Source organism: Prauserella alba (assembly GCF_024171735.1).
In the GTDB taxonomy this organism is placed as follows: domain Bacteria; phylum Actinomycetota; class Actinomycetes; order Mycobacteriales; family Pseudonocardiaceae; genus Prauserella; species Prauserella alba.
In genome coordinates this window covers 401198-1323943 of the sequence record NZ_JAMTCH010000003.1, presented here as the reverse complement: position 1 = coordinate 1323943, position 922746 = coordinate 401198, and the positions used below count along the sequence as shown (strand labels likewise).

Annotated in this window: 859 protein-coding genes, 5 tRNA genes, 9 pseudogenes and 2 riboswitches (2 of these 875 only partly in view); of the genes and pseudogenes, 327 read left to right on the top strand and 546 right to left on the bottom strand. The window is 71.0% G+C overall.

Translation table 11 applies throughout. The features are described 5' to 3' along the window. On the top strand, positions 1-183 hold the end of the coding sequence (locus tag LY12_RS06015; RefSeq protein ID WP_253853820.1) for a fumarate hydratase. It extends 1497 nt beyond the left edge of the window; only the last 183 of its 1680 coding nucleotides appear in the window; the start codon falls outside the window, past its left edge; its stop codon occupies positions 181-183. Positions 184-255: 72 nt separating this feature from the next. Here the strand turns inward: LY12_RS06015 and LY12_RS06010 are convergent, their stop codons facing one another. Next, positions 256-693, bottom strand: a complete 438-nt coding sequence (locus LY12_RS06010) for an SRPBCC family protein (protein ID WP_253853818.1) — start codon at positions 691-693, stop codon at positions 256-258. Between the two features lie 40 nt (positions 694-733). Next, a complete protein-coding gene (locus tag LY12_RS06005; protein ID WP_253853816.1) occupies positions 734-1186 on the bottom strand; it encodes a hypothetical protein in 453 nt (150 codons plus the stop codon). 41 nt (positions 1187-1227) lie between these two features. On the opposite strand from LY12_RS06005, the gene LY12_RS06000 reads away from it, so the two are divergent. Further along, positions 1228-2463 carry an APC family permease gene (locus LY12_RS06000; RefSeq protein ID WP_253853814.1) on the top strand — a complete coding sequence of 412 codons (1236 nt, stop codon included), beginning with the start codon at positions 1228-1230 and terminating at the stop codon, positions 2461-2463. Here the strand turns inward: LY12_RS06000 and LY12_RS05995 are convergent. Then, positions 2441-3550, bottom strand: coding sequence for an NAD(P)H-dependent flavin oxidoreductase (locus LY12_RS05995; RefSeq protein ID WP_253853812.1), 1110 nt, complete (start codon positions 3548-3550; stop codon positions 2441-2443). The genes LY12_RS06000 and LY12_RS05995 overlap by 23 nt on opposite strands. 99 nt (positions 3551-3649) lie before the next feature. Next, positions 3650-5266, bottom strand: a complete 1617-nt coding sequence (locus tag LY12_RS05990) for an acyl-CoA synthetase (protein WP_253853810.1) — start codon at positions 5264-5266, stop codon at positions 3650-3652. 158 nt (positions 5267-5424) lie between these two features. Between LY12_RS05990 and LY12_RS05985 the strand changes: the two genes are divergently transcribed. Beyond that, positions 5425-6213: a crotonase/enoyl-CoA hydratase family protein gene (locus LY12_RS05985; protein WP_253853807.1), complete on the top strand. Its 789-nt coding sequence runs from the start codon at positions 5425-5427 to the stop codon at positions 6211-6213. Between the two features lie 87 nt (positions 6214-6300). On the opposite strand, the gene LY12_RS05980 is transcribed toward LY12_RS05985, so the two are convergent. Next, positions 6301-6618 (bottom strand): antibiotic biosynthesis monooxygenase family protein, encoded by a 318-nt coding sequence (locus LY12_RS05980; RefSeq protein ID WP_253853805.1) that lies wholly within the window; start codon positions 6616-6618, stop codon positions 6301-6303. Positions 6619-6630: 12 nt separating this feature from the next. Between LY12_RS05980 and LY12_RS05975 the strand changes: the two genes are divergently transcribed. Continuing rightward, positions 6631-6906 (top strand): SRPBCC family protein, encoded by a 276-nt coding sequence (locus LY12_RS05975; protein ID WP_253853803.1) that lies wholly within the window; start codon positions 6631-6633, stop codon positions 6904-6906. A gap of 130 nt (positions 6907-7036) precedes the next feature. Here the strand turns inward: LY12_RS05975 and LY12_RS05970 are convergent, their stop codons facing one another. After that, positions 7037-8629, bottom strand: coding sequence for an acyl-CoA synthetase (locus LY12_RS05970; RefSeq protein ID WP_253853801.1), 1593 nt, complete (start codon positions 8627-8629; stop codon positions 7037-7039). Between the two features lie 130 nt (positions 8630-8759). Here LY12_RS05970 and LY12_RS05965 point away from each other — a divergent pair, with 130 nt between their 5' ends. Genes LY12_RS05965 through LY12_RS05955 form a run of 3 tightly spaced genes read left to right on the top strand, consistent with a single transcriptional unit; the run spans position 8760 to position 11976 of the window. Further along, positions 8760-9749, top strand: a complete 990-nt coding sequence (locus LY12_RS05965) for a Zn-ribbon domain-containing OB-fold protein (protein WP_253854941.1) — start codon at positions 8760-8762, stop codon at positions 9747-9749. Between the two features lie 10 nt (positions 9750-9759). After that, positions 9760-10812, top strand: a complete 1053-nt coding sequence (locus LY12_RS05960; protein ID WP_253853800.1) for a thiolase family protein — start codon at positions 9760-9762, stop codon at positions 10810-10812. 3 nt (positions 10813-10815) lie between these two features. Further along, a complete protein-coding gene (locus tag LY12_RS05955) occupies positions 10816-11976 on the top strand; it encodes a thiolase family protein (RefSeq protein ID WP_253853799.1) in 1161 nt (386 codons plus the stop codon). Between the two features lie 207 nt (positions 11977-12183). On the opposite strand, the gene LY12_RS05950 is transcribed toward LY12_RS05955, so the two are convergent. After that, complete coding sequence (locus tag LY12_RS05950) at positions 12184-13410, bottom strand: cytochrome P450 (protein WP_253854939.1); 1227 nt, start codon at positions 13408-13410, stop codon at positions 12184-12186. Positions 13411-13643: 233 nt separating this feature from the next. On the opposite strand from LY12_RS05950, the gene LY12_RS05945 reads away from it, so the two are divergent. Then, positions 13644-14804 (top strand): steroid 3-ketoacyl-CoA thiolase, encoded by a 1161-nt coding sequence (locus tag LY12_RS05945; protein WP_253853798.1) that lies wholly within the window; start codon positions 13644-13646, stop codon positions 14802-14804. Positions 14805-14906: 102 nt separating this feature from the next. On the opposite strand, the gene LY12_RS05940 is transcribed toward LY12_RS05945, so the two are convergent. The 5 genes from LY12_RS05940 to hsaA form a co-directional block, all read right to left on the bottom strand. Next, a complete protein-coding gene (locus LY12_RS05940; RefSeq protein ID WP_253853797.1) occupies positions 14907-15647 on the bottom strand; it encodes an SDR family oxidoreductase in 741 nt (246 codons plus the stop codon). 82 nt (positions 15648-15729) lie between these two features. Next, entirely contained in the window at positions 15730-16272 is a 543-nt protein-coding gene (gene hsaB, locus LY12_RS05935; RefSeq protein ID WP_253853796.1) for a 3-hydroxy-9,10-secoandrosta-1,3,5(10)-triene-9,17-dione monooxygenase reductase subunit, read from the bottom strand. Continuing rightward, positions 16269-17168: an iron-dependent extradiol dioxygenase HsaC gene (hsaC, locus tag LY12_RS05930; RefSeq protein ID WP_253853795.1), complete on the bottom strand. Its 900-nt coding sequence runs from the start codon at positions 17166-17168 to the stop codon at positions 16269-16271. The genes hsaB and hsaC overlap by 4 nt, the downstream gene beginning before the upstream one ends. Beyond that, entirely contained in the window at positions 17168-18013 is an 846-nt protein-coding gene (gene hsaD, locus LY12_RS05925; protein ID WP_253853793.1) for a 4,5:9,10-diseco-3-hydroxy-5,9,17-trioxoandrosta-1(10),2-diene-4-oate hydrolase, read from the bottom strand. The genes hsaC and hsaD overlap by 1 nt, the downstream gene beginning before the upstream one ends. A 52-nt stretch (positions 18014-18065) precedes the next feature. Further along, a complete protein-coding gene (gene hsaA, locus LY12_RS05920; protein WP_253853791.1) occupies positions 18066-19298 on the bottom strand; it encodes a 3-hydroxy-9,10-secoandrosta-1,3,5(10)-triene-9,17-dione monooxygenase oxygenase subunit in 1233 nt (410 codons plus the stop codon). Between the two features lie 351 nt (positions 19299-19649). Here hsaA and LY12_RS05915 point away from each other — a divergent pair, with 351 nt between their 5' ends. From LY12_RS05915 to chsH3, 4 genes are read left to right on the top strand one after another with little or no spacing between them, the layout of a single operon-like run. Beyond that, on the top strand, positions 19650-20804 hold the full coding sequence (locus LY12_RS05915) for a 3-ketosteroid-9-alpha-monooxygenase, oxygenase component (protein ID WP_253853790.1): 1155 nt from the start codon (positions 19650-19652) through the stop codon (positions 20802-20804). Then, complete coding sequence (locus LY12_RS05910) at positions 20805-21218, top strand: hypothetical protein (RefSeq protein WP_308292074.1); 414 nt, start codon at positions 20805-20807, stop codon at positions 21216-21218. It begins immediately after the preceding gene. Continuing rightward, a complete protein-coding gene (locus LY12_RS05905; protein WP_253853788.1) occupies positions 21208-22287 on the top strand; it encodes a ferredoxin--NADP reductase in 1080 nt (359 codons plus the stop codon). Before LY12_RS05910 ends, LY12_RS05905 begins: the two co-directional genes overlap by 11 nt. Positions 22288-22298: 11 nt before the next feature. Beyond that, positions 22299-23159, top strand: coding sequence for an enoyl-CoA hydratase ChsH3 (gene chsH3, locus LY12_RS05900; protein WP_253853786.1), 861 nt, complete (start codon positions 22299-22301; stop codon positions 23157-23159). 150 nt (positions 23160-23309) lie between these two features. On the opposite strand, the gene LY12_RS05895 is transcribed toward chsH3, so the two are convergent. The 5 genes from LY12_RS05895 to LY12_RS05875 are packed head-to-tail and all read right to left on the bottom strand — an operon-like array spanning position 23310 to position 28243. After that, a complete protein-coding gene (locus LY12_RS05895; protein WP_253853784.1) occupies positions 23310-24482 on the bottom strand; it encodes a lipid-transfer protein in 1173 nt (390 codons plus the stop codon). Continuing rightward, positions 24479-24868, bottom strand: a complete 390-nt coding sequence (locus LY12_RS05890) for a MaoC family dehydratase (RefSeq protein ID WP_253853782.1) — start codon at positions 24866-24868, stop codon at positions 24479-24481. The genes LY12_RS05895 and LY12_RS05890 overlap by 4 nt, the downstream gene beginning before the upstream one ends. After that, positions 24865-25938 carry a bifunctional MaoC family dehydratase N-terminal/OB-fold nucleic acid binding domain-containing protein gene (locus tag LY12_RS05885; protein ID WP_253853780.1) on the bottom strand — a complete coding sequence of 358 codons (1074 nt, stop codon included), beginning with the start codon at positions 25936-25938 and terminating at the stop codon, positions 24865-24867. Before LY12_RS05885 ends, LY12_RS05890 begins: the two co-directional genes overlap by 4 nt. Next, a complete protein-coding gene (locus tag LY12_RS05880; protein ID WP_253853779.1) occupies positions 25935-27116 on the bottom strand; it encodes an acyl-CoA dehydrogenase family protein in 1182 nt (393 codons plus the stop codon). The genes LY12_RS05885 and LY12_RS05880 overlap by 4 nt, the downstream gene beginning before the upstream one ends. After that, positions 27116-28243 carry an acyl-CoA dehydrogenase family protein gene (locus LY12_RS05875; RefSeq protein WP_253853776.1) on the bottom strand — a complete coding sequence of 376 codons (1128 nt, stop codon included), beginning with the start codon at positions 28241-28243 and terminating at the stop codon, positions 27116-27118. Before LY12_RS05875 ends, LY12_RS05880 begins: the two co-directional genes overlap by 1 nt. Positions 28244-28455: 212 nt before the next feature. On the opposite strand from LY12_RS05875, the gene LY12_RS05870 reads away from it, so the two are divergent. After that, complete coding sequence (locus tag LY12_RS05870) at positions 28456-29730, top strand: alpha/beta hydrolase (RefSeq protein WP_253853774.1); 1275 nt, start codon at positions 28456-28458, stop codon at positions 29728-29730. Here the strand turns inward: LY12_RS05870 and LY12_RS05865 are convergent. Further along, a complete protein-coding gene (locus LY12_RS05865; protein WP_301302315.1) occupies positions 29687-31900 on the bottom strand; it encodes an acyl-CoA dehydrogenase family protein in 2214 nt (737 codons plus the stop codon). The genes LY12_RS05870 and LY12_RS05865 overlap by 44 nt on opposite strands. Before the next feature lie 131 nt (positions 31901-32031). Here LY12_RS05865 and kstR point away from each other — a divergent pair, with 131 nt between their 5' ends. Beyond that, on the top strand, positions 32032-32676 hold the full coding sequence (gene kstR, locus LY12_RS05860) for a cholesterol catabolism transcriptional regulator KstR (protein ID WP_253853770.1): 645 nt from the start codon (positions 32032-32034) through the stop codon (positions 32674-32676). Between the two features lie 63 nt (positions 32677-32739). Here the strand turns inward: kstR and LY12_RS05855 are convergent, their stop codons facing one another. The 6 genes from LY12_RS05855 to LY12_RS25870 form a co-directional block, all read right to left on the bottom strand. Beyond that, positions 32740-33573, bottom strand: a complete 834-nt coding sequence (locus tag LY12_RS05855; protein ID WP_253854935.1) for an LLM class F420-dependent oxidoreductase — start codon at positions 33571-33573, stop codon at positions 32740-32742. Between the two features lie 100 nt (positions 33574-33673). After that, positions 33674-36910 carry a fused isobutyryl-CoA mutase/GTPase IcmF gene (gene icmF, locus LY12_RS05850; RefSeq protein ID WP_253853768.1) on the bottom strand — a complete coding sequence of 1079 codons (3237 nt, stop codon included), beginning with the start codon at positions 36908-36910 and terminating at the stop codon, positions 33674-33676. 108 nt (positions 36911-37018) lie between these two features. Then, positions 37019-37642, bottom strand: a complete 624-nt coding sequence (locus LY12_RS05845) for a GTP-binding protein (RefSeq protein WP_253853765.1) — start codon at positions 37640-37642, stop codon at positions 37019-37021. Then, a complete protein-coding gene (locus LY12_RS05840) occupies positions 37623-38273 on the bottom strand; it encodes a DUF742 domain-containing protein (RefSeq protein ID WP_253853763.1) in 651 nt (216 codons plus the stop codon). Before LY12_RS05840 ends, LY12_RS05845 begins: the two co-directional genes overlap by 20 nt. An 8-nt stretch (positions 38274-38281) precedes the next feature. Beyond that, complete coding sequence (locus LY12_RS05835) at positions 38282-38734, bottom strand: roadblock/LC7 domain-containing protein (RefSeq protein WP_030533451.1); 453 nt, start codon at positions 38732-38734, stop codon at positions 38282-38284. Then, complete coding sequence (locus LY12_RS25870; protein ID WP_308292073.1) at positions 38731-42945, bottom strand: nitrate- and nitrite sensing domain-containing protein; 4215 nt, start codon at positions 42943-42945, stop codon at positions 38731-38733. The genes LY12_RS05835 and LY12_RS25870 overlap by 4 nt, the downstream gene beginning before the upstream one ends. A 1144-nt stretch (positions 42946-44089) precedes the next feature. Here LY12_RS25870 and LY12_RS05820 point away from each other — a divergent pair. The 3 genes from LY12_RS05820 to LY12_RS05810 all read left to right on the top strand — a co-directional run bounded on the left by LY12_RS05820 (position 44090) and on the right by LY12_RS05810 (position 46589). Continuing rightward, the gene (locus LY12_RS05820) at positions 44090-45277 is read left to right on the top strand and encodes a type III PLP-dependent enzyme (protein WP_253853761.1); all 1188 of its coding nucleotides are present in this window, start codon (positions 44090-44092) and stop codon (positions 45275-45277) included. Then, on the top strand, positions 45267-45665 hold the full coding sequence (gene speD / locus LY12_RS05815) for an adenosylmethionine decarboxylase (protein ID WP_253853759.1): 399 nt from the start codon (positions 45267-45269) through the stop codon (positions 45663-45665). The genes LY12_RS05820 and speD overlap by 11 nt, the downstream gene beginning before the upstream one ends. Before the next feature lie 66 nt (positions 45666-45731). Continuing rightward, complete coding sequence (locus tag LY12_RS05810; RefSeq protein WP_253854933.1) at positions 45732-46589, top strand: spermidine synthase; 858 nt, start codon at positions 45732-45734, stop codon at positions 46587-46589. On the opposite strand, the gene LY12_RS05805 is transcribed toward LY12_RS05810, so the two are convergent. From LY12_RS05805 to LY12_RS05775, 7 genes are all read right to left on the bottom strand, one after another. Further along, entirely contained in the window at positions 46567-46947 is a 381-nt protein-coding gene (locus LY12_RS05805; RefSeq protein WP_253853757.1) for a DUF3817 domain-containing protein, read from the bottom strand. The two genes, LY12_RS05810 and LY12_RS05805, sit on opposite strands and share 23 nt — an antisense overlap. 4 nt (positions 46948-46951) lie before the next feature. Further along, positions 46952-47410 (bottom strand): hypothetical protein, encoded by a 459-nt coding sequence (locus tag LY12_RS05800; protein ID WP_253853755.1) that lies wholly within the window; start codon positions 47408-47410, stop codon positions 46952-46954. 94 nt (positions 47411-47504) lie between these two features. After that, positions 47505-48338 (bottom strand): lytic transglycosylase domain-containing protein, encoded by an 834-nt coding sequence (locus LY12_RS05795; RefSeq protein WP_253853753.1) that lies wholly within the window; start codon positions 48336-48338, stop codon positions 47505-47507. Between the two features lie 223 nt (positions 48339-48561). Further along, on the bottom strand, positions 48562-49065 hold the full coding sequence (locus LY12_RS05790) for a helix-turn-helix transcriptional regulator (RefSeq protein ID WP_253853751.1): 504 nt from the start codon (positions 49063-49065) through the stop codon (positions 48562-48564). Between the two features lie 361 nt (positions 49066-49426). Then, positions 49427-49594 (bottom strand): hypothetical protein, encoded by a 168-nt coding sequence (locus LY12_RS05785; protein ID WP_253853749.1) that lies wholly within the window; start codon positions 49592-49594, stop codon positions 49427-49429. Between the two features lie 369 nt (positions 49595-49963). Further along, complete coding sequence (locus LY12_RS05780) at positions 49964-51106, bottom strand: CaiB/BaiF CoA transferase family protein (RefSeq protein ID WP_253853747.1); 1143 nt, start codon at positions 51104-51106, stop codon at positions 49964-49966. A 28-nt stretch (positions 51107-51134) separates the two neighbouring features. Next, complete coding sequence (locus LY12_RS05775; RefSeq protein WP_253853745.1) at positions 51135-52292, bottom strand: acyl-CoA dehydrogenase family protein; 1158 nt, start codon at positions 52290-52292, stop codon at positions 51135-51137. A gap of 118 nt (positions 52293-52410) precedes the next feature. Here LY12_RS05775 and LY12_RS05770 point away from each other — a divergent pair, with 118 nt between their 5' ends. Together LY12_RS05770 and LY12_RS05765 are read left to right on the top strand one after the other, a co-directional pair. Continuing rightward, positions 52411-53055: a TetR/AcrR family transcriptional regulator gene (locus LY12_RS05770; protein WP_253853743.1), complete on the top strand. Its 645-nt coding sequence runs from the start codon at positions 52411-52413 to the stop codon at positions 53053-53055. Between the two features lie 131 nt (positions 53056-53186). Next, positions 53187-54809, top strand: coding sequence for a succinic semialdehyde dehydrogenase (locus LY12_RS05765; RefSeq protein ID WP_372493452.1), 1623 nt, complete (start codon positions 53187-53189; stop codon positions 54807-54809). Positions 54810-54840: 31 nt separating this feature from the next. Here the strand turns inward: LY12_RS05765 and LY12_RS05760 are convergent, their stop codons facing one another. The 7 genes from LY12_RS05760 to LY12_RS05730 form a co-directional block, all read right to left on the bottom strand. After that, complete coding sequence (locus LY12_RS05760) at positions 54841-57858, bottom strand: helix-turn-helix transcriptional regulator (protein WP_253853741.1); 3018 nt, start codon at positions 57856-57858, stop codon at positions 54841-54843. 78 nt (positions 57859-57936) lie between these two features. Next, complete coding sequence (locus LY12_RS05755; protein ID WP_253853739.1) at positions 57937-58095, bottom strand: hypothetical protein; 159 nt, start codon at positions 58093-58095, stop codon at positions 57937-57939. Between the two features lie 142 nt (positions 58096-58237). Next, the gene (locus LY12_RS05750) at positions 58238-58483 is read right to left on the bottom strand and encodes a DUF397 domain-containing protein (protein WP_253853737.1); all 246 of its coding nucleotides are present in this window, start codon (positions 58481-58483) and stop codon (positions 58238-58240) included. Between the two features lie 22 nt (positions 58484-58505). Beyond that, positions 58506-59366, bottom strand: coding sequence for a helix-turn-helix domain-containing protein (locus tag LY12_RS05745; protein WP_253853735.1), 861 nt, complete (start codon positions 59364-59366; stop codon positions 58506-58508). A gap of 226 nt (positions 59367-59592) precedes the next feature. Continuing rightward, positions 59593-60495, bottom strand: a complete 903-nt coding sequence (gene tesB, locus LY12_RS05740) for an acyl-CoA thioesterase II (protein ID WP_253853733.1) — start codon at positions 60493-60495, stop codon at positions 59593-59595. Between the two features lie 46 nt (positions 60496-60541). Then, positions 60542-61966, bottom strand: coding sequence for a pyruvate kinase (pyk, locus tag LY12_RS05735; protein WP_253853732.1), 1425 nt, complete (start codon positions 61964-61966; stop codon positions 60542-60544). A gap of 91 nt (positions 61967-62057) precedes the next feature. Beyond that, a complete protein-coding gene (locus LY12_RS05730) occupies positions 62058-62720 on the bottom strand; it encodes a DUF2461 domain-containing protein (protein ID WP_253853731.1) in 663 nt (220 codons plus the stop codon). Between the two features lie 269 nt (positions 62721-62989). Here LY12_RS05730 and LY12_RS05725 point away from each other — a divergent pair, with 269 nt between their 5' ends. Continuing rightward, positions 62990-64471 carry an NCS1 family nucleobase:cation symporter-1 gene (locus tag LY12_RS05725; protein ID WP_253853730.1) on the top strand — a complete coding sequence of 494 codons (1482 nt, stop codon included), beginning with the start codon at positions 62990-62992 and terminating at the stop codon, positions 64469-64471. 63 nt (positions 64472-64534) lie between these two features. Then, entirely contained in the window at positions 64535-65266 is a 732-nt protein-coding gene (locus LY12_RS05720) for an aspartate/glutamate racemase family protein (protein ID WP_253853728.1), read from the top strand. 46 nt (positions 65267-65312) lie between these two features. Here the strand turns inward: LY12_RS05720 and LY12_RS05715 are convergent, their stop codons facing one another. Both LY12_RS05715 and LY12_RS05710 read right to left on the bottom strand, forming a co-directional pair. Next, the gene (locus LY12_RS05715; RefSeq protein WP_253853727.1) at positions 65313-66002 is read right to left on the bottom strand and encodes a GntR family transcriptional regulator; all 690 of its coding nucleotides are present in this window, start codon (positions 66000-66002) and stop codon (positions 65313-65315) included. A gap of 227 nt (positions 66003-66229) precedes the next feature. Further along, positions 66230-67255 (bottom strand): 6-phosphofructokinase, encoded by a 1026-nt coding sequence (locus tag LY12_RS05710; protein ID WP_253853726.1) that lies wholly within the window; start codon positions 67253-67255, stop codon positions 66230-66232. A 227-nt stretch (positions 67256-67482) separates the two neighbouring features. Here LY12_RS05710 and LY12_RS05705 point away from each other — a divergent pair, with 227 nt between their 5' ends. Beyond that, positions 67483-67797, top strand: a complete 315-nt coding sequence (locus LY12_RS05705; protein ID WP_253853725.1) for a hypothetical protein — start codon at positions 67483-67485, stop codon at positions 67795-67797. 272 nt (positions 67798-68069) lie between these two features. Then, positions 68070-69158: a 3-deoxy-7-phosphoheptulonate synthase gene (locus LY12_RS05700; protein ID WP_253854929.1), complete on the top strand. Its 1089-nt coding sequence runs from the start codon at positions 68070-68072 to the stop codon at positions 69156-69158. 55 nt (positions 69159-69213) lie between these two features. Here the strand turns inward: LY12_RS05700 and LY12_RS05695 are convergent, their stop codons facing one another. Next, a complete protein-coding gene (locus LY12_RS05695; protein ID WP_253853724.1) occupies positions 69214-69714 on the bottom strand; it encodes a polyadenylate-specific 3'-exoribonuclease AS in 501 nt (166 codons plus the stop codon). A gap of 149 nt (positions 69715-69863) precedes the next feature. Continuing rightward, positions 69864-70640, bottom strand: coding sequence for a lysophospholipid acyltransferase family protein (locus LY12_RS05690; RefSeq protein WP_253853723.1), 777 nt, complete (start codon positions 70638-70640; stop codon positions 69864-69866). A 461-nt stretch (positions 70641-71101) separates the two neighbouring features. Here LY12_RS05690 and LY12_RS05685 point away from each other — a divergent pair, with 461 nt between their 5' ends. Continuing rightward, on the top strand, positions 71102-71707 hold the full coding sequence (locus LY12_RS05685; protein ID WP_253853722.1) for a hypothetical protein: 606 nt from the start codon (positions 71102-71104) through the stop codon (positions 71705-71707). 115 nt (positions 71708-71822) lie between these two features. On the opposite strand, the gene LY12_RS05680 is transcribed toward LY12_RS05685, so the two are convergent. The 7 genes from LY12_RS05680 to LY12_RS05650 are packed head-to-tail and all read right to left on the bottom strand — an operon-like array spanning position 71823 to position 77189. Beyond that, positions 71823-72716, bottom strand: coding sequence for an NUDIX hydrolase (locus LY12_RS05680; RefSeq protein WP_253853721.1), 894 nt, complete (start codon positions 72714-72716; stop codon positions 71823-71825). Between the two features lie 49 nt (positions 72717-72765). Continuing rightward, positions 72766-73704 carry an ROK family protein gene (locus LY12_RS05675; RefSeq protein ID WP_372493479.1) on the bottom strand — a complete coding sequence of 313 codons (939 nt, stop codon included), beginning with the start codon at positions 73702-73704 and terminating at the stop codon, positions 72766-72768. Between the two features lie 18 nt (positions 73705-73722). After that, a complete protein-coding gene (locus tag LY12_RS05670; protein ID WP_253853719.1) occupies positions 73723-74334 on the bottom strand; it encodes a hypothetical protein in 612 nt (203 codons plus the stop codon). Continuing rightward, positions 74331-75503 carry an ArsA family ATPase gene (locus tag LY12_RS05665; protein ID WP_253853718.1) on the bottom strand — a complete coding sequence of 391 codons (1173 nt, stop codon included), beginning with the start codon at positions 75501-75503 and terminating at the stop codon, positions 74331-74333. Before LY12_RS05665 ends, LY12_RS05670 begins: the two co-directional genes overlap by 4 nt. Positions 75504-75508: 5 nt before the next feature. Beyond that, on the bottom strand, positions 75509-75952 hold the full coding sequence (locus LY12_RS05660) for an SRPBCC family protein (protein WP_253853717.1): 444 nt from the start codon (positions 75950-75952) through the stop codon (positions 75509-75511). 27 nt (positions 75953-75979) lie between these two features. After that, the gene (locus tag LY12_RS05655; protein ID WP_253853716.1) at positions 75980-76768 is read right to left on the bottom strand and encodes a metallophosphoesterase family protein; all 789 of its coding nucleotides are present in this window, start codon (positions 76766-76768) and stop codon (positions 75980-75982) included. A 4-nt stretch (positions 76769-76772) separates the two neighbouring features. Then, positions 76773-77189 carry a polyketide cyclase / dehydrase and lipid transport gene (locus tag LY12_RS05650; protein WP_253853714.1) on the bottom strand — a complete coding sequence of 139 codons (417 nt, stop codon included), beginning with the start codon at positions 77187-77189 and terminating at the stop codon, positions 76773-76775. A gap of 122 nt (positions 77190-77311) precedes the next feature. Between LY12_RS05650 and LY12_RS05645 the strand changes: the two genes are divergently transcribed. Beyond that, positions 77312-79105 carry an AMP-dependent synthetase/ligase gene (locus LY12_RS05645; RefSeq protein WP_253853712.1) on the top strand — a complete coding sequence of 598 codons (1794 nt, stop codon included), beginning with the start codon at positions 77312-77314 and terminating at the stop codon, positions 79103-79105. 253 nt (positions 79106-79358) lie between these two features. Here LY12_RS05645 and LY12_RS05640 read toward each other — a convergent pair whose 3' ends face one another. The 8 genes from LY12_RS05640 to LY12_RS05605 all read right to left on the bottom strand — a co-directional run bounded on the left by LY12_RS05640 (position 79359) and on the right by LY12_RS05605 (position 86788). Next, entirely contained in the window at positions 79359-81299 is a 1941-nt protein-coding gene (locus LY12_RS05640; protein WP_253853710.1) for a peptidoglycan D,D-transpeptidase FtsI family protein, read from the bottom strand. Between the two features lie 54 nt (positions 81300-81353). Beyond that, entirely contained in the window at positions 81354-82196 is an 843-nt protein-coding gene (ftsL, locus tag LY12_RS26220; protein ID WP_372493451.1) for a cell division protein FtsL, read from the bottom strand. Beyond that, positions 82193-83152 carry a 16S rRNA (cytosine(1402)-N(4))-methyltransferase RsmH gene (rsmH, locus tag LY12_RS05630; protein ID WP_253853708.1) on the bottom strand — a complete coding sequence of 320 codons (960 nt, stop codon included), beginning with the start codon at positions 83150-83152 and terminating at the stop codon, positions 82193-82195. Before rsmH ends, ftsL begins: the two co-directional genes overlap by 4 nt. Positions 83153-83350: 198 nt before the next feature. After that, complete coding sequence (gene mraZ, locus LY12_RS05625; RefSeq protein ID WP_253853706.1) at positions 83351-83782, bottom strand: division/cell wall cluster transcriptional repressor MraZ; 432 nt, start codon at positions 83780-83782, stop codon at positions 83351-83353. 528 nt (positions 83783-84310) lie between these two features. Continuing rightward, entirely contained in the window at positions 84311-85096 is a 786-nt protein-coding gene (locus LY12_RS05620; RefSeq protein WP_253853704.1) for an ESX secretion-associated protein EspG, read from the bottom strand. Continuing rightward, a complete protein-coding gene (locus LY12_RS05615) occupies positions 85093-85731 on the bottom strand; it encodes a PE-PGRS family protein (protein ID WP_253853703.1) in 639 nt (212 codons plus the stop codon). Before LY12_RS05615 ends, LY12_RS05620 begins: the two co-directional genes overlap by 4 nt. Then, on the bottom strand, positions 85728-86318 hold the full coding sequence (locus tag LY12_RS05610) for a DUF3558 family protein (RefSeq protein ID WP_253853702.1): 591 nt from the start codon (positions 86316-86318) through the stop codon (positions 85728-85730). The genes LY12_RS05615 and LY12_RS05610 overlap by 4 nt, the downstream gene beginning before the upstream one ends. 74 nt (positions 86319-86392) lie before the next feature. Beyond that, positions 86393-86788 carry a hypothetical protein gene (locus LY12_RS05605; protein ID WP_253853701.1) on the bottom strand — a complete coding sequence of 132 codons (396 nt, stop codon included), beginning with the start codon at positions 86786-86788 and terminating at the stop codon, positions 86393-86395. A 236-nt stretch (positions 86789-87024) separates the two neighbouring features. Between LY12_RS05605 and LY12_RS05600 the strand changes: the two genes are divergently transcribed. The 3 genes from LY12_RS05600 to LY12_RS05590 all read left to right on the top strand — a co-directional run bounded on the left by LY12_RS05600 (position 87025) and on the right by LY12_RS05590 (position 92085). After that, positions 87025-88200, top strand: a complete 1176-nt coding sequence (locus LY12_RS05600; protein WP_308292072.1) for an AAA family ATPase — start codon at positions 87025-87027, stop codon at positions 88198-88200. Positions 88201-88330: 130 nt separating this feature from the next. Beyond that, complete coding sequence (locus LY12_RS05595; RefSeq protein WP_253854925.1) at positions 88331-89602, top strand: DUF58 domain-containing protein; 1272 nt, start codon at positions 88331-88333, stop codon at positions 89600-89602. Continuing rightward, complete coding sequence (locus tag LY12_RS05590) at positions 89599-92085, top strand: transglutaminase TgpA family protein (RefSeq protein ID WP_253853700.1); 2487 nt, start codon at positions 89599-89601, stop codon at positions 92083-92085. The genes LY12_RS05595 and LY12_RS05590 overlap by 4 nt, the downstream gene beginning before the upstream one ends. 408 nt (positions 92086-92493) lie before the next feature. Here the strand turns inward: LY12_RS05590 and LY12_RS05585 are convergent, their stop codons facing one another. The 3 genes from LY12_RS05585 to LY12_RS05575 form a co-directional block, all read right to left on the bottom strand. After that, a complete protein-coding gene (locus LY12_RS05585; RefSeq protein ID WP_253853699.1) occupies positions 92494-92910 on the bottom strand; it encodes an SCO2097 family morphological protein in 417 nt (138 codons plus the stop codon). 206 nt (positions 92911-93116) lie between these two features. Beyond that, entirely contained in the window at positions 93117-94370 is a 1254-nt protein-coding gene (locus LY12_RS05580; RefSeq protein ID WP_253853698.1) for a DNA polymerase IV, read from the bottom strand. Between the two features lie 62 nt (positions 94371-94432). Beyond that, a complete protein-coding gene (locus tag LY12_RS05575) occupies positions 94433-95194 on the bottom strand; it encodes a class I SAM-dependent methyltransferase (protein WP_253853697.1) in 762 nt (253 codons plus the stop codon). A 157-nt stretch (positions 95195-95351) separates the two neighbouring features. Here LY12_RS05575 and LY12_RS05570 point away from each other — a divergent pair, with 157 nt between their 5' ends. The 3 genes from LY12_RS05570 to LY12_RS05560 all read left to right on the top strand — a co-directional run bounded on the left by LY12_RS05570 (position 95352) and on the right by LY12_RS05560 (position 98703). Then, a complete protein-coding gene (locus tag LY12_RS05570; RefSeq protein ID WP_253853696.1) occupies positions 95352-96197 on the top strand; it encodes a ParA family protein in 846 nt (281 codons plus the stop codon). A 3-nt stretch (positions 96198-96200) separates the two neighbouring features. Continuing rightward, positions 96201-97052: a DNA-formamidopyrimidine glycosylase family protein gene (locus LY12_RS05565; protein WP_253853694.1), complete on the top strand. Its 852-nt coding sequence runs from the start codon at positions 96201-96203 to the stop codon at positions 97050-97052. Between the two features lie 601 nt (positions 97053-97653). Further along, positions 97654-98703, top strand: a complete 1050-nt coding sequence (locus LY12_RS05560; RefSeq protein ID WP_253853692.1) for a quinone-dependent dihydroorotate dehydrogenase — start codon at positions 97654-97656, stop codon at positions 98701-98703. Between the two features lie 63 nt (positions 98704-98766). On the opposite strand, the gene pspM is transcribed toward LY12_RS05560, so the two are convergent. The 6 genes from pspM to rimO form a co-directional block, all read right to left on the bottom strand. Further along, positions 98767-99747 carry a phage shock envelope stress response protein PspM gene (pspM, locus tag LY12_RS05555; RefSeq protein WP_253853691.1) on the bottom strand — a complete coding sequence of 327 codons (981 nt, stop codon included), beginning with the start codon at positions 99745-99747 and terminating at the stop codon, positions 98767-98769. 46 nt (positions 99748-99793) lie between these two features. Next, a complete protein-coding gene (locus LY12_RS05550) occupies positions 99794-100660 on the bottom strand; it encodes a PspA/IM30 family protein (protein ID WP_253853689.1) in 867 nt (288 codons plus the stop codon). 202 nt (positions 100661-100862) lie between these two features. Further along, complete coding sequence (locus LY12_RS05545; protein WP_253853688.1) at positions 100863-101345, bottom strand: helix-turn-helix domain-containing protein; 483 nt, start codon at positions 101343-101345, stop codon at positions 100863-100865. Positions 101346-101533: 188 nt separating this feature from the next. Beyond that, a complete protein-coding gene (locus tag LY12_RS05540) occupies positions 101534-102010 on the bottom strand; it encodes a CinA family protein (RefSeq protein WP_253853687.1) in 477 nt (158 codons plus the stop codon). A gap of 68 nt (positions 102011-102078) precedes the next feature. Beyond that, complete coding sequence (gene pgsA / locus LY12_RS05535; protein ID WP_372493450.1) at positions 102079-102747, bottom strand: CDP-diacylglycerol--glycerol-3-phosphate 3-phosphatidyltransferase; 669 nt, start codon at positions 102745-102747, stop codon at positions 102079-102081. Beyond that, complete coding sequence (gene rimO, locus LY12_RS05530) at positions 102744-104210, bottom strand: 30S ribosomal protein S12 methylthiotransferase RimO (RefSeq protein WP_253853686.1); 1467 nt, start codon at positions 104208-104210, stop codon at positions 102744-102746. Before rimO ends, pgsA begins: the two co-directional genes overlap by 4 nt. A 28-nt stretch (positions 104211-104238) precedes the next feature. Here rimO and LY12_RS05525 point away from each other — a divergent pair, with 28 nt between their 5' ends. Both LY12_RS05525 and LY12_RS05520 read left to right on the top strand, forming a co-directional pair. Next, positions 104239-104772, top strand: a complete 534-nt coding sequence (locus LY12_RS05525) for an amino-acid N-acetyltransferase (RefSeq protein ID WP_253853685.1) — start codon at positions 104239-104241, stop codon at positions 104770-104772. Positions 104773-105002: 230 nt separating this feature from the next. Further along, positions 105003-105443 (top strand): phospholipase, encoded by a 441-nt coding sequence (locus tag LY12_RS05520; RefSeq protein ID WP_253853684.1) that lies wholly within the window; start codon positions 105003-105005, stop codon positions 105441-105443. 90 nt (positions 105444-105533) lie between these two features. On the opposite strand, the gene LY12_RS05515 is transcribed toward LY12_RS05520, so the two are convergent. Next, the gene (locus tag LY12_RS05515; protein WP_253853683.1) at positions 105534-108233 is read right to left on the bottom strand and encodes an FtsK/SpoIIIE family DNA translocase; all 2700 of its coding nucleotides are present in this window, start codon (positions 108231-108233) and stop codon (positions 105534-105536) included. 236 nt (positions 108234-108469) lie between these two features. Between LY12_RS05515 and LY12_RS05510 the strand changes: the two genes are divergently transcribed. Beyond that, a complete protein-coding gene (locus LY12_RS05510) occupies positions 108470-109213 on the top strand; it encodes a lysophospholipid acyltransferase family protein (RefSeq protein ID WP_253854921.1) in 744 nt (247 codons plus the stop codon). On the opposite strand, the gene LY12_RS05505 is transcribed toward LY12_RS05510, so the two are convergent. Then, complete coding sequence (locus tag LY12_RS05505; RefSeq protein WP_253853682.1) at positions 109194-109715, bottom strand: Lrp/AsnC family transcriptional regulator; 522 nt, start codon at positions 109713-109715, stop codon at positions 109194-109196. The genes LY12_RS05510 and LY12_RS05505 overlap by 20 nt on opposite strands. A gap of 107 nt (positions 109716-109822) precedes the next feature. On the opposite strand from LY12_RS05505, the gene LY12_RS05500 reads away from it, so the two are divergent. Beyond that, entirely contained in the window at positions 109823-110857 is a 1035-nt protein-coding gene (locus LY12_RS05500) for an EamA family transporter (RefSeq protein WP_253853680.1), read from the top strand. A gap of 176 nt (positions 110858-111033) precedes the next feature. Here the strand turns inward: LY12_RS05500 and LY12_RS05495 are convergent, their stop codons facing one another. The 5 genes from LY12_RS05495 to thyX form a co-directional block, all read right to left on the bottom strand. Further along, positions 111034-112731 carry a ribonuclease J gene (locus tag LY12_RS05495; protein WP_253853677.1) on the bottom strand — a complete coding sequence of 566 codons (1698 nt, stop codon included), beginning with the start codon at positions 112729-112731 and terminating at the stop codon, positions 111034-111036. Continuing rightward, a complete protein-coding gene (gene dapA, locus LY12_RS05490) occupies positions 112728-113753 on the bottom strand; it encodes a 4-hydroxy-tetrahydrodipicolinate synthase (protein WP_253853675.1) in 1026 nt (341 codons plus the stop codon). Before dapA ends, LY12_RS05495 begins: the two co-directional genes overlap by 4 nt. A 183-nt stretch (positions 113754-113936) precedes the next feature. Beyond that, entirely contained in the window at positions 113937-115478 is a 1542-nt protein-coding gene (locus LY12_RS05485; RefSeq protein ID WP_253853673.1) for a serine/threonine-protein kinase, read from the bottom strand. A gap of 55 nt (positions 115479-115533) precedes the next feature. After that, entirely contained in the window at positions 115534-115935 is a 402-nt protein-coding gene (locus LY12_RS05480; protein WP_253853671.1) for an ACT domain-containing protein, read from the bottom strand. 9 nt (positions 115936-115944) lie between these two features. Next, positions 115945-116697, bottom strand: a complete 753-nt coding sequence (gene thyX, locus LY12_RS05475; RefSeq protein WP_253853670.1) for an FAD-dependent thymidylate synthase — start codon at positions 116695-116697, stop codon at positions 115945-115947. Between the two features lie 245 nt (positions 116698-116942). On the opposite strand from thyX, the gene LY12_RS05470 reads away from it, so the two are divergent. Together LY12_RS05470 and LY12_RS05465 are read left to right on the top strand one after the other, a co-directional pair. Continuing rightward, positions 116943-117608 carry a toxin-antitoxin system HicB family antitoxin gene (locus LY12_RS05470; protein WP_253853669.1) on the top strand — a complete coding sequence of 222 codons (666 nt, stop codon included), beginning with the start codon at positions 116943-116945 and terminating at the stop codon, positions 117606-117608. A 2-nt stretch (positions 117609-117610) separates the two neighbouring features. Then, positions 117611-118510: a DUF4097 family beta strand repeat-containing protein gene (locus LY12_RS05465; RefSeq protein WP_253853668.1), complete on the top strand. Its 900-nt coding sequence runs from the start codon at positions 117611-117613 to the stop codon at positions 118508-118510. Here the strand turns inward: LY12_RS05465 and LY12_RS05460 are convergent. Beyond that, the gene (locus tag LY12_RS05460) at positions 118494-119723 is read right to left on the bottom strand and encodes a winged helix-turn-helix domain-containing protein (RefSeq protein ID WP_253853667.1); all 1230 of its coding nucleotides are present in this window, start codon (positions 119721-119723) and stop codon (positions 118494-118496) included. The genes LY12_RS05465 and LY12_RS05460 overlap by 17 nt on opposite strands. Before the next feature lie 52 nt (positions 119724-119775). Between LY12_RS05460 and LY12_RS05455 the strand changes: the two genes are divergently transcribed. Both LY12_RS05455 and LY12_RS05450 read left to right on the top strand, forming a co-directional pair. After that, a complete protein-coding gene (locus LY12_RS05455; RefSeq protein ID WP_253853666.1) occupies positions 119776-120336 on the top strand; it encodes a GNAT family N-acetyltransferase in 561 nt (186 codons plus the stop codon). A 348-nt stretch (positions 120337-120684) separates the two neighbouring features. Further along, positions 120685-121224: a hypothetical protein gene (locus LY12_RS05450; protein WP_253853665.1), complete on the top strand. Its 540-nt coding sequence runs from the start codon at positions 120685-120687 to the stop codon at positions 121222-121224. Between the two features lie 91 nt (positions 121225-121315). Here the strand turns inward: LY12_RS05450 and LY12_RS05445 are convergent, their stop codons facing one another. The 11 genes from LY12_RS05445 to LY12_RS05395 all read right to left on the bottom strand — a co-directional run bounded on the left by LY12_RS05445 (position 121316) and on the right by LY12_RS05395 (position 132860). Beyond that, positions 121316-121777: a tetratricopeptide repeat protein gene (locus LY12_RS05445; RefSeq protein ID WP_253853664.1), complete on the bottom strand. Its 462-nt coding sequence runs from the start codon at positions 121775-121777 to the stop codon at positions 121316-121318. Continuing rightward, positions 121774-122529 carry a 4-hydroxy-tetrahydrodipicolinate reductase gene (dapB, locus tag LY12_RS05440; protein ID WP_253853662.1) on the bottom strand — a complete coding sequence of 252 codons (756 nt, stop codon included), beginning with the start codon at positions 122527-122529 and terminating at the stop codon, positions 121774-121776. Before dapB ends, LY12_RS05445 begins: the two co-directional genes overlap by 4 nt. After that, the gene (locus LY12_RS05435; protein ID WP_253854919.1) at positions 122526-123887 is read right to left on the bottom strand and encodes a M16 family metallopeptidase; all 1362 of its coding nucleotides are present in this window, start codon (positions 123885-123887) and stop codon (positions 122526-122528) included. Before LY12_RS05435 ends, dapB begins: the two co-directional genes overlap by 4 nt. A 103-nt stretch (positions 123888-123990) precedes the next feature. Continuing rightward, positions 123991-126246 carry a polyribonucleotide nucleotidyltransferase gene (locus tag LY12_RS05430; protein WP_253853660.1) on the bottom strand — a complete coding sequence of 752 codons (2256 nt, stop codon included), beginning with the start codon at positions 126244-126246 and terminating at the stop codon, positions 123991-123993. Positions 126247-126546: 300 nt separating this feature from the next. Next, positions 126547-126816: a 30S ribosomal protein S15 gene (rpsO, locus tag LY12_RS05425; protein WP_183653075.1), complete on the bottom strand. Its 270-nt coding sequence runs from the start codon at positions 126814-126816 to the stop codon at positions 126547-126549. A gap of 96 nt (positions 126817-126912) precedes the next feature. After that, positions 126913-127437 (bottom strand): RNA 2',3'-cyclic phosphodiesterase, encoded by a 525-nt coding sequence (gene thpR / locus LY12_RS05420; RefSeq protein WP_253853658.1) that lies wholly within the window; start codon positions 127435-127437, stop codon positions 126913-126915. A gap of 25 nt (positions 127438-127462) precedes the next feature. Next, positions 127463-127945 (bottom strand): helix-turn-helix transcriptional regulator, encoded by a 483-nt coding sequence (locus LY12_RS05415; protein WP_253853656.1) that lies wholly within the window; start codon positions 127943-127945, stop codon positions 127463-127465. A gap of 161 nt (positions 127946-128106) precedes the next feature. Beyond that, on the bottom strand, positions 128107-129066 hold the full coding sequence (locus LY12_RS05410) for a bifunctional riboflavin kinase/FAD synthetase (protein ID WP_253853654.1): 960 nt from the start codon (positions 129064-129066) through the stop codon (positions 128107-128109). A 106-nt stretch (positions 129067-129172) separates the two neighbouring features. After that, positions 129173-130063 (bottom strand): tRNA pseudouridine(55) synthase TruB, encoded by an 891-nt coding sequence (truB, locus tag LY12_RS05405; RefSeq protein ID WP_308292071.1) that lies wholly within the window; start codon positions 130061-130063, stop codon positions 129173-129175. A 25-nt stretch (positions 130064-130088) separates the two neighbouring features. Next, a complete protein-coding gene (locus LY12_RS05400) occupies positions 130089-131402 on the bottom strand; it encodes an MFS transporter (RefSeq protein WP_253853652.1) in 1314 nt (437 codons plus the stop codon). A 141-nt stretch (positions 131403-131543) separates the two neighbouring features. After that, positions 131544-132860: an MATE family efflux transporter gene (locus tag LY12_RS05395; protein ID WP_253853649.1), complete on the bottom strand. Its 1317-nt coding sequence runs from the start codon at positions 132858-132860 to the stop codon at positions 131544-131546. Positions 132861-132942: 82 nt separating this feature from the next. Here LY12_RS05395 and LY12_RS05390 point away from each other — a divergent pair, with 82 nt between their 5' ends. Together LY12_RS05390 and LY12_RS05385 are read left to right on the top strand one after the other, a co-directional pair. Then, positions 132943-134484 carry an NAD(P)H-binding protein gene (locus tag LY12_RS05390; RefSeq protein ID WP_253853647.1) on the top strand — a complete coding sequence of 514 codons (1542 nt, stop codon included), beginning with the start codon at positions 132943-132945 and terminating at the stop codon, positions 134482-134484. A gap of 92 nt (positions 134485-134576) precedes the next feature. Next, positions 134577-135617, top strand: coding sequence for a TRM11 family SAM-dependent methyltransferase (locus tag LY12_RS05385; RefSeq protein ID WP_253853645.1), 1041 nt, complete (start codon positions 134577-134579; stop codon positions 135615-135617). Between the two features lie 73 nt (positions 135618-135690). Here LY12_RS05385 and rbfA read toward each other — a convergent pair whose 3' ends face one another. The 6 genes from rbfA to rimP form a co-directional block, all read right to left on the bottom strand. Then, positions 135691-136140, bottom strand: coding sequence for a 30S ribosome-binding factor RbfA (gene rbfA / locus LY12_RS05380; RefSeq protein WP_253853644.1), 450 nt, complete (start codon positions 136138-136140; stop codon positions 135691-135693). A gap of 99 nt (positions 136141-136239) precedes the next feature. After that, positions 136240-136536, bottom strand: coding sequence for a DUF503 domain-containing protein (locus LY12_RS05375; RefSeq protein WP_253854915.1), 297 nt, complete (start codon positions 136534-136536; stop codon positions 136240-136242). Between the two features lie 74 nt (positions 136537-136610). Beyond that, the gene (gene infB / locus LY12_RS05370) at positions 136611-139592 is read right to left on the bottom strand and encodes a translation initiation factor IF-2 (RefSeq protein WP_253853643.1); all 2982 of its coding nucleotides are present in this window, start codon (positions 139590-139592) and stop codon (positions 136611-136613) included. Positions 139593-139738: 146 nt separating this feature from the next. Next, positions 139739-139930: a YlxR family protein gene (locus LY12_RS05365; RefSeq protein WP_253853642.1), complete on the bottom strand. Its 192-nt coding sequence runs from the start codon at positions 139928-139930 to the stop codon at positions 139739-139741. A gap of 116 nt (positions 139931-140046) precedes the next feature. Then, entirely contained in the window at positions 140047-141108 is a 1062-nt protein-coding gene (gene nusA, locus LY12_RS05360) for a transcription termination factor NusA (RefSeq protein ID WP_253853641.1), read from the bottom strand. Continuing rightward, positions 141105-141671, bottom strand: a complete 567-nt coding sequence (gene rimP, locus LY12_RS05355) for a ribosome maturation factor RimP (protein ID WP_253853640.1) — start codon at positions 141669-141671, stop codon at positions 141105-141107. The genes nusA and rimP overlap by 4 nt, the downstream gene beginning before the upstream one ends. 340 nt (positions 141672-142011) lie before the next feature. Between rimP and LY12_RS05350 the strand changes: the two genes are divergently transcribed. Beyond that, a complete protein-coding gene (locus LY12_RS05350; protein ID WP_253853639.1) occupies positions 142012-142905 on the top strand; it encodes a ferritin-like domain-containing protein in 894 nt (297 codons plus the stop codon). Here LY12_RS05350 and LY12_RS05345 read toward each other — a convergent pair. From LY12_RS05345 to LY12_RS05330, 4 genes are all read right to left on the bottom strand, one after another. Continuing rightward, the gene (locus LY12_RS05345) at positions 142888-143469 is read right to left on the bottom strand and encodes a hypothetical protein (protein ID WP_253853638.1); all 582 of its coding nucleotides are present in this window, start codon (positions 143467-143469) and stop codon (positions 142888-142890) included. The genes LY12_RS05350 and LY12_RS05345 overlap by 18 nt on opposite strands. A 338-nt stretch (positions 143470-143807) precedes the next feature. After that, positions 143808-144848 carry an aminotransferase class V-fold PLP-dependent enzyme gene (locus LY12_RS05340; protein ID WP_253853636.1) on the bottom strand — a complete coding sequence of 347 codons (1041 nt, stop codon included), beginning with the start codon at positions 144846-144848 and terminating at the stop codon, positions 143808-143810. 54 nt (positions 144849-144902) lie between these two features. Next, the gene (locus LY12_RS05335; RefSeq protein ID WP_372493449.1) at positions 144903-146585 is read right to left on the bottom strand and encodes a PH domain-containing protein; all 1683 of its coding nucleotides are present in this window, start codon (positions 146583-146585) and stop codon (positions 144903-144905) included. After that, positions 146582-147109, bottom strand: coding sequence for a PH domain-containing protein (locus LY12_RS05330; protein WP_253854911.1), 528 nt, complete (start codon positions 147107-147109; stop codon positions 146582-146584). Before LY12_RS05330 ends, LY12_RS05335 begins: the two co-directional genes overlap by 4 nt. Before the next feature lie 212 nt (positions 147110-147321). On the opposite strand from LY12_RS05330, the gene LY12_RS05325 reads away from it, so the two are divergent. Next, complete coding sequence (locus tag LY12_RS05325) at positions 147322-147723, top strand: VOC family protein (RefSeq protein ID WP_253853634.1); 402 nt, start codon at positions 147322-147324, stop codon at positions 147721-147723. A gap of 115 nt (positions 147724-147838) precedes the next feature. Here LY12_RS05325 and LY12_RS05320 read toward each other — a convergent pair whose 3' ends face one another. Together LY12_RS05320 and LY12_RS05315 are read right to left on the bottom strand one after the other, a co-directional pair. After that, on the bottom strand, positions 147839-148897 hold the full coding sequence (locus LY12_RS05320; RefSeq protein ID WP_253854909.1) for an MBL fold metallo-hydrolase: 1059 nt from the start codon (positions 148895-148897) through the stop codon (positions 147839-147841). Positions 148898-149148: 251 nt separating this feature from the next. After that, a complete protein-coding gene (locus LY12_RS05315; protein WP_253853632.1) occupies positions 149149-150645 on the bottom strand; it encodes an aminotransferase-like domain-containing protein in 1497 nt (498 codons plus the stop codon). 83 nt (positions 150646-150728) lie between these two features. Here LY12_RS05315 and LY12_RS05310 point away from each other — a divergent pair, with 83 nt between their 5' ends. After that, positions 150729-150944: a hypothetical protein gene (locus tag LY12_RS05310; RefSeq protein WP_253853630.1), complete on the top strand. Its 216-nt coding sequence runs from the start codon at positions 150729-150731 to the stop codon at positions 150942-150944. Between the two features lie 270 nt (positions 150945-151214). Here LY12_RS05310 and LY12_RS05305 read toward each other — a convergent pair whose 3' ends face one another. After that, positions 151215-151982, bottom strand: a complete 768-nt coding sequence (locus LY12_RS05305) for an NAD(P)H-dependent oxidoreductase (RefSeq protein WP_253853628.1) — start codon at positions 151980-151982, stop codon at positions 151215-151217. 64 nt (positions 151983-152046) lie between these two features. Beyond that, positions 152047-152271, bottom strand: coding sequence for a hypothetical protein (locus tag LY12_RS05300; protein WP_253853626.1), 225 nt, complete (start codon positions 152269-152271; stop codon positions 152047-152049). 107 nt (positions 152272-152378) lie between these two features. On the opposite strand from LY12_RS05300, the gene LY12_RS05295 reads away from it, so the two are divergent. The 4 genes from LY12_RS05295 (at position 152379) to LY12_RS05280 (ending at position 156732) form a co-directional block, all read left to right on the top strand. Further along, positions 152379-153395 (top strand): GlxA family transcriptional regulator, encoded by a 1017-nt coding sequence (locus tag LY12_RS05295; protein WP_253853624.1) that lies wholly within the window; start codon positions 152379-152381, stop codon positions 153393-153395. Between the two features lie 34 nt (positions 153396-153429). Next, complete coding sequence (locus tag LY12_RS05290) at positions 153430-154491, top strand: sigma-70 family RNA polymerase sigma factor (protein WP_253853622.1); 1062 nt, start codon at positions 153430-153432, stop codon at positions 154489-154491. 127 nt (positions 154492-154618) lie between these two features. Further along, a complete protein-coding gene (locus LY12_RS05285) occupies positions 154619-155704 on the top strand; it encodes an ATP-dependent DNA ligase (protein WP_253853620.1) in 1086 nt (361 codons plus the stop codon). Continuing rightward, entirely contained in the window at positions 155701-156732 is a 1032-nt protein-coding gene (locus LY12_RS05280) for a DNA polymerase domain-containing protein (protein WP_253853618.1), read from the top strand. The genes LY12_RS05285 and LY12_RS05280 overlap by 4 nt, the downstream gene beginning before the upstream one ends. Before the next feature lie 32 nt (positions 156733-156764). On the opposite strand, the gene LY12_RS05275 is transcribed toward LY12_RS05280, so the two are convergent. The 8 genes from LY12_RS05275 to LY12_RS05240 form a co-directional block, all read right to left on the bottom strand. Further along, positions 156765-157175: a ChaB family protein gene (locus LY12_RS05275; RefSeq protein ID WP_253853616.1), complete on the bottom strand. Its 411-nt coding sequence runs from the start codon at positions 157173-157175 to the stop codon at positions 156765-156767. Between the two features lie 40 nt (positions 157176-157215). Continuing rightward, positions 157216-158637, bottom strand: coding sequence for a phosphotransferase family protein (locus tag LY12_RS05270; RefSeq protein WP_253853614.1), 1422 nt, complete (start codon positions 158635-158637; stop codon positions 157216-157218). Beyond that, positions 158634-159914 carry an acyl-CoA dehydrogenase family protein gene (locus LY12_RS05265; RefSeq protein ID WP_253853612.1) on the bottom strand — a complete coding sequence of 427 codons (1281 nt, stop codon included), beginning with the start codon at positions 159912-159914 and terminating at the stop codon, positions 158634-158636. The genes LY12_RS05270 and LY12_RS05265 overlap by 4 nt, the downstream gene beginning before the upstream one ends. Positions 159915-159928: 14 nt before the next feature. Next, a complete protein-coding gene (locus tag LY12_RS05260) occupies positions 159929-160813 on the bottom strand; it encodes a crotonase/enoyl-CoA hydratase family protein (RefSeq protein WP_253853610.1) in 885 nt (294 codons plus the stop codon). After that, entirely contained in the window at positions 160810-161592 is a 783-nt protein-coding gene (locus LY12_RS05255) for an enoyl-CoA hydratase/isomerase family protein (protein ID WP_253853608.1), read from the bottom strand. Before LY12_RS05255 ends, LY12_RS05260 begins: the two co-directional genes overlap by 4 nt. 66 nt (positions 161593-161658) lie before the next feature. Next, on the bottom strand, positions 161659-162753 hold the full coding sequence (locus tag LY12_RS05250) for an acyl-CoA dehydrogenase family protein (RefSeq protein WP_253853606.1): 1095 nt from the start codon (positions 162751-162753) through the stop codon (positions 161659-161661). Positions 162754-162760: 7 nt separating this feature from the next. Beyond that, positions 162761-163978: an acyl-CoA dehydrogenase family protein gene (locus LY12_RS05245; RefSeq protein WP_253853604.1), complete on the bottom strand. Its 1218-nt coding sequence runs from the start codon at positions 163976-163978 to the stop codon at positions 162761-162763. Between the two features lie 10 nt (positions 163979-163988). Next, positions 163989-165524, bottom strand: a complete 1536-nt coding sequence (locus LY12_RS05240) for an acyl-CoA synthetase (RefSeq protein ID WP_253853603.1) — start codon at positions 165522-165524, stop codon at positions 163989-163991. A gap of 105 nt (positions 165525-165629) precedes the next feature. Here LY12_RS05240 and LY12_RS05235 point away from each other — a divergent pair, with 105 nt between their 5' ends. From LY12_RS05235 to LY12_RS05225, 3 genes are all read left to right on the top strand, one after another. After that, on the top strand, positions 165630-166385 hold the full coding sequence (locus LY12_RS05235; protein WP_253853602.1) for a TetR/AcrR family transcriptional regulator: 756 nt from the start codon (positions 165630-165632) through the stop codon (positions 166383-166385). A 195-nt stretch (positions 166386-166580) separates the two neighbouring features. Next, a complete protein-coding gene (locus tag LY12_RS05230) occupies positions 166581-168146 on the top strand; it encodes a long-chain-fatty-acid--CoA ligase (protein WP_372493478.1) in 1566 nt (521 codons plus the stop codon). A 58-nt stretch (positions 168147-168204) separates the two neighbouring features. Next, positions 168205-168963, top strand: coding sequence for a tyrosine-protein phosphatase (locus LY12_RS05225; protein ID WP_253854907.1), 759 nt, complete (start codon positions 168205-168207; stop codon positions 168961-168963). Positions 168964-168984: 21 nt separating this feature from the next. Here the strand turns inward: LY12_RS05225 and LY12_RS05220 are convergent, their stop codons facing one another. Next, positions 168985-169551 (bottom strand): class I SAM-dependent methyltransferase, encoded by a 567-nt coding sequence (locus LY12_RS05220; protein ID WP_253853600.1) that lies wholly within the window; start codon positions 169549-169551, stop codon positions 168985-168987. Between the two features lie 60 nt (positions 169552-169611). Further along, positions 169612-170295, bottom strand: coding sequence for a vitamin K epoxide reductase family protein (locus LY12_RS05215; RefSeq protein ID WP_253853599.1), 684 nt, complete (start codon positions 170293-170295; stop codon positions 169612-169614). Between the two features lie 172 nt (positions 170296-170467). Between LY12_RS05215 and LY12_RS05210 the strand changes: the two genes are divergently transcribed. The 3 genes from LY12_RS05210 to LY12_RS05200 are packed head-to-tail and all read left to right on the top strand — an operon-like array spanning position 170468 to position 174631. Then, entirely contained in the window at positions 170468-171598 is a 1131-nt protein-coding gene (locus LY12_RS05210; protein ID WP_253853598.1) for an MBL fold metallo-hydrolase, read from the top strand. Next, a complete protein-coding gene (locus LY12_RS05205; protein ID WP_253853597.1) occupies positions 171595-173979 on the top strand; it encodes an acetyl-CoA acetyltransferase in 2385 nt (794 codons plus the stop codon). Before LY12_RS05210 ends, LY12_RS05205 begins: the two co-directional genes overlap by 4 nt. Before the next feature lie 34 nt (positions 173980-174013). Further along, positions 174014-174631: a TetR/AcrR family transcriptional regulator gene (locus LY12_RS05200; RefSeq protein WP_253853596.1), complete on the top strand. Its 618-nt coding sequence runs from the start codon at positions 174014-174016 to the stop codon at positions 174629-174631. Positions 174632-175016: 385 nt separating this feature from the next. Here the strand turns inward: LY12_RS05200 and LY12_RS05195 are convergent, their stop codons facing one another. Continuing rightward, positions 175017-175574, bottom strand: a complete 558-nt coding sequence (locus LY12_RS05195; RefSeq protein ID WP_253853595.1) for a TetR-like C-terminal domain-containing protein — start codon at positions 175572-175574, stop codon at positions 175017-175019. A gap of 111 nt (positions 175575-175685) precedes the next feature. On the opposite strand from LY12_RS05195, the gene LY12_RS05190 reads away from it, so the two are divergent. Further along, the gene (locus LY12_RS05190; protein WP_253853594.1) at positions 175686-176099 is read left to right on the top strand and encodes a nitroreductase/quinone reductase family protein; all 414 of its coding nucleotides are present in this window, start codon (positions 175686-175688) and stop codon (positions 176097-176099) included. Between the two features lie 27 nt (positions 176100-176126). Here LY12_RS05190 and nrfD read toward each other — a convergent pair whose 3' ends face one another. The 13 genes from nrfD to LY12_RS05125 form a co-directional block, all read right to left on the bottom strand. Continuing rightward, positions 176127-177107 (bottom strand): NrfD/PsrC family molybdoenzyme membrane anchor subunit, encoded by a 981-nt coding sequence (nrfD, locus tag LY12_RS05185; RefSeq protein WP_253853593.1) that lies wholly within the window; start codon positions 177105-177107, stop codon positions 176127-176129. Further along, positions 177104-178033, bottom strand: coding sequence for a 4Fe-4S dicluster domain-containing protein (locus LY12_RS05180; RefSeq protein WP_253853592.1), 930 nt, complete (start codon positions 178031-178033; stop codon positions 177104-177106). The genes nrfD and LY12_RS05180 overlap by 4 nt, the downstream gene beginning before the upstream one ends. After that, the gene (gene fdh, locus LY12_RS05175; RefSeq protein ID WP_253853591.1) at positions 178030-181395 is read right to left on the bottom strand and encodes a formate dehydrogenase; all 3366 of its coding nucleotides are present in this window, start codon (positions 181393-181395) and stop codon (positions 178030-178032) included. Before fdh ends, LY12_RS05180 begins: the two co-directional genes overlap by 4 nt. Before the next feature lie 73 nt (positions 181396-181468). Then, a complete protein-coding gene (gene folP, locus LY12_RS05170) occupies positions 181469-182305 on the bottom strand; it encodes a dihydropteroate synthase (RefSeq protein WP_253854905.1) in 837 nt (278 codons plus the stop codon). 116 nt (positions 182306-182421) lie between these two features. After that, complete coding sequence (locus LY12_RS05165; RefSeq protein ID WP_308292069.1) at positions 182422-183459, bottom strand: ABC transporter ATP-binding protein; 1038 nt, start codon at positions 183457-183459, stop codon at positions 182422-182424. 226 nt (positions 183460-183685) lie between these two features. Then, positions 183686-185170, bottom strand: coding sequence for a YjiH family protein (locus LY12_RS05160; protein WP_253853590.1), 1485 nt, complete (start codon positions 185168-185170; stop codon positions 183686-183688). A gap of 145 nt (positions 185171-185315) precedes the next feature. Further along, positions 185316-186239, bottom strand: a complete 924-nt coding sequence (locus LY12_RS05155; RefSeq protein ID WP_253853588.1) for a LysR substrate-binding domain-containing protein — start codon at positions 186237-186239, stop codon at positions 185316-185318. A gap of 22 nt (positions 186240-186261) precedes the next feature. After that, entirely contained in the window at positions 186262-187089 is an 828-nt protein-coding gene (locus LY12_RS05150; protein ID WP_253853586.1) for an HpcH/HpaI aldolase/citrate lyase family protein, read from the bottom strand. Positions 187090-187150: 61 nt separating this feature from the next. After that, positions 187151-188326, bottom strand: coding sequence for a CaiB/BaiF CoA transferase family protein (locus LY12_RS05145; RefSeq protein ID WP_253853584.1), 1176 nt, complete (start codon positions 188324-188326; stop codon positions 187151-187153). A 111-nt stretch (positions 188327-188437) separates the two neighbouring features. After that, complete coding sequence (locus LY12_RS05140) at positions 188438-189880, bottom strand: GntP family permease (RefSeq protein WP_253853582.1); 1443 nt, start codon at positions 189878-189880, stop codon at positions 188438-188440. A gap of 100 nt (positions 189881-189980) precedes the next feature. After that, entirely contained in the window at positions 189981-190325 is a 345-nt protein-coding gene (locus tag LY12_RS05135) for an AtuA-related protein (RefSeq protein ID WP_308292068.1), read from the bottom strand. A gap of 49 nt (positions 190326-190374) precedes the next feature. Then, positions 190375-191742 (bottom strand): acyclic terpene utilization AtuA family protein, encoded by a 1368-nt coding sequence (locus LY12_RS05130; RefSeq protein ID WP_253853580.1) that lies wholly within the window; start codon positions 191740-191742, stop codon positions 190375-190377. Then, positions 191739-193154 (bottom strand): CitMHS family transporter, encoded by a 1416-nt coding sequence (locus tag LY12_RS05125; protein WP_253853578.1) that lies wholly within the window; start codon positions 193152-193154, stop codon positions 191739-191741. The genes LY12_RS05130 and LY12_RS05125 overlap by 4 nt, the downstream gene beginning before the upstream one ends. Before the next feature lie 95 nt (positions 193155-193249). Between LY12_RS05125 and LY12_RS05120 the strand changes: the two genes are divergently transcribed. Next, positions 193250-194188 carry a LysR family transcriptional regulator gene (locus tag LY12_RS05120; RefSeq protein ID WP_253853577.1) on the top strand — a complete coding sequence of 313 codons (939 nt, stop codon included), beginning with the start codon at positions 193250-193252 and terminating at the stop codon, positions 194186-194188. Between the two features lie 13 nt (positions 194189-194201). Here the strand turns inward: LY12_RS05120 and LY12_RS05115 are convergent, their stop codons facing one another. The 4 genes from LY12_RS05115 to LY12_RS05100 all read right to left on the bottom strand — a co-directional run bounded on the left by LY12_RS05115 (position 194202) and on the right by LY12_RS05100 (position 198178). Continuing rightward, positions 194202-194957, bottom strand: coding sequence for an SDR family NAD(P)-dependent oxidoreductase (locus tag LY12_RS05115; RefSeq protein ID WP_253853575.1), 756 nt, complete (start codon positions 194955-194957; stop codon positions 194202-194204). A gap of 147 nt (positions 194958-195104) precedes the next feature. Then, positions 195105-195740 carry a class II aldolase/adducin family protein gene (locus tag LY12_RS05110; RefSeq protein WP_253853574.1) on the bottom strand — a complete coding sequence of 212 codons (636 nt, stop codon included), beginning with the start codon at positions 195738-195740 and terminating at the stop codon, positions 195105-195107. Next, complete coding sequence (locus LY12_RS05105) at positions 195737-196726, bottom strand: sugar-binding transcriptional regulator (RefSeq protein ID WP_253853573.1); 990 nt, start codon at positions 196724-196726, stop codon at positions 195737-195739. The genes LY12_RS05110 and LY12_RS05105 overlap by 4 nt, the downstream gene beginning before the upstream one ends. Positions 196727-196870: 144 nt before the next feature. Then, positions 196871-198178 (bottom strand): MFS transporter, encoded by a 1308-nt coding sequence (locus LY12_RS05100; protein WP_253853572.1) that lies wholly within the window; start codon positions 198176-198178, stop codon positions 196871-196873. Positions 198179-198468: 290 nt separating this feature from the next. On the opposite strand from LY12_RS05100, the gene LY12_RS05095 reads away from it, so the two are divergent. Together LY12_RS05095 and LY12_RS05090 are read left to right on the top strand one after the other, a co-directional pair. Further along, positions 198469-200010, top strand: coding sequence for an FGGY family carbohydrate kinase (locus LY12_RS05095; RefSeq protein WP_253853571.1), 1542 nt, complete (start codon positions 198469-198471; stop codon positions 200008-200010). Then, positions 200010-201020, top strand: a complete 1011-nt coding sequence (locus LY12_RS05090; protein WP_253853570.1) for an NAD(P)-dependent oxidoreductase — start codon at positions 200010-200012, stop codon at positions 201018-201020. The genes LY12_RS05095 and LY12_RS05090 overlap by 1 nt, the downstream gene beginning before the upstream one ends. Before the next feature lie 33 nt (positions 201021-201053). Here the strand turns inward: LY12_RS05090 and LY12_RS05085 are convergent, their stop codons facing one another. Beyond that, the gene (locus tag LY12_RS05085) at positions 201054-202475 is read right to left on the bottom strand and encodes an MFS transporter (protein WP_308292067.1); all 1422 of its coding nucleotides are present in this window, start codon (positions 202473-202475) and stop codon (positions 201054-201056) included. 278 nt (positions 202476-202753) lie between these two features. Between LY12_RS05085 and LY12_RS05080 the strand changes: the two genes are divergently transcribed. Then, positions 202754-204085: a CaiB/BaiF CoA transferase family protein gene (locus tag LY12_RS05080; RefSeq protein WP_253853569.1), complete on the top strand. Its 1332-nt coding sequence runs from the start codon at positions 202754-202756 to the stop codon at positions 204083-204085. Beyond that, positions 204085-204825 carry a FadR/GntR family transcriptional regulator gene (locus LY12_RS05075; protein WP_253853568.1) on the top strand — a complete coding sequence of 247 codons (741 nt, stop codon included), beginning with the start codon at positions 204085-204087 and terminating at the stop codon, positions 204823-204825. Before LY12_RS05080 ends, LY12_RS05075 begins: the two co-directional genes overlap by 1 nt. A gap of 43 nt (positions 204826-204868) precedes the next feature. Here LY12_RS05075 and LY12_RS05070 read toward each other — a convergent pair whose 3' ends face one another. Continuing rightward, the gene (locus LY12_RS05070; RefSeq protein ID WP_253853567.1) at positions 204869-205732 is read right to left on the bottom strand and encodes a helix-turn-helix domain-containing protein; all 864 of its coding nucleotides are present in this window, start codon (positions 205730-205732) and stop codon (positions 204869-204871) included. A gap of 113 nt (positions 205733-205845) precedes the next feature. On the opposite strand from LY12_RS05070, the gene LY12_RS05065 reads away from it, so the two are divergent. Then, positions 205846-207105: an MFS transporter gene (locus LY12_RS05065; protein WP_308292066.1), complete on the top strand. Its 1260-nt coding sequence runs from the start codon at positions 205846-205848 to the stop codon at positions 207103-207105. Here LY12_RS05065 and LY12_RS05060 read toward each other — a convergent pair. The 4 genes from LY12_RS05060 to LY12_RS05045 form a co-directional block, all read right to left on the bottom strand. Next, positions 207091-207894: an amidohydrolase family protein gene (locus tag LY12_RS05060; protein WP_253853566.1), complete on the bottom strand. Its 804-nt coding sequence runs from the start codon at positions 207892-207894 to the stop codon at positions 207091-207093. The two genes, LY12_RS05065 and LY12_RS05060, sit on opposite strands and share 15 nt — an antisense overlap. Positions 207895-207897: 3 nt before the next feature. After that, positions 207898-208647 carry an SDR family NAD(P)-dependent oxidoreductase gene (locus LY12_RS05055; RefSeq protein ID WP_253853565.1) on the bottom strand — a complete coding sequence of 250 codons (750 nt, stop codon included), beginning with the start codon at positions 208645-208647 and terminating at the stop codon, positions 207898-207900. Continuing rightward, positions 208648-209817 (bottom strand): acyl-CoA dehydrogenase family protein, encoded by a 1170-nt coding sequence (locus LY12_RS05050; RefSeq protein ID WP_253853564.1) that lies wholly within the window; start codon positions 209815-209817, stop codon positions 208648-208650. Between the two features lie 108 nt (positions 209818-209925). Beyond that, the gene (locus LY12_RS05045; protein ID WP_253853563.1) at positions 209926-211074 is read right to left on the bottom strand and encodes an acyl-CoA dehydrogenase family protein; all 1149 of its coding nucleotides are present in this window, start codon (positions 211072-211074) and stop codon (positions 209926-209928) included. 194 nt (positions 211075-211268) lie between these two features. Between LY12_RS05045 and LY12_RS05040 the strand changes: the two genes are divergently transcribed. From LY12_RS05040 to LY12_RS05030, 4 genes are all read left to right on the top strand, one after another. After that, positions 211269-212474: a thiolase family protein gene (locus LY12_RS05040; RefSeq protein WP_253853562.1), complete on the top strand. Its 1206-nt coding sequence runs from the start codon at positions 211269-211271 to the stop codon at positions 212472-212474. Between the two features lie 97 nt (positions 212475-212571). Further along, positions 212572-213330, top strand: coding sequence for an SDR family NAD(P)-dependent oxidoreductase (locus tag LY12_RS05035; protein ID WP_253853561.1), 759 nt, complete (start codon positions 212572-212574; stop codon positions 213328-213330). 10 nt (positions 213331-213340) lie between these two features. Beyond that, the gene (locus LY12_RS25865) at positions 213341-213469 is read left to right on the top strand and encodes a hypothetical protein (protein ID WP_301301778.1); all 129 of its coding nucleotides are present in this window, start codon (positions 213341-213343) and stop codon (positions 213467-213469) included. After that, positions 213466-214248 carry a crotonase/enoyl-CoA hydratase family protein gene (locus LY12_RS05030; RefSeq protein WP_308292065.1) on the top strand — a complete coding sequence of 261 codons (783 nt, stop codon included), beginning with the start codon at positions 213466-213468 and terminating at the stop codon, positions 214246-214248. The genes LY12_RS25865 and LY12_RS05030 overlap by 4 nt, the downstream gene beginning before the upstream one ends. Positions 214249-214376: 128 nt before the next feature. Here LY12_RS05030 and LY12_RS05025 read toward each other — a convergent pair whose 3' ends face one another. The 6 genes and pseudogenes from LY12_RS05025 to LY12_RS05000 all read right to left on the bottom strand — a co-directional run bounded on the left by LY12_RS05025 (position 214377) and on the right by LY12_RS05000 (position 219708). Next, positions 214377-215543, bottom strand: coding sequence for an acyl-CoA dehydrogenase family protein (locus LY12_RS05025; RefSeq protein WP_253853559.1), 1167 nt, complete (start codon positions 215541-215543; stop codon positions 214377-214379). 69 nt (positions 215544-215612) lie between these two features. Next, positions 215613-216077, bottom strand: a pseudogene (locus LY12_RS05020) (MaoC family dehydratase); the annotation flags it as partial. Between the two features lie 21 nt (positions 216078-216098). Continuing rightward, positions 216099-217016 carry an HpcH/HpaI aldolase/citrate lyase family protein gene (locus tag LY12_RS05015; protein WP_253853557.1) on the bottom strand — a complete coding sequence of 306 codons (918 nt, stop codon included), beginning with the start codon at positions 217014-217016 and terminating at the stop codon, positions 216099-216101. An 18-nt stretch (positions 217017-217034) separates the two neighbouring features. Next, complete coding sequence (locus tag LY12_RS05010; protein WP_253853556.1) at positions 217035-218687, bottom strand: AMP-binding protein; 1653 nt, start codon at positions 218685-218687, stop codon at positions 217035-217037. Continuing rightward, positions 218687-219502 (bottom strand): enoyl-CoA hydratase/isomerase family protein, encoded by an 816-nt coding sequence (locus LY12_RS05005; RefSeq protein ID WP_253853555.1) that lies wholly within the window; start codon positions 219500-219502, stop codon positions 218687-218689. The genes LY12_RS05010 and LY12_RS05005 overlap by 1 nt, the downstream gene beginning before the upstream one ends. 8 nt (positions 219503-219510) lie before the next feature. Then, a complete protein-coding gene (locus tag LY12_RS05000) occupies positions 219511-219708 on the bottom strand; it encodes a ferredoxin (protein WP_253827418.1) in 198 nt (65 codons plus the stop codon). A 181-nt stretch (positions 219709-219889) separates the two neighbouring features. On the opposite strand from LY12_RS05000, the gene LY12_RS26065 reads away from it, so the two are divergent. Next, positions 219890-221140, top strand: a complete 1251-nt coding sequence (locus tag LY12_RS26065; RefSeq protein WP_253853553.1) for a cytochrome P450 — start codon at positions 219890-219892, stop codon at positions 221138-221140. After that, positions 221137-222285 (top strand): NAD(P)/FAD-dependent oxidoreductase, encoded by a 1149-nt coding sequence (locus tag LY12_RS04990; RefSeq protein ID WP_253853552.1) that lies wholly within the window; start codon positions 221137-221139, stop codon positions 222283-222285. The genes LY12_RS26065 and LY12_RS04990 overlap by 4 nt, the downstream gene beginning before the upstream one ends. A 262-nt stretch (positions 222286-222547) precedes the next feature. On the opposite strand, the gene LY12_RS04985 is transcribed toward LY12_RS04990, so the two are convergent. The 24 genes from LY12_RS04985 to LY12_RS04870 all read right to left on the bottom strand — a co-directional run bounded on the left by LY12_RS04985 (position 222548) and on the right by LY12_RS04870 (position 245767). Then, a complete protein-coding gene (locus tag LY12_RS04985; protein ID WP_253853550.1) occupies positions 222548-223588 on the bottom strand; it encodes an LLM class flavin-dependent oxidoreductase in 1041 nt (346 codons plus the stop codon). Between the two features lie 29 nt (positions 223589-223617). After that, on the bottom strand, positions 223618-224406 hold the full coding sequence (locus tag LY12_RS04980; protein WP_253853548.1) for an SDR family NAD(P)-dependent oxidoreductase: 789 nt from the start codon (positions 224404-224406) through the stop codon (positions 223618-223620). Between the two features lie 33 nt (positions 224407-224439). After that, positions 224440-225936, bottom strand: coding sequence for an aldehyde dehydrogenase family protein (locus LY12_RS04975; RefSeq protein ID WP_253853546.1), 1497 nt, complete (start codon positions 225934-225936; stop codon positions 224440-224442). A 115-nt stretch (positions 225937-226051) separates the two neighbouring features. After that, the gene (locus tag LY12_RS04970) at positions 226052-226822 is read right to left on the bottom strand and encodes an enoyl-CoA hydratase/isomerase family protein (RefSeq protein ID WP_253853544.1); all 771 of its coding nucleotides are present in this window, start codon (positions 226820-226822) and stop codon (positions 226052-226054) included. Beyond that, entirely contained in the window at positions 226812-228536 is a 1725-nt protein-coding gene (locus tag LY12_RS04965; protein ID WP_253853542.1) for an AMP-binding protein, read from the bottom strand. The genes LY12_RS04970 and LY12_RS04965 overlap by 11 nt, the downstream gene beginning before the upstream one ends. Continuing rightward, positions 228533-229261, bottom strand: a complete 729-nt coding sequence (locus tag LY12_RS04960; protein ID WP_253853541.1) for an ABC transporter ATP-binding protein — start codon at positions 229259-229261, stop codon at positions 228533-228535. Before LY12_RS04960 ends, LY12_RS04965 begins: the two co-directional genes overlap by 4 nt. Beyond that, a complete protein-coding gene (locus LY12_RS04955; RefSeq protein ID WP_253853540.1) occupies positions 229254-230048 on the bottom strand; it encodes an ABC transporter ATP-binding protein in 795 nt (264 codons plus the stop codon). Before LY12_RS04955 ends, LY12_RS04960 begins: the two co-directional genes overlap by 8 nt. Beyond that, entirely contained in the window at positions 230048-230968 is a 921-nt protein-coding gene (locus LY12_RS04950; protein WP_253853539.1) for a branched-chain amino acid ABC transporter permease, read from the bottom strand. Before LY12_RS04950 ends, LY12_RS04955 begins: the two co-directional genes overlap by 1 nt. Continuing rightward, the gene (locus LY12_RS04945; RefSeq protein WP_253853537.1) at positions 230965-231855 is read right to left on the bottom strand and encodes a branched-chain amino acid ABC transporter permease; all 891 of its coding nucleotides are present in this window, start codon (positions 231853-231855) and stop codon (positions 230965-230967) included. The genes LY12_RS04950 and LY12_RS04945 overlap by 4 nt, the downstream gene beginning before the upstream one ends. A gap of 46 nt (positions 231856-231901) precedes the next feature. After that, positions 231902-233086, bottom strand: coding sequence for an ABC transporter substrate-binding protein (locus LY12_RS04940; protein WP_253853536.1), 1185 nt, complete (start codon positions 233084-233086; stop codon positions 231902-231904). 49 nt (positions 233087-233135) lie between these two features. After that, positions 233136-234815, bottom strand: a complete 1680-nt coding sequence (locus tag LY12_RS04935; protein WP_253853535.1) for an FAD-dependent oxidoreductase — start codon at positions 234813-234815, stop codon at positions 233136-233138. A gap of 120 nt (positions 234816-234935) precedes the next feature. Then, positions 234936-236396 carry an aldehyde dehydrogenase gene (locus LY12_RS04930; protein ID WP_253853534.1) on the bottom strand — a complete coding sequence of 487 codons (1461 nt, stop codon included), beginning with the start codon at positions 236394-236396 and terminating at the stop codon, positions 234936-234938. 272 nt (positions 236397-236668) lie between these two features. Further along, positions 236669-237094 (bottom strand): acyl-CoA thioesterase, encoded by a 426-nt coding sequence (locus tag LY12_RS04925; protein WP_253853533.1) that lies wholly within the window; start codon positions 237092-237094, stop codon positions 236669-236671. After that, positions 237087-237593 carry a MaoC family dehydratase gene (locus tag LY12_RS04920; protein WP_253853532.1) on the bottom strand — a complete coding sequence of 169 codons (507 nt, stop codon included), beginning with the start codon at positions 237591-237593 and terminating at the stop codon, positions 237087-237089. The genes LY12_RS04925 and LY12_RS04920 overlap by 8 nt, the downstream gene beginning before the upstream one ends. Then, entirely contained in the window at positions 237590-238093 is a 504-nt protein-coding gene (locus LY12_RS04915) for a MaoC family dehydratase N-terminal domain-containing protein (RefSeq protein WP_253853531.1), read from the bottom strand. Before LY12_RS04915 ends, LY12_RS04920 begins: the two co-directional genes overlap by 4 nt. Beyond that, positions 238086-239681 (bottom strand): class I adenylate-forming enzyme family protein, encoded by a 1596-nt coding sequence (locus LY12_RS04910; RefSeq protein WP_253853529.1) that lies wholly within the window; start codon positions 239679-239681, stop codon positions 238086-238088. Before LY12_RS04910 ends, LY12_RS04915 begins: the two co-directional genes overlap by 8 nt. A gap of 33 nt (positions 239682-239714) precedes the next feature. Continuing rightward, entirely contained in the window at positions 239715-240131 is a 417-nt protein-coding gene (locus LY12_RS04905; protein ID WP_253853527.1) for a nuclear transport factor 2 family protein, read from the bottom strand. 106 nt (positions 240132-240237) lie between these two features. Then, the gene (locus LY12_RS04900) at positions 240238-240675 is read right to left on the bottom strand and encodes a nuclear transport factor 2 family protein (protein WP_253853525.1); all 438 of its coding nucleotides are present in this window, start codon (positions 240673-240675) and stop codon (positions 240238-240240) included. After that, complete coding sequence (locus LY12_RS04895; RefSeq protein WP_253853523.1) at positions 240672-241100, bottom strand: nuclear transport factor 2 family protein; 429 nt, start codon at positions 241098-241100, stop codon at positions 240672-240674. Before LY12_RS04895 ends, LY12_RS04900 begins: the two co-directional genes overlap by 4 nt. 12 nt (positions 241101-241112) lie before the next feature. Beyond that, positions 241113-242231, bottom strand: coding sequence for an NDMA-dependent alcohol dehydrogenase (locus LY12_RS04890; protein WP_253853521.1), 1119 nt, complete (start codon positions 242229-242231; stop codon positions 241113-241115). Between the two features lie 59 nt (positions 242232-242290). After that, the gene (locus LY12_RS04885; protein WP_253853519.1) at positions 242291-242746 is read right to left on the bottom strand and encodes a nuclear transport factor 2 family protein; all 456 of its coding nucleotides are present in this window, start codon (positions 242744-242746) and stop codon (positions 242291-242293) included. Position 242747: 1 nt separating this feature from the next. Continuing rightward, positions 242748-243071 (bottom strand): EthD family reductase, encoded by a 324-nt coding sequence (locus LY12_RS04880; protein WP_253853518.1) that lies wholly within the window; start codon positions 243069-243071, stop codon positions 242748-242750. Between the two features lie 20 nt (positions 243072-243091). Beyond that, complete coding sequence (locus tag LY12_RS04875) at positions 243092-244708, bottom strand: flavin-containing monooxygenase (RefSeq protein WP_253853517.1); 1617 nt, start codon at positions 244706-244708, stop codon at positions 243092-243094. 117 nt (positions 244709-244825) lie between these two features. Beyond that, positions 244826-245767: an alpha/beta hydrolase gene (locus LY12_RS04870; RefSeq protein WP_253853516.1), complete on the bottom strand. Its 942-nt coding sequence runs from the start codon at positions 245765-245767 to the stop codon at positions 244826-244828. A gap of 347 nt (positions 245768-246114) precedes the next feature. Between LY12_RS04870 and LY12_RS04865 the strand changes: the two genes are divergently transcribed. Next, complete coding sequence (locus tag LY12_RS04865; protein ID WP_253853515.1) at positions 246115-246864, top strand: FadR/GntR family transcriptional regulator; 750 nt, start codon at positions 246115-246117, stop codon at positions 246862-246864. 58 nt (positions 246865-246922) lie between these two features. Further along, the gene (locus tag LY12_RS04860; protein WP_253853514.1) at positions 246923-247807 is read left to right on the top strand and encodes an alpha/beta fold hydrolase; all 885 of its coding nucleotides are present in this window, start codon (positions 246923-246925) and stop codon (positions 247805-247807) included. Between the two features lie 7 nt (positions 247808-247814). Here LY12_RS04860 and LY12_RS04855 read toward each other — a convergent pair whose 3' ends face one another. Then, positions 247815-249398, bottom strand: coding sequence for a cation:proton antiporter domain-containing protein (locus LY12_RS04855; RefSeq protein WP_253853513.1), 1584 nt, complete (start codon positions 249396-249398; stop codon positions 247815-247817). Positions 249399-249796: 398 nt separating this feature from the next. Further along, positions 249797-249869, bottom strand: a tRNA-Asn gene (locus LY12_RS04850). A 186-nt stretch (positions 249870-250055) separates the two neighbouring features. Here LY12_RS04850 and LY12_RS04845 point away from each other — a divergent pair. Further along, positions 250056-250256 carry a hypothetical protein gene (locus LY12_RS04845; protein WP_253853511.1) on the top strand — a complete coding sequence of 67 codons (201 nt, stop codon included), beginning with the start codon at positions 250056-250058 and terminating at the stop codon, positions 250254-250256. Between the two features lie 60 nt (positions 250257-250316). Here LY12_RS04845 and LY12_RS04840 read toward each other — a convergent pair whose 3' ends face one another. The 3 genes from LY12_RS04840 to dnaG form a co-directional block, all read right to left on the bottom strand. Further along, positions 250317-251081 carry a trans-aconitate 2-methyltransferase gene (locus LY12_RS04840; protein ID WP_253853510.1) on the bottom strand — a complete coding sequence of 255 codons (765 nt, stop codon included), beginning with the start codon at positions 251079-251081 and terminating at the stop codon, positions 250317-250319. 76 nt (positions 251082-251157) lie between these two features. After that, positions 251158-251688, bottom strand: coding sequence for a hypothetical protein (locus LY12_RS04835; protein WP_253853509.1), 531 nt, complete (start codon positions 251686-251688; stop codon positions 251158-251160). After that, positions 251685-253583, bottom strand: a complete 1899-nt coding sequence (dnaG, locus tag LY12_RS04830; protein ID WP_253853508.1) for a DNA primase — start codon at positions 253581-253583, stop codon at positions 251685-251687. The genes LY12_RS04835 and dnaG overlap by 4 nt, the downstream gene beginning before the upstream one ends. A gap of 52 nt (positions 253584-253635) precedes the next feature. Here dnaG and sigJ point away from each other — a divergent pair, with 52 nt between their 5' ends. Further along, positions 253636-254568 carry an RNA polymerase sigma factor SigJ gene (sigJ, locus tag LY12_RS04825; RefSeq protein ID WP_253853507.1) on the top strand — a complete coding sequence of 311 codons (933 nt, stop codon included), beginning with the start codon at positions 253636-253638 and terminating at the stop codon, positions 254566-254568. Here the strand turns inward: sigJ and LY12_RS04820 are convergent. The 6 genes from LY12_RS04820 to LY12_RS04795 form a co-directional block, all read right to left on the bottom strand. Then, positions 254540-255136 (bottom strand): carboxymuconolactone decarboxylase family protein, encoded by a 597-nt coding sequence (locus tag LY12_RS04820; protein WP_253853506.1) that lies wholly within the window; start codon positions 255134-255136, stop codon positions 254540-254542. The two genes, sigJ and LY12_RS04820, sit on opposite strands and share 29 nt — an antisense overlap. Before the next feature lie 138 nt (positions 255137-255274). Then, complete coding sequence (locus LY12_RS04815; protein WP_372493448.1) at positions 255275-257053, bottom strand: glycosyl transferase; 1779 nt, start codon at positions 257051-257053, stop codon at positions 255275-255277. Further along, on the bottom strand, positions 257050-258177 hold the full coding sequence (locus tag LY12_RS04810; RefSeq protein WP_253853505.1) for a serpin family protein: 1128 nt from the start codon (positions 258175-258177) through the stop codon (positions 257050-257052). Before LY12_RS04810 ends, LY12_RS04815 begins: the two co-directional genes overlap by 4 nt. Positions 258178-258205: 28 nt before the next feature. Beyond that, complete coding sequence (locus LY12_RS04805) at positions 258206-259552, bottom strand: deoxyguanosinetriphosphate triphosphohydrolase (protein ID WP_253853504.1); 1347 nt, start codon at positions 259550-259552, stop codon at positions 258206-258208. An 87-nt stretch (positions 259553-259639) separates the two neighbouring features. Then, a complete protein-coding gene (locus tag LY12_RS04800; protein ID WP_253854893.1) occupies positions 259640-260245 on the bottom strand; it encodes a YdcF family protein in 606 nt (201 codons plus the stop codon). Between the two features lie 17 nt (positions 260246-260262). Continuing rightward, positions 260263-261651, bottom strand: coding sequence for a glycine--tRNA ligase (locus LY12_RS04795; RefSeq protein ID WP_253853503.1), 1389 nt, complete (start codon positions 261649-261651; stop codon positions 260263-260265). Between the two features lie 572 nt (positions 261652-262223). Here LY12_RS04795 and LY12_RS04790 point away from each other — a divergent pair. Next, positions 262224-262529: pseudogene (locus tag LY12_RS04790) on the top strand (ArsR/SmtB family transcription factor); the annotation flags it as partial. An 83-nt stretch (positions 262530-262612) separates the two neighbouring features. Further along, positions 262613-263011, top strand: a complete 399-nt coding sequence (locus tag LY12_RS04785) for a Fur family transcriptional regulator (protein WP_253854891.1) — start codon at positions 262613-262615, stop codon at positions 263009-263011. A gap of 3 nt (positions 263012-263014) precedes the next feature. Here the strand turns inward: LY12_RS04785 and LY12_RS04780 are convergent, their stop codons facing one another. From LY12_RS04780 to LY12_RS04690, 19 genes are all read right to left on the bottom strand, one after another. Further along, the gene (locus LY12_RS04780) at positions 263015-263758 is read right to left on the bottom strand and encodes a TIGR03943 family putative permease subunit (RefSeq protein WP_253853502.1); all 744 of its coding nucleotides are present in this window, start codon (positions 263756-263758) and stop codon (positions 263015-263017) included. Further along, on the bottom strand, positions 263755-264765 hold the full coding sequence (locus LY12_RS04775; RefSeq protein ID WP_253853501.1) for a permease: 1011 nt from the start codon (positions 264763-264765) through the stop codon (positions 263755-263757). Before LY12_RS04775 ends, LY12_RS04780 begins: the two co-directional genes overlap by 4 nt. 37 nt (positions 264766-264802) lie before the next feature. Next, on the bottom strand, positions 264803-265213 hold the full coding sequence (locus LY12_RS04770) for a YbjN domain-containing protein (RefSeq protein ID WP_253853500.1): 411 nt from the start codon (positions 265211-265213) through the stop codon (positions 264803-264805). Further along, complete coding sequence (locus tag LY12_RS04765; protein WP_253853499.1) at positions 265210-266064, bottom strand: isoprenyl transferase; 855 nt, start codon at positions 266062-266064, stop codon at positions 265210-265212. Before LY12_RS04765 ends, LY12_RS04770 begins: the two co-directional genes overlap by 4 nt. After that, positions 266012-266995, bottom strand: coding sequence for a DNA repair protein RecO (gene recO / locus LY12_RS04760; RefSeq protein ID WP_253853497.1), 984 nt, complete (start codon positions 266993-266995; stop codon positions 266012-266014). Before recO ends, LY12_RS04765 begins: the two co-directional genes overlap by 53 nt. Positions 266996-267149: 154 nt before the next feature. Continuing rightward, a complete protein-coding gene (locus tag LY12_RS04755; protein WP_253853495.1) occupies positions 267150-267566 on the bottom strand; it encodes a DUF2752 domain-containing protein in 417 nt (138 codons plus the stop codon). A gap of 1 nt (position 267567) precedes the next feature. Further along, positions 267568-268464 (bottom strand): RDD family protein, encoded by an 897-nt coding sequence (locus LY12_RS04750; RefSeq protein ID WP_253853494.1) that lies wholly within the window; start codon positions 268462-268464, stop codon positions 267568-267570. A 108-nt stretch (positions 268465-268572) separates the two neighbouring features. Further along, positions 268573-269160, bottom strand: coding sequence for an RDD family protein (locus tag LY12_RS04745; protein ID WP_253853493.1), 588 nt, complete (start codon positions 269158-269160; stop codon positions 268573-268575). 9 nt (positions 269161-269169) lie between these two features. Next, on the bottom strand, positions 269170-270093 hold the full coding sequence (gene era, locus LY12_RS04740; protein WP_253854889.1) for a GTPase Era: 924 nt from the start codon (positions 270091-270093) through the stop codon (positions 269170-269172). A gap of 86 nt (positions 270094-270179) precedes the next feature. Continuing rightward, on the bottom strand, positions 270180-270515 hold the full coding sequence (locus LY12_RS04735; protein WP_253853492.1) for a cytidine deaminase-like protein: 336 nt from the start codon (positions 270513-270515) through the stop codon (positions 270180-270182). Next, on the bottom strand, positions 270508-271842 hold the full coding sequence (locus tag LY12_RS04730; RefSeq protein ID WP_253853490.1) for a hemolysin family protein: 1335 nt from the start codon (positions 271840-271842) through the stop codon (positions 270508-270510). Before LY12_RS04730 ends, LY12_RS04735 begins: the two co-directional genes overlap by 8 nt. Then, positions 271839-272390 (bottom strand): rRNA maturation RNase YbeY, encoded by a 552-nt coding sequence (gene ybeY, locus LY12_RS04725; RefSeq protein WP_253853489.1) that lies wholly within the window; start codon positions 272388-272390, stop codon positions 271839-271841. Before ybeY ends, LY12_RS04730 begins: the two co-directional genes overlap by 4 nt. Beyond that, positions 272387-273505, bottom strand: a complete 1119-nt coding sequence (locus tag LY12_RS04720) for a PhoH family protein (RefSeq protein ID WP_253853488.1) — start codon at positions 273503-273505, stop codon at positions 272387-272389. Before LY12_RS04720 ends, ybeY begins: the two co-directional genes overlap by 4 nt. 150 nt (positions 273506-273655) lie before the next feature. Continuing rightward, the gene (locus LY12_RS04715) at positions 273656-274039 is read right to left on the bottom strand and encodes a histidine triad nucleotide-binding protein (protein ID WP_253853487.1); all 384 of its coding nucleotides are present in this window, start codon (positions 274037-274039) and stop codon (positions 273656-273658) included. A 320-nt stretch (positions 274040-274359) separates the two neighbouring features. After that, positions 274360-275151: a 16S rRNA (uracil(1498)-N(3))-methyltransferase gene (locus tag LY12_RS04710; protein WP_253853486.1), complete on the bottom strand. Its 792-nt coding sequence runs from the start codon at positions 275149-275151 to the stop codon at positions 274360-274362. Between the two features lie 2 nt (positions 275152-275153). Further along, entirely contained in the window at positions 275154-276320 is a 1167-nt protein-coding gene (gene dnaJ, locus LY12_RS04705; protein WP_253853485.1) for a molecular chaperone DnaJ, read from the bottom strand. 39 nt (positions 276321-276359) lie between these two features. Continuing rightward, positions 276360-277385: a heat-inducible transcriptional repressor HrcA gene (gene hrcA / locus LY12_RS04700; protein WP_253853484.1), complete on the bottom strand. Its 1026-nt coding sequence runs from the start codon at positions 277383-277385 to the stop codon at positions 276360-276362. A 105-nt stretch (positions 277386-277490) separates the two neighbouring features. Further along, positions 277491-278990, bottom strand: coding sequence for a CoA-acylating methylmalonate-semialdehyde dehydrogenase (locus LY12_RS04695; RefSeq protein ID WP_253853482.1), 1500 nt, complete (start codon positions 278988-278990; stop codon positions 277491-277493). A 68-nt stretch (positions 278991-279058) separates the two neighbouring features. After that, positions 279059-280375 (bottom strand): aspartate aminotransferase family protein, encoded by a 1317-nt coding sequence (locus LY12_RS04690; protein ID WP_253853479.1) that lies wholly within the window; start codon positions 280373-280375, stop codon positions 279059-279061. A gap of 109 nt (positions 280376-280484) precedes the next feature. Between LY12_RS04690 and LY12_RS04685 the strand changes: the two genes are divergently transcribed. From LY12_RS04685 to LY12_RS04660, 6 genes are all read left to right on the top strand, one after another. Then, positions 280485-282140 (top strand): PucR family transcriptional regulator, encoded by a 1656-nt coding sequence (locus LY12_RS04685; protein ID WP_253853478.1) that lies wholly within the window; start codon positions 280485-280487, stop codon positions 282138-282140. Between the two features lie 36 nt (positions 282141-282176). Beyond that, positions 282177-282578, top strand: coding sequence for an SSI family serine proteinase inhibitor (locus LY12_RS04680; protein WP_253853477.1), 402 nt, complete (start codon positions 282177-282179; stop codon positions 282576-282578). Positions 282579-282773: 195 nt separating this feature from the next. After that, on the top strand, positions 282774-284375 hold the full coding sequence (locus LY12_RS04675; RefSeq protein ID WP_253853476.1) for an NCS1 family nucleobase:cation symporter-1: 1602 nt from the start codon (positions 282774-282776) through the stop codon (positions 284373-284375). Continuing rightward, positions 284326-285168 carry a nitrilase-related carbon-nitrogen hydrolase gene (locus LY12_RS04670; RefSeq protein ID WP_253853474.1) on the top strand — a complete coding sequence of 281 codons (843 nt, stop codon included), beginning with the start codon at positions 284326-284328 and terminating at the stop codon, positions 285166-285168. The genes LY12_RS04675 and LY12_RS04670 overlap by 50 nt, the downstream gene beginning before the upstream one ends. A gap of 13 nt (positions 285169-285181) precedes the next feature. After that, positions 285182-286579 carry a dihydropyrimidinase gene (hydA, locus tag LY12_RS04665; protein WP_253853473.1) on the top strand — a complete coding sequence of 466 codons (1398 nt, stop codon included), beginning with the start codon at positions 285182-285184 and terminating at the stop codon, positions 286577-286579. A gap of 12 nt (positions 286580-286591) precedes the next feature. Next, positions 286592-287590 carry a TIGR03842 family LLM class F420-dependent oxidoreductase gene (locus LY12_RS04660; protein WP_253853472.1) on the top strand — a complete coding sequence of 333 codons (999 nt, stop codon included), beginning with the start codon at positions 286592-286594 and terminating at the stop codon, positions 287588-287590. 81 nt (positions 287591-287671) lie between these two features. On the opposite strand, the gene LY12_RS04655 is transcribed toward LY12_RS04660, so the two are convergent. Next, entirely contained in the window at positions 287672-288481 is an 810-nt protein-coding gene (locus LY12_RS04655; RefSeq protein ID WP_253853471.1) for a siderophore-interacting protein, read from the bottom strand. 183 nt (positions 288482-288664) lie between these two features. Here LY12_RS04655 and LY12_RS04650 point away from each other — a divergent pair, with 183 nt between their 5' ends. The 3 genes from LY12_RS04650 (at position 288665) to bcp (LY12_RS04640) (ending at position 291643) form a co-directional block, all read left to right on the top strand. Next, entirely contained in the window at positions 288665-290347 is a 1683-nt protein-coding gene (locus LY12_RS04650; RefSeq protein ID WP_253853470.1) for a GMC oxidoreductase, read from the top strand. Between the two features lie 28 nt (positions 290348-290375). After that, positions 290376-291002 carry a TetR/AcrR family transcriptional regulator gene (locus LY12_RS04645; RefSeq protein WP_253853469.1) on the top strand — a complete coding sequence of 209 codons (627 nt, stop codon included), beginning with the start codon at positions 290376-290378 and terminating at the stop codon, positions 291000-291002. A gap of 176 nt (positions 291003-291178) precedes the next feature. Further along, positions 291179-291643 (top strand): thioredoxin-dependent thiol peroxidase, encoded by a 465-nt coding sequence (gene bcp / locus LY12_RS04640; RefSeq protein ID WP_253853467.1) that lies wholly within the window; start codon positions 291179-291181, stop codon positions 291641-291643. Positions 291644-291777: 134 nt separating this feature from the next. Here the strand turns inward: bcp (LY12_RS04640) and LY12_RS04635 are convergent, their stop codons facing one another. The 4 genes from LY12_RS04635 to LY12_RS04620 form a co-directional block, all read right to left on the bottom strand. Next, complete coding sequence (locus tag LY12_RS04635; protein ID WP_253853466.1) at positions 291778-293037, bottom strand: glycerate kinase; 1260 nt, start codon at positions 293035-293037, stop codon at positions 291778-291780. 5 nt (positions 293038-293042) lie between these two features. Then, positions 293043-294830, bottom strand: coding sequence for a glyoxylate carboligase (gcl, locus tag LY12_RS04630; protein ID WP_253853465.1), 1788 nt, complete (start codon positions 294828-294830; stop codon positions 293043-293045). Between the two features lie 80 nt (positions 294831-294910). Further along, a complete protein-coding gene (locus LY12_RS04625; protein WP_308292089.1) occupies positions 294911-295861 on the bottom strand; it encodes a 2-hydroxy-3-oxopropionate reductase in 951 nt (316 codons plus the stop codon). 35 nt (positions 295862-295896) lie between these two features. Further along, complete coding sequence (locus LY12_RS04620; RefSeq protein ID WP_253853462.1) at positions 295897-296733, bottom strand: hydroxypyruvate isomerase family protein; 837 nt, start codon at positions 296731-296733, stop codon at positions 295897-295899. 641 nt (positions 296734-297374) lie between these two features. On the opposite strand from LY12_RS04620, the gene LY12_RS04615 reads away from it, so the two are divergent. Next, positions 297375-299084 carry a nucleobase:cation symporter-2 family protein gene (locus LY12_RS04615; protein ID WP_253853461.1) on the top strand — a complete coding sequence of 570 codons (1710 nt, stop codon included), beginning with the start codon at positions 297375-297377 and terminating at the stop codon, positions 299082-299084. Between the two features lie 596 nt (positions 299085-299680). Here LY12_RS04615 and LY12_RS04610 read toward each other — a convergent pair. From LY12_RS04610 to LY12_RS04600, 3 genes are read right to left on the bottom strand one after another with little or no spacing between them, the layout of a single operon-like run. Then, positions 299681-300529: a bifunctional allantoicase/(S)-ureidoglycine aminohydrolase gene (locus tag LY12_RS04610; RefSeq protein WP_253853460.1), complete on the bottom strand. Its 849-nt coding sequence runs from the start codon at positions 300527-300529 to the stop codon at positions 299681-299683. A 47-nt stretch (positions 300530-300576) separates the two neighbouring features. Then, positions 300577-301956: a DUF6986 family protein gene (locus LY12_RS04605; RefSeq protein ID WP_253853459.1), complete on the bottom strand. Its 1380-nt coding sequence runs from the start codon at positions 301954-301956 to the stop codon at positions 300577-300579. Continuing rightward, complete coding sequence (locus LY12_RS04600) at positions 301953-303401, bottom strand: NAD-dependent malic enzyme (protein ID WP_253853458.1); 1449 nt, start codon at positions 303399-303401, stop codon at positions 301953-301955. The genes LY12_RS04605 and LY12_RS04600 overlap by 4 nt, the downstream gene beginning before the upstream one ends. 212 nt (positions 303402-303613) lie before the next feature. On the opposite strand from LY12_RS04600, the gene LY12_RS04595 reads away from it, so the two are divergent. Then, a complete protein-coding gene (locus LY12_RS04595) occupies positions 303614-304441 on the top strand; it encodes an IclR family transcriptional regulator (protein ID WP_308292064.1) in 828 nt (275 codons plus the stop codon). 101 nt (positions 304442-304542) lie between these two features. Here LY12_RS04595 and pucL (LY12_RS04590) read toward each other — a convergent pair whose 3' ends face one another. The 6 genes from pucL (LY12_RS04590) to LY12_RS04565 all read right to left on the bottom strand — a co-directional run bounded on the left by pucL (LY12_RS04590) (position 304543) and on the right by LY12_RS04565 (position 309540). Beyond that, positions 304543-305427 (bottom strand): factor-independent urate hydroxylase, encoded by an 885-nt coding sequence (gene pucL, locus LY12_RS04590; RefSeq protein ID WP_253853457.1) that lies wholly within the window; start codon positions 305425-305427, stop codon positions 304543-304545. Between the two features lie 105 nt (positions 305428-305532). Then, complete coding sequence (gene uraH, locus LY12_RS04585) at positions 305533-305859, bottom strand: hydroxyisourate hydrolase (RefSeq protein ID WP_253853455.1); 327 nt, start codon at positions 305857-305859, stop codon at positions 305533-305535. Next, positions 305856-306350, bottom strand: a complete 495-nt coding sequence (gene uraD / locus LY12_RS04580) for a 2-oxo-4-hydroxy-4-carboxy-5-ureidoimidazoline decarboxylase (protein WP_253853454.1) — start codon at positions 306348-306350, stop codon at positions 305856-305858. The genes uraH (LY12_RS04585) and uraD overlap by 4 nt, the downstream gene beginning before the upstream one ends. Positions 306351-306695: 345 nt before the next feature. Then, positions 306696-307358 (bottom strand): histidine phosphatase family protein, encoded by a 663-nt coding sequence (locus LY12_RS04575; protein WP_253853453.1) that lies wholly within the window; start codon positions 307356-307358, stop codon positions 306696-306698. Then, positions 307358-308113 (bottom strand): SDR family oxidoreductase, encoded by a 756-nt coding sequence (locus tag LY12_RS04570; RefSeq protein ID WP_253853452.1) that lies wholly within the window; start codon positions 308111-308113, stop codon positions 307358-307360. Before LY12_RS04570 ends, LY12_RS04575 begins: the two co-directional genes overlap by 1 nt. 227 nt (positions 308114-308340) lie before the next feature. After that, positions 308341-309540: a S8 family peptidase gene (locus tag LY12_RS04565; RefSeq protein WP_253853451.1), complete on the bottom strand. Its 1200-nt coding sequence runs from the start codon at positions 309538-309540 to the stop codon at positions 308341-308343. A gap of 223 nt (positions 309541-309763) precedes the next feature. Here LY12_RS04565 and LY12_RS04560 point away from each other — a divergent pair, with 223 nt between their 5' ends. Continuing rightward, complete coding sequence (locus tag LY12_RS04560) at positions 309764-310636, top strand: hypothetical protein (RefSeq protein WP_253853450.1); 873 nt, start codon at positions 309764-309766, stop codon at positions 310634-310636. Between the two features lie 1244 nt (positions 310637-311880). Here the strand turns inward: LY12_RS04560 and LY12_RS04555 are convergent. Beyond that, positions 311881-313506 (bottom strand): acyl-CoA synthetase, encoded by a 1626-nt coding sequence (locus LY12_RS04555; RefSeq protein ID WP_253853449.1) that lies wholly within the window; start codon positions 313504-313506, stop codon positions 311881-311883. 353 nt (positions 313507-313859) lie between these two features. Here LY12_RS04555 and LY12_RS04550 point away from each other — a divergent pair, with 353 nt between their 5' ends. Continuing rightward, positions 313860-315452 carry a bifunctional 3'-5' exonuclease/DNA polymerase gene (locus LY12_RS04550; RefSeq protein WP_372493477.1) on the top strand — a complete coding sequence of 531 codons (1593 nt, stop codon included), beginning with the start codon at positions 313860-313862 and terminating at the stop codon, positions 315450-315452. An 87-nt stretch (positions 315453-315539) separates the two neighbouring features. On the opposite strand, the gene LY12_RS04545 is transcribed toward LY12_RS04550, so the two are convergent. From LY12_RS04545 to LY12_RS04530, 4 genes are all read right to left on the bottom strand, one after another. Beyond that, the gene (locus LY12_RS04545) at positions 315540-316412 is read right to left on the bottom strand and encodes a hypothetical protein (protein WP_253853447.1); all 873 of its coding nucleotides are present in this window, start codon (positions 316410-316412) and stop codon (positions 315540-315542) included. A 245-nt stretch (positions 316413-316657) separates the two neighbouring features. After that, positions 316658-318727: a hypothetical protein gene (locus LY12_RS04540; protein ID WP_253853446.1), complete on the bottom strand. Its 2070-nt coding sequence runs from the start codon at positions 318725-318727 to the stop codon at positions 316658-316660. 6 nt (positions 318728-318733) lie between these two features. Next, positions 318734-319621: a hypothetical protein gene (locus tag LY12_RS04535; protein ID WP_253853444.1), complete on the bottom strand. Its 888-nt coding sequence runs from the start codon at positions 319619-319621 to the stop codon at positions 318734-318736. A gap of 104 nt (positions 319622-319725) precedes the next feature. Then, positions 319726-320406, bottom strand: a complete 681-nt coding sequence (locus LY12_RS04530) for a Crp/Fnr family transcriptional regulator (protein ID WP_253853443.1) — start codon at positions 320404-320406, stop codon at positions 319726-319728. 147 nt (positions 320407-320553) lie between these two features. Here LY12_RS04530 and LY12_RS04525 point away from each other — a divergent pair, with 147 nt between their 5' ends. Together LY12_RS04525 and LY12_RS04520 are read left to right on the top strand one after the other, a co-directional pair. Further along, the gene (locus LY12_RS04525; protein ID WP_253853442.1) at positions 320554-321042 is read left to right on the top strand and encodes a Pycsar system effector family protein; all 489 of its coding nucleotides are present in this window, start codon (positions 320554-320556) and stop codon (positions 321040-321042) included. 207 nt (positions 321043-321249) lie between these two features. Continuing rightward, the gene (locus LY12_RS04520) at positions 321250-322848 is read left to right on the top strand and encodes an ABC-F family ATP-binding cassette domain-containing protein (protein WP_253853441.1); all 1599 of its coding nucleotides are present in this window, start codon (positions 321250-321252) and stop codon (positions 322846-322848) included. An 11-nt stretch (positions 322849-322859) separates the two neighbouring features. Here the strand turns inward: LY12_RS04520 and hrpA are convergent, their stop codons facing one another. After that, entirely contained in the window at positions 322860-326771 is a 3912-nt protein-coding gene (gene hrpA, locus LY12_RS04515) for an ATP-dependent RNA helicase HrpA (RefSeq protein ID WP_253853440.1), read from the bottom strand. Positions 326772-326969: 198 nt separating this feature from the next. On the opposite strand from hrpA, the gene LY12_RS04510 reads away from it, so the two are divergent. From LY12_RS04510 to LY12_RS04485, 6 genes are all read left to right on the top strand, one after another. Next, positions 326970-327632, top strand: a complete 663-nt coding sequence (locus tag LY12_RS04510; RefSeq protein ID WP_253853439.1) for a hypothetical protein — start codon at positions 326970-326972, stop codon at positions 327630-327632. A 2-nt stretch (positions 327633-327634) separates the two neighbouring features. After that, positions 327635-328297 (top strand): hypothetical protein, encoded by a 663-nt coding sequence (locus LY12_RS04505; RefSeq protein ID WP_253853438.1) that lies wholly within the window; start codon positions 327635-327637, stop codon positions 328295-328297. 249 nt (positions 328298-328546) lie between these two features. Then, positions 328547-329785 (top strand): multidrug effflux MFS transporter, encoded by a 1239-nt coding sequence (locus tag LY12_RS04500; protein WP_372493447.1) that lies wholly within the window; start codon positions 328547-328549, stop codon positions 329783-329785. Between the two features lie 36 nt (positions 329786-329821). Continuing rightward, positions 329822-330109 carry a YrhK family protein gene (locus tag LY12_RS04495; RefSeq protein ID WP_253853437.1) on the top strand — a complete coding sequence of 96 codons (288 nt, stop codon included), beginning with the start codon at positions 329822-329824 and terminating at the stop codon, positions 330107-330109. A 115-nt stretch (positions 330110-330224) separates the two neighbouring features. Next, a complete protein-coding gene (locus LY12_RS04490; protein ID WP_253853436.1) occupies positions 330225-330446 on the top strand; it encodes a hypothetical protein in 222 nt (73 codons plus the stop codon). Positions 330447-330502: 56 nt separating this feature from the next. Beyond that, positions 330503-331165 (top strand): O-methyltransferase, encoded by a 663-nt coding sequence (locus LY12_RS04485; protein WP_253853435.1) that lies wholly within the window; start codon positions 330503-330505, stop codon positions 331163-331165. A gap of 80 nt (positions 331166-331245) precedes the next feature. Here LY12_RS04485 and glyA read toward each other — a convergent pair whose 3' ends face one another. From glyA to LY12_RS04365, 24 genes are all read right to left on the bottom strand, one after another. Beyond that, positions 331246-332517, bottom strand: coding sequence for a serine hydroxymethyltransferase (gene glyA, locus LY12_RS04480; protein WP_253853434.1), 1272 nt, complete (start codon positions 332515-332517; stop codon positions 331246-331248). A 3-nt stretch (positions 332518-332520) separates the two neighbouring features. Then, the gene (gcvH, locus tag LY12_RS04475) at positions 332521-332895 is read right to left on the bottom strand and encodes a glycine cleavage system protein GcvH (RefSeq protein ID WP_253853432.1); all 375 of its coding nucleotides are present in this window, start codon (positions 332893-332895) and stop codon (positions 332521-332523) included. Between the two features lie 10 nt (positions 332896-332905). Further along, a complete protein-coding gene (gene gcvT / locus LY12_RS04470; RefSeq protein WP_253853431.1) occupies positions 332906-333985 on the bottom strand; it encodes a glycine cleavage system aminomethyltransferase GcvT in 1080 nt (359 codons plus the stop codon). 4 nt (positions 333986-333989) lie between these two features. Next, positions 333990-336833, bottom strand: a complete 2844-nt coding sequence (gene gcvP, locus LY12_RS04465) for an aminomethyl-transferring glycine dehydrogenase (protein WP_253853430.1) — start codon at positions 336831-336833, stop codon at positions 333990-333992. Between the two features lie 47 nt (positions 336834-336880). Continuing rightward, positions 336881-336978, bottom strand: a riboswitch (glycine riboswitch). A 316-nt stretch (positions 336979-337294) separates the two neighbouring features. Further along, on the bottom strand, positions 337295-338362 hold the full coding sequence (locus tag LY12_RS04460) for an NAD(P)-binding domain-containing protein (RefSeq protein ID WP_253853429.1): 1068 nt from the start codon (positions 338360-338362) through the stop codon (positions 337295-337297). A 94-nt stretch (positions 338363-338456) separates the two neighbouring features. Next, positions 338457-339350, bottom strand: coding sequence for an SRPBCC family protein (locus LY12_RS04455; protein WP_253853428.1), 894 nt, complete (start codon positions 339348-339350; stop codon positions 338457-338459). Positions 339351-339569: 219 nt separating this feature from the next. After that, on the bottom strand, positions 339570-340424 hold the full coding sequence (locus LY12_RS04450; protein ID WP_253853427.1) for an FAD binding domain-containing protein: 855 nt from the start codon (positions 340422-340424) through the stop codon (positions 339570-339572). After that, positions 340421-342862: a xanthine dehydrogenase family protein molybdopterin-binding subunit gene (locus LY12_RS04445; RefSeq protein ID WP_253853426.1), complete on the bottom strand. Its 2442-nt coding sequence runs from the start codon at positions 342860-342862 to the stop codon at positions 340421-340423. The genes LY12_RS04450 and LY12_RS04445 overlap by 4 nt, the downstream gene beginning before the upstream one ends. Further along, positions 342859-343392 (bottom strand): (2Fe-2S)-binding protein, encoded by a 534-nt coding sequence (locus LY12_RS04440; protein ID WP_253853425.1) that lies wholly within the window; start codon positions 343390-343392, stop codon positions 342859-342861. Before LY12_RS04440 ends, LY12_RS04445 begins: the two co-directional genes overlap by 4 nt. A 293-nt stretch (positions 343393-343685) precedes the next feature. Then, positions 343686-344810 carry an XdhC family protein gene (locus LY12_RS04435; RefSeq protein WP_253853424.1) on the bottom strand — a complete coding sequence of 375 codons (1125 nt, stop codon included), beginning with the start codon at positions 344808-344810 and terminating at the stop codon, positions 343686-343688. Further along, a complete protein-coding gene (locus LY12_RS04430; protein WP_253853422.1) occupies positions 344803-345918 on the bottom strand; it encodes a vWA domain-containing protein in 1116 nt (371 codons plus the stop codon). Before LY12_RS04430 ends, LY12_RS04435 begins: the two co-directional genes overlap by 8 nt. Positions 345919-345971: 53 nt before the next feature. Beyond that, entirely contained in the window at positions 345972-346847 is an 876-nt protein-coding gene (locus LY12_RS04425) for an AAA family ATPase (RefSeq protein WP_253854884.1), read from the bottom strand. Between the two features lie 99 nt (positions 346848-346946). Further along, positions 346947-347516: a nucleotidyltransferase family protein gene (locus LY12_RS04420; protein ID WP_253853421.1), complete on the bottom strand. Its 570-nt coding sequence runs from the start codon at positions 347514-347516 to the stop codon at positions 346947-346949. Next, positions 347513-348385, bottom strand: coding sequence for an IclR family transcriptional regulator domain-containing protein (locus LY12_RS04415; protein WP_253853420.1), 873 nt, complete (start codon positions 348383-348385; stop codon positions 347513-347515). The genes LY12_RS04420 and LY12_RS04415 overlap by 4 nt, the downstream gene beginning before the upstream one ends. 26 nt (positions 348386-348411) lie before the next feature. Beyond that, positions 348412-349179 (bottom strand): 3-oxoadipate enol-lactonase, encoded by a 768-nt coding sequence (gene pcaD / locus LY12_RS04410; protein ID WP_253853419.1) that lies wholly within the window; start codon positions 349177-349179, stop codon positions 348412-348414. A gap of 58 nt (positions 349180-349237) precedes the next feature. Beyond that, positions 349238-350413: a thiolase family protein gene (locus tag LY12_RS04405; protein WP_253853418.1), complete on the bottom strand. Its 1176-nt coding sequence runs from the start codon at positions 350411-350413 to the stop codon at positions 349238-349240. Further along, a complete protein-coding gene (locus LY12_RS04400; protein ID WP_253853417.1) occupies positions 350410-351204 on the bottom strand; it encodes a CoA-transferase subunit beta in 795 nt (264 codons plus the stop codon). The genes LY12_RS04405 and LY12_RS04400 overlap by 4 nt, the downstream gene beginning before the upstream one ends. After that, the gene (locus LY12_RS04395; protein WP_253853416.1) at positions 351201-352049 is read right to left on the bottom strand and encodes a CoA transferase subunit A; all 849 of its coding nucleotides are present in this window, start codon (positions 352047-352049) and stop codon (positions 351201-351203) included. Before LY12_RS04395 ends, LY12_RS04400 begins: the two co-directional genes overlap by 4 nt. Before the next feature lie 289 nt (positions 352050-352338). Further along, a complete protein-coding gene (lgt, locus tag LY12_RS04390; RefSeq protein WP_253853414.1) occupies positions 352339-353529 on the bottom strand; it encodes a prolipoprotein diacylglyceryl transferase in 1191 nt (396 codons plus the stop codon). Between the two features lie 42 nt (positions 353530-353571). Next, a complete protein-coding gene (gene trpA / locus LY12_RS04385; protein WP_253853413.1) occupies positions 353572-354357 on the bottom strand; it encodes a tryptophan synthase subunit alpha in 786 nt (261 codons plus the stop codon). Beyond that, entirely contained in the window at positions 354354-355577 is a 1224-nt protein-coding gene (gene trpB / locus LY12_RS04380) for a tryptophan synthase subunit beta (protein ID WP_253853412.1), read from the bottom strand. Before trpB ends, trpA begins: the two co-directional genes overlap by 4 nt. A gap of 5 nt (positions 355578-355582) precedes the next feature. Beyond that, positions 355583-356392, bottom strand: coding sequence for an indole-3-glycerol phosphate synthase TrpC (gene trpC / locus LY12_RS04375; RefSeq protein ID WP_253853411.1), 810 nt, complete (start codon positions 356390-356392; stop codon positions 355583-355585). Positions 356393-356537: 145 nt separating this feature from the next. Further along, positions 356538-357308, bottom strand: a complete 771-nt coding sequence (locus LY12_RS04370) for a Trp biosynthesis-associated membrane protein (RefSeq protein WP_253853410.1) — start codon at positions 357306-357308, stop codon at positions 356538-356540. Beyond that, the gene (locus tag LY12_RS04365) at positions 357301-358893 is read right to left on the bottom strand and encodes an anthranilate synthase component I (RefSeq protein WP_253853409.1); all 1593 of its coding nucleotides are present in this window, start codon (positions 358891-358893) and stop codon (positions 357301-357303) included. The genes LY12_RS04370 and LY12_RS04365 overlap by 8 nt, the downstream gene beginning before the upstream one ends. Positions 358894-358967: 74 nt before the next feature. Between LY12_RS04365 and LY12_RS04360 the strand changes: the two genes are divergently transcribed. Next, on the top strand, positions 358968-359597 hold the full coding sequence (locus tag LY12_RS04360) for a TetR/AcrR family transcriptional regulator (RefSeq protein ID WP_253853408.1): 630 nt from the start codon (positions 358968-358970) through the stop codon (positions 359595-359597). A 28-nt stretch (positions 359598-359625) separates the two neighbouring features. Here the strand turns inward: LY12_RS04360 and hisI are convergent, their stop codons facing one another. Together hisI and hisF are read right to left on the bottom strand one after the other, a co-directional pair. After that, entirely contained in the window at positions 359626-359997 is a 372-nt protein-coding gene (hisI, locus tag LY12_RS04355) for a phosphoribosyl-AMP cyclohydrolase (RefSeq protein ID WP_253853407.1), read from the bottom strand. Then, positions 359994-360767 (bottom strand): imidazole glycerol phosphate synthase subunit HisF, encoded by a 774-nt coding sequence (gene hisF, locus LY12_RS04350; RefSeq protein ID WP_253853404.1) that lies wholly within the window; start codon positions 360765-360767, stop codon positions 359994-359996. The genes hisI and hisF overlap by 4 nt, the downstream gene beginning before the upstream one ends. 313 nt (positions 360768-361080) lie before the next feature. Between hisF and LY12_RS04345 the strand changes: the two genes are divergently transcribed. Next, positions 361081-362853: a hypothetical protein gene (locus LY12_RS04345; RefSeq protein WP_253853402.1), complete on the top strand. Its 1773-nt coding sequence runs from the start codon at positions 361081-361083 to the stop codon at positions 362851-362853. A gap of 9 nt (positions 362854-362862) precedes the next feature. Further along, on the top strand, positions 362863-363261 hold the full coding sequence (locus tag LY12_RS04340) for a PPOX class F420-dependent oxidoreductase (RefSeq protein WP_253853400.1): 399 nt from the start codon (positions 362863-362865) through the stop codon (positions 363259-363261). Positions 363262-363291: 30 nt separating this feature from the next. On the opposite strand, the gene priA is transcribed toward LY12_RS04340, so the two are convergent. The 4 genes from priA to LY12_RS04320 form a co-directional block, all read right to left on the bottom strand. Continuing rightward, positions 363292-364029, bottom strand: a complete 738-nt coding sequence (gene priA, locus LY12_RS04335) for a bifunctional 1-(5-phosphoribosyl)-5-((5-phosphoribosylamino)methylideneamino)imidazole-4-carboxamide isomerase/phosphoribosylanthranilate isomerase PriA (RefSeq protein ID WP_253853398.1) — start codon at positions 364027-364029, stop codon at positions 363292-363294. Positions 364030-364192: 163 nt separating this feature from the next. Beyond that, a complete protein-coding gene (gene hisH / locus LY12_RS04330) occupies positions 364193-364822 on the bottom strand; it encodes an imidazole glycerol phosphate synthase subunit HisH (protein ID WP_253853396.1) in 630 nt (209 codons plus the stop codon). Positions 364823-364831: 9 nt separating this feature from the next. Next, positions 364832-365989 (bottom strand): MFS transporter, encoded by a 1158-nt coding sequence (locus LY12_RS04325; RefSeq protein WP_253853395.1) that lies wholly within the window; start codon positions 365987-365989, stop codon positions 364832-364834. Positions 365990-366083: 94 nt separating this feature from the next. Further along, entirely contained in the window at positions 366084-367091 is a 1008-nt protein-coding gene (locus LY12_RS04320; RefSeq protein WP_253853394.1) for a PHP domain-containing protein, read from the bottom strand. 995 nt (positions 367092-368086) lie between these two features. On the opposite strand from LY12_RS04320, the gene LY12_RS04315 reads away from it, so the two are divergent. After that, positions 368087-369748 carry a VanW family protein gene (locus tag LY12_RS04315; RefSeq protein WP_253854882.1) on the top strand — a complete coding sequence of 554 codons (1662 nt, stop codon included), beginning with the start codon at positions 368087-368089 and terminating at the stop codon, positions 369746-369748. Positions 369749-369847: 99 nt separating this feature from the next. Here the strand turns inward: LY12_RS04315 and LY12_RS04310 are convergent, their stop codons facing one another. The 5 genes from LY12_RS04310 to LY12_RS04290 form a co-directional block, all read right to left on the bottom strand. After that, positions 369848-370924 carry a Glu/Leu/Phe/Val dehydrogenase dimerization domain-containing protein gene (locus LY12_RS04310; protein WP_253853393.1) on the bottom strand — a complete coding sequence of 359 codons (1077 nt, stop codon included), beginning with the start codon at positions 370922-370924 and terminating at the stop codon, positions 369848-369850. A gap of 234 nt (positions 370925-371158) precedes the next feature. Continuing rightward, positions 371159-372136, bottom strand: a complete 978-nt coding sequence (locus LY12_RS04305; protein ID WP_253853391.1) for a lysophospholipid acyltransferase family protein — start codon at positions 372134-372136, stop codon at positions 371159-371161. Next, on the bottom strand, positions 372133-372900 hold the full coding sequence (locus tag LY12_RS04300) for a GNAT family N-acetyltransferase (protein WP_253853390.1): 768 nt from the start codon (positions 372898-372900) through the stop codon (positions 372133-372135). The genes LY12_RS04305 and LY12_RS04300 overlap by 4 nt, the downstream gene beginning before the upstream one ends. Before the next feature lie 158 nt (positions 372901-373058). Beyond that, positions 373059-374018: an electron transfer flavoprotein subunit alpha/FixB family protein gene (locus LY12_RS04295; RefSeq protein ID WP_253853389.1), complete on the bottom strand. Its 960-nt coding sequence runs from the start codon at positions 374016-374018 to the stop codon at positions 373059-373061. A gap of 32 nt (positions 374019-374050) precedes the next feature. Beyond that, on the bottom strand, positions 374051-374836 hold the full coding sequence (locus LY12_RS04290) for an electron transfer flavoprotein subunit beta/FixA family protein (RefSeq protein WP_253853388.1): 786 nt from the start codon (positions 374834-374836) through the stop codon (positions 374051-374053). A gap of 195 nt (positions 374837-375031) precedes the next feature. On the opposite strand from LY12_RS04290, the gene LY12_RS04285 reads away from it, so the two are divergent. The 4 genes from LY12_RS04285 (at position 375032) to LY12_RS04270 (ending at position 378687) form a co-directional block, all read left to right on the top strand. Then, a complete protein-coding gene (locus tag LY12_RS04285) occupies positions 375032-375913 on the top strand; it encodes a DegV family protein (protein ID WP_253853387.1) in 882 nt (293 codons plus the stop codon). 196 nt (positions 375914-376109) lie between these two features. After that, complete coding sequence (locus LY12_RS04280) at positions 376110-376295, top strand: hypothetical protein (protein WP_253853386.1); 186 nt, start codon at positions 376110-376112, stop codon at positions 376293-376295. A gap of 116 nt (positions 376296-376411) precedes the next feature. Next, positions 376412-377182 carry a class I SAM-dependent methyltransferase gene (locus tag LY12_RS04275; protein ID WP_253853385.1) on the top strand — a complete coding sequence of 257 codons (771 nt, stop codon included), beginning with the start codon at positions 376412-376414 and terminating at the stop codon, positions 377180-377182. Continuing rightward, on the top strand, positions 377179-378687 hold the full coding sequence (locus LY12_RS04270) for a 1,4-alpha-glucan branching protein domain-containing protein (RefSeq protein WP_253853384.1): 1509 nt from the start codon (positions 377179-377181) through the stop codon (positions 378685-378687). The genes LY12_RS04275 and LY12_RS04270 overlap by 4 nt, the downstream gene beginning before the upstream one ends. A gap of 36 nt (positions 378688-378723) precedes the next feature. Here the strand turns inward: LY12_RS04270 and LY12_RS04265 are convergent, their stop codons facing one another. After that, a complete protein-coding gene (locus LY12_RS04265) occupies positions 378724-380781 on the bottom strand; it encodes a glycoside hydrolase family 2 protein (RefSeq protein ID WP_253853383.1) in 2058 nt (685 codons plus the stop codon). A gap of 376 nt (positions 380782-381157) precedes the next feature. Between LY12_RS04265 and LY12_RS04260 the strand changes: the two genes are divergently transcribed. After that, the gene (locus LY12_RS04260) at positions 381158-382432 is read left to right on the top strand and encodes a glycosyltransferase family 4 protein (protein ID WP_253853381.1); all 1275 of its coding nucleotides are present in this window, start codon (positions 381158-381160) and stop codon (positions 382430-382432) included. An 84-nt stretch (positions 382433-382516) separates the two neighbouring features. Here the strand turns inward: LY12_RS04260 and LY12_RS04255 are convergent, their stop codons facing one another. From LY12_RS04255 to aceA, 5 genes are all read right to left on the bottom strand, one after another. Continuing rightward, positions 382517-383329 (bottom strand): S1 family peptidase, encoded by an 813-nt coding sequence (locus LY12_RS04255; RefSeq protein ID WP_253853379.1) that lies wholly within the window; start codon positions 383327-383329, stop codon positions 382517-382519. A gap of 315 nt (positions 383330-383644) precedes the next feature. Then, complete coding sequence (locus LY12_RS04250; protein ID WP_308292063.1) at positions 383645-384178, bottom strand: DUF5313 family protein; 534 nt, start codon at positions 384176-384178, stop codon at positions 383645-383647. Between the two features lie 92 nt (positions 384179-384270). Further along, positions 384271-384888: a hypothetical protein gene (locus tag LY12_RS04245; protein ID WP_253854878.1), complete on the bottom strand. Its 618-nt coding sequence runs from the start codon at positions 384886-384888 to the stop codon at positions 384271-384273. A gap of 496 nt (positions 384889-385384) precedes the next feature. Continuing rightward, entirely contained in the window at positions 385385-386992 is a 1608-nt protein-coding gene (gene aceB, locus LY12_RS04240; RefSeq protein ID WP_253853378.1) for a malate synthase A, read from the bottom strand. Between the two features lie 150 nt (positions 386993-387142). Next, positions 387143-388420 (bottom strand): isocitrate lyase, encoded by a 1278-nt coding sequence (gene aceA / locus LY12_RS04235; RefSeq protein WP_253853377.1) that lies wholly within the window; start codon positions 388418-388420, stop codon positions 387143-387145. A gap of 225 nt (positions 388421-388645) precedes the next feature. Here aceA and LY12_RS04230 point away from each other — a divergent pair, with 225 nt between their 5' ends. Continuing rightward, positions 388646-390079, top strand: coding sequence for a short-chain fatty acyl-CoA regulator family protein (locus LY12_RS04230; RefSeq protein WP_253853376.1), 1434 nt, complete (start codon positions 388646-388648; stop codon positions 390077-390079). A 91-nt stretch (positions 390080-390170) separates the two neighbouring features. Here LY12_RS04230 and LY12_RS04225 read toward each other — a convergent pair whose 3' ends face one another. Then, positions 390171-391136 carry a GlxA family transcriptional regulator gene (locus tag LY12_RS04225; RefSeq protein WP_253853375.1) on the bottom strand — a complete coding sequence of 322 codons (966 nt, stop codon included), beginning with the start codon at positions 391134-391136 and terminating at the stop codon, positions 390171-390173. Between the two features lie 52 nt (positions 391137-391188). Between LY12_RS04225 and LY12_RS04220 the strand changes: the two genes are divergently transcribed. Next, positions 391189-391578 (top strand): cupin domain-containing protein, encoded by a 390-nt coding sequence (locus tag LY12_RS04220; protein WP_253853374.1) that lies wholly within the window; start codon positions 391189-391191, stop codon positions 391576-391578. Positions 391579-391659: 81 nt separating this feature from the next. Here LY12_RS04220 and LY12_RS04215 read toward each other — a convergent pair whose 3' ends face one another. The 3 genes from LY12_RS04215 to LY12_RS04205 all read right to left on the bottom strand — a co-directional run bounded on the left by LY12_RS04215 (position 391660) and on the right by LY12_RS04205 (position 395563). Next, on the bottom strand, positions 391660-392925 hold the full coding sequence (locus tag LY12_RS04215; RefSeq protein WP_253853373.1) for a M14 family zinc carboxypeptidase: 1266 nt from the start codon (positions 392923-392925) through the stop codon (positions 391660-391662). Between the two features lie 396 nt (positions 392926-393321). Next, on the bottom strand, positions 393322-394077 hold the full coding sequence (locus tag LY12_RS04210) for an acyltransferase (protein ID WP_253853371.1): 756 nt from the start codon (positions 394075-394077) through the stop codon (positions 393322-393324). A gap of 220 nt (positions 394078-394297) precedes the next feature. Continuing rightward, positions 394298-395563 carry a DUF222 domain-containing protein gene (locus LY12_RS04205; RefSeq protein ID WP_253853370.1) on the bottom strand — a complete coding sequence of 422 codons (1266 nt, stop codon included), beginning with the start codon at positions 395561-395563 and terminating at the stop codon, positions 394298-394300. A 245-nt stretch (positions 395564-395808) separates the two neighbouring features. On the opposite strand from LY12_RS04205, the gene LY12_RS04200 reads away from it, so the two are divergent. From LY12_RS04200 to LY12_RS04185, 4 genes are all read left to right on the top strand, one after another. Continuing rightward, positions 395809-395967, top strand: coding sequence for a hypothetical protein (locus LY12_RS04200; protein ID WP_253853369.1), 159 nt, complete (start codon positions 395809-395811; stop codon positions 395965-395967). A 574-nt stretch (positions 395968-396541) separates the two neighbouring features. Beyond that, on the top strand, positions 396542-397498 hold the full coding sequence (locus tag LY12_RS04195) for a nucleoside hydrolase (RefSeq protein WP_253853368.1): 957 nt from the start codon (positions 396542-396544) through the stop codon (positions 397496-397498). A 44-nt stretch (positions 397499-397542) separates the two neighbouring features. After that, entirely contained in the window at positions 397543-398814 is a 1272-nt protein-coding gene (locus LY12_RS04190) for a C40 family peptidase (protein ID WP_253853367.1), read from the top strand. A 55-nt stretch (positions 398815-398869) separates the two neighbouring features. Continuing rightward, on the top strand, positions 398870-399724 hold the full coding sequence (locus LY12_RS04185; RefSeq protein WP_253853366.1) for an alpha/beta fold hydrolase: 855 nt from the start codon (positions 398870-398872) through the stop codon (positions 399722-399724). 10 nt (positions 399725-399734) lie between these two features. Here LY12_RS04185 and LY12_RS04180 read toward each other — a convergent pair whose 3' ends face one another. The 7 genes from LY12_RS04180 to LY12_RS04150 all read right to left on the bottom strand — a co-directional run bounded on the left by LY12_RS04180 (position 399735) and on the right by LY12_RS04150 (position 406134). Beyond that, positions 399735-400562 (bottom strand): ABC transporter permease, encoded by an 828-nt coding sequence (locus LY12_RS04180; RefSeq protein ID WP_253853365.1) that lies wholly within the window; start codon positions 400560-400562, stop codon positions 399735-399737. Beyond that, complete coding sequence (locus tag LY12_RS04175; protein WP_253853364.1) at positions 400559-401515, bottom strand: ATP-binding cassette domain-containing protein; 957 nt, start codon at positions 401513-401515, stop codon at positions 400559-400561. The genes LY12_RS04180 and LY12_RS04175 overlap by 4 nt, the downstream gene beginning before the upstream one ends. A gap of 199 nt (positions 401516-401714) precedes the next feature. Then, on the bottom strand, positions 401715-402563 hold the full coding sequence (locus tag LY12_RS04170; protein WP_253853363.1) for a DUF4097 family beta strand repeat-containing protein: 849 nt from the start codon (positions 402561-402563) through the stop codon (positions 401715-401717). Positions 402564-402660: 97 nt separating this feature from the next. Continuing rightward, a complete protein-coding gene (locus LY12_RS04165) occupies positions 402661-403185 on the bottom strand; it encodes a toxin-antitoxin system HicB family antitoxin (protein ID WP_253853362.1) in 525 nt (174 codons plus the stop codon). A gap of 231 nt (positions 403186-403416) precedes the next feature. Next, positions 403417-404568 carry an RNA polymerase sigma factor gene (locus tag LY12_RS04160; RefSeq protein WP_253853361.1) on the bottom strand — a complete coding sequence of 384 codons (1152 nt, stop codon included), beginning with the start codon at positions 404566-404568 and terminating at the stop codon, positions 403417-403419. Beyond that, positions 404565-404972, bottom strand: a complete 408-nt coding sequence (locus LY12_RS04155) for a YciI family protein (RefSeq protein ID WP_253853360.1) — start codon at positions 404970-404972, stop codon at positions 404565-404567. The genes LY12_RS04160 and LY12_RS04155 overlap by 4 nt, the downstream gene beginning before the upstream one ends. A 250-nt stretch (positions 404973-405222) precedes the next feature. After that, positions 405223-406134: an RNA polymerase sigma-70 factor gene (locus LY12_RS04150; protein WP_253853359.1), complete on the bottom strand. Its 912-nt coding sequence runs from the start codon at positions 406132-406134 to the stop codon at positions 405223-405225. 180 nt (positions 406135-406314) lie between these two features. On the opposite strand from LY12_RS04150, the gene LY12_RS04145 reads away from it, so the two are divergent. After that, a complete protein-coding gene (locus LY12_RS04145; RefSeq protein WP_253853358.1) occupies positions 406315-406809 on the top strand; it encodes a carboxymuconolactone decarboxylase family protein in 495 nt (164 codons plus the stop codon). Between the two features lie 146 nt (positions 406810-406955). Here LY12_RS04145 and LY12_RS04140 read toward each other — a convergent pair whose 3' ends face one another. The 6 genes from LY12_RS04140 to glgP form a co-directional block, all read right to left on the bottom strand. Next, positions 406956-407381, bottom strand: a complete 426-nt coding sequence (locus LY12_RS04140) for a hypothetical protein (RefSeq protein WP_253853357.1) — start codon at positions 407379-407381, stop codon at positions 406956-406958. A 74-nt stretch (positions 407382-407455) separates the two neighbouring features. Next, positions 407456-408646, bottom strand: a complete 1191-nt coding sequence (locus LY12_RS04135) for a class I SAM-dependent methyltransferase (protein WP_253853356.1) — start codon at positions 408644-408646, stop codon at positions 407456-407458. Between the two features lie 45 nt (positions 408647-408691). Continuing rightward, entirely contained in the window at positions 408692-409678 is a 987-nt protein-coding gene (locus LY12_RS04130; RefSeq protein ID WP_253853355.1) for a class I SAM-dependent methyltransferase, read from the bottom strand. Between the two features lie 2 nt (positions 409679-409680). Further along, positions 409681-410460: an enoyl-CoA hydratase/isomerase family protein gene (locus tag LY12_RS04125; protein ID WP_253853354.1), complete on the bottom strand. Its 780-nt coding sequence runs from the start codon at positions 410458-410460 to the stop codon at positions 409681-409683. Between the two features lie 63 nt (positions 410461-410523). Continuing rightward, on the bottom strand, positions 410524-411375 hold the full coding sequence (locus LY12_RS04120; RefSeq protein ID WP_372493446.1) for an ABC transporter ATP-binding protein: 852 nt from the start codon (positions 411373-411375) through the stop codon (positions 410524-410526). A 40-nt stretch (positions 411376-411415) separates the two neighbouring features. Continuing rightward, positions 411416-413971: an alpha-glucan family phosphorylase gene (gene glgP / locus LY12_RS04115; RefSeq protein ID WP_253853352.1), complete on the bottom strand. Its 2556-nt coding sequence runs from the start codon at positions 413969-413971 to the stop codon at positions 411416-411418. Between the two features lie 123 nt (positions 413972-414094). Between glgP and LY12_RS04110 the strand changes: the two genes are divergently transcribed. After that, entirely contained in the window at positions 414095-415567 is a 1473-nt protein-coding gene (locus LY12_RS04110; protein ID WP_253853351.1) for a neutral zinc metallopeptidase, read from the top strand. A gap of 82 nt (positions 415568-415649) precedes the next feature. Here the strand turns inward: LY12_RS04110 and LY12_RS04105 are convergent, their stop codons facing one another. Continuing rightward, positions 415650-416123, bottom strand: coding sequence for an Lrp/AsnC family transcriptional regulator (locus tag LY12_RS04105; protein WP_253853350.1), 474 nt, complete (start codon positions 416121-416123; stop codon positions 415650-415652). 89 nt (positions 416124-416212) lie between these two features. Between LY12_RS04105 and LY12_RS04100 the strand changes: the two genes are divergently transcribed. Further along, positions 416213-416833: a LysE family translocator gene (locus LY12_RS04100; RefSeq protein WP_253853349.1), complete on the top strand. Its 621-nt coding sequence runs from the start codon at positions 416213-416215 to the stop codon at positions 416831-416833. Positions 416834-416939: 106 nt separating this feature from the next. On the opposite strand, the gene trxA is transcribed toward LY12_RS04100, so the two are convergent. Both trxA and LY12_RS04090 read right to left on the bottom strand, forming a co-directional pair. Further along, the gene (gene trxA, locus LY12_RS04095; protein ID WP_253853347.1) at positions 416940-417917 is read right to left on the bottom strand and encodes a thioredoxin; all 978 of its coding nucleotides are present in this window, start codon (positions 417915-417917) and stop codon (positions 416940-416942) included. Between the two features lie 98 nt (positions 417918-418015). Continuing rightward, positions 418016-418321 (bottom strand): thiamine-binding protein, encoded by a 306-nt coding sequence (locus LY12_RS04090; RefSeq protein WP_253853346.1) that lies wholly within the window; start codon positions 418319-418321, stop codon positions 418016-418018. Between the two features lie 243 nt (positions 418322-418564). Between LY12_RS04090 and LY12_RS04085 the strand changes: the two genes are divergently transcribed. Then, positions 418565-419065 carry a MarR family winged helix-turn-helix transcriptional regulator gene (locus LY12_RS04085; RefSeq protein WP_253853345.1) on the top strand — a complete coding sequence of 167 codons (501 nt, stop codon included), beginning with the start codon at positions 418565-418567 and terminating at the stop codon, positions 419063-419065. Positions 419066-419073: 8 nt separating this feature from the next. On the opposite strand, the gene LY12_RS04080 is transcribed toward LY12_RS04085, so the two are convergent. Further along, positions 419074-419433, bottom strand: coding sequence for a DUF3817 domain-containing protein (locus LY12_RS04080; protein WP_253853344.1), 360 nt, complete (start codon positions 419431-419433; stop codon positions 419074-419076). A 337-nt stretch (positions 419434-419770) separates the two neighbouring features. On the opposite strand from LY12_RS04080, the gene LY12_RS04075 reads away from it, so the two are divergent. Then, complete coding sequence (locus LY12_RS04075; RefSeq protein WP_253853342.1) at positions 419771-420892, top strand: 5-methyltetrahydropteroyltriglutamate--homocysteine S-methyltransferase; 1122 nt, start codon at positions 419771-419773, stop codon at positions 420890-420892. Between the two features lie 110 nt (positions 420893-421002). Here the strand turns inward: LY12_RS04075 and LY12_RS04070 are convergent, their stop codons facing one another. Next, positions 421003-421638, bottom strand: a complete 636-nt coding sequence (locus LY12_RS04070; protein ID WP_253853341.1) for a hypothetical protein — start codon at positions 421636-421638, stop codon at positions 421003-421005. A 189-nt stretch (positions 421639-421827) separates the two neighbouring features. On the opposite strand from LY12_RS04070, the gene LY12_RS04065 reads away from it, so the two are divergent. Continuing rightward, positions 421828-422871, top strand: a complete 1044-nt coding sequence (locus tag LY12_RS04065; RefSeq protein WP_253853340.1) for a class I mannose-6-phosphate isomerase — start codon at positions 421828-421830, stop codon at positions 422869-422871. Here LY12_RS04065 and LY12_RS04060 read toward each other — a convergent pair. Next, a complete protein-coding gene (locus tag LY12_RS04060; protein WP_253853339.1) occupies positions 422840-424237 on the bottom strand; it encodes an MFS transporter in 1398 nt (465 codons plus the stop codon). The genes LY12_RS04065 and LY12_RS04060 overlap by 32 nt on opposite strands. A 156-nt stretch (positions 424238-424393) precedes the next feature. On the opposite strand from LY12_RS04060, the gene LY12_RS04055 reads away from it, so the two are divergent. After that, entirely contained in the window at positions 424394-425323 is a 930-nt protein-coding gene (locus LY12_RS04055) for a LysR family transcriptional regulator (RefSeq protein ID WP_253853338.1), read from the top strand. Between the two features lie 105 nt (positions 425324-425428). Here the strand turns inward: LY12_RS04055 and LY12_RS04050 are convergent, their stop codons facing one another. Next, entirely contained in the window at positions 425429-426613 is a 1185-nt protein-coding gene (locus LY12_RS04050; protein WP_253853337.1) for an acetyl-CoA C-acetyltransferase, read from the bottom strand. 192 nt (positions 426614-426805) lie between these two features. On the opposite strand from LY12_RS04050, the gene mce reads away from it, so the two are divergent. Next, on the top strand, positions 426806-427252 hold the full coding sequence (mce, locus tag LY12_RS04045) for a methylmalonyl-CoA epimerase (protein ID WP_253853335.1): 447 nt from the start codon (positions 426806-426808) through the stop codon (positions 427250-427252). Between the two features lie 67 nt (positions 427253-427319). On the opposite strand, the gene LY12_RS04040 is transcribed toward mce, so the two are convergent. Next, complete coding sequence (locus LY12_RS04040; RefSeq protein WP_253854876.1) at positions 427320-427697, bottom strand: SPW repeat protein; 378 nt, start codon at positions 427695-427697, stop codon at positions 427320-427322. Between the two features lie 333 nt (positions 427698-428030). Between LY12_RS04040 and LY12_RS04035 the strand changes: the two genes are divergently transcribed. The 3 genes from LY12_RS04035 (at position 428031) to LY12_RS04025 (ending at position 430775) form a co-directional block, all read left to right on the top strand. Continuing rightward, positions 428031-429152: a coiled-coil domain-containing protein gene (locus tag LY12_RS04035; RefSeq protein WP_253853333.1), complete on the top strand. Its 1122-nt coding sequence runs from the start codon at positions 428031-428033 to the stop codon at positions 429150-429152. 90 nt (positions 429153-429242) lie between these two features. After that, positions 429243-429692 carry a universal stress protein gene (locus LY12_RS04030; RefSeq protein WP_253853332.1) on the top strand — a complete coding sequence of 150 codons (450 nt, stop codon included), beginning with the start codon at positions 429243-429245 and terminating at the stop codon, positions 429690-429692. 6 nt (positions 429693-429698) lie between these two features. After that, entirely contained in the window at positions 429699-430775 is a 1077-nt protein-coding gene (locus LY12_RS04025) for an adenylate/guanylate cyclase domain-containing protein (RefSeq protein WP_253853331.1), read from the top strand. Between the two features lie 66 nt (positions 430776-430841). Here LY12_RS04025 and LY12_RS04020 read toward each other — a convergent pair whose 3' ends face one another. From LY12_RS04020 to LY12_RS04005, 4 genes are all read right to left on the bottom strand, one after another. Continuing rightward, entirely contained in the window at positions 430842-432575 is a 1734-nt protein-coding gene (locus tag LY12_RS04020; RefSeq protein ID WP_372493476.1) for a DEAD/DEAH box helicase, read from the bottom strand. 339 nt (positions 432576-432914) lie between these two features. Then, the gene (locus LY12_RS04015) at positions 432915-434156 is read right to left on the bottom strand and encodes an aldehyde dehydrogenase family protein (protein WP_253853330.1); all 1242 of its coding nucleotides are present in this window, start codon (positions 434154-434156) and stop codon (positions 432915-432917) included. 138 nt (positions 434157-434294) lie between these two features. Next, positions 434295-435020: a M50 family metallopeptidase gene (locus tag LY12_RS04010; protein WP_253853329.1), complete on the bottom strand. Its 726-nt coding sequence runs from the start codon at positions 435018-435020 to the stop codon at positions 434295-434297. Positions 435021-435049: 29 nt separating this feature from the next. Further along, positions 435050-436204 carry a DNA-3-methyladenine glycosylase family protein gene (locus LY12_RS04005; RefSeq protein WP_253853328.1) on the bottom strand — a complete coding sequence of 385 codons (1155 nt, stop codon included), beginning with the start codon at positions 436202-436204 and terminating at the stop codon, positions 435050-435052. Positions 436205-436480: 276 nt separating this feature from the next. On the opposite strand from LY12_RS04005, the gene orn reads away from it, so the two are divergent. From orn to LY12_RS03985, 4 genes are all read left to right on the top strand, one after another. Continuing rightward, positions 436481-437083 carry an oligoribonuclease gene (gene orn, locus LY12_RS04000; protein ID WP_253853327.1) on the top strand — a complete coding sequence of 201 codons (603 nt, stop codon included), beginning with the start codon at positions 436481-436483 and terminating at the stop codon, positions 437081-437083. 97 nt (positions 437084-437180) lie between these two features. Next, positions 437181-437256: transfer RNA gene (locus tag LY12_RS03995), tRNA-His, on the top strand. A 216-nt stretch (positions 437257-437472) separates the two neighbouring features. Further along, positions 437473-437826, top strand: coding sequence for an ArsR/SmtB family transcription factor (locus LY12_RS03990; RefSeq protein WP_308292062.1), 354 nt, complete (start codon positions 437473-437475; stop codon positions 437824-437826). Beyond that, complete coding sequence (locus LY12_RS03985; RefSeq protein ID WP_253853324.1) at positions 437823-438290, top strand: SRPBCC family protein; 468 nt, start codon at positions 437823-437825, stop codon at positions 438288-438290. Before LY12_RS03990 ends, LY12_RS03985 begins: the two co-directional genes overlap by 4 nt. Positions 438291-438469: 179 nt before the next feature. Here LY12_RS03985 and LY12_RS03980 read toward each other — a convergent pair whose 3' ends face one another. Beyond that, entirely contained in the window at positions 438470-439678 is a 1209-nt protein-coding gene (locus LY12_RS03980; protein WP_253853322.1) for a L,D-transpeptidase, read from the bottom strand. Positions 439679-439955: 277 nt separating this feature from the next. On the opposite strand from LY12_RS03980, the gene LY12_RS03975 reads away from it, so the two are divergent. Continuing rightward, positions 439956-440031: transfer RNA gene (locus LY12_RS03975), tRNA-Lys, on the top strand. 375 nt (positions 440032-440406) lie between these two features. Here the strand turns inward: LY12_RS03975 and LY12_RS03970 are convergent. Further along, positions 440407-441768 carry a dicarboxylate/amino acid:cation symporter gene (locus LY12_RS03970; RefSeq protein ID WP_253853320.1) on the bottom strand — a complete coding sequence of 454 codons (1362 nt, stop codon included), beginning with the start codon at positions 441766-441768 and terminating at the stop codon, positions 440407-440409. 134 nt (positions 441769-441902) lie between these two features. Between LY12_RS03970 and LY12_RS03965 the strand changes: the two genes are divergently transcribed. Beyond that, positions 441903-442628 carry a hypothetical protein gene (locus tag LY12_RS03965; RefSeq protein ID WP_253853317.1) on the top strand — a complete coding sequence of 242 codons (726 nt, stop codon included), beginning with the start codon at positions 441903-441905 and terminating at the stop codon, positions 442626-442628. Between the two features lie 61 nt (positions 442629-442689). Here LY12_RS03965 and LY12_RS03960 read toward each other — a convergent pair whose 3' ends face one another. Next, positions 442690-444318 (bottom strand): PucR family transcriptional regulator, encoded by a 1629-nt coding sequence (locus LY12_RS03960; protein ID WP_253853316.1) that lies wholly within the window; start codon positions 444316-444318, stop codon positions 442690-442692. Positions 444319-444474: 156 nt separating this feature from the next. On the opposite strand from LY12_RS03960, the gene pruA reads away from it, so the two are divergent. The 7 genes from pruA to LY12_RS03925 all read left to right on the top strand — a co-directional run bounded on the left by pruA (position 444475) and on the right by LY12_RS03925 (position 453136). After that, a complete protein-coding gene (gene pruA, locus LY12_RS03955; protein ID WP_253853315.1) occupies positions 444475-446112 on the top strand; it encodes an L-glutamate gamma-semialdehyde dehydrogenase in 1638 nt (545 codons plus the stop codon). A gap of 5 nt (positions 446113-446117) precedes the next feature. After that, positions 446118-447074: a proline dehydrogenase family protein gene (locus tag LY12_RS03950; RefSeq protein ID WP_253853314.1), complete on the top strand. Its 957-nt coding sequence runs from the start codon at positions 446118-446120 to the stop codon at positions 447072-447074. Positions 447075-447251: 177 nt separating this feature from the next. Next, positions 447252-448223: an NADPH:quinone oxidoreductase family protein gene (locus tag LY12_RS03945; RefSeq protein ID WP_253853313.1), complete on the top strand. Its 972-nt coding sequence runs from the start codon at positions 447252-447254 to the stop codon at positions 448221-448223. A 103-nt stretch (positions 448224-448326) separates the two neighbouring features. Further along, positions 448327-449829, top strand: coding sequence for a methyltransferase domain-containing protein (locus tag LY12_RS03940; RefSeq protein ID WP_253853312.1), 1503 nt, complete (start codon positions 448327-448329; stop codon positions 449827-449829). Between the two features lie 334 nt (positions 449830-450163). Next, positions 450164-451234, top strand: a complete 1071-nt coding sequence (locus LY12_RS03935) for a sensor histidine kinase (RefSeq protein WP_253853311.1) — start codon at positions 450164-450166, stop codon at positions 451232-451234. Continuing rightward, the gene (locus tag LY12_RS03930; RefSeq protein WP_253853310.1) at positions 451227-452504 is read left to right on the top strand and encodes a hypothetical protein; all 1278 of its coding nucleotides are present in this window, start codon (positions 451227-451229) and stop codon (positions 452502-452504) included. Before LY12_RS03935 ends, LY12_RS03930 begins: the two co-directional genes overlap by 8 nt. Further along, positions 452483-453136, top strand: a complete 654-nt coding sequence (locus tag LY12_RS03925; protein WP_253853309.1) for a response regulator transcription factor — start codon at positions 452483-452485, stop codon at positions 453134-453136. The genes LY12_RS03930 and LY12_RS03925 overlap by 22 nt, the downstream gene beginning before the upstream one ends. Positions 453137-453199: 63 nt before the next feature. Here LY12_RS03925 and LY12_RS03920 read toward each other — a convergent pair whose 3' ends face one another. The 6 genes from LY12_RS03920 to LY12_RS03895 all read right to left on the bottom strand — a co-directional run bounded on the left by LY12_RS03920 (position 453200) and on the right by LY12_RS03895 (position 459446). Beyond that, on the bottom strand, positions 453200-455248 hold the full coding sequence (locus LY12_RS03920) for an AfsR/SARP family transcriptional regulator (RefSeq protein ID WP_253853307.1): 2049 nt from the start codon (positions 455246-455248) through the stop codon (positions 453200-453202). Between the two features lie 113 nt (positions 455249-455361). Next, positions 455362-455871 carry a YbaB/EbfC family nucleoid-associated protein gene (locus tag LY12_RS03915; protein WP_253853305.1) on the bottom strand — a complete coding sequence of 170 codons (510 nt, stop codon included), beginning with the start codon at positions 455869-455871 and terminating at the stop codon, positions 455362-455364. Positions 455872-456005: 134 nt separating this feature from the next. After that, complete coding sequence (locus LY12_RS03910) at positions 456006-456674, bottom strand: hypothetical protein (RefSeq protein WP_253853303.1); 669 nt, start codon at positions 456672-456674, stop codon at positions 456006-456008. A 2-nt stretch (positions 456675-456676) separates the two neighbouring features. After that, positions 456677-457915: a putative T7SS-secreted protein gene (locus tag LY12_RS03905; protein ID WP_253853301.1), complete on the bottom strand. Its 1239-nt coding sequence runs from the start codon at positions 457913-457915 to the stop codon at positions 456677-456679. Next, positions 457916-458278, bottom strand: a complete 363-nt coding sequence (locus tag LY12_RS03900) for a hypothetical protein (RefSeq protein ID WP_253853299.1) — start codon at positions 458276-458278, stop codon at positions 457916-457918. Between the two features lie 154 nt (positions 458279-458432). After that, a complete protein-coding gene (locus tag LY12_RS03895; protein WP_253853297.1) occupies positions 458433-459446 on the bottom strand; it encodes a LacI family DNA-binding transcriptional regulator in 1014 nt (337 codons plus the stop codon). Positions 459447-459684: 238 nt separating this feature from the next. Here LY12_RS03895 and LY12_RS03890 point away from each other — a divergent pair, with 238 nt between their 5' ends. From LY12_RS03890 to LY12_RS03855, 8 genes are all read left to right on the top strand, one after another. Then, positions 459685-460539, top strand: a complete 855-nt coding sequence (locus tag LY12_RS03890; RefSeq protein WP_253853296.1) for a BtpA/SgcQ family protein — start codon at positions 459685-459687, stop codon at positions 460537-460539. Then, the gene (locus LY12_RS03885; RefSeq protein WP_253853295.1) at positions 460536-461459 is read left to right on the top strand and encodes a carbohydrate kinase family protein; all 924 of its coding nucleotides are present in this window, start codon (positions 460536-460538) and stop codon (positions 461457-461459) included. Before LY12_RS03890 ends, LY12_RS03885 begins: the two co-directional genes overlap by 4 nt. Further along, the gene (locus LY12_RS03880) at positions 461444-462457 is read left to right on the top strand and encodes a substrate-binding domain-containing protein (RefSeq protein ID WP_253853294.1); all 1014 of its coding nucleotides are present in this window, start codon (positions 461444-461446) and stop codon (positions 462455-462457) included. The genes LY12_RS03885 and LY12_RS03880 overlap by 16 nt, the downstream gene beginning before the upstream one ends. Next, complete coding sequence (locus LY12_RS03875) at positions 462454-463290, top strand: ATP-binding cassette domain-containing protein (RefSeq protein ID WP_253853293.1); 837 nt, start codon at positions 462454-462456, stop codon at positions 463288-463290. The genes LY12_RS03880 and LY12_RS03875 overlap by 4 nt, the downstream gene beginning before the upstream one ends. Further along, on the top strand, positions 463287-464309 hold the full coding sequence (locus tag LY12_RS03870) for an ABC transporter permease (protein ID WP_253853292.1): 1023 nt from the start codon (positions 463287-463289) through the stop codon (positions 464307-464309). Before LY12_RS03875 ends, LY12_RS03870 begins: the two co-directional genes overlap by 4 nt. After that, complete coding sequence (locus LY12_RS03865; protein WP_253853290.1) at positions 464306-465346, top strand: phosphotriesterase family protein; 1041 nt, start codon at positions 464306-464308, stop codon at positions 465344-465346. The genes LY12_RS03870 and LY12_RS03865 overlap by 4 nt, the downstream gene beginning before the upstream one ends. 98 nt (positions 465347-465444) lie before the next feature. After that, positions 465445-466188, top strand: a complete 744-nt coding sequence (locus tag LY12_RS03860; protein WP_253853289.1) for a glutamine amidotransferase — start codon at positions 465445-465447, stop codon at positions 466186-466188. Then, on the top strand, positions 466185-466817 hold the full coding sequence (locus LY12_RS03855; RefSeq protein ID WP_253853288.1) for a TenA family protein: 633 nt from the start codon (positions 466185-466187) through the stop codon (positions 466815-466817). The genes LY12_RS03860 and LY12_RS03855 overlap by 4 nt, the downstream gene beginning before the upstream one ends. A gap of 182 nt (positions 466818-466999) precedes the next feature. Here LY12_RS03855 and LY12_RS03850 read toward each other — a convergent pair whose 3' ends face one another. Then, positions 467000-467464, bottom strand: coding sequence for a PPOX class F420-dependent oxidoreductase (locus LY12_RS03850; RefSeq protein WP_253853286.1), 465 nt, complete (start codon positions 467462-467464; stop codon positions 467000-467002). Between the two features lie 1251 nt (positions 467465-468715). Here LY12_RS03850 and LY12_RS26340 point away from each other — a divergent pair. After that, positions 468716-469066: pseudogene (locus LY12_RS26340) on the top strand (transglycosylase SLT domain-containing protein); the annotation flags it as partial. A gap of 122 nt (positions 469067-469188) precedes the next feature. Here the strand turns inward: LY12_RS26340 and LY12_RS03840 are convergent. Next, entirely contained in the window at positions 469189-470037 is an 849-nt protein-coding gene (locus LY12_RS03840) for an SAM-dependent methyltransferase (RefSeq protein WP_253853284.1), read from the bottom strand. A gap of 154 nt (positions 470038-470191) precedes the next feature. Next, positions 470192-471907: a CHAD domain-containing protein gene (locus tag LY12_RS26060; protein ID WP_253853282.1), complete on the bottom strand. Its 1716-nt coding sequence runs from the start codon at positions 471905-471907 to the stop codon at positions 470192-470194. A 214-nt stretch (positions 471908-472121) separates the two neighbouring features. Between LY12_RS26060 and LY12_RS03830 the strand changes: the two genes are divergently transcribed. Then, positions 472122-472913 (top strand): aldo/keto reductase, encoded by a 792-nt coding sequence (locus LY12_RS03830; RefSeq protein WP_253854869.1) that lies wholly within the window; start codon positions 472122-472124, stop codon positions 472911-472913. Here LY12_RS03830 and LY12_RS03825 read toward each other — a convergent pair. Genes LY12_RS03825 through LY12_RS03805 form a run of 5 tightly spaced genes read right to left on the bottom strand, consistent with a single transcriptional unit; the run spans position 472900 to position 478767 of the window. Beyond that, complete coding sequence (locus tag LY12_RS03825; RefSeq protein ID WP_253853280.1) at positions 472900-474180, bottom strand: acyl-CoA dehydrogenase family protein; 1281 nt, start codon at positions 474178-474180, stop codon at positions 472900-472902. The genes LY12_RS03830 and LY12_RS03825 overlap by 14 nt on opposite strands. Continuing rightward, complete coding sequence (locus LY12_RS03820) at positions 474170-475156, bottom strand: acyl-CoA dehydrogenase family protein (RefSeq protein ID WP_253853279.1); 987 nt, start codon at positions 475154-475156, stop codon at positions 474170-474172. The genes LY12_RS03825 and LY12_RS03820 overlap by 11 nt, the downstream gene beginning before the upstream one ends. Continuing rightward, positions 475153-476289, bottom strand: coding sequence for an acyl-CoA dehydrogenase family protein (locus tag LY12_RS03815; protein ID WP_253853278.1), 1137 nt, complete (start codon positions 476287-476289; stop codon positions 475153-475155). Before LY12_RS03815 ends, LY12_RS03820 begins: the two co-directional genes overlap by 4 nt. A gap of 1 nt (position 476290) precedes the next feature. Next, the gene (locus LY12_RS03810) at positions 476291-477196 is read right to left on the bottom strand and encodes an enoyl-CoA hydratase (RefSeq protein WP_253853277.1); all 906 of its coding nucleotides are present in this window, start codon (positions 477194-477196) and stop codon (positions 476291-476293) included. Beyond that, positions 477193-478767 (bottom strand): FadD3 family acyl-CoA ligase, encoded by a 1575-nt coding sequence (locus LY12_RS03805; RefSeq protein WP_253853275.1) that lies wholly within the window; start codon positions 478765-478767, stop codon positions 477193-477195. Before LY12_RS03805 ends, LY12_RS03810 begins: the two co-directional genes overlap by 4 nt. Before the next feature lie 72 nt (positions 478768-478839). Between LY12_RS03805 and LY12_RS03800 the strand changes: the two genes are divergently transcribed. From LY12_RS03800 to LY12_RS03780, 5 genes are all read left to right on the top strand, one after another. Next, entirely contained in the window at positions 478840-480054 is a 1215-nt protein-coding gene (locus LY12_RS03800; protein WP_253853274.1) for an acyl-CoA dehydrogenase family protein, read from the top strand. Beyond that, positions 480051-480857 carry an SDR family oxidoreductase gene (locus tag LY12_RS03795; protein WP_253853273.1) on the top strand — a complete coding sequence of 269 codons (807 nt, stop codon included), beginning with the start codon at positions 480051-480053 and terminating at the stop codon, positions 480855-480857. The genes LY12_RS03800 and LY12_RS03795 overlap by 4 nt, the downstream gene beginning before the upstream one ends. A gap of 8 nt (positions 480858-480865) precedes the next feature. Beyond that, positions 480866-482020, top strand: a complete 1155-nt coding sequence (locus LY12_RS03790) for an acetyl-CoA C-acetyltransferase (RefSeq protein ID WP_253853272.1) — start codon at positions 480866-480868, stop codon at positions 482018-482020. 375 nt (positions 482021-482395) lie between these two features. Next, complete coding sequence (locus LY12_RS03785; RefSeq protein ID WP_253853261.1) at positions 482396-483370, top strand: 2-hydroxyacid dehydrogenase; 975 nt, start codon at positions 482396-482398, stop codon at positions 483368-483370. Next, complete coding sequence (locus LY12_RS03780; RefSeq protein ID WP_253853260.1) at positions 483367-484479, top strand: glycerate kinase; 1113 nt, start codon at positions 483367-483369, stop codon at positions 484477-484479. Before LY12_RS03785 ends, LY12_RS03780 begins: the two co-directional genes overlap by 4 nt. A 191-nt stretch (positions 484480-484670) precedes the next feature. Here LY12_RS03780 and LY12_RS03775 read toward each other — a convergent pair whose 3' ends face one another. After that, positions 484671-484973: an iron-sulfur cluster biosynthesis family protein gene (locus LY12_RS03775; RefSeq protein ID WP_183654643.1), complete on the bottom strand. Its 303-nt coding sequence runs from the start codon at positions 484971-484973 to the stop codon at positions 484671-484673. 594 nt (positions 484974-485567) lie between these two features. On the opposite strand from LY12_RS03775, the gene LY12_RS03770 reads away from it, so the two are divergent. The 4 genes from LY12_RS03770 (at position 485568) to LY12_RS03755 (ending at position 487363) form a co-directional block, all read left to right on the top strand. Then, entirely contained in the window at positions 485568-486053 is a 486-nt protein-coding gene (locus LY12_RS03770; RefSeq protein ID WP_253853259.1) for an anti-sigma factor antagonist, read from the top strand. 145 nt (positions 486054-486198) lie between these two features. Continuing rightward, complete coding sequence (locus tag LY12_RS03765; RefSeq protein ID WP_253853258.1) at positions 486199-486678, top strand: GtrA family protein; 480 nt, start codon at positions 486199-486201, stop codon at positions 486676-486678. Between the two features lie 2 nt (positions 486679-486680). Then, positions 486681-487058 carry a YidH family protein gene (locus tag LY12_RS03760; protein WP_253854866.1) on the top strand — a complete coding sequence of 126 codons (378 nt, stop codon included), beginning with the start codon at positions 486681-486683 and terminating at the stop codon, positions 487056-487058. Further along, positions 487055-487363: a DUF202 domain-containing protein gene (locus tag LY12_RS03755; protein WP_253853257.1), complete on the top strand. Its 309-nt coding sequence runs from the start codon at positions 487055-487057 to the stop codon at positions 487361-487363. The genes LY12_RS03760 and LY12_RS03755 overlap by 4 nt, the downstream gene beginning before the upstream one ends. 13 nt (positions 487364-487376) lie before the next feature. Here the strand turns inward: LY12_RS03755 and LY12_RS03750 are convergent, their stop codons facing one another. The 3 genes from LY12_RS03750 to LY12_RS03740 all read right to left on the bottom strand — a co-directional run bounded on the left by LY12_RS03750 (position 487377) and on the right by LY12_RS03740 (position 489156). Then, positions 487377-488357: a TIGR03557 family F420-dependent LLM class oxidoreductase gene (locus tag LY12_RS03750; protein ID WP_253853256.1), complete on the bottom strand. Its 981-nt coding sequence runs from the start codon at positions 488355-488357 to the stop codon at positions 487377-487379. 197 nt (positions 488358-488554) lie between these two features. After that, positions 488555-488872: a WhiB family transcriptional regulator gene (locus LY12_RS03745; protein ID WP_253853255.1), complete on the bottom strand. Its 318-nt coding sequence runs from the start codon at positions 488870-488872 to the stop codon at positions 488555-488557. A gap of 71 nt (positions 488873-488943) precedes the next feature. Further along, the gene (locus LY12_RS03740; RefSeq protein WP_253853254.1) at positions 488944-489156 is read right to left on the bottom strand and encodes an Rv3202a family protein; all 213 of its coding nucleotides are present in this window, start codon (positions 489154-489156) and stop codon (positions 488944-488946) included. A gap of 144 nt (positions 489157-489300) precedes the next feature. On the opposite strand from LY12_RS03740, the gene LY12_RS03735 reads away from it, so the two are divergent. Beyond that, a complete protein-coding gene (locus LY12_RS03735; RefSeq protein ID WP_253853253.1) occupies positions 489301-490473 on the top strand; it encodes a saccharopine dehydrogenase family protein in 1173 nt (390 codons plus the stop codon). A gap of 89 nt (positions 490474-490562) precedes the next feature. Here LY12_RS03735 and hemW read toward each other — a convergent pair whose 3' ends face one another. Genes hemW through LY12_RS03715 form a run of 4 tightly spaced genes read right to left on the bottom strand, consistent with a single transcriptional unit; the run spans position 490563 to position 494782 of the window. Further along, positions 490563-491756 (bottom strand): radical SAM family heme chaperone HemW, encoded by a 1194-nt coding sequence (hemW, locus tag LY12_RS03730; protein WP_253853252.1) that lies wholly within the window; start codon positions 491754-491756, stop codon positions 490563-490565. A gap of 58 nt (positions 491757-491814) precedes the next feature. Next, positions 491815-492771: an ArsA family ATPase gene (locus LY12_RS03725; RefSeq protein ID WP_253853251.1), complete on the bottom strand. Its 957-nt coding sequence runs from the start codon at positions 492769-492771 to the stop codon at positions 491815-491817. Then, positions 492762-493055 carry a cory-CC-star protein gene (locus LY12_RS03720; RefSeq protein WP_253853250.1) on the bottom strand — a complete coding sequence of 98 codons (294 nt, stop codon included), beginning with the start codon at positions 493053-493055 and terminating at the stop codon, positions 492762-492764. Before LY12_RS03720 ends, LY12_RS03725 begins: the two co-directional genes overlap by 10 nt. Beyond that, positions 493052-494782 (bottom strand): carbon starvation CstA family protein, encoded by a 1731-nt coding sequence (locus LY12_RS03715; protein ID WP_253853249.1) that lies wholly within the window; start codon positions 494780-494782, stop codon positions 493052-493054. Before LY12_RS03715 ends, LY12_RS03720 begins: the two co-directional genes overlap by 4 nt. A gap of 126 nt (positions 494783-494908) precedes the next feature. Between LY12_RS03715 and LY12_RS03710 the strand changes: the two genes are divergently transcribed. From LY12_RS03710 to LY12_RS03665, 10 genes are all read left to right on the top strand, one after another. Next, positions 494909-495898 carry a hypothetical protein gene (locus LY12_RS03710; protein ID WP_253853248.1) on the top strand — a complete coding sequence of 330 codons (990 nt, stop codon included), beginning with the start codon at positions 494909-494911 and terminating at the stop codon, positions 495896-495898. 620 nt (positions 495899-496518) lie between these two features. Then, the gene (locus LY12_RS03705) at positions 496519-498201 is read left to right on the top strand and encodes a nitrite/sulfite reductase (RefSeq protein ID WP_253853247.1); all 1683 of its coding nucleotides are present in this window, start codon (positions 496519-496521) and stop codon (positions 498199-498201) included. 29 nt (positions 498202-498230) lie between these two features. Next, positions 498231-498359, top strand: a complete 129-nt coding sequence (locus LY12_RS03700; RefSeq protein WP_228726678.1) for an Insertion element protein — start codon at positions 498231-498233, stop codon at positions 498357-498359. Next, complete coding sequence (locus tag LY12_RS03695) at positions 498356-499060, top strand: phosphoadenylyl-sulfate reductase (protein ID WP_253853245.1); 705 nt, start codon at positions 498356-498358, stop codon at positions 499058-499060. Before LY12_RS03700 ends, LY12_RS03695 begins: the two co-directional genes overlap by 4 nt. 11 nt (positions 499061-499071) lie before the next feature. Next, positions 499072-499992: a sulfate adenylyltransferase subunit CysD gene (gene cysD, locus LY12_RS03690; RefSeq protein WP_253853244.1), complete on the top strand. Its 921-nt coding sequence runs from the start codon at positions 499072-499074 to the stop codon at positions 499990-499992. Between the two features lie 2 nt (positions 499993-499994). Then, positions 499995-501290: a sulfate adenylyltransferase subunit 1 gene (locus tag LY12_RS03685; RefSeq protein ID WP_253853243.1), complete on the top strand. Its 1296-nt coding sequence runs from the start codon at positions 499995-499997 to the stop codon at positions 501288-501290. Beyond that, the gene (locus LY12_RS03680) at positions 501287-502048 is read left to right on the top strand and encodes a sirohydrochlorin chelatase (RefSeq protein ID WP_253853242.1); all 762 of its coding nucleotides are present in this window, start codon (positions 501287-501289) and stop codon (positions 502046-502048) included. Before LY12_RS03685 ends, LY12_RS03680 begins: the two co-directional genes overlap by 4 nt. An 86-nt stretch (positions 502049-502134) precedes the next feature. Beyond that, positions 502135-502395 carry a hypothetical protein gene (locus LY12_RS03675; protein ID WP_253853241.1) on the top strand — a complete coding sequence of 87 codons (261 nt, stop codon included), beginning with the start codon at positions 502135-502137 and terminating at the stop codon, positions 502393-502395. Further along, a complete protein-coding gene (locus LY12_RS03670; RefSeq protein ID WP_253853240.1) occupies positions 502392-502796 on the top strand; it encodes a MerR in 405 nt (134 codons plus the stop codon). The genes LY12_RS03675 and LY12_RS03670 overlap by 4 nt, the downstream gene beginning before the upstream one ends. Before the next feature lie 41 nt (positions 502797-502837). After that, the gene (locus tag LY12_RS03665) at positions 502838-503605 is read left to right on the top strand and encodes an enoyl-CoA hydratase family protein (protein WP_253853238.1); all 768 of its coding nucleotides are present in this window, start codon (positions 502838-502840) and stop codon (positions 503603-503605) included. A gap of 102 nt (positions 503606-503707) precedes the next feature. Here the strand turns inward: LY12_RS03665 and LY12_RS03660 are convergent, their stop codons facing one another. The 4 genes from LY12_RS03660 to LY12_RS03645 form a co-directional block, all read right to left on the bottom strand. Further along, complete coding sequence (locus LY12_RS03660) at positions 503708-504538, bottom strand: phosphatidylinositol-specific phospholipase C/glycerophosphodiester phosphodiesterase family protein (protein WP_253853237.1); 831 nt, start codon at positions 504536-504538, stop codon at positions 503708-503710. A gap of 66 nt (positions 504539-504604) precedes the next feature. Beyond that, on the bottom strand, positions 504605-504985 hold the full coding sequence (locus LY12_RS03655; protein ID WP_253853236.1) for a barstar family protein: 381 nt from the start codon (positions 504983-504985) through the stop codon (positions 504605-504607). A gap of 2 nt (positions 504986-504987) precedes the next feature. Next, positions 504988-505410, bottom strand: a complete 423-nt coding sequence (locus LY12_RS03650) for a guanyl-specific ribonuclease (RefSeq protein ID WP_253853235.1) — start codon at positions 505408-505410, stop codon at positions 504988-504990. Positions 505411-505420: 10 nt separating this feature from the next. Beyond that, positions 505421-505651, bottom strand: a complete 231-nt coding sequence (locus LY12_RS03645) for a hypothetical protein (protein WP_253853233.1) — start codon at positions 505649-505651, stop codon at positions 505421-505423. Between the two features lie 31 nt (positions 505652-505682). Between LY12_RS03645 and LY12_RS03640 the strand changes: the two genes are divergently transcribed. Both LY12_RS03640 and LY12_RS03635 read left to right on the top strand, forming a co-directional pair. Next, entirely contained in the window at positions 505683-506648 is a 966-nt protein-coding gene (locus LY12_RS03640) for a quinone oxidoreductase family protein (RefSeq protein WP_253853231.1), read from the top strand. Between the two features lie 111 nt (positions 506649-506759). Beyond that, positions 506760-507872, top strand: a complete 1113-nt coding sequence (locus LY12_RS03635) for an alpha/beta fold hydrolase (protein WP_253853230.1) — start codon at positions 506760-506762, stop codon at positions 507870-507872. A gap of 99 nt (positions 507873-507971) precedes the next feature. Here the strand turns inward: LY12_RS03635 and LY12_RS03630 are convergent, their stop codons facing one another. Then, entirely contained in the window at positions 507972-509024 is a 1053-nt protein-coding gene (locus LY12_RS03630) for an NAD(P)H-dependent flavin oxidoreductase (RefSeq protein WP_253853229.1), read from the bottom strand. 253 nt (positions 509025-509277) lie between these two features. Here LY12_RS03630 and LY12_RS03625 point away from each other — a divergent pair, with 253 nt between their 5' ends. Further along, a complete protein-coding gene (locus tag LY12_RS03625) occupies positions 509278-509490 on the top strand; it encodes a hypothetical protein (RefSeq protein ID WP_253853228.1) in 213 nt (70 codons plus the stop codon). A 169-nt stretch (positions 509491-509659) separates the two neighbouring features. Here the strand turns inward: LY12_RS03625 and lepA are convergent, their stop codons facing one another. From lepA to LY12_RS03610, 3 genes are all read right to left on the bottom strand, one after another. Continuing rightward, entirely contained in the window at positions 509660-511525 is a 1866-nt protein-coding gene (gene lepA / locus LY12_RS03620; protein ID WP_253853227.1) for a translation elongation factor 4, read from the bottom strand. Positions 511526-511662: 137 nt separating this feature from the next. Further along, positions 511663-512049, bottom strand: a complete 387-nt coding sequence (locus LY12_RS03615; RefSeq protein ID WP_253853226.1) for a VOC family protein — start codon at positions 512047-512049, stop codon at positions 511663-511665. Between the two features lie 30 nt (positions 512050-512079). Continuing rightward, positions 512080-513006 (bottom strand): EamA family transporter, encoded by a 927-nt coding sequence (locus tag LY12_RS03610; RefSeq protein ID WP_253853225.1) that lies wholly within the window; start codon positions 513004-513006, stop codon positions 512080-512082. A 386-nt stretch (positions 513007-513392) separates the two neighbouring features. Between LY12_RS03610 and rpsT the strand changes: the two genes are divergently transcribed. Beyond that, complete coding sequence (rpsT, locus tag LY12_RS03605) at positions 513393-513653, top strand: 30S ribosomal protein S20 (RefSeq protein WP_253853224.1); 261 nt, start codon at positions 513393-513395, stop codon at positions 513651-513653. A gap of 286 nt (positions 513654-513939) precedes the next feature. Here rpsT and holA read toward each other — a convergent pair whose 3' ends face one another. After that, the gene (holA, locus tag LY12_RS03600) at positions 513940-514944 is read right to left on the bottom strand and encodes a DNA polymerase III subunit delta (protein ID WP_301302116.1); all 1005 of its coding nucleotides are present in this window, start codon (positions 514942-514944) and stop codon (positions 513940-513942) included. Positions 514945-515033: 89 nt separating this feature from the next. Next, a riboswitch (SAM riboswitch) is annotated at positions 515034-515166 on the top strand. A 13-nt stretch (positions 515167-515179) separates the two neighbouring features. On the opposite strand from holA, the gene thrC reads away from it, so the two are divergent. Continuing rightward, positions 515180-516442, top strand: coding sequence for a threonine synthase (thrC, locus tag LY12_RS03595; RefSeq protein ID WP_253853222.1), 1263 nt, complete (start codon positions 515180-515182; stop codon positions 516440-516442). Positions 516443-516482: 40 nt separating this feature from the next. Here thrC and LY12_RS03590 read toward each other — a convergent pair whose 3' ends face one another. From LY12_RS03590 to rsfS, 6 genes are all read right to left on the bottom strand, one after another. Next, positions 516483-518990: a ComEC/Rec2 family competence protein gene (locus LY12_RS03590; protein WP_253853221.1), complete on the bottom strand. Its 2508-nt coding sequence runs from the start codon at positions 518988-518990 to the stop codon at positions 516483-516485. Next, positions 518987-520165: a helix-hairpin-helix domain-containing protein gene (locus tag LY12_RS03585; protein ID WP_253853220.1), complete on the bottom strand. Its 1179-nt coding sequence runs from the start codon at positions 520163-520165 to the stop codon at positions 518987-518989. Before LY12_RS03585 ends, LY12_RS03590 begins: the two co-directional genes overlap by 4 nt. Positions 520166-520369: 204 nt before the next feature. Beyond that, positions 520370-521224 (bottom strand): DegV family protein, encoded by an 855-nt coding sequence (locus tag LY12_RS03580; RefSeq protein ID WP_253853219.1) that lies wholly within the window; start codon positions 521222-521224, stop codon positions 520370-520372. Between the two features lie 9 nt (positions 521225-521233). Continuing rightward, complete coding sequence (gene octT / locus LY12_RS03575) at positions 521234-522013, bottom strand: diglucosylglycerate octanoyltransferase (RefSeq protein WP_253853218.1); 780 nt, start codon at positions 522011-522013, stop codon at positions 521234-521236. Positions 522014-522021: 8 nt separating this feature from the next. Beyond that, positions 522022-522633: a histidine phosphatase family protein gene (locus tag LY12_RS03570; protein WP_253853217.1), complete on the bottom strand. Its 612-nt coding sequence runs from the start codon at positions 522631-522633 to the stop codon at positions 522022-522024. Next, positions 522630-523031, bottom strand: a complete 402-nt coding sequence (rsfS, locus tag LY12_RS03565; protein WP_253853216.1) for a ribosome silencing factor — start codon at positions 523029-523031, stop codon at positions 522630-522632. The genes LY12_RS03570 and rsfS overlap by 4 nt, the downstream gene beginning before the upstream one ends. Positions 523032-523584: 553 nt before the next feature. On the opposite strand from rsfS, the gene LY12_RS03560 reads away from it, so the two are divergent. Both LY12_RS03560 and LY12_RS03555 read left to right on the top strand, forming a co-directional pair. After that, positions 523585-524814 (top strand): helix-turn-helix domain-containing protein, encoded by a 1230-nt coding sequence (locus LY12_RS03560; RefSeq protein ID WP_253853215.1) that lies wholly within the window; start codon positions 523585-523587, stop codon positions 524812-524814. A 64-nt stretch (positions 524815-524878) separates the two neighbouring features. Beyond that, positions 524879-525163, top strand: coding sequence for an HC3 family zinc finger protein (locus tag LY12_RS03555; RefSeq protein ID WP_253853213.1), 285 nt, complete (start codon positions 524879-524881; stop codon positions 525161-525163). Positions 525164-525176: 13 nt separating this feature from the next. Here LY12_RS03555 and nadD read toward each other — a convergent pair whose 3' ends face one another. After that, entirely contained in the window at positions 525177-525773 is a 597-nt protein-coding gene (gene nadD / locus LY12_RS03550) for a nicotinate-nucleotide adenylyltransferase (protein ID WP_253853212.1), read from the bottom strand. 301 nt (positions 525774-526074) lie between these two features. Between nadD and LY12_RS03545 the strand changes: the two genes are divergently transcribed. Next, positions 526075-528198 carry a RecQ family ATP-dependent DNA helicase gene (locus LY12_RS03545; protein WP_253853211.1) on the top strand — a complete coding sequence of 708 codons (2124 nt, stop codon included), beginning with the start codon at positions 526075-526077 and terminating at the stop codon, positions 528196-528198. A gap of 201 nt (positions 528199-528399) precedes the next feature. Then, positions 528400-529686 carry an MFS transporter gene (locus tag LY12_RS03540; protein WP_253853210.1) on the top strand — a complete coding sequence of 429 codons (1287 nt, stop codon included), beginning with the start codon at positions 528400-528402 and terminating at the stop codon, positions 529684-529686. 19 nt (positions 529687-529705) lie between these two features. On the opposite strand, the gene proB is transcribed toward LY12_RS03540, so the two are convergent. From proB to LY12_RS03515, 5 genes are all read right to left on the bottom strand, one after another. Beyond that, a complete protein-coding gene (gene proB / locus LY12_RS03535; protein WP_253853209.1) occupies positions 529706-530818 on the bottom strand; it encodes a glutamate 5-kinase in 1113 nt (370 codons plus the stop codon). A 77-nt stretch (positions 530819-530895) separates the two neighbouring features. After that, a complete protein-coding gene (obgE, locus tag LY12_RS03530) occupies positions 530896-532386 on the bottom strand; it encodes a GTPase ObgE (RefSeq protein WP_253853208.1) in 1491 nt (496 codons plus the stop codon). Positions 532387-532666: 280 nt separating this feature from the next. Next, positions 532667-532924: a 50S ribosomal protein L27 gene (gene rpmA / locus LY12_RS03525; RefSeq protein ID WP_253853207.1), complete on the bottom strand. Its 258-nt coding sequence runs from the start codon at positions 532922-532924 to the stop codon at positions 532667-532669. A gap of 35 nt (positions 532925-532959) precedes the next feature. Beyond that, entirely contained in the window at positions 532960-533274 is a 315-nt protein-coding gene (rplU, locus tag LY12_RS03520) for a 50S ribosomal protein L21 (RefSeq protein WP_253854864.1), read from the bottom strand. Positions 533275-533427: 153 nt separating this feature from the next. Continuing rightward, positions 533428-537138, bottom strand: coding sequence for an Rne/Rng family ribonuclease (locus tag LY12_RS03515; protein ID WP_253853206.1), 3711 nt, complete (start codon positions 537136-537138; stop codon positions 533428-533430). 604 nt (positions 537139-537742) lie between these two features. On the opposite strand from LY12_RS03515, the gene LY12_RS03510 reads away from it, so the two are divergent. Together LY12_RS03510 and LY12_RS03505 are read left to right on the top strand one after the other, a co-directional pair. Further along, positions 537743-539269, top strand: coding sequence for a S8 family peptidase (locus LY12_RS03510; protein WP_253853205.1), 1527 nt, complete (start codon positions 537743-537745; stop codon positions 539267-539269). A gap of 120 nt (positions 539270-539389) precedes the next feature. Continuing rightward, positions 539390-539959, top strand: a complete 570-nt coding sequence (locus LY12_RS03505) for a TetR/AcrR family transcriptional regulator C-terminal domain-containing protein (protein ID WP_253853203.1) — start codon at positions 539390-539392, stop codon at positions 539957-539959. A gap of 7 nt (positions 539960-539966) precedes the next feature. Here the strand turns inward: LY12_RS03505 and LY12_RS03500 are convergent, their stop codons facing one another. The 10 genes from LY12_RS03500 to LY12_RS03455 all read right to left on the bottom strand — a co-directional run bounded on the left by LY12_RS03500 (position 539967) and on the right by LY12_RS03455 (position 549671). Next, the gene (locus LY12_RS03500; RefSeq protein ID WP_372493441.1) at positions 539967-540839 is read right to left on the bottom strand and encodes an ABC transporter permease; all 873 of its coding nucleotides are present in this window, start codon (positions 540837-540839) and stop codon (positions 539967-539969) included. Further along, the gene (locus LY12_RS03495) at positions 540839-541684 is read right to left on the bottom strand and encodes an ABC transporter permease (protein ID WP_253853202.1); all 846 of its coding nucleotides are present in this window, start codon (positions 541682-541684) and stop codon (positions 540839-540841) included. The genes LY12_RS03500 and LY12_RS03495 overlap by 1 nt, the downstream gene beginning before the upstream one ends. A 1-nt stretch (position 541685) precedes the next feature. After that, positions 541686-542642 carry an ABC transporter ATP-binding protein gene (locus LY12_RS03490; RefSeq protein ID WP_253853201.1) on the bottom strand — a complete coding sequence of 319 codons (957 nt, stop codon included), beginning with the start codon at positions 542640-542642 and terminating at the stop codon, positions 541686-541688. A gap of 206 nt (positions 542643-542848) precedes the next feature. Beyond that, positions 542849-543259, bottom strand: coding sequence for a nucleoside-diphosphate kinase (gene ndk, locus LY12_RS03485; protein ID WP_253853200.1), 411 nt, complete (start codon positions 543257-543259; stop codon positions 542849-542851). Between the two features lie 82 nt (positions 543260-543341). Beyond that, positions 543342-544925 (bottom strand): alkaline phosphatase D family protein, encoded by a 1584-nt coding sequence (locus LY12_RS03480; protein ID WP_253853199.1) that lies wholly within the window; start codon positions 544923-544925, stop codon positions 543342-543344. Between the two features lie 100 nt (positions 544926-545025). Then, positions 545026-545448 carry a DUF4233 domain-containing protein gene (locus LY12_RS03475; RefSeq protein ID WP_253853198.1) on the bottom strand — a complete coding sequence of 141 codons (423 nt, stop codon included), beginning with the start codon at positions 545446-545448 and terminating at the stop codon, positions 545026-545028. Then, a complete protein-coding gene (folC, locus tag LY12_RS03470) occupies positions 545445-546923 on the bottom strand; it encodes a bifunctional tetrahydrofolate synthase/dihydrofolate synthase (protein ID WP_308292061.1) in 1479 nt (492 codons plus the stop codon). Before folC ends, LY12_RS03475 begins: the two co-directional genes overlap by 4 nt. Before the next feature lie 273 nt (positions 546924-547196). After that, positions 547197-548039, bottom strand: a complete 843-nt coding sequence (gene dapF, locus LY12_RS03465; RefSeq protein ID WP_253853197.1) for a diaminopimelate epimerase — start codon at positions 548037-548039, stop codon at positions 547197-547199. Between the two features lie 10 nt (positions 548040-548049). Then, a complete protein-coding gene (gene miaA / locus LY12_RS03460; protein WP_253853196.1) occupies positions 548050-548958 on the bottom strand; it encodes a tRNA (adenosine(37)-N6)-dimethylallyltransferase MiaA in 909 nt (302 codons plus the stop codon). Then, a complete protein-coding gene (locus LY12_RS03455) occupies positions 548955-549671 on the bottom strand; it encodes a class III extradiol ring-cleavage dioxygenase family protein (RefSeq protein WP_253853195.1) in 717 nt (238 codons plus the stop codon). Before LY12_RS03455 ends, miaA begins: the two co-directional genes overlap by 4 nt. 210 nt (positions 549672-549881) lie before the next feature. On the opposite strand from LY12_RS03455, the gene LY12_RS03450 reads away from it, so the two are divergent. Beyond that, positions 549882-551192, top strand: a complete 1311-nt coding sequence (locus tag LY12_RS03450) for a DUF349 domain-containing protein (RefSeq protein WP_253853194.1) — start codon at positions 549882-549884, stop codon at positions 551190-551192. A 118-nt stretch (positions 551193-551310) separates the two neighbouring features. On the opposite strand, the gene LY12_RS03445 is transcribed toward LY12_RS03450, so the two are convergent. Together LY12_RS03445 and miaB are read right to left on the bottom strand one after the other, a co-directional pair. Beyond that, on the bottom strand, positions 551311-551784 hold the full coding sequence (locus LY12_RS03445) for an Rv2732c family membrane protein (protein WP_344072239.1): 474 nt from the start codon (positions 551782-551784) through the stop codon (positions 551311-551313). Then, positions 551781-553265: a tRNA (N6-isopentenyl adenosine(37)-C2)-methylthiotransferase MiaB gene (gene miaB, locus LY12_RS03440; RefSeq protein WP_253853192.1), complete on the bottom strand. Its 1485-nt coding sequence runs from the start codon at positions 553263-553265 to the stop codon at positions 551781-551783. The genes LY12_RS03445 and miaB overlap by 4 nt, the downstream gene beginning before the upstream one ends. A 277-nt stretch (positions 553266-553542) precedes the next feature. Here miaB and LY12_RS03435 point away from each other — a divergent pair, with 277 nt between their 5' ends. From LY12_RS03435 to LY12_RS03420, 4 genes are all read left to right on the top strand, one after another. Continuing rightward, entirely contained in the window at positions 553543-554271 is a 729-nt protein-coding gene (locus tag LY12_RS03435) for an amino acid ABC transporter ATP-binding protein (RefSeq protein WP_253854858.1), read from the top strand. 88 nt (positions 554272-554359) lie between these two features. Continuing rightward, on the top strand, positions 554360-555217 hold the full coding sequence (locus LY12_RS03430; protein ID WP_253853191.1) for a glutamate ABC transporter substrate-binding protein: 858 nt from the start codon (positions 554360-554362) through the stop codon (positions 555215-555217). Between the two features lie 85 nt (positions 555218-555302). Continuing rightward, positions 555303-555971 (top strand): amino acid ABC transporter permease, encoded by a 669-nt coding sequence (locus tag LY12_RS03425; RefSeq protein ID WP_253853190.1) that lies wholly within the window; start codon positions 555303-555305, stop codon positions 555969-555971. Then, complete coding sequence (locus LY12_RS03420; protein ID WP_253853189.1) at positions 555968-556843, top strand: amino acid ABC transporter permease; 876 nt, start codon at positions 555968-555970, stop codon at positions 556841-556843. The genes LY12_RS03425 and LY12_RS03420 overlap by 4 nt, the downstream gene beginning before the upstream one ends. Before the next feature lie 67 nt (positions 556844-556910). Here the strand turns inward: LY12_RS03420 and LY12_RS03415 are convergent, their stop codons facing one another. The 3 genes from LY12_RS03415 to LY12_RS03405 form a co-directional block, all read right to left on the bottom strand. Beyond that, on the bottom strand, positions 556911-557432 hold the full coding sequence (locus LY12_RS03415; RefSeq protein WP_253854856.1) for a regulatory protein RecX: 522 nt from the start codon (positions 557430-557432) through the stop codon (positions 556911-556913). 62 nt (positions 557433-557494) lie between these two features. Next, positions 557495-558556 (bottom strand): recombinase RecA, encoded by a 1062-nt coding sequence (gene recA, locus LY12_RS03410; RefSeq protein WP_253853188.1) that lies wholly within the window; start codon positions 558554-558556, stop codon positions 557495-557497. Positions 558557-558845: 289 nt separating this feature from the next. Further along, positions 558846-559040: a DUF3046 domain-containing protein gene (locus LY12_RS03405; protein WP_253853187.1), complete on the bottom strand. Its 195-nt coding sequence runs from the start codon at positions 559038-559040 to the stop codon at positions 558846-558848. A 250-nt stretch (positions 559041-559290) separates the two neighbouring features. Here LY12_RS03405 and LY12_RS03400 point away from each other — a divergent pair, with 250 nt between their 5' ends. The 3 genes from LY12_RS03400 (at position 559291) to LY12_RS03390 (ending at position 565681) form a co-directional block, all read left to right on the top strand. Next, complete coding sequence (locus LY12_RS03400) at positions 559291-563931, top strand: ATP-dependent helicase (RefSeq protein WP_253853186.1); 4641 nt, start codon at positions 559291-559293, stop codon at positions 563929-563931. 94 nt (positions 563932-564025) lie between these two features. Continuing rightward, on the top strand, positions 564026-564526 hold the full coding sequence (gene def / locus LY12_RS03395; RefSeq protein ID WP_253853185.1) for a peptide deformylase: 501 nt from the start codon (positions 564026-564028) through the stop codon (positions 564524-564526). Between the two features lie 390 nt (positions 564527-564916). Further along, complete coding sequence (locus LY12_RS03390; RefSeq protein WP_253853184.1) at positions 564917-565681, top strand: VldE C-terminal domain-containing protein; 765 nt, start codon at positions 564917-564919, stop codon at positions 565679-565681. A 168-nt stretch (positions 565682-565849) separates the two neighbouring features. Here the strand turns inward: LY12_RS03390 and LY12_RS03385 are convergent, their stop codons facing one another. From LY12_RS03385 to LY12_RS03375, 3 genes are all read right to left on the bottom strand, one after another. Next, positions 565850-566779, bottom strand: a complete 930-nt coding sequence (locus LY12_RS03385) for a VOC family protein (RefSeq protein ID WP_253854854.1) — start codon at positions 566777-566779, stop codon at positions 565850-565852. A gap of 64 nt (positions 566780-566843) precedes the next feature. Continuing rightward, complete coding sequence (locus LY12_RS03380; protein WP_301302099.1) at positions 566844-567614, bottom strand: maleylpyruvate isomerase N-terminal domain-containing protein; 771 nt, start codon at positions 567612-567614, stop codon at positions 566844-566846. Continuing rightward, a complete protein-coding gene (locus tag LY12_RS03375; RefSeq protein WP_253853182.1) occupies positions 567614-568186 on the bottom strand; it encodes an SAV_6107 family HEPN domain-containing protein in 573 nt (190 codons plus the stop codon). Before LY12_RS03375 ends, LY12_RS03380 begins: the two co-directional genes overlap by 1 nt. Before the next feature lie 299 nt (positions 568187-568485). Here LY12_RS03375 and LY12_RS03370 point away from each other — a divergent pair, with 299 nt between their 5' ends. Together LY12_RS03370 and LY12_RS03365 are read left to right on the top strand one after the other, a co-directional pair. After that, entirely contained in the window at positions 568486-569007 is a 522-nt protein-coding gene (locus LY12_RS03370; RefSeq protein WP_253853181.1) for a YbaK/EbsC family protein, read from the top strand. After that, positions 569004-569567 (top strand): GNAT family N-acetyltransferase, encoded by a 564-nt coding sequence (locus tag LY12_RS03365; protein ID WP_253853180.1) that lies wholly within the window; start codon positions 569004-569006, stop codon positions 569565-569567. Before LY12_RS03370 ends, LY12_RS03365 begins: the two co-directional genes overlap by 4 nt. A gap of 198 nt (positions 569568-569765) precedes the next feature. On the opposite strand, the gene LY12_RS03360 is transcribed toward LY12_RS03365, so the two are convergent. Beyond that, positions 569766-571421: a DUF885 domain-containing protein gene (locus LY12_RS03360; protein ID WP_253853179.1), complete on the bottom strand. Its 1656-nt coding sequence runs from the start codon at positions 571419-571421 to the stop codon at positions 569766-569768. Between the two features lie 156 nt (positions 571422-571577). Between LY12_RS03360 and LY12_RS03355 the strand changes: the two genes are divergently transcribed. The 3 genes from LY12_RS03355 (at position 571578) to LY12_RS03345 (ending at position 575177) form a co-directional block, all read left to right on the top strand. Next, positions 571578-572663 carry a polyprenyl synthetase family protein gene (locus LY12_RS03355; protein WP_253853178.1) on the top strand — a complete coding sequence of 362 codons (1086 nt, stop codon included), beginning with the start codon at positions 571578-571580 and terminating at the stop codon, positions 572661-572663. A gap of 73 nt (positions 572664-572736) precedes the next feature. After that, positions 572737-574251 (top strand): phytoene desaturase family protein, encoded by a 1515-nt coding sequence (crtI, locus tag LY12_RS03350; RefSeq protein WP_253853177.1) that lies wholly within the window; start codon positions 572737-572739, stop codon positions 574249-574251. Further along, positions 574248-575177: a phytoene/squalene synthase family protein gene (locus LY12_RS03345; RefSeq protein ID WP_253853176.1), complete on the top strand. Its 930-nt coding sequence runs from the start codon at positions 574248-574250 to the stop codon at positions 575175-575177. Before crtI ends, LY12_RS03345 begins: the two co-directional genes overlap by 4 nt. A gap of 65 nt (positions 575178-575242) precedes the next feature. Here the strand turns inward: LY12_RS03345 and LY12_RS03340 are convergent, their stop codons facing one another. Further along, positions 575243-576025: a class I SAM-dependent methyltransferase gene (locus tag LY12_RS03340; protein WP_253853175.1), complete on the bottom strand. Its 783-nt coding sequence runs from the start codon at positions 576023-576025 to the stop codon at positions 575243-575245. A gap of 96 nt (positions 576026-576121) precedes the next feature. Here LY12_RS03340 and LY12_RS03335 point away from each other — a divergent pair, with 96 nt between their 5' ends. Further along, a complete protein-coding gene (locus LY12_RS03335) occupies positions 576122-577150 on the top strand; it encodes a helix-turn-helix transcriptional regulator (protein WP_253853174.1) in 1029 nt (342 codons plus the stop codon). A 236-nt stretch (positions 577151-577386) separates the two neighbouring features. Here LY12_RS03335 and LY12_RS03330 read toward each other — a convergent pair whose 3' ends face one another. Next, entirely contained in the window at positions 577387-577755 is a 369-nt protein-coding gene (locus tag LY12_RS03330; protein ID WP_253853173.1) for an Rv2175c family DNA-binding protein, read from the bottom strand. 108 nt (positions 577756-577863) lie between these two features. On the opposite strand from LY12_RS03330, the gene LY12_RS03325 reads away from it, so the two are divergent. Continuing rightward, a complete protein-coding gene (locus LY12_RS03325) occupies positions 577864-579888 on the top strand; it encodes a Stk1 family PASTA domain-containing Ser/Thr kinase (RefSeq protein WP_253853172.1) in 2025 nt (674 codons plus the stop codon). Positions 579889-580078: 190 nt separating this feature from the next. Continuing rightward, positions 580079-581398 carry a wax ester/triacylglycerol synthase family O-acyltransferase gene (locus tag LY12_RS03320; protein WP_253854852.1) on the top strand — a complete coding sequence of 440 codons (1320 nt, stop codon included), beginning with the start codon at positions 580079-580081 and terminating at the stop codon, positions 581396-581398. 44 nt (positions 581399-581442) lie between these two features. Here LY12_RS03320 and LY12_RS03315 read toward each other — a convergent pair whose 3' ends face one another. After that, complete coding sequence (locus tag LY12_RS03315; RefSeq protein WP_253853171.1) at positions 581443-582846, bottom strand: class II 3-deoxy-7-phosphoheptulonate synthase; 1404 nt, start codon at positions 582844-582846, stop codon at positions 581443-581445. A 453-nt stretch (positions 582847-583299) separates the two neighbouring features. Here LY12_RS03315 and LY12_RS03310 point away from each other — a divergent pair, with 453 nt between their 5' ends. Continuing rightward, positions 583300-583452: a hypothetical protein gene (locus tag LY12_RS03310; protein ID WP_253853170.1), complete on the top strand. Its 153-nt coding sequence runs from the start codon at positions 583300-583302 to the stop codon at positions 583450-583452. A gap of 586 nt (positions 583453-584038) precedes the next feature. On the opposite strand, the gene LY12_RS03305 is transcribed toward LY12_RS03310, so the two are convergent. The 4 genes from LY12_RS03305 to LY12_RS03295 form a co-directional block, all read right to left on the bottom strand. Then, complete coding sequence (locus tag LY12_RS03305) at positions 584039-584923, bottom strand: trypsin-like serine peptidase (protein ID WP_253853169.1); 885 nt, start codon at positions 584921-584923, stop codon at positions 584039-584041. A gap of 232 nt (positions 584924-585155) precedes the next feature. Beyond that, positions 585156-585806 (bottom strand): hypothetical protein, encoded by a 651-nt coding sequence (locus LY12_RS03300; RefSeq protein WP_253853168.1) that lies wholly within the window; start codon positions 585804-585806, stop codon positions 585156-585158. After that, positions 585803-585925, bottom strand: coding sequence for a hypothetical protein (locus LY12_RS25850; protein WP_301301760.1), 123 nt, complete (start codon positions 585923-585925; stop codon positions 585803-585805). The genes LY12_RS03300 and LY12_RS25850 overlap by 4 nt, the downstream gene beginning before the upstream one ends. Beyond that, complete coding sequence (locus LY12_RS03295; protein WP_253853167.1) at positions 585922-586119, bottom strand: hypothetical protein; 198 nt, start codon at positions 586117-586119, stop codon at positions 585922-585924. Before LY12_RS03295 ends, LY12_RS25850 begins: the two co-directional genes overlap by 4 nt. 358 nt (positions 586120-586477) lie before the next feature. Here LY12_RS03295 and LY12_RS03290 point away from each other — a divergent pair, with 358 nt between their 5' ends. Beyond that, positions 586478-587149 carry a hypothetical protein gene (locus LY12_RS03290; RefSeq protein ID WP_253853166.1) on the top strand — a complete coding sequence of 224 codons (672 nt, stop codon included), beginning with the start codon at positions 586478-586480 and terminating at the stop codon, positions 587147-587149. An 88-nt stretch (positions 587150-587237) separates the two neighbouring features. On the opposite strand, the gene LY12_RS03285 is transcribed toward LY12_RS03290, so the two are convergent. Together LY12_RS03285 and gltB are read right to left on the bottom strand one after the other, a co-directional pair. Beyond that, the gene (locus tag LY12_RS03285; protein ID WP_253853165.1) at positions 587238-588746 is read right to left on the bottom strand and encodes a glutamate synthase subunit beta; all 1509 of its coding nucleotides are present in this window, start codon (positions 588744-588746) and stop codon (positions 587238-587240) included. A 56-nt stretch (positions 588747-588802) separates the two neighbouring features. Beyond that, positions 588803-593374 (bottom strand): glutamate synthase large subunit, encoded by a 4572-nt coding sequence (gene gltB, locus LY12_RS03280; RefSeq protein ID WP_253853164.1) that lies wholly within the window; start codon positions 593372-593374, stop codon positions 588803-588805. A gap of 765 nt (positions 593375-594139) precedes the next feature. Here gltB and LY12_RS03275 point away from each other — a divergent pair. From LY12_RS03275 to LY12_RS03265, 3 genes are read left to right on the top strand one after another with little or no spacing between them, the layout of a single operon-like run. Beyond that, positions 594140-595141 (top strand): ABC transporter substrate-binding protein, encoded by a 1002-nt coding sequence (locus LY12_RS03275; RefSeq protein ID WP_253853163.1) that lies wholly within the window; start codon positions 594140-594142, stop codon positions 595139-595141. Continuing rightward, positions 595141-596211: a FecCD family ABC transporter permease gene (locus tag LY12_RS03270; protein WP_253853162.1), complete on the top strand. Its 1071-nt coding sequence runs from the start codon at positions 595141-595143 to the stop codon at positions 596209-596211. Before LY12_RS03275 ends, LY12_RS03270 begins: the two co-directional genes overlap by 1 nt. Continuing rightward, entirely contained in the window at positions 596208-597011 is an 804-nt protein-coding gene (locus LY12_RS03265; RefSeq protein WP_372493438.1) for an ABC transporter ATP-binding protein, read from the top strand. The genes LY12_RS03270 and LY12_RS03265 overlap by 4 nt, the downstream gene beginning before the upstream one ends. Before the next feature lie 30 nt (positions 597012-597041). Here the strand turns inward: LY12_RS03265 and LY12_RS03260 are convergent, their stop codons facing one another. From LY12_RS03260 to LY12_RS03240, 5 genes are read right to left on the bottom strand one after another with little or no spacing between them, the layout of a single operon-like run. Then, complete coding sequence (locus tag LY12_RS03260) at positions 597042-597203, bottom strand: CG2302 family histidine operon protein (protein ID WP_253853161.1); 162 nt, start codon at positions 597201-597203, stop codon at positions 597042-597044. A gap of 2 nt (positions 597204-597205) precedes the next feature. After that, complete coding sequence (hisB, locus tag LY12_RS03255; RefSeq protein ID WP_253853160.1) at positions 597206-597805, bottom strand: imidazoleglycerol-phosphate dehydratase HisB; 600 nt, start codon at positions 597803-597805, stop codon at positions 597206-597208. Continuing rightward, positions 597802-598917: a histidinol-phosphate transaminase gene (locus LY12_RS03250; RefSeq protein WP_253853159.1), complete on the bottom strand. Its 1116-nt coding sequence runs from the start codon at positions 598915-598917 to the stop codon at positions 597802-597804. The genes hisB and LY12_RS03250 overlap by 4 nt, the downstream gene beginning before the upstream one ends. Then, on the bottom strand, positions 598914-600239 hold the full coding sequence (gene hisD / locus LY12_RS03245) for a histidinol dehydrogenase (protein WP_253853158.1): 1326 nt from the start codon (positions 600237-600239) through the stop codon (positions 598914-598916). The genes LY12_RS03250 and hisD overlap by 4 nt, the downstream gene beginning before the upstream one ends. 4 nt (positions 600240-600243) lie before the next feature. Continuing rightward, positions 600244-600399, bottom strand: a complete 156-nt coding sequence (locus tag LY12_RS03240; RefSeq protein ID WP_253853157.1) for a hypothetical protein — start codon at positions 600397-600399, stop codon at positions 600244-600246. Between the two features lie 42 nt (positions 600400-600441). Between LY12_RS03240 and LY12_RS03235 the strand changes: the two genes are divergently transcribed. Next, complete coding sequence (locus tag LY12_RS03235; RefSeq protein WP_253853156.1) at positions 600442-601245, top strand: carbon-nitrogen hydrolase family protein; 804 nt, start codon at positions 600442-600444, stop codon at positions 601243-601245. A gap of 29 nt (positions 601246-601274) precedes the next feature. On the opposite strand, the gene nadC is transcribed toward LY12_RS03235, so the two are convergent. From nadC to nadA, 3 genes are all read right to left on the bottom strand, one after another. Next, a complete protein-coding gene (nadC, locus tag LY12_RS03230; protein ID WP_253854849.1) occupies positions 601275-602144 on the bottom strand; it encodes a carboxylating nicotinate-nucleotide diphosphorylase in 870 nt (289 codons plus the stop codon). 103 nt (positions 602145-602247) lie between these two features. Next, entirely contained in the window at positions 602248-603966 is a 1719-nt protein-coding gene (locus LY12_RS03225) for an L-aspartate oxidase (protein WP_253853155.1), read from the bottom strand. Continuing rightward, positions 603963-605000, bottom strand: coding sequence for a quinolinate synthase NadA (gene nadA / locus LY12_RS03220; protein ID WP_253853154.1), 1038 nt, complete (start codon positions 604998-605000; stop codon positions 603963-603965). Before nadA ends, LY12_RS03225 begins: the two co-directional genes overlap by 4 nt. Before the next feature lie 107 nt (positions 605001-605107). Here nadA and LY12_RS03215 point away from each other — a divergent pair, with 107 nt between their 5' ends. Then, positions 605108-605788 (top strand): NUDIX hydrolase, encoded by a 681-nt coding sequence (locus tag LY12_RS03215; protein WP_308292088.1) that lies wholly within the window; start codon positions 605108-605110, stop codon positions 605786-605788. Positions 605789-605825: 37 nt separating this feature from the next. Then, positions 605826-606566 (top strand): LON peptidase substrate-binding domain-containing protein, encoded by a 741-nt coding sequence (locus tag LY12_RS03210; protein WP_253853153.1) that lies wholly within the window; start codon positions 605826-605828, stop codon positions 606564-606566. A gap of 68 nt (positions 606567-606634) precedes the next feature. On the opposite strand, the gene LY12_RS03205 is transcribed toward LY12_RS03210, so the two are convergent. From LY12_RS03205 to LY12_RS03175, 7 genes are all read right to left on the bottom strand, one after another. Continuing rightward, on the bottom strand, positions 606635-607216 hold the full coding sequence (locus LY12_RS03205; RefSeq protein WP_372493436.1) for a DUF2567 domain-containing protein: 582 nt from the start codon (positions 607214-607216) through the stop codon (positions 606635-606637). A gap of 239 nt (positions 607217-607455) precedes the next feature. After that, entirely contained in the window at positions 607456-609741 is a 2286-nt protein-coding gene (locus LY12_RS03200) for a SulP family inorganic anion transporter (RefSeq protein ID WP_253853152.1), read from the bottom strand. A 424-nt stretch (positions 609742-610165) separates the two neighbouring features. After that, complete coding sequence (locus LY12_RS03195) at positions 610166-611335, bottom strand: glycosyltransferase family 4 protein (protein ID WP_253853151.1); 1170 nt, start codon at positions 611333-611335, stop codon at positions 610166-610168. A 52-nt stretch (positions 611336-611387) separates the two neighbouring features. Next, positions 611388-612452, bottom strand: coding sequence for an NlpC/P60 family protein (locus tag LY12_RS03190; RefSeq protein WP_253854843.1), 1065 nt, complete (start codon positions 612450-612452; stop codon positions 611388-611390). 544 nt (positions 612453-612996) lie between these two features. Then, positions 612997-613260 (bottom strand): hypothetical protein, encoded by a 264-nt coding sequence (locus LY12_RS03185; protein ID WP_344072262.1) that lies wholly within the window; start codon positions 613258-613260, stop codon positions 612997-612999. Between the two features lie 353 nt (positions 613261-613613). Further along, a complete protein-coding gene (locus tag LY12_RS03180) occupies positions 613614-615092 on the bottom strand; it encodes an NYN domain-containing protein (protein WP_253853150.1) in 1479 nt (492 codons plus the stop codon). A 96-nt stretch (positions 615093-615188) separates the two neighbouring features. Next, positions 615189-616001 carry an endonuclease/exonuclease/phosphatase family protein gene (locus LY12_RS03175; protein ID WP_253853149.1) on the bottom strand — a complete coding sequence of 271 codons (813 nt, stop codon included), beginning with the start codon at positions 615999-616001 and terminating at the stop codon, positions 615189-615191. Positions 616002-616305: 304 nt separating this feature from the next. Between LY12_RS03175 and LY12_RS03170 the strand changes: the two genes are divergently transcribed. Further along, positions 616306-617997 (top strand): DEDD exonuclease domain-containing protein, encoded by a 1692-nt coding sequence (locus tag LY12_RS03170; RefSeq protein WP_253853148.1) that lies wholly within the window; start codon positions 616306-616308, stop codon positions 617995-617997. Positions 617998-618046: 49 nt separating this feature from the next. Next, complete coding sequence (locus LY12_RS03165; protein WP_253853147.1) at positions 618047-618331, top strand: Lrp/AsnC family transcriptional regulator; 285 nt, start codon at positions 618047-618049, stop codon at positions 618329-618331. Between the two features lie 71 nt (positions 618332-618402). On the opposite strand, the gene qcrB is transcribed toward LY12_RS03165, so the two are convergent. The 4 genes from qcrB to ctaE all read right to left on the bottom strand — a co-directional run bounded on the left by qcrB (position 618403) and on the right by ctaE (position 622747). After that, complete coding sequence (gene qcrB / locus LY12_RS03160) at positions 618403-620079, bottom strand: cytochrome bc1 complex cytochrome b subunit (RefSeq protein WP_253853146.1); 1677 nt, start codon at positions 620077-620079, stop codon at positions 618403-618405. Further along, positions 620076-621221 (bottom strand): cytochrome bc1 complex Rieske iron-sulfur subunit, encoded by a 1146-nt coding sequence (gene qcrA, locus LY12_RS03155; protein WP_253853145.1) that lies wholly within the window; start codon positions 621219-621221, stop codon positions 620076-620078. The genes qcrB and qcrA overlap by 4 nt, the downstream gene beginning before the upstream one ends. A gap of 2 nt (positions 621222-621223) precedes the next feature. Then, complete coding sequence (gene qcrC / locus LY12_RS03150; RefSeq protein WP_253853144.1) at positions 621224-622051, bottom strand: cytochrome bc1 complex diheme cytochrome c subunit; 828 nt, start codon at positions 622049-622051, stop codon at positions 621224-621226. Between the two features lie 66 nt (positions 622052-622117). Next, positions 622118-622747, bottom strand: coding sequence for an aa3-type cytochrome oxidase subunit III (gene ctaE, locus LY12_RS03145; RefSeq protein ID WP_253853143.1), 630 nt, complete (start codon positions 622745-622747; stop codon positions 622118-622120). 161 nt (positions 622748-622908) lie between these two features. Between ctaE and LY12_RS03140 the strand changes: the two genes are divergently transcribed. Together LY12_RS03140 and trpD are read left to right on the top strand one after the other, a co-directional pair. Then, positions 622909-623319 carry a response regulator gene (locus LY12_RS03140; RefSeq protein ID WP_253853142.1) on the top strand — a complete coding sequence of 137 codons (411 nt, stop codon included), beginning with the start codon at positions 622909-622911 and terminating at the stop codon, positions 623317-623319. Between the two features lie 8 nt (positions 623320-623327). Beyond that, positions 623328-624371, top strand: coding sequence for an anthranilate phosphoribosyltransferase (gene trpD / locus LY12_RS03135; protein ID WP_253853141.1), 1044 nt, complete (start codon positions 623328-623330; stop codon positions 624369-624371). A gap of 143 nt (positions 624372-624514) precedes the next feature. Here trpD and LY12_RS03130 read toward each other — a convergent pair whose 3' ends face one another. Both LY12_RS03130 and ctaC read right to left on the bottom strand, forming a co-directional pair. Then, on the bottom strand, positions 624515-624934 hold the full coding sequence (locus LY12_RS03130) for a cytochrome c oxidase subunit 4 (RefSeq protein ID WP_253853140.1): 420 nt from the start codon (positions 624932-624934) through the stop codon (positions 624515-624517). A 131-nt stretch (positions 624935-625065) separates the two neighbouring features. Then, complete coding sequence (gene ctaC / locus LY12_RS03125) at positions 625066-626031, bottom strand: aa3-type cytochrome oxidase subunit II (RefSeq protein WP_253853139.1); 966 nt, start codon at positions 626029-626031, stop codon at positions 625066-625068. A gap of 260 nt (positions 626032-626291) precedes the next feature. Here ctaC and asnB point away from each other — a divergent pair, with 260 nt between their 5' ends. From asnB to LY12_RS03110, 3 genes are all read left to right on the top strand, one after another. After that, positions 626292-628220 carry an asparagine synthase (glutamine-hydrolyzing) gene (gene asnB, locus LY12_RS03120; RefSeq protein WP_253853138.1) on the top strand — a complete coding sequence of 643 codons (1929 nt, stop codon included), beginning with the start codon at positions 626292-626294 and terminating at the stop codon, positions 628218-628220. Between the two features lie 474 nt (positions 628221-628694). Further along, positions 628695-628997: a hypothetical protein gene (locus LY12_RS03115; RefSeq protein WP_253853137.1), complete on the top strand. Its 303-nt coding sequence runs from the start codon at positions 628695-628697 to the stop codon at positions 628995-628997. Between the two features lie 168 nt (positions 628998-629165). Continuing rightward, on the top strand, positions 629166-629414 hold the full coding sequence (locus LY12_RS03110) for a hypothetical protein (RefSeq protein WP_253855023.1): 249 nt from the start codon (positions 629166-629168) through the stop codon (positions 629412-629414). Between the two features lie 171 nt (positions 629415-629585). Here the strand turns inward: LY12_RS03110 and LY12_RS03105 are convergent, their stop codons facing one another. Beyond that, positions 629586-629957, bottom strand: a complete 372-nt coding sequence (locus LY12_RS03105) for a HesB/IscA family protein (protein ID WP_253853136.1) — start codon at positions 629955-629957, stop codon at positions 629586-629588. A 196-nt stretch (positions 629958-630153) separates the two neighbouring features. Between LY12_RS03105 and LY12_RS03100 the strand changes: the two genes are divergently transcribed. After that, positions 630154-630825 carry a DUF3043 domain-containing protein gene (locus LY12_RS03100; RefSeq protein ID WP_253853135.1) on the top strand — a complete coding sequence of 224 codons (672 nt, stop codon included), beginning with the start codon at positions 630154-630156 and terminating at the stop codon, positions 630823-630825. A 132-nt stretch (positions 630826-630957) separates the two neighbouring features. Beyond that, the gene (locus tag LY12_RS03095) at positions 630958-631956 is read left to right on the top strand and encodes an aldo/keto reductase family protein (RefSeq protein WP_253853134.1); all 999 of its coding nucleotides are present in this window, start codon (positions 630958-630960) and stop codon (positions 631954-631956) included. 28 nt (positions 631957-631984) lie between these two features. Here LY12_RS03095 and LY12_RS03090 read toward each other — a convergent pair whose 3' ends face one another. The 10 genes from LY12_RS03090 to srlA all read right to left on the bottom strand — a co-directional run bounded on the left by LY12_RS03090 (position 631985) and on the right by srlA (position 640725). Then, on the bottom strand, positions 631985-632344 hold the full coding sequence (locus LY12_RS03090) for a hypothetical protein (RefSeq protein ID WP_253853133.1): 360 nt from the start codon (positions 632342-632344) through the stop codon (positions 631985-631987). Between the two features lie 20 nt (positions 632345-632364). Further along, a complete protein-coding gene (locus LY12_RS03085; RefSeq protein WP_253853132.1) occupies positions 632365-633132 on the bottom strand; it encodes an IspD/TarI family cytidylyltransferase in 768 nt (255 codons plus the stop codon). A 12-nt stretch (positions 633133-633144) separates the two neighbouring features. After that, the gene (locus LY12_RS03080) at positions 633145-634368 is read right to left on the bottom strand and encodes a dihydrolipoamide acetyltransferase family protein (RefSeq protein ID WP_253853131.1); all 1224 of its coding nucleotides are present in this window, start codon (positions 634366-634368) and stop codon (positions 633145-633147) included. Further along, positions 634362-635450, bottom strand: a complete 1089-nt coding sequence (locus LY12_RS03075) for an alpha-ketoacid dehydrogenase subunit beta (protein ID WP_301301756.1) — start codon at positions 635448-635450, stop codon at positions 634362-634364. The genes LY12_RS03080 and LY12_RS03075 overlap by 7 nt, the downstream gene beginning before the upstream one ends. Then, positions 635447-636475, bottom strand: a complete 1029-nt coding sequence (locus tag LY12_RS03070) for a thiamine pyrophosphate-dependent dehydrogenase E1 component subunit alpha (RefSeq protein WP_253853130.1) — start codon at positions 636473-636475, stop codon at positions 635447-635449. Before LY12_RS03070 ends, LY12_RS03075 begins: the two co-directional genes overlap by 4 nt. Next, entirely contained in the window at positions 636472-637773 is a 1302-nt protein-coding gene (locus LY12_RS03065) for an NAD(P)H-dependent oxidoreductase (protein ID WP_253853129.1), read from the bottom strand. Before LY12_RS03065 ends, LY12_RS03070 begins: the two co-directional genes overlap by 4 nt. A 388-nt stretch (positions 637774-638161) precedes the next feature. Next, positions 638162-638572, bottom strand: a complete 411-nt coding sequence (locus LY12_RS03060) for a transcriptional regulator GutM (RefSeq protein ID WP_253853128.1) — start codon at positions 638570-638572, stop codon at positions 638162-638164. After that, positions 638569-638943 carry a PTS glucitol/sorbitol transporter subunit IIA gene (locus tag LY12_RS03055; protein ID WP_253853127.1) on the bottom strand — a complete coding sequence of 125 codons (375 nt, stop codon included), beginning with the start codon at positions 638941-638943 and terminating at the stop codon, positions 638569-638571. The genes LY12_RS03060 and LY12_RS03055 overlap by 4 nt, the downstream gene beginning before the upstream one ends. 34 nt (positions 638944-638977) lie before the next feature. Continuing rightward, complete coding sequence (locus LY12_RS03050; RefSeq protein ID WP_253853126.1) at positions 638978-640096, bottom strand: PTS glucitol/sorbitol transporter subunit IIB; 1119 nt, start codon at positions 640094-640096, stop codon at positions 638978-638980. Continuing rightward, complete coding sequence (srlA, locus tag LY12_RS03045) at positions 640093-640725, bottom strand: PTS glucitol/sorbitol transporter subunit IIC (RefSeq protein WP_253853125.1); 633 nt, start codon at positions 640723-640725, stop codon at positions 640093-640095. The genes LY12_RS03050 and srlA overlap by 4 nt, the downstream gene beginning before the upstream one ends. A gap of 141 nt (positions 640726-640866) precedes the next feature. Here srlA and tnpA point away from each other — a divergent pair, with 141 nt between their 5' ends. From tnpA to LY12_RS03020, 5 genes are all read left to right on the top strand, one after another. Further along, positions 640867-641274, top strand: coding sequence for an IS200/IS605 family transposase (gene tnpA, locus LY12_RS03040; RefSeq protein WP_372493433.1), 408 nt, complete (start codon positions 640867-640869; stop codon positions 641272-641274). Positions 641275-641276: 2 nt separating this feature from the next. Beyond that, positions 641277-642491: an RNA-guided endonuclease InsQ/TnpB family protein gene (locus tag LY12_RS03035; protein WP_253853124.1), complete on the top strand. Its 1215-nt coding sequence runs from the start codon at positions 641277-641279 to the stop codon at positions 642489-642491. A 353-nt stretch (positions 642492-642844) separates the two neighbouring features. Next, positions 642845-643111 (top strand): HPr family phosphocarrier protein, encoded by a 267-nt coding sequence (locus tag LY12_RS03030; protein WP_253853123.1) that lies wholly within the window; start codon positions 642845-642847, stop codon positions 643109-643111. 3 nt (positions 643112-643114) lie between these two features. Next, entirely contained in the window at positions 643115-644074 is a 960-nt protein-coding gene (locus LY12_RS03025; RefSeq protein WP_253853122.1) for a sugar-binding transcriptional regulator, read from the top strand. A 4-nt stretch (positions 644075-644078) separates the two neighbouring features. Next, positions 644079-645113 carry a nicotinate-nucleotide--dimethylbenzimidazole phosphoribosyltransferase gene (locus tag LY12_RS03020; protein ID WP_253853121.1) on the top strand — a complete coding sequence of 345 codons (1035 nt, stop codon included), beginning with the start codon at positions 644079-644081 and terminating at the stop codon, positions 645111-645113. Between the two features lie 71 nt (positions 645114-645184). On the opposite strand, the gene LY12_RS03015 is transcribed toward LY12_RS03020, so the two are convergent. Continuing rightward, on the bottom strand, positions 645185-646288 hold the full coding sequence (locus tag LY12_RS03015) for a branched-chain amino acid aminotransferase (protein WP_253853120.1): 1104 nt from the start codon (positions 646286-646288) through the stop codon (positions 645185-645187). A 60-nt stretch (positions 646289-646348) separates the two neighbouring features. On the opposite strand from LY12_RS03015, the gene LY12_RS03010 reads away from it, so the two are divergent. Continuing rightward, positions 646349-646708 carry a hypothetical protein gene (locus LY12_RS03010; protein WP_253853119.1) on the top strand — a complete coding sequence of 120 codons (360 nt, stop codon included), beginning with the start codon at positions 646349-646351 and terminating at the stop codon, positions 646706-646708. Positions 646709-646720: 12 nt separating this feature from the next. Here the strand turns inward: LY12_RS03010 and LY12_RS03005 are convergent, their stop codons facing one another. After that, positions 646721-647806 (bottom strand): hypothetical protein, encoded by a 1086-nt coding sequence (locus tag LY12_RS03005; RefSeq protein WP_253853118.1) that lies wholly within the window; start codon positions 647804-647806, stop codon positions 646721-646723. An 80-nt stretch (positions 647807-647886) separates the two neighbouring features. Here LY12_RS03005 and LY12_RS03000 point away from each other — a divergent pair, with 80 nt between their 5' ends. Both LY12_RS03000 and LY12_RS02995 read left to right on the top strand, forming a co-directional pair. Continuing rightward, entirely contained in the window at positions 647887-649380 is a 1494-nt protein-coding gene (locus LY12_RS03000; protein ID WP_253853117.1) for a leucyl aminopeptidase, read from the top strand. 68 nt (positions 649381-649448) lie between these two features. Then, positions 649449-650465, top strand: a complete 1017-nt coding sequence (locus tag LY12_RS02995) for an SMI1/KNR4 family protein (RefSeq protein WP_253853116.1) — start codon at positions 649449-649451, stop codon at positions 650463-650465. Between the two features lie 40 nt (positions 650466-650505). Here the strand turns inward: LY12_RS02995 and LY12_RS26055 are convergent, their stop codons facing one another. From LY12_RS26055 to LY12_RS02985, 5 genes and pseudogenes are all read right to left on the bottom strand, one after another. After that, positions 650506-650715: a hypothetical protein gene (locus LY12_RS26055; RefSeq protein WP_308292060.1), complete on the bottom strand. Its 210-nt coding sequence runs from the start codon at positions 650713-650715 to the stop codon at positions 650506-650508. Then, a complete protein-coding gene (locus LY12_RS26050; protein WP_308292059.1) occupies positions 650699-651181 on the bottom strand; it encodes an alkaline phosphatase D family protein in 483 nt (160 codons plus the stop codon). Before LY12_RS26050 ends, LY12_RS26055 begins: the two co-directional genes overlap by 17 nt. Before the next feature lie 80 nt (positions 651182-651261). Next, positions 651262-651450, bottom strand: a pseudogene (locus LY12_RS26045) (alkaline phosphatase D family protein); the annotation flags it as partial. Positions 651451-651553: 103 nt separating this feature from the next. Continuing rightward, entirely contained in the window at positions 651554-652066 is a 513-nt protein-coding gene (locus LY12_RS26040; protein ID WP_308292058.1) for an alkaline phosphatase D family protein, read from the bottom strand. Between the two features lie 117 nt (positions 652067-652183). Beyond that, on the bottom strand, positions 652184-652582 hold the full coding sequence (locus LY12_RS02985; protein ID WP_253853115.1) for an oxidoreductase: 399 nt from the start codon (positions 652580-652582) through the stop codon (positions 652184-652186). A gap of 223 nt (positions 652583-652805) precedes the next feature. Here LY12_RS02985 and lpdA point away from each other — a divergent pair, with 223 nt between their 5' ends. The 5 genes from lpdA to lipB all read left to right on the top strand — a co-directional run bounded on the left by lpdA (position 652806) and on the right by lipB (position 658712). After that, positions 652806-654179 (top strand): dihydrolipoyl dehydrogenase, encoded by a 1374-nt coding sequence (gene lpdA, locus LY12_RS02980; RefSeq protein ID WP_253853114.1) that lies wholly within the window; start codon positions 652806-652808, stop codon positions 654177-654179. 57 nt (positions 654180-654236) lie between these two features. Further along, positions 654237-656087, top strand: a complete 1851-nt coding sequence (gene sucB, locus LY12_RS02975; protein WP_253853113.1) for a 2-oxoglutarate dehydrogenase, E2 component, dihydrolipoamide succinyltransferase — start codon at positions 654237-654239, stop codon at positions 656085-656087. Between the two features lie 304 nt (positions 656088-656391). Continuing rightward, positions 656392-657276: a TIGR01777 family oxidoreductase gene (locus tag LY12_RS02970; RefSeq protein ID WP_253853112.1), complete on the top strand. Its 885-nt coding sequence runs from the start codon at positions 656392-656394 to the stop codon at positions 657274-657276. Positions 657277-657291: 15 nt separating this feature from the next. After that, positions 657292-657972 carry a phosphatase PAP2 family protein gene (locus LY12_RS02965; RefSeq protein ID WP_253853111.1) on the top strand — a complete coding sequence of 227 codons (681 nt, stop codon included), beginning with the start codon at positions 657292-657294 and terminating at the stop codon, positions 657970-657972. Beyond that, positions 657969-658712, top strand: a complete 744-nt coding sequence (gene lipB, locus LY12_RS02960; protein ID WP_253853110.1) for a lipoyl(octanoyl) transferase LipB — start codon at positions 657969-657971, stop codon at positions 658710-658712. Before LY12_RS02965 ends, lipB begins: the two co-directional genes overlap by 4 nt. An 88-nt stretch (positions 658713-658800) precedes the next feature. On the opposite strand, the gene LY12_RS02955 is transcribed toward lipB, so the two are convergent. Both LY12_RS02955 and LY12_RS02950 read right to left on the bottom strand, forming a co-directional pair. Continuing rightward, on the bottom strand, positions 658801-659733 hold the full coding sequence (locus LY12_RS02955) for an LLM class F420-dependent oxidoreductase (RefSeq protein WP_253853109.1): 933 nt from the start codon (positions 659731-659733) through the stop codon (positions 658801-658803). A gap of 278 nt (positions 659734-660011) precedes the next feature. Further along, complete coding sequence (locus tag LY12_RS02950; protein ID WP_253854835.1) at positions 660012-660614, bottom strand: TetR/AcrR family transcriptional regulator; 603 nt, start codon at positions 660612-660614, stop codon at positions 660012-660014. A gap of 152 nt (positions 660615-660766) precedes the next feature. Between LY12_RS02950 and LY12_RS02945 the strand changes: the two genes are divergently transcribed. The 5 genes from LY12_RS02945 (at position 660767) to LY12_RS02925 (ending at position 665136) form a co-directional block, all read left to right on the top strand. Further along, a complete protein-coding gene (locus LY12_RS02945) occupies positions 660767-661306 on the top strand; it encodes a hypothetical protein (protein WP_253853108.1) in 540 nt (179 codons plus the stop codon). 150 nt (positions 661307-661456) lie between these two features. Further along, positions 661457-662410 carry an oxidoreductase gene (locus LY12_RS02940; RefSeq protein WP_253853107.1) on the top strand — a complete coding sequence of 318 codons (954 nt, stop codon included), beginning with the start codon at positions 661457-661459 and terminating at the stop codon, positions 662408-662410. Positions 662411-662447: 37 nt separating this feature from the next. Then, positions 662448-663461, top strand: a complete 1014-nt coding sequence (gene lipA / locus LY12_RS02935; RefSeq protein WP_253853106.1) for a lipoyl synthase — start codon at positions 662448-662450, stop codon at positions 663459-663461. A 119-nt stretch (positions 663462-663580) separates the two neighbouring features. Further along, positions 663581-664330 (top strand): DedA family protein, encoded by a 750-nt coding sequence (locus LY12_RS02930; protein ID WP_253853105.1) that lies wholly within the window; start codon positions 663581-663583, stop codon positions 664328-664330. 59 nt (positions 664331-664389) lie between these two features. Further along, positions 664390-665136: an SIR2 family NAD-dependent protein deacylase gene (locus tag LY12_RS02925; protein WP_253853104.1), complete on the top strand. Its 747-nt coding sequence runs from the start codon at positions 664390-664392 to the stop codon at positions 665134-665136. Here LY12_RS02925 and LY12_RS02920 read toward each other — a convergent pair. Both LY12_RS02920 and dnaE read right to left on the bottom strand, forming a co-directional pair. Beyond that, positions 665129-666598 (bottom strand): MFS transporter, encoded by a 1470-nt coding sequence (locus LY12_RS02920; RefSeq protein WP_308292057.1) that lies wholly within the window; start codon positions 666596-666598, stop codon positions 665129-665131. The two genes, LY12_RS02925 and LY12_RS02920, sit on opposite strands and share 8 nt — an antisense overlap. A 93-nt stretch (positions 666599-666691) precedes the next feature. Then, positions 666692-670255, bottom strand: coding sequence for a DNA polymerase III subunit alpha (gene dnaE, locus LY12_RS02915; protein ID WP_253853103.1), 3564 nt, complete (start codon positions 670253-670255; stop codon positions 666692-666694). 326 nt (positions 670256-670581) lie between these two features. Between dnaE and LY12_RS02910 the strand changes: the two genes are divergently transcribed. After that, a complete protein-coding gene (locus LY12_RS02910) occupies positions 670582-671439 on the top strand; it encodes a PP2C family protein-serine/threonine phosphatase (protein ID WP_253853102.1) in 858 nt (285 codons plus the stop codon). Positions 671440-671455: 16 nt separating this feature from the next. On the opposite strand, the gene LY12_RS02905 is transcribed toward LY12_RS02910, so the two are convergent. Together LY12_RS02905 and LY12_RS02900 are read right to left on the bottom strand one after the other, a co-directional pair. Beyond that, a complete protein-coding gene (locus LY12_RS02905; protein ID WP_253853101.1) occupies positions 671456-672403 on the bottom strand; it encodes a neutral zinc metallopeptidase in 948 nt (315 codons plus the stop codon). A gap of 158 nt (positions 672404-672561) precedes the next feature. Continuing rightward, positions 672562-673341, bottom strand: a complete 780-nt coding sequence (locus LY12_RS02900) for a TetR/AcrR family transcriptional regulator (RefSeq protein ID WP_253853100.1) — start codon at positions 673339-673341, stop codon at positions 672562-672564. 76 nt (positions 673342-673417) lie between these two features. Here LY12_RS02900 and LY12_RS02895 point away from each other — a divergent pair, with 76 nt between their 5' ends. The 5 genes from LY12_RS02895 (at position 673418) to LY12_RS02875 (ending at position 678591) form a co-directional block, all read left to right on the top strand. Further along, on the top strand, positions 673418-674353 hold the full coding sequence (locus tag LY12_RS02895) for an ABC transporter ATP-binding protein (RefSeq protein ID WP_253853099.1): 936 nt from the start codon (positions 673418-673420) through the stop codon (positions 674351-674353). A 2-nt stretch (positions 674354-674355) separates the two neighbouring features. After that, positions 674356-675177, top strand: coding sequence for an ABC transporter permease (locus LY12_RS02890; RefSeq protein WP_253854832.1), 822 nt, complete (start codon positions 674356-674358; stop codon positions 675175-675177). 131 nt (positions 675178-675308) lie between these two features. After that, a complete protein-coding gene (locus LY12_RS02885; protein ID WP_253853098.1) occupies positions 675309-675908 on the top strand; it encodes a cysteine hydrolase family protein in 600 nt (199 codons plus the stop codon). Positions 675909-675940: 32 nt separating this feature from the next. Beyond that, on the top strand, positions 675941-676972 hold the full coding sequence (locus tag LY12_RS26035; RefSeq protein WP_372493474.1) for a GlxA family transcriptional regulator: 1032 nt from the start codon (positions 675941-675943) through the stop codon (positions 676970-676972). A 344-nt stretch (positions 676973-677316) separates the two neighbouring features. Further along, a complete protein-coding gene (locus LY12_RS02875; protein ID WP_253853096.1) occupies positions 677317-678591 on the top strand; it encodes a glycosyltransferase family 2 protein in 1275 nt (424 codons plus the stop codon). Between the two features lie 347 nt (positions 678592-678938). On the opposite strand, the gene LY12_RS02870 is transcribed toward LY12_RS02875, so the two are convergent. The 5 genes from LY12_RS02870 to LY12_RS02850 form a co-directional block, all read right to left on the bottom strand. After that, positions 678939-679562 carry a hypothetical protein gene (locus LY12_RS02870; protein ID WP_253853095.1) on the bottom strand — a complete coding sequence of 208 codons (624 nt, stop codon included), beginning with the start codon at positions 679560-679562 and terminating at the stop codon, positions 678939-678941. Positions 679563-679711: 149 nt separating this feature from the next. Further along, positions 679712-680248: an LppA family lipoprotein gene (locus tag LY12_RS02865; RefSeq protein ID WP_253853094.1), complete on the bottom strand. Its 537-nt coding sequence runs from the start codon at positions 680246-680248 to the stop codon at positions 679712-679714. Positions 680249-680547: 299 nt separating this feature from the next. Beyond that, a tRNA-Val gene (locus tag LY12_RS02860) sits at positions 680548-680622 on the bottom strand. A 45-nt stretch (positions 680623-680667) separates the two neighbouring features. Then, complete coding sequence (locus LY12_RS02855; protein ID WP_253853093.1) at positions 680668-681129, bottom strand: peroxiredoxin; 462 nt, start codon at positions 681127-681129, stop codon at positions 680668-680670. A 125-nt stretch (positions 681130-681254) separates the two neighbouring features. Next, the gene (locus LY12_RS02850; RefSeq protein WP_253853092.1) at positions 681255-681680 is read right to left on the bottom strand and encodes a DUF3052 domain-containing protein; all 426 of its coding nucleotides are present in this window, start codon (positions 681678-681680) and stop codon (positions 681255-681257) included. Between the two features lie 546 nt (positions 681681-682226). Here LY12_RS02850 and aceE point away from each other — a divergent pair. The 6 genes from aceE to LY12_RS02820 all read left to right on the top strand — a co-directional run bounded on the left by aceE (position 682227) and on the right by LY12_RS02820 (position 690605). Continuing rightward, a complete protein-coding gene (gene aceE, locus LY12_RS02845; RefSeq protein ID WP_253853091.1) occupies positions 682227-685034 on the top strand; it encodes a pyruvate dehydrogenase (acetyl-transferring), homodimeric type in 2808 nt (935 codons plus the stop codon). Positions 685035-685380: 346 nt separating this feature from the next. Then, positions 685381-686850, top strand: coding sequence for a helix-turn-helix domain-containing protein (locus LY12_RS02840; RefSeq protein WP_253853090.1), 1470 nt, complete (start codon positions 685381-685383; stop codon positions 686848-686850). Between the two features lie 272 nt (positions 686851-687122). Further along, positions 687123-688022 carry an ACP S-malonyltransferase gene (locus LY12_RS02835; RefSeq protein ID WP_253853089.1) on the top strand — a complete coding sequence of 300 codons (900 nt, stop codon included), beginning with the start codon at positions 687123-687125 and terminating at the stop codon, positions 688020-688022. After that, positions 688019-688993: a beta-ketoacyl-ACP synthase III gene (locus LY12_RS02830; protein WP_253853088.1), complete on the top strand. Its 975-nt coding sequence runs from the start codon at positions 688019-688021 to the stop codon at positions 688991-688993. Before LY12_RS02835 ends, LY12_RS02830 begins: the two co-directional genes overlap by 4 nt. A gap of 83 nt (positions 688994-689076) precedes the next feature. Next, complete coding sequence (locus LY12_RS02825; protein ID WP_183655120.1) at positions 689077-689322, top strand: acyl carrier protein; 246 nt, start codon at positions 689077-689079, stop codon at positions 689320-689322. A gap of 35 nt (positions 689323-689357) precedes the next feature. Beyond that, positions 689358-690605 carry a beta-ketoacyl-[acyl-carrier-protein] synthase family protein gene (locus tag LY12_RS02820; RefSeq protein ID WP_253853087.1) on the top strand — a complete coding sequence of 416 codons (1248 nt, stop codon included), beginning with the start codon at positions 689358-689360 and terminating at the stop codon, positions 690603-690605. A 130-nt stretch (positions 690606-690735) separates the two neighbouring features. Here LY12_RS02820 and LY12_RS02815 read toward each other — a convergent pair whose 3' ends face one another. Further along, positions 690736-691329 (bottom strand): hypothetical protein, encoded by a 594-nt coding sequence (locus LY12_RS02815; protein ID WP_253853086.1) that lies wholly within the window; start codon positions 691327-691329, stop codon positions 690736-690738. Between the two features lie 155 nt (positions 691330-691484). Next, on the bottom strand, positions 691485-691976 hold the full coding sequence (locus LY12_RS02810) for a DUF3145 domain-containing protein (protein WP_253853085.1): 492 nt from the start codon (positions 691974-691976) through the stop codon (positions 691485-691487). A gap of 236 nt (positions 691977-692212) precedes the next feature. On the opposite strand from LY12_RS02810, the gene LY12_RS02805 reads away from it, so the two are divergent. Further along, a complete protein-coding gene (locus LY12_RS02805; RefSeq protein ID WP_253853084.1) occupies positions 692213-694153 on the top strand; it encodes a hypothetical protein in 1941 nt (646 codons plus the stop codon). A 51-nt stretch (positions 694154-694204) separates the two neighbouring features. On the opposite strand, the gene LY12_RS02800 is transcribed toward LY12_RS02805, so the two are convergent. Then, positions 694205-695608: a dihydrolipoyl dehydrogenase family protein gene (locus tag LY12_RS02800; RefSeq protein ID WP_253853083.1), complete on the bottom strand. Its 1404-nt coding sequence runs from the start codon at positions 695606-695608 to the stop codon at positions 694205-694207. On the opposite strand from LY12_RS02800, the pseudogene LY12_RS26335 reads away from it, so the two are divergent. Continuing rightward, positions 695577-695855 (top strand): annotated as a pseudogene (locus LY12_RS26335) (Lsr2 dimerization domain-containing protein); the annotation flags it as partial. The gene LY12_RS02800 and the pseudogene LY12_RS26335 sit on opposite strands and share 32 nt — an antisense overlap. A gap of 32 nt (positions 695856-695887) precedes the next feature. On the opposite strand, the gene LY12_RS26330 reads toward LY12_RS26335, so the two are convergent. From LY12_RS26330 to LY12_RS02780, 4 genes are all read right to left on the bottom strand, one after another. Further along, entirely contained in the window at positions 695888-696694 is an 807-nt protein-coding gene (locus LY12_RS26330; RefSeq protein WP_301301753.1) for a hypothetical protein, read from the bottom strand. A gap of 147 nt (positions 696695-696841) precedes the next feature. Next, positions 696842-698233: an NAD(P)(+) transhydrogenase (Re/Si-specific) subunit beta gene (locus LY12_RS02790; protein WP_253853081.1), complete on the bottom strand. Its 1392-nt coding sequence runs from the start codon at positions 698231-698233 to the stop codon at positions 696842-696844. Then, positions 698230-698592: an NAD(P) transhydrogenase subunit alpha part 2 gene (locus LY12_RS02785; RefSeq protein WP_253853080.1), complete on the bottom strand. Its 363-nt coding sequence runs from the start codon at positions 698590-698592 to the stop codon at positions 698230-698232. The genes LY12_RS02790 and LY12_RS02785 overlap by 4 nt, the downstream gene beginning before the upstream one ends. Next, positions 698592-699722: an NAD(P) transhydrogenase subunit alpha gene (locus LY12_RS02780; protein WP_253853079.1), complete on the bottom strand. Its 1131-nt coding sequence runs from the start codon at positions 699720-699722 to the stop codon at positions 698592-698594. The genes LY12_RS02785 and LY12_RS02780 overlap by 1 nt, the downstream gene beginning before the upstream one ends. Before the next feature lie 158 nt (positions 699723-699880). Between LY12_RS02780 and LY12_RS02775 the strand changes: the two genes are divergently transcribed. After that, a complete protein-coding gene (locus LY12_RS02775) occupies positions 699881-700297 on the top strand; it encodes a YjbQ family protein (protein ID WP_308292056.1) in 417 nt (138 codons plus the stop codon). Here the strand turns inward: LY12_RS02775 and LY12_RS02770 are convergent. Beyond that, positions 700241-701317, bottom strand: a pseudogene (locus tag LY12_RS02770) (ABC transporter permease); the annotation flags it as partial. The gene LY12_RS02775 and the pseudogene LY12_RS02770 sit on opposite strands and share 57 nt — an antisense overlap. Positions 701318-701443: 126 nt before the next feature. On the opposite strand from LY12_RS02770, the gene LY12_RS02765 reads away from it, so the two are divergent. Further along, positions 701444-702142, top strand: coding sequence for an HAD family hydrolase (locus tag LY12_RS02765; protein ID WP_253853077.1), 699 nt, complete (start codon positions 701444-701446; stop codon positions 702140-702142). A 59-nt stretch (positions 702143-702201) separates the two neighbouring features. Here the strand turns inward: LY12_RS02765 and LY12_RS02760 are convergent, their stop codons facing one another. Next, entirely contained in the window at positions 702202-703335 is a 1134-nt protein-coding gene (locus tag LY12_RS02760) for a DUF8017 domain-containing protein (protein WP_253853076.1), read from the bottom strand. 27 nt (positions 703336-703362) lie between these two features. Further along, positions 703363-705111 carry a proline--tRNA ligase gene (locus LY12_RS02755; RefSeq protein WP_253853075.1) on the bottom strand — a complete coding sequence of 583 codons (1749 nt, stop codon included), beginning with the start codon at positions 705109-705111 and terminating at the stop codon, positions 703363-703365. 113 nt (positions 705112-705224) lie between these two features. On the opposite strand from LY12_RS02755, the gene yaaA reads away from it, so the two are divergent. Beyond that, positions 705225-705965, top strand: a complete 741-nt coding sequence (yaaA, locus tag LY12_RS02750) for a peroxide stress protein YaaA (RefSeq protein ID WP_253853074.1) — start codon at positions 705225-705227, stop codon at positions 705963-705965. A gap of 20 nt (positions 705966-705985) precedes the next feature. Here yaaA and LY12_RS02745 read toward each other — a convergent pair whose 3' ends face one another. Further along, entirely contained in the window at positions 705986-707116 is a 1131-nt protein-coding gene (locus tag LY12_RS02745; RefSeq protein WP_253853073.1) for an NAD(P)/FAD-dependent oxidoreductase, read from the bottom strand. A 287-nt stretch (positions 707117-707403) separates the two neighbouring features. Here LY12_RS02745 and LY12_RS02740 point away from each other — a divergent pair, with 287 nt between their 5' ends. Then, entirely contained in the window at positions 707404-708831 is a 1428-nt protein-coding gene (locus LY12_RS02740) for a DEAD/DEAH box helicase (protein ID WP_253853072.1), read from the top strand. A 151-nt stretch (positions 708832-708982) separates the two neighbouring features. Here LY12_RS02740 and LY12_RS02735 read toward each other — a convergent pair whose 3' ends face one another. Further along, positions 708983-709690 (bottom strand): PIG-L deacetylase family protein, encoded by a 708-nt coding sequence (locus tag LY12_RS02735; protein WP_253854831.1) that lies wholly within the window; start codon positions 709688-709690, stop codon positions 708983-708985. Positions 709691-709761: 71 nt separating this feature from the next. Between LY12_RS02735 and LY12_RS02730 the strand changes: the two genes are divergently transcribed. Further along, positions 709762-710937, top strand: coding sequence for an aminotransferase class I/II-fold pyridoxal phosphate-dependent enzyme (locus tag LY12_RS02730; RefSeq protein WP_253853071.1), 1176 nt, complete (start codon positions 709762-709764; stop codon positions 710935-710937). A gap of 222 nt (positions 710938-711159) precedes the next feature. Here LY12_RS02730 and LY12_RS02725 read toward each other — a convergent pair whose 3' ends face one another. Genes LY12_RS02725 through LY12_RS02700 form a run of 6 tightly spaced genes read right to left on the bottom strand, consistent with a single transcriptional unit; the run spans position 711160 to position 716304 of the window. After that, positions 711160-712221 carry an NAD(P)H-dependent flavin oxidoreductase gene (locus LY12_RS02725; protein ID WP_253854830.1) on the bottom strand — a complete coding sequence of 354 codons (1062 nt, stop codon included), beginning with the start codon at positions 712219-712221 and terminating at the stop codon, positions 711160-711162. Positions 712222-712247: 26 nt separating this feature from the next. Beyond that, the gene (locus LY12_RS02720; RefSeq protein WP_253853070.1) at positions 712248-712982 is read right to left on the bottom strand and encodes a CoA-transferase subunit beta; all 735 of its coding nucleotides are present in this window, start codon (positions 712980-712982) and stop codon (positions 712248-712250) included. Further along, positions 712979-713845 carry a CoA transferase subunit A gene (locus LY12_RS02715; protein ID WP_253853069.1) on the bottom strand — a complete coding sequence of 289 codons (867 nt, stop codon included), beginning with the start codon at positions 713843-713845 and terminating at the stop codon, positions 712979-712981. The genes LY12_RS02720 and LY12_RS02715 overlap by 4 nt, the downstream gene beginning before the upstream one ends. Then, the gene (locus LY12_RS02710) at positions 713845-714594 is read right to left on the bottom strand and encodes an enoyl-CoA hydratase family protein (protein WP_253853068.1); all 750 of its coding nucleotides are present in this window, start codon (positions 714592-714594) and stop codon (positions 713845-713847) included. Before LY12_RS02710 ends, LY12_RS02715 begins: the two co-directional genes overlap by 1 nt. Then, positions 714591-715505, bottom strand: a complete 915-nt coding sequence (locus tag LY12_RS02705; RefSeq protein WP_253853067.1) for an SDR family oxidoreductase — start codon at positions 715503-715505, stop codon at positions 714591-714593. Before LY12_RS02705 ends, LY12_RS02710 begins: the two co-directional genes overlap by 4 nt. Continuing rightward, positions 715498-716304 (bottom strand): SDR family oxidoreductase, encoded by an 807-nt coding sequence (locus LY12_RS02700; protein ID WP_253853066.1) that lies wholly within the window; start codon positions 716302-716304, stop codon positions 715498-715500. Before LY12_RS02700 ends, LY12_RS02705 begins: the two co-directional genes overlap by 8 nt. 143 nt (positions 716305-716447) lie before the next feature. On the opposite strand from LY12_RS02700, the gene LY12_RS02695 reads away from it, so the two are divergent. Continuing rightward, positions 716448-718316 carry an AMP-dependent synthetase/ligase gene (locus LY12_RS02695; protein WP_253853065.1) on the top strand — a complete coding sequence of 623 codons (1869 nt, stop codon included), beginning with the start codon at positions 716448-716450 and terminating at the stop codon, positions 718314-718316. A gap of 56 nt (positions 718317-718372) precedes the next feature. Here LY12_RS02695 and LY12_RS02690 read toward each other — a convergent pair whose 3' ends face one another. Continuing rightward, positions 718373-719263, bottom strand: a complete 891-nt coding sequence (locus tag LY12_RS02690; RefSeq protein ID WP_253853064.1) for an SDR family NAD(P)-dependent oxidoreductase — start codon at positions 719261-719263, stop codon at positions 718373-718375. Between the two features lie 814 nt (positions 719264-720077). Between LY12_RS02690 and LY12_RS02685 the strand changes: the two genes are divergently transcribed. From LY12_RS02685 to LY12_RS02670, 4 genes are all read left to right on the top strand, one after another. Next, a complete protein-coding gene (locus LY12_RS02685; protein ID WP_308292055.1) occupies positions 720078-721607 on the top strand; it encodes a GGDEF domain-containing protein in 1530 nt (509 codons plus the stop codon). Positions 721608-721755: 148 nt separating this feature from the next. Continuing rightward, the gene (locus tag LY12_RS02680) at positions 721756-724011 is read left to right on the top strand and encodes a phospholipase A2 (protein WP_253853063.1); all 2256 of its coding nucleotides are present in this window, start codon (positions 721756-721758) and stop codon (positions 724009-724011) included. 653 nt (positions 724012-724664) lie between these two features. Continuing rightward, positions 724665-726134 (top strand): LCP family protein, encoded by a 1470-nt coding sequence (locus LY12_RS02675; protein WP_253853062.1) that lies wholly within the window; start codon positions 724665-724667, stop codon positions 726132-726134. A 215-nt stretch (positions 726135-726349) separates the two neighbouring features. Beyond that, entirely contained in the window at positions 726350-726850 is a 501-nt protein-coding gene (locus LY12_RS02670; protein WP_253854828.1) for a helix-turn-helix transcriptional regulator, read from the top strand. Between the two features lie 125 nt (positions 726851-726975). Here the strand turns inward: LY12_RS02670 and LY12_RS02665 are convergent, their stop codons facing one another. Beyond that, positions 726976-728445, bottom strand: coding sequence for a flavin-containing monooxygenase (locus tag LY12_RS02665; protein ID WP_253853061.1), 1470 nt, complete (start codon positions 728443-728445; stop codon positions 726976-726978). 163 nt (positions 728446-728608) lie between these two features. On the opposite strand from LY12_RS02665, the gene LY12_RS02660 reads away from it, so the two are divergent. Then, complete coding sequence (locus LY12_RS02660; protein WP_253854827.1) at positions 728609-729202, top strand: TetR/AcrR family transcriptional regulator; 594 nt, start codon at positions 728609-728611, stop codon at positions 729200-729202. A gap of 245 nt (positions 729203-729447) precedes the next feature. After that, positions 729448-730188: a hypothetical protein gene (locus LY12_RS26210; RefSeq protein WP_372493431.1), complete on the top strand. Its 741-nt coding sequence runs from the start codon at positions 729448-729450 to the stop codon at positions 730186-730188. Between the two features lie 93 nt (positions 730189-730281). Here the strand turns inward: LY12_RS26210 and LY12_RS02650 are convergent, their stop codons facing one another. Further along, on the bottom strand, positions 730282-730503 hold the full coding sequence (locus LY12_RS02650) for a DUF3618 domain-containing protein (RefSeq protein WP_253853060.1): 222 nt from the start codon (positions 730501-730503) through the stop codon (positions 730282-730284). Positions 730504-730627: 124 nt separating this feature from the next. Between LY12_RS02650 and LY12_RS02645 the strand changes: the two genes are divergently transcribed. The 11 genes from LY12_RS02645 (at position 730628) to LY12_RS02595 (ending at position 740094) form a co-directional block, all read left to right on the top strand. Further along, positions 730628-730701, top strand: a tRNA-Leu gene (locus tag LY12_RS02645). A gap of 169 nt (positions 730702-730870) precedes the next feature. After that, positions 730871-731965, top strand: coding sequence for a putative hexosyltransferase (locus LY12_RS02640; protein WP_253853059.1), 1095 nt, complete (start codon positions 730871-730873; stop codon positions 731963-731965). A gap of 87 nt (positions 731966-732052) precedes the next feature. Then, positions 732053-732985: a GntR family transcriptional regulator gene (locus LY12_RS02635; protein ID WP_253853058.1), complete on the top strand. Its 933-nt coding sequence runs from the start codon at positions 732053-732055 to the stop codon at positions 732983-732985. 139 nt (positions 732986-733124) lie between these two features. Beyond that, a complete protein-coding gene (locus tag LY12_RS25830; RefSeq protein WP_301301750.1) occupies positions 733125-734636 on the top strand; it encodes a PPE domain-containing protein in 1512 nt (503 codons plus the stop codon). A gap of 43 nt (positions 734637-734679) precedes the next feature. Continuing rightward, on the top strand, positions 734680-735153 hold the full coding sequence (locus LY12_RS02625; protein ID WP_253853057.1) for a hypothetical protein: 474 nt from the start codon (positions 734680-734682) through the stop codon (positions 735151-735153). Between the two features lie 23 nt (positions 735154-735176). Further along, positions 735177-735731: a DUF3558 family protein gene (locus LY12_RS02620; RefSeq protein WP_253853056.1), complete on the top strand. Its 555-nt coding sequence runs from the start codon at positions 735177-735179 to the stop codon at positions 735729-735731. Between the two features lie 851 nt (positions 735732-736582). After that, entirely contained in the window at positions 736583-737119 is a 537-nt protein-coding gene (locus tag LY12_RS02615) for a hypothetical protein (protein ID WP_253853055.1), read from the top strand. Between the two features lie 109 nt (positions 737120-737228). Continuing rightward, complete coding sequence (locus LY12_RS02610; protein ID WP_253853054.1) at positions 737229-737714, top strand: GNAT family N-acetyltransferase; 486 nt, start codon at positions 737229-737231, stop codon at positions 737712-737714. A gap of 237 nt (positions 737715-737951) precedes the next feature. Beyond that, a complete protein-coding gene (locus LY12_RS02605) occupies positions 737952-738266 on the top strand; it encodes a hypothetical protein (protein ID WP_253853053.1) in 315 nt (104 codons plus the stop codon). 34 nt (positions 738267-738300) lie between these two features. Next, positions 738301-739515, top strand: coding sequence for a C40 family peptidase (locus LY12_RS02600; protein ID WP_253853052.1), 1215 nt, complete (start codon positions 738301-738303; stop codon positions 739513-739515). Positions 739516-739683: 168 nt separating this feature from the next. Then, positions 739684-740094, top strand: coding sequence for a hypothetical protein (locus LY12_RS02595; protein ID WP_253853051.1), 411 nt, complete (start codon positions 739684-739686; stop codon positions 740092-740094). Between the two features lie 23 nt (positions 740095-740117). On the opposite strand, the gene LY12_RS02590 is transcribed toward LY12_RS02595, so the two are convergent. Then, on the bottom strand, positions 740118-741095 hold the full coding sequence (locus LY12_RS02590) for a DMT family transporter (RefSeq protein WP_253853050.1): 978 nt from the start codon (positions 741093-741095) through the stop codon (positions 740118-740120). A 127-nt stretch (positions 741096-741222) separates the two neighbouring features. Between LY12_RS02590 and LY12_RS02585 the strand changes: the two genes are divergently transcribed. From LY12_RS02585 to LY12_RS02565, 5 genes are all read left to right on the top strand, one after another. Further along, on the top strand, positions 741223-742137 hold the full coding sequence (locus LY12_RS02585; RefSeq protein WP_253853049.1) for a LysR family transcriptional regulator: 915 nt from the start codon (positions 741223-741225) through the stop codon (positions 742135-742137). A gap of 149 nt (positions 742138-742286) precedes the next feature. Further along, a complete protein-coding gene (locus LY12_RS02580) occupies positions 742287-743615 on the top strand; it encodes an MFS transporter (protein ID WP_253853048.1) in 1329 nt (442 codons plus the stop codon). Then, positions 743612-744031, top strand: a complete 420-nt coding sequence (locus tag LY12_RS02575; protein WP_253853047.1) for a nuclear transport factor 2 family protein — start codon at positions 743612-743614, stop codon at positions 744029-744031. The genes LY12_RS02580 and LY12_RS02575 overlap by 4 nt, the downstream gene beginning before the upstream one ends. Next, the gene (locus LY12_RS02570) at positions 744024-744788 is read left to right on the top strand and encodes an SDR family NAD(P)-dependent oxidoreductase (RefSeq protein ID WP_253853046.1); all 765 of its coding nucleotides are present in this window, start codon (positions 744024-744026) and stop codon (positions 744786-744788) included. The genes LY12_RS02575 and LY12_RS02570 overlap by 8 nt, the downstream gene beginning before the upstream one ends. 38 nt (positions 744789-744826) lie before the next feature. Beyond that, positions 744827-745306, top strand: a complete 480-nt coding sequence (locus LY12_RS02565) for a nucleoside deaminase (protein WP_253853045.1) — start codon at positions 744827-744829, stop codon at positions 745304-745306. 64 nt (positions 745307-745370) lie between these two features. Here the strand turns inward: LY12_RS02565 and LY12_RS02560 are convergent, their stop codons facing one another. After that, positions 745371-745838 (bottom strand): MerR family transcriptional regulator, encoded by a 468-nt coding sequence (locus tag LY12_RS02560; protein ID WP_253853044.1) that lies wholly within the window; start codon positions 745836-745838, stop codon positions 745371-745373. Positions 745839-745960: 122 nt separating this feature from the next. On the opposite strand from LY12_RS02560, the gene LY12_RS02555 reads away from it, so the two are divergent. From LY12_RS02555 to bcp (LY12_RS02525), 7 genes are all read left to right on the top strand, one after another. Further along, complete coding sequence (locus tag LY12_RS02555; protein WP_253853043.1) at positions 745961-746557, top strand: DsbA family oxidoreductase; 597 nt, start codon at positions 745961-745963, stop codon at positions 746555-746557. Then, complete coding sequence (locus tag LY12_RS02550; RefSeq protein WP_253853042.1) at positions 746554-747084, top strand: nucleoside deaminase; 531 nt, start codon at positions 746554-746556, stop codon at positions 747082-747084. Before LY12_RS02555 ends, LY12_RS02550 begins: the two co-directional genes overlap by 4 nt. Further along, a complete protein-coding gene (locus LY12_RS02545; protein ID WP_253853041.1) occupies positions 747081-747401 on the top strand; it encodes a DMT family transporter in 321 nt (106 codons plus the stop codon). The genes LY12_RS02550 and LY12_RS02545 overlap by 4 nt, the downstream gene beginning before the upstream one ends. A gap of 77 nt (positions 747402-747478) precedes the next feature. Then, positions 747479-747904, top strand: coding sequence for a DMT family transporter (locus LY12_RS02540; protein ID WP_253853040.1), 426 nt, complete (start codon positions 747479-747481; stop codon positions 747902-747904). Between the two features lie 170 nt (positions 747905-748074). After that, a complete protein-coding gene (locus LY12_RS02535; protein WP_253853039.1) occupies positions 748075-748251 on the top strand; it encodes a hypothetical protein in 177 nt (58 codons plus the stop codon). A 445-nt stretch (positions 748252-748696) separates the two neighbouring features. Continuing rightward, positions 748697-749278, top strand: a complete 582-nt coding sequence (locus LY12_RS02530) for a hypothetical protein (protein ID WP_253853038.1) — start codon at positions 748697-748699, stop codon at positions 749276-749278. A gap of 35 nt (positions 749279-749313) precedes the next feature. Further along, entirely contained in the window at positions 749314-749793 is a 480-nt protein-coding gene (gene bcp / locus LY12_RS02525) for a thioredoxin-dependent thiol peroxidase (RefSeq protein ID WP_253853037.1), read from the top strand. 113 nt (positions 749794-749906) lie between these two features. Here bcp (LY12_RS02525) and rdgB read toward each other — a convergent pair whose 3' ends face one another. The 5 genes from rdgB to LY12_RS02500 all read right to left on the bottom strand — a co-directional run bounded on the left by rdgB (position 749907) and on the right by LY12_RS02500 (position 753702). Then, positions 749907-750515 (bottom strand): RdgB/HAM1 family non-canonical purine NTP pyrophosphatase, encoded by a 609-nt coding sequence (gene rdgB / locus LY12_RS02520; RefSeq protein WP_253854826.1) that lies wholly within the window; start codon positions 750513-750515, stop codon positions 749907-749909. 2 nt (positions 750516-750517) lie between these two features. Beyond that, on the bottom strand, positions 750518-751300 hold the full coding sequence (gene rph / locus LY12_RS02515; RefSeq protein WP_308292054.1) for a ribonuclease PH: 783 nt from the start codon (positions 751298-751300) through the stop codon (positions 750518-750520). 73 nt (positions 751301-751373) lie between these two features. Then, positions 751374-752144, bottom strand: a complete 771-nt coding sequence (locus LY12_RS02510) for an MBL fold metallo-hydrolase (protein ID WP_253853036.1) — start codon at positions 752142-752144, stop codon at positions 751374-751376. A gap of 99 nt (positions 752145-752243) precedes the next feature. After that, complete coding sequence (gene murI, locus LY12_RS02505; protein ID WP_372493430.1) at positions 752244-753026, bottom strand: glutamate racemase; 783 nt, start codon at positions 753024-753026, stop codon at positions 752244-752246. Positions 753027-753036: 10 nt separating this feature from the next. After that, positions 753037-753702 carry a rhomboid family intramembrane serine protease gene (locus LY12_RS02500; protein ID WP_253854820.1) on the bottom strand — a complete coding sequence of 222 codons (666 nt, stop codon included), beginning with the start codon at positions 753700-753702 and terminating at the stop codon, positions 753037-753039. A 291-nt stretch (positions 753703-753993) separates the two neighbouring features. Between LY12_RS02500 and LY12_RS02495 the strand changes: the two genes are divergently transcribed. Further along, on the top strand, positions 753994-754620 hold the full coding sequence (locus tag LY12_RS02495) for a nucleoside/nucleotide kinase family protein (protein WP_253853035.1): 627 nt from the start codon (positions 753994-753996) through the stop codon (positions 754618-754620). Between the two features lie 124 nt (positions 754621-754744). Here the strand turns inward: LY12_RS02495 and LY12_RS02490 are convergent, their stop codons facing one another. The 6 genes from LY12_RS02490 to clpS all read right to left on the bottom strand — a co-directional run bounded on the left by LY12_RS02490 (position 754745) and on the right by clpS (position 758572). Then, positions 754745-755695 carry a PLP-dependent cysteine synthase family protein gene (locus tag LY12_RS02490; RefSeq protein ID WP_253853034.1) on the bottom strand — a complete coding sequence of 317 codons (951 nt, stop codon included), beginning with the start codon at positions 755693-755695 and terminating at the stop codon, positions 754745-754747. Positions 755696-755697: 2 nt separating this feature from the next. Then, entirely contained in the window at positions 755698-755976 is a 279-nt protein-coding gene (locus LY12_RS02485; RefSeq protein WP_253853033.1) for a MoaD/ThiS family protein, read from the bottom strand. Positions 755977-756067: 91 nt separating this feature from the next. Then, a complete protein-coding gene (locus LY12_RS02480) occupies positions 756068-756589 on the bottom strand; it encodes a M67 family metallopeptidase (RefSeq protein WP_253853032.1) in 522 nt (173 codons plus the stop codon). A gap of 94 nt (positions 756590-756683) precedes the next feature. Further along, positions 756684-757715, bottom strand: coding sequence for a P1 family peptidase (locus LY12_RS02475; RefSeq protein WP_253853031.1), 1032 nt, complete (start codon positions 757713-757715; stop codon positions 756684-756686). A gap of 18 nt (positions 757716-757733) precedes the next feature. Continuing rightward, the gene (locus LY12_RS02470) at positions 757734-758291 is read right to left on the bottom strand and encodes a DUF2017 domain-containing protein (RefSeq protein WP_253853030.1); all 558 of its coding nucleotides are present in this window, start codon (positions 758289-758291) and stop codon (positions 757734-757736) included. Beyond that, on the bottom strand, positions 758288-758572 hold the full coding sequence (clpS, locus tag LY12_RS02465; RefSeq protein ID WP_183655273.1) for an ATP-dependent Clp protease adapter ClpS: 285 nt from the start codon (positions 758570-758572) through the stop codon (positions 758288-758290). Before clpS ends, LY12_RS02470 begins: the two co-directional genes overlap by 4 nt. 200 nt (positions 758573-758772) lie before the next feature. Between clpS and LY12_RS02460 the strand changes: the two genes are divergently transcribed. From LY12_RS02460 to LY12_RS02450, 3 genes are read left to right on the top strand one after another with little or no spacing between them, the layout of a single operon-like run. After that, positions 758773-760062, top strand: coding sequence for a nicotinate phosphoribosyltransferase (locus LY12_RS02460; RefSeq protein ID WP_253853029.1), 1290 nt, complete (start codon positions 758773-758775; stop codon positions 760060-760062). A 17-nt stretch (positions 760063-760079) separates the two neighbouring features. Further along, entirely contained in the window at positions 760080-760652 is a 573-nt protein-coding gene (locus LY12_RS02455) for a nicotinamidase (RefSeq protein WP_253853028.1), read from the top strand. After that, positions 760649-761602, top strand: coding sequence for a sugar kinase (locus LY12_RS02450; RefSeq protein ID WP_253853027.1), 954 nt, complete (start codon positions 760649-760651; stop codon positions 761600-761602). Before LY12_RS02455 ends, LY12_RS02450 begins: the two co-directional genes overlap by 4 nt. 27 nt (positions 761603-761629) lie before the next feature. On the opposite strand, the gene LY12_RS02445 is transcribed toward LY12_RS02450, so the two are convergent. Continuing rightward, a complete protein-coding gene (locus tag LY12_RS02445; protein ID WP_253853026.1) occupies positions 761630-762448 on the bottom strand; it encodes a hypothetical protein in 819 nt (272 codons plus the stop codon). A 183-nt stretch (positions 762449-762631) separates the two neighbouring features. On the opposite strand from LY12_RS02445, the gene LY12_RS02440 reads away from it, so the two are divergent. Then, positions 762632-764734 (top strand): ATP-dependent DNA helicase, encoded by a 2103-nt coding sequence (locus LY12_RS02440; RefSeq protein WP_372493428.1) that lies wholly within the window; start codon positions 762632-762634, stop codon positions 764732-764734. Positions 764735-764763: 29 nt separating this feature from the next. Beyond that, positions 764764-765111, top strand: a complete 348-nt coding sequence (locus tag LY12_RS02435; protein ID WP_183655288.1) for a hypothetical protein — start codon at positions 764764-764766, stop codon at positions 765109-765111. 22 nt (positions 765112-765133) lie between these two features. Here LY12_RS02435 and LY12_RS02430 read toward each other — a convergent pair whose 3' ends face one another. The 4 genes from LY12_RS02430 to ctaD all read right to left on the bottom strand — a co-directional run bounded on the left by LY12_RS02430 (position 765134) and on the right by ctaD (position 769710). Further along, positions 765134-765754: a class I SAM-dependent methyltransferase gene (locus LY12_RS02430; RefSeq protein WP_253853025.1), complete on the bottom strand. Its 621-nt coding sequence runs from the start codon at positions 765752-765754 to the stop codon at positions 765134-765136. A 181-nt stretch (positions 765755-765935) separates the two neighbouring features. After that, positions 765936-766697 carry an aminoacyl-tRNA hydrolase gene (locus tag LY12_RS02425; RefSeq protein ID WP_253853024.1) on the bottom strand — a complete coding sequence of 254 codons (762 nt, stop codon included), beginning with the start codon at positions 766695-766697 and terminating at the stop codon, positions 765936-765938. Then, a complete protein-coding gene (gene serB, locus LY12_RS02420; RefSeq protein WP_253853023.1) occupies positions 766694-767923 on the bottom strand; it encodes a phosphoserine phosphatase SerB in 1230 nt (409 codons plus the stop codon). Before serB ends, LY12_RS02425 begins: the two co-directional genes overlap by 4 nt. Before the next feature lie 2 nt (positions 767924-767925). Beyond that, positions 767926-769710, bottom strand: coding sequence for an aa3-type cytochrome oxidase subunit I (ctaD, locus tag LY12_RS02415; protein WP_253853022.1), 1785 nt, complete (start codon positions 769708-769710; stop codon positions 767926-767928). A 533-nt stretch (positions 769711-770243) separates the two neighbouring features. On the opposite strand from ctaD, the gene LY12_RS02410 reads away from it, so the two are divergent. Beyond that, positions 770244-770426: a hypothetical protein gene (locus LY12_RS02410; protein ID WP_253853021.1), complete on the top strand. Its 183-nt coding sequence runs from the start codon at positions 770244-770246 to the stop codon at positions 770424-770426. Here the strand turns inward: LY12_RS02410 and LY12_RS02405 are convergent. From LY12_RS02405 to LY12_RS02390, 4 genes are all read right to left on the bottom strand, one after another. After that, entirely contained in the window at positions 770401-771171 is a 771-nt protein-coding gene (locus LY12_RS02405) for an alpha/beta fold hydrolase (RefSeq protein ID WP_253853020.1), read from the bottom strand. The genes LY12_RS02410 and LY12_RS02405 overlap by 26 nt on opposite strands. 159 nt (positions 771172-771330) lie before the next feature. After that, positions 771331-771618, bottom strand: coding sequence for an Rv1322 family protein (locus LY12_RS02400; protein WP_253853019.1), 288 nt, complete (start codon positions 771616-771618; stop codon positions 771331-771333). Between the two features lie 84 nt (positions 771619-771702). Continuing rightward, positions 771703-772152: a GNAT family N-acetyltransferase gene (locus LY12_RS02395; RefSeq protein ID WP_253853018.1), complete on the bottom strand. Its 450-nt coding sequence runs from the start codon at positions 772150-772152 to the stop codon at positions 771703-771705. Positions 772153-772230: 78 nt separating this feature from the next. Next, a complete protein-coding gene (locus LY12_RS02390; protein WP_253853017.1) occupies positions 772231-773052 on the bottom strand; it encodes a S1 family peptidase in 822 nt (273 codons plus the stop codon). A gap of 98 nt (positions 773053-773150) precedes the next feature. Here LY12_RS02390 and LY12_RS02385 point away from each other — a divergent pair, with 98 nt between their 5' ends. Further along, a complete protein-coding gene (locus LY12_RS02385; RefSeq protein WP_253853016.1) occupies positions 773151-774644 on the top strand; it encodes a cobyric acid synthase in 1494 nt (497 codons plus the stop codon). A 243-nt stretch (positions 774645-774887) separates the two neighbouring features. Here LY12_RS02385 and LY12_RS02380 read toward each other — a convergent pair whose 3' ends face one another. Continuing rightward, entirely contained in the window at positions 774888-776267 is a 1380-nt protein-coding gene (locus tag LY12_RS02380) for a CobW family GTP-binding protein (RefSeq protein WP_308292053.1), read from the bottom strand. Between the two features lie 105 nt (positions 776268-776372). On the opposite strand from LY12_RS02380, the gene LY12_RS02375 reads away from it, so the two are divergent. Next, a complete protein-coding gene (locus LY12_RS02375; protein ID WP_253853015.1) occupies positions 776373-777773 on the top strand; it encodes a mycothione reductase in 1401 nt (466 codons plus the stop codon). Positions 777774-777930: 157 nt separating this feature from the next. Here LY12_RS02375 and LY12_RS02370 read toward each other — a convergent pair whose 3' ends face one another. Then, entirely contained in the window at positions 777931-779166 is a 1236-nt protein-coding gene (locus LY12_RS02370; protein WP_372493427.1) for an MFS transporter, read from the bottom strand. A gap of 99 nt (positions 779167-779265) precedes the next feature. Here LY12_RS02370 and LY12_RS02365 point away from each other — a divergent pair, with 99 nt between their 5' ends. Then, complete coding sequence (locus LY12_RS02365; RefSeq protein WP_253854815.1) at positions 779266-779943, top strand: FadR/GntR family transcriptional regulator; 678 nt, start codon at positions 779266-779268, stop codon at positions 779941-779943. Positions 779944-780050: 107 nt separating this feature from the next. On the opposite strand, the gene LY12_RS02360 is transcribed toward LY12_RS02365, so the two are convergent. The 11 genes from LY12_RS02360 to dxr all read right to left on the bottom strand — a co-directional run bounded on the left by LY12_RS02360 (position 780051) and on the right by dxr (position 793243). Then, positions 780051-781877: a helix-turn-helix domain-containing protein gene (locus LY12_RS02360; protein WP_253853014.1), complete on the bottom strand. Its 1827-nt coding sequence runs from the start codon at positions 781875-781877 to the stop codon at positions 780051-780053. Continuing rightward, positions 781874-783274, bottom strand: a complete 1401-nt coding sequence (locus LY12_RS02355) for an MFS transporter (protein ID WP_372493426.1) — start codon at positions 783272-783274, stop codon at positions 781874-781876. Before LY12_RS02355 ends, LY12_RS02360 begins: the two co-directional genes overlap by 4 nt. Before the next feature lie 55 nt (positions 783275-783329). Beyond that, positions 783330-784121, bottom strand: a complete 792-nt coding sequence (locus LY12_RS02350; RefSeq protein WP_253853013.1) for a 3-hydroxybutyrate dehydrogenase — start codon at positions 784119-784121, stop codon at positions 783330-783332. 104 nt (positions 784122-784225) lie between these two features. Then, on the bottom strand, positions 784226-785083 hold the full coding sequence (gene map / locus LY12_RS02345) for a type I methionyl aminopeptidase (protein ID WP_253853012.1): 858 nt from the start codon (positions 785081-785083) through the stop codon (positions 784226-784228). Between the two features lie 148 nt (positions 785084-785231). Next, the gene (locus LY12_RS02340; RefSeq protein WP_253853011.1) at positions 785232-787046 is read right to left on the bottom strand and encodes a penicillin-binding transpeptidase domain-containing protein; all 1815 of its coding nucleotides are present in this window, start codon (positions 787044-787046) and stop codon (positions 785232-785234) included. A gap of 3 nt (positions 787047-787049) precedes the next feature. Next, positions 787050-787901: a GNAT family N-acetyltransferase gene (locus tag LY12_RS02335; RefSeq protein ID WP_253853010.1), complete on the bottom strand. Its 852-nt coding sequence runs from the start codon at positions 787899-787901 to the stop codon at positions 787050-787052. An 84-nt stretch (positions 787902-787985) separates the two neighbouring features. Next, positions 787986-788465 (bottom strand): VOC family protein, encoded by a 480-nt coding sequence (locus tag LY12_RS02330; RefSeq protein WP_253853009.1) that lies wholly within the window; start codon positions 788463-788465, stop codon positions 787986-787988. Then, positions 788462-789316 (bottom strand): helix-turn-helix domain-containing protein, encoded by an 855-nt coding sequence (locus tag LY12_RS02325; RefSeq protein ID WP_253853008.1) that lies wholly within the window; start codon positions 789314-789316, stop codon positions 788462-788464. The genes LY12_RS02330 and LY12_RS02325 overlap by 4 nt, the downstream gene beginning before the upstream one ends. Positions 789317-789394: 78 nt before the next feature. Next, a complete protein-coding gene (gene ispG / locus LY12_RS02320) occupies positions 789395-790546 on the bottom strand; it encodes a flavodoxin-dependent (E)-4-hydroxy-3-methylbut-2-enyl-diphosphate synthase (protein WP_253853007.1) in 1152 nt (383 codons plus the stop codon). 249 nt (positions 790547-790795) lie between these two features. Next, positions 790796-792019, bottom strand: coding sequence for a M50 family metallopeptidase (locus LY12_RS02315; RefSeq protein ID WP_253853006.1), 1224 nt, complete (start codon positions 792017-792019; stop codon positions 790796-790798). Between the two features lie 3 nt (positions 792020-792022). Then, a complete protein-coding gene (gene dxr / locus LY12_RS02310; RefSeq protein WP_253853005.1) occupies positions 792023-793243 on the bottom strand; it encodes a 1-deoxy-D-xylulose-5-phosphate reductoisomerase in 1221 nt (406 codons plus the stop codon). 93 nt (positions 793244-793336) lie between these two features. Here dxr and LY12_RS02305 point away from each other — a divergent pair, with 93 nt between their 5' ends. Together LY12_RS02305 and LY12_RS02300 are read left to right on the top strand one after the other, a co-directional pair. Then, positions 793337-793618, top strand: a complete 282-nt coding sequence (locus LY12_RS02305) for a DUF2631 domain-containing protein (RefSeq protein WP_253853004.1) — start codon at positions 793337-793339, stop codon at positions 793616-793618. Positions 793619-794367: 749 nt separating this feature from the next. Then, positions 794368-794793, top strand: a complete 426-nt coding sequence (locus LY12_RS02300) for a cupin domain-containing protein (protein ID WP_308292052.1) — start codon at positions 794368-794370, stop codon at positions 794791-794793. A gap of 134 nt (positions 794794-794927) precedes the next feature. Here LY12_RS02300 and LY12_RS02295 read toward each other — a convergent pair whose 3' ends face one another. From LY12_RS02295 to benA, 5 genes are all read right to left on the bottom strand, one after another. Further along, positions 794928-797696, bottom strand: a complete 2769-nt coding sequence (locus LY12_RS02295) for a helix-turn-helix transcriptional regulator (protein WP_253853003.1) — start codon at positions 797694-797696, stop codon at positions 794928-794930. A gap of 232 nt (positions 797697-797928) precedes the next feature. After that, positions 797929-799251: an MFS transporter gene (locus LY12_RS02290; protein ID WP_253853002.1), complete on the bottom strand. Its 1323-nt coding sequence runs from the start codon at positions 799249-799251 to the stop codon at positions 797929-797931. A gap of 207 nt (positions 799252-799458) precedes the next feature. Then, entirely contained in the window at positions 799459-802386 is a 2928-nt protein-coding gene (gene benC, locus LY12_RS02285; RefSeq protein WP_253853001.1) for a benzoate 1,2-dioxygenase electron transfer component BenC, read from the bottom strand. Between the two features lie 138 nt (positions 802387-802524). After that, the gene (benB, locus tag LY12_RS02280; RefSeq protein WP_253853000.1) at positions 802525-803070 is read right to left on the bottom strand and encodes a benzoate 1,2-dioxygenase small subunit; all 546 of its coding nucleotides are present in this window, start codon (positions 803068-803070) and stop codon (positions 802525-802527) included. Positions 803071-803111: 41 nt separating this feature from the next. Continuing rightward, complete coding sequence (gene benA / locus LY12_RS02275) at positions 803112-804479, bottom strand: benzoate 1,2-dioxygenase large subunit (RefSeq protein WP_253852999.1); 1368 nt, start codon at positions 804477-804479, stop codon at positions 803112-803114. Positions 804480-804716: 237 nt separating this feature from the next. Here benA and LY12_RS02270 point away from each other — a divergent pair, with 237 nt between their 5' ends. Genes LY12_RS02270 through catA form a run of 3 tightly spaced genes read left to right on the top strand, consistent with a single transcriptional unit; the run spans position 804717 to position 807667 of the window. Next, on the top strand, positions 804717-805649 hold the full coding sequence (locus LY12_RS02270) for a LysR family transcriptional regulator (RefSeq protein ID WP_253852998.1): 933 nt from the start codon (positions 804717-804719) through the stop codon (positions 805647-805649). Beyond that, the gene (locus tag LY12_RS02265) at positions 805646-806749 is read left to right on the top strand and encodes a mandelate racemase/muconate lactonizing enzyme family protein (RefSeq protein ID WP_253852997.1); all 1104 of its coding nucleotides are present in this window, start codon (positions 805646-805648) and stop codon (positions 806747-806749) included. Before LY12_RS02270 ends, LY12_RS02265 begins: the two co-directional genes overlap by 4 nt. 51 nt (positions 806750-806800) lie before the next feature. Further along, entirely contained in the window at positions 806801-807667 is an 867-nt protein-coding gene (gene catA, locus LY12_RS02260) for a catechol 1,2-dioxygenase (protein ID WP_253852996.1), read from the top strand. 220 nt (positions 807668-807887) lie between these two features. Here catA and LY12_RS02255 read toward each other — a convergent pair whose 3' ends face one another. The 7 genes from LY12_RS02255 to LY12_RS02225 form a co-directional block, all read right to left on the bottom strand. Continuing rightward, positions 807888-808622: a FadR/GntR family transcriptional regulator gene (locus LY12_RS02255; RefSeq protein ID WP_253852995.1), complete on the bottom strand. Its 735-nt coding sequence runs from the start codon at positions 808620-808622 to the stop codon at positions 807888-807890. A 203-nt stretch (positions 808623-808825) separates the two neighbouring features. Beyond that, positions 808826-809272, bottom strand: a complete 447-nt coding sequence (locus LY12_RS02250) for an ATP:cob(I)alamin adenosyltransferase (protein ID WP_253852994.1) — start codon at positions 809270-809272, stop codon at positions 808826-808828. Next, complete coding sequence (locus LY12_RS02245) at positions 809269-810939, bottom strand: L-lactate permease (RefSeq protein ID WP_253852993.1); 1671 nt, start codon at positions 810937-810939, stop codon at positions 809269-809271. Before LY12_RS02245 ends, LY12_RS02250 begins: the two co-directional genes overlap by 4 nt. Positions 810940-810993: 54 nt before the next feature. Beyond that, positions 810994-812697: a methylmalonyl-CoA mutase family protein gene (locus LY12_RS02240; protein WP_253852992.1), complete on the bottom strand. Its 1704-nt coding sequence runs from the start codon at positions 812695-812697 to the stop codon at positions 810994-810996. A gap of 34 nt (positions 812698-812731) precedes the next feature. Next, positions 812732-813670 carry a methylmalonyl Co-A mutase-associated GTPase MeaB gene (gene meaB, locus LY12_RS02235; RefSeq protein WP_253852991.1) on the bottom strand — a complete coding sequence of 313 codons (939 nt, stop codon included), beginning with the start codon at positions 813668-813670 and terminating at the stop codon, positions 812732-812734. Continuing rightward, entirely contained in the window at positions 813667-815070 is a 1404-nt protein-coding gene (locus tag LY12_RS02230) for a phenylacetate--CoA ligase family protein (protein ID WP_253852990.1), read from the bottom strand. The genes meaB and LY12_RS02230 overlap by 4 nt, the downstream gene beginning before the upstream one ends. Further along, a complete protein-coding gene (locus LY12_RS02225; RefSeq protein ID WP_253852989.1) occupies positions 815070-815459 on the bottom strand; it encodes a cobalamin-dependent protein in 390 nt (129 codons plus the stop codon). Before LY12_RS02225 ends, LY12_RS02230 begins: the two co-directional genes overlap by 1 nt. A 147-nt stretch (positions 815460-815606) precedes the next feature. Here LY12_RS02225 and LY12_RS02220 point away from each other — a divergent pair, with 147 nt between their 5' ends. Both LY12_RS02220 and LY12_RS02215 read left to right on the top strand, forming a co-directional pair. Beyond that, on the top strand, positions 815607-816641 hold the full coding sequence (locus LY12_RS02220; RefSeq protein ID WP_253852988.1) for an enoyl-CoA hydratase/isomerase family protein: 1035 nt from the start codon (positions 815607-815609) through the stop codon (positions 816639-816641). Between the two features lie 99 nt (positions 816642-816740). Continuing rightward, complete coding sequence (locus LY12_RS02215; RefSeq protein WP_253852987.1) at positions 816741-817439, top strand: FadR/GntR family transcriptional regulator; 699 nt, start codon at positions 816741-816743, stop codon at positions 817437-817439. A 55-nt stretch (positions 817440-817494) separates the two neighbouring features. Here the strand turns inward: LY12_RS02215 and rlmN are convergent, their stop codons facing one another. Then, a complete protein-coding gene (gene rlmN / locus LY12_RS02210) occupies positions 817495-818601 on the bottom strand; it encodes a dual-specificity RNA methyltransferase RlmN (protein ID WP_253852986.1) in 1107 nt (368 codons plus the stop codon). A gap of 95 nt (positions 818602-818696) precedes the next feature. Between rlmN and LY12_RS02205 the strand changes: the two genes are divergently transcribed. Beyond that, positions 818697-819302, top strand: a complete 606-nt coding sequence (locus tag LY12_RS02205) for a PadR family transcriptional regulator (RefSeq protein WP_253852985.1) — start codon at positions 818697-818699, stop codon at positions 819300-819302. On the opposite strand, the gene LY12_RS02200 is transcribed toward LY12_RS02205, so the two are convergent. After that, positions 819263-820045: a class I SAM-dependent methyltransferase gene (locus LY12_RS02200; protein ID WP_253852984.1), complete on the bottom strand. Its 783-nt coding sequence runs from the start codon at positions 820043-820045 to the stop codon at positions 819263-819265. The two genes, LY12_RS02205 and LY12_RS02200, sit on opposite strands and share 40 nt — an antisense overlap. Positions 820046-820126: 81 nt before the next feature. On the opposite strand from LY12_RS02200, the gene LY12_RS02195 reads away from it, so the two are divergent. After that, a complete protein-coding gene (locus LY12_RS02195; RefSeq protein ID WP_372493425.1) occupies positions 820127-820972 on the top strand; it encodes a VOC family protein in 846 nt (281 codons plus the stop codon). Positions 820973-821033: 61 nt separating this feature from the next. On the opposite strand, the gene LY12_RS02190 is transcribed toward LY12_RS02195, so the two are convergent. The 5 genes from LY12_RS02190 to rpsB form a co-directional block, all read right to left on the bottom strand. Continuing rightward, complete coding sequence (locus LY12_RS02190) at positions 821034-822029, bottom strand: phosphatidate cytidylyltransferase (RefSeq protein WP_253852982.1); 996 nt, start codon at positions 822027-822029, stop codon at positions 821034-821036. Further along, entirely contained in the window at positions 822029-822586 is a 558-nt protein-coding gene (gene frr / locus LY12_RS02185) for a ribosome recycling factor (RefSeq protein ID WP_253852981.1), read from the bottom strand. The genes LY12_RS02190 and frr overlap by 1 nt, the downstream gene beginning before the upstream one ends. Beyond that, on the bottom strand, positions 822583-823338 hold the full coding sequence (pyrH, locus tag LY12_RS02180) for a UMP kinase (protein WP_253852980.1): 756 nt from the start codon (positions 823336-823338) through the stop codon (positions 822583-822585). Before pyrH ends, frr begins: the two co-directional genes overlap by 4 nt. A gap of 115 nt (positions 823339-823453) precedes the next feature. Further along, on the bottom strand, positions 823454-824278 hold the full coding sequence (gene tsf / locus LY12_RS02175) for a translation elongation factor Ts (protein WP_253852979.1): 825 nt from the start codon (positions 824276-824278) through the stop codon (positions 823454-823456). Positions 824279-824328: 50 nt separating this feature from the next. Continuing rightward, entirely contained in the window at positions 824329-825135 is an 807-nt protein-coding gene (rpsB, locus tag LY12_RS02170; protein WP_253852978.1) for a 30S ribosomal protein S2, read from the bottom strand. A 616-nt stretch (positions 825136-825751) separates the two neighbouring features. Here rpsB and LY12_RS02165 point away from each other — a divergent pair. Next, positions 825752-826414 carry a M23 family metallopeptidase gene (locus LY12_RS02165; RefSeq protein WP_308292051.1) on the top strand — a complete coding sequence of 221 codons (663 nt, stop codon included), beginning with the start codon at positions 825752-825754 and terminating at the stop codon, positions 826412-826414. Positions 826415-826428: 14 nt separating this feature from the next. On the opposite strand, the gene LY12_RS02160 is transcribed toward LY12_RS02165, so the two are convergent. From LY12_RS02160 to rpsP, 13 genes are all read right to left on the bottom strand, one after another. Then, positions 826429-827301, bottom strand: a complete 873-nt coding sequence (locus LY12_RS02160) for a FliA/WhiG family RNA polymerase sigma factor (RefSeq protein WP_372493472.1) — start codon at positions 827299-827301, stop codon at positions 826429-826431. Positions 827302-827572: 271 nt separating this feature from the next. Beyond that, complete coding sequence (locus LY12_RS02155; RefSeq protein WP_253852976.1) at positions 827573-828736, bottom strand: tyrosine recombinase XerC; 1164 nt, start codon at positions 828734-828736, stop codon at positions 827573-827575. A 74-nt stretch (positions 828737-828810) separates the two neighbouring features. Next, positions 828811-830049: a DNA-processing protein DprA gene (gene dprA / locus LY12_RS02150; RefSeq protein WP_253852975.1), complete on the bottom strand. Its 1239-nt coding sequence runs from the start codon at positions 830047-830049 to the stop codon at positions 828811-828813. Continuing rightward, on the bottom strand, positions 830046-831557 hold the full coding sequence (locus LY12_RS02145; protein ID WP_253852974.1) for a YifB family Mg chelatase-like AAA ATPase: 1512 nt from the start codon (positions 831555-831557) through the stop codon (positions 830046-830048). Before LY12_RS02145 ends, dprA begins: the two co-directional genes overlap by 4 nt. Next, a complete protein-coding gene (locus LY12_RS02140; RefSeq protein WP_253852973.1) occupies positions 831557-831964 on the bottom strand; it encodes a YraN family protein in 408 nt (135 codons plus the stop codon). Before LY12_RS02140 ends, LY12_RS02145 begins: the two co-directional genes overlap by 1 nt. A gap of 210 nt (positions 831965-832174) precedes the next feature. Then, positions 832175-832498, bottom strand: a complete 324-nt coding sequence (locus LY12_RS02135; RefSeq protein WP_183655439.1) for a DUF2469 domain-containing protein — start codon at positions 832496-832498, stop codon at positions 832175-832177. A 96-nt stretch (positions 832499-832594) separates the two neighbouring features. Beyond that, positions 832595-833314 (bottom strand): ribonuclease HII, encoded by a 720-nt coding sequence (locus tag LY12_RS02130; RefSeq protein WP_253854811.1) that lies wholly within the window; start codon positions 833312-833314, stop codon positions 832595-832597. A 147-nt stretch (positions 833315-833461) separates the two neighbouring features. Beyond that, positions 833462-834436 carry a signal peptidase I gene (gene lepB, locus LY12_RS02125; protein ID WP_253852972.1) on the bottom strand — a complete coding sequence of 325 codons (975 nt, stop codon included), beginning with the start codon at positions 834434-834436 and terminating at the stop codon, positions 833462-833464. Positions 834437-834478: 42 nt separating this feature from the next. Next, a complete protein-coding gene (gene rplS / locus LY12_RS02120) occupies positions 834479-834835 on the bottom strand; it encodes a 50S ribosomal protein L19 (protein WP_253852971.1) in 357 nt (118 codons plus the stop codon). A gap of 174 nt (positions 834836-835009) precedes the next feature. Continuing rightward, positions 835010-835786: a tRNA (guanosine(37)-N1)-methyltransferase TrmD gene (gene trmD / locus LY12_RS02115; protein WP_253852970.1), complete on the bottom strand. Its 777-nt coding sequence runs from the start codon at positions 835784-835786 to the stop codon at positions 835010-835012. Positions 835787-835856: 70 nt separating this feature from the next. Then, positions 835857-836426: a ribosome maturation factor RimM gene (gene rimM / locus LY12_RS02110; RefSeq protein WP_253852969.1), complete on the bottom strand. Its 570-nt coding sequence runs from the start codon at positions 836424-836426 to the stop codon at positions 835857-835859. Positions 836427-836437: 11 nt separating this feature from the next. Next, positions 836438-836677, bottom strand: coding sequence for an RNA-binding protein (locus LY12_RS02105; protein ID WP_253852968.1), 240 nt, complete (start codon positions 836675-836677; stop codon positions 836438-836440). Then, complete coding sequence (gene rpsP / locus LY12_RS02100; RefSeq protein ID WP_253852967.1) at positions 836674-837153, bottom strand: 30S ribosomal protein S16; 480 nt, start codon at positions 837151-837153, stop codon at positions 836674-836676. Before rpsP ends, LY12_RS02105 begins: the two co-directional genes overlap by 4 nt. 337 nt (positions 837154-837490) lie before the next feature. Here rpsP and LY12_RS02095 point away from each other — a divergent pair, with 337 nt between their 5' ends. Further along, a complete protein-coding gene (locus LY12_RS02095) occupies positions 837491-838258 on the top strand; it encodes a sulfite exporter TauE/SafE family protein (protein WP_253852966.1) in 768 nt (255 codons plus the stop codon). A 4-nt stretch (positions 838259-838262) separates the two neighbouring features. Here the strand turns inward: LY12_RS02095 and LY12_RS02090 are convergent, their stop codons facing one another. From LY12_RS02090 to LY12_RS02065, 6 genes are all read right to left on the bottom strand, one after another. Further along, positions 838263-839027 carry a CPBP family intramembrane glutamic endopeptidase gene (locus LY12_RS02090; protein WP_372493424.1) on the bottom strand — a complete coding sequence of 255 codons (765 nt, stop codon included), beginning with the start codon at positions 839025-839027 and terminating at the stop codon, positions 838263-838265. Positions 839028-839109: 82 nt separating this feature from the next. Next, entirely contained in the window at positions 839110-840174 is a 1065-nt protein-coding gene (locus LY12_RS02085; RefSeq protein WP_253852965.1) for an amidohydrolase family protein, read from the bottom strand. A 6-nt stretch (positions 840175-840180) separates the two neighbouring features. Beyond that, positions 840181-841728, bottom strand: coding sequence for a signal recognition particle protein (gene ffh, locus LY12_RS02080; RefSeq protein ID WP_253852964.1), 1548 nt, complete (start codon positions 841726-841728; stop codon positions 840181-840183). 478 nt (positions 841729-842206) lie between these two features. Continuing rightward, positions 842207-844594 carry a [protein-PII] uridylyltransferase gene (locus LY12_RS02075; RefSeq protein ID WP_253852963.1) on the bottom strand — a complete coding sequence of 796 codons (2388 nt, stop codon included), beginning with the start codon at positions 844592-844594 and terminating at the stop codon, positions 842207-842209. Positions 844595-844603: 9 nt separating this feature from the next. Continuing rightward, positions 844604-844942 carry a P-II family nitrogen regulator gene (locus LY12_RS02070; protein WP_253852962.1) on the bottom strand — a complete coding sequence of 113 codons (339 nt, stop codon included), beginning with the start codon at positions 844940-844942 and terminating at the stop codon, positions 844604-844606. Next, positions 844939-846237: an ammonium transporter gene (locus LY12_RS02065; RefSeq protein ID WP_253852961.1), complete on the bottom strand. Its 1299-nt coding sequence runs from the start codon at positions 846235-846237 to the stop codon at positions 844939-844941. The genes LY12_RS02070 and LY12_RS02065 overlap by 4 nt, the downstream gene beginning before the upstream one ends. Positions 846238-846451: 214 nt before the next feature. Between LY12_RS02065 and LY12_RS02060 the strand changes: the two genes are divergently transcribed. Then, positions 846452-847288, top strand: coding sequence for a putative RNA methyltransferase (locus LY12_RS02060; protein WP_301301990.1), 837 nt, complete (start codon positions 846452-846454; stop codon positions 847286-847288). Between the two features lie 115 nt (positions 847289-847403). Next, on the top strand, positions 847404-848048 hold the full coding sequence (locus tag LY12_RS02055) for a (2Fe-2S)-binding protein (protein WP_253852959.1): 645 nt from the start codon (positions 847404-847406) through the stop codon (positions 848046-848048). Positions 848049-848080: 32 nt separating this feature from the next. Here the strand turns inward: LY12_RS02055 and allB are convergent, their stop codons facing one another. Further along, entirely contained in the window at positions 848081-849442 is a 1362-nt protein-coding gene (gene allB / locus LY12_RS02050) for an allantoinase AllB (protein WP_253852958.1), read from the bottom strand. 267 nt (positions 849443-849709) lie between these two features. Here allB and LY12_RS26025 point away from each other — a divergent pair, with 267 nt between their 5' ends. Further along, positions 849710-850381 (top strand): helix-turn-helix domain-containing protein, encoded by a 672-nt coding sequence (locus tag LY12_RS26025; RefSeq protein ID WP_253852957.1) that lies wholly within the window; start codon positions 849710-849712, stop codon positions 850379-850381. Positions 850382-850409: 28 nt separating this feature from the next. On the opposite strand, the gene LY12_RS02040 is transcribed toward LY12_RS26025, so the two are convergent. Further along, positions 850410-851234, bottom strand: a complete 825-nt coding sequence (locus LY12_RS02040) for a hydroxypyruvate isomerase family protein (RefSeq protein WP_253852956.1) — start codon at positions 851232-851234, stop codon at positions 850410-850412. Positions 851235-851282: 48 nt separating this feature from the next. Between LY12_RS02040 and LY12_RS02035 the strand changes: the two genes are divergently transcribed. From LY12_RS02035 to LY12_RS02015, 5 genes are all read left to right on the top strand, one after another. After that, positions 851283-851774: a helix-turn-helix domain-containing protein gene (locus tag LY12_RS02035; RefSeq protein WP_253852955.1), complete on the top strand. Its 492-nt coding sequence runs from the start codon at positions 851283-851285 to the stop codon at positions 851772-851774. Positions 851775-851870: 96 nt separating this feature from the next. Then, a complete protein-coding gene (locus LY12_RS02030; protein ID WP_253852954.1) occupies positions 851871-852041 on the top strand; it encodes a hypothetical protein in 171 nt (56 codons plus the stop codon). After that, positions 852038-852361, top strand: a complete 324-nt coding sequence (uraH, locus tag LY12_RS02025; protein WP_253852953.1) for a hydroxyisourate hydrolase — start codon at positions 852038-852040, stop codon at positions 852359-852361. The genes LY12_RS02030 and uraH (LY12_RS02025) overlap by 4 nt, the downstream gene beginning before the upstream one ends. 6 nt (positions 852362-852367) lie before the next feature. Continuing rightward, on the top strand, positions 852368-853264 hold the full coding sequence (gene pucL, locus LY12_RS02020) for a factor-independent urate hydroxylase (RefSeq protein ID WP_253852952.1): 897 nt from the start codon (positions 852368-852370) through the stop codon (positions 853262-853264). 116 nt (positions 853265-853380) lie between these two features. Then, positions 853381-854799 carry a nucleobase:cation symporter-2 family protein gene (locus LY12_RS02015; RefSeq protein WP_253852950.1) on the top strand — a complete coding sequence of 473 codons (1419 nt, stop codon included), beginning with the start codon at positions 853381-853383 and terminating at the stop codon, positions 854797-854799. A 2-nt stretch (positions 854800-854801) separates the two neighbouring features. Here LY12_RS02015 and LY12_RS02010 read toward each other — a convergent pair whose 3' ends face one another. Beyond that, the gene (locus LY12_RS02010) at positions 854802-855683 is read right to left on the bottom strand and encodes an alpha/beta fold hydrolase (protein WP_253852949.1); all 882 of its coding nucleotides are present in this window, start codon (positions 855681-855683) and stop codon (positions 854802-854804) included. 101 nt (positions 855684-855784) lie between these two features. On the opposite strand from LY12_RS02010, the gene LY12_RS02005 reads away from it, so the two are divergent. Continuing rightward, positions 855785-856360 carry a TetR/AcrR family transcriptional regulator gene (locus LY12_RS02005; RefSeq protein ID WP_253852948.1) on the top strand — a complete coding sequence of 192 codons (576 nt, stop codon included), beginning with the start codon at positions 855785-855787 and terminating at the stop codon, positions 856358-856360. A 577-nt stretch (positions 856361-856937) separates the two neighbouring features. Here LY12_RS02005 and LY12_RS02000 read toward each other — a convergent pair. The 3 genes and pseudogenes from LY12_RS02000 to LY12_RS01990 all read right to left on the bottom strand — a co-directional run. Then, positions 856938-857438, bottom strand: a pseudogene (locus tag LY12_RS02000) (xanthine dehydrogenase subunit D); the annotation flags it as partial. Further along, positions 857435-858772 (bottom strand): 8-oxoguanine deaminase, encoded by a 1338-nt coding sequence (locus tag LY12_RS01995; RefSeq protein WP_253852947.1) that lies wholly within the window; start codon positions 858770-858772, stop codon positions 857435-857437. The pseudogene LY12_RS02000 and the gene LY12_RS01995, both read right to left, overlap by 4 nt. Beyond that, positions 858769-858876, bottom strand: a pseudogene (locus LY12_RS01990) (2Fe-2S iron-sulfur cluster-binding protein); the annotation flags it as partial. The pseudogene LY12_RS01990 and the gene LY12_RS01995, both read right to left, overlap by 4 nt. Positions 858877-859130: 254 nt before the next feature. On the opposite strand from LY12_RS01990, the gene LY12_RS01985 reads away from it, so the two are divergent. From LY12_RS01985 to LY12_RS01975, 3 genes are all read left to right on the top strand, one after another. Next, entirely contained in the window at positions 859131-860564 is a 1434-nt protein-coding gene (locus tag LY12_RS01985) for a PucR family transcriptional regulator (RefSeq protein WP_253852946.1), read from the top strand. A 54-nt stretch (positions 860565-860618) separates the two neighbouring features. Beyond that, positions 860619-862310 (top strand): ABC-ATPase domain-containing protein, encoded by a 1692-nt coding sequence (locus LY12_RS01980; RefSeq protein ID WP_253852945.1) that lies wholly within the window; start codon positions 860619-860621, stop codon positions 862308-862310. A 179-nt stretch (positions 862311-862489) separates the two neighbouring features. Next, positions 862490-862837, top strand: a complete 348-nt coding sequence (locus tag LY12_RS01975; RefSeq protein ID WP_253852944.1) for a hypothetical protein — start codon at positions 862490-862492, stop codon at positions 862835-862837. Here LY12_RS01975 and LY12_RS01970 read toward each other — a convergent pair. The 6 genes from LY12_RS01970 to aceB (LY12_RS01945) all read right to left on the bottom strand — a co-directional run bounded on the left by LY12_RS01970 (position 862806) and on the right by aceB (LY12_RS01945) (position 870064). After that, on the bottom strand, positions 862806-864185 hold the full coding sequence (locus LY12_RS01970; protein ID WP_253852943.1) for an MFS transporter: 1380 nt from the start codon (positions 864183-864185) through the stop codon (positions 862806-862808). The two genes, LY12_RS01975 and LY12_RS01970, sit on opposite strands and share 32 nt — an antisense overlap. 98 nt (positions 864186-864283) lie before the next feature. Continuing rightward, positions 864284-864739, bottom strand: coding sequence for an RrF2 family transcriptional regulator (locus LY12_RS01965; protein ID WP_253852942.1), 456 nt, complete (start codon positions 864737-864739; stop codon positions 864284-864286). Between the two features lie 68 nt (positions 864740-864807). Continuing rightward, positions 864808-865563 (bottom strand): LamB/YcsF family protein, encoded by a 756-nt coding sequence (locus tag LY12_RS01960; RefSeq protein ID WP_253852941.1) that lies wholly within the window; start codon positions 865561-865563, stop codon positions 864808-864810. A 487-nt stretch (positions 865564-866050) separates the two neighbouring features. After that, positions 866051-866698 carry a 13E12 repeat family protein gene (locus tag LY12_RS01955; RefSeq protein ID WP_253852940.1) on the bottom strand — a complete coding sequence of 216 codons (648 nt, stop codon included), beginning with the start codon at positions 866696-866698 and terminating at the stop codon, positions 866051-866053. Between the two features lie 582 nt (positions 866699-867280). Then, a complete protein-coding gene (locus LY12_RS01950; RefSeq protein ID WP_253852939.1) occupies positions 867281-868486 on the bottom strand; it encodes a DUF6986 family protein in 1206 nt (401 codons plus the stop codon). Next, entirely contained in the window at positions 868487-870064 is a 1578-nt protein-coding gene (aceB, locus tag LY12_RS01945; protein WP_253852938.1) for a malate synthase A, read from the bottom strand. A gap of 110 nt (positions 870065-870174) precedes the next feature. Between aceB (LY12_RS01945) and LY12_RS01940 the strand changes: the two genes are divergently transcribed. After that, on the top strand, positions 870175-870924 hold the full coding sequence (locus LY12_RS01940) for an IclR family transcriptional regulator (protein WP_253852937.1): 750 nt from the start codon (positions 870175-870177) through the stop codon (positions 870922-870924). A gap of 216 nt (positions 870925-871140) precedes the next feature. Here the strand turns inward: LY12_RS01940 and LY12_RS01935 are convergent, their stop codons facing one another. The 4 genes from LY12_RS01935 to ftsY form a co-directional block, all read right to left on the bottom strand. Further along, positions 871141-871437, bottom strand: a complete 297-nt coding sequence (locus tag LY12_RS01935) for a DUF4333 domain-containing protein (RefSeq protein WP_253852936.1) — start codon at positions 871435-871437, stop codon at positions 871141-871143. A 216-nt stretch (positions 871438-871653) separates the two neighbouring features. Further along, positions 871654-871965 (bottom strand): DUF4333 domain-containing protein, encoded by a 312-nt coding sequence (locus LY12_RS01930; RefSeq protein WP_253852935.1) that lies wholly within the window; start codon positions 871963-871965, stop codon positions 871654-871656. A gap of 151 nt (positions 871966-872116) precedes the next feature. Then, positions 872117-872764, bottom strand: coding sequence for a DUF4333 domain-containing protein (locus LY12_RS01925; protein ID WP_253852934.1), 648 nt, complete (start codon positions 872762-872764; stop codon positions 872117-872119). Between the two features lie 178 nt (positions 872765-872942). After that, a complete protein-coding gene (ftsY, locus tag LY12_RS01920; protein WP_253852933.1) occupies positions 872943-874517 on the bottom strand; it encodes a signal recognition particle-docking protein FtsY in 1575 nt (524 codons plus the stop codon). Positions 874518-874896: 379 nt separating this feature from the next. On the opposite strand from ftsY, the gene LY12_RS01915 reads away from it, so the two are divergent. From LY12_RS01915 to LY12_RS01905, 3 genes are all read left to right on the top strand, one after another. After that, complete coding sequence (locus tag LY12_RS01915; protein WP_308292050.1) at positions 874897-876078, top strand: anhydro-N-acetylmuramic acid kinase; 1182 nt, start codon at positions 874897-874899, stop codon at positions 876076-876078. Positions 876079-876087: 9 nt separating this feature from the next. After that, positions 876088-877602 (top strand): sodium:solute symporter, encoded by a 1515-nt coding sequence (locus tag LY12_RS01910; protein WP_253852932.1) that lies wholly within the window; start codon positions 876088-876090, stop codon positions 877600-877602. Positions 877603-877909: 307 nt separating this feature from the next. Beyond that, positions 877910-878551 carry a class I SAM-dependent methyltransferase gene (locus tag LY12_RS01905; RefSeq protein WP_253852931.1) on the top strand — a complete coding sequence of 214 codons (642 nt, stop codon included), beginning with the start codon at positions 877910-877912 and terminating at the stop codon, positions 878549-878551. 63 nt (positions 878552-878614) lie between these two features. Here the strand turns inward: LY12_RS01905 and smc are convergent, their stop codons facing one another. The 3 genes from smc to LY12_RS01890 all read right to left on the bottom strand — a co-directional run bounded on the left by smc (position 878615) and on the right by LY12_RS01890 (position 883663). Further along, positions 878615-882250: a chromosome segregation protein SMC gene (gene smc, locus LY12_RS01900; protein WP_253852930.1), complete on the bottom strand. Its 3636-nt coding sequence runs from the start codon at positions 882248-882250 to the stop codon at positions 878615-878617. Between the two features lie 350 nt (positions 882251-882600). Then, entirely contained in the window at positions 882601-882918 is a 318-nt protein-coding gene (locus LY12_RS01895) for an acylphosphatase (RefSeq protein ID WP_253854807.1), read from the bottom strand. A 235-nt stretch (positions 882919-883153) separates the two neighbouring features. Continuing rightward, positions 883154-883663, bottom strand: a complete 510-nt coding sequence (locus LY12_RS01890) for a hypothetical protein (RefSeq protein WP_253852929.1) — start codon at positions 883661-883663, stop codon at positions 883154-883156. 226 nt (positions 883664-883889) lie between these two features. On the opposite strand from LY12_RS01890, the gene LY12_RS01885 reads away from it, so the two are divergent. Next, entirely contained in the window at positions 883890-884771 is an 882-nt protein-coding gene (locus LY12_RS01885) for a helix-turn-helix transcriptional regulator (RefSeq protein ID WP_253852928.1), read from the top strand. A gap of 171 nt (positions 884772-884942) precedes the next feature. On the opposite strand, the gene LY12_RS01880 is transcribed toward LY12_RS01885, so the two are convergent. From LY12_RS01880 to LY12_RS01855, 6 genes are all read right to left on the bottom strand, one after another. Then, positions 884943-885818 (bottom strand): aldo/keto reductase, encoded by an 876-nt coding sequence (locus LY12_RS01880; RefSeq protein ID WP_253852927.1) that lies wholly within the window; start codon positions 885816-885818, stop codon positions 884943-884945. A gap of 307 nt (positions 885819-886125) precedes the next feature. Beyond that, positions 886126-886794, bottom strand: a complete 669-nt coding sequence (locus tag LY12_RS01875) for an NAD(P)H-binding protein (protein ID WP_253852926.1) — start codon at positions 886792-886794, stop codon at positions 886126-886128. Between the two features lie 76 nt (positions 886795-886870). Then, positions 886871-887626, bottom strand: coding sequence for a carboxymuconolactone decarboxylase family protein (locus LY12_RS01870; protein WP_253852925.1), 756 nt, complete (start codon positions 887624-887626; stop codon positions 886871-886873). 66 nt (positions 887627-887692) lie between these two features. Further along, a complete protein-coding gene (locus tag LY12_RS01865; RefSeq protein ID WP_253852924.1) occupies positions 887693-888247 on the bottom strand; it encodes a (R)-mandelonitrile lyase in 555 nt (184 codons plus the stop codon). 235 nt (positions 888248-888482) lie between these two features. Further along, positions 888483-888884 (bottom strand): (R)-mandelonitrile lyase, encoded by a 402-nt coding sequence (locus LY12_RS01860; protein ID WP_253852923.1) that lies wholly within the window; start codon positions 888882-888884, stop codon positions 888483-888485. Between the two features lie 43 nt (positions 888885-888927). Then, positions 888928-889539 carry an MmyB family transcriptional regulator gene (locus LY12_RS01855; protein WP_253852922.1) on the bottom strand — a complete coding sequence of 204 codons (612 nt, stop codon included), beginning with the start codon at positions 889537-889539 and terminating at the stop codon, positions 888928-888930. A gap of 139 nt (positions 889540-889678) precedes the next feature. Between LY12_RS01855 and LY12_RS01850 the strand changes: the two genes are divergently transcribed. The 6 genes from LY12_RS01850 to LY12_RS01830 all read left to right on the top strand — a co-directional run bounded on the left by LY12_RS01850 (position 889679) and on the right by LY12_RS01830 (position 893510). After that, entirely contained in the window at positions 889679-890014 is a 336-nt protein-coding gene (locus LY12_RS01850) for a carboxymuconolactone decarboxylase family protein (protein WP_253852921.1), read from the top strand. Positions 890015-890262: 248 nt separating this feature from the next. Then, positions 890263-890385, top strand: coding sequence for a hypothetical protein (locus LY12_RS25810; protein WP_301301745.1), 123 nt, complete (start codon positions 890263-890265; stop codon positions 890383-890385). A gap of 103 nt (positions 890386-890488) precedes the next feature. Further along, positions 890489-891733: an MFS transporter gene (locus LY12_RS01845; protein ID WP_253852920.1), complete on the top strand. Its 1245-nt coding sequence runs from the start codon at positions 890489-890491 to the stop codon at positions 891731-891733. A gap of 31 nt (positions 891734-891764) precedes the next feature. Beyond that, on the top strand, positions 891765-892118 hold the full coding sequence (locus LY12_RS01840; protein WP_253852919.1) for a cyclophilin-like fold protein: 354 nt from the start codon (positions 891765-891767) through the stop codon (positions 892116-892118). Positions 892119-892121: 3 nt separating this feature from the next. Beyond that, positions 892122-892715 (top strand): cyclophilin-like fold protein, encoded by a 594-nt coding sequence (locus LY12_RS01835; RefSeq protein ID WP_253852918.1) that lies wholly within the window; start codon positions 892122-892124, stop codon positions 892713-892715. A 27-nt stretch (positions 892716-892742) separates the two neighbouring features. Then, the gene (locus tag LY12_RS01830; protein WP_253852917.1) at positions 892743-893510 is read left to right on the top strand and encodes an SDR family NAD(P)-dependent oxidoreductase; all 768 of its coding nucleotides are present in this window, start codon (positions 892743-892745) and stop codon (positions 893508-893510) included. Positions 893511-893727: 217 nt separating this feature from the next. On the opposite strand, the gene mutM is transcribed toward LY12_RS01830, so the two are convergent. The 7 genes from mutM to rsmD form a co-directional block, all read right to left on the bottom strand. Continuing rightward, positions 893728-894600: a bifunctional DNA-formamidopyrimidine glycosylase/DNA-(apurinic or apyrimidinic site) lyase gene (gene mutM, locus LY12_RS01825; protein ID WP_253852916.1), complete on the bottom strand. Its 873-nt coding sequence runs from the start codon at positions 894598-894600 to the stop codon at positions 893728-893730. Between the two features lie 18 nt (positions 894601-894618). Further along, entirely contained in the window at positions 894619-895362 is a 744-nt protein-coding gene (gene rnc, locus LY12_RS01820) for a ribonuclease III (RefSeq protein WP_253852915.1), read from the bottom strand. 11 nt (positions 895363-895373) lie between these two features. After that, positions 895374-895556, bottom strand: a complete 183-nt coding sequence (gene rpmF, locus LY12_RS01815; protein ID WP_030531269.1) for a 50S ribosomal protein L32 — start codon at positions 895554-895556, stop codon at positions 895374-895376. Between the two features lie 87 nt (positions 895557-895643). Further along, positions 895644-896279: a YceD family protein gene (locus LY12_RS01810; RefSeq protein WP_253852914.1), complete on the bottom strand. Its 636-nt coding sequence runs from the start codon at positions 896277-896279 to the stop codon at positions 895644-895646. A 191-nt stretch (positions 896280-896470) separates the two neighbouring features. Next, positions 896471-897250 (bottom strand): SPFH domain-containing protein, encoded by a 780-nt coding sequence (locus LY12_RS01805; protein ID WP_253852913.1) that lies wholly within the window; start codon positions 897248-897250, stop codon positions 896471-896473. 173 nt (positions 897251-897423) lie between these two features. Continuing rightward, positions 897424-897906: a pantetheine-phosphate adenylyltransferase gene (gene coaD / locus LY12_RS01800; protein WP_253852912.1), complete on the bottom strand. Its 483-nt coding sequence runs from the start codon at positions 897904-897906 to the stop codon at positions 897424-897426. Positions 897907-898072: 166 nt separating this feature from the next. Further along, positions 898073-898684 (bottom strand): 16S rRNA (guanine(966)-N(2))-methyltransferase RsmD, encoded by a 612-nt coding sequence (gene rsmD, locus LY12_RS01795; RefSeq protein WP_253852911.1) that lies wholly within the window; start codon positions 898682-898684, stop codon positions 898073-898075. Positions 898685-898994: 310 nt separating this feature from the next. Between rsmD and LY12_RS01790 the strand changes: the two genes are divergently transcribed. From LY12_RS01790 to LY12_RS01780, 3 genes are all read left to right on the top strand, one after another. Further along, a complete protein-coding gene (locus LY12_RS01790) occupies positions 898995-901130 on the top strand; it encodes a HelD family protein (protein ID WP_253852908.1) in 2136 nt (711 codons plus the stop codon). A 201-nt stretch (positions 901131-901331) separates the two neighbouring features. Then, positions 901332-902078, top strand: coding sequence for a DUF1444 domain-containing protein (locus LY12_RS01785; RefSeq protein ID WP_253852906.1), 747 nt, complete (start codon positions 901332-901334; stop codon positions 902076-902078). A 198-nt stretch (positions 902079-902276) separates the two neighbouring features. After that, entirely contained in the window at positions 902277-903257 is a 981-nt protein-coding gene (locus LY12_RS01780; RefSeq protein ID WP_308292049.1) for a SagB/ThcOx family dehydrogenase, read from the top strand. A gap of 90 nt (positions 903258-903347) precedes the next feature. Here LY12_RS01780 and LY12_RS01775 read toward each other — a convergent pair whose 3' ends face one another. The 4 genes from LY12_RS01775 to LY12_RS01760 all read right to left on the bottom strand — a co-directional run bounded on the left by LY12_RS01775 (position 903348) and on the right by LY12_RS01760 (position 907637). Continuing rightward, positions 903348-903977 carry a hypothetical protein gene (locus LY12_RS01775; protein WP_253852900.1) on the bottom strand — a complete coding sequence of 210 codons (630 nt, stop codon included), beginning with the start codon at positions 903975-903977 and terminating at the stop codon, positions 903348-903350. A gap of 206 nt (positions 903978-904183) precedes the next feature. Then, entirely contained in the window at positions 904184-905440 is a 1257-nt protein-coding gene (locus LY12_RS01770) for a PucR family transcriptional regulator (protein WP_253852898.1), read from the bottom strand. A gap of 313 nt (positions 905441-905753) precedes the next feature. Continuing rightward, positions 905754-906626 carry an arginase family protein gene (locus LY12_RS01765; protein WP_253852896.1) on the bottom strand — a complete coding sequence of 291 codons (873 nt, stop codon included), beginning with the start codon at positions 906624-906626 and terminating at the stop codon, positions 905754-905756. 45 nt (positions 906627-906671) lie between these two features. After that, on the bottom strand, positions 906672-907637 hold the full coding sequence (locus LY12_RS01760) for an AraC family transcriptional regulator (RefSeq protein WP_253852894.1): 966 nt from the start codon (positions 907635-907637) through the stop codon (positions 906672-906674). Between the two features lie 119 nt (positions 907638-907756). On the opposite strand from LY12_RS01760, the pseudogene LY12_RS26205 reads away from it, so the two are divergent. Next, a pseudogene (locus tag LY12_RS26205) lies at positions 907757-907933 on the top strand (NAD(P)H-binding protein); the annotation flags it as partial. Between the two features lie 59 nt (positions 907934-907992). Then, on the top strand, positions 907993-908589 hold the full coding sequence (locus tag LY12_RS01755) for a Rossmann-fold NAD(P)-binding domain-containing protein (protein WP_253852891.1): 597 nt from the start codon (positions 907993-907995) through the stop codon (positions 908587-908589). A 15-nt stretch (positions 908590-908604) separates the two neighbouring features. On the opposite strand, the gene LY12_RS01750 is transcribed toward LY12_RS01755, so the two are convergent. The 3 genes from LY12_RS01750 to LY12_RS01740 form a co-directional block, all read right to left on the bottom strand. Next, on the bottom strand, positions 908605-911979 hold the full coding sequence (locus tag LY12_RS01750) for a pyruvate carboxylase (protein WP_253852889.1): 3375 nt from the start codon (positions 911977-911979) through the stop codon (positions 908605-908607). A gap of 117 nt (positions 911980-912096) precedes the next feature. Next, a complete protein-coding gene (gene recG, locus LY12_RS01745) occupies positions 912097-914253 on the bottom strand; it encodes an ATP-dependent DNA helicase RecG (protein WP_253852886.1) in 2157 nt (718 codons plus the stop codon). Positions 914254-914334: 81 nt separating this feature from the next. Continuing rightward, a complete protein-coding gene (locus LY12_RS01740; protein WP_253852884.1) occupies positions 914335-916062 on the bottom strand; it encodes a DAK2 domain-containing protein in 1728 nt (575 codons plus the stop codon). Positions 916063-916210: 148 nt separating this feature from the next. Between LY12_RS01740 and rpmB the strand changes: the two genes are divergently transcribed. Further along, a complete protein-coding gene (gene rpmB, locus LY12_RS01735; protein ID WP_075846683.1) occupies positions 916211-916402 on the top strand; it encodes a 50S ribosomal protein L28 in 192 nt (63 codons plus the stop codon). Between the two features lie 274 nt (positions 916403-916676). Here rpmB and LY12_RS01730 read toward each other — a convergent pair whose 3' ends face one another. Next, on the bottom strand, positions 916677-917309 hold the full coding sequence (locus LY12_RS01730; RefSeq protein ID WP_253852882.1) for a LysE family translocator: 633 nt from the start codon (positions 917307-917309) through the stop codon (positions 916677-916679). 62 nt (positions 917310-917371) lie between these two features. Here LY12_RS01730 and LY12_RS01725 point away from each other — a divergent pair, with 62 nt between their 5' ends. Further along, positions 917372-917878: a CGNR zinc finger domain-containing protein gene (locus tag LY12_RS01725; protein ID WP_253852881.1), complete on the top strand. Its 507-nt coding sequence runs from the start codon at positions 917372-917374 to the stop codon at positions 917876-917878. Between the two features lie 225 nt (positions 917879-918103). Here LY12_RS01725 and LY12_RS01720 read toward each other — a convergent pair whose 3' ends face one another. The 4 genes from LY12_RS01720 to LY12_RS01705 form a co-directional block, all read right to left on the bottom strand. Further along, positions 918104-918766, bottom strand: coding sequence for a uracil-DNA glycosylase (locus LY12_RS01720; protein WP_253854803.1), 663 nt, complete (start codon positions 918764-918766; stop codon positions 918104-918106). Positions 918767-918856: 90 nt separating this feature from the next. Beyond that, positions 918857-919378, bottom strand: coding sequence for a gamma carbonic anhydrase family protein (locus LY12_RS01715; RefSeq protein WP_253852880.1), 522 nt, complete (start codon positions 919376-919378; stop codon positions 918857-918859). 4 nt (positions 919379-919382) lie between these two features. Then, a complete protein-coding gene (locus tag LY12_RS01710; RefSeq protein ID WP_301301743.1) occupies positions 919383-919865 on the bottom strand; it encodes a GNAT family N-acetyltransferase in 483 nt (160 codons plus the stop codon). Between the two features lie 10 nt (positions 919866-919875). Continuing rightward, positions 919876-920874 (bottom strand): thiamine-phosphate kinase, encoded by a 999-nt coding sequence (locus LY12_RS01705; protein WP_253852878.1) that lies wholly within the window; start codon positions 920872-920874, stop codon positions 919876-919878. Positions 920875-920964: 90 nt separating this feature from the next. Here LY12_RS01705 and LY12_RS01700 point away from each other — a divergent pair, with 90 nt between their 5' ends. Beyond that, entirely contained in the window at positions 920965-921204 is a 240-nt protein-coding gene (locus tag LY12_RS01700) for an Lrp/AsnC ligand binding domain-containing protein (protein ID WP_183778557.1), read from the top strand. A 76-nt stretch (positions 921205-921280) separates the two neighbouring features. Then, positions 921281-922081 carry a DUF3515 domain-containing protein gene (locus LY12_RS01695; protein ID WP_372493419.1) on the top strand — a complete coding sequence of 267 codons (801 nt, stop codon included), beginning with the start codon at positions 921281-921283 and terminating at the stop codon, positions 922079-922081. A 54-nt stretch (positions 922082-922135) separates the two neighbouring features. Here LY12_RS01695 and LY12_RS01690 read toward each other — a convergent pair whose 3' ends face one another. Then, positions 922136-922746: the 3' portion of a D-alanine--D-alanine ligase family protein gene (locus LY12_RS01690; protein WP_253852876.1), read on the bottom strand. Its footprint extends 487 nt past the window's final position; the window shows 611 of its 1098 coding nt (coding positions 488-1098); its start codon lies beyond the right edge, outside the window; its stop codon occupies positions 922136-922138.

The window sequence follows — 922746 nt, the reverse complement described above, 5'->3', positions numbered from 1 at the left end:
GCCGCGCGGCTCGCCCAGGACTGCATCACCAGCGTCGAGGTACTGGAGTATGCCGAGCTCGGCATGGAGGCGGTCTGGAAGATCGAGGTGGAGGACTTCCCCGCGTTCATCGTGATCGACGACAAGGGGGGCGACTTCTTCGCCGAGACCTCCGAGCCGGTGCTGCAGATCTCGTTCCGCTGACCCGGCCGCCACGGACCGGTTTCCGGTGCCGGCCCGGCCGCGCCCCGATGCGGCCGGGCCGGCACCGCAGCGTCACCGTTCGCCGAAATGGCTCGCGAGACGTTCGAGGGTCTTGCGGATGGCGGCCTCGTTCTTGCGCGGGATCGGGGACCGGTCCAGCAGCATCGGGATTCGCGCCGGTGCCCAGTCGAACGTCTCGGTGACGTCGGTCGTGCCGTCGTCGTTCGGCGCCAGCTCCCATCGCCACCGGTGGCCGTTGAAGTGGCGCCAGGCGATGAGCCGGTCCTGGTCGAACTCGACGACCTTGTTCGTGATGCGGTACTTCGCGCCCAGTTTCATGTCCATCGCGAACCGGGATCCGAGTTCGAGCCGTTCCGGGTTGCCGCCGCGGGCACCTCGGACGGTGCCGGACCCGTCCAGGATCGCATGTTTCTCCGGGTCGGTGAGCAGGGCGAAGATCTCCGGCGCGCTCGCGGGAATCGTGCGGGTGATGCTGACCTGTCGTGTCATACGCCCACGGTAGCGCTAACCTACTCGCCGGTAGACTCAGCTACTCCTTGCGTTTCGTGTGTTCGAGCACAAGCGTGCGCTCGCCCAACGGCTGGTCGAGCTCAACGGTCACCGGTGGATAGCGAATGTCCATCGTGCACATCATCTTGCCGGCGGGCTCGGTCTCGACCAGCAGCACGGTCACGGTGTCGGTGCTCTGGCCGGTCACTTCGGCACTGGCCTCGCCGCAGCCCCCTTCTTGAGCCGTGATGGTCAGCGAGGTGTCGGCGGCCTCGGCCTCCCGGGGAAAGCCGTCCGGCAGCCCACCCGCGTTGAGCTGGGACGCGGGCACCGGGCCGTTCTTGGCCTCGTGTTCGGCGGGCTGTTTCTTGAACTGCTCCGACGCCGACTCGGCAGGGCCGCCGCCCGCGTCCTGTTCGGCGGGCGGCTGACCGCACGCCGACAACACGAGCACGCCTGCGAGGACGCCGAGGGTCGTCTGTTTCCATCTCATGTTCGTCTGGACGTAACCGGGAGCCCGGTAGGTTGCATCCGATGACAGCGGATCGGCTCGCACGCAGACTGGGCACCCCGCAGGCCGTCGTGGTGGGCCTGAGCGCGATGGTCGGCGCGGGCGTGTACACGGCGTTCGCACCGGCGGCGGCCGCCGCGGGCGGGGCGTTGCCCGTCGCGTTGCTCCTGGCTGCCGCGGTCGCCTACTGCAATGCCACGTCCTCGGCCCGCCTCGCCGCGCGCTACCCGGAATCGGGTGGGACGTATGTGTACGGCCGCGAGCGGCTCGGGCCGTTCTGGGGGTACCTCGCCGGGTGGGGTTTCGTCGTCGGCAAGACGGCCAGCTGCGCCGCGATGACGCTGACCGTGGTCGCCTACGCCGCACCCGGGCTCGGCCAGCCGTGGCGTGGCGTGCTCGCCGTGGCGGTGGTCGCGGCGATCACGACGCTGGACTACCGCGGGGTGCACCGGTCCACGCGCGCCGCCGCCGTGCTGGTGACCGTGAGCCTGCTGGCACTGGCCACGGCGGTCGTGGCCGCGCTCACCGCGGGCGATCCGCAGGCGAGCGGGCTCGATCCGGCCGCCGGTGCCGGTCCGTGGGGCGTACTGGAGGCGGCGGGGCTGCTGTTCTTCGCGTTCGCCGGGTACGCGCGGGTCGCCACGCTCGGCGAAGAGGTCCGCGACCCGGAGCGCACGATCCCGCGTGCCGTGACGTGGGCGCTCGGGCTCGTGCTCGCGGTCTACGCCCTCGTCGCACTCGCGCTGCTGGCGACGCTGGGGCCCGCCGGGATCGCGAGTGCCGAGGATCCGGTGGCCGCCGCCGTCGCCGCGACCGGGCTGAGCGGACTCGTCCCCGTCGTCCGCGTGGGTGCCGTGCTCGCTGCACTGGGGGCGCTGCTGGCGCTGATACTCGGTGTGTCCCGGACCGTGCTGGCCATGGCGCGCGACCATCACCTGCCCCACGGCCTCGCGGCGGTGCATCCACGGTTCGGTGTACCGCACCGCGCGGAGGTAGGGGTCGGCGTGGTCGTCGCGGTGCTGGCGGCCACCGTCGACCTGCGCGAGGCCATCGGATTCTCGTCGCTGGCCGTGCTCGTCTACTACGCGATCGCCAACGCGAGCGCGTTCACGCTCGGCTACAGGCTCGTTCCCGTCGCCGGATTCGCAGGCTGCCTGCTGCTCGCCGCGAACCTTCCGGCCACATCGGTCCTCAGTGGACTCGTCGTGCTGACACTGGGCGCGCTCGCCTACACGCTCAGGCGCCGTCGATCCCGTTGAGCCGCTGCACGGCACCGGAGAAGCCCGATGTGAGGTCGGCGACGACGTCGGCGACGGGGCGGACCTCGTTCATCCGGCCGACGATCTGCCCGACGGGCATGGACACGACCGACGGGTCGGACGAGGCGTGGATGCGGTTGTGGGCGGGTGCCACGAGCAGGTTCTGCAACGGCATCGGCAGCGGCTGCGGAGCGTCCGGCTGCGACCACGCCTCCGTCCAGCGCGTCTTCAGCAGCCGCGCCGGCTTGCCCGTGTAGATCCGCGTCCGCACGGTGTCGGCCGAGGTCGCCGCCAGCAGCGCCTGCTGCATCGGCTCCGAGGACGGCATCGTCTCCAGGTACTCGCGGGTGCCGAGCCAGATCGAACCGGTCCACACCCCCGCCGCGCCCAGCGCCAGCGCCGCCGCGGCCTGCCTGCCCGAGCCGATCCCGCCGGCAGCCAGGACCGGGGCACGGTCGCCGACGGCGTCGACGATCTCCGGCAACAGCACCATCGAAGCGATCTCGCCGGTGTGCCCGCCGGCCTCGTGGCCCTGTGCCACGACGAAGTCCACGCCGTTGTCGACGTGCCGCACCGCGTGCTCGGCCTTGCCTGCGAGCGCCGCCACCGGCACGCCCGCGTCGTGGGCCTGCGCGATCACGTCGGGCGGCGGCGAGCCGAGCGCGTTGGCGATCAGCGCGATCGGATGTTCGAGCGCCACCTCGACGTGCGAGCGCGCCACCGAGTGCAGCCAGCCCAGCACGCCGTCGCGCCCTTCTCCTTCGGGCAGTTCCGGCACGCCCAGCTGCGCCAACGTGCGGTCGACGAACTCCCGGTGCTCCTCCGGGATCAGCGTCTCGGGGTCGACGCCCTTGACCTCGTCGGGCACCTTCGCGGGCATCACGACGTCCACTCCGTACGGCTTGCCGTCGGTGTTGGCGTCCATCCACCCGAGCACCTTGTCGAGCTCGTCGGCGTCGTTGAACCGCACGCAGCCGAGCACGCCGAGCCCGCCGGCACGGCTGATCGCCGCGGCGACGTGTTCGGACGGGGTGAAGCCGATGATCGGCACGTCGATGCCGAGGGTGTCGCACAGGGACGTGCGCATCGCAGATCCTCCTAGACTGGGGTTGCCGGCCGGACGGGGCGCAGCGCCGGGCCACGGTGCACCGCGTGGTGCCGGGCGGCCCGGGACGTGATCGCCGGCTCAGGCCGCCGATTTCTCGGTGTCGGGCGCGTGGGCTTCGGCGTGACGCAGCGCCCACTGGTAGTCGGGCTTGCCACTGGGGAGCCGTTCGACCCGCGGCACGAGCCACACGCTGCGCGGCACCTTGTATCCCGCGACCGCGCCTCGCACGTGCTCCTCCAGCGTGGCCAGGTCCAGCTGCGCACCCGGCCGCGATTCGACGACGGCGCCCACGCGCTGGCCCATGCGCTCGTCGGGCACACCGATCACGAGCGCGTCGAACACGTCGGGATGCGATTTGAGCGCGCCTTCGACCTCTTCGGGGAACACCTTCTCCCCGCCGGTGTTCACGCACTGCGACCCGCGCCCGAGCAGCGTGACCGTGCCGTCCTCCTCGTAGCGGGCGTAGTCGCCGGGCACCACGTAGCGCGCTCCCCCGGCCTCGACGAAGATCGTCTCGCTCTTGGCGGGGTCCTTGTAGTAGCCGAGCGGCACGTGCCCCCGCCTGGCGATCCGCCCGACGGCGCCCGGCTCGGCGGCCACGACGGTGTCGTCGTCGTCCAGCAACACGGCGTCCTTGCCGAAGTTGACCCGAGGCCCCGCCGAGTGATCGTCCTCGCGGCCCATCATGCCGATGCCCGTGAACCCGCTCTCCGAGGAGCCGATCGCGTCGGTGAGCACGAGGTTCGGAAACTCGGCGAGATACTCCTGCTTCACGGACTGGGAGAACAGTGCCGCGTGACTGGAGACGGCCACGATCGACGATGCGTCGTACGAACCGGCGCGGTAGGCGTCCAGCAGCGGGCGCCCCATGGCGTCGCCGACGATCGTGACCACGTTGACCCGGTGCCGTTCGATCGCCCGCCAGACCTCGTCCGCCTCGAACTGCGGCACGAACACCACCGTGCCGCACGCGAATAACGCGCCGAACGCCGCCCACTGCGCCGCGCCGTGGATCAGCGGTGCCGCGGGCAGCCGAACCATGGCACCGTCGCGGCCCTGTTCGGCGAGGGCCCACTCGTCGGGCACGTACTCGCCGGTGATGAAGTCGATACCGCCGCCCAGTGCCCGGAAGACGTCCTCGTGGCGCCACATGACGCCCTTCGGATAGCCGGTCGTGCCGCCGGTGTAGAGGATGTAGAGGTCGTCGCCGCTGCGCTGCGGGAAGTCACGCTCCGGTGAGCCGCCTGCGACCGCGTCCTCGTACCGGACCGCGCCGGCCACGGCCTCGGCGTCGGTGCCGTCCTCAATGACGAAAACGTGTTTCAGTCTCGGCAGCGAGGGCAGGACCGCTGCGACACGGTCGGAGTACTGCCGCTCGTACATCAGCGCCACGACGTCGCCGTTGTCGAGCAGGTAGCTCAGCTCGGCCTCGACGTAACGGTAGTTGACGTTGATCGCGATGGCGCGGAGCTTGTACGCCGCGAACATCGTCTCGATCATTTCCAGGGAGTTTCGGGAGTACACGCCGATGTGATCACCCTTGCCGACCCCGATGGACGCCAGGTGGTGTGCGAGCCGGTTGGCGCGCTCGTCCAGTTCGGTGTAGGTCAGGCTCCGGTCACCACAGACGACCGCGGTGCGATCGCCCGCGACGTCGACGGCGTGCTCCAGCAGGTCTGCGATGTTGAAGGCCACGACGAACAAACTAGAACATGTTATTGTTTCGGGCAATGGTGAAGTTCCGCGGGATCAGACCCCGCGAACCCCGCGGCCGGGCGTCGCACCGGCCCGGCCACTCCCGCGGCGGCCGCACGCACCGGCACCGCATCTCCCCGACGGGCGAAAGGACCCACATGACCGAGGCGCACGCTCTGGTGGAACAACGCGGGCACACCCTCGTGGTGACGCTGAACCGGCCGGAAGCGCGCAACGCGCTCACGGCCGACATGCTCGCGATCATGACCGAGGCATGGGACCGGGTCGACGAGGACGCCGAGATCCGCAGCTGCGTGCTGACCGGTGCGGGCGGCACGTTCTGTGCGGGCGCCGACCTCAAGGCGATGAACAGCAACCGGCCCTCGGACTCGTTCGACAAGGGCACGTTCGACCCGAGCCGCATGGACGGTCTACTCAAAGGCCGCAGGCTGACCAAACCGCTCATCGCCGCCGTCGAAGGGCCCGCGATCGCGGGCGGCACCGAGATCCTGCAGGGCACCGACATCCGGATCGCGGGCGAGAGCGCGAAGTTCGGCGTCTCCGAGGCGCGCTGGGGACTGTTCCCACTCGGCGGGTCGGCGGTGCGGCTGCCGCGCCAGATCCCCTACACGGTCGCCGCGGAGATCCTGCTGACCGGCAGGCACATCGCCGCCGCCGAGGCACGCGACATCGGACTGATCGGGCGGGTCGTCCCCGACGGCGACGCCCTGGACACGGCGCTGGAGATCGCCGACACGATCGCCGCGAACGGTCCGCTTGCCGTACAAGCCATCCTGCGCACGATGCGTGACACCGAGGGGATGCACGAGGAGGAGGCCTTCACACTGGAGTCCCAGTACGGCGTGGGCGTGTTCGCCAGCGAGGACGCCAAGGAGGGCCCGCGCGCCTTCGCCGAGAAACGCACCCCGAACTTCCGCGCCCGCTGACACCGACAAGCCCCCAGGGGCACTTTGGTTGCACTCAATGCGACCAAAGTGCCCCTGGGGGCAGTCCGTCGGTCTCCCCGGACAGGGTCAGCGGGGCAGGTCGACGTAGTTGGCCACGTCGGCTTCGATACCCGCGTCGCGGAAGAATTCGGCGGGCCGAAACCCGTCGGCGCGGTGGAGCTCGTCGACGGCGGCCTTCGCACCGGCCAGCGCGTCCTCCGAGGCCCACCGGACCACGGTGACGGCGTTGAACCGGCCGGGGCCCGAGTGCTGTTCGAGCAGCATGTCGTCCAGAAACCCCGGCTGCTGCCGCAGCACGGCGTGCGTACTCCGGACCCGCTCCCAGAATCGCTCCCGGGCCGCCTCCGGTACCGCGATGGGTTCGAGGACGACGCCGGCCCGCAAGCCGTCACCATCGTGGAGTGCGAGGAACCCGCACGGTTGGTCGTCGACCTGCCCAGCCCCGAGGACACCTGGCGACTGCAGCTCTCGCTGACTACAAACGACGACGGCTCCACCACCCTGGTCTTCATCCAACGCCTCGCCGAACCCTACGACGCCACCGGCGTCGGACCCGGCTGGCACTACTACCTCGACCGGCTCGGCGCCGTCATCGCCCACGCCTCCGTCAACCAGGATTGGGACACCGACTACTACCCCGCCCTCAGCGACGCTTACCCGCTGCCCGACTAGAACCCGAGCTACGGTCGGCTCCGCTCGCCGCGGGGTGGCGTTCGCACATCCGGTGTGGCCGGCGCTGGGAGGCCTGGGCCGCGCGTGAGAGTAACCAGCACACCCGGGAAGTACTCGGTATCCGGAGACCTCAGATGGCGCGGTCGCGTCCCTCCCAGTACGGATCGCGCAGGCGCCGCTTGTACAGCTTGCCGTTGGGGTCACGCGGCAGGCTGTCGCGGTAGTCGACACTCTTCGGCAGTTTGAACTTCGCCAATCGGCCGCGGGCGTGGTCGAGGAGTTCCTCGGTGAGCGCGGCCGAGCCCTCGACTCCCTCGGCGGGCTGCACGACCGCCTTGATCTCCTCGCCCCAGTCGTCGTGCGGCACGCCGAACACCGCGACGTCGGCGACCTTGGGATGCACGGCCAGCTCGCCTTCGATCTCGGCGGGATAGATGTTCACCCCACCGGAGATGATCATGTCGCTCTTGCGGTCGTGCAGGTACAGATAGCCGTCCTCGTCGAGGTGGCCGACGTCGCCCAGGGTGAACAGCTCACCGACCTTCGCCCGCTCGGTCTTGTCCCGGTCGTTGTGGTATTCGAACCGCGAGCCGCCCATCTGCAGGTAGACCGACCCCGGCTCCCCCGCGGGCAGTTCGTTGCCGTCGTCGTCGAGGATCTTGACCGTGGAGTTCGGCCACGGCCTGCCGACCGAGCCGGGCTTGCGCAACCACTCGGCGCCGCTGATGACGGTGCCGCCACCCTCGGTCGCCGCGTAGTACTCGGTGACCACCGGTCCCCACCAGTCGAGCATCCGCCGTTTGACCTCGTCCGGGCACGGAGCGGCGCCGTGGATCATCACGCGCAGCGACGACACGTCGTAGCGCAGGCGGGTCTCGTCAGGCAGTGCGAGCAGCCTGCGGAACTGGGTGGGCACCATGTGACTGTGGGTCACGCGGTGGCGTTCGATGAGCCGCAGCATCTCCTCGGGGTCCCACCGGTCCATCAGCACCGCCGGATGCCCGAGCTGGATGGAGATCGCGACGAAGTTCAGCACCGCCGTGTGGTACAGCGGAGAACCGCACAGGTGCACGTGCCCGTCGAACGGCTCGATGCCGAAGATGGCGAAGAAGCCGCGGTTGGCGGGCGACACCTCGTCCGGATCGGCACCGGTCAGCGGACGCCGCACACCCTTCGGCCTGCCCGTCGTGCCGGACGTGTAGAGCATCGGCGAACCCGCCGTGCGCCGTGAGGGCCTGCCGTCCCCCTCGCCGGCACCGAGTTCCTCGATGCGGCGGAATCCGTCGACGGAGCCCACGGCGAACCGGCCGCGGGTGCCGAGACCCGCCTCGTCGGCGGCGGCGACGGCCGTGTCGGCGAACCGCTCGTGCACCAACAAGGCCTTCGCCCCGGAGTCGGTGATCAGGTACGCCACCTCGGCCCCGGTCAGGTGCCAGTTCGCCATCACGACGTACAGGCCGGACTGGATCGCCGCGAAGTAGGCGGCCACGAGTTCGATCCCGTTCGGCTGCAGCACCACGACGGCGTCCCCGGGCTCCAGACCGAGCGCCTGCAGGCCGCGCGCGTACGTGTTCGCCTTGGCCGCCAGCTGCCCGTAGGTGACCTCGGTGCCGTCGGGGTCAACGGCGGCGATCAGCTCCGGACGTTCGGCGGCGATGTTCCACAGGCCGACGGTCTCGGCGGGGTGGTCGGTCGCGGGGCGCGCAGCATTCGTCGAGGTCATACTCGCAAATCTAGAACTCGTTCCACATTTGGGCAACCCTGCCCGGCGCCTCATCGGACCGGGTTGCCGAGGATATCGAGAACGTGTTTCACTTTCTTGCGTGACTGCTGTCGAATCCGAATCAGCCGAGATACCAGAGCAGCCGTTGTCCGCACCGCTCGACATCGGCTTCGACTACACCCGTTCGGTCGGCCCCGTGCTCGGGCGGTTCATGACCGCGCTCGCGCAGCGCCGGATTCTCGGCGCCCGCGGCTCCGACGGCCGGGTCCACGTGCCCCCGGTCGAATACGACCCCGACACCGCCGAACCGACGGGCGAACTGGTCGACGTCGCCGCCGAGGGCACGGTCGTGTCGTGGTCGTGGGTCACCGACCCGCTGCCCGGCCAACCGGTACAGCGGCCGTTCGCCTGGGCGCTCGTCCGCCTCGACGGGGCCGACACGGCCATGCTCCACGCACTCGACACCGGCGGCGACCCCACATCCGTCCACACCGGACAACGCGTCCGCGTCCGATGGGCCGACGAACCCGTAGGCCACATCCGCGACATCGCCTACTTCGTCCCCGTGGCCGACCCGCCCACCGACCCGGCGCCGACGGCCCCCGCTCCCCCGGCGGCCGACACCGGCGCCGACGACAACACGGTCGACACCGTCGTCACCCCGGTGCACCTGAACTACACGCATTCGGCCTCCCTCGAAGAGAGCCGGTACCTCAGGGCCCTCGCCGACGGCCGGCTGCTCGGCCAGCGCTGCCCGGCCTGCCGCAAGATCTACATCCCGCCGCGCGGCGCGTGCCCCACGTGCGGGGTGCCGACGACCGACGAGGCCGAACTGCCCGACACCGGCATCGTGACGACGTTCTGCATCGTCAACGTGCCGTTCCTGGGCCAGCGCATCGCACCGCCGTACGTCGGGGCCTACATCCTGCTCGACGGCGCCGACATCCCCTTCCTGCACCTCGTGCTCGGCTGCGAGGCCTCCGAGGTGCGCATGGGCATGCGCGTGCGCGCCGCATGGAAACCCCGTGAGGAATGGTCGACGAGCCTCGAGAACATCGCGCACTTCGAACCCACGGGCGAAGCCGACGCGCCGTACGCGTCGTACGCCGACCACCTGTAGAGAGGCAGTCATGACGGAAGTCGCGGTGGTCGCGTTCGCGCAGGCACCCAACGTGCGGCGGACCCACGGCACCACCAACGGCGTCGAGATGCTCGTGCCGATCTTCGACGAGGTCTACACCCGGACCGGACTGTCCAAGACCGACATCGGGTTCTGGTGTTCCGGATCCTCGGACTACCTGGCGGGGCGGGCGTTCTCGTTCATCTCGGCGGTCGACGCGATCGGCGCCTTCCCGCCGATCCACGAGTCGCACGTGGAGATGGACGCGGCATGGGCGCTGTACGAGGCGTGGCTGAAGATCCGCATGGGCGAGGTCGACACCGCGCTGGTCTACGGATTCGGCAAGTCGTCGGCGGGTGAGCTGCGGCGCGTGCTGTCGTTGCAGCTCGACCCGTACACGGTCGCCCCGCTGTGGCCCGACTCGGTGAGCATCGCCGCGCTGCAGGCCCGGCTGGGGCTGGAATCCGGCCGGTGGACCGAACAGGACCTCGCCGAGGTCGCGGCGCGCAACAGGCGGGACGCCGCGGGCAATCCCCGTGCCCAGTTCGGCGGTGAGACCGACGTGGCGGCCCTGCTCGAATCCACGCCGATAGCCGATCCGTTGCGCCGCCACGACATCGCCCCCGTCACCGACGGTGCCGCGGTCATCGTGCTCGCCGCGGCCGACCGGGCCCGCGACCTGGCCGACCGGCCGGCCGTCATCAGCGGTATCGATCACCGCATCGACACCCCGTCCCTCGGCGCCCGCGACCTCACCACTTCGCCCTCGACCCGCCTCGCGGGTGATGCGGTCGGCACCGACGGGGTCGAGGTCGCCGAGCTCCACGCACCGTTCACCCACCAGGAACTCATCGTGCGCCACGAACTCGGACTCGGCGACGCCGTACGGATCAACCCGTCCGGCGGCACCCTCACCGGCAACCCGATGTTCTCGGCCGGGCTCGCCCGGATCGGCGAGGCCGCACAGCGCATCCTCGACGGCGACGCCACCCGCACCCTCGGTCACGCCACGAGTGGTCCCGCGCTGCAACAGAACCTGGTCACCGTCCTGGAGAGGGGCTGACACATGGCCAAGCAACGCGCCGCCGTCCTCGGCACCGGGCAGACGCACCACCGCAGCAAACGCACCGACGTGTCGATGCCAGGACTGCTCCGCGAAGCCGTGGACCGCGCGATGGTCGACGCCGACGTCGGCTGGTCCGACATCGACGCCGTCGTGGTGGGCAAGGCGCCGGACCTGTTCGAAGGCGTCATGATGCCCGAACTGTTCCTCGCCGACGCACTCGGCGCGAACGGCAAACCACTGCTCCGGGTGCACACCGCGGGCTCGGTCGGCGGATCGACCGCGCTCGTGGCTGCGAGTCTCGTACAGTCCGGAGTGCACCGCCGCGTGCTGACCGTGGCGTTCGAGAAGCAGTCCGAGTCCAACGCGATGTGGGCACTGTCCATCCGGGTGCCGTTCACGATGCCGGTAGGCGCAGGCGCGGGCGGATACTTCGCCCCGCACGTGCGCTCCTACCTGCGCCGGTCGGGCGCTCCGGAGCACGTCGGGGCGATCGTCGCGGCGAAGGACCGGCGGAACGGGGCGTTGAACCCGCACGCACATCTGCGGCAGTCCGAGATCACGGTCGAATCCGTGCAGGCCTCGCAGATGCTGTGGGACCCGATCCGCTACGACGAGACGTGCCCGTCGTCCGACGGTGCCTGCGCAATGGTGATCGGCGACGAACGGGCCGGCGACGACTCCCCGGCGCCCGCCTGGATCCAAGCCACCGCCATGCGCACCGAACCGACCACGTTCGCCGGCCGCGACCAGGTCAACCCGCAGGCGGGCAGGGACGCGGCCACCGAGCTGTGGCGCCAGGCCGGCATCACCGACCCGCTGTCCCAGGTGGACACCGCGGAGATCTACGTGCCGTTCTCCTGGTTCGAGCCCATGTGGCTGGAGAATCTCGGCTTCGCCCCCGACGGCGAGGGCTGGAAGCTCACCGAGTCCGGCGAGACCGCACTCGGGGGCAGACTGCCGGTCAACCCGTCCGGCGGGGTGCTCTCGTCCAATCCGATCGGAGCGTCCGGCATGCTCCGGTTCTCCGAGGCGGCCAAGCAGGTGATGGGCCGCGCGGGCGAGTATCAGGTCGACGATGCCCGCACGGCGATGGGCCACGCCTACGGCGGCGGCTCGCAGTATTTCTCCATGTGGCTGGTCGGCGCCGACAAACCGGCCTGACGGTCGCGGCGTGCGTGGCTCCCGGTCACAGGTGAGGACCGGGTGCCACGCACGACGTGGCCCCTCTGACCCACACCCGGAACCCACAACACGAGCCCCGGAATCTGCAACACGGGCACCGGAATGCGCAACACGACCGCGCCCCGGGCCCACGCGCTCGGTGGTTCAGCGCGGGGCCCGGGGCGCGGCTGCGGTCGGCTCGCCTGCCTACTCGTAGGCGACCTCGTAGTGCTTGATGCCGTTGAGCCAGCCCGAGCGCAGCCGTTCCGGCTGCGCGACCTCGCGGATGTCCGGCATGGCGTCGGCGATCGCATTGAAGATCAGATTCATCTCCAGTCGCGCCAGGTTCGCCCCGATGCAGTAGTGCGCCCCCGTGCCACCGAAGCCGACGTGCGGGTTCGGGTCACGCAGGATGTCGAACGTCTCCGGTTCGTCGAACACCTCGGGGTCGAAGTTGGCCGAGCTGTAGAACATCGCCACGCGGTCGCCCTTGCGGATGTGCTGGCCGCCCAGCTCGGTGTCGGCAGTGGCCGTGCGCTGGAACGCCACGACCGGTGTCGCCCAGCGCACGATCTCGTCGGCGGTCGTGTCCGGGCGGGTGCGCTTGTAGAGGTCCCATTGCTGCGGGTGGTCGAGGAACGCCTTCATGCCGTGGGTGATGGCGTTGCGGGTCGTCTCGTTGCCGGCCACCGCGAGCAGGATCACGAAGAAGCCGAACTCGTCCGAGGCGAGCGACTCACCGTCCACATCGGCCTGCACGAGCTTGGTGACGATGTCGTCGGTGGGATTCTGCCGCCGCTCCTCCGCCATCGCGAACGCGTAACTGACGAGCTCGGCCGAGGCGGTCAACGGGTCGACGTCGTACTCGGGGTCGTCGTAGCCGATCATCTGGTTGGACCAGTCGAAGATCTTCAGCCGGTCCTCCTGCGGGATGCCGATCAGGTCGGCGATCGCCTGCAACGGCAGTTCGCAGGCCACGTCCTGTACGAAGTCGCCGGAGCCCTTCTCCTTCGCGTCGGCGACGATCTGCCGGGCGCGTTCGCGCAATCCGTCCTCGAGCTTGTTGATCGCCCGCGGCGTGAAGCCCTTGGACACGATCCTGCGCAGTTTGGTGTGCTGCGGCGCGTCCATGTTGAGCAGCACGAGACGGTTGGCGTTGAGGCCGTCCTCGTCCATGTTCTCGTCGAAGCGGACGATCGCGGTCTTCTCGCTCGAGGAGAACAACTCGCTGTCCTTCGACACGGCCTTCACGTCTTCGAGGCGGGTCACCACCCAGAAGCCGTCGTCGCCGAAGCCCGCCACGTTGTGCGGTTGGTCGTTCCACCACACGGGTGCGGTGCGGCGCAGCAGCGCCAGTTCGTCGAGCGGCAGCCGCCGCGCGAGCAGATCGGGATCGGTGAAGTCGAAACCTTCGGGCAACAGTGACGTCGTCATGCGCCGGACCTCCGCGAGCAGCGTCATGGAACTCGTTCTACTCGCCGAGTGAAGCATACGGCGTTAACTCGGTGAAGAGATTCAGTGAACCCCGTTTACTGAATCGATTGGGATCACCTTGATCACGAACAGTCGCCGAATGACCCCTCTAGGAAAGAGTCCCGTGGCCACATTGATCTAGACAAGAACATGTTCTACTTTTAACGGAAAGCCGACATGTGGAGGAGAGCGACGTGGGCGATCCGGTCATCGTGGAAGCCGTCCGAACGCCGATCGGGAAACGCGGCGGGGACCTCGCCGGCCTGCATGCCGCCGAACTGCTGGGCGCCGCCCAGGCCGCCGTCCTCGACCGGTCCGGTGTCGATCCGGCCGAGGTCGAACAGCTCGTCAGCGGCACGGTCACCCAGGCAGGCGAACAGGCGGGCAACATCGCGCGCACCGCCTGGCTCCACGCCGGCCTGCCGGAGGCGTGCGGCGCCACCTCCGTCGACGCCCAGTGCGGCTCCGCCCAGCAGGCCGCGCACCTGGTCGCCGGGCTCATCACCGCCGGGGCGATCGACGTCGGCATCGCCTGCGGAGTCGAGGCGATGAGCCGCGTGCCACTGGGCGCCAACGTCGCCGGCACGGCGAACCGCAGGCCCGAGTCGTGGTCGGTGGACCTGCCCGACCAGTACAGCGCGGCCGAACGCATCGCTCGCCGCCGCGGCCTGACGCGTGAGGATCTCGACGCCTTCGGCCTCGCCTCCCAGCGGAAGGCGGCCGCCGCCTGGCACGAGGGCCGGTTCGACCGCGAGGTCGTCGGCGTCACCGCTTCCGTACTGGACGAACACGACTCACCGACGGGCGAGCACCGGCTCGTCACTCGCGACCAGGGGTTGCGGGAGACCAGCCGCGAGGCTCTCGGCCGCCTCAAGCCCGTACTGGACGGCGGCCTGCACACCGCAGGCACGTCGTCGCAGATCTCCGACGGCGCCTCCGCCGTGCTGATCATGGATGCCGCCCGGGCCCGTGCCCTCGGCCTGCGCCCCCGGGCACGCATCCGGGCTCAGGCGCTCATCGGCGCCGAGCCGTACTACCACCTCGACGGACCGGTCCAGTCCACGCAACGGGTGCTCGACCGGGCGGGCATGACGATCGGCGATCTGGACCTGTTCGAGGTCAACGAGGCGTTCGCGTCGGTGGTGCTCTCCTGGCAACAGGTGCACAAGCCCGACCCGGAGCTGGTCAACGTCAACGGCGGCGCGATCGCACTCGGCCACCCGGTGGGCAACACCGGATCGCGCCTGCTCACCACGGCACTGCACGAGCTCGAACGGCGCGACGGGACGACGGCGCTGGTCAGCATGTGTGCGGGCGGCGCCATGTCGACCGCCACGATCCTCGAACGCCGGTGACCGCCGCCCCGGGCGGGGAGCCGTCCCCTCCGCCCGGGGCGGACATCGACGTGGCCGGTCCGGCCGCGCGCGACCGGCCGTGATCAGCCGGTCACACGCGGATCAGCCGCGGCCGATGAAGGGCATGCCGTTGGCCATGATCGTCAGGAACGGCACGTTCGCCGACAGCGGCAGATGGACCATGGTCAGCACCGCGTCGGCGACATGAGCAGCGTCGAACGTCGGCTCCGGCTTGAGGCTGCCGTCCGCCTGCGGCATGCCGACGTCGGAGAAACCGCTGGTCAGTTCGGTGGCCGCGTTGCCGATGTCGATCTGCCCGCACGCGATGTCGTGCGGCCTGCCGTCGAGGGCGATCGACTTGGTGAGCCCGGTCAGCGCGTGTTTGGTGGCGGCGTAGGCGACAGTCTCCGGCCGCGGCGTGTGCGCCGAGATCGATCCGTTGTTGATGATCCGCCCGCCGCGCGGGGACTGCTCCTTCATCGCGCGCACCGCCTGCTGGGCGCACAGGAACATGCCGGTCAGGTTGACGTCGACGATCGCCTTCCAGTCCTCGACCGGCAGCGTGTCCACCGACCCCCGCGCGCCCGTGGTGCCCGCGTTGTTGAACAGCACGTCCACGCGGCCCCACCGCTCGCGGACCGCGTCGAACAGCGCCGCGACCGACGCGGGATCGGTGACATCGGTGGGCACGACCAGCGCCTCGGCGTGATCGCCCGCGGCCTCCTGCAACGGCTCCGGCCTGCGCCCGGCGAGCGCGACGCCGTACCCGTCGTCGAGCAGCGCCCGCGCGACCTGCCTGCCGATTCCTGTCCCTGCGCCCGTCACCACGGCAACCTTCGTCATGGCTGCAGGCTATCGCCGCGGCGCGGCGCCGGTGCAGCCGTGGTTGCCGGCCACCTCACGCCGGCCTGCCCGATGTCCGGGGTCAGAACCAGTCGTCGGGCCGGGGCCCGCCGGGCATCGCGTCCGGCGGCGCCTCGGTGACCGTGTAGCCGCCGCGGTAGAACAGCAGCGGCCGCCGGGCCGACGGCTCGCCCAGCGCGGTGACCCTGCCGATCACCACGTAGTGGTCGCCGGCCTCGTGCACGGTCTCGACCGCACAGTCCACCCAGGTGAGCGCACCGTCGAGCAGCGGGGACCCGCTCGGCGCCCGCGTCCAGGACACCGACGAGAACTTGTCCTCACCACGGGCACCGAACACGGCACTGACGTCCTGCTGCTCGCCGGCCAGCACGTTGACCGCGAACCGGCCGACGCGCTCGATCACCGGCCACGTCCCCGACGTCCGCGCCGGGCAGAACAGCACCAGCGGCGGGTCCAGCGACAGCGCGGTGAACGACTGGCACGCGAACCCGACGGGCTCGCCGTCCTCGCACGCGGTCACGATCGCCACGCCGGTGCAGAAGTGGCCGAGGACCGGCCGGAACCGCGCGGGCACGTCGACGGCCGCGTCCCCGGCGGTGGTCATGACATGCCCACCGAGAAGTCGTGGCCCCACAGGCTCACCGCCGTGCTCTCGCGGGCGATCCAGGTGTCGTCGTCGACCTGCCTGCCTTCGCAGCCGAATTCGACGTCGAACCCGCCGGGTGTCTTCATGTAGAACGACAGCATCAGGTCGTTGACGTGGCGGCCAAGGGTGGCCGACATCGGCACCTTCCTGCGCAGCGCCCGGTCGAGGCACAGGCCGACGTCGTCGGTGCTTTCGACCTCGACCATGAGGTGGACGATGCCGCTCGGTGTCGGCATCGGCAGGAACGCCAGACTGTGGTGCCGCGGGTTGCAGCCGAAGAACCGCAGCCACGCCGGGTCGCTGTCGGCGGGCCTGCCCACGGCCTCCGGCGGCAGCCGCATCGAGTCCCGCAGCCGGAACCCGAGCACGTCGCGGTAGAACTCGAGTGCGGCCGCGTCGTCGTGGGTGGACAGCACCACGTGCCCGAGCCCCTGTTCACCGGTGACGAACCGGTGCCCGTACGGGCTGACGACACGGCGGTGCTGCAACGCGATGCCGTGGAACACCTCGAGCGTGTTGCCCGACGGATCCGTGAACTCGATCAGCTCGTCGACCCCGCGGTCGGCCGTTTGTTCGGCGGTGCCCTCCTTGAACGGCACGCCGTGGGCCGACAGCCGCTGCCGCACCTCGTCCAGTTCGGCCGCGTTCGCCGTCTCCCACCCTGCGGTCGCGAGCCGGTCGGTCTCCCCCGGCACGATCACCAGTCGTGCCGGGAAATCGTCCATCCGCAGGTACAGCGCGTCCGGGTCGCGGCCCTGCCCCTCGACCATGCCGAGCACTTTGAGCCCGTACTCGCGCCACGCGGCCATGTCGGTGGCCTCGATACGCAGATATGCCAGTGAACGAATGCCCATCAGGTGTCCTCGAGGAAGTCGGTCGCGATCCGGTTGAACTCGTCGAAACGTTCCAGCTGCGCCCAGTGGCCGCACCGGCCGAACACGTGCAGCTGCGCCCGCGGGATCGTCTTGAGCGCCACTAGTGCCCCGTCGAGCGGGTTGACGCGGTCCTCCCTGCCCCAGATCAACAGCACCCGTTGCCGGAGCCGGTGCGCCTCGCGCCACAGCATGCCGAGCTCGTAATCGGGCCCGGCGAACGAGGCACCCATCGCCCCCATGGCCGCGAGCGACTCCGGCGTACTCGCGGCGGCGAACCGCTCCTCGACCAGCTCGTCGGTGATCAGCGACTGGTCGTAGACCATCACCCGCAGGAACTCTTCGAGCTTCTCCTTGCTCGGCCCCGGCGGTGCGGCGAACCGGGCGAGGTTCTTCACGCCCTCGGTCGGGTCGGGCGCGAACAGGTTCACGCTCAACCCGCCCGGCCCCATGAGCACGAGCCTGCCCGCGCGGTCAGGATGGTCCAGTGCCAGCCGGACGGCCGCGCCGCCGCCGAGCGAGTTGCCGATCAGGTGAGCCTTCTCGATACCGAGCGCGTTCATGAGGCCGACGACGGCGGCCGAGCTGTGCACGAAGTACTGGGGATGGTCGGTCGGCTTGTCGGAGCGGCCGAATCCCGGCTGGTCGACCGCGATCGTGCGGAACGTCTTGGCCAGCTCCGGGATGTTGCGGGAGAAGTTGCTCCACGCCGACGCCCCGGGCCCGCCGCCGTGCAGCAGGATCACCGTCTCGGCGTGCTCGGTACCCGCCTCGTGGTAGTGCAGCCGCAGCCCGTCGGCGGTCGTGACGTACGAACCCTCGCTCATGTCGCCCTGCCTTTCAGATGTGCCTCCTCGGCGGTGTCGGACATGCGGCCTCCTAGACCATCGCGTTCTCGACCGGCAGGCCGAACGCGCCGGTGCCGAACATCGTGTAGGCACGTTCGGGATCGTTGGCCGCGTGCACCCGGCCCGCGTGGGCGTCCCGCCAGAACCGCTGGATCGGCGTGCCCGTCTGCAACGCACGGCCCCCGGAGTTCTCGAAGAGCCGGTCGACGGCCGCGATCGCGCGCTCGGTGCCGCGGACTTGATCCCGCCGGACGCGCAGCCGCGTGTCGAACGGCAGCTTCTCGCCACGGCAAGCCAGCTGGTAGAGCTCGTCGATGTTGTGGGTCAGCTGCAGCCACGCGGCGTCGATCTCGCTGGCGGCCTCGGCGATCCGCACCTTGGCGAACGGGTCCTCCTGCGACTTCTCCCCCGCGTACGCGGCGCGGACCCGCCGCCGCTGGTGTTCGAGGTGCGCGTCGTAGGCACCCTGCGCCATGCCGATGATGGGCGCCGTGATCGTGCTGGGGTGCACCGATCCGTACGGCAACCGGTACAGCGGGCCGGGGTTCACCTTCTGACCCGGTGTGTCCAGTTTGGAGGTGAGCAGGAAACTCAGCGTCCGATGCTTCGGCACGAACACGTCCTCGACGACGATGTCGTTGCTGCCCGTGCCGCGCAGGCCGACGGTGTCCCACACGTCGTCCACCGTGTAGTCGGCCGCCGGCAGCAGATAGGTGCAGAAGTCGACGGCGTTGCCATCGGCGTCGAACGCGGGGGCGCCCAGCAGGACCCACGTCGCGTGACCGCAGCCGGACGAGAAGCTCCACTTGCCGCTGAGCCGGTATCCTCCCCCGTCGGCCACGCCCTCGTTGACGGGCGCACCCCCGCTGTCGACGAGGGTCGCCTTCCCCATCGGCGCGTACGACGAGGAGATCAGCGTGTCGATACCGTCGCTGCCGGCGCCGCCGCCCCAGACGTCCTCCTGGGCCCGCGCCTCGAACAGGCCCAGGTGCCAGGGGTGGACGCCGAGGATGGAGGCGACCCAGCCGGTCGACCCGCACGCGCTCGCGATGAGCTTGACGGCCGTGTAGAAGGTGACCGGGTCGGCCTCGTACCCGCCGTAGGGCTTGGGCTGCAACAGCTTGAAGAACCCGGTCTCCTGCAGGGCTTTGATCGACTCGTCGGGAATTCTCCGCGCGTCCTCGGCTTCCTGTGCACGCTCCCGCAGCACGGGCAGCAACTCTTCGATCCCGGCGATCACCGCGTGCGCGCCCTGCTCGCTCATACCTTCCTCGTTCCTTCTCCGCCGAACCCGGGGGCCGGCCTGCTCGGTGTACTGCCGCCAGATTAGAACACGTTCTTGTTTTTGTCACTGCATCCGACGTTGACCAGCGGAGAAATCCCCCGAAGGCGGGGTCGCCAGGAGAGCATCACCGCCGTACACCCCCGCACGCCTGCCCGTCGGACACCGGAACCGGTCACCGATCCCCGCTAGAACTGGAACACGTTCTCATCTATGGTAGGCGTCGTCGACCGTCATTCACTACGACAGGCATGCTCCGCACCCGCCGGCCAGCGGCGGGAGGGCCGGGGCGTGAGCCACGGGCAGAGCAGCCCGGATAGCTGGAGGTTCGTCATGACGCAGGCAGGCTCGGTCCGCACGATCGACGTCGGCGCACCGCCCGAACGGTTCGCCCGCGGCTGGCACTGTCTCGGCCTCGTCGAGCACTTCGCCGACGGTGAGCCCCACGCCGTCCACGCGTTCGGCACCAAACTGGTCGTGTTCCAGGGCGCCGACGGCGAACTCAACGTCCTCGACGGCTACTGCCGTCACATGGGCGGCGACCTGACTCAGGGTGAGGTCAAGGGCAACGAGGTCGCGTGCCCGTTCCACGACTGGCGCTGGGGCGGCGACGGCAAGTGCAAGTCGATCCCCTACGCGAAGCGAGTTCCGTTGCGCGCCCGCACCCGCGCGTGGCGGACGTTGCAGGAGAACAAGCAGCTGTTCGTGTGGCACGACCCCGAGGGCAACCCGCCGCCCGAGGAGGTGACGATCCCGCGGATCGACGGCATCTTCTCCGGCGAGTGGAGCAACTGGACGTGGGACTCGGTCACCATCGAGGGCGCCAACTGCCGCGAGATCGTCGACAACGTCGTCGACATGGCCCATTTCTTCTACATCCACTACGGCATCCCGACGTACTTCAAGAACGTCTTCGAAGGCCACATCGCCTCGCAGTACCTCAATTCGAAGGGCCGCGCCGACATGGGCATGTCGTCCAACTACGGCGGCGAGGACAACCTCCTCGAATCCGAGGCCTCGTACTACGGCCCCGCATACATGATCAACACGCTGCACAACGACTACAAGGGCATCAAGATCGACACGGTGCTCATCAACTGCCACTACCCGGTCAGCCCGACGTCGTTCGTGCTGCAGTGGGGCGTGGCGGTGCGCAAACCCCCGGGCATCGACGACAACCAGGCCGACAAGATCGCGCAGAAGTTCGCGGAGGGTGTCGGCGTGGGCTTCCTCCAGGACGTCGAGATCTGGAAGAACAAGACCCGCATCGACAACCCGCTGCTGTGCGAGGAGGACGGGCCCGTCTACCAGCTGCGCCGCTGGTACGAGCAGTTCTATGTGGACGTCGACGAGATCGACGAGGACATGACGCGGCGGTTCGAGTTCGAAGTGGACGTCACGCGGGCCAATCAGGCCTGGGAGCAGGAGGTCGCCGACAACCTCGCCCGGCAACAGCAGGAGGCGGCCGGCCAGGCGGGAGTGTCCTGAGTGACCGCCGACCCCGCCTCCTCGCGCCCTGCCTCCTCGCATGCCACCTCCTCGCATGCCACCTCTTCGCATGCCGCCGCGTCCTCGTCGGCTCCGTCCTCGAAGGCCGGCACGCCCGCCGCCTTGGCACGCGCCGAGGCGGTGCGCGCTCAGACCCGCGCCGACCGGGAGGAGTTCCTCACGGCGGGGCTCGTCCCGGTCGCCTGCCACGCCTGTGCGACGACGGTCCTGGTCAAGAAGAACAGCCCGGAACACACGAGCATCCAGTGGATCACCGACACGGCCACGAGCTGCCCGGTGCTGGCCGAACGCGTCGCGAGCGGTGTCCCCGCCGCACGCGCCGGCACGTGCGAGCGCCTGCGCGAGAGCATCACGTCGGCCGAACGGGACGGAGCGTTCGAGTATGAGCGGTGACGGCACGGTGCGGGTGCAGCGACTCCGCGTCGCCGAGGTGGTGGACGAGACCGCCGCGGCCCGCTCGATCGTGTTCGACGCGGAATTGGACTACCGGCCCGGCCAGTTCCTCACGGTGCGCGTCCCCGGGGACGAGCGCGGGCCGGTGGCACGCTGCTACTCGCTGTCGAGTTCCCCCGGGGCCGGGGACCGCCCGCAGGTCACCGTCAAGCGCGACGGCTACGCCTCGAACTGGCTGTGCGACCACGTCGCCGCGGGCGACGAACTCGACGTCCTGCCCGCGAGCGGCGTCTTCACACCCGCGGACCTCGACACCGACCTCGCACTGTTCGCCGGCGGCAGCGGCATCACCCCGGTGCTGTCGATCGTCCGGTCCGTGCTCGCCCACGGGACAGGGTCGATGACCCTGGTGTACGCCAACTCCGACGAGTCGGCGGTGATCTTCGCGGGCGCACTGCGCGACCTCGAGGAGACGTATCCGGGCAGGCTCACCGTGGTGCACTGGCTGGAAACGCTGCAGGGGCTGCCGACGGCCGAGCGGCTGGCACCGCTCGCGGAGCCGCTGGCCGGTCGCGACACGTTCGTCTGCGGTCCCGCGCCGTACATGCGTGCGGCCGTCGCGGCGGCCAAGGCCGCGGGCACCCCGCGGACACGGATCCACCGCGAAACGTTCGTCTCCCTCGGCGGCGATCCGTTCGCCAGCGCCGAACCGGCCACGGGCTCGGCCGCCGATGTCGCGGCGGACACCCCGGGGCGCGGCGCTGCCGACGACGCAGGGGCCGCCGAGGGTGAGGCACCCGCGCGGGTGAGCGTCGACCTGGACGGCACGACCACCGAACACGCCTGGCCGCGCGGCGCCAGGCTGCTGGACGTCCTGTTGGACGCGGGCCGCGACGCCCCGTACTCGTGCCGCGAGGGACAGTGCAGCGCCTGCGCGTGCCGGATCGTCTCCGGCGAGGTGAAGATGCTCAACAACGAGGTGCTCGACTCCGACGACATCGCCGACGGCATCGTGCTGGCCTGTCAGTCCCTACCGCTCACCGACGACGTGTCGATCAGCTACGAGTAGGAGTCCGCGTCATGCCCATCGACCCCGGCCGCGCTATCGGCGCCGACCTCGGCGAGACCACGTTCACCTGGAGCGCCTCCGACGTGCTGCTGTACCACCTCGCGCTCGGCGCGGGTGCGGCACCGACCGACCCCCGCGAACTCCGCTATGCCACCGAGAGCGACCTGCGGGTGCTGCCGACGTTCGCCACCGTCGCCGCCACGGTCCGCGCCACCGAGCCGCCCGAGGTGCGATTCCCCGGCATCGACATCGATCTCGCGAAGGTCGTCCACGGGACGCAGCAGGTCGTCGCGCACCGCCCGTTACCGACGTCCGGCACGGCGACGGCGCGCGGCCGCATCGCCGACGTGCTCGACAAGGGCAAGGCCGCGGTGATCGTCCAGGAGACCGAGGTCATCGACGAGGCGGGTGATCCGCTGTGGACCGCGCGGTCGAGCATCTTCGCCCGTGGCGAAGGCGGATTCGGCGGCCACCGGGGCGACTCCGACCGGTCCCCGGCTCCGCACCGCGAGCCGGACCGCCTCGTCGACGTGCCGACGCTGCCGCAGCAAGCGCTGCTCTACCGCCTGTGCGGTGACCGTAACCCGCTCCACTCGGACCCCGCGTTCGCCCGCGCGGCCGGATTCGACGCACCCATCCTGCACGGCCTGTGCACGTACGGCGTCGTGGCCAAGGCCGTCACGGACGCGGCCCTGGACGGCGACCCGAGGGCGGTCGGCTCGTGGTCGGCGAAGTTCGCCGGCATCGTGCTGCCCGGCGAGACGTTGCGGGTGCGCATGTGGCACGAGGGCGGCCGCGTCCTGGTCACCGCGACGTCGCTCGACCGCGACGACGCCCCGGTGCTCTCCGACGCCGTGCTCGAACCGGCCTGATCCGCGGCCACGCCCGATCCCGCGCTCGCTCGATCGACAGGTGCGGGAGCGGCCGACACGGGTCCGAGACACGGTGGCCGAACTCCGCACGAGCGCAGCACCCGCGCGTCCGAACGCAGCACCCGCGCGTCCGAACGCAGGACACGCGGGTCAGGCCGCGGTCAGCACCAGGCCGCTGGTCGGCACGCCGGTACCCGCGGTGACCAGCGCTGTCTCCGCTCGCGGCACCTGGTTGGCCGCGGTGCCGCGCAGCTGCCGCACCGCCTCCGCGATGCCGTTCATCCCGTGGATGTAGGCCTCGCCCAGCTGCCCGCCGTGCGGGTTCAGCGGCAGCTGCCCGTCCAGTTCCAGGCTGCCGTCGGCGATGAAGTCCTTCGCCTCGCCGCGACCGCAGAAGCCGAGTTCCTCCAGCTGCATCAGCACGTACGGGGTGAAGTGGTCGTACAGCACGGCCACGTCCACATCGGACGTCGCGAGTCCCGACTGGCGCCACAGCTGCCGTCCGACGACGTCCATCTCGGGCAGGCCGGCGAGATCGTCACGGTAGTAGCTGGTCATGATGTACTGGTCCGGCCCGCTCCCCTGGGCCGCTCCAGCAACCACCGCGGGCGGCATGCGCAGGTCGCGGGCCCGTTCCGCGCTCGTCACGACGAGCGCGACCCCGCCGTCGCTCTCCTGACAGCAGTCCAGCAGATGCAGCGGCTCGGCGACCCACTTGGAGGCCTGGTGGTCGGCGAGCGTGATCGGCTTGCCGTGGAACCACGCGCGGGGGTTGGTCGCGGCGCGGGCGCGCGCCGTGACGGCGATCCTGCCGAAGTCCTCACTGCTGGCCCCGTAGTCGTGCAGGTACCGCCGGGCCACCATCGCGACGGTCGCCGCGGGGGTCGCCAGCCCCACCGGGTAGTGATAGCCGTTGTCGATGCCCGAGGTGTTGATCTGCTGGGCCACCGCCGAGGAGACCTGGCCGAACCGCCTGCCGGAGCGTTCGTTGAAGGCGCGGTAGGCCACGACCACGTCGGCCGCCCCGGTCGCGACGGCCATGGCCGCCTGCTGCACCGTCGCGGCGGCCGCACCACCGCCGTAATGGATGCGGCTGAAGAACGTCAGCTCGGGAATGCCCAGCTCCCGCGCCACGGCGATCTCCGCATTGCCGTCCATCGTGAACGTCACCAGACCGTCCACGTCGGACGGTGCGAGCCCCGCGTCGGCGAGTGCCGCCGACACGCACTCCGTCGCGAGCCGCAGTTCCGTACGGCCGGAGTCCTTGGAGAACTCGGTCGCACCGATACCGGCGATCGCCGCCGCCCCGCTGAGCCCCGTCATGCCGCAACCTCGATCCGTACCGTCGCCGACACGTGCTGCCCCAGGCTGTCCACACCGGACACCGCCACGGTCACCTCACCGCCGTCGACCTCCGCAACACGGCCGGTGAAGGTCAACTCGTCGCCCGCGTAGCACGGCACCCCGAGCCGGAGGTCGACCGAGCGGACCAGCGCGTCGGGACCTGCCCAGTCGGTGACGAACCGTTGCACCAGGCCGGTGTCGGTGAGGATGTTCAGGAAGATGTCGCGCGACCCGCGCTCCACCGCGGCGTCGCGGTCGTGGTGCACGTCCTGGAAGTCCCGGGTGGCCAGTGCCGTGGCGACCACGAACGTCGGCGTCACGTCGACGGTCAGCGGTGGCAGCTCCGTGCCCACGGTGATGGTCATGACCGCACCTTCCATGCCGGCAGCGTCAGGTCGTCGTCGATCCGGTCGACACTCGCCTCCACAGCGAGGCCGATGTGGACGTCACCGGGGTCGACCCCGTGCAGCTCACCGAGCATGCGCACCCCCTCGTCCAGCTCCACCAGTGCGAGCACGAACGGCAGGCGCTTGCCGGGCACCGGGGGATGGTGGTGGACGAGGAAGCTGTGGACGGTCCCGGTTCCCGCCGCGACCACGTAGTCCGGCTCCGCGTCGAGGTCGCCGTCCGGTGGCAGCGGTCCCGGCGGGTGCCGGAGCGTCCCGCCCCAGCGCTGGATGCGCAGTTCTCCCTCGCGCAGACCGTCCCAGAAGAACGCGTTGTCCCGTGTCACCACGGGGCGCAGCACCTGCGCGGCCTCGGCGGACGCGGCGTCGTCCCCCGCCGTGGCCGTCCCCGCGCCCCCGGTTGTCCCCGCGCCCCCGGTTGTCCCCGCGTCCCCGGTCGCACCCGCGGAGTGGCCGGTGGCCGGTTGCTCCGGCGGGCGGAACTTCAGGATCCGGAACGTCATCTCCGCGACGGCCTCGTCGTCGACGTACCAGGTCGTGCGAGTGGTGACGAACCAGCCTTCGCCGAGCGCGGTCCGCTTCGGACCGGCGATGCTCTCCAGTACCGCGACCGCGGCGACGTGTTCGCCGGGCCGCAGGTAGCGGTGGTAGGTCTGTGCCGAGTCGGTCGCCACGACCGAGGTGTATCCCGCCTCGTCGAGCAGTTCCGTGGCCCGGCGGAGCGGATCGTCGGCTGGCCGCACCCCGTGCAGCCCGCGCATCGTCCACACCTGGGTCATCGCGGGCGGGGCGACGAGCCGCCCGTGCACGGACTCGGCCGCCGCAGCCGGATCGGTGTAGACCGGGTTCGCGTCCCCGATGGCCTCGACCCAGTTGTTGATCATTGCCTGGTTCACCGGGTCCCGCGCCGGTTCGGGGGCCGAGGGGCCGGCCGCGGCGATCTCGCGCGCGGCCTCCTCGATGCTCCGTCCGATGCCGGCGGGGCCGCTGCCGTCGCCTGTGGCGGCCCTGTCCGTGGCCGCGCTCATCGCGGCACCCTCGGCAGCCCCAGGCCGAACTGTGAGATCAGTTCCCGTTGGATCTCGTTCACTCCGCCTCCGAACGTCAGCACGGTGTTGCGTTTGGTGAGCGTGTCCAGCCAGCCGGCGAGTTCGGCAGTGTCCGGATCGGAAGGATCGCCGTGCCTGCCGACCAGTTCCTCCAGCAGCCTGCTCACCCGCTGGTGCCGCTCGGAGGAGAGCACCTTCGTCGCCGAGGCGTCCGCCACCGACCCGGATTCGGACACCGCGACCTGCCAGTTGAGCAGTTCGTTGACGCGCGTGACGGCGCGGACCTCACCGAGCACGCGGCGCACGTCGGGCAGCTCCAGCAGCGGCGTACCGCCCGGACTCGAGCGCTCGGCCGCCCAACGGCGCACCCGGTCGTAGAGCCCGCCGATCCGGCCCGCCGGCCCGAGCATGACGCGCTCGTGGTTGAGCTGGGTCGTGATGAGCTTCCATCCGGCGTTCTCCTCGCCCACCAGCATGGATCGGGGGACCCGCACGTCCGAGTAGTACGTCGCGTTGACGTGGTGCGCGCCGTCGCAGGTGATGATCGGTGTCCACGAATAGCCCGGATCGGACGTGTCGACGATGAGGATGGAGATGCCCTCGTGCCGCCGCCTGTTCGCGTCCGACAGCGCGCCGGGATCGGTGCGAACCGCGAGCCAGATGTGATCGGCGTCGTGGCCGCCCGTCGTGAAGATCTTCTGCCCGTTGACCACATAGGACTCGCCGTCGCGGACCGCCGTGGTCCGCAGTGCCGCGAGATCGGTGCCCGCCTCGGGTTCGCTGTAGCCGATGGCGAAGTGGACCTCGCCGGCCAGGATCGCGGGCAGGAAACGGCGCTTCTGTTCCTCGGTGCCGTACCGCTGCAGCGTCGGCCCGACGGTCTGCAACGTCACGGCGGGCAGCTGGATGTCGGCACGCGCGGCCTCGTCGGCGAAGATGTGCTGTTCGACCGGTCCGAAGCCCAGGCCGCCGTACTCCTTCGGCCAGCCGACGCCGAGCCAACCGTCACGGCCCATCCGGCGTACCACCTCACGGTAGGTGGGCCCGTGCCGTTCGGTGAGCAGCAGCCCGCGTTCCTCCGGCGTGACGAGCCCGGTGAAGTAGCGGCGCAGTTCGTCCCGCAGTCGCTCCTGCTCGGCCGTGAGCGCGATGTCCATCAGGCGGCACCTCCGGTGAGCGCACCGACCCGGTCGAGGCGCAACGACGGTCCGCCGATGCCGCGGACCAGGTCTTTCAGCAGGGACGAGTACCGGTGCAGCGGGTACGTCTCGTCGAGGCCGATCCCGCCGTGCAAGTGGTGACACGTGGCCATCGCCGGGGGCGCCTGCTCGGCGAGCCAGTACGCCGCGACGTCGAGATCGGCATCGGCGTCCCGCCCGGTGGCGAGCCGCCAGACCGCCGACTCCGCGGCCAGATGTACCGTGCGCGCGGCCACGTAGACGTCCGCGACCTGCTGGGCCACGGCCTGGAACGTGGCCAGCGGGCGGCCGAACTGTTCCCGAGTGCCCAGATGCTGCGTGGTCAGGGCGAGTGCCCCTGCGAGCAGTCCGTCGCCGAACGCCGCGGCCCCGGCGAGCGCGTGCCGGTGCAGCACGCGTACCGCCCCACCGGGTCCGCAGGCCTCGTCCAGCGGCGGGCCCGTCGCGGCGCCGTCGAGCCGCAGAACCGCCTCCGGCGTGCCCGACGCCGTGGGAGCCGGCGTGACGTGCACGCCGGGTGCGGACGGATCGAGCAGGAACACGGCCGTGCCGCCGCCGGTGACCGTGGCGGGCACGAGGATTCGTTCGGCCTCGGCGGCCAGCGGCACCGCGGTCTTCACCCCGTCGAGCCGCCACGTCTCAGCCGGGCCCGCCCCCACTGTGCCTGTCGCGCCGGTGGCCGTCGCGACGGTCGCGGGTCGTTCCACCATGGGGGCCGAGGGTTCGTGCAGCGCGGCGGTCACCACGGCGTCCCCCGCCGATACGGCCCGCAGCAGACCTGCGCACCGTTCCGACGCACCGAGGTGCACGAGTGGGGCCACACCGAGCGTCAACGCCGCCCACGCGGGTGCGTGCGAACCTGCGCGGCCGACCTCCCGGACGACGGCGGCCGTCTCCGCGACACCGAGACCGTCCCCGCCGAGCGATTCCGGCACGACGAGGGCGAGCAGGCCTGCGTCGGCGAGTCGGCGCCAGGCCACGGCCCCGCCCTCGGCACGGCCGTCGTCCCCACCCGTGGCCCTGGCCAGCGCGCCGGCCGCGAGCTCGGCCGCCGTGCGCTGCATCTCGTCCGGAGTGAAATCCACGCGACTCCTTCGTCCAGTGCCGTCCGGCGCCACCGGTCCCGCGACGCACCGGAGACCTCCGGCCACCGCCACCCGGGTTCGACACCATCAATATTTGTAACATGTTCTAGTTTGCTGGATAAATGCACTCGGTGGCAAGGACACTGCCGAGATCGAGGAGAGGAACCGGTTCTCGACATCGGGCACGGCCGGGTCCCGGATACGCTTGCCGCATGCACGCGTGGTTCCGTGCGCGCCGAGCGCTGCAACTGGCCCTGACCACCAACGCGATCCGGCCGTGGTCCGGACACCGGATCTCCGTCCCCGCCTTCGTCGCAGGCTGGCTGACCTCCGAACTCGCCCCGCAGCTGCTCGCACTCACCGCGGCCGACACGACCGCCCATCTCGTCCGGCACCGCCGCGCGAGCGACCCCACCGGGCTGGCGATGGCGGCCGCGTCGGCCGGCGGACTCGCGGCTCTCATCGAATCCGCCCGCCGCGCCCGCGGGGTCGTCGACACCGCTCTCACCGACGCCCTCGGCCCGGACCACCGCGGCCCCACCGGCGACCGCGCCGCCGACGACGTGGCGACACCGTGGGGCAGGCTGGCCTTCCCGTTCCGCATGGACACCCGCGGCGTCCGGCGCGACCGCGACATCGCCTACGACCGGGGCGGACGCCGGTTCCTGCTCGACGTCTACCGCCCGAACGAGCCCGGCACCGGCAGGCCCGTGCTGCTGCAGGTGCACGGCGGCGCGTGGATGACCGGCAGCAAGAACGAACAGGGCGTCCCGCTCATGCTGCACATGGCCCGGCGCGGCTGGACCTGCGTGGCCATCAACTACCCGCTCTCACCCCGTTCCCGCTGGCCCGAGCACATCGTGGCCGCCAAACGCGCCCTCGCCTGGATCCGGGACCGCATCGCCGACTACGGGGGAGATCCGTCGTTCGTGGCCACCACGGGCGGTTCCGCGGGTGGGCACCTGGCATCGCTGCTGGCACTGACCCCGAACGATCCCGCGTTCCAGCCGGGGTTCACCGGCAGCGACACCAGCGTGCAGGCCTGCGTGCCGCACTACGGTGTCTACGACTTCGCCGCGACGAGCGGCTCCCGGGCCAGCGCCGCCCGGATGCGCGGCCTGCTGGCGCGGTTCGTCATGGGCCCTGAGCCGACCCACGCGGACTACGTCGCGGCCTCCCCGCTGGACCGCATCACCGACGCGGCGCCTCCGTTCTTCGTGATCCACGGCGACCGGGACAGCCTCGTGCCCGTCGGAGAGGCACGCCGGTTCGTCGGCGCCCTGCGCGCCGTCTCGCCACAGCCCGTGGCCTACGCCGAGATCCCGGGCGCACAGCACGCGTTCGACATCTTCCCCTCGATCCGCAGCGCCCACGTCGTCGCCGGTGTCGAACGGTTCCTCGAATGGACCCGCGACCGGCACCGCAACGGCGCGGGCGCACCCGTCAGCGGCGAGGCAGGCCCAGCAACCGCTGCGCCACCACGTTGAGCAGCACCTGCGTCGTCCCGCCCGCAATGCTCAGGCATCGCGACAGCAGGAACTCGTGCTGCGCCGCCGACGTCGACTCGTCGACGACGGCGCCCCAGGACCCCCGCGCTTCCAGTGCCGCCTCCGCGACCTCCTGCCGGTGCCGCACCCCGAGGAGCTTCTGCACACTCGACTCCGCACCGGGCTGACCACCACCGAGCCTGCGGACGGTGTCCCGCACCCCGAGAACCGACACCGCCGACCCGTCGACGACGAGAGCACCGAGACGTTCGGCGTCCAGCTCCGGCTGTTCGGCCAGGAGCTGCTCCACCGCCTCGCCGACCGCCGAACCGCCGCCGAGCGCGACCCGCTCGTTGGCGAGGGTCGTGCGCGCAAGCGCCCACCCGCCGTTCACCTCTCCCACGACGTCGGTGTCCGGCACGAACACCCCGTCCAGGAAGACCTCGTTGAATCGCACCTCACCGGTGATCTCGCGCAGCGGCCGCACCTCGATACCCGGCGCGCGCATGTCGACGAGGAAGTACGTGATGCCGCGGTGCTTCGGCGCGTCCTGATCGGTACGGGCCAGGCAGATCGCCCGGTCCGCCTCGTGCGCGAGCGAGGTCCAGACCTTCTGGCCGTACAGCCGCCACCCTCCGGACGCCCGCTCGGCCACACCCTCACCGGCGGGAGTGGCCTCTCCCCCGTCGCCGCTCTCGGCGCGCTCCGCCGACGTGCGCAGGGACGCCAGATCGGATCCGGCTCCGGGCTCGCTGAACAGCTGGCACCAGGTCACCTCGCCCCGCAATGTCGGCAACACGAACCGTTCCCGCTGCTGTTCGGAACCGTGTTCCAGGATCGTCGGCAGCGCCCACGCGCCCACCACCAGGTCGGGCCGGGTGAGACCGGCACGTTCGAACTCGGCGTCGATCGCCAGCTGCTGGGCCGGCGTCGCCTCGAGCCCGTACGGCCGCGGCCAGTGCGGGGCCAGGTACCCACTCTCGGCGAGGCGCACCCGGACCTCCGGCCCGTCCAGCGGGGCGAGCTCGGCCGCCAGCGCGGCGGCACCGCGGCGCACCTCGGCCAGCTCCTCGCCGGCTCCGGGCCCGGCGTGGGCGTCGACGTCCACCTCGACGCCACGCCGCACGCCCGCCCGCGTCAGTTCCCCCGCTCTCCGGCGCCACCGCACCGTGCCGCCGAGCAGCCGGCGCAGCGACACGACGCGGCGCAGATACCGGTGCGCGTCGTGCTCCCAGGTGAAGCCGATCCCGCCGAGCACCTGGATGCAGTCCTTCGCGGTGTCGACGGCGGCGTCGAGCGCACCCGCCGCCGCGACCGCCGCGGCAACGGCGAACTGCTCGGCGTCACCGGTGTCCGCGGCGCGTCCGGCGTCCCACGCGAGAGCCGCCGCCGACTCCGACCGGCACAGCATCTCCGCACACAGATGCTGCACCGCCTGGAACGCACCGATGGGACGGCCGAACTGCTCGCGGACCCGCGCGTACTCACTCGCCGTGCGCACACACCACTCCGCCACCCCCGCGGCCTCCGCGGCCGCCAGCGTGGCTGCCAGCTCCGGGACGGCGACGCTGCCCAGCACGTCGTCGCCCGGCACGGCCACCGCCCGCAGCTCGGCAGTAGCCATCCGGCGGCTCGGATCGAAGGATTCGTGTTCGGCAACGCGCACCCGCGCGGCCTCGACCGCGAACCACACCGTGTCGGCGGCACTCTCGCTCCCCGCAGGTGCGGCCGCCGCCCCGTCGGCGCCGGTGCGCGCGGCGAGCAGCAGCACGTCGGCATCGGGACCGTCCGGCAGCACCGGCGTGGTGCCGTCGACGACGACGCCGCCGTCCCGGCCCGGCCGTGCGACGAGGTCTCCCGGCTCGAACGCCACCGCCGCCCGTACGGTGCCCGCGGCCACGGCGGGCGCGTACCGCAGGGCCACCGCGGACGCGGGCCGCTGCGCCCACGCGAGCCCGGCGAGAGCCGAGCCGAGACCGGCACCGCCCGCCAGCTCGCCCGCCGCGGCCGCGACACCGGCCACCAGGTCCGTGACACCACCGCCCGCCCCGCCGAGCGATTCCGGCAGGGCGACCGACGGCAACCCGATGCCGCCGATCGCCGCGGCCGGGTCGGGGGATTGCGCCGCAGCCCGCACGGCGTCGGCCAGTGCTCGTTGCTCGTCCGTCATCGCGATACCCACGAGCGCGATTGTAGAACATGTTTCACTTAACCGGGCGTAACCCGAGCATCGCTTTCAGCCGATGTTGGGTAGACTGCACATCAGGACTGGAACAGGTTCTTGAATCAGGAGAGATGCCGATGGCAAGCAAGCCCAAGGCGCCGGCCTCGTCGAAGACGGCGTCCCGGAGCTCCACCGCTCTCGGCCCGATGGGCGGGGACGAGCCCGGAACGGCGGCCCAGCGCGACCGGCGCAAGCGCATCCTCGACGCGACGCTCGCCCTCGCGGCGAAAGGCGGCTACGACGCGGTTCAGATGCGCACCGTGGCCGAACGCGCCGACGTCGCCCTCGGCACCCTCTACCGCTACTTCCCGTCCAAGATCCATCTGCTGGTGTCCGGACTCGCGCGCGAGTTCGAGCGGGCACAGGACAAGCTCGACCGCGGCAGCATCCCCGGCGAGACGTCCACCGAGCGCCTGCTCGTCGTCCTGGGCCGCAACACCCGCATGATGCAGCGGGACCCGCACCTCACCGAGGCGATGGTGCGGGCATTCATGTTCGCCGACACCACGGCGGCGGCCGAGGTGGAGCAGGTCGGCGCCATGATGGAGAACATGTTCGCGAAGGCGATGGGCATCGACGAGCCCACCGACCACGACCGTGACGTCTTCCACGTGATCGCCGACGTCTGGATGGCCAACCTCGTCGCCTGGGTCACGCGCCGCGCGTCCGCCGCCGACGTCGCCAAGCGCCTCGAACTGTCGGTGCACCTGCTGCTCGACTGAACCGCACCGGGCGTTCCCCTGAGCCACGGCCCCGGGGAACGCCCGGTGCGATCCGGCGGACCGTCAGCCGCCGTAACGCGCGACGAAGGCGGCGAACTCGTCGAGTTCCCGCAGCGTGTCGGATTCCGGTGCGGTCGCCAGCATGAACGTCACGTGGTCGACGCCCGCCTCGGCCCACCCCTCGATGACCTTCTCGTCGACGGGCGCGCCGAAGATCGCCATCGGCACGTCCGGCTTCCCCTGCTCGGCGAACCAGTCCTGTGCCTGCCGAATCTCCTCCGGCGTGGTGTGCGGACGCGGCAACCAGCCATCACCGAAGGCGACGGTCCGCCGCAACGCGGCCGGACTCTCCCCGCCCACATAGATCGGCGGATGCGGCGTGGCGACCGGTTTCGGCCACGCGTAGACCGGGTCGAAATCCACATACCTGCCGTGGAACTCCGCCTGCTCCTCGGTCCACAGCCGCGTCAGCGCCTCCAGCTGCTCGTTCATCAGCGCGCCGCGAGTGGCCGGGTCCACACCGTGGTTGCGCATCTCCTCGCGATTCCAGCCCACACCGACGCCGAGCACGAACCGGCCGCCCGACACCAGATCCAGGCTCGCCCCCTCGTTGGCGGTGTGGATCAGGTCACGCTGCGGCAACAGGGCGATCCCCGTACCCACGGTCAGTTCCCGCGTCGTCGCAGCGGCCGCCGTGAGCGCCACGAACGGGTCGAGCGTGCGGTAGTACTGGTGCGGCAGGTCGCCCCCGCCGGGATACGGCGACTCCCTGCTGACGGGGATGTGGGAATGCTCGGCGAGGAACAGCGAGCTCAGGCCCCGCTCCTCCAGCGCCGTACCCAGTGGCCCCGGCCGGATTCCCTCGTCGGTCACGAACGTCGAAACACCGAACTTCATATCCATGCGCAACCGGCTGCGGGCGGCGTGCATTCCCGCAGCCGTGACCGAGCCGGGCACCGCTCGCTCCGTGGCGAGGCGGTGCCCGGCGGGCGGCCGGTCAGACGTTGCGCCGGTACTGACCGCCCACCTCGAAGAACGCCTCGGTGATCTGGCCGAGCGAGCACACCCGCGCCGCGTCCATGAGCACGGCGAACACGTTCTCGCCCCGCGCCGCCGCCTCCCGCAACCGCGCCAGCTGGGTCTGCGCCTCGGCGTGATTCCTGGTCTGGAAATCGTCGAGCCGCTGCAACTGCGAGCGTTTCTCGTCCTCGGTGGCGCGGGCGAGTTCGACCTCGCCCTCCTGCTCGTCCACGTCCGGGTTGCGGAACGTGTTCACCCCGACGATCGGCAGCTCACCACTGTGCTTGAGCCGCTCGTAGGTGATCGACTCGTCCTGGATCTTGCCGCGCTGGTAGCCGGTCTCCATCGCGCCCAGCACACCGCCGCGTTCGGAGATGCGCTCGAACTCGGTCAGCACCGCCTCCTCCACGAGGTCGGTGAGCTCGTCGATGATGAACGAGCCCTGCAGCGGGTTCTCGTTCTTCGCCAGGCCCCATTCCTTGTTGATGATCATCTGGATCGCCATGGCACGACGTACCGAGCTCTCGCTCGGCGTCGTGATCGCCTCGTCGTAGGCGTTGGTGTGCAACGAGTTCGCGTTGTCGTACAGCGCGCACAGGGCCTGCAGCGTCGTGCGGATGTCGTTGAAGTTCATCTCCTGTGCATGCAGCGATCGCCCAGAGGTCTGCACGTGGTACTTGAGCTTCTGCGACCGCTCCCCCGCGCCGTAGCGTTCCCGCATCGCCACGGCCCAGATCCGGCGCGCCACCCGGCCCAGCACCGAGTACTCGGCATCCATGCCGTTGGAGAAGAAGAACGACAGGCTGGGAGCGAACTCGTCGATGTCCATGCCCCTGGCCAAATAGGACTCGACGTAGGTCAATCCGTTCGCCAGCGTGAAGGCGAGCTGCGAGATCGGGTTCGCCCCGGCCTCGGCGATGTGATAGCCCGAAATGGACACCGAGTAGAAGTTCCGCACCCCGTGCTCGATGAACCACTCCTGGATGTCCGACATCATCCGGAGGCTGAACTCCGTGGAGAAGATGCAGGTGTTCTGGCCCTGATCCTCCTTGAGGATGTCGGCCTGCACCGTGCCGCGTACCTGCCGCAGTGTCCACGCGCGAATCTCGGCGGCCTCGTCGGCGTCCGGTTCGCGGCCGTGCTCGGAGCGGAAGGCGTCCATCCGCTGGTCGATCGCCGTGTTCAGGAAGAACGCCAGAATCGTCGGAGCCGGACCGTTGATCGTCATCGACACCGACGTCGACGGCGCGGTGAGGTCGAAACCGTCGTAGAGCACCTTCATGTCGTCGAGCGTCGCGATCGAGACGCCCGACGTGCCCACCTTGCCGTAGATGTCCGGCCGGGTGTCCGGGTCGAAGCCGTACAGCGTCACCGAGTCGAACGCCGTCGACAGCCGCTTGGCCTCCGAGTCGGCCGACAGGTACTTGAAACGCCGGTTCGTGCGGAACGCATCCCCTTCGCCCGCGAACATCCGCGCCGGGTCCTCACCGTCGCGTTTGAACGGGAAGACACCCGCGGTGTACGGGAAGTAGCCGGGCAGGTTCTCCCGCCGCAGGAACGACACGAGCTCGCCCTTGTCCTTGTACCGCGGGAGCGCGACCCGCGGAATCCTGCTCCCGGAGAGCGTGTCCCGCCACAGCTCGGTGCGGATCTCCTTGTCCCGCACCGTGAACGCGAGCTCCTCACCGCGGTACGACTCGGACAGCTCCTCCCAGCGCGCCAGCAGCTGCGCCGTCTCCGCCTCCACACCGGATTCGGCGCGTTCGACGAGCCCGTCCAGCGTGCCGGCGTCGCCCCCATCGGCCGCGAGTGCCTCCCTGGCGGCGGTCAGATGCTCGCGCATGCGCACCGCGTCCGCCTGCCGCTCGGTCTCCGCGTGGTAGCCGCGCACGGTCTCGGCGATCTCGGCCAGGTACCGGACCCGGTGCTGCGGGATGATCGTCGCCGTCTGCGTCGAGACCTTCCCCTCGACGGGCGCCAGCGTCCCCGCCGACACCGACAGTCCGCCGTCGGCGAGCATGTCACGCAGCTGCTGGTACAGCGCGGTGACGCCGTCGTCGTTGAACGTGGCCGCGCTCGTGCCGTAGACCGGCATGTCCTCGGGGTCGGAGCCGAATGCCTCCCGGTTGCGCACCAGCTGGCGCGCGACGTCACGGCGCGCGTCCTCGGCGCCGCGGCGTTCGAACTTGTTGATCGCCACGACGTCGGCGAAGTCGAGCATGTCGATCTTCTCGAGCTGTGAGGCCGCGCCGAACTCGGGCGTCATGACGTACAGCGAATGGTCGACGTGGTCCACGATGCCCGCATCGCCCTGACCGATACCGGGAGTCTCGACGATGACGAGGTCGAAGCCAGCCGCCTTGCACGCGAGCACGGTCTCGTCGAGCCCCTGCGGGATCTCCCCGCTGGTCGTCCGGGTGGCCAACGAACGGAAGAACACCCGGTCGCCGTCCAGGCAGTTCATCCGGATGCGGTCACCGAGCAGTGCACCACCGCCGCGGCGACGGCTCGGGTCGACCGCGAGCACCGCGATCCGGAGCTTGTCCTCCTGATCGTTGCGGAACCGGCGCACCAGTTCGTCGGTCAGCGAAGACTTGCCGGAACCACCGGTTCCGGTGATGCCGAGCACGGGCACCGTTCTCGCCTGCGCCGCTTCCCGGACGGCGGTGTGCCACTCGCCGGGCAAAATGTCCTGCTGCAACTGCGAGATCGTCCGGGACAGCGTCCGCGTGTCGCCCGCGAGCAGCTGGTCCAGGTCGCCGGCCCACTCCCGCGCCAGGTCGACGTCGCACTCCCGGACCATGTGGTTGATCATGCCCGGCAGGCCGAGCTCCAGCCCGTCCTCCGGCGAGAAGATCCGCGCGACGCCACGCGAGTGCAGCAGGTCGATCTCGTCCTGGACGATGACACCGCCGCCACCGCCGAACACCTTCACGTGGCCCGCCCCGCGTTCCCGGAGCAGCTCGACCAGGTACGAGAAGTACTCGACGTGCCCGCCCTGGTAGGCACTGATCGCCACACCCTGCGCGTCCTCGGCGATCGCGGCCGTCACCACCTCGTCGACGGACCGGTTGTGCCCGAGGTGGATCACCTCCGCACCCTGCGCCTGCAGGATGCGCCGCATGATGTTGATCGAGGCATCGTGTCCGTCGAACAGGCTCGCCGCCGTGACGAACCGGACGGGATGCACAGGCTGGTGCAGCTCGGTGGTCATGCCACCAAAATACTTGGACTTCCTACTAATTCAAAGACGCGGTCCACCGTGACGACGGTCTCTCCCGGCGGCATCGCCGCGGAGCTACCGCCGCTGCGGCCGCCCGCCTCAGCCGACGGGCTTCGGAGCCGCGGCGCCCCGCACCGCCAACCACTGCTGCATCGCGTACTCGACCATCGTGATCAACGTCTGCTTCGTCGATTCGCGTTGCCGGGCGTCGCAGCGCACCAGCGGGATGCTCTCGTCGATCGACAGTGCCTCACGCACATCGTTCAGATCGTGCTGGAGCACGCCGTCGAACGTGTTGACGCCGACGATGTACGGCAGGCCCCTGTCCTCGAAGAAGTCGATGGGTGCGAACGAGTCCGCGAGCCGGCGGGTGTCGGCCAGCACGACCGCACCGATCGCGCCGCGCACGAGGTCGTCCCACATGAACCAGAAGCGTTCCTGGCCGGGCGTGCCGAACAGGTACAGGATCAGGTCCTCGTCGAGCGAGACGCGACCGAAATCCATGGCCACCGTGGTGGTGGACTTGTTCGGCGTCGCCGCCGTGTCGTCGATGCCGGTGCTCGCGTCCGTCATCATCGCCTCGGTCGTCAACGGCACGATCTCGGACACCGAACCGACGAACGTTGTCTTGCCCGCGCCGAATCCGCCTGCCACGACGATCTTCGCCGAGGTCATCGTCTGCGGCGCCGCCTGGCGCGGTGCCTTAAAGCCGACGGAGTCCACTCAACACCCTTTCCATCAACATAAAATGCGCTTCGGCGTTCTCGCTGCCCGCCACGGTGCGGTGCACGGTCACCAACCCCGTGTCCGCCGCGTCGCTGATCAGCACTCGCGCCACCCCGAGCGGCACCTGGAGAACCGCTGCGATCTCGGCCACCGAACGCGGAGTCCGGCATTCTTCCATGATGACCTGATGCTCGAGCTGATCGGGGACCGGAAGGACCGCGGCATCACGCGTCGAGATCAGCGTCTCGAGTTCCAGCGGGTAGTTCGCTTTCGTCCGGCCGCCGGTGATGGCGTAAGGACGGACGAAACCGGTTTCCTCAGCCGCCGACGGCGGTGCCACCGGCTCGACGGGGATGGGTTCGGCCGACACAAACTGCTCCTCTCCGGTCCAAGACCGGTCATGGTCCTCCTCACCGGGCCACACCACGTCCGTGGGTTCGGCCGGTGAGGACGACGGTGCTTCCCGGCTGTCGGGCTCGCCGGTTGCGTCCCGACCGTCGTCGTCGGGCTCGTCCCTGCGCTTGCCGCGCTTCCGGCGGCGCAGTCCGGACGTGAGCGCGAAGCCGTTGAGCACGTCGGAGATCGCGCCCTCGTCGTTCCCGCTCCCGAATCCGGAGTCAGTGCTCATCGCTACGGTCATCCCACCGATCCGCCGACCAGCGGGCCACCCGCGCCCTGGAGCTGCGCACGCAGCTCGGGCGTCAGGATCTGCCCGACCCGGTCGACGAGCAGCGTCATCTCGTACGCCACCTGACCGATATCGCAGTTCGGCGCGGCCAGCACGGCCAGACACGAACCGTCACTGATGGACATCAGCACCATGATGCCGAGTTCCATCTCGACGACCGTCTCGTTCACGGCTCCCGCCTCGAAGCAACGGGCGGCACCCTGGGTCAGGCTGATCAGACCGGAGGCGACGGCGGCGAGCTGGTCGGCGCGGTCGAGCGGCAACCGGTTCGACGCGGTGAGCAACAGCCCATCCGCCGACACGACGACGGCATGCGCGACGCCCGGCACTCGCTCGGCGAAGTCGTTCACCAGCCATCCGAACTGGTTCTGTTGGGGCTGAGCCCGATCCGGCGCGGTCATTCACCCTCCACTTTCTGTTCACTGCTGTCGCTCGCCTGAGCGGTCCGATGCCGGCCTCGGCGAATTCCCTGCTGGAAACTGCTGAGCCTGCCCTGCACGTCGGCGGGGTCACGCTCGCGCCGCGGCCGGCCGTTCCCCGGTCCCGTCGACGTCGCACTGCCCGGCATGAGCTGCTGACCACGTTGGCGGCGGGGCAGCCCGGCCGGGGTGTAGCCGGTCGGCGCCGCCTCCGACGCCGATTCCACCGTCCGCCACCGCTCGTCGGCGGCGAACATCCAGTCGGACGTGGCCTCGGCCGCGTCCGACACCCCCTCAGCCGTCGCGGCTTCCGTGGACGGGGTGTCCGCGGTGGTCGTGTCGGCGGCCGCCTCGCGAGTGACGGTCTCGGTGGCCGCGGTCTCGCTGGCCGCGGACTCCGCGGGCACGGCCTCGGCGCTCGCGGTCTCGGTGGCCGCCGCGTCCGCGTCGGCCTGCGTCGAGTCCGCAGGGGCGCCGCTCGCCGACGGGGTACCGCCGGCCACCGGGTTCGCCCGCGGCTGCGGAGTCGGCGCAGGGGCGGGTCGCGGCTTACGCCGCCGCTGCGGCAGGCCTGCCGCCGTCTTCGGCGTGTCGGCCCCGGATCGCCGGGGCTGCGGGCCCCGTTCGCGGGATGCGGCCGGCGGTGAGCCCTCCGACTCCGCATCCGCCGACTCCGTATCCACCGACGTCGCATCGACCGACTCGGCACCCTGCGGAGTGGTGCCCTCCACCGCCGTGCTCTCCGACGCCGCCTGCGACGCGGCAGGCTGCGATGGGGAGTCCTCCTGGACCTGCTGCTGGGACGAGCCCCGTCCCGCCGTCGCCGTGTCCTGTGTCTCCGTGTCCGGGGCGGCCGTGTCGGGAGTCGTGGCGCCAGGGCCGGCGGCCGTCCGGTCGGCAGGTGCGGCCGCGCCGTTCACGGGCGTCTCGGCTGCCGTCGTGGCGTCGGCCGGGCCCTCCGGGTCCTTCCGGCTCCTGCCGCGGCTGACGCCCTGCTGGAAACTGCTCAGGCGGCTGCGCACCCCCGTGGCGTCGCGCGGCGGCTTCGGCGCCTCGTGCGAGACGCCGTTCACGGCACCGCTGCCGGAGGCACCCGACGCGTTGCCCGGCATCAACTTCCGGCCCCGCTCCCGCCGGGGCAGGCCCGCCGACGTGTACCCCGCGGGTTCGTCACCGCCCGACCGGCGCTGCGGGTCCCCCGGCGTCGAGGAACCCCAACCCTGGTCGTGCTCCTCGTCCGAGGCACTGCGGAACCACGCCGACAGCATGTCGTTGAAGATCGGCGTGCCTTCGGAGCCGTCCTTCTGCTTGGGTGTCGGTTCGGGCGCAGGCGGCTGTTTGGCCGACGTCGCGGCGTTCCACCAGTCGGTTACCTCGGTGTCCGGCACGGCGAACAGCGCCGACCCGCCGAGGTCCGAACTCGGCGCGGCCGAGGCGGTCCGGTCCGCGTTCGGATCGGCGACGCCGTCCGTCGTACCGGCGGCTCCCGCCTCGGCACCGGTGCCGGCCGATCCGCCGGACCGCGACCCGCCGTCGCGGGAGGTGCGGCTCGCGCCCGGCTTGCGACGCGGCAGATTCGGCTTGGCGCCGTTCCTCGCTCCGGAGCCCGACTCGTCGCCGGAGCCCGACTCGTCGCCGGAGCCCGACTCGTCGCCGGAGCCCGTCTCGTCGCCCTGCGAGCCGCCGGCGGCCTCGTCGTCCCGGGGTGCCTCATCGACCGGAGCAGGTGCATCGGCCGGAGCAGCTGCATCGTGCTGCGCTCCCGGACCTGGTTCGTCGGCCGGGCCGCCCTGCTGCGGGATCGGCAGCCCGCCCCCGTTCGCCGTGGAGCTCCCGTTCCGGTCGCGGCCGACCGGGCCCGAACCCGCCCCGTCATCGGTCCCGGAAGCCGGTCGGCTCGTGTCACCGCCCTGGCGGTCGTCACCGGTGATCGGGCTGAACAGCGCCGTACCGGACACCTCGGTTCCCGACGGCGCGTCGCCGCCCTGGGTCAGCGGCGCGAAGGACGTCGGCAGCGCCGAGCCGGAGCCGCGCCGCTGCGGCAGCCCGTTGCCCGTCCCGCCGTCATCGGTGGGTGCCGTGCCGTTCGCAGTGGGCGAGCCGTGCGCGGTGGCCGACCTGCCACCGGTCGCCGATCCGGGCGTACCGGCGGGGCGTGCGATGTCCCCGCGAGCCGGGTCCCCGGGAGCGGTCTGCGCGAGCACCTCTGTCGGCGCCTGCTGCTCGACGATGACGACTTCCGAGGGGACGGTCACGACCGCCGTGACACCGGTCGCGTCCGGCCCGCTCTGCAGTACGACGCGGAAGCCGTGCCGCTCGGCCAGTCGGCCGACCACGAACAGGCCCATTCGCCGTGAGGTCGCGATGTCGACGGGGCCGACGTCGCGAAGCCGGCCGTTCGCCTCCTCCAGCTCGGCGTCGTTCATCCCGATGCCGCGGTCGGAGATGTCGACCTGCAGCGCACCGTCCTCGAGGAGCCTGCTGGAGAGCGTGACCCTCGTCTCGGGCGCGGAGAACGCCGCCGCGTTGTCGAGCAACTCGGCGACCAGTCGGACGAGGTCGCCCGCCGCGTAGCCGACGACGCGCGCCGACGGCGGGGTGTTCACCACGACACGCTGGTACTGCTCGATCTCCGAGACGGCCGCACGGAGCACGTCGGTCGCCGACACCGGCCGACCGGACCTCCTGCCCGGCTCGTCACCGGACAGCACCATGAGGTTCTCGTTGTTGCGCCGCATCCGCGTGGCGAGATGGTCGAGCTGGAACAGCGTCGCCAGCTGGTCGGCGTCCTCCTCGTCGCGCTCCAGGCGTTCGATGAGCTGCAGCTGCCGCTGCACGAGGCTCTGACTCCGCCGGGACAGGTTGACGAACACGCCCGCGAACCCTGCCCGCATACCGGCCTGTTCGACCGCGAGACGCAACGCCTGGCTGTGCACCGCGTCGAACGCGCGGGCGACCTGCCCGATCTCGTCGTCGGTGGACACCGGGACCGGGCGCACGACGGGGTTCTGCGACTGGCCGTCCTGGATCGACCGCACGGCTTCGGGCAGCGCCCGGTCCGCGACGTCCAGCGCGGCGGTGCGCAGCACGTTCAACGAGCGCAGCAGCTGCCGGGTGATCACGAACACCACGACGCCTGCCAGTGCCAGCGCCAGGACGAACAGTACGGCCAGCCAGACCACCGCCGCATGTGCGCCGCTCGCGGCGTCATCGGCGCTGGTCTGGATCTCGTCGCCGAGTTGGCCCGCGAACTGTCCCATCGACGCGAACACGCCGCCGGACGCGTCCTGCCACTGGCCGGCCGGGACCTCGCCGAACGCGGCGTCGGCGTCCTGCCCGGCGAGCAGTCCGCGCATGGCCTGTTCACGATCGTCGAACGTCTCACCGCGCACGGTCTCGTTGAAAGCGGCACGCTGCTCGACGGTGGCCGCGCCGCCGAACTCGGTCAGCCGGTCCTCCAGTCGCACGGCCGAGGTCCGGAGCTGGTCGAACTCGCTCGGGGCGAGCCCGCCGCGGTCGATGCCGTGGGCCACCAGCGCCTGCTGGATCGACACCTCCTCACGGGCGGCCAGCGCGTCGTGCAACGCCGTGGGCGTGCCGCCGATGGCACGGTCGCCCATGCCCGACACCGCGGCGACGTCCACCGTCAGCAGCGAGGACGTGATGACCGAGTACGACTGTGCCGCCTGGATCGCGCCGAGCTGACCGGTGCGAACCCGTTCCCGCAGCGACGAGAGGCGGTCGAGCTGCTCGTTCAGTTCGGCGCGGGGCTCGGTGAGCGCGTCGAGCTCGGCGCCCTCCGTGCCGAGTGCGGCCCGCACCGGCCCCACCGCGCGGTCGACCTCGTCGCGGAGTTCGTTCAGCTGTGCCGAATCGACACCGTTGCCCCGGGTCAGCGCGGCCGCGGTGGCGGTGCGCTCCTGCTGGAGGGCATCGAGCAGCGTGCGGGACGCGGAGTTGAGTTCTGCCAGCTCGGCCACGCGGTCGTACCGATCCGCACGGTCGAGCTGGGTCGCGAGCGTCAGTCCACCCAGCACCAACGCGATGACGATGGGAATCAGGGTGACGGCTCCGAGCTTGGCTGGCAGTTTCCAGTCCCGCCAGCGCGCCAGAGCCTTCCACGGGGACGGCTTCGGGGCGCCCTCTCCGAGAAGCTGCCCCACGGGCACTCGGCCTTCTCCTGCAACGGTCACGTACGTGACTCCCTCTCCGGCTCGCTCACGGCCACGACGATCTCCGGCCCGGTACGGCGCGGGGCCACGGCCCGGTCCGGATGCCCGGACGGGCGTGCCGTCCCGGACGGGCCTGCGAGAACCCGGCCCGTGCACCGCGCGCTGTACCGCATGTCTGGTCGTTCCTCCGTATCCGGCTGCTCCGGGACGGGCGCCGGATACGCCCGGCCCGTGCCGGACACCGCCGCCGCGACGCCGCGGGCCCGGGGACCGCAGGCGTCACCGACGCTGTCGCCACCCGGCCCGTCGGCCCGGTCGCCGCTGTCGCTTCCGTCCGCCCCGGCCGTGCCGTCCTCTCCCCCACAGACGCCGGCCGCGAGTTGCGATCTGCAGGTTGAAACCACAGATCCGTGCCGTGGCACTCAATTCGCTTGGCCGGGGCGCCAGAAATCGTACAGCCAATCGGGTTGCCACCAAATGATCTCGAGAGGCGCAGCATGACCAGCGGAAATCGCCATTCACCCGACTCGGCGGCACTCGGTTTCCGTTTTCCGGGAACACGGCGTGGGAATTTGATTACTGAAGTCGCAGCAGCGTCGTGGTCAAGTCTCACCCACATGGCGCAGACATCGGCGTTGACCCCCTCGAAGGAACCACCCTGACCACGTAGCTGACTACGCAGCGCGTTCAAAGAGTCCACGATCTTGTGGTGTACCTCGGATGCACCTACCCGGCCGGCGTCCCTCGAACCGGTGGTCCAGTCCTCCGTGCCGCCAACCGGATGCCGACCGGTTCCCCCGTCCGCGGACCTCGCTCCGCCGCCGCTCCCGCGCCAGTGGGCGGCACATCCACCACATGATCACTACACGCTGCGACGAGACGTCGTGGTCAAGTCCGATGCACGTCACCCGATTCAGCGGCTTTCGCGGTTCCACGGAAAACGGAGAGCACAATTGCACACGGTTTTCATGCCATCTGCCGCAATGCGGACAGAAATGACAGGGCGGCCGTACCCTCCGATCACGGAATTCGCGGCGGGCGACAGTTTCACGCGTGACGTGCCGGGTTGGTGAACCGGCACCCGCACCGAGGCTCAAGTTGCACGCCGCACACCGGCCGGGCCCAGGCCCCGCGGCCGGGGTCCGGACCTGCCAATCTCACCCTCGTGAACCACCGTGACCACATCCCGGTACCGCCCCCGGCGCTGCGCCGGTTCCTGGCCGAGCACGACCCGCCGACGCCGTGCCTCGTCGTGGACACCGACACCGTCGTCGCGCGGTACCGGACCCTCGCGGCCGCGTTCCCGCAGGCCCGCATCCAGTACGCCGTCAAGGCCAATCCCGCCCACGACGTCGTGCGCGTCCTGGCGGAGGAGGGCGCCTGGTTCGACGTCGCCAGTCCGGCCGAGATCGAGCTGTGCCTGGCCGCGGGATCCGACGGCCGCACGCTGTCCTACGGCAACACCGTCAAGAAGCCGGCCGACATCGCCCGCGCCCATGCCGCCGGCGTGACCGAGTACACCTGCGAGGCCGACGGCGATCTCCACGCCATCGCCGCCCACGCCCCGGGGGCGCAGGTGTCGGTGCGGCTCCTCGTCGACCCGCCGGACTCGGCGACACCGTTCGGGCGCAAGTTCGGCTGCAGCCCCGCAGTCGCCACGGACCTTCTCGTCGAGGCCGCCGCGCTGGGGCTGGACCCGGTCGGCGTCAGCATGCACGTCGGCTCACAGCAACGGGACCCCCATGCATGGGACGGCGCGATCGCGACGGCGGCCTCCGTGTTCGGCGCGGCGGCCGCCCACGGCGTCCACCTGCGCAGGCTCAACATCGGCGGCGGCCTGGCCACGGGCTACCGGCGCCCGGCGCCGGAACCGGCCGACTACGCCGCCGCGATCACCGGAGCCCTGCGCGCCCGGTTCCCCGGCGAGCAGCCGGAACTGGTCGTCGAACCCGGCCGCGCGGTCGTTGCCGATGCCGGTCTGATCCGCGCCGAGGTGGTGCTGATCAGCCGCAAGGACCCCGGTGACGACCACCGCTGGGTGTACCTCGACATCGGCCGCTACAACGGGCTCGCCGAGACCGAGAACGAGGCGATCACCTACCCCGTCGAGCCCGTCGACCCGCGTGGCGGCCCCGACGGCCCGGTGATCCTGGCGGGCCCCACGTGTGACGGCGACGACGTGCTGTATCAGCGGACGCCGTACCGGCTACCCGAGTCCTTGCGCGCCGGGGACCGGATCGACATCCTTGCCGCCGGCGCGTACACGGCGAGTTACTCGTCCGTGGCGTTCAACGGCATTCCGCCACTCCGTACCTACTGCATCCGCGAAGGGAGGCCAACCGGTGCCGACTGACCGCAGCGACGTCGGTGTGTTCTCGGGAACGCACGTGCTCGCCGAGCTGGACGGTGTCGACCCACGGCTGCTCGACGACGAGACGTTCCTGCGCGCCGCGCTGGCGCGCACGCTCACCGATGCCGGCGCGACGGTCTGCGACGTCATCGCCCACCGGTTCCAACCACAGGGCGTGACCGTGCTGGCGATGCTCGCCGAGTCCCACGCGTCGGTGCATACGTACCCGGAGGTCGGAGCGGCGTTCGTGGACGTGTTCACGTGCGGCGACCGCGCCGACCCCGCTCATGCCGTCCAGCTGCTCGGCGACGCCCTGGGCAGCGGTCCGGTGACCATGTCAACCGTCCGGCGCGGCCAGCCCGCCCGGCACACGACCGTGACAGGAGGATGACGCGTGTCCCCCGCCAACATCGGGTCCGCCACCGGGGCCGAGATCGTCGAACCGCTCGCCGACGGCATGACGCGCACCTGGCGCGTCGACGAGGTGGTGGTCGACACGACGACGGCCTTCCAGCACGTCCTGATCGGCCGCACCGCCCACGGCCTCACCCTGTTCTGCGACGACGAACGCCAGAGCAGCGAGGCGAGCCAGCTCGTCTACCACGAGGCGCTGGCCGTGCCACCGCTGCTGCTGGCCGACCAGATCCGTTCCGTGCTGATCATCGGTTCGAGCGAGGGCGTGGTGAGCGGGATGGCCCTGGCACACGGAGCGACGACGGTGGACCACGTCGACATCGACGCCGAGACCGTGCGGCTGTCCGCCCGGCACCTGCCCTACGGCTACACCGAGGACGAGCTGGCCGCGGCCGAGGCGCACCAGGGGCCGGTGCGGGTGCACTACCGCGACGGCTTCGACTTCCTGGCCGCTGCCGAGTCCGCGGGAACCCGCTACGACGTCGTGCTGATCGACCTGCCCGACGAGAGCGAAGACCCGCAGGCCCAGCACAACCGCCTCTACGAGGCCGACTTCCTGCGCCGATGCGCGCGGCTGCTCACCGAGGGCGGCGTGGTGACCTGCCAGGGCGGTTGCCCCACGATGTGGCGCAACCGGACGCTCGTGGCAGCGTGGCAGCGGTTCACGGAGTTGTTCGGCACCGCCGTCTACTACGGATCCGACGAGCACGAGTGGGCGTTCCTGTCGGGCAGGCTCGACCGGCTCGGCGACCCGGTGACCACCATGCAGGACCGGCTGGCAGCCGTGACGAGCGACGGCGCGGGCTATCGCCCCGCATCGATCGACGCCGAGGCGCTGCGGGCGGGCACCGTGCCCCCGCACGCGGTGCGGACGTCGGTCAGAGTTTCTGCCCCGCGGTGACGCGCTGGTGGACCTTGCGCTCGACCCAGAACGACAGCAGGGGCACACATCCGGCCAGCAGCACGCCGACCGTGCCCTTCACGGACCAGCGGGCCTTGAGCGCAAGGTCCACCGCCAACACCAGGTAGATCATGTAGACGACGCCGTGGATCGGCGAGTACACCGCCGAGGGGCCTGCGTTGTCGAAGCCGTAGCGGATCACCATCACGGCCACCAGCCCCAGCAGTCCGATACCGGTGGCGAAGGCGGCGACGCGGAACCGGGCCAGTGGGCCGCGCAGCGGTCCCGGAGCCTGGCCGCCCGCGGCGGTCGGTGCCGCGGCGTTCCCGCCGTCGGCGTCGCGGTCGGTCGTCACCATGTCGTCACGTCACCTCTTGGTCATGTGCGTTGAGTTCGGCCAGGTACCGGTTGTACGCGGCGAGTTCGGCGTCGGCGGGGTCCTCGCGATCGCCGCGTTCGCCGCGATCGTCGCTGTCGGCCCGGCGCGGTTTCGGGGCGCGCCACCGGGCGGGTTCGCGGGAATCGGCCACCGGAGCGGACGGCTCGCGGGCCGCAGCCGTGGCGCCGCTCCGCTCGTCGCCGAGCCCAGCGGTGTCCTCGCCGGCCCTGCGACGGCTGAGTACTCGCCACCGCCAGACCATGAAGGCAGGGAACAGCCCGAACAGCGGCCATTGCAGGACGTAACCGAGATTCTGGAACGTTCCGCCCGCCGAGGAGAACCGGTCCCACTGCCACCATGCCAGCCCGGAACACACCACCATGGCCGCGACGCACAGCAGCGTGATGCCCACGGCGCGGCCGGTGATGGAGCGGGGGTTCACGCCTCCGACGCTAGCACTCCCACGGCCGCGACCGCGGTCACACACCCCCGCACCGCGCAGGGTCGATTGCACCCCACACGGCGAGACCGGGCGGTCAGCCCCGGGCGCCCGCGGCCTGTGCGGCGTAGCCGTCGGCCAGGCCGAAGACCTTCTGCGCGTACTCGACCGAGTTGTTGTAGGACATGATCCCGGCCCACCAGCCGTCGGCCCCGGACATGTCCCTGCCGCCCACGCACAGGTACCGCGCCGCGCTGACGGCGGCGTCGTCGATCTGCTGGGGATCGGCCCGCCCGTCGCCGTTGCCGTCACTGGCGTAGCGCATCCAGGTGCTCGGGATGAACTGCATCGGGCCGACGGCCCGGTCGTGCCGACGGTCCCCGTCGAGCCGGCCACCGTCGGTGTCGGTGATGCTGCGGACACCCGGGTTTCCGTTGAGGGGTACGCCGATGATCGGGGCCGAGGGCCTGCCGTCCTGCTGGAGTGTGACGCCGCCGTAGCGGCCGTGGTCGGATTCGACGCGGCCGATACCGGCCAGCGTGGCCCAGGAGACGCGGCACGCAGGCGCGTGCTCGCGCATCGCGAGTTCCGCGTGGCCGTAGGCCCGCAGTGCGCGGGCGGGCACGCCGGTGGCCGCCGCGGTGCGTTCGGCCCAGGTGTCGAGTGAATCCACGGGGCGCCGACTGCCACCGCCGCTGCTCGCCCCCGGGGCCTGCTCCCTGTCGGGTGCCACCGACGCCTGCTCGGCCGGAGCGGCGGAGCCGGGCGTCACGCTCGCCGGTTCGATGTCACGCGCCGGCACGTCGGTCGTCGTCGGACTCGCCTCCGGCGTCGCCGCGCCGGCCGCCAACCAGACACCGCCCGCGCCGACGGCGAGTACGAGCAGGACGAGGCCGAGTCGCGCCGCCACGGGCCGCAATGCCGGCAACATGCCGTCACGGTGCTGCCCACCGTCCCCGGTTCCCGCTGTGCGCACCGCCTGGCCTTTCCGTCCACCGATTCACCCGTGGGGCTAACGAACGGAGGCACCGTAACGTTACGCCCGTCCGGTGATGACGACGGCACGCCGAACGGATCATCCCGTGCCGGACACGACAGCCTGGAGACATCGCCGCCTGCGGGCGTCCCGGCGGCCGCAGGCGGCGGTGGGGACGTCAGCTCGCGGCGTCGCGGCGCTGCCGCGATAGGCGTGCCACGCACCAGGCGGGCGCGCTGCCCCGGCGGAGGTGTTCGAGGACCGTGAGGGGGCCGAGCCACTTGGCGAGGTCGTCCGGGTTCAGCCCGGCCGCACGGTAGTCGAGCGCCCGCTGGTCCAGCGGGCTGATGCCGGCGTCCCACCACGCCTCGGCCTCGCGCACGTCGCCGAGCATCTGCCACCAGCCCGCCGCGGCCACGAGGAGTTCGTCGGGGGCGTCGGGCAGCCGCTGCCGCATGGCATCCAGATACGTGGTGTCGGCGCTGTCGAGCGCCGCCCATGCGCCGGCACCGGCCGCACCCCGCTGTCCCGGAATCCCGGGGGCCTGCGAGGCCGCCGGTGAGGCCTGCGGGGCCTCTGCGAGCCAGGACGTGGCGATGCGGTGCGCCTCGACCTCCTCGGCGCTCTGTTCACGCTCAGAGGTCCACTGCTGGATGACCGCGTCAACGCCGGGATCGTGCATCCCTGCCTCCTTCTGCAACGCACATCGGAGTCGCTTGCGGAAAGACTGCCCGAGAGCAACGTTCTCGCCAGAGCAACGCTGTTCGAACCGCCGCCGGGCGATCATCGGATCGGCCCGATCACGCAATGTGAGCACCGTAGGAGAGCGACTCGGCTCCACGCCAGACCCTCTCGGCGACAGATTCGGTGACCTGCGCTTTAGACCCCGGAATCCACCCGGATGGTCCAGTCCGCGGCCCGAAAACGCGGTGGATACACGCAGTGTAATCGCATTCTTTCCGCGGTCACGACGTTTCGCCGGTGCCCGGGTTTCGGGCACCGGACGGCGCGATGTCCATGATGTGGAAACTGCGGCGTAACCGTCAGGAAAAGAGTCGCTCCACGAAGGTGACGAGCGCCTGGGCGCCGTCTCCCAACCAGCTCAGGGCGGTCTGCACGGCGTCGGCCGACTCGGTGGGTTTGCTGATCAACAGGAACAGGACGAGAGCGACGACGCCGAAGATGAGGAATTTCTTGAGTCCCGGTGACATCGCTCCACTCAATTCTTCACGTCGACGGCCGGTCGGGTCTCCCGCCGTTCCGCCGCGCCGGGGGCCGGGTGCGGTGACGGCCCGATGAACGCCGGTGGGCCGGCGCGTTCACGCGGCTCATTCAACATCATCGTCAGCGGGCCATGGGCCGCCCGACCGGTTCCCACACGAACGGCGGAACTCGGTTACGGAACGCGCCCACAGGTGACACGTCCGGGTGGCACCCTAGAGGGGCAGAGTCCTGCCGCCGCGGACCGACACGCCGCGGCCGTCACCACCGTCGGTGCGATCCGGCTGCGCCCGCGCTGCACGGTGGGCCCGCACCTGACACCGCGCCCGCGCCGCAGGGCGCGGGCGCGGCTCACTGCCTCACGCGACCTCGCCGGCCTCCCGCAGCGCGGCGACGGCGGCGGCGTCGTAGCCGAACTCGCCGAGCACCTCGGCCGTGTCGGCCCCCGCGGGATGCGGCGCCTGCGGCTGCGGCGCGGGCGTGCGATCGAACTTCGGCCCCGGCGCGGGCTGCACCGTCCCGCCGACCTCGGCGAACGTTCCGCGGGCGACGTTGTGCGGATGGTCGGCGGCCTCCTCCGGTGTGAGCACCGGCGTCAGGCACGCATCGGTGCCCGCGGCCTTCGCGACCAGCTCGTCACGCGTGTACTTCCCGATCGCCTCGGACAGGATCTCCCTGAGCTTCGGCCACTGCGACTGGTCCAGGTGCAGCGGCAACGACTCCGCGTCCAGTTCCAGCACCTCCACCAGCGCCGACCAGAACCGCATCTCGATCGCACCGACGGCCACGTACCGGCCGTCGGCGCAGGCGTAGGTGTCGTAGAAGGGCGCACCCCCGTCGAGGAGGTTCTCACCCCGCTCGCCACTCCACGCACCGGCCGCCTTCATGCCGTACAGCTGCGTGGTCAGCAGCGCCGACCCGTCGACCATCGACGCGTCGACGACCTGCCCCGTACCGGAGGACATGCGTTCGTAGAGCGCCGCGAGCACGCCCATCGCGAGGTACAGCCCACCGCCGCCGAAATCGCCGAGGTAGTTCACCGGCGCCACCGGCTTCTCGCCCGCCCTGCCGATGGTGGCCAGGGCGCCGGAGAGTCCGATGTAGTTGATGTCGTGGCCTGCCACCGGTGCGAGCGGGCCGTCCTGGCCCCAGCCGGTGATGCGCCCGTACACCAGACGTGGGTTGCGCGCGTGCACCTGTTCGGGCCCGAGCCCCATGCGCTCGGCCACACCGGGCCGGAAGCCCTCGATGAGCACGTCCGCCTGCTCCGCCAGCGACAACACCACCTCGACGCCGCCGGGCGTCTTCGTGTCGACGCCGATGGTGCGGCGGCTCCGCGTGAGCGGGTCGTTCGGAATGCCGAGTACGTCCGCGCCCGGACTCGCCCTGTCCACGCGCACGACGTCCGCGCCGAGGTCGGCCAGCATCGTGGCCGCGAACGGGGCCGGCGCGAGGCCCGCCAGTTCGATCACCGTCAGGCCGCCGAGAGGTCCAGCGTTCATGGATGTCACCTTTCCGCCCCGGGCCGGGTCACAGCGTCCTGGAGATGATGTCCTTCATGATCTCGCTGGTCCCGCCGAAGATCCGCGAGATACGCATGTCGGCCCAGGCGCGTGCGACGGGGTACTCCGTCATGTAGCCGTAGCCGCCGAACAGCTGTACGCAGTCGTCGATGACGCGATTGGCCCGTTCGGTGGTCCACAGCTTCGCCATCGCGGCGCCCTGCACGTCGAGCTCGCCCTTCAGGTGCCGTTCGATGCACTGGTCCAGGAACGCGCGGGACACGGCCACCTCGGTGGCGGCGTCGGCGAGGGTGAACTTGGTGTTCTGGAACTTCGACAGCGGCCTGCCGAACGCCTCACGCTCGTGGGTGTAGGCAATGGTCTGGTCCACCGCCGCCTCCATGCCCGCGACCGCGGTGACGGCGATCAGCAGGCGCTCCTGCGGCAACTGCTGCATCAGCTGGAAGAAGCCCAGCCCCTCCTGGTCCCCGAGCAGGTTGGTGGCGGGCACCCGGACGTCGTCGAAGAACAGCTCGGCCGTGTCCTGGCCCTTCATCCCGATCTTGTCGAGCACGCGTCCGCGGCGGAAACCCGCCACCGACGTCGGGACGGCGATCAGTGACATCCCCTTGGCCCCGGCATCGGGATCGGGATCGGTCTTGCAGGCCACGACGACGAAGTCGGCCATCGCGCCGTTGGTGATGAACGTCTTCGCGCCGTTGATGACGTACTCGTCGCCGTCGCGCACCGCGCGCGTCTTGATGCCCTGCAGGTCCGACCCGGTGCCCGGCTCGGTCATGGCGATCGCGCCGATCCACTCCCCGCTCGCGAGCTTCGGCAGCCACTCGCGCTTGCGTTCCTCCGCCGCGTACGCGAGAAGGTAGTGGGCCACGATGCCGTTGTGCACGGACACGCCCCACGCGCTGTCACCGCTGCGGGCCTGCTCCTCGTAGAGCACCGTCTCGTGCGCGAAGCTGCCACCCCCGCCGCCGTACTCCTCGGGAACGGACAGGCACAGCAGCCCCACCTCGCCGGCCTTGGTCCAGACCTCGCGGTCGATCTGCTTGTTCTCGATCCACCGGTCCTGATGCGGCGTGAGCTCCTTCTGGCAGAACGACCGCGCCATCTCGCGGAAGTCGTCGAGCTCCTCGGTCAGCCACGGACTCCTGGGCAGTTGCAGCGGCACGGCGGGCCTCCTTGATCACCTGGCACTGGGGTGGAAAACATTCCGGCTGGAATGTAAGTTCCGGGCGGAATCTACAACCACCGTCCCAGCCGGTAAAGGGGCCACAGGTGACGCGCTCATGACCACGACGCCACCGACACCGCCGTCGTCGTCGACACCGCCCTCGTCCGCGCGCTCGCACCGCACCCAGGCGGAGCGGCGCGCACAGACCCGCGCGGCCCTGCTCGACGCCACGATCGAATGCCTCGTGGAGCTGGGGTACCCGCGCACGTCGATGCAGGAGATCTGCGCCCGCGCCGGGGTCTCGAAAGGCGCGTTCCAGCACCACTTCGCCGCGAAATCCGATCTGATGGCCTCCGCCGTGGAGCAGCTGACGATCCGGCTGCAGCGCAGGAGTGCGCCGGAGGCCAGGGACCTGCCCGAAGGGCCGGACCGCATCGCCGCCGCGATCGACCTGCTGTGGGACTCCTACTCCGGCACCCTGGCCACGGCCGCGATGGAACTCTGGATCGCCGCGCGCACCGACCCGGAGCTGCGGCGCGCGATCCGGCCCGTCGACCGCGCGCTCGGCCGGTCGACACTGGAACTGCTGACGGGACTGTCCGGCGACCTGCCCGAGGAGCGGATGCAGACGCTGTTCTGGCTGACCGTGAACCTCACCCGGGGGCTGGCACTCGACGCCGAACTCGGCGGTGATCCGCGCCGCCGGCAACAACTGCTCGACGAGTGGAAACGCATCGCGACCCTGCACTTCGGCGAGTGACGGACGCCGCGGGTGACACCGCGGCTCCGGCGGGTGACGTCCCTGCGATTCCCCCACCGCACTGCGGGGGGTTGCACCCGACGGTAGGGTATTACTCGCGAGTAACAGTTTTTGGCTCTCCGGAGGCTCCCGTGACCAGCACCGTGCCGAACACGCCCAGCCAGCCCGGCCCCACGGCCGGACCCGCCGACCCCATCGGCGGGGTTTCCGGAGCGCCCGCCCGGCGGCGTGCCGAACAGCTGACCCGCAGGGTCGCCACCGGAATGGACGCGGCACCGGTGACGATGTCGGCACCGTTCACCGGGATGCCCGTCGCGCCGCTGCCACAGGCGGCCGACGCCGAGGTCCGGCGCGTGTACACCCGGGCACGCGAGGTGCAGCCGTCGTGGGCCGAATGGCCCGCGCGGGAACGCCAGCGCGTGCTGTTGCGGCTGGCCGACCTGGTGCTCTCCCACCAGGAAGAGGTGCTCGACCTGGTGCAGGTCGAGGCGGGTAAGGCGCGGATCGACGCGTTCGACGAGGTGAGCGCGACCGCGCTGGTCGCCTCCTACTACGGCAAGCACAGCGCGCGGCTGCTCGCGCCGCGCCGTGCCGCGGGTGCACTGCCGGTACTGACGAAGGCCTCCGAGATCCGGCACCCCAAGGGCGTCGTCGGGATCGTCTCACCGTGGAACTATCCGCTCGCGCTGACGGCGATGGACGTGCTGCCCGCCCTCGCCGCAGGCAACGCGATCGTGCAGAAGCCCGACAACCAGACCGCACTGTCGGCGCTGTGGCTGCACGAACTCGCCGAACAGGCGGGGCTGCCCGCCGACGTCTGGCAGATCGTGCTGGGACGGGGCTCGGCCATCGGCGACGCGATCGTCGAGGAGTCGGACTACGTGTGCTTCACCGGTTCGACGCCCACGGGCAAGCGGCTGGCCGGGCAGGTCGCCGAGCGGCTCACCGGCTACTCGCTCGAACTCGGCGGCAAGAACCCGATGGTGGTACTCCCGGACGCCGACGTCCGCACGGCCGCCGCCGGAGCCGTCACCGCGTGCTTCTCGTCGGCGGGCCAGCTGTGCGTGTCGGTCGAGCGGATCTACGTGCACGAGAGCATCCACGACGACTTCGTCCGCGCCCTGGCCGAACGGACCGAGGCACTCACACTCGGCGCGGGCCTCGACTACCACGCCGGCATGGGCTCACTCACCTCGCAGGACCAGCTGACCACCGTGCAGGCGCACGTGGACGACGCGCGCGCGGCCGGAGCGACCGTCGTCGCGGGCGGCAGGCCGCGGCCCGACCTGGGTCCGCTGTTCTACGAACCGACCGTGCTCACCGGCGTCACCGAGCGGGCGACGCTGTTCCGCGAGGAGACATTCGGCCCGGTCGTGGCCGTGTACCCCTACTCGGACGTCGACGAGGCGGTAGCGCGCGCCAACGACACCGAGTTCGGCCTCAACGCGAGCGTGTGGACGCGCGACGCCCGCCGCGGTGAGGAGGTCGCCCGCCGGATCAAGGCGGGCACGGTGAACGTCAACGAGGGCTACGCCGCCACGTTCGGCACGGTCGGGGTGCCGATGGGCGGGATGAAGGAGTCCGGCGTCGGCAGGCGCAACAGCGCCGAGGGGCTGCTCAAGTACACCGAGGCCCAGGCGGTCGCCGTGCAGCGCGGCCTGCGGCTGCGCCCGTTCCGCGGGATGCCGCCGCGGCTGTGGGCCAAGGCCATGTCGGCCGGTATCGCGGCGTTGCGGCGGCTCCCGCGCCGCTGACGCGCGCCCGCACGCGCCCGGTGCGCTCGCCTCAGCCGGGCTCTCCCAACAACCCGCGGCCGTAGGCGGCGGCCACGGCCTCGGCCCGGCGCCGGACCCCGAGCTTGGCCATGGCGCGGGACAGGTGCACGCTCACGGTCTTCTCGCTGATGTAGAGCTCCTCGCCGATCTGCCGGTTGGTCCGGCCGAGGGCGACGAGGTCGAGCACGGCCCGTTCCCTGCCGGTGAGCACCCCGGCGGGCGAGGCGGCCGGGAGACCGGAGACGGCCAGGCCACCGCGCCGGGCCAGGGCACGGAGCGCGTCCCGCAGCGCGATCGCCCCGAGTTCCGACGCGACCTCGTGGGCCGCCGTCAGCTCGGCCGCCGCCCCGTCCCTGTGGTCGGCGGCGAGCAACGCCTCGGCGAGGTGCAGCCGGCACACGGCCCGGTCGTAGACCGCGCCGTAGTCGTGCGCGGCCACGGTCTCGCGCCACGCCTCCGGATCGGCAGGGCCCACGAGCCCGGTGGCGGCCGCGTCGGCACGGGCCAGCCACGCCCGGCCTTCCGGTCCGAGTGACACCGAACGCGGGACGGCACGTGCGCGAGACGCCCGCACCCGCGCGAGCAGTGCCTCCCCTTCGGCGACGGCGGGGGCCGGATCCTCGCCGTTCCTGCGCGCCGTCGCCGCCCACGCGGCGCAGGCCTCGACCCCGAGCGCGCCCACGCGGAAGCCGGCCGGCGACCACGGGAAGTCCTCGTCGAGCCAGTCGAGGCCCTCCCGTGCGCGGGCGGCCGCGTCGGCATGATCGCCCTGCCAGTACGCGAGCGTGGCCCCTCCCGCCGCCGCCGACAGCGTGATCCACAGGTCCGACCGCCGGTGCCGGCGGAGCCGCTCCACCAGTTCGGCCGCTTCGGCGAACCGTCCCCGTGCCACGTCGAGGTCGACCTGCCCGGCACCCACGAACGCCTCCGCGGTCGTCGAGGGGGCCGTGCCGTCCCTCCCGCCGCCGTCCTTCCCGCCGCCGTCCCGGACGTCGTCGTCGGCGGGCCACCGTCCCGTCGTGAACCGCATGGCCAGGTACCGGACCCGCAGGCTCATCCCCAGCCCGCTCCAGGCCAGACCGGCGTCCTCGGCGCGGGCCAGGCAGTCGCCGTACAACTCCCGCGCCGGTTCGAGGTCACCGGCGTCCTCATGGCTGAGGGCGAGCAGATACCCGGCGCGCGCCTCGACGTCGGCCGCCCCGAGAACGCCGGCCCGCCGCCTCGCCTCGGCGAGCCTCGTCCTCGCCTCGGCCGGGTCTCCCGCGGTGTCGGCGAGCGCGCCGAGCACGACCAGCGCCGAGAGTTCGACGGCCTCCGCCCCCGCGCGGCGGGCACAGTCGAGCGCCTCTTCCGCACTGACCCGCGCCTCGTCGTGCCGGTCGTAGACACGCAGCAACCGGGCCCTCGTCTCCAGTACCGCCGCCCGGTCCCGCGCAGGCACGGCGTCGCCGCCCTCGGCGAGCAGCCGCCCCGCCGTCTCGATCGCCGAGACGGCCTCGTCGAACGTGCTGTCCAGCGCCGCGGACGCCTCCGCGAGCCGGTGCCATGCGAGCACCGCCCGCGCAGGCACGGCGTCGGAGGGCAACCGGTCGACGGCTTCGCGGGCGAACGCGATCGCCCTGTCCGGCTCCCCCGACACCGAGGCGCACGCGGACGCGCGGGCCAGCAACGTGGACTCGGCCACGTCGGGACGCTGCGCCACCGGAACGACGTCCAGCACGTCCAGCGCCTGTTCGAGGTGCCGCAGTGCGCTGCCGGGGGCACCGAGCCGCTCGGCCTCGTCGGCGGCGCGCACCGCCGCGTTCAACGCGAGCGGGAAGTCCTTCGCCCGCAGGCTGTGGTGCGCCAGGGCGGCGTCCCGGCCCCGCCAGGGGCTCTCGCACTCGCCGAGCCACGCGGCGTAGGCGGCGTGCAGCCTGCTCCGCTCCCCCGGCAGCAGATCGGCGTAGACCGCTTCCTGCAGCAGCGCGTGCCGGAACCGGTAGGTGCCGTCCCCCGCCACGAGAACGTGATGGTGCACGGCCTCGCGCAACGCCTCCTCGATGTCCTCCTGCCCGCTGCCTGCGAGGGCGGCGAGCGCGGCGTGGCCGATCCCGTCGCCGGCGACCGCCGCACACCGCAGCACGCGGCGGGTGCCCGATCCCAGCCGTTCGACCCTCGCCAGCAACAGGTCAGCCAGGCCGACGGGGATCTCACCCGACGGGCCGCCCGCCGCGACCAGTTCCTCGGCGAAGAACGCGTTGCCCTCCGACCGTGCAACCAGTTCGTCCACGACCGCGGGCGGCACCTGCTCGCCTGCCAGCGCCGTGACGAACGCACGCGCGTCACCGGGCTCGAGCGGGCCCAGGTCCAGGCGCTCGACCTGCGGCAGGCGCGCCAGCTCGGCGAGCACCCCGCGGAGCGGATGCCTGCGGTGGACGTCCTCGCCCCGATAGCTGACCGTCACGAGCAACCGCTGCCCGCGCAGCCGCGACGCCAGGAACGACACCAGTTTGCGGGTCGAGGCGTCGGCCCAGTGCAGATCTTCGAGGACCAGCACCACCGGCCGCGCGGCCGCGAGTTCACCCAGCAGCCCGAGCACGGCCTCGAACAACTGCAGCTGGCCGACGTCGCCCGCCGCGGACGAGCCGAAGATGCCGGCGAGATCGTCACCGGGCGCCGAGGCCGGGGTCAGGACCGGCGCCGCCGAGTCGGACAGCCACGACAGGAGCCGGCCGAGTGCGGGCCTGCTCCGCAGCGCGGGCTCGGCCGCGTCGTCACCGATCAGCCGGCCGAGGGCCTCGACGACCGGCAGGTACGGCAGGCCGCCGGACTGCAGGTCGAGGCAGCGGCCCGGCAGGACGAGCGCACCGGCCCCGGTCACGTGGTCGGTGAGCTCGGCCAGCAGCCGGGTCTTGCCCACCCCGGCGTCCCCGGCCACCAGGACCGCACCGGCGTCGCCCTCGCACGCCCTGTCGAAGGCGGCGCGCAGCAGGGACAGCTCGGCGTCGCGGCCGATGAGTGGAACCGACGTACCCGGACGAGACACGGAGGCATTCTCGCGCACGGCGCCGCCGTGGGGGTCCAGATCACCGTCGCAGCCGGTTCCGCGCATCGGCGGGACCGTTCACGCTCGCGCCGCGCGGGCTGCCCGGCGCGGCCACCGGGGCCGGCGCGGCGTCCGGCGGCTGGTGCGGATCCGCGCGCGGCAGAGCTGTTCCGCGCGGTAGTCGGTCTCCGCGCGGATCGGGTCGAACCGGGGTTCGTGGGCACGGTTGCGGGTCATGATGCGGTACTCCCTCGTTCACGGGTGACTGTGAACGAGACGATCGCCGTAAGGCCGGGCCCGCGGCATCGGGCGATCACGTCGGATCGCCGCCCCCGCGGGCCCTTACCCGCCCCTTACCCGGACCGCTGCGGGTAAGGGTTCACCGGCGGTCGAGGATGCCGCTGCGTGCGGCCGTCAACAGCACGTCCCACTCGGACGCCGTCATGCGCAGCATGCCGCCCGCGGGATTCTTCGAATCCCGCACCGCCGTTCCGCCGGGAGTGAACGCCACTTCGACACAGTCGTTGCCGCCACCGCTGTAGCTGCTCTTGCGCCATGCGAGCGCGCCGGGGTCGATCCGGTGCGAGCTGTCCGGCCCGCTGGCGTGGGACAGGGCGCTGGCCATGTGTTCTCCTTGTCGATCCGGTTCAGTTGTCGTGCTTCTCGAACCGCCGCGCGGCGGCCTCGATCATGTCGAGCGAATCATCGGGCTTGGCGGCCGCGGCGCGCAAATGGTCGAACATGAGCGCGTAGCGATGCACCTCGGCACCGTCCTCGAGATACAGCCCGCCATTCGTGCTGTCGACGTAGACGACGTCCTGATCCGCCTGTTCCGGAAAACCGAGAATGAGAAACGGTCCCTCCATTCCCGGATGGGCGCCACCGTCGAACGGCACGACCTGAATCGTCGCGTGCGGCAACGCCGCGACGTCGAGCATCCGCCACAGCTGCTCGGCCATCACCTCCACGCCGCCGACGGCGCGATGCAGCACGGCCTCGTCCATCACGGCCCAGTACTCGGGCGGATGGGCGTCCTGCAGCAGCGCCTGCCGTTCCAGCCGCGCCTCGACCCTGCGATCGACCTCGCTCTCGGTGGCGTCGGGCCGCATCGCGCGGATCACCGCACGGGCGTACCGGCGCGTCTGCAGCAGGCCGGGGACGAGCAGCGCCTGGTACGCCCGCAGCGAGGCGGCGTCCGCTTCGAGCCCGACGAACGTACCGGTGAAGACCTCGTTGTAGGCGTGCCACCAGCCGCGTTTCCGTGCCTCCCGCGCCAGCTGGACGAGCGCGTCGGCCTCCTCGCCCGTGACGCCGTACACCCCCAGCATGTCCCGCGCGTCCCGCGGCGTCACGCCGACGTTGCCGGTCTCGACCCGGCTCACCTTCGACGCCGAGCACTCCAGCCGCTCGGCCACGTCGTCGATCGTCAGGTCCGCGGCCTCCCGCAGCCTGCGCAGTTCCCCGGCCAGCCTGCGGCGGCGCACGGTCGGTCCCTGACCACGCGTCATCACTCACCTCCACCTCGTCGCCGCGCCCCATCTAACCACCGAGCGCGCGAAAAGTAGGTGCCGGTGAATCACATCGGCGACGAAGGATCACACCATTCGCAGAACTGCAAATTGCATTCCTGCGAATGGCGCGGGGAACGGCGGTCCGCCGTCGCACCGCGCGAAACGTGGCCACCCCGGAGCCGACCGCCGACGAGCCGACGGCGCGGGCCTATGGAACACGGGCCTACAGGACGCGGACCAGACCCTCCTGCACGACGGTGGCGATGTGGCCGCCGTCGCGGGCGAAGAACCGCCCCGTGGCCAGGCCGCGTGCGCCGGACGCGGTCGGCGAGGTGCTGTCGTAGAGGAACCATTCGTCGGCCCGGAACGGCCGGTGAAACCACAGCGCGTGGTCGAGACTCGCTCCGAGCACCCGGTCGAACTCCCAGTACACGTCGTGTTCGGCGAGCACGGAGTCCAGCAGCGTGAGGTCCGAGGCGTAGGTCAGCACGCACACGTGCAGCAGCGGGTCGTCCGGAAGCACGCCGTCGGCCTTCATCCACACCCGGTTGCGGCCCTCCCAACCGCCGGTCTCGCGGGTCACCCACGGCGGCTCGTTGACGTACCGCATGTCCAGCGGCCGGGGGCCGGCACGCATCGCGAGGGTGTCGGCGTAGGGCGCGACCCGCTCGGCGAGCGTCGGCAAGGTCTCCGGAGCCGGCACGTCCGGCATCTCCCCCGCGTGCTCGACACCGTCCTCGGCCAGCTGGAACGACGCCGACAAGGTGAAGATCGCCTTGCCGTGCTGGACCGCGGTGACCCGCCGGGTGGTGAACGACCGGCCGTCGCGCACGCGGTCGACCTCGTACACGATCGGGACTGCCGGATCACCGCCGCGGATGAAGTAGGCGTGCAGCGAGTGCACGTGTCGCTCGGACGGCACCGTGCGGCCCGCGGCGACGAGGGCCTGACCCGCGACCTGCCCGCCGAACACGCGAGTCGGCGAGTTCGGCGGGCTCACGCCGCGGAAGATGTTCTCCTCGATCTTCTCGAGGTCGAGGAGATTCACCAGCCGGTCCAGCACCGGCTGACCGCCGCCCGAGTCGTCGCCGGGTTCCGATGCCGCCGCGCGCGCCAGTTCCGTCATGGCCCGATTCTTTCACCGCCGCCGACGCGCGAGCTGCCGGACACGGTCAGGCGTGGTCGTCCTCACCGAGCCGGTGGACCCGGATGAGGTTGGTCGATCCGACCGTTCCCGGCGGCGAACCGGCGACGATGACCACCAGGTCGCCCGGCTGATACCGGCCGGTCTCGATCATCGCCCGATCGCACTGCTGGATCATCCGGTCCGTCGAGTCGGCCTTCGGCACGAGCTGCGTGTGGGTGCCCCAGGTCAGCGCCAGCTGGCTGCGCACACTCTCCAACGGGGTGAACGCCAGCAGCGGCAACCGGGTGTGCAGTCGCGCGAGCCTGCGCATCGTGTCGCCGGACTGGGTGAAGGCCACGAGCGCCTTCGCGTTGAGCCGCTCGCCGATGTCGCGGGCCGCGTACGAGATCACGCCCCGCTTGGTGCGCGGTACGTGCGACAGCGGCGGCACCGCGGGCAGATCCGATTCGACCGCCTCGACGATCCGCGACATGGTCTGCACCGTCTCGATCGGGTACCGGCCGACGCTCGTCTCGCCCGAGAGCATGACCGCGTCCGCGCCGTCGAGCACCGCGTTCGCGACGTCGGAGGCCTCGGCACGGGTCGGCCGGGAGTTGCCGATCATGGAGTCCAGCATCTGCGTCGCGACGATGACCGGCTTGGCGTTCTCCCGCGCGATCTGGATGGCCCGCTTCTGCACCAGCGGCACCTGTTCGAGCGGCAGTTCCACGCCGAGGTCGCCGCGCGCCACCATGAGGCCGTCGAAGGCCAGCACGATCGCCTCGAGGTTGTAGACCGCCTCCGGCTTCTCCAGCTTGGCGATCACCGGCACCCTGCCCTTGCCGACCCGGTCCATCACCTGGTGGACGAGGTCGATGTCGGCAGGCGAACGGACGAACGACAGCGCGATGAAGTCGACGCCCAGTTCGAGTGCGAACTCCAGGTCCGCCACGTCCTTGTCGGACAGCGCGGGCACCGACACGGCCATGCCCGGCAGGGACACGCCCTTGTTGTTGCTGACCGTGCCGCCCTCGGTCACGGTGCACACCACGTCCGACCCGTCGACCTCGTCGACCGTCAGGCCGACCTTGCCGTCGTCGACCAGCAGCCGGTCGCCCTGCTTCGCATCCTCGGCCAGGCCCTTGTACGTCGTGGACACGCGGTCGTGGGTACCGACCACGTCCTCGACGGTGATGCGGACCGTGTCGCCGGTGCGCCATTCGACGGGGCCACTGGCGAACGTGCCGAGCCGGATCTTCGGGCCCTGCAGGTCGGCGAGGATACCGACGGCCCTGCCGGTCTCGGCCCCGGCGGAACGGACGAGGTCGTAGACCTGCTTGTGGTCGTCGTGGTCGCCGTGACTGAAGTTCATCCGGGCGACATCCATCCCCGATTCGACGAGGTCTCGGACCTTCTCCGCCGTCGCCGTTGCGGGGCCCAGGGTGCATACGATCTTCGCTCGTCGGCTCACGCCTGCACAGCCTAGACGGTCGCCGCCGTCTCGTCTTGACCGATCCGGTCTCCGCGTGCCGCGGCGCGTGGCGTGCCCGCTCACACGCCGGTCAGCGGCGCGGCTGCGTACTCACCCCGACGTGATCGCGCGCCCACTCGTTGAGCGGCCGCACCTGCCGCCATGCGCGGCGCACCCGGTCGAGACAGTCCGGTTCGTGGAGCGTGTCGTCCGGTTCCCACGTGTGGATCGCGTACAACCTGCGATGCCGCAGGAGGTCGAGGCGAGGATGGTCGGCCGGCACGCCGCGCGGACGGGTCCGGAGGGTCTCCCCGGCTATCTGCCAGCCTTTCCCACGCAGCTCGTCGAGGATGCGCTCGAGCGCACGGCCTGCCGCGTCGGTGTCGGCCGCCCGTCGGAACCGGGCCAGTTGGTCGGGGGCGAGGTGGAAACACCCGCCGCCGGCCCGCAGACCGGCGGGCCCGACCTCGACGTAGCAGGCGCCCCCACCGCGGCCCGCTTCGATCACGCCGCCGCAATGGGTCTTGTAGGGCGTCTTGTCCTTGGCGAACCGCACGTCACGGTACGGGCGGAACACCTTCGGCTCGCCCAGGTCGGAGAACTCGTCGGCCAGCTCGGCGAGCAGGTCCTCCATCGGCCCGCGCACGTCGCGGCGGTAGATCTCGACGTTGGCGTTCCAGTACGGCTTCGAGTTGTCGGCCACCAGGCCGTCGTAGAAGTCGATCGCGTACTCGCCGAATCCCGTGAACGCCACGGAACCGAACCTAGATCACGCCGATGCCCAGTCTTGACGCGGCTGGCCGGCATGGCTAGCGTCCCCCGCGTACTACGAAAGTATACTTCCGCATAACGAAATACTCTGCCACATCCCGGCCCTACCCGCTGCTCGCAGCGGCGAGACCCGACTCGGCCTCCGAACCGCCAGGCACGAGCGGCCTTCCGCCACCCGCGCGGCGAGCCCGCCGAACTGCGCCGACGACGAGTGGACCGAACACTGCCCAGCGGAAACTTGGAGGCAGGTCAATGACGACCATGGACGAGCAACCGGCCGCGGAATCCCGCGGAGCCGCCAGCTCCCGCCTGTACAGTTACGATCTCGCCCCGACGAAACGGGAAGGCCGCCCCTGGGGCGCCTACAACGTTTTCACGCTCTGGGCCAACGATGCGCACAGCCTCGGGAACTACACCTTCGCGATCGGCCTGTTCGCGATCGGACTCAACGTGTGGGGCATCCTCGCGGCCTTCGCCCTCGCGTCCGCGTTCCTGTTCGTGCTGCTGAACCTGTCGGGCTACATGGGGCACAAGACCGGCGTGCCGTTTCCCGTCATGAGCCGGATCGCCTTCGGGGTCAAGGGCGCGCAGATACCGGCAGCCGTCCGCGGGCTGGTCGCCATCGCGTGGTTCGGGATCCAGACGTATCTCGCCTCGGCCGTGCTCAGCACCCTGCTCGTGGCCATGTTCCCCGCGATGCAGGCCCTGGAGAACCAGTCGGTGCTGGGATTGTCACTGCTCGGCTGGATCACCTTCCTCGCCCTCTGGGTGATTCAGGTCGTCATCGTCAGTTACGGCATGCACGTGATCCGCCAGTACATGGCGATCGCGGCGCCGACGACGCTCATCACGATGTGCGGCCTGGCGATCTGGTTGTTCATCGAAGCGGGCGGATCGATGTCGTTGTCGACGTCGGACCCGCTGACCGGTGGCGCGATGTGGCTGCAGATCCTGGAGGGCGCCGCCCTCTGGGTCGTGATCTACGGAACGTTCGTGCTGAACTTCTGCGACTTCACGCGCTCGGCCAAGAGCCGCCGTTCGATCGTCCGCGGGAACCTGGTCGGGATCCCGGTGAACATGCTGTTCTTCGCGGTCATCGTGGTCGTCCTCAGCGGAGCTCAGTTCGAGCTGAACGGACGCGTGATCACCAGCCCCACCGACATCGTGCAGACGATCCCCAACATGTTCCTGCTGGCCGCGGCGTCGATCGCGTTGATCGTCCTCACGATCGCGGTGAACCTGCTCGCCAACTTCGTGGCGCCCATCTACACGCTCGTCAACCTCTTCCCCCGGCAGCTCAACTTCCGCCGCGCCGGCCTCGTCAGCGCGCTCATCGGCCTGGCCATCCTGCCGTGGAATCTCTACAACAGCCCCGTCGTGGTGAACTACTTCCTCGGTGGGCTCGGCGCGCTGCTCGGCCCGCTCTTCGGCGTCATCATGGCCGACTACTGGCTGCTGCGCAGGACCCGCGTGAACGTGCCGGATCTCTACACCGAGGATGCACAGGGCGAATACCACTATCGGCGCGGCTACAACCCCAAGGCGGTGTGGGCCTTCGTCCCGTCCGCGGCGATCGCCGTGGTGCTGGCGCTGGTGCCCGTCTTCGGTGCCGTCTCCGGGTTCTCCTGGTTCATCGGGGCGTTGCTCGGTGCGGTCTTCTACGTCGTCATCGGCGAACGCCAGGCCGATGCGCGCGACGTGGACGGTGAGTCCATGGCCGTGGCCTCGGAATAGCCACGGCTCCGACCAACCGTGACCGCCTCGACGAAACCGGAAAGCCGTGAGGGACAACCAGCGATGCGCATTCTTGTCGTGAACGTCAACACCACTGCCTCGATCACCGAATCCATCGGAAAGCAGGCGGCGACCGCTGCGTCGGCCGACACCGAGATCGTCGCGTTGACGCCGTCCTTCGGTGCGGAGTCGGTCGAGGGCAACTACGAGAGCCACCTCGCCGCGATCGCGGTGATGGAACGGGTTCGGGCCTACCCCGAGCCGTTCGACGCCATCATCCAGGCCGGCTACGGCGAGCACGGCCGCGAGGGCCTGCAGGAACTGTTCGACGTCCCCGTCGTCGACATCACCGAAGCGGCCGCGAGCACCGCCCAGTTCCTCGGCCGCACCTACTCGGTCGTGACCAGCCTGGACCGCACCGTTCCGCTTATCGAGGACCGGCTCACCCTCGCCGGCCTCGACGCCCGGTGCGCGTCGGTCCGTGCCAGCGGGATGGCCGTGTTGGACCTCGAGCGCGACCCGCACGCCGCCGTCGACGCCATCGCCGAACAGGCGGTCGCCGCGGTGCGTGACGACCGGGCGGAGGTCATCTGCCTGGGATGCGGCGGGATGTCGGGGCTCGCCGAACGTGTCGTGGAACGCACCGGGGCCCCCGTCGTCGACGGGGTGACCGCGGCGGTCACGATCGCCGAGTCACTCGTGCGCCTCGAACTGAGCACCTCGAAGGTCCGCACGTACGCGCCGCGGCGCGGCAAGAACATGACCGGCTGGCCCCCGCCGCAGCAGCAGGTGTGACGCGCGCGGCCACGCCGTGAGCACCCGTGCGGCCGGCGGTGGCGGCTCAGACGCCGCCGGGATCCGGCGCGTCCGGGACACCGTCCACGATGTGGTCGAGCACCATCCGCCGACTGGAGCGGACGTGCCGCAGAGCGACCTCGGCGGCGGCCTCGGCATCGCCCCGAACGATGGCGGCGTGCAACTCCTCGTGCTCGCGGCACACGCGTTCCGGCTCGAGATTCAACCGGAACAACCAGGCCAGCCGGCCGTGCAGCGGTTCCAGCATCGACATCAGCAGTCCGTTGCCGGCCAGCGCGACGAGTTCGTCGTGGAACGCCGCGTTGGCCTGGAACATGTCTTCGGTCTCCCCCGCCCGCAGCGCCGCGCGGGCCTGCTCGGCGAGTTCGCCCATGCGCGCTGCGCCCTCCGGGCCCGTCTGCTCGACCGCCCGCCGCGCCGCGAGCACCTCGAGTGCTTCCCGCACGTCGAAGAGTTCTTCCATCTCGCGCCGATTCAGACTCCGGACGAACACGCCGCCCCGGCGAGGGAGCACCTCCAGCAGTCCCTCGCTCTGCATCATGCGAATCGCCTCGCGCACCGGAACCCGGGAGATGCCGAACTCGTCGGCGAGGTCGTACTCCAGCAGGCGATCACCCGGCCGGAGCTCTCCCTCGGCGATGCGTGCGTGCAGCGTGTTGCGCACCTGCTCGCGCAGCGGGGCACGCGAATCCGTACGGAGCTTCCCAGCGGACACCGCTCCTCCTCGTCGCCGGCCCCCGACTCGGAGGCGCCCGGCCGGGCACACCGCGCCGGCAGCTGCGGGGGTTCCTCCCGCCCAGCGTAGATCAGGATCTGCCGGCGCCTCGACCAGCGTGCGACCGCGGCCGATGGGGCCCGCCGTCGCCGCGGACGGGCTCGTGACCCGATCCGAACCGCCCGCCCCGCCGTCCCGCCGGTTCACGTCCGGACCGGCGGGCGGCATCAGCCGAAGAAGACCTCCGCCTCGGCGTAGCGCTCGGCGGGAACGGTCTTCAGCTCTGCCGTGGCCTCCGTCAGCGGCACGCGGACGATGTCGGTGCCGCGCAGAGCCGTCATCGTGCCGAAATCCCCGTCGGCGACCGCGTCCACGGCGTGCAAGCCGAATCGCGTGGCGAGCACGCGGTCGTAGGCGGTCGGCGTGCCGCCGCGCTGGGTGTGCCCGAGGACCACCGCGCGCGACTCCTTGCCGGTCCGCCGGGCGAGCTCGTCGGCCAGCCACTGGCCGACGCCGCCGAGCCGCACGTGCCCGAACGCGTCCTTCTCGCCGGTCTGCAGCACCTCGGCCCCGTCAGCGGGCTGTGCCCCCTCCGCCACGACGACGATCGGCGCGTACTCACGTTCGAACCGGGACTGCACCCACCCGGCCACCTGCTCGATCGAGAACGGCCGTTCCGGCACGAGGATGACGCTCGCCCCGCCCGCCATACCGGAGTGGAGTGCGATCCACCCGGCGTGCCTGCCCATCACCTCGACGACCAGGGCCCGGTGGTGTGATTCCGCCGTGGTGTGGAGCCGGTCGATCGCTTCGGTGGCGATGTGCACCGCGGTGTCGAAGCCGAACGTGTAATCGGTGGCGCCGAGGTCGTTGTCGATCGTCTTCGGGACGCCGACCACGTTCACGCCTTCCCGGCACAGCCGTTCCGCGACTCCGAGCGTGTCCTCGCCGCCGATGGCGATCAGCGCGTCGACGTGCTCCGCGGCCAGCACCTCCAGGATCCGTTCCGCTCCGCCTCCGTCGGCGTACGGGTTGGTACGGGACGAGCCCAGGATCGTGCCGCCGCGGGTGAGGATCGGCTCGACGTCGTCGACACCGAGCGGGCGCATCGATCCGGTGAGCGGGCCACGCCAGCCGTCACGGAATCCGACGACATCCCAGCCCCGTTCCCCGGTGCCCTTGAGGGTCACCGCGCGGATCACCGCGTTCAGTCCGGGACAGTCGCCGCCACCGGTCAGGACACCCACGCGCATCGAGTTCCACCCTCCGCAGTACGCACCTCACTGTGTGCGCCCAGGATAGACACACATCACTGGATCGGTGCAGCAGGCAACGACATCGATACGCCGCGGCTAACGACACCCGCTCCCGAGCCGATCTTCGCGGTATGCCGGATGTCCCGCCTCTCGACCCACCGCCCGAATACGCGGACCCGCGGCGCGGCGCCACGCCGCGACCCCTGAAAGGAGGCACCACAACGGTGGCGCTGATGGTCCTGCTCGCTCCGGTGCACGGTTTCGGATTCCTGCTCGCGCTGCTGGCCGCAGGATCCTCCGACGCGAGCGGACGAGGCGGCCCGTTCCGCGCCTGCACGGCGGACTCAGTGTCGTGTACCGGCCCGAGCATCCCGCTGATCGCAGGTGGCGCGGCCGTCGTCGTCGGCTGCTTGGGAGTCGCCGTTCACGCGGGGATGCGCGCGGGGCGATTACCATCGCGGTGGCGACACCGGAGCGCGTTGCTGGTGGTCAGCGTCGTTGTCGCCACCCTGACGGACACAGCCCTGCTCTTCTCCTGAGTGCCCGGCGCGCAGTCCCGTCCGAGGTAGACATGGGTCACTGGACCGATAAAGCGAGGTTAGCCTCTGCTATGGTCCAGGACATGCAGCGCTATTACTGGTTTACCTGGCCGGCCCGGAGTGGGCCGGTCGGCGTGACCGTGCGCTGACCACACCCACTTCGAGCCGGACGTCGAGCCGGCTCGGTGGTTTCCGGGGCGGCTTGCGGAAAGGAAGTCACCCCGATGGCCACTCTGCCGACCACGGCATCCCCCGATCCCACGGCGGCAACGATGCCGGCAGCCACGGCGGCCTCCCAGGCGGGCACCGGCCTGGACGATCATCGCATCACCCACGTCAGCCCGCTCATGTCGCCCGCACTGCTGCGCCAGGAACACCCCGTCGACGACGCCGTCGCCCGCACGGTCACCGCGGGCCGCGAGGCCGCCGTCGACATCCTGTCCGGCCGTGACGACCGCCTGCTGGTGGTCGCCGGACCCTGTTCGGTCCACGACGCCGACGCCGCACTCGACTACGCCAGGAGACTCGCCGCGCACGCCGAGAAGGTCAGCGGCGAGCTGCACATCGTGATGCGCGTGTACTTCGAGAAGCCCCGCACCACGCTCGGGTGGAAGGGCCTGATCAACGATCCCGACCTCGACGGCCGCTTCGCCGTCAACAAGGGCCTGCGCCTCGCACGCCAGTTGCTGCTCGACGTCTCCGCGCTCGGCCTTCCGGTCGGCTGCGAGTTCCTCGACCCGATCATTCCCCAGTACATCGCCGACGTCGTGACGTGGGGCTCCGTCGGCGCGCGCACCGCGGCCAGTCAGGTGCACCGCCAGCTCTGCAGCGGGCTGTCGATGCCGGTGGGGATCAAGAACTCCACCGAAGGCGACGTGCAGGTCGCGGTCGACGCCACCCGGGCCGCCGCGGCGAGCCACGTCTTCCCCGGCATCACCACCGACGGCGTGTCCGCGCTGCTGACCACGGCGGGCAACGAGGACTGTCACGTGATCCTCCGCGGCGGCAGCACGGGCCCGAACCACGACCCCGACACGGTCGCAGACACGCTCGCCCGCCTGCGGAAGGCCCAGCTGCCCGAACGCGTCGTCGTGGACGCCAGCCACGGCAACAGCGGTAAGGACCACGTGCGCCAGGCCGGGGTCGTGACGGAGCTGGCCGAGCGGATCGCGGCGGGCGAGCCCGGCATCTCCGGCCTCATGCTGGAGAGCTTCCTCGCCGACGGCAGGCAGGACCTGACCCTCGGACGCGCGGCCGACCTCGACTACGGACGCAGCATCACCGATGCGTGCCTGGACTGGACCACGACGGAGTCGCTGCTCGACGATCTCGCCGCAGCGGTACGCACCCGCCGGGGCTGACCGGCTCGCAGGCAGGCCGGAACGGCCGGGCGCGGGCGATGTCCCCCGCGCCCGGTCAACCGGCGAAGCCGGAGCGCAGGCGCACCTGTTCGATGACCTTCCACCGCTCGAGGTTGTGCCGAGCGTCGGCGAGCGCGTCGTGGGCGTCGGCCGGTTGCTTGGGCAGCGTTGGCTTGCCGACGTCCTCCCAGCGCTGGCGCAGGTCCCGCGTGAACCGGGGCAGTTGCCGCGGCAACGTGGGCATCGCGCCCCACAGCTGGGCCAGCGCCACGTGGTCGTAGGCGGCGTACCAGGCCCACAGCTCGATACCGTCCGACGGCTTGCCGAAGAACTCGAGCAGGTCCTCCCGGATGCGGTCGCGGCTGCGCCAGGCCTTGTCCGCGGGTGACGGCAGCTTGTCCAGCACGTTCTCGCGGACCCACTTGCCGGCCTTGTCCGGGTCGAACTCGGTCGAGACCGCGTAGAAGCTGCGTCCGGATTCGTCCACCACACCGATCGACACCAGGTCGATGGTCACGCCGTCCTCGATGAATTCGGTGTCGTAGAAGAATCGCACCGCAGCACCGTAACGGGCGGCTCGTTGGGACGCGTGAGCCGGTCCGGGAGCGGTCCGCGCCGTACCGGGGCCGCTCCGTGCGGCGCCGGGCGTGCCTCCCCTGCGGCGCAGGTGCTCAGCCGGCGCAGGTGCTCAGCCGGCGCAGGTGCTCAGCCGGCGCGGCTCTCCGACATCCGCGGCGAGGCCGCGTCGGCACGCGACCGGCCCCGTCCGCCGACGTCGCCCGCCTGCGGGTGCAGCGGCACCGCCTCACCCAGTTCCTCCTTGGCCTTGGCGGCGTAGACGTCGACGTACTCCTGGCCGGACAGCTCCATCAGCGCGTACATGATCTCGTCGGCGATCGACCGTTCGACGAACCGGTCACCCGCGAGTCCCTCGTAGCGTGAGAAGTCGAGCGGCTCCCCGAACCGGATCTCGAGCCTGCGCGGCCACCACATCCTCGAGCCGATGGGGTTGACCTTGTCGGTGCCGATCATGGCGACGGGGATGACCGGCACCTGCGCCTCGAGTGCGATGCGGGCGACGCCGGTCTTGCCCTTGTACAGCCGCCCGTCGGGAGAGCGGGTGCCCTCCGGGTAGATCCCGAGCAGCCGTCCCTCGGCGAGCAGCCGGACGCCCGTGTCGAGCGCGGCCTGTGCGGCCGAGGCGCCGGACCGGTCGATCGGGAACTGCCCGGACGCGGTGAAGAACCACTTCTGGAGGCGCCCCTTGAGGCCGGGCGTGGTGAAGTACTCCTGCTTGGCGGGGAACGTCACGCGCCTGCGCACGTGCACCGGCATGAAGAAGGAATCGGCCACGGCGAGGTGGTTGCTGGCGATGATGGCGCCGCCCTCGGCCGGGATGTTCTCCGTGCCGGTGACCTTCGTCGGCCACAGCAGCCGCAGCAGCGGGCCGAGCAACACGTATTTGAGCAGCCGATACACCACCGGGCCGCGCCTCCTCATCTCCGCACCCAACCGAAACGATCACAGTACGAACGCCGTGTGCACCGCCACAACCGCGGGGTCGTAACCACCATCTATCTCACACCGGCCGCGGCACCGCGACCATCGGCTCTCCCCACCGGCGGGGAGTGACGGCGCTTCCGGCCCGCGCGCCGGGCCGCCGTGCGACGATGGCACCCGATCACCCGTGGCGACGAAGGGACCTGCGGTATGCCCGTGTTTGCCGCCGCCGAACCGTGCCGGAACCCCAGGGCCGGACGCACCGGGGTGCCGTGGTCTCCCGGGTTCACCGGACCTCGGGCCGGCGTCGGTACCGATCCGGCATGGGCTTCCGACGTCGCCTTGCACAACGGCTTTCGCGTCGCCACCCTCGATGGCGACGCGCCGCTTCTCTTCGAACGCGGCAGCGCGTTCGCGGCCGCGGTCAGGCAGGTGGGGACCAAGTGAGCAGACCAGGCTCCGACGGACCGGAGAACGTCGACGCGACGTTCGAGGAGATCGTCGCGGACCTCCGTGCGCAGGGTTTCGACGAACCGGGTTTCGACGAGCAGCGGTTCGACAAGCAGGATTTCGATAGGCAGGGGTCCGACGGGCAGGGGTTCGACGGACCCGGCGGGGACGACCGGGGTGGCGGCGCGCTCGCGGAGCGCCCCGACCCCGATCCCGAGGGCCGCGACGGCGACGACGACGGCCGCGGTCCGGCGGCGGCCGCGCCGGGCTCGCGCGGTGACGGGTGGCGGGACAGCCCGATCGCGTGGGACGAGACGTTGTTCGGCCCGGCACCGGGCGACGACGACGATCCCGACGACCACTTCGTCCCACCGGAACCGCCGCCGCTGCCGAAACCGCGCAAGGGCGCCGTGGTCGTGCTGGTTCTGCTGGTACTCGGACTGCTGCTGCTGATCGCGCCGTCGATCGTCGGCCTGTCCGGAGCGGTGGCGACGCCGCTCGGCATGCTCGCGCTCGCGGCGGGGATCGCGCTGCTGCTGTTGCGCGTCCGGCAGGGCCCGCCGGACGGTGCCGACCCGACCAACGGGGCCCAGGTCTGACCGTGCGGAGTCCGTCGCCGGCCTGATGATGCTGGGCTGTGGGCCGTGGATGCTGGGCTGTGGGCCGCGACCGCGGCGCGTGACCCGGGGTATGAGACTGGCCGTGGCTGGGTGCTCACCCCGGTGTGCAGGCGTCGAGCAGCCGCCACAGCGCTTCCGGGGCCATGACCGCGTCGGCGCCGAGCTGCCCGCGTCGCCCGTCGTCGGTCGTGACCGCGACGAGATGATCGCCGGGCTCGGCCGGCCGCGTGCCGGGAACGACCGTCACGAGCCGGCCGTCCCCGCTGCCGCCGGTCTCCGCCTTCTCGACGCCGACGCCGGCGCCGGATCCGCTCCCCGCGGCGGGGCCGCCGGCGACCAGTACCACGTGCGGCCACCACGTCCAGTGCGCGGCACCGGCCACCGCGCCGAGGCCCAGGTCGCCCGCGGCGACGCCGACTCCGGCGAGCACGGCCAGCCGGTCCCGCAGCCGCGCGACCGCCCCGGCCCGGGCGTCCCGCCCGCCGGGCTGGGCACCGAGCACCGTGTCGGCGTCGACCAGCAGCACGAGCCGTCGGTCGAGCTGACCGCGCAGCTCCGGCCAGGCCGCGGCGAACCCGCTGTGCAACGGATAGTCCGCCACGTCGGCGGGCGGGACCCAGCGCAGGGCCGTGCTCTCGGCGTTGGTCACTCGCGGCTGCGCCGCGTCGCCGACCGTGGTGGCGAGCACCGTGGTGTAGCGCCAGCTGCCGTGTTCGTCGGTGCGCTGGGCGAGGACCCGGAAGGCCTCGCCGGGCACGGCCGTCTCCTCCTCCGTCTCCCTGGCGGCGGCCTGAGCCGACGTCTCGTGCGGCTGCACCGCACCGCCCGGCAGCGCCCACGAGCCGCCCTCGTGCGTCCAGCCCGCACGGTGCTGCAGCAGCACGCCGCGGTGCGGATCGCTCAGCAGCAGCCCGGCGGCTCCGAACAGTCCCCAGTGGCGCCGTCCGCAGTCGCAGCTGACGAACCCGTCCCCGTTGCCGACCAGCATCGTTCGAATCTAGCGCGCCTCGCCCGCGACACGCCCGTGACCGACAGGATCAGACCACTGGGCCGCGGCTCTCGGCCGCGAGCGTGGCGGCGCCGACGATGGCGGCCTCGTCTCCCAGCTGCGCCGTCCGGATCCGCGCGTGCGGACGGTGCTTGCCGCCCGTCACGGCACGCAGGTACGTCTCCCTGGCATCGTCGAGGAACAGCGGCGCCGACGCCGACACGCCCCCGCCGATGACGACGATCTCCGGGTCGTAGACGTCGGCCACGAGCGCCAGTCCCTCGCCCAGCCACCGGGCGAGCTCCGCCATCGCCTTGCGGGCCAGCGGGTCGCCGTCCCGCGCGGCCCCGGCGACGCGGCGCCCCGTCAGCGCCCCCGGGTCCTCGGCGGCCTCCCTGGCCAGCACCGTCGAATGTTCCGGGTGAGTGGCCAGCAGTTCGATCGCCGTCGCAGCCAGGGCCGTCCCGCTGCAGTACCGCTCCCAGCAGCCGGACTTGCCGCACGGGCACGGCCGTCCACCCGGCACCAGGCACAGGTGTCCCAGCTCGGGCGCCACCCCGTGCGCACCACGGAACAGCTCGCCGCCGAGCAGCAGGCCGGCGCCGATGCCGGTGCCGACAGCGACGAACACGCCGACCGATGCGCCCCGTGCCGCACCGAACCGGTATTCGGCGAACGTCGCCGCGTTGGCGTCGTGTTCGAGCGTCACCGGCAGTCCCAGCCGTGCGCTCATCCGCTCGGCCACCGTGGCGGTCCGCCATGGCAGGTGCGGGGCGAACATCACCGACGTCCGGTCGCTCCCGACGAATCCGGCCACCGCGAGGCCGACGGCTGCCACCTCGTGCCTGCTCCGCAGTTCGGCCACGACACCGGCGATCGCCTCCTCGAGTGCCGGCTCGTCACGCGGAGTTCCGGTGCGCGCCGTGTCGAGCACGTCGCCGGTCGCGTCGACGACACCGGCGCGGATGCTCGTGCCGCCGACGTCGATCCCGATCGCGGCCACCCGCTACTCCCCCGGTTCCCAGCTCTCACGGGGGCGCACGGGCACCCGCTGAACCCGGCGCGACGAGCCTGCCGGTCCGCTACCGCCGCGGCCGGGCCGTTCGGCGAACACCGACGCGGACGTGGGGGTGAAGCCCGCCGGCGCGGGACCCGGCCGGGAGGACGGCCGGTACCCGGGCATGTGCACGCCTTCGTCCGGTTGCCACCGGTCGGCGAGCACGGCGCGGAGCAGGGCGATGAGCGCGGCGGCCTGGTCGAGCACCCGCACGGCGACCTCCGGTGTCTCGCCCCGCACGATCGCGATGACGGCGCAGAGCGGGCACCACGAACACGCCGATGCGCGGTCGCCCTGCCCCCCGGCCGCGCCGTCGGACTCGGCCGCGTCCGGGTGCCCGGCTGCCTCCGGCCCCGGGTGCGCCGCGCCGTGCCACGGCGGCTGCGCGTCGCAGGCATCCGGATCGCCCTGGCCGTGTCCCGCCGCGAACACACTCCGCAGCCACGGCTCGGCCCGCTCGGTGACCAGGTCGACCAGCAGCCGGATCTCCTCAGCCAGCCGCGCGCCGTCGGCCGTGGCCCCGGCTCCCGGTTGCCCCGCGGGGCCTTCGGTGCCGCTCACGCGATTCCCTCCAGGTGCACGAGCACGCCGCGGGGATCGGACTCGGCATCCGTGATCCGGCAGGCGCGCAGTGGTTCCGGCAGCGCGATCAGCCTGCGGACACCGTCGACCGTGATCGCGAGGTCGTCGTCGACCCGCGCCAGGTCCACCACGCTGTCCCTGGCCAGCGGCACCGCCACCCGGAGCCGATAGCCGTCGCCCGCCTCGAACATCTGCAACAGCGGGCCGCCGGCCTCGGCCGAGGTGGACCCGCCGGCCGTGGCGTCCTGTCCGAGCGGGTCCGACGCGGCGTACAGCTCCGTGGCGATCTCGCGCAGCGCGGCCACGCCGACCGGTTCGTCGGCGCGGTACTCGACCGAGCGCAACCGCTCCGCCGCATCGCCCAGTCCGGATCGGGACAGCTCCGCCAGCACGTCGTCCTGCTGCCGGCGCCGCTGCCGCACCCACGCGGCGGCCGCGCCCCGCCACCAGCCCGGTGACGGCATCACGCGGTTCGCGATCATCCCGTCGACCCTGATGCCGCGCAAGGCGAGTGAGGTGAGCGTCCGCCGCGTCTCGGCGACGACGACCCGCTCGGGCGTGAACACCAGCCGCACACTCGTGCGCTCGGGATCGGTCAGCAGGTCGCGCAACGACCGGGTGTGGTCGGCCAGCCGGGTCATCGACCGGGCCAGCCCGGAGCGCTTCGCGACGGGACCCGCCATGCGCGTCAGATACCCCGAGACGGCCTCGGGCAGCGCCAGCAGGCGCAACGTCTCGGCCGTCGGACCGCAGTCGACGACGACGGCGTCCCACTGCCGCGTCCCGGCGAGCCGCTGCACCTCGCCGAGCGCGAGCAGCTCGTCGACGCCGGGAACGACACTCAGCTCCTCGGCGGCGAGCCCGTCCAGCCCGCCGCCGCGCACCAGCGCCGCCTGCAGCTGTTCGCGCACGCCGTCCCACGCGTCGTCGGCCAGCCCGCGGACGTCGAGCTGAGCACCGTACAGCCCGTCGGCCACCGCCACCGGCTCGTGCCCCAGCGGCACCGCGAACGCGTCCGCGAGCGAGTGCGCCGGATCGGTCGACACGACCAGCGTCGCGACGCCCCGGTCCGCCAGCGCGACACCGGTCGCGGCGGCCAACGTGGTCTTGCCGACACCGCCCTTCCCGGTCAGCAGCAGCAGTCGCACGTGCGTCAGCCCTCGGCCTCGACGCGCTTCTTCAGTTCCTTCAGAGCAGTGTCCATGATCATCTTCTCGGCCTTGCGCCGCAGCATCCCGATCATCGGCAGCGCCAGCTCGACGGCCAGCGTGTAGGTGACCTTGGTGCGGTCGCCACCGAGCGGTTCGAGCTCGTACCGGCCGTTCTGGGCCTTCTGCATCTGGCCCTTCACCAGATGCCAGCTCACCGACAACCCGTCGTCGGCCCAGTCGTACTCGAGCGTGTAGACGTCTTTGACCGGGCCCGAGTCGAGCGTGAACCGCACCTGGGTGGCCCGGCCCCGTTCGTCGGTGCCCAGCACCTCGGTCTGCTGCACCGCCTTGGCCCACTCCGGATAGGCGGGCAGATCGGCGATGACGGCCATGATCTGCTCCGGAGGGGCGTCGACCTCGATGGACTGCGTGGACTGGTCGGCCATGGCGCTAGAGCGTAGCGGTCCAGTGTTTCACCATCGCAGCACGTAGGGCCGCGGGTCGCGCTGGAAATGTCCCACGTTGCGGCACTCGGTCACGCCGACCCGCTTCGCACGGGCCAGCGGCTGGTGCACGTGGCCGAACAGCGAGCACCGGGGCCGCTCCCGCACGATCAGATCGGCGAGGGCCTCCGAGCCGAGCTCACCCCGCCGCGCGACGACGTCGTAGGTCAGTTCGGGCAGCGCGGGCGGGACGTGACTGCACACCACGTCGACCCCGCTCAGCCCGGCGACGGCCTTGTCGAACTCCTCACGGGTCCGCAGATAGGGCCGCCACGCCTGGTCACGCCGCGGCGTCGCGCTCTCGGGCAGCACCGCGCCCCCGACGAACCCGAACCGGAGCCCGCCGATGTCACGGACCTCACCGTCGACGAAATGCAGCCCGGGCGCCTCGAACTCCGGCCACAGCGCAGGCGTGTCGACGTTACCGGGAATGGCGTAGGTCGGTGCGGGCAACGCGCCGAACAAGCGCGTGTACTGCTCACGCACGGCCTCGTCGACCGCGGCCCGCGGGTCCGCCAGGCTCCCCCACAACCGTTTCGACAGCTCGACCATCTCCCGCCTGCGGCCCTGCCGGCGCAGCGTGGCGAACGTGGCGACGTGCTCGGCGCCGAACAGCGAACCGAGGATGCCGCCGCCGTGTTCGTGGTAGTCGACGAAGTCGATCAGGTCGCCGAGCACGACCAGCGCGTCGGCGCCGTCACCGGCGCGCGCCAGCGCCTCGGCGTTGCCGTGTACGTCGGAGACCACATGTACCCGCACGTGATCATTCTACCGTCGCGCGGGGCGGCGTCCCGGCGGCGCGGCCGTCCTCCAGCGTCACCTTCAGCTCCAGCGCGATCGCCTTCGCCGCACGCGCCCGCCGGTCGAACTCGCGCCGCAACCGCGCACCGGAAAGGCGCTGCCCCTCACCCGTGACGGGGGTGGCGCGCAGGAAGTAGTGCAGCAGGGTGCCGTCGAGCACGGGCTCGAGCCATACCTCCATCGTGCCCACCAGCGCGCCCCGCACGGTCCAGCGCAGGCCCTGCTCACCGCGGTCGGTATAGACTTCGAGTAGCAGGTCGGGCCAGTACCGCCGCCACGCCGCCGGGTCCGCGAAGACCGCGGCGAGTGTGCTCGGGGGCACGGTCAGGAAGGTCTCGTCGACGATGTCGAGCGCAGGCTCGGATTCGGATCCGGTCACGGTTGCGAAATGGTATGCGCCTCACAACACGCGCACACCCACCCATGGTGAACGGCACCGGCACCGACTAAGTTGACCGGCGAGTAACAACGTTGTTTGGAATCCCCACTGCGGAGGTTGACGTGCGCGAGTACAGCGCCCCAGCACTACGGCCCATCGCCGACGACGAGAACGCCTCCGACGTCGTCTGGGCCAACGCCGAGCGGTTCGGCGACACCGTGAGCTTCCGTCGTCTGATCGACGGTTCGTGGCGGGACGTCACCGCGCGCACCTTCGCCGCCGAGGTGCTCTCGACGGCCAAGGGCCTCGTCGCGGCCGGCCTCGAGCACGGCGACCGCGTCGGCCTGATGTCGAAGACCCGCTACGAGTGGACCCTGTTCGACTTCGCGATCTGGGCCGCGGGCGGCGTCACCGTGCCGATCTACGAGACGTCCTCGGCCGAGCAGGTCCACTGGATCCTCTCCGACTCGGGCGCCAAGGCCGTCATCGTCGAGACCGCCGAGCACACGGCGGCCCTCGGCGAGGTCCGTGACCGGCTGCCCGAGCTGGCCCACGCCTGGCAGATCGACGGGGACGACCCGGCGGTCGACGCGCTGGCCGCGCTCGGCGCCGACCGGCCCGACGACGAGCTCCACACCCGCCGCCGCTCCGTGCGGGCCGACGACGTCGCCACCATCTGCTACACGTCCGGCACGACGGGCAGGCCGAAGGGCGTCACCCTCACCCACCGGAACCTGCTCTCCGAGGTGCGCGCCGACATCGACGCGTTCCCGGACCTGATGGAGTCCGGCAACTCGCTGCTGCTGTTCCTGCCGCTCGCCCACATCCTGGCGCGCGCCATCGCCATCACAGCGTTCACCTCCCGCGTCACACTCGGCCACACCGACACCACCGACCTGGTCGCCGACCTGGGCGCCTTCCGGCCGACGTTCGTGGTCGCCGTGCCGCGCGTGTTCGAGAAGGTCTACAACTCGGCCAAACTCAAGGCCCACGCCGACGGCAAGGGCAAGATCTTCGACGCGGCCGAGGCCACCGCGATCGCCTACAGCCAGGCCACCGACGCCGGCAAGGTCGGCCTGGGCCTCAAGCTCAAGCACGCGGTGTTCGCCAAGCTCGTCTACAGCAAGCTGCACGCCGCGCTGGGCGGGCGCTGCATCGCGGCCGTGTCCGGCGGCGCCCCGCTGGGCACGCGCCTCGCGCACTTCTTCCGCGGGATCGGCGTGCCGGTGTTCGAAGGCTACGGCCTCACCGAGACGACCGCGGCCGCCTGCGTGAACACACGCGACGCCTTCAAGGTCGGCACCGTCGGCAGGCCGGTCGCCGGCACCTCGGTGCGCGTGGCCGAGGACGGGGAACTCATGCTCGCCGGCGGTGTGGTGTTCGGCGAGTACTGGCGCAACGAACAGGCCACCGCCGAGTCCCTCGAGGACGGCTGGTTCCACACCGGAGACCTGGGCGAGGTCGATGACGAGGGCTTCGTCAAGATCACCGGCAGGAAGAAGGAGATCATCGTGACGGCGGGCGGCAAGAACGTCGCCCCGTCGACGATGGAGGACGCGCTCAAAGCGCACCCGCTCATCAGCCAGGCGATGGTCGTCGGCGACCAGCGTCCGTTCATCGGCGCGCTGGTGACGATCGACGAGGAGTTCTTCCCGACGTGGAAGGAACAGCACGGCAAGCCCGCCGACGCCACCGTCGCCGACCTGGCCGGTGACGAAAAGCTGCGCACGGACGTGCAGGCCGCCGTGGACGAGGCCAACAAGCTCGTCTCGCACGCCGAGGCCATCAAGAAGTTCAGCATCCTGCCGCGGGACTTCACCGAGGCCGGCGGCGAGGTCACGCCGAGCATGAAGCTCAAGCGCAATGTCGTCAGCAAGAACTACGCAGGCGACATCGACTCGCTGTACGCCAAGTAGTCCGGAACCCGATCCATGTGGGAGGGGTGCTCACCCGGCGGTGAGCACCCCTCCCACTTCTCGTGGCCGTCACCGTCCACGCCGGCCCGTTGCCGCGTGACGGCGCCTGCGACCGGCCGTCCCGACCCGGCGGCTGCGGCGCAGGCGCTGTGCGGTCCCGGAGCGGTGCTATCCGGGTACGGTGCGACCGAGGGCGCTGGCACGAAACACCCCGGCACCGAGTGCTCCGGCACCGAACGCTCCTGGCCGAGGGTCACTGCCGCCGGATGAGCGGCACCACCGGCGCCTCCTTGTCCGACAGCGGGATCTGGTACCGCTGCGCCAGATACGACGAGATCTGCTTGAACAGCGGTGCGGCCGAACTGCCCGCGGGCAGCGTCGTGTCCGGGGCGTCGAGCCGGATGCCGACGACGAAGCGCGGGTCGTCGGCGGGCAGGATCCCGGCGAACGTGATGTTGTAGAGCTCGTTGCTGTAGGCCCCGGTCTCCGGGTCGACCTGCTGCCCCGTTCCGGTCTTGCCCGAGATCTGGTATCCCTCGATCGCGGCCTGCGGTGCGGTGCCGCTCTCGTACAGGTCACCGTCCTGGGTCGTCGCCCGCAGCATGTTGCGCACCGTGCGGGCCGTCTTCGCACTCACGACGCGCGTACGGTCCGGCTCCGGTTCGGCCACCCGCCTGCCGTCGGGTGTGCGGGTCGCGGCGACCACGCGCGGTTCGACCCGCACGCCGTCGTTCGCGATCGCCTGGTACATCCCGGCCATCTGCAGCACCGTCATCGACAGGCCCTGGCCGATCGGCAGGTTGCCGAACGTGGTGCCCGACCACTGGTTGCGCGGCGGAACGTAGCCGGGGCTCTCACCGGGCAGGCCGGCACCCGTGCGCCGGCCGAGTCCGAACTTCTTCAGCAGGTCCAGGTACCGGTCCGGGCCGAGCTCCTGGGCGAGCATGAGCGTGCCGACGTTCGACGACTTGGCGAAGATGCCCGTCGTGGTGAACGGCTGCGTGCCGTGGTCCCACGCATCGCGCACGGTGTGGTCGGCGACCTTCATCGAGCCGGGAACGCGGTGGACGTCCCGCGGCCCGGTGATGCCGTTCTCGATCGCACCCGCCGCGGTGATGACCTTGTTCACCGAGCCCGGTTCGAACGGCTGGGTGACCGCCTTCTCCGTCATGAGATCCGGGTCGAGATTGTTCGGGTCGAGCGTCTTCTCACTCGTCAGCCCGTAGATCTCACCGGTCTTCGAATCCAGCACCACCGCGCTGCCGCCGTCGGCCCTTGACTTCGCCACATAGTCCGACAACATCCGCTGCAGGTTGTACTGCACGTCGGAATCGAGGGTCAGTTCGAGGTCCGAACCGGGGATCGCCGGTTGCACCTCCCGCTCCGTACCCGGGATCACCACGTCGGTGCCCTGCGCCGTATCCACGACCTGCCTGCCCGGTTCACCCGTCAGCACACTGTTGCGCGCGCTCTCCAACCCGGCGAGACCTTCGATGTTGTGTTTGGACTGGTCCGGTTCCTCCATACGCCAATTGGCGAACCCGACGATGTTCGAACCGACCTTGCCCGACGGGTACTCGCGGCGAGCGCGCTTCTCGTAGCCGATCTCCGGGTACTTCTCCTGGATCTCGTCGGCCACCGACGGCTTCACGTCGTCGACGAGGTAGGTGAAGCTCGAGTCCTTGTCGTGGAATTCCTCGAGCAGTTCGGACTCGGTGGCCTTGTCCGGCACCTTCTGCGCGATGAACTTCGCGATCTCGGCGACCCGCGTGTCGTAGCTCTCCTTCGAGTCCGGGTTCTTCTTCTCGGCCTCTGCCCAGTTCTTCCGCATCAGCCGCAGGTTCGCCCACAGGGTGCGGGTCTCCACACTGAAGGCGAGCTTCGCCCCGTTGCGATCCACAATGGAGCCGCGCTGGGCCGGGATGTCGATCGTGGTGGTGCGCTGCTGTTCGGCGCGCGCCGACAACGCCTCGGCCTGGAACCCTTGCACGTAGCCGAGTTTGAGACCGGTGGCGACGAGCACCACCGCGAGCACGATCCGGCCGATGACGAACCGGCTCCGCGTGCCCCGATCGGCCGGGGTCCGGCCCGCACGACGCGCTTTCGCCGAGTACGTCCGTCCCACCGGGCCGCGCCCCCGCGACGGCGCCTGCCCGCTCGCGCCCCCCGGCCCCGCCGGTCGTTTCGGTCGCATCGGTCCCCTCCGGATCGCTCGCACCACCCCACGCCCGTTCCGGCGGGCGGGAAGTCAGTCGGCCGTCTCCTCGCCGCCACCGGACTCCGCTGCCCGATCATCGGAGCCGGCGTCCCCAGTGTCGCCGCCACCGGGGCCGTCACCGCCGTTGCCGCGGTCGCCGCGCGTGTCGGCCCCGGCCTGCCGGTCGCGCTGCTGACCGTCCCGGCCGCCCTGCCCGTCGTCGTCCGCCGCGTCGCCGCCCCGCCCGTCGCCCGCGGTACGGCCGTCGTTGGAACCGGCGTTGCCACCGCCCGCGGTGCCGCCGTCGTTGCCGTTCCCTGCAGGCGGCCGCGGCGCCTGCGGCGGCGCGGGTTCGGTCGCGCGCTTCGACTCACCGACCACGCGCACCGTGCCGTCCTCACGCACGACGAGTCGGGCCGGGTTGCCGCCCGGGACCATGCCCAGGGCCTTCGCCCGCTCCGCGAGCTGTGCGGGTGCACCCGCCGAAGCGACCTCGCGCTGGAGTTCCTCGGACCGCTCGGCCAGCGAGGCATTGCTCTCGCGGAGTTGTTCGAGCCGGTACGAATCGGAGATCGCCTGCGTCGAGAGCCACAGCGTCGTCGCCACCCCCACGGCCATCAGCGCCATGAGCATCAGCACGAACGACGCCCGGGACCTCGGCCAGCGCAGCCGCAGCCGCAGCCGCTGCGGCTCGGGCGTCTCGCGGCGTTCGGTCTGCCGCTGCAGTGTCTCCGCGCGCTGTGCGCGGCGAGCGTAGGCGCGTTCGGCCGCGGAGCTGCGGCGCCGCGGCGATCCGGTCTCGGGAGCGGATGTCGGTGCCTGCCTCGCGGTACGGCGCGGATTCTGCCGCGGCCGCTCGACCGGCTGGGGACGAGGACGTGCGGGTGCAGTCATGAGGCAGCCGCTCCAATCCGCTCGGCCGCGCGCAGACGTACCGACGCCGCACGCGGGTTGTGCTCGATCTCCTGCTCGCCCGCCTTCTCGGCACCTCGGGTGAGCAGGCGGAACTCGGGGCCGTGGCCGGGAAGCTCCACGGGCAGGCCCTCCGGTGTCCGCGAAGCGGCACGTTCGGCGAGGGCTCGCTTGACGATGCGGTCCTCCAGCGAGTGGTAGGCCTCGACGACGATCCGGCCGCCCTCACCGAGCGCGTCGAGCGCGGCCGGCACGGCGGCACGCAGCACGTCCAGCTCCCGGTTCACCTCGATCCGCAGTGCCTGGAACGTCCGCTTCGCCGGATGGCCGCCGGTGCGCCTGCTCGCCGCGGGCACGGCGTCGTAGAGCACCCGGACGAGCCGTTCACTGCGGTCGAAGGGCTCGGACTCCCGTTCGGCGACGATCGCCTTCGCGATCCGCTGGGCGAACCGTTCCTCCCCGTACTCACGCAGGATCCGGGTCAGCTCGGCGACCGAGTACGTGTTGAGCACGTCGGCCGCCCGCAGGCCCGTGGTCTGGTCCATCCGCATGTCCAGCGGGGCGTCCTGCGAGTAGGCGAAACCCCGGTCGGTGACGTCGAGCTGCATCGAGGAGACGCCCAGGTCCATGAGCACGCCGTCCACATGAGACAGTCCGAGTTCGTCGAGGACGTCGGGGAGCGCGTCGTACACCGCGTGGACGTACTCGACCCGGTCCCCGTGGCGCGCCAGCCGCTGCCGTGCCCGCTCGAGCGCGTTCGGGTCCCGGTCCAGACCGATGAGCCGCAGCCGCGGGTGTGCCGCCAGCAGGGCGTCGGCGTGACCGCCCAGACCCAGCGTGGTGTCGACGAGCACGGCGTCGCGGTCGGCCACCGCGGGAGTCAGCAGCGCGGTGACCCGGTCGAGCAGGACGGGCAGGTGCGCGGAGTCACTGGTCACTGCGCCCCCTTCCGTCCCGCCCCACCGGGACTGTCCTCCCCGACGCGGGGCGGATGCCTACAGGTTGCGGGCCTGATACCGGGGAAGGTGCATCAGGGCCGCAGCCTGAGGGCATCCGCGCCCACGTCGTCCGTTCGTCGCTTCCCGTGTCCCCGACGACGCGGGAAGCACGCCGTGACCGGATCTCCGGCTTCCGCGTCAGAAGACACCGGGCAGGATCTCCTCCTGCGCCTTGGCGTAGTTGTCCTCGTTCTCGTCCAAATAGGACTGCCACGCCTCGGAATCCCAGATCTCCAGCCTGGTGATCGCCCCGATCACCACGCATTCCTTGTTGAGCCCGGCATAACGCCGCAACTCGGGTGCGATCGGAATCCGGCCCTGGCCGTCCGGTCGCTGTTCATCGGTTCCCGCGAACAGGTACCGCTGATAGGCCCGCACCGATTCGTTCGTGAACGGAGCCTCCGCGACCTTCCTGGCCATCTGCTCGAATTCCGCTCGCGGGAAGACGTAGAGGCAGTGGTCCTGACCCTTGGTGATCATCAGACCCCCAGCCAACGCTTCCCGGAACTTCGAAGGCAGCGTCAGCCGCCCTTTGTCGTCCAGCTTCGGGGTGTGAGTGCCGAGGAACATCGGCCTCCACCTCCCCTGCCGAGCCCGCAATCCGTCCCGTCGGACCTGCCGGCATCGACCCCGGAGCTCCCTTCCGCCCCACTGGACACCACCGTACCCCACTTCTCCCCACAGTCAACGTGAAAAGCCGGGAAACAGGACCGGACCAGTAGCGTTCACGCAGGTCACAGCCGTGGTTCAGCAGTGGGTAGCAGTGGGGGAAGATCGCCGTCCCGGGGGATACAACCCCGCCACGAACACCCACACGGCGCCCGCTATGCCCGATTCAGCGGTGTTCTTCGGCGTTCGGGGCGACCGGTGGGTGGCCGTGGGGAACCCGTCGTCCCCGGCGTGGGGGCGGAGTGGGGCGCTCCGCGGATCAGGTGGGGGCCGGGTGGGGATGCCGGCCGGCCGGGCGCGATCCGGGCACCGTCGGGTGGGGATGCCGGCCGGCCCGGCGCGATGCGGGTGACCACAGGTGGGAAGGGCCCGCCGTCCGCGGCCCTCCTCGCAAGCCCGGCCCTTCCTCGTAAGCCGCGGCCCTCGTCGTCAGCGGCGGCCGGGCACGGCCGCGGAGCCCGCCGGCGTGGTCCGCTCCTCGGCGAGGAGGTCGGCGAGACGTGCGGCCACGCGCTCACGGTCGGCCGGTGCCACCGTCAGCCAGGGGTCACCGGCCGGGCCGGGCCGGGTGACCGCCGTGTAGGCGCCGACGTCCGTGAGGAACCAGCTGATACCGCCCTGCCGCACGAACCGCGACTCCTCGCGGCGGTACACGGAGAACTGCCCTGCCGACAGCACCGGTCGCGCCTGGATGGCCAGCACCTCGCGCACCTGCCGATCGTGGGCGCGCGAGCCGGTGCCGCTCTCGTAGATCGGATCGGCCGCGGTCGCGAGCGTCGCCGAGGGCAGGCTCACGCCGTGCCCCGGCCCGGCGTCCACCTCGGGCAGGATCGCCGCCGCCTCGCCGCAGCTGCGGTCGCGTGCCACGGCGTCGAGACCGACGGTGCGGTTCGGCTGGACGGCCAGCACTCCCCTGCCGTCGGGCAGCTGCGCGACGAGACCGCGGAGCGGCTCGGGATCGGCCGCGTCGAACAGCACCTCACATTCGATCACCGCGGCCGCCGCCGCGATGCCGGTCAACCTGCCGCGCAGTGTCTCGTCCAGTTCGCCGGGATACAGCCCGCGATCGGCGAGGTTGGCATAGACGTCCCGGCGGATGCCCGCGCGTTCGTCGCCGGTGCGGCCGACACTCGGCACGGCGAGCACGGACGGCGGCGCACCCAGTTCCAGGTCCGACCAGAGCACGTCGAACGCCGAGGCCGAGAGCCGGATCATGCCGGGCCGCTCAGCGACGGCGGTACCGGGAACGAGGACACCCGCGCCGCGTCGCGCAGTGCGAGATCGCGCGCGTGCAGCACGTCGACGGCCCTGCGCCGCGCCTCCTCGGACTCGGCGCGCCGCTGGGCCATCGCGTCGGTCAGGCCCGCCAGGGCCGCGAGGTCTCCGGTGCCCATCGCATCGCGGATCATCGCGCCCGGGTCGTAGGAGACCGGATCCGGCATCGCCGACCGCGCGTGCGCCGCCGCTCCCGCCTGCGCCGACACGGCACCACCCAGGGCGTCGGCGGTCGCCGCGGCCTGCCCCGCCCATGCGGTGGCCCTGCCCAGTGCCGCCCGCAGCGCCCGGCCCGCCTCGCCCTGCCACACGTCCTCGGAGTCGGTGGCCGTGCCGGCCAGCTGCTCACTCGCCTGCTGCAGCGTGCGGCCGAGGCTCCGCCAGCCCGTGCCGATCTCACCGGCGGACTCGGGATCGTTGCCACCGTCGGCGATGGCCTTGAGCTGTTCGTGGCTGTACCACTCGTACCGCACGTCCGGTTCCGGTGCACCGGCCGTGGTGGCCGCGTCCCCGGTCTCCGCGGCACCGGGGGACGACTCACCCCGTCGCGACGCGCCCTGTGACGACTCGTTCATCCGGCCCTCCCGGGAAGATCGGGTGCGATCAGCTCCGCCACGGCGGCCGCGCGGTCGCAGGACTCGCGGGTGCCGCGGAAGTCCGCCGTGGACACGTCGATGTGGACCGACGCGGTCGCCCCCGCGGCCAGCAGCACCGTGCAGGTGCCGTCGTCGGCGGCGAGATCCGCGACACGCCGCGCCTCGCGTCCCGCGATCCGCAGCGGGCTCGCCGGCCCGTCCGGCCGCAGGTCGGCCAGCGCGGAGGTGGTGTCGAAGGTGACGGTGACGCCGCCCGCGCCCGGCTCGGTGTAGTCGCATGCGCGGACCGAGCCGACCGTACGGCGCTCACCCGGCACGGTCAGTCCCGCCGTCGACCGTTCGGCGGGGGTCAGCCACGCGCACGGATCGGAATCGGCCGCCGTGCCGTCCGACGGTGCCGTGTCCGACGGTGGGGTCTCCGACGGCGCGGTGTTCGAGGGTGGGGTGTTCGGCGCCGCACCGCCCGCACCCGCCGCGGCGTCGCCGCCGATCGCGCCGCAGGCAGACGCCCCGAGCAGGCCCGCCCCGGACAACATCGCCACGATCCCCGTGCGCCGCCCCGGCACGCCGGCACCGCCGCTGCGAGGGCCGCCGGCACCGGCTCTGCGACCGGCACCAGGGGTCCACCGGAACCGCCGATTCATCCGCCCTGACAATCGACGCCCCTCAGATCGCCCTCGGCCTGCTCGTCCTGACTGCGGTACTGCTCGAGTGCGGTGGTGATCCGGGACCGCAGATCCGCGAGTTCTCTGCCGAAGGCCACGAGCGCGTCCGACACCGCGCCCGAGGCAGGCTCCCCGCCGCCCGCGGGGTCGATGCCGTAGCGGGCCATGAACTCGCCGATCTCACCGGCGTAGCCGCCGCCGAGCGGCACCGACCGCCCGAGCACCTGCGCCTCCCTGACGAGCCTGCCGACGACGTCCTGGAGATCGCCGATCCGCTGCAACGCGTCCTCGGCCAGTTCCGGCGCGACGGCGAAAGTGCCGGCCGGTACGTCGACGGGACCCGTGACGGGGGCGGGCGTACCACTGGTCATCGCGAGGTGCCTCTCCGTAACCGGACGGTTCCGGCCCGCAATCCTAGGCGACCGTGTGCCGGTGTCCAGTCCTCCGCTCGGCTGGTGCGGCCGCCGTCGCCGTGCGCCGGAGGCCGCGACCGCCGTGTGCCCGGTGTCACCACACCACCACACGGGGTGAATCCCCTCGTTTCGCCCGTCTTTGACACACTTCGTGGGAGCCTGGAGCAGGGCACATGCATGAATGTGGAGGTCGCGTGACGTCGAGAGGGCACTCTGCCGCAACCACCGAGACGTTCGGTGACCGCCCCGCGTACCCGACGGCCGGAGCGCCGGCGCCACCCGTCGGCCTCGGCGACCTGCACGAGACGGCGCAGCGCATCGCCGCCAACGTGGAACGCGTACTCGTCGGCAAACCCGACGTCGTCCGCATCGCACTGGTCACCCTGCTGTCCGAGGGACACCTGCTCGTCGAAGACGTCCCCGGCGTCGGCAAGACATCCCTCGCCAAGGCCCTGGGCCGGTCCATCGACTGCACCGTGAGCCGTATCCAGTTCACGCCCGACCTCATGCCGAGCGACGTCACCGGCGTGTCGATCTACAACCGTCAGCAGGCCACGTTCGAGTTCCGCCCCGGTCCCGTGTTCGCGAACATCGTCGTCGGCGACGAGATCAACCGCGCCTCCCCCAAGACCCAGTCCGCGCTGTTGGAGTGCATGGAGGAGCGGCAGGTCACCGTCGACACGACGACGTACCCGCTCGACTCGCCGTTCATGGTGATCGCCACGCAGAACCCGGTCGAGATGGAGGGCACGTACGCCCTGCCGGAGGCCCAGCGTGACCGCTTCACGGCGCGCGTCTCGGTCGGCTACCCGGATCCGCAGGCGGAACTGGCGATGGTCGACGAGCACGCGGGCCACAATCCGCTCGACGACCTCACCCCGGTCTCGGACGGCGAGACGGTGCACCGGCTCGCTCGCGCCGTCCAGCAACTGCACGTCGCGCCGGACGTGCGCCAGTACGCGGTCGACCTGGTCTCGGCCACGCGGCAGCTGCCGGAGCTGCGGCTCGGCGCCTCACCACGGGCGACGTTGCAGTTGGTTCGCGCCGCCCGCGCCCAGGCCGCGCTCGCCGGCCGCGAGTTCGTCGTGCCCGACGACCTGCACGCGGTCGCGGTACCCGTACTGGCGCACCGGCTCGTCCTCACCACCGAGGCGCTCGCCGCACGCCGCTCCGCCTCGGATGTCGTCCACACCGTCCTGCAGCGGGTTCCCGTGCCGCAGCGCGGCGCACCCACGGGCGGAGCGGCCGGCAACGGAGCCCCCGCCGGCACCCGCCCGCCGGCACCCCACCCCACCAACGGCCACGCCGGCCGTCCGGGTGCGGGGCAGCCCGGCGCACCGGACGGCCACGGCAGCCCGTACGGCTACTGAGCCGGATCCGACCATGACCAGCTATGCCGCAGGCGGCCCGGCACCGCGGAGACCCGGCGGCCAGGACACGGCCGGCGCTCCGTCCGAGCGGGCGGCGACATCCCCGTCGACGCGACCGCGCCGACGGGTCCTGCCGCGTGCCCTGTCCGGGCTGACCACTCGCGGCCGCTGCCTGCTCGCCGCGGGCGTGGCCGCCGCGGTCTGCGCCGTGGTCCTCGACGAGCGCGGTCTGCTCCGCGTCGCGGCGTTCGTCGTGGCGCTGCCCCTGCTGGCCGCCGCGCTCACCACGGCGTCGAAGGTCCGTATCGGGGCGCGCCGCACCGTCACCCCCGAGCGTGTCCCCGCAGGCGGCGACGGCGACGTGAGCCTCGACCTGTGGCGCACCGGACGGCTGCCCGCCGGGGAGATCCTGCTCGAAGACCGCCTGCCACATCCGCTCGGCCCGCGGCCACGGTTCGTGGTGGAGCGGCTCCCCCACCATCCCGTCACGTTGCGCTACCCGATCCGGCCCGGCATGCGCGGTGTCCACCGCATCGGCACCCTGCGCGCGACGATCACCGATCCGTTCGGGCTCTGCGAGGTCGACCGCGATCTGGTGCCGCCGTCGCCGGTCGTCGTCGTACCACGGGTCACACCGCTGCGCGGCCGCCCGGACGGCGCGGGCACGGGCGGCGTCGACAGCGGCAGCATCCGCCACCACGCCGGCCAGGGCGACCCGGACGTCATGGTGCGCCAGTACCGCACCGGCGACGACATGCGGAAGGTCCACTGGCGCTCCACCGCACGCCGCGACGAGATCATGGTGCGCGTCGAGGAACGGCCGTGGCGGGGCGGCACCACCGTCTTGCTCGACCGGCGCGGCGCCGCGCACCACGGGGTGGGCCACCCCGACGGCAGTCTCGAATGGGCCGTCGAATTCGCCGCCAGCGTGTGCCTGCACCTGAGCGGGGCCGGCAGCCCGGTGCGACTGGCCGACGAACGCGGCCACGTCCTGGCCGACCTCGCGGACGGTGCGGGCCCGGCGGGCGGCGGTGTCGTCCTCGACGCGCTCGCCGCACTGCAACCCGCCCACGGGCGCGACCTCGCCGTCTCCTCCGGTCCGGTGCACGCGCAGGGCCACGAGCTGATCGCCGTGCTGGGCACCGTCGGCGCCCAAGGCGTCGCCGAACTGACCCACACCCGCCCACGCGGAGCGCCCAGCCTCGCCGTACTGGTCGACACCACGTCGTGGCAGCAGCCCGGCGGCAAGCCGGCCGCGGCCGTCACCGACACGGCCGCGCTGCTGCGGGCCGCGGGCTGGCGGGTCGTCGTCGCGGGCCGGCACGCGGACATCGCGGACACCTGGGCTCAGCTGTGCCGCGCCACGGCGACCACCCCGGCGCGGGCGGGTGGTTTCCGGTGAGCGCGCCCGCACCGACCGCGCCGCCGCCGGGGCCCGGGTCGGCACCGCCGCGGTGGCGGCCCCTGATAAGCCTGCACGGCATCGTCGGCCCGCTGATGGCCGCGCTCGCGACGATCGCCGTGTCCACGGCATTGACCGGCGTCGTGCAGGGATGGTCGTGGTTCGGCGACATCGTGACGGCGGCGCTGCTCATCGCGGGGACCGGGATCGGGCTGCGCGCCGTGCGGCTGCACCCGTTCCTCGTCGGCGCCGCCCAACTGGGAGCACTCCTCCTGCTCGTCACCGGCTCGTTCACCACGGGCGGCGTGCTCGGCCTGTTCCCCGGGCCGCAGGCCTTCGGCGAATTGCACCACGTGCTGACCACCGGCTTCGCCGACATCCGCACCGGACTCCCTCCGGTCGAGGCCAGTGCCGGCATCCGCTGCCTGATCATGATCACCGTCGGACTCGTCGCGCTGGTGGTCGACCTGCTGGCGGTCACCGCGGCCGCTCCGGCGGCGACCGGTCTTCTCCTGTTGTGCGTCTACGCGGTGCCGTCGGCGCTCACCTCGGAACTGCTGCCGTGGTGGACGTTCGTGCTCGGTGTCGTCGCGTACGCCGCGCTGCTGGCCGTCGACGGCAGCCACCGGCACCGCGTGTGGCGCACCCGCGCCCCCGCACGGGGATCCGAGAGCGGCGTGGGATCGATGGCCGCCCCGTCCGGCCTGGTCGCCACCGCGGTCGCGGCAGGTCTGCTCGCGGGCGCGACGCTGACCGCCGTCGGCACCGAAGGCAGCCTGCCGGGATCGGACCCCGATCAGCAGTCCGCCCCCGGCGGACTCGGCGTCGAACCGTTCACCTCACTGCGCGGCATGCTCGGCGACCGCTCCCCGACCCGCATGTTCGAGGTCGACGGCCTCGGCGACAACGCGCCACTGATGCGCGCGTTCACCCTGTCCCGGTACATACCCGGCCAGGGCTGGGGACTGCCGGACGGCCGCCGGATGCCCGCGGGCCGCCCCGCCGACGGGCCGCTGCCGTCCGTACCGGGCGACACCGTCGCCGGGGAGGCACGCACGGTGCGGGTCACTCCCGTCAACTGGTTCGACGTCTGGCTGCCGACCTACGGCAAGATCCGCAGCCTCGACCCGCCGCCCGGCGACTGGTACTACGATCCGGGCAGCGGCGCCGTGTACAGCGAGGACAGGCGCAGACCACGCTCCTACACGATGACGACGTCGCTGTCCGAACCGACGCAGGAACAGCTGCGCGCCGCCGGTACCGTCGCCGGCCCCGAACCGCGGTACCGGGAGGTCGCCCGGGTCGATCCGCGTGTTCGTTCCCTCGCCCGAGACCTCACCGATGACGCACCGACGACGTTCGGCAAGGCCAGGGCCCTCTGGCGGTACTTCACCGACCCGTCGAACGGCTTCGTCTACGACACCGAGACCGCACCGGCGTCCGATCCGGACGCACTGGCCGACTTCGTCCTGCGCGGCAAACGCGGATTCTGCGAACAGTACGCCTCCGCCATGGCGGTCATGCTCCGTTCCCTCGACGTGCCGTCCCGCGTCGCGGTCGGCTTCACCAGGGGCACCCCCGACGGCCAGGGCACACGCGTGCTCACCTCGGAGGACGCCCACGCGTGGGTCGAGGTGTACTTCGGCGACGACCTCGGCTGGGTGACGTTCGACCCCACCCCGCTCACCAACGGCCGCGGATACACGCCCGACTACCTCGACACCGACGAGAACCCGGCCCCCGGCGACCCCGCCGAGTCCTCGCAGGCCCCGGACAGCTCGGCACCCGCTTCCCCGGAACCGTCCCAGCCCGCCGACGCCCCGCAGCAGCAGGCCCAGAGCGGTGACGGCACCGGACCGCCGGCGCAGTGGCCCGGTTGGCTCGCCGGCGGCCTACTGGCGCTGACCACCGGCGGGCTCGTGGTGTTGGCCCGACGCCTCACCACGGCCCGCGCCACTCCCGTCGCCGTGGTCTCGGCCGTGGTCGCCGCCTGGGCGGTCACGCTGGTACTGGCCGCGTGGCTGGTGCACTGGGCGGTCGCACTCGGCGTGTTCGTGGTCGTCGCCTGCCTGCTCGGCCCCGCGTGCGCCCGGGAACTGGCCCGCGGGCGGCGACTCGCCGAGGTCTCCCGTGTGACGGAGGCGTCGCCCGACGCCGCGTGGCGGGAGGTGCGGGCCGAATGCGCCGACCGTGGCCTCGACCTGCCGCCGGCGGCGACACTCCGGCAGGCCGCGGAGACCATCGGCGACCGCCTCGACCTCGACGACGCGGGCCGCCGCGAGCTGCAGACGATCGTGACCGCCGTGGAGCGCGCCTGGTACAGCCCCGCCGGGACAGCCACCCCGGACCATCGCACCGGCGCACCGCACGCGGAGCTGGGCCACGCCCTCGCCGGGCTGCGCGAGAGCCTCGCCCGCTGCGCGCCGCTGTCCTGGCGGCGACGGGCGCTGCCGCGGTCGCTGCTGCGCCGCCACGACCGCTGATCCCGGAACGGAACCCCGCACTGCGACCGCTCCCCCGGGACCTCGTCCCGCGACGGTGATCACCGGGCCGCGCCGTCACCCACTCAGGCCGGTGGGCTCCCACCCGAGACTCGGCCCGCCCGCGAAACGAGCCACCGCGAGAAGCCGGTACGGGCGGCACCGCGTGCGCCACGGCGACGAGCAAAGCGGCGGCACGAACAAGACAACCGCACGAACACAACGACACGAATGAGGCCGCGGCACGAGCATGTGGGATCGGTCGACACAACTCAAGCAGGGCTCCGCCTGCGAAGCCCTGCTCGAGAACGTCTGTGCGGTCGGCGCGGCGGCCGCGCCCGACGAATCACCCCTGCGCAGCGGACCGCGCCGCGGCGGCCCGAGTGTGTGACGTGGGCCGACCGGACGTCGTCATCGGTCGTCGAACCGCTGACGGAGCCGGTCCTCCATCCGCTGGGAGAACGAACTGCGCCGGGATTGAGCGGCACCGGACGAACCGCCGCCGGATCCCCCGGAACCGCTACCGGATTCCTCCTCCGGCTCCCCACCTGCTCGCATGGCAGTGACGACGAGCACCACCCCCAAGAACATCGCCAGGAAGCCGAACACGCTGATCAGCGGTATCTCGGCCACCCGCACCGGCACGACGACGCCCAGCACGAGCAGGCCGATGCCCACCACGAACAGCGCGGCGCCCTGCAAGCGCCTGCCCCGCTTCGGGCGACGTACCTTCGCGCCGCGTACCGACGATGCGAACTTGGGGTCCTCGGCATAGAGCTCGCGCTCGATCTGGTCGAGCAGCCGCTGCTCATGCTCGGAGAGTGGCATCTTTCCTCCTCCGGCACAGCGCTTCCCGGCGCCACCTGGCGGCACCGGACCGCATTTCAACGTGGACCCTGACAGCCCCGGTCGGGGTGTCAGACTCCAGGATACGAGCACCGCGCGTCGGCGACTACCCGATCTCCCCTTCCGGCCGCAGTGTTTCCTGCGACGACCTCCGGCCGTCGCCGGGTGGGCACGGAACGCGACCGGCATCACCTCTCATCGGGTGACAACAGCGACGCCGGCCGCACGGCCGCGGCCCCGAATCGCGATCGCGCGTCGTCGGCCGCGACCTCGGCGTCCCGCCAGCGGGGCTCGGGCGCGTCGAAACTGAGCTGTTCCGCGGCGTCACCGGCCGCCAGCCCTTCGACCCGCACCCCCACGAGACGCACCGCCACACCCGACACGGCCTCGCGCATCAGCTCGGTCGCGGTGGCGTGGACCTCGCGGGCCACGTCGGTGGCTGCGGGCAGGGTACGGGCCCTGGTGATCGTTCGGAAATCGGAGAACCGCACCTTGATCGACACCGTCCTGCCCTTGAGGCCCTTTCTGCGCAGCGTCCCGGCGACCCGCTGGGACAACCGCAGCAGCTCACGCTCGCACGCGCCGAGATCGCGGACGTCGGCGTCGAAGGTGTGCTCGGCCCCGACCGATTTCTCCTCCGACTCCGGCACCACCGTGCGGTCGTCGTGGCCGTGGGCCAATGCGTACAGGTGCTCACCCGCCGCGGCGCCGACGCTGCGGCGGAGCCGCTCCACCGGAGCGGCCGCGACGTCGGCGATGGTGGCGTACCCGTGACTGCGGAGTGCCTCCTCGGTGCGCCTGCCGACACCCCACAGCGCCGACACCGGCAGCGGGTGCAGGAACGACAGGGTCTCCGCGGCGGGAACCACGACCATGCCGTCCGGTTTCGCCATGCCGGACGCGAGCTTGGCGACGAATTTCGCCCTGCCGATGCCGACCGAGCAGGTGATCCCGTGATCGGCGGCCACCCGCTCGCGGATCCGCGCACCGATGTCGGCCGGTGTCGCCGACAGCCTGCGCAGCGCGCCGCTCACGTCGAGGAACGCCTCGTCGAGGCTGAGCGGCTCCACCAGTGGCGTGATCCCGCGGAAGAGGGCCATGACCCCGTCGGAGACCTCGCGGTAGGCGTCCCTGCTGGGCGGTAGCCACACGGCGTCCGGGCACAGCTTCCGCGCCGCCGCGGCGGGCATCGCCGAACGCACGCCGTAACGCCGTGCCTCGTACGTGGCCGACAGCACCACCGACCGCGGGCCGGCACCGGCCACGACGACCGGCCTGCCGACGAGATCGGGACGGCTGCGCAACTCGACCGCCGCGTAGAAGGCGTCCATGTCGACATGCAGCACCCCGCACCCGGTGTCGTCCGGCAACACGTCACGCGGTGTGCCGGTCCGCACCAGGAACCGCTCGTGCCCGCCGGGCAGCTGCGCATTACGTCCCACGGCGCCAGACTAGCCGCCACCACCGACGATCACGGGAGTCACGGCGCGACCGCCGGGAGGCCTCAGACCGGCCTGCGGGCCAGGACGTGCAGCCTGCTCGCGATGTCCCGCAGCGGCGGCGTCACGGCGGCCCGGTCCTCGAACTCGGTGACCTCCCGCTCCCGATCGGCGTCCGCACCCTCGGCGTCCGCATCGAGCTGGTGCACCACGTCGGCCACCACACCGTCGCCCTGCATCAGCGCCACGGCCAGACCCGCGCCGCCCAGCAGCAGTTCCAGGCCCGAGGTGTCGAACCGCCGCAGCACCGTCTCCGAGTCGCCGGACAACACCCCGTCCGGCGCGGTGAGCAGGGCGGTCGCCTCGGCGATGCGGCCGGCCAGCGCGCGGTGCAGCACCGCGGCGTGACGGTTGGCGACGAGCACCGACACGGCCCCACCGGGCGCGGTCACCGCGGCGAAGGCGCGTACCGCGGCGGCGGGGTCGTCGACCACCTCGAGCAGCCCGTGGGCCAGCACGAGGTCGGCGGCCCCCTCCGGAAGGCGGTGGGCCAGCGCGTCGACGTCGTCGGCCACGACCGTGATCCGGTCGTCGGCGCCCACCTCGCGGGCCCGGCGGCGGAGCGTGGCCACGGCATCCGGACTCGGCTCGACGACCGTCACGTCGCAGCCCTGCCCGGCCAGCGGTACCGCCCAGCCGCCGGTGCCACCGCCGACGTCGATCACCCGCGGCCTGCCGGACCTCCGCTCGCGCGCCTGCGCCAGCTCGTCCACCAGCACTCGCCGTACGGCCGGGGACCCGTGGCCGGCCGCGTACTCCGTTCGCATGGGCGCCCAGCGTAGTCACGGCCGTCCGGGCCCGCGCGCCCCGCCGCCGGGACACGCCGACGACGACGCCCCGCACCCGGCGACCACCCGAGTGAGGGATCTCCCCTGTGATCGCGGCACCACCCCGTGACACTCCGCGAGCCGATACGCTGGGCGCGTGCATACGGTCGCGGTATTGAGTCTCAAGGGAGGCGTGGGCAAGACGACGGTCGCCCTCGGACTGGCCTCGGCCGCGCTGCGCCGGGGCGCCCGCACCCTGGTCGCCGACCTGGACCCGCAGGGCAACGCCACGGCCACCCTCAATCCGCCGATGACCACGGCGTCCCTGACCGCGGTGCTGGACACCCCGCGCGAGGCGGTCATCGCCGATGCGCTCGCTCCCAGCGGCTGGGGACCCGAGCTGGACGTTCTCGTCAGCTCCGAGGACCTGGAGCTGCTCAACGAACCCGGCCCCGACAGCAGGCGGCTGGACAACCTCGCCCGCGCACTCGACGAGCTGCGCGCCCGGCCGCAGGGCGAACGGCCGTACGAGGTGGCGATCCTCGACTGCCCGCCGTCCCTGGGCAGGCTCACCCGGTCGGCGCTGCTGGCGGCCGACACGGCACTGCTGGTGACCGAGCCCACGATGTATGCCGTGGCGGGAGCCGAGCGCGCGTTCGAGGCGATCGAGACCGTCCGGCAGGGCCCCAACCCGCGGCTGCAGTCGGCGGGTGTCCTGGTGAACCGGATGCGCCCGCGCTCGTACGAACACCACTACCGCGTGGAGGAACTGCGGGAGACGTTCGGCAGGGCCGTCATGCCGACGGCGATCCCCGATCGGCTCGCGATCCAGCAGGCACAGGGTGCGTGCCTGCCGATCCACGAGTGGAAGTCGCCGGGGGCGCACGAGATCGGGCTGACGTTCAACATGGTGCTGGCCAAGATCCTGCGCTCCAGTCGCGCCGGCAGGCACCGGCTGCCCGGCGCGGCCGACGACCCGTCCGCCCAGCCCGACTCGGCGTGAGCCGTGCCCGAGGGCGACACGGTCTTCCTCACGGCCGCACTCGTCGACAGGGCGTTGACCGGTAGGACGTTGACGAGGACGGACTTCCGGGTCCCGGCCCTGGCGACCGCCGACCTCGCCGGAGCCGAGTTCGCCGGGGTGCGCACCGTGGGCAAGCATCTGTTCTTCCGGTTCCGCGACGTCGGCCGCGGAACCGGCACCCGGGGCGGCGCCGATGCCGCAGGGCGTGCCCTGAGCCTGCACAGCCACCTGCGGATGGACGGCTCCTGGCGGACGGGCCGTCCGGGCGGACGGCGACGGGTACCGGCCCACCACGTGCGGGTCGTGCTGGCCGCCGGCGACGTGGAGGTCGTCGGCGTGCGGGTACACGACCTCGCCCTGCTGTCCACATCGGACGAGCACCGCTGGGTGGGACGGCTCGGACCCGATCTCCTCGATCCGGAATGGACCGACGACCACAGCGCACGCGCCGTCGCCGCACTGACCGCCGACCCCGGACGTGAGATCGGCAGCGCCCTGCTCGACCAGACCGCACTGGCAGGCATCGGGAACCTGTACAAGGTCGAGATCTGCTTCCTGTCGGGTGTCACGCCGTGGACCCCGGTATCCGATGTGGACATACCGCGGGCCGTCGCCCTGGCACGGCGGCTGTTGCGCGCCAATGCGACCCGCTGGGAACAGAGCACCACCGGCGAACTCGCCCGGGGCAGGCGCACCTGGGTGTACGACCGCACCCGCCGGGGCTGTTTCCGGTGCGGCGGTCCGGTCCGGGTGGCCGACCAGGGTCCCGGGATCGAACGCAGGCCGACCTGGTTCTGCCCGCGGTGCCAACACGGCCCGGCGCCACCACACTGACGCCGGGAGCGCCCTGGCCGTCCGCCCGTCCCAGATGCTCCGCCCAGTGGCTCCGTCCGGGCTGCTCCGTCGGTTGCGCCATCCCGGTTGTGCCCCGCCGGTTTGCGCCATCCCGGTTGCGCCGTCCTGGCCAGGGCTCGGCGCGCGGCGCACGTCGGCGACGGGGACGCTCCCGGCCGCCACCGAACCGGCCGCCGATGAGGCGCACACGCACGCCGCGGAAAACACGTTGCCGACCGCGGGCGCGCGCGCCTAGCGTGGCGGGTACACGAGAAAGGAGGTGGTCCGACAGTGAAGAACTACAGGACTCGTGAGGTGGCCGTCCGCTAGGACGGTATGCGGACCACCGCGTGCCGCCCAGCGAATACCAGGCGGTCACCGGCCCCCGACGCTCCCGAGGACCGGTCCACCACGGGCCCGGACGGCTGACGACGTCCGGGAGTCGCGTCGGGGGTTTCCCCTTTTTTGTCCAGGCCGCGCCGTTGTGTGTCCGCGCGCCGTTGTGTGTCCGCGCCGTTGTGTCCCCGTGCGGTGTGCGCTGCGCCGCTCCCGGCGGCCCGGCGCGGGCGGCCCGAGCGCACGTACGGCACCATGAACAGCCGTGCTCTTCGACAGTCTGCTCCGGCCCGCGTTGTACCGGCTGCACGGCGGCGACGCCGAGCGGGTTCACGAGCGCACGGTCGGTGCGCTCGGCCTGCTGAGCGCCGCGCCCGCCCCGGTCCGGGCGGCGCTGCGGCGCGCCTACGCGGCCGACACGCCCGTCACCGCCTTCGGACTGCGGTTTCCCGGCCGGGTCGGGCTGGCCGCCGGCATGGACAAGGACGGGCGCGCGCTGCACGCCTGGCCCGCGTTCGGGTTCTCGTTCGTCGAGGTCGGCACCGTCACCGCACGTGCCCAGCCCGGCAATCCCCGCCCCCGGCTGTTCGCGCTGCCCGACAGTGACGCGGTGATCAACCGGATGGGCTTCAACAACGCAGGCGCCGAGGCACTCGCCGCGCGGCTGGCTCACGACGGCGCACCGGACGTGCCGCTGGGCATCAGTATCGGGAAGTCGAAGGTCACGCCGATCGACGAGGCCGTGGCCGACTACGAGGCGTCCCTGCGCGCCCTGCACCCGTTCGCCGACTACGTCGCGATCAACGTCAGCTCACCCAACACGCCGGGTCTGCGGAGTCTGCAGGATCGCGACTCCCTCACCGAGATCCTCGCGGCGCTGCGCGCCCTCGCCCCCACGACGCCGTTGCTGGTGAAGGTCGCACCCGACCTGACCGACGCCGCGTTGGGCGAGCTGCTGCAGGTGTGCACCGACCACGGCGTCGCCGGCGTCATCGCCACGAACACCACCCTCGGCCGCGACGGCCTGGCGGTCTCGGACGCCGCCGCGTCGGCCGAGACCGGCGGCCTGTCCGGCAGACCGCTCACGCGGCGGGCCCGCGAGGTGGTGCGATTCGTGCACACACGCACCGGCGGCGCGCTGCCGATCATCGGCGTCGGCGGGATCTGCGGGCCGTCCGACGCCGAGGCGATGCTCGACGCGGGCGCCGCACTGGTGCAGCTGTACACCGCGCTGGCGCTGCACGGCCCGTCGGTGGTGCGCTCGGTCAACCGGAGCCTCGCCGCCGAGCACGCCCGCTGGCCCTCCGGGTACTGAGACTGCGGGTGGGCGAGGGGCCGCGGGTGGGCGAGGTGCCGCGGCACCGGAATCGCCGCCTGCTCAGGACAGTTCGCGCAGGGCCACGGCCAGGCCGGCGAGCCGGTCGGTGGCGTCGGTGAGCGCGTCCTTCGCCGGGCTCGCGCCGTCGCTGCTCGCGGCGACCGCCCTGCCTGCTGCGGCGACGAGCGCACCGTAGCCTTCGAGGCCCTCGTCGAGCTGCTCCCGCAGTGCCGTCACCGCCGAATCCAGTCCGTCGCGTTCCCGTGCCGGCGCGGCGTCCCGAGCACGTTCGATCGATTCGAGCCGCGCCGCGAGCCCACGCAGGGCCACCGAGGCGTCCATCGCCGTGGCCCGTGCGTCCTCGACGTCGAAGCCCGTCGCACCCGAGGGCGCGCCGTGCTGTGGTGATGCCAGCTGGTCGAGCAGGTCGGTCAGCGTCCGTTCGCTGTCGACGAGTTTCTCCATCGGCGCCCGTGCGGCCGAACCGGCGGGCGGCAACGTCGACGCCGGGTCGGGCCGTGGCGGTTCGACCTTGCGCAGCCTGCGCAGTTTCGTGCCCGACGAGACGGCGAGCGCGCCGAACACGACCGTGCCCGCCGCGCCGGTCAAGGCGCCTTCGACCCCCTCGTACGCCCCCATCACCCCGAAGTAGCCCGCCACCGCCCAGAGCACCGCCAGGAGCGTCAGCACCGTCCACAACGTGAACGCGCGGCGGGTCCAGCGCACCCGCCGCGCATGCTTGGCCTCGGGCGAATTCCACGCGACGATCTTGTCGCGCATGTCCGTCACGACCGTGAGGTCCACCTTCGGCCGCGGCACGGACGGTCCGCCGGCACGCGCGCGGTCGGCCGCCGGCTCCTCGGCCCCGTCCGCGGGGTCCGGGGTTCGCTCCCTGCCGCCGGATGTCCGCTGGTCCTCCGGCGGCAGGTACTTCTGGACCTTTTCCTGGGCCTTCTGCGCGTAGTCGGGCAGGCGTTCGACGTGCTTGCCGAGCTTCGCCGTCAGCTCGCTGAAATCTCGTCCGCCCGACTTCCCCGCCATGAACGCCGCCTCCCGGACACTCGTGAACCGGCCTGATCCGACCGGGTCAGGCCTGGTTCTTCTGCTGTTCGGCCTGCACCCGCTGCTGGATCTCGTTCTGGATGTCCGAACTGGATGCCGCGGGCTGCGCGGCACCGGCCGAGGACGTACCGGACGTCGCGGAACCGTCGGTCACCTCGCCAGCCACGGCACCGCCGCCCATCGAGGCACGGATCTGCTCCAGCCGGTTGTGCCCGGCGAGCTGCGTCGTGGAGTGCTGGACCTCCATCATGCGGCCCTGCACCGAGTTCTGCGCCAGCTCAGCGGAACCGACGGCCGTGGTGTACCGCTTCTCGATCTTGTCGCGGACTTCTTCCAGGGACGGCGTGTTGCCCGGGGCGGCCAGCTCGGTCATCTGGTTCAGGGACGAGGAGACCTGCTCCTGCATCTTGGCCTGCTCGAGCTGCGACATCAGCTTGGTGCGCTCGGCAAGCTTCTGCTGGAGCATGCTGGCGTTGCGCTCGACGGCCTGTTTCGCCTGGTCGGCCGCCTGCAGCGCCTGGTCGTGGAGCGTCTTGAGGTCCTCGATGCTCTGCTCGGCGGTGACCAGCTGGGCGGCGAACCCCTCCGCGGCCGTCTCGTACTCCTGTGCCTTCTGCTCGTCGCCGCGGGCACGGGCCTCCTCGGCCAGTGTGAGCGCCTGCCGGGTCGACGACTGCAGCTTCTCCACCTCGCCGAGCTGGCGGTTCAGCTTCATCTCCAGCTGCCGCTGGTTGCCGATCACCGAGGCGGCCTGCTGCGACAGCTGCTGGTGGTTGCGCTGCGCCTCCTCGATGGCCTGCTGGATCTGCACCTTCGGGTCGGCGTTCTCATCGACCTTCGCCGAAAACGCCGCCATGAGGTACTTCCATGCCTTCACGAAAGGGTTGGCCATCTTTCCGCCTGCCTTCTCCACGTCCCACGGGCTTACTGGTCCGGTGTTGTCACCGCTGGCCGTCGACCTGGCAACGTGCAACCCCCGGTGTTGGGTTCCATCGTGTCAGGTCGGCCACGGTCATTCCACAAGACCCCGAAGGATTTCGGGGTTTTCACCGGCCTCCACCGAACGAACGGATGATCTCGGCAGGTGATCGGAGTCAGGCCACCAGCGCGGCCTTGGCCTCGGGCTGATGAATCGTCGTGCGCAGCACCGGCGACAGCTGCAGGTCGGTCAGCTCGTCGCCGACCGGACCCGTCACGAGCGACCCACCTTCGAAACCCTCACGGCCGCTCGCAGCGCTCGCGTGCGCCTCACCGACATCGGCCCCACGATCGGCGGTCGTGTCGGCCCCGTCGACAGCGGGCTCGACGGGTGCGTCCACGCCTCCGACGGCGTCCACGCTGTCCAGCGCGGACACGTCACCGGCGACGCTGACCAGCAGATCCGACAGGGGAAGATCCAGGGCCTCACAGATCGAGGCGAGCAGTTCGCTGGACGCCTCCTTCTGCCCGCGTTCGACTTCGGACAGGTATCCCAGACTCACCCTCGCGACGCGCGAGATGTCACGCAGCGTCCGCTGCCTCGTGGTCCGGGCATGGCGGAGCCGGTCACCGATCGCCTCACGTAGCAGCACGGTCATCACGCGCCTCCCTTCAACCACCGCCCACGGTACCGACCGGGACCGACACCGCACAGGGATTAGCGCGGCCCGTCCGCCATCGGCGAACGACCGGCCTCCCGGACCGGACGTCACCGCGGCGTCGGCGACGATCGTCGGCGGCACACCCGGCACCTCCGGGCGGGCTGTGTCCAGGTACAACGCCGGAATCAGCCGAGTTGTTCCGCGAGCAGCACGAGAACCCCGCCGACCGCGCCCGTGCGCACGGCGTCGCGATCCCCCGCGAGCTCCAGCGTCCGGGCGTGGCGGCCGTCCGGGCCGCACACGGCGACGTGCACCGTCCCCGGCGCCACCCCGTCCTGCGCCGCAGGGCCGGCGACACCGGTCAGGCCGAGCCCCCAGTCGGCACCGCACCGCTCCCGCGCCCCGGCCGCCAACTGCGCGGCCACCTCGGGGTGCACGGCGCCCTCGGTCTCCAGCAGCGACGCCGACACACCCGCCAGCTCGTGCTTCAGTTCCGTCGCGTACACGACCAGACCGCCCCGCAGCACCGCACTCGACCCCGGCACCTCGGCCAGCGTCGCGCACACCAGGCCCGCCGTCAGCGACTCGGCCGCGGCCACCGTCTGCCCCGCACCCGTCAACAACTCGACGACGCGCCGCGCCAGACCACCCTGCTCGGTCACGACCACACCCTGCCGATCACGCACACCTGCCGATCATCACACCCCGCCGTTCACCACGCGGGCGTCGGTCACGACGCCCCGCCCGGTGTGGCGGCACGCAGCCGCAGCGCACGGACGACGTAGTCGAGCCCGGTCGCGACCGTCAGCACCAGGGCCACGACCAGCACCGCCCAGCTCACGACGTCCAGCGCCGCTGGCAACGGCAGCAGGAACAGCCCGATCGCGACCACCTGGGCGAGCGTCTTTGCCTTGCCGCCGCGGCTCGCCGCCATCACCCCGTGCCGGATCACCCAGAACCGCAGCAGCGTGATCCCCAGTTCCCGGACGGCGATCACGATCGTCACCCACCACGGCAGCTCGCCGAGCATGCTCAGGCCGACCAACGCGGCACCGATCAGCGCCTTGTCGGCGATCGGATCGGCGATCTTGCCGAAATCGGTGATCAGGTCGTACTTGCGCGCGACCCAGCCGTCGACGTTGTCGGTCAGCGCCGCGAGCGCGAACAGCGCCGCCGCGACATACCGCCACATCGCACTGCCGTCACCCTCGGCCTCGCCCGCACTGCTCGCGAACAGGGCGACGACGAACAGCGGCACCAGCACCAGCCGCGAGATCGTCAGCAGGTTGGCGATGTTCAACGTGGGCACCGGCACCGTGCCCGACTGGGCGGCACCGTCGGGCGGGCCGGCACCGCCCGCGCCCCCCGAGGCGCCCTCGCCGCCGGCTGCGCCGGTCACGGCGCGGCGTCCTCACCGCCGGCGCGCTCGGCCGGGCGCACGATCAGGTCGACGCCTGCCGTGTCGACGACCTCGCAGCGGATCAGCGCGCCCCGCTCCACGGCCCCGGCGTCGAGCACGACGCACTCGCCGTCGACCTCGGGCGCCTGGTGGGCGGCACGCCCCGTGACCTCGTTCCCTTCGATGCCGTCGCCCTCGGCGCCGCCCGGCTGTTCGATCAGCACGTCGACGACGGTGCCGATGCGCTCCTCGGCCCGCTGCGCCGTCAGCTCCTCGACCAACGCGGAGACACGGGCGACGCGCTCGGCGATCACGTCCTCGTCGAGCTTGTCCTGGTACCCCTCGGCCTCGGTGCCGTCCTCGTCGGAGTAGCCGAACACGCCGACGGCGTCGAGCCGCGCGCCCGTCAGGAAGCGCTCCAGCTCCGCCACGTCGTCCTCGGTCTCCCCGGGGAACCCGACGATCACGTTGGTGCGGATGCCCGCATCGGGGGCGTACTCCCGGATCTGGTCCACCAAGGCCAGGAACGAGTCGGTCGAGCCGAACCGCCGCATCCGCCGCAGCACGGCCTCGCTGGAGTGCTGGAACGACAGGTCGAAGTAGTCGGCCACACCCGGGGTCGTGGCGATCGCCTTCACCAGGTCGGGACGCGTCTCGGCGGGCTGCAGGTACGACACACGCACCCGTTCGACTCCGTCGACCTCCGCCAGCCGCGGCAGCAGCGCCTCCAGCGCCCGCGTGCCGCCCAGCTCACGCCCGAGGTCCTTGCCGTAGGACGTCGAGTTCTCGCTGACCAGGAACAGCTCCCGCGCGCCCTGCGTGGCCAGCCACTCCGCCTCGGCCACGATCTCGTCCGGGTGCCGGGAGACGAACGAGCCGCGGAACGACGGGATGGCGCAGAACGAGCAGCGGCGATCACAGCCGGAGGCGATCTTCAGTGACGTGACCGGCGCGTCGTCGAGCCGCGTGCGCAGCACGCGCGGCCCCCACCCCGCGTGCCCGGGCACCGCGACGTCCTCGGCGGCGTCCTGCCGCTCCACGGGGCTGATCGGCAGCAGCTTCCTGCGGTCCGCGGGCGTGTGCGAGGCGACCTGCCTGCCCGCGGCGACGTCGTCGAGCCGTTCGGCGAGCTGCGCGTAGTGGTCGAAGCCCAGCACGGCGTCGGCCTCGGGCAGGCTCTCGGCGAGCTGTTCGCCGTAGCGCTCCGCCATGCAGCCGACGGCGACGACCTTCGCGCCCGTGTCGGACGCGGCCAGCAGCGTGTCCACCGAGTCCTTCTTCGCCGACTCGACGAACCCGCACGTGTTGACCACGACGACGTCGCTGCCTGCGGGGTCGCTCTCCAGCTCCCAGCCTCCCGCGGCGAGTCGCCCCGCGAGTTCCTCGGAGTCGACCTCGTTACGGGAACAGCCCAGGGTCAGCAGGGACACCCTGCGGCCGGGCGAGGAATCTGCGGAAGACATCCCGACAAGAGTAACGACCAGGCCATCGATGTGTCCGCGCAACCCGGCCGCTAGCGTTTGTGCGGTGGAGTCACCGATCATCCGCCGCGCCCGTATCGCCGACGTCGCCGCGATCAAGCGTCTCGTCGACGCGGACGCGGGCAAGGTACTCCTCGAGAAAGAGCTGGTCACGCTCTACGAGGCGGTGCAGGAGTTCTGGGTCGCCGAGCTCGAGGGCGACGTCGTCGGCTGCGGTGCCCTGCACGTGCTGTGGGAGGACCTCGCCGAGATCCGCACCGTCGCGGTCGACCACACCGCCCGCGGCCACGGCATCGGGCACGCCCTCGTGTCGGCGTTGATCGACCTGGCGCGCAGGCTCGGCCTCCCCCGCCTGTTCGTGCTGACGTTCGAGACCGACTTCTTCAGCAGGCACGGCTTCCGCGCCATCGACGGCGCACCCGTCCCCGAGGAGGTCTACGAGGAGATGCGCCGCTCGCCGGACACGGGTGTCGCCGAGTTCCTCGACCTGCCCTTCGTCAAGCCCAACACGCTCGGCAACACCCGCATGCTCCTCGAGCTCTGAGACCCCTACCTGCTGCCCCGTCGGGCGCCCGGTGCCGATCGGGTCGTGTGCAAGTCCACGGCGTGACCGTGCCGACGCCTGACCGTGCCGGCGCGTGAGTCCGGCGGCACACCACCCGACGATGCGTAGCCGACCGTTCACCGGCTGTCCTACCGAAGGCGGTAGTGGTCCATACCACTTTCCGCGACGCTGTTCCTCGCTGTCACCCACGACCGTGAGGAGCCCCCGGTATGACCTCCGCGTCCCTGAAGCGTGTCCTGCGCGGCGTCGTCGCCTCGTCCGCCGTCGCAGCGGCCGTCGTCGTCGGTGCTCCCGCCGCCCAGGCGGTGGACGCCCCCGCGATCACCGATCAGTACCTGTTCGACACGTCGCTGTCACAGTTCGGCGCGATCCGCGCCCAGCAGCCCTACCCCGACCAGCTCGACTGGTCGTCCGACGCCTGTTCCTGGTCGCCCGACCGGCCGCTCGGCTACGACTTCACCCCGGCCTGCCACCGGCACGACTTCGGCTACCGCAACTACAAGCGGCAGGGCCGCTTCACCGAGGCCGCCCGGTTGCGCATCGACGACAACTTCTACGACGACATGCGGCACCAGTGCGGCGGTGCCTCGGCGTGCAACGCTGCGGCCTGGACCTACTACCAGGCGGTCCGGCAGTTCGGCGCGAGCTGACCACTGCACACCGCCGGGCATGCCCCCAAGGGCACTTTCGTTGCATTGAGTGCGACCAAAGTGCCCCTGGGGGCTCAGAACCCCGGGGCGTCACTCCTCGGGGGCCGGGTCCTCGGCAGGCTGCGGCGGATCGTCCCCGCGGATGAACGCGAGCGTCGCGGGCAGGTCGTCGGGTTTGACCAGCACGTCGCGGGCCTTCGACCCTTCCGACGGGCCGACGACTCCCCTGCTTTCGAGCAGGTCCATCAGCCGCCCTGCCTTGGCGAACCCGACGCGGAGCTTGCGCTGCAGCATCGACGTCGACCCGAACTGCGAGGTCACCACGAGTTCGGTGGCCTGCAGCAGCACGTCGAGATCGTCGCCGATGTCCTCGTCGATCTGCTTCTTCTCGTCGGCCTTCGCCTGCGTGACGCCTTCGGTGTACTCGGGCTCGGCCTGCTGCTTGGTGAAGTCGACGACCGACTGGATCTCGTCGTCGCCGATGAACGAGCCCTGGATGCGGATCGTCTTGCCCGCGCCCATCGGCAGGTACAGGCCGTCGCCCATACCGATCAGCTTCTCCGCGCCCGGCTGGTCCAGGATGACGCGGGAGTCGGTCAGCGACGACGTGGCGAACGCCAGCCGTGAGGGCACGTTCGTCTTGATCAGGCCGGTGACGACGTCCACCGACGGCCGCTGCGTCGCCAGCACCAGGTGGATACCGGCGGCGCGTGCCTTCTGGGTGATGCGGACGATCGCGTCCTCGACGTCACGCGGCGCGGTCATCATCAGGTCGGCGAGCTCGTCGACGATGGCGAGGATGTACGGGTACGGCCGGTACTCGCGCTCACTGCCGGGCGGGGCCGTGATCTCGCCGGAGCGGACCTTCTCGTTGAAGTCGTCGATGTGCCGCACCCGGTTGGCCTGCATGTCCTGATACCGCTGCTCCATCTCCTCCACCAGCCACGCCAGCGCCGCGGCCGCCTTCTTCGGCTGGGTGATGATGGGCGTGATCAGGTGCGGGATGCCCTCGTACGGGGTCAGCTCGACCATCTTGGGGTCGATGAGGATCATCCGGCACTCGTCGGGCGTCGACCGTGCCAGCAGCGACACGAGCATCGAGTTGACGAAGCTCGACTTACCGGAACCGGTGGAACCGGCGACGAGCAGGTGCGGCATCTTCGTGAGGTTCGCGGTCACGAAGTCGCCTTCGATGTCCTTGCCGAGGCCGATCACCATCGGGTGCGTGTCCTTGGCGGCCTTGGACGACCGGAGGACGTCACCGAGCCGGACCATCTCGCGGTCGGAGTTCGGCACCTCGATGCCCACGGCGGACTTGCCGGGGATCGGCGCGAGCAACCGGACGTTGTCGGTCGCCACGGCGTAGGCGATGTTCTTGGTCAGCGCCGTGATCTTCTCGACCTTCACACCGGGGCCGAGTTCCACCTCGTAGCGCGTCACCGTCGGACCGCGGACGAAGCCGGTGACCTGGGCGTCGATGTTGAACTGCTCCAGCACCCCCGTGATCGACTCGATCATGGCGTCGTTGACCTTGCTGCGGGCCTTCGGCGGGTCGCCGAGCGTGAGCAGGTCCGGCGGCGGCAGGGTGTAGTCGCCGTCGACGGTGCGCGTGATCGCCAGCGCGGGCTCGGCCTGCGCGGCGTCGGACTTCGCCTCCGCCTTCGCCGCGGCCTTCCCCCCGGCCTTCTCCGTCGCCTTGTCGGCAGCCTTGTCGACGGCCTTGTCGGCGGCCTTCGGACGGGCGGCGGCCGCGGCCGACGAGGCCTGCCCTGCCGCTGTCGACGCAGTGCCGTCGGCGGCCTCGCCGTCGAGCATCTCGTCCAGCGTCGACGCGGCCCCCGAGGAGGACTGCCGCCGCCGCGACGGTTTCCGCAACCGCACCGCCGACGGGTCGCCCTCGGCCACCGGATCGCCGCCCCCGCGCTCCGCCTCACCGTCGGCATCGACGGCGTCGTCGGGCTCGGTGCCCCATTCGCTGAGCCGCTGCGGAATGTCCCGCACCGGGGTGCCGGTGAACACGAGGACGCCGAACACCAGCGCCAGTACCAGCAGTGGAGCGGCCACCCAGACGGTGACGCCGCGGGCAAGCAGGTCGCCCGAGAACCAGCCGAGACCGCCGCCTGCGTACATGAGCCCTTCGTGACCCTGCGGGCGCGCGTTGATCAGGTGCAGCAGGCCGAGCACGGCCAGGCCCATCAGCAGCACGCCGATGACCCGGCGCGGCCGTGTCTCCGGATTCGGCTCCGAGCGCATCAACGCGACGGCGAGCACCAGCAGCACGAGCGGGATCGCCACCGAACCGGCGCCGAAGACCGTGCGCATACCGATCGTGACGATCTCACCGATCGGTCCCGCGCTCTCCCACAGCACGCCCACGGCCGTGACGAGCGCCAGGGCGATCAACCCGAGCGCGAGACCGTCCCTGCGGTGTTCCGGTTCGAGGTCGCGGGTCCGGCCGACCGTGCGGGCGAGACCGCCGACGGCCTTCGCCGCGAGGTTCCACCCGCCGCGCACGGCCGAGCCCGCGGTGCCGCCCGAACGGCCCTTCGCCCCGGACTTCGCCGCGCCGCCCTTGCCGCCCGTAGCGGGTTTCCTGGCCGGGGTCCGCGAGGAAGACGCGGTCCTGGTGCGCGACGACGAGGCACGCTTCGTCCCGCCGCCCGTCCCCGCGCCGGACCCGCGAGCACCGGAACCACCGCCCGAACGCCGGGACCCGCCGGACTTGGCGCCGGAGCTTCCCGAGCCACGCGCCGCGCCGCCTCGGCCTTTCGTCACCGACCCACTCGCCATGTCTCCACGGTAACCGGATCACCACCTGCGTCCCAGCCGCCACACGCGGCCCGCGCGTCACGAACGGCGAGGTCACACCGCAGCCCGGCCCCTGCGGCGCCTACACGGGCGACCGGGCGGCCGCACTCATCCGTGCGCGTGACATCCTTCTGGACATGCTGAGCGGTACGACCGGCAGTCACACCCACGACCACTCTCCGTCACGAGGTGGCGGGACGCCAGCCATCTGGCGTGCGATGCTCGCCGCGGACCACAACCTCGTCCGCGTCGCGGGCCGGTTGCGGGTCACCGGCTCCGTGCCGCAGCGGCTGCGCGGCAGGCCCCTGCTCATCGCGGCGAACCACATCGGCAATTTCGACCCGTTCGTGCTGATGGCCGCGTGCCGGTCGCTCGGGCTCGCCCCGCGGTTCATGCTCGCGGGCGGCCTCCTGGACGCACCGGTACTCGGCAGCGCGCTGAAGGCCAGCGGCCATCTGCGCGTCGACCGCGGATCCGCCTCGGCGGTCCAGCAGTTCGCCGACGCCGTCGACGAACTCACCTCGACGCGCGCTCCGATCATCGTCTACCCCGAGGGCCGGATCAGCCACGACCGCGGCCTGTGGCCCGAACGCGGCAAAACGGGCCTGGCCCGGCTCGCGTTGGGCTCGGGCGTGCCGGTCGTGCCGATCAGCCAGTGGGGCGCGCACGAGGCCGTCTACTGGGGCACCGAGACGGTCAGCGGCTTCGGCGACGTGGTTCCGCTGGCCCGGTCCGGCTTCACCGCGCCGCTGCGCAGGCCCACGTTCCGGGTGCACTTCGGCGACCCGGTCGACCTCGGCGAGTTCGACGCGGCCACACCGGGTCACGCGGTGAAAGCACACGCCAAGATCATGCAGACGATCACCGACGGCCTCGTCCCGTTGCGCCGCGACGAACCCGACGTCCCGCGGTTCCGCGATCCCACGCGGCCCACGGACACCGTCAGTCCGTGGCGCCCCTGACCTCCTCGGCCGATGCCCGGCCGCGCGGCGGCTCACGGGTCGGCAGCGCCACCCCGGTGCGCACGGGGTCGAGCACGAACAACGTGGTGTAGCGCTTGACGTTCGGATCCTGCTGGAACAGGCGTTTGGCCACCTCGTTCTCGTGCCGCATGCCCACGCAGGCGAGCACCACGACGTAGTCGTAGTCGCCGGAGACCTCATAGGCCTGCTGCACCTCCGGCGCCTCCAGCAGCCGCGCGCGGTAACGGCGGCCCTCCTCGGGAGTGTCGTCCTCGATGGTCACGAGGCATACGGACAGGATCACCTCGGGCACGTGCCGAGGGTCGAGCACCGCGACGTTGTGCCCCAGCAGTCCGCCCGACCGGTAGCGCTGGACCCGCCGCAGCACCGCACTCGGCGACAGTCCCACCTCGTCGCCGAGGTCCCGCAGCGTCCGCGATGCGTCCCGCTGCAGCAGCGCAAGCAGATCGTGGTCCACGTCGTCCAGCATCAGATCGGTCACGCAATAATGTTGCGCGGCACCGGGACAATTTTCAATCGGCCCCACCGCGATCCCGATTACCGTCTGCCGTATCCCCTTCCGTTCGACCTCGACGAGGACCGCTGCGCATGACCACGACCCGGCCCGCACAGCAGGCCGGCGGCGACGCCGCCCCCACCCCACCCACCACCGCAGCGCCCCCCACCACGGCGGCCACCACGCTGCGCCCGCACGCCGGCCGCGGGGTGCTGTTGCTGATCGTGGCCTCGCTCTGTTTCGGCAGTTCCGGCGTGATCGGCAAACCCGCGATGACCGCGGGCCTCGGTCCCGAACAGGTCGCGGCCGCGCGGATCGGCATCGCGGCAGTCGTGATGCTCACGTGCGTCGCGCTGCTGCGCCCGTCGCTGCTGCGGGTCCGCCGCGGGCAGTGGCGGTTGCTGGTCGCCTACGGCCTGCTCGGCGTCGCCGGCGTGCAGCTGCTGTACTTCGTGGCCGCCTCCCGGATCCCCGTTGGCGTGGCGATCCTGCTGGAGTTCACCTCGCCCGTGCTCGTGGCGCTGTGGGTGCGGTTCGTCCGGCGGGTCCGGCTGCCGTGGCCGATGTGGCTCGGCATCGCACTCGCACTGACCGGGCTCGCCATGGTGGCGCAGATCGGAGCGGGCCTCAGCCTCGACGCGGTCGGGCTGCTGGCCGGCGCGGGGGCGGCCCTGTGCTCGGCGGCGTACTTCCTGCTCGGCGAACGCGGTGTCGCCGACCAGCACCCGCTCGGGATGGTCACGTGGGGCATGACGGTCGGTGCCGTCGCGGTGTGCGCCGTCGCACCGCCGTGGACCTGGCCCGCTGACATCGTGACCGCACCGGCCGAACTCGGACCCTGGCAGCCGCCGGTATGGGTGCTGCTGCTGGCCGTCGCCCTGCTGTCGACCGTGCTGGCCTACAGCGCGGGCACCGCATCCCTGCGGCATCTCCCCGCGGCCGCGGCGAGTGTCCTGGCGCTCATGGAGCCGCTGATCGCGACCGGGCTGGCCTGGCTGCTCCTCGGCGAAGCGCTCACCTGGTCGCAGGTCCTCGGCGCCGGGATCCTGCTCGGCGGTGCCGCACTGGTGCAGCTGACGTCACCGCGGAAACAACCCGTGGGCGAACCGCTCCCCGCCACGGACTGACCCCACCGCGCGTGTCCTGCGTTCCTGCACACGTGTCCTGCACCCCGGAGCCCAGCCCACGGCACCCGGGTGCAGGGCGCCCGGACCCACGGGGCTCGGGCCTACGGGGCTCGGGTCTGTGGGGCTCGGGCCTACGAGGCTCGGGGCTCGGGGCTCGGGGCTACACCTGCTCGGGCCTACACCGGAATGACCGTCGGAACGATCATCGGGCGGCGCCGGTAGGTCTCGGCGACCCAGCGGCCCACCGCACGGCGGATCACCTGGGCGATGCGATGGGTGTCGGTGATGCCCTCCGCCTCGGTGCGCGACAGCTCCATCTCGACCAGCGACGCCGCCTCGTCGAGCGCCTTCGGGTCGTCGGAGAAACCGCGGCCGGACACGGTCGGTTCACTCATCGCACGGCCCGTCGCCGAGTCGACGGCGACCGTGATCGCGATGAACCCGCCCTCGCCGAGGATCAACCGGTCCGACAGCGTCGACTCGCCGACGTCACCGACCGACAGTCCGTCGACGTACACCTCGCCGATCTCGACCCGGCCGGTGGCCTGCGCCTTGCCGTCGACGAGGTCGACGACCACACCGTTCTCGGCGAGCACCACGTTCTCCGGGGTCACGCCGGTGCGCACGGCGAGCTCGCCGCAGGCCCGCAGGTGCCGCCACTCGCCGTGCACCGGCATGACGTTGCTCGGGCGGATCGCGTTGTACAGGAACAACAGCTCCCCCGCCGAGGCGTGCCCGGACACGTGCACCTTGGCGTTGCTCTGGTGCACCACGTCGGCACCCAGCCGCACGAGCCCGTTGATGACCCCGAACACCGCGTTCTCGTTACCGGGGATCAGCGAGCTCGCCAGCACCACCGTGTCGCCGGCGCGGATCGAGATCTGCCGATGCTCCCCGCGTGCCATGCGCGAGAGCGCCGACAGCGGTTCCCCCTGCGAACCGGTGGAGACGAACAGCACGTGTGACTCCGGAAGGTTCACCGCCTCGTCGAGGTCGATCAGCAGCCCCTCCGGCACGTTCAGCAGTCCGAGCTCGGCGGCGATGTTCATGTTCCGCACCATCGAACGGCCCACCAGCGCCACGCGCCTGCCGTGCTTGACGGCTGCGTCCAGCACCTGCTGCACGCGGTGCACGTGACTGGCGAAGCACGCGACGATGACCCGCTGCCGCACCTTCGCGATCACGTCGTCGAGTACGGGCCCGATCTCCCGCTCCGGCGTGACGAAGCCGGGCACCTCGGCGTTGGTCGAGTCCACGCACAACAGGTCGACGCCCTCGTCGCCGATGCGGGAGAAGCCGGCCAGGTCCGTGAGCCTGCCGTCGAGCGGCAGCTGGTCGAGCTTGATGTCGCCGGTGTGCAGGACGACACCCGCCGGCGTGCGGATCGCGACGGCCAGCGCGTCCGGGATCGAATGGTTGACGGCGAAGAACTCGAGGTCGAATGCGCCGACGCTGCGCCGCTCGCCCTCGGCGACCTCCACCAGCACCGGCTTCTGCTTGTGCTCGCGGCATTTCGCCGCGAGCAGCGCCAGGGTGAAGTTCGAGCCGTACACGGGCAGATCCGGCCGCAGCCGCAGCAGGAACGGCACCGCCCCGATGTGGTCCTCGTGCCCGTGCGTGAGCACGAGGCCGTCGACGTCGTCGAGCCTGTCCTCGATGGCGCGGAAGTCCGGCAGGATGAGGTCGACACCCGGGTGCGGATCCTCGGGGAACAGCACCCCGCAGTCGACGATCAGCAGCCTGCCGCCGTACTCGAAGACGGTCATGTTGCGGCCGACCTCGCTGATGCCGCCCAGGGCGACCGTGCGCAGCGCGCCGTCCGGCAGTGCGGGTGGTGCGGAGGTCGGTCCGGGGCCGACCGCGAGTTCACTCACTGATGCAGTGTCCCAACGCTGGTGTGGGTGGTGGGCGTGACGTAGGCCGCGGCCTCGTCCGCACGGCGCGCACGAGAACCGGCCCAGTCCTCCGCTCGGTATGCGTCGAGCGGCACGCCGGCCTGGGTCAGGTCCGCGGCGATCGCCTCCACCTGATCGTCGGTGGCGGGGACGATCGGCAGCCTGGGGCCACCGACGTCGAAGCCACGCAGGCGCAGGGCGGTCCTCGAGAACACGACACCGCCGACGCGGGAGAACGCACGATACACCGCGAGCATGCCGCGGTGGTTGGTGCGTGCGGTGGACGTGTCGCCGTCCTCGTAGGCCTCGATCATCGCCCGGATGCGGCCCGCGACGACGTGTCCGATCACACTGACCACACCGGCCGCGCCGACCGACAGCCACGGCAGGTTGAGCGCGTCGTCACCCGAGTAGTAGGCCAGGTGCGTGTTGGCGATGACCTCGCTGCCCGCCAGCAGGTCGCCCTTGGCGTCCTTGACGGCGACGATGCGCGGGTGCTCGGCGAGCCTGCGCAGCGTGTCGACCTCGATGGGCACGATCGACCGGGGCGGGATGTCGTAGAGCATCACGGGCAGCTCCGTCGCGTCGGCGACGGCGGTGAAGTGCGCCTGGACACCGGCCTGCGTCGGCCGTGAGTAGTACGGCGTGACGACGAGCAGGCCGTGGGCGCCGGCCTTCTCCGCCTGCTGGGCGAGCTCGATGCTGTGCCGCGTGTCGTAGGTGCCGGCTCCGGCCACGACGGCGGCCCGGTCACCGACCGCCTCGACGACGGCACGCACCAGGCGCGCCTTCTCGTCGTCGGTCGTCGTGGGGCTCTCGCCGGTGGTCCCGTTGACCACGAGGCCGTCGTTGCCCAGGTCCACCAGGTGTTCGGCGATCTCCTGCGCCCGCGTCACGTCCAGTTCGCCCTGGTCGTCGAACGGCGTGATCATGGCGGTCAGCACGCGGCCGAAGGGACGTCCCGGCGCGGCGGTGGGCGCGGTAGGCAAAGCGGTCGACATGCCGCTGACGGTACCTCCCGCGAGGCCCGGTCGGCGCGTCGACCATGCCCCTCGGGCGGGCCTCCACGCGCGTCCCGCAGCGCGCCGGAGGATCACCGCCGCCGCGGCGCCACCACCGGAAGTTCTTGTGCCGCAGGCACGGACCCCGCGGCGGGGAAACCAGGGGCAGGAGCCGGCGGTGGGTCAGACGATTCCCCGGGTCGCCGACCCTTCGAGCCTGCCGCTGTCGGCGGGTACCAGGAAGCACAGCACCCCGCGGACCGGTGGGTCGTAGTCGTCGGCGGGCTCGCGGTTCCACTCGGCCTCGGTCGGCACCAGCGCCAGGAATCGCAGCCCGGGCCGCTCGTCGTCCTGGACCCGATTGGTGTGGAACGTCGCGGCACATTTGGCCTCGGCGAACGCGCGCAGCCGGTCCTCACCCGGGTACGTCGCGTCCGCGGCGTCGGAATCGCTGGACTCCGGCACCGCGGAGGCGACCTCGAACAGCTGCGCGTCGTGGGCCTCGTCCTCGCAATCGACCCAGTTGCTGCTGGCGAGTGCCCTGCCGCGCGCGAGTGGCGTGTTGACACAGTAGTTCGAGCTGCCGTCGATGTCGTAGTTCTCGATGTCGCCGCCGCTGCCGTAGGTCAGCGTCTCGGCCATCGCGTCGTCGACCGCCGGGCCCCAGAACGGCTTGCCTGCGAAGAAGCCGCCGATCAGCAGTGCCACCGCCGCGACGGCCCCGCCGGCGGTCAGCAGCCTGCGGCGCGTCCGGCCACCGGCTGCCGGGCCGGCGCCCGGTCTCGCGGCGAGGGTGGGCGGGCCGCCGTGATGCACAGCCGTCGCCTGCGCGTCACCGCCGGGCGGGGTCGGCGGCCCCGGCTGTGCCACGCCGGGCTGCGCTGCGGCGGTCAACAGGCCCCGCGCCTGACCGGCCGGCAGCCGCGCCTCGGGCGCCGCGGTCAGCATGCCCATGATCGCCTGGGCCAGCGGGCCGTGGGCCCGGGCCAGCGGCGGCATCTCGTGCATGATCGCGTGCAGCGTCGCCGCCGTGGTCGAGCGCTGGAACGGCAGCATGCCCTCGGCGGCGAAGTACAGCGTCGCCCCCAGCGACCACAGGTCGGACGCGGCCAGGGCCTCCTGTCCCGCGACCCGCTCCGGAGCCATGAACGCCGGCGAGCCGACGAGCATGCCGCTCGTGGTGATCCGGGGATCGTCGACGGCCTGCGCGATGCCGAAGTCGGTCAGCTTCACCCTGCCGTTCGGCGCGACCATGATGTTGCCGGGCTTGACGTCCCGGTGGACGATCCCGGCCCGGTGCGCGGCTTCGAGTGCCGACAGCACCTGCTCACCGATACGCGCCACCTCGTGCGCCGGCAGCGGGCCCCGCCGGTCGACGAGGTCCGACAGGGTCGGTGCCTCGACCAGCTCCATGACGATGAACGTCGCGTCACCGTCGGCGACCACGTCGAACACGGTCACCACGGCCGGGTCGTTGAGGCGACCGCCGGTGCGCACCTCACGCAGGATGCGCTCGGAGAACACGCCCGCGTCTTCGGCACCGTCCGGCAGCCGCAGTTCCTTCACCGCCACGTGCCTGCCGATCACGGTGTCCTCGCCCCGCCAGACGACACCCATGCCGCCGCGGCCCAGTTCCTCCAGCAGGGCGTAGCGCCCCGCCACCGTGCGCAACGCCGCGTGGGCCTGGGTGCTCGAATCGGTCTGCTGCTCGGAGTTCTCGGTCACACGCCCTCACTTCGTCCTCACGGTGCGTGCCGCATCCTAGCGGCGCATCACCCGGTCAGACGTCGGCGTGGTGCACCTCGTGCCCTCCGGATCGCAACGCGTCGACCGCACGGTCGAGATCACCGGCCGCGACCAGGAAATGGTCGGTGTCGAAGGTCGAGACGGCGAACAGCGCCACCCCGGCCGCGGCCAGTTCGCTCGACAGGGCCGCCACGATGCCCGTGAGACTGAACGCCAGCGGACCGCGCACGGTCAGCAGCCGCCACCCCGGTTCGGCACGGTCGGTGGCGGGCATGCGTGCCGACGGCCCCACCACGGACAGCTCCTCGGCCGTGCGCACGACCGAGACCAACTCCCCGCCCGTCGGGTCGAGCAGCGCGGCGGGCACCGGCGCACCCGCATCGAAACGGGCGACCGTGTACTCCCCCGGCTGGACGTCGATGGCGAGCCGGCGCACGCGTCCCCCTCAGCCTTCCGCGACGCGCGGACTGGTGGCGACCTCGGTGCCGTCGGGCAGCTCGGAGATCGTGAAGTCGGCGAACACGTTCGGCGCGGCCTTCTGCAACTCCCGCAGGCAGGCGACCGCCAGCTCACGGATCTCGACGTCGGCGTGTTCGGTGGCGCGCATGCCGACGAAGTGCCGCCACGCGCGGTAGTTCCCGGTCACCACGATGCGCGTCTCGGTGGCGTTCGGCAGTACCGCCCGAGCGGCCTGACGGGCCTGCTTCCGGCGCAACGTGGCCTTCGGGGTGTCGGCGAACTTCTCCTCGAGTCCCGCCAGCAGCTCGCTGTAGGCATCGACGCTGGCCTGGGCCGCGGCGACGAACTTCTCGTGGAGCTCGGGGTCCTCGGCGATGACGTCCGGCTCGACGAACGCGGCGTCCTTCTCCGGCACGTAGCGCTGCGACAGCTGCGAGTACGAGAAGTGCCGGTGCCGGATCAGCTCGTGGGTCAACGACCGCGAGATACCGGTGATGTAGAAGGTCACCGATCCGTGTTCGAGAACCGACAGGTGGCCGACCTCGATGATGTGGTCGAGGTAGCCGGCGTTCGTGGCGGTCTTCGGGTTCGGCTTCTGCCACGACTGGTAACAGGCCCGTCCGGCGAACTCCGCGAGCGCCTGCCCGCCGTCGGCGTCGGTGCTCCACGCCACGTCCTCCGGTGGGAAGAACTCCGTCTTCGCGATCACGCGTACCTGCGGTGACACCGTTTCGGCCACGTCCGACTCCCTCTTCTCTCCCCGCGTTGTCCTGCCTGGGGCAGCGTACTGCCCGCCCCCGACGATCCTGTCGGACCGGGCCGGTCGCCCCGTTCCCGGGTGAGCCGCCGCGTGCGATCCGCACGCCCCGGCTGCACCGCCGGGACTGCACCGCCGGGGTACCGCCCTCTTTCACCGAACGGATGACACCACGATGACACCACACCGGGGTTGCGCGATGTCATGCATGACGCCACAGTGGAGTCATGGATCTCACGCCGTATCTCGACCGCCTCCGTGAGGACCTCGCCACGAGCGTCTCGGCGGGCGATCAGGACATGAAGCGCACCGCCGCGGTGCTGTCGGCCGCCCTCGAACCCGCGGCCCGGCTGACCCTCATGAACGCCCTCGCCGACATGGCGGCCGAGGTCACCGCTCACCTGCACGACCAAGTCGTGGACGTCCGTCTCGACGGGCGTGACGTCCGGGTCGTCGTGACCGGACCGGAGCGGCCCGGACCGGCCGGCCCGGCGAACGGCGGTCCTGCCGGCGACCGGGCGGCGGGCGATGATGACGTCACCGGTGACGCCGGCGGCGGGGCGGACACCGGTGCCGGCCGGTACGGAGCTGCGGCCGGCGCCTTCGGCGACGCAGCAGGTGGTGACATCAGCCGCATCACACTGCGCATCGTCGAGCAGATCAAGGCGCAGGCCGAACAGGCAGCCGCGGCCCAGGGACAGTCGCTGAACGCGTTCGTCGCGCAAGCGGTGCAGCAGGCGGTACGCGGCGGCCTGCACGGTCACCACGCAGGGCGGCGCGGCGCCGACGAGTCCCGTGACCCCGGCAGGGCCGGCCAACGCGGCGACTGCGGCCCCGGCGGCCGCTCCGACCACACGACCCGATCACATCTGCACGGCTGGGTGGAAGGTTGACCATGAACGAGCAGCCGTCCGAACCGGTGCGCACCGAGGCGCTCGACGCCACCGGCCCGGTGGACATCGACATCGACATCCCGTTCGGGCGGGTGGCCGTGCACCTCGGCGGTGAACCCGGCTCGGTAGAGCTCCGGCACGACCCGGCCGCGCATCTGCCGTGGACCGAGAGTGTTGCCGGCATCCTCAGCTGGATGGGCGACAGGTTCGGCACCGGCGACCTGACCGGCTCGCCGGAGGAGGCGATCGCGCAGTGCCGCATCGAGCACGAGTCGCGGGCTCTGGTCGTGCGCGGGCCGCAGGCACTGCCGCTGCACGGCGTGCCGCTCGCGGTGACGGTGCACGCGCCCGAGGGGTCGGCCGTACGGGTCCGCGCGGCCGCGGGCCCCGTCACGGTGACCGGGACGGCACACCGGCTCGAGCTGACCACCGGCTCCGGCGAGGTACGTGTGGGGGACGCCGACGGCCCGGCGACGATCCGGGCTGGCGGCGGTGACGTCACGGCCGGTGCGCTTCGCGGCGGTCTGCAGCTGCGGACGAGCCGGGGCGACGTGGCGGTCGCCGCCCTGCCCGCCACCGGCAGTGTGACGACGGCCGGTGGCGCGGTCCGCCTCGGCGAGGTGTCCGGTGCCGTCCTGGTCCGCACGAGCAGCGGTGACGTGACCGTCGCCGACGCGGCGGCCGGATCGGTCGAGGCGACCACGGGGTCCGGCACGATCCGCATCGGCGTCCGTTCCGGTGTGGCCGCCGAGATCGACCTGTCGTCCGGGTCGGGGCGGGTGCGCAGCGAACTGGACGTGGCTGACATGGCGCCCGACCGGGACGTGCCCCTCGCCGTGCGCGCCCGCACGGGCGCGGGCGACGTCCTCGTCACCGGAGCCCTCGTCACCGCCGCGGGCTGACCTCGCGGCGCAGCACGGACGCCAGGTCACCGCGTTCGCCGACCTCGATGCCGTCGAGCGCGAGCCAGTCCGCCGTCTCGCGCAGCCGGGCGGCCAGCTCCGCGGCGACCCGGCCCTGGTCGACGTCGGGCTCGGTGAACGCACCGGGCACGCGCAGCACCGACGCGGCCCGGTCGGCCTTCAGGTCGACCCGGCCGACCAGCCTGCCGTCACACAGGAATGGGAAGACGTAGTAGCCGTACTCACGGCGCTGCGCCGGCACGTAGATCTCGATGCGATAGCGGAAGCCGAACAGCCGCTCGGTGCGGTCACGTTCCCAGATGAGCGGGTCGAACGGGCACAGCAGCGCACTGCCGGTCACCGTGCGCGGCGTCGCGGCCGCGGTGTGGCGGTACGCCTGCTGCCGCCAGCCGTCGACCCGGACCGGCTCCAGCGTGCCGCCCTCGACCAGCTCGGCCACAGCGGTGCGCGTCTCGGGAGGGCCGAGCCGGTAGTAGTCCCGCAGATCGGTCTCGGTCGCGACACCGAGTGCCTCGGCCGACGCGGCGACGAGTCGACGAGCGGCCTCGTCGGGGGCGACGCGCCGCTGCCGGACGTCGGCGGGCACGACCCGTTCGGTGAGGTCGTAGCAGCGCTCGAAACCCCGGCGCGTACCCGTGGTCAGCTCGCCCGTGCCGAACAGCCACTCGCAGATCTTCTTCACCTCCGAGCGCTCCCACCACGAGCCGGGCGTGCGGCGCTCGCCACCGGTCAGTTCCTTCTCGACGGTGCCGGCCCCCACCGGTCCGAGTTCCTTGACCACGGCCAGCACGTCGTCGACCAGCCCGGGGGCCTCCTCGGCGAGCCGCGCATACCCCCGCCACCAGCCAGGGCGCTTCGCCCCGGACATCAGCAGCGGCCAGTCCGCCACGGGGATCAGGCTCGCCTCGTGGGCCCAGGCCTCGACGAGCAGCCGGGGTTTGCGGGCGGTGTCGCGCCACGCGGCATCGTCGACGAGTGCGGGGTCGTAGGGCCCGAGCCGGGACAGCAGCGGGGCGTAGTGGGCCCGCATCGCCACGTTCACCGAGTCGAGCTGCAGCAGTTTCGTGCGCGACAGGACGCGGCGCAGGTGCCGGCGGGTCGGTGCCGTCGACGGCCGCGGGTCGGTGAACCCCTGCGCTGCGAGGGCGGTGCGACGTGCGACGGGCAGGCTGATGGTCCTCACCCGTGGCATGCTGCCAGCCGCCCCCGACGATTCCGCCGTCACCGGCCAGTAGGGTGCCGGTATGACGGACGCCACGGTCCGCGTCGCGGGCCCCGACGACGCCGCCGACATCGCCGCCATCCAGGTGCGCACGTGGCGCACGGCGTACGCGGACGCGCTGGGCCAGGCCACCGTCGATGCGCTCGACGAAGCGGCGCTCACCGACGAATGGGCCCGTGCCGTCGAACACCCGGCCTCGACGGTCTACGTGGCCCGTGAAGGGACGACGACGGTGGGCTTCTGCGCCGCAGGCCCGGCCCCCGCCGACGACACCGCGGCGGCCGACGGCTCGCCGCCCGCGGACGCCGCCGAGGTGGCGCTGATCGCCACGGTGCTCGTCGAACCCCGCTGGGGCCGGCGCGGGCACGGCGGCAGGCTGTTCGGCACGGCCGCCACCGACCTGCGGGCGATGGGCCACAGCCGCGGCGTGACCTGGGTCTCGCAATCCGATTCGGCGGCCCTGTCGTTCTTCCGCGCCGTAGGCTGGAACCCGGACGGCACGGTGCGCACCCTCGACACGGGGGAACGGACGGTGCGGGAGCTCCGCCTCACCGGCGGACTCGACGTCCGATTCGACCGCTGACGCCCGGTACCGGGCCGGTCACGACCACAGCAGAACCCGGCGGCACGGCCCGAGCGGCACGGCCGCCCACCACAACCAGCCGGCACCGGTCCACGAACCCGGACGCGTGCCCGGCCCGGAAACCGGCGGCGAATCGGTGCGAGCGGTCACATCGCGGCGGCGGTATCTGTCATAGTCGAGCCGTCCCTGTAACCGCACCGATCCGGTGAGCCCTTCACCCGCCCGACACACGACCGCTGCGATGCTGCGGCCGAGCGGTGACCCTGGTGAGGGCGCCACGGCCGCCGGCCCCGCCGCCTCCGGCCCCACCGGATCCGACCACCGACCCCGACCGCCTGCGGAGACACTGTGCTGACCTGGCTGTGCGTCGCCTTCGGTGTCGCCGTCGGCTCCGCGCTCCTTCCGGTGGTCAGCGTCGAACTCTTCCTCATCACGGTGATGACCGGCGAGAGCGAGACGATTCCCTGGCTGCTCATGGGCGCCGTCGTCGCGGCGGGCCAGGTCGTCGGCAAACTGCCGTACTACCTCGCGGCGCGGGGTTCGATCCATCTGCCGCGATTCCTGCACGAGCGGTTGCACCGCCACCGGCAGGAGCGGCCGCCGACCCCGCGCCGGGAACGCTGGCGCCGGCGCACCAAACGGGTGCGGGGCTGGCTGGAGGCACTGCGCGAGCGCTGCCACCGTCACCCGCACTGGATGGCGAGCACCTACGGCGTCAGTTCCGTGGTCGGGCTGCCGCCGTACATGGCGACCGTCGTGCTGGCCGGGTTCGTCAACATGCGGCCGTCGCTGTTCGTGGGTGCGGGCCTGGCCGGCCGGTTCGTCCGGTTCAGCCTCCTCGCCGCCTCCCCCGCCGTCGCCGCGGGCTGGCTCGGCATCTCGCTCTAGCGACCCGGCCGCGAGCACGGCGGCACCGCGCACAACCGCGGAGTCAGCGGTCGGCGGCGTCAGCCAACGGCAGGGTCAGCGAACGGCGGTGTCAGCGGTCGGCGGCTCCGGCCTCGTCGGCTTCGAGTTCGACGGCCTTGTTCATCGTGGCGCGGGCACGTTTGCGGTCGCCCGCGATGTCGTAGGCGTAGGCCAACCGGTACCAACGGCGCCAGTCGCCGGGTTCGCGCTCCAGTTCGGCGCGGCGCTCGTCGAACCACGCGTCCGCCGCCTCGCGGTCCACCCGTCCCGACGGCCTGCGCGGCAGGTCGGACACGTCGGGCAGGCCGCCTTCGGCCTCGAGTCTGCGTGCCAGCCGCTGGATCCGGTTCCCGGAACGCCACGTCGTCCACAGCATCCAGACGCCGAGCAGCGGTAGCGCCAGCACGCCCACTCCGAGGAGCACGGGCACGAGCTCGCCGGTCTTCAGCAACGCCACCGCACGGCCGGCGAGCAGAACCAAGTACAGCGCCACCGCGGCCGTGAGCACGATGGCGACGTTGCGGGCTTTCACAGGTCGAGCACCTTCTCCAGCCCGATCGTCAGGCCGGGCCGCTGGGGCATCTCGCGAATGCCGAGCAGCACGCCGGGCATGAAGGAACTCCGGTCCATCGAGTCGTGCCGGATCGTCAGGGTCTCCCCCGCGGCGCCGAACATGATCTCCTCGTGTGCCACGAGCCCCGGCAGGCGCACCGAATGCACCCGGACGTCACCCAGATCCGCGCCGCGTGCACCGTCCAGTTCGGACACCGTGGCGTCGCTGCCCGGCTCGATCCCGGCCTCCGCCCTGGCCTGCGAGATCATCCGCGCGGTGTGCGCAGCGGTGCCCGACGGCGCGTCGGCCTTGCGGTTGTGGTGCAGTTCGATGACCTCGGCCGAGTCGTAGAACCGGGCGGCCTGCTGCGCGAACCGCATCGCCAGCACGGCTCCGAGCGCGAAGTTCGGCGCGATGAGCACGCCCAGCTCCGGCCGCTCGGCCAGCCACGAGCGCAGTTGCGCGAGGCGCTCGTCGGTGAACCCGGTCGTGCCCACCACCGCGTGCATGCCGTGGGACAGGACGAATTCGAGGTTGCCCATCACGGCGTCCGGCCGGGTGAAGTCGACGACGACATCGGCCTTCGCCTCGACCAGCGCAGCCGGGTCACCGGCGGAACCGACGGTCGCGACCAGTTCCATGTCCGGCGCGCCCTCGACCGCACGCACGGTCTCCGCGCCCATCCGGCCGGTATGGCCGAGAACGCCGACGCGAATCGGACTGCTGGTCATGCGATCACCTCGTGCAACTCATCGGGAAGGTCCTCGTCGCGAGCGTACGGCCCGACGACCACGCCGCTGGTGACACCTCCCGGACCGCCGAGCAGGGTCCGCGCGAGCGCCGCGACGTCCTCTCCCGTGACGGCGTCGATCCGGGCCACGTTGTCGTCGACGCTCAGGTACCGGCCGTAGTTCAGTTCGTTCTTGCCGAGCCTGGTCATCCGCGCGGCCGTGTCCTCCATGCCCAGCACCAGGGCGCCGCGGAGCTGGCCTTTCGCACGAGCGACCTCGGCGTCGCTCAGCCCGTCGGCCGCCACCTCGGCGAGCACCCCGCGAACGACGTCGGTGACCTCGCCGAGCCGATCGGGCTGGCACCCGGCGTACACCGACAGGTGGCCGGTGTCGGCGTACGTCGCCACCGACGAGTAGACCTGGTACGCCAGCCCGCGGCGTTCGCGGACCTCCTGGAACAGCCGGGAACTCATGCCGCCTCCCAGGGCGGCGTTGAGGACCCCGAGTGCGTACCGCCGCTCGTCGTGCCTGCCGAGCGCGAGCATGCCGAGCATGAGATGTGCCTGCTCGGTGTCGTCGGTGCGCAGCTGCAGACTCCGGGTCCGGCGGGGCCTCGCGCGGCCCGCACGCGGCGCCGTCGGAGCGGTGTCACCGTCGAGCCTGTCTCCGAGGGCCTTCCGCACCAGCCGCAACACCGCGCCGTGCGTGATGTTTCCCGCGACGGCCAGCACCATCTGCTGCGGCACGTACCTCCTGCGGTAGAAGCGGCGCAGTGCTTCGGCCGACATGTCCTGAATGGACTCCTGGTTGCCCAGAACCGGCCTGCCGAGCGCATGTCCGCCGAGCACGGTTTCCACGAACGTCTCGTGGAGCAGGTCCTCGGGGTCGTCGTCGCGCATGGCGATCTCTTCGAGGACCACGCTGCGCTCGGTGTCGACGTCGGCGTCCGTGCACCGGGCCTCGAACACCACGTCGGTCACCAGATCGATCGCCACCGGCAGGTCCTCGTCGATGACCTGCGCGTAGTAACAGGTGTGCTCCTTGGCCGTGAAGGCGTTCAGCTCGCCGCCGACGGCGTCGACCTCCTCGGCGATGGCTGTCGCGTCGCGGCGGCCGGTGCCTTTGAACAGTAGGTGTTCGAGATAGTGCGCCGCGCCGGCGACCGCGGGCCGTTCGTCGCGGGAACCGACACCGACCCAGAGGCCGACGGTCGCCGACCGCACGCCCGGAACCTGCTCGGTGATCACGCGCAGCCCACCGGGCAGGACGGTGCGCTTCACCCGCCCGCCCCCGGAGGCCGACTCCAGGGTGCGGGTGCTGCCTGCGGGCTGTTCGTGCCCGGGAATCTGCCGTGCCATCAACCTGTTCAACGCCCCATGTCACACGGCGACCCGCCGCGGCAGCAGGTGCCGTCGGCGGGTCGCCGTCGTGTCTGTTCGTCCGTGTCCGTACCGGCGCCGGTCAGGCGTCGGCGGACTCGGCCTCCTCCGGCGCAGCGCCGTCGTTGTCGCCGTCGCTCTCGCCGTCCTCGTCGACCACGACCAGGCTGATCTTGCCGCGCTGGTCGATGTCGGCGATCTCGACGCGCAGCTTGTCGCCGACGTTGACGACGTCCTCGACCTTGCCGATGCGCTTGCCGTTGCCCAGCTTCGAGATGTGGACGAGGCCGTCCTTGCCGGGCAGCAGCGAGACGAACGCACCGAACGCGGCCGTCTTCACGACGGTGCCGAGGAAGCGTTCGCCCACCTTCGGCAGCTGCGGGTTGGCGATGGCGTTGATCTTGTCGATCGCGGCCTCGGCGGACGGGCCGTCGGCCGCGCCGACGTAGATGGTGCCGTCGTCCTCGATCGAGATGTCGGCGCCGGTCTCCTCGGTGATGGTGTTGATCATCTTGCCCTTCGGCCCGATGACCTCACCGATCTTGTCGACCGGAACCTTCACCGTGGTCACGCGCGGGGCGTACGGGCTCATGTCGTCCGGCTCGTCGATCGCCTCGGACATAACGTCCATGATCGTCAGCCGGGCGTCACGCGCCTGGTTCAGCGCCGCGGCCAGCACGTCCGACGGGATGCCGTCGAGCTTGGTGTCCAACTGCAGCGCCGTGATGACGTCCTTGGTGCCCGCGACCTTGAAGTCCATGTCGCCGAACGCGTCCTCGGCTCCCAGGATGTCGGTCAGGGCGACGTAGCGCGTCTCCCCGTCGACCTGGTCGGACACCAGGCCCATCGCGATCCCCGCAACCGGCGCCTTCAGCGGCACACCGGCGTTGTACAGGCTCATCGTGGATGCGCAGACCGAGCCCATCGACGTCGAGCCGTTCGAGCCGAGCGCCTCGGAGACCTGGCGGATGGCGTACGGGAACTCGTCGCGCTTCGGCAGCACCGGCACCAGCGCACGCTCGGCGAGCATGCCGTGGCCGATCTCGCGCCGCTTCGGCGTACCGACGCGGCCCGTCTCCCCGGTGGAGAAGGGCGGGAAGTTGTAGTGGTGCAGGTAGCGCTTCGACGTCTCGGGCGAGAGCGTGTCCAGCGTCTGCTCCATCCGCAGCATGTTCAGCGTGGTGACACCCAGGATCTGGGTCTCGCCGCGCTCGAACAGCGCCGAACCGTGCGCCCGCGGGATCGCCGCGACCTCGGCGGCCAGCTGCCGGATGTCGGTCAGGCCACGGCCGTCGATGCGAACCTGGTCCCGCAGGATGCGCTGGCGCACGAGGTGCTTGGTCAGCGACTTGAACGCCGCGCCGACCTCCTTCTCGCGGCCCTCGAAGGCCTCGCCCTCACCGAGGCCGATCCGCTCCAGCACCGAGGCCTTGACCTCGTCGGTCGCCTCGTCGCGGTCCTGCTTGCCGCCGATGGCCAGCGCCTTGGTGAGCTCGTCGGTCGCGATCGCGGCGACGGCGTCGTAGGCGTCCTGCTGGTAGGCGGGGAACACCGGGTAGTCGCCGGTCGGCTTGGCCGACACCTCGGCCAGCCGCTGCTGCGCCTCGCACAGCGCGCGGATGAACGGCTTCGCGGCGTCCAGGCCCTGCGCGACCGTCGTCTCGGTCGGCGCGGTCGAGCCCTCGGCCACCAGGTCGAGCGTGTTCTCGGTGCCCTCGGCCTCGACCATCATGATCGCGACGTCGCCAGCGCCGTCACCGACGACACGGCCCGCGACGACCATGTTGAACGTCGCCTTCTCCAGCTGCGACCAGGTCGGGAACGCGACCCACTGGTCCTCGATCAGCGCGACACGCACGCCGCCGATCGGGCCGGAGAACGGCAGGCCGCCGATCTGCGTCGAGGCCGACGCGGCGTTGATCGCCAGCACGTCGTACGGGTCCTCGGGGTTGAGGCTCTGCACGGTGATGACGACCTGAATCTCGTTGCGCAGACCGTCGGCGAACGACGGGCGCAGCGGCCGGTCGATCAGCCGGCAGGTCAGCACCGCGTCGGTCGACGGGCGACCCTCGCGGCGGAAGAACGCGCCGGGGATACGGCCGGCGGCGTACATGCGCTCCTCGACGTCCACCGTCAGCGGGAAGAAGTCGAAGTGCTCCTTGGGCTGCTTGGAGGCCGTGGTGGCCGACAGCAGCATGGTCTCGTCGTCCAGGTACGCCACGACGGAGCCGGCGGCCTGCTTGGCCAGCCTGCCCGTTTCGAAGCGCACCGTGCGCGTGCCGAACCGGCCGTTGTCCAGTACGGCTTCGGTTTCCTGCACGGTGTCTGCATCTGTCATGAAAGTAACTACTCCTCGTACTGCCGCACGCGACACGCACTTCCCCGCCCTTCGGGGCCCGTCCGGGTACGAGGCCGGCCATCGATCGAAGCCCACGGGAGGAACTCCCGGGAGCCACTACCGAGGACCGGCTGCGGCGTCCCCACACGCGGCGCGTATCGCCTGCGAAAACTCTCTGTAAGTGTGTTCCGGACCGCGCAGGCCGGTGCTGTGCCGGCTCGCGTGTCCGAACGAAGCCTAGTGCGGCTCCGATGGAGCGAAGGGGAGCGACCCGCCGGGCCACTCCCCTTCGTCACGATGTCATCGGCGGAGGCCGAGTCGCTGGATGAGCGAACGGTACCGCGCGATGTCGACCCTCATCACGTAGTTGAGCAGCCGACGACGACGGCCGACCAGCAGCAGCAGACCACGACGCGAGTGGTGGTCGTGCTTGTGGGTCTTGAGGTGCTCGGTGAGCCCGGTGATCCGCTTGGTCAGCAGGGCGACCTGCGCCTCGGGCGAACCGGTGTCCGACTCGTGCAAGCCGTACTCGGTGAGGATCGCCTTCTTCTCGTCGGTGGACAGCGCCACTCGTCACTCCTTGTGTTCAGTGCCGTGATGTCATGTCGGTACCGGCCGCCACGGACTGCAGCCGGACTCGACTGTCCAGCCTATCAGCGGTCGCGGTCACTGCAGCGCACGGCCGAGGCCGAAGCGGGAAACCGGCGTGTACACCGGACCCGTGGGCCCCCGGTCGCTGCGCAGCAGCAGGACCTCCGCAGGCCGCCAGGCCGGACCGCGATGACCGGCCAGCTCATGGGCCAGCTCGTCGAGGCCCGCACGCGGGCCGCCGCGTGCCACCGTCACGTGTGCGCGGAATCGGCGCCGTTCCCCGTCGGGCCGCACGGCCTCGGCGAGCGGGTCGAGCCGGCCGGACTCGACGGTCACCCCCGCCCACAGCACCCCGGGGAAGACGCCCGCGCCCGCGAGTCGCAGCACCGGCGCCTGCAGGCCGTCGAGGCGCCGCGTCAGCCACGCGGTCCGCGCCTGCGGCTCGTCGTCACCGTAGAACCCCAGCGTGATGTGCCACCCGTGCGGATCCGTCCAGCGCAGGTCCTCGGCACCCGCTGCCGGACACTCGGCCAGCCGAGCACGCAGTGCGTCGGCCGCCGCCGGCGGCACCGGCAGCGCGCTGAACAGCCGCACGCCCATGTCTACGTTCCCCGGTCGCCCGCCGTCACCGCGGGTCCTTGCCCGCCCTCCGCAGCAGGTCGGCGATCGAGGGAAAGTCCGCGTCGAGCCGCTCGGCGGCGTCGATCAGGTTCTCCCCCTCCGCGACCTCGCGCAGCGCGTTGAGCACCTGCTGGTCGTCCGGGCCTGCGGCCAGCGGCATGCTGTCCCTGCTCACCGTCGGCCGGGATTCCTTGACGTCTTCGAGTGCCGCCTGAATGGCCTCCTTGCCACCGCCCGCCACCTCGGGCAACAGCACTTTGCGCTCCAGCATGATGAGCCGCGCCAGCACGACCGGATTGCCGATCTTGGCGCGCCTGCCGCTCATGACCTGACTCAGCATCGGTGCACTGATCCCCAGTACCTCCGCCAGGTAGGCCTGCGACACGTCGAAGGCCACGACGAGCCTGCGCACGCGGTCGCCGAGCGGTTCCCCGTACCACTCGCGCTGCAACGAGACGTTGCGCTGGACGATCTTGTGGTCCTCCACGTCAGCCCCTGCTCCCCTCGAATGTCCGGCCACCGGACCCCCCGGCGACCCTCCCGGCATCCTGCCAGGCCCTACCCGGCAGTCGGGACGGAACGGACCGGCTGTTCACTATTGCACTCGCGTCGGCGACCCACCACCGCCGACGTGTGCGCGGGCCCGCGTCAGGCGACGCCGAGCAGGCGCCTGGTCCGCACCACGTCGTCGGCGATCTGGTCGACGAGCTCGTCCGGGCCGTCGAACGTGATCTGACCGCGGATCCGGCCGACGAAGTCCAGCGACACCTGCTGGCCGTAGAAGTCCTCGTCGACGTCGAGCACGAAGGCCTCGACGGTGCGTTCCCTGCCGGAGAACGTCGGGTTCGTGCCCACGGACACGGAGGCGGGCAGCCGGGCGCCGCCCGCACGGACGAACCAGCAGGCGTACACGCCGTCGGCCGGGATCGCCGCGAACCGGGGCGGCGACAGGTTCGCCGTCGGGTAGCCGAGGTCGTGTCCCCGGCCGTCCCCGCGCACGACGATGCCGTCGAGCCGGTGTGGCCTGCCGAGCGCCTCCGCAGCCGCCGCCACGTCACCCGCGTCGATGCACGAACGCACGTAGGTCGAGGAGAACGTGATCTGGTCGGCCTCGCGGGCCCCGCCCGGCAACGCCGTCCCCTGCAGGGTGGCGCCCTGCGCGGTGAAACCGAAGCGCTTGCCCAGCTGCTCCAGCGTCTCGACGTCGCCCGCCGCCTTGCGCCCGAAGGTGAAGTTCTCCCCCACGATCACCGCCGCGGCGTGCAGCTTGTCGACGAGGATCTCGTGCACGAACTCGTCGGGTTCGAGCCGGGACAGCTCCGGCGTGAACGGCAGCACGCAGAACACGTCGACACCGCGCTGCTCGACCAGGTCCGCCTTGCGGCGCAACGTCGTGAGCTGGGCGGGATGCGAACCGGGACGTACCACTTCGGACGGGTGCGGGTCGAAGGTAAGGACCACGGACGGCACCCCGAGCTCGGCGGCCGTGGCCACCGTCCGGTCGATGAGCACCTGGTGTCCCCGGTGCACCCCGTCGAACACCCCGATGGTGACGACGCAACGCCCCCAGCCACCGGGCAGATCTGTCAAACCGCGCCAACGCTGCACGGTGCAGCAGCCTAACGACCGTGCGCGCGGCCGGGGTCAGCCGGGCGGGAGCGGGCGCCGTCCCGCGTGTCGCGAAGCCGCTGCGGCCCGCTCGGTCACCGCCGTGTCAGGCCGGGAGCAGGACGACCACGGGCTTGGCGGCACCGCGCTGGTCCTCGGCGAGCGCGATCACCTCGCCGTCGGGGCCGAACACGCCGTACACGCCGTCGATGCCGGCCGCGGGCAGCCGCTGGCCGTGCCGCACGGCCCGCGTCTCGGCGACATCGACGTCGCGGCGCGGGAACGCCGCGGCCACGGCCTCGGTGAGGTTCAGCGACAGCCCCGGCTCGGCCTCGACGGCCTCGAGCGTGCGCGCCGCGGCCAGTGTGAACGGGCCGACGGTGGTACGGCGCAGCTGCGTGAGGTGCCCGCCCACGCCCAGCGCCGCGCCCAGGTCGCGGGCGAGCGCGCGCACGTAGGTGCCCGACGAGCAGTCGACCATCACGTCGAGCGCGACCCGGTCGCCCTCCCTGCGGGTCGCGAGCAGGTCGAAGCGGTGCACGGTGACCGGCCGCGGCGGCAGGTCGACGTCCTCCCCGTCGCGTACACGCGCGTAGGCCCGCTTCCCGTCGACCTTCACCGCGCTGACGGCACTGGGCACCTGCTGCAGGTCGCCGGTCAGGCCGACGATGCCCGCGGCGATCGCCCCGTCGGTGACCGCACCGGCATCCGCCTCGGAGAGGAGCTCGCCTTCCGCGTCGTCGGTCGTCGTGGCGGCGCCGAGCGTGATCGTGGCGAGGTAGGTCTTGCGGTCGAGCGCGAGATGGCCGAGCAGTTTCGTCGCACGTTCGACGCCGAGCACGAGCACGCCCGTGGCCATCGGGTCGAGCGTGCCGGCGTGGCCGATCTTGCGGGTGCCGAGGAAACGGCGTGCCTTGGCGACGACGTCGTGCGAGGTCATGCCTGCGGGCTTGTCGACGATCAGCAGGCCGGGAGGAGGCGCGGGCGGTCTGGACACGGCCGCCGACTGTAGCGAGCGCCGGCTATGCCGCCGAGGCCAGGTCCCAGCGGGTGCGCGTGACCGGCACCGGCACGTCCTCGCCGCGCTCCTGCGCGGCCAGCACCGCCGCCCGTGCCCGCCGGAACCACACGACCACCCGCGACGTGCCGAACACGAGCACGGCCACGATCGCCAGCAACGCGATCCGGTACTCGCGGCCGGTCAGTTCGAGCAGCACACCGACGAGCAGCGAGGCCGCGGTCGTGGCGCAGAACCCGCCGACGTTGACCGCGCCCGTGGCCGTGCCGACGCGCGGCAGCGGGTTGTAGTCGCGCACCAGGGCGAACCCGACCGACGAGACCGGCGCGCCGAGTGACATGAGCACGAACGCGACCACCAGTACCGCGATCGGCACCTGACCCGGCCACGCGAGCAGCACCGCCCAGGTCAGGGTGAGCAGCGCGCCGTACCCGAGCACGGTCGGCATGCGCAGGTCCGGCCTGCGGCTGAAGAACCCGCCCGCGAGCGGGTTGGACAGCATCGCGCCGACGACGAACACCATCAGCAGCGAACTCGCACTCGTCTCCGTGTACCCGAGCTCCTCGACCAGGTAGGGCACGCCCCACAGCAGGGTCATCACGTTGAGGCTGAACGGCATCGAGAAATGCGTCCAGAAACCGAGCCGCGTACCGGGAACCCGCCACGCGGCCCGCAGGTCGCCGCCGACCTCGGAGAGGGACCTGGCCTCGGCCGAGGCCGTGCGCCGTTCGGGTGTGTCCCGCACCGCGACCAACACCACGGCGGCGTAGGCCAACGTGACCAGGCCTGCGACGAGGAAGGTCGGGGTCCAGCCGGGACCGGACAGCAACAGCGCCAGCGGCAGGGTCGCGGCGAGGTTGCCGACGAACCCGAGCGAACCGGTGAGGGTCGTGACGAGAACGTACTGCCGTCCCGGGAAGTGATTGGCCGCGAGCCGCAGCACCGACACGAAGGCCAGCGCGTCGCCGACGCCCAGCACGGCGCGGGCGAGCAGGCCGAGCGCATAGGTGTCGACGAGCGCGAGGAGCACCTGGCCGGAACCGAGCATCAGCGCGGCCGCGGTCAGCACGGCCCGCGGGCCGTACCGGTCGACCAGCAGCCCGGTCGGGATCTGCATCGCCGCGTAGACGCCCACCTGCAGCACCGTGAACGTACCCAGTGCGGCCGCACCGACACCGAACCGCTCGGCCGCGTCCAGTCCGGCGACGCCGAAGGACGCCCGGTGGAACAGGGCGAGCAGGTAGACGAACGCACCGACGCCCCAGACCAGCCACGCCCGGCCGGGTGAGGGGGCGTTCACCGGTTCGCTGGTCGGCACCTGTCCTCCTGGTCGGATCGATGGGCGGACAGGCTCAGGCGGCCGTCCCCGTACGTTCTAGTGCATCGCCTGCCGGGTCGGCACCCGTACGGGCCCCGTGACCGCAGTGGAGTTGCCCACAGGCCGGCGCCTGTCGCGGGGTCAGGTCCGGACCGCGCCGGTCACCGCCCACCGGCCACCACGCCAGCGCACCACGACGAATCCCAGGCGCAGCAGCATGAACACGGTCAGTCCCGTCCAGATGCCGGCCAGTCCCCAGCCGAAGCCGAGCGAGGCCCAGATCAGCGGCAGGAATCCCAGCAGCGCGCTGCCGAGCGTGGCGTTGCGCAGATAGGCCGCGTCACCAGCGCCGAGGAGCACGCCGTCGAGCGCGAACACGACACCGGCCACGGGCTGGAGCGCGACGAAGAACCACCAGGCGTGCGGGATCTCGCCGAGCACACCGGCGTCGCTGGTGAACGCCAGCGGCAGCACCTGCGACACCGCCGCGAACACGACGCCGAGGCCGCACCCCAGGACGAGGCCGTACCGGACGATCTGCGCGGCGATCCCCCGCGCACGCCGCCTCGATTCGGCCCCCAGCGCGGCGCCGATCAGCGACTGGGCCGCGATCGCCACGGAGTCGAGCACGAGCGACAGGAACGTCCACAGCTGCCACACCACCTGGTGGGCACCGACCGCCTCGGTCGAGGTCCGCGCGGCGACCGCGGTCGCCGACAGGAAGCACGCCTGGAAACCGAGGCTGCGCAACACCAGGTCGCGGCCGAGAATCAGCTGCGCCCACATCACGCCCGGGTGCGGACGCAGCCGGGCGTGTTCCTTCGCCAGCGCGCGCAGGAACAACCCGCCGGCCACGGTCTGCGCGACGACGTTGGCGATCGCCGACCCTTCCAGTCCCCATCCGAGCGGATACACGAAGACCGGGCAGAGCACCGCCGACAGGCCGTTGCCGGCCAGCACGTACCGCAGGGGGCGCACGGCGTCCTGCACCCCGCGCATCCATCCGTTGCCCGCCATCGTCACGAGGATCATCGGCGTGCCGCACAGCGCGATCCGCAACCACGACACCGTCGCGTCGGTGATCGCCTCGTCCCCCGACATCATGCTCGCCACGGGCCGGGCCAGGAGCTGGCCGAGCGCCACGATGACGAACCCCACGGCGAGCGCCAGCCACGTGGCCTGCACGCCCTCCTCAACGGCTTCGCCGCGCCTGCCCGCGCCGTGCAGCCGCGCCGTCCGCGAGGTCGTGCCGTAGGACAGGAACGTGAGCTGCGTCGACACCAGCGAGAGCAGTGTTCCGCCCAGCGCCAGTCCCGCCAACGGCAGCGCGCCCAGATGCCCGACCACCGCGGTGTCCACCAGCACGTACAAGGGTTCCGCCGCCAGCACGCCGAGCGCGGGAACGGCGAGCCCGAAGACCGTGCGCGCCGGGGCGCGCTCCTCCGTCACCTCGACCACGCACCGAGCGTAGACGGGCCCACCGACAACCCGGTCATCTGACGGATGCCGTGATCATCACCGGCCGCCTAGCGTCTCGGACATGGACGAGACGAACGAAACGGTGCTGGTGACAGGGGCGACAGGACAGGTGGGACGGCACGTCGTGGCCGGTCTGCTCGACGCCGGGGTGGCGGTGCGGGCGCTGACCCGTGACCCGGACACGGCCGGCCTGCCCGGTAGCGTCGACGTGGTGGCGGGCAGTCAACTCGACCCCGCAGGGCTGGCGCGGCAGCTCGACGGCGTGTCGGCGGTGCTGTTCATGCTTCCCGACTTCGACCTCGACACCCTCACGGCGAGCGTGCGGGTCATCGGCGAACGCGTCCGGCACGTGGTGCTGCTGTCCTCCGGCGCGGTGCGCGACGACGTGTCCACCCGGGATCAGCCGGGGCCCATCGCCCACGCGCACGCGGCCGTCGAGGAGGCGATCCGTGCCACGGGGGTGTCGTGGACGTTCCTGCGGCCCTACGGGTTCGCAGCCAACTCGCTGAGCTGGGCACCGGCGATCCGTTCCCGGCAGCCCGTCACGGCGGTCGCCCCCGAGGTGCCCACCGCGCCGGTCGACGAGCGGGACATCGCCGCCGTCGCCGTGCGGGCCCTGACCGAGGACGGCCACGACGGCGCCCGCTACGAACTCACCGGGCCCGAGCTCATCACCCCGGCACGTCAGCTGGAGATCATCGGCGAGGTCACCGGCAGGCACGTCCCGTGGAAGGAACAGCCGGTCGAGGAATGGGCCCGTTCGCTGCTCGGGCCGGAAACCCCGGACGAGGTGATCGCCGGGATGGTCGCCGATCTCACCGACCGCGAGCCTGCCCGCACCGACACCGTCGCCCATGTCACCGGCAGGCCGGCACACCCGTACCGCGACTGGGTCGAGGCGCACACCCACGAGCTGACCGGCCCCCTGCCCCCGGTCTCGCGCACCACCGACGTCGGATACGTCCTCGTCAGTACCTGGCGGGTCGCCGACACCGGGTCCCAGCGCGCGGCCGCGGCGGCCGCGATCGACGAGTGGCGGGACCGGCCGTGGCCGACGGGCCTGCTGGCGCACAGCGTGCTGCTCGGCACCGACGGCCACACCCTGGTGCACTATTCACAATGGACCGGCGAGGAGGCGCTCGAGACGTTCCGCAGCACCGGCAGGGACGCCCGCAACGACACCATCGACGGGGCTGTTCCCGGCATCGAACGCCTCGACGCGGTCGGCTACCGGCTCTACCGCGAGGCGGTGCCCGACCGGCCGTTCGAGCCCGGCGCCGTCGTGCTCGTGTCGTTCCGCACCGACGCCGCCGCCACCGGCGAGCGGTTCGTCGACGAGCTGATCCGGCGGCATCCCGTGACCACCGGCGCACCGGCGCCGGAGGGCATGGCCGGAAACCACTTCCACATCGCCGTCGACGGCAGCCGGATGCTCAACTGGGCGGAGTTCACCACCGTGGCGGCGCACGAACGGGTCGTGGCGGAGCACCTCCAGGCCGACGACGACGTCCCGCAGCTCGTGGAACGCACACCCGGACTGGAAGCAGTGGGGTTCCAGCGGTTCGTGCCGTACCGCACCGTGTACGGACCGCCCGCCCGGTGACAGGCCCGCCTCGGTGATCCCGCGGCGGTGCCGGACGCCCCGCCTGCCCCGTGCCCGCACGCGGCAGGTGGGGCTCGCCTACTCTTACGCCGATGTCCGAGTACGCCATTCTGATCCTGCCGTCGGCCAACCGGGTCTACACCGACACCTCGCCCCGGCTGCTGCAGGCCGAGCTGACCGCGTTCGGCGAGGCCGTGCTGTCCACCGAGGTGCGCGACGCGGGTACCCGCTCGATCGGCGGCGCTTCCTACGTCACGTTCAGCACACCGGTTCCGCTGACCGGCGACGACATCGCGTTGCTGTCGAACCTGTCGTCGGCGTACGTCCTGTTCGAGATCACCGGCGAGCTGCTCCGGCCGCTGACGCTCTCCCCGGCGGACGTGTTCGACTCGGACCTGCTCACCATCCAGAAGTACAGCGGCAAGACCAACGAGCTGTTCACCAAACTGCTGCTGAACCTCACCGTGCTGGCCTCCGACCGCCCCAGGGCGATGGTCGAGGGCGGCCTGCGCCTGCTGGATCCGTTGTGCGGCAGGGGAACGACGCTGGGCCAGGCGATGATGTACGGGTTCGACGCCACCGGTGTGGAGCTCGACGGCAAGGACTTCGAGGCGTACCAGCAGTTCATCAAGACGTGGCTGCGCACCAAGCGGGTCAAGCACAAGGCCGAGGCCGGGATGTTGCGCCACCACAAGACACGGCTGGGGCGCAGGCTGGACATCGAGTACGCCGCGTCGAAGGAACGGTACAAGGCGGGCGAGACCCGCACGCTCGACTACCTCAACTGCGACACGCTGCACACCGACGAGCTGGTGCGCCCCGGCTCGGTCGACCTCGTGGTCACCGACGCGCCCTACGGCGTACAGCACGGGAGCCGCACACCGGAGCGGGCGCCCGCGCGCAGCCCCCGCGACCTGCTGGCCGCGGCGGTTCCCGGATGGACGCGGGTGCTGCGGCGCGGCGGCGCCCTGGGCCTGTCGTGGAACACCCACGTCGTGCCGCGCGACGAGCTCGCCGGACTCTTGGCCGATGCCGGGCTGACGGTCCGCGACGGCAGTCCCTACGACACCCTCGCCCATCGCGTCGACCAGGCGATCGTCCGCGACATCCTCATCGCGACGAAGGACGCCTGACGGAAGCGCGGCCTACCCCGGAGCCGTGGGCGGATCGCCTCACCGGCGCGTCGGCCGGTGGCACGCGGCGGGCCTACTCCTCGTCCTCGTCGGACTTGGCGGGCTTGTACGGGTCGGGCTCGCCCGCGGGCTGCGCCGCGGTGGCCTGACGGGCGACCTCGGCATCGGCCTCGCGGGCCTTGGCGAGGAGTTCGTCGATGTTGCGGGCCTCGGACGGAATGTTGTCCGCGACGAACGTCAGCGTGGGCGTGTACCGCACACCCGTGCCCTGCCCCACCTTCGTCCGCAGCACCCCGCGGGCGGACTCCAACGCGGCGGCGGCACCGGCGAGATCCGGCGCCGCGTCGAGGGTTTCGCCAAGCACGGTGTAGTACACGGTGGCGTCACGCAGGTCCCCGGTGACCCGGGCATCGGTGATCGTCACATTGCCCAGCCTCGGGTCCTTGATCTCGTGTTCGATCGCGGACGCGACGATCTGCGCGATCCGCTTCGCCAGCCTGCGTGCCCGAGCCTTGTCAGCCACGGCCATCCCCTCACTCGTCCGATCGCACCGGCACCTTACGGACCCGGCGCAGCACCCTGATGTTCCGGCCCCGGCCCGCGCGGCGCCGGCGGCCCGGTCCTAGTCGTCGTCCGCGCCGTGCACTCGCCTGCCTGCCGACAGCAGCTCGACCTCGGGACGCTCGGCCACGAACCGTTCACAGGCATCGAGCACGTCACGCACGTGCGCGCCGTCGGCCGCAACCGCGGCCACACCGATGGTGGCGCGACGGTAGAGGTCCCGCTGCCCGGCCTCGGCGACGGCGACGGCGAACCGCCTGCGCAACTCGGCCACGATGGGCCGCACGACGGAGCGCTTCTGTTTCAGCGAATGGACGTCCCCGAGGAGCACGTCCAGTTCCAACGACCCCACGAACACCGCCACACCGCCCCACCGGAACGGACCACGCCGGTGGGGCGGAGCTGTGCCCCGCCCCACCGGCCGTGTCCGTTCTACACGCGCGGCTTCTCGCGCTGTTCGTACGTCTCGACGATGTCGCCGACCTTGATGTCGGAGAACTTGCCGAGCGTCAAACCGCATTCGTAGCCGTCGCGAACCTCGGTCGCGTCGTCCTTGAACCGCCGCAGCGAAGCCACCGGCAGTTCGTCCCTGACCACGACCCCGTCACGCAGCAACCGGGCCTTGGAGTTGCGCCGGATGATGCCCGAGGTGACCAGGCAACCGGCGATGGTGCCGAACTTCGAGGACTTGAAGACCTCGCGCACCTCCGCCTTGCCGAGTTCGACCTCTTCGTACTCCGGCTTGAGCATGCCCTTCAGGGCCTGCTCGATCTCCTCGATGGCCTGGTAGATCACCGTGTAGTACCGGACGTCGACGCCCTCGCGGCTCGCCCGCTCGGTCGCCTTGCCCTGCGCCCGGACGTTGAACCCGATCACCACGGCGTCGGACGCCGTGGCCAGGTCGATGTCGCTCTCGGTCACGCCACCGACACCGCGGTGCACGATGCTGAGCTCGACCTCGTCGCCCACGTCGATCTGGTTGAGCGAGCTCTCGAGCGCCTCGACGGTACCCGAGTTGTCACCCTTGATGATCAGGTTGAGGCTGTTGGTCTCCTTCAACGCGGAGTCCAGGTCCTCGAGGCTGACCCGCTTGCGCTTGGCGGCGTTCTCGGCGTTGCGGATGCGGGCCTGGCGGCGCTCGGCGATCTGCCGTGCCACCCGGTCCTCCTCCACGACCAGGAACGTGTCACCGGCACGCGGCACCGACGTGAAGCCGATGACCTGCACCGGACGCGACGGATCGGCCGCGGTGACGTCCCGGTTGTGCTCGTCGACCATGCGGCGCACGCGCCCGTAGGCATCGCCAGCCACCACGGAGTCGCCGACCCGGAGCGTGCCGCGCTGCACGAGCACGGTCGCCACGGGACCGCGGCCACGGTCGAGGTGTGCCTCGATCGCGACGCCCTGTGCCTCCATCTTCGGGTTCGCCCGCAGGTCCAGCGCCGCATCCGCGGTCAGCAGGATCGCTTCGAGCAGCCCGTCGATGTTGACGTCCTCCCGCGCGGAGATGTCGACGAACATCGTGTCGCCGCCGAACTCCTCGGCCACCAGCCCGTACTCGGTGAGCTGCTGGCGGATCTTCTGCGGGTTGGCGCCTTCCTTGTCGATCTTGTTGACCGCCACCACGATCGGCGACTTGGCCGCCTGCGCGTGGTTGATCGCCTCGATCGTCTGCGGCATGACGCCGTCGTCGGCCGCGACCACGATCACCGCGATGTCCGTGGCCTGCGCACCACGGGCACGCATGGCGGTGAACGCCTCGTGACCCGGGGTGTCGATGAACGTGATGGTCCGCTCGTCACCTTCGAGCTCGGTCTCGACCTGGTAGGCACCGATGTGCTGGGTGATGCCGCCGGCCTCGCCCTCGGCGACCCGCGTCTTCCGGACGGTGTCCAGCAGGCGGGTCTTACCGTGGTCGACGTGACCCATCACGGTCACGACCGGCGGCCGCACCTGCAGGTCCTCGTCGGTACCCGCGTCCTCGCCGTAGGTGATGTCGAAGGCCTCGAGGAGCTCGCGGTCCTCTTCCTCCGGGCTGACGACCTGGACGTTGTAGTTCATCTCCGTGCCGAGCAGCTCGAGCACGTCGTCGGAGACGGACTGCGTCGCCGTGACCATCTCACCGAGGTGGAACAGCACCTGCACCAGCGAAGCCGGGTTGGCGTCGATCTTCTCGGCGAAGTCGGTCAGCGACGCACCGCGGGGCAGGCGGATCGTCTCACCGCCGCCCTTCGGCAGACGCACGCCACCCACGGACGGCGCCTGCATGTTCTCCATGTACTCCTGGCGCTTCTGCCGCTTCGACTTGCGGCCCTTGCGCGAGGGGCCACCGGGACGCCCGAAGGCACCGGCCGTGCCACCGCGGCCACCGGGACCGCCGCGTCCACGGAAACCGCCGCCGCCACCGGGGGGACCACCCGGACCGCCACGGCCACCGCCGGGACCGCCGCCACCGGGGGGACCACCGGGTCCACCCCGACCGCCGCCGGGTCCACCGCCGGGTCCGCCACGGCCACCGCCGGGTCCACCGCGGCCACCGCCGGGTCCGCCACGGCCACCACCGGGTCCACCGCGGCCACCGCCGGGTCCGCTCGGGCGGGCCGGGCGCGACGGCATCATTCCCGGGTTGGGACGGGGCGGCATGTTGCCGGGGCTCGGCCGGTTACCGCCGCCCTGCTGCTGGCCACCCTGCTGCTGACCACTCTGGCCGCCGGAGCGCTGACCGCCCTGCTGCTGGCCGCCCTGCTGACCACCCTGGCCACCGGAGCGCTGGCCACCCTGGCCGCCGCCCTGCTGGCCACCGCCGGGACGCGGCGGAGCCGGCCGCGGAGTGGGCGCACCGGCGCCGACGCCGAACGGGTTGTTGCCGACCCGCGGCTGCTTCGGACCGGGCTTCGGCCCCGGCTTGGGGCCCTGCGGCTTCGGCGGCACCACCGAGGAACCGGAGTCGTCCTGCTTGGGCGCCTCCTTCTCGGGGGTCGCCTTCGCGGCCGGCACCTGCTCGGCCTGCTCGGCGGGCTGCGGCTGCTTCGGACCGGGCTTCGGGCCCGGCTTGGGGCCGGGCTTCGGCGGGGCCGGCTTCGCAGCCGCAGGCTGCTCGGACTGCTGCGGCGCCGGCTGTCCCGACGTCGACTGCCCCGCTGCCGACTCCGCCGGCGCGGGCTGTGCCGGCGACTCGGCCGCACCGCCACTCGCGGCGGGCTTCGGGGCGGACTTGCCGCCGCTCTTGCCGCCACCGTTCTTGTCACTCGCCGCGCCGCCATAGGCGTCGCGGAGGCGCCGGGCGACCGGTGCCTCCACGGTGGACGACGCGGACTTCACGAACTCGCCCTGCTCCTTGAGCTTGGCGAGTACTTCCTTGCTCGTGACACCGAGCTCTTTCGCGAGCTCGTGCACGCGGGCCTTGCCTGCCACTGCTCTCCTCAACTGAGGCCAGGCAGGCACAGTACCCGCTGACCTCGTCTTATCGTCGCGCGTTCATGGCTTCAGCTTCACGGCTGACTCATGACGGGTCGACCTGCTTCCTTGTTTCCGACAGAGCCCGGGGAGGTCCCGGGCTCTCATACTCCGGTGGCGAGCCGTTCCACGACGCCCCGCACGGCCGACGTGTCCAGCGGACCGGACACGCGCAGCGCACGGGGAAACGCTCGTTTCCGTTCGGCCTTGACCAGGCACGCCGGATCGCGATGCACCCAGGCACCACGTCCGGGGAGCCGCCGCCGTTCGTCGGCGACGAGCCCTTCACCTGTCACGACCAACCGCAACAACTCGTCGCTGCACGCCCGTCGACGGCAACCGACGCACGTACGGATCGGGCCGGTCATCGACGTCGGGCGTTGCACCGGCTCCCAGTTTAGCCCGTGACCTGTCACTCGGTGGAACCGGTTACCGCAGTGTGCGGTGAGTCCTCCGGCTGGGGGTCTGGAGACGCCTCCTGCTGGGGTCCGGCATCGGGTGCGGCGTCGCTGCGAATGTCGATCCGCCAGCCGGTCAGCCGCGCCGCGAGCCGGGCGTTCTGGCCCTCCTTGCCGATCGCCAGCGACAGCTGGAAGTCCGGCACGACCACCCGCGCGGTCTTCGTCCGCTCGTCGACGACGGTGACCGACACGGCCTTCGCGGGCGAGAGTGCGTTGCCGACGAACTGTGCCGGATCGTCCGAGTAGTCGATGATGTCGATCTTCTCACCACCGAGCTCGCTCATGACGTTGCGCACGCGCGCGCCGACGGGCCCGATGCAGGCGCCCTTGGCGTTCACACCGGCCACGGTGGAACGCACCGAGATCTTGGACCGGTGGCCGGGCTCCCTGGCCACCGCCGTGATCTCCACGGTGCCGTCGGCGATCTCCGGCACCTCCAGTGCGAACAGCTTGCGCACCAGGTTCGGGTGTGTGCGCGAGAGGGTGATCTGCGGGCCGCGGGCACTGCGGGCGACCTGCCACACGTACGCCTTGACCCGGCCGCCGTGCGGGTAGTCCTCCCCCGGCACCTGCTCGGCGGCGGGCAGGACACCTTCGGTGTCACCGCCGATGTCGACCACGACCATGCCCCGGGCGTTGGCGCGGGCGTCCCGCTGGATCACACCGGCGACGATCTCGCCCTCCTTCGCGGAGAACTCGCCGTAGGTCTTCTCCTGTTCGGCGTCGCGCAACCGCTGCAGGATGACCTGGCGCGCGGTCGTCGCGGCGATCCGCCCGAACCCCTCGGGGGTGTCGTCCCACTCCTCGGCGATCTCACCGTTCTCGTCGAGCGTGTGGGCCAGCACCCGCACGTACCCGGTCTTGCGATCGATGTCGATCTTGGCGCGGGGCTGGTGGCCCTCGGTGTGCTTGTAGGCCGTGAGCAGTGCGGACTCGATGGCCTCGAGCACCGCTTCGAACGGAATGTCCTTGTCCGCCTCGATGGCCCGCAGCGCGGCGATGTCGACGTTCACCTCGGCTCCTCCTCCGGTGCTGCCGCCGCGGCACCCTCGCTGTTGTCGTTGTCGCCCTCGGCTGCCTCGCCTGCGTCCTGTTCCAGCAGTTTCAGCTCACCTGCGGGCGGTTGCTTGAACTCGACCTCGAGCACGGCCTTCGCGACATCGGCGTAGCGCACGTCGCGAACGGTGCCGTCGACGAGCAGGCGCACGGCGGTCTCGTCGGCCCGGCCCACCCGCCCGGTGAACTCGGCCCCCTCGGTCGGGGTCACCCGCACCTGGCGGAACTTCGCGCGGCGCCAGTGCCGCTGCGTGGTCAGGGGCCGGTCGACGCCCGGCGAGGTGACTTCGAGGGTGTAGGCGCCCGCGATGAGGTGTTCGTGCTGGTCGAGCGTCTCGGACAGGACCCGGCTGACGTCGGCGACCTCGTCCAGGCCGACACCGTCGTCGCTGTCGACGACGACCTTGACGAGTTTGCGCCGCCCGGCCTGCTGCACGTCGAGCGCGTCGAGATCGAAACCCGCGGCCGTGACGGCCTCGGCCACGATGGGCTCCAGCCGGCTGGCGAGTTCGTTGGGCACCGTGATGCTCCCGTGAGTTGCTGTTGTCTATGGGTCTTGTCTGGGTACGGATCTTGTCGGGGGTGTGTCGAGGTCGTGCGGTGTGGTCGTGGGGTGTATCGGCGTCCTGCGGTGTAGTGGGGGTCGTCCGAATGTACGGCGAGTCCGGCCGCTCGTGCCGCCGGACAGGGGTGGTCCAGCTTATCGTGTCGCCGCCGCCGTCCGCCGACCAGCGGGGTCCGCGCGAGCCGCGGTGCCCGATCGCCTGGCAGGATGGCGTCTCGTGACCTTCCGCCGACCGGTCTCCCCTCCGAAGCCGGTGTCCTCACCGAATCCCGTGTCCCTTCCCAACCGTCGTGCCGTGCTCCGCGGCGCCGCGCTGGCCCTCCCGGCCGTCGCGGGCCTCGGTGCGGTCGCGGGCTGCACGGACTACGACGACAGTCCGGACGCGCTGCTTCCCCTGTTGAACGCCGCCGAGGCCGACACGGCCGCCGCCCGCGCGCTCGGCGGCTCGGCTGCCGAGCAGGTCGCGGCCGTCCGTGCGGCGCAGGCCAGGGCGTTGCGCCGCGAGGTGAACCGGCTCAACCGGCCACGGGCCACGGCGACGTCCGCGCCGCCCACCACCGCCGGGGGTCCGGAGGAGCTGGGGCAGCGGCTCGGCGACGCACGCGACCGCGCCGTCCGGCTCGTGCCACGGCTGCCCGCATACCGCGCGGGCCTGGCCGGCGCGGTCGCCGCGGGCTGCGCCGCGGCGCAGCAGCTCGACGAGGCGTTCGGCGCCGGGCAACCGGGCCCGCTGCAGCGGGTGTCGGCCGGGCCGCTCGACGAGCCGGCCGTCGGTGCCCTGCAGCAGGCCCTGGCCACGGAGCACGCGGCGGAATGGGTGTACACCACGGTGACGGCGTTCCTGCCCGGCAGTTACGACAACGGGCTGACCGAGGGCGGCGAGGCGCATCGGGATCGCAGGTTGGCGTGCGAGCGGCTGCTGCGCGCGGCAGGTGCCACCCCGCGCACCGCCGAACCGGCGTACACCACGGAGAACCCGGTGTCCGACCAGGATTCAGCAGTGCGGCTCGTCGTCGGCGCCGAGACGGACGCGACCCGTTCCTGGCACGGCGTGCTGGAACGGACGGAGGATCCGGGCCTGCGCGGCGTCGCCACGCAGGCGCTCGTCGGATCGGCGACCCGGTGCACGAGCTGGCGGCTCGACGCGGGGGCGACGCCCGCCGCGATCGCGTTACCGGGCCGCGGCTGACAGGCGCAGCGCGTCGTGGGCGATCTCGCCCAGCAGGTCCGGCGAGCCCGCCGAGTCGGCGAAGAACTGGGTCTCGACGATCGTGAGCCGGTTGCCGACCACCCGGGATGCGTATTCGCCGGTGGCGACGTTGGGCGCGCCAGGAAGGTTGGCGGTGCCGTCGCGGACGAGGTCGTTGACGTTGCCGGTGCCCTCGGTGTCGGTGGTGACCTTCAGCTGTTTGGCACCCGTCTGCCCCGGCATCGTCACGACCACCACCGACACGAGGGCGCGGGCGTCCTGCGCGCGCGTCTCGTACAGCGAGCGGTGCACCTGCTCACAGGGGTGCCGGCGGAACCAGCCGACGACGTCGCCGTAGGCGTTGGCAGCGCAACCCGCCGAGATCTCCGGGCCCGCCACCCGCGTGTAGTCGAACTCGCCACTGGTCAGCGGATTCTGCTGCGGCGCCGCGGCCGTGCCCGAGTCCGCCGGTTCGTAGCGGATCAGCCACCAGACGAGGCCGGAGACCAGCGCGACCGCCATCAGCGCACCGGCCCGCAGCGCGGTCCGCGTCCGCGGTGACATCCCGGACGGTCCGGATCGTCCCGGCCGGTTCGGCGGTGGCTGCTGTCCGTGCGGTGCGGCTCCTGCCGGCTGTGGTGCCGTGGACGCGGCAGGCACCCCGGGACCCGCCGGCCTCGCACCCACCGGCCCCTGCCTCGTCGGCCCTGCACCCGTCGGCGCTGCGCTCGTCGGCCCTGCACCCGGTTGCGGCGCCGCAGGAGCCGGGGGACCCGCCGACACCCCGGGCCACTGCGATTGCGGTCCGTGATGTCCGTACACCGGTGCGGCGGGCGGCCCACTCGTTCCGGGGAACTGCGACTGCTGTCCTGGCACGGCCCGTGACGGTAGCCGATCGCGAGTCAGCGGAGGGCCGCAACCGCCAGATCGACGTCCTCCCACGTGTTGTACAGGTGGAAACCCATGCGGAGCCGGCCCGCCCGCACGCTGCCGCGCAACCCGGCGCGAGCGAGCCGTTCCGGCGCGACGTCGGTGTCGACCGCCACGATCGCGCTGCCCGCGGGAGACAGGCCGAGTTCGCCCCGCAGCGCGTCGGCCAGACCGGTGCAGTGCGCGTGCACGGCACGGAGGTCGAGCGATGCCAGGTGGTCGAGTGCCGCGGCGGCGCCGATGAACGCCAGCCACGCCGGTGAGGCGTCGAAGCGGCGCGCGCCGGCGGCCAGCCGCAGCGGCAGGCCGTACACCGTGTCCCACGGGTTCTCCCCCGCGTACCAGTTGGCGCCCACGGGCCTGCCCCGGTCGAGCGCCCGCGGGTGCACCGCCAGCCACGCCGCGCCGCGGGGGCTCAGCAGCCACTTGTAGCCCGCGCCGACGACCCAGTCGGCCCAGTCGAGGTCGAGCGGCAGCCATCCGGCCGCCTGCGTCACGTCCAGCGCCACGGGGATCCCGGCCTCGGCGGTGACGGCACGCAGCGCGGCGAGATCGGCAACGGTGCCGTCGGCGGACTGGACCGCACTCACGACCACGAGGTCGTGCCCGTCCACCGCGGACGCGAGCTCGGCGACGGGCACCGTGTCGACCGTCACCCCGCGATGCTCCTGCGCGGCGAACGGGAACGTGACGCTGGTGAACTCGCCCGTCGCCGCCAGGACACGCGCACCGTCGCGCAGGCCCGCCGCGACCGGTGCGAGCAACCCCGCCACGGTGGCGCCGACCGCGATCCGCTCGGCGGGAACGCCCACCAGGCGTGCGAACGCAGCGCGCGAGGCGTCGACGGCGGCCGTGAAGTCCGGTGGGTCGTCGGCACCGGTCCGCCACCGGTCGACGGCCGCCGCGACGGTGTCGGCCACCGTCGCGGGTGGGATGCCGATACTCGGCGTGTTGACGTACCCGGCCGGCACGTCGAATGCGGCACCGAAAGCGTGGCGGCGGGAAGCGCTCATGATCGACACGTTACGCGCCGGGAGCCGGAGACACCCCCACCGCAGCCGACGGGGTCACCCGCGTTCGAACAGCGGGCCGAACAATCCGGGGACGGCCTCGTCCGCGAAGGCCAGCCCCTCGGCGGCGTCGGCGTCGTGGACGGAGTAGGCGCCCGATCCCGCCGCGGTCGTGGCGGTGATCGTCATCAGCCCGCGGCGACGCTGGAACAGCGATTGCCGGGCGGTCAGGCCGATGACGCCGCGGCGCTGCAGGGCGACGGTACTGCGGCGCACACTGCCGTGGCGGGCCACGAGGTAGTCACCGCTGAGGCCGTGGCCAAGATTCCGGTACGCGTCGACGGCGAGTGCGAGCGCGATCGGCACGCCGGCGACGGCACCGATCCACGTCAGGTGCAGCAGCACGGGGGACGAGAACAGCCACCAGCACCCGGCCAGCACCGCCACGGGTGCGGCCGCGGCGGCCAGTGCCCGGCGGATCCGCCTGCCGCGGGCGGCGATCGGATGCCGCGTCAGCTCGGCCGACGTCGGCCCTGCGGCCTCCCGCAGCACGGCCGCGGCGACACGGTCGGCCTCGCCGCGCGGCGCGGCGGGCAGCAGGGTCTTGCGATCGCCCTTGTCCTCGTCGCCCTGGGATCGCAGGCCGGTCGCGACGGCGTCCACTCGCGCCGCACCCGCCGTGCGCACCCCCAGCGGTTCGACCAGTTCGACGCCGCGGAGTCGCTGCTCCTCGAGCGAGATGGAACGCACCGTCAGCAGTCCACGACGGACCCGCACCGTGCCGCCCGCCTCGCGATCGAGCCGGAAGTTCCACCACATCTCCACGAACAGCGCCAGCGAACCGAGCACCCCGATCACCACGCCGACGACGGCCACGACGGCCACGCCGCCGACGAGCCCCAGTCCGCCGAGCAGGTCGATGGCCCACCTGATCACGCCCGACTGCAGGCCGAACCATTCGGCGACCTGCAGTACGCCGCCGTAGGCGGCCGCGCCGAGCGCCGGGGTGACGATCGACAGCGGCGCGTACCGCACCCACCGGGGATCGAACGTCGCGAGCCTGCCGCCGGTGGCGGGCCGGCCGTCGCCGCGTCCACGGTCGAGCAGTTCGGCGCGCAGCCGCTCCCCCTCGCCGCGTGCGACCGCGTAGAGCGACACCGAACTCGCGCCGGACCCGCCCTGCTCCCCGGTGTCGATCTTCACGGTGACGATGCCGAACAGCCGGGCGGGCGGGCCCGCGGTGAGATCGACGGTGCGGATGCGGTCACGGGAAACCGACCGGCGGGTACGCACGAGGACGCCCTTCGTGAGTTCCAGCCGGTCGGCGAGCACGCGGTAGCGGGTCCGGCGCAGCCGCACACCTTCGACGACGACGGTGCCGGCCAGGGCCGCCGCCGACGCGGGCAGGACCGTGATCAGTGCCCAGAACAGCGACGTCGAGGCGATCCCGAACCCGGTGGGCACGCCGGCGGCCACGCAGATCCCGGCGACCGTGAGCAGACTGACGCGGACCGTACGCGGGTCGAGCCGCCGCCACTCCGCGTCGGGCGCAGCGGTGCCGGGCTCGGTGGTTTCGGACGCAGCGGTGCCGGACGCAGCGGTGCCGGACGCAGTGGTGCCGGACGCAGCGGTGCCGGACGCAGCGGTGCCGGACGCAGTGGTGCCGGACGCAGTGGTGCCGGCCGCCTCGACACCGGTGGCGGCGGCGTCCGTGGCAGCCGGGTCGTCGCGGCCGGTCACGTCGCGTCGCCCGGCGTCGCCTGGGTGGTCTCGGTGAGTTCGTGCACGAGGTCGGCGGCGAGGTCACGGTCCAGGCCGGGGATCGTCAGTGCCCCTTTCGCCGATGCGGTCGTCACCGTGACGGTGGCGAGGCCGAAGACCTGTTCCAGCGGGCCGCGTTCGCTGTCGACCGTCTGGATGCGCGACATCGGCGCGACGCGCCATTCCTGCCACAGCGCGCCGGTCCGCGTGTACACGGCGTCGCCGGTGACCTCCCAGCGATGCACGCGGTACCACCACAGCGGCATTCCCACGGCGGCCACCACGGTCACGACCGCGAACCCGGCCGCGGGCGCCAGCAGCCAGAACCGCGCCCCACCCGGCAGCACCAGGGCGAGCACGACCAGCACCGCGACGACCGCACCACCGGTGAGCAGGATCCGCGAGCGCCACCACGTCACGGCCGTGCGGTTCACGCGGTGTGCCGGTGGCCGCAACCGCAGCGTCCCGCCGTCGCCTGTTCCGAATCGCCCTGCGCCGGTCACCCCTGCGCCGGTCTCCGATTCGTTGGTCTCCGATTCGCTCACGGTCGCCCCCGTCCCGAGTTCCGGACCGCCTGTGACGAGCGGGACGCTAACAGCAGTGCCGCGGCCCGAACCGGCCGCGTGTCCTGCGCCCGGGGACGTGTGTCCTGCACCCGGCCCCACGTGTTCTGCGCTCGGAACGCCGTGTCACCTGCTGTCCTACTCTTCGGTCCATGAGGCTGGGACTCGTGTCGCTCATCGTCCGGGACTACGACGAGGCGATCGACTTCTTCGTACGCGCCGTGGGATTCGAACTCGTCGAGGACTCGCCCGCGACCACGAACGACGGCAGGCCGAAACGCTGGGTGGTCGTGCGCCCGCCGAACGCCGAGAGCGGCATCCTCCTCGCGCGCGCCGACGGCGCCGAACAGCGTGCCGCGGTCGGCGAGCAGTTCGCCGGGCGCGTCGGCCTGTTCCTCGACGTCGACGACGCCGACACCTTCGATGCGACCTACGCGCGCATGCGCGCCGCGGGTGTCGAGTTCGTCAGCCCTCCCCGGGCGGAGCCGTACGGCCGGGTCGCGGTGTGGTGGGACGTCGCCGGCAACCGGTGGGACCTCCGCGGGCCCTCCTGACCCCCTCGCGGCCCCGCACACCCACCGCGGCGACACCCGCACCAACCCTGTCCGGAGGCAGCACTCCGCGTCGGAGCGCAGGACATGCGCCCGGGGACTGCGACCTGCGGGGCTGTCAGGCGAGGGGTTCCCACCACGGGTCGAACTCGGGCGGGGCCGCGACGTCGACCCGCTCCCCCGGTTTCGGCACCGTGAGCGCGACGCCCAGGGCAGCCGCCTCCTTGCGCGCCCGGTCGACGGGGTCGGCCCAGCCGTGCGGGCCGAGGTCGAACGTGCCCCAGTGGACGGGCACGAGCAGTCCGCCGCCGACGTCGACGTGCGCGGCCACCGCCTCCTCGGGGGTCATGTGCACGTCCGGCCAGCTCGGCGCGTAGGCGCCCAGCTGCATGAGGGTCGCATCGAACGGGCCGTGGTCTGCGCCGATGCGGGTGAAACCGTCGAAGTAGCCGGTGTCTCCGCTGTAGAACACGCGGTGCCGGTCACCGGCCAGCACCCAGGACGCCCACAGGGTGTTGTTCCGCGCGACCGCCCTTCCCGAGAAGTGCAGCCCGGGCGTGGCGGTGATCCGGAGGCCGCCGAGGCATGTCTCGTCGTGCCAGTCGAGTTCGGTGATCCGGTCGGCCGCCACGCCCCACCGGCGCAGGTGGGCACCCACGCCGAGGGGAACGACGAACGCAGCGGCGGTCCGGCTCGCGAGGAGCCCGACGGTGCGCATGTCCAGGTGGTCGTAGTGGTCGTGGGACACGACGACCACGTCGGGGGCGGGCAGCTCGGCCAGTTCCTGCAGCGGGGCGAAGAGCCGGCGGGGGCCGATGACGCGCGACGGCGAGGCGCGGTCGCTCCACATCGGATCGATCAGCACCCGCACGCCGTCGAGTTCCACGAGCGTCGACGCGTGGCCGAACCACGTCACGTACAGCCCGTCCGCGGGCGCGGCGCCCGCCAGCCGCCGCTGCGGCACCGGACCGGCGGGGCGACGCCGGCGGCGGCCACGGACCATGTCGCCGACCGCTTCGCGCACGCTTCCCGGCGGCACCCAGCGCACCGGTTCGGGATTGCGGAAGGCACCGTCCCGGAACTGCGGCGACCCGCGGTACGGGCCGGGCCTGCCACCCAACGCGGAAGCGACATCGGCGGCGGCGAGGGCGGCGGCCACGGCCAACGCGAATCCCATCGGGCGGACGATGCTCGGCACCGGGCGGCTCCTCGGACGTGACGGACGGATGTCGTGGCACGGGCGGCGCTCCCGTGCGGATCGGCAGCAGGGTGCCCCGTCGGCCCGCCCGTGCAACGTCGCGGAGCCACGCTCGGTTCCCGGGAGCGGTGCCGTACGTCCACACGCGACCCGCGAGCACGGCACGGGCCGCGAGCACGGCGCGACAGGATCGGGGCGACCGGATCGGGGCGGGCCGGGACCGGGGCGGATCACACGATGGTGCGCGCCCGCGGCTCCTCCTCGCCGGGACCGTGCCGCACGAGGTCTCCCCACGCGTCGGCGAGGCGGCGCACGAGTTCGTCGAGTACCTGCGGTTCCTGCATGAACGGCAGCCGCAGGTAGTTGTCGTGCGCGCCGGTCGGGTCCATCGTCGAGCCGGGGATGACCTCGACACCGTGGCGGAGCGCGATCTGGGCGAACACGTCGGCGTCCCGCTCGGGCAGGGCGAGCCACAGCGAGGACCCGCCGTCGGGCGTGCGCCAGGTCCATCCGGGCAGATGTTCGGTGATCAGCCGCTCCGCCTGCTCGCACCGCTCGGCGCGTTCCACCGAGCCGGTCTTGACGATCTCGGGCAACCGCGGGAACAGCCGCGCCGCGACGGCCTGTTCGATGAGCGGACCGCCGAGGTCGGCGAGTGCCTTGCGGCGGGCGCACCGCTGCAGCAGGCCTCGCGGCCCGCGGATCCAGCCGATCCGCAGTCCGCCCCACACCGCCTTCAGCGACTCGACGACAACCGATTCGACCCCGGAAGGCAGGTACGCCGACAGCGGGGCTGGAATCTCGGGGGCGTCCTCGCGGGCCAGGGTGCACCCCGCGTAGGCGTTGTCCTCGATGACGGCGACGTCGTAGCGCGCGGCGAGCTCGGCGACGCGGCGGCGCCTGCGGTCGGACATCAGGACGCCTGCGGGGTTGTGGAAGGTCGGCATCACGTACAGCACCGAGGGCCGGTACTCGGCGAGCACCGCGGCGAGCCGCCGCTCGTCGATGCCTTCGTCGTCGAGGGGCACGGGCACGACGCCGGCACCGGCGTCGCGGAACACGTCGAGACACGGCTGCCAGCTCGGGGCCTCCACCGCCACGGTCGCGGCGCCCCGGAGATACACCTCCGACAGCAGCACGAGCGCCTGGTGAGCACCGTTGGTGATCATGATCTCGTCCGGCGAGGTCGGCAGCCCCTGGCCGGTGTAGTAGTCGGCGACGGCCTCGCGCAGGGCCGGCAGGCCGCGCACCTGGTAGCCGGGGTCACCGAGCAGGCCTGGCAGGTCGTAGCGGGCCACTTCGTCGAGCGCCTCGGCGACCTCGGGCACGCCGGCGTCGGCGGCGCACGCGAGCGAGATGACCGATCCGGGACCGTCGATGAGCCGCTGGAACGTCGCCGCCGCCCGGCCCCCGCTCACCCGGCCGTCGGCGGGTACGGCGCGGGCCACGTCACTGATCCGCGTCCCGCTGCCCTGTTTCCGTTCGAGCAGGTCACGGGCTTCGAGTTCCTCGTATGCGGCGACGACGGTGGCGCGGCTGACCGCGAGCAGCCGGGCCAGTTCCCGTTCCGACGGCAGGCGGCGCCCCGCCGCGAGCGCACCCTCGTCGACGGCCCTGGCCACCGCGTCCGCCAGCTTGCGGTACAGCGGCCCGTCCCCACCAGTCCAGTCACCGAGCACGGCGACCAGGTCGCCCCCGCGGGAAAAACGGTCCAATTCTCGTGCCATTGGTACTTACTCCAGTCCAGTATGGCGGGGATTCTAGTCCATGACACCGATACCGAGCACGACCCGTGAGGAGACGAGACGCAATGGTGACCACATTCCTGTTCGCGGCAGGCCTGATCCTGGTTCTGGCAGTGATCGGGCGGACGGTGCACTACCCGGGACTGCCGTTCGACGTGGAGCCCGCGTTCGCCCGCCACGTCGTGACCGGCATCGTGATCCTCTGGCACATCGGCCGGGCCAATGCCGACCGATTGGACCGCACCGAGCAGGCCGGCGACCGGACCCCGATCACCCGCTGACGCCCGCAGGCACCGTGCGGCGGGCGGCCCGCCCACGGCGCCGACTCCGCCGCCGGCCTGCACCCCGCCTGCGCGGTCCACCGCCGTGCCGCGCAGGTACCCGCGGCGATCGACGCCGCAACACCCTTCCCCCACCACGGCCTTCCCGCCCCGGCCCTCGTTCGACGTGACTGCCACCGTCACGAGAACCGGACAGGCGGCGGACCGGCCTCACCACGGCCGAGCCCGCCGCGAGCGCACGGGCAGACCGCCCTCACAGCGGGCCGGAGCTCATCGATAGTGGAGCGCCGGACCTGACCTTCCCCGGGCGAGGCCCGGACGGAGCACGAGATCGGTGTCGTAGTCGCCGCCGTGCTCGCTGCGGAACGGCAGCGGCTCGTCGCAGGCCAGTCCGGCCAGGCGGCGTCGGAGCCCGGCGACGGCCCGGTCCGCCGTGCCCTCGTCCGCGCGATCGGCACCGTAGACGGCCAGCGGCGGCAACGCCTCCATCCCCGTGTACCAGAACACACCGTGGTGCAGCGGAAACAGCACATCGTCGAGGTGACCGTGGATCCCGCGCGGGCCGAACGAGCTCTCCCGCGCCCCGATCGTCGTGACCACCAGTCCGCGTTTGCCCACCAGTTCCCCGTCGCCGTAGCGGCGCACCCGGCCGGTCGCCGGGTCGGTCACCCCGAACCCGAAACCGTGGACCAGTACGCGGTCCAGCCAGCCTTTCAGGATGGCGGGCGGACCGAGCCACCACAACGGGAACTGCAGCACGACGGCATCCGCCCAGCGCAGCTTCTCGTGTTCGGCAGCGATGTCGGCGCCGAGTTCACCCGCGTCGTAGGCACGCCGGGACGCGGCGCCCACGTGGAGCCTGCGGGCCGGGTCGTGCCCGAAGTCGGCCGCGTCGACCACGGGGTTCCAGCGCATCGCGTACAGATCGGACACGATCACGGCGTGGCCGGACTCGACCAGCGCGCGCCTGCCCTCGGTGGCGAGCATGCCGCCCAGCGACCGCGGTTCCGGATGAGCGTGAATCCACAGTACGTTCATGCCCACCAGCCTCGACCGGTCCACTTTTCCAGTCCAGTGACCGGATAGACAGTCTTCAAAAGAATCAAGCCATATCGTCGGGAGTCGCGCGACGCCGCGCCCCCGCGCTGCCGGCCCTGTCATGGGCCTCGCTGCCGGCCAGCCCGATACGCCAGAGCACCGCCATGCCCGTCACGACGTGGCGGGCGAAGGCCGGCTCCACCTCGAAGGGAAGCCCTGGGTGGCACACCGTCCGCCCGATTCCAGCCAACACGAGGACCAGGCCCGCCACGAACAGAAGTGCGATCACCGCATGTCTCCTCACGGATCGTCGTCGGTAGGTGTCCCGCGCCAGGATGCGCGGTGCCCGGCACCGGAATAGGTGACCGAAAGGCCACCATGTGAAAGAATCCGGCCATGTCATCCGAGGCGGAACTGCGCCGCGACCGGCCGCACCGCGTGGCCGTGCTCGTGCGCCCCGGCGTCATGCCGCTCGAACTCGGCCTCGTCCACCAGCTGTTCGGCTCGGCCCGCCGTCAGTCCGGACCGGGTGTGGGCTCGCCGCTGTACGACGTCGTGACGTGCGCGACCGAGCCCGGCCGGCTGCCGACCGACGCCGATTTCCCCATCCACGTCCCCCACGGGCCCGAGGTGATCGACGACGCGGAGACGGTGCTGGTGCCGGCGTCGGGAGAGCCCGGCCAGCCGGAGACCGGCGGTCCGCTGGGCCCGGCGCTGGCGGCCGCACTCGCCCGTGTCCGGCCCGGCACCCGCATCGCCTCGATCTGCACCGGCGCGTTCGTGCTCGCCGCCGCGGGGCTGCTCGACGGCCGCCGCATCACGACCCACTGGCGGTCCGCCGACGCCTTCCGCCTGCGGTTCCCGCACATCGCGCTGGACCCCGACGTGCTGTTCACCGACGGCGGCGACGTCCTCACGTCCGCGGGTGAGGCGGCCGGCATCGACCTGTGCCTCCACCTGATCCGGCGCGACCACGGCGCAGCGGTGGCCGCCGACGTCGCCCGCAGGACCGTCGTGCCGCCGTACCGCGAGGGTGGGCAGGCCCAGTACGTGCCGCAGCCGGTGCCCGATGCGGCCGGCACGTCCACCGCACCGGCGCGGGCATGGGCCTTGGAGCGGCTCGACCGGCCCGTGTCGTTGTCGCAGCTGGCGGAACACGCGTCGATGAGTGTGCGCACGTTCACGCGCCGGTTCCGCGCCGAGACCGGCTGTTCACCCGGTCGATGGCTCACCCAGCAGCGGGTGGAACGGGCCCGTGTCCTGCTGGAAGAGACCGACCGGCCCGTCGACACCGTCGCAGGCGACGTGGGATTCGGCACGAGCGCTTCGCTGCGGGCACACTTCCGTGATGTGCTCGGTGTCTCCCCGGGCGTGTACCGCGCCACGTTCCGGGGCGGAATGCCACACGACTGACAAGCGTTGTCATAACGGAAAGAGGTGACAACGATTGGCAGAAGCCACCAAGACCCCGACCCGCCGCACGCGTGCACCGGGCAGCGGCGAGGCAGACGCCGACCTGGTCCGTGTCTACCTCGACGAGATCGGTAGGACGCCGCTGCTGACCGCCGAGCAGGAGATCGACCTGGCCAAGCGCATCGAGGCGGGCGTCTACGCCACCGAGTTGCTCCGCAGGGCCGACCGTGCCGGCGACGGTCACGACAGCGCCGACGGCAGTAGCACCGGCTCCCGTTCGGCCGGCCACGACGGCAGCGCCGCCCCGACGCTGCCGTCCGGTGCCGCCGAGCTGCCCGCCGACCGCAGGGATCTCCAGGAGATCGCGCGGGACGGTGAGGCGGCGAAGGATCACATGGTGCAGGCCAACCTGCGGCTGGTGGTCACGGCCGCCCGCAAGAACCGCAACTCCAACCTGTCGCTGCTCGACGCCGTGCAGGAGGGCAACCTCGGCCTGATCCACGCGGTGGAGAAGTTCGACTACGCCAAGGGCTTCAAGTTCTCCACGTACGCGATGTGGTGGATCCGGCAGGCCATCCAGCGCGGCAACGCGTTCTTCAGCGGCACGATCCGGCTGCCGATGCACACCGCCGAGCAGATCGCGAAGCTCGACCGGCTGCAGCGGACGCTCGAGGCGCAGGGGCAGCACAACCTCTCGGTCGACGAACTCGCACAGGCCGCGGACATGTCGGTCGAACGGGTGCTGGCGCTGCGGCAGGCCGGGCAGAGCACGGCCAGTCTCGACGTCCCGGTGGACGACGAGGGCGAACTCACCCTCGGTGACCTGGTCACCGCCGGATCGGTGCCCGGCGTGAGCGAGTCGCTCGAGCACTCCTCGATGGTCGGCGAACTCAACGCCGCGCTGGAGACACTGCCCGCGCAGGAGGCGACGGTGCTGGCGCTGCGATACGGCCTCACCGACGGCGATGCGCACACCGTGCCCGACATCGCCCGCAGGCTGGGGCTGACGCGCAAGCGCGTGCGCTCGCTCGAGGAGCGCGGCCTGTCCCGGCTCCGTGCGGAGAACCACGGCTCGCTGCTGGCCTGGGCCGGCTGAGCCGGCCGCGCTGCCGCCACCGCTCGACTCGGCGTCCCCCCGCGCCGGCGTGCGGGCGGCTGCGCGGGACCGGCCGCCCGGGTTCGACACCGTGCCGGACGGCCGCCGCCGCTCTACGATCGCTGGTGTGCAGCTGCCTGTGATGCCACCGGTCCGGCCGATGCTCGCCACTCTCGTGCGCGAACTCCCCCGCGACCCCGGCCTGTGCTACGAGCCCAAGTGGGACGGATTCCGGTGCATCGTGTTCCGCGACGGCGACGAGATCGAACTCGGTTCGCGCAACGACCGCCCGCTCACCCGGTACTTTCCCGAGCTGGTCACGTTGCTGGCCGACGCGCTGCCGCCGCGCTGCGTGGTCGACGGGGAGATCGTCATCGTCGGCGAGGCCGGACTGGACTTCGACGCGCTGCAGCAACGGCTCCACCCGGCGGCCTCGCGGGTACGCAAGCTCGCGGAGGAGACACCCGCGGGATTCGTGGCGTTCGATCTGCTCGCGCTCGGGGACGAGGACCTGACCGAGCAGCCGTTCTCCCGGCGCCGCGCACGCCTGGAGGACATCCTCGACACCGCGCCCGCCCGCGTGCACCTCACGCCGGTGACCGGCGACGCCGACGTCGCCGAGGACTGGTTCACCCGGTTCGAGGGCGCCGGGTTCGACGGGGTCATGGTCAAGGCGGCCGACGATCCGTACCGGCAGGACAAGCGGACGATGCGCAAGGTCAAACACGAACGCACGGCCGACTGCGTGGTGGCCGGATTCCGCTGGCACTCCGACGGCGAGGGCGTCGGCTCGTTGCTGCTGGGGCTCCACGACGAGGCGGGCAGACTGCATCACGTCGGCGTGGCGAGCAGTTTCACCGCCGCACGCAGGCGGGAACTGGCCGGTGAGCTGGAACCGCTCCGGTCAGGGGCGCTCGAAGGGCATCCGTGGCGCGACTGGGCGGATCCGGCGGCGCAGGCCGCCCACGGTGGCCGCATGCCGGGCGGGCAGAGCAGGTGGAGCGCAGGCAAGGACCTCTCGTGGGAGCCGCTGCGCATCGAACGGGTCGCCGAGGTGCGGTACGAGCACCTCCAGGCGGGCCGGTTCCGGCACGGCGGCAGACTGGTGCGGTTCCGGGACGACCGCGACCCGGCGTCGTGCACCTACTCCCAGCTGGAGGAAGTGCCGCCCGCCGAGCTGACGGCGCTGTTCGACGAGGCGACCCCGGCATGAGCCCGGCGGCGAAGGACTCCGTGACGCTCGAGGTGCCGGGACCGGACGGGCGCCACACCCCGGTCACGATCTCCAGTCCGGGCAAGGTCTTCTTCGCCGAGCGCGGCGAGACGAAACTCGACCTGGTGCGCTACTACGAGGCGGTGGCCGGGCCGTTGCTGGCCACGCTCGGCGGCAGGCCGTTGCTCATGGAGCGCTATCCGAACGGTGCAGGCGGGAAATCGTGGTTCCAGAAGCGGGTGCCGACCTCGGTTCCGGACTGGCTCACCACGACCGTGGTGGCGACGCCGAACGGTACGACCAGCGACGCGCTCGTGGCCGCCGACCTGGCGCACGTGCTGTGGGCGGTCAACCTGGGGTGTCTGGGCTTCCACGTCTGGCCCTACCTCGCCGCGGTTCCCGAGGTGGCCGACGAGTTGCGGATCGACCTCGACCCGTCCCCCGGGGTCACGTTCTCCCAGGTGCGGGAGGCGGCCGTGCGGGCGCGTGCGCTGCTCGGCGAACTCGGCATCGAACCGGTCATCAAGACGACGGGCTCGCGCGGACTGCACCTGTACGTGCGCCTGGAGCCGCGGTGGGACAGCTACGCCGTGCGCGCCGCCGCCGTCGCCCTGGCGCGCGAACTGGAACGGCGCCATCCACAGCTGATCACCGCGCAGTGGTGGAAGGAGGAACGCGGGGCGCGCGTGTTCGTCGACTTCAATCAGAACGCACCGCACAAGACGGTGTTCGGCGCGTGGTGCGTCCGCCCGGTCGCCGGCGCTCGCGTGTCGGCGCCGATCACCTGGGACGAGCTGGCCGACGTCGATCCGCGTGAACTCACGATCGCCACCGTTCCCGGCCTGCTGGCCGAGCGCGGCGACCCGTGGGCGGGCATCGGTGAGCGGCTCCAGTCCCTCGAACCGCTGCTGGAGATGTCGCGGCGGGACCTGGCGGCGGGCCTGATGGACGCGCCGTGGCCGCCGGTGTATCCCAAACAGCCCGGCGAACCCCCACGAGTGGCACCGAGCAGGGCGAAGAAGACCTGATCGGAGCGGAGACCACCGCGTGAGCCGGAGGGTCAGTCCGAACGGTCGCGCGAGCGGGCGGTGCGGCGCCTGCTCGCCCGCTGCAGCGCGTTGACGAGCTGCTGTTTGGTCATCGAGGAACGGCCGCGGATGTCGAGCTGCTTGGCGCGCTCGTACAGGTGCCGTTTGGCCGCCCGCGCGTCGACGCCACCGGCTGTCGCGTACTGCTTCCTTCCTGCGCCGCCCCGCTCGGCCTGGGTGTCCGAGGGCCCGTGGTCGCGCTTGGCCCTCCAGCGATCGCCGACCTTCTCGTAGCCGCGTTTCAGTGCGGCGAACGCCGTGCGGTGGGCGCGTGGGCCCTCGCCGTACTCCTCGACGGCCGAGTCGTGCGCCTTGATCCACGTGCGCTGTGCCTTCTCGGACGATCGACGCACCGTGCTGGGCAGCTCCCGGCGTCCGGGCATCGCTCCCACCTCCTCGCGACAGGTGCTTTCCGTTCGAGTGCTACCCGGACCGCGCGCGGGGAAACGTCGCCGGCACGGCCCGCAGCCCGCGTCGCGGCCGGTCGCGGTAGCGGGGGTTGGCCACGGCGAGGCGGTCGGCGACGTCCCTGCGGACGACGTCGAGTACCGCCTCGTCGGCCGTGTCCAGGTCGCCGCGACGGAGCGCCGCGGCGAAGGCGCGGGAGTCGGGCACGCCGAGCTCGGCCAGTCTGCGCTCGTGCCGCTCCTGTTGCGCGGCACCGACCGCGAGCTCGCGCTGCACCATGCCGAGCGCGTTCGCGGCGACCCTGGCGTGATACGAGCCGGCGGCGCCGAGGTGCTCGCGCACCGCCTCGAGGAGTTCGGACGCGGTCGGCCTGCCGTGCAGCTCCGGTTCCCGGGGCGCGGTCACCGGATCGCCCTCGACCGGTTCCACGCCCAGCGCGAGCAGCAGGTCGTGCTCCTGTTCGCACACCCGGCGTCCCACGGTGGCGAGTTCGACCGACCGGACGCTCCCCGAGAGGTGCCGCCGGGCCTGCATCCCGCACACCACCGCCCACTTGGCCGTGCCGTAGACCTCCCACCAGTGCAGGGTCTGCTCGTCCGGCCGGAAGCCCGCGACCTCGGCGTAGCCGTCGAGCAGCTGCGCCCGTGATCCGAAACCCCCGACCGGGTCGGGGGCGCCGAACCGCCACGCCTTGACGCACAGCCAGCCGAGATCCTCCATCGGGTCGCCGCGGTGCGCCAGTTCCCAGTCCAGCACCGCGCGGAGCCCGTCGGGGCCGACGATGAGGTTGCCGTTGCGGAAGTCGCCGTGCACCACGGTGTCCCCGGTGGGCGCGGGCCGGTGGCGGTGCAGCCACCGCAGGGCGATCTCGACGGTGGGCAGCGGTTCGTCGAGCGCGTCGTAGTGTTCGATGAGCCAGTCGAGGGGATCCGGTGCCGGTAACCCCGGAACCTCGTCGGCCGGAATGCGATGGATCCGTGCCAGCACCCGGCCCAGTTCGGTCGCCAGCCCGGCACGAGCCCCGGCGTAGTCCTCGCCGCGCAGCAGCCGCCGCGGGATCGTCTCGCCGTCGACGTGGCCGGTGATCAGGTACGGCGCGCCGAGTCCGGTGGCGCCGTCCCCGGTGTCCGACTCGCCGCCACTGCCGTGGTCGATCAGTGCCGGTACCGGCACTCCCCGTCGCCGCGCCGCAGGCAGCACGGCGGCTTCCCTCGCCATCGTCTCCGGGTCGTGCTGCCCCGGCGGGTCGCGGCGCAGCACGAGCCGCACCGGCTCGGCGCCGGGTGTGGTGGCCTCGAACGACCAGGTCTCGCGGCTGGCACCGGTCGACAACCGTTGCGGCTCGCCGACCTGCACGTCCTCACCCCAGAGCCCGCCGAGGCGGAGCGACAGCCGGTCGGCCAGCGCCAGCCGGTCGGCCGGTTCCTCCTGGGTCATCGGCGGCTGCGCGGCCCCGCGTACCCGAACAGATAGCCGGCGACCTTGCGCATCTGCACCTCCTCGGATCCCTCGGTGATGCGGTACCGCCGGTGGTGGCGGTAGATGTGCTCGAACGGCGTGTGCCGCGTGTAGCCGAGGCCGCCGTGCACCTGCATCGCCCGGTCGGCGGCCTCACACACCAGTCGGTTCGCCCGGTAGTTGCACATCGACACCTTGTCGCTGACCTCGGCCGCGGGCGTCCGGTCGAGCTCCCACGCCGTCTTGTACACCAGCGTGCGCACCAGTTCGGCGTCGGTCTGCAGTTCGACGAGCGGCCACTGGATCGCCTGCCGGGACGCGAGGGGTTTGCCGAACGCCACCCGCTCCCGCGCGTAGGCGACACTGGCGTCGATGCAGTACTGGGCCGCACCGACGCTGGAGGCCGCCTGCCGGATGCGGTTCTCGTGCACGAAATGCTGTGCCAGCGCGAGCCCCTCGCCAACCTCGCCGAACACCGCGTCGGCGGGAACGCGCACGTCGCGGAGCGTCACCTCGGCGTGATCGGTGGGCATGGTGAACGTCCACCAGTGGAAGTCGACCGAGAAACCCGGCGTGTCGGTCGGGACGATGAACGCCGTGATGCCGTGGGCCGAGCCGTCCTCCCCCGAGGTGCGCGCGAAGATCACGTCGTGGGTGGCCGTGTGCAGGCCGGTGTTGAACCGCTTCCGTCCGTTGAGGACCCATCCCCCACTCGCCGTGCCGTTCCCGCTGTCACCGTCCCGGACGGCCGTCGTCTCGAGCCACGTGGCGTCGCTGCCGTGGTCCGGTTCGGTCAGGCCGAACCCGATCCGTGCCTCACCGGTGATACTCGCCTCGAGGAACGTCTCCCGCTGTGCGTCGGTCCCGAACTCGAGCAGCAGGTGCACCAGCGGGAGATTCCCCACGACCGAGGACTCGTTCTGCAGGTCGTTGTGCAGCCCCAGGCCGGTGGCCGCGAGGTGCTCCCTGATGACGGCCATGTCCAGAGTGGATCCGCCGCTGCCGCCCACCTCCTTCGGCAGGCCGTAGCGGAACCAGCCTGCGCGGTCGGCGCGCCGCACCATCTCGGCCAGCAGCTCCTCCCACTCCGGGTTGGGTGTCCCGCCACCGGCCAGGTCGGTGCGGGCGAACTCACGGCGGTGGTCGAAGAATCGCTCGTTGTCGTCGCTGTGCTGCAGGGGCGCGATCTCCGCCGCGATGAACTCGTCGAGTTCGCCCAGGAGGCGGTGCAGTCGCTCGGGCAACGCGAAATCCATGGCACTCCTTCGCCTCAGACCGGGTCGGTGAAACGGGGTGCGCGCGACGACTGCTGCGCATGGACGGCCTCGACCTGGTTGGGGCTGCCGATGAGCCGCCGGATCGCGGCCTGTTCGGCGGCGAACCCCTCGGCCAGGCCGGTTCGGCCTGCCAGGTTGACGAGACGCTTGGCGTCGCGGACCGCGTCGGGGTTCTTCCCCGCGATCTCGGCGGCGAGTGCCTGCGCCGCCGTGAGTGGGTCGGCCTCGACGCGGGTGAGAAGTCCGAGTCGCGCCGCCTCCACGCCGTCGAGGACGCGGCCGGTCAGCGTCAGTTCCATCGCCACGTCCCGGCCGACCAGTTCCGGCAGCACCTGGGTCCCGGTCATGTCGGGCACGAGCCCCCAGGCGATCTCCATGACCGACAGCCGCGTGTCGGGCGCGGCCAGGCGGATGTCGGCGCCCAGCGCGATCTGCAGGCCGCCGCCGTAGGCGTGGCCGTGGAGTGCGGCGATCACGGGCACGGCGAGTTCGGTCCACACGTGGGCCGCCCGCTGGCCGAGCGACCGTGCCGGTCCGGCGGACGACCCGGCTTCCTCGGGCCGCGTGTGCTCCCCGGTGGTCATCGCCTCGAACGCGGCCACGTCCAGTCCCGCACAGAAGGACCGCCCGTTTCCGGACAGGACGACCGCGCGCACCGCGGGGTCGTCCCGCAACCGTTCGCCCGCCTGCACCAGGCCGGCGAACATCGCCGGGTCGAGCGCGTTGCGTTTGTCCGGCCGGTCGAGCCGGACGTCGGCGACCCCGTCCCGGACCGTGTACGACACCCGAGACCCCGGCGCCGGAGCAGCGTCCGCCGGAGCCTGCCGGACGACGTGCGGCGCCCCGCCACCTGCCGTCGGATCCCCACCCACGGTCACGGACCTCCCCATTCGCCGGTGAACTCGGGTTCGGTCTTGTTCCGGAACGCCTCGAACGCCGCGCGCGTGTCGGTCGTGCCGAAGTTGACCGCCTGGGCACGGGCCTCGCTCTCCAACGCCTCCCGCAAGGTCGCGTCGGCGCCCGCGTCGAGCAGCGCCTTCGTCTGGGCGAGCGCGACGGGCGGTCCCGCGGCCAGCGCGGCCGCCGTCTCGCCGACGAACGCCGCCAGCTCGTCCGCGGGCTTGACCCACGTCACCAGACCGAGCCGCTCGGCCTCGTCGGGGCCGACGAAGTCGGCCAGCAGCGCGATACGTTTCGCCTGCTGCAGACCGACGAGCTTGGGCAGCAGCCAGGAACCGCCGAAGTCGAGCGACAGCCCGCGTTTGGCGAAGATCTGGCTGAAGCGCGCGCGGTCGGAGGCCGCGACCAGGTCGCAGCCGAGCGCGAGGTTCCAGCCCGCGCCGACGGCGACGCCGTCGACCTGCGCGATCGTCGGCGTCTCCAGTTCGTGCAGCGTGATCGCCGTGCGGTTGACCAGGTGCATGCGCCGCAGCGGATGCAGTCCGGACTCCACCGACAGATCGGCACCGGCGCAGAAGTCGCCCCCGGCACCGGTCAGCACGATGGCCCGGGTCCGCTCGTCGGCGTCGGCCTCCCGCAATCGTTCGGCCAGCAACGGCCACGTCCCCGCGTCGATCGCGTTCTTGCGGTGCGGGCGGTTCAGCGTGATCGTCGTGACGGCGTCGCTGTGGGACACCAGTACGGTCGGTTCGTCCACGGATTTCCTTCCGTTCTCGGCGACCGTGCGCCGGCCGCCTGCCTGCGACCGGCGCGGCGGCCGGTCTCAGATGGACAGTGCGTCGGCCAGCCGCGCACGGTGGTCGGCGGGGGTGCCGAGCAGCAACTCGGAGGTCTTGGCGCGCTTGTAGTACAGGTGCGCGTCGTGCTCCCACGTGTAGCCGATCCCGCCGTGCAGCTGCAGACCGGATGCGGCGGTGTCGAAGGCGGCCGGGCCGAGCACGACCTGCGCCAGCGCCGCCGCCTCGGGCAGTGCCGCCGGGTCGTGGTCGGCGGTCCACGCCGCGTGCCACAGCACCGCTTCCGCCTGCTCGCACGAGGCGTACAGGTCGGCGCACGCGTGTTTGACGGCCTGTTGCGATCCGATGGGCCTGCCGAACTGCACGCGCACCTTCGCGTACTCGACCGTGTCGGCGAGCACCCGCCGCATACCGCCGAGCTGTTCCGCGGCGAGAGCCACGGCGGCGCGGTGCCACACCGCCTCCAGCACGCCCGCGGGATCGTCGCACGGCAGCTGCCGCGCCGAGGTCCCGGCGAACTCGGCCCGCGCCATCGGCCGGGTCGGGTCGAGTGTGCGCGACGGCCGCCACGACACGGCTCCGCCGTCGACGACGAACCAGCCGTGGTCGGCGTACACCAGAACCCGGTCGGCGGACGGGCCGTCGACCACGAACGCCGCCTCCCCGGCGAGCCGCCAGTGACCGCCGTCCCGTGCCGCCTGCACGCTGTCGGCCGACGAGCCCCACCGGCCACCGCTGTCGGCCACCGCCACCGCGGCGGTCTGCTGTCCCGCCGCGATCCCCGGCAACAGGTCCTCGGCCAGCGCGTCGTCACCGAGGGCCGCGACGGTGTCGGTCGCCAGCACCGCGGAGGCCAGGTACGGCACCGGCGCCAGCGCCGCGCCCAGTTCGGCCAGCACGACACCGCGTTCGACGTGCCCGGCGCCCGCGCCACCGGACTCCTCGGGCACGAGCAGCCCGGTCACGCCGAGCGCGGCCAGCCGTGTCCACAGTAGACGGTCGAAACCGGCACCCTCGTCGGCCATCACCTCCCGGACCCGCTGCGGCGGGCAGTGGTCGGCCAGCAGCGCCCGGACGCTGTCGGCGAGCCTGCTCTGCTCCTCGTCGAGTATCAGCCGCATCGCCGGTTCACCTCGCCTGGGTACCGACGCGCAGTTCACGGAACGGCACGTCGCGGTCGGCCTGGGGTTCCTTCGGCAGCCCCAGCACGCGGTCGCCGATGATGCCGCGCTGGATCTGGTTGGTGCCGCCCGCGATGCTGGAGGCGGGGGTCGCGTTGATCGCCAGCGCGAGCGCGTCGCCTGCCGGATCACCGGGGTCCCACGCGGTGACGCGGGGGCCGGCCACGAGGCTCGCCACCCGCACCGCCTGCCACAGCACCTGCGCACCCGCGAGCTTCGCCACCGACCCGCGCGCACCCGGCGGGAGACCGGCATCGCTCTGCTGCCGCAACCGGGCGTTCAGCAGCGCCAGCTTCCGCTCGGCTGCGTAGAGCTGCGCGAGCTCACCGCGGACGACCGGATCGCCGGCCACTCCCCTGGCGCGTGCCTCGTCACGCAGGCTGGCGAACGTCATCGGGTCGTAGCGGCGCCGCACCGAACCACCGATCGACACGCGCTCGTGCCCGAGCATCGTCACCGCCGCGGCCCACCCGGCGTCGACCTCACCGATCACCGCGTCGGCGGGGATCCGCACCTCGTCGAAGTACACCTCGTTGAACGGCGCGGAGCCGGTCATGTCCCGCAGCGGCCGCACGGTGACGCCGGGAGCACGCATGTCGACGACGAACATCGTCAGGCCCCGGTGCTTGACCTCGTCGGGATTCGTGCGGGCCAGCAGGGCACCGAAGTCGGCGTACTGCGCACCCGAGGTCCAGACCTTCTGGCCGGTCACGATCCAGTCGCCGGCGCCGTCGCCGACGGCGCGGGTCTGCAGGCTCGCCACGTCCGATCCGGCGCCGGGCTCGGAGAACAGCTGGCACCAGATCTCCTCGCCCCGCAACAACGGCGGCAGGTACCGCGTCTTCTGCTCGGGTGTGCCGAGGTCGACCAGGGTGGGCCCACACATGCCCATGCTGATCAGGAACACGCCCGTGGGCAGGTCGTAGGCCGCGGCCTCCTCGTCGAAGATCTGCTGTTCGGCCGCCGTCAGCCCCTGGCCGCCGTAGTCGACGGGCCAGGTCAGCCCGGCAAGGCCCGCGTCGAACAGCGCGGCCTGGAACCGTTTCGCCGCCGCGAGCTGCTGCTCGGTCGGCGCGCTCTCGCTCGCCTCCGGGACGTGCTCGTCACCGCGCGGCGCGTGTTCGGCCAGCCAGCTGCGGACCCGCTCGCGGAACCCCGACGTCATCGCGCTCCCCTCATCCCGTGACCGCGTAGCGCGCCGTGAGTTTGTGTTTGACCAGTTTGCCGGTGGGCGTGCGGGGCAGTTCGTCGATGAAGTCGACCGTCTGCGGCGCCTTGTAGTGCGCGATCCGCTCCCGGACGTAGGCGAGCAGCTCGTCGGCGAGTTCCGGTCCCGCGTCCACTGTGGATGCCGGTTGCACGACGGCTTTCACCTGCTGGCCCATCTCCTCGTCCGGCACGCCGATGACGGCGACGTCGTAGACGGCGGGATGCAGCGTCAGCACGTCCTCGACCTCTTGCGGGTAGATGTTCACCCCGCCCGAGATGATCATGAACGCCTTGCGGTCGGTGAGATACAGGTACCCCTCGGCATCGACGTATCCGACGTCGCCGCTGGTGGCCCAGTTCGGATGGTCGGGGTGCTGCGCGGCGCGCGTCTTGTCCGGCTCGTTGTGGTAGGTGAACGACACCTCGTCGCGTTCGAAGTAGACGGTGCCGATCTCACCCGCCGGCAGTTCGGCGCCCTCGTCGTCGCAGATGCGGACGACCCCGAGTCCGGCCCGGCCCACCGACCCGGGCCGTTCGAGCCATTCCTGCGGCGAGATGAACGTGATCCCGGCACCTTCGGTGGAGGCGTAGTACTCGTGGAGGATCGGCCCCCACCACGCGATCATCGCCTGCTTGACCTCGACCGGGCACGGCGCGGCGGCGTGGATCGCGACCCGATGACTGGACAGGTCGTACCGGCCGCGAGTCTCGTCGGGCAGTTTCAGCATCCGCACGAACATCGTCGGCACCCACTGGCTGTGCGTCACGCCGTACGTCTCGATCGCACGCAGCGCGGCCTCCGGCTCGAACTTCTCCATCATCACGAGTGTGCCGCCGACCGCGTGCACGCACGCCCCGTACCGCAGCGGCGCCGCGTGGTACACCGGCGCAGGCGAAAGGTACGTGATGGTGTCGTCGAAGCCGTACATCAGCTGCACCAGCGGCAGTAGCGGATTCCCGGGTTCGTCGATCTGCCGTTCGGGCAGGGTCACCTTGATGCCCTTCGGCCTGCCCGTGGTGCCGGACGAATAGAGCAGGTCCGCGCCCGCGGGCCGGTCGTCCGGCCGTGCTGGCGAGGCCGCGGCCAGCGCGGCGTCGTAGTCGTCGTAACCCGTGGCGGTCCCGCCGTAGGCCAGCCGCAGCGGTACGTCGACGCGCTCGGCCACCTGCGTGACGAGCTCGCCCAGCGGGGCCGACACGACCAGCGCCTTCGCCCCGGAGTCGGCCAGGATGTAGGCGATCTCGTCGGCGGTGAGATGGCTGTTGACGGCGGTGATGTAGAGGCCGGAGCGCACCGCGGCCCAGTACACCTCGTAGGCGCGGAGCGAGTTGTCGCTGAGTAGCGCGACCGTGTCGCCGCTGCGGAATCCGGCCGCGCGCAAGGCATTCGCCAGGCGGATCGACCGATCGTCGAGTTCGGCGTAGGTCAACCGGTCACCCGAGCCCGCCATGATCACGGCCGGCTTGTCCGGTTGGGTGGCGGCGAAGGTACCCGGATACATGACGGCTCCTCCTCGAACCGGGACGTTGCCGTGAGCCTGCCCTGTGGCACCGGTAGCAGTCAATGCCGACTGTTCCGATGGGACGAGGGGGCTTACGCTGCGAACATGACCGATCGTGCGCGCCCTCCGGACGGAGCAGCGGCCGGCGTTCCGGCACCGGCCACCGCCTCCGGCCACGACGCCGGATCGCTCACCGCGCCGCGCGGCCGGGAGGAACCAAGAAGCCCCGGCGAACCGCGCGGTCTCAAGGAGTCGCGCAGCCGGGAGGAACGCAGCGCAGACAGCCGCGAACTGATCCTCAACGCCGCCGTCGACTGTCTCGTCGACAGCGGATACGCGGGCGCGTCGACCCTGGCGATCCAGGCCAGGGCGGGGGTGTCACGGGGACGCCTGCTGCACCACTTCCCCTCCCGCGACGGGCTGCTGGTCGCCGCGGCGCAACATCTCGCGAACCGCAGGCTCCGGGAGACCGAGATCCGGGTGTCCGACGCGCTGGCGGGTCATCCCGAGGGGCCGGAACGCGTCGACCGCTGCATCGAGCTGCTGTGGGCCACGTTCCACGAACCGCATTTCTGGGCCGCGGTGGAACTGTGGACCGCCGCGCGCACCAACGAGGCGCTCGCGAGCGCGCTGCGCCCCGCAGAACGACAACTGCGCGAGTCGATCAGGGCGGTCACCGACCGGATCTGGGGCCCATGGGTCCGCGAGCATCCACGGTACGACGAGCTGCGCGAACTCCTGTTCACCAGCATGCGCGGCGCTGCCCTGCCGTACGCCTTCGAGTCGCGTGATCCGGCGGCGGATCGCCACGTCGAGGTATGGAAATCCGCCGCACGCGCGTTGCTCTACGGCGAACGGTGATTAACTCAGCTGCTTGACCGCGAGTGGCGCGGCGGGCGACTATGGCGCCGGTCACACGCTACGACCGGCGGCACCGTCGGTGACCGTCGACGACGGCCACTCCCGAGGATGGCGAGGTCCACGATGTCCGCACCGTCTGCAGTCACCCCCGATCCACGCCGGCCGGCCGAGATCCCGCGCATGCTGGGCCGCGGCATGACGATGGGCGACCAGCTCGCCCGGCACGCCCGCACGATCGGCGACCACCCTGCGTTCGTCTTCGGCACCACGGTGCGCACCTACCGCGAGCTCGACGCGCGGGTGAGCAGACTCGCCAACGCACTGCGCGACCGCGGCGTCGGGCACGGCGACCGGATCGCCGTGCTGGGCCTGAACACGCTCGAAGTGGTCGAGGCGTTCTTCGCCGCCACGCGCGTCGGGGGCATCTGCGTACCGGTCAACTTCCGCCTCGCGGCCGGGGAGATCGCCTACGTGCTCGGCGACAGCGGCGCCGCGGCGGCCGTCGTCCACGCGCCGCTGGCCGAGACCTATGCGCAGGCGGCGGGCGAGCTCACCGATCCGCCCGTGTGCCTCGTCTACGGCGACGGCGACGCCGCCGGATCCGTGCCGGGCGCGGCCGACTACGAGGACGCCCTCGGGACCGCGTCGCCGGAATTCGACGAGGTGCGGGTCGACGAGCACGAGCCGGCGTTCATCATGTACACCTCCGGCACCACCGGGAAACCGAAGGGCGCCGTGCTGACGCACTTCAACCTGGTCATGCACGCGTTCTGCAACATGGCGACGGTCGGGATCACCGGCGACGACCGCGTGTGGATGGCCGCCGCTCCCCTGTTCCACATCGCGGGCATGTCCGGGTTGCTGCCGACCCTGCTGATGGGCGGGCGCACCGTGCTGTCCCCGTCGGGCAGGTTCGATCCGGTGGCGACGCTGGACACGTTCGAACGCGAGCGCGTGTCGTCGGTGTTCCTGGTTCCCGCGCAGTGGCAGGCGATCGTGTCGGTGCCCGACATCGACCGCCGCGATCTGTCGCAGCTGAGGAAGATTTCCTGGGGCGCGGCGCCTGCCTCGACGACGCTGCTGCGCACGATCATGGAGAAGTTCCCGCAGGCGGAACTGTCCACCGCGTTCGGGCAGACCGAGTGCAGTCCGATCACCACGCTGCTGCGGGGCGAGGACTCGCTGCGCAAGATCGGCTCGGTGGGCACGCCGATGCTGGGCGTCGAGGTGCGGGTGGTGGACGACGACATGAACGACGTCCCGCGCGGCGAGGTCGGCGAGATCGTCTACCGCAGCCCGATGGTGATGAAGGAGTACTGGAACAAGCCTGCCGAGACGGCGGAGGTGTTCCGCGGCGGCTGGTTCCACTCCGGCGACCTGGTCCGGCAGGACGAGGACGGTTACTTCTACGTCGTCGACCGGAAGAAGGACATGATCATCTCGGGCGGCGAGAACATCTACTGCGCCGAGGTGGAGGACGTCCTGGCGGGACACCCGAAGATCGCCGAGGTCGCACTGATCGGCATGGCGGACGAGAAGTGGGGCGAGACGCCGCTGGCCGTCCTCGCGCCACGCGAGGACGGCGACCCGCCCACGGCCGCGGAGCTGGAGGAATGGTGCACCCAGCGGCTGGCCCGCTACAAGCGGCCGCGGCGGCTCGCCGTCGTGCCGTCGTTGCCGCGCAATCCGAGCGGGAAGGTACTCAAGACCACGCTGCGTGCCGAGCGGGACTCCGGGGCGCTGCCGATCGAATCGGTATGAACGCCGCTCGCGTTCTGGAAGACTGGCGGACGTGACGCATCTGGCGAACCCTCACCACATCCACTGGCTCGAGCTGGACGGCGCGGTCAACATCCGCGACGTCGGCGGCATCCCGACCTCCGACGGCGCGGCGACCGCCGGCAACCGGCTGCTGCGCGCCGACAACCTGCAGGACCTCTCGTCGGCCGACCTCGGCCTGCTGGTGGACACGATCGGCCTCGACACGGTCGTCGACCTGCGCACGGCCCACGAGATCGACGCCGAGGGACCGGGACCGCTGCGCGCGTACTCGCGGGTGCGGCACGTGCACCACTCGCTGCTGCCCGACGGCGGTGACGACGCACTGCTGGCCCGCAACCGGTCCGACGACGCCGGACCGGACGGTGAACCCGACCGCGTCGTCGCGCACTACCTCGGATACGTCGCCCACCGTCCGGACAGCATCGTGGGCGCGTTGCGGGCGATCGCCGACGCGCCGGGCGCCGCGCTCGTGCACTGTGCCGCCGGCAAGGACCGCACGGGCGTGGTGACGGCGTTCGCGCTCGAGATCGCCGGCGTCGACCGGGACGCGATCGCCGCCGACTACGCGGCGACGGCACACCGGATCGAGGCGATCATCAGCAGGCTGCGCGGCTCCGAGACCTACCGCGAGGACATCGACCGCAAGACGATCGACGAGCACCGGCCCCGCGCCGAGTCGATGGAACGGTTCCTCCGGGCCGTCGACACCCGGCACGGCGGGATACGTCCGTACCTGCACACCCACGGTTTCGCCGAGGCCGACGTCGACCGGCTGCGCGCCAAGCTGCGCGACTGACCACGGCCGCCGACACGTTGCTCAGCCCGGTGCACGGGCGAGCAGCCGTGTCGTGGGGTCGGTCGCCCACTCGGCCAGCACCGTGAACCCCGCGGGCAGGCGGGCCGACAGGCCACCGTGCCGAATGCGGTACCGACGCGCAGGCGCCTCGTCCTGCCGCAGCGCCTCCCAGGCGAGGAGACCGCCGGGGGCGACGGCGGACGCAGCGGCGGCGAACGCCGGCTCGTCCCAGAAACGGGTGGCGAGCACGAGCGCCCACCGTCCGGCGTGTGCTCCGCCGGCGAGCAGGCGCGCCGCGTCGGCGCACACGCAGTCGACGCGCGGCCCCAGCCCGCGCCGTACGGCCTCGTCGCGCAGCTGGGCCAATGCCACGTCGGAGACGTCGACGACGGTCACCGCGCGGCCCTCGGCGGCCAGCGCGAGTGCACTCCCCGACCGGCCGCCCGCGAGTTCCAGCACCGGCCCGCCGGGCAGGCCCGCGGCCACCGCGGATGCGACGAGCGGGTGCGGGTCGAACGAGGGCCGCCGCGCGGCGTACCGCTCGTTCCACCGGTTCCGGTCCGCCGCGGCGGGCTCGGCGTCACCCATGGCCTGCCCTCGGCCACGACCGGCCGTGGCCGGCGCCCGGGGCCGCAGCGGAGCGCGCGCTCACAGCATGCCCGAGAAGTAGTCCCAGAACCGCTGCACGACCAGGAACAGGACGAGCGCGAGCCACAGCGCCAGCCCCCACACGTGGTGGCGTACCGGCCGTGCGGTGACCCCGGGCAGATGTCCGGCCGCGACGTTGTGGGCGGTGGTGTACCAGAAGACCGGGATGGTCACGGCCCACACCACGAGGCAGTACGGGCACAGTGCTCCGATCTCGTACAGGCTCTGGGTGATCAGCCAATGCACGAAACCGACGCCGAACAACGTGCCCGCCTGCATGCCGAGCCAGAACCACCGCGGCAGTCGTGCGCGAGCCAGCACGGCCACGCCCACGGTGACCACGACGGGGAACGCGGCGAGCCCGAGCAGCGGGTTGGGGAAACCGAACGCGGCGGCCTGGTCGCTCTGCATCACCGAGGTGCAGGACACCGTGGCGTCGAGGGTGCAACTCGGCCGGTAGTCCGGATTCTCCAGCAGCGCGAGTTTCTCGAGCGTCAGCACGAACGCGGCCGCCAGGCCGAGCAGCCCGCCGATCGTCAGCACCCAGCCGGTGACGGTCCGCAGCCTGCCGTCGACGTGACCACCTGGCCCCTCGGCCGCCTCCGGCTCGTCGGCCGGATCGCTGCCGGCGCCGTCCACCCCACCGGCCCGTGAGCCGACGCTGTCGTTCCCGATACCGGACATTTCCCCCGGTTTCCCCTCTCTCCTCCGTGTCTGCTCGCACCGTACGCACCGAGGGGTGCGCCACGCGTGAAAGGACGTGATCTAACACTCGTTGAGGCGCGCCGACACCGCGGGATACGTTCGGTCCGGCACTTGTGGACGACAACCGTCTAGGAAAGCCGGTGAGTCAGCGTTGACGGACCCGAGCCGACACCACCCACCCGAGGGCGTCACGGTCCTCGGCACCGCCCAGTGGACCGCGTGGCAGGAACGCACGCCGCCCCCGGTCGAGCGAGTGTCCGGCGGGATCTGGTCGGTGCCGGTGCCGATCCCCCACAACCCGCTGCGGTACACGCTCAGTTACCTCGTCGAGGGAGACGGCGGGCTGCTCGTCGTCGACCCGGGCTGGGATTCGCAGGAGGGTTGGGATGCGCTGCGGGCCGGGCTCGCCGAGGCGGGTACCGCGGCCGCCGATGTGACCGGCATCGTCGTCACACACGTCCACCCCGACCACCACGGCCTGTCCGAACGTCTCCGCGAGGCCTCCGGCGCCTGGATCGCGATGCACCCCGCGGAGCGGGACACGCTGCCCCAGCGCATGTCCGGTGCCCTCGGCGCGTACGGCACGCTCACCGCATGGCTGCGGGACCGGGGCGCGCCCGAGCAGGACGCCCACGCGCTCGGCGGTCCGTTCGACGCGCGGGACCCGGAAGCCACGGCGATGGCCGATCCGGACGTGCTGCTGGAGGACGGGGACCTCGTCCCGCTGGCCGGTCGGACACTGCGTGCGGTGTGGACACCGGGACACACGCCCGGCCACCTGTGTGTGCAGGAGGTCGACGAGCGACTGTTGTTCACCGGCGACCACGTGTTGCCGCGCATCACCCCGAACATCGGGCTGTACCCGGGCGGTACCGGCTCGCCATTGGCGGATTTCCTCACCTCGCTCGCGCGCACCAAGGACTTCGACGACCACGACGCACTGCCTGCGCACGAGTACCGCTTCCGTGGGCTCGGGGAGCGCGCCCGGCTGCTGGCCGAGCACCACGAGAGCCGCTGCCAGGAGATCGTGGACGTCGTGGCCGGCCTGGGCACGCCGACCCCGTGGCAGGTCGCGACGCACCTGACGTGGTCCCGCCCGTGGGACGAGGTCGGGCACATGCGCATCAGCGCGCTCGCCGAGACCGAATCGCACCTCGAGCATCTCGTCGCCGAAGGCAGGCTGGTGTGGCACGGCGACTCCGGCGGCGCACCGGCGTCACCGGCCGCGCGGGTCGGGCTCGCCGCACCGGCCACGTCGACCACCGCAAGGAGCACGACATGACCACCACCCGCACCGTCGACGATCTCGATCCCCGCACGCCCGTGCTGGTCGGCGTGGGCCAGTCCGCCGAACGCATCGACGACGAGGGGTACCGCCGGCTCTCGGCGGTCGACCTGGCGGCCGAGGCCGCCGGCACCGCGCTGGCGGACACGGGCGCGGACGCCGCGGCGGTGGCGGCGGCCGTGGACACCGCGGCCGCGATGCGCCAGTTCGAGCACTCGACCCCCGGTGCCTTCCCGCCGCTGGGCAGTTCGGACAACTATCCGCGATCGGTCGCGAGCCGGGTCGGCGCGGATCCGCGCCGGGCGATCCTCGACGTCGTCGGCGGTCACGGGCCGCAGCACCTGGTGAACGAGTTCGCCGCCACGATCGCCGCGGGTGAGGCCGAGGTGGCCCTGCTGTTCGGTTCGGAGGCGATCTCGACGGCGCAGCATCTCGCATCGGCGCCGGACAAGCCCGACTTCACCGAACACGTCGGCGGGCAACTCGACGACCGCGGCCGCGGCCTGCAGGGCCTGATGACCCAGGAGCTCCTCGCAGCGGGGCTGGCCGACCCGGCGGGCCAGTACGCGCTGTTCGAGAACGCGCGCCGCGGCAGGCTGAAGGCCACGCGCGAGGAGTACGCCCGCGCCATGGGCGAGCTGTTCGCCCCGTTCACGGCCGTCGCGGCGCGCAACCCGTACGCGGCGGCGCCGGTCGAACGTTCGGCCGACGAGCTGACGACGGTCACCGATTCGAACCGGATGATCGCCGATCCGTACCCGCGCTACGTGGTCTCACGCGACAAGGTCAACCAGGGCGCCGCCGTGCTGATGATGTCGGTGGCGGCGGCGCGGCGGCTGGGCGTGCCGCGCGAGAAGTGGGTGTTCCTGCACGGCCAGGCGGACCTGCGCGAACAGGCGCTCGTCGACCGGGCCGACCTGTCGGCGTACCCGGCCGCCGTCGCGGCCGTGCGGCACGCGCTCGACGTCGCGGGAATCGGGCTCGCCGACGTGGCCGCGTTCGACCTCTACAGCTGCTTCCCCGTTGCCGTGTTCGCGCTCTGCGACGGGCTCGGACTCGCTCCCGACGACCCGCGCGGGCTGACGCTCACCGGGGGGCTGCCGTTCTTCGGCGGTGCCGGCAACAACTACTCCATGCACGCGATCGCCGAGGCCGTGACGCTGCTGCGCGGGCGGCCCGGTGAGTACGGCCTGGTGGGCGCCAACGGCGGCATGCTGAGCAAGTACTCGGTCGGCGTCTACTCGACGGCGCCGTCGCCGTGGCGGCCCGACGACAGCACGCGGCTGCAGTCCGAACTGGACTCCGCCGACAAGCCCGGCCACACGCGGTACGCCGACGGCTGGGCGACGATCGAGACGTTCACCGCCGTCCACGGCCGTTCGGGCCCGCCGAGGGGTGTCGTCGTGGGCCGGCTGGAGGCCGACGGCACCCGGTTCGTCGCGGGCACCGAACGCGGCGACGACGAGCTGCTCGACCTGCTCACGACCGGCGATCCGGTGGGCACCCGCGTCTACGCACGCTCGTTCGGGTACGGCAACCGGGTCACACTCACCGAGGAGCGGATGAACGAGTTCCACCCGCCCCGCACCCCGGCGCTGCGCGAGTCGTACGAGCACGTGCTCGTCCGGCGCGAGGGCCACGTCCTCGAGGTCACGATCAACCGGCCGGAGGCCCGCAACAGCCTGCATCCGGACGCCAACACCGAGCTCGACGAGATCTTCGACGCCTACTTCGCCGATCCGGACCTGTGGGTCGCGATCCTGACGGGCGCCGGCGACAAGGCGTTCTCGGCGGGCAACGACCTGAGCTACACCGCGTCCGGCAATCTGCCGTGGGCGCCGAAGAACGGGTTCGCGGGCCTCACACATCGCGAGCACCTGCCGAAGCCGGTGATCGCGGCCGTGAACGGCTACGCCATGGGCGGCGGCCTGGAGATCGCGATGGCGTGCCACGTCGTCGTCGCCGACGAGGCCGCCCGGTTCGCACTGAGCGAGGTCAAGGTCGGGCTCATCGCCGCGGCGGGCGGCCTCGTGCGGCTGCCGCGGACGATCCCGCCGAAGCTGGCCAACGAGATGATCCTGACCGGCAAGCGTCTCGACGCCCACGACGCGCAGCGCCACGGGCTCGTGAACCGCGTGGTCGACGCGGGCGGCGCGGTCGACGGCGCACGCGAGGTGGCCGCGGAGATCCTCGCCGGATCCCCGACATCGGTACGCGCGTCGCTGCAGTTCATGGCCGAGACCGCGGGCATCGCGGACACGGTCGCTGCGGTGAACCACCCGTCGTCGGTGATGGACGATCTGTTGGTCGCCGAGGACACGATGGAAGGCATCGTGGCGTTCACCCAGAAACGGGAGCCGCAGTGGAAGAACCGCTGACCCCGCGTCCACCTCATTGATCGGGGATCCCACGATGTCGGCACCCTCGGATCACGACCGCGCGCACGCGAGCATGGGCCGGCCCCGCGACCCGGAGGTCGACCGGCGGATCGCGCTGGCCGCCGTCGCCGTGTTCGGCGAGGCCGGCTGGGCGGGCTTCAGCGTCGAGTCGGTCGCCAGGGAGGCGGGCGTCGGCAAGGCGTCGATCTACCTGCGCTGGGAGACGAAGGAAGGGCTGCTGCTGGATGCGCTGGCCGCGCACGTGGCGCCGGTCGTCGACGCGGACACCGGTTCGCTGCGCGGCGACCTGACGGCACTGGCGCGGCAGCTGGTCGAGCTGTACACGGGGCCGAGCAGGCAGGCGGCGCTGCGGATGATGCTCGAGGCACCGATGATCCCCGGCCTCGCGCAGCGCTGCGACGAGCTGCGGCAGGCGCAGGTGAAGGCGGCTCGCGCCATGGTGCGGCGCGGCATCCGGCGTGGGGACCTGCCCGACGACAGCTCGGTCACGCTGCTGCTCGACACGCTGTGCGGCGGGGTGATCGCGCACATCCTGTCGACCCCGCAGCACCTGGAGGAAGCCGTCCAAGCGGGACTGGACGAGTTCACCGACAACCTGGTCGGCTTCCTGCTCGGCTCGACCTGCCGGTGACAGTCAGGCTCGAGGGATCGCGGGTCGAGGACGGGTTCGCGACGGCCGGTGTAGGTCGACCCGTGTGGTGTCGTCACCCGGGTAACACCGTGGACGGGGTCGTAGCGAGCGCTCCAGCCGGGCTGGTCCTTCAGCCGGTGGTGCCGCCGACACCGCGGACCACCGTTCGCCGCCGCTGTGGAACCACCCGCTGCGACCCAAGGCTGGTCGTGGTCGTGGTCGCAATGCCGTGCCGACCGGACTGGAAGAACACGCGTGCCCGAATGCAGAACACAGGAGCCTGAATGCGGGACACGCGCCCCGGAATCGACAACATACTCCCCGGAATCCGCAACACGGACTCCCGAGAATGCAACACGGCCCCGAACTCGGGGGCGCCCGGGACTCAGGATGCCGCGCGGAGCTGTGCCGCGATGGTGGCGGCCAGCTGCCTGCCCGCGGCGTCGTCGACCGTGGCGTGGCCGATCAGGATGCGGTACCACAGCACGCCGTAGACCTGGTCGACGGCGAGGTCGGCGTCGACGTCCGGCAGCCATCGCTCGATGATCAGATACAGCTGCTCGCGCCGGTCGGCGGTGAACTCGGCGAGCACCGCGGCGGCGTGCTCGTCGCGCAACGCCTCGGACACGATCCCCCGCAGGGTGGCGGCGTACTCGGGCGTACCGGCGGCGGTGAAGGTCGCAGCGACGAACGCCTCCAGATCGCCTTCCAGAGATCCGGTCGACGCGGTCGGCGCGAGACTGCGCGCCCGTTCGGTCATCGCCTCGAGCACGACCGCCCCTTTCGACGGCCACCAGCGGTAGATGGTCTGCTTCCCGACCTGAGCCCTGCCCGCGATCGCCCCCAGTGTCACGGGCTGCCCCTCGGCCAGCAGGTCGGTGGCCGCGGCGAGGATCGCCGCCTTGGCCGCGTCGTTCCTGCGACGCCCGGTGTGTGCACGCATATCTTGACGGTACCATCGGTCTCGACTAGTTTCGAGGGCCGCTGTCGAGACTGCCAGTACTGTCAATCGTCGGGGCCAACGTGCCGATCCGCGAGTACGACAGGAGGGACCATGTCCACACCCGGACCCAGCTCCGCGCGCAGGTTCCGGTTCGCGAACCGGCTGCATCGCGTGGTCAACCCCGTCATGCGCCGGATCGTCGGCCGTATGCCCGGACAGGCGCTGCTCGAAACGACCGGGCATCGGACCGGTCGTGTCCGGCACACGCCCATCGGCGGAGCGATCCGGGGCGGACGGTTCTGGTTCGTCTCCGACCACGGCCCGGCCTCGGCCTATGTGCGCAACCTGATCGCCGAGCCGCGGGTACGGGTCCGGCAGCGCGGGGTCTGGTACTCCGGCACCGCACACGTCTTGCCCGACGACGACGCCCACGCCCGCCTGCGCACCCTGCCACGGCTGAACAGCAGCATGGTCAAGGCACTCGGCACGAACCTGACGACCGTCCGCATCGACCTCGACGAGTGACGCCCCCGGCGCACACCGGGCCACGCCTCAGGCCTGCTCGCCCCGGTCCACCCGCCGACGCTGCGGCACGACGACGTACTTCGGGTCCTTCGTCGACTGGACGCCCGCCTCGAAGATGCCGAACCGCTGCAACGCACTCCCGGCGAGCAGCGCCAGGCCCGAGGTCACCGCAGCGGCACGACTCCGGCCGGCCAGCAAACTGCCCAGTGCACCGCCCGCGGTCAGGTACTCCGACCACTGCCGCAACCGGTGCGCCTTGCCCGTCCGGTACGCCTCGCTGACGACGCCCAGCCGCTCGTCCAGCTGCCGCGACGTGACCAGCTCTGTGACGGCACCGACCGCCGCGAGTTTCCGCGCGGGTTCGGCCTCGTCGACGGGCGTGCACACCATGCCGAACCCACCGCCGGCGGCCGCGGCCGAACCGGTGAACACGAACGGCAGCCGGTCGCGGGCCTCGTTCCACGCCGGCACGGCCGTGTGCGACAGCAGTACCGCCGTGTAGGAGGCCACGCCCGGCGCGACCGCCGCCGACGCCAGCCCCGCCGGGCGGGCCAGCGCGCCGATCAGCTTGCCGGGCCACCTGCGCCGCAGCCGGGCGGGCAGGAGCTCAGCCGCCGCCGCGACACCGACACCGGGCCCGTAGGCGACGAGGATCCATGTGCCGACGCTCATCGGCGAACTCGGTTTCGCCACGCGCAGCATGTGATGGAAGCGTTCGGGCCTGCCCAGATCGGCGATCAGGAAGTACATGCTCGTGGCGAGACCGCCGAGCGCGCCGAGTCTCGCGGCCTTCCGCAGCCGCGGCCGCCGCGTCAGGTCGGCCCCGGCCGCGAGTTCGGCGCACGCCGCCGACAACCCGCCCGCGAACAGGTACGCCGGTACGAGCCACTCCCACACCGGTTCCTTGAGTACGCGCCTGCCGTAGTACGACCGGAAGTCCTCCTCACCCGGAGACCGCTGCTCACGACCGGTGTCCCCGGCGGCCACCCGGCCCAGCGAGCGGCTCATCGGCTGCTCCGTCCGAAGAAGACGGACACGGCCGCAGCGGCGAACGCCGCAGCCGCCACGCCGGCCCGCGCCCACATCGAGCCCGCGTCGCGGGTCGGCACGACGGGGTCCGGCGGCAGCCCGTACACCTCGGGTTCGTCCAGCAGCAGGAAAAACGCACCGTCACCGCCGACTCCGTCGTTCGGGTCCTCGCCGTACAACCGTGCCTCGGTGACACCCCGCTCGTGCAGCGTCGCCACTCGCTGCCGCGCCCGCTCGCGCAGCTCGTCCAACGGTCCGAACTGGATGGAATCGGTCGGGCAGGCCTTGGCGCAGGCCGGTTCCATGCCGTCGCTCAACCGGTCGTAACACATGGTGCACTTCCACGCCCTGCCGTCGCCCTCCCGCCGGTCGATCACCCCGTACGGGCAGCCGGACACGCAGTAGCCGCAACCGTTGCAGATGTCGTCCTGCACCACGACCGTCCCGAACTCGGTGCGGAACAGCGCCCCGGTCGGGCAGACGTCGAGGCATCCGGCGTGCGTGCAGTGTTTGCACACGTCCGAACTCATCAGCCACCGGAAATCGGTCCGGGTCTCCTCACCCGTGCCGGCACCGGGCAGGTCGAACGACGGCAACCCGAGGTCGACCGCATCCGCCTCTCGCGCAGCGGCCGACTCCCGCAACGGTGCGGGCTGTTCGATGAACGCCACGTGCCGCCACGAGTTCGCGCTCAGCTCACCGGTGTTGTCGAACGACATGCCGAGCAGGTCGAACCCGTCGTCGGGCAGGAGGTTCCACTCCTTGCACGCCACCTCGCACGCCTTGCAGCCGATGCACACCGACGTGTCGGTGAAGAATCCGACCCGCTCCGGGTGCTCGGTGTACCCGGCGTCGCCCGAGACGTCGTCCAGCGGCCCGTAGAAGCTCTCCCGCGAGACGGTCATGCGTCCTCCTCCCGATCGGTCGTGTCCGGTGCGGCGGTCGTGTCCCGTCCCGTCGTCTCCGGTTCCGTCGTCTCCGGAGCCGCCGTCTCCGAAGCCGTTGTGTCCGCCGTCATGACGTGCGTGCCGGTCTCCACCGTCACACCCGCACGCCTGCGGTACTCGGCGAGGTACTCCAGCAGTTCACGACCGCGCGGGCGCCTGCCCGGCCGGATGTCGCACGTGGCGACCTTGCTCTCCTGGATCAGCGTGTTCGGATCCAGCACCACACCGAGCAGGTCGTTGACGATGTCGCCGTCGACCTTGCCGCTCGGCCCCCAGTGGTACGGCATCCACACCTGGTGCACCACCCGGCCGTCGAGTCGCAGCGGCCGCATGCGCTCGGTGACCATCACTCGCGCGTCGACGGCGGCCCTGCTGGTGACCACGTGTGCCCAGTCGAGGTTCGCCAGGCCGCGTTCGGCCGCCAGCTGCGGCGAGACCTCCACGAACAGCGCGGGCTGCAGTTCGGACAGGTACGCCAGTTGCCTGCTCATGCCACCGGCCGTGTGGTGTTCGGTGAGCCGCGCCGCGGTGAACACGAACGGGAACACCTCACCGCCGGACTCGGGCGGAGCGGGGTTCGACGGGTTGTCCCCGCGCGCGTACACCTTGCGAGCCGGACTGCCCTGCTGACCGTAGAGCAGGTTCGGCATCGGCGACTCGTGCGGTTCGTAGTGCGTCGGCAGCGGGCCGTCGACCACCCCGCTCGGCGCGAACAACCACGCCTTGCCGTCGGCCTGCATGATGAACGGGTCGTCACCGGCGAGCGCGCCCGGCCCGGCCTCGCCGTACTCCGGTTCGAACCCGGGCGGGGTGTTCTTGGGGAAGTCCGGCACGTCGTGGCCGGTCCACTCGCCGCGCCCGGCGTCCCACCAGACGAGTTTCTTGCGTTCGCTCCACGGCCTGCCCTGCGGGTCGGCCGAGGCACGGTTGTACAGCACCCGCCGGTTCGCGGGCCACGCCCAACCCCATTCGAGTGCCGTCTCGTCCTGCTCGGTCCGCGCGGTGCGGTTGCGGGCTCGGTTGACCCCGCCCGCGTAGACGCCGCTGTAGATCCAGCAGCCCGCCGCCGTCGTCCCGTCGGAACGCAGCTGGAGGTAGCTGTCCAGGAGCTCGCCCGTGGTCAGGTCCGCACCGTTGATGCGGCGCAGCACGTCGTCGGCCGAGGGTTCCGGAAACTCGCCGTCGCCCTCGGTGCGGTAATCCCACGCCAGGTCCTGCAGCGGCCGGTCGCGGTCGTCGGTCGACCCGGCGACCTTGCGCTGCAGCAGCCGCCCCAGGTGGTAGATGAACCACAATTCCGAACGCTGGTCCCCACGCGGCTCGACGGCGCGGTCACGCCACTGCAGCATCCGCTGCGTCTGCGTGAACGTGCCCTCCTTCTCCACGTGTGAGGCGGCCGGGAAGAAGAACACCTCGGTGCGGCACCGCTCCGCGGCGATCTCGCCGGTCTCGATCTCGGGTGCGTTGCGCCAGAACTCGGCGCTCTCGATCATCGTCAGGTCGCGCACGACGAGCCAGTCGAGGTTGGCCATGCCGAGTCGCTGCAGCCGCCCGTGTGCCGAGCCGACGGCGGGGTTCTGGCCGAGCAGGAAGTAACCGAAGACCTTCCCGTCGATCATGTCCATCACGGTCCGGTAGGTGCCGTGGTCACCGTCGATGCGCGGCAGATGGCCGAAGCAGTAGTCGTTCTCGGCCGTCGCCGCCTCGCCCCAGTATTCCTTGAGCAGCGACACGATGTAGTCGTCCGCGTTGTGCCAGTACCCCTTCTGGTGCGTGCCGCGGATCGACTCGACGTAGTCCTGTTTACCCGCGTGCCGGGCGTCCGGCATCGGCAGGTAGCCCGGCAGCAGGTTGTACAGGGTCGGGATGTCGGTCGAGCCCTGGATGCTCGCGTGCCCGCGCAGCGCCAGCACTCCCCCGCCGGGCCTGCCGATGTTGCCGAGCAGCAGCTGGATGATCGCGCCCGCGCGGATGTACTGGGCGCCCATCGAATGCTGCGTCCAGCCGACGCTGTAGACCAGCGCCGCCGTGTGCTCCCGTCCCGACGCGCTCGTCCACGCCCGGCACACGTCGAGGAAGTCCTCGCGGGAGACACCGCAGATCCGCTCCACCATCTCCGGCGTGTACCGCGAGAAGTGACGCTTGAGGATCTGGAACACACAGCGCGGGTGCCGGAGCGTCTCGTCGGTCGCGATCCCGGTGCCGCTCTCGAGCTTCGGCCCGCCCGAGCCGTGCTGCTCGCCCGCGGACTGCTCCCGGTGCCGGTCGCCTTCGGCCGAGTGCTCGGGCAGGCCGTTCTCGTACTGCCACGTCGACGTGTCGTACGTGCCGGTCTCGGGGTCGTAGCCCGAGAACAGCCCGTCGAGGTCCTCCGTGTCGGCGAACTCCTCACTGACCAGGAACGGCGCGTTCGTGTAGGCCTGCACGTACTCCCGGAAGTCCAGGTCGTTCGACAGGATGTGGTTGATCACCCCGCCGAGGAATGCGATGTCCGAGCCGGCCCGCAGCGGGACGTGCTTGTCCGCGAGCGCGCTCGTCCGCGTGAATCGCGGGTCGATGTGCAGCACCCTGGCGCCGCGCGCCTTCGCCTCCATGACCCACTGGAAGCCCACCGGATGCGCCTCGGCCATGTTCGAGCCCATGATGACGACGCAGTCGGCATTGGCCAGGTCCTGCTGATAGTCCGTCGCGCCACCGCGACCGAAGGAGGCTCCCAGACCGGGAACCGTGGCGGAGTGTCAAATACGCGCCTGGTTCTCGATCTGCACCGCGCCGAGTGCCGTGAAGAGCTTCTTGATCAGGTAGTTCTCTTCGTTGTCGAGCGTCGCCCCTCCGAGGCTGGCGATGCCCTGTGTGCGCCGGAGCGGCTTGCCGTCGGCGTCGGCCTCCTGCCAGCCCTTGCGGCGCGCGTCGAGCACCCGGTCGGCCAGCATGTCCATCGCCGTGGGCAGGTCCAGCTCCTGCCACTCGGTGCCGTATGCGGGCCGGTACAGCACCCGGTCCTCGCGGTGCTCGCCGGTGACGAGCTGGTTGCTGGCCGAGCCCTTCGGGCACAACCGCCCGCGCGAGACCGGGCTGTCCGGGTTGCCCTCGATCTGCAGCACGTGCTCGCCGGTGTCGTCGCTGCCGACGTAGACGTTCTGGGCGCAGCCGACGGCGCAGTACGGGCAGACCGAACCCGCCACCCGGTCGGCATCGACGGTGCGGGGCCGGCGCTCACGGGAGTTCGGCGATGCCGCGGCCTCTCCCCTGCCGAGCCGGTCGGCGCCCGTGAGCTGACGATAAACCGGCCACGACCGGATCCAATCGCTCACACCCATGGACGTCCTCCAGTCGGCTCGTCGCGTACCCGACACCGTACCGCTCGCGGGCGGGTCCGTCAGCTCTCGACGATCACGCCAGCCCGCGGATCACACGGGCGGGCGGCTTGTCACCGCGGATCGCCGCCACCACGTCGAGCGCCTGGCATGTCTCGGCCACGTTGTGCGCGCGGAAGACGGCCGCACCCTGCCACGCGCACACCGCGGTCGCGGCGAGTGTGCCCGGCAACCGCTCACCCACGGCCCGGTCGAGCGTCTCGCCGATGAAGTCCTTGTTGGACAACGCCACCAGCACCGGCCACCCGGTGTCGACCAGCCGTCCCAGATCGCGGGTGAGCGCGAGCGAATGCCATGTGTTCTTACCGAAGTCGTGCGTGGGGTCGACCAACAGCCCCTCGGCAGGAACCCCCTCGCGGACCAGATCCTCGGCGCGGCGCGTCACCTCGGCGATCACGTCGGCCACGACGTCGGGATAGTGCACCCGATGCGGCCGCGTACGGGGAACCGCGCCGCCGGTGTGGGAGCAGACGTAGCCGGCGCCGAACTCGGCGGCGACCTCCGCCAGTCCCGGGTCCGCGCCCGCCCAGGTGTCGTTGAGCAGGTCCGCGCCCTCCTCGCACGCCAGCCTGCCGACCTCCCGGCGCCAGGTGTCGACGCTGATGACCACGTCGGGGAACCGCTGCCGCAGCTGCGCCACGAACGGCACCACGCGCCGCGTCTCCTCATCCACGTCGACGTCGGTGCCCGGCCCCGCCTTCACCCCGCCCACGTCGATGATGTCCGCACCGTCGGCGATCGCCCGCTCGGCCGCGGCCAGTGCCTCGCCTGCGGCGTAGGTCGCGCCGCGGTCGTAGAACGAGTCCGGCGTGCGGTTCACGATCGCCATGACCAGCGGCCGGTCCCTGCGCATCGCCCGGCCTCGGAAACGGATCACGGATCCTGCGGAAGTCTCACCGGTCTGCACCCCTCCAACGTATCGGTTCCCGCCGCCCCACCGGCCCGCACAGCCACGCCGGCGACGCGCCGTCACCGCGGCGGCGCGCCGGCCGCCGCACTGCCGCCATCGGTGGCGTACCGGACGCGGTCCTCGTCGGACAGCGACGCGGTGATACTCCGCTGCGCCTCGGGAGGCAGTGTGTGCAGGATCGACATCACCCGGTCCTTGCGCCGGAGCGCCCCCTGCCGTTGCGGCAACCCGGGGGTCGGTTGCAGCTGCGGGACGACGCCGCGCACGTCGTCGACCGATCCGTCGTGGTGGCCCGCGGCGGCGTGGGCCTCCTCACGGGCGATCTGCGCCGTGTCCTTCTCCTCGCTCATGCCGATCGGGCCACGCACCCGGCCGTTGAGGAACTGTTCGACGACGGGTTCGTCGGAGGTCAGCAGCACCTCGCGCGGGCCGAACATGACGAGTTCCTTGCGGAACAGCATGCCGATGTTGTCCGGCACGGTGCGTGCCACGTTGATGTTGTGGGTGACGATGAGGATCGTCGCGTCGATCTGCGCGTTCAGGTCCACCAGCAGCTGCGAGATGTAGGCGGTGCGCACCGGATCCAGGCCGGAGTCCGGCTCGTCGCACAGGATGATCTCCGGGTCGAGCACCAGCGCGCGGGCAAGCCCGGCACGTTTGCGCATCCCGCCGGAGATCTCGCCGGGCAACTTGTCCTCGGCCCCGCCCAGCCCGGTCAGCGCGAGCTTCTCCAGCACGATGCGGCGCACTTCGGTTTCCGACTTCTTGGTGTGCTCCCGCAACGGGAACGCGACGTTGTCGAAGAGGTTCATCGACCCGAACAGCGCACCGTCCTGGAACAGCACCCCGAACAGCTTGCGGGTGTCGTAGAGCCTGCGCTCCGAACAGCGCACGATGTCGGTGCCGTCGACCGTGCAGGAGCCGTGGTCGGGTTTGAGCAGGCCGATCATCGACTTGAGGAACACCGACTTGCCGGTACCCGACGGGCCGAGCAGCACCGACACCTCGCCCGGCGGCAGCGTCAGCGTCACGTCCCGCCAGATCGGCTGCTTGCCGAACGACTTGGACAGCCCTTCGACGACGACCTCCGCACCCACGCTGCCTCCTGAAACCGCGCTCCGTCGAGCGGTCCGACATGAAACACGTTCCAGCCTGACACCCCAGCACAGAGGGGTCAAGCAGCGCGAATTTCGATTAACCAAGACTCCGGCCCAGTACAGCAGACTCGGTACAGCAGACTCAGTACGGCAGGCTCAGTACGGCAGGCTCAGTACGGCAGGCTCAATGCAGCAGGCTCAATGCAGCAGGCTCAATGCAGCAGGCTCAGTACAGCAACAGCGCCACCGGGGTGGCGAGCAGGAGTGTCAGGGCCACGCGCTCGAACCAGATGACGATCATCCGCGGCACGGAGATCGGGATGTCGGTCGCCAGCACGCACGGCACCAGGGCGGAGAAGAACACGATCTCGGACACGCAGACCACGGCCACGATGAACTTGACCACCGCCGTCGATCCGGCGACCACCAGCGCCGGCAGGAACATCTCGGCGATGCCCACCGCCGCGGCCTTGCCGATCAGCAGGGGTTCCGGGGCCTGCGCGATCCACGCGAACGGGTAGAACAGGTAGCCGAGCCAGTCGAACAGCGGCGTGTAGGTCGCCAGAACGAGGCCCAGCAGGCCGATCGACAGGATCGACGGCAGGATCGCCATGGTCATCCGCAGTCCGGAGGCGAAGTTGACGGCGATGTTGCGTCCCAGCGACGGCGCCGCGGCCACGGTCGCACGCGCCTCCTGCCAGGCGCTCGCGAACCGGCGGCCACCGGCGTCCCGTTCCGGCTGCGGGGTCACGCCGTCGGCGCAGGTGTCGGGAATCCGGGACAGCGGCGGGATCCGTACCGTCACGGCGGTCACCACGAACGTGATCGCCAGGGTGGTCCAGAAATAGGTGTTCCAGCTGCCCATGAGATCCAAAGTGGACGCGACGACGACCATGAACGTCGCCGAGACCGTGGAGAAGCCGGTCGCGATGATGGCGGCCTCGCGGCCGGTGTACTTGCCCTGCCGGTACACCCGGTCGGTGATCAGCAGGCCCAGCGAGTAGCTGCCGACGAACGAGGCGACCGCGTCGATCGCCGACCGCCCCGGGGTGCGCCACACCGGCCGCATGACGGGGCGCAGCAGTACGCCGATGAATTCGAGCAGGCCGTACCCGACGAGCAGCGCGAGGAACACCGCCCCGATCGGCACCAGCAGGCCCACCGGGATCACGAGACTGTCCATCAGGAACGGCCCCATGTCCTCGTCGAACAGCCATGCCGGTCCGACGTCGAACACCAGCATGCCGCCGACGACGAACCCGGCCACCTTGGCGATCGAGAACGCCACCGACATCGCCGACCGGTTCCATGTCCGGGAGGCGAACGGATGCACCGCGCCGGCGAGGATGATCGCCAGCATCAGATACGGCAACGCTCCCGGTATCGCGGTCTCGACGGCGGTGACCAGGTGGTCCAGCACGATCGAGCTCTCGCCGCCGATCGACACCGGGACGAAGAACACGAACGCGCCGACGACGCTGTAAGCGAAGAACTTCCACATCGGCACGCGGCTTCTGCCGCCGTCGGCATCGGGAAGCTCGGCGCGGGGAACGTCGCCGCCGTCTCCGGCGACGTTCCCGGCAGGCCCGTCTCCGGCACCGCCGCTGCCGTCACGTCCCGTGCGCCCACCACCGGCGCCGGCACGGTCGGCACCGCCGCTTCCGGCGTCGTGGCCTTCGGGATCCTCGTCCCGTCGCTGTTGGGTCGCCATCCGCCACCTCCTTTGGTGGCAGGCAGCGTCGCACCACGCCGCCTCGTCGCTGAACAGGTCACACCGACGAACAGTCTCGGATCTCAGACGCACGGCGACGGAAGCCGGCCTGCGGGCCTGCCACCCACTCGCGCCCGCCGCGGGTTCACCGGATGCCCGGCCACTGCCCCTGGGCCGCGAGCCGCTCGGTGACCTCCACGACGCCGCGGCGCACCGCGACCACGGCCTCCCGCGGCTCGTAGGTTTCGGTGGTGGTCCGGACGGCCACGTGTCGACGCAGGCCCGGGTCGACGATGCGGCGAACACCGAGCCCCCGGACCTCACCACGACCGGCGACGACCGACAGCGGCAGGATCGTGCAGGCTTGCCCTCCTGCCGCGATCCGCAGCATCGTGCCGAGCGACTCCACGTCCCCGACGACGGCAGGCCGTAGCCCGGCGGCGGCGAAGGTGCGATCGATGAGCGCACGCAGGTGGCTGTTCGCACCGGGCGTGACGAGTGGCACGGCGTGGAGGTCGGACAGGGCCACCTCGTCGTCGGACGGAGGCGGCGGGTCGGGCTGCCCGACGAGGTAGAGCTCCTCGGAGTACAACGGCACCTCACCGGCCCGGGGAGCGTCGTCCTCACGGAACACCGCGGCCAGATCGAGCCTGCCCGCCAACAACAGCTCGTGGATATAACCGCTCATCGACTCGAACAGCTGAAGGTGGATGCCCGGGTAGTGGTGCTTGACCCAGTCGAACAGGGCGGGTGCCAGCGGCGCGGCGACCGTGGTCGGCAGGCCGACCGCGACCGGTCCGTGCACGTTGTCACGGTGGTCGGCGACGTCGCGGGCCAGCCGGTCGAACTGCCGCACGAGCTGCTGGGCGTCCCGATAGAGCGCGGTGCCGGTGGGCGTCGGGCGCACGCCCCGCGGGCCGCGGACCAGCAACTGCGCTCCCAGCCGGGACTCCAGCTGTGTCATGCGCTGGCTCAGTGCAGGCTGCGACACGTGCAGCCTGCCCGCGGCCGTGGACAGGCTCCCTGCCTCGACCACGCTGATGAAGTCCCGCAGCTGCGCGATGTCCACGTGGCCGTCCCGTCCCCGATCGTCAGTGCCCGTCCCGCCGCCCGCGCCACGCGACGCGCCGCGCACGTTCGACGACCGGACGATCGATCATCTCACCGTCCACCATCGCCGCGCCCTCGGACTCGACGGCCAGCACACGCTCGGCCCACGCCAGCTCCTCGGCGGTGGGTGCGAACGCGGCGTGCACGAGCGGCACCTGCGTGGGGTGGATGCACAGCTTGCCGCCGAATCCCCAGGCGAGCGCCCGTTCGGCGGAACGGGTCACCGCATCTGTGTCGCGGATCGCGGTACTCACGCCGTCCACCGGTTGCGGCAGCCCGTGCGCCGCGGACCAGCGGACGAGGTCGGAGCGGGCGGTGTCGAGCGCGGCGTCGGCGCTCACGCCCAGATCGAGCGCGAGGTCGACGCTGCCGAACAGCAGCCGCACGACGTCGGCGGCGGCCGTGATGCCGGCGAGGCCCACCAGGCCCCGGGCGGTCTCGACGAGCGGCAGCACCGGCGTGCCTGCGGCCGTGGCCGCGGCGGCGACATCGCCGGCGCTCTCGGCCTTGGGCAGCACCACCGCGGCCGGGCCGAGGCTCCGGCATGCGGCCAGGTCGGCCTCGCCGTGCTCGGTGTGCAGGCCGTTGACACGGACCACGACGACGTGGTCCGTGTCCGGCCAGTGCCGCACCAGGTTGTCCCGAGCCGTGTCCTTCTCGTCGGCACCGACCGCGTCCTCGAGGTCGATCACCACCACGTCGGCACCCGCGCCGATGGCCCGGCCGAACCGCTCGGGACGGGACGCGGGCACGAACAACCAGCTCACCGCCTCGGCGGTCGCCGTGGGTCCCCTACCGGCCTCGCTCATCGCCGCCCTCCGCACTGCCTGTCGGCCACCCTGGTCGTCTCCATCGTCGTCGAGCCGCCGCTCATGCCACACCGTCGGCGACCAGCTCGTCGATCTCGTCGCCCGACAGGCCGAGTCCGGTCAGGATCTCGCGCGTGTGCTCCCCGAGTGCGGGCACGGGGTCCATTCTCGGTGCGGGATCGGTGAGACCGGGCGGCGCGGGCGAGGCGACCGGCCCCGCCGGCGTCGGCACCTCGTGCCAGCGGCCACGGGCCGCCAGTTGCGGGTGGTTCCATACCTCGCTCACGCTGTTGACTCGGGCGTTGGCGACAGGGATCTCCGACAACAGGGCGATGGCCGCATCGCTGGACAGCTCGGCGAAGCGCTCCGCGACGATCGCGCCCAGGGCGTCGCGGTGGGCGTTGCGGTCGGCGTTGGTGGCGTACTGCGGATGGTCGGCCAGCTCGGCGCGCCCGAGGAACCGTTCGCAGAACAGCCGCCACTCGCGGTCGTTCTGGATGGCCATCATGACCACCTTGCCGTCGCCGGCGGTGAACGGCCCGTACGGATAGATCGTCGCGTGCGCCGCGCCTGCGCGCGGCGGCGGCTCGGCGCCGTCGTAGGCGTAGTACATCGGAAACCCCATCCACTCCACCGTGGACTCCAGCATCGAGACGTCGATGTGCGTTCCCAGGCCCGTCCTGCCGCGTTCCAGCAGCGCCGCGAGCACGGAGCTGTAGGCGTACATGCCTGCGGCGATGTCGGACACGGAGATCCCCACCTTCGCCATCTCCTCCGGCGTTCCGGTGACCGCCACGAGTCCCGCTTCGCTCTGGACCATGAGGTCGTAGGCCTTGCGCGTCTCGTAGGGCCCGGGCGAGCCGTAGCCGGAGACGTCGCAGACGATGAGGCGCGGATCGCGCTGTCGCAGGGCCGGTGCGCCGAGTCCGGCCCGCTCCGCCGCACCGGGCGCCAGGTTCTGGATGAACACGTCGGCGTCGTCGATGAGTGCGCACAGCGCGGACATCCCGCGCGGATCCTTGATGTCGAGCGTGAGGGATTCCTTGTTGCGGTTCACCCACACGAAGTGTGAGCTCAGCCCCCGCACCCTGGAATCGTAGGCACGGGCGAAATCCCCGACGCCCGGACGCTCCACTTTGATCACCCGTGCGCCCAGGTCCGCCAACTGCCTGCTCGCGTACGGAGCGGCGATGGCCTGTTCCAGTGACACGACGGTCACGCCGCGGAGAGGTTGCATACCTGCGCCTTTCGCTGTCCGCCCTGCTTCGTGTCGGCACCCGGGGTGCGGCCGGGTACCACCGTGCCCGGGTCGCACCGGACTCGCGCCCTGTCGTCGGTCGCCGGCACGTCAGACCACCACGCTCAGCACCATCACCAGCACCAGCGACACGACCGAAGCCAGCGACGTCACGAACGTCAACGCCTTCAGCGCACCGCGCGTGGTCACCCCGAGCAGGCTCTGGAACATCCAGAAGAAGTTGCTGTTGAGCTGCAGCGCGAACAAGGCGCCCGAGCCGATCGCCAGCGCGAGGACCTCGGCCGGAATGCCCAGCCCGCCCATGATGGGTGCCAGGATGCCGGCCGCGGCGATCCCGGCGACCGCGATGGATCCGATGGCCAGATGGAGCACGGCGGCGACGAGCCACGCCAGCAGCACCGTCACCAGCGCGGGCACCCCGGCGCCCGCGGAGAACATGCCGGAGAGCACGTCGTCGAGGTTCGTCTCGCCGATGACCGCGCCGAGCGATCCGCCTACGCCGGTGACCAGCAGAATCTGCCCCGTGGAGTTGAATCCCGCCGTCATCGTCGCGCCGACAGCGTCGGCGCCGAGCGTCCTGCGTGCCAGGACGTAAGCCCCGACGAGGCCGACGAACAGCGCGAACACCGGATCACCGAGGAACGCGAGCACGTCGGACTTCACACCCGCCGCCTCGGTGATCGCGCCGGCCGCGATGAGCAGCAGCGGCACGACGATGGGCAGCAGTGACACGGCCAGCGGAGGCATCGCACGTTCCCGCGCCACCGCGGTGGTCGTCCCACCGGCCGGCGCAGGGCCACGCTCGCCGTCGGCGTCGTCCGCAGCCGGTGCCGGTGCCGGTGCCGGGGTGTCGTCGCACGGACCACCGCCGGGAGCAACTCCCTGAGTGTCGGTTGTGGACTCCACTTCGTCCTTGCCGGAGTTCCAGAAGCCCCTGGCCAGCAGCCGGCCGTAGACGAACACGGTCAGCAGCGCCGTCACCGGACCGAGTACGAAGCCGTAGAGCAGCATCGTGCCGAGCGGCACGTCGAGCAGCCCGGCGATGGAGATGGTGCCGAGCCCCGGCACGACGAACACGTAGCCGATGAGGATTCCCGCGGTCAGCGAACCGGCCATCATCGGGAGGCCGTTGCGCCCGAGGTGGGGTGCGGCGGAACGAGCCAGCGGAGCGGCGAGCACGAGCTGAACGTCGACGTAGATCGACGGGAAGACCGAGCTCAGGGCAACGGCGAGCGCGTACGGCAGTCGCCGGGGCCCCAACGCCCGCAACAGCTTCTCCACGACCTTCTGCAGCGCGCCCATCGCGTGCAGCAAGCCTCCCAGCAGCACGCCGAACCCGATGAGCAGGCCGACCTCGGCCATGATGTCGCCGAACCCGGTGGCCACGGTGGTGATCGTCTTCTCGAAGCCGAGCCCCGAGGCCAATCCGAGATAGAGTGATCCGACGACGAGCGCGATGACCGGCTCGACCTTGACCACCAGGATCAGAGCGATGACGGCGGCGATCGCGACCGCCGCGTGTAACACGACCATGTGTCTTCCGTTCCTCTCCGCCGAAGCGCCGGAACGTGATCGAAACACGCCTCGGCCGGCACCGGTAGACGGTGATCACCAAGGGCGGTATAAGCCCGCCTTATGCCGGCGGTCGGCCGAGTTCCAGCGTCAACAGGTGGTAGCTCAGCGTCTTACCGTGGCCGTCGAGCACGGTCGAACCGGTCACGCCGCCGCCGAGTACCCCGGGCAGGCGGAACACCAGTGCGGGCAGTCCGGGCACGACGCGCCTGCCGACATCGCCGGTGACGAGCGGTGCGAAGTGAGCAGCCACCACGTCGGCGGTGAGCCGCCGGTCGAGCACACCGAACGCGGCGTCGTCGCGTGGCAGCACGGCGAGCATCAACGTGTCGCCCTTGTCGCCCGCCCGCACGTCGGCCAGCTCGTCGACCGTCGTCATCGCACCGCTCCCCTCGTCGACGGCCACGCCGGCACCGCTCCCGTCGTCACCGCTTCCGTCAGCACTGCTCTCGTCGTCACGGCGCACCCCGTCGTGCCGGCCGTGACCCGATCACCGTCACCCGCGGGCGCACCTGTGCGCGCGGCACGACGCACGACCGCACCGCGACGACCTCCGTCACGCTGCTGCGCGCACCCCCGCCGCCCGCGGGACCGTTGGTGTAGAGGGATTCCACCTCCCAGCCGACGGCGTCGGCCGCCGCTGCGGACGGCACCCGCGCCGACACCCGCAGCCGGACCTCGGCGGGATCGGCCGCGGGGGCGAGTCCGCGCAGCGCCGCACCCGCGCCGATGTATTCGACCTCGACGGCGTCCTCCGGCAGGCTGTGCACCGCGACGAGCCGCTCGCACACGATGTCGGCCGCCAGCCGAGCCCGGTCGAGGCAACGCGGCCCCGCGTACGTCAGCTGCCCCTCGCCCAGCCAGCCTCCCCGGAACCCGAGCGTCACCTTGAGCCCGTCGGGGCGCGGCCCGCCGGTCGCCCCCCTCGCCGTCACCCGGTCGGGCCCGGTGTCGGCGAACGTGACGCCGCTGAAGTCGGCGACCACGTCCGGGGTCACGTAGGCGGCCGGATCGTCCACTTCGTACAGCAGTTGCTCACCGCACGTCCGGCGATCGAGCCTGCCACCCGAGCCGTCCGGCTTGCCGAACACGGCGGCCCCGTCCGCGCCCACGTCGGCGAACGGGAAGCCGAGCCGCGCGGGATTCGGCACGGGTTTGGTGATCGGATCGGCGAAGTAGCCGCCCGTGAGCTGGCCCGCGCATTCGAGCAGATGACCGACGAGCGTGCCCTTGCCGAGCAGCTCGTGGTCCCCAGCGCCCCAGCCGAACTCGTACCGGAGCGGGCCGAGGTACAGCGCCGGATCCGCGACGCGGCCGGTCACCACGACATCCGCTCCCGAGGCGACCGCGTCGGCAACGGCCTCGGCGCCGAGATAGGCGTTGGCCGAGATGAGCTCCTCGCCCACCTCCGACAGCGGCGTACCCGTCTCCCACACCACCGGGTCGAGGGTTCTCACGAGGTCGAGCACGTCGTCGCCGGTGACCACGGCGACCCGGGCGTCGATCCCGGACTCCCCGGCGACGCGCGACGCGCAGTCGCCCGCGGCCTCCGGGTTCGCCGCACCCGAGTTGGTGACGACGGTCGTCCCGGCGGCGTGGCAGTGCGGCAACACGGCACGCAGCCGCGCCGCCAGCAGTGGGTCGAAACCGGCGTCCGGGTCGGTGAGCCTGCGGGCGTGTCCGGCCGCGACGGTGCGCTCGCCGAGACATTCGAACACGAGGTAGTCCGGCCGGGCCTCACGCGCGAGCTCCACCGCCGGGTCGATCCGGTCTCCGGCGAAGCCCGCGCCCGCACCCAGACGCACCGTCCGCGCGGCCGTCATGCCGCCCACACCGGAATCGCACCCGTGGCCAGCGCGACGGCCAGCATCACCAGGCTCGCCAGCCACGCCCACCCGATGAGTGCGCGGATGTGCTTGCCGATCTCCACCCCGGCGAGCCCGACGAGCAGGTAGAAGGACCCGGTGAGCGGGCTGATCGGGAACCCGAGTGTCTCCTGGCCGAGCAGGGCCGCCTGAGCCAGTTCGGTTCCGGTGATGCCGAACTGTTCACCGACCCCGGTCAGCACCGGCAGCACGCCGAAGTAGAAGGCGTCGGGCCCGAACAGCAGGCTCAGCGGCACACCGAGCACACCGACGATCAACGGCAGCGCGGGCGCGGCACCGGCCGGGATGGCCCCGGCTGCCGCGGTCGCCATCGCCTCGATCATGCCGGTGGCTTCGAGAATGCCGAGGAACACGCCCGCGGCCAGCAGGGTGGTGACCATGAGCATCGCGCCCTTCGCGTGCGCCTCGATGCGCTCGGTCTGCGCCCGGAGTCCGGGATAGTTCACGATCAGCGCGAGCACCAGCCCGGCCAGGAACACCGTTTCGGCGGAGGCGAGGCCGGCGACGAGGCCGCCGATCACCGCGGCGGTCAGTGCGATGTTGAACCAGAACAGCCTCGGCCTGCGCAGGCCACCTGCCGTGGCGTCGTCGCCCTCGGACGTGCCACCGCCTGCCGCCTCGGTACTGACACCGGTACCGCCGGAATCGCTCCCGGAACCGCCGGGATCGGCCGGGTGCGACGCGGCGCGGGGTTCCGGCCCACTCGCCACCGCGGCGGAGACCGGCTCCTCCGCGGTGATCCGCTTACTCTCCCGCCTGCCGAGCCACCACGCGATCACCAGCACCGTCACGACACCCGCGAGCTGGGCGGGGATCAACGGCACCCAGAGGTCGTTGACCGGAACGCCGGTGGTGCTCGCGGCCCGCAACGCCGGGCCGCCCCACGGCAGCAGGTTCATCACGCCCGCGCCCAGGCCGACACAGGTGGCGAGCAGCAGGCGCCGCATACCGAGCCCGTCGAAGACCGGCAGCATGGCGGGGATCGTGATGAGGAACGTCGTCGCCCCGGCACCGTCGAGGTGCACGGCGCACGCCAGCGCGGTCGTCGCCACGCACACGGTGGCGGGCGCGTCACCGGCGAAGCCGACGATCCGGCCGATGATCGGGTCGAACATGCCCGCGTCCCGCAACACGCCGAAGAAGGTGATGGCGAACACGAACATCGCAGCGGTGCCCGCGACATCGGCGATGCCGGCTCCCGCGAACTCACCGACCTCGGCCGGACCGAAGCCCGCGACGAAGGCGGCCACGATCGGCACGCCGGCGAGTGCCACGACGGCGGCCACCCGATTGGTCAGCAACAACACCAGGATGACGCCGACGGTTGCAAAGCCCAGCCAAGACAACATTGTCCCAGGACCTCTCCACGGTTTCGGATCTGCGGAGAGTCTGCTGTCGCCACCTTCCCCACGTCCAGCATTGATTTCGGATAGATTGATGCCCCATGAGCATAGACCTGTCTATTCGGCACCTGCGTGCGATCGTCGCCGTGGCGGACGCGGGCGGCTACAGCGCGGCGGCCCGTCAGCTCCACATCGCACAGTCCTCTTTGAGCAGATCGGTGCTGGAGTTCGAGCGGCGCGTGGGCGTTTCATTGTTCGAGCGCACCACGCGGCGAGTCGTGCCGACACCGGACGGCGCGGAGTTCCTTGCGATCGCGCGCCGGCTGCTGTCCGACTTCGACGCGGCGCTCAACCACTTCGAGGGGTATCTCGCGGGCACTCGCGGCTCGGTCACCGTCGCCGCGCTGCCGTCACTGGCCGGGAGCATGCTGCCGCCGGCGCTGGCGGATTTCCGCCGAGACCGGCCTGAGGTGACCGTGTCGGTGCGCGACGGACTCGCGGACGAGGTGCTGGCGCACGTCGTCGCAGGAACGGCGGACATGGCGGTCACCGTGGCGCCGGCGGTGCCGTCCGGGCTCAGCGCTCCGCGCATCGCGGTCGACCGGTTCGTCTGCGTGTTCCCGCCCGGCCATCGCTTCCACGGCCGCAACCGGGTCACCTGGGGCGAGCTGGCAGGCGAACCGTTCGTCGCGTTCGACCGCGACACCAGCATCCGAACCTACGTCGACCGCACCCTCGCCGACACCGGCGTCGAACTGGGGCCCGTCACCGAGGCGCGCAACATCGGCGCGGTCGCGGGCCTCACGGCGGCAGGGCTGGGAGTGTCGATGGTCCCGGCCCTCGTGGTGCCCATGATGGGCTTCGCCGGCGTGCAGCACACCGCCGCCGCAGGGCCGGTGGTGGAACGCGACATCCGGCTCGTCCACGATCCCGCCCGCCCGCTGTCCCGCACCGCCCGCGCATTGCGGGACACGCTGCTCGGCGCCTCCGCCCGCGACCTCGACCTGCCCGACGGGGCGCGGTGGGTCACCGCGGACTGAGCCCGGCGCCGTGTCAGCTCGCGGTGTAACCGCCGTCGACGAGGTGGTAGCTGCCGGTGACGAATCCTGCCGCGTCACTGGCCAGGAACGCCACGAGGTGCGCCACCTCCTCCGGCTCGGCGAGTCGTCCCAGCGCGTGCCTGCCCGCGAGCTCACGCTGCGTCGCCTCGTCGAGTGCGCCGGCCACGGCGGGCGTGTTGACGAAACCGGGACCGACGGCGTTGACGCGGATCCCCCGCGCGCCGTATTCGAGTGCCGCGTTCCTGGTCAGGCCCTGCAGCGCGTGTTTGCTCGTCACGTACGCGGCGTGGCCGCGGAATCCGACCGAGCCGAGCATCGAGGACATGTTCACCACGCTGCCCCCGCCGTGTGCGGCCATGGCGGGGATCTGCGCCTGCAGCCCGTGTAGGACTCCGCCCAGGTTCACCGCCAGCACGGTGTGCCAGGACTCCAGCGGGTACTCGGCCAGCTCGGCGGCGGCTCCGCCGATGCCCGCGTTGTTCACGGCGATCCGCAGCGGGGCGCGCTTCTCCGCTTCGGTCACGGCCTCGGCATGGACGTCCTCATCGGACACATCGCCCACCAGCGGGGTGGCCGCGCCGCCCGCGTCGGCGATCTCGCCCACCACGGCGTGCGCGGAGTCGCCGTCGAGATCGGCGACGACGACCGCCGCACCGTTCGCAGCCAGCAGTCGTGCCACCGCACGGCCGATGCCGCTGCCGGCACCGGTCACGATCGCCGACCGGTTCGCCACGTCGTAGGTCGCCATGTCCGCTCCCGCCCCCGGCACGCAGGTGCCGGCTCGTCCGCGTCTGCTGCCGTGCCCGGCCCGGCGCCGGGCACGGCACAGCCGACCATGCCCGGCACCCGCCGGTCGCCGCCAGACGCCGACCGGGTGCCGTCCGCGCGTGACGGCTCAGGCGTGGTGCAACGCGTGGTAGGCCTCGGCGGGGAACGCCGTCTCCGTGTCCCCGACGGCCAGGGCCCGGTAGGTCGCGATGGCGGCTTCCTCCAGATTCATGGCGCGGCGGAACGCCATGCCCACATCCGGCCCCGTCGCCGAACATCCGTGGTGGCCCAGGATCACGCAGTCGTGGACCTTGGCCTCGGCCGCGGCCGTGTCGGCCAGCTCGTCGGACCCGTTGGGGTGGTAATCGGTGCGGCCCACCGACCTGACGTACACCGCGTGGTCCAATGTGAACAGCCGGACGGGATGGCCGAGGGCGTCCACGAGCACGGCGTACTGGGGGTGGATGTGCACCACGGCGTTCACGTCCTCCCGCACCCGGTAGGTGCGCTGGTGCAGCTTCCACTCGCTCGACGGTGACCGGTTCCCTCCGACGACCTCGCCGTCGAGGTCCATCCTGGTGAAATCGCCGGGTTCGAGCCGATCGAGCCACGTTCCGGACGCGGTCACCACGAATTCGCCGGAACCGGGGAGCCGGGCGGAGAGGTTGCCGCCGCTCGCGAGCACGAGGCCGCGTTCGACGGCCATCCGGCCGACGTCGATGAGCTGCTCGACCAGTTCGTCGACCGTGGTCGCCTTCTTCATGCCCCGCTCCTTCTGTACTGGGATTCCCTGTTCTCGGACGGCCGCCGGTCTCCCGCCGCCGTGGCCACGAGGGCGGTCGCGGTCTCGGCATCGGTCACCACCATGTTCATCAGGCCTGCGCGCAGCGTGGTCTCCAGCGCGCGCACCTTGTGCGGCCCGAACGAGACCGCCACCCGGTGCGGAATCGCCGACAGCTGGTCGAGCGAGAGCCCGACCACCCGCTCGTCCACGTCACCGGCGACGGCCCGCCCGGCGTCGTCGAAGAACCGGGCCGAGATGTCGCCGACGGCGCCGCCCGCCACCAGTTGCCGCTGTTCGGACCGGCCGAGTTCGTCGATGAGGAGTCCGGCACGCGGCTCCGTTCCGCCGACGCCCGCGATCAGCAGATCGGCTTCGGCGGCGCGCCGCATGGTCTCCTGCACTCCGGGGTCGGAGCGGAACGCGGCGGCCGTGTCGGGCGACGAGGCCAGGATCGGTGCCGGCAGGTGGTAGGTCCGCGCGCCGAAGGCGGAACCGAGCCGCAGCGCCACCTCGTGGGGGTTCATGCCACGGGAGATACCGCCCCAACTGCCCGCCAGCGGCACGAACCCGAGATCCGGTGCCGGGTCCGCGTGCACGTGCGCGGCGATGGCGGCCACGCTGGACGACAGCCCGACGGCCACGGTTCCCGACGTCGGCACGAGCGCGCGCAGACACTCCGCACCGGCCATGCCGACCGACTCGGTGGTGCGGCGTTCCTCGGGGAAACTCGGGGCGATCCACACCTGTTGCAGCCCGAACCGCCCGACGAGCTCGGCCTCCAGATCGGCGAACGGGTTGGCCGAACTGTGGATCGTGATCTCGACGATCCCGGAGCGGCGCGCATCGGCCAGCAGCCGGGTCACCTTCACCCTCGACAGTCCGAGCAGGTCGCCGATCTCCTGGTGGGTCATGCCGTGCTGGTAGTGCAGCCGGGCGACGCGGCCCTGCAGTTCTCGCGACTCCATGCGGTGAACATCCGTTCTCGTAAATGACCGTACGTTCACGTCATCCTGCCGTGTCCACCCGACTGCCGTCGACCGCAGCGGCCGCGTGTCGCACCGCCCCGCCGGCGGTGACGTGCCCGCAGGCGGGCCCCGGTCGGCACGTGCTCACGACGTCCTCACCCCGTCCCGTTCCGGCGAGGACGAGGTGGCGGCGTCGACCGGCTCGACCTCCGGAGCGCGCAGGCCGAAGGTGAGCGCGATCCCCACGGCGTACAGCCCGGCGAGCAGCCACATCATGCCGCCGACCCCGAACGGCCCCAGGAAGGCCCGGGCCAGCAGCGGGCCGGTCGCGTTGCTCAGCCCCGCACCGAGGTTCAGGATCGCGACCGCTGCGGCCTTCTGCGTCGGGGCCAGCAGCGGCACGATCGCGCTCAGCGGCACGTAGGCAGCCATGGCGAGCCCGAGCAGGATCGCCGCGATCATCGCCACGGGGAAATTGGGCCCGAACCACTCGGGCAGGTAGTACATGGCGAGCACGGTGATCACGCAGCCCAGTCCGCCGAACCACGCCACGACGTTCACCGGGCCGATCCGGTCGCCGAGATACCCGGCCAGGACGTTGCCGATGATGTTGGCGAAGAGCATGGTGCCCCAGATCGTCTGCCACTGCGGTAGGGAGAAGCCGACGTCGTTGACCATGTGCGAGGCGAGGAACACCGGGAACGCGTAGAAGCACAGCGTGTTGATGATCCGCACGACGCCGCCGATGCCGACCTTCGGGTGGCTGCGCACGACCGTGAGTCCCCGCGCGACCTGCCGCAGATTCGCCCACGCTCCGGCCTCGGCCTCGTGCCGCCTGGTGCGCACGAGGAAGAGCACGATCACGCCACCCGCCGCGACGAACGCCAGCGACAGCCACATCGTCGCCAGCTCCCCGACGAGCGGGATGACCGCGCCGGCGAAGTAGGAGCTGAGCACGCCGAGCCCGGCGGTGGAGGCGAACCAGTACCAGCCGACGGCCCTGCCGATCACCGCCTTCGGCGTGTCCATGGTGACCCAGACCAGGAACCCGTACGCGAAGAACGGATACCCGAACCCGCGGACGCCGTAGGAAAGCAGCATGACCTCGTAGTTGCCCGCCACGACGCCGAATCCGAGGAAGATCACCTCGAACACGACCCACACGGCGAAGCCGATCAGCATCACGCGCCGCGGGCCCCACGCCTCGGCGAGCGCTCCGGCCAGCCACGCGGCGATCGCGACGACGACGCCGTAAACGCTGATCAGCGTCGCGACGCCGGCGGCCCCGAACCCCCGGGACTCCAGGTACGGCCCGAGGAAGCCGAGTTCGATCCCGTCACCGACCATGAACAGCAGAAGCGCGAGGTATCCCCAGGCCAGCGATCGGACGATGCCCTGCCGTTCCAGCCAGCCTGCGAAACCCGTGCGTGGTTCCCCGGTCACCTCTGCCATCGCGAACTCTCCTTTGAGCTCTGGATGAACATTTGTTCATTCCCGTGCACTTGCGATCGGCAGCGTGACCCCCGAGCGGGCCGCTGTCAAGTGACCCCGAGGAGTTGACCACGGGAAGTTCGCCGTCGTAGCGTGGATGAACCACAGAACAGTCGTGTGAACCAATGTTCAAGGCGCCGGTTCGCGGATCGGATCCACCCGATGTGTGCGCACGGCGGGTCCACGACGTGGGTTCAACCGGAACGCGTTCGACCGGACGCGTTCGGCCGAGTGCGTTCACTGGAGAGCGGATGAGTCAACCCCCGGTCGCCGTGGTCGGCATCGACGCGGGAACCACGGCCGTCAAGGCCACCGTGCTGGCCATCGACGGCACGGAACTCGCCACCGCCCGAACCCCGGTCGAGGTCACCAGGCCAGGCCCGGCACAGGCGGAGCAATCGATGACCGAGCTGTGGCACGCCGTCGTCCGCACCGTGCGGGAGGCCGTCGAGGCGGCCGGCGACGTCGCCGTCGCCGCCGCCGGCGTCACCGGGCAGGGCGACGGCGCGTGGCTGCTCGACGAACACCACGAACCCGTGGGACCCGCGATCCTCTGGCTCGACGGCCGCGCCACCGACAGGGTGCGCGCCTGGGAACACGACGGAAGGGCGGCAGCTATCCGCCGCACCACCGGCTCCACCCTCTTCCCCGGCGCACTGCCGGTGCTGCTGGAGGAACTCGAGGCGACGCGGCCGGACCTGCTCGGCCGCGCACGCCACCACGCGAACTGCAAGGACTGGATCCGACTGCAGCTGACCGGCGTGCTGGCGACCGACGCGTCCGAGGCCTCCCGTACCTATGTGGACACGGCCACGGGCACCTACTCCGCCGACCTCGTCGACGCACTGGGCCACCGCAGGTTCGCCGAGCTGCTGCCGCCCATCGCGCCGGCCGGCGCCCACCGGCCACTCACCCCTGCCGCCGCCGACACATTGGGCCTGCCCGCGGGAATCCCCGTCGTGACCGGCCTGGTCGACACGGCAGCGGGCGGGGTGGGACTCGGCGTGAGCACCCCGGGCCAGACCTACGCGATCATCGGCACGACCGCCTTCCTCGGCACCGTGCACGCGACGAGAGCCGACGTCGGGACCGACGTCGGCATCACGCTGGCCACCGGGCAGGACGGAGCGGTGCTCGAATGCCTCTGCCCGATGTCGGGCACCCCGAACCTCGACTGGGTGCGCAGCCTGCTCGGCAGAGGAGCGGAGAGCTGGGCATCGGTCGAGGCCGAGGCGCGTGCGGTCCCCGCGGGTGCGGGCGGCGTGCTGTATCTGCCCTACGGAGCCGAGGCCGGTGAGCGCGCCCCGTTCGCCGATCCGCACGCCTCGGCGAGCTGGGTGGGGCTGTCCACCGAGACGACGCCCGGCCAGCTGCTGCGGGCCGTGTACGAAGGGATCGCCTTCAGCCTGCGGGAGTGCCAGGAGGCGCTCGGCGTCGGCGGAACCGTGCGCCTCTGCGGCGGCGCGGCCACCAGCGAACTGCTGTGCCAGCTCCTCGCCGCCATCACCGGATGCACGATCGAACGCGCCTCGGCCGCCGAGCTCGGCGCGCGGGGGGTCGCCGCCCACGCACTCGCCGCGGTCACCGGGACCGATGTGCCGACGGCCGCCGCACGGCTGCTCGGCGAGCTCGACGTGTTCCGGCCCGAGCCCGGCCTGCGCACCGCCTACGACACCCGGTTCGCCGCGTTCGTCGCCGTCCGGGACGCCATCCGTCCACAGTGGCCCGCCCTGCGGGGCCTGCGCACCCTCGGCGACGACCACCCGTCCCCCACCCACAAGGAACCCGTCTGATGCCCACTTCGCCCGCCCCGCGCGTCCTCGTCACCGCCGCGTTCGACCAGCGCATCGCCGAGGACCTGGCGGCCGAGTTCGATCTCACCGTGGTCCCGCCCTCCGGCACGGGACGACGGCTGGCCGACGCCGGGCTCGACGACGAACTCGCCGCGGCCGACGCGGTCGTGTGCGAACTCGACGTGCTCGACGAGCCGTCGCTGGCGCTCGCCGGGAACCTCGGTCTCGCCGTGTCGTGCCGCGCGGCGCCGGTGAACGTCGACCTCGACGCGTGCAGCAGGCGCGGTATCCCCGTGGCCACCACCCCCGGCCGCAACGCCGACGTCACCGCGGACCTGACGTTCTCGCTCCTGCTGTCGGCGCTGCGCAACACCTCCCGCGCCGAGGCATGGCTGCGAACCGGGGCCTGGACGAGCGACGACGTGTTCGAGCCCTACCGCGCATTCCGCGGCCTGAGCCTCCGCGGGCGCACCCTCGGCATCCTCGGCGGCGGCGCCGTGGGACGCCGGGTCCTGGCCAGGGCGCGGGCGTTCGGCATGCGCGTGCTCGTCTACGACCCCTACCTGCCTGCCGACACGTTCGGCGACGACGCGGCGATCGTGCCGCTCGACGAGCTGCTCGCCGGGTCCGACGTCGTCACGGTGCACGTCCCGCTGATGGAGTCGACGATCGGGCTGCTCGGGGCCGAGCAGCTCGCCACCATGCCGCGCGGTGCGTACCTCGTCAACGCGGGCCGAGCCGCCGTCGTGGAGGAACAGCCGCTGATCGACGCGTTGCGCAGCGGACACCTCGCCGGTGCGGGCCTGGACGTGTACTGGGCGGAGCCGCTGCCGGCCGATCACCCACTCCTGTCGCTGCCGAACGTCACCCTCACCCCGCACATCGGCGGCGCCTCGGACGACGTGATCGTCGAACACTCGCGACTCGCCGCCGACGCCCTGCGCGCCTGGCGGGACGGGGCTCCGATCCCGTCGGTCGCCAACGCGGCGGCCCTGCCGGCACGGGGCTGACCACCCTGGAGCGGGAGCCGGCGGGGCGCGGCGTCAACGCGCCGCGGCAGGCACCTGCGCCGCGGGTTCGGCCGTCCGCGGTGCGGGTGTCAGCAACGCGATCGCACCCGCGACCGCGGCGGCCGCCCCTGCGATCACGAAGATCACGGTGTAGGCGGTCTTACCGGGGTACGTCGCGCCCCCGACCCGGACGACGATCCCCGCCGTCACCGTGGCGACGACGGCACTGCAGCTCGACGTGCCGATCGACCGGCACAGCGCGTTGAGACTGTTGGCGGCCGCGGTCTCCGACTGCGGAACGGCACGCATGATCAGCGCGGGCACCGCACCGTAGGCGAGGGCCGCACCGATCGCCGGGACGGTCACCACCACGATCACGGCCGCCAGCGCGTCGTGCACGGCGACCCGGGCCAGGTTGCCCACGGCCAGCAGTGCCGTGCCGGCCACGACCGTCACCTTCGGCCCCCACCGGCGGGAGATGACCGCCGACAGCGGCGAGAACGCGACCATGGCGCCGCCGACGGGCAGCAGCGCGAGGCCGCTGGCCACCAGTGACAGGTCGAAGCCGTAGCCGGTGCCCGCCGGCGCCTGCAGCATCTGGGCGCTGACCATGAACGAGGCGAACATCGCCACGCCGATGAGCACGGACGCGACGTTCGTCAACAACACGGCCGGCCGGGCCGACACCCGCAGGTCGACGAGCGGGCCGGTGGGCACCCGCAGTTCGTACCAGCCCCAGCCCGCGAAGATCACCACGGCGGCGGCCAGCAGGAGCAGGACCCCCGGACTGTCCCAGCCCCAGGTGCTGCCCCGGGACACGGGCAGCAGCAGGCACAGCAGCGCGGCCGACAGCCCCACCGCACCGCCGAGATCGAAGCGGCCACCACTGCGCACCGGCGATTCCGGCACGAGCAGCACCACCAGTACGAGCTGCAGTACGCCGAACACGGCCGAGCCTGCGAACAGCCAGTGCCAGTCGGCGTACTCGGCGACGAACCCGGTCAAGGGCAGGCCGATCGCACCACCCGCACCCAGCGTCGAGCTCATGACGGCGATGCCGGTACCGACCCGTTCGGGCGGTAACTCGTCACGCATGATGCTGATGCCGAGCGGGATGACGCCGATGGCGACCCCCTGCAACCCTCGCGCCGCGAGCACGGCGGCGAACTCGCTGCTCACGGCACCGAGCACACTGCCTGCGGTCATCGACCCGAGTGCCACGAGCAGCATCCGCCGCTTGCCGTACATGTCGCCGAGCCTGCCGAGTACCGGCGCGCAGACGGCGCCGGTCAGCAGGGTGATCGTGATCAGCCACGCGGCGTTGGACGGGGTCGTGCCGAGCAGGCGCGGGAACTCGGGCAGCAGCGGCACGGCCAGTGTCTGCATCAAGGACACGGCGATACCCGAGGCGGCGAGCACGGCGACCACGGGCCACGGCGCGGACGTTCGGGCCACGGCCGGTGTCCTCCGTTTCACTCGATGTCCGGCGCACCACACGAGGGCGCGCCGAACGATGTCAGCCGATCGAGTAGACAACATTCCGGCACGACCGTGCAAGACGAGTGTCGTGGACCACGCTCGACAATGATGCTCATCATCAGGATAGTTGACCCCGACACTCCGGTGGGAACCTGACTTACAGGTGAACCTGACAGGGAAGCCTGGACAGTGTCACCCACAGGCCGCGTATCGTTGTGCTAATCTATCATCACCATTCGCATAGAGGAGACGATATGGCCACGGACACCGTCCCCTCCGACGCGCGGCCGCTGGCCGGTGTACGGGTGATCGAACTCGGCTCGATGTACGCGGCGCCGACCACCGGCCGCATGCTCCGCGACTTCGGCGCCGACGTCGTCAAGGTCGAAGACCCGTCCGCCGGCGATTTCGCCCGGCAGTGGCAGCCCGCCCACAACGGCACCGCGATCGGCTTCGCGCGGCTCAACTCCGGGAAACGGTCCGTCGGCATCGATCTGCGGACCCCGCGTGGGCGCGAGGTCGTGACACGGCTGATCGACGAGGCCGACGTCCTCATCGAGAACTTCCGTCCCGGACGGCTCGAAAGCTGGGGCATGGGCTACGACGACCTCGCCGCGCGCAATCCGCGCCTGGTGATGACGCGAGTCAGCGGGTTCGGCCAGACCGGCCCCTACCGTGAACGACCGGGGTTCGGCACGGTCGCCGAGACCGCCAGCGGCTACGCGTTCCTCAACGGCTGGCCGGAGACACCGCCCACCGCGCCCCCGTTCGGATTCGCCGATTCGATCGCCGGCATCTCGGCGGCGTTCGGCACGGCCATGGCGCTGTACCGACGGGAGCTGTCCGGCCACGGCTCGGAGGTCGACGTCGCACTGTACGAGCCGCTGATGTTCATCCTCGGCGACGCGGTGCTGAACTACACCTCCTCCGGCACGATCATGCAGCGGCACGGCAACGCCTCCGGCGCGGCCTCGCCCAGGGGGATCTATCAGGCCGGCGACGGTGGCTGGCTCTCGATCGCCGCGTCCAATCAGGCCATCGCGATGCGCTTGTTCGACGCCATGGGCACGCCGGAGCTGAAGACCGACGAGCGCTACGCCACCAACACCGCACGCATGGCCAACAACGAGTCGCTGCAGACGATCGTGCGCGAGTGGATCGGTGCCCGGTCCCGCGACGAGGCGCTGGCGGTCCTCGACGAGCACGAGGTCGTGTCCGCAGCCGTCAACGACGCGAGCGACATCGCGGCCGATCCGCACTTCCTGCAGCGCACCCTGGTCGATCTGGCGGGCACGGCGCTCGGTCCCGCCATGATGCCGGGGCCGATCCTGCACGTGCGCGACACCGGCAGGCCCGTCTATCACGGAGTGCCCACGGTCGGTGAGCACACCGGGCAGGTGCTGGCGGGCGAGCTGGGCATGCCGGCGGGTGAGCTGACCGCGCTGTCGGCCGACGGGGTGATCGGCGCCGTCGACGGCGCGCCCGGCTCACGCGGCCCGGGCGCGGCGTCCGAGGCGGGCGCGGGCGCCGGGGCGGGCACCGGCCCTGCCGCCGGACCTGCCGGCAGGACCAGCGGGGCGGCGTGATGACGCAGCCGCCGCTCCGGCCGCGCAAGACGGCGATGCTCGTCGCGCAGCGGATCGTCGCCGACATCCACGACCGCGGCAACACGGTCGGCGAGCGGTTGCCGCCGGAGCGGGTGATGCTCGACGAGTACGCCGTGGGGCGCGGCACGCTCCGGGAGTCGCTGCGTTTCCTCGAATTGCAGGGCGTGATCTCGCTGCGGCCCGGTCCGGGTGGCGGTCCCGTGGTGGAACAGCCGGACGCCTCCAGCCTGGCCACGGCGCTGACCCTGTTGCTGCAGTTCGAGAACGCGCCGTTCCGCACGATCGCGGAGGCACGCACCGGCCTGGAGCCGATGATGGCGCAGCTGGCGGCCGAGCGCATCGACGGCGACGCACTGGGCCAGCTCAAACTCAGTGTCGACACGATGCACGACCAGCTCGACGACCAGCACGTGTTCCTCGCCGAGAACAAGCGCTTCCACGACATCATCGCCCACGGCAGCGGCAACGCCATGTTCGGTTACCTCGTCGACGCGCTGCTGGGAATCCTCGACGGCTCGGCGATCGGCATCGACTATCCGAAGGTGCGGCGCACCGCCGTGCACAAGGCGCATCTGCGCATCTACGAGGCGATCGCGACGCGCGATCCGCAGGCCTCGTCGGCGGCGATGTCCCACCACATCGACGAATACGTCAAGTACGCCGAACGCAAGTACCCCGACATCCTCGCCGCACCGATCACCTGGACCCACCTGACGTGACCTGGACCCGTCTGACGTGACGGGCGCCCGCCCTGGAACACCGTCAGGCCAGCAGTCCCAGGGTGTCCGCTGCCGGGGTTCCGGGCGGGGCCGTGTGGACGAGGACACGGCGCCCGTCGCCGTCGGGAGCGTGGAGTACCTGGTACTCGACATCGAGGTCGCCGAGGTCGGGATGCCGGAGGTGTTTGGTGCCCCGGGTGCAGCGGCGTACGGGGTGTTCGGCCCAGAGTTCGGCGAACTCGCTGCTGGTCACGCACAGTTCGCCGACCAGCTCCGTGACCGCCGTGTCGCCGGGTGCGGCCGCGGCGTGGAACCGTAGGGAGGCGACGGCGAGGGCGGCCTCCTCCCGCCAGTGGCGATACAGGTCCCGGGTGGCGGGATCGGTGAACAGCAGCCGGTGGGTGTTCCACGGGCCGGAGTCGGTCAGGTGCGAGAAGAACAGCTCGTAGGCGGGCCGGTTGCAGGCCAGGACGTCGTTGGTCGCCGAGAGCGCGATCGCGGCAGTGCCGGGCATGTGTTCGACGAGCCGGTCGAACGTGAACGTCATCCCCGCTTCGGACTCGCGGGCGGCGCTGGAGCCCTGGATGGGCTGGGCGGTTCCGGCGATGTTGTGCAGGTAGCCGGTGGCGTCGCCGTCCAGGTTCAGCGCGCGTGCCAGCGCGGTGATGATCCCGGACGAGGGGTTCACGGCTTCGCCCTGTTCCAGCCGGATGTAGTAGTTGACGGAGACCCCGGCGAGCTGCGCGAGTTCCTCCCTGCGGAGTCCGGGTACGCGGCGGATGGTGCCGTAGGACGGGATTCCCGCCTGGTCGGGCGTGATCCGGGCCCGGTGAGCGCGCAGGAAGTCCCCGATGGGGTTCGGCTTCCCCTGCCCTCCGGCCGGCTGGCGAGCGCACTGGACCGTCATGGCCGCCATCCTCCCAAGGCTCCCCGGCGGCGTCATGGTCGGTGACTGCCCCTCTCAGGGGTAGGCACAACAGCGGGAAGGCTCCTCGCCGCGCTGCGGGCGACCGTGGGGTCGTGACACACACGGACAACACCACTCCCCCGACGGCGCCGGCGGCATCCGGTTCCGAAGCCACAGCGAACAGGAGGACGGCAGCCGCGGCACTGCTGGCGCTGAGCATCGGCGGGTTCGGCATCGGATTGACCGAGTTCGTCATCGCCGGGCTGCTCACAGAGGTCGCCACCGACCTGGACGTCACCGTCAGCCAGGCGGGCCATCTGGTGGGCGGTTACGCCCTGGCCGTCGTTCCCGGTGCGGTGGTGATCACCCCGCTTCTGATGCGCAGGCCGCCGAAGTACGCGCTGGTGCTGCTCCTCGCCTTCTTCGTCATGGGAAACACCCTCTCGGCATCGGCCCCGAACTACGAGGTGATGCTCACCGGCCGGATCATCGCCGCCCTGGCTCACGGCGGCTACTTCGGTATCGGCGCGGTCCTGGCCGCCTCGCTGGTGCCGGCGCACCGGAAGGCCTCCGCCGTTGCGGCGCTGTTCGCCGGGCTGACCATCGCCAACGTGCTCGGGGTCCCTGCCGGAACGTTCGTCGGCCAGCAGCTCGGCTGGCGCTCGGTGTTCTGGCTCATCTCCCTCGTCGGCCTCGTCGCCCTGGCCGGGCTGATCACGCTGGTGCCCCGGACCCGGCCCGAGCAGAACCAGCTCCCCATCGGCCGGCAGTTCCGCACCCTTGCCGGACCTCAGGTACTGACGTCGTTGGTGACCACCGCCCTGGTGTTCGGCGGCATGTTCGGAACCTTCACCTACGTCGAACCGTTGCTGCGGGACGTCACGGGCTACTCCGCCTCGGCGATCCCGTGGCTGCTGGTGCTCTTCGGCGTCGGTCTCTTCGCGGGCAACCTCATCGGAGGCCGGGCGGCCGACAAGCACCCCGACAACGCGGTGTTGGTGCTCTCGATCCTGCTACCCGCCGTCATCCTCGGCCTCGGCTCGGTCGCCGCCCTCCCCCTGCCCACCGCGGTCATGCTGACGCTGCTGGGTGCGGTCGGTTTCGCCACCGTCCCAGGACTGCAAGCACGCGTACTTCGCCATGCCACCGGTGCGGCCACGCTGGCTTCGGCAACCAACATCGCCGCGTTCAACCTGGGCAACACCCTCGGCGTCAGCCTTGCCGGTGCCGCCATCGCCGGCGGCCACGGCTTGCGCAGCCCCACCGTGACCGGAGCGGCACTCACGCTGCTCGGACTGGCCCTGATCGTGGTCGCGCGCCTCGCGGCACGCCGCCGGAGCTCGCGGCGCGCAGAGGTCTCAGCGCCACGGTGATTCGAGGTCCAGCACGCGGGCGAGGGTGCCGCCGAGCACCGATTTCGTCTCGTCGTCGGTGAGTCCGAGAGCGTCGATCGCGGCGATCTCGTCGCCGGGATCGGCCATCGGCCAGTCGGAACCGAAGACGATCCGCTCGGCGCCGTGATTGCGGATCAGCCGGCGGACCCGTTCGGGACGCAGCGTGTTCAGCCCCGGAGGCCACGACGTCTCCAGCACCACGTCGGCACCGGAGAGCATCTCCTCGGCGTCGTCGAGGATCTTGTAGCCGCCGAAGTGGCAGGCCATCAGCCGCAGGCCGGGGAACTGCCGCGCGATGTCGGCGATCATCCTCGGGCTGGACAGGCTGTTGGTACGGGCGTCGGAGCTACCGGCGCCGACGTGGGTGATCACGGCGATGTCGGAGCCGAACGCCTCCAGGATCGACCACAGCCGCGGATCGTCGAGCCCGTAGTTCTGGAACAGCGGATGGATCTTCACGGCACGGATGCCGTGCCTGTGCAGGCTCGCCAGGTTCTCCTCGACCGGCAGGTCCACGTGCACCGTGCCGACGGGATAGTGCCGGTCGCTGGCCGTCCCGGCGACGAACCGGTTCACCGAGTCGACATGTCGCGCCTCGGCCGCGATACCGAGACAGCAGCTCATGTCGACGCCGCTGCCGGTCATGGTGGATGTCAGGCCGCCGACCGTGCCGTCGCCGCGGGCGGTCAGCCCGGGCAGCCGGTTACCCGCGAGCGCCGCCGCGGCGATCGTGTCGGGCCAGACGTGCGTGTGCGCGTCGATGATCATGGCTCACAACTTTCCTGATTCCCCGCCGTCGACCACGAAGACCGAGCCCGTGGTGAACGGCGAGCGGGCGGACACGAGCAGGCACAGCAACGGCATCAGTTCCTCCGCATCGGCCATGCGGCCCGCGGGGATCCTCTTGACCCGCCGGGCGAGCAGGTCGGGCGATTCGAGCACGGCGCTCTGCGCGTCGGTCGCGAAGGCCCCCGGGGCGATGCAGTTGACCTGCACCCCCTTGTCCGCCCACTCGGCGGCCAGGGACTCGGTCATCCGCACGACGGCACCCTTCGACGTCGAATAGCCGACCAGGTGCGGTTTGCCGCGTACGCCCGTGGTGGAGGCGATGTTGACGATCCTGCCGCTCCCCCGTGCGATCATATGCCTGCCCGCTGCCTGGGCCAGCAGCATCGGCGCGATCACGTTGACCGCCATCGTCTCCTTCCACACGCCCGGATCCTGGTCGGCGAACGCTCCCGCCGGTGCGATGCCCGCGTTGTTGACCAGCGCGTCGATCCGGCCGTGACGCGCGACCACGGTCTCGACGAGGGCCGTCACGGCGTCCTCGTCCCGCATGTCGACGGCCTCCGCCGTGATCCGCCCCTGCCCCCGTTCGGCGACCTCGGCGAGCGCGTCCTCGCTGCGTGCGGCTGCGACGACCGTGGCTCCCTCCTCGGCGAGCGTCGTCGCCATGGCCGCGCCCAGGCCGCGACTCGCACCGGTGACGAGCACGACGGCGCCGTCGAGTCCGAAGTCCATTCAGGACACCTTCTTCCCTGCCTGCTGCTTCGCGGCCTGTTTGCCCAGCCTGCGGGCCAGCGAGTCGAGCAGCACCTCGGTCGCGCCCTCGTACACGCGCAGCGGGCGCGCGTTGCGGTACAGCCGTTCGATCTTCGATCCGCGCACCAGGCCGAACCGGCCCATGCTCTGCACCGCGCGGTCGGCCGCGCGGCCTGCCGCCTCGGTGGCGACGACCTTCGCGATCGACGAGTAGTCCAAATGCGACAGCGGATCGGCGCGGGCCAGCGATGCGGCACGGTAGGTCATCGCTCGTGCGCTCTCGACGTCGGCCCACGAGGAGGCGATGTTCTGCCCCACCGCGCCCAGTTCCAGCAGCGGACTGCCGAACTGGGTACGCGTCGTGGCGTGCGCGGTCGCCTCGTCCACCGCGGCCTGCCCGAGTCCGACCCCCGAGCCGGCGACGGTCACCCGGAACACGGCGAGGGTCTGCAGCATCAGCGAGAACGCCTTGCCGGGCTCGCCCAGCCGGCAGGCCTCCGGCACGACCACGTCGTCGAACGTCAGCTCACCCAGGATGTGCGGGGCGATGATGTCGGCGCCCTGCTCGGCCCGCAGTCCCGCCGACGACGCGGGCACGAGCACCATCGAGTAGCCGTCGTCCTCCCGGCCGAGCACGCAGTAGAACGATGCGGCTCCGCCGTTGGTGATGAACGATTTGCGGCCGCGTACCACGAGGTCGCCGCCGCGGCGTTCGATCGTCGTCGTGATCGCGCGCAGGTCCGAACCGACGTCCGGTTCGGTCAGCGCCAGGCCGGCGATCGCCTCCAGCGCCGCCACCTTCGGCAGCCATTCGGCCTTCAGCTCCTCCGAACCGCCGACCGACAGCGAGTAGCTGCCCACGCCCTGCATCCCGAACAGCGAGTCCAGGTGGGCCGAGCTGTACATCAGCGCCTCGCGGACGACGGCGATCGCCAACGGGTCGAGCGTCTCGGACTCCCCACCGTGGGCGGCGGGGACGACCTGCCGGGCCAGCCCCGATTCCCGGAGCACGGCGGCGGTCCGCTCGTGCACACCGGAACTCTCGTCCGCCTCGGCGGCGAACGGTTCGACCGCCGCGGCCACGTCCCGGGCCACCCGCTGGATCCTGCGGTGCCCGTCGGAGAGGTCGAACAACTGCTCAGAAGCCACTGTCTGTCGCCTTTCACTCGTGCGCATGTGTGGTGGGCGGTGCCGGCGTCGCTGCCGCCCGCTCGCACCGCCGGCCGCGCCGCCACGCGAACGGCGTCGACACGTTCCTCAGCCGCGTTGGTCGAAGCGGCGGCCGAGCAGTTCGGACACGATGCGGGTGCGCTGCATGGCCGGGGTTCCGCCGGCGATGGCCCAGCCGTGCGCATCGCGGTGCAGCCGTTCGAGGCCGTACTCCTCGGTGTAGCCATTGCCGCCGTGCAGTTGCATCCCCAGGTCGGTGACCCGCTTGGCCATCTCGTTGGCGGTGCACTTGGCGAGCGAGACCTTGAACGGGTCGGGCAGGCCGGTGCCCGCGCTGTCGGCGGCCTTCTCCAGCAGCGCGCGAGCGGCTTCCACCTGCAGCACCATGTCGGCGAGGTTCGTCTGCACGCTCTGGAACTCGACCAGCGGTTTGCCGAACTGCTCACGTTCCTGCACATAGGCTCTCGTGCGGTCGAGAGCGGCCTGCGCGACGGCGAGACTCATCGTGGTGTTGCCGAGTCGCTCGATGGAGAAGACGCCGAACAGCTTGCCGAACCCGCCCGCGGGCACCACGACGTTGTCGGCGGGCGCGACGACGTCGTCGAAGATGACGTCCGCCGACGGGATGCCGCGGAAGCCCATCAACTTCTCTTGAGCGCCGAAACTCAGTCCCGGGGCCGTCTTCTCGACCACGATGCCGCCGATACCCTTCGACCCGGGTGCGTCGGACAGCCGGGCGTAGGTCAGGTACAGGTCGGCCTCGCCGCCGTTGGAGATCCACCGCTTGGTGCCGTTGAGGACGTAGGTGTCGTCGACGGGCTTCGCAGCGGTGCGCATGTCGGTGGCCGCCGACCCGGCGTCCGGTTCGGAGATCGCGACCGCCATCGTCTTCTCGCCCGCGACGATGTCCGGCAGCCAGCGCCTCCGCTGCTGCTCGGTGCCCAGATGGTTGATCACCTGCGCGGGGCCGGTGTTCGATTCGAAGACCTGGAACGCCGCGGGCCGGCACACCTTGCCGAGTTCCTCGATGACGGCCAGGGCATGGCTGATCGGCGCCCCGGAGCCGCCGAACTCCTCGGGCAGGGCGATGCCCAGGAAGCCCAGTTCGCCGAGGCGTTTGCGCTCCTCGACCGGCAACGGCCTGCGCTCGGCGTCCAGCTCGTCGGCCATCGGGGCGTAGATGTCCGCGGCCACCTGCGCGGCGAGCCGGCGGATCTCCCGGATGTCATCGGTCATCGTCGACCTCCTTGGTTGTAATCATTATCCTGGTTTATCCACCACGGTTGTCAACAGGTGACCGGATGACACCACCCCGGAACCGCCGGGAAGCCGACGTGCTCCCGATTCCCCCGGCGCACTCCCGATTTCCGGAGTGCTCGCGTCGAGGCCCATCATGGACGTAGACATGCATATCATGATAAGTAATTACTATGATTCCAGCGCGGGAAGTCAGCGACGTCGTCATCGTCGACGCGGTCCGCACCCCGATGGGCAAGGGCAAACCAGGCGGCGCACTCGCCGGCGTCCACCCCGTCGACCTGCTGGCCCAGACACTCACCGGGCTCCTCGGCCGCACCGGCGTCGACCCGGCCACCGTCGACGACGTCCTCATCGGCTGCGTCTCACAGGTCGGCGAGCAATCAGCGACGCCCGGCCGCATGGCCTGGCTCGCCGCGGGCTTGCCCGAGCACGTTCCCGCCACCACGATCGACCGCAAGTGCGGCTCCGGGCAGCAGGCCGTGCACTTCGCCGCGCAGGCCATCATGGCCGGGTCCTACGACATCGCGGTCGCGGGCGGTGTCGAGTCGATGAGCCGCGTGCGCATGGGTTCGGCACGGCTCGACGCCGATCCGTACGGCGAGGGCGTCGCCGACCGCTACTCCCCCGGCCTCGTCTCCCAGGGCGTGGCCGCCGAGCTGGTCGCCGCGAAGTGGAAGCTCGACCGCGGCGAACTCGACGACTACTCGGCGCGCTCGCATCACCGGGCGGCGGCGGCACGCGAGGCGGGTGCGTTCACCCGCGAGATCGTCCCGGTCGCCACGCCCGACGGCACCGTCACCGACGACGAGACGATCCGCCCGGACAGCTCCGCCGACAAGCTCGGCGCCCTCGAACCGGCGTTCCGCACCGACGCGGCGAGCGCCCGCTTCCCCGACGTCGGCTGGCACATCACGCCGGGCAACTCCTCGCAGGTCACCGACGGCGCGAGCGCGCTGCTGCTGATGACCGCCGAGAAGTGCGCGCAGCTGGGGCTCACCCCACGGGCCCGCATCCGCGCGATGCACGCCTGCGGCGACGACCCGTTGCTCATGCTCACCGCCCCGATCCCGGCCACGCACCGCATTCTCGAGCGCTCCGGCGTCGATCTGGCCGACATCGGCCACGTCGAACTCAACGAGGCGTTCGCCCCCGTTCCGCTGGCCTGGCTGCGGGAGTTCGCCGGCTCGGGCGCCGACGAGGCACGACTCAACCCCCGCGGCGGGGCGATCGCCCTCGGGCACCCGCTCGGCGCCTCCGGTGCCCGGCTGATGACGACGATGCTGTCCGCACTCGACGACGGCGGTCACCGCTACGGCCTGCAGCTCATGTGTGAGGCGGGCGGCATGGCCAACGCCACCATCGTCGAACGAGTCTGATCCCGCGGCGGCACCGGCCCTCACCGCGTTCCCGAGCGTCGGGACCGGGACCCGCCGCTTCGGAACCCGCGATCCGGACGCGAGAAGGAGAACAACCGTGGACCTCACCGACAGCTCCGCCGTCGTCACCGGCGGCGCCTCCGGCCTCGGCCTGGCCAGCGCCACCCGGCTGGCCGACCGCGGCGCCCACGTGGTGGTGCTCGACCTGCCCTCGTCGGACGGGGCGGCGGTCGCCGACAAGCTCGGCGGTACCTTCGCACCTGCCGACGTGACCGACGGCGACCAGGTGGAGGCCGCGATCGACACCGCCGTCGCAGCGGCCCCGCTGCGCGCCGTCGTGCATTGTGCCGGACGCGGTGGCGCGCTACGGCTGGTCGACCGCGACGGCAACCCCGGGTCGATGGACATGTTCGACACCGTCGTCAAGACCAACCTCTACGGCACCTTCAACGTCCTCCGGTTCGCCGCCGCGCGGATGGCCCGCAACGAGCCGGTCGACGGGGAGCGCGGCGTGTGCATACTCACCGCGTCCGTCGCGGCCTACGAGGGCCAGATCGGACAGCTTCCGTACGCCTCGTCGAAGGCGGGCATCGTCGGGATGACCCTCGTCGCGGCGCGGGACCTGGCGTCCAAGCAAATCCGCGTCACGACGATCGCCCCGGGCTTGTTCGACACGCCGATCCTGGCGCGCCTGCCCGAGGAGGTCCGCGACTCGCTCGGCACGACGATCCCGCATCCCAGCAGGCTCGGGGTCCCCGCCGAGTACGCTCAGCTGGCGGAACAGATCATCGACAATCCCATGCTGAACGGCGAGACGATCCGCCTCGACGGCGCCATTCGCATGGCACCGCGCTGATCGACCAGCGTTGACCGACCCAGCGCTGATCGACACCGTGTTGACCGACCCAGCGCTGATCGACACCGTGTTGATGGACCCCGTGTTGAGCTGCCCAGCCGGCAGGGCCGGCGCCGAACACCTGTGGAGCGTGCAGTGACCGATTCCGTGACCGACGAGCCGGAACTCCGGGTGGCCGAGCGCGGCCGCGTGCTCGTGCTGACGATGAACCGGCCGAAGGCGAAGAACGCCGTGTCGCTGGCGATGGCACGGCAGATCGCCGAAGCCGTGGACGAGCTGGATCGCAGGCCCGACCTGTCGGTCGGCGTCGTCACCGGCGCGGGCGGCACGTTCTCCGCGGGCATGGATCTGAAGGGGTTCGCCCGCGGCGAGGTCCCCATCGTCGAGGGCCGCGGGTTCGCGGGCCTGGTGCAGCGGCCGCCGACGAAGCCGCTCATCGCCGCCGTCGAAGGGTATGCGCTGGGCGGCGGGTTCGAGATTGTGCTCGCGTGCGATCTCGTCGTCGCCTCCGACGAGGCGACGTTCGGGCTGCCGGAGGTCAAGCGCGGGCTGACCGCCGGTGCGGGCGGACTGCTGCGGCTGCAGGAGCGGATCCCGTACCACCTCGCCATGGAACTCGTGTTCACCGGCCGGATGTGGCCGGCCACGGAAGCCGCCGATGCCCGGCTCGTCAACACGCTCACCGGCGCCGGCGGGGCCCTCGACGGGGCACTGGTTCTCGCCGACACCGTCGCCGAGAACGCGCCCCTGGCGTTGGCAGCCTCCAAGCAGGTGCTCGTCCGCTCCGCCGACTGGCCGCTCGACGAGAAGTTCGGCAGGCAGAACGAGTTCCTCGACCCGGTGCGGAAGTCGGCCGACGCCCAGGAGGGCGCGACCGCCTTCGCCGAGAAGCGCAAGCCCGTGTGGAAGGGCGAGTAGCCGACCGGCACGAGCGCGGACGACGCATCGCACACCCAGGAGGCCGCCGATCCACAGCGGATCGGCGGCCCTTCCGTCTCCGGTCTCCGCCCGCCGGCGCGGTGACCGCGGGCCGGCGGGCGGGAGTCTCAGTAGCTGCGGGGCAGGCCCAGGACGTGTTCGGCGACGTAGTTGAGCACCATCTCCTGGCTGATCGGCGCGATCCGCATCAGCCGCGCCTCCCGGAAGTAGCGTTCGACGTGGTACTCCTGCGCGAAGCCGTAGCCGCCGTGGACGCTGATCGCCACGTCGGCGGCGTGGAACCCCGCCTCGGCGGAGAGGTACTTCGCCTCGTTGGCCTCCTTGCCGCACGGGATGTCGTTGTCGATCATCCACGCGGCCTGCTTGCACATCAGGTCGGCGGCGTCGAGCTTGATCTTCGCCTCGGCGAGCTGGCCCGAGATGAGCTGGTTCTTGCCGATCGGCCTGCCGAACACGACCCGCTCACCTGCGTACTTGCACGCGCGAGCGAGCGCCGCGCGGCCGAGTCCGATCGCGGCGTTGGCCGACAGGACCCGCTCGGCGTTCAACCCCGCCAGTATCGCCGTGAATCCCTCGCCGACCTCGCCGATGACGTCCTCGTCGGCGACGAACAGTTCGTCGATGAACAGTTCGTTGGTGTCGACGGCGTTGCGGCCGAGCTTCGGGATGGGCTTGATGTCGACGTGGTCCCGATCGACCTCGGCGAACATGAGCGTCAGCCCGCGGGTGCGGCCCGAGCCCTCCTCCCGCGGTGAGGTGCGGCAGAGCAGCATCATCCGCTCGGCCTCCTGGGCCTTGGTGATCCACACCTTCTTGCCCGACACGCGGAAGCCGCCGTGGACCTTGCGCGCCGTGGTCGACAGGTTCAGCGTGTCGGTTCCGGCGTCCGGTTCGGTCACCGCGAACGAGGTGTGCAGGTCTCCGTCGACCAGCCGCGGCAGGAACCGTTTCTTCAGTTCCTCGCTGCCGTGCCGGATCAGCGGTTCGAAGCCGAAGATTCCGATGTGGACGCTGCTGCAGCCGTTCATGCCCGCGCCGGAGGCGGAGATCTCCTGTTCGACGATGGCCGCCTCCGTCACGCCGAGGCCGCCGCCGCCGTACTCCTCGGGCACGGTCAGTCCGAGCCACCCGCCGGCCACGACCGCCCGGTAGAACTCCCACGGGAACTCGTGCGACCGGTCGTGTGCGGCCCAGTACTCGTCACCGAAGCGGCCGCACAGCTGCTGCACCGCCTTCCGGATGTCCTCGTGCGTCTCGTCGTAACCGAATCCCATCATGGCCTCCTGAGCCGGGCTGCCGCGTTCCCCGATACCGCGGCCGGTGGTAAGTCCGAAGTGGACGATTCACGCCTCGGCAGGGCGTTTCATCATCATGCCGGCGCGTTCGCACAGGCAGACGACCTCGTCGCGCTGGTTGATGCCGCGGTGTTCGAACCAGACGATGCCGGCCTCCGGGCGTGAGGCCGACTCACGCTTGCGCAGGACCGTGCTGCTCGCGCGGATCGTGTCGCCGTGGAACACCGGGTTCGGGAACTCGACCTTCTCGTAACCGAGGTTGCCCAGCGTGGTGCCGTAGGTCAGGTCGTAGACGATCATCCCGCCGACCAGCGCCATCGTGAACAGGCTGTTGACCAGCCGGTGGCCGTGGATCGTGGTCTTGGCGAACTCCTCGTCCAGGTGCAGTGGCTGCGGGTTCATGGTGAGCGAGGTGAACAGGACGTTGTCCATCTCGGTCACCGTGCGCGTCATCGGGTGGTCGTAGACCTCGCCCTCGACGAGTTCCTCGAAGTACAGACCCGGCATGGTCGGCTCCCTGCGCTCGGTGGATGCTCACGCACGGCCGGTCACGCGGCGGGCGTGGGCGAGCCACTCCCGCGCGGTGTCGGCGTGCGCCTTGTCGATGTGGATGCCGCGGTAGCGCACCGCGCCGTCGCCCCGCGTCGCCGCCTCCTCGAACGCCGCGACGAGGCCCTCGCGGAACTCGATCTCGTCCGCGGTCGGCGAGAACACCTCGTTGATCGTGGCCACGTGCGAGGGGTGAATGGCGATCTGGCCGCGGAATCCGAGCTGCAGTCCGTAGTCCGCGAACGCCTTCAGGCCGTCCAGATCGGACAGCTCCTCCCACAGTCCGGTCAGCGCGTGCAGGCCGTGCTCGCGACAGGCCAGCAGTACGCGGCTCCGCAGATACAGCGTCTCGGTGCCCTCGCGGCTCCACCGGTAACCGACGGCGCGGGCGATGTCGGCATGCTCGGCCGTCGGTCCGATCATCGCGCCCACGCGCGGCGAGGCGCCCGCGATCTCCCGGCAGTTCTGGATCGCCTCGACCGTCTCGACCGGCACGATCAGCTCGAGACCGGAGTCCGCCCCGGCACCGGTGCCGGGGCCGCTGCCGGAGCGATTGCGGAGTTCGAACCAGTCGACCAGCGTCTCCCACCGCAGGACGTCGTCCCGGTCACGCACCTTGGGCACGAACAGCCCGGTCAGCCCCGGGCACACGGCGGCCTCGAGGTCCGCGCCCGCCAGCCCCGTGTCCAGCGCGTTCGGCCGCACGAACAGCCCGGCCTCGTGACCGGCCTCCCGAACCCGGCCGATCGTGCCGGCGACGAGGCCGCGGGCCTCGGCTTTGCGGTCAGCGGGCACGGAGTCCTCGAGATCGAGGACGACGGCGTCGGCGCCGCTCGCGATCGCCTTCGTGACCCATTCCGGCTTGTGCGCGGGCACGAACAGCACGGATCGATAGGGATGCATCGGTGGTTCCCTTTCCGCTCAGCCCGCCGTCGCGGCGAGCGCGGTGCGGTCGACGGTGTCCGGCGTGATGCCCAGTTCGCGCAACTTCGCCTTCTGTACCCGCTGACTCGGCGTCTTCGGCAGCTCGTCGACGAACCGCAGGAACCGCGGCACCGCGAAGGCGGGCACCTTGCTGCCGCACCAGTCCCAGATCTCCTCCGCACTCACCGGCTCCTCGGTGATGAGGTACGCCATCACCTCGTCCTCGCCGGCCTCGGCGTCCGCGGGAACGGCGATGACGGCACATTCCAGCACCGCAGGATGGCTCAGCAGCGCCGTCTCCACCTCGTAGGAGCTGATGTTCTCGCCGCGGCGGCGCAGGGCGTCCTTGAACCGGTCGACGAAGTAGAACCAGCCGTCGGCGTCCCGCTTGAGCGCGTCGCCGGTGTGGAACCACAGGTTCCGCCAGGCCTCGACGGTGCGATCCGGCATGTTGAAGTAGCCCATGCTGCAGATCCACGGCACCCGCGGGCGCACGACCAGCTCGCCGACCTCGTCGGTGCCGACCTCCTCGTCGGTGTCCGGGTCGACCAGCCGCACGTCGAACCACTCGTCGGCGGCCAGGCCCGCGGCACCGGCAGGGCGGTCCTCGCCGTAGGGCGAGAGGATCGGCGCCGAGGTCTCGGTGAGGCCGAACACCTCGACGAACGCCTCGATGCCGTAGCGGCTCCGGAACTCGTCGACCAGCGACGCGGCGGTCGGCGCGGCGAAGACGCACCGCAGTACGTTGTCGGCGTCGTCCGGTCGCGGCGGTTGCTTCGACAAGAAGTCCATCATGACGCCGATGAAGTTGGTGACCGTGGCGCGGCTCTCGCGGATCTGGTCGATCCAGTTGCTGGCGCTGAACCGCGACCGCACCACCGCCCGCGCACCCGCCACCAGCGCCGGGTACACCGCCATGAACTGGGCGTTCCCGTGGAACAGCGGCGTAACCGTCATCCACGCGTCGTCGGCGGTCAGGCGCGTCAACGACACGCATTCGTCGCCGAAGAAGTACATCTGGCCGTGCGGCATCGCGACGCCCTTCGACGGCCCGGTGGTACCGGAGGTGAAGAACACCGACGCCAGGTCGCCCGGCGCCACGTCGGGCAGCTCGGTGGCTGCGCCCTCCTCGAGGACCTCCCACGGTTCGGCCTCCCAGCCCGCGCCGCGCAGCGTGGCCAGCGCGGCATCACGGGAGCCGGTGTCGATGACGTAGAAGCGCGTGATGTCGGCAGCGGCCTCGGCCACGGCGGCGAACCGCTCGGCGTGCACGTCGTCGATGACGGCGATGCGCGCCTCGACGGTCCGCACCTGGTGGGCGAGGAAGTCGTGCTCGTAGGCGGTGTTGATGGGCACCTCGACGAGTCCGGCGACCGCGGTGCCCAGCCAGCTGCGGACGAACCGCGACGAGTTGGCGGCCATGATCACCACGCGGTCGCCCGGCGCGGTGCCCGCCGCGAGCAGCGCGCGGCCGATCCGTTCGGCGGCGGCGAGGGTGCCGGCATAGGTCCACGTGGCCGATTCCTCGGGTGTGTCCAGGAAGACCCGGTCCGGGGTGGTCTCCGCCCAGTGCCGCAGCACCGTCGGCAGCGCCCACAGCCCGCGGTCCGGGAACGTCGGGCGCAGTTCCGTGTAGAACCGTCGCGGCATCACGACCTCCGTGTTCCGGTGCCGGGCGGCGGGAACTCCGGGCGCCGCTTCTCGACGAACGCCCGCGCACCCTCCCGCATGTCGTCGCTGCCGACGGCCTGCGTGAGCATGGCGAGACCGCTGGACATCGAGTCCTGGCCGGTGTTCCACCACAGGTTCGAGCTGACCTTGCTGATCTCCAGGTACAGCGGGCTCAGTGCCTTGAGCTCACCGATCCACTCGCCGACCCGGCGTTCGAGGGCGGCGACCTGGTCATCACCGCCGGTGACGTCGACGACCTCGTTGATCAGTCCCATCTGCAGCGCCTGCTGCGCGCTGTAGCGGCGGCAGAGCAACGTGAGCTCCTTGGCCTTCTTCTCGCCGATCTGCACCGCCATGTGGTTGGTCGCGCCGAGTACCGGAGCCGACCCGACCCGCGGGCCCGTCTGCCCGAAGGTGGCTCGCGGGGTGGCGATCGCGAGGTCGCAGGCCACGACGAGCTCGTTGCCGCCGCCCGCAGCCGCGCCGTCCACCGCCGCGAACACCGGACGCGGGCAGTCGCGCACAGCCTGCAGCATGCGCGCCGAGGTGTGGAACAAGGTGCGCAGCAGGTCGGGATCCGGGTCGTCGAGCTGGTCGAGCGCACCACCTGCGCAGAAACTGCCGCCCGAACCGGTGATGACGACGGCGTGGAGCTTCGTCGCCCGCCCGAGCGCCTCGATGATCGTGTGCGCCATGTCGATGTCGTAGGCGTTGCGCCGGTCGGGCCGGTTGAGCCGGATCCACAGCGCTCCGTCGTGTTCGCCGACCTCGACGGCGGCGGTATCAGCTGTCATGTGCGTGCTCATTCGTCCGTGACCGACAGCGCGAGCTCCGGGCACGCCTCGGCGCCGCGGGCGGCGTCGTCCTCGAGCCCCGGCGGCACCTCCGGCGTGCGCACGACGACGTGCCCGTCCTCGTCGGACAGGTCGAAGACGTCGGGAGCGGTCATATTGCACAGACCGTGTCCCTGACACCGGTTCTCGTCAGCTCGGACCTTCATGGCTGCCCTCCGTGCGACGCTGCTTCGGGAACGAGCCGGAGCCCTTCCGGCCCCGGGTGAGCATTCCGCCATGCCCACGTTGTTCACATATAACCATTATCAGAGAACCGGCGAAAGGTCGAGCCTTGACTGGGGCAGTCATATAACTATTATCAGAGAAAGCCCAAAGGAGGGATGCGCTGTGACCGAGCAGGCTCGTAGTCCGATCGCCGCGTTCGACCACCACTCCCCGGAACACGCGGCGGACCCGGTCGGCACCTATCGCCAGCTCCGGGCCGAGCACCCGGTCGCCTGGACCGAGGCACACGGCGGGTATTGGGTCCTCGGCGACTACGCCAGCGTCTTCGAGGCCTCGCGCGACGACGATCTGTTCTCCTCCGCGCGGCACGAATCCGGCGGCGAAGGCCTGGCGATCGTCATCCCGAAGGCCCCGACGGCGTTCCACATCCCGATCGAACTCGACCCGCCGACGTTCCGCGGCTACCGCAAGATCGTGAACAAGGTGACCGCACCCGCCGCGGTCAAGAAACTCGACCCCGTCATCGACCGGTTCGTCACCGGGTTCATCGACGAGATCATCGAGAGCGGCGAGGCCGATCTCGCCTTCGTCGCGGGCGTGCCCGCGGCCGTGACCGTCGACTGGCTCGGCCTCGACGCCTCGGAGTACAAGCGGTACGTCGACGCGATGCACACGCTCGTCTCGGCCGCTCCGGGCTCCGAGGAGTACAACCACGCCCGCGACGTCGCGGTGCCGTGGGTCGAGAAGACCGTCCGCGCACACATCGCGAAGCGGCGCGAGAACCCGTCCGACGACGCCACGAGCGAGTTCATCCGCGCCGAGATCGACGGCCGGTCGATGTCGGACGACGAGATCTACTCGATCCTCGAACTGCTCATCTCCGGCGGCGTCGGCACGACGGCCTCACTGGTCACGCAGTCGCTGGTGTGGCTGTACGAGAACCCGGGCGAGCGGCAGCGGCTCATCGACGACCCGAGTCTGCTCGACGTCGCGGTGGAGGAGTTCCTCCGGGTGTTCTCCCCGACGCAGGCGCTTGCGCGCACGATCACGCGCGAGGCCGAGTTCCAGGGCGTCCACGTCCACGCCGGCGACCGCGCGCTGCTGAGCTGGGCGTCGGCCAACCGCGACCCGGAGCAGTTCGACGAGCCGGACCGGGTCGACATCACGCGCTGGCCCAACCGCCACATGGCGTTCGGCCTCGGCGTCCACCGCTGCGCCGGTTCCCACCTCGGCCGGGCGATGGCGCGCGCGATGATCAGCCAGGTCCTGGAGCGGATGCCGGACTACGAGGTCGACCTCGACGGCCTCGTCACCTATCCGGACCAGGGCACCAACGCCGGGTTCCACTCGATCCCGTGCCGGTTCACGCCCGGGCAGCGCCGCGGGGAGCCGTTGTTCGGCTCGGGCCGATGACCCGGATCGTCGTCGCCGGTGGTGGCCTCGCGGCCACCCGCGCCTGCGCGAGCCTGCGCCGCACGGGCTTCGACGGCGAGCTCGTCGTACTCGGCGCGGAACGCCACGCTCCCTACGACCGGCCGCCGCTGTCGAAGGCCGTGCTCAGGGGCGACCGCGACGACGCGCCGCTGCCGTTCGACGTCGACGCGCTCGGCGTGCGGTTCCGGGAGGGCGTCACGGCCACCGGGCTCGACACCGCAGGGCACGTCGTGCGCACCGACGCCGGCGACGAGCCGTACGACGCGCTGCTGCTGGCCACCGGCGCCCAGCCGGTGCGCCTGCCCGGCGACGGCGAGCAACTGACGGTGCGCACGCTCCACGACGCGCTCGCGTTGCGTGCCCGGCTCACCGCAGGGGCGCGGGTCGTGCTCATCGGGGCGAGCTGGATCGGCGCCGAGGTGGCCACCGCTGCCCTCGCGGCCGGCTGCCGGGTGACATGCCTCGAAGCGGGTCCCGCTCCCCTGTCGGCCGCACTGGGTGCCGAGGTCGGCGCCCTGTTCACCCCGTGGTGGTCCGATGTCGACCTGCGGCTCGACACCATGGTCGCATCGGTCGACCCGGGCGGGGTGCGACTGGCGGACGGTTCGGTGGTCGCCGCGGACGTGGTCGTCACCGGCGTCGGCGTCCGGCCGGCCACCGGGTGGCTCGCCGGGTCCGGACTCGAGGTCGGCAACGGCGTGCACGTCGACGAGTACCTGCGCACCTCGGCGCCGGGGGTGTGCGCCGTCGGCGACCTCGCCGCGCGCTGGTCGCCCCGCGCGGGCGCGCGCCTGCGGGTCGAACACTGGGACGAGGCGGGTGCCGCCGCGTCGGTCGCCGCCCGAGTGCTGGTCGGCTGGTCCGCGGGCAGTCCCGATGCGGACCTGCCGGTGCACGACCCGGTGCCGTACTTCTGGTCGGACCAGTTCGGCCGCAAGGTGCAGTACGTCGGCCACCACGGCCCGGCCGACCGCGCCGAGGTCGTCCCGAGCGACGACGACAAACCGGTGGTGCGCTGGCATACACCCGACGGCACCCTCACCGCGTGGCTCGGGGTCGACCGGATGAAGGAACTGGTCCCGGCGCGGAAACAGCTCGCGCTCGCCCCGGCCGCAGCCCGCTGAACCCACGCGTGTCCTGCACTCAGCACCGCGTGTCCGGCATCCGGACCCGGGGTGTCCTGCACCCAGCACGTCTCCCGGCCGCCGCTCCGTAAGACCGCTCGGCAACACCGCCCTGCAACGCCGCTCCGCAAACACCGCTCCGCGACACCGCTCCGCGAAGCCACTCGGCAACACCGCACACGGCACGAACACGTCCGCTCGCGTGCCGGACGCGCACCGATATTCCTCCCCTGGCGCGTCCGGCACGGCGTCCGCCCGGCGATCACGCGGCAGGCGTCTCCAGGAAATCGGCGAACGAACGCGATTCGAGATCCCGCAGCGGGGCGACGATCTCCCGGCCGACCTGCTCGAGGTAGGCCTCGGTCTGCTCGGCGTCCATGCCGGGCCAGTGCGGTCGCACCAGCAGCGGGCCGACCGGCAGGGCGGCCGCGATGTCGGCGATCTGTGTCCGGCACGTCTCCGCGTCGCCGAGGATGACATGGTCGCGCACGGTGTCGCCGAAGTTGCGCACCTCGTCGTCACCGAGCAGCGTCATGCCGCGGCCCGCGTAGGCCTCGTACTTGCCGCGCGCCACGGCGGCAAACCGCGCCACCGCGTCGTCGAACCCGTCGCCGATCATCAGTTCGCGCCGCAACGGCAGCGGGTTCAACGGCAGGCCGCGGCTCGTACGCTCGGCGGCGTAGGTGCGGATGAGCGCGTCGACCTGGTCGATCGTCTGCTGCGGCGTGATCGTCCAGACGTCGCCGTGGCGTGCGGCCCTGCGCACACCGGTCTCCCGCATCGCACCCAGCCACACCGGCGGCCGCGGTTGCTGCAGCGGATGCACATGCGTCGGCAGGTCGTCGATCTGCCAGAACCGGCCGTGATGGCTCACGCGGTCCTGCGACCACATCGCCGTCATGACCTCGATCAGCTCCTCCAGCAGCCGATAGCGCTGATCGAACGGAACACCCATGGTGGCGTACTCCTGCGGCAGGTAGCCGGTGCCGAGCCCGACCACGAGCCGCCCGCCGGTGACGACGTCCAGTGTGGCCAGTTCCTCGCCGAGCACCACCGGATGGTGCACGGGTCCGATGAGGACGGTCGTCCCGATCTTCACATGGTCGTCGAGCTCGGCGGCCAGGCGTGCCAGCAGCGGCACGGGCTGGAACCAGCGGAACCCGTCGTAGAGGAAGTGCTGGCCGATCGTCAGGTACGTGAACCCGGCCCGTTGCGCGGCCTCGGCCTTGCGCAGCATCAGGTCGAGGTGTTCCCTGGCCGACGACGCGACCGGCTGATCTCCCATCAGGATGCCGAATTCCACGGTTCCTCCTTCGGTGTGGGCGGTGCTCGCTACTTGGCCGTCATGCCGCCGTCGACGGGGATCGTCACGCCCGTCACGAAGCTCGCCATGTCGCTGGCGAGGAACAGTGCGACCTGGGCGATCTCCTCGGGCTGCGACGGGCGGCCCATCGGGATCTGGGCGAAGAACGCCTTCTTGCGCTCGGCCAGCTCCTCCTCGGTGTTCGTCCGGAAGAACGCGGGCAGGCCGGGCGTGTCGACCGACCCCGGAGCGATGGCGTTCACCCGCACCCCGTCCTGAGCCAGCGCCAGCGCCAGCGAGCGCACCAGCGCGATGATGCCGCCCTTGGTGAACGAGTACAGCGGACTGTACGGCGAGCCGACCAGCCCCGAACTGGAGCTGGTGAAGATCACCGAGGCGTTGCCCGAGGCTCGCAGGGCGTCGGTGAGGTAATTGGTCAGGTAGAAGCTCGCACGGGCGTTGATCTCGATGAGCGCGTCCCAGTCCTCGAGCGCCAGGTCCGTGCCCGCGGCGCCGGGTATGCCGACGTTGTTGTACAGCACGTCGAGCGACCCGTGTTCGGACTGCACCCGCTCGGCGAGCGACTTCAGCGCGTCCAGGTCGCGGACGTCGACGACCTCGGCCCGCGCGCTGCCGCCCGCCGCCTCGACGGTGCCCACGACGTCCTTGGCGGCGCCTTCGTCGACGTCGACGACGATCACGTGCGCTCCCTGCGCGGCGAAGGCCTCCGCCGCGGCGCGGCCCATGCCCGAGCCGCCCGCGGTGATGAGCGCGGTCCTGTTCTTGAGCAGCATGGTGAATTCTCCGATCTGCGACATGTGGTCCACTGTGGATTGTTCGGGGAACGGCGGTCACGTGCCCGGCGGGCGCGTGACCCCCGCCAGCGGCCACTGGATGTGTTTGACCTCGAAGAACTCGGCGAAGCCGTCCTCGCCGAGTTCGCGGCCGACGCCGCTTCGTCCGGGGCCGCCCCACGGCGCGTCCGGCCGCATGCCGGCACCGCCGTTGATCGTGACCGTCCCCGAGCGCAGGCGCTCGGCCACGGGCATCGCCTCGTCCAGCGGGCCGAAGACGTTCGCGGCCAGCCCGTACGACGTCGCGTTGGCGAGTCGCACCGCTTCGTCGACGTCGGAGTACGGCAGCGCGATCGCGATCGGGGCGAACAGCTCGGTCTGTGCGATCGGGGCGTCGACGTCGACGCCGGTGAGGATCGCCGGGTTGAGGTAGTGGCCCGCAGGCAGGTCGGGCCGCCCGCCGCCTGCGGCCACCGTGGCGCCCGCGGCGACCGCGCCGGACACCATGCCTTCGACCTTCGCCCGGTGGTCGGCCGAGATCACCGGGCCGACGACCGTCGCGTCCTCCTGCGGGTCGCCGACGGCGATCGTCCTGATGAACGCGTCGGCCTTCTCGCAGAACTCGTCGAGCCGGTCCTGTGGCACCAGCACTCTGCTCCACGCCGCGCAGCCCTGACCCGCGTTGCGCGCGAACCGCAGGATGGACGGCCCGACCGTCGAGTCGAGATCCGCGCTCGGCAGGATGATGTTGGGGCTCTTGCCGCCGAGTTCGAGGACGGCCTTCGACAGCGAACCGAGCGCCGACTGCGACATGACCTGCCCGCCGACCGCGTCCGACCCGGTGAACGACACGAGGTTCACGTCGGGGTGCCCGGTGAGCCGCCGGCCCACATCCGGTCCGCCGACGACGAGGTTCACCACACCCGGCGGCAGGTCGAGTTCCTCGAGCAGTTCGAACACGCGCAACGTCGTCTGCATGCCCTGCGGCGACGGCAGCACCACGGTGGTGCACCCGCTGGCGAGCGCACCGCCGAGCTTCCAGGCGAGCAGGTTGATCGGATAGTTGTAGGCGGGCAGGGCGGCCAGCACACCGGCCGGTTCGTAGCGCAACAGGCTCGTCGACAGCACCGGCTTGTCGTACAACGGCAACGCGTGCGAGTACCCACCACGAGGACCTCGTTCGGCCATTTCGGCGTACCACCGCAGCGCTTCGACCGGGCCACCGACCTGCATGCCGCGCGCGGCGGCGATCGGGGTGCCGACCTCGTCGGCGATCAGCCGGGCGAGCGGTTCGGTGTTCTTCTCCAGCAGATCGGCCAGTCGGGTCACCACGCGCGCACGGTCCTTCGGCCCGTAGGAACGCCAGGCCTCACCCTCGAACGCGGTCCGCGCACTCGCGACCGCGGCGTCCACCTGCTCCGGAGAGCTCAGCTGAGCGGTGCCGACCGCCTGCTCGGTCGACGGGCTCCACGAGGTGTAGGTCTCGCCGGACTCCCCGTCGCGCCACGCGCCGTCGATGTAGGTGCTCTTACTCCGCGTGTCCAGGCCACTCATGCCTGCTCCTTCGTGTCCTCGTTGACGGCCGCCGACCACCCCGGATGGATCCTAGGCAGGCTGCGCGGCCGTGCGACAGTTGTCGTCGTGCGCGGGAAACTCGAATGCGTGCACATCACCTGCCACGCGCAGCCCGGAACGTCCGCACCGCGGCGCGGTGATCCTCGGTGCCGAACAGCAGTGACGTCGCCTCCACCGACTCGGCGAAACCGCCACCCGTGGCGCGGTTGACGAACGCCTTGCCGACCCGCACCGCCAACGGCGGGTGGGCCGCCATCTCGCCCGCCAGCCCCACCGCCCGTTCGAGCAGTTCGCCGTCCGGGTGCACCTCCTGCACCAGCCCGATGCGCTCGGCCCGTTCGGCGTCGACGTCCCGACCGCTGAGCGCCAGGTACCGCGTCCAGTGCCTCCCGATGACGTCCGGGCCGCGGACGATGCCGTAGCCCGGCATCAGGCCGACCGTGGGTTCCTTGAACGCGAACCGCGCGGACTCGCCCGCGAGCACGACGTCGCTCGCGAGCGCCAGTTCGGTGCCGCCGCCGTAGGCGACGCCGTTGACCGCGGCGATCACCGGCACCGCACACCGTTCCACCGCGTGGAACGCGTCGTACACGAGCCGCAGATGGGGCCGCACCCGACCGACGTCCCCGTCCAGGCCGGCGAACATGTCGATGTCGCCGCCCGCGGAGAACGCCCGGCCGGACCCGGTCAGCACCACGGCCCGCACGTGGTCCTCGGCGCCGTGTCCGAGCGTGTCCATCACGTCCCGCAGCTGCCGGAACCACGACTGGTCCATGGCGTTCAGCTTCGCGGGCCGGGACATCGTCAGCACGACGACGCCGGGCCGCGGTTCGGTGCGTTCGAAGCGGGTGAGCTCAACGGTCATCGGTGCCGGCCTCCCGGTCGAACGTTCCTGGGGGCACGCCGTCGGCCCGTAGCTTGTACTTCTCCACCCGCTGGCTGGGCGTCAGCGGCAGGGCGTCGAGCACGCGCACGTACCGCGGGATCGCGAACGTCGTCAGCCGCCGCTCGCAGTGCCGGATCAGCGAGGCAGGTTCCACGGTCCTCCCGTCGGCCGGCACGACGGCCACCATGACGTCCTCCTCGGACAGTGCGGACGGCACGCCGTACGCCGCGACACCCGCCACCGACGGGTGTTCGGCCACGACCCGTTCGACCTCCCACGACGAGACGTTCTCGCCGCGGCGCCGCACGGTGTCCTTGAGCCGGTCGAGGAACGTCAGGTAGCCGTCCTCGTCGAGGTAGCCGCGGTCGCCGGTGTGGAACCACAGGTTCCGCCAGCTGCGGGCCGTCTCGTCCGGCATGCGGTGGTAGCCGTCGAACATCCAGCCCGGCTTCCGCGGACGGGCCACGATCTCCCCTGGCTGCCCCGGCGGCAGCGGCTCGTCGCGCTCGTCCACCACGGCCACCTCGTAGTTCGCCGATGCCTGACCGGACGTCCCGATCCGGCGGCGCTGCGGCGGCATGTCGGTGACGATCGACACCTCGGTGCTGCCGAAGATCTCGGTCAGCCGGACACCGAAGCGCTCCTCGAAGGCCGTGAAGATCTCCCGCGGGCACGGCGCGCCGAACCCGGCCCGCACAGGGTTGTCGGCGTCGCCGGATCGCGGCGGCCGGTTGAACAGGATCCGCATCATCGCGCCCTGGTAGTTGAACGCGGTGATGCGATGCTCCCGGCAGATATCCCAGAACCGGCTCGCCGAGAACCGGCGGTGCAGCACCAGGTCCGCGCCCGCCTCCAGGGCGGCCATCACGCTGCAGTACCGGGCGTTGCTGTGGAACAGCGGGAACACGCTGTAGAGCCGATCGGCGGGCGTGTATCCCATGAGCGTCACCGTGTGCCGGGCGAGGTTCACGTTGGCCTGATGGCTCAGCACCACGCCCTTCGGCGGCCCGGTCGTGCCGGAGGTGTAGAGGATCACCGCCGGGTCGTCCGGCGACACCGCTGCCGGGCTCACGCGCGCCGCCGCACCCATCTCCTCCACATCGGACAGTCGGTGCCGCGCGACCCCGTCCGGCGCCGCTGCCGCACCGTGGCGCGAATCGCCGTCCGCAGCACCATTCGCAGCGCCGTCCGCGCCGCCGCCGGTGTCGCGTTCGCCGACGACGACGATGTGCCGCACCGATGGCGGCAGACAGGCGCGCACGGCGTCCTCGTACCGCACGTCGCACACGATCGCCGTGGCACCGGAATCGGCCAGGTAGTACCCCAGGAGGTACTCCCCCGCCTCCGGGTTCAACGGCACCTCCACGATCCCGCGCCGTGCCAGGCCGAACCACACCGTGAGGAACTCCGGACACGCGTCCAGCACGACGCACACCCGCTCGCCGTGCCCGATGCCGAGCGCGGCGAGGCCGCCCGCCACCCGGTCGGCACCCGCGTCGAGCTCCCGGTAGCCGAGCCGGGCACCGTCGACGAGCACGCCGGCATCGGCGGGCGCCGCACCGGCCGCTTCCCCGAGCCAGCCGCCCAACGTGCACGCGGTGGTGCGCGCCCGGGCGTCGCAACCGGTGGGCTCGGGGTGTTCGGTGGGCTCGGCGTGTTCGGTGGACTCGGTGGGCCGGGCGGACGTGCTCATGCCGTGCCCTCCTCGGCGAGGGCCGCCTCCCCGAGCAGCGCGTGCACTACCGACGAGTCCTGCCGGAGCTGCTCCGCCTCGCCACTGCGGACCACCTCGCCGCGCGCCACGATCGACACCGTGTCGGCGACCGCCAGGCCCGCCTCGACGTTCTGTTCGACCATCAGCACGGCGATGCCGGAATCGGCGATGGCGCGCACGCTCTCCAGGACCGTGTCGACCATGCCCGGCGCGAGACCCATGGACGGCTCGTCGAGCAGCATCACCCGGGGCTCGCCCATCAGCGCCCTGCCGAACGCGAGCATCTGCTGCTCGCCGCCGGACAGCAGCCCCGCGGGCATGTCCCGCCGCTGCGCGAGAATGGGGAACCGGTCGTACACCTCGTCGGTCAGCGCTCCCACCCGCGAGCGCACCGCGGTGTACCCGCCGATGCGCAGGTTCTCGGCGACCGACAGCGACGCGAAGATCCGCCTGCCCTCGGGGACGAGGCTGATGCCCTCCCTGACGATGCGGTGGGGCCGCTTACCCAGCAGCTCCACGCCGTCCAGGCGCACCGAACCGCCGCCGGCGGGCTGCAGGCCGCAGATCGCGCGCAGGCTCGTCGACTTTCCCGCACCGTTGGCGCCGAGCACGAGCGTGATCCGCTTCGCCTCGGCAGCCAACGACACCCCGCGGACCGCGTGCACCGGCCCGTAACTGACGTGCAGCTCGGCGACGTCAAGCATGTGCCCTCCCCTGCGTTCCCAGGTAGGCCTCCTGTACGGCCGGATGCCGCACCACCGCCTCGGGCTCGCCGCCGGCGATCAGCTCGCCGAAGTTCATGGCGAACAGGTGATCGCAGGCCTCGACCATCATCTGCACGTCGTGTTCGATGAGCAGCTGGGTCAGGCCCTCGCCGCGCAGATCGCCGAGCAATCCGGTGATGTCGTCGCGTTCCTGCCGGTTCATGCCCGCCGTCGGCTCGTCCAGCAGCAGCAACGTCGGTTCGCTCGCGATGGCCCGCGCGATCTCCACGCGCCGCTGGTAGCCGTACGACAGTTCGTCCGGGCGGTGGCGCTCCTTGCCCGCCAGTCCCGTGCGTTCGATCGCGGTGCGTACCCGCTGCCGGGCACGACTGCGCTCCGCCTTCCCCGCGGAGCCGGCCGACTCCGCGCCGAGCGCGACGTTGTCGAACACCGTGCGGCCGGGCAGGATCCGCACCGTCTGGAACGTCCGCGCGACCCCGCGCGCCGCGATCGTGTGCGGCCGCACCGTGTCGTAGCGCCTGCCTTCGAACTCGAGGCTGCCCCGCGTCAGCGGGACGAGCCGGGTCAGCGCGGCGAGCAGCGTGCTCTTGCCCGAGCCGTTCGGGCCGAGGACGCCGAAGATCCGTCCCGCCGTCAGTTCGATCGACACGCCGTCGACCGCCTTCACGCCTCCGAAGTGGACGGCGACGTCGGCGGCGCGCAGCACGCACTCCGTCGCAGCGGCGTCACGCGCCTCGCCGACGTCCTCGACCGTGCCGGATACCATCAGGAATCACCTCCCACGGCGGCCGCCGCCGGCTGCGGCGGCGGTGCGTCCGGCGGGGAGTCGGCCGTCTCCCGCCGCTTCCTGCGATACGTGCGGTAGCCGTCGACGACGGCCCCGGTGACGCCGCCGGGCAGGTACACGGCCGCCGCGGCGACGAGCACGCCGTACACGACGTCCTCCCACTCGCCCACGAACGCCAGCATCTCCGGCATCCACACGAAGATCACCGTGCCGACGAGCGCGCCGATCCACGAGCGCGACCCGCCGACGATGATGATCGTCAGTGCCAGCACGACGAGGTGGAAGTTGATGTCGTCCGGGGTCACCGTCGACCGCAGCAACACGGTCATGGAGCCCGCCAGCCCGCCGAGCACCCCGCTGACGGCGAACGTGGCGCGCCGGTACCGCGCGACGTTGATGCCCATCGCCGAGGCCAGTTCGGGATCCTCGCGAACCGCCTCGACCCGGCGTCCCAGCGGACCGAGCTCGGTGAACGTCAGCGCGGCCACCACGACGGCGGCCACCGCGAGCAGGTGCCCCGTGTCGAGCATGCCGAGTGCGCCGAACAGTCCCGCCGCGCCACCGGTGAGGTCGCCGCCGTTGACCACGAGCACCGAGATGATCAGGGTGAACGCCACGGTCGCCATCGCGAGGTACAGCCCGGTGAGCCGCTGGATCAGCAACCCGAGCGCATACGCAACAACCCCGCCGGCGACCGCGGCCAGCAGGATCGCCGTGGCGGTCGACAGTCCGTAGTGGACCATGCCGATCGCCGCGATGTAGCCGCCGATGCCGTAACACCCGACGCCGGCGAACGAGAACACGCCGGCTCGCAACGGGACCTGCACGCTCAGCGCCAGCAGCAGCGTCGTCAGCGTGCTCTGGATGAGCACGATGTGGGAGAAGTACCAGTCGATCATGTCCGCCGCACCTCCTTCCTGCCGAACAGGCCCTGCGGGCGCAGCAGGAGCACGGCGAAGATCAGTCCGAAGGAGACGGCGTCGACCCAGGTGCCCTGGTTCATCGCCAGCACGAACGTCTCCGCTCCCGCGAGCACGAACGCGCCGACGATGACGCCGCCCATACTGCCGAGACCGCCGAGCACGACGATCGCGAACGCCTTGATGAGCAGCTGATCACCGCTCGCGGGAGCGATCGCGCCGAGCTGGAACGTCAGCAAGGCACCCGCGAGCCCCGCGAGCGCCCCCGCGGTCGCCATCGTGCCGAGTGCGAGCGTCGACCGGTCGACGCCCATCAACGAGGCCGTCTCGGAGTCGACGCCGATCGCCCGCAGGGCCAGGCCCTGCCGCGACGTCGCCAGCCAGCGCCACACGCCCACGCCGATACCGATGCCGGCGACGACGATCACCAGCACGGTCGTCGTCATGCGCAGTCCGGCGATCTCGAACACCTGCGCCTGGTAGGTGCTCCCACGGAACCCGAAGGGCGCACTGGCCGTCACGCGCTCGGCGATCGCCAGCGGGATGGCGGCGACACCGATGCCGCCGATGAGGATGCGCAGTTCGGCCGACCGGTGATCGGTCGCCCTGCGCATGATCGGCCCGAATGCGAGCACCTGCGTCAGCGTCGCGATCAGCGCGCCCGCCGCGACCGCGACCAGCACCACGGCCGGCATCGGCAGCGCGACGTGCTGGGTCACCACGTGGGCGGTGAACGCCGAGAACATGAACGTCGCACCGTGGGCGAAGTTCAGAATCCCGATCGTGCTCCACGCGAGCGCCATGCCGAGCGCGAACACGAGGTACACCGATCCGAGGGCGACGGCGTTCAGGATGTGCTGGGCCATGACCGGCACCTCCCTCCGGAACGCGGGTCACGTCCGATGCGGCGGGTCATGACGCACCGCCGGACACGAGCTCCTCGCTCGTGCCGTTCCAGCGCACGAGCACACCCGGTACGCGCATGTCGTTGCCCTCGAAGGTGAGCTCGCCCATCACGCCGTCGAAGCCTTCCTTCGCGACCTGCTGCAGCCCGCGTTTGATGCCCTCACGGCTCGCCGAGCCGGACGCCTTGATCGCCCGCGCCAACCACCACATGCCGTCGTAGCCCTCGGCGGCGTAGACGTCCGGTTTCCGCCCGAAGCGCTGCTGGAACGCCGCCACGAAGTCCCGGGCCTTCTCGCCCGTCAGTGCCGGGGAGAAGTCGGTCGGGTAGATCACGCCTTCGCCGTGCTTGCCCGCCTCCTTCAGATTGCCGCCGCCCTGCACCGACGTCCCCATCACCTGGCCGTCGTAACCGGCCTGGCGCAACTGGGTCAGCGCGGTGACCGACTGCGGTTCGGTCAGCAGCATCACGACGGCGTCCGGGTCCTCGCCCGCGATCGACCGCACCGGTGTCGTGAAGTCCTGGGTGGTCGACTGCACGGGCGTGCTGGAGACGATGTCCAACCCGTGCCGGTCCGCCTGTTTCGGAAAGGACCCCTCGCCGATCTCCGCGAACGTCGGGTACGTCGCGTTGTACAGCACGCTGACGTCGCCGAGCCCCTTGTCGGCGAGGTACTCGGTCGCCAGGTTGTAGTACGAGGCCATCGGCGCCGTCGCCCGGAACGTGTAGTCGTTGATGACGACGCCGTCGGAACCGGCCTGCGTGAAGATCGTCGGCACCTGGGCGCGTTCCACCATCGGCGCGACCGTCGCGGCCTGCTGTCCCTGGGTCGGCCCCATGATCGCGTGCACGGTCCGGTCGGCGGTCGCCTGCGCCATCTCGGCCGACGCCGTCTCGATCGACCCGGCCGTGTCGATCTCCTTGATGGTGAGCTTCACGCCGTCGCCGAGGAAGCCGGAGCGGTTGATCTCGGCGATCGCGAGCTTGCCGCCCCGGGCGCCGCCGATGCCGGCATAGGCCACCGGGCCGGTCTGGTCGCGCACGCCGAGCAGCTTGATCTCCTTCGGGATGCCTTCCTCGGTGGCGATACCGCCCTGTGCCGCGTCGCAGCCGCTCATCGAGACCGCGGCGACGGCCACGAGAGCGCATGCGGTGGCGCGCCGCAGCCGGCGCCACCGGTGGGGAACCCGCATGCTCGTCCTCCTGCCTGTGTCGGTGGGGATGTGTCGTGCCGCCGCGGAGTCACGGGACCGGCTCGCCGGCCAGTTCACCGGCGACGAGGTAGGCCAGTGTCACGCCGCGGCCGAGTGCGAACCCGCTGTTGTAGCCGGTTCCGGTCGTGGTCAGTGCCGCGCACGAGCCCACGGCGTGGAGACCGTCGATCACGGCGCCGTCGGGGTCGAGCACCCGTCCGTCACCGTCGATGTGCACGCCGCTGGACCCGATGCCGGTGCCCACGAACTTCAGCCGCAGCCCGTGGAACGGCGCCTCGGTCAGCTGTCCGAGGACCGGGCTCGGCGTGTTCTCGGGATCGCCCGCGAACGTGTTGACGTAGGTGACGGTGCCGCGGCCGAAGTCGGGGTCCTCTCCCTGAGCGGCGTAGTGGTTGAACCGCTGGGCCGTCCTGGTCAGCTGCGGACCGTCGATGCCGAGTCGCGCGCCGAGCTCGGCCAGCGTCGGGGCGGAGGTGACCCAGCCTTCGGGGTACTCGCCGCCGGGCGGGGTGGCGGCGAGTCCGTACTTCTGCCGGTGCTGGTCGTCCCAGACGAGGAAGAACGGCAGGTGCCGATCGCCGGGAGCAAGCGTCTTGGCGACGATGTCGACCCAGTAGGAGTCGTTGCAGAAGCGATTGCCCGCCGCGTCGACGATCATCGTGTGCGGCATGGCGTACTCGGGGCCGTAGCCGTACCCGGTGCCGACCTGGGATCGCCACCCCGGCAGCATCGGCACGCTCGTCGCCGGGATCTTCGCGATGGCGGCGCCCACGCCGCGGGCGAGGGTGATGCCGTCCCCGCGCAGCGACTCCGGCGCGACGCTGCCGAAGTCCTCCGGTTCGAGGTCGACCATCTCGCGGACGAGGTCGGAGTTCCAGTCGTAGGTGCTCGTCGCCAGCACGACCGGGCCGCGCACCTCGACCGGACCGGCCGGGCCCTCGGCGCGCACGCCCACGACCCGGTCGCCGTCGGTGAGCAGATCGGTCACCGGGTGGGAGGGGCGGATCTCGATCCGGTCCTCCTGCAGCACGCGGTGCAGGAAACTCGCCACGACACCGGTGCCGAAGGTGAGCGGGTCGGATCCCTCTGCCGCGCCGAACGCACGGCCGCCTGCGATACCGAACGCGGGCACTCCCGCGTGGTCCGCCTTGTCCGAACGGGACTCCTCGGAGTCCACATAGGTCGCGCGGCGGCCCTTCGTCATGAGTTCGTCGTAGGTCGTGCCGACCGGGAAGTACGGGCTGACACGGAGCTTGTCGCGCCAGGCGCCGAGCACGCTGCCGTCGATCACCTCGTTCGTGAGGTACCTGCCGACGGGCAGCGCGCCCTCGGCCTCGTTGTGGTAATCGGCGAGTCCGGGAATGACCTTCCAGCGGATCGCCCCGAGCTCCTCCCAGTAGCGGATCGCGTCCGGACCGGTCCGGATCCAGCGCAGCATCGCCTTCTCGTCGAGCACCTCGGGGTCCTCCTGGGCAATGGCCCGCACGTAGGTCTCGGTGAGCTCCACCGAGTCCTCGATGCCCTCCCGCGCGGCGACCGGATTGGCGCCGATCCACACCTGGCCGCCCGAATAGGCGGCCGCACCGCCGACCTGGTCCGCAGCCTCGAACACGATCACGTCGCGGCCGCGGACCGCGGCACCGAGGGCCGTGGCCAACCCGGACAGGCCCGCCCCGACGACGATCACCGGTTCGTTCGCATCAACCATCGGTCGTTGTTCCTTTCGCGCGGGTTGACTGGAGTCGGAAGCGGCGGAGCGTGGGCGGCGAGCCCGGTCCCGGGCCGTGGGTGCGAGCCCGGAACGGTCACGGTGCCGGTCACCGGTGGGTCACCGGCGCTGGATCAACTTCGTTTCGAGGTAGGCACCGAGGCCTTCGACGTTGCCCTCGCGGCCGAGGCCCGACTGCTTGTAACCGCCGAACGGCTGCACCACGCACATGTCCCAGCCGTTGACCGACACCTGGCCGCTGCGGATGCGGCGGGCGATCCGCTCCCCCTCGGCGGCGTCGCGGGCGTACACCGCACCGGAGAGTCCGTAGTCCGAGTCGTTGGCCAGCGCGACGGCCTCGTCGACGTCGTCGAACGGGATGACGCAGATGACGGGGCCGAAGATCTCCTCCTGGGCGATGCGCATGTCGTTGCGCACGTCGGCGAACACGGTCGGCTCGACGAACCAGCCGCGATCCACACCGTCCGGCCGCCCACCACCGGTGACGAGCCGGGCGCCCTCGTCGAGACCAAGCTTGATGTAGCCCTCCACCCGGTCACGCTGCCGCTCGGCGGCGAGCGGGCCGAGCACGGTGTCGCCATCGGCGGGATCACCGACTTTCAGGCCTTCGAACGTCGGGACGAGCGCCGCGAGCAGCTCCTCCTGGCGGCCGCGCGGTACCAGGATGCGGGTCAGCGCGGCGCACACCTGCCCGGAGTGACCGATCCCGGCGAACGCCAGTGTCGGCAGGACGTCGTCGAGCGGCACGTCGTCGGCGATGATGGCGGCCGACTTCCCGCCCAGTTCGAGCGTCACGCGCGTGATCCGTTCGCCGCACAGACTCATGATCCGCTTGCCCGCGGCGGTGCTGCCGGTGAAGGCAACCTTGTCGACGCCCGGGTGGGTCACCAGGTGTTCGCCCACCTCGCGGCCACCGGGCAGCACGCTGATCACACCCTCGGGCAATCCCGCGGCCTCCAGCGCCTCGGCCAGCAGGTACAGGCTCACCGGCCCTTCCGGTGCGGGTTTGAGCACGACCGTGCAGCCGGCCGCGAGCGCGGGGCCGATCTTCAGTGACGCCGTGGCCACCGGGCCGTTCCACGGGATGATCGTGGCGACGACACCGACCGGTTCGCGGACCAGCACCCCGTGGCCGCCCTCCCAGGAACGTTCCTCCTCGAACTCGAACCGCTCGTGCAGGGTCGAGGCATCGGCCCACATCTTGAGCGCGTTCTGGTGGAAAGCCTCGCTCACCGCGGACGGGGCGCCGATCTCCGCGGTGAACGAGGCAGCCATGTCGCCGAAGCGCTTCTCGACCTCGGCGCCGACCCTGGTCAGCACCGCGGCACGCGCCGCGGGCGTCATCCGGGGCCACGGCCCGTGGTCGAACGCCTTCCGCGCCGCGGCCACAGCGGCGTCGACGTCGGCGGGCGTCGGGTCCGGCACCGTCGCGAGGCGCTCCTCGGTCACCGGCGAGACGACGTCGATGACACCGTCGCCTGCGGGGTCGACCCAGCGGCCGCCGATGAACAGCTTCGAAAAGCTCCGCACGGTCTCGGGTGCGTGCACCGTCGAGGTCATGGACGCGCTCCTTTGCGAGTGCCGAACCTGGCCGTCACCGGCGGCGGTGCGCGGTGACGTCGCTAACAACCTTGGCTCGCGACCAGGTCCAAGTCAATGCCTTTCATAGGATTTATTGTCATGAATTACGCCCCGGGTCGATCGCCGATGCGGGAACGGGGAAGGTCGTGGACGGCACACGAAAACGCCGCTGCGGCGGGGAGAAACTCCCCTCCGCAGCGGCGTGGTCCCGACCGCGCTCGGCAACCGGGCGACTCCGGTCGCCTGACGGCCTACGTCACGTCGAACCGCGGCGACGGCAGTGTCCGCAGGATGCCCGCGAGCCGCTCCGGCACCGGCGCCTTCGCGAACGACACGTCCCGGCAGGCATACGTCATGAACCCCCTCGTGACGAGCTCGTCGTCGCACGTGAACTCGTAGCCGACCGTGTACGACGAGGTGCCGATCCGGTCGAGCACCGCCTGGCAGACGAGCTCGTCGAACACCTCCGCCGTGCGGTGGTACGTCGCGCCCGAGCTCACGCCGACCGTCACGATCCCCAGGTCCGGCTCGAGGTCCCCGCTACGCAGGCCGTGCGAGTAGAGCCACGAGGTGTACGTGCGTTCCATCCACCGGTAGTAAATGGCGAAGTACGCGATGCCCACCGCGTCGCAGTCGCCGTAACTGAGCTGGAACGCCAGCCGGTCCCGGTCACTCATCGTCGCTCCCCTCCTCCGGCAGTGCCACGGTCGCGGTGCCCGTCAGCACCGGGTCGCCGTCCACTACGGACAGCTCGACGTCGCAGTCGCACAGGGTCTCGCCGCCGCGCTCGCCCTGCCCGGGGCGCACGCCGGTGACGACGCCGCCCGCGCGCAGCCGGTCGCCCGCACGCACGTTGCCGCGGAAGCGCACGCGCAGCCTCCGCACCCGGTCGTGCCCGCCCGCGAACCCTGCCAACATGTTCATCACGTACGCCATGTTCAGCGGCCCCTGGTTGATCGCGCGCTCGCCCATGCCGAGCTCCCGCAGCGCCGCGGTGTCCCAGTGGATCGGCGTGGGATCCCGCAGCAACGCCGCCGTGGTCTTCATCCTCCCGGCGTCGACCTCCGGTACGTCCCGGTCCGGTAGCCGCATGCCCGGCGCGAGCGGCCCGCCGCGACGGGCCACGGCCGCATCGTCTCCCGGGCGGGCCGTCACGTCGTCGTCCTGGCCGCTCACGAGTGCCTCCTCGGCAGGATCAGCGAGTTCCAGCAGTCGGCCACATGGGCGCCGCCCTCCTTGTCGTGCAGCCGAAACGCGTAGCCGATCACGTCGAACATCCCGCTGCGGCCGGACTTGCGATCGGCCGAGGTGATCTCACCGGACACGAGATAGGTGCGGCCCACGCGCATCGGCGCATGCCACACCGTCTCGTGCTCGCCGAACATCGGACCGTCGTCGGCACTCGAACCGAACCACGCGAACAGCTCGTCCCACGTGACGCCCATCGCCTGCGTCGCCGCGGTCCACGCCAGCAACGGATGCGCGAGCTCGTCGCCCGATCCCTCCGGCACCGCTCCGTCCGACACCGACGCGCGGGGCTGTTCCAGCGCCGCGTCGGCCAGCAGCCACGCGAACCACCGCTCGACGGTGAACTCCCCGCCGGGGAACGACCGGCCGACCTGCGCGGCGACGTCGTCGGCCGTCACCTCGGGCCTCTCGCCCGCCGGCTCAGACATCCCGCTCCCTGTCTGCCCAGTAGGGCTCACGCAGCTCCCGTTTGAGGATCTTGCCCGTCGGGGCCTTCGGCAACTCGGTCACGAAGTCGACCGATCTCGGCTTCTGGTACCCGGCGAGGTGCTTCCGCGCCTGTTCGATGATCTCCTCCTCCGTGACACGCTGTCCCGATTTCAGCACGACGACGGCCTTCACCGACTCGCCCCACTCGTCGTCGGGCACGCCGATCACGGCGCACTCCAGCACCGCCGGATGCCGTGCGATGGCCTCCTCGACCTGCACGCTGAAGATGTTCTCGCCGCCGGAGATGATCATGTCCTTCGAGCGGTCGACGATGTAGACGTAGCGGTCCTCGTCCCACGTCGCGATGTCGCCGGTCCACATCCACCCTCCCCGGGTGGCGACGCCCCTGCTGTCGGGGGCGCCCCCGCCCCGCAGCGTCTCGGCGGTCAGGTCGGGCCGGTTCCAGTAGCCGAGCATGTTCGCCTCGGACCGGACGATGATCTGCCCCGGTGTGCGCCCGTCCTGCGGCACGTCCCGGCCGGTCTCGTCGACCACCCGCACCTGCGTGCCGAAACCCTCTCGGCCACAGGACTGCAGCCGCTCCGGGCGGACACCCGCGACCGCGGACGTGTGATCCTCCTGCGACAGGAAGCACATCGTCGAGCCCTCGGTCTGCCCGTACCCCTGGATCAGGGTGCAGGGGAACGCCTCCAGGGCCTGGCGCACGATCGCCGAGGGCATCGGGCCGCCACCGTACTGGATGTTGCGCAGGCTCGAGAGGTCGTACCGCTCGAACCCCTCGACGGCCATCATCCAGTTCAGCATCGTGGTGATGCCGAGCAGCGCCGACACCCGTTCGGCCTCGATCACCTCCAGTGCCCGCTTCGCCTCGAAGTTCATCATGACGAGCGGGCAGCCGTGCTTGAGATAGTTCATCGCGAGCACGACGGGAATGTGGAACAGCTGTCCGGTCAGCAGGTACACGTCGGAGGGCACGATGCGCTCGGCGACCGTCTGGTTCAGCATCCCGGCGGCCGCACTCCGGTGCGAGTGCAGGGCACCTTTCGCCTGCCCGGTCGTGCCGCCGGTGTAGAGGATGAAGAACGGATCGTCGTCACCGATCTTCGCCGAGAAGGCGGGTTCCTCGTCCGAGGCGGCCTCGACGAGCTCTTCCAGCCCGCCGTCGCCGTCCGGCCCGAACCGCAGCACGTGCGGCACGTCCACCGTGCGGCACAACTCGTCGACCACGCCCGACCACTCGGCCTCGGCGATGAGCGCCCGCGGGGCGGCGTCGGCCACGATCGTGGCCAGCTCGGGTGCGGCGAGCCGCCAGTTCAGCGGTTGCAGCACCAGCCCGGCACGGCCCGCCGCGAAGTACAGCGCCTGGTACTCCACGCAGTTGCGCGACAGCACGGCGACCCGGTCCCCCGGCGCCAGCCCACGGGCGAGCAGACCGTTGGCCAGCCGCCGCACGAGATCGTCGAACCGCCGCCAGGTGAGCCTCCGCTCGGCGGTCACGTCGTAGATCGCCTGCCCGCCGGGCGTCAGCGCCGCCCACTTCGCGGGGATCAAACCCTGATTGGCCACGGTTCCTCCGATCCGTCCCTGGACCCGGTCACGTCAGTACGGCAGGTCGAGCTGCACGTGCCGCCGGGTGAACCGCCATGCGCCGTCCTCGCGGGCGAGCTCGTCCTCGTAGCGTGCCGTCGACAGCACGGTGAGCGTCTGCCCTGCGATGGAGATCAACGTCAGGTAGGACGTCACCGTGGCGCTGCTGTCGGTGAGGTCGCGCACGACCACGTTCGACACCAGGTGACGGCGCTGGTCGTCCTGCGACGCCAGTGACTTCTCCATCAGGCCCACGATCTGGTCCCGGCCCTCGAACGGGCCGACCAGGTCGCCGTCGGCGACCCGCATCGACATCACGGCGTCGGCGGTGAAGCAGCCGGCCATCGCCGTCATGTCGTTCTCGTCGTAGGCGAAGGTGTACACGCCGAGCAAGTTCTCGATCGCGGCACGTTCGTCGGCGATTCCCATGTTCCGGCCTCCTGGTTCTGGTGGGGATACGGAGTTCTCGTGCAGACGGGGTTGCGCCATGCGGCCGGCCGAGCCGGCCGGAGCGGGTCGGTGCGAGTCGGGCGGGTCAGGACCCCGCGGGCGTGACCGTGCCGCCGAGCGCGACGACCAGCGGGATCGGATCGAAGAACTCGGCGAACCGGGCGATCCGGTCGCCCCGCACCGTCACCCGCGCGATGTAGGTGTTGCGGTACGGCAGCCCGGTGGTCCGCACCGAGGCGTCCGATGTGTACTCGGCGACGAACTCGCCGGGAACGTCGAGCTCGTTGATCCGGTACGACGCGAAGTTCATGGGTGTCACCAGGTCCGGCAGACCCGAATAGAACTCCGCGATCGCCGCGCGGCCCCGCAACCGCGCCGGAATTCCCTCGGGGGCGTACGGGATGTCGAGCACACCGTCCTCGTGGAACAGCCCGGGGATCGCGGAGACGTCGAGCGATCCCACCGCGTCGAGATAGGCGGTGATGAGCCTGCGTCCGATGTCGGTGTCGGCCGTTGCGGTCATGCCTCGAAGCCCTCCAGTTCCGGCGGGGTGAGTGCCGAGATCACCCGGGAGGAGATCCGCCACCCGGCCGCGGTGCGGACGTAGGTGTCCTCGTTGAGCGCAGCCGCCCGGAACTTCGCGCCCGAGGTGGAATGCCCCTCGGAGAACACGTAGTTCGTGCCGCGGGCGGTGTCCGGGCCGTCGAACTCGACGATGTGGTTGGTGATGATGTGGAACTGGTCGGCCACCGCCGCCGCGTCCCGTTCGAAGAAGCCGCGGATCGCCTCCCTGCCCTCGAAGCGCTCCAACCCGACCGGCGTCGCGTCCCACACGGCGTCGTCGCTGAACGCCGACAACGCCTCTGCCGGATCGAAGCGGTCGAGGCCACGGGCGTATCGGTGTGACAGTTCCATGATCTCGTGCCGCGCGGCGGTCTGCTCGTCCATCGCCTGCCGCCCTCAGTCGTAGGCGATGACGCCGCGGATGTTCTTGCCCTCGCGCAGGTCCTGGAAGGCGGTGTTGATGTCCTCCAGCGCGTAGGTGCGCGTGATCAGCTCGTCGAGCTTCATCTCGTCGCGCCGGTACAGGTCGGCGATCAGCGGGATGTCGTTGCGCGCGTTGGTGGAGCCGTAGAGCGTGCCCTGCAACCGCTTGCCCGACATCGCGAACGTGAACATGTCGAACTCGACGTCGCGCTGCAGCACGGGAGCCGCCGCCGTCAACACCAGCACACCGCCGCGCCGGGTCATCGCCTGTGCCGGTTCGAGGATCGAGCCGTAGGCGACTCCCACGGTGACGATCACCCGGTCGGCGCCCTGCCCGTTCGTCATGTTGTCGACGAGCTGCGCCGCTTCCGCCGCCGTGGCCGCGGTGTGCGTCGCACCGAACTCCGGTGCCCGCTCTCGTTTGTAGTCCACCGGGTCGACCGCGATGATCGCCTTCGCGCCACGGTGCCGGGCGCCCTGGACGGCGTTCATGCCGACACCGCCGACCCCGAAGATCACGACGACGTCGCCGAGCTGCAGTTCGGCCGCATACATCGTCGAGCCCCACCCCGTGGGCACGCCGCACCCGATGAGCGCGGCCTTGTCGAGCGGAATGTCCTTGTCGATCTTCACCAGTGCGTCTGTGGGAACCGTGACGTACGGCGCGAACGTGCCGAGGTACGACATGGCGCCGACGCCCTGCCCACGAGCGTGGATGCGGTGCGTCCCGTCCGGCGACGTCCCGGCGAGCACGCCCGCCCCGAGCGCGCACATGTTGGCCTTGCCCGCGACGCACATCGAGCACTTGCCGCACGAGGGCAGGAAGGAACAGACGACATGATCGCCGACCTGCAGCTCGGCCACGTGGTCACCGACCTCGGTGACCACCCCGGCACCCTCGTGCCCGCCGAGGATCGGGGCCCAGTCGAGCGGGATGTCGCCCGTGTCGAGGTGGTCGTCGCTGTGGCAGATGCCCGACGCGGCGAGTTTCACCGTCGCCTCCGTCTGCTTCGGCGGGTCGAGTTCGATCTCCTCGACCGACCAGCCCGATTGCGTTCCCGGCTCCCACAGGAGCGCGCCCTTGGTCTTCATCGATCGTCCTTTCGGTCCGGTGTGGAGCGTCGCCGCCTGCGGCGCGTGCCGCCCTCAGTTCAGGTCGACGGGTCCGCGACGGGGACGGCGCGGTGGATGTCGGTCTCGCGCTTGGCGATGCGCCAGCGGCCGTCGACCCTGCGCAGCAGGTCGCGATAGGTCGCCGCGGTCTGTGCCCAGCCGTCGGCGGTGCCGGCCATCGCCAGCACGTCGGTCACGGACGTGGCGGTGCCGCCGACCACGTCGACGTCGATCACCGAGTTGACCGACCAGTGGTGGGATGCGGGCACGGACTCCCACATGGCGGAGGTACCGTCCCGGATCCCGTCACGGCCGCGGAACACCACGTCCGGCCCCGGCGACCACGTCGCGTCCTCGGTCCAGAGCGACAGGAACCAGGGCAGGTCCCGCTTGTCGAACGCGTGCGCGTAGCCGTGCAGCCCGCGCCGGATCTCCTCGATCGCCTCCACGCGGTCCAGCCGGACGGCGAGGTCGTCGTCGATCGCGGTGCCCATGTCAGGCACTCCCCGTTGGCGCGACGTCGACGACCTCGTGGAAGTTGACGTCGGCACCGGCTCCGGCGAAGTTGGCCATGTCGGCCTGCGCCGCTTGGCCTTCGGGCGAACCGAACGCAGCGGCGCACTCGTCCTTGCTGTTCCACTCCATGACGGCGACGAGGAAATGCTCGGGCGTCGAACCGTCGAACGTGGTGGTCCGCCCCCAGCCGTAGGAGCGCAGCCCCGGCAGCTTCGCCGCCAGCACCGCGTGCGTGGACCGATAGTGCTCGAGGAACTTCTCCGGATCGTCCGGGTGGTGGTAGTGCACGGTGATGCGGAACATCGATTCTCTCCTCCCGGACGTCACGCGCTCAGCGCGAAGCCCTCGTAGTCGTTGGCCGCGACCTCCTGGCACTTCTGCCAGTACGGGCCGACCCCGCCGAGGTAGGCCATGAGCAACCGGGGTTTGCCGGGCACGTTCGCGCCCATGTACCAGGAATCGGTCTTCGGATAGAGCGTCATGTCGCCGACCTCGCGCACGTGGTCGGTCCACTCCTTCTCCGCCGTCTCCGTCGCCTCGACGGTGCGCAGTTCCCCGCGCCGCATGTGGTCCACCAGGTCGGTGATCCATTCGACGTGCTGCTCGATCGAGACGATCATGTTCGACAGCACCGACGGACTGCCGGGGCCGGTGATCGTGAACAGGTTCGGGAAACCCGCCGGGTTCAGGCCCAGGTACAGCGCGGGCCCGTCCTGCCACTTCTCCCGGAGCGGCTGCCCGCCCCTGCCGCGGATGTCGATGTTCAGCAGGGCACCCGTCATGGCGTCGAAACCCGTGGCCAGCACCAGGCTGTCGACCTCGTACTCGCGGTCGCTGGTGCGCACACCCTTCTCGGTGATCTCGACCAGCGGAGTCTCCCTCAGGTCGGCCAGCTGCACGTGGTCGGCGTTGAACGTCTCGTAGTAGCCGGTGTCGAGGCAGGGCCGCTTGGTGCCGAAGGCGTAGCCCTTCGGGCACAGTTTCTCGGCCGTGTCCGGATCGTCGACGATCTCGCGGATCTTCCCGCGGACGAACTCGGCGGCCGTCTCGTTGGCCTCTTCGTCCGCGAGCAGGTCCGTGTAGGCCTGGAGTACGCCCGTGAGGTTGCCGCGCTGCCAGCGCTCCTCGTAGTTGCGATGCCGTTCGCCGGGGTCGACCTCCAGCGCGGAGCGGGTCGGCGGTTCGATCGCGATGCCGAAGCCGGACTGCCTGCTCTCCTCGCGGATCGCGCGGTAGCGGGACTTGATGTCGGCGACCATCTCACGGTCGATGGGGCCGTTGAACGTCGGCAGGCTGAAGTTCGGGGTCCGCTGGAACACCGTCAGCTCGCTCGCCTGCTGCGCGATGATCGGGATGGCCTGGATGCCGGACGAGCCGGTCCCGATGACGGCCACCCGGCGGCCCGTGAAGTCCACACCGGACTCGGGCCAGTCACACGTGTGGTACCAGTCGCCGCGGAACCGTTCGAGTCCGGGCACCTCGGGCTTCTTGGGAACGGACAGGCAGCCCACCGCCATGATGCAGTACCGGGCGCCGACCTCCTGGCCGTCCTCGGTCCGTACCGTCCATAGTGCACTGTCCTCGTCGTAGTGCGCCGAAGTGACCTTCGTGTCCAGCACGACGTCCTTGCGCAGGTCGTGCCGGTCGGCCACGTGGTGGATGTAGGCGAGGATCTCGGGCTGGCTCGGGTATTTCTCCGTCCACTCCCACTCCTGTTCGAGCTCGGGGTCGAACGAGTAGGAGTAGTGCATGCTCTCGACGTCGCAGCGGGCACCGGGATACCGGTTCCAGTACCACGTGCCGCCGATGTCGGAGCCCGCTTCGACGACCTTCACGCGCATGCCCAGCTGCCGGAGCTTGTACAGCTGGTACAGGCCGGAGAACCCGGCACCCACGATGACGGCGTCCAGTTCGGTCGGCAGATTCCTGGTAGCAGACATGGAGCGATGTCCTCACATTCGACGGGCGGACAGGCGGAAGAGCAACGGACGTGCGCCCACTTCGGGCGCACCTCGGACCGGGTCGGGCAAGCCGGAGCGGCGACGACGCCGGCGGGGTCAGGCCGCGCCCGACAGGTGGCGGTCGATCTCCGCCGCGACGTAGTCGATCCCCTCGGCACTGCCGGGCAGCACGTTGACCATCGTGAAGAAACCGTGCATCTGACCGGGGAACCGCCGATGGCGGACCGGGACGCCCGCGGCCTCGAGCGCCTTCGCGTAGGCCTCGCCCTCGTCCCGCAGGACGTCGTGCTCGGCGGTCACCACGACGGCGGGCGCCTGCCCCGAGAGGTCCCCGGCCTTCGCTGGGCAGGCGTCGGCGTCGGCGCGCTGCGCGGCGTCGGCATAGTGATCCCAGAACCAGATCATCGCGTCCCGGCTGACCATCAGCTGATTCTCGGGATCCGCGTAGGACGAGTTGTCGAAGTCGCAGTCGGTGACCGGGTACACGAGGACCTGCTGGGAGACCTCCGGATCACCGGAACGGGCTGTGTGGGCGGATTTCCGAGCCACGGTCGCGGCGAGATTCCCGCCCGCACTGTCGCCCGCGGCGATCAGCGGCACCCGCGCGCCCGCGATCTCGTCGAGGTGGGCATCGACCCACCGCAGCGAGTCCCACGCGTCGTCGGCTGCGGCGGGATAGCGGTGTTCGGGCGCGAGCCGGTAGTCGACCAGCACCACGGCACACCCGGTCTTGTCGGCGAGCTTCCTGCCGAGGGTCTCGAACTCCCCGATCCTGCCGATCACCCAGCCGCCGCCGTGGTAGTAGACGATGACGCCACGCGGTGCGGCATTCGGCACGAGGATCTGCACCGGTAGGGACCGGCCCGGCAGTTCGATCGACCGGTTCTCGACCCTCGCCATGTCCGGCCCGGGGCCGTACATCTCCCGCAGCGCGGCGGTGATGCCGCGGGCCTGCTCCGGATCCATCTCGTGGATGGGCGGCTGTCCGGATTCGGCGAGCTGGGCGAGCAGTGAACTGGTGGCCTCGTCTAGAGCCATGGGGCACCCCTTTGTGCAGCTGGCGGGTGTGTGTGACCGGCGGACGCTGTGTGTGACCGGCGGACGCAAGGCGACTCCCCCACAAGCGAGAGACCTGCGTCACATGATTCGCAAGTATGCGGCGACCACTAATTCATGTCAAGGATTAGCATGGTCTCGGCCGCATACCGGACAGCCCGCCCTGCTGCGCCGCAGGGCAGTACGCAGACGAACCCGCAGGAGGGTCCTCCCATCGGCGACAATCGGACCTGAATCATGCTCATGAAATGTCCGGGGGTCGACACGGCAGCCGGTCCGTTAGCAGGTCCTTCGCCGGGATTCAGGATCATCATCGGTATCGTCACCGCATGGACCGAGACGCGCTGGAACCTCGCCAGCGGCCGTACAAGCGGGGCGACAAGGTCGCGCAGGCCGTGGCACGGAGCATCATGCGGAAGATCCGCACCGAAGGCCTCGAACCGGGCGCCCACCTGCCCTCGGAAGCGCACATGCTCAAGGAGTACGGCATCGGGCGCGGATCGCTGCGGGAGGCGCTGCGGATCCTCGAGGTCAACGGGCTGATCTGGCTCAAGCCCGGACCGGGCGGCGGGCCGATCGTCAGCGGCGCCCAGCCCGACCACTTCGGACAGATGGCCACGCTGTATCTGCAGGCGCAGGGGACCACGTTCCGCGAGCTGATCGAGGCCCGGCTCGCCGTCGAGCCCCTCATGGCCCGGCTCGCCGCGCAGCGGCAGGACCCCCGGTACATGGAAGAGCTGCGGCGCGTCAGCGGGTCACTGAAGGTCGACGACGATTCGGCCTATCTCGAGTACACGGGCGACTTCCACCGGCTCGTCGCCGAGATGTCCGGCAACGGCATCCTCAGCCTGCTCGGCCAGTCGCTGTCGGACATCTTCCGCGACCGGGTCAGCGGCATCGTGTTCCCCAAGTCGCGGCGCAAGGAGGTCTCCGACGCGCACGTCGCGATCGCCAAGGCCATCGAGGACGGCGAGCCCGACGCCGCACACGACCTGATGTACGAGCACATGGCCAAGTACGTCAACTACGTCAAGCGCGGCCACCCCACGCTGATCAACGAGGTCGTCGACTGGCGCTGACGGCCTGCCACCGCGCCGCCCGCACGGGCGGGCGGGCGGCGCGCCTACGATCGCCCTCGTGCCTTACGCCTACGCGGCCGACGGGGTCGCCCTGTACTACGAGAGCCACGACACCCAGAGCCACGACACCGGGCCGGGCACTCCCGGACAGGGCACCCGCGGGCCCGGCACCGACCGGCACAGCGGTGAGGAACCACGGGCCGCGTGTGACGATCGTCCGGCACTGCTGCTCGTCGCCGGACAGTCGAACAGTCACCGCTGGTGGGACGCGGCGCGGGGTGACTTCGAAGGGGCGTTCCGCGTGATCACGATGGATCACCGCGGTATCGGCCGCAGCGACAAGCCCGACGACGACTCGTACAGCACCCGCGGGTTCGCCGCGGACGCGGTGGCCGTGCTGGATGCCGCAGGCGCAGGGCGGGCGCACGTCTACGGCACGTCGATGGGCGGGCGGGTGGCGCAATGGCTGGCCGCCGACCACCCCGAGCGGGTCGACAGGCTCGTACTGGGCTGCACGTCCCCGGGCGGGCCGCACGCCGTCGAGCGGGACCCGGACGTGACACGGCGGCTCGCGCAGCACGACGCCGCTGCGGTCCGGAAGGCGTTGCTCGACCTGATGTACACCCCGGCGTGGCTCGCCACACATCCCGGGCCGTACCGCACGATCGGTGAACGCGACACACCTCCGCACGTGCTGCGGCGGCACCGGGTGGCCAGCCACCGGCACGACGCGTGGGACGCGCTGCCGCACATCGCCGCGCCGACCCTCGTCGTGCACGGCAGCGACGACGTGTTCAACCCCGCAGCCAACGCACCACTGATCGCCGACCGCATCCCCGGCGCGCGACTGCACCTGATCCCCGGCGCCCGGCACGCCTACTTCGAGGAGCGGCGCGACGTCGCGGGGCCGCTCGTACTCGACTTCCTGACCGGAGGGGCATAGCCAGCTGTCAGCCGGGCGCCGAGTTCGTCTCGACGGCGTGATCGGCCAGGTTGGTGCCGGCACTGCCGTAGAGGTTGAACGCCGCATCGGCGCCGAGGTTGCGCAGTTCCTCGATTTCCTCACCGCGTTGCGCGATCGCGGCCACCCTGCCGGTGAAGCCCTTCTTACGGAGCAGATCGAGCACGAGCAGGTTCTCCCCGTGGAACGGCATGGCCAGCACGACCAGTTCGACCCTGCCCGATCGCTGGACGCGGGCCCAGAAGTCGACATCGGTCGCGTCGGCCTCGACCACGTCGAAACCGTGTCCCCTCAGGTGTTCGACACGGCTGCTGTCATGGTCGACGCCGACGGCCCTGCGACCGTGCGCCTCGTGGAGCTGTTCGACGGCGGCCTGGCCGACGCGGCCCATGCCGAGCACGACGGTGTCGGCGTCACCGAGATCGATCGGCCGGTCGTCCTGGGCAAGGGACGCGGCGTCGCGTTCGCGGAACCGCCGCGTCACCCACGCCTCGATACCCGGCGCGAGCCGGTTGAGCACCGCAGACAGGAGGAAACTCAACGCCACCGCGAGCGCCAGCACGACGACCCAGTCCTCGGCGATCCCTCCGGTGGCGGCGACGACCGTGGCGACGATGAGGGCGAACTCGGAGTAGTTGCCGAGTGCGACCGACGCGAGCGTGGCGGTGCGGTAGCGCAGGCGCATCAGCCGCAACAGGGCGAAGAACGCGAGGGTCTTCACCGGGAGCAGCACGGCCAGCAACGCGGCGATGCCGATGGCCTCCCACGTGGGTGTGCCCGTCAGGCCGATGCTGACGAAGAAGGCGATCAGCAGCACTTCCTTGCCCGTCAGCAGCAGCCGTGCCAGTTCCGCCGCGCGGCGGTGACCGGCCAGCAGCACACCGATGATCAGCGCACCCAGGTCGCCTTTGAGCCCGACGAGGTCGAACAGCACGTACCCGGGAACGAGCGCCATCGTCAGGCCGAACAGGGCACTGAGCTCGACCGAGTCGATGCGGTCCCAGACCTTGCCCGCCAGCCAGACCCCCGGCACGAGCAGCACGAGCGCCAGCGCCCAGGGTGAGGGCAGTGCTCCCTTGGACACCGTCAGCACGACCACGGCGACGATGTCCTGCATGATCAGCACGCCGATGGCGATGCGGCCGTACAGCGTCTGGTTGTCCCGGCGTTCGTCGAGCACCTTGACCACGAACACCGTCGACGAGAACGACAGTGCGAGCGCGACGATCGCCATCTCCGCGAGGTCGGCACCGGCCAGCAGCGCGAAGCCGAACGGGGCGATGGCGGACAACACGGCGACGCCGAGCAGCACGCTGAGTGCCATGTGCGCCAGCGACGTCAGCCACACCCGCGCCTTCAGCAACGACCGAACGTCGAGTTTGAGGCCGATACCGAACAGCAGCAGCATCACGCCGAGATCGGCGAGCGTCTGCAGGCCCGGCATCTGCTCGATGCCCGCGGCATGCAGCCCGAACCCGGCGACGAGGAACCCGACCAGCGGCGGGAGTTTCACGAGCAGTGCCAGGCCGCCGGCCGCGAAAGCGGCGACGAGATAAATCGCTGCTGTTTCCATACGCCCCTCTTTCCGCCGAATCGCCGCAGCAGCGTACCCAGCGCGCGCCGCGCGTCGCGGCGCAGGTCGAGCGCCGGCCGGACCGGTCGACCGCGTCACGGCCGAGAGCCGTCCCAACCGAGCAGAGTGTCTATTGTGAACTGTCTCTCGCGTGGGACGCAGCGACATCGCGGGTGATCTCGAACCGATCGGCGGCGCCCGACCCGACCGAGCGCAGCCTGCCGGGATCGTCTCCGCGAACAGCGCCGTACCGGTGCGGGGCCGGTACCGGTGCGAGCTGGTACCGGGTGCACGGGCACCGCGACACCCGCGGCCTCACGGGACGGCGTCGTCGGGGCGGTCCTCCCTGCTCCGACGACGAAAAAACCCCAGGTCGACCGACCTGGGGTTCTCCGATGCTCCCCCAGCTGGATTCGAACCAGCAACCCTCCGGTTAACAGCCGAATGCTCTGCCAATTGAGCTATGGGGGATTGTTGTGTTGTTGTCGCGCTCTCGCTGTCGACGGATAGTAACTTTAGACCATGGCCACCGGCGCCGTGACACGGGGTCCCCCTCGTGCCCGCCGCCGCCGTTTCCGGTGGCCAGGTCGCCCGTCGCGGAGCGGACCGGTGGAGAATGAGCACTTCAGGGAAACAGCCACAGGGAGGCTCACCGCCATGAACAAGTTCCTGCTGGGTGCGGCCGTCGGCTATGTGCTGGGCGCACGCGCCGGGCATGCCCGGTACGAGCAGATCGTGCGGACGTACCGCAAGGTCGCCGATCATCCCGCCGTGCAGGGTGCGGCGGGGGTCGCACGCGCCAAGCTCGGCGAGAAGATGGGCGAGCGGGTGCCGTTCGGACGGCAGGCCCAGCACTGACCGGCCCGGCGCCGGACGCTGCGGCGGTTCGGCGCCGGGACCACCGCGGGCCGCCCCGGGTCACGGTGTTCGGGCCACGACGAACACGCGCCGGAACGGCAACCACGTCGTCCCGTCGGCGCGCTGCGGGTATGCCTCCGCCAGCAGCTCGGCGAGCTCGCCGCGGAACTCGTCCCAGTCCTGGTCGGCGAGCGCCGCCCGGATCGGCCGCAGCGCCGTGCCCGTGATCCACTCCAGCACCGCGTTCTCGCCGTGCAGGGGCTGCACGTACGTCGTTTCCCAGGCATCGACGGTGCAGCCGGCGTCGGCGAGCAGGTCGGCGTAGTCCTCGGGGTCGTCGACCGCATCGGCACCGCGCAGCGACACGTCCGCCAACCTCGTCCGCCACCGTTCGCTCGCGGCGAGCCTGCGGGTGAGCACGTGGGAGGGCGCGTTGAAGTTGCCCGGCACCTGCATCGCCAGCCACGCCCCCGACGGGAGCAGGTCCACCCAGCGCCGCAACAGCTCCGCATGCCCGCTCACCCACTGCAGCACCGCGTTGCTGACCAGCACGTCGGTGTCGGGTTTCGGTGTCCAGGTGCCGATGTCGGCGACCTCGGCCGCGATCCCCTCGGCACGGGCGGCGTCGACCATCTCCGGTGAGCTGTCGAACGCCTCGAGCTGCGCCGCGGGCCACCGCCGCGCCAGCGTCGCCGTCAGGTTGCCGGGCCCGCAGCCTGCGTCGACGACCCGTCGTGGCCGCTCCGCCTGCACCCGCGCGACGAGCTCGTGGAAGGGCCTGCCACGCAGGTCACCGTAGGTCAGATACGCCGCGGGGTCCCACATACCGTACAAGCGTACGGCTTACTTCGGTGGCGTCACAACCCGCCACCCGCGCCCGCGATCCGGTACGGCCGCGACCTCAGGACCCACCACCGGACAGCCGCTCGGCGGCCTCCCTGGCCATGGCCCGCACGGCGTCGACGTCGGTGCCGGGATCGGGCCGCGCCTGCAACATCACACCGTCGACGCCGGGCAGCTTACGCAGCACGAACCACGCTCCCCCGCCGTCGGCCAGATCGGTGCGGTGCCGCGCCCGGATGGACCCCTCCACGCGCCTCCGCACGAGTTCCGGCAGCCGCCCCGCACGCGGAAGGCCCACCCGCACCGGCGGCAGGTCGCGCAGCAGGACGGCACCACCCACCTCGTCGGTCTCCTCGGCTTCGACCACCGTGAGCGTCCCGGCGTCCCACCCGGCCTTGCTCACCAGATGCCAGTCCACCCGCCGCGGTCCGTCCTGCCCGGGCAGCCACAGTCCGAGCCGCGTGACCACCACATGACCGTGATCGGCCTCGGCGGCGGCGACGACCTCCTCGCCCGGTTCGAGCACGGCCCGGATCTCCTCCGGCACCGATGGCCCTGACAGCCTGCGCCACCACCGAGACAGCATCATTCGAACCCGCCCGCGGCCTGGCCTTTGAGGGCCTTCCGGTACTCCTCGAGCGCGACGAGGTCGCCGAACAGATCGCGGTACTCGTCCGGGGCGTCCACAGGGGACAGTCGCTGGAGCTTCGACTTCAGTTCGCCGATCTGACGGCCCACCAGGTTCTCCTGCACGGCCGAGAACATCGACTGCACATAGCGCGCATCGGCCTCCCCCACCGACTGCGGCGGTTCGACGGCCAGCTCCGACAGCAGCGAGGCCACCCCCGGATTCTCGGCATGCTGCGCCGCGGCCTCGAGCAACGCGGGGCCGGACAATCCGGAAGCGGTGCCGCCCGCGGCGAGCACGGCACGGTGCACCGCCACGTAGGCGGGATGGGTGAAGGCGTCCTCGGGCAGCGTGTCGTACTGCGGGCCCGCCAGCGCGGGTTCCTGCAACGCCGCCTTCAGCACCTCCCGCTGTGCCGTGCGCTCGGGATCACGCGGGTCGGGCCGCGCGAACGCGGGCGCCTCACCGTGCTCGGCGTCGGCACCGCGAGACGGGGGCTTCCGCGGGCTCGCCTTCACCGGCGCGCCCGCGCTCTCCCGCACCCGCCGCACGACCATCGCCTCGTCCTGCCAGCCGGTCCACCAGGCGAGTTTCGTCGCGTAGCCGTCCCGTTTCGCCCTGTCCCTGATCTGGGCGACGAGCGGGACGGTGCGCTGCAGCGCCGCGACCTGACCGTCCACGGAGTCGAGGTCGTGCTCGGCCAGCAGACTGCGGATCGCGAACTCGAACAGCGGGATGCGGCGCGACACCAGATCGCGCACCGCGGAGTCGCCCTTGTTCAGGCGCAGCTCGCAGGGGTCCATGCTCTCGGGGGCGATCGCGATGTAGGTCTGCCCCGCGAACGTCTGGTCACCCTCGAACGCCTTCAGCGCCGCCTTCTTACCCGCCTCGTCGCCGTCGAACGTGAAGATGACCTCGCCGCGGAAGGCGTCGTCGTCCATCATCAGCTGCCGCAGCACCCGCATGTGCTCCTCGCCGAACGCCGTGCCCGACGAGGCGACCGCGGTGGGCACGCCCGCCTCGTGCATCGCCATCACGTCGGTGTAGCCCTCGACGACCACCACCTGGTGCCGTTTCGCGATCTCCCGCTTTGCCAGGTCGAGACCGAACAGCACCTGCGACTTCTTGTAGATCGGGCTCTCGCTCGTGTTCAGGTACTTGGCCTGGATCGGGTCGTCGTCGAACAACCGGCGCGCACCGAACCCGACGACGTCACCGCCGCGGTCCTTGATCGGCCACACCAGCCGCCGGTGGAACCGGTCGATCGGCCCGTTCCGGCCCTCCTTGGAGATCTGCGCCTTGTACAGCTCCCCCAGTTCGAAACCCTGGTTCAGCAGGTGCTTGGTGAGCTTGTCCCAGCCTCCGGGGGCGAACCCGCAGCCGAACCGGCCCGCCGCCGCCTGGTCGAACCCGCGCTCCTTCAGGAACGTCCGCGCCGCCTCCGCCTCGGGAGTGGTGAGCTGCTCGGCGTAGAACGCCTGCGCTGCCTTGTGCACCTCGACCAGCCGCAGCCGAGTGCCGCGGTTCTCCCTGCGGACATCCCGGCCGCCGCCCTCGTAGGTCAGCTGCAGCCCGATGCGATCGGCCAGCCGTTCGACCGCTTCCACGAACGGCAGGTGCTCGATCTGCATGATGAACTTGATGGCGTCGCCGCCCTCACCGCAGCCGAAGCAGTGGAAGGTGCCGTGCGTCGGGCGCACGTTCATCGACGGGGTCTTCTCCTCGTGGAACGGGCACAGGCCCTTCAACGCCCCGCCGCCGGCCCGGCGCAACGCCACGTACTCGCCGACGACGTCGTCGATCCGATTGCGCTCGCGTACCTGCGCGATGTCGCTGTCCCGGATCCGTCCCGCCACGCCCCCACTTTAGGCCAGGACCCGATCGCCTCCGACCGGGCATACTCGGCCCATGCCCGACACCCCTGCGGCACCCGACGAGGCCGCCCGTTTCACCGCCGTGCGCGCCCACCTCGTCGGCGTCGGATACCGGCTGACCGGCTCACTCGCCGACGCCGAGGACGCGGTCCAGGACGCGTGGCTGCGGTTGACCGCGCTCGACGCCGATCGGCGCGCGGAGATCCGCGACCTCACGGCGTGGCTGACGACCGTCGTCGCCCGGCTGTGCCTGGACCGGCTCCGGTCGGCGGCCGCACGCAGGGAACGGTACGTCGGCCCGTGGCTGCCCGAACCGGTCGTCACCGCCACCGACGGCGGGCCCGGCCCGCTGGAGACCGTGATCGCCGACGACGGCGCCCGCATGGCGGCGATGGTCGTGCTGGACACGCTGCCGCCCGAGCAGCGCGTGGCGTTCGTGCTCCACGACGCGTTCGGGGTGCCGTTCGCCGAGATCGCGGAGATCCTCGGCGGCAGCTCCGACGCCGCCCGGCAGTACGCCTCGCGCGGCAGGCGCGCCGTCCGCGAGGCGGACCCACCGCCGCGTGCGGGCGACGACCACCGGCGGGTCGTCGAGGAGCTGCTCACCGCCATGGCGACCGGCGACGTCCAGGCGATCGCCCGCGTGCTGCACCCCGAGGTGGTGCTCATCGGCGACTCCGACGGCAAGGCCCGCACCGCGCGGCGCGTCATGTCGGGAGCGGATAAGATCGCACGCTTCTTCGCCGGCCTGCTCACCGTCTACCGGCCGGGCGCCTTCGCGGCGGCCCGGCCGGTGCTGGTCAACGGTGACCTCGGCGTGTACCTGCCGCCGGTGCCGGGCGGCGAGGGTTACCACGACCTCGACGCCCACGTGCAGACGGTCGCCGTCGCACGCGGCCGGGTCGTGGCGATCTACGACCAGGTAAACCCGGACAAGCTCACGCGCCTGCCGTCCCCTCCCGCCTGACCTCGCCGAGTTCCACCCGGCAAGCGTCTCCGGAGGCGAACCCCTGGTCGACGATGCCGAGCGCCGCATTCGACCGTCCGCGCATGTTCTCCAGGCCGATCTGCAGCGACAGTTCGACGACGCCGGCGGCGCCGAACTCGCGTTCCAGCTCGGCGACCTGCTCGTCGGTCACCGCGATCGGCGTGTCGGTCATGGCGTCGGCGTAGGCCAGCGCCAGCCGCTCCGGCCGCGTGTACAGCGGCGACGTGGCGTAGTCGTCGATGGCCTTCAGCCGGTCGATGTCGAGCCCGTCGTGCTGCTGCAGCATCGTGCCGAAGTCGATGCACCACGAGCAGCCCAGCCGGACGGCGACCCGGTAGACGGCCAGCTCGCGCACACTCGTCGGCAGCACGGTCGAGGCGCGTTCGGCGAGCATCTCGAACACGCCGTAGGCGCGCATCAGTTTCGGGTGGTGGGCGGTCACGGCGAACGGTTCCGGCACGGCGCCGTACCGGCGTGCGACGACGCGGTACAGGACACGCGTCACCGGGCCCGCCTGGTCGGCGGTGACGACGGGAATGCGGGGCATGGCGGTTCCTCCTCGGACGTGCGATCGGTTCTCACCCGGGGGACGAGACCGCGCACGCCGATGTGACAGCACCGCCGGCGCATCGGGCCCCGGCCGGCCGCGCGTACCCGGTGGGCGGGACCGCCACCGCGGGCGGGTTCACCGCGAGGTCAGCGACCGCACGTCCCAGATCCACATGCCCCCGCGCAGCTGTCCGGGCATGCCGATCAGCCCTTCGGTCGTGCTGCGGAGCGCCTCCGCATCGGGGTGGCCGGAGTCCAGCACCACCAGGTCGGTCCGCCACTGCCGCAGGTCCGCCTCGGCCTGCCTGCGTTCGGCGGCGCCCACGTCGGCGGCGATACCGCTCTCATCGACCTCGTCGAGGATCGACGACAGCAACGTGCGCTGCGCACCGTAGATACCGGAACCCTCCTGGCCGGGGCCGACGAAGTACCCCTCGGCGAGGGGGAAACCGAGTCCTTGGCCGACCTGCCAGTGCAGCGGGTCGGCGTACCCGGTGTCGGGCAGCGGCACGACGGCGACCGACCTGCCTTCCCGAACGTGACCGGTCCACTGGCCGGACGCGAGGAACTCGGGCACCGGAGCCCGCTCGCCCACCGGTAGTTCCGTGGGCATGATCGGCACGAGCGCCACGAGCAGCGCGCCGAACCAGCTCACCCGCGCCACGTACGCCCATTCCCTGACCCACGGCAGGCGCAACACCCGCTCGGTGGCCAACGCCAGCAGGATCCCGCCCAACGGCGCGCACGCCATCGCGAGCCGGGACTCGAGCACCGACGACACGAGCGGCGCGTCGACGAGCAACATCCACGGACCGGGGATCGACGTCCCCGTGCCGTCCACGACGAGCAGCACGCCCATCGACAGCCACGCCATCACCAGCATCGACACGGCGACCGCGCGGGCCAGCGCGACCCGCCACAGCGCGACCGTCACCCCGAGCAGCACCAGCACGAGCGGCCAGCCGAAGAACGCGTTCTCCTCGGTGCGGTTGAGCGACAGGTCCGCGGCCGACGACTCGGTACCCGCCAGCGACGCCGTCGCGTACGCCATGAACGCGCCGAGATCGTTGCCCTGGAAGCCGTGCTCGATGCCCGTGTAGCTCTGCGGGCCCGCGAACTGCCACCACAGCGGCAGCGCCACGAGCGCACCCGCCACGAGCGCGCCGACACCGATGCCGGTGCCGAGCGGACGCACCATCGGGCCGATCTCGACGGGCCGGGACAGGGCATACACGAGCGCGAACACCGTCAGTGCCAGCGCCGCGATCAGCAGCGGCTCCTCGCCCAACAACACCTGGTACGCGGCGAGCAGCCCGAGGATCACGCCGTTCGCGACGGGCCGGTCCCCCCTGGCGAGCAGCAGCAACCGGTGCACCAGCAGCGGCACCAGGAGCAGCACGACGAAGTTGGGATGTGCGTTGGCGTGCGAGATGATCGGCGGGGCGAACCCGGCGAGGGCCGCGCCGATCGCGGCGGCGCCGCGGGAGGCGACGACGTGCCGGGACAACAGCCAGTACCACGCGACGGCCGTGCCCGCGAGGCCACCGGTAAGCGTCAGCGCCCACGTCACGGTCGGTCCGAACAGGACGGTCACCGGCGTCAACGGGATGCCGACGCCGAGCATCGCCGTGTTGGCCATGAGGTTGACGCCGTCCGGATGGTTCTGCAGATCGGTGTGCAGCGGATTCGACAGCGTCAGCACGTTCTTCGCGGTGACGGCGAAGAACCACTCCCACATGTTCTGGTCCTGCCCGCTGTCGAGCAGGTAGCCGGAGTCGAGGTTCTGCCACAGCCCCCGGTAGACCAGCAGCGCCCCGGCCACACAGGCCAGCACGACGAGAACGTCGCCGATCCGGCCGCGGGCGCGCGTGTCGAGCCGCACCCCGGCAGGGGCGGCGGGCGACGCGCGTGTCACGGCGTGACCACCCGCGCGACGAAGTAGACGGCACCGGTACCGGTGTGGCGCACGAGAAGCAGGAAGGGCCGGTTGACGTCGACGACCACCGGTTCGCCGGTCGGCAGGGACACGAGCCGCATCGTCGCCGCCGTCGCCGCGGCGCCTTCGAGCCCGTGCTCGTCGAGTCGCAACACCGCCCGGTGCAGCACATCGGAGACGTACAGCCGCGAATCGCCGGACAGGCCACCGAGATCTGCCTGCGGCGTGAACATCCGCCGCACCCCGAGGCCCCGCAGCGCGTCACCGAGCGGTACCGGGACGTCGAGCGAGACCCGCGGCATCGTCAAGCGCACCTGTTCCGGTGCCAGTGCCGCCAGCAGGTCGGCCAACGAGCTCTCGTCCAGGCCCGACTCGGCGTCGGCGAGCCTGCGGTCCGGCAGGAGGACCACCGCCTCGACACCGCCGACCGCGGGCACCGCGACGGCCTGCCAGCCCGCGGTCTCGGCATAACGCATCCGCGCCGTCTGCCGCATCATCGGCACGGGCAGCGGCCCGTCGGGGCCGTGGAAGTCGGCCTCGGCCGTGGCGTCCACCGGGAACGGGTGCCGCCAAGCGCAGCGCAGGTACAGCGCGTTGACCAGGGTGGCGACCGTGTCCGGGCCGACCGAGCCCGGCGGCAGCAGCTCGGGGATCAGCTCCCGCGTCGTGTCGGACACGTCGGCGTTGATCGCCGCCCGGGCGGCCTCCGGGTCGTCGACGAACGGTGCGACCGCGACCCGGCCCGAGGCCCGATGCTCGAGCGCTTCCGCGTAGCCGTCCTCGACCGCCAGGCCGTCCCACGCCCACAGCGTGTTCGACACGGCGAGCACCGGTTCCTCCTGCCCGGTCCTGGCCTCGAGCACCGCGGCGGTGTCCAGCAGCCGGATCTGCTCCGCGAGCGTGGACCCCTGCCCGGCGAGCAGCGCGGTGATCTCGCCCGCCGTGTCACCGCGTGCGCCGTCGGCCACGAGCCCCAGCGCGCCGGCCGCCGAGTACGGCGACACGCAGGCGTCGTCGGTTCCGGAGCCGGACGCGGTCGCGCGATGCACGGCGAGGGCGAACGCCCGGTGCGCCGCTTCCGCCGAGTCCGTCGTGACCTCCATTCCGTGACCGTATCGTCATTCGGCGCGGTCACGCGTGGCGGCCCGTGTGCCAGGAGTGCCAGGCGTGCGCCTGGGCGTCGGTGAGCGTCGCCACCTGATCGATCACCACACGCAGCCGCTCCGCGTCACCGGAGGCACCGGACCACATCTGCCGGAACACCGGCTCGAGCGCCTCCGGGGACCGCGCGAGCAGCACGTCGATCAGCTCGGCGAGCAGCTGCCGCTGTCCCTCCTGCAACGCCAGCCTGCGGCGATCGCTCATGACGTACCGCAGCGCCATCGCCTTCAGCAGCGCGACCTCGGCAGTCACCCGGGCCGGCACCCGCAGCTCGGCCTCGTAGCGCCGCAACCGGCGCTGCCCGTACTCCGCGCGCGTGGCCGTCACGGCCGCCGACGCGAACCGCCCGACGAGCTCGCTGGTGAGCCGTTTCAACGTGACCTGCGCGCCGAGGGTCGAGTCGTAGCCGCGGGCGGCCAGCTCGGCCACGACCGGCAGCGTGAGCAGTTCCGCCGCCGCGTCCTCCACCGCCGACACCGGCTCGGTCGTGAAGTGTTTCGCCGCGAGCGCCGCGACGGCGGCCCGTTCGACGGGGTCGGCGAGCATGCCGAACGAGATCCGGCCGGCCCGGACCGCGTCCTCGACGTCGTGCACCGAGTAGGCGACGTCGTCGGCCCAGTCCATGATCTGCGCCTCGAGGCACCGCCGGTGACCGTGCCCTCCGGCCGCCTCGTCGCCACTGCCGGAGTCGCCGGCGTGGCCGCCGCGGAGCCAGCGGAACACGGCCAGATCGTCGGCGTACACCCCGAACTTCGCCGTGCCGGGACGCCGCGGCCACGGGTACTTGGTCGCCGCGTCGAGGCTGGCGCGCGTGAGGTTGAGCCCGCCGGTGATCTCGTCCGCGAGCCCGGCAGCACCCGGCTCGGCAGCCGGTCCGGCTCCCAGGATCTTCGGTTCGAGCCGGGTGAGGATGCGCAGGGTCTGGGCGTTGCCTTCGAATCCGCCGCACGGCTCCGCCGCCTCGCCCAGTGCGTGCTCGCCGTTGTGGCCGAACGGCGGATGGCCGATGTCATGGGCCAGTCCCGCCGTGTCGACGACGTCCGGGTCGGCACCCAGGTCCTCAGCGATCCCCCTGCCGATCTGGGCGACTTCGAGGGAATGGGTGAGTCTGGTCCTCGGCACACCACTGACCTCGGCGCCCTCCCCCGGTCCGACGACCTGGGTCTTGCCTGCCAGCCTGCGCAGCGCTGCCGAGTGCAGCACGCGGGCACGATCCCTGGCGAACGGGGACCGGACGTCCTCCCGCGCTCCGCTCAGCGCACCGCCCTTGGCCGGTTCGGGGTGCAACCGCGCGCGGTCCTGCTCGGTGTACGACACCCGCGTCAGTCTACGAACCCGGCCCGTCCTGTCACGGGAACCGAGCCCCACGCTTCGTCGCCGCGTCGATGCGACGACGGTCCGCGGTCACGACCGCACGCTGTCGGCGCCGAAGAGGTGGTAGTACAACAACGCGACGGTTTCCCGCCCGATGTACCAGGCCTGTGTCTCCCGCGTCTGCACGATCGGCCCCGAGTGCGTCGGCGAGGTCCACGCCTCGAGGCCCGCGTCCTCCGCCATCGTGCGCGCCCGCAGCGAGTGCCACGGATCGCTGACGATCACCGTCGTGGCCCAGCCGCGGTCCTGCATCTCCCGCGACGCCGCCTGCAACGACCGCAACGTGTCGGCGCCCTCCGGCACGACCAGCGTGTCCTGCTCGGCCACCCCGTTGTCGATCAGCCAGCGGGCACCGGACTCGGCCTCGCTGTAGGTGTCACCCTGCGCGCGCCCGCCCGTCGTGACGATGCGCGGCGCGACGCCCTGGTCGTACAGCTCTTTCGCCTGCCCGAGCCGATGGGCGAACACCTGCGACGGCGTGCCGTTGTACTGCGCCGCGCCGAGCACCACGATCGCGTCGACCTGTGGCCGCTCGTCGGCCCGCGCCACGTACCACACGCGCAGTGCCGTGCCGCCGACGAGCACGAGCGCCACGATCACGGCGCCGGCGACGGCACGACGGATCCACCGCGTCACGCCCACGGCAGTGTCCCTCAGCAGCCGATGAGGCGGGCGGCCAGATAGGACTCGAGCTTGTCGATCGCGATGCGCTCCTGGCTCATCGTGTCGCGCTCACGCACCGTCACCGCATGGTCGTCGAGCGTGTCGAAGTCGACCGTGATGCAGAACGGCGTCCCGATCTCCTCCTGGCGCCGGTACCGCTTGCCGATCGACTGCGCGTCGTCGAAGTCGACGTTCCAGTGCTTGCGCAGCATCGCCGCGATGTCCCGGGCCTTCGGCGTCAGGTCCGAGTTGCGCGACAGCGGCAGCACCGCGACCTTGTACGGCGCCAGCCGCGGGTCGATCTTCAGCACCGTGCGCTTGTCGACGCCGCCCTTGGCGTTGGGCACCTCGTCCTCGGTGTAGGCGTCGAGCAGGAACGCCATCATCGGACGGCCGACACCCGCGGCGGGCTCGATCACGAACGGCCGGTACCGCTCGCCGCCCGCCTGGTCGAAGTACGAGAGGTCGACACCCGAGTGGTTCGAGTGCGTCGTGAGGTCGAAGTCGGTGCGGTTGGCCACGCCCTCGAGCTCGCCCCACTCCTGGCCCGCGGAGAACCGGAAGCGGTACTCGACGTCGACGGTCCGCTTCGAGTAATGGGACAGCTTCTCCTGCGGGTGCTCGTACAGCCGCAGGTTCTCCTCCCGGATGCCGAGGTCGACGTACCAGGCCTTGCGCTGCTCGATCCAGTACTCGTGCCACGACTCGTCCTCGCCCGGCTCGACGAAGAACTCCATCTCCATCTGCTCGAACTCGCGCGTGCGGAAGATGAAGTTGCCGGGCGTGATCTCGTTGCGGAACGACTTGCCGATCTGGCCGATGCCGAACGGCGGCTTCTTCCGCGCCGTGGTCTGCACGTTGAGGAAGTTCACGAAGATGCCCTGCGCGGTCTCCGGGCGCAGGTAGTGCAGTCCCTCGTCGGACTCGACCGGGCCCAGATGCGTCTTGAGCATCATGTTGAACTCGCGCGGCTCGGTGTACTGGCCGCGGTTGCCGCAGTTGGGGCACGGCACGTCGGAGAGGTCGCCCTCGTCGAGCGGCGTACCGGTGCGCTCGGCGTAGTCCTCGGCCAGCTGGTCGGAACGGAACCGGCGGTGGCACTCCAGGCATTCGACCAGCGGGTCGTGGAACGCGGAGACGTGACCGGAGGCCTCCCACACCTGCCGCGGCAGGATGACCGACGAGTCGATGCCGACCACGTCCTCACGCCCCTGCACCACGGTCTTCCACCACTGGCGTTTGATGTTGTCCTTCAGCTCCACGCCGAGCGGTCCGTAGTCCCACGCCGACCGGGTACCGCCGTAGATCTCCCCCGAGGGGAAGACGAAGCCACGACGCTTGCAGAGGTTGACGACGGTCTCGATGTTGTTGGCGGGCACTCCACGCTCCGTGGGAACTATCGCAGTGGTGGGTCGGGATGTACGAGGCACCAGACTAGCCCCAGGCCACCGGCGCTCCGGCGAGGGGCGGGCGCGCCACGGCCGGAATCGGCCCGCCCGCCGTGTCCGACCACCGCCTCCGACCACCGGCGCCCGGGCACGGCTCGCCGCTTCGCGTCCGAGGCGCGGGAGCGGCCACGGTGGCGCACTAGGATGGACGCGGCAGACCACATCCACCCACCACCAACCACGACCACGCAGCACGGATCACACAGCACAGATCACCCACCGGAGAGCCGTGTGCCGGCACACGGCGGACGCAGGTTGGAGCATGCGACATGCCGACGGCGAGTTCCGACGCGGCGCCCGCGGGCCCACCCGGCCCCGGTGAGACGGGCGCGGACGGCCCCGTCGCCACCGGCCGCGGCCCGGCCGCACCGGGTAGCGGCAACGGTCACCCGCACCCCGTCGGCGGCGGCACCGAGTCCCAGGACACCGAGCCGCAGGACACCGGGCCGCAGGACACCGGACACGAGGACGCCGACCACGACCACCCGGGCGCCCCGGTGCCGCTGACACCGCCGCCGTCGGCGGACGCGCTGACCGACGCGGGTGAGCTGTTGCGGGCGCTGGCCGCACCGGTGCGGATCGCCATCGTGCTGCAGCTGCGCGACGGTGACCGGTGCGTGCACGACCTGGTGGACGCCCTCGACGTGGCCCAGCCACTGATCAGTCAGCACCTGCGCGTCCTCAAGGCGGCGGGTGTCGTACACGGTCAGCGACGCGGGCGTGAGGTCGCCTACCGGCTGGTCGATGATCACCTGGCACATATCGTGGTGGACGCCGTCGCACACGTGCAGGAGGAGGCGAAGCGATGAGCACTTCGACGAGCAGCTCGTCGGCGGGGAGCACCGCGACGGGAGCCGAGCCGGCCAAGGCGTCCGGCACGTCCAAGGCTCCCCTGCCCGGCCGCAGGGCGACCCGGCAGCGGGCCGCGGTCGTCGAGCTGTTGGCCGAGGTGGACGATTTCCGGTCGGCGCAGGAGCTCCACGACGAACTGCGCCGCCGCGGCGAAGGCATCGGCCTGACCACGGTGTACCGCACGCTGCAGTCGCTGAGCGACGCCGACGAGATCGATGTGCTCCGCACCGACTCCGGCGAGGCGCTGTACCGGCGCTGTTCCGAACACCATCACCACCACCTGGTGTGCCGCAGCTGCGGCTACACCGTCGAGGTGGAGGGACCGGCCGTGGAACGCTGGGCCGAGACGATCGCCTCCGGCAACGGTTTCTCCGACATCAGCCACATGATCGAGATCATGGGTACGTGCTCGACCTGCGCCGCGCAGCAGGCGAGCTGATCGTCAGGTCTCGTACGGCTCCTCCGGCCGGGGGATCTCCCGCAGCGTGCGCACGGCGAGGTCGGGGACGTAGTCGCGGGCGCGGGTGTCCTCGGCTGCCACGAGCCGTCCGGTCACCTCGACCCACGTGTCGTGCGGCAGCAGGTCCGCCTGCCCACCGGTGAGGCCGGTGCGCACGGCGAACGCGTCGGCCGCGCAGCAGCTCATGGTCAGGCGCGCCAACTGCGGCCCCTCGGGGGTGTGCACGACGAAACCGGTCAGCCGCACCGTGCGTCCGTCGAGGGAATCGCGTTCGTCCCATCCGGCGCGGGCGACGAACTCGCCCACCGGCAGCGCCACGACGTCACCGGGAGGGAGCGGCCCGAACTCGGTGTTGCCGGGTTCGGTGTTCTTCCTGGTCCGCAGCACCGAATCGGCGCCCAGCGCCGGAGGTGCCACGAGCAGGACCGCGAGCACGGGCACGACGATCAGCCACGCCGACCGCGCGGTGTGCTCGTGCCCGTCCTCCCCCGCGCAGGCGTCGGCGGCGCGGGCGCTACCGTCGCGGGCGCCGCCGGCCTCGCCCGCCGCCGCGCGCACGTCCCGCACGATCGCCACCACCGCGAGAACGATCATGACGACGCCCGCGCCGAACAGCCACGGCTGGTGCGCGGGCCGGACGTAGCGCAGATAGTCGCCGGTCACGGCGATCTTCAACAGCGCACCGCCGAGCAGCAACAACAGGACGTTCTGGGTTTCCCGCCTCACCGCACGCCTCCCAGGAAGACCAGGCCCGACACGACGGCGCAGGCGGTCGCCACCACGAACGTGACCGGCGCGAACCGCATCGCGAAGGCCCGGCCGAACGTGCCGGCCTGCAGGGCGAACAGCTTCGCGTCGATGGCGGGGCCGACGACGAGGAACACCAGCCGCGGCAGCAGCGGCAGCGCCGACAGCGACGCGGCGACGAACGCGTCGGCCTCGCTGCACAGCGACAGCACCACGGCCAGCACCGCCATGACCAGCACGCCCAGCACGATCTGCTCGCCGAGCGAGGAGAACCAGTCGGCGGGGATCACCACCCCGAATGCCGCCGCGACCAGGCCACCCAGCACGAGGAAACCACCCGCGTCGACGAGGTCGGCCCGTGCGGTCTCGGCGAACACGCGCCACCGGTCGCGTCCTGCCGTGTCGGGCATCCGCCGCAGTGCCCGCTCGGCGATCCAGTCGAGCTTGCCCCAGCGCAGCCACAGCCAGCCCATGATCAGCGCGGTGGCCAGCGAACCGGCGAACCGGGCGGCCACCATGGCGGGTTCACCGGGGAACGCCACGGCGGTGGAGACGAGCACGACGGGGTTGACCGCGGGGGCGGCCAGCAGGAACGCCAGTGCGGCCGCAGGGGCGACGCCCTGTCCGATCAGCCGCCGGGCCACGGGCACCGACGCGCATTCGCACCCGGCCAGTACGACGCCCGACACCCCGGCCACACCGACGGCGGCCGAGTCGCGGCGCGGCAGCACCCTGCGCAGCGCCCGCGCCGGCACGAACGCGGCGATCGCACCGCTCAGCAGCACCCCGAGCACGAGGAACGGCAACGCCTGCACGCAGATCGCCACGAACACCGTCGCCGCGGTCTGCAACACCGGCACGGCGACGGCCTCGCGAAGCAGGTCCTGCCCGAGGATCGCCAGCACCAGCAGTGCGCACAGCACCTGCATCGAGGTGAGGCGCCACCGCCGGCCGCCTCGGCGCCCGCTGTCGACAACGGTTTCCATCAATGCGGCATCATGCCAGGCGCCCGCCTGCGGCCCCTCAGCCGCTGACGAGTTCCGAGCGCACCTGCGACGCGGTGGACACGACGAGCATCAGCAGGGTGCCGAGCGGCCCCGGGTCGAGCCCCTGCGCGGGGAACGCGTACCGCAGCGTGACGTCCATGCCGCTGTCGCCGTGCACGATGCCGAGCGTGCCGAACAGGCCCTGCCCCGCACGCTCGGCCACGACGGCGGCCAGCTTCGGATCGTCCGGCAGGTCCCATGCCACGACACAGGTCAGGCTCAGCACCAGCAGGCCGTCGGCCAGCTGCATCGCCTGCACCACGCACGGCACGTCGGAGTGTTTGAACGTGAGCGTGCCGTCGTCGTCGACCTGCACGTCGAGATAGTTCTCGAGCGATTCCTTGGCGGTGGCGAGCAGCGCGGCGGTGTCGGCGGCCTCAGCGGTCATGCGGTGTCCTTCCCGGGTTCGGCGGTGGTGTCGGCGGCGTCGGTGCCGTCGCTCTGGTCGACGGCGCCGCCGAACCGGCGGTCGCGCTTGGCGTATTCGAGGCACGCGTCCCACAGCTGGGTGCGGTCGAAGTCGGGGAACAGCGTGTCCTGGAAGACGAACTCGGCGTAGGCCGACTCCCACAGCAGGAAGTTCGACGTCCGCAGCTCACCGGAGGGCCGCAGGAACAGGTCCACGTCCGGCATCTGCGGCTGGTACAGGTACTTGGCGACGGTGCGCTCGTCGACCTTGTCGGGGTTGATCTCACCCGCTGCCGCCAGCCGCGCGATGTGCCGTGCCGAGTCTCCGATCTCGGCGCGGCCACCGTAGTTGACGCACATGGTCATGTTCATGCGCGTGTTGTGCTTGGTCTTCTCCTCGGCGGCCTCGAGTTCCTTGATGACACTGCGCCACAGCTTGGGCCTGCGGCCCGCCCACCGGATGCGCACGCCGATGGAACCGAGGTAGTCGACCTGGCGGCGGATCGTGTCGCGGTTGAAGCCCATCAGGAAACGCACCTCATCGGGGCTGCGCTTCCAGTTCTCCGTGGAGAACGCGTACACCGACAGCCACTTGACACCGAGTTCCACCGCACCGCTGGCGACGTCGATCATCACCGATTCGCCGCGCTTGTGCCCTTCGATGCGGGGCATACCGCGTTGGTTGGCCCACCGACCGTTGCCGTCCATCACCAGGGCGACGTGGTTCGGCACCAGTTCCGACGGGATCCGGGGTGGACGGGCGCCGGACGGATGCGGGTCAGGTTCCCGCAGCTCCTGGATGCGTGTCGCGTCGCGAGCCTTCCGCCGCACCTGTCACCTCCACCTCGCCGGGCGCAGTCGCCCGTGCCGTGTCCGTCCACGCCGCCGTCCCGGGCGTCGCACCGCCGGCGGTCGCGTGCGGCTCACCGTCGGCGTCCGTGTCGTCGGCGCCCGGATCGCCGGTTTCGTCGTCGATGTCACCGCCAGCCTGCGCGTCCGACCCTAACGCGGCGGTCAGCGGTGCTTCGCGGGCACGGCGTTCCACGAACGGCAGGGAGCGCAGGCGGCGCTCCAGATGCCACTGCAGATGTGCCGCGACCAGGCCGCTGACGTCGCGGCGCACGTACTGGGTGCTGTCCTCGGCGAGTGGCCAGTCGCCGTGCAGCAGCGCGGCCATCACGGCCAGCACCTCGGGCGCGGGATGCACGGAACCGGGGATGCGGCAACGCGGGCACAGCAGTCCGCCTGCCTGCACGTTGAACGCGGCGTGCGGGCCGCGTTCGCCGCAGCGGGCGCATTCGGTGAGAGCCGGTTCCCAGCCCGCGAACGCCATGGCGCGCAGCAGGAACGCGTCAAGCACCAGCGACGAGTCGCGCTGCCCGCCCGCGAGCGCCCGCAGCGCACCGACGACGAGGAGGTACAGCTTCAGCGCGGGCTGTTCCTCCTCGGCTGCCAGCCGGTCGGCGGTCTCCACGATCGCGGCGGCCGCCGTGTACGCCTGGTAGTCGCCCACGATCGGCAGTGCGAACGCGTCGACCGTCTGCACCTGGGTGACGACGTCGAGCGTGCGGCCGGTGTAGAACTGCACGTCGACGTGCCCGAACGGTTCGAGCCTGGCGCCGAACCGGGACGTCGTCCGCCGGACGCCCTTGGCGACGGCGCGCACCTTGCCGTTGCGGCGCGTCAGCAGGGTGATGATGCGGTCGGCCTCACCGAGCTTGTGCACGCGCAGCACCACACCGGTGTCCCGATACAAGCTCACCGGACCATGATCCCACGCCCGGGCGACAACCCCGTCGCCAGCAGCACCGAGGCGTGACACTCATCGCCGCGGACGCAACAGCAGGTGGCGCCCGGGCGGGCTCGGCCGGGCGCCGGCCGCAACGGACCGCGGGCACCCACCGAGCGCTCTCCGGTCACGTGGAACGGAACCACTCACCCACAGGCAGACCGCGAAACACCCACCACGCGACGGTCACGGCCACGAGCGCGATCAACGCGGCTCGCCCTGCGCGCCCTGCCGGCCACCACCGCTGCGCCCGCCTGGTTTCCCAGCGAGCCAGTGCGAACAGCACAACCGCCGCCAATGGCAGAAGCACGGCGACCGCGAAGGCGTTATGGCCGACGGCGGCAAGCAGGTCGCCGCGCAACAGGCCCCCGATGGCACGGCTGCCGCCGCAGAACGGGCAGTCGATCCCGGTGAGCGCGCGGAACCAGCACGGCACCGCCAGGACGCCGGTGCCCAACGCCACGGCGATGAGCAGGCTGCCACCCGCAAAGCCCGGCGTGACACGCATGGCGCGCCACGGCCGGATCGCCTGCGGGGAATTCATGTCAGTAGTTGACCGGTTTCGTCGAGATCACGTAGGTCTTGGCGGCCTTGTCGTGCCAACCCTGGCGCGCCTGTTCGTCGAAGAACGGTGACAGATTCATAAGCAACGACACCAGCCCCCCGATGCAGGGGATGATGCCCGGTGCCATCTGAGTCGCGACGCGGCTGAACGCCGGGCCGCTACCGATTCCCGGTTGTTGCTGCATACTGCTCAACTCGGTCATGACTCGCAGACCCGCCACGCTCTTCCCAACCGTGGCGCCCCGAGATCCGAGCATGAGGCCCTCGTACAGGACCATCCCGATGAACGGGAGTGGTGCCATCAGCCAGATGAGCCAGTACAGGTCCGGATCGCTCGCGATGACGGCGAACTGGATGACCATCATGAGGATGCCGAACGGCATACCGATGATCAGACCGTCGACCAGCCGGGCAAGGAACCGGCTGCCCATGGTGCCGAGAACGAGGGGGCCGGTGTTCGGGAACTGGATCTGCGCACCGGGCACGATGATCCGGGCCTGACCGGCCACCATCTGACCGCTCCCGAAACCGCCGCGCTGCTGACCGGGGAATCCTCCCGGTTGACCGTAGGGATGCTGGCCGTACGGCGGCTGCTGCCCGAAAGGCGGCTGCCCGGGAGCCGGCTGTCCGTACGGTTGCTGGCCCGGCGCGCCGGGTTGCTGAAATCCACCGGACTGGGGACTCGGCTGCTGAAAGCCTCCCGACGGGGGCTGCTGCCCGTACTGTCCCGGCGTTCCCTGTCCGTACGGCTGACCGGGTTGCTGGCCGTACGGCGGCTGCTGCCCCGGTGCACCCTGTCCGTACGGCTGCTGCCCCTGACCAGGCTGTTGTCCGTACGGCTGCTGACCGTAGGGCTGCTGGTTGTAAGGATTGGTCATTCGGGTCTGTCTCCCCCTTGCGGCGATGATCGCGCGAGAGAGTACCCCATGGACACACCCGGCAGGATGCCCCGTGATCTGCCCCTTTCCGGGCTCTCACCCGGAACGTCAGTAATGCACCGGCTTGGTCGACACCACGAATGTTCCCGCGGCCTTGTCCTGCCATCCCTGACGGGCGAACTCGTCGAAGAATGGCGACACGCTCACGAGCGCGGTGATGAACCATCCGAGGCACGGCACCAGACCGGGTAGCGCGAGCATCGCCGCCCGCGTCATCCCCACACCGACACCAGGGCCGCCACTTCGGGGCGTGGCCGAACGAGCCGTGACGACCCGCACCCCGGCGACGGTTTTCCCGACGGTCGCACCGCGCAGGCCGACCAGCAGACCCTCGTAACCGAACCAGACGATCAAAGTGGCGGGCGCGATAAGTAACAACGTCCACCACAGACGCGGCTGGTGTGCCACCACTGCCGACAGCAAGCCGGCGAATCCGGCTCCTGCCGGGATCACGAGGATGGCCGCATCCACCAAACGAGCGACGAACCTGCTGGCCATGGTGGCAAGCACGAAGGGCCCGGCTCCGGGGAACCGGATCCAGGCTCCCGGCGTGATGATCTCCGGACGGTCGGGTCCACCTCCGGCCGGTGACGCTCCCGGACGCGTGATGGGGTGGGGCGGGTAGTGATCGGTCACGTCGAGGCCCTAGAAGCCCAGGCGGCCCAGCTGTTTCGGGTCCCGCTGCCACTCCTTGGCCACCTTGACGTGCAGGTCGAGGTAGACCTTCGAGCCGAGCAGCGCCTCGATGTGCTTACGGGCGTTGGCACCGACCTGTTTGAGCCTGCTCCCCTTGTGGCCCAGCACGATCGCCTTCTGGCTCGGCCGTTCGACGAACAGGTGCGCGTAGATGTCGACCATGTCGCCGGAGCCTTCGCGCGGGATCATCTCCTCGACCGTGACGGCGATCGAATGCGGCAGTTCGTCCCGTACGTCTTCCAGCGCGGCCTCACGGATGAGCTCGGCGACGAGCCGCTGTTCCGGTTCGTCCGTCAGGTCGCCGTCCGGATACAGCTGCGGCCCCTCGGGCAACTGGCTCACGAGCACGTCGGCGATCGTGTCGACCTGGTAGCCGCCGGTGGCGGACACCGGAACGAGCTCGGCGAACTCCATCACGTGCTGCAGTTCGAGGAGCTGCTCGGCGACGACCTCGGGTTTGACGAGGTCGGTCTTGGTGACGATCCCGACGACGGGCGTGCGCCGCGCGACCTTGGCCAGTTCCGCCGCGATGTACTTGTCGCCGGGCCCGATCTTCTCGCCCGCGGGCACGCAGAACCCGATGACGTCCACTTCGGACCACGTGGCGCGCACGACGTCGTTGAGCCGCTCCCCCAACAGGGTGCGCGGTCGATGCAGGCCCGGAGTGTCCACAATGATCAGCTGGGCGTCGTCCCGGTGCACGATGCCGCGCACGGCGTGCCGCGTCGTCTGCGGCTTGCTGGACGTGATCGCGATCTTCGTGCCGACGAGCGCGTTGGTCAGCGTCGACTTGCCCGCGTTCGGCCGCCCGACGAAACACGCGAACCCCGACCGGTGATCGGCCGGAGTCTCCCGCCACCCCGTGTCCTCGATCCCGGCGGCCCGCAGCTTCGCGGCGAGGTCGTCGCCGCCCGGCTCGTCCGTGCCGCCGCCACTCCGGCCGTGGTCGCCGGACTCCGTCACCGGAGGATCTCCTGCACGTCCCCGGCGACATCGGCGCGCAGCACCGGGGCGTCGGAGGTCAGGTCACGCACCGCGTGCACCGACGCCTCCGCCACGAGCGGTTCCGCTGTCACGACGGCCGCCGCCTCGAGTCCCTCCGCACCGCTCGACACCGCCGCCGCGACAGCGGCCTGCAGCGCCGTGAGCTGCAGCGACGGCAGGTCGACCGTCGCCGCCGCATAGGTCCGCCCGTCGGTGTCGCGCACCGCGGCACCCTCGGCGGCCTGGATCCGCGCTCTCGTCGAGCGCGCCAGGATGACGATCTTCTCGTCCTCCGGGTCGAGGTCAGGCATGTTCGACGCTCCTATCGCTGTCACTCTCGTCGCTTCCGTTGGTGCGCTGCGGCCGGTCCGCGTTCTCGTCGGTGGAACGCACGACGACCGTCGTGATCCGCATCCGGCCTCGGCGGTCCTTGCCGCCCTCGGCGCGCAACCGCAACTCGCCGATCTCGGCTTCGGCGCCGGGTAGCGGCACCCTGCCCAGCCGCTGTGCCATCAGCCCGCCGACCGTCTCGACGTCGTGATCGGACAGGTCGACGTCGAACAGCTCGCTCAGATCGTCGACACCCAGCCGCGCCGAGACCCGCACGGCGCCGTCGTCCAGCTCCTCGACGTCGGGCCGCTCCTCGGAGTCCGACTCGTCGGTGATGTCGCCGACGATCTCCTCGAGGACGTCCTCGATGGTCAGCAGCCCGGCGGTGCCACCGTACTCGTCGACGGCGATGACCAGGTGGTGACGGGAGACCTGCATCTCCTTGAGCAGGCTGTCGAGGCGTTTCGAGTCGGGGACGAACGCCGCAGGGCTCATCACCTCCGCGACCGGACGGGCGTTGCCGCCCTCGGACATGGAGGCCTGCACCAGATCCTTCAGGTTCACCACGCCGACGACGTCGTCGGCCGTGTCACCGATCACCGGCAACCGCGTGAACCCGGTGCGCATCGACAGCGCCAGCGCCTGCCGCACCGTCTTGACCTGCTCGATCCACACGATCTCGGTCCGCGGCACCATCACTCCGCGGGCCACGGTGTCGCCCAGCTCGAACACCGAGTGGATCATCTCCCGCTCGTCGGTGCCGACGACGCCCCGTTCGCCCGCGAGGTCGACGAGCTCGCGCAGCTCGGCCTCCGTGGTGAACGGCCCCTCCCGGAAACCCTTGCCCGGCGTGATCGCGTTGCCGACCGCGATGAGCAGCCTGCTCAACGGCCCCAGGACCTTCCCCAGCACCCGCACCGGGCCGGCCACGACCAACCCGACGGGGTAAGGATGCTGCCTGCCGATCGTGCGCGGGCCGACACCGACCAGCACGTAGCTGACCACCACCATCACCACGCCCGCACCGGCGACGGCGAACCAGTCCTGATGGAACCAGCGGATGCTGACGACCGTGACGAGCACGGTCGCCGTGAGTTCACACGCGAGCCGGAGCAGCATCAGCAGATTGATGTGCCTGCTGCGTTCGCCGATGACCGCCACGAGCTGGCGGGCGCCGGTCCGGCCCGCGCGGACCATGCCCTCGGCACGGGCCTGCGACACGGCACTCACCGCGGAGTCCGCCGCGGCGAACACCCCACCCAGCAGCACCAGCACGACCGCCAGCAGCAGGGCCGCGGTACTGCTCACGACGTCTCCTGCTCCGGCCCTCCGTCGAGCCCGGCCGCACCGAGCAGACGGTCGTCGACACTGCGCTGCGCCTCCCGGCGGGACGCCTCCAGCCGCGCCGCCTGGAACTCGGCCAGGATCCGGTTCTGCAGGCCGAACATCTCGCGTTCCTCGGCAGGCTCGGCGTGGTCGTAGCCGAGCAGGTGCAACGTGCCGTGGACGGTCAGCAGGTGCAGCTCGTCCATCAGCGAGTGACCCGCCTTCTTCGCCTGATCACGAGCGAAAGACGGGCACAGCACGATGTCGCCGAGCAGCGCCGCGGTGTCGTCCGGCGCGTCGGGCCTGCGCGTTCCCTCCATCTCGTCCATGGGGAACGCCATCACGTCGGTCGCTCCCGGCAGGTCCATCCACCGCTCGTGGAGGTCCTCCATCACGTCGAGGTTCACCAGCAACACCGACAGTTCGGCGAGCGGGCTCACCTCCATCTGGTCCAGTGCGAACCGGGCGGCCGACACGATCGACTCCTCGTCGACACCGACCCCGGACTCGTTGGCGATCTCGATACTCACGCGCGATCCTCGCTGTGCTTGCCGTTGCCCGCGGCCCCGCCCCGGCCCCGACGGCCGTCGCCGCGCCCGTCCGAACCGCGCCCGTCCGCAGCGGCCCCGGACGCCTCATCGGCCGCGGCGTCCTGCGTGGCCTGCCACTTCTCGTAGGCGTCCACGATGTCTCCGACGAGCTTGTGCCGCACGACGTCGGTGCTGGTCAGGGTGGAGAAATGCAGGTCGTCGACACCGTCGAGGATCTCGCGCACGATCCGCAGCCCGCTGCGCTGCCCTCCCGGCAGGTCGACCTGCGTGATGTCGCCGGTCACGACGACCTTCGAGCCGAACCCGAGCCGGGTCAGGAACATCTTCATCTGCTCGGGCGTCGTGTTCTGTGCCTCGTCGAGGATGACGAAAGCGTCGTTGAGCGACCTGCCGCGCATGTACGCCAGCGGAGCGATCTCGATGGTGCCCGCCTGCGTGAGACGCGGGATCGACTCGGGGTCGACCATGTCGTGCAGCGCGTCGTACAGCGGCCGCAGGTACGGATCGATCTTCTCGTTGAGCGTGCCCGGCAGGTAACCGAGCCGCTCCCCCGCCTCGACGGCCGGGCGCGTGAGAATGATGCGGTTGACCTGTTTGGCCTGCAGCGCCTGGACGGCCTTCGCCATCGCCAGATACGTCTTGCCGGTACCGGCGGGCCCGATACCGAACACGATCGTGTGCTGGTCGATAGCCTCGACGTAGCGCTTCTGGTTCAACGTCTTCGGCCGGATGGTGCGCCCTCGCCGGGACACGATGTCCATGCTCAGGACCTCGGCCGGGGACTCGGCATTGCCCGCCGACAACATGCCGACGGTGCGGCGCACCGCGTCCGGGCCGAGCGGCTGCCCCTTGGAGGCCAGGGTGACGAGTTCGGCCAGCGCCCGCTCGGCGAAAGCGACCTCCGCGGGCTCGCCGGTCAGCGTGATCTCGTTGCCCCGGACGTGAACATCGGCGTCGAGCAGCTCTTCGATGACGCGCAGGTTCTCGTCGCTCGACCCGAGCAGCGCCAGCGTGGCCGCGTCGGGAATCGGGAACTTCGAGCGTGCCTGGGTGCCGCCGGTCTTGGGGGTCTGCTGCGGAACGGTTCCGGCCACGTGGCCTCTGGCCTGCCTTCTGCACTCATCGTGCCGGTCGGTAACGGATGTCTGACTGCCATGCTAACGGCCCCACCGGCACGTCGGCTCCCGGATTGTCGGCTCCAGGACCGTCGGCTCCCGCGCGCCCGCGGCTCCTGCGCCGCGGCGTCAGCCCGCGCCGGACTCGTCCCCGTAACGCCCGAAGAAGCCGAGCTGTTCCCCGCCCAGTACGTGGGCGTGCACATGGAAGACGGTCTGCCCGGCGTCGGCACCGGTGTTGAACACGACGCGATAGCCGCCGTCGACGAGTCCGTCGAGTTCCGCCACGCGATGCGCGGTGGCGATCACGTCCGCGAGCAACTCCGGGTCGGCGGCCGCGAGCTCGCCGACGTTGCGGTACCGCGTCTTCGGCACGACGAGCACGTGCGTCGCCGCCTGTGGGGAGATGTCGCGGAACGCCAGCGTGGTGGACGTTTCGTGGACGATGTCGGCCGGGATCTCGCGCGCGATGATCCGCTCGAACAGGGTTTCCGACGGGTCGGGCTCACTCATGCGGGAACTGTAGCGGTCGGGGTGCGGTACGTGGGGACCGGAGAGCGGGGACCCTCGCGCCGTGACGGGCGGCCGAGTACCGGCGCCGTGCACCGTGGGGCGCGGGTGGTCCGGTGGCCGAAACACCGCGGCGCAGGTGGAACGTGGGGGACGCGTGCCACCCGCGCCGCGGCTCCGCCGGGCCGAGGGGGAGGTGCCCGGCGTGGTCTCGGCGTACCGGCCGCATGCAGCGATCCGGCCGGTCGTTAACCAGCGTAACTGTTTCCGCGCGAGAGAGCGAGCGGGGTGACCGCTCGTCGTCACGTCGTATCGGTGAGCGGTCACCAGCGTGCGGTCAGCGCGCCGAGCGTGCCGAGTGCCACCGCGCCCGCGGTCGACGTCCGCAGCACGGTCGGGCCGAGCCGCACCCCGACCGCCCCGGCGCGCGTGAGCGCCGTCAGCTCCTCACCGGTGACGCCGCCTTCCGGTCCGACGATCAGGTACAGCTCGCCGCGTTCCGGCAGCGACACGTCCTTCAGCCCCGTCTCGGCCGTGGCCTCCAGCAGGTATCCACCGTCGGCCTCGGCCACGAGCGCGGCCAGACCGGCCGTGTCGACCGGCTCGGGCACCTCGGGCACCCGGCCGCGCCGCGCCTGCTTCGCCGCCGAGCGCGCGGCGGCGCGCCAGCGGGCGAGCGCCTTCGCGCCCCGCGGGCCGTCGTCCCAGCGCGCGACGCTGCGCGCCGCACGCCACGGCAGCACCGCGTCCGCCCCTGCCTCGGTGGCCAGTTCGACGGCGAGCTCACCGCGGTCGCCTTTCGCCAGCGCCTGCACGACGGTGACCCGCAGCTCCGGCGGCGGATCCACCCGCCTGCCGCACACCGTGACCTCGAGCGACGGGTGCCTGCCCGGTGCGACCGCGTCGACGACGCAGTCGGCGAGCCCACCAGCGCCGTCGGCGAGCGTCAGCCGTTCACCCGCCCGCGTGCGCCGCACGGTCACCGCGTGCCGTGCCTCCTCACCGTCGAGCACGGCGTGTTCCCCCGGCGGCAGCGCGTCGACGAGGAACACCGGGGGCGTCGACTCCGGCGTCTGCTGCGCGCCCTCCTCGCCGGCGCCGTCACCGCCGGTCACGGTCACTTCTTGGCGCGCAGCTTGGAGAACAGCCCGCCGCGGTGGGCGCTGCTGCCCGCGAGTTCGGGCGCTTCCTCGCCACGCAGCTTGGCCAGCTGCCGCAGCAGGTCCGCCTGCTCGTCATCCACCTTCGACGGCACGACGACGTCGACGTGCACGTGCAGGTCGCCGCGGCCGTCGACACGGCCGGACGAGCGGAGCCGCGGCATGCCCTTGCCGGTGAACACCAGCTCGGTCTCCGGCTGCGTGCCCGGTTCGATCTCGACGTCGACCTCACCGTCGATGAGCGTCTCGAGCGGCACGGACGCGCCGAGCGCGGCACTGGTCATCGGGATCCGCAACCGGCAGTGCAGATCGTTGCCCTGCCGTTCGAAGACCTCGTTCGGCTCCTCGTCGACCTCGACGTACAGATCGCCCGCAGGACCGCCGCCGGGGCCGACCTCACCCTGCCCGGACAGGCGGATGCGCATGCCGTCGCCGACACCGGCCGGGACCTTGGCGGTGACGTTGCGCCGGGCGCGCACCCGGCCGTCGCCACTGCACTTGCGGCACGGATTGGTGATCGTCTCGCCGAGGCCCTGGCACGCCGGGCACGGCCGCGCGGTGACGACCTGGCCCAGGAACGACCGCTGCACCGACTGCACCTCGCCCTGGCCACCGCACGTGTCGCAGGTGGCCACGGAGCCGTTCTCACCCATGCCCGCGCCGCGGCACTCGTCGCACAGCACGGCCGTGTCGACGGCGATCTCCTTGTCGATACCCGTCGCGCACTCTTCGAGCGTCAGCCGCAGCCGGATCAGCGCGTCCGAACCGGGCTGGACCCGGCTGCGCGGTCCCCGGCCCCGGCCGCCGCCCGCGGCCGCACCGAAGAAGGCGTCCATGATGTCGCCCAGACCGCCGAAGCCGCCGAACGGATCGCCGCCGCCACGGGCACCGCCCGCACCGCCGCCGCCCTCCATCGGGTCACCGCCCAGGTCGACGACCTTGCGCTTCTGGGGGTCGGACAGCACCTCGTAGGCGGTCGTGACCTCGCCGAACTTCTGTTGCGCGTCCTCGGACGGGTTGACGTCGGGGTGCAACTCACGCGCGAGCTTGCGGTAGGCCCGCTTGATCTCCTGGTCGCTCGCGTCCTTCGACACGCCCAGAGTTCCGTAGTAGTCCCTCGCCACCGTTTCGACGTCCTCCTAGTACCGCACCTGAAACCGGGGTCAGCCGCCGGCCAGGATCCGGCCCACGTAATTGGCCACCGCGCGTACCGCGGCGATCGTCCCGGGGTAGTCCATCCGTGTCGGACCGACCACACCCATGCCACCCAGCAGCAGATCGTCGGACCCGTACCCGATCGACACGACCGAGGTGCTCCGCATCTGCGCGTCTTCATTCTCCCCACCGATACGCACCGTGACCGAACCGGGGTTGCGGGCGGCCGCCAGCAGCTTCAGCACGACGACCTGTTCCTCGAGGGCCTCGAGAACCTCCCGCAGCGAATCGGGGAAGTCCGCGACGCTGTTGGTCAGGTTCGCCGTCCCGCCGAGCACGAGCCGGTCCTCGGGGTCCTCGACCAGGGATTCGACGAGCGTCGTCGCCACCCTGGTCATCACGTCGCGCAACTCCGGCGGGCCCTGCTCGGGCAGGTCCGACACCTTCGCCGCCGCGTCGGCCAGTTTACGGCCCGCCAGCGCGTTGTTGAGCTGGTCGCGCAGCAGCGCCACGGAGTCCTCCGCGACGACGTCACCGAGGTCGACGTTGCGCTGGTCGACCCGGCCGGTGTCGGTGATCAGCACGAGCATCAGCCGCGCCGAGGTGAGCGGCACCACCTCGACGTGCCGCACCGTCGAGTTGGTCAGCGTCGGGTACTGGACGACGGCGACCTGGCGCGTCAGCTGCGCCAGCAGCCGCACCGACCGGCGCAGCACGTCGTCCAGGTCGTTCGCACCGTCGAGGAACCGGTGGATCGCCCTGCGCTCGGCCCCGGAGAGCGGTTTGATCTCCGAGAGCCGGTCGACGAACAGCCGGTACCCCTTGTCGGTGGGGATCCGGCCCGCGCTGGTGTGCGGCTGCGTGATGTAGCCGTCCTCCTCCAGCGAGGCCATGTCGTTGCGCACCGTGGCGCTGGACACGCCGAGGTTGTGCCGGTCGACCAGCGCCTTGGAACCCACCGGTTCCTGTTCGGACACGTAGTCGGCGACGATCGCACGCAGCACCTCGAACCGTCGCTCGTCCGCGCTGGCCACCAAGCACCTCCTCGCCCGTCTGGGCCGGCCGACCCGGCGGGCGCCGCCGCCGGGTCACCGGACCTCTCACCCGACGAGTTTACGGGCCGGGCGCAGGCGAGCGGGTCACGTGTTGCCGGGGAACCGCAGGTTGACCCCGCCGGCCGCGGCGGTCGACGGGGACGGCCAGCGCGAGGTGACCACTTTGCGGCGGGTGAAGAAGTGGAAGCCCTCGGGCCCGTAGGCGTGACTGTCGCCGAACAGCGAGTCCTTCCACCCGCCGAAGCTGTAGTACCCGACCGGCACCGGGATGGGCACGTTGACGCCGACCATGCCCACCTCGACCTGGCGCGTGAACCGGCGGGCGGCGGCACCGTCGCCGGTGAACACGGCGGTTCCGTTGCCGTAGTGACCGGCGTTGATCAGCTCCAGCGCCGCGTCCAGCGACTCGACCCGCACCACCGACAGCACCGGGCCGAAGATCTCGTCGGTGTAGATCGACATCTCCGGCCGGACGTGGTCGAACAGGGTCGGCCCGAGCCAGAACCCGTCGCCGTCGATGCCGGGTTCGCGGCCGTCGACGGCGAGGGTGGCGCCCGCCTCGTCCCCGGCGTCGACGTAGGAGGCGACCCGCTCGCGATGCGCAGCCGTGACCAGCGGCCCCATTTCCGAATCCGGGTCGCGGCCGTCGCCGACGCGCAGCTCACGCATCCGCTCGGTGATCTTCGCCACGAGCTCGTCGCCGATCGGGTCGACCGCCACGACGACGGACACGGCCATGCACCGCTCCCCCGCCGAGCCGAAGCCCGCCGACACCGCGGCGTCGGCCGCGCCGTCGAGGTCGGCGTCGGGCAGCACGGCCATGTGGTTCTTCGCCCCGCCGAGGGCCTGGCAGCGCTTGCCCGCGGCGGTGGCCTTCTCGTAGACGTAGCGTGCGATCGGCGTGGAGCCCACGAACGAGACGGCCTCCACCTCGGGGTGCTCGAGCACCGCGTCGACCGCGGCCTTGTCGCCGTGCACGACGTTCAGCACGCCGTCGGGCAGTCCCGCCTCGGCGAGCAGCTCGGCGATCAGCAGCGACGCCGACGGGTCCTTCTCGCTGGGTTTGAGGACGACCGTGTTGCCGCAGGCGATCGCGCCCGGCACGAACCACAGCGGAACCATGGCCGGGAAGTTGAACGGCGAGATCACGCCCACGACCCCGAGCGGCTGGGCCGTGGAGTGCACGTCGACACCCGTCGAGGCGTTCTCGCTGAACTCGCCCTTCAGCAGCTGTGGTGCGCTGCAGGCGTACTCGACGTTCTCCAGCGCCCGTGCGACCTCGCCCGCGGCGTCCGAGACGACCTTCCCGTGCTCGGCGGTGATCAGCCGGGCGAGGTCGTCCTGCCGCTGCGACAGCAGCTCGCGGAACCGGAACAGCACCCGGGAACGGCCCGCGAGCGAGGTGTCGCGCCACGCCGGGAAGGCGGTGGCCGCGGCGCGCACGGCCTCGTCGACCTCCGCGGGCCCCGCGAAGTCCACCCGGGCCCGCACGCTGCCGGTGGCCGGGTCGAACACCTCCCCGGTGCGCTCTGCGGTTCCGCTCCACGGCTTGCCCGCGATCCGGTGGGTGATGTGCTCGGTCACGACGTACTCCTCGGCGTTCGGTGCGGTCGGGTGGGCGGTGCGGGCCCGGCAGGTGCGGGCCCGCAGGGTCAGCAGGCGGCGATCGACTCGCCGAGGATGCCGAGCCCCTCGGCGGTCTCCTCGTCGGTGAGCGTCATCGGCGGCGCGAGACGCAGCACGTTGCCGTGCAGTCCGCCCTTGCCGATGAGCAGGCCACGCGCCTTGGTCTCCTCGAGTACGCGGCCCGCCGCGGCCGGGTCCGGTTCGTCGCTGCCGGGCCGCACCAGCTCCACCCCGATCATCAGGCCCTTGCCGCGGACGTCGCCGACGAGGGCGTGCCCGGCCTGGATGTCCCGCAGGCCGGTCAGCAGGGCCGTGCCCTGTTTCGCGGCGTTGCCCTGCAGGTCGTGGTCCAGTACGTAGTCGAGGGTCGCCCGGGCACCGGCCGTGGAGACGGGGTTGCCGCCGAACGTCGAGATCGAGTTCGCCCCGAGGCAGTCCATGATGTCGCCGCGGGCGACGACCCCACCGATGGCCAGGCCGTTGCCCAGCCCCTTGGCGAACGTCATGATGTCCGGCGTCACCCCGTGCGCGTCGATGCCCCAGAAGTGCTCCCCCGTGCGGCCCCAGCCGGTCTGGACCTCGTCGGATATCAGCAGGATGCCGTGGGAGTCGAGCACCTCCTTGAACGCTCCGAACATCCCGTCGGGAGGCGTGGCGAACCCGCCGACTCCCTGGATCGGCTCGGCGATGAGCGCGGCCACGTCGCCGGAGGTGGTGGTGCGCAGCACGTCGCGCAGATCCTCGGTGCAGGCATCGATGTAGCCGGCGTCGTCGAGACCGGAGAACGGGCCGCGGTAGCGGTAGCCGCCGTGCACGTAGCTGACCTTCACCGGGGAGAGCGAACTCGCCGACCAGCCGCGGTTGCCGGTGATGCCGACGGTGCCGAACGCCCTGCCGTGGTACGAGTTCCGCAGCGCCAGGATCTGGTTGCTGCGCCGGTACTGCGTGGCGAGCATCAGCGCGGTCTCGTTCGCCTCGGTGCCCGAGTTGGTGAAGAACACCTTCGCGTCCGGGATGCCGGAGAGCTCGGCGATCCGCTCGGCCAGCTCGACCTGCTTGCGGATCAGGTACAGGGTCGAGGTGTGCAGCACGCCCGAGTCGAGCTGGCGGCGTACCGCGTCGGAGATCTCGGGTACGTCGTAGCCGATCGCGTTGGTGAGGATGCCGGCGAAGAAGTCGAGGTAGGTGCGGCCGTCGCCGTCGGTGACCCGTCTGCCGTCGCCGCTCACGATCTCGATCGGCTCGTCGTAGTAGAGCGACAGCCAGCTCGGCAGCACGGCGCGGTGACGGTCGAGCAGGGGGCGAGCGGGCGGGTGACTCTGCGGCACGTCCGGTTCCGTCATGCCTCCGAGTTTCGGCGCGCGACGTGCGCCGAGGCCACACACAATCTGTACGGACTCCCCTCGGGGCCCGTACAGTCTGCCGTTCCGGCAGGTCCCTCGTGGAGGTGACATGTACCCGACGGTCGGCGACGTACTCGCACTGCCCGTGATGCGGCAGGGAGGGCCCCATGTCGTGGCGGGCGCCGACGGTCTCGACGCTCTGGTGCGATGGGTGCACGTGGCCGAGATCGCCGAGATCGCCCCGCTGCTGAAAGGCGGCGAGCTGGTGCTCACCACCGGGGTCGCGCTGCCGGACGACGACGCCGCGCTGGCCCGGTACGTCGACGACCTCGCCGCGGTCGGCGTGGCCGGCGTGGTCGTGGAACTCGTGCGGCACTGGCACGAACGGCTGCCGCAGGCGCTGGTCGCGGCCGCGGACAAGCACCGGCTGCCGCTGGTGACGCTGTCGCGCGAGACGCGGTACGTGACGGTGACCGAGACGGTGAACGGGCTCATCGTTGACGCCCAGGTCGACGAGCTGCGGGCTGCCGCCCAGGTGCACGAGACGTTCACCGAGCTCACCGTCTCCGGCGCGGAGCCGCACGTGGTGCTGCGCGAGGTGGCACGCCTGACCGGGCACGCCGTCGTGCTGGAGACGCTCAGCTACGAGGTGCTGGCCTACGACGCGGCGGGCGCCGACCCGGCCGAGCTGCTGGCCGGCTGGCAGCAGCGGTCACGTCGGGTCCGGACCGGCGAACGCACCGGCTACGACCGCGCCTCGGGCAGGCTGGTGGCCATCGTGGGCGCGCGCGGGCGCGACTGGGGACGGCTGGTCCTGCTGTGCGGGGAGCCGCCGCCGCATCGGCACGTCGTCGTGGCCGAGCGCGCCGCGTCGGCGCTCGCCGTGCATCATCTGCTGGCCGCCGGTGGCGACAGCCTGGAGCGGCAGGCCCACCGCGACGTGCTCCGGCAGCTGCTCACGGCGCCGTCGACGGTCACCCCGCTCGCCGAACTGGTCGCACGTGCCGAGGCACTGCACGTGCCGTTGACCGGACATCGGCTGATCGGCGCCGCGATCCGGCCGCGGCTGGCGGACCTGCCCGGCCCGCCCGCGGCGGCGTCGACCGGACCGCTGTTGCGCGACCTCGCGGAGGCGACCGCGCTGGCGACCCGTCGTGCGCGCGTGGCCGCGCTGGTCGCCGACCTCGACGGCATCGGCGTGCACGTGCTGCTGGCGCTCTCGCCGCGTGCCGACACCGACGCGGTGCTGCGTCGGCTCGCCGGTGAGGTGCGGCAGGCGAAGCAGGCGGTGCCGCTCGTGCTGGCCGTGGGCACCGCGGTGGATCGGCCCGCCGACGCAGGGCGCAGCCTCGCCGAGGCGGGACATGTCGCGTCGGCGGCGCTGCACCGCGGCGGGCATCCGCCCGACGGCTATCACCGCCTCGGCGACGTGCGCCTCCACGGCCTGCTGCATCTGCTCTCGGACGACGACCGGCTGGCCGCGTTCGCCCGCCGAGAGCTCGGCCCGTTGCTCGCGAAGGACGCGGCGACCGGGAGCCGTCTCGTCGAAGCGCTGCGCCGGTTCTGCGACCACGGTGGCAACAAGTCGGCGGCCGCCGCGGCGGCACACACCTCGCGCACGGCGTACTACCAGCAGCTGGGGCGTATCGAGCAGGCGCTGGATGTCTCGCTCGAGGACCCGGAGTCGCTCGTGTCCCTGCATGTCGCGCTGCTGATTCACGACGTACTCGCCCTATCGGGGGACAACGACCACTCGACGGAGTAGCACAGTCGACCCGGCGGTCCTGCCGATAGTCAGGGCATGCGTACGTTCAGCGCCCGCCTGTCCCGGACCGTGACCACCGCCGCATGCACCCTCGCCGCGCTCTCGCTGGGCGGCCAGGCGACGGCGGCACCGCCGGAATCGTCCCTGGCCCTGTCGTTGCGTCACAGCGACGGCACGATCGCCGTGACGCAGCTGCACTGCGACCCGGCGGGAGGATCCCACCCGGCCAGTGCCCAGGCCTGCGAGGCGCTCGACGACGCCGGTGGCCGTCCCGCGGCCCTCGACTCCGCAGGCCCCGGAACCGCCTGCCCGATGATCTACGCACCCGTCCACGCCTCCGCCCACGGACATTGGCGGGGCGAACCGGTGCACTTCACCACGACCTACAACAACGCCTGTCTCGCCGACGTCGAGTCCGGTGGTGTGTTCGGGTTCTGAGGTCCCTCCCGGATCCGGTCACCACCCGGGCCCACCGGCGGTGACCGGACCCGATATTCTGTTTCACCACGGTTTCGTACGCGATACCGGCGATGTTTCCCCGATCGGCGCAATCGACATTCTGTTGCCGCGATCACACATCTTTGAACACTCTGCCAATCCCGGCGGTCGCGCCGCGGCGCGCACGATGCGCCAATGGCGTCGACGACCGCACAACTCCGCCACCCGGACGGCCGGGTGGAACTACGCGATGCGTCGTCACTTCACGGAAGCCGGTTCTTCAACGACGAACTAGCCCCGGTACCCGTCGAGCGACGAACCTGGACCACGTACAACTACTTCGCGCTGTGGAACGGAATGGCCTTCAACCTTCCGTCCTATCTGCTCGCGTCCGGCCTGATCGCCATCGGCATGAACTGGGTGCAGGCCTTCATGACGATCGCGATCGGCAACGTGATCGTTCTCCTGCCGATGCTGCTCAACAGCCACGCGGGAACGAAGTACGGCATTCCGTTCCCCGTTTTCGCCCGTGCGTTTTTCGGTGTTCGCGGCGCCAATCTGGCCGCACTGCTCCGTGGGCTCGTGGCCTGTGGCTGGTTCGGCATTCAGACCTGGGTCGGCGGCCAGGCCGTCTTCGTCATCCTCGGCAAACTGTTCGGTGACGGCTGGACGGGCGCGGCGGAGTTCTACGACCAGCCGTGGACCCTGTGGCTGTGCTTCGCCGCATTCTGGGCGCTGCAGATGGCCATCATCTGGCGCGGCATGGAGGCCATCAAACGGCTCGAGAGCTGGGCAGCGCCCCTGGTCACCGTCGGCTTCGTGATCCTGCTGATCTGGATCCTCGTCAAGGCGGGCGGGTTCGGCCCGATCTTCTCGCAGGAGTCGCAACTGGGCTGGGGCCCGGAGTTCTGGGCGGTGTTCGCACCGTCGTTGACCGGCATGATCGCGTTCTGGGCGACGCTGTCGCTGAACATGCCGGACTTCACGCGGTTCGGTCAGGGCCAGCGCAAACAGGCCTGGGGACAGGTGCTCGGCCTGCCGACCACGATGTCGTTCATCGCGATCATGTCGATCATGATCACCTCGGGCGGCATGGTGGTCTACGGCGAGGCCATCTGGGATCCGGTCGAACTCGCCAGCCGGTTCGACTCGCCGATCGTGGTGATCGCCGCACTGCTCGGCATCGTGCTCGCCACGATCACCACGAACCTGGCGGCGAACACGGTCAGCCCGTCCTACGACTTCTCCAACGCGTTCCCGCGCCGGATCAGCTTCCGCACCGGCGGTCTGATCACGGGCGTCATCGGCATCGTGATCCAGCCGTGGCGGCTCATCTCCGACCCGAACATCTACATCTACGCCTGGCTGGGCTTCTACGGCGGCGTGCTCGCCACGACGGCGGGTGTGCTCGCCGCGGGCTACTGGGTCCAGGCGCGCCGGACGCTGTCGCTGACCGACCTGTTCGCCGACGGCGGCGGGCGCTACTGGTTCACGGGCGGCTGGAACTGGCGCGCTCTCGCGGCGACGGTCATCGGCGCGTTCTTCGCCGTCGGTGGTGCGTACTCCGCACCCGGTGAAGGGCCGTTCCCTGCCGACGGGCTGATCCCCGTTCTCCAGCCCCTGTACGACTACAGCTGGGTCGTCGGCCTCGTGGTCGCGTTCCTGGCCTTCCTCGCACTCTCGCTGCCCGGTGGCGGCGCGCCGAACAGCCCCAAGTCGCACAACCCGATTCCGGAGGAGGAGACAGGTGAACGAAGTGGTGAGGGCCGCCCTGGTCCAGCAGCGGTGGACCGGTGACAAGGATTCGATGATCCAGGCGTCCGTCGACGCCATCGCGTCGGCGGCCTCGCAGGGCGCGCAGGTGGTGTGCCTGCAGGAACTGTTCTACGGGCCCTATTTCTGCCAGGTGCAGGACACCGAGTACTACTCCTACACCGAAGCCGTGCCCGACGGTCCGACGACGAGGCTGATGCAGGAGGTCGCCGAACGGCACGGCATCGTCGTCGTCGCGCCGCTGTACGAGCAGGAGCAGCCGGGCCTGCTGTACAACACGGCCGCGGTGATCGACGCGGACGGCACTTACCTGGGCAAGTACCGCAAGAACCACATTCCGCAGGTGAAGGGGTTCTGGGAGAAATTCTACTTCCGCCCCGGCAACACGGAGTACCCGGTGTTCGACACGGCGGTGGGCCGCATCGGGGTGTACATCTGTTACGACCGGCACTTCCCCGAGGGATGGCGGGCACTGGGCCTTGCGGGGGCGAAGATCGTGTTCAACCCGTCCGCCACCAGTCGTGGCCTGTCGCAGTACCTCTGGCGACTCGAACAGCCCGCGGCGGCGGTGGCCAACGAGTACTACGTCGGCGCCATCAACCGGGTGGGCGTGGAACCGTTGGGCGACAACGACTTCTACGGTCAGTCCTATTTCGCCGATCCGCGGGGCCAGTTGGTGGGCGATGCGGCCTCGGACACCGACGACGAGGTCGTGGTGCGGGATCTGGACATGGACAAGCTCGCCGAGGTGCGCAACCTGTGGGCGTTCTACCGCGACCGCAGGCCCGACTCGTACGACTCGCTGGTGAAACCCTGAGGAGGCCGATCCGATGCGCACGCTGATCAAGAACGGCACCGTGCTCAGCACCACCGGGGCGGTGACCGCCGACGTCCTGGTCGACGGCGAGACGATCGCCGCAGTGACCGCTCCCGGCGTACTGGCCGAGCAGAACGTCGTGGCCGACACCGAGTTCGACGCCGCGGGCAAGTACGTCATGCCGGGTGGGATCGATGCCCACACGCACATGGAGATGCCGTTCGGCGGCACCTTCTCGGCCGACACGTTCGAGACGGGTACCCGCGCCGCTGCGTGGGGCGGCACCACGACGATCATCGACTTCGCCGTCCAGCCCAAGGGCAACTCGCTGTTGTCCACACTGGACGCCTGGCACGAGAAGGCCGACGGCGACTGCGCCGTCGACTACGGCTTCCACATGATCGTCTCCGACGTCAACGACGCGACGCTCAAGGAGATGGAGTCCTGTGTGGCCGCGGGCGTGAGCAGTTTCAAGATGTTCATGGCCTATCCCGGGGTCTTCTACTCCACCGACGGCGAGATCCTGCGCGCGATGACCAAGGCTGCCGACATCGGCGGCACGATCGCCATGCACGCCGAGAACGGCATCGCGATCGACGAACTCGTCGCCCAAGCGCTCGCCGAGGGCAGGAGCGAGCCGTACCAGCACGGCGTCACCCGGCCCCCGGAGCTGGAGGGCGAGGCGACCTCACGGGCGATCACCCTCGCCAAGGTCACCGGTTCGCCGTTGTACATCGTGCACCTGTCGGCAGCACAGGCGTTGTCGGCCGTGGCCGAGGCGCGCGACGAGGGGCAGAACGTCTTCGCCGAGACCTGCCCGCAGTACCTGTACCTGTCCATCGAGGACCTCGGGAAACCGGACTTCGAGGGCGCCAAGTACGTGGCCTCTCCCCCGCTGCGTGAGAAGCACCATCAGCCCGACCTGTGGCGGGGCCTGCGCACCAACGACCTGTCGGTGGTCTCGACCGACCACTGCCCGTTCTGCTTCAAGGACCAGAAAGAGCTCGGCCGCGGCGACTTCACCAAGATCCCGAACGGCATGCCGGGCGTGGAGCATCGGATCGACCTGCTGCACCAGGGCGTGGTGGCCGGCGAGATCTCCCTCGCCCGCTGGGTCGAGGCGTGCTCGACGACGCCGGCCCGCATGTTCGGGTTGTATCCCCGCAAGGGGGTGATCGCACCGGGAGCCGATGCGGACCTCGTCATCTACGACCCGGCCGCCGAACAGACCATCTCGGCCGAGACGCATCACATGAACGTCGACTACTCCGCGTACGAGGGCATGACGATCACCGGCCGGTGCGAGACCGTGCTCTCCCGCGGCAGTGTCGTCGTCGATCGCGGCACGTACCACGGCCGCGCCGGCCACGGCCGGTTCCTCGAACGCGACCTGTGCCAGTACTTGAACTGAGAGGAGCCGGGTGTGGAGTTCGGAGTGGTGCTGCAGACCGACCCGCCCGCGCGGGACGTCGTCCGGCTGGCGAGCCTGGCAGAGGACGAGGGATTCCGGTACGGGTGGACGTTCGACTCGGTCGTGCTGTGGCAGGAACCGTTCGTCATCTATTCGCAGATCCTCGCCGCGACGTCGTCGATGACGGTCGGGCCCATGGTGACCAGCCCCGGCACGCGGGACTGGTCGGTCATGGCCTCGCTGTTCGCGACCCTCAACGAGATGTACGGCAACCGGACGGTGTGCGGCATCGGCCGCGGCGACTCCGCGCACCGCGTCATCGGCAAACCACCGTCTACATTGGCCACTCTGCGGGACTGCATGGCCACCGTGAAGGAGCTGGCCGAAGGCCGCGAGACGGTTCTGCACGACACCGCGGTGCGCATGCCGTGGGTGTCGGGTGGCAGGCTGGAGATGTGGATGGCGGGCTACGGGCCGAAGGCGCTGCAGACCGTCGGGCAACACGCCGACGGCTTCATCCTGCAGTGCGCCGACCCGGCCATCGCGCGGTGGACGATCGGCGCCGTGCGCGACGCGGCGAGCGCCGCGGGCCGTGACCCGGGGGGCATCACGATCTGTGTCGCGGCCCCGGCGTACGTCGGGGACAACGTGGCGCATCAGCGCGAACAGCTGCGCTGGTTCGGCGGCATGGTCGGCAACCACGTCGCCGACCTCGTCGCCCGCTACGGCGACTCCGGGCCCGTACCGCGGGAACTGACCGACTACATCGCGGCGCGGGACGGATACGACTACGCCCATCACGGCCGCGCGGGCAACCCGTCGACGGATTTCGTGCCCGACGAGATCGTCGACCGGTTCTGCCTGACCGGCCCCGCCGAGGCCCATGTCCGGCGACTGGAGGAACTCGCCGAGCTGGGCGTCGACCAGTTCGCCGTCTACCTCATGCACGACCAGCGGGAGGAGACGCTGCGCGCCTACGGCCGCGACGTCATCGGCAAGCTCGCCGCGTGACGGCCGGGCGGTGTTCCGGCGGCGGAGCACCGCCGGAACACCGCCCGCGTCACCAGGGCCCACCCGACCGCCTCCGGCGGGTCAGCCGTTCCCGCGCTCCTCGGCCGCCCGTTCGGCGGCCTTCTCCTCGCGCCAGGTTTCGTCGTCGGCTCCGCGGCGCCAGTACCCGGAGATCGACGCCCGGTCGCGCTCGATGCCGTGCTCGCGCAGCAGGTACCGGCGCAGGTCCCGCACGAAGCCCGCTTCGCCGTGGACGAAGGCGTGCACGTCGCCCGTGGGGAACGCGAGGTCGCGCACCGCGGCGACGAGGTCGTCGCCGCGGGAGCGGTGCAGCCAGCGGACCTGGGCGTCGGCCTTCGTGACGAGCGGCAACTCGTCGTGCTCGTCCTCGACCAGTACGAAGACCCGGGCGTCGGCACCGTCCGGCATCGCCTCCAGTGCGTTCGCGATGGCGGGCAGGGCACTCTCGTCGCCGACGAGAAGGTGCCAGTCGGCCTCGGCCGACGGCGCGTAACCACCACCGGGTCCGACCAGCAGCACCTCGTCGCCCACGTCGAGCCGCGCCGCCCACGGACCCGCCAGTCCGCGGTCGCCGTGGTGGACGAAGTCGAGGACGAGTTCATGGGCCTCCGGGTCGAAGCCGCGCACGGTGTAGGTCCGCATCCGGGGCCTCTGCTCGTCCGGCAGGTCGGCCAGGTCGAGCGGGTCCGGGTAGGACACCCCGTCCGGCGCGAACAGCACCTTGACGTAACTGTCGGTGCACGTGTTCGGGGTGAACGCAGCGAAACCGTCGCCACCGCAGACGACCCGGATCAGGTGCGGGGTGAGGCGTTCGGTGCGCCGCACCGTGGCCCGCATCACCGGCCTGCTGCGACCTCGCTTGTCGGCCATCCGTGCACTCCTCACCTACGTCGTTCCCTCGCGAGTAAGGCTACCCTTACATTCACCCGGATGCACTCACGGCCCGTCACCGGCCGTGTCGACGCCGACCGACGCGGCCGCGCGCGGCCCGCGGGCACCCCGGCAGCGGGCGCCTCTTGACACTTCGCCAACAAGCGGCGAACGTATGTGCCCATGACGCAGTTCGACTACGACGTCCTGGTCATCGGCTCCGGCTTCGGTGGCAGCGTGAGTGCGCTCAGGCTGACCGAGAAGGGCTACTCGGTCGGTGTGCTCGAGCAGGGCCGCCGGTTCGCCGATCACGAACTGCCCCGGACGTCGTGGCGGCTGCGCGACTACGTGTTCGCGCCCGCGCTCGGCTGCACGGGCATTCTGCGCATGACCCCGCTCACCGAGGCGCTGGTCCTCTCCGGTGCGGGCGTCGGTGGTGGGTCACTGGTCTACGCCAACACGCTCTACCAGCCGCCCGACGCCTTCTACGCCGATCCGCAGTGGTCCCACATCACCGACTGGAAATCCGAACTCGAGCCGTACTACGACCAGGCGAAGCGCATGCTCGGGGTCGCCACGTACCCGTGCACCACGCCCGCCGACGAGGTGATGCGCTCGGTCGCCGGCGACATGGGCATCGGCGACACCTACGGTCCCGCACCGGTCGGCGTGTTCTTCGGCGACGGCGACACGAAACGTGGCGCCACCGTGCCCGACCCGTACTTCGGCGGGGCCGGCCCGCAGCGCCGCACCTGCACCCACTGCGGCGAGTGCATGACCGGCTGCCGTCACAACGCCAAGAACACGACCGTCAAGAACTACCTGTACCTCGCCGAGGAGGCGGGCGCCCACGTTCACCCGCTCACCACCGTCACCGGCGTACGGCCCCTGGCCGGCGGCGGCTACGCGGTCGAGACGGCCGCCACCGGCAAGCCGTGGCGGAAGCGGACGATGCACGCCGAGCAGGTCGTATTCTCGGCGGCCGCACTCGGCACGCAACGCCTCCTGCACCGGATGCGCGACCGCGGCACCCTACCGCGGCTGTCGGATCGTCTCGGGGTGCTGGCGCGCACCAACTCGGAGGCGATCCTCGCCGCGCGGTCCGTCCGGACAGGCACGGAGTACCACCGCGGCGTGGCCATCACCTCGTCGATCCACCCCGACGAGGTCACGCACGTCGAACCCGTGCGCTACGGCAAGGGCAGCAACCTGCTCGCCCTGCTCGGAGCGGTACTCGTCGACCCGAAACCCGGCAGGCGGCGCTGGCTGCTGGGCCTGCAGGAGATGTGGCGCCGGCGACGGGACCTGCCGAGGCTGCACAACCCGAAACGCTGGTCGGAGCAGACGATCGCGCTGCTGGTGATGCAGACCCTCGACAACTCCGTCACCACCTACACCAAGCGGGGCAGGCTCGCGACGAAACAGGGCGTCGGCGAACCCAATCCGACCTGGATCCCCGCCGGCCACGACGTCGCCCGGCGCGTGGCGGACAAGATCGGCGGACTGCCGGGCGGCGGCTGGAACGATCTGGCCAACGTTCCGTTGACCGGGCATTTCATCGGCGGCTGCGCCATCGGCGACTCCCCGGAGACCGGTGTCGTCGACCCGTACCAGCGTCTCTACGGGTACGAGGGGCTGCATGTCGTCGACGGGTCGGCGATCTCGGCCAACCTCGGCGTGAACCCGTCACTGACCATCACGGCACAGGCCGAGCGGGCGATGGCATTGTGGCCCAACAGGGGCGAGCCCGACCCACGGCCCGCGCTCGGCTCGGCATACCGCCGGGTCCGCGCGGTCCCTCCGGCGAAGCCGGTCGTGCCCGAGGCGGCGCCGGGTGCACTGCGACTGCCCCTGTCACCGGCGTGAACCACGCACGCATGCGAAACTCCACCACATGACCGCCGGATCCGCGCCGAAGTGGCGCAGGCTCGAGCCCGACGAACGCAGGGAACAGATCTTCGTCTGCGCCGCCGAGCTGTTCGGCGAACGGCCCTACGCCGCCGTGTCCACCGCAGACATCGCCGCACGCGCCGGTGTCGCCCGCGGGCTGATCAACCACTACTTCGGCACGAAGCGCGAGCTGTACCTCGCCGTCGTCCGGCGGACGCTGACGCTGCCACCGTCGGCCGTGACGACCCTCCCGGACGGTTCCCTCACCGAACGCACCGATGCGGCCGTCGACTGGTTCCTCGACATGGTCAGCAAACAGCAGAAGACGTGGCTGGCCGCGATCACGCCGGAGGGCATCGGCCGCGACGAGGAGGTCGAGCACATCCTCGACGAGGCCGATCGCGAGGCGGCGGGGCTGGTGCTGGAGGCGATGGGGTTCGATCGTGGGGACGAGCGCTGGGAACAGTTGATCGCGATCGTGCGTACCTACGCGGGCATGGTCAAGGCGGCCAGCCGCGAATGGCTCGACCGCGAGACTCTGAACCGCCGTCAGGTGCACACGGTGCTGTCGCACGTGCTGCGCACCCTCGTCGCCGACGTGATTCCGCGCGCCCGCACCCAGTCCGAGTAGCGAGAGATCCGCACACTCCCCCTTCCCCTGTCCGGCGCTGCCCCGATCCGACCCCTCCCCGGTCCGACGCGAGCTGTGCCGGCGAACCACCCCAAAAAAAAAATTCGCATCGTGGATATATTCTTCTGCATTGCGATAGGATCGGGGTGTTGATTCCGTCGGACGAGGAGTGCCTCATGACTCGACTGCAGGCCGGCCAGCCGGCCCCCGCGTTCACCCTGACCGATGCCCACCAGCAGCAGGTCAGCTCGGCCGACTACGCCGGCAGACAGCTGATCGTGTACTTCTACCCGAAGGCATCCACCCCGGGCTGCACCACCGAGGCCTGCGACTTCCGCGACAATCTGGCGTCCCTGGAGGCCGCGGGCTACGCCGTCGTCGGGATCTCGCCCGACGAACCCGAGGCGCTGCGGACGTTCATCGACGACCAGGCGCTCACGTTCCCGTTGCTCTCCGACGCCGATCAGTCCGTGGCACGCGCCTACGGCACGTACGGCACCAAGAAGCTCGGCGACCGCACCGTGGAAGGCACCCTGCGTTCCACCTTCGTCATCGGCCCCGACGGCACCCTCACTCACATCGCCTACGAGGTCGACGCACAGGGTCACGTGGCCGAACTGCGGCGCACGCTGGGACTCTGAGCGCGACTGCCACCTCCGGCCCGCACAGTTCGACGAGCACGCGGGTTCCGTCCGATACCCGCGTGCTCGTCGAAGGATCAGCCCTGCGGCCCTGGTCCGGGCTCCACGCAGGCCGGTTCCTGAACCCGTGCCCGTCACTCCGTTCCGGACGCGGCGGGAGCGGCCGGGACGCGTACACGCTCGACCACGATGCGGTGCCCGACGGTCGCCAGCAGTTCACGGGCTCTGGCCATCGAGTCCGTCTCGTCGGCGGCCAGATCGCTCAGCGCCCAGACACGGTCGATCCCCGCGGTCGTCCACTGGCGCCGGTCCAGGCCGTTGCGCCCGCACACCGCGACCACCGGGACACCGTGCCGCGCGGCACGTCCGGCGACACCGACCGGCACCTTGCCCGCCAGCGACTGGGTGTCCAGACTGCCCTCGCCGGTGATCACCAGGTCCGCGGTCGCGACCTTCTCGTCGAGACCCACGAGCTCCGAGACGAGGTCCGCACCCGGCCGGCGGACCGCCCCGAGCAGTCCCAGCGCCGCGAAGCCGACGCCACCGGCCGCGCCCGCGCCGGGTTCGTCCGCGGCCCGGGCGACCCGCGCGGACCAGGCCGCGCCGCCGGAGCGCCGCGCCGCCTCGGCCAGAATCGGCACGGCCCTGCGGAGTGCCTGCGCGATCCGGCGCACCTGCCGCGCGTCGAGTCCCTTCTGCGGGCCGAAGACCTCCGCCGCCCCGCCGGGGCCGACCAGCGGCGAGTCCACGTCGGCGGCGATGACGATCCGCGTCTGCCGCAACCGCGGGTCCAGCGTTCGCAGATCCGCCGCGGCCAGCTCGGCCAGCCCCGCCGCACCGTCGCCGATGGGCTGCCCGCCACCGTCCAGCAGGCGGGCCCCGAGTGCGGACAGCAACCCCGCGCCACCGTCGCTGCAGGCACTCCCGCCGAGCGCCAGCACGAGGCTGCGCGCTCCGCGGTCCAGTGCGGCCCGAATCAGTTCCCCGGTGCCCCGGCTGGTGGCCCGAGCGGGGTCCGCGTCGGGGCCCATGCCGCCCAGCCCGGAGGCCTCGGCCAGTTCCACGACCGCGAGCCTGCCCCCGGTCCCGGCACGGGTACCCCACCGTGCCGGGACCGGTCGCCCGTCCGGGCCGGTGACCCGGTCGAGTTCGATGTCCCAGTCCGCCTCGGCGTCCGCGGTCACGGCCGCGAGCGTCCCCTCTCCCCCGTCCGCCATCGGGACCGGCACCACCCGGGCCGACGGTGCGGCCCTGCGGATCCCGGAGGCCAGCGCCTCGGCCACGTCCCCTGCGGGGACGGAACCCTTGAACGTGTCGGGAGCGATGACCACGGTGCCCGGTGCACCACCCGCCGACCCGCCCGGTGATCCGCCCGCCGACTCCGTCCCCGCCATCGCCGTCACTCCGAGACGGCGAGCGCGGTGAGCGCCGTGGGCGCGTCCTCAGGACGCTCGGCCATCGGCTCGAACTCGTTGATGGCGCTCAGCGAGGTCCCCATCGAAATGTTGGTGACACGCTCAAGGATCACCTCCACGACCACCGGAATCCGGTACTCCTCGGCCTGGCGCACGGCCTTCTCGAGGGCACCGCGGATCTTCTCCGGGTCCTCGACGCGAACGGCCTTGCAGCCCAGGCCCTCAGCGACGGCGACATGGTCCACGCCATAGCCGGCGCTGCTGCCGGTCGCGTTGATGTTGTCGAAGGCGAGCGACACCTCGAAGTCCATGTCGAACCCGCGCTGGGCCTGTCGGATCAGCCCCAGATACGAGTTGTTGACGACGACGTGCACATACGGGATCCGGTGCTGTGCGCCGACGGCGAGTTCCTCGACCATGAACTGGAAGTCGTAGTCGCCCGAGAGCGCGACGACGGTCGTGTCCGGCAGCCCACGGGCCACACCGAGCGCCGCGGGCCCGGTCCATCCCAGCGGGCCGGCCTGGCCGGCGTTGATCCAGGACCGCGGCCGATAGGCGTGCAGCATCTGGGCACCGGCGATCTGACTGAGGCCGATCGTGGTCACGTAGGTGACCTCCCGCCCGAAGGCCGCGTTCATCTCCTGGTAGACGCGCTGCGGCTTGATCGGCACGTCCTCGAAGTGCGTCTTGCGCTGCAGCGTGCCCTTGCGTGCGGCGCAACGACGGGCCCAGTCGCCGAAGCCGAGTCCGCGCCCGCTCTCGGCCCGCCTGCGCGCGGCCGCGAGCAGCGCCTCCAGCGCGGCGCCCGCGTCGGAGACCACCGAGTAGTCGGGCGCGAACACCCTGCCGATCTGCGTGGGCTCGATGTCGACGTGGATGAAGCGCCGATCCGACCGGTAGGTCTCCAGGTCGCCGGTGTGCCGGTTGGCCCAGCGGTTGCCCAGGCCCAGCACCACGTCGGATTCCAGGAACGTGGCGTTTCCGTAGCGGGTGTGGGTCTGGATACCGACCATGCCGGCCATCAACGGGTGGTCGTCCGGGATCACTCCCCAGCCCATCAGCGTGGGTGAGACCGGGATGTCCAGCAGCTCGGCGAGCTCGACCAGCTCATCGGCGGCGTCGGCGTTCAGCACACCGCCACCGGCGATGATCAACGGGCGCTCGGCCGCGGCGAGCATGTCCAAGACCTTCTCGGCCTGGGCCTCGGTGGCTCTCGGCGTGATCACCGGCAGCGGCTCGTAGGTGTCGATGTCGAACTCGATCTCGGTCTGCTGGACGTCCAGCGGCAGATCGATGAGCACCGGCCCCGGCCGCGAGGACCGCATCAGCTGGAAGGCCTTCTGGAAGGTGCCGGGAACCTGGGCGGCCTCCAGCACCGTCTTGGCCATCTTGCACAGCGGCGCGGCGATGGAGGCGATGTCCACCGCCTGGAAGTCCTCCTTGTCCAGCACGGCCACCGGCGCCTGACCGGTGATGCACAGGATCGGCTGTGAGTCGGCCTGGGCGGCGTAGAGACCGGTGATCATGTCGGTGCCCGCCGGGCCCGACGTCCCGATGCACACCCCGATGTTGCCGGGGGCCGCACGGGTGTAGCCGTCGGCCATGTGGGAGGCGCCCTCCACATGGCGCGCCAGCGTGTGCCGGATCCCCCCGCGGGCCTTCATCGCCGAGTACAGCGGGTTGATCGCCGCGCCGGGCAGCCCGAAGGTCTCCACGGCGCCCTCCTTCTCGAGGATGAGCGCTATCGCATCAACTGCGCGCATGCGTGTCATGGCGCGCCTCCTTCTCTATGGGACGTCTGCTGGGATGTGGATCGTGGCTGCGGGTGGGAGGGCCACGGATCCGCCGCCGGTCAGGCGGCGTTCCGCGTACCGCCGGTGTCGCCCGCGCCTCCGGAGAGCTGCTCGACGAGGGTGAACAGCCCGGAATGGTCGAGGTGGCCGCCGCCCTGCTGCACCGTCGCGGCGACCAGCTGGGCCACGGACGCGGCCAGGGGCGTCGCGACGCCGGCCTCGCGAGCGGCCGAGGTGACGATGCCCATGTCCTTGTGGTGCAGCTGGAGCCGGAAACCCGGTTCGAAGGAGCGGTCGAGCATCTTCTGCCCCTTCTGCTCGAGCACCTTGGAACCGGCCAGCCCGCCGCCGAGGACCTGCAGCGCCGCCGTCGTGTCCACCCCGTAGGCCTCGAGGAACGCGACGGCTTCGGAGAGCGCCTGGATGTTCACCGCGACGATGAGCTGGTTGGCGGCCTTGACGGTCTGCCCCGAGCCGGAGGGCCCGACCCGCACGACCGTCTTGCCGACGGCGTCGAAGACGTCTGCCATCGCGTCGAAGTCGGCCTGGTCGCCGCCGACCATGATCGACAGCACGCCGTCGATCGCGCCCTGCTCACCACCGGAGACCGGCGCGTCGAGGGGCTTGAGGCCGGCGTCCCTGGCCTTGCCCGCGAGCTCGATCGCGGTGTCGGGACGGATGGTGGAGGCGTCGATCCAGGTGGCTCCGGCCCTCGCGTGGACGAGGATGCCGTCCTCCCCGGTCAGCACGGCCTCCACATCCGGGGAGTCCGGAACCATGGTGATGATGACGTCGGCCTCGGCGACGGCCTCGGCGATCGAGCCGGCGGCGGTACCGCCCGCGGCCGAGAGCGCCTTCGCCTTCTCCGGCGAACGGTTGTACCCGGTGACCTTGAAGCCGGCGCCGACCAGGTTCTTGGCCATCGGCAGGCCCATGATGCCGAGTCCGATGACGGCGATGTTCTTGCTCATGAGTTCGGTGTCCTCTCGACGTGCACCTCGCCGGCCTATCTCGGCGAGGCGGGTGTGCGATGTGTGCGGGGCGCTCAGCCCCGGGAGCTGCCGGCGGGCTGGCGGAGCCAGTCGAACGCGGTGCCGGAGTCCTGCTTGTACTCCAGTGCCACGGAGCCGGTGTAACCGCGGGCGTAGGCGAGGTCGAGCCACTCCTGCAGTGGCAGCTCACCGGTGCCGGGGGCGCCGCGACCGGGGGCATCGGCGATCTGCACGTGGCCGAACCGCGGCGCGTGCTGCTCGATGACCGCGGCGACGTCGTCGCCGTTGACCGCCATGTGGAAGAAGTCCGCCAGCAGCGCCACGTTCGTCGCGCCCGCACGGTGGACCTTCTCGACGACGGCGAGCGCGTCCGCGGCGGTCTTCAGCGGGTAGCCCTCCGCCCCGGACACCGGCTCGACGAGAACGGTGCCGCCGATCGGTGCCACCGCCTGGGCGGCGGTGACCAGGTTCTCGACGGCCAGCTCGTCCTGCGCCTGCGGCTCCTGGTCGTCCTGCCGCAGCCCGTAGAGGGCGTTGAACGCCGTGCAGCCGGTGCGGCGGCCGATCTCGGCGGCGAGGGCGGCGTTGTCGGCGAACTCGGCGCGGTGGCCCGCCACCGAGACCATTCCGCGGTCGCCGCCTGCCATGTTCCCTGCCCAGAAGTTCAGGCCTTCCAACCGGACTCCCGCCGCCGACAGCGAGTCGACGAAGGCGTCGACGTCGGCGTCCGAGGGGCGGGGTTCGCCGTCGAACGGCCACCAGAACTCCACGCGGGTGAACCCGGCGCGGGCAGCGGCGGCGGCGCGGTCGATGACCGAATGCTCGGTCAGCAGTGTCGAGCAGTTGACGATGTAGCTCTCGGGCGAGGTGGCGTCGCTGCGCGATGCCATGCGGACCTCCTGCGGGGATCTGGTGGGCCGTGAGGATGCCGTGGGGCTCTCCCCGACGTGCCTGATGCTCGGTTTCGGAATGCTCGGATCTCTGCGTGCCGGATCTCTGCGTGCCGGATCTCTGCGTGCCAGAGCTCCCGCATGCCAGGGCTCCTGCGTGCCGGAGCTCCTGCATGCCGGAGCCCCGAATGCGGATAACTCCACATTGTGGAAGTTTGACTCCGTCAGATGAAAAAAGCATAGAGCGGGCGGTGAAGCGCGGTCAACCACCCCGTCTCGACGAACCCGAACGGCCGGCAGCCGGCGAACCCGCCCGGCACACCCGCGAACAACCGGCACACACACCCGCGACTCACCGCGAGTACCGCCGTGAGCAGGGGAAACCCGGGACCTCCCATCCCGGCGATCGCAGCCGAATCGGACGGCGTCCGTCCCGCCTGCACGGCGCCGCGACATCGGCTGTTGACCGCGGGCAGGTGACTGAATCACCATACGGAATGCCAATATCGCATCGCGGAGTTCAAGTTTCGACCGTGTAGGACTGCCGCCCCACGGCCTCCGGCGCCCGCGCCGCCACGAGCCCCACCGACGCCGTGCGATCCGGCGACGGCCGGCACGACACCTCAGAAAGGTGCTCAACGATGAGCAAGAAGACCTCCCGAGACGCGCAGAGCCGACGGACTCCCCCGTCGTCCTCCGAACGCCCGGAGGACGAGCGACTTCCCCTCGGCAAACTCGCGACGTTCGGGTTGCAGCATGTGCTCACGATGTACGGCGGGCTGATCGCCGTCCCCCTGATCGTCGGCGGGGCCGCCGGGCTGAGCCCCGACCGCACGGCGGTGCTCGTGACCGCGAGCCTGTTCATCGGCGGTCTGGCCACGCTGTTGCAGAGCGTCGGACTGCCCTTCCTCGGCTCCAAACTGCCGCTGGTGCAGGGCGTGTCCTTCGCCTCGGTCGCGACGATGGTGGCCATCCTCGCCGGCCCCGGCAACGACCTGTCCACGGTGGCCGGCTCCATCGTCGCCGCCAGCGTCCTCGGATTCGTGGTGGCGCCGTTCTTCGCCCGCATCATCCGGTTCTTCCCACCGGTGGTCACCGGCGTGGTGATCACCGCCATCGGGCTGACACTGGTGCCGGTGGCCGCGGACTGGGCGATGGGCGGTGACTCCGAGTCCGCCGACTACGGCTCACTGGCCAACATCGGCCTGGCGTTCCTGACACTCGCGATCATCCTGCTGCTGAGCAAGGTCGGCTCGGCAACACTGTCGCGACTGTCCATTTTGCTGGGCCTGATCGGCGGAACCGTCGTCGGCGCCCTGCTCGGGCTCACCGATTTCAGCGACGTGGGCACCGGCTCGCCGATCGCCGCTCCGGAGTTCCTCGCCTTCGGCGTACCGGACTTCGACATCGCCTCGATCGTCTCGATGACCATCGTCATCCTCGTGATCAAGACCGAGACCGCCGCGGACATCATCGCCGTCGGCGAGATCATCGGAACGTCGGTCGACCGCCGCCGGATCGCCAACGGTCTTCGCGCCGACATGCTCTCCTCGGCCGCGGCGCCGTTGTTCGGCTCCTTCACCCAGTCCGCCTTCGCCCAGAACGTCGGGCTCGTGGCGCTGACCGGGGTCAAGAGCCGTTTCGTGGTCGCCAGCAGTGGCGTGATCATGATCGTGCTCGGACTACTGCCGATCTTCGGGCAGGTGATCTCGGCGATCCCGATGCCCGTGCTGGGCGGTGCCGGCGTGGTCCTCTTCGGCACGGTGACCGGGTCCGGAATCCGGAATCTGCGCAGCGTGTCCTACGACGGCAACATGAACCTCATCATCGTGTCGACCTCACTGGCGTTCGCGATGATCCCGGTGGTGAAGGAGGACTTCTACCACCACTTCCCCGAGTGGTTCCAGACGATCTTCCACTCCGGCATCTCGTCGGCGGCGATCATGGCGGTGCTGCTGAACCTGTTGTTCAACGAACTCACCGCAGGCAACTCCCGCAACCCGTCGGTGTTCGCCGCCAAACCGGTGCGGGTGCTGTCCCCGTCCGACCTGCGAGACCTGCGCGAGGGCGACGTGTTCGTCAACGGGCGGTTCGTCGACTGCGACGGCGAAGAAGTCCCGCTGGTGCCCGACGACAAGCTCGACGAGGTCCGCGCGAAGATCGAGTGCGGGGAGATCACGGACACCAGTCAGATCCCCGAGGTGATCGCTTCCGACGTCGGCGACCCGTCGACGGCAGACCCGCAGGACGCCCGGCACGCCGATGGGGGAGGCGCGGCGGCCGGCGCGCAGGAACCACCACGTCCCCAGCGGGAACCCCAGGTCCACGGAACGGCTGAGCGCCGGGACTGAACCGCGGGCCCGCACCGGCCCGGCCGACGCGAGGCGGTGAGCCCGGGGCCGAGATGCACCACGCACCTCGGCCCCGGGTCTTCGTGTTGCGGATCCCGGCGCCCGTGTTGCGGATTCGCGGGCTCGTGTTGCGGATCCCGGGGCCCGTGTTGCGGATTCCGGGGGCCGTGTTGCGGATTCGCTCGGACGGCCCCACATCGTGACCGCGCGAGGGCCGTCCCCACCGCGCCCTGACAGCGACGCCCACGACACGGTCCAGCACGCGACCGGACGACGACAGTCCCGGTAGCGGCGGTCGAACGGGAAACGGCTTCCCAGAGCGCTCCACGGCCCCAACGCGCGCAAACACCCAGAGCGCGGCTGCCCAGAGCGCGGGGGCGCGGACCACAACGCGACCCGAAACGACGCTTCCGTAACGACGCTTCCGTAACGACTGTCCACACACGACGGTTCGTACTCGACAGCTGCGGACACGACGACGCCCGGGCCGACGTACGGAAACCTCGGCCCGGGCGCCACAGACTGCCACGGCGAACCGGCGACGAAGCCGGCAGCGAGCCGGCGGAACGTCGTGGCGGGTCAGCCTGCCGTCGCGGTCACAGCATCACTTGCCGGTTGACGTCCTTGTAGAGCAGGTAGCGGAAGGGGCCGGGGCCGCCGGCGTAGCAGGCCTGCGGGCAGAAGGCGCGCAGGGAAAGGAAATCGCCCTCCTGGACCTCCACCCAGTCCTCGTTGAGCCGGTAGACGGCCTTGCCCTGCAGTACGTAGAGCCCGTGTTCCATCTCGTGGGTCTCGGCGAAGGGGATCACCGCGCCGGGTTCGAAGGTGACGATGTTGACGTGCATGTCGTAGGCGACGTCCTTCGGGTCGAGCAGCCGCGTGGTGCGCCAACGTCCTTCGGTGCCCGGCATCGGGCTGGGCTCGATGTCCTGCTCCCGGCCGACGACCGCCCTGGGCCGCGTGCCCGGCAACGGCTGGTGCCGTTTGCGCAGCCAATGCAGCCGTGCGGGTTCGTCCCCCACGGCCTGCAGCCTCCACGCCGCCGCCGGCGGCACGAAGGCGTAGCTGCCGGGGCCCAGCCGGTGCTCGGCACCGTCGAGGGTCAGGTCCAGCTCGCCCTCCATGACGAAGAGCAGGCCTTCGACCTCCGGCTGCGGCTCGGGCTCGTCTGAACCGCCGCCCGGGGCGACCTCGAGGATGGTCTGCGAGAAGGTCACCGCTCCCCCGGCCACCGGCCGATGCAGGACCCAGGCTCGGGTGTCGCGCCACTCGGGCAGCACGGTGGTGACGATGTCGCGCAGCACCCCGCGCGGGATCACCGTGTAGGCCTCGGTGACCCGCGCCCGGTCGGTGAGCAGATCGGTCTGCGGCGGGTGGCCACCGTGTGGGGCGTAGTAGCCGGTGGCGGCCGCGGGCCGCTCCGATTCGTCTCGCTGGTCTGCCACAGGGGCTCCTTCCTCGATGGGGCGACGGTCAGGGAACCGAATTGTGCTCAACCGGGCATGCTCGTGCGTCCGGTGCGGGTGATGTGTTCCAGCTCCGCACGGTCGATGCCGACGGAGCGCTCCAGGTCGGCGACGGCGAGTGCGCCGCAGTCGAGTCCGCGGCGGATGTGGCCTGCGAGCGCCATCGCGGTGGCCGGTTCGTCGAGCACCGGTTCGTCGAGCACCGCGCCGTGCTCACGGCGGACGTAGGCACGCAACCTGGCGGCGGCGGTACCGAAACCGAGCCGGAAGAAGTGGAACGTCGCCAGGTGCCGCGTGGGCAGATGGTGCGGGTGCATGTCCCAACCCTGCCGGATGCCGTGCTGCAGTTGCCGCCGCACCAATGCGGCGTGCAGGTCCCAGGCTGCCAGCACCTTGTCGTCGTCGCCGACCGGCAGCGCGTTGGTCGCACCGTCGGAGACCTCCACGCCGGTGCCCGCCGCCGCCAACAGCATCTGATGCTTGGCGACGTCGGCGGCCGGGTGGTCGGGGGCCTGCTGCTGGGCGGGCACTCCGAGCGCGGCGCTGTAGTCGAACGTGCCGTAGTGCAGCCCGGTGACCCGGCCTTCGCCCGCCCGCACGGCCGCGGCCAGCGGCACCGTCCCGTCGGGCCCGAGGATCAACCGGGGCGTCTCGACCTGTATCTCGAACCCGATGACACCGTCGCCGAGGCCGTGGGCCCACTCCAGCGTGCGGCAGACCTGCACCATGGCGGCGACCTGGTCGGGGGTGCTGACCTTCGGCAGCGTGATCACCAGACCGCGCGGCCACGTGCCTGCGGTTTCGAGAACGTGGGCCACGAAGAGGTCGAGGGTGCGCAGTGCGCGGCGGCGCACCGGTGCCTCGAAGCACTTGATCCGCAGCCCGATGCGGCGCGGAGCAGGCGCGCCCCGTGTCCTGCCGACCCGCCTGCCCGCTTCGGCGGCCCAGTGGTCCTCCTCGTCGTCACTCCGGTCGCCGAACCCGTCCTCGAAGTCCAGGCGAAGGTCTTCGATCGGTTCGGTGTGCAATTTCGTCGTGACCGCCTCGGCGAGCCCTGCGGCCGCCTGTTCGCGGGCGGCCACGGGGCTCACCGACGCGGACTGCGGATCCTGGGCCACTCCGGGGGTGCGCACGAGGCCGGGTTCCTGTTCCGCGGCCCGCAGCACGCGCTCGGCGAGTGCCTGCATGCCGCCGTGCCGTTCGACGGCCGTGAGGGCCCGCTCGCCCCATTCGCCGGGCAGCCCCGGATGCCACGAGTCGGCCGGAACGTAGACGGTGTGGACCGGCTGCGGTGCCGCGACGCCGTCGTGGCGGGCTGCCAGTTCGGCGTCGACGCCGGCCAGGCGCGCGTCCAGGTCCGCGGCGAGCTGGTCCCCGAGCACGCCGTGCGAACTCGGCGCGCTCATACGGCCGCGCCTTCGGGGACGACCGGCGCGTGATCACCGCCGGAGGCACGCGCGGTGACCGCGTTCCGGCGCGCGGCCCCGGCCACGGCGGCGGCGACGCGCTCGGCCACGCCGTGCTCGAAGACCGTGGGGATGATGTGGTGCGGGTTCAGCGCCTCGGCTGAGATGCATCCCGCGATCGCCTCGGCGGCGGCGACCAGCATGTCGTCGGTGATGTCGCTGGCACCGGCGTCCAGCAGGCCACGGAAGAAGCCGGGGAAGGCGAGCACATTGTTGATCTGGTTCGGGTAGTCGCTGCGCCCGGTGGCCACGACGGACGCGGTGCGCCCCGCCACCGCGGGGTCGACCTCGGGGTCCGGATTGGACATCGCGAAGACCACCGCATCCGAGGCCATCGCCTCGATGTCGCCGCCGTCGAGCAGGTCGGGCGCGGAGACCCCGATGAACACGTCGGCGCCGACGACGGCCTCCTTCAGAGTGCCGGTGATTCCCTCCGGGTTGGTGTGCGTGGCCAGCCAGGCTCGGTGGGGGTCGGCGTGGTCGGCCCGCGGGTCGAGCACGCCGGCCCGGCCGCAGACCACGATGTCGCGCGCACCGGCGGCCTGCAGCAACGCCGCGATGGCGTGGCCCGCCGCGCCCGCCCCGGAGATCACGATCCGCACGTCGTCGAGCCGCTTCGCCACGACCTTCAGCGCGTTGGTCAGGGCGGCCAGCGTGACGATGGCGGTGCCGTGCTGGTCGTCGTGGAAGACCGGGATGTCGAGCTCCTCGCGCAGCCGGGCTTCGATCTCGAAGCAGCGCGGCGCCGCGATGTCCTCCAGGTTGATGCCGCCGTAGGCCGGGGCGAGGGCCTTGCAGATCGCGATGATCTGTTCGGTGTCACGGGCGTCGAGCGGTACCGGCCAGGCGTCGACGCCGGCGAACTCCTTGAACAGCACGGCCTTGCCCTCCATCACGGGCATGGACGCCTCGGGGCCGATGTCGCCGAGGCCCAGCACGGCGGAGCCGTCGGTCACGACGGCGACGGTGTTGCGCTTGATGGTCAACCTGCGGGCGTCGGCGGGGTTGGCCGCGATCGCCCGGCAGACCCGCGCGACGCCCGGGGTGTAGGCGCGGGAGAGGTCGTCGCGGGTGCGGATCGGCGCCTTCGGCGTCGATTCCAGCTTGCCGCCGAGGTGGACCAGGAACGTGCGGTCCGAGGACTTCCGCACCGTGACGCCGTCGAGTGCGGAGAGCGCGGCGGCCACGTCGGTGGCGTGCTCGGCGCCCAGGGTGTCGCAGGTGATGTCGACGAGCAGCTCGTTCTGAGCCGCTTCGACGACGTCGAAGGCGGTCAGCGCCGCGCCGGCATCCGCGACCGCCGCCACCAGGTCAGTGGCCGACGCCGGTCCTGCGGGCGTGGCCACCCGCAGCGTGATGGAGTGTCCGGGGCTCGGCTGTGTCATGGAGTGGGCCTTTCCGATCGACAGTGATCATCGTTCCACAGGGAGGTTCCACGCTGAGCAGTTTTTCCGCTATGCGAACGAGACTCTCCGCAATACGATAACGCAGATGGTTGCCGCAGCCCAGTCCACGGAGCGAATCCGGCTGCACCACGACGCCCCGTCGGGGACCGCGCCGCCACCGGATAGAGTCGGACACACCAGAGTCGATCAGAGTGCCGGTGCAGCCCGCCGCGCCCCACCCCGACCTCGAGGAGGACGCCGACGTCATGGGCAGCAGCACTCCTGCCGACCGGCCGACACGGGGCGGGGTCCAATCCGTCGAGCGCGTCTTCGACCTGCTCTCGGTGATCGCGGCCTCCGGCGGCCGCACCACTCTCAGCGAGCTGGCCGCCGCCGTCGACCTGCCGATACCCACGATCCACCGCCTGCTGAAGACACTGCTCGGCATCGGCGTGGTGCGGCAACTGCCCGACCGCGGCTACGCCCTGGGCCCGGAGCTGGCGCGCCTGGGCGAACTCGCCGGACGCCAGCTGGGCGCGCTCATCCGGCCACATCTGCGCACGCTGGTCGAGCAGCTCGGCGAGAGCGCCAACGTCGCCACCCTCGACGGCGACATGGTCGTCTACGTCGATCAGGTGCCCTCGCCCCACCAGATGCGCATGTTCACCGAGGTCGGCCGCCGCGCCCACACCCACGACACCGGCGCGGGCAAGGCGATCCTCGCGCAGCTGCCCGTTGAGCAGGTCCGTCAGATCATCACCACCGCGGGCCTGCCGCCGCACACCGAACACAGCATCCGCTCGCTCGAGGAGCTGGAGGACGAACTCGCCCGCATCCGCGAGCGTGGCTACTCCGTCGACGAGCAGGAGCAGGAACTCGGCGTGCGCTGCTTCGCCACGGCGGTGCCGAATGCGCCCACGCCGCTGGCGATCTCCGTCTCCGGTCCCACCAGCCGCGTGGGCGACGACTTCGCCGATCGCGCCGTCCCACTGCTGCAACGCTGCGCCGAGCAGATCTCCGAGGCGCTGGCACAGGCCTGAGCGGCCGGCTCCGAACCGCGCCTGACCGCCGTCGGCGGTCTGGCCGTCGCCCGGGCGCGCGCCGAGAAGGCGGCGCACCCGGGCGACGAGTCTGCTCCCGCTCAGCAGAACCCGGTGACGGCCGCCCAGACGTCCGGCCGCTCGGTCGCCTCCTCCCGCGCGATGGTCGCCTCGATCAGACCGTAGGGCCGGTCGGCGGCGTAGAACACCTCGTTGGGGTTCTCCAGTCCGAACGGCGAGAGGTCCGAGACGAAATGGTGCTTGTTCGGGCAGGAGAAGCGGATCTCCTCGATCTCGTCGACGGCGTCGATGACGTTCTGCCCCATCTGGTACAGCGTGTGCTGCAGCGCCTTGGAGTAGTGGTCGGTGAACGTCGAGAGGATGATGCCGCGCACCCGCCGGTAGACCTCGTCGAAGTCGACGTCGGTGGTGCTGTAGCGCCAGCGGGTCGAGATGTCGGTGGCCAGGATCCGATCCTCGGTCTCACCCAGCGTCGTGTACTTGTCCTTCGGATAGCCCACGAAGCCCGACTCGGTCGTCTTGAGCACGGTGAGCCCGTAGAAGCCGGCGACCAGCTGGTCGTCGGTACCGTCGCGCACCAGCACGGCCGTGCGAACCTCCGGCTCGGAGCGGAAGAACGAGTGATCGTGGCCGTCGATGCGCGACCAGCCGTACTCCTCGGCGGACCAACGGCCACCGGTGACCCAGTCGAAGGACGAGGTGAAGTGACCGGCCAGCGACAGCAGGAACCGTTCGGGGGAGGTGACGCCCTCCTCCTTGGCCTTGGCGAAGACCGTGTTCTTCTGGGTGTCGGTGGGGACCACGTGCCCGTTGTCCCCCTCGGTGTGCGCCGCCTGGAAGTCACCGTGCAGTTGCGAGGAGACGTTCAGGTCCCGCAGCTCGTGGCGCGGGGTGTCCCGGTACACCCTGACCACGTGGTTCTCCGCCTTGCCGTACTGGTTGCTCGTGAGCTTCACAGCGCTCATCGCGTGCTCCTGTTCTCGAAGGATGTCCCGCGCCAGCCGCCGGGGAACGCCGCGTGGCCGAGTCCGCCCTCGAGCCGGGCCCGCACCGTCCCGCCGACTCCTGGGTCAGCTGCCGCGATACGTGGAATAGGCGAATGGGCTCAGCAGCAGCGGGATGTGATAGTGCTCCTCCCCCGGCTGCACCGTGAAGTCCACGGTCACCGACGGGTGGAAGTGCTCCTGCCCCCGTGCGGCGAAATAGGAACCCGTCCGGAAGGTGATCCGGTAGTCGCCGGACTCCAGGGTCTGTGGGCCGAGCTCGGACACGCGACCGTCCTGGTCGGTCCGGGCTGCGGCGATGGGTGCGCCGTCGGCGGCGCGGAGCTCGACGTCGACGCCGGCGGCGGGGGTGCCGCTGGTGGAGTCGAGCACGTGGGCGGTGATGAAGCTCATCGGAGAAGTCCTTCCAGTCGCAGGGCGGCGATCTGCTCGAGCTGCTCGCCGGTCTCGGCGAGCTCGTCGGCGGGCTCCTGCTCCAGCCTGCGTTCCAGTTCGTCGAGGATCTCGCGGTGGGTCCGGCCTGCGGCGCGGATGAGGAAGACCCGCCCGAAGCGCTCCTCGTAGGCGGCGTTGCCCGCGGCGAGGCGCTGTTCGACGTCGGCACCGGCCTCCCCCAGCCCGGCCTGTTCCCGCCGGGAATGACGCGCCTCGGCCGAGCCGCCCGTCGACCGCTCCCCGATCCTCGGGTGATGGGCCAGGGCGGCCTCGATCTCGGCGGGCTGCAGCGGGTGCGCCACCTGCCGCGCCGCGGCCACGCACGACTCGACGTCCGCATAAGGACGTCCGTCGGCCACCGCGTGGATCCAGCGGTCGACGTCGAGGCACGGCCGGAGCACCTCCGCCGCATCGGCAGCGGCGAGGCTGTTGAACTCCTCGAGCGTCATCGACTCCTCTTCTCGCATCCCGGACTAAAACTTTCGCTATCCGCAACTCTGGGCCGCGCGCAGGGAGATGTCAAGACACTGAGCCGACAGCGGCCACGATCGGCCTCGGACGCGACGAGAGGCGGTCCACCGGCGGCGGACCGGGCCGGGCTGCGACCCGGGAGATCGTGCGGCGACGGCCGGATCCACGACGCGTCCGGCGGCCGTGGCAGCCGCACGGGAGAGCGAGGCGGCGCGCCACCGCCCGTCGATCGCCGTACGAGCCGGACCGCCGACCGACAGCGACCGTCCGAATCGGACCGGATCACTCGCCGGATCCCGCGCACCACCGGGAAGTCGGCCCGGCTAGCGGTAGGTCACGTGGCCGGAGGTCGGGCCGTCGAAGTGGCCGTGTTCGTTGAACGACACCAGCGTCATGCCCGCACGGCCGGTGGCCAGCTTGCTGATCCCGGCGTTCACCGCGACGCGGCTGAGCGTCACGAGGTGGGTCTCCGGCGCGCCGAGCAACAGCCCGCACAAGGTCGCGATCACACCACCCGAGGTGAACACGACGGCCTGCTCGCCTTTGCCGAGGCCACCGGCCACCTCGGCGGCGGCAGCCTCGACCCGGTCGCGGAACGCGGTCCACGGCTCCGCCGCCGCACTCCGCGCGCCCGCGGCCGCCCATGCCGCGAGCGCCTCCTCCAGCACGCGCTGGAAACCCCGTGGGTCCTGCGCGTCCTGCGGTCTGCCGTCGCCGTGCGCGCCGAGGACGTCGCCGTCGGCGTACTCGTCCCAGCGCGGATCCTCGGTCACCGCGACGCCGGGCGCGCACTCGGCCAGCGCCAGCTCCGCGGTGTCCCGTTGCCGGGACAGCGAGCCGCACCACGCGTGGTCGACACGTACCTGTCTGCGTGCCAGTTCGGCGCCAACCAAGCGGGCCTGTTCACGACCCAGATCGGACAGCTTGTCGTAATCGGCCGCCCCGAACGACGCCTGTCCGTGCCGCACCAGGTGGATGGCGCCCATCAGACGAGCTTCCGGAACACGCCCACCGGCAGCACCCGCAACAGCACCGACAGCGGCGTCCAGGGCCACGACGGCACGTACGCGGCGGCGCGCTCCGACTCGATGGCCTTCACCATGGCGTCCGCCCCACGGTCGGCTCCGGCGACCAGCGGGGTGCGCCCGCCGGAGCGCGAGGTCATCTCCGATTCGATGAAGCCCGGCAGCACGGTGCTCACGCGGATCGGTGTCCCGTGCACGTCGGCCCGGATGCCGTCGGCAAGCGCCGCGGCACCGGCCTTCGACGCGCCGTAGGCCGTCATGTTGCGCGGCATACCGCGGATCGCGCTGAACGACGACACCACGACGAGGTGGCCCGCGTTCTGTTCACGCATCAGCTCCATCGCGGCCTCGCACTGCGCCAGTGCTGCCACCAGATTCGTCTCGATCGTCTGCCGGTTCGCGGCGAAGTACCCGGTGCCGATCGGCTGCCCCTTGCCGAGACCGGCGTTGACGACGACCCGGTCCAGCCCACCCAGCTCGGCGGCCAGCGAGCGGAACACGGTGAACACGTCGTCGTGGGCGTTCACGTCCAGACCGGCCACGGCCACGCGGATGCCGGGGTGCCGTTCGGTCAGCTCGGCCGCCAGTGCGTCCAGCCGGTCCGTGCGGCGTGCACACAGGGCGAGGTCCCGGCCCGCGGCGGCGAACCGCCGGGCCATACCCTCGCCGAGCCCCGAACTGGCACCGGTGATCAGGATCCTCTTCCGGGTGGTCATGCGCCGAACTCTGCCATGTTCACCGCCACGTGCGGAGTGTCGGTGACAACACACTCCCGCGGTGCGGCGGTGCGGCGGTGCGGCGGTGCGGCGGTGCGGCGGTGCGGCAGTGCGGCGGTGGGGCGGTGGGGCGGTGCGGTGCGGCACACGACGACCGGTGGCCCGGCGCCGTCGGGCGCCGGGCCACCGGTGCAGCCGCCCGCAAGCGGGCATCGTTCAGCAGCAGATCACTGCTGAACCGTGTTGAGCAGCAGGTTCGGCGTGGCGCCGGTCGGGTTGGTGATGACGTCCGGGGTCGCCGACGTCGTCAGCGCCTCGGACACCTCCGCCGGGGTGGCCTCCGGGTTGTCGGCCAGGTACAGCGCCGCGGCACCGGCCACGTGCGGAGCGGCCATCGACGTCCCGGACAGAGCCGTCTCACCGCCGCCCATCTGGGCCGACACGATGTCCACACCCGGGGCGTAGATGTCGACGACCTCGCCGTAGTTGGAGAAGTCGGCCTGCTGGTCCTGCTCGCCCGAGGCCGCCACCGTGATGGCGTCCTCGACCCGCGCAGGCGAGCTGCCGCTCGCGTCGGAGCTCTCGTTGCCCGCCGCGACGGCGAACGTCACGCCGGCGTCGATCGCACCCTGCACCGCGGCGTCGAGGGCCTCGTCGGCGGTGCCGCCGAGGCTCATGTTGGCCACGGCCGGGCCGGAGGCGTTCTCGGCGACCCATTCGACACCGGAGATCACGCCGTCGGTCGTGCCCGAGCCGTTCTCGTCGAGCACGCGGACCGGCACGATGTTCGCACCCTTGGCGACGCCGTAGTCGGTGCCCGCCACCGTGCCGGCGACGTGCGTGCCGTGGCCCTGCTCGTCATTGGCGTCGTCGTCGTTGTCGATGAAGTCCTTGCCGGGCTGCACACGGTCGCCGAAGTCCTCGTGGGCGGTGTCCACACCGGTGTCGATGATGTACGTGGTGACGTTCTCGGCCTGCGTGTTGTAGGTGTACGAGTCGTCCAGCGGCAGCGCCGACTGGTCGATGCGGTCCAGACCCCACGACGGGGTCGGCGACTGCGTCTCGGTCACGTGCACCCGCTGGTTCTGCACGACACGGTCGACCGACGGGTCGGCGGCCAGCCGCTTCGCCTCCGCCTCGTCGGCCTTCACGGTGAAGCCGTCCATCACCGTGTCGTAGGTCGACGACAGGTTCAGTCCGTACTCACCGGCCAGCTGCGTGGCCATCGTCGACACCGAAGCCGTCCGCGCACCGTCGTCGAGGACGACGATGTAGCTGCCGTCGACCGCGTTGGGCGTGTTCGCCGAGAGGATCTTCCCCTCCGGCGCCGCAGCAGCGGACCCCAGGCCGGCTGCGACCAGTCCGGTCACACCGGCCGCCACGACGCCCACGTTCAGGCTCCGCCTCAGCTTGCGAGAGTTACCCATTCGGATTCCTTCCGTTATCCCGGCAGGTTCGCGACTCATGCAAGCGGCGCGGGAAGCCCAGTGGCAATGATTCACAGTTACCAGTTGTGGACTGAACACCGTAATGAGCGATGCTCCGAATGGTCTAAATGTCACTTTGTGCAGTCAGCCACTGACGTGTTACAGGATGCTGCTAACGTTGTCCATATCGTTATCGTCGTGGCATCGGGAGGCGATCCGGCACGTGAGTGGCACCGCGTTCTCGGCAGCCCTGCGCTCCGCCATCGCCACGAGCGGACTCGGTCTGGACCGCATTCAGGCGCGACTTCAGGACCACGGCATCACGATCAGCGTCACCGCGCTGAGCTATTGGCAATCCGGAAAACGGCAACCGGAACGGCAGAGTTCGATCTCCGCGGTACGCACGCTCGAAGAGATTCTCGACGTGCCCGCCGGAACACTGCTCGGCCTGCTGCCGCCGCCCCGGCCTCGGGGCAGCACGTCCCGGCGCAGGCTCGACGACCGCTCCCAACGGCGCCTCAGTCTCGACGACGCACGCGATGTGGCACTCGTCGGGCTGCACGACCACTGCGTGGTCACCACCGGCGACACCCCCGGGGACGGCCCGCACAGCACCGTGACGGCCAAGGCCGTCTTCCGCGCCCGCGCCGACGGTCAGGACCGCTGGCTGCTCGCCTATCGGCAGGACGGCTCGGACGGCGGTGAGGCAGCCCCGGACCTCACCGCACTGCGGAACTGCTCGGTGGGCCGCATCGAAGCGGACCCCGCCACCAACCTGACCCTGGCCGAACTGATCTTCAGCAACGCGATCGACGCCGGCGAGACGCAGCTCGTCGAGTATTCGCTGTCGTATCAGCACGATCCGTGTCCCGACACCAGGAAGGCGCATTTCCGCGAATTCTGGGAACCCGTCCCCGAATACCTGCTGGAAGTCGATTTCGATCCAGCACGCCCGCCCGCGCAGTGCTGGCGGTATTCCTACCGGAGCCACGGCGGCACGGCCGAGTCCCAGGACGTCGCGCTCGACGACCGGGGCCGCGCCCATGCCGTCGCCGTGGATTTCGGCCCCGGCGTCTTCGGAATCGGCTGGCTGTAGCGACTTTCGTCGTTCCGGTCACCGAACGTGACCCGGCGAGTGTGATCGGCGCACCGACCTCGGTAGCAACGAATTGCCGGGTACCGCCCCACGTGTCCGGTTTCGCCGCTCTCATCCGTTTTCCGGGGGAACTTCCGTCGGTATCGGCACCGTCGCGGCGCGGATCAGCCGTCATCGACGGGTGGATTCACCACGATTCGGCGCATGTGGGCGTGGGTGCTGCCGGATCGTATGCCGGGCAGGGCCTGGTGTGTTCAGGACGTGGATTCCCCTACTCGGAAACAGTTCCCGTGCCGGCGGCCACCCGCTACCTCTGCGAGGTCTTCACGGTGCTCGCGGCACAGGCCCGGCGACCGGCTCGCCGCGTACATCTCGGACGTCGTGGTGAAGGGCGACTGATGAGACGTGTGCGGCCGCGGGCTCTCGATTCGATGAGAGACTGAGCTGTGCCTGATCGACCTGAGATCGTCTGCATCTGCGGCTCTGTCCGATTCGCTGAACAGATGCGCGAGGCGAATCGTGATCTGACGTTCGCAGGCGTCATGGTCGTCGCACCGGGTGAGACGGACGAGGTGATCTCCAGCGAGCAGAAGACTCTGCTCGACGATCTCCACCAGCGAAAGATCGACCTGGCTGATCGGGTTCTGGTCGTCAACCCCGGCGGATACATCGGAAGTCCACGCGCCGGCAGATCGCGTATGCGCGCGCCACCGGAAAGCCGGTCTCGTTCACGGGCCCGTCCGACCAGTAGCGCCGGTACGGTGCGGGCAACGAGGTTTCCGGCCATGGTGCGGGCGTCTGCTGTGAGCCAATGGACGGTCGCGGCGCGGCGCCCGGCACGCGGATTTCACTGAGCACCGCGGCCAGCATGCTGGTGTCCGCGGCCTGCCCCGGAGTAGGGACGAACGCGAGCGCACGTCCCAGGTCCTCCAGCCTGCTGCGTGAGCGACTGCGCCTTCTCCATCACCCGCGCCCCGCATCCGGTTCGCCCCACCGAACAGACCACGCCTCATCCGAGATCACATCACGCACGCAGCTCAAGACTCACCCGCAAGCCCGCCAGAAGCGGTGAGCAACACATCCTAGAACGGTGGGTTGCCACCGTGCTGGTGTTCCCTGCCGCTGGTTTCTCGTTCCGGTTCGCGACCGTGGTCGGACCGTTGGTCAGGATGTTCCTGCGAGAACGGACAGTCCCGACTTCCGACGCGGTAGCGGCAATGGCGGCCGTAGCGGCGATGAACATCTCAGACGAGCTTGTCGCGCAACAGTTTCCCGGTCGCGTTCCGTGGCAGCGCCTCGACGAACTCCACGTCCCGCGGCACCTTGTAGCGGGCGAGGTTGTCCTTGACGAACGAGCGCACCGCGTCGGCGTCCAGTGTGGACCCTCCGGCCCTGGCCACGACCGCCTTGAGCCGCTGGCCGAACTCGTCGTCGGCCACGCCGACCACGCCTGCCTCGAGGATCTCAGGATGCTCGACGAGCAGGTTCTCGACCTCGATCGGATACACGTTCTCACCACCGGAGACGATCATCTCGTCGTCCCGGCCGTCGATGAACAGCAGCCCGTCCTCGTCGAAGTGGCCGACGTCGCCACTGGCGAGCAGGCCGTCGATGATCTCCTTGTTGCGACCGTCGGTGTAGCCCTCGAACGCGAGTCCGCTGCCGACGAAGACCCGGCCGGTGACGTGCGGATCGGTGATCTGCGTGCCCCGCTCGTCGTAGAGCGCCACGCGGCAGCCGACCGGCGGCCTGCCGACCGTGCCGGGCGCCTTCGCCCAGTCCTCGGGCGTAGCCACCGCGGCGACCGCGACCTCGGTCGAGCCGTACAGGTTGTGGATCACGGGGCCGAAGATCTCCGTGGCGCGGTTGCCGATGTCCGGCGGCAGTGCCGACCCGGCCAGGAAGACGATGCGCAGACTGGAGGTGTCGTACTTGCCGATGACCTCGGGACCCAGGTCGATGATCCGCTGCAGCATGGTCGGCACCAGCACGAGCGCGGTGCAGTTGTACCGCGCGATCCCGCGCAGCGCCTCTTCCGGATCGAACTTGCGCCGCACCACGACCGTGTTCCCCAGCGCGAGCGACAGGATGAACTGGGAGATGCCCGTGCCGTGGAACAGCGGCGCGCCCATGTAGGTCGCCTCGCCGACGCGCAGCGGGATGCGGTCGAGGAACTGCGCCGAGTCGAGCCCGGAGATCTTCGGCCGCGGCGCCCCCTTCGGAGTACCGGTGGTGCCACTGGTGAGGAGAACGAGCCCGCCGGGCTTCGGCGGCGCATCCGGGGCCGTCTCGTCGGTGCCGTCGATCAGTTCGTCGAGCGTCGCGACACCACCGGTCGCCGCCGGGTCGTCGACCCAGCCCAGGTAGCGATCGACGTTCTCGATGCCGCCGAGCAGGTCGCCGAACTCCTCGTCGTAGACCAGCACTCGCACCTGCTCCCGTGCGGCGACGTCGGTCAGCTGGGGCCGCGCGAAGCCGGTGTTCATCAGCAGCAGTGCCGCACCGAGTTTGTTGGCCGCGAGCATGGTGAGCACGAGACCCCGGTGGTCCCGGCAGAGCGCGGCGATGCTCGCCCCTGGGCCCACGCCGCGGTCCGCCCATGCTCGGGCGAGCGCGTTCGACTTGCGCTCGAGCTCGTCGAAGGTCAACGGGCCGCGTTCGTCGACGAGACCGGTGGCCTCGGGGTTCCGGCGCGCGGCGATGCGAACCGCACCGGCGATCGGGCCGTACGTGCTGGTCAGGACGAGCGAACGCACGCCCTCGTCCAGGCGGGGGAAGGGCAACAGTCCCGCCCGCCACATGACTCCGACGCTGCGCACCTTCTCCGTCACGCGCGTGACCAGCTCTGATACCGCCGGCGGCGTCCTCATCCGCGCACCTCCTCGGGCTCGTCCGACATAACCTACCGGGTAGTAGGGCAACCGGAGCAACCCTCGCGACGGTGAACGTTCCCGCGGAGTAACGGACGTCTCACCCGCACCGGCCTTCCCACCCGGGAGTCGCGACGAACCTGGAGCCGCTGGTGCGGGACAGCACGGGCCTCCGGCGCGAACTGTCGGTGGCGGGGAGCAGAATCGGCGACGTGCATGTGATCGTCGCCCGCGATTCCGCAGGCCGCTTCTCGCTGCGCATCCCGGACGGCGAGCTCGCCCCGGACGAAGGGCTCCTCCGGGGTGACGAGTTCCCGGGCGGCGAACTCCGCGGGGACGCCGCGGGCGCCGTGGTGGCCACCGCCCTGTCGCCCGAGGAGGTGGCCGCCGTGGCCGCGCGGCTGGAGCCGCGCCGGCCGCGGTGGGTGCTGCCGTCGGTGGAGCGCGACTACCCCGCGCTCGTCGGCTGCGGAGTCCGGTTGCGGCGGTGTCACGACCTCGGGCTCGTCGAAGGACTGCTGCTGGCGTTCACGGGTGCGCACGACCGGTCGCGGTCTCTCGCCGCCGCGTACGCGCGGGTGCGCGGACTCGCCCCTCCGGTGGAGACGGACCACGTGGCCGCGCCCGACGAGCAGCCCGCGCTGTTCGACCCGCAGAGCTCCGGGCTGCCGGCCGGTCTCGACCCGGCCGAGGCGGCCGAGGTGGTACTGGCCGATCAGCGGGACCGGCTGAACCGCCTCGACACGTCCGGCCGGCTCCGGCTGTTGGTGGCCGCCGAGTCGGCGAGTGCGCTCGCGGCAGTGGAGATGTCGGCCGACGGACTGCCGTGGCGCAGTGAACGTCACGAGGCGTTGCTCGCGGAGCTGCTCGGGCCACGGGTTCCGGCCGGTTCACGGCCGGCCGCGCTCGCGGCGCTGGCGCGGCGCATCGACGAGGCGTTCGGCAGGGCGGTCAACCCCGACCATCCGGAGAGCATCGTGCGCGCGTTCGGCCGAGTGGGCATCACCGTGCCGTCCGCGCGGGCCCACGTGCTGCGGCGGATCGACCACCCCGCGGTGGCCCCGCTGCTCGAGTACAAGGAGCTGGCACGACTCCACGCCGCACACGGGTGGGCGTGGCTGGACCAGTGGGTGCGCGGCGACCGGTTCCGTCCCGTCTACGTCGTCGGCGGGGTCGTGTCGGGCCGGTGGGCGAGTCGCGGCGGTGCGGCATTGCAGATCCCGCGGGTGCTGCGTGGCTGCGTGACCGCCGACCCGGGCTGGCAGCTCGTGGTGGCCGACGCGGCGCAGCTCGAACCGCGGATTCTGGCGGCGCTGTCCGGGGACCGGCGGCTGGCCGAGGTCTCCCGGTCGGAGGACCTGTACACCAGCCTGGCGGCGGAGCTGCATCCCGCTGCAGCGGCCGAACACCGGCCGAACGCGAAGATCGCGATGCTGTCGGCCATGTACGGCGGTACTGCGGGCGAGGCCGCGACCACCCTCGCACTGCTGCGGCGCCGCTTCCCCGCCGCAGTGTCCTATGTGGAACACGCGGCGACGACGGGTGAACGCGGCGAGCCCGTCCGCTCCCGGCTGGGCCGCATGTCGCCGCCGCCGTCCGAGGCCTGGCGCGAGCTCACCGGAGGCGACGGCGCCGAGGACGCCGCGCGGCGCGCCTCCCGTGACTGGGGACGGTTCACCCGGAACTTCGCCGTCCAGGCCAGTGCGGCCGACTGGACCGCGGTCCTGCTCGCCACGCTGCGCCGACGCTTGCCGGAACCGGCCCGGCTCGTGTTCTTCGTGCACGACGAGGTGCTCGTGCACACCCCCGACGAACTCGCCGACACCGTGGTCACGTGCCTCGCCGAAGCCGTCGACGAGACGACCCGCCTGGTGTTCGGCCCCGCCTGCCCGGTGCGGTTCCCCATGCCCGCCACCGTCGTCGGCTCCTACGCCGACGCCAAGTGAGCACCGGCCGCTCGCCGACCGCCACCGACGCCCCCCCCCCGGAGGAGCGAGGCACCGGTGACAGGCCGGCGAGGTCGAGTGCCGTCGTCATCCCGGCGCGAACTCGGCCGTCCCATCCTCGTCCACCTCCGCCGGGGTGTCCGCTTCGGAGTCCGACTCATCCGGGTGTGGGCGATCGAACCGGTCGGTGATGCTGGCGGCCGCGTCGTTGAGCCCGTGATGGCGAAGCAGGCGCGCGAAGTTCATCGTGAACACCGCTTGGTGTTCACGGCCCGGCACATGCTCGACGACACCGACCGCGTGATCGACGGCATCCGGTTCAGGTCGTGCGATCGGCGTGCTCGGCGGTGACGGCGGCGTCGCCGTCTCGAACGGAAGCGACACCTGCGCATCGTCCAGCGTCAGCTGACCCCGCGCCGGTACCGGTTCACTGGCTTCGTCGCCGCCCGTGGCCGAACTCACGAGCTGGCGAAGCGTGCCGATGTGGCCAACGGCGGACTCGACTCGCTTCTTCTCGGACGTTTCGTGGCGGGCCAACCACCAGATGACCGCGTTGCTCACACTGGTGAGGACGTCGTCGCCGAGGTAAGTCCGCACCTTGCGTTCGAACGCGCACTCACGCTCGAACAGCTCCTCCTCCTTGCGCACCTCGTCCAGCTTGACGAGTCGTTCCTGGTCGCGTTCCGCCAGCGTGAGCGACATCGCTTCCGCCCATACGTTGAACTGGCCGGTCTCATCGCTGCGGGACATGCCGAGGTCGGCTTCCAATCGATACCGGGCGCGGTCGGCATCACGTGGTTCGAAGGCCGCACCAATCCGGGCGGCCCGGTCCACGATCGTGTTCACGGCGAGTGCAGCCGGGTTCGCGTGGTGGTGTTCCGCTCCACCGTGCGCGGGCCGCCAGCGCACCACGCAGGAGAACAGGAAATGGTAGTCGTCGTGAGCGGTCCGCACCTGCATCTCGGATACCCGACGTTCCGCCGGCGGAGCCGGTGTCGGAGCCACGGGGGCCGGTGGCGCGGGTGCCGGCCCTCGTGGCTCCGGCCGCACGGTTCGCCGCACCCGTGTGAAGGGAGCGAAGTGCCACCATGTAGCAATGACCGCCCATGTGACCACGGTCAGTACGATCCAGACCCACATCGACCACCCGGCCCACAGTCCGAGTCCGGTCCACAGCACGGGAGGTCCCGCCAGCGCAACGATGATCATGTCGATGCTCCGTTCCTGTCTTTTCCGTTCGTCACGCCGGATTCCGTCAAGCCCTGGGATCGTGCGATACCGGCGTTCAATAGTTCGAGCACGCCGTGGCGCCCCATGCGGTCCGTCGGGTCTCCACCGCCGGCCCAATCGCGTGCGACGACATAGAGCCGCGCCAGAATGTCCACATTGGCTCGACTTGCCTCGAGCAGCAGTGCGATCGCGACGTCCGCGTGCGGCGAGTTCACCGCCTCGTCGAGCCATTCACGCAGACGATCCCGCCACCACGACGGTTCGTGTGCCAGTACCCTTGCCCAACATCTCTGCAACTGCTCCCGAGCCTGAGCATCCGCGATCGGTGCCCGAGACCGCGCCCCGCGCAGCACGCGTTCGCCAGTCGACGCCTCGAGAAACAGCGTCACATCCGACGGCCGTTCCTGGTCCATCCAATCGGCCATCCACCACAGGAACCGCCGGTGGACTCGGGGATTTCGCGTGAGCTCGACCACCTCACGCTGCGCCTCTGACTTGACGGCATCGTCGCCGTGCCAAGCCAGTCGCCGGAGTCGTACCAACGCTTGATCGGGATGGGTATCGGCCACGACCTTGGCGCACACCCGCACCAGCACATGAGCGAGTCCGGCGTCCAGCTGCTGCTCGTTCGTCCATTCATAGATCTGCCTGCGCACCTGTTGCGCTGCTTGCCCGGCGTCGCCGTCCCAACGCAGAGCAAGGTCGAGTGCGGTGGCAGCCCACCGTGCCAAGGGGTTCTTCCGTGCCGGACGGTTGCCACGACTGGCCCAGCGACGGATCACCAGGCACAGTTCCGACACCATCCCGTGACGGCACGCCTGCGGGACGAACCGGTCGACCATTCTCGTCCGGTCGTCATCGGACAGTTCATCGAGCTCAACGCAGACCGCGACCCAAGTCGCCAATGATTTCCGCATCTCCGGATAGTTCATCCAGAAGTGATCGGCGACCGCCTGCTGGTAACGCACCTTGCCGAAGCGGACAGCACGCGATGCATCGACCACGACGCCGATGTCGCCGAGTGCGGCCTCGAGCCCCTGCTGCTCGAGCAGGTGGATTTCCTCCCTCGGGAAACTGAGTTCTTCCAGGAGTCGACGCTGCGCCCGATGGATCGCATCGGTGTGACCGCCTTCGAGGATCGCGGAGGTCAGCAGCAGCGCGCGTTGTTCCGCACCGGCTGCACCGACCGCGTCAGTGACCTCATCCCGGTAGTCTTCGGCACCCTTCCTCGCTTCGACCAGCCACCGGACGAAGCGGGCGTTAGGCTGGGAGTTCCTGGCCTCGACGGTGCGGCGGACCAGCTCGGCGACGTCACGCAGCGGAACGTCCGTGAGGTGGGTCGCCACGTCGTGCGCCGCTTGCCGATCGACGAGGTCGGCATCGAACTCCCGGAACAGATGCTTGGAGAACACCACTGCCGCGTTCGGGCGTTCGATGGCGACCGTCGATCCAGTAACGGCGAGCTCGCGGATGCGGGGATCCTGTTCCCGTACCGGCGGCAGGAGCACGACCAGCGCCGCCTCCAGATCCTCGACGGCCCCGGCAAATGTCGCAAGCCGCTTCTCGACCGTGCTGAGGCGTTCCGGGTCGCGCTCCTCTGTCAGGTCGAGGAGCAACCGGTCGTTGCGCTGGATCGAATCCGGATGGAGTGGGTCCTCGCCCTCATCCTTGCCCAGGGACAGCCTGCGGCATGAGGCGTCGCTGCCTGGAGCCTGCGCCCACAACAACATCAACGCCGCGCTTCTGCGCCCACTTCCCGGCTCTCCACTGAGAAACAGCGTGCGGCGTTCCCTCAGCGTCTGGCGCGCCTCCTCGAACCCCACCGGCGGAACGAACCGTGGTTGCAGGTACTCCCGATAACCGCGAGAGTCCACCTGCCAGGCGACCGCAGCGACCGGATCCGATTCGGGCGGATGATAGAAGTGGTTGTTCACCGTGTTGTTCGTGCCGGCGACCGTGGACGCCACCGATCCGGCGAGATGACCGACCGCGATGTACCGGCGGTCGACGTCGTTCCTTTCCTGTCCGTCAGGGGGAGCAGCCACGGGGCGTCACTCCTCCGAAGAGGCAGGGCCTCGGTTCGTGCCGAGGACGGTAGGACCGGTGCCGGTGATCCCGACGCCGTTGAACTGGTTCCCACCACCGGAGTTCACCGTGTTGCCCTCACCGGTGACCACAGTGCCGACCGACCCCTGCGCCGTTTCCACCCCGACATACGTCGGCGCCGCTCGGCTTCGCTCGTCCTTCGCCGTGGCCGACGGGGCGCCGTCGGCCGCTTCGACTGCGTCGGCGTGCCGGGTCAGTCCTCGCCGGAGGATGTCACCGGAAGGCTTGGGAACCCGAAGATACGCCTTCCCCTCGAAGGTTTTGACCTTCACGCCGACCTCGACGTACAGCCCCGGATCCTCGCCGCTGTAGCCGGACAACACGACGTCCCGGTAGACCTGCTCCGAGACGATGCCGGCGACACACGTGGCGCCGCTCGAATCCGCCAGCACGGCACGCGCGTCATCACTGTCGATCATGCGATGGGCTTCGATCCTGGTGTCGCCGCTGCCGTCACTCATCCAGTTCTCACCGGAGTCGGTCACCGGGCCTGCGGTCAGGCTCACCCGCATCCGCATCGCGCTTTCACCGCCGTGCACGCGATTCTGATACTCCAGTTCGTCCTGGAGCGCGGACAGCACGGGGTTCAGCAGGAAAGGAGTCCACCGCGTATCAAACCCGGCGAAGTACCCGTCCCCGGTGGTCCCGTGGAACCGGGACTCCGACCACAGTTGCGCACACCCACACCGATGAAACGCGTTACGCAGAATCATCGGGATGCTCTCGGTGATGCGAGCGTGGTCGCGTCCCTTCTCGCCGCTGAAGTTCTTCATGTCGACGACCATGATGGCGCGGTACGGCGGTAGCTCAGCGCTCTCGAATTTCGGGGCCATGACTCTCCTTCTGCAAGTTCTTCCCACAGCGGGACCGGATCCACACGATGGGCTGGACACGCACCCGAGACTGTCCACCGCCGGACAGTCTCGAGTGAGGTGCGTCACAAGGAAATAGCGTGTGCCTCGAGGGAGAGAGCTCGTTCGTCATCGACCACGATGCGCGGGCCCGACCGCAACGCACCGAGCGTTCGGAGCGTGGCGATCTGGTCGGCCACCGTACTGCGCGCCAACCCCAGCGCCTTCGCGAGAGCGTCCTGAGAGAAGGGAATCCGGGCGCGGTCCCGGTCACCGGGATCGGCCAGCAGCAACACCTCGAGTATCAGGCGAGCGACTCGCTGTCGCGGCGCGAAATGGGCCTGCTGCAACTGGTAGGGCACGGTCTCCGACAACTTGGCCACCAGGTAGTCGCTGAATGCGGCGTGTGCGCCGTGACGACCCAGGAAGGCTTCGAAGTCCGGGCGCGCAAGGTAGCTGGTCGTACAGCTGTCGAGCGTCTCTACCGTGGCGGTTCTGCGGGAGTCGCTACGAGGCGACATCTCACCCACCAGGTCGCCCGCGCTGCGCAACGACAGCAGCAGTTCCGCACCGCCCGACTCGGCCGCCAGGATCTTCACCCGACCGCCGGTCAGCGCCAGCAGATAGTCGCCCCGGTCACCTTGCCGGAGCAGAACATCGCCGGGCTTGTGCCGGCGCTCGACCCCCATCGTGATCAGAACACTCCACAACCGCTCCCCCAACAGCCCGCGGAATCCCCGCGACGCGATATTCACATCGTGGTGCACGACCGATTCCGTACCGGTTGCGGGTGGCGCCAGTGAACACTTGCCGCCCTATTCCGCCCGAAGGGAGCAAGCCGGACGGCGTGCGTTACAGCCGTCTCACTCCGATGGGGCTCGCCCTCAACACCACATCTCGAAGAATCGGACGCCATGACAGGCTCCGACAATATCTGGAAAGCGCTCACCCACACCCACGAACTCGTCAGGCTGGCCGACACGAAAGCCGGATTGGTACTAGCAGCATCGGGCGTCCTCGGCAGCATCCTCACACGCCAGGGAACGTCACCGGACCTGTGGAGCAGTAACCCGGCACAAGCTGTGTTGCTTGTACTCGGTCTCTGCCTCGTGCTCGTCAGCACCTTCTTGGCGTTACGCGTGTTCGTTCCCCGTACCCGGTTGACCGGAGTGACCTCGCTCTTGAACTTCGACAACGTCGCGGCGCGCTTCGACGATCCCGACGAGTTCGCACGCGCTGCGCGCTCGCTGTTCACCCATGAGGAGCAGTTGCAACGTGCACTCACCGAACAGTTGTGGGCGACCAGTCGCATCGCGCGCCGCAAGTTCCACGCGGTCACGCCCGCCATATGGTTCTTCGGCTCGGGCGTCGTCACCACTCTCGCCGCCGGCATTCTCACCTGACGTCGCGGCGACGTCAGGAGATCCGACATCAGGAGATCCGACGTCGGGAAATCCGTTGCCCCGCCAATGTGCGCACGTCTACCGTCGTCCCCAGTTGCCGCCGCCGAACGGAGTGAGACGTTGGTCCGCTGAGGTTCTCGGGATACCGCGACGACGCTCGCGGATCGCCACGTTGTCCGTCGTCCACGTACAGCGGGGAGCCTCCTCATGTCCACCTCCGTCATCTGCACCGACCTCTCGTTCGCCTGGCCCGACGGTGACGTCGTCGTCGACCGGCTGACCGCCGTCTTCGGCCCGGGGCGCACCGGCCTCGTCGGGCGCAACGGCTCCGGCAAATCCACACTGCTGCGGCTCATCACCGGCGAGCTGACACCCACCGCGGGGTCGATCACCGTGACCGGCCGTCTCGGCCACCTGCCGCAGAACCTGACACTCGACACCGACAGCACGGTGGCGGAGGTACTCGGCACCGCCGAGATCACGGCCGCCATCGCCGCGATCGAACGGGGCGCAGCCGACGAGCACCACTTCGCCGTCGTCGGCGACCGGTGGGACATCGTGGAACGTACCCGCGCCACGCTCGATCGTCTCGGCCTCGCACATCTCGACACCGACCGGCACCTCGGCGACCTGTCCGCAGGCGAGACGGTGCTGCTCGGGCTCAGCGCCCAGTTCCTCCACCAGCCTGACGTGCTGCTGCTCGACGAACCGACCAACAACCTCGACGAACGCGCCCGCGCCGTCGTCACCGAGTTCCTCCGGAGCTGGAAAGGAGCGGTCGTGGTCGTCTCCCACGACCGCGAGGTCCTCGGCGGCGTCGATCGCATCGCCGAGCTCCGCGACCGGTCGCTGACCTTCTACGGCGGCGACGTCAGCCACCACGAGGCGGTCGTCGCCGCACAGCAGCGGGCGGCGGCGCGGACCGTCCGCGCCGCGGAGTCCGACGTCGAACGGCAGCAACGGGAACTCGTCGCAGCACGGGCCACGCTCGCCCGCCGGGTGCGCTACGGCAGGAAGCAGTGGGACACCAAACGCGAACCGAAGGTACGGATGCGCAAGCGCCAGGAGGACGCCGAGATCGCCGCGGGCAAACACCGTGTGATGCGCTCCGAGAAACTGGCGCAGGCCAGACAACGACTCGAACGGGCCGAACACGCCGTGCGGTCCGACCGGGAGATCCGGGTCGACCTGCCCGCAACGGCGGTACCGGCCGGACGGCATGTCCTACAACTGTCCGATGTGGAACTCCGCAACGGTCCCACGGTGAGCCTGAACGTCCACGGACCGGAGCGGATCGCGCTGGTGGGCCCCAACGGCGCCGGCAAGAGCACCCTGCTGCACACCGTCGTCGGCGACCTGACTCCCCGCTCCGGCACCGTCACGACTCCGGTTCCGGCTCGGCTCCTGCCACAACGGCTCGACACCCTCGACGACACCGCATCGGCCGTGCAGAACGTGGCCGCCGCCGCTCCCGGACTCACCGCGAACGCCATCCGCGCCCGGCTCGCGCGGTTCCTGCTGCGCGGTGACCTGGCCGATCTGCCGGTGGGCGAGCTCTCCGGCGGCGAACGTTTCCGCGCGAGCCTGGCACGACTCCTGCTCGCGGAACCGGAACCACAACTGCTGCTGTTGGACGAACCCACCACCGATCTCGACGCGAGCAGCGTCCGGCACCTCACCCGCGAGCTCGCCTCCTACCCGGGCGCGCTCATCGTGACAAGCCACGACACCGCGTTCCTTCGCACCATCGGCGCAACTCGATGGCTACGGCTGGAGGGCACGCTGGAGCACACCGAACCGGTGTGACGCGGCCTCCGTTACAGCGGGGCCTTGTCGAGTGCCTTGACGATGCGTTTCACCGACACCGGATACGCGGTCTTGAGTGTCTGGGCGAAGAAACTGATCCGGAGCTCCTCGATCATCCACCGGATCTCGGCGAGTTCCGGGCTCGGTTCGGTTCGCGGCGGCACCTCGTCGAGCACCCCGCGGTACTCGTCCCACAACCAGGCGATCTCCCGCAGCCGTTCGACGTCCCGCGCCGGGTCACTGGGCAGTTTCTCCAGTCTGCGGCCGATGCCCCGCACGTAGCGCACCAGGTCGGGCAGGCGGTCGTAGCCGGTCGCGGTGACGAAACCGTCGTACACGAGCGACGCCAGGTGCGCCCTGGCGTCGGCCAGCGATTCCGCGATCGCACGTCCGTCCATGTCGGACAACGACGCCTCGACCTCGTGCACCGCGGTGAGGATCTGCTCCACCTCGCCCAGCACGGCGAGCACGGTCGGATTCAGCCGCTGCCCCACCGTCTTCACCAGAGCGGGGAACGCCGAGTCCTCCCGCACCGGCCCACCGGCCTCGGCCACCAGCTTGTCCACAGCACAGTCGACGCAGTCCTCCAGCAGTCCCTGCACACCGCCGTGCGGGTTGCGGGCCAGCACTAGCTTCGACCGGTTCCCGAGGTTGCGGTTGATGTACTTCATCGGCGACGGCAGGGCCAACCGCACGAGCTTGCGCGTACCCGCACGCATCGCCGAGGCCTGCTGGCCCGGCGTGTCGAACATCCGCACCGCCACGGAGTCGCCCTCGTCGACCAGCGCGGGATACGCCTTGACCGCGTGCCCACGGCGCTGCGCCTCGAACACGTCCGGCAGGGTGCCGAACGACGCGGTGGTCAGCCCGCCCCGCTCCATGTCGTCGGCCGCCGCCGAGATCGTCTCCCGCACCCGATCGCCGAGCTTGTCGCGCAGCGCCTCCAGATCCTTGCCCTCGGCCACCGCGGCACCCGCGTCGTCGACGACACGGAACGTCATCCGCAGATGATCGCCCACCGTCTCCGGGGCCCACTCCCCGACCGGAACGGCGACTCCGCGCAGCCGCTCCAGCTCCGCACTCAGCACCTCGAGCAGCGGCCCACGCGACGGCTCCACGTGCGCGAGGACCTCGCGGGCCGTGTCCGGGGCGGGCACGAAATTGCGCCGGGTCGCCTTCGGCAGCGACTTGATCAGCGCGGTCACGAGTTCCTCCCGCAGTCCCGGAACCTGCCAGTCGAACCCGTCGGCCGCGACCTGGTTCAGTACCGGGAGTGGAATGTGGACGGTCACACCGTCGGCGTCCGCCCCTGGCTCGAACTGGTACGTCAGCGGGAACCGGACCTCACCCTGCTGCCACGTGTCGGGATAGTCCGCGGCACGCACCTCGTCGGAGGTGGCGTTGATGAGCATCGTCTTCTCGAAGCTCAGCAGGTCCGGTTCGCTGCGCGAGGCCTTCTTCCACCACGCGTCGAAGTGGCGCCCCGACACCACGTCGTCGGGGATCCGCTCGTCGTAGAACGCGAACAGGGTCTCGTCGTCGACGAGGATGTCCCTCCTGCGGGCACGGTTCTCCAGGTCCTCGACCTCGTCGAGCAACGCCCGGTTCTCGTGGAAGAACCGGTGCCGGGTCTCCCAGTCGCCGTCGACGAGGGCACGGCGGATGAACAGCTCCCGTGAGGTCTCCGGATCGATCCGGCCGTAGTTCACCGTGCGGCCGGCGATCAGCGGAACGCCGTAGAGCGTCACGCGTTCCGACGCCATCACGGCCGCCTGCTTGCGCTCCCAGCGCGGTTCCGAGTACGTGCGCTTGACCAGATGCCCGGCGAGCGGCTCGATCCACTCCGGCTCCACCCGCGCGTTCACGCGCGCCCACAACCGAGACGTCTCGACCAGCTCCGCCGAGGCGATCCACCGTGGCTGCTTCTTGAACAGCGCCGAACCGGGGAACACGGAGAACCGGGTGCCCCTGGCGCCCAGGTAGTCGCCCTTCTCCGGATCCTTCAGCCCGATGTGCGACAGCAGCCCCGCCAGCAGTGAGGTGTGAATGCGCTGCGGATCGCCGGGCACGCTGTTGAGCGTGATGTCGAGCGGCTTGAGCAGTTGCCGCAGTTGGCTGTTGACGTCCTGCCATTCGCGCACCCGCAGATGGTTGAGGTACTCGGCACGGCACATCTTGCGGAACTGGTTTCCCGACAGTTCCTTCTGCTTCTCGCGCAGGTAGTTCCACAGGTTCAGGTACGCGAGGAAGTCCGAGTCCTTGTCGCGGAACCGCGCGTGCTGCTGGCCTGCCGCCTCCTTGTGTTCGGCCGGCCGCTCCCGTGGGTCCTGAATGGACAGCCCGGCCGCGATGATCATCACTTCGCGCACGCAGCCGTTCTCGGCACCTTCCAGGATCATCCGGCCGAGCCGCGGATCGACCGGCAGCTGCGCGAGCCGCTTGCCGATCGGCGTCAGCCTGCCCTTCGCCGTGTCGAGCGCCCCCAGTTCCTGCAGCAGTTGCACACCGGCGGTGACCTGCCTGCGGTCGGGTGGTTCGACGAACGGGAACGCCGCGACGTCACCCAGTCCCAGCGACGTCATCTGCAGAATCACCGAAGCCAGGTTGGTGCGCAGGATCTCCGGATCGGTGAACTCCGGGCGGGCGTCGAAATCGTCCTCGGAGTACAGCCGGATGCAGATTCCGTCCGAGGTGCGGCCGCAGCGGCCCTTGCGCTGGTTGGCCGAGGCCTGTGACACCGGCTCGATCGGCAGCCGCTGCACCTTCGTGCGGTGGCTGTAACGCGAGATGCGTGCCGTACCCGGGTCGACGACGTACTTGATGCCGGGCACGGTCAGCGACGTCTCCGCGACGTTGGTCGCCACGACGATGCGCCTGCCCGTGTGCCGTTGGAAGACGCGGTGCTGATCGGCGGCCGACAACCGCGCGTACAGCGGCACCACCTCGGTGTTCGGCAGCTCCATCGCGGCCAGTGCGTCGCCGGCGTCGCGGATCTCGCGCTCGCCCGACGCGAACACGAGAATGTCGCCCGGCCCCTCGGCGACGAGTTCCCGGACGGCGTCGGTGATCGCCTGCGTCTGGTCCCGGTCCGAATCGGCGTCGGGGTCGTCGGGGTCGACGATCGGCCGGTACCGCACCTCGACCGGATACGTCCGGCCCGAGACCTCCAGTACCGGCGCAGGTTCACCGTCGGAGCCGGCGAAGTGCCGGGCGAACCGGTCCGGATCGATCGTGGCCGAGGTGATGATCACCTTCAGGTCGGGCCGCTTCGGCAACAGCTGCTTCAGGTACCCGAGCAGGAAGTCGATGTTGAGGCTGCGCTCGTGCGCCTCGTCGATGATGAGGACCTCGTACTGGCGCAGCATCCGGTCGCGCGCGATCTCCGCGAGCAGGATGCCGTCGGTCATCACCTTCAGCAGCGTCTCGTCGCTCGAGGTGTCGGTGAACCGCACCTTGTAGCCGACGGCCGCGCCGAGCTCGGAGGACACCTCGCTGGCCACCCGCTCGGCGACGGTGCGGGCCGCGAGCCGCCGCGGCTGGGTGTGCCCGATCTGCCCGCGGACCCCGAGCCCAAGGTCGAGGCAGATCTTCGGCAGCTGCGTCGTCTTGCCCGACCCGGTCTCGCCGGCCACGATCACGACCTGGTTGTCGCGGATCGCCTCGGCCAGGTCCTCGGCACGACCGCTGACCGGGAGCTGCTGCGGGTAGGTGATGCGCGGCACCGCCTCGCGGCGCCTGCGCACCCGCTCCTCGGCCCGGTCCATGTCGGCGGAGATCTCCGCGGCGATCGCCGCGAGCTTGGCCGGGGTCGCGCCGCGGGACTTCCGGGCACCGTCGATCCGGCGCCGCACCCGGTGGGCGTCGCCGATGGTCAGACCGGACAGCCGCGGGCGCAGCTCATCGAGAGGGGAACGTGCAGACATACCGCCGGCCAGCTTACCGGGCGCGGCTGCGCCGCTCCTCCCGATTATCGGCATTCGGCAGCGGGTCCCCGCACCGGCGGCCGCACCGGCCCTCTAGGCTGCGCGTGTCCCCACACACGCACCCCGGCGCGTGTCCCGGCCCGCGGTTCCCGGCCGGGTCCGGCAGCACGGGTGAACGCGAACGGAAGGCAGCGGCACGTGAGGAAGATCCTCCCGGGAGTCGTCGTGGCCATCGCGGCGCTGGCGGGACTCGGCGGGTGCGGCGGCGCGCCCGACACCCGGCTCGCAGCGGACGCCGGGCCCGTCACCGCGACCGAGCAGATCACCGTGGATCCGTTCACCGAGTCCGGTGAACCCGATCCCGATCTCGACATCGTCGAGAAGGGCGAGGGCAACTGCTGGCAGTCGTGGGTGAGCATCTCGGGCTCGGACGCCCGCCGCTGCGCCCCCGTGCTCACCGGCGACTCGCACACCTCACAGGAAGTGCACGACCCGTGCTATCTGCGCGTCCGGCCGGGACCGGACCGTGCGATCTGCATCCAGAACCCGACGACCGGCGAGGCGACGGGCTTCGAGGTCGTCGAGGACGTCGGGCCCGTACCGAAGGAGGCACAGCGGCACCGGCCGTGGTTCATCGAGCTCGCCGACGGCCGCCACTGCGTGCCGATGCCCGGCGCCGACGACCCCGAATCCACCGAGGAGGACCCGACCTACGGGTGCGGCCGGAACGACTACCTCTACGGCATGCCGGACACAACGACACGCGTGTGGACGATCGCCAACCGGCACGGTGAGGCGGACGAACGCACCGAACCCGGCCCGCAGCTCGACAAGGCATCGATCCGCACGGCGTGGTTCTGACCGTGACGACCCGCCGCTCGCGCACCCGCCACTCGCGCACCCGTCGCGCCGCCATCGGCCTGGGCGCCGCCCTCCTCGCCCTGGCCGGCTGCACCGACGCGGACGCCGGCGGGGCGGGCACCGACCACACCGCCCCCGTGACGGCCACTCGCGCGGTGCACCTCGACCCGTTCACCCCGTCGGGCCGCCCCGCACCGGAGTTCACCGTCGTCGACCGCGCCGCTGCGAAATGCTCCGCGTCCGGGGTGAACCTGTCGGATCCGGATGCGCGCCGCTGCATGACCACGGCGGGCTACTTCCTGTACGACCCGTGTTTCGTCCGGCACCGCCCGCGGCCCGACGTGGCGTTGTGCGTGCAGAACCCGACGACGTCCGAGGCCGTGCGCATCCGGATCGTCGAGGACACGCCCGGGCCTGCCGACCGGAGGCGCCCCGGCAGGCCGTGGTTCCTGGAACTCGCCGACGGCCGCCACTGCGTGCCCGCACCCGGTCCGGGCAGGGCGAACGACCCACCCGGCAGGCCGACGTACACCTGCGGCAGCGATGACCACCTCTACGGCCTGCCGGACACCACGGGGCCGGTGTGGACGATGACGAACCGCCTCGGCGACGCCGATGGGCCGGGACCGCCGCACCGGGTTCGCATCCGCACCGCCTGGCTCTGACCGGCTCCACCAGCAGACGCCGGCACCGCAGGCAGCCCAGCCGCCGGCGAGGACGCGGATGCGTCACAGCACCCGCCGGCAGCATCGCGGGCAGCACAGGCCACGCCACCGGCACCACTGCCGCATTTGTCCCGTTCCGCACCGTGAGCGGTACACCCGTCTCAGATCACCCTCCGTAGAGGGAATACTTAGCCATGCTCGCTACTTGTTCGAGGAGGACGTTCGCAACACCGATCACCGGGAGGAACCGTGACCGCAGCCACGACCGTGGCCCCCGTCGCCGATGCAGGAGCTCGGCTCAGCCGCAGCGGCCGGTTGCGTTTCGCACTCATCCTCGGCGGGCTGACGGCGTTCGGCCCGCTGTCGATCGACATGTACCTGCCCGCGCTGCCCGGTATGGCCGGCGACTTCTCCGCGGCCAACGCACTGGTCCAGCTCACGCTGGCGGCGTTCGTCATCGGGCTCGGGGCGGGCCAGCTCGTCGCGGGGCCCCTGTCGGACGCCTTCGGCAGACGAGTCCCGCTGCTCGCCGGTGTCGCGCTCTACATCGCCGCGAGCGTGCTGTGTGCGCTCAGCCCGTCGATCGAGGTGCTGATCGGAGCGCGGGCACTGCAGGCGTTCGGCGCCGCCGCGGGCATCGTGATCGCCCGCGCCACCGTCCGTGACCTCTTCTCCGGCATCGCCATGTCCCGGTTCTTCTCCGCGCTGATGCTGGTCTCGGGGGTGGCGCCGATCCTGGCGCCGATCATCGGCGGCCAGCTGCTCACCGTCACGTCCTGGCGCGGCATCTTCTCCGTCCTCGCCGCCTTCGGCGGACTGCTGCTGCTCGTCGCGGCGCTGGCCCTGCCGGAGACGCTGCCGGAGGCCGCGCGCAGGCCCGCACGGATCGGCGGCGTCCTGCGCACGTACTTCAGCCTGCTGCGGCACCGCGCGTTCCTCGGCTGCGCCCTCACCATCGGACTCGGATTCGCCGGCATGTTCACCTACATCTCGGCGTCCAGCTTCGTACTCCAGGACATCTACGGCCTCGGCCCGCAGACCTACAGCTTCGTCTTCGGCGGCGGCGCGATCGGCCTGGTCGCGATGACGCAGGTCAACGCCCGCCTGGTCGGCCGGTTCAGCCAACGGGCCCTGCTGCGCACCGGACTGGTGACCGGAACGACGGCAGCCGTGGCGGCCACGATCGCGGCGGTGGCCGGGCTCGGCCTGCCCGTCCTGCTGCCCGCGATCTACCTGGTCGTGTGCTCGAACGGCATGATCATGCCGAACGCCATGGCGCTCGCGATGGCCGACCACCCGGACAAGGCGGGGTCGGCCTCGGCGCTGCTCGGCGTGTTGCAGTTCCTCGTCGCCGGCGCGGCCTCCCCGCTGATCGGCCTGTTCGGCGAGGGCTCGGCCGTCCCGATGGCCGCACTCATGGCCGGGTTCTTCGCGCTGGCCCTGACGAGCTTCCTGACCATGGTCCGGTCCCGCTCGGCGAACCCCTGATCTGCGGCTCCTCGCCGGCAGTGGCACCGTGATCACATGGCCGACGAGGACCCCGGACCGCTCCACATCCGGATCGGCGACGAAGAACTGCTCATCCGGCGCCGCTACGAAGTGGCGAGCATCGTCAACGACCTGCTGATCGCGCTCTGGTTCACCATCGGCAGCGTGCTGTTCTTCTCCGACAGCACCGAGTACGCCGGGACGTGGCTGTTCCTGATCGGCAGCGTCCAGCTGATGATCCGCCCCGCCATCCGGCTCCGGCGACGCATTCACCTGCGACGATTCCGATCCGGTCGGCCCACCGAAGCCTCACACGACTTCTGAACCGCTTCGGAACCCGATCGCTCGTGACATTCCGTGCGTTACTCGCGTCATGGGGTAGCCGTGGCCGCGTCCCACCTGTGCTCAGCCCGATGAAGCTCCGAGGAAGGCGGTCGGCATGTCGGATCAGAACGAGTGGGTCGTTCCCTGCCGTGACCTGGCGGGACGCAAACGCAAGCTCACCGTGTTCTCCAGCGGGCAACAGGTGGTCGTCGTCGCTCCACCCGGCGAGACGGCGGTGCTCGGCCCGCTCGAGGTCGGCCGGTTCCGCGCCGCGTTGCGGGACGCCGTCGTGCACCTCGCCGAGCACGACCAGGACGAGGCGAGCGACCTCGTGTGACCTCCCGCCGCGGGACTCTCGAGCACGATGTGAGAGCAGCGCCTAGCCTGCCGATTATGGATCCTCGAACATGGGCCACGGTGGACGACTACCTGACCGACAACCTGCTCGGTTCCGACGATGCGCTCGGCGGGGCGGCCCGCGCGGCCGCAGACGCCGGCCTCCCGGACATCGCCGTCAGCGCACCACAGGGCCGGTTCCTCACACTGTTGGCCGGCATGGTCGGCGCGCGGTCGATCCTCGAGGTCGGCACGCTGGGCGGCTACAGCGCCATCTGCCTGGCCCGCGCCCTGCCGCCGGACGGAACGCTGATCACGCTCGAGGCCGACCCGCGATTCGCCGACGTGGCACGCGGCAACGTCGACCGCGCCGGCGTCGGCGACCGGGTCGACATCCGCGTCGGCACCGCACTCGACACCCTGCCCACCCTCCACGACGACGCCCCGTTCGACCTCGTCTTCCTCGACGCGGACAAGGCCAACAACGCCGCCTACTTCCGCTGGGCGCTCGAACTGGGCCGGCCCGGGACGGTGATCGTCGTGGACAACGTCGTCCGGAGCGGCGCGATCGCCGACACAGCGTCCGACGACCCCGGTGTTCGAGGCACACAGCACATGTTCGAGCTCATGGCGACCGATCCACGCGTGGACGCCACGGCCCTCCAGACCGTCGCAGGCAAGGGCTACGACGGCTTCGCGCTGGCCCTCGTCACCGGCTGAGACCCCTCCGGCCCACACGGCAACGGCCCGCTCGCACCGAAGTGCGGGCGGGCCGTTGCCGATCGGTGCCGGTATCGCCGTCAGGAAAGACCCGGGTAGAGCGGGTGCTTCTTGGCGAGCAGCTCGACGCGGCCGCGCAGCTCACCGAGCGCCGCGTCGCCGGTGCTCGGCTGCAGCGCACGGACGATGATGTCGGCGACCTCGGTGAAGTCCTCGGCGCCGAAACCGCGCGTGGCCAGTGCCGGCGCGCCGACGCGCAGCCCGGAGGTCACCATCGGCGGACGCGGGTCGAACGGCACCGCGTTGCGGTTCACCGTGATGCCGATCTCGTGCAGCCGGTCCTCGGCCTGCTGGCCGTCCAGTGTGGAGTTGACCAGATCGACAAGCACGAGGTGGACGTCTGTACCGCCGGTCAGCACCCGCACGCCCGCCTCGGCCGCGTCGGACTCGGAGAGCCGGTTCGCCAGGATCTTCGCGCCCTCGACCACGCGCTGCTGCCGCTCCTTGAACTCGTCACTGGCCGCGATCTTCAGCGCGACGGCTTTGCCTGCGACGACGTGTTCGAGCGGGCCGCCCTGCTGGCCGGGGAAGACCGCGGAGTTGATCTTCTTGGCGTACTCCTGCTTCGAGAGCACGATGCCGCCGCGCGGGCCGCCGAGCGTCTTGTGCGTCGTGGTGGTGACGACGTCGGCGTACGGCACGGGGCTCGGGTGCAGCCCGGCGGCGACCAGGCCGGCGAAGTGCGCCATGTCGACCATGAGCTTGGCGCCCACGGAGTCGGCGATCCGGCGGAATTCGGCGAAGTCGAGCTGGCGCGGGTAAGCCGACCAGCCCGCGATGATCAGCTGCGGCTTGTGCTCGCCCGCCAGTCGCTCGACCTCGGCCATGTCGATCAGGCCGGTCTCCTTGTCGACATGGTAGGCGGCAACGTTGTAGAGCTTGCCGGAGAAGTTCAGCTTCATGCCGTGCGTCAGGTGACCGCCGTGCGCGAGGTCCAGCCCGAGGATCGTGTCCCCCGGGTTGAGCAGCGACACCATCGCGGCAGCATTGGCCTGCGCACCCGAGTGCGGCTGCACGTTGGCGTGCTCGGCTCCGAAGAGTGCCTTGGCACGCTCGATCGCCAGGTTCTCGATGACGTCGACGTGCTCACAGCCGCCGTAGTACCGCTTGCCCGGGTAACCCTCGGCGTACTTGTTGGTGAGCACCGAGCCCTGCGCTTCGAGAACGGACACGGGCGCGAAGTTCTCGGAGGCGATCATCTCCAGCGTCGACTGCTGGCGGCGCAGCTCGTCGGTGACGGCCGCCGCGACCTCAGGGTCTACAGTAGACAGATCGGCTTCGAACGAACTCAATGGTCAGCCCTCCTGGGTGAGCGCGGTATAGGCAGCGGCGTCCATCAGCTCCGGCATGCTCTCGACGCGGACCTTGAACAGCCACCCTTGTTCATACGGATCGGAGTTCACGGACTCCGGGGTGTCGATGACGGCCTGGTTGACCTCCGTGATCTCGCCGTCGACCGGGGCGTAGATCTCGCTGACCGACTTGGTTGACTCGATCTCGCCGCACGGCGTGCCCGCGCTCACCTCCGAACCGGCCTCCGGAAGTTCGACGAAGACCACGTCGCCGAGGGCTTCGGCCGCGAACGCGGTGATACCCACGGTGGCGACGTCACCGTCGACGGAGATCCACTCGTGTTCCTTGGTGTAGCGCAGATGCTGGGGAATCGTCATGTCAGGCCTTTCAGCGACGCTGGTAGAACGGCAGGGCGACCACCTCGACGGGTTCGAGGCGACCGCGGATGTCGGCGGACAGCGTGGTCCCGGGCTCCGAGCACCGGACGGGCACGTACGCCATGGCGATCGGGTGGCCGAGAGTCGGCGAGAGCGCACCGCTGGTGATCTCCCCGACCTCGTCGTCGCCTTGGAGCACACGGTATCCGTGCCGCGGTGCGCGCCGGCCACCGCCGGTGAGCCCGACCAGGACGGTCTCCGGTGCGGGCTGGTTCTCGAGGGCCGCCCTGCCGACGAAATCACCCTCCTTGTCGAACTTGACCACCCGGCCGAGGTTCGCCGCGAAGGGTGACCCGTCCGCCGAGAGTTCGTTGCCGTACAGCGGCATCCCCGCCTCGAGACGCAGCGTGTCGCGGCAGGCGAGGCCGCAGGGCACGATGCCGTGGCCCTCGCCCGCCTCGGTCAGCACCTGCCATACGGCGGCTGCGTCGTCGGCGGCGACGAACAGCTCGAAACCGTCCTCACCGGTGTAGCCGGTGCGCGCGAGCAGTACCTCCCGGCCGCCGACGGTCGTGGGCACGCTCGCGTAGTACTTCAGTGCGGACAGGTCGGCGTCACTGACGGCGCCGACGATGGCCGCCGAGGTCGGGCCCTGCACCGCGATCAGGGCAACCTCGGCGGAACGGTCGTCGACCGTCGTGTCGAAGCCCTCGGCGCGGCGCACGAGTTCGGCGGACACCTCGGCGGCGTTGCCCGCGTTGGCGACCACCAGGTAGCGCTCCTCGCCGAGCCGGTAGACGACGAGGTCGTCGACCACGCCGCCCCGCTCGTTGCACATCATGGTGTACCGAGCGCGGCCGACGGCCACGGCCGACAGCTTTCCGCTCAGTGCGTAGTCGAGCGCGTCGGCGGCCTGCGGCCCGCTCAGTTCGATCTCGCCCATGTGGGAGAGATCGAACAGCCCCGCGGCCTCCCGCACCGCGCGGTGCTCGGCGAGGTCACTGGAGTAGCGCACCGGCATGTCCCAGCCGGCGAAATCGGTGAACGACGCTCCCAGTCCACTGTGGACATCGTGTAGCGGGGTCTTCATCGTCTCAGCTTTCGAAATCGGTGACGGGCGGGCAGGAGCACACGAGGTTGCGGTCACCGTAGGCGCCTTCGATGCGGCGCACGGGCGAGAAGTACTTGCCCCTGGCCTTCGTCTTGCCCGGGTAGACCGCCAGTGTGCGATCGTACGGCCGGTCCCACTCCCCCGCGAGCTGTTCGGCGGTGTGCGGCGCGCCCCGCAGCGGACTCTGCTCGACCTCCCACGTGCCCGCCGCGACCTCGGCGATCTCTCGGCGGATCGAGATCATCGCCTCGCAGAAGCGGTCCAGCTCCCCCAGGTCCTCGCTCTCGGTCGGCTCGACCATGAACGTACCCGCCACGGGGAACGACATCGTCGGCGCGTGGAAGCCGTAGTCGATGAGCCGCTTGGCGACATCGTCGACGGTCACACCGGTCTGCTTGGTCAGCTGGCGCAGGTCGATGATGCACTCGTGCGCCACGAGACCGTGCTGTCCGGTGTAGAGCACCGGGTAGTGCGGGCTCAGCCGCGCGGCGACGTAGTTCGCCGCCAGCACGGCGACCTGCGTCGCACTCGTGAGTCCCGCCGAGCCCATCATCCGCACGTACGCCCACGAGATCGGCAGGATCGACGCCGAGCCGAACGGCGCCCCGGAGATCGGCCCCACGCCGGTCGCGGGACCCGCCTCCTCGAACTGCGGATGGTTGGGCAGGTACGGCGCCAGGTGCTCGCGCACCGCGACGGGGCCCACGCCCGGACCGCCGCCACCGTGCGGGATGCAGAACGTCTTGTGCAGGTTCAGGTGCGAGACGTCGCCGCCGAACTCACCCGGCTTCGCCAGCCCCAGCAGCGCGTTGAGGTTCGCACCGTCCACATAGACCTGTCCACCCGCATCGTGCACGATGTCGGCCAACTCGGAGATGCCGGTCTCGTAGACACCGTGCGTCGACGGGTAGGTGACCATGATGGCGGCGAGCGTGTCGCGGTGTCCGTCCACCTTGGACCGCAGGTCGGCGAGGTCGATGTCGCCGTCGTCGGTGCAGGCCACGACGACCACACGCATGCCGGCGAGCACCGCCGAGGCGGCGTTCGTGCCGTGCGCCGAGGACGGAATCAGGCAGACGTCGCGCTCGGGCTGGCCGTTCGCACGGTGGTAGGCACGGATCGCCAGCAGGCCGGCGAGCTCGCCCTGACTGCCTGCGTTCGGCTGCAGCGACACGGTGTGGTACCCGGTGACCTCGGCCAGCCACGTGCTGAGCTGGTCGGTCAGTTCCCGGTAGCCGAGCGCGTCGTCCGCGGGGGCGAACGGATGGATGCCCGCGAACTCCGGCCAGGTGACCGACTCCATCTCCGTGGTCGCGTTCAGCTTCATCGTGCACGAGCCCAGCGGGATCATCCCGCGATCCAGCGCATAGTCCAGATCGGACAGCCGGCGCAGGTAGCGCAGCATCGCCGTCTCCGACCGGTAGGTGTGGAAGACCTCGTGCGTCATGTACTCGGTCGTGCGTTCGAGCCCGGCGGGAATCGCCGAGGCACCTTCGGGCTGTGCGGCGACACCGAACGCGGCGAGCACCGCGGCCACCGTCTCGGCCGACGTGGCCTCGTCGCAGGCGATCCGCACGTGGTCCGCGCCGTCCCGGCCGAGGTTGATGCCGGCCTCGCGGGCGGCCGCCACGACGGCCTCGGCCCTGCCCGGCACCCGGGCGAGCACGGTGTCGAAGAAACGCTCGTGCACGACCTCGACGCCGCCGTCGCGCAGCCCGGCGGCCAGCGCCGTGGCGTGACCGTGCACCCGCTCGGCGATACCGCGCAACCCTTCAGGGCCGTGGTAGACCGCGTACATCGACGCCATCACGGCCAGCAGCACCTGTGCCGTGCAGATGTTGCTCGTCGCCTTCTCCCGGCGAATGTGCTGTTCACGAGTCTGCAGCGCGAGCCGATACGCGGGGGCGCCCGCCTCGTCGACCGACACGCCGACCAGCCTGCCCGGGAGCGAGCGCTCGAGACCCTTGCGCACGGCCAGGTAACCGGCGTGCGGACCGCCGTATCCCATCGGCACGCCGAAGCGCTGGCTGCTGCCGGCGGCGAGGTCGGCGCCGAACTCGCCGGGCGCCTGCACCATGGTCAGCGCCAGCAGATCGCCCGCGGCGCAGTAGAGCGCCTTGGCCTCCTTGGCGGCCTCGCCGATGCGCGTGTAGAACTCCGGCTCGCGCAGCACACCGGACACCCCGGGGTACTGGACGACGACACCGAAGAACTCGTCGGGCAGCCCCTGCGACAGGTCGCGGACGTCGAGCTCGATGCCGATGACCTCCGCCCGCGTGCGCAGCACCGAGACGGTCTGCGGCAGGCATTCGGCGTCGACGACCATCGTCGAGGACTTGGCCTTCGACGCGCGGCGCATGAGCATCATCGCCTCGGCCACGGCCGTCGGTTCGTCGAGCATCGATGCGTTGGCGGTGTCCAGGCCGGTCAGATCGGACACCATCGTCTGGAAGTTGAGCAGCGCTTCGAGGCGGCCCTGCGAGATCTCCGGCTGGTACGGCGTGTAGGCCGTGTACCAGGCCGGGTTCTCCAGCACGTTCCGGCGGATGACGGCCGGCGTCACGGTGTCGTGATAACCGAGCCCGATCATCTGGGTCATCGGCCGGTTCTTCGCCGCGAGTGCGCGCAGCTCGCCGATGGCCTCCTGCTCGGAGGCGGGCTCGGGCAACGACAACGCCCCGGACGTCTGGATGGCCGACGGCACCGCGGCGGCCACGAGCGCATCGAGGCTGCCGTAACCGCATTCGGCCAGCATCTTGGCCTGCTCCGACTCGGCGGGGCCGATGTGCCGGGGCATGAACGTCGAAGGCAGTGCGGGCACTGTCATCGAGGAGCTCCTTTCAAGCGCATGACAGGGATACCCGCCACGCTGGGAACTCCCCCTCTGTCATGACACCTGAGAGTTTCACCGTGCGTACACGGCTTTCACCTTGGGTGAGGCTCACCTGAGCCCACTTTCCAGAGTGGCCTCACCATGGCGGTAACGGTACCTGAGAGATTGTGGGGTCTTTGCTCCTTCGGCGCCTCGTGCTACCAGCGCACGAGGTCTCTCCCGCTCATGGTTCGAGCAGCCTCGATCTTCGGTTGTCAGGGGGTTAAACGTACGCGTCGGGATTGACCGAGTCCACCCTGCGCGCCTCGGCAGTGACGTATACCGCCGGGACGTCGACCCAGCGCAGCACCTCCGGCTACTCTCGGTGGTTGACCGCCCCTCCGGGCGGCCGCGCGCGGTCACCACGGCGGCCCTGCCGTCCTGTGCAGGCGGCACCGTCGCGACGTTCGCCCTGGTCAGTGGGCGAGCGTGGCACGGAGCTCCCGGACTGCGGCGCGACCGGCACGACTGGCGCCGACCGTGCTCGCCGACGGACCGTAGCCGACGAGATGCACCCGCGGCTCGGCCGCGACCTCGGTGCCGTTCATCCGGATGCCGCCTCCGCGTTCCCGCAGGCCCAGCGGCGCCAGGTGGTCGAGGGCCGCACGGAACCCCGTGGCCCACAGGATGATGTCGGCGTGTTGCTCGGTGCCGTCGGCCCAGGCGATCCCGTGCGGGGTGATGCGCTCGAACATCGGCTTGCGATCGAGCACGCCGGCCTCTCTCGCGGCGCGGACCTCGGGCGTCAGCATCAGCCCGGTCACGCTCACGACACTGCGCGGCGGGCGACCGTCGCGGACCCGCGCGTCGACCGCCGCGACGACCTCGCGGCCGTACTCGGGGGTGAACTCCTCGTCGCGAAACACCGGCGGCCTGCGCGTGACCCAGGTCGTGTCCGCGGCGACCGGGGCGATCTCCAACAGCTGCTGGACGGCCGAACTGCCACCACCGACGACCACGACGCGGCGGCCCCGGAACTCGCCGACACCCGTGTAGTCAGCGGTGTGCAGCTGCCGTCCCGCGAAGGTCTCCCTGCCCGGGTAGTACGGCCGGAACGGGCGGTCCCACGTTCCGGTCGCGTTCACGATCCCCCTGGCCAGCCACGACTCGGTGGGCGTCTCGACGACGAAGCCATCCCGGTCGTCGCCGGTGTAGCGAACGGACCGGACGTCAGCGGGCCGATGCACGGAAAGCTCGAAGACGTCTTCGTAGCGGGCGAAGTACTCGCTGACCACCTCGGACGCCGGCCTGTCCTGGTCGGCACCGCCCAGCGCGAGCCCGGGCAGGTCGTGCAATCCGTGCACGCCGCCGAGTCGCAGCGACGGCCACCGATACTGCCAAGCACCTCCCGGTCGCTTGGCGTGATCGAGAACCACGAAATCGGACATCGGTACGAGACCGGCGCGGCGGAGGAAATAGGCGGCGGACAACCCGGCTTGTCCCGCGCCGATGACGACGATCTCGGTGGTGTGGTCGGCGCGCATGCCCGGTTCAACCACCTGCTCGTGCCGCACATTCCGCTCCGGCGGCCGGGACGGCAGGGTCGGACCGGAGGGCAGAGTCGGACCGGACCCGCGCTCAGCCCTCGACGGTGTCCCCGGCCTGCTTCTTCCCGCAGAGCATCCGGATGATCGCGATCACGCCGACGAGCGCGACGAGACCGCCGATCACCGGGGCGGCACGTTTCGCGACCGACGCGCCCGCGTAGTCGAACAGGTCGATGGCCTCCGCTTCCCTGCCGCCGGGCTTGACCGACTCCAGCTGCGGCTTCTCCGGCTGTGGAGGCGGCGACGCAGCAGCCGCACCGCTGGCGATACCGGACCCCGCACCCGCGCCCGGGGTGGTGTCCCGGCCCGCGGTGTCCGCGGCACCGGACGAGCCGCCCGGCGAACCCGCGGCGCCCGACGCAGCACCCGTGGCACCCGAACCACCTGAACCCGTGGCCTCCGAGGACGCCGTGCCCGCCGCGGCCGTTCCCGACGCCGTGCCCGGCGAACCCGAGCCTGCGCCCGTGCCCGTGCCCGACGAGTCCGAACCCAGTTCGGCAGACAGGTTCTCGGCGAAGCTGTCGAGGATCTTGCCGCCGACCTCGGAGATCATGCCGCGACCGAACTGCGCGGGCTTACCGGTCACGTTGAGGTCGGTCGCGACGGCACCCTTCGTGGTCTCACCTTCGGCGGTCAGGGTGACGGTGACGGTCGCCGCCGCCGTCCCCGCGCCGCGCGAGTCCTTGCCGGATGCCTTGATCGTGATCTGCCGGGACGCCTCGTTCTTCTCGAGAAACTCGCCACTGCCCTTGTAGAGCAGGGAGACCGGGCCCAGCTTGACCTTCACCGTGCCCTTGAACGTGTCGCCCTCGACAGCCGTCAGCGTGGCCCCGGGCATACAGGGTGCCACGCGCTCCGGGTCGATGATCGCCTTCCACACCTCGTCGATGGGTGCCGGGACGGTGAATTCGTGGTCCAGCCGCACGGGCCGACCTCCTTCCTCGATGCCTGCGCTCGGTGCGCACTCGTCTCGTACTCCGGCGGCGTTCGGAGCCCGTTCCTCCCGGAGGGTTACCGTCGCCGCCCTGGGTCATGCGGGCCGTGTCGTGCGGGCCGTGTCGTGGGGTCGACGCTCCCGCCCCGCTGACGTACCGCGAGGGCACCGCGGACCGGCCGCCCGCGGTGCCCTCGTCGGTCACGGCTCTCAGCCCGCCATCGCCGCCTCGACGGCACGTCCCGTCAGTACCTTCGCGAGGTGCTGCCGGTACTCGACGTCGGCGTTGCCGTCGACGGTCGGGCTCGTGCCCTCGGCAGCGTGTTCGGCCGCCGCGCGGATCGTCTCGGCGTCGGCCGACCTGCCCACGAGGGCCTGTTCCACCGCCGTCGCTCTGACCGGGATCGAGGCCATGTTGGTCAGTCCGATGCGCGCCTCGGCGATCGTGCCGCCCTCGGCGCGCACCGTGGCGGCCACCGCCACCATCGACCACGCCTGTGCCACCCGGTTGAACTTCTCGTAGTGCGCCGTCCAGCCCGTGTGCTTCGGCACGCGCGCCTCCACGAGGATGTCCTCCGGAGCCAGCGACGTCGTGAAGAAGTCCTGGAAGAACTCCGCGGCCGACACGGTGCGCCGGCCACCCGTGCCCTGGATGACCATTTCCGCGTCCAGCGCCAGCGCCGGGGCGAGCAGGTCACCCGCCGGATCGGCGTGCGCCAGCGAGCCGCCGAACGTACCGCGGTGCCGCACCTGCGGATCCGCGACCGTGTCGGTGGCCCTGGCCAGCAGCAGCGCGTGGTCGTGCACGAGCGGATCACGCTGCACGTCGTAGTGCGTGGTCATCGCACCGATCACGACGGCGTCGCCCTCGTCGCGCACGCCCTTCAACTCGCCGATCTTGCCCAGGTCCACGACCGTGGTCGGGGCGGCGAGCCGCATGCGCAGCACGGGCAGCAGGCTCTGCCCACCTGCCAGCACCTTGGCGTCCTCGCCCGCGTCGGCGAGCGCACGTACTGCCTCGTCTACAGTGGACGGTGCTACGTAGTCGAACGGAGCGGGGATCACTGCGCACCTCCGTGTGCTGAGTCGATCGAGCCGAGACCGCCGCCGGCCTCGGCTCCGGGGCCACCTGCGGCCGTGTCTCCCTTGTGCACGGCACGCCACACGCGCATCGGACTGAGCGGCATCTCGATGTCGTCGACACCGTGGTGCCGTACCGCGTCCACGACCGCGTTCACCACGGCCGGGGTCGACGCGATGGTGCCCGCCTCGCCGACGCCCTTGACCCCGAGCGGGTTGGACGTCGCCGCCGTCTCGGTGCGATCGGTGGTGAACGAGGGCAGGTCCATCGCCGACGGCACCAGGTAGTCGGCGAACGTGCCCGAGGTGAGGGTGCCGAACTCGTCGTACACCGCTTCCTCGTACAACGCCTGGGCGATGCCCTGTGCCAGCCCGCCGTGCATCTGGCCTTCGACGATCAGCGGGTTGATGACCTTGCCGATGTCGTCGACGCTGACGTACGAACGCAACCGCACCTGACCGGTATCGGTGTCGACCTCCGCCGCGCACAGATGCGTGCCGTGCGGGAACGAGAAGTTCTCCGGGTCGTACACGGCCTCGGAGTCCAAGGTGGGCTCAACGCCCTCCGGAAGGTCGTGTGCCGCGAACACCGCGAGGGCGACGTCCTGGATCGCGGTCGAGGTGTCGGTGCCGCGGACCGTGAACTTGCCGTCGGCGAATTCGAGGTCGTCCTCGGAGGCCTCCATCAGGTGTGCGGCGACCTTGCGGGCCTTGGCGATCACCTTCTCCGCGGCCTTGACCACGGCGATACCGCCGACGGCCAGCGACCGGGAGCCGTAGGTGTCGAGGCCCTTGTGCGAGGACTGCGTGTCGCCGTGCAGGATCTCGATGTCGTCGAATCCCACCCCGAGCTGGTCGGCGACGATCTGACTCCACGCCGTCTCGTGGCCCTGCCCGTGCGGGGAGGCGCCCGTGACGACCTCGACCTTGCCGGTCGGGAGCATGCGGATCGCGGCGTGCTCCCAGCCGCCTGCGCCGTAGTCGAGCGACCCGAGCACGCGCGACGGCGCGAGTCCGCACATCTCGGTGAACGTCGAGATGCCGATGCCGAGTTGGACCCGGTCGCCGCGTGCACGGCGTTCGGCCTGCTCCCGCCGCAGACCGTCGTAGTCGAACAGCTGCATCGCTTTCGCGGTGGCCGCCTCGTAGTTGCCGGAGTCGTAGGTCAGCGTCGAGACCGTGGTGTACGGAAACTCGTCATGCTTGATCCAGTTCTTCTCCCGCAGCTGCATGGGATCCATGCCGAGCTCGGCCGCGAGCTCGTCCATGATCCGTTCGATGGCGAACGTCGCCTCGGGCCTGCCCGCGCCGCGGTAGGCGTCGGTGAGCGTGGTGTTGGTGAACACCGTCGTGCAGGAGAAGCGGTAGGCCGGGATCTTGTAGATCGCGTTGAACATGAACGCGCCCAGCACCGGGACACCCCCGCCGACGATGCCCAGGTAGGCGCCCATGTCGGCCAGCAGGTCGACCTTCAGGCCCGTGATGGTGCCGTCCCGGGAGGCCGAGATCGAGATGTCCTGCATCTGGTCCCGCCCGTGGTGCGCGGAGACCATGGTCTCGGACCGCGACTCGGTCCACTTCACGGGCTTGCCCAGCTTCTGCGCCACGACCACCGCGGCGCATTCCTCCGGCGTCACCGCGAGCTTGCCGCCGAAGCCGCCGCCCACGTCGGGGGCGATCACCCGCACCTGGTGCTCGGGCAGGCCGAGCGTCATGGCCACCATCGTCTTGAGGATGTGCGGCACCTGGGTGGCCGACCACATGGTCAGTTGTGGCGCCGTCGGGTCCACGACCACCGACCGCGGCTCCATGAACGCAGGCACCAGCCGCTGCTGCCGGAACCGCCGGGTCACGACCACGTCCGAGCTGCTCATCGCCTGCTGGACGTCGCCGCCCGAACCGGCCGCGGCCGAGTCGAAGATCCACTCCGCGCTCTTGTTCGTGCCCATGTCCTCGTGCACCAGCGGCGCGCCGTCGGCCACCGCGTTGTCGAGGCCCAGCACCACGGGCAGATCCTCGTAGTCGACGTCGATCTCGGCGAGCGCGTCCTCCGCCTCGGCGGCACTGCGCGCGATGACCGCGGCGACCGCCTCACCCGCGAAGTTCACCGTCCCCTGGGCGAGCATCGGCCTGCGCGGGGTCTTCTGGTCCGGCGTGATCGGCCAGGCGTTGGGCATGCCGACCTCTCCGCCCGGGTCGAGGTCGTCGCCGGTGTACACGGCGATCACACCCGACATCTCCTTGGCCGCCGACGTGTCGATGGCGGTGATCCGCGCGTGGGCCGTCGGGCTGCGCAGCAGGGCCATGTGCACCATGCCCGGCAGGGCGATGTTGTCGGTCCAGCGGGTGCGGCCGGTGATGAGGCGCTCGTCCTCCTTCCGGACCCGCGCCCGTCCGACCTCGGGCTCGGCCATGGCGGTCATGAGTCACCTCCCACGCCCGTCGTGGTCCGCTCGCCGCCGGCGACCTGCTCGGCCTCCGGGCCCGCGCCCGGACGCATGTGGCCGGCCGCATCGCGTACGGCGCGGACGATGTTCTGGTAGCCGGTGCAGCGGCAGAGGTTGCCTTCGAGTCCTTCGCGGACGGCCTCCTCGTCGGGATTCGGATTGTCGGCCAGCAGGTCGATCGACTGCATGATCATGCCGGGGGTGCAGAACCCGCATTGGAGCGCGTGATTGTCGCGGAAGGCCTGCTGCACCGGGTGGAGCTGCCCGTCGCGGGCCAACCCCTCCACGGTGGTGACCTCGCCGCCGTCCGCCTGGACGGCCAGCACCGAACAGGACTTCACGCTCTGCCCGTTCAGATGCACGGTGCAGGCGCCGCAGTTACTCGTGTCGCAACCAACCACGGTTCCGGTCTTGCCGAGCTTCTCCCGCAGGTGGTGTACGAGCAGGGTCCGCGGTTCGACGTCGTCCGTGTAGCTGGTCCCGTCGACGGTGACGGTGATGCGCATGGGGCCTCCTGTGGTGGCTCGGTCCGCCGGATGTGGACGGGCCGCGTGGAACGGCCGGAACCGACCGCCGCCTACGGTGATCGGCTTCACAGTCGAGCCTGCTACGTCTGCCGTCAGTCGACAACCCCGATCTTGGGTGCGCGTCCGGGTGATTTCGGTATTCGTGGAGTTCAGCTAGGGAGACCACGTCGCGGGCGCGTCACTTATCCCCCGATCGGTGGTACGAACGGTCCGTTCGCGCCACCTCTCGTTGCCCCACGCCCCGTAGCCGGGCATGTACTGCCGGCACGCCGTCAACGCTGCTGGTCGGTATGGATACGGCCGTCGACGTCGGCCAGCCTGCGGCCACCACCGCCCCATTTCAGTGCGATGATCTCCGCGGCGATCGACACCGCGGTCTCCTCCGGAGTCCGTGCACCGAGATCCAGTCCGATCGGCGAGGCGAGCCGTTTGAGCTCGGCGTCGGTCAGCCCCGCCTCCCGGAGCCGCGCCAGCCGGTCGTCGTGCGTACGCCGCGAGCCCATCGCCCCGACGTAGCCGACGTCGAGCCGCAGCGCCACCTCCAGCACCGGCACGTCGAACTTCGGGTCGTGCGTGAGCACGGCGACCACGGTACGGCGGTCGATCCGCCCCGCGTCGGCCTCGGCCCTCAGGTACCGGTGCGGCCAGTCGACGACGACCTCGTCGGCTTCGGGGAACCGGGTCGTCGTCGCGAACACCGGACGTGCGTCGCACACGGCCACCTCGTAGCCGAGGTACGCACCCATGCGGGCCATGGCCGCGGCGAAGTCGATCGCACCGAACACGAGCATCCGCGGCGGCGGCTCGAAGGTGTTGACGAACACCGACATCCCCTCGCCGCGGCGCTGTCCGTCCGGTCCGTAGTGCAGCGTGCCGGATCGGCCACCGGCGAGCATGCCGCGGGCGTCGTCGAGCACCGCGTCGTCGATGCGTTCCGAGCCCAGTCCGCCGCGGGCGTCCTCAGGCCACACGAGCATCCGCCTGCCCCGCAGCTCGGCCTCGGGGTGCTCGATCGTCGTCACCAGGGCGACCGGCGTGCCCTCCCGCACCGACGCGACGAGCTCCGGCAGGTCGGGCATGGACTCCCTGTCGATGTGCTCGACGAAGATGTCGATGATGCCGCCGCAGGTCAGCCCGACGGCGAACGCGTCGTCGTCGCTGACGCCGTACCGCTGCAGCACCGGGGCGCCGTCGGCCACCACCTGTTGCGCGAGTTCGTAGACGGCCCCTTCGACGCAGCCGCCGGACACGCTCCCGACCGCTTCCCCGTCGGCGCCCACCAGCATCGCGGCCCCGGGGGCACGCGGCGCAGAGGAGAAGGTCGCGACGACCGTGCCGACGCCGACCGTCTCGCCCGCCTGCCACCGGCGGTACACCTCGTCCAGCACGTCATGCATCTCGGACCTCCCGCAACAGTCGTTCCAACGTGGCCAGGCTGTGCCCCGCCAGTAACCGGTCCACATACGGCAGCGCGGCGGCGATGCCGGACTGCACCGGCTCGTACCCGTCGTGACCGGCGTGCGGATTCACCCACAGCACCGTGTGCGCGAGCCGCCGCAGCCGTGCCATCTGCTCGCCGAGCAGTGCCGTGTCGCCGCGTTCCCAGCCGTCGGAGAACACCACGACCACGGCCCGCCGGGCGAGGCCCCGCTGTCCCCACCGGTCCAGGAAGGCTCGGAGGGTGTCGCCGAGCCGGGTGCCGCCCGCGAAGTCGGCCACGGCCTCCCCCGCGGCGAGCATCGCCCGCTCCGGGTCCCGCTGCCGCAGGGCTCGCGACACCCGGGTCAGCCGGGTGCCGAGGGTGAACGCCTCGACGTCGGCGGGCGAACTGCGCACGACGACGTGGGCGAACCGCAGCAGCGAGTCGGCGTACGGCTTCATCGAACCGGACACGTCGACCAGCAGCACGATCCGGCGTGGCCGGGTGCGCCTGCGTGCGTACGCCAGCCGTGCCGGCTCACCACCGGCGGCGATCATCGCGCGGAACGTGCGGCGCGGGTCGAGCATGCCCCGGTGCGCCGGGCGCAGCCGCGACGACCGCCGCCGCGGCGAGACGGGCCGCAACGTCCGGAACAGCTCGCGCAGATGCCGGCGTTCCGCGTCGGACAGCTCCCCGAGATCCCGGTCGCGCAGCAGTTCGACGTCGCTGGCGGCGACGCTGAGCTGCTCACCGGCCTCGGTGTCGCCCTCACCGTCACCGTCGTCGGACAGCGGGGCGATGCGTGCGCGCTGCTCCCTGCGCACCGGCATGCCACCCGCGTCCTGGTCGCCGGCGCCGAACCAGCTCGCGAACGCCTGGTCGTACCGCGGCAGGTCGTCCGGATCGGCGCACAGCGTGAGCCTGCCGGCCCAGTACAGCTGCGTGGCGTCACCGACGTCGACCCGCTCGACCGCGTCGAGGTAGGTCCGCACGCGATGCCGGTCGCAGGGCAGCCCCGCCTCGCGCAGGGCCGTCGTGAAGCCGACCAGGCCCGGCAGCGGATCGGTCATGTCCGTTTCGGCCATGGTTCCATCATGCACCGCCGAAGCCCGTCGTCCGAGCGCCGAACCGGGGCGCCTCAGCCGAGGACCGCGTCGAGCCTGGCGCGGACGCGGTCGAGGTCCTCGCTGAATTTGAGCACCGCCCCGAGCGTGTTCGCCGCGGACGCGGCGTCGAGTTCGTCCCGGCCCAGCGCGCGCAGTGCGTTGGCCCAGTCGAGGGCCTCCGCGACGCCGGGCGGCTTGAGCAGCTCCATGGTGCGCAGCCGCTGCAGCGTCTCGGCGATCTGCTCGGCGAGCCGCTGGCCGATCCCGGGTACCCGTGCCCGCAGGATCGCGATCTCCCGCGACAGGTCGGGGTGTTCGAGCCAGTGGTACAGGCAGCGGCGTTTGAGCGCGTCGTGCACCTCGCGGGTGCGGTTGGAGGTGAGCACCACCAGGGGCGGCTGCTCGGCGCGCACCTCGCCGTACTCGGGGATCGTCACGGTGTTCTCGTCGAGCAGCTGCAGCAGGAACGCCTCGAACTCGTCGTCGGCGCGGTCGATCTCGTCGACGAGCAGCACGCACGGCGACGTCCGCAGCGCCGTCAGCAGCGGCCGGGCCAGCAGGAACCGTTCGGTGTACAGCGACTGCTCGGCGTCGTCGACGTCCAGCCTGCCGCCCTCGGCCGCCTCGAGCGCGCGCAGATGCAACAGCTGCCGGGGAAAGTCCCATTCGTACAGTGCCTGAGCGGCGTCGATGCCCTCGTGGCACTGCAACCGCACCAGCGGCAGCTCCAGACTCTCCGACAGCGCCACGGCGAGCGACGTCTTGCCCGTCCCGGGCTCGCCTTCGCAGAACAGTGGCTTGCCCATGCGCAGGGACAGGAAGGCCGCCGTGGCGACCCCGTCGTCGGCGAGGTACCCGATGTCTTCGAGCAGAGCCGCCAGCTTGGCGGGCGACGACACGTCGGGCACGGACGTCTCGGTCGCGGCCGACGATGCGGTGCGGGCTGCGGCGGGTTCGCTTGTCACGTCCTCACCCTAGGCACTCCCCTGCCGGCGACGGCAACCTTCTTACGGGTCAAGCAGCTCGGGCGTGTCGGCGTCGCGGCCGCCACCGACGTCGCCGCAGTCGACGAGCCGCACGTCGTCGCGGCCGCGCAGCCAGTCGCGGGCGCCCCGGTCGCCCGCGGCCTGCGCCGCGATCTCCTCCCACCAGCGACGCCCGAACAGCACGGGATGCCCGGGCGCGCCCGCGTACGCGGCACGGGCGACGACGTCGGTGCTCGCATGGGTCAGCATCCGCTCGACGACGTCGGCGCCGACGTCGGGCAGGTCGACGAGGTGGACGAGCGCCGCGTCCGGCGGCGGATCGATCTCCGCGAGCGTATGCAGCCCTGCCCGCAGCGAGGCGCCCATTCCCTCGGCCCAGTCGTCGGCGACGACCGCCCGCGCCCGGCCGGGCACCAGCGGCCGCGCCTCCGTTGCCCGTGCGCCGAGGACGACGACCACCGGATCGCAGCCGCCGTCCAGCAGCGCGTCGGCGGCGCGTGTCACGAGGGCCGCACCGCGGTGTGTCGCGAGGGCCTTGGGCATGCCGAAGCGGTTGCCCTGTCCCGCAGCGAGCAGCAGGCCGGCCGTCATGCGCGCGGTGGGGCTGCGGCGACGAGGTCGGCCTCGATACGGGCCGCCGCGTCCCGCAACGGTGGCAACAGCTCGGCCCGCATCGCCTCCGGGCTGCGGCGGGACGCGTGCGTGGAGAGGTTCACGGCCGCGGCGACGGTCCCGTCGGCGCCGTGCACGGGCACGGCGATCGACCGCAGGCCGTCCTCCAGTTCCTGGTCGACGAGCGCGTATCCCGCTTCACGCACCTCGGCGAGCTCGGCGCGCAGCGTGTCGGCCGAGTCGGTGGTGCGGTCGGTGAACCGGTCGAAGGTGGCCGCGGTCGCGTAGGCCCCCAGCGCCTCGTCGGACAGCCCGGCGAGCAGCACGTGCCCCATCGACGTGGCGTGCGCCGGGAAGCGCGTGCCGACGCTGATCGTCACGGCCATGATCCGCGACACGGCCACCCGCGCGACGTACACGATGTCGGAGCCCTCGAGCACCGACATCGAACTCGACTCGCTCACCTCGGCCGACAGCCGCTCCAAGTGGGGCTGTGCCAGTCCAGGCAGCGACAGCGCGGACAGGAACGAGTAGCCGAGTTCGAGCACCTTGGCGGTGAGCGAGAAGTGCCTGTCGTCGCTGCGCACGTAGCCGAGGTCGACGAGCGTCAGCAGGAACCGCCGCGCGGCGGCACGGGTCAGCCCGGTGGCCTTCGCGACCTCGCTGAGCGTCAGCCGGGGCGTCGCCGGGCCGAACGCGGTGATGACGGCCAGGCCGCGTTCCAGCGACTGCACGTGGTGCGTGCCCCTGCCCCGCTCGCCTCCGTCCGGCGAGCTCTCGGCGCCCGTCGTCTCCTCGCCGTCGGCCGTGTCGCCACCCTCCGCCGCGGCGGCTGCTGCTCCATCCATAGGGGACCCAACCTAGCCGGGGAGCCTCACGCCTTCGCGAGGTGCGTGGTGATCAGCTCGGTGAACCGTTCCGGCTGTTCGACGTTGCCGAGATGCGCGGCACCGGGCACGACCTCGAGCCGCGCGTCCGGCACGGCGTCGGCGATGACGCTGCCGTGGCCCTCCGGCGGCGTCGCCGGATCGTCGGCGCCCGCGACCACCAGGGTCGGCACCGGGATCGACGGCAGCCCGCCGACCAGGTCCATCGTCGCGATGGCGTGGCAGCACGCGGCGTACCCTGCCGCGGGGGTCGCCGCCGTCATGTGGTGGTACTCGCGCCGTTCCTGCGGGTGGGAGGCCAGCCAGTCCGGGGTGAACCAGCGTTCGATACTGCCGTCGGCGATCGCCGTCATGCCTTGCTCCCGGGCGGTGCGGCCGCGTTCGAGCCACGACTCCGGCGTGCCCAGTTTCGCCGACGTGCAGCACAGGACGAGGCTGCGCAGTCGTTCGGGCGCGTGGATGCCGAGCCACATCCCCGTCATGCCGCCGAGTGACAGTCCGACGACATGGGCCCGGTCCACGCCGAGCGCGTCGAGCAGTTCGAGCACGTCACCGCCGAGGTCGGCCATGGTCGCGTCCCCGGCCGGGACGGCGGTGCGGCCGTGCCCGCGCTGGTCGTACCGCACGACGCGGTAACCCTCCCTGACCAGCGGCTCGACCTGCGGCTCCCACATCGTCAGGTTGGACCCGATCGACCCGGACAGGACGACGACGTCGCCGTCGGCCGGGCCGTCGACCACACTGTGCACCTGCATGTGTTCTCCCTCGCTGTCTACTCCCGTGCACCCGGGAACCTGCCCGGGCACGTCGGTGTCAGGCCTCGAGCACGACGGCCAGGCCCTGCCCGACGCCGATGCAGATCGCGGCCAGACCGTACCCGCCGCCGCGGCGCCGCAACTCGTGGGCGAGCGTGCCGAGGATCCGGCCACCCGAGGCGCCGAGGGGGTGGCCGATGGCGATGGCGCCGCCGTTGACGTTGACGATGTCCGGGTCGAGTTCGGGCCAGTCCGCCAGGCACGCCAGCGATTGTGCGGCGAAGGCCTCGTTGAGTTCCACCGCGGCCAGGTCGCCCCAGCCGATGCCGGCCCGCTGCAACGCGATCTCGGCGGCACGCACCGGGCCGATGCCGAACACGTCCGGGTCCACGCCCGCCGCGCCGCGTCCTGCGATGCGGGCCAACGGCGTGGCGCCGACCCGGTCCGCTCCCGCCCGGTCGCCGAGCAGCAGCGCGGACGCACCGTCGTTGAGCGGTGATGCGTTGCCCGCGGTGATCGTGCCCGCCGCGCGGAACGCCGGTTTCAGCTTCGCCAGCTTGTCCACAGTGGAGTCCGAGCGGATACCCTCGTCCCTGGTCACCTCGGCGCCGGGAACCGGGACGACGTGCGTGTCGTAGAAGCCCTCTTCCCACGCCTTCGCCGCGTTCACGTGACTCCGGACGGCGAACTCGTCCTGCGCCTCCCGCGAGATCCCGTACTGCTCGGCGACGCGTTCGGTCGACTCGCCGAGCGACACCGTCCACCGCTCCGGCATCCGCGGATTCACCATCCGCCAGCCGAGCGTGGTCGAGTGCAGTTGCTGGTTCCCCGCGGGGAACGCCTTCTCGGGCTTCTGCAGGACCCACGGCGCCCTGCTCATGGATTCGACACCGCCCGCCACGGCCAGGGACGCGTCCCCGACGGCGATGGTCCGGCTCGCCTGCATCGCGGCGTCGACACCGGAGCCGCACAGCCGGTTGACGGTGCTGCCGGGAACGGACGTCGGCCAGCCTGCGAGCAGCGCGGCCATGCGCGCCACGTTGCGATTGTCCTCACCCGCCTGGTTGGCGTCGCCGAGAAGCACCTCGTCGACCGTCGCCGGATCGAGGCCACTGCGCTCCTGCAGCGCCGACAGCACGTGCGCGGCCAGATCGTCGGGCCGGATTCCCGCGAGCGCTCCGGCGTACTTGCCGAACGGAGTGCGGACGGCGTCGAGAACGAAGACGTCGGTCACTGCGAGGCCTCCTTGAGCGTGCGCAATGTGGACAGTTCGGCCGCGGTCGGCGCCTCGGTACGGGTCAGCTCGTCGGACACCCGCAGCTCCCATCCGGTCGCCGCACGCACGTCGTCGACCGCCACCCCGGGGTGCAGCTGAGTGAGCACGAGCTCGGCCGTCTCCGGGTCCGGCCGGAGCACGCCGAGGTCGGTGATCACCAGCGTCGGGCCCGCACCCGGCAGGCCGAGCGCCTCCCGGTCGCCCTTGCCCGAACCGTGACCGACCGAGGTCACGAAGTCGACCTTCTCGACGAAACTGCGGGCGCTCTGGCGCACCACGACGAAGACTTCCCGGCACGATGCGGCGATCTCCGGGGCACCGCCCGCGCCGGGCAGTCGTACCTTCGGGTCGGCGTAGTCGTCACCGATGACCGTCGTGTTGATGTTGCCGAACCTGTCCAGCTGCGCGGCCCCGAGGAATCCGACGTCGATGCGCCCCGGCTGCAGCCAGTAGTTGAACACCTCGGGAACGCCGATCACCGCGTCGGCGGTCTCGGCCAGCACCCCGTCACCGATCGACGACGGCAGCACGTCCGGTTTGGACCCGAGCGTGCCGGATTCGTAGATCAGCACGAGGCCGGGGGCATGGGTCCGGCGTGCCACGTTCGCCGCCGTCGACGGCAGGCCGATGCCGACGAAGCAGCGTTTACCGTCCTCCAGCGCGCGGGCCGCGGCGATCGACATCATCTCGTCGGACGTGTAGTCCGGCTGCGCGCCGGACGCAGCGGTCGTGGATACGGCCGGGGTCATCGCACACCCTCCTTGTCGCCGGTCGCCTCGGTCGCGGACCCCTCGGCGAGCACCTCGTCGCGGACCCAGCCGCGGAAGGTCTCGCGGTCGCGCCCGATGGAGTCCCAGTACTTGTAGTAGTCGTTGTCGCGTTCGTAGTAGCCCTGGGCGTACGACGGGTGCGCGCCGCGCGGAGCCTCGGCCACGGCGGTGACGGCCCAGTGCGGCAGCACGACCTGCCCGACGACCGGTTCGAGTTCGTCGACGACCTCCTCGACCGTCACGAGACTGCGCCCGGCTGCCAGCACGGCCTCCTTCTGCACGCCGACCAGGCCCCACATCTGCACGTTCCCGGCACGGTCGGCGCGCTGTGCGTGGATGATCGACACGTCCGGATTGAGCGCAGGCACCGCCGCGAGCTCCTCGCCGGTGAACGGGCACGTGATCCACTTGATCGTGGCGGTGTGCTCGGGCAGGTCCGTACCGCGGTACCCGCGCAGCACCGCGAACGGCAGGCCTGAGGCGCCGGCGACGTACCGGTTGGCCATGCCCGCGTGACTGTGCTCCTCGATCTCCAGCGGCACCGGCCACGCGTGCTGCACCGCGTCGCGGAACCGGTGCAGCGAACCGACGCCCGGGTTGCCGCCCCACGAGAAGATCAGCTTCCGCGCACAGCCCGCACCGATGAGCTGGTCGTACACGATGTCCGGCGTCATGCGGACCAGGGTGAGGTCCTTCCGCCCCTGCCGGATGATCTCCCGCCCCGCCGCGTGCGGGATCAGGTGCGTGAATCCTTCGAGCGCGACGACGTCGCCGTCGCGCACCAGTTCGCCGACCCCGTCGGTCAGCGACACGATGTCAGCCACCTTCTGCCACCTCGTTCACCCGATACCGGCGGACTGTCACCGCCGTGGTCGTCGCACGTACGCCCGGCCCGTGCACGCGGCCCACGCCGAGCCTCGCCGTCGTTCGTAGCGCCTTCTCCTACCGTGCGTTCGTATGACGCACGTATGTTCTTCATATGAACATACGTGGCGGTGAAACATCCCGTCAACACACGACGACGCGGGCCGACCCCAGCGCACCTCCCCCGCGCACGACAACGCCCCCGCGGGCCGCATGTGGGCCGCGGGGGCGTCGCTGAAGAACCGGATCTCAGGTGCTGCTGCCGGGCTTCTCCGGCGGACCTCCGGCACCCGGGTCGCCCGCAGCCGGGGCCGACTCGGCTGACGCAGTGTTCTCGGTCGACGCGGTGTTCTCGGTCGCGGCACCGTCGTCGCCGGTGTCCACATCGGACGACGCCGATCCCGGTCGTGTCGCCGGTCCGCCTGCCTCGGCGTCACCGGTGCCGGCATCACCGTCGCCGGACGCAGCAGTCCCGGACTCGGCAGTGTCGGATTCCGCGGTGCCGGACGGCGATCCGGCTGCGCCGCCGTCACCGGAGTCCGGATAGTCCGGGTCGTCCGGGCTGCGCAGCGTCTCCGGCTCCTCCCGCGGCCCCTTGGCTCGTGCCAGGACGAAGTACACCACCGCGCCGAGGAACACGAGCACGGACACCCACACGTTGACGCGCTGGCCGAGGATCTCGTTGGCCGGGTCGGTACGCATGATCTCGATCCAGAACCGGCCCGCCGTGTATCCCGCGACATACAGGGCGAACACCCGGCCGTGGCCGAGCCGCAGCCTACGGTCGAGCCAGATGATCAGCAGCGCGACGCCGAGGTTCCACAACAGCTCGTACAGGAACGTCGGGTGCACGACCTCGACCGGCACGTCGTTGATCGCCACGCCGCCGAGCGGATCCTCGACGGCCGGATTGTCCGGCGACACCCGCCGATAGATCTCCAGCCCCCACGGCAGATCCGTGGGCCCGCCGTAGAGTTCCTGGTTGAAGTAATTCCCGAGGCGGCCGACGGCTTGCGCGATGACGATGCCGGGCGCGACGGCGTCGGCGACGGCAGGCAGCGGGATTCCTCTGCGGCGGCAGGCGATCCATGCGCCGACCGCGCCCAGGGCGATCGCGCCCCAGATGCCGAGTCCGCCTTCCCAGATGTACAGCGCGCGGACCGGATCGCGGCCCTCACCGAAGTACAACTGGTTGTCGGTGATGACGTGGTAGAGCCGACCACCGATGAGGCCCATCGGCGCGGCCCACACCGCGATGTCGATGATCGTGCCCTTGGTACCGCCCCGCGCCTGCCAGCGGCGCTCGCCGAGCCAGATCGCGACGACGATGCCGACGATGATGCAGAGTGCATACGCCCGCAGCGAGAACGGGCCGATCTCCCAGACGCCACGATCCGGACTGGGAATGGTGGCGAGGAAGGCAGAAGAGGCGATACTCACAGGGTCACCGTAACGTGGCGTACCCGGCCGGGCTCGACCGCGTCACGCACGTGGCCGGCGCACGCCCTCGGCCAGCTCCTTGGTCAGCGAAGCGACCGCGTCGGTGCCCTCGCCGGCCTTCGTCACCAGCGCAGACCCGACGATGACGCCGTCGGCGAACGACGACACCTCGGCGGCCTGGTCCCCGGAACGCACGCCCAGCCCCACGCCGACCGGCAGGTCGGTGTGCGCGCGGGTGCGGTTCACGAGTCCCTGCGCCGCGGCTCCCACGGAATCGCGGGCACCGGTCACACCCATCACCGCCGTGGCGTAGACGAACCCGCTCGCGGCCGCGGTGGTCAGCGCGATGCGCTCGTCCGACGACGACGGTGCGACGAGGAAGATGCGATCCAGCCCGTGGGCGTCCGATGCGGCGATCCACTCGGATCCCTCGTCCGGGGTGAGGTCCGGCGTGATCAATCCGAGTCCGCCCGCGGCGGCGAGGTCGCGGGCGAACGCGTCGACGCCGTAGTGGAACACGGGGTTCCAGTACGTCATCACGACCGCACGCCCGCCGCGGTCGGCGACCGATTCGACGACCTCGAACAGGTCCTTGAGGCGGAAACCGTTGCGGAGAGCCGTGTCGGCGGCGGCCTGGATGGTGGGACCGTCCATGACGGGGTCCGAGTACGGGAACCCGACCTCGACCAGATCCGCGCCGGCGTCGACGGTCGCGGCGAGCAGGTCCTTGGACTCGGCGACCGTCGGGTACCCCGCGGGCAGATAGCCGATCAGCGCGCCGCGGCCCTCGCCGCGGGTCTGCGCGAACAGCTCGTCGATGCGGCTCACACGCCCTCCACGAGGTTGAAGTACCGGGCGGCGGTGTCGACGTCCTTGTCGCCGCGGCCGGACAGGCTGACCACGATCACGCCGTCCGGGCCCAGTTCCCGGCCGAGCTGCAGCGCGCCCGCGAGCGCGTGCGCGGATTCGACCGCGGGAATGATGCCCTCGGTCTTCGACAGCAACTGGAAGGCATCCATGGCCTCGTCGTCGGTGACGGCGCGGTACTCGGCGCGGCCCACGTCCTTGAGGTGGGAGTGTTCCGGGCCGACGCCCGGATAGTCGAGGCCCGCCGAGATCGAGTAGGCCTCGATCGTCTGCCCGTCGTCGTCCTGCAGCAGGTAGGACAGGGCGCCGTGCAGCGTGCCCGGCGTGCCCTGCGTCAGGGTCGCGCCGTGCTCGCCGGACTCGAGTCCCTTGCCACCGGGTTCGAGGCCGACCAGCCTGACGTCGGTGTCGTCGAGGAAGCCGTGGAAGATGCCGATCGCGTTGGACCCGCCGCCGACACAGGCGGCGACGACGTCCGGCAGCCGGCCCGTCCGCTCCAGGATCTGCTCGCGGGCCTCCTGCCCGATGACCTTGTGGAAGTTCCGCACCATCACCGGGAACGGGTGCGCACCGGCGGCGGTGCCCAGCAGGTAGTGCGTGGTGTCGACGTTGGTGACCCAGTCGCGCAGCGCTTCGTTGATGGCGTCCTTCAGCGTGCGCGAACCGGTCGCCACCGGAACGACCTCGGCGCCGAGCAGCCGCATGCGGGCCACGTTGAGCGCCTGCCGTTCGGTGTCGACCTCGCCCATGTACACGACGCAGTCGAGGTCGAGCAGGGCACACGCGGTCGCCGTGGCGACGCCGTGCTGACCGGCTCCGGTCTCGGCGATGACGCGCTTCTTGCCCATCCGCTTGGTCAGCAACGCCTGACCGAGCACGTTGTTGATCTTGTGGGAGCCGGTGTGGTTGAGGTCCTCACGCTTGAGGAAGATCCGCGCACCACCGGCGTGCTCGGCGAACCGGGGCGCCTCGGTCAGCAGCGACGGCCTGCCCGCGTAGCCGGAGAGCAGCCGCTGGAACTCGGCGGTGAACTCCGGATCGTGCTGCGCCTTGTCGTACTCGGCGGCGAGTTCGTCCAGCGCGCCCATGAGCGCCTCGGGCAGGAACCGGCCGCCGTAGTCACCGAAGTGACCGCGGGCGTCCGGGTCGTGCGGCGACGGCTGCGGAGCGGTGTCGGCCATGCCGGTCACCGGCTCGGACGCGGACAGGCGGGATGGGACCCCGCGGTGACGAGCTGCACCAGTGCCGCCTTCGGGTCGTCGGTACTCACGAGTCCCTCGCCGACCAGCACCGCGTCGGCGCCGTGGCCCGCGTAGGCCATCAGGTCTCCGGGACCGCGGACCCCGGACTCGGCGATCTTGAACGTCCCCATCGGCAGCCCGGGCGCGAGCCGCGCGAAGACGTCCCGGTCGACCTCCAGGGTGTGCAGATCGCGGGCGTTGATGCCGATGACGGACGCGCCCGCCTCCAGCGCGCGGTCACACTCCTCGGCGTTGTGGACCTCGACGAGCGCGGTCATGCCCAGCGACTCGACGCGGTCGAGCAGCGCGGCGAGCGCGTTCTGCTCGAGGGCGGCCACGATGAGCAGCACCATGTCGGCGCCGTGCAGCCGGGCCTCGTGCACCTGGTAGGGGCTGACGACGAAGTCCTTGCGCAGGATCGGCACGTCCACGGCGGCCCGCACGGCGTCGAGATCCGCCAGCGACCCGCCGAACCGGCGCTGCTCGGTGAGCACGCTGATGACGCGCGCGCCCGCGTCCTCGTAATCCTTGGCCAGCACGGCAGGATCGTGGATCGCGGCAAGGTCGCCCTTCGACGGGCTCTTCCGCTTGACCTCGGCGATCACGCCGATGCCCGATTCCTGCAGCGAGCCCATGACGTCCCGTGGCGCGGGAGCCTCCGCGGCACGCTTCTTCAACTCGTCGAACGGCAGCGCCGACTCACGCTCGGCCAGGTCGGCCCGTACGCCCGCGACGATGTCCTCGAGAACGCTCACCGGCCGACCTCACCGGGTGCCGGGGCCGTTGATTCACTCGCAAGGTGGCTCACAAAAACCTTCCCCTTCCCGCTCAACCGATGCTAACCCGCGGGCTCGTCCAGACCGGGCAGCGGGTCGGAAACAGCCCGACCCACCACGGGTTTCACTCGGGCCCGCCGTCGCGCGGCCGATCGGGGCCCGCCGGCCCACCCGGCCCGACCTCCTCACCGGACGCGGTCCCGTCGCCCGGCGCGGGCGCGGAGTCGGTCGGATCGTCACCCTCCGACAGTGCGTCCCACAGTTCGACGTCGGGGTCCGTCGCCGCTTTGCGCTCTCCGGGGGCGGCATACTTCGCGCCCATGCGTGCCATCCGGTGCCCGCGCCACGCCAACACCGCACCCGCCAGCGCGATGCAGGCGCCGCCGGCGACGGCGGCCGCGGGACCCCAGAACGTCCACGCCGGCTCGGCCGTGCGGCCGTCGTAACCGGGAGCCCAGCCGGACCAGGCGATGTCGCGGGTGTCGCCCGCCAGCGCCAGGTACCCGGTCCACGCACCCACGACGGCCAGCAGCACGCCCAGAGCCCGCCGTGCCACACCGCGCAGGGCGAGCGCCGCGGCGACGGCAGCCAGCGCCAGCAGCGCGATCGGCACCGGCCACTGGACCAGCTCACCACCGGTGAAGTCGTCGGCCAGCCTTCCGTCGACCGTGCGGCCCTCCGGCACCTCCAGCCACACCAGGCCCGATGCGCCCCAGAGCGCGCCCGCGCCGAGGAGCAGCACGACCACGACCGTCCACAGGGATCGCTTGCCCTCCGCTGCGGTCTCTCCTGCCCCGACGGTCTCTCCTGCCCCGACGGTCTCTCCTGTCCCGGCGCCGCCACCGGTACCGGGGTGCTCCCCGGCACCGTGCGCACCGGTCTCGTGGTCAGACACCGTCGTCGCCCGTCGTGCCGGTGGGCGAAGGCACCGGCCCGGGTGAGGAGATACCCGCAGGCCGCAGCGTGCCGGCCGCCGCGACGGCCGACAACACGGTGCGGGCCTTGTTCAGGGCCTCGTTGTCCTCGTAGTCGGGTTCGGAGTCGGCGACGACCCCGCCGCCCGCCTGGACGTAGGCCACCCCGTCGCGCACGAGGGCCGTGCGGATCGCGATCGCCGTGTCGGCGTCGCCCGCGAAGTCGAGGTAGCCCACGACACCGCCGTACAGCCCGCGCCGGGTCGGTTCGAGTCGTTCGATGAGCTCCATCGCGCGCACCTTCGGCGCGCCGGAGAGCGTGCCTGCGGGGAAGCACGCGGCGACGGCGTCGATCGCCGCCGCGTCGTCGGCGAGCTCACCGGTCACGGTCGACACGATGTGCATGACGTGGCTGTAGCGCTCGATCGCGAAGAAGTCGACCACCTGCACCGAGCCGGGCTTGCACACCTTGCCGAGGTCGTTGCGGCCGAGATCGACCAGCATCAGGTGCTCGGCCCGCTCCTTCTCGTCGGCGAGCAGCCCCTTGGCGAGCTGGGCGTCCTCCTCCGGATCCGCGCCGCGCCAACGGGTGCCGGCGATGGGGTGCGTCGTCGCCTTGCCGTCGCGCACCGTCACGAGCGACTCGGGGCTCGACCCGACGATGTCGAAGCCGTCGAGACGCAGCAGGTACATGTACGGGCTCGGGTTCGAGGTGCGCAGCACCCGGTAGATGTCCAGCGCGTCGGCGCCGGTGCGCAGTTCGAACCGCTGCGACGGCACCACCTGGAACGCCTCGCCCGCGTGGATGGCTTCCTTCGCCGCCTCGACGGCCGCATGGAAGTCGTCCTTGCTGCGCGCCCGGTCGAACTCGGGCACGGGCCGGTCGAACACCGCGTTGGTGGCGGGCGCGGGCGCGGCGAGCCGGGCGGTCATGGCGTCGAGCCTGCGGACCGCGTCCTCGTAGGCGGCTTCGACCCGTTCGGGGCTGTCGTCCCAGTTCACCGCGTTGGCGATGAGCGTGACCGTGCCCTCGTGGTGGTCGAACGCCGCCAGGTCGGTCGCCAGCAGCATCGTCACCTCGGGGATGTCGAGATCCTTCTCGGCGATCTCGGGCAGCCGTTCGAGCCAGCGCACCGCGTCGTAACCGATGTAGCCGACCATGCCGCCGGTGAGCGGTGGCATCCCGGGCAGTGGCTCGGTGTGCAGCGTCTCGAGCGTCTCGCGCAGCACCGCCAGCGGGTCGCCGCCCGAGGGCAGGCCGGCCACCGGAGTTCCCGTCCACACCGCCTCGCCGTCGCGCACGGTCAGTGCCGACGGGCTGTGCACGCCGATGAACGACCATCGCGACCACGACTCGCCGTTCTCCGCCGATTCGAGCAGGAACGTGCCGGGGCGGTCCTCGGCGAGTTTGCGGTACAGGGCGACGGGCGTGTCGGCGTCCGCGAGCACGCGGCGGACGACCGGGATCACGCGCCGGTCCTCGGCGAGTTCGCGGAACTCCGAGGCCGTCGGCGTGACAGCGCCCAGGCCGGCACGGGCGGCCTCGACGGAATGGGCAGTGACCATGGGTTCATTGTGCCGTCGCTGCCCACCGGGCCCGGCGGTGGGATCGCGGCCCGCGGATCAGCGATGATGGCGGGGTGACCAGCACACCCCACCGCACCGCCGACGACGGATCCCGGCGCCGCGGCCGCAGACCCGCCGGGGAGGACACGCGCACCGCGCTGTTGGAGGCCGCCCGCGCCGAGTTCGCCGACGGCGGGTTCGCCGGAGCGACCGTGCGGGCGATCGCCACCCGCGCGGGCGTGGACGCCGCCATGGTCAACCACTGGTTCGGCGGCAAGGACCAGCTGTTCGCCGAGGCCGTGCTGCAGGTGCCGTTCGACCTCGCCGACGTGGTCGCCAGCGTCACCTCCTACGGCCACGACCGCCTCGGCGAGGGCATCGTCCGCACCTTCGTCGGTCTCTGGGACGGCGCGGGCGGCGACCGCTTCACCGCGGTGATCCGGAGCGTGACCAGCAGCCCCGAGGCGCTGGAGACGCTCCGCGGTGTCCTGGTCGCCAAGGTGATCGGACCGGTCGTGGCGGCTGCGGCCACCGACCGCCCCGAGCTGCGCGCATCGCTGTGCGCCAGCCAGGTGATCGGCCTCGGCATGGCACGCTACGTCGCCCGGTTCGAACCGCTCAGTTCCGCCGACCCGGACACGGTCGTCGCGGCGGTCGCCCCGACGCTCCAGCGCTACCTCACCGGCGACCTCGAAGGGCCGTGATCCGCGGCCGCGCGGGTCACCTGCGGAATCAGTCCGGCTGCGGGTCGTCGGCCAGCAGGAGGTCGGCGTCGAAACACGTCCGCGCGCCGGTGTGGCAGGCCGGGCCGGTCTGGTCGACCCGCACCAGCAGGGTGTCGGCGTCGCAGTCCAGCCGGACCTCGCGCACGTGCTGGACGTTGCCCGAGGTCTCGCCCTTGACCCACAGTTGCTGCCTGCTCCGCGAGAAGTAGGTGGCGCGGCGCGTCGTGAGGGTACGCGCGAGCGCCTCGTCGTCCATCCACGCCACCATGAGCACGTCCGACGTCGCGTGGTCGACGACCACGGCGCACACCAGCCCGTCGGCACCCCGTTTGAGCCTGCCCGCGACGGCCGGGTCCAGGCCCGTTCCCTCCCCGCTCACCGGACCTCCACGTTTCCGGCCTTCAGGGCCGCCTTGACGTCGCCGATCGTGAACTCCCCGAAGTGGAACACGCTGGCCGCCAGCACCGCGTCGGCGCCGGCGTCGACCGCGGGCAGGAAGTGCTCGACCGCGCCCGCGCCGCCGCTGGCGATCACCGGCACCCGCACCGCCTTGCGCACGAGCCGCACCAGTTCGAGGTCGAACCCGGTTTTCGTGCCGTCGGCGTCCATCGAGTTCAGCAGGATCTCCCCGACGCCGAGCTGTTCGCCTCGCAGCGCCCATTCCACGGCGTCGATACCGGTTCCCCGCCGTCCGCCGTGCGTGGTCACCTCGAAACCGGACGGTGTCGGCTCTCCCCCTTCGGGCACCCGGCGGGCATCGACCGACAGCACGACGCACTGCGCGCCGAACCGCTGGGACGCCTCCCGCAGCAGTTCCGGACGGGCGATCGCCGCCGTGTTGATGCTGACCTTGTCGGCGCCCGCCCGCAGCAGCCGGTCGACGTCGTCGGTGCTGCGCACCCCACCGCCCACGGTGAGCGGGATGAACACCTGCTCCGCGGTGCGCCGCACCACGTCGTAGGTGGTCTCACGGTCGCCCGAGGACGCCGTCACGTCGAGGAACGTCACTTCGTCGGCGCCCGCGGCGTCGTAGGCGCGCGCCAGCTCCACGGGGTCACCCGCATCACGCAGGTCGACGAAGTTGACGCCTTTGACGACACGTCCCGCATCGACGTCGAGACACGGGATCACCCTCACTGCAACGGACATACCCCCAGACTAGGCAAGCCGCGCGGACCACGTCCGGTTGGGCGGTGGTGGGAGAACGGCGGCACCGAGGAGGCAACGCGGAGCGCGTCCGGTCGGGCGGCGGAGGGGAACGGGCGGGCCGCTGCCACCCGCGCGGAGGGCGTCCGTTCGGGTGGCAGCGGACGACGATCGGGCATCACCGCGGCGATGCCGGGGAAACCGGTCCGCACAACAGGGATCCGCCGTCGTCGGACGCGATCATCGCGCGCGGTGTCGCCCCGGCTCGACCGGCGGTCCTGCGTACGATCTCGTGACTGTGACGGCAGACGGAGTAATGGTCGCAACCCGAACGGCGGCAGAGACCGCGCGCCCGCAGGAAACGTCGGCGCCCGGGTCCGGAACGGCGGGCCGGTCCCGGTGGCGTGCCCGCCTGCCCGCCGCCGCAGCCGTGATCGCGGGTACCGCCATGATCGGCGCACACGGCGCCTACTACGGCAATTGGATCGTCGACGACGCGGCGATCTCGTTCTCGTACGCGCGCAGTTTCTCGGAGGGGCTGGGGCCCGTCGTCCAGGCCGGTGCCCAGCCGGTCGAAGGGTTCTCCAACGTCACGTGGACACTGCTGCTCGCGCTGGCCCGGCTCGTCGGCCTGTTCGATCACGGCACGATCTTCGGGATTCCGGACTACGTGTTGCTGCCGAAGGTGCTCGCGCTCGTGCTGTGCGCCGGCATCCTGACCGCGTGCCACGCCGCACTGGCCCGCGTGCTCGTGCGGCCCTGGCTCGGGACTCTCGCGGTGGGCGGACTGCTCGCGATGACACCGTCGTTCGTGATCTGGGTCGTCTCCGGACTGGAGAATGCGCTGTACGGGCTGCTGGTCGCGACGCTGGCGGTGCTGGTGTTCCGGGCCGTGCTCGACGACGCCCTCCTGCGGTGGCGGCTGGCGGTCGGTGCGGGCCTGCTGGCCGCGCTGGCCGCACTCACCCGGCCCGAGGGGCTGATCTACGGCGGGGTCTATCCGCTGGTCGTGCTGGGAATGCTGCGGCGGTCGCCGGGACCGGTGTCGGCGAGCGTGCGGCACGTCGCACTGTCGGTGGCGGCGTTCGTCGGGGCGACCGGTGCGTACTTCCTGTGGCGCCGCATCACCTTCGGCGAGTGGCTCTCGGCGCCGTCGATCGCGAAGTCGCAGGGCCTTCCGTATCCGACGGACCTGGCGAAGGCGGGGCAGATCGTCGGCTATGCGGGCGCGCCCGCGATCCTGCTCGTCTGCGTGTTCGTCGGGATGCTGCTGGCCAGGCCGCCGTGGTGGCGGCGCGGACTCTTCGCGCTGCTGGTGCCGTTGGGGTTGGCGCTCGTCGCGTTCACCGTGCTCGAGGACGACTGGATGGGACACCTCCGGTTCGCCACGCCGATCTGGGTACTGGGCGCGCTCACCGCGGTACTGGCCGCCGCGGAGGTCGTGCGGCGCGTGCGTGGCGGGGCGCGGGCGGTGGTCGTGACCGGGATGGTGGTCTCCCTGGTGGCGAGTGGATCGTCGTTCGCGGTGGCCGCCTACGACTTCCGCCGCGCGCCGACGTTGTCGGCCTGCCATGTCGCCGACCGTTACGGCCGCGCGTTCAACGGCTACGCCGACCTGCTCGGCCTCGAGCGCGCATCACTCCTGCTGCCCGATCTCGGCGGCACGTCGATGACCAGCAGGCTGCGGCTGGTCGACATGGCCGGGCTGACCGACATCCGCATCGCGCACCTGATCCGCAACGAGGACAGGGCCGGCACGAAACGCTACGTCTTCGGTGAGGTGCAGCCCACGTTCATCCACACCCGCGTGCCGTGGACGGGCGAGGGTGACATCACGGAGGATCCGCGATTCACCCGCGACTACGTGCGGATCTTCGCCGAGCCCGGGCATCAATGGCCGGACGGCGACTGGGTCCGCCGGGACGTGGTGCCCGACCAGGCGACGCTGGAGCGGCTGCGCGCCTACGCGCAGGCGACGGCGGGTCGGGTCGCCGATTACTCGGTCGCCCCCACGAGTTCGTGCGGCGACACCCTGGGCGTCGGCTCGACCCTGCGACCGGCGCCGCCCGGCGGCCGCCCCACCGAATAGGCTCGCCTCGTGAGCGATCTGCAGCGCCGCGAACTGGAGCGGCTCGGCGCCGAGAAGTACGTGCTGCTGACGACGTTCCGGCGGTCGGGCACGGCGGTACCGACCCCGGTGTGGATCGCCCGCGAGGGCGACGAGCTCGTGCTGTACAGCGCACGCGACGCGGGCAAGGTCAAGCGCATCCGCGCGGGTTCGGACGTCGAGGTGACGGCCTGCGACGTCCGCGGCGCGAAGACCCACGGCGACACCGTGCGCGCGACGGCCAGGGTGCTCGACGAGACCGGCAGCGCCCGCGCCCGCGAGGCGATCGCCCGGAAGTACGGGCTGTTCGGCAGGCTCGCGATGCTGGGCAGCAGACTCCGCGGCGGCACGTCCCGCACGGTCGGTATCGCCGTCACCCTGGCCGGATAGCCCGGCGGAAAACGTGGGTTCCGCGGCGGCTCAGACCGCGGCGACGGCGGCGAGAGCTTCCGGCAGGGTGAAAGCCTGGGCGTAGAGCGCCTTGCCGACGATCGCACCTTCGACACCGTCGCGTTCGAGCGCAGCCAGCGATCGCAGGTCGTCCACACTGGACACCCCGCCGGAGGCGATGATCGCGGCGTCGGTGCGGGCGGCGACCTCGCGCAGCAGGCCGACGTTCGGCCCCTGCAGCGTGCCGTCCTTGCTCACGTCGGTCACGACGTAGCGCTGGGCACCGTCGTGGTCGAGCCGGTCCATGACCTGCCAGAGGTCGCCGCCGTCCTGTGTCCAGCCGCGGGCGGCGAGCCGGTAGCCGTCCTCGCCGATCCGTACGTCCAGGCCGATCGCCACGCGGTCGCCGTACTCCGACACGACCTTCGCGCACCAGTCGGGCGATTCGAGCGCGGCCGTGCCCAGGTTGACCCGCCGCGCGCCGGTGTCGAGCGCGGCCTTCAGCGACTCGTCGTCGCGAATGCCGCCCGAGAGTTCCACCGCGGCGTCGAGCTTCGCCACGACGTCGGCCAGCAGTTCCCGGTTCGACCCCTTGCCGAACGCGGCGTCCAGGTCGACCAGGTGCACCCACTCGGCACCGTCGCGCTGCCAGGTCAGCGCCGCCTCGAGCGGCGATCCGTAGGACGTCTCGGTGCCGGCCTCGCCCTGCACCAGGCGCACGGCCTGGCCGTCGGCGACATCAACCGCGGGAAGGAGTGTCAGCGTCACAGGTGCCAACTCTAAGGCCCGGCTGCGCCGATCGGCCTACAGGGGCACGTGCCCGCGGAGGACCGGTGCCGACGGACCCCACGTCGCGGATCGCACAACGAGGGATCACAGCAACTAGGGATCACAACAACGAGTGATCGCAGCACCGCCGGGCCGCACGGGACTACAGCGCGGTGAGCCAGTTGCGCAACAGCTGCGCCCCGGCGTCGCCCGACTTCTCGGGGTGGAACTGGGTCGCGCTCAGGGCGCCGTTCTCCACGGCGGCGACGAAGTCCTCGCCGTGGTGGGCCCAGGTCACCCGTGGCCGGCTGCCGCCGAGCTCCGATTGCAAGGTCCATTCCCGTACCGCGTAGGAGTGCACGAAGTAGAACCGCTCGGCGGGGTCGATGCCGTCGAACAGCCGGGACCCCTCGGGCGCCCGGACCGTGTTCCAGCCCATGTGCGGGAGGACGTCGGCGTGGAGCCGTTCGACCGTGCCGGGCCACTCCCCCGTGCCCGCGGCCTCGACGCCGTGCTCGACGCCGCGGTCGAACAGGATCTGCATCCCGACGCAGATGCCCAGCACGGGCCTGCCACCGGCGAGGCGCTTGCCGACGATGCGGTCCCCGTGCACCGACCGCAGCCCCTCCACGCACGCGGCGAACGCGCCGACCCCCGGCACGACCAGCCCGTCGGCCTCCAGCGCCGCCTGCGGGTCCGCGGTCACCTCGACGTCGGCGCCCGCACGCGCCAGGGCGCGTTCGGCGCTGCGGAGGTTGCCTGATCCGTAGTCGAGAATCACAACTGAGGGCACGGCTCCAGGTTACCCGCCGCGCCGGGGCGCCACGGTCACCGGCAGCAGCGCCAGCGACCACACCGCGAGCAGCCCGAAAGCCACGCCGTAGGACGCGGCCGACACGATCGCGCCGACGGCCACCGCGCCGAGGCCCTGGCCCGCGTCGAACGCCACGTTCCACGAGATGCTCGCCCTGCCCGCCGTGGTGCGCTGGAACATCGACACGAGCGAATCGTTCTGCACGGCACCGAACCCGATGCCGAACACGATCATCGACGTCACGGCGAGCCACACCGGCCCGCTCTCGCCGAACACCGCGTACCCGGCGAGGCCGAGACCGGACAACGCCCGGCCCGGGGTCAGCAGCCGGCCGGTCCACCGCGTGCCGAACCGGCCCGCGGCCCAGCGCGACAGGGTCGTGGCGAGCGGCATGAGAAACAGCGCGACCGACGATTCCGGGGCGAGCAGCAGGATCGGCGTGAACGTCGCCAGTGCGCCGAGGCCGGTCGAGGCGGCGAGCATCGGCAACCACGGCCGCCACGTCACGCGCACGGTCGTGAGGAATCCCCCGCCACGTTCCGGTTCGGCGGTGGGCCGCGCGGGCGGGAGGCACACGGCGGGTACGAGTGCGAGCGCGGGTAGCGCGGTCGCGAGCAGGAACACCGCGACGAAACCCCAGTGCTCGGCCAGCCACGGACCTGCGGGCAGCCCGATGAGCTGTGGCAGTCCCGTGGCGAGGCCGTAGATGCCCGATCCCCGCGGCACGGCCGCGGGTGGCAGAAGTTCGGCGATGAGCGCGCTGCCGCACACGGTCAGCAGGCCGAACCCGACACCACGCAGCAGCGAGAGCGTCAGGATGCCCTCGGGGGAGCTCCATCCGATGAGCACCGGGGTGGGCACGCCGAGGAACGCGATGCCCGCGAGGATCGCCGTGCGGTAGCCGTAGCGGCGCACGAGCACGCCGGTGCCGAGCTGGGTGACGACCGTGGCGGCCATGAACACGCCGGTGGCGGCGCCCGCGGCGAACGTGCCGGCGCCCTGGCGGACCGCCCACAGCGGGACGACGGGAAGCAGCAGCGAGAAGCCGGTCAACGCGAGCGCGGTCGCGACGAGCGACAACCGGAACGGCCCGTGCCGCCACGGTGAGTCGGCGCGGCGGGGAGCCACGGATGCGTCGTCAGCCATGGCGACAGTTCTAGTACGTGCGTACAGTTCCCACCAGGGGCGGGTGCCGGGAACATGCGCGGGATCTCACCAGCGGGACTTCACCAACGGGGCCTCACCGCGGGGCGGCCCAGGAGGTCAGTTCGTCGGCGGTCCAGGTGTTCACGATCCGGTCAGCGGTCACGCCGCACTCGCTCGCCCGCACGCAGCCGAACGGCAGCCACGACAGCTGCCCCGGCGCGTGCGCGTCGGTGTCGACGGCGAACCGGCATCCCGCCTCCTGCGCGAGCCGCAACAGCCGCCGCGGCGGGTCGAGCCGCTCCGGCCGCGAGTTGATCTCCACGGCGACGTCGAACTGCCGGCAGGCCGCGAACACCGCCTCCGCGTCGAACTGCGACTCGGGCCTGCCCCGTCCGGTGACGAGCCTGCCGGTGCAATGACCGAGGATGTTCACCCGCGGGTTCGCCACGGCCGTCAGCATCCGCTCGGTCATCTCCGCCGCGGGCATCCGCAGCTTCGAATGCACACTCGCGACGACCACGTCGAGCTGGTCCAGCAGATCCGGGTCCTGGTCGAGGGAGCCGTCGTCGAGGATGTCGACCTCGATGCCGGTGAGGATCCGCAGCGGGGCGACGCGCTCGCTGCATTCGGCCACGGCGTCGAGCTGCCTGCGGAGCGCATCGGCCGACAGGCCGCGGGCGACCGTCAGCCGCGGCGAGTGGTCGGTGAGCACGAGATACTCGTGGCCGAGCGCGCGGGCGGCCTCGGCCATCTCCTCGATCGAGCTGCCCCCGTCCGACCAGTCCGAATGGGTGTGACAGTCCCCGCGCAGAGCGGCATACAACGGCCCACCGTCCGGGATGCCGGGGGCACCGCGCGATTCGAGATCGGTCAGGTACGCCGGTTCCCTGCCCCGCACGGCCTCCGTGATGACCCCTGCGGTCGTCTTCCCGATCCCGGCCAGTTCGGTCAGCGTGCCCGTCTCGACACGACGCGCGAGCTCACCGTCGGGCAGGTCCGCGGCCACGGCGGCGGCGTTGCGGAAGGCGCGCACCCGGTAGGTCGGCTCGCCCGAGCGTTCCAGGTGCAGGGCGATCTGGCGCAGCACGTTCACGGGGTCCATCGCTCACCTCGCCGTTCGGCGGCTCACCCGGCCGCGGGACTCGTCCGGGCCGTGGGACTCACCGGCCGCCGGTCGCGGTCGGCGTACTACGATCCGGTGGCGCCATTATCGTGGACGTCGGCGGTTGTCACGCGGCGCTGCCGATCACCGGACCCGGTCGGCACCCACACCCGGCGTGACTACGCCGTCAGCCATCCGGACCAGTGCGACCTACGACCGTCGTAACCCGTTCCGGCCTGCGAGAACGGCCGACGGTGGTCCGGTGGGGGTCGCGTCGCACCCCCGTGCGCACAGGCCGTATCTTGACCCGGTAGTCGGGGTCCGTTATTGCACGCACAGCGCGTGGAGGGGTTGTTTTGCCGCAGGAACCTCGGTGGCCAGGGCCTTCGGAATCGCAGCCGAACGAGTGGCCCGAATCCCACACCGAGCAGACCGACATTCTGCCTGCCGTCCCACCATCGGGCACGGACAGCACCGAGTCTGCTACGGAGAGCACACAACTCATCCCGGGAGCCGGGGACGGCGGGGACCCGTCCGGCTCCGCGGAGCAGGTCACCGGGCCGGGTGAACCGGAGGATTCGGCCGGGCCCGGCGGCGCGACGACCCCTGAACACGCCGCGGCCCGGCCGCCGACCGCGGCGGAGGCCACCCAGCACATCGCGTGGCCCGAGACGGACGCGGAGACCACGCAGCAGGTTCCGGGGCCCGCCGCCGGCTCGGGCGACGACACGGTCGTCACCGCGGCGGCGGGTGCGACGACCTCGCCCGCCACGGCACCGCCGGACACGGCGAGCGAGACCACGCAGTACATCCCCTCCGTCCCGACCGGGGATGCACCGCCGCACCACCTGACGGCGGCGCTGCCCGCGCAGGGCGCCGCGCCGGGACCCGGCGGAGCGCCCCAGCCCGGGGGCGCCGCGCCCGAGGACGACGGCACCGCCGGCACCGACCCGGCCGGGAAGCGCCTCGCAGGCAAGGCCCGCAAGCCGCTGCTGATGGCCGCCGCCGTCATCGGCGTGCTGGCGCTCGTCTACGTGGTCGACGTGTTCGTCACCTCGGGTGACGTGCCGCGTGGAACCGTCGTCGCGGGCGTCGAGGTGGGCGGGATGAACCGCGCCGAGGCCGAGGACAAGCTGCGCTCCGAGCTGGAACCGCGCATGACGCAGCCGGTGCAGTACCGCGCGGGCGACGTCGACGGCGAGTTCGACCCCCAGCAGGCCGGCCTCCGGCTGGACTGGCAGGAGACCCTCGACCGGGCGGGCGACCAGCCGCTGAACCCGTTCAGCCGGATCGCGTCGCTGTTCACCGAGCGCGAGGTCGACGTCGCTACCGAGACCGAACCCAACCAGCTCGAGAACGCGCTCGTGTCGGTGCAGGAGACCGTCGACCGCGAGCCCGTGGAGGGCACGATCGAGTTCGAAGGCGCCACCCCGAAGGCGGTCGAGCCGAAGAACGGCCAGAAGCTCGACGTCACCGGCGCCGAGAACGTGATCACGCGGGACTGGGCCGACGGCAAGCGGATCGAGCTCCCGGTCGGCAGCACTCCCGTGTCGGTCAGCTCCGAGGACGTGCAGGCGATGTTGCGCGACGTCGCCGAACCGGCGACGTCGGCACCGGTCCTCGTACGGGGTGACGGCGCGGACGGCACCCTCGAACCCGAGGAGATCGCGTCGGCGCTGAGCTTCACGCCCGAGAACGGCAAGCTCACGCCGAAGATCGACCGGAAGAAGATGGCCTCCGGCGTCCAGGAGGAGCTGTCGAGCACGGTCCAGAAGGGCCGGGACGCCCAGATCGTGTTCGAAGGCGGTTCGCCCACGGTCAAACCGTCCAAGGACGGCAAGCGCATCAAGTGGAAGGAAACGTTCCAGCCACTGATGGACGTCCTCAAGCGCGGCGGGGAGCGCGAGATCACGGCCAAGTACGACAAGCAACCGGCCGAGATCACCACCAAGGACGCCAAGCAGCTGGGCGTCAAGGAGGTCATCGGCGAGTTCACGACCGGGGGCTTCGCCCCCGACTCGGGCGTGAACATCCGCCGCGTCGCCGAAGAGGTCGACGGCGCCATCATCAAGCCCGGCGAGACCTTCAGCCTCAACCAGCACACGGGTCCGCGCACCAAGGCGCAGGGCTACGTCGAGGCGGGCATCATCGAGGACGGCGCGCCGGGCAAGGCCGTCGGCGGCGGGATCTCGCAGTTCGCGACCACGCTGTACAACGCGTCGTACTTCGCGGGCATGACCGACGCCGGTCACCAGGAGCACAGCTACTACATCAGCCGCTATCCGGAAGGCCGGGAGGCGACGGTGTTCCAGACACCGGACGGTGCGAGCGTCATCGACCTGGCCTTCACCAACAACCTGCCGAACGGCGTGGCGATCCAGACCCAGTGGACGCCGAACGACATCACGATCAAGCTGTGGGGCACGAAGAAGTACGACGTGCAGTCCCGCACCGGCGACCGCTCGAACATCGTCAAGCCGAAGGAGAAGCAGGGGCCCCGGGGCGAGAAGTGCTCGCCGAGCGACGGTGCGCCCGGTTTCACCGTGACGGACACGCGGATCCTGCGTGACGTCGAGTCCGGCGCGGTCAACGAGGAGACCCGGACGGTGAAGTACAACCCGCAGCCCAAGATCGTCTGCGGGAACAACCGGCCCTGACGCCGGGCGCGGCCGCCGCCCTGACGACGGTCCGACGGCGAACGTGACGAGCGGGCGGCCCTCGACACCGGCCGCCCGCTCGTCACGGCTCGGCGGGTGTCAGCGCACGGTGAGGATCGACCGCAGGTGCGAGACCTCGGACATGCGGCGCTCGGCCAGCCGGTCGGCGGCGGTCACGGCGGGCACGCCCTCCTCGTCGGCGAGCGCGAACACCGCCTTCGCGGTGTCGTACAGCGACGTCGCCTTGAGCCGGGCCCGGTCCGCGTCGTAACCGCGCAACTCGTCACTGACCTGGATCGTGCCGCCCGCGTTGACGAGATAGTCGGGGGCGAACAGGATGCCGCGGTCCTGCAACAGCTTCTCGACGCCGGGGTGGGCGAGCTGGTTGTTGGCCGCCCCGCAGACGATGGCTGCGCGCAGGGCGGGCACGGTGTCGTCGTCGAGCACGCCGCCGAGTGCACACGGGGCGAAGATGTCCACATCGGACGCGACCAGTGCGGCGGTGTCGTCGACGACGTCCACCGACGGGTGGACCGCCCGGACCTGGTCGACGGCCCGCTCGTCGACATCGGTGATGACGATCTCGGCCCCCGCCTCGGCCAGGTGCCCGACGAGCAGTTTGCCGACCTTGCCGACGCCTTCCACGCCGACACGCTTGCCCTTCAGATCCGGGCTCCCCCAGGCGTGTTCCGCCGAGGCGCGCATGCCCTGGTAGACACCGAACGCCGTGAGCTGCGAGGAGTCGCCCGCACCGCCCTCCTCGCGTGAGCGGCCGGTGACGAACCCGGTCTCGCGGGCGATGACGTCCATGTCGCGCACGTAGGTGCCGACGTCGCACGCGGTGATGTACCGACCGCTCAGTGACTGGATGAACCGGCCGTAGGCACGCAGCAGCGCCTCCGTCTTGAGCGTGGCGGGGTCACCGATGATGACCGCCTTGCCACCGCCCAGATCGAGCCCGGCAAGCGCGTTCTTGTAGGCCATCCCCTTCGACAGGGCCAGCACGTCGTCGAGCGCCGCGTCCTCGTCCGGATAGGGGTAGAAACGGGTGCCGCCGAGGGCGGGGCCCAGCGCGGTCGAGTACACCGCGATGATGGCCTTCAGTCCGGTGGCACGATCATGACAGTAGACGACCTGCTCGTGGCCGCTCTCGCGGCCGAATACACCGTCGGTCACGGGTGGTGACTCCTTTGTCGGTTCCGGCCCGGCGCCGGTCGGCGCCCGCCGGGATCGGTTGTGGTCCACGGCGACGACTGCGGGGTTGCCGCAGCGCACACCGCGCGAGATCACGATAGCCCCGCGTCGAGGCGAGGGGGAAGCGACGGACGTCGCCGACCGCTCGCCCGGGTCACCGCGCAGCGGCCGGTACCAGCGGCCATGCGGTGCCGGGCGCAGCGGCCGGCAGCGACGTCACGGTCGGTGACGAGCAACGGCCGTCGACGCCTGCGCCGCCGGGGCCCGGGGTGTCGGCGGGGTTGCCGCCGGAAGGGTCGACGGCGTCCTCGCGGCCGTCCCGGAACTCGCGGGCGCTTCCGGAACCGGAGTGGGTGCCGGCCCGCCCCGACGAGTCCGCGCGCCCGTGCCGGCGACGGTGACCGTGCCGAGCGCCGAGGCGACGGCCGCGTCGGCGAGCCCCGCGAGCTCCCTCCGATCACCCGCGCGCCCCGGCGCGATCTCGGGGCACACTGTCAGTTCGAGGGTCAGGTCGGCGACGGCGACGGTGCGCCGGAGCGAGGCGACGAGCGATTCGGGGCCGATGAACGCGGGCCGGGTCGTCTCCCTGCCGCCTGCCAGGTACCGGACGGCCACCGGTCGCACGGGTACGCCCGCATCCATCGCCGCCTGGAACATCGCAGGACGGAACGGGCCGGACGCCGCACCGCACCACGTCGTGCCCTCGGGGTTGACGGAGACCAGCGCACCGGAGCGCAAGGCCGCGGACACTGTGTCGACGGCCGCGGGCAGCGCGGACAACCGGTCACGGTCGAGGAACACCGTGCCTGCCCGCGACACCAGCGGTCCCAGCACCGGCCACGAGGCGATCTCGCGCTTGGCGAGCGCCCGCATGGGGCGCATCGCGTTCAGGCCGAGGATGTCGGCGAACGAGATGTGGTTGCTGACCACGAGTGCACCGCGGCCGCTGCCGGCGAGCTCGCCGCGCACCACGAGCCGGATCCCCAGCGCGGCCAGCAGCCCGCGCAGCAGCCCGCGCAGGAGCCGGTCACGGCCGGGCCGTATCGCCAGCACCGGCGCCAGTAGCAGGCTCGTGAGCACGACCAGGACCGCCCCGGTCAGCCGCAGCGTCCGCCGTACGGCACCGACACGTGCCTCCTCCGGGGTGAGGCAGCCGTCGCCGCACGGCGACACCGGCATCCACGGGTGGCTCATATCGCAGCCCCCAGGAAGTACTTGAGGTACCGCTGCTCGACCCGCTGCAGGTCCAGCAGGACGAAGAAGTCGGCGACGTCGAAGTCCGGGTCGTGTGCGGGCGGACCGCAGACCCGGGCACCCAGGCGGACGTAGCCCCGCAGCAGCGGTGGCAGTACGGGACGCACGGGACGGGGGGTCTGGTCGCACTGCCACGGCCGCAGCGGTGTCACGCGGTGGGCGTCGTCGGCGAAGTGCTTGGTGGCCACGATGTCCCAGACCCCGGCGGCTTCCGCTCCGCCGTCGGACAGCGGAACCGAGGCGCATCCGGCCAGGTATCGGTGTCCGGAGAGCAGCATGTACCGCGCGATACCGGCCCACACCAGGCTGACAACGGCCCCCGTGCGATGGCCGGCGTCCACACAGGACCGTCCGGTTTCGACGAGCGAACAGCGCAGTGGATTCAGTGCCGTCAGGTCGAATTCCGTGTCGGAGTACAGCTGCCCGGCCTCGCGGGCCCGGTCCGGTGGCAGCATCCGGTAGGTACCGACGATGGCGCCGGTGTCGTCATCGGTGACCACGAGGTGGTCGCAGAAGGCGTCGAACGGATCGACGTCCAGACCGCCCGGCCCCGGTGCGAGCCGCGCGCCCATTTCCTCGGCGAAGACACGGTGCCGCAGCCGCTGTGCGGCGAGCACCTCGTCCTCCCCCGCGGCGACGCGCAGTGAATACCGCGCACCGCCCGCCGTCCGGTCCGTACTGAGCAGGGGCTGTGACCGCGTCATGACAGGGATGCTCGCGCCGGCAGGGAAACCCCGACGGGCACCGGCCGTGGCCGGTGGCTGCACACCCGGTGAACGCTGCGTTCACCCGGCCCTCACACGCGACACGGCCGCCTCCCCGCGGGTGCGGGAAGGCGGCCGTGTGCGGTGAGCGAGAGGTGTCAGCCCTTGCGCTTGGCGACCTCGTCGGTCAGCTGCGGGGCGACGTCGAACAGGTCACCCACGACACCGAAGTCGGCGATCTCGAAGATCGGCGCCTCGGCGTCCTTGTTGACCGCGACGATCGTCTTCGACGTCTGCATGCCGGCGCGGTGCTGGATGGCACCGGAGATGCCGAGCGCGACGTACAGCTGCGGCGAGACCGTCTTACCGGTCTGGCCGACCTGGAACTGCGCCGGGTAGTAGCCGGAGTCGACGGCGGCACGCGAGGCACCGACGGCGGCACCGAGCGAGTCGGCCAGCTTCTCGACGACGTCGAACTTCTCCGCCGAGCCGACGCCGCGACCGCCGGAGACGACGATCGACGCCTCCGTCAGCTCGGGCCGGTCGCCGCCGACGACCGGCTCGACACCGGTCACCTTGGCGGACTTGGCCGGGTCGACGGCAGGCAGCGCCACCGTCTCCTCGGCGGCGGCACCGTCGGCCTGCTCGGCCTCGACGGCACCCGGGCGCACGGACACGACCGGCGTGCCCTTGGCGGCCTTCGACTTGACCGAGAAGGCACCACCGAAGATGGACTGGTCGACCGAGCCGTCGGCGTTGACGCCTACCGCGTCGACGAGCACGGCGCCGCCGAGGCGGATCGCGAGCCGGCCCGAGACCTCCTTGCCGTCGGCCGTCGCGGACACCAGCACGGCGGCGGGCGAGGCCTGCTCCGCGACGGTGGCGAGCGCGTCGACCTTCGGCGTCACCAGGTAGCCGGTGGCGTCGTCGGACTCCGCGGCGTACACCTTCGCGGCGCCGTAGGAGGCCAGCGCGTCCTTCACCTTGCCTGCGGTGCCGGGGGTGCCGACGACGACCGCCGACGCCTCGCCCAGCGCGCGAGCGGCGGTGAGCAGCTCGAACGTGGACTTCTTGACCTCACCGTCGACGTGGTCGACGAGCACGAGTACTTCAGCCATGGTTCGTCTCCTTGAGTGGGATGAGGTCTGTCTCAGATGAGCTTCTGGCCGACCAGGTACTCGGCGGCCTTCGTGCCGCCGTCACCGTCGTCGTCGACCCGCTCACCCGCGGCGCGCGGCGGCTTCGGTGCGGCCTCGAGCACCGTCGCGTAGGCGCCCGACAGGCCCAGCTCACCCGCGTCGACGCCGAGGTCGGCGACCGTGACGGTCTCCACGGGCTTCTTCTTGGCGGCCATGATGCCCTTGAAGGACGGATACCGCGGCTCGTTGATCTTCTCGGTGACGCTCACGACGGCGGGCAGGCTCGCCTCGAGGTGGGTCACACCGTCCTCGGTCTCCCGGTCGACCTTGAGGGTCGTGCCGTCGAGGGACAGTTCGCGGGCGTGGGTCAGCTGCGGCACGCCGAGGATCTCGGCGAGCATCGCCGGGATCGCACCGCCGCGGCCGTCGGAGGCCTCGTTGCCGGCGATGACGAGGTCGTAGCCGTCGACCTTGCCCAGTGCACCGGCGATGACCTTCGCGGTGGCGACCATGTCCGAACCCTGCAGGGCCTCGTCGGAGACGTGGACGGCCTTGTCGGCGCCCATGGACAGGGCCTTGCGGATGGCGTCGGTGGCGCGGTCGGGACCGACGCAGAGCACGGTCACCTCGCCCTCACCGGCTTCCTTGATCTTGAGCGCCTCCTCGACGGCGCGCTCGTTGATCTCGTCGATCACGGCGTCGGCGGACTCGCGGTCGAGGGTGTGGTCACTCTCGTTGAGCTTGCGCTCCGAGTACGTGTCCGGCACCTGCTTGACCAGTACAACGATGTTGGTCATGGAACTCCTTAGGCGCAATGCAGGGCGTTACTGGGCGGTAGATTAGGCGCAAAACCACTGGATACGCGCGCCGAGGTGACCACGTTCACCCGGAATCGCGTTTTAGTGGGACGATCGTTCAGATAACTGGCCGATCCGCTTGTCATTACACCACGTACACGTCACGTGTGCGCATGTTGCATGACACTCCCCCTAATGGGTGCAAACTTTGGACGACCTCGGGGTAACGTCAGTCGCGTGCCTGTCGCAGTGATCACCGATTCCACGGCCAGCCTGCCGGAACGGACCGCCAAGCAATGGGACATCTCCGTCGTGCCGGTCCAGGTCGTCGTCGGCGACCGCGTCGACGACGAGAACCGCTACGACCGCGACGAACTCCTGCGCAGGCTGCGCAACCACGAACCGGTCAGCACACAACCCCCGGACCCCGGCGCGTTCTTCTGGACGTTCCAGGACGCCGTCAGCGCGGGAGCCACCGCGATCGTCTGCCTGCACATCTCCACCAAGCTCTCCGCCACGGCGGACGCGGCCCGCGAGGCTGCCCAGCAGGTCGGCGTTCCCGTGTACGTCCTCGACAGCGGCACCACGAACATGAGCCTCGGCTTCGCCGCCGTATCGGCCGCGCGGGCGGCGGCCGCCGGCGCGCCGGTCGAGCGGGTCATGAGCGCGGCGGACGCCCGCATCCGCAGCAGCACCGAGCTCATCTACGTCGACACGCTCGACTACCTGCGCAGGGGCGGCCGCATCGGCGGCGCGGCCGCCGTGATCGGCTCCGCGCTGTCGATCCGGCCGATCCTGACCCTCAGCGGCGGCGAAGTGGCACCCCTGGCGCGCGTCCCGGGGACCAAACGCGCCATCGCCAAACTCGTCGACCTGGCCGTGCAGCACGCGGGCGACGCCACCGTCGACGTGGCCGTGTCCTCGGCGGAGGTCGGCGACCGGGAGCAGCGCGTCGCCGGCGAACTCCGCAGGCGCCTGGCCTCCCTCGGCGATCTCACGCTCGTACAGGGCAGCACCGTCATCGGCGCACACGTCGGCCCGAGGGCACTCGGGATCACCGTGTCCCCCGCCCGGTGACCCGGCACGTCCGGTGAGCGTGCGGCACCGCCGCACCCCGTGCTCCGGCGCCGCACCCCGAACGGCACGTGTACCGCCGATCATGCCCGGCGTTCGCGTTCTCGCCGCTACCCTGGACACGACCGGCACCGGCGGGGTGCCACGCCCCGCCGCCGGACCCGACGACCGGCCGGACGGCCGACGGAAAGGACCACGCATGGCATCGCTGTTCCACAAGGTGGCCCGGTTCGCGAAGAGCCCCGCGGGCAGGCGCGCGATCTCCGAGGCGAAGCGGATGGCCCGCGACCCCCACAAGCGCCAGCAGGCCAAGGACGCATTCGACAAGATCCGCAAGGGCTCGGGCGGTTCGCGCGGCAGCGGCCGGCCACCCTCGTCCCACTGACCCACCGGGCACTGGGCGGCATCATCACGTCCGGCCGGGGCGTCCGCGTCCCGGCCGGGCACCCACTCTCGTTACCGGCAGGTAGGGCGGCGCGGCACGGCGGCTAGTCTCTCGGCGTGGACACGACGACGCGCGCCGCAGCCTTGCACCTCACCGGTGAGCGCACCGTGCCGGGTGTGCCGGAGGAGAACTACTGGTATCGCAGGCACGAAGCCGCCTATCACGCGTTCCTGCCGTACTGCTCCGGCGCCGTCGTCCTCGAGGCGGGCTGCGGCGAGGGATACGGCGCGGGCCTGATCGCCGATCACGCGGCGCAGGTCGTCGCACTCGACTACGATCACGCCGCGATCGGGCACGTCGCCCGCAGTTACCCTGCGGCGCCGGCCGTGCAGGGCAACCTCGCGACGCTGCCGGTGGCAGACGCCCGGCTCGACGTCGTCGCCAACCTCCAGGTGCTCGAGCACCTCTGGGACCAGTACGGATTCCTCGCCGAGTGCCGCCGCGTCCTCCGGCCGGGGGGACGACTGCTGCTGACCACCCCGAACCGGCTCACCTTCACCCCCGACAGCGACACACCGCTGAACCCGTACCACACCCGGGAACTCTCACCATCCGAATTGGACGAGATGATCCGCGAAGCCGGGTTCACGGTCGAGTGGCTCGCCGGGCTGCACCACGGTGCGGGCGTACGCGCACTCGACGAACGCTACGGCGGATCCATCATCGACGCCCAACTCGACGTCGTCATGGGCTCACTGCCAGGGCAGGCGCAATGGCCCGAAGCACTCCTCACCGACGTCGCCGCCATCCGCGCCGAGGACTTCGACGTCCACGGCCACGACCTCGACGCGAGCCTCGATCTCGTGGCCGTGGCGGTACGGCCGTGACCCGCGCGGAATCCGACGGCGGTGCCGAGGGCACGTTCTGCCTCGTGCTGCACAGCCACCTGCCGTGGCTGCCGCACCACGGCACCTGGCCGGTCGGCGAGGAATGGCTCTACCAGGCGTGGGCCCACTCGTACCTGCCGGTGATGGATCTGCTGCGGCGGTTCGCCGACGAGGGCAAGCGCGACGTGCTGACCCTCGGCGTGACGCCGGTGCTGGCGGCGCAGCTCGACGATCCGTACGCCCTGCGCGCGATGCACGACTGGCTCGGCACGTGGCGGCTGCGCGCCGAGCACGCCGCGAGCCTGTGGCGCGGCGACCGGTTGCTGTCCGACCTCGCGGCCGGTGAGCACCGCGCCGCCACCCGCGCCCTCGGCGAACTCGAAACCACGTGGCGGCACGGTTTCTCCCCCGTCCTACGGTCACTTGTGGACAGTGACGTGGTCGAACTCCTGGGCGGCCCGCTGGCACACCCGTTCCAGCCACTGCTCGACGACCGGGTCCGCGGGTTCGCGCTGTCGGAAGGGCTCGCGGACACGGCGTTGCGGCTCGGCACCCGGCCCCAGGGAATCTGGGCTCCGGAGTGCGGTTACGCACCGGGCATGGCCGACGCGTACGCGGCGGCGGGGGTGCAGCGGTTTCTCGTCGACGGCCCCGCGCTGCACGGTGACACGGCGGCGGCGCGCACGGTCGGCGAGTCCGACGTGGTCTGTTTCGGCCGCGACCTCGACGTCACCTATCGGGTCTGGTCCCCGAAAGCCGGCTATCCCGGACACGCGGCGTACCGCGACTTCCACACGTGGGCACACGAGGTGGGCATCAAACCGTCCCGCGTCACCGGCAAGACGGTGCCGCCGCAGGACAAAGCGCCGTACGACCCGGCCCGCGCCGCCGGCACCGTGCAGACGCACGTCAAGGATTTCGTCGACACCGTCGTGACCCGGCTGCGGTCGCTGCGCGCACGCGACGGCCGCGAGGCGCTCGTGGTGGCCGCCTACGACACCGAGCTGTTCGGGCACTGGTGGCACGAGGGACCGCAGTGGTTGGAAGGTGTCCTGCGCGCACTTCCGGAAGCCGGGGTGCGGGTGACGACGCTGCGCGGCGCCGTCGACGCCGGGCACGTCGGCGCGCCCGTGGAGCTGCCGGCATCCTCGTGGGGGTCGGGCAAGGACTGGCGCGTGTGGGACGGCGAACAGGTGGCCGACATGGTCGACGCGAACACCCGGCTGCAGCAGCGGCTGCTGGCGCTCGACGTGCCGCGCGACCATCGTGACCCGGTCGCCGATCAAGCCGTGCGCGAGGCGTTGCTCGCCCTGTCCAGCGACTGGGCCTTCATGGTCACCAAGGACTCGGCCGCCGATTACGCACGCAGGCGGGCCCGTGAGCACACCGCCCACTTCGACGAGCTGGCGGCCCTGCACCGCGCCGGCGACCCGTACGGCAGGCGGCTCGCCGCCGAGCGGCGGCGGTCGAGTCCGTTCGGCCGGCTCGACGCCCGCTCGCTCTGACGGCGCGGCTCACCCGCGGACCGGTCGGGTCCCGGCCTAGGCCTCCTCATCACCCGCCGTGGGACCGGAGTGCCCCTCGCCCGTGCCCGGCTCGCCGGCCCGCGTCCCAGGGGTGCCCGGCTCGCAGGCGCCTTCGGCGAGCACGGCACGGTTGGCCCCTGCCGCCGCGTCGAGGTCGACCTTGTGCACCCGCCGGTCGTAGGTCAGCAAGCCGTTGACCTCGTTCTCGACGTCCGTGGTCTGCGTGTAGATCGCCGCGGACAGCCCCACGTCGCGCACCACGGTGCGCAACTCGCGAGCCACCTCGACGTAGCGGCGCGTCAGCTCCGCTGCGGAACCGGTCAGCTCGTAGGCCACGGGTTCACCCGGCCACAGGTGCCCCTCGACCGCCAGGCCCAGCCCGCCGTACTCGCCGTCCGCCGTGGCCCGATGGTCGGTCGCGAGCGGCCTGCCCGGGCCGACGTACGTGTGGTCGTCGTAGACGTGCCCTGCGCCGGAGTCGGGATGCGAGTGGCAGCAGTTGACGCCGCTGTCGGCGACGACGAGCCGGTCCGGGTCGGCCGCCGTCAGCTGCTCGGTGATCCGCGCGGTGTCGTACTCACCCCAACCCTCGTTGAACGGTGTCCACACCACGAGCGACGTCACGGAACGCAGCGTCGCGACAATGCCGGTCAGCTCGTCCTCGAACCGGGCGCACGCCCGGTCCACGGGGCGGGCCTGCGGGCCGGGCGGGTTGTCGAGCACGATCGGCAGCGACGGGATGTCCTGCCAGACCAGCAGTCCCAGCCGGTCCGCCCAGTAGTACCAGCGGGCGGGCTCGACCTTGACGTGTTTGCGGACCGTGTTGAAGCCGTAGGCTTTCGTCTGCTCCAGATCGTGCCGGAGCGCCTCGTCGGTGGGGGCGGTGTAGACGCCGTCCGGCCAGTAGCCCTGGTCGAGCGGGCCGTACAGGAACGTGATCCGCCCGTTGACGGCGATCCGGGGGCGGCCCTCGGCGTCGCGGACCAGGCCGACGGTGCGCAGGCCGACGTGGCTGTGGACCTCGTCGAGCAACGCGCCCGCCACGGTGCGCAGCCGGACGGTGAGGTCGTACAGGTGCGGATCGTCCGGGCTCCACGGTCGCGGCGAGGGCACCTCCACCCGCACCGGACGGTCCGGCGCGCCCGTCACCGTCACCCCGCCGGCCTCCACCTCGACGACGGCGCCGGCCTCTTCGGCTCCGGACACGGCCGCCGTGACCGCGAATCCGGTGAGATCGGAGGTCACATCGAGCCGGTCGACGCGGGTGTGCGGCACGGCCTCGAGCCACACGGTCTGCCAGATGCCGGACGCGCCCGTGTAGAGGATCCCGCTGGGCCGGTTGGCCTGTTTGCCGACCGGGAAGGTGCCGCTGTTGCCCGTGTCCTCGGCACGCACGACGATCTCCTGCTGCCCGCTCCCCCGGCCGTCTCGGACACCGCCTGCCGGCTCGTCGGCCCGCAACACGTCGGTGATGTCGACGCTGAACGGGGTGTACCCACCCTCGTGGTGTGCGACGAGCTGGTGGTTGAGCCACACCGTGGCGATCTGGTCGACCGCCCCGAAATGCAGCAGGGTCCGGCCTTTGCGCCAGTCCGCGGGCACGTCGAAGGTGCGCCGGTACCACATTCGCTCCACCCGGCGGCCGATGCCGGAGAGAGCGGCCTCGGGCGGGAACGGGACGACGATCTCCTCCCGCGCGTACGGCGTCCCGTCGGGGCGCGCGGCGGTGAACTCCCACCGGCCGTTGAGGACCTGCCACCGGTCGCCGCGCGTGAGCTGCGGGCGCGGATGTTCCGGGAGCGGGTGGTCGGGGTCGACGTCGGCGGTCCACGGCGTCGTCAACGGTGCGACCGGCTGCCCGTCGGGTCCGATCGCCGCCGTGCGCGCGGGGTCGAGGACGGGCGCGGCGGACGCCCCTGTCGTCTCCGGCGCCACCGGCCCGGCGGGTGCCGTCGGTGCCGATGCGGCTGCCAGTGCGTGCGCGTCGGCGCCGGCATTCGACACCGTGGCGGGATTGGTGACGGGATTCGGGACCGGGTGCGGCTCGGGATGCGGTGTGATGTCGGCGTTCATCACCGTCGATGGTTCCAGAAACCGTGGTGTCGAACGTCCGTCACGGCGCCGCACAACGGCCGCACAACGGAAGTCCCGCACGGTCCTGGTGGACACGTGCGGGACTCCGCACCCCGAGCCGCCGCACGAACGACCCGGACCGCCATGGTCCTCCTCGCCCTGCGGCCGCGCGTCCCGCCCATCGGGTGAACGTGCGGCGGCGCTCCCGGCGGGACGCCCGGTGTCGACACCCATGGGCGGCCGGACTCTGCCGGTGACGGAACGATGACTCGACGACGTGAACACGCGCGCGGCGGCCTTCGGCGTGCACCCGGCGCACTGCCTACTCCGCCGGGTGTAGCTGGCCGGTGTCGATACCGATGAGTAACCTCCAACCATGCGCGTGTTGATGCTCTCGTGGGAGTACCCGCCGGTCGTGGTCGGCGGGCTCGCCCGGCACGTCCACGCCCTGGCCCGTCACCTCGTCGCCGACGGCCACGAGGTGACGGTGCTGTGCCGGCATGTCGCGGGAACCGATGCCGAGACGCACCCGACGTCCGACGAGGTCGCCGAGGGCGTGCGGATCGTCCGCGTGGCCGAGGACCCGCTGCATGTGACGTTCGAACGGGATCTGGTGGCCTGGACGTTGTCGATGGGTCACGCGATGATCCGCGCCGGTGCACGGCTGGTGCGCGACTGGCCGCCCGACGTGGTGCACGCGCACGACTGGCTGGTCACCAACCCCGCCGTCGCACTCGCCGACACGGCAGGCGTCCCGTTGGTCGGGACGATCCACGCGACCGAGGCAGGCAGGCACTCGGGGTGGCTGTCGCACCCGCTGAACCAACAGGTGCACTCGGCGGAGTGGTGGTTGGCCAATCGGTCCGACGCGCTCATCACGTGTTCGCATGCGATGCGCCGCGAAGTGGCGCAGCTGTTCGACCTCGACCAGGAGGCGATCAGCGTGATCCACAACGGTATCGAGGAACGCGGCTGGCAGGTTCCCGCCGACGAGATCACCATTGCGCGCGAGCGCCACAGCCCGGCAGGCGCTCCCCTGCTGCTGTACTTCGGCAGGCTGGAATGGGAGAAGGGCGTGCAGGACCTGCTGGCCGCGCTCCCCGGGGTGCGCGACCGGCATCCGGGCACACGGCTGGTCGTGGCGGGGGTCGGCAGGCATCACGACGAGCTCGTCGAGCAGGCAGGCACTCTCGGCTTGTCGGACGCGGTCGACTTCGTCGGTCACCTTCCCGACCTACGCCTGCGGGCGGTGCTCGCGGCCGCCGACGCCGTGGTGCTGCCCAGCCGGTACGAACCGTTCGGCATCGTCGCGCTCGAGGCCGCAGCGGCGCGGCGTCCCCTCGTGGCCTCGACGGCGGGCGGCCTCGGTGAGGTCGTGATCGACGGCGAGACCGGCCTCGCGTTCGATCCCGGGGACGTGGCCGCCATCTCGGGCGCCGTGGACATCGTGCTCGCCGACTCGGGCGCGGCGGAACGCCGCGCGCACGCCGCCCAGTCCCGGCTCTCGGCCGACTTCGACTGGGCTCGGATCGCCGCCAGCACCGCCGAGGTGTACCGGCGCGCCCGGCCCGGCGGCCCGCAGGACCTCGCCCGTCCGAAGATCCCCACCGGCAACGTTTTCGACAGGCACCACGACGACGTCCACGCGTAGCGGCGGACCGCCCCTCCGGGCTGTGCCGTTCCGGATCGGGCCGGGCGGGTGGGGAACGCCGGGCGGACGTTCCCCACCCCCGCCTCATGCCCGGACCGAGGTCAGCTGCGCCGCGATGTCGTCGGCGTAGGTGCCGACCCGCGCGTACACGCCCGGATTGTCCGGACGGGCGCAGCCGTTGCCCCACGACACGACACCGGCCAGCCTCCCGTCGACGACCAGCGGGCCACCCGAGTCACCCTGGCAGGCGTCGACGCCGCCCTCCGGGAACCCGGCGCAGACCATGCCTTCGGGGTCGTACTCGGAGCCGTACGCCGCGGCACAGTCCTCGTCCGAGGTCACCGGCACGGTTCCCTGGAGCAGCGTGTCCGACGAGGAACCGCCTTCGGACGTGGTGCCCCAGCCCGCGACCGTCGCGTCGGTGCCCGGCGCGTAACTCGGGGCGTCGGTGGCCGAGGCCAGTTCGATCGGTTCGGCGCCCGTCACCGGGGACGAGAGGGTCAACACGGCGACGTCGGCTCCACTGGTGACGCTGGTGTAGTCCGGATGCACCCAGATGTCGCTGACCGGGGTCTCGCTGCCCTCGTTCGTGGTCAGGTCCGTGCGGCCGGTGACGGCCACGACGTCGGCCGGGTCCTGGCCCTCGGCGCAGTGCGCTGCCGTGAGGACCTTGTCCTCGGCAATGAGCGAACCGCCGCAGAACTGGAAGCCCGAGGCGTCGGTGAGCGCGACGGCGTAGGGGAAGTCGGCGATGTCGGCAGGCGACCCTCCGACGACGTTGGGCGTGACGCCGGTGGACTCGGCCGCGTGAGCGACCGTGAACGAGCCGCAGGCGACCGCCAGCGCCGCCACACTCACACCCGCGGCGCGGGCGAAGGTGCGTGCGTTTCGAACCATGGGGAGCTACCTCCAATGTGGGAAAGTCACTGACCGCCCACCCATGGCAGCGCACCGCACCCGCGCCCGACAAGCGACGGAAGTACTGGCAAAAACCGGGTCTTGCCTCGCGGCGTGATCTGTGTTCTTCCTGGTCAGACGCTGGAGAACCGCAGGTCCGCACCACCTGCGGCCGTCGGACCCGCCCCGAGGGCGCCACTCCCGCGCCTTGTCAGATCGTCACGAACGGTCCACTCGTGCAGCCCGGCATCCTGCGAAAGGTCCGTTCGCGTCACCCGGCCCCTCGGCGAGAACCGGGCTCGCGACAGGCACAGCTCACGACCGGTAGATCGCCTCGTAAGCCTCCCGGTTGGCGGCATCGGCCGCGTTGGCACGCTCGCGCCGAATCGCACGGGCCTGGCCGTAGGCGAAGCCGTGCTTGGCGACACGCAGTTCGACGCTCTCGTCACCGTAGGCCTGGGAGTAGAACACCCCCACCACCATCGCCATCAGCGACAGCGACAGCCGCAGGCCCAGCGGACCGGGCAACAGCAACCACACCGATGCGAGCGGTATCAGGTAGACGAGGTTGCGTGCGGCGAGCCGCCAGCGCCACGCCCGGCTCGTCGCGTCCTTCAGCACCCACGGGGCCAGCTCGTCCGGGAGTCGCCCGCCCACCGAGTACCGGAGCCAGTGGATCGGACCGGGCCGCACCTTCCCCTCGCTGCCCTGGTCCTCGCTGCCCTGGTCCTCGCTGCCCTGGTCCTCGCTGCCCTGGTCCTCGCCGCCCTGGTCCTCGCCGCCCTGGTCCTCGCCGCCCTGGTCCTCGCAAGCCCTGTCCTCGCTCGCGTTCTCCTCGTTCGCTGTCACGCGAGCCAGGCTAGCCCCCGCGCCAAGCGGCGGAGCCGCAGCCGGAGTGGCGTCCCGTGGCCGATGCACTGCCGAATGCGGGTGGCGGCGCCTCACCGCAGCGGTGGGCCGCCGTGCGACGCCGGTCCGGCAGGCGCGTTCGCACGCCGCACCGCGCCGCCCAGCTTGCCGATGCCGTAGAGCAGGTAGCCGACGGCGACGACCGAGACCAGCAGCATCGCGATCATGCCGGCGAACGCGTCGTCACCGGGATCGAGGAACCCGTACATGCTCAGGTCCGCGGCGAGATAGTAGACGAGATAGGCCAGCGGGAACGCGATCCACGTCAGCGGATGCCACCACCGCGTGGCGGCCTGACTCCTGCCGACGACGCACCAGTCCACGAGCACCAGCAGCGGGGTCACGATGTGCTCGAACGGAAGGTAGCCCGGGTCTCCTCCCATGAGCCCGAAGAACGCGCCCGCGACGAGCAACAACAGCACGGTGGTGGCACCGCGCAGCCACGCACTCTGCGGCTCGTGCCGTCTGCCGCCGGTGAACAGTGGATACGCGAGCAGTCCGAGGTAGACGATGCCCGCGAGCAGGCTGGCCAGCTGGCTCAGCGCCTCGAAGTTCTCGCTCCAGCCGGTCGCATTGCCGACGCCGTACAGGGCACACCCGGCCACGAGGAGCCGCCACACGCTGACCCCGGCCAGCACGCCGGGGTGCACGCGCCGGGGTTGCGGCGCGCCGTACGGGCGGTGCGGCCACGGCGCCGGACCGGACGGCGGGTACGGGGCGGACGAGGAGGGGTGGGGCGGCTGTCCCGGCGGAATCCCATACCCCGGCGACTGCGGAGGTGCCCCTGACGGCGGGCCCTGCATCTGCGGGCCCTGCATCTGCGGGCCCTGCGCCTGCGGGGACGGCGGCCCCGGCGGGTGCGGCCCTGGTGCCCCCGGCGGAGCGGACCACTGCGGCGGCTGCCCGTGAGCCGGCTGCTGTCCGTACGGCGTCGAACCCGGTGGGGGCTGCTGTCGCGGGTCGCCGTACGGCTGCTGTGGCTGCGGGCCGCGTGCAGGCCCCTGAGGTGTCCGCCCTGCCATGCGCGTCATCCTGACAGAGACGCACCGGTTGCCGTGACCCGTCCGGGTGAAACCGCCGTGCACGCGAACGGGCACCGTCTGCCGCCATGGCGGGTGCGGCAGACGGTGCCCGGGATCGCGCTGCTCAGACCGTGGCGTTGGTCAGGTAGCGCGCGTACGCACCCGTGGTGACGAAGCCCGGCAGCTTCTCCCCGAGCGCGGTCTCGACGAAGAGCTCGCGCGCGTCGGACAGCCGGGTCTCATCCCCAAGATCGGCACGCACCGCGGCGAGTTCCTCGTCGAGCCATTCGGTGACCAGCTCACGGGTGACGACGGTGCCGTCGGTGAGCTTGGTGTCGTGGCGGATCCACTGCCACACCTGGCAGCGCGCGATCTCCGCCGTGGCTGCGTCCTCCATCAGCCCGTGGATGGCGGCAGCGCCGGTGCCGCGCAGCCACGCGTCGAGGTACCGGAGCGTGACGTTGATGTTGCCGCGCACGCCCTCCTCGGTCACCTCGCCGCCCGCGCTGGCGACATCCAGCAGGTCGGCCGCGGTGACGGCGACGTCGTCCCGCAGCACGGCGAGCTGGTTCGGCTCGTCGCCGAGGACGGCGTCGAACGCCTCGCGGCACGTCCCGACCAGGCCGGGGTGGGCGACCCACGAACCGTCGAACCCGTCGGCGGCCTCCCGCTGCTTGTCCTGGCGGACCTTCTCCAGCGCGACGGCGTTGGCCTCGGGGTCCTTGCTCGGCACGAACGCCGCCATACCGCCGATCGCGTGCGCCCCGCGCCGGTGGCAGGTCTGCACCAGCCGCTCGGTGTAGGCGCGCATGAACGGGACGGTCATCGTGACGTCCGCGCGGTCGGGCAGGACGAAGTCCGCACCGGCGTCGCCGAACGTCTTGATCATCGAGAAGATGTAGTCCCAACGGCCCGCGTTGAGACCTGCGGCGTGCTCGCGCAGTTCGTAGAGGATCTCGTCCATCTCGAACGCCGCGGTGATCGTCTCGATCAGCACGGTCGCGCGGATGGTGCCCTGGGGCAGCCCGATCTCCCGCTGGGCCGTGCGGAACACGTCGTTCCACAGCCGCGCCTCGTGGTGGCTCTCGAGCTTCGGCAGGTAGAAGTACGGGCCGAGCCCCTTCGCGACGAGCCGCTTGGCGTTGTGGAAGAAGTACAGGCCGAAGTCGAACAGGCTCGCCGACACCGGGCGGCCGTCGATGCGGACGTGCTTCTCCACGAGGTGCCAGCCACGCGGCCGGACGACGGGCGTGGCCGGGTCCTCGCCGATCGTGTAGCGCTTGCCGCCCGATTCGAAGTCGATGTCCCTGCGGATCGCGTCGTAGAGGTTCAGCTGGCCGCCGACCACGTTCTCCCAGGTGGGCGACGTGGCGTCCTCGAAGTCGGCCAGCCACACCTTCGCGCCCGAGTTGAGTGCGTTGACGGTCATCCTGCGGTCGACCGGGCCGGTGATCTCCACCCGGCGGTCCTCCAGCCCCGGGGCCGGGGCCGCCACCTGCCAGGAGGCGTCCTCACGGACAGCGGCGGTCTCGGGCAGGAAGTCGAGCTGCTCCTCACCTGCGGCGATCCGCTCGCGGCGGTGGCGCCGCACGTCGAGCAGTTCGCGGCGGCGCTCGGCGAAGGCGTTGTCCAGCTTGGCCACGAACGCGAGCGCGGCGGGGGTGAGGATCTCGTCGTACCGGCCGGCGAACTCACCGGTGACGGTCAGCCTGTGGTCGAACCTGTCAGCCATGATCGGACCCCTCTCGGGCGGGCACTCCGGCGGAGATCGCTGCGGAGTGGGTTGGAGAAGCGGGTGGGCCGGCCCGGTGGATGTGACCGGCCCACCCGCTATGGGGTGTCACGGGGGAGCGCTACGCAACGGCCGTGACACGCTGTTTTCTCAGAACTGCGCTTCCTCGGTGGAACCGGTCAGCGCCGTGGTGGAGCTCTCCGGGTTCAGCGCGGTGGACACCAGGTCGAACCAGCCGGTGCCGACCTCACGCTGGTGCTTCGTGGCGGTGTAGCCACGCTCCTCCGAGGCGAACTCGCGCTCCTGCAGGTCGACGTAGGCCGTCATGCCCTCGCGGGCGTAGCCGTGAGCCAGGTCGAACATCGAGTAGTTCAGCGCGTGGAAGCCGGCCAGCGTGATGAACTGGAACTTGAAGCCCATGGCGCCGAGCTCGCGCTGGAAGCGCGCGATCGTGTCGGCGTCGAGGTGCTTGCTCCAGTTGAACGACGGCGAGCAGTTGTAGGCGAGCATCTGGTCCGGGTACTCGGACTTGACCGCCTCGGCGAACTTGCGGGCCACCTCGAGGTCCGGCGTGCCGGTCTCCATCCAGATGAGGTCGGAGTACGGCGCGTAGGCCTTGGCACGCTCGATGCAGGGCTCGATGCCGTTGCGCACCTTGTAGAAGCCCTCGGATGTGCGCTCGCCGGTCAGGAACTGCTGGTCGCGCTCGTCGACGTCGCTGGTCATCAGCGTCGCGGCCTCGGCGTCCGTGCGGGCGATGATGAGCGACGGGACGTCCATCACGTCCGAGGCCAGCCGAGCGGCGTTCAGCGTCCGCTCGTGCTGCTTCGTCGGGATGAGGACCTTGCCGCCCAGGTGGCCGCACTTCTTCTCGGAGGCCAGCTGGTCCTCCCAGTGCACACCCGCCGCACCGGCGTTGATCATGCCCTTCATCAGCTCGAACGCGTTGAGCGGGCCACCGAAGCCGGCCTCGGCGTCGGCGACGATCGGGGCGTACCAGTCGATGTCGGTGTTGCCCTCGGACCAGGCGATCTGGTCGGCGCGGCCCAGCGCGTTGTTGATGCGGCGCACGACGGCCGGCACCGAGTTGGCCGGGTACAGGCTCTGGTCGGGGTAGGTCTGGCCGGACAGGTTGGCGTCGGCCGCGACCTGCCAACCGGACAGGTAGATCGCCTTGAGGCCGGCACGCACCTGCTGGACGGCCTGGTTACCGGTCAGCGCACCGAGGGCGTGCACGTAGTCCTCGGTGTGCAGCAGGTCCCACAGCTTCTCGGCACCACGGCGCGCGAGGGTGTTCTCCTCGACGACGCTGCCGCGCAGCTTGGCGACGTCCTCCGCGGTGTAGGCGCGCTCGACACCCTTCCAACGGGGGTCGTTGTCCCACTTCTTCTTCAGCTCCGCGGCCGTCTGCTCCAGGTTCTGTGCCATCGAACTCTCCACCTTTGCGAACTTTGCGATTGACTCGCTGTGTAGATCGACCATGACATGCGCTGCGAAAACTCGGCCACATCTCCAATTTGCAAATTTCTGCAAAATTTACGTAGGATGTTGCGAAGGTTGCGAACAGGGCATTCGCACGAACGGGAAAAGACAGCGACTGAACCGGTTACTTGACCGTTTCGGTCCGGAAGATCTACGGGACGTGATGCTGCGATGGACAAGACTTTCGCCGGGGGGAAGCTGCGCCATCTGAGGGAAAGTCGCTCGATGAGCCAGGCGGACATGGCCAGACTGCTCGACATCTCGCCCAGTTACCTCAACCAGATCGAGCACAACTCCCGTCCGCTGACCGTTCCGGTGCTGCTGCGGATCACCGAGGCGTTCGGGGTCGACACCGAGTTCTTCTCCAACACCGACACCGCACGACTGGTCGCGGACGTCAAGGAGGCCCTGCTCGACGAGGCGGTCGGCATCGAGGCCACGACCGGCGAACTCAACGAACTCGCCTCGAACCTGCCGAACGTGGCCTCCGCCCTGGTGAAGCTGCACCGCAGCTACCGCAACGCCGTGGAGACCACCGCCGCACTGGTGACCGAGAACGGCATGGGCCAGCACGGCAGCGCCGCCGCTCCCCTCCCCCACGAGGAAGTGCGCGACTTCTTCTACGAGCGGGAGAACTATGTGGGCGAGCTCGACGAGCGCGCCGAGCGGATGGCCTCCGACATGGGCCTGCGCAGGGGCGAGACGGTGCACCGGACGCTGCTGGACCGGCTCACCGAGTACTACGGCGTGCAGGTCACCAGCGACGGCATCGACGAGGCGGCCGGCCAGCAGCACCGCTACGAGCCGGACGCGAAGGTGCTGCGCCTGGCCCCGAGCCTGCGCATCGGCCAGCGGGCGTTCCGGATGGCCTCGCAGATCGCGCTGCTCGAGTACGACGACCTGATCACCGAGTTGGCCGACTCGTGGGCGTTCTCCGGTCCCGCCGCACGCTCGCTGGCGCGCGTGGGACTGGCCAACTACTTCGCGGGCGCACTGATCCTGCCCTACGGGCCGTTCCTGGCCATGGCCGAGAAATACCGCTACGACATCGAGCGGCTGTGCGACGAGTTCGGCGTGGGATTCGAGACGGTGTGCCACCGGCTGTCGACGTTGCAGCGGCCGAAGGCTCGCGGGGTGCCGTTCTCGTTCGTGCGCGTCGACCGGGCGGGCAACATGTCGAAGCGCCAGTCGGCGGCGGGGTTTCATTTCTCCCGTGTGGGCGGCGCGTGCCCGCTGTGGAACATCTACGAGGCGTTCACCTCACCGGGCAAGGTCATCACCCAGGTGGCGACGCTGCCGGACGGGAAGAGCTACTTCTGGATCGCCCGCACGATCTCGCGCAACGTCGGCGGCTACGCGAGCCCCGGCAAGACGTTCTCGGTCGGCCTCGGCTGCGAACTCCGGCACGCCAGGCGGCTGGTGTACTCGGCGGGGCTCGACCTCGATGACCGGACCGCGGCCACGCCGATCGGCATGGGCTGCAAGGTGTGCGAACGTCCCGCCTGCCCGCAGCGGGCGTTCCCCCACATCGGCAAGCAGCTCACGGTCGACGAGAACACCAGCACCTTCGTCCCCTACCCGGCGGTGCCGAAACCCGAGGAGTGACCGCCCGCCGGCGACGTCCCCGGAGCCGAGCCCGCGGACCGGCACCGACGAGCAGCGGCATCGCCGAGTAGCAGCTTGGCGCAGGGGCGGCTCACGCGGCGAAGGTTCGGCGGTAGGCGGTCGGGGTGAGGCCGGTGTGCTCGGCGAGCCGGTTGCGAAGGTTGGCGGCCGTGCCGAGGCCGCTCCGGTGCGCGACCTGGTCGACGGACAGGCCGGTCCGCTCGAGGAGCCTGCGAGCGTGCTCGACCCGGACCGTGGTCAACCATTGGATCGGGGTGCAGCCGAGTTCGGCGCGGAAGCGCCGGTGCAGGGTCGCCGGGCTGATGGCCGCACGTGCGGCGATGTCGGCGACCGAGATCGGCCCGGTCGCGTGGTGTTCGGCCCAGCGCAGGGCTGCGGCGAGGGGATTCTCGGCCTCCGTGGGGATGGGGCGTTCGATGAACTGCCGCTGCCCACCGGGGCGGTGTCCAGGGAATACGAGCCGGCGCGCGACCGCCGCCCCGATCTCCGCGCCGTGATCGCGGCGCACCACGTGCAGCGCCAGGTCCAGGGCGGCGGCGCTGCCCGCCGAGGTGAGGACGTCGCCGTCGTCGACGAAGAGGACCGCGTCGTCGACGCGCACCTGCGGGTACCGGGCGCGGAACTCGTCTGCCCACTGCCAGTGCACCGTGACACGGTGCTCGTCCAGTACGCCCGCTTCGGCGAGGGTGAACGCACCGGTGCACATCCCGATCATGCGGGCGCCACGCTCGTGTGCCCGCGCGATCGCGTGGAGCACGTCCGGGTGGTGTGGCGCGGCGGTGTCGGGCCGGTTCGGGACGATCACCGTGTCCGCGTGCTGCAGCGCCGCCAGGCTCGCGACTCCGGTCATGGCGAAGAAGCCCTGTCGCATCGGAACCGTCGGTTCGCGCGCACACAGCTGCACGTCGTAGAGCAGGCCGCCGATCTCGGGCCGGTCGATACCGAGGACCTCGGTCAGGCACGCCAGCTCGAACGGGTTGGATCCCACGTCGACCAACGCGACGACGGTCCGGCGCTGCGAGGAATATTGCGACATACGTCATTCCTTGCACTGTCGAGCGTGACGCGCAAGCCGCAGGATCCGAGACATGACGCATGCGACCGCGAACATCGACACCGTCCTGGCTTCCTTCCAGGAGCGATGGAGTCCCCGGATCCTCACCCGGGTCAACGACTACGACGTCCGCCTGGCGAAAGTGGAGGGCACGTTCGTGTGGCACTCCCACCCGGACACCGATGAGCTGTTCGTCGTCCTCGACGGCAGTCTCGACATCCACCTCCGGCAGTCCGGCACGGAAACCACCGTGCACCTCGGGCGACACGACGTCTTCGTCGTCCCGCGCGGTGTCGAACACTGTCCGGAGTCGCCGGAGGGCGCGGCGGTGATGCTGCTCGAACCGACCGGGACGCTCAGCACCGGTGATTACGACGGGGACATCCCCGACCACGTCACCTCGACGACCGGCCTGCCCACGTGAGCTCCGCGGTCCGGGCGGGCCGCCGGCTACGTCGCCGGCGGCCAGGCGACCCGGGCCGCCGGCGACGTCGTGGCGTTCGAATTACGGTTCGGCGACGGTGCGGGCCCTGTCCCCGATGCTCGGACCGCGCGGCGGGATCGCATCGTAGGCGGACGGGTCCAGGTCATCCACCCGGCCGCTCGCCAGCGACGACAGCATCCCGTCGAGTCCGGTGTAGACAGTTCGTACGAGCTGTTCGCGGTACTTCTGGCCGAGTGTCTGGGTCTGTCCCCGCACCTCGAACAGCACCGCCCCACTGCCGTTCAACGCGAACGAGCCCAGCCCCGTCCCCGGCAGGTTGATGTCCTGCGGATAGAGCGTGATGTTACCGAACAGCGGGTTGTTGTTCGCCTTGCCCTGCAACGCGTTGTACGCCGCGACGTTGAGCTGCTTCGCGTAGTCGAGGTCGTACTCGTCGGCGTACTGCTGGTAACCCGGCGTCGTGGCCGGGTCGTCGACGAACTTGCCGGACAGCGACATCGTGACGAAGCGATCGGGGTCGTCCGGCATCACGTAGCACGCGCCCTGGTGATGCAGATCGACGTACGTGTCGACCGTGCCGAACTCCTCCTCCAGTCCGATGTAGATGTCGCGGACGGCGCGCGTCTCCGGAGAGAGGTACCAGCCGGTGTCGGCGGATGTTCCGGGAAAGTCCTCGGCCTTCGGCTCGTACGCAAGGTCGGGGTTGTAATCACGGTTGATGTCGAAGCCGGGACGCTGTGAGTAGTCGTCGCCCTGGAGCTGCTCGGTGTAGTAGTTCCACGCCGGTTCGGCATCGGCGAGTTGTGGGTGCTGCTGGACGACTTCGTCCCAGGTCATGTCGTTGCCGCGCCGGTCGAGCTCTGCGGCGTCCGGGTTCATCTTCGGGACGGCCACGAGCGTGAGCTCGTCGCGCCAGCGCTCGGCCTTCGGGCTGTCGCTGGTCCCGACGAAGCGCAGTAGCCGCAGCAGCGCGTCGGTGCCCGTTTTCTCGTTGCCGTGGATCTCACTGGTCATCAGGACAGCCTTCGGACCGTGCCCCGCTCGGGCCGACCAGATCTCACGGCCGCGATTGCTCCTGCCGATCTCGTCGACGGTGACCACGCCGCCGGACACCCGCTCGAGGCGTTGCAGTTCGACGCCGAGCTCGCGGTGATCGGTGAACTCGTGGACGGGCAGGTCCTGCGGTTCGTCGCTGCATTTCTGGGCGGCCGGTGCTCCCGTAGCGGGCTGAGCAGGCTGCTGGGCCGTCGCGGGTACGGCGGTGACGAGCGACAGCACGGCGGCACCGGCGACGACGGCCGCCAGCGAACGTTTCGGTCTGGACACGGCACTCCTCATGTGTCGGCGGGTCCCGCAGGACTCCGCGGGATCGGCACAGAAATGTCGTGGTGGCGCCACCGCGAAAGTTAGTTATAGCAGCTAAGCACCTAGGGTGCCGAACCACCGAACGGGTGGACCTATCGTGAGTCGCCCACCGAATGGGGTGACGACCGCGGCCACGCCGTGGGCGACGCGGCCTGCCCTACGGGAGCGGCGCACCCCTGGGGCCGCCTTGCCCTTCCTGGGGCCGCCTTGCCCTTCCTGGGGCCGCCCTGCCCTTCCTGGGGCCGCCCTGCCCTTCGGACGCCGCCGTTCCCTCCTGCGACGCCGTGCCCTCCTGCGACGCCGTGCCCTTCGGATGCGCCGTGCTTCTCCGGGTGCGTCGTGCGCGTCCGGGCCGTTTCAGGATTCGTCGAGGGTTTGCCGGAGGGCTTCGTCGGCCTTACGCGCCATGTCCTTGACCGCCTCGCGCCGCTCGGCGTCGGCCTCGTAGTCGGCTCTGCGGTCGCGCACGACTCGGGCGGGTGCGCCGACCGCGATGCCGAAGTCCGGTATGTCGCCGCGGACCACGGCGTGCGCCCCGAGCACGCAGCCGCGCCCGACGCGCGTGCCCTTGAGGACCGACACCTTGGTGCCGATCCAGGTGTCGGGCCCGACCCGCACCGGCGCCTTGACGATGCCCTGGTCCTTGATCGGCAGGTTGATGTCGGCCGTGACGTGGTCGAAATCGGTGACGTACACCCAGTCGGCGATGATCGAGGAACCGCCGATCTCGATGTCCAGGTAGCCGTTGAGTACGTTCTGCCTGCCGAAGACGGTCTTGTCCCCGATGCGCAGCGACCCCTCGTGGCAGCGGATCGCGTTGCCGTCGCCGATGTGCACCCACCGGCCGATCTCCATGCGCCCGTAACCGGGGCGAGCGTGGATCTCGACGTTCTTGCCGAGGAACACCATGCCGCGCAGCACGACGTGCGGGTTCGCGACGCGGAACTTCAGCAGCCGCCAGTACCGGACGAGATACCAGGGCGTGTAGGCCCGGTTGCGCAACACCCAGCGCAGCGAGTCCTTCGTCAGGAACCGGGCCTGGCCGGGGTCGTTGCGGACCCGCCGCCAGGCCTGGACGCGGTGCAGCACGGGCGAACCCCACATCGACGTCATGCCCGGAGGGTAGCTGCGCCCCGCAGCGCCTCCGGCCGGGAGGTGGCGGGGAGCGTGACAGGCTCCGGCTCGGCGTACGGCGACCCCGGCCCGAACAGCCTCGGGTCTGCCAGGGCCGGGGTCGCGAGGGACCCGACCCCGGCAGACCGACGATCCCGGCTTCTTCTGCGCGGCGACCGCGGTCCCGAGCCTGCGCCGAGGAGAGGCGGACGCGGCCGTGTCAGAACGGCGGCGGATCGCTGTCGCCCTCGCGCGCCGGGTTGTTGCGCCGGGCCGGATCGTTCCGTTGCCGTGCACCATCGGGCTGTGTCGAATGATCCCGCTGCCGTGAATGATCACGCTGTCGTGGACCGGCACGCCGCCGCGAGTCGGTGCGATCTCCACGACCGGCACGGGGTTCGCATCCGCCACCGTTCGGCGGATCCGCATCGGCGTCGCAGCGCTCCCGCGGAGCCAGCACGGGCTCCCGCCGCCCGGTGTAGGTGATGCCGTTCGGGGTGGTCACCGTGCTCATGCCCTGCACCGGGTCGTAGTGGAAGTCCCACCGCGGGTCGTTCGTCAGCCGGTGGTGACGTCGGCACCGCAGCCCGCCGTTGGCGACCGAGGTCGTCCCACCGTCCTTGCCCCGCTCGCGTTCATGGTCGTGATCGCAGTGCCGGGCAGGCCGATGACACCACGGAACGACACATTCACGGTCCCGCACCCGCACCAGTTTCCGAATCGTCTCGCTGGGCCGCCGGCGCGTCCTGCCCAGATCCACCGGATCGCCGGTGCCGGGGTCGCACAACACCGCGCGCCACACACTGGCCGGTCCGGTCATGATCTCCCGGGCGATCACGGCGGGCACGGGTCCGTAGCCGTCCAACTCGCACCCCTGCTCGGAGATCGACAGGGCGGCGTCGACCGGCATGTGCAGCTGCACCATCACCGGCGCCGCGGGTGGTGCCGCGCCGGGATCGTTGCCCAGCAACAGATCCGCAGTCACGTCCGCGCGCAACTGGTCCCACGTCCGTCTCTCGCCGCCGCGACGCAGTGAACGGGCCATCGCATCGGTCCGGGCGTAGCACGCCGCCGCCACCTCGGCCGGCAGCTCCGCCGACAGCACCGACACCGCGTTCTCCCCCGTTACGAGTTCGATCCGGCGTTCCGCACCCACCCTTCGCGCCCGGTCGGCCTGCCCGCCCGGGTCGACCTTCTCCACGAACCACGCCGCACACCGGGTCAGATTCCGCGGTTGCCACAACGTCACGCCTGCCACCGCGAGTTTCTCCGCCAGCAACCGGTCCACGGCACGCCGAATGCGCTCCCGCACGGACACCGCCGAGGCCCGCAACTCGGGAGCCAGCTCCCCCGCCAGGCTCCACCAGTCGTCGTCCACCGCGGCGACCTCGGCGAGGAACGCCACCTCATCGCCGTCGACCTGCGCACGCCGCACACGCAACGCCCGCGCCCGCTCGACGCGGCCCATCACCACTCGACCGGCCACCACAACTCCGCCCCAGACCGACATCCGCAACCAACAGTACCGAACACACATTCGACACCGCATTCCCTGGGCATTTCACTTTCGGGTGTACTTCGGCGCGGGTGCGCGCACCTCTTGTGCGGTTTCAGGACATCGGGATCGGGTGCTTCGGCGCATCAGCAGGACGTGGCGGCTGATGTGGGTGCGGCGGGTGATGCGCGGTCAGGTTGTGTTGTCCCTGCGTAAACGGCTGGAAGAAGGCGGCCATGATGGTTTTCACCACCTGCCTTTCCGGCGGACGCGGCGGCCGCAACCACCTCGACTACGAACTCCGACGCCACGACATCGGCGACCAGAGCTTTCCGGTCGCACCATCCCGCCACCTGCGGCAAGGTCGAACGGTTCCAGCAGAACTAGAGAACTGACTCCAGCCGCAACCGGACCAGCCGACCACCGGCAGCCAACTGCACACCCTGCTCGACCGGTGCCGGCACGACGGCAACACCACCCGTCCCACCGACCCCTGCCACACCGGGCACGAGCGGCCACCGTCTCCATCGCCGTCCGCACCGACAAGATCGCCCAAACCCGTCGACAAGGCCCGCAGCGTCACCCTGCCCGCCGCCGACCACCGACGTCGCATCGGCATCGGCCGGGCGCTCGACCCGAAACCGCACACGCGGGGTCCGGGGCTGTGCCGATGCCCCGAGGCGTCACAGGTGTGCGCACCACTGGTCCGGCCCCTCGGCGCCCACCGGGGCGGCATGAACCGGGCATGCCCACCAACGCCGCCCCGGACGGCCTCAGTCACCGAAGGACCGCACGGCAACACTCGGCCACCCCCACCACTCGGCGTTGCACCCATGTGCCCCGCCCGAGAACCCGAGCCACCCGAGAACGGCACGTGACAGTGCCACGACTCGACCCCGCCGCAGCCGCATCGACGCTCCCCCGCGGCCGTAACCTGGCGGTGAACGACCCGAACGGTGAGGAGTGGACGTGGCGCAGAAGCTGATCATCGACACCGACCCCGGCGTGGACGACGCGTTCGCCATCGCACTGGCCGCTCTCAGCAGCGATGTCGACCTGCTGGGCGTGACCACGGTCCACGGCAACGTCCCGCTGTCGGCGACGACGATCAACGCCCGTCGCATCCTGGCGCTGTGCAAGCGGGCCGATGTACCCGTCGCCGCGGGTGCCCCCCGGCCGCTGGTCCACCGCAGTCCCCACGAGGCGGGGGAGGTACACGGCAGCGACGGGCTGTCCGGCCGGTCGGCGGCACTGCCCGAGCCGTCCCGCCCGCTCGACGAACGCGACGCCGTCACCCTCCTCGCCGAGCTGCTGGAAGCCTCCGACACGCCGGTCACGATCGCCCCGATCGGCCCGCTCACCAACATCGCGGCGCTGCTGGCCGCGCATCCGGCGGCCGCAGCCAAGATCGACCGAATCGTAATCATGGGCGGCGCACTCGGCCACGGCAACACCACGGCCGCCGCCGAGTTCAACATCTGGAGCGACCCCGAAGCGGCCCAGCGCGTACTGACCGGCGGGGACGCCCCGTGCGTGCTCGTCCCGATGGATCTGACCTATCGCTGCGCCGTCGACGCGGCGTGGCTCGACGAACTGGACGCGTCCGGACCCATCGGTGCGGCCCTGCACGCTCTCACCCCGGACTACCGCACGCACTACCGTGGCGCGCTCGGCTGGGACGGCATGGTGGTCCACGACGCGGTCGCGGTCGCCGAGGCGATCCGTCCGGGGACGCTGCGGACGGAGCGGGTTCCGGTGCAGGTGGAGTGCTCGTTCGGCCCGGGCCGCGGTGCCACGCTCGCCGACCGGCGACTACCGGCGCTGCGCGCCGCCACCGACGGCGCCGCCCCGGCCTCGGAGGTCGACGTCGCGGTGGACACCGATCTGGCCGCGCTGCGCGCACTGCTGCTGGACCGATTGCGCTGACCTCGACCGTGCTCTGCGTTGCGGCGCTCCGTATCCTCTGACCCATGACTTCGGGGGAGACCGAGACAGAGTCGTCCACGGCGCCGTCGTCGGAGAGCACGCCGTCCGGCTCGTCGGTACCGGCGGCGGCCCCGTATGCCCGGCGCCGCTTCGCCGCCCTGCTGGCGCTCGCCACCGCGGTCGTACTGGCGGCGGGTGTCGTCACGGTGGTCCAGTTGTCCCCCGAACCCTCCGGGGACACCGGTGCCGCCGCGGCGGCGGCCGACGGTGCCGTTGCCGGCGGGCAGTCGGCCTCCGCGTCCTCCGGCAGCCCGTCCTCCTCCCAGCGGACTCCACAGCCCGAACCGGCTCCGGACGACGCGACCTCCCGGCCGGCCCAGCAGGTGCCGCAGGAGCAGGGCGCGCGGTTCGAGGCGTGGGTCGACGAGGTGGCAGGCTGGCTCGACATCCCCCGGCGCGCCATGCACGCCTACGCGACGGCGACCGTCCGCATGGAGCAGGAGCGGCCGGGCTGCAACCTGTCGTGGGTCACACTCGCCGGGATCGGCCGCACGACGAGCGACCACGGCCGCGAGGGCGGTCGCGACCTCACGCGCGACGGCAGGCCGACCTCCCCCATCGGCACCATCGAGCTGCACAACTTCGCGGGCGAGGTGATATCCCAGGCGGGCGCCGAGGGGCCGCTGCAGCTCTCCCCCGCGGTGTGGCAGCAGTGGGCCGCGACCGCCTCGGGCGAGGCTCCGAACATCCAGGACATCGACGACGCGGCGCTCACCGCGGGACGGGCGCTGTGCGACGGCGGACGCGACCTCGACCAGGGCGGTCAATGGCTCGCGGGCGTCTCGGCGCTGCACGACGAACCGCTGTTCCTGCACCGCGTGCTCGCCACGGCCAACGTGTACGGCACCGTGGGCATGGCCGACGAGCGGCCCAACGAGAAGGTCCTGAAGGCCGTCACGTTCGCCATCGAGAAGATCGGCCTGCCGTACGTGTGGGGCGGCAACGGCACGGAGCAGGGCGATGCCGGGTTCGACTGTTCCGGGCTGACGACCGCCGCGTACGGCTCGGCCGGTGTGTCGCTGGAACGCACGGCCCACTGGCAGTACTCGTCCCTGCCGATCATCGGCCCGGACGAGGAGCCCCGGCTGGGCGACCTGGTGTTCTTCGGCGATCCGAACACGAAGATCCACCACGTCGGCATGTACATCGGCAACCAGCAGATGATCGACGCACCGACGTTCGGACAGGCCGTGCAGGTGCACAACTACCGCAAACCCGGCGACTCCTACGCGGGTGCCGGCAGGCCGGTGGCCTGACCCCGCGGTCCGGTAAGCACGCCGTTCGACCATCACCACTGCCAGGAGCGTGACCATGGAGACGACGACCGAGTCCTTCCGCACCTCCACCGGAGTCGACCTCGGACTCGAACACTTCGGTGATGCGGCTGCACCGCTCGTCCTGCTCGCCGGTGGCCCGACCATGCTGTCCTGGCCGGACGGACTCTGCGAGGCGCTGGCCCGCCGGGGGCGCCACGTGGTCCGTTACGACCTGCGCGACACCGGAGCGTCGACGACAGCCGATCCGGAGGCACCGGCGTACACGCTGCGCGATCTCGCCGAGGACGCCGCCGCGCTCGCCCGTGGTCTCGACGACCTGCCCGCGCACCTGGCCGGCATCGGCGTCGGCGGCATGGTCGCCCAGGTCGCCGCGCTCGATCACCCCGACGCGTTCTCCGCACTCACCCTCGCGGGCACCCGGCCGGTCGCGCCGGGCCCGGTCGACGACGACCTGCCCGACCACGACGCCCACACCATGGAGCGGATGTTCGCGCTCCCGATGCCCGACTGGTCCGATCGCGACGCCGTGGCCGACTTCGCCGCTGCGAACGCCGAGGTCCTCGGCAACGACCCGGTGGCCGCTCGCGCCACGGCCGTGCGCATCTTCGACCGCACGCCGTCGGCGGAACCCGCCGTCCACCGCGCCAACCAGCTGGGCATGGTTTTCGCCGCGCTCGACTGCACCCCGCGCTGGCGGGAGCGGCTCGCGGAGCTGGCCGTCCCCACGCTCGTCGTGCACGGCCGCCGCGATCCGTTCTTCCCCGTGGGCAACGGCGAAGCACTCGCCCGCGAGATCCCCGACGCCCGGCTGCACGTACTCGACGAGGCGGCGACCGCGATCCCCCACGATCTCGCCGAAGAGGTCGCCGACTCCATACTCGCGCGGTAGCCCGCCGCGGTCAGTGGGCGTGCTCGCGGTTGAACAGGCGGCGTGACCAGAGATAGCCGCCCGCGGCGCACAGTACGCACCAGCCGAGCGCGAGCCACGCCTGCTCGCCGATCGGACCGCCGGTCAACAACCCGCGCAGCGTCTCGATGATCGGCGTGAACGGCTGGTACTCGGCGAACCACCGCAGCCCCGCCGGCATCGACTCCACCGGTACGAACCCGCTGCCGAGGAACGGCAACAGGACCAGCGGCATCAGCGCGTTGCTCGCGGTTTCGACACTCGAGCACGCCTGTCCGGCCGCGACCGCGAGCCACACCAGGGCGAACGTGACAGCCAGGAGCAGCCCGGCCGCGGCGAGCCAGGCCGCCGGATCGGTCGAAGGGCGGAAACCGACGAGCACCGCGAGGCCGGTCACGATCACGAGTGCGATCGCCGCCTGGATCACACTGCCCAGCACGTGCCCGGTCAGTACCGACACGCGGGCGATGTGCATGGTGCGGAACCGCGCGACGATGCCCTCGGTCATGTCGGTGGCGACCGAGATCGCGGTTCCTTGCACGGTGGAGGTCACGGTCATCACGATGATCGCGGGAACGACGTAGGCCACGTATTCGGCCCGGCCTGCACCGGCTGTTCCCGCGATGCCGGCTCCCAGCGCGTCGCCGAAGACGTACACGAACAGCAGCAGGAACACGACCGGCATACCGACGAGCGTCAGTGTCATCGACGGATACCGCAGCATGTGGCGGAGGTTCCGCCGCAGCATCGTCGCCGAGTCCCGCAACGGATGAAACCGTCCGATGTGGATCTGAGACGGAGTGGTGGCGTGGGTCGTCATGGTGTGCCTGCTTTCTCGTGGGCCGGATTCCCGGTGAGTGCGAGGAAGACGTCGTCGAGGTCGGGCGTGTGGATCGTCAGCCCCTCGACGTCGATGTGGTGGTGGTCGAGGCTTTCCAGCAGGGTCCTCAGCGTTCCGACGCCGCCGTCGCCGGGCACCTGCAGCGCGAGCGCGTCGTCGTCCCGCGTCGCGGGCTCCAGGACCCGCGACGCTGCGTCGAGCGCACCCCTGTCGCCGAACTGCAACCGGACGTGGCCGCCGGGGATTCGCCGTTTCAGTTCGTCGGGTGTTCCCTCCGCGACGAGGCGGCCGTGGTCGAGCACGGCGATGCGGTCGGCGAGCGCGTCGGCCTCCTCCAGGTACTGCGTCGTCAGGAACACGGTGACGCCACCGGCGACGAGTTCTTCGACGATGCGCCACATGTCGCGGCGGCTGCGCGGATCCAGTCCGGTGGTCGGCTCGTCGAGGAAGATCACCTGCGGTCGGCCCATCAGCGTCATGGCGAGGTCGAGCCTCCGCCGCATGCCGCCGGAATAGGTGGAGGCGGGTTTGCCCGCGGCGTCGGTGAGATCGAACCGTTCCAGCAGTTCGGCCGCGCGGGCTCGCCCGGTTGCGCGGTCGAGATGGTGCAGGTCGGCCATCAACCGCAGGTTCTCGGCGCCGGTGAGCAGTCCGTCCACAGCGGAGAACTGGCCGGTCACGCCGATGGCGGCCCGTACGGCGTCGGGGTCGGCGGACACGTCGTGACCCACGACCCGTGCGCTTCCACCATCCGCGCCGAGCAGGGTGGTGAGAATCCTGACGGTCGTCGTCTTGCCTGCGCCGTTGGCGCCGAGCAGGGCGAACACCGTACCGGGCGCGACGGTCAGCTCGAGACCGTCCAGAACGACGTGGTCGGCGAACGACCGGCGGAGACCGCTCACGGCGATCGCCGGTGGACTGTGGGTGGTCATACTCGTCCTTTCGTGGACAGGGGGCATCGACAGCGAAGAGAGGATTTCGGCGAGGAGCCGTTCGCCGAACACGGGAACGGCATGGGTCGACCGCCGCGTCGATCACGGGCCACGAGCGGTGACAGGGACGGTTCGGCGAGGCGCGAACCGCACGGGAGCGGAGTCGGCGGATCGCCGACCGGTGACTGCGCGCCGGCCCTCAGGCGCGGCGGACGGTGACGTCGCCCGTCGAGGTGCGGCCTCGGACCTCGACGGTCTCGTCCGCCTCGTCCGGACCGAGCGCGTCGTCGAGCAGGTTACGCAGCTGACCGAACGTGGTCTCGACATCGAGCCACGCGGCCGTTCCCGCGGCGATGCCGAGGTCGAGGTCGCCCATCGACGTACCCAGCTCCACCTTGCCGCGGGCGATCTCGCCGAGCCGAATGGATCCGTTGTGGGTCCTGACGTCGACGCTCGCGCCGGCCTCGTCCACGACGATGGCACCGTTGGCGGAGCGGACGCGCACGTCACCGGCCACGGCGTCGATCTCGGTGTCACCGTTGGAGTTCTTGACCTCGGCGCCGCCCTCGACCCTGCCGACGCTCACCGTGCCGGAACCGGTGCGAATGTCGCCGTCGCCTCCGATCCCGTCGACGGTGACATGGCCCGCGCCGGTATCGAGCTGTGCCGAGCCGCTGCGTTCGACCCGGATGTCGCCCATCCCGGTCTTCAGCTTCACCCGGCCCAGCGTGCCCTCGCACCGGATGCCGCCCATCTGGAGTCTGCCGTCCACTCGGGACCCGGTGGGCAGTTCGATCGTGACATCGGCCGAGCGGGTCTTCCGGGAGAAGTCGAACGCACGGTGCTTGTGTGCGGTGATACGCACTTCGCCACCGGAGTGGTCGACCCGGACCTTGCCGGCGGCCTCCACATCGGACTCGTCCGACGGGTCGCTCGCGGCCACCTCGACGACCGTGTCGGCCCTGTCGCTCGCGACGATGTGGACGTCCCGAGCGACACCGAGGTCGAGCACTACGGAAACAGGCCCGGGAGTGTCGAAGACAAGCATGATCACCCTTCCTTCACGTGCCGGCACCTCCGGCCGGGCAGCCGGGGGCCGGGCAAGGTCGTGCTGACGTTGGAGCACGTGCAAGCGTGTGGACCGGTCAACGCACCCAACCGGTGAACTGCTGCCGCGACCGGACGCCCGGCGCGGCACCACCCCGGTGCCCGTCGTCCTCGCCACCGAGAGCCGCCGCAGCGGCCCGCACCAGCCAGGCGTTGACCGACCGCCCCTCCTCGGCCGCGGCCTCTTCCACCGCAGCCTTCAGCCTCTCGGGCAGGCGGACGTTGATCCGCGTCGTCGGGCCGTCCTCCGCGATCGAGACCGCAGCGTCGGACCTTCCCGCCACCGCCGGCGTGCGGTCTCCGGCTGCCCCCGACGCTTCGGGCGTCGGCGTCACGACGAACTCGGGATCACGGCCACGCAACCGCAGTTCGACCGCACCGGGAGCCAGGTCCCGGGTGATCTCGTCGGCAGCGCCCGACAACGCGTCGAGCAGCGTCATCCGGATCGCCGATTCGAGCGAACCCGCCAGCCGCTCGACCAGCGCGCGAGCTTCCTCGCCGCCGGCATCGGCGAGCGCGGCGAACTCACGACCGAGGTTGTCCACGTACACGTTCAACTCCATGGCTCAACTATGGCATCACAGTGATGCCATATCAACCCCCAGCCGACTCATGCTGCGTCGAGAGTCCGCGCAAGAAGCCGCACCGAGCGCTCCTAACAGGGAAAACATCGGCGTTGTCCGGTGAAACGGGGCGGCATCACGAATGGCTCAATCTGGCTCATCCGATGGCTCCGGGGGCGCGCGCCGCGACGAACGGAGGGCCGCCGTGCTGCGTGTCCACCGCCAGCTCGGTCACGAGCCCCGCAGCCGTGCGGCCCGCCGGATGAGGTGATCGCGCTCGGGAACGCTCGTGGCGGAGCGGGCCGCCTCGGCGTACAGGTCCGCCGCGCGCCCGATCTCGCCGGCGCGCTCGTGCAGGTAGGCCGACGCGGCGGTGTGGCGGGGCAGCCCCGGATCCACCTCACCCAGCGCCGCCAGCCCCGCACGCGGCCCGTCGGCCTCCCCCACCGCCACGGCCCGGTTCAACTGCACCACCGGGCTGCCGGTGAGCCGCAGCAGTTCGTCGTACCACTCGACGATCTGCGGCCAGTCCGTCTCGGCCGGCGCCGGGGCGTCGGCGTGCAACGCGGCGATCGCCGCCTGTGCCTGGTACTCACCGAGCCGGTCCCGCGCCAGCGCGGTCTGCAGGATCTCCACGCCCTCCGCGATCAGCCCGGTGTCCCACCGGCGGCGATCCTGCTCCGCCAACGGAACGAGCCGCCCGTCGGCGTCGGTGCGGGCGTCGCGACGTGCATGGTGCAGCAGCATGAGCGCCAGCAGACCGGCCACCTCCGGCTCGTCGGTCAGCGCGGCGAGCTGCCGGGTGAGCCGGATGGCCTCCGCGGCCAGGTCGACGTCACCGCCGTAACCCTCGTTGAAAACGAGATACAGCACCCGAAGCACCGTGGCCGGGTCACCGGCCCGGTCCAGCGACTGCCCCGCGATGCGCCGCTTCGCCCTGCTGATGCGCTGGGCCATCGTCGCCTCGGGAACGAGGTAGGCGGCCGCGATCTGCTGCGTGGTGAGCCCGCCGACCGCACGCAGCGTCAGCGCGACCGCAGACGCGGGCGTCAGCGACGGGTGCGCACAGAGGAAGTACAGCCGCAGCGTGTCGTCCGCGGCCGGCCCCGGCCCCGGCGGGGGCTCGGCCGCCACCACGGCCTCACGCCCCCGCCGCGACTCCTCGGCGCGCGCGGCGTCGAGGAACCGGCGCCACGACGTCGCGATCAGCCAGGCCTTGGGGTCACGCACGGGGTCTCCCCTGGACGGGTCGTCGGACCACGTCTCCAACGCCCGGATCACGGCTTCCTGCACCGCGTCCTCGGCCGAGGCGAAATCCGCCCCGCGCCGGACCAGTACCCCGATCACCGCGGGCACCAGCTCCCGCAGCGCCGACGGGTTCACTCGGCGGTCTCGGCCTTGTTCGACATGAACGGCCGCAGTTCGAGCCATTCGTGGATCGGTTCGCCGCCCGGTCCGGGTGCGGCCGACAACTCCCCCGCCAGTTCGAGCGCCCGCTCGTGGGACTCGACGTCGATCACCATCCAGCCCGCGACGAGATCCTTGGTCTCGGCGAACGGCCCGTCCGTCACGGGCGGGCGCCCTTCTCCGTCGTAGCGCACGAACGTGCCCTCGGGAGCCAGCGCCTGGGCGTCGACGAACTCACCCGTGGCTTCGAGTTTCGACGCGAAATCGCTCATGTAACGCATGTGCGCGTCGACCTCGTCCGGGCTCCAGTGGTCGATCGTTTCGTAGTCGACGACCGGCTCCGGTCCGCCCCGGTAGTGCTTCAGCAGCAGGTACTTCATGGTCTCTCTCCTTCGTCGCATGCGACACCTGGTGGCCGCTCGTGTCCCTGGGACGGAGCCGACTCCCCATTCTCGACACGACGACCGAGGTTTTTCCCTGATTTTTTTCGCGGCGCCTCCCGAACCCCCGGACGCGGGCCGTTCGAGGTTCGGGAGGCACGGCCGTTCGGCGCCCGCCCCACAGCCCGGCAGCTCCGCAGCCCAGCAGCCCCGCGGCTCAGCGGCTCAGGCTCCGACTCGGCTCGGTGGCTCAGCGGCTCAGGGCCGTCGCGCTGCGAATGTGGGAGAGCTTCTCCGGGTTGCGTACCCCGTAGAGACCGGTCACCAGTCCGTCGTCGATGCGCACCGCCACGACCGTGTCGACCTCGTCCCCGCGCCACAGCACGAGCGCGGGGTGGCCGTTGACGCTCGCCGGGGCCAGCGTGCCGATGTCGGGCACCCGCCATGCACCGGCCGCGAGGACCCTGCCCACCTTGTCCGAGCCCACGATCGGGTTCGGCACCGCCTGCGCGAGTCCTCCGCCGTCACCGATGAGCACGACGTCCGGAGCCAGGATGTCGAGCAGGCCTTGCAGGTCACCCGTGTCGACCGCACGGCGGAACGCGTCGAGCGCCCGCCGCGCCTCGTCCGGGGAGGCCGGACCCCGTGGCCTGCGCGCGCTCACGTGCCCGCGCGCCCGGTGGGCGATCTGCCGGACCGCGGCAGCGTTCTTGCCGACCGCGTCGGCGATCTCCTCGTAGTCGACGGCGAACACGTCCCGCAGCACGAACACCGCACGTTCGGTCGGCGAGAGCGTCTCCAGCACCAGCAGCATCGCCATCGACACGCTCTCGGCCAGCTCCACGTCCTCGGCCACGTCGGACACGGTGGTCAGCGGTTCGGGCAGCCACGCACCGACGTAGGCCTCCTTCCGCCTGCCGAGTGCGCGCATCCTCGTGAGCGCCTGCCTCGTCGTGATCCGCACCAGATACGCCCGCCGGTCACGCACCCGGGCCAACTCGACCCCGGTCCACTTCAGCCACGTCTCCTGAAGCACGTCCTCGGCGTCGGCGGCCGATCCGAGCATCTCGTAGGCGACCGTGAACAGCAGGTTCCGGTGGGCCACGAACACCTCGGTGGCCGTGTCGGCGTTCGGTGACGGCGGGTGCGCGATGCCGGTCATGAGGTCTCCCTTCGGTGACGACACCCCTACGACGCCGCGAGCGTCCTCGGTGTGACAGGCCGCCCGCGGCCTGCGGCGCCGCGAACGTTGGGGGCGGTGCCCGTCACCCGGCCGCTGTCACAACGTGCCCGCCACCGGCGTCGTGTGGTCATCCATCCGACACACGAGGAGGACACCGCCATGGAAACCCGATTCGACATGTTCGGCAACGACGTCGCGCTGAAGTTCGCCAAACGGTTCGCCAATGCGGGCGCCGTCATCACCGAGTCGCCGCTGCCGACGTCCGTCCAGGAACTCGTCTCGCTGCGCGCCAGCCAGATCAACGGCTGCGGCTGGTGCGTCGACATGCACACCAAGGAGGCCGCCGCCCACGGGGAGAGCGCCGAGCGGCTCAACCTCGTCGCCGTCTGGCGGGAGACCACGGTGTTCACGGCGGCCGAGCGGGCGGCGCTGGCCTTCGCGGAGGAGGGCACCCGGCTCGCCGACGCCCACCAGGGCGTGTCGGACGAGACGTGGGCCGCGGTGCGCGAACACTACGACGACGATCAGACCGCGGCGCTCGTGGCGCTCCTCGGCCTGATCAACGCGGCCAACCGGCTGGCCGTGATCGTCCACCAGCGGGGCGGGTCCTACCAGCCCGGCATGTTCGAGGCCGCCCTGTCGGGCCAGTCGTGACGTGACGGCCGTGCGGGGGTGCTCGCGAGTATCCCCGCACGGCCGGCTCTCCCCTCAGGGGAACGGCGTAGCGGTCAGACGACGCCTGCGCGGATCTCGTCGTAGATCGAGAGCTCCGGCAGGACGGACTCGCCCGAGCGCGTCGGTCAGCCCGCCTCGACGCGACCGTGGGTGAGGGCGGCCACTGCGTCCGCCAGCTTCCGGTGTTGCCGCGTCACCAGCGGGCCGTACTGGATCGCCTTCGACTTGATGCCGAGCTCCACGCGCGTGCCCGTGGGCTCGGGAGTCACCAGGACCGGGTAGAAGAACCCCCAGGTGGCCAGCGACATGCCCGAGTCGAGCAGCGCGAGGCCACGCCCGGGGTCGGTGTCGACGACGGAGAAGCCGGCGGGCCATCGCTGGGTGATCCACGCGTAGACGTGGTCCGGTGGTGCGTCGACCCGCACGACCTGCCGCCGTTTCGTCATCGGCACGGTCGCGACCGTGCCCTTCCGCGTCAGCGCGATCACCAGCAGCACGCAGACCACCACGGCCATGATCAGCATGACCAGCAGGAACACCTCGATATCCATGCGCCGGATTCTGCCCCACCGGGAGCGCCGCCGGACGCGGAATGCGCGATCTCCTCGGTGACGACCGGCCCGGTTCAGGCGGGCACGCGTTCCGCCCTGCAGAGCAGCGCGGTGGGCCTGCGCCCGATCCGGGTCAGCACAACGCTCGCCTCGCCCGCTCCGGCCGGCTTGAGCCTGCGGCGCAGCGTGTTCGGATCCACGTCGAGTCCTCGCACGAGGATCTCCACCCGGCCCACGTCGTGACGGCGCAGCATCGCCGACAGCTCCTTCTCGCTGTAGCGCCCGAACTCCAGCACCCGGAACGCGCGCACGCCGGGCGGTGGCTCGTCGCCGGTCAGGTAGGCGATGCGCTCGTCCAGCTGCCACAGGCCGTGCCGCGCACCGTAGTGCCGCACCAGACCGGCCCGGACGACGGCGCCGTCCGGGTCGACGATCCACTCCCCCGGCTCGCCGACGCCGATGTCGTCGGGTTCGTCGTCGGTGATCGTCCATTCCGCCGTCGCGGAACCGGCCGTACCGCTCCGCAGCACGGTCGCACGCCTGCGGGCCGTGGCGAGCCCGTCGCTCCACAGGCACGATTCCCGCACTTGGCCGTCGAGCGAGACGAGCTCGACCTCACGTGCCCATCCCGCGATGGACGGGTCGAGCCCGGGTGCGCATTTCACCACCAGGTCGCGTCCCGCGTAGACGGAAGCGACCTCGTCCAGCGGAGGCACGAAGTCGCCGGGCTTCCACGCGCGGCGCCCCGACGAGTCCCGCCGCGCCGGATCCGCCACGACCACTGCTCCGCGCGTGACCGGTGCGAGCGCATCCGCACGCACCAGCGCCGCGGTCACGCCGGCCGTCGCGACGTTGTGCCGTGCCATCGCCAACCGGGCAGGATCGAGATCGGACCCCACGCACCGCGCCGCCGTACCTGCCAGCGCCACCAGGTCGGCCCCGATCGAACACGTCACGTCGTGCACGTCCCGGCCGGCGAGCCGCTCGGCACGATGCCGCGCCACCGGGGAGGCACTCGCCTGCTGCAACGCATCGGATGTCAGCAGCCACGAGCCCGATCCGTCCAGCTTGGAGGCCGCCTTCCGGCGCAACAGCACGGTTTCCAGCACCGGGGCATAGCGGTCGCCCACGGCACGGCGCGCGGTGGTCACGTCCGCCAGCCAACTCGCGTCGGTCAGCGCCAGCCCGTCACAGGCCGCGATCGCCCGCTCACCCTCGGCCGAGGCCAGGAAGGCGACGTCGTCGGGTGAGAAGGCGTACGGCAACGGTTCCGGTGCTCCTGATTCCTGCGCTCCCGCAGCGCGGGCCGATCACGACTCCACGGGCTCGGGCGACTTGGTGCCCGTGATCATCACGTTGTAGAACAGCTCGCGGGGCAGCATCCTCGACAACAGCTTCTTGTCCACTGCGGACAGTCGAAGCCACAGCTTGTAGGCGAACAGGCGCCACCTGAGCGTCAGCTTCTCGTCCGGAACCGCGGCCTCGAACGTGCGGATCGGCCAGCCGGCCAGCGCGGCGCTGAACTCGTCGGTGACCGCCCGGACGTCGACCGCGCCAGCCGACAGCGCCGTGCGCTCCAATTCGGACGGATCGAACGTGTGCAGGTCGACCACGGCCTCGAGCGCCGCAGCGCGCGAGGACTCGTCGAGCTCGGCCTGCGGCCGCCGCCACCCGCTCAAGGCGGGCAGTTTGGTCAGGTTGGTCGTCACCCACCAGGTCAGCTGACCGAGTTTGCGGGCGTAGAAGTCGCCGACCTTCGTCGGCTCACCCGCGAACACGAACCGCCCGCCCGGCTTGAGCACACGCAGCACCTCCCGCAGCGACGCCTCGACGTCCGGGATGTGGTGCAGCACGGCATGCCCGATCACGAGGTCGAAACTGTCGTCCTCGTACGGGATCCGTTCGGCGTCCGCGACCCGGCCGTCCACGTCGAGCCCGAGCTGCTCGGCGTTGCGCAGCGCGACCTCGACCATGCCGGGCGACAGGTCCGTCACCGAACCCTTCTTGATCATCCCGCCCTGCATCAGGTTCAGCAGGAAGAAGCCCGTGCCGCTGCCCAACTCCATCGCGGTCGGGTACGGCCCGGTGTCGGTGCCCGCCACCGCGGTGAACACGTCGGTCGCGTAGTCGATGCAGCGCTCGTCGTACGAGATCGACCACTTCTCGTCGTACGTGCCGGCTTCCCAGTCGTGGTACAGCACGTTGGCGAGTTTCGGATCGGCGTAGGCGGCCTCGACCTCGTCGGCGCTGGCGTGCGGGTTCGGTGCCGGGTCGAGACGTTCCGTCGCGTCGGACACGGTCACTTCCCCTTGAACTCGGCCTTGCCGGGACCGTTCTCGATGAACGACTCCATCCCCGCGGCCTGGTCCTCGGTCGCCCACAGCGCCGTGAACAGCTGCGTCTCCAGCTTGAGTGCGTTGCGCAGATCCATGTCCTGGCCGCCGTCGATCGCGGCCTTTGCGGCCTTCAGCGCCACCGCGGGACCGTCGGCGAACTGCGCAGCCCACTTGTGCGCCGCGGCGTACACCTCGTCCGGCGCGACGACCTGGTCGACCAGCCCGATCGACAGCGCCTCCTCGGCCTTGACGAACCGTCCCGTGTAGACGATGTCCTTGGCCTTGCTCGGGCCCACGAGCCGCGTCAGCCGCTGCGTACCGCCCGCACCCGGGATGATGCCGAGCTGGATCTCCGGCTGGCCGACCTTCACGTTGTCGCCGACGACCCGGCGGTCCGCCGTCATCGCCAGTTCGAGGCCGCCGCCGAGCGCGTAGCCGGTGACCGCGGCGACCGTCGGCTTCGGCAGCTCGGCGATCGAGGCCAGCGACGCCTGCAGTTCGGCGCCGAACTCGTTGATCTCGACGTAGGACTTGGCCGCCATCTCCTTGATGTCGGCACCGCCCGCGAACGTCTTCTCCCCGCCGTAGAGGATCACGGCGCGGACGTCGTCGCGGCCCGCGGCCTCCTTCGCGACCTCGGCGAGCTCGCGCTGCACCTGATTGTTCAGCGCATTGACCGGCGGCCGGTCCAGCCTGATGGTGCCGACGCCTGCCTCGACCTCGAGTCGTACGAACTCGCCCACGCCTTCCTCCTTGAACGCTTGCTCGACGTGCCTGCGACCGGAAGCTACCGGTCGGTAATAAGCTTACCTGCGTCGTGCGAAGAAGCGATCACCCGAGCGCTCCAGCACGAGGTCCTGGCCGAACGTAGCCGACAGATTCTCCGCCGTCAGCACGTCGTCGAGCAGGCCCGCCGCGACGGTACGGCCCTCGGACAGCAACAGGGCATGGGTGAATCCGGGCGGGATCTCCTCCACGTGGTGGGTGACCAGCGCCATCGCGGGCGCGTCCGGATCGAGCGCCAGCTCCGAGAGCCGCGCGACGAGATCCTCGCGCCCACCGAGATCGAGGCCCGCGGCCGGCTCGTCGAGCAGCAGCAGTTCCGGGTCCGTCATCTGCGCGCGGGCGATGAGGGTGCGTTTGCGCTCACCCTCGGAGAGCGTGCCGTACTCGCGCGTGGCCAGGTGGGCGATGCCGAGGGCCGCCAGCAGCTCGTCGGCCCGCTCGGTGTCGAGCTCGTCGTAGCGCTCGCGCCAGCGGCCCATGACCGCATAGCCGGCGCTGACCACGACGTCCCGCACCTTCTCCTCGCCGGGGACGCGCACGTTGACGGCCGCCGACGTGAAGCCGATCCGCGTGCGGAGTTCGAACACGTCGGTACGGCCGATCTGCTCACCCAGCACGTGCACGGTGCCCGTCGTCGGGTGCAGCTCCGCCGCCGCAAGCTTGAGCAACGTGGTCTTGCCCGCACCGTTCGGGCCGAGGATCACCCAACGTTCGTCGAGTTCCACCGACCAGTCGAAATCGGTCAGCAACTTGTTGCCGCCCCGCCGGACCCCGACGCCCGAGGCGTGGACCACCAGGTCCTCGAGGTTGTCCGGCTCGCCGGTGCGTGAGTCGTCCCGTGGAATGTCGTGCGCCGCGTTCACGGGGGACATTCTCACCGACCGGCCACGGCCACCCGCGTGTGGGCCCGCGTCACGCGGACACCACCTTGCCGAGTTCGGCCGGACTCGCCAACAGCCGGTGCCGCGGCAGCACGCGCACGGTGTAACCCAGCGCCCCCGCGTGCGGCAACCGCAGCCGCGCCTCGAACACGCCGCGCTCCACCGGCTCCATCGTCACGTGCACGACGTCGGCCAGCTCATCGGTGTCCCCGACCCGGCCGACCACGGCTTGCACCTCCACGTCGGCGGGGTCCAGCCCCGCCAGGTCCACCCGGGCGCGCATCCGCACGTCCGCACCCACCACGAGCGTCTCCGCACCGTCGGCCAGCAACTCCGTGTCGGCGACGCGCACCCGCGGCCAGGCCACCTCCAGGCGCGTGCGGTAGTCGTGGAACGCGCGCGACCCGGCGTAGCCGTCGGCCGTGGCCTCCGCGACCGTCTCGGCCGCGGGCAGGTAGTACGACTCGACGTACTCGCGGACCATGCGCGAGGCCTGCACGCTCGGGCCCAGCGTGCGCAGCGTGTGCCACACGCGCGAGAGCCAGCCCTTCGGCACACCGCGCTCGTCCCGGTCGTAGAACAGCGGCGCGATCTGCTGGCCCAGCAGGTCGTACAGCGCGGCGGCCTCCAGATCGTCCCGCTGCAGCGGGTCGGCGACCCCGTCGGCCGTCGGGATCGCCCAGCCGTTGCTGCCGTCGTAGAACTCGTCCCACCAGCCGTCGCTGGTGGACAGGTTCAGGCAGCCGTTGAGCGCCGCCTTCATCCCCGAGGTGCCGCACGCCTCCAGCGGCCGCGTCGGATTGTTCAGCCACACGTCACAGCCGCGGTACAGATAGCGGGCCATCTGCATGCCGTAGTCGGGCAGGAACACGATGCGCCTGCGCACCTCGGGATCGTCGTCGATGAACCGCACGATCTGCTGGATGAGCGCCTTGCCGCCCTCGTCGGCCGGATGTGACTTGCCCGCGACGACGATCTGGATCGGCCGGTGTTCGTCGAGCAACAGGGCGCGCAGCCGCTCCGGGTCCCGCAGCATCAGCGTCAGCCGCTTGTACGTCGGCACCCGCCTGGCGAAGCCCACGGTGAGCACGTCCGGATCGAAGATCCGCTCCGTCCAGCCCAGTTCCAGTGCCGAGGCACCGCGCTGCAGCCACGCCTCCCGCGCGCGCCTGCGCACCTCGCCGACCAGGTTGGACCGCAGTTCCCGGCGCAGTGCCCACAACTGTTCGTCGGTCACGTCGGCCGCGATGCGCGTGCCGTTGCCGTCGCCCTCGTGGCCCCACTCCTCGTCGTTGCCGCCGAGCAGCGCGGTCATCTCGCGCGCCACCCAGGTCGGACCGTGCACGCCGTTGGTGACCGAACGGACCGGCACCTCGTCGACGTCGAAACCCGGCCACAGGCCGGCGAACATGCGCCGCGACACGCGGCCGTGCAGCGCGGAGACGCCGTTGGCGCGCTGGGCCAGCCGCAGCCCCATGTGCGCCATGTTGAACATGCCCGGGTTGTCCTCCGCGCCGAGCGCGAGGACCCGCCGCGGGTCGACGTGCGGCAGCAGGGCACCGTCACCGAAATAGTGCTGCACCAGGTCGACGGGGAACCGGTCGATACCGGCGGGCACGGGCGTGTGTGTGGTGAAGACCGTGCCCGCGCGCACCGCCGACAGCGCTTCGTCGAAGTCGAGACCGCCGCCGGCGAGGATCTCGTCGGCACGTTCCAGGCCGAGGAAGCCCGCGTGCCCCTCGTTGGTGTGGAACACCTCCGGCTGCGGATGCCCGGTGAGTTCGCAGTACCGCCGTACTGCGCGCATACCACCGATGCCGGCGAGGATCTCCTGCCGAATGCGGTGGTCGGCATCGCCGCCGTAGAGGCGGTCGGTGATCCGCCGCAGATCGTCGTCGTTCCCGTCGACGTCGGTGTCGAGCAGCAGCAGCACCGCACGGCCGACGCTCGCCTTCCACATCTGGGCGCGCAGCTCACGACCCCCCGGCATGGCGACGCTCACCATGGCGGGCCTGCCCGACTCCTCGGTGACCGGTTCGAGGGGCAGTCCGTCGGGGTCGATCACCGGGTAGTGCTCGACCTGCCAGCCGTCGAGCGAGAGCGACTGGCGGAAGTACCCGGCGCGGTACAGCGGGCCCACGCCGATGATCGGCACCCCCAGGTCGGAGGCGGCCTTGAGGTGGTCCCCCGCGAGCACGCCGAGACCACCGGAATAGTTCGGCAGCGCCTCGTGCACGCCGAACTCCATCGAGAAGTAGGCGACCGCCCCGGGCACGCGCTCGTGGTCGGCGGCCAGCCGCTGGTACCAGCGCGGTTCGGTCAGGTAGCGGTGCAGTCCGTCCACGGCGTCGCGGGTGCGTTTCAGGAACGCCTCGTCGCGGGCGAGCTCGTCGAGCCGGTCCGCCGGGATCTCGGTGAGCATCCGCAACGGGTCGCGGATCCGCCGGAACAGCGCGTCGTCCATCGACGCGAACAGGTCGCGCGTCGGCGGGTGCCACGTCCAGCGCAGGTTCGTCGCCAGCGCGGTGAGCCCCGCCAGTTGGTCCGGAATGCGCGCGTGCACGGTGAAGCGGCGGACTGCTCTCATGCTGCGATTCAACCTACTGGATCACCGGCGCGCAGCCGCGGGGGCGTGATCACCACCATTCGGCGGGACTCGGTGTCCGGATCGCTGCGTGCCGCGCCCGGCCACTCAGTAAGGTGCACCCCCATGAGGACAGGGGGGCGCCCGGGACGCATCGACGCAGCACGGATCATCGCCGGAATGGCCGTCGTGGCCCTGACCGCGACCGCCTGCGCGGGCGAACGAGTCACCGGTGAGCTGCAGACGGTGGGCGACGTCGCCGGCCTGCCCGTGACGCATTTCGAGAGCGGGCTCAAGGACGACGCGGCGAAACCGGACGTGCAGGCCGAGGGCGCCACCGACGCGATCGAGGACCGGCTTGCGCTGGCCTCGATCGCCGACGTCACCGATTACTGGGACGAGCAGATGCCGGAGCACTTCTCCGAGAGCTTCGAACACGTCGACAAGCTCATGTCCTACGACCCGGAGGGCGAGTCGCAGGAGGTCTGCGGCACCAACACGCGGGACATGGCGCTCAACGCCTTCTACTGTCCGCCGGAGGACCTCGTCGCCTGGGACCGCGGCGTCCTGCTGCCACTGCTGCGCGAGAAGTTCGGTGACATGGCCATCGCCGCGGTGCTGGCCCACGAGTTCGGGCACGCGGTCCAGACCCGCCTCGGGGAGAAGGCCGGGATCGACGACAGCACGTCGACGATCGTCAAGGAACAGCAGGCCGACTGCTTCACCGGTTCGTACATGCGCTGGATCGCCGAGGGCAAGAGCAAGTACTTCGAACTGTCGACGTCCGACGGCGTCAACGAGGTGCTCGGCGCGCTGTTCCTGATCCGCGACGCCCCCGGCGCGCACGCCAACGAACAAGGCGCCCACGGCTCCGGATTCGACCGGACCTACGCGGTGCAGCTCGGCTTCGAGGACGGAGCCAAGCGGTGTGCGGAGATCGACAAGGCCGAGATCGAGCAGCGCATCACCGAGGTGCCGTTCAAGAACGCGACCGACCAGGCGCAGAAGGGCCAGGCACCGATCACGGCAGGCACCATGGTGCACGTCCAGCGCAGCCTCGATCAGGCGTTCTCCGCCACCGGCGTCGACGCGCCGAAGATCGTCGAGGACGACGGAGCGTGTGAGCAGGGCCGGTCCACGCCGCCGGTGTCGTACTGCAGCGAGGCCAACGAGGTGGACATCGACCTGGCAACACTCGAGAAGATCGGGCAGCCCGCCGACCAGGTGGGCGAGCTGACCGGCAAGAAGTCGCCCGACGCGGGGCTCGGCGACTTCGCCGTGTTCTCGGAGGTGGCGTCCCGGTACGTGCAGGGCATCCAGGAGGGTGTCGGCGCGCCCACCGAGGGCGGTCAGGCCGGGCTGCGCACGGCCTGCCTCGTGGGCGCGTGGGCCAAGTTCGCCAACAACCCCGACAGCGGCTCGACGCTGTACCTGTCCCCCGGCGACCTGGACGAGGCGATCGCCGAGCTGCTGCAGCCGCGCAGCCTGCTGGCCGCCGACATCAACGGCCACCGGGTCGCCAACGGGTTCGCCCGCATCGAGGCCCTGCGCAACGGCTACCTCGAAGGTTCCTCCGTCTGCACGGAGACCTACAAGTAGCAGCGCACCCCACCCGCGCCGAGTGCCGGACCGGGATCGAACGGTCGAGACCGGTCCGGCACTGCCTGTCGCGGTGAGCGGGTCAACCGGGCGGCAGGAGCGGCCCCGCGTCCCGGCGCTCGAACACGAGGTTCGTGTGCACCAGCGCGACCTCCGGGCGGTCGGTGAACTCGTCGAGCACCAGCCGCTGGAGCTCGTGCGGGTTCTCGGCGGCCACGTGCACGAGAAAGTCGTCCGGTCCGCTCACGTGGTACAGCTCCAGCGTCTCCGGCAGCGCCAGTACGTGCTGGATGAACGGGTCGACCAGCGGGCGGCGGTGCGGCTGGACGCGGATGAACAGCAGCGCCTGCAGCGGCCGTCCGATCTTCTCGGCGTCGACGCGGACGCTGTAGCCGAGGATGACACCGGCCTCACGCAGGCGGTTGACCCGGTCGAGACACGTCGAGGGCGCGATGCCGACCGCGGCGGCGAGGTCCTTGTTGGGGATCCGGGAATCGTTCTGCAGCGCCGCCAGTATGCGCACGTCCACCGAATCCAGTTCGGCATTCTTAGCCATACCGGAAACCCTAACCGGACCCGGTGGAACTTTTCCGGTTCTGCACCGATGCTGCGGCATGTCCGTCCCCGTCGATGCGGGAGCCTGCCATGCCCCAGCAACTGCCCGTGTTCGTTGCGACCACGCTGTTGATGCTCGTCATCCCCGGCCCCGACTTCGTGCTGGTCACCCGCAACACCGCCGCCGGTGGGCCGCGCCGCGGGCACGCCACCACGATCGGCATCTGCAGCGGCCTCGCACTGCTGACACTCGTCGCCGCGGCCGGTGTCACCGCGGCGGCCACGGACCCGCACGTACTGCTGGCCCTCCGCATCTGCGGGGGCGGATACCTCGCGGCGCTCGGCGTGACCTTCGCCCTCGCCGCCCGGTCCCGCCACCCGGACGCGGCCGATCCGAACGCAGTGCGCCGCACCGGGTCACCGATCGCGCAGGGGTTCGCCTGCAACGTGCTCAACCCGAAGGCGCTGATCTTCTACCTGACGTTCATGCCCCAGTTCGTACGCCTGGACGGCTCGGTGCCGCTGCAGACACTCCTGCTCGGCGGACTGGTGATCGGCTGTGCCGCACTGTGGTGGACGCTCTACGTGACGGCGCTCGGCGCACTCGGTGCGGTGCTGGCCCGGCCGCGGGTGCGCCGCACCCTCGATGTCGGCGCGGGCCTGGCGCTCGCCGCCCTCGGCGTCACGACGCTCGCCGGCACCCTCGGCTGACGACTCCGGACCACCACGCGGCTGCCGCACCGCGGCGCTTCCGCCGGACCGTCCCGCCGGCCACAGTCAGGGCCGCGGCCGGCGGGACGGATGTGGTCCGGCAGGCTCAGAACAGGGCGCCGGCGAGGTCGCGGCGCGCCTTGGCGACGCGGTCGTCGGCCGGGTCGAACAGCTCGAACAGTCCGACCAGGTGTTCCCGGACGCGATCCCGGTCCTGGCCGGCCGTGCGGCGGATCGTGTCGATGAGCCGGGTGAACGCCGCCTCGACCTGCTGCTGGGCGACCTGATGGTCGGCCGCGGCGAGCTGGGCGTCGAGGTCGGACGGGTCGGCGTCGGCCTTCGTGAGCACCGCCGGGTCGGATTCGGCGGCCCTGGCGGCGAACCGCACCTGGTTCAGCGCGGCCTTGGCCTGTTCGTTGGCAGGCTCGGCGTCCAGGATCCGCCGGTAGGCCGCCTCGGCGGCGGCGAGGTCGCCCTGGGCGAACGCGTGCTCGGCCTCGGTGAACCGCTCGTCCTCCGGTTCTTCCGCGGGCTCCGCGGCCGCGCCCTCCTCCGCAGCCCGGATCCCGGGCAGCTTGTCGCGCAGCGCGTCCAGCAGCTTGTTCAGCCACTGCTTGATCTCCGGCTCCGGCAGCGCGCCGGAGAAGGCGTCGACGGGCTGGCCGCCGGCGATCGCCACGATCGTCGGGATGGACTGCACGCCGAACAGCTGCGAGATCCGCGGGTTGGCGTCGACGTCGACCTTCGCCAGCACCCATGCGCCGTTCGCCTCACCGGCGAGCTTCTCGAGTACCGGGCTGAGCTGCTTGCACGGCCCGCACCATTCGGCCCACAGGTCGACGACGACGAGCGTGTTCATCGACCGCTCGACGATCTCGGCCTGGAACGACGACTCGGTCACGTCGATGACGGCACCACCGGTGGCACCGCCACCGGCCCCACCGGGCTGCGGCGGCGCCTCACCGCTCACCGCGGACGGGCCGTCCTGCTGCTTCGAGGCCTCGGCGCGCTGCTTCAGACCGGACAGGTCGACCGCTCCGGAGAGGGCCGACGGTACCCCTGGAGTGTTGCGTGGCTGTGTCACGGTTCCATCCTGGCACGGACTACTGGGAGCTGGGTCACTGGTGGAATCCTAACGAATCCGCAGCTCGGCGCCGTTCCGGCAGGCGGGTGCGCGGTGGTTCACGGCTCGCGCAGCTGCGCCTGCACCCGGTCGATCTTGGCGTCGAGCTGGCCGGTGTATCCGGGCCGGATGTCGGCCTTGATCACCAGGCCGACCCGGGCGGCACCCTCCCCTGCGGCGTCGGTCGCCCGTTTGACCACGTCCATCACCTCGTCCCATTCGCCTTCGATCTCGGTGAACATCGACCCGGTGCGGTACGGCAGGCCGGAGTCCCGGACGACCCGGACGGCCCTGGCGACGGCCTCGCTCACACCACCGTCGGAGTCGGCAGCGGCGGCCGGGCTGACACTGAACGCGACGATCATGATGGGACTCCCTGTGGTTCTCGTGCCGGTCGCCACGTGCGCCGGACGTCTCGTGCCCCGTGTTCTACCTCGACCGCGCCCTGCCCTGCACCACCTGCGGCACACGCGACCGCGACAGCGGACGGCGGACGGGGCGGCAACAGAGCGGGCGGCGGCGGACCGGGAGGCAGCGGACGGCGGCGACGGCGATCGGCTCGGGGCGCGTGCCAGCCGATACCGCCCGCGCTGCTAACTTCGAACGCCATGAACCGTCCGTTGCCGTTCGACCCGATCGCCCGCGCGGCGCAACTGTGGGAGGACCGCATCGGGCCTTCCGACACCATGGCGGCCGTGACGGGTCTGATGCGGGTCCAGCAGATCGTCCAGTCGGCGGTCGACGGCGCGCTGAAACCGCACGGGCTGACGTTCGCCCGCTACGAGGCGCTGGTCCTGCTGACGTTCTCGCGCCAGGGCGCACTGCCGATGCGTGTCATGGGCGAACGACTGCAGTTGCACCCCACGAGCGTCACCAACATCGTCGACCGACTGGAGTCCGGCGGGCTGGTCGCACGGCTGCCGCATCCGACGGACCGGCGCACGACTCTCGTCGAGATCACCGACGACGGGCGCGCCCGCTACGAGGTCGCGACGAAGGCCGTCACCGACATCGACTTCGGGCTCCACGGCCTGACCGACCGGCAGACACAGCAGCTCACCGACCTACTCACCAAGGCGCGCAAGGCGGCAGGCGACTTCAGGGAGTGAGCCGCCGCTCAGACGCCGACCGGCTCCCGCCGGAACAGCGCCGTGCCGCCCTGCTGCGACTTCTGCGGGCCGTCGAGCTTGCCGCGGCGCAGCGCCCACGTCTCGAACCACCAGGTGAACAGCGGCGGGATGCTCGCCAGCAGCGCGGTGAGGGTGGTGCCTGCCGTCCAGCCCAACGGCTTCGCGACGCCCAGCGTCACGGCCAGATACACCACGAACATCGCGCCGTGCACGGCGCCGAGCACGGGCACGCCGCCCTCGCCGAGCTCGACGACGTACTTCAGGAACATGCCGATCAGCAGGCCGGCCCACGACAGCGCCTCGGCCACGGCGACCACGCGGAACAAGACGGCGGCCTTGTTCGACAACGGTTCCTCCTCCGCTCGGATTGTGCCGCCACGGACGGCGGCCACGTCACTTGCTGTATACGCCAACGCCGCCAGTGACGCGCAACATGCCCACGGGTTCCGTGACCGTACTCACGAACATCGGCGTGACCTGGTGAGATAGTGACCACATGTAACCGCATGGTGCGCATTGTCACCACTTCGGGTGCGCTGCCCCGCGGGGCGTTTCCCGGCCGAACCCGCGGCGTCCACCGCTACCGTCCCGGGACCGGAACGACTACCGCCCCGGGACGTGTTCGGGGTCGGGTTCGCCCTCGGAGCCGTTGATGGGTACCGGTGACCGTGTGACGATACGACCATGACTCAGCGTCGAACACCGCCGTTCCGCGCGGACCACGTCGGCAGCCTGTTGCGCCCGGCCGTACTCCACGAGGCGCGGACGCAGGCCGCCCAAGGCGCCATCACGGCCGAACAGCTACGAGCCGTCGAGGACGAGGCGATCCGCGGGGTCGTCGACATGCAGCGCAAGGTCGGCCTGCGGTCGGCCACCGACGGCGAGTTCCGGCGCTCGTCGTGGCACATGGACTTCATCTACCAGCTCGACGGGATCTCGGCGAGCGACGAGAAGCTGCACGTGACGTTCCGCAACGCCGGCGGTGAACTGGAGTTCAGCCCGTCGGGCCTGAAGGTCGACGGCACGGTCGGTCTCCGCCACCCGATCTTCGGGGACCATTTCGACTTCCTGAAGTCCATTGTAGACACCGGAGTCACGCCGAAACTCACGATCCCGTCGCCGAGCATGGTCTACTACCGCGGCGGCAGGGCGGCCGTCGATCCCGGCGTCTACCCGGATCTCGAGGACTTCTTCGCCGATCTCGGCGCCGCGTACGCCGCACAGGTCGCGGCCGTCGGCGAAGGCGGGTGCCGGTACCTGCAGCTCGACGACACGAGCCTCGCCTACCTCAACGACCCCGCGCAACGCGAGCTCGTCGCCGAGATGGGCTTCGACCCCGAGACGCTCCACCTGCGCAACATCCGGACGATGAACGCCGCGATCGCCGCCAAGCCCGACGACATGGCGATCACCACCCACCTGTGCCGCGGCAACTACCGTTCGTCCTGGGCCGCGGAGGGCAGCTACGACTTCGTCGCGGAGGCACTGTTCAACGAGCTCGACGTGGACGGTTACTTCCTCGAATTCGACGACGAACGTTCCGGCGGGTTCGAACCGCTGCGTCACGTCCCCAAGGACAAGTACGTCGTGCTCGGCCTGGTCACGACCAAACGCGGCGAGCTGGAGACGGTGGACGGGCTGCGCCGGCGCATCGAACAGGCGTCCCGGTACATCGACGTCGACCAGCTCTGCCTGTCCCCGCAATGCGGCTTCTCCTCCACCGAGGAGGGCAACGACATCACCGAGGACGAGCAGCTCCGCAAACTCGAGCTGATCGTCGAGACCGCCGCGAAGGTCTGGGGCTGACACCTGCGACGTGCCGCCGGGACCACCGCGGTCGAAGCACGCACGGCGCCCGCGGTCACCAGATCAGTCGCGGTGCCACGAGTCACGGTGCCACCAGATCAGTCACGGCGTCACCACATCACGAGGTCTTCGAACAGGTCCGGCAGCAGGACGACACCGAATCCGAGCACGGCGCAGGGCACGACGGCAGCGGCGACCCGTGCGGCCTGGCGCGCCGACGGAACTCCGAGCCACGCGATCACGCCGACCGCCGCACCCGAAACCGCCAACAGCGCCACATCGTCGGCGTCGAACCGGCGCACCAGGTCGCCGATGACAAGCCCGATCGCGCCCGCACACGCGAGTGCACCCCACCAGCCGTCGACACCGACGTGACGCAGGACGAACGCCAGCACCAGGCCCGCCACCAGCGCCAACACGAACCACGTCACCAGGCGCATGAGTGGCGGCGGATAGAAACCGCCGTACAGCACCACGTAGAAAACCGAGCGGAAACCGTAGAACGACGCGACCGCCGCGAGTAGCAGCGCCGTCACGCGCGCATACGCATCCGCCGGCGTGCGCCGACGGGCGACCAGAACCGCCAGCACCACCCATACCGTGAAGGTGTGCGCCAACGAGCGGAGGACGTCGTCGTAATACGACCAGGCGACCGCCGCACCGGCCAGCAGACCGGTCACGGCCGGAATGACACTGTCCCGCAGTGACCCGCCCACCGCGGCTCGCTCGTTCGCCGCCTCCGACATCGTCGCTCCCCTGTTGCGTTCGAATCGGTCGGGCCGGTCGGCCTGTGGCGTCGTCAGCCGTGGGGCCGGCCGCCCTACGGCCGGTCACCCTACGGACACCGGACCGCGGCGGCGCGAAGCCCGGACCAGGCCGCGCCCGTGGCGTGCGGGAGTCCCGTGCGCCCCGCGCGTGGCCTACAGTGCGGAGCCGTGCCGGAGCCACTCGAACCGATCGTCCTGCCCGCCAACCAGCCGCCGCAGTTCTACCGCGGCGGGGCCGCCATCGCCGCGCTGCGCGGCGACGAGGCCCGCGACTACGGCCCCGAGGACTGGATCGCCTCGACGACCACGCGGTTCACGGGCGGTCCCGACGGGCTGACGCGCCTGCCCGACGGCCGGTGGCTGGCCGACGCCGTCACCGCGGATCCACGGGGCTGGCTCGGCGACCCGCACCTGCGGCGGTTCGGCGATTCGACCGCGCTGCTGGTGAAACTGCTCGACGCCGGCCAGCGGCTGCCCGTCCACTTCCACCCCGACGACCGGTTCGCCCGCGCGCACTTCGACTCGCACTTCGGCAAGACCGAGGCGTGGATCGTCGTCGGAACCACCGGCGACGATCCGACCGTCTACACCGGATTCCGCGAGACACTCGCCGCCGCGACGGTCCGCGACTGGGTGCGCGACCAGGACGCACCGTCGATGCTGGCGGCGCTCAACGCCGTCCCGGTCGCACCGGGCGACACGGTCGTGATCCCGGCGGGCCTGCCGCACGCGATCGGCGCGGGCGTGTTCGTCGTCGAGCTCCAGCAGCCCACCGACTTCTCGCTCACCATGGAGTGGCGTGACTTCCTCGGCTCACCCGAGCAGGGCCACCTGGGGCTCGGTTTCGACACGGCGTTGCAGGTTCTCGACACCTCCGGCTGGGACGAGCAGCGACTGACCTCGCTCATCCGGCGCGGCGGCGAACCTGCCGACGGCGAAGCCGCCGACCCTGCGGCGGCCGAACTGCTCGCCCCGCTCGCCGACGGTTTCTTCCGCGCCGAGCGCCTGCTCCCCCACATTGCGCCTGCCGGCACGCTCACGCTCACGCCGGGGTTCGCCGTGCTCGTGGCGCTCGACGGCGCGGGGACCCTGGCCTCCCAGCACGGCGAGACGCCGATCGCGCGGGGTGACACCGTCGTCGTGCCCTACGGGGCGGGCACGGTGGAGCTGTCCGGCGACGTCACCGTCCTCCGCTGCCGCCCGCCCGCCTGACCGGCCGGGTCCGCCGGACGCTCGGGCCGCGTGCGCGGCGGCGCCGACGTTCGGCCGGCCGGGTGCGTGGGCGCAGGAACGCCGGTCCTCTGCCCGGATGCGCGACCACGTGCCGGATCCGGCGTTCCCGCGACGGCACACCGTCAGCAGTCCGGGACGGCGCGGCCGCCCTGCGGATACCGCCGCCGCGCCACCGGCCGCCCGGCCACCACACGCGCGGCCGGTGGACGGGGTACGCCGGTCGCTGGAAGGTGACGACCGCCACCGCGACCAGTGGCACCAGCGCCGCCGCAGCGGCCGTGACCCAGGTCGTCGCCGTGGTGAGCGGATGCCCGAGGGTGATCAGCCCGACCACGACGGCGGGCGCCCCGGAGCCGAGGTAGAACGCGACATGCAGCGCACCGGTGATCGCCCCCTTGCGGACGACGGGCGCGACAGCGTCGACGGCCGCCGACGCACCGCCGTACGCCAGGCCGTGCCCCGCGCCGGCGATCACCGCGGCGACGAGGGTCACCACTGTCGATCCACCCGCCGTGACCGCCAGCAGCGCCAGGCTCGTCAACAGTGCCGCGAGCCCGAGGACCTGTGCTCGCCGGTCATGCAACCTGCCCACGAGCGGCTGGGTCGCCACGGAACACACCAGCACCAGGCCGAGGATCGCGCCCGTCACCGCCGGGTTCGACTGCCCCGCACGGTCGAGCAGCGTCGGAATGATCGCCAGGAACAGCCCGGCCACCGTCCACGCGACGAACCCCGCGGCCGCCGCCGAGGCGAACACCCGGCGCATGCCACGCGGGATCGCCGGTTTCGTGGGGCGCCACCCCGCGAGGCCCGGAACACCGGCCGCCACGGTCATCCCGGGGGCGGTGCCGCCGAGCCCCGACACGAGGCGCCACCCGATCGCCAGCAGTCCGAGGTGGAGAGCGAACGGCAACGTTTCCGGGGCGGGCGCGTACCGCGCGAGCAGCCCGCCGACGACCGGTCCCGCGGCGGTGCCGCCCACGAACGCGATGCCGGCCAGCGCCGCGGGGGCGACCCGCCTGCCGCCGTGGAGCGACGTCAGCGCGCTCGCTGCCGCCGTCGCCGCGCCCAGTGCGAGCCCCTGGGCCCCACGGCCCACCAGCAGCCAGGTGGTGTCGGTGGCGAACACGAAACACGCCGAACCGGCCGCCGCGACGAGCAGCGCCCCGCGCAGCACCGGGCGGGCGCCGAGCGCATCGGTCGCCTGCCCGAACAGCAGCAGCGCCGGAGCACTGACCAGGGCGAACGTCGCGTACACCACGGTCATCGTCAGATCGTCGATACCGAAGGCCTGCTGGTACGCCGGGTACAGCGTGCTCGGCAGGTAGGCACCGAAAGTCAGCACGACCAATACGTAGGCACCGGTGCTCGCCGGTGACGTGAGGCGTGGGGCAGGACGAGGGGACGCGAGACGTTCCATCAGCAGCACACGGCCATGATGCCGAAATACTTTCTTGAGGAGAATCAAACGATTGTCATCTTTATCGTGCAAAATGACTGCATGATCGATCCGAAGTTGCGGGTGCTCCAACTCGTCGCCCGGCACGGCACCGTCACCGCCGCCGCGGCGGCCTCGCACTACACGCCGTCGGCGGTCTCCTACCAGCTGCGCCAGCTCTCCGAGGAACTCGGCGTCCCGCTGCTCGAGACGCAGGGCCGCGGAATCCGGCTGACCACGGCGGCGCGCACCGTGCTGCGGCACGTCGACGTGCTGTCCGCGCAGGCCGAACGTGCCTACGCCGAGCTCGCGACGCTCTCCGGTGAACCCAGCGGACCGTTCACCGTGTGCGGCTTCTCGACGTCGGCCACCCACCTGCTTCCCCCGGTCGCGGCGACCCTGCGCGATCGGCACCCCCATGTGCGCATGCGCGTCATCGAGGCCGAGCCAGGACGGTGTTTCGATCTGCTCCTGGCAGGCGACGCGGATCTGGCCCTGGTGATCAACACGGCGCACACGCCGCCGACCGGTGACGACCGGTTCCACCAGCAACCGCTGCTGGACGATCCGCTCGACCTGGTCGTGCCCGCGGACCACCCGTTCACCGCGCGCCGCCGGGTCACACTGGCCGACGCGGCCGAACAGGAGTGGATCGTCGGCCGGCCCGGCACCGCTTACCACGACCTGGTGCGCACGGCATGCACCGCGGCGGGTTTCTCCCCGAACATCGCGCACTACGCCGACGAATGGGACACCGGGGCGGCGCTCGTCGCCCGGCGGCTCGGCGTGATCCTGGTGCCCCGGCTGGCGCGGTTGCACGACGACCGTCCCGTGGCCCGCGTCCCGCTGTCCGGCGATCCCGCACCCGCACGCCGGGTGATCGCCGCGACCCGCAGCGGCCACGCGAGCCACCCGCTCGTCACCGAGGCGCTCGACGAGATCAACGAGGTCGCCGCACAGTTGCTGCCCACGGAGGCCCCGCAACCGCGCTGACCGGCCGTGACCACGACGACCGGCCGCGGCCGGCACCGGTCCCGGACACACGTCGGCGCCGGGAGCCGCGGGGCTCACCGGCGCCGGACGTGCTGGGTGGGCCGACTACGCGGGCACGTTCAGCAGCAACGCGTCGCCCTGTCCCCCGCCACCGCACAGCGAGGCCGCACCGAGTCCACCACCGCGGCGGCGCAGCTCGTGCACCAGGTGCACGGCCAGCCGCGCGCCGGAGGCGCCGATGGGATGACCGAGCGCGATCGCGCCGCCGTTGACGTTCACGATCTCCGGGTCGACGCCGAGCTTGTCGGTCGAGACCAGGCCGACGGCTGCGAACGCCTCGTTGATCTCCACCAGGTCCAGCGCCGAGGCGTCGAGCCCGGCCTTGCGCAGGGCCGCGTTCACGGCGTTCGACGGCTGTTCGTGCAGGCTGGCGTCGGGGCCTGCGACGACGCCGTGTGCACCGATCTCGGCCAGCGGGGTCAGGCCCAGCTGCTCGGCCATCGCGGGGCTCGCCACGACGACCGCGGCGGCACCGTCGGAGATCTGCGAGGCCGTACCCGCCGTGATCGTGCCGTCGGCGGCGAACGCCGGGCGCAGTGTTCCCAGCGACTCCGCCGTGGTGTCGCCCCGCACGCCTTCGTCGGTGTCGAACACGACCGGGTCGCCCTTGCGTTGCGGCACCTCGACGGGAGCCAGTTCGGCGGCGAAGGCGCCGTCGGCGATCGCCTTCGCCGCGCGCTGGTGCGACCGTGCGGCGAACTCGTCCTGCTGCTCGCGGGTCAGACCGTGGCGGGTGTTGTACTTCTCCGTCGACGCCCCCATCGCGACCTGGTCGAACGCGCAGTGCAGGCCGTCGAAGGCCATGTGGTCGACGAGCGTCGTGTCGCCGTACTTGAAGCCCGAGCGCGACTTCGGCAGCAGGTGCGGCGCCTGGGTCATCGACTCCTGGCCACCCGCCACGACGAGGTCGAACTCGCCCGCCCGCACGAGCTGGTCGGCGAGCGCGATCGCGTCGAGTCCGGACAGGCACACCTTGTTGATCGACAGCGCGGGCACGTCCATCGGGATGCCGGCGTCGACGGCGGCCTGCCGCGCCGGGATCTGGCCGGCGCCCGCGGTCAGCACCTGGCCCATGATCGTGTACTGCACCTTCTCCGGCGCAACGCCCGCCTGTTCGAGCGCGGCCTTGATGGCGACACCGCCGAGCTGGGCTCCCGAGAAGTCCTTCAACGAACCGAGCAACCGCCCGATCGGCGTGCGGGCCGCCCCCAGGATCACGGAACCGGACACGTGTCTTCCTCCAAGCGTTGACGATGCTTCCCGGCGCCGGCTCGCCCGCGCCTCGCGTGGCACGGCGCACCAACGACATTGTTACCGGGAACGATACCGGCTGCCGGGGCCGGAACCGGCGCCGCGGCGGCACAACCCACGGTGTGAACAAGCGCACCCCAACGGCCGCGTCGACGGCCCTATCCTGCGCGTATGCAGCAGCAGGCAACCGCGGCGATGGCGCCGTACATCACGACGATCGACCACGTCGGCGTCGCCGTCGCCGACCTGGACGAGGCGATCGCGTTCTACCGTGACAGCTTCGGCCTCGAAGCGACCCACGTGGAGGTCAACGAGGAACAGGGCGTGCGCGAGGCGATGCTGCACGCTCCTGGTGACGAGGGCGGGACCGCGGTGCAACTGCTCGCCCCGCTTCGAGAGGACTCGACGATCGCGAAGTTCCTCGACTCCAAGGGGCCGGGGCTGCAGCAGCTCGCCTACCGGGTCACCGACGTCGAGGCCGCCGCACAAGCGTTGCGCGACAAGGGCTTGCGGATGCTCTACCCCGAGGCCAAACGCGGGACCGCGGGCAGCAGCGTCAACTTCGTGCACCCCAAGGACGCGGGCGGCGTGCTCGTGGAACTGGTCGAGCCCGCCTGATCCGGGCGCGGGCGGGCCGCTGCGCTCACGGCGTCGCCGGGAACGCCGTGAGCGACAGTTCCGGCCGCTAGTGCTGACCCGCCATCCGATGTGCCGCGCTGGCCACCGGCACCGCTGCCGCGCCGATGAGCACGGTCAGCCCGCCGATGATCCAGGACGTCCACGCCGCGCCGGTGAAGGCCGTGTAGCCCATCACCCACGGGGACACGAACGCCAGCGCACCGAGTACCACCTGGATTCCCTCGCCGACGATCATGCCGGGCATGGCCAGTGAGACGAGCCCGTCGATGGCGATGAGCGCGCCGAGTACGGACATGGTCCACGCTGCCCCGGTATCGGTACTGAACCAGAGCGGAGACAGGGCCAGTACCGCACCGAGAACCACTTCGGCCCAGTCGTGCGGTCGGGTCCACGGACGTGCCGGATGAGTCGACGATCCGGCCATCGTGATCACCTCCTGGAGGTCGGCCCACGGCGGGCACACGATGTGACCGCCGCCGGGGTCGACCGCCGACCACGCGCCGGCAGGTGAGCTGGTGCGCGCCTGCCGGACGAGGTGGTGACGACGGCGGCCCCTAGTCATCAGCATGCGCCTCCGGATGCCGGCGGTCAATGCCGCCGACGTTGGTCCGGACGTCACCGTTTTCCCAGCGCACGGCGGAATCGGTGACTGCTCGACATGCGGGCCCCGACCCGGCTGTGAACCCCGTGTGAAGCACTGCGACACCACGGGCGCATTCGGCGGCGTGGCGATCACGCGTGCGGTTAGGGTGGGGACATGAGCCTTGGCGACGAACGGGATCTCGTGCCGCTGGGGGCCGGCTTCGACTTCGAGAAGCGCGGCTACAGCCGGGCACAGGTGGATGAGCATCTGGAACGGCTGGACGCCGACCTGCGGATGCTCACCTCCGACCGCGACGCGGCGATCTCCCAAGCCGGCGATCTGGCGAAACAACTCGAGTCGGCCCGCGTCGAGATCGACGACCTGCGGGGCCAGGTCGACCGGCTCGCGCAGCCGCCGACGACGATCGAGGGACTCTCGGAACGGCTCCAGCGCATGCTGCGGCTCGCGCAGGAGGAGGCCGCCGACACGCAGGCGCGCGCCGAGGCCGAGGCGGGCCACATCCGCGCCAAGGCCGAGGCCGACGCCAGCGCGATGCGCGCCCGGTACGAACAACTGCTGACCGAGCTGGCCGAGCGGCGCCGCGAGATGGAGGCCGAGCACCGCAAGGTCATCGCGGACGCGCGGGCCGAGGCCGAATCGATCCTCACCAAGGCCAAGGACGAGCGCGACCGCCTCGACACCGAGGCCGAGCAGCGCCGCACCAAGGTCGAGGAGGACTTCGAGATCGCGATGGCCACGCGCCGCACCGAAGCGATGCGCGAGCTCGCCGAGCAGGAGGCCGCGAGCAAGGCCGAAGCCGAGCGCCGGGTGCGCGAGGCCACCGAGGAGGCCACCGGGATCCGCGCCGAGGTCGCCGAGGAGCAGGCCGAGGCGAAGTCCGACATCGAGCGGCGGCAGCGCGAGTCCGTGGAGGACGCGAACCGGCGCAAGCAGAACTCGATCAGCGAGGCCAACGCCCGCGTGGCGGAGGCGACCGACGAGGCCAATCGGCGGGTGCGCGAGGCCACCGAGGAGGCCAACCGCCGGGTCCACGAGGCGACCGAGATCGCCAAGCGGCGCGTCGCCGACGCCAAGGGCAAGGTCGAAGCACTGCGCACGCTGCGGCACAAGGTGTCGGACCAGGTCCTGTCGGCGAAATCGATGCTCGCCGAGGTGGACGCCGCCATGGAGGGCACACAGTCCGGCTCGGACTCCTCGCTGGCCAAACGCAACGGCCAGAAGGCGCACGCCGGTGCGTCGGCCGGTACGTCGGGCACGGAAGCGACTCGCGAGTAGGTACGGTGTAGCCCCCGGTACGGCGACCGGCTACTGTTCGGCCTGCAGTACCACCGAGGTTCACCGAGCCCGCTGGAGGATGCGAGAAGCATGGCCGCTTACCAGACTGTCGTCGTGGGCACGGACGGCTCCGATTCGTCCTACGCCGCCGTGGACCGGGCCGCCGCCGTCGCGGCGGACGCCGGCGCCACCGTCGTGATCGTGTGTGCCTATTTCCCTGCCGGCAAGGACGAGGTGCTCCGCGCCCAGGACGAACTGGGCGACGAGGCCTACCAGGTGGTCGGCTCGGCGCCCGCCGAGGACACGCTGCAGTCGGCGCGGGACCGCGCCCTGAAGGCAGGCGCCCGTGACATCGAGACGGTGGCCGTGAAGGGCGAACCGGTGGACGCGCTCCGCAGCACCGCCCAGGAGCGTCGCGCCGACCTGCTCGTCGTCGGCAACCGCGGGCTGAACACGCTCGCCGGCCGCATCCTCGGTTCGGTGCCGTCCGAGGTGGCGCGGAAATCCGGCGTCGACGTGCTGATCGTGCACACCACCTAGGCCCCCGTGGACGAGGCGCTCGCGCGCCGGCTGGAGCGCATCCTCCTCGACGGCAAGCGGAAATACACGCGACAGCAGGTCGCGGACAAGGCCGGCGTTCCTCCGGAGCGGACGAAACGGCTGTGGCGTGCCCTGGGCCTGGCGACCGCCGCCGACGACGAGACCGTGTTCACCGACGCCGACGTCGAAGCCGTGCGCATCGTCGACCGGCTGGTGACGGCGGGGCTGCTCGACGAGGAACTCGAGACGTCGGTGGCCCGTGCCGTGGGTCTGCACCTGTCACGGCTCGCCGAATGGCAGGCCGACCTGTTGTGGTCGCTGGTGGCCGACAACCCGAAGCTGGCGGGCGACGAACGCCGCATCGGCAAACTCGTCGAAAGCGTGCTGCCGGAGCTGGAGCGGGTGCAGAACTTCGTCTGGCGGCGGCACCTGGCCGCGTACTCGGCGCGCCTGCTCACCGGTGCCGACGAGGAACCGGAGTCGCGTACCGAGATCGTCGGCTTCGCCGACATGGTCGGCTACACGCGGATGACCCGCCGGGTCGACGAGGCCGAGCTGAGCGCCGTGCTGGAACGCTTCGAAGCACTCGCCTCCGACATCATCGCCGACCGCCGCGGCCGGATCGTGAAGATGATCGGCGACGAGGTGCTGTTCGTCTGCGACCAGCCCGCCGATGCCGCCGAGATCGCCCTCACCCTGGCCGAACGCGCAGGCGACGACGAGGACCTGCCGCACGTGCGGGTCGGCATGGCGGCGGGCCGCGTGCTGAGCCGGTTCGGCGACGTGTACGGCTCCGTGGTGAACCTGGCGAGCAGGCTGACGTCGCTCGCCAGGCCGGGCACGGTCCTGGTGGACCGCGAACTCGGCCGCGAAATGGGCACGCTCGACGAGTACGACGTGCGGTCCCGCCGCGTCACCTCGGTGCGGGGCTACAGCCGCCTCCGCCCCGGAGTGCTGCGGCGCGCGGGTACGACCAGGCGGGTGTCGAGCGGCCAGCAGCTCGCGGCCGACCTGCTGGGGCTCAACCGCACCGACACCGATCGCGACGCCGATCCCGACGGCCGCACGGACCGCGGCGACTGACGCCGGCTACACGGTGACCGCGGGGCCGGTGGCGAATCACCGGCCCCGCCGTTCGGCCGGGTCGCGCTACTTCTTCTGGTACCGCTCGCGGCGCACCGTGGCCTTGCGGCCCTTGATGCTCGCGCCCTTCAGCGCGGCGATCACGTCGTCGGCCGCGCCGGAGGGCACATCGACGAGCGAGAACCGGTCGGCGATGTCGATCGCGCCGATGTCGCGGCCCCGCAGTCGCGACTCGCCCGCGATCGCGCCGACGAGATCCTGCGGCCGGACGCCCGACGTGCGGCCGACGCCGACGAACAGGCGTGTCATACCGGGGCCCACGGCGCGAGCGCCCTTCTGCTTGCCTCCGGGACCGCCGCCCTGGCCGGCCTCGCGCTTGGCCCCGCGTTTGCCGTCCGCCGGCGGCCACGCCTTCACCTCGGGAATCTCTTCCTCCTCGGTGATCGAGCCGCCGGCTTCGTGCGCCAGCTTGACCGCGGCGAGCGCGATCTCGACGACGTCGTACTCGTCGGCGAGCGGCTCGACGACCGAGCGGAACCGGTCGAGGTCCGCGGTGTCCTGCAGCGCCTCGGTGAGCGAGGAGCGGGTCTGTTCGAGTCGCTGCGCGCGCAGATCCGCGATCGTCGGCAGCTTCTTGACGGCGATCTTGTGGCCGGTGACGCGCTCGATGGTCTTGAGCATGCGGTGTTCCCGCGGCTCGGCCAGCGTGATGGCCGTGCCTTCGCGGCCGGCACGGCCGACGCGGCCGATCCGGTGTGTGTACGACTCGGGCGCACTCGGCACGTTGTAGTTGACGACGTGCGTGAGCTGATCGATGTCGAGCCCGCGCGCCGCGACGTCGGTGGCGACGACCAGGTCGGCGCTCGATCCGCGGAGCCGTTCGACGACCCGGTCACGCTGCAGCTGGTTCATGCCGCCGTGCAGCGGTTCGGCCCGGTATCCCCGGCCGTTGAGGGTCTCGGTGAGGGTGTCCACCTCGTCGCGGGTGCGGCAGAACACGATCGCCGCGGCCGGCGATTCGACGTCCAGTACGCGGCCCAGCGCCGCGGGCTTGTGCCCGCGCGGCACGACGTAGGCGGTCTGCGTGATCGGCGATTCGGCACCGCCCGCGGTGCGTTCCCTGCCGACGCTGATGTGCGCCGGGTCGGTCAGGAACCGCTTGACGAGGCCGTTGATGCGCGGCGGCATGGTCGCGGAGAACAGCATGGTCTGCCGCTGCGCGGGCATTTCCGCGAAGATCGCGTCGATGTCCTCGGCGAAGCCCATGTCGAGCATCTCGTCGGCCTCGTCGAGCACCGCCATGGTCAGCTCGCCCAGCGACAGTGTTCCCCGCGACAGGTGGTCCAGCGCCCGGCCCGGCGTCGCGATCACGACGTCGACCCCGCGTTCGAGCGCCTTCAGCTGCCTGCCGATGGGCTGGCCACCGTAGATCGGCAGCACGCGGGTGCCCAGCTCGTTGCCGTAGCGGTGCAGCGCCTCGGACACCTGCACGGCGAGTTCACGGGTCGGCGTGAGCACGAGTGCCTTGGGTCCGGTTCCCTTGCCGTGACCGGTGATGCGCTGCAGGATCGGCAACGCGAACGCCGCGGTCTTGCCGGTGCCCGTCGCAGCCTGTCCGACGAGGTCACGCCCGGCCAGCATCGGCGGGATCGCTTCCCGCTGGATGGGGGTCGGCTCCTCGTAGCCGAGCGCGGACAGCGCGCTGAGCAGTTCCGGACGCAGGTCCAGATCGGCGAACGTCACGCCCGCCTCGTCGTCCTCCCCGGATTTCCCGGTGTCGGCGACGTCGGCTGCGTCCACGCCGTCGGTTGCGTCCGTGGTGTCGGTGTCGGCGGCGGCCGTGTCGGCGACGTCGGTTGCGTCCGCGCCGTCGGTTGCGTCCGCGGTGTCAGCATCGGCCGTGTCGGCGTCGGTCTGCTCGGCGGCAGCGTGGGAATGTGCGGCGTTGGGGTCGCCGGCGGTGTCGTTGTCGTCCGGCGTGGCCGCGGCGCCGGTGGCGCTATCGGTGCTGTCGCCGGTGGCGGAGTCGTTCACGTTGGTGGACCTTCCTGATCCGGGGAATGTGCGGCGACGCCACGGCCGTGACATCCCCGACAGAGGTGACCACCGGCCACAGGTGCTGCGGCGGTGGGGGTGCGTTCACCGCGACGCCGGGAGAACGGCGTACTGGCGGACGTACAGGTCGGTGTAGGTGACCGGGCCACGCGGACCGGGCACGCGGTCCAGGTTGATGCCGGTCTCCGGCACGCCGAGCAGCTTGAAGCCGTCGAGCAGCCGGGTCGGGGCGTTCCAGAACACGCCGGTGCCCTGATATGCGTCGAAGAAGGCCTCGGCCGCGGCGGCGTCCTCGGTGGCGATACCCGCCGCGAGGCCGGAGGTCTGTTCGTTGGCGATCGCCACGGCCTCGGTGAGGCCGTCGACGGTGGACACGGTGACCGTGGCCTCACGGTCCGAGTCGAGTGCCCACTCGTAGCCGATCGCGTGCTCGTGCGGCGGCAGCGACGGGGTCACCCCGCGGCCGGCGAGGGCCTCGGAGATGACCGGCCACAGGCGGTCGTAGACCGCGGAGTGGACCAGCAGCAGGTTGAGCCGGTTGCAGACGCCGAGCCGGTCGAGGCTGCCACCGACGAGAGCGGCCACCGTGCCGGCGTCGGCCGCCTCGTCGACGTACAGCACGCCGCCGCCGTCGGCGTGCGCGAGCGTGCGCACGCCGCACTGTGCGCCCTCGGCCGCGAGCGCGCGGGTGGTCTCACCGCTGCCGCGCAGGATGACCAGCGGCACGAGATCCGGCAGGCGCACGAGCGCCGCCGCGGCGTCCCGTTCGGTGCGCGGAACCAGCTGGACGACACCGGCGTCGATACCGGCCGCGGTCAGGGCGGGAGCGACGACGGTCTCGATCAACCGCTGGGCCGAGCCGAGCGCGGCCGAGCCGGTGCGCAGGACACCCGCGTTGCGCGACTTGACCAGCTGCGACGCCACGTCGACCGTCACGTTGGGCCGTGCCTCGTAGTTGGCGCCGATGACGCCGACCGGCCTGCGCCGCTCGACGAGCTTCAGCCCGCCGTCGAGCGCCGACACGTCGACCGAACGCTGCTGGTGCGGTGCGCCCGCGAGCAGGCGGAGCTGGTCGGCCATTCCGGTCAGGCGGTCCTCGGTGATGGTGAGCCGGTCGAGCAGACCCGCGCTCATGCCCTCGGCGCGCGCACGGGTCACGTCGGCGTCGTTGGCGGCGAGGATGTCGGCACGGTGCTCGACGAGACGGTCGGCCATCGCGGTCAGAGCGGCGTCGATCGCCTCGTCCGGCGCGGTCGCCAACGACGGCGCCGCGTGCTTCGCCACCCGCGCGCACTCCTCGACAGCCTTGGCGACCTCGTCCGTCACAGCCAGAGCCCTTCCCCGCTCGCGGGCCGTCGGCCCGCAGTCGTCCGCACCGTCATCGTCACGGTGTCGACTTCTCAGTGTGCCCCACGGCCGGTGCGCGCCCACGGCCGGTCCCGGGTCGGGCACCTGCTCAAGGCGCTACAGCGGCCCGCCGACGGCCGGGTCGACGAGCAACATCCCGCCCACGACGGCACATCCTCCGATCAGGACTCCGAGCACGAGCAGCCACAGCGCCGCAGGCAGCCCGGTGAGCCGGGCCAGCTGGTCGATGTCCGAATCGCGGGCGGCGCCGCGACGGCGCTTGCTCTGCAGCTCGAACAGCGGCCGAACCCCACCGAGGATCAGGAACCACGTCACGACGTACACGAACACGGCCTGCACCCCGGGCGGGGCGAACCACGCCACGGCACCCAGCACCGCCGCCGAGACCAGCACGGAGAAGACCCCGTAGGCGTTGCGGATGAGGATCAGCACGCCGAGCAGCAGCACCGCGGTGACGCCCAGGACCGCCGAGAGCTGCTCGGCCCACACCAGCCACGAGAACAGCAGCCCGAGCAGTGCTGGCGCCGGATAGCCCGCCAGGGACGTGAGCACCATGCCGGGCCCTTCGGGACGGCCCCGCGAGACCGTCACTCCGGAGGTGTCCGAATGCAGCCGAATTCCCTGCAACCGCCTGCCCACCACGAGTGCCGCGAGCGCGTGGCCGGCCTCGTGGACGATCGTCAGCACGTTGCGCGCCAACCGCCACGGCGTCCCGGAGATCACCACGATCAGGGCGGCCACGCCGCTGATCAGAATGATGGTGCCCGCAGTGGTGGCGTCCAGGTCGAACGCCCGGGTGATGTCGTCGATACGGTCCTGCACGGCGCCAGCTCACCACAACGGCTGTCGGATCATGGTGACACCCCGCCACGAACGTCCCGGAGCACCGCGTCCCGGCTCTCCCCGCCCCGGAGTCCCCCATCCCGGAGCATCACGGCAGACCTGATCACGAAGCTCGCCCAACTCCGGTACGGCCGCCACTGCTCGGCCACCTCGGCGGGCGGCCGGTCGTAGAGGTCGCGCATCGCCGCCAGCAGCCACCGGTCGTGCGCGGGAAACACATCGGGGTGCCCCGCCCCGCGGGCCACGATCAGCTCGGCGGACAGCGGCCCTATCCCGGGGAGCTGCCGGACGAGCTCGACGGCCTCGCCGGGATCCATCGCCCGCAGTGCCGTCGCATCGAGCAGGCCGGACGCCGCAGCATCGGCGACGATCGCCAGGCGCTCGCGCTTGCCCACCGACAATCTCGTCGCTGGCGAGACCGCCCGCAGCTCCGAGGGCGGTGCGACGACCGCCCGGCGGCGGCCTCCGACGGGAACGACCCGCCCGTACCGCGTGACCACCCGCGCATACATGGCGACCGCCTGCGGCGTCCGCAGTCCCTGGCAGACCACGGCCCAGCACGCGGCCTCGTAGGGCGACCCGAACAGGATCGGCCGCGTCCCCGGGGAGGCCTTCCGGAGTCCGTCGAGTACGCCGTCACCGCGGGCCCGGGCAGCGAACGCCGCGCCGTCGCAGTCCAACGAGAGTATGCGGCGGGCCTGTGACACCGCCCGGTCCGCGTCGGCCTGCGACACGGCACCGGCAGCCCCCTGGTCGGCAGCCCCATCATCGGCAGCCCCATCATCGGTAGCGCCCTCACCCGTGGCTGCACCGGTGACCTGCAGCTCCAGCATCGCGGGCGATCGGCGCCGCACGTGCACCCCGACCGCGCGCCAGACACCGTCCAGGAGGAACGCCAGCCGCAGCTCGTCGGCGCCCCACAGGTCACGACCGACGGCGGGGGCGACCGCGTGCGCGGCGCTGCCGGACGCCGTCAGGGCGATGTCGTCCCGGCCGGCCGGTTCGAGCCGTGTCGTCACGGCCGGACCGGGCCCGTCGGAGACCGCGGCGGGCCGCCACCCCGGACCCGTGCGCACACTGCCGAGCCCCACCCGGCCGGTTTCCCCGTTGCCGGCTCCGTTCCAGCCGAACCCCATCGCGTCCCCCAGTTCCCGCCCGGGCATCCGGGCCTCGCCGTCGTTTCAGGAGTGATTCGAACGCTAGATCGATGAATTCCGGAGCGACAGCGCCGATTCCCCGGAAGGCGGGGTTTTCCGGGGCGCGTGACGCGAGTGTCGACGTGCGTTCGCCTCCGGACGTCGCGAAGGGTCCACTCGCGCCACGGCCCGCCTCAATGACACGCCTCCCGTCCGGCGCCACCCGGACCGCTGACACGACGGCGAGCGGCACGGCGCACGGCACTGCGCACCACACCGCGGGCCGCGCGTTAGTGTGGCCGGGTGACTGACCGTCTAGTCTGGATCGACTGCGAAATGACGGGACTCGATCTCGCGACCGACGCACTGATCGAGATCGCCGTACTCATCACCGACGCCGACCTCAACGTGCTCGACGACGGCCTCGACCTCGTCATCCACGCCGACGACGAGGCACTGGCGAACATGCCGGACGTCGTGGCCGAGATGCATGAGAAGTCGGGGCTGACCGACGAGGTCCGCCGCTCGACGATCGCCCTCGCCGACGCCGAACAACAGGTGCTCGACCACATCAAGCGGTACGTGCCCGAGGCGCAGACCGCTCCCCTGGCCGGCAACTCGATCGGCACCGACCGCGGCTACATCGCGCGCGACATGCCGGCGCTCGACGCCCACCTGCACTACCGCATGGTGGACGTGTCGTCGGTCAAGGAACTCGTTCGCCGCTGGTACCCGCGGGTGTACTACGCGAAGCCGGAGAAGGGCCTCGCCCACCGCGCACTGGCCGACATCAAGGAGTCGATCGCCGAACTGCGCTACTATCGCGCCACGGCGTTCGTACCCCACCCCGGGCCGAGCAGCGACGAAGCACGCGCCGCAGCCGAGAAGACCACCGCGACGTCGTGACCGCTCGGCGCCCCGACCACCGGTGGTGGACCTCCCCGAAACCGGGCGGAGGCGGTGCGCTACGATATGTCAGCCGAGCCGCTCAGCGGCTCGCATGGTGGATGTAGCTCAGCTGGTAGAGCACCTGGTTGTGGTCCAGGAGGTCGCGGGTTCGAGCCCCGTCATTCACCCCACGCAACTGCAATACACGCGGTTACCAACCCCGGAGGCACTCCCTCCGGGGTTCTTTTTTGTCTCCGTGGACCCCGGACTCGCCCGGACCCCACACGAGCGACGGTCTGTAGCGAACCGGGGCCGCCGGCCACACCGCCCTTGCGACGCCGCCTCCGCGCACACCGCCTCCGCGCACAGATTGCGCCCCGCATAACGTAAGCCTAGACTTACCGTTCGTGGAGACTTACGGATCGGACGTGTGGGAAGCGATCGGCGACCCCACCCGGCGGGCGATCATGGCCTGCCTGGCAGGGAAGGAGCTGGCTGTCGGGGAACTCGCCGACGAGCTACCGGTCAGCAGGCCGGCCGTCTCCCAGCACCTGAAGGTGCTGAAGAACGCCGACCTGGTCGCGGAGCGCACCGCGGGAACGAGACGGATCTACCGGCTCAACCCGGCCGGAGTGGCAGCCCTGCGGGACCAGCTGGAGACGTTCTGGAGCAGGGCCCTCACCGGATACCAGGACATCGCCGCCGGCCGGGGCGGTCACGCCACGGCCGGCGCAGAAAATCAGTTCGAGGAGGAAGAATGACGCAGGCACAGACCTCGGTGGTGCGGCAGCAGATCGTCGTCGAGGCACCCCTCGACAAGGCCTTCGGCACCTTCACCGAGCGGTTCGGCGACGTCAAGCCGAAGGAGCACGACCTGCTCACCGATCACCGAGACGGTCTTCGAGCCGCGCGTGGGCGGGCACATCTACGACCGCGCCGAGGACGGCAGCGAATGCCGGTGGGCACGCGTGCTCGCGTACGAGCCGCCGAACCGGGTGGTGTTCAGCTGGGACATCGGCCCGACACGGCAACTGGAGACCCACCCGGAGAACGCCAGCGAGGTGGAGATCCGGTTCGTGGCCGAGACACCGAGCGAACCCGACTCGAACTGGAACACCGGTACATCGACCGGCACGGCCCGGGCTGGGAGGCCGTCGCGGGCGGCGTCGGCAGTGACGGCGGCTGGCCGCTGTATCTGCGGCGGTACGCGGCGCTGCTCGACTGAACGAGCACCCCGGAAATCGCAACCCCGGGGCCCGCGAGCCCGGGGCCCGCGAGCCCGGCGGAGACCCGGACGACCACACGGAGACCGGAGCCACCGTGTGTCCCGCGGCCGGGCGCCCAGGGACACACTCCCCGGGGGCGTTCCACGTCGCCCGTCCGCGCGGAGGCGGGGCAGGCTCCTCAGGCCTCCTCCGAGGTCCACTCGTCCCACGACAGCTGCCAGACGCTCCAGCCGTCGGTCCAGTCGAGGGGCTGCCCGCCGGAGTTGCGCACCGTGATCACGTCACCCGGCTTCGAGTTCTTCATCAACCACGCGGCGTCGTCGGGAGCCAGGTTGATGCACCCGTGACTGGTGTTGGTGTTGCCCTGTTGCCCGACCGACCACGGCGCCGAGTGGTAGAAGATGCCCGAGTACGACATCCGCGTGGCGTATTCGACCCACAGCCGGTAGCCGTCGCCGCTGTCGGTCGGCACGCCGTAGGTACTGGAATCCATCGTGTACCCGTTGTGCTCGCTCATCACGGTGTACGTGCCGTCCGGTGTGGGCGAGGACGGCTTACCCATCGAGATCGGCATGCGCCGGACCCGTTCGCCGTCGACGAACACGGACATGTGGTGCGACTTCCCGTCGGCGATCGCGGTGACCTTGCGGCCGACCTCGAACGAGACCTTCCGATCCCCCGCGCCGTACATGCCGCCGCCGAGCGGCTTGCCGTAGATCGCCGCGTCGACGGTCACCTTCGTGCCCGGCTGCCAGTGCTCCTTCGGCCGCCACGTCACCTCGGAGTCGTTACGCCAGCGGAACGCACCCTCGGTGTCGTTGTCGCTGCGGATTCGCAGCGCCCGCTCGGCGAGCTCACGATCGGGCACGTCGGTGCTGAACGTGAACGCCAGGGGCATACCGACGCCGACCTGCTGACCCTCCTGCACGTTGAGATACACCTCGGCCTGCCCCTGCGGCACGACCGTCGTGAACGTCGCCTTCTCCGTGACGGTCTCGCCGTCGTCACCCTCGGCGGTCGCCTCCAACGTGTAGGTCTTGCCGTACCCGAGCGCCTCGGACGCCCGCCACGCGGTGTCCTGCAGGGTCATCGCGCCGTCGACGACGGTGCCGTCCTCGCCCACCAGGGAGGCCTCGGTGATCGTGCCGTGCTGCACCGTGGCCGTGAACCCGCGCCCGGGGGCGACGTCGCCGGCGCCCTGCTTCACCGACAGGTCCAGCTCGGCCGGCTGCGGCGGCCGCGTCGTGTCCGCGGGCCCACCCCCATCGCCGCCCGTGCCACGCTCCTGCCCCGTCGACGTGCAGCCCGCCGCGAGCACACCCCCGACGGCCATGATCGTTGCCAGCCGCGCCCAGCTGCCGGGTGCGGCCATCCCCCAACGCCCCATCGACAACCTTTCAGTTGACGTTGTCATTCCTTCGTGCGAATGCCGCCAGTCTGCCGGATCACAGGCCGTATAGCGGGCGGCGGTAATACGAGTGAGACGCGCACACACCCCGATTCGTTGCCATCTCCTCGACACCCGGCGCCGACGTGGGGCGATACGGAACGGAGGGGGGCCGTTCGGGGCCGGTACACACCGTGCTAATCTTTTTCCCGTCGCAAGGGAGACGGCGGACGCCGAGCCGAGCAGGCCGGAACGGCCGAGTTTCCATTCGTGTGACGCGCCGTTAGCTCAATAGGCAGAGCAGCTGGCTCTTAACCAGCGGGTTCGGGGTTCGAGTCCCTGACGGCGCACCACAGCCCCAGGCCATCGGCCTGGGGCTCTTCTTCTGTGTATGCCTCTTTTGTTCTCGATGCCGTTTGTGGTGGGCATCTCTTCGTTGCAGACGCTCTTCTCCGCGCCTCTCCCGTGACGCTTCTTCACCTCGACCGTGCGGCCCGCTGTTCACTCCCACCGGAACGGTCCGGGACGAACACCACCCGCCGCACGCGTGCGTCCTCCTTGTGGTTCGGACCACTCACACCGTCACGACACCGGCCACAACAGCGAGGCGCGCGATCCACACCGTGGAAACGCGCGCCTCGCTCCGTGACATCTACTCCGGTCCGCGCCACGCGGGCCCGGCAGGAGCCGACCGCTGAAGGCCGACCGACCGCCTGCCGGTCGGCGTGTCAGACGGTGGCGCCCGCCTTGGCGTTCTCCTCGCTCGCCCTGGCACCGGTGTCCGTCAACAGCGGTGGCGCACTCGGGGCGCGGAGCACCTCGTCGTCGAGCAGTCCCTCGGTTCGTGCGACCACGGTCGGTACCGCGATCTGACCCGCGACGTTCGTCGCCGTGCGCATCATGTCCATGATCGGGTTCACCGAGTAGATCAGCGCGATGCCCGTGGCGACCTGCGCCGGGTCGAGCCCGATGACCGTGCCGGTGAGCGTGAGCGCGGTGAGCCAGCCCGTGGTGCCCGCCGTCGCGAGCGCGCCGAACACCGCCACCACGACGATGCCGAGATACTGTCCGGCGCTCAACGACACTCCGGAGATGTTGGCGATGAAGATCGCGCCGATGGCGGGGAACACCGCGGCACAACCGTCCATTTTGGTCGCACTGGCGAGCGGGGTGGCGAACGCGGCGTAGCCGGGGTCCACGCCCAGGTTCACCGTCGTCTGCCGCGTCAACGGCAGCGTCGCACCCGACGACTGCGACACGAATGCGAACTGGATGGCCGTCCACGCCTTGCCGAAGAAGCGCCCCGGGCTCACCCGCGCCACGACGCGGAGCAACGTCGGATAGACGACGAACATGACCAGTCCGCTGCCGACGTAAACGGCCACCGTCATCGACAGCAGCGGCCGGAACAGCGAATCGCCGTACTCGGCCACGGCGGAACCGATGAGGCCGAGGATGCCCAGCGGGGCCAGCCGCACGATCCAGCCGAGGTACCGCTGGATGATCTCGAACACGCTCGTGACCACGTCGACGAACGGAGCGGCGCGCTCACCCAGGCTGTAGGCCGCGGCGCCGATCACCAGAGCCAGGAACAGCACCTGGAGCGTCTGGCCTTCGGCGAATGCGGCGACGAAGTTGTCCGGCACGATGCCGTCGAGGAACGCCGTCCACGAACCCCACTCCCCGACGCTGCCGGCAGCCTTCTCGGCGTTCTCCGCCGTGGCCTCGGCCCCGCCGAGGCCACTACTACCCGGGTCGAACAGCAGGCCGACTCCGATCCCGATCAGCACGGCGATCAGGGACGTCGTGGCGAACCACGCGACGGTCTTCCCGCCGAGGCGGGCCGCGGTACGCCCGCCGCCGAGCCCGCGGAGGCTGTTGATGCCGACGATGATCGCGGTGAACACCAGCGGCACCACCGCGATCTGCAGCAGGGTGGTGAACACCGAACCGACGTGGTCCAGCACCTCGGCGAGCCAGGTCGTGCCGGTGACGCGAGCCACCGCGCCCAGCCCGGCGCCGAGCAGAAGAGAACCGATGACCGCGGACGCGAAGACCGCGGGTTTCGTATACACGCGCAGCAAGGACACGAAGCCGCTCCGAGACGGTGGTTGCCGATAGATCCGGTATCGACAACACGGCGGCCCCGCCCCGTCTTCCACGTCCCAGATCGTGGGACCCGTAGCGGCCTGTCCACACGGCCGGGACTGGGACCATGCCGGGTGTGACAACGCCCGAACCCCCACTCGCCCGCCGCGGGCCGGACGGCAGCGGCTGGCGCACCCGCGCGAACCTGATGGTGCCGGTACTGCTCAGCCTGTTCGGGCTCGCCATGGTGGTCTGCGCCGGGCTGCCCGTGGTCGACGCACCGGCGGGCGGTCGCGTCCTGCTCGCCGCGTGCGGTGTCGTCCTCGTGCTGCTGGCGTTGCCGAACGGCCGCCGCGGCGGCGCACCCGGGTATCCGATCACCCACGGCGGCGTCGCGGCGACGGCGATCCCACGCCGGGGCATCCGCCTGTCCTCGGCACTGGCGACGCTGGTGCTGGGAACCACGCTCGTCGTCGCGGCCGTCGGGTCCTGGCGGAGCGACGGCGAGCCGGAGCCCGTGATGTTCGTGATCGGCGGGCTCATCGCTCTTGCGGGCGCAGTGGCGGCCTTCCACCCGCGCGCCCGCAGGCCCGCTCCGCTCCTGGTCAACGGTCGGGGTCTCGCCGTGCCCGACGGGGGTGGATACGTCGAGACGCCGTGGTCCGAGGTCGCCTCGATCGGCCGCGGCTGGACGTTCGTGGGCAGGCGGTGGACCTTCCCGCGCCACTACCGCAATCACATCGTGGTGACCGGGCACGACGGCGCGTGCCTGACCTTACTGCCGGCCGAACGGTTCGCCGGCCGGCCCGCGGCCGTACTCGCCCTGCTGCAGTCCCGCCACGCCGAGTACACCGGCGACTGAACACCGCCGGCGCCGGTGACACCTCCGACCGGGGCGGGCGCGGCCTCCCGGCCGGGCGCCGTCAACGGCGGCGAGACCGCACCGCGAGCTGGAGTTCCAGCAACAGCCGGTCCGAGGGGTCGCGCAGGTCCAGGCCGGTGAGTTGCTCCACGCGGCGCAGGCGATACCGCAGCGTGTTCGGATGCACCCGTACGCGTTCGGCCGCGGTGCGGACCTCACCATGACAGGCCAGGAACGCCGCGGCGCTCGCACGCAGCTCCGCGCCGTGCCGCTGGTCGTACGCGCTCAGCGCCTCCACCCGCGGATCGTGCATCTCCGGCCGCGAGCCCACCATGTCAAGGATCTCGCCCAGCAGCACCGCCGTCCGTGATTCGGCGAGCGTCGTCACCCGCCCCTGCGGCGGGATGTCGGCGGTGCCGTCCAGCACCCGGTCGACCTCGGCACGCGCAGCCGCGACGTCCCCGAGCCGGGCGACCCCGCCCGCGATGGCCGCGCGCAGCACCACCGAACGGGTGTCCTCGAGGGTCCCGACCAACTGCCGCGCCCACGCGGCGACCGCCTGCTGCGAGCTGTACCCGGGCAGCAGGACGTAGGCGCGGTCGCCGAGCATCGTCGTGACCGAATCGCGGCGGAACGCGCTCGCGTGCAGTCGCAGCACGCTGCCCGTACGCGCGAGACGTCCCTGTTCCGAGGCCGCGAACCCGATCACCGCGACCGGACCTGCCGAGGGCAGGTTCAGCGCGCCCGCCAGTGACGGCACGTCCACGCCCTCACCGTGCAGTCCGAACAGCCGCTGGATGAGCAGCTCCTCCGTGGACGGTGCGTTGTGGGTGCGCACGATGATCCGTGCCGCGATCGCCGCGGCGCCCCGCAGCACGTCGGCCGCGTCCGAGGAGAACGGCTGCTCACCCTGCTGCAGCCAGATCGAACCCAGCGTCCGCCCGGTCTCCCCGTCGTCGGCCGGTTCACGGATACCGACGACCAGCCGCCTTTTCGTTCCCAGCTCGGTGTGCTCGGGCACGTCGATGACCTCGTCACCGGTCCGCAGCCGGTCGTACACGCCCCACCGGTGCAGCACCCGCAGGTAGTCGCGCGGGCCTTCCCGCCCGAGGATGGACAGGGTGCGCAGCTCGTCGGCGGTCTCGTCGGACGGCGAGTGGGCCAGCACCCGCGAGGCGGAATCCTCGATCGACACCATTCCGCCCGCGTTGCGCGCGACGCTCTGCGCCAGGTCGAACAGGTCCGTGTCGGCGGCGAGCAGGTCGGGGTCCGCGGGCGCGTCCGGATGCCGGTGGCTGCGGTCGAGCATGCCCTGCACCCGCGGAAAGACATGATCCCAGCGCGCCCGGGGATGCACCTCGACGAACGCCACGCCCGCGTTGCGAGCCGCCTCGTGCACCTCCCGCGACGACGTCTTCGACAGCACGGCGCGGGGGCGCAGGCTCACGGGCCGTCCGGTGAGCGCGGCGAAGTACGCCAGCTCCTCGTCGTGACGCACCCCGACGTGCACGCACAGGTCGGGCGCCGGGGTCTTCTCCCCCGCTGGTCCGCCGTCGGCGAGCTCCGCGCCGTCGACGAGCGCCACCGACGAGACCACGACGGACGGATCACCCACGACGCCGCCCACCACGGCGGTGTCGAGCGCGTCGACGAGTTCGCGCAGCGTGATCGCGCGCCCGCTGTCCGCCATCCGATGTTTCCCTCCCACCCGCGCGGTCGTTGTCCGATCGCACGAAGTATTCGCACGGACTTTGTCCGATCGGCTCAGTTTACGGGCGCTCACGCCCTGCTTCACTGCCCGTGCGGCGATCCCGCTCGCATCGCACACGAAGGAGGCTCGAGGTCCATGGACGGCATCACCAACGTTCCGCAGCCCGCGAACGAACCGGTCAACTCGTACGCGCCCGGCACGCCCGAACGCGCCCGGCTGCAGGCGAAGCTGGCCGAGCTGGACGCCAGCCCCACCGAGGTCCACCACGTCATCGACGGCGAGCACCGGCGCAGTGCGACGACCGTGCAGAACGTCGTGCAGCCGCACAAGCACGCCTCCGTGCTCGGCACGTTCACCCACGCCACACGGCAGGACGTCGGCGACGCCGTCGAAGCGGCGGGCGCCGCCGCTCCCGCGTGGGCGGCCATGCCGTTCGACGAGCGGGCCGCGATCTTCCTGCGCGCCGCCGACCTGCTGTCCGGTCCGTGGCGCGAGACCATCGCCGCCGCGACGATGCTCGGCCAGTCGAAAACCGCCTACCAGGCCGAGATCGACGCTCCGTGCGAACTCATCGACTTCTGGCGGTTCAACGTCCACTTCGCCCGCCAGCTGATGACCGAGCAGCCGTTGTCGGTGCCCGGCGTGTGGAACCGCGTCGAATACCGCCCCCTCGAAGGGTTCGTCTACGCGGTCACTCCGTTCAACTTCACCGCCATCGCGGGCAACCTGCCGACCGCGCCCGCGCTGATGGGCAACACGGTCGTGTGGAAGCCGTCCGACACCCAGGCCGTGTCGGCGTACCTGACGATGCAGCTGCTCGAAGCCGCAGGCCTGCCCAAGGGCGTCATCAACCTCGTCACCGGCCCCGGGCCCGACATCTCCGACGTCGTGCTGGCCGACCCTCGCCTGTCCGGCATCCACTTCACCGGCTCCACGCAGACGTTCCAGACCCTGTGGCGCGAGGTGGGCACCAACATCTCGCGTTACCACTCGTACCCGCGCCTGGTCGGCGAGACCGGCGGCAAGGACTTCGTCGTCGCGCACAGTTCGGCCAACCCCGAGATCCTCACGACGGCCCTGATCCGCGGCGCGTTCGACTACCAGGGCCAGAAGTGCTCCGCGGCCTCGCGCGCCTTCATCCCGCAGTCCGTATGGGCGAAGATGGGCGAGGACCTCATCGCCAAGACCAATGCCCTCTCCTACGGCGACGTGGCGGACCTGTCGAACTACGGCGGCGCCGTCATCGACAAGCGCTCGTTCGACCGCAACGCCGCAGCGCTGGAGCGTGCCAAGTCGACGCCGGGGCTGACGATCGCCGCGGGCGGCGGCGCCGACGACAGCGTCGGCTACTTCGTCGAGCCGACGATCCTGCTCGGTGACGACCCGACCGACGAGGCGTTCCAGCAGGAGTACTTCGGCCCGATCCTGGCGATCCACGTCTACGACGACTCGAAGCCGGGCACATTCGATGAGATCCTGGAGACGGTGGACACCGGCTCGGCGTACGCCCTGACCGGCGCGGTGATCGCGGACGACCGCGACGCCGTGGCCAGGGCGTCGGAGAAGCTGCGGTTCGCCGCGGGCAACTTCTACATCAATGACAAACCGACCGGTTCGATCGTGGGCCAGCAGCCGTTCGGCGGCGCCCGCGCCTCGGGCACCAACGACAAGGCCGGGTCGCCGCAGAACCTGCTGCGATGGGCCTCGGCACGCTCCGTCAAGGAGACGTTCGTGGCCCCGACCGATCACCGCTACCCGCACCAGGGGGTGTGATCACCATGCCGTCTCCGCTGCGCACCGGCCTGCTCGCCGCGGCGAGGTCGAAGCGCCTCGAACGGATGGCCTCCCGGATCGCGCTCACCCGCAAGGTCGTCGACCGTTTCGTGGCCGGTGAGACCGAGCAACAGGCGCTCGCGACGTCCCGCGACATCCTCGCCTCGGGCCGGTTCATCACGATCGACCACCTCGGCGAGGACACCACCGACACCGCGCAGGCGACCGCGACCGTACAGGCGTATCTGTCGCTGCTGTCGGCCCTCGCGCCGCTGGCCGGCAGGCAGGCCGCGGCGGACGGACCGCGGCCGGTGGAGGTGTCGTTGAAGCTGTCGGCCCTCGGCCAGTTCCTGGGGGCCGACGGCGATCGGATCGCGCTGGAGAACGCGCACAAGATCGCCGCCGCGGCCGACGAGGCGGGGGTGTGGGTCACGGTCGACGCCGAGGACCACACGACTACCGATTCGACGTTGTCGATCGTGCGCGAGCTTCGCAGCGACTTCCCGCACCTGGGCACGGTGCTGCAGGCCTACCTCAAGCGCACCGAGGCCGACTGCGCCGACCTGTCCGGGCCGGGGTCCCGTATCCGGCTGTGCAAGGGCGCCTACGCCGAGCCCCCGAGCGTGGCCCACCAGGGCGATGCCGTCGACGAAGCGTACGGGCGGTGCCTGCGGGTGCTGATGAACGGACGGGGCTATCCGATGGTCGCGACGCACGATCCGGCGATGGTCGAGGCGGGGCTGCGCCTGGCTGCCGAGTCGGGCCGCAGCAGCGACGAGTACGAGCTGCAGATGCTCTACGGCATCCGCGACACCGAACAGCTCCGGCTCGTCGGGCAACAACGTCAGCTGCGCGTGTATCTGCCGTACGGCACCGAATGGTACGGCTACTTCATGCGCCGCCTCGCGGAGAAACCGGCCAACCTGGCGCTGTTCCTCCGGGCGTTGACCTCGCAGAAGTAGGCGCCCGCCGAACAACTCCCCCCGGGGGCACCCTGGTTGCATTCAATGCAACCAGGGTGCCCCCGGGGGTGTTGGCCGTGTCACGCCGGCCTGCGGACCGTCGAGGGCTGTCCCACGGCAGGTCGCGGCCATAGACTCGCTGCGATCGATGATCAACGGCGAAAGGCGCGCACAAGGATGTACGCAGCGACGGTCACCCGCACCGACGGCCCGACGGCTCTGGAGGTCACCGACGCTCCCGCGCCGACGCCGGGCGACGGCCAGGTCCTCATCGACGTCAAGTCGGCCGGGGTCAACTTCCCCGACCTGCTGATGACGAAGAACATGTACCAGTACAAGCCGGAGCCGCCGTTCACGCTCGGCGGGGAGCTCGCTGGTGTCGTCCGTGAGGCCCCGGCCGGTTCCGGCTTCTCCCCCGGTGACCGCGTCGCCGCCAGCACCACCACGGGCGCCTTCGCGGAACAGGTCCTCGCACCGGTAACCAACGTGTTTCCGCTGCCGGACGCGATGAGTTTCGCCGCGGGCGCGTGCCTGCCGATGAACTACCTGACCATGACCTTCGCACTGCTCAAGCGAGGACAGCTGCAGCGGGGCGAGACGGTGCTCGTGCACGGTGCAGCCGGCGGCATCGGCACGGCCACCATCCAGCTCGCCTCGGCGATGGGTGCACACGTCGTCTCCGTGGTGTCCACAGAGGACAAGGCGCGGTTCGTGTCGTCGGTCGGCTCGCACGACGTCGTCCTCGCCGACGGTTTCAAGGACTCGGTCGCCGAGCTCACCGGGGGCCGCGGCGTCGACGTGGTGGTCGACCCGGTCGGCGGCGACCGCTTCACCGACTCCCTCCGCAGCCTCGCGCCACTGGGCAGACTGCTGGTCATCGGATTCACCGCGGGCGACATCCCCACCGTCAAGGTCAACCGCCTGCTGCTGAACAACATCGACGTCCGCGGGGTCGCGTGGGGCGCCTACGCCCTGGCCGATCCGGCGCGCCTCCGCGCGGAGTGGGACGTGCTGCTGCCCTACCTCGGCTCCGGCGTCGTCGATCCGCCGATCGCGGCGACCTATCCCCTGTCCCGGGCGGGCGAGGCGGTCGCGCAGCTCGACGACCGGGCGGTACTCGGCAAGGTCGTGGTGGATCCGACGGCGTGACACGGTCGCCTGCCGGGCGCTCGGCGACGACGCACCGGCCGGCACAGCCGGTTTCGGCGGAACGTCGCGGTCGCGCCGAAACCGTTCGCTAGCCTCGACGGCGATGAGCACACCCGCAGCCACCGCAGCCGATGCCGACACCGCGACCGACACGGCGACCGACGCCGACACCGCGGCGGCCGTCGTCGACCGCGCCTACCGGTTGATCCTCGGCCGAGCGCCGGACGCCGACGGGCTGGCGTACTACACCGAGCGGCTGCACTGCGGGGAGCTGTCGAGGCCGCAGTTGTGCGCGGCACTCGCGAGCTCCGACGAGTTCGCAGACAGGCTCTCCCCCGAGCAGGCGCCCGCTCCGGAGGCCGCCGACACCCGAGCGGCGGCCGCACGTGACCCCGAGTTCGTCGACGCAGCCGAACTCGTCCGCACCACGACTGTCGAGGAGCTGGCCGCCACCGCCGAGGAGTACTTCTCCTCGCTCGACGACACCGAACTGCTGCTGACGAAGCCGTTCAAGGAACCCGGCGAGGCCGCCGATCTGCTGGTGACGTTCGGCCAGGTGCTGCGCGGCCTGCAGCCGGCGGCGGGCATGACGGTGCTGGACTTCGGCGCGGGCACCTGCTGGACGAGCCGCCTGCTCACGCAGCTCGGCTGCCACGTGATCGCCGCGGACGTCTCGTCGTCGGCGCTCGCGCTGGGCCGCGAACTGTACGCGCGCCAGCCCGTGCTCGGAGACCGGCCCGAACCGGAGTTCCTGACCTTCGACGGCCACCACATCGCGCTGCCGGACGGCAGTGTCGACCGGATCCTGTCCTACGACGCACTCCACCACGTGCCGAACCCCGACCGCGTGCTCGCCGAGTTCGCCCGGGTGTTGCGGCCGGGAGGTCTCGCCGCTTTCGCCGAGCCGGGCCCCGAGCATTCGCTGCAACCGCAGTCGCAGTACGAGATGCGGCATTTCGGGGTGCTCGAGAACGACGTGGTGATCGAACAGCTGTGGGAGCGGGCGCGCCGGGTCGGGTTCGCCGATCTGCGGCTCTGCCTGCTCGACTCGGCACCGCAGTGGGTCGACCTGCCGACGTTCCAGGACGTGCTGGCCGGCCACACCGACGGCTCGGTGTTCCCGGAGCCCACGCGCGCGGCGATCGGCGACCGGCGCATGTTCGTGCTCCGCCGCGACGGTGTCGAGACACCCGACAGCCGCGCGGCGGACGGGCTCTGCGCCGACGTGACGTTGTCCGACGTCGAGGTCGTCACATCCGCGTCCGGCGCGACGGTCCACGGGACGTGTCTGCTGCGCAACACCGGCACCCGCACCTGGCTGCCGTCCGACGCGGCGCACGGCCCCGTGTTCCTCGGCGCGCGTGTGCACACGGCCGACGGCGCAGTGAGCGACCGGCTCTCCGATTCCGGTGGGCGGATCCCACTGCCCGGGAGCGGCATCGCCCCGGGCGAGGAGGTGACCGTCGCGGTCCGACTCGACGTGCCCGCCCAGCTCGGCGACGACAGTGGAACCGCGCCGGTCGCCGTGGAATTCGACCTGGTCAGCGAGTTCGTGTGCTGGTTCTCGGTGAACGGATCGACCCCGGTGACCGTGCCGCTGTCCTGACGCCTGTCGCCCTGGCGGCCGCTGTCGGCGGCCTGCCGTCCCCGCGCCGTTCGGACGCCGCCACCCGCCCGGCCTCGCAGCCCTCGCGGCGTTTCGTCCCTGTTGTGCCGGTTTCCGCTGATGACGGTGCATACGGCGGATCGGCCGTCGGTGGCGAGCGGTAACCTCCGCTCGCACTTTCGGGGAGACCCGGGACACGGGGACCGCGCGCACGCACGCGCAGACGGCGCAAACGAGGTGAGCACCGATCCGGCAGGCGAGCACGACCGGCCCGGCGAACGCGGGCCCCACGGAGGCGAAGCTGTACGCCGCCCTCCGCCGCTACGCGGTCGGTGTGCGGATCGCCGTGGTGCTCGCCTGTGTCGTGCTCGCCATGATCGGCGTGCCGGACCGCTACGAACCTGCGGTGCTGGTCGCGGCGGTCACCATCGCGTGGTGCGGCCTGTCGGCGTGGTGGACGTGGCGGGCCCCGCACCACGCCGCACCGGCCCTGGTCGTCGCCGCGGCGGTCGTCGCACTGCTCACGGTGGAACTCACCCAGCCCTGGACGGCCATCGGCCCGTACAACGGCTGGGCATTCGCGGTCGCGAGCATCACGAGCATCGGCATCCAGTTCGAGCTGCCGAGCCGGCCCCGGCTCGCACTGCTGGTCACCGTCGTCGCCGCCGGGTCCTACGTCGCCGGCGCGGCGATGGCGCGCCCGCTTGCCGACGCCGCACTGTTCGGGGCCAGGCTGCTGCTCGACGCCCTGCTGGCCCGCTGCGTGTTCCTGCTGATCCGTTCCCGCGCCCGTGCGGCCGACCGTGCACGGGAACGCGCGGCCGCTCAGCGGCGCGCCGCCGAGGTCGCGGCGGCCCGCCGTAGCACCGAACGCGAATACCTCGCCACGCTGCACGACACGGCCAGCGCCACGCTGATGATGGTGTCCCTCGGCGCCGGTGCGCCCCAGGACACGTGGCTGCCCGACCGCGCGCGCCGGGACCTCGACGCGATCACCACCGTTCCCGCTCCGCCGGGCACCCGGCAGGGCACCGTCGACCTCCCGGTCCTGCTCCGGCAGGCGACCGCACACCCCCTCGTCGACGTGGCCTGGGACGCCCCCGAGACACTTCCCCTACCTGCGCGGCCCGCCCTGGCGATCTCCCACGGGGTACGCGAGGCGGTGGAGAACGTCGCCCGCCATTCCGGGGTGGCCGAAGCCCGCCTGCGGGTGCAGGGCTCGGCGGGCGGGGTCGAGGTCACGCTGGCCGACGACGGCAGCGGCTTCGACCCGGCCGCCGTCGGCGACCACCACCACGGCACGAGCGAGTCGATCTCCGGGCGCATGGCCGACACCGGCGGCACCGCGGTGATCGAATCCGCTCCCGGCCACGGCACGACGGTCCGCTGGAGCTGGCATGACTGACCACGCCACCGCCACCCACCCCGCCACGCCCGCATCCGGCACCGTCGCATCCGGCACGGAGGCATCCGACACGTCGGCATTGGGCACGGTGGCCACGCCCGGCGACCCCACGAGCGGGCACGCACCGGTACCGCTGCGGTCACCGCCGCTCGGGCAGCCGGCCGAGCAGGTGCGGGACCGGCTGGTGCGGGGTGCCCAAACGGCGGTCCTGCTCGTCGGCGTGGCCGTGCAGCTCACCAGCTGCCTTCCCCAGCTGATCGCCAACCACGACCGCTTCGGCCCCTGGTGGACCGAACTGGTGGCGTTCGTCATGCTGGCCTGCGTCGCCGTGGCGATCGCGGCCGGCGTGGTGCACCCCAGGCCGATGCCGCGCGCACTGGCGTTCGCACTGTGCGGCGTGTGCGTGGCCGCCGCAGCCCTGGCGTCGATGCCGATTCCGGCCGAGCTGCTCCTGGTCGCCGACGACTGGTCGTTCGGCATCGCCGGCTGGTACATCCTCGCCCTGCTGCTGCCGATGCGCATGCGCACGATCGCGGTGTTCTTCGCGTGCCATGCGCTGGTCACCGTCGCCGAGGTGCTGTTCAAAGGCGTGCCAGAGCGGCACATCACGGTCCAGATGGGCATGGTGTCCGTCTCGGTGTTCGGGTTGGAGATCGCGGTGGCCCTGCTCGCCGTGGTGCTGCACCACACCGCCTCCGACGCGGGCGAAGCCGCCCGACGTGAGGAACGCACCCGCACCGCGGAGGAGATCGCCGAGGCCACGCACCGCGACCACCAGGCCCGCTACGCCCGGCTGCTCGACACCACGGTGCCGCTCCTCACCGGCCTGGCCTACGGCGCGCTCGACCCGGGCGACGAGAGGGTGCGCAGGCGCGCCGCCATCGAAACGGCCCGGATGCGGCAGCTCTTCGCCGAGACCGACGACGTGTCGGACCCGCTGCTGCACGAGCTGCGCGCGGGCATCGACGTCGCCGAGCGGCAGGGCGTGTCGGTACAGCTCGCGGTACGCGGTGAGGTCCGTCCGGTACCGCAGCCGGTACGGCAGGAGCTGGTGGCGCCGGCCGCGGCGGTGCTCGCATCGGCCCGCTCCACGGCCCGTGCCACAGTGGTGCGCACCCCGGCGGCGGTCCGCGTGAGCGTCGTGGCCGACGCCCCCGCCGAGATCGCCGCCGCGGTCGACACCGAGCGACGGTCCCGCACCGAGATCACGACGACCACGACGAACGGGAAACTCTGGGTGGAGGCGGTATGGCGGACGAAATCACCGTGACGGTCGTGGACGATCATCCCGCGATGCTCGTCGGCATCGAACAGTGGTACGCGGCTGCGCCGGAGCCACTGCGGGTCGCTGCCAGCGGCGCGACGTCGAAGACCGCGTGGCTGCCACCCGGGGACGCCGCGGACGTCGTGGTGTTCGACCTGCAGCTGGCGGGCCAGACCACGCCGGCCTTCGGCGAACTGCGCCGGCTCGTCGACGCGGGCAGGAACGTCATCGTCTACACCATGCGCGACGACGAGCAGACCGCGCTGACCTGCCTCGACCTGGGCGCCGTGACCTTCCTGACCAAGACGGAGGGCGCCGACCACCTGGTGTCGGCCACCCTGGCGGCCGCGCGGGACCGGCCGTACACCCCGCCCGCACTGGCGGGCGCCCTGTCGGCCAACACCAGCTCCGATCGGCCGAAACTGTCGATCCGCGAGGAGGAAGTGCTGGTCGAATGGTTCCAGTCCGAGTCGCGGGACCTCGTGGCCCAGCGGCTGAACCTGTCCCCGAAGACCGTCACGACCTACCTCGACCGCGTACGGCTGAAGTACGCCAACGCGGGCAGGCCTGCGCGCAGCAAGGCCGCCCTGGTCGCGCGGGCCATCCAGGACGGGCTCATCAGCGTCGACGACCTCTGATGACCCGGCCCGACAGGCACCGAGCGGGATCGTCCGGTGATCGTGCCACCCCCAGACGCACGATCACCGGACGTCCGCCTGCCGCCGCTCCACGGCGGCGAGCCGGTGCAGGTCACCGAGCCGGAAGGTGTCCGGGCCGCGCTGGGCGACGAGGTTCACCATGACGAGTCCGCGCACGAGCGTCCGCGCCTCGTTCCGGCCACGACCGGTAAGGCCTGCGACGTCGTCGACGTCGAAGTCCAGCTTCCCTCCGGCCGCCAGCACGTGCAGCAGTTCGGCCTGGGCCGGGGTGAGCTGCGCGTGTGCCCGCGTCAGCACCGCACGCATGTTCGTGGCCGCGTCCCCTGCGTCGAGCTGGTCGAGCCGCGTGGCTTCGGCAGCCAGCCTGCCCGCGAGCAACGCCGGATCCGGCTCCCCGCCGTGGGTGAGGTCCTCGGCGAGGTCCCCTGCCACGATCCGCAGTGCCAGCGGCAGTCCGTCGCACAGGTCGACCAGCTCGTAGAGGTCGGCCGGGTCCCCGGGAGTGACGCCGGTCAGCGTGGCCAGCACACGCGCGCCGTCCTGCGGGCCCAGCGGCCGCACACTCACCCGCACCGCACCGTCACGGGCGACCAGCCCGCGCAACTGGTTCTGGCTGGTGACGACCGCGGCCGAGGTGCCACCCGGAAGCAGCGGCCGCACCTGCGCGGCGTCCCTGGCGTTGTCGAGCACGACCAACGTGCGGTTCCGCGCCGTCGCCCGGCGCAGCAGCGCCGCGAGCGCCAGCGGGTCGGCCGGCAACTCGCTCACCGCGCAGCCCGCCTGGACGAGCAGGTCGGTCAAGGCTTCGGCCGCCGTCAGCGGTGGTTCGGGGTCGAAGCCGCGCAGGTCCACGTGCAGCACACCACCCGGAAAACGCGGCTGCGGCAGGTTCTGCTCCGGTGTCTCCGTGGCTGCCGAGCGCACCCAGTGGGAGACCAGTGCCGTCTTGCCGACGCCCCCCGGACCGTCGACGACGACGAGCCGTGCCCGTCCCGGGCCGAGCGCGCCGTCGAGCACGGCGAGTTCCCGCTGCCGCCCGGGTAACGGATGCGGCGCATCGGCCGCCGCGGTCGGCCCACTCACCGATCCGGGCGCGGCCGCCGCGACGGTGTCGACGGTGACCACCGCGCCGGTGGCGGGGCCGTGGTCACCGCCCTGCTGCCCCGTCTCGGGCGGCACCTCGCCGGGCCGCGTCTCGCCGGGTCGTGTCGGAGTGGCCGGTGCCGTGGCGGGTGGCGCCGGCGCGGTCCGGCGACTCCCCACCGACGGGGCGCGCTGCGGGCCGTCCTCGCGGAGCAGTCGCTCGTGCACGCCGCGCAGGCTCGCGCAGGGTTCGACACCGAGACCGTCGGCCAGCATGCGCCGCACCTCGTCGTAGGTGAGCAGGGCCTCGGCCGTCCGGCCGCTGTGGTGCAGCGCCAGCAGCAGCCGCGTCCACAGGCTCTCCCGGTGCGGATGCGCGGTGGTGAGCGGGCGCAGTTCGGACACGGCACGTTCCGCCTCGCCGAGTTCGAGCCGCAGTTCCGCGCGCCGTTCGCACACTTGGAGGTACTCCTCCTCGGCCGCGTCGGCCGCGCTGACGACCCACGGCATCGGTTCGAGTCCGCTCAACGCCCGTCCGCGCCACCGTGCGAGCGCGTCCTGCAGTCGTCGGAGTTCCTCGGCGTGGCCACGCCTGCCGGGCGGTACCCCGTCCGCCGCGGGTTCGCCGGCGCCGTTCCGCCAGGCCGTGGCCGGAGCCGATACCTCGGCCGCCTCCCGCCGCAGCGCCCGGAACCGCTCCAGGTCGATGTCCTCGGGGCACACGCAGAGCCGATAGCCACCGGAGACCGCCTCGATGGCGGTGTCCGTCCCGGCGCGGGAGAACCCCGTCCGCAACCGTTTGACGTAGCCCCGCAGCGTCGTGCGCGCCGTCTCCGGAGGCTCCTCGCCCCACACCCGGTCGATGAGCTCCTCGGTGGTCAGCAACCGCCCCGCGCGGAGCGTGAGCGCCGCGAGCAGGAGCCGCTGTTTACCGCCCGGGATGAGCACCGGTGCGCCGGCCACGCGCACATCCAGTTCCCCGAGCATGCCGATGTCGATCGACGTCATCGTGTCCCCCACCTGAACGTGATGGCCACCGGCCGGTCGCCCGGTGCGTCGCCGACGCTAACGACACTCACAGGAAGGGTTTGTCGGTCGAACTGCCTACAAAATCGGCCGGATCAGCGACCTCTGCGGAGATACGAAAACTCTGAGTAGTCATACGGTTCCGGGTAGTCGCCGCGGCCACCCGCTCGGCCCGACGACGGCGCCCGCGGGACGTACTGCGGTTCCGGCGGCGGTCCGGGGTCGGCGGGCCTGCGGTCGCCGAACACCCGCGCATCGGCGTCCAGTACCCGGTCGAGCAGATCCGTGTCGCCGAAACCGCGTCGCACCACCTCGGCCTGGCGCCTCGCCGCGGCGTAGCGGGCCTGCGCGATCGTGTGCGTCACCGACGCCGACAACGTCTCCGGCGCCACGTCGCGAACACCACCGGTGAACCTCACCCGGCTGACGCCGCCGTCGGCGGTCGCGACCACCGTGACGACGCCGTCCTCCGACGTCGCCGTGCCGGTCACCTCCGCCAGTTCCTCGGTGACCTGCCGGTAGGCCTCCGCGGCCCGCGCGTTGTCGGCCGCCGCCGTGTCGATCGCCTCGATGCGCCGCATCAGGTCCTGCCCGGGGTCGGTCACCTGTCCCTCCGTCCTCGCCGCGCGTGGATCGCGGATGCTCGCCCGATCGCGGATGTTCGTCGCCGTCGTGGCCCGTCGTTCACTGTCGTGGGACTCCGCCGCACCGCCGGGTGCTTGTCATGCCACCCCGCCCGTCACGGTTCCCTGCGATGCCTGCCCGGCCGCCGCGGCGGCGAGTGCGGCGGCAGCCGCGGCGCCGGTGGCCGTGCCCGTGCATGCGGCGCCTGTGGATGCGGTGCTTGTGGGTGCGGCGTCTGTGGATGCGGTGTCTGCGGATGAGCTGTCCCTTCCGGTGGCCGGGGCGGGGCAGGACGCCTGCGCGAACCCGACAGGTCCGGCCGGATGCCGCCGACGAACGCCTGGAAGTCGGCGATCAGTTCGGCCAGTTGGGTGGGCGTGGCCGTCAGCACGACGTCGACGACGAGCAGTCGGCCGGTACCCGTGCGTTCGGGGACCGTGAGGAACGTCCGCAGCTGCGCCAGATCGGTGAGCTCGCCACCGGTCCGTACCCGCAGGCCGAGGGCCTGCGTCAGGCTGCCGCTCGTCTCGTCGCCGGACCGTTCGCGCCTGCCGACCTTCACGGCCACGGCGTGCTCTGCCAGGCTCCGCGCGGACTCGTCGGCGAGTTCGTCGAGGCCCGCCCCGTCCTCGCGCACCCGGCCGGTCACGGCGATCGTCGCGGTGAAACCCGCGCTCGACCCTGGGTGCACCGCGAGGAACTCCACGTCCGGTGCGCCGGTCCGTTCCGGTGGCACGGAGCGCCAACCGTCGGGCAGCGTGAACTCGATCGGAACGGGCAGCATCGTCACCAGCCCAGGTCGCGCACCATCGAGCCGACGGTGTCGGCCGCTCCGGTGACGGACTCGGTGAGCTGGCCCGGATCGACCGTGATCCCGCCACCGAGTTTGCCGCCGAGTCCTGCTCCGAGGCCGAGATCGCCTCCGACGTGGAACTTGCCGTCCTCGCCCATGCCGAACTGCAGCCCGGCCTCGGCACCCGCGCCCGCCCAGCCCTCGGCGTTGACACCCGCCCCGATACCGGCGATCTCGACACCGGCCCCGACGTCCGCCCGTGCCCCGGCGAACGCGTCGGCGGCCGCATCGATACCGGTCAGCCCGACGTCGGCGTTCGCGTTCGCCGTGGCCTCGACCGCGGCGTTGGCCTGGCCGTTCACGCCGAGCGGACCGAAGTCGAGTCCGCCCTCGGCACTGCCCCGCGCAGCGTGCGCCTCGGCACCCGCGCCCGCCGACACGCCGGTGAGATCGGCCGACGCGTCGGCGCCTGCGCTCGCCCCGAGCACGGATCCGCCGAGTGTTCCCCGCCCCGCGAGCGGGCCGTGGTCGAACTCGCCACCGAGCTCGCCCTCGGCGACACTCACGCCTGCTTCGGCCTGCGCGCTCGCACTGGGCAGTCCGATACCGAGCGTGTCGACCAGCCGCGCGACGGGGTCCTCCTTGAGTCCCTGCGAACCGCCCCAGGACCGGTCCGTCCGTCGTTCGTGGATCCGCTCGTGTTCGCGGCCGTAGCCGCCCTGCCCGTCGGGTTGAAGGCCGAGCTTCGACGCCAGCTGCGCACCGACCGCGTCGACCCGTTGCCGGGCGTTGTCGAGCACGGCCTGTGCCTCGGCCAGTAGTCCGCCGCCGGGGTCGGCCTGCTGCGCCGGCGCGCCTGCCGCGGCGTGCACCTGGTGCTGTGCCATCGCGGCGCGGCCGGCCGCCTGGGCCTGGGTGTGCAGCTCGATCGCGCGCTGCGCCTCGCGCTGCCCCCAGGCCAGCACGTCGGCGAAGTCCGCGAGCGTCTGCCCACCCCTGGCGACGGTGTCGACCAGTTCCGTCCACCTCGGCGGTTCGGCGGAGAACACGTCCCGGAACGCGGTGCTCGCGTCACCGGTCCAGTTCTGCGGATCAATCTGCCCCAACAGTCCGCCGACCTCGCCGACGGTGCCGAGGTTGCCGACGATTCCCCGCAGATCCGCGGCGATCTGCTCCGGCTCCCCCGGAATGAGCTGTTTCGGGTCCGTCGTCTGCCCGAGCTGCGCGACCACCTAGACGCCCCCGTCCAGCACGCTCGCGATCCGCCCCGGCGCCGCGCCGAGCGCGGGCGTCTGCGGGGACCGCTCGACCGCTTCCTGCAGTTCGGAGAAGACGCCCAGCCCCTCCTGCTCCTGCTCCAGGTATCGGTCGGCCGCGTCACGCAGCCCACTGCCGTGTTCGCCTGCCCGTTCCCGGAGCGAGCGCAGTTGCCGGTCGACGTCGTCCATGAATCGGCCCCACGCCGACTGGATGTCGCCGTGCCCGTAGTTCCCACCGGGCCCCTGCCACGCGACCTCCGCGGCCCGCTCCACCGTCTGGGCGATGCGCCCGGCCGTCTGTCGCAGTTCGTCGGGTACCGCACCGAAACCCGCCATGCCGCTCCCCGTTGCATCCTCTTCGCTCTCCGGGTCACACCCGGCCTCCACCCCTCGCCTGCGGGCGACACTGCCGAGGAGTTGTGGTTTCCGGTGGTACAACCGTGGCACCGCACCGCAGGCGTCCGGAGCAGCGGGGACCGGCGGGGCCGCGTCAGCCCGTGCGGGTGCTGTCCCGGACGACGAGCTTCGGCACCAGCGCGACGTGTGCGGCGTCGCGCGCCGCAGGCCCGTCGCCCGCGGCATCGGCCAGCAGCCGCACCGCCTCGTCGGCGATCCGCCGGGTCGGCTGGTCCACGGTGGTCAGCGGCGGCTCGGCGAGCCGGGTGAACTCGATGTTGTCGAACCCGGTGACCTGCATCCGGTCGGGCACCGTGATGCCACGGGTACGGCAGGCACGCACTGCGCCGAGCGCGATCAGGTCGTCGGCGCACACGAGGGCCTCCGGTAGTCGCCCGGAGTCGGCGAGCAGGCCCACCGCGCGTTCGCCCCATTCCACGCTGTAGTCGCCGAGGAGCGTCCACTGTGGTCCGGTTTCGAGGTCGAGTTCCTCGGCGTGGCGAAGGAATCCGGCGTGACGGAGTTCGCTCGAGGAATTGGTGAGCCGGGCGCCGAGGTATGCCGCCGACCGCGCGCCGCCCTCACGGACGTGTTCCACGACCGCGCGCATCGCGGCGATGTCGTCCACCCCGACCCAGTCGGTACTGGTCCCGCCGACGAAGCGGTCGAGCTGGACGAGCGGCAGCCGTTCGGCGGTCCGCTGCACCGCCGGGGTGCTGTCGGTGCCGTGACACGGGCTGACGATGATGCCGTCGACGTTGCGGGTCACAAGGGCGTCCAAGCGGCGGGCCTCCGTGACGGGGTCGGACTGGGCGTCACAGAGCAGCAGTTCCTTGCCGTCGGCGCCGAGCGCATGCTCCACACTCTCGACCAGCGCGGTGAAGAAGGGGTTCCGGATGCTCGGCACGACCATGCCGACGGTGTCGGTACGGCTCACGCGCAGGGCGCGCGCGATGGGGTTCACCGCGTAGCCGAGTTCCTGGGCTGCCTCGCGGACCCGGTCGGCGACGTCGGCCGAGACCTTGCGCCCGCCCGACAGCGCACGGGAGACCGTGGCCGTCGAGACACCGGCGCGGCGTGCGACGTCCGCGATCGTTACCCGCTGCAATCGTTTACCTCTCCGCGTGGTGTGACACCGGAACTTAATCGGTTCCCCTGGCCTCGTCCCAGGCTAAACCATTGACCTTTCACCGAACATCTCTCTAACCTACTCCGCAATTCGCCAGGCAATCGATTGCACACGCCGGAGTCATCGCCTCCCGCGACCGAACACCCGTCGGCGGCCGCGGCACCGCCGCGCTCGCCGAACCCGCCTCCCGACACCCCACCGAGCACAGAGAGCACAGATGAGCACTCTCGGAGTCTTCCCTCCCAAACCGCACGCACTGCGTGAACTGTTCGGCACCGACAAGGTCGTGCTCGGCGTCGTGCACCTGCCCGCCCTGCCCGGCAGCCCGCACTACACCGGGACGCCGATGGCCGACATCCGCTCGTTCGCCGTCGACGAGGCCCGCACGTACCTCGACGGCGGCTGCCACGGCGTCATCGTGGAGAACCACTGGGACATCCCGTTCCCGAAACCCGGCAGGCACGGCTACGAAACGGCGGCCGCGATGGCCGTCGTCACCGCCGCCGTACAGGACGCGACCGACCGCAGCGTCGGAGTGAGCGTGCTGTCCAACGCCGCCGAGTGCGCGATCGCCTCGGCGTGGTCCGGCGGCGGCGGATTCGTGCGGGTCAACCAGTGGGCCAACGCCTACGTCGCCAACGAGGGCATCATCGAAGGCCAGGCGGCCGACGCCACCCGCTATCGCAGCCGCATCGGCGCGGGCCCGGTGAAGGTGTTCGCCGACGTCCACGTCAAGCACGGCGCCCACGCGATCGTCGCCGACCGAACGCTCGCCGAACAGACCGAGGACGCCGAGTTCTTCGACGCCGACGTGCTCATCGCCACCGGCTCCCGTACCGGCGACGCCGCCGCCGTCGACGAGGTGGCCGGCATCAAGGACCACACGAGCCTGCCCGTCGTCATCGGCTCCGGCATCACCTCCGGCAACATCGGCGAGCTACTGCCCGCCTGCGACGGCGTCATCGTGGCCTCGTCGGTGAAAGACAACGGCCGCTGGTGGGGACGCGTCGATCCGGCCAAGGTCCGCGAACTGACCACGGCCGCCGAGCGGGCGGGCGCGGTCCTGCCGTGATCGTGTTCTGCGGGTACGCCAACAGCGACGTCACCGCCGCCGTACCTGCCCTGCCCGCCGCCGGGCAGCGGATCCAGGCCGTGGCGGTCGAGCGGGGCGACGGTGGCATGGCGGCCAACGCCGCGGCGGCCGCCGCCCGGCTCGGCGCCGACGCCCGGTTCGCCGGTGCCGTCGGCACGGACGCCCTGTCGACGGCCTTCCTCGACACCCTCGCCGCCGACGGCGTCGACGTGAGCCCCACCCGCCGGAACGCACAGCTGACGACCGCACTCGTGCTGCTCACCCCGGACGGCGAACGATCGATCATCAGCCAGGACGACGACCTCGACGGCGCCGACATCGCCGAAGCGGCCCGGCGGGCCGCCGGCGGCTGGCTCTACCTGGACGGCTACCGCTTCCCCGAGGCCGCCTCGGTCCTGCCGGACAGGGCAACCCGGGTGGTGGTCGATCTCGACGGCTGCGAGACCCGGGCCGCGGCGCTCGCCGCGCTCACCGCCGCGGAGCACGTCGTGCTCGGGCGCTCCCAGGCGACGGCACTGCTCGGCGACGACGACGCCTGCGCACAGCTGGCCCGCCGACACGGCGTCCACCTGGTCGTCACCGACGGCGGCCGCGGGGCGCTGCTCATCCCGCCGCAAGGGCAGCCGGAGTCGATCCCACCGATCGAGGTGTCCGTTGTGGACTCGACGGGCGCCGGTGACTGCTTCGTCGGCGCCTACTGCACCGAACTCGCACGGGGCACCCCACCCGCACGCGCCGCCCGGTTCGCGGCCGTGGCCGCAGGACTGTCCTGCACGCGCGCCGGTGCGCGCGCCGGACTCCCCCACCGCGCCGCGGTGCAGTCCCGTCTCGACACCGGCGGATCCGGCCCGGACAGCGGGTCGCCCGGAAAGGAGCGAACACCATGCGACGCAAGCTGATCGCGCTCGCCGCACTGGGCTCATTGCTCGTGGCCACCGCCTGCGACACCGCGGCACGGCGGGAGATGGCGGCCGAGGCGCGGGCCCAACAGCAGGGCCCGCCCCCGCCGGCCGAGGTGGTCGAATCCTGCGAGGTCGACGGCGGCCGGCCGAAGATCGGCATCGTGCCGATCAACCTGCAGGCACTGTTCTTCAACCAGATCATCACCGGCGCCGAGGACGTCGCACAGCAGGCAGGCGCCGACGTGCAGGTGGTCAACGGTGACGACGACTCGCAGAAGCAGGCGAACGCGATCGACAACCTCGTGGCGAACGACTTCGACGCGATCATCGTCGACGCGGTCGACACCGACGGCATCCGGCCTGCGATCCGCAGGGCGGACGCCGCGGGAGTGCCGGTGGTCGCCGTCGACGCCGTCGTCGACGACAAGGCGGTCTCGACGCAGGTGGGCACGGCGAACGCCGAGGGCGGCCAGCAGCTCGGCGAGGCACTGCTCGAACTCAGCGGCGGCGAGGGCGACGTCGGGATCGTCGGCGCCCTCAACAGCACCGTGCAGCTCCAACGGCAGAAGGGCTTCACCGACCGCGTGACCGAGGGCGGCATGGCGATCCGGCACGTGGTGGACGGTCGCAACATCCAGGAGCAGGCGCAGACGGTGGCCGAGAACCTGCTCACCGGGAACCCGGATCTGCCGTACGCCTACGCGACCGGCGAACCCGCCCTCATCGGCCTCGCCGCTGCGGTGACGAGCCAGCAGCGCAGCGACGACATCGACGTCGTCGGCTGGGACCTGTCGGCACAGGCGGTCGACGGGCTGCGCGCCGGCTGGATCAAGGGTGTCGTGCAGCAGAACACGTTCGAGTTCGGCTATCAGTCGATGAACGCGGCGATCGATCTGGTCTGCGGACGCGACGTGCCCGCCGACATTCCGGTGCCGACCCAGATCGTCACCCCGGACAACGTGTCCGAGTACCTCTACTACCTGGAGCGGGGATGAGTCACGAGAGCAGCGGCACGCAGGTCGGTGACGGGCAGGTCGTTGATGGGCGGAGCGGTGATGGACGGAGCGGTGATGGACGGAGCGGCGACACGCTCGTCACGCTCGAGGGCATCACGAAGTCGTTCGGCGCGGTGCAATCGCTGCGCGGGGTCGACCTCCGGCTGGGCACCGGCGAGGTACTCGGCCTCGTCGGCGACAACGGCGCGGGAAAGTCGACGCTGATGAAGGTCCTGGCAGGGGCGATCCGGCACGACGCGGGCTCGATCACCGTGGGCGGCAGGCAGGTCCGGTTCCACAGCCCGGCCGACGCGCGCGCCGAGCACATCGGCATCGTCTATCAGGACCTGGCCCTGTGCGACACGCTCGACGTCGCCAGCAACCTGTTCCTCGGCCGGGAACCACGCCGGGGACCGTTCGTCGACCGTGCCGAGATGCACCGTCAGGCAGCCGAGATGCTGTCCACATTGCACGTACGGGTGCGCTCGACGTACCAGGAGATCGGCGAACTCTCCGGCGGGCAGCGGCAGGCGGTCGCGATCGCCCGCGCCGTGTCGTTCCAGCCGAAGGTGCTGATCCTCGACGAGCCCACGGCCGCGCTGGCGGTCGCGGAGGTGCGGCAGGTGCTGCGCATGATCCGCGAGGTGGCGGCCCGCGGGGTCGGCGTCATCCTCATCACCCACCGGCTGCAGGACCTGTTCGAGGTGTGCGACCGCATCACCGTCATGTACGAGGGGCGGAGCGTCGACGACGCCGCGATCGCCGACCTCGACATCGAGACGCTCGTCGGGATGATCACCCGCTCGAACACCACGACCGAGGAGGCCGCATGACGACGCAGGTCGAGTCCCCGCCGCAGCGGGACCTGGCGGCACAGCCGTCGTGGTGGGAACGGGTGAACAAGGCGACCGTCGCGATGCTCGGCGTCACGGTGGCACTGTTCATCGGGTTCGGGCTGGCGTCGCCGAACTTCCTGACGTTCGGCAACATGTCGAATCTGGCGACGCAGGTGGCGATCACGCTGATCGTGGCGATCGCGATGACGTTCGTGATCACGACAGGGCAGATCGACCTGTCGGTCGGCTCCACCGTCGCGTTCGTGGCGGCGATGACGGCCGAGCTGCTGCAGCTGGGCCTGGACTCGTCGCTCGTCATCGTGGTGGGCCTGCTGGCGGGCCTGTTCTGGGGCTCGGTCAACGGCTGGCTGTCTGCGTACCAGAACATTCCGCCGTTCATCGTCACCCTCGCGGCGATGTCGATCATCCGAGGGTTCGCTCTGCTGTGGACGGAAGGCTTCTCGGTCCCGATCGACCGGCGGCTGTTCGTCGCGAAGATCGGCGAGGCCGAGTTCCTCGGCTTCTCGGCGCTGGCGTGGATCGCGCTGGCGACCACCGTCGCGGGCGGGATCCTGTTGTCACGCATGCGCTTCGGCCGCTACGTCAACGGCATCGGCGCACAGGAGGAGTCGGTGCGCCGTGCCGGCGTGAACACGCGCCGCATCAAGATGATCACCCTGATGCTGACGGGCCTCGCCGCCGGAGCGGCAGGCATCCTCACGGCGGCACGGCTCGGTTCGGGGTCGGCGAACGCGGCGGAGGGGTTCGAGCTCACCGTCATCGCGGCCGTGGTGCTGGGCGGCACGAACCTGTTCGGCGGCCGCGGCACGATCGTCGGCACGGTCATCGGCGCACTGATCACCGGCATGATCGCCAACGGCCTGACGCTGATGGGCGTGAGCCCGTTCCTCACCCCGATCGTGACGGGCCTGGTGCTGATCGCGGCGATCTGGATCAACCTGCGCGGGCGGTCGCTCGCCCAGCTGGTCTCCCACCTGACGGCACGGCGCACATGACCGCCGTCACCACGGTCACCGGCAGGGTCGCGGCCACCGACCTCGGGCTGACCCTCACCCACGAGCATCTGCACAACGACGTGCGGGCGGCGGTCGGCCCGCCCGCCGATCCGGGGCTGGCGTGGCTGCGCGACGCCGAGACAGGCCCGCAGATCGCCTGGCTGCTGCGCGAGGAGCCGTACGCGTGCCGTGACCACTGCACGCTGGACGACCCGGGCCCGGTGGCCGACGATCTGGCGGCGTTCGCCGCGGCGGGCGGCGGCACGGTCGTCGACGTCACCCCACCGGGACTGGGCAGGGACCCGTCGGCGCTCAAGGAGCTGTCCGTACGCACCGGAGTGCGGATCGTCATGGGATCGGGTTGGTACCTGGAGAAGTTCCACCCACCCGGCCTGTCCACAACGGACGAACAGACGCTGGCGGCGTCGCTGCTCGACGAGTTCCGGACGGGCGCGGGCACCTCGGGAATCTCCCCCGGAGTGATCGGTGAGATCGGCGTCTCCCCCGCCTTCACCGACGCCGAAGGCCTCGCGCTGCGCGCCGCCGCCGTCGCGCAGCGCGAAGCCGGCGTCCCGCTGTACGTGCACCTGCCGGGATGGCAGCGCCGGGCCCACGAGGTACTCGACATCGTCCTCGACGACGTCGGCGCGGCGCCCGGCGCCGTCGTGCTGTGCCACATGGACCCGTCCGGCCACGACGCCGAGTACCAGCGGTCCGTCGCGCGGCGCGGCGTCTGGCTGGAGTTCGACATGATCGGCATGCCGTTCCGCTACCCGGGGGAAGGCCAGTCACCCGCACCGGCCGACACGGCCAGGGCGATCACCGGGCTGATCGGCGACGGCTTCGCCGACCGGCTGCTGCTCAGCCACGACGTGTTCCTCAAGAGCATGCTCACCGCACACGGCGGCAACGGTTTCCGGTACGTGCCGACGCTGTTCACGGCCCGACTGCACGAACTCGGTGTGCCCGCCGAGGTGACGTCGGCGCTGCTGCGTGCCAACCCGGCACGACTGTTCGAGGCCGCCGCGCGCGCCTGAGACACCCACCCGCCGCATCCCCACCGAATCACGTTTCACCACCGGCCCCGCATCCCCGAGCCGGGGTCTCGACCAGCAACCAGGAAGGGAACCTCTCCGTGGCACGAGTACTGATCGCAGGTGAAAGCTGGATCACGCAGTCCACGCACATCAAAGGAGTGGACTCGTTCGTCACGAGTTCGTACGTCGAGGGTGTCGCGCCGCTGCGGACGGCACTGACCTCGCGCGGGCACGACGTCGTACACCTGCCCGCGCACCTCGTGCCGTCGGACTTCCCCGACGACCGGGCGGCGCTGGATGCCTACGACGCCGTCGTGCTGTCCGACATCGGCGCGAACTCGGTGCAGCTCGCGCCGTCGGTCTTCGAAGGGGCACGACCCGGTGGCGACCGCCTCGCCGCGCTGCGTGACTGGGTCGGCGCGGGCGGGGGCCTGCTGATGGTGGGCGGCTACCTGTCGTTCACCGGGTTCGAGGCCAAGGCCGCCTACCGTAACACGGTGCTGCACGAGGTGCTGCCGGTGGACCTGCTGCCCGAGGACGACCGGGTGGAGCTGCCGGCGGGTGCCCGTGGGCGGGTCGTCGCCGACCATCCGGCGCTCGGCGGGGTGAGCGGCGAGTGGCCGCGGCTGCTCGGCTACAACCGGGTGCGCCCGCGGCCCGCCACCGACGTCCTCGCCACGATCGGCGACGACCCACTCGTCGCGGTCGGCGGCTACGGCGACGGCCGCACCGCCGTGTTCACCTCCGACTGCTCACCGCACTGGGCCCCGCCCGAGTTCTGCGAACAGTGGCCGGGCTACGCGGCCGTGTTCGGCGGCCTGATCGACTGGCTCGCGGCGTGAGCCGATCGCGCCGGCTCCTGCGCACCTGCACGCCCGCGCTCGAACGGGCGACGGGCATGCGGTTCGTCCGGGACGTCCACGACGGCACGATCGGTGACCCGGAATTCGCGCGGTACCTGGAGTTCGAAGCCGGATTCGTCGACACCGCGGCTCGGCTGCACGGGCTCGCCGCCTGGCAGGCACCGCACTGGCGAGCCGTCACCCGCAACGCCGAGGCGCTGCACGGGCTGACGACCGAGCAGACGGAGTACTTCACGGCGGCGCGCGCGGCGTGGCCGGTCGCGGCGGACGTGTCCGAGGCGGCGCGCCGCGCCGCCTCGGTGCTGTCGGACTACGCCGTCGCGGTCGCCGAGGACGGCGGCTACGCGGCTGTCACCACCGTCATGTTCGCCGCGGAGACGCTGTATCTGACCTGGTGCACCCGCACCCACCGCGACGGGACACCGCCCGCCGGGCCGATCGCCGACTGGGTCGCCCTGCACGCCCGTGACCCGTTCGTCTCCGGCGTCGACGCACTCGGCGCGGCCGTCGACGAACTTCCCGCCGACGTGCCCGACGGCCGGCTCGCCGCATGGTTCACCGGAATGCTCGACGCCGAGATCACCTTCCACGACGCGGTGTATCTGTAGCCGTGTATCTGTAGCGGTGTACCTGCAGCCGCCGAACAGTGGCCACGGCCCGGTGACCGCGGAAGGCCGGTCGATGATCGGCGGGCGGGCCGCACCAGCCGACGGCCACCGCCTGGAGGCCGCCGTGGCCCCTCGGGAACGGTTCGCGAGGGGACCACGGCGGGTCGGCCGGGGACGCGGGCTCAGTCGCCCGCGAGTTCGGGAGGGAACCCGCCGGTGGCGATCGGTCCCCAGTCGTCGATCGTGATCCGCAGCAGCGACTTGCCCTGCCGCTGCATCGCCTCCCGGTACTCGTCCCAGTCGGGATGCTCGCCGGAGATGCCGCGGAAGTACTCGACGAGACCGTCGAGCGCGTCGGGCATGTCGAGCACCTCGGCCGTGCCGTCGAGCTGCACCCACGCGTCGTTCCACTCCTCGGAGAGCACACACAGCGACACGGCCGCATTCCGTCGCGCGTTGCGGGTCTTCGCGCGGCTCGGGTAGGTGGAGACGACGATCCGGCCGCGTTCGTCGACCCCACAGGTGACCGGCGACAACTGTGGCCTGCCGTCGGCCCGGGTCGTCATGAGCACCGTGCGGTGCCGCGGCCGCACGAACTCCAGGAGCTCGTCCTTGCCGACCTGTTCGGCGGTGGCGATGCGTGGCACCTCGTGACCTCCCGGTCCCTCGACTGCTGATCTGCCCGGCTGCCGGCACCCGATCACCGGTCGGCCCGGTCACCGGACTGTACCGGCACGCTGCCGTCTCGCCCCGCCGCAACCGTTCCACCGCAGCGCTCGCCCGCGGCGGCCGCTCGCCACGACCCGCACCCACGGGGAACGGCTCACGATCATCGGCACCGCGGATACGGTTCCCGATCATTGACGACTCGGCGATCATTCCGAACCTCGGTGATCATTTTTCAACTTCGTGAAATGTCTCTACCAATACATTTTCGCGAATGAATCACGAGCGGTATTCACGTTACGTGTTCACTAATTACACAGTGTATTAGCTTCAACACGCCCAGCACGATGACACGTCCGAGTGATATGAACCAACCGTGACCGGACACCCACGCAATGCCGCCACCGCGACCGTCACCACCTGCTCGATCACTCACACGTGTCCCACTTTTCGCTGGCCACGGCGCCACCGGCGACGGACTTGGCCAATCCGGCCCCGTTTCTGATACGTTCGCGAAGTTGTCTGGCGCGAGTCAAAGAAAGCCGACTCATCGACGCCTAAACCTTCTTACGGAAAACGATCTGTGTTCCACGACACCGATCCGTGACTTCTCCGTTGCTGTTTCGTAATCTCTAGGAAGGTGTTCGCGACAACCCCGCGTGTTCCCCAGCACGGTCGCGAGCCTGCCGACCCGGAACCCCGACCGGTCGGCACGCGAAACAAAAAAGGAGAACCACCCCGTGGAGTGGAACGACATCCCCCGGAACGCGAAGAACATCTTCGCGCGAAAGGCCCTGACCCCGAGCTCCCCGAAACTGAACTCCTCCTTGAAGGAGAGTGTCCGCGGCTACGCCGTCGTCGGACTGCTCGCCACCGCCCTCGCCGGTGTCGTCGGCCAGGCCGCGTTCGCCGACGAGCAGGTCGACCCGGCCGCAACCCAGCGCACCGCCGACTCGGCGGCGCAGAACGCCGGCGTGGTCCGTGCGCACAGCCACTTCGGCGTCGCCCAACTCGGTGAGAAGGCCTCCGATTCGGAGAAGCCGGAGCAGACCGGCGGCTCCGGCCAGGCCCAGCCCGCCGGCCAGGGCGACGACGAGGACAAGCAGAGCGGTCAGCAGCAGGCCGAGCCCCAGCAGGAGCAGCAGGCCGAGCAGAAGACCGAGAAGAAGGCGGCGAACAAGCCCGCCCCGAAGGCGAAGCCCAAGCCTGCTCCGAAGCCGCAGTTCGACCAGGTCGACCGCTGGATCAACCGTGCCATCGACGTACTGCGCCAGAACGACGTGCCGATCACGCACGAGAAGCGGGACGAGATCCGCACGATCATCGAGAAGGAGTCGAGCGGCGACCCGCGGGCCATCAACCTGTGGGACAGCAACGCGGCCAAGGGCATCCCGTCGAAGGGTCTGATGCAGACCATCGACCCGACGTTCGACGCCCACAAGCTGGCGGGCCACGACGACATCTACAACCCGGTCGACAACATCATCGCCGGCGTCCGGTACACGCTGGACCGGTACGGCAGCTTCGACGAGCACCCCGGCCTCTCCTCGATGGCCGGTGGCGGCGACTACCAGGGTTACTGAGCACGCGGCGCAGCCGACTGCACCGCACCGTCACCGCAGCCGGTGAACCGGTTCGGAGCACACGGGCCGCTCGGAGATCCGGCGGATCTCCGAGCGGCCCGTTCGTGTCCCGGGAGGCCGGCTCAGGGCTTGCGGCCGAGGCCGACGAAACCGCTCGAGGCCCCCGGATTGCCGCGGAACTCCTCCGAGGCGGGCGATGTGCGCAGCTCCGGCCTCCACTCCGGGGTCCACGTGATGCCCGGCTCGACGAGGTCGAGCCCGTCGAAGAACTGCGCGAACTCGTCGCGAGATCGGATGAACAGGGGCGAGCTCGAACGGGCGTACTGCTCCTTGATCGCCTCACGTTCGTTCTGGCCCTCATCGGGAACGCCGTCGAACGTCAGGTGCGAGGTCAGCAGATACGAGCCGGACCGGAGCCGGTCCATGTAGTCGCGGATGACGCGGTGCGGATCGTCGTCAGGGCCGAAGAAGTACAGCACGTTGACCGCGATGAGGGCGATCGGCTTCGTCGGGTCGAGCACCCCGGTGTCGAGCGCCGCCTCCCACACCTCGTCGACGTCGAGCAGGTCGGCGTGGATCACGGCGTGGCGCGTCGGGTCACCTTCCTGTTCGAGCAGCACCCGCGAATGGGCCACCGCCACGGACTCGTTGTCGACATAGACACAGCGACTGTCGGTGTTGATCGAATCGGCGATCTCATGGACGTTGCCCACCGTCGGCACGCCGGATCCGAGGTCGAGGAACTGGGTGACGCCCTGATCGGCCAGGTACTGCACGCCGCGGCCGAGGAACTCCCGGCCGACGCGTGCCATCGTGCGCACGATCGGGAAGGTCTCGACGGCCTTCGCCCCGAACTCGCGGTCGATGGCCCAGTTGTTGGTCCCGCCGAGGAACCAGTCGTAGATCCGCGCGGGATTGGGACGTTCCAGGTCCACGCCCTCCGGTACGGAGCCCTGGTCGTTCGGCGCCATCGTTCCTCCTCGTCGTCCCCGCGGACGCATCGTTGATCAACCGCTGACGTCACCCTACCGAGGGAGCACACCGGTTCCCACCCGGCGCGGAGCGTCCCGGCAGGGGACACGAGCACGGCTTCGCGCGCTCGTGTCCCCGCACGCTTCGGGCCGGTCAGCGGACCAGCGCGGGGATCCGGGCCCGCATGTCCTCACCGAGGAACCGGCGCAACGCGGCGGTGAGCTCGTGGCGCGCCTGCTGTTGGTCGGCCGCGAAGGCGCCCGCGAGTTCGCCCATCGCCAGCAGCGTGCCGACGGGAGCGCGTCCCGCCTCGTGCATCCGCTCGGCGTGCGCACGCAGCCCATCGCTTTGCACCTCACCGTCCTGGAACGCGCCGAGGATGTCCTGGAGCTTCTTGAGCCGCTTCACCACCGCCGCATGCTCGGCGGCCGGGCACAGCGGCCGCGCGAACTCCAGCAGGTACCGCAGCTCCTTGCACCGTTTCCGCAGGTTGTGCACGTCCTCGGCAGGCGATTCCGGGGTGATCGCAGCGGCCTTGCGTGTCACCTTCTTCGCCGTGCGCGCCAGCCGGTCCCGCACGAACGTCCTGACGTCGGGCACGGGTGCCGCCCCGCCGGCCACCTCTCCGCTGTCAGCCGCACCGCTGTCGGCCACGTCGGCCACGTCGGCGCCGGCAGTGTCCCCTGCGTCCCGGTCACCGGCCTCGATCACCTCCGTCAGCGCCGCGGGCCACTCCTCCAGCAGTCGCGAGAACCGGCGGGTGCGCAGCGCGCGGACGAGCGCGCGCCGGGCCCTGTCGCGCTCGCGGTGCAGGTGGTCGCGCAGCGGCGCAAGGTCCTCCGCCGCGGCCGCCGTGAGCCTGCCCGCGAGGTGGTCGAACCCGAGCAGGTAGACGTCCAGGTCACGGGTCGGCCCCGTCACCTCGCCCAGCCAGGACAACGCCGCGGAGTGCCGTTCGACCGGCCGCGACGGCAGCACGTCACCCGCGAGCTTCAGTAGCGACCGGGTCCGCCGCACCGCCACGCGCAGATCGTGCAGATACTCGGTGTCGACGTCGGCGATCGTGCCGTCCACATTGGCGGCGATCGCGCGGGCCTGCGCCCGCAGCGCGAGTGCGACGGCCACGTCGGCGGGCATGTCGGGCGACAGTTCAGGGGGCTCCGGCCGGTCCGGCAGCCCGGCCGCGGCCAGCAACTCCTCGTAGAGATCACCGGAGTGCTTGTGGAAGGTCCGGCCGGCGGCCTCGCCCTCGTCGTCGCCACCGCGCCCCTCTCCGGAGGCGCACAGGGCCTTCCTGAGCCGCTTCGCGTGCTTACCGGTTCCCGTGGTGTGCACGTCGACACGCATGAGCGGCGCCGTGCGCACCGGCTCCTGCACGGTCGTCTCCCACCAGACGAGACCGGCGACCACCGCTCCCCCGTTGTCCCGCACGCGCACCTCACGCGTCACCGTGCGGGCACGCAACACGGGGGCCACGGCACGCACCCACATCGGTCCGGCGACCAGCTCGCGGACGTCGCCGTCGGGCAGCTCACCGGCGAGGGCGGGCCATTCGGGTGGTCCGGACAACGACGTGCTCGTGGTGACGTCGCCGCGAGTCGCGGTCAACGAACCGGGGCCGGAAGCGCGATCGTGGGTCAGCCGCACGCCTTTGCGCCGCAGCCGCCCGTCGGCGGTGTCGAGGTAGGTCCTGGTGCGGATCCGGCGCGGACCGGCCTCGAGCGTGTACCGCGGCGGCACGGCCGGCTCCAGCGCGGCCAGCACCGCAGCGGCCTCGCCCCGTGTCGCCGCGCCGTCGACGCGCACCGTCCCGAAGACCGCCGTCTGCGGTTCCGTGTCCTCTCGCACAGCGGCCTCGTTCTTTCCCACCGCGGCCTCCTCCTGCACGTCGCGTCAGCGCCGGAGCCGGGAATTGTACGGCAGCAGCGCCGGTTTCGGCATCGCCGACGAATCACCGGGCCCGGGCCCGCACCGTGCCCGCCGACTCCGAATGGGCGAGACTCGCCCCTGCATCGACACGAAAGGACGCAGCGACGTGACCGAGATCGACATTCCGACCGTGGAACTGAACAACGGCGTGACCATGCCGCGGGTGGGGTACGGGGTGTACCAGGTGCCGCCCGACGAGACGGCCGTCGCGGTGACGACGGCGCTCGAGGCCGGGTACCGCAGCATCGACACGGCGACCCTGTACGGCAACGAGTCCGGCGTGGGCCGGGCGGTCCGCGACTCCGGCATCCCGCGCGAGGACCTGTTCCTCACCACGAAACTCTGGAACGACGCGCACGGCTACGACGCGGCACTGCGGGCGTTCGACGCGAGCCTCGCCGCGCTGGGCACCGACTACGTCGACCTGTATCTGATCCACTGGCCGGTCCCCGGCGCAGGCCTGTACCCGGAGACGTGGCGCGCACTGGAACGGATCAACGCCGAGGGCCGGGCCAGGGCAGTCGGCGTGTCGAACTTCCAGCCACACCACCTGGACACCCTCGCGGAGAACTCCGGCCTCGTGCCCGCGGTCAACCAGATCGAGGAGCACCCGTTCCTGCAACAGTCCGCGGTGCGCGAGTACGACGCGGCCCACGGCATCGTCACCGAGGCCTGGAGCCCGCTCGCCAAGGGCGGCGACCTGCTCGCGGACGAAACCGTCACGGCCCTCGCCGCCAAACACGGCCGCACGCCCGCGCAGCTCGTGCTGCGGTGGCATCTGCAGCTCGGGAACGTGGTCATCCCGAAGTCGGTCACACCCTCCCGCATGGCCGAGAACCTGCACCTGTTCGACTTCGAGCTCGACGACGACGACATGACACGGCTGGCGGGACTCGACCGGGGCGAGCGGACCGGGCCGGACCCGGACACGTTCAACCACCGCTGACGTCTGCCGCCCCCGTCACGACGTCCTGGCTCCCGGCGCGCCGGGAGCCAGGAGCCGGGACGGCCACACCCGCCTCGTCGACGTGGCCCTGGTCGTCGAGGTGGCCCTGGTCGTCGAGGTAACGCAGTTCGTCGAGGTAGCGCTGCGGCCGGCCGAACAACGCGGCGCTGCCGTGGGCACGTTTGAAGTACAGGTGGGCGTCGTGTTCCCACGTGATCGCGATGCCGCCGTGCAACTGGATCATCTCCGCGGCGATGTGCTGCAGGCTCTCCGAACACACGACCTTGGCCACGGCCACGTCCTCGTCGTCCGGCCCACTGCAGCCCGCCGCGGACGCGAACGCGGAGTGACACGCCGACCGGGCGGTTTCCAGCCGGACGAACGCATCGGCCAGGCGGTGTTTGACGGCCTGGAAACTCCCGATCGGCCTGCCGAACTGGCGGCGCTGCAGCGTGTACTCCACCGTCAGTTCCAAAGCCCGCTCGGCCGCGCCGGTCTGCTCCGCGGCGAGTACCACCACCGCCTCGGCCCGCGCCCGCCGCAGCGCAGGCGCAGGCAGCTCGCCGAGCCGGGTCCCGGTGACGTCGGACAGCGTGACGGTGGCGAGGCGGCGGAGCGGATCGAGCGCCTCGGCGTCGCGGCGGCTCACTCCGGCGGCTCCGGCGTCCACTTCGTACAGCGCAGGCCGCGCCTGTTCGCCCTCCGCGGCCGGCACCAGCAGCGTGTCCGCCTCGTCCCCGTCCAGCACGTACGCGGCCGTACCGCTGAGCACGGCCGAGGCGGCACCGTCGGGCGCGGCACTGTTCGACGCGGCACTGTTCGGTACCGGGCCGTCGGCGCCGCCGCGGCGGGCGGTGACGGCAGGCCGATCCGACCACCTGCCGTCCTCACCGGTCCAGGCCACGGCGGCTACCCGGCTTCCGTCGGCCAGGCCCGGCAGCAGCCGGGCGCGGTCCGGTTCGCCGGCGGCTTCCCCGATGAGTCGTGCGGCGAGCACCGAGGATCCGAGCAGCGGACTCGGCGTCAGCGTGCGGCCCAGCTCGTGGGCCACGACGCCGACCTCGGCGAGGCCCGCACCCGCGCCCCCGTACTTCTCGGGGATCGTCAGTCCGGCGACGCCGATCTGCTCACTCAGCTTCGACCACACCGCGGGGTCGTACCCGTCGCGGGAGGCCATCACGGCGCGGATGTCGGAGTGTTTCGCCAGCAATCCGCGCACCGCCTCACGCAGGGCCTCGCGTTCCGCCTCGCCGTCCTCAGCCGGCATGCTCACCTCGCACGGCCGTCAGCACGCGCGTGCGGTGGGCGTCCGCGGTGCCCCACGCACCGGCGAGCGCACGCACCTTCGTCAGCCAGAGGCCGAGGTCGTGTTCGGCCGTGTAGCCGATCGCGCCGTGCACCTGTAGCGAGGTGCGCGCGGCGAGCAGCGCCGCGCGGGTCGCGGCGACCTTCGCCGCCGACGTGTCCCGCAGCACCGTGGCCTCGCCTGCGCCGGAGGCGACTGTCACCGCCGCTCCGTCGACGAGCGGCCGCGCCAGCTCCAGGCGCACCGTGACGTCGGCGAGCAGATGTTTGACGGCCTGGTACTGCCCGATCGCCCTGCCGTACTGGCGCCGCTGCGCCGCGTACTCGGTCGCCATCGCCAGCATCCGCCGGGCCGCGCCGAGCAGCTGGGCGGACACGCCGAGCACGCCCAGCGCGTACGCATGGGGCCGCGCCCGGCCGAGCGCCTCACCGGACTCGCCCACCGGGAACAGGCCCCGCGCCGCGTCGATCGACGGCATCCGGCCCGCGGAGTCCACATCGGACGACAGCCGTACGGCGGATGTCCCGGCCAGCCGCAGCACGACGTCCGCCGCGTCGGCGTCCAGCGCCCTGGGCACCTCGGGCGGGATCGCCACCGTCACCATCGACTCCCCCGCGGCGACGCGCTCGAGCTCGCCACCACCGAGCAGCCGCGGCGCCACCGCGGCCGTCTCCACGACCGGGCCCGGCACCGCGTGATACCCGCACGCCTCCAGCGCCACCACGGCGTCGACGGGTTCCGCGGCGGCTCCCCCGTGTTCCTCCGGCACCAGCAGACCCCACACCCCGAGGTCGGCCAGTTCCCGCCACAGTTTCCTGCCGGGCTCGAACCGCCGCTCGGCCCACTCCCGCGCCACTCCCGGCGTGTCGGAGCCCGCCAGCAGTTCGTCCAGCGCCGCGGCGAAATCCCGCTGCTCGGGCGACAACGCGAACCTCATCGGCGTTCCTCCCTCGGCAGGCCCAGCACTCGCTCGGCGATCGTGTTCCGCTGAATCTGATCCGTACCGCCGTAGATCGGACCCGCCAGCGAGAACAGGTAGCCGTCCACCCACGGCGAGGCCAGTTCGCCGTCCGCCCCGAGCACGTCGAGAGCCGTCTCGTGCAGTGCGACGTCGACGTCCGACCAGGCCAGTTTGTTCACGCTCGACTCCGGTCCCAGCTGCTCACCGTCGGCCAGCCGGGTCGCCGTGCCATAGGTGTAGAGCTGGTACGCGCGGGTGTCGATCCACGCGTCCGCCACGCGCGACATCGTCGCGGTGGGCTCGCCGCGGTCTCCCCACAGCCGCACCAGCCGGTCCGCGAAGGCCAGGAACCGCCCCGGGCTGCGCAACGACAGCCCGCGTTCGTTGTTGGCGGTCGTCATCGCGACCCGCCAGCCGTCGCCGGGCGCGCCGATCACGTCCTCGTCGGGCACGAACACCTCGTCGAAGAACAGTTCGGCGAATCCCGGCTCGCCGTCCAGCTGCGGGATCGGGCGCACCGTGACGCCATCGGCGCGCAGGTCGAGCATCAGGTACGTCAGCCCGCGATGGCGCTCCGAGTCGGGGTCACTGCGGAAGAGGCCGAACGCCCGGTCGGCGAACGCCGCCCGGGAGCTCCACGTCTTCTGCCCCGAGACGAGCCAGCCTCCGCGAGTGCGGACCGCCCGGCTGCGCAGTGCGGCGATGTCGCTGCCCGCCTCCGGTTCGGACCACGCCTGCGCCCACACCTGCTCGCCCCGCGCCATCGCGGGCAGGATGCGGTCGCGCTGCTCCGCGGTGCCGTGGGCGAACAACGTGGGGGCGAGCATGAAGATGCCGTTCTGCCCCACGCGCCCGGGTGCGCCCACCGCGTAGTACTCCTCCTCGAACAGCAGCCACTGCAGCAGCGACGCGTCCCGGCCGGTGTACTCGGCGGGCCAGGTGACGACCGACAGCCGCGCCTCGGCGAGCCGCGCCTCCCACTCCCGATGGGCCGCGAATCCCTCGGCCGTGTCCATCGACGGCAGGCCCGGACGCGGCACGTTGGCGGCGAGCCACGCCCGGACCTCGTCGCGGAAGGCCGCCGACTCCTGATCGATGTCGAGGTCCATGTCAGCTCCCCGACTCGCGCATCGACTTCGCCGTCTGCCCCGCCAGCGGGTCTTCCTGCGTCTCGGCGTTGTGGGCGTGTGCGAAGTGGTGCAGGCCGAACACCGAGTCCATACCGGAGCGCATGCCCATCAGGTCCTGCGCCTGGTTCACGGCCTTCTTCGCCAGCGTGAGACCGAACGCGGGCATCTCGGCGATCGTGTCGGCGAGGGCCATGGCCGTGTCCTGCAGCTCCTCCCTGGGCACGACCCTGCTGACCATGCCCCACTCCTTGGCCTGCTGCGCGCCGAACCGCTGCCCGGTCAGCAGCACCTCCTTGGCGGCGGCGGGCCCGAGCACCCACGGGTGGGCGAAGTACTCGACGCCCGGGATGCCCATGCGCACCACCGGGTCGGCGAAGAACGCGTCCTCGGAGGCGACGATGAGGTCGCACACCCACGCGAGCATCAGCCCGCCCGCGATACAGGCACCCTGCACCGAGGCGATCACCGGCTTGGGAATCTCCCGCCAGCGCCGGCACATGCCGAGATACACCTCCGACTCGCGGGCAAACCGGCGATCGCCGCCCTCGCGGTCGGTGTGGTCCCACCACAGCACGGCCTTGCGGTCGTAGCTGACGTCCACGTCGCGGCCCGGCGAGCTGATGTCGTGCCCCGGCGAGCTGATGTCGTGCCCCGCCGAGAAGTGTTTGCCCTCCCCCGCCAGCACGATCACCTTCACCTCGGGGTCGTCGACCGCACGCGCGAAGGCGGCGTCGAGCGCGTAGGTCATCACCGAGTTCTGGGCGTTGCGGTACTCGGGCCGGTTCATCGTCACCACGGCGACAGCGCCGCGGCGTTCGTAGCGCACGGTCTCCTCGTCGGTGCCCGCGGCGCTGCTGTTCTCGGTCATGCCACTGTTCTCGGTCATGCCACCCTCTCCTTGCCCAGCAGGCGTTTCAGGACCTTCCCCGACGCGTTCCGCGGCAGTTCGCCGACGAACTCCACCGAGCGGGGACGTTTGTAGTTCGCGAGCCGCTGCGTGCAGTGTTCGAGCAGCGACTCCTCCGACGGCGAGTCACCCGCAGCCGGGTCCGCGGGCACGACGAAGGCCTTCCCCACTTCACCGAGCCGCGGGTCGGGCACGCCGATCACCGCCACCTCGCGCACACCGTCCACACGGGACAGTTCCTGTTCGACCTCGGCCGGGTAGACGTTGAAACCGCCGCAGATGTACATGTCCTTGAGCCGGTCGGTGATCGACAGGTTGCCCGCCTCGTCGAGGCGGCCCACGTCACCGGTGTGCAGCCAGCCGCCTGCGTCGATCGCCTGCGCCGTCGCGTCGGGGTCGTCGAGATAGCCGCGCATCACGTTCGGGCCACGCAGGAGCACCTCGTCGCGTTCGCCGATGCACACCTCGAACCCGGCCGCCGCCCTGCCACAGGTGCGCGCGATGGTGGCCGGATCGTCGCCGGGCTCGCACATCGTCGCGACGACCGCCTCGGTCAGGCCGTAGGCGGTGAGCACGGTGTCGAACCCGAGCTCGCCACCCATCCGTTCGACGAGCGTCACCGGCACCGTGGCCGCGCCGGTGACCGCCAGCCGCAGCGATGAGAGGTCCGCCGCCGCGCGCTCCGGGTGCTCGAGCAGTGTCCGGAACACGGTCGGGGCCGCAGGCAGCACGGACACGCGTTCGCGCCCGATCAGCTCGAGCGCGGCGGCCGCGTCGAAGGTGATCTGCGGCAACAGCGTCGCCCCGCTCAGCAGTCCGATGAGGACGCCCGCCTTGTAGCCGAAGCTGTGGAAGAACGGGTTCACGACGAGATACCGGTCGCGGGAGTTCAGCCCGCCCCGATCGGCCCATGCCGCGGCGACGTCCAGCGACTGGTGGTGCGCCGACAGCACACCCTTGCTGCGCCCGGTGGTGCCGGAGGTGAACAGGATGTCGGCGATGTCGTCGCCGGCGACGGCGGCGGCCCGCGCGTCGGCCTCGGCGGGTTCGACGGCCGCCGCCACGTCGACCAGGTCGTCCCAGTCCACGGCGACCGGGTCGGGTGCGAGCGGCCCCGGCAGCGGCACCCTCACGATCAGCCGGAGGGTGTCGAGGTCACCCTCGGCCGCGGCGGCCCTGGCCTCGGCGAGCCGGTCGGTGCCCAGGAAGTCGCCTGCGACGATCAGGGCCGTCGCCCTGCTGCGGCGGATCAGGTCGACCGTCTCGACACCGGTGAACCGGGTGTTGACGGGTACCAGGGTCGCCCCGGCGTAGTGCACGCCGAGTGCCGCGATCACCCAGTGATGGGTGTTGGGCGAGTTCACCGCCACCCGGTCACCGCTACGGACGCCGCGGGCGAGCAGTGCCCGCGCCACGGTGCGAACGTGTTCCAGAAGCTGATCGAACGTGATCCGCACCTGCCCGTCCACGATCGCTTCCCCGTCACCGAAACGCTTCGACGCTGCTTGGAGCGCATTCGGGATCGTCGCCGGAGTTACTGTCTCACTCATCCCGCTCCCTTGCTGGACGAGAAATCTAGAACGTGTTCTTATTATGCTAGCGCACGGTAGCAGGAGGTGTGAGTGGAAAACCACGAGCGATTCCGGCGAGAGGTGGCCACCTGGCTCGCCGACAACCTCACCGGCGAGTTCGCCGGCGTGCGAGGACTCGGCGGGCCCGGCCGCGAACACGAGGCGTTCGACGAACGCCTCGCATGGGAACGCCACCTCGCGGCCGCGGGGTGGACCTGCCTCGGCTGGCCCACCGAGTTCGGCGGACGTGGCCTGTCGGTCGCCGAGCAGGTGATCTTCCACGAGGAGTACGCGGCCTCGGGCGCGCCCGCGCGGGTGAGCCACCTCGGCGAGCAGCTGCTGGGTCCGACGCTCATCGCCTTCGGCACGCCGGAGCAGCAGCGCCGGTTCCTGCCCGCGATCCGCGCGGTCGAGCAGCTGTGGTGCCAGGGCTACTCCGAACCGGGCGCGGGCTCGGACCTGGCCGCGGTGTCGACCACGGCCCGCCTCGACGACGCGGCCCACGGCGACGGGAACGGGAGTTCCCCCGCGAATGGGGGCGCAGCCGGCGGGGGATGGATCGTCGACGGCCAGAAGATCTGGACGTCGTTGGCGCATGTCGCCGACTGGTGTTTCGTGCTCGCACGCACCGAACCGGGTTCGCGACGGCACCACGGGCTCTCGTACCTGCTCGTGCCGATGGATCAGCCCGGCGTGACCGTCCGCCCGATCACGCAACTCACCGGGACCTCGGAGTTCAACGAGGTGTTCTTCGACGGCGCTCGCACCGAGGCGGGCATGGTGGTCGGCGAGCCGGGCGACGGCTGGCGCGTCGCGATGGGCACGCTCGGCTTCGAACGCGGCGTGTCGACCCTCGGCCAGCAGATCGGGTTCCGGCGCGAGCTGGACGGCATCGTCGCGCAGGCGCGGGCGACGGGCACGATCGACGACCCGGTGCTGCGCGACGACCTCGTGCGCGCACGGATGGAACTGCGGGTGTTGCGTGCACACGCGCTGCGCACGCTGGAACGGGAACCGGGCCCGGACGTCGCGGTGGGAAAACTGCTGTGGGCGGGCTGGCACCGGCGGCTCGGCGAGCTGGCGATCCGTGCGCGCGGCGCGCGCGGTCTGGTCACCGGCGGCGATCTCGACGAGTGGCAGCGGCTGCTGCTGTTCAGCCGCGCGGACACCATCTACGGCGGTTCCGACGAGATCCAGCGCAACATCATCGCCGAGCGCGTACTCGGACTGCCGAAGGAACCCAGGAGCACGGAGGAGCGCCGATGACCGGAACGCCGGCGACCGCACCCGATCACGCGGAACCACCCGAGTACCCGAAACCCCATGACCTGCTGGCCGGCAAGATCGTCGCGGTGACGGCCGCGGCGGGCACGGGAATCGGCTCGGCGACGGCGCGGCGGTGTCTCGAGGAAGGCGCGCGGGTCGTCGTGAGCGACTGGCACGAACGCCGACTGGCGGAGAAGGCCGGGGAGTTGGCCGAGTTCGGCGAGGTGCACGCGGTTCCGTGTGACGTGACCGACGACGACCAGGTCGTCGCGCTCGTGGACGCGGCGTGCACCCGTTTCGGCAGGCTCGACGTGATGGTCAACAACGCGGGCCTCGGCGGCACACAGTCCATTCTGGACATGTCCGATGAGGAATGGGCCCGCGTGCTCGACATCACGCTCGGGGGCACGTTCCGGTGCACGCGCGCGGCTACCCGGCGGTTCGTCGCCCAGGGCGGCGGCGGGGTGGTCGTGAACAACGCCTCCGTCGTCGGCTGGCGGGCGCAGCGGGGCCAGGCGCACTACGCGGCCGCGAAGGCCGGCGTGATGGCGTTGACCCGCTGCGCGGCCATGGACGTGGCCGAACACGGCATCCGCGTCAACGCCGTCGCACCGAGCCTGGCGGCACACCCGTTTCTCGCCAAGGTCACCAGCGAGGAGCTGTTGACCGAACTGGCGGGCCGCGAGGCATTCGGCCGCGGAGCCGAACCGTGGGAGATCGCGAACGTCATGGTGTGGCTCGCGTCGGGTTACGCCACCTATCTCACGGGCGAGACCGTGTCCGTGTCGAGTCAGCATCCGTAGGAGGAACCATGGCCGAGGCCTACCTCGTCGACGCCGTCCGCACCCCCGTGGGCAAACGCGGCGGCGCACTGTCCACCGTGCACTCCGCGGATCTCGGCGGGCACGTTCTCGGGGCGCTCGTGGAACGTGCGGAGATCGACCCGGCGACCGTCGACGACGTGATCCTCGGCTGCACCGACACGCTGGGCCCGCAGGCGGGCAACATCGCGCGCACGGCATGGCTGGCCGCGGGCATGCCGGACCATGTGCCGGGGGTGACCGTCGACCGTCAGTGCGGGTCGAGCCAGCAGGCGGTGCATTTCGCCGCGCAGGCGGTGCTGTCCGGCACGGCCGACGCCGTGATCGCCGGCGGCGTGCAGAACATGAGCGCGATCCCGATCAGCGCCGCGATGCTGGCGGGCCGCGACTACGGCTTCGACGATCCGTTCTCCGGTTCGCAGGGCTGGCGCCGGCGCTACGACGACGTCGAGATCTCGCAGTTCCGCAGCGCCGACATGATCGCCCGGCACTGGGACATCGGCCGCGAACAGATGGAGGCCTACGCCTACCGCAGCCACCAGCGCGCCCTGCGCGCCGCTGACGACGGCGCCTTCGCCGGTGAACTCACCGCGGTGGCAGCACTCGCCGCCGACGAGGGCCCTCGCCGTGGAACCACCCCGGAGAAGATGGCCGCACTGCAGCCCCTCGCGGCCGACTCACTGATCACCGCGGCGACGGCCAGCCAGATCTCGGACGGTGCGAGCGCCGCGCTCGTCGTGTCGGAGGCGTACGTCCGCGAGCACGGGATCACCCCGCGGGCGCGGATCCACCACTTGTCGGTCTCGGCCGCCGACCCGGTGTGGATGCTCACCGGCCCGATCCCCGCGACGTCGCGTGCGCTGCGCCGGAGCGGGCTGTCGGTCGACGACATCGACCTGTTCGAGGTCAACGAGGCGTTCGCGAGCGTGGTACTGGCCTGGCTGGACGAGACGGGCGCCGACCCCGACCGCGTCAACGTCAACGGCGGCGCGATCGCACTGGGCCACCCGATCGGTGCCAGCGGCACGAAGCTCCTGGCCACGCTGCTGCACGAACTCGAACGCCGCGGCGGTCGCTACGGCCTGCAGACCATGTGCGAAGGCGGCGGCACCGCCAACGTCACGATCATCGAACGCCTCGGCTGATCCCGACGGCACCCCACCGTGTTGCGCTTCCCGGGGCCCGTGTTGCGCCCTCCGGGGCTCGCGCTGCGGTCTCCGGGGAAACGTGTCGCCCTTCCCCGGGGCCCGTGTTGCGCCACCGTGGTTCCGTCGGACCGCGTTGCGCCGCGGGTGACGCCACATCGCCATGTCGACACCCTCGGCATGCGGTCGAACCACGCCACCACGGGGACCGCCGAGGCTGTTCCACGCATCGCCACCCCGCCCCTGAATCGACAACACGACCCCGCGGCGATGCAACACGGCCCCCGGAATCGACAACACGAGGCGCGGAGGCGGCACGACGACCGCACTCCTCGATAGGGTGCCGTCGGGCGCGTGCGACGAAGGAGCGATGCGATGACCGGCACGACACCACGGATCGTGGTCAGCAGGTGGATCCCGGACGACGCCGTGGCGCTGCTGCGCGAGGTGGGTGAGGTGTGGCTGCCCGAGCCGGACCGCGCACTGCCCGCAGCGGAGCTGCACGAGGTCCTCGCCGGGGCCGACGCAGCCGTGGTCACGCTGAGCGAGCGGGTCGACGCCGCGTTCGCCGACGCCGCGGGCCCTGGACTGAAGGTCGTCGCGAACGTGGCGGTCGGCCACGACAACGTCGACGTCCCGGCGCTCGCCGAACGCGGCATCACGGTGACCAACACGCCGGGAGTGCTGACCGACGCCACCGCCGACATCGCGTTCGGCCTGCTGCTGTCGGTCACGCGCCGCCTCGGTGAAGGCGAACGCCTGCTGCGCTCGCGCACCCCGTGGTCGTTCCACCTCGGGTTCATGCTCGGCTCCGGCCTGCAGGGCAAAACGCTCGGCGTCGTCGGACTCGGGCAGATCGGCCGTGCGATGGCGGCGCGGGCACAGGCGTTCGGCATGTCCGTCGTCTACACGGGACGCCGCCGAGCACCCGCCGACGTCGAGGCGAGCCTCGACGCCACGTACCTGCCGCAGGACGAGCTGCTGGCCACCGCGGACGTCGTGTCGCTGCACTGCCCGCTCACCACCGAGACCCGCCACCTCATCGACGCCGAGGCGCTCGCGGCGATGAAACCGACGGCGTTCCTGGTCAACACCACCCGCGGGCCGGTCGTCGACGAGGCCGCACTCGCCGCGGCGCTGCGCGAGGGCACCATCGCGGGCGCCGGTCTCGACGTCTTCGAGCACGAACCCGACGTCCACCCCGGCCTGCTCGACCTCGACAACGTGGCGCTGGCCCCGCACCTGGGGTCGGCGACGGTCGAAACCCGCACCGCCATGGCGACACTGGCCGCCCGCAACGTGCTCGCCGTGCTGGCGGGCGAACCACCGCTCACCGAGGTGACACCGTGACCGCACCGACCCCGCGGCGCGTGGTCGTCGCACCGGACAAGTTCAAGGGCAGTCTGACCGCGGTCGAGGCCGCCGAGGCCATCGGCGCGGGCGTGCGCGACGCACTCCCGGACGCCGACATCGCACTGTGCCCGGTCGCCGACGGTGGCGAGGGAACGCTCGACGTGCTGCTGGCGGCGGGCGGAACCCGCATCGACCGGCGCGTGTCGGGGCCGCTGTCCGAGCCGGTCGAGGCCTGGTACGTCATGCTCGACGGCACCGCCTACGTGGAGTCGGCCCGCGCCTGCGGCATCGAGCACGTCACGCCGTCGCCGGACGTGGCCCTGGCGGCGCACACCCACGGTGTCGGCGAGCTGATCGCCGACGCGCTCCGGCGGGGTGCCCGGCAGATCGTGCTGACCGTCGGCGGCACCGCGAGCACCGACGGCGGGAGCGGCATGCTGCAGGCGCTCGGTGCCCGTCTCACCGACAGCACCGGAAGCCCCGTGGGGCTCGGCGGCGGGGCGCTCGCCGACGTCGTCTCCGTCGACCTGACCGAGACGCGCGCGCTGCTCGGCGACGCCCGGGTGCGCGTGGCGACGGACGTGACCAACCCGCTGCACGGCCCCGACGGCGCTGCCGCCGTGTTCGGCCCGCAGAAGGGTGCGGGTCCGGCGGAGGTCACAGCCCTGCGGGCACATCTCGAACGGTGGGCGGAGGCACTGGGCTTCACGGACCGGACCAGCGCAGGCGCCGGCGGTGGCATCTCCGGCGGAGCGATGGCCGCACTCGGCGCGACCGCGGAGTCGGGTTTCGACCTCGTCGTCGAACTCACCGGGGTGGCCGACGCGATCGTGGGCGCCGACCTGGTCATCACCGGCGAAGGATCACTCGACGCCCAGAGCCTCGCGGGCAAGGCGCCCGCCGGGATCGCCGCTATCGCGCGGCGCCACGGCGCCAGGGTCGCCGCGATCGCGGGCCGGGTCGCGCTGCCGTCCGAGCAGCTGACCGCCGCGGGGATCACGGCGGCCGTCGCGCTCGCGGACCACGCACCGTCGGTCGACGTCGCCGTGCGCGACGCCGCCACGCTGCTCCGTCGTCACAGCGCCGACCTGGCGCGGTCCGGGTGAACGCCGCCGACCCGTAGCGGCGGCGCGCCCGAACTACGGCACCGCGTTGCGACAGCGCCGCGCAACGACAGTGCCGCAGGACGACGGCGCTGCGTGACGACGGCGCCGGAGCACCCGGCACGGCCCCGACACGACGAAGGCCGGCATCCGGACGGGTCCGGATGCCGGCCTCGCGCTCGACAGCGGGTGCGTCAGCCTTCGCCTTCCGGCTGCTGCATCACCGCGAAGTTCAGCTGGCCCTGTTCGTCCTGCTGGACGTCCAGCACCTTGTCGTCGAGGAACGACGACGCCTTCTCCTCGAGGAAAACCCGCGCACCGCTCTCAGTGCCCAGCACCTGGTCGCCCTCTTCGGGGCCCGGAGCGACCGAAAGCGCGAGCTGAGCGCCCTCTTCCGTCTCTTCCCGGACCGCGAACCGGAGACCGGCGGCATCCTGACCGTCCTGGGCGGTCAGCGCGCTGATCGCCTCCACGGCAGCGTCAGTCATCGCAAGCATGGTCGCTATTTCCCTTCGGTTGCTTGGGCTGCCATTCCCACCGTAAACGTCGGCCACGTCGATCGCCCTACCGGCACGCCCTTTTCGGCACGGCTCCGGACTCGTCAGGAAAATCCACGAGAACGGCCGGGCGGCCCATTCCCGGCGATTTCCCAGGACGACGTCCGGGCAATACGCGCCGGCAGTCGGCGACGCCGTCGACCGCGCACCCGGGGACCTGGCCGTGCCCACCGCCGAACCCTGACGAGACAACGAGTACTCGCCCACCTGACCCGCGACGAGGCGTCCACCATCGCCCCACCTGGGCCGGCCGCGACAACCGGGCGCGCCACACTTTCCGAAAGTCCCCGACAGGAACTTTTCCGGCCCGGCTTCGTATGCCCGTGCGGTCGCGATAAACACGCCGCACACCACAGGAACCTCACATGCGAGACGCCACCCTGTAGTTGAAAGCCCACCCAGATGTTCTTACGGTGGAAAAGGCAAGGCGGACACAGATTTTCCGCCCGGATGGATCCCGTCCGGACGACATGCACAGCACAAGGATGTCCGTTTCTCATCCCGCGCTCGCCGACCCGACGGAGGGATACCGCAGTGCGACCCAGCCATTCCCAGGACCGCGGCCCGTTGACCGCCCGCACCAGCGCCCCGGCCGGCGCCGGTGATAGGGCGCTCGGACCGGCGCTCACCCCGGCCGGGGCGCCCTATGAGCAGACCGGACCGACCGGCACCGTCGGCACCTCCGGCATGCGCATCGACGCCGAACACCGTGCCGACGGCATCGTGCACGCCCGCGTGAGCGGCGAACTCGATCTGTCGTCCGCACCGGATCTGCGCAAGTGGATCCACGAGGAGCTCGCGGCACCCGCGCGGCTCGTGCTCGACCTGGACGGCGTCGACTTCCTCGGCTCGGCAGGTCTCTCCGTGCTCGCGGAACTGTCCGAACAGGCCGCCGTTTCCCGGCTGAGCTGGGCACTCGTCGCCGGCAGCCGCGTAGTGCTGCGCCCGCTGGAGGCAACCGGCCTCGCCGAGCAGATCCCCGTGCACACCGACGTCGACACGGCCGTGCTGGCCGTGTGACCCGGCGGGCCGGGGAACGCGGCGTACCTCCGGCACGGCCCGCCGTCGCATTGGTTCGGGTGGCTGCGGTCACCCGAACGAATGCGACGATCGCCACCGCCCGGTACGGGCGTGACCGGCGCCGTCGGCGACGTATCGTTCAGGTATGAGCTGTGTACCGGGCAGGGCGCGCGCGGCGGTGTGGGAACTCGCCCGGTCGTGTGCCCGGGAGCAGCCGGATCTGGCCCGGCACGTGCCGCTGTACGTGCTGGGCGGGGCCGTCAGCACCGGACTGCAGGCCCTGCTGTTCCTGCTGCTGCGCGACCCGCTGACCCCGGCGGCCGCCAATCCCGTCGCGATCGCCGTCACCACGGTGCTCAACACCGAGCTCCACCGGCGGATCACGTTCGCCGACGTCACCGGGCCGCGTGCTCGGCAGCACCTGCAGACCGTCGGCACGTTCCTGTTCTACGCCTGCGCGGGCACGGCGGCGCTCGGCCTGCTGCACCTGCTGGCCGAGCGCCCGTCGCCGACGACCGAGACGGCCGTGCTGGTCGCGACGAGCCTCGTCGGCGGGGTGGTGCGGTTCCTCGTCCTGCGCTCGTGGGTGTTCGTCTGGAGCCGTGATTCCGAGGCGGCCCGGTGAGGATGCAGAACCCACCGCCCGACGACACGGCGCGCGACGAGGACCACGGGGCCGATGCCGAACCCGACTACCGGTTCACGCTGGCCAACGAACGCACCTATCTGGCGTGGTTGCGCACGGCGCTCGGGCTGGTCGCAGGGGGCGTCGCGCTTCAGCAACTCGTTCCCGGACTCGCCTCCGAGGGGCCGCGCACGCTGCTCGCAACGCTGTGCGTCGGACTGGCCCTCGTGATCGCCACGGCCGCCTACCCGCGGTGGCGGGCGGTGCAACGGGCGATGTCCCGCGGTGGGCCGCTGCCGCGGAACGTCCTGCTTCCCGTGCTCGGGGCGGGTATCGCGGCCCTCACCGCACTCGCCCTCGTGCTGGTGATCACCGCATGAACGGGGACCAGCCGGAACGCACGGGTCTCGCGTGGCAGCGCACCGCACTGGCATCGGCCGCGTGCAGCGGGCTGTTGCTGCACGCCGCGGCCACGACCGACCACGCCGTACCGGCCGTCGCCGCCCCGATATCGATCGTGACCACGATCGTGCTCGCCGTCGCGGGAGCGGGCCGGGGCAGGCGGCTGCGCCGCAGCGTGGCCCCACTGCCACCGTCACTCGCGGCGACGGCCGCCGTGCTCGTCGCAGCCACGGCCGTCGTGAGTCTCGCGGCACTGCTCGCCGCGCTCACCAGCGGCCACTGAGCACAGCCGCCCGCTACCGCAACTGGCTGCGTAACTCGGGCAACAGCTCGGACTCGGCGGCGTCGAGGAACTCGTCCTGGTGATCGCCGCCGACCTGCACGAGCGCCAGGTCGGTGAACCCCGCGTCCCGGAACGGCCGTGCGGCGTCGACGACCGCCTGCACCGATCCGCCACAGGGAATCGCCGCGGCCACGTCCTCCTCGCGCACATACTGCGTCGCGGCCGCGAACGCCTGCGTACCCGGAAGTTCTGCGTTGACCTTCCAGCCGCCTGCGAACCAGCGGAACTGTTCCCGCGCCCGGCGAACGGCCTCGCCGGTGTCGCGCCCCCACGACACCGGAAGCTGGCCGATCTTCCGGGACGAACCCAGCCCGAGTTGCGCACGCGCCTCGTCCCACCGGCGGCACAGTGCGCCTGCCGGTTCCACCGCGATCATCGCCTCCGACGCCGCCGCGAACCGATCGACCGACTGGTCACCCGACACCGCGACGCCGATCGGCACGCGCCGCTGCGGCAGGTCCCACAGCTTCGCCGAGTCGACCCGGAAGTGTTGGCCCGCCCGGTTCGTGTAGCCGCCGTCGAAAAGATCGTTGATGATCTGCAGTGCTTCGGCGAGCATCTCGTGCCGCACGTTCACCGGCGGCCAGCCCCGCCCGACGACGTGCTCGTTGAGGTTCTCGCCGGAGCCGAGGCCCAGCAGGAACCGCCCGCCGGACAACTCCTGCACGGTCGCCGCCTGCTGGGCAACCACCGCCGGGTGATAGCGCATCGTCGGGCAGGTCACGAACGACATTAGTTCGACGTCGCCGGTCACCTCCGCGACCGCGCCGAGCACCGACCACGCGTGCGGCGCGTGTCCCTGCTCGTCCAGCCACGGCGAGAAATGGTCACTCATCACCTGGAACGCGAATCCGGCCCGTTCCGCCCGCGCCGCATCGGCGACGAGCCGACGCGGGCCGGCCTGTTCGGTCAGCAACGTATAACCGAAACGCACACGTCTCCCCTGCAGCCGGCCGTGGCCGGCCGCTCATCGTCACGACGGTTCCGGGTTCGCACCCGCGGCCACGGCTGCGCCCGCCGCCCGCGGTGCCGCCGCCGCGTCGACATCGGCACGACGGGCGGCAGGACCGCCGGCCGTGGCCCCGTGCTGCGGCGCGCCCCGGTACTGCGATCCCTGAGTGCTGGGCGGCGTCAGTGCAGCGCCGGTGCGGGCTCGGCTTCGACGCCGATGCGCTTGCGGCGGGCGATGGCTTCGCGCCGCTCGGTCTCGTCGAGACCGCCCCATACCCCGAACGGCTCCTGCACCGTCAGCGCGTGGTGTCGACATTGGACGATCACCGGGCACGTGCGGCAGACCTCCTTGGCCCGCGCCACCCGGTCGGCTCGCGCGAAACCGCGTTCGCCGTCAGGATGGAAGAACACCGAACTGTCCAGGTTGCGGCAATTCCCGTTCCGCTGCCATTCCCAGACTTCAGCCACCGGGGTCGGCAGCCGGGACGTGTCGGCCATGGTGATCACCTCCGTGAAGATGTGCGATGCGCGGTGTACCCGGCCGGTGCGGAAATCACACCTGCCGTGCGTCAGCGGTATTCGTCGTCGTCGACGGCCACCGGTTCCGCCTGGTCGGCGACGTCGGCGGGATCGGCGTCCAGCGGGACGGAAACCTCCGCCGGGCCGGGCTCGTCCCCGGCGCCGGTGTCGTCGGTGAACTCGCCGCGCTCGATGTCGTCGACGACCGGACGCCGCTGCTCGTCGACGTCGGAGGCCGGTGCGAGATCGTGGTTCTCCGTCATGATCGACGTGATACCCCGCCTGCGCGCCGTTCAATCACGGTTCGATCACCGAATCCCGCGTCGCCCCGCTCCCGGGCCCGGCCCGGCCGGACATACCTCCGGTATGCTCCGGCCACACTGCAGCGACGACGCCGGAGGATGCGCATGAGCGAGCGGCAGTACGACATCGTGGTGTTCGGCGCCACCGGGTTCACCGGCGGACTGACCGCCGAGTACCTCGCCGCCCACGTGCCGAACGGTTGCCGGTGGGCTCTCGCGGGCCGCAACACCGGCAGGCTGGAGGCCGTGCGCGAGCGGCTCAGCGCCATCGATCCGGCCTGTGCCGATCTGCCGCTGCTGCAGGCCGACGTCACCAACTCCGAGTCACTGCGCGCCGTCGCCGAATCGGCACGGGTCGTCGTCACCACCGTGGGCCCGTACCTGCACTACGGCGAACCGCTCGTCGCGGCGTGCGCCGAGGCCGGCACCGACTACGTCGACCTGACCGGCGAGCCCGAGTTCGTCGACCGCATGTACCTCGCTCACCACGAGACCGCCCGGCGCACCGGTGCCCGCCTCGTCCACGCGTGCGGACTCGATTCGATCCCCTACGACCTGGGCGCCTACTTCACGGTCGGCCAGCTGCCCGACGACACGCCCACCACGGTGGCCGCCCAGATCCGCGCGAACGCCGAGTTCTCCGGTGGCACGTTCGCGTCGGCGCTGACGGCGTTCTCCCGTGCCCGCCACATGACCGACGTCGCCAAGCGCCGCCGCCGCGCCGATCCGCGGCCCGCCGACCGCGAGATCCGCACACCCGGCGGCCCGCCCACGCGGGATGCCGAAACCGGCCGGTGGCTCGTGCCGATGCCGACGCTCGACCCGCAGATCGTGGCCCGTTCGGCGGCCGCGCTGCCCCGGTACGGCACGTCGTTCACCTACCGCCAGTCCGCGGCGATGAAGCGGCTGACGACACTCGTGGCAACCGGCGCGGGCCTCGGCGTGCTGGCGGTCGCGGCGCAGATCCCACCTGCGCGGAACGCGCTGAGCCGCATCCGCAAGCCGGGCGACGGCCCGAGTGCACAGCGCCGGGCACGCTCGTGGTTCCAGGTGCGCTTCACCGGCGAAGCGGGCGGGAAGCGTGTCGTCACCGAGGTGGCGGGCGGCGACCCCGGTTACGACGAGACCGCGAAGATGCTGTCGGAATCCGCCATGTGTCTGGCGTTCGACCAGCTGCCCGACACGGCGGGCCAGGTGACGACGGCCGTGGCGATGGGCGACTCGCTCGTCACGCGCCTGCAGAACGCGGGGCTGCGCATCCGCGTCCTCGATGAGTGACAGCTGCGTTGAGTGCCCCCAAGGGCACCTTGGTTGCGTTGAGTGCAACCAAAGTGCCCCTGGGGGCCGCAGCCGCCTGCGAGTGAGCCTCAGCTGACGAGGCGGCGGACGACGGCGTCGGCGAGGAGCCGGCCCCTGTCGGTGAGCACCGCGCGGCCGCCGTCCAGGTCCGGTGTGGACAGCAGTCCGTCGGCGGCGGCACGCCGGGCCTCCCGCACGCCGTCGCCGTCGAGCGCGTCGAGCGGAAGACCGTCGGCGAGGCGGAGTTCGAGCATGACCCGTTCGAGGTGACGGTCCTCGGCGGTCAGGCTCTCCTGCCCGCCGACGGGCAGTGCCCCCTCGGCGAGCGTCGCCGTGTAGCGGGCCGGATGCTTGACGTTCCACCACCGCACCCCGCCGACGTGCGAGTGCGCCCCCGGACCGGCGCCCCACCAGTCACCGCCGAGCCAGTAGCCGAGGTTGTGCCGGCAGCGCGCCTGCTCGGAGGCCGCCCAGTTGGACACCTCGTACCAGCGCAGGCCCGCCTTCTCGAGCATCGCGTCGAGCAGCTCGTAGTCGGCGGCCAGCACGTCGTCGTCCGGAATCGGGATCTCGCCCTTGCGGACCCGGCGGGCCAGCGCGGTGCCGTCCTCGACGATCAGCGCGTAGGCCGACACGTGGTCGACGCCGGCCTCCAGCACCGCGTCGAGGGAGGCCTGCAGGTCCTCGGTGCGTTCGCCGGGCGTGCCGTAGATGAGATCGAGGTTGACGTGGTCGAACCCCGCCGCGCGGGCTTCCGCCGCCGCGGCGACGGGACGGCCCGGCGTGTGCGTGCGGTCGAGCACCCGCAGCACGTGCGGCGCGGCCGACTGCATGCCCAGCGACACCCGCGTGTACCCGGCGTCACGGATCCCGGCGAACAGCTCAGGCGAGGTGGACTCCGGGTTGGACTCGGTGGTGACCTCGGCGTCTGCCGCGAGCCCGAAGGACTGCCGTACGGCGTTCAGCACCGCTGACAGCCCGTCGGCGCCCAGCAGCGACGGGGTGCCGCCGCCGACGAACACCGTGTCGACCGCCGGCGGCGTACCCAGGCGCCGCGCAGCGAGGTCGAGTTCCCGGCGGAGGCCTTCGAGCCAGTCCTCGGGCGCCGCGCCGGAGCCGAGTTCGCCTGCGGTGTAGGTGTTGAAGTCGCAGTAGCCGCAGCGGGTCGCGCAGAACGGCACGTGCACATACACCCCGAACGGCCTCGTGCCGAGTCCCCGCAGGGCGGAATCGGGCAGGTGAAGATCGTCCGGAGTGCTCACGCCCCCAGTGTCCCACCGCCACAGCCGGTGCTGTGCGCCCGCCGGTCCCTTCCCGCGGTCACCGTGGCGCTCGTGGGTCGAGCGGCGCCAGCCACCCGGCCGCCTCGTGCAGGCACGTCAGCCCGGTCAGCTCATCGGGCAGCAGCGGCACGGTGAGCACCCCGGGATGCGCGGCTCCCCCGCCACCGGCGAACCGTTCCCTGACGCGGGCGAGCACGCTGTGCTCCTGCTCTCGGCGCCGGGCGAGCACGCCGGACTCGTCGTCGGAGGCGACCCGGTTGACCAGCACCGCGCCGAGCGGCACACCCGCCTCGGCCAGCTGGTCGGCGGCCCGTTCGGTCTCGGCCAGCGGCAGCCGTTCCGGCACGAGCACGAGGTGCACGCGGGCGTCGTCGCGCAGCCGGGTCTGCAACGCCTCGAGCCGACGTCGCCGGGCCTGCAGCCGTTCCAGCAGCGGGTCGCGTTGCGCCCCCGTCTCGCCGAGCAGCCCGTCGGCGAACCGGTCGACGTCGCGGGCCTGTTTCCGGTTGTGCGCCAGCCCTTCGATCCACGGCGTGAGCAGCTCCGGCAGGCTGAGCAGCCGCAGCATGTGCCCCGTCGGGGCACTGTCGACGATCAGCAGGTCCCAGTCTTGGCCGGTGCGCTCGACGAGGTCGGTGAGCCGGTCCAGCAACGCCGATTCGACGGTTCCGGGACTGTCGACCGCGCGGCGCAGGTGCCGCTCCACGGCGGGCAGCACTTCCCGGGGCACCGCATGCCTGGCGTCCTCCAGGACCTCGGCGACCCGGTTGCTCGCCTGTCGCTCCCCGCTGATCTCCGCGGCCAGCAGCGACTCGCCGACCGGCCGCGGTTCGTCGGAGAGCGCCTCGCCGAGCACGTCGCCCAACGAATGCGCAGGATCGGTCGACACCACGAGCGTGCGCGCGCCGCGGCGCGCCTGCCGGACGGCGAAAGCCGCGGCGAGCGTCGTCTTGCCGACCCCACCTTTGCCGCCGAAGAACCGGATCAACAGCACACTCCGGTGTCGCCGAACTCGTCACGTCCCATGCGCCGGTGCCAGGCGTGGAAATCCGCCACGAGATACGGCACAGCGTCCAGGGTCTCGTAAGCGACCGGGTTGTCCACGCCGAGCGATTCGAGCAGCAGCAGCGTGCGCAGGGTGTCGTCGCGGCGGCGGGCCTCCTTGCGCAGTCCCTGCCGCCAGCGGGAGACGAACAGCAGCTCGTGGCCCCGTTCGAACCGGCGCCAGTACCGGACCAGCCGGTCGCCGAGCCGCCGACGTCTCCCGCCCGCGGTCACCGTTCGGTCAGCTCCGTCGGCTCCGGTTCGTCCGCGTCGTCGCCGGCGACACCACGGGCCCGGCGCAGCGCGAGTGCCGCCTCGACGATGAGCCACACGGCGAGCACGAAGATGATCGCGTCGAGCGGCGCGAGCACCCACTCGCTCTCGGCGACGAACGTGATGAGGTTGTCGATGAGCGCCCACGTCGTCATCACGACGAGGAACACCAGCGGCACCAGCACGGCGATCGGGTTGCGGCGGTTCTTGGTGACCCACACCGCGATGACGGACAGTGCCAGGCCCGCGGTCAGCTGGTTCGTGGTGCCGAACAGCTGCCACAACACGCCGAACGTGTAGCCCGCGTCGCCGCCGCCGGGCAGCAGTGCCAGCACGAGCGGGATGAACACGGCGATCAGCCCCGCCAGGGTCAGGTTGCGCGAGATCGCGCGGATGCGGACGATCTCGGCGATCTCCTGCACGATGTAGCGCTGCAGGCGCACGCCGGTGTCCATCGTGGTCGCGGCGAAACTGATCACCACGACGGCCGCGAACACCACGGCGGTCGCCTCCGGAACCCCGAGGTTGGCGGCGAAGTGGCCGACGCCGTTGACGAAGTTCGACGTCGCGCCGTCCGACGCCGTGGCGAAGTCCGAGTAGGCGGTGTGCCAGTCGGCCGTCGTCGCGACGATGCCCGCGGTGCACGCGAGGATCGACCCCAGCGCCAGCGACCCTTCGCCGACCGCACCGAAGTAGCCGACGTACCGGGCGTCGCTCTCCTTGTCGAGCTGTTTCGACGTCGTGCCCGACGACACGAGACTGTGGAACCCGGAGATCGCGCCGCACGCGATCGTCACGAACAGCAGCGGGAACCAGCTGGGCGAGTCGGCAGGGGCCTGGTCGTTGACCACGGGGGCCACGATCGTGTCCCAGCCGACGAGCACGCCGAGGCCGATCACGCCGAGCGCGATGAACAGCTGATGGGAGTTGATGTAGTCGCGCGGCTGCAGCAGCACCCACACCGGGATCCGGGAGGCCACGAACGTGTAGGCGAACAGCAGCACGACCCAGATGTTGCGCTCGGTGAGGAGCCCGTCCTCGGCGGCGATGCCCGCCAGCGAGATCGGCAGTGCCTGGCCGAGCAGGATCGTCACGTACAGCACGACGACCCCGATGAGCGACGGGACGAGCGCGGCGCTGCGCGTGCGGTAGATGTACTGGCCGATGCCGATGGCCAGCGGAATCTCCAGCAGGATCGGCAGCACGGCCTCGGGGTTGGCCACGAACAGGTTCCCGATCACCACGGCGAACACGGCGTTCACCAGAGTCAGCAGGAAGAAGATGATCAGCAGGAAGAGCACGCGGGCGCGGGTGCCCACCACTTCGCGGGTGAGCGTGCCGATGCTCTGCGCCTTGTGCCGCACCGACACCACGATCGCACCGAAGTCGTGCACGCCCGCGGCGAAGATCGTGCCCGCCACGACCCACAGCAACGCCGGTCCCCAGCCCCAGAACACCGCGATGGCGGGACCGACGATCGGTGCCGCACCGGCGACGGACGTGAAGTGGTGTCCGAACAGGACGTGCTTGTTGGTCGGGATGAAGTCCACGCCGTCCCGCATGGTGTGCGCGGGCGTCGGCCTGCTGTCGTCGAGCGCGTACACACGGCGCGAGAGGTATCCCGAGTAGTAGCGATAGCCGAGGTAGAACAACACCCCGACGATCAGGACCATCACGATGGCCGGCATGGACGTTCCTTCCCGTGAGCGACGTTGACACGGTGGTCAGGCGACGTGGGACGGTAACAGCAGTGCGGCTGGGGAGGTAAGGGCGGCGTGAATCCCGCGCCGAGTGAGACGTGGAGGCGAACAGCGGTGAACCGGCTGCGGGAGGCCTGGCAACGGGCCGTCACGGCAGAGTTGTGCTGGACGAACCCCGACGGCAGTACCGCCGCGATCGCCGTGACACCCGTGCTGCGCGGACCGGATCCCGCCTCCGCGACGGTGTGCGCCGCCCTGCCGTACGCGCGGGCGGGCGAAGTCGAGGGCCTGCGCTCGGCCGCCGCCGCGGTGTTCGCCGTGACCGACTCGCGCTCCCTGCCCGGCGACGCCGCGGCCGAAACCGCAGCCGGCGACGCTTCGGCCGGGGTCGTGTTGTCCGGGATCGCCGCGGCCGGCACCGTGCGGATCATCGACGACCTCCACGGTGAACTGTTCACCGAGGAGCTGCTCGACCAGGAGCTGGTCAAGTACCCGCCTTCACGCGCGCTCGCCGACAGCGTGCTGCTCCGCCGCGAGAACTGGTGGTGGCTGCCCCGGATCGTCGTCGAGCTCACCGGTTCCGCCGCGGGTGCCGGCAGCGCCGGGACGATGCCGCTGCCCGCGCGCACCGACCCCACCCGGCACGCACTGCTCGTCGGCCCGGCAGCCGACTCCCCCGAGCCGCCCGACACCCCGAAACTGCTCGGCTCCCCGGAACTGCGTCGTGTCCCCGAACTCCACAGTGTCCCGGAGCTGCGCTGTGTCGACGTCGGTGCCGATGTCGATGACGCGCCGCACCCCGCGGTGCCGTCCGGGGTGGCGACGGTGCGGGAGCTGACCGATGAACCGCTGCCGCCGGCGCCCGGCGGCGCGCTGGTGTTCGGCTACGACTACACGATGCCCGATCTCGAACGGTGGGAAGCGTGGTCGCTGGCGGGGACGGTCGAAGGCGAGCAGCTGGCCGTCGACGCCCGGACCGGATCCCCCGGTGCGGACCTGCGCACCCTCGGCCTGCTGGCACGCACCCGGCGGCACCGCGCTCTGGCGAAGGCGTGCCGGGCCGGTGTCCGCGCCGCGGAACGCCACCCCCACCCCGCTCCCTGAGCCGGCCTCGACTGCCCCCAAGGGCACTGTGGGTGCACTCAACGCGCCCATTTCTCCCCTCGCGACATCCTCCGCCCACAACACCCGACAGTCCGGCCGGTGGCCATCCGCGGATCGTGAGGGGAAGATTCGTCGCGTTCAACGCCACTAAAGTGCCCTTGGGGGCACGCGGCAGGTGACGTTGCTCCCACGATGCGGACGCTGCTGGACCACCCTGTGAACACCGTGGCAAGGTAATCGTCGTGACTGTGACGACCGCCGGTGTGGCCCTCGTGGTGCGACGCCACGTGGACTACCTGCGCGTCTCCAGCAGTCTGTGCCGGCCCTGACCGCGACGCGCCGCTCCCTGCCCAACCGCAGCCGCACGTCGAGCGCGCACCGGGCCGCACGTCGGTCCGCCTGCCGGCGCAGGCCGATGCCACCACACATCGCCGACGCCCACCAGGCCGGCCTCTGGTCACCGACGCCCACGTCCGAGCCCACCGCGCGCACGTCCCCGGCAACGGTCCCGAGCGGCGGCGCGGCACCCGGTCGTCCCCGGCCGCTGCACCGGCCGCCACGGCCCGCCCGAACGCCCAGCCCGAACCGCCGCCGAACACACCGCCCTGGAGGACACCGCCATGGCCGCCGAGACAGGCCGACCCGCCCGCCCCAAGAAGCGCCGCGGCGAGGGCCAGTGGGCCCTGGGTTACCGCGAGCCGCTCAACCCCAACGAGCGCTCCAAGAAGGACGACGCGCCGCTCAACGTGCGTGCGCGCATCGAGAACATCTACGCCCACACCGGCTTCGACGGCATCGACCCCGGCGACCTGCGTGGCCGGTTCCGCTGGTTCGGCCTCTACACCCAGCGCAAGCCCGGGATCGACGGCGGCAGGACGGCCACGCTGGAGCCCGAGGACCTCGACGACAAGTACTTCATGCTCCGGGTGCGCCTCGACGGCGGCGCGCTGACGACCCGGCAGCTCGCCGTCCTGGGTGAGATCTCGCAGACCTACGCCCGCGACACCGCCGACATCACCGACCGGCAGAACATCCAGTACCACTGGATCCGGGTGGAGGACATGCCCGCGATCTGGCAGAAGCTGGAGGACGCGGGCATGACCACGATGGAGGCGTGCGGCGACAGCCCACGGGTCATCCTCGGCTCCCCCGTCGCCGGCATCTCCGCCGACGAGATCATCGACGGCACACCCGCGATCGACGAGATCACGCGCCGGTTCGTCGGCGATCCGACGTTCGCGAATCTGCCGCGCAAGTTCAAGACGGCGATCTCCGGCCAGCAGGACGTGGCCCACGAGATCCACGACGTCGCATTCGTCGGAGTGGAGCACCCCGAGCACGGTCCCGGATTCGACGTGTGGGTCGGCGGTGGCCTGTCGACCAACCCGATGATCGCCAAACGCCTCGGGGTGTGGGTGCCGCGGGACGAGGTCCCGGACGTGTGGGAAGGCATCATCAGCATCTTCCGCGACTACGGCTACCGGCGGCTGCGCTCGCGTGCCCGGATCAAGTTCCTGGTCAAGGACTGGGGCCCCGAGAGGTTCCGTGAGGTGCTCGAAACCGAGTACCTGCACCGCACGCTCATCGACGGTCCCGCGCCGGAGGCTCCGCAGCGGCCGATCGACCACATCGGTGTGCACGAGCAGACCGACGGGCTGCGCTACGTCGGCGGCGCGCCGGTGGCGGGCCGCGCGTCCGGCTCGCTGCTGTTGTCCGCGGCGAAGGCCGCCGAACGCGCAGGCTCCGGCCGGGTCCGCCTGACGCCGCAGCAGAAGCTGGTCGTGCTGGACGTGCCGGAGTCCGAGGTCGCCGCCCTGCAGTCCGAGCTCGCCGAGGCCGGGCTGGACACAACACCGTCACCGTGGCGGCGCAACGTGATGGCCTGCACGGGCATCGAGTTCTGCAAGTTGGCGATCGTCGAGACAAAGAAGCGCGCCTCGGACCTGGTCACCGAGCTGGAGCAGCGGCTGGCCGATCTGCAGGACGGACTCGACGACCCGGTGTCGGTGCACCTGAACGGCTGCCCGAACTCGTGCGCCCGCATCCAGGTGGCCGACATCGGCCTCAAGGGCCAGATCGTCACCGACGCCGAGGGCAACCAGGTCGAGGGCTTCCAGGTGCACCTGGGTGGAGGCCTCGGGCTGGATGCGGGATTCGGCCGTAAACTACGTGGTCATAAGGTCACGAGCGACGAGCTCACCGACTATGTGGAGCGGGTCGTGCGGAACTACCTGGATCAACGCGGCGAGGGCGAGCGGTTCGCCCAGTGGGTCGTGCGCGCAGCGGAAGCCGATCTCACGTGAGTGAGGCCACTTCCTCGAGGGCGACGCCCATGCACTGCCCGTACTGTGCCGACGAGGATCTCCGTCCGGAAGACGACGGTGCATGGCTGTGCACGTCCTGTCGGCGGGTGTTCACAGTGACCTTCATCGGACTGCGCATTCCGGAGGTAAAGCGATGACCGCGACAAGGACGGCCGAGGAGCTGCAGGCCCTCGCCGAACGAGCGTCCGGCGAACTGGCCGAGGCGACCACCGAGGAAGCGATCCGGTGGGCGGTCGAGCAATTCGGTGACGATCTGATCGTCGCCTCGAATATGCAGGACGCCGTTCTGGTCGATGTCGTCACCAAGGTCAAATCGGACATCGATGTGCTTTTTCTCGAAACGGGCTACCATTTCGCGGAAACGCTCGGGGTTCGCGACGCCGTGGCGACGATCTATCCGGATGTGCGGATCATCAACGCACAGGCCGAGCAGACGGTCGCCCAGCAGGACGCGGAATACGGTCCGAAATTGCACGACCGGGACCCGACTCAGTGCTGCCACCTGCGGAAAGTCGTTCCGCTGCGCAACACGCTCGCCGACTATTCCTGCTGGATCACCGGTGTCCGCCGCGTCGATGCACCCACCAGAGCGAACACGCCGATCGTGACATGGGACGATCGCAATGGCCTGGTGAAGGTGAACCCGATCGCGGCCTGGACCGACGACGAGTTCAACGGCTACATCGACGAGCACGGGATTCTGCAGAATCCGCTGGTCCACGAGGGGTACCTCTCGATCGGCTGCGCCCCGTGCACCGCGAAGGTCGCGCCGGGCGCCGACCCACGCAGTGGTCGCTGGGCCGGCAAGTCCAAGACTGAGTGCGGGCTGCACGCCTGAGGAAGGATGTCATGACCACACTAGAGGCCGCGGCCGATGCGGCGCGCGACAATCTCGCCGCGCTGGAATCGGAAGCCATTCACATCTTCCGTGAGGTGGCGGGCGAATTCGATCGTCCCGTGATCCTCTTCTCCGGTGGCAAGGACTCCACGCTGCTGCTGCACCTGGCGATCAAGGCGTTCTGGCCCGCGCCGGTGCCGTTCCCGCTGCTGCACGTCGACACCGGCCACAACTTCGACGAGGTCATCGCCTTCCGTGACCACGTCGTCGAGAAGTACGGCCTGCGACTCGTCGTGGCCAGCGTGCAGGACTACATCGACGACGGCAGGCTGGCCGAGCGTGCCGACGGCACGCGCAACCCGCTGCAGACGCAGCCGCTGCTCGACGCGATCGCCGACAACAAGTTCGACGCCGTGTTCGGCGGTGGCCGCCGCGACGAGGAGCGCGCCCGCGCCAAGGAGCGCATCTTCAGCCTGCGCAGCTCCTTCGGCCAGTGGGACCCACGCAGGCAGCGCCCTGAGCTGTGGAACCTCTACAACGGCAGGCACCGCCCCGGCGAGCACGTGCGCGTGTTCCCGCTGTCGAACTTCACCGAGTCCGACGTCTGGAACTACATCGCGCGCGAGCAGGTCGAACTGCCGTCGATCTACTACGCGCACCAGCGCAAGGTCTACAGCCGCGACGGCATGTGGCTGACCGAGGGTCCGTGGGGCGGTCCCCGCGAGGACGAAGAGGTCCACGAGCTGACGGTGCGCTACCGCACGGTCGGTGACGGCTCGTGCACCGGCGCCGTCGAATCAACCGCCTCGACGGTCGAGGAGGTCATCGCCGAGGTGCAGGCGAGCCGCCTCACCGAGCGTGGCGCGACACGTGCCGACGACCGCATGTCCGAGGCCGCCATGGAGGACCGCAAGCGGGAGGGGTACTTCTAACCATGAGCTCGTTGCTGAGGCTCGCCACAGCGGGCAGCGTCGACGACGGCAAGTCGACCCTGGTCGGCAGGCTGCTGTACGACACCAAGTCCGTACTCGCCGACCAGCTGGACGCCATCGAGCGCGCCAGCGTCGACAAGGGTATGACGACCCCGGACCTGTCGTTGCTGGTCGACGGTCTGCGCTCCGAACGGGAGCAGGGCATCACGATCGACGTGGCGTACCGCTACTTCGCCACGCCGAACCGCAGCTTCGTGCTCGCGGACACGCCGGGGCACGTGCAGTACACCCGCAACACGGTCACCGGCGCGTCGACCGCGCAGCTGGGCGTGCTGCTGGTCGACGCCCGTAACGGCGTCGTCGAGCAGACCCGCAGGCACGCGGCCGTGCTCGCGATGCTCGGGGTTCCGCGGCTGGTGCTGGCGGTGAACAAGGTGGACCTCATCGACTACGACGAGGCCGCCTTCACCGTGATCGCCAAGGAGTTCGCCGCGCACGCGACGTCGCTCGGCTACGCCGAGGGCACCGTGCTGGCCATCCCGGTGTCGGCGCTGCAGGGCGACAACGTGGCGACCAAGTCGGAGAACACTCCGTGGTACTCGGGCCCGACGCTGCTCGAACACCTCGAAGAGGTGCCCGTGGCGCCGGACCCGCACGAGGCCCCGTTCCGCATGCCCGTGCAGTACGTCATCCGTCCTCGCACGCCGGAGTACCTCGACTACCGGGGCTACGCGGGCCAGATCGCGGCCGGCACGGTGCGGCCGGGCGACGAGGTCGTCGTGCTGCCGCAGGGCCTGAAGTCGACGGTCGAGAGCGTCGACACCGCCGACGGTTCGCTCTCCGAGGCAGGCACCGGCAAGTCGATCACCGTCGTGCTCGCCGACGACCTGGACATCACCCGTGGTGACGTCATCGCCGCGGCCGACAACGCACCGAAGGTGACCGACGAGTTCACCGCGGCGCTGTGCTGGCTGTCGAGCAAGCAGCTCGAGCCGGGTGCACGCGTGCTGATCAAGCAGGGCACGCGCACGGTGCAGGCGATGGTCGAGGAGCTCAACGCCCGGTTCGACGAGCAGACGCTGTCCATCGTGGACTCTCCGGGGAAGCTGGAGCTCAACGAGATCGGCAACGTCAGCCTGCGGCTGGCCGAGCAGCTTCCGGTGGACGACTACACGGTGAGCCCGCGCACGGGTGCGTTCATCGTGATCGACCCGAAGGACGGCGACACGCTCGCCGCCGGTCTGGTCGGGCACCGGTTCAGCCAGCTCAAGGGCGTGACGGAGCCCGAGGTCGCATGACGGTGGCGCACCTGCCGCTGCTGATCGTCGCGCACGGTAGCCGGGACCCACGGTCCGCGGCTACCGTGCGCGCGCTCGCGGACGTGGTGCGCACCCGCTCCCCCGGTGCGGACGTCCGGGTGGCGTTCCTGGATCTGTCCGCACCCTCTGTCGGCGATGCCCTCGCCGGCCTGTACGCCGAGGGACACCGCCACGTCGTGGCCGTACCCCTGCTGCTCGGCCACGCCTACCACGCGCGGGTGGACCTGCCCGCGCTCGTCGACGAGGTCACCGGCAGCCTGCCGCGGTTGTCGGTGACGGTCGCCGACGTCCTCGGCCCCGACCCGTTGCTGGAGGAGGTCGCACTCGACCGCCTCGCCGCCGGCGGTGCAGACCTCGCCGACCCGGACCTCGGCGTCGTACTGGCCGCCGTGGGGTCGTCGCACGATGCGGCCAACGACGTCGTCGCCCGCATCGCACGCGGCTGGGACGGGCGTCACTCCGCCAGGGTCGCCGCCGCCTTCGCCAGCGCCGCACGGCCCGACGTGCCCGCGGCGATCACCAGGCTCCGCGCCCACGGCGCACGCCGGTTCGCCGTCGCGTCGTGGTTCTTCGCCCCGGGCCTGCTGCCCGACCGGATCGGCGCGTCGGCTGCCGAGGTCGCCCCCGGCGCGCTCGTCGCCGCCCCGCTGGGAACCGATCCCCGCGTCGCCGCGGTGGTGCTCGACCGGTACGACGAGGCACTCACCGGCGCCGCCGGTACCGTCCGCACCGCCTGAGCCGGCGTCGGCGCGCGTCGGCGTATGCGACATGCCTTGCCTAGGCGACTAGACGATTGCCTGCCTAGGCAAATAGACTTATCATCGTGGTGACGACGAGACTTAAACCGGCCAAGGTACTCGGCCTGACAAGAAAGGCTGCCCGTAAGCGCGGGCTGATGGTCGAGCAGATCCCGAACCGCGGAAAGGGGTCCCATCAGGTCTACGTCGTCACGGATGCCGCCGGCGTGGAAGTCGGACGATTCGCCATCACCGGCCACAACCGAGAGCTGTCCTGGACCGTCCTCCGGAGCATCGAGGACGCCCTCGCACACCTTTTCGGCGCGAAATGGATGGAGGAGACGTGACGAACGAGCGGCCGTACTACGACGTTGTCGTCACTCGTGAGGACGGCCTGTGGGTCGCCGTGGTCGACGGACTACCGGGCGGCGCGACCGATGTCGACCGCATGCGCGATCTCGAACCCGACGTACGCGACCTCATCGCGGGCCTTCGTGATCTCGACCCCGAGGATTTCGAGATCAGGTGGCACTATCGGCAGGGCGAGCACGACCTGACGCCTGCCGTCGCCCTGCTCCAGGAACGCGAACAGTCGGCCGAGGAGGCCGTGCGCAAACGCGACGAAGCGCGCTATTCGGCGATCATCGAGATGCACGAGGCCGGACTGAGCTACCGGACCATCGCCGACCTCGTCGGCATTTCGCACCAGCGCGTCCAGCAGCTTGCGAGTGCCGGCACCTCGGCCTGAGCCGGCGCCGGCGCGCGTCGGCGTATGCCAGAGTGTTCGCCATGGCTGACGAACTCGTCCACTACGACCTCGACAGCGGCGTCGCGACGATCACGCTGGATTCGCCGCACAACCGCAACGCCCTGTCCGCACAGCTGCGCAGCGAGCTCACCGACGCGCTGACCAGGGCCGCCGACGACGAGCAGGCGCGCGTGATCGTGCTGACCCACACCGGCACCGTCTTCTGCGCCGGCATGGACCTCAAGGAGGCCAAGGGCGCGGGCTCCGACGACCAGGGAGTCAACGGCTTCCCCGCGATCCTCAAGCAGCTCTGGACGAGCCCGAAACCGGTCGTCGCCAAGCTCGCCGGACCGGCGCGCGCGGGCGGTGTCGGCATGGTCGCGGCCGCCGACATCGCAGTGGCATCGGCCGACGCGACGTTCGCGTTCACCGAGGTCCGCATCGGCGTCGTGCCCGCACTGATCTCGGTCACCGTGCTGCCCCGGCTCTCCCCTCGCGCGGCGCACGAACTGTTCCTCACCGGCGACACGTTCGACGCCACCCGGGCCGCCGAGGTGGGCCTGCTCAACGCCGCCGTCCCGCCCGACGAACTCGACGCGAAGGTCGCCTCCTACGTCGACTCACTGGTACGCGGCGGACCGACGGCACTCGCCGCGACCAAGGAACTGCTGCAGGGCGAGCGCGGCCGGATCATGGGCGCCGAGCTGGAGAAGATGCAGGCGTTGTCGGCGCACCACTTCGCGAGCGACGAGGGCCAGGAGGGCATCGCCGCGTTCGGCGAGAAGCGCCCGCCCCGCTGGATTCCCTGACCCTCGCCTCGAACGCGGATGCCGTCCCTCCCCACGCGCCGAGGAGGGGCGGCATCGCGCGGTCACGCCTGCGGTCGCCGCTGAACCCGAGCGCGGGCGGTGTCAGGAACGCAGGAAGTCCCGCAGTCCGGCCAGGTCGTCGGTGTTGATGTGGTCGACACCGGCGTCGCGGAGTTCGGTCCACACCGCGGTGCGCCGCTCGCCCGCCCTGTCCGGGGTGGCCCAGAATCGCAGCCGCTGCCCGGCGTCGTGGGCCCTGGCGACCATCGCATGCAGCCGGGCCCGCTCCCGGACCGGCATCGGGCCCTCGCCGTTCCAGTCGAAGACGGTGTTCCAGTTGTCGCTGACCAGCGGCATCAGCTCGGCGGGCAGGTCGCCGCCCAGATCGCCGGAGCGGCCGTCGTAGAACGAGAGCCGTTCCGCGGCGCCGGCCATGTCGGCCAGCAGCCGGTTGCCGCTCACCACGACCCGGATCGCACCGCGTTCGATCTGCCCGTCGCGAAAGCGCGTGAGCATGCCCGCGTACTCGGCGAGCTGCCGTTCCAGCAGTTTCCACGTCCGAGGCCTGTCGCTCTTGATGTCGACGAGCAACTGGAACTGCCCCTTCCACCCGGGGTACACACCGGACTTGCCGCGCACGGCGTCCCGCAGCGGATCAAGGTAGAGGCTGTGCAGCGTGCGGCCGGGGTCGAGTTCCCAGGAGTCGTGGGCCACCAGCAGCTCGTCGCCGACGGCCCACACGTCCGCCTCGACACTGGTGAAGCCGTGTTCCAGGGCGTCCAGCAGCGGCCTCGGGTGCTCGTAGTCGTTGTGGGCGTGTGCCTGGGCCAGCGGCCTGCCGAGGTCGGGGCGCGGCTGCGCGCCTGCGGTGACGGGCGAGACCAGGGCGATCACCGCCGCCAGCAGGGCGACGGCGGCGCGGGGCGCGTGCATACGGGCTCCTCACATCGGCTGTGTCGGAGCCCATCGAAGCGGGCGATCGTGTCCGCGTCGCGAACCTCAGGAGTCGGCGAGCAGAACAGTGAACCGGCGGCTGCTCGCCCGGTCACCACCGGCCGCGAGAGCCCGCTGGGCGTCGGAGAGCGTGCCGTGCACGGCCAGATAGGTCCGCGGATCGGCCTGTTTCAGCCCGTCGGCACCCACCCAGACCAGCACGTGCTCCCCCGCAGGCAGCCACGACAGGTCGGTCAGGCAGTCGTACAGCGCGTCCAGGTTCCGGCCGAAATGCGACGGGAACCGCAACAGTGCCGCGATGGCGTCGAGCGTCGCGGCCTTGTCGGTCAGGCCGCTGCCGTCGAGCACGTAGGTGAACGCGCCGCGCGCCTTGGCGTCGGCCACGAGAGCACTGCTGTCGGGGTTCGGTGCAGGTGTGGATGTCACGGTCAGGTCCGGGTATCGACGACGACGAACGATGCGTAATGGTCTCCGGTGTAGTACAGCTCGTCCTCGCTGCCGGTGACGAGCCGCCGAGCACCCCGGTCGGAGCTACCGGGCGTGTCCACCGTGTACTCGTGGTAGTAGCCGTGGGGTTCGTCGGGCAACAGCCCTTCCCGGTTGCCGAAGACGGTGCCGTCCCGCTCGGGGTACGGGAAGGGGCCACCTCGTTCGACGAGCTCCCACGTCTGTTCGGCCTCCGGGGGCAGGTCGGCCAGCGCCACCACCTCGAGACCGGATTCCGCGCCCGGCAGGCTACCGCCTCCGCCCGACGCGCCGCCTCCCCCGGTGAGTTCGCCCACGAGCCAGCCGCCGAGAGCGAGCAGGATGAGCCCGGCCAACGCCACACTGATACGCCTGCGCGAGAACACGCGCGCCTCCCTAGGAACGCCGGCGGCCGTCTGCGGGCCGCTCCGCCTGCTCGTCCGGACGCGCGCGCCGCAGGCGGTCTGCGAGGGTCATGGCGAAGTCCACACCACGGCGGAGCAGCCACGTCGCCGCGGCGCAGATCGGCAGCAGCACGGCCGCGACCAGCACGAACTGCAACGGGAACCACTGCTGCGCGAGCCAGAGCTCGAACCCGTCCCACCAGCGGGCAACTCCGTCGAACACAACGTGAGCCTACTGCAGGTACGTTGGCGCCATGTTCGCCGTCTATGCCAACGAAGCCAACGCCGACGACCCGCTCGCCTCCCTCGTCGTGGGAGAGCGCCCCGACCCGGAGGTCCCCGCAGGCTGGGTCAAGGTGAATGTCAAGGCCGCAAGTCTGAACATGCACGACATCTGGACGCTGCGCGGTGTCGGGATCAAGAGCGAGCAGTTCCCCATGATCCTCGGCTGCGACGGTGCGGGCGTGCTCGACGACGGCACCGAGGTGGTCATCCACTCGGTCGTCAACGACGAGTCGTGGCAGGGGGACGACACCCTCGACCCCAAGCGCACCCTGCTGACCGAGAAGCACCAGGGCACGTTCGCCGACTCGGTCGTGGTGCCCGCGCGCAACGTCGTTCCCAAGCCCCGCGGGCTGTCCATGTCGGAGGCGGCCACGATGGGCACCGCCTGGCTCACCGCCTACCGCATGCTGTTCGTCAAGTCCGGCCTGCGCCCCGGCCAGACCATGCTGGTGCAGGGTGCCTCCGGCGGGGTGTCGACCGCGCTGGTGCAGCTCGGCCGCGCGGCGGGCCTGCGCGTGTGGGTCACCGGCCGTAGTGAGGACAAGCGCGCCCTGGCCGAGCAGCTCGGGGCGCACCAGACGTTCGAATCGGGCGCCCGTCTGCCCGAGCGCGTGGACGGCGTGTTCGAGACGGTGGGCAAGGCCACCTGGTCGCACTCGATGAAGTCGCTGAAGCCGGGCGGGATCATCGTCGTGTCCGGTTCGACGAGCGGCCCGGACGCGAGCGCCGAACTGCAACGGCTGTTCTTCCTGCAGCTGCGCGTGGCCGGTTCGACCATGGGAACCCGCGACGAGCTGGCGGATCTGCTCACCTACACCGAGCTGGCGGGCATTCGTCCGCAGATCGGCGCCGAGCTGCCGCTGACCGAGGCCGGGAAGGGCTTCGAGGACATGCTGGAAGGCAGGACCTCCGGGAAGATCGTCTTCACCCGCTGATCTGCGAAAACACCGCTGACCAGGGATAATTCCGAACACGCAGCGTTACGATATCGCTTCGTGACCTTTGTTACGGAGCCTGAACCAGCCTTCTGTGTTTAGCCTGGTTCCATGATCGCATCCCGGCGGGAGGCATCAGGCTCCCCGGCAGCAGCCGGGGTTCCAGGGACTCCGGAGCCGTCCGACGCTCCGGACTCCCTGGAACCTCCGGATACCGCGGCCCGCTCCGGTCACCCCGGCGCGGGCCCCGAGCACGATGTCGAGATCCGCACCTCGTACCGGCGGTTCGGCGGCTTCTCGACCCGCGTCCTCGAGGCGGGCCCCCGGCCCGTGGAACGCCCCGCGGGACGGCGGTTCCGCCGGCGATCCGACGAACGCCGCGCCCGCACGCCCCGACTGGTGCTGCTGCACGGCTACTGCGACAGCGCCGACACCTGGCGTCCGGTGCTGACCGAGCTGGCGCGCGCCGGCGTGGCCGCGGTCGCCGTCGACCTCCCCGGCTCCGGCGAGGCCTCCGCCCTGCGGTCCGGCGCCATACTGCCGCAGCTCGACGTGTTCACCGCCGCCGTCGCAGCGGACCAGTCCGCGCTGGGCGGTGTCGTACTGGCCGGCAATTCGCTCGGCGGCACGATGGCACTGCGGGCCGCGCAGAACCCGTCCCTGCCGCTCGCGGGCGTCGCCTCGATCGCGGCGCCCGGACTGTCCGACTCGTGGCTCGTCCGGGGCGTGGCACGCAACCCCCTCGCCCGGCTCGCCACCTCGCTTCCCCTGCCCGTTCCCCGGTTCCTGGTGCGGAGCGTCGCCGAACAGGTCGTGCCACGGCTGCTCTACGCCGACTCGGCCAACGCGGCGGCCGAGCACGTCGAACGGTTCGTCGAGTTGTTCCCGGACTTCAAGTCCACCGGCGAGCGTCTGAACCAAGCGGCCCGGCTGGTCACCGAACTCGACGACGCCTACGAGCTCGACCGCATCGCGCTGCCGCTGCTCGTGGTGACCTGCGGACGCGACCGGCTCGTCAACGCCGACTCCGGTGAGCGGTTGCATTCGCTCGTGCCGCACAGCAGGCTGCTCGTCCGCCAGGACTGGGGACACTGCCCACAGCTCGACGATCCGCACGGCCTGACGCAGGCACTGCACTACTTCGCGGGCAGCGCCCTGTCCGAACTCCCCAGGAGCGCGAACCGGAGCGCCCGCAGCCGGCCACTGTCCGGCGCGGTGGGCTGACCCGCAGCGGTGGACCGACGCTCAGCCGCGATCCGGCGCGGCCGGGCCCGCCGAGCACTCGGCCGGCACGTGGCCGTCACAGCCGCGAAGGGACCGGCCTCAGCCGAACCTGCGGGCGGCCGCCGACACCGCGTCCCGGGCCTGTTCGGCCAGCCGCGCGACGATCCGCTCCGCCGGGCGCGACTCGGTCAGCGGGTAGGTCTGCCCCGCCCACAGCGACACCGCCTCCGGGTCACCCGCAGCCGTCGCCGCGGCCCGCACCGGCTTGGTGATGTTGTTCAGCTGCGGATAGGCCGCCGGTGCGGCCGCCGAGTTCTCCCGCAGGAACCGGTTCTCCAAGCCCCGCGCGGGCCTGCCGCTGAACGCACGCGTGATCGCCGTCTGCCGCCCGCCCGCATCGAGGGCCGCGCGATAGGTGCCGTTCGTACCCGCCTCGTCGGCCCGCAGGAAGGCGGTGCCGAGCTGCGCGGCGACCGCACCCGCCGCCAGCGTGGCGGCGACGTCCGCGCCGTGCACGAGGCCGCCCGCGGCCACGAGCGGCAGGTCGGTCTCCGCGCCGATGAGACGCAGCGCCGCCAGCAGGCCGAACAGCGGCCCGCCGCTGTCGCTGCTCGCGTCGTCGGTGAACACCGCGCGGTGGCCACCCGCCTCGAACCCCTGAACACACAGCGCATCGGCGCCCGCCGTGGCGGCCTCACGCGCCTCGGCCGGGGTCGTCACGGTCACCACGACCGTCACATCCGCCTCATGGAGCCGCTCGATGTCTGCGGCCAACGGCGTGCCGAAGGTGAACGACACCACCGGTACCCGCTGCTCGACGACGAGGTCCAGCTTCGCCGCGTAGCCGTCGTCGTCCCACCGGCCCGCACCCGGCGCGACACCGTAACGGTCGGCCTCGCCGCGCAACCGGTCGGCGTACGAGGTCACGTCGACCAGCGATCGCACGCCGGGGACGAACAGGTTCACCCCGAACGTCTCCCCCGCCAGCTCGCGAGTCTTGTGGATCTGATCGGCCAGCGTGGCGGCCGTGAGGTAGCCTCCGGCGAGGAACCCGAAGCCACCCGCCCGCACGACCGAGGTGACCAACTCCGGCGTGGACGGACCGCCGGCCATCGGCGCCGCGATCACCGGGACGCGCAAGGACTCGAACATGCCCCTCATCGTACGAACGGACGTTGCCGGGATTCGATGCGGCATCGACGTGCCACCGACGCCGTATCGCGAGCGCGTGACATATCAGCCGGTGACGTAACACCGCCATGACCCGCCGTCACCCGGGCGAGCTACACCTCGTTTCGGCCCTGCTAATCCTGTCCGCCGAACCTTGAGTGGGCCGGTCGGAGCAGTTCAGGCTCCCGGTCATGCGCGAGACGCCTTCGCGCACCATCCGAGAGGAAGAGGACATATGACCGAGAAGCAGCAGACCCCGTCCGCCGCGAAGCGCTGGACCACGCGCGGCCTCGCCGTGAGTGCGCTCACCGTCCCGATGGTGGCGGTACTCGGCGGCACGGCCGCGGCGGCGGAGCTGACGCCGATCGCCGAGTACCTCGACGAGACGGTCGCCGCCACGTCCGCCTCGCTGGTCGAGGCTCTGGCCGTGGTGCTCGGCGTGAGCTGATTCCGCCCCGGACCACGAAGGCCGCGCGATCCCGGGGACCGCGCGGCCTTCGGCTACCACGAGCGGACTGTCGGGACTCGGGACCACGGGCACGGGCACGGGCACGGGCACGGGCACGGGCACGAGCACGAGTGTCGCGATCGGACAGTCCGATCGCGACGGTCGGCTGTTACTTCTTGCCCTTGCCCTTGTCGCTGCTCTCCCCGTCGTCCGCGGACAGGGCGGCGACGAACGCCTCCTGCGGCACTTCCACGCGGCCGACGGTCTTCATCTTCTTCTTGCCTTCCTTCTGCTTCTCCAGCAGCTTGCGCTTCCGCGAGATGTCACCGCCGTAGCACTTGGCGAGCACGTCCTTGCGGATCGCCCGGATCGTCTCGCGCGCGATGATGCGGGACCCGACGGCGGCCTGGATCGGCACCTCGAACTGCTGCCGCGGGATCAGCTCGCGCAACCGCTTGGTCATCTTGTTGCCGTAGCTGTAGGCGAAGTCCTTGTGCACGATCGCCGAGAACGCGTCGACGGCCTCACCCTGCAACAGAATGTCCACTTTGACCAGTTCGGCCGTCTGCTCGCCCGCCTCCTCGTAGTCGAGCGAGGCATAGCCACGCGTACGGGACTTGAGCGAGTCGAAGAAGTCGAAGATGATCTCGGCGAGCGGCAGCTGGTACCGCAGCTCGACCCGGTCCTCCGACAGGTAGTCCATGCCGAGCATCGTGCCGCGCTTGCCCTGGCACAGCTCCATGATCGCGCCCACGAACTCCGACGGGGCGATGATCGTCACCTTGCTGATCGGCTCGTGGGTCTCGGCGATCTTGCCCTCGGTCGGCCAGTCCGACGGGTTCGTGACGACGTGCTCGGTGCCGTCGTCGAGGAAGACGTCGTAGACGACGTTCGGCGCCGTGGCGATCAGGTTCAGGCCGAATTCGCGCTCCAGCCGGGCACGCGTGATCTCGAGGTGCAACAGACCGAGGAAGCCGCACCGGAAACCGAAGCCCAGCGCGACCGACGTCTCGGGCTCGTAGGACAACGCGGCGTCGTTGAGCCGCAGCTTGTCGAGCGCGTCGCGCAGCACCGGGTAGTCCGAACCGTCGACCGGGTAGAGTCCGGAGAACACCATCGGCTGCGGTTCGCGGTACCCGGCCAGCGGCTGCTCCGCCCCGCGCCGTTCCGACGTGACGGTGTCGCCGACCTTCGACTGCCGCACGTCCTTCACACCGGTGATGAGGTAGCCGACCTCGCCGACACCGAGCCCTTCGGACGGCTTCGGGTCGGGCGAGATGACGCCGACCTCGAGCAGCTCGTGCGTCGCGCCGGTCGACATCATGCGGATCTTCTCGCGCGGCGTGATCTTGCCGTCGACGACCCGGATGTAGGTCACGACGCCGCGGTAGGTGTCGTACACCGAGTCGAAGATCATCGCGCGTGCCGGGGCGTCCGCATCGCCCTCCGGAGGTGGGACCTGCCGCACGACCTCGTCGAGCAGTGCCTCGACGCCGTCGCCGGTCTTCGCCGACACCTTCAGCACGTCCGAGGGCTCGCAGCCGATGATGTGCGCCAGCTCGGCGGCGTACTTCTCCGGCTCGGCCGCCGGCAGATCGATCTTGTTCAGCACCGGGATGATCTGCAGGTCGTTCTCGAGCGCGAGGTACAGGTTGGCCAGCGTCTGCGCCTCGATGCCCTGGGCCGCGTCCACGAGCAGGATGGCGCCCTCGCACGCCTCCAGCGCACGGGAGACTTCGTAGGTGAAGTCGACGTGCCCCGGGGTGTCGATGAGGTGCATGACGTGGTCCTGGCCGTCGGCGCGCCACGGCAGCCGCACGTTCTGCGCCTTGATCGTGATGCCGCGCTCCCGCTCGATGTCCATGCGGTCGAGGTACTGGTCGCGCATGGCCCGCTGCTCGATCACGCCGGTGAGCTGCAGCATCCGGTCGGCCAACGTCGACTTGCCGTGGTCGATGTGGGCGATGATGCAGAAGTTGCGGATGAACTCCGGCGGCGTGAACGTCTTCTCGGCGGACGGGCGGTTCTTTGTCACTCGTTTCCTCGGATCGCTCGTGGACGGCCACAGCCATGGTCCCATGCCGCCGCCCGTGAGGTTCCCCCGGAGGCCGGACGTCCGACGAGGTCAGCACCGCACGGCGGCACCGAACCGGGGCCGTGCGGCGGCGGGTGTCAGTCCGAGGCGGGCCGGACGTCGGTCCGCAACGGATGGTCCGAAGGGACCTGCACCAGCACGATCCGCACCCCGTCCGGGTCCCGGAGCCATGCCTCGTCGAGCCCCCACGGCTCGCGCCGGGCGTCACGCTCGGGCTCCACGCCCCGCTCCCGCAGGGTCGCCAGCTCGGCCGGCAGGTCGCGGACCTGCAGCCACAACGCCATCGCCTCGCTCGGCCCTGCGCTCGCGCGGCCGACGATCTCCAGCAGTCCGCCGCCGACGAAGAACACCGTTCCCCCGGGGAACTCACGGTAGATCGCCAATCCGAGAGTGTCCCGGTAGAAGGCGGTGGTGACCTCCGGGTCACGCGGGTGCAGCAGGATGCGGCTGTTCAGCACGTCCATGGCGGCAGGATCTCACACGGCACCGGACGCTCACGCCAGCGCGATCGCCGTGATTCCCGCCAGCACCACCAGTGAACCGGCCAATCTCCTGCGGCCGTGCGGTTCGCCCAGAATCAGCCATCCCGCCAGGCCGGCCAGCACGATGCTGACCTCGCGCAGTGGCGCCACCAGGCTGACCGGGGCCAGCCGCATCGCGAACAGCACAAGCAGGTACGCGACCGGGGAGAGGAGCCCCACGAGCACCACGGACCGGCGGTGCTCCCGCCAGAGCTCGTGAGTCGGCCCTTCGGCACGAACCCCGGACCCACGGCCGTCGAACCCGGTGCCCTCGAACCCGTTGCCTTCCGACCTGCTGCGGCGCAGCGCGTAGGGCGCCAGCAGCAGGCTCTGCAGCACTGTCCCGGCTGCGAGGTAGACAACCGGCGGGACGCCGAGTTCATCGACGGAATAGGCGTCCCACAGCGTGTACGCCGCGATGGTCACGCCGGTGAGCATCCCGTAGCCGGCCCCCGCGCGCCTGCGGCCGGGAGTGCGCACCGCGCGGGGCGCGCTGATCACCAGGACCCCGACGACCACGAGGCCGGCACCGACGAGCCCGGGCCAGCCGGGCCGCTCGCGCAGCAGCGCCACGGCCACCAGCACGGACAGCAGCGGACCGCACCCCCGCGCGAGCGGGTACACGACGGACAGGTCGCCGACGGTGTAGCCGCGCTGCAGCACCACGCCGTAGGCCACGTGCGCCACGGCCGTGACCACGGCCGCCAGCAGCCAGGTCCAGCGGGGTTGGTCACCGCTCACGACGAGGTGCGCAACCCCGAACGGCAGCAGCACCACCGCCGAGACCGTGTAGTAGCAGAAGACGAAGCGAGCCCCGCCGGGCACGCGAGTGGCCACGAGGTTCCAGGCGGCGTGGACGGCGGCGGCCAGCAGAACGAGAACGAGCGCGGTGAGGGACACGGGCAGCCTTCCTGGCCCGCCGCGGCCACGGCAGGCCGGCTACTCCAGGCTTTTGTCCCGTCATATGTCGTGTGCGGCCCGTCCCGCACACGGGTGCCGCTCGGACCGGACCCGCGCTGCCCTCGTTGTCGGTGTCGTTCCCGCGGGAACGAACGGGACGCGGCGGAACCCTAGGCACTGTCGGTGGCAGCGTACCGCCGCTCGCGATACCGGTGCACCCGGTACGCACCCTCCGCGAGCAGGGGCGCCGACCGCCGCTGATAAGCTGTTCCACCGCTGCCGTGCGGCATTCCGCCAGGGAGGAAACCCGGCTCAGCCGGCGCCGAGACGAGCGCGGCAGCGGTCGAACCGCCGTAGGACACGGCCGAACGTGAAGGAGTCACCTCGTGGCCAACATCAAGTCCCAGATGAAGCGCATCCAGACGAACGAGAAGCGCCGTCAGCGCAACCAGTCGGTCAAGTCCGCGGTGAAGACCTCGATCCGCAAGTTCCGCGAGGCCGCCGACGCCGGCGACAAGGACAGGGCCGTCGAGCAGCTGCGCGCCGCAGGCCGTCAGCTGGACAAGGCCGCCAGCAAGGGCGTCATCCACAAGAACCAGGCCGCGAACAAGAAGTCGGCCATGGCCCAGCGCGTGAACAAGCTCTGAGCTTCCACTCGTCGATTCGGCGAAGCCCCCGGTTTCCTCGCGAGACCGGGGGCTTCGTCATACGCGGCCCCGTGCCCGTGTTGCGGTTTCCGGGGCCCGTGTTGCGGTTTCCGGGGCAACGTCCACGGCCTCGTATCACGGCACCGCGTGTCTCGCCTCCGGCGACGGCGATGCGCCCGAATCCCGGCGCTACCCGCCCGGTTCGCACCGACGCCGTCGCCAGGCTGGTCGGCTCCGGCCGTGATGCTGTCGGCCCGACGCCTCGCGGTGCGGCGGCCGGCCCGGCTCAGCGGTTCTGCTTCGCACCGACGACGTCGAGCACGGCGCGTTCCAGCGCGTAATCCGGGTCGGCCGCCGCGCCTTTGACCTCGGCGTTCACCCGCGCGACCGTGCGCATGGCCTCGGCGAGCCCTGCCGCGTTCCAGCCGCGGGTCTGTCCCTGTGCCTTGCGGATCTTCCACGGCGGCATGCCGAGTTCACCAGCCAGCTGATTCGGATTTCCCCTGCCGGCGGCCGACACTCGGGCGACCGTGCGCACCGCGTCGGCGAGCGCATCGGCGATGAGCACGTGTGGCACGCCGATCTGCTGTGCCCACCGGAGAGTCTCCAGCGCCGCGGCCCGGTCCCCGCCGACGGCCTTCTCGGCGACCAGGAATCCGGTGACGTCGGCCTTGCCGCGGTGATACCGGCGGACGGCCTCCTCGTCGACCTTGCCTCCCGAGTCGGCGACGAGCTGGGTCGCCGCCGACGACAGTTCCCGCAGATCCGAGCCGACGGCGTCGACCAGAGCGGACACGCCGGCCGCATCGATCCGGCCACCTGCCCGTTTGACCTCCGCCCGCACGAACGCCTCCCGCTCGGCGGGCTTGGTGACCTTCGCACATTCGGTGACCTCGGCGCCGGCCTTCTTCAGTGCAGTCGGCAGCGATTTGGCGGCCTTGCTCCGGCCTCCCCCGGAATGCACCACGACGAGTGTCACACCGTCGGCAGGGTCCTTCAGATAGGTCAGTACGGCGTCGGCGAGTTCCTGCCCGATGTCCTGCGCCTGTTCGAGCACGATCACCCGGCCCTCGCTGAACAGCGACGGGCTGACGAGTTCGGCCAGTTCCGGTGGCGTGAGGTCGGACACCTTCGTCCGCGTGAGTTCGGCCGTCTCGTCCACGGCCCTGGCCGCACCGACGGCGGCGTGCACGGCCCGGTCTACGAGCAGTTCTTCGTCGCCCAGCACGAGGTGCAGGGGCGCGGACGTGGCGGAGGACGCGGTCACACCCAGATCCTGCCACGGTGACATGGATTGCAGCGGCATGGCCGGGACTGATCGCCATGCCCTAAGGTGGTCTCCACACACGCCGCGCAGGCATACGGCGGACAACCGAATACCGCTCATCAAGAGGGGCAGAGGGAACGGCCCGTAGAAGCCCCGGCAACCGGCGTCAGCCTGTCATCTCGATTCCGCGAGGTAGCTGACGACAACGGTGCTAATTCCGACCCGTGCCAGCGGGGCAGATGAGGAAAGGAACCTCGCGATGACCGCAGCCCTGACCCCCTCCACCACCAGCACCGTGGACCTCGGTCCGGCCGTCGAACTGGTGTCGAAGGAAGAGGGGCACCGCCAGCCGCTCGCCCCGGAGTTCGTCTCCGCTGAGGACTTCTCGCCGCTCGAGGTCGGCTACGACTTCGGCCGGGTCCGCCGGGAGGACATCGAGGCCGGGCCCCGCAACATCTGGCGCTACAAGAAGCTGCTGCCCGTTCCGTCCAACGTCGAACAGATCCCGAACACCGAGCCTGGCTGTACGCGGCTGGTGCGGGCCGACAACCTGGCGAAGGCGCTCGGCGTGAAGCGTCTCTGGGTGAAGGACGACACCGGCAACCCGACACACTCGTTCAAGGACCGCGTGGTCGCCGTGGCGCTCGCGGCCGCACGTGAGTTCGGCTTCGACACGCTCGCCTGCCCGTCGACGGGCAATCTGGCCAACGCCGTGGCGGCAGCGGCCGCCCGCGCGGGCTGGCAGTCGGTTGTGCTCGTCCCGTCGTCGCTCGAGCGCGCGAAGATCCTCACGACCGCGGTGTACGACGGCGCGCTGCTCGCGGTCGACGGCAACTACGACGACGTCAATCGCCTCGCCACGGAGCTGGCCGGCGAGCACGAGTCGTGGGCGTTCGTGAACGTCAACGTGCGGCCGTACTACTCCGAGGGTTCGAAGACACTCGGCTTCGAGGTCGCCGAGCAGCTCGGCTGGCGGCTGCCCGAACAGATCGTGGTGCCGATCGCCTCCGGTTCTCAGCTGACCAAGGTCGACAAGGGTTTCAAGGAACTGGCGCAGCTCGGCCTCGTCGAGGACTCGCCGTACACCATCTTCGGTGCCCAGGCCAGCGGCTGCTCGCCCGTCTCGACGGCGTTCCGTCACGGTCACGACGTGGTCCAGCCGGTCAAGCCCGACACGATCGCCCGCTCGCTGGCGATCGGTAACCCGGCCGACGGCCCGTACGTACTCGACACCGTGAACCGCACCGGTGGAGCTATCGAGGACGTCACCGACGACGAGGTGGTCGAGGGCATCCGGCTACTCGCCCGCACCGAGGGCATTTTCACCGAGACCGCGGGCGGCGTGACCGTGGCGACGGCGAAGAAGCTCATCGAAGCCGGCAAGATCGACCCGGACGCCGAGACCGTCCTGCTGATCACCGGCGACGGCCTCAAGACCCTCGACGCGGTCGAGGACAAGATCGGCCCGAAGGCGACGGTCGCGCCGTCGGCGGCCGCCGTGAACGAGGTCCTCGGCGGCTGAGCCGCACACGCACGTCCGCACACGGGGCCCTGGCCGGCGATCAACGCCGGTCAGGGCCCCGTCGCACGACGTGGGGGCCGCCCGCCCTGTCGTCCTCGGGACCCGGCACGACCGCGATGTCACCTCCCTCGTCGGTGCGGGCGATCAGCGCGCCCTCGCCGCGAAGGGCGCGCACGATCTCGTCGTTCGGATGACCGTGGGTGTTGTCGGCACCCACGCTGACCAGCGCTACCCGCGCACGCACCGCCGTCAGGAACTCGTGGTGGGTGTGCCTGCTGCCGTGGTGCGGAACCTTCAGGATCTCCGCCTCCACATCGACACCGCGGGCCAGCAGGTCGTTCTGCGCGGCCAGCTCGATGTCCCCGGTCAGCAACACCCGCCCGGCAGGGGTCGAGGCACGCACCACCACCGACGCATCGTTGATCGCCGTGCCGTCCGCACTCGACTCCGTGTGCTCCGTCCGCCCGTCGCCCGTCTCCTCACGCGCCGCCGGTGCGACGTAATGCGGACCGAGCACGTCCAAGGTCAGCTCGTCCCAGCGCGTCTGCTCGCCGACCGTGAGCTCGACGACCGGCACCCGGTTCGCGCGTGCCTCCTCCAGGACCGCCTGCCACGCCCACGACGGCGTCCGGCCCTGCCCCACCCCGACCGCTCCGACGACTCGGCCGTCGAACACCGCCGACAGCCCCCCGACGTGGTCGGCGTGGAGGTGGCTCAGTACGACCAACGGCACTCGTTCGACGTCCAGCCGGTCGAGGCAGCGGTCGATCGCCCTGGCGTCGGGCCCGACGTCGACGACGACGGCCCGGCCGGGCGTACCGGTGGCCAGCACGATCCCGTCACCCTGGCCGACGTCGCACGCCACGACCGTCCAGCCCGCCGGCGGCCACCCGACCTGCAGGAGCCGCGGCGGTACCGTCACCACGAGTGCTGCCGTCACCCCGATCGCGACGGCGACGCGCGCTTTCCGGTACCGCAGCGCCGCGACGGCACCGACGGCGACGCCTGCGGCGGCGATCCCGCCCCACCACCCGGCGGGCCAGGACACGACCGCGCCGGGGACGGCAGCCGCCTCCCGCGCGACGATCACGAGCCAACTCACGCCGGGCCCGGCCAGGTGCACGAGGACCTCCGCCGCGGCCGGCAAGGGCACGGCCAGCCCGGCCGCCGCCACGCCGAGCACGGTGACCGGCGCGACCACCGGCGCGGCGAGCAGATTCGCGGCGACCGACACGATGCTGATCTCGCCCGCCATGCCGGCGATGACCGGTGCGGTGGCAACGAAGGCGGCCACGGGCACGGCGAGCGCCTCCGCCGCCCCCGGCGGTACGCGCCGCGCGGCGAGTGCAGCCGCCCACCGGGGCGCCAGGAAGATCAGACCACCGGTCGCGACCACCGACAACGCGAAGCCCATGCTCGTGGCCATCGCCGGATCGACGAGTATCAGTCCGCAGACCGCCACCGCCAGTGCCGGCACCACGGAGCGACGCCGGCCGAGCACGAGGGCGGCCAGTCCCAGAGCGCCCATGACCGCGGCGCGCAACACGCTCGGTTCGTAGCCGACGAGCACCACGAAACCGGCCAGCGCGACCCCGGCCGCAGCCGCCGAGGCGCGAGGGCCGCACCGTACGGCTCGGGCGAGCAGGAGCACCGCGCCGCACACGATGGCGACGTTCGAACCGCTGACCGCTGTGAGATGGGACAGTCCGGCATCGAGGAACTCCTCTTCCACGCGCGTGGACTGGCCACCGGTGTCGCCGACGACGAGCCCGGGCAGCAGGCCTGCCTCGTCGTCGGCAAGCACACCGGAGACGTCCCGCAGCGCGCTGCGCACGACGTCGGCGGCACGCTGCCATGCCGGGGCAGCCGCGACCCGCTCCGGCGGACCGCGCACGTATCCCACGGCCACGGTCAGATCCCCGGGACGGGCGGGGGCCAACGAAGCCGTAGCACTGAGGTGCTGGCCCGGCAGGAGCCCGGCCCACTCGCCTGCCGGGGCGATGAGCAGTACGCGTCCCGTCGAGAGGAAGCCGCCGTCGCCACCCCGCCCGGTTCGGGCCGCATGGCCGGCCGTGCCCTCGTCTCCGGCACGGACGCTCACGACGTTCACGGGAACCAGCACCGACCGGACCCCGCCACGCCTACCGCCGTAACCGTCGTCCCGCAAGGGACGCGGCCGCTCCCGCACCTCGGTGCGCATCCGCACGTCACCGCCGTCGGCTGCCACCGCACGGAGCGGGTGCGCGCCCGCGTCGTGGATCCGGAGGCCGACCGGCAGCAGCACCAGCACTCCGCAACAGCCCAGAACCACGGCTGACGCGACCACTCTCGGCGATCCGCGGCGCCGCGCGCGTACTGCGACGAGGCCGCCGCCGATGACGGCGGCACCACCGGCCGTGACCGCCGCCTGCCAGCCCCACTGGAGCCCCGCGAGCGCACCGCCCCACACTGCGAGCGCCGCAGGCACCAAGCGCATGTCCCGGTGGGGCCGGGTCGCCGGATCCGCGGTGACCTCGGACGCGGCACCGATGCCGGCGGTGAGCGTCATGCGATGCTCACCGCGTCGCGCAGCTCGGCGAAGCGCTTCTCACCGATCCCGTCGACTTCCCGGAGTTGTTCCACCGCGGTGAAGCCGCCGTGCTCGTCACGCCATTCGAGGATCCGCTGCGCGGTGACCTCACCGACCCCGGGCAGGCTCTCCAACGCCTCCCGGTCGGCCGAGTTCAGCGGAACGGGCTGGTCACCGGTCTCACCGCCGGTCGCCGAGGCATCGCCGCCTCCGGCGGCCCCGGTCCGCACGCCCGGCGGCACCGGAACACCGACGTAGATCTGCTCGCCGTCGCCGAGTTCGCGGGCCAGGTTGACCGACAGCAGGTCGGCCCGCCGTGGTGCGCCGCCCGCGGACTCGATCGCATCGGCGACGCGCGCCCCGGGGCGCAGCCGCACGAGGCCCGGTCGGCGCACTTTGCCGACCACGCTGACGACCAGCCGTTCCGGCCGGCCTCCCTGTGCTCCCGGCGACGCCGGGAGGCCGGACGTCGAGGGGGCCGCCGAGGACGGAGTCGCGGGGCCAGGGCGTGACGCTTCCGACGCGGACACCTCGTTGGCCGCGGGCAGCGGTGGTGGCGTCTCCGCGGCGGGTTCGTCGGCGAGCACGAACCCGGCCAGTCCGAGCGCGATCACCACACCCGCGGCCACGGCCACGAGCACCCGCCGTGACGGTCGGCGACCGGTTCCCGCCAGGCCGGCGGGGACCCATCGTTCGACGAGGCGTCCTGCCCGGCCGCGCAGCGCCGCCGGCACCGAGTTCACGTTCCGCGGTCCGCCGGGTTCGTCCGGTGGTCCGGTCTCCCCGACCGCCGATCGAGGCGCCGCGCAGCCGGACGCTGCCGCACCATCCGGCCACATGGCCCCCGGATCCCGCCCGGTCGCCGGGTCCGGACGTTCGGGCGTCTCATCCGGTGGCGCGGGGCTGTCGTCGCCACCGGAGCCGGACCGCCCGGTCTCCGGCAGGGCATCGGGCACGTGCCCGAAGGCCGCGCCGCTGCGCCCGGTCCGGGGATCATCCGCGGGCCGGCGGTCCGCCGCCCCCGCCACCGGCGGCGTGCCGAGATCCTCGTCCAGAGGCGCCATGGCGGCCAGATCCGCCAGTCGTCGTTGCGGTCCCCGGGAGGCCGTCGTGGCGGAACGACCGACCTGGACCTGCGCTGTTTCGTCGAACACACGCTCGACATTAGGAAGACGACGGCCGGGGCGGCAGAGGGAAAACCGCGTTCTGTGGACAACCGGGGCGGTGTGGACAACTCCGCACTCGAACACCGTCGTCACCGGTCGTCGTCGGTGGGATGCGCTACGATGCCCGGCCGCCGCAGCCCGCCGTCACGGACGCGCTCCGGAGGCCGGTAGCGCGTCACTGCCGGGGCGACGTCAGGAACGGGGTGGCGGGGGCTGCACGACGACGCCGAGAACGCCGGGGCCGGTGTGCGCGCCGATCACGGCGCCCAGTTCGGTGACGACACAGCCGCGCGAGGCCGGAAGGCGTTCGTCGAGCCTCGTAGCCAACTCGGCCGCGCGGTCCGGCGCCGCGAGGTGATGCACCGCGATCTCCACGTCCGGCTCACCTCCGGCGGCCTCCACCGCCAGCTCGACCAGTCGTGCCATCGCCCTGCCGGTGGTGCGCACCTTCTCGAGGGGCGTGATCTCCCCTTCGGCCATGTGCAGCACCGGCTTGACCATCAGGGCGGTCCCGAGCAGCGCGGCCGCGTGGCCGATCCGTCCGCCGCGGCGCAAGTGTTCGAGGGTCTCGACGACGAACAACGTCCGTGATCGCAACGCTGCCGCCGTGGCGGCGTCCTCGACCGCTGCGCCGGTCAGGCCGGACTGCGCGGCTGTCGCGGCGTGGCTGGCGGCGAATCCGAGCCCCATGGCCGTGGTCCGCGAATCGACGACACGCACCCGGTCCGGTCCCACTTCCTGGGCCGCGAGCACCGCGGCCTCCCAAGTGCCGGACAGGCGTTTCGACAGATGCACCGACACGATCGAGTCGGCGCCCGCGTCGAGGGCGTCCCGGAACTGCGCCGCGAACTCCGAGGGCGTCGGCCGCGATGTCGTGACGATCCGTTTCCGCCGCAGCGCGGCGGTCAGTTCGTCGGGTCCGAACTCGTCGACGGGAACGGCCAGTCCGTCAACGAGCACGTGCAGCGGGACCACCCGGATACCGAGCCTCTCGGCGAGACCTTCCGGGAGGTGGGCTGTGGAATCGGTGACGACGGCGACCGGCACGTCGTCAGCTTACGTTCCGTGAGCGTCGCGTCCGGGAACCGGCGCCGACGCCACGCCGGGCCGGATCGCCGAGATCCGTTCCGCCATCGCACGGCCGACGGCGGCATGGCCGTCCCAGCCCCAATGCATGCCGTCGGGATTGCCGTGTCCACGGAGGACGTGCTCGCCGACGACGCCGGCCACGTCGAACATCGGCACGTCGGCGTGCTCGGACCACGCGGTCAGCCTCGCCGCGGTCGCGGCCCGTTCGCTGTGCACCCGGCCGTAGTCGGCCGACCGGTGCACCGACGGCAGCCAGCCCACGATCGGAAGTTCCGGACGCAGCACGCGCAACGCGCCGACGGCCGTGTCGAGGTAGCGCACCGTCAGCCGCGCGGGCAGCACGGCGGGCCTGCCTCGCGTCAGCCGTGCCAGCGCCGGCTGCGCACGGCGGTAGGCCCCGCGGGCGAACCGCCGGAGTCCGTCGGGGCGCAGATACCGCAATCCGGTGCGCAGGTAGGTCGGCAGCGGCGAGGGCAGCGTGTCCATACTGCCGACGGCCAGCACGACGACGTCGGCCCGATGCAACTCCGCCCACAGCTGCGGATCGCCGATGAGCGCCCACCACGCGTCGCGGGCGGTCCACCCGAAACCGGCGAACAGGACCGCATCCCCGCCGAGGTGGCGGGCGCACACGTTCGGCCACAGCCGGGGTTCGTCCGCCGGGTGTCCACTGTCCGGTCCGTGAAAGCTGAGCGAGTCGCCGAGCACCAGGATCCGGGGCTCGGTCACCGGGGCCTGCTCCGCCATCGCCGGTGTTATCCCGTCATGCCGGCATTGTAGGCCTGCAGTCGCCAGCGGCCGTCCCGCCGGTGCAGGTCCACCCAGTGACAGTTGCCGATGCCGCCGAGCGACGGCCACAGGGTCACCGGCAGGTCCACCAAGTGCGCGGTCAGGGCGAGGATCAGTCCACCGTGGGCTGCGAGCAGCACGGTGCCGTATTCCTCGTCGTCGCGCAGCAGGTCGGTGACCACTTCACCGGCGCGCTCGGCGACGTCGACGCGCGATTCCCCACCGGGCGGGGCCCACGTCGCGTCGAGCCGCCAGCGGCCCCGTTCACCGGGGGCCTGCACATCGACCTCGGCACCGGTCATGCCCTGCCACTCGCCCAGGTGCGTTTCGCGCAACCGCTTGTCGAGCCGCAACGGGACGCCGATCGCGTCGGTCAGCACCGTCGCGGTGTCGGTCGCGCGGCGCAGGTCGGAGGCGATCACCAGGTCCGGTTCGAACCGCGCGAGTGCGGCCACGGCGAAGCGCGCCTGGTTCCAGCCGACCTCGGTGAGTGCCGAATCGAGGTGGCCCTGCATCCGGCCTGCGGCGTTGTAGTCGGTCTCGCCGTGCCGCCAGAGCACGATCCGTTCGACGCTCACGGGACGTCCGATTCCTCTGCCGCCCTGGCCACGGCCTCGTCGAGGCCGTCGACCTCGAGTTGCGGGCAGTCCTTCCACAGGCGTTCGAGCCCGTAGAAGGAACGTTCCTCGTCGTGCTGGACGTGGACCACGACATCGACGAAGTCGAGCAGCACCCAGCGGCCCTCCCGGGCGCCCTCACGGCGCACCGGTTTGTGCCCGGCCTTGCGCATCTTCTCCTCGACGTTGTCCACTATCGCACCGACCTGCCGTTCGTTCGGTGCGGACGCGATGACGAACGCGTCGGTGATCACGAGTTGATCGGAGACGTCGAGCACGACGATGTCGGTCGCTTTCTTGTCGGCGGCCGCGTGCGCGGCCACGTTCGCGAGGTCTCGTGCTTCGGCCGTCGCTGCCACGGTGGTGCCCTCCGGATTAGTACGTACGCCGGATGCAGGGTACCCGGAGGGACCGACGCACCCGTCGACTCCGCCCGGTCAGCCGTGATCCGTGCGATACAGCCCCGCGCTTGCGGATGTAGCGGGCGGCGGGCGGCGCGGGCCGATTCCACTCATCCTGCGCGTGACCTGCTGAAACGACACCCGGCGTCGCACCTTGCTACGCAACTCCGCTCAACCCCACGTTGTTCCCGGGTTGTTCCGAACGGCCTGGTCGGCACCACGCGGAAACACCGTTAGAAGACGGTCCCGGCGTGGCGACTGCACCACCGGTCGGGGCCTTGATCGGAAGGGTCCAGCCGGTGCGCACCGCCGGCAAGCTCGTCGAGCAGGTCACGGTCGGCGGACCTGTCCGGCCGCCGGAGGCGGCACGTGGCGGTACCCCCTCGGTCGGACGGTCCCGTCCGGGCGTGCGGCCACGCTACCCTGACCGCTGTCCTCTTCGCGGAGGTTGAGCCCCCGGTTCGCCACCGGGCTTCCGCGGAGGGCTCGACTCCGCGAAGGGTGTGGTGCCATGTACCCGCAGCCGCACGACGAGGTGACCGTCGGGCAGCGCATCAAGTTCTTCCGCGAGCGCGCGGGCCTCTCCCGGCCGGTGCTTGCCGGGCTCGTCGAACGCTCCGCCGAATGGCTCAAGGCCGTGGAGAACGGGCGGTTGCAGACGCCGCGGCTGAACATGCTGCTCAAGCTCGCGCAGGCCCTCGAGCTGAACGACCTGGCCGAGCTGACGGGCAACGGCGACGCCGTGTCGGTCGAGATGTTCGCCGGAACCCGGCACGCCGCGCTGTCGACAGTCCAGGCTGCGCTCACCGAATACCGCGTCGCCGGGCCGACACCGAGCGTGCCGCCGAACGTCGAGCACCTCGCGCACCGCCTCGAACGGGCTTGGCGGGTGCGCCACTCGACACCGGATCACCGCACCCAGCTCGGCGCGGTGCTGCCTGACCTGATCCGCGATGCGCAGGCTGCCGTGCGCACGCTGCGAGGCGATGACCGGCGGCAGGCGCGGCGCGTGCTGTCGGGCGTGTACCAGCTTGCCGACTTCTACGTCGCCTATCAGCCGGCCCCCGAGCTGGTGTGGATGGTGGCCGACCGCGCGCTGACCGAAGGACAGGAGGCCGACGACCCGCTCGTCGCGGCAGGCGGCGCCTGGGCGATGGTCCAGGCACTGCGCGAATCCGGACGATGGGACGAGGCGCTCGCGCTGGCCGAGGACGCGATCCGGCGGCTGCAGCCCTACGACCAGCAGCATGCCGACTGGCGGGGCATGGCCGGCGCACTCGAGGTCGAGTGCGCCCTGGTCCACGCCCGACGGGGCCGGCACGGCGAGGCGATGGCGCGTTGGGAGACGGCCGACCGGATCGCCCGCGATCTGGGCACCGGGTATCGGCACGTGCAGTCGAGTTTCTCGCAGCCGGTCATGGGCGCGCACGCGGTCACGATCGCCGTCGACCTGCAGCGGCCCGGCGAGGCACTGCAGGCCGCGGACCGGTTCGACGCCGAGGCGATCTCCTCATTGGCGCGGCGGTCGCGGCACCTGATCGAGGTGTCACGGGCGCACTGGCAACGCGGCGACCGGCACGCCACGTGGGCGCTGCTGAATTCGAGCGAGCGCACCGCGCCGGAGACCATCCGCTACAACGGGCACGCTCGCGGGATGCTCATCGGGCTGCGTAAACGGCCGCCGACCGGGCTGGCCGACGACGTGCGAAACCTGTGCGAGCGGGTCGGGATCGCCGCGTGAGCTGACCGGGTGAGGGGTACGAACCGTACCCCTCACCCCTCTCGCGGCCCGCGACGCTGTCGGCATGTGGCTCGTGCAGCATGTCGACGGCGCCGTCCTGGCCGTCGGTCCGGACGGGTGGCCGATCGAGGCCGACCCGGACACGCCCGATCTCGACACTGTGCCGGGATGGCGCCCGGTCGCCGAGGGCGTACGGCACATCGGTGACACCGTCGACGAACCGGCCGTCGGCATCGTGGCGGAGATGCTGTGCGGGAGGCTGATCACCATGCCGCGGCGGCGTCGACGCGAACAAGCGGCGCTGTTCGATTGCTCAGCGTGCTGGCACGTCTGGCTCGGCGTCTACTGATCGCTCCGCCCGGTCAGCCGTGATCCATGCGATACAGCCCGCGCTTGTGGATGTAGCGCACGACGCCGTCGGGAACGAGGTACCACACCGGTTCGCCGCCGGCGACCCGTGCACGCAGCGCGGTGGACGAGATCGCCATCGCCGTGACTTCCACCAGGCTCGCCTTGCCGGGCGGCAGGTGGTCGTCGTCGAGGCGGTATCCGGGCCTGGTCACGCCGATGAAGTGCGCGTTGGCGAACACCTCGTCGGCGGCACGCCACGTGAGTATCTGCTGGAGCGCGTCGGCGCCGGTGATGAAGAACAGGTCGTCGTCGGGATACTGCACACGCAGGTCGCGCAGGGTGTCGACGGTGTAGGTCTGGCCGCCGCGGTCGATGTCCACCCTGCTGACGGAGAACACCGGGTTCGACGCGGTGGCGATGACGGTCATGAGGTAGCGATCCTCGGCCGGCGTGACCACCCGGTCGGCCTTCTGCCACGGCTGACCGGTCGGGACGAAGATGACCTCGTCGAGTTCGAATCTGGCCTGTACCTCGCTGGCGGCAACGAGGTGGCCATGGTGCACGGGATCGAAGGTTCCGCCCATGACCCCGATGCGTCGCGACGACATGGCCACCCACCCTATACCGCGTCCACTGCGGCGCTGACGTGCGCCGGTGATCCGTGTGGTGCGGGCCGGCCCTCCCCTGCCGGGTCGGCCCGCACCACACGGGGGCGGCGTGGTGATCTGGGGGACGCACCACGCCCGCGACCGGGTCCCCGTTCCGATCACCGATGAGACTCGGCCGCCCGAGCCCCATGACGCCGGTTTCACGTGTCGTGGATCACATTCCTGCACGAGGGGTCCGTTCGCAACAGGAAACCGCCCCGCGGCGCGGACAACGTCGGCCACGAGGTGTAGAGCTGGACCGGTGACTACCGAGGAACACGGCTCCGGCGAGAGCCTCCGCGACCGGGCCGCCACACTGCTCCACGCGCTGGCGGGCGAGCATGCGCGGCTGCGCGACGACCAGTGGACCGCGATCGAGGCGCTCGTCGCCGAACACCGGCGCGCGCTCGTGGTGCAGCGCACGGGCTGGGGCAAGTCGGCCGTGTACTTCCTCGCGACCGCGCTGCTGCGGCAGCAGGGCTCCGGTCCGACGGTGATCATCTCGCCCCTGCTCGCGCTGATGCGGAACCAGATCGCGGCCGCCTCACGCGCGGGGATCCGAGCAGCCACGATGAACTCGGCCAACCAGCAGGAGTGGGACGAGGTGCAGACCGGCGTCGACGCCGGCGAGATCGACGTACTGCTGGTCAGTCCCGAACGGCTCAACAACCCGGACTTCCGCGACGCCGTGTTGCCGAAGCTGGCGGCATCCGCGGGCCTGCTCGTGGTGGACGAGGCCCACTGCATCTCGGACTGGGGACACGACTTCCGCCCCGACTATCGCAGGCTCCGCACGCTTCTCGCCGAGCTGCCAGGCGGTGTTCCGGTCCTGGCCACGACCGCGACGGCCAACGACCGGGTCGTCACCGACGTCGCCGAGCAGCTCGGCATCGGCAGGCAGTCCGACACGCTCGTACTGCGGGGCCCGTTGGACCGCGAGAGCCTGCGCCTGGCCGTGGTCGACACGCCGACGGAAACGGCGCGACTGGCCTGGCTCGCCGAACACCTGGCGGACCTGCCCGGTTCCGGCATCGTCTACACCCTCACCGTCGCCGCCGCGCACGACACCGCCGCCCTGCTCGCCCAGCGCGGCTACGAGGTGGCCGCCTACACCGGCAAGACCGACCCCGCCGACCGCCAGGCCATCGAGGACGACCTACTCGCGAGCAAGGTCAAGGCCGTCGTCGCCACCTCCGCGCTCGGCATGGGGTTCGACAAGCCCGACCTGGGTTTCGTCGTCCACCTCGGCGCACCGTCGTCGCCGATCGCCTACTACCAGCAGGTCGGCCGCGCGGGCCGCGGCGTGCAGCGCGCCGAGGTGGTGCTCCTGCCCGGCGCGGGTGACAAGGCGATCTGGGACTACTTCGGGTCACTGGCGTTCCCCGACGAACACCGCGTCAACCAGGTACTCGACGCCCTCGCCCACGCCGACCGTCCCCTGTCGACGGCGGCGCTGGAACCGAGGGTGGAGCTGTCCCGTTCGCGCCTGGAGATGGTGCTGAAGGTGCTCGACGTCGACGGCGCGGTTCGGCGGGTGAAGGGCGGCTGGGTCGGCACCGGTGTGCCGTGGAGCTACGACGCCGAGCGTTACGAGCGGGTGCGCGTCGCCCGCGAGGCCGAACAGCAGGCCATGGTCGACTACGCGGCGACCGGCGACTGCCGGATGGAGTTCCTGCGCAGTCAACTCGACGACCCCCACGCCGGGCCCTGCGGGCGGTGCGACAACTGCACCGGCGAGCGCTGGCCGTCCCGGATCGCCGACGAGATCGTCGGACGGACCGCCGAGACACTGGCCAAACCCGGTGTCGAAGTCGCACCACGGAAACAGTGGCCGACGGGGCTGGCAGCGCTCGACGTGCCGCTGTCGGGCCGCATCGGCGCGGACGAGCAGGCCGGGCCCGGACGGGTCGTCGGCAGACTCACCGACGTCGCGTGGGGTGGGCGACTGCGTGACCTGCTCGGCCCGGAGGCACCGGACGGGCCCGTGCCGGACGAACTGGTCCAGGCCTGCATCGCCGTGCTGGCGTCATGGGACTGGCGGGAGCGGCCCGCCGGCATCGTGGCGATGGCTTCGCAGCGGCGGCCTCGGCTCACGGCCGATCTGGCGGGCCGACTGGCCTCGATCGGCAGACTTCCGCTGGTCGGCACACTCGACGTCGACGGACCGCCACCACGCCGCGCCAACAGTGCGGTCCGGCTCGCGGACCTGTGGCAGCGGCTCCGGGTGCCGGTGGAGCTCCACGCGGCGCTGAGCGAACTGGACGGCCCGGTATTGCTCGTCGACGACCTCGTCGACACCGGCTGGACGATGACCGCCGGCGCCCGCCTGCTCCGTCGGGCAGGGGCGGCCGAGGTCCTGCCACTCGCGCTGGCGTCGACGAGCTGACCGGCATGTCCGGTACGGCCGTGTGCAGTTCGGTCATGACGTGCGGTCGCACCGGTCCCGTCGCGCGGTTCCCGGGCCGTCCGGCATCGATCGCGCGTCCGGCGGCTTCCCCCGTCGTGATCACTGTGGCACGGTGCGTTCTGTTGCTGCGGCGCGGTCGCCACCGCAGCGGCGCACGCCACGCCGAGGTGGAGGGCCGACATGGTCGAATCGCACGTGTCCGCATCCCGCACCACGCCCCACCGCCTGCCGGTGCGCAGATTGGTCGCGGCCAGCGCGGGCAACGCATTGGAATGGTTCGACTGGACCATCTACGCCACGTTCAGTATTTACTTCGCCAGCGCGTTCTTCCCCGGCGACCTCGCCACGATCAACACGTTCGCGACGTACGCCCTTGCCTTCTTCTTCCGCCCGCTCGGCGGGATGCTGATCGGCAGGCTCGCCGACGTGCGCGGACGCAAGCCGGCGATGATCTTCACGATCGTGCTCATGGCAGGCGGGTCGATCATGATCGGCGTCCTGCCGACGTTCGAACAGGTCGGCTGGCTCGCACCGATCCTGTTGCTGCTGGCCCGCATCGCGCAGGGGCTGTCACTCGGCGGCGAGGTCTCGAACGCCTCGGCCTACCTCGGCGAGATCGCGCCACCCGCCCGCCGCGGCCGCTACTCCTCGTTCTTCTACATCTCCACGGGATCGGCGGTCCTGCTCGCGTCTCTGCTCGGGTTCGCACTCGCGCGCGGCCTGTCCGAGGCCCAGCTCTACGACTGGGGCTGGCGACTGCCGTTCCTGCTGGGCGGCGTGCTCGGGTTGGTGGCACTGTGGCTGCGCCGCACCCTCGCGGAGACCGAGCAGTTCGAGGAGAACAAGGCGACCGCCCGCCGGGTACACCGTCCACTGCTGACGACGTTGAGCAAGCATCCGAAGGCCGTCGGCCACCTCGTCGGTTTCACGATGCTGTCGACACTCTGCTACTACACCTTCTTCAGCGCTCTCACGCCGTTCGCGGTCAACTCGCGGGGCGCCGACGACGTCGACGTGTTCCTCGCCCTGTCGATCGCGACAGCCCTGTTCGTCGCATTGCAGTACCCGATGGGTGCGCTCGCCGACCGGCTCGGCCGCAAACCACAGCTACTGGTCTGGTCCGCGGCGATGGCCGTGCTCATCGTGCCACTCTCGACGCTCGTCGGCCCGGGATTCGGCGGACTGCTCGTGGTGTTCTGCATCGGGCTCGCGCTCTACACGGCGATGACGTCGATAGCACCGGCCGTGATGAGCGAGCTGTTCCCGACGTCGGTGCGCGCCCTCGGCATCGGCGCCTGGTACAACCTCACGGTCGCGCTGTTCGGTGGCACCGCGCCGCTCGTCATCACGGCACTGTCCGACGCGGGGGCCGGAGTGGCGTTCTTCTGGTACGTCGCGGTCGCCTCGGCGGTGGCGTTCCTCGTCATCCTCCGCCTGCCCGAGACCCGCGGCTGCGAACTGCGCTGACGTCAGGCGGGCGGGCCAGTCAGTGCCGTCCGATCGGCACCAGGTCGTCGGCGTGCACGACCTCGCGCCGATGCTCGTCGGGCAGCTCGTGGGTCGAACGGCCGATCATCTCGGGCAGTTCGGTGACGTCGTAGGCCACCACTCCCCTGGCGACCACCTGCTGGGCCGGGTCGACGAGGTCGACGACGTCGCCGGCGCGGAAATCCCCGTCCACCCCGACGATGCCGGCCGCGAGCAGCGACCGGCGTCTGCCGACGACCGCGGCGACCGCTCCGTCGTCGAGTTGCAGCCTGCCCTCGGTGCCCGCCGCGTAGCCGAGCCAGAACCTGCGCGCCGACAACCGCTTGCCCGCAGCGTGGAAGGCCGTGCCGACGTCCGCGCCGGTCAGCGCGCGCCGAGCGTCCGCCGCAGCGGCGACCAGCACCGGAATCCCGCTGGAGGCTGCCATTCTCGCCGCGGCGACCTTCGACATCATGCCGCCGGTTCCGAGACCGGAACTGGACATCCCGACCTTCAGGCCGTTCAGATCGGATTCGCCGGTCACCTCGGCGATCTTCCGCGTTCCGCCCGCCCGCGGATCGCCGTCGTAGAGCGCGTCCACATCGGATAACAAGACGAGGCCGTCTGCCTGAACGAGATGGGCGACGAGCGCGGCGAGCCGGTCGTTGTCGCCGAACCGGATCTCCTCCGTGGCAACCGTGTCGTTCTCGTTGACCACCGGTACGGCATCGAGCGCGAGCAGCCGCACCAGCGTCCGCTCCGCGTTGCGGTAGTGCGCCCGGCGCACCACGTCGTTGGACGTCAGCAGGACCTGGCCGACGGTGAGGTCGTACCGGCCGAACGACGCCGCGTAGGCATGCGCGAGGGTCAACTGGCCGACACTCGCCGCGGCCTGCTGCGTTGCCAGGTCTCGTGGCCGCGTGTCCAGCGACAACGGTGCCAGTCCGGCTCCGATGGCACCGGAGGAGACGAGCACGACCTGACCGTCACGCCCGACCCTGCCGGCGACGGCGTCGACGAGCGCGTCGAGCCGTGCGACGTCGAGACCGTCATCGGCGGTCGTCAGTGACGACGACCCCACCTTGACGACGACCCGGCTTCCGCCTGCGATCGCCGCACGTGCCTCACTCACCGGCGCCCTCACTCACCACAGCTCTCCGTTCCCTCGCCGACCTCGCCCCATCCGGCTCCGTTCCCCGCCGAACTCCGTCACCGGTCGTCGTCGCCGACGTCGATGTCCGTCTCGACGTCGCCGGTGTCGGTGGCGTCGACATCTGCGTCGGACATCCGGCGGGCCCGGCGCGCCTGCTTCCGGTCCGCCGCCGACACGCGATCGCCGCGGTCCAGTCGCGGATCCGTGCCCCGCCCCGCCAATTGCGTCACGACACTCGGCGTCGACGGCTCCCACTCGAACGTGTAGTCGGCGATCGTCACCGGACAACCCGGCTCGGCACCCATGCGGGCGAGCTCCTCCTCGACGCCGAGCCGGTTGAGCCGATCGCCGAGGTAGCCCACGGCCTCGTCATTGGCGAAGTTGGTCTGCCTGATCCACCGCTCCGGCTTCGGCCCGCGCACGATGAACCCGCCGGGCTCGTCGGGGTCCGCCTCGATCGTGAACCCGCTGTCGTCCACCGCGGGCGGTGCGAGCACGATCTTCGTCGGCTCCGCCGCGGGCCGCTCGGCGCGCGTCCGCTCCACGATCTCCCCCAGCGCGAAGCTCAACTCCCGCAGCCCGTGACGCGACACGGTCGACACCTCGAACACGCGCAGCCCACGCTGTTCCAGGTCCGGTCGCACGAACTCGGCGAGTTCCGCCGCCTCGGGCACGTCGACCTTGTTGAGCACCACCAGCCGCGGCCGGTCCTCGAGACTCTCCCCCAGCGCCGGGGTGTACCGCGCGAGCTCTTCCTCCAGCGCATCGATGTCCGAGACCGGGTCACGGCCTGCCTCGTAGGTCGCACAGTCGATCACGTGCACGAACACCGCGCAGCGTTCGATGTGACGCAGAAAGTCGAGGCCCAGCCCCTTGCCTCCGCTGGCGCCGGGGATGAGCCCGGGCACATCGGCCATGGTGAACACGGTGTCACCCGCGGTGACGACACCCAGATTCGGCACGAGCGTGGTGAACGGGTAATCGGCGATCTTCGGCTTGGCCGCCGACAACACGGAGATCAACGACGACTTGCCGGCCGAGGGGAAACCCAGCAACCCGACGTCGGCCATCGACCGCAGCTCGAGCACGAGGTCACGCGACTCGCCCTCCTCGCCCAGCAGCGCGAATCCCGGCGCTTTACGGGCCCGGGACGCCAACGCGGCGTTGCCGAGGCCGCCGCGGCCGCCTTTCGCCGCCACGAACGTCGTCCCGGCGCCCACCAGATCGGCCAGCACCTCGCCGTCCTCGGTCAGCACAACCGTGCCCTCCGGCACGCGCAGTTCGAGTGTCTCACCCGCGGCACCGTTGCGGTGGCTGCCCTGCCCCTGCCTGCCGTTACCCGCCCGGGCATGCGGCCGGTAATGGAAGTCCAGCAGCGTGTGCACGCCCGGATCGACCACGAGAAGCACATCGCCGCCCGTACCGCCGTTACCACCGTCGGGACCGCCCAGCGGCTTGAACTTCTCCCGGTGCACGGAAGCACAGCCGTTCCCACCCGAGCCGGCGGCCAGATGGATCACCGCCCGGTCGACGAATCGGGTTGTCATGGCTCTGCCTTTCGAGGTACGGGGCGTTTTCGGACTACGGACGTGTGCGGTTGTGACGGGGCGCTTCGAGCCGTGTTCAGTGTGCACGCGGCCGAGATGCAATGCCTCGACGTGAGAACTCGCAGGTATGTGAGCTCTCGCTGTGCGTGCCGTCCGGTGTGCAGACTCTCCGGTGTGCAGACCGGCCAAGGCCAGGTGCACCACGAAAAACGAGGGGCGGGACCGGAAATGTTCCGGCCCCGCCCCTCGTCGGAGTCACTGGTGGTGCTGGTGGGGCCGCTCAGCCCTCGACCGGAACCACGTTGATCATCTTGCGGCCACGCTTCGTGCCGAACTCGACCGAGCCGGGGGCGAGGGCGAACAGCGTGTCGTCACCGCCGCGGCCGACGTTGTCGCCGGGGTGGAACTTGGTACCGCGCTGCCGGATCAGGATCTCGCCGGACTTCACAACCTGACCACCGAACCGCTTCACACCGAGGTACTGCGGATTGGAATCGCGGCCGTTCTTGGAGTTGGAAGCGCCCTTCTTAGTTGACATCTGAGCTCAGTCTCCTCTGGGAAAAGGCAACAGCCTTACTTGCTGATTCCGGTGACCTCAATGCGAGTCAGCTTCTGACGGTGACCCTGCCGCTTGTGGTAGCCGGTCTTGTTCTTGAACTTGTGGATCCGGATCTTCGGACCCTTGGTCTGCTCGACGACCTTGCCGGTGACCGAGACCTTCGCCAGCGCGTCGGCGTCCGTCGTGACCTTGCCGCCGTCGACGTGAAGCACGGCGGGGAAGGTGTGCTCGGTGCCCGGCTCGCCCTCGAGCTTCTCGACCTGGACGACGTCACCAACGGCGACCTTGTACTGCTTGCCGCCGGTCTGGACGACTGCATACGCCGACACGGAAGTCTCCTGCATTGCTCGACTGTGGGTGGGGGCTCACGCGACGGGAACCGCCCGCGGCGATCCGGCCATCGCGTGTAGCGGCCCGCTCCAACAGCAGGCCACTGTCCAGCTTACGTGGCGCCCGGTACCGCGAGGACACCGGGGTCACGATCAGCTGCTCTCGTCATCGACGGGCGGCCCCGCGGGCCGACCCGCCGCCCGGCGCGGACGCCGGGTACTGCTCCGCACCGCGGAGACGGTCGCGACCGAGGTCGCGTCCTGGTCCGCCGTGCCCGGAACGCTCTCCTCGGAGGTCCCGTTGCTCTGGGTCCCGGAATCCGCCGGGGACGACGTCGCTGACGCCGAGGAAGCCATCGTACCGGTCATCACCGTCTGCACCTCGACGCCACTGCCCGAGGTGCCGGCCGCCGGCCCGGTGGGCCTGCCCGCGGCGCGCCGCGCCGAACGACGGCCGCGCCGTGCCGCACCGCCGCCGGTGTCCCCGGCTGCGGACGTCTCGGGCGTCGCCGTCCCAGCTGCGACCGCATCGGACGTACCAGCGTCGGACGTCCCGGCACCGCCGGCCGGGGCGGCCGCCGCGGCGTCCCCGAGCGGCGCGTTCTCGGTCGACGCGCCGTCGGGCTTCGTCGCGGACGTGCCGGGCACCTCCGCAGCCGCATCGGCGGGTGTCTCCGGAACCGACCCGGCGTGCGCGGGGCCGTCCGGCTGTGCTGGGCCGTCCGGCTGCGCTGGGCCACCTGACTGCGCTGGGCCGTCTGGCTGCGCTGGGGCCGCCGGAGTTCCGGCAGCCGCGTCCGCAGCCACCGCACCTTCCGAGACCGCACCTTCCGAGACCGCGCTTTCCGAAGCCGCGGAGTCCGCGGCCGGCGCCGCCGAACTCTCCGGCGCCGACTCGGCCACCTGGTCCTTCGCCGGACCCCGCTCGCGGCGGCTCTTGCGGTCACGGCTGCGCTTTCCGGGTTTACCGGACGTCACCTGACCGGCGGATTCCGTCGTGTCGGACGAGTCGGCCGCGGCCTGCTGCCCCTCGGCGGCACCCGCCTCGGCCCCGTCGGCGCCCGCAGCGTCCTCGTGCTTGGCCACCTTCGACGCGTTCGCGACGGCCTGGACGGCCGAGACGACGGATTCGCGCTGCTCGGGTGTCCGCCCCTGCTCGGCCTGCTTCGGCTTCTCGGCCTGGTCCGACTGGTCGCCGCCCTTGCCCCGGCCGCGCTTGCGGCCGCCACCGTTGCCGCCGCCGTTGCCGTGCTGGTGACCGCCGGTGTTCGGCTCGGACGTGACGAGCACACCGCGACCCTTGCAGTGTTCACACGTCGACGAGTACGCCTCGAGCAGGCCGGTACCGACCCGCTTGCGCGTCATCTGCACCAGACCCAGCGACGTCACCTCGGCGACCTGATGCCGCGTGCGGTCACGGCCGAGGCACTCGGTGAGCCTGCGCAGCACCAGGTCGCGGTTCGATTCCAGCACCATGTCGATGAAGTCGATGACGATGATGCCGCCGATATCGCGGAGCCGGAGCTGGCGGACGATCTCCTCGGCCGACTCGAGGTTGTTCCGCGTGACGGTCTCTTCGAGGTTTCCGCCCGAGCCGGTGAACTTACCGGTGTTGACGTCGATGACGGTCATCGCTTCGGTGCGGTCGATCACCAGGTATCCGCCCGACGGCAGCCAGACCTTGCGGTCGAGCGCCTTGGTGATCTGTTCGTCGATGCGGTAGTCGGCGAACACGTTGCCGTTGCCCACGTAGCGCTTGACGCGGTCCATGAGGTCGGGCGCCACGTGCTCGACGTACGAGCTGATCGTCTCCCACGCCGTCTGACCCTGCACCTCGAGCTTGACGAAGTCCTCGGTGAACTGGTCCCGCACGACCTTGACCAGCAGGTCCGGCTCCTCGTACAGCAGCGTGGGCGCGCCGGACTTCTTGCCCGACGACGAGGAGGCCGACTCCGACTTCTCCTTGATGACCTCCCACTGCGCCTGCAGCCTGCGGACGTCGCGGTCCAGCTCCTCCTCGCTCGTTCCTTCGGAGGCGGTGCGGATGATGACGCCCGCGTCCTCCGGAACGATGCGCTTGAGGATGTCCTTGAGCCTGCGGCGTTCGTTCTCGGGAAGCTTGCGCGAGATGCCCGTCGCGCCACCCGAGGGCACGTACACCAGGAACCGGCCGGGCAGGGAGATCTGCGTGGTCAGCCGTGCACCCTTGTGGCCGACCGGATCCTTCGTGACCTGCACCAGCACCTGGTCGCCGCTGGAGAGCGCCTGTTCGATCTTGCGGGCCTTGCCTTCGAGGCCGGCCGCGTCCCAGTCGACCTCACCGGCGTACAACACGGCGTTGCGGCCGCGGCCGATGTCGATGAACGCCGCCTCCATGGACGGCAGCACGTTCTGCACCCGGCCCAGGTAGACGTTGCCCACGATCGAGCCGCTGCCCTGCGAGGTGACGAAGTGCTCGACAAGGACACCGTCCTCGAGCACGCCGATCTGCGTCGACTCACCGTGCTCGCGGACGACCATCGTGCGCTCGACCGATTCGCGCCGGGCGAGGAACTCCGACTCGGACAGGATCGGGGCGCGGCGGCGACCCGCCTCCCGGCCGTCGCGGCGGCGCTGCCGTTTCGCCTCGAGCCGCGTCGACCCGCGCACGCTGCGCACACCGTCGCCGCCCTTGTCACCCTTGTCGTTCTTGTCGTTCTTGTCGTTCTTGTCGCCGCCCTTGTCCTGCTTGCCGTCGCGGACGTGCACCACCGTGTTCGGCGGATCGTCCTGCGACTGGCCGTCGGCGTCATCGCCGCCGCCACCCTTACGGCGACGGCGGCGACGACGGCGCTTGCTGCCCGACTCGGACTGACCGGACTCGCCGTCGGTGTCGTCCCCGTCAGCGCCGTCGGCCTGCTCCTCGGAGCCCGCGACCTGGTCGTTCGACGACGACTCGCCCACCGGGGCGTCCCCGTCCGCCGTGTCGTCCTGGCCGGCGGCCTCGCCCGCAGCATCGCCCTGCTGCTCGTCGCCGCCGTTCTCGTCGCCGCCCTTGCCGCGTCCGCGGCCACGACGCCCGCGGCGGCGACGACGGCGTCCGCCGTCACCGGACTGGTCGTCACCCGTGTCGTCCGCCGTGTCGTCCGCGGACGAGGAGTCGCTCGTGTCGTGCTCGGCTGCCGTGTCGGCCTCGGCCGCGCTCTCGTCCTGCGCAGCCGTGGCACCTTCTGCCTCCGCGTCCTCGGCCGCGCCGCCTGCCCCGGTGGTGGCCACCGTCGGCTCCGGGGGCAGGAAGACCGGTGACGGCGCCGCGAACAGCGGCGTGTGCGCAGCGGCGGCCGGGCCTGCCTCGCCGGCGGTACCCGTCGAATCGGGCTCCAAGGACCTCGTAGCCGTGGACTCGGCGTTCTTCGCGGCGGCGTCTTCCTCGGGTGCCGCGTCTTCCTGCGGTGCCGTGCCCTCCTGCGGTGCGGTGCCCTCCTGCGGTGCGATGCCTTCCTGCGGTGCGGCGTCCGCGCCCGCGGCGGACTCGCCCGCCACCGCGGTCCCGGGAGCTGCCGTCGCCGACGGCCCCGGGGTCTCCGTCGCCGTCTCCGGTGCCGGTTCCTGCTCCGCGCCACCGGAGGCCGTGTCGGCCTCCGCGGAGAGCACGCCTGCGGTCTCGGCGACCTGCAACGCGACGTCGCGGTGCACGCTGGACTGCGGGCTGCGCGCGGTCTCACCGAGGTCGGCGAGCATCCCGAGTACTTCCCTACTGCTCGAGCCGAGCAGTTTCGCCAGCGCATGGACGCGCACCCGGTTGGGCAGCTCTGCCAGTGCACGTGCGGTGGGTGTGGCGGCGGCCCCGCCGGTGTTCTCGGCGGGTGTGTCCGCGTTCGACATATGTCTCCTCCGCCCCCGGGCGCGCCTGCGTCCGTCCGGCCGAGGCGTCTCACCTCGCTGCCGGCACCGGACCACAGGACGCGGCCGCACAGGGGCCGTTCCTTGTTTACCGCCGTGGTGGGCTCACCACCGGCGGGAATCCTGTTGTCACTCGTGCCACATGAGCGCCGGATCTTCCGACATGCCCGATGTGGCGGGTCCCGCGGCGACGCGGCCGCCCTGTTCGCGACCTCTCGGTGCCTCCCGAGCCGTCGACGTCGACACAGCGTTCCGGCGTCCGACCCCGGTGTCCACGTCGTCCCAGCCGCCAGGCACATGGCGCGTGCCCGCGGCGACGACTGAATCCGGAATCGGCACGTCACCGGGCCACCGTCCCTGCGTGCGCCGTACTGATCCGGCGACGACGGCTCGATGGCCGCGTCCAGTATCCCACACACCGCGGCGGGCACCGCGCAGCGCGGCCTCCACGACGCCTCCGCTCCCGGTCACCCGGGTGGTGCGAGATGCTTGGCGTTCGCACAGACCCGTGGCTACGGTGCGTCATGGGGTAGTCGCGGATCACCGATGTCGACGCGGCCGCCCCGCCGACATCGACGGAGGTCCAGTGCTCGGCCGGAAGAGCCTGCCGCTCGCGTGCGCCGCACTCGCCGTCGCCGCGCAACTGACGGCCACGACACCGGCACACGCCGCGCACGGTGAGACCTGTCACACCGAATCCCGGGCGTGGCGGTACGTCGTCGTGTTCGCCCCGGGGACCTCGGATACCGAGGCCCGCGACGCCGTCGATGCCGCCTGCGGCGCCCTGAACGGCTATTTTCCCGAGATCGCGGTCGCCGTCGCCACGTCGAGCGACCCCGGCTTCGACAGCGCGATGGGACAGGACCGGGCGTTCAGTGCGCAGCGCGCCCGCCATCGGCGTGCCCAGGGCTCCACCACCGCGTCGACCGACCGGCGGGCCGCACGGCAGGAGACTGCGGCGACGGCCGCCGACGGCGACACGGGCGACGGCGACACGGGCCACGGCAACCGCCGGGCCGCCGACCGGACCGCCGAACAGTGGAACCTGCGGATGACCGACGCTGCCGGTGTCGGCGCCGACCGCACCCACCCCGACCGGACCCACTCGGCGCAGGCCGACCTCGCCGACGTCACCGTGGGTGTCCTCGACTCGGGCATCGACGCGACGCACCCGGACCTGGCCGGGGCCGTCGACCCCGCCGCCTCGGCAGGCTGCGTGCGCGGCGTCCCCGACCGGCACCGATCGGCGTGGTCGGCACGGCGATCGGCACACGGCACCCACGTCGCGGGCCTCGTCGGTGCCGCCGACGACGGGCGCGGCATCACCGGCACCGCGCCCGGGGCGCGGCTCGCCTCCCTGCGCGTCGTCGACGACGAGGGGTACGTCACCCCGGAGGCCGCCGTGTGCGGGTACGTGTGGGCGGCTCGCCAGGGCATGGCGGTCGCCAACAGCAGCGTCACCGTCGCCCCGTCGGGCGTGTCGTGCGCAGCGGGCCCCGGCCGACGGGTCGTGCACGAAGCCGTGGCGCGGGCGGTCGAGTTCGCCGAGCGCTCGGGAACCCTCACCGTCGCGGCAGCCACCAACGACGGTTTCGAGCTGGGACCCCTCCCCCGCAGCGGCCTGCACCGCGACGAGGCCGCACGTACCGACGACCTCACGCGCAGCTGCGTGGCCGTGCCCGCCGGACTCCGGAACGCGGTCACGGTCGCCGCCGTCGACCATCGCGGCGCCAAGACCGCCTACAGCTCGTACGGACGGGACGTGATCGATCTCGCCGCGCCCGGCGGCACGGCGGGCCACTGCGTGCTGTCGACCGTGCCCGGTGGTTACGACCGGATGTGCGGCACGTCGATGGCCGCACCACACGTCGCCGGTGCGGCCGCCGTCCTGGCCGCCACCGGTTCCGGCAGACAGTCCCCGGCTGAGCTGCGGCGGGTGCTCCAGCGGCAGGCCCTGCCGGTCGCCTGTCCCGACGCCGCGCGTGAGGACGGTGCCTGCACGGGGCCACGCGGAGACAACGCGTTCCACGGCAGCGGCATCGTCAACGCCGGTGCGGCCCACGCGACCCACGCCGTGCACCGGTTGCTGGCGCGGCTCGGCGAGCAGCACTGACGGGGCACCGGCCTGCCCCGCCCGGTGGCCCGCACGACCGGAAACAAGCTGAACGGCGTTCAGGTGAACAGTGCTCAGGTTAGGGTGGAGGACACCGATCGGTCGACGGGAGGAGTTCGCATGCGTCACAGCCGGGCCGATGTCGTGGCGCGCGCGATCACCGTGCTCGACGACTACGGCCTCGAGTCGTTGACGATGCGCAGACTGGCGACGGAACTGGGCGTGCGCCCCAGCGCGCTCTACCACCACGTGCCGAACAAGCAGACGCTGCTGGCCGCGGTCGCGGACGAGATCCTCGCGAGGGGCCGGCGCCCGGCGCGGGCGCACCGGTGGGACGCCCGCGCAGTCGAGATCTGCACCGAGCTGCGCGACGCGATGCTGGCGTATCGCGACGGCGCGGAAGTCGTCGTCACGGCGCACACCTTCGGTCTCGGGGCGCACGGTCCGGCGGAGCGGCTGCGCACCGCCCTCGACGAGGGCGGGCTGCCCGCCGACCTCGTCGAAACCGGCGCGCGTGCCCTGCTGCACCTGGTGTTCGGCCACACCGCGGAGGAACAGACCGCGTTGCAGGCCGCCAGCGCAGGCGCCATCGACCGCGTGCCCGTCGGCCGGTCCGATGTCGAACACTCGCTCGAGCTCCTGCTCGACGGACTGCGCGCACGCGCGGCCGCCGAGGCCGGTCACGCCTGACGCGGGGTCAGCGCAGCAGCAGCCGCGCCAGACGCTTCGCGGTGAAATAGGCACCGACCGCGGCGAGCGCGAGCAGGTACGCGGCGTGGCCGAGCATGCTCACATCCAGCACACCCACCGCGAGTCCCCTGGTGAGTTCGACACCGTGGTAGAGCGGCAGGCACTGCACCGCGTACTGCAGCGGCTCCGGGTAGACCGACAGCGGGTAGAACGTCGTCGACAGCAGGAACATCGGCATCACGGCGAGCTGGACGAAGTCGAACTGTGCCGGGGACTTCAGGAACGTCGCGCACACCATGCCCACGGCGGAGAACGCGAACGACACCAGCAGCGCCACCGGCAGGAGCAGCAGCGCCCACGGCGAGGTGACCAGTCCGAAACCGGCCATCACACCGAGGAACGCCAGTGCGTACAGCCCGCCGCGTAGAACCGCCCAGCCGATCTCGCCGAGTGCGATGTCGAGCGGCCCGAGCGGTGTCGCGAGGATGGCGTCGTAGGTCTTGTTGTAGCGGAACTTGAAGAAGACGTTGAACGTCGAGTCGAACACCGCGCCGTTCATCGCCGAGGCCGCCAGCAGCGCCGGTGCGACGAACGCGACGTAGCTCATCGGCTGCCCGCCGGGACCGGTGACCTGCTCGACCAGCTTGCCGAAGCCGACCTGGAACGCCAGCAGGTACAGCAGCGGTTCCACCACGCCGGAGACGAACACGAGCCAGGCGCGCGAATACACCATCGCCGAGCGCTCCAGCAGGGCACGCGCGCGTCCCGCATAGAGCGGTGCCGGCAACATCCGCAGCAACGGGCCGCGCCGTGCCGGTGCCGTGGCACTCTGCGCGGCGGCGTCCGGTGCGGTCGTGGAGGACGTCGGGGCCGTTCGCATCACACCACCAGCCGCCGGTAGAAGTAGCGCCGCGCCAGTACGGCACTGACGCCGAACAGCGCACCGAGGAACGCCAGGTGCCCGAGCGCGGGCGCGATGCCGAGACCGCCGAGGGTCACGCCGCGCGCGAGTTCGGTGCCGTGCCAGACCGGCGAGATCCAGGCGAGCCAGCGGACCGCGCCGGGGATCTGCTCGATCGGGAAGAACGTGCCGGAGAACAGGATCATCGGCATGACGAGGAACCGGAAGATGGCGGCGAACCTCTCCCCTTCGTTGTACGTCGTCGCCGCTACCGCCATGATCGGCACGCCGCACGCCACGGCCGCGAGCACGCCGACGGGGACGACCAGCAGCGCCCCGGCGTTCAGCCAGGCGCCGAACAGCAGCGCGATGATCGCGTACACCACGCAGGCGATGCCCACTCGCAGCGCGATCCAGATGATCTGCCCGCCGAGCAACTGTCCCGCCGTCACGGGCGTCGCGGTCACCGCGTAGTAGTCCTGTTGCCATTTGAACCCCGACAGCACGGGATAGCTCGACTCGCCGATGGCGTTCTGCACCGCGCCGGCGACCAGCAGCGCGGGCGCGACGTAGTGCACGTACGCCAGTCCGCCGGTGGCAGGGCCCGCCTCGACCTGGGAACCGAAACCGAGGCCCATCGCCGCGAGGAACAGCACCGGCTGCAGCCCCGACGAGTACAGGCTCGATTGCCAGTACCGCCGGTACCACGTCCAGTGTGCCTCGACCCGGAGCCAGGCCGCGCGCCACGAGCCGACCACCCGGCCGGCCGAGCGGGAGCCGGTCGCCACCCGCCGCGTCGTATCCGCCCCGTCCCTGCCCGCCATGTCAGTCCACCAGCGTCCGGCCGGTGAGGCGCAGGAAGACGTCTTCGAGCGTGCTGCGCCGGACGAGGCTCGACACCGGCCGCACGTCCCGGCCGTGGACCTGTTCCAGTGCGCGTTCGCCGTCGCCGGTGTAGACGAGTACGCGGTCCGGCAGCTCTTCGACCCGTTCGCCGAACTCCGCCACCTGCTCGGCGATGCCGCCCTGCTCGCCCGGTGCGAACCGCAGCTCGAGCACCTCCCTGGTCGAGTACCGGGCGATGAGTTCCGAGGGCGACCCCTCGGCGACGATGTGCCCGCCGTCCATGACGACGAGCCGGTCGCACAGCTGCTCGACCTCGTCCATGTAGTGGCTGGTGATGATGAGCGTGACGCCACCCGCCTTGAGCCGGAACAGCCGGTCCCACAGCATGTGCCGCGCCTGCGGGTCGAGCCCGGTGGTCGGTTCGTCGAGCAGCAGCAGGTCGGGATCGTTCACCAGCGAGCGGGCGATCGTCAGCCGCCGTTTCATGCCGCCGGACAGCGCGTCCACCAAGCCGTCGGCGCGCTCGGCGAGTTGGGCGAACTCCATCAGCTCGGTCGCCTTGCGGCGCACGTCGGCCCGTGACATGCCGAAGTACCGGCCGTAGATCTGGAGGTTCTGCCGCACTGTCAACTCGGTGTCCAGCGTGTCCTGCTGCGGCACCGAACCGAGGCGGGCACGGATCCGCGGCCCGTCGACGTCAGGGTCCATGCCCAGCACGCGCAGGTCGCCGTCGGAGCGCGGTGACGTCGACGCGATCATCCGCATCGTCGACGACTTGCCGGCGCCGTTCGGCCCCAGGAACCCGAACGCCTCGCCCTTGCGCACCTGCACGTCGATCCCGCGGACGGCTTCGAAGTCGCCGAAGCGCTTCACCAGCGCCTTGGCCTCCACCATCGGAGCCTCCACCATCGGGACTGCCGCCGTCTCACCGCTCATGTGGTCTCACCGCTCACCCGCGGAACATTGCCACAACCCACCGACAGGAAACGACGGATTTCGACGTAGAAGGCGGGACCGCACCCGGCGAGCGCGGTGATCGACACCACGTCGGCCCTCTCGTGAACGACGTTGGCCGCGTCCTCACAGGAGGACGCGGCCAACGTCGTGTCGCATGTTCGGCGTACCCGAGGCACGCCGACAGCTCAGAGGCTGCCGAACCAGAGCTTCAGCTCGCGCTCGGCCGACTCGGGCGAGTCCGAGCCGTGCACCAGGTTGAACTGCACCTCCAGGGCGTAGTCGCCGCGCAGCGTGCCCGGGGTCGCCTTCTCGACGGGGTCGGTGCCGCCGGCGAGCTGACGGAAGGCCGCGATGGCGCGCGGGCCCTCGACGGTCATCGCCACGAGCGGGCCCGAGGTGATGAAGTCGACGAGGTCGCCGAAGAACGGCTTGTCCTTGTGCTCGGCGTAGTGTTCCTCGGCCACGGAACGCTCGACGGTGCGCAGGTCCATCGCGGCGAGCGACAGTCCCTTGCGCTCGATGCGCGAGATGACCTCACCGACCAGGCCCCGCTCGACGCCATCGGGCTTGACCAGAACCAACGTGCGCTCAGTCACGGGGTATTTCTCCTTCAAACAGAACGGTAGTGGAAAAAGCGTAGCGGCCGCTTCCCGCGCCTTCTCGTGAGGGCGGGAGGCCTCACTCCGGCTGCAGGGTCTTCGACCACAGCGACGCGCCGGTGCCGTCACGCAGGTCGACCGTCAGTGCGCCGCTCGGTCCGTCCACGTTGATCTCGCCGAAGTGCTGGAAGCCCTCCATGGGCGAGGCGTTCTGGCCGTCGGCCGGCGGTGCGTGCGTGAACACGGCCTTCGGGCCGAACGTGCCGTCCAGATCACCCGGGCCGAACGCACCCGCGTGCAGCGGCCCCGAGACGAACTCCCAGAACGGGGCGAAGTCGGTGAAGCTCGCACGTTCCGGGCTGTAGTGGTGCGCGGCCGTGTAGTGCACGTCGGCGGTCAGCCACACCACGTTCCGGACCTGCCTGCGGGCGACCTCCGAGAGCACCCACGCCAACTCGGTCTCGCGGCCGCCCGGGGCGCCGCCGACACCGTTGGACACGCCTTCCATGGCACCGGCATCGCCGTCGGCGACGGCGAGGCCGATGGGCAGGTCGGCCTGCACGATCTTCCACGTCGCCCTGCTCCGGGCGAGAGCGCGGACGAGCCACGCGGCCTGCCGCTCGCCCAGCACGGAGCCGTCGCGGTGGGCGTCTCCGTCGTTGCGGTCCTTGTAGCTGCGCATGTCGAGCACGAACACCTCGACGTGGTCGCCGTAGGCGAAGTTGCGGTACACCCGGCCGTCCTCGGCCGCCTTCGGGTCGATCGGGTGCCACTCGTGGAACGCCCGGAAGGCGCGACGTGCCAGTACGTCGACGCGCTTCTCGGTGTACTCGGGCAGATCCAGGATCTCGCCGGGGTACCAGTTGTTGACGACCTCGTGGTCGTCCCACTGCACATAGCTCGGGGTGACGGCGTTGAACTCGCGGACGCTGTCGGCGAGCAGGTTGTAGGCGAACTGGCCGCGGTACTCGTCGAGTGTTTCGGCGACCTTCGACTTGGCCTCGGTGACCACGTTGCGGTACACGCGCCCGTCGGGCAACGTCACCGACTCCTCGAGCGGCCCGTCCGCGTAGACGGTGTCGCCGCAGTGCAGGAACAGGTCGGGGCGGCGGCGGGCCATCGCCGTGTAGGCGGGCATGCCGCCGATGTCGGCGTTGATGCCCCAGCCCTGGCCCGCGACGTCACCGGACCAGGTGAGGCGGACGTCGGAGCGGCCCTTCGGCGCGGTGCGGAGCCTGCCGGTCACCGGTTCGGACGTCACGCGCCCGTCCAGGTCCTCCGCGGTGACGCGGTAGTACGTGTCGGCGCCGGTCGGCAGGCCACGCAGCCGCAGTTTGCCGGTACCGCCGGTCTCGGGACTCAGTACGGGACCACGCACGACCCGGCTGCGCAGGAAGGACGGGTCGGCGGAAACCTCGACGAGCATGCGCGAGGGGCGGTCGGCACGCGTCCACACCATCGCCGAGTGCCGTTCCACGTCGCCGGACTGCACGCCGTGGGTGAGCACCGGACGGCCGGAACGGGAGAACCCGGCGGCCGTGCCGCCGGCCAGCGTGGTGGCGGCCAGCGCACCGGCGCCGACGGCACCGGCCTTCAGCAGCCTGCGGCGCGCGACGGCGAGACCGGCCGCGGGGACTTCGCGGTGGGAAGGGAGATCAGTCATGCCGCACTTCTATCGCGCGGGGAGGGCTGAAGCCTCAACACGGCATGGCCGGACGATGAACGGCGGCACGCGAGACCACGAGGTCAGGGACGTGTGGTTCCTAGCCCTGCTGTTGGCTGGGCAGGGTGCCCTGAGCCATGCGCCGCGCGACGTCGCGGCGCAGCCACAGCAGCCACAACCACACGCCGAGGAAGATCAGCCCGATCACGGCGATCGAGGGCAGCGCGACGACGAACGCCAGCAGTACGACGTGCAGGCCGAGGATGGTCCACACCGCCCAGGGCTGCTTGAGCAGCCCGCACAACACGAGCAGCGCCGCGACGACGGCCATGACGGTCCAGCCCTGGAAGCTCGTCACACCGTCGCCGAGCGTGCCGACCACGGGCAGCGCCAGCGCGACGACGATCGCCTCGATGACCAGCGTCCCGGCCTGGACACCGCGGAAACCCTTCATCGGATCGGTCGCGGGTGCCGGCACGTCATCGCCGGTCGCACCCGCGGAGGTGGCGCCGTCGTCACTCATGCGGGCTCCTTGCCGAACAGCGTGCGGGCCTCACCCGCGGTGACCACCGAACCGGTGACGAGCACGCCGCCACCCGCAAGCGGTTCCTCGGGGTCGTCCGGCTGTTCGACGAGGCTGATCGCCGTTTCGATCGCTGTGTCCAGTGCGGGTTCGACCGTCACCCGTTCCTCACCGAACACGGCCATCGCGAGTTCGGCCAGCTGCTCGGCGGGCATGGCCCGCGGTGAGGAGTTGACGGTGATGACGACCTCGTCGACGACCGGATCGAGCGCCTCGAGGATGCCGCGGACGTCCTTGTCCTCGAGGACGCCGATGACGGCGACGAGCCTGCGGAACGCGAACTCCTCGTCGATCGTGGCGGCCAACGCGGCGGCGCCGTGCGGGTTGTGCGCCGCGTCGGCGAGCACCGCGGGCGCGGCACGGACACGTTCCAGCCTGCCCGGTGTCACGATCTCGGCGAACGCCTCGCGCACCGACTCGCCGACGAGCTGCCGCTCCTTGCCCGCCCCGAAGAACGCCTCGACCGCGGCCAGCGCCAGCGCGGCGTTGTCGGCCTGATGCTTGCCGTGCAGCGGCAGGAACACTTCCTCGTAGACGCCGCCGAGACCCTGGATGGTGAGCAGCTGCCCGCCGACCGCCTTGGTGCGGTCGAGCACGGTGAACTCGCTGCCCGCGCGCGCGACGGCGGCGTCGACCTCGACGGCCCGTTCCAGCAGCACACGCTCGGCGTCGGGTTCCTGCTCGGCGACCACAGCCACCGAATCGGCCTTGATGATGCCCGCCTTCTCCCCGGCGATGGTCGCGCGGTCGTCGCCGAGGTAGTCGGCGTGATCGATGCCGATCGGCGTGATGACCGCGACCTGGCCGTCGGCGACGTTGGTGGCGTCCCACGCACCGCCCATCCCGGCCTCGAGCACGGCGACCTCGACGGGCGCGTCGGCGAACGCGGCGAACGCCATGCCGGTGAGCACCTCGAACTTGCTCATCGGCGGCGCGTCGGCACCGCCCGCCTGGTCGACCATCTGCACGAACGGGGCGACGTCGCGGTAGGTGTCGACGTAGCGCTCGGCGGAGATCGGCTGCCCGTCGATGCTGATCCGCTCGGTCACGAGCTGCAGGTGCGGGCTGGTGTAGCGGCCCACGCGCAGGCCCATCCGCGTCATCAGCGCCTCGATCATGCGCGAGACGGAGCTCTTGCCGTTGGTGCCGGCGACGTGGATCACCGGGTACGTGCGGTGCGGGTCACCGAGGAGGTTCATCAGCGCGGAGATACGCGTCAGCGACGGCTCGAGCTTCGTCTCCGGCCACCGCTCGTTCAGCTCGGCCTCGACGATCTGCAGCTCGCGCCGGGACTGCTGCTCGATGGCGGCCTCGGTCTCGTCGCTGGGCGGCTCGGGATCGTCCGGCAACGGACCGGCGATGAAGTTGTCGCCCTCGGTGAGTTCGGGCGGAAACTCCTGCTCGTCGTCCGACACGCACACACTCCCTGCTGGTACTGCACTGACGGTCCCGAGTCTACGTGCGACCACGCGTCAGCGGCCGCCACACCCTCCGTCCACAATGATCATGACCACCCGCCGTCCCCGAACCGCCACGGCGACACCGCGTGTCCTGCACCGGGCCCCCGCGTGTCCTGCACTCCGACACGGGTCGCCGTCGCCACTACCCCGCCGCGGGCCGCCGGCGAAGCACGAGCGCAGGACACGCGGGGCCGACGGAGCTGTGCGCTCGGCAGACCGTCAGGGGGGTCAGCGGAGGCGACCCCACCAGCCGGCGTCGAGCTCACCGCGGGCGACGAACTCGGCTGGCCCCGTCAGCGTCGCACCCTCGCGGTCGACCGTCACGGTCACCCGGCCACCCGGGATATCCACTGTGGACGATCCGTGGTCGGTGCCCGAGAGGTGCAGCGCCGCCGCGACGGCGGCCACGGTGCCGGTGCCGCACGCGCGGGTCTCCCCCACTCCCCGTTCGTACACGCGCATCCGGAGGGCGCCGGGCTCGACGGTGTTGATGAATTCGAGGTTGACGCCGTCGGGGAAGAAGTCCCCGTCGAACCGGGGCTGCTCCCGCAGGTCGAGCCCCGCCACGTCGTCATCCATTGTGGATACCAGGTGCGGGTTGCCGACGTCGACGGCGACGCCGGACAGTTCACGCCCGTCGACCACGGCCACCGACGTGCCGGTGATCCGCGCCTGCCCCATCTCCACGGTCACCGACAGGTCCGGGTGCACCTGCACCGGCCGATCGCCCGCACGGGTGCCGACGGCGAACTCCCGCCGGTCCTCGAGGCCGGACTCGACGAGGTAGCGGGCGAACACGCGCACCCCGTTCCCGCACATCTCCGCCGCCGAACCATCGGCGTTGCGGTAGTCCATGAACCATTCGGCGGCCGAGTCCTCCGTGCCCGGCACGTCCCCGGCCAGGGCGGACACGCGCACGACCCGCAGTACGCCGTCGGCGCCGAGCCCCCGCTGCCGGTCACACAGTGCGGCGACACGCTCCGGCGTCAGCTCCAGCGCGCCGACCGCATCGGGCAGGACCACGAAGTCGTTCTGTGTGCCGTGCCCTTTGAGGAATTCGATTCCACCCATGCCGTCCAGATTACGGCGTCACCAGGCGGCGGACGCGGTCGCCCAGGTCCGGGTCACCGCCGTCGAACCAGTGGATGCGCGTGTCACGCCGGAACCACTTGCGTTGTTTGCGGACGAACCGTCGCGTCGCCTGCGCCGTCTCGTCGGCGGCCTGCGTGAAATCCCCGGTCCCGGCGTCGAAGGCCGCCAGTACCTGCTGGTACCCCAGCGCCCGCGAGGCCGTCTTCCCGTCACGCAGCCCCCGTCGTTCCAGGGCGCGCACTTCGTCGACGAGCCCGTCGGCGAACATCTGCTCCACGCGCAGGTTCACCCGCTCGTCCAGCTCGGCGACGTCGCGGTCCACGCCGACGAGCACGGTGCCGTACCGGGGCTCGCCCGGTGTCGGCAGATTCGCCGAGAACGGCTGTCCGGTGATCTCGATGACCTCGAGGGCCCGCACGATCCGCCGCACGTTTCCCGGCAGGATCGCCGCGGCCGCGTCCGGGTCCAGCCTTCCGAGCCGCTCGTGCAGTGCGGGTGCGCCGAGCCGCTGTGCCTCGGCTTCCAGCGAGGCCCGCACCTCGGGGTCGGTACCGGGGAACCGTAGCTCGTCGACGACGGCCTGCACGTACAGTCCCGATCCGCCGACCAGCACCGGGACCCGCCCCTCGGTGAGCAACCGCTCCAGCTCGGCACGTGCGTCGCGCTGGTAGGCCGCCACCGACGCCGTCTCCGTCACGTCCAGCACGTCCAGCAGCCGGTGCGGCACGCCCCGCCGCTCGGCCACGGTCGCCTTCGCCGTGCCGATGTCCATGCCCCGGTAGAGCTGCATGGCGTCGGCGTTGACGACCTCCCCGCCGAGCGCGAGCGCCAGCTCCACGCCGAGCGCCGTCTTCCCCGTGGCCGTCGGACCGACGACCGCGACCGGCCGGATGCTCATCCCGCCTCCCAGCACGCGACGTGGTAGCCCACACCGCGCGGGGCGTCCGAATACACCAGCTCACCGTGCCAGGTGACGCCGCGGGCGCGGGCGAATCCGCCGAGTACCTGCCACGGGGCCCTTCCTGCCACTCGCAGCTCGTCCGCCAGGGCGGGGTCGATGTCGAGGAGAGCCTGCGGATCGGCGCCGGCGAGCGCGGCGGCGACGGCCGCGTCGAAGCCCTGCGCCCGCTCGTCCTCCTCGCCGGGAGGTGCGGTGTCCCTGCGCGCCGACCCGTCGCCGACGACCAGGAGCCCGACCGGGTCACCGGCCGGGTCGTCGGAGGCGGCCAGCTTCTCACCCAGTGTCACGCAGTCGGCGGGGCTCGCGTCCTCGGCGATCAGTTCCACGCGGACCGAGCGCGAGCCGGCCCGCACGCGCAGCCATGCGGCGACGAGCGCGGGCAGTGGCAGGTCCTCCGGCGGCTCCGCGGAGTTCACGTCGAGGGGTACGACCACGTCGGCACCGAACGCGCGGAACGTGCCGGACCGGTCCGCCTCGACGGTGGCGGGCGCGCTCCCGGCGGGGCCTGCGCCCACCGCGATCCACCGGGACGGCAGCCGGGACGCCGCGTCGACGGCGGCGGCGCGCACCGCGTCGGCCAGCCGGGTACCGGGAACCAGCTCGGGCACCAGTAGCGGCGCAGCGGGAACCACGACGGCACACGAGATCACGCGTCCAGAGGCTACCGGCAGCACTCTCCGCGGTACGTCTTGAGGCAATCTTCGGGCAACGGAGTACCGAGAACCGTGCTGACCTGTTTGAATGCGGACAGCGACCCGCCGGATCGCCCGCGATCCGGTGGCAGTGACACCGACAGCACCACCCGGCCCCGCCCGCGGCGGGGCGCCCGCACCACGGGCCTAGGTGAGAAGGAGCCGGCCATGGCCGAGCAGAACACCCCGGAGAACACGACGCACGTGCCGGCGCCCAGCGAGGTGCCGCACACGCAGGCCGCTTCGACGATCCCCGCGGCGGAACCGCACCCCGAACGCTGGGGCCGCATCGACGACGAGGGTGCGGTGTTCGTCCGCACGTCCGGCGGCGAGCGGCAGGTCGGCGTGTGGCAGGCGGGCACCGCCGAGGAGGGCCTGCTCCACTTCGCGCGACGGTTCGACGACGTGCGCACCGAGGTCGAGCTGCTCGAGACCCGCCTCTCCTCCGGTGCAGGCGACCCGAAGCAGGCACTCAGCAGTGCCACGCACCTCAAGGACGGCCTTCCCGAAGCGGCGATCGTCGGGGATGTCGACGCACTGGACGCGAAGCTGGACGCCGTGATCGCGCACGCCGAGCATGCCGTCTCCCAGGTGAAGGAGAAGCGGGAACAGGCACGTGCCGAGGCCATCGCACGGAAGCAGGACCTCGCCGCCGAGGCCGAGCAGATCGCCGCCGAGTCGACCCAGTGGAAGTGGGCCGGTGACCGGCTCAAGGCGATCCTCGAGGAGTGGAAGACGATCAAGGGGATCGACCGCAGGACCGACGACGAACTGTGGAAACGGTTCTCGAAGGCGCGCGAGGCGTTCAACCGCAGGCGTGGGTCGCACTTCGCCGAGCTGGACAAGCAGCGCGCCACGGCGAAGCGGCGCAAGGAGGAGCTCATCGACGAGGCCGAGTCGATGACGGAGTCGACCGACTGGGGTCCGACCGCAGCGCGGTACAAGCAGCTCATGGCCGATTGGAAGGCCGCGGGGCGGGCGCCGAAGGACTCCGACGACGCGTTGTGGCAGCGGTTCCGCGCCGCCCAGGACGCGTTCTTCTCCCGCAGGGCGGCGGCGCTGCACGAACGGGACGCCGAGTTCGCCGAGAACGCCTCGCGCAAGGAGGAGCTGCTGGTCGAAGCGGAGAAGATCGACCCTTCGGCGAATCTGGAGGCGGCTCGCTCGCAGCTGCGGCGCATCCAGGAGCAGTGGGACGAGATCGGCAAGGTGCCGCGGGAACGCATCCGCGAGCTCGACGGCAGGCTCAAGGCGGTGCAGGACCGCGTGCGCGGAGCCGAGGACGCGAAGTGGCGCCGCACCGATCCCGAGGCGCAGGCACGCGTGGACCAGTTCCGCGAGAAGGTGGAGCAGTTCGAGGAGCAGGCCGCCAAGGCACGCGACGCCGGGGACGGCAAGCGCGCCGCGAAGGCGGAGCAGCAGGCCGCGCAGTGGCGCGAGTGGTTGTCGGCCGCCGAGGCCGCGATCGCCGACCGCTGATCCGGCGTTCCCCGTGACCGCGGCCTGGTCGGCAGGCGCGGTCACCGGCCCGGGGCCGGCTCGTCGGAGTCGGGACGGACGCTGAGTCAGGCGATGCCGGGGCGGGGCGGCACGCGTGTCAGGAGCGGGACCATGCGAGGCGCGTCCACTGCACGGCCAGCACCACGACGCAGATCCACATGAGGATCATGCCCGCACCGGGGCCGCTCCCGGCGTGGCCGCTCACCGGGGACGACTGCTGCGACCAGATGGCCAGCAGTCCGTCCACCGACGAGATCCAGCAGCCGACCGTGCAGACCCAGCTGAGCCACCAACGGCGGGTGACCAGGGCCGCGGCCGAGGCGAGCACACCGAACAGCGAGCCGGTGGATACGAACAGCCGTGGGATCGCGCCGCCTTCTCCCGCGACCATGCGCCAACCGGGCTCGCCGCCTGCCCAGGGCAGCAGCAGTGCGATGAGAGCTACGAACACGACGACGGCGATCGCGAACCCGGAGCGGCCGGGCTCGATCGTCTTCGTCGCCTCGGAGAGCGTGGCGTCGACGTCCGCGCCGAGCTCTTCGACCGCGCGGTCTCGTTCCTCGTCGCTCACAGTCCGCATCCCGTCGCCGTGGTCGTCTCAGCCGGTTCGGCGGGCCTGCCGAAGCTCGGCAGACCGAGGCTGACGCCGTCGGTCTTGGGCCGCTGCCCCGCCTCGGCGTTGTCGCCCGCGCGGGTTCGGCGGTGGCTGAGCAGATCACCGTCGGCCACCAAGTGATGCGGCGCGGCGTAGGTCACCGTGGTCTCGACGATGTCGCCGGGCCGCACCGCGGTGTCGATCTCCGGGCCGGTGGGTGTGAAGTGCACGAGCCTGCCGTCCCGGGCGCGGCCGCTCATGCGCTGCGTCTCGGCGTCCTTGCGGCCTTCACCCGTGGCGACGAGGAGTTCGACGCGTTTGCCGACCTGGTTGCGATTCTCCTCCCAGGAGATCTCGTCCTGGAGGGCGACGAGGCGCTCGTACCGCTCCTGCACGACCTCCTTGGGCAGTTGGCCGTCGAGGTCGGCGGCGGGCGTTCCCGGCCGCTTCGAGTACTGGAACGTGAACGCACTGGAGAACCGCGCGCGGCGCACCACGTCGAGCGTCTGCTCGAAGTCCTCCTCCGTCTCCCCCGGGAAGCCGACGATGATGTCGGTGGTGATCGCGGCGTCGGGCATGGCGGCGCGCACCTTGTCCAAGATGGACAGGAACCGTTCCGACCGGTACGAGCGGCGCATCGCCTTGAGGATGCGATCCGAACCGGACTGCAGTGGCATGTGCAGCTGGTGGCAGACGTTGGGCGTCTCGGCCATCGCGTCGATCACGTCGTCGGTGAAGGCGGCCGGATGCGGTGAGGTGAACCGCACACGCTCCAGCCCGTCGACCGAGCCGCAGGAGCGCAGCAGCTTGCCGAAGGCGTGCCGGTCGCCGAACTCGACGCCGTAGGAGTTGACGTTCTGGCCGAGCAACGTCACCTCCAGCACGCCCTCGGCGACGAGCGCCTCGACCTCGGCCAGGATCTCGCCCGGCCTGCGGTCGCGTTCCTTGCCGCGCAGCGACGGGACGATGCAGAAGGTGCACGTGTTGTTGCAGCCCACCGAGATCGACACCCAGCCCGAGTAGGCCGAGTCGCGCCGGGCGGGCAAGGTGGACGGGAACGTCTCGAGCGCCTCGAGGATCTCGACCTCGGCCTCGGCGTTGTGACGGGCGCGTTCGAGCAGCGTGGGCAAGGACCCGATGTTGTGGGTCCCGAACACCACGTCGACCCAGGGCGCCCGCTTGACGATGTCGCCGCGGTCCTTCTGGGCCAGGCAGCCGCCGACCGCGATCTGCATGCCGGGCTTCTCGTTCTTGCGGGCCCGCAGGTGACCGAGGTTGCCGTACAGCTTGTTGTCGGCGTTCTCCCGCACGGCGCACGTGTTGAGCACGACGACGTCGGCGGCGTCGCCCTCGGCCGCCGCGACGTATCCGGCGTCCTCCAATTGTCCCGCGAGACGCTCGGAGTCGTGGACGTTCATCTGGCAGCCGAAAGTGCGGATGGAGTACGAACGGGTCACGACTTCCAGGGTAATCCGGCATCTAACGGGCACCTCGGTGGGCCGGATCGACCCGGAGTGGATAGGCTCCCGCACACCACTCCGGTCACGCGGCGTAAGCGGACCGGGGTGAAAGATTGCGATTTGACTTAAATGGCGCACCGGGGTTGACCCGATGGTGTTCAATCTCGGGGTTGCCGGACATGCTCGTCGAACCGGCAGCTCACCGTTATGGAGGCAAGATTTGAGTACCGAGGCGTCCGGCTCCGGCGGCGCGTCCACGGCCACCACCCCGCCGATGATCAAGGCGACGGCCGCGGACAAGTACTTCGGCGACCTGCATGTACTGAAGGACATCAATCTCGAGGTCCCTCGCGGACAGGTCGTGGTCGTGCTGGGACCGTCCGGGTCGGGTAAATCGACCCTCTGCCGCGCCATCAACCGCCTCGAGCCGATCAACTCGGGCACGATCGAGGTCGACGGCGAACCGCTGCCTGCCGAGGGCAAGGCGCTCGCCGCGCTGCGCGCCGACGTCGGCATGGTGTTCCAGCAGTTCAACCTGTTCTCGCACAAATCGATCATCGAGAACGTCACGCTCGGCCCGGTCAAGGTACGCAGGGTCTCGCAGAGCGAGGCCCGCACGACCGCGATGGAACTGCTCGAACGCGTGGGCATCGCCGATCAGGCCGAGAAGTACCCGGCGCAGCTCTCCGGCGGCCAGCAGCAGCGCGCGGCGATCGCCCGCGCGCTGGCGATGAAGCCGAAGGTGATGCTGTTCGACGAGCCGACCTCCGCACTGGACCCCGAGATGGTGCAGGAGGTGCTCGACACGATGACCTCGCTCGCCGACGAGGGCATGACGATGGTCGTCGTCACGCACGAGATGGGCTTCGCCCGCAGGGCCGCCCACCGCGTGCTGTTCATGGCCGACGGCGAGGTCGTCGAGGATTCGACTCCGCAGGACTTCTTCTCCAACCCGAAAACCGACCGGGCGAAGGACTTCCTCGGCAAGATCCTCACCCACTGATCGCACATCCCGGCCCCGAGGCACCGCTGAGCGGGGCCTGTCCGGACACCCGCCGCACGCGGGGCGAACCACATGGAAGGAACACAACATGCGTTTCAGCCGAGTACTGCGTACCGGCGCCCTGGTGGCGGCCGTCGGCCTGACGCTCGCGGCCTGCGGTCAACCCAACAGCGAGGAGGATGCGAACAAGTCGCTCGTCCAGCGCGCCGAGGACAACGGTTCGCTGACCATCGGCGTCAAGATCGACCAGCCCGGCCTCGGCCTGAAGAAGCCGGACGGCTCGTACGAGGGCTTCGACGTCGACGTCGCCAAGTACGTCGCCAACGAGCTGGGCGTCGAGGAGGGCGACATCGAATTCGTCGAAACGCCGTCCGCCCAGCGCGAGAACATGATCCAGAACGGCGACGTGGACATGATCGTCGCCACCTACTCGATCACACCCGAGCGCGACGAGGCGGTCGACTTCGCGGGGCCGTACTTCCTGGCCCACCAGGACCTGCTCGTGCGGAAGAACGACAACTCGATCCAGGGTGCCGAGGACCTCAACAAGAACAAGAAGCTCTGCTCGGTCAGGGGCTCGACCTCGGCGCAGAACGTCAAGAACGACTTCGCTCCGAACGCACAGCTGCAGGAGTACGGCGGCTACTCCGAGTGCCTCACCGGCGTCGAGAACAAGGCCATCGACGCGATGACCACCGACGACACCATCCTCGCCGGTTACGCAGCCCAGCAGCCGGGCAAGTTCAAGCTGGCCGGCGCCGAGCTCAGCAACGAGAACTACGGCATCGGCCTGCGTGAGGGTGACGACGAGGGCAAGAAGGCGCTCGACGAGGCGATCCAGAAGATGATCGACTCCGGCGAGTGGAAGAAGGCCGCCCAGAAGCACTTCGGGCCGGCCGGCTACGAAGTCCCGGAGGCGCCGACCGTCGGCGAAGTGGTCGAGTAACTGACCTGAGACAGACACCGGTTCGAGCTCGGGCCCGACTCAACGGGGTCGGCCCGGGCTCGTTCGGTCTCCGGAGGAGCACCACGTGTTCGATTTTCTGACCGAGTACGACATACTCGGGGCCTTCTGGGTCACGGTCCAGCTCACCGTGTACTCGGCGATCGGTTCGCTGATCTGGGGAACCATTCTCGCCGGTATGCGGGTCAGCCCGGTCCCCGTCATGCGCGCGTTCGGTACGGCGTACGTCAACATCGTGCGCAACATTCCGCTGACCCTGGTCATCATCGCGATGTCCCTCGGTCTGTACCAGACCTTGAATGTCGCGTTGGGCGGCAACACCATCACCGCGACCAACTTCCGCCTCGCCATCCTCGGTTTCGTGCTGTACACGTCGACGTTCGTGTGCGAGTCGCTGCGTTCGGGCATCAACACCGTGCCGGTCGGCCAGGCCGAGGCGGCGCGGGCGCTGGGACTCGGCTTCGGCCAGGTCTTGCGCATGATTGTGCTGCCGCAGGCGTTCCGATCCGTGATCGGCCCGCTGACCAGCGTGTTGATCGCGCTCACCAAGAACACGACGGTGGCCAGCACCATCGGCGTTGCCGAGGCATCGCTGCTGATGAGCGAGATGACCGAGAACGAGAGCGACGTCATCGGCCTGGTGTTCATGATCTTCGCGATGGGCTTCGTGATCCTGACCCTGCCCGTCGGACTCCTTCTGGGCCGGGTCGCCAAGAAAGCGGCGGTGAAACGATGAGTGCTCCCTCCGTCCTCTACGACGTGCCCGGGCCGAAGGCCAGGGCACGCAACGCCGTCTACACGGTGCTGTTCCTGCTCGCGCTCGCCGGCGTCGGCTGGTGGATCATTGCGACGCTGGCGGAGAAGGACCAGCTCACCTGGCAGAAATGGGGTCCGTTCTTCACCGAGGGACAGGTGTGGACGACCTTCATCTTCCCGGGGCTGCTGAACACACTCACCGCCGCGGGATTGGCGATCGTGATCGCACTGCCCCTCGGGTCGTTGTTCGGCATCATGCGACTGTCGGATCACCTGTGGATCCGCGTGCCCGCGGGTGTCGTGGTCGAGTTCTTCCGCGCCGTTCCGGTGCTGATCCTCATGGTCTTCGCCGACCAGTTCTACGCCGAGTACACCGACATCGACTCGGACTACCGGCCGTTGATGGCCGTGGTCACGGCGCTGGTGCTCTACAACGGAGCGGTCCTCGCCGAGGTGGTCCGTGCGGGTATCCAATCGCTGCCGGCAGGCCAGGCCGAGGCGGCCAAGGCGATCGGTATGCGCAAGACGCAGACCATGACGAACGTGTTGTTGCCCCAGGCCGTCACCGCGATGCTGCCCGCGATCGTCAGCCAGCTCGTCGTGGTCCTGAAGGACACCGCGCTGGGCGGCGCCGCATTGGGCTTCGCAGACCTGTTCAGCCAGATCCGGCCGATCGCGAACAACTACTTCGCGAACACGATCGCCACCATGACGATCGTCGCGGTGATCTACATCCTGCTGAACAACCTGCTCACGGCCGCCGCGGGCTGGCTGGAGAAGTGGTCCCGGCAGCGGAAGACGAGCTCCGGCGCTGTGGTGAAACCGGTCGACAACAACGGCCGCAACGCGTAGCGGCCAGCCTGTTCGGTTCCGTCGATGAAGGGCCATCTTCCCAGCCCGGGAAGGTGGCCCTTCTCCGTCAGTCGGGGGTGGCGTCGTCGATCGGGGTCGATTCGGCGCCGGCGTTGCGGAGTTCCTCGCGGACGATGCCGTAGGACAGGCCCTGCGGATAGCCTCTACGCGCCAGCATGCCCAGCAGTCGGCGCGTGGCCTTCTGCTCGTCGACCCCCGTCATCGTCCGCAGCTTCTTACGGACGAGCTCTCGGGCACGGTCCTCCTCGGCGTTCGCGTCGATCTCTCCCGCGGCCTCGGCGGCCACCTCGCTGTCAACACCCTTGCGCCGGAGCTCCGCGACCAGCGCGCGCTTGGCCAGACCCTGATAGGTGTGCCGGGATCGCACCCAGCTCTCGGCGAACGCCGCGTCGTCGATCAGTCCGGCGTCGTCGAGTTTGCGTAACAGCTCGTCACAGACCTCGCCGTCGAAGCCCTTCCGCACCAGCGCCGACCGCAGTTCCTCCTTCGTGCGAGGCCGAGCGGCCAGCAGGTCGAAGCAGACCTCCTTGGCCTTGCGCCTCGCTTCCTCCGGCGGCAGGTCGGACACCGGGGTGCGGGTGCGCGACCGCCGCGCACCCGCCGAATCCGGTTCGCTCACCGACCGGCCCCTCAGAACTCGACGGGCGCCGGCTCGGCCGCGGCCTCCTCGGCATCGACCTTGGCCCCGACCCCGAGCTTCTCCAGGATCTTCTTCTCGATCTCGTTGGCGACGTCCGGGTTGTCCTTGAGGAACCGCCGCGAGTTCTCCTTGCCCTGGCCGAGCTGGTCGCCCTCGTACGTGTACCAGGCACCGGACTTGCGCAGGATGCCCTGATCGACACCCATGTCGATCAACGACCCCTCACGGGAGATGCCGACGCCGTAGAGGATGTCGAACTCGGCCTGCTTGAACGGCGGGGCGACCTTGTTCTTCACGACCTTCACGCGCGTGCGGTTGCCGACCGGCTCTCCGCCGTCCTTGAGCGTCTCGATACGGCGCACGTCGAGGCGGACCGACGCGTAGAACTTCAGCGCCTTACCACCCGTGGTGGTCTCCGGCGAGCCGAACATCACGCCGACCTTCTCGCGCAGCTGGTTGATGAAGATCGCGCTGGTACCGGAGTTGTGCAGCGCACCGGTGATCTTCCGCAGCGCCTGGCTCATCAGCCGTGCCTGCAGGCCGACGTGGGAATCGCCCATCTCGCCCTCGATCTCGGCGCGCGGCACGAGCGCGGCGACGGAGTCGATGACCACGATGTCGAGCGCACCCGACCGGATCAGCATGTCGGCGATCTCGAGCGCCTGCTCACCGGTGTCGGGCTGCGACACCAGCAGCGCGTCGGTGTCGACACCGAGGATCTTGGCGTACTCCGGGTCGAGCGCGTGCTCGGCGTCGATGAACGCGGCGATGCCGCCGTTCTTCTGCGCGTTCGCCACGGCGTGCAGCGCCACGGTCGTCTTACCGGACGACTCGGGGCCGTACACCTCGATGACCCGGCCGCGCGGCAGGCCACCGATCCCCAGCGCGATGTCGAGTGCGATGGCCCCGGTCGGGACGACCTCGACCGGCGGACGGGTGTCCTCGCCCAGTCGCATCACCGAGCCCTTGCCGAACTGCTTGTCGATCTGGGCCAGCGCCAGGTCGAGCGCCTTGCCCTTGTCCGGTGCACCCTTGTCCGATGCTGCTGCCATGGAACCCACCTCATTGGCCTTCGCGGTTGCTGTATCCGACTCTGCTGTATCCGAATCTGCGGTGTCCGGATCTGCTGTATCCGGGTCGTGCTCGTGCCGGCACCGAGTCGGTGCACGCATGCCGGGTCACGTGTGCCGGTCGCCGGGGGCCGACACTACGGGCGGGGTCCGACAGTCGGCGCGACTCACGCTGAATCTGTGGACAGCCAACCCCGATGTGGACAACATCCTAGAGAACATCTGTTCGAGATGGGAAGCGACACCCCGATGCGGTAGGATCTTTCACCCTTCACCGGCGCTCGGCGGGCACCTCGAACTCCGTGCAGACCTGCTTCCAGATCTCCTTCGCAGAAACCCCCGCCTCGAGCGCCTCCTCGACGGTCCGGCCGCCGAGGCCACTCAGCACGTGATCCTTGGCCAGCATCTCCGCCCTGGTGGCGCCGAACTCGTCGGCCATCAGCCGACGGAACACCGTGATCCGCATCGAGGCCAGCGTAGTCGCGGCCCGGAGTCGTATCGTGGGCGCCATGCCACCCGACTCCGGACTCGGCTCCACCGCACTCACCCTGGCAGCCATCGCGACCGTGACCGCCACGCTCGTCGTACTACTCGTGCAGATCCGGCGTAACCGGCGGAAATGACCACCGCCGACCACACACCGACCACCACGGCCGGCACGCACCGGGCCCGGCCCGCACACCCGGAATGTCGGTGACCGGCCGCATCATGGAGACGTGACCGACCGCGCACTCGACCTCTTCTCCCCCGCGACCAGGGACTGGTTCGCCGGGGCCTTCGCCGCGCCCACCTCCGCCCAGGAGGACGCGTGGCGGGCGGCGCACGCGGGTGAGCACGCGCTGGTCATCGCACCCACCGGATCGGGCAAGACACTCGCCGCCTTCCTCTGGGCACTCGACCGGCTGGCCACCGCACCACAGCCCGAGGAAGCCACCCACCGCTGCCGCGTCCTGTACGTCTCCCCGCTCAAGGCGCTCGCCGTCGACGTCCAGCGCAACCTGCGCTCACCGCTCACCGGCATCGCGCAGGCCTCGAAACGACTCGACCTGCCCGCACCCGACATCACCGTCGGCATGCGCACCGGCGACACCACACCCGCGGAACGCCGGTCCTTCCAGCGCACTCCGCCCGACGTGCTCGTGACCACGCCGGAATCGCTGTTCCTGCTGCTCACGTCGTCGTCACGGGAGTCGCTGCGGGGCGTGGAAACAGTGATCGTCGACGAGGTCCACGCCGTCACCGGCGGCAAACGCGGCGCGCACCTCGCACTGTCACTGGAACGCCTGGACGACCTCCTGCCCGAACCCGCGCAGCGCATCGGGCTCTCGGCGACCGTCCGCCCCGTCGACGAGGTGAGCTCGCTGCTCACCGGAGGCAGACCGGTCACCGTCGTGCAGCCTCGAGCAACGAAAACCGTCGAGGTGCGGGTCGAGGTCCCCGTCGAGGACATGGCCGCACTGGACGGCCCCGCACCACAGGCCGAACCGGGATCGCTCGAGGACGAGGTACCCGCCGCAGCCGCACCGAAGCCGTCCATCTGGCCGTCGGTCGAAGGGCGCGTGCTGGACCTCGTGCGCGCGCACCGGTCGACCATCGTGTTCGCCAACTCGCGGCGACTGGCCGAACGCCTCACCGCCCGGCTCAACGAACTCGCCGCCGAACGCACCGAACTCGAACCCGGCGACGAGTTCCCCGCCGAGGCCATCGGCGAATCCGGACTGACCACCGGGGCAGAACCGACCGTGGCCAAGGCGCACCACGGTTCCATGTCCCGCGAGCAGCGAACCCGGGTGGAGGAGGAACTCAAGACCGGCAGACTGCCGTGCGTCGTGGCGACCTCGTCACTCGAACTCGGCATCGACATGGGCGCGGTCGACCTCGTGGTGCAGATCGAGGCACCGCCCACGGTCGCCTCCGGTCTGCAACGCGTCGGCAGGGCAGGCCACCACGTCGGCGCCGTTTCCAGCGGCGTGATGTTCCCCAAGTTCCGCGGCGACCTCGTCTCCTGCGCGGTCACCGCCGAGCGCATGGGATCCGGCGCGATCGAGGAGACCCACTACCCGCGCAACCCGCTCGACGTGCTCGCCCAGCAGATCGTGGCGATGGTCGCAATCGAACCCCGCACGGTCGACGACGTGGCAACCACCGTGCGCCGCGCCGCACCGTTCGCCTCACTGCCGGACGACGCCCTGCACGCCGTCCTCGACATGCTCGCCGGGCGCTACCCCAGCGAGGAATTCGGCGAACTGCGCGCCCGCATCACCTGGGACCGCGTCACCGGCGAACTCCACGGCAGACCCGGTGCGCAGCGGCTGGCCGTCACCTCCGGCGGCACCATCCCCGACCGCGGGCTCTTCACCGTGATGACCCCCGGCGACGACGACCGCCCTCCGGCAGGCGCTTCGGGCAGTGCCGATGTGCCCTCAGCGGGAAGACGTACTTCGGGCAGTCGGGTCGGCGAACTCGACGAGGAAATGGTCTACGAGTCCCGCGTGGGCGACACCGTCCTGCTCGGTACGTCGTCGTGGCGGATCACCGACATCACCCACGACCGCGTCATCGTCGTCCCCGCACCCGGCGTGCCCGCACGCATGCCGTTCTGGAAAGGCGACGCACCCGGCAGACCACTCGAACTCGGCAGAGCACTCGGCGCGTTCCTGCGCGAGGTGTCCGGAGCCCGCGAGGAAACCGCACTGCAGCGCGCGACCGACGCCGGCCTCGACGACCGTGCGGCCTCCAACCTGCTCGCCTACCTGCGCGAACAAGGCGAAGCCACACGCCACGTCCCCAACGACCGCACCCTGCTGCTCGAACGGTTCCGCGACGAACTCGGCGACTGGCGCGTCGTGGTGCACTCCCCGTTCGGCGCGCAGGTCAACGCGCCCTGGGCACTGGCGATCACCGCGAGGCTGCGCGAGACGCGCGGAGTCGACGCCCAGGCCGCCCACTCCGACGACGGCATCGTGCTCCGTCTTCCCGACGCACTCGACGCCGACGGGCAGGAGATCACCCTGACCGGCGAGGACGTGCTGCTCGACCCGGACGAAGTGGAATCACTCCTGGTCGCCGAGGTCGGAGGATCGGCACTGTTCGCAGCCCGGTTCCGCGAATGCGCGGCGCGGTCACTGCTGCTGCCGCGACGCAACCCGGGCAGACGGAGTCCGCTGTGGCAACAACGGCAACGCGCCGCACAACTGCTGAGCGTGGCGGCCAAGTACGAACGCTTCCCCGTCGTACTGGAGGCGATGCGGGAATGCCTGCAGGACGTCTACGACGTCGACGGTCTGCGCGAACTGATGACCGACGTGCAGCGCCGCACGGTGAAGCTCGTCGAGGTCGAAACACCGTCGGCGTCGCCGTTCGCGCGGAGCCTGCTGTTCGGCTACGTCGGCATGTTCCTCTACGAGACGGACGCACCGCTGGCCGAACGCAGAGCGGCGGCACTGTCACTCGACTCGACGCTCCTGGCGGAACTGCTCGGCACCGAGGCGGTCCGGGAACTGCTCGACCCGGAGGCCGTCGCGGACGTGGAACGCGGGCTCCAGCGACTCGACGAGGACCGCCACGCCCGTGGCCCCGAGGACACGGCCGACCTGTTGCGCTTCCTCGGCGACCTGACAGCCGACGATGCCGCGGCGCGCGGAGTGCAGCCCGAATGGCTGACCGAACTGGTCGAGAGCCGCCGCGCGATCGTGGTGCGGATCGCAGGCGAGGACCGGTACCTGGCGATCGAAGACGCGGGACGAGTACGGGACGCCCTGGGATCGGCCCTGCCCGTCGGCGTGCCCGAGACGTTCACCGAACCGGTCGACGACCCGCTCGGCGACCTCGTCACCCGATACGCACGCGGGCGCGGCCCGTTCGCGGCCGCGCAGCTCGCCGAACGGTTCGGCATCGGCACCGCCGTGGCCACGGGTGTGCTCGACCGGCTGACCGCAGACGGCAGGCTCGTCCGCGGCGAGCTGAGCCCGCAGCCCCACGAACCCGGCGGGGTCGAATACTGCGACGCGGCCGTATTGCGACGACTGCGCCGCGCATCCCTCGCGAAGCTGCGGGCCGAGGTCGAACCCGTCGAACCGGCGGCACTCGGCCGGTTCCTGCCCTCGTGGCACGGCATCGGCGGCCGGCTGCGCTCGGCACCGACCGCCGACGACGTGCTGTCCGTGATCGAACAACTCGCCGGGGCGCCCCTGCCTGCCAGCGCCGTCGAATCGCTGATCCTGCCGAGCAGACTGCCCGGATACCACCCGGCGCTGCTGGACGAGCTGACCACCGCGGGCGAGGTGATCTGGGCCGGCTGCGGCGCGCTGTCCGGCGGGGACGGCTGGGTCACGCTCGCACCGGGCGACGTGGCGGACCTGCTGCTTCCCGACGCGGACGACGAGGCCGCCGGGACGAGCCCACTCCACCGGGCCGTGCTGTCCGCGGTCGAACACGGCGCGCTCTTCTTCCGGCAGCTCGTCGACCGGGTGACGCCGCTGCTCGATACTCCGCCCGACGACGCCGCGGTCGTGGCTGCGCTGTGGGACCTCACCTGGGCCGGGCTCGTCACCGGTGACACGCTCGCACCCTTGCGGGCGCAGGTCTCCGGCGGCGGTGCGGCACACAAACCCCGTCGATCCGCGCCGCGCGGTCGCTACGCGCGCATGCGCGCAGGCAGGCCGGCGATGCCGTCGCGAACCGGCCCTCCCACCGTCGCAGGCCGATGGGGGCTGACACCACCGCGGGAAACCGACCCGACCCGGCGCACCCACGCACGCACCGAGTCGTTCCTCGAACGGCACGGCGTCCTGACCAAGGGCGCCCTCGACACCGAACGCGTCACGGGCGGCTTCTCCGGCATTTACAAAGTGTTGCGGAGCATGGAGGACTCGGGGCAGGTCATCCGCGGCTACGTCGTCGACGGACTGGGCGCCGCGCAGTTCGCAGCACGAGGGGCGGTCGACCGGCTGCGCGCGGCGTCCGACACCTCCGGGACCCGGGACGCCCAGGGGGCGGTGGTGCTGGCGGCGAGCGATCCCGCCCAGCCCTACGGCGCCGCATTGCCGTGGCCCGACCCGCTCGGCAGCACGAAACACCGGCCGGCACGCAAGGCTGGGGCACTGGTCGTGCTGGTCGACGGCGCCCCCACGATGTATGTCGAGCGCGGTGGCAGGTCGCTGCTGTCGTTCACCGAACGCACCGAACCGCTGCGCCAGGCGGCCGAGGCCCTCTCCGCCGCGGTCCGCGAAGGCTGGCTGGGCAAACTGCAGGTCCAGCGCGCCGACGGCGAACAGGCACTGACCTCGCAACTCGCCGATGTCCTGCGCGAGGCCGGGTTCCGCGCGACCCCGAAAGGCCTGCGGCTACGGGCGTGACCGGCGGCCGGCGGGCGGTTCTAAGCTGGCACCCCGACAAGCCCGGTGCTGGACCGCACCCGACGAGCACGAATCCGGCGGAGGACGACTGGCGATGGCCGTACGCGAACTGCGGTACTTCGGCGACCCGGTACTGAAGACCGTGGCCGACCCGGTGACCCGGTTCGACGACACGACGAAACGGCTGGTCGACGACCTGCTGGACACGGTCGACCTGCCAGGGCGCGCCGGGCTGGCCGCCCCGCAGATCGGGGTCGCACTGCGTGCGTTCAGCTACCGCCTCGACGGCACGGTCGGCTACGTACTGAACCCCGAGATCGTCGAACTGGCCGAGACCATCCACGACATCGACGAGGGCTGCCTCTCCGTGCCGGAACTGTGGTACCCGGTCCGGCGCGCCACCTACGCCGTCGTGCGTGGCGTGGACCTACGCCAGCAGCCGGTCACGGTCGAAGGCGACGGTGTGACCGCACAGTGCCTGCAACATGAGGTGGACCACCTCGACGGCACCCTCTACCTGGACCGGCTGGCGACCGAGCAACGTCGCTCCGCGCTGCGGGACCTGCGCTCCCGCGACTGGTTCCGGCTCCACTGAAGCTCCCCCACAACACTGGTTGTCCTGGCTGCACTGTTTGCCCCGGCCGCCCTGGTTGTCCCGGCTGCCCTGGTTGTCCCGGACGCACTGGTTGTCCCGGACGCACTGTTACTCCCGGGCTGCGGGTGGCTTCCGTGCTGCCGGGTGCCGGCTCCACGGACCGTCCGGTTCCACACGGTTCGCGACTGCGCTACGTCAAGCGGACACGCCCGAACATCGCGCGCAGCGCCGGTGGTGCGCACCACTTCCCACCCTTCTGACCAGCGAAGATCAGGAAGGTTGTCTCGACCAGGTGTGCGCATTGCCACTCGCACGTGACGCCCTTGTTGCCGGTTCGTAACCTGTCACCACCCCGACAGCCCACCCCGAGCAATCCCGAGGCAGGTCCCCATGGCTGGCCGACATCGCGCGGCGAACCCGCGCGCCCGAAAATCCCGAAGACCCACGTCCGGCGACTCCCCGACGCCGCACCCGCAGCCCGGCGAACGATCCCGACGTTCGTGGCCGCTGCCGGTCGGACTGGGACTGGCCGCCGCAGCCCTGCTGGGCGCCACCGTGTCGATCACGGAAGGTCTCACCGGCGCCGATCCCGACCCCGCGAACGCCGCGCTCGCCATGAGCGCACCCACCGCGTCCTCGACCTCGTCAACGACCACGACGTCGAGGACCACGACCGACAAGCCCACCCCGAGCAGCACCACCTCAAAACCGAAACCCAAGCCGACTCCGTCCACGACGACGCCGACGACCACGCGGAAGCCGTCCCCTCCTCCCCCGCCGCCGACGCCGGAGCCCGAACCGTGCTCGACGGAGCTGGAGGGCACTCAGCCACACGTGGCCCAGGTGGGAAACCACGTCCTGACGAAGTTCGACGTCGACTCGGTCGGCGGGCTGGCCAGCCGGTCCGGAACGAGCGACCACCCGAGCGGACTCGCACTGGACTTCATGACCACCGGCACCAACGGCGACCGGATCGCCGAGTACATCCTCGCCAACCAGGCCGAGTTCGGCGTGACGTACGTGATCTGGGAGCAGCGGTACAACGACGGCAGCGGCTGGTCGTACATGGAAGACCGGGGCAGCGACACCGCGAACCATTACGACCACGTGCACGTGTCGTTCGAGTCCTCCGCCGACGTGGACGTCACCTGCTGACACGCCACCCGGCGCACCCTTCGTGACGCCGCGGTGGGCGCCGATGCCGGTGCCCACCGCGGCGTTTCCCCGTCGGCCGGAGGCCGTCGGTGGGTATCCGCAGTCGCCACATGATCCTCGGCGGATCGGTCGGGCACAGCGGCCGCGCGGAGTGCCCGGGGCGCGGCTTCAGCGGTGGGGTACGAGGTCGATCACGGTGCCGTCCGGATCGACGAGCCGTCCCGCCCCGCGGCGGGTCGCGCCGAGCAGGCACAACCGGTCGGCTTCGGCGGCGAACGCACCCGGCGCCGCCGAAACCGGCCGGCGTGTCCACGCGGCCGGCGTGTCGACGGCTCCCGCCGCTTCCGGTGCCTCAGTGGCCGCCACGACCCCCGACTCCTCCGTTCCCGCCGCCACCGTTCCCGCCGCCTCAGTTCCGGTCGTCGCCGTTCCGGTCGCCGCAGTTCCCGCCGTCGTGGATTCCGGGTCGCCGGCCGGGACGGTCAGTTCGAGCCGGCAGCGTGGAGTCGCCGGCGGACACGGGTCGGCCGCCAACAGTTCCAGCCAGGGACCCCGGCCGCCGGGAGCACGCAGGCTGACGATCTCGGGGTCGGTGCGCACGATCGGCCATCGCGTGGCACTCGACCAGAACTCGGCCAGCCGGTGCGGATCGGGCGATTCGACCACCACGGCGGCGAGCGCCCCGGTGGCGGCGTACTCCGGACGCGGTTCGAGGACACAGAACTCGTTGCCCGCCGGGTCGGCCAGTACCTGCCACGGCACGGCAACGGGACCCGCATACTGCCCGATGTCGACACGTGCGGCACCGAGCCGTACCGCTCTGTCCACAATGGCTTGTTGCGCACCACGGCCGGCTCCGCCGTCGCCATCGGAGGCGAGGTCGAGGTGGATCCGGTTCTTGGCGGCCTTCGTGGTCGTGGCACCGACGATGCGCACCGTGAAGCCGTCCGGAAGGCGGACCCGCAGGCCACCACCGCCGTAGTCGCCACCGTGGCCGTCACCGCCGTAGCCGTCGCCGACGAGCTCGCCACCGAGCAGTGCGGCCCAGAAGTCCGCCGCCTCCCGCGGCCGTTCGGTTTCGAACACCACTCCGGGCATACCGTTCACCACGCACCTCCGTCCTGCCGGCACCTGCCGCGCACCGCGGCCCGGCCCGGCCGTGTCATCGCGTCGCCAGCCGCATGAGCGCCAACAGCTGCCCTGCCGCATCGTCGTCGCCGGCCACGTCGACCGCACCGGGCCGGTTGCGGCCCCACAGCCACAGGTAGACCGCCTCCGGGTCACCCGACACCACGGCGGCGGAGCTCCGCGCTTCGGGTTCCCCGCATCGGCGCACGGCCGTCTCGTCCGGCCCCGCGGACACGAGCCAGCCGTACCCGCCGGTGCACACGCCGACCTCGCCCGCTCGCGTGCCCCGAAGTCCGAGTCGTGGCAACCGGTGACCGAACCACAGCATGAGGGCTTCGTCGACACCGTCGAGTGCCACGTCGGCGGCGACACCGGACCACGTCATCCCTCCGACGCCTTCGACGTCGACCCGGTGGACGGTGGTGTCGTGGGTCATCCGCCGCCGCCAGAACCCGTACGTCCGATCCTGCGGCCACCACGTCGCCGCGGGTTCGTCCGGTGTGTGGAAGTCCAGGATCTCGCGCAGGTCCGCGTACCCTTGCCGGACATAGCTCTCCTCGCTCTGCCCCGGAGCGGGCTCGCGCTGCCATTCCCGCGGCCGCCGGCCGTCGATCAACCACGCCTGCGCCACGCGATAGATGCTGCCGACGTGCCGGACGGTGTCACCGACCGTCCATCCGGGACACGTCGGCACCGGCGTCTCGGGCGCAACACCACGTGCGGCTTCGATCAGCAGCGTGACCTCGTCACCGAACGCTCCGGCGAGCCGCCGGTGATCGACCACAGGGCCGGCGCTCGTCACCATCATCGTCTCCGCGACCGCGGCCACGGCACCGTGGCGTCGCACTGAGCGGCCGAGCCACGCCCACCCGGAGCGGACTGCCCGCGCACAGCCACGTCGGCGATGGCGAGGAACTCACCTGCCCGCTGCAGCAGATCGCGCACCGATTCGTCGTCCGTGCCGCGGGACGCGCCGGACTGGACGGCCGCGTGCCGCGCCGAGTACGCCGCGAAGTACGCCGCCCAGCCCGCCAGTTCCGGGGCCGCCGACTCCAGCAGCGACCACGTGCTCTCCGGCTTGGCCCTGCCACGGTGGGGCCTGCCCCGGGCGGCCAGCACCGCCGCCGCAGCCCGCAGCGCTGATCGGTAGGCGCCCGTGAACTGCTCCACCACGTCCGACTCCCCGCGCGCCGCCTGGATTCCACGGCGCGCCTGAGCCAACAGCGGTGCCGCCGAAGACGTGGCCGGCGGCGCTTCCGCGAACGGCAGCGCGGGCTGCACACCACGCTGCTGCGCCGACACGCCCTGCGTCGACCCAGGGTCCTGCGTCGACGGATCCTGTGCCGACGAATCCTGCGGCGTCGTGGCCACCGACATGGCCGCTCCCCTTTCCAGTCCGGCCGCCCTCGGAACTCCGCCCCTAGAGACTTTCGCCTCTCGAAAGCCCACCTCTCGAAGACCCACGTCCAGAAGATCCGGCTCTCGAAGTTCCGGCCCTAGGAACTCCCGGTCGAGCGGCATCCGGCACGGGACGCTTCCCCGGTCACGCGCCAGGGATCCCAATGCCGAACATCTGTTCGACATCATCACGGTAGCGCGACATCAGCTCCCCGACAAGCGCCGCCCGGGAGCGATCTGCGTCGCAGTCCGCACGGCGGGCGTGATCTCATGAAGTCATGAGCACCCTCGACCACCCGTCGGTCGCGAAGGTCGCGGCCGCGCTCTCGGAAGCCGACCAGGAAGCCGCTGCGCAGGGAATCCGCCTTCTCCCGGAGGACGCCCGCACCGCCGAGCTGGCCGCCGCGGCACTGGGCATCGAGGTCGGAGCGATCGCCAACAGCCTGGTCTTCCGCGCCACGCTGCCCGACGGCACCGACCGGGCACTGCTCGCGCTGACGTCCGGAGCACACCGGGCGAACACGACGACGCTCGCCGAGCTCATCGGCGCCGACGCGGTCGGCAGGGGCGATCCGGAGTTCGTCAAGACTTCCACGGGACAGGCGATCGGCGGCGTCGCCCCGGTCGGCCACCCGCAGCGCATCCTCACACTCGTCGACACCGCGCTGGCCTCTTACGACGTCGTGTGGGCCGCCGCGGGACACCCGAAATCGGTCTACCCCACGACGTTCGACTATCTGCTGGCCGCGACCGGTGGCACCGCGGCCGACGTCGCCGCCGAACCTGGACAACCCCGATGACCGCGGCGCCGAGCGCGCAACGCTACGTCCGGCTCTCCGGCGAGGAGTTCCGCATGCGGCTGCGCGAGGCACTCGACATCTACGTCGCCGCGATGAACTACCCGCCGGGCACGGCCGAGCAGCGCGCCCCGATGTGGCTCACCCACGTGCTCCGCGAAGGCTGGCGCGCGGTCGCGGCGCTCGACGACGACGATCGCCTCGTCGGCATCGCCTACGGCTACCGCGGCATGCCGGGCCAGTGGTGGCACGAGCAGGTGCGCCGCGGTGTCACCGACCGCGAGGGCGAGCAGACCGCCCACGCGTGGCTGGACGACTACTTCGAGCTCACCGAGATCCACGTGCGCCCCGGCGGCCAGGGCCGCGGGACCGGTGAGGACCTGCTGCGCATGCTGCTCGACGGCGTTCCCGACGGTCGGGTGCTGCTGTCGACGCCGGAAGGTGACAGCCGCGCCTGGAAGCTCTACCGCCGGGTCGGATTCGACGACGTGCTGCGGCAGTACCGGTTCGCCGGCGACCCGCGGCCGTTCGCGGTGCTGGGCCGCGCCCTCCCGCTGGACTGAACCGCGACGGGACCGAACCCCAGCGCGGGTTCGCGGAGCGTGCACCGCGAACCCGCGCTGGGGGTACGGGCTTTCCCGCGCCCCACAGCGCAGCGTGAATGCAGGACACGCGGTTCTGGGTGCAGAACCTCCTCCCCGGCCCCCAGGGGCACTTTGGTTGCGTTGAATGCAACCAAAGTGCCCCTGGGGGCACGAGGTTCAGCCGACGAGGAGTTCGCGGAGGCTGCCCAGGCCCATGCCGCCCATGCGAAGCGCGCGGCGGTGGAAGGCGGCCAGGTCGAACGCGTCGCCCTCCCGGCGCCGGGCCTCCTCACGCGCTTCGAGCCACAGCTTCTCGCCGAGTTTGTAGGACGGCGCCTGACCGGGCCAGCCGAGGTAACGGTCGATCTCGTCGCGCACGTGGTCGGCGTCGGTGATCGTGCGGGTGAGCATGAACTCCAGCCCCAGGTCCGGGGTCCACCGCTCGCCCTCGTGGAAGCCGGTTCCCGCGGGGATCTCCAGTTCGAGGTGCATGCCGATGTCGATGATCACCCGCGCCGCGCGGAACAGGTGCGCGTCGAGCATGCCGAGCAGGTTGCCGTCGTCCGAGAGGTAGCCGAGGTCGCGCATCAGCCGCTCGGCGTACAGCGCCCAGCCCTCGGCGTGGCCGGAGGTGAAGGCCATGAGCCGCTGGAACCGGTTGAGCGACTGCTCGTACACCGACGTGGCGATCTGCAGGTGATGCCCGGGCACGCCCTCGTGGTAGACGGTCGTGACCTCACGCCACGTGGAGAAGTCCTCCTTGCCCTGCGGTACCGACCACCACATGGTGCCGGGGCGGGAGAAGTCCTCGCTCGGGCCGTTGTAGTACGCGCCGACGCCGCCACCGGGCGGGGCGATCCGGCAGTCCAGCGCCATGAGCTCGTCGGGGATGTCGAAGTGCGTGCCGCGCAGCGACCGCAACGCCTCGTCGGAGAGGTTCTGCATCCACTCGCGCAGCGCCCGCTGCCCGGTGACGCGGTACTTCGGGTCGGCGTCGAGCGCCGCGGCGGCCTCGGCCAACGTGGCGCCCGGCTTGATCCGCTCGGCGACCTCCCTGGCCTCGCGTTCGACGCGCGAGAACTCCTGCCAGCCCCACTCGTAGGCCTCACGCAGGTCCAGCTCGGCGCCGATGAAGTTGCGCGAGCACAAGCGGTAGACGTCCTCGCCCGCGGCGTCCTTCTCCGACGCCTCCGGAGCCAGTTCGGCCCGGAGGAAACCGGCGAACTCGGCGTACGCCTCCTGCGCCACCTGTGCGGTGTGGTCGAGCTCGCCGCGCAGCGAGTCCGGCACGTCGGCGCCCGACACCATGGTCTGGAAGAACCCGTCACCACTCATCCCGGCCCAGGTCTCGGCCTGCTCGGCGACCTTGCTCACCTGGCGGATGGCGGGCACCCGCCCGGCGTCGGCGGACGTGAGCAGCGACGCGCGGATGCCATCCAGCGCGTCGGGCACGCCCGCCATGCGCTTGGCGATCGTCTCCCACTGCTCCGCCGTCTCCTGCGGCATGAGGTCGAACACCTCGCGCACACCCTGCACCGGGCTCGCGATGACGTTCAGGTCGGCCAGGTCCAGACCCGCCTCGTGGAGCTCGACGGCCACCTGTCCGCGCTCGGTGAACACCGCCTTCGCGACGCGCTCGGCCTCGTCGGCCGGTTCGGCCGCCGCCATCTCCCGCAGCGCGCGGCGGGTCAGCGCCGCGCGGTTGGCGTGCCCCTCGGGCGAGTAGTCGGTGAGCTGGTCGTCGAACCCGACCACGCCCATCGCGGTCGCGTCGATCGGATCGGCTGCCGCGTAGTCGTCGACGTACTGGTTGGAAATGTCGTGCACGCTCATAGCCCGGCACGCTACCCGTACGCCTGCGCACGGCGCGCGGGATTTCGCGCTGACGCAGGGGCGCCTGCCGGCCCGATGCGGGCGTCGTCGTTTCCCTCGCCACACCTCGGCGATCGCACCGCGCGATCCGCGATCGGCACCTGGAACGATGGGGCCATGACCCGGCCCGACTTCGACAGCGACCTGCCCGCGGCCATCGGCGAGGCGCTGACCGAGTTCCTCAGCGACGCGAGCGAGTCGATCGGGCGGACCGAGCCCGCGTTCACCGGCGCCACCGACGCGTTGCGGGAGTTCGTACTCGGCGGGGGCAAGCGGTTGCGGCCGACGTTCGCCTGGTGGGCCTGGCGCGGCGCGGGTGGTGCCGCCGCCGGCGACGAGGCGACAGGTGTGCTGCGCGCCGTGTCGAGCCTCGAACTGATCCAGGCGTGCGCCCTGATCCACGACGACGTGCTGGACTCCTCCGACTCCCGCCGCGGCTGCCCGACGGTGCACGTGGCGTTCGCGGACGAGCACGCCAGGGGCGGCTGGCTCGGCTCGGCCGAGCAGTACGGGCTGGCCGCGGCGGTCCTGATCGGCGACCTCGCGCTCGCGTGGGCCGACGACATGTTCGCCGACGCGCCGCTGACCGCCGACATGCTGCGCCGGGCCAGGCCCGCCTGGCGGGCGATGCGCTCGGAGGTCCTCGCGGGCCAGTTCCTCGACGTGCGCACCCAGGCCACGGGCGATGCGTCGGTGGACGCGGCGCTGCGCATCGACCTGCTGAAGACGGCCGCGTACACGGTGCAGCGGCCGTTGCACCTCGGTGCGGCACTGGCCGGTGCGGGCGACGACGTGATCGACCCGCTGCTGGCGTTCGGCGGCGACATCGGCGTGGCGTTCCAGCTGCGCGACGATCTGCTCGGTGTGTTCGGCGACCCTGCGGTCACCGGCAAGCCCGCCGGCGACGACCTGCGCGAGGGCAAGCGGACCCTGCTGGTCGCGCTGGGCCTGCAGCACGCGGGCGAGGCTTCCGCGGCGGCGGGTGTCATCACGTCGGCACTCGGTGACGCCGAACTGACCGACGACGCCGTCGACCGGGTGCGCGAGGTGCTCACCCACGTCGGCGCCGTCGCCGAGGTGGAGCGCCGCATCGAGACGCTCACCGACTCGGCGTTGACCGCGCTCGGCACCGCGGGCCTGGCGGACCCGGCGCCGAAACGGCTCACCGAACTGGCCGTCAAAGCCACCCAGCGTTCCCGCTGATGCGTCCGGCACCCATGACCTGCCGACCGAGGACCTGCCGGCCGACGGCGCACGCGACGACGGGGAATCACTGATGCGGACGGTTTCCGGGGCCGCCGACCGGGTGGTCGTGGTCGGAGCGGGCCTGTCCGGGCTCTCGGCTGCACTGCACCTGACCGGCGCGGGCAGGCAGGTCACGGTGCTCGACCGCGCGCCGCAGCCCGGCGGGCGCGTCTCCACCGAGACGATCGGCGGGCAGGCGTTCGACACGGGCGCCACCGTGCTGACGATGCCGGAACTGCTGGAAGAGGCGTTCGCCGCCGTCGGCGAGAAGACGGCCGACCGGCTGCGTCTCACCCGCATCGACCCGGCGTACCGTGCGCATTTCGCCGACGGTTCGTCGCTGAGCCTGTACACCGAGCCCGAGGCGATGGAGGCCGAACTGCGCGCCGTCGTCGGCCCGCGGGAGGTCGACGGGTACCGCAGGTTGCGCCGGTGGCTGACCGAGCTGTACACGGCCGAGGCCGAGCATTTCATCGGCGGGAACTTCGACACGCCGTTCGACCTGGTGCGCGCGGACGCGCGGCCCGCACTGGCGCGGCTCGTCGCGCTCGGCGGGTTCGGCAGGCTGTGGCCGAAGGTCGCAAGGCTGGTCGCCGACGACCGGGTGCGCAGGCTGTTCTCCTTCCAGGCGCTGTACGCCGGGCTCGAACCGCAACGGGCGCTCGGGGCGTACGGCGCCATCCCGTTCATGGACACCGTGGGCGGCGTGTCCTACCCGGAAGGCGGGATGGGCGCGATCGCCACCGCGATGGCGGGCGCCGCCGAGCAGGCCGGCGCCACCGTCCGCACCGGCACGCAGGTGGCATGGCTCGAACGTGTCGGAGACCGGGTGCGCGCGGTCCGGACCGCCGACGGCGAACGCATCGAGTGCGACGCCGTCGTCCTGGCGACCGAACTCGGGGCGGCCTACCGCCTGCTCGGCATCCACCCTCGCAGGCCCGCTCGGCCCCGGTACTCGCCGTCGGCGGTCGTGCTGCACGGCGAGACCTCCCGCACCTGGGACGCGCTCGACCACCACACGATCTTCTTCGGTCGCGCCTGGCACGAGACCTTCCGCGAGATCGTCCGCGGCGGCAGGCTCATGAGCGATCCGTCACTGCTGGTCACCCGCCCCACCGCGACCGACCCGACGCTCGCCTCGGGCGGCCGCCAGCTCGTGTCCGTGCTCGCACCGGCTCCGAATCTCCGCACCGGCCCGCTCGACTGGCCGCGGCTCGCCCCCGCCTACCGTGACGAGCTGGTACGGACCCTCGAGGACCGCGGCCTCGACGGTTTCACCGGCGAGTTCCACCTCCACCGCATGGACACCCCGCAGGACTGGGCCGCCCGCGGCATGTCGGCGGGCACCCCGTTCTCGCTCGCGCACACGCTCGGTCAGACCGGTCCGTTCCGGCCGGGCAACCTCGTGCGCGGTGCGGACAACGTCGTTCTCGCCGGATCCGGCACCAGGCCGGGCGTGGGCATCCCGCCGGTGCTGATCTCCGGGCGGCTCGCCGCCGAACGCATCACCGGCTCCGCGGCGTCGGAGCGGTCGCGGCGACCGTGACGTCCGCGCGCCCGACCACGACCGCCGCGAACCGGTACGCGATATCCGGCCGGTCACTGGCCCCTGCGTTCCGCGCCTGCCGGCGGATCGTCGCCCGGCACGGCCGCACCTACTTCCTCGCCACCCTGTTGCTGCCCGCACACGCGCGTCCCGCCACGTACGCGCTGTATGCGTTCGCGCGGCAGCTGGACGACGCCGTCGACCTGCCCGGCGGCGATCCACACCGGGCACTCGACGACGCCACTCGGCTGCTCGACGATGTCTACGCGGGCCGCGACGTCACCGGGCCGGTCGCGACGGCGCTGGCGGCCACGGTGCATCGCTACGGGCTGCGGCGGGCGTGGTTCGACGCGTTCCTGCACTCGATGCGGATGGATCTGCACACCGCCGAGTACCCGACGTTCGCCGCGCTCGGCGAGTACGTCCACGGCTCGGCGCGCGTCATCGGCCTCCAGATGCTGCCCGTGCTCGGCACGACGGTGCCGCAGGCCGAGGCCGAACCGTACGCCGCGGCGCTGGGCGAGGCGTTCCAGCTGACGAACTTCCTCCGCGACGTGGGCGAGGACCTGCGCCGCGGCCGGGTGTACCTGCCCGCGACGGAGCTCGCCGCGTTCGACGTCGACAGACAACTGCTGGAGTGGTCCCTCGACACGGGCAGGTCCGACCCGCGCATCCGCCGTGCGCTGCGGTCGCTGGTCGCGCACAACCGTGCGGTCTACCGCCGCGCGCGGCCGGGCATCGCGCTCCTGCGGCCGGAGTCCCGGCCGTGTGTGACGACCGCCTTCACGCTGTACCAGGGCATTCTCGACGAGATCACCGGCGCCGACTACGACGTGCTCGGCAAGCGGGCCGTGGTCGGCGGGAGACGCCGCGCGGGCGTGGCCGCGCGCGCCTTCCTCGGCGGGCTGACGCCCAGCCGTCCGTGACGTCCACCGCGCGTCTCACGCGTGTTCTGCACTCGGCCACGCGTGTTCTGCGTTCACGCGTCGCCCTACCGCGCGACAGCATCCTCGCGTGTGGCCTGCACGATGCCGACACGGCCGAACGAGCGGTCCACGTGGTCGACCTCCCGGGCATCGGCGAACCCGGCGCCGGAGAGCAGGTCGACGAGCCCGTCGCTGCCGGTGCGTGCCATGGCCGGACCTTCCTCCGCCTTCGCGCGTAGCAGCCGCCTCAGTCCTCGCACGGCCTGCAGCGGTCCGTGGCCGTGGCCATGTCCGTGGCCATGTCCGTGCTCGTGCCCGCCGGCATGGCCGGTGTCCTGGCCGCCCGGAGCCGGTCCGCCGAAGTCGACGATCGTCACGGTCCCGCCCGGCCGGAGCACCCGGAAGGCCTCGCGGGCAAACGCCGTCCGGTCCTCCTCGGCGAGGTGGTGCAGCGCGAGCGCAGAGATGACGTGGTCGAACGAGCCGTCGTCGGCGGGCAGCCGGTCGGCGTATCCCTGGGTGAGGGTGAGCGGTGCCCGGCGACGGCGGGCCTTGCGGGCCGCGCGTCGCAGCGCGCCGCCGTCCGGGTCGATCCCGGTGACCCGCGCCCGCGGCGTGGCTTCGAGCAGGGTGAGGGCGAGGTTTCCGGTGCCGCATCCGACGTCGAGCACCGCTTGGCCGGGCCGGACGCCGGCTACGCCGACACCGCGCCGGTGCAGCTGCGCGACGCCGAGTACGCGGGTGAACACGTCGTAGACCGGCATCAGCCAGGATGCGCCCATACCGGGCAGGAACGGGCGATCCCGCTCGGCGGCGGTGCGTTCATCGATGATGTGTCCGTCACTCACGGTCTGCTCCTCGCTTCGGGTGTACCGGTCGGTGTGGTGTGCCGCCTCCATCGTTGGACATTTCGCGGCAGACCGCCAGGACATACCTTGGTGGACGTGGCACATTCGTCGGACACCACCGATTCCGCGGGCGCCGACTCCGCGACTGCCGATTCCGCGACTGCCGCGCCTGCCGGTGGGATGATCGGCGGCACACGGCAACTGCGGACGATGCGGGCGGACGGCACTCCCGTCTACCGCCACCGCCAGCCGGTGAGCATGCCCGCCGTGGCGGTGACCCGGCTCGGCCGCGCGGCACCGGCCACGGCCGACGCCGAGGCAGGGGCAGGCGCCGCGCGGGAGGTTCCCGGCCCGCCGGAGCACCGCCACGCGCACGACTTCCTCGTCCTGACCTACGTCGAAGCCGACGCCGGTGCGATCGAGGTCGACGGCACGACCAGGCCACTGCGGGAAGGCGAGGTTCACGCGCTGCTGCCGGGACAGGTCGTGAGGCCGGTGGCCGCGACCTCGCCTGCCGGCGGCCGCGCGTGGTCGGTCTCGTTCGTCCCGGACGCCGTTCCCTCGCTGGCCTCGGTGTCGCCGCTGGCCTGGACCCGGCATCCACTGCTCGCCCTGTTCGCACCGCAGGCGGGCGTCGCGCTGGTTCCCGAACCGGACCGCGACCGGTGGTCCCGGCACCTGGCCGACCTCGCCGCCGAACTGGCCGCGCCGGAACGCCTCGGTGCACGCGAAGCGGTGACGAGCCTGCTCACCCGGGTGCTGGTCGACGCGGCCCGGCTGGCGCCGCCGCAGCCGGACACGCGGGACGCACTCGTGGAGCGGGTGTTCGACCGTATCGAGGAGACGTTCCGTGAGCCGATCTCCGCGGCGGACGTGGCGGACGCGCTCGGATACACGCCGGGGCACCTGACGACCGTCGTCCGGGAACGCACCGGCAGGCCGCTGCTGGAGTGGATCACCGAGCGCCGGTTGACGGAAGTGCGCCGGATGCTGCGCGAGACCGACCTTCCGCTCGGGGTCGTGGCCGCACGCACCGGCCTGCGCGACGCGTCGTACCTGGTCCGCCGCTTCCGCGCGCACTACGGGGTCACACCGCAGCGCTGGCGCGAGGCACAGACCCGGTAGAGCACGGCGGCGAGGACCTGCGTCGCCGCTGCGATGAGCAGGCCGCGATCGGAAAGCAACGCCATGAGCTCGTCGAGCGTCAGCGGTGGCTTCTCGTCGCGGAGGGAATCATCGGACGCACCGTCGCACCCGACGCCCCTGAGGTCGCCCTCCCACGGGCGGGCGGCCGACGGACGGCAGACGCGGCTGAGGGCCGCCCGGCTACGGAGTCCGCGCGGCTGGAGTGATTCCGCCGGTCAGAACGCCATCGCCTGTGCGCGGCGTTTGACCTCGGTGCCGTGGCTGGTGCGCAGGGCGTTGATCGGCGTCGTTCCGGGCAGCGACTCGTCCTCGGCGAACAACCAGCGCAGCATCTCGGTTCGCGTGAATCCGGCGTCCGACAGCACCGTGATCGTGCCGGCCAGACCCTTGATCACGCCGCCGTCCCGCAGGAAGTCGGCCGGGATCATCAGGTCGCCGTCACGGCGGACGGCGATGAGGTGACCGTCCCGGAGCATCTGCCGGACCTTGTTCTGCGCCACGTTCAGCATCTCCGCGACCTCGGCCACGGGTACGACCGCGACGTCGGCATCGAGCACATCGTCAGCCAGGGGGATTGCACTCACGTGCTCCACCCTGCCACACGCCACGCCGCCGGAGCGGGCGTGCCAGGCCAATGGCGTAGCGGGGACACCGGGTATCACCCGCATCGCCCGGCCGTAGGATCCCACGGTGTGACACGGACGGACGAAAACCTCGTCGGAGCGCTGCTCGACCGGCGATACCGCGTGGACGGGCTGCTCGCGCGCGGTGGGATGTCGTCGGTGTACCGCGGGCTCGACACCCGCCTCGACCGGCCCGTGGCCGTCAAGATCATGGATTCGCGGTTCGCCGACGACCGCAGCTTCGTCGAACGGTTCGAACGCGAGGCCCGCTCGGCGGCGAAACTGCACCATCCGCACGTGGTCGCCGTCCACGACCAGGGTTTCGACGGCACGCCCGGCAGCCAGCAGCGGCGCGCGTTCCTGGTCATGGAGCTCGTCGACGGCGGCACGCTGCGCGACCTGCTCGACGAACGCGGCGCTCTCACCCTGCCGCAGGTGCTGACGGTCGCCGAGGACGTCCTGTCCGCACTGGGCGCCGCGCACACGGCCGGGCTGGTGCATCGCGACGTCAAACCCGAGAACGTCCTCATCGGCCGCGGGGGCCAGGCGGGCAGCGGTGTGGTGAAGGTCGGCGACTTCGGCCTGGTCCGCGCCGTCGCCGCCACGGCCAACACGACGGGCAGTGTCATCCTCGGCACCGTCGCGTACCTGTCGCCGGAGCAGGTGACCAGCGGTTCGGCCAGCGAGCGCGGCGACGTCTACTCGGTGGGCATCCTGCTGTACGAGATGCTCACCGGCCACGTGCCCTACACGGCGGACACTCCGATCTCGGTGGCCTACCGCCACGTCAACGACGACGTCCCCGCCCCGAGCGCCTCGCGCGCCGATCTGCCACCCGCGCTCGACGACCTCGTGCTGCGCGCGACCCGCAGGGACGCCGAGGCCCGCCCCGCCGACGCGACGGCGTTCCTCGACCAGCTGCGCGAGATCCGCGGCCAGCTGGGCATCCAGCGGACCGCCGTGCCCATCCCGGCGCCGCAGCAGCCACCCCAGCCCCAGCCTCCCGGCGACACCGGATCGACGGAACCGGCCCCGCCCGAATCGGACGCCGAGCGCACCGTTCCGGCGATGCAGGCGGTGACGGCGCCGACGGCGGGAGGTCCGACGGGCACCCAGGCCCTGCCCCGGTCGGCCGCCTCGTCCCCGCCACCCGGCGAGGAGGCAGCCGGCGAACCCACCGCGCCACGGCGACGCGGCCGGTGGCTCGCACTGTGGCTCGTGGCGGCCCTGCTGCTGGTGGCCGGCGTGGCGACAGGCGGCTGGTGGCTGCTGTCGGGCCGGTACGTCGACGTGCCCGACATCTCCGGCATGGACCGGCAACAGGCCGCGCAGACGCTGCAGGATGCCGAACTGACGCCGACGTTCGAGCAGGAGCGGCACAACACGGTGCCGACCGGCACGAGCATCCGCACCGACCCACCCTCGGGTGCACAGGCGCTGCGGGGCGACCGGGTGACGGTGATGGTCTCGCTCGGCAAACCGGTGGTGCCGGACATCCAGCCGGGCACGTCGGTGGAACAGGCCCAGCAGGCGATCAAGCAGGCCCAGCTGAGGCCGACCCGTGACGAGAACACCGATCAGTACAGCACCGACGTCGAGCAGGGCGCGGTCATCTCGGTGTCGCCGCAGCCCGGCACGCAGGCCAACATCGGCACGAACGTCGCCATCGTCGTGTCGAAGGGCCCGGAACCGCTCCCGGTGCCGTCGGTGGCGGGCATGCCGAGGGACCAGGCGTTCACGACGCTGCAGGACGCCGGATTCGAGCCGTACGACGCCGGGGAGGAGTTCTCCGCGGACGTCGCGGGCGGGCACGTCGTGCGCACCGACCCCGCGAACGGGAACACCGTCGACCAGGGCTCGCGTATCGGCGTCTACGTGTCCAACGCGGTCGACGTACCGGACGTGACGGGCAGGCCGCTGCCGGATGCGCGGCAGCTGTTGTCCGATGCGGGCCTGTCGGTGGCCGGAGACGCGGGCGGTGGCGACGACGGCGGGTTCGGCGGCGGCCGGTTCGTGTTGGTCGTCGGCCAGAACCCCGAGCCGGGAACCCGGGTGCAGCGGGGCTCGAAGGTCACCCTCTCGACACTTCCGTGACCCCCGTTCATGTGACGTCGCACCCACACCTCTCAAGCTGCGCGGTGGGACGTGCCGACAACGATGACGGGGATCGACACCAGTCCCGGGCGGACGTTTCCGCCTCGGTAACACGACGACCACGTCGGCGTCACGTGCGGCTGGTGCACTGATGCCCGGCCGCACATACACCATCTTCCGGGAGACTCCTATGGCACCGGAACGGCTCAGCGCACTGGACACTGCCTTCCTCTGCTTGGAAGACGACGCGACACCGATGCACATGGGCGCCGTCGCGACGTTCCGTCCCCGCCGCGACTGGGACGCCGACCACGTCGCGGGGCTGCTCGCCGAACGCGCCGCCCGCATTCCCCGCCTCCGCCGCCGGGTGCGAACCGGCCTGTTTCCGCTCAGTGGCGCCCACTGGGAGGACGATCCGTCGTTCGATCCCGGCCGCCACGTGGCCGTCAGCAGCTTGTACGACCGGTATGCCCCCGATCCGCTCGCGACGTTCGCCGAGCACTGGATCGCCGAACCACTCGACCTCGACCGTCCACTGTGGAGCCTGCAGCTCGTGACGGGACTGCCGGACGGGGATTTCGCCCTGCTGGTGAAGTTCCACCACGCGCTCGCCGACGGGATGGGCGCGGTCGAACTCGCGCTCGCCCTACTCGACGACATCACCCTGCCGTGGCAACGCCGTCCCGTGGACGACGAGCCCGAGACGACCCCACGGTCGCCGCTCGGCGCCGTGGCGGACACGGCGACGGCACTGCTGGGCCAGGCCGCCGAGTCCGCCGGCATCGCCGGGTCGATCGTCACGTCCGCCCGGCCGTATCCGCTGTCGCCCACCGCGACCGTCAACTCGACCAGCCGCCGGATCGGCCTCGTCAGGCTGCCCGGCAGCGACATTCGCACGGTCCGTACGGCACACGGCGGCACGACCCACGACGTCGTCCTCGCCGTGCTCGCGGGCGCACTGCGCGAGTGGATGATCAACCGCGGCCAGCGTGCCGACGCGCGGTCGTTGCGCGCGCTCGTGCCGGTGAGTCTCCGCGGGCGGGACAGCCGCGACACCGGAAACAGCCTGTCCGGCTACCTGTGCGACCTGCCCGTCGAGGTCGACGATCCGGTCGAGCGGCTGCGCCTCGTCCGCGAGGCGATGGCCCGGAACAAGGAGGCAGGGCCGACGCGGGGTGCGGGCGCCCTGCCGGTGCTGGCGAACCGCCTGCCTGCGGGTCTGCACCGGCTGGCGGCGAAGGCCGCGGGGCAGGCAGCGCCCCTGCTGTTCGACACGGTCGTGACGACGGTGCCGGTGCCGAGTATCCCGTTGTCACTGGCGGGGGCACGACTGCGGGAGGTGTATCCGTTCGTGCCGTTGGCACCACACCAGTCGGTGGGCATCGCCGTGGCGACGTACCGTGACGGGGTGCACGTCGGCCTTCAGGCGAACGGGCACGCCGTCAGGGACGTCGGCTCGCTGGCCGACGCGGTGACCAAGTCGATGGCGCGGCTGCAACTGGAGTCGTGAGACGTCCGCGCTCGCACCGGTGCCGGTGCGAGCGCGGGTGCGGCTCAGGAGCGCAGCATCTCCGCGACGAGGAACGCCAGCTCGAGCGACTGCTGAGTGTTCAGCCGCGGGTCGCAGGCGGTCTCGTAACGGCCGGACAGGTCGAGGTCGGAGATGTCCTGCGCGCCGCCGAGGCATTCGGTGACGTCCTCGCCGGTCAGTTCGATGTGCACGCCGCCGGGGTAGCTGCCGAGCCGGTTGTGGACCTCGAAGAAGCCCTGCACCTCGTCGACGACCCGGTCGAAGTGCCGCGTCTTGTAGCCGTTGGACGTCTCGTGGGTGTTGCCGTGCATCGGGTCGCACTGCCAGATGACCTTGTGGCCGGAGCTTTCGACCTTCTCCACGATCGCGGGCAGCACCTCGCGGACCTTGCCGTTGCCCATACGCGAGATGAGCGTCAGCCGGCCGGGTTCGTTGCGCGGGTCCAGCCGTTCGACGTATTCGACGGCCTGTTCCGGCGTGGTCGTCGGGCCGATCTTGAGGCCGATCGGGTTGGCCAGCATCTCGGCGAACGCGATGTGCGCCCCGTCGAGCTGCCGCGTCCGCTCGCCGATCCACAGGAAGTGCGACGAGAGGTTGTACAGCTTCGGGTCGGACGCGGCCGGGTCGTCGAGACGCAGCATCGCGCGCTCGTAGTCGAGCAACAGCGCTTCGTGGCTGGCGAAGATCTCGGTGCTGTGCAGCGAGCTGTCCTGCACCCCGCACGCCGACATGAAACGCAGCCCACGGTCGATCTCGGCGGCCAGCGCCTCATAGCGCTCCCCCGCGGGCGAGGTGCGGACGAAGTCCTTGTTCCAGTCGTGCACCTGGGCCAGGTCGGCCATCCCGGCACCGGTGAGGGCGCGGACCAGGTTCATCGCGGCGCCCGCGTTGGCGTAGGCGCGGATCATGCGGCCGGGGTCGGGCACGCGCAGCTCGGGCTCGGCCGCCAGCGAGTTGACGATGTCGCCGCGGTAGACGGGCAGGCCCAGCGCATCGGTGGACTTGGACCGAGGCTTGGCGTACTGCCCGGCGATCCGGCCGACCTTCACCACCGGCAGGCTGGCACCGTAGGTGAGCACGACGGCCATCTGCAGCAGAGTGCGCAGGTTGGCCCGGATGTGCGGCTCGGTGTTGGACTCGAACGTCTCGGCGCAGTCCCCGCCTTGCAGCAGGAACGCCTCCCCGCGCGCGACCATCGCCAGCCGCTCGCGCAGCCGGTCGACCTCGGCGGGCATGGTGATCGGCGGCACGCTCTCGAGCAGCGACCGGACACCCTTGACGTTGTCGGCGTCGGGCCATTCCGGCTGCTGTGCGGCGGGCCGGGCGAGCGCGTCGTCGAGCCGCTCGCGCAGCGCGGCGGGCAGCGGGGGCAGCGAGGGCAATGCGTCGAGGGGGACGTCCACAGTCCAGTTCACGCCTCCCAGCATACGAATGTCACATGCCGGGACGGCCCCACCCCACGTCGGAGGCCGGGCCCTGGAGAACGGACCCCCACCGATGACTTCACCGCACACCGAGTGGGTACGCGCGGGGTTCGCCCGTCGAACGGACCTCGGTCGGCCCCGACAGTCACACGTGCTACGGGCGCGCGGGCCCTTGAGGTGATGTGCGGACTCGGCTGTGCGTGTCGCCAGGGCCGGTTGTCCGGATCGAGTTCACCCCATTGTGCACTAGGTTATTCGACCATGAGTTCGATAGTGTCGGTGTTGTGGATGACGTGGGGGACCTGATGGAGCGGGCGCGGGATGTGCGTGCCCGGCGGGCGCGGCTCGACGCCGAGGAGCTGGCATTACTGGCCGAGGCGTCGGCCGCGGTGGGTGACGACCGGGACCTGGCCGAGGAGTTGACGCCGGTGTTGCGGGTCTCGACGCGATCCCGGTGTGGCGGCGCCGGAGGCGGCGGCCACGGTCTCCCTCCACGTGCCCGCCGACGCGGCTCTGACGATCTCCGACGACGGATGCGAACTCGACGGGTACGGACCCATACCCGCGCCGATCGCCCGCGAAATCATGACCAACACCCGCAGCATCTGACGGGCCGTGCTCTGCGACCCGGGCACCGGCGAGCCGGTCGATCTGGGACGCACCCGGAGGCGACCAAGCGCGACGATCCGCGACCTCGTACGGGCACGCGACCGGGAATGCATCATGCCCTGGTGCCACCGACCCGCCCGGCACTGCGACCACGACCACGAACACCCCTGGGCCACCGGTGGTGGCACCACGTCGGTGGCCAACGGCGGCCCACGCTGCCGACCACACCACCGACTCAAAGACCAACCCGGCTGGAACACCCACTACGACCCCGGCTACAACGACCACCACACCTACAGCGGTGACCGAAAACCCGGCGACCACGGCGAGCGGAAACCAGTTCATCGCGGCGACCGTGGCGATCGGAAACCGGGCCGTGCCGAACCGGAACGACAGAACGACGACAGCCCACCATTCTAGCTACGACGTGTCGTGCTAACGATCTGGCCAACTGCAGTCGTCCACAGTGGACGCGACCTGGACAGTCGCGGGTCCACCGTGGACGACCAGCCGTGAGCTGGAGCCGACAGCCGCAGGACCGTACAGCCGTAAGGCCGTAGGACCGCAGGCCGTAGAACCGCGGCGGTTACGCCGCCGACGCCCGCTCGTACAGGGCCTTGGCCTCGTCACCGAAGTACGGGCCGAACATGACGTCTGGCAGGAATGTGTAGCCGAAGCTGTTCACCGATTCCTGCACGCCCGTTCCCGTCTCCGGGTCGAAGCTGCTGAACCACGGGCCACCACTGGAGCCACCGGTCATGTCACAGTTCATGCCGTGGTCGTCGGTCAGCAGTGGATCGGTGAACGTGCTGCCGTTGCAGTAGGTCAGCGTACTGCCGTCGTACGGGTCGGCCGCGGGGTAGCCGAACGAGTACATCTCCTGGCCGCGCTCACCGTTGAAGGCGATCTGCTGTGTGCCGACCGTGTCGGCGATGGTCGCGCCGTTCTTCTCCTCGACGACGGCCATGCCGACGTCGTGGTTCATGTCCTCGCCGGACTCCCACTGCGGCGTGGTCATCGTCTGCTCGGCGGCCCACTCCCCGTGCGGCGCGTCACCGTTGTCGTAGCCGGGGACGAAGACCCAGTCGGTGTGCCAGGTTCCCTGGTACTTCACGCAGTGGCCCGCGGTCACGACCACGCTGCCGTTGCCGCTCTCGACGACGTTGCCGCTGCACGACGCGTCCTGGCCGTCCATTTTGAAGAACACCCGGCCCGCGGTCTTCGTGACCTCGCCGCCGCCGGTCCACTCGTCCCCTGTGGACGAGGCCTGCTGGGACGGGAGCAGCCCCTGTACGGCACTGGCCAGGCCGCCTGCGAGTCCCGTCGCGGACGAGAGCACCTTGTCCAACGGCATGGCCGACCGCATCCGCTGCGGCGTCCAGTCCGCGGCATCGGCATCCATCCGGTGCACCGCGACGTCACCTGACGAACCCGGCGTCTGCCGTTCGGCGGCGGCCGGCATGGCCACCATCGATGTCACCATCGCGGCGCCCGCCGCCACCGCGGCGACTCTTCGAACTCCTCGCGCCCAACGCAACCGCACGATCACGCCTCCTTGTCGGAGATTCACAGAACCCCGTAAGAGTGACGTGGGCAACAACCGTTTTGTACCGCCGAGTAACCCAGGTACTCGGCCGCCACTCGGGCTCCCCTACTCGACCGAACGAAGTAGTGTCGTGTGCGGTATTCAGGCGGACCAGGTGTCAACCGTCACGCTGTCGGACCGCGGCGACGACGCGTTCGTACCCCTGGGTGAACGGCCGGATGGCGGCCTTGCGTGCGCGTTCCCGGCGGACGATCCCGACGGTGCCGATCACCGTGCTCACCAGGAGGGCAGCACACCCGATGCCGAGCACGAGCGCGGTCGTGCCGCCGTCGCCGAACAGCCGCCCCGCGGTCATCAGCACGACCAGCAGCGCCAGCCCGCTCAGTGTGGCGAGCGCGACGAAGCGGTTCGTCACCTTCCGGTGCGCCTGGTGCGCCGCGCGGGTCTTGTTCAGCGTGGCCGTGGACAACGGGTCCACGCCCAGTTCACGCCGCGCCTGCTCAGCGGCCTCGCGCGCCCTCGGGTACTCCCGCAGCTCCGCCAGTGACGGGCCCGTCACGAACAACGAGTCACGCCGGTCGACACTCGCCGTCCCGGGGCGCGTCAGGACCCAGTACTTGGCCCCGCGCTCCTGTGCCACCGACTGGAACACCCAGCCGTGTGCCTCGGCGATCTCGCGACAACGCCGCCACGACGACCGTGGGATGTCGGAGACCTCGATCCGCGCCGTACCACCGGGGTCCGGACGCAACCCGCCCAGCCGGGCGAGGAACTCCGCCTCTGCGGTCGCCGCGTCGTGCTCGGTCACACCTGCTCCTGACCGGGCAGCGTCCGCTGGAAGTTCAACTGGCGGTTGTTCAGACCCGAGTAGCCCGTCCAGCTGTAGCCGTTCGCCTCGGCCACTTCGCGCACCGCGTCGTCGTTCACACCGCTCCGATACCGGACAGAATGGACGTCGTCCCAGTCGGCGTCTCCTCGTTCCGCAGCTTCTCCAGCACCTGCTGCTTACGCTGTTCGATCGGCGTCCGCCGCTGCTGGACGGTCGCGTACCCGGCGATGCCAACAACGGCAAGCCCCAGGACACAGAGCAGACCGAAGAAGATCCAAAGCGCGATATCCATGTCACCCGTCCAGCACGTTGCCGATCACGCCGGGCTCCTCGGCACCCTCGGCCCAGCGGATCGTCTTGCAGATCTCCGCCATCATCGCGACGTAATCGTCCCAGTCCCAGACCGCCCCCTACCCGCACCGACGGCCACGGCCAGGTACGCACAAGCGCTCACGCTGCAGCCCGGACCCAACAGGACCTCCCAAGCGGAGGCGTGGCTCGCCGGTGACAGTGGGCTCACGCGGCGAGCGCCTCGCGCAAGACCGGCCGCCCGTCCCGGGGCCAGCTCGGTCGAGAGGGCCCCGCGCCGCCTGCGCGAACCGCGTAGCCGGCGGTGGCCTGCGCACCTCGGCCCGTGGAACCATGGCGGGATGGGGCTTCGCGGGCCACGCCGGAACCATGCCACGTATCGCCAGAAGCGGTTTCCCGGCAGGCGCCGTGTGGCGAAGGGCTTCTGGCGCCACTACGCGGGCATGGAAGGCCGGATGCGCGACACGGCCGCGGATCTGCCGCTGTTCGGGCAGCCGTCGTGGCCCGGAATCCGCATGACGGGCCAATGGGCGTTCCGTGACGACGGAACGGGCCGTGCCAGCATGATCGGCCTCACACACGGCGATCCCGACGACGAGACCGTCCCCTGGCTGCAGCTTCTCAGCACGTGCGGCCCCGCGGACCACCTGGTCCAGGACCTCCGCTTCGAACGGACCCTCGGCGGCCACGGCGTCACTGGTCCGGTCGATACTGGTCCGGTCGATACTGGTCCGGTCGATCGCGAGACCGTGCTCGCCCACCGGCGCCGCACCGATGTCACGCCCGCCCAGAGTCAGGCCGAGATCATGGTCGACGGGCGACCACGAACCTTCCGCCGCTGGGACGCAGGCGACCGGTGGTACGCCGCATGGGAACCGGGCCACGAGCACGCGGTCGCCATCGCCGCCCGCCACGTCGACGCTGCCGACGTGGCACTGGTCCGGGTGCACGACATCGAGCCGTACCTGGCAGGCCGACGCGAGTGGATCCACGCGCGCCGGCTGCCGCGATGATCCCGTCCCGTGTCGAACTCGCCGCCACCCGGCACTAGCGTCCACATCGGATGATTCTACCCCAGAACAGTCCACAATGGACTATCCGTCAGACGACCGCCAGCGGAAGCGCCGTCGGGTGTACCGGCGACGGCAGGTCCGAGTCTCCGGTCAGGTAGGCGTCCACCGACGCGGCCACCGAACGGCCCTCGGCGATCGCCCAGACGACCAGCGACGCACCGCGATGGGCGTCACCGCAGACGAACACGCCAGGGGCCTCGGTCTGCCAGTCCGCACCGCACGACACGGTGCCACGCCGGTTCAGCGACAGCCCGAGGCCGTCGATCAGCCGCATGTGCTCCACACCCTCGAACCCGATGGCGAGCAGCACCAGGTCGGCGGGAATCTCCCGCACCTCGTCACTGGTGGGCACGACCTCGCGCCGCCCCGTCGCCGGGTCCTTCTCCACTCGCACCGTGTGCAGCTCGGCCGCCCGCACCCTGCCGTCCTCGCCCGCGACGAACCGTTTGACGGCCACCGCGAACAACCGCTCCCCCGTCTCCTCGTGCACCGGGTAGGTACGCAGAATGTACGGCCACGTCGGCCACGGCGACCGGTCGTCGTCCCGCGTGTGCGGCGGCTCCGGGTACTGGTCGAGCTGCGTCACCGACAGTGCGCCCTGGCGGATCGCCGTGCCGTAGCAATCCGCGCCCGTGTCACCGCCACCGATGATCAGCACGTGCTTGCCCTCGGCCGTGAACTCCGGGGGACCGTCGCCCTCGCACGCCCGGTTGGCAGGCACGAGATGCTCCATGGCGAGGTGCACGCCGTCCAGCTCCCGCCCCGGCGTGGTCACGTCGTCGCGGCCACGCAACGCACCGACGGCCAGCACCACCGCGTCGTAGGACTCGCGCAGCTCCGCCACGGTGACGTCGACACCGACCTCGCAGCCCGTGACGAACCTCGTGCCCTCGCTGTGCAGCTGCGCCAGCCGCCGGTCGAGGACCTTCTTCTCCATCTTGAACTCGGGAATGCCGTACCGGAGCAGCCCGCCGAGCCGATCGTCGCGCTCGAACACCGTCACGTCGTGGCCCGCACGCGTCAGCTGCTGCGCGGCAGCCAACCCCGCGGGCCCCGACCCGACGACCGCCACCCGCCTGCCCGTCGCCGCCTCGGCCGTGCGGGCCTCGACGTAGCCGGACTCCCACGCCTGCGCGGAGATCGTCTCCTCGACCCGTTTGATCGCCACCGGACCGCCCGACAGCGGCGAGATCGACAACGTGCACCCGGCCTCGCACGGCGCGGGACACAGCTTGCCCGTGAACTCCGGGAAGTTGTTCGTCGCGTGCAACCGTTCACTCGCCGCGAACCAGTCGCCGCGGCTCACCAGGTCGTTCCACTCCGGTATGAGGTTTCCCAGCGGGCACCCCGACCGCTCGTTGTGGCAGAACGGGATGCCACAGTCCATGCACCGGCTCGCCTGCGTGCGCACCGCCTCGTTGCGCTCCTGGCTGCCCCGGTCCGCGTAGACCTCCTGCCAGTCCTGCATGCGTTCGGCCTTCGGCCGCTTCGGCGGCTCGGCACGCTCGTACTTCAGGAACCCCGTCGGATCAGCCACGGGCCGCCTCCTGTGTCCGCACCCGGTCGGCGCCCGGCGCCGCCGCTCCGCGCTCGTCAGCCACGGGCCGCCTCCATGATCGCCTCGTTCACGTCGCGCCCCTCGGCGCGCGCCGCCTCGGTCGCCGCCAGCACCCGCTTGTAGTCGCGCGGCATCACCTTGGTGAACGCCGCCGACCGGCGCGGCCAATCGGCCAACAGCGCGCTCGCCACGGCCGAGCCCGTGAGTTCCGCATGCCGGGCGACGACGTCACGCAACCACACCAGGTCGTCGGCACCCGGTTCCTCGAACTCCACCATGCCCGGGTTGGCCTTGGCGCGGTCCAGATCCAGCACGTACGCCTCGCCGCCGGACATGCCCGCGGCCAGGTTCCGGCCCGTCGCACCGAGCACCACGGCCCGGCCCCCGGTCATGTACTCGAAGGCGTGGTCGCCGACGCCCTCGGCCACGATCAGTGCACCCGAGTTGCGGACACCGAACCGCTCGCCGACCTGACCGCTCAGGAACACCTCGCCGCTCGTGGCTCCGTAGGCGATCGTGTTGCCCGCGATCACCTGCCCCTCGGCGGCGAACGCCACGTCCTCGTGCGGGCGCACGAGGATCCGCCCACCCGAGAGACCCTTGCCGACGTAGTCGTTGGCATCACCGGTCAGCTCCAACGTCACCCCCGGCGGCAGGAACGCACCCAGTGACTGCCCCGCCGACCCGGTCAACGCCACGCGGATCGTGTCGTCCGGCAGGCCCGCGCTGCCGTACCGCCGCGTGATCTCCGCGCCGAGCAGCGTGCCGACCGTCCGGTTGACGTTGCGCACCGGCAGTTCGAGCCGCAGCGGATGCGCATCCTCCAACGCCGCCTCGGCCAGCTGGATCAGCGTGTGGTCCAGCGCGTGCTCCAGGCCGTGGTCCTGTTCCCGGAGCTTGCGCCGCGCGTCGCCGTAGGGCGTCTCCTGCGGCCGCGCGAAGATCGGCGCCAGGTCGAGTCCGTCGGCCTTCCAATGCTCGATCGCCTCGTCGGCGCCGAGCGCGTCGACCCGGCCGATCGCCTCGTCCAGCGACCGGAAACCGAGCTCCGCCAGGTACTCGCGTACCTCCTGCGCCACGAAGTGGAAGTAGTTCACGACGTGGTCCGCCTGGCCCGTGTACCGCTCGCGCAGGTCGGGATTCTGCGTGGCGACCCCGACCGGACAGGTGTCCAGGTGGCACACCCGCATCATGATGCAGCCCGCGACGATCAGCGGCGCCGTGGCGAAGCCGTACTCCTCGGCGCCCAGCAACGCCGCGACGACGACGTCCCTTCCGGTTTTCATCCCGCCGTCCACCTGCACCGTGATGCGGTCACGCAGGCCGTTGAGCATCAGCGTCTGCTGCGTCTCGGCCAGGCCGATCTCCCACGGCGTGCCCGCGTGCTTCAGCGAGTTCAACGGCGACGCACCGGTGCCGCCGTCGTGACCGGAGATCAGCACGACGTCGGCGTGCGCCTTCGACACCCCGGCGGCGACCGTGCCGACGCCGAGCGAGCTGACCAGCTTGACGTGCACCCGGGCCCGGTCGTTGGCGTTCTTCAGGTCGTGGATCAGCTGCGCCAGATCCTCGATCGAATAGATGTCGTGGTGCGGCGGCGGCGAGATGAGCCCGACACCCGGGGTGGAATGCCGGGTCCGGCCGATCCACGGGTAGACCTTGTTCGGCGGCAGCTGACCGCCCTCACCGGGTTTGGCACCCTGCGCCATCTTGATCTGCACGTCGTCGGCGTTGACGAGGTACTCGCTCGTCACCCCGAACCGTCCACTCGCGACCTGTTTGATCGCGCTGCGGCGCTCCGGGTCGTACAGCCGCTCGACGTCCTCGCCGCCCTCCCCCGTGTTCGACCGGCCGCCGATCCGGTTCATCGCGATGGCCAGAGTCTCGTGCGCCTCGGCCGAGATCGACCCGTACGACATGGCACCGGTGTTGAAACGACGACAGATCGACTCGACGGACTCGACCTCGTCGACCGGCACCGGAGTCCGGCCCTCGGTGCGGAACGTGAACATGCCCCGCACGGTGCCGCCCTGCCGGTTGAGCTCGTCGACCTTCTCGGTGTAGCCGCGGTACGCCTCCTGCCTGCGCGTCTTGCTGGCGTGCTGCAGCAGGAACACGGTCTCCGGGGTGAACAGGTGCAGCTCGCCGTCGCGCCGGTAGGCGTACTCGCCACCGGACTCGAGGCCGCGGTGGGCCACCTCGGTCGGGTTGTCCGGATAGGCGCGCCGGTGCCGGATCGCCACCTCGTCGGCCAGCACGTCCAGGCCCACTCCGCCGAGCTTCGACGACGTGCCGGTGAAGTACTCGTCCAGCACGTCCTGCGACAGCCCGAGCGCCTCGAACACCTGCGCCGCGGTGTAGGCACCGACCGTCGAGATGCCCATCTTGGACATGATCTTCAGGACACCCTTGACCAGCGCCGTCACGTAGTTGCGCACTGCCGTCGCCTGCTCGATCCCGGTGATCGCACCCTGGGCGATCATGTCCTCGATCGTCTCGAACGCCAGATACGGGTTCACCGCGGCCGCGCCGTAGCCGAGCAGCAACGCGATGTGGTGCACCTCGCGGGCATCGCCGGACTCGACGACCAGCGCCACCTGCAGCCGCTCCTTCGTGCGCACCAGGTGGTGATGGACCGCCGACACGAGCAGCAGCGACGGGATCGGCGCCATGCGATGGTCGGAGTCGCGGTCGGACAGCACCAGCGTGCGGGCCCCCGCCGCGATCGCCTCCGAGGCCTCCCTGCGCACCCGCTCGATCGCCTCGGCCAGCGCGGCCCCGCCGCCCTCGACGTCGTACAGCCCGGACAGCACGGCACACGCGAAGCCCGGCAGGTCACCGTCGTCGTTGACGTGGATGAGCTTCGCGAGCTCGTCGTTGTCGATCACCGGCTTCGGCAGCTCGATGTGCCGGCAGGACGCAGGTCCCGGCTCGAGCAGGTTCCGCTCCGGTCCCATGATCCGGCTCATCGACGTGACCAGCTCCTCGCGGATCGCGTCGAGCGGCGGGTTGGTCACCTGTGCGAAGCCCTGTTTGAAGTAGTCGTAGAGCAGCCGCGAACGGTGCGAGGTCATCGCGGTCGGGGTGTCGGTGCCCATCGACCCGAGCGGCTCCGCCCCGTTTCCTGCCATCGGCCCGAGCAGGATCTTCAGCTCCTCCTCGGTGTAGCCGAACGCGAGCTGCCTGCGCAGCACCGAGGCGTGCGTCTGCGTGATGTGGTCACGGTCCGGCAGTTCGGCCAACGTCAACAGGCCCGCGTGCAGCCACTCGGCGTACGGCGCCCCACTCGCCAGGCCGTCCTTGATCTCCACGTCGCTGACGATCCGGCCCGCGCCGGTGTCGACGAGGAACATGCGGCCGGGCTTGAGCCTGCCCTTGGCGACGACGTCGGCGGGCTCGATGTCGAGCACCCCCGACTCGCTGGCCAGCACGACACGGTCGTCCGCCGTGCGCCACCAGCGCCCTGGCCGGAGTCCGTTGCGGTCGAGCACACCGCCGACGACCGTGCCGTCGGTGAACGTGACGCACGCCGGTCCGTCCCACGGTTCCATCAGGCTCGCGTGGAAGCGGTAGAAGGCGCGGCGCTGCTCGTCCATCCCGGCGTGGTTCTCCCACGCCTCCGGCACCATCATCAGCACCGCGTGCGGCAGGCTGCGCCCGCCCAGGTGCAGCAGCTCCAGCACCTCGTCGAACGAGGCCGAGTCGGAGGCGTCCTCCGTGCACACGGGGTACAGCCGCGAGAGGTCACCCGGGATCAGGTCGCTCTCCAGCAGGGCCTCGCGAGCGCGCATGCGGTTGCGGTTGCCGCGCACCGTGTTGATCTCGCCGTTGTGCGCGACGAACCGGAACGGGTGCGCCAGCGGCCACGACGGGAACGTGTTGGTCGAGAACCGCGAATGCACGAGCGCGATCGCACTGATCATGCGCTCGTCACGCAGTTCGGGAAAGAACAGCGGCAGCTGGGCCGGCGTGAGCATGCCCTTGTAGACGAACGTGCGCGCCGACAGCGACGGGAAGTACACCCCGCACCCGGCGTGGGCCGTCTCGTGCTCGGCCCGCTTGCGCAGGCAGAACGCCAGCCGGTCGAGGTCGATCCCCGACGGCAGTTCGCCGTCGGCATCAGGCAGGCCGGTGACGTGCAGGTACGCGAAGTGCGGCATGACCGAGCGGGCGGTCGGGCCGACGTCGGCGGCATCGACGTCCGTCGGCGCGTCCCGCCAGCCCGCGACGCGCAGTCCCTCCTCGCCCGCGATGCGTTCGATGATCGCGACGGCCTCACTGCGCCGGGCGGTGTCGGCGGGCAGGAAGGCCATGCCGGCCGCGTAGTGGTGAGCGCCGAACGCGTCCGGCGCGGGCAGGTCGAAGTCGGCCTCCGCGCGCAACAGCTCGTCGGGCAGCTGCACCAGGATTCCGGCACCGTCGCCACTGGTGGGTTCGGCCCCCGCGGCACCGCGGTGGTCGAGGTTCGTCAACGCGGTCAGGCCGTCGCTGACGATGCTGTGGGAGCGGACGCCACGGAGATGGGAGACCATGGCGACCCCGCAGGAATCCTGTTCCGTCGCAGGGTCGTACAGGCCCTGCTGCGACGGAATCGCGGAGAAGATCAAATCAGACCTCCTGCGTCGTCTTCGTGCTCGGTATCAATGGGGGCACGGGACGACGATGGCCCGCCTGTTATCGCGACTTTAACACTCGGGAAACGTCCCGGCGCCGGATCAGCGGCCCATTTTCCTGCCGAACCGTAACGATCCGACGACCCCGGACGATTCAGTTTCTGATGAGCGGGAGGGTCCCTGCAAGTGAAGGCGGCCCGTCCCCACGTCGATTCGCTCACCCGTCGGCACCTGCGCCCCGGCAACCGGACCTCGGAGACGGTCCTTCGGGACCTCCACAGCACCACCTTCACGCCGAGTGTACGTCGCACGAATCCGACATCCGCCGGTCACGGGAACGTGGGCTGGTAGCGTCACCTCGACGCGGGCGGTAGCGAAGTCCGGTGCGAATCCGGCGCTGTGCCGCAACTGTGATGACCGTCGAGGCGGGACGCCCCGGTGCTGTCCCACTCGACCGGATCGAGTCAGGTCGCCTTCGCCCGCGTCGACGCCTTGCCCACCTCCGGCGCAGAGGTGCGGCGTCAGGGACGGCCCTCACACCGCCGCCTCGGGCGCTCGAGGACTCCCCGCGGGTTCCGCACCGGCATGCCCTTCCCGCCCCGCGCGGCCAGGGGCACGCCACCGCCGGCCGACCTGAACGCCCGAGGCCCCGCGATGGCTCACCAGCCCACTCCCCGCCCCCGTGCCCGTCTGCGCCGACCCGCAGCACGGCACACCCCAGCCGGGCACACCCCAGCCGGGCACACACCAGCTCCGCACATGCCAGCACGGCACACGCCGGCTCCGCGTACCCCTGCGCTGCACGACGGCGCACCGCAGCGGGCACGGGCGCCGCGCCGGCTCGTCCGGCTGCTCGCCCTGCTGCCGCTGCTGGGCGTGCTCGCCCTCGCCGGCTGTGCCCAGCGCGCCGACGAGGGCGACGGCGGTGGTGACACCGGCACCGCCTTCCCCGTGACGGTCGAGCCCGCGGGCGCACCCGCCGTCACCCTGGATGCGCAGCCGGAGCGGATCGTCTCGCTCGTGCCGTCGGTCACCGAGACGCTGTACGAGGTGGGTGCGGGCGATCAGGTCGTCGCGGTGGACGAGATGTCGACCCATCCGTCCGAGGCGCCGCGCACCGAGTTGTCCGGCATCGACCCGAACCCGCAACAGATCGCGAGCCACGACCCGGACCTGGTCGTCGTCGGATCCGACGCGGAGGGCAAGCTCACCTCCGCGTTGCAGAAGGCCGGTGCCGCCACACTCGTGCTTCCGGCCCCGCAGACCCTGGACGACGCGTACGCCCAGTTCGCGCTCGTCGGCAAGGCCACCGGGCACACCGACGCCGGACGCGAGCTCGCCGACGAGACCGAGCAGGCCATCACCGACCTCGCCGAGTCCGCCCCGGACAAGGACCTGAGCTACTACCACGAGGTCGACCCGACCTACTACACGATCACTTCGGCGACGTTCCTCGGTGAGGTCTACGACCTGTTCGGCCTCCGCAACATCGCCGACCAGGACGATCCGAACGCGATGGGCGGCTATCCCCAGCTGTCGGCCGAGAAGATCGTCGAGGCGAACCCGGACCTGGTCTTCCTCGCCGACACGAAGTGTTGCGGGCAGAACGCCGACACGGTGGCCGAACGCCCCGGGTGGAACACGATGACCGCCGTCGAGCAGGACCGGGTCTTCGCGCTCGACGACGACATCGCCTCCCGCTGGAGCCCGCGTCTGGTCGAGTTCGTGCGGGTCGTCTCCGACGCGGTCGCGGAGGCCTGATGCTCCGCACCCGCTCCCGGTGGCGGCGCACCGCGTCGCACACCACCCGGCTGACCCCGCTCGCGCTGGCGGTCGCGGTGATCACGGTGGTCGCCGTCGCACTGCTCGGGCTGTTGATCGGACCGGGCGAGCTCACCGGGGACCGGGTGCTGGCCGAGATCGCCGCCCAGCTGACGGGCGGCGTGTCGCCGCTGTCGGAGGCCGAGGCAGCGGTCGTGTGGCAGCTGCGACTGCCGCGAGTGTTGCTGGCGGCACTGGTCGGGGCGGCACTGGCGGGCGCGGGTGCCGCGTTCCAGGGGGTGTTCCGGAACCCGCTGGCCGACCCGTACCTGCTCGGAGCGGGCGCGGGAGCCGGCATGGCTGCCACCGCGGTCGTCGTCTTCGCGCCCGCGGTGACGGCGTGGTCACTCGGCCCGGTGGGCCCGCTGCCGCTCGCGGCGTTCGCGGGTGCGCTGCTGGGCGTCGGGCTGAGCTGGGCGCTCGGCCGGTCGACGGGCGGCGCCGGGACCGCGGGGCTGTTGCTGGCCGGCGTCGCGGTGACGGCGTTCCTCACCGCGATCCAGACGTTCGTCCAGCAGCTCAACACCCAGACCCTGAAACAGGTGTACACGTGGACGCTCGGCGGGCTGAACATCACCGGCTGGACCGACGTGGGGCTGGTCGTGCCCTACGTGGGTCTCGCGGCGATCGTGCTGGTGGCGGCCGCCCGACTGCTGGACCTGCTCACACTCGGTGACGCCGAGGCGGCCTCGCTGGGCCTGCGGCCGGGCCGCATCCGCCTGGTCGTGCTGTCGGCGGCCTCGCTTGCCACGGCGGCGGCCGTGTCGGTCAGCGGGCTGATCGGCTTCGTCGGGATCGTCGTGCCGCATCTGGTGCGGCTGCTGGCGGGCGCGAGCTACCGCGTGATCGTGCCACTCTCGCTCCTCGGCGGCGCCGCCTTCGTCATCGCCGCCGATCTCGTCGCCCGGACGATCATGCCGGGTGAGCTGCCACTCGGCGTGGTCACCGCGTTCGCGGGCGCCCCGTTCTTCGCGCTGGTGCTGCGCACGAACCGGGAGCGGCTGTCGTGACCGCCACCGGGACCGCGAGCGCGCTGTCGCTGCACGACGTCAGCGCGGGCTACGGAGCGGAGCCCGTCGTGGCGCACGTGTCGCTGGAGGCCCGCCGCAGCCGGTGGCTGGCGATCGTCGGGCCGAACGGTGCGGGCAAATCCACCGTGCTGAAGGCCGTCGCGAACCTGGTGCCGTCACAGGGCACGGTGATGCTCGACGGCACCGACACCGCAACCCTGCCGCGCAAGGAGCTGGCCCGCCGCGTCGGGTACGCCCCGCAGAATCCGGCGCTGCCCGAACGACTGACCGTCACCGACTACGTACTGCTCGGCCGGGCACCCCATCTCGGCGCACTGGCACGGGAATCCGCGGCCGACGTGTCCATTGTGGAAGACGCACTCGCGCGGCTCGACCTGCACGAGTTGGCGGGGCGGCGACTGGGAACACTGTCCGGCGGTGAGGCACAGCGGGCGGTACTGGCCCGCGTGCTGGTGCAGCGCACCCCGCTGCTCCTGCTCGACGAGCCGACGACGGGGCTGGACATCGGCCACGCCCAGACGCTGCTCGAACGCCTCGACCAACTGCGCAGGGAGGACGGCACGACCGTCGTGACCACGCTGCACGACCTGACGGTGGCCGCGCAGTACGCCGACGAGCTCGTACTCCTCGACCGCGGCGGTGTCGTCGCGACGGGCCCGCCGTCACAGGTGCTCACCACCGAACGGCTGCGCACGCACTACGCCGCCGACGTCGACGTCCTCACCACCGCAGCCGGGAGCCCCGTGGTGGTTCCGGTGCGCCCCACGGACGGCCGCTGAGGCCTGGCGGGAGCGGTGGGGCGAGCGGGTTCAGGCGAGCCAGGCGACGGCGCCGCCGATCGCCACCAGCGCGGCGAGACCGAAGACGCCGGCCAGCACACGAGAACCGTTGCGCCAGGTGCTGTACACGCCGCCTACGAGGAAACCCGCGACACCGAGCAGCAGAAGCGGAACCCACTGTTCCTGCGACATGCTTACAGCACACCCTTCGTCGACGGCACGCCCCCGGCGCGCGGGTCGTTCTCCGTGGCCTCCCGCAGAGCCCGGGCCACGGCCTTGTACTGGGCCTCCGCGATGTGGTGCGGATCCCTGCCGTGGATCACGCGCACGTGCAGCGCGAGTTGCGCGTGGAACGACAGCGACTCGAAGACGTGGCGGGTCAGCACGAACGGGTAGTTGCCGCCGATCGTGAAGGTGTTGAACTCCTCCGGCTCGCCGGTGTGCACGCAGTACGGGCGGCCGGAGACGTCGATCGCCGCGTGCGCGAGCGTCTCGTCCATCGGGATCCAGCAGTCGCCGAAGCGGCGGATGCCCTTCTTGTCGCCCAGGGCCTGGCGGATCGCCTGCCCCAGCACGATCGCGGTGTCCTCGACGGTGTGGTGCGCGTCGATGTGCACGTCACCGGTCGCGGCGACGGTCAGGTCGAGCGAACCGTGCGCACCGAAGGAGATCAGCATGTGGTCGTAGAACGGCACGCCGGTCGACACGTCGACCTGTCCGGTGCCGTCGAGGTCCACTTCGACACGGATCGAGGATTCCTTCGTCGTCCGTTCGACCTTGCCCGTCCGGCTCACCGGCCGACCTCCTTGCTCGCCTCCAGGAAGGCGTCGTTCTCGTCCGGGGTGCCGATGGACACGCGCAGGTGCCCTTCGATCCCGATGTCACGGATCAGCACATCCTTGTCCACATAGGACTTCCATGCGGCCGACGGGTCGCTGAACCGTCCGAACAGGATGAAGTTGGCGTCGCTCGGTACGGGATCGAAACCCAGTCCTCGCAACGTATCCGCCACCCGATCCCGTTCGGACGCGAGTGTCGCCACGGAAGCGAGCGTGGCGTCGGCGTGCCGGAGGGCGGCGCGCGCGGCCGCCTGGGTCAGCACCGAGAGGTGATACGGCAACCGGACCAGCTGCAGCGCGTCGACCACCGCGGGCGCCGCGGCCAGGTAGCCGAGCCGACCGCCCGCGAACGCGAACGCCTTGCTCATCGTGCGGGACACGACGAGTTTCGCCGGATACCGCGGGAGCAGTTCGAGCGCGCTCGGCTGCGACGAGAACTCCGCGTACGCCTCGTCGACCACGACGATGCCCGGCGCCGCCTGCAACACGGCGTCCAGCTCGGCCAGCGGGATCGAACCGCCGGTCGGGTTGTTCGGGCTGGTCACGAACACGACGTCGGGCCTGCGCTCGGCGACGATCCGGGCCGCCTCGGCCGCGTCCAGCGAGAAGTCGGCGCGCCGCGGCGCGGGAAGCCAGTCGGTGCGCGTGCCGGCCGAGATGATCGGGTGCATCGAGTACGACGGCTCGAATCCCAGCGCCGTGCGTCCGGGACCGCCGAACGCCTGCAGAATCTGCTGGAGCACCTCGTTGGACCCGTTGGCGGCCCACACATGCCGGTGGGTCACCTCGACGCCGACCGACGACGTCAGGTACGCCGCCAGGTCCTCGCGCAGCGCCACGGCGTCGCGATCCGGATAACGGTGCAGCTGCGCCGCGGCCTCGCGCACCGCCTCGGTCACGTCGTCGACGAGTTCGGGCGGCGGCGGGTACGGGTTCTCGTTGGTGTTGAGGCGCACCGGCACGTCGAGCTGCGGCGCACCGTACGGGCTCTTGCCCCGCAGGTCCTCGCGCAGCGGCAGGTCGTCGAGCGTCACCTCGTCGGAGTGCTGCGAATCCCGAGCCGTCACCGGGCGTCTCCCTCGAATCGTGCCTGCACCGCCTCGCCGTGCGCGGGAAGGTCCTCGGCGTCGGCCAGCGCGACGACCTTGCCCGCCACCTCGCGCAGTGCCGCCTCGCTGTAGTCGATCACGTGGATACCGCGCAGGAACGTCTGCACCGACAGGCCCGACGAGTGCCGCGCGAAACCGCCCGTGGGCAGCACGTGGTTCGACCCCGCGCAGTAGTCGCCGAGCGACACCGGCGCGTACGGGCCGACGAACACCGCGCCCGCGTTGCGCACCCGGGCGGCGACGTCGCGTGCGTCGGCGGTCTGGATCTCCAGGTGTTCGGCGGCGTAAGCGTCGACGACCTGCAATCCTTCGTCCACAGTGGACACCAGGACGGTGCCGGACTGCGGGCCGCGCAACGCCGTGTCGACGCGCTCGGTGTGTTTCGTCTCCGCGACCCGGCGCTCGAGCTCGGCGTCGACCGCGTCGGCGAGCTGCTCCGACGTCGTCACCAGCACGCTGGCCGCGAGCGTGTCGTGTTCGGCCTGACTGATCAGGTCCGCGGCGACGTGGCCCGCGTCGGCCGTCTCGTCGGCGAGGATCGCGATCTCCGTGGGCCCCGCCTCGGAGTCGATGCCGATGATGCCGCGCAGCATCCGCTTGGCCGCGGTGAGGTAGACGTTGCCCGGCCCGGTCACCATGTCGACCGGCGCGAGCTCGGAGCCGTCGGTGTCGACCGCGCCGTGGGCGAGTACGGCGACCGCCTGCGCCCCGCCGACCGCCCACACCTCGTCGACGCCGAGCAGCGCCGCGGCGGCCAGGGTGGTCGGATGCGGCAGCCCGCCGAACTCGGCCTGCGGAGGCGAACACAGCACGAGCGATCCCACGCCCGCCGCCTGTGCGGGCACGACGTTCATCACGACGCTCGACGGGTAGACCGCCAGCCCGCCCGGCGCATACAACCCGACCCGGGAGACCGGCACCCACCGTTCGGTCACGGTGCCCCCGTCGGCGACCTGCGTCGTCACGTCGCCGCGCCGCTGATCCGCGTGGACCGTGCGCGCACGGGCGATCGCCTCGTCGAGCGCCGCGCGGACGGCCGGGTCGAGCTCGGCGAGTGCCCTGTCGAGCTCGGCCTGCGGCACCCGCACCGTGGCGGGGCGCACGCCGTCGAACTTCTCCGTGTACTCCAGCACCGCCTCGACGCCCCGGTCACGGACCGCGTCGACCACCGGGCGCACCTGATGCAGCGCCGCGTCCACGTTCACCTCGGCGCGCGGCAACGTGGCGCGCAGCTCGGCAGGCCGGGGGACGCGACCTCGCAGGTCGGTGCGGTTCAACATGCCTTCAAGGGTACGAGGTGAGGCCCGCCACCAGCGCACGGGCCGCCGCGTCACCGCCGTCCCACCGGTCCGGATCGCCCGCCCGGCCGGGCCCGCACACGGCGACGAGGCGGAACGTCCCCGCAGCCACCCGTACGCTGACCCCGGACACTCCGATCATCCACACCCTGACGCGGACACCGAACGCAAAGGAGACCGGCTGATGGACGCGGCGCTGCGGATCGCCCTGTGCCAGGTCACGTCGACGGCGGACCCGGCGGCGAACCTCGAACTCGTGCGCACGTGGACGGCCGACGCCGCGGCACGCGGCGCCCGCGTCGTGGTGTTCCCCGAGGCCACGATGGCCCACTTCGGCGTGAAGCTCGCGCCACTGGCGCAGCCGCTCGACGGGCCGTGGGCCTCGGAGGTCGCCGCCATCGCGCAGTCCCACGGCGTACTCGTCGTGGCGGGCATGTTCACCCCGGACGGCGACCGCGTGCGCAACACCCTGCTGGTCACCGGTCCCGGCGAGCACCGCGGCTACGACAAGATCCACCTGTACGACGCCTTCGGCTTCCACGAGTCGGCTACGGTCGCCGGCGGCGAGCAGCTGGTCACCGTGGACGTCGACGGTGTCCGGCTGGGCGTCGCGACCTGTTACGACGTGCGGTTCCCCGGACTGTTCCAGCAGCTGGCCGAGGCGGGCACGCAGGCAGTCGCGGTCCCCGCGTCCTGGGGCGCGGGCGAGGGCAAACGCGAGCAGTGGGACCTGCTGACCCGTGCCCGCGCGCTCGACTCCGGCAACTGGATCCTCGCGTGCGGGCAGGCCGACCCGGCCGCGGCGGGCGTCGAGGTGAACCCGAAGGCCCCGACGGGCGTCGGGTATTCGACGGTCGCCGACCCGTTCGGGGTCCCGCGCGCACAGGCGGGCGCCGCACCGGAACTCGTGATCGCCGACATCGACCCGGCGGTCGCCGACGCGTCCCGTAGGGCGACCGGCGCGCTCGCCAACCGCAAACTCCGTTGACGGCCGCCCGCCCGACGGCCGGTGCACCCTCAGCGGGTCAGGTCCATCCCGACGTCGAGCGCCGGTGAGGAGTGGGTGAGCGCGCCGACGGCGAGATAGTCCACACCGGATTCGGCGTAGGCGCGGGCGTTCTCCAGGCGCAGCCCGCCCGAGGCCTCCAGCCGGGTCTTCGGACTGCGCTCGTCGCGCAGTGCCACGGCCTGCCGGCACAGCTGCGGGGTGAAGTTGTCGAGCAGCACCTCGTCGGCACCCGCGTCGAGCGCCTCGGCGAGCTGTGCCAGGTCGTCGACCTCGACCTCGCACGGCAGCCCCGCGCCGCGTTCCCGCGCCAGGTGCAGCGCTGCTGTCACCGACCCCGCCGCGACGACGTGGTTGTCCTTGATGAGCACGGCGTCCCCGAGCCCCATGCGATGGTTGACCCCGCCGCCGCACCGCACGGCGTACTTCTCCAACAGCCGCAGTCCCGGCAGCGTCTTGCGGGAATCGCGGATCGCGCAGCCCGTTCCGTCCACAGCGGACACCCACGCCGCGGTCGCGGTCGCGATGCCCGACAGATGGCAGACCAGGTTCAGCGCAGTCCGCTCCGCGGTGAGCAGATCCCGCACCGGGCCTCGCACCACCAGCACCGGCTCGCCCGGCTCGGCGCGGGCTCCGTCGGCCACGCGCGACTCGACGTCGTACCGGCCGCCGAGCACCTCGTCGAACACCGCCAGTGCCGCAGGCACACCGGCCACGACGCCCGACGCCCGCGGCGTCAGCGCCGCCGTCGCGGTCACGTCGGCACCGACCGTCGCCGCCGTCGTCGCGTCCGGCCCGTACCGCAGGTCCTCGGCCAGCGCCGTCGTCACGACCCGCCGCAGGTCGTCGGCGTCCGGCCCGTTTCCGGCCCGCTCGGCCACGTCACCCTCGCTCACGCCGTACTCGCTCCCGTCCGCGATCGTTCCCGTCACTGTGGTTCGTGCCGTCTTGGTCCGTGCCGTCTCGGTCCGTGCCCGTTGTCGTTCACGCCGCCGCCGGGGCCGCCGCCTCGGCCAGCACGGGCTGACCGGAGGGGCCCAGTCGGATCGTCTGGCTACGCCGCCAGGACGTGTCGTCCCGGTCCGGGAAATCGGTGCGGACGTGGCAGCCCCTGGATTCCGTGCGCGCCGACGCGGCCGCGACGAGCGCCCGCGCCACGAGCGTCAGCGCGGTCTCCTCGACCCGTTCGCGTGTCCACCCCGCGGCCTGCGGTCGGGACGCGCCCGTCCCCCTCGCCGTCGCCAGGTCCAGGACCGACCCGGCGACGGCGAGGCCGTCCGCGTCGCGGCCGATCGCGGCGTACCGGCTCATCACCCGCTGCACGTCGTCCCGGGGCGCGGACTCGAACGGTGCGGCCTCCGCCCACTCACCGGCCCCGGAAGGGACCGGCCGGCACGAGGCCAGGTCGGCCGCCACCGCGTCGGCCGCACGCCTGCCGACGACGAGTCCTTCGAGGAGGCTGTTCGACGCGAGGCGGTTGGCACCGTGCAGGCCGGTCCTGGCGACCTCGCCCACGGCGTACAGGCCCGGCACCGGCGTGCGCCCGTCGGTGCCCGCCACGACACCGCCGCACGCGAAATGCGCCGCCGGCACGACCGGGATCGGCTCCCGCGCGGGGTCGATGCCCGCGGCGTCGCACGCGGCCCGCACCGTCGGGAACCGCGCCGCGAACCCGTCGATGCCGGTCGCGTCGAGGAACACGTGGTCGTCGACCCCGCCCGGCGCCGAGGCCAGGTGGCGGATCACGGCGGCCGACACGACGTCCCGCGGAGCCAGGTCCGCCAGCGGATGCACACCCTGCATCACGCGTGTGCCGGTCGCGTCGACGAGTACCGCACCCTCGCCGCGCACCGCCTCGGTCACCAGCGGCCGCCTACCACGTGCCCCGGGCGCGTACAGCACGGTCGGATGGAACTGCACGAACTCGAGGTCGGCCACGGGTGCGCCCGCGCGCAGCGCGAGGGCGACCCCGTCGCCGGTCGCGAGGTCGGGGTTCGAGGTGGCGGCGTACAGCTGGCCGAGCCCGCCGGTGGCGAGCACCAGCGCGGGCGTGTGCACGATGCCCGGGCAACCGCGGTCGTCGAGCACCGTCACCCCGGCGATCCGGCCCGCCGCGGTGCGCACGGCGTCGACCGCCACGTGGCCTTCCAGTACCGCGAGCTCGCCATCCGCCGCCGCGGCCACGAGCGCCCGCTGGACCTCGGCGCCGGTCGCATCGCCGCCGGCGTGGATCACCCGCAGCGCACTGTGCCCGCCTTCCCGCGTCCGCGCCAGTCCCCGCGCACCGCCGTGCTCGGCCACGTCGAAGACCGCGCCGAACCGACGCAGCGTGGCGACGGCCTCCGCGCCCCCGGTGACGATCTCGGCCACGGCCTCCGGTTCGCACAGCCCCGCACCCGCGTTCTCCGTGTCCTCGGCGTGCGCGGACACGCTGTCCCCACCGGCACCTGCCGCGCCGGCGTTCGGCGCGCCGTCCAGGACGGCGGCGATACCGCCCTGGGCCCACCGCGTGTTGCCGTCGCCGATCGCCCCTTTGGTCACGACGAGCACGCGCAGCCCGCGCTCCCGGAGCCGCAGCGCGGTGCTCAGTCCGGCGGCACCGCTACCGAGCACGACCGCATCCGCTGCAGCTTCCCAGCGAGGACCCGGAAGCCGGGTTTTCGCCTCACGGTCGTTAACCGCTACGGACGCGGGTCCGATCATTCGCCACCGCCCGGCGTGCCGATCTCGATCATCCGCTGCACCGACGCCCGGCCCCGCTCGGCGATCGCGGGATCCACGTGCACCTCGTCGGCGCCCTCGCGCAGCGAGCGCAGCAGCGCCGCCGGGGTGATCATCTTCATGTAGCGACAGGACGCACGGTCGTTGACGGCACGGAAGTCGATCTCCGGCGCGGCCTTGCGCAGCTGGTGCAGCATGCCGACCTCGGTGGCCACCAGCACCGACTCCGCATTCGTCTCCCGCGCCGCGGTCAGCATGTCGCCGGTCGAGAGGATCTTCACCCGGTCCTCGGCGACCGCGCCCTCGCCCGCGAGATACAGCGCCGAGGTCGCGCAACCGCACTCCGGGTGGATGAACAGGTCGGCGCCGGGATCGGCCGCAGCCCGCTCGGCCAGCTCGGGACCGTTGATGCCGGCGTGCACGTGGCACTCCCCCGCCCACACGTGCAGGTTCTCGCGACCGGTGACCCGTTTGACGTGCGCACCGAGGAACTGGTCCGGGCAGAACAGCACCTCGCGATCGGCCGGGACGGACGCCACGACGTCGACCGCGTTCGACGAGGTGCAGCAGATGTCGGTCTCGGCCTTCACCTCGGCGGTGGTGTTGACGTACGAGACGACGACCGCTCCCGGGTACTCCGCCTTCCACGCACGCAGCTGCTCACCATTGATCGAATCGGCGAGCGAACAGCCCGCGCGCGCATCGGGAATCAGCACCGTCTTGCCCGGCGAGAGGATCTTCGCCGTCTCGGCCATGAAGTGCACTCCGCAGAACACGATCGTCGAGGCGTCGCTCTCGGCCGCGATCCGGCTGAGGGCCAGCGAGTCACCCGTGTGGTCGGCGATCTCCTGGATCTCGGGCAGCTGGTAGTTGTGCGCGAGCAGCACCGCGTCCCGCTGCGCCGCCAGCGCGCGGACCTCCTCCGCCCACGCCGCGTCCGCGGTCACGCCGCCGTAGGGCGTCAGGTCCGCGCCGGTGTCAGGGTCGCCGTTGATCGCCGTGTCGAGCGTCGGCATGTCGAGCCTCCGGTCCGTGCCTTCGATGGGTTTTCGCCTTACAATCGAAAACCGTGCGATCCCATATTATCAGCCGCGACCCGTTGGCACACGAGGTTCTGGCCGCCGTGCTCCAGGTCCGGCGCCCGCGAGACGGTGATCGGCCGCCGTCGTTGCAGGTCCTGCTGTGGCGACGGGCCCTCGATCCGCACCTCGGACGTTGGTCACTCCCGGGCGGCCGGCTGCGTGCGGACGAGGACGTCGAAACTTCCATCCGCCGCCAGCTCGCGGAGAAGGTCGACATCCGGCAGCTCCGTCATGTCGAGCAGCTCGCCGTGTTCAGCGACCCGCGGCGCGTCCCCGGACCGAGGGTGGTCGCCACGGCGTTCCTCGGCCTCGTGCCCTCCGACGTCGACCCCGAGGTCCCCGAGGACACCGCGTGGCATCCCATCGACGACCCGCCCCGCACCGCGTTCGACCACCGCGAGATCGTCACCGGCGCCCGCGACCGGCTCCGCGCGAAGCTCAGCTACACCAACCTCGGCTTCGCCCTCGTGCCGCGGCGGTTCCCGATCTCCGTGCTCCGGGACCACTACTCGGCCGCACTCGGCTACCGCGTGTCGGCGACCAATCTGCAGCGCGTACTCGCCCGCCGCGGACTGCTCGCCGACACCGGTGACACCGCGCCGTCCGGGCGTTCCGGGGGCAGGCCCGCCGCGCTGTACTCGTTCGTCCACGACGACATGCAGGTCACCGATCCGTTCGCCGCGTTCAAACCACCAGCACCCGGTCGGGGCCGGAACGCGTGAACGGGCGCGGCGGGGCGCGAGGTCGTAACGTGAACCCGTGGCCGACACGAGACCGGACGTCCAGCGGGAGACGTTGCCGTTGTTCCCGCTGCAGACCGTGGGACTGCCGGGTACCCCGCTACCGCTGCACGTCTTCGAACCGCGCTACCGCCAGCTGACGGCGGATCTGCTCACCGGCGCGGTCCCCGACCGGCTGTTCGGCGTCGTGGCACTGCGGTCCCCGTTCCTGCGGGAGGTCGACGAGCTCGAGCATGTCCACACCATCGGGTGTGCAGCCCGGCTCGACGAGGCGAAACCGCTGCCCGACGGCCGTTACGACCTCGCCACGACCGGCGTCCGGCGGTTCGTGCTCCACGACATCGACACCCGGTCCGCCCCGTACCTCATCGGCACCGTCAGCAGCCTCGACGACCACCCGTTGGCCGGCGAATCCGACGACGACGAGGCCGCGAGGGAAGCAGCGTCCCGGCTGGGCGATCTGGCGCGGGCCGCACACCGGCGGTACTGCGACGCCGCGTGGCCCGGCGAAGGCAGGCGCGCGCCCTCACCGGACACCGATCCCGCGGCGCTGTCGTACCTGCTCGCCGCCGATTGCCGCCTGCCACTGTCCGATCGGCAGGCCCTGCTCGAACAGCGCGCGCCGCTGCGGCGCCTGCGGGAAGTCTGCCGCCTGCTCAACCGGGAGGCCGGTTTCCGGTCGCTGCTGCGCGCGATTCCGACGTCACTGCCCGACATGGACGGCGGGACCGGTACGGGGATCGTGACCAGCCTGAACTGAGCGTGAACCGGACCTGCCGGTCGTCGTCCGGCGCGTGCCGGCGGCAGGTCTCGCCGGCCCGGCGGCTCTCAGCCGAGCCTGCGCCCGAGGTCGTCACGGCTGTTCCAGATCGCGAGCATGCCGTACACGAGCGCGGTCGTCAGCGGCTGGGCGAGTACGGCCCACCCCGTCTCGAGCACCGGGGCGGCCTCGACCACCGCCCCCACCTCGGGCGGTTCGGTGATGGCGTATCGGCTGCCCGCGAACGAGAGGCCCATCTGCATGGCCAGCCACGCCGAGACTACGGAACCGAGCACGGCTGCGACGAGAATCACCGGACCGCGGCGTTCGCGCAGGAGCCACACCACGACCCCGACCGCGATTCCCGCAGCCAGGCCGAGGAGGAGGAACACGGCAAGCGCGTCGAACCGGTGCCAGCTCTCCAGCTGCAGCGGCAGCTCGCCGGCCTGACCGCCCATCACCCGCATCCGCTGCGGCGGTGCCAGCAACGACCACAACCAGCCGACGGGGATCCCCAGCAGCGCCACGAACGAGACGACACTGACCGCCGGCAACAGGTCCGCCTTCACGACGACCTTCGGCCGTTCCACGCGCACGCCTTCGAGCGCCAGCGCCGACCACGCGGGCTGTTCGGTCCGCTGCTCCGACAACGGGCGTCCTCCTCGACTGCTGCGCGGCCCCGCTGTCACGACAACGGGCCGTGCGTCACGACGGACCCGCGCCATACGCGGGGCCTCCGCCGGGGTCGCCGGCAGAGGACCTCACGCGATGGCCGCGGCCTCGGCGGCGGAAGCGATCACCGTTCCCGCCGCCGGTCGGCGCCGGCACGGGCGGGACCGCCACGTGCCGACTCCACTCGTCGACACTAGCCCGCCCGCACCGGCGGCCGTCACCGGGCCTGCGCCGCGCCGCGCACGCCAGCGGGTTCGAAGTTGTCCGCCGCCGGGTCCAGCAGATACACCTGCGCGTTCCCCACGTCGAGGTACATGCCCGTCAGGGTCAGCTCACCGCGTTCGAGGGCCGATCGCACGAGCGGCGACTCCCGCAGGTGGTCGAGCTGCTGGAGCACGTTGTGCAGGGCCACCGCGTCGCCGGCGTGCGCGGGTTCGGCTCCGTCGAGCCGCACGGACCGGGCCGTGCGGCTCCGCTCCAGACCGGCCTCACCGTGTCCGAGCCAGCCCGCGAGCCCCGTCAGTCCCTCCGGGACGCCGTCGAGCAGCGCGCGCATCGCACCGCACGAGGAATGTCCGCACACGACGATCTCGCTGACACCGAGGACGCCGACGGCGAACTCGACCGACGACCACACGGCGGCACCGTCGCCGGAGTGCTGCTCGTGCGGCGGGACGAGGTTGCCGACGTTGCGGACGGTGAACATGTCGCCCGGCCCGCTCGTGGTGATCACGTTCGGCACGATGCGCGCATCGGCACACGTGATGAACAGGGTGTGGGGCTGCTGCCCCGCAGCCAGCCTGCTCATCGTGTCACGCACCAGCGGCGCGGTGCGAGTCTGGAACTCGGAGGTGCCGCGGCGCAGCGGGGCGTGGCGCTGGTCCGGGATCTGCACCTGCGGCAGCTCCTCCTCGTCCGCCCCGTCCCTGGCCATCCACTCGGACCACGGTGCGAGCCAGCGCGGCACGGCGGCGCCCGCACGGTCCTTGCGCACGATGGGGCTGCCGTCCTTGCCGCGCGCGAACCACGGGTGGCCGACCTCGTCGACGATCACCCGGCCGCCCGACCGTTCGTGCGCCTCCTGCCAGGTGTGGAGGCAGTCGAACGCGGCGTGGTCGAGATAGTCGACGACGAGCTCCAGGGTGACCGTGCTGCGCTCCGGCAGTCCATTGAGGACCGCCGAGAGCCGCGGTACCGACAGGAACGTCAGCGCGCCTTCGATGACGACGCGCCGCGTGTCTCCCTCACCCTCGGAATGCACCGCCGACCACATCGTGCGGTGGAGCACGAGCAGCACCGACAGTCCGACGCCGAGGAGCACACCCGAGAGCAGGTCGATCAGCACCACGCCCGCCACGGTCACGACGTACAGCGACAGGTCACCGTGACGGAGAACCTCGCGGATGTGGGCCGTGTTGACGAGCTTCGCGCCGACGTGCACCAGCAGCCCGGCGAGTGCGGCCAGCGGGATGCTCTCGATCACCGTCGCCAGCAGCGCGGTGAACAGCAGCACCCACACCCCGTGCAGGATCGCCGACGCGCGGGTGCGCGCTCCCGTGGCGACGTTGGTGGAGCTGCGGACGATCACGCCGGTGATCGGCAGGCCCCCGAGCGCACCCGAGGTCATGTTGCCGAGGCCCTGGCCGATGAGTTCACGATCGAAGTTGCCGCGCTTGCCCGTGTGCATCTTGTCGACGGCGACGGCCGACAGCAGCGATTCGATACTGGCGATGAGCGCGATCGTCAGGACGGCGACCGCGAAATCGGCCCAGCCGCCGCCGGGCAGCTCCGGGGCGAACCGGATGTCGAGCACACTGCTGGGCAGGTCCACGCGTTCGGCCGACGCCCCTGTCACGACGGCCAGTACGGTCACGAGCACGATCGCGGCGAGCGGAGCGGGCACCTTGCGCACCGCCGCGGGCAGCTTGCCCCACACGAGCAGGATGCCGAGGGTCAGCAGGCCGAGGAACGCGGCGGGCCCGTGCAGATCGAGCAGCTGACCGGGCAGCTGCAGGATGTTGTCGATCGCGGAGCTGTTCGAGTCACCACCGAGGATGACGTGCAGCTGGCCCAGCACGATCGTGATGCCGATGCCCGCCAGCATGCCGTGCACGATCGCGGGCGAGATCGCGAGAGCCGCCCTGGCGACCCTGCTCAGTCCGAACAGGACCTGGAGCAGACCGGCCGCCACGGTGATGGCGCACGTGACGGCCCAGCCGAACTGGTTGATCGTCTCCGCCATGACCACGGTCAGTCCCGCTGCCGGACCGCTGACCTGGAGCGGGGATCCGCCTGCGGCGCCGGCGACGATGCCGCCGACCACGGCGGCGATCAGCCCGGCGACGATCGGCGCACCGGAGGCCAGTGCGATACCCAGCGACAACGGCACGGCGACCAGGAACACCACGAGTGAGGCCGGCAGGTCGTAGCGCAGCACCGTGGTCCACCACGGCCCGGCATCGGCCTCCTGCTGGTCGCTCTGCTGACCGGTACTCAGCGTCATCGAAAACGGCCTCCTCGAGGTCGGGTGAATTCCCCGCGTTTCGTTCGCAGGGCTAATGGCGCTCGGTCGACGGCGACCACGGACGCGCCGTCGCGAACCGGCCGGGGTCGTCACCGGCAGGCCGCGGCGTCCGCGCGCGTTACGAGTACCAACACCAGGTACCAGAGGAATGCGCCGAATGCCGTATCCCGAAAGAAATTCTCATGGGATGCTCACGTGCCTGTCACTCCACAGAGGACAGCAGATTACGGCGATCGGCCTTGTCGAGTGGCCCGTAACTCACCCGAAAAACGGACTTTCCCGGTAACCTGGTCACCGATTGCAGTCGAGTTCCCGGGAACACAATGAACACAACCGATTCGAGTGAATTTCGGTTCCCCGTGGTGCCGGAAACATGGTGTTCACCCGGAAAACCCGGATGATCTCAGTGTTTGAGATGGCGATCCGGACCGGCGAGGCTGCCGTCGAGCAGCGTCTCCAGTCGCCGTGCGAGCACGTCCCAGCGCCAGTGCTCGCTCACCCAGCGGCGGCCCGCCTCGCCCATTCCACGCGCCCGAACCGGGTCCGCCAGCAGCGAGGCCACCGTGTCGACGAGCTGGTCGCGGCGCCTGCCGTCGACGACGTGTCCGGTCACCTCGTCCAGCACCGTTTCCGGAGCGCCCCCGGAGTTCCCGGCGACCACCGGCAGTCCCGTGGCCGACGCCTCCAGGTACACGATGCCCAGTCCTTCGACGTCCAGCCCCTTGCCGCGCGTGCGCGCGGGCATGGCGAACACGTCGCCCGCCGCGTAGTGGGCGGGCAGCTCCTCGGCGGGGACCGATCCGGTGAGCACGACGTCACCGGCCACCCCGGTCTGCTCGGCCAGGGACGCCAGCTGGCCGCGGTACGGCCCGCCGCCGACGACGAGCAGTGCGGCGCCCGGCACGCGCTCGCGGATCTCGGGCAGCGCCCGGATGAGCATGTCCTGCCCCTTGCGCGGGACGAGCCGGGACACGCAGACCACCGTCGGGCGGTCCCCCAGCCCGTAGCGGATGCGCAGCTCCTCGCGAGCCGCGGGGTCGGGCCGGAACGTCTCCGGATCGACACCCGACGGCAGGTGCTCCAGGCCGGCGAACCGGCCGAACGCGGAGGCGAATCGCTTGCGCGTGTAGTCACTGACGTACGTGATGACGTCGGTGGTGTCGCCGATCCTGCGCAGCGCCTGCCGCGCGGCCGGGAGCATGGACCAGCCGACCTCGTGACCGTGCGTCGAGGCGACGATGCGTTGTGCGCCCGCGGACCGCAGCGGGGCGCCGAGCAACGCGAGGGGCGCGGCGGCACCGAACCACACGGTGTCGCAGTTGCGCGAGGCCACGAGGTCCTTGGCGCGGCGCAGCACGTCCGGAGTGGGCAGCATCAGCGCCGTGGGATGGCGGACGACCTCGTACGACTGGCGGGCGTCGAACGCGCTCGACGAGCCGGACGCACGCTCCCACGCCGGCGCGTACACGACGAGGTCGTCGGAGGGCAGGCGCGAGGTGAAGGCCTGCAGATAGGACTGGATACCACCGGGCCGGGGCGGGAAGTCGTTGGTCACCAGGAGCGTGCGGCGCATGGTGACCACGCTATCCCGCCCCGGCCCGGGCGATATGCGGGCGTGCGGCGGATCAGGCGACCCGCACGGCCCCGCTGTACTCGTCCTGCAGCGGACCGACCTTGACCGGCTCGCCCTCCGTCGGCGCGTGGACCATCTGGCCGTCGCCGATGTAGATGCCCACGTGGTAGGCCGGGGAACCGGAGAACACGAGGTCACCGGGCGCCAGCTGGTCGCGGGACACCGGGGTGCCCGCACCGGCCTGCTGGTCGGCCGCAGTCCGGGGAATCGAGATGCCGGCCGCGTCGTACGCGTACGAGGTCAGACCGGAGCAGTCGAACGAGTCCGGGCCGGTGGCGCCCCAGCTGTACGGCTTGCCGATCTGCGCCATAGCGGTGTCCACCGCCGTCTGCGCGGCGGGGCCGGGCGCCGTGACCGGTCCGACGTCCGGGCCGGTGTCCTGCAGCTGCTCCTGCTCGGAATCGTTGAGCAGGCCGGACGCCTCGCGCACCTCGGCGATCTTCTCGTCGAGGGCTTCCTTGCGCGAAGCGATGTCGCCTTCGAGCTTGGCCGCGGCGTTCTTGGCCTTCGCCGCCTGGTTGCGCGCCTGCTGCGCCTTCTGCTCCGCCGCCGCGGCGCTGTCGACAGCACCGCGGAGCTTGCTCAGCGCCTTGTTGCGGTCGGTCGCCAGCACGTCCAGCGCCGAGGAGCGCTCGAGGAAGTCCTGCGCGGAGTCACCGGTCAGCAGCGCCGACATCTTGTTCATCTGCGAACCGCTGGCGAACGATGCGCCGGCGAACCGGTCGACGTCCTTGCGGTAGCGCTCTTCGTTGGCCGACGCCCGCTGTTTGGCCTGCTTGGCGTTGCGCAGGCGCTGTTTGGCGTCACCGAGCTCACCCTGTTTCTTCTCGAGGTCCGACTGCGCCTGCAGATGGGCCTCGTTCAGCTTCTCCGCCTTCTCCGAGAGCTCGTAGTACTGGTCGAGCGCCTCGGACTGCGTCTGCTGCTGCGAAACCGGGGGTGTTTGGAGGGCGGGGTTGGGGGAAGCGGTCGCCGGTGATTGGAAGGTGACAACCGCGACGACGGCGGAAGCCGCCAGCGCGCTCGAGATCACGCGCTTCACGGGTTGCGACTGCACGTCGCTCATGTCTCCTCTGCGGTCCGGCCGCCTACCGGTCGAACGGTCCGGGTGAGGTCGGGGGCCCTCACCACGGCCCGGCCACGAGGACGCACGGCACCGGATGGGAAATCCGAGACTGAGCGCCTCCGCGTGCGGTTCCGTCACGCTACTGTGCGTGAGGTCCGGCGCAGCTCCCCGACAAAAGCTGCTCTCGGCGGCGATCCCGCGTCGCCGAACGTGTTGGACGGCTGCCTGACGCGAAATCTCGGCCAGGTTACGAAACACCATCGGCCACGTCCAGCAGCCCCGGCACGTAAATCGTTCACCGCACAGTGCGACACGTTCGGACCAGCGGTTCAGCGGTCGCTGTGACCGGTCTTACACAGCGCATCCGAAGTGATCGGGACCGTTCACCTGATTGGTTGGACCGCTCACCGCACGGCGAATGACATATCGCCATTCGGCCGACGGCGACGCGCGACACCTCCCCGATACGGGACGTCGCATCCGGTCCGTGCTCCGACGGGAGAGTCTCGTCGGAGCACGGACCGGCCGCGCGTGGTCAGCCTGCGCGGCGGTCGTCGCCGCCGGCCGGCTCCCACGGATCGACCGGATCCACGGGCACGAGGCGCAAGTGCGGGACGACACCGCCCTCGGCGAGTGCGTCGACGGCGCGGCGTTCGGTCTCGTCCCACCGCAGTTCGGGCGGCGGGCCGAGCAACACGCTGACGACACAGTCGTGGCACGCGTCGCCTCGCACCCGGCACCGATCACAGTCGATGATCAACTCGTCATCGGCTCCCGAACCCTCGGTTCCCGGCTGCACGGCCCCTGGATGCTCGACCGGTGGAGCCTCGGCCCCTGGATGCTCGGCTCGTACGTGCTCGGCACCTACCGCGCCGGTACCCACCGTCCCGGTACCTGCCGTGTCCGTACCTGCCGTGTCCGTTCCCGCCGTCCCGGCGACCGAGTCCCCGGCACTTGCGCCCCGGCAGTCGCAGGCCCCGTGGCCTGCGCGTTCGTTCCGTCGTCGTTGCATGCCGCGCACGGTAGGGCCCGCCACCGACAGGAACGGGCGCCGACTCCGCACGCCCCCGCGACGGACGTCTCGCGGTGGCCGCTCCCCGCGCGCAGCCGGCCGGGGGAGAGAGACGGGCGGGAGGTGACGGTGGCCGGTACTCAGGTACGGCCGAGCCGGGTGAGCAGCACGTCCGACGGCACCGCGTGCGCCCCGCTGCGCCGCACGGCGGTGACGATCTCCTGATCGGAGGTCGCGACGATCACGGGCCGTCCGTGCGGTTCGGCGGCCACGAGATCGCGGATGACGTCGTCGGCGAGCACACCCGGTTCGGAGAACAGCACCCGCACACCGCGCGGATTCGCGGCGGGCACCGAGGTGACGCCCGCGCCGTCGAACACGACGGTGACCTCGGCCCCCACCCTGGCCTGCAGTGCACCGAGCTGGCCGACCAGCCGGGAACGCTGCTCGGCCAACGGCAGATCCGGATAGCCGGTCTTGGTGACGTTGTAGCCGTCGACCACGACGTGGACCGCAGGCAACCGGAGCAACCTGCCGAGCGTATCGGCGTCGGCGATGCGCTCGGATCCCGACGCGGGGCCCACGACGCCGCCCACGGTGTCGGCCGGCGCCGCGCCCGTACCGGAGTCCCCGAGGGCGAACTCCCTGCGGAGCCCCTCTGCAGCGCCGCCGAGGGTGTCCAGCAACAGTCGCAGCCGCACCTCGTCGGCGGCACGGGCCTCCTGGGCGGACCGCCGGGCGGCATCGGCGTCGGCGACGGCCCGTTCGGCCCTGGTGCGCTCGGCGTCGGCGCGTTCGCGTTCGCGCGCCAGTTCGTCGGCCAGTCGCCGCGCTTCGCCGCCGCGGGCACCGGTGGCCTGCTCCGCGTCCGTGCGGGCCTGCTCGGCGGCGTCACGAGCCTCCCGCAGTTCCTGACCCTGTTTGCGCAGCCGGCCGCGGAGCTTGGCGAGCTGGTCGGTGCGTTCCTCCCGCGCCCGCTCGACGTCGGCACGCGCGGCGGCCAGTTCCTCACGCGCCTCGGCCAACTCCGCCTCGAGTTTGCGCACGCGTGCGAGCGCGGCGTCGCGTTCGGACCGCACCGACGCGTCCTCGGCGCGCTGCGCCACGTCACGGAGCCGTGCGGCCGCATCCGGCTGTCCGAGCAACAACGCCGCCGCGGCGGCGGCCACCGGATCGCTGCCGACACCGGCGGCCGGGTCGAGCGCATCCGGCCGGTGCGCCCGCGTCCATTCGACGACCGCGGTCCGGAACCGTGCCGACTCCCGCAGTCCGATCAGCAGTGCCGACGCACCCGAGCTGGCGCGTTTCGCCGGTGCGAACCGAGCGACGGGCCGCACTCGTTTCGGCACGTCCGCGGCCGGGAGCCCACCCAGTGCTCCTGCGGCGAGTTCGGCGAGACGCTCCCGCACCGGGTCCGGCAGCGAGCGCCAGTCGACGTCCTGGTGCTGTTCCGCTCCGGTGGTGTCGGCACCCGCACCCCGCGCGCCGTCCGGGCCCGCCTCGTGCGAAACCGCCTCGTCCGGAGCCGGCTCGGAGGTCGTGCCGCCTGCGGAACCGGTGTCCTGCTCGAAGCCGGACCGGTCCCCGGACGGGTCGGGACGGTGCGACGACGGCTGCATCCGTCCAGCTTAGGTTCCGGGCACCTCGCGCTCGTACGCCCGGCTCCCGCGGCTGCCGGCCCTCCGCCCGTCGGGTTCCCCGCCCGGCGTCCGCCGTCAGCCGAGGTCGAGCTCCGCGACGACCGGGAGATGATCGGACGCCTCCGGTTCTCCGGCGAGCACCCGCGCCGACACCGGGGTCACGTCGTCGCCCGCATACACGTAGTCGATCCGCTTCTCCGGGGCTTTCGAGGGCAACGTCGGCCCGTCACCCTCGCCCACGACCGGCCAGACGTCGGTCAGCGTCCGGTCGAGCGGCGCGAGTTCGGGTACACCCGGTTCGGCGTTGAGATCACCGACGAGCACCGCGCGCCGGGTGTCACCGATGAGGCCGGCGATCTGCCGACCCTGCGCCACGCGGTCCGAACGGGACGACGCCGCGAGGTGGGTGTCGTAGACGTGGACACGCTCGCCGCGGATGTTCACCTCCGCGTGCAGCAGGCCCCGCTGTTCCTGATCGGGCGAACGGTGCAGATGCGTGTTCGAGGAGTCCACGATCGGGTGCCGCGACAGGATCGCCGTCCCGTACTGCACGCGCGGCCTGCCGGGTCCGGGCGGCGGATTGTCGATGTTGGCTCCGAACACCACGTGGAATCCCAGCCGTTTCGCCAGCGCACGCGCCTGGTCGGCCCACTCGCTACGGTCCGAGTAGTGCCGGTCGACCTCCTGCAGACCGGCCACGTCGGCACCGCTGCGTTCGATCACACGGGCGATGCGGTCGAGATCGAGCGCGCCGTCCGTGCCTTCGGCGTGGTGGATGTTGAACGAGAGGACCGTGAGCGTCCGCTGCTCGGCCGACACGGGCACGGCCGCCCCCGTCGTCACCCCGACCGCCACGAGTACCGCAGCCAACCACCGCCGTGTCCGCATTCGCACATCCCCACGCTCATCCGTTCCCCCACTGTCGACGGCGATCCTCCCCGAGCCGGACGGCCACCCGATGAGCCCTGAGTGAACGCACGCGAAAAACCCTCCCCTGTCACCGCCCTGCCCCGCACCCGGGTGCCTCCCGGCTACCCGGCCCCGGCCACCGCGATACCGGCGGCCCGGGGATCAGCGGCCCAGGGATCGGTGGCGCAGTGATCGGAGGCCCTCGAACGTGCGGCGTCGATCACAAGCCGCGGGCCGAGCCGACGCCGGAGAATGTCAGGCCCGGCCCCTACAGTGCGCGGCCATGCAGCTGGCTTTCGACGAACTGGGCACCCCGCTGCGCGACGTCACCTTCGTGATCGTCGACCTGGAGACCGCGGGCGGCTCTCCCGGTCCGGACGGGATCACCGAGATCGGGGCCGTGAAGGTCCGCGGAGGCCAGGTGCTCGGCGAGTTCGGCACGCTCGTGGACCCGCGCACCACGATCCCGCCGCAGATCGTGGAACTCACCGGCATCACCACGGCGATGGTCCAGGCCGCACCGCCGATCGACCAGGTGCTGCCGGCGTTCCTCGAGTTCGCGGCCGGGGCCGTGCTCGTGGCCCACAACGCCGGCTTCGACACCCGGTTCCTGCGCGCCGCCTGCGAGGGCCACGGCTACACGTGGCCGAAACCGGCCGTCGTGTGCACGCTCACGCTCTCCCGCCGCGTGCTGTCGCAGGCCGATACGCGCTCGCACCGGCTGTCGGCGCTCGCCCGGCTCTTCGGCGCCCGCACCACGCCCACGCATCGCGCGCTCGACGACGCCCGCGCCACCGTCGACGTGCTGCACGGTCTGCTGGAACGCGTCGGCCCGGTCGGCGTGCAGTCGCTCGAGGAACTGCTCGACTTCCTCCCCGACGTCACCCCGGCCCAGCGGCGGAAACGCTCCCTCGCCGCGCACCTGCCCGAAACTCCCGGGGTGTACCTGTTCCGCGGGCCCAACGAGGAGGTGCTGTACGTCGGCACCGCCCGCAACATCCGCAGGCGTGTCCGGCAGTACTTCACCGGGTCCGAGTCACGCGGGCGCATGCGCGAGATGGTGGCGCTGGCCGAGCGGGTCGACGGCATCGAATGCGCCCACGCGCTCGAAGCCCAGGTGCGGGAACTGCGTCTGCTCGCCGCCCACCGGCCCGCGTACAACCGGCGTTCGAAGAATCCGCACACCCAGTGGTGGGTCGTGCTCACCGACGAGCCGTACCCGCGGCTGTCGGTCGTACGGTCCGAACGCGACGGAGCGCTCGGGCCGTTCGGCTCCCAGGCGCGGGCGAGAACGGCGGCCGACACCCTGGCGGGAGCCACCGGACTCCGCACCTGTACCCAACGCATCCCCGCACGTGACCCTCGGGGCACGCCGTGCGTACTGGCCGAACTCGGCCGGTGCGGCGCGCCGTGTGCCGGCAGGCAAAGCGTCGAGGACTACGCCGGTGCACCGCGGCAGATCGCCGACCTCGTCGCCGGCACCGGGGACACTCCCCTGCACGCCGCGCGCGCCCACATCGACACCCTCGCGAGCGACGGCCACTTCGAACAGGCCGCCCGCAGGCGCGACGAGCTGGTCACGTTGCTGCGCGGCGTCGGAACCGCACACCGGCTCGCCGCGCTCGCCGCGATCGAGGAACTCGTCGCCGCGGCGCCCGACGGCACCGGCGGGTGGGAGCTGGCTGTCCTCCGGCACGGCAGGCTCGCCTCCGCAGGCGTGGCGCGGCGCGGCACACCGCCCATGCCCGTCGTCGACGCTCTCGTCGCCGCTGCCGAGACCGTGCTGCCGTCGCCGGGGCCGCTGCGCGGCGCGCCCGCCGAGGAGACCGGCCTGCTGCTGCGCTGGCTCGCCACCCCCGGCCGGCGGCTGGTGCGAACCTCGCGGCCGTGGTCCGAACCCGTCCACGGGGCCGGCGGCTGGGCGCCGTGGCTCGACAAGGTCGCCACGGCGGCGACACTCGAGAACGTCGGCTGAACCGCGACTACGATCGCCCCATGACAGTCCGTTCCCCCAGGAGGCCAGAGTGATCACCGCGATCATCCTCATCAGCGCAGCAGCCGACCGGATTCCCGAAACGGCACAGGAGATCGCGGACATCGACGGCGTGTCCCAGGTCTACTCGTGTGCGGGTGACGTCGACCTGATCGCCATCGTGCGCGTGGCCTCTCACGAAGACCTGGCCGCGCTCATCCCCGCCAAGATCAGCAAGGTCGACGGCGTCGTGAACACCGACACCCACATCGCCTTCCGCTCGTACTCCAGCGCGGACACGGGCACGGCGTTCGAACTCGGCATCGAATCCGCCTGAGCCGCCACGGCCGAACAGACGCAGGGAGCCCCCGGTCCTGGTGACCGGGGGCTCCCTGCGTACCGCCGTGATTACTCGTGCGACGCGGAGCCTGCGGGCGCCTCGGACTCCTCCGGCTCACCCGATTCCAGCTCGCGGGCACGCTGGTGCCGTTCGTGCTCGGCGTGTGCGGCCTCGAGTGCCGCCGTCTCGTCCGCCGGATCCGGCGACCACCAGCCGCCGGGCACCGGCGAACCGGCCGTGCCGAGCTTGTTCATCTTCTTCGGCACCGGTGCGCCCTGGTACTCCAGCGGTACCGCGTGACCGTGGTCGTCGACCGGGCCGAGCGGCTGGTGCAGCTCGATGAACTCGCCGTGCGGCAGGCGCTTGATGATGCCGGTCTCGAGACCGTGCTCCAGCACCTCCCTGTCGGACCGCTGCAGGCCGATACAGATCCGGTACGTGATCCAGTACGACAGCGGTGGCAGCAACAGGATGCCGATACGGCCCATCCACGTCGTCGCGTTGAGCGAGATGTCGAACGCGAACGCGAGGATGTCGTTGAAGCCGGACATCTCCAGCACCATGAAGAACGTCAGCGCCATCACACCGAGGCTCGTCCGTACCGGTGCGTCCCGCGGCCGCTGCAACAGGTTGTGATGCGCGGTGTCCTTCGACAGTTTCCGTTCGATGAACGGATACGCGATGAACACCGTGAACAGGATGCCCATGCCGATCGCGCCCGCGAAGAACACCGGCGGGACCGTGTAGTTGCCCAGATACAGCTCCCAGGCGGGCCAGATTCGGAGAATGCCGTCTGCCCAGGCCATGTACCAGTCGGGCTGGGATCCGGCGGACACCTGCGACGGGTTGTACGGGCCGATGTGCCAGACCGCGTTGATCTGGAACAGACCCGACATCAACGCGATCAGACCGGTGACGACCGCGAAGAACGCACCCGCCTTGACGGCGAACACCGGCACGATCCGGACGCCGACGACGTTGGTCTCCTTGCGCTTCTTGCCGGGGAACTGGGTGTGCTTCTGGTACCACACCAGCGCCAGGTGCACGGCGACCAGCGCGAGCATGATGCCCGGGATGAGCAGGATGTGCAGCGTGTACATCCGCGGCACGATCACCGTGCCGGGGAACTCCCCGCCGAACAGCGCCCAGTGCAGCCAGGTGCCGGCCACCGGAACGGACAGCACGATGCCGGAGAGCGTCGCGCGGATACCCGTACCGGAGAGCAGGTCGTCCGGCAGCGAGTAGCCGAAGAAGCCTTCGAAGGCGCCCAGAATCAGCAGCAGCGCGCCGATGATCCAGTTGGCCTCGCGCGGGCGGCGGAACGCGCCGGTGAAGAACACGCGGAGCATGTGCACGACCATCGACGCGACGAAGATCAACGCCGCCCAGTGGTGCACCTGCCGCACGAACAGCCCACCCCTGACCTCGAACGAGATCTCGAGCGTGCTCGCCATCGCGCGGGACATCTCGATGCCCTGCAGGTTCGGGTACGGCCCCTCGTAGACGACCTCGGCCATCGACGGGTCGAAGAACAGCGTCAGGTAGACGCCCGAGAGGATGACGATGATGAAGCTGTAGAGGGCGATCTCCCCGAGCAGGAACGACCAGTGCGTCGGGAAGACCTTGTTCATCTGGTGCCGCAGGCCCTTGGACAGCAGGTACCGCTGGTCGGCGTTGTTCGCCGCCTCGGAGGCGTGCTGTGCGAGAGCGCTGGAGCCCTTGGTCGGTGTCGTCAGTGAGCTCATGACTCGCGCTCCCAGAAACCGGGTCCGATCGGCTCGATGAAGTCGTGCCGGGCGATCAGGTAACCATCGGTGTGCACCGTGATGGGCAGCTGAGCGAGTGCACGCGTCGCCGGGCCGAACACCGGCTTGGCGTACTGCAGCGCGTCGAACTGCGACTGGTGGCACGGGCACAGGATGCGGTTGGTCTGCTGCTCGTACAGCGACGTCGGGCAACCGACGTGGCTGCAGATCTTCGTGAAGGCGTAGAAGTCGCCGTAGTTGAAGTCCTCCTGGCCCTTGCGCTTCACCACGTTGGCGGCGTCGCCGGGGCGCAGACGGATCAGCATGACCGGATTGTCGGACCTGCGGACGGCGTGCAGCAGCGCCTCGTGGTCACCGAGCTCGGACTCGCGGAACGGGAACACCGTCTCCATGCCGCCCGCGTCGATCTCCTCGGGCCGGACGAGCGAGACCTCGTTCGCGTCGCCGGTGTGACGGCGCAGGTAGACGACCTCGCCCGGGTGCTGCTTCTGCCAGCCCGTGTGGACCAGCCCGTCCTTGTTGTCCGCGTTGGCGTGCGGGTCCTTGATGAACGACGCCACGGGCAGCGCGACGACGCCGAGTCCCAGCGCACCGACACCGAGTCCGGCCGTGCGCTTGATCATGGAACGGCGGCCGATCGTCGTGCGGTCACCGGCGTCGGCGAGGTGCGCGACGATGGTCTTCCGGTCGACCTCCGCCGAGCCCTCGCCCATGTTGTCGGTGCGCTGCTGGATCGCGGTCTCGTTCGGGATGAACTTCTTCCCGTACAGCAGCACACCGAACGCGATGGCCAGCACCGAGATGCCCATCGTGATGCCGAGCACCGGCGTGTACAGGCTGTACCAGAAGTGGGCCGACTCGTCACCGCGCGGCACGTACTTCCACGGCCACCAGATGAGCGCCACGACGAACGCCAGGCCGGCGAGCGCCGCGACCAGGAACCACAGCGCCACGGCGCGCTCGGCCCGCTTCTCGGCCTTCGTGCCCTTGACCGGCCACGGGTCCGGGTAATCGACGATCTCGACACCGTCCAGCTGGCCACCCAGCTCGACGAGGTCGTCCCGGCTCATCGCCGCGAGTTCCTCGTCCGAAGGACGGGGTCCTGGCTCGTTGCCACTCATGCCTATGCCCTCGATCCAATCCACAGGGTAGCGCCGATCAGGGCGCCGATCCCCACGACCCACGCGATGACACCTTCGGAAGCCGGCCCCAGACCGCCCAGCGCGTTGCCGCCCGGCTGGTTGTTGCCGTCGCCGACCGACTTCACGTAGGCGACGATGTCCCGCTTCTCCTCAGGGGTCAGCTGCCGGTCCGAGAACTTCGGCATGTTCTGCGGACCGGTCTGCATCGCGGTGTAAATCTCTTTCTCACTCGCAGGCCCGAGCTCCGGCGCGTACTTACCGGACGACAGCGCACCGCCCTGACCGGTGAAGTTGTGGCACGACGCGCAGTTGAGGCGGAACAACTCGCCACCACGCGCCGGGTTCTGGCCCTGAAGCTGCTCGCCGTGACCGTCGGGGCTCTGCGGTCCGCCGCCGTGCGCCTGGATGTAGGCACCGAGCGCGTCGATCTCGGCAGGCGTGTACTTCGCAGGCTTCCGGGAAGCCTGAGCCTCCTGCCGGACCATCGGCATCCGGCCGCTGGAGACCTGGAAGTACACCGAGGCCTCGCCGACGCCGACCAGGCTCGGGCCCTTGTCGTCGACGCCCTGCAGATTCGACCCGTGGCACGAGATGCAGGTGTTGTTGTAGATCTGCTCGCCCTTGCGCAGCTGAGCCGAATCGGTCTGCGCCTCGGCGGTCTGCGGCTCCGGTGCGAACACGGCGTACATGCCGCCCGCACCGATCAGCGCCATCGCGAGCGCGGCGAATCCGGCGACCCGCCTGCGGAACTTCGAGCGGCGGCCCGCTCGCCGGTCGCCCGCCGCTGCGGGCTTCTTCGTGGAGGTCATCTTCTGCGGCAACCCTTGCTGTCAGTTCGGCCGTACTGGGGAGAACGGATCACAGTGGTCAATGCGTCAGGGGACGATGTAGATCACCGCGAACAGGCCGATCCACACGATGTCGACGAAGTGCCAGTAGTACGACACGACGATGGCCGAGGTGGCCTGCGCCGGTGTGAACTTGCTCAACTTCGTCCGGATGAGCAGGTAGACGAACGCGATCAGACCGCCGATGACGTGCAGGCCGTGGAAGCCCGTGGTCAGGTAGAAGACCGTGCCGTAGGCGCCGGAGGGGATCGTCACACCCTCACTGATCAGCGTGAGGTACTCGCCGGCCTGCCCGAGCACGAAGACCGTGCCCATGATCAGCGTGATCAGGTACCACCGGCGCAGGCCGAAGACGTCACCGCGTTCGGCGGCGAACACGCCGAACTGACAGGTGAACGACGACGCCACCAGGATGGCGGTGAACGGCAGCGCGTAGGCGATGTCCAAGTGGATCAGCTCGCCGGTGGCCTCGTTCACCGGCGGCCAGTGCCCGGTGTCGTTCTGCGCCTTGACCGTGAAGAACATCGCGAACAGCCCGGCGAAGAACATGAGCTCGCTGGACAGCCAGACGATGGTCCCGACGCTGACCATGTTCGGCCGGTTGAGCGAGTGCACTCGCTGGCTGATGTTGGGAGCTGCCGTTGTCACGAGTCGCATTATGTCTGTTCGCCTCCCGGCCGTGCAGCCCGGGTCCTACGGAGAGTCGTGGAATCCTCGGGATCGCCTGGTGATCGCCTGGGTCGAGCGAGGTCGGGGCGGTTAACATCGACGCGCGGCGGCAACGAGGCCGCCCGAACGCCCGACATGGAGGACGGCACATGACCGATCACCCCCAGCGGATCCTCGTGTTCAGCCACCGGCCGGAGGTCCGTGACACGATCATGGGCGCCGTGGGGCGCAGGCCCGCCACCGACCTGCCCACGGTGACCTACGTCGAGGCGTCCGGAGTCGCCGACGTACTGGCCGAGATGGACGCGGGCTCCGTCGACCTCGCTATCCTCGACGGCGAGGCCCAGCCGACGGGCGGCATCGGACTGTGCAGGCAGCTCAAACACGAGATCACCGCCTGCCCGCCGATCGCCGTGGCCGTGCGGCGCGCCGACGATCGATGGCTCGCGACCTGGTCACAGGCGGACGCCGTCCTGGTGCACCCGCTGGACCCCCTCGCCTCCGCCGAAACGATCGCCGAGGTGCTGCGCAGGCAGCGCCTCCCCGCCGTACAGGGTTGATCTCACACATGCCTGACGCACCGACCTGGCCCTCGATTCTGGGCAGGCTCATCGACCGCGCCGACCTCTCCGAGGAGGAGACGGCGTGGGCGATGGACCAGATCATGTCCGACGCCGCGACCCCGTCCCAGATCGGCGGGTTCGCCGTCGGCCTCAGGGCCAAGGGCGAGACTCCCGCGGAGATCTCCGGTATGGCGTCGGCGATGCTGGCGCACGCGCGCACACTCGACATCGACTACACCGCCGTCGACATCGTCGGCACCGGCGGCGACCGCGCGGGGTCGGTGAACATCTCGACGATGTCGTCGCTGGTCGTGGCCGCGGCGGGCGCTCCGGTCGTCAAGCACGGCAGCCGGGCCGCCTCGTCGAAGTCGGGCGCGGCGGATGTGCTGGAGACCATGGGTGTGGCGATCACCATGTCGCCGGAGGACGTGCTGCGGTGCGTCTCGGAGGTCGGCATCGGGTTCTGCTTCGCGCCCGCGTTCCACCCCGCACTCAAGTACGCCGGTGCGACGCGACGTGAACTGGGTGTGCCGACGACGTTCAACATGCTCGGCCCGCTCAGCAACCCGGCGCAGCCTTCGGCCAGCCTCATCGGCTGCGCCTACCGGGACAAGACGCGGGTGCTGGCCGAGGTGTACGCCCACCGCGGGCACGACGTGCTGCTGGTCCGCGGTGACGACGGTCTCGACGAGATCACCACCACGACCACGACGACGGCATGGGTCATCACCGGCGGCACCATCCGGGAAACGACGATCGATCCGCAGGCCCTGGGAATCCCTCTCGCCACCGAGGCGGACCTGAAGGGCGGCACCCCGGAGATCAACGCCAGGGCCGTCCACGAGCTCGTCAGTGGCAAAACGGGGCCGGTTCGGGACGCGGTGCTGCTGAACGCGGCCGGCGCACTCACGGCCTACCACGGCTTCTCCGGCGATCTCTCCGGCGATCTGAGCGCCCATCTCGAGCGCGCGGCCGAGGCCCTCGACTCCGGGGCGACCGCGGACCTGCTGCAGCGGTGGATCGCCTTCTCGGCGACGACCACGGGCTGACGCCCGGCCGTGCGCGACGGCCGACCCCGCCGAACACACGTGAAGGCCCTGCCTCCCCGGTGATGCCGGGAAGGCAGGGCCTTCACGATGACGGAGCAAGGGCCTCCGGCCCCGGATCGATGACCGGGACGTCGGCCGGGGCCTCAGTGGTGGCTGGGCCCGGAGTGGTACTCGAACACCAGCCCGCCGATCGTGATCAGCAGACCGATGATCGCGAAGACCAGCAGCCAGATCTGCATGAACGCGAGCGAGATTCCCGCCAGCGCCGCGCAGGCGGCGAGGCCGACCGGCCAGTAGCTACCGGCGCTGAAGAAACCCAGTTCGCCCGCGCCGTCGCTGACCTCGGCCTCCTCGTTGTCCTCGGGCCGGTCCGGGATGCGGCGGCCGACGAACCGGATGTAGCTGCCGACCAGGAGCGTGAGGCCGCCGGTCAGAATCAGCGCGACGGTGCCGATCGGCTCGACCCCGTCCTCGGTCATGACGCCCGTCATCACCCCGTAGACGACCGCCACGAAGAACGCGAAGACCATGACGATGTCGAACAGCCTGGCTTCGTTCTTCATGTGCCCTGTGTCCTTACTGGTAGCTCAGCGTTCGTGATCAGCGTACTGAGGATGGATCCGATACTTCGATGCCAGCCGGTCGCGTGCCGCGCGCGGACCGGGCCGCGTCCCGCCCGCCGTGGGCGGGACGATCAGCCGGAGGCCGTCCGCAGCGTGCGGTCGGTGGCGAACGGTGTGGTCGTGGTGGCGGTCGGGCTGCACAGCTCCTCGTCGCAGCCCTCGTCCTGCAGCGCCTTCAGCGCGTCCGCGGCCGTGTTGGGCTCGCCGGTCCGCGTGTTGGTCTGCGCCCGCAGCTCGATGTACCGGTCGTACAGCTCCGGCGACAGCGCGCGCACCTCGAAGTTCATCATCGCGTGGTACGTGCCGCACAGCTCGGCGCAGCGGCCGACGAACGCGCCTTGGCTGTCGATCGTGTTCTGGAACGTGTTGTCCTGGTTGTTCTTCTTCGGGAACGGCATGACGTCCCGCTTGAAGTTGAACTCCGGCACCCAGAACGAGTGGATGACGTCGGTCGAACGCAGGTTGTACTGGATCGTCCGGTCGGTCGGCAGCACCAGCAGCGGAATCTCCGACGAGCTGCCGACGGTGGAGATCGTCTGGCCGTTCTCGGTCTTGGCCTCGTCCGGGTAGCCGAACTCCCAGTTCCACTGGAAGGCCGTGACATCGACCGTGACGTCGGGCTCGTCCTCCTCCGCCAGCACCTGACTCTCGGTGGTGGCGGTGAAGAAGAACAGCACACACACCATGATCACGGGCACGACGACGCAGAACAGCTCGAGCGGCACGTTGTACTGGAACTGCCGCGGGAGGGCGTCCTGCCCGCTCGTGTCGGCGGGGGACGGCTTCTTCCGGTGGAAGATCATCGACCAGAACATCAGGCCCCAGACGATGACGCCGACGAGCAGCGCGGCGACGACGGACCAGGTCCAGAAGGTCCGCATGCTGTCGGCCTCGGGGGTGACGCCTTCCGGCCACCCGAACCGCAGGACCTCCTCGCCGGAACATCCCGTCGCCAGGACGGCGACAAGCCCGGCGAGCATGGTCACCTTGGCGACCTTGCCCCGGCGTGTGTTCCGGGTGCGTTCTGGAACGCCCACTGCGCGATGCCTCCTCGCCCGATCACTACGTGACGTAGGGGGACTTTAGCCGAGGTGAACCGGATCGGCGCCCAAGGGGTATCCGTGCCCCCGCCGCCGTTACCGCGGACACACTGCGGGCATACTGGCGACTCCAGCGCCGCATCGGTTCACGGCCGGGTCACGGCCGGTGCGCCATCGGCCCCGGCACGACCGCCCGCGGGCCACGTGACGAGCCGATTCGGCGAGCCCGCGACGAGCAAAAAGGTGTGTGAAGAGGCGTGTGCGGCCTGCTTGGACTGGTGTGTCCCAGTGAGAACGACGCGGCGACAGCACGTCCCGCCGTGGGCGAGGCGCTGCGCTGCCAACGGCATCGCGGCCCGGACGAGACCGACACCTGGGCCGACGGCGAGATCGTGTTCGGTTTCAACCGGCTCGCGATCATCGACGTCGACCACTCGCACCAGCCGTTGACCTGGGGGCCGCCGGAGAATCCGACGCGCTACACCATCAACTTCAACGGTGAGATCTACAACTATCTCGAGCTGCGTGCCGAACTCGCGCAGCAGCACGGTGCGACCTTCGACACAGAGGGCGACACCGAGGCGATCGTCGCGGCGTACCACCACCTCGGCCCCGCAGCCGTGGGCCGGCTGCGCGGCATGTTCGCGTTCCTGATCTGGGACTCCGAGGCGAAGGTGGTCTTCGGGGCGCGCGATCCGTTCGGCATCAAGCCGCTGTTCGTCTCGACCGGCCCGAACGGCGTGGCCTTCGCCAGCGAGAAGAAGAGCCTGCTCGCGCTCACCGGCACGCTCGGGCTGGCCGACGAGCTCGACCCGGTGGCGCTGCAGCACTACCTGGTCCTCCAGTACGTGCCCGAGCCCGAGTCGCTGCACCGGAACGTGCGGCGCATCGAGTCCGGCACGTCGTTCACCGTCTCGCCCGGTGGGGAACTGCGCACCGACCGGTACTTCTCCCCCGAGTTCCGCACCAAGCCGGTCTCCGGGCCCGCCCAGACCGCGGCGCTGCACGAGGAGATCGCCGAGGTGATGCGCGACTCGGTGGCCAAGCACATGCGCGCGGACGTGACCGTCGGCTCGTTCCTGTCGGGGGGCATCGACTCGACCGCGATCGCGGCGCTGGCCAAGGAGCACAACCCGAACCTGATCACCTTCACCACCGGGTTCGAGCGCGAGGGCTACTCCGAGGTCGACGTCGCGGCCGAGTCCGCGGCCGCGATCGGCGTCAAGCACGTCGTCCGCACCGTCTCCGCCCAGGAGATGATGGAGACGCTGCCGCTGATCGTCTGGTACCTCGACGACCCGGTCGCCGACCCGGCCCTCGTGCCGCTGTGGTTCATCGCCCGCGAGGCGCGCAAGCACGTGAAGGTCGTCCTGTCCGGCGAGGGCTCCGACGAGCTGTTCGGCGGGTACACGATCTACCGCGAACCGCTGTCGCTGGCGCCGTTCGAGAAGATGCCCGGTGCGTTGCGGCGGCTCGCCGGGAAGGTGTCGAAGGCCATCCCCGAAGGCACACGCGGCAAGGACCTGTTGCGGCGCGGATCGCTGCCCCTCGAGGAGCGCTACTACGGCAACGCGCGCCTGTTCCGTGACGACCAGCTGCGCGAGGTCCTGCCCCAGTACGCCGAGGGCGTCGGACACCAGGACGTCACACGGCCCTGGTACGACCTGTCCCGCGGCTGGGACCCGGTGTCCCGGATGCAGCACATCGACCTGTTCACCTGGCTGCGCGGCGACATCCTCGTCAAGGCGGACAAGGTGACGATGGCCAACTCGCTCGAACTGCGGGTGCCGTTCCTCGACTCCGAGGTGTTCCGCGTCTCGTCGGCCATCCCGCTCGACCAGAAGATCACCAAGGAGACGACGAAGTTCGCCCTCCGCAGGGCACTCGACGGCATCGTCCCCTCGCACGTGCTGAACCGCCGCAAGCTCGGGTTCCCCGTGCCGATCCGCCACTGGCTCCGCAACGACATGTACGACTGGGCGCGCGGCATCATCGCCGACTCGCAGACCGGTCACCTGCTGGACAAGGCCGCCGTCCGAGCGCTGCTCGACGAGCACCGCGCCGGCACACTCGACCACAGCCGCCGGCTCTGGGCACTGCTGGTGTTCATGATCTGGCACGGCATCTTCGTCGAGAACCGCATCAAGGTCGACGTCCCGGAACCGCAATACCCGGTGTACCTCTAAGTCGGGCACCCCGGGCCGGCCCTTCCGGCCCGGGCTCTCCGGTGACGTCTCGCCGTGGAGCCCGGCCTGGCGGCGGGTTCCGCTGGTGGAACGCCGGCGCCGCGCCGCCTCCCGGCCGCGCTGCGCAGCCCGGCGCCGCCGCGCCGCTCGGCGCCGGTCCGGTGTACACCGCCCCTGCCCTGCACATCGTGCAGGACAAGCGGTTCTTCGTCGGCATGCTCGTCAACGCGAGTTACGCGGTGACCGACCAGGCGGGCACGCTGCTCGGCGCGATCGTCCAGGTGGATCCGGACGCCTCGAAACAGGCCCGCACCCCACAGCGACGACGGCGGCGGGGCGGGGCTGTCCCAGCACTACGAGCTGATCGACGCCTCCGGCGCGCCGTACTTCCACATCGCACGGGCCCTCCGTGCACAGTCGGCGACCAGGCCCCGCTTCGACGTCACCCTGCCGGACGGGACACCGCTGGGGCACGTGGAGTCCGAGACGCTCGTCGGCCGGATCACGATGGGACTGTATGCGTCGGGAGCGCGGATCGGCGAGCTGAAGATGGGCGGCATCCGGAACAACGTCCTCAACCTGTCCGACAACCTGTCCGACGCGGGCGGGCAGAAGGTCGTCGAGTGCGAACGCAAGCCGCCGATGTTCTCCAGGGAGGACGCCTACAACCTGAGCCGGCCCTATCCGCTCGCAGAACCGTTCGGCACGCTGATCCTGGGCGGCATCATCGCGGTGGACAACGCGTTCTTCGCGCGAAGCCAGGCGTCGCTGTTCTGACCCGACCCGAAGCCGCACCGGACGGCGGGCTCCGCCCCCGCCACGCGTCGCTGCCCGAGCTCGATTCACGAGCACGTTAACCCTGCCGAGCGACTACCGGACGGTACAGCGCGACTACCGGCCGGTAAGCCTGTCGCCCGGTCCCGTCGCTGCTTACGTTCGGTCGCGATGAACAGCGCCCACGACACCTCCAGCGCCCACGACACCGCTGCCGACGGCACGTCCGCCGACCGCGTCCCCGCCTTCCGTACCGCGCCGGGCGCACCCGAGCCGGAGTCCCTGAACGACCTCATCGCCGACTGCCGGGACATTCCGCGTCCACACGTACCCGGGCAGCGGCCGCATCCCTCCGCTCGGCCGTGGAATGTGAACGAGGCATGTCACGCTCAGGTATCAGGACTGGACGCGTACGTCTGACACCAGGCACGCTCACGGGAGCCGCGGTCAACGGCGATCGCGGCCCCACTCCCCGTCCCCGAGGCCGGTCGGCGACGTTCGACCGGCCGACGACAGCGAAAACGGGCGCCGGTCATGAAGACCGACGCCCGTTTTCGCAGTTCGCATGCCCCCGCCGCCGCGGGGCGGGACTCAGTGGAACGAGTCGCCGCAGGCGCAGGAACCGCCCGCGTTCGGGTTGTCGATAGTGAAGCCCTGCTTCTCGATCGTGTCGACGAAGTCGATCTGGGCGCCTTCGACGTACGGGGCGCTCATCCGGTCCACCGCGACGCGCAGGCCGTTGAAGTCGCGGTACAGGTCGCCGTCGAGTTCGCGCTCGTCGAAGAAGAGCTGATAGCGCAGGCCCGCACAGCCGCCCGGCTGCACCGCGATACGCAGGTGCATGTCGTCGCGGCCCTCCTGGTCGAGCAGCGCCTTGGCCTTGCCTGCGGCGCTCTCGGTCAGGATGACGCCGTGGGTGGCCTCCTCGGCGGCGTTGTTGCCGGTCTGCTCAGCGGTCGTCATGGCACTCCCTCAAGTCGCTGTCCCGGGGCTCGATCTCCGCACGGCAGTCGCCTCACGGAGCGGACATTCCCCATGCTCACTCCAGTATTCCACCGGAGGCAACAAGGTGGACGGCCGTCTTGTTCCCCGGCCGCCATGGTGGCACATCCGCCGACCGCCTGAACAACGGCAGTGAGCACTGCAATACCCTGGCAGCGTGAGGTTCCTGCGCCGGGGCAATGCCCAGAAGTCCGAATCCGATGCCGCCGAGACCACGGTCGACGTCGACGGGTCGGGCGAGTCCGACGTGCCCAAGGGCTACACCCCGGGCAAGGGCAGGCCGACGCCGAGGCGCGTCGAGGCCGAGGGCAAGCGCCGCGGCCCGGTCGCGCCGCCGCCCACCACCACGCGCGAGGCGATCCGCCGGAACCGGGAGCTGAAGAAGCAGAACCCGGTGACCAAGGAGGACAAGGAAGCGCGCCGCGTCGCCGCCCGCGAGCGCCGGGAGAAGATGATGGCCGGCGACGAGCGCTACCTGCTCCCCCGGGACCGCGGTCCGGTCAAGCAGTACGTGCGCGACCTGATCGACTCGCGGCGCAACATCCTGGGCCTGTTCATGCCGCTGGCCGTGCTGGTGTTCCTGTCGCTGCTGGTGCCGGTCGTGGCGATCCAGCAGTACGCCACGCTGGTCACGACGATCTTCCTGCTCGGCATGCTGGTCGAGGGCTTCATCAACGGCAGGCGGGTGACGAAGGCCGCGCGGGAGCGGTTCCCGAACGAGACGATCCGCGGTGCCTCCCTCGGCTGGTACGCGTTCGTGCGGGCGAGCCAGCTGCGGCGGCTGCGGGTGCCGAAACCGCGGCTCAAGGCGGGCGACCCGATCCCGTGACGACGTGAGCCTGCCGCGGGCCCGCTGCCGTGAGATGACTTTCGAGGTCGTCGGACCACCCCAGCGCGAGACGTCTCGAGCATCACACCTCCGGGTCGTTAGCCACGCGAACTAAGCCCCTAGGATCCGGGTATGGAGTTTCGACGTCTCGGCCGCAGCGGCCTCAATGTCAGTGAGATCTCGTACGGCAACTGGCTCACCCACGGTTCCCAGGTGGAGGAGGACCAGGCGCACGCCTGCATCAAGGCGGCCCTGGACGCGGGCATCACGACCTTCGACACCGCCGACGTGTACGCGAACACCGCCGCCGAATCGGTGCTCGGCCGCGGCCTGCAGGGGCAGCGCCGTGAAAGCCTGGAGATCTTCACCAAGGTCTTCTGGCCGACCGGCCCGAAGGGCCCGAACGACAAGGGCCTGGGCCGCAAGCACGTCATGGAGTCGGCGCACGCCTCGCTGAAGCGCCTCGGCACCGACTACGTGGACCTGTACCAGGCGCACCGATTCGACCACACGACGCCACTCGAAGAGACGATGCAGGCCTTCGCCGACCTGGTCCGGCAGGGCAAGGTGCTCTACGTCGGCGTCTCGGAGTGGACCGGCGAGCAGATCACCCGCGGTGCCGAACTGGCCCGCGAACTGAAGATCCCGTTCGTGTCGAACCAGCCGCAGTACAACATGCTGTGGCGCGTCATCGAGGACCAGGTCGTGCCCGCGTCCGAGCGCGAGGGCATGAGCCAGATCGTGTGGTCGCCGATCGCGCAGGGCGTACTCACCGGCAAGTACAAGCCGGGCCGGCCGCTCCCCGCAGGCTCACGCGCGACCGACGAGAAGGGCGGCGCCAACACGGTCCAGAAGTTCCTGCGCGACGAGGTGCTCGAGCGGGTCGAGAAGCTCACCCCGCTGGCACAGCAGGCCGGCCTGTCGCTGGCACAGCTGGCCGTGGCGTGGGTGCTGCAGAACCGCAACGTCGCCTCGGCGATCATCGGCGCCTCCCGGCCCGAGCAGGTGCAGGAGAACGTCAAGGCCGTCGGCGTGACGCTGGACGACGACCTGATGACGGCCATCGACGAGGCACTCGGCGACGTCGTGGTCACCGACCCGCGGGAGACGAAGAGCCCCGAATCGCTCTGACGTCCGGACGGCGCTGAGCGGCGATCGCTCAGCGGTCGCGCCCGCCGTCGTCGGAGTGACGGCGGCGGGCGTCCGCCGCGGCCGACCACACGAGCCGCACCTCGTCCGCCAGCCGCCACGGCTTGCGCGCGGCCGTGCGCGGCAGCGACCCGGTGAACCCCACCGGGTGCCTGCGCAGTCTGCGGGCCATGCGGCCGGGTTTGCTGAGCATCCGGTGCCGCAGGTCCTGCAGGTACCGGCGGCGGACGTCCCGTTCGATGGAGGTGCCGCACGTCAGGCAGGTGGTGACCACCAGCAGCCGCCCGGCGTAGGCGAGTTCGTGTCGCGTCTCGCGGCCGCACCGGTGGCAGGCGAGCGTGGCGTGTTCGATCGTTCCCTTCGCGCCCATCGCTTCCGTCCTCGTCGACGTCACGTCCGGTAATCCGCCGCGGCCAGCACCTGCTCGGCGACCACCAGATCGTGCGGGTAGGTGATCTTGAAGTTCTGCTGCTCCCCGCGCACCCACCGCACCGGAAGCCCGGAGAACCGTTCCATCACCGAGGCCGTGTCGGTGCCCACGAAGTCGTCCCGTGCGGCACGTTCGTAGACCTCGAGAAGGGGCCCGGCGCGAAAGCCCTGCGGTGTCTGGGCACGCACGATCGACGCCGGTTCCTGTCCGGTGAGCTCGCCCGCCTCGTCCACGGCCACCAGGTCACCCGCCGGCAAGGCCGGGATCGCACCGCCGTGCTCGCGGGCCTCGTGGAGCACTCCCGCGATCAGCGCCGGACTCACCAGCGGCCGGGCGGCGTCGTGGATCAGCACCGTGTCGACCGAACCCTCGTCGATACGGCTCGACAGCCATCGCAGCGCCCGCAGTTCCGACTCCTGCCGCGTCTCGCCGCCGTAGACGACCTCCACGGAGGCGTCGACCTCGCGGTCCAGCACCCAGTCCACCAGGTCCTTGTCCTGCGGACGCGCGACGAGCACGAGGGCGCCGATCTCCGGCACCCGCCCGAACGCGTCGAGCGACCACGACACCAGCCTGCGCCCGGCCAGCGGCAGGTACACCTTGTTCATCTCCGCGCCGACCCGCGTCCCGGCCCCGCTGGCCAGCACGACGCCGGCCGCGGGCGGAACCCGGCGGCTCCGGCCCGCCGAGCCTCGCCGGGTTCTCCGTTCCGCCACGGCGGAGATCATACGAGACCGGGTTCATCCGAGTTCGCCGCCGAGCAGCTCGCCGATCGTGGCCAGCAGCCGCGCGCCTGCGACGCCGTCGGCGACCCGGTGGTCGACGCTGAGCCCGAGGGTGCACCGCAGCCGGGTGCCGATCCCGCCCGGCACCGGCACGACCCGCGGCTCGACCGTGCCGACGGCGAGTGCGGTGGCCTGCGGTGGCGTCAGCAAGGCCTGGAAACCGCCGACGCCGCTGCCGCCGAGGTTCGACATCGTGCTCGACGCGGTCGCCGACAGCTCCGGCAGTTCCAGCCTGCCGGTCCTGGCTCGCGTGACGACGTCGTCGATGCGCCGGGCCAGGGCCGGCAGGTCGCCGGAGTCCGGGTCGGTCAGCACGGGTGCGAGCAGCCCCCGTTCGGTGTCGACGGCGACCGCGACCGACAGCCGGTCGCAGGGTTGCACCCCGCCGTCGGTCCAGGTGGCGTTCAGTTCCGGATGCCTGCGCAGCGCCGCGGCGAGCACGCGGGTGAACACGACCGTCCAGCTCACCCCGCCTCGCCGGAGCTGCGCCTCGTCGAGGTCGACGTCGCGGTACAGCACGAACTGCGGCACGCCGGCGCTCGCCGTCATGCGGCGGGCGACCGCGGCGCGCCCGTCCCGCCGCCGGGTCGGGGCACTCGCCGGAGGCGCAGCCGGTTCCGGCCGCAATCCGCCGCGGTTCGGTTCCTCCGCCGGAAGGTCGGCCACGCGGATCGTGTCCCACGGGCCGGTCGCGGTCAGCGCCGCGAGGTCCACTCCCCGTTCGGCCGCCAACCGGCGCGCTGCGGGCACCGCGGCGGGCGGCCGGGCCGGGTCCCCTGCGGCGGCGCCGTTCGCCGACACCGGTACACCCGCCGGTTCCGGTGCCGATTCCGGTGCCGGCGCGGGTTCCGCGGCGGTCTCCGGTTCCGGGGACGTCGCGGTCTCCGGTTCGGGGGCCGGACCGTCGAACAGCCCGTCCAGGAGGTCCTCTGCCTCGGAGTCGACATAGGCGATGGGGTCGCCGACGGCGATGACGTCCTCGGGCGCGGCGACGAGGCGGGCGAGGACACCGTCGACCGTCGCCTCGACCTCCATGTCGACTTTGTCCGTGGTGACCTCACAGACGACCTCGCCCTGGCGCACCTCGTCGCCCTCGGCCTTGTGCCACGCGACGAACACGCCCTCGGTCATGGTCATCGACATCTTCGGCATCACCAGCGGGACCTGGTTGTTCACCATCGCCGCACCAACTCCCCCGCCTTCGCCACGATGTCGTCGACCTGTGGCACGGCGGCCTGTTCGAGCTGCGGCGCGTACGGGATCGGCACGTCGAGACCGCACAGCCGGGACACCGGCGCCTGCAACCGGCCGAACGCGGGCGATTCGACGATCCTCGCCGCGATCTCGGACATGAACCCGCCGGTTCTCGGCGCCTCCTGCACCAGCAGGGCCCGTCCCGTCGCCGCCACGCTGTCCACAATGGTCTGATCGTCGAGCGGCCGGAGCGTGCGCGGGTCCAGCACGGCGGCCGACACCCCGTCGGTGGCGAGCCGTTCGGCGGCCTCCAGCGCACGCGGCACCATCACGCCGGTGGCCACGATCGTCACGTCCGCACCGGTGCGCCGGACGGCCGTCTCGCCGAGCGGCACCCGCACGGGGTCCTCCGGCACCGGCCCGCTCTGCTTGTAGAGCAGTTTGTGTTCCAGCACGATCACCGGGTTCGGATCATCGATCGCGCTGAGCAGCAGGCCCTTCGCATCGGCAGCCGTGCTCGGCATGACCACCTTCAGCCCCGGCACGTGGGCGAACCACGCCTCCAGGCTCTGCGAATGCTGCGCGGCCGCGCCGGTTCCCGAACCGCCGGGCGCGCGCAACACCATCGGCACGGTCGCCGCACCGCCGAGCATGAAGTGGATCTTCGCGGCCTGGTTGGCGATCTGGTCCATCGCCTGCGCCGTGAAGTCGGAGAACTGGATCTCCACGATCGGGCGCATGCCCGCGAGCCCGGCACCGACCGCGGCGCCGACGATGCCGAGTTCGCTGATCGGGGTGTCGCGCACCCGCTCGGTGCCGAACCGGTGCACCAGGTCACCGCTGACGCCGAACGCACCGCCGTAGGTGCCCACGTCCTCGCCGAACAGGAACACGCTCTCGTCCGCCGTCATGGCCTGTGCCATCGCCTCGCGCACGGCCTCGGAGTAGGTGAGGGTGCGCGGTTCGGCCACTGCCGGAGCCGTTCCACCGGCCGCAGCGCCGCCGGTGACCGGTTCTGTTCCGGCGGCCGTCACCGCGCCGGTGCCCACGTCGCTGGTCGTCGTCATCCTCGGGTTCCTCCGGCGATCGGCGCCCCCGCCGGGGCGTACACGGCGTCGGTCAACGTGGCGGCGTCGGCGTCCGGCGCGGCGCTCGCGGTGCGGATCGCCTCCCGCACGCGGTCGCGCGCGAGGATGCGGCACTCCTCGACGTCCGATTCGGACAGTGCGGGTGGCACGGACGGTGCCGTCGCCGCGGCAGCACCGGTGACGGCCGACTCGAACGCCGCGATCGGGTCACGTTCGCGCCAGCTCTCGATCTCCTCACGGGTGCGGTAGAGGTTCTTGTCGCTCTTGGAGTGGCCCTTCCAGCGGTAGGTCAGCGCTTCCACGAACGACGGCCCGCCTCCCGACCGGGCACGCTGCACGGCGTCGGTGACGACGTCGTGCACGGCCTGCGGATCGTTGCCGTCCACCGTCACCCCGGGAATGCCGTACCCGCGCGCACGTTCGGCGAGTGTGTCGACGTTGAACGCCCTGTCCACCGACATCGACATCCCGTAGCGGTTGTTCTCGCACACGAACACCACCGGCAGGTCCCAGATCGCGGCGAGGTTGACCCCTTCGTGCCAGGCACCCTCGTTGACCGCACCGTCGCCGAAGAAGCTGACGACGACCTGCGACCCGCCGCGCATGCGCACGGCCAGCCCCGCGCCGGCGGCGATCGGCACCCCGCCTGCGACGATGCCGTTGGCCCCGAGGTTGCCGGTGGCGACGTCGGCGATGTGCATCGATCCGCCGCGGCCCCGGCAGTAGCCGGTCTCCTTGGCCAGCAGCTCGGCCATCATCGCGTCCAGCTTCGCGCCCTTGGCGATGCAGTGGCCGTGACCGCGGTGGGTCGACGTGATGTAGTCGCCTTCGGACAGTGCCATGCAGGCGCCCGTCGGCACGGCCTCCTGGCCGATCGACAGGTGCATCGTGCCGTGCATGAGCCCTCGCGCGAACATGTCGTCGACCGCCTCCTCGAAGCGGCGGATCGTCCACATCGTGGTGAGCGCGTGCTTCGCCAGGCCGGGGTCGGCGGTGAGCGTCACCGGACCGTCACCTCCTCGCCCGCGAGCAGCCGGTCCTGCAACCGCCGCAGGGTGGCGATCGTCGTGCTCTCGTCCACGGCGACGTCCTCGGCTGTCAGCACCGTGCCCTCGGGAACGTCGCGGAGCACCCGGCCGCCCGCGACGAGGCCGAGCGGGAGGTGCCCGTCGTCGCGTACCGCCGTGGCCCGGTCGGTGATGCCGTACACGGTCTCCCCGCCGATGCCGTCGATCGCCTCGCCCGCGGCGAGGTCACGCTTGGCGACCGCGAGCACCTCGGCGTTCCAGGCGACGGGGGCGAGACTCGGCGTACGGTCGGCCACGGCCTTGGCGACCGACAACGGCGCCTCGACGCTCGCCAGGTGGTACGGACGGTAGAACGCGTAGTACGGGCCCTTGCCCATGCCCAGGTAGGCCATCTCGGACATGACCGCGGGGTGGTCGCTGCGGCCGATGACGAACACACCGGGCGCGACCGGTCCGGTGCAGTAGTCCACCATGCCCTCGCCCGGCAGCACACCGCCGTCGGACTCCGGCCGGAACGTCTCCGCCAGCGCCTCGACCGTGCAGTGCGGACCGGTCATGCCCCGCGAGGGCACGGCCAGATCCACACCGTTGGCCAGCGCAGCCATCTCGATCATCGTCTTCGAGCCGTCGACGAAGCTGGCGAGCATGTGCGGGTTCATGCCCTTGGCCTCGGCCTCCTCGGTCAACGACGCGGGGGTGGCCGACGGCCGGAGCGGGTTGTTCTTGCCCTTGCCCGCGCAGACGACGTCGAAGCCGATGTCCCGCACGTAGTCGGCGAGGGCCTTGCACTCGACGGGCTCGTCGCCGCGGCACACCGTGTACACGCGGCCGGTCCGCTCGGCGACGGTCTTCAGCAGGTAGCCGATGGTCACGTCGCATTCGACGTTCAGCATCGCGATGTCCTGGCCTGCCAGCAGGCCGTGGAACGCCACCTGCGCCCCGACCTCGGGCACGCCGCTGGCGTCCACGAGCACGTCCAGCGGCAGGCCGGGCAGCGCGGTCGCGTCCGAGGTGACGACCGGCGTTCCGGCCTCGATCATCCGTGCCAGCTCGGCGCGGTCGCCGCTCAGCACGGCGTCGCCGCGGCCCGCCTCGGCGAACGCGCGGCGGCCACGATCGGGGGTGATGTCGGCGATCGCCGCGACCTCCATCCCGTCGATCCGGCTCGCCTGCACCACGAAACCGAGCCCCATCTGCCCCGCACCGACGAGCCCGACCCGGACCGGACGGCCCAGTTCCCGTTCCCGCTCTCGCAGCCGATCGACATACCTCATCCGCGTTTCCTCCGGTCCGCCTCGTCGCGCCTGATGCGGGTGAACGTGCACATCTCCGCATTACACGGCCGCATTTGCACATATGTGAGTATGATGTGCACCTTGGTTCTTCCTTGGTAGCACGGGAGATCTGCAGCACACAAGCTTCAGACATGTGCACATATGTGCGCGCGTTATGGGTGCACATGGGTACACGGGCCGGCCCCGCTGCAGCGCGATGCACCGCCCGGCCGCCCGCGGTGACGCCGGCCCCTCATCGCCGCCCAGCAGCCCGTGCCAGGTCCCGTACCGCGAGGGCCATCCGCACACATGCGGGCGGCGCGTCTCCCGTTCGCTCCGGGAGACGCGGCCGCCCGCATGTGTCGTGTCCGCCTGCTCAGCCGCCTGCTCAGCCGCGGAGTGTCCGGGGCCGGCTCGAACGCAGTCCGCCCGCGTTGAGCCGTCCCGCCATGCCGATCGCCTCACGCAGCGCCGTGGCGATCGCCGCCGATCCGGCCCGCTCCTCGGCACCGTCGACCGGACCCACCAGTTCGGGCCGCTCGGCGAACCGGGCGAACACCGACGCGCCGTGCATCGCCTGTGCCCGGGTGATCTCACCGCGCCTGCGATCGATCACCAACAGCACGATCGCGCCGCGGAGCCTGCCCTTCGCCCGCCCGCTGACCAGGAGCACGCCGCTGCGGTTCTCGTCGTCGGCGAGTGCGTTGACCGCGCTCTGATACGCCAGGTGCTGCCGGTAGCTCAGCACGCCCGCCACCACGAACGCACCCAGGATCAGCACCAGCGCCTGCCAGGTCACGGCGTCGCTCCCCGGAACCCGACCCGCGCACCCGCGGCCGGCGGCGAGACCGTGCCCTTGGCATGCACGGCACCCGGTAGCAATTCCGTGCTCTCGTCGGGATTCAGGTACACGACGATGTGCCCGAGCGTGCTCAGGTTCTCGTGGGCCCTGTCCCCCACCGCGATCACTTCGACGTCCTCGTCACCGATGCTGAACACGTCGCCGGTACGGATCTCGCGCGCCGGTCCCGTTGCAGGGCCGTGCACCACGCTCACGCTTTCCAGCGCGTCCGGAATGGGGTCGGCGTACAGGATGACGACGCCGCCGTCGACCATCTCCGCGGCCTCGTCCCCGGCCCGCAGGACCGTGCTCTCGTAATAGAAGCTCATGTGTTCCTCCTCGAACCCGCACTCGCGACCGGCGCTAGAGACCGAAGCTTGCGGCCCACGCAATGACGACCGCAAGCGGCGATGTGATCATGCGGCTGATCAGCACGGCAGGGGTGCCGACCGCCACGGTTTCCGGTTTCGCCTCGCCGAGCGCCAGGCCGACCGGCACAAAGTCACAGCCCACCTGGCCGTTGATGGCGAACAGCGTCGGCAGCGCGTACTGCACCGGCAGCGCCCCGATCGCGATCTGACTGCCCATGAGCGTGCCGACGACCTGCGCGATCGCGGCACCCGGACCGAGCACCGGCGACAGGAACGGCAGCGCGACGACGAAGCTGATCGCGAGCAGGCCGAACGGATTGCTCGCGATGGGCGAGAGCACCTGGCCCATCCATTCGGCCACGCCCGTGTACATGACGATGCCGAGCAGCAGGCTCACGTAGGCCATGAACGGGAGAATGGTCTTCAGCGTCAGATCGACCGTCTGCCTGCCCGCCGCCAGCATCGTGTTGACGAACGTGCCCACGGCGGAGCCGAACCCGACGAACACGTTGGTGACCGCGTTGAACGCCTTGCCCAGCGGGCCGCCGACCGGCAGGGTCGCCGCCACCGCCGACGCGGACGGCCGGTCACCCCGTGGCGGCACCGCACCACCGGAGGACGCCGCACCACCCGGCGCCCCGTCACCCTCGGCAGTGCTCGTTCCCTTGGCCGACTCGACCTCGCCGTCCGATGTGGACCGCGCGATCTCGTTCATCCCCACCGCGGAGACGAACAGCTCCTCGGTGATGAACTTCGCCAGCGGCCCTCCGGGGGCACCCGGATAGACGTCCACGGTGGGGATGCCCTTGCGCGGGTAGACGCCGATACGGGCGGTGCCGCCGCAGTTGATGACGGCCGCCACCACTTCGTCGTCGGGGACGGTCGTGTTGAACCCGTCCACCGCCTCGGCCCCGGTGAGGTCGGCGATCTTCTGCGCCACCGGGTGGATCCCGCCGCCGGTCACCGACAGCACCTTCGTGCGCGTCTCGTCGGCCCGCAGGGTCAGGCCGGGTCCCCAGCCGCCTGCACCCGCGCGGACGAAGACCGTGGACGACGATTCCGTACCGGTCGCCGTCGTGTCCTGCCCTGACGTCGCCTCGTGCTCGGTCATGCCTTCTCACCCGCCTTCGCCTGCTCGAATTGCCGGTCGAAATCGGCGAAGACCTCGCTGCGGCCGGTCCGTTTGATCATGAACGCGGTGAGTTTCTCGGTGATGATGCCGCGGATGAAGATCACGAGGATGCCCACGAGGAAGTAGCGCAGCGCCAGCGGCACCGTGGACTCGCCGAGCTGTGTGACGCCGTTGGCGATGCCGAACCAGACGAACAGCTCGCCGGCGTTCGCGTAGGGGAAGAACGTGGTCACCGGGTGCACGAACGACACCGCGGAGTCGTAGAACGCGGGCTTGTACCGCTCGGGCAGGAACCGCCCGAACGAGTAGGCCATCGGGTTCGTCAGCATCAGCAGCGCGAGGATCGGCATGACCGAGTAGCGGGTGATCCACCACCGGCCGCACCACTGGACCGCACGCGTGACGCGCTCCTCGCCGATGAACGTGGTGAGCGCATACATGAACGTGAGCAGCACGATCAGCGTCGGCAGGATGCCGGTCACCAGATCGACGAACTGCGAGCCCGCTTCCTCGAACAGGCCGATGAAATGGGTTCCCAGCCACTCGAAGACACCCAGCACACCCCCGCTCGTCTCGGTCTCCGGCTGAGCCGGCTGCTGCTGCGCCATCAGATTTCAGCGAGCGGGCCTGTTGCTTTGGCTGCGGGGCGGATCGACGCCTTGTTTCGCGTGATCGGTTTTTTACCTGCGCTGGTCCCACTCGCCTCCCTCCCCTCATTCTTATAAGAGTGGTGTTTGTATACTGTTGTGGTGTCCGTCACCAGGAAGGTTCGCCAGTTCTCCGGCGGCGTGTGCGACCTCGGACTGCATGTGGTGTGGTGTTCGAAGTACCGCCGCCGGGTTCTGGGTGGCCGGGTCGGGGAACGCTTGGACGAGTTGATCCGGCAGAAGGCCGACGAGCGGGGGTGGGAGGTCGTGGCGCTGGAAGTGATGCCCGACCAGGTGCACCTGTTCGTCAAGCATGATCCGAAATCGTCAGCGTCGTATGTAGCGAACCAGTTCAAAGGATTCACCTCGCGTGTGTTGCGCGAGGAGTTCCCGCATCTGCGTTCGCGGCTGCCGACGTTGTGGTCGTCGTCGTACTTGGCCGCCTCGGTCGGTTCGGTGTCGGCCGACACGGTGCAGGAGTACGTCGATACGCAGTCTGAGCGCGTGTAGCCGTGCGACGGTCGTACAAGTTCCTTCTGCGTCCGACCAGTAAGCAGCAGCAGGCGTTGCGGGCGATGTTGGCTGATCACTGCGACCTGTACAACGCGGCGTTGCAGGAACGCCGTGATGCCTATCGGCACGGGTCGAAGACCCGCGTGCGCTACGGCGATCAGTCCGGGCAGCTCACAGCTATCCGCGCAGCGGATCAGGGCGGGCAGGGACGCTGGTCGTTTTCGTCGCAACAGGCCACGCTGCGCCGGCTGAACAAGGCGTTCGAGGCGTTCTTCCGCCGCGTCAAAGCTGGCGAGGTGCCCGGATATCCGCGTTTCAAGGGAAAGGGCCACTTCGACACGGTCGATTTCCCGAAGGACGGCGATGGGTGCCGGTGGAACTCCGCCCCACACGAGAGTCAGGTGCGCGTGCGCCTGCAAGGCGTCGGGCACGTGCGGGTCCACCAGCACCGGCCCGTGCGCGGCATGGTGAAAACGGTGAGTGTCAAGCGGGAGGCGAACCGGTGGTTCGTTGTTCTGTCCTGCGAGGGCGTTCCTGCCGAGCCACTGCCCGAGACCGGCCGCACTACCGGTATCGATATGGGTGTCGAGCACTTCGCGACCACCAGCGGCGGCAAGCACATCGCTGGCCCCCGGCACGCCCAGCAGGCCGCCGAGGATCTTGCCGAGGCGCAACGGGCACTGGCCGAGTTCCCCAAGAAGGTCCGTACGTCGCTGCGCACGAAGAAACACCGGCATGCAGCGCGCAAGGTCGGCAACCTCCACGCCAAGATTCGTCGACAGCGGCTGGACCACCACCACAAGACCGCGCTCGCGCTCGTGCGTGACAACGACGTGATAGCGCACGAAGACCTCAACATCAGCGGCATGACCACCGCACCGAAACCCAAACCACACCCGGACCAGTCCGGCGCATTCCTGCCCAACCGCGCAGCAGCGAAAGCCGGGCTCAACCGCTCGATCCTCGACGCAGGTTGGGGGCAGTTCCTTTCGATCCTGGCGGACAAGGCTGAAAGCGCCGGTCGCCGAGTGGTCGCGGTGGATGCCCGCAACACCTCCCGCACATGTCCCGAATGTGGACATGTCGCAGCGGAGAACCGTGTCAGTCAAGCCGATTTCACCTGCCAACGCTGCGGGCACGCGGCGAACGCCGACGTCAACGCGGCAATCAACATCGCAACCAGGGCCGGGCTGGTCCTCTCCAACACTGCCTGAGCAGCACCAGAGGAAGCCCGCGCGTCCCCACGTGGGCGGAGTCACTACAGCAAGCACTTGCATTCCTTGGCCTCCTTCTCGGCCCCCGGCGGATATGCGCTGATAGACGTGCGGACCCGGCCACCCTCCGGCCGGTCCGGCGCCTGCATGATCGGTGCCCCGAGCCCGTCATCCGTCTCGTTCGCACCCGTTGCACGTCGCACCCGTCTGCACATTGCGCCCGTCGCACATTGCAGACTGCTGCACATATGTGCAAAGCTTGTTCACGTTTGCCAGTGATGTGTGTAACATGCCGTCGAACCGTCGACAAGGCCCCGGCGACGACCGGGACCGGGAAGCAAGGGAGCGCCTCCATGCCGGAAATCCACGTCAAGGTCGGCTCGTCCGTCGGACTTCACGCCAGGCCGGCCAGCCAGTTCGTCAAAGCCGCGACCGCCACGGGCAGCGACGTCCGCATCGGCAGGCCCGGCTCCGACCTCGTGGACGCTCGCAGTATGTTGTCCGTACTGGGCCTCGCCATCGGGCACGGTGAAGAGGTCGTCCTGCGCACCGACGGCGACGGCGCCGGCGACGCGCTCACCGAACTGTCCCGCATGCTCGAGTCCGATTTGGACGCGTGATCGATGCCACCGCCCCGTGATCAGCAAGCACTCGTCGCAGCGGCACGGCTGTACTACGAGGAAGGCCGCTCGCAGCACGAGGTCGCCAAGGCACTCGACATCAGCCGCTCCAGCGTGTCGCGGATGCTCACGGCCGCGCGGGAGCACGGCATCGTGCGCATCGAGATCAACGACCCGACGGGGCGCGACATGGATCTCGAGGCGGAACTGGCCGAGCGGTTCGGCCTGCGGGACTGCCGGGTCGCCGAGATCCACAGCGGCGACCGTCCACTGCAGCGCGTGGGCGACCTCGGCGCACGCTGGTTGCTGGACACGATCCAACCGGGACAGCGGATCGGTGTTTCCTGGGGCACAGGACTTCAAGCACTGGTGCAGTCCATTCCGGACGAGGGCGGACTCGACGTCGAAGTGCTGCCACTCGTCGGCGGACTATCCGCAGTGGACACCGCCATCAGCGGCGAGGAGCTGGTCCGTGACCTGGCGGGTCGGCTCGGTGGCCGGTACCAGCGCCTCCACGCCCCCGCGTTACTCACCTCCAAGGAGGGCAGGGACGTGCTGCTGGCCGAGCCGAGCGTCCAGGCAACGCTGGACGCCGCCCGGCGCGTGCAGGTCGCGCTGGCCGGCATCGGCCGGGTCGGCCGCGGCTCATCGGCGTCGTTGGTGACGGCGATGAACCTGTCCGAGCAGGAGCGGGCCGGATTGGACGCCGCGGGGCCGGTCGGCGACGTCTGCGCGCGGTTCTTCGACGCCGCGGGCAAGGCCGTCACCGGGCCCGCCGACGACCGGGTGCTCGCCGTGTCGCTGGCCGACCTGGCGGCGATCCCGACGGTCGCGGGCGTGGCTGCGGGGCCCGAGAAGGCCGACGGTGTCCTCGGAGCACTGCACACCACGGTGCTCGACGTGCTGATCTGTGACAGCTCACTGGCCAGGGCGCTGCTCTCGGAGCGAGGCGCGGTAGCTTGAGCCCGTGAACATCGAGTTCGGTCCCGTCACTCTTCCCGACGAGAACGCGCGCGCCGGTGCACTGCAGCGGCACGCGGCGCTGCTGTCACCCCCGCGCTCACTGGGCAGGCTGGAACGGCTCGGCGCCTGGCTCGCCGCGTGCCAGGGGCGGACGCCGCCCCGGCCGCTGCGGCGGATGCGCGTCGTGGTGTTCGCCGCCGATCACGGGGTCACCGCCGACGGCGTGTCCCTCGGCGGTCCCGGCACGACGCGGGCACTGCTCGACGCGCTCGACGCCGGCTCGGCACCGCTGAACGTCCTCGCCGACGTGGCGGGCGCCGGGATCCGGGTGCTCGACGTGGGCACGGCGGGTGGCTCAGGACCGGACCACGTGCGCAGCGGGTCGGGCTCGATCGCCGCGGCGGACGCGCTCACCGAGGACGAGACCGAGGCCGCGGTACGCGCCGGGATGCGGGCTGCCGATGCGGAGGTCGACGAGGGCGCCGACGCGCTCGTGGCCGCCGAGCTCGGCGCCGGCGTCACAACCCCCGCTGCGACGCTGGTCGCAGCGCTGACCGACACCGAACCGGTGGCCGTGGTCGGGCGCGGGTCCGGGATCGACGACAGGGCGTGGATGCGCAAGACCACCGCCATCCGGGACGCGCTGCGGCGCTGCCGGCCGGTCACGGGCGATCCGCTCGGGCTGCTGCGCACCGCGGGCGGCGCGGATCTCGCCGCGATGACGGGGTTTCTGGCACAGGCTGCGGTGCGGCGGACGCCGGTGGTGCTGGACGGCCTGCCGTCGACCGCGGCGGCGCTCCTGGCGGAGGAACTCGCACCGGGCGCACGGTCCTGGTGGCTGGCGGCGCACCGTGCGGCCGAGCCCGCCCAGGTGGTTGCGCTGGAGCATCTGGACCTGGAGCCGGTACTCGACCTGAACATCCGGCTCGGCGCGGGCACCGGGGCCGCGACCGTGCTGCCGATGCTCGCCTCCGCTGCCCGGCTGCTCACCGACGTCGCCGAACGACCGGCACTGCCCGCCGACGCGGACATCACCTGACGCGACCTGCGCATCTCACGGTGTCGGCCCGCGGCAACACGCCGCGGGCCGACACCGAGCGCGGATGCGGTTCAGTCGAACTTGTGCACCCAGCCGTGGTCGTCGGCGCGGGTGCCTTCCTGAATGCCGGTGAGCTGTTCGCGCAGCGCCATCGTCAGCTCGCCGGGCTCGCCGCTGCCGATGGTGAACTCACCGTCGTCGTGCTTGACGTGTCCCACCGGCGTGATCACCGCGGCGGTTCCGCAGGCGAACACCTCGGTCAGCTCCCCTGACCTCGCGGCGTTCTCCCACTCCTCGGTCGAGATCCGCCGCTCCTCGACCCGGAGACCCCGGTCGGCCGCCAGTTCCAGCAGGGACCTGCGGGTCACGCCGGGCAACAGGGATCCGCTCAGCTCGGGCGTCACCACGGTCGCCTCGTCTCCCGAACCGAAGACGAAGAACAGGTTCATCCCGCCCATCTCCTCGACCCAGCGGTGCTCGGCCGCGTCGAGCCACACCACCTGGTCGCAGCCCTGCTCGACGGCCTGGGCCTGCGCGACGAACGACGCCGCGTAGTTACCCGCGCACTTGGCCTCGCCGGTGCCACCCGGCGCGGCCCGCACGTACTCGGTCGACAGCCACACCGTCACGGGTTTGACACCGCCGGAGAAGTACGACCCGGCCGGCGAGGCGATGAGCAGGTACAGGTACTCCGCGGACGGACTGTTGACCCCCAGTCCCTCCCCCGTGGCGATCATGAACGGCCGCAGGTACAGCGCGTCGCCCTGCCGCGTCGGCACCCAGCGCTTGTCGATGTCCACGAGCTCGGCGATCGACCCGAGGAACAGCTCGTCGGGCAGCTCCGGCATGGCGAGCCTGCGCGCGGAGTCACGGAACCGCTGCGCGTTCGCCTCCGGCCGGAACGCACCGATGGTGCCGTCGGGCTGGCGGTACGCCTTCAGCCCCTCGAAGATCGCCTGCCCGTAGTGCAGGACCTGCGTCGCCGGGTCGAACGTCAACGGCGCGTACTCGCGCACCTCGGCGTCGTGCCATCCCTGCTCGGCGTTCCACTTCACCGTGACCATGTGGTCGGTGAACCGCACGCCGAAACCCGGATTCTCCAGTACGTCCGCTACGCGCTCCGCGGAGGTCGCGTGCGTGCTGGGAATACGGGTGAACAGGGTTGTCGTCGTCATACCCGGAGCATATCGCCCCGATGGCCCCACAGCGCCATACCCGGTCGTTACGATCGCGGTGTGAACACGAACCCCCAGCACCCGGGCACTCCGTACTCGCCGCAGTCCGCGCCCTACCCGCCGACCTCCCAGCCGACGGGCGGGCAGGCGCAGCCGTCGCCGTCGGGTGGCGGCTTCGCGACCCTCGCGGGTGCCGCGCTGCTGACCTTCGCCTGCGGGATGGCGGTCCTGATCGGCTACCTGATGATCGGGAGTTTCGGCGCGATCATCGGCATCTTCGGTGCGATCTTCGGCGTCGTGTGGCTGGCAGGGGTCCACGGCGGCAAGGTGTTCCCGCGCGAGGGGTTCCCGACGAAGTCGCTCGGCGGTCTCGCCGCGGCCTCGGCCGTACTCCTCGCTCTCGCGGCCGCCATGACCTGACCACCGTCACGGTCACAGCCGGGTCAGCAGCCCGCCGAACAACAGGACGGCCGGCACGACGACCGCCACCCGCCCGGGACCGCGCCGCCCCACCGCCGCGCGGCCGGCGAGTTCCGCGAGCGCCAGCATCGCCGCGACCGTCACCGCAGCGGCCGGCGCCAGCAGTGCCGCCGGGATCGCGGCCACCGCCGCGGGCACGACCACGGACGTGATCTGCGACGGATGTGCCCGCTGCCTGGCCGCGCCGAACGCCGTGAGCGCCGCGGGCAGGCACGCCAGCGTCACGACCGCGCCCAGCGCCGGTGCCAGTGCCTGGGCGTCCGCCGCGGCGAAGGTGTCGCGCAGCGACGTCGTCGACAGCCCGAGCCGCAACGGGCCGAGCTGGTACAGCGCTGCACCCGCCACGACGAGCGCCGCGACCGAGCCCACCACGACCGTGCGCCGCGACCGGCCGCGGAGGACGGGCACGAACACCGCGGCGGCCGACAGCACGCCGCCGACCACGCCCCACGGCGTGTCCCCGCCGACCGGCTCGGCCGCGTGCGAGGGAGCCGGGCTCACCCCGAGGCACACCGCCACGAAAGCGGCGGCCGCAAGCAACAGCAGACCGCCCACCCACCGGCGCCAGTAGGCGTCGAGCCTGATCCCCGCCACGTCGGCGACCGCGACACCGGCGACGAGCAGCACCGCCGCGGCGGGCCGGTGGTCCGGCACCAGGTAGGCCGCGAAGGTCGAGGCGGCCAGCACCACGATCGCCAGCCGTGCGGCGCGGCCGAAGCCGTCGACCAGTCGGCCGGGGCCGGGGCCGGGGCCGGGCCGGGCCGCCCCGTCCGGCACGTCGCCGTCCGACTCCGGCACGTCCCCGTCGCACTCCCCACCGTCCGGACCGGGGCCGCCGGAAGCCCGGCCGCCCGGTGCGGCGGCGCCGGCCGGGGTGCCGAGACGCGCCACCCCTGGTTCGGCCGCCAGCACGAACACCGCCGCCAGCGCGATGCCGAACAGTGCCCACCAGCCTGCGCCCGCCACGGCCACGGCGAGCCCGCCGAGCACGCCCAGCGCGATCCACACCGCTGCCCACCTGCCTTCGTTCACCGTCACCGGCACACCTACTTCCGGCAGCCGCCGGGAGCGTCAATAGCATGGCTGACGAGTGAACACCCGAGATGAGGAGTCCCAGCGTGGCCGTTCCGAAACTTGCCCTGACCGAGCTGACCGAGGCGTCGCTGGCGAAGACCCGCGCGCAGACCGTCGTGGTCGGCACCGTGCAGGCCACCGGCGGCCTCGAACTGGCACCCGGCTCAGAGGCCGTGGACGCGGCGTACGGCGGCACGCTCGCCGACGTTCTCTCGAAACTCGGGGCGACCGGCGCGGCCGAGGAGGTCGTGAAGGTTCCGTCGCTCGGCAGGCTGGCGGCCGACGTGGTGCTGGCGGTCGGGCTCGGCCAGCCGGAGGTGACGGCCGAACAGGTGCGCCGCGCGTCCGGCGCTGCGGGCCGCGCCCTGGCGGGCACGAAGCGCGCCCTGACGACGCTGTCGGCGGTCGACCTGCAGGCCGCGACGGAGGGCATCGCGCTCGGTTCCTACGCGTTCACCGAGTACAAGTCCGAGAAGGGCGACAAGCCGGTGCAGACGGTGGACGTCGCCGCGCCCGCCGAGGGCACCACCAAGCAGCACCGCGCCACGCTGAAGGCCGCGACGGCCACCGCAGAGGCGGTCTGCACCACGCGCGACTTCATCAACACCCCGCCGAACGACCTGTTCCCCGGCTCGTTCGCCGACCGTGCCCGCGCGCTGGCCGAGGATGCCGGCGTGGCCGTCGAGGTGCTCGACGAGAAGCAGCTCAAGCGCAAGGGTTTCGGCGGCATCCTCGGTGTCGGCGCGGGCTCGTCGCGCCCGCCGCGGCTGGTGAAGGTGACCTACAAGGGCGCCAAGGCGCGCAAGCGGATCGCGCTGGTCGGCAAGGGCATCACGTTCGACACCGGCGGTATCTCGCTCAAGCCGGCGGCGAACATGGACAACATGACCTCCGACATGTCCGGCGCCGCGGCGGTGCTGTCGTCGGTGCTGCTGGCGGCGAAACTGAAGTTCCCGCTCGAGGTCACCGCCTACATCCCGCTGGCGGAGAACATGCCGTCCGGTACGTCGTACCGGCCCGGTGACGTGCTGACCATGTACGGCGGCAAGACCGTCGAGGTGCTCAACACCGACGCCGAAGGACGCCTCGTGCTCGCCGACGCGATCGTGCGCGCGGCCGAGGACGAGCCGGACTACCTCATCGAGACCTCGACGCTCACCGGCGCGCAGGTCGTCGCGCTGGGCAACCGGACGGCAGGCGTGATGGGCTCGGACGAGTTCCGCGACCGCGTGGCCGAACTGGGACAGGCGACCGGTGAGAACGCCTGGCCGATGCCGCTTCCCGACGAGCTGCGGTCCGAACTGGACTCGAAGCTGGCCGATCTGGCGAACGTCACGGGCGCCCGCTGGGGCGGCATGCTCGCCGCGGGCATCTTCCTGCGCGAGTTCGTCGCCGACGACCTGCCGTGGGCGCACATCGACATCGCCGGCCCCTCGTACAACACCGGTTCGCCGTGGGGCTACACCGGCAAGGGCGGCACGGGCGTGCCGGTCCGCACCATCGCGGCCGTACTCGCCGATATCGCCGACAACGGCTGAGCGGTCTCGGGCCGCGGAAACGGCGACACGCGAGGAACGGGGACACGCGACGAGTGCAGGAGACGCCGGTGGTGACGGCGGGCCGCGGTGACCACCCCGAAGGGTCCGTCCGCACGGTGCTGACGGGAACCGACGACGCCGTCGACGCGACCGTCGCGCGTGAGGCGCTGCTCCTCGCGTGCGCGGGCGCGCTCGGCGAGTCGGACCGGCTGGTGCGGCACTGGACGACCGCCACCGACCGCGGGGTGGACCGGCTCGCCGCCACCGCCGTCACCGCGCGGGCGTGGGCGATGCTGCTCGCCGCGCGTGACGAGCTGCCCGGCGGCGATTCCCGGCGGCCGGACTGGGCCGAGGGACTCGTGCCGCTCGACCTGGACGCCGAACGAGACGAGCACGAGAAGGTGCTCGGTGAACGGGACGCGCTGCCTCCGCGGGGCAGGCGGCAGCGGGAGGCCGCGGCGGACGCGGAGCATGCCGCGGCCGCCGGAGACACCGACGCCGCCCGCGAAGCGCTGCACCGGTGGAGCGAGGTGGCCAGGGAGATCCCGCAGCCGGACGCCGCCACCCTCGCGGCGTGCCGGCACGTCGCACCACTGCTGGTCCGCGGGGAGCTGGCGGTCGACCCCGAGTGGGCACGCAGCTACGCGGGCGCGCTCGTCGCCGCGCTCGACCAGCGGTATCGCAGCGAGCCCCGCGACGCCGACTGGCGAGAGCTGATCGAGGCGATCATGCGGCTGCGGGGCGAGCCGGACGCCGTGCCGCCGGCCGCCTCGGTCGCGGCGATCGACCATGCGGAGAACCGGCTCGGCCGAACCCTGCCGGACGAGTTCCGCACGTTCCTCGGCGTGTGCGACGGCCTGCGCGCCGACGTCGTGTTCCCGCGGCTGCTCGGGGTGGCCGAACTCCGCCACGGCACGGAAACGGATGCCTCCGGCCCCGCCATCGTGATCAGCGATCCGCCCGTGTTGGCACTCTGGCCGTCCGGCGAGGTCACCGAGGACGACGAGCTGTTCGGCCGCAGCGTCCATCCCGGAATCCGGTCGGTGCTCGAGGAACACCTGCGCCTGCTGGAGGCGAGCGCCTGACGGTGGTGCGGGCACCTGTCCGGCACCACCGCCGATGCGCTCAGACCTCGTGAACCCCGGGCTTTCCGTTCTCGACGACGAACCCGGCCGGCGTGCTCACCGGCGCGCCGGGCCGTGTCACGTACGGCACGACGCGGTAGTCGGCGCGGTGGTTCTCACGGTCGACCGTGCAGCGCACGCAGCCCCGCCGCTGGTTGTAGAACTTCATGTGCGGGTTGGCGGCCAGCCACTGCTCACCGCGCCGGTCCATGTCGGCACCGTCGCCGCCCGAGCTGATCGACGCGGGCGAGGAACTCCGCGCCCACCGTGAGCGAATCCGGGTCGGCGAAGTCCTGCTTCAGGTCGGCGGCCATGCTGCAGTGCGCGTCGCCCGTGATCACGACCAAGTTGTCGACGCCCCGATCGACCACGCCGTCGACCAGGCGCTGCCGGGCCGGTTCGTAGCCGTTCCAGTTGTCCATCGGCAGCCGCAGTCCCTCGCCCGGATCGCGGTCGGCCCTGGCCATCACGGTCTGCTGAGCGAGAATGTTCCATCGCGCCGTGGAGGAACCGAGCCCGTCGAGCAGCCAGCGTTCCTGCTCCGCGCCGAGCATGCTGCGGTCGGGATCCTGCGTCTCCGGCGAGTTCCGGTCCACCTGGTCGCTGCGGTACTGGCGGCCGTCGAGCACGTCGAACTCGGCGAGCGCGCCGAACCGCAGCCGCCGGTAGATCCGCATGTCCGGCCCCCCTTCGGCACCGACGAGCGCCGCAGCGGCAGGTGCTCGTAGTAGGCCTGGTAGGCCGCGGCGCGGCGGACCAGGAAATCGCCGGGGTCGACGCCGTCGTGCTGGGGGATCTCGTCCGCGTAGTCGTTCTCGACCTCGTGGTCGTCCCACGTCACGATCCACGGGAACGCCGCGTGGCACCGCTGCAGGTCGGGGTCGGTCTTGTACTGGGCGTGCCGCATGCGGTAATCGGCCAGCGAGACGATCTCGTGGGCGGGCACGTGAGCACGGCCGACGGCCCGTCGCGGATCCCTCGTAGATGTAGTCGCCGAGGTGCACCACCGCGCGCAGGTCCTCGCCGGCGAGGTGGCGGTGCGCCGTGTACTACCCGGCCGGGTAGTTCTGGCAGGACACGAACGCGAACGCCAGCGCGTCGACGTTCGCGTCGGCCGCCGGCGCGGTGCGGGTCCGCCCGACGGCGCTGATCTCGCCACCCACCCGGAACCGGTAGAAGTACTCGCGATCCGGGCGCAACGTGTCGACCTCGACGTGAACCGAGTGACCGAGTTCCGGTATGGCATTGACCACACCGTGGGCGACCCGGCCGGCGAAGAGCTCGTCCTCGGCCACCTCCCAGCGGACGGGCACCACACCCCGGCCGCGCATCCCGCCCGAACCGTCCTCGGCCAGCGGGTCGGGAGCCAGCCGCGTCCACAGCACCACCCCGCTGGGCAGCGGATCGCCGGAGGCGACGCCGAGTGCGAACGGATGCCCCGTGAACCGGGAACGCTCTGCCGGTGAGGCCCAGGTCCATCCGGTGTTCAGCCCTCCCGCGGCGAGTGCGGCACCGGCCGCGCCGCCGAGTTCCAGAAACCTGCGTCGATCGAAGCCGTTCATGCCGTTCTCCTCCGTCGTGTTCACCGATCGGAGGGACCGGTCATCAGGTCGAGCTGATCACGGCATGTCCGGTCGCGGTCGCCGGTATGGCTGACACCCGACGGCCCGCTGAACACCTCACGCGTCGCGTTCGGCCTCCCGCCTGCGGCGCTCCAGGATCTTCTGCCGCTGCGTGTAGTCGCGCATGCGCTGCGGATATCCGGTGCGCGCGACCTCGTACACCGGGATCGAGCGCTTGCCGCCGAAGTCCTGCGCCTGCCCCAGACTCCCGATGCGCCTGCGGGTCCACTCGCCGTCGTGCGCGACCAGCACGACCGTCGTCTCGGTGACGTTCGTCCTGGGCTCCACGTACGCCTCGACCCCGCGCCGCTGCGACGCCCACGCGTCCAGATGGCTCGTGTCCGCGTCGCTCGCCCCGCGCAACGTCCCGGGCCGCTGTTTCCCACCGCGCTTGCGCCGCAGCCGGTCGAACAGCCCCACGTCGATCACCTCTCCACGTTCGCCTCCGACGATCATTGTCCCTTATTTCCGAACTCGTGGGACAGCCTCACCGACCACACTTCGCGCCTCCCAGGCACGAAGTGACAGGATGTGGCATGACAAGCGCGCGCGTGCGCGCGTGCGTACACCACAGACACCCTCTGGGAGGCCGCGTGGACAGCCGACGCCCCACAGCGCCGCGTAGTGTTCACAGGGCCGACCGGGTGCCGGAGGAAACCTGCGCGAGGGAGTTGGACAAGTGAGCGACGCTGAAGCCGACCTGGTGATCCTGGGTGGCGGATCGGGCGGTTACGCCGCGGCCTTCCGGGCCGCCGAACTGGGCATGTCCGTCACGCTGATCGAGAAGGACAAACTGGGCGGCACCTGCTTGCATCGAGGGTGCATCCCGACCAAGGCGCTGCTGCACGCCGCCGAGGTCGCCGATTCGGCCCGCGAAGGCGAGCAGTTCGGCGTGAAGAGCACGCTCGAGGGCGTCGACATGGCCGGGGTCCACAAGTACAAGGACGGCATCGTCACCCGGCTGCACAAGGGCCTCCAGGGGCTGGCGAAGGCACACCAGGTCACCTTCGTCGAAGGGGCCGGGACCTACGTCGGCGGCACCACGGTCGAGGTCGACGGCACCCGGTACACGGGTAAGAACATCATCCTGGCGACCGGTTCGTACTCGAAGACGCTGCCGGGCCTGGAGCTCGGCGGGCGCATCATCGCCAGCGAGGAAGCCCTCCAGCTCGATTACGTGCCGAAGAAGGCGATCGTGCTGGGCGGCGGCGTCATCGGCGTCGAGTTCGCCAGCGTGTGGGCGTCCTTCGGCACCGACGTGACGATCGTCGAGGCGCTGCCACGGCTCGTGCCGAACGAGGACGAGTTCGCCTCCAAGCAGCTCGAGCGCGCGCTGCGCCGCCGCAAGATCGGCTACAAGACCGGCGTGAAGTTCACCGAGGCCAAGCAGGACGAGAGCGGCGTCACGGTGACCCTCGAATCCGGTGAGACGCTCGAGGCCGACGTGCTGCTGGTCGCCGTCGGCCGCGGCCCCAACACCGCGGGCCACGGCTACGAGGAGGCGGGCATCCAGCTCGACCGCGGCTTCGTCGTCACCGACGAGCGCCTGCGCACGAGCAACCCGAACGTCTACGCCGTCGGCGACATCGTCCCCGGCCTGCAGCTGGCCCACCGCGGCTTCCAGCAGGGCGTGTTCGTCGCCGAGGAGATCGCGGGCCTGAACCCGTCGCCGATCGACGAGGCCGGCATCCCGCGGGTGACGTACTCGCACCCCGAGGTCGCGTCCGTGGGCCTGACGGAGGCCGCCGCCAAGGAGAAGTACGGCGCCGACGTCGAGGTGTTCACCTACGACCTCGGCGGCAACGGCAAGAGCCAGATCCTCAAGACCTCCGGCGCGGTGAAGCTGGTCAAGGCGCCGGACGGACCGGTCGTGGGGCTGCACCTCGTGGGCGACCGCGTCGGCGAGCTCATCGGCGAGGCGCAGCTGATCTACAGCTGGGAGGCCTTCCCCGAGGACGTCGCTCCGCTGATCCACGCGCACCCGACCCAGTCCGAGGCGCTCGGCGAGGCACATCTCGCACTCGCGGGCAAGCCGTTGCACGTCCACGGCTGACGCCCCGGCTCGCACCCAAGACCAACATCGACAACGAACCAAGGGAGTCAGCAGACGATGGCGTACTCCGTCACATTGCCGGAGCTCGGGGAAAGCGTCACGGAGGGCACTGTCACCCGGTGGCTGAAGCAGGAGGGTGAGTCGGTCGCGGTCGACGAGCCGTTGCTGGAGATCAGCACCGACAAGGTCGACACCGAGGTCCCTTCGCCCGTCGCGGGCACTGTCCAGAAGATCGTCGCCAAGGAGGACGACACCGTCGAGGTCGGCGGCGAACTGGCACTGGTCGACGACGGCTCCGGTGGCGGCGCCGAAGCCGCCTCGGCTCAGTCCGCTCCGGCGGAGTCCGCGCCCGCGGCCGAGCCCGCTCCGGCCGCGCAGCAGGCCCCGGCGGCGGCCGAGCCGGCGCAGGCGTCCGCTCCTGCGCCCGCCGCACAGTCCGGCGGTGCTGCCTCCGGCAGCCCGGTGACCCTGCCCGAACTCGGCGAGAGCGTCACCGAGGGCACGGTCACCCGCTGGCTCAAGCAGGTCGGCGACACCGTCGAGGTGGACGAGCCGTTGCTCGAGATCTCGACCGACAAGGTCGACACCGAGGTGCCCTCGCCGGTCGCGGGCACGCTGCTGGAGATCTCGGCGGGCGAGGACACGACCGTCGAGGTCGGCGGTCAGCTCGCGGTGATCGGCTCGGCCGATGCGGCACCGTCCGCGCCTGCTCCCGAGCCTGCTCCGGCACCGGAACCCGAGCCGGCCCCGGCTCCGCAGCAGGCGGCCCCCGCACCCGCCGCGCAGCAGGCCCCGAGCGCTCCGGCACAGCAGGCCCCTGCCCAGTCCGCGCCGGCACAGCAGGCCCCTGCCCAGTCCGCGCCGGCACAGCAGGCCCCTGCCCAGTCCGCGCCGGCACAGCAGGCTCCGGCCCCGGCTCAGCAGGCACCGGCGCAGGGTGACGGCGGTGGCACGCCGTACGTGACGCCGCTGGTGCGCAAACTCGCCTCCGAACACGGCATCGACCTGTCGACCCTGACCGGTTCGGGGGTCGGCGGCCGTATCCGCAAGCAGGACGTGCTCGCCGCCGTCGACGCGAAGCAGCAGCAGGCCCCGGCGGGGTCGGCGGCCCCGGCAGCTCCGGCGGCGCAGGCCGCGCCGTCGAAGCCCGCCGCGGGACCGGTTTCCGACGCGGAGAAGGCCGCACTGCGCGGCACCGTGCAGAAGGCCAACCGGATCCGCCAGATCACCGCGGAGAAGACCAAGGAGTCGCTGCAGGTCTCGGCGCAGCTCACGCAGGTGCACGAGGTCGACGTCAGCAAGATCGCCAAGCTCCGCCAGCGCGCCAAGGCCGGGTTCCGCGAGCGCGAAGGTGTGAACCTGACGTTCCTGCCGTTCTTCGCCAAGGCCACGGTGGAGGCGCTCAAGCAGCACCCGAACGTCAACGCCTCCTACAACGAGGAGACGAAGGAGATCACCTACCACGGCTCGATCAACCTCGGCGTCGCCGTGGACACCGAGCGTGGGCTGCTGTCGGTGGTCATCCACGACGCCGGTGAGCTGAGCCTGTCCGGCCTGGCCCACCGCATCGCGGACCTGGCCGAGCGGGCGCGCACCAACAAGGTCACACCGGACGAACTGACCGGTGGCACGTTCACCATCACGAACATCGGCAGCAACGGCGCCCTGTTCGACACGCCGATCATCGTGCAGCCCCAGTCGGGCATGCTCGGCACCGGTGCGGTCGTCAAGCGCCCGGTCGTCGTGGCCGACGAGGACGGCAACGACACGATCGCCGTGCGGTCGATGTCGTACCTGCCGCTGACCTACGACCACCAGCTGATCGACGGCGCCGACGCGGGACGCTTCCTGACGACGATCAAGCAGCGTCTCGAGGACGGCAACTTCGAGGACGAGCTGGGACTCTGACCTCGGTTGTCCCCGGCGCCGCGCCGGGGACAACCGATCGGCGTCGCCGCTCCGTCGACGTACAACCGAAGAGGTCGGGCCTGAGCCCGTCACTCGCAGCGAGGGTCTGAACCCGGCACCCGACCGGGTTCGGACCCTCGCTGCATGAGCGCACTGCTCGACGGACACGCTCGGATCGCTCGCCGCCGCGAGGGACGTCGTGAACGATCCTCGACCGCGCGTCGGCAGCGCGGAGTGGCGCGCGTGCCACTCCGCGTCGACTCACCGACGACCACGCGTACCGCATCGCCGCTAGGGTGGCGTCATGCGAGTACTGGTCGCGGGTTCGAGCGGACTGCTGGGCGGAGCCCTGGTCACCCGGCTGCGCACGGCCGGACACGACGTGCTGCGGCTGGTCCGGCGCGCTCCGGGCGCCGCCGACGAACGGGGCTGGGACCCGCCCGCGGGACGCATCGACGACGGCGCGTTCGACGGCGTCGACGCCGTGGTGAACCTGTGCGGCGCGCCGCTGGCGTCCGGCCGGTGGAGCGACGCACGGAAGCAGCGCCTCGTCGACAGCCGGGTCGAGCCGACGGAGGTCATTGCCGACGCCGTCGCCCGCCACGGAACGCCCGTGCTGCTCAACGCCTCCGGGATCAACGTCTACGGCGACACCGGCGACCGCGAGGTCGACGAATCCGCACCGGCCGGGTCCGGGTTCCTCGCCGGCCTGTGCCGTGCGTGGGAGTCCGCCACCGAGCCCGCGGTACGTGCGGGATCCCGGGTCGTGCACCTGCGGACGTCGCCCGTGCTGTCCTCCCACGGCGGACTGCTCGGCCCGCTGCGGACGCTGTTCCGGCTGGGCCTCGGCGGCACCCTCGGCGACGGCAGGCAGTACTTCCCGTGGATCGGCATCGACGACCACCTCGCCGCGATGGAACTGCTGCTGCGCGATGCCGGAATGTCCGGCCCCGTGAACCTGACCGCTCCCGAACCGGTCACCAACGCCGAGTTCACCAAGGCCCTGGGCAGGGCGCTCCACTGGCCGACACCGTGGCGCGTGCCCGGCATCGCACTGCGAACCGTGCTCGGAGACGCGGCCGACGAGATGCTGCTGTCGGGCCCGCGTGCCGTACCGTCCCGGCTGCCCGGGACCGGATTCACGTTCACCCACCCGCGCATCGACCAGGCGCTGGCCGCCGTCACGTGACGCGCGTCCACCGCCATGCCCGCACCGCCGACCACCCCGTCGCATCGGCCTCGCACCGGCACGAGTCGTGCGTGGCAGGCGAGCGCCGGGTTCGCACTGCTGGTGCTGTTCACCGCGCTCGGACTCGTCGCCCGCAACGGCACCGACCTCGATCGCGCACTGAGCAGCGGGCTGCACGGGGTGTGGCGCACCGCCGCGGGTGACATCGCGGGGATCGCCGGTCTGGTGCTGGGCCCGGTGCTGCCCGTTCTCCTGGCCGTCGCCCTCGCCGTGGCCGCGCTACGACACCGCCGATCCGATCCGCACCTCGCGGGCCTGCTGGTGCGGGTGCTCGTCGTACTCGGCACCTGCCGGCTGGTGAGCGCCGTGGCGAAACCCCTCTTCACGCGTGACCGGCCCCGGCAGTTCCCGGACTGGGCCTTTCCCAGCGGACACGTCACCTCGGTCGCGGCGACCGGATTCGCTGTCTGGCTGCTGGCGGCGTGGACGGCGCCACACCTGCGCCGCCGGGCCGCCGTCGCGGCGGGCGCGGCCATCGCGGTGTGCGCGGCGAGTCGCATCGTGCTGGAGGTGCACTGGCTGACCGACACCGTGGGCGCGGTCGTGGGCGTCACCGGTGCGGGCCTGGTGACAGCGGCAGCGCTGCGACTGACGCCGGTGCCGCCAGGGCCGCCGGGAGTACAGTCGGCTCCGTGACTGCGAACCCGAACCCTTCCTGCCGCACCACGTCCGACCCGGTCCATGTGCGGGAGATCGGCACGATCGACTACCTCGAAGCCTGGGACCTGCAGCGCGGGCACGCCGAGGCGCGCGCGGACGAAACCGGGCCGGACACGATGCTGCTGCTGGAGCACCCGTCGGTGTACACGGCAGGAAAGCGCACTCAGCCCGAGGACCGGCCGACCGACGGCACGCCGGTGATCGACGTCGACCGCGGCGGCCGGATCACCTGGCACGGGCCGGGGCAGCTCGTCGGCTACCCGCTGGTGAAGCTGGCCGACCCCGTCGACGTGGTGCAGTACGTCCGGCGGATCGAAGAGGCCCTCATCCACGTGTGTGAGACCTTCGGCGTGCACACGGGACGCGTCGACGGCCGCAGCGGCGTGTGGCTGCCGGCCGACGAACGCGGTCCGGAACGCAAGATCGCCGCGATCGGCATTCGCGTGCAGCGCGGCGTGACCATGCACGGGTTCGAACTCAACTGCAACGCCGATCTGAGCGCGTTCGACCGGATCGTGCCGTGCGGCATCAGCGACGCGGGCACGACGTCGCTGTCGAAGGAACTGGGCCGTGACGTGCCGGTCGCCGAAGCGCTGCCGTACGCGCGCGACGCGGTACTGGCCGCGCTCGAAGGCGAACTGCCGGTGAGCGACGACCGCTGGCTCGCACGCCAGCAGCCGTCGGCCCCCGGTGTCACCTTCGCCCTCCAGAACTGAGAAGGCCCCCAAGGGCACTTTGGTTGCGTTGAGTGCAACCAAAGTGCCCCTGGGGGCAGTCCGGTACCCGGTCCGTCCTCGCGGGTGCTCAGTCGAGCTGGCGGGCCACCTCGGAACCGATGAGTTCGAGGTGGTCGAGATCCGACAGGTCGAGCACCTGCAGGTACAGGCGCGAGACGCCAGTTTTCTCCCGCCAGATGCCGATCGTGTCGACGACCTCGGCGGGCGTACCGGCGAGGCCGTTCTCCTTCAGTTCCGGCACCTCACGCCCGATGGCGGCCGCGCGCCGGGAGATCTCGGCGTCGTCGCCTCCCACGGCCACGACGAGCGCGGCCGACCGGCGGATCGGGGTGGTGCGCCCTGCTTCCCGCGCGGCCGCGTCGACGCGTTCGAACTGCGCCGCCGCGGACGCCGCGTCCATGAACGGGGTGTTGAACTCGTCGGCGTACTGGGCCGCGAGGGCGGGCGTGCGCTTCTTGCCACCGCCGCCGAGGATCACCGGCGGGTGCGGTCGCTGGGCGGGTTTCGGCAGGCCGGGCGCGCCGTCGAGCGTGTAGTGCTCACCGGAGAACGAGAACGTCTCCCCCTCCGGCGTGTCCCACAGGCCGGTGATGACGGCCAGCTGTTCGGTGTAGCGGTCGAACAGCGTCTTCGTCGCGGGCAGTTCGATGCCGTAGGCCTTGTGCTCGTCGGCGTACCAGCCGGAGCCGAAACCGAACTCGATACGACCTCCGGACATGCGGTCGGCCTGTGCCGCGGAGATGGCCAGCACGGACGGGTGCCGGAACGTCGCCGCCGTGACGAGCGTGCCCAGCCGGATGGTCGAGGTCTCACGAGCGAGTCCGGCGAGCGTGAGCCACGCGTCGGTCGGGCCCGGAAGACCGGACGCATCGCCCATCTTCAGGTAGTGATCGGAGCGGAAGAACGCGCCGAAGCCGTTGTCCTCGGTCGCCTTCGCGACCCGGAGAAGGTCCTCGTAGTCGGCGCCTTGCTGGGGTTCGGTGAAGATCCTGAGTTCCACGGTCACGAGACTAGAAGGTCACGCGAAGCGTGTCCCCTTGGGCGGTGGTGGGAGACGGGCGCGCTAGAAGGTCACGCGAAGCGTGTCCCCCGTGGCTTGGGTGGCGGTGCGGCGGCGGTGGGAGACGGGCGCGCTACCCGCACCGAGCTCTGCAGCCGGCACCGCGAGTTCTGCACTCGGCTCCGTGAGGTCTGCACACGACCCGTCGCCCAACCGCCGATCGGCGACGCGCTACCCCGCGGCGGAATCCTCGGCGCGGTCCTCGGTGCGCCGGTCGGTCATGCGCCGGCTGCCGGCCTGCGCACCTGGTTCAGCAGGCGCACGACCACGTCCTCGATCTCGTCGCCGACCTTGCGCTGGTCGGTGGAGTGAGCGATCTCGGTGGCGGCGCTGCACAGGGCGCCGAACAGCAGCCGGGACGTCACCTCGACGGGCACGGCGAGCACCTCACCCGCGTCGATGAGGTCCTGCAGCGCCTGTTTGATGAGCCCGAAGCTGTAGCGGTCCTCGGCCTCGCGCCAGCGCGCCCAGCCCATGACGACGGGCGCCTCCTGTAGCGCGAGCCGCTGGTAGGCGGGGTCGAGGCAGCTGGCGATGAACTCGCGCAGTCCGTTCAGCGCGCGGTCCCACGGCGCCTCCGGTCCGCTCAGGATCTTCTCCAGCCGCCCTTTGACGTCGCTTTCGACCTCGTCGAACGCGGCCTCGAACACCGCCTGTTTGCCGCTGAAGTGGTGATACAGCGCACCTTTGGTCACGCGCGCGCGCTTCGCGATCTCGTCGAGCGACGTACCCGCGTAGCCGCGTTCCGTGAACAGCCTGACGGCACTCTTGACCAGGGCAGCTCGCGTCGATTCCGAGTAATCGTCACGCCTGGACCGCATTGTCACCACGCTCACAACTCTACTCGGGTTTCCCACCGCCATACCGGTGGTATGTTCGTGACGTCGGCTCCATACCCACGGTATGCCGCAAACCCGCGGTATGGCCATGTATCCCGGCCCAGAGTCGCGTGACCACGCAGCAGGGGGATCCCATGAGCTGGAACGACTACTACAGACGACGCGACATCCTCGACACCGTCGTGCGCCGCGCCCGGCGCGACCCCGCGGCACCCCTGTCGCTCCAGGAGATCCCCGGAGCGGCCGACGAGTTCGCCTCCGAGGAGGAACTACTGCTCGCCCTGCACTACCGCTGGCAGCAGGCGCTCAGCGGACGGCTCCGCGCCGAGGTCGGCGGCCCGGAGGACTCGGCGGATCTGCCGGGCGGGCGCGACGCGGACCACGTCGAGGCCGTGTCACGCGCATGGCGCAAGACGTGCTCCGACCACGCGGCCCTGCGTGCCCTGCTGGACGCGCACCTGGACGAGCATCCCGCCCTGCGCCGCGCCCACGAGGCACAACTGCGCATGCTGGCCGTCACAGCGGGACTCGCCGAACCCGGCGAACCCGCCGACGAGGTCACGCAGGTGGGCAACACCCTCGTCGGACTCATGCGCACCCGCGCGTCCGACCTGGGCGCACCGCCCCGCAACCCGGTCGGCCAGTTCCTCCGCAAGCTCGCCCCGACCGGCTGAGCCGGCTGCCGAGTCCGACGCCGACCCGAACACCCGATCCGGGCCTGCGTCGGGCAGGAGCTTCGCGCTCCTGTCGCGCACCGCCCCGAGCAGCGCCGGCAACGGCACCTCGGTTGGCGCAGTGTCTTTACTCACGGGTAAGTTGATGCCATGGCGCGTGCGGACAACTGGACCGAATCCGACATCCCGAACCAGAGCGGCAGGACGGTTCTGGTCACCGGTGCGAACTCGGGCCTCGGGCTGCACACCGCCCGGGTACTGGCGGCGCGGGGCGCCACGGTCCTGCTCGCCTGCCGCTCCCCGGAACGCGGCAAGGACGCCCTCGCGACGATCGCCGCCGGCGCCGCGGCCGAACCACAGCTGATGGAACTCGACCTCGCCGACCTGGCCTCCGTCCGCCGGGCCGCCGCCGACATCCGGGAACGCACCGGGGACACGCTCGACGTCCTCGTCAACAACGCGGGCGTGATGGCCCCGCCCCACGAGACGACCCCCGACGGGTTCGAGCTCCAGTTCGGCACCAACCACCTGGGCCACGCCGCGTTGACGTGGTTGCTCATGCCGGCGCTGCGCACGCGCCCGGGCTCACGGGTCGTCACGGTTTCCAGCCTCGCCGCCCGCGCAGGACGCATCGACACCGTCGATCCTCATTTCGAGCACCGCCGGTACAGCCCGGTCGCGGCCTACGGCCAGTCCAAGCTCGCCAACCAGGTGTTCGCGCTGGAACTCGACCGCAGGCTTCGGGCCGCAGGAGAGGACGTCGTGAGCGTCGCCGCGCACCCCGGCTACAGCGACACCGGCCTGGCGCCTGCGATGGCCCGGGCACAGCGCAACGTCGTGCTCCGCACCGTCATGAACGTCGGCGGACGCCTCGGCGGACTGCTCCTGGCGCAGAGCACCGAGCGGGGAGCCGCGCCGCAGCTCTACGCCGCGACCGCACCCGACGTGTCCGGCGGCGACTACTTCGGCCCGCTCGGCCCCGGCCAGCTGCGCGGCAAGCCCGGCACTGTCCGTCCCGTCGACGCGGCCGCCGACCCGGCGACCGGTACCGCGTTGTGGGATCTCACGGCCGAGTTGACGGGTGTCACGCCCGACCCGGCATGACCTTGTCGGCTCCACGCGGGCGCGTAGGGTGGGAGCCGTGACTGCGTTGCCGGAGGGTCGGAAGCTGCTGCGTCTCGAGGTGCGCAACAGCCAGACCCCGATCGAGAGAAAGCCGTCGTGGATCAAGACCCGAGCCCGGATGGGGCCCGAGTTCACCGAACTCAAGGGACTCGTCCGCCGCGAAGGTCTGAACACCGTGTGCGAAGAGGCGGGCTGTCCCAACATCTACGAGTGCTGGGAGGACCGCGAGGCCACCTTCCTCATCGGCGGTGACCAGTGCACGCGCCGGTGCGACTTCTGCCAGATCGACACCGGCAGGCCGGCCGAGCTCGACACCGACGAGCCGCGCCGGGTCGCCGAGAGCGTGCAGGCGATGGGCCTGCGTTACTCGACGGTCACCGGCGTCGCCAGGGACGACCTCGAGGACGGCGGGGCGTGGCTGTACGCGGAGACGGTCCGCCAGATCCACCAGCTCAACCCTGGCACCGGCGTCGAGGTGCTGATCCCCGACTTCAACGCGAACCCGGACCAGCTGGCCGAGGTGTTCAGCTCGGAGCCGCAGGTGCTCGCCCACAACACCGAGACCGTGCCGCGCATCTTCAAGCGCATCCGGCCGGGGTTCCGCTACGAGCGTTCGCTGCAGGTCATCACCGAGGCCCGCGAGGCAGGACTGGTGACCAAGTCGAACCTGATCCTCGGCATGGGCGAGACCCCGGACGAGGTCGCGCCCGCGATGCAGGACCTGTTCGACGCGGGCTGCGAGATCCTCACGATCACGCAGTATCTGCGCCCCTCGCCGCGCCACCACCCCGTCGACCGCTGGGTCAAGCCGGAGGAGTTCGTCGAGCACACCAAGGCCGCCGAGGAGATCGGATTCCCCGGCGTCATGGCGGGCCCGCTCGTGCGCTCGTCGTACCGCGCGGGCAAGCTCTACGCCAAGACCAAGGCGCACCGCGGCGAGGAGCTCCCCGAGAACCTGCAGCATCTGGCCGCGGAAGCGCCCGCAGCCCAGGAGGCCAGCAGCGTGCTGGCTCGTGAGTCCTCATCCTGAGAAGGACTTCCGGGTGATCCCTGACGCCGCGTGTGCGCTTCGACCGATAGTGTCGTCTCGCACACGCGGCGGCCCGTTTCGGCGGCCGCGTCTGGTGGGGATGACGAACAGGGGTTGACGTGGTCACCGACTTACTGAACTGGCTGCAGAGCCTGCCGCAACCGGCGCTGGTGGGAGCGACCGGCATGCTCGTGCTGCTCGAATGCACGATCGGCCTGGGCTTCCTCGCGCCCGGCGAGTCGGGACTGCTGATCGCGGCCACGACCGCCAACACGGTGCCACGGTTCCTCATCCTGTGGGTCGTCGTGACGGTCTGCGCCGGTATCGGCGACTCGATCGGCTACACGATCGGCAGGCGCTTCGGGCCGAAACTGCGCGAGACGAAACTGATCCAGAAGTACGGCGTCGACGCGTGGGACAAGGCCACCGGCATCCTCCAGCGCCGCGGCGCGTGGGCCGTGTTCTTCGCCCGGTTCTTCCCCGTCGTGCGCACGCTGACGCCCGCCGCGTCCGGCACGTCGGGGCTGCCGTTCCACAAGTTCCTGCCCGCCGCGGTCGCCGGTGCCACGTGCTGGTCCGCCCTGCACATCGCACTCGGCGCGGCACTCGGTGAAGCCGCCAAGCAGGTCGAGGACGCCATGAGCACCGGCGGCATGATCGTGGTGGCGGTCTTCGCGGCGATCGCCGTGTTCGCGCTGCTGCGGTACAAGCGCAAGAAGGCGATGTCGACGATGACTCCCGCCCGCGGTGAGGCCACGGCCCTCGCGGCCGAGGGCCACGATGCCGCCGCCGCTCCCGCCGACGGTGCGGCGACGCCGGTCACCGGAGCCGATCCCGACGACCACCGGCCGTCGACATCCACCGGCTGAGACCGTCCGATCACGCCCGCCCTGCCGGCACGGCAGCCGCCGGGCGCATCATGGAACGCATGAACGCCGACCTCCGGCGCGCTCGCGACCTGGTCACCGGAGCGAGCCGCATCACAGCTCTCACCGGTGCCGGGATCTCGACCGACTCCGGCATCCCCGACTTCCGCGGTCCGAACGGCCTGTGGACACGGGACCCGGAAGCCGAGAAGCTGTCGAACCTGCAGGACTACCTCGCCAGCGGTGACGTCCGCAGGCGCGCCTGGCAGGCCCGGCTCGGTCACCCTGCGTGGGAGGCGAGGCCGAACCCGGCCCACGACGCCTTCGTCGCACTGCAGCGCGGCGGCACGCTCACCGCGATCGTCACGCAGAACATCGACGAACTGCACCAGCGAGCGGGCTCGGCGCCGGAGACGGTCATCGAACTGCACGGCACGATGTTCCACACCGAATGCCTCGGCTGCGGTGACCGGCGGGACATGTCCGAAGCACTCGACCGCGTGCGCGCCGGTACGGACGACCCGCCGTGCGCGGTGTGCGGCGGGATCCTCAAATCCGCCACCATCTCGTTTGGTCAGGCCCTCGACGCCGCCGTGCTCGACCGGGCCCGCGTCGCCGCGATCTCGTGCGACGTGCTGGTGGCGGCCGGGACGTCGCTCACCGTGCACCCCGCGGCCGGGCTGGTCGACATCGCCGTCGGCACCGGAGCATCGGTGATCATCTGCAACGCCTCCCCCACGCCGTACGACGACGTCGCCGACGTGGTGCTGCGCGAACCGCTGGCCGAGGTGCTGCCGCAGCTCACGTGAGCGGGCCCTCGCGGCCGACCGGAGCCTGCTGCCCGGCGAGGCTGCGCCGCGGATGCCGTCGCGCATCGAGCAGCGCCAGCGTCAACGCCACGAACGTGAACCCGACGGTGCACAGCATCGCCATCGCCAGGCCCGCACGGTATCCCTCGCCTTCAGCCACCCCCGCGTGGAACACGGCACCCAGTACGGCCACACCGAGCGCCGTTCCCAGCCGCTGTCCGGTCTGCAACGCCGCACCCGCGACCCCGGCCATGGTCGTCGGCACCCGGTCCAACGTCAGGGTCGTGTTCGGCGAGATCACCATGCCACCGCCGATGCCGCCGAGCAGCAGCGGCGCGGCGACCGCGTAGCCGATCGCGTCCTCCGGCACGAACGGCACCAGCACCGCCACCAGGCCGATGCCGACCACGACGAGGCCGAGGCCGGTGATCGTCACGCGCCTGCCCCAGCGGGCGACGGCGCGGCCTGCGAGTGCCGACGACACGGCCGAACCGAGCGCGAACGGCGTCACCAGCAGACCCGATTCCAACGGCGAGTAGCCGAGGCCCTGCTGGAAGAACATCGCGAACACCAACCACATACCGGCGAATCCGCAGAAGTAGGTGGCACCGATGGTCGCGCCGACCGCGTAGCCGGGCGTGCTCGTGTACAGCCGCGGGTGCAGCAGCGGCATCCGGCCGCGCCGCACCACCGCGCGTTCCCACGTCACGAACAGCCACGCGACGCAGACTGCCAGCGGGAACATCCACCACAACGTGGTCAGCCCACCGTGTTCGGACTGCACGAGTGGCAGCAGCACTCCGAGCACCGCCAGTCCGAGCAGCGCCATGCCGGGAAGATCCAACTGGGCCGACGCGGCCCGCCGCGCCGGATCGCGTTTCGGCACCCACCGTGCTGCCAGCGCCAGCGCCAACAGGCCGATCGGCAGGTTGACGTAGAACACCCAGCGCCAACCGTCGTCACCGAACCCGGCGATGATGAGGCCGCCCAGCACCGGGCCGACCGCGGTGGACAGGCCGACGGTCGCGCCGAACATGCCGAACGCCCGGCCCCGCTCCGCACCGTGGAACAGTTCCTGGATCAGTCCCGTGTTCTGCGGCGTGAGCATGCCGGCGGCGATGCCCTGCGCGAGCCGCGCCGCGATGAGCATGCCCTCGCTCGAACTGGCGCCCGCGATGCCGCTGGTGACGACGAAGGCCGACAGCGCGACGAGGAACATGCGGCGTCTGCCGAACGCGTCACCGAGCCGCCCGCCCGTGACGAGCACCAGTCCGAACGTCAACGCGTAGCCCGACACGACCCACTGGGTGCCCGCGACGGTCGCGTCCAGGCCGTCCTGGATGGACGGCAGCGCGACGTTGACGATGCTGACGTCGAGCAGCGACATGAACCCGGCCGTCAGCGTGACGGCCAGCGCCCGCCAACGACGCGGATCCGGGGTGGAGACGGCGGTTTCGTCCACCCCGCCACGGTAGGACCCGCGCCGGTTGCAGGCGCGCCGACCACACCTGCCGCCGCGGGCGCTGCTCGTCCCCTCGGCGGCGGGCTGCCGTCGTCAGCCGGCCATGATGCCCGGGATGCCCTTGAGCTCACCCATCAGCATCGAGCTGACCTTCACCGGATAGTCGTACAGGGCGAACAGCGTCTCGCGCTTGCCGACCAGCTTCAGCCGCACCGGCGTCTCACCCGGGTGTGCCTTGAGGGTCTGTTTGAGCTCGACGACCACGCTCTGGTCCAGTTTCTCGGCCGATGCGACGAGCATGAGCGGCGGTTCCTCGTCGCCCGCGGCGATGTCGGACAGGTCCAGCGGCACGAGACCACCGCCGAACACCGACATCTTGTCCTCACGCCAGTTGACGCGGCCCTTGACGACGACGGCGTTGTCCTCCACCAGGTCGGCCGCGAAGATCGCGTACGACTTCGGGAAGAACAGCACCTCCAGCGAGGCGTCCATGTCCTCGACCGTGCAGATCGCCCACGGCTCGCCCTTCTTGTTCACGCGCCGCTCGACCGACGTCAGCAGCCCGGAGACCTCGATCTCGCCTTCCTTCGGCGGATCGGCGAGGATCGCGGCAATCGGTTTCTTCGCGTGCTTGCGCAGAATCCGCTCGGCGCCGTCCAGCGGATGGCCGGACACGTACAGCCCGAGCATCTCCCGTTCGTAGGCGAGCTTCTGCTTCCGCGGGTACTCGTCCTCGTCGAACTTCAGGTGCGCCAGCGGCGAGGACGACGCGGCCTCGGCACCCTCGTCGGATGCGCCGGCGCCGAACAGGTCGAACTGCCCCATCGCCTCCTGGCGTTTCAGCGGAACGACCGCCTCGACCGCGTCCTCGTGCACCTGCACCATGGACAACCGCGTGTTACCGAGCGAGTCGAACCCACCCGCCTTGACCAGCGATTCGATGACCCGCTTGTTGCACGCCACGAGCTCAGACTTGTCGAGGAAATCGGTGAACGAGGAGTACTTGCCCTTCTCCTCGCGGGTCTTGATGATCGAGTCGACGACGTTGCCGCCGACGTTGCGCACCGCGCCCATGCCGAAGCGGATGTCGTCGCCGACGGCCGTGAACCGCGGACCCGATTCGTTGACGTCCGGCGGCAGCACCTTGATGCCGAGCCTGCGGCACTCCGACAGGTACACCGCGGACTTGTCCTTGTTGTCCCCGACCGACGTCAGCAGCGCGGCCATGTACTCGGCCGGGTAGTTCGCCTTCAGGTAGGCCGTCCAGTACGACACCAGTCCGTACCCGGCGGCGTGCGACTTGTTGAACGCGTACCCGGCGAACGGAAGGATGGTGTCCCACAGCGCCTGGATCGCCGCGTCGGAGAACCCGTTCTCCTGCATCCCGGCGTGGAAGCCCTCGAACTCCTTCTCGAGGACCTCCTTCTTCTTCTTGCCCATCGCCCGGCGCAGCACGTCCGCTCGGCCCATGGAGTAACCGGCGACCTTCTGAGCGATCTGCATGATCTGCTCCTGATAGACGATCAGGCCGTAGGTCGAGGCCAGGATCTCTTTCAGGGGCTCTTCGAGCTCAGGGTGGATCGGGGTGATCTCCTGCCGCGCGTTCTTGCGGTCGGCGTAGTCGTTGTGGGCGTTCACACCCATCGGACCCGGCCGGTACAGCGCGAGGACGGCGACGATGTCGTCGAATCCCGTGGGCTGCATCCGGCGCAGCAGATCGCGCATGGCGCCGCCGTCGAGCTGGAACACACCCAGGGTGTCACCGCGCCCCAGCAGCTTGTACGACTCGGGATCGTCCATGCCCAGCCGGTCGAGGTCGATCTCCTCGCCGCGGTTGACCTTGATGTTGTCGATGGCGTCGCCGATGACCGTGAGGTTGCGCAACCCCAGGAAGTCCATCTTCAACAGGCCGATGGCCTCACAGGACGGGTAGTCCCAGCCCGTGATGACCGCGCCGTCGTCGCGCTGCCACAGCGGGATCGTGTCGATCAGCGGCTCGCTCGACATGATGACCGCGCAGGCGTGCACGCCCGCGTTGCGGATCAGGCCTTCGAGACCACGGGCGGTCTCGAAGATCGTCGAGACCTCCTGGTCGCTCTCGATCAGCGAGCGCACCTCGGCGGCCTCGCCGTAGCGCTCGTGCTCCGGGTCGACGATGCCGGCCAGCGGGATGTCCTTGGCCATGATCGGCGGCGGCAGCGCCTTCGAGATGCGGTCGGCGATCGAGAAGCCCGGCTGGCCGTAGTGGACCCGGGCGGCGTCCTTGATCGCGGCCTTCGTCTTGATGGTGCCGAACGTGATGACCTGCGCGACCTTGTCAGCGCCGTACTTCTCGGTCGCGTAGCGCACCATCTCGCCGCGCCTGCGGTCGTCGAAGTCGATGTCGATGTCGGGCATCGACTCGCGCTCAGGGTTGAGGAACCGCTCGAACAGCAGGTTCTGCGGCAGCGGGTCCAGGTTGGTGATACCGAGCGCGTAGGCCACCAGCGCGCCCGCCGCGGACCCGCGGCCGGGGCCGACGCGGATGCCGACGCTGCGGGCGTAGTTGCAGAGGTCGGCGACGACGAGGAAGTAGGCGGGAAAGCCCTTCTGCGCGATGACGCCGAGCTCCATGTCGGCGCGTTCCTCGTACCCCTCGGGAATGCCCTCGGGGAAGCGCCATTCGAGGCCGCGCATGACCTCGTGGTGCAGCCAGCTGGACTCGCCGTGACCTTCCGGCACCTCGAACCGCGGCATCCGGTCCTTGTGGGCGTAGACGTCCTCATAGGACTCCACGCGCTCGGCGATCATCAGAGTGGCGTCGGAGGCGCCGGGCACCTCTTTGTCCCAGTACTCGCGCATCTCCTCGGCCGACTTGAGGAAGTAGCCGTCGCCGTTGAACTGGAACCGGTTGGGGTCCGAGAGCGTCTTGCCGGACTGCACGCACAGCAGCGCCGAGTGCGCGTCGGCCTGGTCCTTGGTGACGTAGTGCGAGTCGTTGGTGGCAAGCGGCTGCAGGCCCAGTTCCTTGCCGATCTTCAGCAGGCCCTCGCGCACCGACCGTTCGATGGCCAGGCCGTGGTCCATCAGCTCGAGGAAGAAGTTCTCCTTGCCGAAGATGTCCCGGTAATCGGCCGCGGCCTCCAGTGCCTTCTCCGGCTGGCCCAGCCGCAGGCGCGTCTGCACCTCGCCGGACGGGCAGCCGGTCGTGGCGATGATGCCCTCGGCGTTCTCGGCGATCAGCTCGCGGTCCATGCGGGGCTTGCGGTAGTAGCCCTGCATGCTCGCCAGCGACGACAGCTTGAACAGGTTCCGCAGTCCGGTCGCGTTCTGGGCGAGCATCGTCATGTGGGTGTAGGCACCGCCACCGGAGACGTCGCCGCCCTCACCGGAGTCGTCGGCGCCGCGCTGGTTGCTCTGCCCCCAGAAGACCGGCTTCTTGTGGAACCGGCTCTCCGGCGCGACGTAGGCCTCGATGCCGATGATCGGCTTGATGCCCGCCTGCTTCGCCTGTTGGTAGAACTCGTCGGCGCCGTACATGTTGCCGTGGTCGGTCATGCCGACGGCCGGCATCTGGAGCCGCGACGCCTCCTGGAACAGCGGAGCCATCTTCGCCGCACCATCGAGCATGGAGTACTCGGTGTGCACGTGCAGGTGGACGAAGGAATCCGTGGACACCGGCGAAACCTCCCCTTCGACCGCGCGCGTGCGCGGGCCCGCGAAACTCGGTGAAGTGCCCACCCTAATGGGCCGCCGCCGGGCTTCTGCGACGACATCCCGGAGGCCCGTCGAGTGCGATCGCAGCCGACGGCCGGCGCCCCGATCCGGCACCCTCCGGACCGCGACGGACACGACCGCGACCACGCGGAATCGATCACGGTACGCACCGGACCGGCGGCCGAACGCGGTCACTCACCCCAGGAGGTCAGGGGGATCTGCGCGAAATGCCCCGTTCTTCCCGTGCCACCGTCACACGCGCGCGGCCGTGATGGTTCACTGCAGACATGACACGTGACGAGGCGCTCGAGCTGAGGTGCGCAACAGGCTCCGACGTCGGCCAGCGGCGTAGCGGGAACGAGGACTCGGCGCTGGCGACCGCGCACCTGGTCGCCGTGGCCGACGGCATGGGCGGGCACGCGGCCGGCGAGGTCGCCAGCGCGATCGCGATCGACGCCGCCGGCGAGCTCGACACCCGGCTCGCCGAGAACGGTGATCTGGACCCGCTCGAGGAACTGGCCGCCGTGTTCACGCAGGCCTCGAGCGTGCTCGACGAGCGCGTCGGAGCCGATCCCGAGCTCTCCGGCATGGGCACCACGCTCACCGTCATGCTGTGGCTGGGCCGCGAGTTCGCGCTCGGCCACATCGGCGACTCGCGCGCCTACCGGCTGCGCGGCGCCGAGCTGACACAGCTGAGCCGCGACCACACGCTCGTCCAGTCACTCGTCGACGAGGGCAAGCTCGACGAGGAGAGCGCAGCGGTACACCCTGGCCGGTCGGTGCTGATCAAGGCACTGCTCGCGGGCCAGGTGGCCGAGCCGGACCTCGAGATGCACGAGGCCCACCCGGGTGACCGGTACCTGCTGTGCTCCGACGGGCTCACCGACGTCGTGTCCATCCAGGAGATCGGCGCGGTCCTCGGCTCGACGGACGAACCGTCCGACGCGGTCGCGACCCTCATCGAACTCGCCAATGAGGCGGGCGGTCCGGACAACATCACCTGTGTCGTGGTGCACGTGGCCGCCCCGGACTCCGACGGCCGGGCCACCGACGGTCAGGACGCCGAAGCCGGGGACGCCGACGGCGCCGGAAACGACGCCGGTGCGAGCGCCGCGGCAGGCGGAGCGGCAGCCGAGTCGGACTGACGGCTCACCGGCGCGCTCACGGTGACGCGGGCGAGCTGCTCCCGCCGCTCCACTCCCCCGCACCGCCGATGTCGGCGGCGCGGGCGCTCCAGGTGTCGCACGCGGCGACCGAGTCGCCCGTGAATCCGGTGGTGGCCCACTGCTGTTGGAGGCGGGCGCCGCCATGACTCTCGCCACCGCTCCAGTTGGCGAAATCCTGCACCGCGACCTCGGGACCCCCACTCGGGCCCGCCAGTCCGGTGTCGCGCGCGGCATCGAGGAACAGGCCCGCGAAGCAGGTCGCCTGCAGTTCGAACCGCCTTCCCACCTCGCTCTCCGCCGCCCCGTCCGCGTCGGACATCGCGTTGCCCGTCTCGGTGAACACGCCGGTGAGTGCCTGGACGTGGTGGCCGTACTCGTGCGCGAGCGTGGCGAGGAACGCGGGCTCGTCCGTGCCGCCGACGGCCGTGGTCAGCCGCGAGTACGGCAGGTGGATCGTGTGGTCGGCGTCGCAGTACAGGCCGAGCGCGCGATCGGCGGGTGGCAGCTCGCCGCATTCGGTCGTGCGGACGTCGGCGACGTCGACGGAGGCGGGCTGTGGCCGAACGCCCATCCGGTCGTACACCGGTTGCCACGCTCGGTCGAGACAGTCGAGCACCTCGCGGTAGTAGGCGCGGGCCGCGTCGCGACCGGGTCGCAGTTCGCCGGGTTCGCAGTCGACGGTGGCCAGTTGCGCCTCGCTGTCGCGCAACGCGGTCGCTGCCGAATCGGGGGCGCTCGGATCGGCCGCCGGTGTGATGCCCGACGCCGTGTCGCCGTCGCCCGAGACGACGTCGCTGACCACGACCACGGTGGCGAGCATCAACAGGGACGCTGCCACGGCGATCGCCACGGGCAGCCAGCGCGGTCGCCTGCGGCCCGCGGGTGCGGGTGCGCGCTCGGGGTGGTCCGCACCGGCGGGTCCGGTGCTGTCGTCGGGGTCCACGGACAACCTCGGGTCGGGGTGAGGCCGTCGGGGGAAACGGCCGGGGCACCGTCGAGCATAACCCGTCGCTCGCGGTCGTCCGGTCCATGCGCAGCGGCCGCGCCCGGTGTGGCGCCGTCATCCCGTGACCGTCGCGGCGGGACCACCCGTGCCGTTGCTCAGTCGGAGGCCGAGACGTCCCGCACCCGCTGTTCGAGACCGGCAACGATCAGGTCCAGCCCGTAGTCGTAGTCGGCGTCGAGCCCGTAGTCGGTCTCGGCGCCCTCACCCGCGGCGCCCGCGGGTTCGGAGCCCAGGAAGTGACCGGCCTGCAGCACAGGGGCCAGATGTGGGAACCGCTCCGGGGTGACGACCCCGCCGAGCAGGTCCAGCCCCTCGCGCGACACCGCCACGGTGCCCTCGTCGGCCAGGTTCAGTTCCAGCTCCACAGTGGAGGTCACGTACTGGGACACCACGAGGATGACGCCGACCTTCTCCTCGTCGTCCAGCGGCAGGTCGTGCAGCGCCGCGAGGCCCAGGTCGGCCGCGCGCACGCTGTTCGGCATCAGCACCGAGACCTGGCCGCGGGGAATCCCGAGTACCCACGGGTGGCCGTGGAAGGCGTCGCGCACGAGACCGGCCCACACCCGCAGCGCCTCGCGCCAGTCGCCGGGCAGCGTCACCTGCTCCGGCACGGCGAGTGCGGCGTCCTGCATGAGCCGGAGCAGTTCGTCCTTGCCGGAGACGTAGCGGTACAGCGACATCGTCGTGAAGCCCAGCGACGTGGCCACCGCCTGCATGGTGACCGCGGCCAGCCCCTCGTTGTCGGCGATCTCGATGGCGGCGGCCACGATCCGTTCGTGGCTCAGCCCGCGGTTCGGCCCGCGCTGGGGCACCTCCTGCATCCCCCAGGCGACGGTGACGGCTCGCGGAAGTCCGGTCTCGGTGGTCTCGGCCATGCTGCGCATCCTCTCATCACCAACTGCCCCGCCAGCGTGAGTGTGCTTCATAAACAGTTTATGCCATAATCGGTTTATGGCATACACAGATACCGTGCGCGCCGAGACGCCACTTCTCGAGATCACGGGGCTGTCGAAGAGCTACGGCCGACACCGCGTGCTGACCGACCTGGACCTGACACTGCCGCCCGGCATCCACGCCCTGCTCGGCCCCAACGGCTCGGGCAAGACGACCCTGGTCAACGTCCTGTCGACCCTCATCCCCTACGACGCGGGAGAGGTGCGGGTGCTCGGCCTGGACCCGCGCCGGGACCGGAAGACCCTGCAGGGCCTCGTATCGCTGACCGGGCAGTACGCCGCCGTGGACGAGAAGCTCAGCGGCACCGAGAACATGCTCATGATGGGGCGGCTCTTCGGGCTCTCCCGCCGTGCCGCGGCGCAGCGCGCCGACGGGCTGCTGGAGCGTTTCGACCTCACCGGAGCGGCCGGCGACCGGGTCGCGACCTACTCCGGCGGCATGCGCCGCAAGCTGGACATCGCCGCAGGCCTGATCGCACAGCCGCAGCTGATCTTCCTGGACGAACCCACGACCGGCCTCGACACCCGGAGCAGGCAGGCACTCTGGGACGAGATCACGGCACTGGCCGACTCCGGGGCTTCGATCTTCCTCACCACCCAGTACCTCGAGGAGGCGGACGCGCTCGCCGAGCGCATCGTGGTGCTCCACGACGGCCACATCGTCGCCGACGGCACCGCGGCGCAACTGAAGGCCCGGATCGGCGGGGCGGCCATCCAGCTCCACGACGACGCGGGCCACATCCTCGAGGAGATCCCCACCCGCGGGTCGGCGATCGACGTGGCCCGCCATCTGGACGCCGTGGCGCGCGCCCGTCCCGACGTCGACGTGACCGTCCGCCGCCCCACACTCGACGAGGTCTTCCTCGAACTCACCGGGGAGCAGGCAGGCACCGCGGATCAGCAGGACCAGGGCCGGGAAGGGGTGGCAGCGTGACCATGACGACCTCACCGCGAGGGGTGCAGGCACCCACGTCCCGTCGCAACGGCACCGGAGCGCTGACCGGGCTGCGCGTGTTCACCGGCCGCGGCCTGAAGCACTCGTTCCGGGACCCCGAGTCGCTGCTGATGGCGATCCTGCTGCCGGTGATGCTCATGCTGATCTTCGTGTTCATCTTCGGCGAGTCCATCGCCGCGGGACAGGGCGGCGACCGCAGCGACTACCTGGCGTACGTGCTGCCGGCCGTGGCGCTCACGGCCGCCGGTTTCGGGGCGTCCTACACCGCCGTCGTCGTCTCCAACGACATGACGACCGGGTTCATGAACCGGCTGCGCACCATGCCGTTCCCGGCGGTGACGGTGCTGCTGGGGCACACCGCGGCGTCGATGGTGCGCAATCTGCTGGCGACGGGCGTGGTACTGGCCATCGCCTTCGGCCTGGGGTTCCGGACCGACGCGGGTGTCGCCGAACTCGCCGGCGCGGTGGGGCTGATCGCGCTGTGGATTCTGGTGATCACCGTGGTCTTCGCCGTGCTGGGCATGGTCGCGGGGTCGGCGGAGGCGGCCAGCGGCTACGGCTTCGTCCTGCTGTTCCTGCCCTACCTGTCCTCGGGGTTCGCGCCGGTGGAGACGATGCCCGGATGGCTGCAGGGATTCGCGGGACACCAGCCCATGACGCCGATCATCGACGCATCCCGCGCCCTGTTCAGCGGCCGGACTCCGGGTGACGAATGGTGGATCGGCCTGCTCTGGTGCGGCGGGTTCATCGTGCTCGCGGTGTGGCTGGCCGCGGTGATCTTCCCCAGAAAGGTCGCCCGCTGACGACGGTCGTTACGCCGTCGCCGCCGAGGCCCCGGTGCCGCACACACGGCGACGGCGTTGACCGGATCGTGCACTCGCCCGGCCTGATCATGCCTTCCGGCGCGGCGAGGCGGGCACCAGACTCGGAGAGCATGAACGGGGACAGGAATCGCGCGCTGCTGGTGGTCGATGTGCAGGAGTCGTTCCGGCGGCACGAGCTGTGGCCCACGATCTCGAATCCGGACATCGTCACGCCCGTGTCGACGTTGGTCGAGCACGCGAGGGCCGAGGGGGATCTCCTCGTGTGGGTGCTGCACACGGAGCCGGGTACGGGCAACGTCTTCGACCCGGCGAGCGGGCACGTCCGACCGATGGCGGGCCTGGCGCCGGACGAGGACGAGCCGGTGCTGACCAAGACGGCGCACAACGCCTTCACCACGACCGGCCTCGACCGGATGCTGACCCGCAGGGGCGTCCGGGAGCTGGCGGTGTGCGGCATCCGGACCGAGCAGTGCTGCGAGACGACCGCACGGGTCGCCGCCGACCTGGGCTACGACGTCGACTTCGTCACCGACGCCACGGCGACGAATCCGGTGGCGCACCGCGACGCCCCTGCGGGCCGTTCGGTCGACGACCTCCTCGCCGATCCGCGCACGCTCGGCACCGGCGAACTCGTCGCCCGCACCGAGTACGCGCTGTCCGGCCGGTTCGCCACGATCCGCAGCGTCGCCGGGGTGACCGGCTCGGGCTGAGCGGTTCGGGCTGACAGGCGTACGCTGACCGGATCGTGCGTATCGTCTTCGTGCTTCTGCCGCAGCTGCACCTGCTGGATCTCGCCGGGCCGGCACAGGTGTTCTCCACCGCCGCGGAGATCGGTTGCGACTACGTGTTGCACTACGTGTCTCAGCCCGAGCTCGCTTCCCGGCCGGCAGCCCGGTCCGACGACGGTGACGACGACGGTGACGGGGACGTGCGCAGTGCGCAGGGCCTGCCGTTGCGAGCCGACGTCGCGTGGCCCGACCTCGACCCGGCGGACCTCGTCGTGGTGCCCGGTTCACGCATCGCCCAGCCGCCCCGGTGGCCGCGGGTGCACCCGGAGACGGCCGAGCGGCTGCGGCGGCACCATCGGGACGGGGGCACCGTCGCGAGCGTGTGTTCCGGGGCAGATGCGCTGGGGCGTGCGGGACTGCTCGACGGCCGCCGCTGCACGACGCACCACGAGCTGCAGGACGAGATCGCGCGGCGCTATCCGGCGGCCCGCGTGGTGCGGGACGTGCTGTACGTGACCGACGGGCGCGTCGTGACGTCGGCGGGCGTCGCGAGCGGCATCGACCTGGCGTTGCATCTGCTCGCGGCCCGGCACGGTCCCGGCGTCGCCGCGCGAGTGGCCCGCGAGATGGTCGTCTACGCCCGCAGGAACGGCGATCAGCACCAGGAGAGCGTGATGTTGCGGCACCGCGGGCATCTCGACGACGCGGTGCACCGCGTGCAGGATCTGATCGACGCACGGTTCACCGATTCGCTCCCGCTGGCCACTCTCGCCGGGGCGGCACGCTGCAGCGAGCGCACCGTGACGAGGCTGTTCGTCCGCGCCACCGGATTGACGCCGCTGCGCTACCAGCACGCGCTCCGGTTGGAACGCGCCGACCAGCTGCTCACCCGGGGCGCGACCGCGGAGGCCGCCGCCCGAGCGGTCGGGTTCGCCGACGCCCGCATGCTGCGCCGCATCCGCACGCAGACCGAACGCAGGGTCGACGGTCCGGCGAACGACGGCGCGGCACCCGGTTCGGCGACCTCCGCGCTCCCCCGGCCGTGAACGGCGCCCTGTCGAGGCGGAGTCGAGGCTGCGAGGCTTTGGCCTTGAACCGGTCCAGAACATGACGGAAATCGTGGGCACAGCCGGTTCGAACGTGCGGTTCGATGAGACGACTCCGCGGATGTGCGCAATTCCGCCTCGTCCCGCAGGTCAGCAGGACCGAACCGTGGTTTCGAACACCTCGGTTTCCCCTGTCAATGACGGCGGCCCGAGTGGACGACTCCGGCTTGAGAACCCGCCGCGGCATCACGTGCGGTATGGGCCAAAGCATGCGCGGAGCAAAGTCATGGTTTGAACGGGCTGAGAGCGGGCAATATCTTGCGTGCTGCACGGTCTGCACGGGGGTGGCAGAGCGCCGCAGAATCCCACGGACTTGTACGACTGAAGTAACAGGTTCGCCCTCGACAACGATACCTGCGTTTACCTCCCATTCCGGCACCACTGCCAGCAAGGGGCCATCCATCGTGCGAAGAACTGCTGCGCTATCTGTCGCGAACCCGCCTCGTTCGCATTATCGCCGGGAAGTGATTTCCCACTCTCACGGTCAGCCGGTTGCACATTTTCTTGCGCTCATTCCTGCTCACAACGAGGCCGCCACGATCGATGACACACTCACGTCTCTCGAACGGCAGGGCCTGCCACCGACATGGACCGTGGTCGTCTGCGACAACTGCACGGACGACACGGCCGAGATCGCTCACCGGCGGGGCGTGCGCGTGTTCACCACCGAAGGCAACACGGACAAGAAGGCCGGGGCCCTGAACCAAGCGCTCGCCGTGCTGCTTCCCGAACTGGAGCCGACCGATCATCTGCTCGTCATGGATGCGGACTCCGTACTCGCAGCCGACTTCCTCGAAACTTCCCGGGACATCCTCGCCCGCAACCCGGATGTGGGGGCGGTCGGTGGTGTGTTCCACGGCCACAGCGGAGGCGGACTGATCGGGGCGTTGCAGCGGAACGAGTACGCACGCTACGCCCGCGAGATCCACCGCAAGAGCGGCCGTGCCAGCGTGCTCACCGGAACCGGGAGCGTATTCCGCGTCAGTGTGCTGCGCGACGTGGCCGCAGCTCGCGGCGGCGAGCTGCCCGGGATCCCCGGCAGGGTCTACGACACGCTGGCCCTCACCGAGGACAACGAGATCACCCTCGCCATCAAGACGCTCGGCTGGCGCGCCGTCTCGCCCCGCAGGTGTCGCGTCACGACGGAGATCATGACCACCTGGGGCGATCTGTGGAAACAGCGTCTGCGCTGGCAACGCGGCGCCCTCGAGAACCTGCGGAACTACGGCGTCAACCGTGTGACGCTGCCCTACGTCGCGAAACAGGTCGTCATGTATCTCGGGATAGTGGCGATCGCCTTACTACTGGTCGGCACGGTCCTTTTCATCACCATGGGCGATTACGGCCCGCCCCGCGGATTCTGGCTGGCGGTCACCGCCGTGTTCGTTGTCGAGCGCATCGTCACCGTACGCCGGCGAGGCTGGCGCGCGACACTTCTCGCCGCCCCACTCGTGATCGAATTCTTGTACGACCTGTTCCAGCAGGCCGTATTCGTGCGCGCCGCTTTCGATGCGGTATTCACGCGCTCCACCGAGTGGCACCACGCCACTGACGAGTAAGGAAGAGAAAGGAACGCAGGATATGTACGGAAAATTGAGCAATGCGGCAGCAGCAGGTGTCGGCGGAGCCGGCACAGCCGGCGGTCTCGCGTCCACCGGAGTGGGATCCGTGTTATGGATGGTCATCGCGGCCATCACCCTGATCGCTGTGGGGGCCGCCATGCTTCGTATCAGTCCCCGGATCCGTCGGCATCCCATCGACTGAGGCGAGTTCCGCACAACACGGCCGGCGCGCAGCGCCCCTGTCCCGATGCACCGCCCGGGCAGGGGCTCTGCGTGGGCGCAGCTGCGCGGCGGGTGACCGTCGCCGAGGACGAACCGGTCGTTGGGCCGCAGCACAACCGCCGTCACACCAGGTGTCCCCGGCGTCGGAGCGCCCAGCAGTAGGCGGCCAGCAGCGCCGTCACTACTCCGACTCCGATGTCGAACCACGACGTCATGGCACCGAGCATCGCCCACCGGTCGAGGAATGCGAAGGTCGTTACGAGGAGCACCGCTTGTGCAGCCGTCGCGACCAGCGCTGCGGGAAGAGCCCAGCGATGGCGCGCCACGAGGAGCATCGGAGCGATCAGCCCGCCGAGGATGTTGATCGTCCAGACAACCCGCAGCACGGAGGGATAGTCGGCGAAGTACTCGATGCCGCCCTGGCCGAACTGTCCGCGAATGTAGTCGGAGGACTGGACCAGGATGAGGAGATAGTCACGAGCGCCGCCGAGATACAGCGCGAACCCCGCGATCGCCACGAGCCACAGGTGCCACGGACGACGAGCGCCGCCGCTGTTCGCACGTGTATTCACCGGTTTCCACCCACCCTGTTCGTCACGCGGTTTCGCGCCGACCGTTGCCGGCCTGATCCACTGCCCGATCATGGCGGCCTGCGCGTGGTCACGCTCGCCGGCATCTCCGGCGCGTCGGTGTTTCGCCACCTCGTCGACGGCCTCGGCGTGCGGGACGTCGAGTGATCTCCGCACTGCGTGTCGCCTGCGCGCAGCCGATGGACGACCCGCCCGGAGTCACAGTTCAGTCAGCGGCCCACTCGTAGGACAGCTCGTACCGGTCGGCGAGCAGGGTCATGTCGTTCAGCTCGAGCGGAGTGCCACGTCCGGTGCCTGCTTGCCGGTCACGAACCGTTCGCGGTCTCGGGGTGTGCACGTTCAGTCAGGTGGCAGCCCGTAACCGACGACAGCGAGGTGGCCTTCTTCGTCCCGAACGAGAACTCTGCACCGTTGTCGTGGTGAGCGCTCACGAGGTGATCGTTCGGCCGGTCGAGAACAGCCTTCGGCTTGTCGAAGCCGTACTTGCCCATGATCTCGGTGAAGATCTCCAACGCGCGGGGCCAGTCCGCCTCCTGGATCGGGTGATCGAAGTTGGCCCAGTTGGGCATATGGATCGTCACGGCATCGCGATCGGAGTACCTGCCGCCACAGCCACTCTCCGACTCCTCGTCGGTTGCCTCCCAAGCGTCAGGCAGCCCCACCTCGGCTGCCAAGCGGCGTTGAATCTCGCGCTCGATCGCCTTGTGCTTGTCTATCACGACCTCGATATTCGAACGCGCAGAAAGCTCATCGAAGGCACCCTGCGATGGCTCAGCGTCCGTATCACCCTCTGCCCCTCCGTTCGGGGACTCGCTCCCGCATCCCGCGAAGGCCATGGCCATGGCCAGGCACGTCACGATGAGCGTCGGGCAACGGCGGAAAGCTCGAGATTTCTGATGCACTGCTACTGACCTGTCCGCGGTTCGAGGGCCGGGGTGGAGTCCGGCGCACCGCTCATTGTCCTGGCCATCGCGTACTCGCCGGGTCGGCGCCGCGCCAATCGTCCACCTCGTGCAGCGAACGGAGCCGTCCACTCGGCGTCTCGACCATATGCTGAGCGCGCCGTGCCCAGACCGTGCGACCGTCACAAGAAATCACGGGTCGAGCCTCGCGCCGACGTTTTCGCAGGTGAAAGGCTATGTGGTGGGCGCAGCTGGGTTCGAACCAGCGACCCCCTGCTTGTAAGGCAGGTGCTCTTCCGCTGAGCTATGCGCCCGTGACAGGTGGCGGCGCCGATCGCGCCGGCCACCCGACAACCTCGTCAGGCGAGGTCTGAAATGGCCTTCTTCCAGGCCTCCTGGTCGCGCGGCTCGCCGGGCTGGTTCACCTCGGCGTACTTGACGACACCCTCCGTGTCGATCAGGAAGGTGCCGCGCACCGCGAGACCGGCCTGGTCGTTGAACACACCGTACTTCGTGGCGACCTCGCCGTGCGGCCAGAAGTCCGACAGCAGCGGGAACTGGTAGCCCTGCTGCTCGGCCCAGGCCTTGAGCGAGAACGGGGTGTCCACAGACACGCCGAGGACCTGCACGCCCTCGTTGTCGTAGTCGGCGAACTCGTCACGGAGCTGGCAGAGCTCACCCTGGCAGATGCCACTGAAGGCGAACGGGTAGAAGACCAGCAGTACCGGCTTGTCGCCGCGGAACGACGACAGGGTGACTTCCTGCTTGTTGTAGTCGTTCAGCGTGAAGTCCGGGGCCTGCGAACCGACCTCGACCGCCATAGGAGATTCCTCTCGCGCGCGTGCTCGTCCGGCCCGCCGAGACCCGGCGCGGCCGCATGTGCCCGACCACCTTAACGTGACCCGGCGGGGCGAGAGCCAGCACCGGTGATCTGCCGCGGATGAGCTCAGCGGCGGGACGTGGACCGCGGCACGAGCCGCGTCGCCGTCCAGCTGTCGCCGACCGACAGGTTGGAGGTCTGCGACAGGCCCACGGTCGGCACCGCCTCGGCGATCTCGCTGGGCTCGACGTGGCCCGCCTCCCCCGTCTTCGGGGTCAGCACCCACACCACGCCCTCGTCGTCGAGAGGCGCCCTGGCGTCGACGAGCGCGTCGCCGAGGTCGCCGTCGCCGTCCCGCCACCACAGCAGGACCACGTCGATCACCTCGTCCGCGTCCTCGTCGAGCAGTTCGGCACCGGTGTGTTCCTCGATGGCCGCGCGCAGGTCGTCGTCGACGTCCTCGTCCCAGCCGATCTCCTGGACCACCATGTCCGGCTTGATGCCAAGCCTCTCGGCGACGCTGTGCTGATCAGCGTCTCCCGCGGCGACCACGACTTCAATCCTCCAACGAACGACGGTGCGCGACCGGCGGATTCCGGCCGCGCTGCTTTCACGGTTGGGTCAAGCGAACACTGAGCGCGGCTCCGATGCAACCGTCCACACCGGATCCGACACCTCAGCTGTGCCCAGCATCGCACGCCGCGCCGGTGGCGGCCCTGCCGGAACCGGGAGTTGACGCGCGCGCACGCGCGCGCGTAGAAGAGGCATGGAACCGACTCGACACACGCCGCGAGCGCGGCGGGTCTAGGGTGGGCTCACCGGTCCCCGACAGGGGACTGACCGGGGCCGATGACCGGGAAACCGCCGAGTCGGCGTTACCACCGAGTAGCGCTGACACGGCTCGTGGATGCGACGACCATGTCCCTCGAACGGCCCGCACCCGGGTCACCGCACCGATTTCGTGCCCGGCTCGCCGGATACGCGCCGAGAACCCGCGCGCACCCGGCCGCCGGGTACGGACGACGGCGGCCCCGGACAACGCAGTGACAACAGTGACGAGAAGCTGGAACCAACAGCGACGACTGGCGAGGAGACCCCTTGGCCCCGCAGAACGACAAGGCCGGGCGCGACGAGACCGGCCAGGGCAACCCGGCGCGCGTCCACGTGATCCGCAACGGCCTGGCGGCACACCTGCCCGACATCGATCCGGAGGAGACGGGCGAATGGCTCGACTCCTTCGACGCCGCGCTCGCCACCGGCGGCAAGCAGCGCGCCCGGTACCTGCTCCTGCGGGTACTGGAACGGGCACGGGAGCGCAACGTCGGCGTCGCTCCGCTCACCGAGACGGACTACGTCAACAGCATCCCCACCGAGAACGAGCCGTGGTTCCCCGGTGACGAAGAGCTCGAGCGCCGCTACCGCGCCTACATCCGGTGGAACGCGGCCGTCATGGTGCACCGGGCACAGCGCCCCGGCGTCGGCGTAGGCGGGCACATCTCCACGTACGCCTCGTCGGCGGCGTTGTACGAGGTGGGCTTCAATCACTTCTTCCGGGGCAAGGACCACTCCGGCGGCGGCGACCACGTCTTCATCCAGGGCCACGCCTCCCCCGGCATCTACGCCCGCGCCTTCCTCGAAGGCAGGCTCAGCGCCGACCAGATGGACGGTTTCCGCCAGGAGTTCTCCCACGCGGGCGAGGGCGGCGGCCTGCCGTCGTACCCGCATCCGCGGCTGATGCCCGAGTTCTGGGAGTACCCGACGGTGTCGATGGGCCTCGGCCCGATGAACGCCGTTTACCAGGCGCGCTTCAACCGCTACCTCGACGCGCGGGGCATCAAGGACACGAGCGACCAGCACGTGTGGGCGTTCCTCGGCGACGGCGAGATGGACGAGCCGGAATCCCGCGGCCTCATCCACGTGGCCGCGGGCGAGGGCCTCGACAATCTGACGTTCGTCATCAACTGCAACCTGCAGCGTCTCGACGGACCGGTCCGCGGTAACGGCAAGATCATCCAGGAACTGGAGGCGTACTTCCGCGGTGCGGGCTGGAACGTCATCAAGGTCGTCTGGGGCCGCGAGTGGGACGCGCTGCTGCACGGCGACCGGGACGGCGCGCTGGTCAACCTCATGAACGTCACCCCGGACGGCGACTTCCAGACGTACAAGGCCAACGACGGCGCCTACGTCCGCGAGCACTTCTTCGGCCGTGACCCGCGCACGAAGGACCTCGTCAAGGACCTCTCCGACGCCGAGATCTGGAACCTCAAGCGCGGCGGGCACGACTACCGCAAGGTGTACGCGGCCTACAAGGCGGCGATGGAACACCACGGCCAGCCGACCGTGATCCTCGCCCACACCATCAAGGGCTACGGCCTGGGCCCCGCGTTCGAGGGCCGCAACGCCACGCACCAGATGAAGAAGCTGACCCTCGACGACCTCAAGACGTTCCGGGACGCCCAGCGCATCCCGATCAGCGACGAGGAACTCGAGCGCGACCCGAAGCTGCCGCCGTACTACCACCCGGGTGAGAACTCGCCCGAGATCGAGTACATGCAGGGCCGCCGCAAGACCCTCGGCGGCTACGTGCCGGAGCGGCGTCCCGCCCGCGCCAAGCCGCTCACACTGCCCGGTGACAAGGTCTACGACGCCATCCGCAAGGGGTCGGGCAAGCAGGAGGTCGCCACGACGATGGCCTTCGTCCGGCTCGTGCGCGAGCTGGCCAAGGACGCCGAACTCGGGCAGCGCATCGTGCCGATCATCCCGGACGAGGCGCGCACCTTCGGCCTCGACTCGATGTTCCCCACGAACAAGATCTACAACCCGCACGGGCAGACCTACACCTCGGTGGACGCGCAGCTGATGCTGGCCTACAAGGAGTCCGAGCAGGGCCAGCTGCTGCACGAGGGCATCAACGAGGCGGGCTCCACCGCGTCGTTCACCGCGATCGGCACGTCGTACGCCACGCACGGCGAGCCGATGATCCCGATCTACATCTTCTACTCGATGTTCGGGTTCCAGCGCACCGGCGACGGCCTGTACGCGGCGGCCGACCAGATGGCGCGCGGCTTCGTGCTGGGCGCCACCGCGGGCCGCACCACCCTCACGGGTGAGGGCCTGCAGCACGCCGACGGTCACTCGATCCTGCTGTCGGCCACGAACCCGGCGGCGGTGACCTACGACCCGGCGTGGTCGTTCGAGATCGCCCACATCGTCAAGGACGGCCTGCGCCGCATGTACGGCGAGACCGGCCCGGACGGCAACGGTGAGAACGTCTTCTACTACATCACCATCTACAACGAGCCGTACCAGCAGCCGGCCGAGCCGGAGAACATCGACGTCGACGGCCTACTCAAGGGCCTGTACCGCTACGCCGAGGCACCGGCGGGCAACGGCCCGGAGGCACAGATCCTGGTCTCCGGCGTGACGATGCCCGACGCGCTGCGGGCACAGCAGATGCTGCTCGACGAGTGGGGCGTGCGCGCAGCGGTGTGGTCGGCCACGTCGTGGACCGAGCTGCGCCGCGACGCCGTGGACGTGGACCGGGACAACTTCCTGAACCCGGACGATACGCCGCAGGTGCCGTACGTGACCGAGGCGCTGCAGGGCGCGAACGGTCCGTACGTGGCGGTGTCCGACTGGATGCGGGCCGTGCCGGACCTGATCCGCCCGTGGGTGCCCGGCGACATGCTCACCCTCGGCACCGACGGCTTCGGTTTCTCCGACACCCGCCCTGCGGCGCGCCGCCACTTCCTGGTGGACGCCGAGTCGATCACGGTCGGCGTGCTCACGGCACTGGCGAAACAGGGCGCGGTCGACCAGGACACGGTGTCGCGCGCGGCCCAGCAGTACCGGATCGACGACGTCGGCGCGGCCGGACCGCAGACGTCCGACTCCGGGGTGGCCTGATCCCACCGGAACTTCCGGACGAAAAGGATGGCGCCCACCACTGAAAGTGAACCCGTCACGCGGTCGGCTTCGCCGTTCGCGTGAGGTCGTTCCACGAACGAGTGAGCCCCCTGGCCAGCAATGATCCCGCCGGTCCATAGTGGAATCACCGGTGGGGACCGGGGAGAACGAAACCGCCCGATGCAGCGATTCATCGCCGCATCGGGCGGTTTCGCATCGTCGGCCGGTCGGTCGCCGGGTCGCCGGGGCGGCCGGATCGGCCACGTCGGCCGGGTACCGGCGGCTACCACCAGGGGCGACTCCGCCGTGGCCGGTCGGACCGCGGGCGACGTACGATCGCAGGCAAATGACCTCCGACGATCCCCGGCGCACCCGGTCGAACAGGGGCGCGAGAACGGCGTCCCCGGCGACCTCCCACGCCTCGACGGGGCCGAGGCCCGCGAAGGCCCGAAAGGCCCCGCGCTCGAAAACCACCACCCCGGCCGACCCGAGCTCGACGCCCGCGCACACGGGACCGGAGGACACCGCTGGACCGGGGCGCACCGCGGGACCGGAGGACACGGCACACCCGGACACCACCCCGGTCGACACGGCCGGTACCTCGCCGCCGGGTCCGGCACCGGGGGAAGCACGCGGGCCGAACCGGCTGTCGGCGCGGACGCTGCGGGAGCTGGAACGGGCCTCGGGCAGGCTCGCCAAGGCCAGCGTCGCCGCGATGGAGGAGCGACTGTCCTGGTTCAGCCGGTTGCCCGCCGACCAGCGGGCCAGCGTCCTGCTCATCACGCAGACCGGCGCGGCAGGTTTCGTCCGCTGGCTGCGCGACCCCGAGCACGCCCTGGAACTGACCACCGAAGCGTTCCGCGCCGCCCCGCGCGACCTCTCACGCTGGATCAGCCTGCGCCAGACCGTCGGCCTGGTGCGGCTGGCCATCGAGGTCTTCGAACAGCAGCTGCCCGATTTCGCCGCGGACGGGGCCGAGAACGCCGCGCTCGTCGAAGGCATCCTGCGGTACGGCCGCGAGGTGGCGTTCGCCGCCGCGAGTTCCTACGCGGCGGCCGCCGAGGCGCGGGGCGCGTGGGACGCCCGCCTCGAGGCTCTCGTCGTCGACGGCATCGTCCGCGGCGACGCCGAGGAGTCCGTGCTCTCCCGCGCTGCCGCGCTCGGCTGGGACCCCGCGGCCAGCGCGACGGTGATGGTCGGCACGTCGCCGTCGGACGATCCGCCGACCGTGGTGTTCGAGGTGCGCAGCCGTGCCGCGCGCGCCGGCTGTCCCGTCCTGCTGGGCGTGCAGGGCACACGGCTCGTCGTGGTGGCCGGCGGCGCTGACGACGAGCAGGCCCGCGACGGCGCCCTGCTGGACACCCTCGCGGCGGCATTCGGTGACGGGCCGATCGTCGCGGGACCGACGGTGGCCGGCCTGGGCGAGGCACACGCCAGCGCCGCGGAAGCCCTGTCGGCCATGCGCGCGGTCGTCGCGTGGCCCGGCGCGCCGCGTCCGGTCCGCTCGATCGACCTGCTGCCCGAACGTGCCCTCGCCGGTGACCCGTCCGCGGAGCGGCGGCTCGTCGACGAGATCGCCAAACCGTTGGAGGACGCGGGCCCCGCACTGCTGGCCACCGTCGAGGGTTACCTGGAGACCGGCGGTGTCCTGGAGATGTGCGCCCGCCAGCTGTTCGTGCACCCGAACACGGTGCGCTACCGGCTGCGCAAGGCCGCCGAGCTGACGGGCCGCAACGCCGCGGACCCCCGCGATGCGCTCGTGCTGCGCGTGGCGCTGGCCGCGAGCAGACTCGCCGCCGCCCGCAGCCAGTGGTGACCGGCGGCCGCTCCGCGTCCCCTCCTCCAGCCACGCCCGCCGCCTCGCGGTCCGGCACCCCGTGGTCCGGCACCCCGTGGTCCGGTGGGTGATCGTGAGAACGATCACTATCACGCCCAGGGCGGCGATCGAACTGCCCAGAACCGACAAGGTGATCTCGCAGGACAGCGGCCGACGCCGAGAACGTTTGTAGGCTTCCCACAAGCGAGGCGCCCCGAGTTCGTGAAGCGTCGGCATCCCCGCGCCGGCCCGCCGACGTGTTGTCTGGTGGCGTGATCGCGCTGCTATGCCCGGGCCAGGGTGCGCAATCCCCTGGCATGCTCAACGACTGGCTCGAACTCGACGGTGCCCACCAGCGACTGCGGCAGTGGTCCGAGAGGACGGACCTCGACCTCGTCCATCTCGGCACCGAGGCCGGTGCCGAGGAGATCCGCGACACCGCGATCACTCAGCCGCTGACGGTGGCCGCCGCGCTGCTGGCCGCCGAACACCTGCCCGAGACTCCGTCCGGCGCACCGGTGGCAGGCCACTCGGTGGGTGAGCTGGCGGCCGCCGCGATCGCCGGTGTGTTCCCCGCGGAGGAGGCCGTCGCGCTGGCGGCCGTCCGCGGCGCCGCGATGGCCAAGGCCTGTGCGCTCGAACCCACCAGCATGGCGGCGGTCATGCTGGGCGACCCGGACGAGGTCGTCGCCTGGTTGGCCGACCACGACCTCGAAGCGGCCAACCGCAACGGCGCCGGTCAGATCGTGGCGTCCGGCTCGGCGGAGGCGATCGAGGCGATCGTCGCCGAGCCGATGGCGGGTACGAAGGTGCGCCCGCTGCAAGTGGCGGGCGCGTTCCACACCCGGTACATGGCCCCCGCCGAGGAGACGCTGCGTGAGCACGTCGCGGGCCTCTCCCCCGCCGACCCCACCCGGCCACTGCTCTCGAACGCCGACGGCGCCGTCGTCACCGACGGCGCGGAGTACCTGGACCGCCTCGTCGCCCAGGTCACGAAGCCGGTGCGGTGGGATCTGACCATGCAGGGCCTCGCCGGTCTCGGGGTCACCGCGACCGCGGAACTGCCGCCCGCGGGCACGCTGAGTGGCCTCGTCCGCCGTGAACTCAAAGGCACCGCCACGGTCGCGCTGAAGAAGCCGGCCGACCTCGACGACGTGGACCCCGCCGCATGAGCGCGCTGAGCCTCCGGCAGGGACCCGCCGCGACCCGCGTGCTCGGCATCGGCAGCACCCAGCCGGACCGGGCCGTGACCAACGACGAGCTCGCGCAGCACATGGACACCAACGACCAGTGGATCCGCGAACGCGTCGGCATCATCGAACGCCGATTCGCGGGCAAGGACGAGCGGCTGGTCGACATGGCGGTCACGGCGGGGTCGAAGGCGCTCGCCGACGCGGGCACCGACCCGTCGGAGGTCGACACGGTCATCCTGCCGAACTGCACCATGCCCTCGCCGATCCCCAACGCGGCCGCACAGGTCGCCGACCGGATCGGGATCGCGGGCGCAGGTGCGTTCGACATCAACGCCGCGTGTGCCGGGTTCTGCTACGGGCTGGCACTCGCCTCCGACCTGATCCGCGGCGGCTCGGCGGGCAAGGTCCTCGTGATCGGCGCCGAGAAGCTCACCGACGTGGTCGACCCGGCCGACCGCTCGACGGCGATCATCTTCGCCGACGGTGCGGGTGCGGCACTGGTCGGACCGTCGGACGAACCGGGCATCGGACCGGTCTCGTGGGGCAGTGCGGGCGACCAGGTCGACATGATCTACATGCGCGAGCACAAGTACCTGTTCCAGGAGGGACAGTCGGTGTTCCGCTGGGCGACGACGCAGATCGCGCCCGTCGCCACCGAGGCCGTCGAGCGTGCGGGCCTGCAGCTATCCGATGTGGACGTGCTGATCCCGCACCAGGCCAACCTGCGCATCGTCGAGTCGATCGCCAAACGGCTGCGGGCCCAGGGCGCGCGCGAGGACATGGTGGTCGCCGACGACATCCGCTACTCCGGCAACACCTCGTCGGCATCGATCCCCCTCGCACTCGACCACATGCGCGCGTCGGGCACAGTCTCGTCGGGCGACGTCGTGCTGGCTGTCGGTTTCGGCGCCGGTCTGTCGTATGCGGGACAGGTCCTCATCTGCCCTTAACCCGAAACGCGGACGACCGAGCGGCCTGGTCCGTTAGTGTTCGTCCCGACCATCCATCCACAAGCAACGAAAGGAACATCAAAGTGGCTGACAAGACGGAGCTGCTGACCGGACTCGCCGAGATCGTCGAGGAGGTCGCCGGTGTCGCCAAGGACGACGTGACGGCCGAGAAGTCGTTCGTGGACGACCTCGACATCGACTCGCTGTCCATGGTCGAGATCGCCGTGCAGGCCGAGGACCGGTTCGGCGTGAAGATCCCGGACGACGAGCTCGCGAACCTGAAGACGGTCGGTGACGCCGTGGACTACGTCGCCGCCAACTCCAAGTAAACGCCACTCGGACGGCTACCTCGGGGAGACCCCACATGAGCAACACCGACGTCGTGATCACCGGTATCGGTGCGACCACGCCGCTCGGACCGGATGTGACGTCCACTTGGGACGGTCTGCTCGCCGGGCGCAGCGGCGTTCGCGCCCTCGAGACGGACTGGGCGGAGACCTACGATCTCCCGGTCCGCATCGGCGCCACCCTCGCCGAGGAGCCGACCGAGAAGATCCCGCGCGTGCGGGCCCGGCGGCTCGACCGCTGTGAACAGGTCGCGCTCATCGCGGCCTGGCAGGCCTGGGAGGACGCCGGGTTCGCCCTACCGTCCGACGACGGCGAGGACGTCGAACCGGAACGACTCGGCGTGTCCATCGGCACCGGCATCGGTGGTCCGGTCACGCTGCTCGAACAGGACGACAACCTCGAACAGCACGGCATGCGGAAGGTGTCACCGCTGACCGTGCCGATGCTGATGCCGAACGGGCCCGCCGCTCACGTCGGCATCGAACTGCGGGCCCGTGCCGGCGTGCATTCGCCCGCGTCGGCGTGCGCGTCGGGCGCGGAAGGCATCGCCAAGGCCTTCGACATGATCCGCTCCGGCAAGGCCGACGTGGTGGTCGCGGGCGGTGCCGAGGCGTGCATCCACCCGATCACGATCGCGGGATTCGCGCAGGCACGCACCGTGTCGACCCGCAACGACGACCCCGGACGGGCCTCCAGGCCGTTCGACGTCGACCGCGACGGGTTCGTGCTCGGCGAGGGTGCGGGCGTCGTGGTGCTGGAGAGCGCGGCCCACGCCGAAGCACGCGGAGCGCGCGTGTACGGCAAGGTCGCGGGTACGGGCATCACGTCCGACGCCTACCACATCACGGGCAACCACCCCGACGGCATCGGTCAGATCGCGGCGATGCGCCAGGCCATCGAACAGGCCGGTGTCACCGCCCGCGACGTCGGTCATGTCAATGCCCACGCGACGTCGACAGTGGTCGGCGACGTCGGCGAGGCCGCGGCCATTCACAAGGCGCTCGGCGACCACCCGGTGGTGACCGCGCCGAAGAGCGCGCTCGGCCACCTGGTCGGCGGTGCCGGTGCGGTCGAAGGCATCGCCACGCTGCTGTCGATCTACCACGGCATCGTGCCGGCGACGCTCAACCTCGGCGAGCTCGACCCGAAGGTGGAGCTCGACGTCGTCGCGGGTGAACCGCGCAAGATGGAACTGTCGGCGGCGATCAGCAACTCGTTCGGCTTCGGCGGCCACAACACGGCGCTGCTGTTCACGGCAGCCTGAACAGCGGCGAGCCCGGTAGTGGCGTCCGGCCGACGGCGTCCTGACCGGCATCCACCGACCGGCTGAGCACCGGCCGTCGGCTCGGAGCTGTTAACCGGAGGGTTGCTGGTCCGAGCCGGCGGTGTCGGGTTCAGCAGCGGGACTGCTCGGGCACCGTGCCGGGCGGGACCGTGCCGATCCGCCACTCCACTTCGGCCCGCGTAAGCGGGAAGGCCAGGCGCCAGCGGATGCAGTCGGACTGCAGGTCATCCGGCGCGTCCGTGGCGTCCTGCACGCTCGTGAAGCCGAGCAGCACCGTCAGCCCGTCGTCGGGTGCGGCCTCGATGCGGTACACGCGGATACTGCCGTCCCGGGTGCTGCGATAGTTGTCCCGCCACTCCTCCTCGCCCTGCAACGCGGCGCGTTCCGCGACGACCGTCGTGACCCACAGGTCGTAGTCGCGCCCGTTGATGGCGTCGAAATACTTCTGCAGCACACCGCGCACGGCCTGGGCGTCCGGATGGGCGGCCGCGTCACTGGTGAGCTGCACTCGCGTGGGGCCGGGCTGGTCGGCCGGTTCCACCGAACTCGGTGCGGCCGAGGTCGGCGGGGCAGCGGGCCGCGACGTCCGGGACGGCGGCTGATAGACCTCCCGTGCGACGAGTCCGCCCCCGACCGTCAGCGCCACGACCGCGACGAGCACCGGCACCAGCCAGCGCCGGTGCGGTAGAGACGTGGTCGGCACCGGTCCAGACTACTGCTCCCGCAGCACCGTGCACCCGGAGACGCGCACCTGTCGGCGATACGCCCCGCCGACCCGCCACCGGTTCGTCCCACCGCAGGCGAGCGGGGACAAGGCCTGCCGAACCCGCCGCCCGCAGGACCGCCGGGCCGAGCGCGTCAGCCGACCTGGTGCAACCACGTCACCGGTGCGCCGTCCCCGGCGTGCCGGAACGGTTCGAGCGCCTCGTCCCAACCGGCCCCGAGCAGCTCGTCGATCTTGTGTGCGAGCTGTTCGGAGGCACGGCTCTTGGCGACCAGGCTGCGCAGCTGGTCCTCGGGCACCACGATGTCGCCGTTCGCGCTGGTGCGGGCATGCCACAGGCCCAGACCGGGCACGTGACAGAAGCGCTGACCGTCGACCCCCGCACTGGGTTCCTCGGTGATTTCGAACCGGACCATCGGCCACGCCTTGAGCGCGTTGGCCAGCTTGCCCGCCGTACCCGCCGGACCACGCCACTCGCATTCCGCGCGCAGCTGGCCGGGTGCCGCGGGCTGCGCAGTCCAGCGCAACTCGGCACGCGTGCTCAGCGTGCCTGAAATCGCCCACTCGACGTGCGGACACACCGCAGACGGCGACGAGTGGACGTACACAACGCCACGTGTGCTCACTGCTGACCTCCGCTGTTCGACGAGGGGCGTCTTCCCCTACGACCTCGCGAACCACGTGCCGAGCCCAGTGCATGAACACCGCTTCAGTTTTCTCTCGCACATTTTGCACCGCAGGGGCCCATTGCGCCACACGGACCCCACAGTTCACACCTCGACCTGGGCCAGGTGGACCCGTGCCGCCCGGCGAGCCGGTAGATTCCCGATGCCAGTTCGCCAGGCGCAGGGAGGCTTGAGGGGTGCGACTCGTCCGGTTTTCGACCCGTCCCGCGCAGATCTCGCCGGACATTCGCGCAGCGCTGACCTCCCTCGGGCGCAGCGGCGACCGGGTCGGCGGGGTCGGACTCGTCGGGGTGCAGCCTCCGGAGGCCGACACGCCGGTCGACGCGGTGATCGTCACCGCCCATGGCGTCGTGGTCGTCGTGGGCGTGGATCTGCCCGACCCGGCCATCCGGCTGGAGGCGCCGTTGCGCGGGGCGTGGAAGGCCGACGACTGGCCGCTCACCCGCGGTGACGCCGAGTCCGGTTCGGACGCGGGAAACCCCTCCAGCGAGGCGCTGGCCGTCTCCGAACAGGTGGCCGAGCGCGTCCGGGCGGCAGCCGGATCCCCTGGAACCGCGATCGGGACGGTCATCGCCGTGGGACCGTTCGTCGAACACGTCGAACAGCCCGCCGACGAGCTCGCCGGCCCGGTCCGCATCGTGTATCCGAGCTCCACGAGCCTGCTCGCCTCGATCGTCTCCCTGTCCTCGGCGTCCCGGCCGCTCACGGTTGAGCAGGCGCGTGCCGTGGTCGCCGCGCTGTCCCCCGACACCGAGCTCGACGACGACGCCCTCGCAGGCGAAGGCTTCGCCACAGCCCCGAGCGCCGTGCCCGTCCCTGCGGACTCGCCGGCCACCCGGGACTCGCCGGCCGACGCGACCGACCCACTGACCGACGACGCCGACACCGAAGCGCTCGACGGCACGCCGCACTCCGGTTCGCCCGGCCCCACCACTCCGACGTCGAACCGCGCCGCAGCGGGTGCGGACACCCCGGACGCCTCGACCGGCGGCTCCGCTCCCCCGTCCGGGGCGGCGCCGCTCCCCACGGCCCCGAACACCGCCGCTCCGACCTCCGCAGTTCCGGCCTCCGCAGCTCCGACCTCCGCAGTTCCGAAGACCGCGACCCCGCGTCCTGCAGGCGAGGCGGCGCGGACCGAACCTCCGGGCGGAGCGACCGCGGGCACGGCGACCACCCCCGCCACGATGTCGCCGGCACGGCCCGCCGCGTTCGTGCAGTCGCCCGCCCCGCCCGCCGGTCCGCAGCAGACGACCGGCGCGGACGCTGCCGTAACGCCGGGGGTGCAGACCGGTGCCCTTACTGCCGGCTCGGCCCCGGCAGCCCCGCCACCGGCCGCTCACCCGTCGCCGGGTATGCCGGCGAAGCCGTCCGCCGCCACCCAGCCCATGGCCACCCGGCCCGGCACCGCCCCGTCCGGCACCCCGTCCAGCCCTGTCCCGTCCAGCCCTGTTCCGTCCGGTGCACATCATCCGCCGCGCGCCGCTCCCCCCACGAGCGTTCCCGCGGGAGGAGCGCCGCTACGACGTGGCACGCCGCGGCAGGCGTGGTGGCGGCGGTCGTCGGTGCGGACGTGGCGGTGGATCACGGCCGGTGCCGTGTTCGTCGTGGCCCTCGTCGTGATCATCACGTTCACCGTCCTGGGCGGCGATAGCGAGGAGGCAGGGCCGGTCCGCATGGAGGCGGGTGGATTGGAGTTCACCCAGCGCGCGGCACAGCTCACCGAGGAGTGCGCGGACCATGCGGTGGGTGACCTGAGCGTGGCGCTGGCCGACGGCGGATGTACGGAACTGCGCCGCGGCAGTTTCGGCACCACCGTCCGCGGCACCGACGTGGCCGTCTCGGTGGCTGCCCTCACCTTCACCGACGAGCAGGCGGCACAGCGGTTCCTCGAGGTCGCCGACACCCCGGGAACCGGCACGATCCGTGACCTCGCGACGACCTCCGGCCGGTGGGCACCGCCCGCACCGGACTGGTCGGGCGCCGCCTACGTCAGCGACCTCGAAGGTTCCACGGTGCGGCTCGTGCTGGCGTCGCCGCGCGACCGAGCCTCTCAGGACTCGCCGGAGGTCGCCGACGCCGCCGAGGCCGCACTCGGCCTGGTGAAGCTCAACGACTGAGCCTTCGTCACCGGCGGTGGCGCGGTCCCGCCAGGGTGCCGACCGGCCGCATCACAGGCCGTACTCCTCCAGCAACCGGAGCCAGACCTCGCTGATGGTCGGGAACGCGGGAACGGCGTGCCACAACCGGTGCAGCGGCACCTCGCCCACGATGGCGATCGTGGCGGCGTGCAACAGCTCACCGGTGTCCGGGCCGACGAACGTCATGCCGAGCAGCACGTCCCGCCGGGTGTCGACGATCGCGCGCAGCCGTCCGGTGTAGCCGTCGGCGTGGAGCGCCGATCCGGCGACGGCGATGTCCAGTTCCACGGCCCGCTGGCCCGGCCCGGCGGCCTCTCGCATCCCGACCGACGCCACCTCGGGGTCGGTGAACACCACCTGCGGCACCGCGTGATGGTCGGCGGTCGTCGTGTGGGCGCTCCACGGCGACCGGTACACGGTGTCACCGCGGGCCGCCGCGACGACGACGTCGCCGACGATCCGTGCCGCGTACTTGCCCTGGTGCGTCAACGGAGCGCGGCCGGTCACGTCCCCTGCGGCGAAGAGCCAGCCATCGGTTCCGGACACGACACCGTTGTCGTCGACCCGCAACGGATCGCCGGGTTCGAGCCCCACGGCGTCGAGCCCGAGCTCCGCCGTCGCGGGCCTGCGGCCGGTGGCGATCAGCAGCCGGTCGGCATCGACGACGCCGCCGGCGTGCGCGATCCGCACCGCACTCGCCCCTGATTCATCCACTTCGGACACGTGCTCGGCGGCGGTGTCCGGATACAACCGGACACCGCCGCCGCGGAGCCCCTCTGCGACCGCGTCTCCTGCGAACTCCGGATAGGCGGGCAGCGGCCGCGGTCCGGTCATCAGCAGGTGCACCTCGGCACCCAGGTGCGCCCACGCCTGCGCCAGTTCCGTACCGACGACGCCACCGCCCAGCACGGCCAGCCGTCCCGGCACGGTCGACGCGGCCGTGGCATCGCGCGACGTCCACACCAACTTGCCCGACAGCTCCGCGAGCCCCGCCACCGACGGCATCCGCGCCACACTGCCGGTACACACGATCACGGCTTGTCGCGCGCGGAACACGTCACCGTCGACCGTGACCTCCCGCTCCCCGGTGATCCGCGCGTGCCCGCGCACCGGTTCGATACCCGCGCTGCGAACCCACTCGACCTGGGCACTGTCGTCCCCTTCGTGAGTGAACGCGTCGCGGCGCGCGAACACCGCGGCCGGGTCGAGCCCGCCGACATGGTCGACCCCCGGCATGCGCCGCACGGCCGCAAGCAGATTTCCCGGCCGCAGCAATGCCTTACTGGGAATGCACGCCCAGTAGGAGCATTCCCCGCCGAACCGTTCGTGGTCGACGAGGGCCACGGTCAGACCGCCGGCCACGGCACGTGCGGCCGCGTTCTCCCCGACCGGACCGGCTCCGATGACGACGACGTCGTACGCGTGTTGTGCCATACCGTCGAGCGCACACCACCGCGCACTCCCCCGCAACCCGGCAACTACCCTCGCCCAGGAGCGGACAACACGGGCCGAGCGCCCGGAGGACCGCGGGAATGCCCCCACACACAGGAAAACGCGGAGGACGTTGGTGGCACGGAACACGGCGGTCGAGGTGCTCGACGACATCAGTGGCGAACCCGCCCACGAAACGGTGCGGTTCGCCCTCGATGGCGTTCACTACGAGATCGACCTGGCCACGGCGGGCGCCGACGTGCTGCGCAGCACCCTCACTCGCTACGCAGGCAACGGCCGCCGCACCGGCGGTCGCAAGCGCCCCCGGCGGATGATCACCTCCGGCTCCTCCGGCACGACCACGACGTCGGCCACGAAACCCACGGCCACGAAACCCACGGCGAAGAAGGCCGCCACGAAGAGGGCGGAGCCGAAGACGGCAGCGACCAAGAGGTCAGCACCCGAGAAGGCGGCGCCGAAGAAGACGGCGACCAAGAAGGCAGCTTCCGAGAAGGCAGCTTCCGAGAAGGCGGAGCCGAAGACGGCGACGGTGAAGAAGGCAGCGGCTACGACGACCGCGGGCAAGAACACCGCCACGAAGCAGGCAGCGGCGACGAAGACCTCGGGGAAGAAGAACGCAGAAAAGAAAAACACGGGAAAGAAGACCGCGGCGAAGAACCCCACGTCCGAGACCTCCACCGGAGGGCAGCGCACGACCGCCACGAAGACGGCGGCAGAGAAGCCGGCGCCGCCAAAGGCCGCAACACGGAAGGCCGCGCCACGAAAGGCGTCGACGAAGAAGACGACCGCAACGGCGACGGTGGCAACAACGGCCGCCGCGAGCACCACCGCCACGAAGGCCGCCACGGGAACCGGCACGAAGAAGGCCGCGCCGAAGACCACCGGGACGTCGTCGGCCTCGACGAAGGCCGCAGGGAAGGCCGGGAAAGCCGCCGCCAAGAAGGGCACGAGCACGAAGAGCGCGGCCACCGCGGCCCCGGCGCCGGGAACCACCGGAAAGGCGGGCCGGCAGGCCGCGCAGGCACAGCCCGCCACGGAACCGCAGGCCGCCGGGAAGAAGCGCGGCAAGCCGCCCGTCCCTCAGGTCACGTTCTCGGCCGCTCGCTGAGTTCCTGTCGGCCGCAGGCGCTCGCCGCGGTCACCTCCGGCCGGTCGTCGACCACCGGAAGGCCGTCGCTCACCGGCGTTCGGCGACCCACGTGCGTCGCTGCCGGCTCACAACGTTTTCAGCTCCTCGACGATGCCGGCGACGGATTCCTTGGCGTCGCCGAACAGCATGGCCGTCTTCGCATCGGTGAACAGGGCGTTGTCGATGCCGGCGAACCCGGAACCCATCGAGCGTTTCAACACGATCACCGACCGGCTCGACGTGACGTGCAGGATCGGCATGCCGTAGATCGGTGAGCTCGGGTCGGACTGGGCGGCCGGGTTCGTCACGTCGTTCGCGCCGATCACCAGCGAGACGTCCACCTGCGGGAACGCGGAGTTGCTCTCGTCCATCTCCTTGAGCGCCTCGTACGGCACGTCTGCCTCGGCCAGCAGCACGTTCATGTGGCCCGGCATGCGCCCGGCGACGGGGTGTACCGCGTAGGCGACGTCGATGCCCTTCGCCTCCAGCAGATCGGCCATCTCGCGTACGGCGTGCTGCGCCTGGGCGACAGCCAGCCCGTAGCCGGGCACGACCATGACGCGGCCGGCGTAGGCGAGCTGGATCGCCGCGTCGGCCGTGCTGGTGCTGCGCACGGGACGGTCCCCGGCACCGCTCACGGTGGCCGCGCCCGCGTCGCCACCTCCGCCGAAACCGCCCGCGAGGATGGCCGGAATGGACCGGTTCATCGCCTGCGCCATGAGGTTCGTCAGGATCGACCCGGACGCGCCGACGATCATGCCTGCGACGATGAGTGCCGTGTTGTCCAGCGCGAGGCCCATCGCCGCGGCGGACAGTCCGGTGAACGCGTTGAGCAGCGAGATCACCACGGGCATGTCGGCGCCGCCGATCGGCAGCACCACCATGACACCGATCAGGCCCGCGGCGACCAGCACGCCGATGATCAGCAATTCGGATCGCCCGCCCGAGGCGATGATCACGGCGCACACGACGGCGGCCGTCAGCACCACGATGTTCAGCGGTTGCTGCAATCGTCCGAGCGTCACCGGCCTTCCCGGCAGAATCTCCTGCAGTTTGCCGAACGCGATCCCGGACCCCCAGAACGAGACGGAACCGACGATCGCCGCGAACAGCGAGGCGATCGCCACGTACCGCGGTTCGGCCTCGTAACCGGTGGTCACCCGGAACTCCACCCAGGCGATGAGTGCCACCGCGCCACCGCCGACGCCGTTGAACAGCGCCACCATCTGCGGCATCGCCGTCATCTTCACCCGACGGGCCGCGGGAACACCGATCACCGCGCCGATGCCGAGCCCGAGCGCGATGAGCGGCCAGTTGCCCATGCCCGGCAGCAGCAGCGTCGCGACGACCGCGACCGCCATACCGGCCGCGGCGATCCAGTTGCCCCGTACCGCAGTGCGCGGCCCCGTCATCCCCATCAGCCCGTAGATGAACAGGACGAACGCAACGATGTAGAGCACGGAGACGAGCGTGTTCACTGCTCGCCCTCCTCACGCGCGCCGGGCCGCTGCCCGCCGGCGCGCTGTCCGTCGGGGCGCTGTCCGCCGGGGCGCTGTCCGCCGGGGCGCTGTTTGAACATGCCGAGCATGCGGTCGGTGACGAGGAACCCGCCGACCACGTTGATCATCCCGAACGCGATGGCCACGACGAGCAGGATCTTGTTCAGCACCCCGTCGACCCCGTGGCCGAGCACGATGAGCCCGCCGAGCAGCACGATGCCGTGGATGGCGTTCGTCCCCGACATCAGCGGGGTGTGCAGCGTGTTGGGCACCTTGGAGATCACGGTGTAGCCCACGAATCCGGCCAGTACCAGGATCGCGATGCTTTCGATCGGCACTACGCCACCTCCTCCGGCCTGCCGGCGACACAGGCGCCGGCGACGATCTCGTCGGCCGGGTCGATCGCGAACCGGCCTTCGGAGTCCACGAGCAGTTCGATCAGTTCGACGAGGTTCCGCGCGTACAGCTCGCTGGCGTGCAGGGGCATCCCGGCGGGCAGGTTGAGCGGCGAGCTGATCGTCACGCCGCCGACGTCGACGTCCTCGCCGGGTTCGGTCAGCTCGCAGTTGCCGCCGGTCGCCCCTGCCAGGTCGACGATGACGCTGCCGGGGCGCATCCCCCGCACGGCGCCCGCGGTGACGAGGGTGGGGGCCGTGCGTCCGGGGACCAGTGCCGTGGTGATCACGACGTCGAAGCCGCCGATCGCCTCGGTGAGCCTGCGTTGCTGCTCGGCGCGTTCGTCGTCGGTGAGTTCGCGGGCGTAACCGCCGTCACCGATCGCCTCGATACCCAGGTCCAGCCACTGCGCACCCACCGACCGCACCTGTTCGGCGACTTCGGGGCGCACGTCGTAGCCGGTCGCCTGCGCGCCGAGCCGTTTCGCCGTCGCGAGTGCCTGCAGTCCGGCGACACCTGCACCGAGCACGAGCACCGTCGCGGGCGGCACGGTGCCTGCCGCGGTCGTGAGCATCGGGAAGAACCGGGGCGAGAGTTGCGCCGCCAGCAACGCGGCACGGTACCCGGAGACGTTCGCCTGCGACGACAGCGCGTCCATCGCCTGCGCGCGTGAGATCCGCGGGATCGATTCGACGGCCAGCGCGACGATCCCGGCGCGATCCAGGGCCTGGACCCGTTCGGGGGCGGCGAGCGGGTCGAGAAATCCGATGAGGACGGTACCGGCGGCGAGCCGCGCGATGTCCTCCTCGGACGGTGGCGTCACAGTGAGCACGATGTCGCTGCGGCGGGGATCGCCCGCATCGCCGCCGGAGGACTCGGCTCCGCTCCCGAGCTCCGCGCCGGCTGCTGTGTACAGCTCGTCGGGCAGTCCCGCCCGGCTGCCCGCCCCCGGTTCGACCACGACCCGTAGCCCCCGGCCGGCCAGGCGCTCGGCAAGCTTCGGCACCAGTGCGACCCGTCGTTCCCCCGGCGCCGTCTCGGCGACGACACCGACCGTCAGCGGTCCTGCCACCTTGCACGTCCTCCTCGCCCGAGGAACCTGTCGATCACCATCATGGACCATGTTGTAACGAAGATCACGTCTTGTGTGTCGTGGCGAGGTGACGTAGAAGCACTCGCCTGCCGGTGATCGTCTCCGCGGATCCAGCCCACGCTGCGTACGGTGGGGGCATGCACTCCACCGAGATCGAGATCCGCACCGGCGGCAGTGCGGTGGTGGCCGATCTGACGCGCGAGGCTGAACGTTTCCTCGCGGACGTGCCGGACGGGGCCGGGGACGGTCTGCTGCACGTGTGGGTACCGCACGCGACGGCCGGGCTGGCGGTCCTGGAAACCGGCGCGGGCAGTGACGACGACCTGCTCGCCGCCCTCGACGACCTGCTGCCGCGCGACGACCGCTGGCGGCACCACCACGGCAGCCACGGCCACGGCCGCGACCACGTGCTGCCCGCGTTCCTACCGCCGTATGCCACCGTCCCGGTGTTCGGCGGGGCGCTCGCGCTCGGTACGTGGCAGTCGGTCTGTCTCGTCGACACCAACGTCGACAACGCGGTCCGCCGCGTCCGGCTCAGCTTCCTCGCCGGCTGACCGCGCCCCGTCCGGGGTCCCCCGCGGCCACAGCAGCGCGGTCAGGCCCACCACGAGCATCGCGCCGAGCACCCAGAGCGCGACGGTGACCTGGTCGGTCCCCGGAGTGCCGGCGAGCAGACTGCGCAGGCCCTCGGTCGAGAACCGGAACGGCGTCCAGGACCACAGCAGGACCCGGTAGGCGGGTTCGAGTGTCTCCGGTACCTGCGAGGCCACCGAGGGTGCCAGCAGGTAGAGCGGGCCGAGTACGGCCATCGCAGGGATCCCGAGCCACCGCAGCAGCGCACCCTGCACGGCGGCGAAAGCGCTCGCGGTGAGGGCGAGGAAGCCGAGCACCGGCCAGCCCAGGTCCCACGAGGAGTCCCACAGCGCCAGGAATCCGGCGAGCACACCGGTCACGAGCACGACGGTGAGCGCCAGGTGTGCGCAGCGGGCGCCGGCGCCCGGACGCAACCGCTGGCGGCGCACCTGCACCGCCAGCAGCGCCGAACCGGCCAGGCCGCCGACCCACGCGAGGGCGCTGATCCCGAGGGGCGCCGTCCGTCCGGCAGGGCCCGTGTCGTGGATCGTCTCCGAGCGCACCTGCGGTGACGCCGCCGGTGTTGCCTCACCGAGAGCCTCCGCGACCCGCTGCCCCGCCGTCGTCACGGCCTGCCCGGCGATCTGCGTTCCCGCCGGGTTGACGGCGCCGGACGTCACCGCGGTGACCGTGGGCCCGCCGCGGCCGAGACCGAGCTCCAGGACTCCGTAGACGTCCTGGTCGTCGAGGAGTGCGCGCCCCTCGCCGGGCTCGACAACCCACCATTCGAGCGCCTCGCCACCCGTCGCGGCGACACGTTCGGCAGCCGCGTGCAGCTCTGGCGGGGCGGCGTCCGGCACGGCCACGGCCACGGGAAGGCGATGCGGCTGCGAACTCGCCTGCGCGCCGAACGTGAGGAAACCCAGCACGATCGCGACCAGCGCCCCCGCCACCGCCGTACCCACGACGAGCGTGCGCGCCCGCGTCCCGGTCTCCGACATGGCGACCTCCCAACCCTGAGCCACTAAATTCTTCGGATGTTGAATTCGGATGTAGAAGTCAACGTACACGCGGACCACCGGAAGATGTCAACGCTTGTTGAAAAACGGTCCGATACCGTGTCCGACGTGACCCACAGCCAGCCCGCCCACCTCGTGCTCTGGGACATCGACCTCACGCTCGTCGACCTGTCCGGCAGTGGCGGCGACTGGTACCGGAAAGCGCTCGCGACGGTCGCGGGCGTGACCCTCGAACGGATGCCACCGTTTCCCGGCCGTACCGAGCTCGCGATCACCACCGAGCTGCTCACCGCACACGGCGTCGAACCGACACCCGAACTGATCGACCGGCTGTGGCGGGAACTCACCGCGCTCGCCACCGACCCGGCCGACGACCTGCGCGCCCGCGGCACGGTCCTGCCCGGCGTCACCGACGTGCTGACCCGGCTGGCCGAAACCCACGGCGTCGTGCAGTCGCTGGTGACCGGCAACCTGCCGGCGATCGCCCGTCACAAGCTGAGCGCGTTCGGCCTGCACACCCACCTGGACTTCGAGATCGGCGGCTACGGCTCGCTGTCGGCCCACCGCCCCGAACTCGTCGCGAAGGCCGTCGAGCTCGCCTCCGGCAAGCACAACCGCGCCCCGGAGCAGGTCGTCGTCATCGGCGACACCCCGCACGACGTCGCCGCCGCGCTCGCGTGCGACGCCGTCGCCGTGGCCGTCGCGACGGGCAGGCACGGCGTCGACGAACTGCGCGCGTCCGGAGCCCACGCCGTCCTGCCCGACCTCGGCGACACCGGCGCGGCGCTACGGGCCATCCTGGGCTAGCCGGTGCCCGAACCACCGCCCTATCCGGAACCCGTCCCGTCCGGCGGCCGGGGGCGCGGTCAGCCGGTCGGCGTGACCGTGACCGTGCTGCGGTCGGACTCGGGAACTCCGCGGAAGCTGCCGAGGATCCGCCGGACGTCCTCCGCCGAGGCGAGCTCGGCGTCGGCGTAGACGACGAGCGCCACGACGGTGCCGTCGCCCTCGGCCGAGCCGACGGTCCTGGTGCCGACGACGGCGCGATCCGGCACGCATCCTCCGGGCTCGGCGGGCGTCACCTCGGCGATCAGCGACCGCGTCCGCCCCGAGCCACGCTCACCACCGGAGAACCGGCCCGCGTCCTCCGCGACCACCCGCACCCGCGGCTTCGCACCGCCGTCCGCGGCGTAGGCCCGGGCGGACACCTCCTCCACGAGCGGCCGAGCCGCCGCGTCCACGGGCCGGTCATAGCTGGTGACACCAGCACCACCGGCATGCGTCGCGTCGTCGCACTCCTTGCCGACGAACGCCGACGTCGACAGCGCGAACCGGGCGTCGTATCCGCCGCCTGCCTCCCAGCCGTGCACCACACCCTGCTCGGGCTGCCAGTCCGGCGGCACGTCGTAGGCGTACGCGCCGTCACCACCGGCCACCGAGTGCCAGCCGTCGACGGCCGCCGGCACGCTGACCCGCGTTTCCGGCGGCGGGGTGTACTCCGACGTCGGGGCGTCCGAATCCACGTGGGCACTCGTCCCGTCGTCCTCGGGGAACAGCTGCGGCACACCCCACATCGCCGCAACCGCCACGAGCGGGGGAATCCAGCCGATCGAACGTCTCCGCCCCGCAGCCCGTGACGACGTCTTCACCCGCGGCGGCGGCACCGGCCCGCCCGGGCCGGGAGCGGCAGGCTGTTGCGCGGGCCCGTGCGCCGGTCCCCGGGTGGCAGGGTCCGGTGTCGGCGCACCCTGTCCGGCCGGGTGCTGTCCGGCGGGGTGCTGCGTGGCCGGATCGTGTTGCCCGGCCGTCCCCGAGTACGGCGCGGCCGGACGGTGCGCCGCCGGGTGGTGGGCGGACGGATCCGGCGCGGGTGACGACTGCGGCCGGTACGCGTCGCTCGCATCGGCGGGCTCGTACCCGCCGACACCCTTCAGCGCGGCCTTGTCCTCGTACCCGTAGCGCGCCGACGTCTCGTCACGCTTCTTGCGACCGAAGATCACCGATGTCTCCCCCGGCTCGTGCGCGGACTACCCGCGCACGAGGCCCGTCAGGTGCTCGACGACGGCGTCGACGTCGACCTCGGTGCGCTCGCCGGAAGCACGGTCCTTCACCTCGACGACGCCCTTCGCCAGTCCCTTGCCCACGACGACGATCGTCGGCACGCCGATGAGTTCCGCGTCGGCGAACTTCACGCCGGGCGAGACGGTGCGGTCGTCGAAGAGCACCGACACGCCACGCTGCGACAGTTCGGCCGCGATGCGCTCGCCACCCTCGAACACGCTGTCGTCCTTGCCCGCGACGACCAGGTGCACGTCGGCGGGCGTGACGGCGCGCGGCCACACGAGGCCGAGTTCGTCGTGGTGCTGCTCGGCGATGGCCGCGACCAGGCGGGAGACGCCGATGCCGTACGAGCCCATGGTGATGCGCACCGGCTTCGCATCCGGCCCGAGCGCATCGAGTTCGAACGCGTCGGCGTACTTGCGGCCGAGCTGGAAGATGTGGCCGATCTCGATGCCGCGTGCCGCGACGAGCGTGCCCTGCCCGTCGGGCGAGGCGTCGCCTTCGCGCACCTCGGCCGCCTCGACGGTGCCGTCCGGGGTGAAGTCGCGGCCGCACACCAGGTCGACGACGTGGTGGTCGGACTTGTCCGCACCGGTGACCCACGCCGTTCCCGTGACGATGCGCGGGTCGACGAGGAAGCGGATGCCGTTCGCCTGGAGCGCACCCGGCCCGATGTAGCCCTTGACCAGGAACGGGTTCGCCGTGAAGTCGGCCTCCTCGACCAGCGCGACCTCGGCGGGTTCCAGCGCGGCTTCGAGGCGCTTCATGTCGACCTCGCGGTCACCGGGCACGCCGACACCGAGGAGTGTCCACTCCTTCTCGCCGGGAGTGCGCGTCTTGACCAGCACGTTCTTGAGCGTGTCCGCGGCGGTGAACTCGCGGCCCATGCCCGCGCCGTTGAGGAAGTCGACGAGCGTCTCGATCGTCGGCGTGTCCGGGGTGTGGTGCACCTGCGCCTCGGGCAGGCCTGCCAGATCGCGCGCGGGCGGCGCGGGCGTCACCACGGCCTCGACGTTGGCGGCGTAGCCGGAGGCGGTGCTGCGGACGTAGGTGTCCTCACCGGACTCGGCGGTCGCCAGGAACTCCTCCGACGCCGAACCGCCCATCGCCCCCGACGTCGCCGCGACGATCGCGTAGTCGAGCCCGAGGCGGTCGAAGATCTTGATGTAGGCGTCGCGGTGCTTCTGGTACGAGGCTGCAAGCCCCTCGTCGTCGAGGTCGAACGAGTACGAGTCCTTCATGACGAACTCGCGCCCGCGCAGCACGCCCGCGCGGGGGCGCGCCTCGTCCCGGTACTTCGTCTGCACCTGGTACAGCATCACCGGATAGTCCTTGTACGAGCTGTACTCGCCCTTGACGGTGAGCGTGAACAGCTCCTCGTGCGTCGGCCCGAGCAGATAGTCGGCACCCTTGCGGTCCTTGAGCCGGAACACGGTGTCGCCGTACTCGCTCCACCGGCCGGTGGCCTCGTAGGGCTCCTTCGGCAGCAGCGCGGGGAACTGGATCTCCTGCGCGCCGATGGCGTCCATCTCCTCACGCACGACCCGCTCGATGTTGCGCAGCACGCGCAGGCCGAGCGGCAGCCAGGAGTAGCCGCCCGGGGCGGCGCGGCGGACGTAGCCTGCGCGCACCAGCAACCGGTGGCTGGGCACCTCGGCGTCCGCCGGGTCCTCACGCAGCGTGCGCAGGAACAACGACGACATCCTGGTGATCACGGTGTGCTCCTAGGGAGACGGAAAGCGGTGATGGACGAAGGGTAGTCGGCGCGCCGTGAGCCGGGACAACCGGTTATCGGGGCGCCGCCGGAGCGGCACTACCCTCGGACGGCGTGCTCGTTCTGTTGCCCCCTTCCGAGACCAAGGCCGCAGGCGGTGACGGCGCCCCGCTCGACCTGGACGCGCTGTCACTGCCCGAACTGAACCCCGTGCGGCGCAAGCTGGCCGATGCGCTCGTCGAGCTGGCCGCCGACGTACCCGCGAGCCTGGCCGCACTCGGCCTCTCCGAGCGGCAGGCGGGCGAGGTGGAGCGGAACGCGGCGCTGTGGACGTCGCCGACGATGCCCGCGCTGCGGCGCTACACCGGCGTGCTCTACGACGCCCTGGACGCCGGGTCCTTCACCGGTGCCGAGGCCGGCCGGGCCGGCAGCAGACTGGCCGTGGCGTCGGCGCTGTTCGGTGTCGTGCGCGCGGGTGATCCGATTCCGGCCTACCGGCTCTCGGGCGGCAGCTCACTGCCCGGGTTCCCGGCGCTGCGGTCGGTGTGGCGCCCGGTGCTGGAACCGGTGCTGCAGTCCGACGAACTCGTCGTCGACCTGCGCTCGGGTGCGTACGCGGCGCTCGCGCGGATTCCCGGTGCCGTCACGGTGCGCGTGGTCACCGAGGACGCGTCCGGCAACCGCAGGACCGTCAGCCACCACAACAAGGCCTACAAGGGCAGGCTGGCCGCCGCACTGGTGACGAGCCGCGCCGAGCCGTCCACTGTGGACAAAGTGGTGGCGGTCGCGGAGAAGGCGGGCATGACCATGGAGCGCGCGGGCGAGACCGACCTCGTCCTCGTCACCGATCACTGACCACCGGGCGGAGCGGGGCCTCAGGCGGCGCCGCCGAACCGTTCGGGTCGGAACAGCTCCGGGATGTCCGGGCGCTCCCCGAGCGCAGCGGCCGCGGCCAGGCGCGCCGCGTTCGGCCCGATCGTCAGCCCACCCGCGCCGAAGCCGGTGAGCACGGTCACCTCGGGGTGCGCCGCGAGCGCACCGATGACGGGCCGCCCGTCGGGCGTGACCGGCCGGAAGCCGACGCGCGTCTCGAGCAGTGTCGCGTCGGCCAGGCCCGGGGCGACGGCGAGCGCCTGGGTCAGCACCTCGCGTTGCCCCGCGGCCGTCACACGGTGGTCGAAGCCCGACCCGGTCTCCCGGGTCGCCCCCGCGACGACCCGGGCGTCGGGGAACGCGAGCATGTAGTGCCCGGACCCGACCGGGGACACGACGGGCCACGACGCGGTACCGCGATCGTCGCCGGCACCGCCGACCCCGAAGTGGCTGATCTGACCACGCTGGGGCTCGACGGGAAGCGCCACGCCGAGGGACGCGGCCAGCGGGGCGGTCCACGCGCCGGCGGCGAGCACCACGCCGTCCGCCTCCACCAGGTCGCCGGCCACTCGCACGCCCGCGACGCGGCCGGAGCGGACGACGAGTTCGGCCGTGCCGCCACGCAGTCGCGCACCGCGCGCGACGGCCGCGGCGAGGAACGTCTCGCGCAGCGTCCGCCCGTCGACCCGTCCTCCCCCGGCGATGCGCACCGCGCCGAGGTCGGGCGCCAGCAGCGGCATGCGCTCCGCGGCGGCCGCCGGGTCGAGCAGCGACACCTCGCCCATCTCGGGCCAGCGCCGCGCCCGCTCGAGCGCGCGTCCGTGGAACTCGCGCAGCCACGTCTCGTCCTGCGACACGACGAGCCCGCCGACGATCGCGAACGACGTCTCCCCTGCCCCGTCGGCCGCCAGCTCGTCGACCATCGTGCGGTAGTAGGCCGCGCCCTCGGCGTGAAAGGCGAGTTCGTCGCCGTCGAGCGTCCGCGAGTTCCACGGCGAGACGATTCCGGCGCCCGCGGCCGTCGCCCGCCCGGCGTGGTCGGCGTCCACCACGACGACGTCGGCGCCGCGCCGCGCCAGCTGCCATGCGGTGCCCGCACCTGCGATGCCCGACCCGATGATCACGATGCGCATGCCGCCACTATGCCGCGCCACGGCGGCGAACAGCGTGGTCGGTGCCGTCCGTCACGGCGACCTCGGCTGACGGCGAGGCCACGGTTGGGGTAGAGTGCCTGAAGCGCCGTGAGCCGAAGGGCTCCTTCACACGGCGATTTCCGATTTCCCATCCATTGGCGCGCCACACCGGTCGAACACGGCACGGGGCTCCGGCGCGCCGGGTTCGTCCTTGTGAAAGCCCACCGCACCACCGACGTGCGACTCCCCCGGGCCTCCTTGCGACGTGCCACGTCCGAGAGGCCTGTGTGAGCACAAACCTGTCCACGTCCGCATCCACGACCACCGCGTCCGTCCCGTTCGCCGACCTGAGCCTGCCGCGCCCGCTCGTGCGCGCACTGGAGGCCGACGGCATGACCGACGCGTTCGCCATCCAGGCGGCCACCCTCCCCGACGCCCTCGCCGGGCACGACGTCCTCGGCCGGGCGCAGACCGGCTCCGGCAAGACCCTCGCGTTCGGCCTGGCACTGCTGGCCCGCCTCGACGGCGGCAAGGCCAGCCCGAAGAAGCCCCGCGCGCTGGTGCTCGTGCCCACGCGCGAACTGGCCATGCAGGTCGCCGAAGTGCTGATCCCGCTCGCCAAGACGCTGGGCCTGTGGTGCCGCACCGCGGTCGGCGGCATGGCCTTCAACCGGCAGGCCGACGCGCTGTCCCGCGGCGTCGATCTGCTCATCGCCACGCCCGGCCGGCTGTCGGATCACGTCCGCCAGGGCACGTGCGCCCTCGACGAGATCGGCTACGTCGCGCTCGACGAGGCCGACCAGATGGCCGACATGGGCTTCCTGCCCCAGGTGCGCGAGATCCTCGATCTCACGCCCGCCGACGGCCAGCGCCTGCTGTTCTCGGCCACCCTCGACGGTGACGTGTCCAAGCTCGTCCAGCGTTACCTGCACAACCCGGTGACGCACTCGGTCGCGCCCGTGACGGCGTCGGTGACGAGCATGGACCACTACCTGCTGCAGCTCGCGCAGCCGGACAAGATGCCCGTGATCACCGAGATCGGTGCCAGGGACGGCCGCACGATCATGTTCGTGCGGACCAAGCACCACGTCGATCGCCTCACCACGAAGCTGCGCTCGCAGGGCGTGCCCGCGGGCGCACTGCACGGCGGCAAGACGCAGGGACAGCGCAACCGCGTGCTCGCCGACTTCAAGGACGGCCGCACCACGGTGCTGGTCGCGACCGACGTCGCCGCGCGCGGCATCCACGTCGACGACGTCAGCCTCGTGCTGCACGTCGACCCGCCCGCCGACCACAAGGACTACCTGCACCGTGCGGGCCGGACCGCGCGGGCGGGAGCCTCGGGCACCGTCGTCACGTTGATCACGCGGGACCAGCGCAGGCAGACGCTCCGGCTCACCGACAAGGCGGGCGTCAAGCCGAAGTCCCTGCTCGTCACGCCGGGGGACGCCGAGCTGGCGCGCATCACCGGTGCGCGCAGGCCCAGCGGTGTGGCTCTGGTCGACAAGCAGCCGCAGCAGGAGCAGCGCCGCTCCGGCGGCGGACGCCCCGGCGGTGGTCGTCCCGGTGGCAGGAACGGCGGCCGTCCCGGCGACCGCGGCGGGCAGGGCCGTGGTGGTCAGGCGCGTGGTGGTCAGGGCGGTCAGGGTCGCGGCGGTAACGGCGGGCAGCGCCGTGGCGGCGGCCGCAGGCCCCGCAGGCCGGTCGACGCCTGACCGAGGCCGGCGTGCCCCCGGGGGCACCTTGGTTGCACTCAACGCGACGCATCCTCCCCTCGCGATCGATGGGTGCGGTGCGCCCACCCGGCCACGGACACACGTCCGCGAGCCGAGTCCGCTACGGGCAAGCCACGGTGCCTCCGGAGCGCTACATCGGGAACAGTTCGAATTCGCACGCCGGCACGCCGCCGAAGCGGGTGCCCGCTTCGGCGGCGGCCTCGCGCAGGAAGCTCGGATCGGCCATCGAGGAATCACCGAGCCCGTCGAGGTACGCGCGGTGCTCGCGCAGCGACTCCACGGCCAGGTCGAGCGTGCCCGTGATGTCGACGGCGTGCGTGGCCTGCGGTGATGCGACGGCCGCGACCCAGCGCACGCCGTCCCACGGTTCGAGGCCCTCGTCGGTGAGTTCACGGAAGACCCAGCGGTTCGCCGCGTCCCGTACCGCATCCAGGGTCGCGAGTCCGACGTTGCGGTGATCGGCCATGTTCAGCCACGGCCCGCCCGGCCACGTGTCGCGGTGGTTCGTCATGATCACCAGCTCCGGCCGGTGCCTGCGGATCGCCGCAGCGATGTCCCTGCGCAGCGGCAAGCCGTATTCGATGACGCCGTCGGCGTGGTCGAGGAACTCGACCTCCTCGACGCCCACCACCCGTGCCGCGGCGACCTGCTCACGCTCGCGCACGACCGCAGCCTCCTCGGGCGGCATGCCGTCGATACCGGCCTCTCCGCGCGTGGCAAGGGTGTAGACCACGGACTTGCCCTCCCGGGTCCACCGCGCGACCGCGCCCGCACCGCCGTATTCGAGATCGTCCGGATGGGCCACCACGGCCAGCGCCCGGTCCCAGTCACCGGGCATGACCTCCAGTTGCGGAGTGTCGGCCACCCTCGCTCCCCTCTCGTCGTCGGTCTGGTGCGACACTGCCACCCGTGAACGCACCCGGTCCAGCTCTTCCGCCCGACGAGGTTTTCGACTGGCTCGACGCCGAAGCCGCCACCCGGAGCGATTCCGGTCTCACGCGCAGGCCGCGGCAGCGCGGCGCCACGCCCGCACCCGGCGAGATCGACCTCGCCGGCGACGACTACCTGGGGCTGGCACGGGACAAGCGGGTCGCCGGCGCCACGGCCGCCGCCTCGCTCAAGTGGGGTGCGGGCGCGGCAGGAACCCCGCTGCTCGGCGGCGCGCTCGAACTGCACGCCGAGCTGGAGCACGAACTCGCCCGGTTCGTAGGAGCGCAGGCCGCGGCCGTGTTCCCCTCGGCCTACACCGCGAATCTGGCGGCCGTCACCGCGCTGTCGGGCGCGGAATCGGCGATCGTCAGCGACAAGTACGTCCAGCCCTCACTGGTCGACGGCTGCCGCCTCGCTCGCGGCGACGTCGCGGCGGTCGCCCACCTCGACACCGATGCCGTCGCCCACGCCCTGTCGACGCGGCGGAAACCACGCGCGCTCGCGGTGACCGAATCGGTGTTCGCCGTCGACGGGGACGCCGCCGACCTCGGCACGCTCGTCGACACCTGCCGAGGCCACGGCGCGGCACTGCTGGTCGACGATGCACACGGGTTCGGTGTGCTCGGCGACGGTGGCCGCGGCGCCGTGCACGACGCCGGACTGTCCTCGGCACCCGACGTCGTGACGACCCTGTCACTCGGCGGCGCCCTCGGGGTGCAGGGCGGGGCGGTCGTCGGGCCGCGCAGGGCGATCCGTCAGATCACCGACGTCGCCCGCGCCTACGGCTACGACGCCGCCCCCGCCCCCGGGACCGTGTCCGCCGCGCTGGCCGCGCTCGCCGCGTTGCGGGAGGAACCGGAGCGGCCCGGTACGGCCGTCGACGGCGCGATGTCGCTCGCCCAGGGGCTGCGCGCGGCGGGACTGCGCACGAGCCTGCCCGCAGCGGCCATCGTGTCGCTGCCCGCACCCAGCGCCCCGGCCGCCGCCGCATGGGCCGACGCGTGTGCCGAACACGGCGTGCACGTGGGACGGGTCTGCCCGCCGGTCGCCCCGGACGGGGTGACCCGGCTCCGGTTGACCGCCCGCGCCGGTCTTTCGGAATCCGATGTGGACGCTGCGGTCAAGGTCGTTTCCGAGACGGCACCGCGTTCCTGACCTGCGCCCCCGCTCCGCCCTGAACTGCGCCCGCTCCGCGGGGTTTCGGCGCGAGGACCTCGCCGCGCGTCGGCACGCCGGCAAGGTGCGGCCGGGTGCAGCACGAGTGCAGAACTCGCGGTACCGGGCGCAGAACTCGCCATCGGCGCTGCCGCGCGGCAGCGCGACGTTGGGGGTGGCGGCCGGGCGACGGGTGGGCGCAGGACACGCGATCGGACGCGGTCAGCCGGTGCGCGCGACGAGGGCAGCGTTCGCCTGCAGCACGGCGGCCGCGTCGGCGACGATGCCCTCGACCAACTCGGCCACCGTGGGCAGGTCGTCGACGGCACCCGCAACCTGTCCCGAGGCGAGCACTCCGGTGTCGGTACGGCCCTCGACCAGTCCGGCCCGCAACAGCATCGGCGTGTTGGCTGCCATCAGCACCTGGCTCCACGTCAGGTCGTTGCCGCGTTTCATCGCCAACCCCTCCCGCACCATGGCGACCGGCGACTGGCCCGTGAGCGCACGGAACCGCGCGGCGTTGCGCAACGCCCTGACGGCCCCGGTGAACCGGCCCGACGATTCGAGACGTTCGACGAGGTCGGTGCGCAGCACGCGATGCGGCATGCCGTCGACCCGGTCGGTCACGACCGTGCCGGAGATGTCCCGCTCCAGATAGTGACGTTTGACCTCCTCCGGCACCGTGCTGTCCGCGGTGAGCAGGAACCGCGTGCCCATGGCGATCCCCGCGGCGCCGTAGGACAGCGCCGCGGCGAGACCTCGCCCGTCGAAGAACCCGCCGGCCGCGACGACCGGGATGTCCACCGCGTCCACGACGGACGGCAGCAGCACCGTCGTCGCCACCGGTCCGGTGTGCCCGCCGCCCTCGCCGCCCTGCACCACGACGGCGTCGGCGCCCCACGAGGCGACCTTCTCGGCGTGCCGCACCGCGCCCACCGACGGGATCACGACGATGCCGTGGTCCTTGAGCTTCGCGAGCTGTTCCCTTCGCGGGGCCAGCGCGAACGACGCCACGCGCACCCCCTCGGCGATCAGCAGGTCGACGCGCCGGTCGGCGTCCTCGGCGTCGGCACGCAGATTCACACCGAACGGCCGCCCCGTGCGCTGTTTCGTCTCCCCGATCGCGGCCGTCAGCTCGTCGTAGCTCATCGTCGCCGAGGCGAGGATGCCGAGGCCGCCCGCCTCGGCCGTCGCGGCGACGAGCCGCGAGCCCGCCACCCAGCCCATGCCGGTCTGGACGACCGGATGCCGAACACCGGCCAGGCGCGTGAGCGGAGTGTCCACTGTGGCCGTGGCGTCCGCCCCGGCGGTCATGACCGCACTTCCTTCTCCCGCACGGCCTCCGGATCGAGGACCTCACGGATCAGCTGCAGCTCGTGGGCCGTCGGCATGCGAGTGGTGCCAGCCGCCGCGGTCTCGACGGGGAACGACGTCGCCTCCGCCACCTCCGCCGTGGTCACGCCGGGATGCAGCGACAGAGCGCGCATCACGTGGTCCGGTCCGCCGAAGTCGAACACGCCGAGGTCGGTCACCACCCGGTGCACGTCGTGGAACCGCTGCGCCGCCGCGCCCGCTTTCGCCGCGTTGTCGTAGCCGACGCCGGCCACGACGTCCACCGAGTCCACGAAGACGCGCGTGGCGTGCCGCGGCACCCAGTAGCTGGTGCGGTGGTTGACGGTGTTGCCGGGCGCGCCGCGCACGCCGAGCAGCTGTTTCGCCGGACGGCTGTGCTCGCCGATCGCGGAGATGTTCTGATTGCCGAACCGGTCGATCTGGTTGGCACCCATCACGACGTGCCGCGTGCCGTGCGGGACGATCGTGTCGAGCATCCGCCGGAACGGCTGCCACCCTTCGACCGTGCCGTCACCGTCGACGAGGTAGGCCTGGCCGTCCGACAACAGCAGGCCCGGTTCGAACGTCGCCCGCGCCAGCCGCGCGCCCAGCGACGGGACGGTGCCCATCGGGCTCGCCACGATCTCGCCGTCCCCGCGGAACAGCTCGGCGACCGCCACCACTGCGATCTCGGCCCTCGTCACGTCGTTCATGCGACCGCCTCCGCTGCGAACCTGTCGACCTCTGCCCGGTATCCGGCCTCGTCGCCGGACAGGAACCGGTCGACGAACGACGGCCAGCGCTCCGGGTCCTTGGCCGAGTCGACATAGTGCTTCTGGAATCGCTCGTCCCTGCCGTAATCCGGTGCCGCGGTGGTGAAATGCGCCCCGCCCGGAGCCTCGACCACACCGTCCACAACGGACCGGTTCAGCAGCAGCGACTGCACCGGCCCGCCCTCGGTCAGCTCCGCCGTGGACACGACCCGTTCTGCCGACACGAAACGCCGCTGCGCGGCGAGGCAGAACAGGTCGTCGAAGTACGGGTCCGGCCCGAGGTATTGGGCGTTACCCCGGGCATCGGCCCGGTTCAGGTGCACGAACGCCACATCGAGCGGCTGTGCGGGCACGGCCAGCAGCTCCTCCCCGTCGGGGTACGGCGAGCGCACCGTCCGCAGGTGCGGCGAGAACCGTGGCACGTCGGAGCCCAGTCCCGCCCGCGTCGGCAGGAACGGCAGCCGCTGGGCCGCCGCCTGCAGCGCCAGGCCGAACATGCCCTCGTCGTACTCGGTGACCTCGACGTCACCGTTCTCCCGAGCGCGGGAGAAGTGGGGGTCGAACGGAATCGAGTCGAGCGTCACGAATCCGAACACGACGCGCCGCACCTTTCCCGCGGCGCACAGCAGTCCCACGTCGGGTCCGCCGTAGGAGACGACGGTCAGGTCCTTCACCGGACTGCGCAGGATCGCGCGGACCGCGGCCATCGGCTTGCGCCGGGAGCCCCAGCCGCCGATGCCGACGGTCATCCCGTCGCGCAGCTCGGCGACCGCGTCGTCGACGGTGGTGCGTTTGTCGGCCATCACGACCCCTTCTCGTCCAGGAACGACTGCCGGGCATCGTCGGCGGCGCCGAGCAGGTTGAGCTCGAACGTGAAGCCCTGTTCGAACCGGTAGCTGCGGTGCACGTCCTGCGGGTCGATGCCGTTCAAGGCCTCCTTGGCCGCCCGGATCACCCGCGTGTCCTTGGCAGCGATCGACCGAGCCACGTCCCATGCGGCCTCGTCGAGTTCGGAGGCGGGCACGACCCGGTACACCGAACCGAATCCCTGCAGCTCGGCCGCCGTGACCGTGCGTGCGGTGAAGTACAACGTCCGCATCAGGTGCGGCGGCACGAGCCGGGCCAGGTGCGTCGCCGCGCCGAGCGCGCCGCGCTCCACCTCCGGCACACCGAAGGTGGCGTCCTCGGAGGCCACGACGACGTCGGCGTTGCCGACGAGCCCGATCCCGCCGCCCAGGCAGTGTCCGTGCACCGCGGCGATCACGGGCACGGCACAGTCGTAGACGGCTCCGAACGCCGCGTGGCAGCCCCGGTTGGCGCCGACGAGCGCCTCGTATCCGCTGGTCGCCTGGATCTCCTTGATGTCGACGCCCGCGTTGAAACCGCGGCCCTCGGCTCGGAGCACGACGGCGTGCACGCCGAGGTCGGCACCCGCCGCGCGTACCGCATCGGCCAGTTCGAACCATCCCGCCACCGGCAGCGCGTTGACCGGCGGCGCGTCGACCGTGATCACCGCGATGTGCTCGTCGATGCGTGTTCTCGTGACGGTCATCGGCTCACCCCGTAGACGGGTTCCGGTGCCGGCGCCTTGGCCAGCAGGTCCGCCACGACAGGGCCGAGTTCGGCCGGATCCCAGCGGGCCCCCTTGTCGATCTCCGGCCCGTGCCGCCACGACTGTGCGACCGAGACCTTGCCTCCCTCCACTTCGAACACCCGCCCGGTGACATCGGCGGACTCGGCGCTGCCCAGCCACACGACCAGCGGCGAGACGTTCTCCGGTGCCATGGCGTCGAATCCACCGTCCGGACGCGCCATCATGTCGGCGAAGACGTCCTCGGTCATACGGGTACGCGCCGACGGGGCGATCGCGTTGACGGTCACCCCGTACCGGCCCAGTTCGGCCGCAGCCACGACGGTGAGGCCCGCGATGCCTGCCTTCGCAGCGGAGTAGTTCGCCTGGCCGACGCTGCCGAGCAGGCCCGCACCCGAGCTCGTGTTGATCACCCGCGCGTCGGGGGTGCGGCCTGCCTTCGCCTCCGCCCGCCAGTGCGCGCCGGCGTGGCGCACCGTCGCGAAGTGCCCGCGCAGGTGCACCCGCATCACGGCGTCCCACTCGTCGGCATCGAGGTTGACGAGCATGCGATCCCGCACCACGCCCGCGTTGTTGACGAGCACGTCGAGGCGGCCGAACCGGGACACGGTGTCGTCGACGAGCGCCTTCGCGGCCTCGAAATCGGAGACGTCGTGCGTGCTCGCCCACGCCGTGCCACCACGGTCGGCGATCTCGGCGGCGACGTCCGCGGCGGGGCCCTCCCCGGTGCGCGCGCCGTCGAGCGCCGCGCCCACGTCGTTGACCACCACCCTGGCGCCCGCGTCGGCGAAGGCGAGCGCGTGCGCCCGCCCGATGCCCCGGCCTGCGCCCGTCACGATGACGACCCGGTCGCGGCACAACCCGTTACCCATGTGCGTTCTCCCGTCGAATGTCGCGGTCTGGGACACCGGCACCGTTCGCGTCGGCCGCGGCGAGGAAGGCGGGCCGCTCCCCTCCGCCGTGAACGAGCAGCGATGCGCCGGTGACGTAGGAGGCGAGAGGCGAGGCGAGGAACGCCGCGCACCGCCCGATCTCGGCGGGTTCGGCGAGCCTGCCGAGCGGCACCGTCGCGCCGACGGCCTCGACGCCGTCGGCTCCGCCGTAGTGCAGGTGCGACTGCTCGGTGCGCACCATGCCGACCGCCAGGGCGTTGACCCGCACCTTCGGCGCCCATTCCACGGCGAGGCTGGCCGTCAGGTTGTCGATTCCCGCCTTGGCTGCGCCGTAGGCAGCGGTGCCCGGTGAGGAGCGCCGGCCGCTGACGCTGCCGACCATGACGATCGATCCGCCGGCGTCCTGTCGCTGCATCACCTCGTTGGCCTGCTGGGCGACGTGCAGCGGCGCGAGGAGGTTGAGCTGCACGATCTTGTCGTGAAAGCGGGGTGATGCCGTGCCGGCGTCGGCGTGCGGCGCTCCCCCTGCGTTGTTGACGACGACGTCCAGCCTGCCCCAGCACTCTAGAATCTGTTCCATCATCGCCGTGATCTGCGCGGGGTCGCGTACGTCGCAGGACACGAAATCTGCGGCGGCACCGTCGGGAGCCGTCCGTCCGCAGACGACCACCTGCGCGCCGAGTTCGCGGAACACGGCGGAGATTCCCGCACCGACTCCGCGAGCTCCGCCGGTGATGAGCACGACCGCCCCGTCGTACGTGAGCTCTCGGGTCGCCACGAACACCTCCGTTCTCGCCTGAGAATAAAACTAGAACATGTTTCTATTCACGACAAGCGTGCTGCTCACGGACTTTCCGGGGTGACACCGAGCACATAGGGTGGGAACTCTCGTCAGCGCCGACCAGAACCCCGGGAGTCCCCATGGCCGCACCGTCCGCGGATCGCCAAACCGACACCGCAGCAGAGGCGCAGCTCGTCACCGCCGATCCCGGCACCGACACGATTCCCGCGCTGTTGCAACGCAACGCGCGCGAGTTCGCCGACCTGCCGGCTCTCACGTCGCTCGACGTCGAAGGGGCACCGACCCTGACCTGGTCCGACCTGCTCGACGAGGTCGCCGCGGTCGCACGCGGACTGGCCGACCTCGGGCTGCGGTCCGGGCAGCGCATGCTGATCATGGCGCCGAGCAGGCCCGAGCACATCGTCGCCGACCTGGCCGCGACCTGCCTGGGCGCGATCCCGTGCACGGCCTACTCGACGCTGAGCAGCGAGCAGATCGCCTACGTCGCCGAGCACAGCGCGGCTCCGGTGGCCGTCCTCGCGGGCGCCGACGAACTCGCCCGCTGGCGACCGGCACTGGACTCGCTGCCCGCGCTGAACCACGTCGTCGTGATGGATCACGACACCGTCCCCACCGGCGACGACCGGTTCGTCGCCTTCGACGAACTCCACGCCCAGGGAGCCGCAGCGCACGCGGCCGATCCGGAGACGTTCGACCGCGCCGTGGCCGACGTCCGGCCCGACGACCCGCTGTCGATGATCTACACCTCGGGGACGACGGGCATGCCGAAAGGCGTGGTGCTGTCGCACCGCAACGCGCTCCACCAGGCCACGGCCCTGCGCGAGGTCCACGAGAACCCGCCGCACCTGTCGAACATCTCGTACCTGCCGCTCGCACACATCGCCGAGCGCGTGCTGTCGATCTATCTGCCGACGGTCAACGCGGGCCACGTGCACACCCTCGCCGACCCGGCCGGTGTTGTCACCGCCCTCGGCCGGGTGCATCCCCAGCAGTTCTTCGGCGTGCCGCGCGTCTGGGAGAAGATGGTCGCCGGCCTGAAGAACATGCTCGCCGGCCTGCCCGAGGAGAAGCAGACCGCACTGATGCAGGCCAACGAGCTGTTGCAGCAGGGCTACAAGCTCCGCAGCGCGGGCGAGCCCGTGCCCGCGAACCTGGCCAAGCGCATCGCCGAGACCGACGAGACGGTACTCGCGCCCGTCCGCCAGATGCTGGGACTGGACCGGCTGTTCCTCGCCTCGAGCGGCGCCGCGGCGCTGCCGGTCGAGGTGCTGTACTTCATCGCCGGACTGGGCGTGGAGATCCAGGAGGTCTGGGGCCTGTCCGAGACGACGGGTGCCATCACCGCGAACACGGCGGGAGCGTTCCGGGCCGGCACCGTCGGCAGACCGCTGCCCGGTGTCGAGGTGCGCGTGGCCGACGACGGCGAACTGCTCGTGCGCGGACCGATCGTGTTCCTCGGCTACCTGCAGGCCGACGGCACGATCGACGACGTGACCGACGACGACGGCTGGTTCGCCACCGGCGACATCGGCACGATCGACGGGGACGGCTACGTCACCATCACCGACCGCAAGAAGGAGCTGATCATCACCGCGGGTGGCAAGAACATCGCGCCCTCGCGGATCGAGAGCCTGCTCAAGGAACACCCGCTGATCGGCCAGGCGGTCGCGATCGGCGACGACCGGCCGTACATCAGCGCGCTGATCGTGCTCGACGACGAGATCGCACCGGCGTGGGCGGCCGCGCGCGGTATCGAGGCGACCGAACCGGCGACACTGGCGGCCGATCCACGGGTCAAGGCCGAGATCGAGCAGGCCGTGGGCGCCGCGAACGAGCGGCTCGCGCGCGTGGAGCAGGTCAAGCAGTACCGGGTCCTGGCGCGGGCGTGGACGCCCGAGAGCGGTGAGCTGACGCCGACGCTGAAGCTCAAGCGCCGCGTGATCAACGAGCGCTACCGCGACGACATCGAGTCGCTGTACGGGGCGTGATCGCCTGCCCCGGCCCGCCTGCGCGGTGGGCCGGGGCCGTCGCGTCACGGCACCCGTCAGGCGGTGGTGACGTTGAGCCACTTCCGCAGCCGTGGCGGCACCCGCTTCTCCAGGCCGTACGGCTCGAGGTGCGCACCGAAGACCTCCTCGAACGCGCGCTGCACACCTTCGGTGTCCCACACGTCGCGTTCGAGGATCGGCGCCTTGAGGTACGGCTGGCCGACGATGTGCAGCTGCGGCCCGTTGCAGCGGACCAGCTGGCCCGTGATGCCCGCCGAGCCGTCACCGAGCAGGTAGAGCACCACCGGCGCGATACGGCCGGGCGTGCGATCCGGCGGGCAGCCGCGCAGCGCCCGTTCGGAGGTCCACACCATCCGGGTGTGCGCGAGCGGGCACACGGCGTTGACACGGATGCCCTCGTCCTCCATGTCGAGCGCCCACGAGTAGGTCAGCGACGCGACGGCCCCCTTGCTCGCGGCGTACGCGCCGAGTTTGCGCTGCCCGAGGGACGCGCCGGAGCTGATGTTGACGATCGAACCGCCACGCCCCGCATCGACCATGGTGCGGGCGGCGGCCATACCGGTGAACGTCACGCCGAGCACGTTGGTCTCGATCAGCGCGCGCACCCTGGCCGGATCGTCCTCCCACGGCAGCGCCTCGTGGTTCACCGCGGCATTGTTGACGAGACCGTCGACGGCGCCGAACTCGCCGACGCACGTCTCCACGACCGCCGCCGCATCGTCGGCGTCGGACACGTCGTGGCCGCTCGCGACGGCACGGCCGCCGTGGTCGCGGATGTTCGCCGCCACGGCCTCGGCAGCACCGGCATCCACGTCGTTGACCACGACGCCGGCACCGGCACGCGCGGCGTGCACGGCGAACGCCTCCCCCAGTCCCCGTCCGGCGCCGGTGACGACGACGGCCTTCCCGCCGAGCAACCCGTCCATGTCGACCTCCCGCAGTCCGCACCCGGTCCGACCGCACTGGGCTCCTGCCGAGATGGCTCTACCCACAGCAGCGGTCGTTCCCAGTCTTTCCCTCCGATGGCGCAGCACATGCCTGCCATTCGGCGGACGGCCGGGTGAGTGCGCCGAGCGCACGGCAACCGATCGGCGCCGAGGAACAGCCGGACCGAAGAGTGCAGCCGACGACGCGGCCGGAGGCGGGAACGCCGCCCCGGACCCGGCGCCGGCCTGCTTGAGCAGACCGGACTGCGCGAGCAGGCCGGGCGCCGTCGGTCAGTACCACGGCCAGAGGAACACGGCCCGTCAGCAGCACGACCGGTCAACAACACAGCCGGTCAACAGTCGTCGCCGGTAGCGGAATCACGGTCGATCAGAAGTCACGGTCGCGCATCACGGAACCTCCCCTCACCTCCCCGGACGGCGAGCTGGATCGACGGTGCGCCCGCACCGTGTGGGTGTCATCCTAGTCCGCGCCGCACCCCGTAACCAGGGATTCCGGCCCCGGGACACCGGTCAGCGCCCACGCGTGAGCGACCCCGCCGTCCCCTTATCGGTGATCTCTCGCCCTCGGCTGCTCCGCACCCGGACACGCAGGGCATCGTCATGATCCACTGTCACGGATCCGTCATCGCCGAACACCCAACGTGTTCGACCTGGGCATGCGAGAGGGACCGCAGAGCCGGGTAACCGCAGAGCCGGCACCGGAGCACGCCCGCGCCCGGCCGGCCCCCGGGGTGGGCGGTGACCGATCAGGCAGCCGGCACGACCGGGCGACGAGGACGACAAGGAGGTACCCATGCGGCGCGAGCGGCATGTCCGCCTTCCTCCACGGTCCGCCGCCACGTCGGACAGCGGAGCACCCCGTGCCACCGCCCACGACGCCCGTGCCCACAGCGCCAATGCCCACGACGCCCGTGCCCACAACACCCCTTCCCCCGACACCGGCGAGGGCACCGCTGCCGCCGAGGGTGCCGTGCCCGAGGGCGCCACGCCCGGGGATCGCGCCGCGCGGAGCCCGTCTCGCCGCGGGCACCGGGCCGACCACCACGCGGACCGGCACCCACCCGGACCGCGCACCCCGGCCGGATGGGCACTGTGGCGACGGCCGCCGTGGTTCATCGGGTTCCTCGTCCTCGCCGAGCTCCTGGCGGTGGCCGGAGTCGCGTTCGCCGCGGCGTCGGCCGAGACACCGACGGCGACGGACTGGCTGCGTCTCGCGCTCCTCTTCGCGGGCGCCACCGTCCACATCCAGCTGACCCGGCGGCAGGAGGAGCGCCGCCGCAGCCGGATGCGGTCGGTGCTGATCGATCTCAACGCCGTGTGGGTGTTCCCGGCGGTGCTGGTGCTGCCCGTGACACTGACGGTGGCGCTCATCGTCGCCGTACGCGCCCAGCGCTGGCTCATCGCACGCCGTCCTGCGCACAACTTCGTGTTCTCCACGGTGGCGCACTGTTTCGCGGCCGCGCTGGCGGCGACGCTGCACGGCGCGCTCGGCCCCGCCGATTGGGATGCGCTCACCCCAGCCGCGTCACTGCGGGAGTTCGCCCTGATCCTGCTCGCCGCCGCGGTCTACGAGGGCGTGCAGCTGGTCTACGTCGGCGGCGCCATCGCCCTCAGTGGACCGGCGCCGACACTGCGCGGGGTACTGGGCAGCACCGCGGACAACCTGCTCGAAGCGGTCGCCACCGGACTGGGCGCCGTCACCGCGGTGCTGCTGGTCACCCTGCCGCCCGCGGTGCTGATCATGACCGCGGTGGCCGTGGCGTTCAACCGCCTCGCCGAGATCGAGCAACTGCAGGCCGATGCCGCGAGCGACCCGAAGACCGGGCTCCGGAACATGCGCGGCTGGTCGGAGGCAGCGGGACGCGCGCTCAGCCGGATCCGCCGCGCCGACGGCACCCTCGCCGTACTGATGATCGACCTCGACCACTTCAAGGACGTCAACGACACCTACGGCCACCCCGCGGGCGACGACGTCCTCGCGCGGGTGGCCGGTGTGCTGCGCGAGGCCACCAGGCCCGCGGACATCGTCGGCCGGTTCGGCGGGGAGGAGTTCCTCCTGCTGCTGCCCGACGCCGATGCCGGCGCGGCGCGCCGCGCCGCCGAGCGCATCCGCGCGACCATCGCCGACCTGCACATCGACACGACCGACAAGCGCGGATCGCACGTCACGATCGCCGGGCCGACGGCGTCGGTCGGCATCGCCGTGTATCCGGACCACGCGACGACGCTCGACGGGCTCACCCAGGCGGCTGACGCCGCCGTCTACACGGTCAAGGAGACGGGCCGCGACGCCGTGTACTTCGCGGAGCCGGCGGACGGCTGACCCGCCGACGCGGTCCACCCTTCCGTGGTGTCGCGTCCCGGATGCCTGCGCCGGGTGACGGAACCGCGTGGGCGGCGTCACCGACTCGTCGCACTTTCGGGGGTTACCCCGATATCGGCTTCACACCGGCGCTGCCACCCTGGAAGCGATGGCCCACCCGACGACCACCGACTCCGCCGACGCGTCCGCGTCTCCGGTGCCGGCCGCGCCACCACCGCGCGACCGGCACCGGAGACGCGGATTCGGGCACGGCGTCGGGCGCGGGCTGGGCACGACCGGTCGCGTGCTGCTGCTGCTCGTCGTGGTCGTCGGGTTCGGCTTCCTCGCCTCCCGGTCCGCGCCGCCGCCCGAGGAAGGCACGCCCCACGGCGACGTGGCCATGGCGCAGCAGGCGGCGCACGCCCTGCTCGACCCGCGAACGGCGGGAGAGGCCCACACACTCCTCCCCGCGGATTTCAGCGAGGTCACGGGCGTGGCAGCCGGCGAGGAGACCGCGGGGGACGGCACCGCGCGGTCGGTGCACATCGACGGCGGCTGCTCGGCCCCCTGGGGCGAGGACGGGACCCGCTGGCAGTTCGACACGGCGTGCCGCGCCCACGACCTCGGCTACGACCTGCTGCGCTACGCCGACGCCAAGGGCCATCCGCTCGACCCGGCGTTACGTGACGCACTCGACCAGCGGCTTGCCGACGACATGCACGCCACCTGCGAGAACAACCCGCGCGGCTCCGGACACGCCTGTCACACCGTCGCGTCGTTGTACGCGGCGGGCCTCGACGTCAACTCGTGGCATCAACGCTGGGGACCGCCCACGGGTGAACCGATCGGACCGCTGTTGGCCGGGGTCGCGGCGATCGGCCTGCTCCTGGCCTTCCGCCTGCGCACATGGCGGAGGAGCCGGCGGGCGCGCCCGCAGGTGGCGGCCGCACCGCCCCGGCCTGCGGCACCGGCGAACCGGTGGACCCTGCTCGGTGTCGCCGCGATCGGCGCGATCGTGCTCGGCGAATCGGCCGTCGCGCTGGCCGGCTGGGCGGGTGCCGACGAGGGATGGCTGTGGCCGGCGACCTGGCTCGCCCAGTTCGCGTTCGTCTTCTTCTTCGCGGGAGGGCACGCGAACCTCGCCGACTGGCTCGGTGTCCGGAGCGCCGGCGGTGGCTACCGCGAGTACCTCGCGCATCGCACGAGCTGGCTGTTGCGGATGGCGCTGGTGTTCGCGCTGGTCGCGTTCGCGGTGCCGACGGCGCTCGAGCTCATGACCGTGCCGTCCTCGACCGTCGAGGTCGCCGTGCGCATCGCACTGCATCCGCTGTGGCTGCTCGGGGTCTACGTGCTCACGGCCGTCGCGGCACCGGTGATGCACCTGCTGCACCGCAAGGCGAGCGCGGTGACAGTCGTCGGCCTCGTCGCCGCACTGGGCGGGTTGGTGCTGGCAGCCGAACGCACCGGCACTCCGCTGTGGGCAGGCCTCGCCGCCCTGGTGCTGGCGCTCGTCGCGCAGCAGCTGGCGCTCGTCCACGCGGCGGGACGGCTCCGCTCGGCCTGGCCCGCCGCGGTCACGGCGGTGCTGGGCACGGGCCTGCTCGCCGCGGGTGGCTGGCAGGGCCTCGTCCCCGCGACGGTGCTCGGCGCGCCCGACGGTCCGCCACCGCTCGCGGGACCGGTCGTGCCCGTGTTCCTGCTCGGCCTCGTGCAGCTGAGTGTGCTCCGGCTGGCGCGTGGCCCGCTCACGGCACTGGCACGGTGGCCCCGGCTGCGACTCGCCGCAGGGCACGCCGCCAGGGCACCCATGAGCCTGTATCTGCTGTCCCTCTCGGGCATGATCCTGCTGGTCGCGGCCGTGTACCTGCCGGATCTGCTGCCGTCCGGCAGTCTCCGGGTGAGCCTTGCCGTGGCCATGCTGGCCGTACCCGCGCTCGCGGTGTTCTGGTGGTTCGAGCGGCACGCCGCCCACCGACCGCCGGCCGCACCGGCGCAGCTGCCCACGGCACGCCTGGAACGACTGCTCGCTCACGTCGCCGCCGCCGCCGGGGTCGGCTACGCCACGATCGGCGTCTTCGGGTTCGCGCTGTCCAGCTTCCGCGTGTTCGGCGACGCCCCGCTGCTGCCGCAGCTGCCGCTGGATCCGATCCAGAGCCTCGTTCACCTGCTGCTGGGGATGTCGTTGCTGCACACGGTCCGCACCGGCGACAGCCACTCCCCTCGCACCTGGCTGCTCACCGCGCTGGCCTGCGTGCCGCCGCTGCTGTCGGCGACCGCAGGACCCGGTGTGTTCACCGTGGGTGTGGTCGTCTACGCCGGGACCGGGGTGCTGGCCGTTTCCGCGGTCGTGGCTACCGTGTGGGCCGCGCGCCGGGCGTCGCGGCCGTTGCGGTCGTGGTGGCGGGCCCCGGCGGCCGGGGGTTGACCCCGGGTCGGCCGGAACCCGACACCGGCCGCGTTCCGGGCACACCCCGGGTTTCCTGTCGTGTCCTGGGCCACAACGAGGCCCCGATATGCCAGGCTGCGAACAACCTACGGTCGCACCGCCGCGTCCCACGAAAGGGCCGGTTTGCGGTCGCCGGCCGGCCCCGCGGGTAGCCGGTACCGGAACCCCGGCACGCGAACCGCGGTTGCGGACCCGCTGAGTGGGCCTGCACCTGCGCCCCGTACGAGTCGAGAAAGGGAGCCGTCGGCGTGAACGAACCACCGCGGAACCCGCCTCCGGGGCGAGGCCCGCAACGGCCGTGGCAGCGCGGCGCCGACGGTGCACGCAGCGGCGGCCCGCAGGGCCCGGGACAGCAGGGGCCCCGCGGACCGCAGGGACCGGGCAACCCGCAGCGACCCGCGGGACCGGAGAACCCGGCTGGCAGGCAGCAGCCCCCACGACGGCAGGGCCCTCCGCCACCGCAGGGAGCGCGCGGCGCTCCCGCGGCAGATCCCCAGCGCCGCACTCCCCCTCCGGGCCGGCAGGGTCCGGCTGCGGCGTCGGCGGCCACCGGTTCCCGCACGCCACCTCCGGGCAAGCGCGGCGACCGGCCGCGCGGCGGGCAGGTGCCGCCGAAACGCCGGCGCGGGCTCATGGCACCGAAGGTCGCGCTGGCGATCGTGTCGCTGCTGGTCATGTCGCTCACCGGCTATGCGTGGGCCGCGATGCAGGGCCTCGTCAGCGGACTGACCATGGCCGATGTGATCGACGACGGGCCGAAACCCGCCGACGGCGCGCGCGACATCCTCCTGGTCGGGATGGACAGCCGCACCGACGCACAGGGCAACCCGCTGCCGAAGAAGATGCTGGCCAAGCTCAACGCGGGTGCCGCCGACGGCGAACTGAACACCGACACGCTCATCTTCGTGCGCATCCCGAACGACGGCAGCAAGGCCACCGCGATGTCGCTGCCGCGGGACTCCTACGTCGACATCCCCGGCTACGGCAAACACAAGATCAACTCGGCGTATGCGCGGGCAAAAGCCGACGCGCGGCAACGGTTGCAGGCCGAGGGCGTCACCGACGAGGCCGATCTCGAGGTTCGCAGCAACCAGGCCGGCGCCAAGAAGCTCATCGAGACGGTCGAAGGCGTCACCGGCGCGTCGATCGACAACTACGCGTCGATCAACCTGCTGGGCTTCTACGACATCACCAAGTCCATCGGCGGTGTCGAGGTGTGCCTCAACCAACCGGTCGACGACCCGTACTCGGGAGCCAAGTTCGACGCGGGCAAGCAGACGATCTCCGGCCACCAGGCACTGGCGTTCGTCCGCCAGCGGCACGGTCTCCTGCGGGGCGACCTCGACCGTGTCGTGCGCCAGCAGGTCTTCATGGCCGGACTGGCCAGGAAGGTGGTGTCGGCGGGCACGCTCGCCGACCCGGCGAAGCTCAACGGCCTCATCGATTCCGTGCAGAAGTCGGTCGTGGTCAACAAGGGCTGGGACCTGCTCGGGTTCGCCCAGCAGTTGCAGGGTCTGTCGGCGGGAAACATCGAGTTCACCACCATCCCGGTCGCCAACCCCGAGTACGACACCCCGTCCGACGGCCTCGCCGTCCAGGTGGATCCGGCGCAGGTGCAGTCCTACGTGCGGGAACTGGCTGGACAGAAGAACCCGGACGCCTCCTCGAAGCCGGCGCCCGCGCCGTCGGAGATCACGGTCGACGTGCTCAACGGCTCGGACATCACGGGGCTGGCGGGAAGCGTGTCGGAGACACTGACCGCGGCCGGGTTCGGCCAGGGCGAGGTCGGCAACACCGACCCCCGCACCACGTCGGTCGTGCAGGCCGCGGAGGGCGAGCGGGCAACGGGCGAGAAAGTCGCCGAAACGCTCGGCGACGTGCCCGTCGAGACGAACGCCTCGGTGCCGTCGGGTCAGGTCCAGGTGCTGCTCGGCCCGGATTACGAGGCCCCGGCCAGCTCGGGCGGCGGTGCGGCACCGGGCGGCGCCGCACCGGGTGGCACCCCGGCCGGGCTGCGCGCGCAGGCACAGCCTGCGCCGAGTCAGGAGCAGCCCTCCGGCGACAAGCCGATCAGCGCCGACGGCGTCACCTGTGTGAACTGACGCCCGGCCGAACCTCGTCCGGAGCACACAGGTGAGACCTTTTCACGCGGGGTGAGCCCGTTCGGGGCAATGCGATCACCCACATAGAGTAAGTTGGCGACGAGAGCGAATCTTTTTCGCAGAGTCGCGTCAGCACAACGTCCCATCGCACTTTCACTCGGGTGAAGGACGCAGCGCCGGGCCACCCGGCAGATGATGCGGGCAGGGGACGAGGAGTGCTGATCGACGCGGACGCCTTCCAGCGCGTCCTGGGGGAAGAGCTGCGCAAGCTGAGAAAGCAGCGCGGTTGGACGAGGAAAGAACTGAACGAACGGCTGCAGAGCGACATCTCCTTGCAGACGCTCGCCACGTACGAGCTGGGCACCCGGCACTGTTCCGTGGTGCGGCTGGTGGAACTGTGCATGGCGCTGGGGGAACCACCACAGGATCTGCTCGCGCGGGTGCACCGCCGCGTGTTCGGCGACGACCCCGGACAGGTCAGGGTGAACCTCGCCGGGGTCGTGGCCGACGACAGCCCCGGACTGTCACCACTACGGCGCTGGGCCGAGGACCGGCTGAAGCAGTCGAACTCGCCGGAGATCCAGCTCGACCGCTCCGCACTGGAACGCATGGCGGAACTGTGCCGGATGCCCACGACGCAACTGCTGGCCAAGCTCGCCGAACTGTCGTCGAACCCGGGCACGGGCGACCGGACCGGCACCGACCGTCACACCTGACACACCGGGACGTTCCGGGACACCTCGGGGCGCCGGACGACGAACGGCCGGGTGACGGGAGGTCCCGTCACCCGGCCGCTACGCGTCGTCGGCGCCTGCCCGCGGGTGCCCGCACCCGCCGGGCGTCACCTCGTCAGCGTGTAGTCGCTCGGGTCGAGCTTGCGGGTCTGCATCCAGTACCGCCAGGTGAAGCCGGGCCAGACGGTGCGGTTGACACCCTGCGAATCGAGGTACCAGCTGGTGCAGCCGCCGCGGCTCCAGATGCCGCCTTCGAGCTTGCGCTGGATGTCGGTGTTGAACTTGTCCTGCACCTCGGGCCGCACCTCGATCGCCTCGGCGTCCTTGCGCTCGGCGTAGTCGATCGCCTCCGAGATGTACCGGATCTGCTGCTCGATCATGAACACGACCGAGTTGTGTCCCAGGCCGGTGTTCGGGCCCAGCAGGAAGAACAGGTTCGGGAAGCCCGCGACCGTGATGCCCTTGTGGGTCTGCATCCCCTCGGTCGCCCAGAGCTTGCCGAGGTCCTGACCGCCGACCCCGACGATGTTCAGGTGGTCGAACGCATCGGTCACGTGGAAGCCGGTGCCGTAGATGATGACGTCGACATCGCGGGCGACACCCGCCGAGTCGACGACGCCGTTCTCGGTCACCTCGGCGACGCCGTCGGTCACCACGTCGACGTTCTCGCGCTCCAGCGCCGGGTAGTAGTCGTTGGAGATGAGCACGCGCTTGCAGCCCATTACGTAGTCGGGCGTGACCTTGGCCCGCAGTTCGGGATCGCGGACCTGCTTGTTGATGTGCCGCTCGGCGACCTTCTGTGCCAGCTTCATGATTCGCGGGTCACCGTTGAACCCGACGGCCCGCATCTCGAGCATCCAGTAGATGGCGCTGCGGTAGAGCCGCTGAACCCCGGGCACGCGCGCGAACAGCTTGCGGACCCAGCCGGGCATCTTGCGATCGGGCTTCGGCATGATCCACGGCGGGGTCCGCTGGAACAGTGTCAGCCGGTCGACCTCCTTGGCGATCTGCGGCACGAACTGCACCGCGCTCGCCCCGGTGCCGACGACCGCGACCTTCTTGCCGCGTAGGTCGACGTCGTGATCCCACTGCGCGGAGTGGAACGCGGGCCCCCGGAACTTCTCGGCACCACGCAGTTCGGGGATCTGCGGGATGTGCAGGGCACCGACGCCGGCGACCAGGTGCTTGCCGACGAACTCGTCGCCGCACGCCGTGCTGACGTGCCAGCGGCGGGTCTCCTCGTCCCAGCGGGCACCGGTCAGCTCCTGGCCGAAGTGGATCGAGCGGTAGAGGTCGTACTTCCTCGCGGTGGCGCGCAGGTAGTCGTGGATCTCCGGCTGCCCGGAGAACGCCCGCGACCAGTCGGGGTTCTGCTCGAACGAGAACGAGTACATGTGCGACTGGATGTCGCAGGCACAACCGGGATAGGTGTTGTCACGCCAGGTGCCGCCGACCTCGTCGGCCTTCTCGAGGACGACGAAATCCTCGCGACCCTCCTGACGGAGTTTGATCGCCATCCCCATGCCGGAGAACCCGGTCCCGACGATGATGACGCCCGCCTCGATGCGGTTGCCCATGCGTGCCTCCAGCCGTTCTGTCGACTCCCGTTCCTGTTACCGCGAGTCCACCTTACTCGAAGTAGGTTACTTCCGGTAGAGTAGGGCTGTGAGTTCTACGGCGAAAGCCCCCGACGCGACCGAGGCCGCAACCGCAGCGGGCCAGGGCAGACCCCGCAAGCGCATGCCGCGGGCACAACGGGAACGGCAGATGATCCAGGTCGCCGAGACCGTGTTCGCCGAGCGCGGCTACACCGCGGCCTCGATGGACGAGATCGCCGAACGCGTCGGCGTGTCGAAGCCGATGCTCTACGAGTACTTCCACTCGAAGGAGGGACTGCTCCTCGCCTGTATCCGCGAGGCACGCGCCGAGCTGCGCCGGGTCACCGAACAGGCCGTCGCGGGATCCCCCACCGGCGAGGAGGCGCTGCGACAGGGACTGCGCGCGTTCTTCGGCTTCATTCGCGACCGCAAACAGTCCTGGCTGCTCGTACGCCACGAGGCGAGCCTGGTCGGCACGGCCTCCGAGGAGCTCGAGGCGACCCGACAGCAGCAGACCGACCTCATCGCCACACTTATGGGTGATTTCACAGACCCCGAGACGGCCCGGTTCGCCGAGGAATCGGGACTGCTCCAGGCGGCCGCGGAATTCGTCGTCGGCGGCTGCGAACGGCTGGCGATCTGGTCCGAGCAACGCGAGGATCTCACGCCCGACGTCGTGGCCGAATACGCCGTCAACCTGCTGTGGGGCGGACTCGCGCAAATCTCCGGCCGCTGATGGAAATTCACCGGCGCGGCCCGCATCGTGGCGCTCCGTGACGGTTCCGGCTCAGCCACTGAGACCGTTCTCACCCTGCGTAATTCCCGACACCAACTCGTATTGCTGGAGGCACCTGTTCGTTACACAATTCCATAGCGGCGCCGGATTGCCACTCGATCGTGTGGTCAACGAATTGGCGTCATAGGACGACGGCGGGGGCGTCCTGCACAGTGAGACCTGCCGTTGGGAGAGGGGTGAGGACAGTGGCGCAGCCGATCACTGCGGTGTACGTGCGCGACGAGGACGACTACACGGTCACGGTGGCCGGCGAGGGGCAGGAGTTCACCGACACGGCTCCGGGCATCATCGCCGCGCGCGACCGTGCGGATCAGCTCATCGAGAACATCGCTCCCCGAACCGGGAGCGATGAGGACCCGACCGTGGTGCACCTGCTCAACGGCAGCGCGTTCGAGTTCACCTCGGCGTACATCACGGCCCGGCTCTCTCGCGCCGAGACCACCGAGTCCGACCAGGCCGAGACCACCGAGTCCGACGACACCGAGGGCGGGGACACCACGTCCGTGACCGCCGAGGCGGCCGGCGAGACCGACACCGCCGAGGGCGAGGACGCGGAATCCGAGGACGACGCAGCCGATATCGCCGAAGCCGAGACCGCGGAACCGGAGAACGCCGAGGCCGACGAGGCCGCCACGGCAACGGCCGAGCAGGCCACAGCCGAGGACGGCGAACAGGTCGTGGCTGCGACGTCGACCGCGGAGGAGTCCGACGAGGCGACGGCCGAGTCGGACGAGACAGCTGATCCCGACGAGACAGCGGTCTCCGACAAGACAGTGGACTCCGACGACGCGGCCACGCAGAGCAGCGCACCCGGCAGCGGTGTCCCGCGCAAGGAGATCACGAAGAGCCCGGACGCCGCTGCGGACTCCGACGACGAGTCGGAGGACACGGCCTACGCTCCGGTCACCAGCTCCGCCGCCAGCTGACCGGAGCGAACACCCTCGCCCGACCCCGGTGTCCGACACGCAGCACGCCGACGGTCCCGCACTCGATGCGCGGCCGTCGGCGTGCTGCGGGCGTCAGCGGACCAGTTTGCGCACCAGCAGCGCTGCGATCAGTGCGCCGGCGCCGATCAGCGGGAACTTCACCTTCGGCTCTTCGAGTTTGGCCTGGACGCTCGTCTTGGCGTTGTCGGCGAGCCGCTGCGGGTTGGCCCTCACCGCGAGCTGATCGATCGTGCCGGCCAGGGCCGTGCGAGACCGCTCGATCTCGCGTTCGATGGCGTCCGGGTTGCGAGCCACGTGTCCTCCTCGCTGAATGCATGCATTGCGCGCAGGGTGCCACGGTAGATCACGACGCGCCCCGAAGACGCACAGGCCACGCCGAACACGTCCGGGACCGTCACCGCTAAGCTACTCCCCCGCCGGGCCCGTAGCCCAATCGGTAGAGGCACTAGGTTTAGGTCCTAGCCAGTGTGGGTTCGAGTCCCACCGGGCCCACTGTGACGCATCGACCGGCAAAAAGCGTCGACCTGCGAAGAGCGTCGACCTGCGAAGAGCGTCGACCTGCGAAGAGCGTCGACCTGCGCAGGTCATCACGTCTACCGAGGGGCCGAGCCTGATTCGCGACCAGGAACGTCGGACGAGTGTCGACTGGCGCCGCGCCGCGTTGATGCTCGCGCCCGCGTTGATGTATCTGGCCGTACGGACGGCCGGTGTCCTGCTGTTGTGGGCGATCAGCGCCGCGAACGAGCAGGAATTCACCCTGCAGCACTGGGACGCCGGGTGGTACCTGCAGATCGCGGCCGGCGGGTACGAGCAGGTCGACGCCGGCATGGTGGACGCTCACGGCGTCCACCATCCGTACACGGCGATGGTGTTCTTTCCCGGCTACCCGCAGTTGCTCGGACTGTTGTTTCCCGAGGACCCGCAGCTGTACCTCGCGTTCGCAGTCATCCTGTCGACTGCCGTCGGGATCGTCGGCGCGTACGGGATGGCCCGGTTGGCCCGCACGCTCGGTGGGACGCGACTCGCGCAGCTGCTGGCCGTCGGCCTGGTCGCCGCGGCGCCGATGGCGATCGTGTACTCGATGCCGTACCCCGAGGCGCTGCTTGTCGCCGCGGTCGCGTGGGCGCTCGCCGCGATGCTCGAACGTCGATGGCTGCTGGCTGGCCTGTGCGCGTTGGTCGCGGGCTACACCCACCCGATGGGTGCGCCGCTCGTCGCCGTGGTCGCGGTGGCGGGGCTGATCGCCGCATACCGGGGCGAGGGCGGTGCATGGCGTCCTGCACTGGCTGCGGTCATCGCACCCGTCGGCCTCGGCGGCTATCTGCTGTGGGTGCAGTTGACGAGCGGCGTACCGGGCGGATACTTCGCGATCACCCGCGAAGGCTGGGGCAACCAACTGGACCTGAGTTACGTCGGGTGGATCTTCGACATCCTCGCCACCGAACGTGAGGCCTACAGCGTGCTCTCCGTGCTGCTGTGCCTGGTCGTCGCTGTCGCCCTGATTCCGGCGTGGCGGCACCTGCCGCTGACGATATGGGCGTACACCGCACTCGTGTGGCTGTTGACGATCGGCCATGCCGGCGCCGAGCACGACCGCGTACGGCAGCTGCTGTCCGCCTTCCCGCTCCTGCTGCTCCTGGCCGTCTGGGCGGGGCGGAAACGTTCCCTGTTCGGGGTGGGCGCGATCGCTGCGGTGGGCGCCTTCGGGTTGTGGTTCAGCGCGTACGCGCTGGTCGCACAGCCGCACTCGATCTGATCGCGTCCGCTTCGCGCAGACCCGAGCCACCGGGCACGTGACGGCAAACTAGCCGGAGTGTGGTGTTCGGAGCTTATTCTGTCGATCATGCCCACCCAGGACCAGGATGTGCGCACGCAGATCGTCGAATTGATGAACGCCCTGGTGACGGTGCGCGAGGAGCGCGACTTGTCGCGCTTGACTGTGGCAAAGCTGATGGGGTTCACCACGCACAGTGCTGCGGATCGTTTCGAGCAGGACATCCAGGACCCGATGTTCTCCAAGGTCCTGCGCTACGCCCACGCGATCGGAGTACGCGTGCACGCCACTGTCACCGCACCGGACGGGCAGGTATCACCGGAGGTCTCGACCCTGCCGGACGACTCGACACAGCTGTCGCAAGTGCAGCGGGCGCTGGTAGCGATCCGGACGGCGCAGGGCCGCACCCAGGCACAGGTTTCCGAAGGGCTGGACTGCGTACCGCACGGCGTGTATGTCCGGGAGCGGTCAGGCGATCTGCGGCTGTCCACGCTGTTGCGCTACGCCGCCGCGCTTGGTGCGCGCGTCGACTTCTCCCTGTCCCTACCACCCGGTGAAGGCGAGGACGAGGTGTCCGAACCTCGTTGCCGCGATCGGCCCGGCGCAGCTGCGTGGCCGCACCAGGAAAGCCTTGCGAGCCGGATCGCCGAAGCACTGCGTACTCGGATCGAGGGCGCCGAGTGGCCGCCCGGCGGATGTATGCCCACCCAGCAGGAGCTGTGCGCCGAGTACAACTGCACGCTTCCGACTGTGGGTGACGCGCTGCGTGTACTGCGGGCGACGGGCCTTGTCGCGGCGGGGTTCGGCGACCATCCCCACGTGCACGCCTGCCCCGGCGAGGTCGACCTGTCCCGCGACCTCGCCGATCTGGCTCACCAAGTCGGCCAGCGTCGTTGGGGCAACGACGACCCGGGCCTCGACCCGGATTCCTGGCTGGCTGACCTCCAACAGCGGCTCACGAACCTCGCCGGCCTTGCCGAGCAGCAGAACCAGCGGCCGTAGCCCACGCCGACCGTAACGGGAGTGGGCCACACAGGTCGTGTGATTTCGTGGGAACCACTGACATGGTCTGGGCGTCCCAGTACCGTTACCGCACGTACGTGTCTCGTGGCGACCCGATGACGAGGTGGGGGAAGTAGCTATGTCGCAGCCCGGCAACGGTGAGGGCAACGCCATGGGCCCGGTAGGCACCGGGACCGGCAGTGATGGTGCGGACCTGCCGCCGCAGCAGCGGGAGGCGATGTACCAGGCGCAGGCTCAGGCCCAATACGGCAACGTCCCGTTCGGCATGCCGGTGGGTCAGCTCGTCGCCGAGGCGCGCGCGGCGGGTATGAACGAGAAGCAGATCCAGCAGCTCGCCCAGGACGCGGAGGTGCTGGAAGGTCTCAACGGGTCGGACCAGAACTATCCCGGTGTCGACCACCAGACGATGTACCAGTACGTGCACCAGGACCTCGACTCCGGTCAGACGGTCCAGCTCTCGGATGCCTGGTCACAGCTGGTCACCTTGTTCCAGGACTTCGACGGCAAGTTCAACGAAGCCGTCCAGCAGTCGCAGCACCACTGGGAAGGTGAGTCGGCCGAGGCTGCCCGCGGCTATGTCCGCAGCCTGGGTAGCTGGTCGAACACCAACTCCCAGCAGGCGCAGCTGGCGTCCGAAGCCGTCTACGCACAGTCGAACGCGTCCGAGAACGCGAAGAACACGATGCCCGAGCCGGTCGAGACGAACGGGCTGATGAAGGACTTCGGCTCCGCGGTCAAGGACAACCCGCTCGACCCGATCGGCGCGTTCAACAAGGCCATGGAGACGCGGGAGAAGGCCGATGCGGCCCACCAAGAGGCTGCGCAGGTCATGAACACCTACGACCAGAACCTCTACGACGCCGCCTCGAAACAGCCTGCCTTCTCCCCTCCGCCGGAGTTCGGCGGAGCCGGTGGCGGCAACGACGCCGGGTTCAAGGGCTCGGGCGTCATCGATATTTCGGGCGGGGATGCCACGAGCGCGTCCGGTTACAGCGGTGGCCCCACGGGTGGTGCGCCCGTGACCGGTGGTGGTCCGACCGGTGGTGGCGGCTACAACTCGCCCTCGGGTGGCAATCCCGGTGTGACGCCGACCCCGACGCCGATCGCGGGCCGTGGCCCGTCGACCGGTGCGGGTCAGTTGCCGGGCACGGGGCCGCAAGGCAACAGTCCGATGGCCCCGCGGCCGACCACGGGCGGCGGCCCGGGCTTCGGTCCCATGGGTCCGGCGCCGGTCGGGCCCGCGGGCGGTGGCTCGGCGGGTGGCTCGACGCCGTACAACAGCAAGCTCGGCGGCCGGGCCGGCTCGGCCGGGTTCGGCCCGACCGGTGGTGGTTCCGCGGCCGGTGCGGCCAAGGGCGCTGCGGGTGCGGGCGGTGCCGCGGGTGCGGGAGCCGCTTCCGGTGCCGCGAAGGGCATGGGCGGAGCGGGTGCTGCGCCGGGTGCCGCCGCGGCGGCCGGCGGTTCGGGTGCCCGCGGCGGTTCGGGAATGATGGGCGGCGCCGGCGCCGGTAAGGGCCAGCAGGGCGGGGACGAAGAGGAACACCAGCGCCCCTCGTGGCTCGTCGAAGCCGACCCCGACAGCCTCTTCGGCACCGACGCCCGCACCGCCCCACCCGTCATCGGCGAATAACGGCCACCTGCACGAGCGAACGGATCGACGAGGGGAAGCAGACATGACCGGCGCTTTCGGCGATAACCCGGTTGGCGGAGGACAGGACAGCGGAGCAGGGGTGCAGGTTGGTGCCTCGCTCGGTAAGGCCGCCCAGGTGGGCGGCTTCCTATCCGGCGTCGAGAACATGCAACACGGTGCAGAGCAAATGGTCGAAGTGGCCAAATCGGGTGGCTTTCGCACCGACCCGGAGGGCGTCAAGCAGATGACCAAGGTCTGCAATGAGATGATCGACAACATCGAAGCCCAAGGGAAGAATTTCGCCCTTCTCGCACAAGATCCAAAGCTCGGCAGCGGTCCGTATGCACAGCAGGTTGCCAAACACGTGCGACTGTCAGCGGACGGTCCCCAAGGCGTCATAACCCAGATCAAGAAGCTTCAGCAGACACTAGTCGCGCTGAACGAAGCCTTGTTCCGAGCGTCAGGCCAATACGCCGAGGCAGAGGAAGCAGCCAAGATCCGCAAGACCAGTTCCTAACCAGTACAGGAGTCGAGTTGTCGTTGTCCCGCACGAGCGCTGGGATCGTTGTTGGTGCCTTCGTCGCCATCTCTGTCGGATGCTCGCCCGGCGTAGAAGGACAACCAGAGGGCTCGCAGACAGAGAAGGCCACCGCGTCCAGCCTCGCTCCATCATCGCCAAGTAGCGCGGACTCGCTGGCTGGCATCGACCCTTGCTCACTCCTCAAGGCAAACGAGCTCAGTAAATACGGCAACTTTCCTCAAGGCTCGCCAGGGAACGTCGGCGTTGGCAAGCAATGCGACTTCCAGAAAACCCGCGAAGGCGCGGCCGACTCCACCTTGGTTGTATCTGTCAACGTCCGGGCCGATCAAGGTCTCGATGACGCTCAAGACATGGGGCAAGGCGTTGAGCGAGCCGAAAATGACGGCCGAGAGTACGCGCGGATTCCAAGCGAAGGTAGCTGCACGATCGCCATCGGAGTATCTGAATCGTCGCGCGTTGACGTTTACGCCGGCACCACAGCTGGGACGCAAAAGTCGTGCGAGATCGCCGATGAAGTGGCGGCGATGGTCGAGCAGAAGTTGCCTCAAAGCTGACCTGTACAGCCAGGTAGCGGGGGGCTGACGGCACCATCGCGGCGATCACCCATATACCGTGGGTGGCCAGCCCTGAGGCGGTCCGCTGAACACCAAGCCCGCGCCACCGTCCCGATGGTCACTGCACCTCGGCACGGGACGTGCGAGGGTGACCGCTCTGCTGGTCCAGTTATTGTGTCGGGCCCACAATGGCCTCCTGACCTGCGACCTCCTGAACCGCGACCACGCGCAGCCATCGTGAGGGCGCCGACCGAACCCGATTCGTGGCCAGGAACGGCGGGCGAGTGCCACCGGGCACGTGACGGCAGTGCCCGCCTCGCCGGACCACCTGGGCTCGCCGTTCACGGTGGGCCGGTGACGAGGTGACTGTCGCGTGCCCGCATGCGCCGACGCGTCTCCGGTTATCCGCTTCACGTGCCGAGTGCGGCTCGGACCGACAACGACGTCCGGCCCCGTTCCGGACTTCCCGACCGTGGAGGCGTGGGCGATGCGCAACCGATACGCCGAGATGCTGGGATTCCTGGCGTTCATGGCCATGGGGATCGCGGCTCTGGTCCTGGCGATCGTCGTGGGACTGGTGATATCGGCATGGAGCCTGTTGTTGTGAATCCGTCGTCACCGGTGGTGGGCACCACCGCCGTGCGGTGACCGGTCTCGCCTGCCGGCGCGCGGAGCGTGACCGGTCGCGCACCGCTGCCCGCGACCGGTCCATCCCGGCCCGACCGTCCCGGCCGTCACAACCCGTCACTTTCCGGCATATCGCCCATAACGGATGCTTCTCGCAGGCTAACCCGCCGCGGCCCGGCAACGACACGTCGACGGAACTGACATCCGAGACGAACTGGACCACCGTGACGAAGACCGCCATCGCCGCCCTGCTGCTCACGATCGGCATCGCCACCGCCGCGTGCGGCAGCACCGCAGAACCCGCCGGCCAGGCCACCGATCAAGGGGCCGCCACCCCCGAGAACGCCGACGACCAGGCTGCGCGGGACGACACCGGGCCCGAGACGTTCGCCTTCGGCGACACTTACGACGGGCCGATCAGAACGACGGTCGCTCCGCCGGAGGAGTTCACGACCAGCCAGTACGCCCAGCCGGCCGGCAACGAACCCGCGTGGAAGGTCGCGGTGACGTTCGAGAACACCACCGACCAACCGTTCAACGTCGCCCTGCTCACCGTGGACGGCTACAGCGACGACAGCAAGAACAAGGACGTGTTCGACCACGGCCAGGGAGTCGGCGACGCCATGGAGACCGGCGAGCTCGCACCCGGAACCAGCGCGGACGTGACGTACGGCTTCACCGGCGAACCCGGTGCGGACCGCAAGGTGACCATCACCTCGATGGACGGGTCGACGACGGTCACGTTCACCGCGGGCCGGTAGCCGGCACCTGGGCCGCCGTCGGCACGACGGCCGCAGCACCGCCACTGCGGCACGGCGCCCACGGCGGCTGCCGTCCGGGCGGACCGCCACCTTTCGTAGGCTGCGTGGGATGACGCAGGTCAACCTTCCCGTGTCCGTCCGGGCGCTGACGGCTGGTGATCTCCCCCGGTGCGAGTGGGCGGGGTCGAGCACCCACCTCGACTACGTCCGCCGCGCACTGGTCCGTGCCGAACACGGTGAAGTGGCCTACCTCGCGGTCTGCCCGCCCTCGGACCTGCCGGTCGCGATCGGTGGCGTCGACTTCGCCGCGAAAGCCGGGGTCGGCACGGTGTGGCAGCTGGTGGTCCACCCCGCACTGCGCTCGTGCGGACTCGGGACACACCTGGTCCGGGCGTGCGAAACGGCCGTGACGGAACGCGGCCTCCCGCAGGCAGAACTCAGCGTCGAGCACGGCAATGTGCGAGCCCATCGATGGTATCGACGACTCGGCTACGTCGACGTCGGCGAGCGGACCGAGGAATGGGACGTCGAGACGGCGGACAGCGCCACGGCACGCCATCGCACGGTGTGCACGGTGATGCGCAAGGACCTGTGATCGCGGTACGGCCGCCCGTTCACAGCTGAGCACCGCACGCGACCACCCGTCCGGCGGTGGTCAGCAAATCACCGCATTCCGTGATGGAACCGTCACGGACGTGCGTGCGTCGGTACCATCAACGCCGTCTCGTTATCGGGACAACGTGCGCACATGGGGGTGTGAACCCGTGAGCCGGCACGGCCTGAGCACGGACGTCGCCCGCGACGCCGACGTCATCATGGGGAGGGATCACACATGAGCCGCCAATTCGATCCGGATCACATCGCCGAGCTGGCCACGAAGGTCGGCCGGCTCAAGGACAGCTACAGCAAGGCGAGCACCGAGCTGGGCGACGGCGATCCGGGCGGGGCCTACGGTGATCTCCGCAACGCGGCGAGCGCGGGCAAGACGATGCAGCACTTCTACAACGGCGTGAACTCCGAGCTGAGTGCGGCCGCGAACCTCGTCGACGCCGCATCCCACGCGCTGAACAGTGCCGCCGAGCGCATGCGGACCGACGAGGACGAGGGCGTGCACACCTTCCGGGGCAACGACCCCGAGCGGGCTTGATCGGATCGAGGACACGGAACCAGGGGATTTGCCGATGACCACCGCAGGAGAGCAGGCGGACACGCTCGACGACCCGTCACTCGACCGTCCGAAGTCGATGGACGCCATCGACACCCACGCCCAGCAGGCCAAGAAGCTCGACGCGTCGGCCGTCAACGACCAGGCGAGCAAGGCCAACGGAGCCGCGACCAGCTCCAACGACCTCGGCAACGACCTCAAGCTCTTCCGCGACGACGTGCTGCGCGGCTGGGAGGGCAAGGACGCCGACGCCGTCGCCGACCACCTCGACCAGCTGAGCAAGGCCAGCTACAAGGTCAGCGACAAGGCCGAGGCCGCCAAGAAGATCCTCCAGCGCGTGTCCGAGATCCTGGAGAACGTCAAGAAGAAGGTCGAGCAGCTCGCCGAAGAAGCAGGCGACAAGGACGCGGAGAACCGCAAGCTGATCGGCGCGGCCCGGCAGCGGAAGAACAGCTCGGACGACGAGAACGAGATCGAGGCCGCCGCAGCCGACATCCAGCGGCTCCGGCAACTCAACGAGAAGGACGCCAGCGGCAAGAAGGACGAGATCGAGCAGGCGCTGGAGACAGCCGAGAACCAGATCGACGAGCTTCTCAAACCTCTCGGCATCGAGGTCGAGGGCGGTTTCGTGGAGATGTTGCCCGCCGATTCCAGCGCGACCACGACATCCAGCGCCAGCCCCGCCCCTGTCGACACGAGCGGCGGCACCGCTCCCGCGGTGAGCAGCGGCGGCAGCACCGCCCCGGTGAGCAGCGGCGGCGACCCCGGCGGCGGCGTCACCGGCGTCGCAGGCGACGGCCGGCCCGCGAAACCGATCGACGCCCGCGGCGACAACCCGGCCAAGATCGCCGAACAGTTCCTCGGCAGGAACGCGGGCGACCTCAAGTCCAGCGGCGAGCTGCCCGCGATGGAGTCGTGGGTGCCCAACGACGTCAACTGCGCGAACTTCGTGTCCGGCACCCTCGAAGCGGCCGGGTTGATCGACAAGAGCCAGGCCAGCGCCTCGGTGGACCAGCTCTCGGCGAACCTGAAGGCGGACGGCTGGCAGTCGGTGCCACTGTCCGAGGCGAAACCGGGTGACGTGGTGGTCTCGAACGGCGGCGGGCACGTCGTGCTGTACGCGGGCGACGGCCAGTTCATCGGTTCGAACAACATCAACCCCGACGGTTCGCAGCAGATCAGCATGGGCGGCGGCAGCGGTCTGGTCGAGGTACTCACCCCGCCGACCTGATCGGCGGGACCCACCGTCGCCCGGTAGGTCAACGTCCCGTCCCGTACCCGTTCGACTCTGTAACATCACCGGGGCCGGGCCGGCCGACCCGCGGTGTCCGACGTCGACGTCACGACGCGGTCGTTGCACTCGGCCGAACCGCTGCCCTGCTCTCTGGGAGGTAGCTCCATGCAGACCCCGCCCGCGCAACCCGCCCCGCAGTCACTGAGCCCCGGCGACCCTGCCGGGGAAGCGGTACTGCAGGCCGCCACCGCACCACTGCGCAACGCCGTCGGCGACCGGCTCCGCGTGGAGGTGGAACGCCTCAACCGCATCGGGTCGTGGGTGTTCCTGCAGGGGACGATGCGCGGTGCCGACGGTGGACCCGCGAACTACACGGACACCGTCTTCGAGACCCGCCGCGCCGACGGCGTGATGTCCGACGTCTACATGGCGTTGCTGACGAAGGCTGATCCCACGATCACCGACAACGACCCGCGGAGCTGGCGCGTGACCGAGTACGCCATCGGCCCCACCGACATCGCGTGGCTGCCCTGGTCGGACCGGCACGAGCTGCCGCGCGCGTTGTTCGGGGTCTGAAACCGGCCGCACCGGCGCCGCCGTCACCGGCCGGACGTCGTCCTCGTCACGACGGCCACGGCGGCGACGACCAACCCGCACCCCAGCAGCTGCAGCGACGACGGCGTCTCCCCCAGGAACACGACGGCGAGCGCGACCGCGGCCACGGGCTGGACCAGCAGCAACGTCGCACCCAGCGCACCCGGCAGTCGGCGGATCGCCGAGCCGATCAGCATCCAGCCGAGGATCTGCCCCGTCACGGCCAGCACCGCGATCCAGCCGAACGACGACGGCGACGGGGTGACGTCGAGGGTGCCCGTCACGAGCCCGGCGGCCAGTGCGACGAGAGCGCCCGCGCCGTTGACCGTCGTCAGCATCGTGATCTGCGAACCGGGCTCGTCGGCGCGGCGCAACACCAGCAGATAACCGGCGTAGGCGACGCCCGCGAGCAATCCCGTCACCGCCCCGTAGACAGGCGCGTCGCCGAACGCGTCCGCATCACCGATACCGGCCGCCAGCGCCACCCCGCCGAGCGCGGGTGGCACCGCCACCCAGAACGCCGCGCGCACCCGCTCCCGGAACAACACCAGGCAGGCCAGTGGAACGAGCACCACCTGGATGTTGACCATGACCGTCGCGGCGCCCGCGCCCACCGCGCCGATCGATTCCGACCACAACACCATGTCCAGGCCGAGGAACAGCCCGGCGAGCGCGTGCCGCCGGTGGAACCGCCACCGGGCACCGGCGCGCAGGCCCAGGAGCACCAGCAACGGCACGGCGAGCAGGCAGCGGAAGAACGTCACCGTGGTACTGGAGGCGTCGGCCAGCGCGACGAACAGTGACGTCGTGCCGATCGTCAGCGCCCCGGCGACCGCGACGAGCCGCGCGTCGAGGCGGTCGAGAAACCCGGACGGCGACGGCGAGGGCCCCGTGGCGGATGCGGCGGGCGCGACCGAGCCGGAATCGGCAGCGGTGTCGGGAACGGAGGGCCGGATGACGGTGGGCGTGGCGGTATCGGTCACGACATCCATCAGACCCGCGCACCCGCGCGGACACCAGCGATGAAAACTGACGAATACTCATCACGAATCGTGATGAGAGGATCGCGTCACAACGAGAACGCGGCGGCGAACCCGTATCGTTGCTTATGTGTTTCGCATCGAGCGCCTCCAGGCACTGCACGCCGTCGACCGGCACGGCTCGCTGGCCGCCGCGGCCGAGACGCTGCACCTGACACCCTCCGCCGTGTCCCAGCAACTGTCCAAACTAGAACGTGATGCGGGCGTCCGGCTGCTCGTGCCGCACGGGCGCACGGTGAAGCTCACCCCGGCCGGGCAGGTGCTCGCCGAGTCCGCGGAGGCCGCGCTCGCCGAGCTGGAGCGGGCACGCACGCGGATCGACGCACTGTCCGGCAGTATCACCGGCCCGGTGCGGGTGGGCACGATCCCGACTGGCGTGTACGTGTTCGTCACCGAGGCGCTGACCGCGCTCGCGACCGGCCATCCCGCCGTCGAGCCCGCCGTGGTGGAGGCCGAACCGGAGAAGAGCCTGCCGATGCTCGTCAACGGCCGGCTCGACATCGCGGTCGTCGAGAGCTGGGACAACATGCCGCTCACGCGGCCTCCGCACACCACGTGGCGGGCACTGCGCGACGACACCGCACGCGTCATGGTGCCCCCGGCGCATCCCTGTGCCGCCGCGGACGTGATCCGCGCACGCGACGTGGCCCGGGACAGCTGGGTGGCGTGGACGGCGGGCTCGCGCGCACACGCCTGGCTGTGCCACACGTTGCGCGCACGGGGTGTCGAACCGGACGTGCGGCACTACGTGACCGGTTACGCCACGCAGTTCTCGCTCGTCGCCCGGCTCGGGGCCGTCGCGCTCATGCCCGCCATGTCACTGGCCGTGGCGTCCGGTCACGACGTCCGCGCCCTGCGGCTCGAGGATCCGGCCCCGCGCCGCACGCTCTACGCTGTCACGGCCGAGCCCCATCCACGGCCGGCCGTCGGCGCCTGCCTCGACGCGCTCGCCGACGCAGCCCACCTGGACCACGCCACCCCGTGAGAACCGCGGCCGGGCGAACAGGCACACCGCCGCCAGGCCGGTCACGTTCGCTCTCCTCAAGCCGTAGACATTCATAGTCATCATTGGCATGATCCATCGATGGGCGTTGCGCCCTGGCCGAACGGCGTCGAGGTCGAGGAGGATCCCGCGTGACCGGACAGACCACTCCCCGACGTGCCGGAAACGGCACCCTCGTCGCCGTCATCTGTTGCTGTGCGGTGATCTTCGACGGCTACGACCTCTCGGTGTTCGCGACGACGATCCCGGCGCTGCTCGAGTACGAACCGTGGCAGCTCGACGAAGCCCAAGCGGGCATGATCGCGAGCTACGCGTTCATGGGCATGCTCGTCGGCACGCTGATCTGCGGCCTGGCCACGGACCTGCTCGGCCGCAGGCGGATGCTGATGGCGAGCATGACCTGGTTCTCGGTGTTCATGGGGGCGTGCGCACTCGCCCCCGACCCGGACCTGTTCGGGCTGTTCCGGTTCGCCTCGGGCATCGGCCTGGGCGGACTGCTGCCCACCGCGCTGGCGCTGACGGCCGAGTTCGCGCCCCGTGGTCGCCGCAATCTGTTCAACGCGCTGGTGAGTTCGGGCTTCTCGGTAGGCACGATCGCCGCGTCCCTCGTCGGCCTCGTGGTGATCGAGCAGTGGGGCTTCCGCCCCATGTTCGCCATCGGGGTACTGCCCCTCGTGCTGCTGGTCCCCATCGCCTACGTCAGCCTTCCCGAGTCCGCCGATTTCCTGCACAGCAAGGGAAAGCACGAGCAGGCCCGGGCGGTGGCCGACCGCTACGGTCTCCCGGACTGCGCGGGGCCCGGCGCCGAGGCCGAGCGCCGCGCGAGCCTGCGCGATCTGCTTCGCAGGCCGCTGCTGACCACGGCTGTCGTGTTCGCACTGGCCACCCTCATCGGACAGCTGTTCATCTACGGGCTCAGCACGTGGCTGCCCGCGATCATGCGCTCGGCGGGATATCCGCTCGGTTCGGCGCTGAGCTTCCTGGCCACGATGAGCCTCGGCGCCATCGCCGGCGCCACCGTGATGTCGTGGTTCGCCGACCGGATCGGCGCGCGCACGGTCGCCACGTGGGGGTTCGGCATCGGCGTGCTGTCGCTGGTCACGATGAGCCTCGCACCACCGACCCCGGTGCTGTACGCGGCCGTGGCGCTGGCAGGCGTCGGCGCCAACGGCACGGCCGTGATCCTCAACGGCTTCATCGCCACGTGGTTCCCCGCCGCGATCCGCGCGACCGCCCTCGGGTCGATCATGACCGTCGCCCGCCTCGGCGGGATCGTCGGGCCGATCCTCGGCGGGCTGATCGCCGCCGCGGACCTGCCCGTGCAGTGGAGCTTCTACGTCTTCCTGATCCCCGCGGCGATCGGCATCGGCCTCGTGCTGGCGCTGCCCCGCCGCCATCTCGACGGTGCCCCGCTGGGCACCGCCGCGGAGCCCGCGACAGTACGAGGAGGAACCGCATGACCATCGCCACCGCCGCCGACAGCGAGGCGGCACGCGCGACCCTGCACCGCTACGCCCGCGCCGTCGACACCCGCGACGAGACCGCGCTCGCCGAGGTGTTCACCACGGACATCGCCTTCGAACGGGTCGACGGACTGCGCGAGGGCCGCGGCACCGTCCTCGCCTTCTACCGCTCCGTGTTCGCAGGGCCGACCGTGTGGAGCAAACACATGATCACCAACGTGCTCGTGGAACCGAGCGGCGACGACCTGGCCGTCACCGCGTACTTCCAGGCCGTCTCACGCACCGCCGACGACGCGATCGCCGTCTTCGGCGAGTACGACGACCTGCTGGTGCGCCGCGGCGACGGGTTGCGCATCGCCCGCAAACGCATCGACGTGCAGCAGACGTTCGCCGTGGAGCCCCGCGATGGGTGAGCCAGCCGGGCACCCGGCACCGGCCGTCGTCGTGACAGGGGCCGCGCAGGGCATCGGCGCAGCCATCGCCGCACGCTTCGCCGGTGCCGGACACCCCGTGATCGGGGTCGACCTGGACGACGACCGCCTCCACGACGCAGTGGCCGGTTGGCCCGGCCGCGGGCACGTGGCGGTCACCGGGGACGCGGCGTCGGCCGACGACCTCGCCGCCGCCTGCGAGCAGGCTGCCGCCACGCCGGGCGGGCTCGGAACGTTCGTCGCCAACGCCGGTCACGCCAAGGCGGGCGACTCGCTGGACTACGCGGCCGAGGACTGGGACAACCTGCTCCGGGTGCACCTCACGGGCGCCATGGTCGGCGCCCAGCAGGCCGCGGCCCGCATGCCGTCCGGCGGCGCGCTGGTGCTGATGTCGTCGATCAACGGCATGCGCGGGTTTCCCCGCCGCACGGCCTACGGCGCCGCCAAGGCCGGTGTCGCGGGACTGATCCGCGGGCTCGCCGCCGAATGGGCGTCACGCGGCATCCGCGTCAACGGCATCGCACCCGGCCCGATCAAGACCGAGCTGTCGGCGGAGTTCATCCGGCGCGGCGTGATCGACGAGCGGGAGTTCCTCGCGCGCGTACCGATGGACCGGTTCGGCCTCCCCACCGAGGTCGCCGAGCTCGCGTTCTTCCTGGGCACCCCGCTCGCCTCGTACATCACCGGCACGGTCGTGCCGATCGACGGCGGATGGAGCGTCCAGGGCGTCGCCTGCTGACCTGGCGGGCCGGCGGCGAGTGCGCGAGACTGCCCGCCATGGTGGACGACACGGATCTGGAACAGCTGCGGCGGTGCGTCGAACTGGCGGCGGCTGCGCTGGACGCGGGTGACGAGCCGTTCGGTTCGGTGCTGGTCACCGCGGACGGGACGAGGGTGTTCGAGGATCACAACCACGTCTCGGGCGGCGATCACACCCAGCATCCGGAGTTCGCGATCGCACGCTGGGCCGCCGAGCACCTGACTCCGGAACAACGCGCGGCCGCGACGGTCTACACCTCCGGTGAGCACTGCCCGATGTGCTCGGCCGCGCACGGCTGGGTCGGGCTGGGGCGCATCGTGTACGCCTCGTCGTCACGGCAACTGTCCACGTGGCTCACCGAACTGGGCGCACCGCCCGCGCGGGTGCGCGCACTGCCGATCGGCGAGATCATCCCCGGCACCGACGTCGACGGGCCCGTACCGGAACTGGCCGAACAGGTCCGCGCCCTGCACGTGCGCAGGCACCGCACGCCATGATCACGACCCTCTGAGCACCGGCCCCGAACCGATACGGGCCGCACCCGCTACGGCACCGTGCTGTTCAGGGCATGTCGTTCTCCAGGACCGTGCTGTCCTTCAGGGGCAGGTTGTCCTTCAGGGGCAGGCTGTCCTTCACGGGCGCGTCCTCGTTCAGGGGTGCGGCCCCGTTCGGCAGCGGGTCCTCGTTCAGTGCCGTCTCCTGACGGAGGGCATTGAGCGTCTCCAGCTCCCGGTCGATGTCCCGGCGCTTGTCCTCCAGCCTGGCGACCTCGTCGGCGAGCAGGCGTTCCATGACCCCGTTGCGCTCGTCCAGCGGAGCATGCAGGCACGGCAACAGCTGGTTGACGGTGCCGCTGCCCAAGCCGGCCGCGAACAGGTGCTGAATCAGTACGACGCGCTCGACCATCGACTCGTCGAAGTCCCGCCACCCTCCCGTGGTGCGCCGCGCCTCGATCAGGCCCTGCTGCTCGTAGTACCGCAGCGAACGGGTGCTGACCCCGCTGGCTTCGGCCAACTCGCCGATACGCATGACACCTCCCGGTGGCGACCGCTGCCTCCCGCCCAGTCTTGCACTTCACACCGGTGTCAAGTTCCACGATCGGCTCGCCCCCACCACCACGGGTGGTGACGACACGACATCGGAGGTTGCCCGTGACCGTCCGCGTCCACATCTGGTCCGACTACGTCTGCCCGTTCTGCCTCATCACCGACGAGCTGCTGGCGCGCGCCACCGCGGCCCGGACCGACGTCGAGATCGAGCATCATCCACACGAACTGCGCCCCCATCCCGCCCGGACGCTGCGGCCGGAGGATCCGTACCTGCCGGGCGTGTGGACAACCGCCGTCTATCCGATGGCACGCAGGCTCGGCGTGCCCATGACGCTGCCGACGGTCTCGCCGCAGCCCCGCACCGAGCTCGCGTTCCGCGGTTTCCAGTACGCCTCCGACCGGGGCGTCGGCGCCGTCTACCACCGGCGGTTGCTGACGGCGTTCTTCCGGGAGGACCTCGACATCGGCGACCGCGACGTCCTGGTACGGCTTGCGCGGGACGTGGGCCTCGAACCGACCGGTTTCGCGTCGGCGCTCGACGACCCCTCCTACGCCCGCCGCCACCGGGAAGCGCTCGCCGAGTCGGCGCGGCGCGGCATCACGGTCGTGCCCACCGTGTTCGTCGGCGGCAGGCGCCTCGAAGGCGTCGTCACCGAGAACGTGCTCCACAGGGCACTCGACGAGGCCGTCGCCGCATGAGCGCCGATCCGGCGGTGCTGCGGACGGCCATGGAGCACGCGGTGGCGTTCGCCGCCCGCCATGTCGAGGCGGGCGGCCTGCCGTTCGTCGGGGTCCTCGTCGCCGGTGACGGCCAACCGAGCGCGGCGGGCGTCAACCGGGTCCGGGAGACCGCCGACCCCACCGCACACGCCGAGATCGTCGCGATCCGCACGGCGATCGCCGCTCCCGGCAGCCATCCCGTGGCGGGCGCGACACTGCTGGCGACGGGCGAACCGTGCGCTCTCTGCTACGGCTTCGCCGCCGAGCACGGCGTCGCGGCCGTGCGTTTCGCCGTCGACGCAGCGACAGCGGCCATATGGGGTTTCGACTACCGCGACGGCTACTCCGCGGCCGGCACCGGCCGCCTGCCGCTCGCGAGAACCGCACGACCCCTGCCCATGGCGGGATCACTCGCGCCGTTCACCCGCTACCGCGAACTCCACCGCGCCCGCACCACCGAACCGCTCCGAACCCACGACCGAACCACATCGAAGGAACCCTCATGAACTGGCTGTTTCTCGCCGTCGCCATCGTCTTCGAGATCGCCGTCGCGATCTCGGCGAGTCGAGCACACGGCTTCACCCGGCCGGGCTGGACCGCGGCGACCCTGCTCAGCGGCGGCATCGCCACGTACTTCCTGAGCCTCGCACTGCTCACGTTCGACGTCGGCGCCGGTTACGCGATCTGGACGTCGGTCGCGGGCGTCGGCATCGTCGTCCTCGGTGCAGTCCTTTTCGGACAGTCGCTGAGTCGGCACAAGCTGCTGGGCATCGCCGTCGTCATCATCGGCGTCGCAGGCCTGCAACTCAGCGGCGCCGCCTGATGCCCCGCTCCGCCAACCGCACCCCGGCCCACATCCCGCATCCGCTTCCCTGCCACCACATCGAGGAAGGAACCGACATGTCAGCCACCCCCGATCCCACAGCACGCACACCCGCCGCGAGCACGGCGGAGACGCCCCGAAACCGGCGCGGGCGGGCCTGGCTCGTCCTTCTGCTCGCGGGTGCGTTCGAGGTGGGCTACGCACTCTCGGTCGGCGGCAGCGAGGGATTCACCGTCGCGTCCTGGTCGGCCGTCGCCGTCGTCTTCTTCCTGCTGACCCTGTTCGCCCTCAGCGTCGCCCTGCGCACGATCGACGTCGGCATCGGCTACGCGGTGTGGGCAGGCACCGGAGCCGTGGGAGCGGCGGCACTGGGGCCGGTCTTCTTCGACGAGAGCCTGACCGTCGCGAAGGCCTGCTGGCTCGCAGTGATCATCATCGGCCTCGTGTGGCTGAAACTCGCCGACGAGCCGGCACCGGCGGAGCAGCCCGCGAGCACAACCTGACGGCCCGGGGGCCGCCTCGTCCGGCTCGCGCGGTTCCGGGCGGCGGTTCCGGGCGACTGTGCCCGGCCGGGCATCGCCGCGGCCGCTGACACCCGCGGCGGTGCCAGCGGCCGTGTGCGTGCAGTACTGTCACCACCGCCGTCGTCGACCGGGCCGGAGGTGACCTTCCCGTGCGGAATCCGCTCAGCTGGCCGGGACGTCTCGCCGACTGGTTCGAACTGCGCGGCGTGTACGTACCGGGCGAGGACAACCGCGTCGTCGACCCGTGGCGCGACTGGGGCTGGCTGATCGTCGCGTGGCTCGTGACGTTCGCCGTGTTCATCCTGCTGTTCGCGTTCGCTCTCTGACCGACCCGGCGACCGGCCCCGCACCCGGAAACCTGGTCCGAGTTGCCGGGTCCGGGTCGCGCCGGAGCTGCGTGTCGCCGGAGCTGCGTGTTGCCGGAGTCTCGTGTTGCCGGAGTCTCGTGTTGCCGGAACCGCGTGTTGCCGGCTCCCGGTGCCCGCGTGGTGCCGATGCCCGGCGGAGCACCGCGCCGGACTCCACCATTCGGCGGTACCCGACCGTGTGACACAGGACATTCGCGGATCACGAGCAGGACACAGCCCAGAACCAGGAACGCCTCAACCGCGCCGTGCGGGTGGCACCACCCCGCCGACGCACGCACAGTGGTCCCGGGCGCCACCCGGAGCCCGGTGCGGACACCGCACAGGCCGACGAGGCCTGCGGTAGCCCGTATCGACGACGAGCCGGCAGTGCGGGACACCAGCGGGCGGAACAGGAGCGACAGCGGTGCGAAAGGGCAGGCCGGCGCTGGCCGTCTGCGCGCTCCTGGCACTGACCGGCTGTGGTGCCGAACCCGTGACCCCCGAGGGTGGCGCGGCCGTTCCCCCCGGCACCACCAGCCGGGTACCGATGTCCGAGACGCGAGCCCACGAGACCCGGCCTCACGAGACTGGGCCCCATGAGAAGCCCGCCCCACGGGCCGTCCTGTTCGGCGGCGACTACCGATTCGGTTCCGGGCTGATCGTCAACGTGTCCGAACCCAAGACGTTCACCCCCAGCGACTCGGCGTTCCCGGACGCCGACCGCGCCGCGGCGTTCACGCTCACGGTGCGCAACGAGACGGACACGGCTTACCGGCTCTCCCAGCTGTCCGTGCGCGCCACCTCCGGCGACAAGCGCGCCCCGCAGGTCGTCGACCCGACGCAGGGCTACACCGGCATCGTCGACGCCGACCGCGACCTGCCCGCGGGTGACCGCGTCGACCTGCCCTACGCGTTCGCCGTACCGGCCCACCGCGCGCCCGTCGAACTCACCGTGTGCCCGGACACGTCCGGCGGGGCCGAGGCGACCTACCACGGTCAGGTGTGACGCCGGGCCACGCGCGCGCCGGATACGCTGCGGGCATGACCGAGCAGACTCGACTGGAACCCGGCGACAAGGCCCCCGACTTCACCCTGCCCGACAGCGAGGGAGGCGAGGTCTCCCTCGCCAGCTTCCGCGGCGGCCCCGTCGTCGTGTACTTCTACCCGCGCGCGAGTACGCCGGGCTGCACCACGCAGGCATGCGACTTCCGCGACAACCTGGCCCTGCTCGGTGACTCCGGTTACCAGGTGCTCGGCGTCTCGCCGGACAAGCCGGCCAAGCTCGCCGCCTTCGCCGAGAACGAGGGGCTGACGTTCCCGCTGCTGTCGGACCCGGACAAGACGGTGCTGTCGGCGTACGGCGCGTTCGGCGAGAAGAAGAACTACGGCAAGATCGTGCAGGGCGTGATCCGCTCGACGTTCGTGATCGACGGTGACGGCGTGATCGCCAAGGCGATGTACAACGTCCGCGCGACGGGGCACGTGGCGCGACTGCTCAAAGAACTCAAGCTGGGCAGCTGAGATCTGCGGCCCGCCGGCTGCGCCGCCCCACCGTCGGTGCGGCCGGCACTCGACCCCCGGAGTTCCACCGAACCCCGGCGGGGCGGCGTCGGCCGCGCCGGGGCCGGGGTGGCTCACTGGCCCTCGACGTACTCCTGCAGATGCGGCAGCAGCGAACGCAACGCCTTGCCCCGGTGGGACACGGCGTCCTTCTCCGCGGGCTGGAGCTGGGCGGCCGTCCGCGTCTCGCCGTCCGGGACGAAGATCGGGTCGTAGCCGAAACCGTTGGTGCCGCGCGGTTCGCGGATGATCGTGCCGCGCCATTCGCCGCGCACCACGATCTCCTTGCCGTCGGGAACGACGAACGCCGCCGCGGACACGAATCCGCCGCCCCGGCGCTCGTCCGGTACGTCCTGCAGCTGCCCGAGCACGAGCCGGAGGTTGGCCTCGTCGTCGCCGTGCTGCCCGGACCAGCGCGCCGACAGCACGCCGGGCATACCGCCCAGCGCATCGATGCTCAGTCCGGAGTCGTCGGCGATCGCGGGCAGTCCGGTCGCCTTCGCGGCGTCGTGCGCCTTGGCTACCGCGTTCTCCTCGAATGTCGCACCGGTCTCCGGCGCCTCCGGAAAGTCCTCCACATCGGACAGTCCGAGCACCCGAACCTCGCCGAGGCCACGTTTGACGACGATACGGCGCAACTCGTCGAGTTTGCCCGCGTTCCGCGTGGCGAGCAGGATCCGCATCGTCACTTGGAGCCCTTCGACTTCTTGTTCGCGGGTGCGGGTTCGGGCAGCGTGCCGGGGTACGGCTCGGCGAGCGCCTCCGACTGCTTGCGCGCGAGCTCTGCGCATCCGGCCTGCGCCAGATCCAGCATCTTGTCCAACGTGGACCGGGTGAAGGTGGCGCCCTCGCCGGTGCCCTGCACCTCGATGAGCGTGCCCGCATCCGTGGCCACGACGTTCATGTCGACCTCGGCCCGCGAGTCCTCCTCGTAGGGCAGGTCGAGCCGCACCCGGCCGTCGACCACGCCGACACTGATCGCGGACACCGTGGCCGACAACGGTTTCGGATCCGCGAGCTTGCCCGCCGCGGCGAGCCACGTGATGGCGTCGGCCAGCGCGATGTAAGCACCGGTGATCGCAGCCGTGCGGGTGCCGCCGTCGGCCTGGATGACGTCGCAGTCGAGCTGGATCGTGTTCTCGCCCAGTGCAGCCAGGTCGATGCACGAACGCAGCGACCGGCCGACGAGCCTGCTGATCTCGTGGGTACGGCCGCCGATCTTGCCCTTCACGGACTCACGGCTGCTGCGGTCATGTGTCGCGGACGGCAGCATCGCGTACTCGGCCGTGAGCCAGCCGAGCCCGGATCCGGCTCGCCACCGCGGCACACCCTCGCTGACGCTCGCCGCGCACAGCACCTTCGTGTCGCCGAACTCGATCAGCACCGACCCCGCCGGCCACTGCTGAAAACCGCGGGTGATCCGTACCTCGCGGAGCTGGTCGTCGTTCCTGCCGTCTTTTCGCACCACGGGGCCGACCCTACAACCCGGCTCGCCGCCGCTCCGCCCCGACGGGCCGCCCCGGCGGAGATCCGTGCCCGCGCTAGATGTCGTACGTCTCGCCCTGGATCACCACGCCGACGTCGCCGCCGAACACCGCCCGCGCCTCGGCGAGCACCGCGGCGGCGTCGGTCCACGGTGCGATGTGCGTGAGCAGCAATCTGCCGACCCCGGCGCGCGCGGCCAGCTCACCCGCCTGCCTGCCGGACAGATGCACCCCGGCGGGCCGGTCGGGCGCGTCGGTCCACGACGCCTCGGCCAACAACACGTCGGCCCCGGCCGCGAGCGTGTCCAGCTCGTCGCACGGCCCCGTATCGCCCGTGTAGGCGAGCGTGCGCCCACCGTGGGACAGCCGGACGCCGAACGCGGGCGTCGGATGGTCCATCGGCACCGTCACCACCTCGACCGGGCCGAGCCGCCGGGTTCCCTCCGACAACGGCCGGAAGTCGTAGACGTCGGACAGATCCGCGTCGCCGCGCTCGGCCTCGTCGGCCGCGAACGCGTAGGCCAGTCGCACGGGAGCCTGCTCGGGGGCGTGCACCGGCAGCCGGTGCCGGGCCGGGTCGTACGGCGGTGCGGGGTGGTACCGGCGCAGCACGGTCAGCGCGCTCATGTCGGCGCAGTGGTCGGGGTGCAGGTGCGACAACACCAGGGCGTCCAGGTCGAACGGATCCCGCACGGCCTGCAGCTGCGCCAGCGTGCCGTTACCCAGTTCGAGGCCGAGCACGAAACCGTCGGCCTCGACGACGTAGCCGGATGCCGCGCTGTTCGGCCCGGGGATGCTGCCCGAGCAACCGAGGATCGAGAGTCGCACGCGTCGTACCTTGCCACAGCCGGCTCGCCGGATGCCTGCACTACGTGGCGGTGAGCACGCCACGCGTGGCGGCCGGCACGGGCAGCGCCACCGGCCGCGTCAGGCCACCGTCAGCGCGGGGCCGAATCCCATGAACCGGCCCGCCAGCCGGGTGAACCGTTCCTGGTCGCCGGTGGCGTGGAAGACGTGCCGGGGCTCGTGCTCCGGCTCGGCCAGCAGGTCGCGTTCGGTGAGCACCCGCACCACGTCCTTGGCGGTCTCCTCGGCACTCGACACGAGCGTGACCTCGGGACCCATCGCCAGCTGCAGCACACCGGTGAGCAGCGGGTAGTGCGTGCAGCCGAGGATCAGCGTGTCGATCCCGTCCCGCGCCAGCGGTTCGAGGTAGCCCTGCGCCAGTCCGAGCACCTGCCGTCCCGACGTGATGCCGCGTTCGACGAAGTCGACGAACCGCGGGCAGGCGACGCTGGTGAGCGCCGTGTCGTGGGCAGCGGCGAACGCGTCGTCGTAGGCGCGCGAACGCACGGTGCCCTCCGTCCCGATCATGCCGACGCGGCCGTTGCGGGTCGTGGCGACGGCACGGCGCACCGCGGGCAGCACGACCTCGACCACCGGGATGTCGTACCGCTCCCTGGCGTCCCGCAGGCAGGCCGACGACGCCGTGTTGCAGGCGATCACCAGCGCCTTCACCCCGTCGTCGACGAGCCCGTCGAGCGCCTGCAGCGCCAGTTCCCGGGCGCGGGCGATGGGCAGCGGCCCGTACGGGGCGTGTGCGGTGTCCCCGACGTAACGCAGGCTCTCGGCGGGCAGTTGGTCGGCGATGGCGCGGGCGACGGTCAGCCCGCCGACGCCGGAGTCGAAGATTCCGATCGGGGCACTCACGTACTGCAGGTTATCCCGGAGCCGGACCGGTGCCGCCCGCCGTCCTGCGGCTCGCCGCCCGATCGGCCTTCGCAGCCAGCCAGGCGGCCAGCACGCCGCCGAGCGCACCGAACAGGTGGCCCTGCCACGAGATGCCGGCCTGGCCGGGCAGCACGCCCCACAGCATGCCGCCCCAGATCGCCAGCAGCACCGCCGCGACGGCGAGCTGCCCGGCGCTCCGGTTGAACACGCCCCGCACCAGCAGGAACGCCAGCCAGCCGAACGCGAGCCCCGACGCGCCGACCGTGACGATCTCCGGCGGCCCGGTGAGCCACACGCCGAGGCCGCCAACCAGCCAGATCGTCGCCGTCACCATCACCCACTGGCCGATGCCGCCAGCCATCGCGAGGAACGCGAAGACCAGCACCGGCACCGTGTTGGCCAGCAGGTGACCCCAGCCGCTGTGCAGCAGTGGCGCCCACGCGATGCCGTCGAGCCCGCCCAGCGACCGCGCCACGATGCCACCGTCGTCGAGTCTCGCGGGCAGGATGACGTCGATCAGCTCGATCACGTACAGCACCACGGTGAAGGCCAGCGCGACGATGCCGGCCGCGAGGGGTTTCGGCGGCAGGATCCGCTTGGCCGGCGGGCGCGCGCTCTTGGCGTCGCCGGCTCCTGGCGTGGGAACGGGCTGCATACTCACAGGTCCAGATTACGGCTCCGCACCCTGCCGGGCCTCGGTGAAGACCCTGAAATCCACCGGCCCGCCCGGCCCACCCGCGTGTTGCGGATCCCGGGGCCCGTGTTGCGGCTTCCGGGGCTCGTGTTGCGGATTCCGGGGCCCGTGTTGCGGATTCCGGGGGCCAGCGGAATCCGAGGTCGGCCCCGGGAGTCCGGCTTGCGGACCGCGGGGGCTCCGGCCTCGATGCCGGCACACCGCGGTTGGCCGTGACGGCCCCGCCGGTGCCCGGTCCGTAGGATCGCCGGCGTGCGTTTCCGGCCCATCTCGTTCGACCGTCTCGTGACCGAACTCGCCGAACGGATCGGAGCACGGACCACCGAACGGAACCCGGCCGTGGCGTTCGACGGTGCGGCGGGCGCCGCCGACCCGGCCGGACTCGCCGACGCACTCGTCGACCCCCTGCGAGCGGCGGGACGCGAGGTACTGCGCGTGTCGGCGTGGGATTTCCTGCGACCGGCGTCGCTGCGGTTCGAACGCGGCCGCCACGACCCCGACACGCGGTACGAGGACTGGCTCGACGTCGGAGCGCTGCGCCGGGAGGTGCTCAACCCGCTGCGGCCGGGCGGCACGGGCGAGGTGCTGCCGGCGCTGTGGGACGCCGGCGCCGACCGCGCCTACCGGGAGCCGCGTGCGGCGCTGCCCCGCGGTGCGGTCGTGCTCGTCGACGGGGAACTGCTGCTCGGCCGCGGACTGGACTTCGACCTGACGGTCCACCTGTGGCTGTCACCGGCGGCGCTGAGCCGCAACACACCGGCCGACTCCCGCTGGGCGCTGCCGGCGTACGAACGGTACGAACGCGAGGTCTCCCCCACCGATACCGCGGACGTCGTGGTGCGCATGGACCACCCGCGGAACCCCGCCGTCCGGGACTGACACAGCCGCGACCGACACGACTGCGACCGACACACGGCTGCGCCCGACACAGCTGCGACCGAAAACGGCTGCGGCCCCACCGGAAACCGATGGGGCCGCAGCCGTGTCGACAAGGAGACCGTCGCTACGCCCAGAGCTGGCCGTCGAGGCGCTCGGCGGCCTCGTCGAGCGATCCCGCGTAGGCGCCGGTCGACAGGTACTTCCAGCCCGCGTCGGCCACGACGAACGCGATGTCGGCCGACTGGCCCCTGGCGATCGCCTTCTCGGCCATACCCAGAGCCGCGTGCAGCACCGCTCCGGTCGAAATGCCCGCGAACACGCCTTCCTGTTCGAGCAGCTGGCGGGTGCGCCGCAGCGCGTCGTACGCACCGACGGAGTACCGCCCGCTCAGCACGTCCGGGTCGTACAGCTCGGGGACGAAGCCGTCGTCGAGGTTGCGCAGGCCGTAGACGAGTTCGCCGTACCGCGGTTCCGCGGCGACGATCTGGACGTCGGGCTTGGCCTCCTGCATGTACCGCCCGACACCGACGAGCGTGCCCGTGGTGCCGAGGCCGCCGACGAAGTGCGTGATCGTCGGCAGGTCGGCCAGCAGCTCCGGGCCGGTGCCCTCGTAGTGGGCGGCGATGTTGGCCGGGTTGCCGTACTGGTACAGCATCACCCAGTCCGAGTTGAGCTTCGCGAGCTCCTTGGCCTTGCGGACGGCCTCGTTCGATCCGCCCGCGGCCTCGGAGAAGATGATCCGCGCACCGTAGGCCTGCAGCAGCTGCTTGCGCTCGGCGGACGTGTTCTCCGGCATGACGCAGACGAGGCCGTAGCCCTTGAGCTTGGCGGCCATGGCCAGCGAGATGCCGGTGTTGCCCGACGTCGGCTCGAGGATCGTGGCGCCGGGACGGAGCGAACCGTCCTTCTCGGCGTCCTCGATCATCTTGAGCGCCGGACGGTCCTTGATCGACCCGGTCGGGTTGCGGTCTTCGAGCTTGGCCCACAGCCGGACGTCACCGGACGGGGACAGACGCGGCAAACCGACGAGCGGCGTGCCACCCAGTGTGTCGATCAAGGACTCGTAGCGGGCCATGATCAGCGCATACCGCCGGCGACAGCAGGCAGGATCGTCACGGTGTCACCGTCGGTGACCTCGGCTTCGAGACCGCCGGCGAACCGGACGTCCTCGTCGTTGACGTAGACGTTGACGAACCGGTGCAGCTTCTCGTCCTTGACCAGACGGTCCTTCAGACCGCCGTGACGCGACTCGATGTCGTCGATCACCTGGGCGACGGTCTTGCCGGACGCCTCGACGGCCTTTTCGCCGCCGGTGTGCGTACGCAGGATCGTCGGGATGGACACGGTCACGGCCATGGGTTACCTCCGCAGAATGGCTTGTCGATCAGACAGACGTTTGAGCACGCGGGAAAATTCCGCGTGTGACCCGGGCTACGCCGGGGAGTGATCAGGCGTCGGGGACGTCGTCGCTGCCGGTGTTGGCGAACATGTACGACTCGACGGGCGTGACGTCCGGATTCAGCCGGATCGCCGCGCTCTCGGCTCCGGCGTCCCCGACGATCTGCACCGGCTCCTCGGTGACCTCGCCCTCGACGATCCGGTACGACCGGAACTCCGTGACGTGCTCGTCCCTGGTCGACACGAGCACGTAGTGCGCGAAGGGTTCCGAGGCGAACGCGATGTCGGTCCGTGAAGGGTAGGCCTCGGTGGCCGTGTGCGAGTGGTAGATCACGACGGGTGTCTCGTCGGCCGCGGCCATCTCGCGGTACAGCTTCAGGAGATCGCCCGAGTCGAACTCGTAGAACGTCGGCGAGCGGGCCGCGTTGACCATCGGGATGTAGCGCTCTGGGGTGTCGCTGCCATCGTCGGGTCCCGCGATCACCCCACAGGCCTCGTCGGGGTGGTCACGACGGGCGTGGGCGACGATCGCATCGACATGGTCACGGCGAATCCGAAGCACGTCCCCCATCTTACTGGCTGAACAACGCGTGTTCACAGTGTGAGACGGCCGCTGTGGCCCATCCCTCCCCGGGCCAGCCGGCCCCCACCTGACCTGCGCGTTCTCAGTCGCCGAAGGCCTCGGGCCAGACGTCGCGGTAGGCCCGCAGCCCGGCTACGGAGGTGGCCTGCAGCACGCCGTGGACCATGGCCCGCGTGAACACCCCGGCTGCCGCCGAGCACAGCCCGTCCAGCGCCGCGGCGCGGCGCGCCTCGCGCTCCCCACCCAGTCTGCCGGCCCCCTCGGCCAGCGGCCGCGCCCCCGTCGCGAGCGCGAACACCGTGTCGCCGTCGTACATCGTGTGCGCCGGCCGCACCGCGCGGGCCAGCCCGTCCTGAGCGGCGACGGCCAACCTGCGCGCCTCGGCCTTCGACAGCTCCGCGTCGGTGGCGACCACGCCGATGGTGGTGTTGAGGTCCTTGGCCTCGGCTGTTCCGCCGAGGTCGACGGCGCGGCGCGGCCATCGGGTCACGCCGAACTCGCCGGGTTCGGCGTGGTCGGCGGCCAGCGGCTCGCCGGTGCGCGAACGCACCGCCTCGCCCGCGGCGTTGACCACGGCCAGCACCCCGACCGTGAACTCGCCGACCCGCTCGCTGGCGGTACCGACACCGCCCTTCAGCGACCCCACCTGCGCGCCCGTGCCCGCGCCGACCGTGCCCTGCGCGATCGGACCGGCCGTGGCCGCCTCGCACGCCGCGTAGCCGAAGGTCGCGTCGGGACGGTTGCCCCAGTCGCCGCGCGGCAGGTCGAAGACGACGGCGGCGGGCACGATCGGCACCACCTCGAACGGGCGGGTGCCCACGGGAAAGCCACGCTGGCGCTCACCGAGCCAGCGCACGACGCCGTCGGCCGCGGCGAGACCGTAGGCGCTGCCGCCGGACAGGCAGATCGCGTCGACCCGCTGCACCAGGTTCTCGGGCGCCAGCAGATCGGTCTCGCGCGTGCCGGGCGCGCCGCCCCGCTGGTCGACCGCACCGACGGCCTGACCGGGCACGAGCACCGCGGTCGTCCCCGTGGCCCAGCCGCGCCCGAGTCGCTGGTGATGGCCGACGAGCACGCCGGGCACGTCCGTGATCGCGTTGAACTCCCCCGGCATGGCGGCCTCCTGCTCGCTCTACTCGGTGAGGGCCTGTACCAGGCTTTCCTGTACCCAGGTCAGCCAGTGGTAGATGCCCAGGTGCGAGGAACGGGGGTCGTCCTCCGGCAGCTCCTCGGGCATGTCGTCGTCGACATCGAGCGCCGTGCCCAGTGCCAGCCGGACGTCGTTGAGGGCCGAGACCCAGGCGTCGGCCTGCTCGTAGGTGAGCTTGATGTTGCCGCCCTCTGGCGGGAGCGTGTTCATCAGCTCGGCGGCCGCCCCGAGCTTGGCGTCGAGTACCTGCGGCTCGTGCAGCGAACGCAGCGCCGACGCCGAGTCGACGTCCTCCTGCGACGGCTGATCCGGATCGAGCTTGTGGAAGTCCGGCAGGAGCCGGCCCAGCACCGGGTCGTCCGGGCCCTCCGACGGTCCGGTCTTGATGCCGGTCAGCTCCGCCAGCTCGTCCTGCGGCGCTTCCTCCGCGCGGGCACGGAGCATGTCGTCGACCTGGCTGACCAGGCCCCGCAGCACGGCCGCCTCCTGTTGCTCGAATCCGCCGAGCACGCGACCGCCCTTGCGCCGCCAACCCTTCACGTCTGCTCCATCGTGGCCCACAGGCCCGCCGCGTGCAGTTTCGCGACGTCGCCCTCGACCTTCTCCTTGCTGCCCGACGTGACGATCGCCCGACCCTTGTGGTGGACGTCGAGCATCAGTTTCGTGGCGTGGTCGCGGCTGTACCCGAACAGCTTCTGAAAGACGTACGTCACGTACGACATCAAGTTCACCGGGTCGTTCCACACGATCGTCTGCCACGGCTGGTCCCCGGCGCTGGTGTCCTCGCCGAGTGTCTGTTCGGCCTCGACCGGCGTCGTCATGCCCTCCATGTTGGCACGCCCGCTCTAACGCCCTGCCCGGAACCCCGCAAGTCCCGCGTCACCCGTGTCTCGCCCCCAAGGGCACTTTGGTTGCGTTGAGTGCAACCAGAGTGCCCCTGGGGGCACGCGGCGTTTCCGCTCACCCGGTCGTCGGCACCCACGGCTGGGGCGGCCACCCGCTCGCGGATAGGTTCTTGCCCATGGAACAGATCGGCCCCAGCACGGCACTGCTGACCGACCACTACGAACTGACCATGCTCGGCAGCGCACTCGCCGACGGGTCGGCCGACCGTGCGTGCGTGTTCGAGGTCTTCGCACGCAGGCTCCCCGGCGGCAGGCGGTACGGCGTCGTGGCCGGCACGGGCCGGGTGCTCGACGCGATCGCCGATTTCCGGTTCACCGACGCCGAGCTGACGCAACTCGAGCAGACCGCCGTGGTCGACTCGGCGACGCTGTCGTGGCTGGCCGACTACCGCTTCTCCGGCGACATCGACGGCTACCCCGAGGGTGAGCTGTACTTCCCCGGTTCGCCGATCCTCACGGTGCGCGGGAGTTTCGCCGAGGCGGTCGTGCTGGAGACGCTGATCCTGTCGATCCTCAACCACGATTCGGCCATCGCGTCGGCGGCCGCGCGCATGTCGGCCGCGGCCTCGGGCAGGCCGATCATCGAGATGGGTGGCCGCCGCACCCACGAACTGGCCGCCGTGGCGGCCGCGAGGGCCGCGTACCTGGCGGGCTTCGCCACGACGTCGAATCTCGAGGCGGGCAGGCGCTACGGCATCCCCACACGCGGCACCACGGCGCACGCATACATCCTGTTGCACGACAACGAGGAGTCCGCGTTCCGTTCGCAGGTCGCGAAGGCGGGACCGGACACGACGTTGCTCGTCGACACCTACGACATCACGACGGGAATCGACACGGCGGTGCGCGTGGCGGGACCGGAGCTGGGTGCGATCCGCATCGACTCCGGCGACGTGGGCGTGCTCGCGCGCAAGGCCCGCGAACAGCTCGACGACCTCGGCGCCAAGGACACGCGGATCATGGTGTCCGGTGACCTGGACGAGCACGCGATCGCCGCTCTGCGTGCCGAACCGGTCGACGCCTACGGTGTCGGTACGTCCGTTGTGACCGGATCGGGCGCGCCGACCGCCGGAATGGTGTACAAACTCGTCGACGTGGACGGGCGACCGGTCGCCAAACGCAGCGAGGACAAGGCCTCCCGCGGCGGCAGGAAGTCGGCGGTGCGCAGGCACAAGGCGACCGGAACCGCCCTGGAGGAGGTGGTGCACCCCGCAGCTGCGCCACCCGAACTCGGCGAGCACGACCGGGTCGTGCCGATCCCGCTGATGCGGGCGGGCAAGACCGCAGGCGGCCTGCCCACACTGGAAGACGCGCGCACTCGGCTGCGCCGCGGCATGGTGAGCCTGCCGTGGGAAGGTCTCAAGCTCTCCCGCGGCGAGCCTGCCATTCCGACGACATTCATCTGAGAAGGCAGGAGGCGATCATGAGCACCGCGTTGATCGTCGTGGACGTCCAGAACGACTTCTGCGAGGGAGGCGCGCTCGCCGTCACGGGCGGCACGGCCGTGGCCGGCGACGTGTCGGAACTGCTGCGCCGGGGCGAGTACCGCCACGTCGCGGCCACCCGCGACCTTCACATCGACCCTGGCGCACATTTCAGCGACGAGCCGGATTTCGTGACCTCATGGCCCCGCCACTGCGAGGCGGGCACGCCCGGTGCGAGCTTCCACCCCGCGCTCGACGTCGGGCCGATCCAGGCCGTGTTCTCGAAAGGCCAGTACAGCGACGGCTACTCGGGGTTCGAATCGGCCACCGACACCGGTGAGACGCTCGAGCAGTGGTTGCGCTCTCGTGGCGTCACGGCCATCGACGTCGTGGGCATCGCGACCGACCACTGCGTCCGCGCCACGGCGCTCGACGCCGCGCGCGCCGGGTTCCCGGTGCGCGTGCTGGCGGATCTGACCGCGGGCGTCGCGGTGGAGACGACCGAAACGGCACTGACCGACTTCGTCGACGCCGACGTCGAGATCGTCGGCACGCCCCGGGTCGGCGCGTGAGCCCAGGCCTGGTGACGTTCGGCGAGGCGCTGGCGTCCTTCCGCACCTCGACGGGCAAACTCCGGCACGCGACGACCGTCGACGTCGGCATCGCCGGCACCGAGGCGACCGTGGCCGTCGGCGTGTCCCGGCTCGGCTCCCGCGCGGCGTGGGCGGGCCGGATCGGCGCCGACGAGCCCGGCGCACTCGTGCTGACCCGCCTCCGGGAGGAAGGTGTCGACACCTCCGCGGCTGTCACGGACTCACATTCGCCCACCGGGCTGGTCCTGCGGGACTTCCGTTCCCGTGACGCCAACCGGTCCGCCTTCTACCGCACCGGCAGTGCGGGCACTCGCCTCGGACCGGAGGACCTGCGCGAGGACCTGATCGCCGGCGCGGGCGTGCTGCACCTGTCGGGCGCCACGGCTGCGCTGTCGGAGACGGCCGACGACGCCACGTTCACCGCGGCCGAGATCGCGGGCGAGGCGGGGGTGCCCGTCTCCCTGTCACTCGACCACCGGCCCGCGCTGTGGCGCCCCGAGGACGCCCGCGACACGCTGCTGGACCTCGTGTCCCACGCCGACATCGTGTTCGCCCGCACCGACGAGGCCCGGCTGCTCGGGTTCGACGGCGACGCCGACTCGCTCGTGGCGGATCTGGCCGAACTCGGCCCGGACGACGTGATCGTGCTGCAGGGCCCGCGCGGCGCGGTCACCGAGATCGCGGGCGCCCGCTACGACGTGCCGTCCTACCCGGTGCACGAGATCGACCCGGACGCCGCGGACGAGGCGTTCGTCGCGGGATACCTCGCCGATCTACTGGCCGGCGAGCCCGCCGACCGCCGCGTCCGGACGGCCGCGGCGTGCCGGGCGGCGGCGATGACCGTGCCCGGCGGTGCCGACAGCCTGCCCGAACGCGGCGATCTGGTGGACCTGCCGCGCCAGCACCGGCTCGCGCGCCAGTCTCCGTAGCTCGCGCCAGTCTCCGTAGCTCGCGCGTCAGTCCCCGTAGGGCGCGCAGTGGGAGGCGCCGACGCGGATGTCGCCGGTGACCGGCCCGCCTTCGGGGAACAGTTCGATCCGCATCGCCGACATCGCCATGCTGCCGTCCGGCGGCTCGGGCGCGGTGAACTCGTTGAGCACCACGCGGGCCAGCGGCGGGTCGTTCTCCGTCGCCCCGGGGATCATCACCTCGTGGTTCGGCGGGATCTCCTCGGGCACGGCGAACCCGGTCACGCCGGAGAGCCACATCGAGGACGCGCTGCCGTTGTCGGTCGTGTGGCACGACGCCGAGTAGGAGCGCACCCGGATCTTCGGGCCGCCGTACTGTTCCAGCACGGACGTGGAGAACCGGGTGCCCGACACCTCGGCCTCCGCTCGGCCGTTCTCCCGCACACACGACGTCTCGCCCCGGCCGTAGGCGGCCAGTTCGCCGCCCTCGCCGACGGTGATGCCCGGCGTGCTGCCGGAGGTCTCCCCGTCGACGTCGCACGCCGCGATCGGGCCGACGCGCACGTCGGTGCCGTCCTGCACGACGTCGACCATGCCCACCGTTCCCGTGGCCGTCGGCGCCCAGTCGTCGGATGCCTGGACCGCCTGGGTCTCGGTGTCGCCGGTGTCGGCGTCCCCGGTCGCGGCGGTGCCGGTCTTGCGGTCCTGGGCCGCGGTGGCCGCGCCCTCGCCGGACTGGGATCCGGTGTGCGCGGTGCCGCCGCGGTCGGCCTGGGCGGGACCTGCCAGCGCGGCGGTCAGCGCCAGTGAGGCGAGTCCCACCGCCGACAGTCGGCCTGCCCGGCGTGCGGTGCGCATGCGTGTCATCTGTGACGTCCTCCCGAATCGTGATCTGGCGCATACCCGACATCGGCAGCCGCGCACCCGAGCCTGACCCGCCCCGCGCCACACCACCCGGCCGTGTGACCGCGCCGTCGTGGCCGACGAAACCGGACCGTGGGTGTCGGTCGTCCCCGTGGGCGTCGGTGGTCATCGGTAAGGTGGCGCTCCGTGCCCGCCGAGATCAGCACCCTGCAGAAGACCCGTGCCCTGCCCGGCGTCCGTGAGCTGCTCACCGACGCCGTCGAGGCGGTCGGCGGCACCGAGCGCGACGGCCAGGTGCGCATGGCCGAGGCCGTCACGCGGGCGATCCGCACCGGCGAACACCTCGCCGTGCAGGCCGGCACCGGCACGGGCAAGTCGCTGGCCTACCTGGTGCCCGCGATCCGCTACGCGGTGGAGCAGCACACCACGGTGGTCGTGTCGACCGCGACGATCGCGCTGCAGAACCAGCTCGTCGACCGTGACCTTCCCCGGCTGGCGCAGGCATTGAAGAAGCCGCTCGGGCGCGAACCGACGTTCGCGATCCTCAAGGGCAGGCGCAACTACCTGTGCATGCACCGCGTGCATTCCGGCGCGCCCGAGGAACCCGAGGACAGCGGACTGTTCGACGCGTTCACCGTCTCGCGCATCGGCCGCGAGGTGAAACAGCTGCACGAGTGGTCCTCGGAGACCGAGACCGGCGACCGCACCGAGCTCGTGCCCGGGGTGTCGGAGCAGGCGTGGCGGCAGGTGTCGGTGAGCGCGCGCGAATGCCTCGGCGCGGCGCGCTGTCCCGTCGGCGACGACTGCTTCGCCGAGAAGGCACGCGCCGACGCGGGCCGGGTGGACGTCGTCGTGACCAACCACGCGTTGCTGGCCATCGACGCACTGCAGGAACAGCGGGTGCTGCCGGAACACGACCTCGTCGTCATCGACGAGGCACACGAACTGGTCGACCGGGTGACGTCGGCGGCCACGGCCGAGCTGACGGCGTCCGCGGTCTCGGCGGCCACGCGGCGCTGCGGCCGCATCATCGACGCCGACACCTCCGACCGGCTCCTCGAAGCCGGTGAGGGCCTGGCACTCGTGCTCGACGACCTGCCCGCGGGCCGGCTCGACACGCTGCCGCAGGCCCTCGGCGGCGCGGTCACCGTGGTCCGCGACGCCGCGCACGCCTGCCTGACGGCGCTGGGCAGCGAACGGAAAGAGGATGTCGAGGAGGCCACGGCACGCAAGCTGGCGCGGTCGGCCGTCGAGGAGATCCACGACACCGCCGTGCGGCTGCTCGACGCGTTCGACGCCGACCAGGCGAACCGGCCCGACGTCGTGTGGATCTCCAACGACACGTACTCGTCGTCCCCGCGGCCGCCGTCCCTGCACGTCGCGCCGCTGACCGTGGGCGGACTGCTGCGGGAACGCGTGTTCGCCCGCTCGACGACCGTCTTGACGTCGGCGACGCTCGCCCTCGGCGGCCGGTTCGACACGCTCGCCCGCCAGTGGGGGCTGCCTCCGGAGCCGACGCCCGCGCCCGCCGACGACGGCACCGCCACCGACAAGCCTGCCCCCGCCGACGACGCCGACGACGGCCTCCGGTGGAGCGGACTCGACGTCGGCTCACCGTTCGACTACGGCCGCAACGGCATCCTGTACGTCGCCAAGCATCTGCCGCCGCCGGGCCGCGACGGGCTCGGCGACGCCACCCTCGACGAGATCGCCGCGCTGATCGACGCCGCAGGCGGGCGGACGCTGGGCCTGTTCTCGTCGATGCGCGCCGCCAAACGGGCCGCCGAGGAGCTCCGCGAACGTGTCCCCTACGAGATTCTCTGCCAGGGCGACGACTCGACGTCGACCCTCGTGGCGCAGTTCTCCGAGGAACCACGAACGTGCCTGTTCGGGACGTTGTCGCTGTGGCAGGGCGTGGACGTGCCGGGGCCGTCGCTGCAACTGGTGATCGTCGACCGGTTGCCGTTCCCCCGGCCCGACGACCCGGTGGCCTCGGCCAGGCAGCGCGCGATCGAGGCCAAGGGCGGCAACGGATTCCTCACGGTGGCGGCCACGCACGCGGCGCTGCTGCTCGCCCAGGGCGCCGGCAGGCTTCACCGCTCGTCGGACGACCGCGGCGTCGTGGCGGTGCTCGACTCGCGCCTCGCGACGGCGCGCTACGGCGGCTTTCTGCGCGCGTCGATTCCGCCGTTCTGGCCAACGCAGGATCCCGCCGTTGCGCGCGATGCGCTCACGCGGCTCGACGCCGCCGCCCCGGGAAGGTCCAGCACGCCCACCGCGTTACGGTGAACGCCACCCCCGAGCCCAAGGGAGAGTTCGTGTCCCCCGATTCCTCCACCGCCCATTCCCGCGCCGTCAGTGTCGACGACACCGGTGTCCGGCGGCAGCTCGCCGACGGCTCCGAGGAGCGGGTCGACTGGGACGACCTCGCCGCCGTGGTCGTCCGTGTGATCCCCGAGGGACTGTCGGACGAGGACGTCTTCCTGATGCTCGCGGCGGCCGACGGCACCGGAACCGCCGTGCCGAGCGGCGACCCGGCTGCGGATGCGCTCATCGAACGGTTGCAGACACTGCCCGGGTTCGACCACGAGACGTTCGTCGAGGCTATGACCACCGACGCCGATCAGGCCTACGTCGTGTGGAAAGCGGGCGAGGGCTCGGCCTGAGCCGTCGTCCCCGGGGCTCGCGTCAAGCGGGTGCCACGGCGCGGATCACGGCGTCGACCCCGCTGCCCTCGGTTTCTCGGCTGCGCTCCTCGGCCACGTCGAGGCGCCAGCCGCCGAGCGCCGCGGTTGCCTCCTCGACGGAGACCTGCACCTGGCCCGCCGCGGGCGTCTCGGCACCGGTGGCCGGGTCCACCGGACGGTGACCGACCAGCAGGAGGGTGCCGCCGGGTGTGACGCCGCGTGCGAGCCGTGTGACGAACTCGCCGACCGGGCCGGCGATGTGCACGTACACGCACACCACGAGGTCGTAGGCCCGTTCCGGCGGATACCACGTGGCGAGGTCGGCTTCGTGCCACTCGATCCGCTCGGCGATGTCCACGCCGAGACGGTCCGCGGCCGACCGGCCCGCTTCGAGAGCCGTGGGCGAGAAGTCGACCGCCGTGACCCGCCAACCGGACGCGGCCAGCCAGTGTGCCTCGGCGCCGTGGCCACAGCCGGCGTCGAGCGCCCTCCCGGGGCGCAGGCCCGCCACCTCGGCGAGCACATGCCCGTTGGGAGGCCGGTTCGCGACGGCCTCCGGGTGGTCGCGGACAACCTGGCCCCAGCGGCGTTCCCAGAAGTCACGGTCGAACGTCGGATCCATGTCCGGGACTGTGCCACGGCGCATGCCAATACGGCGAACATCGTTGCCGAATCGGCAAAAGCTGCTGCCGGGAAGTGACAACCGGGCAGTACAACCGTGCAGTGGTAACTGGGCGCCTACCACCGGGCGACGGCAACCGGGCGATGGCGGCGCGGACGCAGGTGTGGGGCGACCCGCGGGTTCAGAGTCCGCGCGGCTGCGCGAGCACGGTGACGGTGCCGGGCGCGATCTCGGTGAATCCGGCGTCGCGGACGGCGATCACGCCGTGGTCCCGCCACGTCTCCGCCGGATCGCCCGGTGCGAGGTCGGCCCACTCGGCGGGCGTGGCCGTGCGCACAGAGCAGCCGAAGTCGCGGTCACGCCAGCGTTCCCGTTCCGCGGCGCCGAGGACGGCGGCCAACAGCATCGTAGCGTGCCCGACCTGTGCGGCCGCCTTGCCGGCGGTCATCGGCACGTCGGGGTTGAGCAGCAACCGCGGCCGGTCGCCGGGCGCGGGGCCGGGTTCGTCGGCGGGCAGGTCCGTGCCGGACACCTGCAGGCGCGACACCTCTTTGGGAACGTCGGAGACGCGCCCGGGCAGCAGCGCGCGCACCTGCGCGCCGTCGACATCGACGGTGACGCCGGGCAGCTGCTGCACCGCGTCCCAGTGCGCTCCCCTGGCCCGGCGCGAGACCTTGCGGATGTGGCCCGCGAGCCAGTCGCGCATCGGTTCGTGCCACGGGCCTCCGGGTGCGCACCGCTCGTCGAGGCACACGGCCAGCGCAGCCGTGGCCGCGGCCTCCAGCAGCGGGGTGCGCGCGGGAAGGGACGACTTCTCCAAGCGGAGGATCACCGGCATGGCCCGCACCTCGGCGGGTTCGGTCGCCACGACGGCCGTGTCGGCCGCGGGCAGGCCGAGCCAGGACGCGTAACGCGCTGCGAGTGGGGCGAGCAGCCCGGTCACGGCCGGACGAGGTCGAGGCCGTCGGCCGCGTCGGCGGCCTCGACCTCGGTGCGCGTCACGCCGAGCATGAACAGGATCGCGTCCAGGTACGGGTACGACAGCGCGGCGTCGGCGACCTCGCGCAGCGCGGGCTTGGCGTTGAAGGCGATCCCCATCCCCGCCGCGGACAGCATGTCGATGTCGTTCGCCCCGTCGCCGACGGCGACGCACTGCTGGACGGGGATGCCGAACTCGTCGGCGAACCGGTTCAGCGCCTTCGCCTTGCCCGGCCGGTCGACGACCTCGCCGACGACCCGGCCGGTGAGCTTGCCGTCGACGACCTCGAGTTCGTTCGCCGCCGCGAAGTCCAGCCCCAGGTCGTCCACGAGACGGTCGATGATCCGCATGAAGCCACCGGACACGACGCCGCACTGGAAGCCGAGCCGCTTGAGGGTGCGGATGGTGGTGCGGGCGCCCGGGGTGAGCTCGATCGTGTCGGCCACCTCGTCCATCGCCGCCTCGGGCAGCCCTTCGAGCAGGGCCACGCGGCGTTCGAGCGACTCGGTGAAGTTGATCTCGCCGCGCATCGCGGCCTCGGTGATCTCCCGTACCTGCGGCTCGACGCCGACGTGCGCGGCGAGCATCTCGATGACCTCGCCCTGGATGAGCGTCGAGTCGACGTCGAACACGACGAGCCGCTTCGCCCGCCGCGACAGGCCGGAGCGCTGGATGGACACGTCCAGCCCGCCGCGGTTGGCGAAGTCGGCGAGGATCGAGCGCAGCTCGGCGTCGGCCTCCGGCGTGTCCTTCTCCACCGACAGCTCCACCTCGAGGCCCGTCACCGGGTAGTCGGCGATGCTGCGGATGGCGTCGATGTTGGCGTCCACGGACGCGAGCTTGCCGGCGACCGCGTAGATCGACTGCGCCGTCAGCGGGCGGCCGAGCAACGTCAGCACGTGGGTCGAGTCCTGCCTGCCCTGCGCGAACGGCTCGGTCCCGATCTCGTCGCCGATCTTGACGTCGACCGACATCGCCACCGTCGCCATGGCCTGTTCGACGGCCTCCTGGAGAGCTTCCGGATCGTTGTCGACGGCGACCAGCACCCCCAGTACCAATCGTCCGCGGATGACCACCTGCTCGACGTCGTGGACTTCGACGCCGCGGGAGGTGAGCGCGGCGAACAGGACGGACGATACGCCCGGCTTGTCCGGTCCGGTCGCGGTGATCAGGACTGGGGTGCTGGTCATACTCACTGTTCGCTCGCGTTGTCCTTATCGTGGTCGCCCGGCATGACCGTCCTGGTGGCGACCTGGGACGGCGCCTCCTTGGCATGCGGGTTGTCGATCTGCCTGCCGGTGAACGAGATGTGGCCCTCCGAGTGGAGCCGCTCGATCATGTGCGGGTAGTGCAGCTCGAACGCGGGCCGCTCGGAGCGGATCCGCGGCAGCTCGGTGAAGTTGTGCCGCGGCGGCGGGCAGGACGTCGCCCATTCCAGCGAGTTGCCGTAGCCCCACGGATCGTCGACGTCGACGAGCTCACCGAACCGGTAGCTCTTGAAGACGTTCCAGATGAACGGCAGCGTCGAGGCACCGAGCACGTAGGCACCGATCGTAGAGATCGAGTTGAGTGTGGTGAACCCGTCGGAGGCGAGATAGTCGGCGTAGCGGCGCGGCATGCCCTCCGCACCCAGCCAGTGCTGGACGAGGAACGTGCCGTGGAAGCCGAGGAACGTGAGCCAGAAATGCAGCTTGGCCAGCTTCTCGTCCATCATCCGGCCGGTCATCTTGGGGAACCAGAAGTAGATGCCGGCGAATGTGGCGAACACGATGGTGCCGTACAGCACATAGTGGAAGTGCGCGACGACGAAGTAGCTGTCCGACACGTGGAAGTCGATGGCGGGTGCGGCGAGCAGGACGCCGGTCAGGCCACCGAAGAGGAACGTGACGAGGAAGCCGACGGAGAACAGCATCGGCGACTCGAACGTGATGCGGCCCTTCCACATCGTGCCGATCCAGTTGAAGAACTTCACACCGGTCGGCACGGCGATCAGGAAGGTCATGAAGGCGAAGAACGGCAGCAGCACCGCACCGGTCGCGTACATGTGGTGCGCCCACACGGCCACCGAGAGCGCGGCGATCGCCAGGGTCGCCAGCACAAGGCCCTTGTAGCCGAAGATCGGCTTGCGGCTGAACACCGGGAAGATCTCGGAGACGATGCCGAAGAACGGCAGCGCGACGATGTACACCTCGGGGTGGCCGAAGAACCAGAACAGGTGCTGCCACAGGATCACACCGCCGTTGGCGGGGTCGAACACGTGCGCACCGATCGCGCGGTCGGCCAGCAGGCCCATCAGCGCGGCGGTCAGGATCGGGAAGGCGATCAGCACGAGGATGCTGGTGACCAGGATGTTCCAGGTGAAGATCGGCATCCGCCACATCGTCATGCCGGGGGCACGCAGGCAGACGACGGTCGTGATCATGTTGACCGCACCGAGGATCGTGCCGAGGCCACTGACCACCAGGCCGGAGATCCAGAGGTCGGCACCGACACCGGGCGAGTGGATGGCGTCGGAGAGCGGGGTGTAGGCGAACCAGCCGAAGTCGGCCGCGCCGCCCGGGGTCAGGAAGCCCGCGAGCGCGATCAGACCGCCGAACGAGAACAGCCAGTACGAGAAGGCGTTCAACCGCGGGAACGCGACGTCGGGCGAACCGATCTGCAGCGGCAGGATGAAGTTCGCGAAGCCGAACACGATCGGCGTCGCGTAGAACAGCAGCATCACCGTGCCGTGCATGGTGAACAGCTGGTTGTACTGCTCCTGGGACAGGAACTGCTGACCCGGCTGAGCGAGCTCGGTACGGATCAGCATCGCCATCGCTCCGCCGATCATGAAGAAGGCGAAGCACGTGACGATGTACATGATGCCGATCTGCTTGTGATCCGTCGTCCGGAACATACTCAGCAGGTACGAACCCTTTGCCGACTTCTGCGCCGGGTATGGGCGCTTCGCGATCGGCTGGGGGGCTACGGCCGTCACTCCTGCCTCCTGCACTTCGAACCCCGATCCTTGCTGCGCCACGGGCGGGGACCCACGTTGGCTACGACAGATCGTAGCCGTCGCGAGTTTCGATGGTTCCCGCGGCTGCGAACATCACGTCATGAGTGCCCGATCGGTGCCCGTCCGCCTCGGCGCCGTCCTCGCGACGGCCCGCGGGTTGGGCGTGCGCTCCGACGAGCCGGCGGTACTCGCCTCGGGGGCGAATCTCCTGGTGAGGCTGGGTGACGTCGTCGCGCGGGCGCCCGGTGCCACGGCGTCGCTGCGGCCCGATCCGGGTGCCGTACTCGCCAGAGACGTCCGGCTGGCCGGGTTCCTCGCGCGGGCCGGTGCACCCGTCGTGCCGCCGTCGTCGGACCCGCCACCGGGCCCGCACGACTCGGGCCGGGACGCAGTGACGTCCTGGCGTTACGTCCGTCACGATCGGTCGGCGGTACCGGCGCCGGCCGAGGTGGCTTACACCCTCGAACAGGTTCACGCCGCGGCGGACGAGCCTGCTCGACGGCGCCGCCGCGGTGGCCGCCTACCCGGACGCGCCCGGATCCGACACGCTGGCCCCGTTCCTCGCACTGCGCAGGCTGTACGGCGTGTGCTGGCGACGACTGCCGGCGCGCGGCACGCCCACGGGCAGCGAGGCGCGGCAGCGGGCACACGACGCGCTCGCGGCGTACCTCAGCCCTGCGGATACCAATCGATGATCGCCCTGGCCACGGCTTCGGGCGCTTCGAGCGGCGTGAGATGCCCGGCCTCCGGGATCGCTTCGAGTCGCGCGGCGGGCAGCACGTCGGCCATGCCCCTGGCGGCGTCCGGCGGCGTGAGCCCGTCCCGCTCCCCCACGAGCACGAGCGCGGGGACGTCCGCGCCCCGGAGCGTGTCGGTGGAATCCGGCCGGGCTGCCATGGCGCGCTGGGCCCACGCGACCCCCGACGGCGGCTGGGAGTCGACGAGTTCGCGGACCAGCGCCTCCACCTCCGGTTGCTGTTCCCGCGTGGCTTCGGACAGCAATGCGGGCGCCATGGCATCGGCGAGCCAGCCGGTGACGCCCTCCGCGTCGGCCCGGTCGGCGACCGACAGCCGGTTCGCACGCGCCTCGTCGGTGTCGGCCTCGGCCTTCGTGTCGATCAGCACGAGCCCGCCGACGCGCTCCGGCGCCGCCCGCAGCACGGCCATGGTCAGGTATCCGCCCATCGAACAGCCGCCGAGCACCACCCGGTCGAGGTCGAGCCGGTCGAGCAGGGCCACGACGTCACGGGCCGCATCGTCGAGGCTCGGCTCCCCGCCGGGTTGCCTGCCGGAATCCGAGTCCGGGAACGGACTGCGGCCCATACCTCGCTGATCGGGTGTGATCACCCGGGTGCGGGCGGTGAGCGGTCCGCGGACGGCGTTCCACATCCGCGCGTCGAGCGGGTACGCGTGCAGGAGAACGAGGGGAAGGTCGGCCATGACGGCGATTGTTCCCGATCAGCCGTCACCTCGGCGAGGCGGCGACGGCCACGAACCGGGTCGACGTCTCGCGGCCGTGGGGCGTCGCGGGCGCCACCTCCCACGTCGATGCCGCAGAAGGTCGATGCCGCAGAAGGTCGATGCCGCAGCGGGACGTGCTCAGCGGCGGCGGGTCGGGCCGCGCCGGCCGCGTGCCTGCCAGCAGCCGTTGTGCCAATGCCTGCGATCGGCCACCGAACCCGCTTCGTCGGCGGGCCAGGCCACGACGTGCGGAACGCCAGGGCGGATCTCGTGATCACACCCCGGGCAGCGGTACGTCTTCGTCGCCTGCGCACCCGGAACGGTCCGCACGAGCCAATCGCCGTCCTCCGCGGACTCGGAACGCGCCCACCCGGTCACGGCGGGACGCGGACGCTCGGCCCGCGATCGGCGATGGCGTCGAGGCATGCATCCACGGTAGCGAAGCCCGCAGCCTCTTCCCCCGCGCGTGTCCTGCATCCGGCACCTAGTGTTCTGCGCCCGGCGCTGGGCCTACGAGCAAGCCTTCCGACGCATGGCGATGTGGGGAATGCCGTCCTCGTCGAACTCCTCGCCCTCGGGCTCGTAGCCGAACCTCGCGTAGAAGCCCTGTGCGTACGTCTGCGCGTTGAGCACCGACTCCGCGTCGCCGATGTGCTCGACCGCCGCGTCCATGAGCCGCGCACCGAGACCGGTGCCGCGGGCCGACGGAGCCGTCACGACGCGGCCGACACGGGCGACACCGTCCGACTCGGCCAGCACGCGCAGACATCCGGCAGCTCCCGCATCACCGGCGCTGCCGGGCGCCCACACATGCCACGTCGTCGGCAGCAGGTCCAGGCCGTCGATCTCACCGTAGGGACAGTTCTGCTCCACGACGAACACGTCGACGCGGAGCCGGAGCAGGTCGTACAGTTCCGCTGCCGTGAGATCCGGGCCGCGGCGAGCCACCAGGTCGGTCACCCGGTCAGTGTGACACGGCCGTGCCAAAACCCGAGCCCACGCCCGCCACACCCCGCCGCGGCCACGGACCGGCGACGGTCAGGTGTCGACGCTCTGGCCCCCGAGCTGTGGTTCGAACGTCGAGACACGGGTGTAGACCCCGGGCTTGCCCGGCCGGGCGCAGCCGTCACCCCACGACACCACGCCGATGAGGGTGTCGCCGACCATCAGCGGACCACCCGAATCGCCCTGGCAGGCGTCCGTGCCGCCCTCCGGATAACCGGCACAGACCATCGTCTCGGGGTCGTACTCGTCGTAGGCCTCCGAGCACGTGTCGGCGGCGACGACGGGAACCTCGGCCGAGCGCAGGGTGTTCGACCGCTCGCCCGATTCTGCCGTCCTGCCCCAGCCGAGAACCGTCGCCTCCGTGCCAGCGCGGTACTTCGCCGCGTCCGAGTCGTCGGCGACCTGCGCGGTGCGGTATGGCACCGCGCGGTCGAGCGAGAGCACGGCGATGTCACCGCCCGACATGGGGTCCTGATAGCTCGGCGCGACCCACACGTCACGAACGCCGGCTTCGATCCCGCGGTCGGTCCGCGTGTCCTGCCTGCCCGCGACGACACCGAGTTCGTCGGCGGGCAGCGCGTCGGCGCAGTGTGCCGCGGTGACGACCTCCCGCGACGACGTGAGCGTGCCGCCGCAGAACTGCCTGCCGTCGTCGTCGACGAGATACACGGCGTACGAGTGGTCGGCGACGGACGTCTCCTCGCCGCCGACGACGTACGGTTCCGCGGCACTCGCCGTCGCCGGCACCAGGGCGGCGCTCGTCAGAGCCGTCAGCGCGAGCGCGGCGAGCACGGACGCGCCGCGGCGGGCCGGGCGGACCCCGCCGGAACGCGACGATGCGGGCATCACGGGCATAGCGGTCCCCTCGTAGGTCTGCTGGTCGGGTCCGGCTCAGGCTACGGCCCACATGCCCGAATCCGGTGTCGCTGGATCGGGTGGACTACCGTACTGGCGTGCGTGGTGGCCTCTTGATCGCAGGAACGACATCGGACGCCGGCAAGTCCACAGTGGCCGCCGGCGTGTGCCGCTGGCTCGCGCGCCGCGGTGTGCGAGTGGCGCCGTTCAAGGCACAGAACATGTCGAACAATTCGATGGTCTGCTCCGACGGCGCGGAGATCGGCAGGGCCCAGTGGCTGCAGGCCGTCGCCGCGGGCGCCGAACCCGAGTCGGCGATGAACCCGGTCCTCCTCAAGCCGGGCGGTGACCGGCGTAGTCACGTCGTGCTGCGCGGCACCCCGTGGGGTGACCTCCGCGCGGGGGACTGGACCCACGGTCGCCGCGAGCTGGCCGACGCCGCCTTCGCCGCGCTGGACGCGCTGCGGGAGCGATTCGACGTCGTCGTCTGCGAGGGCGCGGGCAGCCCCGCGGAGACGAACCTGCGCGACGGCGACTACGTGAACATGGGCCTCGCCCGTGCGGCCGACCTGCCGGTTCTCGTCGTCGGCGACGTCGACCGGGGCGGACTGCTCGCGGCGCTCGCCGGCACCGTCGGCATCGTCGAGCCCGCCGACCAAGCGCACCTCGCCGCGTTCCTGGTGAACAAGTTCCGCGGCGACGCGGCACTGCTCGAACCGGGCCTGCGGTCGGTCACCGAACTGACCGGCCGTCCCGTGCTGGGCGTGCTGCCCTGGCTACCGGACGTGTGGCTCGATTCGGAGGACGCACTCGCCATCGCGGGCTGGGGCGGGCATCGCCCGGGATCCGGGGCGACGCTGCGCGTGGCCGCGGTGCGATTCCCCCGCGTGTCCAACGCCACCGATCTCGACCCGCTGGCGGCCGAACCGGGCGTCGACGTGACCGTCACAGCCGACCCGGACGTGGTCGCCGCCGCCGACGTCGCCGTCCTGCCCGGCACCCGGTCCACTGTGGACGATCTGGCGTGGCTGCGGCAGCGGGGGCTCGACGTCGCCGTCCACCGCCGCGCCGAGACGGGCAGGCCGGTGCTCGGTATCTGCGGCGGCTACCAGATGCTCGGCGGGAGGATCACCGACGGCGTCGAATCCTCCGACTCCGGAGCCACCGGGCTCGGCCTGCTGCCGCTGTCCGTGGCGTTCAGCGAGGACAAGACCCTCGCCACCCCGTCGGCGCCGTGGCGCGGCCACGACGTGCGCGGCTACGAGATCCACCACGGCGTCGCCGAGCACGATCCCGGCCACGCCGCGGAACCGTTCCTCGACGGACTCCGCAGCGGCGCGGTGTGGGGCACGATGTGGCACGGCGTGTTCGAGAACGACGCGTTCCGCAGGGCTTGGCTCACCGAGGTCGCCCGTCAGTCCGGAGTGGACTGGATGCCCGCCGACGCACCCGGATTCGCCGAGCGGCGCGAGGCGATGCTCGACGACCTGGCCGACGCGATCGACGAGAACGTCGACACCGCCGCACTGGAGAAACTGATCACCGGCGGCGTCCCTGCCGACCTGCCGACCCTCCGGCTCGTCCGCGACTGACACCGTGTTGCAGTTTCCGGGGACCGTGTTGCAGTTTCCGGGGACCATGTTGCGCCCTCCGGGGGCTGTGTTGCGGATCCCGGGGATCGTGTTGCGGATTCCGGGGGCATGAACGAGGCCGCAGGACCGAACCGAACCGGCTCGCCCGCAACGGTGGTACCGGCACCCGGGTGGTGCGACGGCATTCCCGCGCCCGACCGGCCGTCGGGACGCGCCTGCGAGCCCGCCGCGGACGTGCGCTGCCTACCGTTCCGGGTCGATCTCGTCCGGCGCGACCAGCCCGTCGAACGCCTCGGGGTGGGCGACACAGCCGGTCGGCGGCGGTTCCGACGCCGCGGCGCCTGCGACGTCCACCGTGGCAGGCACGTCGGCGTACGCCTCGTCGGCCTCGGTGTCTGCGGCGGCGACGGAAGCGGCGTGGACGGCCGCGTTCGCCGGACCGCCACCGTCCACGAGGTCGCCACCGTCCACCGGGTCGTCGGCCACGGCGCGGTCCGCTCCGTCGCCGTCACCGTCGTCCCGGGTGCCGTCCGCCGCGCCGCCGGCGTCTCGCGACGGATCGGCGACGTACCGCAGCAGTGGCAGCAGGTCCTGTTCGTCGGCCTCCCCCGCCGCGGCCGTCGAGCACGCCTCCAGCTCGGCACGCAGCGTCGCGGCGTCCACACCGGCGCCGATGAGCACCAGCCTGCTCCCCTGGTCACCGGGCGGCGCCACTCGTTCCGCGCGGACGTACGCCCCGACGGTGTGCACGTCGTAGGCGTCGCGACGGCCGGGCACGCCGACGGTCACGGTGCCCTTCATCCGGTACAGCCCGGCGGGGCGGGTCTCGAGGAACGCGGCGAACCGGCGCGGATGCAGCGGCCCGGTCTCGACGGTGACGGTGTCGTAGACGGCGTGCGCGTGCGCGGAGTGGTCGTCGTGGTCATCCGTGTCCGCCTCGGCGAGCCGGAGGTCGTCGAACGTGAGTTGGCGCGGGCCGTCGTCGGGTGCGGCGGTGACGCGATCGAACAGCAGCTCCGGGTCGATCCGCCCGAACTCGGCTGGCAGCACCGGCGCCGGCCCTGCCAGCTCCCGGACCAGGTCCGCGACCCCGTCGGCGGCGCGGTCGACCTTGTTGAGCACGACCAGGTCGGCCATCGCCACCTGGTCGGCGAGCTCCGGATGCCGCTCGCGCAGTGCGGGGAACTCGGCGGCGTCGACGAGTTCGACCAGCCCGCCGTACTCGACGTACGGGTCCTCGCTGGCGAGCACGAGCCGGACGAGGCTGCGCGGCTCGGCCAGGCCGCTCGCCTCCACGACGACGAGGTCCAGCTCCGCCGCCGGGTCGGTGAGCACCGACAGCATCCGATCCAGCCCGCTCGCGTCGACCGCGCAGCACAGGCACCCGTTCTCGAGCGAGACCATCGAGTCGACCTGCCCTGCCACACTCAGCGCGTCGACGTTCACGCTGCCGAAGTCGTTGACGACGACACCGATGCGTGTGCCGCGTGCGCCCGCCAGCAGGTGGTTGAGCAGCGTCGTCTTCCCCGCGCCGAGGAAGCCGGCGAGGATCACGACCGGCACCCGGCGGGACGCGCCACGGCGCGCCTGCCTGCCGCGCCGCTGCTGACCGCTCACAGCCATGCTTGCCTCCCAGCCACGTGTCGGCCTCCTGGGAACACTCGGGCGTCGGGACGGGTTGAGGTAGGCGGACAGACCGGCAAACCCACGGCCTGAGAGGGTACCGACGTGCCGCATTACGACATCGTCATCATCGGGACCGGCTCGGGGAACTCGATCCTCGACCAGCGCTTCGCCGACCGGAAGGTCGCCATCGTCGAGAAGGGCGTGTTCGGCGGAACCTGCCTGAATGTCGGCTGCATCCCGACGAAGATGTTCGTCCACCCCGCGGACCTGGCTGCGACGCCGGCGTCGGCGGCGCGGCTGGGGGTCGACGAGACGCTGGACGGGGTGCGCTGGCGCGACATCCGCGACCGCATCTTCGGGCGTATCGACGCGATCGCCGCGGGCGGGCGGGAGTACCGCATCGAACACGACGACAACGCGAACGTCACCGTCTACGAGGGCGAAGGCCGGTTCACCGGGCACAAGGAGCTCACGGTCGAACTCGCGGGCGGTCCGGAGACGATCACGGCCGACCGGTTCGTCCTCGCGGCGGGCGGCAGGGCGGTCGCTCCCGACGTGCCGGGGCTGGCCGAAACCGGCTTCCACACGTCGGACACGGTCATGCGGATCGACGAGCTGCCACGGCGCCTGGTGATCCTCGGCAGCGGGTTCGTCGCGGCCGAGTTCGCGCACGTGTTCTCGGCGTTCGGCGTCGACGTGACGCTGATCGCCCGTTCCGGGGCGATGCTGCGCGCCGAGGACGAGGACGTCAGCCGCCGCTACACCGAGCTCGCCGCACAGCGGATCGACCTGCGCCTCAACCGCAACACCACCCGCGCCCGCCGCACGGAGACGGGGGTCGCGCTCGACCTCGAAGGGCCGGGTGGCGCCGAGACGGTCGAGGGCGACCTGTTGCTGGTGGCCACCGGCAGGCGGTCGAACGCGGACGTGCTGGACGTCGAGGCGACCGGTGTCGCGGTGACGCGGTCGGGGCACGTCGAGGTCGACGAGTATCAGCGCACGGCCGTCGACGGCATCTACGCACTGGGCGACATCAGTTCCCCCGCCGAGCTCAAGCACGTCGCCAACCACGAGGCGCGTGTGGTGCAGCACAACCTGCTGCACGACCTGGGCGTCGAGGACTCCGCCGTGGCGGCCGATCACCGGTTCGTGCCGCACGCCGTGTTCGGATCGCCGCAGATCGCCTCGGTGGGGCTGACGGAACGGGACGCGGCTGCGCAGGGCGTGGCGTACGTGACGGCGACGCAGGACTACGGCGGCATCGCCTACGGCTGGGCGATGGAGGACGAGTCGCATTTCGCCAAGCTGCTCGCCGATCCGTCGACCGGGACGTTGCTCGGTGCGCACATCATCGGCCCGCAGGCACCGACGTTGATCCAGCCGCTGATCCAGGCCATGAGCTTCGGGCTGGACGCGCGCAGCATGGCCCGCGGCCAGTACTGGATCCACCCCGCCATGCCGGAGCTGATCGAGAACGCGCTGCTGAACCTGGCGCTCGACTGAACATCCGGCGCGTCCGGTGTGCAATGCCCCCGGGGGCACCTTGGTGGCATCGAACACAGCCACGCGTCAGCGTGCCCGTGAGGGCTGACGGGCGGGAGCCACCAATCTTCCCTTGATCATGACCCGGGCGAGGCTCGCGACCGTGTGGAGGCAATCGCTAGACGTAGCGATCCTTGCCCGCGTACCAGCCGAAGGCGAGCTGGGCGGTCACGACGACGATGACCATCGTCAGCGGCACCGTCCAGCCACCGGTGAGGTCGTGCAGCACGCCGAAGGCGAAGGGCCCGAGCGCACCCAGCAGGTAGCCGAGTCCCTGTGCCATGCCGGACAGTGCCGCGGTGTCGGTTCCGGTCCGGCCGCGCAGGGTGATCGCGGTGATGGCGAGGGAGAACACCGCCATGCCGAGTCCGATGAGGATGGACCACAGCAGCGGCGCGGCGGCGGGTGCCAGCAGCAGGCCGGTGAGTCCGGTGATGCCGAGCAGGCCGAGCCCGACCGACCAGAAGCCGAGGCCGCCGCGGGCGACGACGAGCGGCGGGACGAAGAAGCTGACCGGCAGGCCCAGCAGCGACACCAGCCCCATCAGCAGTCCTGCGCTGGTCCGGCCCACCCCGGCGTCGATGAGCACCTGCGGCATCCAGCCCATCATGATGTAGGCGAAACAGGCCTGTGTGCCGAAGAATCCGGTGACGATCCATGCGAGCCGGTTGCGCAGCAGTGAACGGCGGGGCCCGGCCGACTGCGCCGCGTGTGACGCGCTGAGGCCACCGCCGCGGGTCGCGGCGAACCACAGCACCAGCGCCACCACGGCCAGTACCGCCCAGCCGCCGAGGCCGCCCCGCCAGCCTCCGGCGAGTTGCGTCAGCGGCGGGGTGACCGACGACCCGAGCGCGCCGCCGGTCTGCAGTGCCGCCGTGTAGATGCCGGTCATCAGGCCCACACGGGCGGCGAACGAGGTCTTGATCACGACGGGGATCAGCACGTTGGCCAGTGCGATACCGGCGCTGGCCACGAACGTTCCCGCCAGCACCACCGAAGGGCCGTCGACGACGCGCAGCAGCAGTCCGCCGGTGAGCACGACCAGTGCCGTGGCGACGGCGGCCGACAGTCCGATCCGGCGCGCCAGCCAGGGCGCCCCGAACCCGGCGACGGCGAAACACAGCCCGGGCATCGTGGTCAGCGCGCCTGCCCACGTGCCACTCGCACCGAGGGTGCGGGTGACCTCGTCGAGGATGGCGCCGACGGAGGTCACCGAGGGGCGAAGGTTCATGGCGGCCAGCACGACGGCGACGGCGAGCAGACCGGCACCGGCGCCTGCCGCACCGTGCCGTCGGGGTCGCCCTGACGCCGCGGGCGGCGCCTCGGCGGTGGACTCCGTCGAACTGCTCGTCATACCCACGACGCTAACAAAAGGTAGGATGACCGGGCGAACCAACCTTTCATGGTGTGATCGGTGTTCGGCAGAATGGCCGACCCGAAGGAGGTGCCGCCCGTGCCACTGTCCGCACCCCAGCGCTCCGGGCTGGTCGACCAGGTGATCGGCCAGCTGCGCGAGGCCATCCGCAGCGGCGAATGGCCGCTCGGCGAGCGCATCCCCACCGAGGCGTCACTGGCGGCCGACCTCGGCGTGGGGCGCAACACGGTGCGCGAGGCGGTGCGCGCGCTGGCGCACAGCGGCCTGCTCGACGTCCGGCAGGGCGACGGGACGTACGTACGAGCCACGAGCGAGGTGTCCGGTGCGATCCGCAACCTCGCGGGCACCGAACTGCGCGAAGTACTCCAGGTGCGCAAACCCCTCGAGGTCGAGGGTGCCCGCCTCGCCGCCGCCGCACGCACCGACGACGACATCGCCCGGCTGCGCGAACTCCTCGACGGCCGCGACCGCGCATGGGCCGACCGCGAGATCGACGACTACGTCCGCATCGACGCCGCGTTCCACCAGGCCGCGGTCGAGGCTGCGCACAACTCCGTGCTCACCGAACTGTACCGGGGGCTCACCGAAGTGGTCGTCGCCAGCGTCGCGGCGATGACCAGACTCGGCCTCCCCAAGCCCGAGGAGACCGGCCACCGCGGTCTGCTCGACGCGATCGTCGCCAGGGACGCGGACCGCGCGGCCACCGAGGTGTGTGCCTTCTTCGCCGAACTCGACGCCCACCGCGACGTGAGCTGAACACCGCACCGAACGACCGGCACAGCCCGTGTTGCGGTTCCCCGGAGCCCGCGTTGCGGTTCCCGGGAGCCCGTGTTGCGGTTCCCGGGGCCGGGTCGATCGCGCCGTCAGCCGAGCCGGTGCAGCCGCAGTGCGAGCTGGAGTTCCAGCGCCCGCTCGGGCTCCTGCCAGTCGTCGCCCAGCAGTGTCGATACGCGTTCCAGCCGCTGCGCCACGGTGTTCACGTGGACGTGCAGCCGGTCCTTGGCGCGCGTCAGGCTGCCGTTGCAGTCGAAGTAGGCGGACAGGGTGTTGGCCAGATCCGTGCCACGCTCGGCGTCGTAGTCGAGCACGGGGCCGAGCGTGGCTCGCACGAAGTCGGGCACGTTCGCCCTGTCGCCGAGCAGCAGTCCGACGAACCCGAGGTCCGCCGCGTCGGCGCCGGTGCCGCGCCTGCCCAGTGCGAGCAGCGCACTCAGGCAACGGGCGGCCTCGGCGTGCGCTTCGGCGATCTCGGCGGGCCCGCCCGCCGGACCGGCCGCCCCGACCGTGACCGGACCGTGGAGCTGCCGGGTGAGATCCGCGGCGACGGTGCGCGCCACCTCTCCCGGTCGTTCACGCGCGATCAGCACCACGACCCGGTCGGCGTGCACACCGGCGAGCACGCCGTAGCGCGCTGCGGCCGAGGCCAGCCGGGTGCGCGTGAGACCCGCGTCGCCGTCGGCGTGCAGCAACAGCACGGCGTGCGGCTCGGTCAGGTCGACCCCGAGCCTGCGTCCCCGTTCCAGCAGGGTCGCGGGGTCCCGTTCCGGGGCGCTGAGCAGGTCGGTGAGCAGCTCGCCGCGCACCCGGTCCTCGGCTTCGGCCGCCGACGACCGCAGCAACAGCAGCAGCGCCGTCACCATGCCTGCCCGTTCGAACAACCGCCGGTCCGCGTCGCCGAGATCCGACCGTCCGGTGAGCGTGATGCTGCCGAGCAGCTGCGGACCCGCCATCACCGCACACACCCAGTCGCCGGCATCGGCGACGGCACGGCCCGAGGCACGTGAGGCCGCCAGTGCGTACGCACTGCGGGCGCCCGGCTCAGCTCCCGCGCACGCCAGTTGTGTCCCGTCGGGCTCGTGCACGACGATGCCGCCGTCGAGCACCGCCGCGACGGCCTCGGCGACGCGCTGGACGTCCGCACCACCGAGCACCAGCTCCGCCAGCCGGTCGTGGGCGTCCTGCGCCCGTGCGAGCGACTCGTGGTGGCCGCGGATCGTCTCGTTGGCCTGGCCCAGCTCGTCCAGAGCCGCAGCGCTGGACTCGATGAGACGGGCGTTGTCGATCGCGATCGCGGCGTGGTCGGCCAGCGAGGACAGCAGCGCGACCTCGTCGGGCGTGAACGTGCGCGACCTGCGGTCCGAGGCGTAGAGCACGCCGATGACCCGGTCACCGAGCGCGAGCGGAACGCCGAGGATGGCGATCAGCCCCTCGTCGCGCACGGCCCTGTCGATCGGCCCGGTGTGGCGGAACCGGTCGTCCTGCGGGTAGTTCGACGTGGCGTAGGGCCGCACCGTCTGCGCCACCAGTCCGCCGAGGCCCTCCCCCATCCCGAGCCGCACCTGCTGGAACAGCGCCGACGCGGAACCGTCCGTGACGCGCATGTAGGTGCTGTCGGAACCCTCGTCGTTGAGACTCAGGTACGACACGTCGACCCGCAGCAGCATGCGCGCCCGGTGGACGATGGAGCGCAGCACGGCGTCCAGGTCCCGCAGCCGCGCCAGATCGCTGGCCGTGTCGAACAGCGCGGCCAGCTCGGTCTCGCGCCGCGTGTGCGCGTCGAGGGTGCGCCGGATCGTCAGCGCCAGCCGCAGCGCTTCGTCGTCGGTCTCACCGGTGTCGGTCCGGGTGAGGTCCTCCGCCGAAGCGCCGTCGGCCAGCAGTCGCAGGAGTCGGGCAGCGCCGTCGGTCACCGCTCGATCGTCGCACCGGTGTCTGCCGAGCGCGGATCATCGGCGTCGGATCCGCTCACATCGGCCAGTGAGCGGCCCCTGGTCTCCTTGGCCAGGTACACCGCGACGATCGTGATCGCACAGGTCGCGGCGACGTAGAGCGAGATCGCCACGCTGGCTCCGGTGCTGCTGAGCAGGGCCGTCGCGATGAGCGGTGCGAGCCCGCCCGCGGCGATCGAGGCGAGCTGGTACCCGATCGACGCGCCCGAGTAGCGGACCTTCGTGCCGAACAGTTCGGAGAAGAACGCCGCCTGCGGGCTGTACATGGCGCCGTGGAGGACCAGGCCGACCGTGACCGCCACGATGGTTCCCAGCGCCGACGCGGTGTCGAGGAGCGCGAAGAAGGCGAACGCCCACACGCCCATGCCGATCGCCCCGAACAGGTACACGATGCGGCGTCCCACGATGTCGGAGAGCCAGCCCCAGAACGGGATCACCGCGAAGTGCACGGCCGAACCGATGAGCACGGCGTTGAGGCCGAGCGACTTGGGCAGCTCCAGGTGTGTCGTGAGGTAGGTGAGCACGAACGCGGTGATCACGTAGTACGAGGCGTTCTCGCCGAACCGCGCGCCCATCGCGATGAGCACCTCGCGCCAGCTGTGGCGCAGCACCGTCAGGATCGGCGCCTTCTCGGGAGCCGGATTGTCGCCCGCCTTCTTGACCGCCTCGACGAACACCGGCGATTCTTCGACCGCGAGCCGGATCCACAGGCCGATCGCCACCAGCACGCCCGAGAGCAGGAACGGGATGCGCCAGCCCCAGGCCTCGAACGCCGCATCGCTCTGCACGGTGGCCAGTACGGCCAGCACCGCGGTGGCCAGCAGGTTGCCCGCCGGCACACCGGCCTGCGGCCACGACGCCCAGAAGCCGCGCCGCTTCGCATCGCCGTGCTCGGACACGATCAGCACGGCGCCGCCCCATTCGCCGCCGACCGCGAATCCCTGTACGAGGCGCAGGAAAATCAACAGCAGTGGCGCCGCGACCCCGATGGACGCGTAGGTGGGCAGCAGGCCCATGAGGAACGTGGCGGCGCCCATCAGCAGCAGGCTCAGCACGAGGAGCTTCTTGCGGCCGAGCTTGTCGCCGAAGTGGCCGAACACCAGCCCGCCGAGGGGACGGGCCACGAAGCCGATGGCATAGGTTGCGAACGCCAGCATGACGCCGACCAGCGGGTCGTAGTCGGGGAAGAACAGCTTGTTGAACACGAGCGCGGCGGCCGAGCCGTAGAGGAAGAAGTCGTACCACTCGACGGTGGTTCCGATCATGCTCGCGCCGACGACGCGGACGATGTTGGTCCGTTTCGGCTGCTCTCCGGACTCGGCGGAGCCGGGGGTCGGCCCGGACGTCGGATCTGTCATCTCGATCACCACTTCGTTGTGTGTGCGGGGACGGTTGGGGAGTCTCCGGACCGGCTCAGGCCGCGGTCCAGCCGCCGTCGACCGGGATGGATGCGCCGGTGAGGTAGGCCGCGTGATCGCCGCACAGCCACGCCGCGACGGCGGCGACCTCCTCCGGTTCGATGAGGCGTTTCACCGCGGTGCGGGCGAGGAAGACGTCGTCGGTGACCGCGTCCTCGCCGATGCCGCGGGTACGGGCCTGATCGGCGATCTGCCCGGTGACCAGGGGTGTGCGCACGTAGCCGGGGTCGATGCAGTTGCTGGTCACCCCGTGGGCCGCGGCTTCGAGCGCGGTGACCTTGCTGAGCCCTTCGAGCGCGTGTTTCGCGGCCACATAGGCCGACTTGTGCGGGCTGGCGCGGAGACCGTGCACGCTCGAGATGTTGACGACACGTCCCCAGCCGCGTTCGTACATGCCGGGCAGCACGCGGCGCAGCAACAGGAACGGTGCCGTGACCATGAGGGTCTGGATGGTCCGGAACATCTCGGGCGGAAAGTCCGGGATCGGAGCGACGTGCTGGATGCCCGCGTTGTTGACGAGGATGTCGACATCGCTGGGCAGCCGGTCGATCGCGGCGGGGTCGGTGAGGTCGGCGGTATGGGGCCGGGCACCGCTTTCCGCCGCGGCCTCGGCGGTGGAACGCTCGTCGACGTCGACGAGGTGCACCGACGCGCCCGCTTCCGCGAACGCGCGGACGCAGGCCCGGCCGATGCCGCCTGCGCCACCCGTGACGAGCACGCTGCGCCCGTGCAGCGGTGGATACGGCGATGCGGCCGCTCCGGCGGCGACTGGAGTGGTCGTGGTCACAGGTGTCGACCGTAAGTGGAAGACCCCGCCGCGGCTATGTGGTCACGCGATACACCTCGGACGACTGCAGTGTGCCCGGAATACATGCATGTCCGGGCACTCCGTCAGGGCAGGGTGAGGATCTCCGCACCGTCGGCGTTCACCACGAGGGTGTGTTCGAACTGGGCGGTCCACTTCTTGTCCTTGGTGGTGACCGTCCAGTCGTCGTCCCACACGTCGTAGTCGATCGTGCCGAGGGTGATCATCGGCTCGATCGTGAAGGTCATGCCTTCCTCGATGAGCGTGGTGACGTTCGGCTCCTCGTAGTGCAGCACCGTCGGCTCGGTGTGGAATGCGGGGCCGACGCCGTGACCGGTGAAGTCGCGCACGACGCCGTAGTCGAATCGTTTGGCGTAGGCCTCGATGACCCGGCCGATGACGTTGAGCTGCCTGCCCGGCCGGACCGCCTTGATCGCACGCCTCAGGGTCTCCTCGGTGCGCTCCACCAGCAGGCGCGCGTCCTCGTCGACGTCCCCGGCGAGGAACGTGGCGTTGGTGTCGCCGTGCACGCCACCGATGTAGGCCGTGACGTCGATGTTGCAGATGTCGCCGTCCTCGATGACCGTCGAGTCCGGGATGCCGTGGCAGATGACCTCGTTCATGGAGGTGCAGCACGACTTGGGGAAGCCCCGGTAGCCGAGGGTCGACGGGTAGGCGCCGTGGTCCATCAGGAACTCGTGCACGACCTTGTCGACGTCGTCGGTCGTGTTGCCGGGCTTGACGGCATTGCCGCCCTCCTGCAGTGCTTGCGCCGCGATCTTGCTGGCCACCCGCATCGCCTCGATGGTCTCGGGTGTGCGCACCGCGCCACTGTTGTCCCGCTTCGGGGCAGGCTTGTCGACATATTCGGGGCGGGTGATCGACGGCGGAACCTCACGGCGGGGCGTCTGAACACCGGGCTGCAACGGAGCGCGAACGGGCATACCCAAAAGCATAGTCGCGCGGTAGCGCGTCCTTGGGGGGCGGCGGTCGGGCGACGGGCGGGCATAGTCGCGCGGTAGCGCGTCCTTGGGGGGCGGCGGTCGGGCGACGGGCGGGCGGCGGCGTGGTCGGTGCCGGCACGACGCCGGGCTACCGCAGGCCGGAGAGGAAGTCGCGGGTGACGTCGACGGCGGGTTTCGACGACCCGGCGCCGGTGAGCAGGGTGGCGAACGCGACGTCGTCGAGCGGCCCGGCGTCGCCGTAGCCGGCGAACCAGCCGTGGGAGTTGCTGCCGTCGCCGTACTGGGCGGTTCCGGTCTTGCCGCGCACGTCCGGCAGGTCCCGCAGCGCGGTCGCGGTGCCGTCGGTGACGACCTCGCGCATCATGCGCCGCAACGGCCGCAGCACCTCGCCGGGCAGGGGTTCGCCGGTCTTGCTCGTCTCGGTGCGGTCACCGCGGACGAGCCCGGGCGTGGGCATCTCGCCTGCGTCGACGGTCGCGGCGGCCAGTGCCATTCCGAACGGGCTCGCCAGCGTCTTGCCTTGGCCGATGCCGTTCTCCGCACGCTGCACCCGGTCGTCGGAGGCGGGCACCGATCCGGTGATCGTGGTGATCCCGGGGATGACGAAGTCGGCGCCGATACCCAGCGACCGCGCAGCGTCGGTGAGCGCGTCGGGGGGCAGCTGCGCCGACAGCTGGGCGAACGTCGTGTTGCACGATTCGGCGAACGCCGTGTGCAGTGGCACTCTGCCCAGATCGAACCGGTTCTCGTTCGGGATGCGCCGGTGGCCGATCGTGGTCGTCGCGGGACACGCCACCGTCGCGTTCGGCCTGGTCTCCCCCGCGTCGAGCGCTGCGGCCGCGGTGGCGATCTTCAGCGTCGAACCCGGCGGGTACCGGCCGGTCAGTGCAATCGCGCCCTGGTCGGCTGCGGCCTCGTTCTGGGCGACCGCCAGCAGGTCACCGTTCGAAGGGCGGACGGCCACGATCGCCGCGGGCCCGTCGACCTTCTGCAACGCACGCTCGGCGGCCTGCTGGACGGGCAGGCTCAACGTCGAGTGCACGGCCGACGCCGGTTTCGCCTCCACGGCGTGCAGCTGGCGCACTTCCGCGCCGGCGCTGTCGTTGACGGCGATCCGCCAGCCGTCCTTGCCGGCCACCCGGTCGGCCACGTGGTTGCGGATCATCGGCAGGATCGTGTCGCCGAGGCCTCGTTCGGCCGACAGCAACCGCTCCCGGCTGGTGAACCGCACTCCCGGAAGCTCGTAGATCTGCGGCTTGACCTGCTGGTAGTCGGCCGACCGCAGGCTGACGACGAGGTAGCCCTGTCCGTCCTCGGTGCCGCGTGCGCCGTCGAGGATCGAGCGTTTCGTGATGCGCTCGTCGAACTGCGACACCGCGTCGGCCAGCGTGCCGGCCACCTCGTCGAGCCGGTCGCCCGCAGCTTTCCGGTCGAGCATGACGCCGACGACGGTGTCGGTCTTCAACAGCGCCGCGCCGTCGCGGTCGAGTACGGGTGCGGGCGCGGGGGTGTCGGTGACGAGCGAGAGGCTCTGCTGTGCCCCGAGGTCCGGATGCACGACGGTGGGCGCGAAGTGCACCTTCCAGCCGTCGTCGGTCGAGCGCAGCTCGGCCTGCGCCTCGTAGCGCCAGGTCCGCCCGTCGCCGAGGTCCCAGGTGAGGGTGTAGCGGCCGTCCGCTCGTTCGCCGCCCGCGGTTTCGGTGACCTCGCCTGCCGCTGCCGACAACGCCGGTTCGCCGAGCTCGTCCCTTGCCTGGCCCAGCGTCGCGCGGGCGGTGTCGGGTGCGTCGGTCAGCGCGGCCGCTTCACCGAGCGTGTTCTCCTGCCATGCGGCGAGGAACTCGTCGAGGACGTTCTCGGCCTGGCTGCCGCCGAACACACTGCAGCCGGACACGGCCAGCACGACCGTCAGCACGAAGGCGGTAGCAGCACGTTTCGCCATGGATCAGAACAACACCGTCGCGAAACTGCCGACCTGGCGGAATCCGATCTTGCGGTACGACGCGAGCGCGGGCGTGTTGAACGAGTTGACGTACAGGCTCGCCACCCGGCCCATTCCTTTCACCAGACGGGACGCGAGCGCAGCCGTGCCCGCGGCGCCGAGGCCTTCGCCGCGGCGGTCCGGGTGTACCCACACCCCTTGGATCTGGCCGACGTGCTGGGACAGCGCGCCGATCTCGGCCTTGAACACGACCTGGCCGCCCTCGAACCGGGCGAATGCGCGGCCACTGGCGATCAGCTCTGCGACGCGTGCCCGGTACCCGGCACCGCCGTCGCCGGCACGCGGGTCGACGCCGACCTCCTCGGTGAACATCGCGACGGCCGCGGGCAGATAGCGTTCCAGTTCGTCCGGTCGCACGGGTCGCACGAGCCGGTCGGGCAGTACGTCCGGGTTGCGGTCGAGTGCCATCAACGGCTGTTCCGCGCGGACCTCGCGCGCCGGGCCCCAGTCCACGGCGAGCTCGTCCCACAGGCCCAGCACCTGCTCGGACGGACCGACCACGGAGGAACAGCGCCGCGAGCGCCGCAGTGCACGGTCGGCGAACGACCGGATGGCGACGCTGCCGCCGGCGAGGGGGATCATGTTCGGCCCGGCGAAGCACAACCCGTCGAGCGCGCCCTTCGGCTCACGCCCGTCGGAACCCCACAACTCACCGCCGAGGCGCCACGGGTCCACACCCGCGATCTCGACGCGCGCGGACACCATGCAGTTCGCCACCGGGTTCGCGCCGAGCGCGGCCCGGACGGCCGGATAGTCCCTGTCATCGAGCAGCCGCGCACCAGCAACCCGCAACACATCGTCCAGCCTGCCAGAGATCCGCCCGCAGCGGGCAGCGACCACCCCAGTGGGCGTACCCGCGGCGGGTCGCTCCGGCGAGTGTCAGGCACCCGGGTAGGTGCCGAAGACCCAGACCGTGCCCTCGGGATCGGCGACCGCGACGTTGCGGGAGCCGTAGTCGGTGTCGTGCGGTTCCTGCCGGATCGTCGCGCCTGCGGCCCGCGCACGGTCGTACACCGCGTCGGGATCGGCCGTCACGACGTAGATCCACTGCGGTTCCCGGCCCGCCGCACCCGCACCGTCGTGCGCCTCGGGGCTGCGGGAGCCGACCATCACGCCGCCGCCCTCGGGCCAGCGGAGCTCGCCGTGCACGACCCCGCCGTTCTCACCGGGGACGATCAACGTTTCGGTGAAGCCGAGTACTCCGGTGAGGAAGCCCCGGGCCGCGGCGATGTCGTCGTAGAGCACGCCCGGCCACACGCCCGGCGTGGCGCGGCCCTGACCGGACGAGGATTCGGCGGTCGTTGCTGTGTCGGTCGTTGCTGTGTCGGTCGTTGCGGTGTCGGTCGTTGGGTTCGTCATGGCTCCGAGTCTGGGTTCGGGGCCATGCCCGGGTCTTGGCGAAACGGGAACTCCTCGGCGAGCCAGGTGGTGGGCACGCAGCCGGCGAGTGCCCGCCACTCCCCCGTCAGGTGCGGCTGGTCGGAGAAGCCACACAGTGCCGCCGTCTCGGCCAGGCCACGGCCCGCTTTCAACAGGTCTACGGCACGTTCGAACCGGACGACCCGGGTGGCCTGTTTCGGCGTCAGTCCGATCTCGCGGCGGAACCGCTCGCCGAAGTGGCGCCTGCTCCACCCTGTTTCGCGGGCCAGCGTGTCCACCCGGACGGTTCCGGCGGAGCTGCGGATGCGCCGCCACGCCCACCCGAGGTCCGCCGCGGCCCGGTGCGAGTCCTCGCTCAGCCGGGCGCTCAGCACGTCGTCGAGGATCGCGAACCGGCTCGGCCAGTCGGGGGCCGCTGCGAGCCGCTCCGGCAGCCGGGCGAGGTCGTCACCAAGCTCGGCCAGGTCGACGACGTGCCCGGTGAGTTCGGCGGCGGGCACGCCCAGCAGCGCCGCCGCGCCCACGGGTTCGAGCGCCAGCTCCATCCCGTACTCCGCCGCGCGGCGCTCGATGAGCACCGGCGAGGTGTGCAGCCCGCCGAGCAGCGCCCGGAACTCGCCGGGTGACTGGTCATCGCGCGGCATGCCCAGGACGCGGACCGGGTCGCCCAGGCTGATGTTGAGGGTCAGATGTCCGCTCGGCAGGCCGCGATGCACGGACGCCGCATCGGCTCCCACGTCCGCGGCGCCGGCGGACCGGTACCCGACGTAGCGCGCCACCCATGGCCGCAGCCATGGCCGCGGCCTCGCGACAGCCCAGCCGTCTCCCACACCGTCGAGCGTGGCAGAAACGTGCAGCACGGACCAGTAACAACCGGACGGTCCGCCTCGGGCACGTCCGGCGTGGGGTCAGCCCACCGTGACGACCGGCTCCCCCGAGCCGTCGACGTCGCCGTTCTCCTCGGCGATGCGCATGGCCTCCTCGATGAGGGTCTCGACGATCTGCGCCTCCGGCACGGTCTTGATGACCTCGCCCTTGACGAAGATCTGCCCCTTGCCGTTCCCGGACGCGACGCCCAGGTCGGCCTCCCTCGCCTCACCGGGGCCGTTGACGACGCAGCCCATGACCGCGACCCGCAGCGGCACCTCCATGCCCTCGAGACCCGCGGTGACCTCGTCGGCCAGCTTGTATACGTCGACCTGCGCGCGGCCGCACGACGGGCACGACACGATCTCGAGCTTGCGCGGGCGCAGGTTGAGCGACTGGAGGATCTGCGTGCCGACCTTGATCTCCTCGACCGGCGGCGCGGACAGCGACACGCGGATCGTGTCGCCGATGCCCTGCCGCAGCAACGCACCGAATGCCACGGCGGACTTGATGGTGCCCTGGAACGCCGGTCCGGCCTCGGTGACGCCGAGGTGCAGCGGGTAGTCGCACTGTTCGGCGAGGATCTCGTAGGCGCGCACCATCACGACCGGGTCGTTGTGCTTGACGGAGATCTTCAGGTCGTGGAAGTCGTGTTCGGCGAACAATGACGCCTCCCACAACGCCGACTCGGCGAGTGCCTCCGGCGTCGCCTTGCCGTGTTTCTCCAGCAGTCGCTTGTCGAGCGAGCCTGCGTTGACGCCGATGCGAATGGGTGTGCCGTGGTCCTTCGCGGCGTGCGCGATCTCGGCGACCTGGTCGTCGAACTTGCGGATGTTGCCGGGGTTCACGCGCACGCCCGCACAGCCGGCCTCGATCGCGGCGAAGACGTACTTCGGCTGGAAGTGGATGTCGGCGATCACCGGGATCTTCGATTTCTGGGCGATCGCGGGCAGCGCCTCGGCGTCGTCGGCACTCGGACAGGCCACGCGCACGAGGTCGCAGCCCGACGCGGTCAGCTCGGCGATCTGCTGCAGTGTGGAGTTGATGTCCGCGGTGTTCGTCGTGGTCATCGACTGCACCGAGATCGGATGGTCGCTGCCGACCCCGACGGGTCCGACCTGCAGTTGCCGGGTCTTACGCCGTTCGGCCAGTACGGGGGGTGGGGTGCCGGGCAGACCAAGGTCGACGGTCATCGATTCCTCTGCAAAGTCGGCGAACGCGTTCGCTCCCAGGATACTCGCGCCCGGATCGGCCACGCGCCGCCGATGACGACAATGGCCATCGTCACGGCATCGAAGGCCGTGTGGCCCCCGCCCGGCACGCGAACCGGGCGGGCCGGGCGGGCCGGGCGGGCCGGGCACAGCCGAGCGCGGGCGCCCGCACCGGTTCACCCCGCCTCGGCTCCCACCGGGCGACCATGATCAAGGGAAGATCAGTGGCGCCTATTCGGTGATACGGATCGGGTTGACCACGTCGGCGGTGATGGTCAACAGCACGAACGCGCCGCCGACGACGATGATGACCATCGTCACAGCGTTGAGCTTCGTGTAGTCGACCGGTCCGGCAGCCGCCTTGCCGCGCAGTTTTCGCAGCCAATCGCGAACACGTTCGTACCAGGTCACCGCGATGTGACCGCCGTCGAGCGGCAGCAACGGCAGCAGGTTGAAGATGCCGACGAAGAAGTTGAGGCTGGCCAGCAGGAAGAAGAACAGTTCCCACAGGCCCTCCTGGGCGGCCTCGCCGCCGATCCGGCTGGCCCCGACGACGCTGATCGGCGTGTTCGGATCGCGTTCCGCACCGAAGATCGCCTCGACGACCGCGGGTACCCGCTCGGGCAGTTCGAGCAGCCGGTTCCACGTCTCGGCCACGAGGTCGCCGGTGAACGCGGCCGTGCCGCCGATCGCCTCCGCAGCGCCGTACTCCCAGCGGTTGGTGAACGTCACGCCGATCGACCCGATGTCGACGAGCTTCCTGGCCTCGGGGTTCTCCGGATCGGTCACCGGCCGTGTGACCTTCTCCACGTCGACGGTCAGCGGGATGACCTCGCCGCCGCGCTCGACGCGGAAGTCGGTGGGGCCGGACAGGTTCTGCACCTCGGCCACGACGTCGTTGTAGGTCGGGGTCTCCTGGCCGTTCACCGCCACGATCACGTCGCCCTGCCGGATCCCGCCGTCACGGGCCGGCGCGGGCGCTCCCGGATCACAGGTCGGGTTCGTGTACTGCTGGTTGGTGCGCGCGTCCTGGACACACGGCGACACCTGCGAGATCTCCGGCGTGCCGAACAGGTTCGGCAGGCCCATCGTGACCGCCAGCAGGTACAGCACGACGAAGCCCAGGACGAAGTGGGTGAACGACCCGGCCGCCATGACGACGGTGCGCTTCCACGTCTTGAACCGGTACATCGCGCGTGGCCGCTCGTCGTCGGTGACCTCGTCGAGCGCGGTCATACCCGCGATGTCGCAGAAACCGCCGAAGGGCAGCCACTTCAGGCCGTACTCGGTCTCGCCGCGGCGGAACGAGAACACCGTCGGGCCGAAGCCGACGAAGTAGCGCCGCACCTTCATCCCGAACGACTTGGCGGCGATCATGTGGCCCGCCTCGTGCAACGCCACCGAGATGCAGATGCCGAGCGCGAAGAGCACGACCCCCAGGATGTAGACGAGCACCCGCTACTTTCCTCCGTTACCGATCATCGGTCCCCCGACCTCGCGGGCACGCACGCGTGCCCACTCCTCTGCTGCGAAGACGTCATCAACGCCAGCGGGTTCGCGGCGCCATTCGTCGGCTGCGGCGACCACCGCACTCACAGTGTCCACGATGGACGTGAAACCGGCGTTTCCGGCCAGGAAGGCTCCCACCAGTTCCTCGTTGGCGGCGTTGAACACCGCGGGCAGGCAGCCGCCCGCCGCGCCGGCCTCGCGGGCCAGCTCGACAGCGGGGAACGCCTCGTCGTCCAGCGGCTCGAACGTCCACTGCGCTGCGGTGTCCCACCTGCAGGGGCGGGTGGCGCCCGGCACCCGGTCCGGCCAGTGCAGCGCCAGCGCGATCGGCAGGCGCATGTCCGGCGGGCTGGCCTGGGCGATCGTCGAACCGTCGGTGAACGTGACCATGGAGTGCACGATCGACTGCGGATGCACCGTCACGTCGATGCGGTCACAGGGGATGTCGAACAGCAGGTGCGCCTCGATCAGTTCGAGGCCCTTGTTGACGAGTGTCGCCGAGTTGATCGTGATGAGCGGCCCCATCGCCCACGTGGGATGCGCCATGGCGTCGTCGACTGTGACGTCGGCCATGTCCGCCCTGGTCCGCCCGCGGAACGGGCCGCCGGAGGCGGTGAGCACGAGCCGGTCGACCTCGTCGGCACGGCCGCTGCGCAGGGCCTGCGCGAGCGCCGAGTGCTCCGAGTCGACGGGCACCAGCTGCCCGGGGGCGGCGGCGCCGAGCACGAGCGGGCCGCCCGCGATGAGTGACTCCTTGTTGGCCAGGGCCAGCGAGGCGCCCGTGTCGATCGCGGCGAGCGTCGGGCGCAGCCCCTGCGAACCCGGCAGGCCGTTGAGCACGACGTCGGCCCGTTCGGCGTCGATCAGGTCGGTCACGGCGTCGGCACCCGCGAAGATCCGCGGCACCGCGAACTCGCCCCGGGCGTAGCCGCGCCGCTGCGCCTCGGCGTACAGCGCGAGCTGCAGGTCTTCGACGGACGTGGCCCGCGTGATCGCCACCGAGTTCACGCCGTGTTCGATGGCCTGCGCAGCCAGCACCTTCGGATCGGAGCCGCCCGCGGCGATACCGGCGATCCGGAACTGCTGCGGATAGCGCGCGGCGATGTCGAGCGCCTGGGTGCCGATCGACCCGGTGGAACCGAGGACGAGGACGCTGCGTGGATAGGTCACGTGGCCATTCTCTCGGACTCCTGACAGCGGCGTGACAGCAGGCATGTGGGATCATGCCTGTCGAGCACGAGTCCGAGCACGTGAGGAGTGAACGTGGCTGGAAACGCGGTCGAGAAGCGCACTGGCGACGAGGTGAGTTACTCGAACGGGGTCGACCCGCACGAGGAGCCGTCCGCCGAGTGGGGCTGGCACGGCGGGTTCCCCAAGGCCACGCAGGGTGCCGGCTGGTTCACCGTGTTCGCGCTGCTGATGATGCTGATCGGCAACCACGAGGGCAACATGGCGAACCTCTGGCTCGTGGGCATCGCCGCCGCCGTCGCTCTCGGCCTGGTCTACGACCTCAAGCGCCGCCGCACGGCCTGGCGCCGCAACTGAGCCGAACCCCCGCGGCCGGCAGCCACCCGATTCGGGGGCGCGTGTTGCGCATTCCGGGGCGCGTGTTGCGCGTTCGGGGGCGCGTGTTGCGCGTTCCGGGGCGCGTGTTGCGCGTTCCGACCACTCCCGACGGCCGACCCGGGCCTCGACGAGGGCGCGTGTCATGCGCCCGCCCCACCAGCGCCCCGTGCTCGGCGTTTCCGCTCACGCTGCGCTCCGGCACCTGTGGCTACGTCGAACCGGGACCGGGTTCCGACTGCGGCCGAGAACGTCACGGAGCCGTCGGTTTTGACGGCCCCGTAGTGCGTGGCCGCGTGTGAGGGTCGACGGCAAGCAAGCGACCGTGGAACGCCCCGTTCACCAGTTCCGCAGTGTTGGTCAGGAACGCATCGTTGGTCAGGAACGCATCGTTGGTCAGGAGCGCATCCCTCCGGCGGCCGGCAGGCAGCCGCCGCACTCCGTAGGTCAGTTCACCGACACCGTCACGGCGGTCACGAAGAGTACGTCGGCCGGACGACGGTCCAGCCCCAGTCAGCGACCCCTCGTCCGGCGCCGAAGACATGAACTCCGAGACGACGTCGGTGTCCGGAACGATCATTCGGGCAGATCCACGGGGTGTCAGCTCACGAAACGATCCGGACCGGCCTCGGCCTGCCGTCCCGTCCGCCGCGTGGCAGCGGCGCCGCACCCGGCCGACAATGACCGTGTGAGGTCCTCGGACCACCCGACTCGTACGGAGGCGGCGGGACATGACGGGCACGTACTCGAACAGGACAGATGCGGACAGCGCAGGGCTCCACGGCGCAGGGCTCCACGGCGCGGGGGTGGGACGCCGCGACATGACCGGCCATCCGGAGCGAACCGCCCTCACCGACCTGGCCCGCGAACTGCTCGGCATCGCACGCGAGCACGATTCCCGGCGCGCCGCGCGGACCGTCACCTCCGGTCCGTCCCAGCGGGCGACCGTCATCGCGCTGGCCGAGGGCGCGCAACTGGGCAAGCACGACGCGCCGCCGGCCGCGACGCTGCAGGTCCTCGTCGGCCGCGCCCGGCTGCACACCGCGGACCGCGAATGGTCCGTCGACGCCGGCGACCTCCTGTCGGTCCCGCCCGAACGGCACAGCCTCGACGCCCTCACCGACACGGCCGTGCTGCTGACCGTCGCGCTGCGCTGAACACCACGCCGCCGCAGCGCCACGCCTGGAACGCGGCGCTGCGCTGAACCACGGCACCACTGGAACACGCCACTGCGCCGAACCACCACACGCGCCGAACCACCACGCTCCGCTGAGGGCGTCGGCGTCTCCCGTCAGTCCGCGCCGCCGAGCCGGGCGGCCAGTTCCGACCGGGAGCGGACACCGAGTTTGCCGTAGACGCGCGTGAGGTGGAACTGCACGGTCTTGGTCGACAGGTACAGCTCGGCGGCCACCTCCCGGTTCGTCATGCCCTGCGCGACGAGCCGGGAGACGGCCTGCTCCTGCGGGGTCAGCTCACCGGGGTCCCGCTCGCTGCGCGGCGCGCGCACGCCACCCGCCTTGGTCTCGCGGTCACAGCGCTCGACGTAGGTCACCGCGCCGAGCGCCGCGAACACCTCGCGGGCAGCCGTGAACGCGTCGTCGGCCTCCTTGCGCTTGCCCGCCCGCCGCAGCACCTGGCCGTGGATGAACTCGGTGCGGGCGCGGTCGTAACGCAGGGGCAGCCCTTCGAGCAGGTCGAGGGCATCGCCGAACGCGGTGCGCGCCTCGCCGAGGTCGCCGCGGCCGGCGGCGATCCGCCCGCGGGCCGCCCGCAGCCGGGCACGCGCCGATGCGGGGCCTCGTTCGGTCGCTCGCTGTTCGTGCGGGAGCAGGAACGTGTCGGCCTCGTCGACACGGCCCTCGGCGACCAGCGCGTGCGCGTACATGTCGGCCCACGGCCAGCGGCCCGGTTCGTCGTCGACCGAACTGTGCGCCCACCGTTTCGTCAACGGCCGCAACGCCCGCAACACTCCTGCGGCGTCGGCCTTCACCTCCGCCACCAGTGCGTGCGCGAGGCACGAGGGCAGCTGCATGATCTCGTAGTCGCGCGGCCCGGCGTCGACACGGTGCATCGTCGCCGCCACCGCGTCCCACTCGCCGCGCAGCGCGTGCACGGCGACCGCCGACCAGTGCAGCAGCGGCCCTGTCACGGCGATACCGCTGCGGTCGAGCACGTCCTGCGCGGCGTGCACCGTGCGCAGCGCCTCGTCCCACTCGCCGGTGAGGAACTGGGTCCGCGCCAGCCACCCCCGCGCCCACAGGGACACGCGGGTCGACCCGCCCAGCACGGTGGTCGGAACGCCGAGTTCGAGGTCGGTCCGGGCATCGTCGAGCGCGTCGCGGCCGAGCCCCAGCCAGCCGCGTCCCATGACGATGCGCTGCCACTGCGCACCCGAGGGAACCCGATCGGCCAGCTCGGAGTAGGCCGCGGCCGCCTCGTCGCCCCGGCCGGTGCCCGCGAGGCCGAGGCCGCGAATGGCCGCAGCCTCGACCGTGGTCGGATCGTGCTCCCCCGCCAGCGCCATCGCCCGGTCGGCCCAGGTGACGAGGTCTTCGGCACGGCACCGGCACAGGCAGTGCAGCACGTACCGCTGGGCGATCACCGCCGCGACGCCCGAGTCTCGGTCGGGGTTGACGAGCCGCCACGCCCGGTCGAGCCGTGCCTGCGCTTCGGCCGGTCTGCCCCGCACGACGGCGAGGTAACCCAGCACGGCGTTGCGCAGCGGCGTCTCGCGCAGTCCCTCGACCTCGGGGACCAGCGCGCCCGCACCGAGGGCGTCGCCCGCCCCGATCAGCGCGTCGACGGCCCGGGTCATGCGGCGTTCGCGGACGAGCCTGTCCTCGGTGAGCCTGCCCGCGTCGCTCAGCAGTGACGCGGCGACGCCCCACGCGCCCTCCTCGGCGTGGTCGGCGGCCAGCGTGTCGAGCCGGTCGGCCAGTGCCGCATCGGGCACCGGGGTGGCTGCGACGAGCAGTCGCGCCTGTTGAACCGGGTCGTCGACGAGCTCCGCGGCCCGCGTGCACAGGTCGGCGGCCGCGGCATGGCCGAGTGTGTCCAGCACTGCCGCGCGCACCATCGGATCGGTGGGCCCGAGCTCGGTGAGCCCGCGCGGTCCGGTACGGACGAGCCCACTGGCGCACGCCTCGTCGGCGACGTCGAGCAGCCCACCGGGACCGTCGCCCAGCCCCGCCAACATCGCGACGTCACGGACGGCGGCGCCCTGCCCGAGCACCGCCGCTGCGTCGACGAGCCTGCGGGCGGGCGCGGAACAGCGCTCCCGTGCTGCGGCCACACGCCGGACGACCGCGCCGGGCGCGGGCAGCCGCGGGTCGAAACGGCGCCACGTGTCCGGCGGCACTTCGGTGAGCAGGTCGACGACGTGCGCCGGAACCCCGGACGTGTGCCGGGTCAGCTGTTCGGCCATGGCCCGTGACAGCACCACACCGCGGGCCGCGGCGAGATCGGCCACCTCGCGGACGCCGAGTGCGGGCAGGTGCACGACCGTCGTCGTCGCCTGGCGCAGCACATCGCGGTCGGTGCTGCGCGTGGCCGCGACGACCAGCAGTCGCGCCGTCGGGTGGTACCGCACCGCCGAGACCAGCGCGCGCAGCGATTCCTCGTCGGCCCACTGCGCGTCGTCGACGAGCAGCAGCGTGGCGGGACGCGCCTCGTCCGGGTCCCCGGCCTGCGGGCCGTCCTGGCCTGGCTCGGCGACTGCGGATCCGGTACGCCGGGCGTCACCGGGGTGGTCCGCGCCGGGGTCGGCGAGGGCGGCGATGCGGGCGGCCACACCGGGGATGCCCGACGGGTCTCCCAAGCCGCGGACCAACTGGTCGGCGACACCGAAGACGCGTTCCGACTCCCACGACACGCCCGCACTGCGATGCACCGGTCCCGTGTGCCGGGCGGCGAGCGCCGAGAGCAGCGCGGTCTTACCGGTGCCCGCGCCACCGGTGACGACCGCGAACCCGGGTTCGGCCGCCGCGGCGCGGCCGAGGGCCCGTTCCAGGGTGCTCAGCGCGCGGTCCCTACCGGTCAGGGCTGCGGCCTCGTCGCTCACGCTCGCACTGTATCGCCCGGAGCGCGCGGTACCGGCTCGCCGATCCGGCGCCGGTCTCCGCCGCCGTACGGCCCTCGCAGCCGCGTCACGTGCCACCTGTCCCCCGACCACGCCATCACCACCGACACCAGCGCCCACGGAACTCGCCGGCCGGCACGGCTCCACCTCCGCCGTCCTGCGCGGCCGCGGAGGACGCACCTGCCCTGCCGCGGCCGCGCGAGTCCCTGCGCTCTCAGGCCGGCTCCGGCTGGCCCTCCGGTACGGTGCGCGGCTGCGCGACCTCACGGCCGGAACGGGGAACCAGCAGCGTCACGAGTGCCGCGAGGAGGGCGATGCCGGCGAAGATGTAGAACGCCGCCATCCCGCCGAGCCCGGCCCCGACGAGCAGGCCACCGATGACCGGCCCGCCGATGCCGCCGAGCCTGCCGAATCCGGCGCACCACGCGACTCCGGCGCCACGCGCCCGCGTCGGGTAGTAGTTCGACACGAGGCCGTAGATGAGCACCTGGGTGCCGATCGTGCCGGTACCCGCCACGGCCACGGCGAGCATGAGCACGGCAAGGGGCAGGTCGAGCGGAAGCAACGCCAGCGTGATCGCCGCCGTCACGAACGTCGTGCTGACGACGCGTTTCGCGCCGATCCGATCCGCCCACGCGGAGGCGAGCAGGCCACCGGCGATCGCGCCGCCGTTGAGCACGAGCAGGAACGCCAGCGAGTAGCCCTCGCCGTAGCCGTTCTCCCCCATGATCTCCGGCAGCCACGTGTTGAGCCCGTACGTCAGCAGCAGGCCGGCGAAGCTCATGGTGCCGAGCAACAGCGTCGGCCACGCGAGCGCACGGGTGGCCAGCGCGGGGAATCCGACGCGGCCGCCGGCGGAGCCGGTCTCCGGCACCAGCTGAATGCCGTTGCGCTCGGCCACGGCGCGCGCCTGTTCGTGCCTGCCTCGCGAGGCGAGCCATTGCGCCGATTCGGGCAGCTTCATCAGCGCGAGCGGCAGCACGGTGACGATCGGCATGGCGCCGATCCAGAACAGGCCCCGCCAGCCGATCGCGTCGGTCAGCGCCAGCGCCAGCAGCGAGGCGAGCACGCCGCCCGCGGGGATGCCGCTGTAGACGATCGCGTTGAGGCGGTTGCGCTGGTGGGTCGGTGCGAACTCGGCGACGATCGCGCCGACGGTGCCGACGAGGGCGCCCACCCCGATACCCGTGAAGAACCGGCCGATGCCGAACAGCATGACGCTGGTGGTCATGGCGGTGAACGCCATGCCCAGCGAGAACCACGCCAGGTTCAGCAGCATGATCCGGCGGCGGCCGATGAGGTCACCGAACGTGCCCGCGGCGAGCGCGCCGACCAGCACGCCGACGAGGGCGTAGCTGCCGAGCGCCCCACCCTGTTCCGGGCTGATCGCGCCGAGGTGGCTGGGGTCGTCGAGCAGGATGGGCAGGACGGTGCCGTACACGACCAGGTCGTAGCCGTCGAAGACGAGGGAGATCGCGGACAGGGCGACCACCCAGAAGACGGTGCGCCGGCGCTTCGTTGCGTCGGAGTCGGACATTGCTGCACTCCCGGGGAGAAGGGGATGACGATCATCGCGGTGCGCCGCGTGCTGCGACGGTGGACCGCGTCGGCCCGCTGTGGCGGGTGCGGAGATGTGGAACCGCGGAAATGTGGAACCGGAGTCCCGGTGCGGGTCCTGCCGGGGATCGCCCTGCCTGACCCGATGAACACGCGGCGGCGGCCACTGCGGCCACCGCCGCGGGCCTCAGCCCTGGTCGCCCCCGGCTACCGGCACGACGGTGCCGGTGACGTAGGCGGCCTCGTCCGAGGCGAGGAACGCGATGACGGCGGCCTGTTCGTCGAGGGTGCCGTAGCGCTTCAGCAGCGAGGAATCGACGGTCTGGTCGATGTGCGCCTGGAACCAGGCCTGTTCCTGTTCGGTCGCCGGCGTGTCGCCGCCGCGCGGGATCCGGCGGGGCGGCGCCTCGGTACCGCCCGGCGCCGTCGCGACGACGCGGATGCCGGCGTCGGCGTACTCCAGGGCCAACGACTCGGTGATCGCGTTGATCCCGCCCTTCGCCGCCGAGTACGGGATGCGGTGGATGCCGCGGCGTGCGACCGACGAGACGTTGACGACCGTTCCCCCGCCCTGGCGGACCATGTCCGGGAGGACGGCCCGGCACGACCACAGTGTCGTCATGAGCGACCGGTTGATCTCGGCCTGGATCTGCTCGGCGGTGAACTCGGTGTAGGGCTTGAACCACATCGCGCCGCCGACGTTGTTGATCAGCACGTCGATGCGGCCGAACCTCTCCAGCGCCGCGGCGACCACCGATTGCGCACCCTCGAACGTCTCCAGGTCGGCGAGTACCGCATGGGCCCGGCCGCCGGCCGCGACGACGTCGTCGGCGACGCCGGTGACGAGGTCGGAACGGTCGGCCAGCACGACCTGACCGCCTTCCGCGCCGATCCGCCTGGCCGCGCGTTCGCCGATGCCCTGGGCCGAGCCGGTGACGACCACGACCTTGCCGTCGAATCGGCCGGGCGAGACGAACGCGGGACGTGTGGCGCGTTCGGCGTCCTTCATGGCACGCCGGGTGGTGGCTTTCGACCGTGCGCCGTGTTCGGCGATGAGCGCCCGCGCCGTCTGCCGGTCGCCTGCTTCGAACGCCGCCACGATGTCGAGATGGTCCTGCGTGCAGCGGGGGTCGCACCACGTGGCGTCGCGCAGCACCTCGTCCATGTGGCCTTTGACGCCGAGAGCGCGGTAGGCCTGGAGCAGGTGGTCGTTGCCGGTCAGGGTGAACAGGTAGTCGTGGAAGGCGGCGTTGGTCTCGGTGTACGCGGCCGCGTCGACGAACCGGTCACCGTCCACATAGGGCACGGTTGCCTCCGCCAGCAACCGGAATCCCGACAGTTGCTGCGAGGTGAGCCTGCCGATGGTGAGCTCGACGACCCCGAGTTCGAGTGCCTGCCGCGCGTCGAACACGGCGTCCGACTCGTGCACCGACGGGTGTTCCTCGCCGATCTCGTAGCCGTCCGCCGTCTCCGAGGCGGCGGCACCGGCCCGGGTCGTAGCCGGAGTCGTGGCCGTGGCCGGAGTCGTGGCCGGAGTCGGAGTCGTGGCCGACGCGTTCGACGCCTCGGGAGCGTCGGCGACGGGGCGGGACGTCGCGGCGGGAGGCCCGGTCGTGGCGGTGGTGGTGGTCTCCGGCCCAGCGGAGAGAGGACGCATCGCCTCATCGGCCGCGTGCATCTCCTGGCCGGCGACGGCGCGGGCGGCACCGGCGGGCAGGAGTTCCTCGCCGGGATCGCGGTCGAGCGGCCGGCCCTCTCCGCCGGGCCAGATGGGCTGGCGGGCGATGGCGCGCATCGTGTCGGCCTCGGCGGCGGCGGGCCTGGCCGCCGCGACGTGAGCTCCGACCGGTTCGGCGGTGGTGCCGGGAAAGGTGTCCTGACCTGCGATGCGGCGGCCTTCACCCGCGCCGAGGGCTGCGACTTCGAGGAGTGGTTCCGGTTCGAGGGCGAGGACGGCGCTGTCCATGGTGGCCTCCGGTTCGGTGGGTTCGCGGCCGTCTCCCCCGACCCGGCCGTCTCTCCCGACTCGGCCCGCCATGCCGTCGTCGCCGGTCGTGTCGGTGTCCGCGCCGTCGGTGTCGGCGGTATCGGGTACGGCGGTATCAGGTACAGCGGCGACGGCGAACTTCTCGTAGTAGACGCCGGTGGGTTCGATGCCGCGTTCGGTGAAGTGGCCGCGGACGGCCTCGACCATGGGCGGCGGGCCGCACAGGTAGACGGCGACGTCGCCGTCGTAGAGGTGTTCGTCGCCGATGAGGCTCATGACGTACCCCTTGTTCGGCGCGGCGGTAGCGGGGTCGGAGACGACGTAGTCCCAGGTGAGTTGGGGTAGCCGGGCGGCGAGTTCGGCGATGGTGCCGAGTTCGACGACGTCGTCGTCGGTGCTGGCGCCGTAGATCAGGTGCACGGGACGTCTCGATCCGGTGGCCACCATGGTGCGCAGGATCGACAGGATCGGGGCGAGGCCGGTGCCGCCTGCGAGCAGCAGCACCGGCCGGTCGGTTTCGCGGAGGAAGAAGCTGCCGTGCGGGCCGGTGAAGGTGAGCTGGTCGCCGACGCCGGCGCGGCCGGTGAGGTAGTCGGACATGACGCCGCCGGGGGCGAGCTTCATGAGGAAGGTCAGGGATTTCTCATCGGGCCCGTTGCTGAACGAGTAGGAGCGGGTCTCGTCGGTGCCGGGCACGGTGATGTTGACGTACTGCCCGGGGAGGAAGGCCAGGTCGTCGCGCTGTGGGGTTTCGATGGTGAGTGCGACGGTGGTCGGCGAGAGCCGGTCGAGGCCGGTGATGGTGGCCTCGAAGGTGCCCGCCTGGGTCTTGGCGACCTCGGAGGTGGTGGCGATGCGGAGGACGAGATCGGACCTGGGGGTCATGCTGCAGGGCAGCACGTAGCCCCGGGCCGCTTCGTCGTCGGTGAGGGCGTCGTCGATGTAGGTGCCGCCGTCGAAGTCACCGGATTCGCACAGCGCCTTGCAGGTGCCGCAGGCGCCGTCACGGCAGTCGAGCGGGATGTTGATCCGCTGCCGGTACGAGGCGTCGGCGACGGTCTGGTCCGGCTCGCACGTGATGAAGCGGGTGACACCGTCCTCGAAGGACAGCGCTACTTGGTGACTCACAACAGCTCCTAGCAAACGTCTTCGAAAGCGGCGATCCAGGCGCTCGCCACGCGGTCTCGGACCGCCTGCGGGCGGTTCCGTGCCGGCCTGCCGGCACCGCCGCGTGCACCGCTACGCAGCGCAACCACCGTCAATTCATCAAATGTGATAGATGTCGACGACGTGGTGAATGTAGTCATTCTTGAGAATGACGGTCTTGCGGCGGATGAGTGGCGATTCGCCGGAGAAGTCGACCGTGTAGAACGAGGTTCCGTAGTACGGGTCGACGGTGTTGTACCGGAAGTACATGGTGTGCCAGTTGAACCGGATGTCGACGAGGTCGCCGCGGCGTTCGATGACTTCCACGTTGGTGATGTTGTGGCTGGTGCGCGGCTCGGGGATGGAGGTCGCGCTGGAGCGTTCGGTGCGGATGCGGAAGACACGGTCTTCGAGGCCGCCCTTGTTCGGGTAGTAGATGAGCGACAGCTCCCGCTGAGGGTTCTCCGTGAGGTTGCCGTTGTCGTCCCAGCACGGCATCCAGTAGACGACGTCGTCGGCGTAGCATTCGAGCCATTTCTCGAATTCGCGGTCGTCGAGGTAGCGGGCCTCGCGGTAGAGGAATTGTTCGATGTCGTTCTGGGTGATGTGTTTGGTCCGCGGAGGGGTGTCTGCTCCGTCGGTGGCGGTGTCGGCGGTGACAGTCATGCCGGAAAGCCTCCTCGTGGCTGGTCGGACGTCGGGGCGCTTCAGGCGTCGCCCTTGCCGGATGCTTCCTTCTCGACGGCGGCGCGCATGGTGTCGGCCCAGTAACCGTGCTGGACGGGGTAGAGCCCTTCGTCCTCGTTGCGCTGGCCTGCGGAGATGACGCCTTCCATGCCGAGTGCGGTGGCGACCTCGTCGGGACCGGTGAGCCAGTGCTCGGCGCCGCGGCTCATGTCGTTCCAGGGCGCGGCGGTGGCGCGGAACGTGAGTTGGCAGGAGCGGAACTCTTCGAGGTCGTCAGGAGTGGCCATGCCGGAGGCGTTGAAGAAGTCTTCGTACTGGCGGATGCGCCAGGCACGCGATTCGTCGCTTTCACCTTTGGGCGCGATGCAGTAGATGGTGACTTCGGTCTTGTCCGGCGCGATGGGGCGGAAGTGGCGGATCTGGGTGGAGAACTGGTCCATCAGGTAGACGTTCGGATACAGGCAGAGGTTGCGGGACCCCTTGACCATGAACTCGCCCTTGGCGTCGCCGAACTCCTCCTTGAGCTCGTCCATGCGTGGCCACAGTGGACGGTCCTGCGGGTTGCCTGCCCAGGTCCACAGGCACAGGTGGCCGTGGGGGAAGGACCAGTAGCCGCCGCCGGACTTGCCCCAGCTGCCCGCGTCGAGGGTCTTGGTCTCGTTCTTCGACTCGCCGGTGTTCCGGCGGGAGGTGGTGGCGGCGTAGTTCCAGTGGGTGGCGGTGACGTGGTATCCGTCGGCGCCGTTCTCGGCCTGGACCTTCCAGTTGCCGTCGAAGGTGTAGGTGGAGGCGCCGCGGAGGACTTCGAGCCCTTCCGGTGACTGGTCCACGAGCATGTCGATGATCGTCGTGGTGTCGCCGAGGTGTTCGGCCAGTGGGAGCACGTCGGGGTTGAGGCTGCCGAAGAGGAAGCCGCGGTAGGAGTCGAACCGGGCGACCTTGGTGAGGTCGTGCGAGCCGCCGGCGTCGAAGGAGTCGGGGTAGCCGGCGCCGTCCGGGTCCTTGACCTTGAGGAGCTTCCCGTCGTTGCGGAACGTCCAGCCGTGGAACGGGCAGGTCAGCGTGGTGCGGTTGTCGGTCTTGCGCCGGCAGAGCATCGCACCGCGGTGGGCGCACGCGTTGATGAGGCAGTGCAGCTCGCCCTGCTTGTCGCGGGTGATCACGACGGGCTGGCGGCCGATGTGGGTGGTGAAGTAGTCACCGGGGTTGGGCAGCTGACTGTCGTGGGCGAGGTAGATCCAGTTGCTCTCGAAGATGTGCTTCATCTCGAGTTCGAAGGTCTCCTCGTCGGTGAAGATCCGCCGGTTGGTGCGGTACACACCGGCTTCGGGGTCTTCGACGACGGCGTCGGCGATCACGTCCGACACGTGGTCAAGGGTCTCGGTCATGGAGTCCTCCTGAAGCCGTTCGGCTCTGAAATCGGCGGGTGTCCCGACTGTGGCAGCGCCGTTAACGGGGACAAACAAGGCAAATGCCGAGTCCTGACCCAGGGGGATATTGATCGACGGTGTCTATCAATACTGCGGAAACAAGTCCTTGTCATGGATGAATGCTGCTCCGTACCGTGAAGAATCGGCCCAGGTCACAGCAGGCGGGCCGGGTCGGCCACGGAAGGAGACGCAGCGATGGAGCTACGTCATCTGCGCTACTTCGTCGCGGTCGCCGAGACCTGCCACTTCGGCCGTGCCGCCGAGCGGTTGCGGCTGGCCCAGCCCGCGCTGTCGCATGCGATCCGCCAGTTGGAGGGCGAGCTGGGCGCGACCCTGTTCGCCCGCACCACCCGCCAGGTGAGCCTGACGCCGGCGGGCGAGTTCTTCCTCGCCGAGGCGCAGCGGGTGCTCGACACGCTGGCCGACAGCGTGCACGGCGTGCGGCAGATCGCAGGAGGCAGGCTCGGCCTGTTGCGGATGGGGTTCACGGGCACGGCCGCGTTCTCGCACCTGCCCCTGATCGCGAGGACCCTCAAACGCGACCTGCCCGAGGTCGCGCTCGACGTCAATGCCGACCTGCTGACGCCCGCCCAGTGCGACCTGCTCCGGTCGGGCGATCTCGACCTCGGTTTTCTGCGCCCGCCGGTACGCGGCGAGGACATCGAGCTGCGCGTCGTGGAGTCCGAACCGCTGATCCTGGCCGTGCCCGCCGACCACCGGTTGGCGCACGAACCCGTCGTGGCCACGCCCGATCTGCGGACCGAGGGGTTCATCGGGTACGCGAGCAAGGACTCCGTGGTCAACGACGCGGTGACCCGCAGCTGTGAGGCCGCGGGGTTCACGCCGCAGCGCGAGCACCAGGCCGCCGGCACGGCGGTGCTGTTGTCGCTGGTCGCAGGAGGGCTCGGCATCGCCATGGTGCCGACGTCGGCGCGCGCGCTGCCGCTCGAGGGCGTCGTGTTCCGCGACCTGACCGACGCCGGTGCCGTCGAACTCGCACTCGCCTGGCACACGGGCAGCGATTCCGCACTGGTGCGCTCGGTCGTCGAGGTGCTCGAACCCGCCCTCACCTCCCCCGGCGCCGTCCCCACTGCCACCGAGGCCCCGAATCCCGAGGGAAGTTCATGAAGATCACGCAGATCGAGGCGATCCCGTTCGCCATCCCCTACCGCAAGCCGCTGAAGTTCGCCTCCGGCGAGGTGTACGCGGCCGAGCACGTACTGGTGCGGGTGCACACCGACGACGGCGTCGTCGGTGTCGCCGAGGCCCCGCCCCGGCCGTTCACCTACGGGGAGACGCAAACCGGCATCATCGCCGTGATCGACCAGATCTTCGCGCCGCAGCTGACGGGGCTGAGCCTGCTCGAACGGGAGACCATGCATGCGCGGATGCACCGCACGGTCGGCAATCCCGCCGCGAAGGCCGCGATCGACATGGCCGTGTGGGATGCGCTCGGCCGCAGCCTCGACGTCGGGGTGAGCGAACTACTCGGCGGGTACACCGACCGGATGCGTGTCTCGCACATGCTCGGGTTCGACGAACCGGCGGCCATGGTGGCCGAGGCCGAACGCATGCGGGACGAGTACGGCATCACGACGTTCAAGGTGAAGGTCGGCAGGCGTCCCGTGTCGCTGGACACCGCCGTGGTGCGGGCGCTGCGCGAACACCTCGGCGAGGGCGTCGAGCTGTACGTCGACGGCAACCGAGGGTGGACCGCGGCGGAGTCGGCCAAGGCGATGCAGCAGATGTCCGACCTGGACCTGCTGTTCGCCGAGGAGCTCTCCCCCGCCGACGACGTGCTGGGCCGGCGCTGGCTCGTGTCCAGGTTGGATGTTCCGTTCATCGCCGACGAGTCGGCGGTCACCGCCGCCGATGTCACCCGCGAGATCCTGGGCGGTTCGGCCACCGCGATCAACATCAAGGTCGCCCGCAGCGGGTTCACCCTCGCGCAGCGGACGCATCATCTGGCCGAAGGACTGGGGCTCGAACTCGTGATGGGCAACCAGATCGACGGCCAGCTCGGGTCGATGTGCACGGTCGCGTTCGGCGCGGCGTTCGAACTCACCGCGCGGCGCGCCGGTGAGCTCTCGAACTTCCTGGACATGAGCGACGACCTGCTCACCGAACCATTGCAGATCTCGGGCGGCGAACTCGCCATCCGGCCCGGCACGGGCCTCGGCGTCGAGATCGACCCCGACAAGCTCGCCCACTACCGGCAGGACGTCTGAGTCCCCGGCGGCAGGGCCACCACTCCCGACACCGGAATCAAGGAGGATCCCATGACCACCGTTCCCGCCGAACCCACCGCCGCGGCCGCCGGTGCCAACGCCACCGCGCACTTCACCAGCGACAAGAACCCGTACGAGGCCGTCAAGGACGTCCCGCCGGCGCGGGTGGACAAGCTGGCCAAGCGGGTGTTGTCGGCCATCCACGACACGATCCGCGAGGAGAAGGTCACCTACGACGAGTACAACGCGCTCAAGGCGTGGCTGATCCAGGTCGGCGAGGACGGCGAATGGCCGCTGTTCCTCGACGTGTGGGTCGAGCACGTCGTCGAGGAGGTCGCCACGGACCACCGTGAGGGCAGCAAGGGCACGATCGAGGGCCCGTACTACGTTCCGGACGCGCCCGAGTGCGCCGAGAACGGTGTCGGCACCATCCCGATGCGTGCGGACGAGCAGGGCACGAAGCTGACCTGGACCGGCACGGTCACTGCCACCGACGGCACTCCGCTGGAGGACGCCAAGGTCGAACTGTGGCACGCCGACAACGACGGCTACTACAGCCAGTTCGAGCCGAGCCAGCCGCAGTGGAACCTGCGCGGCACGTTCACCGTGGGCGAGGGCGGCCGGTTCGAGATCACCACGATCCAGCCCGCGCCCTACCAGATTCCGACCGACGGCTCCTGCGGCAGGCTGATCGCCGCCGCGGGCTGGCACGCCTGGCGGCCTGCCCACCTCCACGTGAAGGTCTCCGCGCCGGGCCACGAGCTGCTGACCGCCCAGCTGTACTTCCCCGGCGACGAGCACAACGACGACGACATCGCCTCGGCCGTGAAACCGGAGCTGATCCTCGCCCCGAAACCCGCCGGCGACGGCTCGGTCGCGGTCGACTACGGCTTCGTACTCGACCCGGTCAAGGCCTGACGGCTGCTGACCCGCTCACGGCCTCCGGTGCCCGCAGGTGCCGGAGGCCGTGAGCGCGGCGGCCCCGATCGGCACACTCCCGTTCGTGCTGCCGGATTCGGCCGAGGTCCCGACCGTTTCAGGGGATCACGCGGGACTACTCCGACGCCGAGAAGTGGGCACTGTTTCCACGACAACGCGGTGCGCTTCCACCGGCTGTAAGGCCCGCCGAGCCGCTCGCTCAGTCCTCGCCGCCCGCGATGCGGTCCCGGTAGAAGGTCGTGATGTGGTCGGCGACCAGGTTTGCGGCCAGTTCACCGCTGCCCTTCTCGATCGCGCGGTAGATCGCCTCGTGCTCGTCGATGAGCCCGTCGGCCGCAGCACGCCAGTCCCCCAGCTGCGCGAACGTCTCGGCCATCTCGTGTTCGACGGCACCTCGTAGCGCCTGCATCAGATCGACGGCCAGCGCATTACCGGAGATCCGCGCGATGAGCACGTGGAACTCCGTGTCCAGAGCGTTGAACTCGTGCGGATCGGAGTCGGTGGACCGCATTTGGGCCAGCAGCTCCGCGAGGTGTCTCAGGTCGTCGTCGGTGCGCACGGACGCGGCCCCACGGGCCGCGCTGCGCTCGAGTTCGACCCGGGTGTCGACCAGGTCGGACAGGCTGATCCTGGCCAGCGCGATGTGCAACCGCAGCAGGTTCGTCATCGCAGGAGTGGACGTCGCGGTGATCACCGAGCCCGCATCCTGCCCGGATCCCGTGCGGGATTCGACGATCCCCATGGCTTCGAGCGCACGCAACGCCTCGCGCACGCTGGTCCGGCTGACTCCGAGCATGCTCACCAGCTCGCGCTCGCTCGGCAGGCGTTCCCCTGCACGCAGCGTGCCATCGAGGATCTTCTGCTGGATCTGGGTCAGTACCTGTTCATGGGTACGGACACGACGGACCGGCTCCCACGCCGCGTCGCTGGTCACGATCGGCTCCCGGGGCTGAACATCATCGTGGTGCCTCCCTCTGGGTTCGAGCGACCCAATCAAGGACGGGCGCGGAGGGAGGGTCTGCCTCCGGGGCCGCCGCACGGCGCCCCGATCACAGTGGCGCGACCGGTCCGGGTTCTCACCGGAATTCCTCGACTCCGCGATCTGTCACTCAAGGTAATCAGAACCACACGGGTCTGTCAATGTGACCACTCTGTTGGTCCGACCACACCTCCACAGACTCCCAACGGCACCTCGCACTGCTCTTCCCGATCGATTCGCGCAGCCGAGGCGAGCAACAAGTCGGCGAGAGCACTCAGATAATCGGCCGCTCCACGAGTCACCGTCCGTGATGCCCGTACGGCGGTTATCCGCGCGAGTTTGAGCAGCCCCACCGCCGAACTGAAGCCCGCCGACACGGTGAATCCGGGAGGCAGCTCCGGCGGGAGCGGATGGTCGGCCAGTGCACTCCGAATCCGCGCGCTCGACGGTGCCTCGCCGTCGCCGTCGAGCGCGTCGCCGAGCCGAAGCAGCTCCAGCTGGATCCCGCCCAACACCTCCTCGAGATCGGCGGGCACACCGAGCGTCGACAGTGCCGCACCGAGCGTCGCGTTCGCCTCGTCGACAGCATCCCGCGCAGCCGTCACGACGGCACCATCCACGAGAGCACCGGCGTGGACTGCAGGTAGACGAGAACGCACATCAACGGCACGAACAGCGCCGATGCCGCCAGTACCTTCCGGAACAGTTCGCCCTCCCGTCCCGCGAGGCCGACCGCGCTGGCGCCGATGGCGAGATTCTGCGGGCTCACCATCTTGCCCAGCACGCCGCCGCTGGTGTTGGCCGAAGCCATCAGGACGGGGTCGAGTCCCGCCCCGGAGGCCGCACTGACCTGCAATGCACCGAAGAGCGAATTGGCCGATGTGTCGGACCCGGTCACGGCGGTACCGAACCAGCCGAGCAACGGCGACAGGAACGCGAACGCACCGCCCGCCCCTGCCAGCAGCAGGCCGAGCGTCGCGGTCTGCCCGGACATGTTCATCACGTACGCGAGCCCGAGCACCGCCATGACCGTCACACCTGCCGTGCGGAGCTGCAGCACGGTATCTCCGAACGCGCGCACCGATTCACGCAACGGCACCCCGAGCATCGGGATCGACAGCAGGCCTGCGACGAACAGTACCGTCCCGCTGCTGGCCAGCCAGTCGAACTTGTACTCGGCGAGGCTGAGTGGCTGCCCCTCGGCGTCGACCACGTGGAGGCCGGGCCAGTCGAAGGAAACGGTGGTGCGATCGAGCAGATCCGCGATCGCCGGCACGGCGGCCACCGAGAAAAGCACGATGATCGTTGCGTACGGTGCGAACGACCGCAGCCGCTCGAGACGTGTGTCGGACGGGGCGGCGACGGTCTCCACAGCGGTGATGGTCCCGCTGCCGACCGGTCCGGCGCCGGGACCGTCGACGGGCGCGCGCCCTCCCGAGTCCGTCACCGGTCCGGCCGCCGGCCGCTTACGCAACCGCACCACCGTGAGCACCGCAGCCGCGGACGCGAGCGCCGCGACAATGTCGGTCAGCTGCACCGCTCCGTAGTTCGCCATGAAGAACTGGGCGACGGCGAAAACCGCGCCGCACACCAGCGCCTCGCGCCAGGTCTCCCGCAACCCGCGCTTGCCGTCGAGCACGACGACCAGCACGAGCGGCACGATCAGCGCCAGCACCGGCACCTGGCGCCCCGTCATCGCCGACAGGTCGTCCAGGGGTAAGCCCGTGACCTTCGCCAGCGTGATCACCGGCAGTGCCACCGCGCCGTAGGCCACCGGAGCCGTGTTGGCGATCAACGCCACGGTCGCGGCCTTGACCGGTTTGAGCCCGACGGCTACCAACATCACGGCACAGATCGCCACCGGCGCGCCGAACCCCGCCAACGCCTCGAGCAACGCTCCGAACGAGAACGCGATGATGATGCCCTGCACCCGCTGGTCGTCGCTGATCCGCGAGAACGCGCGCCGCAAGACATCGAAGTGCCCCGACACACGCGTCATCTGATAGATCCAGATCGCGTTCACCACAATCCACAGCGCAGGGAACAGACCGAACGCCGCGCCTTCGAGCGCCGAGTTCACAGCGGTGAAAGGCGGCATCCCGTACGCCGCCACCGCCACCACAATGGACAATCCGAGCCCGATCAGCGATGCGAGCCACGCACGTATACGGAACACGCCCAGCAACACGAACAGCGTGAGCAGTGGAAGAGCCGCGACGAGCGCGGACCATCCCAGACTGCCCCACAGCGGATCGGGAACCTGTTGGTACATGACGACCTCCGGCGACTCTCGACATTGAGAGGGGGACAGTGGGACGGAGCTGGGTCAGAACACGGGCGTCTCCGTGTAGGTGCCGAACACGTCGCGCAGTGCGCCGGTGATCTCGCCCATCGACAGATGTGCCTTCACGGCCTCGATCGTCGCCGGCATCAGATTCGCCGACGGGTCGGCTGCCGCGGTGAGAAGCTGCTCCATGGCGTGCTTGGCACGCTCCGGGTCCCGGGCATCCCGCACCTGCTTCAGCCGCGAGATCTGCCGGGCCTCCGATTCCGGGTCGAGCTCGTGGGTCTCGATCTTCTCGGCCTGGCCCGCGTCGATCTGTTTGTTCACGCCGATGACCGGGCGATCACCGGACGCTTTACGACGCGCGAACTCGTACGCACTGTCCGAGATCTCACGCTGGAAGAAGCCCTGCTCGATCGCCGCGACCACACCCCCGAGCTCCTCGATCTTCGTGAAGTAGTCGGCGATGCCCTCCTCCAGCGTGTCGGTCAGGCGCTCGACGTAGTAGGAACCGCCCAGCGGGTCGATCACGCTGGTCACCCCGGTCTCGTCGGCGATGATCTGTTGCGTGCGCAGCGCGATCTTCATCGCCTGCTCGCTCGGGATCGTGTACGCCTCGTCCAGCCCGTTGGTGTGCAGGGACTGCGCGCCTCCGAGTACCGCCGACAGCGCCTGGAGCGCCGTGCGGACGATGTTGTTCATCGGCTGCGGCTTCGTCAGTGTCGCGGCCGCGGTCTGCGCGTGGAAACGCAACCGCATGGACGCCGGATCCTGCGCGCCGAAGGTCTCCTTCATCATGCGCGCATAGAACCGCCGCACCGCCCGGAATTTCGCCACTTCCTCGAACAGATCCGCCTGGCTGACGAAGAAGAAGGACAGCCGAGGAGCGAACGAGTCGACGTCGAGTCCGGTCGCCACGGCATCGGCCACGTAGGCCTTGGTGATCGCCATGGTGAAGGCGATCTCCTGCTGTGCGTTCGCACCGGCCTCGCTGATGTGATAGCCGCTGATGTTCACCGGGTTGTAGCGCGCCATGTTCTCGGCGCAGTAACCGATCGTGTCCCGCACGATCCGCATGCTCGGTTCGACGGGGAAGATCCATTCCTTCTGTGCGACGTACTCCTTGAGGATGTCGTTCTGGATGGTTCCCGACAGCTTGTCGAGGTCGTAACCACGCTCCTCGGCGACGGCGACGTACATCGCCAGCAGAATCCAGGCCGACGGATTGATCGTCATCGAGACGCTGATCTGCTCCAGGTCGATATCGTCGAACAGCGCCTCCATGTCCGGCAGCGTGTCGATGGCGACGCCCTCCCGGCCCACCTCGCCGAGGCTCATCGCGTCGTCGCTGTCGAGCCCCATGAGAGTGGGCATGTCGAAGTCGATCGACAGCCCGGTCTGGCCTTGTGCGATGAGGTACCGGAACCGTTCGTTGGTCTCCTCCGCCTGACCGAATCCCGCGATCTGCCGCATCGTCCAGGTGCGACCGCGGTACATCGTCGGGTACGGCCCGCGGGTGAACGGATAGCGGCCCGGGAGGCCGACGTCGCGCCAATCGCCGTCGACGTGGGCAGGCGTGTACACGCGCTCGACCGGGACTCCGCTGCCGGTGCGGTATTCGTCGCGGGACTCGGGCCGCCGGGTGAGGAACCCGGCGAGCTCGTCGTTCGCCCACGAGGCAAGGTCGTCGGTCGCGGTCTGGGCGAGTTCGGGGGCGGCGAGCCGGTACCGGCTGTCGTCGGTCATGAGAATCCTCCTGAGGTTCGTGGCAGGGGCCGGGTCAACGCCGGCCGACCAGGTGCCGTGCAGCGGAGAGCGGATCGGTGCGATGAGCCGTGACTTCGTCCAGCGCGTGATCGAACGCGGCTACTCCCGGCCGCAGTTCGTCGAGTACGAGCTCCTCGGCGACCCAGCGAATGCGGGTCGCGGCATTGCGACGGGCCCGGCGTTCGCGTTCCCCGTGCTCGGTCATCCACTCAAGGTGGGCCCCGAACACGGCTGCCAGGTCGGCGACGCCATCCCCGTTCGCCGCCACCGTCTGCTGGATCGGCACGTTCCACTGGCCCGCGCTGCGACGCGAAAGCCGCAACATCTCCCGCAGTTCCGCCACGGTGCGGGACGCACCGTCCCGGTCCGCCTTGTTGACCACGTGCACGTCCGCGACTTCCAGCAGACCGGCCTTGATCGCCTGCACGTCGTCGCCCATGCCCGGCACGCTCACCACGGCGACCGTCTGCGCCGCGCTGATGACGTCCACTTCGGCCTGGCCGACGCCGACGGTCTCGAGAATGACCACGTCCGTGCCGGCCCCGTCCAGCACGGTGATGGCGTCGAGGCACGCGCGCGACAACCCGCCGAGCGCGCCCCGAGTGGCGACCGAGCGGATGAACACACCCGCGTCGTCTCCGTGGTCACTCATCCGGATGCGGTCACCGAGGATCGCTCCCCCACTGAACACACTGGACGGATCCACGGCCAGCACCCCGACCGTTCTGCCCTCGCTGCGGTAATGGCGGGCGAGTGCGGACACGAGCGTGCTCTTGCCACTGCCCGGCGGCCCCGTCAGCCCGAGCACGTGCGCGCTTCCTGCAGACCGGTGCAGCACGGCGAGGGCGTCGTCGACACCGTCGGTGCGGCGTTCGACGAACGTCAGCATGCGCGCGACCGCCTGGTTCCGCCCTTCCAGCACGGCGTCGACGATCTCCTTCGGAGCCGTCATGACGCGCCTTCCAAGCGACGCAGCAGATCGCGGTCGTCGACCACACGGCGGGCCTTGAACTCCGTACGGTCGAACGTCTGCTGCCGCACCGGGACCACTTTCGCGCCCACCCCGAGTACCGTGCGCAGGCGATCGGCGATGCCGGCGACCCAGGACTCCAGTGACGACGACACCGCGTCCTCGTACTCCACCTGCACCGCGAGCGAGTCCATCGTGGAGTCCCTGCTGATCACGATGCGGTGCTCGCCGCCGTAGCCGTGGGCCGCCATGACGACGTCGTCGATGGCACTCGGGTAGACGTTCTCGCCCCGGACGGTGAACATGTCGTCGATCCGACCGTAGATCCCGCGCGGCAGGAACGGGTACGTGCGTCCGCGATCGGCCGACGGCGCCTCCCACCGCGTGAGGTCACCCGACACCAGGCGGATCATCGGCTGGCTGGTGCGCTCGAGCGTCGTGTACACCGGCGTGCCCTCGGAGCCGTAGTCGACGCGGTTCAGGCCGGTGGGATCGCACACCTCGGTGTAGACGAGGTCCTGCCAGCACAGCACGCCCGGCTCGTCACTGCCGGCGCCGAGGTGCATCCACGGGCTGACCTCGGCCATACTGCCGGAGTCGTAGACCTGCGCGTCGAACGCCTCGGTGATGCGTGACCGGATCGACGGCACGCTCGCCCCCGGCTCACCGGAGAAGAACAGTTTCCGCAGCCCGAGCGACGCCGGGTCGACGCCTTCGTCGCGTGCCACCTCCGCCAGGTGCAGCGCATACGAGGGCGTGCCGTAGAAGACGGTCACCCCCATCTGCCGCATCCATCGCACCGTCCGTGCGGTCTGCCCCGCGGTGCCCGCACCGAACGGGAAAACCCGCGCACCCAGGCGTTCGGCACCGATGTAGGCACCCCACGAACCCCAGTACAGGCTCAGCGGCGACGCCACGAGCACGGTGTCGTCCGGGCGAATGCCCATCGCCCACATCACGCGGGCGTGCGCGTTGGCGACGCTGCGCCAGTCTCGCTCGCTGATACCGAACGCCGTGGGACGTCCCGTCGTACCCGACGTGCCGTTGATGTGCTTGACCTCGGACAGGGGCACGGCGAGGTAACTGCCGAACGGTTCGTTCTCCGCCTGGTCGGCGCGCAGCTCCTCCTTGCGCACCACGGGAACCTTCTCGAAATCGGCCAGGCTCTTGATCGACGAGGGATGGATCCCCGCCTCGTCCCATTTCCGGCGGTAGAAGGGAGCGTTCTCCCAGGCGTACTCCATGACCCGGCGAATGCGGACCAGGATCGCCTCGTCCCGCTCGTCCGCGGGCATGGTCTCCCTGCGCCGGAACCAGAAGCGCTCCGCGGGATCGGGCCGGTACGACTCGTCATAGCGCGGCGGCCAGCTCCACTGTTCCATCACGCCTCCCGCGCCGGAGCACTCACGTCGCGGATGCGCTCGACGACCGTGTCGGGGGCGGTGTCCTGCCCGAGCACGGCGGCCACGCCCATCGCCGTGAGCGCATCGACGTCCTCGTCGGGCATCACACCGCCGGCGATGATCGCGAAGCGCGGCCGTTCGGGCATCCCGTCGATCAAGTGAAAGATGCGCGTGAAAATCGGCATGTGTGCGCCGGACAGCAGGCTCACGCCCAGGACGTCGACGTCCTCCTGCACCGCGGCATCGAGTACCTGTTCGGGGCTACGGTGCAGCCCCGTATAGATCACCTCCATCCCCGCGTCGCGCAACGTCCGGGCGACGACCTTCACGCCGCGGTCATGTCCGTCGAGGCCGATCTTGGCGAGCATCACCCTGATCGGCTCCTCGCGTGTATCCATCTCAACTCCGAGTTTTGGTACGACAGCGATGTGGTCAGACCATAGGACTGGCCAGACATCGAGACAAGGCCTAACCTTGAGACGGCCACCTGTGGAGCAGTCCACGAAGGAGATGCCATGGCCCACCCGGACGGGGTCGTATGCCGCCGCGACGGAGCCGTCGGGCATATCACTCTCGACCGCCCGGCCTCACGCAACGCACTGGATCTCACGATGATCCGGCGAATGCTCGACGCTCTCGCGCGCTGGGAACACGACACCGGGATCGGTGCCGTCGCGATCGACTCCTCCGACGAGCGGACCTTCTGCGCGGGCGGTGACATCGTGGCGGTGCACGAGGCGGCCCGCGGCGATCCCGAACACGCACGCCTCCTGTGGCGGGAGGAGTACCGACTGGACGCTCGCATTGCCCATTACCCGAAGCCGGTGGTGACACTGATGGACGGCCTGGCACTCGGCGGCGGCATGGGGATCGGCTGCCACGCGAGCGTGCGGGTCGTGGGCGACCGAGCCGCACTGGCGATGCCGGAGGTCGCCATCGGCCTCGCACCCGACGTCGCAGGCACGCTGCTGCTGTCCCGCGCACCCGGCCGGATCGGCACCCACCTCGCGCTGACCGGGCGCCGCGTCGGCCCGCACGACGCGGTGTACTGCGGGCTCGCAGACCACGTCGTGCCGTCGTCGTCGCTGCCGTCGCTGGTCGCCGATCTCGTCGCGGGCGCTACACCCGACGCCGTCGCCGCCAAGTACGCCGTCGAGCCGCGCTTCACAATGCCCACGCAGCGGGTATGGGTCGATGCCTGTTACGACGCGGCCGATGTGAAGACGATCATGCGAAACCTCGCCCGACGCACCGAACCCGAGGCCGCCGACGCCCTCGACACGATCGCCTCGGGCGCTCCGACCGCCCTCGCCGTGACACGCCGCGCCCTCGAGATCGCCCCCACGCACACGGGCATCGACCAGTGTCTACGCCAGGATTACCGCGTGTGCAGCCGGTTCCTGCGACACCCCGACCTGGCCGAAGGTATCCGTGCCGCAGTGATCGACAAGGATCGGACGCCGCGATGGAACCCCGCCGACCCGACGACCGTGACCGACACCGACGTGGAGCGCTTCTTCAAGCCGCTCGACGACGACCTCGTGCTGTGACCCTCCGGGACGACCTCGGCAATCAGTCCTCGATTGTGGTCGGACCACTATCAAGCTACGCTCGCGTTCCGACAATGCTGTCGAGGAGGCGACTTTTCGATGGACGAGCCGGACAACGTTCACTACCTGCGACCCCGCCACGCGGTCGTCAACGCCGTCCAGGACGTGATCGTCACCGACCGACTCGGAGCGGGCGATCACCTGCCGCACGAACGCGATCTCGCACGGCGTCTCGACGTCACTCTGGCCGAGGTCCGCCATGCGCTCGCAGTCCTCACGTCGATGCAGGTCCTGCACGCCGCCGACGGACGCCACATGCTGAGCGAGCAGAAATCCGCCCTGGTCGACCGACTGGTCCGACTGCACATGAGCCTGTCCGGTTTCGACACCAACGACCTGATGTCGATCCGCCTCGAGCTCGAGAGCACCGCCGCCGCACGCGCGGCCACGGGCGCCGACCCGGACGACCTCGTTCCGCTGCACCAGATCGTCGAGGCGATGTCCCGGCCCGACGTCGACCTCCGCCGCTTCGGTGAGCTCGACCGACGTTTCCACACCGGCCTGGCCCGCGCCGGGCACAACGACCTCGCGACGCTCCTGCTCACGTCGCTCGGCGATGCGGTTCAGCACGAGATGCACTCCGGCTACGGCCGGATGCTGCGCTGGCCGTACACCGCCGCACGACTCGCCGACGAGCACCACGACATCCTGCTCGCCGTCGAACAGGGCGATCCGCAGCGCGCCTCCCGGGAGGTGACCGCGCACATCGGCCGCTTCTACGACCTACGCGCGGGCTGACTCGCCCCGCCGAGGTCCGCCGAGCCCTGTCCCACTGCGGTCAGCCGGCGGGGCCTCAGCTCTCGGCGGCGAGCTGGCCGCAGGCCGCGGCGATCTCCTGGCCCCGGGTGTCACGCACGGTGCAGGGCACGCCCCCGTCGTTGACGCGGCGGACGAACTCGCGCTCCACGTCCTTCGGCGAGGCGTCCCACTTGGAACCCGGCGTGGGGTTCAGCGGGATGACGTTGACGTGCACCAGGTGGCCGAGGTGCTTCCGCAGGCGCTTCGCCAGCAGGTCCGCGCGCCACGGCTGGTCGTTCATGTCGCGGATCAGCGCGTACTCGATCGACACGCGACGGCCGGAGGTGTCCGCGTAGTAACGCGCCGCCTCGAGGACCTCGTCGATCGCCCAGCGGTTGTTCACCGGCACGAGCGTGTCGCGCAGCTCGTCGTCCGGAGTGTGCAGCGACACGGCGAGCCGCACCTGCATGCGCTCGTCGGCGAGCTTGCGGATCGCCGGTGCGAGACCGACGGTCGACACGGTCACCGAACGCTGCGCGATGCCCAGCCCGGCCGGTGCGGGTTCGGTGATGCGGCGCACCGCGGCGACGACGCGCTTGTAGTTGGCGAGCGGCTCCCCCATGCCCATGAAGACGATGTTCGACAACCGGCCCTCGCCGCCCGGCATCGCACCGTCACGCATCACCGCCGCGGCCGAACGCACCTGGTCCACGATCTCCGCCGTCGACAGATTGCGGTCGAGCCCGCCCTGGCCGGTGGCGCAGAACGGGCACGCCATTCCGCACCCTGCCTGGCTGGAGATGCACAGCGTGGCCCGGTCCGGATAGCGCATGAGCACGCTCTCGAGCATGGTCCCGTCGTGTGCGCGCCAGAGCGTCTTGCGCGTCTCGCCGTCGTCGCAGTCGAGCGCCCGCACCTCGGTGAGCAGCGCCGGCATCAAGTCGTCGACCAGCCGCTGCCGGGACGCAGCCGGGATGTCGGTCATCTCCTCGGGATCGACGGTCAGCCGCGAGAAGTAGTGGTGCGAGAGCTGTTTGGCGCGGAACGGCTTCTCGCCGAGCTCGGCGACGGCCTCGGCACGCTCGTCCAGCGTGAGGTCGGCGAGGTGCCGCGCGGGCAGGCCGCGGCGGGGCGCGTCGAAAACGAGGGGAAGAGCAGTCATAGCACTCGCCATGGTCCCACATGTCGACATGTTGCGCGGCGACTGTTTCCGATATATCGTCGACCTGTCGGAAACAATCGTGAAAGGACGACATCATGAGAAGGCGACGCAACGACTTCAGGACACCAGGCGGCCACCACGGACGACCGGCCTTCGGCCCGCGCGGTGGGCCGTTCGACGGCGAGTTCGGACCCGAGTTCGGTCCGGGCATGCGTGGCGGACCCCGGCGCAGACACGGCGGCCCGGGCGGCCGAGGCAAGCGGGGCGACGTGCGGTCGGCCGTTCTGACGCTGCTGGCCGAACAACCACGGCACGGCTACGAGATCATCGGCGAGATCAGCGAACGCAGCGGCGGATTCTGGAAGCCGAGCCCCGGCTCCATCTACCCCACGCTCCAACTACTGGCCGACGAAGGCCTCGTACAGGGCGACGAGGAAGGCGGCAAGCGGTTGTACCAGCTCACCGACGAGGGCCGCGCCGCCGCCGGGAAGATCGGGACACCGCCGTGGGAACACTTCACCCAGGACGCGGACCCCAACGAGCTCCGGCTCCGCGAAGCGGCGGGCTCCCTGATGGTGGCGATCAAGCAGGTCTCGCAGGTCGCCTCGAGCGACCAACGTGCCCGCGCCACCGATGCGCTCGACGAGGCCCGCCGCACGCTCTACGGCATCCTCGGCGAAGCACCCTCCACGGAAGGGTGAAGCACGAGACCGGCCGGCTTGTGGCGCACCAGCACCCGATAACCGACCGGCAACTCGAACGACCCGCCTGCCCCTGCGTTCCGGCCCAGCGTCTCCCCCACGGCACGCCGGGCGACCGGCGGGCTGAACTCGATGCCCAGCACGGCCTCGACGGCGTCCCGGCCGGGAAAGACCCAGCGTGTCTCCACCCGCGTGCACTCGAACCCGGCGTCGGCGAAGAACGCATCGACGTTGTCGGGGTCGTAGTGGGGAAGGTCGTCGCGCATCCAGTCGCCGTACGGTGCGTGTCGAGCGTCGAGGTCCACGATCACCAGCGCACCACCGGGCCGAAGCACCCGCTCCGCCTCGCGCAGTCCCGCCTCACAGCCGGGGCCGAAGAAGTACGCCGTGCGAGCGTGCACCAGGTCCGCGGAACGGTCGGCCGCGGGAATCCGCTGCGCACGCCCACGCTCGACCGTCACGTTCGACGACGCCATGACGCGGCGGCGGGCCTTGCGCACCAGCGGAGCATGCGGTTCGACACCCAGCACCGACCGTGCCCCTGCCGCCAACCGCGGAAGGTGGAAACCGTCACCGCATCCGAGGTCGATCACGTCCCTGCCGGCCCACGGCGCCCTGCCGCACAGCTCCGCCCAGATCGCGTCGTCGGCGTCCTGCACCTGGTTCTCCAGCTCGTAGGTGCCGGTGTGGTACCAGATGTTCGGGCTGGGATAGACCTCGGTCTTACGCAGGAGCCGGTTCACGCACACAGCGTATCGACGTCACTCCCCCGGGCGTAAGATCATTTACGTTTCAGCTCGAGGACGACGGCGCCGAAGGGTCTCGTGACCATGTCAGATACCACCGAACCCACCGCGATTCTGGCCGCCGGCACGCCGTGCTGGATCGAGCTGGCCACCCCGGACGAAGACGTCGCACGGGCGTACTACGAGCAACTGTTCGGCTGGACGTTCGCCGTCAACCGGGATCCCGCGACCGTCAACCATCGCTACAACATCGCGACGCTCGACGGCTGGGAAGTCGGCGGCATGTACCAGGCCGGGCGGAACCAGCCCACCGGCTGGGTGCCGCACCTGGCCGTCAGCAACGCCGCAGCCACCGCGGAATGGGTGCAGCACCTCGGCGGCGTCGTCACCCTCGGCCCCGTCGACATCCCAGGCCGCGGCGCCATCGTGCACGCACTCGACCCGAGCGGGGCACCCGTCGTGTTCTGGCAACTCACCGACAGCTGGACGTTCGCCAGAACCCTGCCAGGCAGCTTCAGCGGCGCCGACCTGGGCACCCACGACGCCGGCCGCGCCGACGACTTCTACGACAAGCTCTTCGGCTACGCCAGCCACCAGGTAGGCACCGACGGCATCGACTACCTCGAATGGCGGCTCGGCGCCGAACCTGTCATCTACCGGTACGTACTGCCGCCGGAGCAGGCCGGTTACAGCCCCCACTGGATGGTCTACCTGCAGGTCGACCCGCACCGCGGCACCGACGCGGTCGCCGGGCAGAGCCTGATGCTCGGCGGCTCGGTGATCACTCCGCCGTTCGACACCCCGTTCGGCCGGATCGCCGTGCTCGCCGACCCCGGGGGTGCCGTGTTCTCCGTGGTCGATCACAGCTGCCCCGTGGATCTCGGAGTCGGCCGCGCCGAGGTCGACGACCCCTACGACGACTGATTGTCGCCGGGCGGCGCCGGACGGTCCTGCCCGGCGAGACACCGCCTGCAGGCCGGAGGCGTCAAGCCGGAACGAAGGCGCTGAGCAACAGCCACGACGCGAGCGCCGATGGCAACAGCGAATCGAGGCGGTCCATCAGCCCGCCGTGGCCCGGCAGCAGAGTCCCCATGTCCTTGATGCCGAGGTCGCGCTTGATCAGCGACTCCATGAGGTCACCGAGCGTCGCGGTCAACACGATCGCCACGCCGAACAGCACGCCCTGCCAGGCAAGACCGTCGACGAGCAGCGCCAGCGCCAGCGAACCCGCCGCGATACCCGCAACGAGCGAACCGGCGAAACCCTCCCAGGTCTTCTTCGGGCTGATCGACGGCGCCATCGGATGCCGGCCACGCAGCACCCCGGCCACGTATCCGCCGGTGTCGGAGGCGACCACGACGATCATGAACGAAAGAACCCTGCCGACACCGTCGTCCGGTGGCACCAGCATCGCGGCGAACGAGGCGAACAACGGGAGATACGCCGCCGCGAACACCGACGACCCGACGTCCCGCACATAGCCGTCCGCCCCGCCCGGCAACCGCCACAGCAGGCACACCAGCACCGTGAGAACGAACGCCGTCAACGCGCCTTCCCGGCCGAACGGCCAGGCAAGCCAGATCATCGCCTGCCCGCCGACCAGCACCGGCGTCATGGCGATGCGAATGTCGGCCGCTTTGCGGAACGCCCGGCTCAGCTCGACCGTGCCGATCGCGATGGCGATGGCGACGATCCCGATGAACAGGTATCGGACCGTGAACAGCGACGTCAGGATCGCGCCGCCGAGCAGCACGCCCACGGCGATCGCGGCGGGCAGGTTCCGCCCGGCCTTCCCCTTCTTCTCGGGCTCGTGCACCGGCTCGGCGGAACCCGACGACGGGACGGCCGGATCGCCCGTGGAGGCGGGCCGGTCCGGTCGATCACCCGGCTCGAACACTGCGGCGTCGTCGCTGTGGTCCGGACGCCGGCCAGGATCGGCAGCACCGGAGCGCCGCTCCTGGTCGTCGGTCACGTTCGGCATCAGACCTCGAGCAGCTCGGATTCCTTGTGCTTGACGAGCTCATCGACCTGCGCCACGTACTTGTCGGTGAGGTTCTGCAGCTCCTTCTCCGCGCGCGAAACCTCGTCCTCGCCGGCCTCGCCGTCCTTACCGATGCGGTCGAGCTCGTCCTTCGCCTTGCGCCGCACCCCGCGAACGGAGACACGGGCGTCCTCGCCCTTCTGCTTGGCGACCTTGACCATCTCCTTGCGCCGCTCCTCGGTGAGCTGCGGGAAGACGACGCGGATGATGTGACCGTCGTTGGTCGGGTTCACGCCCAGGTCGGAGTCCCGGATGGCCTTCTCGATGGGCCCGAGCTGCGAGGCGTCGTACGGCTTGACGACAGCCATGCGTGCCTCGGGGATGTTGATGCTGGCCATCTGGTTCAGCGGGGTCGGCGCGCCGTAGTACTCGACCGTGATGCGGGAGAACATCGCCGGGCTCGCCCTGCCGGTGCGCACCGACGACAGCTCCTCCTTGGCGTGGGACACCGCCTTTTCCATCTTCTCTTCTGCGTCGAAGAGTGTCTCGTCGATCACGGCTGCTCCAGGTTCGTCGGTGTACTGACCAGTGTCCCGATCCTCTCACCGCTGACCGCGCGCGCGATGTTGCCCTCGGTGAGGAGGTTGAAAACGATGATCGGCATGTTGTTGTCCATGCACAGGCTGAACGCCGTCGTGTCGGCCACCTTCAGACCGCGTTCGAGCACCTCGCGGTGGGTGATCTCGTCGTACAGCTTGGCACTCGCATCGACCCGCGGGTCGGCGGAGAACACGCCGTCGACGGCCTTCGCCATCAGCACGGCGTCGCAGCCGATCTCCAGGGCACGCTGGGCCGCGGCGGTGTCGGTGGAGAAGTACGGCATGCCGGTACCGGCGCCGAAGATGACCACGCGCCCCTTCTCCAGGTGACGCTCGGCCCGCCGGGGAACGTACGGCTCGGCGACCTGTCCCATCGTGATGGCGGTCTGCACGCGCGTCGGCACGCCTTCCTTCTCGAGGAAGTCCTGCAACGCCAGCGAGTTCATCACGGTGCCGAGCATCGCCATGTAGTCGGCACGGTCACGATCGAGACCCCGCGTCGACAGCTCCGCACCCCGGAAGAAGTTGCCGCCACCGATGACGACCGCGATCTGCGCACCGTCGCGCACGACCTCGGCGATCTGCTCGGCAACCGAGTGCACCACGTCCGGATCGACGCCGACGGAACCACCGCCGAACATCTCGCCGCCGAGCTTCAGCAGGACTCTCCGGTAACCGCGTCCGGGCCGGTCGCTCTGTCCTTCGGTCATGTCCGGGGTCCCTTCAGCGTCTACGGGCGGCGATCGGAGGGGTGTCGATGTACGTCTCGCACATGTGCCCCGCCTCCGGCCTGGCGGGAGACGGGGCACATGTGTGCGAGCGGGCTCAGGCCTGGCCGACCTCGAAGCGGGCGAACCGCGTCACGGTGACCCCGGCCTCGTCGAGCAGCGCCTTCACGGTCTTCTTGTTGTCCGTGACCGACGGCTGCTCCAGCAGCACGTTGTCCTTGTAGTACGCGCCCACCTTGCCCTCGATGATCTTCGGCAGCGCCTGCTCCGGCTTGCCTTCCTCGCGGGCGGTCGACTCGGCGATCCGACGCTCGTTGTCGACGATGTCGGCGGGCACCTCGTCACGCGTCAGGTACTGCGCCTTCAGCGCCGCGACCTGCAGCGCGGCACCACGGGCGGCCTCGGCGGCCGCCTCGCCCTCGCCGCTGTACTCGATGAGTACACCGACCGCGGGCGGCAGACCGGAGCCACGGCGGTGCAGGTACGTCTCGACGTTGCCGTCGAAGTACGTGACCCGGCGGACCTCGAGCTTCTCACCGAGCTTCGCCGAGAGCTCCTGGACGACCTCGGCGACGGACTTGCCGTCGACCTCGGCGGCCGTGAACTTCTCGACGTCGTCGGTCTTCTGCTCCTGGGCGACCTGGACGAGCTTGTCGGCCAGCTGCTGGAACTCCTCGTTCTTCGCGACGAAGTCGGTCTCGGAGTTCAGTTCGACCAGGGCACCGCCTGCGCCGGCCACCAGGCCCTCGGCGGTCGAACGCTCGGCGCGCTTGCCGACGTCCTTGGCACCCTTGATGCGCAGGATTTCAACGGCCTTGTCGAAGTCGCCTTCGCTCTCCTCCAGCGCCTTCTTGCAGTCCATCATGCCGGAGCCGGTGAGGTCGCGGAGGCGCTTGACGTCTGCCGCGGTGTAGTTCGCCATCGTGCGTTTCCGTTCTCTGTCGCTGGATGCGCAGTGGTGTCGGTACGGGATCAGGAAGCGGTGCTCTGGCCGGCGGCCTCGGAGCCGGCGAGCAGCTCCTGCTCCCACTCGGGCAGCGGCTCGGCGGCCTCGGGCTTGTCCTCACCCTCGGGGGCGGCACCGTTGCGTCCGGAACGCGCCATCAGACCCGCGGCGGCGGCCTCGGCCACGACCTTGGTCAGCAGGGCGGCCGAGCGGATCGCGTCGTCGTTGCCCGGGATCGGGTAGTCGACCTCGTCCGGGTCGCAGTTCGTGTCGAGAATCGCCACGACCGGGATGTTGAGCTTGCGCGCCTCGCCGACGGCGATGTGCTCCTTCTTGGTGTCCACGATCCAGACGGCGCTCGGCACCTTGGACATGTCGCGGATACCGCCGAGCGTCCGCTCCAGCTTGTCCTTCTCACGGGTCAGCGTGAGGATCTCGCGCTTGTTCAGCCCCTGGAAGCCACCGGTCTGCTCCATCGACTCGAGCTCCTTGAGCCGCTGGAGACGACGGTGCACGGTCTGGAAGTTGGTCAGCATGCCGCCGAGCCAGCGCTGGTTCACGAACGGCATGCCCACGCGCTGGGCCTCCGTCGCGATGGCCTCCTGCGCCTGCTTCTTCGTACCGACGAACAGGATCGTGCCGCCGTGGGCGACCGTCTCCTTCACGAACTCGAACGCGCGGTCGATGTAGCTCAGCGTCTGCTGCAGGTCGATGATGTAGATGCCGTTGCGCTCGGTGAGGATGTAGCGCTTCATCTTCGGATTCCAGCGGCGGGTCTGGTGCCCGAAGTGCACGCCGGAATCGAGCAGCTGCTTCATGGTGACGACGGCCATGGCCTGATTCGCACCTCTTCTGTCTCGGCGTACCGGACGTCTCGTCCGGTACGCGGGGCCGGTTGTCGCGGTCCACCGGGGTCGGTGGCCGCCCTGGTGCCGTGCCGGCGTCCGGACTCCCGGGTAGTTCCTCGGTCCGGGAGACCGCCGGGCACCGTTGCCCCGTCACGGCCGAAGCCGCAGGCGGGGCGCGCACGTGCACGCGAAGTCAGCCTGTGTGAACACAGACTGCGCCAAGTAGTGTACGCCGCCCCGCAGTCGGCGCTCGACCCGGAGGCCCGGCCGCCACGAGTTGTCCACATCGACGTCGGCCATCCACAGATTCGCAGCGCACGGCCGCGGCCGGCGTTTCCGACGGCACGCTGGGCGGATGAGGTTCCGCTCGATCGCGCGACCGCCCCGCGGCCCGTCCGCACGCGCCGCCGCAGCCGAACGCCGGCTGGACGGACCGCGGCACCGGCCACATACCGTCACCGCGCCCCACACGCCGCTGCCGGCCACCGCGGGACGGCGGCCCGGCACGAAAGATCGGCGGCCCGGCACCACGGATCGGCCGCCCGGCAGCGCTTGTCGGCCGCCCGGAGGCACGGGCACGGCCGTCGCGAACCGCACCGCCGTGGCGTTGGCCGTCGCCGTCGCCGTCCTCGCGGTGCTCGTCCCACCGGCCGTCACGGTCGCACCCGGCCCACGGTCCGGGCAGGAAAGGAGTGCGTGGGGCTCGGCAGCCGGCTTCCTGACCGGAACCCGCACGCCCGAGACCGGCGCACCCGAGCGCCGCGCGTCCGAGCACCGCGCGTCCGAGGCCTGGAGCGCCACGGCTGCCGTGCGGTCCGGGCGCACCGCGAACGCGCCGCGACCCGAGGGCACGTTCACCTGGCCGTTGACGCCGCGTCCGGCGGTGGTGCGGCCGTTCGACCCGCCCGACAGCGAGTACGGCCCAGGGCATCGGGGTGTCGACCTGGCCGCCGAGCCCGGGCAACCGGTGTCGGCGGCTGCCGCAGGTCGGGTCGTCTATGCCGGTGATCTCGCGGGCAGGGGCGTCGTGTCGATCGAACACCGCGGTGGCCTGCGGACGACGTACGAACCGTTGTCGGTGCGAGTCGCCGAGGGAGACCGGGTGGAGGCGGGCCGCCGCATCGGCACGGTCGCCCGCGGCCACGACGGCTGTCGCCGCGCCGCATGCCTGCATTGGGGGTTGCGGCGCGGCGAGCGCTACCTCGACCCGCTCACCGTCGTACCCGTCGCCGGCCCGCTGCGGCTGAAGCCGTGGCCGGGGTGACCGGCGGCGGCCGATCAGGTTCCGGACTGCTCCTGGAGTTTCGCGCGCAACCGCAGAACCGCCCGCGTGTGCAGCTGGCTGACTCGCGATTCGGTCACACCCAGGACCTTGCCGATCTCGGCGAGCGTCAGACTCTCGAAGTAGTACAGGCTGACGACGATGCGGTCACGCTCGTTCAGCTGAGCGATGGCGTCGGCGAGCTGCTTGCGGTTGTCGCGGTCGACGAGCACGGCCGCCGGGTCGACCGCGTCGTCGTCTGGCAACGATTCGACGACCGACTCACTGTCCCGGCCGGCCGCGACGAGCGTTTCGAGCGCGACGACGCTGGTGAGGCGCAACTGGCCGTAGAGATCGTGCAGCTCGCCCTGCGAGATGCCGAGCTCGGCGGCGACCTCGGCGTCGGTCGGCGTCCGGCCGAGCCGTGCCCCGAGCCGCTCAAGGGTGCGTTCCACCTCGCGGGCACGACTGCGGACGACGCGCGGCACCCAGTCCTGCGACCGCAGGTCGTCGAGGATCGCCCCGCGGATGCGCTGCATCGCGTACGTCTCGAACCGCAGCCCACGGTCGGGGTCGAACTTCTCGATCGCGTCGACGAGCCCGAAGATGCCCGACTGGATCAGGTCCGCAACGTCGACGTGCGTGGGCAGACCCGTGCCCACCCGGCCTGCGACGTACTTGACCAGCGGTGCGTAGTGCAGCACGAGGCGGTCGCGCACGCGCTGCGAGGGTTCGGTGGCGAACTCGTGCCACAACGCCTTGATCGCGGCATCCGCTTCGGCCCGGCCACCGCCGGAACCGTTGGCGTCCGCCTGTGGTGGGCGAGCGGGGTCGCCGCCCGGCGCATCGCGGTCCCGCCGGTCGACGTCGGCACCCTGGGCACCGGCCACCGTCGAGTCGGTAACCGCCGTGTCGGCCCCGGGTCCGTCGGTCACGGGGGTGTCCGCCGTGGGCGCGTCCGGCACGACGGCATCGGCCGCGGCGACGTCGGCACCGGGTGCTGTGACCCAACCGGCCGTGTCGGCACCGGATGCCGGGTCCGTACCGGGCGTCGGGTCGCCGACACCCGCATCGGCGGGAGGTGCGTCGGCGGGCTCACGGGTGGATGTCACGGTCTCACCCGCCCTGCGCCCGATCGAACGGGCCGAAACTCCACCGGCGTCATTGGGCACGGGGGTGGGTTCGGTCATGAATCGCCTTCAGCCGCTCGACGGTCAGGTGCGTGTAGAGCTGCGTCGTGGACAGCGTAGCGTGACCGAGCAGTTCCTGAACGCTTCGCAGATCCGCTCCCCCTTCGAGCAGGTGCGTCGCCGCCGTGTGCCGCAGCCCGTGCGGGCCCATGCCCGCCGCGCCGGGCACCGACTCTACGGCGTCGTGCACGACGCGCCGCACCGTCCTCTGATCGATCCGCCCACCCCGGGCGCCGAGGAACAGTGCAGGGCCCGACGACGCGGTGACCAACCGGCCCCTGGCCGTGTCGAGCCAGCCCCGCAGCGCCCGTTCGGCCGGCAGCCCGAACGGAACCATCCGCTCCTTCGAGCCCTTGCCGAACACCCGCACGAGTCTGCTGTCGAGATCGGCGTCGTCCACGTCGACGGCGCACAGTTCGGCCACGCGCATTCCCGTCGCGTACAACATCTCCAGGAGTGCGTGGTCACGCAGGGCGACCGGATCCTCCTGCTCTGCCCCCGAAGCGGATGCACCCAGGACGTCGGCGGCCTGTTCCTGCCGCAGCACGCCGGGCAGCCTGCGGTGCGCCTTCGGAGCGGCCAGCCGGAGTCCCGGGTCGGTCGCCAGCAGCCCGCGATCGGCAGCCCACGCGGTGAACGTCCTCGCCGAAGCCGCCCGCCGCCCGAGTGTCGTACGGCTGTGCCCCTCCCCGCGCTGCTGGGCGAGCCAGGAACGCAGCACCTCGATATCGAGTCCGCCGAGCCCGTCGGGCTCGCCCGCGGTGTCGTCCCCGCTCGCCGTCGCCGGACCGTCGGCACGAGCGCCGCCGGAATCCGCACCGTCGAACGCGGCGCCATCGGACTCGGCGCCCTCGAATCCGGCACCGTCGGACTCGGCACCGCTGTCCACGACGTCTGTGCTGTCGGCGTCCTCCGAACCGTCGAGACCATGGAGGAACGCCAGCATCGACACGACGTCACCGACGTAGGCACGGACCGTGTGTTCGGACAACCCGCGTTCGGAGGCCAGGTGCCGCTCGTAGTCATCGACGACGGTTGCGGCGCGCGCCGGTAGGCGCTCACGCAACCGGCGCAGGTCCGTGCGCCGACCCGCGGTGCCCGCGGGCCGTCGCCCGCGCGCTGTCGAAGAACTCATGCCGCCGACGCTGGGCCACGCCACCAACGGGGTCAAGCATCGCCACACCTCGATGATCAAGCTGCAACCAGCCGCTACGAGGGGCGGCGTTCCTCCCTTCCCGTCACACTGTCGGGCGATATCACCCGATCGGGGACATCGGTGGTGAGTCTCCAGCCGGTCTCGCAGCGTTCGGCGAACCCCGACAGTTCCAGTTCCGGCAGCAACGCGCGCACGCGAGCGAGCGGCACACCCGATTCCTCGGCGACGACTTCGGGAGACCGGCCCCGCCGCCGACTGAGCGCCTCGTGTACCCGCAGCGCCTGTGGGCCGAGCTCGTCGGTCGGCCTGCGTGGGCGCGGCGCGGTCGACTCGCCTCGGCGCTCTCCCAGGCGTCCGACGGTGCTGAGGACGTCGGAGACCGATCCCACGAGCGTCGCGTACGCCTCGCGGATCAGCTCGTGACAGCCGAGCGAGGTCGCCGAACCGACCGGCCCCGGTACCGCCATGACGACTTTGCCGAGCACGCCCGCCGTCGACGACGTGTTGCGGGCACCGCTCCGCCGCCCCGCCTCCACCACGACGGTCCCGGCGGTGAGCGCCGCGAGCAGTCGGTTCCGGACGAGGAACCGGTGGCGTGCGGGCGGCGCACCCGGCGGGTATTCACTGATCACCGCTCCCCGCTCGGCGACACGGTTGAGCAGCCCGACGTGGCCCGCGGGATAACCGCCGTCGAGTCCGCACCCCAGCACCGCCACGGTCGGGCCGCCCGCGGCCAGCGCACCGCGGTGAGCGGCGCCGTCGATGCCGTAAGCCGCACCGGAGAACACGGCCACCTCCTCGGCCACGAGCCCGTGCGCGAGTTCCGCCGCGGTGTGCTCGCCGTACTCCGTCGCCGCTCGCGCGCCGACCACGGCCACCGCGCCGTCCACGACCTGGTCGAGGCGTACCGTTCCCCTGACCCACAGGCCCAGCGGCGGTGCCACACCGTCGGCGCCGCGGCCTGTCGCCACCTCGAGCGACAGCAGGGGCCACGCCGGCCACTCGTCGTCCTCCGGGGTCAGCAGGCGATAGCCCGCCTCGGCAGCCCTGGCGAGGTCCCGTTCCGACCTGTCGGCGCCGCGCCGCGCCTCGGTCTCCTTGGCGACGCGGTCCGGCACGTCTCCGCGCTGGACCCGCTCGGCCGCTTCCACGGGACCGTGTTCCGCGACGAACGCGACGAGTGCGGCCGCGGGCGGCTCGGCGACACCGAGCAGGTACGCGCGGGCACGGTGCACGTCGTCGGCAGGAACCCGGGCACCGGAGCCGGGTCCGGTGCTGTCCTCGTCGTTCATGCCGCCCTCCGGTCCCGGAACTCGAGGGCGGCCGCGACATGGTCGGCGGCGGGTTCGTCGGCCTCGGCCAAGTCCGAAAGGGTCCATGCGATGCGGAGACAGCGATCCGCTCCCCTGGCCGTGATCGCGCCCCGATTCAGCCCGCGGTCGAGCAGTCGGGTCGTTTCCTGCGGGAGGGCGAACTCGCGGCGCAATGCAGGGCCCGGCACCTCGGCGTTGGTCTGCCAGCCGCGGTCGGACCATCGCTTCGCCGCACGTTCCCGGGCGGCGACGACACGTTCCCGAACCCGGTCGGTCGGCTCGGCCGACTCGCCGCCCGCCACGTTCATCGCCGTCACGGGGCGCATTCGCACGCGCAGGTCGACCCGGTCGAGCAACGGACCGGACAGCTTCGCCAGATACCGCCGCCGCGCGGCCGGGCTGCAACTGCACTCCGTTTCCCGAGGCGGCGCACACGGGCAGGTGTTCGTCGCCAGCACCAACTGGAATCGCGCCGGGTAACGCACCGAGCCGCGGGAGCGGGCGATCCGCACCTCGCCCTCCTCCAGCACCGTACGGAGCGCATCGAGGCGTTCACCGCCGTATTCCGCCGCCTCGTCGAGGAAGAGCACGCCGCGGTGCGCCTTGCTGATCACACCGGGCGTCGCGAGACCGGTACCCCCGCCGATCAACGCCGCGACCGAGATCGAATGGTGGGGCGCAACGAACGGTGGCACCCGCACCAGCGGTGAGTCGGGCTCCAGCGAGCCGTCGACCGAGTGCACCGCGGTGACCTCGAGCGCTTCGTCGTCCCCGAGTTCCGGCAGCAGGCCCGGCAGGCGCGTGGCCAGCATCGTCTTGCCGACCCCCGGCGGCCCGGTCATCAACAGGTTGTGCCCTCCTGCCGCCGCCACCTCCAGGGCCCAGCGCGCCTCGGGTTGTCCGACGACGTCGGCCAGGTCAGGGTGTTGCGGCGGGGCGCGGCCGTGATCGGGTTCGGCGCGGGGCAACCCGTCCTCGTCGCACAGCCAGGCGATGAGTTCGCCGAGCCTTCCGGCCCCCAGGACGTCGATCCCGCCGACCAGCGACCCTTCGGCCAGCGATTCGGGCGCCACCACCGCCCTGCGGTACCCGGACCTGCGCGCCGCCAGCAGCGCGGGCAGGACGCCGCGCACCGGCCGGACCCTGCCGTCGAGCGCGAGCTCCCCCAACAGGATCGTGTCCACCAGTTTCGGAGCGGGCACCGCACCGGACGCGGCGAGCACGGCGGCAGCAATCCCCAGGTCGTAACCGGAGCCGTCCTTCGGCAGATCCGCCGGGGACAGGCCCAGCGTCACGTTGCTGTCGGGCCAACGCTGGCCGCTGTTTCGCACCGCGGCCCGCACCCGGTCCTTGGCCTCGCGCAGGCCCGCGTCCGGCAGGCCGACGAGTTTCGTCCCGGGCAGTCCGGCACCGATGTCCGCTTCGATCTCCACCGGCCGCCCCTCGATACCGATCAGGGCAACCGACCAGGCTCGCGCGAGCGGCATCAGAACGCACCCACGATGTGCCGGACGGTCGGCTCACCACCGGGCGGGCAGTCCACGGACAGCACGTCGAACCGGATCGGGCACCAGCCGATCTGGAACTCCGACAGCCACCGCGACGTAACCCGCCGGATCCGCGCCTGCTTGTCCGCGGTGACGGCTTCGGCCGGGGCACCGAAGCGATGACCGGATCGGGTCTTGACCTCGCACACGACGAGCATCGACCGATCGGTCGCGACGATGTCGAGCTCGCCTTCCCGGCATCGCCAGTTGCGGCTCAGCACGATCAGGCCGCGTTCGGTCAGGTACCGCACCGCCAGTTCCTCACCCCGGCGCCCGAGGTCGAGGTGGGATCGTTTGCCGCGTGCCCGGGAATTGTCGTTCCCCCGGCCGCGCAACGTGGTATTCACTCGCGTTCACCCCCAAGGTCCGCGGCCGGCACTCACCGGCCCTCGAACCCACGATCACCGGTTCACCGGCTCCACGGGAGGGGGTTTCTGCGAAGTTGTGGACAACCCGGATGCTGTGGACAACCCAGGCGCCGCGAGCGGCGGCACTCCGATCTCGTCAGGGGTCCGTGCTACGGCGCCGACCCCGGCGGAGTGGCGGCGCACCGCACGTCAGCCGCCGAACGGGCCCTCCTCGGGCAGTCGCAGCTCGGGCTTCTCGAGCTCTTCGACGTTGACGTCCTTGAAGGTGATCACCCGGACGCTCTTGACGAAACGCGCCGGACGGTACATGTCCCACACCCACGCGTCCGACATGCGCACCTCGAAGTACACCTCGCCGCCGCTGTCACGCACCTGCACGTCGACGGAGTTGGCCAGGTAGAACCGCCGCTCGGTCTCCACGACGTACGAGAACTGCCCGACGATGTCGCGGTACTCCCGGTACAGCGACAGTTCCATCTCGGTCTCGTACTTCTCGAGATCCTCTGCGCTCATCTGCTCCTCGCAAGCCTTACAGCCGGTCGGTGGCGAACAACCATTGTGACACCCGAACGCCCGGCTGGAGAGGACTCGGGCACCGCCGTTTCCATCTCATCCGGCGGGAACGTCGAACAGCGCTTCCTGGTTGTCGACGGCGGGCGCCGGCTTCGCCTGCAGCGCAGCCGCGGTCAGCAACACCGGATGCGGCGGTTGCAGGTCGTGTTCCTGCGCCGCGACGGCGACGTTCGTGTACGACCAGCGGTGCGCCGCGCACGGTCCGTGAGCCGTCAGCGCGCGCCCGTGGTCGGCCGTGGTGTAACCCTTGTGCACGTCGAATCCGTACTGCGGATGCTCGGCGTGCAGGTCGGCCATGATCCGGTCCCGGGTGACCTTGGCCAGTACCGACGCGGCCGCCACACATGCCGCCACCCGATCACCTTTGATCACGGGAATGCTCGGCGCAGGCAGCCCAGGCACGCGGAATCCGTCGATCAGCACGTAGCCCGGCGCGACCTCCAGCCGCGTCACGGCCCGGCGCATGCCCTCGATGTTGGTGACGTGGATGCCGCGGGCGTCCACCTCGGCAGGCGGTACGACGACGACCGTGTACGACACGGCGCGCCGGACGACCCGTCCATACACCCGTTCCCTGGCCGCCGCCGTCAGCAGTTTCGAATCGGTCAGTTCGGAAAGCCGCGACGCGTCTCCGGGGCGCAGTACACACGCGGCGACCACCAGGGGCCCTGCGCAGGCACCCCGGCCCGCCTCGTCGACGCCCGCCACCGGACCAAGCCCGCGCCGGTCCAGTGCACCCTGCAGCGCCCACGGCATCGCGCCGCGGACGACGGCGCGAGGTGGCCTCGGACCGTCGAACGACAGCGACGACCGCCGCCTCGACCTGTTCGTGGCCGGGGCCGACGACGCCGGGGAACGGTTCGACGGTGTGGGCACGGGACGCTCCAGCTCTCACCCGCCGGGTCAGGGGTCGCGTCGCAACGCTCCGCCTACGGCGGCGCCGATGCGACGGCTCGTCGTGAGCACCGGCCACGCTGCCAACGCGCCGCCGGCCAGCGGGATGCCCTGTTGCCAGGTCGGCGCGCTCATCGCCTCCGCCTGCTGCTGTTGCGGATTGTCCCCGTGGATGATTCCCCATCGCGACGGCGGCAGCACAATCAGGCGCGCCTTGCCGATGATGTTGTCCACGGGCACTGCACCGGACGCACCGCCACCGTCGTTGTGATACCGCGAGTCGGCAGAGTTGTTCCGGTTGTCACCCATGACCCAGACGTATCCCTGGGGCACGGTCACCTCGTCGAACGAGGCCTGCGGCCTGCCACCGGCGAGGTGCAGATAGGGCTCGTCGAGCGGCCGGCCGTCCACGAGGACCCGGTTCTGGTCGTCGCAGCATTCGACGGTCTGCCCACCGGTCGCGATGACTCGTTTGACGAAGTCGCGCTCATCGGGCGGAGCGAGGCCGAAGGCCGAGCCGACCATCTGGAAGAAGTCGGCCACGGCGTTGCCGCCGTCGTCGGCGAGTCCCGGACCGACCCAGGACTCGGGACCGCGGAACACGACGACTTCCCCCGGGTCGGGATCGGCGAAGTCGTAGACGAGCTTGTCGACCAGGATCCGGTCGGGTGTGCAGCCGGGGCAGCCGTGCAGCGTGTGTTCCATCGAGCCCGAAGGGATCATGTAGACCCGGGCGAAGAACTGCTGAATGACGAAGGCGAGTACGAGCGCGATCCCGATCAGGATCGGCAGTTCCTTCCAGAACGACCGCTGCTTCTTCGCCTTGCCGTCGCGGCGGCTCCGCGACCGGCCACCGTCGCCGCCGGCCTGTGCCTTCCCTTCGCTGTCCTCGGACGATTCCGACCTGTCGGCGGGGCTCCCGAACGGATTCTTCCGCTCGTCGTCCGGCTGCTCCGGCTCATCCTGGGGGGCGTTTGAAGGCACAGGCTCGACCACGGCGTCAGGCTACGGCAAGCTCCACAGTGATCAGGAAGCGGAGGTCTCGCGACGCTCCTTGATCTTGGCGGCCTTACCACGCAGGTTGCGCAGGTAGTAGAGCTTCGCCCGGCGGACGTCACCCTTCTTGGCGACCTCGATCTTGGCGATGTTCGGCGTGTGCACCGGGAACGTACGCTCCACGCCGATGCCGAACGACATCTTGCGGACGGTGAACGTCTCGCGGATGCCGCCGCCCTGGCGGGCGATCACGACGCCCTCGAAGACCTGGTTCCGCTCACGGTTGCCCTCGATGACGCGGACGTGAACCTTGAGCGTGTCGCCCGGGCGGAAGTAGGGGATGTCGGAACGCAGCGACTGAGCGTCCAGCGCGTCCAGGGTGTTCATCTTCAGGTCCGTCCTCGTCCTTGTGGCAATGTGGCTTGACATGTCCGGGCGCGCACCGGCCTCACAGCGGGCGGCCCAGGAGTTCTCGGCAGCGCGTGTTCACACGTCGCGCCAACTGGTCAAGTATGGCATGCGGGATGCCCGCGGTGGACACGGGGCCGCCGGCAGCCGCCGTCATGCCTGGTCGAGCGCCTGCGTGGCGTCGGATCCGCCGTCGTCGTCACGGAGCCGGTCGAGGACCGCGCGGTCGTGGTCATCGAGCTCGTCGGCCAGGAGGGTGAGCAGGTCGGGGCGACGGCGAAACGTGCGTTCGAGGGCCTGGTCGCGGCGCCACCGTTCGATGTGGGCGTGGTTACCGGAGCGCAGCACGTCCGGCACGGTCAGGTCACGCCACACCTCGGGCCGCGTGAAGCTGGGACCTTCGAGCAGGCCGTCGGAGAACGAGTCCTGTTCGGCCGAGACGGGATTGCCCAGCACCCCCGGCAGGAGCCGCACCACGGCCTCGACCATGACCAGCACCGCCGCCTCGCCGCCGACGAGCACGTAATCGCCGATGGACACCTCGTCGACGGGCATCCGGCGGGCCGCGTCGTCGAACACCCGCTGGTCGATGCCCTCGTAACGGCCGCAGGCGAAGACGAGATGCTCCTGTTCGGCGTACTCCCTCGCCACCGCCTGGGTGAAGGGCCTGCCCGCGGGAGTCGGCACGACCAACCGGGACCGCTCGGTGCACACGGCGTCGAGCGCCTCGCCCCAGACCTGCGGTTTCATCACCATGCCGGGACCGCCGCCGTACGGCGCGTCGTCGACGGCCCGGTGCACGTCGTAGGTCCAGTTCCGCAGGTCGTGCACGCCGATCTCGATCAGCCCGCGTTCCGCCGCCCTTCCCAGCAGCGCGGCACGCAGCGGCTGCAGGTATTCCGGGAAGATCGTGACGACGTCGAGTTTCACTGCGGCAGCTTTCAGAGACGTTCGCGGACTGGATCGGCCACGGGGACGGGCCCCGGAACCGGGGTGGTCGTCATCGGGACGACTCGTCCCGACCGGCCGTGTCGCCGGGTGTGCCAGCGGTCTCGGCGGCGTCGTCCAGAAGCCCTTCCGGTGGGTCGAGTACGACGCGCCCACCGTCGACGTCGACCTCGGGCACGATCTCGCGCACGAACGGCACGAGCGCCTCGGCGCCGTCACGGTCGAGGGACAGCAACTCCCCTCCCGGGGAATGGACGACTTCGCGCACGGTGCCGACGACCGTGCCGTCGGTCAGTTCCGCGCGCAGTCCTTCGAGTTCGTGGTCGTAGAACTCGTCGGGATCGTCGATCGGCGGCAGTTCGCCCGCTTCCGCGAGCAGCAGCAGGCCACGCTGTTGTTCGGCGGCGGTGCGGTCCGGAACTTCCTCGAAACGCAGCAGCAGCCGCCCGCTGTGCCAGCGGGCGGCTGCCACGGTGAGTCGTGTCGTGCCACCGTTACGGGACCTGCCGGTGAGAACCGCACCTTCGGCGAAGCGTTCGTCGGGCGAGTCGGTACGCACGTCCACGGCGAGTTCGCCGCGAATGCCGTGCGCTTTCGCGACCCGGCCGACTACGACCTCCACGGCGAACCCCGTCAGCGATCGGTGTCGATCACGTCGACGCGGATGCCCTTGCCGCCGACGGAGTTCATCACGGTGCGCAGCGACGTCGCGGTACGCCCGCTGCGGCCGATCACCTTACCGAGGTCGTCCGGGTGCACATGCACCTCGAGCGTGCGACCACGACGGCCGGTGACCAGGTCCACGCGGACATCGTCGGGATTGTCGACGATGCCGCGGACCAGGTGCTCGAGCGAGTCGGCGAGGAAGCTCACGCCTCGTCGGCCTTCTTCTCGCCCTCGGTCGACTCAGCGGCCTCGGCGGTCTCCTCGGCCGGGGCCTCCGCCTTGTCGGCCTTCTTGTTGCCACCCTTCTTCTTCGGGGTGACGGCGGCGACGGACGGCTCTTCGTTCGCGGCGGCGAGCGCCTCGTTGAAGATGTCCTGCTTGGTCTTCTTCTCGGGCTGCGGCTTCAGCGTGCCCTCGGCACCGGGCAGGCCCTTGTGCTTCTGCCAGTCACCGGTCACCTCGAGGATGCGCTGGACCGGCTCGGTCGGCAGTGCGCCGACGCCCAGCCAGTACTGCGCACGCTCCGAGTTCACCTCGATGAAGCTCGGCTCTTCCTTCGGGTGGTACTTGCCGATCGTCTCGATGGCCTTGCCATCCCGCCGGGTACGCGCGTCCGCGACGATGATGCGGTAGTACGGCGCACGGATCTTGCCCAGGCGCTGCAGCTTGATCTTGACGGCCACGGGTGTGGGTACTCCTGTCGTGTTCGCTTGCTCGGTTCGAGGCACCACCCCCGAGTGGGGAGCGGATCGGCGATGCCCGCAGGTCTGTGTATCGCTCCGACACGGTGAGAGGGCCCGTTCGGAGCGGGCAAGCCACCATTTTGCCAGAGCGAGGTACGTCACCTGCGACGGGCTCCCCTCCCGAGGCCCGGCGGCGGCCGAGAAGACTGCGGTGCGGGCCGTACCGGCACCGCGGCGTGAGCCGGCCTGCGCGGTCCGGACCCGGCGGGCACCTGCGCGCGGCGGGGGCCGCGACACCGTTTCCGGAGCCGGGCCGACGACGACGAGAGGATCGCACGTGGACGTCACCTCGGTGGCACTGCTCTCCGGAGCGGGGGTGGCGGCAGGACTGGCGTCGTCGGTGGCGGGCCTGGCGTCGCTGTTCAGCTACCCGGCGCTGCTCGCCGCGGGGCTGCCGCCGCTGACGGCGAACATGACCAACACCGTGGCGATGCTGGCGACGACCCTCGGCGCCGCGGGCGGTTCCCGTCACGAGCTCCGTGGCCAGGGCCGCAGGCTCGGCAAGATCGTCGCCGCGGCGACCGTCGGCGGTTCCGCCGGTGCCGCGCTGCTGCTGACGACACCCGCCGACACGTTCGAAGTCGTCGTACCGTGGCTGATCGCGCTCGGCTCGGTGCTGCTCCTGTTACGCGACCGCCTCCGGCAGGCCGCGGACATCCGCGCGGCACGGCGGGGCCGCGAGCGCTCCCCCGGTGCCGGGTTCGCGGCGGCGTTCGTCGCCGTGACGATCTACTCCGGCTACTTCGGGGCGGGTGCGGGCATCATGATGCTCGCGGTGCTGTCGATCTCGTTGCCGGACCGGCTGCCCGTGGCCAACGCGCTCAAGAACATCGCCAGCGGCGCGGCGAACGGCACGGCCGCCATCGCGTTCGCGATCCTCGCGCCGGTGAACTGGACGGCGGCGGTCTCGCTGGCGGCCGGATCGTTCCTCGGCGCGTGGCTGGGTCCGATGCTGGTGCGGCGGCTGCCGGAACGCCCGTTGCGGATCGGCATCGCGCTCGCGGGTCTCGGGCTCGCGACCCACCTGCTGGTCCAGGCCCTCTAGCGGTTCAGGCCTCGACGACGCCCAGCGCCGTCAGCAGGATCGCCACGGCGGGCAGGAAGTTGTTCATCTGGTGGGCCACGATGCTGCCGAGCAGTCGCCCGGTGATCAGGCGTGCCAGGCCGATGGGAATCGAAATGACCAGCAGCAACGTCGTGCGCAGCGGTTCGAGGTGGCTGACGGCGAACACCGCGGTCGACAGGACGAACGCCGCGACCCTGCCCCATTTCTCCTTGCGCCACTCCAGTCGTTCCGTGGCGCTCCAGAGCAGGCCGCGGTAGATGATCTCCTCGCAGATCGGCCCGAGCAGCCACAGGTAGAGGAACATCACGATGGCCGCCTGCAGCGACATCGGCTGTCCCTCGACGAGCGCACTGATCGCGGACTGAGCGTTGCGTTCGCCGACGATCTCGGTCCAGACCCACGCCCCGACACTGGTCACGACCAGGCCCACGGCGCCCAGCTTGATACCGAGCTTCACATCGCTGATGGACCACGACAGGCTGAGGTCGGCCAGCGGGCCGTTGCCACGGACCTTCGTGATGGCCAACGCTGTCCCCGCCGCGATCACCGTGGGCAGCATCGTTCCGATGAGCACGTTGCGCACCGACATGGCACCGCCGCCGCTGTGCAGGATGGCGCCGATCAACGCGGCCGAGGCCAGCAGTACGGCCTCGACGAGCAGGAACGCACCGAACCCCCACCGCGGCCGTGGCAGACTCGCCGGACTCCGGTCGCCGGGCACCGGCTCTCCCGGATTCGGTACCGCCACGCTGGTCCTCCCCCGCGTTCAGCCGACAAACCGCCGCGAGCCTACTGTGCGTGCTCGCGTCGTCACGACCGCCCGGCGGACGTCAGCCGACGAGTCGTCCCCGGAGCAGGATGTGCCCGGGACGGCGGAGGACGTCGAGATCCTCACGGGGATCGGCATCGAACACCACGAGATCGGCAGGGGCACCGTCGTCGATGCCGTCGTAGCCGAGCCAGGCGCGGGCCGCCCAGGACGCCGCACCCAGCGCCCGCTCCGCCGGCATTCCCGCGTGGTGCAGTGCGGACACCTCGTCGGGCAGTTTGCCGTGGGCGACCATGCCACCCGCGTCGGTGCCCGCGTAGATGTCGACGCCTGCGTCGATCGCCTCGCCGATCATGTCACCGACCCCCGCGTGCAGTGCCCGCATGTGCGCCGCGTACGTCGGGTACTTGGCCGCCTGGTCGGCGATGCCCGGGAAGTTCTCGATGTTGATCAGCGTGGGAACCAGGGCCGTGCCCTGTGCCGCCATCCGGTCGAGGAGCTCGCGATCGAGACCCGTGCCGTGCTCGAGGCAGTCGATCCCGGCGTCGATGAGCCCGGGCAGCGCCGCCTCGCCGAACACGTGCGCCGTCACGCGCGCACCGGCGTCGTGGGCGGCCTTCACGGCGTCGGCCAGCACGTCGTCCGGCCACAGCGGCGCGAGATCCCCGACGCCACGGTCGATCCAGTCACCGACGAGCTTCACCCAGCCGTCGCCCGCGAGCGCCTGCTCGGTCACCGCGTCCGGCAGCTGCTCCGGATGGTCGAGATCGAGGCCGAGGTTCGGGATGTAGCGCTTGGGCAGCGAGATGTGCTGACCGCTACGGATAATCCGTGGCAGGTCGTCGCGCCGCTGCAACGGGCGGGTGTCGATGGGCACGCCGCAGTCACGGATGAGCAGGGTGCCGGCATCACGATCGGTCTCGGCCTGCGCAGCGGCCTCGTCGAGGGCGACCGGGCCGTCGACGCCGATGCCGGGATGACAGTGCGCGTCGACCAGCCCGGGAACCACGAACGCACCGTCGAGGGTGCGCGCGCCCTCCACCGGTGTCAGCGAGATCCGGTCACCCTCGATCCAGAGGTCCTGCTGCCGCCCGTCGGGCAGCACGACACCGCGAATGTGGAACATGGGCGGCTACTTGTTCTTCGGCAGCTTCAGCTTGGACGGATCGAATCCGGGCGGCAGGTCGTTGAGCCCACCGCCGAGCTGCGACACGTCGGGCATGCCGCCTCCCCCGCTGCCGGGCATGCCACCGGGCGGCATACCGGGGAAACCGCCGGGCATCTTCTGCTTCTGCTGCCCCTTGCTGTTCTTGCCCTTCTTGTTCTTACGGCCCTTCTTCTGCTTCTTCGTGGCGCTGCCACCGCCACCGCCGAAGCCGAACCGGCCCGCCATCTGCTGCATCATCTTGCGGGCCTCGTAGAAGCGGTTGACGAGGTCGTTGACCTCACGCACCGCGACACCGGAACCGTTGGCGATGCGCTGCCGCCGGGACGCGTTGATGATCTTCGGGTTCTCCCGCTCGGCGGGCGTCATGCCGCGGATGATCGCCTGGAGCCGGTCGATCTGCGAGTCGTCGACCTGCGAGAGCTGGTCCTTCATCTGCCCGGCACCGGGCAGCATGCCCAGCAGGTTGCCGATCGGGCCCATCTTGCGGACGGCCTGCATCTGCTCGAGGAAGTCCTCGAGCGTCATGTCGCCGGTTCCCAGTTTGGACGCCGCCTGCTCGGCCTTCTCCTGATCGAACGCCTGCTCGGCCTGCTCGATCAGGGTCAGCATGTCGCCCATGCCGAGGATGCGGCTGGCCATGCGGTCGGGGTGGAAGACGTCGAAGTCCTCGAGCTTCTCCCCGTTTGAGGCGAACAGGATCGGCTCGCCGGTCACCTGCCGCACCGACAGCGCCGCACCACCGCGGGCGTCGCCGTCGAGCTTGGTCAGCACGACACCGGTGAACCCGACACCGTCGCGGAACGCCTCGGCGGTCGTCACGGCGTCCTGGCCGATCATCGCGTCGACGACGAACAGCGTCTCGTCCGGCTGGACCGCGTCCCGGATGTCGGCGGCCTGCTGCATCAGCTCCTCGTCCACACCGAGCCGGCCCGCCGTGTCGACGACGACCACGTCGTGCTGCGCGTGGCGGGCCTCTTCGATGCTGCGCTTGGCGACGTCGACCGGGTCGCCCACACCGTTGCCCGGCTGGGGCGCGAAAGTCGTGACACCCGCGCGCTCACCGACCACCTGCAGCTGGGTCACGGCGTTCGGCCGCTGCAGGTCGCACGCCACCAGCATCGGCGCGTGCCCCTGCTGCTTCAGCCACGTGGCCAGCTTGCCCGCGAGCGTCGTCTTACCGGAGCCCTGCAGGCCGGCGAGCATGATCACGGTCGGCGGGTTCTTCGCGAGGTTCACCCGCCGCGTCTCGCCGCCGAGGATGCCGACGAGCTCCTCGTTGACGATCTTGATGACCTGTTGCGCAGGGTTCAGCGCCTCGGAGACCTCGGCGCCCTTCGCGCGCTCCTTGACGTGCTTGATGAACTCCCGCACCACGGGCAACGCGACGTCGGCCTCGAGCAACGCGATGCGGATCTCGCGTGCCGTGGCGTCGATGTCGGCGTCGGAGAGCTTGCCCTTGCCGCGGAGGTTCTGCAGGACCGAGGTGAGCCGATCCGAGAGGGTGTCGAACACGGGGTGCACGCTCCAGCAGTTCGTGGTTCCTGGCGCCGGCTCACTGCGCCGACGACATCCCAGGGTACTGGCCGCCGATGGCCGAGGGGCCGCCCGGCCGGTCTGTCCCCCACAGATCCCCCTCGCCCGGCCGGGCGGCGTCTCTTCTCGGGCACTCGGCGCCCTGGTCGGCCTGTTCGCCAGACCCCCAGCACCAGGCGAACCTCACCGCTTCGGCACCGATGTGCCCGAGCTGCGTCCCAGCATGCGGCTTCCATGGGGACGCGCGGCAGCGTGAAGACACCGGAATCGGGCTGAGTAGAGCTACTCAACCCGCGACTGGGTGATCCTGCCCGCCGGGTGAGGATTTCCCCGAAATCCCAGCGCACAGCACCGCAAGGCCGCTTCCCGGCAGAGCTGTGGCGGACCGGCGGAGCCGTGCCGAACTGCAGAGCTGTGGCGGACCGGCGGAGCCGTGGCGGACGGCGGTGACCCGCTGTCAGCCCGCTGCCGCGAGGAGGTCCTGTTCGAGGCGCTCGCGCCAGGCGGCGTCGAGGGTGCCGCTCCGCGGCGTGACGGCGAACGCGTCGACCACCCGGTCACCGAGCGTCTCGGCCTTAGCCCAGCGCACCTCGGCGTCGCAGCGCCGCAGCGCGCCGGCCACCCGGTGCAGGAGGGCGATACGGTCCATGGCTCGCAGCTCGACCACGACCGTCGCCGGACCGGCCGCCTCGTCGTCGAACCACAGCACCTTCGGCGACACGGGCCCCGCAGCGGCACCTCCGTAGGCCCGTTCCTTCTCGGCGAGCCTCTCCGTCAGGGCGAGCCCACCGGAGACCGCGCGTGCGAACTGGTCCCGCAGCAGCGCCGGATCGGGCGGCGTGCCGAACCGCGGCGACGCGGTGAACACGCCGACCCTGCCGTCCGCGGATCGGCCGCCGCCGGTCCCGCCCACCGGGTGAGCCTCCGGTTCGTGACCGTCCGGTCTCACCGTGTGCAGCGTCGCGGTGTGCACCTCGAGGGAGTTGAGCGCGAGTACCCCCGCGGCCGGGGTGAGCAGCTCGGCACCTGCGGGCACGGCGAACACGACCGTGACGGTCCTGTCCTGTCTGCGGTCCGCGGCCACGGTGACCTGTCCCCTCCCGGTGCGGACCGCGTCGGCGACCAGCTCCCGACAGGCCGCGTCGACGACGTCCGGTTCCGGCAGGGCCCTGCCGGTGAGCAGGGTGCGGGTGCGGCTCACCAGCTCGGCCACCAGGCCCGCCTTCCAGTCGGTCCACACGCCGGGTCCCGTCGCGAGCGAGTCGGCCTTCGTCAGCGCGTGCAGCAGTTCGAGCAGCACCGGATCGCCGTCGATGGTCTTGGCGACACGTTCGACGGTCTCGGGTTCGCTGATGTCGCGGCGCGTGGCCGTGGCCGGCAGCAGCAGGTGGTGCCGGACCATGCCGACGAGCAACGCGGTGTCGCGTTCGGACAGTCCGATACGGACGGCCACGTGCCCGGCGATCTCCGCACCGAGTTGGGAATGGTCGGCCGCGCGGCCCTTGCCGATGTCGTGCAGCAGCGCCCCCAGCAACAGCAGGTCCGGGCGTGCGACCGTGTCGGTCAGTCCCGCGGCCTCGACACACGTCTGCACGAGGTGCCGGTCGACGGTCCATGCGTGCACCGGCTCCCGCGGCGGCAGGTCGCGGACCGCACCCCACTCGGGCAGCAGCCGCGCCCACAGTCCGGTCCGGTCGAGGGCCTCCACGGCGTCGACGAGCCCGGCACCGGCACCGAGCAGTTCCGTCAGCGCCCTGCGGGCAGCCTCCGGCCACGGCGCGCGCAGTTCGGGTGCCGAGTCCGCGAGCGTGCGCAGCGTGCCGTGCGCGATCGGCCTGCCCGTCCGCGCCGACGCGGCCCCGACGCGTAACAACAGTCCGGGATCCCGCGCCGGCACGGCGTCGCGCGCGAGTGCCACCTCGTCGCCGTGCAGCACGACGCCGTCACCGCACGGTGAACGCTGCGGTTTCCTGCCGAATCGGCCTTTCGGCGGATCTGCCGCCCTGAATGCGACGTCGACGGCGTAGGCGACCGCCCTTCCCGCCCCGGAGAGTCTCCGGGCCAGGGTGAACCGGTCGCCGAAGTCGAGTTCCGACGCCACGACGGCCGCGTCCGCCGCGCCGAGCACGTCCCGGCCGCGGCGCGCCGTGCGGCGCAGTTCGGTCCGCACGTCCAGGAGCAGTTCCCGGGCGGCGGTGACCTCCTCCCCCGGCCGGTCGGCCACCTGGGCGACGGCGAACGCGTCCAGCAGTCCGAGGTCCCGCAGGCCGCCGCGCCCGTGCTTGAGGTCCGGTTCCGACGACTGGGCGATCTCCCCGCTGCGCTGCCAGCGCTCCCTGGTCGAGGCGACGAGCTCGGGAACGCGTTTCCTCGCGGTGCGCCGCCACTGTTCACGGGCGGCGGCCACCAGCCGGGACGCCAGTGCGGCATCACCGGCGACGAACCGCCCGTCCAGCAGTCCCGTCGCCGTGCGCAGGTCCGCCGAGGCGACCTTCAGCGCCTCTGCGGGAGTGCGCACGGAATGGTCGAGGCCGATACGCGCGTCCCACAGCGGGTACCAGAGCGCATCCGCGATCTCGCCGATCTCCGGATGTCCATTGTGGAGCAACACCAGGTCGAGGTCGGCGAACGGCACGAGTTCCCTGCGGCCGAGGCCGCCGACGGCGACCAGCGCGACGCCGTCCGGTAGCGAACCGGTGACGTCGGCGCCGGCCGCCGCTGCGGCCTTGCTCAGCCAGAACTCGTGCAGATCGACCAGCGCGGTGCGCAGTGCCGCGGCACCGAGCCTGCCGTGCCGGCCTTCCAGCAGCCGCTCGACCGCCTCGACGAGTCCCCCTGCGACCACCTCGCGCGCCTAGAGGGCATCCGCGCCGCGCTCGCCGGTGCGGACCCGCACGACGGTGTCGACCGAGGTGACCCACACCTTCCCGTCACCGATCTTGCCGGTGTGGGCCGCGCCGGCCACGGCGTCGATGACCTTGTCCACATTGGCGTCGTCGGTCACGACCTCGACCTTCAGCTTCGCCACGAAGTCGACGGCGTACTCGGCGCCGCGGTAGACCTCGGTGTGGCCCTTCTGCCTGCCGTAGCCCTGGACCTCGCTGACGGTCATGCCGAGCACGCCGAGCTGTTCCAGCGCCGAACGGACGTCGTCGAGGGTGAAGGGTTTGATGACGGCGGTGATCAGCTTCATGAGTTGGACTCCTCCAGCTTCTTGGCCGAGCTCGCCATGCCACTGCCCGCCGACGTCGGACGGCCGCCGCGACTGCCTGCGACGTCGTAGGCCGATTCGGCGTGCTCGGCCTCGTCGATACCCGCGACCTCGTCCTCGGTCGAGACACGGCCGCCCGTGACCGCCTTGACGACGAAGCCGAGGATCGCGGCGATGATCCCGGAGTAGATCATGACGACGACCACCGACAGCACCTGTTTGCCCAGCAGATCGACACTGCCGCCGTAGAACAGACCGTCGACGCCCTCGCCGTCCGGGACCACGCTCGCGGTGGCCACGAAACCGAGCATGATCGTGCCGATCAGGCCACCCACGAGGTGCACCCCGACGACGTCGAGCGAGTCGTCGTAGCCGAAGCGGTACTTGAGGCCGACGGCGGCGGCGCAGACGACACCGGCGATCGTGCCGATGGCCAGCGCGCCCCACGTGTCGACGTAGGCACAGGCGGGCGTGATGGCGACCAGGCCCGCGACGACACCGGAGGCGGCACCGAGGCTGGTGGGCTTGCCGTCACGAATGCGTTCGAGCAACAGCCAGCCGAGCATCGCGGCGGCGGTGGCGGTCACGGTGTTGATGAAGGCGATGCCCGCGACGCCGTCGGCGGCGTAGGCAGAACCGGCGTTGAATCCGAACCAGCCGAACCACAGCAGGCCGGCACCGAGCATCACGTAGGGCAGGTTGTGCGGCTTCATCGGCTCCCTCGGCCAGCCGGCACGCTTGCCGAGCACCAGGACCAGGCCGAGTGCGGCGGCACCCGCGTTGGTGTGCACCGCCGTACCACCCGCGAAGTCGAGGGCGCCCAGCTCGTCGATCCAGCCGCCGGTGCCCCACACCCAGTGCGCCACCGGGAAATAGACGAGCGTGGCCCACAGGCCGCCGAACAGCATCCAGGCGCCGAACTTCATGCGGTCGGCGACGGCACCGGCGATCAGCGCGACCGTGATGATCGCGAACATCGCCTGGAAGGCCACGTCGACCGTGCCCGCCGTCGGGTCTCCCTCCGGCGTCATCAGACCGGAGAGGCCGAGCATCTCGAACGGGTTGCCGACGACACCGCCGACCGTCTCGCCGTAGCTCATCGAGTAGCCGTAGACGACCCACAGCACGGAAATGAGGCCCATGGAGCCGAAACACATCATCAGCATGTTGAGCACGCTCTTCGAGCGGACCATGCCGCCGTAGAAGAACGCCAACCCCGGCGTCATGAGCAGCACCAGCGCAGCACTGGTGAGCAACCAGGCGGTATTCCCTTCCACGCTTCTCCTCCTTAAGAGAGCAGGCAGCCGAACTCGCGATTGCGGGACAGCATCGGAAAGCCGTGTTGCGCCGAATGGATCCCGACGTTTCGGGTGCGTGAAGCGATTCGTCGTGATTGTTACTTCTGCGTTTCCGCCATCAGGGGGAGATACGTCCGGTTGCGAAACGTCGTGGTCGAATAGGCGTGTGACCACTCGGAACGACCCGCGCTCGTTGCCGCCCGCCGTCGTGGGCGCACTGCGCTGCTCCGTGTGCTCGGAGCAGCTGCATCCGGAAGGCCGGTCGCTGCGCTGCGGGCGTGGCCACTCGTTCGACATCGCCAAGCAGGGCTACGTCAACCTGCTCAGGGCAGGCGTGGACGCCGGCACCGCCGACACGAGCGACATGGTCGCCGCGCGAGCGGACTTCCTGGCCTCGGGCCGGTACGCGCCGCTCGCGGAGCTGCTCGCAGGGGTCGCCCGGTCGGCAGGGGAACCGGAGTTCGTGGTCGACGCGGGAGCGGGCACGGGCTACTACCTCGCCGCTGTACTCGACGACGCCGAGTCCGCGTGGGGGCTGGCGCTCGACGTGTCGGCACCCGCGCTGCGGCGTGCGGCGAAGGCTCACCCGCGGATCGGCGCCGTGGTGTGGAACTTGTGGGAGCCGTGGCCGGTGGCCGACGGGGTCGCCGACGTCGTGCTCGACGTCTTCGCGCCGCGCAATCCGGCGGAGTTCCACCGCGTGCTGCGCCCCGGTGGGCTGCTCGCCGTGGCGACACCCGGCGCGGGCCATCTGCGCGAGCTCGTCACCGACCTGGGACTGCTCGACATCGCCGGAGACAAGACCGAGCGGGTCGCCGACTCGCTCGCCGGCCTCTTCGAGCCCGCCGGGGTGGAGACGACCCGGCACACCGCCGAGTTCGACGCCGACGAGGTGCGCAGACTGGTGCTCATGGGACCGAACGCCCACCACCTCCACCGCGACGGCCTCGGCGAGAAACTCGACGCGCTGACCGGGACCGCGGCGGTCACCGTCGAGTTCGACGTGTCGGTACTGCGACGAAAGGGATGACGGGACCGCGCGGACGACGCGGGAAAGGGATGGGCCCCGCGCGTACCGTCGGGCAGCGGTAGGACCGCGACGGCATGGCCACGACGACCGCCGACCTGCGGCGTGGGAGGGAACTGTGAGCGAGCTGGCGGCGAGCGTGCTGGCCGACCGGGATTGGCTGCGGACGGACCTGCGGCGTGCGGCCCGGCTCTACGGCGCGGCCGGCGAGCGGGTGCTCGGCACGATCCGGTGGTACTCGGCGTCGTCGATGCTCGTGGCGCCCGCGCTGGAGTCGCTGGTCCACACCGGAACGGCGGCGGATCCGTCGCTGGAGGCGGTGATGCTGGAGATTCACCACGACGGCCGGATCCTCGACTCACGGTCGGTGCGGCCGTTCGACGGTGGAATGCCGGATCTCGCGGCGGCGTTCTCGCGTGCGCTGGGCGCGGCCGTCGAGGCGATCGCGGAGGTCAGCGGAGCCACACCGCGGTCGTTGTGGGCGATCGCGGCCGACTCGGTCGGCAACCGCCTGCTCTGGGCGGGGTCACGAACGGACGCGGCACCGGAGGCCATGCGGCTGGCGGGCGAGCTCGGTGACGGCATCGTCGCCGCGGGCTCGCCGATGCCCCGGCCGCTGTTCACCGAGGTCGGCGGCACTCCGGTGGTGCGCCGGACCTCGTGCTGCCTGATCTACGACATCCCCGGCGGGCAGAAGTGCGCCAGCTGTCCGAAACAGACACCGGAGGAGCGCACCCGGCGGCTGCGCTCCCTACTCGGCTGACGCCGGCCGAACCGGCGCCGTGGCCGCCCCGGTCAGCGCTGTCCACTCCGGACGGGAGCAGCGGCGTCCTCCCTGGTCAGGAATTCACCGAACGGCTCGGCCGCCGGGTCGAGGTCGATCTCGCGGCCGCGAAGCCAGCTCGCGCGCACGACCCCCGCCAACGCCCGGTCGTGGTAGGCGCTCACCGGGTTGCGGTGCTGGAGCCGGGTCCTGTCGACGACGAATGCATCGTCGGGTGCGAACACCGCGAAGTCCGCGTCGCAGCCGACCGCGATGCGTCCCTTCCGCGGCAGCCCGACCTGCTCGGCGGGTCCCTGCGCCATCCACCGCACGACGTCGTCGAGGGTGAATCCCCGTGACCTCGCCCCGGTCCACACGGCGGCCAGGCCCACCTGCAGTCCCGCGATGCCGCCCCAGGCGTCCCCGAAGTCGCCGGTGTCGAACCGTTTCAGGTCCGGAGTGCACGGGGAATGGTCGGTCACGACGCAGTCGATCACCCCGTCGCCCAGCGCCCGCCACAACTCTTCGCGGTTACCCGCTTCACGGATCGGCGGGCAGCACTTGAACTCGGTCGCACCGTCGCGAATCTCCTCGGCGACGAAACTCAGATAGTGCGGGCAGGTCTCGGCGGTGACGCGCACCCCGTCGGCGCGCGCCTGCGCCAGCAGCGGCACCGCGTCGCCCGTGGCCAGATGCAGGATGTGCACGCGCGTGCCCGTGCGGCGGGCGAGGTCGAGTACCCGGGCGATCGCGGTGTTCTCCGCACTGCTCGGCCGCGAGCCGAGGAAGTCGGTGTAGGCGCGGCCGTGCGCGGCGGGCGCGCCGTCGATGGTGTCGGCGTCCTCGGCGTGCACGATCAACAGGCCGTCGAACTCGGCGAGTTCGCGCATCGCCGCCTCGAGCCCTGCCTCGTCGAGCGGGGCGAACTCGTCGACGCCCGAGTGCAGCAGGAAGCACTTGAACCCGTACACGCCGGCATCGTGCAGCGGCCGCAGCTCACCGCGGTTGCCGGGGACGGCACCGCCCCAGAAACCCACGTCGATGGCGATGCGCCCCTCGGCCGCACGGCGTTTGACGTCGAGTGAGGCCACGTCCACGGTCGGCGGCAGACAGTTGAGCGGCATGTCCACGAGCGTGGTGACGCCCCCGGCTGCCGCCGCGCGGGTGGCCGTGTCGAAGCCCTCCCAGTCGCTGCGGCCGGGATCGTTGACGTGTACGTGGGTGTCGACCAGCCCGGGCAGCAGGACCTCGTCCTCCCGCAGCTCGATCACGCGGTCCCCGGAGAGCGCGCCGTAGTCCTCGACCGCCGTGATGCGCCCTTCGGACACACCGACGCTGCACGAACGCTCACCGTCGGGCGTCACCGCACGTGCCGCGTGGAACACCAGATCCATACCCGCACCTCCTCACCGAAAGACCACGTGCAGCCAAGCACATGTGAAGCCATAGGTAAACACCCCGATCGCACACGCGGCCCGCGATGACCCCGCACGATGACGGGCAGACCGTGCAACGAAGGCGCTGTGCAACGAAGGCGCTGTGCAATGAAGAGCACTGCGCGGTGAAGCCTGCGCGATGGACACCCTGCGGCGGCCGCCCCGCGCGGCGGCTCCATCCCGCGCCTGCGCCCGCCGCCGGAGCAGGCACGCTAGATTCGACCCGTGCTCCCCGCCGACGACACCCACCTCGGTGCCCGCATCCGGTCGCTGCGCACCGGGCGCGGCGTGTCCCTGCGCGCCCTGTCGGCGGAACTGGGGATCAGCCCGAGCGCGCTGTCGCAGATCGAGCGCGGCCGCATGCGCCCCTCGGTGACCCGGCTGCTGCAGATCATGTCGGCACTGGAGGCGCCACTGTCCGCGGCGTTCGGCGAGACGGCCACCGGCGTCGCAACGACCGCAGGGACGGCTCCGAACGCGTCACCGGCGGACGGGACGGCGGCCGGTGACACGCCGGACGAAACGGGGTCACCGCGGCACGAGGGCGCGCCCGGCGCCGGCGACGCGGTCGTGGTCACCCGCGCGGACACGACCACGGTCCTCTCGCTCGGCAACGGCGTCACGTATCGGAGCCTCACTCCCGTGCCGATGCCGGGTGCCGAGGTGTACGAAACCGTCTATCCCCCGGGGTCGACGTCGAGCCAGGACGCCGAGTACCTGCGACACTCCGGCCACGAGATGGGCAGCGTGACGGCCGGACGGCTGACCGTCGACATCGACGGCGTGCGCCACGAACTCGGCCCTGGCGACGGCATCCGGTTCCCGTCGGCGCGACCGCACCGCATCAGCAACGACGGCGCCGACACCGCCGTCGCCGTGTGGATCAACGTGCACTGAACCGCCCGGTCGCGGCTCCCGCATCCGCTCAGCGGCGCCCGGCGCGACGGTCGCGCGGCAGCCAGTCCAGCGACGTGAGCGTGTCCGTGGTGGGCACGTATTCGAGGCCGACGAACCCGTCGTAGCCCGCCGCCTCGAGCGCGGCGAGCCGGCGGTCGAGGTCGCTGGTGCCGCTGCCCGGTTCGTGGCGGCCGGGTGCATCGGCCAGCTGGACGTGCCCGGTGTGCGCGGCGTGCTCGGCGACCGTGTCGATGTCGCCGACGACCGCACGGTGGTACAGGTCCGTGAGCAGGGTGAGCTCGGGCCTGCCGACGCGGTCCAGGACGGCCACGGCGTCGGCGGTCGTGGTCAGCGGGTACGCCGGGCGGCCGGACAACGCCTCCAGCACGAGCTTTCCGCCGAACTCGCCGACGCGACCGGCCAGCCGGTCGAGGGTGGCGGCGGCGACCTCGTCCTGTTCCTGAGGGTGGACACCGTCGAGCCGGTTCCCGTACAGCGCGTTGAACCGCCGCGTACCGAGCCGCCGCGCGATGTCGAGCGCCACCTCCACGCTGTCGGCCAGCTCCGCCTCGCGGCCCGGCCACGACACGAGCCCGCTGTCACCCGCCGCCATGTCGCCCGCGAAGAAGTTCAGGCTGACCAGCCGCACCCCGGCGTCGGTGATCGCCGAGACGAACGCGTCGACCTCCCGGTCCGGTGGCACGGCCACGGTGTCGAACGGCCACCAGCACTCCACGGCGTCGAAGCCGGCCTCGCGTGCCGCACGGGGACGTTCGAGCAGCGGCAGCTCGGTGAACAGCGTCGAAAGGTGGGCGTCGAACTGCAGACCGTGCAGTGTGGGGTCCGGGGTCATGCGCCCATTCTGGCCCGCCCGCCGCACCCCCACGTAACCTTCCCCCTCGTGGGACACCTGGAGGCCGAGTTCACCAGCGAACCCTTCCACGGGGAAGGTGCGCCGCCGGAGCACGCCGTGCGGGCTCGGGCCGCGGCCGAGACGGCGGGGCTGCACACGGACTTCGGCCCGCTCGGCACCTCGGTCAGCGGGGACTCGGAGGTCCTGCTCGACGCGCTGCCCGCGATCGCGCGCGCGGCGCTCGACGGCGGCGCCACCCGCCTCACCCTGCGGCTGCAACAGCCCGGGACGACCGTCGAGCCGGACGAGGCCGAACCGGGCAGCGTGCTGGACGGCATCGTGCGGCGGGTCGAGGCCGAGCTCGGCACGCGACTGTCCGAGTTGGACAGATCGGGGAAACAGCGAGCGGTGCGGCTCCTCGACGAGCGGGGCGCATTCCAACTGCGCCGCTCCGTGGCGGCGGTCGCCGAACAGCTCGGCGTCACCCGCTTCACGGTGTACAACTACCTCAACCGCGATCGGCACGTCGACGAGGACTGACGGCGGCACATCAGCCCATATCCGGCCGCGGCCTACGTGCGCACCGATTTCAACAAAATGTTGACGCACTGAGGGGCCTCGCTTACGTTGCAACGGATGAGCCACCGCCGGCTGGCCGAGTTCGACTCGGCCGATCCTGACCGCGTCCGGTCACTGCTGACCGGACGCCTCGACGTCGGCAACGATCCCGACGTCGCGCTGCGCATCGCGGGCGACGGAACTCGTCGAGTTCGCGCGGCTGCGGCAGGGAAAGCGGTGACCGCATGAGCCTCGTGACCACGCACGTCCTCGACACCGCGCGCGGACGCCCGGCCGCGGGCGTTCCCGTGCGCCTGGACGCCCGCGACGACGACTGGTCGACGATCGCGGCCGCCACGACCGACGACGACGGCCGGGTCCGCGATCTCGGACCTGCCACCCTGCCCGAGGGCGTGTACCGGCTCGTGTTCGACACCGAGTCCTACCTGGGAGAGGGCTGCTTCCTGCCCGAGGTGACCGTCGCCTTCCGCGTCACCGATCCGGCCGCACACCACCACGTACCCGTGCTGCTGAGCCCGTACGCCTACTCCACCTACCGAGGGAGCTGATTCCACGTGGGCATCACGCTCGGACCCAACCAGTACGGCAAGGCCGAGGTCAGGCTCGTCACCGTCGACCGGGACGGACCGGTGCACCACCTCAGGGACCTGACGGTGTCGACGTCACTGCGCGGCAGCCTGGAACGCACCCATCTGACCGGTGACAACGCCGACGTCGTGGCCACCGACACCCAGAAGAACACCGTGTACGCCTTCGCCAAGGACGGGGTGGGCGAGATCGAGGACTTCGCCCTGCGACTCGCCGAACACTTCACCGGCTCGTTCGAGCACATCACCGGTGCCCGCATGCTGCTCTCCGAGCACGCGTGGAACCGCATCGACGTCGGCGGATCGCCGCACGATCACGCGTTCAGCCGCCCCGGTGGCGAGGAGCGCACCACGGCCGTGACGCTGCAGGACGGCAAGGCCTGGGTCGTGTCCGGCCTGACCGGCCTGACGGTGCTGAAGTCGACGGGCTCGGAGTTCCACGGGTTTCCGCGCGACCGGTACACCACGCTCGCCGAGACCGACGACCGGATTCTGGCGACCGCCGTCACGGCACGCTGGCGCTATTCGGCCACGAGCGGTGTCGACTGGAGCCGGTCGTTCGACGAGATCCGCCGCACGCTGCTCGAAACGTTCGCCACGAAGCACAGCCTGTCGCTGCAGCAGACCCTGTACGCGATGGGCGAAGCCGTGCTCGAGGCACGGCCCGAGGTCGCCGAGATCCGGTTGGCCATGCCGAACAAGCACCACTTCCTCGTGGATCTGAGCCCGTTCGGACTGTCCAACGAGAACGAGGTGTTCCACGCCGCCGACCGCCCGTACGGCCTCATCGAAGGCACCGTGCTCCGGGACGACGAGCCCGCCGACGCGGCCGGGCTCGCCTGGTACTCGCTGCCCGAGTTCTGAGTCACCGGCCGGGATTCCCGCGACCGCCGCCCCGCGACCGAGGCCGCATCGCGCCACGGCCGCACCGGGCGACGGTGTCACCATCACCGGTCCACCGACCACTTTGGAGCGTTCCCGTGCATCCCGTCGACACGAAACCGCCGCTGCCGCAACTGATCGCCGGTGGCCTGCAGCACGTCGCCGCCATGTACGCGGGCGTCGTCGCCCCACCACTGATCATCGGCGGGGCGGTAGGCCTCTCCCCCGGTCAACTGAGCCTGTTGATCAGCGCGAGCCTGCTGACCGCCGGACTGGCGACGCTCCTGCAGACACTCGGTGTGTGGCGGTTCGGAGCCCGGCTTCCGCTGGTGAACGGCGTGACGTTCGCAACGGTCGCACCCGTACTGGCCATCGTGGAACAGCACGGACAGCAGGCCTCGCTCGGCGTGGTCTACGGTGCGACGCTCGTCGCCGGCGCGCTGATCGTGCTGGCTGCGCCGTTCTTCTCCCGGCTCACCCGGTTCTTCCCGCCGATCGTCACGGGTACGGTCATCACACTCATCGGAGTGTCACTGCTGCCGGTGGCGGTCGGCTGGATCTCGCAACAGGAGGAGTCGGCCAGCGGGACGAATCTTCTGCTGGCGGGCATCACGCTGGTGGCGGTCCTCGCGTTCAACCGGTTCCTGTCGGGCTTCTGGAGCCGGGTCGCGCTGCTACTGGGTCTCGTGCTGGGCACGCTCGTGGCTTGGCCACTGGGCGAGGTCGACACGTCGACACTCGCGGAGGCGCCCGCCTTCGGCGTCGTCTCGCCGTTCCATTTCGGCACCCCGGTCTTCGACATCGCGGCGATCATCTCGATGGCGATCGTGGCGCTGGTGATCATGGCCGAGAGCACCGCGGACATGCTCGCCCTCGGCGAGATCGTCGACCGGCCCACCTCCGAGCGCACGCTCGCGGACGGGTTGCGCGCCGACGGGTTCGGCACCGCCGTGGCGACCCTGTTCGGCGGCTTCGCGTGCACGGCGTTCGCGCAGAACGTCGGGCTCGTCGCGCTGACGCGCATGGTGAGCCGGTACGTCGTGGCGGCGAGCGGGCTGATCCTCGTCCTGTTGGGTATGTTCCCGGTGGCCGGCGGGATCGTGGCCCTGGTGCCCCAACCCGTGCTCGGCGGTGCCGGGCTCGTACTGTTCGGCAGCGTCGCCGTGTCCGGCCTGCGGACGCTGGCGAAGGCGTCGTTCGAGCGGCCCGCCAACGTCACGATCGTCGCCGCGGCGCTCGGCATCGGCCTCATCCCGATCGCCGCACCCGAGTTCTACGCCGGTTTCCCCTCCGCGCTGCGCACCGTGCTCGACTCCGGCATCAGCGCAGGCTGCCTCGCCGCCGTGGTGCTGAACCTCGTGTTCGGCGACCGCGTGCGACGGTCCACTACGGACGCGGCGACGGCGTCGGAACCCTCGGACACGCCAGGCACGCAGGACACTGCAGGCACGCAGGACACGGCGGGCCCGCAGGGCACTCCGGGCACGCAGGGTACGGCGGGCGATCCGGCGAACTGAGGTCACCGCCGAGCGCGCGGGATCGGCGTATCGGCGATGAATTCCCCGAGCGTGGCCGCCAGCAGTTCCGGCCGATCCTCAGGGATGAGCGTGTAACTGTCGGCCACCTCGACGAGTTTGCCCTGCGGGAACAGCTCCGTCAGTCGCGGCCCGTGGTCGCGGGGCATCAGCTTGTCCTCGATCGCCCATACGACAAGCACGGGGCGATCGAACGACGACATCGCCTCGGCCCATTCCAGTAGCTCCGCCTTCGACGGGACGCCACGGCCGTAGCGGACAAGATCCCGGCGGACGGCCTTGCGCGTTCGTGCCGGGGTGAACCAGTCACGCACCACGTCCTGCGGAACCGGCCGTTTCGACATCCACCCCCAACCGCCGGGCGCACGCTGCACCGCACGGAACCGCAACAACTGCACCAACGCGGCGATACCGCCCGGGATTCTCGCCAGCACGACGAGCAGGCGCCCCGGGATGCCGGGCGGATAGTTGTCGAACGCTTCGCACGAGGTCAGTACGACGCGAGCCAGGCGTTCGGTGCGCCCCTCCGTGAGCAGGATCTGCCCACCGCCCCAGTCGTTGAGGACGAGCGTGACGTCATGCAGGTCGAGTCGTTCGAGGAACTCGCCGACGAGGAGGCCGAGTCCGCGCAGACTCAGGTCGGCGTCGGCGTGCATCGGGATCCGGTGCGCGCCCAGCGGCCACGTCGGCAGGATGCAGCGGTACTCGCCCGGCAACCCGGCGACGACCTTGCGCCACACCGTCGCGTTCATGAGTGGGCCGTGTAGGAACACCAGAACGGGGCCACTACCCCCGGTGTCGGTGTACTCGACGGCGCCGGCGGAAAGCTCCACTGTTCGGGATTCGCCCGGTAATTCATCGGTCATGCCTGCTCCTTCACGGCGCTGCTCGACAAGCCCCACCTCTCGACAGGTCCAGCATCACTAGATAGATCGCTCTAGTGAGAGAGTAGCGTAGACTGCGGCGCATGGCGAGCACACGGGAACGGATCGTGACGGCGACGGCCGAGCTGTTCCGTCGCAACGGCTACACCGGCACTGGCCTGAAACAGATCGTCTCGCGGGCCGAAGCGCCGTTCGGGTCGCTGTATCACTTCTTCCCCGGTGGGAAGAAGCAGCTCGGTACCGAGGTGATCCGCGAAGCGGGACTGCCGTACGCGGCGCTGTTCGACATCTACATCGCCTCCGCCGACGACCCGGTCACCGGCATCGAGGACGCATTCGCGGGTGCGGCCGAAACCCTCGTCGAGACCGACTACGCCGACGCCTGCCCCATCGCGACGGTCGCCCTCGAAGTCGCCAGCACCGACGACGGCCTGCGCCGGGCTACCGCCGAGGTCTTCGAGGCCTGGCTCGACAAAGGCACCGAGGTCTACGCCGCCTTCGGCCTGTCCCGGCGGGACGCGCGGGCCCTCGCGATCGCGACCGTGACGAGCCTCGAAGGAGCCTTCGTGCTCAGCCGCTCGCTGCGCAGCACCGAACCTCTCGAAGCCGCGGGCCGCGCCGTGGCGGCACAGGCCGGAAACCTGCTGCCGAATAGATAAGCGCACCCCCAGCGGCCGTGTTGTCGTTTCAGGGGACCGTGTTGTCGTTTCAGGGGACCGTGTTGTCGTTTCAGGGGACCGTGTTGCGCATTCGCGTGACCATGTTGTCGGCTCCGGAGCCCGTGTTGTCGACTCGTGTGCCGACGATTCCCGAAGTGGTGCCCCGCGCGGGGCACCACACGCCCGCGGAACCACAACACGATCCCCGGAACCTGCAACACGGCCCCCGGGAACCGCAACACGGGGCCTCGCACCGGCAGTCCAGTGACACCACCTTGACGAGGCCGAGTTCGGTGTCCACGTCGACGACGGCGCGGTGGGCGGCGAACCCGTACTGCACGTGGGCGGCGAACCCGTACTGCACGTGGGCGGCGAACCCGTACTGCACGTGGGCGTTGCCCTGGCCCGTCTCGGGGTCGAGCGCTTCGTTGGGCCGGTGCCGCCATTCGACGGTCTCGTCGAACTGGACCTCGCCGAGCACGTCGACGAGGTCGGCCAGGACCCCGTCCGCCGTGGACGCGAGCTTGCCACCGTCCAGGTGCAGTTCGGCTGTACTGCGTGACAACCTCGCAGGCCGCCCACGCCGGATCGGCACGTGCCGCACGACGTTCCCGCCGGGGTGCAGCGCAGCGGCGTCACCGTGCACGACGTCCTCGGCGTCGGTCACCGGGTCGAGGACGTCGTAGCCGACGCCGATGAGTTTCACCGCCCGCTGCGCGGTCTCCGGATGGTCGGCGGCCACGACGGCGACGGGTTCACCGCGATAGCGCACCACGTCGGCTGCGAGCACGGGCTGGTCCGGGTGTTCGAGGCCGTAACGGTTCAGCCCGGGCACGTCGTCGTGGGTCAGCACGGCGTGCACCCCGGGCACGGCGACGGCTGCCGAGATGTCGACGCCGGTGATCCGCGCGTGCGGATGCGGGCTGCGCAACGTCGCGCCCCACAACATGTCCTCGTGCCGCAGGTCGGACGAGTAGGCGAACTCGCGCCGCACCTTCCTGGTCCCGTCCGGGCGCGCCGGGCTGGTGCCGATCCCGTTCGCGGCCGACACCGCGGTGTGGCCGCCGATCGTCGTCATCGCATCCTCCCGCTCGCGGCACCGAGTTCGGCGGTCACGGCTGCCTCGTCGGTGGTCCGCAGTCGCCCGTCGGCGACCACGGTCTCGCCGCCGACCAGCAGCAACTTCACCTCGGGCGTGGCGCCGAGCACGAGCGCGGCGACCGGGTCGTCGATGCCGGCGTGGCGCAGTCCGCCGAGGTCCCACACGGCGAGGTCGGCCAGCTTGCCGGGTTCGAGCGAGCCGAGTTCGCCCTCTCGGCCGAGGCAACGGGCGCCGCCCATCGTGCCCATCCACAGCGCATGCCTGGTGGTCAGCGCTTCGGGGCCGCCCCGCTGACGGGCCTGCAGCAACGCCTGGTGCAGCTCCTCGCCCAGCCCGCCGGATTCGTTCGACGCGGCGCCGTCGACGCCGAGGCCGACGGGTGCACCCGCGTCGAGCAGGCCGCGCGCCGGGGCGATGCCCGTGCCGAGTCTGCCGTTCGAGGTCGGGCAGTGGGCCGACCCGGTGCCGGTGGCACCCATGCGGCGAACCGCGTCGTCGGCGAGATGCACGGTGTGGGCGAGCCACACGTCGTCGCCGAGCCAGCCGAGTTTCTCGGCGTACTCCGCGGGCGTGCACCCGAACTCGGCGAGGCACTGCCGCTCCTCGTCGAGCGTCTCGGCCAGGTGGGTGTGCAGCCGGACGCCCTTGCGCCGCGCGAGGACGGCGGCCTCGGTCATGAGCCGCTCGGTCACGGTGAACGGTGAGCACGGGCCGACGGCGATGCGAACCCGCGCGTCGGGCGACGGATCGTGGTGGACGTCGATGGCCGCCTCGGTACCCGCGAGGGCTGCGTCGAGGTCTTCGACGAGATGGTCCGGCGGCAGCCCGCCGTGGGACTCGCCCCGGTCCATCGATCCGCGCACCAGGTGACCGCGCACGCCGACGCGGCCGACCGCGGACACCAGAGCGGCCAGCTGATCGCCGCCCTCGCGCGGGAATACGTAGTGGTGGTCGGCGACCGTGGTGCACCCGGTGAGCGCGAGGCGCGCCAGACCCGCGGACGCTGCGGCGTGGGTGATCTCGGCGTCGAGCCGTCCCCACACGGGGTAGAGCTCGACGAGCCAGTCGAACAGCGTCGAATCGGGGGCGTAACCGCGCGTGGCCCACTGGTACAGGTGGTGATGCGTGTTGATCAGCCCCGGCGTGACGAGACACCCGGAGCCGTCGACCCGGGTTCCGGTGTACTGGGCGGGCGCAGGGCCCTCCCCGACGGCGACGAGGACCTCGCCGTCGGCGACGACGTGGCCGCTGCGGTACTCGGTGCCCCGGGCGTCGACGGTCGCGATCGCCGCGTTCTCGATGATCCTCATCGCGCGCTCGCCGCCGACAGCACCGCGTCGAGGATCTTCTCGTATCCCGTGCAGCGGCACACGTTCCCCGCCGACGCCTCGCGGATCTCCTCGTCGGCCCGGCGCTGACGGCCGTTGTCGGTCACATTCAGGCGCATGCGCACACTCCCTCGACAGTCGTCCCAAACCCAGGTCGGTGTCCGTCGCGCACCGTTTGCCCTGATTCCTTCCAGTCACTGCGTCGCTCCGGTCCCCGTGCTACTCCGGGGCCTCGGGTTGCTCCTGTCAGTAGACAGCCCGGCCCGGCCCTCGGCAACGGCACTCAGACATGAAACGAGGCGCCCACGACCGGCCGATTTTGTGTTTTCCTACAAATCTGATGACGCTGGTGAACGCTCTGCTGGAGATCCCGGGCCTGCAGCTGCGGGTCCGCACGGGCGGTGACCTGCTCGACCGAGAGGTCAGCCGGATCTACGTGACCGAGCTGCCCGATCCGAGCCGGTACCTGTCCGAAGGCGAGTTCGTCCTGTCGGGACTGCTGTGGTGGCGCGAGCCCGGCGACGCGGAGCCGTTCGTGCACACGCTCGCCCAGGCCCGGTGTGCGGGACTGGCGGCCTCGGGCGCCGACACCGGCGGTATCCCCGGCGACCTCGTCGAGGCGTGCCGGGTCCACCGGATCCCGCTGTTGGAGGTGCCCGCCGACCTGTCGTTCGCCGTGGTGACCGAACGGGTCGTACTCGCCCTGGCCGCCGAGACCGGCGGTGCCCGCAAACGGCTGCTGTCGGCGGCGGCCGACGCCGCGTCGCTGTCCGCGCTGCTGGACCGCGGCGCCGCGGAACTCGGCGCCGATTGCTGGGTCGTCACCCCGACGGGCCGCGTGGTGGCCGCCAGCGCGCCGGGGCCGCCGGCGCGACTGGGGCCACTGGGGCGACACAGTGCGTTCGCTGTGGACGGCAGGAATGCGGTGCCGTGGTCGCTGGTGGTCGGTGCCGAGCTGGGCCCAGGCGCGTCGGAGGTGGCCGAGGAGCTGGCGAGCCTGATCGGGCTGGCCCGCGGCCGCGAGGACGAGGTGCGCCGCACCCGCATGCACGTGGCCGCGCCCCTGGTGCGGGCACTGGCCGATCCGGCGGGCACGACCGAGGAACTGACCAGAGCGCTGGCCGCAACGGGACTTCCCGCCGAAACGCCGGTGCGGCTGCTGCTCGCACGCACCCCCGGCTCCGGCGCGGCCTGCGAGCTCCTCGACGAGCTACTCGCGGTGCTGTCGGCCGGCGACACGGCCCTCACCGCGCCCGCGCCGGACGTCGCCGAGGAGGCGTGGGCGGTCGTGCCCGCAGACTCCGGCTGGCCCGGCGACTGGGCCGCGCGGGCGACCGACGCGCTGGCCTCGCTCGGGCGAGGCCGCATCCTCATCGGTGCCGGCGGTCCGGCACCGATACCGGGCCTGCGGGGAGCCGGAGACGAGGCGCGGCACGCGGTGCAGGCGGCACAGCGCAGCCCGGAACGGGTCGCCGTCGCGTCGGGTGACGAACTGGGCATGCACCGGTTGCTGCTCGCGGGGGCGCCGGACGAGCTGCGCCGCGCGCTGGCCGGGCGCGTCCTCGGGACGCTGCCGCGGCATCCGGAGCTGCTGCGCACCGTCCGCATCTACCTGGAATGCTCGGGGTCCCCGACGAAAGCGGCCGAGCGGCTGCACGTCCACGTCAACACGCTGCGGTACCGCATCGCGCGGGCCGGTGAGATCCTCGACGCCGATCTCACCGACTTCCGAACCCGGGTCGAGATCTACCTCGCGCTGTCCGTGGAGTCCTGAACGGACCGGCCGCAGCCGTCGCGACACCGCTGTTGGCCGTACCGTGTGGAGGCGATGGCACGCGACAGGAGTGACGAACGAACGCTCGCCGGGCTCGGGGCGACACTGTCCCGGCTCGACGGTCAGAGCTACGGCAGGTACAAGAGTCTCCAGGGTGACTGGGACGCGGGCGGATACACCGTCGGCATCCGGAAGGCGCAGACGGATCCGTTCGCGCCCGCGAGCCGCGTCGAGGTGCGGGTCTCCGCGGACTACGCCGGGTTCCCGAAGGAACTGTGGCACACGCCGGTCCGGGCGCGTGCGCTCGCGGACCGGCTACTGCGGGTGCTGGGTAAGCAGCTGCGCGGGTCGCTGCTGCGCGCCGACGTCGGCGGCCAGCAGGTGCTGGACCGCAGTGCGCTGCGAGTCTCCGGTGGCGCGCTGACCGTGCGACTGGGCATCGACCTGCCCGGACCACGCCGGCGGATCGACGGCCACGGTGCACGGAAGGCGCTGTGCGAGCAGCTCCCCCGCGCCATCGAGTCGCTGCGCTACGACGCGCTCGATGCTGACGAGCTCGCGGCGTTCGTCGACTCCGTGGAGGACACCGACGCGCTGCGGAAGTCCCTGCCCGAACGTGGGCTCGTGGCGTTCGTCGCCGACGGCTCGATGCTTGCGCGGCGCAGCGGCACTGACGACCGGCCCCTGGCCGACGGCGTCCCGTTCGAATCCCCCGAGTCGATGCGCACCACGGTGGAACTGCCGAACCGGGGGACGGTCACCGGCATGGGCATCGCCGAGGGCATCACGCTGATCGTCGGCGGCGGGTTCCACGGCAAGTCCACGTTGCTGCGCGCACTCGAACGCGGCGTGTACGACCACGTACCCGGCGACGGGCGGGAACTGGTGGCCAGCCGGTCGGCAACCGCGAAGATCCGAGCGGAGGACGGACGCAACGTGGAGCGGGTGGACGTCAGCGCGTTCGTCGGCGGACTGCCCACCGGTGCGGACACGCGGGACTTCTCGACGTCGAACGCCTCCGGGTCGACCTCGCAGGCCGCGACCACCGTGGAGGCCCTCGAGGCGGGCGCCGAGGTGCTGCTGATCGACGAGGACACCGCGGCGACGAATCTGATGATCCGCGACGCCCGGATGCAGGAACTGGTCGCCAAGGGGAACGAACCGCTGACACCGTTCGTCGACCTCGTCCGCCCCCTCTACACCGAACACGGCGTGTCGACCGTGCTGGTGATGGGCGGCTCCGGCGACTACCTCGACACCGCCGACCGCGTGATCATGATGGCCTCGTACCACGCCGAGGACGCGACCGAACGGGCCCGGCAGCTGCGCAGCGGCACCGACCGAACGGTCGAGGCCAGCGGCTTTCCGCCCGTACGGCACCGGGTGTGCGAACCGGCCACGCTCTCGCCCGAACACAAGGGAAAGCGCAAGGTCAAGCAGCGCGGCATCGACACGCTCACCTACGGCGACACCGACATCGACCTGCGCGCGGTGGAGCAGATCGTCGACCCCGGGCAGGTGATGGGCATCGGCCTGGCGCTGTCGCACGGCGTCGAAGCGGGACTCGTCGACGGTGACCGCACCATCGCCGAGTTCCTCGACCTCCTCGACGACGACCTCGCCGACGGGGCCGACGCGATCCGCCACGGCTTCCTCGGCGACTACGTCGTGCCGCGCCGGTTCGAGGTCGCCGCCGCGCTGTCGCGGCTGCGCTCGCTGCGCGTGGCCCGGCTCCGCGACGCCTGACGGCTGGCGACGGCGAGCGAGCCGGCACCCGCGGCTGCGGCTCGGCGCCGGCCGCTCACGGCTCGAACGGTGCCTGACCGCGGACGACGGTGCGCCGAACCGAACGCCCGTCCACGACCCGCCGGTCCCGGCGACGAACCCCTCGCGGGCCCGGGACCGGCGGGATAACCTCGGTAACGATGATCGACGTGCGGGACGGCTCGGGCGAGGCAGGCCTGATCCTGGGCAAGCGCACCGTGCTGCAGCTCTCGTGCGGCGTCTTCGTCGCTCTGATCGGGCTCTTTCTGGCGATCGGTTCCGACAACCCGGTCTGGCTGTCCGCGGCGCAGGTCGGTGCGGGCGCGACGATGACCGTGTCGGCCTGGCGAGCCGCCCACCGCTCCCCGAACCGACGATCCCCGAGCCGCTGCAACCAACCCGACTGCGACCAACCCGGCTGCGACCAACCCGGCTGCGTCGCCGGCCGGCGACGACCGTTCGCGGCGAGTCCGCGGATCATGCGTTCCGCAGGGCGGCGCGGAGCCTGAGCGCCGCGATCCCGCCGAGCACGATCGGTACGAGCAACAGCAGGAAAACGGGGCGGTAGGCCGCGGCGCCGTCGACCGCTGCCGCACAGAACGCCAGCACGGCCCCGTACACAGCCGGCCCCGTCGCGGCCCCGAGGAACTGCGCACCCTGGAAGATGCCGACGCCGGTGCCGACGTGTTCGGGCGGCAGCACCCGGCTCACGACACTGGTCGCCAGGGTCACGACGACCGCGAACCCCGCACCGAGCGCCACGACCGGCGCCACGATCACCACCGGTGCCGCGTCCGCCAGGGCGTACAGCGACGCCGCGGCTCCGCCCATGACCGCGAGGCCGATCAGTGCACCGGTTCCCTCGTTGAGACCACGGGCGCCGAGTCTGCCGACCACCGGTGACATGACGGCGAGTGCCACGCCACCCGGGATCATGACCAGGCTGCCGTGGGCGGGGATCAGACCGTGGACGTCGACCACGAGCACCGGGACCAGCACCAACATGGCGAGGTTCGCTGCCATGGCGGAGAAGATGACGAGGACCGCTGCGCCGTAACCCCGGTGCCGGAACAACGACGGCGGCACGAACGGCTGCTCGGCGGTGCGCATGCGCATGCCGAACAGCGCCAGCGCCGCCGCACCGGTGAGCAGCGCCGACCAGGACGACGGCGAGGTCACACCCGCGCTCTCCACCCGCGTGATGCCGAACAGCAGAGCTCCGGTGCCGAGTCCGAGCAACACGCCGCCGGACAGGTCGAACGCCCGGCTGTCCGTGGCGGCGTCGACGGGAAGCACGCGCGCCACCGCCGGCACCAGGAGCGCCGCGAGTGCCGCGGTCAGCCAGAACGGAGACTGCCAGCCGAGTGACTGGCCGAGCAGGCCGCCCACGACGGGGCCCGCTGCGGCGCCGGCTCCACCTGCGGCCGCGAGAAACCCGACGCCGACGGCCGCCCGGTCGGCCGGTAGTGCCCGTGTGACGGCCACGATCGCGAGCACCGGTACGGCGGCACCGCCGACGCCGGTGACGATCCGGCCGCCCACGAGCAGCGGCAGCGCCGGTGCGACCGCCGAGATCACCGCACCGACCGCGAACGTCACCAGTGCACCGCGGAACAGCCTGCGGAGTCCGACACGGTCGACGATCCGGCCGTAACACGGAATTCCGACGGCGCAGGCGAGGACGAATCCGGAGACCACCCACGACGTCTGCGCCGTGGAGGCGTCGAACCGCTCCCCGATCCGGGGTAGGAGCAGGGACATCATGTCCGCGCTGACCGGGACGAGCATCATGGCCGGCACGAGTGCCGCCAGCAACCGTGCCGGCGTGACGTCCCGTGGCGTCGAGGTCGAGACCACAGCCACTCCTTCGGTAAATGTTACTGGATAAGTAACAGTTAGGGGCGAGAAAAAGGCGAGGCCGTCGCCTCGCCTGCCCGGCCGCCCGGACGTCGGACTCAGTTCCCCCTGGCCGCCTCTTCGGCGCGCTCACTGCGGTACACCCGACCCAGCAGGTCGGCGATACTCGTCTGCGCGAGCCGTTCTTCCATGGCGCGCTGCGCGTCGGCGAACTCCGATTCCAACAGCGACAGCATGTGTCTGCCGATGACGCAGTTCCGGTTCGGCGGGTGGGCGTGCACGGGCAGCGGAACGGCGCCGTCGTCCGCAACCGCATGGACATCGCGAAGTGTGATCTCCTCGGCAGGCTTGGCGAGTCGCCAGCCGCCTGCCGCACCCTCGACCGCGACGACGAGACCGCGTTCACGCAACCGGCCGAGGACTCTCCGGACGAACGCAGGATTGCTGTCCAGACTCTCGGCGATCGCCTGCGACGACCGGAGCTCTCCGCCCTGCCATTGCGCCAGGAACGCCAGCGCGTGCACTGCCGTCGCCGTCCTGCTGCTCGCGACCAACTGCCACCTCCGAACCCCCGTAACCGTAACCAGATTAGTCACAGTTTGAGTGAGGGAGCAAGGGGCTCCTACGCGAACGGCGCGAGCTCGACGCCCGCATCGAGCAGCCCTTCCTGGACTCGCCGGGCGAGTTCGACCGCGCCTGCTGTGTCGCCGTGCAGGCACAGCGAGCGCGGCCGCGCCTCGATCTCGGTGCCGTCGATCGCGGTGACCATTCCTTCGGTCGCCATCCGCACGCTACGGGCGACGACCGTGTCGGCGTCGTGCACGACGGCGCCCGGTGCCCGGCGGGACACGAGCTTGCCGCCCGGCGTGTAGGCGCGATCGGCGAACGCCTCGGCGATGGTCGGCAGTCCGGCCTCGTCGGCCAGCCGCAGCAGTTCGGATCCGGGCAACCCGAGGATGGGGAGCTTCTCGTCGAAGGCGCGAACCGCCGCCACGACGGCCTCTGCCTGCGCCGTGTGGTGGGCGACGGCGTTGTACAACGCGCCGTGCGGTTTGACGTAACGCACGCGCGTACCCGCGATGCGCGCGAAGCCGTCGAGTGCGCCGACCTGGTAGATGACGTCATTGCCGAGTTCTGCCGGGTCGACATCGATGAACCGCCGGCCGAAACCGGCGAGGTCGCGGTAGCCGACCTGCGCGCCGATCGCCACACCGCGTTCGGCGGCGCGCTCGGTGACACGACGCAGCACCGTCGGGTCGCCCGCGTGGAATCCACATGCGACGTTGGCGCTGGTCACGATGTCGAGCAGCGCGTCGTCGTCGGTCAGCGGCCAGATCCCGAAACCTTCACCGAGGTCACTGTTGAGGTCGAGCACCATGTCGTCAGGGTAAACGCAGGCCCCGGGGCGGCGGCGTGCGCGCGTGCACCGAAGAGCCACCAGGCATGGCGGTAGCGGTTTCCTCGGGGTTCCCGTGGCGACGCCGGACGTGGGCCGCCGTTCCCGTCAGAAGGGTGGCGCTTCGTCACGACTCAGCGGCGACTGCCGTCGTGGGGTGAGGACTGGTTCGCGTTCGCCGGTGTAGGTGGTGCCGGTGGGGGTGGTGATCGTTGTGGCGCCGCGGACCGCGGTCGTAGCGGGTGACCCACCCGGGAGCGTTCTTCATCCGGTGATGTCGTCGGCAGCGTGGTCCGGTGTTGGTCACCGAGGTGGGGCCGTGGTGGGCGGCCCATTCACGTTCGTGGTCGAGGTCGCAGTGTCGCGCGGGCCGCCGGCACCAGGGAACAACGCATTCGCGGTCGCGTACGCGGACGAATTCGCGCATGGTGGCCGTCGGTCGGCGGCGGGTCCGGCCAAGGTCGACCGGCTAGCCCGTGGCCGAGTCGCACAACACCGCCCGCCACACGCTTTCCGGACCGGTCATGATCTCCCGGGCGATGGGTGCGGGGATGGGGCCGTAGCCGTCGAGTTCGCAGCCGGTGTCGCTAATGGACAGGGCCGCGTCAACCGGCAGGTGCACATACACCTGCGCCGCCGCCTGCGGCACCTGAACACCGGGGTCGTTGCCGAGTGGCAGGTCGGCGGTGACATCGGCCCGCAACTGCTCCAACGTGCGGGTCTCGCCGCCTCGACGCAGTCGGCGGGCCATGACATCGACTCGGGCGTAACATGCCGAGGCCACTTCGGAGCGCAGGTCGACGGTCAGGCGTGATTGGGCGTGCTCGCCGTGATCGAGCTGGAGTTTGCGGTCCTCGTCGGCAGTGCGGGCGCGGGCCGTCGGCCCGCCCGGATCGACGCGCTGCACCAGCCGTGCCGCGTGACGGGCCATGTTGCCCGGCTGCCACGTCGACACCGGCGCATCCGTCAGCTTATCGGCCAACAGCTCGTCCACCCGCCGGGCGTGAGCGTCGGACAACGGTGCGGTCACCCGCAGCACCCGGCGCGCCCCGTGGCCGTCGGTCAACCCATCGCGCATGGCCGTCAGCATCTGCGGCATCCGGCTGGTCAGGTCCATCGTGGTGCCGATTTCGTGGTGCCGATTTCGGTCGTCGTGCCGAACAGTGCCCGTTCGGGGACGACGTCAACCGTGATGGCCGGGCGCGGTCGTTCGGGAGGGCTGTCAACGCGAGGGAGTACACCCGGCGGGATCACCCCATGGCGGACCACTGTGGAGCGTCACGGTGGACCACCGGAGGACCTACTCGGATCGGCGTGTTGTTCGTGTGATCCACACCGATCCCGGAGGCACCCACCCATATCGAGATCATCACCTGCGTGCCGGCTTGTCACCAACGAGCCCGAACAGCACACCTACCGAACACGCAGGCAATCGAAACAGCCGCACACCGACGACACCGTGCGCTTTGAGGACCGCGTGATACACCCGACCACACGGGGCGATCACGCGGAGTTCCACCTGATCCCGGAGAACTGCCCGCCCGGCGAGGGCGGCGAGCCCCGGAAACCGCAACACGAACCCCGCGTGCACAACACACGCCCGGAAACCGCAACACGGGCCCCGGAATGCGCAACACAGGCCCCGGAATCTGCAACACGGGCTCTTGAACGCGGGACACGCGGGTCCGAATGTCGGCGGTCAGCCGGCGCGGGCTGCCAGCCGCGAGAGCGCTCGCCGGTCCAGTCCGGTGGCCAGCTCGTGTTCGTCGACGGCGCCGCAGTCGAGACCGCGCAGCACGTACGTCGCGAGTGCCTGGGCGGTCGCGGGCTCGTCGAGCATCGCACCGTCGCCGTCCCCGGCGTAGACGCGCAGCCGGTCGGCCGCGGCGGCGAGGTTCTCGCGGAAGAACGCGTAGGTCGCGGCGAACCGGCTGGGCAACTGGTGCGGATGCAGATCCCAGCCCTGGTAGAAGCCCCGTTCGAGGGACCGGCGCACCAGGCGGAGATGCTCGGCCCAGCCATCGGCGACGGCCTCGCCCACCGGCAGCCGGTTGGTCGAGCCGTCGGACAGCCGGACGCCCCGGCCTGCGGCCGCGACCTGCATGAACTGCTTGGCGAAGTCGGCGGCCGGGTGGTCCATGCCCTGGTAGGCACCGGCGATGCCGAGTCCCGCGCTGTAGTCGTAGGTGCCGAAGTGCAGCCCGCTGCATCGACCGTCGGCGGCGTGCACGATGGCGGGCAGCGCGACGGTGCCGTCCGCCCGCAGCACCGACTGGGTGGTCTCGACCTGCACTTCGAACCGCAGTGTCCCGACGGCGAGCCCGTGGATCTTCTCCAGCTCGCCGAGGACCTCCGCGGCGGCGGCGACCTGGTCGACGTCGGTGACCTTCGGCAGTGTGACGACGAACCCGGGCGGTGGCCCGCCGAGCGCTTCGAGGAACAGGTCCAGCGTCCGCATGCCGCGGCGCCGGCTGCCCGCCTCGAAGCTCTTGAACCGGATACCGCAGAACGGCGCGGCCCGGCCGCCGTGACCGGCGAGCTCGGAGGCGAGTTCCCGCCCGCAACGCACGGCTTCGGCGTCCTCGACGTCGTCGCCGGGATTGCCGTAGCCGTCCTCGAAGTCGATGCGCAGATCTTCGATCGGCTCGGACGCGAGCTTGGCGCGCACGCGGGCGAGCACGTCGTCGGCCGCGGGAAGTGCGTGGGACGTCAGCACGTCGAGCGCACGAGCGCCCCACTCCCCCGGCAGCCCGGCGTGGTACCCGCCTGCGGGCACGTAGACGGTGTGGACGGGTTGCCGTCCGGCCGGCTCACCGGGATAGGCGGCTGCCACACGTGCATCGGACGCAGCGAGCGAGGCGTCGATGCGCGCGTAGACGTCCTCGGTGAGCCGGCCGGGGGTCACTTACTTGATCCGCTCGTAGGCGGGCAGGGTCAGGAAGTCGGCGAACTCGTCGGCGAGCGCGACCTCCTCGAACAGCTCGACCGCGGGCTGCAGCAGCTCGGGCTGGATCTCGTCGGCGAGCTCGCGCTTGACCTCGTCGAGCACGGAGCGCACGAGCTGGCGGGTCACGGTCTCGCCGGTGTCGTCGAGCACGACCCCGTTCTGCACCCACTGCCACACCTGCGACCGGGAGATCTCGGCGGTCGCGGCGTCCTCCATGAGGTTGTGGATGCCGGCGGCGCCGTTACCGTCCAGCCAGGAGGCGATGTAGCGGACGCCGACGTCGACGGCGCCGCGCAGGCCGGTGGAGGTGCACTTCGCGTCGGTCGCGGCGACGTCGAGGAGCTGGTCCGCCGTGACGGCCACGTCCTCGCGGAGGCGGTCGAGCTGGTTCGGCTTGTCGCCGAGGACCTTGTCGAACTCCTCCTTGCACAGTCCGACCATGCCCGGGTGGGCGACCCACGAGCCGTCGAAGCCGTCGCCGGCCTCCCGCGACTTGTCGGCGTGAACCTTGTTCGTGGCGTTCTCGGCGACCTCGGGGTCCTTGCTCGGGATCTGCGCGGCCATGCCGCCGATGGCGAAGGCGCCGCGCTTGTGGCAGGTACGCACGAGCAGTTCGGTGTAGGCGCGCATGAACGGCGCGGTCATGGTGACGGCGTTGCGGTCCGGCAGGACGAACGTCGAGCCCGCGTCACGGAAGTACTTGATGACGCTGAACAGGTAGTCCCAGCGGCCCGCGTTCAGCCCCGAGGCGTGCTCGCGCAGTTCGTAGAGGATCTCCTCCATCTCGAACGCGGCGGGGATGGTCTCGATCAGCACCGTGGCGCGGATGGTGCCGTGCTCCACACCGAGCGTCTTCTCGGCGTAGGTGAACACGTCGTTCCACAGCCGCGCCTCGAGGTGACTCTCCATCTTCGGCAGGTAGAAGTACGGGCCCTTGCCGCGGGCGAGCAGCTCCTTCGCGTTGTGGAAGAAGTGCAGGCCGAAGTCGACGAGCGCGCCGACCCCCTTGCGGCCGTCGAACTCGAGGTTGCGCTCGTCGAGGTGCCAGCCGCGCGGGCGGACGACGATGGTGGCGTGCTCCACGTCGTCACGCAGCGCGTAATGCTTGCCGTTCGAGTCGAGCTCGATCGTGCCGCGGATGGCGTCGGACAGGTTGAGCTGCCCGTTCACGACGTTGCTCCAGTGCGGCGTGTTCGCGTCCTCGAGGTCGGCGAGCCACACCTTGGCACCGGAGTTGAGCGCGTTGATCGTCATCTTGCGCTCGGTCGGGCCGGTGATCTCGACGCGGCGGTCGCGCAGCGCAGGCGGGGCGTCGGCGACCTGCCAGTCGGACTCGCGAACCTGCTTGGTCTCGGGCAGGAAGTCCAGGCGTCCGGTGCGCTTGGCCTCCTCGCGGCGCTGCTTGCGAGCCTCCAGCAGCTGGTCACGAGTGGCCGCGAAGTTCTCGTGCAGGCCGGCCACGAAGTCGAGTGCCTCCTGCGTCAGCACTTCGTCGCCGCGCTCGATCGCGTCGCCGAGCACACGAACATCAGACATGGAACACCTCAGGAAACGTCGTTGAGCATCGATCTTCTATATGTCGGACTATAGTTTCTACATTACGGAAGCTCAATGTGAGCAACCCTGCAGGGAGGGTGAGAGGAGCCATGGTGGCCACGAGCGGTGGAGTGCAGTCCCTCGAGCGGGCGTTCGAGCTGCTGGAACGGCTCGCGGACGCCGGGGGCGAAGCGAGTCTGTCCGAGCTGGCGACGTCGTCGGGACTGCCCATGCCGACGATCCATCGGTTGGTCCGCACCCTCGTAGCCTGCGGCTACGTGCGGCAGAACGCGAACCGGCGCTACGCCCTCGGGGCACGGTTGATCCGACTGGGCGAACAGGCGAGCCTGCAGTTCGGCACCTGGGCACGACCGCTGCTGTCCGAACTGGTGGACGAGATCGGCGAGACGGCCAACCTGGCGGTCCTGGAACGCGACGAGGTCGTCTACGTGTCCCAGGCGCCGTCGAAACACTCCATGAGAATGTTCACCGAAGTGGGCAGGCGGCTACTGCCGCACGGCACGGGAGTCGGCAAGGCGATTCTGGCGCAGCTGCCGACCGACGAGGTGCGTGCCCTGCTCGATCGGACCGGCATGCCCGCCTACACCGAGCACACGCACACCGACGTCGACACGTTCATGGCGCATCTCACCGAGATCGCCGACCAGGGGTACGCGCTCGACGAGAGCGAACAGGAATTGGGTGTGCGGTGCATCGCGGTGCCGGTTCCGGGAACGCCGACGCCGACCGCGGTGTCGGTGTCGGGGCCGGAGGGCAGGCTGACGAAGGAGGCGGTCGTACGCATCGCCCCCACGGTCCAGCGCACCGCCGAGGCCCTGGCGAAACAACTGCCGGGATGATCCGCGGCGCCGCCGGTCCAGGCTCAGGCCCACACCACTCCCGGCCGGGCCCGCGTCCGGCGCCGGCCGCTCCGATGGGGAGCGGCTGCCGCCCCCACCGGAGCCGGCATCGACCCGCGTCACCGTCACCGTCACCGTCACCGTCACCGTCACCGGCGCGGAGAATCGTCCGCGGCGAACAGGGTGCGTTCGTCCTCGAGCGACTACGGCGGCGCACTACCCCGTCATGATCATGAACTGGACGAGGTCGCCCCCGGTGTCGGTCACCGTGACGTTCGCCGTGATCTTCCGGCCACCCTTGGTGGTCACACTGCAGTCGGTCGTGGCATCCGGCTCGGCCTCGAGCTCGTCGGGACAGTCCACGCTGTCCACCTCGACATCACCCCGCTGGACGAGTGTCGTCGCCACCTGTTTCTCCAGCTCGCCCTTCTCGACGTACGCCGAACACGCCGTGAGCCCGAGAACGGAAAGGCCGGCAACCGACAGGGTCAGAGCGCGCGGCACGCGGGGCATGACCATCTCCTGAGGACGCGACTCCGGCACGGTACCGAAACCTCGTACTTCGCTCAGACTTCACATACACCCTGCGCGTTCCCCTGTCGCGTGGTGGTGCGGGTCACACCCGAGTAGTAGCCGCCGACGGCGGTGTCGGCCGCATCGCCGCGCCCGTGCCGTTCGGCAGGCGGGCGTTCTCCGGCCGGTGAGCGCCCGCCTGCCACGTGACCGGGACTACTGCATCGGTGCGTCGTCGACCTTGATGTCGAAACTCGCCTGCTCCCCCTCGACCGCAGTGACCTTCACGCTCACGCCGATCCGGCTGTCGTCCGGCGCGGTCAAGGTGCACCTGGTGGTCGCGCCGACCTCCGCCTCGAGGTCGTCGGGGCAATCGACCGCTTTCGCCTTGTTGCCCGTGGACTGCTCCAGGCTGGACTTGACCTGCGTCTCCAGCTCGCCGGAGTCGACCTGCGCCGAGCAGGCGGTCACACCGAGGGCGGCGACACCCAGAACGGACAGGGCAACGAGACGTGAAACGCGGACCATAGAAAACTCCAGTCGAGTATTACGGAAATCCCAGGGATACCGTCGGCATCCGTACACCGATGAGACCTCTCCCGCGCAGGTCCGGTTCCCGATTTCCTCGGTGACGAATGGCGCAGTCTGTCGGAATGCGCAGTCTGACGAATAGCGCAGCCTAGCGACTGTCGCTCAGCGGCTGCGCGTCGACCTGGACGTGGAAGCTCGCGTCCTGCGACTGCGCGTCGAGGCCGGTCACGTCGACCGTGACCCCGAACCGAGTCCCGGCCGGGTTGGTGAGCACGCAGCGGGTGCTGGCGCCCACCTCGGCATCGACGTGCTCGGGACAGTGCACCTCACCGAGGTGCTGCCCGACCTCCCGACTCAGCGACTGCGCCGCCTGGCGGGCAAGTACCGCCCGGTCGATCTCGTCGTCGGCGGGCGCATCGGTGGCCCGGCCGCTCTCACCGGCCACGGGCTCGTCGGGCGCTGTGGACCCGCCGTCCTCAGTGCCGCGGTCGAGCACGACGTCGAACTGCACCCGGTCGTCCTCGCCGACCTCGGTGACCGTCACCTTCGCCTCGCGTTCGACGTCGTCCTGTCCGGTCGCGGTGCACGTCGTCGTCGCGTCGACCTCCGGTTCGAGGTCGCCGGGGCAGGTCACGTCCTTCGGGCGCCGGTCCTGTTCGGACAGGGCGCCCATGACCTGTTTCTCCAGTTCCTCCTTGTCGACCGTCGAGCCGACGGAGAACTCGAACGAACACCCTGTCAGCGCCAGCGCCGCGCAGGCGAGGGGGACGAGGACGACACGGGCGAGACGGGACATGACAGGTACTCCTCGGCGAGCCGGGCCGGCCCGGGAACCGGGCCGGGCATGAAATCTCCGATCACACCCGGTTCGGGCCGGGTGGGTGCCGCGGCCCACGACGACGCCCGGACCGCGACATGTCGGACATCCCTCACACGTCAGCGGTTCCCGTGATGTGCACCGCAGCCCGACCGGCTCACCCCAGCAGGGCGTCGACGAACGCCGAGGGTTCGAACGGAGCAAGGTCGTCCGGCCCCTCACCGAGGCCGACGAGCTTGACCGGCACGCCGAGCTCGCGCTGCACCTGGAACACGATGCCGCCCTTGGCCGTGCCGTCGAGCTTGGTCAGCACCACCCCGGTGACGTCGACGACCTCGGAGAACACCCGTGCCTGCGCGAGCCCGTTCTGCCCCGTGGTCGCGTCGAGCACGAGCAGCACCTCGTCGACCTTCGCCTGCTTCTCGACGACGCGCTTGACCTTGCCGAGCTCGTCCATCAGGCCGGTCTTGGTGTGCAGCCGGCCCGCGGTGTCGACGAGCACCGCATCGACCCCCGCGTCGACGCCACGCTTGACGGAATCGAACGCGACCGAGGCCGGGTCGGCACCTTCCTTGCCACGCACCACCTCGGCGCCGACCCGTTGGGACCAGGTCTCCAGTTGGTCGGCGGCGGCCGCGCGGAACGTGTCGGCGGCCCCCAGCAGCACCTGCCTCCCCTGAGCCACGAGTACGCGCGCGAGCTTGCCGGTGGTGGTCGTCTTGCCGGTGCCGTTCACACCCGCGACCAGCACGACCGCCGGCTGTTTCGCGCCGTCGACGTCGTGCGGCAGCGCCCGCACCGAACGGTCGGCCTCCGGTGACAGCGTCTGAACGAGCACGTCGCGCAGCGCAGCCCGCGCGTCGTCGGACGTGCGCACGCCGCGGACCGACAGTTCCTCGCGCAGCTTCTCGACGATCTCGGTCGTGGTGGCCGCGCCGAGATCGGCGACGAGCAGCGTGTCCTCGATCTCCTCCCACGAGTCCTCGTCGAGGTCGCCCGCGCCCAGCAGGCCGAGCAGCCCCTGCCCCAGCGTGGAGCGCGACTTCGACAGCCGTCCCCGCAGCCGTTCGATACGTCCCGAGGCCGGCTCGGGCTCCTCGACCTCGGGCTCCTGCTCCGCCGGCGCCGCGGCCTCCGGGGCCGGCGGCTGCGCAGCTGCCGGCGTGGGCGCGGTCGGCGTGGGGGCGGTGGACGTCGACCCGTCGGCCGTCGGAGCCTCGGCCGGTCCCGTGGGCCTCGTGTCCGGAGCGGTCGTGTCCGGAGCAGCCGTGTCCGTGGGCGTCGTGTCCGGGGCCGCCGTGTCCGCGGTCTCGGCGGTCGGTGCGGTTGCTGCCCCGTCGTCGGGGCGAGCGGTGTCCGTGGCCTGCTCGGCGGCCCCTGGGGATTCCGATTCCGCGTCGGTGTCCGGCAGTCCGACGTCGACGATGTCGCGACGCGGTGCATCACGCGGCACGGACGCGTCGTCGCCGACCCCGGGCTGACCGTCGACCTCGGTGCGTTCCTCGACCGGATGGGCAGGCGCGTCCGGCGGCCCGGTGGTCGCGGTGTCACCGCCGGGCGCGAAGGAGATGCCGCCTCCGGCCTGGTACCCGCCGCCCTTCGGAACCTGCTTCTCCTGGTCCCGCTCCAGGCTGATCTTGCGCCTGCGAGACAGGGTCAGTCCCACGACGACGGCGACCGCCAGCAGGACGGCCACGACGACAACGATCCAGATCACGGCTGTGCTCGACACGCAGCCATCCTCCCACTGGCCTCCGCTCCGGTTGAGACGGCTCGCCCCTCCGGCCCGGGCGGCCGTCCGCCACGGCCGCCCGGCACCTCGCCGTGGAGGCGTGGTGTCGGGCCGTGCCGGGAATCTCGTCCGGGGCGGCGTGCCCGCGGCGGGATCCCCGGCGGTGCGGAACGTCGTCCCGCCGAGGCCGTCGCTGCGGGCTCAGGAGACCCGGCCCGACTCCGGCCGGTGCGCCGCGGCTCGCGGCGTGGGAAGTTAACGGTCTCGCATAGATCTCCGCCAGATACCCACCGAACGTGTTGCACAGACCCACTGATTGGACTAGACCACTCTCGTGTCCCCTTCGCTCCGTATCGCCGGCTTACTGTCCGGCACTTCCGTGGACGGCATCGACGTCGCCATCGCCGAACTGACCGGGTCGGACGGCGAACTCGTCCTCACGCCGTGCGGCCAGTGGGAGCTGCCCTACCCCGACGAGCTGCGGACACGACTACTCGCCGCGCTGCCGCCCGCGCCGTGCAGCGCCGAGGAACTCGCCAAGCTCGACACCCTCGTGGGCCAGGCGTTCGCCGACGCCGTGAGCCATGCCGAGGAGCGAGCAGGCACCGTCGACGTGGTCGCCTCGCTCGGACAGACGGTCTTCCACTGGATCGACGATGGCAGGGCGCTCGGCACGCTACAGCTCGGCCAACCCGCCTGGATCGCCGAGCGCACGGGCCGCCCCGTCGTCTCCGACCTGCGGGTGCGTGACGTCGCCGCGGGCGGCCACGGCGCGCCGCTCGCGAGCACGCTCGACGCACTGCTGCTGCGCACCGTCGCCGACCGGGAGGGAGCCCCGGCCGCCGCGCTGAACATCGGCGGCATCGGCAACATCACCGTCGTACCGCCCACCCACTCCGAAGCAGGCGACGACTCCGGCGCGGCGGGTGACGTGCTCGCCTACGACACCGGCCCCGGCAACGCGTTGCTCGACCTCGCTGCCGCCCGGGTCACCGGCGGCGCCGCGCGCAGCGACGTCGACGGGGCACTCGCCACGGCGGGCACGGTCCGCACCGACCTGCTCGAACGGCTGCTCGCCGATCCGTACTACGCGGCCCCGCCGCCGAAGTCGACGGGCAAGGAGCACTTCCACAGCACCTACCTCGCCGCGGCGCTCGGCGGCCTGCCCCCGGTCGGCGACACCGACCTGCTGGCGACGCTGACCGAGCTCACGGCCGTGACGATCGCCGACGCCTGCGCCCGTCACGGCGCCACGACCGTGTACGCCTCGGGCGGCGGGGTCCACAACCCCGCCCTGATGCGCGCGCTCGGCCACCGCCTCACCGTGCGCAGGAGCGACGAACTGGGCCTGCCCGCCGACGCGAAAGAGGCCTACCTGACGGCCGTGCTCGGTTGGCTGTCGTGGCACGGCGCCGCCGGCAACGTCCCCAGCGCCACCGGCGCCCGCGGGCCACGTGTCCTCGGCAGCATCACCCCTGGTGAGCGACCGCTCGCCCTTCCGACCCCACCGACGTCGCCGATTTCGCGGCTGAGGGTGGCCAACTCGCGCGAGACACGGTAGGAGAGACCAATGCGCGCACTGGACCTCGCGATCATCGCGATCTTCCTGGTGGGAACGCCCATCCTGGGCATCCTGCTCAGCGGGAAGCAGCGATCGTCGAACGACTACTTCGTCGGCAGCCGGAAGGTGCCCTGGTGGGCCGTCACCTTCTCGGTCGTCGCGACGGAGACCTCGACGCTGACCGTGCTGAGCGTGCCGACCGTGGCCTACCTCGGCAACATCACGTACCTGCAGCTGGCGATCGGCTATCTCATCGGCCGCGTCGTCGTCGCGTTCGTGCTGCTGCCGAAGTACTACGCGGGCGGGTTCGTCAGCGCGTACGGGTTCCTGGGCAAACGCTTCGGTGGCGGCCTCCAGGGAACCGCGTCGGTCACGTTCCTCGTCACGCGCCTGCTCGCGGACGGCGTTCGCCTGTTCGCCACGGCCATCCCGGTCAAACTCGTGCTCGACGGGCTCGGCCTCGATGTGTCGTACTGGGTCGTCATCGCCGCGATCGCACTCGTGGCGGTCATCTACACCTACTTCGGCGGGATCCGCGCCGTCATCTGGGTCGACGTGATCCAGATGGCCATCTACGTGCTCGGTGCCATCGCCGCGATCTTCGTCCTCGCGGGCCGGCTGCCCAGCGGCTGGTTCGGTGATCTCGCCGACGCGGGCAAGTTCCAGCTCTTCGAGTTCGGTTCCAACATCATCACCGACCAGTACGCGTTCATCACCGCGGTCGTCGGCGGCGCACTGTTCGCGATGGCCTCGCACGGTGCCGACCAGCTGATGGTGCAGCGCCTGCTGGCGTGCAAGAACGTGCGCGACAGCCAGAAGGCCGTGATCGCCAGCGGTGTCGTCGTGTTCTTCCAGTTCGCGGTGTTCCTGCTGGTCGGTGCGATGCTGTTCTCGTTCTACGGCGGGCAGAGCGTCGACGCGCTGGGCCTGGCCAACCCGGACGACCTGTTCCCCCGGTTCATCCTCGAGGAGCTGCCCGTCGGCCTGTCCGGCATCCTCATCGCCGGCATCCTCGCCGCGGCGATGTCGACGATCTCCTCGTCGCTGAACTCGCTGTCGACGTCGACGATCGCCGACCTCTACGAGCGGTTCACGAAGAAGAAGATGTCCGATGCCGTGATGCTCAAGCAGGCGCGCATCTGGACGATCATCTGGGCGGTCGTGTTCGTCGTGTTCGCGTCGATGTTCACCAGCACCGACACCCCGGTCGTCGAACTGGGCCTGAGCATCGCCAGCTACACCTACGGTGCGCTGCTCGGCGCGTTCTTCCTCGGCATGATCGTCAAGAGGGCGCGGCAGACCGACGCGATCATCGCGTTCGTGTGCACGGTCGTCGTGGCCGCCGTGTTCGTCCTGGGGGTCACGTTCACCGTGGACGGCGAGGCGGTCGGCCTGGCCTTCCCCTGGTACGTGCCGCTCGGCGTGGTCGTCACGCTCGTCGTCGGCGGCCTGCTGTCGCTGCGGCACAGCGGACCCGACCCGCGCACGGCCGAAACGGAGACACCGGAGAAGGAAACCGTCTAGGACCGATCGCGCACAGCAGTGGGAGGGCCGGCGGACGAGCGGATCGTCCGCCTGCTCTCCCCCGTTGGCGGACCCGGCGTCCCTGGCCCCGGATCCGACGATCCGGTATCCGTGGACCCGGTGTCCGCCGACGCGATATCCGTGGATCCGGCGTCCTCGGATCCGGCGTCCTCGGATCCGGCGTCCTCGGATCCGGCGTCCTCGGATCCGGCGTCCTCGGATCCGGCGTCCTCGGGTCCGGTGTCCTCGGGCAGGTGGCGGGCCGTGTTCGGGCACGGGCGGCGGCCGGAGCGGCTACTGTTCACCCATGGCCGACACCTGGCTGTCCGACACCCGCTCCTCGTACGACACGGATGCGCCCGGATACGCCGAGAAGGTGCGCGGACTACTCGACGAGATGCCGCACCTGCGGGCGAGCCTGGCGGTGTTCGCCGAGTCCGTGCGTGCGGTGGGCAGCGGCCCGGTCGCGGACGTCGGCTGCGGGCCGGGCTACGTCACCGACCACCTCCACCGCGCCGGGGTGGACGCGTTCGGCATCGACCTCTCCCCCGAGATGGTCGCCCTCGCCCGGCGCACCTATCCCGGTCTTCGCTTCGAGGTCGGCTCGATGACCGCGCTCGACCTCGCCGACGGTGCCGTCGCGGGGCTGCTCGCGTTCTGGTCGATCATCCACGTGCCCGACCACGCCCTGCCCGGCGTGTTCGCCGAGTTCCGCCGAGTGGTGCGGCCCGGTGGCCCGGTGCTGATCGGCTTCCACGTCGGCGACGAAACGCGGCACACGTCCGAGGGCTACACGGGACGCCCGATCAACGTCGACAGCCACCGCCGCAGGCCGGACACGGTCTCGGGACTCCTCCGCGACGCCGGTTTCACGATCGACGCCGAGCTGCTCCTGCGGCCCGACGAGGACGTGCCGGGAGCCGTCGTCTTCGCACGCCGTGACACCTGACCACCGGAGACGGCCCGACTGTCGTCCGCGGGGCGCGCACCCGGCCGCGGTGTCGGCTGCGGTTCAGGCCTCGATGGGCTCGGCCTGATCGCGGTCCGAGGACTCGGGTTCCGGTTCGCCCGTGTCGGCACGCATGCGCTGCGAGATGACCTTCGTGATGCCGTCGCCCTGCATGCTGACGCCGTACAGCGCGTCGGCGATCTCCATCGTCGGCTTCTGGTGCGTGATGACGAGGAGCTGGGAACTGTCGCGCAGCTGCTCCAGCAGGCCGATCAGCCTGCGCATGTTCGTGTCGTCCAGCGCGGCCTCGACCTCGTCGAGCACGTAGAACGGCGACGGGCGGGCGCGGAAGATCGCCACCAGCATTCCCACCGCGACCAGTGACTTCTCGCCGCCGGACAGCAGCGAGAGCCGCTTGACCTTCTTGCCGGGCGGGCGGGCCTCGACGTCGACGCCCGTGGCCAGCATGTCCTCCGGGTCGGTGAGCACCATGCGCCCTTCGCCGCCGGGGAACAGCACCGAGAAGACGGTCTCGAACTCCCGCGCGACGTCCTCGTAGGCGCTCGTGAACACTTCGAGGATCTTGTCGTCGACCTCCTGGATCACCTGCAGCAGATCCTTGCGCGTGTCCTTGAGGTCTTCGAGCTGGGTCGAGAGGAACTTGTAGCGCTCCTCCAGTGCGGCGAACTCTTCGAGGGCGAGCGGATTGACCTTGCCGAGCTGGGCGAGGTCCTTCTCCGCGCGTTTGGCGCGGCGCTCCTGCGTGGGCCGGTCGTACGGGATCGGCTGCGGCTCGGCGACCGCCTCGCCGCGCTCCTTGGCCGCCTCGTACTCGGCCAGCTCGCCCGCACCGGGCGGCACGTCGACGTGCGGCCCGTACTCGGCGACCAGGTCCTCCAGCCCGATGCCGAACTCCTCGGTGATCTTCGCCTCGAGTTGTTCCAGGCGCAGCCGCTGCTCGGCGCGGGCGACCTCGTCCCGGTGCACGGCGTCGGTGAGCTTCTCCAGCTCCCCGGTCAGCTCCTTGACCTTGCCGCGCACCTGCGTCAGCGCCGTCTCACGCTCCTCGCGGCGGGCCTTGACGGCGTCCCGTTCGGCGGCGGCGCGCTGCAGCGACGTCTCGATACGGTCGAGCGCCACCTCGCCGCCACTGGCGACCGCCTCGGCGATGGCCGCGCCGCGCTCGCGAGCGATGCGGGCCTGTTCGGCACGTTCCCTGGCCTGCCGCTCGTTCTCCGCCTCCCGCACCAGCGCATCGGACTTGCCGGCGATGCTGCGGGCGCGTTCCTCGGCGGTCCGCAGCGCCAGGCGCGCGTCGACCTCCTCCTGCCGCACCTCGGTCAGCGATTCGGCGGCCTCGTCACGTTCCGAGGTGTCCGGGTCCTCCTCGACCGGCTGCTCCGACACGGCGGCCAGCCGGTCCTCGAGCTCGGCGAGCTGCGTCAGCATCTCCTCGCGGCTCTGCTCCACCTTGGCGCGCTGATTCCGCAGCCGCTCCACCTCGGACTCGGCCGACCGCGCGGTCTGCTCCAGGCTGCTGAGCCGCTCGGTGGACCGGGCCTTGCGGACCTTCGCCTCGTTGAGCGCTTCCTTCGCCGCGGTGACCTCGGCCTGGCGGTCCTCCTGACCGGCCCGCGCACCCTCCAATTCGGCGGACGCCCGTTCCAGGGCACGCTCGGCGGCTGCCAGCCGGTCCTGCGCCTCGTCGACGGCGGCCTGCACCTCGATGACGCTCTCGTCCTTGGCCGATCCGCCCACGGCCCAGTGATCACCGAGCACATCGCCGTCCCGGGTGACGGCGACGACCCCGGACTCGGCGAGCACCAAGTCGCGCGCGTCGTCCAGGCGCTCGACCACGGCCACGCGGTCCAGCGCGCGCTCGACGGCGGGCCGCAGCGCGTCCGGCGCCGTGACGACCTCACGGGCCCACCGGGCACCGCCGGGCAGCGCGGGCCACGACGACGTGTCCACCGACCCGCGAGCCCCGCCGAGTAGCAGACCCGCACGGCCGGACTCGTTGTCCTTGAGATACCGCAGCGCCGACAGCGCGTCCTCACCGGCCGACACGGCCACGGCGTCGGCGACCGGTCCCAGCGCCGCGGCGAGGGCGACCTCGAACCCGGCCTCGACGGTGAGCAGCGCCGCGACCGAGCCCAGCAGCCCCGGCAGCTCGTCGGTCGCGCCGAGCAGCGCACCCGCACCGTCCTTGCGGTTCAGGCCCATCGAGAGCGCATCGACCCTGGCCTTCTCGGACGCGATGTCCCGCTCTGCGCTGCGCTCGGCCTTGACCAGCTCGTCGACCCGCTGCTTCGCGGTGTCGGCGGCCTCGACGGCGCGCTGGTGGCGTTCCTGCAGACCGGCGTCGTCGGAGTCCTCGACGCCGCCCTCGGCACGAGCGGCCTCCAGTTCCTCGGCGGCGGCCTCCGCACGGGCCTCGGCCTCTTCCAGTGAACTGGTGAGCCGTTCGACCTCGTCGGCCGTGGCGTTGTTCTTGCTGCGCAGCGCCTCGACCTGACCGGAGAGCTTCGCGATGCCCTCCCTCCGGTCGGCGATGGCCCGCACCGCGGCCATGTGGGCGCGCTCGGCCTCCTGCACGACCCGTTCCAGGTGCTCACGCCGTTCGGTCGCATCGGACAGCGCGGCGCGGGCCTCGGTGACGGCCTCGTTCAGCTCCTCCTCACGCGCAGCCGCTTCCTCGGCCTCGGCGAGCAGTTCCTCGGGGTCACGGCCGGTGCCGCCGGTGTCGATCTCCTCCGACAGGTGCCGCTGCCGCTCCACCGCCAGCCGCACCGTGCCGCGCAGCCGTTCGGCCAGCGAGGAGAGCTTGTACCAGGTGTCCTGCGCGGCCTGCAGCATCGGCGCGTCCTCGGCCAGCGAACGCTCCAGGTCCGCCTGCTCGGAACTGACGACCTCCAGCGCCTGCTCGACCTCGGCCCTGCGGGCGCGCGCAGCGTTCTCGTCGGCTTCCTCCTTGGCGATCGCCTCGCGCTGGGTCACCAGGTCGTCGGCGTGGAGACGCAGTTTCGCGTCCCGCAGCTCCGACTGGACGGTCTGTGCCTTGCGCGCGATCTCCGCCTGCTTGCCGAGCGGCTTGAGCTGCCTGCGCAGTTCCGTCGTCAGGTCGTTGAGCCGGTCCAGGTTGCCCTGCATCGCGTTGAGCTTGCGCACGGCCTTTTCCTTGCGCTTGCGATGCTTGAGCACTCCCGCGGCCTCTTCGATGAACGCGCGGCGTTCCTCCGGCTTGGCCTGCAGGATCTCCGACAGCTGGCCCTGGCCGACGATGACGTGCATCTCGCGGCCGATACCGGAGTCCGACAGCAGTTCCTGGATGTCGAGCAGGCGGCACCCGCTGCCGTTGATCTCGTACTCGCTGGCCCCGTCCCGGAACATCCGCCGCGTGATCGACACCTCGGAGTACTCGATCGGCAGCGCACCGTCGGCATTGTCGATCGTCAGCGTGACCTCGGCGCGGCCGAGCGGCGCGCGACCCGACGTGCCGGCGAAGATGACGTCCTCCATCTTGCCGCCGCGCAGGTCCTTCGCACCCTGGGTGCCCATGACCCAGCGCAGCGCGTCGAGAACGTTGGACTTGCCCGAGCCGTTCGGGCCGACCACGCAGGTGATGCCGGGTTCGAACCGCAGCGTGGTCGCCGACGCGAACGACTTGAAGCCTTTGAGCGTCAAGCTCTTGAGGTACACGCGGCGTCGACCTTTCGCTCACATTCGGGGCGATCTCCGATCGGTGAATGCTACCCGGGCGCTCTCCCTCGCCGTCGGACCACGCCCCGGCGCGGCCCACCTCGGCCGCATCCACATCGGGCCCATCGAGCCGCGCCGACCTGCCACTTTCGCCTCAGCCGCCTCGAACGTCTCACCCGGCTCATACGGCTCACGCGGCCCGGCGTTCCCGTGGCGTCACAGCGCGGCCGGTGGCGTGACGACACCGCTGGCAGTCCCGGCTCGGTGCCGGACAGGAGCCCGCTGGCAGTGTCCGCTCGCGGTGCTTGCTGTCGACTTCTACTGGCAGCGCTTTCCGGTCGGCGTCGTCGTCAGCGCTCGACGAACTCCGACAGACCGCCTTTCGGCTCGGCCCACAGCTCGGCGACGTGATCCACCCGGCCCGGCGTCCGCCCGCCACGCAGCGACTCCAGCAGGCGTTCGCACCGCTCGCGAGGGCCTTCGGCGACCACCTGCACCCTGCCGTCGGCCAGGTTGGTCGCGCTGCCCACCAGTTCCAGCTCCAGCGCGCGGCTGCGGGTCCACCACCGGAACCCCACGCCCTGCACGGCGCCGTGCACCCACGCGGTCACCCGCGCCGGGTCATCCGGCCGGGAACTGTCCGGCCGCGAGAGGTCGTTCGTCCCCACGGTCTCGTCCGTACCCACGGTGTCGTCTCGTTCACCCACGCGTCCATGATGGCGCCGCCGGCGCAGTCTCCGCCCACCCGGCCTACCCACCTGCGCGCACCGGGGCGTTACCCGACAGTGATAGCGTTCCGCCGTCGTCCATCCGGGTTGTCTGAGTCGGAGGAAACCGCATGGCCCCCTCGCACGACGAGACCGCACCCCCGCGCGAGTCGTCCGGACGCTGGCAGCGCACCGGCTACCTCGCACTGGCCGCGAGCGGGCTCGTGCTGGCCACCGCCTTCGGGGCACTCGCCCAGGTCACGACCGGCGGAGGGGACCAAACCACCGCCGACGGCGACGGCAGCTCCCAGGTGGAGAACACGGGCAGCGACAGCACCACGGCCCGGCCCGGCAGCTCCGAGCCCGGTGCGACGACCGAAATGGTCGACGGCAAACCCGTTCCCGCCTCGACGAAGCCGACGTCGACGACCAGCACCAAGGTCAGCATCGGCCCCGACGGCACGCCCACGACGACGCTGATCACCACGACCGACGACCCGCAGCCGTCCTCGCGCGACGACGGACCGGACAACCCGAATCCGCGACCCACGGACAAGCCGGACCCGGAACCGACCAGCAGCGAGAGCCCGACCTCGAGCAGCGCGACAACGAGCTCGCCGCCACCAAGCTCGACAAGCTCGAGTACCTCGTCGAGCGCGTCGCCGGAGCCCACCTCGAACACCACGAGTTCCGGCAGCGGCTCCACGACGCCAAGCCAGTAGTCGCACAGTCCCACCTCGGGCCGCGCTCAGCGACGTGGAACTCCGGCCGGGCCTGCGCTCGGAGCGCACGGCGCGAAGCGTTCGACGACCGGCCGGCGAGCGCTCCGCCGCGGATGCCTGTCACAGAACCGGCCCACCCGGGAACCCGGTGCGGTGACAGGCACTGCTGGGACCTGCCTGGCGTCCGCGAGCCCGATTACGGTTGGAACCATGGACAATCGAGCCGAGATCCGGGAGTTCCTGGTCACGCGTCGGGCGAAGCTGCGCCCGGAGGACACCGGGTTGCCGGACTTCGGCGGCATCCGCCGCGTCCCAGGTCTACGCCGCGAGGAGGTCGCGCTGCTCGCCGGGGTCAGCGTCGAGTACTACACCCGACTCGAGCGCGGCGGCTTGGCCGGCGTTTCCGACAGCGTCCTAGACGCCCTGGTCCGGGCGCTGCAGCTCGACGACGCCGAGCGCGACCACCTGTTCAACCTCGCCCGTGCCGCAGGTCCCGCGCCGAGATCGACGCGCAGGAAGCGCGGCCAGGTCTCGGCAAGCCTGCAGCGCCTGCTCGACGGGATGACAGGAGTGCCCGCATTCATCCGCAACGGCCGCCTCGACGTGCTGGCGATCAACGCACTGGGTCAGATGCTCTACTCGGAGGCGTTCGTGAGTCCGCAGCGGCCGGTCAACCTGGCCCGGTTCTGCTTCCTCGACGAGGGCGCACACCGACTCTACCCGGACTGGCAGACGGCGGCCGACACCGCCGTGGCACTGCTGCACACCGAGGTCGGACGCGACCCGTCCAACGAGGAACTCACCGAGCTGGTCGGCGAACTGTCAACGCGATCGCAGCAGTTCCGGACGCTGTGGGCCAAGCACGACGTGCGACTGCATCAGAGCGGCTACAAGGACTTCCGCCACCCCGCGGTCGGCGACCTGCGGTTGAGCATCGACGCACTCGAGCTGCCCGCCCAGCGCGGCCTGACGCTCACGGCCTACAGCGCCGAGCCGAACACCCCTTCGGAGGGGAAAATGCGTCGGCTGGCCGAGCTGACCTTCGGTCCCGACCAGCGGCCGCTCGCGTCCGAAGCCCCCTCGTCGCGGTGAGCCGCCGGCGCGCGCCGGGCAGGGAGCGGCGGGCGCGAAGTGCGCGAGCGACCGGTGTGCCATCGGCCTGGTGGCCTCGCGGAGGCGGGTCCCGAGTACAGGTGACGATTCGCCCGTACTCGGGACCGTCGCGTCATCCGGGAACACCTCTCCCGGACCGACGCACCCTGCTCACTTACCGCTGTAGACGGGGAACACGCTGGCATCGCCGTAGTCCTGGTCGTGCAGGTTCTGCAGGGTGACCATGTCGGCGTCCGAGATCGAGAAATCGACCTGTGCGTTCGCACGCATGTGCTCCGGGTTCGCCGTCTTCGGCAGCGACACCGTGCCCAACTGCAGGGTGTAGCGGATGCACAGCTGCGGGACGGTGACTCCGTATTTTTCCGCCATCGCTCGGATGTCCGCGTTGTCCATGATCTCGCCGTGTGCGATCGGTGAGTACGCCTCCACGAGGACGTCCTTGCTCTCGCAGTAGGCGAGGAGTTCGGTCGGGGTGTTGCCGGCGTGGACGAGGAGCTGGTTGACGTGCGGGACGACCGTGCCGCCCTCGATGACGTTGGCCAGATCCTGTTCCCGGAAGTTGGACACTCCGATGGCACGGAGCTTGCCCGCGTTGTAAGCGTCCTCCAGAGCGCGCCAGGCCGCACGATTGCCCTCGGCGTAGTCCCCACCACGGAAGTCGTCCCACGGCTGCGGACTGTGGACGAGCATCAGGTCGATGTAGTCCAGGCCCATCGTTGCCAAGGATCCGTCGATGGCGGCAGCCGCGTCGTCGTAGTCCTTGATCTCGGCGGCTAGCTTGCTCGAGACGAACAGGTCCCGGCGTGGCACGCCGGCGGTGGCGACACCCTCGCCGACACCGCGCTCGTTGCCGTATGCCTGAGCGGTATCGATGTTGCGGTAGCCGATCTCGACGGCATCGCGGACCGCCTGAGCGGCCTTGTCGTCGTCGATGAACCAGGTCCCCAGCCCCAGTTTGGGAATCGCGACACCGTTGGACAGGGTGTGGTTCTCGTCGAGGATCATGAGTTCTTGCTCTCTTTCCATCGGTGAATGCTGATCGCCGTCAGCGCAGTTCGGTAGTGGTTGAGGGGTGCCGGGCAGCCGGTCACCCCGTGTAGGAATGAGATGCCTCCCCTGGCACGGGACGGCCCCGGTCGAATCCGGCGAGCGCGTCGACGTCGAGGACGACTATCGCGATCCCCACGTTAAGCTGGGACTCCACGTGCCGGGAGGCCCTGCCGGTACCACCCCTCACCCGGGGCTGCCTACCGCCTGCCACGAGGCTCCCACGCGCTGCCGACCATGGGCGATCGGCGACGAGGTATCGGCGAGAGCGGCAGCGTGGTCCCCTTCACTTGCCGGCTGCGGCGTCAACCGCGTCCGCGATCGGGGCGGCTCCCCCGGTGAGTTCGAGGATCTCGTGAGCGAGGTCGTCTCGGTGCGCGAGTTCGGCCAGCACGGCGGCAACGTCGGCCCGGGTCACGTCGCCGTAGTCGACCGCAGGCCCGAGGGTCACCTGCCCGGTGCGGGCACCGCTGGTCAGCGTGCCCGGGCGGACGATGACCCAGTCCAGACTCGTCGCGGCGAGGGCGACGTCGGCACGCTTCTTGATCTTCATGTACTCCTCGAAATCCTTCGGCATCCCCTGGTCACGCCACGCTTCGGGGAACGCCGAAACAAGCAGGAACCGGTGCGCGCCAGCGGTTTCGGCCGCTCGCGCGACGACCGCGACGCCTTCGCCGTCGACCACGCGCGCGATGTCGGTCGGGGCGCTGCTCGCCCCGGCTGTGTAGACGACCACGTCCGCCCCTTGCAGGACCCGGGCGATCCGCTCGGGCACGCCCGAGCGGATCTCGTCGGCGATGTCGAGCTGAACGGGCTCAGCACCTTGCGTGCGGAGCCCGTCGGCCTGTTCGGGGCGGCGGTGGACCGCGACGACACTGGCCCCGCGAGCACTCAGCTCGCCGACGAGGTGGGAGCCGACCCCTCCGGTGGCTCCGAAGACGACGATGCGCGCCATCGTGGTGTCACTCCTCATCTTCTGTCAGCGGCACGGTCGCCGACCAGTGCGACCATCCTGTGGAGGCATGTCTCCGTCACCGGGATTCGAGGGTCTCGGTGACTGCGGGCATGGCCGTGAACACCTTCGGCCAGCCCGTGAAGTAGGCCAGATGGTTCAGCAGCGGGTCGACCTCGTCCGCGGTCAGACCGTTGTCCATCGCGCGGCCGAGGTGGTAAGGGACCTGGTCGGCCTGCGCGGTCGATACCAGGGCAACGACCGTGACGAGGCTGCGATCGCGCGATTCCAGACCGGGACGCAACCACAGGTCGTCGAACACCACGGAGTCGGTGTCATCGACCAGCCCTTGCGAGACGTTCCCGTACTGCTCCTGAACTTCGGCTTCCCGGGTGGCCTCGGCAGCCTCGTCCTGGTTCAGCAGGTCGGGGTCGGCCGCGGGCAGTTCGGACTCGTCGATACCGCGCTCTGCGAAGATCGCGGCGACCGGGTCGACGGCGGCCATGGCGTTCTGCCATCCACTGTAGAACCCCAGGTGGGTGATGGTCTCGGAAACCTCGGCCGGGCTCACCCCGTCGTCGAGAGCCTTGTTGACGTAGAAGCCGAGGTCCGTGGTCTGTCCGCTGGCAACCAGCACCGCGATCGTCACCAGGCCACGGTCACGGGCCGAGAGACTGTCATCGGCCCACAGTTCCCGCACTTGTTCGGCGTCGTACTGCGCCAGCGCCGGGGCAACGTCTTCGACGGCGGTCGCGCGTACATCCGGTTCCGGCGCATCGGCGGACTGTTGGCTGGTGCAGCCGACCAGAAGTGCCCCGCTTGCGATCAATGCCACCGCAGGACGAGCGAGGTGGCTGACACGGCGAGAAGATCGGTTCGTCATCCGAGCGTTCCTTTCGGGTCAGGCCTGGTCGAGGTACTGCTCGTCGGTCACGTGCTCCATCCATTCCGCGTTGGAGTCGTCGATGGTGTCCTGCACGGCGATGTGCGTCATCGCCTCGCCTGCAGTGGCTCCGTGCCAGTGCTTCACGCCCGGCTCGAACCACACGACGTCGCCTTGGGACACGGTGATCCGGTCCTGACCCTCCTGCTGGATCCACCCAGTACCCTCGGTGACTATCAGCCGTTGCCCTGCGGGATGGGAGTGCCAGGCGGTGCGCGCACCGGGCTGGAACGTCACCCGGCCGGCGCCGCCGGTTGAGGCGTCGTTCGGTTCGTAGAGGGGCACGATCTCCACGTCCCCGGTGAACGTCTCGGCATCACCGGTGGTGCGCTCGCGCTCGCCGGCCCGAGAGACCGTGATGCCCTGCTCCTCCGAGGCAGCGGATGCTCCCGGCGTTCCCGAGCGCTGTCCGTCGGCGGTGGGGTTCTCGTCCGACGCGCAGCCGGTGAGCAGCGCGCCGGCGAGGGTCGCCGCGGCGATGCCCGGCGCGGTCCTGCGGACGGTCTTCGTCATGATCGCTCCGAAGTAATGGGGGGGTGGGTGCGGTGAGGTCTCCCATGACACCGGAGCCGGCGCGTCTTCGACAGATCCTGCTCAACGGGGGTACTGACAGGGCCTGCCATCGGCCCAGGAGTGTGCACGGTGGTTCGCGAGCATGCCGCCGACATGCGACGATCGCCCCGGGAACCCGTGCGCACGGGTTCCCGGGGCGATCGTCGGTCGCGCGTCGTGCCGGACCGGAAACAGCTCAGCCGGCGTTGTACTCGGCGTCGGACACGTGCTCGAGCCAGGTGGTCGTCGTGGCGGGATCGTCACCGTTCTCCAGCATGGCGAGGTGCTCCATGAATCGATCCGGGGCCGCGCCGTGCCAGTGCTCCTCACCGGGCGGGCAGTACGCCGTCTGACCGGGGTGCAGTTCGACCTTCTCGCTGCCGCGGGACTGCACCCACGCCACCCCGGACGTGACGTGCAGGGTCTGCCCGCGGGCGTGGGAGTGCCAGGCGGTGCGAGCCCCGGGGGCAAACCGGACCCTGGAGACAATCATCGCCTGGCCCTCGTCCTGTGGGCTGGCGATCATGTCCACCCAGACGTCTCCGGTGAACTGCTCCGGCGGGTTCTTGGCCGTCGGAGCAGGATCGATGATCTTCATAACGGACACTTCCTTTCGGGAGTTCTCTCCTTGACGGAGTCGATCACGCAGGCTTGGTGTCTGCCCGGTCGTCGAGTGCGGAGTCCTGGATCCAGCTGGCGAGGATGCTCAATCGCTCGGCTGTCGCCGTCCCTGGCTCGGCGGTGTAAACCCTGAGCGTCAGCACGGGGTCGGCGACCGGCATGAGGTCCTCCCGGATCAAGTCCAGCTCACCGACCAGCGGATGATCGACAGTCACCCTCGGCGGGTAGCAAGCGCGGAGCCGCTCCGAGGACCAGCGGGTCCGGAACGGGGGGCTGACCGTCGAGAGCTCGCCGATCAACCGGTGCAACGCCCGGTCACGGCGGGCTTGCGCTGCTGTGGCACGCAGCCAATCGACGTGCTCGTCGGCTATCCGGTCCCACTCGGGGTAGAACGCCGTCGAGGTGTTCTCGTCGAGGAAGACGAACCGGGCAAGATTGGACCGGCCCTCCCCGAGTGCCGGTGCCAGCAGAGCTCGTCCGAGCGCATTCGTCGCGACGACGTCCAGCTGGTTGCTGACGACGATCGCCGGCATGTCCGCGACGGCTGCGAGTGCGGAACGCAGACCGGCCCGCAACCTGGGCGCGTCCTGCCCGCGACTGCGATTTCGGCGATCACCGGTACCCGTGCTCACATCCGTCACGGTACGACCACCTCCGAAGCACGGTGCCAGTCCCTGCTGGTACCCCCTCACGACCAGGTCTCCCACACACGCGGAATCGACGGTTACATGGGGGATAACAGGCCAACGGCTACTCGCGGATGGAGCGGCGATGAGCAACGAGCAGAGCACCGGTTGGACAGGTGGACAGAACGCCTTCGGCGACTTCGCGCCCGGGATGGTCCACTACACCGACAAGGTCCTCTTCGACGAGGTCTGGGAGCGCGAGGAACTGTCCAAACGCGACCGCAGCCTCGTTACGGTCGCAGCGCTGACCGCGCTGGGAAAGACGGATCAGCTCCGATTCCACCTCGACTTCGCCCGCCGGAACGGTGTGGCGGAAGAAGAACTCAAGGAAACTCTCCTGCACCTCGCGTTCTACGCAGGCTGGCCCAACGGCATGAGTGCGACGACCGTGGCCAAGGAAGTCTTCGGCGAGGGCGATTGATCGCATCGCCGACAGCAGTCCGGCCATGTGATCGGCCTGTCGTCGGTCGCAGGACTCAAGGCCTACCCCGCCGGTGCCGTATACGGCGGCACCGAATGGTTCGTGCGCGACTTCATGGGGAGGTCCTGCGCATGGAGTCGACCCAGGAGGAGACGAACATTCGCACCGCGACCCTCTACCCCACGGCCGTCAACACCGAGCTGCTGTAGACCATCACCGACCGGAACACCGCGGACGGTGCGCAAGCGATGTGCGACCAGTACGGAATTTCTCCCGACCGCATCACCGACGTGGTGGCGTTCGCCCTGAACCTGCCCGCCGGCCCGACGGTCAACGAGTCCACCGTCGGGCCGGCGAACCAGCCCTGGTGATGCTCCGCCCTCGGCATGCCGGCGGGGCCGTTGGAGAGTCCGGCAGCACTCCGGCGGCAGGCGCGGCGAGGAGAAACCAGGACGACCAACGGATGAACCTGCGATGACCCGATCCACCACGAACACACCGCCGGGACGCGTCCCGCACCTGCCCCGTCGACGGCTGGGATTCGCAGCGGCGACCGCATCGCTGGTCGTCGTGTTCGCCGCCTCCGGCGCCCCGATCCCGCTCTACGAGCACTACCGGGCCGCGGACGGCCTGACCACCGGGGACCTTTCGATCGCAGCCGTGACGTACTTCGTCGCGGTCATGCTCGCTCTCGTCGTCCTCGGGCGGCTCTCCGACCACCTCGGGCGCAGGACCGTCACCCTCGTAGCCGTCGGCCTCGCCGCCGCCGGGTCACTGGCGCTGCTCGACGTGACCGGGCTGGGCGTCCTCATGACTGGGCGTGCCCTACAGGGCCTGGCCTGTGGCCTCGGCTCCTCTGCCATCGCGGCCTACATCGTCGACCTCACCCCGGAACGGCCACGCTGGCTGGCCGCGACGGTCGTGGCCGGCTCACCTCTGATCGGGCTGACTCTCGGTGCGGTCGGAACCGGAGCACTGGCCGAGTACGGCCCGGCGCCCGAGCAGGTCCCCTACCTTGCCGTGACGGTCCTGCTCGGCGTGTGCGCCGCGCTACTGCCGGCAAGCCCCGAGGTCGTCGTTCGCCGCTCCGGCACGCTGAACTCACTTCGCCCGCGCGTGCACCTGCCGCACACGATCCGCCCTCTGCTGCCGGCGGCGATCGCCGTGTTCTGCGGCACGTGGGCCCTCGGCGGCTTCTATCAGGCTTTCAGCCCCACCATCTCGGCCCAGAATCTCGGCACCACGAACACGCTGGTCGCCGGGATCGTATTCGCGTCCTTCATGGCCCCCTATGCCGTCGGCGGACCGCTGACCGGCCGGCTGAATCCGGGCGCCGCGCAGCGAACCGGCATCGTCGTCTTCGCCCTCGCCGTCGCCGGTGTCGTCCTCGGCCTGCGCACCGGAACCGTCACCGCGGTCATCGTGTGCGGGATCGTCGCCGGAGCCGCCCAAGGAGCAGCGTTCACCGGCTCCGTGCGCGGCCTCCTGCAGCGGATCGGCCCGGCCGAGCGCGCAGGGCTGATGTCGACGGTCTATCTCTTCTCCTACGGCGGAGCCGCCGTCCCCAGCCTCATCTCGGGACGCCTCACGGCCACCGGCATGCCCCTCCGGACCATCTCACTCGGCTACGCCGCGCTGGCCGTACTCGCCGCGGTCGTCGTGCTCCTCGCCTCGGTGCGAGGACACGCGCGAACCGTTGCCGAGGGCGGCCGGACCTAGCACCTCACAGACAACGAAAGGCACCCACGTCATGGACATCCGAATCACCACCGGCACCGCGACCCTGACCGGGACACTGAACGACAGCACCGCAGCACGCGACTTGGCGGCGATGCTGCCCCTGACGGTCGCCCTCGCCGACTTCCACGACACCGAGAAGATCGCCGACCTGCCGCGCACGCTGCGCACCGCGGGTTCTCCCAGCGGGGCCGCCGCGACGATCGGGGACATCGCCGACTACGCCCCCTGGGGCAACCTCGCCATCTTCTACCGCGACTTTCCCCACGCGGCCGGCCTCGTCGTCCTCGGGCACATCGACGACCCTCTCGACGCCCTTCCAGGCACGGAGAGTGACCAGGCCGTGACGATCGCGGCCGTGGCGTAGCCCGTGGCCGCGGCGCGAACCGCCCAGGTCGGACGCGGAAGGCTCCTGGCGATTCGACGACCCAAGATCACGGCCGCGGCGACGGCGGTGATCGCGATGATCCTCGTCGGATGCAGCACGCCATCGTCCGACGAGGGCACCGAGGACGACCCGTCGCCGCAGATGTCCGGAACTCGGGATGCGACCACATCCGGTCCTGCCGCCGGGGCATCCAACGACGCGGAGCAGAGCGTCGTCGGCACGGTCGTCAGGTTCCGCGCCGGCGACGCCGTCGTCGATGTGACCATCGGCGAGGACACCACCGCCACGCGCGATTTCCTGTCCATGCTGCCGACCACGCTCGAGCTCGAGGAGTTCGACAACAGCGAGAAGATCGCCTACCTGCCCCGCGAACTCGACCGGGACGGCACGGCGGGCTCCGATCCCGAGGACGGCGACCTCATCTACTACACCCCCTGGGGCAACATCGGGTTCTTCTACGACGCCTCGGGCTTCGGCCACTCCGACCAGACGCTACACCTCGGGACCTACGACGCCACCGAAGAAGAACTCTCCGAGTTCGAGGGCCGGGAGACCACAGTCGAGATCGTGGACTGAGGCAGTACGCACCGAAGGGAAGAAAACATGGATGTCACCTACGACTTCACCGGCCGGACGGCAGTTGTCACCGGCGGCAGCGCCGGGATGGGCGAGGCCACCGTCCGCGCCTTCGCCGAGTCCGGCGCGAGCGTCGCGATCATCGACGTCGACGCCGGCGCAGCCCGGACACTCGCCGACGAGCTCGCCACGCGAGGCCTGGCAGCTCTGGCCGTGCCCTGCGACGTCACAGACGAGCAGCAGGTCGCAACTGCCGTGCGCGCCACCGTGGACGCGTTCGGCAGCCTGGACATGGCGTTCAACAACGCCGGCATCATGCTCCCGCCGGTCGACTCCGCCGACGAGACCGCCGAGGCATTCGACCGGATCGTCGACGTCAACCTCCGCGGCGTCTGGGCATCGATGAAACACGAGCTGGGGCAGATGCGTGAGCAAGGCTCCGGCGCGATCGTCAACTGCTCCTCGCTCGGCGGCCTCGTCGGCGGCGACGGACGCACCACTTACCACGCGACCAAGCACGGAGTGATCGGAGCTACCAGGAGCGTCGCACTGCAGTACGGCAAGCACGGCGTGCGCGCCAACGCCGTGTGCCCGGGAACCATCGCCACCCCGATGGTCGAGCGTATGGCCGCAGGTGGCGAGCTCGATCCGGAAGCCGCCGCTACCGGTGTCCCGCTGGGCAGACTCGGTCGCCCGGAAGAGATCGCCGCTGCCGTGCTGTGGTTGTGCAGCGACGCCGCCAGCTACGTCACCGGCGCGGCCCTGCCCGTCGACGCCGGGCACACCGCGCAATGACCATCCTCCGGGTGGGTGCCGACGCGGAGAAGCGGCTGCTTGCCTTCCTGTAACCAGCCCCGGACGAGCCCGTGTCGCTCGCTCCCGTCCAGCCCACCTGCCCTCCGGCCGGACCCGGCCCTCGGCACGAGCGACACGGCCATCCGGACGCGGCGTCCCGGCCTACTTCGCGAGCCCGGAGGCGGCCCCGGCACGCGAAGTAGGCCGACGACCGATTTCAGCGGGCCGTGGGGCTCCGGCGGGGCCTGCGCTGGCAGGTCGGGCAGAAGTAGGACGACCGGTTGGTGAACGCTTCGCGGCGGATGTCGGCGCCGCAGCGGCGGCACGGCTCGCCCGCCCTGCCGTAGACGTTCAGGGAGCGTTCGAAGTAACCCGACTCGCCGTTGACGTTGACGTACAGCGCGTCGAACGAGGTCCCGCCCGCGCCGAGCGCGTCGGCCATCACCTCGCCGGCGGCGGTGAGCACCAGTTCACCCTGCGCGCGGGTGAGCCGTTCGGTGGGGCGTGTGCCGTGGAGGCGTGCCCGCCACAGGGCCTCGTCGGCGTAGATGTTGCCGATGCCGGATACGAGGGTCTGGTCGAGCAGCGCGCGTTTGATCTCCGTGCGCCGACGTCGCAGCGCCGCCACGGCGGCGGCCAGGTCGAATCGCGGATCCATCGGGTCACGGCCGATGTGGGCGACGCTCGCCGGCACGACGGTGCCGTCTGCGTCGACGAGGTCGTCGAGGGCGAGCCCGCCGAACGTGCGCTGGTCGACGAACCGCAACTCGGGGCCGTCGTCGGCGAAGCGGACGCGCACCCGCAGATGCTTCTCGTCGGGTGCGGATGCGGGCTGAACGAGCATCTGACCGCTCATGCCCAGGTGGGCGAGCATGGCCTCGCCGTCGGCGAGGTCGAGCCACAGATACTTGCCGCGCCTGCGGGCCGCGGTGATCTTCACGCCGGTGAGTCTGCCCGCGAAGTCGTCGGCTCCCGGTACGTGCCTGCGGATCGCCCGCGGGTGCAGCACGTCCACCGAGGCGATGATCCGGCCCGCCACGTGCCGTTCGAGACCGGCACGCACGACCTCGACCTCGGGAAGCTCAGGCACGTGCGACTCCGGGCGGGGTCAGGACGACGACTCGCCGCCGAGGTCGAGCTCCGCAGACAGCGCACGCCACGCCGTCTCCGCGGCCTTCTGCTCGCCTTCCTTCTTCGTCGTGCCGCTGCCGCTGCCGAGGTCGCGACCACCGACGTACACCGTGGCCGTGAACTCCTTGCGGTGGTCGGGCCCGGTGTCCTCGACCTTGTACTCGGGCACGCCGAGTCCCGCCGACGCGGTCAGCTCCTGAAGACTGGTCTTCCAGTCCAGGCCGGCTCCGCGCAGCGGCGCCTCCTCGAGGAGCTGGCCGAACAGCCGGTGCACGAGCTCACGCGCGGTCTCGATGCCGTGCGCGATGTAGGTCGCGCCGATGACGGCTTCGAGACCGTCGGCCAGGATGCTCGCCTTGTCGCGACCGCCGGTCAGCTCCTCCCCTTTACCGAGGAGCAGATACGTGCCGAGACCGCCGTCACCGAGCTCACGGGCCACGCCCGCGAGTGCGTGCATGTTGACGACGCTCGCCCGCAGTTTCGCCAGCTGCCCTTCCGGAAGGTCGGGATGCTTGCGATACAGGTGATCGGTCACCACCAGGCCCAGCACCGCATCGCCGAGGAACTCGAGTCGCTCGTTCGGCAGCAGACCACCGTTCTCGTACGCGTACGAGCGATGCGTCAGCGCGAGCGTCAGCAGTTCGCTGTCGAAGTCGACACCGAGCGCCTCGAGCAGCGGTGCGGGATCTGTGGCCGGACCTGCCGGTGCCTTACCCCCCATCTCGCGGAACCTCAGGCCGGCTCGACGACCTGCCGCCCGGCGTACTGACCGCACTCAGGGCAGGCGACGTGCTGCGGCTTCTTGGCCTTGCAGGCGCGGTTGGAGCACTCCACGAGCTGCACCGGCGTCGCCTTCCACTGCGAACGGCGGGCGCGGGTGTTGGAGCGCGACATCTTCCGCTTGGGGACAGCCACGGCTGATTCTCCTCATCAAAATCTGCCCGCGATCGCGCGAGCTGTTTGCTCGAACTCAGGGGTGGGATGCGGCACCGACGTGCGGTGTCACCGGTCCGAGCCGTCGGATCCTTCTTCTGCCGGGTCACTCGGGGCGTCCGAGACGTCCTCCGTGTCCTGCAGTCGCTCGACGAGCGCGGCCCACCGAGGGTCTATCGTCTCATGTCCGTGTCCGGGCTCGAGATCGGCCCACTTCACGCCGCATCCGGAGCACAGTCCGGCGCAGTCGTCGCTGCACAGTGGCACCAGCGGCAGCGCGAGCACGAGCGCGTCCCTGACCACCGGTTCCAGGTCGATGCGGTCGTCGACGACCCGGCTGACCTCGTCCTCCTCGGTGGTCTCGTCCGTCGTCGACTCGGGGTAGGCGAACAGCTCCGTGACGTCGATCGCCACCTCACCGGTGATCGGGTCGAGGCAGCGCGAGCACTGGCCGGCGGTCGGCGCGCTCGCCGACCCGGTGACCAGCACACCTTCCACGACCGACTCCATGAGCAGGTCGACGGCGATGGCCGCGCCGGACGGCACGGTGACCACCTCGGGCACACCCAGCGGCTCGGTGACGGGGATGTCCCGCTGCAGCGGCCGGCTGGCGCCGGGGCGGCGGCCCAGCTCGTGCGTGTCGACCAGCCACGGGTTGCGGTCGGCACGTTCGGAGCTCGGATACGGGGAGCGTTCGTCAGACATCGGATTTCTCGGTTCGAGGGAGGGTGGGACGACCGGCACCGGCGGGCACGACGACCGCCGCGAGGCCGTCAATCCAGGCTACGCGAGCAGGGCGGATCCGTTCCCGGCGGCCGGGCGGAACCGGACAGGGCGGCGCGGAACCTGCAGCCGGGCGGCTCGGGGAACGCGGAAGCCGGCGTGACCGCGCCCGCTCAGTGGGACTGGAAATCGTAGAAGCCGCGGCCGCCCGCACCCGAGGTGTACGAACCGGAGCCCGAGCCGTTGTAGCCGGAACCGCCGGACCCGTTGTAGCCACCGCCGCCGCGGAGGTGGTTGCGGCCGGAGTCGACGGTGCGCAGCGTCGTGGACAGCAGTTCGGAGAACTCGGCGAGCTTGCCGTCGACGTAGGCGTCGCAGTCGCCGCGCTGCTTGTCGGCCTCGGCGTGCGCCTCGTCGACGATGCGGGACGCCTCACCGTGGGCCGCCTGAACGACCTCGGTCTGCGCGACGAGCCGGGCCTGTTCGGCGCGGCCCTCCTCGACGGACCGGTCGTAGGCGTCCCTGCCTGCCTGGACCATGCGCTCGGATTCGGTACGGGCGCGCTCGGTGAGGTCGTGGTACTCGGCCTGCCCCGCGGACACGGAACGCTCGGCCTCCGCCTGCGCGTCGGCGACGAGCTGCTCCGCCTTGGCCCTTGCCTCCGACACGAGCCGTTCGGCCTCGGCGTTCGCCTCGGACACGGTGCGCTCGGCCTGCTCGTTGGCGTTCGAGATCGTCGTGTCGGCCTCGCCCCGCGCGGTCTGCAGCACCTCGTCGCGCTTGTCGAGCACGTCCTGCGCGTCGTCCACCTCGGTGGGCAACGCCTCGCGGATGTCGTCGAGCAGCTCGAGCGCGTCCCCGCGGGGCACCACGCAGCTCGAGGTCATCGGCACACCCCGCGCCTCTTCGACGATCGTGACGAGCTCGTCGAGCGCCTCGAACACCCGGTACACGGCAACTCCCTGGAACTTGAATGTGGCCTGGTACCAGTGTGCCGGTCCGGGCGCGGGTTTTTGGTGACCGGCCGTGGCCGGGCGTGTCAAGCCGCCGCACTGGTCCGGCGTTGAACGCCCCCAAGGGCACGTTGGTTGCACTGAGTGCAACCAACGTGCCCTTGGGGGCGGGATCAGCCGAGTTCGGCGATCCGGGCGAGGAGCCGTTCGTGCACGACGGGCGGCACCATGTTCGTCACGTCGCCGCCGTAGGTCGCGACCTCCTTGACCAGCGAACTGGACAGGAAGCTGTACGCAGGGTTGTTCGACATCAGCAACGTCTCGACGCCGGAGATCTCCCGGTTCATCTGAGCCATCTGCAGTTCGTAGTCGAAGTCGCTGACCGAGCGCAGCCCCTTGACGATCGACTGGATGCCCTGCTCCCTGCAGTACTCCGTGAGCAGGCCGTGCCACGAGTCGACCCGCACGTTCGGCAGCTTCGCCGTGGCCTCCTCGAGCAGCTGCATGCGCTCGGCGATCGTGAACATGCCCTGCTTGCTCTTGTTGATCAGCACCGCGACCACGACCTCGTCGAACAGGTTCGCGGCCCGTTCGATCACGTCCAGATGCCCGTTGGTCGCCGGATCGTAGGAACCGGGACATACCGCTCGCCGCATGGCACGAAACCCTAACCGCGATGCCGAGCACCGCTGCTCGTGTGATCGAAGGACGGGCGGACGTTAGCAACCGCCGGTCGGCGCAGGGCGGGGATGTGGCCGATCTCCACCGTCCGGGATGTCGGCTTCGCCGGGCGGTCGCCGAGCTCGCGGCCGCGGCGGGACGTCACTCGCCGTCGGCCGCCGCGGTCTCGTCGACACCCTGCTCGGCCCCGCCGCCGGTGTCGGTGTCGACCTCGGCCCTGAACAGCGCGCTACCGCCGTAGCGCTTCGTGCGCAGCGCCGTGAGCCCCGCGGGCCAGGCCGGGTCGCCGTCGCGCACCGCACGCTCCACAACCACGAGCGCACGATCGGTCAGCCAGCCGCCACGGACGAGGCCCGCCAGCACACCGGCGAGCGTGTCGCCGGGGAGCGCGTACGGCGGATCGATCAGCACGACGTCGAACGGCTCGCGGCTGGCTTCGGCGACGACCGACTCGACCGCGGCCTGCCGGACACGCCCACCGAGGCCGACGCTGGCGACATTGCCGCGCAGCACCTCGGCTGCGTTGCGGTCCGATTCGACGAACAGCGCGTCGGCAGCGCCGCGCGAGAGCGCTTCGAGCCCGAGCGCACCGGAGCCCGCGTAGAGGTCGAGCACGCGGGCGTCGTCGAGGTCACCCGCCGTTTCGAGGGAGTTGAACAGGGCTTCCCGCACCCGTTCGGATGTCGGCCGCGTCGTCCGCGGCGGCACCCGCAGGGTCCGTCCACCCACTCGTCCGGCCACGATCCTGGTCACGCCCAAATCCTAGGCAGTCACGCGCAACGTGTCCGGCTGGGCGGTGGTGGGAGACGGCCGGGTCCTAGACAGTGGCGCGGAGCGCCACAGGTTGGGCGGTGGTGGGAGACGGGCGGGCCATGGGCAGTCATGCGAAGCGTGTCCGGTCGGGAGACGGGTGGCCGCTCGGCAGGAGCACTACCCGCACGTGCGCGTGCACGCCCGCGGGCGTGGCGAGTGTGACTCTTGGCCGGACCTTGTGCTGGCGGACTCCGGACTCGCGTATTGTCGTTCTTCCCCTTCCCGGCGACTTTGCGGCAGGAGCGCGTCAGTGGCGGAACCTCGGGTCAGACGGGCCGAGATCGCGATCGAACAGTCCCACGTGGACCGGGTGTACCGCCGGCTCGGCGAACTCCGGAGCCAAGCCGAGGACATGCGCGCGAAGGGGTACGAGATCGGTCACGGTGCGCAGCGTGAGGCCGTGTTCGAGCAGGCCTCGATGCTGTTCGAGCGCGACATGATGGTGTTCCACGCGAACCAGACGCTGCAGTCGCTGGACGCCGAGTACGAGGGCCTGGTGTTCGGCAGGCTGGATCACACCGCCGCCGAACCGGTGTACGTGGGCAGGCTCGGCATCCGCGACGCCGACTTCGAGAACCTCGTCACCGACTGGCGCGCCCCCGCGGCGGCCGCGTTCTACCAGGCCACGGCCGAGGCGCCGATGGACGTCGTGCGCCGCCGGGTGATCCGGTGCTCCGGACAGCAGGTGCTCGACGTCGACGACGACGTGCTGATGCCCGAGTCGGTGCCCGACGACATGCCGGTGGTCGGTGAGGGCGCGCTCATGGCGGCCCTCGGCCGGGCGCGCGGCGAGAAGATGCGCGACATCGTCGCGACCATCCAGAAGGAACAGGACGAGGTGATCCGCGCGCCGTGGCGCGGCGTCACGGAGATCACCGGCGGACCCGGCACCGGGAAGACGGCCGTGGCGCTGCACCGTGCGGCCTACCTGCTGTACCGCTATCGGAGGCAGCTGGGCGGTGCGGGCGTGCTCGTGGTCGGCCCTTCCGGGGTGTTCACCTCGTACATCTCGCGGGTGCTGCCGTCGATGGGTGAGACGAACGTCGAGTTGCGAGCGCTGGGCGAGGTCCTCGACGGGCTGGAGGCGGCGCGGCACGATCCAGCTCCGCTGGCCGCGGTCAAGGGCTCACTGCGGATGCGGAAGGTGCTGCAGAAGGCGGTGCGTGACACTCCGCCCGACGCGCCCACGGAGCTGCGGATCGTCTACAAGGGCGAGGTCCTCAAACTCGGCGCCAAGGAGCTGGAGAAGGCGCGCAGGAAGGTGCATTCGGCCGGCGGGCCGCCCAACCGCTCGCGGATGCGCGCCGCGGAGACGCTGCTGGGATGGCTGGCCGACAAAGCCGAGGCCAACGCCGCCTCGGGCGGTCCGCAGCTCGACCGCGCCGACGTGATCCACGACGTCGGCGAGCGTCTCGACTTCCACCGGTTCCTGGTGGCGTGGTGGCCGGTGCTGTATCCGGCCCAGGTGTTGCGCTGGCTCGGCGACGACGACCGGCTGGCGCGCGCGGCGAAGAACGTGCTCACCTCCGACGAGATCGCGCTGCTGGCGGAATCACTGCGTGGTGACGGCGACGACTGGACGGTCGCGGACGTGGCGCTGCTGGACGAGGTGCGCGTGCTGATCGGACCGCCGCCGAAGCGCAGGAAGCAGCGCGCGCAGGACATCGAGCTGGACGCCGAGCAGACGCGCGACTCGGACGATCCGGCCCGGTTGCGCACGGCACGCCCCGCGCACTACGACGAGTACTCGCACATCGTGGTCGACGAGTCGCAGGACCTGTCGCCGATGCAGTGGCGGATGCTGGGCAGGCGCGGGGACCACGCGAGCTGGACGATCGTGGGCGATCCGGTGCAGAGTTCGTGGCCGGATCCCGTCGAGGCCGAACAGGCACGGACGCAGGCGTTCGGGCCGAAGACGAAACATCGCCGCTACACGCTGCGCACGAACTATCGCAACTCGGCCGAGATCTTCGACCTGGCGGCCCGGGTGGTCGCGGGGAGGGCCGCCGAGGACGAGGACCTGCCGAACGCGGTACGCACGACCGGGCTGGAACCGGAGGTCCGCACCACCGACGCGGCCGACCGCGAGACCACGGTGCACGCGGCGGTGAAGGAGCTCCTGGACGCGGTCGACGGGACGGTCGGTGTCATCTGCGCGATGAACCGCGTCCCCGAGGTGGAAGGCTGGCTGGCCGGCCAGTCGGAGGACCGGCTCAAGGTCGTCGGCAGTCTCGACTCGAAGGGCCTCGAGTACGACGCCGTCGCGCTCGTGGAACCGACCGAGCTGATCACCGAGTCGCTCACCGGCAGGCGGGTGCTGTACGTGGCGCTCACCCGTGCGACGCAACAGCTGACGATCGTCGCCTCCGACGACGACTGGCGCTGAGACACGGGAGCGCTGAGGCACCGGAGCGTTGAGGCAATGGAGCGCTGAGGCACCAAGGCGCAGGAGTACCAAGGCGCCGGAGTACAAGGCGCCGGAGTACAAGGCGCTGGGGCGGGGTGCCGATTCGCCGGTTTCGCCCACCTCGTCGCTGCCGGGACGCTAGGCTGCCCGCCTCATGACACGCGTCCAATCGGGAGCACGATGAGCACGCCCCTGTTCGGCGGCCAGGACGAGGCCGACGACGAACGGCTCGCGCGCATACTGGGCGACAGCGCCCCTGCGGGCACGGCACCCCTCGGCGGCACGGCGCCTCTCGCGGGTACGGCACCGCCCAGCGGTACGGCGCCGCCCGAAGCCACGGTGTTCCCGCGATTGGTTCCCGCGGCGGCCGACCTCCACGAACTCGGCTGGGAGTACGCCACGTCGATGCTGCCGGGCACGCTCACGCTCTACGTACACGATCTGCCGGACATGTACCGCTACTTCACCAGCGACACGGTCGCCCGATACGACCCCGAGGAACTGTTCGAGACGGCGATGAGCAACCTTCGTTCCGCGCCGGTGGACGGTCCCGAGCGGATCGGGCAGGACGTGTGGATGGTGACCGGCGACCACGCGGGCGCCCTCGCACTGCTCCTGCCGGAGGTGCTGACCGGGTGCACCGGGCGGGACGACTTCGTTCACGGTGCGCTGGTGGCGACCCCGGTGAACTCGGCGCTGCTGTACCACGTGCCGGCAGGTCCGGATCTCGCCGTCGCGCTCGAGCAGCTCGCGGGGATGGCTGCCGACGCCTTCACGAGGGACGAGCGGACACGGGTCACGCCTGCGGTGTACTGGTGGGACGGCCGCGACCGGATCGAACAGGTCACCAACCTCGATGCCGGCGAGATCGCCGTTCACCTCGACGGCCCGTTCGGGGAGCACTACGGGTATCTGACCGGCGGCTGACCCACCCCGGTTCCCGACCCGACCGGCCGGCCACGTGTGCCGGCGAGGTGATCATCACCACGGCGGCCCGCGACGACGCCGGCGCATGAGCCCCGACGAGCTCGTGGCTTCGCTCACTCGGCCCGATTCCTAGACCGAACCGGTTACGATGCGTTCTGGCGTGGGCTCGACGTGACCAGGCGTAACGGGGAGGGACCAATGGGTGAGCCGCTGAGCCACGATTGGGGTTCGGAGTACGACCGCCACCACCCGTCCGGTTACGACGAGTGGCCTCCCGGTGTGGACCCCCAGCCGCATCCACCCCAGCCCCAGCATGCCGCCGACCACGTCCACCCCACCACCCGGCACACCAGCACGAGCGGTCGCCACGCCCTCCCCGACCCCGACGACCCACCGGACAGCGCCGCCACCCCGCCGGAGCCGGAACCCGCACCGCCGCAGGCCACCGGTGCCGGGGACGCGACCGACCCTGCGGTACGCGACACCGTGCAGCGCGCACTCGCCGTGCACCGGCTGCTCAACGGCCAGACGCCGCCGTCGCCGGACACCCTGCCCGCGCTGCGCCGGATTCCCCTGCCCGACGTCGAACCGCCCCGCACCGATCTGGTCAAGACGTTGGTCAAACGCCGATCCTGGGACGTGTTCGCCCACCGTGGTCTGGATCTGGCTGCGCTGAGCGGGCTGCTGCGGTTCGCACTCGGCGTGCAGCGGTTCGAACCGGCCTACGGGTCCGAACACCACCCGATGGGCATGGCCCCGAGCGGCGACGGGCTGGACCTGCTGCGGGCGTACGTGCTGATCCGCGGCACCGACATTCTCGAACCGGGCGTGTACCGCTACGAGGCGATTGCCCACGAACTCACCCGCCTGACCACGGCCGATCCGGTGCGGCCGCTCCAGCAGGTGTACTGGCAACCGGAGTTCGCGGCGGCACCGGTCACGATCGCGCTGACGACGCAGATGGACGTCGCGTTCGAGCGCAAACCGTTGCGGCACTACCGGACGATGCACGTCGACTCCGGCATCGCGGTGCAGAACGTGTACCTGATCGCCACTGCCCTCGGGCTGGCCTGCTGCGCAGTGTCCGATTTCGACGACGCCAACCTCTCGCAGCTGCTCGGCGTGCCCGAGTCCGAGATCCCGACGATGCTCATCCCGGTCGGCCACCCACCGGAATGAGACCGGACACGCCGAGGCCCCCAAGGGCACTTTGGTTGCATTGAGTGCAACCAAAGTGCCCTTGGGGGCATTTGCTGTCCGGGGCCGGTGTCAGCTGATGGTGATCGGCGTGTCCGGGTCGGTGACCTCGTAGACGGCCTCGAAGGTCAGCGCGTCACCCTCGTTGACCATTCCGAAGCACCCGCCGACGTTCCTGGCTTCGAGTGGAGCGACCCCGTCCGGCAGTGCGACGTCCGGGGTCAGGGTGAGGTCGCCGGTGCCGTTGTCGTACCGGCCCGGCGCGTTACCGACCGCCTCGAAGCTGCACGTGGAGGTCGAGACGCTGACGTTGACCTCGCCGACCCAGCCGGTCGAGACGCCGGTCGCACTGTCGAAGGCGCCGATGTGCAGCTGGTACGGCTGGTCGTTCGGCGTCAACGACACACCGCCGAGCGGGCCGGTGCAGTCCTGGAAACTCACCGACAGGTCGCCGATGGCCGCGGGCGTGGTGTGGCTTCCACTGGCGATCGTGCCGTCGGCGGCCGACGACGAACAGGTCACCTCGGTGCCCGTGTCGGTGTCGGCGAAGCGGACGTCGGTGGCGGTGGCGGCCACCGTTCCGTCCGCGTTCGGGTTGGTGACGGTGATGTCCTGTGCCGCGGACGCGGCGGGGGCCGCTGCGAGGGCGACCGCCGCCGACAGGGCCAGACCACTCATGATGCCCGGCATACGTGTACGCATCGAACTCCATCCTCCGTTGGGTGAAGACTGTTGGTGCGACAACTCGTGCAAGACCGGCCGATCTCGTGGCGATGATCCGGCGCGCCGGATCGCCGCAAGCGACGCTAGGTCGGTCGGATCGGCCGAAACAAGGCATTCACGCCACCACGCGCTGGGCGCTCACCGGTGGCACAACTTTTCCGGCCGGGTTGTCACCGGGCGACGAATCAGCTCCCCGCGTCACCACCGGAAGAGTCGCCACCGGCAGGGTCGCCGCCGCTGAGGCTGTACACGGCCAGTTCGAGCTCGAACCGTCCCCTGGCGTCGCGGAGACGTGCCCCGAACGCGTCCTCGATCCGCCGCATCCGGTACCGCACCGTCTGCGGATGCAGCCCCAGCCGGTCCGCCATGGCGTGGGCGTTGCCCTGCTGCTCGAGCCACGCGCGGAGGGTCTCGATGGTGCGTTCCCGCTGCCGCTGCGTCAGCTCCGACAGTGGTTCGAACAACCTCCTGCGCAGCTGGGCGATGACGGCGTCCGCGTTCTGTAACAGCAGTTCGGGCAGGCGTTCCTCTGCCCACACGACGGCATCCGGCGACGCCGCACCGTCCGCGGCGAGGGTCAGCACGCGCCGCGCGAGCCGCAACGAGTCCGCCGCGTCGAACGGTTCGACCGGCACGCCGACACCGACGGGCCCGCACACCAGCGAGGCCTGCAGCCGCGCGGCCTCGTCGGCCGTCACGGCACCCGGGGCGAGCAGGAACGGGCTCGTACCGGTGACATCCGCCAGCATGTCGCAGGGAACCTCTCCCGACGACGGCCACACCGGAGGGGAAAACGCGATCGCGGTGACCGTGTCGGGCACCGGCCAGCGGGCGAGCCGGGCCAGGTCCTCGATGTCGTCCCGTGCGACGGGGCGTCCGCAGGCCAGCAACCGGACCAGCCTGCGCCGCGCCGCCATAACCGGATCCGCCGGTTCCGACTTCGCCTCGCGATAGCCGTCCAGTGCCACGGACGACAGCTCGTCCATCAGCGCCAGCATGCGGTCGGCCAGTTGTGACATGACGGCCGACGAGAAGCCGCTGCGCCTGCCGAGGCGCATGATCCGCCGCCACGCTACCCGCACGCCGATGCGGTAGGCGTGCTGCAACGTGTCGAGACTGCGGCCCTCGTGCAGTTCCTGCCTGCCGATCCTCCGGTGCACCTCGTGACCGTCCAGCGGCGCCGAACCGCGCGGATGTGCCGGCCCGCCGGTCGCCGCGGCCGGTTCGCCGAGCCGGTCGACGAACAGCGCGATCGCCTGCCGTACGCCTTCGGTCATCCATCGGCCGTAGGGGCCGTCGAACGAGCCCTGGTACTCGGGGATCGCCGCGCGGATCTCCGCGATGATCTCACCGGCGACATCCTCGAGTTCGGGACGCATGATCCCGCCGATGCCCCGCAACAGGCCGGACTCCGACCCTTCTCGTGCACGGTGAGCGCTCACGGGCAGTGACAACTCCCTTCCCCACAGTCATTGGAGGGACGGAGCGAGCACACCACACGACACGGCGAGGCGGAAGACCGGCGCAGGCGGAGAAACCACGGCACTCACCCGAGCAGCCCAGTACGACCGGCGGGTCCGGCGGATCCGGGGCCCGCACCACCGTCGCAGCACGCAGCCGCGGCAGCTTCCACGCCAACCGGAGCGGGAGGCGGCGGATCCGGTGGCGGTGCGCTCCCGTCACGGCGGCCGGGCCGTCACTGCGGCCGTGCGGTCACTGCGGCGGGGTGGTCACTGCGGCCGTGCGCTGTCCATGTCAGTGGCCGGATTCCAGGGCCCTGCCGAGGGCGTCGACGACGGGCACCAGCCGCCGCAGCGACGCCTGGTCGGTGGTCGCGCACTCGGTCAGCGAGGCGCCGACGACCCGGCCCTGCGACGACGCGGCGTCGATGGCCGCCACGAGCCCGTCGATCGTGAGGCCACCCGGTTCGCGATAGCGCGTGCCGTCGAACGCGGACGGATCGAGGACGTCCAGGTCGACATGAAGATATACGGGCCCTTCCGCCACGGCGTCGTGCACCGCGGCGGGGTCGGCGGGCGGCGGCACGTGCCGCACGATCCCGCCCGCCACGACGCGGCGTTCCTCCGGGTCGAACACCCGAGTGCCGATCAGCACGGCACGCCCCGGTTCGACGGCCGGACTGGCGTCGAAGTCCCGGTCGACGGCGGCGGCCGGAGCGCCGGGCACCGGGGCGCCGCCGACCCGGCCGCACAGGGCCCCCAGCACCATGCCGTGGAAGGCACCGGACGGGCTGCTCGCCGTGGTGTTGCAGTCCGCATGCGCGTCGAACCACGCCACAGTCAACTCCGGTCCGTGGCGCCGGCGTGCGAACCCGACCGGGACCAGGTCGACGCCGCAGTCCCCGCCGACGGTCAGTACCGGCCCACCGGGTCCCAGCGCCGCCAACACGGCATCCCGGTTGCGCACCAGCGCGTGCCGGTGCCCGACACCGTCCACAGTGGCCGTGGCGTCCGCAACCACGGGCACCTCACGCACCTGACCATCAGCGACATCCACACCGAGGACGTCTCCGGCAAGGGCTGCGAGGGCGCGGCACCCGGCGGGGAGCGACTGCGCGGCCTCGGCGGCGAGCGCTCCTTGCCACTGCGGTATCGCCCGGATCTCCACGAGCACAGCCTACAGCGCCGCCCACGGGTGACCGGTACGCCGAGTTCACCGGTCACCGATGCGGTGCGCACGCGGCGAGACCCCGCGGTGCCGTTTGAACGCGGCACTGAAGGCGAAGGCGTTCGCATACCCCACCGTGCGGGCGATCGTGTCGGCCGTGTCGTCGGTGCCACGCAACAGATCAGCGGCCACGGTCATGCGCCAGTCCGCGAGGTACGACATGGGCGGGGTGCCCACCAGCACGGCGAACCGGCGGGCGAACGCCGCCCGGGACACGCCGGTACGGGCGGCCAGCGCGGCGACCGTCCACGGTGCACCCGGTTCGTCGTGGATCAGCCGGAGCGCCTCACCCACCACGGGGTCACCCTGCGCACGGAACCAGCCGGGGGCGTCGCCGCGTTGCCCGCCCAGCCACGTCCGCACGGTCTCGACGAGGGCGAGGTCGAGCAGCCGGTCGAGGACGGCCTGCTGCCCGGGCCCGGGATCGTCGAGCTCGGCGATCAGCAGGTCGAGCACCGGGGAGGCGATGTCGGCGGCCCGCACCAGAGCCGCGTCCGGCAGCGCGGCCAGCAGCCGGGCGCCGACGTCGCCGGTGACGCTGTAGGTGCCCGTGACGAGCACGGAGGAATCCGGCGACTCCCGGCCGGCCCATGTCCGCCGGAACTCCTCCGTGAGATCGGCTCCGTCCACTGTGGTCAGCCGATTGCCGGGGCCGACGACGACCGACGGCGGCGTGTCCACCTCGTCGGCCACGATGTGTGGCGCGGGACCTTTGATGACCGCGACCTGCCCCTCGTCGATCCGCAGGGGCCGCACGACCCCGGGTTCGCCTCCCACCTCGGGCTCGCGGTCCTCGTCGGGCACGAGCCAGGCGTGGCCGCGCGTCACCGTCACGAGTGCGAGCCGCGCTCCGTCGGCGATCCGCAGCGCCCACGGCGGTTCGAGCACGCTCCGGCAGAAGGCGGCCGACCGTGCCCTGACTCCCGCCAGCAGATCCGCCAGGGCATCCATACCGGCCAGCGTAGACGATCCGACATGAAAGCGAGCGGTTCGAGCATGGAACGTCTCGCTCGACGCGACGACCGTGGACATCGTCAGCACACGAGCCCGACGACCGATCGGAGACCACCATGTACGCCATCACCGGAGCCACCGGACACGTCGGCGGAGCAGCCGTTCGCGAGCTGCACGCCCGCGACCTGCCCGTCCGGCGCGTCGTCCGCGACCCCGCCAAGGCGGGCGCCGCCGACGCCGTCGCCGACCTCACCGACCCGACCGCCCTGGCCGCCGCGTTCCGGGGTTGCGACGGCGCGTTCGTCCTCGTCCCCCCCCGCTCCCGAGCGGTTCCGACACCAAGCACCGGCACGTGGCCGACACCATCGCCACCGCCGTCCGCGACAGCGGCGTCGGCCACGTCGTCGCGCTGTCGTCCTGGGGCGCCCAGCACGAAACCGGTACGGGCCCGATCCGCTGGCTCCACCATCTCGAGCGGATGCTCGACAAGACCGGTGCCGTCGTCACCGCGGTGCGGTCACCGCACTTCCAGGAGAAGGTGGAGGCGACGCTCGGCGCCGCGACCGAAGCCGGGATCCACCCCGTGTTCGGCGACTCAGCGGACGTTCCCACCACCATGGTGGCGACCCGTGACATCGGGGAGCTCGCCGCCGCGGCACTGGTCGACCCGCCCGCCGCGAGCGAGATCGTGCACCTCGACGGGCCCGAGTACACGGAACGGCAGGTGGCCGAGAAGCTCGGGACCGTTCTCGGAAAGCCGCTCGACGTCGCTCTGCTGCCCCGCGAGGCGTGGGAGCCGACGCTCGTCGACGCGGGCGTGCCGCCCACGCTCGCCGCCGAACTGGCGGAGATGTACGACGCCGAGTCCCGCGGACTGCTGCAGCCCGCAGGCGACCGCCGTCACCGGTGCGTCACCGAGCTCGACGACACCCTCGCCGCGCTCGCGTGACGCACCGGTGAGCGGTCACTCGAGAACGATCAGCAGGTCACCACCTTCGACCTGCTGCACCGCGTTGATGGCGAGCCGCCGCACCGTGCCACCCGTGTGGGCGGTGATGGCGGCCTCCATCTTCATCGCCTCGATGGTCGCCACCGTGTCGCCCGCCTCGATGGCGTCGCCCTCACCCACCTGCAGCGTGACGACACCCGCGAACGGCGCCGCGACCTGGTTCGGATCGCGGCTGTCGGCCTTCTCCGCCGCAGGCACGTCGGTGGCCACGGACCGGTCGCGCACCGGGATCGGCCGCATCTGACCGTTCAGTGTGGACATCACGGTGCGCATGCCGCGTTCGTCGGCCTCGCCGATCGCCTCGAGCGCGATGAACAGCCGCACTCCCGGCTCGAGGTCCACCGTGTACTCCTCCGCGGGCCGCAGGCCGTAGAAGAAGTCCTTGCTCGGCAGCACGCTCGTGTCGCCATAGGCATGGCGATGGGCGTCGAACTCCCTGGTGGGGCCCGCGAACAGCAGCCGGTTCAGGGTGGCCCGCCGATCCGTATCGAGCGCCTTCTTGTCCTCTTCGGACAACGTCGACTCGGGCTTGACCTCTGCCCGGCCCTGAAGGGCCTTCGTGCGGAACGGCTCCGGCCAACCGCCGGGCGGGTCACCCAGCTCGCCGCGCAGGAAGCCGACGACCGAGTCGGGGATGTCGAACTTGCCGGGCTCGGCCTCGAACTCGGCCGGCGCGACGCCCGCACCCACGAGGTGCAGCGCCAGGTCACCGACCACCTTGGACGACGGCGTGACCTTCACGATGTGGCCGAGCATTCGGTCGGCCGCAGCGTACATCGCCTCGACCTCTTCGAAGCGGTCGCCCAGCCCGAGCGCCTTGGCCTGCGTGCGGAGGTTGGACAGCTGACCGCCGGGGATCTCGTGGTCGTAGACGCGGCCCGTCGGCGAGGCGAGTCCCGCCTCGAACGGGGCGTAGATCTTCCGCACCGTCTCCCAGTACGGCTCGAGGTCGCCGACCGCGCGCAGGTCCAGCCCGGTCGGCCGGTCGGAGTGATCCGTCGCGGCGACGATGGCCGACAGCGAGGGCTGTGACGTCGTGCCCGCCATCGACGCGACCGCCCCGTCCACGGCATCGGCTCCCGCCCGGATCGCGGCCAGGTACGTGGCGAGCTGGCCTCCCGCCGTGTCGTGCGTGTGGATGTGCACGGGAAGGTCGAACTCCCGGCGCAGCGCCGTGACGAGCTTCTCCGCGGCCGGGGCGCGCAGCAGGCCCGCCATGTCCTTGATCGCCAGGACGTGTGCGCCCGCCTCGACGATCTGCTCCGCCAACCGCAGGTAGTAGTCCAGTGTGTACAGTTTCTCGCCCGGGTCGGACAGATCCGACGTGTAGCACAGCGCCACCTCGGCCACCGACTTGCCGGTCGCCCGCACGGCATCGATGGCGGGCCGCATCTGCGAGACGTCGTTGAGGGCGTCGAAGATGCGGAAGATGTCGATGCCCGTCGCCGTGGCCTCTTCGACGAACGCGTCGGTGACCTCGGTGGGGTACGGCGTGTAGCCGACGGTGTTGCGCCCGCGCAACAGCATCTGCAGGCACACGTTCGGCATCGCCTCCCGCAGCAGCGCGAGGCGCTCCCACGGGTCCTCGGCGAGGAACCGCAGGGCGACGTCGTAGGTCGCGCCACCCCAGCACTCCACCGACAGCAGTTGCGGCAGCGTGTGGGCCACGGTGGGCGCGATGGCCGTCAGATCCTTCGTGCGCACGCGCGTGGCCAGCAGCGACTGGTGGGCGTCGCGGAACGTCGTGTCGGTGACACCGACCGTGCCGGAGGTGCGCATCCACTGCGCGAATCCCTCGGGGCCGAGCTCGGTGAGCTTCTGCTTCGACCCCGCGGGCGGCGCTCCGGCCGGCACGGCAGGGATCTTCTCCTCCGGGTCGACCAGCCGCGGCCGCTCGCCGTTCGGCTTGTTGACCGTCACGTCGGCGAGGTAGGTCAGCAGCCGGGTGCCGCGGTCCGCCGAGTGCCGTGCGGTGAGCAGGTGCGGCCGCTCCTCGATGAAGGCCGTGGTGACCCGCCCTGCCTGGAAGTCGGCATCGTCGAGCACGGCCTGCAGGAACGGGATGTTCGTCGCGACACCGCGGATACGGAACTCGGCGAGCGCACGCCTGGCCCGGCCCACCGCGGTGTCGAACGTCCGCCCGCGGCAGGTGAGCTTGACCAGCATCGAGTCGAAGTGCGCGCTGATCTCCGTGCCCGAGAACGCGGTGCCGCCGTCCAGGCGGATGCCCGACCCACCCGGGGACCGGTAGGCGCTGATCATCCCGGTGTCGGGGCGGAAGCCGTTGGCAGGGTCCTCGGTCGTGATTCGGCACTGCATCGCCGCGCCGCGCAGGTAGATCGACTCCTGCGACAGCCCGAGGTCCGGCAGGCTCGCCCCGGAGGCGATGCGCAGCTGCGACTGCACCAGGTCGACGTCGGTGACCTCCTCGGTCACCGTGTGCTCGACCTGGATACGCGGGTTCATCTCGATGAAGACGTGGTTGCCGCTGCGGTCGACGAGGAACTCGACGGTGCCCGCGTTGCGGTAGCCCATCTGCCGGGCGAGCTTCACGGCGTCGGCGCAGATCCGCTCACGCAGATCAGGGGCGAGGTTCGGGGCAGGCGCCAACTCGACGACCTTCTGGTGCCTGCGCTGCACCGAACAGTCGCGTTCGTAGAGGTGGATGACGTCACCCTGGCCGTCGGCGAGGATCTGGACCTCGATGTGCCGCGGCTCTACGACGGCCTGTTCGAGGAACACCGTCGCATCGCCGAACGCGGACTCGGCTTCGCGGGAGGCCGCCTCGATGGCCTCCCGCAGGTGCGCCGGGTCCTCGACCCGCCGCATACCGCGCCCGCCACCGCCGGCGACGGCCTTGACGAACACCGGGAACGTCAACTGGTCGGCGGCGGCGACCAGTTCGTCGACGTCGGCCGACGGGGCCGACGAGCCGAGCACCGGCACCCCGGCCTCGCGCGCGGCCGCGACGGCGCGGGCCTTGTTGCCGGTCAGTTCGAGGGTCTCGGCGTCGGGTCCGACGAACGTGATGCCCGCTTCCTCGCACGCGCGCGCGAGGTCGGGGTTCTCGGACAAGAAGCCATACCCTGGGTACACGGCGTCCGCCCCGGCGCGCTGCGCGGCGCGGACGACCTCGTCCACGGACAGGTAGGCCCGCACCGGATGTCCCGGTTCGCCGATCTCGTAGGCCTCGTCGGCCTTCAGTCGGTGCAGCGAGTTGCGGTCCTCGCGTGGAAACACGGCCACGGTTCCCGCGCCCAGTTCATAGGCCGCGCGGAACGCACGGATGGCGATCTCGCCCCGGTTGGCGACGAGTACTTTGCGGAACATTCCCGGTCCTTCCGTCCCTCGGATCGGTCGCGGGGCACGTTACCCGCTACCTCCCGTCTCGTGGGAGCTCCTTCCCACGGGTCGGGAACGTCCGGGGGCGTCGGTGCCGGGGTGAGGCTAGGACTTCTCCAGGTATTCGGCCCGTTCGGAGTCGATGACCTCGGCGACCATGCCGGCGAGGCCGGGGCTGCCTGTGAGTTCCGGGTCGGCGCCCACGACCTCCTGCGCGACGCTGCGTGCCCGCGCGATCACGTCCTCGTCGTCCAGCAGCGACAGCAGTTTGAGCGCCGACTTCGTCCCGGACTGGGCCGCACCGAGGATGTCGCCCTCCCTGCGCAGCTCGAGATCCAGTTTCGACAGCTCGAAGCCGTCGGTCGTCGACTCCACCGCACCCAGCCGCTGCCTCGTGCTGGTGCCGTCCGGCACCTCCGTCACGAGCAGGCACAGTCCCGGCTCGGAACCCCGGCCGACGCGCCCGCGCAGCTGGTGCAGCTGGCTCACGCCGAACCGCTCCGCGTCCATGATCACCATGACGGTCGCGTTCGGCACGTTGACGCCGACCTCGACGACCGTCGTCGCGACGAGCACGTCGAGGTCCCCTGCGGCGAACGCGCGCATCACCGCGTCCTTGTCCTCCGTCGGCTGCCTGCCGTGCAGCACCCCGATCCGCAGGCCGTGCAGCGGACCCTCCTCCAGCATCGGCACCAGGTCGAGCACGGCGAGCGGCGGGCGTCGATCACCCGTGTCACCCGGCGGTTCGTCACCGATCCGCGGGCAGACGACGTACGCCTGCCTGCCCTTGCCGACCTCCTCGGCGATCCGCTGCCACGCACGGTCCAGCCACGACGGCTTCTCCGCCACCGGCACCACCGTCGTGGCGATCGGCGACCGGCCCGACGGCAGTTGGCGCAGCGCCGAGGTCTCCAGATCGCCGTAGACGGTCATCGCCACGGTCCGCGGGATCGGTGTCGCCGTCATGACGAGCACGTGCGGGCTGGTGCCGTCGGCGCCGCGGGTGCGCAGCGCGTCCCGCTGTTCGACACCGAAGCGGTGCTGCTCGTCGACGACAGCCAGCGCGAGATCCGCGAACGTCACGTGGTCCTGGATCAGCGCGTGCGTGCCGACGACGATGCCCGCCTCGCCCGAGGCCGCTTCGAGCAGCGCCCGTTTACGTTCTTTCGCGCTCATCGACCCGGTGAGCAGCGTTACCTTCGTCGCATGGTCGGCCGCACCCAGTTCACCGGCCGTGCCGAGGTCGCCGAGCAGTTCCCGCAGCGACCGTGCGTGCTGGGCGGCCAGCACCTCCGTCGGCGCCAGCATCGCCGCCTGCCTGCCCGCATCGATGACCTGCAACATCGCCCGCAGCGCCACGATCGTCTTGCCACTGCCGACCTCGCCCTGCAGCAACCGGTTCATCGGATGCGCCGTCGCCAGGTCGGCTGCGACGACCTCCCCGACCTCCCGCTGGCCCTCGGTGAGCTCGAACGGGAGGCGCTCGTCGAAGGCCGCCGCGATACCGCCGTCGACCCGCGGACAGGCGCGCGCCGGATCGCTCACCTCGGCCAGTCTGCGCTGCGCGAAGATCAGCTGGATCGACAGCGCCTCGTCCCATTTGAGCCGCTCCCGCGCGACGTCGAGCTCCTCCTGGCTCTCCGGGCGGTGGATCCCGCGCAACGCCGTGTCGAGGTCGGTGAGGCCGTGTTCGGCCCGCAACACCTCCGGCAGCGGGTCGTCGACCGGGTCGAGCGTGTCGAGCACCTGCCGCACGGCCCGCGAGACCGCCCACGACGTGATCCCGGCCGCCGCGGGGTACACGGGGATGATCTGCTTGACGAAACTGTCCACTGCGGACGATCCGTCGTCGGCATCGTCGAACAGTTCGTACTCCGGATTGGACAGTTGCAGATTGCTGCGGAACGCCGACACCTTGCCCGCGAACAGTCCGCTCCGGCCCGGCCGCAGTTCCTTCTCCCGCCATTCCTGACCGAAGAAGGCGCACGACATGCGGCGACTGCCGTCGGTGAGCACGACCTCGAGGATCTGCCCCCTGCGATTCTTCATGGGACGCCGCTTGGTCGATTCGATCCGCGCCAGCACCGTGGCGTACTCGCCGAGTTCGAGACCGACGATGTCGGTGAGCTCGCCGCGGCGCGCATATTTGCGCGGGTAGTGCCGCAGCAGATCGACGACCGTGTGCAGATCGAGCGAGGCGGCGAGCGCCTTCGCCGTCTTGGCACCCAGCACACCGGAAAGCCTGTCGGCCATCGTCGTCATGTCACTCGCCTGTCCGCGTCGCCCTGTTCCCACACGTCCGTGCCGGCGCTCTGCCTCCGACCAGCACTCGGCACCGCCGATTCACTCGACGCCCATCAGCAGCACCGCATCAGACTGCCCACCGTAGTAGCACACCAGTTCGACCTCCGGATGGCCGACGCGCAGATGCTCCGACAGCACGTCCTCGACACCGGGCGGCGAGCCGGCGCCGGTCAGGACCGTGACCAGTTCCCCGCCGACCGCCAGCATCCGCTCCAGCACGTCGACGGCCGCCTTCGTGACATCGGCGGACTGGCCGGTCAGCACGACCTCGCCGTCGACCAGCCCCAGCACGTCACCGGCACGCACCTGGCCGACCCACGTGAGCGCGTCCTCGCCCGCGATCACGATGTCGCCGCGCCGGGTCGCGGCGGCCGCCTCGGCCATCGCGACGACGTCGGCGCCCGCCCTGCGTTCCGGATCGTGCACCGCCAGCGCGGCCAGCGCCTGCGCGGGCGAGGCGCACGGCACGACGACCACGTCACGTTCGGCCAGCACGGGATGCCCTGCCGCACGTTCGGCGACCGCGGTCAGGTCCACCCCGCCGGGCACGACCGTCACGTGTTCCGCCGCCACCTCTCCGATGAGGCCGAGCAGCTCCTCCGTCGTCGGCTCGGCACCCGCCGGCACCGGCAGCACCGGCACGCCTTCCGCTCCGACCAGTTCGGCCACCCCGTCCCCGCGGAGCACGGCGACGACGGCACGATCGGCGGCGGTGCTCTCCGGTGGAGCCGGCGTCATGAGCGGTTCGACCCGCACCCGATGGGGCCTGCCGCGCCGCAGCCCGGCTTCGAGCGCCGCACCGATGTCGTCGCAGTGGACGTGCACGGCGTGGTTTCCCGCCCCGTCTCCCGCGACCGTGACGCTGTCGCCCAGTTCGGCCAGGTCGCGCCGCAACGCGGCGAGCGCGGCGTCCTCGGTGTCGGGGTCGAGGTCGGAGAGCAGGTACATCACCTCCCACGCCTGCGGCGCCGGCAGCGCCGACGTGACTGACACCGCGCGGTCCGACGTGACGGCGGCCTCACCCGCGACGACGGCCGCCAGAGCGTCGAGCACAGCCACCAGGCCGCGGCCGCCGGCATCGACCACCCCGGCAGCCGCCAGCGCGGCCAGCTGGCGCGGGGTTTCCGCCAGCGCCTCGGCCGCGGTCCGCGCGGCCGTGCGCGTCACCGCCTCGAGCGTGACGGCGCCATCCGCCGTGACACCGTTGCCCCTGCCAGCGCCGTTGCCGGCGTGCGGGTGGGTGCCGTCGCCGTGGGTGCCGTGCGGCTCGGCGCTGTTTCGGTCGGTGTTGTCCTCGTCGGCGCCGGTTCCGTCGGTGAGGTTGCCTCCGTCCGGTTCGACGGCGATGCCGACCGCGTGCAGCACGCTGAGCATCGTCCCCGCCACGGGTCGTGCGACCGCGCCGGTGGCGCGCGCATCGGCGTGCCTCAGGGCGACGGCGAGGCCCCGGCCGTCGAGCGTCGCGGCCGCGCCCGCCGACTCGGCGAACCCGCGCAGGACCTGCGACAGGATCACCCCGGAGTTGCCGCGCGCCGCCGCGACCGCGCCTTCGGCCAGCACCCGTAGCGCCTCGCCCGCGTGTGCCACCTCGGGACGTTCCGCCAGCGCGCTGCGGGCGGCCGTGACGGTGTGCAGCAGGTTGGAACCGGTGTCGGAGTCCGCGACCGGGTAGACGTTGATGCCGTTGATGTCGGCGCGCAGCTCCTCCAGGCTCCGTACGCAGGCGGCCGCCCACGCACGCACAGCCGCAGCGTCCAGGGAGTGCACCGCTTGTTCCTCCTGCAGGGACAATGTGGGTTCGATGCGAGCGTATCGACCCGGATGGAGCCGCGGAGAGCGTACCGGCTACCCTGTTCGAGATGCCCGGCATTCCCGGGCGGATTGTGTTTACCTACTTTCTCGAGGAGTGTTCGACGTGGCTGCCGTGTGCGACGTCTGTGGCAAGGGGCCGGGCTTCGGCAAGTCGGTCTCGCACTCTCACCGGAAGACCAACCGCCGGTGGAACCCGAACATCCAGACCGTGCACGCGAAGCTCGGGCTTTCCCAGAAGAAGCGTATGAACGTGTGCACTTCCTGCCTGAAGGCCGGCAAGGTCGTTCGGGGCTGACGCCTCAGAATCCGAAGCTCTCGGGGCCCCGGGGATCGTTCGACCCCCGGGGCCCCGTGCTGTGTGCGTACCCCTCGCGCATGTCCTGCACCGCGGAACCGTGTTGCGGATTCCGGGGATCGTGTTGCGACCCCAGGGGCCCGTGTTGCGGATTCCGGGGACCGTGTTGCGACTTGAGGGGGCCGTGTTGGGCCCAGGTGTCCCCATCGCCACCCGAGGAGTGCGCCACGAGCCTGGATGCGGTCTCGAGCGCCTGCGCTCGAGACCGGCGTCGTCAACGGAGCGAGTCGGCAACCAGCGCGGCGGCCAACGCTCCGTAGACCGTCGCGGCGAGCCGTTCGAACACCGTGCGCACCCGCGGACTGTCGAGTAGCCGGTCCCGAACGGCGCCCGCGAGCTGGCCGGTGGCGAGGTCGACGGCCAGGCCGATCACCTGCAGCAGGAGACCGAGCAGGAGCAGCTGCAACGCCGGATTCGCGGCGGCATCCCCCAGGAACTGCGGCAGGAACGCGGTGAAGAAGAGCAGGATCTTCGGGTTCGACAGGTTCACCAGGAAGCCGCGCCGGAACGCCCGCGGCTGCGGTGCGGCGTCGACCGCGACCGGCGCGCCGGCACTGCGCCAACTCGTCCACGCCAGGTAGCCGAGGTACGCGGCTCCGCACAGTCGGATCACGTCGCCGACCTGCGGCATCGCGGCGAGGAGCGCACCGAGGCCGAGGGCCGTCAGCACGACGTACACGCTGACGCCCGCGGTGATGCCGAACGCCGCCCGCGCCGCCGCGCGTCGGCCGTCGCGCAGGCCGGTGGCGACCATGAACGCCATGTCGGGCCCCGGCACGACCATCAGCACGACGACCGCTGCCAGGAACGCGGGCAGCACCCCGACGTCGATGTAACCAGAAACCATGATTGATCAGGTTACACGGACGCGTAACCACATGGAATGACATAACGGGTTAGCGTGGTGAGATGCCGGATGTTCCCGTACTCGAGATGCGCGACGTGGTGGCGTTCGTGAACGAGTTCGCCGACGCGGCCCGCGAGGCCGCGGGCCAGCAACACACCCCCCACCCCGACGCAGCGGAGCTGCTGACCTGGACCGCACCACTGCCGGACATCGACGGCCTCGTCGCCGCAGCCAACGCGATCCATCCGCTGTTCGCCGCGGGCACAGCCACCCACGAGCACCTCAACGACCTGCTGCTGTCCCTGCGGCCGGTACCGGTGGCGACGGCCGACGGGCTGCGGTGGGCCGTCGACGACCCCGGAGACGTCCTGGTCGCCGCCCTCGCCGCGGCCGTGTTGGCGTGGCTGCTGCGGCACGAGCCGGACCGGCTCGGCACCTGCCGGGGCGCGAACTGCGTCGACGTCTACGCCGACTCCTCACCCGCGGGCCGACGCCGGTTCTGCTCGACGACCTGCCTCAACCGGCACAAGGTCGCCGCCCACCGACGCCGCGCCGCAGGCACCGGCTGAGGCCGTCGCGCTGGGAGGTGCGGCCCGGGCCGCCGATGCACCGACACCGCTCCGACGGGCGTCGTGCCGCACCGCCGGGCCGGTGGTGCGGCACCTGCGGGCGCAATACGGCCCCCGGAATCCGCAACACGGCCCCCGGAACCCGCAACACGCGCCCCGGAATCCGCAACACGCGTGCCCGAACGCAGGACACGCGGGGCTGAGTGCAGGACACGCGGGAGGCGGTTACGGGAGGCGCCAGTCGAGCGGGTCGGCGCCCTGGGCCTGGAGGAGCTCGTTGGCGCGACTGAACGGCCTCGACCCGAAGAAACCGTTGTGCGCCGACAGCGGGCTCGGGTGCACGGACTCGACGCACCGCTCGGCCCCGATGAGCGGCTTGAGTTTGCGCGCATTGCTGCCCCACAGAATCGCCACGAGCGGCTGATCACGGGCGGCGAGCGCGCGGATGGCCTGCTCGGTGACCTGCTCCCAACCTTTGCCCTGATGCGAGTTGGGCTTGCCGGGCTGCACCGTGAGCGACCGGTTCAGCAGCAGCACACCCTGCCGGGTCCACGGCGTCAGGTCGCCGTTGGACGGCATCGGATGCCCGAGGTCCTCGCAGTACTCCTTGTAGATGTTGACGAGGCTCTTCGGCAGCGGCCGCACGTCCGGCGCCACGGCGAAGCACAGGCCGATCGGGTGTCCCGGCGTCGGATAGGGGTCCTGGCCGACGATCAGCACGCGCACGTCGGCGAGCGGTTGCTGGAACGCCCGGAGGATGTGTTCGCCCGAGGGCAGGTAGGTCCGTCCCGCGGCGATCTCGGCGCGCAGGAACTCCCCCATCGCTCCGATGGTGTCCGCGACCGGTTCGAGCGCCTCGGCCCAGCCCGCCTCGACGACGTCGGCCAGCGCATGTCCGGAAGTACCCGTGGAAGTCACGGCCCGGACTCTAGCGCGCCGGTGGGACCGCCCTCACAGTCAGGCGAGCGTGCGCAACGGTCAGTCGAGCCTGCGCAGTTCCGCCCGGTACCGTTTCGCCCGCTCGACGTAGCCGTCGACGATGCGCGCGATCGCGTCGGCGCCCAGCGAGGTGTTCTCCCGCGTCCTGGCGGGCACGCCGAGCGCGATGTGGCCCCACGGCACGTGCCCGCGGTACGACACCACGGCGCCCGCGCCGACCACGCCGCCGTCCTCGACGACCGTTCCGTTGAGGACCACGGAGCCGGACGCGAGCAGACAGCCCGTTCCGATGGTCGCGCCTTCGACGTGGACGTTGTGCCCGATCGCCGACGCTGGCCCGAGGATCGTCGGCTGCCCCTTGGCGACGTGGACGATGCAGCCGTCCTGGATGTTGGACCGCGCGCCTACCTCGATGCGGTCGTTGTCCGCGCGCAGCACGGTCTGCGGCCAGATCGACGCCTCGGGGCCGATGCGCACGTCACCGATCAGCGTCGCGTCCGGATGGACCCACGCGTCGGGATGGATGTCGGGTTCGAGATCGCCGAGCGCGTAGATCGCCATCCCGCTACTCCAGTTCCTTCGCCATGCAGACACTGAGCGAATCCTGGGCGTACACGCCGAACTTCTCGATCTCGTGGTAGCCCGACGAACGGTACAACGCGATGGCCTCGGGCTGTTTGTGCCCGGTCTCGAGGACGATGCGCCCGCACCCGTGTTCGGCGGCGGTGCGTTCGAGCGCGGCGAGCATCACGCGCGCGTGGCCGCGCCCACGCTCGCCGTCGACGACGAACATGCGCTTGATCTCGGCATCGCCCGCGCGCAGCGAACCGTCGTCGGCGGTGTGGGCGCGCCAGCCACCACAGGCGACGGGCGCGTCGTCGCGGTAGCCGACGAGGAAGATCCCCTGCGGCGGCGCGAACTCCGCCGGGTCGACGGGTGTGACGTCGGGATCGCCGTAACGGCTGACGTACTCCTGCTGCACGAGGTCGATCAACTTGGTCGAGTCGGGGTGGTCGAAGGCGAGCACATGAATGTCCACGCCGTCCATGTAACCCGATTCAGCGCCAGTGTTCCCAGCCGATATCGCCGTCGTAGGGCTTGCCGTCGACCGTGACGCCCGTGTCGGGCATCAGCACGGTGCCGATCTGCCGCCAGCCCTGCGGAAGGTCGACGAACGAGGGGAACGTCGCCACGAGGGCGTGATCCTCCCCACCTGTGAGCACCCACCGCATCGGATCCGCCCCGAGCGCGTTCGCCACGTCGACGAGTTTGCGGTCGACCTCGAGCGAATCGGTGGCGAGGTCGATGCCGACGTCGGACTCCTCGGCGAGGTGCCCGAGATCGGCGAGGAGCCCGTCGGAGACGTCGATCATCGCCGTGGCGCCCGCATCGGCCGCCGCGGGGCCCGCGGTGTAGGGCGGTTCGGGAGCGCGCTGGGCGTTCACCACCCCGACCGGCGACCGGAATCCGCGGCCGAGCACCGCGAGCCCGGCGGCGGCCCAGCCGAGCCTGCCGCACACGGCGACGATGTGGCCCGGGCGGGCGCCCGACCGCGTCACCGGTGCGCGCCCGCCCAGGTCGCCGAGCGCGGTGACGCTGACCACCAGCTGGTCGGACCGCACTACGTCGCCGCCCACGATGCCTGCGCCCACTCGCGCGGCCTGCGCCGTGAGACCGTCGGAGATGCCGGTCGCGACGGCGACGTCGGTGTCCGCCGGGCAGCCGAAACCGACCACCAGCGACGTCGGCCTCGCCCCCATCGCGGCGATGTCGGCCAGGTTCACCGCGGCCGCCTTGTGCCCCACCTGCTCGGGACTGGACCAGTCGAGGCGGAAGTGCACCCCTTGCACGAGGACGTCCGTGCTGATCACCACACGCCCGTCCGGTGCCGCCACCACCGCCGCGTCGTCGCCGGGTCCGACGACCGTGCCCGCGGGCGGCTGCTGCCTGCCGGTGACGTCGCGGATCAGCCCGAACTCGCCGACATCGGCGACCGTGCCACCAGTGCCCTCCCCCGTTCCGGCGTTCCTGCCTCTGCCGCTGTCCCTGCCCTCCACACAACACCTCCGGTGCCCCACCTGCGGTACCTTGCAGCGACGTTACCTATCTTGGGCCCACGGGGGCCGAAACGGACGGAGGGACGCGCCGTGGTGCACGCATACATCCTCATCCAGACCGAGGTCGGCAAGGCCGCGTCGGTGGCCGCCGCGATCGCCGAACTGCCCGGAGTGGCCAGCTCCGAGGACGTGACCGGCCCGTACGACGTCATCGTCCGCGCGGAGGCCGACAACGTCGACGACCTCGGCCAGCTCGTCGTCGCCAACGTGCAGAACGTCGACGGCATCACCCGCACCCTGACCTGCCCGGTGGTGCACCTGCCGCAGTGACGGGCCCCGCCCGCGGCACGAACCGCCCGCGGGCCCGTTGCCGTGACCGACCGACGCCGAGGACCGAGACGACCGCATGACCGACAGCTCCGACACGCCCGACCGCGCACGCCGACCCGACGGCCCCGGTGAATCCGCCGGGCCGGACGAGTCGGCCGGCGCGGCCGACTCGGCGGACACGTCCGGCACGACCTCGGAGCCGGAGCGAGAGCCGAAGCCAGAGCCGGAACCGACGGCGTCCGGCACCGCTGCCGATACCGGAGCCACCGATACCGGGGCAGTTGATAGCGGGCCAGTTGATAGCGGGCCAGTTGATAGCGGGGCGCCGCCGCGGAAACTGCTCGTCGCGGCGGCCGTCCTCGGCGTGGCACTGGTGGCGGGGGTCGGGGCACTCGGTCTGTTCGGCGGGGACGGCGAAACCGGCCCCGCAGGTGGCGCGCAGGCCGACGCCACGGGCCCGGCCGGACCGCTGCCGCTCGTGTCGATTCCCGCGCCGGAATCGGGCAGCGACGCGTGCCGCCGCATGCTGGAGGCCGTGCCCGACCAGCTGACGTCGTCGGGCGAACGGTTGCAGCGACGTGAACTGGCCGATCCGGCACCGCCTGCGACCGCGGCCTGGGGGCGCGACAGTCCGGTGGTACTGCGCTGCGGTCTCGACCGGCCGCCGGAGCTGAAGCGCACGTCCTCGCTGCGTCAGATCAACGGGGTGCAGTGGCTGCACGTGCCGGACGACACGAGCCCGAGCGCCACGTGGTACGTCGTCGACCGGCCCGTCTTCCTCGCGCTCACCGTTCCCGAGGGAACGGGGACCGGCCCGCTGCAGCGGATGTCGGACCTGGCCGACGAGACGATGAAGCAGGTCTCGCCCACCTTCTGACGATCCGCCGCGTCCCAGGGCCGCACGCAGCCGCGGCACCTGCGGCGGACCGGCTCAGCGCAGGCCGGTGCCGCGAGCGATCGCCGTGTCGACCAAAGTGGACAGCAGTGTCGGGTAATCGACGCCGGTGACGGCCCACATCTTCGGGTAGGCCGACGTCGTGGTGAACCCCGGCATCGTGTTGACCTCGTTGATGACGAGGTCACCCTCGGCGGTGACGAAGAAGTCGACCCGGGCCAGTCCCTGGCAGTCCAGCGCGCGGAACGCTTCGACTGCGCACGCACGCAGACGTTCGATCACGTCGTCGCCGAGTTTGGCGGGAATGTCGAGTTCGGCGTCCTCGCCGAGATACTTGGTCTCGAAGTCGTACCAGGCGTCGGCGTCGTCGGCCAGCACCCGGATCTCCGCGGGCAGCGACGCCTCGACGCGGCCGTCGGGGAATTCGAGCACGCCGCACTCGACCTCGCGGCCCGTGACGCCCGCCTCGATGAGCACCTTCGGGTCGGTCTCACGTGCGAACGCGATCGCGTCGTCGAGCCGGGCCCAGTCGGTCACGCGCGTGATGCCGACCGACGAACCCGCCCGTGCCGGCTTGACGAACACCGGCAGCCCCAGGCGTTCACGCTCGGACTCGTCGAGGGTGGACTGTCCACGGCGGACCGTCG

What these genes read in the sequence shown, in the direction of transcription:
- LY12_RS03475 (WP_253853198.1), bottom strand. Translation starts at nt 545,448, where the DNA reads ATGAGTGACGACGGCGCCACCTCCGCGGGTGCGACCGGCGATGACGTG.
- bcp (WP_253853467.1), top strand. Translation starts at nt 291,179, where the DNA reads ATGACTCGACTGCAGGCCGGCCAGCCGGCCCCCGCGTTCACCCTGACC.
- LY12_RS04755 (WP_253853495.1), bottom strand. Translation starts at nt 267,566, where the DNA reads ATGAATTCCCCGCAGGCGATCCGGCCGTGGCGCGCCATGCGTGTCACG.
- recG (WP_253852886.1), bottom strand. Translation starts at nt 914,253, where the DNA reads ATGACGACGATGGCCGACAGGCTTTCCGGTGTGCTGGGTGCCAAGACG.
- LY12_RS04260 (WP_253853381.1), top strand. Translation starts at nt 381,158, where the DNA reads ATGCGCGTGTTGATGCTCTCGTGGGAGTACCCGCCGGTCGTGGTCGGC.
- LY12_RS04315 (WP_253854882.1), top strand. Translation starts at nt 368,087, where the DNA reads ATGGCCGCCGCCGTCATCGGCGTGCTGGCGCTCGTCTACGTGGTCGAC.
- LY12_RS03945 (WP_253853313.1), top strand. Translation starts at nt 447,252, where the DNA reads ATGTACGCAGCGACGGTCACCCGCACCGACGGCCCGACGGCTCTGGAG.
- LY12_RS05200 (WP_253853596.1), top strand. Translation starts at nt 174,014, where the DNA reads ATGTCGGCACCCTCGGATCACGACCGCGCGCACGCGAGCATGGGCCGG.
- LY12_RS02820 (WP_253853087.1), top strand. Translation starts at nt 689,358, where the DNA reads ATGAGCAACACCGACGTCGTGATCACCGGTATCGGTGCGACCACGCCG.
- LY12_RS05090 (WP_253853570.1), top strand. Translation starts at nt 200,010, where the DNA reads ATGCCCACTTCGCCCGCCCCGCGCGTCCTCGTCACCGCCGCGTTCGAC.
- LY12_RS03050 (WP_253853126.1), bottom strand. Translation starts at nt 640,096, where the DNA reads ATGACCGAGCACGAGGCGACGTCAGGGCAGGACACGACGGCGACCGGT.
- LY12_RS01780 (WP_308292049.1), top strand. Translation starts at nt 902,277, where the DNA reads ATGGGTGAGCCGCTGAGCCACGATTGGGGTTCGGAGTACGACCGCCAC.
- LY12_RS05700 (WP_253854929.1), top strand. Translation starts at nt 68,070, where the DNA reads ATGCCGGCAGCCACGGCGGCCTCCCAGGCGGGCACCGGCCTGGACGAT.
- LY12_RS02775 (WP_308292056.1), top strand. Translation starts at nt 699,881, where the DNA reads ATGCACTCCACCGAGATCGAGATCCGCACCGGCGGCAGTGCGGTGGTG.
- LY12_RS06005 (WP_253853816.1), bottom strand. Translation starts at nt 1,186, where the DNA reads ATGAGATGGAAACAGACGACCCTCGGCGTCCTCGCAGGCGTGCTCGTG.
- LY12_RS02010 (WP_253852949.1), bottom strand. Translation starts at nt 855,683, where the DNA reads ATGACCGATGAATTACCGGGCGAATCCCGAACAGTGGAGCTTTCCGCC.
- allB (WP_253852958.1), bottom strand. Translation starts at nt 849,442, where the DNA reads ATGGATCTGGTGTTCCACGCGGCACGTGCGGTGACGCCCGACGGTGAG.
- LY12_RS04620 (WP_253853462.1), bottom strand. Translation starts at nt 296,733, where the DNA reads ATGGCATCGCGCAGCGACGCCACCTCGCCCGAGAGCTACATCGTCAAC.
- nadA (WP_253853154.1), bottom strand. Translation starts at nt 605,000, where the DNA reads ATGCCGACGCTCGACACGGCGATCAACGGCGACCCTGACACCGGCGCG.
- LY12_RS05270 (WP_253853614.1), bottom strand. Translation starts at nt 158,637, where the DNA reads ATGACCCAGGAGGAACCGGCCGACCGGCTGGCGCTGGCCGACCGGCTG.
- LY12_RS02135 (WP_183655439.1), bottom strand. Translation starts at nt 832,498, where the DNA reads ATGAGCGCAGAGGATCTCGAGAAGTACGAGACCGAGATGGAACTGTCG.
- uraH (WP_253852953.1), top strand. Translation starts at nt 852,038, where the DNA reads ATGAGCCTCGTGACCACGCACGTCCTCGACACCGCGCGCGGACGCCCG.
- LY12_RS05125 (WP_253853578.1), bottom strand. Translation starts at nt 193,154, where the DNA reads ATGTTGTCTTGGCTGGGCTTTGCAACCGTCGGCGTCATCCTGGTGTTG.
- LY12_RS02550 (WP_253853042.1), top strand. Translation starts at nt 746,554, where the DNA reads ATGAGCGCCGATCCGGCGGTGCTGCGGACGGCCATGGAGCACGCGGTG.
- recA (WP_253853188.1), bottom strand. Translation starts at nt 558,556, where the DNA reads ATGGCAGCAGCATCGGACAAGGGTGCACCGGACAAGGGCAAGGCGCTC.
- LY12_RS04230 (WP_253853376.1), top strand. Translation starts at nt 388,646, where the DNA reads ATGGACAAGACTTTCGCCGGGGGGAAGCTGCGCCATCTGAGGGAAAGT.
- LY12_RS05100 (WP_253853572.1), bottom strand. Translation starts at nt 198,178, where the DNA reads ATGGCAGAGGTGACCGGGGAACCACGCACGGGTTTCGCAGGCTGGCTG.
- pspM (WP_253853691.1), bottom strand. Translation starts at nt 99,747, where the DNA reads ATGGCGGGGAAGTCGGGCGGACGAGATTTCAGCGAGCTGACGGCGAAG.
- LY12_RS05070 (WP_253853567.1), bottom strand. Translation starts at nt 205,732, where the DNA reads ATGACGGTCCAGTGCGCTCGCCAGCCGGCCGGAGGGCAGGGGAAGCCG.
- LY12_RS02945 (WP_253853108.1), top strand. Translation starts at nt 660,767, where the DNA reads ATGAGCTGGAACGACTACTACAGACGACGCGACATCCTCGACACCGTC.
- LY12_RS04185 (WP_253853366.1), top strand. Translation starts at nt 398,870, where the DNA reads ATGGAGACGACGACCGAGTCCTTCCGCACCTCCACCGGAGTCGACCTC.
- LY12_RS03085 (WP_253853132.1), bottom strand. Translation starts at nt 633,132, where the DNA reads ATGATCTCCGCCGTGGCGGAACGGAGAACCCGGCGAGGCTCGGCGGGC.
- sucB (WP_253853113.1), top strand. Translation starts at nt 654,237, where the DNA reads ATGGCGTACTCCGTCACATTGCCGGAGCTCGGGGAAAGCGTCACGGAG.
- LY12_RS05220 (WP_253853600.1), bottom strand. Translation starts at nt 169,551, where the DNA reads ATGGGTGACGCCGAGCCCGCCGCGGCGGACCGGAACCGGTGGAACGAG.
- LY12_RS02705 (WP_253853067.1), bottom strand. Translation starts at nt 715,505, where the DNA reads ATGGGTAACGGGTTGTGCCGCGACCGGGTCGTCATCGTGACGGGCGCA.
- LY12_RS04435 (WP_253853424.1), bottom strand. Translation starts at nt 344,810, where the DNA reads ATGCATGACGTGCTGGACGAGGTGTACCGCCGGTGGCAGGCGGGCGAG.
- LY12_RS03875 (WP_253853293.1), top strand. Translation starts at nt 462,454, where the DNA reads ATGAGTCACGAGAGCAGCGGCACGCAGGTCGGTGACGGGCAGGTCGTT.
- LY12_RS04770 (WP_253853500.1), bottom strand. Translation starts at nt 265,213, where the DNA reads ATGACCGCTGAGGCCGCCGACACCGCCGCGCTGCTCGCCACCGCCAAG.
- LY12_RS02205 (WP_253852985.1), top strand. Translation starts at nt 818,697, where the DNA reads ATGAGAAGGCGACGCAACGACTTCAGGACACCAGGCGGCCACCACGGA.
- LY12_RS01725 (WP_253852881.1), top strand. Translation starts at nt 917,372, where the DNA reads ATGCCGGATGTTCCCGTACTCGAGATGCGCGACGTGGTGGCGTTCGTG.
- LY12_RS03910 (WP_253853303.1), bottom strand. Translation starts at nt 456,674, where the DNA reads ATGCTGCCCGTTCCGATCGAGTTCACGCTGCCCGACGGTTGGCGCTCC.
- LY12_RS04150 (WP_253853359.1), bottom strand. Translation starts at nt 406,134, where the DNA reads ATGACCGGCATCGCGCACCCGCCGTCACCGAACGCCGACACGGCCACC.
- LY12_RS03090 (WP_253853133.1), bottom strand. Translation starts at nt 632,344, where the DNA reads ATGGGCGCGAAGGGAACGATCGAACACGCCACGCTCGCCTGCCACCGG.
- LY12_RS04525 (WP_253853442.1), top strand. Translation starts at nt 320,554, where the DNA reads ATGACAGGCTCCGACAATATCTGGAAAGCGCTCACCCACACCCACGAA.
- LY12_RS03275 (WP_253853163.1), top strand. Translation starts at nt 594,140, where the DNA reads ATGCCAGCACGGCACACGCCGGCTCCGCGTACCCCTGCGCTGCACGAC.
- LY12_RS04605 (WP_253853459.1), bottom strand. Translation starts at nt 301,956, where the DNA reads ATGAGCGCGCCGAGTTCGCACGGCGTGCTCGGGGACCAGCTCGCCGCG.
- hsaC (WP_253853795.1), bottom strand. Translation starts at nt 17,168, where the DNA reads ATGGGCATTCGTTCACTGGCATATCTGCGTATCGAGGCCACCGACATG.
- LY12_RS05250 (WP_253853606.1), bottom strand. Translation starts at nt 162,753, where the DNA reads ATGCGGCTGATACTCGACGAGGAGCAGAGCAGGCTCGCCGACAGCGTC.
- LY12_RS04110 (WP_253853351.1), top strand. Translation starts at nt 414,095, where the DNA reads ATGAGGACAGGGGGGCGCCCGGGACGCATCGACGCAGCACGGATCATC.
- LY12_RS03370 (WP_253853181.1), top strand. Translation starts at nt 568,486, where the DNA reads ATGAGCACCCTCGACCACCCGTCGGTCGCGAAGGTCGCGGCCGCGCTC.
- LY12_RS26050 (WP_308292059.1), bottom strand. Translation starts at nt 651,181, where the DNA reads ATGCGGATCTACCGGCGGCTGCGGTTCGGCGCGCTCGCCGAGTTCGAC.
- LY12_RS01935 (WP_253852936.1), bottom strand. Translation starts at nt 871,437, where the DNA reads ATGCCCCGCGTGCCGCGCGCTCTGACCCTGTCGGTTGCCGGCCTTTCC.
- LY12_RS05265 (WP_253853612.1), bottom strand. Translation starts at nt 159,914, where the DNA reads ATGGATTTCGCGTTGCCCGAGCGACTGCACCGCCTCCTGGGCGAACTC.
- LY12_RS03065 (WP_253853129.1), bottom strand. Translation starts at nt 637,773, where the DNA reads ATGAGGTATGTCGATCGGCTGCGAGAGCGGGAACGGGAACTGGGCCGT.
- LY12_RS04975 (WP_253853546.1), bottom strand. Translation starts at nt 225,936, where the DNA reads ATGAGTGGCCTGGACACGCGGAGTAAGAGCACCTACATCGACGGCGCG.
- LY12_RS25810 (WP_301301745.1), top strand. Translation starts at nt 890,263, where the DNA reads ATGTGCGACCAGTACGGAATTTCTCCCGACCGCATCACCGACGTGGTG.
- LY12_RS04325 (WP_253853395.1), bottom strand. Translation starts at nt 365,989, where the DNA reads ATGGCTGACGACGCATCCGTGGCTCCCCGCCGCGCCGACTCACCGTGG.
- LY12_RS02575 (WP_253853047.1), top strand. Translation starts at nt 743,612, where the DNA reads ATGACCATCGCCACCGCCGCCGACAGCGAGGCGGCACGCGCGACCCTG.
- clpS (WP_183655273.1), bottom strand. Translation starts at nt 758,572, where the DNA reads ATGACGACGCCGGTCGAGGCCGAACAGACACTCGGCGAGGACACCAGC.
- LY12_RS02355 (WP_372493426.1), bottom strand. Translation starts at nt 783,274, where the DNA reads ATGACAGATCCGACGTCCGGGCCGACCCCCGGCTCCGCCGAGTCCGGA.
- qcrB (WP_253853146.1), bottom strand. Translation starts at nt 620,079, where the DNA reads ATGAGCTCACTGACGACACCGACCAAGGGCTCCAGCGCTCTCGCACAG.
- LY12_RS05915 (WP_253853790.1), top strand. Translation starts at nt 19,650, where the DNA reads ATGACGCAGGCAGGCTCGGTCCGCACGATCGACGTCGGCGCACCGCCC.
- srlA (WP_253853125.1), bottom strand. Translation starts at nt 640,725, where the DNA reads ATGGCGCAGCAGCAGCCGGCTCAGCCGGAGACCGAGACGAGCGGGGGT.
- LY12_RS05160 (WP_253853590.1), bottom strand. Translation starts at nt 185,170, where the DNA reads ATGGCGACCCAACAGCGACGGGACGAGGATCCCGAAGGCCACGACGCC.
- LY12_RS04255 (WP_253853379.1), bottom strand. Translation starts at nt 383,329, where the DNA reads ATGGTTCGAAACGCACGCACCTTCGCCCGCGCCGCGGGTGTGAGTGTG.
- cysD (WP_253853244.1), top strand. Translation starts at nt 499,072, where the DNA reads ATGACCACACTAGAGGCCGCGGCCGATGCGGCGCGCGACAATCTCGCC.
- LY12_RS03790 (WP_253853272.1), top strand. Translation starts at nt 480,866, where the DNA reads ATGGCCGAGGCCTACCTCGTCGACGCCGTCCGCACCCCCGTGGGCAAA.
- gcl (WP_253853465.1), bottom strand. Translation starts at nt 294,830, where the DNA reads ATGACACGCATGCGCGCAGTTGATGCGATAGCGCTCATCCTCGAGAAG.
- LY12_RS03775 (WP_183654643.1), bottom strand. Translation starts at nt 484,973, where the DNA reads ATGCTTGCGATGACTGACGCTGCCGTGGAGGCGATCAGCGCGCTGACC.
- LY12_RS05805 (WP_253853757.1), bottom strand. Translation starts at nt 46,947, where the DNA reads ATGGTGACGACCGACCGCGACGCCGACGGCGGGAACGCCGCGGCACCG.
- LY12_RS02695 (WP_253853065.1), top strand. Translation starts at nt 716,448, where the DNA reads ATGGCCGCACCGTCCGCGGATCGCCAAACCGACACCGCAGCAGAGGCG.
- LY12_RS05305 (WP_253853628.1), bottom strand. Translation starts at nt 151,982, where the DNA reads ATGAACGTACTGTGGATTCACGCTCATCCGGAACCGCGGTCGCTGGGC.
- LY12_RS04445 (WP_253853426.1), bottom strand. Translation starts at nt 342,862, where the DNA reads ATGACCGCCATGGCCGAGCCCGAGGTCGGACGGGCGCGGGTCCGGAAG.
- LY12_RS05585 (WP_253853699.1), bottom strand. Translation starts at nt 92,910, where the DNA reads ATGCCACTCTCCGAGCATGAGCAGCGGCTGCTCGACCAGATCGAGCGC.
- LY12_RS01845 (WP_253852920.1), top strand. Translation starts at nt 890,489, where the DNA reads ATGACCCGATCCACCACGAACACACCGCCGGGACGCGTCCCGCACCTG.
- gcvP (WP_253853430.1), bottom strand. Translation starts at nt 336,833, where the DNA reads ATGACAGTGCCCGCACTGCCTTCGACGTTCATGCCCCGGCACATCGGC.
- LY12_RS04875 (WP_253853517.1), bottom strand. Translation starts at nt 244,708, where the DNA reads ATGTCTGCTACCAGGAATCTGCCGACCGAACTGGACGCCGTCATCGTG.
- LY12_RS03890 (WP_253853296.1), top strand. Translation starts at nt 459,685, where the DNA reads ATGAGCACTCTCGGAGTCTTCCCTCCCAAACCGCACGCACTGCGTGAA.
- LY12_RS04970 (WP_253853544.1), bottom strand. Translation starts at nt 226,822, where the DNA reads ATGACCGTTGAGCTCACCCGCTTCGAACGCACCGAACCGCGGCCCGGC.
- LY12_RS04415 (WP_253853420.1), bottom strand. Translation starts at nt 348,385, where the DNA reads ATGGATGGAGCAGCAGCCGCCGCGGCGGAGGGTGGCGACACGGCCGAC.
- LY12_RS05510 (WP_253854921.1), top strand. Translation starts at nt 108,470, where the DNA reads ATGCTCGCCGCGGACCACAACCTCGTCCGCGTCGCGGGCCGGTTGCGG.
- LY12_RS05950 (WP_253854939.1), bottom strand. Translation starts at nt 13,410, where the DNA reads ATGACGACGTCACTGTTGCCCGAAGGTTTCGACTTCACCGATCCCGAT.
- LY12_RS05785 (WP_253853749.1), bottom strand. Translation starts at nt 49,594, where the DNA reads ATGTCACCGGGACTCAAGAAATTCCTCATCTTCGGCGTCGTCGCTCTC.
- LY12_RS01810 (WP_253852914.1), bottom strand. Translation starts at nt 896,279, where the DNA reads ATGTCTGACGAACGCTCCCCGTATCCGAGCTCCGAACGTGCCGACCGC.
- LY12_RS05545 (WP_253853688.1), bottom strand. Translation starts at nt 101,345, where the DNA reads ATGACCGTGCTGCTACGTGAGGCGATCGGTGACCGGCTCCGCCATGCC.
- LY12_RS05325 (WP_253853634.1), top strand. Translation starts at nt 147,322, where the DNA reads ATGAGGCTGGGACTCGTGTCGCTCATCGTCCGGGACTACGACGAGGCG.
- LY12_RS05890 (WP_253853782.1), bottom strand. Translation starts at nt 24,868, where the DNA reads ATGACCATCACCGTGGGCACGGAGCTGCCACCGCTGACCGTCGACGTG.
- tsf (WP_253852979.1), bottom strand. Translation starts at nt 824,278, where the DNA reads ATGGCGAACTACACCGCGGCAGACGTCAAGCGCCTCCGCGACCTCACC.
- LY12_RS03765 (WP_253853258.1), top strand. Translation starts at nt 486,199, where the DNA reads ATGAGCTGTGTACCGGGCAGGGCGCGCGCGGCGGTGTGGGAACTCGCC.
- dapF (WP_253853197.1), bottom strand. Translation starts at nt 548,039, where the DNA reads ATGGGTGGAATCGAATTCCTCAAAGGGCACGGCACACAGAACGACTTC.
- LY12_RS05240 (WP_253853603.1), bottom strand. Translation starts at nt 165,524, where the DNA reads ATGTATCCGGGTACCTTCGCCGCCACCCAACCGGACAAGCCGGCCGTG.
- trpB (WP_253853412.1), bottom strand. Translation starts at nt 355,577, where the DNA reads ATGGCCGACACCGCTCCGCAGCCGTCGCCGCACGACCCGGACGCCCGC.
- LY12_RS06000 (WP_253853814.1), top strand. Translation starts at nt 1,228, where the DNA reads ATGACAGCGGATCGGCTCGCACGCAGACTGGGCACCCCGCAGGCCGTC.
- meaB (WP_253852991.1), bottom strand. Translation starts at nt 813,670, where the DNA reads ATGACGGCTCCGAAGGAGATCGTCGACGCCGTGCTGGAAGGGCGGAAC.
- LY12_RS04885 (WP_253853519.1), bottom strand. Translation starts at nt 242,746, where the DNA reads ATGGGCACCGCGATCGACGACGACCTCGCCGTCCGGCTGGACCGCGTG.
- LY12_RS02710 (WP_253853068.1), bottom strand. Translation starts at nt 714,594, where the DNA reads ATGACCGTCACGAGAACACGCATCGACGAGCACATCGCGGTGATCACG.
- LY12_RS02565 (WP_253853045.1), top strand. Translation starts at nt 744,827, where the DNA reads ATGGTGGACGACACGGATCTGGAACAGCTGCGGCGGTGCGTCGAACTG.
- LY12_RS05215 (WP_253853599.1), bottom strand. Translation starts at nt 170,295, where the DNA reads ATGTCCGGTATCGGGAACGACAGCGTCGGCTCACGGGCCGGTGGGGTG.
- LY12_RS04855 (WP_253853513.1), bottom strand. Translation starts at nt 249,398, where the DNA reads ATGGAAACAGCAGCGATTTATCTCGTCGCCGCTTTCGCGGCCGGCGGC.
- LY12_RS03695 (WP_253853245.1), top strand. Translation starts at nt 498,356, where the DNA reads ATGACCGCGACAAGGACGGCCGAGGAGCTGCAGGCCCTCGCCGAACGA.
- LY12_RS04460 (WP_253853429.1), bottom strand. Translation starts at nt 338,362, where the DNA reads ATGCGCGCCGACCACACCACCGAGATCGTCGTCATCGGCGCGGGACAA.
- LY12_RS02030 (WP_253852954.1), top strand. Translation starts at nt 851,871, where the DNA reads ATGAGCCACCGCCGGCTGGCCGAGTTCGACTCGGCCGATCCTGACCGC.
- LY12_RS04905 (WP_253853527.1), bottom strand. Translation starts at nt 240,131, where the DNA reads ATGGGAATCGCCGACGAACGTGCCGCGATCGAGAACTTGCTCGGCGTG.
- LY12_RS01710 (WP_301301743.1), bottom strand. Translation starts at nt 919,865, where the DNA reads ATGGACGGCGTGGACATTCATGTGCTCGCCTTCGACCACCCCGACTCG.
- LY12_RS03015 (WP_253853120.1), bottom strand. Translation starts at nt 646,288, where the DNA reads ATGACGACGACAACCCTGTTCACCCGTATTCCCAGCACGCACGCGACC.
- LY12_RS02485 (WP_253853033.1), bottom strand. Translation starts at nt 755,976, where the DNA reads ATGGCCGTGACCGTGTCCATCCCGACGATCCTGCGTACGCACACCGGC.
- LY12_RS05120 (WP_253853577.1), top strand. Translation starts at nt 193,250, where the DNA reads ATGAGCATAGACCTGTCTATTCGGCACCTGCGTGCGATCGTCGCCGTG.
- LY12_RS05460 (WP_253853667.1), bottom strand. Translation starts at nt 119,723, where the DNA reads ATGCCACGGGTGAGGACCATCAGCCTGCCCGTCGCACGTCGCACCGCC.
- LY12_RS01830 (WP_253852917.1), top strand. Translation starts at nt 892,743, where the DNA reads ATGGATGTCACCTACGACTTCACCGGCCGGACGGCAGTTGTCACCGGC.
- LY12_RS03660 (WP_253853237.1), bottom strand. Translation starts at nt 504,538, where the DNA reads ATGCACGCGCCCCGCGCCGCCGTCGCCCTGCTGGCGGCGGTGATCGCC.
- LY12_RS04190 (WP_253853367.1), top strand. Translation starts at nt 397,543, where the DNA reads ATGACTTCGGGGGAGACCGAGACAGAGTCGTCCACGGCGCCGTCGTCG.
- LY12_RS05095 (WP_253853571.1), top strand. Translation starts at nt 198,469, where the DNA reads ATGAGTCAACCCCCGGTCGCCGTGGTCGGCATCGACGCGGGAACCACG.
- LY12_RS03055 (WP_253853127.1), bottom strand. Translation starts at nt 638,943, where the DNA reads ATGAGCTTCTATTACGAGAGCACGGTCCTGCGGGCCGGGGACGAGGCC.
- uraD (WP_253853454.1), bottom strand. Translation starts at nt 306,350, where the DNA reads ATGACGCTCGAGGAGTTCAACAGCCTCGCCGCTGCCGATGCGGCGGAG.
- LY12_RS05055 (WP_253853565.1), bottom strand. Translation starts at nt 208,647, where the DNA reads ATGGACTTCGGACTCGACGGCGCCGTCGTGCTCGTCACCGGTGCGAGT.
- LY12_RS04120 (WP_372493446.1), bottom strand. Translation starts at nt 411,375, where the DNA reads ATGTCCCCCGTGAACGCGGCGCACGACATTCCACGGGACGACTCACGC.
- LY12_RS05105 (WP_253853573.1), bottom strand. Translation starts at nt 196,726, where the DNA reads ATGGAGTCGCGAGAACTGCAGGGCCGCGTCGCCCGGCTGCACTACCAG.
- LY12_RS03560 (WP_253853215.1), top strand. Translation starts at nt 523,585, where the DNA reads ATGTACCCGCAGCCGCACGACGAGGTGACCGTCGGGCAGCGCATCAAG.
- LY12_RS04940 (WP_253853536.1), bottom strand. Translation starts at nt 233,086, where the DNA reads ATGCGGGTTCCCCACCGGTGGCGCCGGCTGCGGCGCGCCACCGCATGC.
- LY12_RS05865 (WP_301302315.1), bottom strand. Translation starts at nt 31,900, where the DNA reads ATGACGGACGAGCAACGAGCACTGGCCGACGCCGTGCGGGCTGCGGCG.
- LY12_RS02720 (WP_253853070.1), bottom strand. Translation starts at nt 712,982, where the DNA reads ATGAACGACGTGACGAGGGCCGAGATCGCAGTGGTGGCGGTCGCCGAG.
- LY12_RS02800 (WP_253853083.1), bottom strand. Translation starts at nt 695,608, where the DNA reads ATGGCACAACACGCGTACGACGTCGTCGTCATCGGAGCCGGTCCGGTC.
- LY12_RS05905 (WP_253853788.1), top strand. Translation starts at nt 21,208, where the DNA reads ATGAGCGGTGACGGCACGGTGCGGGTGCAGCGACTCCGCGTCGCCGAG.
- LY12_RS01840 (WP_253852919.1), top strand. Translation starts at nt 891,765, where the DNA reads ATGGACATCCGAATCACCACCGGCACCGCGACCCTGACCGGGACACTG.
- LY12_RS05835 (WP_030533451.1), bottom strand. Translation starts at nt 38,734, where the DNA reads ATGACCGCGCCGGATCGGGCTCAGCCCCAACAGAACCAGTTCGGATGG.
- LY12_RS05000 (WP_253827418.1), bottom strand. Translation starts at nt 219,708, where the DNA reads ATGAAGGTCCGAGCTGACGAGAACCGGTGTCAGGGACACGGTCTGTGC.
- LY12_RS03715 (WP_253853249.1), bottom strand. Translation starts at nt 494,782, where the DNA reads ATGCCGGCCATCGTGATGGTCCTGATCGTCGGGGTGTTGTTCTACCTC.
- tesB (WP_253853733.1), bottom strand. Translation starts at nt 60,495, where the DNA reads ATGACGGAACTGGCGCGCGCGGCGGCATCGGAACCCGGCGACGACTCG.
- LY12_RS05870 (WP_253853774.1), top strand. Translation starts at nt 28,456, where the DNA reads ATGCACGCGTGGTTCCGTGCGCGCCGAGCGCTGCAACTGGCCCTGACC.
- LY12_RS05660 (WP_253853717.1), bottom strand. Translation starts at nt 75,952, where the DNA reads ATGGCCGACCAGTCCACGCAGTCCATCGAGGTCGACGCCCCTCCGGAG.
- ctaE (WP_253853143.1), bottom strand. Translation starts at nt 622,747, where the DNA reads ATGCGACTCGTGACAACGGCAGCTCCCAACATCAGCCAGCGAGTGCAC.
- LY12_RS02155 (WP_253852976.1), bottom strand. Translation starts at nt 828,736, where the DNA reads ATGAGTTCTTCGACAGCGCGCGGGCGACGGCCCGCGGGCACCGCGGGT.
- LY12_RS04675 (WP_253853476.1), top strand. Translation starts at nt 282,774, where the DNA reads ATGGCGTCGACGACCGCACAACTCCGCCACCCGGACGGCCGGGTGGAA.
- LY12_RS01955 (WP_253852940.1), bottom strand. Translation starts at nt 866,698, where the DNA reads ATGGACCTGACCAGCCGGATGCCGCAGATGCTGACGGCCATGCGCGAT.
- LY12_RS25830 (WP_301301750.1), top strand. Translation starts at nt 733,125, where the DNA reads ATGTCGCAGCCCGGCAACGGTGAGGGCAACGCCATGGGCCCGGTAGGC.
- LY12_RS02230 (WP_253852990.1), bottom strand. Translation starts at nt 815,070, where the DNA reads ATGGAACAGTGGAGCTGGCCGCCGCGCTATGACGAGTCGTACCGGCCC.
- LY12_RS04485 (WP_253853435.1), top strand. Translation starts at nt 330,503, where the DNA reads ATGGATCCTCGAACATGGGCCACGGTGGACGACTACCTGACCGACAAC.
- LY12_RS01865 (WP_253852924.1), bottom strand. Translation starts at nt 888,247, where the DNA reads ATGACGAAGACCGTCCGCAGGACCGCGCCGGGCATCGCCGCGGCGACC.
- gcvH (WP_253853432.1), bottom strand. Translation starts at nt 332,895, where the DNA reads ATGACGATTCCCCAGCATCTGCGCTACACCAAGGAACACGAGTGGATC.
- LY12_RS05880 (WP_253853779.1), bottom strand. Translation starts at nt 27,116, where the DNA reads ATGGACATCGCGCTCACGGCCGAGCAGGAGCGACTGCGGGACGAACTG.
- LY12_RS03950 (WP_253853314.1), top strand. Translation starts at nt 446,118, where the DNA reads ATGCCGTCTCCGCTGCGCACCGGCCTGCTCGCCGCGGCGAGGTCGAAG.
- def (WP_253853185.1), top strand. Translation starts at nt 564,026, where the DNA reads ATGGCCGTACGCGAACTGCGGTACTTCGGCGACCCGGTACTGAAGACC.
- LY12_RS04100 (WP_253853349.1), top strand. Translation starts at nt 416,213, where the DNA reads ATGCCCCAGCAACTGCCCGTGTTCGTTGCGACCACGCTGTTGATGCTC.
- LY12_RS04880 (WP_253853518.1), bottom strand. Translation starts at nt 243,071, where the DNA reads ATGTTCCGCATCACCGTGCACTACCACCACCCGGACGATCCGGAGAAG.
- LY12_RS05810 (WP_253854933.1), top strand. Translation starts at nt 45,732, where the DNA reads ATGACGCGCACCTGGCGCGTCGACGAGGTGGTGGTCGACACGACGACG.
- LY12_RS05045 (WP_253853563.1), bottom strand. Translation starts at nt 211,074, where the DNA reads ATGACCGATGACATCCGGGAGATCCGCCGGCTCGCCGCGCAGGTGGCC.
- LY12_RS04200 (WP_253853369.1), top strand. Translation starts at nt 395,809, where the DNA reads ATGATGGTTTTCACCACCTGCCTTTCCGGCGGACGCGGCGGCCGCAAC.
- LY12_RS05015 (WP_253853557.1), bottom strand. Translation starts at nt 217,016, where the DNA reads ATGCATCCCTATCGATCCGTGCTGTTCGTGCCCGCGCACAAGCCGGAA.
- LY12_RS02245 (WP_253852993.1), bottom strand. Translation starts at nt 810,939, where the DNA reads ATGTACCAACAGGTTCCCGATCCGCTGTGGGGCAGTCTGGGATGGTCC.
- LY12_RS02070 (WP_253852962.1), bottom strand. Translation starts at nt 844,942, where the DNA reads ATGAAGCTGATCACCGCCGTCATCAAACCCTTCACCCTCGACGACGTC.
- serB (WP_253853023.1), bottom strand. Translation starts at nt 767,923, where the DNA reads ATGACCAGCACCCCAGTCCTGATCACCGCGACCGGACCGGACAAGCCG.
- LY12_RS04495 (WP_253853437.1), top strand. Translation starts at nt 329,822, where the DNA reads ATGGCCGACGAGGACCCCGGACCGCTCCACATCCGGATCGGCGACGAA.
- LY12_RS04365 (WP_253853409.1), bottom strand. Translation starts at nt 358,893, where the DNA reads ATGGTCACTGCCCATTCCGTCGAGGCCGCCCGTGCCGGCCTGGGCGCT.
- LY12_RS03315 (WP_253853171.1), bottom strand. Translation starts at nt 582,846, where the DNA reads ATGCTGGGAGGCGTGAACTGGACTGTGGACGTCCCCCTCGACGCATTG.
- LY12_RS04775 (WP_253853501.1), bottom strand. Translation starts at nt 264,765, where the DNA reads ATGGAAACCGTTGTCGACAGCGGGCGCCGAGGCGGCCGGCGGTGGCGC.
- LY12_RS04690 (WP_253853479.1), bottom strand. Translation starts at nt 280,375, where the DNA reads ATGACGGAACCGGACGTGCCGCAGAGTCACCCGCCCGCTCGCCCCCTG.
- LY12_RS04750 (WP_253853494.1), bottom strand. Translation starts at nt 268,464, where the DNA reads ATGACCAATCCTTACAACCAGCAGCCCTACGGTCAGCAGCCGTACGGA.
- LY12_RS02290 (WP_253853002.1), bottom strand. Translation starts at nt 799,251, where the DNA reads ATGTCCGACTCCGACGCAACGAAGCGCCGGCGCACCGTCTTCTGGGTG.
- LY12_RS03225 (WP_253853155.1), bottom strand. Translation starts at nt 603,966, where the DNA reads ATGATCGGACCCGCGTCCGTAGCGGTTAACGACCGTGAGGCGAAAACC.
- LY12_RS03665 (WP_253853238.1), top strand. Translation starts at nt 502,838, where the DNA reads ATGGCTGACGAACTCGTCCACTACGACCTCGACAGCGGCGTCGCGACG.
- LY12_RS04180 (WP_253853365.1), bottom strand. Translation starts at nt 400,562, where the DNA reads ATGACGACCCACGCCACCACTCCGTCTCAGATCCACATCGGACGGTTT.
- LY12_RS03635 (WP_253853230.1), top strand. Translation starts at nt 506,760, where the DNA reads ATGATCGCATCCCGGCGGGAGGCATCAGGCTCCCCGGCAGCAGCCGGG.
- LY12_RS03870 (WP_253853292.1), top strand. Translation starts at nt 463,287, where the DNA reads ATGACGACGCAGGTCGAGTCCCCGCCGCAGCGGGACCTGGCGGCACAG.
- LY12_RS05275 (WP_253853616.1), bottom strand. Translation starts at nt 157,175, where the DNA reads ATGCCCGGACGCCGGGAGCTGCCCAGCACGGTGCGTCGATCGTCCGAG.
- LY12_RS03435 (WP_253854858.1), top strand. Translation starts at nt 553,543, where the DNA reads ATGATCAAGGCGACGGCCGCGGACAAGTACTTCGGCGACCTGCATGTA.
- LY12_RS05385 (WP_253853645.1), top strand. Translation starts at nt 134,577, where the DNA reads ATGTCCGAGTACGCCATTCTGATCCTGCCGTCGGCCAACCGGGTCTAC.
- LY12_RS02500 (WP_253854820.1), bottom strand. Translation starts at nt 753,702, where the DNA reads ATGCAGCCCGTTCCCACGCCAGGAGCCGGCGACGCCAAGAGCGCGCGC.
- LY12_RS03980 (WP_253853322.1), bottom strand. Translation starts at nt 439,678, where the DNA reads ATGGGGCGTTGGGGGATGGCCGCACCCGGCAGCTGGGCGCGGCTGGCA.
- LY12_RS02895 (WP_253853099.1), top strand. Translation starts at nt 673,418, where the DNA reads ATGGCATACACAGATACCGTGCGCGCCGAGACGCCACTTCTCGAGATC.
- LY12_RS04600 (WP_253853458.1), bottom strand. Translation starts at nt 303,401, where the DNA reads ATGACACAGCCGAGCCCCGGACACTCCATCACGCTGCGGGTGGCCACG.
- aceB (WP_253853378.1), bottom strand. Translation starts at nt 386,992, where the DNA reads ATGGCTGACAGGTTCGACCACAGGCTGACCGTCACCGGTGAGTTCGCC.
- LY12_RS04285 (WP_253853387.1), top strand. Translation starts at nt 375,032, where the DNA reads ATGGGTGCAAACTTTGGACGACCTCGGGGTAACGTCAGTCGCGTGCCT.
- LY12_RS02455 (WP_253853028.1), top strand. Translation starts at nt 760,080, where the DNA reads ATGAGCACCGCGTTGATCGTCGTGGACGTCCAGAACGACTTCTGCGAG.
- catA (WP_253852996.1), top strand. Translation starts at nt 806,801, where the DNA reads ATGACCACCGTTCCCGCCGAACCCACCGCCGCGGCCGCCGGTGCCAAC.
- LY12_RS01860 (WP_253852923.1), bottom strand. Translation starts at nt 888,884, where the DNA reads ATGAAGATCATCGATCCTGCTCCGACGGCCAAGAACCCGCCGGAGCAG.
- LY12_RS04990 (WP_253853552.1), top strand. Translation starts at nt 221,137, where the DNA reads ATGACCCGGATCGTCGTCGCCGGTGGTGGCCTCGCGGCCACCCGCGCC.
- LY12_RS03375 (WP_253853182.1), bottom strand. Translation starts at nt 568,186, where the DNA reads ATGTCGGTGGCCACGACGCCGCAGGATTCGTCGGCACAGGATCCGTCG.
- LY12_RS04220 (WP_253853374.1), top strand. Translation starts at nt 391,189, where the DNA reads ATGACGCATGCGACCGCGAACATCGACACCGTCCTGGCTTCCTTCCAG.
- LY12_RS04570 (WP_253853452.1), bottom strand. Translation starts at nt 308,113, where the DNA reads ATGACCACCCGGAAGAGGATCCTGATCACCGGTGCCAGTTCGGGGCTC.
- LY12_RS04400 (WP_253853417.1), bottom strand. Translation starts at nt 351,204, where the DNA reads ATGACCCCGGCCGTATCCACGACCGCTGCGTCCGGCGCGCAGCCGGAC.
- LY12_RS03075 (WP_301301756.1), bottom strand. Translation starts at nt 635,450, where the DNA reads ATGACGACGACCAGCGACGTGGGCACCGGCGCGGTGACGGCCGCCGGA.
- LY12_RS26055 (WP_308292060.1), bottom strand. Translation starts at nt 650,715, where the DNA reads ATGGACCGGCGCGGTGAGCAGTGGCTGGCCGCCAACCCGCACATGAAG.
- LY12_RS03880 (WP_253853294.1), top strand. Translation starts at nt 461,444, where the DNA reads ATGCGACGCAAGCTGATCGCGCTCGCCGCACTGGGCTCATTGCTCGTG.
- LY12_RS02540 (WP_253853040.1), top strand. Translation starts at nt 747,479, where the DNA reads ATGTCAGCCACCCCCGATCCCACAGCACGCACACCCGCCGCGAGCACG.
- LY12_RS03630 (WP_253853229.1), bottom strand. Translation starts at nt 509,024, where the DNA reads ATGTTCGAGTCCTTGCGCGTCCCGGTGATCGCGGCGCCGATGGCCGGC.
- LY12_RS26040 (WP_308292058.1), bottom strand. Translation starts at nt 652,066, where the DNA reads ATGAACGGCTTCGATCGACGCAGGTTTCTGGAACTCGGCGGCGCGGCC.
- LY12_RS04345 (WP_253853402.1), top strand. Translation starts at nt 361,081, where the DNA reads ATGGTCGCAACCCGAACGGCGGCAGAGACCGCGCGCCCGCAGGAAACG.
- LY12_RS02340 (WP_253853011.1), bottom strand. Translation starts at nt 787,046, where the DNA reads ATGGCGAAACGTGCTGCTACCGCCTTCGTGCTGACGGTCGTGCTGGCC.
- LY12_RS02490 (WP_253853034.1), bottom strand. Translation starts at nt 755,695, where the DNA reads ATGGCCCGCTACGAGTCCTTGATCGACACACTGGGTGGCACGCCGCTC.
- LY12_RS04930 (WP_253853534.1), bottom strand. Translation starts at nt 236,396, where the DNA reads ATGACCTCGACGGTGCACGCACCCGAGACCGTGCGGAGCTTTTCGAAG.
- LY12_RS05755 (WP_253853739.1), bottom strand. Translation starts at nt 58,095, where the DNA reads ATGACCCGCAACCGTGCCCACGAACCCCGGTTCGACCCGATCCGCGCG.
- LY12_RS04225 (WP_253853375.1), bottom strand. Translation starts at nt 391,136, where the DNA reads ATGTCGCAATATTCCTCGCAGCGCCGGACCGTCGTCGCGTTGGTCGAC.
- benA (WP_253852999.1), bottom strand. Translation starts at nt 804,479, where the DNA reads ATGACCGAGACCCTTGACCACGTGTCGGACGTGATCGCCGACGCCGTC.
- LY12_RS03805 (WP_253853275.1), bottom strand. Translation starts at nt 478,767, where the DNA reads ATGAGTGAGACAGTAACTCCGGCGACGATCCCGAATGCGCTCCAAGCA.
- LY12_RS03490 (WP_253853201.1), bottom strand. Translation starts at nt 542,642, where the DNA reads ATGAGCGGTGAGACGGCGGCAGTCCCGATGGTGGAGGCTCCGATGGTG.
- LY12_RS02890 (WP_253854832.1), top strand. Translation starts at nt 674,356, where the DNA reads ATGACGACCTCACCGCGAGGGGTGCAGGCACCCACGTCCCGTCGCAAC.
- LY12_RS05075 (WP_253853568.1), top strand. Translation starts at nt 204,085, where the DNA reads ATGACGCAGCCGCCGCTCCGGCCGCGCAAGACGGCGATGCTCGTCGCG.
- holA (WP_301302116.1), bottom strand. Translation starts at nt 514,944, where the DNA reads ATGTCACCGTGGCAGGATCTGGGTGTGACCGCGTCCTCCGCCACGTCC.
- LY12_RS04170 (WP_253853363.1), bottom strand. Translation starts at nt 402,563, where the DNA reads ATGCTTGTCTTCGACACTCCCGGGCCTGTTTCCGTAGTGCTCGACCTC.
- pcaD (WP_253853419.1), bottom strand. Translation starts at nt 349,179, where the DNA reads ATGCAGGTGCACAGTGTGGTCGACGGCCCGGCCGACGGCGACGTCGTC.
- gcvT (WP_253853431.1), bottom strand. Translation starts at nt 333,985, where the DNA reads ATGAAGACCCCGCTACACGATGTCCACAGTGGACTGGGAGCGTCGTTC.
- LY12_RS04420 (WP_253853421.1), bottom strand. Translation starts at nt 347,516, where the DNA reads ATGACGGCCGGCCTGCTGCTCGCTGCGGGACAGGGCAACCGCTTCGGC.
- qcrC (WP_253853144.1), bottom strand. Translation starts at nt 622,051, where the DNA reads ATGACCTCCACGAAGAAGCCCGCAGCGGCGGGCGACCGGCGAGCGGGC.
- hydA (WP_253853473.1), top strand. Translation starts at nt 285,182, where the DNA reads ATGCGCACGCTGATCAAGAACGGCACCGTGCTCAGCACCACCGGGGCG.
- LY12_RS03615 (WP_253853226.1), bottom strand. Translation starts at nt 512,049, where the DNA reads ATGGACGTGCTGAACAGCCGCATCCTGCTGCACCCGCGTGACCCGGAG.
- LY12_RS05190 (WP_253853594.1), top strand. Translation starts at nt 175,686, where the DNA reads ATGTCCACACCCGGACCCAGCTCCGCGCGCAGGTTCCGGTTCGCGAAC.
- LY12_RS04955 (WP_253853540.1), bottom strand. Translation starts at nt 230,048, where the DNA reads ATGGTATCCGGCACGGTCGAGGACGTCGGCGAGGCGCGTGACGCCGCT.
- LY12_RS04900 (WP_253853525.1), bottom strand. Translation starts at nt 240,675, where the DNA reads ATGACCGCAACGGCCGACACCGACATCGGACGCAGGCTCATCACCGCC.
- LY12_RS05340 (WP_253853636.1), bottom strand. Translation starts at nt 144,848, where the DNA reads ATGAGCGCTTCCCGCCGCCACGCTTTCGGTGCCGCATTCGACGTGCCG.
- LY12_RS05770 (WP_253853743.1), top strand. Translation starts at nt 52,411, where the DNA reads ATGACCACGACGCCACCGACACCGCCGTCGTCGTCGACACCGCCCTCG.
- LY12_RS02680 (WP_253853063.1), top strand. Translation starts at nt 721,756, where the DNA reads ATGGCCCACCCGACGACCACCGACTCCGCCGACGCGTCCGCGTCTCCG.
- LY12_RS02270 (WP_253852998.1), top strand. Translation starts at nt 804,717, where the DNA reads ATGGAGCTACGTCATCTGCGCTACTTCGTCGCGGTCGCCGAGACCTGC.
- LY12_RS03450 (WP_253853194.1), top strand. Translation starts at nt 549,882, where the DNA reads ATGGCCGAGCAGAACACCCCGGAGAACACGACGCACGTGCCGGCGCCC.
- LY12_RS03380 (WP_301302099.1), bottom strand. Translation starts at nt 567,614, where the DNA reads ATGGTGACGAGCGCCGGCCCTGTGGTCGATCACCGGCGGCTCGCCGGA.
- LY12_RS03505 (WP_253853203.1), top strand. Translation starts at nt 539,390, where the DNA reads ATGCGTCACAGCCGGGCCGATGTCGTGGCGCGCGCGATCACCGTGCTC.
- rplS (WP_253852971.1), bottom strand. Translation starts at nt 834,835, where the DNA reads ATGAACACCCTGGACGCGCTGGACGCTCAGTCGCTGCGTTCCGACATC.
- LY12_RS05840 (WP_253853763.1), bottom strand. Translation starts at nt 38,273, where the DNA reads ATGAGCACTGACTCCGGATTCGGGAGCGGGAACGACGAGGGCGCGATC.
- rnc (WP_253852915.1), bottom strand. Translation starts at nt 895,362, where the DNA reads ATGGGGGGTAAGGCACCGGCAGGTCCGGCCACAGATCCCGCACCGCTG.
- LY12_RS03270 (WP_253853162.1), top strand. Translation starts at nt 595,141, where the DNA reads ATGCTCCGCACCCGCTCCCGGTGGCGGCGCACCGCGTCGCACACCACC.
- LY12_RS02925 (WP_253853104.1), top strand. Translation starts at nt 664,390, where the DNA reads ATGAACGCCGACCTCCGGCGCGCTCGCGACCTGGTCACCGGAGCGAGC.
- thrC (WP_253853222.1), top strand. Translation starts at nt 515,180, where the DNA reads ATGACCGCAGCCCTGACCCCCTCCACCACCAGCACCGTGGACCTCGGT.
- LY12_RS05500 (WP_253853680.1), top strand. Translation starts at nt 109,823, where the DNA reads ATGACCACGACCCGGCCCGCACAGCAGGCCGGCGGCGACGCCGCCCCC.
- LY12_RS05885 (WP_253853780.1), bottom strand. Translation starts at nt 25,938, where the DNA reads ATGAGCGCGGCCACGGACAGGGCCGCCACAGGCGACGGCAGCGGCCCC.
- LY12_RS02625 (WP_253853057.1), top strand. Translation starts at nt 734,680, where the DNA reads ATGACCGGCGCTTTCGGCGATAACCCGGTTGGCGGAGGACAGGACAGC.
- LY12_RS05620 (WP_253853704.1), bottom strand. Translation starts at nt 85,096, where the DNA reads ATGATCCGGCTCTCGGCCTCGGCGTTCGACGTGCTCTGGTCGGACCTG.
- LY12_RS02215 (WP_253852987.1), top strand. Translation starts at nt 816,741, where the DNA reads ATGGACGAGCCGGACAACGTTCACTACCTGCGACCCCGCCACGCGGTC.
- LY12_RS04030 (WP_253853332.1), top strand. Translation starts at nt 429,243, where the DNA reads ATGGCCGCTTACCAGACTGTCGTCGTGGGCACGGACGGCTCCGATTCG.
- LY12_RS05640 (WP_253853710.1), bottom strand. Translation starts at nt 81,299, where the DNA reads ATGCGACCGAAACGACCGGCGGGGCCGGGGGGCGCGAGCGGGCAGGCG.
- LY12_RS05280 (WP_253853618.1), top strand. Translation starts at nt 155,701, where the DNA reads ATGAGCCCGGCGGCGAAGGACTCCGTGACGCTCGAGGTGCCGGGACCG.
- LY12_RS05140 (WP_253853582.1), bottom strand. Translation starts at nt 189,880, where the DNA reads ATGGTCGTGTTACACGCGGCGGTCGCGATCGCCGCCGTCATCGCTCTG.
- dprA (WP_253852975.1), bottom strand. Translation starts at nt 830,049, where the DNA reads ATGAACGACGAGGACAGCACCGGACCCGGCTCCGGTGCCCGGGTTCCT.
- LY12_RS04005 (WP_253853328.1), bottom strand. Translation starts at nt 436,204, where the DNA reads ATGCCCGGGCGGGAACTGGGGGACGCGATGGGGTTCGGCTGGAACGGA.
- LY12_RS03745 (WP_253853255.1), bottom strand. Translation starts at nt 488,872, where the DNA reads ATGGCCGACACGTCCCGGCTGCCGACCCCGGTGGCTGAAGTCTGGGAA.
- LY12_RS05315 (WP_253853632.1), bottom strand. Translation starts at nt 150,645, where the DNA reads ATGGCACGAGAATTGGACCGTTTTTCCCGCGGGGGCGACCTGGTCGCC.
- LY12_RS05795 (WP_253853753.1), bottom strand. Translation starts at nt 48,338, where the DNA reads ATGTTGCCGGCATTGCGGCCCGTGGCGGCGCGACTCGGCCTCGTCCTG.
- trpD (WP_253853141.1), top strand. Translation starts at nt 623,328, where the DNA reads ATGCCTGACGCACCGACCTGGCCCTCGATTCTGGGCAGGCTCATCGAC.
- LY12_RS04300 (WP_253853390.1), bottom strand. Translation starts at nt 372,900, where the DNA reads ATGACGCGGTCACAGCCCCTGCTCAGTACGGACCGGACGGCGGGCGGT.
- LY12_RS03430 (WP_253853191.1), top strand. Translation starts at nt 554,360, where the DNA reads ATGCGTTTCAGCCGAGTACTGCGTACCGGCGCCCTGGTGGCGGCCGTC.
- LY12_RS01885 (WP_253852928.1), top strand. Translation starts at nt 883,890, where the DNA reads ATGGACAATCGAGCCGAGATCCGGGAGTTCCTGGTCACGCGTCGGGCG.
- LY12_RS05790 (WP_253853751.1), bottom strand. Translation starts at nt 49,065, where the DNA reads ATGCACGATCCCGGCGTTGACGCGGTCATCCAGCAGTGGACCTCTGAG.
- LY12_RS03130 (WP_253853140.1), bottom strand. Translation starts at nt 624,934, where the DNA reads ATGAAGAACGAAGCCAGGCTGTTCGACATCGTCATGGTCTTCGCGTTC.
- LY12_RS02830 (WP_253853088.1), top strand. Translation starts at nt 688,019, where the DNA reads ATGAGCGCGCTGAGCCTCCGGCAGGGACCCGCCGCGACCCGCGTGCTC.
- LY12_RS02040 (WP_253852956.1), bottom strand. Translation starts at nt 851,234, where the DNA reads ATGACCCCGGACCCCACACTGCACGGTCTGCAGTTCGACGCCCACCTT.
- LY12_RS05040 (WP_253853562.1), top strand. Translation starts at nt 211,269, where the DNA reads ATGATTCCAGCGCGGGAAGTCAGCGACGTCGTCATCGTCGACGCGGTC.
- LY12_RS02970 (WP_253853112.1), top strand. Translation starts at nt 656,392, where the DNA reads ATGCGAGTACTGGTCGCGGGTTCGAGCGGACTGCTGGGCGGAGCCCTG.
- LY12_RS02665 (WP_253853061.1), bottom strand. Translation starts at nt 728,445, where the DNA reads ATGGGCAACCGCATCGAGGCGGGCGTCATCATCGTCGGGACCGGGTTC.
- LY12_RS05205 (WP_253853597.1), top strand. Translation starts at nt 171,595, where the DNA reads ATGACCACCACCCGCACCGTCGACGATCTCGATCCCCGCACGCCCGTG.
- LY12_RS03405 (WP_253853187.1), bottom strand. Translation starts at nt 559,040, where the DNA reads ATGCGGATCACGGTGTTCCGTCGGCTGATGGCCGACGAGTTCGGCGCC.
- LY12_RS02985 (WP_253853115.1), bottom strand. Translation starts at nt 652,582, where the DNA reads ATGATCGTCGGAGGCGAACGTGGAGAGGTGATCGACGTGGGGCTGTTC.
- LY12_RS05080 (WP_253853569.1), top strand. Translation starts at nt 202,754, where the DNA reads ATGGCCACGGACACCGTCCCCTCCGACGCGCGGCCGCTGGCCGGTGTA.
- kstR (WP_253853770.1), top strand. Translation starts at nt 32,032, where the DNA reads ATGGCAAGCAAGCCCAAGGCGCCGGCCTCGTCGAAGACGGCGTCCCGG.
- LY12_RS01715 (WP_253852880.1), bottom strand. Translation starts at nt 919,378, where the DNA reads ATGGCGATCTACGCGCTCGGCGATCTCGAACCCGACATCCATCCCGAC.
- hsaB (WP_253853796.1), bottom strand. Translation starts at nt 16,272, where the DNA reads ATGACCACCGCCGGGGACGCGGCCGTCGACGTGCCCGCGCGGTTCCGG.
- LY12_RS05550 (WP_253853689.1), bottom strand. Translation starts at nt 100,660, where the DNA reads ATGGCCAACCCTTTCGTGAAGGCATGGAAGTACCTCATGGCGGCGTTT.
- LY12_RS05150 (WP_253853586.1), bottom strand. Translation starts at nt 187,089, where the DNA reads ATGAGCGAGGCCGGTAGGGGACCCACGGCGACCGCCGAGGCGGTGAGC.
- LY12_RS03590 (WP_253853221.1), bottom strand. Translation starts at nt 518,990, where the DNA reads ATGACGCTCACCGCCGGCATCGGTGCCGCGTCCGAGGTCACCGCGGAT.
- pruA (WP_253853315.1), top strand. Translation starts at nt 444,475, where the DNA reads ATGGACGGCATCACCAACGTTCCGCAGCCCGCGAACGAACCGGTCAAC.
- LY12_RS04155 (WP_253853360.1), bottom strand. Translation starts at nt 404,972, where the DNA reads ATGAAGTACCTGCTGCTGAAGCACTACCGGGGCGGACCGGAGCCGGTC.
- LY12_RS04565 (WP_253853451.1), bottom strand. Translation starts at nt 309,540, where the DNA reads ATGGGTAACTCTCGCAAGCTGAGGCGGAGCCTGAACGTGGGCGTCGTG.
- LY12_RS04870 (WP_253853516.1), bottom strand. Translation starts at nt 245,767, where the DNA reads ATGGCTCTAGACGAGGCCACCAGTTCACTGCTCGCCCAGCTCGCCGAA.
- benB (WP_253853000.1), bottom strand. Translation starts at nt 803,070, where the DNA reads ATGACTGTCACCGCCGACACCGCCACCGACGGAGCAGACACCCCTCCG.
- bcp (WP_253853037.1), top strand. Translation starts at nt 749,314, where the DNA reads ATGACCGAGCAGACTCGACTGGAACCCGGCGACAAGGCCCCCGACTTC.
- LY12_RS05390 (WP_253853647.1), top strand. Translation starts at nt 132,943, where the DNA reads ATGGACGAGACGAACGAAACGGTGCTGGTGACAGGGGCGACAGGACAG.
- LY12_RS03820 (WP_253853279.1), bottom strand. Translation starts at nt 475,156, where the DNA reads ATGAGGTTCGCGTTGTCGCCCGAGCAGCGGGATTTCGCCGCGGCGCTG.
- octT (WP_253853218.1), bottom strand. Translation starts at nt 522,013, where the DNA reads ATGGCGGAGCAGGCCCCGGTGACCGAGCCCCGGATCCTGGTGCTCGGC.
- uraH (WP_253853455.1), bottom strand. Translation starts at nt 305,859, where the DNA reads ATGAGCTTCATCACCGCCCACGTGCTCGACTCCACCAGCGGCACCCCC.
- LY12_RS03925 (WP_253853309.1), top strand. Translation starts at nt 452,483, where the DNA reads ATGGCGGACGAAATCACCGTGACGGTCGTGGACGATCATCCCGCGATG.
- LY12_RS03420 (WP_253853189.1), top strand. Translation starts at nt 555,968, where the DNA reads ATGAGTGCTCCCTCCGTCCTCTACGACGTGCCCGGGCCGAAGGCCAGG.
- LY12_RS05955 (WP_253853799.1), top strand. Translation starts at nt 10,816, where the DNA reads ATGGCCAAGCAACGCGCCGCCGTCCTCGGCACCGGGCAGACGCACCAC.
- LY12_RS05605 (WP_253853701.1), bottom strand. Translation starts at nt 86,788, where the DNA reads ATGACCAGTGGTACGCCCGCCCCCGTCACGGGTCCCGTCGACGTACCG.
- LY12_RS05320 (WP_253854909.1), bottom strand. Translation starts at nt 148,897, where the DNA reads ATGGGATTCGCGTTGGCCGTGGCCGCCGCCCTCGCCGCCGCCGATGTC.
- LY12_RS05115 (WP_253853575.1), bottom strand. Translation starts at nt 194,957, where the DNA reads ATGGCGACCTACGACGTGGCGAACCGGTCGGCGATCGTGACCGGTGCC.
- LY12_RS03785 (WP_253853261.1), top strand. Translation starts at nt 482,396, where the DNA reads ATGACCGGCACGACACCACGGATCGTGGTCAGCAGGTGGATCCCGGAC.
- LY12_RS02545 (WP_253853041.1), top strand. Translation starts at nt 747,081, where the DNA reads ATGAACTGGCTGTTTCTCGCCGTCGCCATCGTCTTCGAGATCGCCGTC.
- LY12_RS03295 (WP_253853167.1), bottom strand. Translation starts at nt 586,119, where the DNA reads ATGGATATCGCGCTTTGGATCTTCTTCGGTCTGCTCTGTGTCCTGGGG.
- LY12_RS05720 (WP_253853728.1), top strand. Translation starts at nt 64,535, where the DNA reads ATGCGCATTCTTGTCGTGAACGTCAACACCACTGCCTCGATCACCGAA.
- LY12_RS02445 (WP_253853026.1), bottom strand. Translation starts at nt 762,448, where the DNA reads ATGACACGCATGCGCACCGCACGCCGGGCAGGCCGACTGTCGGCGGTG.
- LY12_RS04085 (WP_253853345.1), top strand. Translation starts at nt 418,565, where the DNA reads ATGAACCGTCCGTTGCCGTTCGACCCGATCGCCCGCGCGGCGCAACTG.
- LY12_RS03865 (WP_253853290.1), top strand. Translation starts at nt 464,306, where the DNA reads ATGACCGCCGTCACCACGGTCACCGGCAGGGTCGCGGCCACCGACCTC.
- LY12_RS04210 (WP_253853371.1), bottom strand. Translation starts at nt 394,077, where the DNA reads ATGACGTCGATGTGGGGTTCGCCCGTGCTGCACCGCGTCCAGGCCTGG.
- LY12_RS03515 (WP_253853206.1), bottom strand. Translation starts at nt 537,138, where the DNA reads ATGTCGAACGCGGACACACCCGCCGAGAACACCGGCGGGGCCGCCGCC.
- LY12_RS02595 (WP_253853051.1), top strand. Translation starts at nt 739,684, where the DNA reads ATGCAGACCCCGCCCGCGCAACCCGCCCCGCAGTCACTGAGCCCCGGC.
- LY12_RS02560 (WP_253853044.1), bottom strand. Translation starts at nt 745,838, where the DNA reads ATGCGTATCGGCGAGTTGGCCGAAGCCAGCGGGGTCAGCACCCGTTCG.
- LY12_RS04895 (WP_253853523.1), bottom strand. Translation starts at nt 241,100, where the DNA reads ATGGACGAGCAGACCGCCGCGCGGCACGAGATCATGGAACTGTCACAC.
- LY12_RS01760 (WP_253852894.1), bottom strand. Translation starts at nt 907,637, where the DNA reads ATGGATGCCCTGGCGGATCTGCTGGCGGGAGTCAGGGCACGGTCGGCC.
- LY12_RS01975 (WP_253852944.1), top strand. Translation starts at nt 862,490, where the DNA reads ATGATCGACGTGCGGGACGGCTCGGGCGAGGCAGGCCTGATCCTGGGC.
- LY12_RS04320 (WP_253853394.1), bottom strand. Translation starts at nt 367,091, where the DNA reads ATGGACCCCGTGAACGTGCTGCGCCAGATCGCCCTGCACCTGGAACGC.
- LY12_RS04140 (WP_253853357.1), bottom strand. Translation starts at nt 407,381, where the DNA reads ATGGATATCGAGGTGTTCCTGCTGGTCATGCTGATCATGGCCGTGGTG.
- LY12_RS03810 (WP_253853277.1), bottom strand. Translation starts at nt 477,196, where the DNA reads ATGACCGAGAACAGTGGCATGACCGAGAACAGCAGCGCCGCGGGCACC.
- LY12_RS04165 (WP_253853362.1), bottom strand. Translation starts at nt 403,185, where the DNA reads ATGGAGTTGAACGTGTACGTGGACAACCTCGGTCGTGAGTTCGCCGCG.
- LY12_RS02380 (WP_308292053.1), bottom strand. Translation starts at nt 776,267, where the DNA reads ATGGCTGTGAGCGGTCAGCAGCGGCGCGGCAGGCAGGCGCGCCGTGGC.
- LY12_RS02865 (WP_253853094.1), bottom strand. Translation starts at nt 680,248, where the DNA reads ATGGCCATGGCCTTCGCGGGATGCGGGAGCGAGTCCCCGAACGGAGGG.
- LY12_RS04175 (WP_253853364.1), bottom strand. Translation starts at nt 401,515, where the DNA reads ATGACCACCCACAGTCCACCGGCGATCGCCGTGAGCGGTCTCCGCCGG.
- LY12_RS01750 (WP_253852889.1), bottom strand. Translation starts at nt 911,979, where the DNA reads ATGTTCCGCAAAGTACTCGTCGCCAACCGGGGCGAGATCGCCATCCGT.
- LY12_RS03760 (WP_253854866.1), top strand. Translation starts at nt 486,681, where the DNA reads ATGCAGAACCCACCGCCCGACGACACGGCGCGCGACGAGGACCACGGG.
- rdgB (WP_253854826.1), bottom strand. Translation starts at nt 750,515, where the DNA reads ATGCGGATCCTGCTCGCCACGCGGAACGCGGGCAAACTCGACGAGTTG.
- LY12_RS01940 (WP_253852937.1), top strand. Translation starts at nt 870,175, where the DNA reads ATGGTGGCCACGAGCGGTGGAGTGCAGTCCCTCGAGCGGGCGTTCGAG.
- LY12_RS05310 (WP_253853630.1), top strand. Translation starts at nt 150,729, where the DNA reads ATGGTGACCACATTCCTGTTCGCGGCAGGCCTGATCCTGGTTCTGGCA.
- LY12_RS04145 (WP_253853358.1), top strand. Translation starts at nt 406,315, where the DNA reads ATGGAAACCCGATTCGACATGTTCGGCAACGACGTCGCGCTGAAGTTC.
- LY12_RS05180 (WP_253853592.1), bottom strand. Translation starts at nt 178,033, where the DNA reads ATGACCGTCTCGCGGGAGAGCTTCTACGGGCCGCTGGACGACGTCTCG.
- LY12_RS05615 (WP_253853703.1), bottom strand. Translation starts at nt 85,731, where the DNA reads ATGAACGAGTCGTCACAGGGCGCGTCGCGACGGGGTGAGTCGTCCCCC.
- LY12_RS02085 (WP_253852965.1), bottom strand. Translation starts at nt 840,174, where the DNA reads ATGTTCCACATTCGCGGTGTCGTGCTGCCCGACGGGCGGCAGCAGGAC.
- LY12_RS02460 (WP_253853029.1), top strand. Translation starts at nt 758,773, where the DNA reads ATGGAACAGATCGGCCCCAGCACGGCACTGCTGACCGACCACTACGAA.
- rpsB (WP_253852978.1), bottom strand. Translation starts at nt 825,135, where the DNA reads ATGGCCGTCGTCACCATGAAGCAGCTGCTCGATTCCGGCGTGCACTTC.
- LY12_RS03260 (WP_253853161.1), bottom strand. Translation starts at nt 597,203, where the DNA reads ATGTCGCAGGAACAGTGGGTTCCGCTTCTGCTGCTCGGTGTCGCGGGT.
- LY12_RS04440 (WP_253853425.1), bottom strand. Translation starts at nt 343,392, where the DNA reads ATGCGCATCACCGTCACCGTCGACGGGACCAGCTACACGGACGACGTC.
- LY12_RS04575 (WP_253853453.1), bottom strand. Translation starts at nt 307,358, where the DNA reads ATGGGCGCCATCCACCTGGTGCGGCACGGACAGGCGTCGTTCGGGGCG.
- map (WP_253853012.1), bottom strand. Translation starts at nt 785,083, where the DNA reads ATGCCCGTTCGCGCTCCGTTGCAGCCCGGTGTTCAGACGCCCCGCCGT.
- LY12_RS02300 (WP_308292052.1), top strand. Translation starts at nt 794,368, where the DNA reads ATGACGGGCACGTACTCGAACAGGACAGATGCGGACAGCGCAGGGCTC.
- LY12_RS02840 (WP_253853090.1), top strand. Translation starts at nt 685,381, where the DNA reads ATGACCTCCGACGATCCCCGGCGCACCCGGTCGAACAGGGGCGCGAGA.
- LY12_RS05515 (WP_253853683.1), bottom strand. Translation starts at nt 108,233, where the DNA reads ATGGCGAGTGGGTCGGTGACGAAAGGCCGAGGCGGCGCGGCGCGTGGC.
- LY12_RS03555 (WP_253853213.1), top strand. Translation starts at nt 524,879, where the DNA reads ATGTGGCTCGTGCAGCATGTCGACGGCGCCGTCCTGGCCGTCGGTCCG.
- mce (WP_253853335.1), top strand. Translation starts at nt 426,806, where the DNA reads ATGCAGCAGCAGGCAACCGCGGCGATGGCGCCGTACATCACGACGATC.
- LY12_RS04545 (WP_253853447.1), bottom strand. Translation starts at nt 316,412, where the DNA reads ATGCAGGTGCGGACCGCTCACGACGACTACCATTTCCTGTTCTCCTGC.
- LY12_RS02225 (WP_253852989.1), bottom strand. Translation starts at nt 815,459, where the DNA reads ATGCTCGCCAAGATCGGCCTCGACGGACATGACCGCGGCGTGAAGGTC.
- chsH3 (WP_253853786.1), top strand. Translation starts at nt 22,299, where the DNA reads ATGCCCATCGACCCCGGCCGCGCTATCGGCGCCGACCTCGGCGAGACC.
- LY12_RS05455 (WP_253853666.1), top strand. Translation starts at nt 119,776, where the DNA reads ATGACGGACGCCACGGTCCGCGTCGCGGGCCCCGACGACGCCGCCGAC.
- LY12_RS04915 (WP_253853531.1), bottom strand. Translation starts at nt 238,093, where the DNA reads ATGTCTGAGCCGGCGGGCGAGAGGCCCGAGGTGACGGCCGACGACGTC.
- LY12_RS05940 (WP_253853797.1), bottom strand. Translation starts at nt 15,647, where the DNA reads ATGACGAAGGTTGCCGTGGTGACGGGCGCAGGGACAGGAATCGGCAGG.
- LY12_RS04265 (WP_253853383.1), bottom strand. Translation starts at nt 380,781, where the DNA reads ATGAACGCCGACATCACACCGCATCCCGAGCCGCACCCGGTCCCGAAT.
- LY12_RS03030 (WP_253853123.1), top strand. Translation starts at nt 642,845, where the DNA reads ATGCCGGAAATCCACGTCAAGGTCGGCTCGTCCGTCGGACTTCACGCC.
- LY12_RS02600 (WP_253853052.1), top strand. Translation starts at nt 738,301, where the DNA reads ATGACCACCGCAGGAGAGCAGGCGGACACGCTCGACGACCCGTCACTC.
- hisF (WP_253853404.1), bottom strand. Translation starts at nt 360,767, where the DNA reads ATGTCCGTTGCAGTGAGGGTGATCCCGTGTCTCGACGTCGATGCGGGA.
- LY12_RS03480 (WP_253853199.1), bottom strand. Translation starts at nt 544,925, where the DNA reads ATGACTGATCTCCCTTCCCACCGCGAAGTCCCCGCGGCCGGTCTCGCC.
- LY12_RS04935 (WP_253853535.1), bottom strand. Translation starts at nt 234,815, where the DNA reads ATGGTTGATGCGAACGAACCGGTGATCGTCGTCGGGGCGGGCCTGTCC.
- LY12_RS02475 (WP_253853031.1), bottom strand. Translation starts at nt 757,715, where the DNA reads ATGCCGGGGGAGTTCAACGCGATCACGGACGTGCCCGGCGTGCTCGTC.
- rpmA (WP_253853207.1), bottom strand. Translation starts at nt 532,924, where the DNA reads ATGTCAACTAAGAAGGGCGCTTCCAACTCCAAGAACGGCCGCGATTCC.
- LY12_RS01730 (WP_253852882.1), bottom strand. Translation starts at nt 917,309, where the DNA reads ATGGTTTCTGGTTACATCGACGTCGGGGTGCTGCCCGCGTTCCTGGCA.
- LY12_RS04490 (WP_253853436.1), top strand. Translation starts at nt 330,225, where the DNA reads ATGTCGGATCAGAACGAGTGGGTCGTTCCCTGCCGTGACCTGGCGGGA.
- LY12_RS02685 (WP_308292055.1), top strand. Translation starts at nt 720,078, where the DNA reads ATGCGGCGCGAGCGGCATGTCCGCCTTCCTCCACGGTCCGCCGCCACG.
- LY12_RS01985 (WP_253852946.1), top strand. Translation starts at nt 859,131, where the DNA reads ATGACGCTGGTGAACGCTCTGCTGGAGATCCCGGGCCTGCAGCTGCGG.
- LY12_RS02265 (WP_253852997.1), top strand. Translation starts at nt 805,646, where the DNA reads ATGAAGATCACGCAGATCGAGGCGATCCCGTTCGCCATCCCCTACCGC.
- LY12_RS03180 (WP_253853150.1), bottom strand. Translation starts at nt 615,092, where the DNA reads ATGCAGCCGTCGTCGCACCGTCCCGACCCGTCCGGGGACCGGTCCGGC.
- LY12_RS05970 (WP_253853801.1), bottom strand. Translation starts at nt 8,629, where the DNA reads ATGACCTCGACGAATGCTGCGCGCCCCGCGACCGACCACCCCGCCGAG.
- LY12_RS03840 (WP_253853284.1), bottom strand. Translation starts at nt 470,037, where the DNA reads ATGGCGCCGAACGACCAGGGCTCCGTACCGGAGGGCGTGGACCTGGAA.
- LY12_RS03640 (WP_253853231.1), top strand. Translation starts at nt 505,683, where the DNA reads ATGTTCGCCGTCTATGCCAACGAAGCCAACGCCGACGACCCGCTCGCC.
- LY12_RS04925 (WP_253853533.1), bottom strand. Translation starts at nt 237,094, where the DNA reads ATGAGTGACCGGGACCGGCTGGCGTTCCAGCTCAGTTACGGCGACTGC.
- coaD (WP_253852912.1), bottom strand. Translation starts at nt 897,906, where the DNA reads ATGCGGCGAGCGGTATGTCCCGGTTCCTACGATCCGGCGACCAACGGG.
- LY12_RS05750 (WP_253853737.1), bottom strand. Translation starts at nt 58,483, where the DNA reads ATGGCCAGCGCCCTGTCCCACGCCAGCGGGCCGGACAGCTCGCACCGG.
- LY12_RS03305 (WP_253853169.1), bottom strand. Translation starts at nt 584,923, where the DNA reads ATGGTGGCCATGCCGGCCGCCGCCGAACGGCAGACGCCGGGTTCGTCA.
- LY12_RS01785 (WP_253852906.1), top strand. Translation starts at nt 901,332, where the DNA reads ATGAGCACGCCCCTGTTCGGCGGCCAGGACGAGGCCGACGACGAACGG.
- LY12_RS03290 (WP_253853166.1), top strand. Translation starts at nt 586,478, where the DNA reads ATGGGGCTTCGCGGGCCACGCCGGAACCATGCCACGTATCGCCAGAAG.
- LY12_RS01880 (WP_253852927.1), bottom strand. Translation starts at nt 885,818, where the DNA reads ATGGAAAGAGAGCAAGAACTCATGATCCTCGACGAGAACCACACCCTG.
- hsaA (WP_253853791.1), bottom strand. Translation starts at nt 19,298, where the DNA reads ATGAGCGAGCAGGGCGCGCACGCGGTGATCGCCGGGATCGAAGAGTTG.
- LY12_RS04615 (WP_253853461.1), top strand. Translation starts at nt 297,375, where the DNA reads ATGAGCAAGAAGACCTCCCGAGACGCGCAGAGCCGACGGACTCCCCCG.
- LY12_RS03825 (WP_253853280.1), bottom strand. Translation starts at nt 474,180, where the DNA reads ATGCCGGCTGAGGACGGCGAGGCGGAACGCGAGGCCCTGCGTGAGGCG.
- LY12_RS04965 (WP_253853542.1), bottom strand. Translation starts at nt 228,536, where the DNA reads ATGAGCACGTCCGCCCGGCCCACCGAGTCCACCGAACACGCCGAGCCC.
- nadD (WP_253853212.1), bottom strand. Translation starts at nt 525,773, where the DNA reads ATGTCGTCGCGACGCATCGGGGTCATGGGCGGAACCTTCGATCCCGTG.
- LY12_RS05060 (WP_253853566.1), bottom strand. Translation starts at nt 207,894, where the DNA reads ATGATCATCGACGCGCACACGCACGTCTGGCCCGACACGATCGCCGCG.
- LY12_RS03175 (WP_253853149.1), bottom strand. Translation starts at nt 616,001, where the DNA reads ATGCGGACACGGCGGTGGTTGGCTGCGGTACTCGTGGCGGTCGGGGTG.
- LY12_RS02430 (WP_253853025.1), bottom strand. Translation starts at nt 765,754, where the DNA reads ATGGATCCGACGTTCGACCGTGACTTCTGGGAACGCCGCTGGGGCCAG.
- LY12_RS03740 (WP_253853254.1), bottom strand. Translation starts at nt 489,156, where the DNA reads ATGACGGAGAACCACGATCTCGCACCGGCCTCCGACGTCGACGAGCAG.
- LY12_RS03920 (WP_253853307.1), bottom strand. Translation starts at nt 455,248, where the DNA reads ATGACGTCGATCGACATCGGCATGCTCGGGGAACTGGATGTGCGCGTG.
- LY12_RS05345 (WP_253853638.1), bottom strand. Translation starts at nt 143,469, where the DNA reads ATGTCACCGCGGACGCGGACCGCGCTGCGGGCCGGTGCGCTGATGGCG.
- LY12_RS03685 (WP_253853243.1), top strand. Translation starts at nt 499,995, where the DNA reads ATGAGCTCGTTGCTGAGGCTCGCCACAGCGGGCAGCGTCGACGACGGC.
- LY12_RS05745 (WP_253853735.1), bottom strand. Translation starts at nt 59,366, where the DNA reads ATGACGCGTGGTCAGGGACCGACCGTGCGCCGCCGCAGGCTGGCCGGG.
- LY12_RS04715 (WP_253853487.1), bottom strand. Translation starts at nt 274,039, where the DNA reads ATGAGTGAGCCCGACCCGTCGGAAACCCTGTTCGAGCGGATCATCGCG.
- LY12_RS01910 (WP_253852932.1), top strand. Translation starts at nt 876,088, where the DNA reads ATGCGCGCACTGGACCTCGCGATCATCGCGATCTTCCTGGTGGGAACG.
- LY12_RS02910 (WP_253853102.1), top strand. Translation starts at nt 670,582, where the DNA reads ATGACACGTGACGAGGCGCTCGAGCTGAGGTGCGCAACAGGCTCCGAC.
- rlmN (WP_253852986.1), bottom strand. Translation starts at nt 818,601, where the DNA reads ATGACTGCTCTTCCCCTCGTTTTCGACGCGCCCCGCCGCGGCCTGCCC.
- LY12_RS04890 (WP_253853521.1), bottom strand. Translation starts at nt 242,231, where the DNA reads ATGAAGACCAAGGGCGCGCTCCTGTGGGAGCCGGGAACGCAATCGGGC.
- LY12_RS03540 (WP_253853210.1), top strand. Translation starts at nt 528,400, where the DNA reads ATGGTCGAATCGCACGTGTCCGCATCCCGCACCACGCCCCACCGCCTG.
- LY12_RS05855 (WP_253854935.1), bottom strand. Translation starts at nt 33,573, where the DNA reads ATGAAGTTCGGTGTTTCGACGTTCGTGACCGACGAGGGAATCCGGCCG.
- LY12_RS01775 (WP_253852900.1), bottom strand. Translation starts at nt 903,977, where the DNA reads ATGCGTACACGTATGCCGGGCATCATGAGTGGTCTGGCCCTGTCGGCG.
- LY12_RS02405 (WP_253853020.1), bottom strand. Translation starts at nt 771,171, where the DNA reads ATGGCCGACCTTCCCCTCGTTCTCCTGCACGCGTACCCGCTCGACGCG.
- LY12_RS04520 (WP_253853441.1), top strand. Translation starts at nt 321,250, where the DNA reads ATGTCCACCTCCGTCATCTGCACCGACCTCTCGTTCGCCTGGCCCGAC.
- LY12_RS04555 (WP_253853449.1), bottom strand. Translation starts at nt 313,506, where the DNA reads ATGAGGACGCCGCCGGCGGTATCAGAGCTGGTCACGCGCGTGACGGAG.
- LY12_RS05525 (WP_253853685.1), top strand. Translation starts at nt 104,239, where the DNA reads ATGTGTCCGCGCAACCCGGCCGCTAGCGTTTGTGCGGTGGAGTCACCG.
- LY12_RS03105 (WP_253853136.1), bottom strand. Translation starts at nt 629,957, where the DNA reads ATGACGACCGCTGAGCAGACCGGCAACAACGCCGCCGAGGAGGCCACC.
- LY12_RS04070 (WP_253853341.1), bottom strand. Translation starts at nt 421,638, where the DNA reads ATGTCGGAGGCGGCGAACGAGCGAGCCGCGGTGGGCGGGTCACTGCGG.
- LY12_RS03095 (WP_253853134.1), top strand. Translation starts at nt 630,958, where the DNA reads ATGGAGTTTCGACGTCTCGGCCGCAGCGGCCTCAATGTCAGTGAGATC.
- LY12_RS05575 (WP_253853697.1), bottom strand. Translation starts at nt 95,194, where the DNA reads ATGCGAACGGAGTACGCGGCCGGCCACGGGTCCCCGGCCGTACGGCGA.
- LY12_RS04040 (WP_253854876.1), bottom strand. Translation starts at nt 427,697, where the DNA reads ATGGCCGGATCGTCGACTCATCCGGCACGTCCGTGGACCCGACCGCAC.
- LY12_RS02690 (WP_253853064.1), bottom strand. Translation starts at nt 719,263, where the DNA reads ATGGACGGGTTGCTCGGCGGGAAGGCCGTCGTCGTCACCGGCGCCGGA.
- LY12_RS01960 (WP_253852941.1), bottom strand. Translation starts at nt 865,563, where the DNA reads ATGGTGCTCGACCTCAACAGTGACCTCGGTGAAGGTTTCGGGATCTGG.
- LY12_RS03025 (WP_253853122.1), top strand. Translation starts at nt 643,115, where the DNA reads ATGCCACCGCCCCGTGATCAGCAAGCACTCGTCGCAGCGGCACGGCTG.
- LY12_RS05130 (WP_253853580.1), bottom strand. Translation starts at nt 191,742, where the DNA reads ATGACGGCCGCGCGGACGGTGCGTCTGGGTGCGGGCGCGGGCTTCGCC.
- LY12_RS05985 (WP_253853807.1), top strand. Translation starts at nt 5,425, where the DNA reads ATGACCGAGGCGCACGCTCTGGTGGAACAACGCGGGCACACCCTCGTG.
- LY12_RS02220 (WP_253852988.1), top strand. Translation starts at nt 815,607, where the DNA reads ATGGCCCACCCGGACGGGGTCGTATGCCGCCGCGACGGAGCCGTCGGG.
- LY12_RS04290 (WP_253853388.1), bottom strand. Translation starts at nt 374,836, where the DNA reads ATGACCAACATCGTTGTACTGGTCAAGCAGGTGCCGGACACGTACTCG.
- LY12_RS03735 (WP_253853253.1), top strand. Translation starts at nt 489,301, where the DNA reads ATGAGCGAGCGGCAGTACGACATCGTGGTGTTCGGCGCCACCGGGTTC.
- dapA (WP_253853675.1), bottom strand. Translation starts at nt 113,753, where the DNA reads ATGTCGACCGCTTTGCCTACCGCGCCCACCGCCGCGCCGGGACGTCCC.
- LY12_RS02005 (WP_253852948.1), top strand. Translation starts at nt 855,785, where the DNA reads ATGGCGAGCACACGGGAACGGATCGTGACGGCGACGGCCGAGCTGTTC.
- LY12_RS02900 (WP_253853100.1), bottom strand. Translation starts at nt 673,341, where the DNA reads ATGGCCGAGACCACCGAGACCGGACTTCCGCGAGCCGTCACCGTCGCC.
- sigJ (WP_253853507.1), top strand. Translation starts at nt 253,636, where the DNA reads ATGCCCGACACCCCTGCGGCACCCGACGAGGCCGCCCGTTTCACCGCC.
- LY12_RS05195 (WP_253853595.1), bottom strand. Translation starts at nt 175,574, where the DNA reads ATGCGTGCACACACCGGGCGTCGCAGGAACGACGCGGCCAAGGCGGCG.
- LY12_RS04950 (WP_253853539.1), bottom strand. Translation starts at nt 230,968, where the DNA reads ATGATCGACTGGTACTTCTCCCACATCGTGCTCATCCAGAGCACGCTG.
- LY12_RS04840 (WP_253853510.1), bottom strand. Translation starts at nt 251,081, where the DNA reads ATGTGGGACCCCGCGGCGTATCTGACCTACGGTGACCTGCGTGGCAGG.
- LY12_RS01925 (WP_253852934.1), bottom strand. Translation starts at nt 872,764, where the DNA reads ATGTCCCGTCTCGCCCGTGTCGTCCTCGTCCCCCTCGCCTGCGCGGCG.
- LY12_RS04535 (WP_253853444.1), bottom strand. Translation starts at nt 319,621, where the DNA reads ATGGCCCCGAAATTCGAGAGCGCTGAGCTACCGCCGTACCGCGCCATC.
- aceB (WP_253852938.1), bottom strand. Translation starts at nt 870,064, where the DNA reads ATGTCTGATGTTCGTGTGCTCGGCGACGCGATCGAGCGCGGCGACGAA.
- LY12_RS02715 (WP_253853069.1), bottom strand. Translation starts at nt 713,845, where the DNA reads ATGGCCGACAAACGCACCACCGTCGACGACGCGGTCGCCGAGCTGCGC.
- LY12_RS05995 (WP_253853812.1), bottom strand. Translation starts at nt 3,550, where the DNA reads ATGCGCACGTCCCTGTGCGACACCCTCGGCATCGACGTGCCGATCATC.
- LY12_RS01980 (WP_253852945.1), top strand. Translation starts at nt 860,619, where the DNA reads ATGGCACGCGACAGGAGTGACGAACGAACGCTCGCCGGGCTCGGGGCG.
- LY12_RS03080 (WP_253853131.1), bottom strand. Translation starts at nt 634,368, where the DNA reads ATGGTGAACAACCAGGTCCCGCTGGTGATGCCGAAGATGTCGATGACC.
- LY12_RS04075 (WP_253853342.1), top strand. Translation starts at nt 419,771, where the DNA reads ATGACTCAGCGTCGAACACCGCCGTTCCGCGCGGACCACGTCGGCAGC.
- LY12_RS02370 (WP_372493427.1), bottom strand. Translation starts at nt 779,166, where the DNA reads ATGACGAGCAGTTCGACGGAGTCCACCGCCGAGGCGCCGCCCGCGGCG.
- LY12_RS02660 (WP_253854827.1), top strand. Translation starts at nt 728,609, where the DNA reads ATGCCGCGGGCACAACGGGAACGGCAGATGATCCAGGTCGCCGAGACC.
- LY12_RS03495 (WP_253853202.1), bottom strand. Translation starts at nt 541,684, where the DNA reads ATGGCGGGCAGGGACGGGGCGGATACGACGCGGCGGGTGGCGACCGGC.
- LY12_RS04295 (WP_253853389.1), bottom strand. Translation starts at nt 374,018, where the DNA reads ATGGCTGAAGTACTCGTGCTCGTCGACCACGTCGACGGTGAGGTCAAG.
- folP (WP_253854905.1), bottom strand. Translation starts at nt 182,305, where the DNA reads ATGCGCAGGGACCGGCCGCTGGTCATGGCGATCGTGAACCGCACGCCG.
- LY12_RS03240 (WP_253853157.1), bottom strand. Translation starts at nt 600,399, where the DNA reads ATGATCGGAGTGTCCGGGGTCAGCGTACGGGTGGCTGCGGGGACGTTC.
- LY12_RS02675 (WP_253853062.1), top strand. Translation starts at nt 724,665, where the DNA reads ATGGCACCGAAGGTCGCGCTGGCGATCGTGTCGCTGCTGGTCATGTCG.
- LY12_RS02390 (WP_253853017.1), bottom strand. Translation starts at nt 773,052, where the DNA reads ATGCCCGTGATGCCCGCATCGTCGCGTTCCGGCGGGGTCCGCCCGGCC.
- LY12_RS04090 (WP_253853346.1), bottom strand. Translation starts at nt 418,321, where the DNA reads ATGATCGTCGCGTTCAGTGTCAGCCCGGCCGCCGCTGCCGACTCCGAC.
- LY12_RS03700 (WP_228726678.1), top strand. Translation starts at nt 498,231, where the DNA reads ATGCACTGCCCGTACTGTGCCGACGAGGATCTCCGTCCGGAAGACGAC.
- LY12_RS03170 (WP_253853148.1), top strand. Translation starts at nt 616,306, where the DNA reads ATGCAGCTGGCTTTCGACGAACTGGGCACCCCGCTGCGCGACGTCACC.
- LY12_RS02330 (WP_253853009.1), bottom strand. Translation starts at nt 788,465, where the DNA reads ATGACGAACCCAACGACCGACACCGCAACGACCGACACAGCAACGACC.
- LY12_RS05430 (WP_253853660.1), bottom strand. Translation starts at nt 126,246, where the DNA reads ATGACAGATGCAGACACCGTGCAGGAAACCGAAGCCGTACTGGACAAC.
- icmF (WP_253853768.1), bottom strand. Translation starts at nt 36,910, where the DNA reads ATGACCACCGAGCTGCACCAGCCTGTGCATCCCGTCCGGTTCGTCACG.
- LY12_RS03930 (WP_253853310.1), top strand. Translation starts at nt 451,227, where the DNA reads ATGACTGACCACGCCACCGCCACCCACCCCGCCACGCCCGCATCCGGC.
- LY12_RS04035 (WP_253853333.1), top strand. Translation starts at nt 428,031, where the DNA reads ATGAGCCTTGGCGACGAACGGGATCTCGTGCCGCTGGGGGCCGGCTTC.
- LY12_RS03235 (WP_253853156.1), top strand. Translation starts at nt 600,442, where the DNA reads ATGGACGCGGCGCTGCGGATCGCCCTGTGCCAGGTCACGTCGACGGCG.
- LY12_RS02965 (WP_253853111.1), top strand. Translation starts at nt 657,292, where the DNA reads ATGCCCGCACCGCCGACCACCCCGTCGCATCGGCCTCGCACCGGCACG.
- LY12_RS04650 (WP_253853470.1), top strand. Translation starts at nt 288,665, where the DNA reads ATGACGCAGTTCGACTACGACGTCCTGGTCATCGGCTCCGGCTTCGGT.
- LY12_RS04835 (WP_253853509.1), bottom strand. Translation starts at nt 251,688, where the DNA reads ATGATGCTGTCTCGGTGGTGGCGCAGGCTGTCAGGGCCATCGGTGCCG.
- LY12_RS04685 (WP_253853478.1), top strand. Translation starts at nt 280,485, where the DNA reads ATGTACCCGACGGTCGGCGACGTACTCGCACTGCCCGTGATGCGGCAG.
- LY12_RS03795 (WP_253853273.1), top strand. Translation starts at nt 480,051, where the DNA reads ATGACCGGAACGCCGGCGACCGCACCCGATCACGCGGAACCACCCGAG.
- qcrA (WP_253853145.1), bottom strand. Translation starts at nt 621,221, where the DNA reads ATGAGTGGCAACGAGCCAGGACCCCGTCCTTCGGACGAGGAACTCGCG.
- LY12_RS01930 (WP_253852935.1), bottom strand. Translation starts at nt 871,965, where the DNA reads ATGGTCCGCGTTTCACGTCTCGTTGCCCTGTCCGTTCTGGGTGTCGCC.
- LY12_RS03815 (WP_253853278.1), bottom strand. Translation starts at nt 476,289, where the DNA reads ATGGACCTCGACATCGATCAGGAGTCGGCGGCCTTCCGCGACGAGGTC.
- LY12_RS03985 (WP_253853324.1), top strand. Translation starts at nt 437,823, where the DNA reads ATGACGCAGGCACAGACCTCGGTGGTGCGGCAGCAGATCGTCGTCGAG.
- LY12_RS04980 (WP_253853548.1), bottom strand. Translation starts at nt 224,406, where the DNA reads ATGTCGCAGATCGGAGAATTCACCATGCTGCTCAAGAACAGGACCGCG.
- hisD (WP_253853158.1), bottom strand. Translation starts at nt 600,239, where the DNA reads ATGTTGAACCGCACCGACCTGCGAGGTCGCGTCCCCCGGCCTGCCGAG.
- LY12_RS04105 (WP_253853350.1), bottom strand. Translation starts at nt 416,123, where the DNA reads ATGGCTAAGAATGCCGAACTGGATTCGGTGGACGTGCGCATACTGGCG.
- LY12_RS05435 (WP_253854919.1), bottom strand. Translation starts at nt 123,887, where the DNA reads ATGGCACGGCAGATTCCCGGGCACGAACAGCCCGCAGGCAGCACCCGC.
- LY12_RS03680 (WP_253853242.1), top strand. Translation starts at nt 501,287, where the DNA reads ATGACGGTGGCGCACCTGCCGCTGCTGATCGTCGCGCACGGTAGCCGG.
- pucL (WP_253853457.1), bottom strand. Translation starts at nt 305,427, where the DNA reads ATGAGCGCTGTGAAGCTCACGAGCAACCAGTACGGCAAGGCGGAGAAC.
- thpR (WP_253853658.1), bottom strand. Translation starts at nt 127,437, where the DNA reads ATGGGCGTGCGGCTGTTCAGCGCGCTGCCGGTGCCGCCGGCGGCGGCC.
- LY12_RS05005 (WP_253853555.1), bottom strand. Translation starts at nt 219,502, where the DNA reads ATGACAGCTGATACCGCCGCCGTCGAGGTCGGCGAACACGACGGAGCG.
- LY12_RS03960 (WP_253853316.1), bottom strand. Translation starts at nt 444,318, where the DNA reads ATGGCGGACAGCGGGCGCGCGATCACGCTGCGCGAACTCGTCGACGCG.
- LY12_RS01995 (WP_253852947.1), bottom strand. Translation starts at nt 858,772, where the DNA reads ATGAGGATCATCGAGAACGCGGCGATCGCGACCGTCGACGCCCGGGGC.
- LY12_RS05725 (WP_253853730.1), top strand. Translation starts at nt 62,990, where the DNA reads ATGACGACCATGGACGAGCAACCGGCCGCGGAATCCCGCGGAGCCGCC.
- LY12_RS04845 (WP_253853511.1), top strand. Translation starts at nt 250,056, where the DNA reads ATGAACAAGTTCCTGCTGGGTGCGGCCGTCGGCTATGTGCTGGGCGCA.
- aceA (WP_253853377.1), bottom strand. Translation starts at nt 388,420, where the DNA reads ATGGCACAGAACCTGGAGCAGACGGCCGCGGAGCTGAAGAAGAAGTGG.
- LY12_RS04810 (WP_253853505.1), bottom strand. Translation starts at nt 258,177, where the DNA reads ATGGAGGTCACGACGGACTCGGCGGAAGCGGCGCACCGGGCGTTCGCC.
- LY12_RS05895 (WP_253853784.1), bottom strand. Translation starts at nt 24,482, where the DNA reads ATGACGGGGCTCAGCGGGGCGGCGGCGATCGCCGGTATCGGTGCGACC.
- hsaD (WP_253853793.1), bottom strand. Translation starts at nt 18,013, where the DNA reads ATGAGCGAGGGTTCGTACGTCACGACCGCCGACGGGCTGCGGCTGCAC.
- hrpA (WP_253853440.1), bottom strand. Translation starts at nt 326,771, where the DNA reads ATGTCTGCACGTTCCCCTCTCGATGAGCTGCGCCCGCGGCTGTCCGGT.
- LY12_RS03900 (WP_253853299.1), bottom strand. Translation starts at nt 458,278, where the DNA reads ATGGCGGGTTTCGGTGCGGTACCCGACGAACTGCGACAGACGGCCGGG.
- LY12_RS04945 (WP_253853537.1), bottom strand. Translation starts at nt 231,855, where the DNA reads ATGGCCCAGCACATCCTGAACGCCGTCGCCCTCGGATCGGTGTACCTC.
- LY12_RS04280 (WP_253853386.1), top strand. Translation starts at nt 376,110, where the DNA reads ATGGCATCGCTGTTCCACAAGGTGGCCCGGTTCGCGAAGAGCCCCGCG.
- LY12_RS05680 (WP_253853721.1), bottom strand. Translation starts at nt 72,716, where the DNA reads ATGCTGGTCGGCAACGGGGACGGGTTCGTCAGCTGCGACTGCGGACGG.
- LY12_RS02605 (WP_253853053.1), top strand. Translation starts at nt 737,952, where the DNA reads ATGAGCCGCCAATTCGATCCGGATCACATCGCCGAGCTGGCCACGAAG.
- LY12_RS02400 (WP_253853019.1), bottom strand. Translation starts at nt 771,618, where the DNA reads ATGCCTCGACGCCATCGCCGATCGCGGGCCGAGCGTCCGCGTCCCGCC.
- LY12_RS04430 (WP_253853422.1), bottom strand. Translation starts at nt 345,918, where the DNA reads ATGGCCGAAACGGACATGACCGATCCGCTGCCGGGCCTGGTCGGCTTC.
- LY12_RS03360 (WP_253853179.1), bottom strand. Translation starts at nt 571,421, where the DNA reads ATGAGCGTGCACGACATTTCCAACCAGTACGTCGACGACTACGCGGCA.
- glgP (WP_253853352.1), bottom strand. Translation starts at nt 413,971, where the DNA reads ATGAGAGCAGTCCGCCGCTTCACCGTGCACGCGCGCATTCCGGACCAA.
- LY12_RS06010 (WP_253853818.1), bottom strand. Translation starts at nt 693, where the DNA reads ATGACACGACAGGTCAGCATCACCCGCACGATTCCCGCGAGCGCGCCG.
- LY12_RS04055 (WP_253853338.1), top strand. Translation starts at nt 424,394, where the DNA reads ATGATCGATCCGAAGTTGCGGGTGCTCCAACTCGTCGCCCGGCACGGC.
- LY12_RS05025 (WP_253853559.1), bottom strand. Translation starts at nt 215,543, where the DNA reads ATGGGATTCGGTTACGACGAGACGCACGAGGACATCCGGAAGGCGGTG.
- LY12_RS02480 (WP_253853032.1), bottom strand. Translation starts at nt 756,589, where the DNA reads ATGGGGGACGTGCTTCGGATTCGCCGTGACCATGTCGATGCGATCGTC.
- LY12_RS05780 (WP_253853747.1), bottom strand. Translation starts at nt 51,106, where the DNA reads ATGAACGCTGGACCTCTCGGCGGCCTGACGGTGATCGAACTGGCGGGC.
- LY12_RS04865 (WP_253853515.1), top strand. Translation starts at nt 246,115, where the DNA reads ATGGACCGAGACGCGCTGGAACCTCGCCAGCGGCCGTACAAGCGGGGC.
- crtI (WP_253853177.1), top strand. Translation starts at nt 572,737, where the DNA reads ATGCGGACGGTTTCCGGGGCCGCCGACCGGGTGGTCGTGGTCGGAGCG.
- LY12_RS04645 (WP_253853469.1), top strand. Translation starts at nt 290,376, where the DNA reads ATGACCGCCGGATCCGCGCCGAAGTGGCGCAGGCTCGAGCCCGACGAA.
- LY12_RS03385 (WP_253854854.1), bottom strand. Translation starts at nt 566,779, where the DNA reads ATGCCCGGAGTGGTGTTCGAAACCGAACGGCCGCGGGAGGCGGCGGAC.
- LY12_RS05110 (WP_253853574.1), bottom strand. Translation starts at nt 195,740, where the DNA reads ATGAAGAAGGCGACCACGGTCGACGAACTGGTCGAGCAGCTCATCGAC.
- obgE (WP_253853208.1), bottom strand. Translation starts at nt 532,386, where the DNA reads ATGACAACCCGATTCGTCGACCGGGCGGTGATCCATCTGGCCGCCGGC.
- LY12_RS03500 (WP_372493441.1), bottom strand. Translation starts at nt 540,839, where the DNA reads ATGCGAACGGCCCCGACGTCCTCCACGACCGCACCGGACGCCGCCGCG.
- LY12_RS04655 (WP_253853471.1), bottom strand. Translation starts at nt 288,481, where the DNA reads ATGGCCGACAAGCGAGGTCGCAGCAGGCCGGTGATGCGGGCCACGGTG.
- LY12_RS03390 (WP_253853184.1), top strand. Translation starts at nt 564,917, where the DNA reads ATGGCTGGCCGACATCGCGCGGCGAACCCGCGCGCCCGAAAATCCCGA.
- LY12_RS04305 (WP_253853391.1), bottom strand. Translation starts at nt 372,136, where the DNA reads ATGAGCCACCCGTGGATGCCGGTGTCGCCGTGCGGCGACGGCTGCCTC.
- LY12_RS05470 (WP_253853669.1), top strand. Translation starts at nt 116,943, where the DNA reads ATGGATCTCACGCCGTATCTCGACCGCCTCCGTGAGGACCTCGCCACG.
- LY12_RS03195 (WP_253853151.1), bottom strand. Translation starts at nt 611,335, where the DNA reads ATGCGCCGCACGCTCCTGGTGACCAACGACTTCCCGCCCCGGCCCGGT.
- LY12_RS02950 (WP_253854835.1), bottom strand. Translation starts at nt 660,614, where the DNA reads ATGCGGTCCAGGCGTGACGATTACTCGGAATCGACGCGAGCTGCCCTG.
- LY12_RS02735 (WP_253854831.1), bottom strand. Translation starts at nt 709,690, where the DNA reads ATGCCCGGTGACTGGGACCGGGCGCTGGCCGTGGTGGCCCATCCGGAC.
- LY12_RS01695 (WP_372493419.1), top strand. Translation starts at nt 921,281, where the DNA reads ATGACCGACAGCTCCGACACGCCCGACCGCGCACGCCGACCCGACGGC.
- LY12_RS02240 (WP_253852992.1), bottom strand. Translation starts at nt 812,697, where the DNA reads ATGACCGACGACAGCCGGTACCGGCTCGCCGCCCCCGAACTCGCCCAG.
- miaA (WP_253853196.1), bottom strand. Translation starts at nt 548,958, where the DNA reads ATGAGCATCCGGCCGGTCGCGGTCGTCGGTCCGACGGCCACGGGGAAG.
- LY12_RS03140 (WP_253853142.1), top strand. Translation starts at nt 622,909, where the DNA reads ATGACCGATCACCCCCAGCGGATCCTCGTGTTCAGCCACCGGCCGGAG.
- rimO (WP_253853686.1), bottom strand. Translation starts at nt 104,210, where the DNA reads ATGTCTTCCGCAGATTCCTCGCCCGGCCGCAGGGTGTCCCTGCTGACC.
- LY12_RS05960 (WP_253853800.1), top strand. Translation starts at nt 9,760, where the DNA reads ATGACGGAAGTCGCGGTGGTCGCGTTCGCGCAGGCACCCAACGTGCGG.
- ftsL (WP_372493451.1), bottom strand. Translation starts at nt 82,196, where the DNA reads ATGACTGCACCCGCACGTCCTCGTCCCCAGCCGGTCGAGCGGCCGCGG.
- LY12_RS05235 (WP_253853602.1), top strand. Translation starts at nt 165,630, where the DNA reads ATGACCGATCGTGCGCGCCCTCCGGACGGAGCAGCGGCCGGCGTTCCG.
- LY12_RS02745 (WP_253853073.1), bottom strand. Translation starts at nt 707,116, where the DNA reads ATGCGCATCGTGATCATCGGGTCGGGCATCGCAGGTGCGGGCACCGCA.
- LY12_RS02610 (WP_253853054.1), top strand. Translation starts at nt 737,229, where the DNA reads ATGACGCAGGTCAACCTTCCCGTGTCCGTCCGGGCGCTGACGGCTGGT.
- LY12_RS03625 (WP_253853228.1), top strand. Translation starts at nt 509,278, where the DNA reads ATGACCGAGAAGCAGCAGACCCCGTCCGCCGCGAAGCGCTGGACCACG.
- LY12_RS04735 (WP_253853492.1), bottom strand. Translation starts at nt 270,515, where the DNA reads ATGCCTGACCTCGACCCGGAGGACGAGAAGATCGTCATCCTGGCGCGC.
- LY12_RS04820 (WP_253853506.1), bottom strand. Translation starts at nt 255,136, where the DNA reads ATGCCCCGCATTCCCGTCGTCACCGCCGACCAGGCGGGCCCGGTGACG.
- LY12_RS02570 (WP_253853046.1), top strand. Translation starts at nt 744,024, where the DNA reads ATGGGTGAGCCAGCCGGGCACCCGGCACCGGCCGTCGTCGTGACAGGG.
- LY12_RS01875 (WP_253852926.1), bottom strand. Translation starts at nt 886,794, where the DNA reads ATGGCGCGCATCGTCGTCTTCGGAGCCACCGGAGGGGTCGGCTCCCAC.
- LY12_RS05230 (WP_372493478.1), top strand. Translation starts at nt 166,581, where the DNA reads ATGACGATGGGCGACCAGCTCGCCCGGCACGCCCGCACGATCGGCGAC.
- LY12_RS05245 (WP_253853604.1), bottom strand. Translation starts at nt 163,978, where the DNA reads ATGACGTCGGGGTTCCGCGAGCGGGTCCGCAGCTGGCTGGCCGAACAC.
- LY12_RS05010 (WP_253853556.1), bottom strand. Translation starts at nt 218,687, where the DNA reads ATGCCGCGACGGTTCTACACGGAACTGCGCCCGACGTTCCCGGACCGC.
- LY12_RS02940 (WP_253853107.1), top strand. Translation starts at nt 661,457, where the DNA reads ATGGCGCGTGCGGACAACTGGACCGAATCCGACATCCCGAACCAGAGC.
- LY12_RS05295 (WP_253853624.1), top strand. Translation starts at nt 152,379, where the DNA reads ATGTCATCCGAGGCGGAACTGCGCCGCGACCGGCCGCACCGCGTGGCC.
- LY12_RS04680 (WP_253853477.1), top strand. Translation starts at nt 282,177, where the DNA reads ATGCGTACGTTCAGCGCCCGCCTGTCCCGGACCGTGACCACCGCCGCA.
- LY12_RS05145 (WP_253853584.1), bottom strand. Translation starts at nt 188,326, where the DNA reads ATGCAACCTCTCCGCGGCGTGACCGTCGTGTCACTGGAACAGGCCATC.
- ispG (WP_253853007.1), bottom strand. Translation starts at nt 790,546, where the DNA reads ATGACCGTCGACCTTGGTCTGCCCGGCACCCCACCCCCCGTACTGGCC.
- LY12_RS05520 (WP_253853684.1), top strand. Translation starts at nt 105,003, where the DNA reads ATGACCTCCGCGTCCCTGAAGCGTGTCCTGCGCGGCGTCGTCGCCTCG.
- mraZ (WP_253853706.1), bottom strand. Translation starts at nt 83,782, where the DNA reads ATGTTCCTCGGCACTCACACCCCGAAGCTGGACGACAAAGGGCGGCTG.
- LY12_RS01850 (WP_253852921.1), top strand. Translation starts at nt 889,679, where the DNA reads ATGAGCAACGAGCAGAGCACCGGTTGGACAGGTGGACAGAACGCCTTC.
- LY12_RS03320 (WP_253854852.1), top strand. Translation starts at nt 580,079, where the DNA reads ATGGCACCGGAACGGCTCAGCGCACTGGACACTGCCTTCCTCTGCTTG.
- LY12_RS04960 (WP_253853541.1), bottom strand. Translation starts at nt 229,261, where the DNA reads ATGCTTGACGTCGCCGAGCTGCACGTCAGTTACGGGCCGGTGCACGCG.
- LY12_RS02130 (WP_253854811.1), bottom strand. Translation starts at nt 833,314, where the DNA reads ATGCCGTGGGCGCTGCAGGGTGCACTGGACCGGCGCGGGCTTGGTCCG.
- nrfD (WP_253853593.1), bottom strand. Translation starts at nt 177,107, where the DNA reads ATGAGCCGCTCGCTGGGCCGGGTGGCCGCCGGGGACACCGGTCGTGAG.
- LY12_RS05710 (WP_253853726.1), bottom strand. Translation starts at nt 67,255, where the DNA reads ATGCGCGTGGGTGTCCTGACCGGTGGCGGCGACTGTCCCGGACTGAAC.
- LY12_RS02190 (WP_253852982.1), bottom strand. Translation starts at nt 822,029, where the DNA reads ATGCCGAACGTGACCGACGACCAGGAGCGGCGCTCCGGTGCTGCCGAT.
- dapB (WP_253853662.1), bottom strand. Translation starts at nt 122,529, where the DNA reads ATGACCAGCAGTCCGATTCGCGTCGGCGTTCTCGGCCATACCGGCCGG.
- LY12_RS02855 (WP_253853093.1), bottom strand. Translation starts at nt 681,129, where the DNA reads ATGGCGGTCGAGGTCGGTTCGCAGGCCCCGGACTTCACGCTGAACGAC.
- pyrH (WP_253852980.1), bottom strand. Translation starts at nt 823,338, where the DNA reads ATGACCGAAGGACAGAGCGACCGGCCCGGACGCGGTTACCGGAGAGTC.
- LY12_RS04635 (WP_253853466.1), bottom strand. Translation starts at nt 293,037, where the DNA reads ATGGCGGGGACGGAGTCGGCGGGCGGATCACCGGGCGGGTCGGCGGGT.
- LY12_RS03200 (WP_253853152.1), bottom strand. Translation starts at nt 609,741, where the DNA reads ATGACGCTGAGTACCGGTCAGCAGAGCGACCAGCAGGAGGCCGATGCC.
- LY12_RS03110 (WP_253855023.1), top strand. Translation starts at nt 629,166, where the DNA reads ATGAACAGCGCCCACGACACCTCCAGCGCCCACGACACCGCTGCCGAC.
- LY12_RS03940 (WP_253853312.1), top strand. Translation starts at nt 448,327, where the DNA reads ATGAGCACACCCGCAGCCACCGCAGCCGATGCCGACACCGCGACCGAC.
- LY12_RS03365 (WP_253853180.1), top strand. Translation starts at nt 569,004, where the DNA reads ATGACCGCGGCGCCGAGCGCGCAACGCTACGTCCGGCTCTCCGGCGAG.
- LY12_RS02885 (WP_253853098.1), top strand. Translation starts at nt 675,309, where the DNA reads ATGAACGGGGACAGGAATCGCGCGCTGCTGGTGGTCGATGTGCAGGAG.
- LY12_RS02145 (WP_253852974.1), bottom strand. Translation starts at nt 831,557, where the DNA reads ATGCCGCTCGCGCGAGCCTGGTCGGTTGCCCTGATCGGTATCGAGGGG.
- LY12_RS03755 (WP_253853257.1), top strand. Translation starts at nt 487,055, where the DNA reads ATGAACGGGGACCAGCCGGAACGCACGGGTCTCGCGTGGCAGCGCACC.
- LY12_RS01905 (WP_253852931.1), top strand. Translation starts at nt 877,910, where the DNA reads ATGGCCGACACCTGGCTGTCCGACACCCGCTCCTCGTACGACACGGAT.
- LY12_RS03355 (WP_253853178.1), top strand. Translation starts at nt 571,578, where the DNA reads ATGACCCGGCCCGACTTCGACAGCGACCTGCCCGCGGCCATCGGCGAG.
- LY12_RS03705 (WP_253853247.1), top strand. Translation starts at nt 496,519, where the DNA reads ATGGCCGCCGAGACAGGCCGACCCGCCCGCCCCAAGAAGCGCCGCGGC.
- LY12_RS05465 (WP_253853668.1), top strand. Translation starts at nt 117,611, where the DNA reads ATGAACGAGCAGCCGTCCGAACCGGTGCGCACCGAGGCGCTCGACGCC.
- LY12_RS02635 (WP_253853058.1), top strand. Translation starts at nt 732,053, where the DNA reads ATGCCCACCCAGGACCAGGATGTGCGCACGCAGATCGTCGAATTGATG.
- LY12_RS03830 (WP_253854869.1), top strand. Translation starts at nt 472,122, where the DNA reads ATGCCGCGGGTGGGGTACGGGGTGTACCAGGTGCCGCCCGACGAGACG.